This is a genomic window from Brevibacterium sp. GP-SGM9 (assembly GCF_047300845.1).
Taxonomy (GTDB): Bacteria; Actinomycetota; Actinomycetes; order Actinomycetales; family Brevibacteriaceae; genus Brevibacterium.
In genome coordinates this window covers 2,595,399-3,518,144 of the sequence record NZ_CP178563.1, presented here as the reverse complement: position 1 = coordinate 3,518,144, position 922,746 = coordinate 2,595,399, and the positions used below count along the sequence as shown (strand labels likewise).

Annotated in this window: 793 protein-coding genes, 6 tRNA genes, 1 pseudogene and 2 riboswitches (1 of these 802 cut by a window edge); of the genes and pseudogenes, 332 read left to right on the top strand and 468 right to left on the bottom strand. The window is 66.0% G+C overall.

The window, feature by feature from the left end; translation table 11 throughout:
• From ACH82I_RS15740 to rplM, 4 genes are all read right to left on the bottom strand, one after another.
• Positions 1–12: the start of a hypothetical protein gene (locus ACH82I_RS15740; RefSeq protein ID WP_413333968.1), read on the bottom strand. The gene continues 732 nt to the left of window position 1, outside the view; 12 of the gene's 744 nt are visible here — the first part of the coding sequence; the start codon lies at positions 10–12; its stop codon lies beyond the left edge, outside the window.
• A gap of 593 nt (positions 13–605) precedes the next feature.
• A complete protein-coding gene (gene glmM / locus ACH82I_RS15735; RefSeq protein ID WP_413333967.1) occupies positions 606–1,958 on the bottom strand; it encodes a phosphoglucosamine mutase in 1,353 nt (450 codons plus the stop codon).
• 187 nt (positions 1,959–2,145) lie between these two features.
• On the bottom strand, positions 2,146–2,661 hold the full coding sequence (gene rpsI, locus ACH82I_RS15730; protein ID WP_230744798.1) for a 30S ribosomal protein S9: 516 nt from the start codon (positions 2,659–2,661) through the stop codon (positions 2,146–2,148).
• 35 nt (positions 2,662–2,696) lie between these two features.
• Positions 2,697–3,140 carry a 50S ribosomal protein L13 gene (gene rplM, locus ACH82I_RS15725; RefSeq protein WP_413333964.1) on the bottom strand — a complete coding sequence of 148 codons (444 nt, stop codon included), beginning with the start codon at positions 3,138–3,140 and terminating at the stop codon, positions 2,697–2,699.
• A 266-nt stretch (positions 3,141–3,406) separates the two neighbouring features.
• Here rplM and ACH82I_RS15720 point away from each other — a divergent pair, with 266 nt between their 5' ends.
• Both ACH82I_RS15720 and ACH82I_RS15715 read left to right on the top strand, forming a co-directional pair.
• Positions 3,407–6,031, top strand: coding sequence for a hypothetical protein (locus ACH82I_RS15720; protein WP_413333962.1), 2,625 nt, complete (start codon positions 3,407–3,409; stop codon positions 6,029–6,031).
• Positions 6,028–8,268: a hypothetical protein gene (locus ACH82I_RS15715; protein WP_413333960.1), complete on the top strand. Its 2,241-nt coding sequence runs from the start codon at positions 6,028–6,030 to the stop codon at positions 8,266–8,268. The genes ACH82I_RS15720 and ACH82I_RS15715 overlap by 4 nt, the downstream gene beginning before the upstream one ends.
• A gap of 87 nt (positions 8,269–8,355) precedes the next feature.
• On the opposite strand, the gene ACH82I_RS15710 is transcribed toward ACH82I_RS15715, so the two are convergent.
• From ACH82I_RS15710 to ACH82I_RS15700, 3 genes are all read right to left on the bottom strand, one after another.
• The gene (locus ACH82I_RS15710; RefSeq protein ID WP_413333958.1) at positions 8,356–10,956 is read right to left on the bottom strand and encodes a 5'-nucleotidase C-terminal domain-containing protein; all 2,601 of its coding nucleotides are present in this window, start codon (positions 10,954–10,956) and stop codon (positions 8,356–8,358) included.
• A gap of 209 nt (positions 10,957–11,165) precedes the next feature.
• Complete coding sequence (gene truA / locus ACH82I_RS15705) at positions 11,166–12,020, bottom strand: tRNA pseudouridine(38-40) synthase TruA (RefSeq protein WP_413333956.1); 855 nt, start codon at positions 12,018–12,020, stop codon at positions 11,166–11,168.
• On the bottom strand, positions 12,017–12,652 hold the full coding sequence (locus tag ACH82I_RS15700) for a LemA family protein (RefSeq protein ID WP_413333954.1): 636 nt from the start codon (positions 12,650–12,652) through the stop codon (positions 12,017–12,019). The genes truA and ACH82I_RS15700 overlap by 4 nt, the downstream gene beginning before the upstream one ends.
• Before the next feature lie 211 nt (positions 12,653–12,863).
• Between ACH82I_RS15700 and ACH82I_RS15695 the strand changes: the two genes are divergently transcribed.
• Positions 12,864–14,045 carry a glycosyltransferase family 4 protein gene (locus tag ACH82I_RS15695; RefSeq protein ID WP_413333952.1) on the top strand — a complete coding sequence of 394 codons (1,182 nt, stop codon included), beginning with the start codon at positions 12,864–12,866 and terminating at the stop codon, positions 14,043–14,045.
• Positions 14,046–14,074: 29 nt separating this feature from the next.
• Here the strand turns inward: ACH82I_RS15695 and ACH82I_RS15690 are convergent, their stop codons facing one another.
• From ACH82I_RS15690 to ACH82I_RS15680, 3 genes are all read right to left on the bottom strand, one after another.
• Positions 14,075–14,638 (bottom strand): cysteine hydrolase family protein, encoded by a 564-nt coding sequence (locus tag ACH82I_RS15690; protein ID WP_413333951.1) that lies wholly within the window; start codon positions 14,636–14,638, stop codon positions 14,075–14,077.
• A gap of 115 nt (positions 14,639–14,753) precedes the next feature.
• Positions 14,754–14,960: a hypothetical protein gene (locus ACH82I_RS15685; RefSeq protein WP_413333949.1), complete on the bottom strand. Its 207-nt coding sequence runs from the start codon at positions 14,958–14,960 to the stop codon at positions 14,754–14,756.
• A 54-nt stretch (positions 14,961–15,014) separates the two neighbouring features.
• Entirely contained in the window at positions 15,015–15,962 is a 948-nt protein-coding gene (locus ACH82I_RS15680) for an Lrp/AsnC family transcriptional regulator (protein ID WP_413333947.1), read from the bottom strand.
• 142 nt (positions 15,963–16,104) lie between these two features.
• Here ACH82I_RS15680 and ACH82I_RS15675 point away from each other — a divergent pair, with 142 nt between their 5' ends.
• The 8 genes from ACH82I_RS15675 to ACH82I_RS15640 are packed head-to-tail and all read left to right on the top strand — an operon-like array spanning position 16,105 to position 25,494.
• Positions 16,105–17,049: an ABC transporter permease gene (locus ACH82I_RS15675; RefSeq protein ID WP_413333945.1), complete on the top strand. Its 945-nt coding sequence runs from the start codon at positions 16,105–16,107 to the stop codon at positions 17,047–17,049.
• 12 nt (positions 17,050–17,061) lie between these two features.
• Entirely contained in the window at positions 17,062–17,949 is an 888-nt protein-coding gene (locus ACH82I_RS15670; protein WP_413333943.1) for an ABC transporter permease, read from the top strand.
• An 8-nt stretch (positions 17,950–17,957) separates the two neighbouring features.
• Complete coding sequence (locus ACH82I_RS15665) at positions 17,958–18,965, top strand: ABC transporter ATP-binding protein (protein ID WP_413333941.1); 1,008 nt, start codon at positions 17,958–17,960, stop codon at positions 18,963–18,965.
• Entirely contained in the window at positions 18,962–19,780 is an 819-nt protein-coding gene (locus ACH82I_RS15660; protein WP_413333939.1) for an ATP-binding cassette domain-containing protein, read from the top strand. The genes ACH82I_RS15665 and ACH82I_RS15660 overlap by 4 nt, the downstream gene beginning before the upstream one ends.
• A gap of 5 nt (positions 19,781–19,785) precedes the next feature.
• Positions 19,786–20,901, top strand: coding sequence for an o-succinylbenzoate synthase (gene menC, locus ACH82I_RS15655; RefSeq protein ID WP_413333937.1), 1,116 nt, complete (start codon positions 19,786–19,788; stop codon positions 20,899–20,901).
• Positions 20,898–22,385, top strand: a complete 1,488-nt coding sequence (locus ACH82I_RS15650; protein ID WP_413333936.1) for an amidase — start codon at positions 20,898–20,900, stop codon at positions 22,383–22,385. The genes menC (ACH82I_RS15655) and ACH82I_RS15650 overlap by 4 nt, the downstream gene beginning before the upstream one ends.
• 26 nt (positions 22,386–22,411) lie before the next feature.
• Positions 22,412–23,950, top strand: a complete 1,539-nt coding sequence (locus ACH82I_RS15645; RefSeq protein WP_413333934.1) for an amidohydrolase family protein — start codon at positions 22,412–22,414, stop codon at positions 23,948–23,950.
• Positions 23,947–25,494 carry an ABC transporter substrate-binding protein gene (locus tag ACH82I_RS15640; protein ID WP_413333932.1) on the top strand — a complete coding sequence of 516 codons (1,548 nt, stop codon included), beginning with the start codon at positions 23,947–23,949 and terminating at the stop codon, positions 25,492–25,494. The genes ACH82I_RS15645 and ACH82I_RS15640 overlap by 4 nt, the downstream gene beginning before the upstream one ends.
• Before the next feature lie 71 nt (positions 25,495–25,565).
• On the opposite strand, the gene ACH82I_RS15635 is transcribed toward ACH82I_RS15640, so the two are convergent.
• The 8 genes from ACH82I_RS15635 to ACH82I_RS15600 all read right to left on the bottom strand — a co-directional run bounded on the left by ACH82I_RS15635 (position 25,566) and on the right by ACH82I_RS15600 (position 33,102).
• Positions 25,566–26,204 (bottom strand): energy-coupling factor transporter transmembrane component T family protein, encoded by a 639-nt coding sequence (locus ACH82I_RS15635; protein WP_413333931.1) that lies wholly within the window; start codon positions 26,202–26,204, stop codon positions 25,566–25,568.
• Positions 26,201–26,947: an energy-coupling factor ABC transporter ATP-binding protein gene (locus ACH82I_RS15630; RefSeq protein WP_413333929.1), complete on the bottom strand. Its 747-nt coding sequence runs from the start codon at positions 26,945–26,947 to the stop codon at positions 26,201–26,203. Before ACH82I_RS15630 ends, ACH82I_RS15635 begins: the two co-directional genes overlap by 4 nt.
• Positions 26,944–27,687 (bottom strand): biotin transporter BioY, encoded by a 744-nt coding sequence (locus tag ACH82I_RS15625; protein WP_413333927.1) that lies wholly within the window; start codon positions 27,685–27,687, stop codon positions 26,944–26,946. Before ACH82I_RS15625 ends, ACH82I_RS15630 begins: the two co-directional genes overlap by 4 nt.
• Positions 27,688–27,823: 136 nt before the next feature.
• Positions 27,824–29,404, bottom strand: coding sequence for a glutamine-hydrolyzing GMP synthase (gene guaA / locus ACH82I_RS15620; RefSeq protein WP_413333925.1), 1,581 nt, complete (start codon positions 29,402–29,404; stop codon positions 27,824–27,826).
• 41 nt (positions 29,405–29,445) lie between these two features.
• The gene (locus ACH82I_RS15615; RefSeq protein ID WP_230744786.1) at positions 29,446–29,883 is read right to left on the bottom strand and encodes a DUF3817 domain-containing protein; all 438 of its coding nucleotides are present in this window, start codon (positions 29,881–29,883) and stop codon (positions 29,446–29,448) included.
• On the bottom strand, positions 29,880–30,851 hold the full coding sequence (locus ACH82I_RS15610) for an SURF1 family protein (RefSeq protein ID WP_413333923.1): 972 nt from the start codon (positions 30,849–30,851) through the stop codon (positions 29,880–29,882). The genes ACH82I_RS15615 and ACH82I_RS15610 overlap by 4 nt, the downstream gene beginning before the upstream one ends.
• A 49-nt stretch (positions 30,852–30,900) precedes the next feature.
• A complete protein-coding gene (locus tag ACH82I_RS15605) occupies positions 30,901–32,034 on the bottom strand; it encodes a GuaB3 family IMP dehydrogenase-related protein (protein ID WP_413333922.1) in 1,134 nt (377 codons plus the stop codon).
• A gap of 162 nt (positions 32,035–32,196) precedes the next feature.
• On the bottom strand, positions 32,197–33,102 hold the full coding sequence (locus ACH82I_RS15600) for a LysR family transcriptional regulator (RefSeq protein ID WP_413333920.1): 906 nt from the start codon (positions 33,100–33,102) through the stop codon (positions 32,197–32,199).
• A gap of 183 nt (positions 33,103–33,285) precedes the next feature.
• On the opposite strand from ACH82I_RS15600, the gene ACH82I_RS15595 reads away from it, so the two are divergent.
• Positions 33,286–34,056, top strand: a complete 771-nt coding sequence (locus tag ACH82I_RS15595) for a LysE family translocator (RefSeq protein WP_413333918.1) — start codon at positions 33,286–33,288, stop codon at positions 34,054–34,056.
• Positions 34,057–34,097: 41 nt separating this feature from the next.
• On the opposite strand, the gene panC is transcribed toward ACH82I_RS15595, so the two are convergent.
• Together panC and panB are read right to left on the bottom strand one after the other, a co-directional pair.
• Positions 34,098–34,931, bottom strand: coding sequence for a pantoate--beta-alanine ligase (gene panC / locus ACH82I_RS15590; protein ID WP_413333917.1), 834 nt, complete (start codon positions 34,929–34,931; stop codon positions 34,098–34,100).
• Positions 34,928–35,932: a 3-methyl-2-oxobutanoate hydroxymethyltransferase gene (gene panB, locus ACH82I_RS15585; RefSeq protein WP_413333915.1), complete on the bottom strand. Its 1,005-nt coding sequence runs from the start codon at positions 35,930–35,932 to the stop codon at positions 34,928–34,930. Before panB ends, panC begins: the two co-directional genes overlap by 4 nt.
• Positions 35,933–36,280: 348 nt before the next feature.
• On the opposite strand from panB, the gene nadA reads away from it, so the two are divergent.
• The 5 genes from nadA (at position 36,281) to ACH82I_RS15560 (ending at position 41,612) form a co-directional block, all read left to right on the top strand.
• Positions 36,281–37,564 carry a quinolinate synthase NadA gene (nadA, locus tag ACH82I_RS15580; protein ID WP_413333913.1) on the top strand — a complete coding sequence of 428 codons (1,284 nt, stop codon included), beginning with the start codon at positions 36,281–36,283 and terminating at the stop codon, positions 37,562–37,564.
• 6 nt (positions 37,565–37,570) lie between these two features.
• Positions 37,571–39,187 carry an L-aspartate oxidase gene (gene nadB / locus ACH82I_RS15575; RefSeq protein WP_413333911.1) on the top strand — a complete coding sequence of 539 codons (1,617 nt, stop codon included), beginning with the start codon at positions 37,571–37,573 and terminating at the stop codon, positions 39,185–39,187.
• Entirely contained in the window at positions 39,187–40,083 is an 897-nt protein-coding gene (gene nadC / locus ACH82I_RS15570) for a carboxylating nicotinate-nucleotide diphosphorylase (RefSeq protein WP_413333909.1), read from the top strand. The genes nadB and nadC overlap by 1 nt, the downstream gene beginning before the upstream one ends.
• A gap of 1 nt (position 40,084) precedes the next feature.
• Positions 40,085–41,296: a cysteine desulfurase family protein gene (locus ACH82I_RS15565; RefSeq protein WP_413333908.1), complete on the top strand. Its 1,212-nt coding sequence runs from the start codon at positions 40,085–40,087 to the stop codon at positions 41,294–41,296.
• A 100-nt stretch (positions 41,297–41,396) separates the two neighbouring features.
• Positions 41,397–41,612, top strand: coding sequence for a hypothetical protein (locus tag ACH82I_RS15560; RefSeq protein WP_230744775.1), 216 nt, complete (start codon positions 41,397–41,399; stop codon positions 41,610–41,612).
• Positions 41,613–41,737: 125 nt separating this feature from the next.
• Here ACH82I_RS15560 and ACH82I_RS15555 read toward each other — a convergent pair whose 3' ends face one another.
• The 14 genes from ACH82I_RS15555 to ACH82I_RS15490 form a co-directional block, all read right to left on the bottom strand.
• Entirely contained in the window at positions 41,738–42,469 is a 732-nt protein-coding gene (locus ACH82I_RS15555; protein ID WP_413333906.1) for a TenA family protein, read from the bottom strand.
• Positions 42,470–42,555: 86 nt separating this feature from the next.
• Complete coding sequence (gene thiD, locus ACH82I_RS15550) at positions 42,556–43,422, bottom strand: bifunctional hydroxymethylpyrimidine kinase/phosphomethylpyrimidine kinase (protein ID WP_413333904.1); 867 nt, start codon at positions 43,420–43,422, stop codon at positions 42,556–42,558.
• Complete coding sequence (gene thiE / locus ACH82I_RS15545) at positions 43,419–44,150, bottom strand: thiamine phosphate synthase (RefSeq protein WP_230744772.1); 732 nt, start codon at positions 44,148–44,150, stop codon at positions 43,419–43,421. Before thiE ends, thiD begins: the two co-directional genes overlap by 4 nt.
• On the bottom strand, positions 44,147–45,112 hold the full coding sequence (gene thiM, locus ACH82I_RS15540) for a hydroxyethylthiazole kinase (protein WP_413333902.1): 966 nt from the start codon (positions 45,110–45,112) through the stop codon (positions 44,147–44,149). Before thiM ends, thiE begins: the two co-directional genes overlap by 4 nt.
• Positions 45,100–45,218, bottom strand: a riboswitch (TPP riboswitch). Its footprint overlaps the gene before it by 13 nt.
• Positions 45,219–45,344: 126 nt before the next feature.
• A complete protein-coding gene (locus ACH82I_RS15535) occupies positions 45,345–46,556 on the bottom strand; it encodes a sugar ABC transporter permease (protein WP_230744770.1) in 1,212 nt (403 codons plus the stop codon).
• The gene (locus ACH82I_RS15530) at positions 46,553–47,377 is read right to left on the bottom strand and encodes an ATP-binding cassette domain-containing protein (protein WP_230744769.1); all 825 of its coding nucleotides are present in this window, start codon (positions 47,375–47,377) and stop codon (positions 46,553–46,555) included. The genes ACH82I_RS15535 and ACH82I_RS15530 overlap by 4 nt, the downstream gene beginning before the upstream one ends.
• Positions 47,378–47,448: 71 nt before the next feature.
• On the bottom strand, positions 47,449–48,543 hold the full coding sequence (locus tag ACH82I_RS15525; RefSeq protein ID WP_413333899.1) for a substrate-binding domain-containing protein: 1,095 nt from the start codon (positions 48,541–48,543) through the stop codon (positions 47,449–47,451).
• Between the two features lie 111 nt (positions 48,544–48,654).
• On the bottom strand, positions 48,655–49,740 hold the full coding sequence (locus tag ACH82I_RS15520; RefSeq protein WP_230744767.1) for a LacI family DNA-binding transcriptional regulator: 1,086 nt from the start codon (positions 49,738–49,740) through the stop codon (positions 48,655–48,657).
• A 151-nt stretch (positions 49,741–49,891) separates the two neighbouring features.
• A complete protein-coding gene (locus ACH82I_RS15515) occupies positions 49,892–52,369 on the bottom strand; it encodes a GNAT family N-acetyltransferase (RefSeq protein WP_413333897.1) in 2,478 nt (825 codons plus the stop codon).
• The gene (locus ACH82I_RS15510) at positions 52,366–53,814 is read right to left on the bottom strand and encodes a lysine N(6)-hydroxylase/L-ornithine N(5)-oxygenase family protein (protein ID WP_413333896.1); all 1,449 of its coding nucleotides are present in this window, start codon (positions 53,812–53,814) and stop codon (positions 52,366–52,368) included. The genes ACH82I_RS15515 and ACH82I_RS15510 overlap by 4 nt, the downstream gene beginning before the upstream one ends.
• Entirely contained in the window at positions 53,811–55,319 is a 1,509-nt protein-coding gene (locus tag ACH82I_RS15505) for a pyridoxal phosphate-dependent decarboxylase family protein (RefSeq protein WP_413336771.1), read from the bottom strand. Before ACH82I_RS15505 ends, ACH82I_RS15510 begins: the two co-directional genes overlap by 4 nt.
• Before the next feature lie 554 nt (positions 55,320–55,873).
• Entirely contained in the window at positions 55,874–57,400 is a 1,527-nt protein-coding gene (guaB, locus tag ACH82I_RS15500) for an IMP dehydrogenase (RefSeq protein ID WP_230744764.1), read from the bottom strand.
• A gap of 232 nt (positions 57,401–57,632) precedes the next feature.
• Entirely contained in the window at positions 57,633–58,295 is a 663-nt protein-coding gene (locus ACH82I_RS15495; protein ID WP_413333893.1) for a GntR family transcriptional regulator, read from the bottom strand.
• A 9-nt stretch (positions 58,296–58,304) separates the two neighbouring features.
• A complete protein-coding gene (locus ACH82I_RS15490; protein WP_413333891.1) occupies positions 58,305–59,309 on the bottom strand; it encodes a pseudouridine synthase in 1,005 nt (334 codons plus the stop codon).
• A gap of 85 nt (positions 59,310–59,394) precedes the next feature.
• On the opposite strand from ACH82I_RS15490, the gene ACH82I_RS15485 reads away from it, so the two are divergent.
• On the top strand, positions 59,395–59,841 hold the full coding sequence (locus tag ACH82I_RS15485; protein WP_413333889.1) for a hypothetical protein: 447 nt from the start codon (positions 59,395–59,397) through the stop codon (positions 59,839–59,841).
• Between the two features lie 83 nt (positions 59,842–59,924).
• On the opposite strand, the gene ACH82I_RS15480 is transcribed toward ACH82I_RS15485, so the two are convergent.
• Both ACH82I_RS15480 and ACH82I_RS15475 read right to left on the bottom strand, forming a co-directional pair.
• Positions 59,925–60,608, bottom strand: coding sequence for a DUF1707 SHOCT-like domain-containing protein (locus ACH82I_RS15480; RefSeq protein ID WP_413333887.1), 684 nt, complete (start codon positions 60,606–60,608; stop codon positions 59,925–59,927).
• A gap of 190 nt (positions 60,609–60,798) precedes the next feature.
• Positions 60,799–62,376, bottom strand: coding sequence for a polysaccharide pyruvyl transferase family protein (locus tag ACH82I_RS15475; protein ID WP_413333885.1), 1,578 nt, complete (start codon positions 62,374–62,376; stop codon positions 60,799–60,801).
• 304 nt (positions 62,377–62,680) lie between these two features.
• On the opposite strand from ACH82I_RS15475, the gene ACH82I_RS15470 reads away from it, so the two are divergent.
• The gene (locus ACH82I_RS15470) at positions 62,681–62,920 is read left to right on the top strand and encodes a hypothetical protein (protein ID WP_413333884.1); all 240 of its coding nucleotides are present in this window, start codon (positions 62,681–62,683) and stop codon (positions 62,918–62,920) included.
• Between the two features lie 172 nt (positions 62,921–63,092).
• Here ACH82I_RS15470 and groL (ACH82I_RS15465) read toward each other — a convergent pair whose 3' ends face one another.
• The 10 genes from groL (ACH82I_RS15465) to ACH82I_RS15420 all read right to left on the bottom strand — a co-directional run bounded on the left by groL (ACH82I_RS15465) (position 63,093) and on the right by ACH82I_RS15420 (position 73,946).
• A complete protein-coding gene (groL, locus tag ACH82I_RS15465; RefSeq protein WP_230744757.1) occupies positions 63,093–64,685 on the bottom strand; it encodes a chaperonin GroEL in 1,593 nt (530 codons plus the stop codon).
• Positions 64,686–64,721: 36 nt separating this feature from the next.
• Positions 64,722–65,015, bottom strand: coding sequence for a co-chaperone GroES (gene groES, locus ACH82I_RS15460; RefSeq protein WP_166973277.1), 294 nt, complete (start codon positions 65,013–65,015; stop codon positions 64,722–64,724).
• A 444-nt stretch (positions 65,016–65,459) separates the two neighbouring features.
• Positions 65,460–66,653 carry a resuscitation-promoting factor gene (locus ACH82I_RS15455; protein WP_230744756.1) on the bottom strand — a complete coding sequence of 398 codons (1,194 nt, stop codon included), beginning with the start codon at positions 66,651–66,653 and terminating at the stop codon, positions 65,460–65,462.
• Positions 66,654–66,942: 289 nt separating this feature from the next.
• Positions 66,943–67,917 (bottom strand): TatD family hydrolase, encoded by a 975-nt coding sequence (locus ACH82I_RS15450; protein WP_230744755.1) that lies wholly within the window; start codon positions 67,915–67,917, stop codon positions 66,943–66,945.
• The gene (metG, locus tag ACH82I_RS15445) at positions 67,917–69,632 is read right to left on the bottom strand and encodes a methionine--tRNA ligase (RefSeq protein ID WP_413333881.1); all 1,716 of its coding nucleotides are present in this window, start codon (positions 69,630–69,632) and stop codon (positions 67,917–67,919) included. The genes ACH82I_RS15450 and metG overlap by 1 nt, the downstream gene beginning before the upstream one ends.
• 223 nt (positions 69,633–69,855) lie before the next feature.
• The gene (locus ACH82I_RS15440) at positions 69,856–70,917 is read right to left on the bottom strand and encodes a hypothetical protein (RefSeq protein WP_413333879.1); all 1,062 of its coding nucleotides are present in this window, start codon (positions 70,915–70,917) and stop codon (positions 69,856–69,858) included.
• Between the two features lie 292 nt (positions 70,918–71,209).
• Positions 71,210–72,163 carry a 16S rRNA (cytidine(1402)-2'-O)-methyltransferase gene (gene rsmI, locus ACH82I_RS15435; RefSeq protein WP_413333877.1) on the bottom strand — a complete coding sequence of 318 codons (954 nt, stop codon included), beginning with the start codon at positions 72,161–72,163 and terminating at the stop codon, positions 71,210–71,212.
• Entirely contained in the window at positions 72,160–72,582 is a 423-nt protein-coding gene (locus ACH82I_RS15430) for a DUF4190 domain-containing protein (RefSeq protein ID WP_230744752.1), read from the bottom strand. The genes rsmI and ACH82I_RS15430 overlap by 4 nt, the downstream gene beginning before the upstream one ends.
• 98 nt (positions 72,583–72,680) lie before the next feature.
• Positions 72,681–73,106, bottom strand: coding sequence for a DUF4190 domain-containing protein (locus tag ACH82I_RS15425; RefSeq protein WP_230744751.1), 426 nt, complete (start codon positions 73,104–73,106; stop codon positions 72,681–72,683).
• Between the two features lie 153 nt (positions 73,107–73,259).
• On the bottom strand, positions 73,260–73,946 hold the full coding sequence (locus tag ACH82I_RS15420) for a DUF4190 domain-containing protein (RefSeq protein WP_413333875.1): 687 nt from the start codon (positions 73,944–73,946) through the stop codon (positions 73,260–73,262).
• Between the two features lie 169 nt (positions 73,947–74,115).
• On the opposite strand from ACH82I_RS15420, the gene ACH82I_RS15415 reads away from it, so the two are divergent.
• The 7 genes from ACH82I_RS15415 (at position 74,116) to ACH82I_RS15385 (ending at position 83,279) form a co-directional block, all read left to right on the top strand.
• Complete coding sequence (locus tag ACH82I_RS15415) at positions 74,116–75,903, top strand: dolichyl-phosphate-mannose--protein mannosyltransferase (RefSeq protein WP_413333873.1); 1,788 nt, start codon at positions 74,116–74,118, stop codon at positions 75,901–75,903.
• Positions 75,904–76,046: 143 nt separating this feature from the next.
• On the top strand, positions 76,047–77,420 hold the full coding sequence (locus ACH82I_RS15410) for a cytidylyltransferase domain-containing protein (RefSeq protein ID WP_413333871.1): 1,374 nt from the start codon (positions 76,047–76,049) through the stop codon (positions 77,418–77,420).
• Positions 77,417–78,304 (top strand): N-acetylneuraminate synthase family protein, encoded by an 888-nt coding sequence (locus ACH82I_RS15405; protein ID WP_230744747.1) that lies wholly within the window; start codon positions 77,417–77,419, stop codon positions 78,302–78,304. Before ACH82I_RS15410 ends, ACH82I_RS15405 begins: the two co-directional genes overlap by 4 nt.
• A gap of 215 nt (positions 78,305–78,519) precedes the next feature.
• Positions 78,520–79,515: a glycosyltransferase family 2 protein gene (locus ACH82I_RS15400; protein ID WP_413333869.1), complete on the top strand. Its 996-nt coding sequence runs from the start codon at positions 78,520–78,522 to the stop codon at positions 79,513–79,515.
• Positions 79,512–80,942 (top strand): polysialyltransferase family glycosyltransferase, encoded by a 1,431-nt coding sequence (locus tag ACH82I_RS15395; protein ID WP_413333867.1) that lies wholly within the window; start codon positions 79,512–79,514, stop codon positions 80,940–80,942. The genes ACH82I_RS15400 and ACH82I_RS15395 overlap by 4 nt, the downstream gene beginning before the upstream one ends.
• On the top strand, positions 80,942–81,934 hold the full coding sequence (locus ACH82I_RS15390) for a hypothetical protein (RefSeq protein WP_413333865.1): 993 nt from the start codon (positions 80,942–80,944) through the stop codon (positions 81,932–81,934). Before ACH82I_RS15395 ends, ACH82I_RS15390 begins: the two co-directional genes overlap by 1 nt.
• Positions 81,921–83,279, top strand: coding sequence for a DUF6716 putative glycosyltransferase (locus ACH82I_RS15385; RefSeq protein WP_413333863.1), 1,359 nt, complete (start codon positions 81,921–81,923; stop codon positions 83,277–83,279). Before ACH82I_RS15390 ends, ACH82I_RS15385 begins: the two co-directional genes overlap by 14 nt.
• A 40-nt stretch (positions 83,280–83,319) precedes the next feature.
• Here ACH82I_RS15385 and ACH82I_RS15380 read toward each other — a convergent pair whose 3' ends face one another.
• From ACH82I_RS15380 to ACH82I_RS15365, 4 genes are read right to left on the bottom strand one after another with little or no spacing between them, the layout of a single operon-like run.
• Complete coding sequence (locus ACH82I_RS15380) at positions 83,320–83,682, bottom strand: iron chaperone (RefSeq protein WP_413333861.1); 363 nt, start codon at positions 83,680–83,682, stop codon at positions 83,320–83,322.
• A gap of 7 nt (positions 83,683–83,689) precedes the next feature.
• Positions 83,690–84,202, bottom strand: a complete 513-nt coding sequence (locus ACH82I_RS15375) for a GtrA family protein (protein ID WP_413333859.1) — start codon at positions 84,200–84,202, stop codon at positions 83,690–83,692.
• A 22-nt stretch (positions 84,203–84,224) separates the two neighbouring features.
• The gene (locus tag ACH82I_RS15370) at positions 84,225–85,889 is read right to left on the bottom strand and encodes a hypothetical protein (RefSeq protein WP_413333857.1); all 1,665 of its coding nucleotides are present in this window, start codon (positions 85,887–85,889) and stop codon (positions 84,225–84,227) included.
• Positions 85,886–86,959: a glycosyltransferase gene (locus ACH82I_RS15365; protein WP_413333855.1), complete on the bottom strand. Its 1,074-nt coding sequence runs from the start codon at positions 86,957–86,959 to the stop codon at positions 85,886–85,888. Before ACH82I_RS15365 ends, ACH82I_RS15370 begins: the two co-directional genes overlap by 4 nt.
• A 473-nt stretch (positions 86,960–87,432) precedes the next feature.
• Between ACH82I_RS15365 and ACH82I_RS15360 the strand changes: the two genes are divergently transcribed.
• From ACH82I_RS15360 to ACH82I_RS15350, 3 genes are read left to right on the top strand one after another with little or no spacing between them, the layout of a single operon-like run.
• On the top strand, positions 87,433–88,449 hold the full coding sequence (locus ACH82I_RS15360; RefSeq protein WP_413333853.1) for a methionine ABC transporter ATP-binding protein: 1,017 nt from the start codon (positions 87,433–87,435) through the stop codon (positions 88,447–88,449).
• Positions 88,449–89,123 carry a methionine ABC transporter permease gene (locus ACH82I_RS15355; protein ID WP_230744737.1) on the top strand — a complete coding sequence of 225 codons (675 nt, stop codon included), beginning with the start codon at positions 88,449–88,451 and terminating at the stop codon, positions 89,121–89,123. The genes ACH82I_RS15360 and ACH82I_RS15355 overlap by 1 nt, the downstream gene beginning before the upstream one ends.
• Positions 89,124–89,170: 47 nt before the next feature.
• Entirely contained in the window at positions 89,171–90,007 is an 837-nt protein-coding gene (locus tag ACH82I_RS15350) for a MetQ/NlpA family ABC transporter substrate-binding protein (protein WP_230744736.1), read from the top strand.
• Positions 90,008–90,111: 104 nt separating this feature from the next.
• Here the strand turns inward: ACH82I_RS15350 and ACH82I_RS15345 are convergent, their stop codons facing one another.
• Together ACH82I_RS15345 and ACH82I_RS15340 are read right to left on the bottom strand one after the other, a co-directional pair.
• Entirely contained in the window at positions 90,112–91,011 is a 900-nt protein-coding gene (locus ACH82I_RS15345; RefSeq protein ID WP_413333850.1) for a serine hydrolase, read from the bottom strand.
• Positions 91,012–91,016: 5 nt separating this feature from the next.
• Positions 91,017–91,937, bottom strand: coding sequence for a LysR family transcriptional regulator (locus ACH82I_RS15340; protein WP_230744734.1), 921 nt, complete (start codon positions 91,935–91,937; stop codon positions 91,017–91,019).
• A 139-nt stretch (positions 91,938–92,076) separates the two neighbouring features.
• Between ACH82I_RS15340 and bla the strand changes: the two genes are divergently transcribed.
• Together bla and ACH82I_RS15330 are read left to right on the top strand one after the other, a co-directional pair.
• The gene (bla, locus tag ACH82I_RS15335) at positions 92,077–93,036 is read left to right on the top strand and encodes a class A beta-lactamase (RefSeq protein WP_413333848.1); all 960 of its coding nucleotides are present in this window, start codon (positions 92,077–92,079) and stop codon (positions 93,034–93,036) included.
• Positions 93,037–93,088: 52 nt separating this feature from the next.
• Entirely contained in the window at positions 93,089–93,556 is a 468-nt protein-coding gene (locus ACH82I_RS15330; protein ID WP_230744732.1) for an SRPBCC family protein, read from the top strand.
• A gap of 16 nt (positions 93,557–93,572) precedes the next feature.
• Here the strand turns inward: ACH82I_RS15330 and ACH82I_RS15325 are convergent, their stop codons facing one another.
• Positions 93,573–93,977 carry a VOC family protein gene (locus ACH82I_RS15325; RefSeq protein ID WP_330166651.1) on the bottom strand — a complete coding sequence of 135 codons (405 nt, stop codon included), beginning with the start codon at positions 93,975–93,977 and terminating at the stop codon, positions 93,573–93,575.
• A gap of 125 nt (positions 93,978–94,102) precedes the next feature.
• Between ACH82I_RS15325 and ACH82I_RS15320 the strand changes: the two genes are divergently transcribed.
• Genes ACH82I_RS15320 through ACH82I_RS15310 form a run of 3 tightly spaced genes read left to right on the top strand, consistent with a single transcriptional unit; the run spans position 94,103 to position 96,472 of the window.
• Complete coding sequence (locus ACH82I_RS15320; protein ID WP_269067193.1) at positions 94,103–95,092, top strand: helix-turn-helix transcriptional regulator; 990 nt, start codon at positions 94,103–94,105, stop codon at positions 95,090–95,092.
• The gene (locus ACH82I_RS15315) at positions 95,089–95,880 is read left to right on the top strand and encodes an NAD(P)-binding domain-containing protein (protein ID WP_413333846.1); all 792 of its coding nucleotides are present in this window, start codon (positions 95,089–95,091) and stop codon (positions 95,878–95,880) included. Before ACH82I_RS15320 ends, ACH82I_RS15315 begins: the two co-directional genes overlap by 4 nt.
• Before the next feature lie 28 nt (positions 95,881–95,908).
• Complete coding sequence (locus ACH82I_RS15310) at positions 95,909–96,472, top strand: antibiotic biosynthesis monooxygenase (RefSeq protein ID WP_230744729.1); 564 nt, start codon at positions 95,909–95,911, stop codon at positions 96,470–96,472.
• Between the two features lie 61 nt (positions 96,473–96,533).
• Here the strand turns inward: ACH82I_RS15310 and ACH82I_RS15305 are convergent, their stop codons facing one another.
• Both ACH82I_RS15305 and ACH82I_RS15300 read right to left on the bottom strand, forming a co-directional pair.
• A complete protein-coding gene (locus ACH82I_RS15305; protein ID WP_413333843.1) occupies positions 96,534–98,339 on the bottom strand; it encodes a formate--tetrahydrofolate ligase in 1,806 nt (601 codons plus the stop codon).
• A 123-nt stretch (positions 98,340–98,462) separates the two neighbouring features.
• Entirely contained in the window at positions 98,463–98,825 is a 363-nt protein-coding gene (locus tag ACH82I_RS15300) for a MerR family transcriptional regulator (RefSeq protein WP_413333842.1), read from the bottom strand.
• Positions 98,826–98,879: 54 nt separating this feature from the next.
• Here ACH82I_RS15300 and ACH82I_RS15295 point away from each other — a divergent pair, with 54 nt between their 5' ends.
• Together ACH82I_RS15295 and ACH82I_RS15290 are read left to right on the top strand one after the other, a co-directional pair.
• A complete protein-coding gene (locus ACH82I_RS15295; protein WP_413333841.1) occupies positions 98,880–100,025 on the top strand; it encodes an alpha/beta fold hydrolase in 1,146 nt (381 codons plus the stop codon).
• 56 nt (positions 100,026–100,081) lie between these two features.
• On the top strand, positions 100,082–100,834 hold the full coding sequence (locus tag ACH82I_RS15290; RefSeq protein WP_413333839.1) for a methyltransferase domain-containing protein: 753 nt from the start codon (positions 100,082–100,084) through the stop codon (positions 100,832–100,834).
• Positions 100,835–100,870: 36 nt separating this feature from the next.
• On the opposite strand, the gene galE is transcribed toward ACH82I_RS15290, so the two are convergent.
• Positions 100,871–101,854, bottom strand: coding sequence for a UDP-glucose 4-epimerase GalE (galE, locus tag ACH82I_RS15285; protein ID WP_413333837.1), 984 nt, complete (start codon positions 101,852–101,854; stop codon positions 100,871–100,873).
• Positions 101,855–102,590: 736 nt separating this feature from the next.
• Here galE and ACH82I_RS15280 point away from each other — a divergent pair.
• Positions 102,591–106,292, top strand: coding sequence for a choice-of-anchor G family protein (locus ACH82I_RS15280; protein WP_413333835.1), 3,702 nt, complete (start codon positions 102,591–102,593; stop codon positions 106,290–106,292).
• 104 nt (positions 106,293–106,396) lie between these two features.
• Here the strand turns inward: ACH82I_RS15280 and ACH82I_RS15275 are convergent, their stop codons facing one another.
• On the bottom strand, positions 106,397–107,926 hold the full coding sequence (locus tag ACH82I_RS15275) for a deoxyguanosinetriphosphate triphosphohydrolase family protein (protein ID WP_413333834.1): 1,530 nt from the start codon (positions 107,924–107,926) through the stop codon (positions 106,397–106,399).
• Positions 107,927–108,009: 83 nt separating this feature from the next.
• On the opposite strand from ACH82I_RS15275, the gene ACH82I_RS15270 reads away from it, so the two are divergent.
• Positions 108,010–108,192, top strand: coding sequence for a hypothetical protein (locus ACH82I_RS15270; RefSeq protein WP_230744721.1), 183 nt, complete (start codon positions 108,010–108,012; stop codon positions 108,190–108,192).
• Positions 108,193–108,236: 44 nt separating this feature from the next.
• Here ACH82I_RS15270 and ACH82I_RS15265 read toward each other — a convergent pair whose 3' ends face one another.
• Positions 108,237–108,926 carry a peptidyl-tRNA hydrolase gene (locus ACH82I_RS15265; RefSeq protein ID WP_413333832.1) on the bottom strand — a complete coding sequence of 230 codons (690 nt, stop codon included), beginning with the start codon at positions 108,924–108,926 and terminating at the stop codon, positions 108,237–108,239.
• A 131-nt stretch (positions 108,927–109,057) separates the two neighbouring features.
• Between ACH82I_RS15265 and ACH82I_RS15260 the strand changes: the two genes are divergently transcribed.
• Complete coding sequence (locus ACH82I_RS15260) at positions 109,058–110,113, top strand: alpha/beta hydrolase fold domain-containing protein (protein ID WP_413333830.1); 1,056 nt, start codon at positions 109,058–109,060, stop codon at positions 110,111–110,113.
• Between the two features lie 75 nt (positions 110,114–110,188).
• On the opposite strand, the gene ACH82I_RS15255 is transcribed toward ACH82I_RS15260, so the two are convergent.
• Complete coding sequence (locus ACH82I_RS15255; RefSeq protein ID WP_230744718.1) at positions 110,189–111,274, bottom strand: AI-2E family transporter; 1,086 nt, start codon at positions 111,272–111,274, stop codon at positions 110,189–110,191.
• A 339-nt stretch (positions 111,275–111,613) separates the two neighbouring features.
• Here ACH82I_RS15255 and ACH82I_RS15250 point away from each other — a divergent pair, with 339 nt between their 5' ends.
• Positions 111,614–113,269 (top strand): DEAD/DEAH box helicase, encoded by a 1,656-nt coding sequence (locus ACH82I_RS15250; protein WP_413333827.1) that lies wholly within the window; start codon positions 111,614–111,616, stop codon positions 113,267–113,269.
• 195 nt (positions 113,270–113,464) lie between these two features.
• On the opposite strand, the gene ACH82I_RS15245 is transcribed toward ACH82I_RS15250, so the two are convergent.
• From ACH82I_RS15245 to ACH82I_RS15225, 5 genes are read right to left on the bottom strand one after another with little or no spacing between them, the layout of a single operon-like run.
• Complete coding sequence (locus ACH82I_RS15245) at positions 113,465–115,237, bottom strand: ABC transporter ATP-binding protein (RefSeq protein ID WP_413333825.1); 1,773 nt, start codon at positions 115,235–115,237, stop codon at positions 113,465–113,467.
• Positions 115,237–116,154, bottom strand: a complete 918-nt coding sequence (locus ACH82I_RS15240; protein ID WP_230744715.1) for an ABC transporter permease — start codon at positions 116,152–116,154, stop codon at positions 115,237–115,239. Before ACH82I_RS15240 ends, ACH82I_RS15245 begins: the two co-directional genes overlap by 1 nt.
• Complete coding sequence (locus ACH82I_RS15235; protein WP_413333823.1) at positions 116,151–117,104, bottom strand: ABC transporter permease; 954 nt, start codon at positions 117,102–117,104, stop codon at positions 116,151–116,153. Before ACH82I_RS15235 ends, ACH82I_RS15240 begins: the two co-directional genes overlap by 4 nt.
• 1 nt (position 117,105) lies before the next feature.
• Positions 117,106–118,653 (bottom strand): ABC transporter substrate-binding protein, encoded by a 1,548-nt coding sequence (locus ACH82I_RS15230; protein WP_413333821.1) that lies wholly within the window; start codon positions 118,651–118,653, stop codon positions 117,106–117,108.
• Positions 118,650–119,630 (bottom strand): TetR family transcriptional regulator, encoded by a 981-nt coding sequence (locus ACH82I_RS15225; protein WP_413333819.1) that lies wholly within the window; start codon positions 119,628–119,630, stop codon positions 118,650–118,652. The genes ACH82I_RS15230 and ACH82I_RS15225 overlap by 4 nt, the downstream gene beginning before the upstream one ends.
• A 249-nt stretch (positions 119,631–119,879) precedes the next feature.
• Between ACH82I_RS15225 and ACH82I_RS15220 the strand changes: the two genes are divergently transcribed.
• A complete protein-coding gene (locus ACH82I_RS15220; RefSeq protein ID WP_413333817.1) occupies positions 119,880–121,574 on the top strand; it encodes a stealth family protein in 1,695 nt (564 codons plus the stop codon).
• Here ACH82I_RS15220 and ACH82I_RS15215 read toward each other — a convergent pair whose 3' ends face one another.
• Positions 121,575–123,080 (bottom strand): polysaccharide pyruvyl transferase family protein, encoded by a 1,506-nt coding sequence (locus ACH82I_RS15215; RefSeq protein ID WP_413333815.1) that lies wholly within the window; start codon positions 123,078–123,080, stop codon positions 121,575–121,577.
• 523 nt (positions 123,081–123,603) lie between these two features.
• Here ACH82I_RS15215 and ACH82I_RS15210 point away from each other — a divergent pair.
• Together ACH82I_RS15210 and ACH82I_RS15205 are read left to right on the top strand one after the other, a co-directional pair.
• The gene (locus tag ACH82I_RS15210) at positions 123,604–126,699 is read left to right on the top strand and encodes a CDP-glycerol glycerophosphotransferase family protein (protein ID WP_413333813.1); all 3,096 of its coding nucleotides are present in this window, start codon (positions 123,604–123,606) and stop codon (positions 126,697–126,699) included.
• Positions 126,700–126,729: 30 nt separating this feature from the next.
• Positions 126,730–128,550 carry a glycosyltransferase gene (locus ACH82I_RS15205; RefSeq protein WP_413333811.1) on the top strand — a complete coding sequence of 607 codons (1,821 nt, stop codon included), beginning with the start codon at positions 126,730–126,732 and terminating at the stop codon, positions 128,548–128,550.
• Between the two features lie 81 nt (positions 128,551–128,631).
• Here the strand turns inward: ACH82I_RS15205 and ACH82I_RS15200 are convergent, their stop codons facing one another.
• The 11 genes from ACH82I_RS15200 to ACH82I_RS15150 all read right to left on the bottom strand — a co-directional run bounded on the left by ACH82I_RS15200 (position 128,632) and on the right by ACH82I_RS15150 (position 144,652).
• Complete coding sequence (locus ACH82I_RS15200) at positions 128,632–129,711, bottom strand: CDP-glycerol glycerophosphotransferase family protein (protein ID WP_413333809.1); 1,080 nt, start codon at positions 129,709–129,711, stop codon at positions 128,632–128,634.
• Positions 129,712–129,845: 134 nt separating this feature from the next.
• Positions 129,846–131,174 carry a polysaccharide pyruvyl transferase family protein gene (locus ACH82I_RS15195; RefSeq protein ID WP_413333807.1) on the bottom strand — a complete coding sequence of 443 codons (1,329 nt, stop codon included), beginning with the start codon at positions 131,172–131,174 and terminating at the stop codon, positions 129,846–129,848.
• 81 nt (positions 131,175–131,255) lie between these two features.
• Positions 131,256–134,822: a CDP-glycerol glycerophosphotransferase family protein gene (locus tag ACH82I_RS15190; protein ID WP_413333805.1), complete on the bottom strand. Its 3,567-nt coding sequence runs from the start codon at positions 134,820–134,822 to the stop codon at positions 131,256–131,258.
• 119 nt (positions 134,823–134,941) lie between these two features.
• Complete coding sequence (locus tag ACH82I_RS15185) at positions 134,942–136,366, bottom strand: D-ribitol-5-phosphate cytidylyltransferase (protein ID WP_413333803.1); 1,425 nt, start codon at positions 136,364–136,366, stop codon at positions 134,942–134,944.
• A gap of 148 nt (positions 136,367–136,514) precedes the next feature.
• Positions 136,515–137,900 (bottom strand): CDP-glycerol glycerophosphotransferase family protein, encoded by a 1,386-nt coding sequence (locus ACH82I_RS15180; protein WP_413333801.1) that lies wholly within the window; start codon positions 137,898–137,900, stop codon positions 136,515–136,517.
• 555 nt (positions 137,901–138,455) lie between these two features.
• Positions 138,456–139,514, bottom strand: a complete 1,059-nt coding sequence (locus ACH82I_RS15175) for an acyltransferase family protein (protein WP_413333799.1) — start codon at positions 139,512–139,514, stop codon at positions 138,456–138,458.
• 108 nt (positions 139,515–139,622) lie between these two features.
• Positions 139,623–140,546, bottom strand: coding sequence for a glycosyltransferase family 2 protein (locus ACH82I_RS15170; protein ID WP_413333798.1), 924 nt, complete (start codon positions 140,544–140,546; stop codon positions 139,623–139,625).
• Entirely contained in the window at positions 140,543–141,373 is an 831-nt protein-coding gene (locus ACH82I_RS15165; protein WP_413333796.1) for a CDP-alcohol phosphatidyltransferase family protein, read from the bottom strand. The genes ACH82I_RS15170 and ACH82I_RS15165 overlap by 4 nt, the downstream gene beginning before the upstream one ends.
• A 93-nt stretch (positions 141,374–141,466) precedes the next feature.
• The gene (locus ACH82I_RS15160; protein ID WP_413333794.1) at positions 141,467–142,861 is read right to left on the bottom strand and encodes a glycosyltransferase family 2 protein; all 1,395 of its coding nucleotides are present in this window, start codon (positions 142,859–142,861) and stop codon (positions 141,467–141,469) included.
• 24 nt (positions 142,862–142,885) lie between these two features.
• Positions 142,886–143,275: a glycerol-3-phosphate cytidylyltransferase gene (tagD, locus tag ACH82I_RS15155; protein WP_230744701.1), complete on the bottom strand. Its 390-nt coding sequence runs from the start codon at positions 143,273–143,275 to the stop codon at positions 142,886–142,888.
• A 108-nt stretch (positions 143,276–143,383) separates the two neighbouring features.
• A complete protein-coding gene (locus ACH82I_RS15150; protein WP_413333791.1) occupies positions 143,384–144,652 on the bottom strand; it encodes a CDP-glycerol glycerophosphotransferase family protein in 1,269 nt (422 codons plus the stop codon).
• Between the two features lie 66 nt (positions 144,653–144,718).
• Between ACH82I_RS15150 and ACH82I_RS15145 the strand changes: the two genes are divergently transcribed.
• The 6 genes from ACH82I_RS15145 (at position 144,719) to ACH82I_RS15120 (ending at position 151,341) form a co-directional block, all read left to right on the top strand.
• A complete protein-coding gene (locus ACH82I_RS15145; RefSeq protein ID WP_413333789.1) occupies positions 144,719–145,906 on the top strand; it encodes a magnesium and cobalt transport protein CorA in 1,188 nt (395 codons plus the stop codon).
• A 279-nt stretch (positions 145,907–146,185) separates the two neighbouring features.
• Entirely contained in the window at positions 146,186–147,991 is a 1,806-nt protein-coding gene (locus ACH82I_RS15140; RefSeq protein WP_413333787.1) for a glycosyltransferase family 2 protein, read from the top strand.
• A 283-nt stretch (positions 147,992–148,274) separates the two neighbouring features.
• The gene (locus tag ACH82I_RS15135) at positions 148,275–149,216 is read left to right on the top strand and encodes a glycerophosphodiester phosphodiesterase (protein WP_413333785.1); all 942 of its coding nucleotides are present in this window, start codon (positions 148,275–148,277) and stop codon (positions 149,214–149,216) included.
• Positions 149,217–149,279: 63 nt separating this feature from the next.
• The gene (locus ACH82I_RS15130; protein WP_413333783.1) at positions 149,280–149,912 is read left to right on the top strand and encodes a LysE family translocator; all 633 of its coding nucleotides are present in this window, start codon (positions 149,280–149,282) and stop codon (positions 149,910–149,912) included.
• Between the two features lie 142 nt (positions 149,913–150,054).
• A complete protein-coding gene (locus ACH82I_RS15125) occupies positions 150,055–150,819 on the top strand; it encodes a pyrimidine reductase family protein (protein ID WP_413333781.1) in 765 nt (254 codons plus the stop codon).
• A 9-nt stretch (positions 150,820–150,828) separates the two neighbouring features.
• Positions 150,829–151,341 carry a flavin reductase family protein gene (locus tag ACH82I_RS15120; protein ID WP_413333779.1) on the top strand — a complete coding sequence of 171 codons (513 nt, stop codon included), beginning with the start codon at positions 150,829–150,831 and terminating at the stop codon, positions 151,339–151,341.
• 36 nt (positions 151,342–151,377) lie between these two features.
• Here ACH82I_RS15120 and ACH82I_RS15115 read toward each other — a convergent pair whose 3' ends face one another.
• Positions 151,378–151,794, bottom strand: coding sequence for a ChaB family protein (locus tag ACH82I_RS15115; protein ID WP_413333777.1), 417 nt, complete (start codon positions 151,792–151,794; stop codon positions 151,378–151,380).
• A 183-nt stretch (positions 151,795–151,977) separates the two neighbouring features.
• Positions 151,978–154,485, bottom strand: a complete 2,508-nt coding sequence (locus ACH82I_RS15110) for an ATP-dependent DNA ligase (protein ID WP_413333775.1) — start codon at positions 154,483–154,485, stop codon at positions 151,978–151,980.
• 152 nt (positions 154,486–154,637) lie between these two features.
• Here ACH82I_RS15110 and ACH82I_RS15105 point away from each other — a divergent pair, with 152 nt between their 5' ends.
• Together ACH82I_RS15105 and ACH82I_RS15100 are read left to right on the top strand one after the other, a co-directional pair.
• The gene (locus ACH82I_RS15105; protein WP_413333774.1) at positions 154,638–155,507 is read left to right on the top strand and encodes a Ku protein; all 870 of its coding nucleotides are present in this window, start codon (positions 154,638–154,640) and stop codon (positions 155,505–155,507) included.
• A 47-nt stretch (positions 155,508–155,554) separates the two neighbouring features.
• Positions 155,555–156,448 carry an SDR family oxidoreductase gene (locus ACH82I_RS15100; RefSeq protein ID WP_413333772.1) on the top strand — a complete coding sequence of 298 codons (894 nt, stop codon included), beginning with the start codon at positions 155,555–155,557 and terminating at the stop codon, positions 156,446–156,448.
• 82 nt (positions 156,449–156,530) lie between these two features.
• Here ACH82I_RS15100 and ACH82I_RS15095 read toward each other — a convergent pair whose 3' ends face one another.
• Positions 156,531–157,118, bottom strand: coding sequence for a MarR family winged helix-turn-helix transcriptional regulator (locus ACH82I_RS15095; protein WP_413333770.1), 588 nt, complete (start codon positions 157,116–157,118; stop codon positions 156,531–156,533).
• A 104-nt stretch (positions 157,119–157,222) separates the two neighbouring features.
• Here ACH82I_RS15095 and ACH82I_RS15090 point away from each other — a divergent pair, with 104 nt between their 5' ends.
• Genes ACH82I_RS15090 through ACH82I_RS15070 form a run of 5 tightly spaced genes read left to right on the top strand, consistent with a single transcriptional unit; the run spans position 157,223 to position 162,054 of the window.
• Positions 157,223–158,278, top strand: a complete 1,056-nt coding sequence (locus ACH82I_RS15090) for a polyprenyl synthetase family protein (protein WP_413333768.1) — start codon at positions 157,223–157,225, stop codon at positions 158,276–158,278.
• On the top strand, positions 158,275–159,618 hold the full coding sequence (locus ACH82I_RS15085; protein ID WP_413333766.1) for a cytochrome P450: 1,344 nt from the start codon (positions 158,275–158,277) through the stop codon (positions 159,616–159,618). Before ACH82I_RS15090 ends, ACH82I_RS15085 begins: the two co-directional genes overlap by 4 nt.
• Complete coding sequence (locus tag ACH82I_RS15080) at positions 159,615–159,992, top strand: lycopene cyclase domain-containing protein (RefSeq protein ID WP_413333764.1); 378 nt, start codon at positions 159,615–159,617, stop codon at positions 159,990–159,992. Before ACH82I_RS15085 ends, ACH82I_RS15080 begins: the two co-directional genes overlap by 4 nt.
• Positions 159,989–160,375, top strand: coding sequence for a lycopene cyclase domain-containing protein (locus tag ACH82I_RS15075; RefSeq protein ID WP_413333762.1), 387 nt, complete (start codon positions 159,989–159,991; stop codon positions 160,373–160,375). The genes ACH82I_RS15080 and ACH82I_RS15075 overlap by 4 nt, the downstream gene beginning before the upstream one ends.
• Positions 160,372–162,054: an FAD-dependent oxidoreductase gene (locus ACH82I_RS15070; RefSeq protein WP_413333760.1), complete on the top strand. Its 1,683-nt coding sequence runs from the start codon at positions 160,372–160,374 to the stop codon at positions 162,052–162,054. The genes ACH82I_RS15075 and ACH82I_RS15070 overlap by 4 nt, the downstream gene beginning before the upstream one ends.
• 115 nt (positions 162,055–162,169) lie before the next feature.
• On the opposite strand, the gene crtI is transcribed toward ACH82I_RS15070, so the two are convergent.
• From crtI to ACH82I_RS15055, 3 genes are all read right to left on the bottom strand, one after another.
• Positions 162,170–163,840, bottom strand: a complete 1,671-nt coding sequence (gene crtI / locus ACH82I_RS15065; protein WP_413333758.1) for a phytoene desaturase family protein — start codon at positions 163,838–163,840, stop codon at positions 162,170–162,172.
• Positions 163,841–163,908: 68 nt separating this feature from the next.
• Entirely contained in the window at positions 163,909–165,078 is a 1,170-nt protein-coding gene (locus ACH82I_RS15060; RefSeq protein ID WP_413333756.1) for a phytoene/squalene synthase family protein, read from the bottom strand.
• A gap of 440 nt (positions 165,079–165,518) precedes the next feature.
• Positions 165,519–165,851: a hypothetical protein gene (locus ACH82I_RS15055; RefSeq protein ID WP_413333754.1), complete on the bottom strand. Its 333-nt coding sequence runs from the start codon at positions 165,849–165,851 to the stop codon at positions 165,519–165,521.
• A gap of 1,658 nt (positions 165,852–167,509) precedes the next feature.
• On the opposite strand from ACH82I_RS15055, the gene ACH82I_RS15050 reads away from it, so the two are divergent.
• Complete coding sequence (locus tag ACH82I_RS15050; RefSeq protein WP_413333752.1) at positions 167,510–168,904, top strand: HNH endonuclease signature motif containing protein; 1,395 nt, start codon at positions 167,510–167,512, stop codon at positions 168,902–168,904.
• A 79-nt stretch (positions 168,905–168,983) separates the two neighbouring features.
• Here the strand turns inward: ACH82I_RS15050 and ACH82I_RS15045 are convergent, their stop codons facing one another.
• Positions 168,984–170,312, bottom strand: coding sequence for an MFS transporter (locus ACH82I_RS15045; protein WP_413333750.1), 1,329 nt, complete (start codon positions 170,310–170,312; stop codon positions 168,984–168,986).
• Positions 170,313–170,488: 176 nt separating this feature from the next.
• Between ACH82I_RS15045 and ACH82I_RS15040 the strand changes: the two genes are divergently transcribed.
• Positions 170,489–170,719 carry a hypothetical protein gene (locus ACH82I_RS15040; RefSeq protein WP_413333748.1) on the top strand — a complete coding sequence of 77 codons (231 nt, stop codon included), beginning with the start codon at positions 170,489–170,491 and terminating at the stop codon, positions 170,717–170,719.
• 72 nt (positions 170,720–170,791) lie between these two features.
• Here ACH82I_RS15040 and fdhD read toward each other — a convergent pair whose 3' ends face one another.
• Positions 170,792–171,679: a formate dehydrogenase accessory sulfurtransferase FdhD gene (gene fdhD, locus ACH82I_RS15035; protein ID WP_413333746.1), complete on the bottom strand. Its 888-nt coding sequence runs from the start codon at positions 171,677–171,679 to the stop codon at positions 170,792–170,794.
• 5 nt (positions 171,680–171,684) lie between these two features.
• On the bottom strand, positions 171,685–172,224 hold the full coding sequence (locus tag ACH82I_RS15030; protein WP_413333744.1) for a MogA/MoaB family molybdenum cofactor biosynthesis protein: 540 nt from the start codon (positions 172,222–172,224) through the stop codon (positions 171,685–171,687).
• Positions 172,225–172,320: 96 nt separating this feature from the next.
• On the opposite strand from ACH82I_RS15030, the gene ACH82I_RS15025 reads away from it, so the two are divergent.
• The 6 genes from ACH82I_RS15025 to ACH82I_RS15000 all read left to right on the top strand — a co-directional run bounded on the left by ACH82I_RS15025 (position 172,321) and on the right by ACH82I_RS15000 (position 177,281).
• Entirely contained in the window at positions 172,321–172,773 is a 453-nt protein-coding gene (locus ACH82I_RS15025) for a MarR family winged helix-turn-helix transcriptional regulator (RefSeq protein ID WP_413333742.1), read from the top strand.
• A gap of 129 nt (positions 172,774–172,902) precedes the next feature.
• A complete protein-coding gene (locus ACH82I_RS15020; RefSeq protein WP_413333740.1) occupies positions 172,903–173,991 on the top strand; it encodes an LLM class flavin-dependent oxidoreductase in 1,089 nt (362 codons plus the stop codon).
• Complete coding sequence (locus ACH82I_RS15015; protein ID WP_413333738.1) at positions 173,991–174,557, top strand: NADPH-dependent FMN reductase; 567 nt, start codon at positions 173,991–173,993, stop codon at positions 174,555–174,557. Before ACH82I_RS15020 ends, ACH82I_RS15015 begins: the two co-directional genes overlap by 1 nt.
• Before the next feature lie 143 nt (positions 174,558–174,700).
• Positions 174,701–175,189, top strand: coding sequence for a DoxX family protein (locus ACH82I_RS15010; protein ID WP_230744673.1), 489 nt, complete (start codon positions 174,701–174,703; stop codon positions 175,187–175,189).
• A 125-nt stretch (positions 175,190–175,314) separates the two neighbouring features.
• A complete protein-coding gene (locus tag ACH82I_RS15005) occupies positions 175,315–175,872 on the top strand; it encodes a dihydrofolate reductase family protein (RefSeq protein WP_413333736.1) in 558 nt (185 codons plus the stop codon).
• A gap of 179 nt (positions 175,873–176,051) precedes the next feature.
• Positions 176,052–177,281: a calcium:proton antiporter gene (locus ACH82I_RS15000; protein ID WP_413333734.1), complete on the top strand. Its 1,230-nt coding sequence runs from the start codon at positions 176,052–176,054 to the stop codon at positions 177,279–177,281.
• 67 nt (positions 177,282–177,348) lie between these two features.
• Here the strand turns inward: ACH82I_RS15000 and ACH82I_RS14995 are convergent, their stop codons facing one another.
• Complete coding sequence (locus ACH82I_RS14995) at positions 177,349–177,573, bottom strand: hypothetical protein (RefSeq protein ID WP_413333733.1); 225 nt, start codon at positions 177,571–177,573, stop codon at positions 177,349–177,351.
• A gap of 81 nt (positions 177,574–177,654) precedes the next feature.
• On the opposite strand from ACH82I_RS14995, the gene ACH82I_RS14990 reads away from it, so the two are divergent.
• Positions 177,655–178,551 (top strand): LysR family transcriptional regulator, encoded by an 897-nt coding sequence (locus ACH82I_RS14990; RefSeq protein WP_230744669.1) that lies wholly within the window; start codon positions 177,655–177,657, stop codon positions 178,549–178,551.
• Here the strand turns inward: ACH82I_RS14990 and ACH82I_RS14985 are convergent.
• Positions 178,523–178,993 carry a winged helix-turn-helix transcriptional regulator gene (locus ACH82I_RS14985; protein ID WP_230744668.1) on the bottom strand — a complete coding sequence of 157 codons (471 nt, stop codon included), beginning with the start codon at positions 178,991–178,993 and terminating at the stop codon, positions 178,523–178,525. The genes ACH82I_RS14990 and ACH82I_RS14985 overlap by 29 nt on opposite strands.
• Before the next feature lie 213 nt (positions 178,994–179,206).
• On the opposite strand from ACH82I_RS14985, the gene ACH82I_RS14980 reads away from it, so the two are divergent.
• Positions 179,207–179,641, top strand: coding sequence for a PaaI family thioesterase (locus ACH82I_RS14980; RefSeq protein ID WP_230744667.1), 435 nt, complete (start codon positions 179,207–179,209; stop codon positions 179,639–179,641).
• A 1-nt stretch (position 179,642) separates the two neighbouring features.
• Positions 179,643–180,191, top strand: coding sequence for a PaaI family thioesterase (locus ACH82I_RS14975; protein ID WP_413333730.1), 549 nt, complete (start codon positions 179,643–179,645; stop codon positions 180,189–180,191).
• A 3-nt stretch (positions 180,192–180,194) separates the two neighbouring features.
• On the opposite strand, the gene ACH82I_RS14970 is transcribed toward ACH82I_RS14975, so the two are convergent.
• Positions 180,195–181,784, bottom strand: coding sequence for an AMP-binding protein (locus tag ACH82I_RS14970; RefSeq protein ID WP_413333728.1), 1,590 nt, complete (start codon positions 181,782–181,784; stop codon positions 180,195–180,197).
• A 214-nt stretch (positions 181,785–181,998) separates the two neighbouring features.
• Entirely contained in the window at positions 181,999–183,153 is a 1,155-nt protein-coding gene (locus ACH82I_RS14965; RefSeq protein ID WP_413333726.1) for a DUF1524 domain-containing protein, read from the bottom strand.
• Between the two features lie 165 nt (positions 183,154–183,318).
• Here ACH82I_RS14965 and ACH82I_RS14960 point away from each other — a divergent pair, with 165 nt between their 5' ends.
• A complete protein-coding gene (locus ACH82I_RS14960) occupies positions 183,319–183,951 on the top strand; it encodes a hypothetical protein (protein WP_413333724.1) in 633 nt (210 codons plus the stop codon).
• Between the two features lie 99 nt (positions 183,952–184,050).
• Here the strand turns inward: ACH82I_RS14960 and ACH82I_RS14955 are convergent, their stop codons facing one another.
• On the bottom strand, positions 184,051–184,842 hold the full coding sequence (locus ACH82I_RS14955; protein ID WP_413333722.1) for a sulfite exporter TauE/SafE family protein: 792 nt from the start codon (positions 184,840–184,842) through the stop codon (positions 184,051–184,053).
• 61 nt (positions 184,843–184,903) lie between these two features.
• Between ACH82I_RS14955 and ACH82I_RS14950 the strand changes: the two genes are divergently transcribed.
• Both ACH82I_RS14950 and ACH82I_RS14945 read left to right on the top strand, forming a co-directional pair.
• Positions 184,904–185,449 (top strand): RDD family protein, encoded by a 546-nt coding sequence (locus ACH82I_RS14950; RefSeq protein WP_413333720.1) that lies wholly within the window; start codon positions 184,904–184,906, stop codon positions 185,447–185,449.
• A gap of 38 nt (positions 185,450–185,487) precedes the next feature.
• A complete protein-coding gene (locus ACH82I_RS14945) occupies positions 185,488–186,498 on the top strand; it encodes an aldo/keto reductase family protein (protein ID WP_413333718.1) in 1,011 nt (336 codons plus the stop codon).
• A 54-nt stretch (positions 186,499–186,552) separates the two neighbouring features.
• On the opposite strand, the gene ACH82I_RS14940 is transcribed toward ACH82I_RS14945, so the two are convergent.
• Complete coding sequence (locus ACH82I_RS14940; protein WP_413333716.1) at positions 186,553–187,038, bottom strand: hypothetical protein; 486 nt, start codon at positions 187,036–187,038, stop codon at positions 186,553–186,555.
• Positions 187,039–187,169: 131 nt separating this feature from the next.
• On the opposite strand from ACH82I_RS14940, the gene ACH82I_RS14935 reads away from it, so the two are divergent.
• Positions 187,170–188,636: an MDR family MFS transporter gene (locus ACH82I_RS14935; protein WP_413333714.1), complete on the top strand. Its 1,467-nt coding sequence runs from the start codon at positions 187,170–187,172 to the stop codon at positions 188,634–188,636.
• A gap of 47 nt (positions 188,637–188,683) precedes the next feature.
• On the opposite strand, the gene ACH82I_RS14930 is transcribed toward ACH82I_RS14935, so the two are convergent.
• Positions 188,684–189,172: an SRPBCC domain-containing protein gene (locus tag ACH82I_RS14930; protein WP_413333711.1), complete on the bottom strand. Its 489-nt coding sequence runs from the start codon at positions 189,170–189,172 to the stop codon at positions 188,684–188,686.
• A gap of 16 nt (positions 189,173–189,188) precedes the next feature.
• Here ACH82I_RS14930 and ACH82I_RS14925 point away from each other — a divergent pair, with 16 nt between their 5' ends.
• Positions 189,189–189,575 carry an ArsR/SmtB family transcription factor gene (locus ACH82I_RS14925; RefSeq protein WP_413333709.1) on the top strand — a complete coding sequence of 129 codons (387 nt, stop codon included), beginning with the start codon at positions 189,189–189,191 and terminating at the stop codon, positions 189,573–189,575.
• Between the two features lie 7 nt (positions 189,576–189,582).
• On the opposite strand, the gene ACH82I_RS14920 is transcribed toward ACH82I_RS14925, so the two are convergent.
• Complete coding sequence (locus ACH82I_RS14920) at positions 189,583–190,845, bottom strand: MFS transporter (protein ID WP_413333707.1); 1,263 nt, start codon at positions 190,843–190,845, stop codon at positions 189,583–189,585.
• A gap of 110 nt (positions 190,846–190,955) precedes the next feature.
• Here ACH82I_RS14920 and ACH82I_RS14915 point away from each other — a divergent pair, with 110 nt between their 5' ends.
• Entirely contained in the window at positions 190,956–191,507 is a 552-nt protein-coding gene (locus ACH82I_RS14915) for a hypothetical protein (RefSeq protein ID WP_413333705.1), read from the top strand.
• Positions 191,508–191,558: 51 nt separating this feature from the next.
• Here ACH82I_RS14915 and ACH82I_RS14910 read toward each other — a convergent pair whose 3' ends face one another.
• From ACH82I_RS14910 to aztB, 10 genes are all read right to left on the bottom strand, one after another.
• Positions 191,559–192,647 carry a YihY/virulence factor BrkB family protein gene (locus ACH82I_RS14910; RefSeq protein ID WP_413333703.1) on the bottom strand — a complete coding sequence of 363 codons (1,089 nt, stop codon included), beginning with the start codon at positions 192,645–192,647 and terminating at the stop codon, positions 191,559–191,561.
• Positions 192,648–192,785: 138 nt separating this feature from the next.
• The gene (locus ACH82I_RS14905; protein ID WP_413333701.1) at positions 192,786–193,229 is read right to left on the bottom strand and encodes an NUDIX hydrolase; all 444 of its coding nucleotides are present in this window, start codon (positions 193,227–193,229) and stop codon (positions 192,786–192,788) included.
• A gap of 32 nt (positions 193,230–193,261) precedes the next feature.
• Complete coding sequence (locus tag ACH82I_RS14900) at positions 193,262–193,972, bottom strand: DNA-3-methyladenine glycosylase I (protein WP_413333699.1); 711 nt, start codon at positions 193,970–193,972, stop codon at positions 193,262–193,264.
• 119 nt (positions 193,973–194,091) lie between these two features.
• Positions 194,092–196,164 (bottom strand): choline BCCT transporter BetT, encoded by a 2,073-nt coding sequence (gene betT, locus ACH82I_RS14895; RefSeq protein ID WP_413333697.1) that lies wholly within the window; start codon positions 196,162–196,164, stop codon positions 194,092–194,094.
• 271 nt (positions 196,165–196,435) lie between these two features.
• Complete coding sequence (locus tag ACH82I_RS14890) at positions 196,436–197,815, bottom strand: short-chain fatty acid transporter (protein ID WP_413333695.1); 1,380 nt, start codon at positions 197,813–197,815, stop codon at positions 196,436–196,438.
• A 109-nt stretch (positions 197,816–197,924) separates the two neighbouring features.
• Positions 197,925–199,307: an NAD-dependent succinate-semialdehyde dehydrogenase gene (locus tag ACH82I_RS14885; protein WP_230744639.1), complete on the bottom strand. Its 1,383-nt coding sequence runs from the start codon at positions 199,305–199,307 to the stop codon at positions 197,925–197,927.
• 132 nt (positions 199,308–199,439) lie between these two features.
• Complete coding sequence (gene aztD / locus ACH82I_RS14880; RefSeq protein WP_413333693.1) at positions 199,440–200,693, bottom strand: zinc metallochaperone AztD; 1,254 nt, start codon at positions 200,691–200,693, stop codon at positions 199,440–199,442.
• Between the two features lie 51 nt (positions 200,694–200,744).
• Positions 200,745–201,695 (bottom strand): zinc ABC transporter substrate-binding protein AztC, encoded by a 951-nt coding sequence (gene aztC / locus ACH82I_RS14875; protein ID WP_413333691.1) that lies wholly within the window; start codon positions 201,693–201,695, stop codon positions 200,745–200,747.
• Positions 201,692–202,954, bottom strand: a complete 1,263-nt coding sequence (locus tag ACH82I_RS14870) for a hypothetical protein (RefSeq protein ID WP_413333689.1) — start codon at positions 202,952–202,954, stop codon at positions 201,692–201,694. Before ACH82I_RS14870 ends, aztC begins: the two co-directional genes overlap by 4 nt.
• Before the next feature lie 28 nt (positions 202,955–202,982).
• Positions 202,983–203,813 carry a zinc ABC transporter permease AztB gene (gene aztB, locus ACH82I_RS14865; protein ID WP_230744635.1) on the bottom strand — a complete coding sequence of 277 codons (831 nt, stop codon included), beginning with the start codon at positions 203,811–203,813 and terminating at the stop codon, positions 202,983–202,985.
• Between the two features lie 30 nt (positions 203,814–203,843).
• Between aztB and aztA the strand changes: the two genes are divergently transcribed.
• Both aztA and ACH82I_RS14855 read left to right on the top strand, forming a co-directional pair.
• The gene (gene aztA, locus ACH82I_RS14860; RefSeq protein WP_413333687.1) at positions 203,844–204,521 is read left to right on the top strand and encodes a zinc ABC transporter ATP-binding protein AztA; all 678 of its coding nucleotides are present in this window, start codon (positions 203,844–203,846) and stop codon (positions 204,519–204,521) included.
• 31 nt (positions 204,522–204,552) lie between these two features.
• A complete protein-coding gene (locus ACH82I_RS14855; RefSeq protein WP_230744633.1) occupies positions 204,553–204,906 on the top strand; it encodes a nuclear transport factor 2 family protein in 354 nt (117 codons plus the stop codon).
• A gap of 78 nt (positions 204,907–204,984) precedes the next feature.
• Here the strand turns inward: ACH82I_RS14855 and ACH82I_RS14850 are convergent, their stop codons facing one another.
• Positions 204,985–205,929 carry a 3-hydroxyacyl-CoA dehydrogenase NAD-binding domain-containing protein gene (locus ACH82I_RS14850; RefSeq protein ID WP_413333684.1) on the bottom strand — a complete coding sequence of 315 codons (945 nt, stop codon included), beginning with the start codon at positions 205,927–205,929 and terminating at the stop codon, positions 204,985–204,987.
• Between the two features lie 116 nt (positions 205,930–206,045).
• On the opposite strand from ACH82I_RS14850, the gene ACH82I_RS14845 reads away from it, so the two are divergent.
• Positions 206,046–206,909 (top strand): hypothetical protein, encoded by an 864-nt coding sequence (locus tag ACH82I_RS14845; protein WP_413333682.1) that lies wholly within the window; start codon positions 206,046–206,048, stop codon positions 206,907–206,909.
• Between the two features lie 89 nt (positions 206,910–206,998).
• Here ACH82I_RS14845 and ACH82I_RS14840 read toward each other — a convergent pair whose 3' ends face one another.
• The 6 genes from ACH82I_RS14840 to ACH82I_RS14815 form a co-directional block, all read right to left on the bottom strand.
• Positions 206,999–207,721: a YceI family protein gene (locus tag ACH82I_RS14840; protein WP_413333680.1), complete on the bottom strand. Its 723-nt coding sequence runs from the start codon at positions 207,719–207,721 to the stop codon at positions 206,999–207,001.
• 183 nt (positions 207,722–207,904) lie between these two features.
• Positions 207,905–209,536 (bottom strand): long-chain-fatty-acid--CoA ligase, encoded by a 1,632-nt coding sequence (locus tag ACH82I_RS14835; protein ID WP_413333678.1) that lies wholly within the window; start codon positions 209,534–209,536, stop codon positions 207,905–207,907.
• A gap of 167 nt (positions 209,537–209,703) precedes the next feature.
• Positions 209,704–210,459 carry an enoyl-CoA hydratase-related protein gene (locus ACH82I_RS14830; RefSeq protein ID WP_413333676.1) on the bottom strand — a complete coding sequence of 252 codons (756 nt, stop codon included), beginning with the start codon at positions 210,457–210,459 and terminating at the stop codon, positions 209,704–209,706.
• A 134-nt stretch (positions 210,460–210,593) separates the two neighbouring features.
• Positions 210,594–211,235 (bottom strand): GNAT family N-acetyltransferase, encoded by a 642-nt coding sequence (locus tag ACH82I_RS14825; protein WP_413333674.1) that lies wholly within the window; start codon positions 211,233–211,235, stop codon positions 210,594–210,596.
• Positions 211,232–212,449, bottom strand: a complete 1,218-nt coding sequence (locus tag ACH82I_RS14820; RefSeq protein ID WP_413333672.1) for a trans-sulfuration enzyme family protein — start codon at positions 212,447–212,449, stop codon at positions 211,232–211,234. The genes ACH82I_RS14825 and ACH82I_RS14820 overlap by 4 nt, the downstream gene beginning before the upstream one ends.
• Positions 212,450–212,540: 91 nt before the next feature.
• Positions 212,541–213,458 (bottom strand): LysR substrate-binding domain-containing protein, encoded by a 918-nt coding sequence (locus tag ACH82I_RS14815; protein ID WP_413333670.1) that lies wholly within the window; start codon positions 213,456–213,458, stop codon positions 212,541–212,543.
• An 86-nt stretch (positions 213,459–213,544) separates the two neighbouring features.
• On the opposite strand from ACH82I_RS14815, the gene ACH82I_RS14810 reads away from it, so the two are divergent.
• The 3 genes from ACH82I_RS14810 (at position 213,545) to ACH82I_RS14800 (ending at position 217,601) form a co-directional block, all read left to right on the top strand.
• Entirely contained in the window at positions 213,545–214,642 is a 1,098-nt protein-coding gene (locus ACH82I_RS14810) for a YeiH family protein (RefSeq protein WP_413333668.1), read from the top strand.
• A gap of 30 nt (positions 214,643–214,672) precedes the next feature.
• Positions 214,673–215,986 carry an NAD(P)/FAD-dependent oxidoreductase gene (locus tag ACH82I_RS14805; RefSeq protein ID WP_413333666.1) on the top strand — a complete coding sequence of 438 codons (1,314 nt, stop codon included), beginning with the start codon at positions 214,673–214,675 and terminating at the stop codon, positions 215,984–215,986.
• Between the two features lie 211 nt (positions 215,987–216,197).
• Entirely contained in the window at positions 216,198–217,601 is a 1,404-nt protein-coding gene (locus ACH82I_RS14800; RefSeq protein WP_413333664.1) for an SLC13 family permease, read from the top strand.
• A 72-nt stretch (positions 217,602–217,673) separates the two neighbouring features.
• On the opposite strand, the gene ACH82I_RS14795 is transcribed toward ACH82I_RS14800, so the two are convergent.
• Positions 217,674–218,261: a GNAT family N-acetyltransferase gene (locus tag ACH82I_RS14795; protein ID WP_413333663.1), complete on the bottom strand. Its 588-nt coding sequence runs from the start codon at positions 218,259–218,261 to the stop codon at positions 217,674–217,676.
• A 241-nt stretch (positions 218,262–218,502) separates the two neighbouring features.
• On the opposite strand from ACH82I_RS14795, the gene ACH82I_RS14790 reads away from it, so the two are divergent.
• A complete protein-coding gene (locus ACH82I_RS14790) occupies positions 218,503–218,829 on the top strand; it encodes a GNAT family N-acetyltransferase (RefSeq protein ID WP_413333661.1) in 327 nt (108 codons plus the stop codon).
• Positions 218,830–218,888: 59 nt separating this feature from the next.
• Here ACH82I_RS14790 and ACH82I_RS14785 read toward each other — a convergent pair whose 3' ends face one another.
• Positions 218,889–219,401: a DUF2306 domain-containing protein gene (locus tag ACH82I_RS14785; protein ID WP_413333659.1), complete on the bottom strand. Its 513-nt coding sequence runs from the start codon at positions 219,399–219,401 to the stop codon at positions 218,889–218,891.
• A gap of 96 nt (positions 219,402–219,497) precedes the next feature.
• On the opposite strand from ACH82I_RS14785, the gene ACH82I_RS14780 reads away from it, so the two are divergent.
• On the top strand, positions 219,498–220,187 hold the full coding sequence (locus ACH82I_RS14780; protein ID WP_413333657.1) for a MerR family transcriptional regulator: 690 nt from the start codon (positions 219,498–219,500) through the stop codon (positions 220,185–220,187).
• Between the two features lie 77 nt (positions 220,188–220,264).
• Positions 220,265–221,722 (top strand): NAD-dependent succinate-semialdehyde dehydrogenase, encoded by a 1,458-nt coding sequence (locus ACH82I_RS14775; RefSeq protein ID WP_230744617.1) that lies wholly within the window; start codon positions 220,265–220,267, stop codon positions 221,720–221,722.
• A 214-nt stretch (positions 221,723–221,936) separates the two neighbouring features.
• Here the strand turns inward: ACH82I_RS14775 and ACH82I_RS14770 are convergent, their stop codons facing one another.
• Together ACH82I_RS14770 and shiA are read right to left on the bottom strand one after the other, a co-directional pair.
• Positions 221,937–222,974 carry a zinc-dependent alcohol dehydrogenase gene (locus tag ACH82I_RS14770; protein WP_413333655.1) on the bottom strand — a complete coding sequence of 346 codons (1,038 nt, stop codon included), beginning with the start codon at positions 222,972–222,974 and terminating at the stop codon, positions 221,937–221,939.
• The gene (shiA, locus tag ACH82I_RS14765) at positions 222,974–224,338 is read right to left on the bottom strand and encodes a shikimate transporter (RefSeq protein ID WP_413333653.1); all 1,365 of its coding nucleotides are present in this window, start codon (positions 224,336–224,338) and stop codon (positions 222,974–222,976) included. Before shiA ends, ACH82I_RS14770 begins: the two co-directional genes overlap by 1 nt.
• 193 nt (positions 224,339–224,531) lie before the next feature.
• Between shiA and ACH82I_RS14760 the strand changes: the two genes are divergently transcribed.
• Entirely contained in the window at positions 224,532–225,371 is an 840-nt protein-coding gene (locus tag ACH82I_RS14760; protein WP_230744614.1) for an IclR family transcriptional regulator C-terminal domain-containing protein, read from the top strand.
• 7 nt (positions 225,372–225,378) lie between these two features.
• Positions 225,379–225,897: a putative immunity protein gene (locus ACH82I_RS14755; protein WP_230744613.1), complete on the top strand. Its 519-nt coding sequence runs from the start codon at positions 225,379–225,381 to the stop codon at positions 225,895–225,897.
• A 72-nt stretch (positions 225,898–225,969) separates the two neighbouring features.
• Here ACH82I_RS14755 and ACH82I_RS14750 read toward each other — a convergent pair whose 3' ends face one another.
• From ACH82I_RS14750 to galU, 3 genes are all read right to left on the bottom strand, one after another.
• On the bottom strand, positions 225,970–227,952 hold the full coding sequence (locus tag ACH82I_RS14750; protein WP_230744612.1) for a hypothetical protein: 1,983 nt from the start codon (positions 227,950–227,952) through the stop codon (positions 225,970–225,972).
• Positions 227,953–228,081: 129 nt separating this feature from the next.
• On the bottom strand, positions 228,082–228,666 hold the full coding sequence (locus ACH82I_RS14745) for a GNAT family N-acetyltransferase (protein WP_230744611.1): 585 nt from the start codon (positions 228,664–228,666) through the stop codon (positions 228,082–228,084).
• A gap of 102 nt (positions 228,667–228,768) precedes the next feature.
• Positions 228,769–229,671 (bottom strand): UTP--glucose-1-phosphate uridylyltransferase GalU, encoded by a 903-nt coding sequence (galU, locus tag ACH82I_RS14740; RefSeq protein WP_230744610.1) that lies wholly within the window; start codon positions 229,669–229,671, stop codon positions 228,769–228,771.
• 46 nt (positions 229,672–229,717) lie between these two features.
• Between galU and ACH82I_RS14735 the strand changes: the two genes are divergently transcribed.
• The 4 genes from ACH82I_RS14735 to mscL all read left to right on the top strand — a co-directional run bounded on the left by ACH82I_RS14735 (position 229,718) and on the right by mscL (position 232,457).
• Entirely contained in the window at positions 229,718–230,437 is a 720-nt protein-coding gene (locus tag ACH82I_RS14735) for a 5-formyltetrahydrofolate cyclo-ligase (RefSeq protein ID WP_230744609.1), read from the top strand.
• A gap of 137 nt (positions 230,438–230,574) precedes the next feature.
• Positions 230,575–230,919 carry an FmdB family zinc ribbon protein gene (locus ACH82I_RS14730; protein WP_230744608.1) on the top strand — a complete coding sequence of 115 codons (345 nt, stop codon included), beginning with the start codon at positions 230,575–230,577 and terminating at the stop codon, positions 230,917–230,919.
• Between the two features lie 227 nt (positions 230,920–231,146).
• A complete protein-coding gene (locus ACH82I_RS14725; RefSeq protein ID WP_413333649.1) occupies positions 231,147–231,776 on the top strand; it encodes an SAF domain-containing protein in 630 nt (209 codons plus the stop codon).
• A 216-nt stretch (positions 231,777–231,992) separates the two neighbouring features.
• A complete protein-coding gene (gene mscL / locus ACH82I_RS14720) occupies positions 231,993–232,457 on the top strand; it encodes a large conductance mechanosensitive channel protein MscL (protein ID WP_230744606.1) in 465 nt (154 codons plus the stop codon).
• Between the two features lie 145 nt (positions 232,458–232,602).
• Here the strand turns inward: mscL and ACH82I_RS14715 are convergent, their stop codons facing one another.
• Complete coding sequence (locus ACH82I_RS14715) at positions 232,603–232,911, bottom strand: hypothetical protein (RefSeq protein ID WP_230744605.1); 309 nt, start codon at positions 232,909–232,911, stop codon at positions 232,603–232,605.
• A complete protein-coding gene (locus tag ACH82I_RS14710) occupies positions 232,904–237,841 on the bottom strand; it encodes a DUF4011 domain-containing protein (protein ID WP_413333646.1) in 4,938 nt (1,645 codons plus the stop codon). Before ACH82I_RS14710 ends, ACH82I_RS14715 begins: the two co-directional genes overlap by 8 nt.
• A 106-nt stretch (positions 237,842–237,947) precedes the next feature.
• Between ACH82I_RS14710 and ACH82I_RS14705 the strand changes: the two genes are divergently transcribed.
• Positions 237,948–238,020: transfer RNA gene (locus ACH82I_RS14705), tRNA-Arg, on the top strand.
• Positions 238,021–238,098: 78 nt separating this feature from the next.
• Here the strand turns inward: ACH82I_RS14705 and ACH82I_RS14700 are convergent.
• The 5 genes from ACH82I_RS14700 to pdxH form a co-directional block, all read right to left on the bottom strand.
• Complete coding sequence (locus tag ACH82I_RS14700; RefSeq protein ID WP_413333644.1) at positions 238,099–239,163, bottom strand: universal stress protein; 1,065 nt, start codon at positions 239,161–239,163, stop codon at positions 238,099–238,101.
• Positions 239,164–239,318: 155 nt separating this feature from the next.
• Positions 239,319–239,819: an HNH endonuclease gene (locus tag ACH82I_RS14695; RefSeq protein ID WP_230744602.1), complete on the bottom strand. Its 501-nt coding sequence runs from the start codon at positions 239,817–239,819 to the stop codon at positions 239,319–239,321.
• A 460-nt stretch (positions 239,820–240,279) separates the two neighbouring features.
• A complete protein-coding gene (locus ACH82I_RS14690) occupies positions 240,280–241,113 on the bottom strand; it encodes a C40 family peptidase (RefSeq protein WP_230744601.1) in 834 nt (277 codons plus the stop codon).
• Between the two features lie 429 nt (positions 241,114–241,542).
• Positions 241,543–242,229, bottom strand: coding sequence for a metal-dependent transcriptional regulator (locus ACH82I_RS14685; RefSeq protein ID WP_230744600.1), 687 nt, complete (start codon positions 242,227–242,229; stop codon positions 241,543–241,545).
• A gap of 439 nt (positions 242,230–242,668) precedes the next feature.
• Entirely contained in the window at positions 242,669–243,340 is a 672-nt protein-coding gene (gene pdxH / locus ACH82I_RS14680) for a pyridoxamine 5'-phosphate oxidase (RefSeq protein ID WP_413333641.1), read from the bottom strand.
• Between the two features lie 128 nt (positions 243,341–243,468).
• Between pdxH and serC the strand changes: the two genes are divergently transcribed.
• Positions 243,469–244,650 (top strand): phosphoserine transaminase, encoded by a 1,182-nt coding sequence (gene serC / locus ACH82I_RS14675; RefSeq protein WP_413333639.1) that lies wholly within the window; start codon positions 243,469–243,471, stop codon positions 244,648–244,650.
• A gap of 166 nt (positions 244,651–244,816) precedes the next feature.
• Here the strand turns inward: serC and ACH82I_RS14670 are convergent, their stop codons facing one another.
• The 5 genes from ACH82I_RS14670 to ACH82I_RS14650 form a co-directional block, all read right to left on the bottom strand.
• A complete protein-coding gene (locus ACH82I_RS14670; RefSeq protein ID WP_230744597.1) occupies positions 244,817–245,314 on the bottom strand; it encodes a DUF456 domain-containing protein in 498 nt (165 codons plus the stop codon).
• Between the two features lie 133 nt (positions 245,315–245,447).
• Complete coding sequence (locus ACH82I_RS14665; RefSeq protein WP_413333636.1) at positions 245,448–246,707, bottom strand: MFS transporter; 1,260 nt, start codon at positions 246,705–246,707, stop codon at positions 245,448–245,450.
• A gap of 8 nt (positions 246,708–246,715) precedes the next feature.
• Positions 246,716–247,678, bottom strand: a complete 963-nt coding sequence (locus tag ACH82I_RS14660; RefSeq protein ID WP_413333634.1) for a DUF3027 domain-containing protein — start codon at positions 247,676–247,678, stop codon at positions 246,716–246,718.
• Positions 247,678–248,058 carry a cold-shock protein gene (locus tag ACH82I_RS14655; RefSeq protein WP_230744594.1) on the bottom strand — a complete coding sequence of 127 codons (381 nt, stop codon included), beginning with the start codon at positions 248,056–248,058 and terminating at the stop codon, positions 247,678–247,680. The genes ACH82I_RS14660 and ACH82I_RS14655 overlap by 1 nt, the downstream gene beginning before the upstream one ends.
• 446 nt (positions 248,059–248,504) lie before the next feature.
• The gene (locus ACH82I_RS14650; protein WP_413333632.1) at positions 248,505–248,729 is read right to left on the bottom strand and encodes a hypothetical protein; all 225 of its coding nucleotides are present in this window, start codon (positions 248,727–248,729) and stop codon (positions 248,505–248,507) included.
• 71 nt (positions 248,730–248,800) lie between these two features.
• On the opposite strand from ACH82I_RS14650, the gene ACH82I_RS14645 reads away from it, so the two are divergent.
• Both ACH82I_RS14645 and ACH82I_RS14640 read left to right on the top strand, forming a co-directional pair.
• Positions 248,801–250,990, top strand: a complete 2,190-nt coding sequence (locus ACH82I_RS14645) for a helicase-associated domain-containing protein (RefSeq protein ID WP_413333630.1) — start codon at positions 248,801–248,803, stop codon at positions 250,988–250,990.
• A gap of 115 nt (positions 250,991–251,105) precedes the next feature.
• Complete coding sequence (locus ACH82I_RS14640; RefSeq protein WP_230744590.1) at positions 251,106–252,740, top strand: DNA repair helicase XPB; 1,635 nt, start codon at positions 251,106–251,108, stop codon at positions 252,738–252,740.
• Between the two features lie 11 nt (positions 252,741–252,751).
• Here ACH82I_RS14640 and ACH82I_RS14635 read toward each other — a convergent pair whose 3' ends face one another.
• The 6 genes from ACH82I_RS14635 to ACH82I_RS14610 all read right to left on the bottom strand — a co-directional run bounded on the left by ACH82I_RS14635 (position 252,752) and on the right by ACH82I_RS14610 (position 258,565).
• Positions 252,752–253,477 carry an IclR family transcriptional regulator gene (locus ACH82I_RS14635; RefSeq protein ID WP_413333628.1) on the bottom strand — a complete coding sequence of 242 codons (726 nt, stop codon included), beginning with the start codon at positions 253,475–253,477 and terminating at the stop codon, positions 252,752–252,754.
• A gap of 64 nt (positions 253,478–253,541) precedes the next feature.
• Positions 253,542–254,735, bottom strand: a complete 1,194-nt coding sequence (locus ACH82I_RS14630; protein ID WP_230744588.1) for a CaiB/BaiF CoA transferase family protein — start codon at positions 254,733–254,735, stop codon at positions 253,542–253,544.
• A gap of 11 nt (positions 254,736–254,746) precedes the next feature.
• Positions 254,747–256,027 (bottom strand): TRAP transporter large permease, encoded by a 1,281-nt coding sequence (locus ACH82I_RS14625; protein ID WP_413333626.1) that lies wholly within the window; start codon positions 256,025–256,027, stop codon positions 254,747–254,749.
• Positions 256,024–256,617, bottom strand: a complete 594-nt coding sequence (locus tag ACH82I_RS14620) for a TRAP transporter small permease (protein WP_230744586.1) — start codon at positions 256,615–256,617, stop codon at positions 256,024–256,026. Before ACH82I_RS14620 ends, ACH82I_RS14625 begins: the two co-directional genes overlap by 4 nt.
• Positions 256,614–257,651 (bottom strand): TRAP transporter substrate-binding protein DctP, encoded by a 1,038-nt coding sequence (dctP, locus tag ACH82I_RS14615; RefSeq protein WP_413333624.1) that lies wholly within the window; start codon positions 257,649–257,651, stop codon positions 256,614–256,616. Before dctP ends, ACH82I_RS14620 begins: the two co-directional genes overlap by 4 nt.
• Before the next feature lie 215 nt (positions 257,652–257,866).
• Positions 257,867–258,565: a FadR/GntR family transcriptional regulator gene (locus ACH82I_RS14610; RefSeq protein WP_413333622.1), complete on the bottom strand. Its 699-nt coding sequence runs from the start codon at positions 258,563–258,565 to the stop codon at positions 257,867–257,869.
• An 81-nt stretch (positions 258,566–258,646) separates the two neighbouring features.
• On the opposite strand from ACH82I_RS14610, the gene ACH82I_RS14605 reads away from it, so the two are divergent.
• Positions 258,647–259,816: an acyl-CoA dehydrogenase family protein gene (locus ACH82I_RS14605; RefSeq protein ID WP_413333620.1), complete on the top strand. Its 1,170-nt coding sequence runs from the start codon at positions 258,647–258,649 to the stop codon at positions 259,814–259,816.
• Positions 259,817–259,958: 142 nt separating this feature from the next.
• Here the strand turns inward: ACH82I_RS14605 and ACH82I_RS14600 are convergent, their stop codons facing one another.
• Both ACH82I_RS14600 and ACH82I_RS14595 read right to left on the bottom strand, forming a co-directional pair.
• Complete coding sequence (locus ACH82I_RS14600; RefSeq protein WP_413333618.1) at positions 259,959–261,638, bottom strand: ABC-F family ATP-binding cassette domain-containing protein; 1,680 nt, start codon at positions 261,636–261,638, stop codon at positions 259,959–259,961.
• A gap of 92 nt (positions 261,639–261,730) precedes the next feature.
• Positions 261,731–262,699, bottom strand: a complete 969-nt coding sequence (locus ACH82I_RS14595) for an EamA family transporter (RefSeq protein ID WP_413333616.1) — start codon at positions 262,697–262,699, stop codon at positions 261,731–261,733.
• 207 nt (positions 262,700–262,906) lie between these two features.
• Here ACH82I_RS14595 and ACH82I_RS14590 point away from each other — a divergent pair, with 207 nt between their 5' ends.
• The 10 genes from ACH82I_RS14590 (at position 262,907) to pspAB (ending at position 272,593) form a co-directional block, all read left to right on the top strand.
• The gene (locus tag ACH82I_RS14590; protein WP_413333615.1) at positions 262,907–263,497 is read left to right on the top strand and encodes a CGNR zinc finger domain-containing protein; all 591 of its coding nucleotides are present in this window, start codon (positions 262,907–262,909) and stop codon (positions 263,495–263,497) included.
• Positions 263,497–264,225 carry a hypothetical protein gene (locus tag ACH82I_RS14585; RefSeq protein WP_413333613.1) on the top strand — a complete coding sequence of 243 codons (729 nt, stop codon included), beginning with the start codon at positions 263,497–263,499 and terminating at the stop codon, positions 264,223–264,225. Before ACH82I_RS14590 ends, ACH82I_RS14585 begins: the two co-directional genes overlap by 1 nt.
• A 210-nt stretch (positions 264,226–264,435) precedes the next feature.
• On the top strand, positions 264,436–265,194 hold the full coding sequence (locus ACH82I_RS14580; protein ID WP_413333611.1) for a response regulator transcription factor: 759 nt from the start codon (positions 264,436–264,438) through the stop codon (positions 265,192–265,194).
• Between the two features lie 30 nt (positions 265,195–265,224).
• Positions 265,225–267,072, top strand: a complete 1,848-nt coding sequence (locus tag ACH82I_RS14575; protein ID WP_413333609.1) for a sensor histidine kinase — start codon at positions 265,225–265,227, stop codon at positions 267,070–267,072.
• A complete protein-coding gene (locus ACH82I_RS14570; protein ID WP_413333607.1) occupies positions 267,069–269,171 on the top strand; it encodes a S1C family serine protease in 2,103 nt (700 codons plus the stop codon). The genes ACH82I_RS14575 and ACH82I_RS14570 overlap by 4 nt, the downstream gene beginning before the upstream one ends.
• Before the next feature lie 270 nt (positions 269,172–269,441).
• The gene (locus tag ACH82I_RS14565; protein WP_230744575.1) at positions 269,442–269,729 is read left to right on the top strand and encodes a WXG100 family type VII secretion target; all 288 of its coding nucleotides are present in this window, start codon (positions 269,442–269,444) and stop codon (positions 269,727–269,729) included.
• A 177-nt stretch (positions 269,730–269,906) separates the two neighbouring features.
• Positions 269,907–270,656: a PspA/IM30 family protein gene (locus ACH82I_RS14560; protein ID WP_230744573.1), complete on the top strand. Its 750-nt coding sequence runs from the start codon at positions 269,907–269,909 to the stop codon at positions 270,654–270,656.
• Positions 270,653–270,937 (top strand): PspA-associated protein PspAA, encoded by a 285-nt coding sequence (gene pspAA / locus ACH82I_RS14555; protein WP_230744571.1) that lies wholly within the window; start codon positions 270,653–270,655, stop codon positions 270,935–270,937. The genes ACH82I_RS14560 and pspAA overlap by 4 nt, the downstream gene beginning before the upstream one ends.
• An 87-nt stretch (positions 270,938–271,024) precedes the next feature.
• Entirely contained in the window at positions 271,025–271,936 is a 912-nt protein-coding gene (gene htpX, locus ACH82I_RS14550; RefSeq protein WP_413333605.1) for a zinc metalloprotease HtpX, read from the top strand.
• A 48-nt stretch (positions 271,937–271,984) separates the two neighbouring features.
• Entirely contained in the window at positions 271,985–272,593 is a 609-nt protein-coding gene (pspAB, locus tag ACH82I_RS14545; protein WP_413333603.1) for a PspA-associated protein PspAB, read from the top strand.
• A 158-nt stretch (positions 272,594–272,751) separates the two neighbouring features.
• Here pspAB and ACH82I_RS14540 read toward each other — a convergent pair whose 3' ends face one another.
• From ACH82I_RS14540 to ACH82I_RS14530, 3 genes are all read right to left on the bottom strand, one after another.
• The gene (locus ACH82I_RS14540; protein WP_230744568.1) at positions 272,752–272,964 is read right to left on the bottom strand and encodes an RNA-binding S4 domain-containing protein; all 213 of its coding nucleotides are present in this window, start codon (positions 272,962–272,964) and stop codon (positions 272,752–272,754) included.
• Positions 272,964–273,788, bottom strand: coding sequence for a hypothetical protein (locus tag ACH82I_RS14535; protein WP_230744566.1), 825 nt, complete (start codon positions 273,786–273,788; stop codon positions 272,964–272,966). Before ACH82I_RS14535 ends, ACH82I_RS14540 begins: the two co-directional genes overlap by 1 nt.
• A gap of 166 nt (positions 273,789–273,954) precedes the next feature.
• Positions 273,955–274,704, bottom strand: a complete 750-nt coding sequence (locus tag ACH82I_RS14530; protein WP_230744565.1) for a sulfite exporter TauE/SafE family protein — start codon at positions 274,702–274,704, stop codon at positions 273,955–273,957.
• A 151-nt stretch (positions 274,705–274,855) separates the two neighbouring features.
• On the opposite strand from ACH82I_RS14530, the gene ACH82I_RS14525 reads away from it, so the two are divergent.
• Positions 274,856–275,626: a DUF1707 SHOCT-like domain-containing protein gene (locus tag ACH82I_RS14525; RefSeq protein WP_413333600.1), complete on the top strand. Its 771-nt coding sequence runs from the start codon at positions 274,856–274,858 to the stop codon at positions 275,624–275,626.
• A gap of 29 nt (positions 275,627–275,655) precedes the next feature.
• Here ACH82I_RS14525 and ACH82I_RS14520 read toward each other — a convergent pair whose 3' ends face one another.
• The 6 genes from ACH82I_RS14520 to ACH82I_RS14495 form a co-directional block, all read right to left on the bottom strand.
• Positions 275,656–276,039 carry a nuclear transport factor 2 family protein gene (locus tag ACH82I_RS14520; RefSeq protein WP_230744562.1) on the bottom strand — a complete coding sequence of 128 codons (384 nt, stop codon included), beginning with the start codon at positions 276,037–276,039 and terminating at the stop codon, positions 275,656–275,658.
• Between the two features lie 188 nt (positions 276,040–276,227).
• On the bottom strand, positions 276,228–277,865 hold the full coding sequence (gene groL / locus ACH82I_RS14515; protein ID WP_413333598.1) for a chaperonin GroEL: 1,638 nt from the start codon (positions 277,863–277,865) through the stop codon (positions 276,228–276,230).
• A gap of 476 nt (positions 277,866–278,341) precedes the next feature.
• Complete coding sequence (locus ACH82I_RS14510; protein WP_167950127.1) at positions 278,342–278,545, bottom strand: cold-shock protein; 204 nt, start codon at positions 278,543–278,545, stop codon at positions 278,342–278,344.
• Positions 278,546–278,962: 417 nt separating this feature from the next.
• A complete protein-coding gene (locus ACH82I_RS14505; protein ID WP_230744560.1) occupies positions 278,963–279,565 on the bottom strand; it encodes a LytR C-terminal domain-containing protein in 603 nt (200 codons plus the stop codon).
• Between the two features lie 3 nt (positions 279,566–279,568).
• Positions 279,569–279,835, bottom strand: coding sequence for a DUF3263 domain-containing protein (locus ACH82I_RS14500; RefSeq protein WP_230744559.1), 267 nt, complete (start codon positions 279,833–279,835; stop codon positions 279,569–279,571).
• 271 nt (positions 279,836–280,106) lie between these two features.
• A complete protein-coding gene (locus ACH82I_RS14495) occupies positions 280,107–281,573 on the bottom strand; it encodes an aldehyde dehydrogenase family protein (protein WP_230744558.1) in 1,467 nt (488 codons plus the stop codon).
• A gap of 242 nt (positions 281,574–281,815) precedes the next feature.
• Here ACH82I_RS14495 and ACH82I_RS14490 point away from each other — a divergent pair, with 242 nt between their 5' ends.
• Positions 281,816–282,514 carry a uracil-DNA glycosylase gene (locus tag ACH82I_RS14490; RefSeq protein ID WP_413333595.1) on the top strand — a complete coding sequence of 233 codons (699 nt, stop codon included), beginning with the start codon at positions 281,816–281,818 and terminating at the stop codon, positions 282,512–282,514.
• A gap of 17 nt (positions 282,515–282,531) precedes the next feature.
• Here ACH82I_RS14490 and ACH82I_RS14485 read toward each other — a convergent pair whose 3' ends face one another.
• Positions 282,532–284,304 carry a threonine/serine ThrE exporter family protein gene (locus ACH82I_RS14485; RefSeq protein WP_230744556.1) on the bottom strand — a complete coding sequence of 591 codons (1,773 nt, stop codon included), beginning with the start codon at positions 284,302–284,304 and terminating at the stop codon, positions 282,532–282,534.
• Positions 284,301–285,581: an amidohydrolase gene (locus ACH82I_RS14480; RefSeq protein WP_230744555.1), complete on the bottom strand. Its 1,281-nt coding sequence runs from the start codon at positions 285,579–285,581 to the stop codon at positions 284,301–284,303. Before ACH82I_RS14480 ends, ACH82I_RS14485 begins: the two co-directional genes overlap by 4 nt.
• A gap of 235 nt (positions 285,582–285,816) precedes the next feature.
• Between ACH82I_RS14480 and ACH82I_RS14475 the strand changes: the two genes are divergently transcribed.
• Positions 285,817–286,650, top strand: coding sequence for an SGNH/GDSL hydrolase family protein (locus ACH82I_RS14475; RefSeq protein WP_413333592.1), 834 nt, complete (start codon positions 285,817–285,819; stop codon positions 286,648–286,650).
• Complete coding sequence (locus ACH82I_RS14470; RefSeq protein ID WP_230744553.1) at positions 286,643–287,485, top strand: alpha/beta hydrolase; 843 nt, start codon at positions 286,643–286,645, stop codon at positions 287,483–287,485. The genes ACH82I_RS14475 and ACH82I_RS14470 overlap by 8 nt, the downstream gene beginning before the upstream one ends.
• 111 nt (positions 287,486–287,596) lie before the next feature.
• On the opposite strand, the gene ACH82I_RS14465 is transcribed toward ACH82I_RS14470, so the two are convergent.
• The 4 genes from ACH82I_RS14465 to ACH82I_RS14450 all read right to left on the bottom strand — a co-directional run bounded on the left by ACH82I_RS14465 (position 287,597) and on the right by ACH82I_RS14450 (position 291,602).
• A complete protein-coding gene (locus ACH82I_RS14465; protein WP_413333590.1) occupies positions 287,597–288,610 on the bottom strand; it encodes a tryptophan 2,3-dioxygenase in 1,014 nt (337 codons plus the stop codon).
• 10 nt (positions 288,611–288,620) lie between these two features.
• Positions 288,621–289,100 carry a hypothetical protein gene (locus tag ACH82I_RS14460; RefSeq protein WP_230744551.1) on the bottom strand — a complete coding sequence of 160 codons (480 nt, stop codon included), beginning with the start codon at positions 289,098–289,100 and terminating at the stop codon, positions 288,621–288,623.
• Positions 289,097–290,230 (bottom strand): M4 family metallopeptidase, encoded by a 1,134-nt coding sequence (locus ACH82I_RS14455; protein WP_413333588.1) that lies wholly within the window; start codon positions 290,228–290,230, stop codon positions 289,097–289,099. Before ACH82I_RS14455 ends, ACH82I_RS14460 begins: the two co-directional genes overlap by 4 nt.
• Positions 290,231–290,396: 166 nt before the next feature.
• Entirely contained in the window at positions 290,397–291,602 is a 1,206-nt protein-coding gene (locus ACH82I_RS14450) for a low temperature requirement protein A (protein WP_413333586.1), read from the bottom strand.
• 130 nt (positions 291,603–291,732) lie between these two features.
• Between ACH82I_RS14450 and ACH82I_RS14445 the strand changes: the two genes are divergently transcribed.
• Together ACH82I_RS14445 and ACH82I_RS14440 are read left to right on the top strand one after the other, a co-directional pair.
• The gene (locus tag ACH82I_RS14445; protein WP_413333585.1) at positions 291,733–292,956 is read left to right on the top strand and encodes an MFS transporter; all 1,224 of its coding nucleotides are present in this window, start codon (positions 291,733–291,735) and stop codon (positions 292,954–292,956) included.
• 156 nt (positions 292,957–293,112) lie between these two features.
• Positions 293,113–295,128, top strand: a complete 2,016-nt coding sequence (locus ACH82I_RS14440) for an ABC1 kinase family protein (RefSeq protein ID WP_413333583.1) — start codon at positions 293,113–293,115, stop codon at positions 295,126–295,128.
• A gap of 125 nt (positions 295,129–295,253) precedes the next feature.
• Here ACH82I_RS14440 and ACH82I_RS14435 read toward each other — a convergent pair whose 3' ends face one another.
• From ACH82I_RS14435 to ACH82I_RS14420, 4 genes are all read right to left on the bottom strand, one after another.
• A complete protein-coding gene (locus ACH82I_RS14435; RefSeq protein ID WP_413333581.1) occupies positions 295,254–295,916 on the bottom strand; it encodes a hypothetical protein in 663 nt (220 codons plus the stop codon).
• A 341-nt stretch (positions 295,917–296,257) separates the two neighbouring features.
• Positions 296,258–296,330: transfer RNA gene (locus ACH82I_RS14430), tRNA-Thr, on the bottom strand.
• A gap of 163 nt (positions 296,331–296,493) precedes the next feature.
• On the bottom strand, positions 296,494–297,354 hold the full coding sequence (locus ACH82I_RS14425) for a DsbA family protein (RefSeq protein WP_230744544.1): 861 nt from the start codon (positions 297,352–297,354) through the stop codon (positions 296,494–296,496).
• 214 nt (positions 297,355–297,568) lie between these two features.
• Positions 297,569–299,614: a protein kinase domain-containing protein gene (locus ACH82I_RS14420; RefSeq protein WP_413333579.1), complete on the bottom strand. Its 2,046-nt coding sequence runs from the start codon at positions 299,612–299,614 to the stop codon at positions 297,569–297,571.
• 65 nt (positions 299,615–299,679) lie between these two features.
• Between ACH82I_RS14420 and ACH82I_RS14415 the strand changes: the two genes are divergently transcribed.
• Positions 299,680–301,335, top strand: a complete 1,656-nt coding sequence (locus ACH82I_RS14415; RefSeq protein ID WP_413333577.1) for an alpha,alpha-trehalose-phosphate synthase (UDP-forming) — start codon at positions 299,680–299,682, stop codon at positions 301,333–301,335.
• A 9-nt stretch (positions 301,336–301,344) separates the two neighbouring features.
• Positions 301,345–302,259: a trehalose-phosphatase gene (gene otsB / locus ACH82I_RS14410; RefSeq protein WP_413333575.1), complete on the top strand. Its 915-nt coding sequence runs from the start codon at positions 301,345–301,347 to the stop codon at positions 302,257–302,259.
• 172 nt (positions 302,260–302,431) lie between these two features.
• Here otsB (ACH82I_RS14410) and ACH82I_RS14405 read toward each other — a convergent pair whose 3' ends face one another.
• Positions 302,432–303,466 carry a substrate-binding domain-containing protein gene (locus tag ACH82I_RS14405; RefSeq protein ID WP_413333573.1) on the bottom strand — a complete coding sequence of 345 codons (1,035 nt, stop codon included), beginning with the start codon at positions 303,464–303,466 and terminating at the stop codon, positions 302,432–302,434.
• A 26-nt stretch (positions 303,467–303,492) separates the two neighbouring features.
• Complete coding sequence (locus ACH82I_RS14400; RefSeq protein WP_413333572.1) at positions 303,493–304,473, bottom strand: LacI family DNA-binding transcriptional regulator; 981 nt, start codon at positions 304,471–304,473, stop codon at positions 303,493–303,495.
• Positions 304,474–304,637: 164 nt separating this feature from the next.
• Here ACH82I_RS14400 and ACH82I_RS14395 point away from each other — a divergent pair, with 164 nt between their 5' ends.
• The 4 genes from ACH82I_RS14395 to ACH82I_RS14380 all read left to right on the top strand — a co-directional run bounded on the left by ACH82I_RS14395 (position 304,638) and on the right by ACH82I_RS14380 (position 309,528).
• Positions 304,638–305,417 (top strand): ABC transporter ATP-binding protein, encoded by a 780-nt coding sequence (locus ACH82I_RS14395; RefSeq protein WP_230744539.1) that lies wholly within the window; start codon positions 304,638–304,640, stop codon positions 305,415–305,417.
• Between the two features lie 3 nt (positions 305,418–305,420).
• Entirely contained in the window at positions 305,421–306,725 is a 1,305-nt protein-coding gene (locus ACH82I_RS14390; RefSeq protein ID WP_230744538.1) for a DUF4032 domain-containing protein, read from the top strand.
• 227 nt (positions 306,726–306,952) lie between these two features.
• On the top strand, positions 306,953–307,801 hold the full coding sequence (locus ACH82I_RS14385; RefSeq protein WP_230745168.1) for an SDR family NAD(P)-dependent oxidoreductase: 849 nt from the start codon (positions 306,953–306,955) through the stop codon (positions 307,799–307,801).
• 233 nt (positions 307,802–308,034) lie between these two features.
• Positions 308,035–309,528 carry an amino acid permease gene (locus tag ACH82I_RS14380; protein WP_413333570.1) on the top strand — a complete coding sequence of 498 codons (1,494 nt, stop codon included), beginning with the start codon at positions 308,035–308,037 and terminating at the stop codon, positions 309,526–309,528.
• A 111-nt stretch (positions 309,529–309,639) separates the two neighbouring features.
• On the opposite strand, the gene rlmB is transcribed toward ACH82I_RS14380, so the two are convergent.
• Positions 309,640–310,575, bottom strand: coding sequence for a 23S rRNA (guanosine(2251)-2'-O)-methyltransferase RlmB (gene rlmB / locus ACH82I_RS14375; protein WP_413333569.1), 936 nt, complete (start codon positions 310,573–310,575; stop codon positions 309,640–309,642).
• Between the two features lie 54 nt (positions 310,576–310,629).
• Positions 310,630–312,084, bottom strand: coding sequence for a cysteine--tRNA ligase (gene cysS / locus ACH82I_RS14370; RefSeq protein WP_413333567.1), 1,455 nt, complete (start codon positions 312,082–312,084; stop codon positions 310,630–310,632).
• Positions 312,085–312,332: 248 nt separating this feature from the next.
• Here cysS and ACH82I_RS14365 point away from each other — a divergent pair, with 248 nt between their 5' ends.
• From ACH82I_RS14365 to ACH82I_RS14345, 5 genes are all read left to right on the top strand, one after another.
• Positions 312,333–313,928 (top strand): sodium-dependent transporter, encoded by a 1,596-nt coding sequence (locus ACH82I_RS14365; RefSeq protein WP_413333565.1) that lies wholly within the window; start codon positions 312,333–312,335, stop codon positions 313,926–313,928.
• The gene (locus tag ACH82I_RS14360) at positions 313,928–314,032 is read left to right on the top strand and encodes a methionine/alanine import family NSS transporter small subunit (protein WP_230744533.1); all 105 of its coding nucleotides are present in this window, start codon (positions 313,928–313,930) and stop codon (positions 314,030–314,032) included. The genes ACH82I_RS14365 and ACH82I_RS14360 overlap by 1 nt, the downstream gene beginning before the upstream one ends.
• Before the next feature lie 303 nt (positions 314,033–314,335).
• Positions 314,336–315,427, top strand: a complete 1,092-nt coding sequence (locus tag ACH82I_RS14355) for an S-(hydroxymethyl)mycothiol dehydrogenase (RefSeq protein WP_230744532.1) — start codon at positions 314,336–314,338, stop codon at positions 315,425–315,427.
• A complete protein-coding gene (locus ACH82I_RS14350; protein WP_413333562.1) occupies positions 315,427–316,098 on the top strand; it encodes an MBL fold metallo-hydrolase in 672 nt (223 codons plus the stop codon). Before ACH82I_RS14355 ends, ACH82I_RS14350 begins: the two co-directional genes overlap by 1 nt.
• 235 nt (positions 316,099–316,333) lie before the next feature.
• Positions 316,334–317,656 carry an amino acid permease gene (locus tag ACH82I_RS14345; protein ID WP_413336770.1) on the top strand — a complete coding sequence of 441 codons (1,323 nt, stop codon included), beginning with the start codon at positions 316,334–316,336 and terminating at the stop codon, positions 317,654–317,656.
• On the opposite strand, the gene ACH82I_RS14340 is transcribed toward ACH82I_RS14345, so the two are convergent.
• From ACH82I_RS14340 to ACH82I_RS14330, 3 genes are all read right to left on the bottom strand, one after another.
• On the bottom strand, positions 317,622–318,356 hold the full coding sequence (locus ACH82I_RS14340) for a hypothetical protein (protein ID WP_413333560.1): 735 nt from the start codon (positions 318,354–318,356) through the stop codon (positions 317,622–317,624). The genes ACH82I_RS14345 and ACH82I_RS14340 overlap by 35 nt on opposite strands.
• Before the next feature lie 129 nt (positions 318,357–318,485).
• Positions 318,486–318,875: a hypothetical protein gene (locus ACH82I_RS14335; RefSeq protein WP_413333558.1), complete on the bottom strand. Its 390-nt coding sequence runs from the start codon at positions 318,873–318,875 to the stop codon at positions 318,486–318,488.
• 141 nt (positions 318,876–319,016) lie between these two features.
• Positions 319,017–319,499, bottom strand: a complete 483-nt coding sequence (locus ACH82I_RS14330) for a CarD family transcriptional regulator (RefSeq protein WP_230744528.1) — start codon at positions 319,497–319,499, stop codon at positions 319,017–319,019.
• 470 nt (positions 319,500–319,969) lie between these two features.
• Here ACH82I_RS14330 and ACH82I_RS14325 point away from each other — a divergent pair, with 470 nt between their 5' ends.
• Complete coding sequence (locus ACH82I_RS14325) at positions 319,970–320,575, top strand: hypothetical protein (protein WP_413333556.1); 606 nt, start codon at positions 319,970–319,972, stop codon at positions 320,573–320,575.
• Positions 320,576–320,724: 149 nt separating this feature from the next.
• On the opposite strand, the gene ACH82I_RS14320 is transcribed toward ACH82I_RS14325, so the two are convergent.
• Entirely contained in the window at positions 320,725–321,408 is a 684-nt protein-coding gene (locus ACH82I_RS14320; protein ID WP_230744525.1) for a response regulator transcription factor, read from the bottom strand.
• On the bottom strand, positions 321,405–322,841 hold the full coding sequence (locus ACH82I_RS14315; protein ID WP_413333554.1) for a sensor histidine kinase: 1,437 nt from the start codon (positions 322,839–322,841) through the stop codon (positions 321,405–321,407). The genes ACH82I_RS14320 and ACH82I_RS14315 overlap by 4 nt, the downstream gene beginning before the upstream one ends.
• A gap of 179 nt (positions 322,842–323,020) precedes the next feature.
• Between ACH82I_RS14315 and phoU the strand changes: the two genes are divergently transcribed.
• Positions 323,021–323,683: a phosphate signaling complex protein PhoU gene (gene phoU / locus ACH82I_RS14310; protein ID WP_230744523.1), complete on the top strand. Its 663-nt coding sequence runs from the start codon at positions 323,021–323,023 to the stop codon at positions 323,681–323,683.
• Between the two features lie 63 nt (positions 323,684–323,746).
• Here phoU and ACH82I_RS14305 read toward each other — a convergent pair whose 3' ends face one another.
• Positions 323,747–324,700 (bottom strand): EamA family transporter, encoded by a 954-nt coding sequence (locus ACH82I_RS14305; RefSeq protein WP_230744522.1) that lies wholly within the window; start codon positions 324,698–324,700, stop codon positions 323,747–323,749.
• 72 nt (positions 324,701–324,772) lie between these two features.
• Here ACH82I_RS14305 and ACH82I_RS14300 point away from each other — a divergent pair, with 72 nt between their 5' ends.
• Entirely contained in the window at positions 324,773–325,684 is a 912-nt protein-coding gene (locus ACH82I_RS14300) for a LysR family transcriptional regulator (protein ID WP_413333551.1), read from the top strand.
• Between the two features lie 3 nt (positions 325,685–325,687).
• Here ACH82I_RS14300 and ACH82I_RS14295 read toward each other — a convergent pair whose 3' ends face one another.
• Positions 325,688–326,431, bottom strand: coding sequence for a phosphoglyceromutase (locus tag ACH82I_RS14295; protein ID WP_230744520.1), 744 nt, complete (start codon positions 326,429–326,431; stop codon positions 325,688–325,690).
• A gap of 104 nt (positions 326,432–326,535) precedes the next feature.
• Between ACH82I_RS14295 and ACH82I_RS14290 the strand changes: the two genes are divergently transcribed.
• Positions 326,536–327,573, top strand: a complete 1,038-nt coding sequence (locus ACH82I_RS14290) for a bile acid:sodium symporter family protein (RefSeq protein WP_230744519.1) — start codon at positions 326,536–326,538, stop codon at positions 327,571–327,573.
• 77 nt (positions 327,574–327,650) lie between these two features.
• Here ACH82I_RS14290 and ACH82I_RS14285 read toward each other — a convergent pair whose 3' ends face one another.
• A complete protein-coding gene (locus tag ACH82I_RS14285) occupies positions 327,651–327,839 on the bottom strand; it encodes a hypothetical protein (RefSeq protein ID WP_413333549.1) in 189 nt (62 codons plus the stop codon).
• On the opposite strand from ACH82I_RS14285, the gene ACH82I_RS14280 reads away from it, so the two are divergent.
• A complete protein-coding gene (locus ACH82I_RS14280) occupies positions 327,829–328,146 on the top strand; it encodes a GNAT family N-acetyltransferase (RefSeq protein ID WP_413333547.1) in 318 nt (105 codons plus the stop codon). The two genes, ACH82I_RS14285 and ACH82I_RS14280, sit on opposite strands and share 11 nt — an antisense overlap.
• A gap of 108 nt (positions 328,147–328,254) precedes the next feature.
• Here the strand turns inward: ACH82I_RS14280 and ACH82I_RS14275 are convergent, their stop codons facing one another.
• The 7 genes from ACH82I_RS14275 to ACH82I_RS14245 form a co-directional block, all read right to left on the bottom strand.
• Complete coding sequence (locus ACH82I_RS14275; protein ID WP_413333546.1) at positions 328,255–328,641, bottom strand: iron chaperone; 387 nt, start codon at positions 328,639–328,641, stop codon at positions 328,255–328,257.
• Positions 328,638–329,318: a YbjN domain-containing protein gene (locus ACH82I_RS14270; RefSeq protein ID WP_413333544.1), complete on the bottom strand. Its 681-nt coding sequence runs from the start codon at positions 329,316–329,318 to the stop codon at positions 328,638–328,640. The genes ACH82I_RS14275 and ACH82I_RS14270 overlap by 4 nt, the downstream gene beginning before the upstream one ends.
• A gap of 117 nt (positions 329,319–329,435) precedes the next feature.
• The gene (locus ACH82I_RS14265; RefSeq protein WP_413333542.1) at positions 329,436–330,971 is read right to left on the bottom strand and encodes a glycosyltransferase; all 1,536 of its coding nucleotides are present in this window, start codon (positions 330,969–330,971) and stop codon (positions 329,436–329,438) included.
• 48 nt (positions 330,972–331,019) lie between these two features.
• Positions 331,020–331,958 carry an alpha/beta fold hydrolase gene (locus ACH82I_RS14260; protein WP_413333540.1) on the bottom strand — a complete coding sequence of 313 codons (939 nt, stop codon included), beginning with the start codon at positions 331,956–331,958 and terminating at the stop codon, positions 331,020–331,022.
• 15 nt (positions 331,959–331,973) lie between these two features.
• Complete coding sequence (locus ACH82I_RS14255; protein WP_230744513.1) at positions 331,974–332,285, bottom strand: DUF2516 family protein; 312 nt, start codon at positions 332,283–332,285, stop codon at positions 331,974–331,976.
• Between the two features lie 111 nt (positions 332,286–332,396).
• The gene (locus ACH82I_RS14250) at positions 332,397–332,912 is read right to left on the bottom strand and encodes an AzlD domain-containing protein (protein ID WP_413333538.1); all 516 of its coding nucleotides are present in this window, start codon (positions 332,910–332,912) and stop codon (positions 332,397–332,399) included.
• Positions 332,909–333,766 (bottom strand): AzlC family ABC transporter permease, encoded by an 858-nt coding sequence (locus ACH82I_RS14245; protein ID WP_413333536.1) that lies wholly within the window; start codon positions 333,764–333,766, stop codon positions 332,909–332,911. The genes ACH82I_RS14250 and ACH82I_RS14245 overlap by 4 nt, the downstream gene beginning before the upstream one ends.
• Positions 333,767–333,831: 65 nt before the next feature.
• Here ACH82I_RS14245 and ACH82I_RS14240 point away from each other — a divergent pair, with 65 nt between their 5' ends.
• A complete protein-coding gene (locus ACH82I_RS14240) occupies positions 333,832–334,488 on the top strand; it encodes a helix-turn-helix domain-containing protein (RefSeq protein ID WP_413333534.1) in 657 nt (218 codons plus the stop codon).
• Positions 334,489–334,556: 68 nt separating this feature from the next.
• Here ACH82I_RS14240 and ACH82I_RS14235 read toward each other — a convergent pair whose 3' ends face one another.
• Positions 334,557–335,699 (bottom strand): FUSC family protein, encoded by a 1,143-nt coding sequence (locus ACH82I_RS14235; protein ID WP_230744509.1) that lies wholly within the window; start codon positions 335,697–335,699, stop codon positions 334,557–334,559.
• 84 nt (positions 335,700–335,783) lie between these two features.
• Between ACH82I_RS14235 and pepN the strand changes: the two genes are divergently transcribed.
• Positions 335,784–338,663: an aminopeptidase N gene (pepN, locus tag ACH82I_RS14230; RefSeq protein WP_413333532.1), complete on the top strand. Its 2,880-nt coding sequence runs from the start codon at positions 335,784–335,786 to the stop codon at positions 338,661–338,663.
• A 194-nt stretch (positions 338,664–338,857) separates the two neighbouring features.
• On the opposite strand, the gene ACH82I_RS14225 is transcribed toward pepN, so the two are convergent.
• A complete protein-coding gene (locus tag ACH82I_RS14225; protein WP_413333530.1) occupies positions 338,858–339,946 on the bottom strand; it encodes an NlpC/P60 family protein in 1,089 nt (362 codons plus the stop codon).
• Between the two features lie 325 nt (positions 339,947–340,271).
• On the bottom strand, positions 340,272–341,351 hold the full coding sequence (locus ACH82I_RS14220; RefSeq protein ID WP_413333528.1) for an LLM class flavin-dependent oxidoreductase: 1,080 nt from the start codon (positions 341,349–341,351) through the stop codon (positions 340,272–340,274).
• Between the two features lie 106 nt (positions 341,352–341,457).
• Here ACH82I_RS14220 and ACH82I_RS14215 point away from each other — a divergent pair, with 106 nt between their 5' ends.
• Positions 341,458–341,583 carry a hypothetical protein gene (locus ACH82I_RS14215; protein ID WP_413333527.1) on the top strand — a complete coding sequence of 42 codons (126 nt, stop codon included), beginning with the start codon at positions 341,458–341,460 and terminating at the stop codon, positions 341,581–341,583.
• Between the two features lie 139 nt (positions 341,584–341,722).
• On the opposite strand, the gene ACH82I_RS14210 is transcribed toward ACH82I_RS14215, so the two are convergent.
• Entirely contained in the window at positions 341,723–344,059 is a 2,337-nt protein-coding gene (locus ACH82I_RS14210; protein WP_413333525.1) for a DUF222 domain-containing protein, read from the bottom strand.
• A gap of 469 nt (positions 344,060–344,528) precedes the next feature.
• On the opposite strand from ACH82I_RS14210, the gene ACH82I_RS14205 reads away from it, so the two are divergent.
• Complete coding sequence (locus ACH82I_RS14205) at positions 344,529–345,695, top strand: NAD(P)/FAD-dependent oxidoreductase (protein ID WP_413333523.1); 1,167 nt, start codon at positions 344,529–344,531, stop codon at positions 345,693–345,695.
• 43 nt (positions 345,696–345,738) lie between these two features.
• Here ACH82I_RS14205 and ACH82I_RS14200 read toward each other — a convergent pair whose 3' ends face one another.
• From ACH82I_RS14200 to ACH82I_RS14115, 18 genes are all read right to left on the bottom strand, one after another.
• Positions 345,739–346,134: a universal stress protein gene (locus ACH82I_RS14200; RefSeq protein ID WP_413333522.1), complete on the bottom strand. Its 396-nt coding sequence runs from the start codon at positions 346,132–346,134 to the stop codon at positions 345,739–345,741.
• A gap of 125 nt (positions 346,135–346,259) precedes the next feature.
• Positions 346,260–347,618 carry an APC family permease gene (locus ACH82I_RS14195; RefSeq protein ID WP_413336769.1) on the bottom strand — a complete coding sequence of 453 codons (1,359 nt, stop codon included), beginning with the start codon at positions 347,616–347,618 and terminating at the stop codon, positions 346,260–346,262.
• A 145-nt stretch (positions 347,619–347,763) separates the two neighbouring features.
• Positions 347,764–348,522: a type 1 glutamine amidotransferase gene (locus tag ACH82I_RS14190; protein ID WP_413333520.1), complete on the bottom strand. Its 759-nt coding sequence runs from the start codon at positions 348,520–348,522 to the stop codon at positions 347,764–347,766.
• Complete coding sequence (locus ACH82I_RS14185; protein WP_413333518.1) at positions 348,519–349,622, bottom strand: dipeptidase; 1,104 nt, start codon at positions 349,620–349,622, stop codon at positions 348,519–348,521. Before ACH82I_RS14185 ends, ACH82I_RS14190 begins: the two co-directional genes overlap by 4 nt.
• A 64-nt stretch (positions 349,623–349,686) precedes the next feature.
• The gene (locus tag ACH82I_RS14180) at positions 349,687–350,499 is read right to left on the bottom strand and encodes a serine hydrolase (protein WP_230744499.1); all 813 of its coding nucleotides are present in this window, start codon (positions 350,497–350,499) and stop codon (positions 349,687–349,689) included.
• Positions 350,496–351,713 carry a S66 peptidase family protein gene (locus ACH82I_RS14175; RefSeq protein ID WP_413333516.1) on the bottom strand — a complete coding sequence of 406 codons (1,218 nt, stop codon included), beginning with the start codon at positions 351,711–351,713 and terminating at the stop codon, positions 350,496–350,498. The genes ACH82I_RS14180 and ACH82I_RS14175 overlap by 4 nt, the downstream gene beginning before the upstream one ends.
• Complete coding sequence (locus ACH82I_RS14170; protein ID WP_413333514.1) at positions 351,706–353,364, bottom strand: ATP-binding cassette domain-containing protein; 1,659 nt, start codon at positions 353,362–353,364, stop codon at positions 351,706–351,708. The genes ACH82I_RS14175 and ACH82I_RS14170 overlap by 8 nt, the downstream gene beginning before the upstream one ends.
• Positions 353,364–354,356, bottom strand: a complete 993-nt coding sequence (locus ACH82I_RS14165) for an ABC transporter permease (protein ID WP_413333512.1) — start codon at positions 354,354–354,356, stop codon at positions 353,364–353,366. Before ACH82I_RS14165 ends, ACH82I_RS14170 begins: the two co-directional genes overlap by 1 nt.
• Positions 354,356–355,453, bottom strand: coding sequence for an ABC transporter permease (locus ACH82I_RS14160; RefSeq protein WP_413333510.1), 1,098 nt, complete (start codon positions 355,451–355,453; stop codon positions 354,356–354,358). Before ACH82I_RS14160 ends, ACH82I_RS14165 begins: the two co-directional genes overlap by 1 nt.
• 72 nt (positions 355,454–355,525) lie before the next feature.
• A complete protein-coding gene (locus ACH82I_RS14155) occupies positions 355,526–357,352 on the bottom strand; it encodes an ABC transporter substrate-binding protein (protein WP_413333508.1) in 1,827 nt (608 codons plus the stop codon).
• Positions 357,353–357,438: 86 nt separating this feature from the next.
• A complete protein-coding gene (locus ACH82I_RS14150) occupies positions 357,439–359,037 on the bottom strand; it encodes a diaminopimelate decarboxylase (protein ID WP_413333506.1) in 1,599 nt (532 codons plus the stop codon).
• Positions 359,038–359,270: 233 nt separating this feature from the next.
• Positions 359,271–360,878, bottom strand: a complete 1,608-nt coding sequence (locus ACH82I_RS14145) for a PucR family transcriptional regulator (RefSeq protein WP_413333504.1) — start codon at positions 360,876–360,878, stop codon at positions 359,271–359,273.
• Between the two features lie 70 nt (positions 360,879–360,948).
• Positions 360,949–361,743 (bottom strand): response regulator transcription factor, encoded by a 795-nt coding sequence (locus ACH82I_RS14140; RefSeq protein ID WP_413333502.1) that lies wholly within the window; start codon positions 361,741–361,743, stop codon positions 360,949–360,951.
• A complete protein-coding gene (locus tag ACH82I_RS14135) occupies positions 361,743–363,299 on the bottom strand; it encodes a hypothetical protein (RefSeq protein ID WP_230744490.1) in 1,557 nt (518 codons plus the stop codon). Before ACH82I_RS14135 ends, ACH82I_RS14140 begins: the two co-directional genes overlap by 1 nt.
• 267 nt (positions 363,300–363,566) lie before the next feature.
• Positions 363,567–364,931, bottom strand: a complete 1,365-nt coding sequence (gabT, locus tag ACH82I_RS14130; protein ID WP_230744487.1) for a 4-aminobutyrate--2-oxoglutarate transaminase — start codon at positions 364,929–364,931, stop codon at positions 363,567–363,569.
• Between the two features lie 140 nt (positions 364,932–365,071).
• Entirely contained in the window at positions 365,072–366,220 is a 1,149-nt protein-coding gene (locus ACH82I_RS14125) for a YgfZ/GcvT domain-containing protein (protein ID WP_413333499.1), read from the bottom strand.
• 1 nt (position 366,221) lies between these two features.
• Positions 366,222–366,821, bottom strand: a complete 600-nt coding sequence (locus tag ACH82I_RS14120; protein WP_230744485.1) for an FABP family protein — start codon at positions 366,819–366,821, stop codon at positions 366,222–366,224.
• 229 nt (positions 366,822–367,050) lie between these two features.
• A complete protein-coding gene (locus tag ACH82I_RS14115) occupies positions 367,051–367,854 on the bottom strand; it encodes an ammonia permease (RefSeq protein WP_230744484.1) in 804 nt (267 codons plus the stop codon).
• A gap of 138 nt (positions 367,855–367,992) precedes the next feature.
• Here ACH82I_RS14115 and ACH82I_RS14110 point away from each other — a divergent pair, with 138 nt between their 5' ends.
• From ACH82I_RS14110 to ACH82I_RS14070, 9 genes are all read left to right on the top strand, one after another.
• Positions 367,993–368,916 carry a winged helix-turn-helix domain-containing protein gene (locus tag ACH82I_RS14110; protein WP_230744483.1) on the top strand — a complete coding sequence of 308 codons (924 nt, stop codon included), beginning with the start codon at positions 367,993–367,995 and terminating at the stop codon, positions 368,914–368,916.
• Positions 368,913–369,869, top strand: coding sequence for a mycothiol synthase (gene mshD / locus ACH82I_RS14105; RefSeq protein ID WP_413333496.1), 957 nt, complete (start codon positions 368,913–368,915; stop codon positions 369,867–369,869). Before ACH82I_RS14110 ends, mshD begins: the two co-directional genes overlap by 4 nt.
• Before the next feature lie 4 nt (positions 369,870–369,873).
• Positions 369,874–372,018: an RNA degradosome polyphosphate kinase gene (locus ACH82I_RS14100; RefSeq protein ID WP_230744481.1), complete on the top strand. Its 2,145-nt coding sequence runs from the start codon at positions 369,874–369,876 to the stop codon at positions 372,016–372,018.
• Positions 372,015–372,989 carry an NUDIX hydrolase gene (locus tag ACH82I_RS14095; RefSeq protein WP_230744480.1) on the top strand — a complete coding sequence of 325 codons (975 nt, stop codon included), beginning with the start codon at positions 372,015–372,017 and terminating at the stop codon, positions 372,987–372,989. The genes ACH82I_RS14100 and ACH82I_RS14095 overlap by 4 nt, the downstream gene beginning before the upstream one ends.
• 256 nt (positions 372,990–373,245) lie before the next feature.
• Positions 373,246–374,346 (top strand): phosphate ABC transporter substrate-binding protein PstS, encoded by a 1,101-nt coding sequence (gene pstS, locus ACH82I_RS14090; protein WP_413333493.1) that lies wholly within the window; start codon positions 373,246–373,248, stop codon positions 374,344–374,346.
• Positions 374,347–374,589: 243 nt separating this feature from the next.
• Positions 374,590–375,480 (top strand): phosphate ABC transporter permease subunit PstC, encoded by an 891-nt coding sequence (gene pstC, locus ACH82I_RS14085; RefSeq protein ID WP_413336768.1) that lies wholly within the window; start codon positions 374,590–374,592, stop codon positions 375,478–375,480.
• A gap of 2 nt (positions 375,481–375,482) precedes the next feature.
• On the top strand, positions 375,483–376,622 hold the full coding sequence (gene pstA, locus ACH82I_RS14080; protein ID WP_230744477.1) for a phosphate ABC transporter permease PstA: 1,140 nt from the start codon (positions 375,483–375,485) through the stop codon (positions 376,620–376,622).
• A 143-nt stretch (positions 376,623–376,765) separates the two neighbouring features.
• The gene (gene pstB / locus ACH82I_RS14075; RefSeq protein WP_230744476.1) at positions 376,766–377,545 is read left to right on the top strand and encodes a phosphate ABC transporter ATP-binding protein PstB; all 780 of its coding nucleotides are present in this window, start codon (positions 376,766–376,768) and stop codon (positions 377,543–377,545) included.
• 319 nt (positions 377,546–377,864) lie between these two features.
• On the top strand, positions 377,865–378,320 hold the full coding sequence (locus ACH82I_RS14070) for a DUF4383 domain-containing protein (RefSeq protein WP_413333491.1): 456 nt from the start codon (positions 377,865–377,867) through the stop codon (positions 378,318–378,320).
• A gap of 136 nt (positions 378,321–378,456) precedes the next feature.
• Here ACH82I_RS14070 and ACH82I_RS14065 read toward each other — a convergent pair whose 3' ends face one another.
• From ACH82I_RS14065 to ACH82I_RS14055, 3 genes are all read right to left on the bottom strand, one after another.
• A complete protein-coding gene (locus ACH82I_RS14065) occupies positions 378,457–379,467 on the bottom strand; it encodes an inorganic phosphate transporter (protein ID WP_413333489.1) in 1,011 nt (336 codons plus the stop codon).
• A 3-nt stretch (positions 379,468–379,470) separates the two neighbouring features.
• Positions 379,471–380,136 carry a DUF47 domain-containing protein gene (locus ACH82I_RS14060; protein WP_230744473.1) on the bottom strand — a complete coding sequence of 222 codons (666 nt, stop codon included), beginning with the start codon at positions 380,134–380,136 and terminating at the stop codon, positions 379,471–379,473.
• Between the two features lie 312 nt (positions 380,137–380,448).
• On the bottom strand, positions 380,449–381,036 hold the full coding sequence (locus tag ACH82I_RS14055) for a hypothetical protein (protein WP_413333487.1): 588 nt from the start codon (positions 381,034–381,036) through the stop codon (positions 380,449–380,451).
• Between the two features lie 179 nt (positions 381,037–381,215).
• Between ACH82I_RS14055 and ACH82I_RS14050 the strand changes: the two genes are divergently transcribed.
• The 4 genes from ACH82I_RS14050 to ACH82I_RS14035 all read left to right on the top strand — a co-directional run bounded on the left by ACH82I_RS14050 (position 381,216) and on the right by ACH82I_RS14035 (position 383,499).
• Positions 381,216–382,154, top strand: a complete 939-nt coding sequence (locus ACH82I_RS14050; protein ID WP_413333485.1) for a hypothetical protein — start codon at positions 381,216–381,218, stop codon at positions 382,152–382,154.
• A gap of 136 nt (positions 382,155–382,290) precedes the next feature.
• Positions 382,291–382,363: transfer RNA gene (locus tag ACH82I_RS14045), tRNA-Lys, on the top strand.
• 137 nt (positions 382,364–382,500) lie between these two features.
• Entirely contained in the window at positions 382,501–382,950 is a 450-nt protein-coding gene (locus tag ACH82I_RS14040) for an RDD family protein (RefSeq protein WP_413333483.1), read from the top strand.
• A 21-nt stretch (positions 382,951–382,971) separates the two neighbouring features.
• Entirely contained in the window at positions 382,972–383,499 is a 528-nt protein-coding gene (locus tag ACH82I_RS14035; RefSeq protein WP_413333481.1) for a GNAT family N-acetyltransferase, read from the top strand.
• 23 nt (positions 383,500–383,522) lie between these two features.
• Here ACH82I_RS14035 and ACH82I_RS14030 read toward each other — a convergent pair whose 3' ends face one another.
• The 3 genes from ACH82I_RS14030 to ACH82I_RS14020 all read right to left on the bottom strand — a co-directional run bounded on the left by ACH82I_RS14030 (position 383,523) and on the right by ACH82I_RS14020 (position 385,744).
• Positions 383,523–383,774, bottom strand: coding sequence for a PspC domain-containing protein (locus tag ACH82I_RS14030; RefSeq protein WP_230744468.1), 252 nt, complete (start codon positions 383,772–383,774; stop codon positions 383,523–383,525).
• A 90-nt stretch (positions 383,775–383,864) separates the two neighbouring features.
• Positions 383,865–384,374: a GNAT family N-acetyltransferase gene (locus ACH82I_RS14025; protein WP_413333478.1), complete on the bottom strand. Its 510-nt coding sequence runs from the start codon at positions 384,372–384,374 to the stop codon at positions 383,865–383,867.
• On the bottom strand, positions 384,371–385,744 hold the full coding sequence (locus tag ACH82I_RS14020; protein WP_413333476.1) for an FAD-dependent oxidoreductase: 1,374 nt from the start codon (positions 385,742–385,744) through the stop codon (positions 384,371–384,373). The genes ACH82I_RS14025 and ACH82I_RS14020 overlap by 4 nt, the downstream gene beginning before the upstream one ends.
• A 188-nt stretch (positions 385,745–385,932) precedes the next feature.
• Between ACH82I_RS14020 and ACH82I_RS14015 the strand changes: the two genes are divergently transcribed.
• Positions 385,933–386,544, top strand: a complete 612-nt coding sequence (locus ACH82I_RS14015) for a TetR/AcrR family transcriptional regulator (protein ID WP_413333474.1) — start codon at positions 385,933–385,935, stop codon at positions 386,542–386,544.
• 56 nt (positions 386,545–386,600) lie between these two features.
• Here the strand turns inward: ACH82I_RS14015 and ACH82I_RS14010 are convergent, their stop codons facing one another.
• Positions 386,601–388,325, bottom strand: a complete 1,725-nt coding sequence (locus ACH82I_RS14010) for a hypothetical protein (protein ID WP_413333472.1) — start codon at positions 388,323–388,325, stop codon at positions 386,601–386,603.
• 131 nt (positions 388,326–388,456) lie between these two features.
• Here ACH82I_RS14010 and ACH82I_RS14005 point away from each other — a divergent pair, with 131 nt between their 5' ends.
• Positions 388,457–388,960, top strand: a complete 504-nt coding sequence (locus tag ACH82I_RS14005; RefSeq protein WP_413333470.1) for an N-acetyltransferase family protein — start codon at positions 388,457–388,459, stop codon at positions 388,958–388,960.
• Between the two features lie 6 nt (positions 388,961–388,966).
• Here ACH82I_RS14005 and ACH82I_RS14000 read toward each other — a convergent pair whose 3' ends face one another.
• The 8 genes from ACH82I_RS14000 to ACH82I_RS13965 all read right to left on the bottom strand — a co-directional run bounded on the left by ACH82I_RS14000 (position 388,967) and on the right by ACH82I_RS13965 (position 398,177).
• Complete coding sequence (locus tag ACH82I_RS14000; RefSeq protein WP_413333468.1) at positions 388,967–390,013, bottom strand: BadF/BadG/BcrA/BcrD ATPase family protein; 1,047 nt, start codon at positions 390,011–390,013, stop codon at positions 388,967–388,969.
• Positions 390,010–390,990 (bottom strand): N-acetylmuramic acid 6-phosphate etherase, encoded by a 981-nt coding sequence (gene murQ, locus ACH82I_RS13995; protein WP_413333466.1) that lies wholly within the window; start codon positions 390,988–390,990, stop codon positions 390,010–390,012. Before murQ ends, ACH82I_RS14000 begins: the two co-directional genes overlap by 4 nt.
• The gene (locus tag ACH82I_RS13990) at positions 390,990–392,498 is read right to left on the bottom strand and encodes a sodium:solute symporter (protein ID WP_413333464.1); all 1,509 of its coding nucleotides are present in this window, start codon (positions 392,496–392,498) and stop codon (positions 390,990–390,992) included. The genes murQ and ACH82I_RS13990 overlap by 1 nt, the downstream gene beginning before the upstream one ends.
• A gap of 103 nt (positions 392,499–392,601) precedes the next feature.
• Entirely contained in the window at positions 392,602–393,903 is a 1,302-nt protein-coding gene (locus ACH82I_RS13985; RefSeq protein ID WP_413333462.1) for an anhydro-N-acetylmuramic acid kinase, read from the bottom strand.
• Entirely contained in the window at positions 393,900–394,649 is a 750-nt protein-coding gene (locus tag ACH82I_RS13980; protein ID WP_413333460.1) for a GntR family transcriptional regulator, read from the bottom strand. Before ACH82I_RS13980 ends, ACH82I_RS13985 begins: the two co-directional genes overlap by 4 nt.
• A 388-nt stretch (positions 394,650–395,037) precedes the next feature.
• Entirely contained in the window at positions 395,038–396,204 is a 1,167-nt protein-coding gene (locus ACH82I_RS13975) for a Cmx/CmrA family chloramphenicol efflux MFS transporter (protein WP_230744457.1), read from the bottom strand.
• A gap of 193 nt (positions 396,205–396,397) precedes the next feature.
• A complete protein-coding gene (locus tag ACH82I_RS13970) occupies positions 396,398–397,783 on the bottom strand; it encodes a GntP family permease (protein ID WP_413333458.1) in 1,386 nt (461 codons plus the stop codon).
• Between the two features lie 106 nt (positions 397,784–397,889).
• Positions 397,890–398,177, bottom strand: coding sequence for a hypothetical protein (locus tag ACH82I_RS13965; protein ID WP_413333457.1), 288 nt, complete (start codon positions 398,175–398,177; stop codon positions 397,890–397,892).
• Between the two features lie 25 nt (positions 398,178–398,202).
• Here ACH82I_RS13965 and ACH82I_RS13960 point away from each other — a divergent pair, with 25 nt between their 5' ends.
• On the top strand, positions 398,203–398,748 hold the full coding sequence (locus ACH82I_RS13960) for a CGNR zinc finger domain-containing protein (RefSeq protein WP_413333455.1): 546 nt from the start codon (positions 398,203–398,205) through the stop codon (positions 398,746–398,748).
• A 115-nt stretch (positions 398,749–398,863) separates the two neighbouring features.
• A complete protein-coding gene (gene mgrA, locus ACH82I_RS13955; protein ID WP_413333453.1) occupies positions 398,864–399,904 on the top strand; it encodes an L-glyceraldehyde 3-phosphate reductase in 1,041 nt (346 codons plus the stop codon).
• Between the two features lie 51 nt (positions 399,905–399,955).
• On the opposite strand, the gene ACH82I_RS13950 is transcribed toward mgrA, so the two are convergent.
• The 9 genes from ACH82I_RS13950 to ACH82I_RS13910 all read right to left on the bottom strand — a co-directional run bounded on the left by ACH82I_RS13950 (position 399,956) and on the right by ACH82I_RS13910 (position 410,949).
• Positions 399,956–400,990 carry a phosphotransferase gene (locus ACH82I_RS13950; protein ID WP_413333451.1) on the bottom strand — a complete coding sequence of 345 codons (1,035 nt, stop codon included), beginning with the start codon at positions 400,988–400,990 and terminating at the stop codon, positions 399,956–399,958.
• Between the two features lie 128 nt (positions 400,991–401,118).
• The gene (locus ACH82I_RS13945; RefSeq protein ID WP_413333449.1) at positions 401,119–402,441 is read right to left on the bottom strand and encodes a phosphotransferase family protein; all 1,323 of its coding nucleotides are present in this window, start codon (positions 402,439–402,441) and stop codon (positions 401,119–401,121) included.
• Complete coding sequence (locus ACH82I_RS13940; protein ID WP_413333447.1) at positions 402,438–404,324, bottom strand: ABC transporter ATP-binding protein; 1,887 nt, start codon at positions 404,322–404,324, stop codon at positions 402,438–402,440. The genes ACH82I_RS13945 and ACH82I_RS13940 overlap by 4 nt, the downstream gene beginning before the upstream one ends.
• Entirely contained in the window at positions 404,321–405,532 is a 1,212-nt protein-coding gene (locus tag ACH82I_RS13935) for a glycosyltransferase family 4 protein (RefSeq protein ID WP_413333445.1), read from the bottom strand. The genes ACH82I_RS13940 and ACH82I_RS13935 overlap by 4 nt, the downstream gene beginning before the upstream one ends.
• Positions 405,529–406,947, bottom strand: coding sequence for a glycosyltransferase family 4 protein (locus ACH82I_RS13930; RefSeq protein ID WP_230744449.1), 1,419 nt, complete (start codon positions 406,945–406,947; stop codon positions 405,529–405,531). Before ACH82I_RS13930 ends, ACH82I_RS13935 begins: the two co-directional genes overlap by 4 nt.
• Positions 406,937–408,277 carry a glycosyltransferase family protein gene (locus ACH82I_RS13925; RefSeq protein WP_413333443.1) on the bottom strand — a complete coding sequence of 447 codons (1,341 nt, stop codon included), beginning with the start codon at positions 408,275–408,277 and terminating at the stop codon, positions 406,937–406,939. The genes ACH82I_RS13930 and ACH82I_RS13925 overlap by 11 nt, the downstream gene beginning before the upstream one ends.
• 62 nt (positions 408,278–408,339) lie before the next feature.
• Positions 408,340–408,999, bottom strand: a complete 660-nt coding sequence (locus tag ACH82I_RS13920; RefSeq protein WP_230744447.1) for a response regulator transcription factor — start codon at positions 408,997–408,999, stop codon at positions 408,340–408,342.
• Positions 408,996–410,594, bottom strand: a complete 1,599-nt coding sequence (locus tag ACH82I_RS13915) for a sensor histidine kinase (protein ID WP_413333441.1) — start codon at positions 410,592–410,594, stop codon at positions 408,996–408,998. The genes ACH82I_RS13920 and ACH82I_RS13915 overlap by 4 nt, the downstream gene beginning before the upstream one ends.
• Complete coding sequence (locus tag ACH82I_RS13910; RefSeq protein WP_413333439.1) at positions 410,536–410,949, bottom strand: hypothetical protein; 414 nt, start codon at positions 410,947–410,949, stop codon at positions 410,536–410,538. Before ACH82I_RS13910 ends, ACH82I_RS13915 begins: the two co-directional genes overlap by 59 nt.
• 145 nt (positions 410,950–411,094) lie before the next feature.
• Between ACH82I_RS13910 and ACH82I_RS13905 the strand changes: the two genes are divergently transcribed.
• Entirely contained in the window at positions 411,095–411,874 is a 780-nt protein-coding gene (locus tag ACH82I_RS13905) for a DedA family protein (RefSeq protein ID WP_413333438.1), read from the top strand.
• 48 nt (positions 411,875–411,922) lie between these two features.
• On the opposite strand, the gene ACH82I_RS13900 is transcribed toward ACH82I_RS13905, so the two are convergent.
• The 3 genes from ACH82I_RS13900 to ACH82I_RS13890 are packed head-to-tail and all read right to left on the bottom strand — an operon-like array spanning position 411,923 to position 413,944.
• Positions 411,923–412,765 carry a shikimate dehydrogenase gene (locus ACH82I_RS13900; RefSeq protein WP_413333436.1) on the bottom strand — a complete coding sequence of 281 codons (843 nt, stop codon included), beginning with the start codon at positions 412,763–412,765 and terminating at the stop codon, positions 411,923–411,925.
• Between the two features lie 10 nt (positions 412,766–412,775).
• Positions 412,776–413,216 (bottom strand): type II 3-dehydroquinate dehydratase, encoded by a 441-nt coding sequence (aroQ, locus tag ACH82I_RS13895; protein ID WP_413333435.1) that lies wholly within the window; start codon positions 413,214–413,216, stop codon positions 412,776–412,778.
• Between the two features lie 2 nt (positions 413,217–413,218).
• Positions 413,219–413,944, bottom strand: coding sequence for an IclR family transcriptional regulator (locus ACH82I_RS13890; RefSeq protein ID WP_413333433.1), 726 nt, complete (start codon positions 413,942–413,944; stop codon positions 413,219–413,221).
• A 185-nt stretch (positions 413,945–414,129) separates the two neighbouring features.
• On the opposite strand from ACH82I_RS13890, the gene ACH82I_RS13885 reads away from it, so the two are divergent.
• Both ACH82I_RS13885 and ACH82I_RS13880 read left to right on the top strand, forming a co-directional pair.
• Positions 414,130–415,455, top strand: coding sequence for an MFS transporter (locus ACH82I_RS13885; RefSeq protein ID WP_413333431.1), 1,326 nt, complete (start codon positions 414,130–414,132; stop codon positions 415,453–415,455).
• A gap of 145 nt (positions 415,456–415,600) precedes the next feature.
• Positions 415,601–417,538: a bifunctional sugar phosphate isomerase/epimerase/4-hydroxyphenylpyruvate dioxygenase family protein gene (locus tag ACH82I_RS13880; RefSeq protein ID WP_413333429.1), complete on the top strand. Its 1,938-nt coding sequence runs from the start codon at positions 415,601–415,603 to the stop codon at positions 417,536–417,538.
• A gap of 73 nt (positions 417,539–417,611) precedes the next feature.
• Here the strand turns inward: ACH82I_RS13880 and ACH82I_RS13875 are convergent, their stop codons facing one another.
• Positions 417,612–418,397, bottom strand: a complete 786-nt coding sequence (locus ACH82I_RS13875; RefSeq protein ID WP_413333427.1) for a hypothetical protein — start codon at positions 418,395–418,397, stop codon at positions 417,612–417,614.
• A 230-nt stretch (positions 418,398–418,627) separates the two neighbouring features.
• On the opposite strand from ACH82I_RS13875, the gene ACH82I_RS13870 reads away from it, so the two are divergent.
• Positions 418,628–418,942, top strand: a complete 315-nt coding sequence (locus tag ACH82I_RS13870; protein WP_413333425.1) for an XRE family transcriptional regulator — start codon at positions 418,628–418,630, stop codon at positions 418,940–418,942.
• A gap of 155 nt (positions 418,943–419,097) precedes the next feature.
• Here the strand turns inward: ACH82I_RS13870 and gap are convergent, their stop codons facing one another.
• The 4 genes from gap to ACH82I_RS13850 form a co-directional block, all read right to left on the bottom strand.
• Positions 419,098–420,093, bottom strand: coding sequence for a type I glyceraldehyde-3-phosphate dehydrogenase (gene gap / locus ACH82I_RS13865; protein WP_413333423.1), 996 nt, complete (start codon positions 420,091–420,093; stop codon positions 419,098–419,100).
• A 170-nt stretch (positions 420,094–420,263) separates the two neighbouring features.
• Complete coding sequence (locus tag ACH82I_RS13860; protein ID WP_413333421.1) at positions 420,264–421,343, bottom strand: GlxA family transcriptional regulator; 1,080 nt, start codon at positions 421,341–421,343, stop codon at positions 420,264–420,266.
• Between the two features lie 73 nt (positions 421,344–421,416).
• On the bottom strand, positions 421,417–421,758 hold the full coding sequence (locus ACH82I_RS13855) for a carboxymuconolactone decarboxylase family protein (protein ID WP_413333419.1): 342 nt from the start codon (positions 421,756–421,758) through the stop codon (positions 421,417–421,419).
• A gap of 94 nt (positions 421,759–421,852) precedes the next feature.
• Entirely contained in the window at positions 421,853–423,583 is a 1,731-nt protein-coding gene (locus ACH82I_RS13850) for a serine hydrolase domain-containing protein (RefSeq protein WP_413333418.1), read from the bottom strand.
• Between the two features lie 272 nt (positions 423,584–423,855).
• Between ACH82I_RS13850 and ACH82I_RS13845 the strand changes: the two genes are divergently transcribed.
• Complete coding sequence (locus ACH82I_RS13845) at positions 423,856–424,377, top strand: hypothetical protein (protein ID WP_413333416.1); 522 nt, start codon at positions 423,856–423,858, stop codon at positions 424,375–424,377.
• 76 nt (positions 424,378–424,453) lie between these two features.
• Here ACH82I_RS13845 and ACH82I_RS13840 read toward each other — a convergent pair whose 3' ends face one another.
• From ACH82I_RS13840 to ACH82I_RS13810, 7 genes are all read right to left on the bottom strand, one after another.
• Complete coding sequence (locus tag ACH82I_RS13840; protein WP_413333414.1) at positions 424,454–425,950, bottom strand: PQQ-binding-like beta-propeller repeat protein; 1,497 nt, start codon at positions 425,948–425,950, stop codon at positions 424,454–424,456.
• Between the two features lie 156 nt (positions 425,951–426,106).
• Positions 426,107–426,727 carry a response regulator gene (locus ACH82I_RS13835; protein ID WP_413333412.1) on the bottom strand — a complete coding sequence of 207 codons (621 nt, stop codon included), beginning with the start codon at positions 426,725–426,727 and terminating at the stop codon, positions 426,107–426,109.
• Positions 426,724–428,259: a sensor histidine kinase gene (locus tag ACH82I_RS13830; RefSeq protein ID WP_413333410.1), complete on the bottom strand. Its 1,536-nt coding sequence runs from the start codon at positions 428,257–428,259 to the stop codon at positions 426,724–426,726. The genes ACH82I_RS13835 and ACH82I_RS13830 overlap by 4 nt, the downstream gene beginning before the upstream one ends.
• On the bottom strand, positions 428,171–430,435 hold the full coding sequence (locus ACH82I_RS13825; RefSeq protein ID WP_413333409.1) for an MMPL family transporter: 2,265 nt from the start codon (positions 430,433–430,435) through the stop codon (positions 428,171–428,173). Before ACH82I_RS13825 ends, ACH82I_RS13830 begins: the two co-directional genes overlap by 89 nt.
• Positions 430,436–430,566: 131 nt before the next feature.
• The gene (locus tag ACH82I_RS13820) at positions 430,567–431,133 is read right to left on the bottom strand and encodes an isochorismatase family protein (protein WP_413333407.1); all 567 of its coding nucleotides are present in this window, start codon (positions 431,131–431,133) and stop codon (positions 430,567–430,569) included.
• A 60-nt stretch (positions 431,134–431,193) separates the two neighbouring features.
• Entirely contained in the window at positions 431,194–431,670 is a 477-nt protein-coding gene (locus ACH82I_RS13815) for a DoxX family protein (protein WP_413333405.1), read from the bottom strand.
• Between the two features lie 102 nt (positions 431,671–431,772).
• A complete protein-coding gene (locus ACH82I_RS13810) occupies positions 431,773–432,804 on the bottom strand; it encodes a CPBP family intramembrane glutamic endopeptidase (RefSeq protein WP_413333403.1) in 1,032 nt (343 codons plus the stop codon).
• A 404-nt stretch (positions 432,805–433,208) separates the two neighbouring features.
• On the opposite strand from ACH82I_RS13810, the gene ACH82I_RS13805 reads away from it, so the two are divergent.
• From ACH82I_RS13805 to ACH82I_RS13795, 3 genes are all read left to right on the top strand, one after another.
• Positions 433,209–434,777 carry an APC family permease gene (locus ACH82I_RS13805; protein WP_413333401.1) on the top strand — a complete coding sequence of 523 codons (1,569 nt, stop codon included), beginning with the start codon at positions 433,209–433,211 and terminating at the stop codon, positions 434,775–434,777.
• A gap of 156 nt (positions 434,778–434,933) precedes the next feature.
• Entirely contained in the window at positions 434,934–436,355 is a 1,422-nt protein-coding gene (gene argG / locus ACH82I_RS13800) for an argininosuccinate synthase (RefSeq protein WP_413333400.1), read from the top strand.
• A gap of 208 nt (positions 436,356–436,563) precedes the next feature.
• The gene (locus ACH82I_RS13795; RefSeq protein WP_413333398.1) at positions 436,564–437,304 is read left to right on the top strand and encodes a DNA alkylation repair protein; all 741 of its coding nucleotides are present in this window, start codon (positions 436,564–436,566) and stop codon (positions 437,302–437,304) included.
• Positions 437,305–437,354: 50 nt separating this feature from the next.
• On the opposite strand, the gene ACH82I_RS13790 is transcribed toward ACH82I_RS13795, so the two are convergent.
• Positions 437,355–438,158, bottom strand: coding sequence for an alpha/beta fold hydrolase (locus ACH82I_RS13790; RefSeq protein ID WP_413333396.1), 804 nt, complete (start codon positions 438,156–438,158; stop codon positions 437,355–437,357).
• Between the two features lie 313 nt (positions 438,159–438,471).
• On the opposite strand from ACH82I_RS13790, the gene ACH82I_RS13785 reads away from it, so the two are divergent.
• Positions 438,472–439,950: an anion permease gene (locus tag ACH82I_RS13785; protein WP_413333394.1), complete on the top strand. Its 1,479-nt coding sequence runs from the start codon at positions 438,472–438,474 to the stop codon at positions 439,948–439,950.
• A gap of 47 nt (positions 439,951–439,997) precedes the next feature.
• On the opposite strand, the gene ACH82I_RS13780 is transcribed toward ACH82I_RS13785, so the two are convergent.
• Both ACH82I_RS13780 and ACH82I_RS13775 read right to left on the bottom strand, forming a co-directional pair.
• On the bottom strand, positions 439,998–440,873 hold the full coding sequence (locus tag ACH82I_RS13780) for a phosphotransferase (RefSeq protein ID WP_413333393.1): 876 nt from the start codon (positions 440,871–440,873) through the stop codon (positions 439,998–440,000).
• An 84-nt stretch (positions 440,874–440,957) separates the two neighbouring features.
• Positions 440,958–441,030 (bottom strand) — tRNA-Arg (locus ACH82I_RS13775).
• Between the two features lie 358 nt (positions 441,031–441,388).
• Here ACH82I_RS13775 and ACH82I_RS13770 point away from each other — a divergent pair.
• Positions 441,389–443,221, top strand: coding sequence for a phosphoenolpyruvate carboxykinase (GTP) (locus tag ACH82I_RS13770; protein WP_413333391.1), 1,833 nt, complete (start codon positions 441,389–441,391; stop codon positions 443,219–443,221).
• Positions 443,222–443,414: 193 nt separating this feature from the next.
• On the opposite strand, the gene ACH82I_RS13765 is transcribed toward ACH82I_RS13770, so the two are convergent.
• The 6 genes from ACH82I_RS13765 to ACH82I_RS13740 form a co-directional block, all read right to left on the bottom strand.
• On the bottom strand, positions 443,415–444,422 hold the full coding sequence (locus ACH82I_RS13765; protein ID WP_230745919.1) for a GNAT family N-acetyltransferase: 1,008 nt from the start codon (positions 444,420–444,422) through the stop codon (positions 443,415–443,417).
• Positions 444,423–444,439: 17 nt separating this feature from the next.
• Positions 444,440–444,724: a hypothetical protein gene (locus ACH82I_RS13760; protein WP_413333389.1), complete on the bottom strand. Its 285-nt coding sequence runs from the start codon at positions 444,722–444,724 to the stop codon at positions 444,440–444,442.
• A gap of 40 nt (positions 444,725–444,764) precedes the next feature.
• Positions 444,765–444,998 carry a hypothetical protein gene (locus ACH82I_RS13755; protein ID WP_230745921.1) on the bottom strand — a complete coding sequence of 78 codons (234 nt, stop codon included), beginning with the start codon at positions 444,996–444,998 and terminating at the stop codon, positions 444,765–444,767.
• Positions 444,995–446,395 carry an inorganic phosphate transporter gene (locus ACH82I_RS13750; protein WP_230745922.1) on the bottom strand — a complete coding sequence of 467 codons (1,401 nt, stop codon included), beginning with the start codon at positions 446,393–446,395 and terminating at the stop codon, positions 444,995–444,997. The genes ACH82I_RS13755 and ACH82I_RS13750 overlap by 4 nt, the downstream gene beginning before the upstream one ends.
• Positions 446,396–446,790: 395 nt before the next feature.
• Positions 446,791–448,245: an aspartate aminotransferase family protein gene (locus tag ACH82I_RS13745; RefSeq protein WP_230745923.1), complete on the bottom strand. Its 1,455-nt coding sequence runs from the start codon at positions 448,243–448,245 to the stop codon at positions 446,791–446,793.
• Between the two features lie 76 nt (positions 448,246–448,321).
• Complete coding sequence (locus ACH82I_RS13740) at positions 448,322–449,806, bottom strand: CoA-acylating methylmalonate-semialdehyde dehydrogenase (protein WP_230745924.1); 1,485 nt, start codon at positions 449,804–449,806, stop codon at positions 448,322–448,324.
• Positions 449,807–449,919: 113 nt separating this feature from the next.
• Between ACH82I_RS13740 and ACH82I_RS13735 the strand changes: the two genes are divergently transcribed.
• Positions 449,920–451,533, top strand: a complete 1,614-nt coding sequence (locus ACH82I_RS13735; RefSeq protein ID WP_230745925.1) for a PucR family transcriptional regulator — start codon at positions 449,920–449,922, stop codon at positions 451,531–451,533.
• Between the two features lie 43 nt (positions 451,534–451,576).
• Here the strand turns inward: ACH82I_RS13735 and ACH82I_RS13730 are convergent, their stop codons facing one another.
• From ACH82I_RS13730 to ACH82I_RS13700, 7 genes and pseudogenes are all read right to left on the bottom strand, one after another.
• Positions 451,577–452,590 carry an Ldh family oxidoreductase gene (locus tag ACH82I_RS13730; RefSeq protein ID WP_413333387.1) on the bottom strand — a complete coding sequence of 338 codons (1,014 nt, stop codon included), beginning with the start codon at positions 452,588–452,590 and terminating at the stop codon, positions 451,577–451,579.
• Between the two features lie 101 nt (positions 452,591–452,691).
• On the bottom strand, positions 452,692–453,777 hold the full coding sequence (locus ACH82I_RS13725) for a proline racemase family protein (RefSeq protein WP_413333385.1): 1,086 nt from the start codon (positions 453,775–453,777) through the stop codon (positions 452,692–452,694).
• A gap of 18 nt (positions 453,778–453,795) precedes the next feature.
• The gene (locus ACH82I_RS13720) at positions 453,796–454,695 is read right to left on the bottom strand and encodes a dihydrodipicolinate synthase family protein (protein WP_413333383.1); all 900 of its coding nucleotides are present in this window, start codon (positions 454,693–454,695) and stop codon (positions 453,796–453,798) included.
• 70 nt (positions 454,696–454,765) lie between these two features.
• Positions 454,766–456,031: pseudogene (locus ACH82I_RS13715) on the bottom strand (FAD-dependent oxidoreductase); the annotation flags it as partial.
• Between the two features lie 222 nt (positions 456,032–456,253).
• Positions 456,254–456,985 (bottom strand): GntR family transcriptional regulator, encoded by a 732-nt coding sequence (locus tag ACH82I_RS13710; RefSeq protein WP_413333382.1) that lies wholly within the window; start codon positions 456,983–456,985, stop codon positions 456,254–456,256.
• 38 nt (positions 456,986–457,023) lie between these two features.
• On the bottom strand, positions 457,024–457,617 hold the full coding sequence (locus ACH82I_RS13705) for a short chain dehydrogenase (RefSeq protein ID WP_413333380.1): 594 nt from the start codon (positions 457,615–457,617) through the stop codon (positions 457,024–457,026).
• 657 nt (positions 457,618–458,274) lie between these two features.
• Positions 458,275–458,363: transfer RNA gene (locus ACH82I_RS13700), tRNA-Ser, on the bottom strand.
• 666 nt (positions 458,364–459,029) lie between these two features.
• On the opposite strand from ACH82I_RS13700, the gene ACH82I_RS13695 reads away from it, so the two are divergent.
• Positions 459,030–461,048 carry an LCP family protein gene (locus ACH82I_RS13695; protein WP_413333378.1) on the top strand — a complete coding sequence of 673 codons (2,019 nt, stop codon included), beginning with the start codon at positions 459,030–459,032 and terminating at the stop codon, positions 461,046–461,048.
• Entirely contained in the window at positions 461,045–463,225 is a 2,181-nt protein-coding gene (locus ACH82I_RS13690; protein WP_413333376.1) for an FAD/NAD(P)-binding protein, read from the top strand. Before ACH82I_RS13695 ends, ACH82I_RS13690 begins: the two co-directional genes overlap by 4 nt.
• Positions 463,226–463,433: 208 nt before the next feature.
• On the opposite strand, the gene ACH82I_RS13685 is transcribed toward ACH82I_RS13690, so the two are convergent.
• Entirely contained in the window at positions 463,434–465,830 is a 2,397-nt protein-coding gene (locus ACH82I_RS13685; protein ID WP_413333374.1) for a YhgE/Pip family protein, read from the bottom strand.
• Positions 465,827–468,685, bottom strand: coding sequence for an MMPL family transporter (locus ACH82I_RS13680; RefSeq protein WP_413333372.1), 2,859 nt, complete (start codon positions 468,683–468,685; stop codon positions 465,827–465,829). Before ACH82I_RS13680 ends, ACH82I_RS13685 begins: the two co-directional genes overlap by 4 nt.
• Positions 468,686–468,787: 102 nt before the next feature.
• Here ACH82I_RS13680 and ACH82I_RS13675 point away from each other — a divergent pair, with 102 nt between their 5' ends.
• Together ACH82I_RS13675 and ACH82I_RS13670 are read left to right on the top strand one after the other, a co-directional pair.
• On the top strand, positions 468,788–469,519 hold the full coding sequence (locus ACH82I_RS13675; protein WP_413333370.1) for a TetR/AcrR family transcriptional regulator: 732 nt from the start codon (positions 468,788–468,790) through the stop codon (positions 469,517–469,519).
• Between the two features lie 74 nt (positions 469,520–469,593).
• Complete coding sequence (locus tag ACH82I_RS13670) at positions 469,594–470,565, top strand: hypothetical protein (RefSeq protein ID WP_413333369.1); 972 nt, start codon at positions 469,594–469,596, stop codon at positions 470,563–470,565.
• A gap of 5 nt (positions 470,566–470,570) precedes the next feature.
• On the opposite strand, the gene ACH82I_RS13665 is transcribed toward ACH82I_RS13670, so the two are convergent.
• Entirely contained in the window at positions 470,571–471,701 is a 1,131-nt protein-coding gene (locus ACH82I_RS13665) for a C45 family autoproteolytic acyltransferase/hydolase (protein WP_413333367.1), read from the bottom strand.
• 138 nt (positions 471,702–471,839) lie between these two features.
• Positions 471,840–472,946, bottom strand: a complete 1,107-nt coding sequence (locus ACH82I_RS13660) for an MBL fold metallo-hydrolase (protein ID WP_413333365.1) — start codon at positions 472,944–472,946, stop codon at positions 471,840–471,842.
• Between the two features lie 272 nt (positions 472,947–473,218).
• Between ACH82I_RS13660 and ACH82I_RS13655 the strand changes: the two genes are divergently transcribed.
• A complete protein-coding gene (locus tag ACH82I_RS13655; protein WP_413333363.1) occupies positions 473,219–474,592 on the top strand; it encodes an APC family permease in 1,374 nt (457 codons plus the stop codon).
• Between the two features lie 475 nt (positions 474,593–475,067).
• On the opposite strand, the gene ACH82I_RS13650 is transcribed toward ACH82I_RS13655, so the two are convergent.
• Both ACH82I_RS13650 and ACH82I_RS13645 read right to left on the bottom strand, forming a co-directional pair.
• Positions 475,068–475,155 (bottom strand) — tRNA-Ser (locus tag ACH82I_RS13650).
• 174 nt (positions 475,156–475,329) lie between these two features.
• On the bottom strand, positions 475,330–478,179 hold the full coding sequence (locus tag ACH82I_RS13645) for a maltokinase N-terminal cap-like domain-containing protein (protein WP_413333361.1): 2,850 nt from the start codon (positions 478,177–478,179) through the stop codon (positions 475,330–475,332).
• A gap of 195 nt (positions 478,180–478,374) precedes the next feature.
• On the opposite strand from ACH82I_RS13645, the gene ilvA reads away from it, so the two are divergent.
• The 5 genes from ilvA to ACH82I_RS13620 are packed head-to-tail and all read left to right on the top strand — an operon-like array spanning position 478,375 to position 482,723.
• Complete coding sequence (ilvA, locus tag ACH82I_RS13640) at positions 478,375–479,691, top strand: threonine ammonia-lyase IlvA (RefSeq protein ID WP_413333359.1); 1,317 nt, start codon at positions 478,375–478,377, stop codon at positions 479,689–479,691.
• A 50-nt stretch (positions 479,692–479,741) separates the two neighbouring features.
• A complete protein-coding gene (locus tag ACH82I_RS13635; RefSeq protein WP_413333357.1) occupies positions 479,742–480,752 on the top strand; it encodes an NAD(P)H-quinone oxidoreductase in 1,011 nt (336 codons plus the stop codon).
• Positions 480,749–481,324 (top strand): proteasome activator, encoded by a 576-nt coding sequence (locus ACH82I_RS13630; protein WP_413333356.1) that lies wholly within the window; start codon positions 480,749–480,751, stop codon positions 481,322–481,324. Before ACH82I_RS13635 ends, ACH82I_RS13630 begins: the two co-directional genes overlap by 4 nt.
• Positions 481,321–481,905, top strand: a complete 585-nt coding sequence (locus ACH82I_RS13625; protein ID WP_413333354.1) for a hypothetical protein — start codon at positions 481,321–481,323, stop codon at positions 481,903–481,905. Before ACH82I_RS13630 ends, ACH82I_RS13625 begins: the two co-directional genes overlap by 4 nt.
• A complete protein-coding gene (locus ACH82I_RS13620) occupies positions 481,902–482,723 on the top strand; it encodes an HAD family hydrolase (protein WP_413333352.1) in 822 nt (273 codons plus the stop codon). Before ACH82I_RS13625 ends, ACH82I_RS13620 begins: the two co-directional genes overlap by 4 nt.
• A gap of 47 nt (positions 482,724–482,770) precedes the next feature.
• Here the strand turns inward: ACH82I_RS13620 and ACH82I_RS13615 are convergent, their stop codons facing one another.
• Both ACH82I_RS13615 and serS read right to left on the bottom strand, forming a co-directional pair.
• The gene (locus ACH82I_RS13615; RefSeq protein ID WP_413333350.1) at positions 482,771–483,619 is read right to left on the bottom strand and encodes an HAD family hydrolase; all 849 of its coding nucleotides are present in this window, start codon (positions 483,617–483,619) and stop codon (positions 482,771–482,773) included.
• A gap of 49 nt (positions 483,620–483,668) precedes the next feature.
• Complete coding sequence (gene serS / locus ACH82I_RS13610; RefSeq protein WP_413333348.1) at positions 483,669–484,949, bottom strand: serine--tRNA ligase; 1,281 nt, start codon at positions 484,947–484,949, stop codon at positions 483,669–483,671.
• A gap of 81 nt (positions 484,950–485,030) precedes the next feature.
• Here serS and ACH82I_RS13605 point away from each other — a divergent pair, with 81 nt between their 5' ends.
• The 4 genes from ACH82I_RS13605 to ACH82I_RS13590 all read left to right on the top strand — a co-directional run bounded on the left by ACH82I_RS13605 (position 485,031) and on the right by ACH82I_RS13590 (position 492,883).
• Complete coding sequence (locus ACH82I_RS13605) at positions 485,031–486,146, top strand: diacylglycerol/lipid kinase family protein (RefSeq protein ID WP_413333346.1); 1,116 nt, start codon at positions 485,031–485,033, stop codon at positions 486,144–486,146.
• 248 nt (positions 486,147–486,394) lie between these two features.
• Positions 486,395–488,599: a hypothetical protein gene (locus ACH82I_RS13600; protein ID WP_413333345.1), complete on the top strand. Its 2,205-nt coding sequence runs from the start codon at positions 486,395–486,397 to the stop codon at positions 488,597–488,599.
• A 278-nt stretch (positions 488,600–488,877) separates the two neighbouring features.
• Positions 488,878–490,200 (top strand): LPXTG cell wall anchor domain-containing protein, encoded by a 1,323-nt coding sequence (locus ACH82I_RS13595; RefSeq protein WP_413333343.1) that lies wholly within the window; start codon positions 488,878–488,880, stop codon positions 490,198–490,200.
• 556 nt (positions 490,201–490,756) lie between these two features.
• Positions 490,757–492,883, top strand: a complete 2,127-nt coding sequence (locus ACH82I_RS13590; RefSeq protein WP_413333341.1) for an HNH endonuclease signature motif containing protein — start codon at positions 490,757–490,759, stop codon at positions 492,881–492,883.
• Between the two features lie 258 nt (positions 492,884–493,141).
• Here ACH82I_RS13590 and ACH82I_RS13585 read toward each other — a convergent pair whose 3' ends face one another.
• From ACH82I_RS13585 to ACH82I_RS13565, 5 genes are all read right to left on the bottom strand, one after another.
• Entirely contained in the window at positions 493,142–493,579 is a 438-nt protein-coding gene (locus ACH82I_RS13585) for a heat shock protein transcriptional repressor HspR (RefSeq protein ID WP_230745968.1), read from the bottom strand.
• A 14-nt stretch (positions 493,580–493,593) separates the two neighbouring features.
• Positions 493,594–494,631 carry a DnaJ C-terminal domain-containing protein gene (locus ACH82I_RS13580; RefSeq protein ID WP_413333338.1) on the bottom strand — a complete coding sequence of 346 codons (1,038 nt, stop codon included), beginning with the start codon at positions 494,629–494,631 and terminating at the stop codon, positions 493,594–493,596.
• A gap of 178 nt (positions 494,632–494,809) precedes the next feature.
• Positions 494,810–495,529: a nucleotide exchange factor GrpE gene (locus ACH82I_RS13575; RefSeq protein WP_413333336.1), complete on the bottom strand. Its 720-nt coding sequence runs from the start codon at positions 495,527–495,529 to the stop codon at positions 494,810–494,812.
• Entirely contained in the window at positions 495,529–497,397 is a 1,869-nt protein-coding gene (gene dnaK, locus ACH82I_RS13570) for a molecular chaperone DnaK (protein WP_413333334.1), read from the bottom strand. Before dnaK ends, ACH82I_RS13575 begins: the two co-directional genes overlap by 1 nt.
• 293 nt (positions 497,398–497,690) lie before the next feature.
• Positions 497,691–498,701 carry an ABC transporter substrate-binding protein gene (locus ACH82I_RS13565; RefSeq protein WP_413336767.1) on the bottom strand — a complete coding sequence of 337 codons (1,011 nt, stop codon included), beginning with the start codon at positions 498,699–498,701 and terminating at the stop codon, positions 497,691–497,693.
• Between the two features lie 264 nt (positions 498,702–498,965).
• Between ACH82I_RS13565 and fepB the strand changes: the two genes are divergently transcribed.
• Both fepB and ACH82I_RS13555 read left to right on the top strand, forming a co-directional pair.
• Positions 498,966–500,006: a Fe2+-enterobactin ABC transporter substrate-binding protein gene (gene fepB / locus ACH82I_RS13560; protein WP_413333332.1), complete on the top strand. Its 1,041-nt coding sequence runs from the start codon at positions 498,966–498,968 to the stop codon at positions 500,004–500,006.
• Between the two features lie 142 nt (positions 500,007–500,148).
• Complete coding sequence (locus tag ACH82I_RS13555; protein ID WP_413333330.1) at positions 500,149–501,138, top strand: LLM class flavin-dependent oxidoreductase; 990 nt, start codon at positions 500,149–500,151, stop codon at positions 501,136–501,138.
• A 26-nt stretch (positions 501,139–501,164) separates the two neighbouring features.
• On the opposite strand, the gene ACH82I_RS13550 is transcribed toward ACH82I_RS13555, so the two are convergent.
• Together ACH82I_RS13550 and ACH82I_RS13545 are read right to left on the bottom strand one after the other, a co-directional pair.
• Entirely contained in the window at positions 501,165–502,433 is a 1,269-nt protein-coding gene (locus tag ACH82I_RS13550; RefSeq protein WP_413333328.1) for an alpha-hydroxy-acid oxidizing protein, read from the bottom strand.
• Between the two features lie 88 nt (positions 502,434–502,521).
• Positions 502,522–504,210 carry an L-lactate permease gene (locus ACH82I_RS13545; protein ID WP_413333326.1) on the bottom strand — a complete coding sequence of 563 codons (1,689 nt, stop codon included), beginning with the start codon at positions 504,208–504,210 and terminating at the stop codon, positions 502,522–502,524.
• Between the two features lie 208 nt (positions 504,211–504,418).
• On the opposite strand from ACH82I_RS13545, the gene ACH82I_RS13540 reads away from it, so the two are divergent.
• The gene (locus ACH82I_RS13540) at positions 504,419–505,213 is read left to right on the top strand and encodes a FadR/GntR family transcriptional regulator (RefSeq protein WP_413333324.1); all 795 of its coding nucleotides are present in this window, start codon (positions 504,419–504,421) and stop codon (positions 505,211–505,213) included.
• Between the two features lie 3 nt (positions 505,214–505,216).
• Here ACH82I_RS13540 and ACH82I_RS13535 read toward each other — a convergent pair whose 3' ends face one another.
• Both ACH82I_RS13535 and ACH82I_RS13530 read right to left on the bottom strand, forming a co-directional pair.
• Entirely contained in the window at positions 505,217–508,909 is a 3,693-nt protein-coding gene (locus ACH82I_RS13535; protein WP_413333322.1) for an efflux RND transporter permease subunit, read from the bottom strand.
• Positions 508,910–509,222: 313 nt separating this feature from the next.
• A complete protein-coding gene (locus ACH82I_RS13530) occupies positions 509,223–510,428 on the bottom strand; it encodes a CobW family GTP-binding protein (RefSeq protein WP_230745978.1) in 1,206 nt (401 codons plus the stop codon).
• A gap of 165 nt (positions 510,429–510,593) precedes the next feature.
• Between ACH82I_RS13530 and ACH82I_RS13525 the strand changes: the two genes are divergently transcribed.
• On the top strand, positions 510,594–511,007 hold the full coding sequence (locus ACH82I_RS13525; protein ID WP_413333320.1) for a Fur family transcriptional regulator: 414 nt from the start codon (positions 510,594–510,596) through the stop codon (positions 511,005–511,007).
• Between the two features lie 3 nt (positions 511,008–511,010).
• On the opposite strand, the gene ACH82I_RS13520 is transcribed toward ACH82I_RS13525, so the two are convergent.
• Positions 511,011–512,036 (bottom strand): GTP-binding protein, encoded by a 1,026-nt coding sequence (locus ACH82I_RS13520; RefSeq protein ID WP_230745980.1) that lies wholly within the window; start codon positions 512,034–512,036, stop codon positions 511,011–511,013.
• A 68-nt stretch (positions 512,037–512,104) separates the two neighbouring features.
• Between ACH82I_RS13520 and ykgO the strand changes: the two genes are divergently transcribed.
• The gene (gene ykgO / locus ACH82I_RS13515; protein ID WP_230745982.1) at positions 512,105–512,227 is read left to right on the top strand and encodes a type B 50S ribosomal protein L36; all 123 of its coding nucleotides are present in this window, start codon (positions 512,105–512,107) and stop codon (positions 512,225–512,227) included.
• Here ykgO and ACH82I_RS13510 read toward each other — a convergent pair.
• The gene (locus tag ACH82I_RS13510) at positions 512,208–512,912 is read right to left on the bottom strand and encodes a GntR family transcriptional regulator (RefSeq protein WP_413333318.1); all 705 of its coding nucleotides are present in this window, start codon (positions 512,910–512,912) and stop codon (positions 512,208–512,210) included. The genes ykgO and ACH82I_RS13510 overlap by 20 nt on opposite strands.
• A 437-nt stretch (positions 512,913–513,349) precedes the next feature.
• Here ACH82I_RS13510 and ACH82I_RS13505 point away from each other — a divergent pair, with 437 nt between their 5' ends.
• Positions 513,350–515,002 carry an APC family permease gene (locus ACH82I_RS13505; RefSeq protein ID WP_230745986.1) on the top strand — a complete coding sequence of 551 codons (1,653 nt, stop codon included), beginning with the start codon at positions 513,350–513,352 and terminating at the stop codon, positions 515,000–515,002.
• Positions 515,003–515,077: 75 nt separating this feature from the next.
• Here ACH82I_RS13505 and ACH82I_RS13500 read toward each other — a convergent pair whose 3' ends face one another.
• Positions 515,078–515,686, bottom strand: coding sequence for a molybdenum cofactor guanylyltransferase (locus ACH82I_RS13500; RefSeq protein WP_413333316.1), 609 nt, complete (start codon positions 515,684–515,686; stop codon positions 515,078–515,080).
• Between the two features lie 127 nt (positions 515,687–515,813).
• Here ACH82I_RS13500 and ACH82I_RS13495 point away from each other — a divergent pair, with 127 nt between their 5' ends.
• The 3 genes from ACH82I_RS13495 to ACH82I_RS13485 all read left to right on the top strand — a co-directional run bounded on the left by ACH82I_RS13495 (position 515,814) and on the right by ACH82I_RS13485 (position 519,192).
• Positions 515,814–517,538 carry an amidase gene (locus ACH82I_RS13495; protein WP_413333314.1) on the top strand — a complete coding sequence of 575 codons (1,725 nt, stop codon included), beginning with the start codon at positions 515,814–515,816 and terminating at the stop codon, positions 517,536–517,538.
• Positions 517,539–517,602: 64 nt separating this feature from the next.
• On the top strand, positions 517,603–518,376 hold the full coding sequence (locus ACH82I_RS13490) for an isocitrate lyase/PEP mutase family protein (protein ID WP_230745992.1): 774 nt from the start codon (positions 517,603–517,605) through the stop codon (positions 518,374–518,376).
• 54 nt (positions 518,377–518,430) lie between these two features.
• Positions 518,431–519,192, top strand: coding sequence for a VOC family protein (locus ACH82I_RS13485; RefSeq protein ID WP_230745994.1), 762 nt, complete (start codon positions 518,431–518,433; stop codon positions 519,190–519,192).
• Positions 519,193–519,201: 9 nt separating this feature from the next.
• Here ACH82I_RS13485 and ACH82I_RS13480 read toward each other — a convergent pair whose 3' ends face one another.
• Both ACH82I_RS13480 and ACH82I_RS13475 read right to left on the bottom strand, forming a co-directional pair.
• The gene (locus ACH82I_RS13480) at positions 519,202–521,394 is read right to left on the bottom strand and encodes a RecQ family ATP-dependent DNA helicase (protein ID WP_230745997.1); all 2,193 of its coding nucleotides are present in this window, start codon (positions 521,392–521,394) and stop codon (positions 519,202–519,204) included.
• A 106-nt stretch (positions 521,395–521,500) separates the two neighbouring features.
• On the bottom strand, positions 521,501–521,974 hold the full coding sequence (locus ACH82I_RS13475; RefSeq protein ID WP_230745999.1) for a hypothetical protein: 474 nt from the start codon (positions 521,972–521,974) through the stop codon (positions 521,501–521,503).
• 150 nt (positions 521,975–522,124) lie between these two features.
• Here ACH82I_RS13475 and ACH82I_RS13470 point away from each other — a divergent pair, with 150 nt between their 5' ends.
• Complete coding sequence (locus ACH82I_RS13470; RefSeq protein ID WP_413333311.1) at positions 522,125–522,709, top strand: TetR/AcrR family transcriptional regulator; 585 nt, start codon at positions 522,125–522,127, stop codon at positions 522,707–522,709.
• A gap of 28 nt (positions 522,710–522,737) precedes the next feature.
• Here the strand turns inward: ACH82I_RS13470 and ACH82I_RS13465 are convergent, their stop codons facing one another.
• On the bottom strand, positions 522,738–523,676 hold the full coding sequence (locus ACH82I_RS13465) for an ArgP/LysG family DNA-binding transcriptional regulator (RefSeq protein WP_230746001.1): 939 nt from the start codon (positions 523,674–523,676) through the stop codon (positions 522,738–522,740).
• 69 nt (positions 523,677–523,745) lie between these two features.
• Between ACH82I_RS13465 and ACH82I_RS13460 the strand changes: the two genes are divergently transcribed.
• On the top strand, positions 523,746–524,345 hold the full coding sequence (locus ACH82I_RS13460) for a LysE/ArgO family amino acid transporter (RefSeq protein ID WP_230746002.1): 600 nt from the start codon (positions 523,746–523,748) through the stop codon (positions 524,343–524,345).
• A 52-nt stretch (positions 524,346–524,397) separates the two neighbouring features.
• On the opposite strand, the gene ACH82I_RS13455 is transcribed toward ACH82I_RS13460, so the two are convergent.
• Positions 524,398–525,315, bottom strand: coding sequence for an aminoglycoside phosphotransferase family protein (locus ACH82I_RS13455; protein WP_230746003.1), 918 nt, complete (start codon positions 525,313–525,315; stop codon positions 524,398–524,400).
• 80 nt (positions 525,316–525,395) lie between these two features.
• On the opposite strand from ACH82I_RS13455, the gene ACH82I_RS13450 reads away from it, so the two are divergent.
• Entirely contained in the window at positions 525,396–526,115 is a 720-nt protein-coding gene (locus ACH82I_RS13450; protein ID WP_413333308.1) for an AAA family ATPase, read from the top strand.
• Between the two features lie 36 nt (positions 526,116–526,151).
• Here ACH82I_RS13450 and ACH82I_RS13445 read toward each other — a convergent pair whose 3' ends face one another.
• From ACH82I_RS13445 to ACH82I_RS13425, 5 genes are all read right to left on the bottom strand, one after another.
• A complete protein-coding gene (locus tag ACH82I_RS13445; protein ID WP_413333306.1) occupies positions 526,152–528,329 on the bottom strand; it encodes a YhgE/Pip family protein in 2,178 nt (725 codons plus the stop codon).
• A gap of 79 nt (positions 528,330–528,408) precedes the next feature.
• Positions 528,409–529,299 (bottom strand): ATP-binding cassette domain-containing protein, encoded by an 891-nt coding sequence (locus ACH82I_RS13440; protein WP_413333304.1) that lies wholly within the window; start codon positions 529,297–529,299, stop codon positions 528,409–528,411.
• A gap of 360 nt (positions 529,300–529,659) precedes the next feature.
• Complete coding sequence (locus tag ACH82I_RS13435) at positions 529,660–530,220, bottom strand: DUF805 domain-containing protein (protein WP_413333302.1); 561 nt, start codon at positions 530,218–530,220, stop codon at positions 529,660–529,662.
• 247 nt (positions 530,221–530,467) lie between these two features.
• A complete protein-coding gene (locus ACH82I_RS13430) occupies positions 530,468–531,781 on the bottom strand; it encodes an MFS transporter (RefSeq protein WP_413333300.1) in 1,314 nt (437 codons plus the stop codon).
• Positions 531,782–531,884: 103 nt separating this feature from the next.
• Positions 531,885–532,340: a MarR family winged helix-turn-helix transcriptional regulator gene (locus ACH82I_RS13425; RefSeq protein ID WP_413333298.1), complete on the bottom strand. Its 456-nt coding sequence runs from the start codon at positions 532,338–532,340 to the stop codon at positions 531,885–531,887.
• 155 nt (positions 532,341–532,495) lie between these two features.
• Positions 532,496–532,624, top strand: a riboswitch (FMN riboswitch).
• A 113-nt stretch (positions 532,625–532,737) separates the two neighbouring features.
• Between ACH82I_RS13425 and ribD the strand changes: the two genes are divergently transcribed.
• The 4 genes from ribD (at position 532,738) to ribH (ending at position 536,401) form a co-directional block, all read left to right on the top strand.
• Positions 532,738–533,796 carry a bifunctional diaminohydroxyphosphoribosylaminopyrimidine deaminase/5-amino-6-(5-phosphoribosylamino)uracil reductase RibD gene (gene ribD / locus ACH82I_RS13420; RefSeq protein WP_413333296.1) on the top strand — a complete coding sequence of 353 codons (1,059 nt, stop codon included), beginning with the start codon at positions 532,738–532,740 and terminating at the stop codon, positions 533,794–533,796.
• 62 nt (positions 533,797–533,858) lie between these two features.
• The gene (locus ACH82I_RS13415; RefSeq protein ID WP_413333295.1) at positions 533,859–534,524 is read left to right on the top strand and encodes a riboflavin synthase; all 666 of its coding nucleotides are present in this window, start codon (positions 533,859–533,861) and stop codon (positions 534,522–534,524) included.
• Positions 534,517–535,887: a GTP cyclohydrolase II gene (gene ribA, locus ACH82I_RS13410; RefSeq protein ID WP_413333293.1), complete on the top strand. Its 1,371-nt coding sequence runs from the start codon at positions 534,517–534,519 to the stop codon at positions 535,885–535,887. The genes ACH82I_RS13415 and ribA overlap by 8 nt, the downstream gene beginning before the upstream one ends.
• Before the next feature lie 43 nt (positions 535,888–535,930).
• On the top strand, positions 535,931–536,401 hold the full coding sequence (ribH, locus tag ACH82I_RS13405; protein ID WP_413333292.1) for a 6,7-dimethyl-8-ribityllumazine synthase: 471 nt from the start codon (positions 535,931–535,933) through the stop codon (positions 536,399–536,401).
• Between the two features lie 203 nt (positions 536,402–536,604).
• Here ribH and poxB read toward each other — a convergent pair whose 3' ends face one another.
• From poxB to ACH82I_RS13370, 7 genes are all read right to left on the bottom strand, one after another.
• Complete coding sequence (poxB, locus tag ACH82I_RS13400; protein ID WP_413333291.1) at positions 536,605–538,320, bottom strand: ubiquinone-dependent pyruvate dehydrogenase; 1,716 nt, start codon at positions 538,318–538,320, stop codon at positions 536,605–536,607.
• Between the two features lie 249 nt (positions 538,321–538,569).
• A complete protein-coding gene (locus tag ACH82I_RS13395) occupies positions 538,570–539,733 on the bottom strand; it encodes an MFS transporter (protein ID WP_413333289.1) in 1,164 nt (387 codons plus the stop codon).
• A complete protein-coding gene (locus tag ACH82I_RS13390) occupies positions 539,730–541,049 on the bottom strand; it encodes a Wadjet anti-phage system protein JetD domain-containing protein (protein WP_413333287.1) in 1,320 nt (439 codons plus the stop codon). Before ACH82I_RS13390 ends, ACH82I_RS13395 begins: the two co-directional genes overlap by 4 nt.
• Positions 541,046–544,420, bottom strand: coding sequence for an ATP-binding protein (locus tag ACH82I_RS13385; RefSeq protein WP_413333286.1), 3,375 nt, complete (start codon positions 544,418–544,420; stop codon positions 541,046–541,048). Before ACH82I_RS13385 ends, ACH82I_RS13390 begins: the two co-directional genes overlap by 4 nt.
• Positions 544,417–545,190 (bottom strand): DUF4194 domain-containing protein, encoded by a 774-nt coding sequence (locus tag ACH82I_RS13380; protein WP_413333284.1) that lies wholly within the window; start codon positions 545,188–545,190, stop codon positions 544,417–544,419. Before ACH82I_RS13380 ends, ACH82I_RS13385 begins: the two co-directional genes overlap by 4 nt.
• Positions 545,187–546,650 (bottom strand): DUF3375 domain-containing protein, encoded by a 1,464-nt coding sequence (locus ACH82I_RS13375; RefSeq protein WP_230746025.1) that lies wholly within the window; start codon positions 546,648–546,650, stop codon positions 545,187–545,189. The genes ACH82I_RS13380 and ACH82I_RS13375 overlap by 4 nt, the downstream gene beginning before the upstream one ends.
• A gap of 50 nt (positions 546,651–546,700) precedes the next feature.
• Entirely contained in the window at positions 546,701–547,120 is a 420-nt protein-coding gene (locus ACH82I_RS13370; RefSeq protein WP_230746027.1) for an MmcQ/YjbR family DNA-binding protein, read from the bottom strand.
• A 43-nt stretch (positions 547,121–547,163) separates the two neighbouring features.
• Between ACH82I_RS13370 and ACH82I_RS13365 the strand changes: the two genes are divergently transcribed.
• Positions 547,164–548,171, top strand: a complete 1,008-nt coding sequence (locus tag ACH82I_RS13365) for an asparaginase (protein WP_413333282.1) — start codon at positions 547,164–547,166, stop codon at positions 548,169–548,171.
• Positions 548,172–548,174: 3 nt separating this feature from the next.
• On the opposite strand, the gene ACH82I_RS13360 is transcribed toward ACH82I_RS13365, so the two are convergent.
• Positions 548,175–549,182, bottom strand: coding sequence for a LacI family DNA-binding transcriptional regulator (locus tag ACH82I_RS13360; protein ID WP_230746032.1), 1,008 nt, complete (start codon positions 549,180–549,182; stop codon positions 548,175–548,177).
• A gap of 241 nt (positions 549,183–549,423) precedes the next feature.
• On the opposite strand from ACH82I_RS13360, the gene ACH82I_RS13355 reads away from it, so the two are divergent.
• The 5 genes from ACH82I_RS13355 (at position 549,424) to ACH82I_RS13335 (ending at position 556,027) form a co-directional block, all read left to right on the top strand.
• Positions 549,424–550,761, top strand: a complete 1,338-nt coding sequence (locus ACH82I_RS13355) for an MFS transporter (RefSeq protein ID WP_413333280.1) — start codon at positions 549,424–549,426, stop codon at positions 550,759–550,761.
• Position 550,762: 1 nt separating this feature from the next.
• Complete coding sequence (locus ACH82I_RS13350; protein ID WP_413333278.1) at positions 550,763–551,098, top strand: L-rhamnose mutarotase; 336 nt, start codon at positions 550,763–550,765, stop codon at positions 551,096–551,098.
• Between the two features lie 65 nt (positions 551,099–551,163).
• Positions 551,164–552,333, top strand: a complete 1,170-nt coding sequence (gene rhaI, locus ACH82I_RS13345) for an L-rhamnose isomerase (RefSeq protein ID WP_413333276.1) — start codon at positions 551,164–551,166, stop codon at positions 552,331–552,333.
• Positions 552,334–552,393: 60 nt separating this feature from the next.
• Positions 552,394–554,436 (top strand): bifunctional aldolase/short-chain dehydrogenase, encoded by a 2,043-nt coding sequence (locus ACH82I_RS13340; protein WP_413333274.1) that lies wholly within the window; start codon positions 552,394–552,396, stop codon positions 554,434–554,436.
• A gap of 37 nt (positions 554,437–554,473) precedes the next feature.
• Entirely contained in the window at positions 554,474–556,027 is a 1,554-nt protein-coding gene (locus ACH82I_RS13335) for a rhamnulokinase (protein ID WP_413333272.1), read from the top strand.
• Between the two features lie 13 nt (positions 556,028–556,040).
• Here ACH82I_RS13335 and ACH82I_RS13330 read toward each other — a convergent pair whose 3' ends face one another.
• Together ACH82I_RS13330 and ACH82I_RS13325 are read right to left on the bottom strand one after the other, a co-directional pair.
• Positions 556,041–557,063 (bottom strand): NADP-dependent oxidoreductase, encoded by a 1,023-nt coding sequence (locus tag ACH82I_RS13330; protein WP_413333271.1) that lies wholly within the window; start codon positions 557,061–557,063, stop codon positions 556,041–556,043.
• An 85-nt stretch (positions 557,064–557,148) separates the two neighbouring features.
• Positions 557,149–558,027, bottom strand: coding sequence for a DUF402 domain-containing protein (locus ACH82I_RS13325; protein WP_413333269.1), 879 nt, complete (start codon positions 558,025–558,027; stop codon positions 557,149–557,151).
• A gap of 213 nt (positions 558,028–558,240) precedes the next feature.
• Between ACH82I_RS13325 and ACH82I_RS13320 the strand changes: the two genes are divergently transcribed.
• On the top strand, positions 558,241–559,137 hold the full coding sequence (locus ACH82I_RS13320) for an amidohydrolase family protein (RefSeq protein ID WP_413336766.1): 897 nt from the start codon (positions 558,241–558,243) through the stop codon (positions 559,135–559,137).
• A gap of 56 nt (positions 559,138–559,193) precedes the next feature.
• Here ACH82I_RS13320 and ACH82I_RS13315 read toward each other — a convergent pair whose 3' ends face one another.
• The 16 genes from ACH82I_RS13315 to ACH82I_RS13240 all read right to left on the bottom strand — a co-directional run bounded on the left by ACH82I_RS13315 (position 559,194) and on the right by ACH82I_RS13240 (position 579,693).
• On the bottom strand, positions 559,194–560,504 hold the full coding sequence (locus tag ACH82I_RS13315) for an MFS transporter (protein ID WP_230746045.1): 1,311 nt from the start codon (positions 560,502–560,504) through the stop codon (positions 559,194–559,196).
• Positions 560,501–561,949, bottom strand: a complete 1,449-nt coding sequence (locus ACH82I_RS13310; RefSeq protein WP_413333267.1) for an aromatic amino acid lyase — start codon at positions 561,947–561,949, stop codon at positions 560,501–560,503. The genes ACH82I_RS13315 and ACH82I_RS13310 overlap by 4 nt, the downstream gene beginning before the upstream one ends.
• Positions 561,950–562,120: 171 nt before the next feature.
• A complete protein-coding gene (locus ACH82I_RS13305) occupies positions 562,121–562,720 on the bottom strand; it encodes a DUF421 domain-containing protein (RefSeq protein WP_413333265.1) in 600 nt (199 codons plus the stop codon).
• Positions 562,702–563,475: an SDR family oxidoreductase gene (locus tag ACH82I_RS13300; RefSeq protein ID WP_413333263.1), complete on the bottom strand. Its 774-nt coding sequence runs from the start codon at positions 563,473–563,475 to the stop codon at positions 562,702–562,704. Before ACH82I_RS13300 ends, ACH82I_RS13305 begins: the two co-directional genes overlap by 19 nt.
• A gap of 35 nt (positions 563,476–563,510) precedes the next feature.
• Positions 563,511–564,467, bottom strand: coding sequence for a hypothetical protein (locus ACH82I_RS13295; RefSeq protein ID WP_413333261.1), 957 nt, complete (start codon positions 564,465–564,467; stop codon positions 563,511–563,513).
• Position 564,468: 1 nt separating this feature from the next.
• Complete coding sequence (locus ACH82I_RS13290; protein ID WP_413333259.1) at positions 564,469–565,113, bottom strand: response regulator transcription factor; 645 nt, start codon at positions 565,111–565,113, stop codon at positions 564,469–564,471.
• Positions 565,101–567,293 (bottom strand): histidine kinase, encoded by a 2,193-nt coding sequence (locus ACH82I_RS13285; RefSeq protein ID WP_413333257.1) that lies wholly within the window; start codon positions 567,291–567,293, stop codon positions 565,101–565,103. Before ACH82I_RS13285 ends, ACH82I_RS13290 begins: the two co-directional genes overlap by 13 nt.
• A 234-nt stretch (positions 567,294–567,527) precedes the next feature.
• Positions 567,528–568,874, bottom strand: a complete 1,347-nt coding sequence (locus ACH82I_RS13280; protein WP_413333255.1) for a trans-sulfuration enzyme family protein — start codon at positions 568,872–568,874, stop codon at positions 567,528–567,530.
• Positions 568,875–569,107: 233 nt separating this feature from the next.
• Positions 569,108–571,144, bottom strand: a complete 2,037-nt coding sequence (locus tag ACH82I_RS13275) for an FAD/NAD(P)-binding protein (protein ID WP_413333253.1) — start codon at positions 571,142–571,144, stop codon at positions 569,108–569,110.
• The gene (locus ACH82I_RS13270; protein ID WP_413333252.1) at positions 571,137–572,126 is read right to left on the bottom strand and encodes an LLM class flavin-dependent oxidoreductase; all 990 of its coding nucleotides are present in this window, start codon (positions 572,124–572,126) and stop codon (positions 571,137–571,139) included. Before ACH82I_RS13270 ends, ACH82I_RS13275 begins: the two co-directional genes overlap by 8 nt.
• Positions 572,123–572,716 carry an NADPH-dependent FMN reductase gene (gene ssuE / locus ACH82I_RS13265; RefSeq protein WP_230746063.1) on the bottom strand — a complete coding sequence of 198 codons (594 nt, stop codon included), beginning with the start codon at positions 572,714–572,716 and terminating at the stop codon, positions 572,123–572,125. Before ssuE ends, ACH82I_RS13270 begins: the two co-directional genes overlap by 4 nt.
• Before the next feature lies 1 nt (position 572,717).
• Positions 572,718–574,154: an LLM class flavin-dependent oxidoreductase gene (locus ACH82I_RS13260; RefSeq protein ID WP_413333249.1), complete on the bottom strand. Its 1,437-nt coding sequence runs from the start codon at positions 574,152–574,154 to the stop codon at positions 572,718–572,720.
• Positions 574,147–575,982 (bottom strand): dipeptide ABC transporter ATP-binding protein, encoded by a 1,836-nt coding sequence (locus tag ACH82I_RS13255; RefSeq protein ID WP_413333247.1) that lies wholly within the window; start codon positions 575,980–575,982, stop codon positions 574,147–574,149. The genes ACH82I_RS13260 and ACH82I_RS13255 overlap by 8 nt, the downstream gene beginning before the upstream one ends.
• Positions 575,979–576,947 carry an ABC transporter permease gene (locus tag ACH82I_RS13250; RefSeq protein ID WP_230746068.1) on the bottom strand — a complete coding sequence of 323 codons (969 nt, stop codon included), beginning with the start codon at positions 576,945–576,947 and terminating at the stop codon, positions 575,979–575,981. Before ACH82I_RS13250 ends, ACH82I_RS13255 begins: the two co-directional genes overlap by 4 nt.
• Complete coding sequence (locus ACH82I_RS13245; protein ID WP_413333244.1) at positions 576,944–578,050, bottom strand: ABC transporter permease; 1,107 nt, start codon at positions 578,048–578,050, stop codon at positions 576,944–576,946. Before ACH82I_RS13245 ends, ACH82I_RS13250 begins: the two co-directional genes overlap by 4 nt.
• Before the next feature lie 2 nt (positions 578,051–578,052).
• Positions 578,053–579,693, bottom strand: a complete 1,641-nt coding sequence (locus ACH82I_RS13240) for an ABC transporter substrate-binding protein (RefSeq protein ID WP_413333242.1) — start codon at positions 579,691–579,693, stop codon at positions 578,053–578,055.
• A gap of 497 nt (positions 579,694–580,190) precedes the next feature.
• On the opposite strand from ACH82I_RS13240, the gene ACH82I_RS13235 reads away from it, so the two are divergent.
• Together ACH82I_RS13235 and ACH82I_RS13230 are read left to right on the top strand one after the other, a co-directional pair.
• Entirely contained in the window at positions 580,191–580,601 is a 411-nt protein-coding gene (locus ACH82I_RS13235) for an ArsR/SmtB family transcription factor (protein ID WP_413333240.1), read from the top strand.
• A complete protein-coding gene (locus tag ACH82I_RS13230; RefSeq protein WP_413333238.1) occupies positions 580,598–581,095 on the top strand; it encodes an SRPBCC domain-containing protein in 498 nt (165 codons plus the stop codon). The genes ACH82I_RS13235 and ACH82I_RS13230 overlap by 4 nt, the downstream gene beginning before the upstream one ends.
• 57 nt (positions 581,096–581,152) lie before the next feature.
• On the opposite strand, the gene ACH82I_RS13225 is transcribed toward ACH82I_RS13230, so the two are convergent.
• The gene (locus ACH82I_RS13225; protein WP_413333236.1) at positions 581,153–582,733 is read right to left on the bottom strand and encodes an acyltransferase family protein; all 1,581 of its coding nucleotides are present in this window, start codon (positions 582,731–582,733) and stop codon (positions 581,153–581,155) included.
• A gap of 228 nt (positions 582,734–582,961) precedes the next feature.
• On the opposite strand from ACH82I_RS13225, the gene ACH82I_RS13220 reads away from it, so the two are divergent.
• Entirely contained in the window at positions 582,962–583,993 is a 1,032-nt protein-coding gene (locus tag ACH82I_RS13220; protein WP_230746075.1) for a nitronate monooxygenase, read from the top strand.
• Between the two features lie 127 nt (positions 583,994–584,120).
• Here ACH82I_RS13220 and ACH82I_RS13215 read toward each other — a convergent pair whose 3' ends face one another.
• Positions 584,121–584,849 (bottom strand): response regulator, encoded by a 729-nt coding sequence (locus tag ACH82I_RS13215; protein WP_269067364.1) that lies wholly within the window; start codon positions 584,847–584,849, stop codon positions 584,121–584,123.
• Between the two features lie 168 nt (positions 584,850–585,017).
• Between ACH82I_RS13215 and ACH82I_RS13210 the strand changes: the two genes are divergently transcribed.
• From ACH82I_RS13210 to glyA, 3 genes are all read left to right on the top strand, one after another.
• Positions 585,018–585,953: a hypothetical protein gene (locus ACH82I_RS13210; RefSeq protein WP_413333233.1), complete on the top strand. Its 936-nt coding sequence runs from the start codon at positions 585,018–585,020 to the stop codon at positions 585,951–585,953.
• Between the two features lie 290 nt (positions 585,954–586,243).
• Entirely contained in the window at positions 586,244–588,202 is a 1,959-nt protein-coding gene (locus ACH82I_RS13205; RefSeq protein ID WP_413336765.1) for a sensor domain-containing protein, read from the top strand.
• A gap of 210 nt (positions 588,203–588,412) precedes the next feature.
• Complete coding sequence (glyA, locus tag ACH82I_RS13200; RefSeq protein ID WP_413333232.1) at positions 588,413–589,861, top strand: serine hydroxymethyltransferase; 1,449 nt, start codon at positions 588,413–588,415, stop codon at positions 589,859–589,861.
• A 3-nt stretch (positions 589,862–589,864) separates the two neighbouring features.
• Here the strand turns inward: glyA and ACH82I_RS13195 are convergent, their stop codons facing one another.
• Both ACH82I_RS13195 and ACH82I_RS13190 read right to left on the bottom strand, forming a co-directional pair.
• Entirely contained in the window at positions 589,865–590,248 is a 384-nt protein-coding gene (locus ACH82I_RS13195) for a hypothetical protein (protein WP_230746084.1), read from the bottom strand.
• The gene (locus tag ACH82I_RS13190) at positions 590,245–591,309 is read right to left on the bottom strand and encodes a CPBP family intramembrane glutamic endopeptidase (RefSeq protein WP_413333230.1); all 1,065 of its coding nucleotides are present in this window, start codon (positions 591,307–591,309) and stop codon (positions 590,245–590,247) included. The genes ACH82I_RS13195 and ACH82I_RS13190 overlap by 4 nt, the downstream gene beginning before the upstream one ends.
• 152 nt (positions 591,310–591,461) lie before the next feature.
• On the opposite strand from ACH82I_RS13190, the gene ACH82I_RS13185 reads away from it, so the two are divergent.
• A complete protein-coding gene (locus ACH82I_RS13185) occupies positions 591,462–592,832 on the top strand; it encodes a sensor histidine kinase (protein ID WP_413333228.1) in 1,371 nt (456 codons plus the stop codon).
• Positions 592,829–593,527: a response regulator gene (locus ACH82I_RS13180; RefSeq protein WP_413333226.1), complete on the top strand. Its 699-nt coding sequence runs from the start codon at positions 592,829–592,831 to the stop codon at positions 593,525–593,527. Before ACH82I_RS13185 ends, ACH82I_RS13180 begins: the two co-directional genes overlap by 4 nt.
• Positions 593,528–593,603: 76 nt before the next feature.
• Here ACH82I_RS13180 and ACH82I_RS13175 read toward each other — a convergent pair whose 3' ends face one another.
• Positions 593,604–594,365, bottom strand: a complete 762-nt coding sequence (locus ACH82I_RS13175; protein WP_413333224.1) for an SDR family NAD(P)-dependent oxidoreductase — start codon at positions 594,363–594,365, stop codon at positions 593,604–593,606.
• A gap of 338 nt (positions 594,366–594,703) precedes the next feature.
• A complete protein-coding gene (locus tag ACH82I_RS13170) occupies positions 594,704–595,282 on the bottom strand; it encodes an NADPH-dependent FMN reductase (protein ID WP_230746090.1) in 579 nt (192 codons plus the stop codon).
• 243 nt (positions 595,283–595,525) lie between these two features.
• Here ACH82I_RS13170 and ACH82I_RS13165 point away from each other — a divergent pair, with 243 nt between their 5' ends.
• Positions 595,526–596,188, top strand: coding sequence for a TetR/AcrR family transcriptional regulator (locus ACH82I_RS13165; RefSeq protein ID WP_413333222.1), 663 nt, complete (start codon positions 595,526–595,528; stop codon positions 596,186–596,188).
• A 98-nt stretch (positions 596,189–596,286) separates the two neighbouring features.
• Here ACH82I_RS13165 and ACH82I_RS13160 read toward each other — a convergent pair whose 3' ends face one another.
• From ACH82I_RS13160 to ACH82I_RS13145, 4 genes are all read right to left on the bottom strand, one after another.
• The gene (locus tag ACH82I_RS13160) at positions 596,287–598,089 is read right to left on the bottom strand and encodes a dipeptide ABC transporter ATP-binding protein (protein WP_413333220.1); all 1,803 of its coding nucleotides are present in this window, start codon (positions 598,087–598,089) and stop codon (positions 596,287–596,289) included.
• Positions 598,086–599,189, bottom strand: a complete 1,104-nt coding sequence (locus ACH82I_RS13155) for an ABC transporter permease (protein ID WP_413333218.1) — start codon at positions 599,187–599,189, stop codon at positions 598,086–598,088. The genes ACH82I_RS13160 and ACH82I_RS13155 overlap by 4 nt, the downstream gene beginning before the upstream one ends.
• Positions 599,189–600,280, bottom strand: a complete 1,092-nt coding sequence (locus tag ACH82I_RS13150) for an ABC transporter permease (protein ID WP_413333216.1) — start codon at positions 600,278–600,280, stop codon at positions 599,189–599,191. The genes ACH82I_RS13155 and ACH82I_RS13150 overlap by 1 nt, the downstream gene beginning before the upstream one ends.
• 135 nt (positions 600,281–600,415) lie before the next feature.
• The gene (locus ACH82I_RS13145; RefSeq protein ID WP_413333214.1) at positions 600,416–602,047 is read right to left on the bottom strand and encodes an ABC transporter substrate-binding protein; all 1,632 of its coding nucleotides are present in this window, start codon (positions 602,045–602,047) and stop codon (positions 600,416–600,418) included.
• A 292-nt stretch (positions 602,048–602,339) separates the two neighbouring features.
• Between ACH82I_RS13145 and ACH82I_RS13140 the strand changes: the two genes are divergently transcribed.
• The gene (locus tag ACH82I_RS13140; protein ID WP_413333212.1) at positions 602,340–603,878 is read left to right on the top strand and encodes an alanine/glycine:cation symporter family protein; all 1,539 of its coding nucleotides are present in this window, start codon (positions 602,340–602,342) and stop codon (positions 603,876–603,878) included.
• Between the two features lie 147 nt (positions 603,879–604,025).
• Here the strand turns inward: ACH82I_RS13140 and fbaA are convergent, their stop codons facing one another.
• Positions 604,026–605,048, bottom strand: coding sequence for a class II fructose-bisphosphate aldolase (fbaA, locus tag ACH82I_RS13135; protein ID WP_413333210.1), 1,023 nt, complete (start codon positions 605,046–605,048; stop codon positions 604,026–604,028).
• A 229-nt stretch (positions 605,049–605,277) separates the two neighbouring features.
• Positions 605,278–607,254, bottom strand: coding sequence for a BCCT family transporter (locus ACH82I_RS13130; RefSeq protein WP_413333209.1), 1,977 nt, complete (start codon positions 607,252–607,254; stop codon positions 605,278–605,280).
• A 155-nt stretch (positions 607,255–607,409) separates the two neighbouring features.
• Here ACH82I_RS13130 and ACH82I_RS13125 point away from each other — a divergent pair, with 155 nt between their 5' ends.
• The gene (locus ACH82I_RS13125) at positions 607,410–608,720 is read left to right on the top strand and encodes an MFS transporter (protein WP_413333207.1); all 1,311 of its coding nucleotides are present in this window, start codon (positions 607,410–607,412) and stop codon (positions 608,718–608,720) included.
• Between the two features lie 94 nt (positions 608,721–608,814).
• Here the strand turns inward: ACH82I_RS13125 and ACH82I_RS13120 are convergent, their stop codons facing one another.
• Both ACH82I_RS13120 and ACH82I_RS13115 read right to left on the bottom strand, forming a co-directional pair.
• A complete protein-coding gene (locus ACH82I_RS13120; protein ID WP_230746108.1) occupies positions 608,815–609,303 on the bottom strand; it encodes an SRPBCC family protein in 489 nt (162 codons plus the stop codon).
• Positions 609,304–609,312: 9 nt separating this feature from the next.
• Positions 609,313–609,684 carry an ArsR/SmtB family transcription factor gene (locus tag ACH82I_RS13115; protein WP_230746109.1) on the bottom strand — a complete coding sequence of 124 codons (372 nt, stop codon included), beginning with the start codon at positions 609,682–609,684 and terminating at the stop codon, positions 609,313–609,315.
• Positions 609,685–609,857: 173 nt separating this feature from the next.
• On the opposite strand from ACH82I_RS13115, the gene ACH82I_RS13110 reads away from it, so the two are divergent.
• From ACH82I_RS13110 to ACH82I_RS13100, 3 genes are all read left to right on the top strand, one after another.
• Positions 609,858–610,553: a TetR/AcrR family transcriptional regulator gene (locus ACH82I_RS13110; protein WP_413333205.1), complete on the top strand. Its 696-nt coding sequence runs from the start codon at positions 609,858–609,860 to the stop codon at positions 610,551–610,553.
• A 101-nt stretch (positions 610,554–610,654) separates the two neighbouring features.
• A complete protein-coding gene (locus ACH82I_RS13105; RefSeq protein ID WP_413336764.1) occupies positions 610,655–611,542 on the top strand; it encodes an ABC transporter ATP-binding protein in 888 nt (295 codons plus the stop codon).
• The gene (locus ACH82I_RS13100) at positions 611,539–613,302 is read left to right on the top strand and encodes an ABC transporter permease (protein WP_413333203.1); all 1,764 of its coding nucleotides are present in this window, start codon (positions 611,539–611,541) and stop codon (positions 613,300–613,302) included. Before ACH82I_RS13105 ends, ACH82I_RS13100 begins: the two co-directional genes overlap by 4 nt.
• A 62-nt stretch (positions 613,303–613,364) precedes the next feature.
• On the opposite strand, the gene ACH82I_RS13095 is transcribed toward ACH82I_RS13100, so the two are convergent.
• Positions 613,365–615,650, bottom strand: coding sequence for a response regulator transcription factor (locus tag ACH82I_RS13095; RefSeq protein ID WP_413333201.1), 2,286 nt, complete (start codon positions 615,648–615,650; stop codon positions 613,365–613,367).
• A gap of 490 nt (positions 615,651–616,140) precedes the next feature.
• On the opposite strand from ACH82I_RS13095, the gene ACH82I_RS13090 reads away from it, so the two are divergent.
• Positions 616,141–617,364: a hypothetical protein gene (locus ACH82I_RS13090; protein WP_413333199.1), complete on the top strand. Its 1,224-nt coding sequence runs from the start codon at positions 616,141–616,143 to the stop codon at positions 617,362–617,364.
• Positions 617,365–617,382: 18 nt separating this feature from the next.
• Here the strand turns inward: ACH82I_RS13090 and ACH82I_RS13085 are convergent, their stop codons facing one another.
• The 7 genes from ACH82I_RS13085 to ACH82I_RS13055 all read right to left on the bottom strand — a co-directional run bounded on the left by ACH82I_RS13085 (position 617,383) and on the right by ACH82I_RS13055 (position 625,394).
• Positions 617,383–618,423, bottom strand: coding sequence for an ATP-grasp domain-containing protein (locus ACH82I_RS13085; protein ID WP_413333197.1), 1,041 nt, complete (start codon positions 618,421–618,423; stop codon positions 617,383–617,385).
• Positions 618,424–618,433: 10 nt separating this feature from the next.
• Complete coding sequence (locus tag ACH82I_RS13080) at positions 618,434–619,879, bottom strand: O-antigen polymerase (protein ID WP_413333195.1); 1,446 nt, start codon at positions 619,877–619,879, stop codon at positions 618,434–618,436.
• A 48-nt stretch (positions 619,880–619,927) separates the two neighbouring features.
• Positions 619,928–621,475 carry a polysaccharide biosynthesis tyrosine autokinase gene (locus tag ACH82I_RS13075; RefSeq protein ID WP_413333193.1) on the bottom strand — a complete coding sequence of 516 codons (1,548 nt, stop codon included), beginning with the start codon at positions 621,473–621,475 and terminating at the stop codon, positions 619,928–619,930.
• Between the two features lie 87 nt (positions 621,476–621,562).
• Positions 621,563–622,741, bottom strand: coding sequence for a glycosyltransferase family 4 protein (locus ACH82I_RS13070; protein WP_413333191.1), 1,179 nt, complete (start codon positions 622,739–622,741; stop codon positions 621,563–621,565).
• Positions 622,742–622,745: 4 nt separating this feature from the next.
• Complete coding sequence (locus tag ACH82I_RS13065) at positions 622,746–624,107, bottom strand: lipopolysaccharide biosynthesis protein (protein WP_413333190.1); 1,362 nt, start codon at positions 624,105–624,107, stop codon at positions 622,746–622,748.
• On the bottom strand, positions 624,094–624,696 hold the full coding sequence (locus ACH82I_RS13060) for a sugar transferase (RefSeq protein WP_413333188.1): 603 nt from the start codon (positions 624,694–624,696) through the stop codon (positions 624,094–624,096). The genes ACH82I_RS13065 and ACH82I_RS13060 overlap by 14 nt, the downstream gene beginning before the upstream one ends.
• Before the next feature lie 80 nt (positions 624,697–624,776).
• Positions 624,777–625,394 (bottom strand): low molecular weight phosphatase family protein, encoded by a 618-nt coding sequence (locus tag ACH82I_RS13055; RefSeq protein ID WP_413333186.1) that lies wholly within the window; start codon positions 625,392–625,394, stop codon positions 624,777–624,779.
• 69 nt (positions 625,395–625,463) lie between these two features.
• Between ACH82I_RS13055 and ACH82I_RS13050 the strand changes: the two genes are divergently transcribed.
• Together ACH82I_RS13050 and ACH82I_RS13045 are read left to right on the top strand one after the other, a co-directional pair.
• Positions 625,464–625,661, top strand: a complete 198-nt coding sequence (locus ACH82I_RS13050) for a hypothetical protein (RefSeq protein ID WP_413333184.1) — start codon at positions 625,464–625,466, stop codon at positions 625,659–625,661.
• 189 nt (positions 625,662–625,850) lie between these two features.
• The gene (locus tag ACH82I_RS13045) at positions 625,851–626,918 is read left to right on the top strand and encodes an ATP-grasp domain-containing protein (protein WP_413333182.1); all 1,068 of its coding nucleotides are present in this window, start codon (positions 625,851–625,853) and stop codon (positions 626,916–626,918) included.
• On the opposite strand, the gene ACH82I_RS13040 is transcribed toward ACH82I_RS13045, so the two are convergent.
• The 6 genes from ACH82I_RS13040 to ACH82I_RS13015 all read right to left on the bottom strand — a co-directional run bounded on the left by ACH82I_RS13040 (position 626,907) and on the right by ACH82I_RS13015 (position 637,970).
• Positions 626,907–628,223 carry a hypothetical protein gene (locus ACH82I_RS13040; protein ID WP_413333180.1) on the bottom strand — a complete coding sequence of 439 codons (1,317 nt, stop codon included), beginning with the start codon at positions 628,221–628,223 and terminating at the stop codon, positions 626,907–626,909. The genes ACH82I_RS13045 and ACH82I_RS13040 overlap by 12 nt on opposite strands.
• A 91-nt stretch (positions 628,224–628,314) precedes the next feature.
• Positions 628,315–629,535, bottom strand: coding sequence for a DegT/DnrJ/EryC1/StrS family aminotransferase (locus tag ACH82I_RS13035; RefSeq protein ID WP_413333178.1), 1,221 nt, complete (start codon positions 629,533–629,535; stop codon positions 628,315–628,317).
• Positions 629,532–631,478 carry a polysaccharide biosynthesis protein gene (locus ACH82I_RS13030; protein WP_413333176.1) on the bottom strand — a complete coding sequence of 649 codons (1,947 nt, stop codon included), beginning with the start codon at positions 631,476–631,478 and terminating at the stop codon, positions 629,532–629,534. Before ACH82I_RS13030 ends, ACH82I_RS13035 begins: the two co-directional genes overlap by 4 nt.
• 213 nt (positions 631,479–631,691) lie before the next feature.
• The gene (locus tag ACH82I_RS13025; protein ID WP_413333174.1) at positions 631,692–634,379 is read right to left on the bottom strand and encodes a helix-turn-helix transcriptional regulator; all 2,688 of its coding nucleotides are present in this window, start codon (positions 634,377–634,379) and stop codon (positions 631,692–631,694) included.
• A gap of 283 nt (positions 634,380–634,662) precedes the next feature.
• Positions 634,663–637,236, bottom strand: a complete 2,574-nt coding sequence (locus ACH82I_RS13020) for a LuxR C-terminal-related transcriptional regulator (protein ID WP_413333172.1) — start codon at positions 637,234–637,236, stop codon at positions 634,663–634,665.
• Positions 637,221–637,970: a helix-turn-helix transcriptional regulator gene (locus ACH82I_RS13015; protein WP_413336763.1), complete on the bottom strand. Its 750-nt coding sequence runs from the start codon at positions 637,968–637,970 to the stop codon at positions 637,221–637,223. The genes ACH82I_RS13020 and ACH82I_RS13015 overlap by 16 nt, the downstream gene beginning before the upstream one ends.
• Positions 637,971–640,070: 2,100 nt before the next feature.
• On the opposite strand from ACH82I_RS13015, the gene ACH82I_RS13010 reads away from it, so the two are divergent.
• Together ACH82I_RS13010 and ACH82I_RS13005 are read left to right on the top strand one after the other, a co-directional pair.
• A complete protein-coding gene (locus tag ACH82I_RS13010; protein ID WP_413333170.1) occupies positions 640,071–641,264 on the top strand; it encodes an acyl-CoA dehydrogenase family protein in 1,194 nt (397 codons plus the stop codon).
• A 38-nt stretch (positions 641,265–641,302) separates the two neighbouring features.
• A complete protein-coding gene (locus ACH82I_RS13005) occupies positions 641,303–642,451 on the top strand; it encodes an acyl-CoA dehydrogenase family protein (RefSeq protein WP_413333168.1) in 1,149 nt (382 codons plus the stop codon).
• Positions 642,452–642,898: 447 nt separating this feature from the next.
• Here the strand turns inward: ACH82I_RS13005 and ACH82I_RS13000 are convergent, their stop codons facing one another.
• From ACH82I_RS13000 to pyrE, 4 genes are all read right to left on the bottom strand, one after another.
• The gene (locus tag ACH82I_RS13000) at positions 642,899–643,528 is read right to left on the bottom strand and encodes a TrmH family RNA methyltransferase (RefSeq protein WP_230746134.1); all 630 of its coding nucleotides are present in this window, start codon (positions 643,526–643,528) and stop codon (positions 642,899–642,901) included.
• A complete protein-coding gene (locus ACH82I_RS12995; RefSeq protein WP_413333166.1) occupies positions 643,525–645,252 on the bottom strand; it encodes a sodium ABC transporter permease in 1,728 nt (575 codons plus the stop codon). The genes ACH82I_RS13000 and ACH82I_RS12995 overlap by 4 nt, the downstream gene beginning before the upstream one ends.
• The gene (locus tag ACH82I_RS12990; RefSeq protein WP_413333164.1) at positions 645,252–646,133 is read right to left on the bottom strand and encodes an ABC transporter ATP-binding protein; all 882 of its coding nucleotides are present in this window, start codon (positions 646,131–646,133) and stop codon (positions 645,252–645,254) included. Before ACH82I_RS12990 ends, ACH82I_RS12995 begins: the two co-directional genes overlap by 1 nt.
• A gap of 193 nt (positions 646,134–646,326) precedes the next feature.
• On the bottom strand, positions 646,327–646,893 hold the full coding sequence (gene pyrE, locus ACH82I_RS12985) for an orotate phosphoribosyltransferase (protein ID WP_413333162.1): 567 nt from the start codon (positions 646,891–646,893) through the stop codon (positions 646,327–646,329).
• Between the two features lie 273 nt (positions 646,894–647,166).
• On the opposite strand from pyrE, the gene ACH82I_RS12980 reads away from it, so the two are divergent.
• Positions 647,167–647,439, top strand: coding sequence for a GlsB/YeaQ/YmgE family stress response membrane protein (locus ACH82I_RS12980; RefSeq protein ID WP_230746139.1), 273 nt, complete (start codon positions 647,167–647,169; stop codon positions 647,437–647,439).
• 163 nt (positions 647,440–647,602) lie between these two features.
• On the opposite strand, the gene ACH82I_RS12975 is transcribed toward ACH82I_RS12980, so the two are convergent.
• The 3 genes from ACH82I_RS12975 to ACH82I_RS12965 are packed head-to-tail and all read right to left on the bottom strand — an operon-like array spanning position 647,603 to position 649,009.
• Positions 647,603–647,962 carry a hypothetical protein gene (locus tag ACH82I_RS12975; RefSeq protein WP_413333160.1) on the bottom strand — a complete coding sequence of 120 codons (360 nt, stop codon included), beginning with the start codon at positions 647,960–647,962 and terminating at the stop codon, positions 647,603–647,605.
• Positions 647,952–648,449 carry a hypothetical protein gene (locus ACH82I_RS12970; protein WP_413333158.1) on the bottom strand — a complete coding sequence of 166 codons (498 nt, stop codon included), beginning with the start codon at positions 648,447–648,449 and terminating at the stop codon, positions 647,952–647,954. The genes ACH82I_RS12975 and ACH82I_RS12970 overlap by 11 nt, the downstream gene beginning before the upstream one ends.
• Positions 648,446–649,009, bottom strand: a complete 564-nt coding sequence (locus ACH82I_RS12965) for an RNA polymerase sigma factor (protein WP_413333156.1) — start codon at positions 649,007–649,009, stop codon at positions 648,446–648,448. Before ACH82I_RS12965 ends, ACH82I_RS12970 begins: the two co-directional genes overlap by 4 nt.
• A 177-nt stretch (positions 649,010–649,186) precedes the next feature.
• Between ACH82I_RS12965 and ACH82I_RS12960 the strand changes: the two genes are divergently transcribed.
• The 5 genes from ACH82I_RS12960 to ACH82I_RS12940 are packed head-to-tail and all read left to right on the top strand — an operon-like array spanning position 649,187 to position 651,395.
• Complete coding sequence (locus tag ACH82I_RS12960) at positions 649,187–649,648, top strand: Asp23/Gls24 family envelope stress response protein (RefSeq protein WP_413333154.1); 462 nt, start codon at positions 649,187–649,189, stop codon at positions 649,646–649,648.
• A gap of 38 nt (positions 649,649–649,686) precedes the next feature.
• Complete coding sequence (locus ACH82I_RS12955) at positions 649,687–649,869, top strand: hypothetical protein (protein WP_230746145.1); 183 nt, start codon at positions 649,687–649,689, stop codon at positions 649,867–649,869.
• Between the two features lie 4 nt (positions 649,870–649,873).
• Complete coding sequence (locus ACH82I_RS12950; protein ID WP_230746148.1) at positions 649,874–650,239, top strand: Asp23/Gls24 family envelope stress response protein; 366 nt, start codon at positions 649,874–649,876, stop codon at positions 650,237–650,239.
• On the top strand, positions 650,236–650,805 hold the full coding sequence (locus tag ACH82I_RS12945) for a DUF6286 domain-containing protein (RefSeq protein WP_413333152.1): 570 nt from the start codon (positions 650,236–650,238) through the stop codon (positions 650,803–650,805). The genes ACH82I_RS12950 and ACH82I_RS12945 overlap by 4 nt, the downstream gene beginning before the upstream one ends.
• Positions 650,802–651,395, top strand: a complete 594-nt coding sequence (locus ACH82I_RS12940; protein ID WP_230746152.1) for an alkaline shock response membrane anchor protein AmaP — start codon at positions 650,802–650,804, stop codon at positions 651,393–651,395. Before ACH82I_RS12945 ends, ACH82I_RS12940 begins: the two co-directional genes overlap by 4 nt.
• A 311-nt stretch (positions 651,396–651,706) precedes the next feature.
• Here the strand turns inward: ACH82I_RS12940 and ACH82I_RS12935 are convergent, their stop codons facing one another.
• Together ACH82I_RS12935 and ACH82I_RS12930 are read right to left on the bottom strand one after the other, a co-directional pair.
• Positions 651,707–652,480, bottom strand: a complete 774-nt coding sequence (locus ACH82I_RS12935; protein WP_413333150.1) for an SDR family NAD(P)-dependent oxidoreductase — start codon at positions 652,478–652,480, stop codon at positions 651,707–651,709.
• On the bottom strand, positions 652,477–653,301 hold the full coding sequence (locus ACH82I_RS12930; protein WP_413333148.1) for a thioesterase family protein: 825 nt from the start codon (positions 653,299–653,301) through the stop codon (positions 652,477–652,479). Before ACH82I_RS12930 ends, ACH82I_RS12935 begins: the two co-directional genes overlap by 4 nt.
• A gap of 115 nt (positions 653,302–653,416) precedes the next feature.
• Here ACH82I_RS12930 and ACH82I_RS12925 point away from each other — a divergent pair, with 115 nt between their 5' ends.
• Positions 653,417–654,208 (top strand): exodeoxyribonuclease III, encoded by a 792-nt coding sequence (locus tag ACH82I_RS12925; RefSeq protein WP_413333146.1) that lies wholly within the window; start codon positions 653,417–653,419, stop codon positions 654,206–654,208.
• 173 nt (positions 654,209–654,381) lie between these two features.
• On the top strand, positions 654,382–655,296 hold the full coding sequence (locus ACH82I_RS12920; RefSeq protein WP_413333144.1) for a GTP pyrophosphokinase family protein: 915 nt from the start codon (positions 654,382–654,384) through the stop codon (positions 655,294–655,296).
• Positions 655,297–655,338: 42 nt separating this feature from the next.
• On the opposite strand, the gene ACH82I_RS12915 is transcribed toward ACH82I_RS12920, so the two are convergent.
• Together ACH82I_RS12915 and ACH82I_RS12910 are read right to left on the bottom strand one after the other, a co-directional pair.
• Positions 655,339–656,166 (bottom strand): DUF1707 SHOCT-like domain-containing protein, encoded by an 828-nt coding sequence (locus tag ACH82I_RS12915; protein WP_413333143.1) that lies wholly within the window; start codon positions 656,164–656,166, stop codon positions 655,339–655,341.
• A gap of 1 nt (position 656,167) precedes the next feature.
• The gene (locus tag ACH82I_RS12910; RefSeq protein WP_413333141.1) at positions 656,168–656,986 is read right to left on the bottom strand and encodes a DUF1707 SHOCT-like domain-containing protein; all 819 of its coding nucleotides are present in this window, start codon (positions 656,984–656,986) and stop codon (positions 656,168–656,170) included.
• A gap of 75 nt (positions 656,987–657,061) precedes the next feature.
• Here ACH82I_RS12910 and ACH82I_RS12905 point away from each other — a divergent pair, with 75 nt between their 5' ends.
• The 5 genes from ACH82I_RS12905 (at position 657,062) to ACH82I_RS12885 (ending at position 662,243) form a co-directional block, all read left to right on the top strand.
• Entirely contained in the window at positions 657,062–657,940 is an 879-nt protein-coding gene (locus tag ACH82I_RS12905; RefSeq protein ID WP_413333139.1) for a DUF5926 family protein, read from the top strand.
• Between the two features lie 7 nt (positions 657,941–657,947).
• Entirely contained in the window at positions 657,948–658,700 is a 753-nt protein-coding gene (locus ACH82I_RS12900) for a glycosyltransferase (RefSeq protein WP_413333138.1), read from the top strand.
• A complete protein-coding gene (gene pheA / locus ACH82I_RS12895) occupies positions 658,697–659,635 on the top strand; it encodes a prephenate dehydratase (RefSeq protein WP_413333136.1) in 939 nt (312 codons plus the stop codon). The genes ACH82I_RS12900 and pheA overlap by 4 nt, the downstream gene beginning before the upstream one ends.
• Before the next feature lie 96 nt (positions 659,636–659,731).
• Complete coding sequence (locus ACH82I_RS12890; RefSeq protein ID WP_230746171.1) at positions 659,732–661,426, top strand: FAD-binding dehydrogenase; 1,695 nt, start codon at positions 659,732–659,734, stop codon at positions 661,424–661,426.
• 1 nt (position 661,427) lies between these two features.
• Positions 661,428–662,243 (top strand): SDR family oxidoreductase, encoded by an 816-nt coding sequence (locus ACH82I_RS12885; protein ID WP_413333133.1) that lies wholly within the window; start codon positions 661,428–661,430, stop codon positions 662,241–662,243.
• 16 nt (positions 662,244–662,259) lie between these two features.
• On the opposite strand, the gene ACH82I_RS12880 is transcribed toward ACH82I_RS12885, so the two are convergent.
• On the bottom strand, positions 662,260–663,192 hold the full coding sequence (locus ACH82I_RS12880; protein ID WP_230746175.1) for an NAD-dependent epimerase/dehydratase family protein: 933 nt from the start codon (positions 663,190–663,192) through the stop codon (positions 662,260–662,262).
• Between the two features lie 45 nt (positions 663,193–663,237).
• Positions 663,238–664,020, bottom strand: a complete 783-nt coding sequence (locus ACH82I_RS12875) for an enoyl-CoA hydratase (RefSeq protein WP_413333130.1) — start codon at positions 664,018–664,020, stop codon at positions 663,238–663,240.
• Positions 664,021–664,145: 125 nt separating this feature from the next.
• On the opposite strand from ACH82I_RS12875, the gene ACH82I_RS12870 reads away from it, so the two are divergent.
• Together ACH82I_RS12870 and clpB are read left to right on the top strand one after the other, a co-directional pair.
• The gene (locus ACH82I_RS12870; protein WP_413333128.1) at positions 664,146–665,723 is read left to right on the top strand and encodes a Na+/H+ antiporter; all 1,578 of its coding nucleotides are present in this window, start codon (positions 664,146–664,148) and stop codon (positions 665,721–665,723) included.
• 169 nt (positions 665,724–665,892) lie between these two features.
• A complete protein-coding gene (gene clpB, locus ACH82I_RS12865) occupies positions 665,893–668,499 on the top strand; it encodes an ATP-dependent chaperone ClpB (RefSeq protein ID WP_413333126.1) in 2,607 nt (868 codons plus the stop codon).
• A 107-nt stretch (positions 668,500–668,606) separates the two neighbouring features.
• On the opposite strand, the gene ACH82I_RS12860 is transcribed toward clpB, so the two are convergent.
• The 3 genes from ACH82I_RS12860 to ACH82I_RS12850 form a co-directional block, all read right to left on the bottom strand.
• Positions 668,607–669,731, bottom strand: a complete 1,125-nt coding sequence (locus ACH82I_RS12860) for an HTTM domain-containing protein (RefSeq protein ID WP_413333124.1) — start codon at positions 669,729–669,731, stop codon at positions 668,607–668,609.
• Positions 669,721–670,509, bottom strand: a complete 789-nt coding sequence (locus ACH82I_RS12855) for a DUF5819 family protein (RefSeq protein WP_413333122.1) — start codon at positions 670,507–670,509, stop codon at positions 669,721–669,723. The genes ACH82I_RS12860 and ACH82I_RS12855 overlap by 11 nt, the downstream gene beginning before the upstream one ends.
• A gap of 232 nt (positions 670,510–670,741) precedes the next feature.
• A complete protein-coding gene (locus tag ACH82I_RS12850) occupies positions 670,742–671,917 on the bottom strand; it encodes a CaiB/BaiF CoA transferase family protein (RefSeq protein WP_230746186.1) in 1,176 nt (391 codons plus the stop codon).
• A 379-nt stretch (positions 671,918–672,296) separates the two neighbouring features.
• Between ACH82I_RS12850 and ACH82I_RS12845 the strand changes: the two genes are divergently transcribed.
• Positions 672,297–673,331, top strand: a complete 1,035-nt coding sequence (locus tag ACH82I_RS12845; RefSeq protein WP_413333120.1) for an agmatine deiminase family protein — start codon at positions 672,297–672,299, stop codon at positions 673,329–673,331.
• Between the two features lie 157 nt (positions 673,332–673,488).
• Positions 673,489–674,133 (top strand): hypothetical protein, encoded by a 645-nt coding sequence (locus tag ACH82I_RS12840; RefSeq protein WP_413333118.1) that lies wholly within the window; start codon positions 673,489–673,491, stop codon positions 674,131–674,133.
• A 248-nt stretch (positions 674,134–674,381) separates the two neighbouring features.
• Here the strand turns inward: ACH82I_RS12840 and cls are convergent, their stop codons facing one another.
• A complete protein-coding gene (gene cls, locus ACH82I_RS12835; RefSeq protein ID WP_413333116.1) occupies positions 674,382–675,869 on the bottom strand; it encodes a cardiolipin synthase in 1,488 nt (495 codons plus the stop codon).
• A gap of 294 nt (positions 675,870–676,163) precedes the next feature.
• On the opposite strand from cls, the gene ACH82I_RS12830 reads away from it, so the two are divergent.
• Positions 676,164–676,862, top strand: a complete 699-nt coding sequence (locus tag ACH82I_RS12830; protein WP_413333114.1) for an NUDIX hydrolase — start codon at positions 676,164–676,166, stop codon at positions 676,860–676,862.
• A 101-nt stretch (positions 676,863–676,963) separates the two neighbouring features.
• Here the strand turns inward: ACH82I_RS12830 and ACH82I_RS12825 are convergent, their stop codons facing one another.
• Both ACH82I_RS12825 and ACH82I_RS12820 read right to left on the bottom strand, forming a co-directional pair.
• Positions 676,964–677,788 (bottom strand): enoyl-CoA hydratase-related protein, encoded by an 825-nt coding sequence (locus ACH82I_RS12825; RefSeq protein ID WP_413333112.1) that lies wholly within the window; start codon positions 677,786–677,788, stop codon positions 676,964–676,966.
• Positions 677,789–677,858: 70 nt separating this feature from the next.
• Positions 677,859–679,118 carry an MFS transporter gene (locus ACH82I_RS12820; protein ID WP_413333110.1) on the bottom strand — a complete coding sequence of 420 codons (1,260 nt, stop codon included), beginning with the start codon at positions 679,116–679,118 and terminating at the stop codon, positions 677,859–677,861.
• Positions 679,119–679,361: 243 nt separating this feature from the next.
• On the opposite strand from ACH82I_RS12820, the gene ACH82I_RS12815 reads away from it, so the two are divergent.
• The 4 genes from ACH82I_RS12815 (at position 679,362) to ACH82I_RS12800 (ending at position 683,455) form a co-directional block, all read left to right on the top strand.
• A complete protein-coding gene (locus tag ACH82I_RS12815; protein WP_413333108.1) occupies positions 679,362–679,739 on the top strand; it encodes a TM2 domain-containing protein in 378 nt (125 codons plus the stop codon).
• Positions 679,740–679,898: 159 nt separating this feature from the next.
• Positions 679,899–681,482 (top strand): FMN-binding glutamate synthase family protein, encoded by a 1,584-nt coding sequence (locus tag ACH82I_RS12810; RefSeq protein ID WP_413333106.1) that lies wholly within the window; start codon positions 679,899–679,901, stop codon positions 681,480–681,482.
• A 151-nt stretch (positions 681,483–681,633) separates the two neighbouring features.
• Entirely contained in the window at positions 681,634–682,188 is a 555-nt protein-coding gene (locus ACH82I_RS12805; RefSeq protein ID WP_413333104.1) for a dienelactone hydrolase family protein, read from the top strand.
• Positions 682,189–682,474: 286 nt separating this feature from the next.
• A complete protein-coding gene (locus tag ACH82I_RS12800; protein ID WP_413333102.1) occupies positions 682,475–683,455 on the top strand; it encodes a hypothetical protein in 981 nt (326 codons plus the stop codon).
• Between the two features lie 96 nt (positions 683,456–683,551).
• Here the strand turns inward: ACH82I_RS12800 and ACH82I_RS12795 are convergent, their stop codons facing one another.
• The gene (locus ACH82I_RS12795) at positions 683,552–684,355 is read right to left on the bottom strand and encodes a 3-oxoacyl-ACP reductase (RefSeq protein WP_413333100.1); all 804 of its coding nucleotides are present in this window, start codon (positions 684,353–684,355) and stop codon (positions 683,552–683,554) included.
• A gap of 183 nt (positions 684,356–684,538) precedes the next feature.
• Between ACH82I_RS12795 and ACH82I_RS12790 the strand changes: the two genes are divergently transcribed.
• From ACH82I_RS12790 to ACH82I_RS12775, 4 genes are all read left to right on the top strand, one after another.
• Positions 684,539–685,594 (top strand): hypothetical protein, encoded by a 1,056-nt coding sequence (locus tag ACH82I_RS12790; RefSeq protein ID WP_413333099.1) that lies wholly within the window; start codon positions 684,539–684,541, stop codon positions 685,592–685,594.
• 138 nt (positions 685,595–685,732) lie between these two features.
• Entirely contained in the window at positions 685,733–686,761 is a 1,029-nt protein-coding gene (locus ACH82I_RS12785) for a 3-oxoacyl-ACP synthase III (RefSeq protein ID WP_413333097.1), read from the top strand.
• Positions 686,762–686,769: 8 nt separating this feature from the next.
• Entirely contained in the window at positions 686,770–689,583 is a 2,814-nt protein-coding gene (locus ACH82I_RS12780) for an alpha/beta fold hydrolase (protein ID WP_413333095.1), read from the top strand.
• Positions 689,584–689,592: 9 nt separating this feature from the next.
• Positions 689,593–690,561, top strand: coding sequence for an NAD-dependent epimerase/dehydratase family protein (locus tag ACH82I_RS12775; protein ID WP_413333093.1), 969 nt, complete (start codon positions 689,593–689,595; stop codon positions 690,559–690,561).
• Positions 690,562–690,581: 20 nt separating this feature from the next.
• Here ACH82I_RS12775 and ACH82I_RS12770 read toward each other — a convergent pair whose 3' ends face one another.
• The gene (locus tag ACH82I_RS12770; RefSeq protein ID WP_413333091.1) at positions 690,582–691,769 is read right to left on the bottom strand and encodes a hypothetical protein; all 1,188 of its coding nucleotides are present in this window, start codon (positions 691,767–691,769) and stop codon (positions 690,582–690,584) included.
• Positions 691,770–691,913: 144 nt separating this feature from the next.
• On the opposite strand from ACH82I_RS12770, the gene ACH82I_RS12765 reads away from it, so the two are divergent.
• Positions 691,914–693,842 carry an acetate--CoA ligase gene (locus tag ACH82I_RS12765; protein ID WP_413333089.1) on the top strand — a complete coding sequence of 643 codons (1,929 nt, stop codon included), beginning with the start codon at positions 691,914–691,916 and terminating at the stop codon, positions 693,840–693,842.
• A 66-nt stretch (positions 693,843–693,908) separates the two neighbouring features.
• Here the strand turns inward: ACH82I_RS12765 and ACH82I_RS12760 are convergent, their stop codons facing one another.
• Positions 693,909–695,042, bottom strand: coding sequence for a hypothetical protein (locus ACH82I_RS12760; protein ID WP_413333088.1), 1,134 nt, complete (start codon positions 695,040–695,042; stop codon positions 693,909–693,911).
• Positions 695,043–695,128: 86 nt separating this feature from the next.
• On the opposite strand from ACH82I_RS12760, the gene ACH82I_RS12755 reads away from it, so the two are divergent.
• Complete coding sequence (locus ACH82I_RS12755) at positions 695,129–695,776, top strand: MarR family winged helix-turn-helix transcriptional regulator (protein WP_413333086.1); 648 nt, start codon at positions 695,129–695,131, stop codon at positions 695,774–695,776.
• A 12-nt stretch (positions 695,777–695,788) separates the two neighbouring features.
• Here ACH82I_RS12755 and ACH82I_RS12750 read toward each other — a convergent pair whose 3' ends face one another.
• The 4 genes from ACH82I_RS12750 to ACH82I_RS12735 all read right to left on the bottom strand — a co-directional run bounded on the left by ACH82I_RS12750 (position 695,789) and on the right by ACH82I_RS12735 (position 699,952).
• Positions 695,789–696,274 carry an SRPBCC family protein gene (locus ACH82I_RS12750; protein ID WP_413333084.1) on the bottom strand — a complete coding sequence of 162 codons (486 nt, stop codon included), beginning with the start codon at positions 696,272–696,274 and terminating at the stop codon, positions 695,789–695,791.
• A gap of 103 nt (positions 696,275–696,377) precedes the next feature.
• Positions 696,378–697,841 (bottom strand): LssY C-terminal domain-containing protein, encoded by a 1,464-nt coding sequence (locus ACH82I_RS12745; protein ID WP_413333082.1) that lies wholly within the window; start codon positions 697,839–697,841, stop codon positions 696,378–696,380.
• Positions 697,842–697,998: 157 nt separating this feature from the next.
• Positions 697,999–699,114 (bottom strand): MerR family transcriptional regulator, encoded by a 1,116-nt coding sequence (locus tag ACH82I_RS12740; protein WP_413336762.1) that lies wholly within the window; start codon positions 699,112–699,114, stop codon positions 697,999–698,001.
• Positions 699,115–699,283: 169 nt separating this feature from the next.
• Positions 699,284–699,952, bottom strand: a complete 669-nt coding sequence (locus ACH82I_RS12735; RefSeq protein WP_413333080.1) for a HEAT repeat domain-containing protein — start codon at positions 699,950–699,952, stop codon at positions 699,284–699,286.
• Between the two features lie 101 nt (positions 699,953–700,053).
• Here ACH82I_RS12735 and ACH82I_RS12730 point away from each other — a divergent pair, with 101 nt between their 5' ends.
• A complete protein-coding gene (locus ACH82I_RS12730; protein ID WP_413333078.1) occupies positions 700,054–700,698 on the top strand; it encodes a GyrI-like domain-containing protein in 645 nt (214 codons plus the stop codon).
• 26 nt (positions 700,699–700,724) lie between these two features.
• Here ACH82I_RS12730 and ACH82I_RS12725 read toward each other — a convergent pair whose 3' ends face one another.
• Positions 700,725–700,946 (bottom strand): hypothetical protein, encoded by a 222-nt coding sequence (locus ACH82I_RS12725; RefSeq protein ID WP_413333076.1) that lies wholly within the window; start codon positions 700,944–700,946, stop codon positions 700,725–700,727.
• A 185-nt stretch (positions 700,947–701,131) separates the two neighbouring features.
• Between ACH82I_RS12725 and ACH82I_RS12720 the strand changes: the two genes are divergently transcribed.
• The 3 genes from ACH82I_RS12720 to ACH82I_RS12710 all read left to right on the top strand — a co-directional run bounded on the left by ACH82I_RS12720 (position 701,132) and on the right by ACH82I_RS12710 (position 703,212).
• Positions 701,132–701,680, top strand: coding sequence for a peptidoglycan-binding protein (locus tag ACH82I_RS12720; protein ID WP_413336761.1), 549 nt, complete (start codon positions 701,132–701,134; stop codon positions 701,678–701,680).
• 3 nt (positions 701,681–701,683) lie between these two features.
• The gene (locus ACH82I_RS12715; RefSeq protein WP_413333074.1) at positions 701,684–702,760 is read left to right on the top strand and encodes an ABC transporter substrate-binding protein; all 1,077 of its coding nucleotides are present in this window, start codon (positions 701,684–701,686) and stop codon (positions 702,758–702,760) included.
• A 92-nt stretch (positions 702,761–702,852) separates the two neighbouring features.
• Complete coding sequence (locus tag ACH82I_RS12710) at positions 702,853–703,212, top strand: ArsR/SmtB family transcription factor (RefSeq protein ID WP_230746230.1); 360 nt, start codon at positions 702,853–702,855, stop codon at positions 703,210–703,212.
• Positions 703,213–703,215: 3 nt separating this feature from the next.
• Here ACH82I_RS12710 and ACH82I_RS12705 read toward each other — a convergent pair whose 3' ends face one another.
• The 3 genes from ACH82I_RS12705 to ACH82I_RS12695 are packed head-to-tail and all read right to left on the bottom strand — an operon-like array spanning position 703,216 to position 705,978.
• Positions 703,216–704,151, bottom strand: a complete 936-nt coding sequence (locus ACH82I_RS12705; RefSeq protein WP_413333071.1) for a DMT family transporter — start codon at positions 704,149–704,151, stop codon at positions 703,216–703,218.
• The gene (locus ACH82I_RS12700) at positions 704,148–705,401 is read right to left on the bottom strand and encodes a pyridoxal phosphate-dependent aminotransferase (RefSeq protein WP_413333069.1); all 1,254 of its coding nucleotides are present in this window, start codon (positions 705,399–705,401) and stop codon (positions 704,148–704,150) included. Before ACH82I_RS12700 ends, ACH82I_RS12705 begins: the two co-directional genes overlap by 4 nt.
• Positions 705,402–705,405: 4 nt before the next feature.
• Positions 705,406–705,978, bottom strand: coding sequence for a peroxidase-related enzyme (locus tag ACH82I_RS12695; RefSeq protein WP_413333068.1), 573 nt, complete (start codon positions 705,976–705,978; stop codon positions 705,406–705,408).
• 124 nt (positions 705,979–706,102) lie between these two features.
• Here ACH82I_RS12695 and ACH82I_RS12690 point away from each other — a divergent pair, with 124 nt between their 5' ends.
• Positions 706,103–706,399 (top strand): cupin, encoded by a 297-nt coding sequence (locus ACH82I_RS12690; RefSeq protein ID WP_413333066.1) that lies wholly within the window; start codon positions 706,103–706,105, stop codon positions 706,397–706,399.
• Positions 706,400–706,432: 33 nt separating this feature from the next.
• Here the strand turns inward: ACH82I_RS12690 and ACH82I_RS12685 are convergent, their stop codons facing one another.
• Complete coding sequence (locus ACH82I_RS12685; protein ID WP_413333064.1) at positions 706,433–707,911, bottom strand: glutamate--cysteine ligase; 1,479 nt, start codon at positions 707,909–707,911, stop codon at positions 706,433–706,435.
• A 116-nt stretch (positions 707,912–708,027) separates the two neighbouring features.
• Here ACH82I_RS12685 and ACH82I_RS12680 point away from each other — a divergent pair, with 116 nt between their 5' ends.
• Positions 708,028–709,200, top strand: a complete 1,173-nt coding sequence (locus ACH82I_RS12680) for a M20/M25/M40 family metallo-hydrolase (RefSeq protein ID WP_413333062.1) — start codon at positions 708,028–708,030, stop codon at positions 709,198–709,200.
• A gap of 127 nt (positions 709,201–709,327) precedes the next feature.
• Here the strand turns inward: ACH82I_RS12680 and ACH82I_RS12675 are convergent, their stop codons facing one another.
• Entirely contained in the window at positions 709,328–710,293 is a 966-nt protein-coding gene (locus ACH82I_RS12675; protein ID WP_413333060.1) for an FkbM family methyltransferase, read from the bottom strand.
• Positions 710,294–710,439: 146 nt separating this feature from the next.
• Here ACH82I_RS12675 and menC (ACH82I_RS12670) point away from each other — a divergent pair, with 146 nt between their 5' ends.
• Entirely contained in the window at positions 710,440–711,564 is a 1,125-nt protein-coding gene (menC, locus tag ACH82I_RS12670; RefSeq protein ID WP_413333058.1) for an o-succinylbenzoate synthase, read from the top strand.
• A gap of 47 nt (positions 711,565–711,611) precedes the next feature.
• Here menC (ACH82I_RS12670) and ACH82I_RS12665 read toward each other — a convergent pair whose 3' ends face one another.
• From ACH82I_RS12665 to ACH82I_RS12650, 4 genes are all read right to left on the bottom strand, one after another.
• Positions 711,612–712,520 carry a cation diffusion facilitator family transporter gene (locus ACH82I_RS12665; protein WP_413333056.1) on the bottom strand — a complete coding sequence of 303 codons (909 nt, stop codon included), beginning with the start codon at positions 712,518–712,520 and terminating at the stop codon, positions 711,612–711,614.
• Positions 712,521–712,723: 203 nt separating this feature from the next.
• Positions 712,724–714,511, bottom strand: a complete 1,788-nt coding sequence (locus tag ACH82I_RS12660; protein WP_413333054.1) for a flotillin family protein — start codon at positions 714,509–714,511, stop codon at positions 712,724–712,726.
• A gap of 187 nt (positions 714,512–714,698) precedes the next feature.
• Positions 714,699–715,151, bottom strand: coding sequence for a DUF3817 domain-containing protein (locus ACH82I_RS12655; protein ID WP_413333052.1), 453 nt, complete (start codon positions 715,149–715,151; stop codon positions 714,699–714,701).
• Positions 715,152–715,356: 205 nt separating this feature from the next.
• Positions 715,357–717,372 carry a M28 family peptidase gene (locus ACH82I_RS12650; RefSeq protein WP_413333050.1) on the bottom strand — a complete coding sequence of 672 codons (2,016 nt, stop codon included), beginning with the start codon at positions 717,370–717,372 and terminating at the stop codon, positions 715,357–715,359.
• A 324-nt stretch (positions 717,373–717,696) separates the two neighbouring features.
• Between ACH82I_RS12650 and ACH82I_RS12645 the strand changes: the two genes are divergently transcribed.
• Both ACH82I_RS12645 and ACH82I_RS12640 read left to right on the top strand, forming a co-directional pair.
• The gene (locus ACH82I_RS12645; protein ID WP_413333048.1) at positions 717,697–718,803 is read left to right on the top strand and encodes a VIT1/CCC1 transporter family protein; all 1,107 of its coding nucleotides are present in this window, start codon (positions 717,697–717,699) and stop codon (positions 718,801–718,803) included.
• Positions 718,804–718,927: 124 nt separating this feature from the next.
• Positions 718,928–719,875, top strand: a complete 948-nt coding sequence (locus tag ACH82I_RS12640; RefSeq protein ID WP_413333046.1) for an aminotransferase class IV — start codon at positions 718,928–718,930, stop codon at positions 719,873–719,875.
• Here ACH82I_RS12640 and ACH82I_RS12635 read toward each other — a convergent pair.
• Positions 719,862–720,080 carry a hypothetical protein gene (locus ACH82I_RS12635; RefSeq protein WP_413333044.1) on the bottom strand — a complete coding sequence of 73 codons (219 nt, stop codon included), beginning with the start codon at positions 720,078–720,080 and terminating at the stop codon, positions 719,862–719,864. The two genes, ACH82I_RS12640 and ACH82I_RS12635, sit on opposite strands and share 14 nt — an antisense overlap.
• A gap of 199 nt (positions 720,081–720,279) precedes the next feature.
• Between ACH82I_RS12635 and ACH82I_RS12630 the strand changes: the two genes are divergently transcribed.
• On the top strand, positions 720,280–720,579 hold the full coding sequence (locus tag ACH82I_RS12630; protein ID WP_230746248.1) for a DUF4235 domain-containing protein: 300 nt from the start codon (positions 720,280–720,282) through the stop codon (positions 720,577–720,579).
• A gap of 25 nt (positions 720,580–720,604) precedes the next feature.
• Here the strand turns inward: ACH82I_RS12630 and ACH82I_RS12625 are convergent, their stop codons facing one another.
• The gene (locus tag ACH82I_RS12625; RefSeq protein WP_413333042.1) at positions 720,605–721,480 is read right to left on the bottom strand and encodes a type I 3-dehydroquinate dehydratase; all 876 of its coding nucleotides are present in this window, start codon (positions 721,478–721,480) and stop codon (positions 720,605–720,607) included.
• 19 nt (positions 721,481–721,499) lie between these two features.
• Between ACH82I_RS12625 and ACH82I_RS12620 the strand changes: the two genes are divergently transcribed.
• The 6 genes from ACH82I_RS12620 (at position 721,500) to ACH82I_RS12595 (ending at position 727,584) form a co-directional block, all read left to right on the top strand.
• Positions 721,500–722,330 carry an alpha/beta fold hydrolase gene (locus ACH82I_RS12620; protein ID WP_413333040.1) on the top strand — a complete coding sequence of 277 codons (831 nt, stop codon included), beginning with the start codon at positions 721,500–721,502 and terminating at the stop codon, positions 722,328–722,330.
• Positions 722,331–722,846: 516 nt separating this feature from the next.
• Positions 722,847–724,157, top strand: a complete 1,311-nt coding sequence (locus tag ACH82I_RS12615; protein WP_230746255.1) for a quaternary amine ABC transporter ATP-binding protein — start codon at positions 722,847–722,849, stop codon at positions 724,155–724,157.
• Complete coding sequence (locus ACH82I_RS12610; protein ID WP_413333037.1) at positions 724,157–725,098, top strand: ABC transporter permease; 942 nt, start codon at positions 724,157–724,159, stop codon at positions 725,096–725,098. The genes ACH82I_RS12615 and ACH82I_RS12610 overlap by 1 nt, the downstream gene beginning before the upstream one ends.
• A 55-nt stretch (positions 725,099–725,153) precedes the next feature.
• A complete protein-coding gene (locus ACH82I_RS12605; RefSeq protein WP_413333035.1) occupies positions 725,154–726,062 on the top strand; it encodes a glycine betaine ABC transporter substrate-binding protein in 909 nt (302 codons plus the stop codon).
• A gap of 69 nt (positions 726,063–726,131) precedes the next feature.
• Entirely contained in the window at positions 726,132–726,476 is a 345-nt protein-coding gene (locus tag ACH82I_RS12600) for an MGMT family protein (protein WP_413333033.1), read from the top strand.
• 205 nt (positions 726,477–726,681) lie between these two features.
• On the top strand, positions 726,682–727,584 hold the full coding sequence (locus ACH82I_RS12595; RefSeq protein WP_413333031.1) for a glycine betaine ABC transporter substrate-binding protein: 903 nt from the start codon (positions 726,682–726,684) through the stop codon (positions 727,582–727,584).
• A gap of 15 nt (positions 727,585–727,599) precedes the next feature.
• Here ACH82I_RS12595 and ACH82I_RS12590 read toward each other — a convergent pair whose 3' ends face one another.
• The 22 genes from ACH82I_RS12590 to dcd form a co-directional block, all read right to left on the bottom strand.
• Positions 727,600–728,949 (bottom strand): Dyp-type peroxidase, encoded by a 1,350-nt coding sequence (locus ACH82I_RS12590; protein ID WP_413336760.1) that lies wholly within the window; start codon positions 728,947–728,949, stop codon positions 727,600–727,602.
• Complete coding sequence (locus ACH82I_RS12585; protein WP_413333029.1) at positions 728,933–729,589, bottom strand: copper chaperone PCu(A)C; 657 nt, start codon at positions 729,587–729,589, stop codon at positions 728,933–728,935. Before ACH82I_RS12585 ends, ACH82I_RS12590 begins: the two co-directional genes overlap by 17 nt.
• 194 nt (positions 729,590–729,783) lie before the next feature.
• Positions 729,784–730,479, bottom strand: a complete 696-nt coding sequence (locus ACH82I_RS12580; RefSeq protein ID WP_230746266.1) for a hypothetical protein — start codon at positions 730,477–730,479, stop codon at positions 729,784–729,786.
• Positions 730,480–730,571: 92 nt separating this feature from the next.
• Positions 730,572–731,042, bottom strand: coding sequence for a hypothetical protein (locus ACH82I_RS12575; RefSeq protein ID WP_413333027.1), 471 nt, complete (start codon positions 731,040–731,042; stop codon positions 730,572–730,574).
• 49 nt (positions 731,043–731,091) lie between these two features.
• Positions 731,092–732,441, bottom strand: coding sequence for an N-acetylglucosamine-6-phosphate deacetylase (locus tag ACH82I_RS12570; protein WP_413333025.1), 1,350 nt, complete (start codon positions 732,439–732,441; stop codon positions 731,092–731,094).
• Positions 732,438–733,229 (bottom strand): DeoR/GlpR family DNA-binding transcription regulator, encoded by a 792-nt coding sequence (locus tag ACH82I_RS12565; RefSeq protein WP_413333023.1) that lies wholly within the window; start codon positions 733,227–733,229, stop codon positions 732,438–732,440. The genes ACH82I_RS12570 and ACH82I_RS12565 overlap by 4 nt, the downstream gene beginning before the upstream one ends.
• A gap of 57 nt (positions 733,230–733,286) precedes the next feature.
• Complete coding sequence (locus ACH82I_RS12560; protein ID WP_413336759.1) at positions 733,287–734,114, bottom strand: class II fructose-bisphosphate aldolase; 828 nt, start codon at positions 734,112–734,114, stop codon at positions 733,287–733,289.
• A 53-nt stretch (positions 734,115–734,167) separates the two neighbouring features.
• On the bottom strand, positions 734,168–735,400 hold the full coding sequence (locus tag ACH82I_RS12555) for a PfkB family carbohydrate kinase (RefSeq protein WP_413333022.1): 1,233 nt from the start codon (positions 735,398–735,400) through the stop codon (positions 734,168–734,170).
• Positions 735,397–736,332, bottom strand: coding sequence for an ROK family protein (locus ACH82I_RS12550; RefSeq protein WP_413333020.1), 936 nt, complete (start codon positions 736,330–736,332; stop codon positions 735,397–735,399). Before ACH82I_RS12550 ends, ACH82I_RS12555 begins: the two co-directional genes overlap by 4 nt.
• Positions 736,329–737,312: an SIS domain-containing protein gene (locus ACH82I_RS12545; protein ID WP_413333018.1), complete on the bottom strand. Its 984-nt coding sequence runs from the start codon at positions 737,310–737,312 to the stop codon at positions 736,329–736,331. Before ACH82I_RS12545 ends, ACH82I_RS12550 begins: the two co-directional genes overlap by 4 nt.
• Positions 737,313–737,462: 150 nt before the next feature.
• Entirely contained in the window at positions 737,463–739,514 is a 2,052-nt protein-coding gene (locus tag ACH82I_RS12540) for a S9 family peptidase (protein WP_413333017.1), read from the bottom strand.
• A 40-nt stretch (positions 739,515–739,554) separates the two neighbouring features.
• Positions 739,555–740,247 (bottom strand): hypothetical protein, encoded by a 693-nt coding sequence (locus ACH82I_RS12535; protein WP_413333015.1) that lies wholly within the window; start codon positions 740,245–740,247, stop codon positions 739,555–739,557.
• On the bottom strand, positions 740,244–741,863 hold the full coding sequence (locus ACH82I_RS12530; protein WP_413333014.1) for an ATP-binding protein: 1,620 nt from the start codon (positions 741,861–741,863) through the stop codon (positions 740,244–740,246). The genes ACH82I_RS12535 and ACH82I_RS12530 overlap by 4 nt, the downstream gene beginning before the upstream one ends.
• Positions 741,860–742,612, bottom strand: coding sequence for a response regulator transcription factor (locus tag ACH82I_RS12525; protein ID WP_413333012.1), 753 nt, complete (start codon positions 742,610–742,612; stop codon positions 741,860–741,862). The genes ACH82I_RS12530 and ACH82I_RS12525 overlap by 4 nt, the downstream gene beginning before the upstream one ends.
• On the bottom strand, positions 742,602–742,997 hold the full coding sequence (gene mnhG, locus ACH82I_RS12520) for a monovalent cation/H(+) antiporter subunit G (RefSeq protein WP_413333010.1): 396 nt from the start codon (positions 742,995–742,997) through the stop codon (positions 742,602–742,604). Before mnhG ends, ACH82I_RS12525 begins: the two co-directional genes overlap by 11 nt.
• A complete protein-coding gene (locus ACH82I_RS12515) occupies positions 742,994–743,761 on the bottom strand; it encodes a monovalent cation/H+ antiporter complex subunit F (protein WP_413333008.1) in 768 nt (255 codons plus the stop codon). The genes mnhG and ACH82I_RS12515 overlap by 4 nt, the downstream gene beginning before the upstream one ends.
• On the bottom strand, positions 743,761–744,348 hold the full coding sequence (locus ACH82I_RS12510) for a Na+/H+ antiporter subunit E (RefSeq protein WP_413333006.1): 588 nt from the start codon (positions 744,346–744,348) through the stop codon (positions 743,761–743,763). Before ACH82I_RS12510 ends, ACH82I_RS12515 begins: the two co-directional genes overlap by 1 nt.
• Positions 744,345–745,928: a Na+/H+ antiporter subunit D gene (locus tag ACH82I_RS12505; RefSeq protein ID WP_413333004.1), complete on the bottom strand. Its 1,584-nt coding sequence runs from the start codon at positions 745,926–745,928 to the stop codon at positions 744,345–744,347. Before ACH82I_RS12505 ends, ACH82I_RS12510 begins: the two co-directional genes overlap by 4 nt.
• A complete protein-coding gene (locus ACH82I_RS12500) occupies positions 745,925–746,545 on the bottom strand; it encodes a Na(+)/H(+) antiporter subunit C (RefSeq protein ID WP_413333002.1) in 621 nt (206 codons plus the stop codon). The genes ACH82I_RS12505 and ACH82I_RS12500 overlap by 4 nt, the downstream gene beginning before the upstream one ends.
• Complete coding sequence (locus tag ACH82I_RS12495; RefSeq protein WP_413333000.1) at positions 746,542–749,586, bottom strand: Na+/H+ antiporter subunit A; 3,045 nt, start codon at positions 749,584–749,586, stop codon at positions 746,542–746,544. Before ACH82I_RS12495 ends, ACH82I_RS12500 begins: the two co-directional genes overlap by 4 nt.
• Positions 749,587–749,786: 200 nt before the next feature.
• Positions 749,787–750,980, bottom strand: a complete 1,194-nt coding sequence (locus ACH82I_RS12490; protein ID WP_413332998.1) for a hypothetical protein — start codon at positions 750,978–750,980, stop codon at positions 749,787–749,789.
• Entirely contained in the window at positions 750,977–751,555 is a 579-nt protein-coding gene (gene dcd, locus ACH82I_RS12485) for a dCTP deaminase (protein ID WP_230746296.1), read from the bottom strand. The genes ACH82I_RS12490 and dcd overlap by 4 nt, the downstream gene beginning before the upstream one ends.
• A 288-nt stretch (positions 751,556–751,843) precedes the next feature.
• Here dcd and ACH82I_RS12480 point away from each other — a divergent pair, with 288 nt between their 5' ends.
• From ACH82I_RS12480 to ACH82I_RS12470, 3 genes are read left to right on the top strand one after another with little or no spacing between them, the layout of a single operon-like run.
• Entirely contained in the window at positions 751,844–753,280 is a 1,437-nt protein-coding gene (locus ACH82I_RS12480) for an LPXTG cell wall anchor domain-containing protein (protein ID WP_413332996.1), read from the top strand.
• Positions 753,281–753,286: 6 nt separating this feature from the next.
• Entirely contained in the window at positions 753,287–754,444 is a 1,158-nt protein-coding gene (locus ACH82I_RS12475) for an ABC transporter (RefSeq protein WP_413332995.1), read from the top strand.
• 59 nt (positions 754,445–754,503) lie between these two features.
• Entirely contained in the window at positions 754,504–755,463 is a 960-nt protein-coding gene (locus tag ACH82I_RS12470) for a hypothetical protein (RefSeq protein ID WP_413332993.1), read from the top strand.
• Positions 755,464–755,542: 79 nt separating this feature from the next.
• On the opposite strand, the gene ACH82I_RS12465 is transcribed toward ACH82I_RS12470, so the two are convergent.
• Together ACH82I_RS12465 and ACH82I_RS12460 are read right to left on the bottom strand one after the other, a co-directional pair.
• Positions 755,543–757,555 carry an NHL domain-containing thioredoxin family protein gene (locus tag ACH82I_RS12465; RefSeq protein ID WP_413332991.1) on the bottom strand — a complete coding sequence of 671 codons (2,013 nt, stop codon included), beginning with the start codon at positions 757,553–757,555 and terminating at the stop codon, positions 755,543–755,545.
• A 59-nt stretch (positions 757,556–757,614) separates the two neighbouring features.
• Positions 757,615–757,761, bottom strand: coding sequence for a hypothetical protein (locus tag ACH82I_RS12460; RefSeq protein WP_413332989.1), 147 nt, complete (start codon positions 757,759–757,761; stop codon positions 757,615–757,617).
• Between the two features lie 135 nt (positions 757,762–757,896).
• On the opposite strand from ACH82I_RS12460, the gene ACH82I_RS12455 reads away from it, so the two are divergent.
• On the top strand, positions 757,897–759,339 hold the full coding sequence (locus ACH82I_RS12455; RefSeq protein ID WP_413332987.1) for an alpha/beta hydrolase-fold protein: 1,443 nt from the start codon (positions 757,897–757,899) through the stop codon (positions 759,337–759,339).
• Between the two features lie 31 nt (positions 759,340–759,370).
• Here the strand turns inward: ACH82I_RS12455 and ACH82I_RS12450 are convergent, their stop codons facing one another.
• Both ACH82I_RS12450 and mmsB read right to left on the bottom strand, forming a co-directional pair.
• On the bottom strand, positions 759,371–760,114 hold the full coding sequence (locus ACH82I_RS12450; RefSeq protein WP_413332985.1) for a YggS family pyridoxal phosphate-dependent enzyme: 744 nt from the start codon (positions 760,112–760,114) through the stop codon (positions 759,371–759,373).
• A gap of 191 nt (positions 760,115–760,305) precedes the next feature.
• A complete protein-coding gene (gene mmsB, locus ACH82I_RS12445; protein ID WP_413332983.1) occupies positions 760,306–761,265 on the bottom strand; it encodes a 3-hydroxyisobutyrate dehydrogenase in 960 nt (319 codons plus the stop codon).
• A 104-nt stretch (positions 761,266–761,369) separates the two neighbouring features.
• Here mmsB and ACH82I_RS12440 point away from each other — a divergent pair, with 104 nt between their 5' ends.
• A complete protein-coding gene (locus ACH82I_RS12440; protein ID WP_413332981.1) occupies positions 761,370–762,245 on the top strand; it encodes a LysR family transcriptional regulator in 876 nt (291 codons plus the stop codon).
• 90 nt (positions 762,246–762,335) lie between these two features.
• Here ACH82I_RS12440 and ACH82I_RS12435 read toward each other — a convergent pair whose 3' ends face one another.
• From ACH82I_RS12435 to rpmB, 7 genes are all read right to left on the bottom strand, one after another.
• Complete coding sequence (locus ACH82I_RS12435; protein WP_413332979.1) at positions 762,336–763,082, bottom strand: 3-hydroxybutyrate dehydrogenase; 747 nt, start codon at positions 763,080–763,082, stop codon at positions 762,336–762,338.
• Between the two features lie 164 nt (positions 763,083–763,246).
• On the bottom strand, positions 763,247–764,605 hold the full coding sequence (locus tag ACH82I_RS12430) for an MFS transporter (RefSeq protein ID WP_230746316.1): 1,359 nt from the start codon (positions 764,603–764,605) through the stop codon (positions 763,247–763,249).
• A 373-nt stretch (positions 764,606–764,978) separates the two neighbouring features.
• Positions 764,979–767,042, bottom strand: coding sequence for a cytochrome c oxidase assembly protein (locus ACH82I_RS12425; protein ID WP_413332977.1), 2,064 nt, complete (start codon positions 767,040–767,042; stop codon positions 764,979–764,981).
• 167 nt (positions 767,043–767,209) lie between these two features.
• Positions 767,210–767,497, bottom strand: a complete 288-nt coding sequence (locus ACH82I_RS12420) for an HU family DNA-binding protein (RefSeq protein ID WP_413332975.1) — start codon at positions 767,495–767,497, stop codon at positions 767,210–767,212.
• 69 nt (positions 767,498–767,566) lie between these two features.
• Complete coding sequence (rpsN, locus tag ACH82I_RS12415) at positions 767,567–767,872, bottom strand: 30S ribosomal protein S14 (protein WP_230746318.1); 306 nt, start codon at positions 767,870–767,872, stop codon at positions 767,567–767,569.
• A 6-nt stretch (positions 767,873–767,878) separates the two neighbouring features.
• Positions 767,879–768,046 (bottom strand): 50S ribosomal protein L33, encoded by a 168-nt coding sequence (gene rpmG / locus ACH82I_RS12410; RefSeq protein WP_035756283.1) that lies wholly within the window; start codon positions 768,044–768,046, stop codon positions 767,879–767,881.
• The gene (rpmB, locus tag ACH82I_RS12405) at positions 768,046–768,282 is read right to left on the bottom strand and encodes a 50S ribosomal protein L28 (RefSeq protein ID WP_230746319.1); all 237 of its coding nucleotides are present in this window, start codon (positions 768,280–768,282) and stop codon (positions 768,046–768,048) included. The genes rpmG and rpmB overlap by 1 nt, the downstream gene beginning before the upstream one ends.
• A 664-nt stretch (positions 768,283–768,946) precedes the next feature.
• Between rpmB and ACH82I_RS12400 the strand changes: the two genes are divergently transcribed.
• On the top strand, positions 768,947–769,957 hold the full coding sequence (locus tag ACH82I_RS12400; RefSeq protein ID WP_413332972.1) for a protein kinase: 1,011 nt from the start codon (positions 768,947–768,949) through the stop codon (positions 769,955–769,957).
• A gap of 29 nt (positions 769,958–769,986) precedes the next feature.
• On the opposite strand, the gene ACH82I_RS12395 is transcribed toward ACH82I_RS12400, so the two are convergent.
• The 6 genes from ACH82I_RS12395 to ACH82I_RS12370 form a co-directional block, all read right to left on the bottom strand.
• A complete protein-coding gene (locus tag ACH82I_RS12395; RefSeq protein ID WP_413332970.1) occupies positions 769,987–771,426 on the bottom strand; it encodes a dihydrolipoamide acetyltransferase family protein in 1,440 nt (479 codons plus the stop codon).
• 16 nt (positions 771,427–771,442) lie between these two features.
• The gene (locus tag ACH82I_RS12390) at positions 771,443–772,420 is read right to left on the bottom strand and encodes an alpha-ketoacid dehydrogenase subunit beta (protein ID WP_413332968.1); all 978 of its coding nucleotides are present in this window, start codon (positions 772,418–772,420) and stop codon (positions 771,443–771,445) included.
• A complete protein-coding gene (gene pdhA, locus ACH82I_RS12385) occupies positions 772,420–773,574 on the bottom strand; it encodes a pyruvate dehydrogenase (acetyl-transferring) E1 component subunit alpha (RefSeq protein ID WP_413332967.1) in 1,155 nt (384 codons plus the stop codon). Before pdhA ends, ACH82I_RS12390 begins: the two co-directional genes overlap by 1 nt.
• Positions 773,575–774,017: 443 nt before the next feature.
• On the bottom strand, positions 774,018–775,535 hold the full coding sequence (locus ACH82I_RS12380; protein ID WP_413332965.1) for a hypothetical protein: 1,518 nt from the start codon (positions 775,533–775,535) through the stop codon (positions 774,018–774,020).
• Positions 775,532–776,230, bottom strand: coding sequence for a hypothetical protein (locus ACH82I_RS12375; RefSeq protein ID WP_413332963.1), 699 nt, complete (start codon positions 776,228–776,230; stop codon positions 775,532–775,534). Before ACH82I_RS12375 ends, ACH82I_RS12380 begins: the two co-directional genes overlap by 4 nt.
• The gene (locus tag ACH82I_RS12370; protein WP_230746328.1) at positions 776,227–776,472 is read right to left on the bottom strand and encodes a hypothetical protein; all 246 of its coding nucleotides are present in this window, start codon (positions 776,470–776,472) and stop codon (positions 776,227–776,229) included. Before ACH82I_RS12370 ends, ACH82I_RS12375 begins: the two co-directional genes overlap by 4 nt.
• Positions 776,473–776,784: 312 nt before the next feature.
• Between ACH82I_RS12370 and purB the strand changes: the two genes are divergently transcribed.
• Positions 776,785–778,218, top strand: coding sequence for an adenylosuccinate lyase (purB, locus tag ACH82I_RS12365; RefSeq protein ID WP_413332960.1), 1,434 nt, complete (start codon positions 776,785–776,787; stop codon positions 778,216–778,218).
• A 107-nt stretch (positions 778,219–778,325) separates the two neighbouring features.
• On the opposite strand, the gene ACH82I_RS12360 is transcribed toward purB, so the two are convergent.
• Positions 778,326–779,684: an MFS transporter gene (locus ACH82I_RS12360; RefSeq protein ID WP_230746332.1), complete on the bottom strand. Its 1,359-nt coding sequence runs from the start codon at positions 779,682–779,684 to the stop codon at positions 778,326–778,328.
• A 175-nt stretch (positions 779,685–779,859) separates the two neighbouring features.
• Between ACH82I_RS12360 and ACH82I_RS12355 the strand changes: the two genes are divergently transcribed.
• A complete protein-coding gene (locus ACH82I_RS12355; protein WP_413332958.1) occupies positions 779,860–780,819 on the top strand; it encodes a serine aminopeptidase domain-containing protein in 960 nt (319 codons plus the stop codon).
• Between the two features lie 47 nt (positions 780,820–780,866).
• On the opposite strand, the gene ACH82I_RS12350 is transcribed toward ACH82I_RS12355, so the two are convergent.
• Positions 780,867–782,225 carry a D-arabinono-1,4-lactone oxidase gene (locus tag ACH82I_RS12350; RefSeq protein WP_284934597.1) on the bottom strand — a complete coding sequence of 453 codons (1,359 nt, stop codon included), beginning with the start codon at positions 782,223–782,225 and terminating at the stop codon, positions 780,867–780,869.
• Positions 782,222–783,451 (bottom strand): amino acid deaminase/aldolase, encoded by a 1,230-nt coding sequence (locus tag ACH82I_RS12345; RefSeq protein ID WP_413332955.1) that lies wholly within the window; start codon positions 783,449–783,451, stop codon positions 782,222–782,224. Before ACH82I_RS12345 ends, ACH82I_RS12350 begins: the two co-directional genes overlap by 4 nt.
• Before the next feature lie 48 nt (positions 783,452–783,499).
• Here ACH82I_RS12345 and ACH82I_RS12340 point away from each other — a divergent pair, with 48 nt between their 5' ends.
• Positions 783,500–785,113 (top strand): succinic semialdehyde dehydrogenase, encoded by a 1,614-nt coding sequence (locus ACH82I_RS12340; RefSeq protein WP_230746339.1) that lies wholly within the window; start codon positions 783,500–783,502, stop codon positions 785,111–785,113.
• Between the two features lie 55 nt (positions 785,114–785,168).
• Here ACH82I_RS12340 and ACH82I_RS12335 read toward each other — a convergent pair whose 3' ends face one another.
• The 5 genes from ACH82I_RS12335 to ACH82I_RS12315 form a co-directional block, all read right to left on the bottom strand.
• On the bottom strand, positions 785,169–787,148 hold the full coding sequence (locus ACH82I_RS12335; protein ID WP_413332953.1) for a penicillin-binding transpeptidase domain-containing protein: 1,980 nt from the start codon (positions 787,146–787,148) through the stop codon (positions 785,169–785,171).
• Between the two features lie 146 nt (positions 787,149–787,294).
• Positions 787,295–788,035, bottom strand: a complete 741-nt coding sequence (locus ACH82I_RS12330) for a response regulator (RefSeq protein WP_230746341.1) — start codon at positions 788,033–788,035, stop codon at positions 787,295–787,297.
• Between the two features lie 260 nt (positions 788,036–788,295).
• Entirely contained in the window at positions 788,296–789,513 is a 1,218-nt protein-coding gene (locus ACH82I_RS12325) for an acetyl-CoA C-acetyltransferase (RefSeq protein ID WP_230746343.1), read from the bottom strand.
• 174 nt (positions 789,514–789,687) lie between these two features.
• Complete coding sequence (locus ACH82I_RS12320; RefSeq protein ID WP_230746345.1) at positions 789,688–791,751, bottom strand: sensor histidine kinase; 2,064 nt, start codon at positions 791,749–791,751, stop codon at positions 789,688–789,690.
• Between the two features lie 68 nt (positions 791,752–791,819).
• The gene (locus ACH82I_RS12315) at positions 791,820–793,613 is read right to left on the bottom strand and encodes a 2Fe-2S iron-sulfur cluster-binding protein (protein WP_413332950.1); all 1,794 of its coding nucleotides are present in this window, start codon (positions 793,611–793,613) and stop codon (positions 791,820–791,822) included.
• A 113-nt stretch (positions 793,614–793,726) separates the two neighbouring features.
• On the opposite strand from ACH82I_RS12315, the gene ACH82I_RS12310 reads away from it, so the two are divergent.
• The 3 genes from ACH82I_RS12310 to ACH82I_RS12300 are packed head-to-tail and all read left to right on the top strand — an operon-like array spanning position 793,727 to position 796,643.
• Positions 793,727–794,020, top strand: a complete 294-nt coding sequence (locus tag ACH82I_RS12310) for a metal-sensitive transcriptional regulator (protein ID WP_230746349.1) — start codon at positions 793,727–793,729, stop codon at positions 794,018–794,020.
• A gap of 47 nt (positions 794,021–794,067) precedes the next feature.
• Complete coding sequence (locus tag ACH82I_RS12305) at positions 794,068–794,295, top strand: heavy-metal-associated domain-containing protein (RefSeq protein ID WP_230746351.1); 228 nt, start codon at positions 794,068–794,070, stop codon at positions 794,293–794,295.
• Complete coding sequence (locus tag ACH82I_RS12300) at positions 794,295–796,643, top strand: heavy metal translocating P-type ATPase (protein WP_413332947.1); 2,349 nt, start codon at positions 794,295–794,297, stop codon at positions 796,641–796,643. Before ACH82I_RS12305 ends, ACH82I_RS12300 begins: the two co-directional genes overlap by 1 nt.
• Positions 796,644–796,837: 194 nt before the next feature.
• Here ACH82I_RS12300 and ACH82I_RS12295 read toward each other — a convergent pair whose 3' ends face one another.
• Positions 796,838–797,116, bottom strand: a complete 279-nt coding sequence (locus tag ACH82I_RS12295) for a hypothetical protein (protein WP_230746355.1) — start codon at positions 797,114–797,116, stop codon at positions 796,838–796,840.
• A 240-nt stretch (positions 797,117–797,356) separates the two neighbouring features.
• Between ACH82I_RS12295 and ACH82I_RS12290 the strand changes: the two genes are divergently transcribed.
• From ACH82I_RS12290 to ACH82I_RS12275, 4 genes are all read left to right on the top strand, one after another.
• Positions 797,357–798,058 carry a hypothetical protein gene (locus ACH82I_RS12290; RefSeq protein WP_230746357.1) on the top strand — a complete coding sequence of 234 codons (702 nt, stop codon included), beginning with the start codon at positions 797,357–797,359 and terminating at the stop codon, positions 798,056–798,058.
• A complete protein-coding gene (locus ACH82I_RS12285; RefSeq protein ID WP_413332944.1) occupies positions 798,058–799,083 on the top strand; it encodes a response regulator in 1,026 nt (341 codons plus the stop codon). The genes ACH82I_RS12290 and ACH82I_RS12285 overlap by 1 nt, the downstream gene beginning before the upstream one ends.
• Positions 799,084–799,087: 4 nt before the next feature.
• The gene (locus ACH82I_RS12280) at positions 799,088–800,374 is read left to right on the top strand and encodes a sensor histidine kinase (RefSeq protein ID WP_413332942.1); all 1,287 of its coding nucleotides are present in this window, start codon (positions 799,088–799,090) and stop codon (positions 800,372–800,374) included.
• A 170-nt stretch (positions 800,375–800,544) separates the two neighbouring features.
• A complete protein-coding gene (locus ACH82I_RS12275; protein WP_413332940.1) occupies positions 800,545–801,675 on the top strand; it encodes a D-alanyl-D-alanine carboxypeptidase family protein in 1,131 nt (376 codons plus the stop codon).
• Positions 801,676–801,751: 76 nt separating this feature from the next.
• On the opposite strand, the gene ACH82I_RS12270 is transcribed toward ACH82I_RS12275, so the two are convergent.
• The gene (locus tag ACH82I_RS12270) at positions 801,752–802,279 is read right to left on the bottom strand and encodes a DUF1990 family protein (protein WP_230746363.1); all 528 of its coding nucleotides are present in this window, start codon (positions 802,277–802,279) and stop codon (positions 801,752–801,754) included.
• Positions 802,280–802,405: 126 nt separating this feature from the next.
• Between ACH82I_RS12270 and ACH82I_RS12265 the strand changes: the two genes are divergently transcribed.
• Entirely contained in the window at positions 802,406–802,858 is a 453-nt protein-coding gene (locus ACH82I_RS12265; RefSeq protein ID WP_230746365.1) for a MaoC family dehydratase, read from the top strand.
• A gap of 25 nt (positions 802,859–802,883) precedes the next feature.
• Here ACH82I_RS12265 and otsB (ACH82I_RS12260) read toward each other — a convergent pair whose 3' ends face one another.
• Entirely contained in the window at positions 802,884–805,529 is a 2,646-nt protein-coding gene (otsB, locus tag ACH82I_RS12260; protein WP_413332937.1) for a trehalose-phosphatase, read from the bottom strand.
• 128 nt (positions 805,530–805,657) lie between these two features.
• Positions 805,658–806,380 (bottom strand): HdeD family acid-resistance protein, encoded by a 723-nt coding sequence (locus tag ACH82I_RS12255; RefSeq protein WP_413332935.1) that lies wholly within the window; start codon positions 806,378–806,380, stop codon positions 805,658–805,660.
• Positions 806,381–806,472: 92 nt separating this feature from the next.
• Here ACH82I_RS12255 and ACH82I_RS12250 point away from each other — a divergent pair, with 92 nt between their 5' ends.
• From ACH82I_RS12250 to ACH82I_RS12240, 3 genes are read left to right on the top strand one after another with little or no spacing between them, the layout of a single operon-like run.
• Positions 806,473–807,051, top strand: coding sequence for an ArsR/SmtB family transcription factor (locus ACH82I_RS12250; RefSeq protein WP_413332933.1), 579 nt, complete (start codon positions 806,473–806,475; stop codon positions 807,049–807,051).
• 51 nt (positions 807,052–807,102) lie between these two features.
• Positions 807,103–808,260: a serine hydrolase domain-containing protein gene (locus tag ACH82I_RS12245; protein ID WP_413332931.1), complete on the top strand. Its 1,158-nt coding sequence runs from the start codon at positions 807,103–807,105 to the stop codon at positions 808,258–808,260.
• Positions 808,257–808,634: a hypothetical protein gene (locus ACH82I_RS12240; RefSeq protein ID WP_413332929.1), complete on the top strand. Its 378-nt coding sequence runs from the start codon at positions 808,257–808,259 to the stop codon at positions 808,632–808,634. Before ACH82I_RS12245 ends, ACH82I_RS12240 begins: the two co-directional genes overlap by 4 nt.
• A 33-nt stretch (positions 808,635–808,667) precedes the next feature.
• Here ACH82I_RS12240 and ACH82I_RS12235 read toward each other — a convergent pair whose 3' ends face one another.
• A complete protein-coding gene (locus tag ACH82I_RS12235; protein ID WP_413332928.1) occupies positions 808,668–809,174 on the bottom strand; it encodes a Rieske (2Fe-2S) protein in 507 nt (168 codons plus the stop codon).
• 105 nt (positions 809,175–809,279) lie between these two features.
• On the opposite strand from ACH82I_RS12235, the gene ACH82I_RS12230 reads away from it, so the two are divergent.
• The 6 genes from ACH82I_RS12230 (at position 809,280) to kynU (ending at position 818,156) form a co-directional block, all read left to right on the top strand.
• Entirely contained in the window at positions 809,280–810,554 is a 1,275-nt protein-coding gene (locus ACH82I_RS12230) for an MFS transporter (protein WP_413332926.1), read from the top strand.
• 135 nt (positions 810,555–810,689) lie between these two features.
• Positions 810,690–812,522 (top strand): DNA helicase RecQ, encoded by a 1,833-nt coding sequence (recQ, locus tag ACH82I_RS12225; protein WP_413332924.1) that lies wholly within the window; start codon positions 810,690–810,692, stop codon positions 812,520–812,522.
• Positions 812,522–813,358 (top strand): AraC family transcriptional regulator, encoded by an 837-nt coding sequence (locus ACH82I_RS12220; RefSeq protein ID WP_413332922.1) that lies wholly within the window; start codon positions 812,522–812,524, stop codon positions 813,356–813,358. Before recQ ends, ACH82I_RS12220 begins: the two co-directional genes overlap by 1 nt.
• A gap of 160 nt (positions 813,359–813,518) precedes the next feature.
• Positions 813,519–814,568 (top strand): ABC transporter substrate-binding protein, encoded by a 1,050-nt coding sequence (locus ACH82I_RS12215; RefSeq protein ID WP_413332921.1) that lies wholly within the window; start codon positions 813,519–813,521, stop codon positions 814,566–814,568.
• Positions 814,565–816,751 carry an iron ABC transporter permease gene (locus tag ACH82I_RS12210; protein ID WP_413332920.1) on the top strand — a complete coding sequence of 729 codons (2,187 nt, stop codon included), beginning with the start codon at positions 814,565–814,567 and terminating at the stop codon, positions 816,749–816,751. The genes ACH82I_RS12215 and ACH82I_RS12210 overlap by 4 nt, the downstream gene beginning before the upstream one ends.
• Before the next feature lie 139 nt (positions 816,752–816,890).
• On the top strand, positions 816,891–818,156 hold the full coding sequence (gene kynU / locus ACH82I_RS12205; protein WP_413332918.1) for a kynureninase: 1,266 nt from the start codon (positions 816,891–816,893) through the stop codon (positions 818,154–818,156).
• A gap of 73 nt (positions 818,157–818,229) precedes the next feature.
• Here the strand turns inward: kynU and ACH82I_RS12200 are convergent, their stop codons facing one another.
• Together ACH82I_RS12200 and ACH82I_RS12195 are read right to left on the bottom strand one after the other, a co-directional pair.
• Entirely contained in the window at positions 818,230–819,012 is a 783-nt protein-coding gene (locus ACH82I_RS12200) for an MOSC domain-containing protein (protein WP_413332916.1), read from the bottom strand.
• A 131-nt stretch (positions 819,013–819,143) separates the two neighbouring features.
• On the bottom strand, positions 819,144–820,409 hold the full coding sequence (locus ACH82I_RS12195; RefSeq protein ID WP_413332914.1) for an MFS transporter: 1,266 nt from the start codon (positions 820,407–820,409) through the stop codon (positions 819,144–819,146).
• A gap of 149 nt (positions 820,410–820,558) precedes the next feature.
• Here ACH82I_RS12195 and ACH82I_RS12190 point away from each other — a divergent pair, with 149 nt between their 5' ends.
• The 4 genes from ACH82I_RS12190 to ACH82I_RS12175 all read left to right on the top strand — a co-directional run bounded on the left by ACH82I_RS12190 (position 820,559) and on the right by ACH82I_RS12175 (position 822,644).
• Complete coding sequence (locus ACH82I_RS12190; RefSeq protein ID WP_413332912.1) at positions 820,559–820,939, top strand: hypothetical protein; 381 nt, start codon at positions 820,559–820,561, stop codon at positions 820,937–820,939.
• A 135-nt stretch (positions 820,940–821,074) separates the two neighbouring features.
• Complete coding sequence (locus tag ACH82I_RS12185; RefSeq protein WP_413332910.1) at positions 821,075–821,665, top strand: cysteine hydrolase family protein; 591 nt, start codon at positions 821,075–821,077, stop codon at positions 821,663–821,665.
• 138 nt (positions 821,666–821,803) lie between these two features.
• Positions 821,804–822,190, top strand: coding sequence for a rhodanese-like domain-containing protein (locus tag ACH82I_RS12180; RefSeq protein WP_413332908.1), 387 nt, complete (start codon positions 821,804–821,806; stop codon positions 822,188–822,190).
• 31 nt (positions 822,191–822,221) lie between these two features.
• Positions 822,222–822,644: an OsmC family protein gene (locus tag ACH82I_RS12175; protein WP_413332906.1), complete on the top strand. Its 423-nt coding sequence runs from the start codon at positions 822,222–822,224 to the stop codon at positions 822,642–822,644.
• 72 nt (positions 822,645–822,716) lie between these two features.
• On the opposite strand, the gene ACH82I_RS12170 is transcribed toward ACH82I_RS12175, so the two are convergent.
• Positions 822,717–823,580, bottom strand: coding sequence for a PPK2 family polyphosphate kinase (locus ACH82I_RS12170; RefSeq protein ID WP_413332904.1), 864 nt, complete (start codon positions 823,578–823,580; stop codon positions 822,717–822,719).
• A 118-nt stretch (positions 823,581–823,698) separates the two neighbouring features.
• Between ACH82I_RS12170 and ACH82I_RS12165 the strand changes: the two genes are divergently transcribed.
• Entirely contained in the window at positions 823,699–824,418 is a 720-nt protein-coding gene (locus ACH82I_RS12165) for a GOLPH3/VPS74 family protein (RefSeq protein WP_413332902.1), read from the top strand.
• 49 nt (positions 824,419–824,467) lie between these two features.
• Here the strand turns inward: ACH82I_RS12165 and ACH82I_RS12160 are convergent, their stop codons facing one another.
• From ACH82I_RS12160 to ACH82I_RS12150, 3 genes are all read right to left on the bottom strand, one after another.
• Entirely contained in the window at positions 824,468–825,373 is a 906-nt protein-coding gene (locus ACH82I_RS12160; RefSeq protein ID WP_413332900.1) for a hypothetical protein, read from the bottom strand.
• A gap of 102 nt (positions 825,374–825,475) precedes the next feature.
• The gene (locus ACH82I_RS12155; protein ID WP_413332898.1) at positions 825,476–826,264 is read right to left on the bottom strand and encodes a trimeric intracellular cation channel family protein; all 789 of its coding nucleotides are present in this window, start codon (positions 826,262–826,264) and stop codon (positions 825,476–825,478) included.
• Positions 826,265–826,336: 72 nt separating this feature from the next.
• The gene (locus tag ACH82I_RS12150; RefSeq protein WP_230746403.1) at positions 826,337–826,840 is read right to left on the bottom strand and encodes an OsmC family protein; all 504 of its coding nucleotides are present in this window, start codon (positions 826,838–826,840) and stop codon (positions 826,337–826,339) included.
• 141 nt (positions 826,841–826,981) lie between these two features.
• On the opposite strand from ACH82I_RS12150, the gene ACH82I_RS12145 reads away from it, so the two are divergent.
• The 8 genes from ACH82I_RS12145 to ACH82I_RS12110 all read left to right on the top strand — a co-directional run bounded on the left by ACH82I_RS12145 (position 826,982) and on the right by ACH82I_RS12110 (position 837,197).
• Positions 826,982–828,598 (top strand): molybdopterin-dependent oxidoreductase, encoded by a 1,617-nt coding sequence (locus ACH82I_RS12145; protein WP_413332896.1) that lies wholly within the window; start codon positions 826,982–826,984, stop codon positions 828,596–828,598.
• A 188-nt stretch (positions 828,599–828,786) separates the two neighbouring features.
• The gene (locus ACH82I_RS12140) at positions 828,787–829,467 is read left to right on the top strand and encodes a fasciclin domain-containing protein (RefSeq protein ID WP_413332894.1); all 681 of its coding nucleotides are present in this window, start codon (positions 828,787–828,789) and stop codon (positions 829,465–829,467) included.
• Between the two features lie 316 nt (positions 829,468–829,783).
• Positions 829,784–830,305 carry a sigma-70 family RNA polymerase sigma factor gene (locus tag ACH82I_RS12135; protein WP_413332892.1) on the top strand — a complete coding sequence of 174 codons (522 nt, stop codon included), beginning with the start codon at positions 829,784–829,786 and terminating at the stop codon, positions 830,303–830,305.
• Positions 830,302–831,264 carry an anti-sigma factor domain-containing protein gene (locus tag ACH82I_RS12130; protein ID WP_413332890.1) on the top strand — a complete coding sequence of 321 codons (963 nt, stop codon included), beginning with the start codon at positions 830,302–830,304 and terminating at the stop codon, positions 831,262–831,264. The genes ACH82I_RS12135 and ACH82I_RS12130 overlap by 4 nt, the downstream gene beginning before the upstream one ends.
• A 152-nt stretch (positions 831,265–831,416) precedes the next feature.
• Positions 831,417–832,046, top strand: coding sequence for a class I SAM-dependent methyltransferase (locus ACH82I_RS12125; RefSeq protein WP_413332888.1), 630 nt, complete (start codon positions 831,417–831,419; stop codon positions 832,044–832,046).
• Between the two features lie 104 nt (positions 832,047–832,150).
• Positions 832,151–833,626 carry a sensor histidine kinase gene (locus tag ACH82I_RS12120; RefSeq protein WP_413332886.1) on the top strand — a complete coding sequence of 492 codons (1,476 nt, stop codon included), beginning with the start codon at positions 832,151–832,153 and terminating at the stop codon, positions 833,624–833,626.
• Between the two features lie 4 nt (positions 833,627–833,630).
• Positions 833,631–834,320 carry a response regulator gene (locus ACH82I_RS12115; protein ID WP_413332884.1) on the top strand — a complete coding sequence of 230 codons (690 nt, stop codon included), beginning with the start codon at positions 833,631–833,633 and terminating at the stop codon, positions 834,318–834,320.
• A 159-nt stretch (positions 834,321–834,479) separates the two neighbouring features.
• On the top strand, positions 834,480–837,197 hold the full coding sequence (locus ACH82I_RS12110; RefSeq protein WP_413332882.1) for a LuxR C-terminal-related transcriptional regulator: 2,718 nt from the start codon (positions 834,480–834,482) through the stop codon (positions 837,195–837,197).
• On the opposite strand, the gene ACH82I_RS12105 is transcribed toward ACH82I_RS12110, so the two are convergent.
• Genes ACH82I_RS12105 through ACH82I_RS12095 form a run of 3 tightly spaced genes read right to left on the bottom strand, consistent with a single transcriptional unit; the run spans position 837,169 to position 841,902 of the window.
• On the bottom strand, positions 837,169–838,140 hold the full coding sequence (locus ACH82I_RS12105) for a class C sortase (RefSeq protein WP_413332880.1): 972 nt from the start codon (positions 838,138–838,140) through the stop codon (positions 837,169–837,171). The two genes, ACH82I_RS12110 and ACH82I_RS12105, sit on opposite strands and share 29 nt — an antisense overlap.
• Entirely contained in the window at positions 838,137–839,519 is a 1,383-nt protein-coding gene (locus ACH82I_RS12100; RefSeq protein ID WP_413332879.1) for a SpaH/EbpB family LPXTG-anchored major pilin, read from the bottom strand. The genes ACH82I_RS12105 and ACH82I_RS12100 overlap by 4 nt, the downstream gene beginning before the upstream one ends.
• Before the next feature lie 10 nt (positions 839,520–839,529).
• Complete coding sequence (locus ACH82I_RS12095) at positions 839,530–841,902, bottom strand: SpaA isopeptide-forming pilin-related protein (RefSeq protein ID WP_413332877.1); 2,373 nt, start codon at positions 841,900–841,902, stop codon at positions 839,530–839,532.
• Between the two features lie 356 nt (positions 841,903–842,258).
• Between ACH82I_RS12095 and ACH82I_RS12090 the strand changes: the two genes are divergently transcribed.
• Both ACH82I_RS12090 and ACH82I_RS12085 read left to right on the top strand, forming a co-directional pair.
• Positions 842,259–843,146 carry an ABC transporter ATP-binding protein gene (locus ACH82I_RS12090; RefSeq protein ID WP_413332875.1) on the top strand — a complete coding sequence of 296 codons (888 nt, stop codon included), beginning with the start codon at positions 842,259–842,261 and terminating at the stop codon, positions 843,144–843,146.
• Positions 843,143–844,231, top strand: coding sequence for an ABC transporter permease (locus ACH82I_RS12085; RefSeq protein ID WP_413332873.1), 1,089 nt, complete (start codon positions 843,143–843,145; stop codon positions 844,229–844,231). The genes ACH82I_RS12090 and ACH82I_RS12085 overlap by 4 nt, the downstream gene beginning before the upstream one ends.
• A 33-nt stretch (positions 844,232–844,264) precedes the next feature.
• On the opposite strand, the gene ACH82I_RS12080 is transcribed toward ACH82I_RS12085, so the two are convergent.
• The 4 genes from ACH82I_RS12080 to ACH82I_RS12065 form a co-directional block, all read right to left on the bottom strand.
• On the bottom strand, positions 844,265–844,870 hold the full coding sequence (locus ACH82I_RS12080; protein WP_413332871.1) for a response regulator: 606 nt from the start codon (positions 844,868–844,870) through the stop codon (positions 844,265–844,267).
• Positions 844,867–846,036, bottom strand: a complete 1,170-nt coding sequence (locus tag ACH82I_RS12075) for a sensor histidine kinase (protein ID WP_413332869.1) — start codon at positions 846,034–846,036, stop codon at positions 844,867–844,869. Before ACH82I_RS12075 ends, ACH82I_RS12080 begins: the two co-directional genes overlap by 4 nt.
• A gap of 125 nt (positions 846,037–846,161) precedes the next feature.
• Positions 846,162–847,022, bottom strand: coding sequence for an ABC transporter permease (locus ACH82I_RS12070; protein ID WP_413332867.1), 861 nt, complete (start codon positions 847,020–847,022; stop codon positions 846,162–846,164).
• Between the two features lies 1 nt (position 847,023).
• A complete protein-coding gene (locus ACH82I_RS12065; protein ID WP_413332865.1) occupies positions 847,024–848,028 on the bottom strand; it encodes an ABC transporter ATP-binding protein in 1,005 nt (334 codons plus the stop codon).
• A 241-nt stretch (positions 848,029–848,269) separates the two neighbouring features.
• On the opposite strand from ACH82I_RS12065, the gene phoA reads away from it, so the two are divergent.
• The 3 genes from phoA to ACH82I_RS12050 all read left to right on the top strand — a co-directional run bounded on the left by phoA (position 848,270) and on the right by ACH82I_RS12050 (position 852,442).
• On the top strand, positions 848,270–850,072 hold the full coding sequence (gene phoA / locus ACH82I_RS12060) for an alkaline phosphatase (protein WP_413332863.1): 1,803 nt from the start codon (positions 848,270–848,272) through the stop codon (positions 850,070–850,072).
• Between the two features lie 140 nt (positions 850,073–850,212).
• Positions 850,213–850,788: a GNAT family N-acetyltransferase gene (locus ACH82I_RS12055; RefSeq protein WP_413332861.1), complete on the top strand. Its 576-nt coding sequence runs from the start codon at positions 850,213–850,215 to the stop codon at positions 850,786–850,788.
• A gap of 160 nt (positions 850,789–850,948) precedes the next feature.
• Positions 850,949–852,442, top strand: coding sequence for an amino acid permease (locus ACH82I_RS12050; protein WP_413332859.1), 1,494 nt, complete (start codon positions 850,949–850,951; stop codon positions 852,440–852,442).
• A gap of 33 nt (positions 852,443–852,475) precedes the next feature.
• Here ACH82I_RS12050 and ACH82I_RS12045 read toward each other — a convergent pair whose 3' ends face one another.
• Positions 852,476–853,210 carry an ABC transporter permease gene (locus tag ACH82I_RS12045; RefSeq protein ID WP_413332857.1) on the bottom strand — a complete coding sequence of 245 codons (735 nt, stop codon included), beginning with the start codon at positions 853,208–853,210 and terminating at the stop codon, positions 852,476–852,478.
• Positions 853,207–853,545 (bottom strand): hypothetical protein, encoded by a 339-nt coding sequence (locus ACH82I_RS12040; RefSeq protein ID WP_413332855.1) that lies wholly within the window; start codon positions 853,543–853,545, stop codon positions 853,207–853,209. Before ACH82I_RS12040 ends, ACH82I_RS12045 begins: the two co-directional genes overlap by 4 nt.
• Before the next feature lie 185 nt (positions 853,546–853,730).
• Here ACH82I_RS12040 and ACH82I_RS12035 point away from each other — a divergent pair, with 185 nt between their 5' ends.
• Positions 853,731–855,056, top strand: a complete 1,326-nt coding sequence (locus tag ACH82I_RS12035; RefSeq protein WP_413332853.1) for a pyridoxal phosphate-dependent aminotransferase — start codon at positions 853,731–853,733, stop codon at positions 855,054–855,056.
• Positions 855,057–855,079: 23 nt separating this feature from the next.
• Positions 855,080–855,811, top strand: a complete 732-nt coding sequence (locus ACH82I_RS12030; RefSeq protein WP_413332851.1) for a GH25 family lysozyme — start codon at positions 855,080–855,082, stop codon at positions 855,809–855,811.
• 39 nt (positions 855,812–855,850) lie between these two features.
• Here ACH82I_RS12030 and ACH82I_RS12025 read toward each other — a convergent pair whose 3' ends face one another.
• From ACH82I_RS12025 to ACH82I_RS12015, 3 genes are read right to left on the bottom strand one after another with little or no spacing between them, the layout of a single operon-like run.
• Entirely contained in the window at positions 855,851–856,243 is a 393-nt protein-coding gene (locus tag ACH82I_RS12025; protein WP_413332849.1) for a hypothetical protein, read from the bottom strand.
• A 22-nt stretch (positions 856,244–856,265) separates the two neighbouring features.
• Positions 856,266–856,667: a hypothetical protein gene (locus tag ACH82I_RS12020; protein WP_413332847.1), complete on the bottom strand. Its 402-nt coding sequence runs from the start codon at positions 856,665–856,667 to the stop codon at positions 856,266–856,268.
• 55 nt (positions 856,668–856,722) lie between these two features.
• A complete protein-coding gene (locus tag ACH82I_RS12015; RefSeq protein WP_413332845.1) occupies positions 856,723–857,115 on the bottom strand; it encodes a hypothetical protein in 393 nt (130 codons plus the stop codon).
• Positions 857,116–858,289: 1,174 nt separating this feature from the next.
• Between ACH82I_RS12015 and ACH82I_RS12010 the strand changes: the two genes are divergently transcribed.
• A complete protein-coding gene (locus tag ACH82I_RS12010) occupies positions 858,290–858,844 on the top strand; it encodes a recombinase family protein (protein ID WP_413332843.1) in 555 nt (184 codons plus the stop codon).
• Between the two features lie 52 nt (positions 858,845–858,896).
• Here ACH82I_RS12010 and ACH82I_RS12005 read toward each other — a convergent pair whose 3' ends face one another.
• From ACH82I_RS12005 to ACH82I_RS11990, 4 genes are all read right to left on the bottom strand, one after another.
• Positions 858,897–859,898 carry a hypothetical protein gene (locus tag ACH82I_RS12005; protein ID WP_413332841.1) on the bottom strand — a complete coding sequence of 334 codons (1,002 nt, stop codon included), beginning with the start codon at positions 859,896–859,898 and terminating at the stop codon, positions 858,897–858,899.
• Positions 859,895–860,608, bottom strand: coding sequence for an ATP-binding cassette domain-containing protein (locus ACH82I_RS12000; RefSeq protein ID WP_413332840.1), 714 nt, complete (start codon positions 860,606–860,608; stop codon positions 859,895–859,897). Before ACH82I_RS12000 ends, ACH82I_RS12005 begins: the two co-directional genes overlap by 4 nt.
• Position 860,609: 1 nt before the next feature.
• Positions 860,610–861,905, bottom strand: coding sequence for a hypothetical protein (locus ACH82I_RS11995; protein ID WP_413332838.1), 1,296 nt, complete (start codon positions 861,903–861,905; stop codon positions 860,610–860,612).
• A 94-nt stretch (positions 861,906–861,999) separates the two neighbouring features.
• Positions 862,000–862,419 (bottom strand): lactococcin 972 family bacteriocin, encoded by a 420-nt coding sequence (locus tag ACH82I_RS11990; RefSeq protein ID WP_413332836.1) that lies wholly within the window; start codon positions 862,417–862,419, stop codon positions 862,000–862,002.
• 709 nt (positions 862,420–863,128) lie between these two features.
• Between ACH82I_RS11990 and ACH82I_RS11985 the strand changes: the two genes are divergently transcribed.
• From ACH82I_RS11985 to ACH82I_RS11955, 7 genes are all read left to right on the top strand, one after another.
• A complete protein-coding gene (locus ACH82I_RS11985; RefSeq protein ID WP_413332834.1) occupies positions 863,129–865,018 on the top strand; it encodes a helix-turn-helix domain-containing protein in 1,890 nt (629 codons plus the stop codon).
• Between the two features lie 277 nt (positions 865,019–865,295).
• Entirely contained in the window at positions 865,296–866,567 is a 1,272-nt protein-coding gene (locus tag ACH82I_RS11980) for a hydroxymethylglutaryl-CoA reductase, degradative (RefSeq protein WP_413332832.1), read from the top strand.
• Positions 866,567–867,502: a hydroxymethylglutaryl-CoA lyase gene (locus tag ACH82I_RS11975; protein ID WP_413332830.1), complete on the top strand. Its 936-nt coding sequence runs from the start codon at positions 866,567–866,569 to the stop codon at positions 867,500–867,502. Before ACH82I_RS11980 ends, ACH82I_RS11975 begins: the two co-directional genes overlap by 1 nt.
• A gap of 92 nt (positions 867,503–867,594) precedes the next feature.
• Positions 867,595–868,098 (top strand): hypothetical protein, encoded by a 504-nt coding sequence (locus ACH82I_RS11970; protein WP_413332828.1) that lies wholly within the window; start codon positions 867,595–867,597, stop codon positions 868,096–868,098.
• On the top strand, positions 868,095–869,480 hold the full coding sequence (locus ACH82I_RS11965) for a tripartite tricarboxylate transporter permease (RefSeq protein ID WP_413332826.1): 1,386 nt from the start codon (positions 868,095–868,097) through the stop codon (positions 869,478–869,480). The genes ACH82I_RS11970 and ACH82I_RS11965 overlap by 4 nt, the downstream gene beginning before the upstream one ends.
• A 191-nt stretch (positions 869,481–869,671) precedes the next feature.
• Positions 869,672–870,574 (top strand): sulfite exporter TauE/SafE family protein, encoded by a 903-nt coding sequence (locus tag ACH82I_RS11960; RefSeq protein ID WP_413332824.1) that lies wholly within the window; start codon positions 869,672–869,674, stop codon positions 870,572–870,574.
• Positions 870,575–870,679: 105 nt separating this feature from the next.
• Positions 870,680–871,138 (top strand): RrF2 family transcriptional regulator, encoded by a 459-nt coding sequence (locus ACH82I_RS11955; RefSeq protein ID WP_413332822.1) that lies wholly within the window; start codon positions 870,680–870,682, stop codon positions 871,136–871,138.
• A gap of 90 nt (positions 871,139–871,228) precedes the next feature.
• On the opposite strand, the gene ACH82I_RS11950 is transcribed toward ACH82I_RS11955, so the two are convergent.
• Complete coding sequence (locus tag ACH82I_RS11950) at positions 871,229–872,173, bottom strand: ABC transporter substrate-binding protein (RefSeq protein ID WP_413332820.1); 945 nt, start codon at positions 872,171–872,173, stop codon at positions 871,229–871,231.
• 80 nt (positions 872,174–872,253) lie between these two features.
• Positions 872,254–873,288 carry a LysR family transcriptional regulator gene (locus tag ACH82I_RS11945; protein WP_413332818.1) on the bottom strand — a complete coding sequence of 345 codons (1,035 nt, stop codon included), beginning with the start codon at positions 873,286–873,288 and terminating at the stop codon, positions 872,254–872,256.
• 90 nt (positions 873,289–873,378) lie between these two features.
• Here ACH82I_RS11945 and ACH82I_RS11940 point away from each other — a divergent pair, with 90 nt between their 5' ends.
• Together ACH82I_RS11940 and ACH82I_RS11935 are read left to right on the top strand one after the other, a co-directional pair.
• A complete protein-coding gene (locus ACH82I_RS11940; protein ID WP_413332816.1) occupies positions 873,379–874,974 on the top strand; it encodes an aminotransferase class I/II-fold pyridoxal phosphate-dependent enzyme in 1,596 nt (531 codons plus the stop codon).
• Positions 874,975–875,336: 362 nt separating this feature from the next.
• Positions 875,337–876,797 (top strand): MFS transporter, encoded by a 1,461-nt coding sequence (locus tag ACH82I_RS11935; protein ID WP_413332814.1) that lies wholly within the window; start codon positions 875,337–875,339, stop codon positions 876,795–876,797.
• Positions 876,798–876,974: 177 nt separating this feature from the next.
• Here the strand turns inward: ACH82I_RS11935 and ACH82I_RS11930 are convergent, their stop codons facing one another.
• Positions 876,975–877,760, bottom strand: a complete 786-nt coding sequence (locus tag ACH82I_RS11930; protein WP_413332812.1) for a GntR family transcriptional regulator — start codon at positions 877,758–877,760, stop codon at positions 876,975–876,977.
• A gap of 202 nt (positions 877,761–877,962) precedes the next feature.
• Here ACH82I_RS11930 and ACH82I_RS11925 point away from each other — a divergent pair, with 202 nt between their 5' ends.
• The 7 genes from ACH82I_RS11925 to ACH82I_RS11895 all read left to right on the top strand — a co-directional run bounded on the left by ACH82I_RS11925 (position 877,963) and on the right by ACH82I_RS11895 (position 886,732).
• Positions 877,963–880,086 carry an FAD-dependent oxidoreductase gene (locus tag ACH82I_RS11925; RefSeq protein WP_413332810.1) on the top strand — a complete coding sequence of 708 codons (2,124 nt, stop codon included), beginning with the start codon at positions 877,963–877,965 and terminating at the stop codon, positions 880,084–880,086.
• Positions 880,083–881,312, top strand: coding sequence for a proline racemase family protein (locus ACH82I_RS11920; protein ID WP_413332809.1), 1,230 nt, complete (start codon positions 880,083–880,085; stop codon positions 881,310–881,312). The genes ACH82I_RS11925 and ACH82I_RS11920 overlap by 4 nt, the downstream gene beginning before the upstream one ends.
• A gap of 168 nt (positions 881,313–881,480) precedes the next feature.
• The gene (locus ACH82I_RS11915) at positions 881,481–882,425 is read left to right on the top strand and encodes an ABC transporter permease (protein ID WP_413332807.1); all 945 of its coding nucleotides are present in this window, start codon (positions 881,481–881,483) and stop codon (positions 882,423–882,425) included.
• On the top strand, positions 882,425–883,414 hold the full coding sequence (locus tag ACH82I_RS11910) for an ABC transporter permease (protein ID WP_413332806.1): 990 nt from the start codon (positions 882,425–882,427) through the stop codon (positions 883,412–883,414). Before ACH82I_RS11915 ends, ACH82I_RS11910 begins: the two co-directional genes overlap by 1 nt.
• A 23-nt stretch (positions 883,415–883,437) precedes the next feature.
• Positions 883,438–884,289 carry an ABC transporter ATP-binding protein gene (locus ACH82I_RS11905; protein WP_413332805.1) on the top strand — a complete coding sequence of 284 codons (852 nt, stop codon included), beginning with the start codon at positions 883,438–883,440 and terminating at the stop codon, positions 884,287–884,289.
• Entirely contained in the window at positions 884,286–885,170 is an 885-nt protein-coding gene (locus ACH82I_RS11900; protein WP_413332804.1) for an ABC transporter ATP-binding protein, read from the top strand. Before ACH82I_RS11905 ends, ACH82I_RS11900 begins: the two co-directional genes overlap by 4 nt.
• Complete coding sequence (locus ACH82I_RS11895; RefSeq protein ID WP_413332803.1) at positions 885,167–886,732, top strand: ABC transporter substrate-binding protein; 1,566 nt, start codon at positions 885,167–885,169, stop codon at positions 886,730–886,732. The genes ACH82I_RS11900 and ACH82I_RS11895 overlap by 4 nt, the downstream gene beginning before the upstream one ends.
• A 68-nt stretch (positions 886,733–886,800) precedes the next feature.
• On the opposite strand, the gene ACH82I_RS11890 is transcribed toward ACH82I_RS11895, so the two are convergent.
• The gene (locus tag ACH82I_RS11890) at positions 886,801–887,760 is read right to left on the bottom strand and encodes a quinone oxidoreductase family protein (protein ID WP_413332802.1); all 960 of its coding nucleotides are present in this window, start codon (positions 887,758–887,760) and stop codon (positions 886,801–886,803) included.
• 55 nt (positions 887,761–887,815) lie between these two features.
• Here ACH82I_RS11890 and ACH82I_RS11885 point away from each other — a divergent pair, with 55 nt between their 5' ends.
• Positions 887,816–888,445 carry a TetR/AcrR family transcriptional regulator gene (locus tag ACH82I_RS11885; RefSeq protein WP_413332801.1) on the top strand — a complete coding sequence of 210 codons (630 nt, stop codon included), beginning with the start codon at positions 887,816–887,818 and terminating at the stop codon, positions 888,443–888,445.
• Positions 888,446–888,538: 93 nt separating this feature from the next.
• Here ACH82I_RS11885 and ACH82I_RS11880 read toward each other — a convergent pair whose 3' ends face one another.
• Entirely contained in the window at positions 888,539–889,990 is a 1,452-nt protein-coding gene (locus tag ACH82I_RS11880; RefSeq protein ID WP_413332799.1) for a 2Fe-2S iron-sulfur cluster-binding protein, read from the bottom strand.
• On the bottom strand, positions 889,987–891,426 hold the full coding sequence (locus ACH82I_RS11875; RefSeq protein WP_413336758.1) for an aromatic ring-hydroxylating oxygenase subunit alpha: 1,440 nt from the start codon (positions 891,424–891,426) through the stop codon (positions 889,987–889,989). Before ACH82I_RS11875 ends, ACH82I_RS11880 begins: the two co-directional genes overlap by 4 nt.
• A gap of 206 nt (positions 891,427–891,632) precedes the next feature.
• Between ACH82I_RS11875 and ACH82I_RS11870 the strand changes: the two genes are divergently transcribed.
• Together ACH82I_RS11870 and ACH82I_RS11865 are read left to right on the top strand one after the other, a co-directional pair.
• Positions 891,633–892,553: a LysR family transcriptional regulator gene (locus tag ACH82I_RS11870; protein ID WP_413332798.1), complete on the top strand. Its 921-nt coding sequence runs from the start codon at positions 891,633–891,635 to the stop codon at positions 892,551–892,553.
• Positions 892,554–892,720: 167 nt separating this feature from the next.
• Positions 892,721–894,166, top strand: coding sequence for an APC family permease (locus tag ACH82I_RS11865; protein WP_413332796.1), 1,446 nt, complete (start codon positions 892,721–892,723; stop codon positions 894,164–894,166).
• On the opposite strand, the gene ACH82I_RS11860 is transcribed toward ACH82I_RS11865, so the two are convergent.
• Complete coding sequence (locus ACH82I_RS11860; RefSeq protein WP_413332795.1) at positions 894,133–895,686, bottom strand: D-serine ammonia-lyase; 1,554 nt, start codon at positions 895,684–895,686, stop codon at positions 894,133–894,135. The two genes, ACH82I_RS11865 and ACH82I_RS11860, sit on opposite strands and share 34 nt — an antisense overlap.
• Positions 895,687–895,799: 113 nt before the next feature.
• Positions 895,800–896,765: an ABC transporter substrate-binding protein gene (locus ACH82I_RS11855; protein ID WP_230746517.1), complete on the bottom strand. Its 966-nt coding sequence runs from the start codon at positions 896,763–896,765 to the stop codon at positions 895,800–895,802.
• Positions 896,766–897,123: 358 nt separating this feature from the next.
• Between ACH82I_RS11855 and ACH82I_RS11850 the strand changes: the two genes are divergently transcribed.
• Positions 897,124–898,116 carry a siderophore-interacting protein gene (locus ACH82I_RS11850; RefSeq protein WP_230746519.1) on the top strand — a complete coding sequence of 331 codons (993 nt, stop codon included), beginning with the start codon at positions 897,124–897,126 and terminating at the stop codon, positions 898,114–898,116.
• Between the two features lie 38 nt (positions 898,117–898,154).
• Here the strand turns inward: ACH82I_RS11850 and ACH82I_RS11845 are convergent, their stop codons facing one another.
• Complete coding sequence (locus ACH82I_RS11845; protein WP_413332793.1) at positions 898,155–899,060, bottom strand: DMT family transporter; 906 nt, start codon at positions 899,058–899,060, stop codon at positions 898,155–898,157.
• On the opposite strand from ACH82I_RS11845, the gene ACH82I_RS11840 reads away from it, so the two are divergent.
• Positions 899,029–899,304: a hypothetical protein gene (locus ACH82I_RS11840; RefSeq protein ID WP_413332792.1), complete on the top strand. Its 276-nt coding sequence runs from the start codon at positions 899,029–899,031 to the stop codon at positions 899,302–899,304. The genes ACH82I_RS11845 and ACH82I_RS11840 overlap by 32 nt on opposite strands.
• Before the next feature lie 48 nt (positions 899,305–899,352).
• Complete coding sequence (locus tag ACH82I_RS11835) at positions 899,353–900,324, top strand: LysR family transcriptional regulator (RefSeq protein WP_413332790.1); 972 nt, start codon at positions 899,353–899,355, stop codon at positions 900,322–900,324.
• Positions 900,325–900,562: 238 nt separating this feature from the next.
• Here ACH82I_RS11835 and ACH82I_RS11830 read toward each other — a convergent pair whose 3' ends face one another.
• The 4 genes from ACH82I_RS11830 to ACH82I_RS11815 all read right to left on the bottom strand — a co-directional run bounded on the left by ACH82I_RS11830 (position 900,563) and on the right by ACH82I_RS11815 (position 906,289).
• Entirely contained in the window at positions 900,563–902,851 is a 2,289-nt protein-coding gene (locus ACH82I_RS11830; RefSeq protein ID WP_413332789.1) for a DUF222 domain-containing protein, read from the bottom strand.
• Positions 902,852–903,107: 256 nt separating this feature from the next.
• Complete coding sequence (locus ACH82I_RS11825) at positions 903,108–903,275, bottom strand: hypothetical protein (RefSeq protein ID WP_413332788.1); 168 nt, start codon at positions 903,273–903,275, stop codon at positions 903,108–903,110.
• A gap of 68 nt (positions 903,276–903,343) precedes the next feature.
• The gene (locus tag ACH82I_RS11820; RefSeq protein ID WP_230745855.1) at positions 903,344–904,765 is read right to left on the bottom strand and encodes an FAD-binding oxidoreductase; all 1,422 of its coding nucleotides are present in this window, start codon (positions 904,763–904,765) and stop codon (positions 903,344–903,346) included.
• A gap of 159 nt (positions 904,766–904,924) precedes the next feature.
• Positions 904,925–906,289, bottom strand: a complete 1,365-nt coding sequence (locus tag ACH82I_RS11815) for an MFS transporter (RefSeq protein WP_413332787.1) — start codon at positions 906,287–906,289, stop codon at positions 904,925–904,927.
• Between the two features lie 322 nt (positions 906,290–906,611).
• On the opposite strand from ACH82I_RS11815, the gene ACH82I_RS11810 reads away from it, so the two are divergent.
• Positions 906,612–907,607: a DUF2332 domain-containing protein gene (locus ACH82I_RS11810; RefSeq protein ID WP_230745851.1), complete on the top strand. Its 996-nt coding sequence runs from the start codon at positions 906,612–906,614 to the stop codon at positions 907,605–907,607.
• Positions 907,608–907,768: 161 nt separating this feature from the next.
• Here ACH82I_RS11810 and ACH82I_RS11805 read toward each other — a convergent pair whose 3' ends face one another.
• Entirely contained in the window at positions 907,769–908,800 is a 1,032-nt protein-coding gene (locus tag ACH82I_RS11805) for an LLM class flavin-dependent oxidoreductase (RefSeq protein WP_413332785.1), read from the bottom strand.
• 163 nt (positions 908,801–908,963) lie between these two features.
• Positions 908,964–910,187, bottom strand: coding sequence for a helix-turn-helix domain-containing protein (locus tag ACH82I_RS11800; protein WP_230745848.1), 1,224 nt, complete (start codon positions 910,185–910,187; stop codon positions 908,964–908,966).
• Between the two features lie 155 nt (positions 910,188–910,342).
• Here ACH82I_RS11800 and ACH82I_RS11795 point away from each other — a divergent pair, with 155 nt between their 5' ends.
• From ACH82I_RS11795 to ACH82I_RS11785, 3 genes are all read left to right on the top strand, one after another.
• On the top strand, positions 910,343–911,674 hold the full coding sequence (locus tag ACH82I_RS11795; protein WP_413332782.1) for an MFS transporter: 1,332 nt from the start codon (positions 910,343–910,345) through the stop codon (positions 911,672–911,674).
• A 78-nt stretch (positions 911,675–911,752) separates the two neighbouring features.
• Complete coding sequence (locus ACH82I_RS11790; protein ID WP_413332780.1) at positions 911,753–913,540, top strand: thiamine pyrophosphate-dependent enzyme; 1,788 nt, start codon at positions 911,753–911,755, stop codon at positions 913,538–913,540.
• A gap of 139 nt (positions 913,541–913,679) precedes the next feature.
• The gene (locus tag ACH82I_RS11785; protein WP_413332779.1) at positions 913,680–915,020 is read left to right on the top strand and encodes a M20 family metallo-hydrolase; all 1,341 of its coding nucleotides are present in this window, start codon (positions 913,680–913,682) and stop codon (positions 915,018–915,020) included.
• Positions 915,021–915,608: 588 nt separating this feature from the next.
• On the opposite strand, the gene ACH82I_RS11780 is transcribed toward ACH82I_RS11785, so the two are convergent.
• The 4 genes from ACH82I_RS11780 to ACH82I_RS11765 all read right to left on the bottom strand — a co-directional run bounded on the left by ACH82I_RS11780 (position 915,609) and on the right by ACH82I_RS11765 (position 918,407).
• The gene (locus tag ACH82I_RS11780; RefSeq protein WP_230745841.1) at positions 915,609–916,070 is read right to left on the bottom strand and encodes a nuclear transport factor 2 family protein; all 462 of its coding nucleotides are present in this window, start codon (positions 916,068–916,070) and stop codon (positions 915,609–915,611) included.
• A gap of 144 nt (positions 916,071–916,214) precedes the next feature.
• The gene (locus tag ACH82I_RS11775) at positions 916,215–916,601 is read right to left on the bottom strand and encodes a nuclear transport factor 2 family protein (protein WP_284934590.1); all 387 of its coding nucleotides are present in this window, start codon (positions 916,599–916,601) and stop codon (positions 916,215–916,217) included.
• Between the two features lie 205 nt (positions 916,602–916,806).
• A complete protein-coding gene (locus tag ACH82I_RS11770) occupies positions 916,807–917,811 on the bottom strand; it encodes a CPBP family intramembrane glutamic endopeptidase (protein WP_413332778.1) in 1,005 nt (334 codons plus the stop codon).
• A gap of 95 nt (positions 917,812–917,906) precedes the next feature.
• On the bottom strand, positions 917,907–918,407 hold the full coding sequence (locus ACH82I_RS11765) for a hypothetical protein (RefSeq protein ID WP_413332777.1): 501 nt from the start codon (positions 918,405–918,407) through the stop codon (positions 917,907–917,909).
• Between the two features lie 293 nt (positions 918,408–918,700).
• Between ACH82I_RS11765 and ACH82I_RS11760 the strand changes: the two genes are divergently transcribed.
• The gene (locus ACH82I_RS11760) at positions 918,701–919,330 is read left to right on the top strand and encodes a TetR/AcrR family transcriptional regulator (RefSeq protein WP_230745836.1); all 630 of its coding nucleotides are present in this window, start codon (positions 918,701–918,703) and stop codon (positions 919,328–919,330) included.
• On the opposite strand, the gene ACH82I_RS11755 is transcribed toward ACH82I_RS11760, so the two are convergent.
• Together ACH82I_RS11755 and ACH82I_RS11750 are read right to left on the bottom strand one after the other, a co-directional pair.
• On the bottom strand, positions 919,285–920,412 hold the full coding sequence (locus ACH82I_RS11755; protein WP_413332776.1) for an NAD-dependent epimerase/dehydratase family protein: 1,128 nt from the start codon (positions 920,410–920,412) through the stop codon (positions 919,285–919,287). The genes ACH82I_RS11760 and ACH82I_RS11755 overlap by 46 nt on opposite strands.
• Entirely contained in the window at positions 920,409–921,374 is a 966-nt protein-coding gene (locus tag ACH82I_RS11750) for an alpha/beta hydrolase family protein (protein ID WP_413332775.1), read from the bottom strand. The genes ACH82I_RS11755 and ACH82I_RS11750 overlap by 4 nt, the downstream gene beginning before the upstream one ends.
• A 116-nt stretch (positions 921,375–921,490) precedes the next feature.
• Between ACH82I_RS11750 and ACH82I_RS11745 the strand changes: the two genes are divergently transcribed.
• Positions 921,491–922,057, top strand: coding sequence for a TetR/AcrR family transcriptional regulator (locus ACH82I_RS11745; RefSeq protein WP_230745831.1), 567 nt, complete (start codon positions 921,491–921,493; stop codon positions 922,055–922,057).
• The last annotated feature ends 689 nt before the right edge of the window (positions 922,058–922,746 follow it).

Genomic DNA, 922,746 nt, shown 5'->3' with positions numbered 1-922,746 from the left:
ATACGACCTCACGAGAATCCGTAGGTCTTCGCCTCGCTTGCGCATTCCAGACGATTCTCTCGGAAGGTCTGTCGTCGGTGCCGCGGCGACCCTCGACACGAAGCGATGCGCTGGATCCTCACAGACTTTCGTGACGACGTAGACACCTCGGCGGACTCTGCGCAGACAGCACCGCCCGGCCAGATTCACCTGATACGAACTCAGTCCGGCGGCCCTGAGTTCGGCGGAAGTCAGGCATGTGAACATGCGCCAAGCATGCTCGTTGGAGGCGACCCTCGGCAAGGGTGAGAAACGGGGCTGTGGAAAAGTGGCCACTTCAGGTCACAGGCCGCGCGGATGCGCTTCGTGTCGAGCCGCGAAGGCGCCGAACCTAGCCGAGAAGCAACGCAAAAGTTGAGAATCAACACGCCGTCGAAGAGTTCGTCGCTCAGTCAGCACAAATCTCGAAAAAGTCGTCACTGGTGACGACTTTTTCGAGCTTCGCATTGATCGAGCGCTGCGGGCGCCTCGCAAGGGTTGCAGAGCCGAGCGCTGTGGCCGTCTCGAGTGGGAACGGGCAACCGCGCCGGGTCTACGAACCCGAACGGCGGACCACCCCGCGGACCCTACAGCGCGAGGTGCTCCTTGACGGTGGCGGCGAGGCGTTCGGCCTGGGCCTGGGCGGCGTCCTCGGTCTCGGCCTCGACCATCACGCGGATGAGCGGTTCGGTTCCCGAGGCCCGCAGCAGCACGCGACCGGAGCCAGCGAGCTCGGTCTCGACCGCGGTGACCTCGGCGGCCACCTCGGGGTGGGAGACGTTGTTCTTGTCGACGCCTTTGACGTTGACCAGGGCCTGCGGCAGCTGCGGGATCTCGGCGGCGAGATCGGCCAGGGTCCGCTTCGCATCGGCCATCCGCTTCATCAGGTGCAGCGCGGTCTGCACTCCGTCGCCGGTGCTCCCATGGTCGAGCATGAGCACATGCCCCGACTGCTCCCCACCGAGGACATAGCCGTCGGCGAGCATCCGCTCGAGCACGTACCGGTCACCGACCGAGGTCTGCACGGTCTCAATCGAGTACCGGTCCATGGCCTGCTTGAGCCCGATGTTCGACATCACCGTGGTCACAAGGGTGTTGCCTTTGAGCTCCCCGAGCTCCTTGAGCCCGATCGCGAGGATCCCCATCAGCTGGTCACCGTTGATCACGCGACCCAGGGAGTCCACGGCCAAGCAGCGGTCGGCATCGCCGTCGAAGGCCACACCGAGGTCGGACTGCGTCTCGACGACAAGGCGCTGCAGGGGTTCGAGGTGGGTCGAACCGACCCCGTCGTTGATGTTGAAGCCATCGGGTTCGGCGGCGGAGACGATGACTTCGGCCCCGGCCTGACGCAGTGCGGCCGGACCGACGATCGAGGCCGCGCCGTGGGCGCAGTCGACGACGACCTTGAGACCCGAGAGCGGACGGGTTCCCTCAGCATCGAGGGAATGCACAAGCTGCTCGGTGTATTCGTCGGCGGCCGCCGGGTATCGGGCGATCCGACCGACAGCGGCGCCGGTGGGTCGTTCCCAGTCCTCATCGAGGACGCCCAGGATCTCATCCTCGACGGCATCGTCGAGCTTGGTGCCCCCGGCTGCGAAGAACTTGATGCCATTGTCCGGCATCGGGTTGTGGGAGGCGGAGATGACGACACCGAAGGCCGCCCCGGTGTCCTTGACGACGCTGGCGATGCCGGGGGTCGGGAGCATTCCCGCATCGAGGACATCGACACCCGCCGAGGCGATCCCTGCACTGATCGCGGCCGAGAGGAACTCGCCGGAGACTCGGGTGTCACGACCGACGACGGCGAAGGGCCGCTTCTCGCCGGACCAATTGCGGCTGAGCACCCGAGAGCCCGCTACCGAGAGCTGGAGTGCGAGTTTCGCGGAGATGTCGCGGTTAGCCAGTCCGCGCACGCCGTCAGTGCCGAAGAGTCGAGACATGGGAGTCCTTTCGTCGATCTCGGGTCGATATTAGTCGATGCCGACGCCGAGGCCGTGGAGATTGAGGATGAATGCGCGAAATGCGGCCCCGAAATCGTATCGGGGCCGCACTGCGGTGTTCATCGGGCGCAGCTGTCGATGACTGCGACTCAGCGGCAGACCAGCCGCAGTCGGTCGGGCAGCGAAATCAGCGCTTCGAGAACTGAGGTGCCTTGCGGGCCTTCTTGAGACCGGCCTTCTTGCGCTCGGGGACGCGGGCGTCGCGGCGCAGGTAGCCTGCCTTCTTCAGCTCGGCGCGGTTGGATTCCGCATCGATCTGATTGAGCGAACGAGCGATACCCAGTCGGACGGCACCGGCCTGGCCGGAAGGTCCGCCGCCGGAGATGCGCACGACGACGTCGAAACGTCCTTCGAGGTCCAGCAGGGTGAAGGGCTCGTTGACGAGCTGCTGGTGCAGCTTGTTCGGGAAGTACTCTTCGAGAGTGCGTCCGTTGATGGTCCACTCGCCGGAGCCCGGGATCAGGCGGACGCGAGCAATTGCCTGCTTGCGACGGCCGACTCCGTTGCCGGGAGCGGTCAGCGACTGTCCGCGTCCACCAGCGGTGGCTTCGCCGAGGCCGGCGGAGGCGGGAGTCTCTGAGGTGTATTCGGTTGCGATGGGTTCGTCGACAGTCTCTGTCGCGGTGGTGGTTTCTTCAGCCACGGTTCTCCTCGGTATGTCTTGAGCTAGGGAAGCGCTTACTGCGCGACCTGGCTGAGTTCGTACGGCTGCGGATTCTGAGCGGCGTGCGGGTGCTCTCCACCCGAGTAGACCTTCAGCTTCTGCATCTGGGCACGTCCGAGACGGGTCTTCGGAACCATACCGGCGACAGCCTTCTCGACTGCGCGCTCGGGGTTGGTGGCGAGAAGCTCGGCGTAGTTGACGCTCTTGAGGCCGCCCGGGTAACCCGAGTGACGGTAAGCGCGCTTCTGTTCGAGCTTCGCACCGGTCAACGCAACCTTGTCGGCGTTGATGATGATGACGAAGTCACCGGTGTCGACATGAGGAGCAAAGGTGGTCTTGTGCTTGCCACGCAGGAGGCGTGCAACCTGCGAAGCAAGGCGACCGAGCACCTGGTCAGTGGCGTCAACGACGTGCCACTGGCGCTCGATGTCACCGGGCTTGGGTGTGTACGTACGCAAAAGTAGCCTTCTTTTCGTATCTTCTGGTGCAGTGTCATCGGCTCACCGAGTCGTGAGGTAGATGGGTCGTGACACTGATTGTCTTCGATCGGGTCTGTCCGTCGCGGGGCTTCCCCTCACCTACGGGCCTGCAACGCGTGAGGCTATGTAAGGGAACACGACGGACACACACAACGACAATCAAATATACATGCACCTTCGCCTGCGGAGCAAACGCTCAGAGCGGCCTCAGAGCAGGTGAGAACCTGAGCCGATACTATTGTTCTGTGCCGCCTCTCTCCAGCCTGCCCTCACGACTTCCCGCATTCCGAATCATGGTGCTGGGTGTCATCCTCGGGCTCCTGCTGCTGGGACTCGGTCCCCTGCAGAGTTCCGTACAGGCACATTCGCGCGCACAGACTCCGACACAGGAACAGCCTCCGACCCAGACGGCGGCCCAGGCAGCAGCCGAGACTCCGGCCCCGACTGACGGGCAGTCCGCAGACGATGACGACGCCTCCCAGCCGGCCGACGGGAAGACCATTCTCTACGGCATACCGGGCCTGACCATCAACGACATCGACCCCGTGCGCACTCCGAACCTCTACGCGCTGCTCTCCGAGGGAGCCGCCGCCAACCTCAACGTGCGCACCATCGGCTCCGCCACCTGCCCCGCATCGGGATGGCTGTCCCTGGGTTCCGGAGCCCGCGCCCAGGCTGGTCCCTCCCCTGAAGCGGAGGAGGCCGACGAGCACAACACGGCCCGCTGCCCCTCGCTGAGCGCCCCCTCGACCGACCTCGAGAACGATCCCCTGGACTCCGATGACGGGCCCGCCGAGGCGGTCGCGGACGGTGAGGACGCCGCTCAGGGTGATGAAGATCTCCCCACGGATTCGGTGGCCGGGGCGACGACAGCCCAGATCGAGGACTTCGAGGCCATCAAGGAGCCCAACGTCGGCTCCGGCTACACCGTCGACTACGGAATGCTCTCTCGCCTCGTCGATGAGCACGGGAAGGTCGTCCCCGCCGGCACCGACGCCCAGGGTCGGCAATCCCAGCTCGAACCCTGCGTCGCCGCCGAAGGTCCGGGTGCTGCCTACGCGGCCGCGGACGAGAACGGCGTCGTGCGCAACTACACCGAGGATGCTAACGCCACCGACTGCCGCCTCGACCTCGTCGACCTCGGCGCGATCGGCTCCCGCTCGTGGCTGTTCGATCCGATCCCGAACTTCTCCTACACGGTGCCGGTCAACTTCGACCGTGAGCTCCGCGTCGCCGAGGCGGACAAACGCCTGGGAGAGAAACTCGAGGAGGTGCGCGCTTCGGCCAAACCCGGGGCCGCGGAACCGACGATCATCGTCGCTGGCCTCGGCGACAGCTCCGGACTCCCCCAGTTGCGCGCGTTCATCGCCTCCGGGCCGGGCTTCGAACCCGGCTCCCTGTCTTCGGCGACGACGCGCACACCCGGTCTGCTCCAACTCACCGACCTCGCCCCCGGCATCCTCGACCGGCTGGACGTGCCCTCCCCCAGCGGGGTGAGCTTCGAAGTCACGCCCACCGACGATGATCCGCAGCAGCGCATCGACGACCTCGTCGCCGACTCCCAGAAGGCGACCTCGATCTACCAGCACCTCTCGACCTTCTCGCTGACCCTCGACATCACCTTCTACGTCCTCTTCATCGTCTGCGGGCTGCTGCTGAGCAGATCGGTCCTCGGTCGCCGAGGCGGAGCGACGGTGGGGGCGTTCGTGCACAGGTTCCTCGGCTGGGCGTCCCTGGCGATCGCCTCGGTGCCGATGGGGGCCTTCCTCGCCGGCCTCGTGCCCTGGTCCCGCATGGCCCAGCCGGGGCTGGGGCTGACCCTGTCGGTGATCGGCACGGCCGCGGCGGTCTTCGTGATCTCCGTCCTCCCACCTTGGGGTCGAACCTGGCGAGGACGCGTGGCGGCACTGTCGCTGCTCAGCGTCCTCATCATCTCCGTCGATCTGGCCACCGGTTCGCGCCTGCAGAGTAATTCGCTGCTCGGCTACAACCCGATCGTCGGCGGTCGCTACTACGGCCTGGGCAACCAGGGAGCGGCGATCTTCATCGTCGGACTCTTCATCTTCCTCGGCATCGCGATCTCCTGGCTGCGGGCTCGCGGCCACCGTCGCGCGGTCATCGTGCTCCCGCTCGTCCTCGGACTGGCGGCGGTGTTCATCTCCGGCAACCCTTCCTGGGGTGCGAAGTTCGGAGGCACCATTGCGACCCTGGCCGGTCTGCTCGTGCTCCTGGCGCTGATCAGCCGGATCCGTCTCTCCCTCTTCCGTCTCGCGCTCATCGGAGTCGTCTCCCTGGCCGTGCTCATCGGCATCGCCTTCCTCGACTGGCTGCGCGAACCGGGTTCCCGCTCTCATTTCGGCAACTTCTTCGACCAGCTCGTCAGCGGTGAGGCCCTGCAGGTCATCGGCCGCAAACTCGGCGCGAACCTTCACATCATCCAGGTCAATCCGGCGCTGGCGATCGTCACGCCCCTGGCGGCCATCGCGATCCTGCTGTTCCTGCGCTACCTGGTCCACTTCCCCCGGGTGGCGCCGAAGAGCAGAACGGCGAGGCTGGCGAACAAGTGGCGCGGCAAGCTGCCCCAGGTCTTCGCCGACCAGGATCTGCACTACGGCTTCCTCGCTGCCGTCACCGCCCTCGGCGTCGGTCTCGTCCTCACCGACTCGGGCATCGCGGTGCCCTCGACCGGGGCGATGGTGCTGCTGCCGTATCTGCTCGCGCTCAGCGCCGAGCACGCGAAGGACGCCGTGGCCCGGCCGAGCTCTGACGGGGGCTCTCCCACCTCCGGACGGGGGCAGGGCACGCACCTGCTCGCCGAGGCGAAGGAAACGAACGCCCCCACCGAGGCGAAAGGCTCGGGGCGGACATGAGAACCGCTGCTCTCCCGCTGCTCACGCGCGTCCTCCTCGGCGCGCTCGCAGCACTCGTGCTCGTCCTCGGACTGCCGCAGACAGCGCAGGCCACGGACCCTGCCAAGGACACCGCAGCCTCCGACACCACGCAGTCGGCGGAGGACTCGACCGCCGGGCCCGCAGACCCGGCGGAGGACACGCAGGCCGGAACCGCCTCGACGGGCAATGGGACGATCGGCATCGGCGTCTCGGGCTTCCGCTTCGAGGATCTGGACCCGCGGACCACGCCGAACCTGTGGAAGATGATGAAGTCCTCCGAGATCGGGACCATCACGCCGCGCAGCGTACGGTCGACCAGCTGCCCGGTCGACGGCTGGCTGGGTGTGGGCTCGGGGCGTCGGGCCGCCGACGAACCGCGCGATCAGTGCCGCGATCCCCAGCCGCCCCTGGACGGCTGGGTCGCCGACTGGGACGTCTACGCCCAGGTCGCGCGCGGGGACAACTACGATGCCACGCTGGGCGGACTCGCCGAGGCGGTGCCCGAGATCTCGGCGATCGGCTCTGGGGCCGCGATCGCCGCTGCCGACCCGGCGGGCCACGTCGAGAACTGGTCCCCGGTGGGCCGGGACCTCGGCGAGGAGGCGGCAGCGGACTCGGCCGCCGGCAAGCTCACTCTCGTCGACCTCGGCAACACCGCCTCGGACGGCTATTCCCTCAAGGACCTCGACCGCCGGGTGGGCACCATTCTGCGTTCGAGCGGCTGGTTGAGTGCGGACGGGACCACCATCGAGACCGGCCGGTCCCCGATCCTCTTCTCCTCGATCGCCGACGGCGCCGACGACGGCTCCTCGATGCAGGCGACGATGATGCTGCGGCCCGGCCAGGAACCGGGACTGCTGACGTCCTCGTCGACCCGGCAGCCGGGACTGATTCAGGTCCCCGACATCGCACCGACACTCGTGCAGCTCTCCGGCGGCGAGACCATGGACAATGTGGCCGGGGCACCGATGACCTCCGATTCCGGCGGCTCGAACTGGGAGTCGCGGTACCAGGCGGTGCTCGACCGGCAAGTGGCCGTGAAGACTCAGAACGACCTGTCCACCTGGTTCTTCCCGGTCGTCGCCACCCTGATGGTGGGTCTGCTCGTCCTTGCCTGGTTCCTGCGGAAGAACCATCGGGATCTCGTGCACTCCGGGGCCTACCGGCTGGGCATCGTCTTCGCGGCGATGCCGGTGTCGACCTATCTGGTCAACACTCTGCCCTGGGAGCGGGCGACGAACCCGGACATCGCAATGCTCGGCGCCGTGGCCGGATGGTCGCTGGTGCTCGGGTCGGTCGCGCTCCTCGGTCCTTGGCGCAGACACACTCTGGGGCCGGTGCTCTTCGTCTCCGTGGTCACCGTGTGCGTGCTCGCCTACGACGTCGTCACGGGCTCTCAGCTGCAGATGTCGACCCTGCTCGGTGAGCCTCTGCTCATCGGCTCGCGCTTCTACGGCATCGGCAACTCGGCGCTGGCGCTCTACTGCTGCGCCCTGCTGCTCTCGGTCGCCGGATTCGCATCCCTGACGAAGAAGCCGCTGACTCGCCTGCTCATCGTCCTCGTGCCGGTGTTCGTCTCCTGCGTGATCCTTGCCGCCCCCGGCCTGGGGACGAAGTTCGGGTCCGTACCGACGCTCATCATCGGCGTCGCCTATATCGCCCTTGCCGCGGCCGGCATCCGCTTCTCGTTCAAACGGCTCGGGCTGACCGTGGGCATCGCCGGGTTCGTCATGCTCACCGTGCTGTTCCTCGACTGGCTGCGTCCGGCGGATCAGCGCACGCACTTCGGCCGCTTCTTTGACTCCATCATCAGCGGGGAGGCTCTGGGCGTCCTCGCCCGTAAGATCGGCATGAACATCGACATCCTCACCCAGTCGTGGATGACCCTGATCCTGCCGCTCATCATCATCGGCGTGTTCTGGCTGGCCTTGGCACCGCAGCGATTCTCTCTCCAAGGCCTGCGCGAGGCCTACGCGAAGATCCCCCTGCTCCGGGCCACTGTCATCAGTCTTGCGATTCTGTTGGGAGTCGGCACGATCATCAACGACTCCGGCATCGTCGTGCCCGCCGTCGGCATCCTCTTCCTCGTCCCCGTCTTCGTCCATCTCGAGACGTTCGAGACCAGACATTCGCGGCTCGGCTTCGGCCGCCGGGACGACGGCACCGAGCGGGAGCAGAACGCGACGGCAGAATCGATCGACGGCGGCGGCGACTAGTGAGGACACCGCGCCTGTGAATACGGCGGGGCCGGAACGATCATTCCGATCGTTCCGGCCCTGCCGTCGTTCCGTCGTGTGACGGACTCAGCTGTTGATCTTCCTGCGGCGGACCACCGTGATGGCCGCGCCGCCGCCGACGATGAGTGCCAGTGCCGCGGCCACGATGTTCAGGGCTTCGAATCCGGTCCGGGGCAGATCCCCGCCATCCTTCGACCCGTTCGCATTTGAACCGCTGGCATCGGATCCGCCGGCGCTCGAGCCGCCGTCGGCACTCGCCGAGGCGGAGCCGGAGGAATCCGAGCCCCCGCCGTCGGCGTTCGCATTCGCACCGGAGGCGTCGGCGTCTGATCCGTCGGCACCACCATTGGCGTCCACGCCGTCGGCCGATCCGTTGTCTCCGCCATCGGCATCCGCACCGTCGCCGACCGAGGCCGTGGCTTCGAACTCGTGGCTGAGCGGCAGCGGGTTGTCATCCCACCACTCGGCTTCGCCTGCCTGGAGACTGACCGTGACGGTGACGTCGCCGGAGGCATCCGCGGGGGCGGTGACGGAGATCGGGGTCTCGCTCTGCCCGGCCGGGATCGACTCGAGGGTGATCGTCTTCGCCGCAGCATCGGCCTTGACCTCGGGGGCTTCGGCCGTCGCTGACTTCTGCTGGGCGCCGGCGGCCGCCTCGGCGGTGTAGCCCTCGGGCAGATCGACGGTGACGTCCACGGGTCCGGCGACCTCGTCCTTCGCATCGGTCTTGAGCATGAAGTCTGCGCTCTCGCCCGGCTTGAGGCTCTCGGGGCCGTCGAATTCGACCTTGAGGTCGCCGTTCTCGATGACGTCCTGGGCCGAGTCGGCCTGGCGTTCCGTCTTGTCCGGGGCCACCGGCTCCTTGGCGTCCTGCTTCTTGTTGAAGTAGTTCTCCCAGGTCTCAAAGTCGGTGAGACCCGACTGCTCGAAGTCGCCCTTGGCGAAGGAGGTGAAGTTGTCACCACCGGCGGCGAGGAAGCTCAAGGTCGCAACCCGGTACTCCTTGTTCTCGTCGATCTTCTCGCCATCGACTATGACCGACTTCACGTGCTCGCCGCGATCGGCCTTCGAATCGTAGACGACATCGAGGTCATCGGAGATGCCGAGGTGGAGGAAGGGCCGTGAGGAACCGTCAGGCTGCCACTGCTCTTCGAAGAGACCGATGACGTCCGAGCCCTTCATCGTCACCACGCCGTGGTCATTGGCGAACGGCAGCACGCCGTTGAGTTCGGCGACCGTGACCTCGCACTTCTCCTCATCGTTGTAGATGTCATCGCAGAGCAGATCGGTGCGCAGTCCGCCCGGGTTCGTGATGCCGAAGTCGGCCTCGTCCAGCTGCGTCTCCTCGACGCCTTCCTTGAGTGCATCGGCGACGAGGTTGCCCAGAGTGGATTCGGCACCGCGGTCCTCTTCGCCGTCCTTCTTCGCCCGGGTGATGTCTTCGCTGATCGTTCCCGAGACCTCGGAGCCGAGCTCTTTGGCCTTCTCATCGGCGGCGGAGACGATGTCGGCGACCTCGTCGACGACCGGTGAGTCGTAGCTCTTGTCCGCGGTTTCGAGGAGATTGACCGCTCCGGCGTCCCAGTTTCCGTCACCATCGGCCCTGAGCTCGACCTGACCGACGATGTCGCCGTAATTGGCCGCCTCGAGGACAGGGCGGGTACGGTCGGGCTCACCGGGAACCGGAGCCTCGAACTTGTACGGCAGGTGCGTGTGACCGGTGAACAGAACGTCGACGGAGGCGTCGGCCTCGGTGACGAGCTTCTTGAACTCCGCGTTCGAGGCTTTCGCGTCTTCGAGGCTTTCGGTCGTGGACGCGCCGAGGTGGGCCTCGACGACGGTCATGTCCGGCTGTTCATCCTCGGGCAGCTCTTCGAGCTCTCCTGCGACGCGGTTGACGGCGTCCGTCGGGTCGCCGAAGTCGAGTCCGGAGATGCCGTCGGGCGAGACCAGCGAGGTGGTGTCTTTGGTGACCACGCCGATGACGGCGATCTTCACTCCCGCGACGTCGACGACAGAATATTCGTCGAGTCCGTCGACGACGTTCTCGGTGCCTTTGTCGTAGACGTTGGCCGCGAGGTAAGGGAAGTCCGCCTCCGAGGTGACTCGACCCGTGAGGTCATCGATGCCTTTGTCGAACTCGTGATTGCCCACGGCCGAGGCCTGCACGCCCATGGCGCCCAGGACATCGATCGTCGGCGAATCGTTCTGGGACGAGGAGACGTAGGTCGAGGCACCGATGTTGTCACCGGTCGAGAGCAGCGCGGTTCCGGCGTTGTCTCCGCCGGTGCCGAACTTCGCCCGCTCCTCCTCGACCACCGAGGCGACCTGGGTGCCCGCCTCGGAGATGCGTCCGTGGAAGTCGGTGAGGTTGAGCAGCTGGACCGAGGTGCCCTCAGGGGCGAACTGCGTGGAGTTCTCGTCGCCGGAGTCGTCCTGGGACTCGGAGGCGGCATCGCCCGATGTCGCGGACCCGCCGTCGGCAGATGAGTCGTTCGACGACTCGTCGGGGTCAGCGGGAGCGGATTCGCTCGGCGCCGTGGCGCTGTCTTCAGTTGAGTTTCCGCTTCCCAAGGAGGGTGCTGCGACGACCGGAGCGAGGCCCGGCAGCGTCAGCATTGACGCCACAGCCCCCGTCGCGATCAGCTTGGTCACAAGTTTCGACATGTATTCGGTTCCTTTGATCGTGTCATCCGCCGCACTGCCGCCGTGGATCGAGGGGATTATCATGCACGGCCATCCTGCCGGGCCAAGGCAAACGAAGAGTTACCTGTTAGTGAATGTACACAGGATTCTCACATCTGGGAAGGGGGCTTTTCCCATCAAGATGGCGTGAAGCTTCGCGGAAGTGCGGCAGACCGCCGATCGGCGAGGTTCTATTCGAGGTCGCGACGGGCCATGGTCTGGGCCGCACGGAGAGCATACTCACCCGGCTCCGGATAGCCCACCTCGGTGAGCACGAGACCGTGGGCTGGGGACACGAACATGGGCGCGGACGGGCTCAGCCCGGATTCCGCCTCGGCGATGAGTTCGGCCGGCCGGGTCACCGGCCAGGTGCCGGAGCCGACCTTGATCAGTCCGCCCACGAGCGCCCGGACCATGTGGTGGCAGAAGGCATCGGCGCGCAGGTCGATGGTGATCACCGCATCGTCGTCCCGGGTGACGAGGAGTTCGTGCATGGTGCGGATGGTCGTCGCCCCCTCGCGGGGTTTGCAGAAGGGAAGGAAGTCGTGGAGGCCTTTGACCTCTGCGGCGGCCTCGGCCATCGCCTCGGCGTCGAGCTCTCCCTTGTGCCGGGGTGTGACGGCGACCAGCAGCGGGTCGATGAAGGAGCGGCGATCGGCCAGCCGGTACTGGTAGGCCCGCCACAGTGCGGAGAATCGGGCGTCGAAGTCCTCGGGCACCTCGGTGACCGCGTGGATGATGATGTCTTCGTGCCCGTCCGCGCTCAGGGCCCCACGCAGACGTGACACCACAGCCGCCTCGGCCGACCTCGAGGATCTGCCGATGAGCTTCTCCAGTGCCGCCTCGGCGAGGTCGATGTGGACGACCTGACGTCGGGCGTGGACACCCGCATCGGTGCGGCCGGCGACGACAGTGCTCACCTCGGTGCCGGTGATGCGGGCCAGGCCCGATTCGAGTCCGGCCTGGACGGTGCGCAGGCCGGGCTGTTTGGCCCACCCGTGGAAGTGTGTGCCCTGGTAGCCGAGGTCGATGCGGAAGCGGGTCACGCCTCGCCCGCCTCACTGCGGGGCTCGCCTGCCTCGTTGCGGGGTTCGCCCGCCTCGGTGCCGGGTTCGCGGGCTTCGGTGAAGAGTTCGCGGGCCCGGAAGACGCCCTGGAACAGTCGCGACAGGAAGCGGCGACGCTGCCGGTGATAGCGTTCGACGTTCGTGTTGTAGAGGCGGCTGCCGGCGAGGATGCGTTCGGTGAGCACGGTCAGCTGACCATGGAGCAGCACGACGGTGGTGTCGAGCTCCTCGCGCAGGTCACCGCCCAGGGCCAGAGTCGATTCGGGAGGCCGGGTCTTGTTCGAGCGGGTGCCCGGGATGCGCGCGGCCGCGTTGATCGCCTCGGTCAGGGCGTTCTCCGCCGCCGCCCCGCGACGGTCGAAAGGGGCCCGCTCGGCGGAGGCGAGGGCGAGTTCGACCCGACTGAGATCGCTGCCGGTGATCTGCCCCAGGGTGCCGATGAATGCGGGGACGAGGGCGTGTCGGGCTCGGAGTTCGACGATGAGTTGCCGTTTGGCCTCATCGCACAGAGACCTGGCCATCGACAGCTGGTTGAAGCGCAGGATCGTGAGGACGAGCGCGATGACGACGAGAGCCACGAGCACGCAGGCGACGACGATGAGCCAGAGCATGGCCACCCCTCCGTCCGTGTGATGGTGTCGTGATACCGACACTGTCCCCGCATTTCCGACACTTCAGTTTACGCAGGGTTCAGACTGCTGGCGAACGCGCCATGTGCCGGTCACCGAATGTCGAGATGGGGCGGGCGATTTCGGGTATTCGTCGCCGACTGGACTCCTCACCGTCACAGGGTCTTCACCCGCGGGGACTCAACTGGGTGGTGTGAGAGTAGCGATCATTGCAGAATCCTTCCTCCCCAATATGAATGGGGTCACCCACTCACTCCTGAGAGTCCTCGACCATCTGGCCGATCGCGGCGATGAGGTTCTCATCATCGCCCCCGGCACTCGCCGGGACGGTCCCAGAGAGGTCGCCGGAGCGCGCATCCTGCGTGTGCCCTCCATCGCTCTGCCGAAGTATCGGCGCATCCGCGTCGCCCCCGGCGGGGTCGCCCGGATCCGCCGCCTGCTCGAGCGTTTCGCTCCCGATGTCGTCCACCTCGCCAGCCCATTCGTCTTAGGCTGGCGCGGGGTTCTGGCCGCGCAGGCTCTCGACCTGCCGACGGTCGCGATCTATCAGACCGAAGTCCCTGCCTATGCCGCCCGGTACGGCATGCACGGGATCGAGGCGATGCTGTGGTCGCATGTGCGCAATATCCACCAGCACGCCTCGCTGACGCTGGCGCCGTCCTCGTACACGATCGATCAGCTGCGTGGGCTCGGGGTCGCCGAGGTGGATCTGTGGGCCCGTGGGGTCGATTCCACCCGCTTCGACCCGAGTCACCGATCACAGGTGTGGCGTCGAACCGTTGCCCCGAACGGGGAGAAGATCATCGGCTTCGTCGGCCGCCTCGCCGCGGAGAAGCAGGTCGACGATCTCGCCGTGCTCTCCGATGTGCCCCATTCGAAGCTCGTCATCGTCGGTGACGGACCGTGGCGGACGAAGCTCGAACGAGCCCTGGCCGGTGCCCATTTCACGGGCTTCCTGGGCGGGGACGCTCTGGCCCAGGCCGTGGCCAGCTTCGACATCATGGTCGCCCCCGGCGAACTCGAGACCTTCTGTCAGACGATTCAGGAGGCCATGGCCTCCGAGGTTCCCGTCGTCGCCCCGGCCCGCGGCGGTCCCCTCGATCTCGTCGACTCCTCCCGAACCGGGTGGCTCTACACTCCGAAGGATCTGGGTGCGATGCGCGCCCATGTCGCCGACCTCCTCGGCGATGCGGCCAAACGCCGCGCCTTCGGGATCGCCGGTCGCGAGCAGGTGCTCTCGCGGAGTTGGAAGAGCGTGTGCTCCCAGCTCGTCGGCCATTACTCGCGGGCAATCGAGAGCCCGGCTCCGCAGGTCATGGGGCGCGGATTCGCGAGCATCTACCGCACCGAGGCCCAGGGCATCTCGGCCCGCTAAAACACGGCTGACCTGTCACGGCTGTCGGGTCACAGCCCCTTCGCCCAGTCGGCGACGGTGAGCACGGTGGCCTGCTTGGGGAAGACCTTTTCGGTGAGAACCCGGTGGACCTCCTCGTCGCGATCGGCGCAGGCATCGGAGAGCACGGTCAATTCGAAGTCGAGATCGGCAGCTTGCCGGATCGTCGAGAGCACGACCCCGCTGGTGGCGACGCCGGTGAGGATGAGCGATCTCGTTCCGTACCCGCGCAGCAGCACCTCGAGGTCGCTGCCGGTGAACGCGCTGATGCGACGCTTCGTCACGATCGGTTCGCCCTCGTGACGTTCGAGCGTCTCGTGGATGCTCGTCGAGGCGTGTGCCTCATCGAGGTCACCGTGGGCGGCGATCTGTGCGAACGAGGCGGTCTCGGCGAGTTCGGGCTGGCCCTCACGCAGGGCCACGCGCACCCAGACCACGGGGATGCCGCTGTCCCGCGCGGCGGCGACGGCGTCGCGTGCTCTCTCCAGCACGCCGGTCTTCGTGAATGCTTCGTCCCCGGCGATGCCGTTCTGGAAGTCCATTGCGAGCAGAACGGGACGGTCGTGCGCTGACATGGCGTCTCCTTCGAGAGGTCGTTCGGCAGGCTGTCGTGGCCTTCGCTACCGACGATACTCCCGCGATCTCACGACCGGCTGAAGACGAACGGAGGGAAAGCTGGGCGGGAGACGTTCAGTCCACGATGCCGGGCGCCCGGGTTCGTATCGAGTCCGCGGGCTCGGGCGCCCGATCGGACTCGCCGAGGAGGCCGGAGAGATGCGAGATCGCACGGATCATCCGGCTCGCCGTCAGGGCGATCACCTCGGGGTCGATGCCGAACACGCGCAGCGGCGAGACGATTTCGACGAAGGCCTCGAGCAGCTGGTCAAAATCTACCAACCCCACGACGTTTCAAAATGCGCTTAAGTAGAACGTCCATTGTCGGTACAAAAGTCAGGAGCTCTTCGTATTGTTGCGTTTCGTGGTCGCCACGACTAACGACATGCTGCTGGACTGAACGTATTTCGTCCACTCTCGCGAATCCAGAAATTCATCAACGAGTCGACGGTCAACAACATCGAACTTGAGGACGAAGGTCCAGTCCCCCGCGATCCGAACGGCGTACTTGATAGTGTCGTCACCGACCAGTGCCCGGGTCGCGAGCTCGATATCAGAATCCCGCACCCGCAGCCACATAACGATCTCAGCCCCAAGACCAAGGTGACAGGGGGCTATCGCTGCACGAATTTGCAGCTTTCCCTCACGGCGAAGTCGGTCCAGTCTCCGTCTGACTGTCGCGACCGATGTCCCGACCTGTCGTGCGAGCTCATCGTAGCTCTGCCGTCCGTCCTCTTTGAGAACCTTGAGAATGGTGGCATCCTCATTGTCGAGATCGATCTCGAATCCCAGTTTGAGTTCGGGAGCCTGCGGACAGGACTCGATGAGTCCCAGCCGCTGCTGCGAGGTGAGTACACCTGGGCGCCATGTTCGGGCGGTACGCAGGTAGCTGAGGACCGGGTACGCCTGCCACTCAGAGACTCCGGGTATTGCCGGAATCTCGTCAAGGAGAAACTCCTCCTGCTCGGCCACTGGGACCGCAACCGCACCGATGACGTCGCTGGTCCCCGTGGTGAGATGGACCCACATGGTCGAGTCGAGCTTGCTCAATGCCATCGACGTCATTCTCGCCTGCCCCGGTCCGCTGTTGATGGACAGGACGAATCCGTGAGCAGGAACATTGAACGCAACTATCTTCACCGTGCCATCGGCGATGAGAGCATTGCCACGTCGGGCAACTGTTCGCTCGTTCTCATCAATCGCCTCGGCGATCCTCTGCCACGATGCACGACCGTCAATGTGGAGTGCCTCGAGAATCTTCTGATTTGTATGGTTTTCAGCCACCGACCATCCTCCTCGTGCATGAAATCGTCATCGATGTGTCCGATGTCACCATTGTGCGCGAATTCGTTGACCCTCAGATTTCCTGACTGAATACTGGACGGAACCTCCACAGATGTGATGTGCGTCAACGACAGGAGCTCATATGGCCGGTTTCCTCCTTCGCAGAGCAGGGGCGCTGATTCCCGTCCTCATCGTGGTTGCGATAGTCACGTTCCTCCTGATTCACCTCATGCCCGGCGACGCGGCCGCAGTGATGTTGGGCCCGGAGGCCACTCCCGACCAAGTAGAGACGCTGCGGCAGAGCCTGGGACTCAACGAGCCGCTCTATCTGCAATTCTTCACTTGGGTCGGTAACGCTCTGCAGGGTGACCTCGGCCAGTCATTCTTCATCGGTCTACCAGTGACCACGGTCATCAACGCCGCGTTGGCACCGACGATCAACCTTGCGATCTTCGCCGAGATCATCGCCATCTTCGTGGGTGTTCCTGCCGGCATCATTGCCGCTCGCAAGCAGGGCACAGGGACCGACCAGACGGTGATGGTCGGCGCGCTTCTCGGCATTTCGGTGCCGAGCTTCCTCCTCGGCCTCTTCCTGATGCTCGTGTTCGCTGTTCTTCTCGGCTGGCTCCCGGTCGCAGGCTACTCACCGCTCGAAGACGGTGCCCTCGGGACGCTGCGGTATCTTTTCCTTCCCGCTATCGCTCTCGGAAGCATGCAAGCGGCGCTTATCGCCAGGATGACGAGAACCAGCATGCTTGAGACTCTGTCCAAGCCCTATCTCAAGACGGCGAAAGCCAAAGGGCTGTCGGGCAACCGCATCATCTATAAGCATGCCCTACGCAATGCTGCGATGCCGATTCTAACCACGATTGGGCAGACGCTCGGCACACTCGTCGCCGGTGCCGCTGTGGTTGAGACCGTCTTCAATGTTCCCGGCTTGGGGCAGTTGATCGTCAATTCGATCGAACGTCGGGACATCGTCGTCATCCAGGGAGTCATCCTTCTCATCGCCGTGTCCTACGTCCTCATCAATTTCCTTGTCGACGTTCTCTACAGCGTCCTCGACCCGCGCGTGCGCTACTCCTGAGGAGGACGAATCATGACAGACACTATGACGGTCGGTTCTCTCAACCGCCTCAACAAGACTTACTCACGGCGGTCGATGTTCCTTCGACGTTTCGGTGCGCACAAGCTGGCGATGACAGGTGGCATTGTGCTGGCCGTCGTCGTTGCAGTCGCCCTCTTCGGCCCGCTGTTCGCTGGAGATCCGCTGGCGCTCAACCCCTCCCAGCGATTGGCACCGCCGAGCCTCGATCACCCGTTCGGCACTGACAACTATGGCAGGGACACTCTGGCGCGAGCTGTCGCAGGCGCAAGGGTCTCTCTGCTCGTCGGTGCTGTCACCGCCATCATCACCTCCGTGTTGGGGGCCGTCATCGGTCTGTTCGCCTCGTACAACCGGGTCGCCGAAACCATCCTCATGCGCATCTCCGACGGCCTGATGGCGTTCCCCGCCATCCTGTTGGCGATCGCCATCATGGCCGCGATGGGCCAGCAGACGTCGAACGTCATCATTGCACTGAGCATCGTCTTCACCCCGTACGTCGCTCGAATTGTCCGGTCAGCGGCACTCGTGGCCAAAGAGCAGACGTACGTCGAGGCACTGCGATCACAGGGTGCCTCTCTGTTCCGAATCCTATGGATCAACATCTTCCCCAATGTCCTCTCCCCGCTCATCGTCCAGGCTACGTTCGTCTTCGCCGATTCGATCATCACCGAGGCGGCCCTGAGCTTCCTCGGAGCTGGTGTTCCGCCACCGGCCCCCAGCTGGGGAAATATGCTCCTCGACGGTAAGACGCTGATCTACAACGCGTGGTGGATGACGGTGTTCCCTGGCGCCTTCATCATGTCGACGATTCTCGCCGTCAACCTCCTCGGCGATGGCCTCAGAGACCTCCTCGATCCGACCTTCAACCGCAGGAAGTGAGCACAAAGATGACCAATCTGCTCGACGTAGTCGATCTGCGCACCAGCTTCGAGACCGAGCGCGGCACGGTGACGGCCGTCGACGGCGTCTCATTCACCGTCGCTCAAGGAGAAGTCGTCGGCATCGTCGGAGAGTCTGGCTGTGGAAAAAGCGTGACAGCCGAGTCGATCCTGCAGTTGCTCGATCCGGCTTCGACTCGCTATTCGGGCCAGATGAACTTCGCTGGTGACGATCTACTCAGCTTCGACGACGAGGCGATGCGCCGGATTCGCGGAAATCGGATTGCGATGATCTTCCAGGATCCGATGAGCGCGCTCAACCCAGTCTTCTCCGTCGGCGATCAACTCACCGAGGCGATCCTCGCCCACAGGAAGGTTGGCAAACGACGCGCGCGCACAGCGGCCATCGAACTTCTTGAGAAGACGGGAATCCCCGAACCCGAACGCCGGATGAGGCAGTATCCGCACCAGCTCTCCGGAGGACAACGTCAGCGTGTGATGATCGCGATGGCGCTGTCCTGTGATCCGGAGCTGCTCATCGCCGATGAACCGACCACAGCCCTGGACGTTACAACTCAGGCGCAGATTCTCCGGCTTCTCATCGAGCTCAAGGACGAGTTCAACGCCGGAATCCTTTTCATCACACACGATCTTGGCGTCGTTGCGGAGATCTGCGATCGTGTTGTCGTCATGTACTTGGGCGAAGTCGTGGAGTCGACAGACGTCACCACTTTGTTCGACAACCCCGCGCATCCCTACACGCGAGGGCTGATGGCATCAACGCCGGATCTCGATTCCGATCCAGCCGCCGACCTTCCGATCATCCCTGGGGCCGTCCCCACCCTCCACAACGTTCCCAGCGGATGCCGCTTTGCTGATCGCTGTCCCGTCGCACTTCCGGAATGCCGGGAGGGACCCATCGGACTCACCGCCCTCTCACCAAACCACACGTCTCGGTGCATCCGCAGCAAGGAGCTCGTCGGAGTTTCTCCATTGAAGAATGAGGCGACGCGATGACCCATGATCGGACCGTATTGGAAGCCCGTAACCTGTCGAAGACCTTCGCCTCACGCTCGTTCCTGGGCCGAACGGTGTCCGAGACGAAAGCCGTGAATGACGTGAGCCTGTCTCTGAGCGCAGGGAAGACTTACGCGCTCGTCGGTGAATCGGGATCGGGAAAATCAACGACAGGACGGCTGCTACAAGGGCTTATCAGCCCGACCGCCGGAGATGTGCGGGTCATCGGTGCCGATGGAATCAGCTCTGAGCAGAGTACAGCGCGCGCGAACCGTGACGTGCAGATGATCTTCCAAGACCCTTATTCCTCGCTCAATCCCAGGCGCCGCATCCGCAGCATCCTCGAAGAATCCCTGCGCATCATCGGCGAACGGGGTTCAAAGGTCCTCCGCACAAGAGTCGACGAGGCACTTTCGGCAGTGGGCTTCTCCGACGAGCACGCACAGCGCTACCCGCATGAGTTCTCCGGCGGACAGCGCCAACGCATAGGCATTGCTCGTGCGCTGGTCGCCTCGCCACGCATCATCATCTGCGATGAACCAGTATCGGCGCTCGATGTCTCAATCCAGGCTCAGATCCTCAACCTTCTGCGCAAGCTCCAGGCAGACCTCGGACTCGCGTATCTCTTTATCACGCATGACATGTCCGTTGTCCGCTACCTGGCCCATCGGGTCGGTGTCATGCACCAGGGCCAAATCGTCGAGGAGGCAGATACCGCGGACCTGTTTGCCGACCCGCAGCACGACTACACAAAACGACTTCTCTCCTCCGTCCCTATCCACCACCCGTCCCAGAGAACCACTGCAAAGGGCTGAACGCATTGAATATCGACACAATCACCGTCCGCCGCGCCTCACTAGATCTCATCACTCCCTTCACAACAAGCTTCTCCACTCAGACCAATCGAGATTTCCTCATCGTCGAGGTCAATTCCGGAGGCACGACCGGCTACGGCGAATGTGGTGCATTCGCCTACCCCTACTATTCCGAGGAGTACACCTCAGGTTGCGAACTCGTGCTCACCGAACATCTCATTCCTCTCCTGATCGGCACCGATATCAGCCATCCGAGCGTGGTTCGTGATCTTCTCGCCCCCATTAAGCGCAACAACATGGCAAAGTCCGCTGTAGAGGGGGCCATCTGGGACCTATGGGCAAAAAATGAAGGCGTGTCCCTTGCAAACGCCGTCGGCGGCACCAAGTCCTCTGTCGAAGTCGGACTCAGCGTCGGCATCAAGGAATCGGAGAGCGAACTCGTCGATTTCGTCTCCGCGGCCGTCGATGAGGGGTTTGCGCGGATCAAGGTCAAGATCAAGCCCGGGGCGGATCTGTCATTCCTCCGTGCCATACGCGCCGAGCACCCCGAGGTCCCGCTCATGGCCGATGCGAACAATGCCTACACCTTGGCCGATACCGAGCACTTGAAGCATCTCGATGAACTCGATCTAATGATGATCGAGCAGCCGCTCGCTCATGACGACATCGTCGATCATCGTCACCTGCAGCAGATGCTGCGCACACCGATCTGCCTCGACGAGAGCATCCACTCCGTACACGACACTCGCAAGGCCATCGAACTGGGCAGTTGCAGAATCATCAATATCAAGATCGGACGCGTCGGAGGAATCAGCGAGGCCAAGGACATCGAGCAGCTATGCCGAGACGAGGGGCTTTCGGTTTGGTGCGGAGGAATGCTCGAGTCCGGAATCGGTCGCGCGCACAACCTTGCAATCGCCTCGCTTCCGGGGTTCACTCTGCCAGGCGACACCGCGCCCTCGGCTCGCTATTGGAAGAAGGATGTCATCTCCCCCGAGGTCACCATGGACCGCGGTCGTGTCGACGTCCCACAGGGCCCGGGCATCGGCTTCGACATCGACGTCGCACATCTCGAGGCAATCACCACCTCCGAACGCACATTCGAGGTCGACGGCCGATGAACAAACCCAGTTCCTCGGCGCTCGGCCTTGACGATTCAACGGCACTTGAGCTCGTGGCGAGAATTCAGCGCGGTGAGTTCACCGCTGCACAGGTCGTCACCGCGCATCTCGAGCGCATCGAAGCCGCGAATCCAAACATCAACGCCCTCCTCGATGTACACCCCGAGGAGGCTCTGTCCGAAGCGCATCGCATCGACCGGCTCTCCCTCGCTGAGCGGCAGAATCTTCCTCTTATGGGCCTCCCAGTTGCGGTCAAAGATCTCATTCCTGCCGCAGGATTTCGACACACACAGGGCAGTCCGATCTTCTCGACGCGAGTTGCATCACGAGACCACATCGTCGTCTCGCGGATGAAACAAGCCGGCGCCGTGGTCATTGCGAAGTCGAATACGCCAGAATTCGGACTGGGCTCACACACTTACAACTCAGTAACTGGTCTCACTCGCAATCCGTACTCACTTGAGCACTCTGCAGGAGGCAGCTCTGGTGGAGCTGCTGCTGCCCTTGCCTCGCGCATGCTCCCTATTGCGGACGGCAGCGACACGGGTGGTTCCCTTCGCAACCCTGCCTCGTTCTGCAACGTAGTAGGTCTCCGCCCCTCCCTGGGCACAGTTCCCAATTCTCCCAACGGGCTCGCCTATGGGACTCTCTCCGTTAAGGGCCCGATGGCTCGAACTGTACGAGACACTGCTCATCTGCTGGCAAGCATGGTCGGATTCACCTCGGTCGATCCCTTTTCGTACTCCGTCGACACCACCGCATTGAGTGAAGTGGCGACCTCGGCCATAGGATCAACGCTCGGAGAGCAGAAGATCACCGCCGCCTATTCGCTCGACTTCTCTGGAATGTTTCCCGTCGCCGATTCGGTCAGATCGGTCGTAGAGGCCGCCGTGGCGGAACTTTCCGGGGCAGACTTCCAAGTCAAACCGAGGCACCCGCTTCTGTCGGAGGCAAAGGAGGCATTCCGCACGCTACGGGGTCTGCAGATGCTGGCTACGCTTGGCCCTCTCGCCGACAAGCACAGCGATCAGATGAAAGATGATGCCCTGTGGAACGTCGAAGCAGGACGGCGAGTCTCCGGCCAGGACGCGTCCGAGGCATTGGGGGCACAGTCGAGGTCATGGTCAGAGATGGCCGAGTTTTTGACGAATGCGGACGTTCTCATCACTCCGACGGTCCAAGTCCCTCCTTTTGACGTTCGAATGCGTTACCCCCGAGAGATCGACGGCACCTCGATGTCTGACTATCTCGACTGGATGACGCTTCCCAGCATCATCACAACGACAAATCACCCCGCGATCTCGATACCGGTGGGGTTCACCAGTTCAGGGCTTCCCGTCGGCATCCAATTGGTCGGACGCTTCCGAGATGAAGCTCGACTGCTCGAGATCGCCAAACGGATCGAGGATCGCATCGGATCATGGAAATCAGCCCCAGACATCGACTGCACAACCCGGGTCGACCGATTTCCAGACATTAACTGATCGAGGCTCGGGAAGGAACATATCTCATGACAGCACAATGTCAGACACTCATCACGGGCGGCCGAGTGGTCGATCCCCGACATCACATAGACGAGGTCCTTACCGTCGGCATCACGGATGGGCGAATCGTCCACGTCGGCAGCGAACCGATCCCGGCACAGCGGACAATCGACGCGACAGGGTTCGTCGTCGCTCCGGGCTTCGTCGATATGCATAGTCATGCTCAGAACAGAATCGGACATCTGCTGCAGGCTCATGACGGAGTCACCACTAGCCTCGAACTCGAATGCGGCGCGGCACCTCTGAACCACACGCTCCGCGCTGCCGGCAGCGAAGGAAGAGCCCTCAACTACGGCTATTCAGCGTCCTGGTTGCTTGCCCGGATGATCGTCATGGAGGAGATGAACGCCGATCAGGCGGATCAACTGCCCACTCTCCCTTTGGAGATGTTCAGCGTGCTTCAGTCCAGTGGGAATTGGGCACGGCCAGCAACTGAGGACCAGCGAAAGAAGATCATCGAGCTGGTTGCCGAACAGCTCGATGACGGTGCGATCGGCATCGGTGTCCTTCTCGGCTATGCGCCCGCGATCGATTCAGCGGAGCTTCATGCTCTGGCTCGACTCGCGGACGAGTATGACACGCTACTCTTCGTCCATGCGCGTTATGGGGCTGAGATCGAGGGGCATACCGCCCATGAGTCCGTGAACGAACTTGTCGAGCTCAGCGAAGCGACGGGCGCGCGAATCCACATCTGCCACTTCGCAAGTTCGAATGCCGGGGACAACGAGCTATCAGCCGAACAGCTCACGGACGCGATTAACCGGGGTCTGCCGTTGACCACAGAGTCCTATCCCTTTGAATTCGCGTCCACCGTGATCGGTGCCGACTTTCTGTCTCCTGAGATTCTCAGGAGCAATGGAACTCCCGCCTCAACCATCACCTATCTTCCGGGAGCGGAGCAGGTGTCATCGTATGAGAGGCTGGCCGAACTGCGCGCCGAGGACCCGGGCGGACTGTGCCTCATCCAGTACTACGGCCCCGGCCTGCCAGCTGGCGTCGATAAGCTGCTGTCTACGCTGTCATTGCCCGGAGCCGCGTTCGCGTCGGATGCAATGCCGTTAACACGTATCAAGGGAATCAATGAGGGAGAACCTGTGCCGACCGGGTTGCCGGTTCCCGAAGGCTTTGCTGTCCACCCGAGAAGCAGTTCATGCTTCATCCGCGCGCTCTCCTGGCTACACCGGGACAGCGGTCTCATGGGCCTCAGCGAGGTCATCGCGCGTTCAAGCGACATTCCCGCCAAGATCCTGGCTACCGGTGCGCCTGCCTTCGCGGCCAAGGGCCACCTCGGTGTGGGTGCCGATGCGGACATCGTCGTCATCGATGTCGACTCCGCCGAACCTCAATCAGAACCGTCCCCGGTGATGACGGCGGACGGTGTCGTCCACCTATTCGTCAACGGTCAGCTGCTCATTGAGAACCGCGAGTACACCGAAGTAGCAGCACAGGGCGGCCGGCCAATCCTCGCGACGGCCAGTTCGACAAAAGCGAAGGGCTTGGGATGAGACGATTACTCCTCGGCGCACTCTTGGCGGCGTTGCTGCCACTGAGCGCGTGCACCGGTGGTGGGCTAGGTGACGCGCAACGCGGTACAGGCAACAGCTTCATTGTCGCGTGGAATGCTCAGCCTCCGACACTCGATCCGCTCATGACCACATCCACTGCGACGCGTGACATCGCACGCAACTTCTTCGAGCCACTCATCACCATCGATGCCGACAACCAGGTCAAGCCAGTGCTGGCAGACTCGTTCTCGCTCTCCGACGACGGAACCCTTGTCAGCTTCACCCTCCGCGAGAACGTGAAGTTCCACGATGGTTCGACTATGGAAGCGGAGGACGTCGTTGCTTCGCTCGAAGCGTGGATAGCGAAAGCTTCCGTGGGGCAGCTGTTCTTCTCAGAAGCCGACGTATCGTCTCCAGCACCTGACAAGGTGGAAATCAGACTGCCGGACCCACTATTCGTGGCTCTCCCGCTCCTAGCTGACCAAGGACAGCTCCCGGCAATCCAGCCCAAGGAAATTCTCGAGGCAGCCGGCGACGACCCAGTCGAGAAATTCGTGGGAACCGGCCCATACACTATGGAGAAGTGGAACACTGACCAATACGTACAGATGGCGCATTTTGACGACTATGTTTCTCCTGGGGGTGAAACCAGCGGCACTGCTGGCTCGAGAGAAGCAGCCTTCGATTCGATGTTCTTCTACTTCGTCAATGATCCCTCCACCCGAATGTCCGGCCTCCAGACCGGCGAGTACGACGCTGCCAATGCTCTGCCTCCTGACAATCTGGAGATGCTCGAGGGAGACGAGAACATCAATCTCACAACGGGTGACAACGGGTTCAACGCGGCGATCTTCAATAAGAAGAGCGGGGTGATGGCCGATCCCAATATGCGCAGAGCTGTCCTCGCTGCGACGAATATCGATGATATCCAGAAGGCAGCCTTTTCTTCGGAGAAGCTCTATGACACGAATGGTGCACTCATGCCGAAGAGTTCAGAGTGGTATTCGGATGAGGGCCTCGAGACCTACAATCATCCCGACCCCGAACAGGTCGACGAACTCCTCGACAAGGCAGACTACAACGGTGAAGAAGTGCGCATCCTCACTTCACGCGAGTACGAGGAGCACTACAACAACGCCGTCGTGATGAACCAGCAGCTCAACGACGTAGGAATCAAATCGCGACTCATCGTCACCGATTGGGCCACGGTTCTCCAAAGCCGAACCGATGATAAAAGCTATGAAATCTTCATCACCGGATTCTCACCGACTTCAACTCCACTGACTCAAGTCTTCTTCGATCCGATCTGGCCGGGGTGGACGGAGAGCCCGGAGATCGATGACGCATTCGACACCATCGTCCATGCGCAAAGCGGCGATCAGGCTGTGTCCGCGAAAGATGACCTTCAGAAGGCGTTCTACGACTACCTGCCGGTGCTCAAGTTCGGAGCACGTTCCACAACAACTGGCATCAGGTCAGGTTTCACCGGGCATGAATTCACCGCGGCTTCTGGCGACATCTTTTACAACGTCCGTACAGAATGAAAAACATTGCACGAACGTGGAAATTATCAACAGTCGCGTCGCATTCTGATTGGCTCCAAGCGAAATTGCGTTCAGTCCACGATGCCGCGGGCGTCGAGCGCCCGGCCGGTATCCTGAGCGTACTTGACCGAGCGGAGGATCGCCGGGATCACCCGGGCGCGCAGGTTCGTATCAAGTCCACGAGCCCGGGCGGCCCGATCGGACTCGCCGAGGAGGCCGGAGAGATGCGAGATCGCTCGGATCGTCAGGCTCGCGGTCAGTGCGATCACCTCGGTGTCGATTCCGAACACGCGCAGCGGCGAGACGATGACCGCGAAGGCCTCGAGCAGCTGCGCCACACTCGTCGTCAGGGTCAGCAGCAGCGCGGCCTGCACACAGGCGAAGACGGTGCCGCCGACCGTGAGTCCGGCCGCGAGAGTCCCGATGAAGAGCTGGACCGCGATGATGATCCCCACGAGCACTCCGGCGTAGAGCCAGGTCTTCCACAGGTGTCGCCACCGCAGCCGCGCGGTGAAGCCGAGGACCACGAGGACGGCGAACATCGACCAGTTGATGATGGGGTCACGGAAGATCAGGGCGACCAGGCCGATGATCGCGATGACCCCGAGCTTCCAGCCGGTGGGCGTGCGATGCAGCCAGCCCGCAGGGCGAGCGACTCGGCCGAAGAGCTGGGCCCGGCGACGGATCCCGGTGGTCTCTCGGCGGCTCACGGCGTATCGCTCATGATGAGCTCCCGGTAGGCGGCGACCGCCTCGGCGGGTGGACCGTCTTCGACGATCCGTCCGGCCTCGACGACGAGGGCGCGGTCGGCGATGCTCGCGAACTCGAGGTCGTGGGTGGAGAGGATGATGCGCACCCCGCGGCGAGCGACGAGATCGGCGAGCACTCGGCGCAGCCGCTCCCGATTGCGCAGGTCGAGCAGGGTGGTCGGCTCGTCGAGGACGAGGATCTGCGGGTCGACGGCGAGCACCGCGGCCAAGGCGACGAGCTGCCGCTGGCCGCCGGAGAGCTCATAGACGCTGCGATCGGCGAGATCGGCGATGCCGAGCTCCTCGAGGACCTCGAAGGCGGCGGCCCGTCGTTGCCTCTTCGGCACGCGTCGGCGCAGAGAGAGTTCGATGTCCTCGAGCGGGGTCGGCATCACGAGCTGCGCGGCAGGATCGGTGAAGACGAATCCCACCCGGGACCGCACCTTCCCACCGTCGACGGCCGGGTCGAGCCCGTCGATGAGGACGCGGCCGGAGCTGGCGGTGACGAGTCCGTTGAGCAGCTGCAGCAGCGTCGACTTTCCGGATCCGTTCGCGCCGATGAGCGCGACCACGGACTCCGTAAGGGTGGCGGAGACTTCGTTGAGCACGGGTCTCCAGACGTCGCCGTCCGGAGTCTCGTCGAGCACTCCGACGCCGACGTCGCGCAATCGGATCGACCGTGCGGTCGAGGCTGGCTCGGTCACCGGTCGGCGTCCGCAGCGGTTCCGGAGTCCGCGACGGTTCCAGTGCCAGTGACCCTCCCAGCGTCCGCAGCGGTTCCGGTGCTCCCGACTGCTCCAGTACCCGCACGCACCGGGGCACCGCCTCGGCGGCGGAGGACATCGGGAAACGCCCGGTGGATGAGCAGCGCCACGGACACCGCGAGCACGTTCTTGATGATGTCGCCGGGCCAGTAGGCGAGGTCGGCGACGGCGGCCACGGGCAGGGGCAGGTCGGCGTTGATCGACATTCCGAGGATGCCCAGCGGGTGGTTGAGCAGCAGGCTCGAGCCGAGCGCGCCGGCGAACAGCGCCGCCCACAGCTTGCCGCCGCGGAACCGGCGCAGGGCCCAGCGGGCGACGAACCCGGCGGCCAGGGAGTAGAGGGTGAAGGAGACGAGGTAGCCGGCGCTCGGCCCGGCGAGGACCCCGATTCCGCCGTTCATTCCGGAGAAGATCGGCAGGCCGAGGAGGCCGAGTGCGACGTAGAGCCCCGTGGCCGCGGCACCGCGCCAGGGGCCGAGGACGAGACCGCACAGGGCGATCGCGAAGGTCTGCAGGGTGATCGGCACGCCGGCCGGGCCGACCGGGACCGGCGGCAGCATCGCGAACGCCGCGAGCAGGGCGGCGAATACCGCGATGAGGGCGACGTCGCCCGCCCGGCTGGCCGATCGAGGTCGGACGATGCCCGCCGAGGCGGGACCGTCGGTGTGCGCGTGAGTCATGAGTTCTCCGTTGGTTGGGATGCGCCCGAACCGGGCCCGGGCGTCCCCGAGTCTGGCTCGGGCATATCCCACCATAACTGAACGGTGTTCAGGAGTGAATGCTGGGGTCCGTCTCAGACCGTCCGGAGGCTCTTGCTCACTCCCATTCGATGGTGCCCGGGGGCTTGGAGGTGACGTCGAGGACGACGCGGTTGATGTCGTCGACCTCGTTGGTGATGCGGTTCGAGATCACGGAGAGGACATCGTAGGGAACCCGCGTCCAATCCGCCGTCATCGCATCCTCGCTCGAGACCGGGCGAAGCACCACGGGGTGACCGTAGGTGCGTCCGTCGCCCTGGACTCCGACGGAGCGGACGTCGGCGAGGAGGACGACGGGGCACTGCCAGATCTCTCCGTCGAGTCCGGCCTTCGTCAGCTCTTCGCGGGCGATGGCGTCGGCCCGGCGCAGGATCGCCAGACGCTCCTCGGTGACCTCGCCGATGATGCGGATGCCCAGTCCCGGTCCGGGGAACGGCTGGCGGGACACGATGGCCTCGGGGACGCCGAGTTCGCGGCCGATCGCCCGGACCTCGTCCTTGAACAGGGCGCGCAGGGGTTCGATGAGCTGGAACTGGATGTCATCGGGCAGGCCGCCGACATTGTGGTGGCTCTTGATGTTCGCGGTCCCCGATCCGCCGCCGGATTCGACGACGTCGGGGTAGAGGGTGCCCTGGACAAGGAAGCCGATCTCTTCACCTTCGTCCTTGGCCTCGAGCACGAGGTCGGCGGCGGCCTTCTCGAAGGTGCGGATGAATTCGCGCCCGATGATCTTGCGCTTCTCCTCAGGGTCGGTGACCCCGGCGAGCTGGGACAGGAACTGGTCACGGGCGTCGACGGTGACGAGCCGGACCCCGATCGAGTTGACGTAGTCGTTCTCGACCTGTTCGCGTTCGTCCTGGCGCAGCAGACCGTGGTCGACGAAGACGCAGGTGAGCTGGTCGCCGATGGCCTTGTGGACCAATGCCGCGGCGACCGAGGAGTCGACACCGCCGGAGAGGGCGCAGATGACCTTCTTCTGCCCGGCCCGGGCGCGGATGAGTTCGACCTGTTCGTCGATGACCGAGGCGTTCGTCCAGTCGGCGGTGAGGCCGGCGACCTTGAACAGGAAGTTCTCGAGGATCTGCTGGCCGTGCTCGGAGTGGAGGACCTCGGGGTGCCACTGCACGCCGGCGAATCTCTTCGCCGGGCATTCGAAGGCCGCAACGGGGGTGTCGGGGGTGGAGGCGAGGACATCGAAGTCCGCGGGCGCCTCGGCGACGGAGTCCCCGTGGGACATCCACACCTTGTAGTCGTTCGGGGTCCCGGCCAGCAGGGCGCCGGTGCTCGAGACGGTGACCGGGGTCGAGCCGTATTCGCGCTTCTCGGTCTTCGCGACCCGCCCGCCGAGGGTGGTCGACATGAGCTGGAATCCGTAGCAGATGCCCATGGTCGGGACTCCGAGGTCGAAGACCGCGGTGTCGAAGCCGGGGGCTCCCTCGTCATTGACGCTCGAGGGTCCGCCGGAGAGCACGATGGCAATGGGGTTCTTCGCTGCGAACTCCGCGGCGGGGGCGTCGTGGGCGATGATCTCCGAGTACAGCCCCGCCTCGCGGATGCGTCGGGCGATGAGTTGGGCGTACTGGGCGCCGAAGTCGACTACGAGGACGGGAGGCACCTGCGTGCTCTGGGATTGCGTCATGGTCCAATTCTAAGCATCGGCCACCCCACGCCCAATTCGCCTCAGCTCTTGGGTGCGACGACGACCGCGGCTTCGAGTTCGGCCTCGACCTGACGGTGGATCCGACGTTCGAGGATGAAGGACATCACGGGGACGACGCCGGCCAGGGCGAGGACGATGTAGCGGCCCAGGGTCCAGCGCATCTGCTGATTGAGCCAGAAGCAGCCGATGAGGTAGACGACGTAGCACCAGCCGTGGCAGATCGCGATGGCGGCGGCGAGGTTGAAGCCGCCGAAGTTCAGCGCCGTCTCCGAGTCCGCGGCGATGAGGTACTTGTAGATCATCTCCACGGTCAGGATGAGCAGCATCGTGCCGGTGATGATCGCCATCACCCGGTAGAACTTCAAGGCGTTGCGCGCGGAGGTGAAGCGTTTGACGCTCCACACATTCGACTCGTCGACGTCGGGGCGGGAATCCAGGGATTCGGGTTCTTCGCTCACGCTCGGTTTCCTCCGGTGTTCGGGGTGTCGGTATCGGTGTGCTCGGTGTTCGACGAGGTCGCGGCGCTCGCCGAGGTGGTCCCGCCTCGGTGCCGGCGCGGTTTCTTCGCACCGTGCCGGTGGGCGGGAAGTCCGGTCAGCCCCGACATCACTTCGGGGTCGATCCGTGATGTGCCGGCGGCCTTGACGACAACATACTCGACGTCTTTCCCAGGATCCTGGGAGCCGTCGTCCCCGAGGCGGCGGCGCATGAAGTCGTCGCGCAGCAGCTGCCACCACATGTAGAGGGCCATGGCGGCGAAGATCAGCCATTCGATCGCGTAGACCGCGGACTGCAGATCGAATCCGCCTTCGTCGCGCGTCGTCGTCGGCGGCACGATGGCCAGGCCGTCGGTGCCCACCGAGGCGGCCGACCCGTCCGCGGATTCGGGAATCAGGAAGCCCGAATAGGTCAGCAGGTTCGGGAAGAGGTTGATGATCTGCGAGGTCGAGACGCTGCGGACCTGACCTTCGGGCAGGTCGTTGCCGGGCATCGGCCCTTCCACGGGTCCGATGCGTGCGGTCAGCTCGACCTCGCCCTCGCCGGCGCGGGAGGACATGGCGGTGGCCTCGTCGGTGGTGAATCCGCGGAGGACGGGGATGGCGATCGTCTTCTCGTTCGCATCCGCGGCTTCGACGCCGTCGCCGAGGTGGGCGTCATCGGGGGCGAACATCGTCACCACCCAATAACCCTTATCCCCGTCGAGCACCCGATCGGGGACGACGACCTGGGCGTCGGGGATCCAGTGGCCGGAGAGGCTGACCCGCTGATCGGCGAGGATGCCCGGCATCGGCGCTTGGGCGCCCATCACATCGTTGAAGTCCTTGACGTCATTGACGTCGGCCGATTCGACGGCATCGTTCTTGTGCTGGGCCCGGTTGACCTGCCACGCCGAAAGACCGACGAAGCAGGTGACGAGCACGAGCACGAGGAGCAGAGACCCCAGCCACTTGGGGGTCAGGGCCAGACGGAACAGATCAGACCACCGATCCAGGCCGATAGGGCGAGACGGTGACGTCGACGCGCTGGAATTCCTTGAGGTCGAGGTAGCCGGTCGTCGCGAGTGCCCTGCGCAGGGCACCGGCGAGGTTGAGTTCGCCGATCGCGGTGCGCCCGGGACCGAAGAGCACCTGCTCGAGGCCGCCGACGGTGCCCAGCTCCACGCGATGCCCACGCGGCAGCTCCGGGTGGTGCGCCTCGGCGCCCCAGTGCATGCCGCGGCCGGGAGCCTCGGTCGCACGGGCCAGGGCGGTGCCGAGCATGACCGCGTCGGCGCCGACGCCGAAGGCCTTGATGATCTCACCGCTGGAGCCGAGGCCGCCGTCGGCGATGACGTGGACGTAGCGGCCGCCCGATTCGTCCATGTAGTCACGGCGGGCCGCATGGATGTCGGCGATCGCGGTGGCCATGGGGGCGTGGATGCCCAGTGTGCGACGGGTCGTTGCGGCCGCTCCCCCGCCGAAGCCGACGAGGACTCCGGCGGCACCGGTGCGCATGAGGTGCAGGGCCGCGGTGTAGGTGGCGGCCCCGCCGACGATGACGGGAACGTCGAGTTCGTAGATGAACTGCTTGAGGTTGAGCGGTTCGGTCTGGGAGGAGACGTGTTCGGCCGAGACCGTGGTGCCGCGGATGACGAAGATGTCGACCCCGGCGTCAACGACGGTCTTGTAGAACTGCTGGGTCCGCTGCGGGGTCAGGGCACCGGCCACGGTGACTCCGGCCTCGCGGATCTGTTCGAGGCGGGCGGTGATGAGTTCGGTCTGGATCGGAGCGGAGTAGAGTTCCTGCATCCGTGCGGTGGCCATCTCGTCGGGCAGCTGCGCGATCTCGGCCAGCAGCGGGGCGGGATCCTCGTAGCGCGTCCACAGGCCTTCGAGATCGAGGACGCCGAGTCCGCCGAAGCGGCCGAGGGCGATGACGGTCTCGGGTGACATGGCCGAGTCCATCGGGGCCCCGATGAAGGGCAGATTGAACCGGTAGGCGTCGATCTGCCAGTTCAGGGACACGTCTTCGGGGTCCCTGGTGCGCCGGTCGGGGATGATGGCGATGTCGTCGAGCGAATAGGCGCGACGCCCGCGCTTGCCGATGCCGATTTCGATTTCAGAACTCACCCGGACAGCCTATCCCACCGCCCTGACACCGAGGTCTCAGCCCACTATGAGGAACGGGCAGTCTCTCCTAGTCTCCCCTCCCCTCCTCCCACTGCTACCTGGCGGGGTCCCAGACACCTCGCGCCAGGTTGCTAGGCCCCCGCCAGGTAGCAGTGGGAGAGATCAGGGGTGTTCGAAGCGTTCGGCAGCGACCGCCTCGGCGGCGGTGGCGAAGGCCCGTACGTGCGGAAGATGAGCTTCGCGCTCACGCACGTGCATGACCACCCGACGGCTGGGCACCGGGTCGGTGAGGTCGACGGCGACGAGCCCGCCGGGCAGCTGCATGGTCGAGAGGCGAGGCAGCACGGTGATGGCGAGGTTCGCGGCCACCAGCGCCAGTGCCGCATAGTCATCCTCCGAGGCCGCGAAGTTCCGCGGTTCGAAGCCGGCGGCCGCGCAGGCGAGATCGACGACTCTGCTCGTCGGGCCGGACCACAGGTCGTAGTCGACCCAGCGCTGTTCGGCGAGGTCTTTGAAGGGCACGGACTCACGCCTCGCGAATTCGTGGCGCTCGGAGACGACGACCTGATAGTCGTCGTCGAAGAGCACGGTCCGGGTCATCTCGGGCAGGTGGACCTCCTCATCCTGCGGAACTTCGCTGCGGATCTCGATCGTGCAGTGGCTGCGGCGGATCTTCGCAGGCTCGTTGAGCTGGATGTCGAAGCGCAGATTGGGATGAGTCCGCGCCACCGGTTCGATGATGTCGGGCAGCAGTCGCGCGTTGAATGAGGTGAAGGCGGCGATCCGCATCCGCGGACGGGAGATGGTCCGGAAGCTCTCGACGAGGTTGTCGAGCTTGGCCAGCCCGGTGAAGACCTCGGCGGATTCCTCGGCCAGGCGTCGGCCGAGATCGGTGATCTCGATGCCGCGACCCGAGCGGCGGTAGAGGGGCACGCCGACGCTCTTCTGCAGGGTCGTGATGTGCTGGCTGACGGTGGCCGGCGTGTAGTTGAGACTGCGGGCCGCGGCGACCACGGAACCGGTGGCCACGACTGCTCGCCAGACGCGAAGGCGATTGAGATCCCACATGAGTCCAGACTACCCGGAAACCATTAGGCGCCACCTGATGGTCATTCGAGATCAATTGCTTTTCATGATCTTTTCTCTCCGTCATCATTGATCTGTGCCCCGTTGGATACGTGTCGTTTCGACGGGGTTCGCTCTGCACGTCCGGCCCCGCGCCGACCCCACGCTTCCGACTGGAGGATCCCGATGACCGGACCCGAACTCGTCGCCATCACCGGCGCCGCCGCCGTCCTCGCCGTCACCCCCGGCCCCGAGACCATCCTGACCGTCCGCCTCTCGGCGCTGCGGCGGAAGGCCGGACTGATCTATTCGCTCGGATCCGCCACCGGCATGACCGTGTGGATGATCGCGGCACTGACCGGAGTCTCTGCGCTTCTCAAGGCCTACCCCTCGGCGCTGCTGCTGCTCAAGATCTGCGGCGGCATCTACCTCTGTCTCCTCGGCGTGCTCGCGGCCCGCCAGGCGCTGCGGATCCGTCGGGAGCTGCGCGGACTGGGAACCCCTGAGCGGGCCGAAAGTGCGAACGCAGCACAGGGCCCAGCGGCGCCGGCCGATGAGTTCGCCGAGGGTCCGGTGAGCGAGATCGCTGCCGCCGCCGATGATCTCGCCCGCGCCGAGGTGGGGGCGGGCAACGCAGGAAAACGCGACTGGGGTCATCTGCGGTCCCTGATCTCGTATCGTCGCGGACTGCTGTCCTCGCTGAGCAATCCGAAGGCGGGTCTGTTCTTCCTCGCCGTCATGCCGACCCTCGTGCCGGCCTCCGCCGCGGGGGTCGACTACGTTCTCCTCGTCGCACTCGTCGTCGGCGTGATGCTCGCCTACCAGGTGGTTCTTGCGCTCATCGCGGGCCTGGCCGCCGCGGCGCTCCAGCGGAGGAGCACGGACTTCTTCATCGAGGCCGGCTCGGCGGGCATCCTCGTCATCATGGGCATCGCCGTCATCGCCATCCCGGTCTGAGCGCTCGAGCTCGCCTCACGGGCTCGAGATGGGAGCTCCTCTCAGAACTCCATAGGCACATTGTCGATGAGCCGCGTGCCGCCCACGGTCGCGGACACGAGCAGCAGCGCGGATCCCCGAAATCCCTGCTCACACGGCTGCAGAGTGGTGGCGTCGACGAGGCTGGGATAGTCGAGCACGAGCTCGCCCCGCTCCGCCGCCGGCAGGAGGATCTCGTGGGCGGCGTCGATCGCCGCCTCCGGCTGCGCGACTCGAGCCGCGGCCTCCAGCGCTCGCGGGATGGCGAGCGCCGCCCGCCGGTCTTCGGGTGCCAGGTACTCGTTCCGACTCGACATCGCGAGACCGTCGGCATCGCGGACCACAGGCAGTCCGATCAGGTCGATGTCGAAGTTGAGATCGGCGATCATGCGCTTGACCAGGCAGAACTGTTGGATGTCCTTGAGTCCGAAGACCGCCGAATCCGGCTTCGTCAGCGTGAAGAGCTTCGCGACGACGGTGAGCACGCCGTCGAAGTGGCCCGGCCTGGCCGCTCCCTCGAAGACCGATCCCATCCGACCGGAGGACACCGTGACCTCCGGCGCGCTCGGATACATCTCCCCCAGCGCCGGGGCGAAGACGAAGTCGGCTCCGGCCGATTCGCACACGTCGATGTCGGCGGCGAAGGGGCGCGGATACTTCGTGAAGTCCTCATCGGCGCCGAACTGCAGGGGGTTGACGAAGATGCTCGTCACCACCGCATCCCCGGCCTCGCGCGCCCGATCCATCAGAGCCCGATGCCCGGAGTGCAGTGCCCCCATCGTCGGGACCAGGGACACGTGTCCGGTCTGCTTCGCCCGCCACTGCCGCAGCGCCTGGATGCCGCCGACCTCGGTCACTCGAAGCTCCTCTCGGGTTCGGGGAATGCCCCGCTCCTGACCTCATCGACATAGCGGCCGACCGCCTCGGTGAGGACCGAGTGCAGATCGGCATAGCGTTTGACGAAGCGCGGCGCCCGCCCGGTGCGCAGGCCCGCCATGTCCTGCCACACGAGCACCTGCGCATCGGTCTCGGCCCCGGCGCCGATGCCCACGGTCGGGATCGCCAGCTCGGCCGTGACCTGCCCGGCCAGCCTGGTCGGGACCATCTCCATGACCACGGAGAATGCCCCCGCCTCGGCGACGGCCCTGGCATCGGTGAGCAGCGCATCGCCCGCATCACCGCGGCCCTGGACCTTGTACCCGCCGAGGTCGTGCTCGGCCTGCGGGGTGAAGCCGATGTGCGCCATGACCGGGATTCCGGCGTTCGTGATCGCCCGGATCCGCGAGGCCATCCGTGCCCCGCCTTCGAGCTTGACGGCGTGGACTTCGGCTTCCTTCATGAAGCGCACGGCGGTTGCGACGGCCTGCTCATCGGAGATCTCGTAGCTGCCGAAGGGCAGATCGGCGACGATGAGCGCCCGCGAGGTCGCCCTCGTCACGGCCCTGGCCAGGGGAATGAGTTCGTCGACGGTGACCGGCAGGGTCGTCTCATGACCGTAGACGTTGTTCGCCGCCGAGTCGCCGATGAGCAGCGCCTCGACCCCGGCCTGCTCGAACAGGGCGGCCGTGTACTGGTCGTAGCTGGTCAGCATCGCCCAGCGTCTGCCTTCGGACTTCGCCTTGATGAGGTCGAGCGTGCGGACTCGCCGAGGCGGGGCCGCGGGTGCGCGCTCCCCTCCGGATACTGCGCCGCCGGTTCCGCCGGCACTGCCCGCCCCTCCCCCATAGGGCGGGATCGATTCCTGCTCGGCAGGATTCTCTGGGCGGGCGGAACTCACGGGCTCGGCAGAACTCAGCGGCTCGGCGGAATTCACCGGCTCGGCAGAGCTCTCGGGCTGGGCATTTTCGTGCTGGGGCATCAGACATCCTGTTCGGTCGGCCATTCTCGATTCGCAGCGCGCTGCTCGCCGTCGGAACCGACGATTCTGCGCTTCATGGCACCCGGGCGATCGACGGCGGTGAGTGGTGATCTCCGCAGCATCGGGCGGGGTCGCGTTCGGGTCGACTCGGGTCGCGAGCCTGACTCCACCCTAGGTCATGCCGGTGCGTACGTGTTTTACATTGCCCCGGAAGACCATTAAGCTCAAATCTGCGTTAAATTATACGCGGCGTTGCCGTCTCCGCTCACACCGAGCGGACGGATCCACGGCGGCCCGCGTGCAACCCGCGATGTCAGGCGATGTCGCACCGACCCGCGAAGGACGATGATGACTACAACAGCGTCGATCGAACTCACCCTCAAGGACATCTCGGCGAAGGGTTCGAAGGACTCCATGTGCTCGACCGAGCTCCTCGATGCCCCGTGGGACGTCGACGCGCACCCCGGGTACGGCCCCGGCGCCTCCCTCTCCGATCCGATCCCCGCCCGCTCCCCGCGCCAGGGAGAGATCCCGCGGGAGTACAGGGACGCCTCGGCGGAGGAGCTGCGGGAGCGCATCGTCGCGGCCAAGGCCGCTCTCGGCGATCGCGTGGTCATGCTCGGCCACCACTATCAGCGGGTCGAGGTCATCGAACATGCCGACTACATCGGCGACTCGTTCATGCTGGCCAAGGCCGCGCAGAACCACCCGGAGGCCGAGGCGATCGTCTTCTGCGGCGTCCACTTCATGGCCGAGACCGCCGACCTGCTCTCCACACCCGAACAATCCGTGATCCTGCCCAACCTCGCCGCCGGCTGCTCGATGGCCGATATGGCCAACATCGACCAGGTCGAGGACTGCTGGGAACAGCTGGCGGAGGTGCTCGGCACCGAGCCCGATGCCGAGGGCAAGGTGCCCGTCATCCCGGTCACGTACATGAATTCCTCGGCCGCGATCAAGGGCTTCTGCGGTCGCAACGGAGGCATCGTGTGCACCTCATCCAACGCCGAGGTGGTCCTCGAGTGGGCATTCGAGCGCGGCCACCGAGTGCTGTTCTTCCCCGATCAGCACCTCGGCCGCAACACCGCGCTGACCATGGGCATCGACCTCGAAGAGATGCCGCTGTGGAACCCGCACCGTCCGCTGGGCAACTACTCGGCCGAGGAGCTGAGCGAGGCCAAGGTCATCCTGTGGCAGGGCTTCTGCTCCGTGCACAAGCGCTTCACCCCCGCACAGATCGACAAGGCCCGGGCCGAACACCCGGATGTCCGCGTCATCGTCCACCCCGAATGCCCGGCCGAGACCGTGGCCGCGGCCGATGAGTCCGGATCCACCGCCTACATCACGAAGGCCATCGCCGAGGCGGTTAAGCCGACCACGTTCGCGATCGGCACCGAGATCAACCTCGTCCAGCGCCTCGCCGCCGAACACCCCGAACACACGATCTTCTGTCTCGATCCCGTCGTGTGCCCGTGCTCGACGATGTATCGCATCCACCCCGGCTATATCGCCTGGGTGCTCGAGTCTCTGTTGGAGGGCCAGGTGATCAATCAGATCAGCGTCGGCGCCGAGGTGGCCGAGCCCGCTCGCGTGTCCCTGACACGGATGCTCGCCTCGAAGCCCCGGATCTGATCGGTCATGAGCCGCATCGTCATCATCGGGTCCGGAATCGCGGGCCTGAGCGCCGCACTGCGCCTGGCCGCTGGGCACGAGGTGACCCTCGTGACGAAGGGCCGCCTCGGCGAATCGAACACCGCCTTCGCCCAGGGCGGGATCGCCGGGGTCGTCGGCGCCGCCGAGGCCGGAGGTTCGGTTGCGAGCGCGGAAGATGGCTCGCCTGCGAGCGCGGAGGATTCCGTGGCTTCCCACATCGCCGACACCCTGGCGGCCGGAGCCGGGCTCTGCGATGAGGACGCCGTCCGGGTGCTCTGCGAGGAGGGACCGGACCGGATCCGCGAACTCGCGGCCGCCGGGGTCGCCTTCGACCGGGATGCCTCCGGTGCCTGGGCTCGCGGCATGGAGGGAGCGCACTCGACCGCGCGCATCTTCCACTCCGGCGGGGACGCGACCGGGAGGGCGACCATCGACGCCCTGTCGCGGGCCCTGCTCGCCGAGGTGGCTGCGGGGAGGGTGAACCTGCACGAGGAGACGATGCTCGTCGACGTCCTCACGGATGGCCGACACGGCGGACACGGCGTCCGCGCTGCCACCGGGGTCAGCCTCCTGCACCGGGGTGCCGTCACGCACCTGCCTGCCGAGGCGATCGTGCTCGCCACCGGCGGGGCCGGCCGACTCTTCGCGCATACGACGAATCCCGCCTCGGCGACCGGGGACGGCCTGGCCGCCGCGATCCGGGCGGGGGCGGCAGTGCGTGATCTCGAGTTCTTCCAGTTCCATCCCACCGCGCTGGCCGGTGCCGGATTCCTCGTCTCCGAGGCCGTCCGCGGAGCCGGAGCCCAGCTCCTCGATGCCGCCGGCCACCGGTTCATGCCGGAGGTCGATTCCAGGGCCGAGCTCGCGCCGCGCGATGTCGTGGCCTTGGGCGTCCACCGCAGGATGGCCGCCCAGGGCGGACGGCCCTGCCTGCTCGACGTCCGAGCCGTGCCCGAGGTGGCCGAACGCTTCCCCTCCATCACGAAGGGCTTGGCCGAGCACGGTCTCGACCCGGCGGTCGACCTCATTCCCGTCACTCCGGCCGCCCACTATTTCATGGGCGGCATCGCGACCGACCTCGACGGGCGGACGAGCATCGACGGTCTGTACGCGATCGGCGAGGTCGCCTGCACCGGGGTCCACGGTGCCAACCGGCTGGCTTCGAACTCGCTGCTCGAAGGGGCGGTGTTCGGGATCCGAGCCGCCGCGGCGATCGGCACAGGGCTGAGCGACTCTGCAGTGGGCGAGCGCCTGCGCGACGGTGTGGACGGGGATCTGCCCGCGACCACGCTCCCCCGCACCGAGCTGCAGGACCTCGCGTGGACCCACCTCGGCGTGGAACGCAGCGAAGCGGGACTGCGGACTCTGCTCGACCGCCTCGGCGCCGGAGAAGTCAGTACGGCAGCCGGCGGCGCTGCGAAACTCGCTACCGCAGTCGGAGGCGAGCGCACCCCGCACACCGCTCTCGCCGAAGGCATCGAAACCGCGAATCTCGCGCTCATCGCCGCCGAAATCGCCCGGCACGCCCTGGCCCGTCGCGAGAGCCGCGGGGCGCACACCCGTACCGACTTCCCTGCCGACCTTCTCCAGGAGGCTTCCTGATGCTCACTTCGCAGACCATCGATTCCGCCCTGCGCCTCGCCCTCGATGAGGATGCTCCCTGGGGCGATCTCACGGGTGAGACCTTCATCCCGGCCACCGCCTCGGCGCGGGCCGAGCTCCGGGCCAGGGAGGACGGTGTGCTCGCGGGTGCCGAGGTCTTCGCCCGCGCCTTCACCCTCGTCGACCCTGACGTCGAGGTGAGACTGCTCGCCGCCGACGGCGCTTCCTTCACCTCCGGTGACACGCTCGCCGAGGTCAGCGGTCCGGCGCGGGCGGTGCTGCGAGCCGAGCGGATCGCCCTGAACTTCTGCCAGCGGATGAGCGGCATCGCGACCCAGACGAGAGCGTACGTCGATGCCGCCCGAGGCGCAGATTCCGACACCGCTTCCGCCGACGACTCCCCCACGAAACGCCGCGTCCGGATCGTCGACACCCGCAAGACAACCCCGGGCCTGCGGGCCTTCGAGAAGCATGCGGTGGTCTGCGGGGGCGGGAGCAACCATCGCTTCGGCCTCTCAGACGCCGTCATGGTCAAGGACAACCATCTGGCCGTCTTGGCCGGTCAGGGACACGACATCGCCGCAGCGCTCCGTTCGGCCCGGCAACGGTTGCCGCACACCACAATGATCGAGGTTGAAGTCGACCGCCTCGAGCAGATTCCCGCGGTCCTCGAAGGCGGGGCGGACATCATCATGCTCGACAACTTCTCGCTCGCCGATCTCCGCACCGGGGTCGAGCTCATCGCCGGACGCGCGATCGTCGAGGCCAGCGGCAATGTCACCCTCGAGACCGTCGCGCAGATCGCCGCCACTGGGGTCGATGTCATCTCCTCAGGGGCGCTGACCCACAGCGTGCGCGCGATCGACCTGGGCCTCGACCTCGACCTGGAGGCCTGAGATGCCCGAGAGTTCTGAAGGGCCTGAGAAGTCCGGAGCCGCACTGTATCTCGACACCGCCTCGGCGGCACCGGTTCGCCGCGAGGCCCTCGAGGCCGCGTGGCCGTTCTTGGCCGGGGCATTCGGCAATCCTTCGAGCCACCACGAGATCGGCCGGATCTCCGCCGAGGCACTCCACGATGCCCGGCAGCGGGTCGCTGCGGTCCTCGGAATGCGCGCCACGGACGTGACTTTCACCAGCGGCGGCACCGAGGCAGCCAACCTCGCGATCATCGGCATGGCACTCGGCGCCCGGGCCGACCGACTGGCCACCGAGAGCACCTCGCGACCGCCTCGGCGACACCTCGTGACGTCACCGATCGAGCATGAGGCGGTGCTCGCCTCGGCGGATTTCCTGCACCGGGTCCATGACTTCGAGGTCACAGAGCTTGACGTCGACAGCGCGGGCACGGTCACTCCGGAAGCCCTGTCCGCGGCGATCCGGGACGACACCGCGGTCGTCAGCCTCGGCTATGCGAACAACGAGATCGGCACGGTCGCCGACATCCCGCCCCTGGCCGATGTCGCCCATGCGGCCGGGGCACTGTTCCATACGGATGCCGTGCAGGCGGCCGGCTGGCTGCCTCTGAGCGGGCTCGGCGTCGATGCGCTCAGCCTGGCCGGGCACAAGGTCGGGGCACCGAAGGGCATCGGTGTGGCCGCGATCCGCGCCAGGATCCCCGTCGAACCGCTCATCCGCGGCGGCGGGCAGGAGTCGGGTCGCCGCTCGGGAACGGAGAACGTGGCCTTGGCGGTGGCGTTCGCCACCGCTCTCGAACTCGCTGAGGCGGAGCGGCTCGAGGCAGCCGACCGGGTCAGGCGGATCAGGGATGAGTTCATCGCCGAGGTGCTCGGTGCGGTTCCCGGCGTCCTGCTCACCGGCAGCACCGAGTCGCGGACGGCCAATCATGCCTCGTTCTGCTTCTCCCACACCTCCGGGGAGGCCGTGCTGCTCGAGCTCGAAGAGCGCGGTGTGACCGCCTCGAGCGGATCCGCCTGCGCCGTCGGCTCCGACGAACCCTCGCATGTGCTCACAGCGCTGGGCATCGAGGACGAAGTCGCGACGACGAGTGTGCGCTTCACCTTCCCCGCATCCATCACCGAGGCGGAGGGCCGCGCAGCCGCTCGTGCGGTCATCGACGCGGCAACCAGTCTGGCCCTCCACTACGCGTAAGCGCGGGGCATCGCTCGCAATGCGGATCTGCCTCTATCTTTCTCCGCCGATTCGGGAGAAACTGGAAGCAAGCATTCGAGCCGGGTGTGAGGGGGCCGACATGGATCTGCTGATTCTGTTCATCATCGGAGTGTGTTTCACGACGGTTGTGTTCTTCATCGGGCGTTTCGCCTGCCCACGACATGATCGGGTGCCCCTCAGCGAAGTCGATCACGTCCTGCTGTGGACCACTCTGCGTCGCGGCTGGCATGCGATGGGGTCGTTCGGCCCGCTTCCGCAACATCCCGAGGACCCGTCGGGCACGACAAGGGCCTAATATCCCTCGTTGTCCCGGGGCCGTGATCCCCGCGACCGACCGAAGGACGCGGCCGACCTTCAATTGTCTGCAGGTGCTCAGCCCTGAGTGTCTGCCGGTGCTCAGCCTTGAGTGTCTGCCGGTGCTCAGCTCTGCGGTGTGAACACCGCCGGGTCCCAATCCTGCATGGCATGTGCCGAGGCCCAGAAGTGGAGTTCGTAGACGCAGGCCTGCTCGAAGGCCGCCCGCATCCGGGCCGCCTCCTCGGCGGGAGCACGGTCGAGTTCCTGTTCGAGGACGCCGACGGCCTGCCTCGTCGATTCGTCGAATTCCGGTGAGTCGTAGGTCTGCACCCAGGTGCGGTACGGGTGGTCCTCGCTCATCTGCCCGGCCCGCGCAACCAGCACCTTTCCCATGTGCGCGTACACCCAGAAACATGGGAGCACCGCGGCCACGCCCTCACCGTAGGATCGGCTCGCCGAGGTGGCCACGAGGTAGGACACATACCCCAGTGTGGTCGGTGAGGCCTTGAACCTGCTGCCACGCTGAGTGAGGTCCTCATGTGCGGCGGCCAGGCGCGAATCGGCGAGGAGCTCCTCGTGCATCTGCTCTTCGACGGTGATCGCCTCCGCCGCCGAGGTGGCCCAGAACCGGGATTCGTCCCGATCCGTGGTCTTCGCGGCCAGGAAGGACATCGCCTTCGCGTAGCCGCCCAAGTAGAGGGAGTCCTGATTGATGTAGTTCGTGAATGCCACCGGGTCGAGGCTGCCGGCGGCGAGCTGCTCGAGGAAGGGCAGCGCTTCGATCTGCTCGACGATGGGCCTGACGTGGTTCCAGAGCTGAGTCGTCAGCGGGCCTGCGGCGAAATCCGTGGTCATGTGTCTCTCCTCAAATGGATCGGTCTGGGGTCGGCGAGTCTGTTTTGCCGCGCCGGCTGCGCGAACTGCCCGGCGGGGTCGGCGAACTATCTGCGGACGATGTCGACCTGATGGTCGACGGGGCCATGCGCACCCTCGGGGTCGAGGCTGACCTGCCAGTCCGCGGCGGAACGCAGGGCGCGGGCCAAGTACTCCAACCCGTTCTCCACGGCCTCGCGCAGGAGTTCGGCGCCGACTTCGTCGGCCGCGCGTTCGCGTCTGAGCACGGCCACCTCGGCGGTGATCGCGGCGGACAGCGTGCACCCGGTGCCGTGCGTGTTCGCCGTCGCGACCCGCGGGTGGGAGAACTCGGCGATCACGCCCTCGGAACTTACGAGGACATCGGCGACGTCCCCGTCACTGGCGTGCCCGCCCTTGAGGAGCACGGCCCGAGGGCCGCGAGCCAGGAGCTGTTCGGCCTGCTTCAGCATCTGAGCCGGCGACTCGGCCACGGGCACATCATCGCCGAGGAGCAGGGCCGCCTCGGGGAGGTTCGGGGTGATGAGATCGGCGACGGGCAGAAGACGATGGCGCACGGCATCGACGGCATCGAGGTCGAGCAGCCGATGACCGGAGGTCGCGACCATCACCGGGTCGACGGTGAAGAAGCCGAGCTCCCCGCGGCCGGCGCGTTCGGCGACGAGCTCGACGAGCGAACGGGTGCTGAGCATCCCGGATTTCGTGGCGTCGACGGGCATATCACCCAGCACGCTGTCGAGCTGATCGGAGACGAAATCGTCGTCGATCGGATAGACCCGGGAGACCCCGTGCGTGTTCTGCGCGACGAGCGCGGTGATCGCGGTGGTCCCGAGCACCCCACGCGCGGTGAAGGTCTTGAGGTCTGCATGGATGCCCGCTCCCCCGCTGGGATCGGTGCCCGCAATCGACAGGGCGATGGGCGGCCGGGTGCTCATACCGGATCCTCCTGCGCGCCGGAACCGTCGCCGAATTCCCCCAGCAGTGCCGCAGCCGCCGCCTCCGGATCCGCAGCCCGGCAGATCGCCGAGACCACGCAGATCCCGATCAGCCCCCGTCCCCGCAGCTCACCCGCACGCTCGGTGCTGATGCCGCCGATGGCGACCGCCGGCAGACCCGCCAGTCCGGCCAATTCGCCGAGGCGGTCGGGCCCGATCCCATCCGGTGCGTCGGATTTCGTCGTCGTATCGTAGACCGGGCCGATGCCGACGAGGTCGACGACGCCCGTCTCCCGGGCCGCGGCGAATTCGGCCGCGTTCGCCGCGGACAGTCCGATGAGCGGTGCGGGGCCGAGTCGTCTGCGGACCTCGGTCACGGAAGTGTCGGACTGGCCGACGTGGATGTGGACGTCCTCGCCCTCGGCGATGAGACGCTCGGCCACGGCCACTCGGTCGTTGAGGAAGACGGGTACCTGCCGGTCGGTCCCGGCCACCGCCTCGGCGACGGCACCGATGACCTCCCGGGTCAGGGACTCGAACGCGGTGTCGTCGATGTCCTTATCACGGACCTGGACGATGCCGACTCCCCCGGCGACGGCGGCGCGCACGGTCTCGGCGACGCTGCGACCGGCCTCGCGGCACTGGGCGGAGTCGGTGACGAGGTAGAGACGGGTGTCGATGCCCGTCAGACGGTCGGTGGCCGCGGACTTGCTCGAGGTCACGCTCATGACTGCGGTCCTCGGTCGGCTGCGGTTCCGGCAGCGTCTGCGGCCTCGGACTCGGCTGCGGTTCCGGCGGAATCTGGGGCCACGGTCCCGATCTCGACAGCAGCCTCGGCGATCTGCTCAGCCGTCGTCGCATAGAGAGCGTCGAGGAAGTTCACCGAGTAGCTGCCGGGCCCGTTCGCCCCGACCGCCGCGGCCTGCCCGGCGACCTTGAAATGGGCATGGGCGGCGATCACGGCAGTGAACTTCGCTGCGGCATCGGCCTGGCCGGCACCGGCCTTCTCGACACCGGCGAGGTAGGCCGCGGTGACCGCCCCGAGCGAACACCCGGTGCCGATGACCAGCGGCATGAAGTCGTGTCCGCCGGCGATCCGGGCGACATGGTCGACACCGTCGATATGGGCGACGACCGCATCCCTGGGCCCGGAGACCGCGACCACGGCTCCGGTCGAGCGCGCGAGTTCCGCGGCGGCCGGGACCACCGCATCCACCTCGTCGGTGGATTCGACTCCCCGGCCGCCCGCTCCGGCGCCGGCCAGAGCCGCGATCTCCGAGGCGTTGCCGCGGATCGCGGTGGGGCCCGACTTCGCAGCCCGGTGGATGCGAGTGGTGCGGAAGTCCACGGCCCCGATGCTCACGGGATCGAGCACCCACGGTGTGCCGTCGTCGAGAGCCGCTTCGGTGGCGGCGTCGGCGGCGAGGAACTGCTGGTTCGTGGCCGTGCCGAAGTTGACGAGGAGTCCGCTGGAGACGCGGGTGAACTGTGCGGCATCGGCGTCGTGGTCGAGCATCGCCGGGGAGGCGCCGATCGCCAGGAGCACATTGGCACTGAACTGCTGCACCACGGTGTTCGTGATGCATTGGATGAGCGGGTTGCCGGCACGCAGTCGCTCGTGTGCGGAACGGAGACTTCCCGGCAGGTCGCCGAGGCTCCCGAATTCAGAACGCAGGTCGAAGTCAACCATGACGATCCCTTCGCTAGTATGGCCCAGATCAGGTTCGATGGGTGTTCTCTCAGCCTCATCGAAATCCGCGGCTGCGGATCCTCATGAGGCACCCCATGTCATTGCCCTCGACTCTATCAGTCGCTCCCAGCGTGGCGATTCCTCTCGCAGTGAACTCGTCGAAAGCAGAGCTGAGCGTCGAGGGCAGACTTCAGAAAGTCTGCCCTCGACGCTCAGGTGCGCGCTCGTTCGGCTACCCCCTGCCCACGTAGCGTTGGCCGCGACGGCTGAGCGCGTCGATGACCACGGCGGCCAACAGCACGAGTGCGGTGATGATCTGCTGCGCATCGGAGTTGAAGCCGATGAGATAGAGACCGTTGTTGATCGACCCGACGACCAAGGCACCGAGCACGGCCGCCCACGCCGTTCCGCGACCGCCGAAGAGCGAGGTGCCGCCGATGACCGCCGAGGCGATCGCATTGAGCAGGTCCTGGGTCGGCACGAGCGTCGATCCGGCGTTCGTCGTCACCCCGGCCTTGATGAAGCCGAAGAGCGCGGCAAGAGTTCCGGCCGCCATGAACACGCTGATCCGCACCCAGGTCACCCGGATGCCGGCACGCCTGGCGGCCTCGACCTTGCCGCCCACGGCATAGATCGACCGACCGTAGCGGGTCTTGCGCAGCACCAGATCGATGACGATGGCGATGACGATCATGAGCAGGAACGGCATCGCCAGACCGAAGTCCTGATTGATGAGGACGAGGAAGCCGAAGACGATCGCGAACAGCAGGACGATCCGCACCGTCACCGAGGTCCAGCTCGGGGCTTCGAGGCCCTCACTGTGCCGTCGCAGCTTCGAGTAGATGATCCCGGCGCCGAAGCCGATGATCGCCACCGCACCGAAGACATAGGCCCAGACTGCGGGGAAGTAGAAGTTCGCGAAGTCGAAGGCGAAGGTGTCCGACATCGACAGGTTCTTCTGCGTTCCCAGGGTGGTCAGCGTCAGCCCGGTGAAGGCGAGCAGACCGGCCAGGGTGACGACGAAGGCCGGAATGCCGATGACGGCGAAGAACCAGCCTTGGATGGCGCCGACGACCAGGCCGAGCAGCAGCATGATGATCAGCGCCAAGATCGGCGGAACGCCCTGCCTGACCACGAGCACGCCGAGCAGCGAGGCCGCCAGACCACCGAGTTGGGCGAGCGAGAGGTCGATCTCACCGAGGAGCAGGATGAGGTTGATGCCGAGTGCGAGGATCGCAATATAGGCGACCGTCGAGGACAGATTGACGAGATTGGCCGGTGACAGGAAGCTGCTGTTCGCCGATTGGAAGACGATGACGATGACGACGAGGGCGAGGATGACCGGCAGCGAACCGAGCTGGCCCTCCTTGACGCGGCGGACGAAGGTCGCGAAGAACCCCTCATGGGAGATCCGCTCGTCGGTGATGAATGCGTTGCGGGTCATCGGCGCTCACCCCTCCGGGTCGCCCGCTGCGTGACGACGTTGTCGCTGGCACCGGTGATCGCGGCGACGAGCACGTCGGTGCGCTCATCCCCGTCGAAGTCGCCGGCATCCTTGCCCAGACGCAGGACGTGGATCCGATCGCAGACGGCTTGGACATCGGCCATATTGTGGCTGACCAGCAGCACCCCGAGGTCACGTTCCTTGAGCCGTTCGATGAGGTTGAGCACCTCGGCGGTCTGGGCCACGCCCAGGGCCGCGGTCGGTTCGTCGAGCATGACGATGGAGGGATTGCCGAGTAGGGAGCGGGCGATCGCGACCGTCTGCCGCTGACCGCCGGACAGAGCCGCGATCGGCACCCGCACACTCGGGATCTTCGCCGACAGTGACCGCAGGAGCTCCCAGGACTTCGCTTCCATGGACACCTCGTCGAGGACTCCTCCCCGGGTGTTCTCATGCCCGAGGAACAGATTGGCCACGACGTCGAGGTTCTCGCACAGCGAGAGGTCCTGGAAGACGGTGGCGACTCCGGCCTTCTGCGCGTCCTTCGGGGAGGAGAACTTCTGCTGGGTCCCGTCGATGATGAGTTCGCCCTCATCGGCACCGTGGACTCCGGCGATGACCTTGATCAGCGTCGATTTGCCGGCGCCGTTGTCGCCGACGAGTCCGACGACCTCGCCGCGGCCGATGCTCAGGTTGATGTCGGTCAGCGCCTGCACGGCGCCGAACCGTTTGTTGATTCCGCGCAGCTCGAGCACGGGCTCGCTGCCGCCTCTCGGCGACCGTGGTGAGGCGGAGGCCGTTTCGGATGTCTCAGGTGTCATCTGTTCCTACTTGTCGATGTCGATATGTGTGCCGGAGCCCGATCGGACTCCGGCACACACGCTGCGTGCTCTTACTTCACGCCTGCTTCTTCGCAGAGCTTCTGCACGTCGCCGGAGCAGATGTCCTCGGCCTTGATCTGGTCGCCGACGATGTCCTTGACCGTGTCCTTGGTGACGACCTTGGCTTCGACGAAGTCCGTCGGGGTGTCCTTGTAGGTCGTGCCGGCCTCGGGCTCCTCACCGGAGGCCAGTGCCACGGAGGCCTTGGCCGCGAACTCGGCCTGCGGCGGGATCGACTTGTAGATCGTGGCGAACTGGTCGCCCTTGAGGATGTTCTGGAGACCGTCGACCTCCGCGTCCTGACCGGTGACCACGGTGTCGACCTTGGCCTTCTTCGTCGCCGCCAGGACGCCGCCTGCTGTTCCGTCGTTGGCCGCGTAGATCGCGATCGGGTCCTCGTCGGAGCTCTGCAGCTGTCCTTCGACCCACTGGCGAGCGTCGTCGGGGTTCCAGTCGAGGGTGTCGTGACTGCCGGCGATGTCGACGCCGGCGCCCTTGAGGGTCTCCTCAGCACCGGCCTTGAAGTCCGCCGCGTTCGGATCCTTCGGATCGCCGTTGACCATCCACACGGGCCCGGACTTCGGGTCGACGCCTTCGGCCTTGAGCCCGTCGAGGACGGCCTGCCCCTGGAGGTTGCCGATCTTCTTGTTGTCGAAGGAGGTGTAGTAATCCGCACCTTCGAAGAAGCGGTCGTAGGAGATGACCGGGATCTTCTTGGCCTCGGCCTTCGACAGGGACGAGGCGACAGCGGAGGCGTCGACCGGGTCGAGGACGATGGCGTCGACGCCTTCGGTCACCGCGGCCTCGACCTGCTGCTGCTGTTGGGTCGCGTCCTGGTTGGCGTTGCTGTACTTGACCTTGGCATCGGGATTGGCCTCGGCGACGTACTTCTCGAAGTTCGGCTTGTCGAGGGATTCGTAGCGCGTGGTCTTCGACTCGGGAAGGAGCAGCGCGATGGTGACGTCGCCGTCACCGCCGGAACCGCTGTCGGCCTCTTCGTTGCCCTGGCCCTTCTGATTGCCGCAGCCGCTGAGCGCAAGAGCGCCGATCGCGACCGAAGCGCCGAGGAGCGCGAACGCCTTGCGGGACTGCAGGTTGTGCTTCATTGTGAACCTTTCAATCATTCTGACAACGTTGTCAGGCTGGTGAATATAATTCGCTGATCGTGGCCCGGTGTCAACTGTTTCACACAAAATTCTGTGCGCGCCGCGACCGCCTCAGTTCTTGGGGGCTTCCTCACCACTGCCGCGTGCGATCACTCGCAGGGCGATCTCGACGGAGTCATCGCCGGATCCGGCACCGCCTCGCAACCCGGATGCCCTGTCTGGTCCGCGCCGCAGACCCTCGTCCTCACCGGCGCCGGTGCGCTCAGCCCGTTTCGGTCGCAGACGACGGACCGCCTCGGCGACCATCGTGTCCACGTCACGGTCGATCACGGTCACGTCGAGGAGATCGGCGGTGGGGAAATCGTCGATGCCGACCAGCGCCGGCCATTCGTCGAGGCGGCGGCAGGCGTCGATGGCGCCCTGGGTCAGGGTCGCCGAGAGGGCGATGATCGCACTCGGGGCGCGGCGCGAGCCCAGCCAGGCGGCGACGACGTTCTTCGCGCTGACCTCGTCGTGGGCGTCTTCGCGCATATAGGCCTGCCAGCCGACGTTGCTGCGGCCGACGAAGGCGGCTTGGATCCCCTCGAGCCGACGAGTGGTGATGAGGCTGGTCGAGTGATCGCCGACCACGCCGATGGCGATGTGCCCGTGATCGAGCAGCTGCGTCGCGGCCAGACGGCCCGCGGTGACCTCGTCACCGGTGATGACGTCGATTCCGGAACCGGCCACAGCCGGGTCGAAGGACACGATCGGCACGCTCGATGACCGCACGGCCCTGTCGTAGTGGGCCACCGCCTCCGGGTGAGCGCGGACGACGACGAGCCCGGAGAGGTCATTGGCGAGGCATTCGTCGAGGAAGGCCTTCTCACGCATCGGGTCTCCGCCCGCCACGGTGAGCACCGGACGCAGGTCGACGGCGCCGAACTCGGCCTCGAGGCGGGCGAAGATCCTCGCTTGGAAAGGGTCGTTCGCATCGCTGAGAACCACGCCGACATAGGGTGAGCTGGCACCGGCCCGCAGGCGTCTGGCGTTCGAATTGAGGCGGAATCCGAGTTCTGAGGCGGCGTCCTCGACCTTCTGCGCGGTCGCCGAGGCCACGTGCTTCTCGCCGTTGAGGACGCGGGAGGCGGTCTTGATGCTCACTCCCGCGCGCGAAGCGACCGTGGCCAGAGTCGGCCGATCGTTCTGCTTCGCCATGACCACACCCTTGCGTCGGATCCGTCGCAAGAAGTGTCCGCGACCGTAGAAATGATACTAACCGCTGGCATGCGAAGAGGACCCGGCCGACGCGGAGTTCGTCGGCCGGGTCCTCCCGGATTCATCGCCGAGGTGGCGGTGGCCTTGCCGGTCAGCGGGCCACGGGATTGTCCATCGTGCCCGCGTAGAGCAGCGATTCCGCCTGGTTGCCGATGTCGACCATCTGCTTCGTGTTCTTCAGCTGCAGCCGGTTGAGGCACGAATGGGCGAAGCTCTGGGAACGCAGATCCACGTCCCCGGATACCCCGCGGGCATGCTCGGGGTGCTCGGATTCGTACCGGTCGAGCACCTCGGCGACCAGCGACCAGAACTGTCCGGCGGGCAGCAGCCCGTCGACGTCGAGGATCCCCGACAGGTGGCGCAGCACCCCGTCGAACATGTCGGTGAACACGGACAGCGCCTTCTCGTCGCCGGGCACGAGCGCCCGGATCCGCTCGACGTCGGCAGGCAGTTCGCGCCGGCCGACCACGGCGACCTCCTCGCCGATGTCCTTCATGAAGGCGCCGGTCACGGTGTGCTCGTCGAGGACGAGGATGAGGTTCTCACCGTGGGGCATGAACACGAGATCGTGGGCGAGCAGGGCGTGGACGAGCGGCTGCAGGTAGGCGCGCAGGTAGGCCCGCACCCAGTCCGCGGGGCTCAGCCCCGACGCGCGGATGAGCTCGGCGGCATAGGAGACGCCCCGGTGATCCCGGTGGAGCAGCGAAGCCATGGTCACAACCTTCTGACCTGGTGCGATGGCCGTCAACGGGTTCTCGCGCCACAGGGAGGCGAGCATCTTCCGGTGCGGGTTCGTCTCCTGCGTCCGGTGGTAGACGTCACCGGCGTACCCGAGTGCCGAGCGCTCACGCAGCAGTCGGAAGCCCGCCTCGGCGAAGCTCGGATCGGAGCCGACGAGGTCGGCGACCCAGTCGTTGATCGCCGGGGTGTCGCGCATGTACTTCGGGGACAGCCCGCGCAGGAAGCCCATGTTCTGCACCGCGAGTGCGACCTTGACGTAGGGGGCGCCGGGACGCGAGTGGTTGAAGAAGGTGCGCAGGGACTGCTGAGCCTGATGTTCATCGAGGCCGGTGCCCAGAGGCAGGAGATCCCCGCGGGCGATATCGGCTGCGAAGGTGATCGCCAGCCGGTGGTCGGCCTGCCAGGGGTGGACGGGCAGGAGGTGGAAGTCCTCCGGACTGCGGCCGGCGGCCCGGATGCGTGAGTCGAAGAGCTCTCTCTCCGCAGGGCTGAGCGCCCAGTCGAGGTGGGCGGCCTCGGTCAGTCCGGTGCCGAGCGAGAGGTGGCTGTGCTCGCGGCTCGCTGCGACCCATTCGATGCGGTTGCGGCGGCCGTTCTCCGGCGCCCACGTCCGGTAGTCGCCGAGCGAGAACCCGATTCGTCCGTTGTTCGCGATGAACCCGGGGTGGCCCTCGGTCATGGCCGCCTCGGTGGCTTGGAAATCGGCGTCGAGGAGGCCCGTCGATGAGGGACGTCGGCCCTTCCACGCCTCGGCGAGTTTGAAGGCGCTGCCGGCCAGGGTCGAGGCGAGCTCCTCGAGGTAGGTCGAGATGAGGTCCTCGGGAATCGCCAGGGCGTCCTGGAGTTCGACGACGAGTTCCTGCGCGTCGAGCGGGACCTCGGTGCCGTCCTGGCGACGCGTGATGCTGCCTTCGTCGATCGCCCAGTGCTCAAGCGGCAGAACACGGGCGGTGAAGGTGTAACGCGACCCTCCGTCGACGTGCAGCTGCCAATCATCGGGCCCGGCGGCCGGCTCGGTCGACCGGACCGGGGTGATGAGCCGTTCGTGGGCGAACTCGGAGAGGGCCTTCGCGACGAGGTGGCGCTGCGTGACCGCGAAGGTGTCCGCATTGAGGTGGGCGTAGGCGTTCGGGGTGACCTCGGCTGGCGTTTCGGGAGTCGCCGAGGTGTCCCCGGCGACCGCGCGGGAATGCCCAACCAGTCTGCCGAGTTCGCTGGCGGCGAAGTCGCCGCGTGTGCACGTGCTGACGAGTGCCGTCTTCGTCTCTTCGCCCACGGCGATCTCGGCCTCGCGGATCGGGGTGAAGCCGGCGGCGCGGTTCTTCTCGAGGATGCCCGCATTGCGTGCATCGGGTTCGACGACGACGCGTTCGGCTCCGCGGCCGCCCTGGTCGGAGGCCCGGAAGCAGAAGTCCATGACCTCGGCCATGATCCGCCCGGTCAGTCCCGACACGGCGGGACCCTGGGGTGGGGCGACGAGCAGGTGCATGCCGAGGTCGCCAGCGCCGGTGAGCAGCACATCGTGCGGGATGAGTGTCGCCGGGGTGTAGGTCTCGACGTAGAAGCAGTCGAGACCGTCGACGGCTCCGATCCAGCCCTGGTCATCGGCCGAGGCGTCGATGCCGGTCAGGTAGTCCCGAACGCCGGTCTCGTCGAGCTCGGTCATCTGCCAGTAGTGTGCACGCGGATGGCTGAGCCAGGCGTGCAGGTTCGCGGTGTCGCGGTCGATGTCGACAGGGCGGATGCTCACACCCTCCCCTGCCGCCGAGGCGGTCGCCGGGTCTGCGTCGGGGTCGGCCTGCGGCCGGGTGATCGTGTCGGTGCTCATGCGTGTGTCATCTCCTTGGCATCGTCGAAGTCGAAGGCGGTTTCGAGGTCGACGGTCGGCTCGTCCCCTGCGTCGCTCGCAGGCCCTGTCTCGCTCGCCGGCCCGCCGTCGCTCTCGGGCACTCCGAAGGTCTGGAAGGCGATGGTCTGCTCGATCGGATACGGTTCGCGACCGGTCACACGGGCCAGCACCACCGAGGCCCGCCAGGGACCGAAGCCCAGGTCAGGGGCGGTGACGCCGTGGGTATGCTCTTCTCCGTTGAGGACGTGGACGGTGCCTGATTCGTTGACCGTGTAGTGGCGGCTGACATCGAGGCGTCCCTTCGCGTCGAGGCGGATCTCGTCGCCGAGTCCGGACAGGAAGCCCGGCACCTGCGACTTGTAGCCGGTGGCCGAGACCACCGAGGCACTCCGCCGGGTGAACTCTCGGTCCAGGGCCGTGTTCCTGAATCCCAGCAGGTACTCCCCGGTGGCGGGGTCGATCTCTGCGGAGACGAGTTCGGCCTCGGTGAGCAGGTTCGTGTGCAGCTTCCGTTCGCCTCGGCTGAGCCGGTAGAGAGTGTCGTGGATGTCGTCGACGAGGTCGCCGGAGATTCCCTTGTACAGGGTCCGCTGCTCACGTCCCACCTGCTCACGCAGCTCATCGGGCAGGGCGCGGAAGTGGTCGGTGTATTCCGGTGAGGTCATCTCGAGGGTCAGCTTCGTGTACTCCATCGGGAAGAACCGCGGTGAGCGCGTCACCCAGTCAAGGCGCACATCGCGTTCCTCGGCGTCCTCGATGAGGTCCCGGTAGATCTCGGCCGCGGACTGTCCGCTGCCGATGATCGTTACCGCCCCGGAATCGAGCAGCTCTTCGCGGTGGTCGAGGTAGTCGGCGGTGTGGATGACCGGTCCCGCGCCCGTGATCTCAGCGCCTGCGGCCTCGAGGTTGCCCAGCGCCGGAGGAAGGACAGGTGAAGTGCCCACGCCGAGGACGAGGTGGCGGGCCCGGTGGACCTCGGTCCCGATGATCGCACCGGTCGGGTCGACCACCTCGGCGATGGCGGTGAAGATGTCGTCGTCCTTGGTCACCGAGGTGACCCGACGCCCCCAGCGGAGGGTGTCGAGCTGAGCGGCGACCCACCGGCAGTATTCGTCGAATTCGGCGCGCAGGGGGTAGAAGGACTCACGGATGTAGAAGGGGTAGAGGCGGCCGCGATCCTTGAGGAAGTTGAGGAAGGAGTAGGGCGAAGTGGGGTCGGCCATGGTCACGAGGTCGGCGAGGAAGGGCACCTGCACGGTCGAGCCTTCGATCATCATGCCGGGGTGCCAGCGGAATTCCTGCCGCTGGTCGAGGAACACGGCGTCGACGTCGTCGAGCGGCTCGGACAGGGCGGCCAGGCCGAGCCCGAAGGGGCCGACGCCGATGCCGAGCAGGTCATGGATGGCGGTGTCGGTCGCGCTCATGCTGCGCCTCCTTCGGTCGAGGTCAGGGAGTCGTTGTTCTCGAGGTGGCGTCCGGCGAGGATGCCGTGGCCGGTGGCGCGGACGAGGTCGAGGACGGCGGTGACGTCGTCGACCGTGGTCGCGGGGTTGAGCAGGGTGAGTTTGAGCCAGGGCCGTCCGTCGATGACGGTGCGGGCCACGGCCGCTCGGCCGGATCGGAACAGGACCCGGCGGATCATCGGCACGAGTTCGTCGGCGGTGCCCGCATCGGCGGTGCGGGGTGTGAAGCGGAAGAGCACGGTCGACAGGTCGGAGGCCCCGCGGACTTCGAAGTCGGGCTGTGCGGCGAGGAGCTCCCTGACGTCGGCGGCGAGGTCGCAGACCGTGTCGATCATCGTCCCGATCTCGTTCGCCCCGCGGGCCCGCAGGGTCGCCCAGAGTTTGAGAGCGTCGAAGCGGCGCGTGGTCTGCAGGGATTTGTCGACCTGGTTCGGTTCGGCCTCGGCGCCGGCCGCTTCGGCCTCCGGGTTGAGGTAGTCGTGGTGGTGGAGTGTCGGGGCGAAGAGGCGAGGCTCGCGGACGAGCAGTGCGCAGGAGGACACGGGCTGGAAGAAGGTCTTGTGGAAATCGATGGTCACCGAGGTGGCCCCCTCGATTCCGGTGAGCAGGCGACGTCGGCGCGGTGCCCAGAGGAGTCCCCCGCCGTAGGCGGCATCGACGTGGAGCCACACGTTCGCGTCCGTGCAGGCCGCGGCGATGGGTTCCAGCGGATCGATGACGCCGAGGTCGGTGGTCCCGGCCGTGGCGACCACGGCCATGGGGATGTTCCCGGCCTCGGTCACGGCCGTCAGCGTTGAAACGAGTTCGGCGGGATCCATGCGACCGGCCTCATCGGTGCCCACGGTCACGACCGCCTCGGCGTCGAGGCCGAGGATGTGAGCGGCACGGGAGACCGAGAAGTGAGCCTGATCGGAGGTGAGGATCCGCATCCGAGACAGCTCGCCTCGGCGGGTGGGATCCTGGTTCGCGCCCTCGGCAGAGTCGACGGATTCCGCGGATCCCAGCGCAGCGGATTCCGCGGTCCGGTCGCGCATCACGTTCTCGCGGGCCAGGTAGAGGGCCTGCAGGTTCGACTGGGTGCCGCCGGAGGTGAAGATTCCGTCGCCGTTCTCGAAGCCGAGGTGGCCCGTCGTCCAGCGGATCAGGCGACGTTCCATCAGGGTCGCGACCTCGGACTGGTCGTAGGTATCGACCGAGGTGTTGATGGCCGCGAGCATCGCTTCGGCGGCGACGGCGGGCACGGCCACGGGGCAGTTCAGGTGCGCGACGTAGCTGGGGTGGTGGAACCACACGGCGTTGGCCGCGTAGAGCGAGTCGGCCTCGCGCAGGGCCGCCGAGTTCCCGATTCCGGCGGTGTCGAGGTCGACCTCGTCGACCGCGCTCTGCAGCTGGGTGCGATCCCGCGCCGAGGTGGGGGTGTCGACCGCTGCGAAGCGCGTGGCGAGTGCGTCGATGGTCTCGTGCATGAGGTCGGAATACGCTGCGGCGCTGTGGGCACCGAGCAGCGAGTCGGTGGCCGTGGTGTCGGCGGCCGTGGTGTCGGCGGTGCCGACAGCGGCCTGAAGTGATGGTGCGGGCGGTTTCGCTTCGGTGTCCGAGAGCAGAGAAGTCGTCACGGTGAGGTTTCCTCCTTCGTCGTGCGGCCCGCATCAGGCGGGTCGCATTAGGGGAACCTACCCTAAGAAGTCCGAAGCGCAAGGTGGGCGGAATCACGCCGACCGACTACGGAAGTAGCCCGGATTCTCGGGCGAGACGGCCCCTCCCCAGCACTCATGCGGCAAGGAAGCGTGCTGACAACAGATACATACCCACTCGAATTGGTTGAGTGGTCTTTGTCACACCGAGGCGGTTCGTCCGACATCGTGAGACGCAGAAAACGGCCGTAGTCTCTGCGCGGTGGCAGAGACTACGGCCGCTTGGTGGTTCCGAGACCTCAGTTCGGGAGCCGATCGTCCCGATTCATGAGCTCCGGACCATCACTACATGAACTCCCGACGATCACTTCACGAGTCCCGGGCGATCACTTGACGACGTAGTTGGGAGCCTCGACAGTCATCTGGATGTCGTGCGGGTGGCTCTCCTTGAGCCCGGCAGTGGTCAGGCGGACGAACTTGCCCTTGGCCTTGAGGTCGTCGATAGTGCGGGCACCGACGTAGAACATCGATTGCCGCAGTCCGCCGGTGAGCTGGTGGGCGACCTGCTTGAGGTGCCCGCGGTAGGCCACCCGGCCTTCGATGCCCTCGGGGATGAGGTCCGTATCGGTGGCGATATCGGCCTGGAAGTAGCGGTCCTTCGAGTACGACTTGCCCTTGCGCGGCGCCATCGCACCGAGGGAGCCCATGCCGCGGTAGGCCTTGTACTGCTTGCCGTTGACGAAGATGAGTTCGCCCGGTGACTCATTGCAGCCGGCCAGGAGGGACCCGAGCATGACGGTGTCGGCTCCGGCGACCATGGCCTTGGCGATGTCGCCCGAATACTGGAGTCCGCCGTCGCCGATGACCGGGACGCCCGCGGCGCGAGCGGCCTGCGCGGCGAGGTGGATGGCGGTGACCTGGGGAACGCCGACTCCGGCGACCACGCGGGTGGTGCAGATCGAGCCCGGTCCCACACCGACCTTGACCCCGTCCACGCCGGCGTCGATGAGCGCCTGCGCGCCTTCCTTCGTGGCGACGTTTCCACCGACGATCTCGACTCCGGCGAACGCCTTGTCGGCCTTGATCGTGCGGATCATGTCGGTCACTCCCCTGGCGTGACCGTTGGCGGTGTCGACGACGAGGACGTCGACGCCCGCCTCGGCGAGGAGGCCTGCGCGTTCGTAGGCGTCGCCGTAGAAGCCGACGGCGGCACCGACCCGCAGGCGACCTTCGTCGTCCTTCGTGGCCAGGGGGTATTCCTCGGTCTTGACGAAGTCCTTGACGGTGATGAGGCCGCGGATGACGTTGTCCTCATCGACCAGCGGCAGCTTCTCGACCTTGTGCTCTGCGAGGAGCTCGAAGGCCTTCTCCGCAGAGACGCCGTCGGGGGCGGTGACCAGCGGCATCCGAGTCATGGTCTCGCCGACGGTGCGCGTCGCGTATTCGCTGCGGGTGACGAACCGCAGGTCGCGGTTGGTCACGATGCCCAGCAGCACATCGTTCTCGTCGACGACGGGCAGACCGGAGATCCGGTACTTGCCGCAGATCTCGTCGAGCTCCTCGAGAGTCTTCTCGGGAGTGATCGTCAGGGGATCGTTGATCATCCCCGATTCGGAGCGTTTGACGTAGTCGACCTGATCAGCCTGGTCCTCGGCCGAGAGGTTGCGGTGGATGATGCCCAGACCGCCGATGCGGGCCATGGCGATGGCCATCCGCGACTCGGTCACGGTGTCCATGGCCGCAGAGACCAGCGGGATGTTGAGCTCGATCCCCTTGGTCAGTCTGGTCGTCGTGGAGGCTTCCGAGGGGATGACATCGGTGTCGCCTGGCAGGAGGAGGACATCGTCATACGTGAGCCCGGTGAGGGAGAACGGATCGTTTGCGGCCTGTGATTCCTGCTCAGGATTGACCATGAAACAGCCTTTCGACGCGAAGATACGGTTGCTCAATGCTATCGGAGACAATCAGGCAGTATCTACGTTTTCAAGTACCCTCGGCTGTGAGACTGGCAACAGGACTCCGCGCACGCTCTGCCGCGAAGAGAATGCTCCGGCAAGCCATCACCGCTCCGCCAATTCACCACCGATCCGCCTCGCCACCACCGACTCGAGAGCAATCACCCATGCCCGAGCCGCCGGACGCGGCTCAGCGTCCCGCGCCGACCGATCGGGCGAGGTCGAGAGTGGAGGCCTCGGAGTCGTCGAGGTGGATGCGCAGCAGTCCCTCGGCACCTTGCCGGTCCCCCGATTTGATCTTCTCGAGGATGTCCCGGTGGGGGTTGGCCCAGTGGGAGTGGTATTTGCCCGGTTCGACCGAGCGGGAGAAGGTCGTCGAGAGTCGGGCCATGAGGTTGAGGTAGAACTCGTCGAGCAGGGGCGAGCCGAGGAGGCCCACGATGGCGCGGTGGAAGGAGGCCGAGTGCTCCTGCGCATCGACCCAGCCTTCATTGTCCGGAGCGGTCTCGGCGCGGACCACCGAGGCCTCGACGACGGCCATCGCCTCCTCGGTGGCGTCCTGGGATTCCTGCACCGCACGGATCTCGAAGACCCGGCGGGCCCGGTAGAGGTCCTTGAGTTCGTCGATGCCGAAGGTGCGGACGAAGAAGCCGCGGTTGGGTTCCTGGACGAGCAGTCCGGCGTGGCGGAGCAGGCTGAGCGACTCGCGCGCGGTATTGCGGGAGACGTTGAATTCCTTGGCCAAGGCACCGTCCCGCACGGGACTGCCGGCGGGGTATTCGCCGGAGGTGATTCGGGACCGGACCAGGGCGACGATCGCCTCTGAGGTGCATCCGGGTGCGTTTGGACTCATACCCCCAGGTTACCGTGTCCCCGCGGATCTTGGGTGGAAGCGCCCCGGGTCCAGGCGAAGCGCGGTGTCGAATCGGCGCGGGCGACCGGTCAGCGGATCGTCGAATGCGATCGCGGCGGCCAGCAGTTGGAGCGGGGAATCGAAATCATAGGGATCCGGTTCGCGGTCGATCGGGTAGACGGGATCGCCGAGGATGGGCAGCCCGAGCGCGTTCATGTGCACGCGCAGCTGGTGGGTCTTGCCGGTCAGCGGTTCGAGTTCGTATTCGGCGATCGCATCCGACGTCGTTTCCCCGCGCCGAGGTGGCTCCACCGTTCCGAGCAGGCGGATCCGGCTGATCGCGTTCGGTTCGCCTTCGACTTCGCGGACCTGCCTCCCGCCCGGGGGTTTGATCAGTCTCGATTCCCGCAGCAGCGGGAAGTCGAGGTTCTCCGGCGGCAGCGGTGCCAGTGCCCGGTAGGTCTTGGTGACCTTCCGATCTTGGAAGAGACGCTGGTAGCGGCCCCGGGTCTCGGGACGCTTCGAGAGGATGAGCAGACCCGCGGTGACCCGGTCGAGACGATGGATGGCCACGAGGTCGGGCTGGTCGAAGTCCTGGCGTGCTCGGGTGACCACGCTCTCGCGGACGAAGCGCCCGTTGGGGGTGCTGGCCAGGAAGTGGGGTTTGTCGACGACGAGCAGGTCCTCGTCTTCGCAGACGACAGAGATCTCGAAGGGAATGCGTGCCTCCGGGGGCACTGGACGGTGGAAGAAATAGAACCCGCCGGGTTCGACCGGGTCGTCCCAGGCCACGGGTCGGCCGGTGATATCGCAGAGCCGCCCTGCCTCGGCGCCAGACTGAGCGAGGAGTCGTTCGATGTCGTCGACCGGGGCGGCGGGGAATTCCTCCCGCAGCCAGTCGCCGATGGTATCGGGGACCGGCAGATGGTTCTTAGCATGTGTCGCCCGTCCGCCCGGTGCGCGCAGCGAGGTCGCCGAGATTCCGTCACGGGGCGGAAGCGGGCTGCGGGGCATTCACGCAGTCTATCGGGCGAGCCGATGTCGTCTGGAAGCGTGGGGCTGCGAGAAATCGGGCGCGCGGAGTTCTATGGTGGAAGGTATGGACCACACCGATCTGACGGAAGAGTTCCTCCTCAACAAGGTCGCCACTCCTGTTGTTCTCGGCCTGTTCGCCAACGACGAGTGGGACAGCATCGCGATGAATCCCGACCCGGCTGGTGAAGGCAAATGGATCGTCCGAGTCGTCGCCGACTCGGAGGTCGCCGACATCCCCCTCGATTTCTCGGAGGGCACCGATTCGGTCGCTGACCTCCAGCTCACGCTCATCGCCGCACTCCGGGCATTCATCGACGGCTCGGACTTCGCGCAGCGCCGCGATGAGGACTGGGAGGCAGACGAACACAATGCCCCTCGCCCCAGTCTGTGGCGCGCTCCTCGCCCGGACTTCGACGGGCCCGACGAATGCCTGATGCGCCTGCGCAGAATCGGCTCGCGCAATCTCCGGCTCCACCGCCGTCGCTGCGCCTCGGCTCACCGCAGGGACTGACTCATGCCCTGTCGACGAGGAAGTCGATGGCGACGCCCCACTGAGGCGCGCCGTATTCGCGTCCCGGCAGACAACCGAGAGGATCAGCTGCTCAGCTTCCTGCGCTGTCGACGATTGGGCAACAGCACCTGAAGGACTCCCGCACCGATGCTTCCGTGGACGCGGATCGTGGGACTGCCTTCTTCGGCAGCTTGGTTGGCCTTGAACGCGATGACGGCGATCGATCTGCGCTGGAGGTCTGCGATGTCGACACCCCAGTCGTCGGGGACGACGAGCTTCAGGGTGCCGGTCCGGGCCGCGACTTCGATGTCGATGATCTTGAGATCCGTGCTGACCTCGAGGAAGTTGAGCTCGAGGAGGACTCCGGCGGGCTCGCAGCGCAGGTAGGCCGGCACAGGCCAGCGGCCGTTCCGAATGAGTCCGGTGGTCCACGGCGCGTGCACGATCTCTCTGTTCTCGGTGCTCCAGCCCGCACCGGACCGCCGGGACGCGAGGTCATCGGCACGGATGCCATCGGCTTCGGCACGGGCGTGCGCCGAGGGCAGATCCGGGGTGACGTCTGCCAGCGCCTCATCGAGATCGATCGGGAAACGTGCCGACTCGACGCGCTCCATCCGCTCCTCGAGTTCGTCAAGGGAGATTCGTCCCTCGCCTGCGGCCTTCCGGAGTGTTTCTATCGCGGCGTCACACTCGGGGTGGCCGATGCGCATCGTGCGCGCAGGATCTTCGGGCTGCCCGATCGGCTCATCTGAACCAGTGGGAGTCATCCCACCATCGTGCCCGATTCCTGTGCGCGCGGCAACGAAACGGGGCGGAGGAACGGCCTGCACTGGCTCGAGCTGTGGCTATCCGGCTTCGAGTGCGTCCACCGGACTGATCAACGTGGCCGCACGCGCTGGTGCCCGCTCGGTCAGGGCTTCACCGGAACCGCGTCACCATCGGCGGTCGACCGACAGGCTATTCGGACCGTGGTGCAATCGCCGCTGGCGCATGGTTCAGAGCCCGCCGAGCCGACCTTTTCAAACGCCGCTGCAGTTTACGTGCCGATCGGGCGAACTTGACGATTGTCATGTCGTCCTGTCGTTGGTGCCGTGCCTCACTGCGGTCCAGGGCACGGGTGGCTTCGTGAGCTTCGCGCCGGGCGACGGCCAGCTGTCGGTCTCTCTTCGCCAGCAGGAGCCCATAGCTTTCGATTGCAGCCAAGCGTGCGCGGTTGGCTTCCAGCTCGGTGCCGAATCCGTTGGTGATCTCCTCGGCATGGAAGAATCCCGGCGCCGGAACCGAGGACGCATCCGGCTTCACGCCTGATTCGTCACCGACGGTATGCGCCACGACGAAGTCCCACCAGTCCCTATGCTCCTCGCGTCGGCGGACAGAACTCTCCTTGAGCACCTCGTGGAACGTCGAACGATTCTCCGCCAAGCCGACACCGGTGTCGACGATGTCATCGATCGACTCGATCGGCAGGACGAACTGCTCCATGCCGACATTCTCTGCCGCACCACGCATGCGAATGGAGGAATAGAGGTTGGGTACGACAGAGATGAAGGGCACTGCTGCCGCACCCGCGAAGATCCCGGCGTGGTACCGGGTGCCGATGACGAACTCGGCCCGCTCCGTCAGAGCAACAAGCTGCCGAGCAGTGAGCATTCGCGTCGGTTCGACCCTGTCCCGACCGATCTCTTCGGCAATCTGTGCATTGGCGATCTGATCGCGAGTGTGTTGGGCCGGCGGAAAACCGCCCCCGTGCGGAACCAGCAGCACTTTCAACCCGGTTTCGTCGGCAAGTCTGCGCGTGATCTCAGTGAGGATCTCGTGGTAGCGGCTGTCCGAGAGCACCGGCGAGGAGGCCTTCTCCGCATAGCTTGCCAGAATGAACGGTTCGTTCGTCAGGTCGGAGACGTCGTCCCGATCACTGTCTCGAGCCTCTAGGGAGAACGCATCGTCGACCTGTCGCCGGATGACTGCCCTCTTACCGCCCACCTGCTTGGCGAATTTCGTGGTGTAGCCTTCTCTGCTGCCGAGGAATTCGGCATCAGCGAGGAATTCGTAGACGAGCTTCCGGTCCTCGTCGTAGATCAGAGGCCCCAGAGTCTGACTGGTCAGCGCATAGGGTTTGCCGAACAGCTGCGCGATCCTGCCGAGAGTCACCCTCTCATAGATGTGATGAGCGAACATCGAATTGAGGTTGCCGCCGCCGGCGATGAGTACCGCATCGGAGCTGCGCACGGCCTCGATCACTCTGATGGCCGGATCCCCGGGTGCCAGGCCACCGCTGGCACCTTCGGTCCTGGCGAATTCGAGAACGCGCTCCATGCGGGTGATGTTGGGCGGACGGTTCCGTTTGAAGCCGATCCGTGGAATCGCCTTGACGCCATACATCTCACTGGCGTGAGCAGGTTCACCGGCGATGAGCGTGACCTCGATACCGCCTCGTTGATTCAGTGCGTCGAGAGCCATCTCGGTCATCGCCTCGTCACCGAGGTGATAGAACCGGCTCCAGCCGACGTCGCCGATCATCGTAATGCGTTTCATGTCTCCCTAAGGCAGCCTGCGCGTTCATCGTCAGGATCTCCGGGACACAGTAGTACTTCCCCCGCTCCTTCAGGTGAACAGACGAAGACCACCAGATGAACCCGACTGCTCGACACTTTCCTCATTCGACCTGTGGTCCACTTGGACTATGACATTTCCGGCGCTTCATCTCTCCCAATCCATCGACCGTTCCCCCACCGAGGTGGCGCGCTTCGCCGGAAACCCCGCCAATCTGCACACCTGAGCGGCCGGGCTGAGTGCGGGCATCCGGGAGGCGGAGGGCTGATGGATCGCCGATTCGCCGATGGGTTCCGTCGAGGTCCGCTTCCTGCCGGGGCGCGATTTCGGGATCCTCGACCATGAGGTGGTCTTCCCCGACGGCACGACGGTCCACAATCCGCTGCGGGTGTTGGCCAATGACACTGGCGCCGAGGTGGTCTTCACCCCCTTCCGCAGGCCGGGCACCAGCGAAGACGAGTTCGATCAGGACGCCGCATTGGTGCGCGAGGACCTGCTGCGGCTCCGCGATGCCCTCGCAGGTTAGCGCTCTTCCAGGTCAGTGCTCTACGACGTCCACGCTGTCGTCGACGAGCACACGGCCCGGAGGGCTTCCGCGGAACAGCCTCGGCGTTCTGCTGTGAATACACCAGTGGCCCGGAACATGATGTTCCGGGCCACTGATGCTGGTCAGAAACGACTCAGTCTGAGCGGATGGCTCAGTCCTCGTCCTCTTCTTCCTTCTTCTCGACGACCAGGGTCTCGGTGGTGAGAACCAGGGCGGCGATCGAAGCGGCGTTGCGCAGAGCCGAACGGGTGACCTTGACCGGGTCGATGATTCCGGCGCCGATGAGGTCGCCGTAGGAATCGGTGGCGGCGTTGTATCCCTGGCCGGACTCGAGGTCCTGCACCTTGGAGACGACGACGTAGCCGTCCTGACCGGCGTTCTCGGCAATCCATCGCAGAGGCTGGACGACGCCGCGGCGAACGATGTCGGCACCGGTGGCCGCATCTCCGGCCAGTCCCAGGTCGTTTCCGTCGAGGACCTTCGCGGCGTGGATCAGAGCCGATCCACCACCGGCGACGACGCCTTCTTCGATGGCGGCACGAGTTGCGGACACGGCGTCTTCGACGCGGTGCTTACGCTCCTTGAGCTCCACCTCGGTGGCGGCGCCGACCTTGATGACGGCGACACCGCCGGAGAGCTTGGCCAAGCGCTCCTGCAGCTTCTCGCGGTCCCAGTCGGAATCGGTGTTCTCAACCTCGGCGCGGATCTGGGCGACCCGGCCGGCAACAGCATCGTCGGACCCGGCACCATCGATGATGGTGGTGTTGTCCTTGGTGACGGTGATGGTGCGGGCGTTGCCGAGCTCGTCCAGGGTGATCTGGTCGAGCTTCATGCCCATATCCGGGGTGACGACCTGACCACCGGTGAGGACGGCGAGGTCCTCGAGGATGGCCTTGCGGCGGTCACCGAAGCCGGGTGCCTTGACGGCAGCGACATTGATGATTCCGCGCAGCTTGTTGACGACCAGCGTCGACAGAGCCTCGCCCTCGATGTCTTCGGCAACGATGAATAGGGGCTTTCCGGCCTGCTGCACCTTCTCGAGCACAGGGAGGAGCTCCTGGATGTTGGAGATCTTGCCCTGGTTGATGAGGATGAGCGCGTCGGAGAGCACAGCTTCCTGGCGATCAGCATCGGTCACGAAGTGCGGCGAGAGGTAACCCTTATCGAACTGCATTCCCTCGGTGATCTCGAGTTCCACAGAAGCGGCCTGGGACTCGTCGATCGTGATGACGCCGTCCTTGCCCACCTTGTCGAAGGCGTCGGCAATGAGCTTGCCGATCTCTTCGGACTGAGCGGACAGACCGGCGACGTGGGCGATCTCCGAGGAGTCGGCGACATCGCGGGCGATGGTGCCGAGCTGATCGGAGACAGCCTCGACGGCGGATTCGATTCCGCGCTTGAGCGCTCCGGGAGCAGCACCGGCGGCCACATTGCGCAGACCTTCGTTGACGAAGGCCTGAGCCAGGACCGTCGCGGTGGTGGTTCCGTCACCGGCGATGTCGTTGGTCTTGGTGGCAACTTCCTTGGCCAGCTGGGCGCCGAGGTTCTCGTAGGGATCGTCGACCTCGACCTCACGAGCGATGGTCACGCCATCGTTGGTGATCGTGGGGGCGCCCCACTTCTTGTCGAGCACGACATTGCGGCCCTTGGGTCCCAGCGTCACCTTGACGGTGTCGGCCAGGGTGTTGACACCCTTTTCGAGTGCACGACGAGCTTCGTCGTTGAATTCCAGAGTCTTAGGCATTCGTCCTCCTGTCAGTGAAGTGGTTGTTCAGAGGATTCAGCCGATGACGGCGAGCACGTCACGAGCCGAGAGCACGAGGAATTCTTCTCCTGCGTACTTGACTTCGGTGCCTCCGTACTTGGAGTAGATGACCTTGTCGCCGATGGCAACGTCAACGGGAACGCGGTTTCCGTTGTCGGCAACGCGGCCTGGGCCCACTGCGACAACTTCGCCTTCCTGAGGCTTTTCCTTGGCGGTTTCGGGAATGACCAGACCACTGGCGGTAGTCTGTTCTGCTTCGACCTGACGGATGACAATCCGATCTTCGAGTGGCTTGATGGAGACCGACATATCGGGCCCTCTCCCTTCGCTGGGTTCAATTCTTCGTTGAGTCAGACGGCGGCTGCTGCCATGAATCTCTCGTCGTCGCGGGTGCCGAGCGATTCGACCGTCTCGTAAAACTGGCACTCAATGAGTGCTAGTGCTAATTCGACTCTAGAACGGGTTTAGCACTCGGTCAACTCGAGTGCCAAGGTTTCGTCATGCTCTGGGCGAAAGTTCAGATTGGGCCGCACACGCGGGGTCGGAGGCGCAGCGGAACCCAAGGGGCCGAGGGCGCAGCGCCAGGCCTCGAAGGCACCGGACCCCGCGACCCGAACGAGCCGCGCATACAGAAAGCGCGGACCCCGGGGTATTCCCGGAATCCGCGCTTTCGGTCGATCACCTCGGCTCAGCCGCCGACTGGCTCAGTCGCCGACCGGCTCAGTTGCGAACCAGCTCAGGCGCAACCTCGGCTCAGGCGCAGGTCCACTGCCCCCAGCCGGCTTCGGCCTGGAGCTTCTTCGCACGCTGGAACTGCTCCTGCGGGCTGGCATCCGAGGGATTGCCGCTGCCGCCCATGGAGTGCCAGGTCTGCGGGAGGAACTGGAAGAGACCGAAGTGGGTGCCGTTCGAGGCCTTCGGGTCGAAGTTCGATTCGCACTTGACGACCGAGTACCACTTGGAGCCGGGTCCACCGAGCATGTCCTTGATCTCCTGGGTGCTCATCGAGCCGCCGCCGCCACCGCCGGAGCTGGATCCGTCGTCGGAGCCGCCCGAACCGGAGCCGCCGGAGTCCGAGCCACCGGTGTCGCTCGGGGTCTCCTTCTTCTTGGTGCCTTCGATGACGACCTTGGTCTTGGGTTCGGAGAGGACCTTCTCGTCCTTCTTCTCCTTCTTCACCTCATCGCCGTTGACGGTCTTGATCTTGTAGGAGATCTCCTTCTGACCATCCTTGCCCTCGGACTCGACCTTGGTCTCGCCCTTGTAGAGGGAGTCGGACTTCTTCTTCTCGACCTTGGCCTTGATCGACTCCTTCTCCTTGACGGTCTTGTTCTCCACCCGGTTGACGGTGAGAACCTGGCCGTCGGAGACATCCGCCGACATCGGCACGGACAGGAAGTCGTCCTTGTCGAGTTTGATCTTGGATTCGCCGAGCGCATCCTCTGCCGTGCCCACCGCGGCCGAGACCTTGTGGTCCTTGCCGTCGGCGACGATGGTGAGGTCCTTCGCGGTCGTCACCTCGATGTCGTTGCCCTTGTCCTTGAGAGACTGATTGGGCTCGGCATTGATCTCGGCGTCCTTCGCGTTCACACCGAGGTCGGCCAGCGCCTGACCCACGGTGTTCGCGTTGGTCCACTCGTCGGTCTCCTTGCCGTCGACCGAGAGGGACACGTCCTTGGCGGTGTTGACCGTGATCGTCATGTCCCGGTCGACTTTCGTATCGGCGCCGGGCTTGATCTGATCGCGCTTGTCGAGGTCGAGGTCGCGGCTGTCGAGGATGTCCCCGACCGTTCCGCCGAAGGTCCGAATCTCTTCGGCCTGACCGTTGACTTCGAGGGTCACGGGCTTGTTCATGGTGACCACGGCGCCCGTGCCACCCACGAGTCCGGTAATCACGACCGCCTGTGCAGCGATCTGCACCTTGCGGTTCTTGAGAAAATCAATCACAGAAATATCCCTGAGCAGAGTTCATCGACTCATACACTGTAACCGATTCGTTACACGGTTAGCAAAATATCACGAAAACGTAACGGCAGGGTCGCTTCCCTGCCCCTGCTGACCAGGACTTCCCCGTGATTCCGGGGGCCACCCGACCGTGACATTTCCCCGCCGAGGCGGTCGTTCCGTTCCGTAATCTCCCTCACAGCCCACCCCGCAGAGCCCTCCCCGCCGAGGCGGTCAAGCAGTCCACGTCAACCGTTCGGTTCCGCCCAACGCTCGGTTCAGACGGTCAGATCTAGCTCCAGCTGCCCAGCGCGGTGCTCGCGTTGTTCCAGACCGCGGCGCACAGATCTTCCTCATTCATTCCGCGCACCTCGGCAAGCCTCCTCGCGGTGATCGCCGCGAGGTACGGGCCACCCGGGCGCCCCCGGTGCGGGTGCGGAGTGAGGAACGGTGCGTCGGTCTCGGTGAGCAGCAGATCGAGTGGGACGGATTTCGCCGCCCGCCGCAGCTCCTCGGCGTTCTTGAACGTGAGGTTCCCGGCGAAGGACATGAAGTAGCCGGCGCTGGCGCATTCGCGGGCCATCGCCTCGTCGCCGGAGAAGCAGTGGAAGATCGTGACCTCGGGGGCACCCTCCTCGCGGAGGATGCGCAGCACATCCGCATGAGCCTCGCGGTCGTGGATCTGCAGAGCCTTGCCGGTGCGCTTGGCGATCTCGATGTGAGCACGGAAGGAACGCTGCTGTTCGGCGATGCCTTCGTCACCGGTGCGGAAGTAGTCGAGGCCGGTCTCCCCCACTACGCGCATCCGGGAGTGGGAGGTCACCAGCGACTCGATCTCCGTCAGCGCCTCGTCGAGCAGGCCACGTGCGGCCAGCCGCGGTGCTTCATTGGGGTGCAGGGCCGCGCCACCGAGCATCCACTCCCGGCTGCGCGCCGGCGGGGTCGGGATGGTCGACCCTGGTGCCACCTCGGCGCGGTCGGCCCCGGCGTACTGCGAGGCGACGAGCTCGGCGGTCCACCGTGCAGCGGGCAGATCGCAGCCGATCTGGACGATCCGCTGCACCCCGGCCGATTGCGCTGTCTCATAGAAGAAGTCGAGGGAGGGGAACTCTTCGTCCTCATCGGGGGTGACCTCAGGTTCCGGCTCGCCCGAACCCAGCGGCAGGCGCACTCCCGTGCAGATGTCGAGGTGAGTGTGGGTGTCGACGATGGGGTAGGCGAGCGGTTCGGGCACCGGCGGGTAGGTTCCGGCAGCGCGCGAGGCCATTACTCGGTCTCCTCCACGAACTTCGGGAACACCGGCTCGGGCTTGGGCAGCGGAGTGCCCGGCTCGAGCGGTAAGCCCACGGCCGCGAAGGACCGGGGGTCCACCTCGGCAGCGGCGATCCCGCTCTCCGCGGTTTCGGCGGCGACCGGGGCGATGCCGGCAGCGGCGAATCCGGCCCCGGCGACGACGCCCGCTCCGGCTCCTACGATCAGGGAGTCCATCGCCTCGGCGCCGGATCCCGAATCGAGTGCGGAGGGCAGCACCTTCGCCCCGGCCTCCCCGACTCCGGCGGGGACGCCGAGGAGGTCGAGGATCTTGCCGGCGGACTCGGGCATGACCGGCTGGATGAGGATCGAGATGATGCGCACAACCTCGATCGTCACCCACAGCACGGTGGCCATGCGGTCGGGATCGGTCTTCTTCAGCTTCCACGGCTCCTGGGCGGAGAAGTAGCGGTTGGCCTCGGAGAGGACCTTCCAGCAGGCCTCGACGTAGAGGTGTAGGGCCTGCGTGTCGACGTGGCGGCGGGCGGTGTCGGGGACCGCACGGGCCAGGGCCAGCAGCTTCTCGTCGTCCTCGGTGAGTTCGCCGGGTTGGGGCACCTGGGCATCGCAGTTCTTCGCGATCATCGACAGCGAGCGCTGGGCCAGGTTGCCGTACTCGTTGGCGAGGTCGGAGTTCTTGCGGGTGATGATCGAGTCCTTGGTGTAGGACCCGTCATGGCCGTAGGAGAACTCACGGAAGAGGAAGAAGCGCAGAGTGTCGAGACCGAAGGCGTCGACGAGGTCGATGGGGTCGACGACGTTGCCGACGGACTTCGACATCTTCTCACCGGAGTTGAAGAGGAAGCCGTGAGCGTGGACTCGCTTGGGCAGTTCGATCCCGGCGCTCATGAGGAACGCGGGCCAGTAGACGCTGTGGAAGCGGATGATGTCCTTGCCGATAATGTGGACGTTCGCCGGCCACCACTTGGCCAATCGCTCCTGGTCGTCGGGGTATCCGGCAGCGGTGAGGTAGTTCGTCAGGGCGTCGATCCACACGTACATGACGTGCTTCTCGTTGCCGGGCACCGGCACACCCCAGTCGAAGGTGGTGCGCGAGACCGAGAGGTCCTTGAGCCCCGAGGCGACGAACGAGGCGACCTCGTTGCGGCGGGAGTCCGGGCCGATGAACTCGGGGTGGTTCTTGTACAGCTCGAGCAGCTTGTCCTGGTACTTCGAGAGGCGGAAGAAGTAGGACTCCTCCTCCGTCCAGGTCACCTCGGTGCGGGTCTCCTTGGACAGGCGGACGCCGTCGACGACCTCGGTCTCATCCTGTGTGTAGAAGGCCTCATCGCGGACCGAGTACCATCCGGCGTAGGTGTCGAGGTAGATGTCGCCGGCCTCTTCGAGCTTGCGCCAGATCGCCTTGGACGCCGCGTAGTGGTCCTCGTCGGTGGTGCGGATGAAGCGGTCGAAGGTCGAGCCGAGGGCGAGCTGGGTGTCGCGGAAGTTCTTCGCATTGTCATCGGCGAGTTCTTTGGGGGTGATGCCGAGCTTGTTCGCCGCCTGCAGCATCTTCAGCCCGTGCTCATCCGTGCCGGTGGCGAAGAACACGTCGTTGCCGTCGAGACGTTTGAACCGCGCGATCGTGTCGGCCGCAATGTATTCGTACGCGTGCCCGATGTGAATGGCCCCGTTGGGGTAGGCAATGGCTGTCGTCAAGTAGTAACCCATAGGCAACTCAGTCTAAGGGACGCCGCGGCGCCGGTGCGCACGGGTCCGGGGGTGGGGGCGTGGGCATGGGCGTAGGCGGCCATTGCACGTGTTAAGTCAGCATGCGCTGGTTGCAACCGGTGCATGCTGACTTATTGCGTGCATCTGCGTACCCGCTTACCCGCGTACCTTCGCGTCCGCGCACCTTCGTACTCGCACACCCGCGCACCCGTGCACCCTCCCCTCAGAGTTTAAGCCGACAGCCACACTGGCCGCGCAGCTCCGGAGCCTGTGAGAACAGCTTCTGTGAGAACGTCTGCAAGCCGAGCACCTCGTTGAACTTGAACCGGATGACCTTGAACCCCAATGCGAGAAGCCGATTGTGCTGGCGGCTCTCCTTGTTCATCGCGTCGAATCCCGTGTCGACGTATTTCTGTGTCCCGTCGACGTACAGCGCCACTCGTGCATTCTTCAGCAGGAAGTCCAGACGCGTGAGCTTTCGTCGCCCGTCCCTGACTTCGAACTGCTGCACGAAATCATGCAGGCCGAGCAGGTGCAGGTTGAGCGAGGCGCGGCTCTCCGCATAGCTTTCGGACAACGGGCTGATCAGTCCCCCGAGCTTCTCGGCCCGCTTCCGCCCGCTGGACAGCCGTGCGACCGGACTCGCGAACAGCGAACGGACGGCCGCGGGAACCTCCGCTTCCAGGTTCGGCGGGTAGCCGAGTCTGAAGATCAGGTCTTCATCGTCGCCGAGCATGTGCCGTCGCAGCACCTGCTCCATGGCCGCGAACCCGGCTGCCGGACTCAGATCCGCGTTCAGATCCAGAGCCGTGCGAGCAGGGGTGGTGCTGACGATGTTCTCGAACACGCAGGTGTCCTCAGCCGGAACCGGACGCTTGTGCCGTCGAATTGTTCTATTCATCGTGCGGAAACGCGGATTGATGACAGAGATCGGTCGAACCGGCGCATCGAACAGCCCGATCCGATGCACTCGAGCCGCCGACACTGACCAGACCACATCGTCGGGCCGATAGTTCGGATAGCTGAGCACCCGCAGTCTGTCCAGATGTTCGGAGTACCGGGCACGTTGGCCTGAATCCCGCGGCTTTCCCTCGGCGTGAAAACGGATCCAGTCCTCGTTGTCGATGAACGTCGCAAAGACCGCGTGACCGGGATTCCCGCATCGCCGAATCACCGAATAGACACCGTGCCCGAGTCTGAGCAGGCAGCAGGACAGAGCCGCCCGGATCCGAGTGGTCGTGACGCCGGCACATCTCAGGTCCTGAAAGTACGCGATGTTGAACATGCCGCAAGACTGGCTTCAAGGCGCACACCGCGTACAGCCTCAATAGTCCGCTTGTGCATTCGGCTTTCTCCTCCACAGTGCCGATGCGCCCGAGTAGCCGCAGTCGTCCACAGCCACGCACGCTCGACTCAGGTGAGGAGACTGGCGGGTTGCCCGGGGCGGATGCACTGTTTAAGTCAGAGGCGGCTGGTTACAACCGCTGCACAGTGACTTAAACGGTACACCAACCCGCAAGCGCTCCATCCACAGCCCCGCGCGCATGAGTGGAGACCCCGCTTCGCACCGGCCGGCCTCACTCCTGGTGGAGCCAGGCCTCATAGACATCGCGTTTGGACAGTCCGAACTGCTTCGCGATCTGGCCGGCGGCGTCCTTCGCCCGCACGCCGGAGTCGACGAGGGCTGAGACCGCGCCGAGGTGGTCCTCCGGATTCGTCTCCACAGCAGTGGCGCCGGCGAGGACGAGGGTGAGTTCCCCGCGCAGACCATCGGCGGCGAGGTCACGCAGCGTTCCCGTGGTCCCGCGCAGCGTCTCCTCGTAGGTCTTCGTGAGCTCGCGGCTGATGCTCATCGGACGGTCGCCGCCGATGACCTCGCAGAAGTCGTCCATGGCATCGGCGATGCGGTGGGGGCTTTCGAAGAAGACCATGGTCCGCTTCTCGGCCTTCAGTTCCTCGAGCAAGCTCTTGCGCTGCCCGGATTTCCGCGGCAGAAATCCCTCGAAGCTGAATCGATCGCTCGGCAGACCGGAGACGGCGAGCGCCATGAGCACGGCGGATGGTCCCGGCGTCGAGGTGATCGGCAGCCCCGCTTCGGCGCAGGCCTTAACGACTCGGTAGCCCGGATCGGAGACGGCGGGCATCCCGGCGTCACTGAGCAGGACCACGGTCTGGCCGCCACGGATGTGCTCGACGAGTTCGGGCGCACGGCTGCCCTCGTTGTGGTCGAAGACGCTGATGACCCGCTTGGTGTGGTCGAGCTCGAGGCGCTGGGCCAGCGAGAGGAAGCGCCGAGTGTCCTCGGCGGCAATAACGTCGGCTGCGGCGATGGCCTGCTGCATTCGCGGGCTCGCATCGCCGAGGTTGCCGATCGGAGTGCCGACGAGGATGAGTCGTCCGCCGTCGGAAGGACCCGTGGATTCTGCGCCGTCCGCCGGCAGTGGGCCGAGGCCATCGGACACAGAGTGCTGGTCATCGGTCGCAGTGTCCTGGTCCCGCTCATCGTAGGCAGGGGGCGTTGGCTGGCTCAACCGGCCGAACCCGCTCCGACCATCGCCACGCCGAAGATGAGGACCATGACACCCACATAGCCGACCCAGAAGAGGACCCACAGCGCAGTGCCGATGTAGCCGGTCCAGAGAGCACCCACGGCCATTCCGTCTCCGCGTTCCCCGGTCTGCTTGATCTGCTTGCGGGAGATGTGCCCCATGATGATGCCCGCGATCCCGCCGAGGATGGGAATGGCGACGACACCGGCGATCGAAGAGACGAGAGCGATGATCGCCAAGGTGTTCGTCGGAGGCAGCGGCTGGTATGCGTAGGTCGTCCCTGCGTACTGGGCATTGGCTCCGTACGCGGCATTCTGGTTGTAGCCGGAGTTGCCGGGAGCACCCGACTGCGGCTGCTGGTAGTACATGTCCGGATTGTTCCAGTTGTTCTGACTGCTCATGGCGTTCTCTCCTTGGGGTCTGCCTCCAACGGTACCGAGTCGATCGGCGCGGCAAAAGGCGGGGCAGTTACAGGTGGGTCTCAGTTCGGGTCGGCTAATCAGCTGATCTGACCGGCGGTGGACACTTCCAGACCGACCGCGAGAGCGATGAGTCCGAAGTAGAGGATGAGGAACAGCAGCCAGAACAAGGTGAGCAGATAACCGATCCACAGCGCGGCGACCGCCATCCCGTCACCGCGCTCTCCGCTCCTGCGGATCTGACGCCGGGCGATGTGACCGAGGATGATTCCGACGATCGCGGCCGGGGCGAAGCTGAAAGCGGCGATCGAGAGAATCATGCCGACGATCGCCAGGGTGTTGGTCGGGGCGATCGGCCGGTAGACATAGGCCGGGGCAATGGCATAGGGCTGGATAGCGGCTGCCGGCATGCTCATGTTGTAGGAGCTGGCCCCGTTGAAGGTGCTGCCCGCGGTGGGGGCAGTGCCTGCATAGCTTCCGCCGGCGGGAAGTTGACGAGTGTACATGTCCGATTCGCTCCAGTCGCGTTGGCGGTGCTCGGGGTCAACCCCTGCGTTCTGTCTCCAACGCTATCGACCACGAGACTCGGCCACCGTCTAATTGTGTTGCAGTCCTGCACCACGGATGCCAGACCGGTGAACCCGGGCCGAAAGGCCGAATCAGTAGCCCATGCCCGCGGCGAAGAACCCCAGTCCGATGACCCCGATGACGATGATGGCCATGAGGATGGCGAAGCCGATGCCGATATAGCCCATGACGAGGCCGGCCGTCGCCTGCCCGCGACCGTCCTCACCGGTCTTCTTGATCTTCGAGTGTGCGAGGTGTCCGAAGATGACCGCCAGAATCGGAGCGATCCACAAGAACATCGCGATGAAGGCGAAGAGGTAGCCGATGATCGGAATGATCGAGAAGAGGCCGCAGATCAAACCGCCGCCGAGCCCGATGATGCCCATCCACATCGACCACACTGCAAGGGCGTTCGGCTTCGGACGCACCAGCATCATCGGCGCTCCGTAGGTCACCGGCTGGCTGTACCCGTACGCGTTCTGCTGGCTGTACGTTCCGTAGGCACCAGGTTGGCTGTAGCCGCCATAGGAGTTCGGCTGGCTGTACGCGCCCTGCTGGCCGTAGTCGTGTCCGCTCTGCTGCCAGTAGCTCTGCTGACCAGAGGCCTGCTGGCTGTAGCCGTAGTCGGCTGACTGTTCGTACCCCGATTGCCCGTAGCCCGGCTGGCCGGAGCCGGTTCCGTTCTGCGGCTGCGACGATCCATAGCCATTGTTGAACTGCTGCGAACCGACCTGCGGCGGATCGCTCGGGCGGTAGTCCGGGTTGTAGGACACGCTCATCACCATTTCACTCGTCTGCTGCCTGCTCTTACTACCCTAGTCGTCACCATGGGCCGATGGACAATGAAATGATCCCCAGCGACCGAAGTCACACCCGCCGGCCACGCGATGACGCACCCTGTGCGTCGGTTGAGGGCGAGCGCCGCGGCGGACCTTAAACTTGAACGCAATGAGTCAACCCGAAGATCCCCAGGCGCCGAGGCGGTCGACCGACCCCGCCCACACGTCGGCCGACCCCGCCCAGACGGTGGCCGCGCCTACCCAGACAGCTCCCACCGCCTCGGCGCCGGTCCGACGCCGGGCCCGTGAGCGTCTGGCGACCAAACGCGAAACGGTCCGAGTCCACGCGGCCGCCATGCGCCGCCGCACCTTCACGGCCGGCATGTGGGCCACCCGAGCCCCGCTCTGGATGTGGCCGGCGCTGCTCATCATCACCGCGATCGGCGGCGGTCTGCGACTCTTCCGGCTCGACTTCCCGCACCGAATGATCTTCGACGAGACCTACTACGTCAAGGACGGCTACTCGGTCTTCACCTTCGGCTACGAACGCGCCTGGCCCGAGGACGCCGACGACTCCTTCAACACCGGCGACCCCAGCGTCATCGAACCCGATCCCGAATACGTCGTCCACCCGCCGCTGGGCAAGTGGATCATCGGCGCCGGCATCCACCTCTTCGGCGCCGACGACTCCTTCGGCTGGCGCTTCTCCGTGGCGATCATCGGCACCCTGACGATCTTCCTCATCGGCGTCATCGCCTGGAAGCTCTTCCGCTCCGCCTTCTTCGCCTGTGTGGCCGCGGGCCTGCTCGCCGTCGACGGCGAGCACTTCGTCCACTCCCGCACGAGCCTGCTCGACATCGTGCTCATGGGCTTCGTCCTCCTCGCCTTCTTCTTCATCGTCCTCGACCGCGAGCACGTGACGAAGAGATTGGCCGCCGAGGCGGCTCCCCCACCCGAGACCGCCGACGTCGCCGACGGCTCCCGCCCCCGGGACCGAGGTCGCACCCGACGGAGAGATCTGGCGAACTTCGGGCCCCGCCTCGGCGCGCGTCCCTGGCTCATCGCAGCGGGCATCAGCATCGGGCTGGCCATGGGTGTGAAGTGGTCGGGGCTCTATGCCCTGGCGGCGTTCGGCATCCTCGTCGTCGCCTGGGACGTGCCTTCGCGCTACCGGGCCGGTGCCGTCCATCCCTGGCTGGGCACACTCGTCCGCGACAGCATTCCCTCGTTCCTCAAGCTCGTGCCCGTCGCGCTGCTCACCTACCTCGTCGCGTGGACCGGGTGGATCCGGTCCGATGATGCCTGGGACCGGCAGTGGGCGGCCGAGAATCCCGGATGGTGGCAGGCGCTGCCCGACTGGCTGCAGTGGCTGCCCTCGCTGGCGCACTACCACTACACCGCGTATTCCTTCCACGTCGGCCTCGACTCGGAACACCCCTATATGTCGAACCCCTGGGGCTGGATCGTGCAATGGCGGCCCACCTCCTTCTACTACGAGTCCTACGACAACGGCAGCATGGGCTGCGTGGCGGAGCGGTGCTCCTCGGCGATCACCTCGGTGGGCAACCCCGTCATCTGGGGACTCGCCCCGCTGGCGATCCTCGCCTGCCTGATCGTCTGGATCATCCGCCGCGACGTCCGCCCGGCCGTCATCCTCGCCGGGCTCGCCGCCACCTGGCTGCCGTGGTTCGCCTACCAGGAACGCACGATCTTCACCTTCTACACGATCGTCATGGTCCCCTTCGTCGTCCTCGCGCTCACCTACTGCCTGACCCTGCTGTGGGGTCGGAGTCCCGGCGCCCGACCCTCGTGGCCGCTGCTGGCACGGCGGATGGGCGTCGGCCTCGTCCTCGCCGCCGCGGTCCTCGCCTTCGCCTACTTCTGGCCGATCTACACCGGCGAGGTCATCCCCTTCGAGGCCTGGAACGACCGGATGTGGAACGTCACCTGGCGCTGAGTGCAGCTCCCACGCACCGCTTCCCGAGCTCTCGCACACCGACACATCCCCGCCACCGCTCGGTCGCCTCGGCGACACGGCGTATTCACCTTGAGGTAACGCCGCCTCGTTAACGTCGTGTCATTGTGAACGACCTTTCTACGATGACTCCCCCAGCGCCGGCCGCTTCCGGGCCGGCAGCTCCCACCGCATCCGAGGCCGCGGGACGCCCGCACCGGGCGGTGGCCATCATCCCAGCCCGCGGCGGATCCAAGGGGATCCCCCTGAAGAACCTGCAGAAGGTCGCCGGAATCTCGCTGTTGGCTCGGGCGATCAATGCCGCCAAGGCGACCCCGAGCATCGACCGGGTGGTCGTCTCGACCGACCACGCAGGCATCTCCGCGGAAGCGATCCGGGCCGGCGCCGAGGTGGCCGACCGTCCCGCGGAGATCGCCGGGGACACCGCGACCAGCGAATCGGCTCTCATCCACACGCTGGGCAGCCTCGGCGAGGATTTCGACACCACCGTCTTCATGCAGTGCACCTCCCCGTTCATCGACTCCGCCTCGATCGACAACGCCGTGCGCACGGTGCGCAGCGGGGAGGCCGATGTCGTGTTCTCCGCCGTAGAGGACCACTCGTTCCTGTGGCGCCTCGATGACGGCGAGCAGGCCGTGGCCGTCGGTCACGAAGCGAGCTTCCGTCCCCGCCGACAGGACCGGGCCAAGCACTTCAACGAGACCGGGGCGTTCTACGTCATGCGCACCGACGGCCTGCTCGAGCACGAGCACCGCTTCTTCGGCCGCATCGGCATCGAGGAGGTCCCGCCCGAGCATGCCCGCGAGATCGACGACATGTCGGACCTGACACTGGTCAGGGCGATCGCCTCGACACAGGAGACCGCGCAGGTCATCGACGTCGACGCACTCGTCACCGACTTCGACGGCGTCCACACCGATGACGGCGCCTACGTCGATGAGGACGGCAATGAGCAGGTGCGCGTCCACCGCGGCGACGGTATGGGCGTCTCCCGACTGGTGAAGGCAGGTGTTCCTGTGATGATCCTGTCGAAAGAACGCAATCCAGTTGTCACCCGCAGGGCAGAGAAACTTCATGTCGACGTAACCCAGGGCATCGACAATAAATCGATGATCCTCAGTTCGTGGATCGAAGAGAACGGTCTCGATCCGGCCCGTGTGGCCTATGTCGGCAACGACATCAACGACCTCGAAGCCTTCGATGTCGTCGGCTGGCCCATCGCAGTCGCGGACGCCCATCCCAAGGTGCTCGCAGCGGCTCGTGTGGTCCTCGACCGGCCCGGCGGCCGCGGAGCGGTCCGCGAGGTCTGCGACCTCATCCCCGTCCCCGATGAAGCATCCGGCTTCGCCTCGGGTCCCGCACTCGCCTCGGTCAACGTCTCATCACGGCATTCGACCGAAGCACCGGCAGACATCAACCAGCCATCCATCCAGCAGCAACAGCCGTTGCTCACGAACCACGCGGACACCTCGCGTACCAATCGAAAGCAGGTTTCATGACTGATCAACTCGCCCCCGTGGCCATCGGCAATCAGCTCGTCGGCCCGAACCAGCCCGTGTACATGATCGGTGAGATCGGCATCAACCACAACGGCGACGTCGAGATCGCGAAGCAGCTCATGGATGTCGCCGTCACCGCCGGTGCCCAGGCCGTGAAGTTCCAGAAGCGCAACCCCGATGTGGCCGTTCCCGAACACCAGAAGTCGAAGATGCGCGACACCCCGTGGGGTGAAATGACCTACCTCGACTACAAGTGGCGCGTCGAGTTCGGCAAGGACGAATACGCGGAGATCGACCGCTACGCCAAGGAACTCGGCCTGCAGTGGTTCGCCTCTCCGTGGGACACCGACTCGGTGGACTTCCTCGAGAACGAGTTCGACGCCCTGACCTACAAGGTCGCCTCGGCTTCGCTGACCGACTTCGAGCTGCTGCGCGCGATCGCCGCCACCGGCAAGCCCGTGCTCTGCTCGTCGGGCATGTCCGACTGGACGACGCTGGACAAGGCCGTCGAGGTCTTCGACCGCGACAAGCTCGTGCTCATGCACGCCACCTCCACCTACCCGCTGCCGCCCGAAGAGGTCAACCTCAAGGCCATTCCCGCCATGCGTGAGCGCTACGGCGTGCCCGTCGGCTACTCCGGTCACGAGCTGGGCCTCGAGATCTCCTTCGCCGCCGCCGCCCTGGGTGCCGTGACCATCGAACGCCACATCACGCTGGACTCCTCGATGTGGGGTTCGGACCAGTCGGCCTCGATGGAGCCGCGCGAGTTCGCCTCGTTGGTCAAGGGCGTGCGCGTCCTCGAGACCGCCTTCGGCGACGGTGACAAGCGCGTCATGCCGGGCGAGGAGTCGAAGATCGATTCGCTCCGCAAGGTCACCGTCTGAGCGAACCGAGACCCTGATCTGCCTGATCTCTGCACGGCCCCGCCGCTCTTCCCGCGACGGGGCCGTTCGCACGCCCGCCAGAGTGCTGAGCACACGCCCGCCGAGGTGCTGAGCGGTCGGATTCCGAAGCTGTGTGTTCACCTGCAGGCCAACTTCTATTCTCCAAACGACGTTAGATTGACGCCTTGGAGTTTCCACCACCGTGAAAGGACCTTGTGTCGACCGTCGATTTGAGCATCGTCATCCCCGCTAAGAACGGTGCACCGTATCTGAACACACTGTTCAGTTCGCTGCAGAAGCAGGGCGATATCTGGGACAGTGCCCAGTTGATCTTCATCAATGACGGATCAACGGACGAGACTCCGCACGTCCTCGAGCAGGTCTCGACGTCTTTTCCCCGCTTCGACGTTCTGACCAACCCGGAAGCCACTGGATTGGCCAACGCGAGGAATCAGGGCCTCGACATCGCTGAGGGTGAACACATCGTGTTCCTTGATGGCGACGACTGGTTGGCCCCCGACCACCTCCCGACTTTGCTCGACTCGGCACACAGGCTCGACGTCGATTTCATCCGCTGCGATCACACGACTGTCGAGGGGACGAAACGCGTTCGCAAATTCGCTCCGATGTCGGTGCGCAACATTGCGTTGGATCCGCGAGCGGGCATCCTCCCGATACACGAACCGACGATGGTCGACTACCCCTATGCCTGGGCCGGGATCTTCCACCGCCGTGTCCTCGATGCAGGAATCCTCAAATTCCCGGAGAACTTCATGACGGCCGAAGACCGCTCCTGGATCTGGCGTCTGCACCTCCAGGCTCAGTCCTTCGCCGTCGTCGACGCCCCAGGGATCCTCTACCGACGGGGACTGACGAACTCGCTTTCACGAATCGTCGACGCCCGACAGTTGGACTTCATCCGCGCTTTCGGCCAGATCTTCGATCTCGTGGCCGCCGACGATCAAGCCGAGGAGTTCTGGCCGAAGGCGATCAGAAACTGGCTGGCCATTCTCGATCACCAGATCACTCGCTTCGCTGCCTCACCTGGAGCACTGCGGTCCCAGCTGCGTCGTGGTTCGCGAACCATCTCCGCCAAGATCCCACCCGAGCTCCTGCGCGAGGAGTTCGTTCTGCAGAAATCCGCCCGTCAGCTCAATGTGAGCAGCTACCTCAACGTGGCACCGAGCCTCATTGCGGAGATGATGAAGTGAAACAGATCTTCCTGGCCTCAACGTTCTTCGAATTGGTCTGCTTGGCCGCGGGAATCGACGAAGGCGAATACGACAATCCGGCAGCCCCCGCCCTGGTCGGCACCGACGGCAACGCTCCTGCGGGCACACCCGGGCCGGATGAGCGACTGCTGCTTGTCAGCAACAATGCCATCGTCATGGAGCTGTCCGGCTCGTTCATCGACGCTCCTGCCGCACAATCCCTCCTGAGTCGCTTCGATCGTGTCATCGATCTCAATGAGACACTCGCACCTCTGCATGTTCATCCATCGTCATGGCGACCGGACCAGACCGATGTTCCCGTCGTCGAGGCCTATCTGCGCAGCGCCTGGCAGCTCGGGGATTCGGACGTCGAGCTGATCCTCGAGTCGCCCCAGGTCAATCCCGCCATCGCCCTGGGGCGGGTGTTCAATCGCGCAGCGATCCGGGTGCATGCCGATGGACTGATGACCTACGGACCGACCCGCAGCCACATCCCACTCACCAATGGTCAGCGGATGTCGACTCTGCACTTCCTCCCGCTGGTCCCGGGCAGCGAACCCAGACTGCTCGCCGAATACGGCATCGTGCACCGGCCGCTGAGCCTTGACGCCTTCCGCGCAGTGGTCGCCGAAATCGGTGAACACATGGAGGAGGCGCTCACATCAGCCCTAGGTGAAACCGCCCGCGAAGGGGATTGGGCACTGATCGTCGGTCAGTACCTGTCGGCACTTGGCCTGATCAGTGATGAGGATGAGACCGGCCTTCATGTGATGATGATCCGGGAAGCAGAAAAACGAGGGCTGCGCACCGTCGTGTTCAAACCCCATCCGGCGGCTCCTCCCTCGCAGCTCGACCCGCTGTTCGTCGCCGCCGAGGAGGCAGGCATCTCCCTGCAGATTCTCGATGAGCCCCTGCTGGCCGAGGTGATCGTCGATCGGTTCCGTCCCGCGCTCGTCCTCGGCGGATTCTCCACCGCACTGATGACGGCGCGCGAGATCTACGGAGTTCCGGCCGTGGCGATCGGCACGAACATGCTCCTGGAGGCGATCACTCCGTACCAGAACAGCAACCGGATCCCCCTGACGATCATCTCGGAGCTCTGTGATGGCCAAGAGCCCGATCCTTCGGCATCTCCCCCACCCGAGCTTGCCAGACTGATCAGCGCCGTCACCTACTGCATGGCGCCGAATCTGTCCCATGATCTGCGGGAGGAAGCCACCGAATTCCTCGAGAATGTTTTCGCAGTCGGCGCCGAAGATCGATTCCGACGCTATTTCAAACGCAGGAGGCTGAGAAGTCTCGGCCTGCCGGGCGGCAACGCCCAGGTGTTTGCCCCTCGCAGAATGCTCAGACAGTCAGGTGCGCTCGCCGTCAAAGCGATCGTGAGGAAACAGAAGCGGTTTGTGAAGAGGGTCCAAAGCCGTTGATGGGCAAACCGAGACTCACATCCATCGCCTTCGTCGAATCGCCCCTGCAGTTCCTCTCCGCACTCGAGGCTCACGAACCCGACGAGGACCTCCTCATCCGGGCGCGTGCGAACGCCAAGGGGATGACTTCCTTCCTCGACGCCTTCGACACTGCATGGCTGCCGAAGCGCGTCCGCCTCGAACGCGAGGGGGCGAAGCCGGGGATTCTGCGCAAGTCCCCTCCCGATCGGATCTACATCGGCGACGCCTGCTCGGGCCAGGTCCACAAGGCGCTGTCCCTGGCCTACCTCGAGCGCCGGATGCCCGAGGTCGTCATCCTCGACGACGGCCTGGCCACGTATTCGACGATCGAAATCCTCACCGCCAAGCGCGGGCCGCTGGTCCGACCCCGACAGAAGCTCAAGGCATCTCGCGCGGTGATGGCCGCTCATGTCGCCGATCGGCTGCGCGGTCTGGCACCGGCGGGCAGGCTGCGCTGGCATACGGCGCTGCCGGTGTCCAAGACCATGCGCAAGGCCTTCCTCAAGACCGGTGCGGAGATCACCCGCCACAAGTTCACCCATCTGCAGACCCTGCCCACCGGCGGCAGCCATCCCCGGGACAATCCCGTCATCGGCTCGGCTTTGGCCGCCGACGGACTCATCCACGAAGACGCCTACCGGTCCTGGCTCGACAAGCTCGCCGCCGAGGGCCCGATCACCTACTACCCGCACCGGCGTGAGACCGACGAATTCCTCGCCGAACTCGCCGAAGACGAACGGATCCGGATCAAACACGTCGGTCTGCCCATCGAGCTGCGACTGATCAACCTGCCCTCGGACTCGACGATCCGCAGCCTGCCGAGCACCGCTGCGGTGTCCCTTGCCACGCTCAACCCTGACGTCACGATCGCCGTCACCGAGATCCCCGCGAAGTGGTGGACCGGGTCCTCACCCGATAGTCTGCGTAAGTCCCTCAACGCCCAGACGGTCAAGGCAGATGTCGACTCCTGAACCACCATCCGTGCCGGCAGAGGCCGTACCGACAGAGGCCGCGCCTGCCCCACCCGTGCCGGCAGAGCCGGCAGCCTCCTCCGCCGTTCCGCCGGCGACCGAGGACGGCATTATCCGCATCGTCTCGGTCTCCGATTCCGAGTCCTACCTCAAATGGGCGACGCAGCTGCTCAGCAGCCTGCCGAACGTCGAGGCTCATGTCTGCCTCATCGACAATCCGATCCTGCCCACCGAGGAGCAGATCCGCCATGCCGTGGCCGGCACTGCCTGGGCGGGGCGCAAGATCCCCATCGTGACTCGCGCCGACCTTGCCGAGACGATCGCCGATCATCGCGCCGACATCGTGCTCGGCGCGGCGACCGGGCCGATCGTCGCCCAGCTCTTTCTCACCGCGCACCTGCTCGACCTTCGCCCGGCGCTGGTCTCCGGGCTGCCCGGGATGGGCCTGCCGGCCAGCGGCAAGGGAATGAACTACCGTCGCCTCATGGACGCCTTCATCGCCCATTCCCACGCCGAGGTGGCCGCCTACACGGAGGCGAGCGAACTGGCGCAGGTGCCCTGCGAGGTGTTTCTGGCCCGGCTGCCGATGCTCCGTTCGACCGGAATCCCCCAACCTGCAGACACTCCCGCGGACGCTCCCGCAGAGATTCCGCGGGAAAGCGCTTCCCCGGACTCTGCCCAGGTGCCCCGCACCCTCGTGTTCGCTCCTCAGGCCAAGGTGCCCGAGTCAGCGGCCGACCGTGAGTCGATCCTCGCCGCCCTCGCCGAGTTCGCTCATCGCCACCATGATTCGACGGCGATCATCAAGCTGCGTTCCCGCCCCGGCGAGTTCGAGACCCACCACGAGCAGCATTCCTACTTCGAGCTCCTCGAGACCCTTCGCAATCGCGGCGTTCCCGGAGCCGACCGGATCGAACTCGGCTACGGCCCCCTCGACGAATTCCTCATCCCCGGCTCGGCTCTGGTCACGGTCTCATCGACGGCGGCCCTGGAAGCCTTCGACCGTGGGATTCCCACCTTGCTCGTCTCCGACTTCGGCTTCGACCGCACGCTGCTCAATGAGGCCTTCGCCGATTCCGGTGCCACCGGCACCCTCGCCGAGGTGGCCGCCGGGTCGATCGGATTCCCGAGCCCTGAGTGGTTGGCCGCGAACTACTTCCACGTCGCCGACGGCGGTCTGCGCCGTCATCTGGGACTGCTGGCGACCCGGGCGCGGGCGAACCAGCTGCCGAATCGCCGCAGCGCCGTGTGGAAGCAGAAGCGTCTGCTCATCCGCGCCGAGCTGCGCACGATGGCACCCACCCCGGTCATCCGTGCCTACCGGAAGATCAGGACCGGTCGCTGAGGTTCGACTTGATGCCGCGGATGAGACCGTCGTGGTTCGATCAGTGCCGGTCTGCGTCGATCTGATGTGCGTGGAAGCGGACCAGGTCTTCGATCAGGTCGGTGGGCAGCGGCTTCTCCAACGTGAACCGGATCGCGTGCTCGGTGGTCGAGTAGTCCCCCAGCCGGTCTGCGAACTCTTCGATCGCCCACGACGAGGGGAACAGGCTCATGTGCTTCTTCGAGGCCGTGAAGTACACCAAGGCGCGGCCTTTGTACTTCAGGGTCGGCATGCGGTAGCTCATCGTCTCTTCGACGCTGGGGACGAGTTCGGTCACGAGCGTGCGGATCCGTTCGAGCTCCGCCCTGAACTGCGGGTCCACGCCCTCAAGATACTCATCAACGGTTTTCGCCTTGTCGCTCATTCCGGCCTCATTTCCGGTCGTCGGGAACGGTGCTCGTCTCATCCATCTCCACGACCACCTCGGCGGCGGGGGTTGCATCCTTGAAGACCCAGGTGCGGTAGGCATAGAAGCGGAAGATCATGGCCAGGCCGATGCCGATGATGTTCGTCGAGATGTTGTAGGTGAGCTGGTCGCGCATGTCGAGCAGATACCAGGTCACGCCCAAGGGGATGACGGTGATGATCATGCCTGCCAGGTTGACCGCGACGAACAGCAGGATTCCGCGCAGATTCGAATCGGTCGTCCGATCCCCATAGGTCCAGAGCTTGTTGCCGAGCCAGACGACGATCATCGAGATGATGGTGGAGATGATCTTCGCTTTGATCGGGCTGCCCTCGAGCAGGGCGGGGATCGGGCCGAGACCCCAGGCGAGGACGTTGGAGAGACCCACGTCGACGATATAGCCGAGACCACCGACAGTGAGGAATTTGAACGCTTCCGCCGCGAGACGCCTCATCCGGGCCGAGAATGACTCTTTCATTACAGTGCCTGAGTCTAATCGGCTAGGTTTCGGACTCGCTGGACGCGCGCGTCGGCGGCGTGGCCACGGCCGGTCGACCTGCCCGCCCCGATCTTTCCCCGACGGTCGCGGTCGGTCGACCACCGCGCAGCCGACCCGACCGCCACATCGCCACTACGAGAACAGTCGCGACGGTCACGGCGAGCGCGGGCCAGAACGTGTAGCGGAAGTGGTTGGCGGGCACGATCGGGAAGTATCCGAAGATGTAGCACAGCGCCGAGGTGGCCAACATCGTGACCTCGGGCCACAGGGTCCTCCCGCCCGAGGTGCGATCCGCAGCGACTTCGGCCCGGTCGCTCGCGGCGGAGTCCTGAGCGCGCGGCCGCGCGGGCTCGCTCGCCGCGGGTCTGCCCTTCCGCCGGGTCCACAGACCGAGTCCCAGCAGGAGGGCCGCCAGCAGCGTCCAGAACCAGGGTTTGAACAGCATCGGGAAGGTGCCCAGCGCGAAATCCTCGACATAGGGCTTGAAGATGTAGTCGGCCTTGACGCTGCCATGTCCATACCCCACCTTTGTTGCGTCTCCGTTCCAATCCGCCTCCCAGTATTCGAGCTTGGAGGAGAAGAAGTAATAGGAGAATACGGCGGCACGATACTCCGCATACCGCACGGGGTGGGTGACCACCTCGCTCAGCCACAAGTCCTTCAGCTCGTCCTGATAGGCAATCGGGCTGAACGCCTTCCCGGTCTCACCTCGGCCGTAGCAGTTCCAGTAGGCGTCCCAGATCTCGCCCATCTCCAGGCACTTGTCGCGGGCCGAGCTGATGTGGTCCTTGAGTTCCTCGGGGGCGTCCGAGACCTGCAGTTCGGCTTCGGGGACGGAGAACATCACGTCATCGAGGAAGATCTGTGAGATCTGGCCGGTGGGTTCCACCTCCACGACCGACGAGATGGCGGCATCCGTGGCTTTGACGCCTCCTCCGAGGAGAGCAAGCACCAATACAGAGACTCCCGCCGTGGCAAGCACGGCCCTGCGCGGCGAATCACCTCGGCGCCGAAATCGACGAACGAGGCAGAATCCGAAGTAGACCGCGATCGGGACGATCGCGAACAACGCGTTCTTCCGCAGACCGAGGGCATAGACGAGCAGAAAGATCGCCACGATCCACGGAGCCCAGATCATCCCTGGGCGGGGTGCGAACCGGGCGAAGACGAGCAGGAGAACGGCCAACAGCATCGCCACCCCCATCTGCGTGTCCTTCCACAGGGTGGTCATCTGCGACAGCACCCACGGGGTCGCCATGATCGCCGGGCCCAACAGAGAGACCCAGCGGGGAGCTCCGATGCGATGGATGAGCACCCCGACCAGCCACGCGGCGAGTGCGAGCATTCCTACTTGAAGGACCAGGAGGCTGCCGGCCTGGCCGGTGACATCGATGAGCACTCGCCAGACCGCGCTCATCACCGGTGGGTGCCAATCAGTGACCGGGACCTCGCCCAGCGCCTGCCGGTACTGGTTGCCGATGTCGACGTTTACCCGTCCGGGGAAGAAGAGGCGGATGAACCCGTATGACCAGATCAGCGTCAGCAGCGCCAGGACTCCGTCCCAGGCCCACGCCGAGGTGACGGTGCAGTGGATCGTCGAACCGTTCGAAACTGTCGAACCGAGTAGCGGTCGAACCCGTGCGCCCCGGAGCTTCGGTTCCGTCATGAGGCGATCGGCGTCCGCGCTCCTCGGGGACTCTGAGGCTTGGATCGGGGCATGTCCTCGGCACCAAAAGATGCGTTCCTCGTCATCTCATTCGGGCGCGAATCCGTTTCGTCCGCAACACGAGCACCGACGCTTCGGACATCGACCGCGGGCAGTCCCAGATACGCCAGCCTGGAGGTCTCCCGCCTGGCTCGGCGCAGGCCGTCGAGGGTCAGGCCGACGCTGCCGAGCAGGAAGGCCAGCCCCATGAGCGCGGCGGCGAGGATCGCGGTCGGAAAGCGCGGCACGAGGCCGGTCTGCCAGAATTCCCAGATCACCGGGATGCCGAAGACCATGGACAGGGCGGCGAGGATGAGGGTGAGCGAGCCGTAGAACAGTCGCGGCCGCTCGTGCCTGACTAGCGCGGAGATGAGCCCGAGGATGCGGAAGCCGTCCTCGAAGGTCGAGAGCTTCGACTCGCTGCCGTCGGGACGGTCGCGGAAGTCGATGGGCACCTCGGCGGTGGGCAGACGCAGGGACATGGTGTGGACGGTCAGTTCCGTCTCGATCTCGAACCGCCGGCTGATCGCGGGGAACGATTTGACGAAGCGGCGGGAGAACACGCGGTAGCCCGAGAGCATGTCGGAGACCTGTGAGCGGAACAGCCACCCGGTGAGCTGGTTGAACATCCTGTTTCCGGCTTCGTGCCCGGGCCGATACGAGGTGGTCTCCTGGTTGTCCTGGCGCACACCGAGGACGTGGTCATAGGGGCCGGAGACCAGGGTGTCAATCATCTCGGGCAGGTGAGCCGCCTCGTAGGTGTCGTCGCCGTCGATCATCACGTAGATATCGGCCTCGATGTCGGCGAAGGCGCGGCGGACGACATTGCCCTTGCCCGGGGTGTTCTCCTTCCGGACGATCGCCCCGGCCGCCGCTGCCCGCTCCGAGGTCCGATCGCTCGAGCAGTTGTCGTAGACGTAGACGGTGATGCCCGGCACGACGGCCTTGAGGTCGGAGACCACCTTCTCGACAGTGATCTCCTCGTTGTGACAGGGAACGATCGCCGCGATTCTGGTGGTGTCCTCGAGCATGCAGTGTTCCCATCGTTGTCACCCGGCCGCAGGGAAACCTGCCGGAAGCCGGAAGCCGGTGGCCCGTGAGCCCTATCCATCAACGCATACGCGGCAGAGATGAAATCCGAGTAAAGACAGGGCGAATTGCTCGCTGTATATGCTGTCCCTTCCGGCGGAATTCACTCTCCCGTCACGTCCCTTCCGTCCGACCCGCTCGATCCGTCTCCCCCGGATACGCCGCGCCAGCCGCTCTCTCCAGGTGAGTCCTTCGTCACGAAACAGCCCGCACATGTCCATTTATGACATTTCCTCTGTGCGCCGTCTGAATGTCTTGGCATGCTGAATCGTCGGCATTACTGGGCCGTAGACCGCCTGCCCGCCGTGTTCGGGTTCCTGACCCGCGGAGGCGGTGCATCGACACCCGATGACACCCGCCTCATTCCGCCGTGCACCACCGTGCGCCGGCCCACCTGACAGACGAGGAGACCCCTGTGATCGAACTGCGCAGCCTGCGCAAGGTCTTCGGAGACACCGTCGCCCTGGAAGAGATCGACCTGTCGGTCCCTGCCGGGGAGATCCACGGCATCGTCGGCCGTTCCGGTGCCGGGAAATCCACTCTCATCCGCTGCCTGACTGGGCTCGAACGCCCCACCTCGGGCACGGTCGCCATCGACGGCGTCGATCTCACCGATCAGTCCGGATCGGGACTGCGGGAGGCTCGCCGCAGCATCGGGATGGTCTTCCAGCACGTCAACCTCCTCGATTCGCGCACCGCACTGAAGAACGTCGCCCATCCGCTGCAGATCGCCGGCGTCTCCAAGGCCGAACGCCTCGCCAAAGCCCGCGAACTTCTCGAGATCGTCGGCCTCGGCGACCGCGTCGACAACTACCCCGCCCAGCTCTCGGGCGGTCAGAAACAGCGCGTGGGCATCGCCCGGGCTCTGGCCGCCGAACCCAAGGTCCTGCTCTGCGATGAGCCCACCTCGGCGCTGGATTCGTCCACCACAGATCAGATCCTCGGCCTCATCCGCTCGCTGCGGGATCGCCTCGGCATCACCGTCCTCATCATCACCCACGAGATGTCCGTCATCCGTGAGATCTGCGACTCCGTGACGCTGCTCGCCGATGGTCGCGTGGCCAAGACCGGGAAACTCGCCGAGGTGATCTCCGAGCCGGGATCGGACCTGGCCAAAGATCTCGTCCCCCTTCCGCCCATCAGTCTCGACGACAGGGCACCGGCCGAGGACACCGAAGCCGTCGACGGTGCTGCCGGTAACCGGACCAACCACCTCGTCGAGGTTGCTCTGGCCGGCACCACCTTGCCGAAGGTCCTCACGAGCGCCCAATCCGTCGGCGTCGGCGCCGAAGCGATCCTCGCCGGAGCCGTCGAGACGATCGAGGGCAGGCAGGTCGGTCGGATTCGCTTCACTCTGGCCACGGCCGCGGAGTCGAAGGAGCTCATCACTGCTCTGAAAGCCGCCGGCATCTATGCGGAGGAGGCAGCCTGATGAACGATCCGATGTGGTTCGACAACCCCGCCATCACGCAGCAGATGCTGCCCGCAGCCATCGAAACCCTGCTGATGACCGCCTGGTCGACCGGCCTCGCCGTGCTGTTCGGCCTGCCCCTGGGGATCTGGCTGTTCACCGCCTCGAGGGGCGGACTGAACTCGAATGCCGTCGTCTACCGAGTGCTGTCGATCATCGTCGACATCACCCGCTCGATCCCCTTCATCATCCTCATCATCGCGCTCATTCCCTTCGCGCGTTTCGTCGTGGGATCAGCGCTCGGCTGGCAGGCGACCGTGGTGTCCCTGACCATCGGCGCGATCCCCTTCTACGCCCGCCTCGTCGAGAACTCCCTGCGTGAAGTCTCGGAAGGCAAGGTCGAAGCGGCACTGATGATGGGAGCCTCGAACGGACAGGTCGTCCGTCAGGTCTACGTCCCCGAGGCCAAGCCCGGTCTCATCGGGGCCGCAACGGTCACCTCGGTGACTCTGGTGTCCTACACGGCCATGGCCGGTGCCGTGGGCGGCGGCGGACTCGGCGCGCTGGCGATCTCCTACGGCTACCAGCGGTACCAGGCGGACACGATGATCGCGTGCATCATCGTCCTCGTCCTCATCGTCACCCTCATCCAGTTCATCGGAGACCGCATCGCCCGCGCGGTCGACCACCGCTGAACCACCGAACTCACCACACTCACGCATCACTGAAATCAAGGAGAACCATGAAGACCAAGCTCATCGCCATCGCCGCGAGCGCGACCCTGCTGCTCTCGGGCTGCGGCCTCGTCGGCGGCGGCACCGATTCCGTCGGTGAGAAGGACGGCGACGTCACGAAGCTCACCGTCGGCGCGACCCCGGTCCCGCAGGGCGACATCCTCAACTTCGTGCAGGAGAACCTCGCCGAGGACGCCGGCCTCGACATCGAGGTCAAGGAGTACACGGACTACACGCTGCCGAACAAGGCACTCAACGACGGTGACATCGACGCGAACTACTTCCAACACAAGCCCTACCTCGATTCCGAGGTCGAGGGCCAGGGATACGAGATCACCGGCTTCGAACCCATCAACCTCGAGCCCTTCGCGCTGTTCTCGAAGGACATCAAGGATGTCAAAGACATCCCGAAGAACGCGAAGATCGGCATCAACAACGACCCCTCCAACCAGGGCCGGGCGCTGAAGATGCTCGAGGGCGCGAAGCTCATCACCCTCAAGGACGGTGTCGACGCGGTCGACGCGAAGCTCTCCGACGTCGAGGACAACCCGAAGAACGTCGAGTTCGTCGAGGCCGACGCCGCCCAGCTGGCCCGCACCCTCGAGGACGTCGACGCCTCGGTGATCAACGGCAACAACGCCCTCGAGGCGGGGCTGAGCCCGGCCAAGGACGGCATCCTGCTGGAGAAGGCCGAGGACAACCCCTACGGCAACTTCCTCGCCGCTCGCACCGCGAACAAAGACGACGAGAACATCAAGAAGCTCGACGAGCTCCTTCACTCCCCCGAAGTGAAGAAGTTCATCGAAGACAAGTGGTCCGACGGATCGGTCCTGCCGAGCTTCTGATCCCACTTACTACCCGACGGCGGCCCAGCACCCTCGCGCGAGGGTGCTGGGCCGCCGTCGGGTAGTTTGGGGAGAATCTAGCCGACGCCAGCGGTCGCTGGCCGCTATCGGAGCAGATTGTGCAGCGCCCTGGCCGCCGCGCCGAGTGCCGCCTCTGCCGCCGGCTGTGCCGAGGCAGGATTGCTCGATTCACTGAGCGCGGTGACCGCGATGGACTGCCCGTCGGCGTGATCGACCACCCCGATCTCGTGACGCAGGTTCAGCAGAGTCCCCGTCTTCGACGACCAGGTCGTCGCATCGGAGGCGAAGTCCGGAGCGAGCCTGTGCCTGATGATGTTGCCCGCCATCAGCGACCGCAATCGGGAGGCGACCACAGGGTCGATCCGGCTCGGGCGCCAGATCTCCTGCAGCAGATCGGTCAGGCCTGCGGCGGTGCCGAAATTGGCCCGGGAGACGTCGAGCTGCCAGATTCGGTGTCCGGCTCCCGGGCTCGGCCTGCTCCTGGCGAGATCGTAGGCGAGATGCGCCTCGGACTCCGGCAGACTCTCCAGCGGAGTCTGCAGCAGGCCTCCGAGGTGGTGCCTGATGTGGATGCCGCGCACACCCAGCCGGTCAAGGTCGGATTGGATCTCAGCAGGGGCGACGATGTCGAGGAGAGCATCCGTGGCCGTGTTGTCGCTGAAGCACACCGAGAGCATCACGAGGTCGTCGAGAGCGATCTGCGCCGGGTGGTGGAACCGGCTCGTTCCAGTCTGGCCGGCGGTGTCGAATCGCTCCGGTTCGATCGTGATCGGCTGAGACCCGTCCAGGTCTCCTTCGCTGATGCGGGTGAGCAGGGCCAGAGCGATCGGAATCTTCACCACGGAGGCGATGGGCATTGCGGCATCGGTGGAGGTGGAGATCTCTCGCCTGCTGTCCAGGTCGCGGACGACGATGTTTGCGTTCAGCCCTGCCGAAGCCAATTCCGCATTGATGTCATGGATGACTCGGGCCTCATCATTCATGCCGTTCACCCAATCTCCCGCTCCCCGCCCTCCGAGGCGACAGCCCGGACGCCGCCGAGACAGTCGGCGATCTCGTCACTGAACCGGCCGAGGACGCTCACGTCATCTCCCGAGGTGGCGGCAAGCGAGTAGCCCCTGGCGATGGTCGGTTCGATGAGAGGACTCCAGTGAAGGCCCAGGTTCTCCGCTTCGACAGAGCTGCACAGCAGCAGGTCCCCATCACCGAGGACCGCAGCGACGGCGGCGGGATCCGACGAGTCGGTCACCACCTGAGAAGGAAGCAGGCCGGCGACCTCGGCCGCGCGACGGATGCGATCACGCACATGCGGCACATCGTCTTCGATGAGAAGCCTCAGCCGCATCCCCGACAGCTGCGGCCCGCGTCCTGAGACCGGCGACCTCGATCGGCGCAATGCAGACAGACGCACGGGGCCCGGCAGCGGCGCCCGGTGGGCACATCCCAAGTCGACTCTCCAGGTTCCCTCCGATTCGGGAACCGTGTGCAAAGCGGCCCTGATCCGACGGCTCGACAGATCTTCGGTGCGCCTGTGCGGCGGCGCGGAATGGATGTCGATGTGCACACCTGCCGAGATCACCGAGGCGGTCAGCACGGCAAGGTCCCGAGTCGTGCATGAGGTCGGCACCGCGAGTGAGACCGGCCGCAGCCTGGCCCTGTCTGCGTCGAGCATCATCGCATCGGCCAGGTCGACCAGGCGCTTCGCCGAGGCGAGCATGTCCTGCCCGAAGGGCGTCAGGCTCACCCCTCGGCCGGTCCGATCGAACAGCCGCGCCCCGAACTGCTCCTCGAGGCCCGCGATCCGCCTGCTGGCCACCGGCTGCGGGATCCCTGAGGCTGCCGCGCCCAGCGTCATGCTGCCCAGCTCGCTGACCGCGGTGAAAGTGCGGCAGGCTTCGATGAGGTCCATTCCCGGAATGATATACGTCTTTGATATGGAAAAGCTCTGATCCGTCTTCGACTGCATCGGTTTGGGGAGGAAGAGTGGTTACTGTCGAAGCAGTCCGCTCGACCGATGTCAGCCCCACCGTCTCGCAGAAGGAATGTCGATGACTCCACGAATCTCTCGTTCGATCAGCGCGGCCGCGCTGTCCCTCTCGCTCGTCACCCTGGCCGCCTGCTCACCAACTGGGAACGAGCCCGAAGCCGATTCCCCGTCTCACCCCTCGACTCCACCTGCGACAACCTCGGCGCAGGCATCCCCGACGAGGGCTGCGGACCATGCAGCGATCGAATCCGAGCTCAAGGAGATCGAAGACGCCCACGATGCCCGTGTCGGCGTGCACGCACTCGACACCAGCGATGGGACCACGGTGCAGCATCGGGAGAATGAACGTTTCGGCTTCGCGTCATCCATCAAGTCATTGGCCGTCGCCGAACTCCTGGCCTCCTCGACGCCTGAGCAGCTGGACGAGCATGTGACGTGGACGAAGGAGGACGTGGAGAAGGCCGGGCATACCCCGGTGACGAGCGAGCACCTCGAGGAGGGTCTGCCTCTGCGTGACCTGGCAGAGGCAGCCGTCAGGGACAGCGACAATGCTGCGACCAATATCGTCTTCGACCACCTCGGCGGTCCGAAGGGATTCGACTCCGCACTTGAGGACCGGGGAGATACCACCACCGAGGTGGCCGACTACGAACCCGAGATCAACGTCGTCAAAGAGGGCGATTCCCGGAATACGACGACCCCGGCAGCGTTCACGGGCAACCTCGCGGCGCTGCTCGAGCCGGAGAACCTCTCGGATGAGAATCGTGAGACCCTCATCGACTGGATGAGCGGGAACGCCTCCGGAAAGGACCTCATCACTGCAGGTGCCCCCGAAGGGTGGAAGGTTGCGGACAAGTCCGGTCATGCCGATGCTCTCCGCAGCGACGTGGCCTTCGTCTTCCCGCCGCAGAGAGATCCGATCGTCATCGCGATCCTCACCGAGAACAACGATCCGGCCGTCGAATCCGACGCCGCCCTCATCGAGGAGACCGCGCGGGCGGTGCTCGACGGGTTCACGTGACGGACGTGGACGAGCGCTCATTTCACCGATCCGGGTCGGTAGAGTGACATGCATGACCGAATCCCTCACCCTTGCCGATTCCATCCTCATCGACTCCGATCCCGCTGTCGTCTACGCGACCGTTGCGGACGTGACCCGAACCGGCGAATGGTCACCGATCTGCCGGGAGTGCTGGTGGGACGAGGGCGACGGTCCGCGGGTCGGCGCCTGGTTCACCGGACGGAACGTGACCCCTGATCGCGAATGGCAGACCCGCAGTCAAGTCGTCATCGCCGATGAAGGTCGCGCCTTCGGATGGAGCGTAGGCCCCGGCCGGGTCCACTGGACCTACAGCGTGGAGGAAGCCGAAGGCGGCACGCTGCTCACCGAATCGTGGGAGTTCCTGCCGGAGGGCCAGGCGTTCTTCGCCGAGAAGTACGGACCCCAGGCAGCAGAGCAGATTGCCGAGCGAACCGCGGCCGCGAGGGACGGCATCCCCCGAACCCTCAAGGCGATCAAGCAGGTCATCGAGAACGCGTAGAGTCTCGTTGCACCGCTCAGTGGCGCCCCGCCCAATGCGGGCTGTGCATAAGGCCAAGCACGTTGCCGAATGGATCAGCCACCGACGCAGTGACGAATTCGGTTCCGCGCGGGGTGACCGGCATATGCGGCTGTGCCCCGTGAGCGAGAAATTCCGCGACCGCCGCCTCGACATCGTCGACATACCAATAGGTCACCGAGCTGCTTCCTCCGGTGGTGCCTTCCGGTGAGTAGTCACGGTCCATGATCCCGAGTTCGTCCTCGTCGGCACCGATCCGGAATTCGAGATAAGCCGCGGGACCTTCGGGCGGCTGGCGGAAGTAGGGCGCGACCCCCAGCAGCTCCGCGTACCACCGGCCGGCAGACTCGACATCCTCGGCGGTGAGCACCATCGTCGTCAGTCCCTTGAGAAGACTCATCATTCTGTCCTTTCACGTGTGCCGACGATTGGTGTCGGCGGCTGATGAGGATCGGCTTCGATCCACGGACACCACCATGTCAGCTAAAGTGCTCACCTCATGAGCACTTCTGCTGAGATACTTGACCCATGCGTGCCGATCGTCTTCTTTCACTTCTGTTGTTCTTGCAGTCCCGGGGAAAGGTGACGGCGGCGCAGGTCGCGGCGGAACTCGAGATCTCGATCGCCACGGCACGCAGAGATCTCGAAGCCCTGTCCGCCGCCGGCGTGCCCGTCACTGTTCAGCCCGGTCGAGGTGGAGGCTGGCGACTGATCGGTGGAGCTCGGACGAATCTCACGGGCCTTTCCGGCGGCGAATCACGCGCCCTGTTCTGGATGCTCGGCACTGCCGGACTGGCCGGCCCCGACACCCGACTGGCCACCCGCAAACTCATCCGTGCTCTCCCCGAATCGCTGCGCGCCGAGGCCGAGGTCCTGGCCACGCGGATCCACTACGATCACGCCTCTTGGGCCGAGATCCCACGTTCGGGCGAGCGCTTCGAACTGCTCGAGACACTGCGCACCGCACTCGTGCGGAAGCACGTCGTCGAATTCAGCTACGTCCACCGCGACGGGTCCGCCGAAACGCTGCCGGCGGCACCCCTCGGACTCGTCGCGAAGGCCGGAATCTGGTACTTCGTCGCTCACTCCGATATGGTCCGGACCTATCGCGTCGACCGGATCGTCGAGGTGAAGCCGACGGATCCGGCCACTCCTCTCTCCGATGTCGACACCGATTTCGATCTCGCCGCATATTGGGCTGCGCACGTCGACGAGGTGGAGGCGCTGCGCTCAACGGTCACCTCGACGATCAGCTGTCCTCACTGGACCGTGCCGATCCTCCGCGCGCACTTCGGACGATATTTCACCGTCGTCGAGGAGTCTTCGGAATTCACCATCGCCGAGGTGCAGGCCAACCTTGTCGTCGCCCTCGCCGAGCAGCTGGCCGGCTGGGGTCGAACGATCGAGGTCCTCTCACCGCCCGAACTGCGCCATGAGCTCGCACGGATCGGTGCTGAACTCGTCGAATACAATGATCACGCGTCCACCACGCACCCCACGCAAGGAGGCACCACATGAGCACGATCGGTTTCATCGGAGTCGGCGAGATCGCCTCGGCGATGGTCGACGGATTGAGCGCAGCGGCCCAGGCCGACACCGCGGATGAGCGTCGACGCAGCTTCGTCCTCTCCCCTCGCAACGCCGAACGCGCGGCAGGTCTGGCAGAGAAGATCTCCACCGCCGAGGTGGCCGGCAGCAACCAGGAAGTCGTCGACCGCAGCGATCTCATCGTTCTCGCCGTGCTCCCTCAGCAGACCGCGGAGGTCCTCGGCGGACTCGAGATCCCGGCTGAGAAGACCCTGGTCAGCGCCGTCGCCGGAGTCTCGGCCGAGGAACTGGCGAAGCACCTGCCGAATGCGCCGACGATCGTGCGCATCATCCCCCTGCCGGCCGTCCGCGAGCGCAAAGGTGTGACCGCGATGTTTCCGGCGAACACAGAGGTCGAGGCCATCCTCGACGACCTCGGCGGATCGGTCACGGCCAAGGACGAGACCCTGTTCAACACGTTGTCGGCGGTGACGGCGACGATGTCCGCGCACTTCGCCTATCTGCAGACGATCACCGCCTGGCTCATCGACCAAGGATGGGAGCAGTCCGATGCCGATCACTTCATCCGCGGCCAGTATGTCGGTCTCGGCACCACCCTCGCTCAGACAAACGATCCGATTAGCGAGCTCGTCGCCGCTCACGAGACCCCCGGTGGACTCAATGAGATGCTCAACCGCGAGTGGATGGACGAGGACAACCGGGCCGCGCTCGCCACGGCTCTCGATCGCATCTTCGCGCGGGTGACCGGCTCGAGCTGAATCGTGAGCGTGGCATAGGCTTCTGCCTATGCCACAGCATTCTCCTGTCACCGTCTCGATCACCCGCACCGTCCAACCCGGGCAGCACCGTCGTTTCAACGCCTGGGCGCAGGCAGGACAGGCGCTGGCCCGCGAACGCGACGGCTACCTCGGCTCAGGTTGGGTGAGAACGTCCCCGGACTCCGACGAGTGGCACCTGCTCTATCGCTTCGCCGACGAGAAGTCCCTACGCGCATGGGACGAATCGGACGATCGTCGCTGGTGGATCGACAGTGCCTCGGAACTCGTCGAGACCACCCGCGTCGAACACCGCACCGGCATCGAGGGCTGGTTCGAACCGCAGGGCGAGGACACGCTGACGATCCCAGAAACGGTGGTTCCGCCGAGGTGGAAGCAGGCGGTGAGCATCTTCCTGCCGTTCTTCCCGCTCAGCCTGCTCTCAACGTTCCTCCTCATGCCGCACCTCGAAAGCTGGCCGAAAGTGCTCGCGGTGCTGCTGAACATCTGCATCCTCACACCGCTGATGACCTACATCTTCCTGCCCGTGAGCACCCGGCTGCTGCGCCCCTGGCTGCAGAAGCCGCGGAGGTGAGTCTGTCTCCTGCACCGAGGCTGTGCGACTGTGATCGCGTATCGTCAGTTCGGTTCGAAGTTCAGAACAGCCCGGTGATGTCACCGTTCTCGTCGACGTCGATCTTCAGCGCCGAAGGCTCCTTCGGCAGGCCCGGCATCGTCATGATGTCGCCGGCGATGACGACGACGAATCCGGCGCCCGCCGAGAGCCGGACATCCTTGACCTCGATGATGTGATCCTTCGGCGCCCCGCGCAGCGTGGCATCCGTGCTCAGGGAGTACTGGGTCTTGGCGATGCAGATCGGGGCGTCGCCATAGCCCTCCTCCGTGAACTGCTTGAGCTTGCGGGTGACCGCGACAGGCAGATCGACATCGGCGGCCCCATAGATCCGCTGGGCGACCGTGCGGATCTTGTCCTCGAGCGGCTGGTCGAGCTCGTAGGAGTAGCGGGGCTCGCCAGGCAATGGGCGAGTTGCGGACGATTCGTGTCGCTTTTCACCGCCGGACTCAGCATGGATCGTCCGCGACTCGGCGGAGCCCGCGCTGTCTGCCCCAGCACCCCCGGCACCCCCGGCACCTCCAGCGGCCTCGACGACCGCCTCGGCGAGGGGAAGCGCACCCTTGCCGCCATCGGCCCAATGCGTTGACTCAACCGCAGCGATCCCCTGGGCACGCAGGTGCTCGATCGCCGCGGCCATCTCCTCGTCCGTGTCGCTGGGGAACCTGTTGAAGCACACCACCGGGGTCAGCCCGTAGATATTCAGCAGGTTGCCGCAATGGTGTTCGAGGTTGGACATGCCGGCGAGGATCGCCTCGGTGTTGGGCGTCTGCACGTCCTTGACCTGGATGCCACCGTGGTACTTCAGAGCCCGCAGGGTCGCGACGACGACCACCGCGGAGGGCCAGATCCCTGCGGTGCGGCACTTGATGTCGAGGAATTTCTCGGCGCCGAGATCCGCGCCGAAGCCCGCCTCGGTGACGGTCCAGTCGCCGAGGGACAGCGCCGCCTTCGTCGCGAGCAGACTGTTGCAGCCGTGGGCGATGTTCGCAAAGGGCCCGCCGTGGATGAATGCCGGGGTGTGCTCGAGACTCTGCACGAGGTTGGGGGCCAAGGCATTGCGCAGCAGCGCGGTCATCGCCCCGGCGGCCCCGATGTCGCTGACCGTGATGGGTTGACGAGCACGGCTGTGGGCGAGAACGATCCGGCCCAAGCGTTCCTTGAGATCAGTCAGTGAGATCGAGAGGCAGAACACAGCCATGACCTCGCTGGCGACGACGATGTCGAAGGAGTCTTCGCGGGGCACTCCCCCGTTGATCCCGCCAAGGCCGATGACGACCCCGCGCAGGGCGCGATCGTTGAGGTCGACGACGCGGCGGATGTGGATCCGGCGCGGATCGATGTCGAGGTCGTTGCCGAAGTGGATGTGGTTGTCGAGCATGGTCGCGGCGAGGTTGTTCGCCGACGCGATGGCCGCGAAGTCACCGGTGAAGTGGAGGTTGATGTCCTCCATCGGCACGACCTGCGCGTACCCGCCGCCGGCCGCCCCACCCTTCATTCCGAACACCGGCCCCATGCTCGGTTCGCGCAGGGCCAGCACGGCCTTGCCGACCTCGGGTTTCGAGCGCGCGAGTTCGTTGAGTCCGTCGGCCAGTCCGATGCTCGTGGTGGTCTTGCCTTCACCCGCGGGCGTCGGGCTCATCGCGGTGACGAGGATGAGCTTGCCGTCGGTGCTCGAGGCCCGTGCGGTGTCGAGCACGTCGATGGGGACCTTGGCCTTGGTCCAGCCGTAGGGGATGATGTCCTTCGCGTCCAAACCCAGTCCACCGGCAACGTCGACGATGGGATCGAGCTCGGCGTTGAGCGCAATATCCAAATCTGTGGTCATAAGGCCATCATGCCGCTTATGGTCCGTTTTGTGACCATCAACACAAGGTGAATTTGCGCATTGCGAGCTGAGTTCCGCAGACCGCAACACCCGCCGAGGTGGTTCTCCGTCATCTGCCGCCGCTCACTCAGCGTGGATCGAACACTCCGGGCAACGGGTGATGAGATCGTGTCGACACCCGCGGACGTGGAGAAGGAATCTCTCGGCCGAATCGAGCGCCGCCCGCTGGCGTCGGATGCCCTCGATGCGAGCGTCGATGAGCGGTCCGCGGCCGGACTCACCCCGGTGGAGAACTGCCCGGATCTCGGCCAGGCTCATCCCCACGCTTTGACACGAGAGCACGATCCGGCACCGACTCAGGTGCTCAGCTGAGTAGTCGCGATGCCCGCTCGCGGTCCGCCCGGGCACGACGACGCCTTCGTCCTCCCAGTGGCGCAGCACGTGCGCGGCCACCCCGAGTTCTGCCGCCGCATCTCCGATCTTCATCACACCATGATGCCACCTTGACTTCATGTCGACCTGAAGTTCTACCGTCGAACCATGAACCCGCAGACCCGCCCTACAGTCGACCACCCCACAGTCGACCACCGCTCCACCGCCTACCGTCGCACCGGTGAACTCCTCACGGATGCCGAGCCCACTTCCACTTGCGCCCGCATCCGACTCCGCGACGGCACCGAGGTGGCCACCGAAGTCATCGGGCCAGCGGAAAGCGACGACCGCCTCGGCGACATCGTCATCTGCCACGGGACCCCGTGGTCATCGCGAATGTGGCGCCCGCTCGCCCACGAGCTGGGGCAGAGTTATCGCGTCCACCTCTGGGACATGCCCGGCTATGGTGAGTCCATCCCCGGCGGCGGCTTCACCGATCACCCGCCCGCCGAGTCTGCTCCCGCTGAGGCTGCTCCCGCCGAGGCGATCCCCGCCCTACCCGAGTCCCCTGCCGTCGACCTCGTGACCCAAGGTCGCCGGTTGGCCGAGCTGCTCGAGGTCTGGAAGCTCGAGTCACCTCATGTCATCGCCCACGACATCGGCGGGGCCGTCGCGCTGGGTGCGCACCTGTTCGACGGCCGCGAGTTCGCCTCGTTGTACCTGCTCGACATCGTCACCCTCGGCCCGTGGGGTTCGCCGTTCTTCCGCCTCGTCGCCGAGAACGAACCCGTCTTCGCCGCACTCCCGGCACCCCTGCATCGCGCACTGTTGCGCGAGTACATTGCCGGCTCCGCGGGCTCCGCACTCAACGGGTCTCGACTCGAGGATTCCCGGCTCGAGTTGTCCCACCTCGACGGGCTTGCGGACCCCTGGTGCTCGCCCGCGGGGCAGAGCGCCTTCTATCGCCAGGTGGCGAGCCTCTCACCTCGGCATACGCAGGGCATTGCGGACAGCCTCGGCGAGGTGCGGTGCCCCGTCCACATCGGCTGGGGCGAGGACGATCCATGGATTCCCGTCGAGCAGGCCGAACGCCTCGCCAAGAGACTTCCGGGATACCCGGGCATCACCCGGTTCCCCGGCGCCGGGCACCTCGTCCCGCTCGAGAGCCCGGAGGAGTTCGCGGCCGACATCCGCTCCTGGTTCTCGTCTCGGTCCGTCGACGACAATCCGGAGGCCCCCGACGGCACCGCGGAGGCCCCCGCCGACTTGGTGTTTCCCAACGACAGTTCGGTGGCCCGGACGACGACGCGGTGATCCCGGACGGCAAACAGTGACACGAATAGTGAGACGAACAATGAGACGATGGGTTCATGCGCTCGTTCGAGGACCTCGTAGCCGAAGCCCAGGCCGCCGATATCACGGGCTGGGGATTGGACTGGCTCGAGGGACGGGCCAGTGAGGAACGTCCGCCGTGGGGATTCGCGCAGCTGCTGGCCCAACGCCTGTCGACCGTCCAAGCGGCGCTCGACATCGACACCGGCGGCGGTGAGGTCATCGACGAGGCGCCTGTTCTGCCGCCGCGGATGGCCGCGACCGAGTCCCACCCGCCCAACCTCCTCCGCGCGCGTCAGCGATTAGGGCCGCGTGGCGTCGATGTGGCCGAGGCGACCGCGGAACGCCTGCCCTTCGCCAACGGCAGCTTCGAACTCGTCAGCGCCCGCCATCCGGTTCGCCCGAATTGGCCTGAGATCTCCCGCGTCCTCGTTCCCGACGGTCTCTACCTCGCCCAGCATGTCGGTCCGGCATCGGCGTTCGAGCTCATCGAGGTCTTCCTCGGTCCCCTGCCGGAGAACCGTCGGGCGCGTCATCCGGACACGGAGGCCCAGGACGCCGAGGCGGCCGGGCTGAGGGTCGAAACGTTGCGCACCGCGCGCTGCCGCATGGAGTTCCGCGACATCGGCGCCATCGTCTGGATCCTCCGCAAGTGCCCGTGGTGGGTACCCGGGTTCACCGTCGACGCCTACCTCCCACAGCTGCGGAAGCTCGACCAAAATCTACGCAGGGGCGAGCCCTTCATCGCCCACTCCGCACGGCACCTCATCGCGGCCCGAAAGAACGGCTAACGGCCCAGAAGATCTGCTAGCGGCCCGAAAGAACGCCTAGCGCCCCATCCCTGCGGCTTCGACCGCGCTGCGCACGATCTCGTCGAGGTCGTATTCGGCCTTCCAGCTCAGCAATGCACCGATGCGGGAGACGTCGGCGACCAGGGCCGGGGGGTCACCGGCACGACGCTCGCCAATTTCGGGGACGATGTCACGGCCGGTCGCCTCGGCGATGGCGTCGATGACTTCCTTCACGGATGCTCCGGTGCCGGTACCCACGTTGAACACGGTCTCGGTGGTGCCGCCGGCCTTCATGTAATCGAGCGCGGAGATGTGCGCTTCGGCAAGGTCTTTGACGTGGACGTAGTCGCGGATGCAGGTGCCGTCGGGGGTGTCGTAGTCGTCGCCGAAGACGATGGGGGCCTTGCCGGCCGCAAGACGGCCGAGGACGATCGGGATGAGGTTCATGACCGCGGTGTCGGCGAGTTCGGGCCAGCCGGCTCCGGCGACGTTGAAGTACCGCAGCTTCACGGCATTGAAGGTGGTTCCGCGCATCTTCGCCGAGGTGATCGCATTGTCGATCATCCATTCGCCGATGAGTTTTGTCTGGCCGTAGGGGTTGATCGGGCGGCAGTCGAGGTCTTCGGGAACCATGTCGACGTCGGGCATGCCGTAGGTCGCGGCCGAGGAGGAGAAGACAAGGGAGGCGATGCCGGTGCGCTCGACGGCGGCGAGGATGTTCGTCAATCCGCCGATGTTCTGGCGGTAGTACATGACCGGTTCCTCGACGGACTCGCCGACCTGCTTCTTCGCGGCGAAGTGGATGATCGAGTCGACCGAGTGCTCCTCGATCGCGGCGACGAGGCGGTCTTCAGCGTCGGCGGCGGCGAGGTCGAGGTTGAGGACCGGCAGGCCTTCGACCCGGGACGCGATCCCGGTGGAGAAGTCGTCGACGACGAGCACCTCGTCGCCGCGTTCGGACAGCAGCCGCACCACGTGTGAGCCGATGTAGCCCGCTCCCCCGGTCACAAGTACTGACATGCGCAGATCTCTCCTTCTCCATCATGGATATCCCGCCATTATGGGCAGCGTCCACCTCAACAATAGGTGGTGGGGCTGCGCTTATACGACTCGCTGTACACCGAACCAAGGCCGCGCCCCGGAGCGCAGAGCTGTTGAGCTCAGCGTCGTCGGACCGGCGAAGGTATCAACGAGAACGCCGGTCCTTCCATCGTCCGGGCGTAGATGCACGGGTGGAGCAGGTGGCCAGACTCACGGTTTCGACGCTTCTGCACGCGCCGAAACCCTCGATTTCTCATCGCTTTTGTCGGCATTTCTTCATATGACGCCAGCAGTTGTGATCGTTTCAGGATCATTTCGTTTCCTTCTAAGGATCGCAGGGCACGGAGAATCGGCCAGCGTCGAGAAGCACGTACCTCACCGGGGCAGCAGTTCGGCCGAGCCTCGGACCCCCGGTTTGAGGCCACTCACCTGCGGGTTCTTCTTGCGCGCCAACGTGTACCGCGCGCCTGGGGGAACTCTCACCAGGGCATCAAGCGGCCACCACGGATACCTCCAACCTCCTCGCACGTACTCCACGTTGTCGTGCAAACCCAACCTACCATTGCGTAACTATAACGAGAGTATAACTTTGTGAGTTATTCATACGTTACTTTTTCATGACTCCGTAGTGTTGTGACTGTTCTGTCAGGAGACTGCCCGTCTCCACTCAGGCTGCGGTCTGCGAACACGCAAGAATCAATCGATGTGGGGGACCATGAAGAAGTTAAAGGGCCGGCCCGGTACCGGCCGGAGAATCGCGGTTGGCACGGTCGCCGCAGCTACGGCAGTGGGGCTGACCCTGCTGACGACATCACCGAGTACCGCCGATGAAGTCAATCCTGAAGAGGACTCGGAAGCTCTCGGTCAGTTGATCGCCGCCGACCTGCTCAGCGCTGACGCTGTCGACGCGCTGTCGGCCTACAGCAGCTCACCGTCCAATGCGACAGCCGACACAACCCCGCTGAACCTCGAAGTGCTTCGGTCACTGGGAATCGAAGTTCCCGGCCTTTCACTCCCGCTCATCAGCGACGAGGGGGGCGACGGTCTGCTCGAGCTCGGCAATGTAGGAGCGCTCAACGCCTACGGCAACGCGCCGTCTGCTGACAGCGCCAAGGCCAGTGCTGGAGCAGTCGGTTCGGATGGCGCTCTGAATATCGATGACATCAACAACGGTGATTTCGGCAATGCGAAGGTCGATCTCACCTCGGTGCTCGGTCAGTTGGGCCTCGACGGAGTCACCGACGAGATCGTCGATGAGCTCAGCCTCGAGCTCGGAGCGATTGCCTCGACTGCTGACAGCGACGGCACCACCTATGATTCGCAGTACGTTGTCGCAGACGGAATCCTCACCGTTTCGAGCCCGGCCGTCGGCGACATCTCCGACCTGCTCGATGATCTGGTCGACGGTACCGGGGCGACGCTCGAAGAAGTCATCGGTGACGAGGGTCTTGTCGGCGAGCTCGCAAAAGTCGGTGTCAACGATCTCAACGTGCTGGGGCTCGCCGAGCTCAACGTGGGCGGAGACGACACCACAGTAAGCGTCCAAGTGCGGGATGCACTGAACAGCGTCGTCGAGAACATCATTAATGAGAAGCTCGAAGACCAATCCGGAATCGTGTCCATCGACCTCGCCGAAGGCGACACCAAGATCGACCTCGCGAAGATCGTCGAGGGCGGCAACGGCGAAGATCTCAATGGCCTCGACCCGAACACCGAGGTACTGACCTCTGCGACGATTTCGAAGATCACCACGGCCGTTTCCGATGCCTTGGGCGAACTCACCGGCAAAGTGACGGAGACGCTCACCGACGCCCTCAACGATGTGCACCTCATCATCGAACTGCCGGCGTCAATTGAGCTTCTGTCCGGGTTGATCCCTGGAGTCGATGGAAAGATCACCGTCGATGCAACCTTGGGTCAACTCGCCGGCACCGATACATCAAAGCCGACCATCACAACGGACCTCTCTATTCTGGGGGTGAACGCGGGCGCAATCATCAACGCTGTGACTGACCCACTTGTCACTTCACTCCTCTCCGTCACCAAGCCCATCATCGGCGGGATCCTCACTGCAACCGTCGACGAGCTCTCCGGTGCCGTCACCGGCATTATCGATCCGGTGCTCGAGTCCCTCGATCCGGTGTTCAACGCTCTCAACCAGGTCGTTGATCTCACGATCAACGAGCAGTCCCCGAATCCGTCTGCCGCAGGGGCACGTTCGTCACTCGATGACAGCTTAGTCGACGGCAACAACGGTTCCGGCTTCACCGTCAATGCAGTGAGCCTGGAACTGCTGCCCGGAGCGAACGCGGTCGACATCAACCTCGCCTCTTCTTCGGTCCGCGCGACCGCGGAGGAAGAGCCCGGCGATGAGGATGCCAACGCCAACGCAGCTGCCGCGGCTGCCGCCTCGGCCGATGCCGATGGCGACAACAACCCTGCCGCACAGGCCGCGTCCGAAGCCGCCGCAAACGACGATGCCACCAGCACCGCTTCCGCCGCCGCGGACGAGAATGCCGAAGCAGCAGCCGAGGCTGCAGCCACCGAGGATGCTTCCTCGGAGGCGTCAACCGATGCGACTACCGACGAGAACGCTTCGTCGACGGCAGCATCGCAGGCAGCCGCGAATGCGGACAACACGGATGACACCAACGCTGAAGCCTCCGCCGCGGCCGATGCCAACCCGGCAGCAGCCGCATCCGTAGCCTCGAACGCTGATTCCTCGGCCACCGCCTCGGAGAACGCCGCTGCAGATGCAGATGCAGACCCGGACGCAGCAGCCGATCCAGACGCGGCAGCTGATCCAGACGCTGCAGCCGCCGATGACGCGGATGCGAACGTCAACGCTGCGGCTTCGGCATCGGCATCGGCGAATGCTGACGATGACGGCAATCCCGCCGCGCAGGCAGCCGCTCAGGCAGCCGCTGACGAAGATGCCAACAACACGGCATCGGCAGCAGCGGATGAGAATGCCGAAGCAGCAGCCGAATCCGCCGCGAATGAAGAGGCCTCCTCGGAGACCTCGGCAGACGCCACGGATGAGACCAACGCCTCGGCACAGCAGGCAGCCAACGCCGCCGCCAACGCCGACAACACGGACTCGACGAACGCTGACGCCACAGCAGCGGCCGATGCCGATCCGGCCGCCGCCGCAAGTTCGGCAGCAACCGCAGACTCGTCCAGCGAAGCCTCGGCCTCGGCCGCTGCTGATGCCGACGATTCCACGGTCGCAGACGCCAGCAACGAGACGACCGCTGATGCGAACGCCTCGGCCTCCGCATCAGCCTCGGCCAACGCTGACAATAACGACAACGCCGTTGCACAGGCAGCCGCTCAGGCAGCAGCCGATGAAGATGCCAACACCACGGCATCGGCAGCAGCGGATGAGAATGCTGAAGCAGCAGCCGAATCCGCCGCGAATGAAGAGGCCTCCTCTGAGGCTTCGACGGACGCCACGGATGAGACCAACGCCTCGGCACAGGCCGCAGCGACGGCAACTGCCGACAACAACGATCAGGATTCTGCCAATGCTGACACGTCAGCCGCAGCAGATGCTGATCCGGCGGCCGCAACCTCGGCAGCAGCGAACGCTGACTCCTCTTCGGAAGCGTCAGCAGCCGCAGCCGCCGACGCTGATGGCACAGACGACTCCGCCGCCAATGAGAATGCCAACGCGGCAGCCTCTGCGTCAGCCTCGGCCACGGCCGATGCTGACGACGATGGCAATCCCGCCGCGCAGGCAGCCGCTCAGGCAGCCGCTGACGAAGATGCCAACAACACGGCATCGGCAGCAGCGGATGAGAACGCCGAAGCAGCAGCCGAATCCGCCGCGAATGAAGAGGCCTCCTCGGAGACTTCGGCAGACGCCACGGATGAGACCAACGCCTCGGCACAGCAGGCAGCCAACGCCGCCGCTAACGCCGACAATACGGATGCCGCTAACGCCCAGGCATCGGCAGCAGCCAATGCCGATGCAGGTGCCGCGGCATCGGCAGCGTCGACGGCTGATTCCTCTTCGGAAGCGTCCGCCACGGCAGCTGCCGACGGTGCTGAAGCAGATGCGGCCGTTGAAGGCGGGCAGGCGAATGCCTCGGCCGACGGTGACGAGGCCAACGCTTCCTCGGCCGGCGACGCGGACCAGGCCTCCGCGGACTCGGACCAGGCAGCTTCGGCCAATGCCGGTTCCTCTTCGGACAGCGGTTCGACGGCCAACGCCGGAAGCTCGGCCAACGCCTCAGCCGGTTCGGACGCTTCGGCCGGGTCGAGCACGAATGCCTCGGGCAGCAGCAATGGCGGAGACCTGCCACGGACGGGTGCTGACGGTGTCCCGGCCATGGCCGGTTTCGCCGCCTTGCTCATCGTCGGAGGTGCGGCCGCGGTGTGGGCGACTCGACGCTACCGCGCAGGCAAGCACTGAGGCCAACTCAGCTCAGCCTGCTGAGCTGAACGCCTGAACGGCGGGGTCGGGGCGAAAGCTCCGGCCCCGCCGTTCTGGGTTCCACCGCCACCGAACCCACACCCTCAAAGCCCCCGTCCGGCCTCCCATGGTTCGTCGGAGGCACCGGTGATCAGCGCATTGACCGACATCGCCTGAGCGTCGGTGAAGGAGGAGACATAGTCGACGACGGCACGTGCCCGTCCGAGCCTGACGATATCCCCGGGCCCCTGGTCGCCGAGGCTCTCCAGGCCCTGGTCGTAGAGCTCCTGATATTCCTGAGTCGCCGCCTCCACGGAGTCGAGCAGTCGACGGGGAATCCTCGTCGCCTCCTCCGGATCGCACAGCCAATCATGAAAGCCTTCCGCGAGTGAGGCGATGATCCGTGTCTGCCCGCGCTGGTAGACAGCCAGATCTGAACGTTCGAGGACGAAGCGCGAATGGACGAATTTGAGCACAACCACGTCATGCCAGGTATCGGCGCGCAGACGCACGTGACCACTGCGCACATGGGGCGAAGCATCGACGACGATCGAGGCCTTGAGCCGGTCGATCCAGCGCCTGGTGAACGCGGTGACCGCACGGTCGGCCTCCACTCCCCCGTCATAGGGAACGGCCAGCAGACCCTCCACGAGATCCCGGTTCACCCGCTCCACGGATTCCCGGAACGCATCCTCATCGGCGATCCACGGATCCTTCTCCTGAATGTGACGCCACATCGTCTCAAGCGCGTGACCGGGCCTCTGCCGATCCAACTCCGCATCGTGCAGCGCGCCCAGCCGTCGGGTATCGCTCAGCCACCGCCCCATCTCCGCGGACACACTCGTGTACTGGAGGACATTCGACCGGTAGAAATCGTCGAGATCGTGCACGGCATAGGCGATGTCATCGGCGACATCCATCACCGCGCACTCAAGCGTCTGCTGATTCGCCCCGATCGCCGGGAACGACGACAGCGCCTCGTGCATCTCGGCCACCTCGGTCGAATAGGCGGAGAACTTCATCGCGCCTTCCGCGACCTCGTCACCGACCCCGCGCGGCATCTGCGCAGCCTCGAGCCGCCGCTGCTCCGTCCAATCGCTGCGTGCCCACGGGTACTTGAGCACCGCAGCCCGCACCGCACGCGTGAGATTGAGCCCCCGCGCGGTGGCATCGCAGCTGTCCAGAGCCGTGAGGATCCGGAAGGTCTGCGCATTGCCCTCGAAACCGTCGCTGAGGTTGAGCGAGGTGCGTGCGACCCGATCGAGCTCCTTCTCGCCGAGGTGGCCGAAGGGAGGGTGCCCGAGATCGTGGGCTGCGGCGGCAGCTTGAACCACGACGGGATCGCAGCCGCCGAGCTCGGTGAGCAGAGCCCGTGTCCGTTCGTCGGCATTGTTCAGGGTGATGGCGATCGATCGCGCGACTGCGGAGACCTTGAGCGAGTGGGTCAGCCGGTTGTGGATGACCGTCCCGGAGCCGGCCTGCGGAATGACCTGAGTGACCGCGGCGAGTCGGGAGAAGAATGGAGAGAAGCGGATCCGTTCGATATCGACGCGGAACTCGTCCTCTCCGGGTGGGTCCACCTCGGCGACATTGCGGATGCGGCCCCCGGTCGTATGAAATCTCAGTCGCTCCATCCCTTCAGCCTACCGACCCGCGCCACCCTTGAGACTCACAGCACAGTGGCGTACCGTCGAAGACATCACAGGAGGTGAGTCCCATGACTGGAGTCAACGAAGATTTCTATCAGCCCTCAACCCACCCGGGCGACATCATCGAGGTCAAGGATGAGGAGACGGGCGAGGTGACCAAGCAGAGGATCATCCTCGACGAGTTCGGCAACGGCACAAAGACCCGCCCGCTGACCGAAGACGAGGAGAAGGAACTCGAGGAGCAGCCCTAGAGTCCACCCGGCATCTCGGTACGTCTCCGCGAACCGCTAACCATTCACCACGAGGCGCGGGCGGTCTCCGTGATGCCCTCGACCTCGGTGAAACCCGCATCCATCACGTTCACGGGCTGTCCACCTGCCGCCCATGATTTCTTCGTCGCGGTGACCACGCGCAGCGCGAACCCCGATTCGCGCCAACGATCGCGCACCTCGGCGGGCATCTGCTCATAGGCCAGCTGCGCGGCATGCCCGGCCTGCGCCGCGGCCTTCCCTGTCGTCAGTGTCACCAGGGGTGACATCTCGATGAGCACGACCGCCTCGGCGACGGGAACCGAGGAAAGCCCCTCATCGGGGAACTCGGTCCCGCCCACCTGAAGCTTCTTCAGCTCTCTGGGCAGGGGCTCGACGGGACCGGGCGGGAACACGGAGGCTTCGGCCGGGGCGTACTCCTCGGTGCCGCCGTGCGTGATCGTCACACAGCCCAGCGCTCGCGCATCCTCGAGCTTCTGGCCGTCGCCTCGACGCACGACCTTGCGGATGGCTGCGTCGCGCCAATAGGCGACGGCGTCGTACCACTCTCCTCCGGGCTGACTGCGCGGATCATCGAGGAAGGCGACCACACCACGTGCAGTCGCCTCGAGCACATCGACGTGACGAGTGACACTCGTCTTCGAACGGCGCACCACGATCGGCAGCGACCAGGGCACGTCGTGGTCGGACTCGTGTCTGCGCATCTGTTCGCTCATCGGTCCATCTTAGGCCGACGTCCGGGCTCAGCGCCCTTCTCCTCGTGTGGGTCGGGCGCAGAGGCAGACAGTGCGTGTGGAAGAGTGAGGACGAGGCAATGACCATGCCACCCTGAATCGCGGAGGAAAGAATGAGCACTCCAAACACACCCGCCGAGAACGCGCTGACAGGGATTCCACCCGGCATTCTCGCGGCGATGGGCCAACAGATGCAGGCCGTCCTCGCCGTCCAGGCTGCCCGCGCCGCCGAGTGCGCTCAGGCCGGTGATGACGCTGCCGCTCAGATCGACGACGCCGGGACAGCTCGGTTCGCCGCGATGCGCGCGGAATACCGTGCGGAGCGCTCCTATTGGAACGAAGGTGGGCCGACGATGGTGCTCACCGTCGACGAGGTGGTCGACACTGCTGCCGGTCACGTGCCCATCCGCATCCACCGACCGAGCGAGGCAGAGGTGCTGCCCGGCATCGTCTTCCTCCACGGCGGCGGGTTCACTGTCGGTGACCTCGACACGCACGACCGGATCATGCGGGTCATCGCCGCCACCAGCGGGGCCGCGGTGATCGGCGTCGACTACTCCCTCTCCCCCGAGGTCAAATTCCCTCACGCCCTCCACCAGACGGCCGGGGTCATCGATCTCTTCGCTCGAATCGGCGAACGCTTCGGCATCGACGGCACTCGGTTGGCCGTCGGCGGGGATTCGGCCGGCGCGATGCTCACACTTGGCGCCGCACTGCTGCTGCGCGACGATCCGGCCTCCGTCGATGCCTCCCCGCTCACATTCGAGGCGTTGCGTGCTCTGCTGCTCTTCTACGGCGGTCACGGGCTCATCGACTCCGGGAGTCGGCGACTCTATGGCGGCGCGTGGGACGGAATGGGCGCCGATGACCTCGGTTCGATCGTCGATGACTACTTCCTCAACCCCGGGGATGAGACGACGCCGTATGTCGACCACCTCCGTGCCGAGCTTGCGGGACTGCCTCCGGTGTTCCTCGCCGCGGCGGGTCTCGATCCGCTCCACGACGACAGTCAGGCGCTGCACGTGCTCTTGCAGCGGGCCGGAGTCCCAGTCGAGTACGTCGATTATCCGGGCGTCCTCCACTCGTTTCTCCATTTCGGGCGGATCCTCGACGAGGCCGGCGACGTCCTCGGCCGCAGTGCCGCCTTCGCTGCGTCCCGGCTCAGTTGAGCCGCCGAGCTGGAGCGAACCGTCCCGGCTGGGGTGAGTCGGCCCGGCTTCAGCGAGCGTTGGAGCCGGGGAAACTCACTGTGACCCGACCGTGTAGTGCTTCGCCGCCCGGATCATCGAGTTGAGGGAGGCGATGACCGGCACAGAGAAGAATGCGCCGGCGACACCGGCGACGGCGGCTCCCGCGGTCACGCCGAGGACGACCGCGAGGGGATGGACCTTGACCGTGGGACCGGTCAGCCAGGGGTGCAGGACGTGACTTTCGAGCTGCTGGACAACAATGACGATGCCGAGCATGATGAGCCCGTGCACCCAGCCGTTGAACAGCAGCGCCAGTCCCACCGCCACGGCCCCGCCGATGATCGCGCCGATAAAGGGCACGAATGCGCCGAGGAAGACGACCGTGGCGATCGGCACGGCCAGTGGCACACCGAGGATGAGCGCTCCGAGCCCGATGCCTAGGGCGTCGGTGGCGGCGACGACGAGCTGGATACGGATGAAGTTCGACAGGGTCTTCCACCCAGCCTCCCCGGCCGCAGCGATCCGCGCATGCGCCCGCTTCGGCCAGATGCGGACCACCCACGTCCAGATGCCACGGCCGTCGATGAGCGCGAAGAGGGTGACGAAGAGAATGATGATGATGCCTTCGACAACATGCGCGGCAGTCGTTCCCACCTCGGCGGCTCCCGATCCGAGACCCGCGGCATGGTCCTGAAGCCACGTCCCCGAGGTGGCGACGACATCGTTGAGTTTCGACTCGGTAAGCCCGAAGGGCTGGGTTTCCAAGAACTGCTTCGCCGCGTCGAGCGAGGTGCCGACCTGCTCCCGGATCGAGGGGATCTCGTTCCTCACCTGGACGGTGATGAGGACAATGAGGCCGGCGAGGAGTCCGAGCACGACAACCCACACGCTGACAACGGCCAGCCATTTCGGCCACCGGTGCCGCTGGAGGAACGAGGAGAGAGGCACGAGGAGCGCTGAGAGGACGAGACCGGCGAGGAATGGAATGACGATCTCCGCGACTTGGAGCGCGATGAAGATCGCGACCGTGATGCCCGCGATGATCACGAGCAGGTATCCGGTGAAGCGGGCACCGAGCTTGAGCCCCTCGGGGATGGGATCGTCGCGCTTGTCCGTCGCGTTCGGCACACCGTCTGTCATTCCCCCACATTAGCGCCGCGCGGCCCGTGATGGGTGGGGAGATTGACGAAACCTCCGGGCGCTCCCGCAGTCCCTGACCGTCATCCCGAGACCCCGATGCGGGAAACGATGCGCCGCAGAGGTATGCTGGTATCACTTGCGAATCCGTTTTCGGATTCCCTGCGTCGTCAGGACGCCTCGTCTCTGCAGCCGGTCGAATTGCCGGTGCATGATTCCGAAGCCGTTTTCTCTCGGCGAATGATCAGGCCGATCGACCTGATCGAACCACGCCCGGCAGCGGCCCCGTCACACTTCAGTGACATCGGTGCGCCCTCCGGCACGTCGAAGGGCCTCACACCAGTGACCTCTCAGAACACCAGTACACGCTCTACCGCCCAGACCAGCTTCGCGGACCTCGGGGTGCCGGTCGCGCTAGTCGAAAATCTCCGCGCGGAGGGCAAGACCAGCGCCTTCCCCATACAGCAGGACACCCTTCCGGACACGCTCGCCGGTCGCGACGTGCTCGGCCGGGGGAAGACCGGTTCCGGCAAGACCCTTGCCTTCTCCATTCCGATGGTCGCGCGCCTGGCCGAATCCCAGACCTCGGGGGCTCGACGCAACCGCGTACCGCGCGGCCTCGTCCTCGCCCCCACCCGTGAGCTCGCCACCCAGATCACGAGCGTCCTCGATCCGCTGGCGCAGGCCTGCGGCATGCGGACGACCACGATCTTCGGCGGCGTCAACCAGAAGCGCCAGGAGGCAGCTCTCAACGCCGGTGTCGACATCGTCGTCGCCTGCCCCGGGCGCCTTGAAGATCTACTCCAGCAGGGCGTTCTCTCCCTCGACCAGATCGAGGTCACCGTTCTCGACGAGGCAGATCACATGGCCGATCTGGGCTTCCTTCCCGGGGTCACCCGCATCCTGTCGAAGACCCCGACCGACGGTCAGCGGATGTTCTTCTCCGCGACCCTGGACAACGGCGTAGATAAGTTGGTGCGCAAATTCCTCCACAACGAAGTGCTCCACTCCGTCGACGATCCCAACTCGCATGTCTCGGCGATGACGCACCACCTCTTCGAGGTTGCCGATGACGACAAGAACGAACTCGTTCACCGTCTGGCATCGGGCACCGGTCGCCGCATCCTCTTCACCCGCACCAAGCACCGCGCGAAGCGCTTCGCCCGCCAGCTCACCGCACAGGGCATCCCGGCCGTCGACCTGCAGGGCAACCTCTCGCAGGGCGCCCGCGACCGCAACCTCGCAGCCTTCAGCAACGGTGACGTGCGCGTACTCGTCGCCACCGACGTCGCCGCCCGCGGAGTGCACGTCGATTCGGTCGAACTCGTCGCCCACGTCGATCCGCCGACCGAGCACAAGGCCTACCTGCACCGCTCGGGCCGCACGGCACGCGCCGGCAGCGCCGGCGATGTCGTGACAATCATGCAGGCCGATCAGCGCAAGGACACCCTGGCGCTGCTGCGCAAGGCAGCCATCAAGGTCAAGCCGCAGAAGGTCAACGCGGAGTCTCCGGAGGTCGCCGAGCTGGTGGGCGAGATCGCCCCCTTCGTCGAGCCCGCACCCAAGGAGACCCCGGAGCAGCAGCAGTCCGAAGGCCAAGGTCGGAAGCGCTCACCGAGGCGTCGCCGAGGCGGCAGCGGCGGTCGCGGCGGCGAGAATGCTGCCGGCGGTCGCAGTTCCGAAGGCGGTAACGGCGGTCAGCGTGACCACGGCGGTCAGCGTGGACAGGGCGGCGGAGCCGGCCGCAGCACCGGCGGCGCTCGGACCGAAAACGGTCGAGGCCAGTCCAATGGTCGCTCCGGTCAGTCACGTCATCGCAGCGCCGGCAGTTCTCGGGATGGTCGCGGCCAGGGCGGTCGCCGGTCCGAGGGCACTCGCGGCGGCGCCGGCAACCGTCGGACCGCGGAATCTCGTGGCACCAGCCCAGAGACCCGCAGGCGCAATCGCTCCCGCGGCAGCGCAGGTGGCTCGCAGACGGTCTACTCGACCAGCAGCTGAGGACAGGCTTCCGCTCCTCGGCAGCTTGAACTCGATTCCGCACTTATCAATACCGCGAAGGCCGTGACCCACATATGGTCACGGCCTTCGCGGCGTTCGGATACGGCATCACCGTTTATCTCAAGGCAGGCTCAGATTTCCCACGTCATGTGCAATCACGCCCCACTTTGCTGATGAGAGCCCACCCGCGAACCTTCAGAACTTCGGGACATCGGCGATGAGCGACCTCGTGTACTCGTGGCTCGGGTTTTCCAGCACAGAGGAGGTCGGCCCGTAGTCAACGATCGTGCCCTTGTTGAGCACGGCGAGGTTGTCGGCGATGTGCCGGGAGAGCGCGATGTTGTGGGTGACGAAGAGCATCGCCAGCTGCCGCTCCTCACGCAGGCTCCGCAGCAGAGCGACGATCGAGGCCTGCACGCTGACGTCGAGCGCCGAGGTGATCTCATCGCAGACCATCACCGACGGTGCGTTGACCAGTGCCCTGGCGATCGCGGCCCTCTGCCGCTCACCACCGGAGAGATCCCCGGGGCGCCGATGGTAGAACGAGCGGCCCAGCCGCACCGAATCGAGCGCCTCTTCGACCGTGGCCTTCCTGCTCGCGACCGTGCCTTCGCCGCTCATCTCTAGCGGCACGCTCAGCGACTGCCCGATCGAGCGTCGCGGGTTAAGCGAGGAGAACGGAGACTGGAACACGTACTGGATGCCCACGCGCTGAGCATTCGTCCGCTTCCTCGTCGAGCGCGCCAGTTCGGTTCCGCGCAGCCGCACCGACCCCGAATAGTCATCGTTGAGCCCGGCCACACACTGCGAGAGCGTGGTCTTGCCCGACCCCGATTCGCCGAGCAGCATCGTGCACTCCCCCGGCTCCAGCGCCAGGTTGATCCCGTTGAGGATCTGTGCCTTCCCGTAGGCGAGTTCCAGGTCCCTGACCTCAAGCAGTGCCGCATCCGCCGAGGTGGCTGTCCGGTCCTCGGCCTTCGCCGAGGTAGCTGCCCCCGACGTTTCCCCCGCCGAGACGAGGATATGCGTCGGCGCGCCCTTCGCGCCCGCCCCAGCATCCGCTTCCCGCTCGACGTCCTCGAGAGACGCCGCCCCATCGCCGATGGTCTTCCGGCCCGCCAGATCGGGCACGGCGGCCATGAGCATCTTCGTGTATTCGTGCTGCGGGCGTTCGAGGACCGCGGACACCGGTCCCTCCTCGACGAGGTCGCCGCGCAACATCACTGCTACTCGATCCGAGATGTCCTTGATCACCGCAAGGTCGTGGGTGATGTAGAGCCCGGCGACGTTGTTCGCCACGGTCATCTGCCGGATCGTGTCGAGGACGACCGCCTGGGTGGAGACATCGAGGCCGGTCGTGGGTTCGTCGAGGATGAGCACATCGGGGAACATGGCGAAGGCCATGGCGATGCCGATGCGCTGCTGCTGACCGCCGGAGAGCTGGTGCGGCCAGCGCTTCTGATAGGCCCGATCCCCGGGCAGACCGACGTCGACGAGGACCGCGGCGACGCGCTCGGCTCGCTCACGCTCGGAGGAACCGAAGCCGTGGATGTCGAGGACCTCGCGGATCTGCTCGCCGACCCGCATCGCGGGGTTGAGCGAGAGCGCAGGGTCCTGGGGGATGTAGGCGATCCGGGAGCCGCGCAGAGAGCGCACAGCCGCCTCGTCGAGGTCGAGCACTTCGACAGCGGTTTCGTCCCCGCGCGGCCAGATGCTCACGGATCCGGAGCCGAACTTCAGCCCCTCCCGGAAATGGCCCATGCAGGCCAGCCCGGCGGTGGTCTTGCCAGACCCGGATTCGCCGACGAGCCCGAGGATCTCCCCGCGGGAGAGGGCGAAGTCGACGCCGTGGAGGATCTCGTCCCCGGCGTTCGTGACGATCCGCAGATCGGTGACCCGCAGGACGATCTTCTCGTTCGGTTCGTTCGCATCGTCGTGGCGGACAGTGTGGGTCTTCGTCGTGCTCATCATGCCTCCACGGACGTTGATGCGGTGGCTCGGGCGAAGGAGTCCGCGAGCAGGTTGGTGCCGATGGTCAGCAGTGCGATCGCGATGACCGGCAGCAGCACACCCCAGGGTTGGATGGACAGGGCGATGCGGTTCTCGTTGATCATCAGACCCCAGTCCGCGGCCGGCGGCTGCAGTCCGAGTCCGAGAAAGGACAGGGATGCGATGTAGCCGATCGAGTAGGTCAGCCGCAGCCCCGCCTCCACGCTCAGCGGCCCGGTGATATTGGGCAGGAGCTCACGGAAGAGGACCTTCCAGCGCGGCATCGCGTACATCTCCGCCGCACGGATGTAGTCCTCCGTGACGACGCCGAGGGTGGCCGAGCGGGCCACACGGGCGATGCGGGGTGCGTGAGTGAGTCCGATGACGGTCACGAGCACCCAGCCCTGCGGACCGAGCACGGTGATCGCCAGGAGGGCAAACACGAGCTGCGGGATCGCGAGGAAGACATCGTTGATGCGCATGATGACGGCATCGAAGCGTCCGCCCACGTAGGCGGCAAGCATACCGACGATCGCACCGACGATCATGCCCAGGGCCGTGGCGATCACAGCGTAGACGATGAGGGTGAGCCCCCCGGCGATGAAGCGGGAGAGCACATCCCGGCCGAGGTTGTCGGAGCCAAAGAGCCCGTACGGGCTGAAGGGCTTCGCCACGAATTCCGTGGCCGTGTTCCCCGTCGCCCAGGGCAGCAGCAGCGGCCCGCAGAGGGCGAGGATGACGATGACGAGGGTGAGGACGAGACCGATCTTGCCCTGCTTCTGCGCAAGCACGCGTTTGAAGAAGGGCGTGTAGGTCGTCTGCGATTCCTTGGGCACCTCGGCGCCTTCGGCGACCTGCGATTTGAGGTCATCGAGGTTGTTCATGTCGGTGCTCATGCTGCGCTCCTCAGTTTAGGGTTGGTAAGGATGCCGACGACATCGGCCAACAGGTTCACTACGACGTAAACGGCGGCGACGAGCATGGAGATCGCCTGCACGACCTGCACGTCTCGGTAGGTGACCGCGTCGATGAGGGCTTGGCCGAGTCCGGGATAGCGGAACAGGAACTCGACGACGACCACGCCGCCGGCCAGCCACGCCAGCTGGATCGCGATGACCTGCGCCACGGGCCCCAGCGCGTGAGGCACGGCGTGGCGGAGGATGACGCGCTTCTCTGGGACTCCCTTGAGTCGGGCCATCTCGACATAGCCGGAGTCGAGGACCTCGATCATGGTCGCGCGCATCATTCGTACGATGTAGGGCGTGACGACGAGGACGAGGGTGACCGTGGGCAGGACGAGCTGCTCGGGTCGATGCCAGACCGGGTCGCCCGGCGGGGCCAGGGTCACGGCGGGCAGGATTTGGAACACCGAGGTGGCGAAGATCGCGATGAGCGCGATGCCGATGACGAACTCGGGCATGGCCGCGAGCACCAGGCTGGCCCCGGTCATCGCCTGATCTCGGCGCTTCCCCCGGTGCAGTGCCTGATAGACGCCGAGGCCGATGCCCAGAGGCACGGAGATGACTGCGGCGACGGCCATGAGGATGAAGGAGGCACCGATTCGCTCTCCCAGCAGGTCGGCAACGGGGCCGCCGCTGGCGGAGGAGGTGCCGAAGTCTCCGACGAAGAGTCCTCCCAGCCAGCTGAAGTAGCGCTGCCAGGCCGGCATGTTGAGGCCGAGCTGTTCGTTCAAGGCGGCGATGCGTTCCGGTGTGGCCTGCTGGCCGAGGATGGCGCGGGCTGCATCACCGGGCAGCAGCAGGGTCGCACCGAAGACGAGGAGGGAGACGGCGAGGAGGATGAAGGCGGAGAAGATCAGCCTGCGTCCGATGACTTTTCCGAACATGTCACACCTTTCCGATCCATACGCGGTCGAAACGCCAGCCCGACAGCGGGCGTCCTGTGGCATTGGGGACGAGTCCGCCGACGTACTTCTGGAAGGCGTCGACCTGGTTGGCGAATCCCCAGATGATGTAGCCGCCGGAGTCGTAGAGCATCTTCTGCGCCTCATGTTCGAGGTCACGCCGGGCCTTGGCATCGGTCATCGCTCGAGCCTTCTTCACAAGTTTCGTGAAATCCTCGTCGTCCCAATGGGTTTCGTTGAATGGCGATTCGTCGACCACGCAGGAGATGCATTGGGCCAGGAAGTCGCGCGTGTTCCAGAAGTCCTGGGCGAAGTCCCATTGCAGGTATTCGTCGCCGAAGAACGTCGTGGCGTCGACCTTGCGGATCGTCACCCGGATGCCCGCCTCGGCGGCCTGCTGCGCGAAGACCTGGGCGGATTCGACGACTCCGGACTGAATGGGCGCGGTGACCAGCTCGACGTCGAGACCATCGGGGTAGCCCGCCTCGGCGAGGAGCTGCTTAGCCTTGCCGACATCGCGGGTGCGCTGCGGGAAGTCGGGGTAATTCGGGTCCAGCGGGGCGAACATGTCGTTGCCCACCGTGCCGAATCCGGAGAGGACCTGTTCGATCATCTGCTCGCGGTCGACGACGAGACGGAAGGCCTGCCGGACCCTGACGTCGTCGAAGGGCTTCTTGTCCACGCGCATGGTGAAGGGCAGCCACATTCCGGTTTCGGAGTTGAGGATGCTCATCCGCTCGTCGGCGTCGATGACCTCGACGAGGGCCAGCGGGATCTGTGCGATCGCATCGACCTGCGTCGACAGGAGGGCATTGATGAGGGCGTCGGTGTCATTGAAGTTGAGGATCTCGACTTCGTCGAGGTAGTTGCCTTCGGTGCGCCAGTAGTAGTCGTTGCGCTTGATCACGGTCGACTGTCCGGGGGTGTGAGAGACGAGCGAGAACGGTCCTGAGCAGACCGGGTTCTCCGGGTCGTAGTCGACCGGGACGATGCCTGTGGTGTATTCGGAGACCGAGTCGTCGAGGATGCCGTTGGGTTCGCTGAGCCGGAATTCGATCGTGCGGTCGCCGGTGGCGACGACCTCGTCGAGCATGGTGAAGCTGGCCGCCGCGGTCTTCGGGTCGTCCGGGTCGTTGATCCGCTCAAAACTGAAGACGACGTCATCGGCAGTGATGTCTCGTCCGTCGGAGAATTTCACGCCTTCGCGCAGGGTTGCCGTCCACACGGTGGCGTCGTCGTTGCGTTCGAAGGACTCGGCGAGTTCGGGTTGGATCTTGTAGTCATCGGTGCGGGAGAGCAGGCAGTTGTAGAGATTGACGGTGCGGGCGATGTCGCCGCTGTTGACGGGGATGTGGGCATCGACGGTGTCGGCCGCATTGCCTCCGGTCACACCCACTCGCAAGGCACCGCCCTTGACCGGGTCGCCGGCGTCGGCGGTGCCCACGGTCTCGCCTCCGCATGCGGTCAGTCCGGCGAGCGCGGAGAGGGTGAGCCCGGCTCCCAGTGCCTGTCTTCGGTTCGGTGTGTTCATGTGCCTTCTTCCTGGGAGTGCGGTTTCGTCAGGACGTGTGCGGTGAGGTAGTCCTCGAGCATGGTCATGGCTTCGTCGTCGGTGACCGGCATCTGCGCGGTGCTGCGGGCCACGCCGAGGCCGTCGATGAAGATGCTCAGCGATTTGACGATGAGCGCGGTGTTGCCGGTGCGGATGGTGCCTTCGCGTTGGCCGGCGAGGATGACGCCGGTGATCATGTCGAGCCATTCGGTGTAGACAGCGGTGAGGTTGAGGCGGGTGTGCTCGTCAGAGGCCGCGGCTGACCAGCTCTGGATCCAGATCGACCACACGCGGCGGACGGTGTCATCGACGCCGGCGTGGACCTTGGCGAAGTGGCGCAGGGCGGCGACGGGGTCGGCGGGGTCGCGGAGCTCGCGGGTGCCGCCGATGATCTCGAGGGAGTAGCGCAGGGCCGCCTGCAGCAGCTGGGTCTTCGTCCGGAAGTGGTAGTTGATCGCCGAGGTGGTCATCCCGCAGGCGCGGGCGACGTCTTCGGTGCGGACCTTGTCGATGCCGCGGTCGGCGTAGAGCTCCCACGCCGCGGCGACGATCTTCCGCCGGTTGCGCGTGCCCTTTGACATCCAGGTCGAGTCGGGTTCGCTCCGGAGTCCGGGGTGTTCCTCGGCGGTGGTGACCGCGACGGTAACCCCGGGGACCTTCGCCTCGTGTGCCTGGTTCTCCTGGTGGAAGTCGGAGACGATCCGGCGCCGAGGCGGCTGCGCGGTTCGTCCGCTGGTGAGCCAGTCCGTGGTGACCTCGGTGAGTTCGGCGATGCGGGAGATCTCTTCGACCCGGAACTTCCTGGTCCCGGCGAGGGATTTCGAGAGTTTGCTCGGTTCGATGCCGATGCTGCGGGCGACTTCGCTGTGGTTGATGCCCGCTGTTCCGATGGCTCTGCGGACGCGAATGGCTAAGGACCTCTGCTTCTCGTCTGCACCCTCGTCCGCGTCGACCACCACTACAGTCTGCCCACTTGTTGCGATTCTGGCAAGACTTACTGGTGTTTTGGGTAGTTTTTCGTGTCTGCTGGACCGTGGCATGTGGGGGATTGTCAGCCCACATGTGTGAGTCATGGCGGTGAGTTGGAGGACAGGAAGCAATCCGGGACGATAGAATCACTCCCCAATAGACCCTGGCGGAAATCGGCATCGAGAACTTGCCCGTTGCCACCATCCCCACACTCGACGCAAGGAGGCGTTGCCACCGTGTGGCACCCACTGTCATCGGTGCGTTCGTACCTCTCCCAGAGGCTGACACCAGAACGCAAAGCCTGGATCTCCAAACTGCGGCACGGCGAGCACTCCTGGCAGCGACCCCTTGATCGCGGTTCGAAGCGCTCCCCGACGATCGCCACAGGGTTCGACGCGCGCGCTGAACAGCGGCGATCGCTCGCATCGGTTCGGGATGCTTTGAGTGTCGCGGGGGTCGATTTCGTCGAGTTGCCGACACTCAGCTCGTTCAGTCCCACCTTGGTCACTGATGCCGACTACGCGGCTCCAACAATCGAGGCGCTTATGAGCAGATTGGGCACGAGCGACGATGGCGAGCGTGACTCGCCTGAGCATTCCGATGATTGGAGGTTAGGTGTTCGGAGCTCCGAGGGTGCCGAAGTGAGTCTCGGCAGAGCCCGACGACGCCCGGGAACTGTCACCGCCATCGTCTGCCAGCGACATATCATCGCACCGAACTGCAGAGAGCTGAGCACCTCCGCCCAGAAGGTGACAGTTGAGTTCTGGGACTGCGCAGGCAGTGCAGTTCCGCGCGCGGACGGTGGCGCGCATCTGCCCGGTACACTCATTCGTCGGCGATCCGAGCACGATCTGACGGTCGATTACATCGAACCAGCGGTGTGGCATGCCGCCCAGAAGAACGACTCGCGTCTCGACTTTCCCGCGCCGCACCTGAAAGTGCTTCACGAACCGGTCGACATCGTCTACACCTGGGTCGACGGCTCGGACTCGGAGTGGCGGGACCGAATGCGCAACAGACGTGAAGGACTGGACCTCAGGACTGCCGAGTCCAGTTCCATCTCGGAATCTCGCTTCACGTCTCGAGATGAGTTGAAGTACTCTTTACGCTCCCTGGAGTACTACGCTTCGTGGGCAAGGCATATCTACATCGTCACGGACAGACAGATTCCCGCCTGGCTGGACACCAGCCATCCGAAGATCACGGTGGTCGATCACCGAGAGATCTTTGCCGACCCAGATGTCCTTCCCGTTTTCAACTCGCATGCGATCGAATCCCAACTCCATCACATCGAGGGGCTGAGTGACCACTATCTGTACCTCAATGACGACTGCTTCTTCCTCCGCCCGACCGAACCCGGGCTGTTCTTCACCGCCAACGGCCTGGCCAAACATTTTCCGTCGATCGTTCCCATCGACATCGGCAGTTGGTCACCGCGTGACCTTCCCATCAACTCTGCTGCGAAGCAGGGAAGGGAATATCTTCTGTCGACTTATGGAAGAACTGTCACGCATCGGTTCAAGCACACACCTCACCCTCAGCTGCGGCCTGTCCTCGACGAAATGGAATCCGAGCATCCGCAGCTTTTCGCAAAGGTCGCGGCGTCTCCGTTCCGTTCCCCAGAGGACATGTCGATCCCGTCGTCTCTGCACCATTTCGATGCGTTCGCAAGGGGCCGATCGGTCGAAGGTCAGATCAACTACCAGTTCGTCGACCTCGGTCAAGATGATCTCGAACTGCGCTTGGGACGGGTCGCTCGCCGCACCGACCTCGATGTGTTCTGCCTCAATGAGACTGACCTGCCTCACGATTCGGAGGACACCGTCAACGAAGTCGTGGAAAGGTTCCTCGCGGACCGTTTTCCCGTTCCGTCATCGTTCGAACTCTGTGTTTCCGAGACGGAATCGGCGACTCCGGCGCCACCGGAGTGACTACTGCTCACGCCTCTTTCGCCTGCCGAGCGCATTCTTGACACCGAGTGGCAGTCGCAGCAGTGAGCTGACCCGACGATCCGCACGATCGGCCTTCTCCCGGACCGACTTCACCGATCCGCGCACCTTCTCCAGTTCTGACTCAGCTTTCATCAGTCTGCGTTCCGCATCGCGCAGACGTTCCAAAACCCAAGCGACTTCGTCGTCACCGGTGGACGCCGCAGTTCGAGATTTCTGAGCTTCCACCTCTTTGAGCTCCTTCTTCATCGCGACATAACGCAGCTGGAGCCTTTCGGCCATACGAACGAATTCCGAGGACTCGTCACGCCAGAGAGTCGTCTGCGCAGGCGGGTAGTCGGTCGACGCGATTCGATCCTCGTATTCCGTCCGGGCCCTCTCCTGCCCCGAATCGTAGATATGGGTGAAACCATTTTCGTGGATGAAGCCGCTGAGACGGTCAAAACGTTCGGCGTGACCACGGTTGAACTCCGCAAAGTCAGCTTTCGCGTACAGCTCAGCAACGGTGATCGGGAGCGCTTCAGCAGCGAGATCAACGGCTGGGATCCCGTGATACTTAGACAGCTCCAAGGTCCGTCCGTCGTGAGCGAGGACGATACCTGGGGTCCCTGCAAGTATCGCGGCAATGTTTCCATGGATACGCGGGCCGAAGGCGAACGCCATCTCACTCATTCGACGGATCCAAGACGGAGCGTCCAATTGGAATTCGGCCCTGCCAACCGCAAATTGTGGGTGGGTCCGTTCGAGTGGCAGTCGATCGTCGACTGCGCGGTATGGAACCGTGCCCCACAACATGAGCTCCAAGGTCGCCGAGTCCTGCGGCAGATAGGTCGCGTCATATTTCGCTTCAGCGTCGTCAATGAGCTCAGCACCGAAGGGATTGCTTGTCTGGAGGTTGTACGCAATCCGGGCGCCTGGTTCGATAGAGGCGGTCTTGTCTACACTATGCCCCCGGCCATTCATGGTCATTGAGGGGCACCCGACAACAAGAACGTCGTCGAATCCGAGCGATTTGAGATACTCGGCAGTGAGTTCACCTCGCACCGTCAAAGCGCTCGATTTGTCCAACACCGCTCTCGCGAATCTCTTCACCGCGGGCTCAATCCTCTTCAGACCGGCGGAGTCGCCGTCGAGTGGCAGCTGTGCTCCGCCAGAGAGCATGAGAAACGGGATGGCAAGCTTTTCGATGAACTCGGCAGTACGAGTCAGTTCGGCTTCGAATCCAGGTCGGAATGCGTTGGCGAGAGGAAGGATGAAACCGTCATACTCATCATTGACTCTGGCCGCCATCGACTTGTTGATTCTGTATCGATTCGCATCGACGACTGTGTCTTCGGTGGAGAAGAGCTTGTGCGAGGCAGTGCCGAATATCAGGTTGCCGTTGTTTCGGCCGATGGTGTTTCGGTCGAGAGTCTCGAACCCATCAGCGAGTTCGAACGGAGTCTTCCCCAGCCTCATCAGATACCGTTTGCCCATGACCGTCACCATTCACCGTTGATTCGAGCGATCGCTTCACGTGTTCACCTACCTTAGCGTTTGTCTCTGCCGACGCCCAGAGCTCGGGCGACGAGAAACCGCTCCAGTGACACTCGACTTCAGCAGATGTGCCTGAATTCGATGCGGCGTAGGCCCTAGACTGATTCCAACGCAGTCCGCTGCCAGACAAAGATGTGTTGGAGGAAGCCACTTGGAGATCCGCAGTCTCATCGCACGGGGTGCGATCAAGACGCTGAGCAGAGCGAGGAAAACTGTAAGGACCGTGAAAAGGGCGGCCTCCGGTTCTCCTCATAATCAGTCAGCCCGTTCGCACCGGACGCTTTCATTGGATGTCGCGCAGGCTCAGAATCTCCTCCACGTCGATCTCGTATCTGCGGCTGACTTCACTCCGAGCGGAGTGTGGGTCGAACATGAGGGTGGTCTTCATCGAGTCGGCTCATTGGAGAAGGCAGAGCTGATCGACGATGGCCCTGCGGCTGAGAGTCCCCAGTCCATCAGCATCAATCTGGACACAGTGATCGAAGACTTGACGACGTGGACATCACTCTCGCAGCCAGATCCCGTCGGAGACGATGAGGTCGAGGGGCACGTACTCCGCTTCTACCTGGAGTTCGAGGGGTATCCAGATGACGAGCTGCCCAACTCACATCTGAAGACCTCGTACGACGGCATGCAGGTGGCTCTGATCCGACTCGGTCGCGCGAAGAACACTCAGTTGTCGAACTTCGCCTATCGGGAGCACAGCGGTCATCTCTACTATCCGCTGGTCAATCGAAACGGCCACCTTGTCGTCGAAGTCGACCGCCGGCATCGCCCATTTGCGCAGGTCAAGAACGACAGTCTGACGGTCAGAAATGGGAAGCTCGAGGTCAGGGGGCGCATCACCGCGCGGGGCACAGAGTACCTCAGCGGCGATCTGGTCGTCCTCGGACGGACATCAGGCTTCCGCGCCGCCTCCAGGATCGGTCTCGAGCTCAATCGCGAGCTCACAGCGAAGCGTTTCGGACTCCGGCACTATTCGTTCCAGGCGAATCTCGATTTCAACGAACTCGTCGATGACCTTGTCGATGACAACATCGATCTCTATCTTGATCTCGACACCGAACTTTCTGAATTGCCCAAACGAGCCCGTATCGGCAAGAGCAGATTCCTTGTTCGCCTCGGTGCTACCGGCAGCACCGTCACTGAAGAGGGCAAGACCGTGTCAATCCTTCCTTATTACACTTTCAAGGCGAAGAACCCTTCACTTCACCTGGAGACGTTCGAGACGTCGACCTACGAGTACATGCAGAGGCTCGTGGCGAATCGCCGCCGCTGGAAATCACCGAAGTCAGGACAGCGTCCTGTGTGGCTGATTGGCGAGTTGCCTTACAAAGCCCAGGACAATGGGCTCCAGTTCTTCAAATACATGCGCGATGAGCATCCCGAGATCGACGCCTACTACGTCATCGAAGCTGACTCACCAGAGCGTTCCAACCTCGACGGTTACGATCACATCATCGACTTCCGCTCGCACGACCACGTGCAAGTAGCACTGGCCGCAGACAAGATCATCGGAACCCATCATCCGGACTTCCTCTACCCCACCAGAGAACCCCGATTCGGGAAGGCCCTGCACGCCGACAAGGTGTTCCTCCAACACGGAGTGACGGCAGCCAAGTGGATGGTGCCCAACTACGGCAAGTCGGTGAGTGGATTCGACGTCGACCTCATCACAGTGTGCTCGGAGCGCGAGAAGGAGTTCTTCGTCAAGGATTTCGGATACTCACCTGGCCAAGTGGCGGTGACCGGTTTCGCCCGATTCGATGCGCTCCTTGCTGACGATGTCGAGGTTGTTCCGGGCCAACTCATGATCATGCCCACGTGGCGGCCATGGCTCCAAGACCCGGAGCACTTCACCGAATCCGAGTACTATCAGCGCTGGAACTCATTGCTGACCAGCGAACGATTGCGCAACCTAGTCGACAGGTATGCACTCACTCCCGTCTTCTGCCTGCACCCGAACATGCAGCAGTACAGTTCACATTTCCTTGATGCCGGCATTCGAGTGGTCGTCCAAGGAGAGACAGATGTCCAGCTGCTTCTAAAACAGAGTTCGATGCTCATCACCGACTATTCGAGTGTCGCGTTCGACTTCTCGTTCCTCCACAAACCTGTCGCCTACTACCAATTCGACGGTCATCGCTTCGCCCAACCGCACGCGGATCCGGTGGAGGAATTCCCGGGCCCTGTCGTCGCCGACGAAGACCTCATCCTCGACGCAGTCGAGGCTGTCTACGAGAATGGCGGCGCCATGGAGCGCTTGTACCAGGACCGTGCCGATCGCTTCCTCGCGCACCGTGACACGAACAGCCGCGAGCGCATCTTCTCCGCAATTGAGAACGCAACAGGAGCCAGAGTCACGGCCGCAGATCTGATCAAGAGCGAACCCGCGCAGTCCGCCTACAGGGCGGCTCGGAGAAGCAGCTACTACCTGCCAGTGATGAAGCGATTGTACCGATTGATGCGATTGACTCCGCTCGACAGCAACACGATCGTATTCGAGTCCGGGCAGGGAAAACAGTACGCGGACAGCCCTCGAGCGATCCACGAAGAGCTCGTTCGGCGAGGAGACACTCGTCGCAAAGTGTGGATCTACCATCGACGCCTGCCGGTCACCGATCAGCACACTGTGGTCGTCAAACGCCACTCTCCCGCCTTCTTCTGGTACCTCGCCACAGCGAAGTACTGGATCAACAATCACAACTTCCCGAACTACATCCACCGCCGACCACAGGGTCTCTACATCCAGACCTGGCACGGGACTCCCCTCAAACGGATGTTCCTCGACCAAGACAATTTCTACGGGCGAGACCCTGGCTACGTCGACCGCGTCAAGGAGGCTTCCGCACAGTGGAACGCTTTGGTCTCACCGTCCCCTTATGCGACCAAAGCGATGAAGTCGTCATACGGCTATGCCGGCGAGGTCTACGAGATCGGCTACCCCCGAAATGATGTTCTTCGTGGACCGAAGACTCAGGAAATCCGCGACCGACTTCGTCATCGGCTGTCGATCTCGCCGGACCAGACGGTCGTCCTCTACGCACCGACCTTCAGAGACGATCAGCCGACGTCGCGGGGACGCTTCGCCTTCGACTGGCCCTTCGACCCGATGAATTTCGCTGAGCGCTTCGGCGACGATGTGACTCTGCTGGTGCGAACACATTTCTTGGTCAACACCAAGCTCGAGATCCCTGACTCTGTTAAGTCCCGCGTCATCGACGTCAGCAGCTTTCCCGACATCCACGATCTGTTCTTGGCCAGTGACATGCTCGTGACGGACTACTCGTCGTCATTCTTCGACTATTCCGTGCTCGAACGGCCGATCATCTTCTTCGCCTACGACCTGGAGAACTATCGGGACAATCTTCGAGGCTTCTACCTGGACTATGAGACAGAGCTTCCCGGCACGGTGACCCAGACCCCGACTGAATTGTTCGACGAAATCGAGCGTGCGATGTCGACGACCGAGGCCGGTCGAGAACGATTGAGAGCATTCGCTGTTGCCTACGCACCGAACGATGACGGTCATGCCGCGTCGCGGGTGATCGACCAGCTGTTAGCTGACTAGCCGAAATGACGAACCTGACCGGAGGACCCAATGTTCGATCGACGCGCTGTGCTTCCCGATGCCACAATCTACGGACTCATCGGCGGCATCCCGGAGGAGTTCGGCGGCCGAACGAGCGTGTGCCTCCAGCGTGCGAATGCTTTCGCTGAGCTTGATCGGAGAACGATCGAGATACTGACGCTGTCGCCCAAGAACGGTGAGGATCCTGAAGCTCTGACTGAGCGATTGCGGAGTGAAGGCCGGATCGGTAAACGAGTGACGATTCGCAATCTCTGGGCGGATCTCAGGCGTGCCGACACTGACGACCTGAATCAGATCGCCCGTTATTCCGGTGAGTCGATCACCCTCGATACCGCCCAGTTGCCTGAGTACGCCGGTACACCGGAGATCATCACCAAGAACAGCGCCGGAAAGACCGCAAGTGCAGATCGATTCCGGGGAGACGGGACCCGGTTTTACAGCTACCGAACAGCTCGCGAACAGTCCCCGAAAAGTGCCGTGCTTCACGATACCCGCGGTCGTCCGATCGCTCAGTGGAAGGAACAATACGAATTCTATTTCGCCTGGCTGGACTGGTTGATCGGATCGGAGATTGCGGTGATCATCAACGACGGCCCACCGCTCGCTCGCTATCTGCACAGATATCAACGCGAGAATGTCGCAATAATCCAAACCATCCACAGCAAGCATTCCGCCGATCCGACGAAACGGTCTGAACGGCTGGGATGGACATACACGCCTGCCTTGTCGAATGTCGATCGATTTGATCGACTGGCTGTTCTCACTGAGTCGCAGCGGGCTGACCTCGTCAATCTCAATTTTGTGAAAGACAATGCTTCGGTGCTGCCGAACATGACAACCGCAGAACCGGTGCGATCCGTTGGTGCCCGCCCACCGGGGGACGGAGTCATGCTCGCTCGCACGACATTCCTCAAACGCATCGATCACGCCATCACTGCCGTGCACCTGGCGCAGCAGAATGGCGTCCAAGCGACACTCGACGTCTATGGTGTGCCTGATGAGGCTCAAGAGTCACTGGAAGCTCTTGTCGACGAACTGGGATCCGCCGGCACGATCGCGTTGCGCGGATTCGACCCCCGCGCGAAGAAGCGTTTTGAGGAAGCGTCATTCACTCTTCTCACGAGCAGATACGAGGGCCAACCGCTGGTTCTGTTGGAGAGCATGGCTGCGGGCTGCATTCCAATCGCCTACGACATCAAGTATGGCCCCGCAGATATCATCACCCATGGCATCAATGGTTTCCTGGTATCTGATGGTGATGTCGATGAGATGGCGCGGTGCATCGCTCAATTGCAGTCCATGGACGCGTCCCGACTCAGGCAGATGCGAGAGGCAGCAGTCGAACGGACGCGGGCCTTCTCTCCTCAGCGCATCACCGGACTGTGGAGCGACGTCATATCGCAGGTGCTAGACGACAAACGGCCCCCTCACGACATCGGCGGCAGAGCCAGCCTGTCGACGCTCAGCGTCGAAGGCGGCGAATTCCAGGTGACGGTGCGTATCACCGGGGAGGCAGCGTGCCAACCGCAGTGGTCGTTGTTGACATGGACTGAACGACACGGCCAGCGGTTCGGCAGACTCCCCGCGGAAGTCGACCAATTCGAGGGTGAGATCGTGGTCTCCGCTGGAGCCCACATCGACGATTTCGCCGCGGTCGATCGAGGATATATCGACTTCTGGATCGACCTCAGGGTGGCAGGACTCCCCTGCCGACTGCGGATCAAAGACGCAGAGAACCTGACCCCCGTCGAATTCGGTCATGTCGACCTCTACTCGACCAAATTCGGTAGCTTGAGCATTCGCTACGAGAAGCCAGACCAAACTGGTTGAGAAGACCCATCTATCTCGATCAAATGCACATTGTTGTGCTGATCATTCGTCACTGATCGCAAGCTGATCGGACTATGCAGCCTACGGCTCTTCGCGTTCACGTATCGCGTCGTGCACTGCCGCTATGAACAGCTCGGTAGCAGCGGAGGCGTCCTGGTCTCCGAAGTAGAGGCGTTTGAGCTCTTGACGGGTCTCCAGAGCAAATTCGCCGTTCAACGCCTCGTCAAGGAATTCCGGCAGCTGGTGGATGGTCTCAAGAGACAGGGCTCCCAATGCCGATCCGACGGGCGAGGTGGACTCCATGCGTACCCGATCGTTGTGCCGATCAGTGACGATGAGTCCTTTGTCAGTGTGCAAGCAGAGGAAATCGAGGCTGACACTCGAGACATCCGCGATCAGCGCGTCCGCGTCTTCGAAGAGGTCGAGGATGGATTCATCGGTGGAGATGAAGTGACTTCCCCCATCCGCATTCGCAGACGAGATCATCGATCTGATCATGTTGTCCGCCTCAAGGACGGCAGATTCGCCCATGGCGGCAACACGGGGATGCGGCCTGTAGACGACTCTCATTCCTGACTCCAGCAACGCCTCGATGATCTGCTGCCCCAGCACGTCCACTGACGTGAAGTTGTTAGCTTCGTTCTCTCCCTGCCAGGTGGGAGCATAGAGAACTGTTGCGCGAGAATCCTGGGGCAGAACTGAAGAGAAGTCACCGTCCAACGGCGGACGGCCGATGGTCACCAATTTGCTCCGATCGAAGCCCCAGAGCGTGCGCACGCATCGTTCCTCTGCCGCAGGTCCCGCAACGAAGACCTTGTCATAGGCTTTCAGCTGATTCGAAACCGAACTCGTCTTGTCGCTCTCCCCGTGGTCGACGTGAACGTGGACGATTGAGGGCTCGGCCATCGACTGGAAATTGCGCATGCTGTTATTGACGTAGATCGCCAGTCGATACTCCTGCGCGGTGTAGAGGTCGATGAGGTCCGGCTGCGACACAGCGAGCACGAGCGGCAGTGCGGTCAACGTCTTGGCGGTCGCAAATGACCGTTCGTTGCGCAGCACCACGACCACACGTCGCTGATCATTGAGCCGTTCGAGCACTGGCAGCCATTGCCTGAGCTGGTAGATCCTGTCCGGCGCGTCTCCGAAATAGGCGACCACCTCGGCGCTTGGGCTTCCCCCGTGCGTCTGGACACCAGTGCGTCTGGCGGGCCCGCTGTCCTGCGCCCAGCCCTTGAGCACTCGTCCGGCTCTGGAATCAAGCAGCGAACGCAGACTAGACTTCACCAACCGTTTCACTTGGACCGTCCGAACGCCGTCGAGACGATTCGACGCATACGACGCGACGAGTCGCTGAGGAGGCCCTTGGCCCCCGCGCCGGTCTTCGCATATCGAACGGTCCCCGTGTCGTCGAGGATCATGCCATTCGCCGATAGAGTCGATTCGATCCGTGCCTGACGTTCGTGCAAATCTCTGATCCGCTCCATCACTGCCTGTTTGCCCGTGTCACCGTCGGCGAAGAGAGTCGGCACCATCCCTGGCAGCTTCGCTTCGGCGACCTTACGATCGAACTCGAGTGGCTCGCTTCCGGGTGCGAAAGTATGCTTCAGACCGTTCTTCTCGAGAAATGCTGTATAGCGGGCGAGCACTTCAGGGGTGCGTCCTTCGAACTCTCCGAAATCGGCTCGTTCGTAAAGCTCGGCTGCGTCGATGCCCTTCGGCAGCTTCGAGATCTTCGCGTGTGGCAGTCGATGATACTCGGCCAGTTCCAAGGTCCGACTGTCATGGGCGAGAAGATAGGTCGGCGTGCCGGCAAGCACTCCGGCAATGCTCCCGTGGATCCTCGTTCCGAGGACGAATTCCCGCTCACGGAGGAAGTCGACCCACGTTCGTGGGTCCAACGGGAACCGCATCTGGTCACGGCGATACAGCTCGTGGCCGGTATGCGTCGGGTTGCGCAGATCTTTGGGGTTGGTCCGGTTGAGGCCCCAGACCATCATCGCCAGGTCCTTGTGGTTCTGAGGTACGTAGACGAGGTCCGTGTACTTGCGGCTGTGTCGCGCGACAATGGGTTTCATCGCACGGACATATGGCGAGACGTTCATCGCCACTGCTGAGTCGGTTTCTAGTACCCCGGAAGGACGCGCAACCTCAGGACGGGGACCATTCATGAAGATCGAGGGGCAGCCGATGATGTCAACGACCGAATCGTCGAAGCCTAGGGCAGCAAGATACTCAGCAGTGTATTCGCCCCTGACACCGACGCTGCTCGATCGCTCGAGGACGGCCTTCATAAAGGCTGTCACGTCAACGGCGATCGGGTCAGCCCCATCAGCGGCGACGTCGAGCTTGTGCTGGCTGCCAACGCCGACGACGACCACCGGGATCGTCAGTTTGGAGACCAATGCCGTCAGGCGCTGCAGAAACTTCTGAAAGCCGGGACGGAATGCGTTGGCGAGCGGGATGACGAAGGCGTCGTACTCGGCGTTGATGTGTGCAGCGTAGTCAGCCGCATCGCCGCGCCGATGGCTCTGGTAGCCATCCGGCGTGATTTCGGTTTCAGGAGTCGCCAACGACCGGTAGACGGACTGGGAGAACAGCAGGTTGCCCGCGTTTTCAGCCAATGCTCGGGTGCGCAGGGTCTCTTCCGCGGAGAGTGCCTCCCAGGGGTGTTTCGAAGCTCTGAGGAGTATCCGGGTCATCACTCATTCGCCTTCGTTCGTCCGCGCTGCCGCCTCGGCCCGTTTGGAATCGATGATGCCGTTCGCCTCTGCCACGAACACATCTGCATAGTTCTCTGCCGAGAAGTCGCCTAGGTAGTACTTCCTCATCTGTTCGCGATCCCCCACCAGTGGGTCCTCCCCCAGCAGCAGAGAGATCATGTCGTCAAGATTGCCGAGGTCGTCGGCGATCACATAGGACGCACGGGACACCGGGGCGTCCTCTTCCAGCTGCTCTCGCGTGCGTCCCACAGAAACCATGGCTAGAGGCTTCTGAGACTGCAGGTAGTCACTCACGACCGCAGAGACGTCAGCGATCATCGCATCGGAGACGTTGAAGCACTCTTCGAGCCCCATTTCCTTCTCTGCGATCTGACCCCAGATGTGCTGGCGGCCGGTAGCGGCCAAGTCGGCGTCGAGCATCGCGCCGATGCGACCGATCATCTCTCGGGCCTCGGGGAAGCGATAGTTGAGGCTGTGAGCGCGGAAAACGACCGTGCAGCCCCGGGAAAGCAGCTTTCCGACGATCTCTTCTCCACGAGGGAGCGAATAGAATGCCGTGTCTTTATAGGGGCCCTTCCAGGTGGGAGCGTAGAGCACCGTGGGTTTCTCGATCTCGCCGACCGGAGTCTGAACGCGTTCGATCTTCTCGACCTGCGGACGACCTACGATGTCGAACTTCTGACGTGGGATGTCTACCCCATGCCTGGCATAGCGGTCGACTCCGGCCTGGCCGGCCGAGAAGATCTTGTCGTAGATCGCATGGACCGGGTTGAAGCAGGCCGGCTTCTCGGAGTCGCCGTGGTTCAACCACACGTGTGTCATCTCGCGACGCTCGATGAAGTGCGAATTCTTGCCCGCGTTATTGACATAGAACGCGGCCTTGAGACTGGGGGTGATGACGGTTTCGAGGCTGCGAAGGGTCGAGCGGTTGATGATGGGGGCATCGGTGACGTTCTGTGCCGCCCTCATCATCTTCAGACTTCGGGTGATGACGATGTATCGGCGTCCCATTCTGGCGAAGTACGGATCCCACATTCCCAACTGGTATCCGATTCCCATCGTCGAGCCGAAGTAGACTGCGAATTCCGCCCCGTAGGTATCGAGCAGCTCGGGCAGCTCGACTTCGAGCCGCGCACTGCGGAGACCCCGGACAAGACCCGCTGCACAGACGAACACCGCCATTGCCAGCGTGATCAGCGAGAGAACGAGCGCGACAGAGGCAAGGATTCCGCTGTAGGACAGTATCCATGCGATCGCCGTGGTACCAGAACTCGCAATGGCGACATTGCCGCGGCCGAAGGGCTGATAGCCGCGAGTCTCGACGCCGGGAAGATTGCGCGCTTCGAGGCCGGTGACGCGCCACGACTTGATGATGCTGGTCTCGAGAACGATGGAGAGCAGGAGGATCAATCCCGCGACGACGATGATCCATGACCTTCCGAAGACCGTGACCCATTCGAAGGTCAGGGCGAAGACGATGAGAGCTCGTGCACCGTTCGACGCCCGCAGCAGATTCGTGCTCCGGCCACGTCGGCGGATCACTCGCCGATAGATGAGGAGGTAAGCCAGTGTTCCGATCAGTCCGCAGGTAGCTGTCACTGCGTGTGGGACCGGAAGAATCGCAAAGCCGAAGGTCAGTACACCGAAAAGAGCCGGGGCGATGGTTCTGCCGGCGAGCTGGTTCCAGATCGTCGAGAACACGCTGCGGTTTCCAGCGGCATCTTCGGGCGCATCGTCCTCCTGGTCCGTCTCGTTCTGGGCAGGTGCCGCCGGGGCATCGCTGTCTTCGTCGGCGTTTTCGTCGAGATCCGTCTCCTCATTGTCTTTCGAGCCGTTCTCATCGATGCTTCTCCGTGCCGCATCGATGAAATGCTCCGCGTAACCTTCTGCAGGAAAGTCGCCGAGGTAGTCGGCACGCAGAGCGATTCGCTCGGCCTGTCTCGGATCGTCACGAAGCAGCGCGGTGAGTGTCTCATCGAGATTGCTGAGGTCACCGTTGAGAACATATGAAGCACGAGCGATGGGATATTCGTCGACGAAATCCTGGCCGATTGCGCTGACCGCGACCATGGCGAACGGCTTGCCTGAATAGAGGTAGTCCGAGACCACACTCGAGACGTCCGAGATCATTGCGTCAGAGAGGTTCGCACATTCGACGACATCCATATCCGACTCGGCTGCTTCGCCGAAGATGTGCTGCCGACCGGTCTGTCTAGCGTCGGCGGCGAGCATCTCCTTGATCTCATCGATATACGCGACGTCTTCGTCGAACTGGTAGCTGAACGGGTGCGGTCTGAAGATGACTCGTGCGCCGTGGTCGAGCACCCTGCGGAGCATCTGTGCCGCCACTGGCAGCGAATACAGCATCGTCTCTTCGACGTGCCCGCGCCACGTCGGCGCATAGAGAACAGTCGGGTCTTCGACATCGGCCATCGGAGAGTCGAACCGCTCGACACTCTCCAGCTGCGGCCGTCCGACGATCTCGAAGCGATCAGGATCGATGATGACTCCGTGCGCACCATATCGGCGAGTCGCGGCAGGACCGGCCGCGAAGATTCGGTCGTACATGGCATGGAGAGGGTTGTACGAGGTCGGTTTGTCGGAATCACCGTGTCCGAGAAAGACATGGGTGTATTCCGGATAGCGCACCATCGTGCTGTTCCCCGACGATGCGTTGCAGTAGAAGACCGCTTTGATCGAGTCAGTCAGCACGCTTTCGAGATCCGCGATGCTCCGTCGTGCGATGACGGGAGCGTCCGTCATCGCCGCCAACGTCCTGGCCGGACGTTCATGTCGGGTGACGATTATGAAGCGCCGACCTGTTCGAGCAAGGTAGGGGGCCCACATCATGACTTGGTGGGGCGCGTCGTCCGGGAGTGCGGTGTAGATGATGAACTCGGGCTGGTAGTCGGCGACTGCGCCGGGCAGTGCCGCCCTCAGAGTCCTGTCCCTTTGGATTCGCGCCAGGGCGGCGATGAGCACACCGGCGTAGAACAGATCGAGCAGAATCACCAGACCCAGCCAGATCACGGGTCTCCCGCCCAAGCTGGACAATAGCGAGCCGAGAAGCAGTACAGCCGCGGATGCCGTCATCAGCGGGCGAGCAATGGCAGGCAGCGGTTCGGCGGGTCGAAGTCCAGGAAGATTTGCGGCGAAGGCCGTGCGCTTCGAGACTCCTTTGCCCAGAGAGCTCTCGATAAGCACCGGGAAAGCGACACCGACGAAGGCCAGGGCCGTTATCCAGGAGATGTCTTGATGGGCAGATCCCGACGAGAAACTCAGCGCAACCGCGCCCGCGACGAGTGCGCGGATGACCGCCCGGTGTCCGAGCGACGATCGCTTCCCCCAGATCCGATAGACATCCCAGAGGAGCACCACGCAGACAAGTGCAAGGAATGCCCACTGCGGCATCCGCATCAACGGGGCGAACGCCGCGAGCGTGGCAAGTAGGGCCGGCACGGCGTAGGAGAGCGCTGATCCGACCGTCGACCAGGCGAATGCCGGTCCTGCTGACGCGGGTTTCGACTCTTCTGTTTCTGCCAGTTTCACTGCACCTTGCCTTTAGCCTCGGCCGAAGTGATCCGCCTGTACTCCGGATCGATGATGGTCATTGTCGAATCTTGCCGACGAGCAGGCCGACGTGCGCGTCGAACCGATTTCGTTGCGGCTCAGCTTTCCGAGTACTCCGAGAGCGGATCATCCCTACGCACATCGATGACATGTCCCGTCTTGTTGGAGACGAGGACTTCGAGCGATGCCCGTGCCACAGTAGCCGACTCGAGAAGAGAACCCGGGTCCTCCGCACCGAACGCCTTGGTTCGCATCGGAGTTCCTGTCCTCTCCGGATTCACACAGTTGATGCGGACACCGTCACCGCTCCACTCATCCGCCAGAGCCTGCGTCAGGTTGACCGTCGCGGCCTTGGCAGAGCTGTACAGACTGTAGCTGCCTCGCCCCCGGGTGTACGAGCTCGAGGTGAAGAGAAGGAGAGAGCCTTGTGTCTTGGCCAATTCCGGGAAGAAGGTCTGGGCCAGCAGAATAGGGCCGATGTAGTTGATCTCCGTCGCCTCGTAGATCGTGTCGTCGGAGGTTTCGTCGAGACGAGCCAGGGGCAGCACTCCGGCGGTATTGACGACATAGTCGATCCGACCGGTTTCAGCCAGGATCTCGTCCCGCGCAGCGATGAGGTCTTCTCGTCTGTTGATATGGGTCTTGGTCGTCGAGCGGGAGAATTTCTTGACTGTGGCGCCGTGCTCAGAGGCGAGCGAGGCGATATCGGCACCAATGCCGTACGAACCGCCGAACACCGCGACCGTCTTGCCTTCGAGAGCTTCGCGAAGCGCGGCCTCGGTCGTCTCATGTTCGTTTCGGCCCGGAAGCTGGAACAGCTTGTCGGCGATGTAGATGTCGATTGGCTGGGTGACCTTCATATTGCTGTCATCGCCATTGACGACCGCGATCGGCACGTCGGGTGTGTAGCGGAGGACGACGGAGCAATCATCTGTGGCGACGAAATTCTTATCGCGTGATGCGAAATCGTAGGCACGTTGGATAGCAGAGAGTTTGAATGCCTGCGGGGTCTGGCCGCGTCGCAGGTTAGCCCGCGGCGGCACATCCTTGATGATGGGATACTGGCCGTCGCCCTCTTCGACCTCAATGATGGTGTCGGCCGATGCGATCGCGACGTCGACCGCCGCGTTTGTCTCGAGCGCATCCACGACATCATTAATGATCGTCGGGGCCAAAAGCGGGCGAACCGCGTCATGAAGGATCACATTGCAGTCATCGGAGTATTTCTCAGAAATGGCTCGCAAGGCTGTCTGCGTTGTGTCATTTCGCGTGCCCGAGCCTTCGAGCACCGCCGTGACCTTGTCGAAGTCATTCTTCCGAACGATCTCGTGAACACGGTCAAGATGCCCCCGGGCCATGAGGACGAAGATCTCGTCGATCTGCGGATGGTCGTTGAATATCGCCAGAGTGTGCTCCATAATCGGCCGACCGGCGATCTTAACCAGTTGCTTAGGAGTGTCGAGACCAATCCGCGTGCCGACACCACCCGCGAGAATGACTGCGATATTCCTTGTTTCCGTCACTTGCACAACTCCCGATATCGATTGCCTCGGCCCGTCCGATCTGAGCCAATAGAACAGTTTAACAGCGCGCGCGACGGCCGCGTCACCAGCTGAAGCTCAGCTAACGACGACGGCGATCACAACGCGCACAGATTGCGGCCTCTGAACCTCAGAGCCCGAGAATCTCGGATGATTCCGCGATGAAGCGATGGGCCGACTCCTGCCCTTCGAATCCGCCCAGATAATAGGCACGAGCGACTTGTCTCGCTTCGCTGAGCGGGTCATCACCGAGCATGTCGTCCAGTGCCGAATTCAATGACGCTTCGTCGCCAGTGATCACGTACGAAGCGCGGGTAGTCGGATACTCAGCTTTGAAGTCCTTCTCGGACATGCGCAGAGTCACCATCGCATACGGCTTGTTCGACTGCATATAGTCCGTCACGATTCCGGACACGTCAGAAACCATCGCATCCGAGGCATTGGCCACATCCGCGACTGAGACATCACCTTCGGCCGGAGGCCCCCACACATGTGTCCTCTGGGAGGTTTCAGCATCCTGGGCCAACAGGTCTTGGATCTCTGTGATGATCTTCCGGAACTTCGCCGCACTCCTGCTGGCTGGGTGCGGACGGAAGATCACGTTGGCATTTCTCTCGATGAGTCCACGAACGATCGCTTCGCCGAACTCCAACGACGAGTAGTTCTCATCGTCGGACTTTCCATGCCACGTCGGCGCGTAGAGCACGGTAGGTGAGGTCTTCGAAGAGATCGGCGTCGATTCGACATCGATCGACTCGGTCTGCGGGCGGCCGATGATTCGGAACTTCTCTTCCGGAATGCTCACCCCGTGGGCACCGTAGCGATCAATGGCTCCTTGCCCTGCGACGAAGAGAAAGTCATAGCTGCCGCTCTTCGCTCGGTAGCTGGCGATCTTGTCTCCGTCACCGTGATGCACCCAAATCGAGGTGATGTCCCGATTCTCCAGGAATCCCTTGTTCGAGGCAGCATTGTGCACATAGAACGCCCCGCGAACCGAGGGCGGAATCACCGAATTGATCTCCTTTGCAGTGGAATCGGCCGGACACACGATTGGTGCGTCAGTGAGCTTCGCCAGCTTGGCGACCGTCGGTTCCCTCAGCGTTTCGATGAAATACGGGACTTTCAACTGACGCACATATTCTTCCCACATCGGGATGTGAAAGGCAGCGGACCCGCCGTAGGGCATCATCGCCACAGGTTCCATCCGTCGAAGCTCACGGAGAGTTCGCCATCGAGCTTTGTCCGCCCATATCCATGCTGCGACGACGTTCCACGCGACGGCCGCCAAGACCACGACTGAGACAACCACCGAGATCCACGGCCCGATCGCGCCTCCGATCAGCAGAAGGAGCGCAATCACCGCGTATCCTGCCCACACGAGTCGGAGCAGACCTTTGACCTGGATCCGCGGTGGTTCTCCGATCACAGGCAGGTTGGTGAGATTTGCCGCCTGAATGGGCCTGACAGCAAGGAACGGTGGTTGAGCACTCACCAACCACGAGGAGACCGGAAGCAAGAGCAGAGCGCACCATTCGACCCACGCCGATTCGTCGAACCATGAGGTGTAGACGGCCCCCAACCCGATCGACAGCACAAGCATGTACTCGAAGCTGATGGTCGAATGTCGAGCCAGACTCGTCGGAGTCGAGGTCAGCGCAAGTGTCATTTCCGAATACCAGACTGCCGCCACAAGAAGCAGTCCGAGAATCAGTCCGACTAGGTGGCCGGAGAACGCCAGAAGAATGAACGCGGAGAGTCCCGCAGCCATCAATGTCGATCTTCGCGACAGAGGCTCCGGCAGGTAGCCGCCGATGGAGCGCACCACCAGCCGCTGCAGCCGCCGTGCGTAACGGCCGATTCGATCTTTCACTTCAGACTTCTCTCAGAAACGATGTCAGGGCGTGCTTCATCATAGTGCCCCTACTCGCTCACCGCCTCCGAGAGAGGATCTGAACGGTTCGGGATCACGAGGAGCATCCCGCCAGGGAAGGGCCAGATGATCGCTTGGACCGACGCCGGTGGTCGAGAGAGCTCCACATTCAGCAGCATCGGACGCTCTCAGTGATTGAGCTCAGTGTCTCCCTGCTTGCCTAACTGGGATCACTGATTTCAAGGCGGCTTCCAATACCCCGGCTATCCATGAACTGTACTGACGGATTGCTCGGTCGAAGAACGACAGTGAGCACAATGCAGTGATGAGCACTGCCATGACCAGGGTGACTACGATCATCACTGATCCTGACGCGCTGTCCAGCGCGGCATTCAGTGGTTTGTCCAATGATCGGACGATCAGACCATGGAGGAGGTAGACCGACAGACTCCGCTGCCCTGCCGCTGTCAGCAGAGAAGGCAGGACGTTCGTCCACGAGACAAGCGCGACGATCGCCAGCATTGCGCTCGCTCCGAGCAGCACTCGAATACCCACTCCGTACGGAATGGCCACATCCATGAAATTGAACCCGCGCGCCCCGTAGTACCACTCCTTATCCAGGTCCTGAGTGAAGAAGAGCACCATCGGCACAAGTGCAGCAAGCGTCAATCCGACTTTCGCGGGGATGTTCATCGACGTTGCCCAGTCGATCAACCGCTGGCCGTACAACTTACCCAGAACGAAGAATGGGAGGAAGGTCAACGTCCGAGCCACCGTGAACTCATAGTCGATGACAGGAATGATCCCTCCCACGGCACCTGCTGCTAGGGAGACGATGACCATGGCCCGTGGAAACCTTTCGATCACCGGAACCAGCAACGTCCACCAGATCATGGCGAGGAGGAACCAAAGGATCCAGTAGGGCATGATTGCAGAGAAGTCGGGATCTTCGCCGTCCAAGGTCCGCATCAAGACGTAGTAGACGGCCTGTGAAGACACCAAGAGCACAACGAACACGAGAACTCGGCTGAGCAGTCTATTCGACTTCGACGTAATTCCAGCCAGAAACACGAACGCCGGCATATGGAACGAATAGATCGCTGTGAGTTCTGCACGGCTAAAGCCCATGTCCCAACCCGAGATCTGCTCAAGAAGGTGTCCGTACACCACCAACAGGATGAGAAGACCTTTGGCCTTGTCCAATCGGAAGTCGCGCGGCTTTCCGACAGTAGGTCGGAGTGCCTCTCTCTTGCTGTTCATATCTCATCGCTCCCCGGTCGCGGCAACGGTTGACTCGAAGTTCGCGGAATCACCGGTCATATGGAGTCTTCGAAATGCCGATTCTCAGCTGTGATGTCTGCAGCGCACTCAGACGATCGGCGGTCGACCGTGCCGCGACATGCGCAGCACTCCCTTCCCCGAGAGTTTGTGTCTTTCCTCGTCTTCGCCCCATGGATCGAGTTTCCACCCTTCACGCCAGCCCTGAAACCATGGTTTGAGCTGTTGGGGTTTGTTTGCCCACTTCAAGGTCTGCATGAGAGTCCACGAACCGACGTAGGCCCAGTTGAAAGGCCAAGGAAGATTGCGCCTAGCCAACCAGACGCGATTGCGAGCGTTCATGTAGAAATACTCATCGTGTCGTCTGGGGTCGATGACAGGGTGCGCGACGGCCAAGTCGCCCATGTACCAGACAACGTACCCGGCGTCCCAGACGCGCCATGCAAGCTCGATGCCTTCGTGGGCATACCAGAACGGAGCCGGCCAGCCTCCACATTCGTCGAAAGCCCGTCGTTGCAAACAGACTGCGCCCTCCCACACGGAGAACACATTCGAGGAATGATCCGCCTCACCCTTCTTCAGGCGCGGAATCCACCGCTTCGGCGCATCAGGCCCTCCCGGCTCCTCCACTCTCGGTTGCACCAATCCGACTTTCGGCTTCGTACGCATCAGCTGAGCCATACGCATGAGCGTCGTGTCGTCGGGCAGCCAGGCATCGTCATCGAGGAAGAAGAGGAACTCGCCCTTCACATGCGGTACACCGGCGTTGCGACCGGCCGGTATACCCAGGTTCTCCGGTAACCCGAGCTTCTTGACCGATGGAGGAATGCCCTCCGGTTCCCATCCATTGCCGACACAGACAACGTCGAGTTCGACACCCTTCTGCGCAAGCAGGGAATCGAATCCGCGGTTGAGTTCGTCAAGGCGTTTGCCCTGCGACAGGACGACGACGCCGAACGTGTATTTGCGGCTGGACTCGAAATGCTGCGCGAGCAGACGAGGTGATTCGGTCATGACAGCCGCTTCGAGGCCATGATGGCCATAAAGTGTCCGATGACCGAAAGTAGGCAGAGCGGGGCCATGATAAGGATCAGCCAACGCTCTCCGAAAAGGGGCCCGCCCCCAAGCGGCATCGCAATCATTGTGACAACGCTGGCGATGACAGCCATGAGAGACATTTCAACAGAGTGATAGATGCGATGAAACGGCACGAACCGCGCGGCGCGCTTGAGTTTCGCGACCAGACCCGGAGTGAGCGCGGTTGCTTCCTTGGAGTCAGCCAGTTTATCGAGGCCGTTGAACGCCCGGGACACATGCACCATGTCATTGAGCGCCTTATTCAGAAGGACGAAGCCGGCCAACACGGTTCCGGCGAGCAGGTATCGGTAAGTGCCTGCGGGGTCGTCCGACAGATTCTGCCATTCGCCGACTGCCCGGATTCCCAAAGCCACAGCCACGAGGCCTTCGGTAGTGTAATGGCCCACTTTGTCGAGGAATACGCCCTTGGCTCCGCTGGTCTCCCGCCATCTGGCAACTTCGCCATCACAGCAGTCGATGTACATCTGCACTTGGGAGAAGAAGACAGCAAGAAGCGCACCCCAAATGCCGGGGATCAGAAGGCTGGCGGCAATGCACCAACCGGCGAAGATCATCAGTCCGGTGACGCCGTTGGCACTGATCCGCGTGCGAACCAGCAACATGGTGAAATAGATCGAGATGTGACGCAGATAGAGTTGCGCCGTCCAATGTTCCGCGTTCTTCCGGCTGCGGACTTCGGGCGGTTGCGCTTTGGCCCGCAGCTCGGACAGGGTCGGGTGCGACGGCTCATGGACGGAGTCCATCGGCACTCCTCCTTCTGCGTTCTTCCCTGCGGTCATAATGCGAATAGATCTTACCCGTGATCCACGGTCTGGTTGAACGACTGCGGCGGTGGCTCATCGGCGGAGAAGCCGTTTCACCCTTCGCGCCAATCTCTGACGCAGGCGGAGACCAGCGCTGACCTTGACACTGAGGTTTCCCGCCTTAGTCGTATAGAGTTCGACCTCACGATCGTCGCTGAACAGCTGAGCGAACTTTCCTTCCGGACCGCGGAACCTCTTCGACGGATGGCCCGCGCCGGGAGTGATCGAGAGATTATAGCGAGTGATCTTCGACGTCAATGGCAACGCCGATTTCGGGATGGAAGCACGCGCATCCCCGTTCTCGCGTTCGAAAGGGACCTTGACCACTTGGTTGTCATCTTGCCGAGAGGTGACGACCAAGGAGGGCAATGTCCCGTTGTCGGGCAAGCGATCGAAATCACCACAGATCGTCACCCGACCGCGTTTGCTGCTGGCAGAAGTGAAGCTGAAATCGACACTGTCCGTCGCGACGTAGTCGGCGATCGCTTCCATATCACCGGTGCGAACCAAATCGGTTCGAGTGCGAGCCACATCATTCATCTTGTCGTAGCGCCGGGTGTTGATGAACCGTTCGATGAACCTCTGCTGGGAGTCCAACCAGGCCTGGCGATGTTCCGGACGCTGCTTGTTCCACCTAGAGTTGGCGAGGTTGTGGAGCACCTTCCTCAAGTAGATCTCATTGATGATCCGGTCGCCGGTGTCTTCGTCTTCGCAGTACTCTTCGACATTCGAGCTCATGACGCAGACTGCGTTGATGTATTCGGCAGGGTCTTTCGGCTGAGAACTGAGATGGTTCTGCTCGGGATGGTGGATGAGGTAGTAGAAATCGTATCCGGAGAGAATCGACACGCGAGCTGCCTGCAGATAGGCCCTGGACAGCATCTGGCCGTCTTCGAGTCGCGTCTTCTGCTCTGGGAAGCGAATTCCGCTCTCGAGCAGGAAGGTACGGCGGAACAACTTATGCGGAGTCAGTGTCGTGAAGCAGGTGACTAGATCGGCATCGATCTGAGTCGTCTTATATCGCCATTGCGCATGAGGACGACCCCTTGTCACAATCTTCGGCACGACGACGTCGCTCGAGTGCTTGTCGGCGAATTCCGCCAAGCGCTCAAGAGCTCCGGCCGCACCCAGTTCGTCGTCCGGATCGGCGAAGAAGACGTAATCACCGCGAGCCGCCCCGAGACCGACATTGCGCGGTTTCCCCGGCCACCCCGAGTTCTCCTGATGGATGACGCGGATGTTCGGGTGATCCGCAGCGAACTCATCAAGCATGATCCCGCTGCGGTCGGTTGATCCGTCGTCGACCGCGATGAGTTCAATCGCTTCACTTGGCAACGACTGGTGAAGGAAGCTGCCGATGAAATCAGAAAGGAAGAGCTCGGCGTTGTAGACGGGAGCTACAACGCTTACTCGTATTGATTCAGCCACATAGCAACCTTGGTCGATGGGAGATCAGGACTTACCGAGTTCGGATTTGATGCGGGTCGTCGAGATCTCAGGTGTCCGGGGCAGATAGACGACCTCGCACTTGTCCTTGAGGAAGTCGAACTCGCCTTCCCAATCATCGCCCATCACGAAGGTGTCGATGTGGTACTTTTCGACGTCGGTCGACTTCTGCTCCCAGTTGTCCTCCGGGATGACGAGGTCGACGTAGCGGATGGCCTCAAGCATGTGCTTGCGTTCGGCATAGGAGAAGTAGGACTTCTTGCCCTTGCCGGCGTTGAACTCATCGCTCGAGAGCGCCACGACCAGGTAGTCGCCCTGCTCCTTGCATCGCTGCAACAGACGAATGTGCCCATAGTGGAGCAGGTCAAACGTGCCATAGGTGATGACTCGGCGCATCGATTACCATCCAAACGATCAAGGCCCCGATTCTCGGGGCCGAAAAAACCTTGCGTTCAGCGGCAGTTTACCATTTTGACACCTGAGTCTCCCGCTTCGCGATGCCGATCACACGTCTCCGCGACCGGTCAGTGCGGTCGTCCGGTCGTCGATCACCACCAGACCTGCTTCGATGAACCGTTCCACCTGCTCATTCGCTGCGGTGCCGCCAAAGTAGTGCTCCGACAGCTGATCGGCGCTCCCGGCCGGCCCACCGCCGGCCTGCAGCAGATTGACCAGCTCATCTTCTCTGCCTACTTCGACGACCGGGCAACGGTCGAACAGTCCCCCGGCGAGCACCTCGGTGCCGGGGTTGTGAGGCGCGACCATGACGAGCGGTCTGCGTACGGAGAGCCAATCGAAGGCGACCGACGACATCTCTGCCAGACAGACATCGGCAACATCGAGCTGCCAGGACACATCGGGCGTGTTGTCGACGAAGCCTCGCGGGTCGGCGGCGACGATCTCTCTGACCGATTCCAGTGCCTTGGCAAATCCCTCATCTTGGAATCCGGTGCGAGGGTGCGGTCGGAAGATCACTCGATACCCGGCGCTGAGCATGTCGCGGACGAACGTCTCCCCGTTGTAGGCGAGGGTCCCATAAGCCATCGACGGAGAGTCGCCTTCCCAGGTGGGGGCGTAGAAGACTGTCGGCCCGCTGGGAGTAGATGCGCCGAATTCCCGCCAGATCTGCGGCACCGTTCGCGGACGGTCGAGTTGCGGGCGTCCGACATCGACCATGCGTTCTGAATCCAGCCCGACGAGCGTGCGTCCGATCCGCTCTCTCGCGGCCTGACCTGCGGTGAAGATGTAGTCATAGGCCTTGAGCTGATTGGAGATCATCGAGATCTTCTCGCTCTCGCCATGGCTGAGATGCACATGTGCCGGTCGTGGAGACTTCAGTGCCTGAAAGTTCAGCAGAGCCTGATTGACGTAGAAGACGAGACGAAGCGAAGTCGCGGACATGAAGGAGTCGAAACCCGCACTGCGGCGCGAGAACCGCACCGGGATATCCGTCTGCTCACGCAGGCGTCGGGCAGAGCGGATATTCCGTGACAGGATCCCGAAGGGCTGATCACCATAGCCCTGTTCTCGGAGTCGGTCCCGCAGCTGCTCCATCGGCCACAGCCACTGTTCGAGCTGGTAGACGGAGTCCAGGTCTGCGGCGAAGTAGGCTGCTGCGACGAAATCATCGGAGTCTTGAGGTGCGAAGTCGGACGAATATCGAGCCTCATCGAGGACATTGCCACCAAGGCGGCGACCACGACCTGCTGCTTTTGCACCCAGGTCGAGTCCTTGCTTTGCGCGTCGTGTCAGTGACTCCGGAATCTTCGTCATGCACCCATTGTGCCTGGACACGTCACCTTCGAGTACCTTTGACACTGTCCGAGGAAAGGGAGCGTGATGGCCAGAGCACGCAGGCACAAGACCGAGCGGGCACCTCGGCGCAAGCAGCCGGTGCCCACGAACGGCACGAGCCCCACAGCCGCGCCGGTTGTCATCAGTCGACGCATCGTCGACAGCGTGCCGCAGGAACTCAACGTCACCACCACCTTCGCCGAGGCTCTCGCCACCCCGACACACGACTCCCCCGCCGCAGCAGATGGCTCCCCCACCCACACCGAGGACTCGGCGCCGGCGACCGAGGACACGACCGCCTCGGCGGCGAAGATCCACCAGATCATCGTTCCCCGCTCCACGCCCGCGCTTCTCGAGGAGATCGCCTCGGCGTGGGAGCTGCACCCGGTGCTCATCGATGACCTCTTCCACGCCAACCAACGACCGAAGGTCGAACGATACGGTGACATGCTCTTCACCGTCATCAAGTCCGCGGTCTACGTCGACTCCGCCGAGGAAGTCGAGTTCAAGGAGTTCCACCTCCTCATGCGCGATGACACCCTCGTCGTCATCTGCCAGGACGACCACTTCATCGACGCCACCCCGATCCCTGAGCGCCGCGAGGATATGGACGCCTACTTCACCCACGAGAAGCGGCAGTGGACGACCGACCGAGACCTGCTGACGCTGGGCCCCGAAGCCCTGATCTACCGCCTCCTCGACACTGCCGTCGACACCTACTTCCCCGTCCTCGACGGACTCCAGGACGACAAAGAGGGCATCGAACGCCAGGTCTTCAGCGGTGATGCCGCCGCGGCCGCCCGCATCTACCTGCTCAGCCAGGAGGTCATCGACGTCCTCCACACCTCCACCCACCTCAACCGACTGACCCAGGCACTGGGCAACGGGGCCACGAAATACGCGATCCCCGAGGCCCTGCAGGCCTACCTCGACGACGTCACCGACCACCTGACCCGAGTCCTCGCCGAGGCGGCCGAACTGCGCGAGGCCCTGTCCCAGATCCTCAACGTCAATTCCACCCTCGTGGCCCAACGTCAGAATGAGGACATGAAGAAGATCTCCGGCTGGGCGGCGATCCTCTTCGCCCCCACGCTGGTCGGCGCAATCTACGGAATGAACTTCGACGACATGCCGGAGCTCCACTGGGCCTTCGGCTACCCGATGGCGCTCGGGCTCATGCTCGGGCTCGGCATCGTCCTCTACGTCGTCTTCCGGGCGAAGAAGTGGATGTGAATTCATCCATTCTGGACCTTCAACCACAGTCCCGAAATCCAAGATCCGCTGTGCCTGCCGAGATACATTGGCATGAGGGAGGCAGCCCACCACTCAGCCATCCTCTGACGCCCAGAAACTGAAGAACCGCCTATCAAGAATCGGGTTTTGAGTTCATCAGTAGTACGTGGAATAATTGGAATCGGCACGATTTAGTGCCGATGAGTGCGTTCATACACTGCGGAGCTATCGCACACAGAAATTGCGATTATTGAAACATCTAGACTGGAAACAACACTATTGAACAACGAGAACTGCACGCCAGATGTCACGGTCATTATCCCCGTGTTCAATTGCGAACGATTCATATGGGATACACTGGGATCCGTATTTTCGCAGGATCTGCACCAATCTAAAATTGAAATCATTGCGGTAGATGACGGCTCGACCGACGCCAGCCTTGCCATTCTCCGGTCGCTCGAGCTTCGGCACAGCAACCTATCCGTACTCTCAATCCCGAACAGTGGATCGGCATCAGCTCCACGTAATGCTGGGCTCGACATCGCGCGCGGACGATATGTCTTCTTCCTTGACGCCGACGATCGCCTTGAACCTTCAACTCTGCGCAACGCCGTCAGAGTCGGCGATTCTACGGGTTCAGGAGTAGTACTTGTTAAAGTTGGAGTCGAGGGACCGGACGGTCGAAAACCGCCGACGCGGGCATTCGCCAAAGACCGATTCGGAGAGGATTTCGTTGAGTCCAATGTTTTCACGACGCTCGGGCCGACTAAACTTTTCAGAACGTCAATAATTCAAACAAACAACCTTCGTTTTCCTACCGGGTATCTGATCGGAGAAGATCAGGCGTTCACAATGGGCGCTTACCTTGCGAGCCCCCACGTTTCAGTGCTTACGGATCGCGTCTATTATTGGATCAGGAACCGCGACGACGGAACAAGCGCCTCTCAGCAGGGACAGCCCCCTCACAAACATTTGGAAAAGAACCTCGACTTGATCCGGGTGGTCTGCGAATACACGCCGCCAGGGGAACGACGAGACACTCTCCTTGGGCGCCCCATAATCGGAAAAGGCGGCATGCTGGCCTCGTTCGGACCCGGATTTCACGAGTCGTTCGACCGAGAATTCCGCCGAAAGTGCATAGAGCAAGCGCGACACGAATTGAAGCAGCTCTGGAACGAGCAACTGCGTTCGCGCAGCAAGCTTGAAGTTCAGATATTAATTGATCTCATCATTTCGGGCGATCAAGACGGCGTGGAAGAGGTTAGTCGTCTGATCTCAGCGCGGGAAGATTTTCCACTCACCTTTGATCGCAACACCAATGAGTTCGTCTATCAGCCATCACAAGGTGGCGAACTTCGTGGTTTGAATTCCGCGATCTCTACTAGCCTCGAAAGCCTAGATATCACGGCGAGCGGCCTTGAGCTTTCTGGGTGCGCAGGAATTGCGGGCGCGAATGTGCGCCCGGACAGCGCCCGCCTTGTTTGGAAGCATAGGAAATCCGGCGAAGAGAGGTCGGTAGCCTTCGATGCAGCAGCGGAGCTCCCTTCGCCAACCGCCTCGCATGTCTCGGTCAGAAATGTCACTGACCTAGGCGTGCTCGACAAGCCCGGCTATTGGGACGCAATTGTTGAGTGCAGCTGGGGAGACCTGCGGCTCAGACAGCGTTGGGGCAACGACAAGTCCCCGCTACTGTCCACGCTTCCACAGATGATTGGATATCCGACCACTCATGCTTTGTTCTTCACCAAATTCGGGAATCTCACTGTCGACTGCGGGCCTACTTCGAAGTATCCTTCCGACGCAAGTATCGTCGCATCTCCAGTTGCGCTAGGCGAGGTGCACGTCGACAAACGACGGGCGCTAATTGTGGAGGGTAATTTGAGCGATGTGAACTACGCGGCGATCCGCACATGTTCCGATGATTCGCCAACTCGACTCGATGTACAGAAGCTCTCGAATACGATAGTTGCGCTAGTGCTACCCAAGAGGCTTAATCTCACAAACAATACTGTTATCGTCCTCGCAGACGAAGAAGGCAACGAGCTTTCTGTAAATCTGAAGGCTTTGAATCCCGATAGCGTATGACATTCGACTTGAAGTTTTGACTACTTACATCAATGCATTTTCGGAGTTTGATTAAGTTTGTAGCGCTAACGTGATTTAAGGCTCATGCTCGGGCTCGGCATCGTCCTCTACGTCGTCTTCCGGGCGAAGAAGTGGATGTGAGGGCCCAGCGCCCGGGGACGTCCTGAGCTCCGTCGCAGCCTCCTGATCTGCGGCGATCGTTCGCCGCCGCTTCGCCTGCTCTCGTTCTTCCGTTCACGTCGGTGTCTCCCCGTGCTCGCTTGGCGACCGTAGCGTCACGGTCGTGAATGCGAATGACAAGAAACTCATCCGTCCACGTCCATCCACGATCCTCGCCTCCGCGGTCATCGCGGGCACGGTCATCGCAGGCACCGCCGCGATGCCGGGCGACGCAGCCACAGCCTCGGCGGCAGTTTCCGCCTCGTCCGCCGGTTCGCAGGACGCCGGTTCTCAGGCGGCGGGCTCGCAGGCCGCCGGCCTCGGCGACGGCAACGCCGATCCCTCACCGAAATACGCGGCCCCCGCCACCCTCTCCGACCTCGAGTACCCGACCACCATCTCCCACCGAGGCGGTGCCGACGTCCACCCGGAGGAGTCCATGGAGGGCTTCCTCGCCTCGGCGAAGGACGGTTTCCTGCCCGAGATGGACATCCAGTTCCTCGAAGACGGCACCCCGGTCCTCAACCACGACGACACCGCCGACCGCACCCTCAACGGAGCCAGCGGGAAGATCCGCGACCTCAGCCGCGAGGAATGGGACCAAGCCACGATCAAACACCCCGCCGGCGGTGACCCCGCACCGACGGTCACGCTCGAGGAGCTGCTCGACGAACTCGGCGGAGACGTCGTCATGGTGCCCGAGATCAAGCCCGGAGCCACCTCGGCGGAGGTCGACCAGGTCCTCGACGAATTCGACAAGCGCGGGCTCGCCGACTCCCTCATCGTCCAGTCCTTCGACTTCGCCGCCGCGAAGACGATCGCCGAGCGCGGCTACACCTCGCTCTACCTCACCGGGGCCAGCCTGCCCGAGGAGTCGTTCGACGAGATCGCCGATGCCGGAATCGACTGGATCGGACCGAGCACCAAGCTGCCGAAGAAGGACATGCACAAGCTCGACAAGGCCGGCTTCCACGTCGCGCCCTACACTCTCGGGACGGCGAAGGACGGGCACCGCCTGCCCGGGTGGATCGACGGATTCTTCACCGACGACGCCTGGACCGACTGACGCGATGCGCGGCTGAGCCAGGTAGGCTGAGCTGACTGACCACCGTCTTCGCGAAAGATGACAATGGAATCACAGCAGCTGCTGGCTTGGGCTCTCGTCGCGGTGATCGGCGCGGCCACTCCCGGCGTCGACCTCATGATCGTCCTTCGATCGACGCTCTTCCACGGCAGGCGTTCCGGCTTCGCTGCAGTCGTCGGTGTTGAGATCGGACATGCGACGTGGGCTGTTGCCAGTCTCGTCGGTCTCACCGCGCTGCTCGCCGCGTCGACGATCGCCTACGACGTCGTCCGGATCGCCGGAGCGTGCTATCTCGTGTGGCTGGGCTGCATGGCGATCTGGAAGTCCCTTCCGCGCAATCGAGCCAGCACTGCTGCGGAAACAGCAGCGCCGACACCGCTGAAATCCATGGATGCTGCTCGCTGCGGATTGATCAGCAACATGCTCAACCCGAAAGTCGGCGTTTTCTACATCAGCATCCTCCCCCAGTTCCTCCCCACCGGGGCCGGAACCGCCGGCTGGGGAGTGCTGATGGTGTCGATCGCCCTTGCCATCGGAACAGTGTGGCACTCGGCGATCGTCCTCGCCGCCACCCGTGCCCGAGGAATCCTCACCCGGGAACGAGTCAAACTCTGGCTCGATCGGACGAGCGCTGCCGTGATGATCGCACTCGGCGTGCGCCTGGCAACCGATCACTGACCTCGATCACTGACCTCGACCGCGGATTCGGCACGCTGCGACAGGGCTCGCAGGGCCTTCTCTGCCTCACGGCTGCTCCGGCTGCTTCCATGCGTTACACGTCCCCTGTTCCGAGAAGCGGCTCAGTCCGTAGACTGCGATCATGGAGCCTCTCGAACGCAGTGCACCGATCCCCGACCCGCTGACTCCCTACCTCGCGGTCGACCGTTCGACGCCCCGGCACGAATGCTGGGTGACCGGGCACATGGTCGCCGGGCTCGACGGCACGGCAGCGATCAACGGACGCGTCGGGGCACTCTCGACGACACCCGACCAGACGCTGTTCCGCCGGATGCGGCAGATCGCCGACGTCGTCATGGTCGGTGCCGAGACGATCCGCCGCGAAGGCTATGCCCCGATCCGACTGTCTCGCAGCGCCCGGGAGCAGCGACGAAGTCGGGGCCAGTCCGAGATGCCGCCGGTGGCCGTGGTCAGCCGCAACCTCGACCTCGACTGGTCCTCCTCGGTCTTCGCCGACGCTCCGGACGACGCCCGCACCATGGTCATCACCTGCGCGGACGCCGACCCGGATCGCGTGGCTGAGGCCGAGCAGGCCGCAACGGTGGTCATCGCCGGCACCGATCGTGTCGACCCGGCGGCGGCTCTCCGGTCTCTCGCAGGTCTCGGCTTCGGGGTCGTGCTCTGTGAAGGCGGGCCCAGGTGGCTCGGCGAACTCGTCGCGGCCGACCGCCTCGACGAACTGTGCCTGTCGGTCTCGCCGCTGATGGGAGGAGATCCGCTTCCGGTCAGCGTCGCGCCCTCGGGTGCGGGGATCGCCCGATTCGCGCTCAAGACCACGATGGTCGAAGACGACACGCTCTTCCTCCGCTACGAATCGACTCGCCCGGAGAGGGCACGCCATGAATGAGCGATCACAATGACCGGGCAGGACATCTCCGAGCTCATGAGCTCGGCCGACTCTCCGATGGTCATCGTCACCACCTCGGCGGAAGGCGAACGCGCCGGTTGCCTGGTCGGCTTCCACGCGCAGTCGAGCATCTCCCCCGCGCAGTACTGCTTCTGCCTGTCGAAGGCCAACCACACCTATCGGGTCAGCCTGCGGTCCACCCTCTTCGCAATCCACTTCTTCACCAGCGACGACTTCGCCCTGGCCCGCCATTTCGGTACCCGGTCCGGTGAGGAATGCGATAAGTTCGCGGGGATCGAGGTCGAATCGGATGAGTGCGGGGTTCCGCTGCTCACCGCTCTGCCCAACCGCATGGTGGTCGAGCGCATCGCCATGCTCGACGACGGCGGCGACCACGTCGCCACCACGGCTCGGGTGCTCTCGGTCGAGAACGTCGGGCCCTTCACTGCCCTGCGCGCGTCCGCGGTGGCGGACCTCCGAGCCGGCCACGCCAGCGATGAGCGAGTGATCCGCCCGGACTGATTGGGCTCGGACTGGACGGGTCCGGACTGATTGGGCTCAGGCGTTCTGTTTCGTCTTTCTGCTGCTCTCACGCTCGAGCGCCTCGACGAGTTCGCTCTTGGTCATCGAGGAACGCCCGGGTATCTTCAGCCGCTTCGCCTGCTCGTACAGGTGTTCCTTCGAGGCGGTGGCGTCGACTCCTCCTGCTGTTGTGCGGTCGGTGTTCTTCCCGCCCTTGCTCTGTGCATCCGAAGGACCGGACGAGGGCTTCGCCTCCCACTTGTCCCCGACCTTCTCGAAGGTATGTTTGAGGGTGTCGTAGGCGACCCGATGGGCGCGCTCCTCGTCCTGATACTCATCCATGGCCGAGTCGTAGGCCTTCGCAAAGGTCCGCTGCGCCTTCTGGCTCGAGCGCCTCAGGGTCGCGGGGAGCTCCGATTTCTTCGGCTTTCCCGATGGGCTGGTCTTCGGCATGATGACCACTTCTCCTCGCTGGTGTGTGGAGTTCACGGTTCTGTCGACACTAACTCACTTGTCCGATTCGGGTAAGGGGTGAGGACGTCAGCAGTGGGTGCAGCCGTCGGTGTAGGGTTCAGCTGTCGGTGTAGGCGTGCAGCCGCCAGCGTGGGGCGCACCGGTCAGCGTGGGGCGCAGCGGTCAGATCCGGACGTCGGCGGGATCGATATCCTCGCGGAGTCCCCGCCACACGGGATGACGCAGTCGTCCCGCCTCGGTGAAACCGCTGAAGCTGACTTCACCGACGAGGTCAGGGCGCACCCAATGCGCATCGTGCGAGTCCGCGACCGGTACTGACAGGGCCGGTGTCTTTCGAGAGCGACGCTCCAGTGATCTGCTCAATGTCTGCAGCTGATGATCGTCGAATCCGGTCCCCACCCGACCCAGGTAGCGCAGAGTGTCCCCATCGTGGGCGGCTAAGAGCAGCGAGGCGAAGGTCCCGGACCGTTCGCCCTTTCCTGTTCTCCACCCGACGATGAGGACATCGCGAGATGATGTGTGCTTGAGCTTGAGCCAGGTGCGGGTGCGGCGGCCGGGCAGATAGACGCTGCCTGTCTTCTTCGCCATGACTCCCTCGAGCTGCAGCTCGCGGCTGGAGTCCATGGCCTCATCCACATCGCCGTGGAAAGCTTCCGGCACAAGGATGTGCTCACTCTCCGTGACGAGTTCGAACAGACGCTCTCGACGGTCACGATAGGCGGTGCGCAGCAACGATGAGCCGTCGGCATGGAGGATGTCGAAGAGCATGAAGTACACGGGAGTTCGCTGTCTCCCCCGCTCGATGTCACGCTCATCGGTGAGTCCGATCCTGCGTTGGAGTCGGCCGAAGTCCGGTCTGCTTCCCGATGTCAGGGCGACGATCTCACCGTCGAGCACACAGTCGACTCCGACACAATCGGCGAGTTCGGCCAGCTCCGGAAATGCCCGTGTCATGTCTTGGCCGTTTCGGCTGGTCAGCGCGACACTTCCGGGGCGACTTTTGCGGGCCGGCTGCACCGCCGCGAGCGCGCGGACTCCGTCCCATTTCATCTCGAATGCCCAGTCCTCTTCCCCGGTCCCGTGGCGAATCGAGTCGAGGTCGCCGATGCTCGCAAGCATCGGCGACAGATCCGAGGCGTCTTTCGGCGCCGGATCCTGGGCAGAGTCAGGGTCAGAGGCTGAGTCTGGCCCCGTCCGCGAGCCCGAGTCCGAGACATCGTCCATGAGGTGGATCATCCAGTTCTTGTCCGGGTCCTTGTTCGGGCCGTGACTCCCGGTGCTGAACAGCGCGAATCGGCGCACTCCCCCGAGTCCGCCGTCTTCACGCCCGTGCAGGACGGCGATGATCTCCTTCCCCTCCTTCCACTTCTCGAGTTCGTAGGTACCCGAGTCCCAGATCTCAACCTCGCCGGCACCGTACTCACCCTTGGGGATCGTGCCCTCGAAGCTGCCGTATTCGAGCGGGTGGTCCTCCGTCTGCACCGCGAGGTGATTCTTCTCGGGGTCGTCGGGTGGACCTTTGGGCAGCGCCCAGGAGACGAGCACACCCTCATGTTCGAGGCGGAAATCCCAGTGGAGTGACCTGGCATGATGTTCTTGGATGACGAAGGAGAGCTCGTCCCCGCTCGTGCTGTGCGTCTCCGGCACCGGTTCATTCGTCTTCGTCGAATCGCGCTTCGAGCGATAGATCTCCAGACGATCACGCACCGACGAATCGTCATCATCGGTTTCGGGCGCCGAGGCGGTGCCGCCGTTCGCCTCGGCGAGGGGTTCGAGCAGATCCCCGAATTCCTCGACCCTCTCAAGGACCTCGTCGAAGCGCAGCTGCTCGACCGAACTAGGATCGTCGAACTCGTCCCAACTTCGCGGGGCGGCAACGGTCGGAGCAAAGCGCCCCCGCAGCGAATACGGCGCCACTGTGGTCTTGGCCGCCGAATTCTGCGACCAGTCAATGAGCACCTTGTTCTCCCGCAGCGACTTCTTCATCGCAGAGACGATGAGCTTCTCATGATCGGATTCGAGGCTGCGTGCCAGTTCATGAGCGACATCGGAGACCTCCTGCGAGGTCGCCGAACCGTCGAGCGGGGCGTAGAGATGGACGCCCTTGGACCCGCTGGTGACGGGGAAGACCTCGAGGTCCATGCCCTCGAGCAGCTCCCGCACCAGCTGCGCGACCTCGACGCAGTCGGCCACCGCTCTCCCCGCCCCGGGGTCGAGATCGAAGACCATTCGGTCGGGGTGTCGGCTCTCCGAGGTGACCGTCGCCGGGTCCTTCGCACCGCGGCTCACCCTCCACTGCGGAATGTGGATCTCGAGTGAAGCCATCTGCGCGAGGTACGTCAGGGTCGCCAGATCGTTGACCAAGGGATACCGCTTCGAACCGGTGGAATGCCGAATCGACCGCGAGGGCATCCACTTCGGAGCCGAATCCGGCAGATCCTTCTCGAAGAACACCTCGCCGGGATCGTCCGGTGTGCCCACACCGTCGACCCAACGTTTGCGCGTCGCGATTCTGTCCTTTGCATGCCGAATGAGGCAGGGGGCGATCTGGGCGAAGTAGTCGAGGACCTCACCCTTGGTCGTGCCGGTCTCGGGATAGAGGATCTTGTCGAGATTGCTCAGAAACAGTCGATGACCGTCGACATTGACCCTCTGCTGGCGGCTGGTCATGGACACCTCCTCCTATGCGACTCGTGTCGACCACGGTCACGGGATCCACAGTCTCTGCAGTTCACGGTACTCGGCGGCGCCCGGGCGCAACAGGGGCTGTGATTTCGCCGCCGGGCCTAGCCAAGCCTTCGAGACTGGGCTTGAATGGACGAATGAGAGCGATCTGGACCGGATCCATTGCGTTTGGTCTCGTCAATGTGCCGGTGAAGCTGTACTCAGCCACCGAAGACCACGATGTCCGAATGCATCAGGTGCATGCGAAGGACGGCGGCCGCATCCGCAATCAGCACCGGTGCCAGGAGTGCGGCAAGGTCATCGACTTCGATGACATCGTCAAGGCCTACGACGATGGTGATCATCGAGTCGTCCTCACGCATGAGGACTTCGAGGCCCTGCCCGCGGATGACAGCAGCGACCTCGATGTGCTCCAGTTCGTTCCCAGCGATCAGATCGACCCGATCATGTTGGAGAAGGCCTACTTCCTCGAACCGACGTCGAAGACTCCCAAGGCCTACCTGCTGCTGCGGCAGACGCTCAAGGACACCGACAGGACAGCGATCGTCAAGCTGACTCTGCGCACGCGAACACGGCTGGCCGTGCTGCGGGTATGCGGAAAGCTCCTGATGATCCAGACTCTGCGGTGGGCCGATGAGATCAGAGACGTCAACTTCAAAGGCGTCGACTCCCGCGCGAAGATCTCCAAGAAGGAACTCGAGATGTCGGCTGAACTCGTCGACTCGTACTCCGAGGATTTCACTCCCGAGGAGTTCACTGATGACTACCAGGAGGAGCTGCGCAAGCTCATCGACGCCAAGATCGAATCGGGAGACTCTCTCGATCTGGAGAAGACGTTCTCCGAGGACGACGAGGACGACGAGTCCTCTGGCGACGTCGTCGACCTGATGGAAGCGCTGCGCAAGTCGGTGGACAGCAGCCGGAAGTCGACGGGGAAGAGCCGGAAGACCACTGGGAAGAACCGCAAGACTACAGGCAAGAAGACGTCGAAGAAGCGCACCGGCTGAGGCCGGAGCGGCAGCACCACACAGCGACAGACAGAAAGGCAGAGTCAATGAGTGATCAACTGACCATGCAGAATCCCGTCAACCGCTACCCCGACATCTCACCACCGAAACAGGACCAACCGGAACCAGGCCTGGACGTCGAGCTGATACCGAGAACCGACCGCGGTGAGGACACCTACCGGGGAACCGGCAGACTCGAAGGACGGAAGGCCCTGATCTCGGGGTCCGATTCCGGTATCGGTGCGGCAGTCGCCATCGCCTTCGCCCGTGAGGGTGCAGATGTTGCTCTGTCCTACCTCCCGGAAGAGGAAGACGATGCACAGCACGTCTGCGAGATCATCCGACGCGCAGGCCGCACCGCGCTGCCTCTGCCCGGTGACCTCAGAGATCCCGCATACTGCCGCGATCTGGTCGGGCAGACGCTCGGTGGTCTGGGTGGGCTCGATGCCCTGGTCAACAACGCCGGCAGACAGATCGCCGTCGACAGGGTCGACGATCTCTCCGAGGAGCAGTGGCGAGACACCTATGAGACGAACATCCACGCGATGTTTCGAGTCGTCAAAGCCGCGGTCGACCATCTGCCGGCCGGCTCGACGATCGTGAATTCCACGTCCGTGCAAGCCTATTCGCCGTCCGCGCACCTCATCGACTATGCGTCGACCAAGGCCGCCATCAACAACTTCACCAAAGGTCTGGCGACACAGCTGGCTCCGCGCGGGATCCGCGTGAACGCGGTGGCCCCGGGGCCGATCTGGACTCCGCTGCAGGTCTCGGACGGTCAGCCGAAGGAGGCTCTGCCCCACTTCGGAAAGAACACGCCGCTGGGTCGGGCCGGTCAGCCGACGGAACTGGCTCCGGCCTACGTCTTCCTCACCTCGTCCGAGTCGAGCTACGTCCTCGGCGAGACCCTCAACGTCAACGGCGGTCAGCCCACTCCCTGAGCGGCGGACGCGGTTTCGCCTGCGATCGCCGAGGTGGTCAGCCGTTATCGCCGAGGTGGTCAGCCATCCCCGCCGAGGCGGATCAGCCGTTACTGTTGCCTACCTCGGTCTCGTTCTCCGCTGCGGCGAGAATCCCCTGCGGCAAATCCGCCTCGGTCAGCGCCTCGAGAAACTCGATGACCGCACGTCGCTGTTCATGGCTGAGCGCGGCTGCCGCATCGAATCGGCGGGCGTGCTGACGACCGATCGACTCGTGCGCGGCCCGGGCGGTCGCTTCGGTGACCTGAATGCACACAGTGCGCTGATCGTGCGGGTGGGGAAGGCGGACGAGGTGCCCAGCGGCGACGAGCCGGTCAACGAGCTTCGTGGTCGCAGCGCTCGAGATGCCGACCCCGGCGGCGACATCTTTGGGGGTGGAGAGGTTCCCCCGCCGATGGGCGCGGACGAGCATGTGGATGGCGCGCATGTCGGAATCGTTGAGCCGCATAAATCGACGCGACGCCTCGGCGAGGGCCCGGTCGGCCTCCCGCCACCGCCGCAGTGCCTCCATCACGGCGTTGGATTCTCTGATTTCGGCTGCGCTCAGCTGCGAGCGATCGGAGAAGTCCAAATCGTCCGTAAAGTATGTGAGCCCGGATTCTTCGGGCTCGCTGCTCTCTGCAGGTGGCACGATGACAGCATACTCGGGCTGTGTTAGATTGAATTCTCGCCAGGCTAACGAAATTGAGGTCGTGACGTGGAGATGGTCTTGAACTGCGATGACGGCGGACGCCGATGACCGACCAGGCACTACCGGCCCAACTGACCATCGAGACCCGGATGAGGGAAGTGCTCGCGGCCTCTCGCGGGCGCGCCCGCTCCCTGACACCCCAATACGAGCGGCTCTGGGACCGCCTCGAGCGGATCGCGCGCGGCGGGAAGCTGCTCCGACCCAGACTGCTCATCGACACCCACACCGCACTCGGAGGGACCGATGAGAGCGCCGCGATCGATGCGGCCTGCGCGATGCAGCTGCTCCACATCGCCCTCGTCGTCCATGACGATGTCATCGACCACGACACCCTGCGCCGCGGCGAACCGAACATCACGGGCAGCTTCGCCGCCGAGGCCATAGAGCGCGGGGCGCCGGAATCGACCGCGACCACCTGGGGTGAGGCCTCCTCGCTGCTGGCCGGGGACCTCATGCTCACCCTCGCCCAGTCGCTGCTGGCCAGGCTCGATGTCGACCGCGACCGTCGCATCGCCATCCTCGACATCGTCGAGGACACGATCGCGCAGAGCGCGGCCGGGGAGCAGTCCGATGTGTGGCTGAGCCTCCGCCTCGAGCGGGCGAGCGCCGAGGAGGTACTCGAGATGATCGCCCGTAAGACCTCGGCGTATTCCTTCGAAGCCCCGGTGACCGTAGCGGCTGTGCTCGCCGGATCCTCACCCGAGCTCATCGACCGGCTCGGGGCGATAGCCCGCCGAATCGGCATCGTCTATCAGCTGCGCGACGACGTGCTCGGGGTCTTCGGCGACGAGGCTCGGACCGGCAAGTCCGTGCTCAGCGATCTGCGGGAGGGCAAGGAGACCCTGCTCATCGCCTTCGCCCGCCCTGACCCGGGCTGGGCCGAGGTTGACCACCTGTTCGGCCGCCCGGATCTCGACGAAGTCGACGGTCAGCGTCTGCGCGAGAGCATCGAGGCCACCGGGGCACGCATGTTCGTCGAGTCGATGATCGCCGAACGCTGCGAGGCGATCGGCCGGCTCATCGATGAGGCGGATCTTCCGCCGCGCCTCGCCGCATCTCTGCACGCGCTGACCGCGGCGAGCGGGCTGCGGGAGTCATGAGCGCACGTAAGGCCCTGCGGGAGGACGAGGCCGCCGAACCGAGCGTCGAACGGGAGGTGATCGGTGAGGGCCCGTCCGCCATCTGGCGCATCCGCTCCTTCGCCGCGGCGCGGGCTGTGCTGCGCGCCCGTAAGGGCACATCTCAGGCGGGGTTCACCGCCGAGCGGATTCCGCGCGGAATCTTCCGCCGCCACCCGATCCTCATCTCCGACGGCCCGGCCCACGACGCCCAGCGCAGGGATCTCGCCCGCTTCTTCGCTCCTGCCGTGGTCGCCGACCGCTACGGAGACTTCATCGCCGAACGCGCCGAGGCCGCGGTCGAGCACGTCGTCAGGCAGGGGCGGTGCCGACTCGACGAGGTGGCCCTGCACTTCGCGGTCGAAGTCACCGCCGAGGTGGTGGGACTGACCGAATCGAGTGTCGCAGGCATGTCCCGCCGGCTCGAAGGCTTCTTCACCCAACCTCCCGTGGACCTCGCGACCCCGAACTGGGGACGCACCCGCCTGCAGTGGCTGCAGGCCGCGATCAACGGACTCGTGCCGATCGGACGGTTCTATCTCGCCGACGTCCGCCCCGCAGTGAGGGCGAGACGGCGCGACCGCGGCGGCTCTCGGGCCGGCGGCGATGTCCTCACTCATCTCATCGAATCGGGACACAGCACAAGCGACATCCTCGTCGAATGCGTGACCTACGGGACCGCGGGCATGGTCACGACCCGGGAATTCATCTCGATGGCCTGCTGGCATCTCCTCAGCGATCCGGATCTGGGTGCGGAGTACAGCCGGGCGGAGCAACCTCGGCGCCTCGAGATCCTCAAGGAGATCATCCGCCTCGAACCCGTCGTCGGCCATCTCTACCGTCGTGCCCGGGACGAGGTCGAGATCGCGGACGGCGGGAGCACCCACACCATCGCGCGGGGAGATCTCATCGACGTCTGCGTCCGCGAGACGAACACGGACCCTGCCGCTTTCGACCCGACCGAGTCTGGTCGAGACCATACCGAATCTGGCGGAGACGGCTCGGATCCGCACTCCCTGTGCCCGGCCCGCCTCACGGCAGACGGGGTGCCCGCGGTGGGGATGAGCTTCAGCGACGGAGCCCACTCCTGTCCGGGCCAGCCGCTGGCCCTGCTCGAGACCGATGCCCTGCTCCACCGCCTCCTTGCCCACCGCCCCCGCATCCTCAACGAGCCGACGATCGGCTGGGACAGCGTCATCGCCGGCTACCGCATCCGCGGTCTGGAACTGGCCTTCGACCACGGACACGGCACGGAGCGCGGGGAACCGGATTACGGGGAGCCGGACTACGGACAGCCGGCTGGCCACGAGGAGCCGACATGAGCGCCTACGAATACCTGCTGCTCATGGGCGCCTGCGTGCTCATCACCCTGCCGCTCGAACTCCTGTTCCAGGCACGGGTCTACCGCCGTTGGAAGTCCGCACTGTGGGCGATCGTTCCGGTCGTCCTCGTCTTCTCGGTCTGGGACGTGGTGGCGATCGCCCGCGATCATTGGCACTACAACGAGCGGTTCGTCACCGGCATCCGCCTCGGCGACCTTCCACTCGAAGAGCTCGTGTTCTTCCTCGTCATCCCCCTGTGCGCCCTGCTCAGCTACGAGGCAGTCGGGACGGTGCTGACGGCTCTGCGGTCACGCCGTGGCGGCGGACGCAGCCACAGCGATGCCCAACAGGCGCACGAGGAGGGCCGGCGATGAACCTTCCCGAATACACGATCATGACGCTCATCGGCATGGTCGTCGTCATCGTCCTCGAGCTGCTCGTCGTCCGCAGCGGCATCTTCCGCCGTGCCCAGTACTGGGCGGCACTGGGCATCTGCCTGTTCTTCCAATGTCTCGTCGACGGCTGGCTGACGAAGCTGAGCAACCCGATCGTGCTCTACAACCCGGACGAGTTCTCAGGCATCCGCTTCCCCTTCGACATCCCGATCGAGGACTTCGGCTTCGGCTTCGCCATGATCACCGCCGTCCTCATGCTCTGGCAGCGAAGGATGAACCGTCGTTCCCCGGTCGCCGAGGCCGCTGACGAGTCCAGAGCCGATGTTGCCGGGGCCGGGACCGAGGAGGCCGGCAACCGATGACTCCCCGCGACCGTCATGCACTCCGCATCCCCTCCCACCAGGGACGGGATCGGCTCCTGCGACCCAAGCACGTCACGATCATCGGCGGCGGCATCGCCGGGTTGGCGGCGGCCACGATCCTGACCGAGCACGGAGCCACGGTGCGTCTGATCGAACGGGAGGACCGCCTCGGCGGGAGGGTCCGGGCGTGGGGGATTCCCGGCGAGCGCACCATGTCGCGGGGTTTCCACGCCTTCTTCCGGCAGTATTACAACCTGCGCAGTCTGCTCTCCCGCGCCGATCCCGGGCTGCGGCGGCTGGTGCCGGCCGGCGACTATCCCCTGCTGCGCAGAGACGGCGTCCTCGACTCCTTCGCCTCGATTCCCCGCACTCCCCCGTTCAGTCTGGCCGGGTTCGTGCTCAGCAGTCCGAGTTTTCCGCTCCGCGGCCTCGCCGAGGTAAACCTCGCGACCGCCTGCGAACTCATCGACGTCGACTTCCCGTCGTCGATGGACAGGTATGACGGGGAATCCGCCGAGGCGTTCCTCGACCGCCTGCGCTTCCCCGAGGGAGCCAGGCACCTGGCTCTCGAGGTCTTCGCCCGGTCCTTCTTCGCCGACCCCGCGGATTTCGCGGCCGGGGAGCTCGTGGCGATGTTCCACACGTACTTCACCGGCTCGTCCGAAGGCCTGCTCTTCGACGTCCCCGACGACGACTACGACACCGCCCTGTGGGCGCCCCTGGGCCGACACCTCGCTGAGGCGGGGGTCCGGATCGACACTGGCACCGAGGTGACCGGGCTGTGGCCGTCGGGCGACGGTGGCCGGTCGGAGGGATCTGGACGGGCGGCGAGGTCTAGACGTTCGAGCGGCGCTGGTCGATCGGACGGATTTGGTCGGTCGGACGGGTCCGGGTGGACCGTCGAGACGACGACCAGCACTGGCACCACCGAAGCAGCCGAGACCGATGCCGTCGTCCTCGCGGTCGACCCCCGCAGCCTGCGCGAACTCGTGGCCGATCTCGCGTCACGATCCGAGCCGACCGAGTCAGTGGACTCAGTGCAGGCCCCCCGGCCTTCGGACCGGACCGGAGGGGACGATGTCTCCGCTCGAAAACGATGGGTCGAAGACCTGGTCTCGCAGACGAACGCGCCTGCGTTCGCCGTGCTGCGACTGTGGCTCGGTGGCGAGGTGGCGGAAAATCGGGCCGCGTTCCTCGGCACCACCGGCTACCGACTGCTCGACAACGTCTCCGTGCTGGACCGTTTCGAGGCCGGAGCCCGACGGTGGCGGCAGACTCACGGCGGATCGGTCGTCGAGCTGCACGCCTATGCCCTCGAATATCTCGACCGCGAGGCGATCACCTCTCAGCTGGTGGCTGACCTGTACGAGGCCTACCCGGAGACGAGGCACATCCCGATCGTCGACCAGGAACTCCTCATCGAGGACGACTGCGGCCTCGCCGATCCTCGGCCATGGAACCGCCGAGTCGGCGTATCGACGCCCTTTCCCGGTCTGGTGCTCGCCGGAGACTCCCTCCGGTGCGAGACGCCGGTGGCGCTCATGGAGCGGGCCGCAACCACGGGCTTCATGGCCGCCAACGAACTGCTGGCCGGGTGGAGGGTGCGGGGCACGGACATCTGGTCACCGCCTCGGCGCGGGCTGCTGCGACGAGGACTCATCGGCGCTCTTCGCCGCTGATGATCGTGCGTTGCCGGGCGGCGCACGATCATCCAGGCAGCGAACCGGTCATCAGGTCAGGCCCCGACGACGGTCGGGACACGTCACCAACAGCGAACACGACTATCAGCAGAGGTCACGTCACCGGCAGAGGCCCCGGGCTCGAGTCGCCGCGGATGAGTTTGAGGACGATCTCGGCGCTGATCAGGCACATCGGCACGCCCACGCCGGGCGAGGTCGTGGCGCCCGCATAGTAGAGGCCGTCGAGCTTCGTCGAGGCGTTCTTCGCCCGGAACATCGCACTCTGGTCCAAGGTGTGAGCCGGGCCGAGCATGCCTCCCAACCAGGAGTGATACCGCTCGGCGAAGTCTGTGGGGCCCTGTGTCTGTCGCACTCTGATCCGCTGCCGCAGGTCGGGAATCTCGGCCCACGCTGCGATCTGATCGATGGCCCTGTCTGCGGCGGCTTCGATGCGCGGGTCGCCGGTTCCGTCGGGTCCCCCGGCGCCGATTCCGGCATCGGCCGGGATGGGGATGAGGACGAAGAGGTTCTCGTGTCCGGGCGGTGCCACGGTCGGGTCCGTGGCGCTGGGGCGACAGACGTAGATTGAGGCCGGTGAGGGAATCCGCGGGTGCGGACCGAAGATCGCGTCGAAGTTCGCCGCCCAATCCTCGGTGAAGAACAGCGAGTGGTGGGGCAGCTGCGGCAGCTCTCCGGCGACGCCGAGAAGGACGAGCACGGCGCCCGGCCCGCTGGTCACCTTTTGCCATGATCCCTCGGGGCGGCTCCGGTCGACCGGGTCGAGCAGGCGGGTCTCCGTGTGGTGGAGATCGGCTGCGGAGACGATGATCTCCGCCGGGTGCTCTCGTTCGACACCCGCATCATCGACCCAGGTCACACCGGTCACCCGGCGATTCTTCGTGGCATTGTGGACAGTCCTGCCGTGCGCCTTCATGTCGCGCGCTCTCATGCCTCTCACCCTCGCGCCGCGGGCCGGCGTTGCGCGCGCCGACCGCGGCACCGCCTCGGCGCGGATCCGCGTGACATCGGCACCTGTATGGATGCGCACGCCCGCCTGTCTGGCCAACCGGACGAGGGAGTCGATGATGGTGCTGAATCCGCCCATCGGATAGCGGACGCCTTCGTCGAGGTCGAGGGTGCTCATGAGGTGATAGATCGCGGGCGCCCGCCGCGGATCGGTGCCGAGGAAGATCGCGGGGTACTGCAGGATCTGTCGCAGCATCGGATCCCGGACGGCGGAATTCGCGTGGGTCTCGAGGGAGGTGCCCAGCATGCGCATGAGAGTCGGCAGGGACCCGAGGATCTCACGGTCGAGCACCGAGGCGGCCGAGGTGAAGGGGTTATAGAGGAAGTGCGCGAGGGCGAGCTCCTTCGTCCGCTTCGCCGACTGCAGATAGTCGTCGAGGACATGCCCGGCACCACGCTCGGTGCGATCGAAGGCAGTGAGGACGCGGGCGGGTCCGTGGGGAATCGTCAACGATCGCACCGGAACGGTCGAGGCGTCGGCGGGACCGACCGCGCCGGCCCGACTGAACACCGTGTAACCGGGATCGAGCGTGCGCAGGTCGAGCTCCGCCTCGGCGGTGGTGCCTGCCAGGGCGAAGAAATGGTCGAAGACCTCGGGCATGAGATACCAGGAGGGACCCGTGTCGAACCGGAATCCGTCCCGTTCGAAGACGTCGATGCGCCCGCCGAGGTGGTCGTTCTTCTCGAAGAGATCGACCGTATGCCCCTCCCGGGCCAAGAGGATGGCCGTGGCGAGACCGGCCGCTCCCCCGCCGATCACGCCGGTTCGGGTGGTTCTGGGGGTTGGTGTGTTTCCGCTGGTTCCAATTGTTCCGCTAGTTCCGGTGGTCACTGGCGGCCCTCGTGTCGCGCGTGCACACTTGTTTCGTTCTCGCTTCGCGCGTGCTCGAGTGTTCGGCCTTCTGCCGCCGTGGTCAGAATGGCCTTCGCCGCCAGTCGCGCCTTGACGGCGTTGGGGACGCGGATGCGTTTGACGTAGAGCTCGGCGACGGGAGTCTCGGCGATCCGGTCGATGAGGGCAGTGAAGAGTGCGGCGGCGCTGCGGACTGCCGCGCGGGCATCCCTGGGCAGCAGTGTCATGGTGTCCTCGGCATGGGCGAGCTGGTCGCGGATAGTGCGCACCCAGGCTGTCTTCTCCGTTTCGGTGAGGCGTCCCTCGGCGGTGAGATAGCTGCGGCCGAGACGAATGCTGTCATCGGCGAGATCGCGCAGGAAATTGATGTTCTGAAAGGCCGCACCGAGCTGCCTGGCACCGAACTCTAGCCGCTCACGCTGGGTGGGTGTGCGGTCTTCGTCCATGAGGAAGACGGTGAGGCACATCAGCCCGACCACCTCGGCGGATCCGTAGACGTACCGACTGTGTTCATCGGCATCGAAGCCGCGCAGCCCTCGCGGTTGCGGGGTCGGTCGGGGCGGTGGGGTCGGTCGGGGCGGTGAGACCGGTGGCGTCGACGGGACCGGCGGGGTGGGAGCTGGCGGGGTGGGGTGGGTCGGCGGGGTTGGTGGGCCCGGTGGCACCGGCGGACGCGGTTGGTTCTGCCGAGTCGACGGGGTCGGCGAAAACGGTCGCTGGGCAAGCACTCTGGTGGCTGGGGAAGGAGATTCCAAGTCCTTGTGCGCGGACTCGAGGTCCGTGCGCATCGAGTCAAAGAAGGGGTCGATGAGTTCCGCGGTGATGCCCGCTGCCTGTGCCGTCTGCGCAAACGCGTGAATGATGAGGTTGTCGCTGATGCCTCGCTCCAGTCCGGTCTTCGTGGCGGCCACGAAGCTCTCGAGAAGACGCTCCTGGTCTTCGGGCGTGAGACCCGCGTCGGCTGCGAGTCCGTCCACGATCTCATCGGCGATGCGTACGAGCGCGTAGATATTGCGGATGTGGGCGCGGTGGCTCGGCCCGAGGAATCGTGTGGCCAGGGCGAACGAGGTCGAATAGTTCGCGATCACCGTTTTCGCCGCCTGCCGTGCAGTGCGGCTGAACTGGTCGTATGCGGTCGAGTTCATCACGACAGCACCTCGACCGGTTCCGAGGTCGCGTGCGCTGATCGTGAAGACATATCGTTAGCTTAGCTAACGAACTGCCCCGGCGCGCAATCGAAGGCGATATTCTCAGCGAATCCGAGGAGGTCGAGCGACTGCGGACGGACGCGCAGCCCGGGGTGGACGCGCAGCCGGGGGTGGGCGTGCGGCCGGGGGTGATTCGCGATCAGGAGCGGCATGCGATCGGGAGTGGAGTACGGACGACGGGAATGACGTGCGATCGGGAACGGCATGCGATCAGGAGTGGCGCGCGGACGACTGGAGAGGCCCGCAACCAGACGTGGCATGCAGACGACGGGAACGACCTGCAGCCAGAACGGCCACACAGTCCACCGGAACCCGGCCCGACAGGGCCTGGCCTGACGAAACCCGAGCCTGACATCACGGGCAGCCTCGCGCCGGCATCACCACGGGTTCGCCAGCTGCCACCGTTTGAGCCAGTACCGATCGCCCTGATAGTGGGACTTCGCCGGCTTGCACCCGCGTAGATTCGAGTGGTCTCCAAGCCAAGTGCGTACCACTTCGGGCACCTCCCCCAGCCGCGACCTCCAGTCGTCGAGAGTCAGCGTGAACACCGCACCGTCAGTCGATGTCAGTCGGCAGGAGTAACTCGGCAGGCCATCGGTGTTCTGCGAATGCGCATAGTCGATCTGCTCGCATCCGGTGGTGAGGTAGAAGCGGATGTATTCGCCCGAGACATCTGCGCACAGCGACTTGAAATCCCTGTACCGCGTCATCCATTCAGGAGATTCTTGGCACTCCAACGGCACCTGTCGGCCCGACAGCCTCTGGCACTTCGGTGCGTCCTGACGCTTCAGCGACCCCTGGCACCCCGAGGCGACAGCCGACCCCGATGTCGGCAGCTCGTCACGCGAGTGCCCCACATCCTGCACCTCATATTCGTTCATGCGTTCTATTATGCAACGCGTATCCGCCCTTGAACACCAGGGAGTCGAGACCCGCAGCCCACACCATGAAAACCGTTCCGCAGCCCACCCGTGAAAACCGCCGCGCAACCCAGAATCCGGCACCGATCCGCCACAACGCCAGGCCCGACGACCCCGCCGAAGACAAAAAGTACGCATCCGGACGAGAAGCCCAACTCGAATCCGGCTGCGCGCGGTCGAGCGCGGATCCGATCAGCGCCAAACGCGGCCACACTCGCCATCGATCCACACCGAAAATCTCGTGTCAGTGCCGTATGCGATCCTGAATATACAAAGATGCTCAACGGAAAACGAGAGGCAGTCATGGAATGGAAATATTATTCAAATAGGTATTTACATATCTAGTTCGATTCTGTTACCATTGATGTACTAGATTCTTCGAATAAATATCACCACTCTTCCCCGACAAAGATGTCAGAGGCAGGTGAAACGACATGAAGACAACCGTTGACTACGACAATGACTCGTCAGACGCTGAGAACAACTCAACCGGCACGAAGGCAGAGGAGCCATTTCAATCCGCCCGCTACTCACTCAGGATCGGTTCAAGCCTCACCGAGTTGGCTAAGGCGTCGACGGCAGCAGACCAAGCCCACATCCTCGTCCTCGAACTGATCTCGGGAACCGTCCTGGACGAGGTGATCAAAGCACTCGACACCCCGGTACCCGAAGACGGCACCCCCTACCGCTTCGCAACGATCGCCCAGTCGACTGCGAATACGGACAAAGAATCATCTGGGCCCGCTTCCGAACCGGCCACCGAGCCGGCACCTGGCGAAGGAGCTGAGCCGGCCTCTGCCCGAAGCACCGGGGCGGTCTCCGGCGACCGACCGGCCACCCGTATCGACACCGATCCGTGGAGTGCCACCTACGGCGCTCCGCTGGCACTCAAGGACTCCGGTACTGAGGCCTCGTCCCAGCAGGCCGAGACCGCCAACGGTGCAGACGGCGCCCCGGGAGGGAAGTCCGAAGGGTCTTCCGAAGCGAGCCCCGAGAACCTCCCGAACTTCCCCTACTACTCCAGGTCCATGACTTTCTTCGAGTGGTCACGTGAAAATGTGGCACCGGAAGACGTCGCTGAGGCGGCAACCATTCTCGGAACATCCGTGGTCCGGGCTCTGCGCCAGCTGACCTCCGCGATGACTGTCATCCATGGGCTGCCGCGATTCGCCGAACGCGCTCGGCGCGGAGAGTTCGCCACCGCACACGTCGAAGCCGTCGCGTACCTCTGCGTCGATACCCAGTTCCAGAATCTCCCCCACCTTGACGACTACCTCGCCAAATGTCGATCGTCAGTGACCAGCGATTCGCTGCTCAGAGCACTGCGAAAGATCCTCCAGCTGATTCAACCGCGCGAGGACTGTTCTCAGATCGCATCCGAACGTCGTTTCGTCGACGTCACCAATCACCGGGACGGCACAGCCAGCATCCGACTGTGGGGGCCCGCGTTGGAGATCAATGCCAGCTACGACCGCGTCCGCGCGATGGCCAAAGCGGTCAGGACCGACCAGGTGAACACGTTCAATCTTCCGGCCGGAACCAAGATCGTCGATGACCGGGACATGCAGGCGCTGATGAGCGATATCTATCTGCGCCCTCAGCCCAAGCTCAATATCACCGTTCGCCGAGTCGACCCCGCGACAGGCATCCTCTCCAGCGATACACGGCCGCTCCTCGACAACGAAGGAACTCCGCTCTTCGACGCCAAAGACACGTCCGCCTCTGGGCTCATGACTGCGGCCGGATTCACCGACTCCGCCGGTCCATCGGCCGGCGCCGATTCGGCCTTCGGAACCACTCCGCAGAGTTTCGAAGGCCTCGACACTATGGTATCGGTGGAAATGCCGACCCACGAGTATTGGCTGAGGAACCAAGCAGGTCTCGTCGCAACCGTCCCCTTCCTCACACTGATCGGACAGTCCGAACTGCCGGGCATACTGCCGGACGGATCACCGATTCCGGCGGATCTTGCCCGCCGACTCGCCGGCGACAGCCCGAGCCTGACGAGGATCCTCACCGATCCGGCCACCGGGACTCCCCTCGATGCGAAAGCCACCAGCTACTCCATTCCCAAGGATCTCCGCAGAACACTCATCGCCCAGTGGACGACCTGCACGATCCCCGGTTGCACACGCCGGGCCGTCAATACGGAGATCGACCACGTCATTCCGTTCTTCCACCTCGATCCGATGAAGGGTGGAAAGACCCAATTCGGGAACCTGCACCCGTTGTGCAAACGGCATCATGCGCTGAAGACTGCCAAAAGGTACACCGTGCGAATGCCCGAATCGGGCCTGGTCGAATACGAGTTCCGTCATGGGGTGAAGGCCCGAAACTTCGCACCGGATCAGCCGATCAATGTTGCCCAAGCTCAGCAGTTGAATGAACTGTGCAACCTCAAGCCCCGACGGTGGAGAGTACCCAAACATAAGGTTCCTCCGCCTCCGAGAATCCTCGAACTCATGCCGGGAGAATCGACACTTCGAGAACGGGCGGAGGCCAGACGGGCCGCCGAGGAAAAAGCAGCACGACAGCGCGCACTGCAGGAGAGGTTCGAGCACAATCGAGCAGAACGACACCGGCAGATGCTCGAGCGGTCACTGGACTGGGACGTAACGAGACTTCAAAAGGAACTTCCACCAGGGCCCAACCCTGTGACCATGAAGCAACTTGGCCCAGGAAGATACACCGGGTACTGGCGCAAGCCCGACCGGTACATCGCGGATCGATTCGCCCACAAATTGATCAACGGCCACATTTGGGTGGACAAGCCAGACCGCCCGAAACCACAGCCACGGATCCAATGGGAGCACGATCCGGAATCGGATCCCCCTCCATTCTGATCGCCCGAGTCCGTCTGCAGTCCGACCGTTTGCTGGTGGTGACAGCTGTCGAGAATGGCAGACTGGGCGGTGACTGGGATCAGCGAGTCTTGCCGGCCGCTCGCATGAGGACCACGGCTAGTGACGCGCAGAGCAGATAGATCAGGCCGACGACAGCCCACCCCAGCTGGAAGCCGCCAGACGAGCTGACGATCAGCCCCATGATCAGCGGGCCAGCGGCGAATCCAGCGAACATGCCGGCCGTGACCATTCCGCTGGCGGAAGCCATCGACGCCGAGGGGATTGATCGCATGAGAGCGCTCATCAGAACCACGGAGACACCGAGCGCCGAGGCTCCGTGCAGTGCCGCCGCAAGCCACAGTGGCCATGCCCAACCAGTCAACCCTGCAACGGAGAACATTCCCGCGCCCACAAGGGCGATGAGTGCCAGGAGCAGCAGCACGTGAGGACCTGAGGCGCCGCGTGCCATCTGTCTCGCCCATCCGACGCGGGCCGCCACGCCGACCGCTCCGGCGAGTGCCGCCGTGGCACCGCCGAGCACAAGCGGGAAACCCAACTCGCGCACGGAGAACAGCGGCATATAGACATTCGTTGCCTGAACCGCGATTCCGTTAAGTAGACCGAAGAGCCCCAGCGCCCACACCATCATCGGATACCTCGGCGAACGGGTCCAAGCAGCTTCAGCAACGACGTCAGTCGCCGAGGAAGCCCCAGTCGCCGCGGAAGGATCGGTCACCTCGGTGGGGTCGTCAGTCGTCTCGGCAGTGTCCACAGCTTCGTCGCTGCCAGCAGCCACGGCCTCGTCGCTGCCAACAGCCTCTGCTCCGCCGTCAGCCTCGTCATCGACGGACGGTTCTGCGACTCCCGGGAGCATCGGTGTGACGCGCAGGGTATGCCAGGACATCACCATGAGGACAAGCGGGATGAGCGCGAGCACGAGCGACGCACCCCGCCACCCGGCGATGCCGGCCAGCAGCGGAAAGACGACGCTCGCCACCAACTGGCTGACCTGCACGCCGGACTGTTTGATTCCCACCCATCCGATCCGCTTCGAGTCCGGAACACGATCGAGCAGGATCCGATTCGTGACCCCGTTGGTGAACGATTGGGCCACCCCGGAGATCGCAGCGGCAAGCACCAGCACTCCGAAGCCTGCAGGAATCCCGACCAACAGCAGAGCCGCCGCGGCGAGCGCGAAGATCGCCGTCATCAGCGAAGTGTCTGAGTGCCTGTCCGCCAAGCGCCCCAAGGTGGCATTGCCGATCGCGGCGCAGGTGAAGCAGGCGGTGGCCAAGAGACCGAACTGGGCTTCAGTGATGCCGAGATCGACGATGAGGGAATCGCTGGAGGCACTGAGTCCGTAGAGCAGGAGCGGTCCGGCGCTGACGGCACCCAGCAGGACCGTCAACAGTCCTGTGTCTGGTGCCCGCCGAACGCTGCTGTCCACCCGTCACTCCTCTTCACGGTCCAACTCAGCATGATATTCCGTGGTGGAATCGCGGTGGAATGAGTCCGCCTGATGACCACCGGTGACTGTCATCGACAGTGAGTGCAGGAGAATCACGGCCAGCTAGTCTGTGGCACATGTCGAAGCTGCGAGTCGTCACCGCCATGGCCGGGGCGGCAATGTTCGGACTGGGAATCGGCGCCACGATGATCGTCATCGTCGTGGCCATCATCCAGTTCGTCGAAGAAGCCCAGGCCGCCTGGTGGATGTTCGCGATCACGATCGTTCCGGCGCTCATCGGCTGGGCGATCGTGCGACTCTGTGGTGCGCGACTCGGGGAGATGCTCGACAAGCTGCCGAGCATCTGAGCACCGAAGACTGCCGCTTTGGTCCCGGCTCAGATCTTTGAGGGCGAGGCCCCTCAGGTCAGGCCACTCAGCTCAGGCCACTCGCTCGGGATACGAATAGGCATTGAAACGGCCCCGGCGGTTGAAGCCGATGACTGTCACGCCGACGCTTCGCCCGTAGTCGACGGCCATCGCCGAGGGCGCGCTGACCGCCGACATCAGCGGGATGCCCGCCATCGCCGATTTCTGCACGAGCTCGAAAGAGGCACGCGCCGAGACCTGCAGCACTGTATTGCGCAGGGGCAGGCCTTTCTCGTGGTTGGCCATGGCCCAGCCGATGACCTTGTCCACCGCGTTGTGGCGGCCAACATCTTCGCGACCGATGAGCAGCTCCGGCTCAGCATTCGGGTCCTCGCCGACGGCGAAGAGAGCGGCGGCGTGGACTCCCCCGGTCTTGTCGAACACAGTCTGCTGCGACCGCAGACGATCCGGGAGCTCGCCGATCCGGGCCGCGGAGAGCAGCGGCGGGAACTCATACTCCTCGTCCTCGCCGAGGTGGCACGACGCGGGAATGAGCGGATAGGCCGAGGTCTTCGTCACCGCATCGATGGCCGCCGTCCCGCAGATTCCACACGAGGACGAGGTGTAGACGGATCGGGCAGGGGCCGCCTCGGCGCTCCACATACCCGGCCGCAGCCGGACCTTCGCAACGTTGTAGTTGCGGGAGCCGTCGGGAGCGAGCCCGGCGGAGAAGTCGATCTCCACGATGTCGTCCATCGAAGTCACGACCGCCTCGGAGAGCAGATATCCGGCGACGAGCTCCACGTCGTTGCCCGGGGTGCGCATCGTCACGGAGAACTGCTCGCCGTCGAGCTGGATCTCGAGCGGCTCCTCCCCGGCCAGGGAATCCGGGCCGGCGGAGATCTCTCCGGTGGCGTCGAACTTGTGGACTCGGGCGCGAACGGCTCTGCGCTGCTGCATGGCGATCAGACCCTGGGCCCATGGTCGGTGGTGTCCTCGACCGAGGTCTGGATGTGTTCGAGGAGGTCGTCGATGACGGTGATTCCGTCCTTGACTCCGCCCTTCGAGCCCGGGAAATTGATGACGAAGCTGCGTCCCCGCACACCGGCGACGCCCCGGCTCATCACCGCCGAGGTGGTCGATTCGAGCCCCTTGCGCCACATTGCGTAGACGAGGCCCGGCGATTGTCGTTCGAGGAGCTCGGCGGTGAATTCCGGGGTTCGGTCATCGGGCGCCAAACCCGTCCCGCCGCTGGTGACGATGATCCGAGGGCGGTCCTCGGGCGGGGTGTCGATGAGTAGCGCGCGGAGCGCCTCACCCACCGGTTCGCCGTCGCGGACGACGATCGCATCAGGGGTGTCATAGCCGCGGCCGCGCAGCCACTCGACGAGGATCGGACCGGTCGTATCCGCCGCCTCTCCCCTGGCCGCCGAGGTGGAGGCGATGATGACCGCCGCCGACCGTCCGGCGCCGAGGAGTCCGGCGTTGTCGTTGTCTGTGCTCACGATGCCATCGTACGTCTCCCGGTGGGTAAGCTGAGAGCCCGACCGGAGATCGCGAACTGAGTCCGACCCGGGATCTCGAAACGAGGAGGAGGCGCGGTGGAGGATCTGTCGCTGAGCACGCTCATCTGGCTGCGGATGGTCCGCTTCGTCCAGAACAGCAATCAGCTCTCGAACGATCATCTGCGCCGGTTCGGCCTCACCGTCGCCCAGTTCGAGGCACTGGCCCACATCCGCAACTTCCAGCCCGTCACCCAGACCGACCTCGCCAAGGGGCTCACCGTCAGCGGCGGCGGCATCTCCCGAATGCTCGCCCGCCTTGAACGCGAGGGACTCATCACCCGCGAGCAGACGTGGAAGACCAAGCACATCTCCCTCACCGAGGCGGGGCTTGCCCTCCTCGAACGCGCCTTCCCCTCCCAGCTGCACCAACAGTCTGCCCTCTTCGACGACGTCCTCGACGAGGACGAGCAGCGGACGCTGCACGCACTGATGAAGAAGCTCTACGACCACAGCGTCGCCGAACGGGCCACGGCGGAAGAAGACGGCTGAGCCGCCTCGGCGGGTGGTTGAGCACCGCCTCGGCGGGCGAGGAATAAATCTCCGCGCGCATCAGTTGACAGGGCAAATGATCAATCGAGATCGGCCCTGCGGGACGGTCTCCGGCGCATGGGAGAGACCTTGAGCGAGAACACGACCACCCTGGATCCCGTCGGATTCGACCCCACCAAGGGGCTGCAGTTCGGGATGTACAGCCTCGGCGATCATCTGCCGAACCCCGCCGATGGCACCCGGGTGAGCGCGGGCGAGCGCATCCGCGAATTCGTCGGCTATGCGAAAGCGGCCGAGGAGGCGGGCTTCGACTTCTTCAGCGTCGGCGAGAGCCACCAGGAGTTCTTCGCCTCGCAGGCACACGCGGTCATCCTCGGCGCGGTCGCGCAGGCGACCTCAACGATCCGGATCGGCAGCACCTCGACGATCCTGAGCACCTCGGACCCGGTGCGCGTGTTCGAGAACTTCGCCACCATCGACCACCTCTCCGAAGGCCGGGCCGAGCTCGTCGCCGGTCGCGCCTCGCGGATCGGACTGTTCGAACTCCTCGGCTACGATCTGCGCGACTACGAGGAGCTTTTCGAGGAGAAGTTCGACCTGCTCCTCACAATCAGCCGCGAGAAATCGGTGACGTGGTCCGGACAGTTCCGTGCTCCACTCGACAACGCCGAGGTCCTGCCCCGCCCCGAGCAGAACCCGCTGCCGATCTGGCGCGCGGTCGGCGGCGCGCCAGCCAGCGCGGTCAAGGCGGGACTGGCCGGCGTCCCCATGGTGATGGCCCACCTCGGCGGGACCACCTCGTCGTTCAAGCCCACCGTCGATTCCTACCGTCAGGCCGCACGTCACGCCGGTTTCGATCCGGCGTCCCTGCCGATCGCCACGGCCGGGTTCCTCTACACGGCTCCGACTTCGCAGGAGGCGCTGCGCGGGCTCTACCCGCACATCAACGAAGGGATGCAGCGCACGAACGGGCAGGGCATGCCCAAGCAGCTCTTCGCCCAAAGCGCCGACCCGGCGAGCATCGTCAACATCGGCAGCCCGCAGCAGATCGTCGAGAAGATCCTCCACCAGCACGAGGTCTTCGGCCATCAGCGCTACCTCGGCCAGATCGACTTCGGCGGGATGCCATATGACCGGGTGATGAAGCAGATCGAGACCATCGGTTCGGAGATCATCCCGGCCGTGAAGAAGTACACCGCCACCCTGGAGACCGCCTGATGAAGATCGTCGTCCTCTCCGGCTCGAACGTCGGAACGAAGACCCGCACCGTGATGGACTACGTCGCGCAGGCGGTGATGGCGCAGGACCCCGATATCGAGGTCACGCTCATCGACCTCGCCGAGGCGGACATGGTCTTCTCCGACGGCCGGAACTTCACCGAGTACTCGGGTGACACCGGGCGGGTGACCGCGGCGCTGATGGATGCCGATGCGATCATCATCGGCACGCCGATCTTCCAGGCCTCGATTCCCGCGAGTCTGAAGAACGTCTTCGACCTGCTGCCGGTGGGTGCCTTCCGCGACAAGGTCGTGGCCGCGGTCGCGACGGCTGGCTCGGCGAAGCACTATCTCATCCCGCAGCAGCACCTCCTGCCGATCCTCACGTATATGAAAGCGCAGGTCGTCTCCCCGTACGTGTTCGTCGAGGAGCGCGATCTGCGCCGCGGCCAGATCGTCAGTGAGGATGTCGTCGCCCGACTCGACCGCCTCGTCGAGGACACGATCGTGCTGACGAGGACCTACACGGCAATTCGTGAGGAGAAGGAAGCCGCCTACGGCTTCTGAAGCGAGAGGAAACACCGCGCGCGCCGACACCACCTGCCACCACCACCGGCCGTTACCCCATCGCCGGCGGAAGCGCATTCAGTGTCCTGCCATGTTCACCCAATAGCGTGTGATTGCACTTTCAACCAATCTTGGAGAGCAGCTTGTACGCCACGACCGGATTCCCGACCACCGTCCGCGACATCGTCACAGTGATTGCCCGCATCGGCCTCGGCGCCATCTTCATCGCCCACGGCTGGCAGAAGTTCAACGAATGGACAATCGCCGGCACCACCGAATCCTTCTCTCAGATGGGAGTGCCCACCCCGGAGATCGCCGCACCGTTCGCGACCTTTGTCGAGCTCATCGGCGGAGCACTGCTCATCCTCGGTGCTTTGACCCCGATCGTCGGAGTGCTTCTCGCCGCCAATATGATCGGCGCCCTCGTCATCGCCCACCTCACCGCGGTGCCCTTCGTCGACCAGGGCGGCTGGGAACTCGTCGCTGCACTGGCTGCAGGCGCACTCCTGCTCGCGGCGATGGGCCCGGGCCGCTGGAGCGTCGACCGGTTACTCTTCGCGGGGAAGAAGACCAAGGCCGGCCGGTCAGCCGCAACTCGATCGACCGCCGCACGTTCGGCCGCTGAAGTCTGAGACAGACACCCACCGGCACCTCTTGACGCGCACCCCCTCAAGACTCACTCTTTGAGGTACACAGCGCGTCACCTGGGTCCCGCCGCACCGGCGGCGGGACCCAGCGCTCGAGAAGGGGCCACATCATGGGACTGCTCACCTTCAGCATCAACGTCACTCTCGATGGCTGCGTCGACCACCACGAGGGCATCGTCGACGATGAGACACATGCGTGGTTCACACGGCTGATGGACGAGAACGGCGCCATGCTCTGGGGCCGTGTCACCTATGAGCTGATGGAAGGCTACTGGCCGGCAGTTGCTCGCGGTGAGGTCGATGCTCCGCCGGCGATACGCGAGTGGGCGCTCAAGCTCGAAGCCAAGCAGAAGTATGTGGCGTCGTCGACGCGAAGCGACTTTCCGTGGACCAACAGCCACCACCTCGGCGGTGATCTGCAAGCATCGGTCCATGAGCTCAAAGATGCGACCCCGGAGGGAGTTCTCATCGGCAGCGGCAGCCTTGCGACCGAACTCGACCGACTGGAACTGATCGACGAGTACCGGTTCCTCGTCCACCCGCGGATCGTCGGGCACGGCCCCACCCTGTATCAGTCCGGACTGCCCAGCACCCGACGCCTCGACCTGATCTCCGCGCAGCCTCTCAGCAACGGCGTTCTCGGCCTGCACTACCGACGGGCGGGCTGAAGCCGGTCGCGACCCGGGGCTCGATTCGGCGCTCGATTCGGCACCCGACTCGGTTCTGCACCGGCCCGGCTTTGCCCCGCCGAACCGGGATGGATATCCTGAAGACGGAAGAGCGTCCGGGACGACCCGAACGCCTACAGTCACGATGAGGACGGCCTCAGAATCAGGATTCGACCGTCATGACTGCCGCAATTCGCGATATCGTCACCCCCACCGCCATCATCCGCCTCGCGCTGGGCTGGGGCGCGTTCGTCGCACTCGCCTTCGCCGGGCCATTGCTCGAACCGCCGGTCCCGGGTGCCCTGCTCGTCACCGCACTCATCGTCATCGTCGGCGTCATCCTCGTCTGCGCTTTCGGCGTCGTCCACGAGGCCGAGCAGCTCGCCCACCGCCTCGGCGACCCCTACGGTTCCCTCGTCCTCACTCTTTCGATCGTCCTCATCGAAGTCGTCCTCATCGCCGCAGTCCTGCTGGGGCCCGGGGGTCATGCGACGATCGCCCGCGACTCCGTGATGGCGGTGTCGATGATCATCCTCGGTGCCGTGGTGGGACTGTGTCTGATGGTGGGCGGCCTGCGGCACGGAGACATGGTCCACAACCGGACCGGGGTCTCGTCCTATCTGGCGATGATCGTCGTGCTCTCCACACTCGCCTTCGCTCTGCCCGCGGTCATCGGCTCCGACGGCAGCTATGCACCGTGGCAGGAGATCCCGATCATCGTGCTGACGATCGGCGCCTATGCCTTCTTCCTCTTCCGTCAGATGGGCGTCCAGGCCGAGGACTTCACCGAAGTCGACCCCAGGGTCCGGCCCCGGATGACGGCGATGACTGCAGAGTCGAAGGCGGTGTCCGGTACGGAAGAATCCGCCGCCGAGGTGGGGGCTGAGTCCGAGAGGAAGTCTGGGTCCGAGGTGGGGGCTGGCTCTCCCGGCATCGTCGAGATCCTCTCGACCCACCGGACCGAGATCCTCGTGCGCCTGGCACTTCTCGTTGCGACCGTGGCTCCGATCGTCCTGCTGTCCCACGATATGGCTGCCCTGCTCGATGACGGACTCGGCCGCCTCGGTGCACCGACAGCTCTGTCGGGCATCGTCATCGCCATCATCGTCTTCCTCCCCGAGACGATCACTGCGATCAGGGCCGCGTGGGCCGGTGAGATCCAGCGTGTGAGCAACCTCTGCCATGGCGCACTGGTCTCGACGGTCGGGCTGACGATTCCCGTCGTCCTGATCATCGGCCTGCTCACCGATCAGCCCATCGTGCTCGCGGAGTCACCGGTCAATCTGCTGCTGCTCGGCGTGACGATCCTGCTCTCGGTCGCCTCATTCGCCGCCGAACGGGTCACCGCTGTGCACGGGGCCGCGCACCTGGTGCTCTTCGCGGTGTTCGGGATCGCAGTGTTCTCCTGAGGTTCAGGGGCGTGATCACGTTCAGGGGCGTGATCGTGTTCAGGCTCGTGATCGCCAGAGCGCAGCCTCAGCCCTGTGTTCCGTGCCTGCGGATGGTGAGCTCATCGGTGATGCGCTCGAGGGTGTGGGCCGAGGTCAGGGCCGCCCAGCCGCGGGCCAGGGTCTGAACCAGGACCGAATTGTCCATTCGTCGCAGCCCCAGTCGATCGTGTGAGGGCTGCAGGAAGCGCCCCATCCCGAACAGGACGAGGGCGTAGCCGAGGGCGAGGAACAACACCGGAAAGATCCACATGCCAATATGGTCTCCTCGCGCTGGATCAAGCACAAGCAATCGTTTCCATACGTTTATCAGCCATCACTTTATAATCAGCGCATGCTCGACACCCACCGACTCGCCATCTGGAGGGCCGTGGTCGCCAGCGGCTCCGTCCACCAGGCCGCGGCTAATCTCCAATACACTCCGGCGACGATCAGCCAGCACATCATCCGACTGCAGACAGAGGTGGGGCTCCCCCTCTATGAGAGGAAGGGCCGAGGGATCGTGCCCACTCCCGTCGGGGTGCGCCTGGCCGAGGAGTCCGGCGAGGTCTTCTCCAGCCTGCGCCGCCTGGAATCCACCCTCGAGGACCTGCGCCGAGGTCCGCGACCGCGCCTCGAGATCGGCTGCTTTTCCTCGGCGGCGAAGGAGTGGATCCCTGCCATCGTCTCCTCGGTCGTCACCGAATTCCCCACAGTGCAGTTCGAGATCAGCCTCAGTCCTGCGACGGACGCCGAAGATTGGCATCCGCACGACCTCGAGATCCACTCGGAAGAGCCGTCCCTGCCGCCGACGACGGTCCCGGGGTTCCGTCGGCAGGTGCTCACCGAAGAGGACTACCTGCTCGTCGTGGCCGCCGATCACCGGCTGGCCGACGCCGAGGCGGTGTCGATGTCCGAGCTGCAAGACGAGTCCTGGGTCGCTGCGGACATCAGCAACACCCCGGCGGGCCTCATCATCACCCGCGCCTGCAATGCCGCGGGCTACGAGCCCCGCTACGCAGCCGGCTCCGATGACCACTACGCGGTCCTCGCCATGGTCGCCGCGGGCGTCGGCGTCTCGGCCCTGCCCCCACTGGCGATCCGCACTCTGCCGGACGGGGTGACCACGGTGCCGCTGACCGATCCGACACCTCGGCGCAGGATCGTCCTGCAGACGCGGGAGGCGGTGCACCATCACGAATACGTGCGCACCGCCGAGGAGCTCATCCGCGCCCGGGCCCAGGCCTCGTGACTGCGGCGGTGACGGCCTCCCGGGGCGAGGAGACGGAGTGTCCGGCAGCGCATTCCACCACGGCTCGGACGGGTTCGCCGCAGTCGCGGTGGCTGACCTCGAGCGGCGGCCCTTCCGGCCCCGCACAATATCGGTCACCCCAGCGCAGCAGGGCGATCATCACCGGATAGAGATCAAGACCCTTGGCCGTGAGTCGATACTCTTTCCGCGCCCGGCGCCCCGGCTCACGGTAGGTGTTGGCCTCAAGAACGTCCGCTCTGACAAGCGTGCGGAGCCGATCGGAGAGCACAGAATCGGAGACGCCGAGGTGGTCGCGGATCGCATCGAAGCGGCGAACCCCGTTGAACGCCTCCCTGAGGATGAGCACCGTCCACTTCTCCCCGATGACATCGAGGGTCCTCTGGATCGAACACTCGGTGGTGTCGAATTCGCTCCAGTCCATCGTCTCTCCTTCGCTCGGCCCGATCGATTTCACCCGGCCCGGCCGATTTCACCCGGTCCGCCCGATGCGGTTGCACCGCCGTGTCTTGCCGACGTACTCGGCCCGGTTGACCTTCAGCTCCATTCTAGGCTAACTTTCAAATACGCAGTCAGATGTACGAGCATTGAGTCAGTCGGACGGATCGCCTCGGCTGCGAGATCGCAGAGGAGCAGGATGGACACGCACGAGAATTCGATCCCGGATGTCTCACTGGAGGGAGCGAGCCGCTTCGTCGCGGCCACCGGACTGGTCGTCGACGAGGTCACTCCCACCTCGGTGCGAGGTCATGCCGAACTCGGACCCGACCACCACACGCCCTGGGGCGTCGTCCACGGCGGCGTCTACACGAGCATCGTCGAAAGCGCCGGCAGCATCGGCGCCTCCCATGCCGTGGCCGATCGCGGGGAGTTCGCCGTCGGGGTCCACAATGCCACCGACTTCCTTCGCCCGACCACCGGCGCCACGGTCTCCGTCGAGGCCAGCGCCCTGCATCAGGGACGCACCCAACAGCTGTGGGAGGTCATCATCTCGGATTCGTCATCGTCGAAGGTGCTGGCCCGCGGGCAGCTGCGCCTGCAGAATGTGCCGCTGCCGAAGGCAGAGGACTGAGATGAGCACGAACAGCACCACGAACCCCACGAACTCCACGGCCGGCGAATCTCCTTCGACCCACGAGACGACGGTGACCTGGACCGATCCGGCGAAGGCACTGGCACACCTGCCGACGCTCGACGGCATCGACTACCTGCGCAGGATGGCTGCCGGAGAGATCCCCGGTGCCCCCATCGGCGCGCACGTCGGTATGGAGATCGCCGAGGTGGGTGAAGGAACGGTCACATTCCGTTCCCATCCCGACGAGTCCCATTACAACCCGATCGGCATGGTACACGGCGGCTTAGTCTGCACCCTGCTCGATTCCGCGCTCGGCTGCGCCGTACACACCACCCTGCCGGCAGGAACGGGATACACCTCGATCGAGATCAAGGTGAACTATCTGCGACCTGTGTCCAAGGACAGCGGTCCTCTGCTGTGCACCGGCCGGGTAACGAAGAGCGGCCGCCGGGTCTCCTTCGCCGAGGGAGAGGTCATCGACAACTCGGGCAAGACCGTCGCCACCGCCTCGGGCAGTCTGCTCATCTTCCCGCTCGAGGCGTCCTGAGATTCAGTTGCGGGCCCGGTCCCGCAGTGCGTTCTTCCGGATCTTTCCGGTCGAAGTCGTCGGGAGCTCATCGACGAATTCCACGGCAGCCGGCACCTTGTACCCGGCGATTCTCGTTTTGACGAAGGCGATAAGTTCGTCCTCGCTGATCTCAGCACCTCCGGCAGGCACCACATAGGCCAGCGGCCGTTGGCCCCACTTGTCATCGGGCATGCCGACGACCGCGACTTCGGCCACTGCCGAGTTCGCCACGATCGCCTGTTCGACCTCGATCGTCGAGATGTTCTCGCCGCCGGAGATGACGATGTCCTTCGCCCGATCGAGGATCTGGACGTATCCGTCGGGGTGCATCACCGCGAGGTCACCCGAGTGGAACCACCCGCCGCGGAAGGCCACCTCGGTGTCCTTCTCCGCGTTGAGATAGCCCTTCATGACATTGTTGCCGCGCATGACGATCTCACCCATGGTCGCCCCGTCACGCGGCACGTCGTTGAGTTCGGCATCATCGCGCAGCTCGACCACGCGCATCCGGTCGGCACTGATCATGCCGATACCCTGACGAGACTTCAGCGCGGCCCGCTCTTCGACCGGAAGTTCGGACCATTCCGCCTGCGGTTCGCACGAGGAATACGGCCCGTAGGTCTCCGTGAGCCCGTAGACGTGGACGACCTCGATTCCCAACTCTTCGAGCATGGAGATCGTCGTCGGCGAAGGCGGGGCTCCTGCCGTGGTGATCGACAGCGTCCCCGACATGTCGTGGGCTTCGGCGGCTCCGGCGATCGTGTTGAGCACGACAGGAGCACCGGCCATACGAGTCACGGACTCGTCATCGATGAGTCGCCAGGCTTCGGTGCCGCGCACGGCCCGCAGGCACACATGCGTGCCGGAAACCGCGGTCAGCGCCCATGTGGTGCACCACCCGTTGCAGTGGAACATCGGCAGAGTCCACAGGTACTTCGTCAGCGGTCCGAAGCGCTGCGTGATCACCTCGCCGAGGGAGTTGAGGTAGGCACCCCGGTGTGAGTACATCACGCCCTTCGGACTGCCGGTGGTCCCCGAGGTGTAGTTGACCGTGATGGCGGCCGTCTCATCTGCGACCTCCCATGATCGAGGACTGACCGGCGCTTCGGCGATCCAGTCGGCGTAGTCTTCAGCCCCCGTCAGGTTCCCGGGTGAACCATCCTGTTCGGGGTGGTTGACGACGGCTTCGACGGATTTCGCGCAGCCGGCCTCGGTGATAGCTCGCAGCAGTTCCGCGTCGCCGAAGAGGAACCGAGCACCGCAGTGTCCGAGGATGTACTCGACTTCGGGCGGCGCCAATCGGGTGTTGAGCATGACGAGCACTCCGCCGGCCAGCGGAACTGCGTAGTGGGCGATGAGCGCTTCGGCGCTGTTGGGCGCGATCACCGCGACGGTCTCACCCTCGGCCAGACCACGACGTTTCAGACCTTCGGCCAAGCGTTGGACCGTATCGGCCATCTCCCGATAGGTGATGCGCCTGGGCCCATCGATGATCGCTTCTCGCTCGGGGTGGGCTTCCACTGACCGCTCGAGAAAACGCAGCGGTGTCAGGGCGGTGTCCAGTCCGGTCATGGTCGATCTCCTCATCGTCGGCGACAAAGGCTCTCCTGCCGCTCTCATCGGTGAGTGAGAGCAGCTCGGGCCGTGAGCACACGCCCAGACTACCGAGGGATTGAGATCCGGCGCACACAGGGAACTTCTGCGCAGACGCCGGTGCAAGCGTCTGCGCGGACGTCGGTGCAGGCGAGGGACCTCGGACCACGCCGATGAACGACCACCTCGGCGACTATTCGCAGCCGACTCCGTCCCCATCGCGGTCGAGGTGGGAGGCATACCCGGGATCGCCGCGGCGAACCGGAGCGGCGCCGGCTTCACGGGCGGCGGTGCAGTTCTTGTAGTAGACCGAACCGGAGCCCGCGGAGCTCGACTTCCGGCCGGAGCTGCTCGAGGACCCGGACCGGCCCGATCCGGAAGAGGACGAACCCGACCCTGAGGAACTGCCCGATCCCGAGGACGATGAACCCGACGACGAGCTCGCCTTCTTCTTCGCCGGAGCATCCTTCGCGGTTCTCACATTGTCGCCATCTCCGGGTTCGGGCCAGGCGACGTCCTTCGCGAATGCATCTTCGCCCTCACAATTCGCGAGCACCCGCTCCATCGCCGCCTTCTCCGCCTTGACCACCCACAGGTCGTACTTGTGTTTGACCGCGATCTGGCGGGAGACGTATTCACAGCGGTAGCTCTTGTTCGGCGGCAGCCAGGTCGCGGCATCCCCGTCGCCCTTCTGCCGATTGAGGCTCGAGCTCACGGCCAGCAGATTGAGCGCGTCGTTGCCGAATTCTTTGAGCGTGCCCTCGTCGAACTTCGCCGCACCCGTCTGCCAGGCATTGGAGCGGGCGACGATGTGGTCGATGTCGATGTTGTTCGGGTTCCGGTCGAAGGCGTAGGTCTCGCCTTTGTAGCTGTCTTGGAGCGTGCCTTTGATGACGACACAGCCGTTCGTGCCCGACTTCAGCGTGATGTCACGCAGATCCCGGCGGAGCACATCATTGCGGGTGTCGCAGCCGTTGTGGTCGGCGTCCGAGCGCCACTTGAACAGATCCGCGTCGTAGCCGGTCTTCGGCGCGCGGCCTTTGACCTCGAGTTCGTCGAGCATCGCCATGGCCGTGCCCGCCGTCGATCCACCGGCCCGTCCCTGCTCGGAGTCCTCGGACTGCCCTTCGTCCTCCTCGGAGCTCGCGGCGGGGCTCGCCTCCGCCGTGGCCTCCTTCGTCGGAGTCGGATCGGCGGCGGTCCACGAGACGTTCCGGTCGGACGCCGCGACCTCCCCGCCTGCGGCGCAGCTGGCCAGGAGGACGAGGCCGAGGACGGCGATCAGGGCGAGGAGCATACCCCGGTGCAGGCGTTTCGTGGCATGGTTGAGGAAGGCGGAGAGGTCCATCGGAATCCAGTCGTGCAAGAGGTGAGAACGTGGTCGTGGACCGTGACCGGCATTGCTGCCGCGTCGCGATCCACTACGGAGATCATATGGCCGAAGTGAGCCGGCGGCGGCAGGTGCCGGCGTATAGTGACGAATTCGTTATGAGCAGCGAGGCGGTGACAGACGATGGTCAGACACGATGAGGAGCGGCCGGTCACCACCGGCCTCATCACCGACTCACCGGTCCCCGAGCATTGGACCCACGTGCTGGCGACGCTGCGAGCCAATCGTTTCACCCGGCTGAGCTGGGATGACGTGCGCACGCAGGCGGCCGGCATCCTCATCGTCTCCCCCACCGCCGAGGTGGCCAGCAGCTGCTTTGCCACCGTCCTTGAGCGCGGAGCTGAGAACGGGTTCGCCGAGGTGGTCCGCCCCACCGAGCTCGTGCCCGGACACGTCCCCGCGGGGACGTGGATCTTCCTCCCCCACCGACAGGACGGGTGGACCGAACTCGAAACCACCTCGGCACGGGTGCGGGCAGGATTGGTCAAGGAAAACACCGCGCGAGACCGCAGCGACGGCCTCACGCTCATCGAATACGGGGTCAATCTGTGGATGTGGGCTGAACCGCCGAGCACCGGCGGCGACCCCGTCTGCCACGCCGGCGAGCTGATCAGCTGGGAGGCCGCTTGGGCACTGGATGGGCCCGAGTCGCCCGCGGCTGCGCCGCTGTCGACAGCAGATATGACACCTGCCGCCCGTCCGCCGATCTACTTCGGCCTCCCCGACCTGCTGCGTCGGCGCCGCCGGGACGGCTGAGCACGGCGCTGCCAGCTGGGCACGGTGCTGCCAAGCTGAGCACGGCGCTGCCAACTGGGCACGGTGCTGCCAACTGGGCACGGTGCTGCCGGAACGAACTCAGGCCACGGCGACGACGACTCCGGCGGTGATGAGCAGGATGACGTAGCCCCAGGCGTGGAGGATCTCGGGGATCTTCGGCACTCGTCGGCGCAGCAGCACGATGAGCGGGATCGCCCCGATGAGCAGGACGGCCGCCGAGTAGAGGTCGAGCGATCCGACGATCCCCGGGGCGTCGATGGAGGCGTGGGCGGAGATCGTCACGAGCACCGCGGGACTCATGATCACCAAGGTCAGCGGGTTGGCCAGGGTGGTGGCCACGGTCATCGTGGCTCCCGATCGACGCATCATCGGCACGGTCATCACACTGCCGCCGACGCCGAGGAATGAGGCCAGGCCGCCGATCGGCGCACCCCAGACCGGGGAGATGCCGCGATCGCCTTCTCCCGTTTCCGTGCGGACTCGGGCGCCCTGCCGGAAGAATCCGGGGCGCAGGAGCAGGTCGACCGCGGTGATCGCGATGTAGACGACGAATCCCCACTGCAGCAGCGCCTCGGGGGCGAATCGCCCGCCGAACGACCCGAGCGCCCCGCCCAGAGCCAGCAGAATGAGCAGCCACCACCGACCTTTGAGATGGGCGAGCGTCTCCCGTTTCGTCGACACGGTGGCGACGATCGCATTGACGAGCATGACCAGCGCCGAGGTGGCCGCCGCCACACGTGCCGTGTCACTGCCGAGGTCCGCATCGACGATCGTGATGATCGGCACGGCGACGAATCCGCCGCCGAAGCCGAAGAGCACCGTCGTCAGACCGACGAGGCAGCCGACGAGCACGAGTCCGAGGAATTCCACTCGTTCATCTCACACCACTCGAGCAGAACTGGCAATGGAGGCACGAGAGTAGTGTGATCGCATGAGGCTCGGGATGCGGAGGATCGCGGCATGGCTGGTCGATTGGCTGTGCATTCTCATCTGGGTGGCGATCACCGCTGCCATCGGCGTCCCCCTCTACCTCAATGGAATCACCTCACCGGCGGGCATGCTGACGGCAAACCTCGTCGGTGCGGTCGTCGTGGTGGTTCCGGTCGTGCTCGCTGCGGCGTTCGTCGAGTCCCGACGTTTCTCAGCGACTCCCGGCAAGCGGCTCCTGGGCCTGCGGCTCCGCTGCCGGTCCGGTCAGCCGAGATTTCACCTCGCGCTGATCAGGAATCTCCTCAAGATCGGACTGCCGTGGATCCTCGGACATGCCGCCGTCTACGCTCTCGCGAGAACCGATGCCGAATCCTTTGGCATGCCGATCGGAGTCTGGATCGTGGCGGTGGCGGCGAATGTGATTCCACTCGTCTATGTCGTGACTCTGTTCCTCGCTGACGGCCGGACTCCCTATGACCGGATCACCGGGACGGACGTCGTTCTCGTCCGACCGCCTCGGCGGGTCGGATTCCGCCCAGAGCACTGACAGCCGGCCCTCTTGACCTGCCGCAGTAGGCTGAAGACATGGAGCACAGATACCTCGGAAACAGCGGCCTGAAGATCTCGGAGATCACCTACGGAAACTGGCTCACCCACGGGTCCCAGGTCGAGAACGACACTGCGACGAAATGCGTGCATGCCGCCCTCGACGCGGGCATCTCGACCTTCGATACCGCCGATGTCTACGCGAACACCGTTGCCGAACAGGTCCTCGGCGATGCCCTCAAGGGCCAGCGACGGGAGTCGCTGGAGATCTTCACGAAGGTCTACTTCCCGACCGGCCCCAAAGGCCACAACGACACCGGACTGTCCCGCAAGCACATCATGGAGTCGATCAACGGCTCCCTGTCGCGCCTGGGCACCGACTACGTCGACCTCTACCAGGCCCACCGCTACGACTACGAGACCCCGCTCGAAGAGACCATGCAGGCCTTTGCGGATCTCGTCCGTGCCGGCAAGGTCCTCTACATCGGCGTGAGCGAATGGAACGCCGACCAGCTGCGGGCCGCCCACCATCTCGCCCGCGACCTCGGCATCCAGCTGGTGTCGAACCAGCCGCAGTACAACATGCTCTGGCGGGTCATCGAGTCCCAGGTCGTGCCGACCTCGCGGGAGCTAGGTATCTCGCAGGTCGTGTGGTCACCGATCGCTCAGGGCGTGCTCACCGGCAAGTACAAGCTGGGCCAGCCGGTCCCCGAGGGGTCTCGGGCCACCGATGAGAAGGGCGGAGGAGCCGAGTCGATCAAGAACCGGTACCTCAATGACGAGACCCTCACCGCCGTCGCGAAGCTCGAACCGATCGCGGCCGATCTCGGACTGACGATGGCACAGCTGGCGATCGCCTGGGTGCTCGCCAACGACAACGTCGCCACCGCCCTCGTCGGTGCGTCCCGTCCCGAGCAGGTGGAGTCGAACGTCGCCGCCTCCGGGGTCAAGCTCGACGCCGAGGTGCTCGCCCGCATCGATGACGCCCTCGGTGATCGGCCCGTGACCGACCCGTCGAAGACGAAGTCCCCGGAGACGCGGATCGTGTGATTGAGTTCGTGTGATTGCGTCCGCGCGATTGCCTTCGTGTGACGGCGACCCCGCCTACCGTGTTCGTGTTCCACTCTCGCGAGGGCGGCGGTCGAGGTCGCCCGCGGGCGCGGCCATTCGGAACGATGCCAGTGCCGTCAGAATCCCTGCAATGGGGACCACGACGAAGACAGACGGTTCGAATTCGCCGTTGGAGACCGTGTAGACCATCGGGATATTGCCTCCGAACAGCAATGCCATGACCCCGAGTGAGACCACCACCGAGGCGGCTCCGAGCCCGAAGAAGAACAGCAGTGACCCGGCTCGGCCGGTCAGGTGAGGCAGCACCAGGCGAACGACGACGAGGGCCGGCACGCCGAGGAGCAGTCCCAACAGGGCACCGGCGACGGCGAAGACCGGCGTCCACGACAGGCTGCCGAGCCACGTCCCCGGCTCCTGGGTGAGAATGACCGTCAGGGCCCAGAGGGCGCTGCTGAGCGCCCCGATGCCGGTCGTCACGAGGAGGAAGCCCCCGAGCGAACCCCATCTGCCTGGGACCATGGCCATCACTCCTCTCTGTGACAACCTAACCTGACTTCAGCCGTGGTGTCCATCATTCGACGGGCCCCGGGGTCCCGACAGGGTCGGAGAACCGCCTGAGCTGCTTGACCCCGAGCGATAGCCTGAGCGTAGTGGTCGACAACGAGCGGAAGGGGACTCAGGTGGCGGATCGAGGCGACGGTCAGGCGAAGGAACAGGGAGGAGTCCCGGTCAACCGGAACGTCGTTCTTGCGGTTCTCGTCTCGGGCGCCTTCGTCATCATCCTCAATCAGACCCTGCTCAACACCGCGCTTCCCGCGTTCATGCAGGCCTTCGACATCACTTCCAGCGCCGCCCAATGGGTGACGACGAGCTTCATGCTCGTCAACGGCATCATGATCCCGATCACCGCGTTCCTGATCCAGAAGTTCACCACCCGCGGCCTCTTCCTCACCGCGATGATCCTCTTCACCGTCGGCACCCTCGTCTGCGCCCTCGCCCCGGTCTACCCGGTCATGCTCGTCGGCCGGGTCATCCAGGCCTCGAGCGGCGGAATCATCATGCCGCTGATGCAGACGATCCTCTTCGCGATCTTCCCCGTCGAGAAGCGCGGCAGCGCAATGGGCACCTTCGGTCTCGTCATCGCCTTCGCCCCGGCCATCGGCCCCAGCCTCTCCGGTTGGATCGTCGACCACTTCCCGTGGGAAGTGCTCTTCTACATGATGCTGCCGATCGCGATCATCGATCTCGTCATCGCCTACTTCATCCTCCGGAACGTCACCGAACGCACCTATCCGAAGCTCGACGTGCTCTCGGTCATCCTCTCCACCTTCGGATTCGGCGGCCTCCTCTTCGGGTTCGGCACCGCCGGCGATGCCGGGTGGTCAAGCGCCGAGGTGATCGTTCCCTTGATTGTCGGAGCAGTGTCCCTGGTCGTCTTCATCCGGCGACAGCTCCGACTCGAGCAGCCGATCCTCGAGTTCCGGGTGCTGCGCTATCGCATGTTCACGCTGAACACGATGCTGGGCATGTGCGTGTTCATCGTCATGATCGGCGGCATGATGGTCCTGCCGCTCTACATGCAGAACATGAATGACTTCTCCGCCATGGAGTCAGGGCTCGCACTGCTGCCGGGCGCCGCCGTGATGGGACTGATGTCGCCGGTGACCGGTCGGATCTTCGACGCCGTCGGCGCGAAGTGGCTGGTCATCGCCGGGTTCACGCTCCTGACCGTGACCACCTTGATGTTCGCCGGACTCAAGGCGGACACCTCGTTCCTCTATCTCGCCGCCGTGAACACGGTTCGCATGTTCGGCGTCGCGATGGTGATGATGCCGGTGACGACCGCCGCCCTCAACCAGCTCCCGCAGAGACTCATCCCCCACGGCTCGGCGCTGAACAACACGCTTCGGCAGATCGCCGCCTCGGTGGGCACCGCCGTGCTCGTCACGATCATGGTTTCGGCGACAAGGGACCCCGAGGTCTACGGCGTCGACGGTCTCGTCCACGGTGCCAATGTCGCCTTCCTCGTCGCGGGCATCATCGGCGTCGGCGGGATCGTCGGCTCGTTCTTCATCAAGAACTCCCACGGCCTCGAACCGCAGACGACCCAGGACTGAGGCACAATGACCCGTCACGCGCCCTTGACCGGCCGGAGTCGAGCGCTCTACTTGTAGAAGCCCTCGCGCAGGTCGATCCCATATTCGATCCAGGCCTTGAGCGCTGCGAGCATTCCCGTCCACCCCATGCAGTTGCCGAAGGCCCCTTCGGCTCCGCCGACGGTCGGCTGCCAGGACTTCTCAGTGATCGTCACCAGGGTGCGTGCGCCCTCGTCCACCGGTGAGAACTCGAAGGTCGTCATCGTGTTCGGCCCGGTGGAGTGTTCCGATCCCTCCCAACTGATGACGATCTTCTCGTCGGGCACGGTCTCGATGACCTCAACCGGGAAGCGACCGGGGAAGTCCGCGAAATCCCAGCTCACCTCGGTGCCGGTCTCCAATCGCCCGCGGGCACCGCCGGTGGTGAAGTACTTCGAGAGCTGATCCGGGTCGGCCACCGCCTCAAAGGTCTCACGGGGCGTCTTCGAGATGTAGCCCGTGACCGTGAATGAGAGTTCCTCGAGCTGCGTGTCCTTGGCATTCCGCTCAGTATTCATGTGATATTTTTACCACATGTCGGAGAGAAAGGGAATGCTCGGCGATCCCCGAGAGGATGTGCAGCTCGATCATCGCGGCGCAGCCGACGCCGACCGGCGGGACGATGCGGTATTCAAAGCCCTGGCCAATCCCACCCGCCGGCGCATCCTCGACCTCCTCAGACGCGAACCGACGACGACCGGCGAGGTCTGCGACTCCTTTCCCGAGCTCGATCGGACCACGGTCCTCCAGCACATCCGTGTGCTCGAGCGAGCCGAACTGCTGACCGGCAGAAAGGTCGGCAAGACGCGTCGCCTGGCCTTGGCTCCGCTGCCGATCAAACGCATCCACGACCGGTGGATCGGCGAGTACACCCGTGCGGCGGTGAGCTTGCTGGCCGATCTCGAGGACCCCGGCGTCTGAGCGGCGGTCAATCGCTCCGGATCGTCTTCGCTATCCACGACAGCACCCCGGTAAGGAGCAGGATCAGAGCGCAGACGAGGAAGGTCGCGGAGTCCCCGAGGTAGGTGAAGCCGAGCCCGCCGAGGACTCCGGCGATGGCCAGGCCGATGTCGAAATTCATGTTCCAGGCAACGCTGGCCTTGGCCGGAGTGCTCACCGACTCGAAGGCCATCACCAGGCTCGCCGACTGCAGCGTGCCCAGGCCGAGTCCGATGATGACCATCGCCGCGATGAGGCTCCATCCGTAGAAGACGACGGTGCAGACCAGGCCGATGACGGTCAGTGCGACGCCGAGGATGTTGAGGGCGAAGGGACTGAACGAGTCGGAGATGCCGCCGGCGACGAAGCGCCCGATCACGGCCGAGACCTGCACGGTGCCGATGAAGAGCGCGGCACCGGCGATGTCCTCCCCGGGTCCGAAGCCGACGATGAGTCCGAAGACGATCATGCCGACGAGGAACGGGGAGAGCATGATGAGCAGTCCCAGTGCTTCGCCTGCCTTGGCTCCGGCTCCTCTCAGCGATCTGCGCTCATTGCGACCGCCGCGCACCGAGAATCCGGGGACTGAGTCTCCTGCGGCAGATACGGCGTCGTCTTCTGGGCCCGACTCGGCATCGGCGGACTCTCGCGAGCCACGGCCCCTGCCACCGCGGTCCCGGCCGGGCACGAACCTGATCACCGTCGGGACCGCGAGCAGCAGGCAGGCGCACACGATCACGCGGAACGACCAGATCGGAACGGTCCCGACCAGCCACAGACCCAGCGGCGCACCGAAGGCGGCGGCCAGGGAGGTGATGCCGCCGAAGAAGCCCAAGGCCCTGCCGGTCCGACCGGGCGACGTCGTCGCCGGCACCGCCGCGTTGGCCAGGACGACGAAGAGACCGAAGCCCACTCCCCCACACAGTCCGGCCAGGACCAAGCCCAAGAGCGCCGGTGCCACGAAGAGTCCGAGCAGCTGCCCTGCCAGCTGCAGACCGATCGCGAGGAACAGTGCTCCCTTGTATCCCAGGGCTCTGCCGATGATGGGGGCGAAGGGTTGGACGATGATGACTCCGAGCATCATCGTCGTCAGCACCGCACCGCCGGTCACCGTCGTCAGCCCGCTGATCGAGGCGATGGAAACCATCGTCGAATAGCTGAAGAAGAACGCGGAGAAGCCGAACATGGCGGTCCACACCAGCCCCAGCAGTGCCGGGGTGAACGTCCGCGATTCCGACCATTCCGAGCTCATACTGTGACCCTACGTCATCGCCATGCTCGGGCTGACGGCACGATCACCTCGGCGGCGGCGCGCGTCGAGGAATTCACCTCGCGGTCAACTGCAGGAATTAGACTCAGCGCATGACTTCGACTGACTCCCAGGCAAAGACCCCCAGCGGCAACATCGATACGGCGTTCGTGCTCAAGTTCGAACCTCAGTACATCGTCTCCGAGGCGGAGGCCGAGATCTTCGATGAGATCGGGCCCAAGGTCGTCAAGCGCGAGTCCTACAAGCGGAAGACGTTCCTCAGGGTCGCCGAGTGGAAGGCCGTCGGCGCCCTCCCCACGATCGAGGAGATCGATTCCGATGACATCGAATACGTCACGGCCGTGGCGCTCGATGAGGACACCCCGAACCATCTGCGTCTGCCTTTCCTGCAGATTCTGCCCGGAGTCGGCGGACCGCTCGCAAGCACCCTGCTGACGGTGTTCAACCCGCGCAAGTTCTCCATCCTGGACTACCGGTCCGTCGGCGTGCTCCACGAGTTCGATCTCATCGAATCGGACAATCCCGCACAGGTCGACTACCAGGTCTACCGGAAGCTGATGAAGTCACTGGCCAAGGGCGCGAACTGCGCGCCGATCGACCTCTACCGGGCTCTCATCGCCTACTCCCGCCAGCCGAAGGGCTGAGACGAGAGCGCCGAACCGAGCAACTGTCTCACTGCTCGACGAGCGATCGGCTCACTGCTCGCCGAGGTCGCTGCGGAGTTCGCGCCCACGCTCGATCGAGCTGGCCTCCCGCTCGTGCGCTTTGCGGATCTGTCGGGTGTCGCGTGGGGGCAGCTGGATCGTCTCCTCGGCGGGGATGCCCGCCTGAAGCTGGCGACCGCGCTCGATCTCCGCATCGAGTTCGGCACCGAAGAGCAGCGACACGTTCGCCATCCACAGCCAAGCGAATCCGACGATCACGCCGCCGATCGCACCGTAGGTGGCGTTGTAGCTGCTGAAGTTATTGATGTAGAGGATGAAGCCGAGCGATATGATGACCAGCACGGCGAGTGCGACCATCGCTCCGAGGCTCAGCCATCGGAACTTCGGCCGCCTCACGTTCGGGGTCGCGTAGTAGAGCAGCGCAATGAGCAGCATGACGAAGACGATGATGACCGGCCACTTCGCCGCGTTCCAGATGAGGACGGCCACCTCGCCGAGACCGAAGAAGCGACCGATCGATTCGGCGACGGGTCCGGAGATCACGAGCAGCAGCCCCAGCGCCGCGGTGAGAACGAGGATGGCGGCGGTGATGAGCAGCTCGATCGGCTTGAGCTTCCACAGCGGCCTGCCCTCCTCGACCTCGTAGACCTTGTTCATGGCGCGACCGAAGGCTCCGACGTACTTCGACGCCGACCAGACGGCGACGATCACGCTGATGACGAGGGTGAGTCCGGCGGCGGGAGTCGAGGTCAGTTCCGTGATGATCGGGCGGATCGCCTCGGCGGCCTCGCGCGACATCTCCTGAGTCAGGCCGAGCACGGTCTCCAACGTGGATTCGGCCTCGCCGAGGACACCGAGCAGGGAGACCAGCGCCAGGACCGACGGTGCCGCGGAGAGCAGGGCGTAGAAGGTCAGGCCGGCGGCGAGATCGAGGCACTGATCGGTCACCAGTCGACGCGCGGTGTTGCTGAGGATATGCTTGCGCACCGGCCATGCGATCTTCGTGGGCGTGCTCGGTTTGCGCTGTTCGTCCCCGTGAGCCGCCTGTGCCGGAGCCGTCGAATCCTCAGTCAGCGGGGTCGCCGCGACCCGCGGACGACTGTCGAACTTCTCGCTCATGACGACTCTCCATCGTGCTCGGGGCTCTCGCCTCAGCGTGTACAAGGCACAATCGTAGAGCACACCGAGCCCTCGATGAGGAACGGCTGCTTGATGAGTGTGTCCGGTTCCGCCCAGCCACCGAGGCGAGCCTGGCTCTCAGCGCGGCAGCAGTCCGGTCTCCCTAAGCGCGGGTATCACCTCGTGCCTGGTCAGAGGGGCGAACTGGCGTTCGGCCGTGTCCGACGGAAGCGGATCGAACGGCACCCAGAGCGCCTCGGCGATCTCCGCGAGATGCTCGACCGCCTCGACATTGAGTTCAGGAGGAACGCCATCGTAGCTGAATACGTCGCCGGTGACCGTGTGCTCGGCTTCGTTAGCGGCCGCGGCCGTGAATGTGCCCAGAGGCAAGAGCCGCTCCGGGAACAGCTGCAGCCCCAGTTCCTCGTCAATCTCCCTGATGATCGTCTCCTCGGGGCTCTCCCCGTACTCGGGTTTGCCGCCGGGAAGCATGAAGGAGCTCGTTCCTCTCTTGCGCACCATCAGCAGCTCCGCCCGGTCCGGGTGGAACAGGACCAGCGCGGAGACCCGAATGTCCTTCACTCCGGTCACTTCCTTCCCTTCGCCCGCGTCCTTCACTCCGACCACACTCCCGAGGTGCCACGACGATGGGAGTCGACGAGATGGGTGTCGACCATGCCGATGGCCTCCATCAGCGCATACATCGTCGTCGGTCCGACGAATCGGAAGCCTTTCTTTTTCAGTGCCTTCGACAGCGCCACGGATTCCTCTCCGGTGGTCGGAATCTCATCGACCGTGCGGGGGCGCGGGGTGTCCTCGGGTCGGAAGCCCCAGATGAAATCGGCGACCCCGCCCTCCTCACGCATGGACAGAACTGCCCTGGCATTGCCGATGCAGGCCTCGATCTTCCCGCGATGACGGATGATTCCGGGATCGCTGAGCAGCGTCTCGATCTCGGTATCACCGAAGCCGGCGACCGTCTCGGCGTCGAATTTTGCGAAGACCTCACGGAAGCGTTCGCGCTTCTTCAGGATCGTCAGCCACGACAGTCCCGCCTGGAAGCCTTCGAGGCTCAGCCGTTCGAACAGTCCCGACTCATCGCGGACGGGCAGGCCCCACTCGGTGTCGTAGTAGTCCAGCAGCAGCGGATCGCCGTAGGCCCAGGGGGTGCGGGCGAGGCCGTCTTCGCCGATGACCACGCCTCCGGCTGGCCCGTTCTTGCCTCCGGCCGGGTTGCCCGCGCTCCCGGCTGGCCAGCCAGTGTCGCCGGAACCGGGTGTCTCGCCCGAATCGCCGCTGTCGGTCCGCGCCTGTGTCTCATCCATAGCGCTACCGTATCGCGCCGCACTGACCCGGGCCGAGGCCGCGGTCACGACACCGCGCCCGGAGGCCGATGACAGAGGCTTCGTCATCGCCGCCGGGCGCGGGGTGGGTTCGGTGCGACTCAGTCGTCGCCGTTTGAGATGTTCTCCTGCATCTGGAGGAACTCGACATGCCGTTCGTATTTGTCGAGCACGTCGTCGATGAGCTGACCCTTCGAGTAGCCCATGATGTCGTAGCCCTGACCGGCACCGCCGTCGAGGTAGACCTCCATCCGGTAGTAGTCCTCGGTTCCCCGCGGCACCCGTCCGCCGAACGACGGCACGCTGACCTTGTGCGGCCAGATCTGGTAGCGGAAGGGGAACTGACCTTCGCCGTCGACCTCGAGCTGGATAAGGTCCCAGTCCTCGCCTTCGTCGACGAAATGGCCTTCGACGTTGATCCGCCCGCAACGGGCATCGACACCCCGGCCCTTCATCTCATCGGCGATCTCGGTCAGGGTCGGGATCAGCACGGTCGACTCGAAGTCTCGTGCCCTGTTCCCGCTCGGGAAGGCGAGGACCCGTGCCAGCTGTTGCTGCCACTTCTCGTGGTCGCGTCCAGATCTGCGGGCCAGCGAGGCCGGCAGACTCTGGTCGACACTGTTGGCCCGATGGGCCTCGACCCGCAGGGCCTTGTAGAGCCCGATCATGACGAGGATGACGACGAACGCGAAGGGCAGACCCATGATGACGGTGGCATTCTGCAGCGCTCCGACGCCGCCGACGATGAGCATCGCAATGGTCAGGGCGCCCGTGGCCACGGCCCAGAAGATCCGCAGTCCCGGTCGGCCGTCATCCTGCGGGGTCGGCAGATGGGAGGACAGGTTGGCCATGACGAGGGCCGCGGAGTCCGCGGTCGTGACGTAGAAGAGCAGCGCGGTCACGGTGGCAAGAGCGGCGATGACGATGAAGCCCGGATAGTTCGACAGCAACTCGTAGAAGCCGCCCTCCGGGTTGAGCATGGTGCGTTCGCCGAATTCCTTGTCACCGCTGCGGATGAGGTCGAGCGCCGAATTCCCGTAGATCGAGATCCACATGATGATGTAGATGAACGGGATGGTCAGCGTGCCGAGGACGAACTGGCGGATGGTCCGGCCCCGGGAGATGCGGGCGAGGAACAGCCCGACGAAGGAGGCGAAGGCGATCCACCAGGCCCAGAAGAACAGCGTCCAGTCCGTCATCCATGTGCCGGTGTCCTCGAAGGCGAAGGTCTGTCCGACCATGTCCGGGAACAGGCGGACCACATCGACGATGTTGAGCACGAAGGCGTTGAGGAGGAATTGAGTATTGCCGGCCACGAGCACCCACAGGCTCAGGGCGACGGCGAGGAACACGTTGAGCAGGGACAGGAACTTGATGCCCTTGTCCACGCCCGAGACCGCGGACAGCGTGGCCACGGCCACGCCGACGACGACGATGCCGACCTGTGCACCGGTGGACAGAGGCAGACCGAGGACCGTGTGGAGACCGGTGTTGACCATGACCACACCGATGCCCAGGGAGGTCGCGACGCCGAAGACCGTGCCGAGCAGGGCGGCGAAGTCGACGGTGTCGCCCAAGCCGCCCTTGACCCGCTGGCCGAAGATCGGGGCGAGCGCCGAACGGATCGCCAGCGGCATATTCATCCGGTAGGCGAAGTAGGCCAGTGCCATGCCCATGAGCGCGTAGAGGCCCCAGCCGCTGAGCCCGTAATGGAACAGCGTCCACACGGTGGCCTCGCGAGCGGCATCGACGGTCTCCGGTTCGGTGCTCGGCGGAGCGAGATACTGCGTCACCGGCTCCGAGACGGCGAAGAACATGAGGTCCGTGCTGATGCCCGCGGCGAAGAGCATCGACGCCCAGGCCATCAGTCCGAATTCGGGCTTCGAATGCTCGGGACCGAGCTTGGTCGTCCCGTACTTCGAAGCGGCGAGATAGATGACGAAGACGAGAACGACGGCGACGAGGAGGACGTAGAACCAACCGAACCAATCGGAGGTCCAGCCGACGACGGCACCGAGAGCCGCCTCGGCGTTGGTCGGGGCGATGAGTGCCCAGACGGTGATCGCCAATGTGCCCAGGGCCGCGGCGATGAAGACCGGCTTGTTCACCGGAGGCAGCGCGGACTTGTCCTTCTTCTTCGGTGTCTCTGCGGGTCTGTCCGCTGTGGCTGGCATCTGATCGCTCCTTCGTGGGACGAGGTGGCGTCCTGGCATCTGCGCCCGGTCGTGTGGCTGCACGCGACCGAACTTGGTGAACCGTGCCGCTGCGGCACGTCGACATTCGCATTCCCGCTGTCCCCGCTGGCGGGGATGGGGCCAACCATGGAGGCTACCATACCGTAGTCAGGGGTAACCTCCTAGGGGTCGAATCGTCACCGTGACGGGGCCCGACAGCGAACCCGACAACGAGACCTGACAACAGGACCTGACACCGGGACCTGAGGCTCTACAGGGACACGAAGAACAGGGCGAGCGCCATCACGACACCGGAGCCGAGGAAGGTCACCGAGGTGTAGCCCAGGATATCGCGCATCTTCAGTCCCGCGATCGCGAGCACCGGCAGCGCCCAGAAGGGCTGGAGCATATTCGTCCACTGGTCGCCGTAGGACACGGCCATGATCGCAACGGACGGATCGACACCCAGCTGATTCGCGGCATCGAGCATGATCGGCCCCTGCACCGCGAACTGTCCGCCGCCGGAGGGGACGAAGAAGTTGACGAGACCGGCCGAGATGAGCGCGAGCACCCCGAAGGTGGTCGGATTCGCGATCGACACGAGGGCATCGGAGAAGACCTGGATGAGACCCGTCGCGGACATGATCCCGAGGATCCCGGCGTAGAGCGGGAACTGGAGGAGGATCTCGCCGACGTTCGAGGCGGCCCCCTTCGTCAGGTGAATGAGTTCGAAAGGGTTGCGGACGAGAAGGAAGATCAGGGCGAGGAACGACCAGTTGACGATGTCGAGGGTCAGCCCTCCGCCCTGCGCGAAGTGGATGACGAGGTAGACGACGAGAGCGAGCCCGACGATGAGAGTGAGGATCCGGGAGGCGTCGATGCGGTCGGCAGGGGTGACGACCTCCTCGTCGACGGTGCTCCGGGATTCGGAGTCGACCGATTGGGGCAGCTCGTAGACCGGGGCGTCCTGCTTCGGGGCGATGAGGAAGATGAGCAGTCCGCAGACGATGATGACGCCGAGGACGGCGAGCATGTTCCAGGCGGAGAAGATCGTATCGCTCACGGGCACGACCTGACCGCCGAGGGATTCGGCGAGGAAGGAATCAGGGGTGGCCGCGGTGAGCGGCCCCGATCCCGAATAGCCCATATGCCAGACGACGAAGCCCGAGTAGCCGGAGGCGACGAGCAGCGGGAAATGGACCTTGAGTCCGCGGCTGCGGGCCTGAACGGCGATCTCTCGAGCCAGCAGCGCCCCGACGACCAGACCCAGACCCCAGGTGATGAGGCTGGCGATCGCGGCGACGAGGAAGACGAAGACATAGGCGAAGGCCGGGCTGCCGGGCACCCGAGCCAGTCGGGAGAGCAGCTTCTGCACCGGACCGGTGTTGGCGAGGATGTGGCCGAGGAGGAGGATGAGGCACATCTGCGTCATGAACTCGAGGAGTCCCGCCAGTCCCTCGCCCCAGCCGGTGACCATCTCGGCGGGGCCGGCCCCGGTGAGGATGAAGGCGAGGACGGCGACGATGAGGGTGAGCACGATGGCGAACGTCAGCGCCGACGGTATCCACTGCTCGAGGAAGCGGTTGATGGGACGCATGAACCCCTTCGAGGCTGCAGCGTTGACGTGGGTCGACGGCTTCGGTGCCGACATGAGGACCTCCTGCTGAGAAAAACCTGTGTGTTCCCAGCATACAATCGCCGGCGCCGACCGCATGGTGCGGTCGACGCCGGCGAACTGCCCGGTCAGAGGGCGATGACGATCAGGCTTCTGACCTGTAAACGAGCTGCTTGTTGACGAACTCGTCCATGGCCAGCGGTCCGAGCTCCCGGCCGACGCCGGAGCGCTTGACTCCGCCGAAGGGCAGGAACTCGCGTGAGCCCTCGGGGGAATTGAGGAAGACCATGCCCGAGTCGATCTGGGAGCCCACGCGCTCGGCGCGCTCGATGTCATCGGAGAACACTGCGGCACCGAGACCGAACGGAGTGTCGTTGGCCAGTTCCACGGCCTCCTCCTCGCTGCCGACCCGGTAGACGATGACGGCAGGGCCGAACAGCTCCTCGTAGTAGCCGCGCATGCCCTTCTTCACATCCGTGAGCACCACGGGTTCGACAAAGGCGCCGCCGCCGTCGTACTTCTTACCGCCGGCGAGCAGGGTGGCACCGCCGCTGACGGTGTCCTGGACCTGCTCGACGAACCGGTCGGCCGCCGCCACTGAGGACAGCGGGGACAGGCGGGAGCCCTCCTGACCCGGAGTCTCCGGGGTGATCGTCTTGGCCGCCTCGGTGATGGAGGAGACGAAGTCCTCGTAGAGGTCGTCCATGACGATCATCCGCTTCGGCGAGTTGCAGGCCTGGCCGGTGTTGCCCATGCGGGTATTGAAGAAGGTCTTCGCGGACTCCTTGACGTCCGCCGAGTCCAGCAGGATGTAGGGATCGGATCCGCCGAGCTCGAGGACGACCTTCTTGAGGTTCTTGCCCGCCTCCGCGGCCACGGCCGCACCGGCCCGCTCGGACCCGGTCAGGGACACACCGTGGTTGCGGGGGTCGGGCAGGATGAGGTCGGCGACCTGCTCGTTGCTCGCGTAGATGTTGATGTACGCACCCTCGGGCAGCCCGGCCTCGATGAAGATCTCCTCCATGATCTGGGCCGAGCGCGGGCACTGCGGAGCATGCTTGAGCAGGATCGTGTTGCCGAGTGCGAGGTTGGGCGCGGCGAACCTGGCCACCTGGTAATACGGGAAGTTCCAGGGCATGATGCCCAGCAGCGAACCGACCGGCTTGCGACGGATCATCGCGGTCGCGTTCTCGGGTCCGCGCAGGGGCTCATCGGCCATGAACGCCTCGGCGTTGTCGGCGAAGTACTTGTAGATCGCCGAGCTCAGGCCGACCTCGCCCTTGCCCTCGGGAACGGACTTGCCCATCTCGAGCTGAATCACCGAGGCGAGCTCCTCGGCGCGTTCGGCGTAGATCTCGGAGACCTTCGTGAGGATGGCGGCACGCTCGGCCACCGTCGTCCGACTCCAATCCGTGAAGGTCGTGGCCGAGCGGTCGAGGGCGGCGAGGATCTCCGAATCCGTGGCGGTCGGAAACTCCTCGGCCACCTCTCCGGTCGCCGGGTTGGTCACGCGATACATGGTTGACATGTCGAACCTCTCTGTCGGGGTTGTCGAGCCCGGGCCGAACACCCGGTTCACTCTTACGCTATGACCCATCCACCTCGGCGGCAATCCGTCGACGCCGATATTGAGCACTTCCCCAGGTCGCCGAGGTGGGGCTCAGCCGGTGACGCCGGTGACCTCATCGGTGGGGTGCGGGAGTTCCGCGGTCTTCTCCACCCTCCCGGTGCCGAGATCGACGATGTGGAGCTCGGACTTATCCGGGTCGCTGACGTAGGCCTTCTCACCCTGAACGAACAGGGTCGGGCGGGCCTGCTGCCAATCGACGGGCTCCTCCCATTCGTCAATGACCGGGTACTCCTCGTCGATGTCGCCGGAATCCGGGTCGATGACCTTGAGTGTGCCGTCGGTGCCGAGGACGAGGGCCTCACCATCGGGTCCGCGGCCCAGTGAGCGGAAGCTGTAGGAGGAACCGAGGTCGACGAGCTGCATCGTGCCCGCCGCGGTATCGGTGAGGCTGATGCGGCTCGGTCGTTCGAGTTCGGCGTCCTCGTCGACCTTGTAGTCGCCGAGGACGACCGGGGACTCATCGCTGCCGGCCTGGTTGCCGATGCGACCGTAGTCGTCCTCGGCGTCGACCTTGCTGAACTTCCCGTCTGTGTAGAGGAGGATCCCGTCCTCGCAGCCGAGCGCGATGGCCTCGCCCTCGGCGGCGGCCTCACCGTGGACGCCGGGGCAGTCCTCGCTGCGAGCGATCTCCTTGCCCTCGGCGTCGACGACCTTCGCCCCGGAGCGCTCCTCCTCGGTGCCGATGGTGTGGAGGATCGACCCGTCCTCGAGTTTCACCGCGACTCCGTGGTGCGGTTCCTCGGCCTGGCTGACCTGCGGGTCCGGTGCGCCCCCGGCGAAGGATTCGGTGTCGAAGGTCTGGATCTTCCCGTCGCCGTCGCCGAAGAGCACCGTCGATCCGCCGTGGCGCACGACGTGGCCCGGGGTGTCGGTCTCGAAGACCGTGTCGGTCAGGGCGGGAGCGGAGGCGTAGCTGTGCGCGTGATCGCCGTGCTGCTCGCTCCAGGTCCCGGCATCGAAGAGTCGGAAACCTTCGGCCACGGAGACCATGACATGGCGGGAGTCGCCGACGGGATTGACCCGGTTGAAGCCCTCGAGCTTCGTGTCGTCGATGACCTCGAGGGTCTGCGCATCGAGCGTCATGATCCCTCCGTCATAGGTCGTGACCAGGCGCGGGGCTGGTGCGTCGAGCTCCTCGGCATCCTCGGCCGCAGTCTCCCCGGACTCCCCGTGTCCGGCATTCTCAAGGTCGGCCTCGTCACTGCTCGTCGAGCAGCCGGCCAGCACCAGCGCCGCGGCGAGGGCCGCGGATGCTGAGCCGATGATTGTGCGCTGTGTTCTCATCTCTTCTCTCTTCTTCTCTGTGGTGGTTCTCGTGTGGTGGTTGTCGTGGCGTCAGTTCGCCGGGTTCAGTCCCGCGGCGATGGCCTCGGCGTTGGATCTCTGCATGTCGATGTAGGTGGCGGCATCTCCCTCGGCCTCGGTCAGCGATTCCGAGAACAGGGGCACCACCTCGACCTCGGTGTCGACCTCACCGGAGAGCGCCTCGGCGAGTTTCTGCGGTTGGGAGGAATCGGCGAAGATCGTCGGCACACCGGCCTCCTCGACCGTGCGGGCGAGCTCCTCGAGGTCGGCGGCCGAGGGCGAGGCGAGCGTGGTCCCGCTCGGGAGCACCGCCCCGATGACCTCGAAGTCGAAGCGCTCGGCGAAGTAGCCGAACACGTGATGGTTGGTCACGAGCTTCCGCCTCTCGGCCGGGATCGCCTCCGCGATGTCCGCGATCTCGGAATCGAGGTCCTCGAGCCGGTCACGGTAGGTCTCGGCCGAGCCTGCGACCGCCTCGGCGACCCCGGTCTCGACCTGATCGGCGAGGGTGTCCTCGATGACGTCGACGGCCGCGACCATCCGCGCCGGATCCGTCCAGAAGTGCGGATCGGCCTGACCCGAGCTCTCCCCGCCCGTGTACTCGAGCGGGTCGATGTGCTCACCGACCTCGAGGACGGCGACCCCTTCGCTGCGGGCGTTGTCGAGGTTCGCGCGCAGCCCCTCCTCGAGCCCGAGTCCGTTGGCGACGATGAGATCCGCGGACTCCATCGCCCCAGCTTCCTGCGCGGAGATCCCGAAGGAGTGCGGGTCGGCGTTGGGCTTCATCAGCACCCTCACCTCGGCGGATTCGCCGACGACATTGCGTACCACATCGCCGAGGATGTTGGTCGTCACGACGATGCGCGCAGTCTCCTCCCCCGGGGAGCAGGCGGTGACCGTCGCGGCCGTTCCGAGGGTGAGCACGGCGGCGATGATGGGCGCGGACCGCTTCCGCCGGTGTCGCCCGGTGCCGACGGTCATCGGCCGGTGACCGCGAGCGCGGCCGGGGTTCCGCCGACGTCGAAACTGCGCGCCTGTCGCAGCCCATCGGCCTGATCGAGTTCGAGGACCGTGCCGGTGCTCGGGTCGCTGACGTAGGTGCGCTCCCGGTCGACGACGACGTCGGGACCGGTTCCGTGGCCTTGGTTCTCGGTGTTCGGAACCTCGACGAGGTTGTCCTTCGTCTCGACCTCACCGGTGTCCGGGTCGATCGCATAGGCGGTGCCCTCGGCGTCGAGGGCGACCACTGAGGATTCGTCTCCGGCGACCGCGGCGGCGATCACCTCGGCGTCGGTGTCGATGTGGTCCCACTTTCCGGACTTCGCATCGAAGAGACCGATGCCCTGCTCGTCGAAGGGAGCGGCGAGGAGATCTCGGCCGACCTCGAGGGACCAGGCACGGGAGTCCGCGGCCTCTTTCGGGTAGTCCACGAGTTCGGCGTCGAAGTCCTCATCGACCGTGATCAGTCCCTCGGCGCAGGCGAAGGCCGGGCCTTCGCGGGTCACCCCGGTGCCGTGGATCTCCTCGCAGGTCTCGTCGATGGGGGCGGACGTGCCGTGCTCGTCAAAGGCGGCGAGGGTCGAGGGCAGGTCCTCGGCCGATTCGCCGGGCAGCGTCGAGATCAGGTGGTCCTCGAACGGCACGGCCACACCATGGTGGGCCCCGGGCCGGATGGTGCCGAGCTGATTGACCGTGCCATCGCCGAGTCCGCTGCGGTCGATGAGCTTCGCCCGGCCGTCCCCGTCGAAGAAGACGGCGAGCTCGGTGCCTGCGGAGACGATGTGGCCAGGGTCGGTGCCGCTGATGGTCTCGAGTGTCGTGGGTTCTGCCCGATAGAAGTGCTTGTGGTCGCCGTGGTCGACGGTCCAGACTCCCGTGTCCACGGGGGTCACGGTGCCGGCTTCGGCGTCGCCGAGGTAGAGGTAGCGGGCATCGGCTCCGGCCAGAGTGGTCTCAGCGGAGGCCGGGACTTCGAGCACGGTCTCCTCGCTGAGCAGGTCGAGGATCGTCACCGCGCCGGTCTCCGAGTCGGAGACGGACAGGCGCAGCTGCGGTTCGCTGGCCTCCTCGGCTCCTTCGACATAGCCGTGCGGGGCCGAGGACGTGGCCTCTGCGGCCTCTGGGCTTGCAGACTCTGAGCTCGCGGACTGGCAGCCGGCAAGCAGGGCGGCGGCACCGAGCGCTGCGACGGCGGCGACAGCTCTGGTTCTCACGGCGTTGTGGTTTGTGGAGTTCTTCATGAAGACTTTCTAGTGATATTCATTCTCATTACCGTGACGATACTAGCGCATTGCCGAGTCGCTTGGCGACCAGGGCGAGAAAGAAGACGGCGACCGCAATGAGCGCGATCGTCGCCCCGGCCGAAGTCTCCGCATACCAGCTGACCAGCAGGCCCGCATAAGTCGCGAACCCGCCGAGGACGGCGGCGGCGATCATCATCGTCCCGACGCGGGCGAACAGCAGGAAGGCCGTGGCAGGCGGGCCGATGAGCAACCCGAACACGAGCAGGGTGCCGACGACCTGGAACGAGGCGACCACAGCCAGCGCCGTGAGGACGAGCATCGCGATATGCGCCCAGCCGGGCCGCATCCCCAGAGTGGCGGCCTTGCGCTCATCGAAGGCGAGCGCCAGGAAGGGCCGACGCAGCAGGACGCAGGCGAGCACGCCGAGGCCGGTCGCCGCCGCGAGGATCACCAGGTCGACCCAGCGGACGCCGAGGATATCCCCGAACAGGAAGCCGGTGAGGTCGACGGCGAAGGACTGCGAGTGAGAGACGATGACGACGCCCGAGGCGAGCATGCCGACGAAGAGCAGACCAATGCTCACGTCCTGGGACAGCTTCGACTCGCGGGCGACCCAGGTGATCCCGGCAGCCATGAGCAGGGCGCTGAGTGCGGCGCCGACCATCAGATGACCGCCGAGCAGGGCGGCGACCGCAACCCCGGGCAGCATGCCATGGGACATCGCATCCCCGAAGAAGGCGAGACCGCGCAGCACCACCCAGGTGCCGATGCAGCCGCAGAGGACGGCCGCGAGCATTCCGGCAATGAGAGCACGGAGGACGAATGAGACCTCGAAAGGGGCGATGAGGAATTCCATTTAGTTGATGATAGTCATTATCATTACTTTATGGACAATCGACACTCACCCCCACCTTCGCCCAGCCCGCCGGAATCGATCACGGTCACCGGCCTCGACTGCCATTACGGCAGACACCTCGCCGTCAAGGGCATCGACCTGATCATCCCGGCAGGAGAAGTCACCGCGCTCGTCGGTCACAACGGATCCGGCAAGTCCACGGTGCTCATGGCCCTGGCCGGCCTGCACACCCTCAGCGCAGGCACGATCACCGGGGCGCCAGAGGACGTCGCGTTCGTCCCGCAGCACAGCAGCGCTCCCGATCAGCTGCCGATCACCGTCGGAGAGACCGTCACCATGGGGCGCTGGGCGAAGACGGGCCTCTTCGGCCGACTCGATGCTGCGGATCGACAGATCGTTGATGGCTGCCTCACCCAGCTGCACATCGCCGATCTCACCGAGCGCCGCCTCGGCGACCTCTCGGGCGGACAGCGCCAGCGCACCCTGGTCGCCCAGGGTCTGGCGCAGCGGGCACCGCTGCTTCTCCTCGACGAACCCCTGGCCGGGGTCGATGCCGAGGCCGTGCGCCTCATCGGCCGGGCGATCGACGGTGCGCGTTCGGCGGGGACGACGATCGTGCTGGCCACCCATGACGAAGCCCAGGCCGCGGTTGCGGATCAGGTGATCCGCCTGCACCAGGGCACCATCACCGAGGTGCTCGCGCGATGACGAGGGCAGGAACCACTGCTACCGTGTGACCATGGCCACAGTGACTGAACTCGTGAAGCGCTACTACACCACCGTCGATGCCGGGGATGCGGATGCCACCTCGGCGCTGTTCGCCGCCGACGCCAGCTACGACCGTCCGGGATACCCGACGATGGTCGGCCTCCAGATCACCGACTTCTACCACGGCGAGCGCGTCATCGAGACCGGTGCGCATGCGCTGAACGAAGTCCTCGTCGAGGGCGACCGAGCATCGAGCCGCGGCGTGTTCACCGGTCGACTCAAGGACGGAACGGAGACCTCGGTGGGCTTCGCGGACTTCTTCCTCTTCGACACCGAGGGGCTCATCGCCGAGCGCACCACGTACTTCTACCAGGCGGCCGTGTAGGCGCACGGCCTCCTTAGCCGGTGGCCCCCGGCCTCCCTAACCGGTGGTTCCTGGCCTCCCTAGCCGGCGCGCGCCTGACTAGCCGGCACTTCCCTGACTGCGTGCGTCGGACTGTCTGCGCGCCTCGAGCACGGCACGCTGGACCCGGTCGCGCTCCGCGGCCGCCGCGGGGGTCGGATGCGGACCGTAGGCCTGCTCAACCTGGGCGAAGACCTCGCCCATGGCTGATGGGTCGACGTCGACCGGCAGATCCTCGATCGCCGCGAACGAGGGGCCGATATGGTCCATGAATCCGCGGATCCCCGCCTCTCCCCCGCCGAGGTGCATCCCTTCGAACTGGCCGATGGCTGACCACCGCAGGCCCAGCGAATTCTTCATCACCGCATCGAGATCCGCGGCGGTGACGACTCCGTTCTGGACCAAGGAGATCGCTTCCTTCATCAGTGCGTTCTGCAGCCGATTGCCGACGAAGCCGCGCACCTCCCGGCGCAGCACCACGGGTTCACGGCCGCAGGAGCGGTAGAACTCGAGCGCCCTATCCACGGCCTCGCTGCTCGTCGTCGGTGAAGGGACGACCTCGACGAGCGGCATGAGGTGCGGCGGGTTGAAGGGATGACCGACGAGGACCCGGGCGGCCGCCGCGGCGGGCAGCCGTTCTGCGATGAGGGAGGCGGGAATCGTCGACGAGGAGGTGGCGAGCACCGCTTCGGCGGGTGCGGCCGCGGCGATCCGGGCGAACAGCGCGGGTTTGGATTCGGGATCCTCGGGACCGGATTCCTGCACAAAGACTGCCTCGGCGACGGCCGCTTCAACGGTCTCGGCGATCTCGATCGATCCGATCTCCGCGGCGACCATGTCCTGGGCGGCGGCATCGGCGCTGACCTCGGCTTGGAGGGCGGTGACCACCTCGGCGAGGTCATCCCGGGGATCGAAGACGCGCACCGAATGCCCGGAGCGGGCGAAGAGGAAGGCGAAGGAGCGGCCGATGGTCCCGGCGCCGATGACTGCGACTGATGAGCTCATGCGTCCAGGTTAGTCCTGTCGCGGCCTCCCCGTGCAGGTCAGCTCGGTCAGGCACAGCGGAAAATGATGCCGGGTCTCAACCATCGGTTCCGCGCTTCGGTGGCACAATGTCCTACATGAGCGCGCGAGAAGGTTTGAGAACAGTCGACTCGGAGATCATCGCCCTGGCCGAGGACGAGTACGCGGCCGCGGCCGAGACCGCAGGGATCGAGGTCCGGGAGATCCGCACCGCCGCCGAGGCTGCCGAGGCCTCGCTGCTCCTCGATGAGGTGTGGAGTGTGGATGAGACCGGCTCGACCGTGTTCGAACCCGGGCTGATCGTGGCCTTCACCCATGCGGGCAACTATGTCTCGGCGGCCTACCGGGTCGGCGAACCCGATGAGATGATCGGCGTGACGATCGGCTTCTTCGGTCAGCCTCTGGGCACGGTCATGCATTCGCACATCGCCGGGGTCAGGCACGAGGCCATCGGGCGCGGAGCCGGGTCGGCGATGAAGCTGCATCAGAGGCTGTGGTGCCTCAACCTCGGGATCACGGAGATGACCTGGACTTTCGATCCGCTGGTCGCGCGCAATGCCTATTTCAACTTCCAGCGCCTCGGTGTCGGGATGGTCGAATACCTCGAGGACTTCTACGGACAGATGCGCGACGGCGTCAACTCCGGTCAGGCCAGCGATCGGATGATGGTGTCCTGGCCGCTCGACCGCCCGGCCCGGGTGCCCAGCGTCGACCCGGGTGCGGCCTTCGCCTGCCTGCGCGCCGATGAGGATGGGGAGCCCCTGGTCAGCGAGGTGCCGAAGGAAGCCACGCTCGTCTCCCTCGACTTCCCCTCCGACATTGAGACGCTGCGCGGCCATGATGCCGGTCTGGCCACCCGGTGGCGTCTGGCCCTGCGCGCGGCATTGGGCGGGCTGGTTGCCGACGGCTGGGTCGTCGACACCTGCCTCAAGGGCGGGACCTACCTGCTCCACCATCCCTGAGGCGGCGAAGGGAGCCGGCCTGCGGGGCCCGTCAGGCGGCGGTCGGCGTCGGTCGGCGTCAGCTGGCGGTCAGTGCCATATTTCAGCGCTCAGTCGGCGGTGAGTACCAGTGAGAATTCGACCTGCCCGGCGTCCTCGACCGAGACGAAACCGAGGTCGGGCGCCTCGACGCCGTAGTCGGACCAGGTGACATCGATCGATCCGGTGACTCCCAGCCGGTCGTCCGTCCGCGTCGCTTTCACATTCGCGGTGACATCGTTGCTGCTTCCGTTGATCTCGAGGGTTCCTGGCAGCTGCACCTCGGCGGTACCGGAGTCGGCGAGCGCGGAGAGATCGACCGGCTCCTTGAGCGTGAAGGTCGCGTCGGGGTGTTCACTCGTGTCGATGGCCTGCGACGAGAAGTAGCCGTCCCTCCGATCGTTGTCGGTGGCCACGGTGCTCAGATCGACCGTGACGGCACCGGCGCTCAGCTCCGTGCCGTCGATGGTCACCGATCCCGTGACGCCCTCGGTCCGCCCGACGACGGTGACGTCGTCACCGTTGAGGACCTCGTCGACGCGGTAGCCGGCTTCCGAACCCTCGCCGATCGTCCATTCGCCGGCGACCGCTCCCCCGGCACCGTCAGATCCGTCGGCACCAGCGCTGTCGATCTGATCGGAGAACGCTTCGGGGGCAGCAGAGTTCTCCGAGGCGGCGTACATCCTCGTGCCCACGAGAACGCCGACCACCAGCACGACGACGATGACGACGGCGAGTATCCAGGTCAGAGGGCGGGCGAGGAATGGGCGGCGAGCTTTCGGCGAGTTCGTCATCTCACCATCGTAGAAGTTTCAATTACCAAAGAGAATGGTTCGGTACTGCGGATTCCCCGGCAAACCGCTGAAAGACGGGGACCGACCGCTGAGCGGCCCGGTCCGTGGAATCACTGACCGCGGTCCGGGGAGCCGCTGAACGGCACGGTCCGACCGCCGAGAGGAGATCAGACCGCGCTCAGCTCACTTCGCTTCCCACTCCTTGCGCAGCAGCTTCTTGTCGAGCTTGCCCACCGAGGTGCGCGGCAGCTCGGCGACGACATTGACCTCGTCGGGCATCTGCCACTTGGCGAAACGCTCACCGAGCGTGTCGATGATCGTCTGCCGGGTCACCTCGGCGCCGTCGTTGGCCACGACATAGGCGACGGGACGCTCATCCCACTTCTCGTCGGGGACGCCGATGACCGCGGCCTCCTTGACGTCGGGATTGTCGAGCATCGCGTTCTCCATGTCGATCGACGAGATCCACTCACCGCCGGACTTGATGACGTCCTTGAGTCGGTCGGTGATCTTGAGGTAGCCGTGCTTGTCGATGACACCGACGTCGCCCGAGCGCCACCAGCCGTCGAGGAAACGGTCGGCATTGTCGGGCTGTTGGTAGTAGGACTCGGTGATCCAGGGACCGCGCATGACGATCTCACCCACGGACTTCCCGTCGCGCGGCATCTCCTCGCCCGTAGGGTCGACGACCTTGACCTCGACGCCGATGATCGGCAGCCCCTGATAGCGCTTGAGGTCCCACCTCTCGTCCTCGGACAGGTCCATTCCGGGCTTGAGCGCCCAATTGGTCGTGGCCAGCGGGGTGGTCTCGGTGGCACCGTAGCCGTGGATCACCTCGGCGCCGGTGATCTCCTTGAACCCGCGCATCATCGACAGCGGCGGCTCGGAGGATCCGGAGACCAGCCGCACACCGCTGAGGTCGGGCGGGGTCGGCATGTTCTTCATCATCTGCAGCATCGGAGTGAAGATCGCCGGCGCACCGTTGGCCAGGGTGACTCCCTCCTCGATGAAGGCCTGACCGATGGCGCCGAACTCCTCGGCGGCGAACTTGCCGGGCAGCACGAGCTTCGCACCGGCGGCCACAGCGTTCTGCGGGAAGCCCCAGGACAGGACGTGGAACATCGGGGTGATCGGCATGACGCAGTCGTCGAAGGTGGCATTGAGCGCGGCCAGTCCGCCCATCGTGTGCAGATAGATCGACCGGTGCGAGTAGTAGACGCCCTTGGGACGGCCGGTGGTGCCTGTGGTGTAACCGGCGTAGGCCGCGGTCTTCTCATCGACGACCGGCCAGTCGTAGGTCTCGGGCTTGTCGGCGATGAGGTCCTCGTAGAAGACCACGTTCACCAGCGAGGTCTCGATCTCTGCCGGGCGCTTGTCGGTCATGACGACCCAGCCCTTGACGTCGAGCTTCGGGGCGAGCGCCTCGGCGACGTGGAGCAGCGATTCGTCGACGAAGATCCAGTCCGACTTCGAGTGGCTGACCACGTAGGCGAGGTCTTCGGGTGCCAGACGGAGGTTGAGCTGGAGCATCGTCGCGGCCACGCCGGGGACGGAGAAGTAGAGCTCGAGATGGCGGCGGGAGTTCCAGTCGATGACTCCGACCATGGAGCCGGCGCCGACTCCGAGCTCGTCGAGGCCGTGGGCGAGCTGAGCCATGCGCTTGAACTCATCCGCGTAGTTCGATCGACCCCACGATCCGTCGGAGCGACGGTAGACGACCTCCGATTCGCCGAAGACCGTGGCCGCGTGACGGATCATCGATGTGGTGTTGAGCTGGTAGCTGTCACCGAGGGTGGACGGGATGCCTGTGAGCATGAGACTCCTTTGGGTCATGGTGCCGGTGTTCGCCGGCGGTTCGTGGGGGCAGTTGTCCGTGGGGTCGAATTGCTGTGGGGCTGAATTGCTGGTGGTGCCAGACTATCGGCATCGGTGACGACGATCACATTCCGTGCGGCACCGTTACCAATTAGAAACTTCGCGGCTCAGCGACCGGTGAATTTCGGGCCGCGCTTCTCGATGAAGGCGGCGACCCCTTCGGCGAAGTCCGCCGAGGCGCGCAGGCGGGTCTGTCCGTCGAGCTCCCGGTCGAAGGCTCCGTCGAGTTCGGTCAGGGTGGCCTGGTTGATGGCCTCCTTCGAGGCGGCGAACGCAAGGGTCGCACCCTGCGCCCACGCTCCGGCGAGTTCCCGGGCTCGGGTCAGCTGCGTGCCGACCGGGGCGACCTCGCTGGCCAGCCCCCAGTCGAGGGCTTCCCGCGCCCACACCTTCTGCGCGGTCAGCGCCATCTTCAGCGCCCGGTGACGACCCGCCGAGGCGGCAACGAGAGCCGTGGCTCCGCCGTCGGGCATGAGTCCGATCTTGGTGAATGCGAGCATGAGGTAGGACTCCTCGCTCATCACGGTGTAGTCGCAAGCCAGAGCCAGGGAGCAGCCGATGCCGGCCGCGGGACCGGAGACGGCGGCGATGGTCGGAATCGGCAGATCGATGAGAGAGCGGATGACCCGGTTGGCTTCGTCGAGGCCGAGGCCTCCGTCCTGCACGCTTCCCTGCAGATCGGCACCCGAGCTGAATGACCGGTCATTGCCGGTGAGGATCAGCGCCCTGGCCGATCCGGCCGCCGCGAGGGCATCGCCGAGCCCGGTGATCGATTCGGCGGTCAGCGCATTGAGGCTCTCGGGGCGGTTGATCGTGACGGTGATGATCCCGTCGTGTGACTCGGTGAGGATGCTTGAGGTCACTGAGACTCCTCTGCTTGACGCGGGTGAGCGGAACTTTCCTCCCCACCTTAACGCACGATAAGTTGATCTGCGTCACACGCGGCAGCGCCCGACCCGGAGCATTCCCCGCCCGACTCAGCGCATCACCCGGTGACTCAGCGCAACGTGGCATCGAGCTGCCGCGCGTCGTCGAGCTCGCGGTCGGCATAGACCAGGCGGATGGCCTGCGGGTCGGGATTGCCGGCGTCGGGGGCACGGTGCTGCAGCACCAGTCCGATCTTCTCTGCCACCGCCTTCGACGCGATATTGTGCTCGAGCAGATAGGCGACAACCGGCAGTTCGGGCTTGCGTGCCTGCGCCTCGGCAATGGCGAGCGAAGCGACCCGGCTCGCATAGCCGCGACCCTGCACCTCGGGACGGAAGCGGTAGCCGAGGTTCCAGAAGGCTTCGACGAGCACGGGCCCATCAGCGGCAGTCTGCACGGAGTCATCGGCCCCAACCTGTCGCCGCACCGAGCAGCCGCAGCTGCCGAGCATCGGCCCGCCTTTCTCCTCGCGCACGATCCAGGTGCCGAGTCCGTCGACCTCCCAGTCGGCGATGCGCTGGAGCAGGAAAGACTCGGCTTCCTCCCGAGAGGTCATCCGACCGCTCGGGAAATGCGTCCAGACCCGCGGATCGCTGAAGATCTCGAACACATCGTCGAGGTCGCCGATCCGCGGCTGGTCGAGCACAAGACCGGGCACGCGGTTTCCCGCCCGCGACCCGTCACCCAAGCTCGTCGGACGTTCCTGACTCACCGGCAGGCGGTGCTGATCGCCGCGTCGAGGTCGGCCCACAGATCCTCGATGTGTTCGATGCCGACACTCAGCCGCAGCAGGCCTTCCGGCACCGTTTCCGGTTCCGAGGCGTGCCGACGGCGACGTTCGATGAGCGACTCCACCCCTCCCAGGGAGGTGGCGGGAGTCCACAGACGGACCGCCTCGGCGACGGCCGTGGCCTTTGCCGCCGAATCGAGGGTGAACACGACGATCGCGCCGAAGCCATTCATCTGCGCCCCCGCCCGGGCATGTCCAGGATCGCTCGGCAACCCCGGGTAGCGGGTCTCGACGACTTCCGCATGCGCGTTGAGGCGCTCGGCGATCTGGGCGGCATTGGCCTGGGCCCTCTCGAGCCGGACCGAAAGCGTCCGCAGTCCGCGCAGGGCAAGCCAAACTTCGAAGGGTCCGGCGATGGCCCCGCGCAGGGAACGGTCGTGGTGCAGCTTCCCTCGCAGATCACCGTCGCTGGTGAGGACCGCACCGAGGACCACATCGGAGTGCCCGGCGAGATACTTCGTGACCGAGTGGACGACGACGTCGGCGCCGAGATCGAGCGGGGTCTGCAGCAGCGGAGTGGCGAAGGTGTTGTCCACGGCGACGAGAATGCCGCGCTCCCGGGCCGCGGAGATGAGGGCCGGCATGTCCGCGACCTCGAGCATCGGGTTCGTCGGCGATTCGATCCACAGCATCGCCGAGGCGGCTGCGGGCGAGGTTGCGGCTGCGGGCGAGGACCCGACACCCGAGTCACGGACGGCATCGAGGGCGGTGATGACCGCCTCGGTGTCGGCGATATCGACGGTGACGAGCTCGAAGCCGGCCCGCTCGGCGATCTCGGCGGCGGACTCCATCGAGCCCTGGTAGCTGTGGCGGGGCATGATCAGGGTGCCGCCGCGCGGGATCAGGCTGAGCGTCGAAGCGATCGCGGCCAGACCCGAACCGTAGACCAGACCGGGCAGCCGCGCGTGCTCGAGCTCGGCCAGAGCCTCCTCGAAGGGCGACCAGGCGGGAGTGTCGAAGCGCCCGTAAGCGAAGGAGGCGGCCCCGACGTCACCGGTGCCGACGAAGGTCGAGGACAGCTCGATGGGCGGATTCACCGAGGCACCCTCGGTCCGTTCCGGGCGGGCCGCATCGACGAGCACCGTCTCGGGGGCATAGGTTCGATCGGCCGAGGAGGAGGTTTCGCGCGAAGTCATGGCCTCAATATATGACGCGGGCCCGCACCTCGCACCCCGGTCTCAGGATCGAACGCCGGCCCGGGCCAGGCTTCGTCACCGGGCCCGGTCGCTACGTCCAGGCTCCGACGAGGTGGTCGAGCAGGGACCTCGCACCCGGTGAGAGCCTGCGCCCCGGCGACCACACCGCGTGCAGCTCCCGCTCGAGGTCGACCTCGGGCGCCACCGGCAGGGGAATCAGCCGTCTGGCACGGAACTCGTCGCGCAGAGCCAGTTCCGAGAGCACGATCGGGGCCACCTCGGCGGCGGCCGCGATCTTCAGCGCCGAATTCGAACCGTACTCCCCTTCCACACGGGCACCGCCGAATTCTCCCAGCGCCACATCGATGACCTCCCGGGTCCCCGAACCCACCTCTCTGACCAGCAGAGGAACCTGCGCCAGCGCCTCGGCGGTGATCGGCGAGGTCCAGGCTCCGGAGAAGCTCGGGGCTGCGGCGATCGTCAGACGGTCCCGCCCGACCACCTCGGCGGGCATCTGCTCCGGCAGGGAGATCGACTCGATGAGACCGAGCTCGCAGCGCTGCTCACGCACGGCCGCGATGACGGCCGCCGAGTTCTCCACCGCGAGGCCGACGTCGATGTCAGGGTGGGTGGACCGGAAGGACGTCAGGGCCCGCGGCAGCAGGTACTCGGCGACGGTCAGGGAGGCGCTCACGCGCACGGTTCCGGCCCGCGCCTCCTGGATCGCCCGCGTACCGGCGTTGAGGTCGGCATAGGCGTCGATGACGTTCGCGGCCCATTCAGCGACGGCCCGGCCTTCGACGGTCAGTTCCGTTCCCCGCGGCGAGCGACGCAGCAGCGGCACCTTGAGATCGCGCTCGAGACCGCGCAGGCTGCGGGAGGCGTTCGGCTGAGCGAGCCCGAGCTGGGCGGCGGCCTGCCCGATCGAGCGGGCACCCGCATTGAGCGAGACGAGGAGCGCCAGCGCCGAAAGCTCCGGCCAGCTCTGCATATTCCTGAGATCCTGCATCACCCCATCCTGCCATATCAGATCCATATGGATCGCCCGAAAATTGCCGTCTACCGGGCCGCCTCGGGCCTTGGCACACTGGCCATATGAATCGCGTTCTCCGCCTGCTCCCCGGCCTCGGCGTCGCCGCCCTGGCCGCCGCGATCGCCTGGCCTCTGTCTCTGACCTCCCCGGTCCTCTCCCCTCTGCTCATCGCGATCGTCCTGGGCATCCTCGTCGGCAATGTCCTGCCCCAACTGCCGGAGACCGTGCGCCCGGGCCTCGACTTCGCCGCGAAGCCCCTGCTGCGCCTGGGCATCATCGCGCTCGGAGCGCAGGTCGTCCTCGGCGACATCCTCGACCTCGGGTGGCTCGTCCTCGTTCTCGCCGCTCTCGTCGTCGCCGTGGGTATCGTCGCGGCGTTCTGGCTCGCGCGTCCCTTCGGAGTCGACCGGGATCTCGCGCTGCTCATCGGCTGCGGGTTCGGCATCTGCGGGGCGGCCGCCGTCGCCGGGGTCGAGTCGACCCTGCGGGCGAAGAAGGAGGACGTGGCGGCGGCCATCGGTCTCGTCGTCCTCTTCGGCACGCTGATGATCGCGATCGTGCCGACGCTGAGCACCGCCTTCGGTCTGGCCCCGGAGACCGCCGGTATGTGGGGAGGTGCTGCGACCCACGAGGTCGCGCAGGTCGTCGCGATCGGCGGGATCATCGGCCCTGCCGCGCTGCAGGTCGCCGTGCTCGTCAAGCTCTCCCGGGTGATCATGCTCGCCCCGACCGTCGCGGTGCTGAGCATGGCGATGCGCCGGACCGAAGCGAAGACCCGCGCCGAGGCGGGGGTCCGGCCAGATGCGAAGCCCGGCGCCGAGGCGGGGGCCGGAACCGATTCGACGGCCCGCGGCGAGGTGGGACCCGGGAACCCAGCTCCCGCCTCGGCGCCGGGGAAGCGTCCGCCGCTCGTTCCCCTCTTCGTCCTCGGCTTCCTCGTCATGGCCGCACTGCGGACCTTCGGCCTGCTGCCCGAGCCCGCCGTCAAGGGACTCGGCTGGGTGCAGACCGCATGCCTGGCGATGGCGATGTTCGCCCTCGGCCGCGGCGTGCAGTGGCGAGCGCTCAAGAGCCTCGGCGCCGGTCCCCTCGGCCTGGCTGCCGTCGTCACGCTCATCGTCGCCGCCCTCGGTCTGGGCGGGGCGCTGCTGCTGACCTGAAGGTCGTCCGGCGCATGGGAAGATGAGGCCATGGGTCAGTCAGCAATCGTCATCGGCAGCGGCGTGATGGGCGCCTCGATCGCCTACTCGTTGGCCACACGCGGGCACACGGTCGTCGTCGTGGACAAGAAGTCCGGGCCTGCGCAGGGGTCGACGGCCGCGACCAGCGCCATCATCCGCTTCACCTATTCCCTGCGCGATTCGATCGCCCTCGCCTGGGAGTCGAAGCACCTGTGGGAGAACCTGCGCGAGCACCTCGGCGCCCCCGAGACCGAGCCCGTCGCCGAGTTCGTCCGCACCGGAATGGCCGCCATCGACATCCCGGGCCTGCTGCCCGAGTCTCTGCGCACCGATTTCGCCGAGCTCGGCATCCCCTTCATGGAATGGACCGCAGCCGATCTCGAACGGGAACTGCCGGGGGTCGATTCCGCGAATCACTATCCGCCCGTGCGCCCCGATGATCCGGCGTTCCTGGCCGAGACCGCCGAGACCGCGAGCGCGCTGTTCACTCCCGACGGCGGGTACATTCCCGATCCGGTGCTGGCCACCGAGAACTTCGTGCGCGCAGCGAAGCGCCACGGGGCCGAATTCCTCTACGGCGCCGAGGTGGTGGGCCTGAGCCAGAGCGCAGGGGCCGGCTCGGGCGCATTGTGGACTCTCGAGCTCGCCGACGGCCGCGTCCTCGAATCCGAGGTGGTCGTCAATGCTGCCGGCCCCTGGTCCTCGCGGCTGAACGAACTCGCCGGGGTCGGGGCCGACCACGGGGTCTCGCTGCGGCCTCTGCGCCAGGAGGTCCACACCCTGCCGGCGGAGTCGACGGTCAGCCGCGGCGACGGCAGTCCGATTCCGGCCCTGCTCGACGCGGGCATCGGCACCTATCTGCGCGCCGAGGTGGGCGGGCAGCTGCTCATCGGCGGCACCGAGCCGGAATGCGATGAGCTGGAATGGATCGAGGATCCCGATGCGGCAGGCGACTCCGTGGGGGCCGAGAGATTCGAGACTCAGGCGATGCGAGCCGCGAAGCGCTTCGGCGACATCGCCATCCCGAACCGGCCCCGCGGGGTCGTCGGAGTCTACGATGTCGCTGCGGACTGGACGCCGATCTACGACCGTTCGAATGCTGCGGGCTTCTATCAGGCCGTGGGCACGAGCGGCAATCAGTTCAAGAACGCGCCGATGGTCGGTGAGCTCATGGCCGAGCTCATCGAGGCCGTCGAGCACGGCCATGATCACGATGCGGCCCCAGTGCGTGTTCCGCTGCCCCGCACGGGAGGCGAACTCGACCTCGGCACCTTCTCGCGCCTGCGGACCCCGGCCGGAACGAGCGGGAACGTGATGGGCTGAGCGCCCGACCACCTCGGCGGGGCGGGGCCGACTCCCCGCTGCGACACACGGGGCCGACAACCCACTTCGGCGGAGGCCAGCGCAGTGCCGTTCAACGGGAAATTCCGAGCGCTCGGACGCGTCCGCATGTGACCGAGCGGGGGCAGCTGGTAGTGTCACACAGCGAATCAACCGGATTCGCCCAGCTTCACTTCAGTCTCATCGGGGAGTCATGCTCTTACAGATAATCGCCCTGCTCATCTTCGTCGCACTCTTCGCCATCGGCGCGATCCGCGGGGTGCAGATCGGCGTGCTCATGCTCGTCGGCGCCGCCGGAACCGGACTGCTGCTCACCGACATGGTCGTCGATGACATCATCGCCGAGTTCCCCCTCGACATCATGATCCTGCTGGCCGGAGTGACCTACTTCTTCGCCATCGCCCAGGAGAACGGCACCGTCGACCGGATCATCGACTGGGCTCTCGAGAAGGTCGGCTCCTCGGCCGTGCTCCTGCCCGCCGTGTTCTTCGTCATCACCGGCTGCATCGCCGCCATGGGCGCACCGCTGGCCGGACTCGTGATGATGCCCGTGGGCATGCAGGTGGCCCGCAAGTACGGGGTCGACTATGCGCTCATGGGACTAGCGATCTGCTTCGCGATCGGCGCGGGCGGCTTCGCGCCGACCAGCCTCTACGGCATCGTCACCTACAGCACCGCCCACAACGCCGGAATCGAGCTCTCGCCGTTCCTGCTCTTCGCCATCGCCGTCGTGACCTACCTGCTCATGCTCGTCTTCGCCTACTTCATGTACGGGCGCAACCTCTTCGGCCGCAAATCCGCGGCGAGCGCCGCGGGTGGACTCGGCACGGGTGCCGCGGGAACCGAGTCGGCTCAGTCCGCGGCCGGTGAGCGGATCTCCCGCGGCTCCGCCTCGGCGACGACCGTGGCCTTCGGCGAAGACGAGGAGGACGAAGCTCTCTTCGACTCCTCCCACTCGGAACCCGCAGAGGAATCGCGTCCGTTCTCGTTCGTGCAGATCCTCACCGTCATCCTCATGGTCGGCCTCATCGCCACCGTCGTCGTCCTCGCCGCTCTCGGCAACGACCCCGACATCGGACTGCTCTGCTTCCTCTTCGCTGCGATCCTCGCACTCGTCGATCCCAAGACCGGCAAGGCCGCGCTGCCGAAGATCGACTGGTCGACCGTGCTGCTGGTCGGCGGGATCATCACCTTCGTCGGAGTGCTGCAGAACATGGGCGCCGTCGACCTGCTCGGTCAGGGCGCCGAATCGATCGGCTCCCCGCTCATCGCGGCCTTCGTCCTCTGCATCGTCGGCGGTCTGGTCTCGGCCTTCGCCTCGACGACGGGCATCCTCGCCGCGCTCGTCCCGCTCGCACTGCCGCTCATCGCCGCCGGCGGAGTCCCCGGCTGGGCGCTCATCGCGGCATTGGGTGTGTGCTCGGCGGTCGTCGACGTCTCCCCGTTCTCGACGCTGGGTGCCACGGTCGTCGCCACCGCGCCGACCGAGCACAAGCAACGGCTGACCCGCCTGCTCGTGAAGTTCGGCATGTCGATGGTCATCATCGGCCCGATCGTGCTCGTCGGAGGCCTCGTCATCCCCGCAATGTTCTTCTGAGCAGCCGTTCCTCAGGCGGGTCTGACCGCCGTTCCGGAACGTGTGGCAGCCGTTCCTTCGGCGAGGGGCGGGTCACCCCAGGGTCTTCACCTGCACGATGAACTCGAGGTCGTCGACCAGCGGCACCCCGAAGCGCTCGTCCCCGTAGGGGAAGGGCTCGACCTCGTCGGTGCGTTCGTAGCCGCGGCGTTCGTAGTAGGCGATGAGTTCGGTGCGCTTGTTGATCACGCTCATCCGCAGCGAGTGCGCATTCCAGCGTTCGGCCACCCACGCCTCGGCGAGGTTCATCAGCGCCGATCCCACACCCTGACCCTGACCCAGCGGGGACACCGCGAGCACTCCGAGGTAGGCGACTCCGTCGACGGGTTCGCGCAGGTACACACTGGCCACGGCGTGCCCCGCGGCGGAGCGGACGAGGAGGATGATCGAGTCAGTCTCGGCGAGCATCTCCCGCGCCATCTCCGCATCGAGGCGCTGCCCGCTGAGCAGGTCCGCCTCGGTCGTCCAGCCGTTCTTCGATTGCTCACCACGGTAGGCCGACGCCACCAGAGCGACGTAGTCGTCGATATCGGCCTCGGTGAGTTCGGCGACCTCGAACCCCGATTCGTGGAGGATCAGCTCGTGCGCATCGACCATGGTGACCGGGGCTTGAGAGGACATGGAACCGACTCCTTGAGAATGGGGCTAGGTAGGGGTAAGGGGCTAGGGCGCTAAGTGGTTAGGTGTGCAGGGGCGAGGGGACGCCCCACAGCGGTGGCCCGCCACAGAGCGTTTCCCACCAGGTTAGCGGCTCGATCGCGCCCGCAACTATAGTGTCACCTGTCAGGACCGCAGCATCTGCCGTCCGATATCGTCGGCCGACACTTCGGCCGGCATCGGCGGGCAACCGTGAGGAGCGACCATGGAACTTGAGATCTCCGGAGAGACGTACACCCTCGCCGAGGAGGCCGACCGTTCGCGATTCACCGTGTCCCACGAGGGCAAGGTCATCGGTCTCGTCGACTACATCGACCGCGCGGCCAGCCCCGATGACACCGCCGAGTCGGCGGTGCGCGCCTTCACCCACACCGAGGTGTCCCCGAGCTACGGCGGACGCGGCATCGCCGCCGAGCTGGTCCGCTTCGCACTCGAGACCTCCGCCGAGGCGGGGCTGACGTTCCGGACCACCTGCTCCTACGTCAAGGGGTTCCTGCAGAAGAACACGGAGTTCGAGAAGTACGTGGCCTAAGGCTCGGGGCTCAGGTCTCGGGGCTCAGGTCTCGGGGCTTGGGGCTCGGGTCTCAGGACTCAGACGGCTTCGGGTTCGGCTTCGGCTGCAGCCGGACTTCCGGCGAACCTCTGCTCGTCGGTGCGGACGAAGCGCAGCACGTACACTGCCCACAACGTCGTCAGCACAACGACGACGGCGATGATGGTCCACAGCAGCATCGGATCCTCGACCGCCACCTCGGGGATCACCCGACCGGGGACGAAGGCGGCGAAGGCCCCGGCCGTGATCGCCCCCAGCCAGGATCCGACCATGTTGAAGACATGGCTGCGGACCCGTCCTCGGCGGATGTTGATCACTCCCAGAGTCGTCGTGCAGAAGGTGAAGATGGCCAGGGCGTGGAAGACCGTGAATGAGCCGGTGAGGGTATAGATGAACATCCCGCTCACGCACACCGCGTACATCAGCACGACCCACGAGCGCCCGATGAAGCGGTGGCGCCGGTCCTTGGTCCGCCGCAGGATCTGCAGCGGTGCCAGCAGGATGACCCCGGATGCCGAGAGCGCGTGGATCACGATGAACGTCGTTGTCATGGGACTAAGATAGGACCGCTAACCAAACCGTGCAACGTAGATAGCCGGAGGCCCCGGCACTATCCGATGCTCCGATCCGCGTGCGGGAGGACGACGATGAGACTTCGCGATCTGGCCGGCGCGTCCGCCGTGTCCACGGCGAGCATCAAGTACTACATCCACGTCGGGATTCTGCCGCCCGGGCAGAAGCGGAACGCGACGACGGCGATCTACGGCTCGGCCCATCTCCATCGCTTAGCCCTCATCGGCTGGTTGCGCAGGGAGCTCGACACCCCGATCGAGGCGATCGCGCGACTGTGCTCCTTCATCGACGACCAGTCGCTGCCGACCATCGAACTCATGGGTGAGTGCCAGCGGCTCGCACTGCGGTCGGCGGCGGGCATCGGAGGGAGTCTGGTCGTCTCGGACGACGCGGGGAGCACCGAGTCGGACAGCGCCGAGGCGGAGCCACCTCGGCGGGATTTCGACGCGATCGTCCTTGACGCACTCACCGAACTCGAGCTCCCGGACATCTCCCCGACCGCTCGCGGGTCGGTCGCCGCAGCGTTGGCCGCGCTCTTCGCTGTCGGATACGAGGTCGGGCGCGAGACCGTGCTCACCCACCTGCACGCTCTCGAGACCATCGCCCGGATGAACACCGCGCCGATCAGCGACGAGCTCAGTCGGGACGAGATCTGCCTGCAGGTGATCCGCGGGGTCACCCTTCACAACCGGCTGCTGCTCTCGGCGAGCGCACTCGTGCACGCGTCGATCTCGGCGGCGGCACGCGTCGTCCCCGGAGACTAGACTGGTCATGGTTGCGATACCCGGGCGACAGCCTCCGGGAGCGGCCGAGTCCATTCTTCGATCAAGGAGGATCCGTCGTGGACATCACCCCGATCATCGACAAGCTCAACACCGGACTGTTCATCGGTGGCCAGTGGCGAGAAGCCGAGGGCGGCAAGACCATCAATGTCCTGAACCCTGCCACCGGTGATCTCATCACCACCGTCGCCGACGGATCCGCCGCGGATGCCGAGGACGCCATCAGAGCCGCGGGCGATGCCCAGGCCGATTGGGCCGCCACCCCGCCGCGCGAACGCGCCGAGATCCTGCGGCGTGCCTTCGAGCTGCTCATCGACCGCGCCGATGACATCGCCGCGGTCATGACCGCCGAAATGGGCAAGCCCTTCGCCGAGTCCAAGGGCGAAGTCACCTACGGCGCCGAGTTCTTCCGCTGGTTCTCCGAGGAGGCGGTGCGTGTCAGCGGTGACTTCATGCAGTCCACCGACGGCAAGAACCGCCTCATGGTCTCGCGCGAACCGGTCGGCCCCTGCATCCTCGTCACCCCGTGGAACTTCCCGCTGGCCATGGGCACCCGCAAGATCGGCCCGGCCATCGCCGCCGGCTGCACCATGGTGTTCAAGCCGGCGAAGCTGACACCGCTGACCTCGCTCATGCTCGTCGATGTGCTCAATGAGGCCGGCCTGCCCGCCGGTGTCCTCAACATCGTCACCTCCGAGTCCGCTCGCCGCGTGGTCACCCCGTGGATGGAGTCGGGCATCGCCCGCAAGATCACGTTCACCGGCTCCACCGAGGTGGGCATCAGCCTGCTCAAGCAGGCCGCCGACAATGTCATGAAGACCTCGATGGAGCTCGGCGGCAATGCTCCGTTCGTCGTCTGCGAGGACGCCGATCTCGACAAGGCCGTCACCGGTGCGGTGCTTGCGAAGATGCGCAACGGCGGCGAGGCCTGCACCGCCGCGAATCGCCTCTTCGTCCATGCGTCCGTGGCCGAGGAGTTCTCCCGGAAGCTCGCCGAGCGGATGGGAGCGATGAAGGTCGGCAATGGCCTCGAGGAAGGCACCGAGGTCGGACCTCTGGTCGATCAGGATTCCCTCGACAAGGTCGTCTCCCTCGTCGACGATGCCGTGTCCAAGGGCGCGAAGGTCGTCACCGGCGGCAAGCGGATCGAGGGCAAGGGCTTCTTCTTCGATCCGACCGTGATCACCGACGTGCCGGCCGATTCGGAGATCCGCACGACCGAGATCTTCGGACCGGTGGCCCCGATCGTCACCTTCGAGACCGACGACGAGGCGATCGAACTCGCCAATGAGACCGAGTTCGGTCTCGCCAGCTACCTCTTCAGCGAGAACCTCGAACGTGCCCTCGGACTCGCCGAGCGTCTCGAGGCGGGCATGGTCGGGCTCAACACCGGTCTGGTGTCGAACCCGGCGGCTCCGTTCGGCGGCGTGAAGATGTCGGGCCTCGGCCGCGAGGGCGGACGAGTCGGCATCGACGAGTTCCTCGAAACCAAGTACGTGGCCACGCCCCGCGCCTGAGCCGACTGCGGGCCGGCTGGGGCTGGGCTGGGGCTGATCCTCCCGGAGATTCCCCTCAGCCCGCCCGCGGCGCGGCCGCCACTGTCGCTGCCACAGCACAGCGGCCGGCTACTGTACATCAGAAGGCCGTGTGTCATGGACAAGTTCATGGCACACGGCCTTCTGGCACGCTGGAAGGGTGTGGGCTCAGCCTCGCACGCTGGAAGGCGTGAGCTCAGCGCCTCAGGTCGACCCACTGTTTGATCCCGGCCGGACCGGCGCGACCAGCCGGGCCGGCCGGAGCTGCGGGTGCGCTCCCGTCCCGCGCTGCATCCTGTCCACCCAGCAACCCCGGCAGGTCCTCAAGCGCGGTCGCCGGGGCGAGGATCCGCTCCGCTCGCACCTCGGCGAGCAGGTTCACTGCCGCGGCCATGTCCTGCGGGTGTTCGTAGATGAAGGAGCCCGCGATGCGCAGCTGCTTCTGCACGATGTCGAAGCTCGAGGCGCCGAGGTGGTGGTGGTCCTCCCCCACGAGCGTCACCGAGGCGAACGGCGCCAGATGGTGAACGACCGAGCCCAGCGCCTCGGGCACACCTGCGGCATCGATGACGAATTCGGGCGCCGGGCTGAGACCGGGTTCGAAGACCCGGGCGCCGAGGTCGACGGCCAGCTCACGCCGCCGCCGGTCGGGTTCGCTGACGAAGGGGCGATGGCCCTGGGCGATGAGGATGCTGATCGACAGCAGCCCCTGGGCGCCGGCCCCGATGACGAGGACTTCCGCACCGACGCGCACCTGCGACCGGCGGATCGCTGCGGCGGTCACGGCGAGCGGCTCCGCGCACACCGCGCGTTCCAGCGGCACTGCGGGGTCGATCCGGTGGCAGAATTCGCTGGGATGGTCGATCACCTCGGCGAGGAATCCGGGTTGGGTGAGCACACCGGCGCTGCGCCGGACGAGGCACGCCGAGGTGGTTCCCCGCCGGCAGTGCTCACAGTCCCCGCATGTGATGTTGGGTTCGAGCGCCACCCGGTCGCCGACGGTGAGACCGACGGTCCCGGGCCCCACCTCGGCGATCTCACCGATCCCCTCGTGACCGAGCCGCCACGGATGCTCAGGCGGCGTCCGCCTCCCCGAGAGCAGGGCGAGATCCGTTCCGCAGATCCCGACCGCGAGCATGCGCACGCGGACCTCCCCGGCGCCGAGGCGGCCCTGCGGACGCGGCCGGCCGACGATCTCCACCCGGCCGGGTGCGGTGATCTCGGCCGAGCGCATCAGGATTGCGCTGCCGCGGCGGTCGAGACGACTGCCGGCTCGGAACTCCGGGCCACCTGCCACTGACGGATGAGGTAGAGCGCGATGGCGATCGAGATGAGGCAGCCGCCGGCCAGATAGGCGGCGACGAGGTACCAGGAGCCGTCGCCGACTCCGACGAGGAAGGTGGCGATGAACGGAGTGAACCCGCCGGCGATCGCACTGGCCAGCTGATAGCCGACCCCGGCTCCGCTGTAGCGGAATTCGGGACTGAACATCTCGGCGAACAGAGGCTGCTGGACGCTGACGACGGCATCGTGGGCGATATTGATCAGCAGCACGGCGAAGATGATGATCGCAACGAGGTTGCCGGATTCGAGCGCGAGGAAGAAGGGGACGGCGCTGAGGAGTCCGATGATCCCGCCGGTGAGGTAGACCCGCAGGCGTCCGAAACGGTCGGAGAGGTAGGCAAAGGCGGGGATCGTGACGATGCCGAGTCCGCCGACCAGCAGGGTGATGTTGAGCATCACCTGCCTGTCGAGGCCGAGCTCATCGGTGGAGTAGGACAGCGCGAAGGTCGTGACGATGTACATGGTCAGCAGCTCGATGAACCGCAGGCCGACGATCTGGAAGATCTGCGCGGGGAAGCGTTTGAATGCCTCGAGGATCGGCAGCTTCGCCGTCTTGTCCTCCTTCGCGTTCTTCACCCGTTCGAGGTATTCCTCGGACTCTTCGACGCCGGACCGGATCCACAGGCCGATGAGGACGAGGAGAGCGCTGGCGATGAAGGGGATCCGCCAGCCCCAGGTGAGGAAGGCCTCCTCGGAGAAGTTGCTGCTGAGCATCGCGACAAGACCGGTGGCCAGGAGCAGGCCGAAGGAGTACCCGATCTGGACACCGGAGGAGAAGAAGGCGCGCAGCTTCGGCGGGGCGCTCTCGACGGCCATGAGGGCCGCGCCTCCCCATTCGCCGCCGACGGCGATCCCCTGGACGCAGCGCAGGAGCACGAGCAGCGCCGGGGCCAGCCAGCCCACGGACTGGTAAGTCGGGAGGAATCCGATCAGGGCGGTGGCCACACCCATGATCGTCATCGTCCAGATGAGCATGGACTTGCGGCCCAGCCGGTCGCCGAAGTGGCCGAAGATGATTCCGCCCAGTGGCCGGAAGATGAAGCCGACGCCGAAGGTCGCGAAGGCGGCGAGGGTGCCCGCGTGGGCGCTGTAGCCGGGGAAGAAGAGTTCTCCGAAGACGAGGGCTGCGACGATTCCGTAGAGGAGGAAGTCATACCATTCGACCACCGCCCCGATGAATGATCCGGCGGCCGCACGACGCGCCCGCCGCAGTTCGGCGGTGGCTCCGGGCACCCGGTTCTCCGCTGTGGACATGACATTCTCCTTCGAATGGTTCCGTGTGCATCCCGCTTCTGCTGCGCGATCGTCCTTGACGCAGATCACAGTAACACGCTGTGCACATGACGTACAGTCGTGCGCTATACGCACAACTTGAGATATGCTCGCCGAGGTGGCCGAGCGTTGGTCTGAGGCGGCCGACCGTTAGTCTGGAGAGGTGAAGTCAACGATGAGTTCCGAACAGCAGCCCCCGAGCGGCGATCATTTCGTCAAGTCCGCGGAGAAGACCCTGGCCGTGCTTCTGGCCTTCAACGGCGGCTCGGCCGAGCTCACGGTCTCGCAGGTCGCCGAGGCGACCGAGCTGACCCGTGCCGCGGCGAGACGATTCCTCCTCACCCTCGTCGATCTCGGGTATGTCCGCGCTGCCGGGTCGCACTATTCCCTGACGCCCCGGGTGCTCGACATCGGTGCCGGATTCCTCGCCGGCCTCGACCTGCCGAAGATCGCCGGGCCTCATCTCCACCAGTTGGCGCTCGACCTCGACGAGTCGGCGACGCTGAGCATTCTCGATGCCGATGAGATCGTCTACATCGCGCGGGCGGCCGCGCCGAGGCTGCACGCCGTGACGATCAACCTGGGCAATCGGCTCCCGGCCTGGGCGACTTCGATGGGCCGGATGCTCATCGCCGAGCTCCCGGAGTCATTCCAGGAGCAGTTCCTCGAACGGGTCGAGATCTCGCCCTTCACCGACCACACGGTGTCCTCGGCAGAAGAGCTCGGCGAGGAGCTGCGGCGGATCCGCGAGCAGGGATGGTGTCTGGTCTCGCAGGAGCTCGACGACGGTCTGCGCGGCCTGGCCGTGCCCGTCCGTCGCGGAGACGAGACTCTGGCCGCCCTCAACGTCTCCCTGCACACCTCGCATCTGCGCGGACTCTCCGTCGAGAACGATCTCGTCCCCCAACTTCAGCAGGTCGCCGAGGCGATCGCCGCCGACTTCGGCGGACGTGCGGACTTCGGTGGACACTCGGACTTCGGTGGACACTCGGACTTCGGCGGACGCACGGAGTAAGTCGCTGATGATCCTGCCTGAGGTCCGCGACCCGCGGATGGTCACGATCCGGCGCGGTGGAACGCTGACAGACGCCGATCACGCTCAGCTCGCGAGGTGGGCCGCCGACTGCGCCGAGCACGTTCTGCCACTCTTCGAATCCGTCTGCCCCGACGACGATCGGCCTCGTGCGGCCATCGCCGCCGCTCGGTCCTGGGCGGCCGGGGAGATGGCGATGATAGCGGCACGGGCCACCGGCGGTCATGCCATGGGTGCGGCGCGTCCCCTCAGCGGAGCCCCTCGGTTCGCCGCCTATGCGGCCGGTCAGGCGGCCTGTGTCGGGCACGTCGCCGAGCATGACCTGGGAGCCGCGGCCTATGCGATCAAGGCGGCCCGAGCCGGCAGACCGGCCACGGACCCGGCGGCCGGACGTGCCGAACGGGACTGGCAGCGCGCTCAGCTGCCGGAGGCGATCAGAGATCTGGTGCTTCAGGATCAGGCTCGACGCAATGCGATCTGCTGGTCGGTGTTCGACGAGGCGGAGTGAACCGCCGGCTCAGGCGCGGCGGCGGTGCACTCCACGATGGCGGCCGGTTCCGCTGCCGGCTCAGACACTGCCTCAGGCGCGGCGGCGGGCCAGAACGTCGTTGACGGCGCCGAGGTCAGCGGTTTTGCGCGTGCGAGTGGCCTTGCGTCCGTGTTCGAGCGGGCCCTCTTCGCGCGCCGAGTCGCTGAGCTCAGGACGGTATCCGAGCTCTGCGGCGAACTGCGCGGCGATGTCCTCACGGCTGCGGGCCTGCATCTCGTAGGACTCGTATGAGCGGGCCTCGTACGAGCTCGCATCGGCGGCCGTCGCCTCAGGGACCGGGTGTTCGATATGCGCGGCCTCGACGTAGCTGGGCACCGGCAGGGGCGTCGGCGACCAGCCGTCACGCGACTTCAGCCGCTGCATGAACGGGTCATCCACGCGGGGCGAGGCGGCGTCGAGCGCGGCGTGCACCTCGTCCTCGTTCGCCGAGGCGGTGCCGGTCTCGGCGGTCGGCGCGAGGTCGGCGCCGAGGGAGGCGGTGCGGGCGGCGAACGCCTCTTCGTGGGCGGAGGAGGTGTCCTCGTCGGTCTTCGCGTCGCTCTGATCTTTCACGTCATCGGCGGCGTTCTTGCCTTCGGATGCGGAATCGGCGGAGGTTGCAGTCTCGGGAGCAGTGTCGGCTTCGGCCGCCTGCTCTTTGACGATCGGGATCGGTCCGGTGAGCAGAACCTGCCGCGTGGTGTGGCCTTCGGCGGCCTCGTTGCGAACCCGCACGAGTGGGATCTCACCGGTGTCGGCCTCTTCGCGAGCCAGTTTGGCGGTGGCGGTGTGCTGCATCGCCGCCCGAGCCTGCGCGGCCTTCTTCGTCGCGGCCGATCCGGTCTTCTTCGCGGCGGCCGAGGCCGCGCGCTCAGTAGTCGCGGAGCCCTGCTTCGCAACAGGACTCTGCGGCTTCGCTGCCGGCGTCGTGTCTCTCTCGGTCGTGGCCGCTGGTGCCGGAGCAGGCGACCGGCGGGTCTTCGAACCGGAGGAGGAAGTCTGCTCTGCCTCGCGCAGACGCGCCTTGACTTCGCGTTTGCGCAGGTTGAGGGTCCGCACGATCACGAGGGAGACGACGGCGAGTCCGAAGAGCACGCCGACCAGTGCGATGTGGACGACTGAGAACATCGCGAGCACGCCGGTGACAAGGATGCCGAGCACAGAGCCGAGGAACAGCAGTGCGAAGCCCCTGATCATGGCTCCGAGTGAACTCATGGACTCGCGCAGCTGCGCAGCTTTCTCAGTCATCGAATGTTCCTCATCGGCTGTGAGCTTCGGATTGGAATTGCGTGGGCCTCGCTCGGTCGACTCGCCCGCTCCCCCGCCGGGGCGATCACCGCCCCGCGATGCGGAAGCGTGTCCACGGGAGGTCGCGGCCGCCTCGGCGGCTCGGGGAACTCGGCGAGTGCTGGAAGCACCGCGCGCGCTCGAGCTGCCGGAGGACGTGGGGGCGCCGTGTATGGACCCGGCGTGCACGGACCCGCTGTGTCCGGCTCCGCCGGGCCCCGGCGTGCCGGTTCCGGACGGCCCCTGATTGAACACCGCCTGCACGGCGGGGTGAAGCATGCGGACGTTTCCGGCGGATCCGTCGGCACTCGACCCGATCGCGGCCTCATTGATCGCCGAACCGAGCAGCGGGCGGGACTCACCGACCGCCGCCGGGAGGGCGCTGGGCTGGAACGCGGCGTCCGCCTCGGCGTCGGGATTCGTGGCGGCCGAATCATCGGCGAGTCCGTCGATGACGGCGAATTCAGGTGCGGGCGCCGAAAGCCGCAGGGCGAAAGCCTGCGACTGCGGTGCGACATTCGGGCGGGGAACGGTCGGTTTCCTCGTGCCTCCGGGCTGGAAGACCGCCGTCCGCTGCCCCTCGTTGCGGCAGGGATTCTGCGCCTCGGCGGAGATGACCGTCGCCTCATCGGGGACGGTGTCGATCTCGACGCGCGAGAGCTCGGTCGCGGACTTGCGGATCATTGCGGGCACAGCAACGGCGAAGACCACGACGATGGCGATGACGACGATGATACTGGTGTCCACATTGCAACCCTAGAGCGCACACCTCGACTCGGTCGTGAACGACGATGGTGTGTCGGTCAAACTGCCCTCAAGTTCACACAATTCCCAGGTGCCGTTGCGGCGAATCCTCGACAGGAACCCTCAGCCGCCTTAGCCGTACCGGTAGGCGGCGAGCAGCCCCTGCGGTACCTCCTCGGCGAGGATCGCGAAGCTGCGGTGATCGCACCACTGGCCGTCGATGTGCATATAGCGCGTGCGCACGCTTTCGTCACGGAGCCCGAGCTTGGAGACCACGCGCAGACTCGCTGTGTTCTCGGGGCGGATGTTGATCTCGATGCGGTGGAGGCCGAGGGCGAAGAAGCAGTGGTCGACGGCCATCGCCACGGCCACGGGCGTGATGCCGCGGCCGGCGACGCGGGAGTCGATCCAGTAGCCCATCTGTCCGGACAGGATCGAGCCCCAGGTCAGCCCCGTAACGGTGAGCTGGCCGCGGAAGTCGCCGCCGACTTCGATGGCGAACGGCACTGACTGTCCACGTTTGGCCTGCTTATCGTGCATACGCACCATGGCCCGGAACCCGGGCAGCTCCTGACCCGGATTCGGCAGGGTCGCGTCCCAGGGGCGCAGCCAGTCGCGGTTGTGCCGGCGGACCTCGCGCCACTGGGACTCGTCGCGTCGATGGAGCGGACGCAGCACGATGTCGGACTGTCGATCAGTCAGGATGACCGGCCACAAACGGCTGCCTCCGCTCTCGGACTATTTCGGGCCGCATCTGCCCGACGGGCCACGTCTGCTCGACGGGCCACGTCTGCTCGACGGGCTGAGCACTCCAGGTTCTCAGTCGAGCGTGGCGACATATTCCTTCAGCCAGGAATTGAGCTCGGCGCCGAGATCGTCACGAGCGCTGGCGATCTGCACGACGGCCTTGAGGTAGTCGAGCTTGTCGCCGGTGTCGTAACGGGCGCCTTTGAACACGACCCCGTAGACGCCGTTGCCGTTCGTGTCCTCGGCGAGTTCCTGGAGGGCATCGGTCAGCTGGATCTCGTTGCCGCGTCCGGGTTCCGTGTGTTCGAGGACGTCGAAGATCTCCGGGGCGAGGACGTAGCGGCCGATGATCGCGAGATTCGACGGAGCCTCGTCGGTGGCCGGCTTCTCGACCAGACCGGTGACCTTGACGACTTCCTCGTCCTCGGTCGCCTCGACCGCGGCGCAGCCGTAGAGGTGGATTGCCTCGGGCGGGACCTCCATGAGTGCGACGACGCTGCCGCCGGTCTTCTCGGCGACCTCGATCATCTTCGGCAGGATCGGGCTGCGCTCGTCGATGAGGTCATCGCCGAGGAGGACCGCGAAGGGCTCATGGCCGACGTGCTGGCGTCCCTTGAGGACGGCGTGGCCCAGTCCCTTGGGGTCTCCCTGGCGGACGTAGTGGATGTCGGCCAGTTCGGAGGCATGGCGGACGGCGGCGAGCTTCCTGTCATCGCCCTTCTTCGCCAGCGCGGACTCGAGTCCGTCGACGCGGTCGAAGTGATCCTCGAGCGGACGCTTATTACGACCGGTGATCATGAGGACGTCCTGCAGGCCGGCATCGACGGCTTCTTCGACGACGTACTGGATGGCGGGCTTGTCGACGACGGGGAGCATCTCTTTGGGGGTGGCTTTGGTCGCGGGGAGAAAGCGAGTTCCCAGGCCGGCGACGGGGATCACGGCCTTGCGAACTGTGCGCTGCACTTCATCACTCATGCGTTTCATCTTAACCAAAGTCTGGGCCGCCGATAGGCTTGAACGCGTGGATCCAGAAACTTCGAAGGCACAGCTGCGTGCCGATATCCGCGCCGCCCGTGCCGCACGTGCCCGTGAGTCCCGCGACGAGGCAGCGGTTCCGAACCCGACAGACCGCACCGAGGCGGTTCCGGGGCGACCCGCCGGCGTCGAGGAGGCTGCTGGGCGGTCGTCGACCGTGGCCGATTCCGTGTGGGCACTCATCGAATCGTCGTGGGCGGGTGAGGACCTCTCGGCCCGCTCGCTGCTGGCCTACGCCGGCCTGCCTGGCGAGCCGAGCCTCGATGCGGCCATCGACCGTTTCCTCGCCCGCGGCGGCACCGTGTTTCTGCCCGTGGTCACCGCGGTCGGCCAGGCACTGCAGTTCGGCCGGGTCACCGGGTCGATGGCTGCGCTGGCACCGCACGGGAAGTGGGGAATCCGGGAGCCGGAGCCCGGCACCACGGGTCTGCTCAACGGTGAGCAGCTGCTGAGCGCCGAGGTGGCCCTCGACCTGGCATTCGTTCCGGCCTTGGGATTCGGCATCGAAGGGGCCCGCCTGGGCAACGGCGGCGGGTTCTACGATCGGACGTTCGGTCCGCAGGGCGAGGCCCCCTTGGCCGGCCGGGACCTTCCGGTCTATGGAGTCTGCTTCGCCGAGGAGCTCGGTCTGTCTGGACTGGCCGCCGAGGGATGGGACCTGCGCATCGACGCTGCCGTCACCGAGGAGGGCGTGCACCGGTTCTGAGACTGCCGGCGCAGCGCGGTCGAGCCTGTGGCGCAACAACGAGGATGTCCACTGCCGTGCGCCGCCCTGTGGATAACCCTGTGTACATCGGGTCGACGGTTGTGCACTATAATCTATTCGTCGAAGAAAGGTCTCGAATGCCCGTTTACTCCTACGCCTGCAAGAGCTGTGGTCACGCCTTTGATATCCACCAGGACTTCAGTGACGATTCGCTCACCGTCTGCCCGGAATGCCAGGGACGCCTGAAGAAGGTCTTCGGCACCGTGGGAATCAGCTTCAAGGGATCGGGCTTCTACGCCACAGACTCCCGCGCGAGCAGCTCGAGCACCGTCTCGTCCTCCGCGAACTCGGGCAACAAGGACTCTTCATCGAAGGAATCTTCGTCCTCGGCGAAGGACGGTTCGAAGGCCTCATCGTCCTCGAACTCTTCGTCTTCCTCTGCCGCCTCCGGCTCGTCTGCGAGCACTCCAGCGGCCAACTGAGCCGCCCCGCCGCTTCCTCCATCCGCATGTGAGGTCAGCTTCGAACGTCCTCGCGGCGGAGCGTTTTGTGACTCTGCCAGCAGTGCCCGGTCCGCTCTTTCAGGTCCCGTCCGCGCCTGTGGATAACTCCCGACTTGCGCGTATTCCCGCTGTGGGCGGCCGCGCTCTGTCCACAGGCTCGATTTTCGTCCTTGCCGAACATCGCGGCGCTCAGCGAGTCTGCGTCCATGGGTATCGTGCAGCGCTTTCGGGATCGCCTCTCCGGCTGGTCGAGCTCGACTCGGATCCGGCCGCAGCGGATCATCGCGGCCATCTGCCTCGCGTGCGCCTGCGCGCTCGTCGTCTGGATGTTCACTCCCGAAGAGTCGGGCACCGCGGTCGTCGTGGCGAAGAAGGATCTGCCGCCGGGCTCCGAGCTGAGCGCCCAGGACCTCGTGCTCATCGATTTCCCGAGCGGACTCGTGCCCGATAAGGCCTTCACCTCGGTCGCCGAGGTCGGTCAGAGGCGGACATCGGCGGGACTGTCAAAGGGCTCGCCCATCACCCGGGCGATCGTGCTCGATCAGCAGGCGCTGCCCGAGGGCAGCACCGATCTGCTCATGCCGGTGCGTCTGGCCGATGATGCCTCGGCCGCTCTGCTGCAGCCAGGGCAGCACATCAGACTGTTCTCATCTCTGCCCGATGGAGGTTCCGAGGTCGTGGTCGAGGAAGTGACCATAGCTCGGCTGGTCGACAAGCCCGAGGGAATTGCCTCGGAATCAGGGCAGCTTGTCTCGGTGATATTATCTTCGGCCGATGCCGGGAGGATTGCGGAATTCGCCGGCATGCCGATCAGCTTCGCGATTCTGCCTGGCTGAGATTCCGGACCGAGAGCCACCGGCTCGCCTGGTGCTCAATCGATCATCTTTGACCATCATGGTCAGACCGCGCGTGCCGAGAGACACCCGCAGTTCGCAGTCGAAAGACTCGCCAGCGAATCCTGTCCCAGCCAGTTACCAGTGTGTACTATTGACACGTAATCGAATAATTCCAAACGCATTACTGTTTGCAGATACGCCGAAAGGGTGCCTCTAATGCTTAAGGGTTTCAGAGACTTCATTCTCCAGGGAAATGTCGTCGAACTCGCAACCGCAGTCATCATCGGTGGAGCCTTCACCGCCATTGTCACGGCGTTCTCCGACAAGATCATCAACCCGCTCATCGCGGCTGTAGGCGGTGCCGAAGGTCCGGCTCTGTCCTTCCAGATCAAGCCGGACGTGCCTGAGACGACCATCGACCTCGGTGCTGTGATCACCGCGGCGATCAACTTCCTCATCGTTGCCGCCATCGTCTACTTCATCATCATCGTCCCGATGAACAAGCTCAACGAACTGCGCAAGCGCGGAGCCCCGGAGGAAGAAGTTCCTCCGACCACCGAGGACCTGCTCGGCGACATCCGCGAGATCCTCCGCAACCAGGCCGCCAGCCCGGCCGGTCCCGCCGAGGGACCTGCCAGCTCGGGTACCCCCGTGGATCCGAACGAACCACCACGCCACTGAACGGCCTCGGCTGCTGATCGTCTCGGTCAGCCGGAGCGTGTGAGTCGAACTCACGGCCCCGGCCGCCTAGATGTGAAGAGGGCTCGTCTCCCCTGGGAGACGGGCCCTCTTCACGTTGCTGCTCAGCCGATCAGGAAACGACCGTTCACCAGTGCGGCGGCTTCTGCGAACGATAGTAGTCCTCGCTGAACCCACCACCCTCGGTCTCGGCTTCATTGCGCAGAGTTGCCCGATAGCGTCGCTTCGCGGCCTCGAGTCGGGCCTGCCGGCTCACCGAATCCTCGGAGCCTTCGCCCGAGGCCGGCTCCGCCTTTTCATCCGGCGCAACTTCATCTGGCGCCTTCTCGACTAGTTCCTTCTCGATCGACTTCTGTTCGACCGGTTCCTGCCCGAGCGGTTCCTCTTCGGCCGGTTCCCTCCCGGGGGAACCGTCTCCAGCGGACCCGTCACTCATTGCGCGAGTCGGTGTTACCTTCGGCATCCCCCACGGAATCTGCGGCATCCTCGGAGTCCGGGACCTGCTCGTTGCTCGCGGTCTCGATCAGACCGGCCTGACGCAGCTCATCGGCGCGGATCTTACCCGTATCGAAGGAGGGGAGAACCTCTCCCTCCACGGGACCGCGGGTGCCGGACTTGGGTACGAGCACCTCGGCGCCGGTGACCCTCTTCGCCTGGGCGTGCCGGTGACGATATCGTTCGACGGCGGCCTGGAGCTGCGAGTCTCCGCGACTTGAGCTGCCCTTCTGGGCCAGGGCGGTGCGGAGCAGATCCTTGATCTCCCCGTCGCCGCGGACGACGGCGTCGGACTGGATCCAGTCGATCATCGCATCGAGGCCTTCGTCGGAGTACTTGTGCATCGGCAGGCCCGGGACCAGCTTGGGGCGGCTGCCGGTGCGGCCGACGACTACCGAGGCCGCGCGGGCCGCGTTGAGGATGGCCTGCGGGCTCATCTTCTCCACCGTCGAACGCCAGGTCTCGAAGATTTTCTCGGTCTCGGTCTGCGGGTCGACGAAGGCATCGGTCGACCACACGCGCATGAACTTCCAACCGCGTCGGGTCAGCTGTTCGGGCACCACCCGGTCACGCTGGCGCAGGCTGCGGATCGACGCGTACTCGGGACCGTCCCCGGCGACGGCGATGATCATGCCGTGTTCGTCCTCCGCGGAGTTCGCCACGGCCAGGTTGATGCCGTTGTAATGCTCGTGTGCGACGACGCCGAGCTGAAGCAGACGGTCGGCGATATCGGCCATCAGCGGATCGTAGATCTCCCCGTGCGGGCCGGGCTGGCTGACCCCGCCGGTGGCGATCTCGCCGAGCAGGCGCGGCAGCAGCGCCGCTCCCCCGCTGAGTTTGTGCTCGTCGAAGTCCTCGGACTCGATGCTCGAGACCACGGTCAGGCGCTTGCGGGCCCGCGTCATGGTAGCGGCGAGTATCCGCTCCCCGTCCTGGCCCGACAGCGGACCGAAGTCGTGGATGACGCGTCCGTGCACGGTCCGGCCGAAACCGAGCGTGAAGATCACGGCGTCCCGCGACATCCCCTGCACGCGCTCGGCATCGGTAACCACGAAGGGTTCCTTGCTCGAATCGCTGAAGAAGGCCGCGACGTAGGGCAGATCCTTCATCGCGCGGGAGATAGCCGTGGCGACCCGCTGCGCATGATGCGGGGTGAGCGCGACGACGGCCAGAGACTCCCGTGACCGGTTGCGCGCGTGCTTGAGCACGAGTTCGACGACGCGTTTGACCTCGGCGTCGGGGCTCTCGACCCGACCGGTGCCGATGTCGGTGGGGCCGCGGCCCTCGGCGACATAGGAGAATTCGAGTCCGCTGCCCTCGCCCGTATGCGCGGTCGGCAGGGTCGTGATCGTCGAATCGTAGAAATGACGGTTCGCGAGATCGATCAGTCCCACCGGGGAGAGTCGGTAGGAGTTCGACAGGCTCATCCGGGGCAGGAACTCGCCGAGGTGGTCCTGCACGGAGCTCGGGTGGTTCCCATCGTCCATCCCCCACCGGTCGACCGCGATCGAGAAGGGGCGCGGGCCGAGCAGTCGCGAATCGCCGAGTGAGATGACCTGGCGGGCCCGGGTGATGCCGGGGACGACATCGGCGACCGAGAGGCGGCCCGCATCGGCGATGACGACGGCGTCGAAGAGCGGCAGTGCGGCGAAGAGCTCGGGCACCGAGTACGGGCTGGCCATCCAGATCGGGGCCAGACTCGTCAGCAGCTCCGGAGCCTTCGTCGACATCGTCTTCACCGAGGTGTGGCTCGTCAGCAGCTGCGACTTGATGACCCCGGCGGCGATCGGATCGGCTTCGATTCCGCGCTGCCATGCCTGGGCGTGGTTGTAGCGCAGTCGGGAGGCGCCGGCGGCGACGAAGGCGCGGTCGTTCTCCCGGAAGCCTTCGGCGATCTTATGCAGGGAGGCGCTGTCGTGGCGGCCGATCTGGGGGTCTTCGCCAGCCATGGTCTGCAGCACCGAGGCCCAGTAGGCGAGGTCGAATTCGGGGCCCACGAGTCCATCTGCGACCTTGCGCCGACGCAGGTCGGACATCAGGTCGGAGAGTCCCTCGGCGTCGAGCTCGCGCTGCAACCGGGAGCGTTCGGGCAGATCGGCGAGGTTCTCCGTGTCTCTGCCCATCGCCTCGGTGCGGGCCTGGAGCTCCTCGATGAGCATCGAGCCGAGGTCACCGCCGTCGGGGGTGGTCTCGAGGATCGGGGAGAGCTTCGCGACGTCGGCTTCGACGGACTGGAGGATCTCATCGGCCTCAAGGACTCCGCGCGGGATCTGCGGACGGCCGTCGTGACCGGCGAGGTCGCCGAGGATCACCCTCTGCGCCCGAACGTCGACGAGCGCGGAGTGGAGGTCGGCCACCTCGGCGCCGGGGCGGAGGAATTCGTTCGCGGACTTCTTCAGCCGCTTGCGCTGCAGCATGCCCATCTCGACGCCGATCTCATTGCGGTAGTCCGCGGTGCCGGTGGCGGCGATGAGATCGTCGAGGCGGTGGTCGTAGATGTCGGGGGCGAAGCTGTCGAGCGTGGTGCGCACGCGCAGCAGCACCTTGATCGCCCGTGACCAGTCGTCGAGGTTGCGGCGCGGGTTAAGCTTCGCCTTGGACAGGACGGGTTCGACTGCGGTGGCTAGGTCCGGGATCGTACGGCCGAGTCGTTCGGCCACGGTCCGTGCCGCTTCGGCCTCATCGACGGATTTGAGGTCGGCGCCGAACCACACGGTGTCTTCGACATCGAGGGTGAAGGCACCGAGGCTCGCGAGCTCACCGAGTTTGCCGCGCAGGGCTGCCCGTCGGTCGTCGCTGGCGCCGAGGATGTCGTCGTCGAAGCGGACCGGTGTCTGCGGGGAGTCATCGCCCGAGGTCAGCTCGGCCAGGTGCTGCATGGTCTCGTAGACGGAGACGTCCCAGGGTTCGCGGCGGCGGTGCAGGGACGAGACGTGATCGGCCAGCGTAGCCCGCTGCTCGTTGAGTTCGCTGAGCAGACGTGAGAGATCCGGGCGTTCGGACTTCTCGGCGGAGCCGATCAGGCCGATGAGCTGCTTACGGATCTCATCGGAGCCGGCGCGTGTGTCCACAGCGAAGTCCCCGAGCCCGACCTCGCCGAGGCGAGTCGAGAAGTCCTCGAGAGCATCGGAGGTCTGGGCGAGGAAGAGCACGCTCTTGCCGGTGTGGGCCAAGGTGGTGGCGACGGCGACGGCGACCTGGGTGGCGCCGGTGCCGGGTGGGGTGTCGACGACGACGGAGCGACCGGAGACCGCGGCATCGACCACGGCCTGCTGATCCCCGTCGACGTCGATGACGAGGAATTCCTCCTGCGGTTTGCGGTCCGGCAGCGGTGTGACCGGTTCCTGCAGGGCCGCGGGAACGACCTCGTCCGCGCCCTGCTCACCGGCGTTCTGTACCTCATTGGTCTGGCCGCCGGCCGTCTGTCCGCCATCGGCCTGCTCGCCGGCAGTCTGCTCGCTGGCCGAGGGCGCAGCGCCCTCGACGGTCTCATCCGCCGGCTCTGCCTTTTCGTCTGCGGGCTCGGCAGTCCCCTGCTCTGCTGTCGCCTTCGCGCCGGCGTCCTTCGGGGTTGCCTCCTGCTCGGGCAGAGGGCCGTCGGTGATCGGCACGGTCGGTTCGTCGAGCTCCGGCTCCTCCGTCGGCTCGCTCGCAGGCTCATTCGATGACCCACCTGCGGATCCCCTCGCCGCGGCGGCTTCATCTGAACCTGCCGCCTCGGACGGAGCCTTGACGGCCGGATCGGCAGGTGCCGGGGCGACGGTTCCGAAGGCCTTCTCGGCATCGGTGAGTTTGCGGTCCGTGCCTGCCTGGCCCTCAGCGTCCGAGGATGACGATGCGTCGGCGGGTGCCTCGGCCTCAGCGATTGTCTGCGAGCCGCCCGAGGTCTCGGCTGCCGGAGACGAGTCCGTATTCTTCGCGGCCTCCGTCCCGGCAACGGCATCAGTGTCGGCAGGAGCTTCGGAGCTCGCGTCGACAGCGTTTGACCGATCGTTCCCTGTCCCCGGTGACGAAGACTCCGGCGCCTGCGCTTCGACCGACTGGGAACCGGATTCCGGGCCTGGTTCCGTCGTCGAACCGGATTCGGTCTTCGCCTCGGTCTTCGCCTGCGACTTCGGCTTGGGCACGTAGGAGGGTCCGCCGAGGTGTGCGCGCACCTTCTCGTCACCAGCGAGTGCGCGCAGGATCGGATGCTGGCTCGGCAGGTAGTCGGCGGTGAAGGGGTTCGCGATGTTGGCGAAGGTCGAGACGATGAAACGATGATTGATACGCAGACCGGGCACCGACTGCGCGAGATCGCGGAGGCGGTCGAGCGCCGGGCCGGGATCGAAGCCATGCGGTCCGCCGGTGGCGTCGATCCATTCGCCGACGGGCACTTCGAGGTCGTACGCCTCGGCGAGGTGGTGGACGAGAGCCGGGTTGATCGTGATCTCGTTGCCCAGCACGATCTCGAAGTCCTCGACCCGTGAACCACGCGGCACGAGCGTGATGTGGCGCATGACCACGGGTGCGTTGAACTTGTACTTGGAGTCCTTCTCCGTCCACGAGGCGAAGCCGATCGCCAGATGAGCGGTGCGGATGCCCCGTTCATTGTCGAGCTGCTCGGCCTTCGAACGGATCGACTTGGCCCTTCGGCGGGCGTCGGCGAGGATGTCGTGGTCGCGGATCAGACTCGACAGGCGTGTGGCCCGACCGGCCAGCAGCTGCGCAAGTCCGGACGGGTGCGCTCCCGAGAGGTCGATGCTGCCATCGCGAGAGTCCCGGAAATGCAGCATGGTGTCGCGGCCGCCCAGGTGGGCAGCCTGCTGTTTCCACTCGGCGAAGACATCGCCGAGCTCGGGGAACTGATCGTCAACAACGGAATCCGGCACAATTCGACCCTAACGACAAAGTTCGCATAATAGGTGCTGGCACACCGTGAAACATCGAGGTTTCTTCTGCGCTACACTGGGTTGTCGTGGTTGATGACGCCACACGGCCCCCGTAGCTCAGGGGATAGAGCACCGCTCTCCTAAAGCGGGTGTCGGCAGTTCGAATCTGCCCGGGGGCGCCGGAACACTTCACCCAACTGACAACCACTTCTTCGGGCTGAGCGCACCGACTGCGGCCTCGATCCGGAGCGGTGCAATCACAGCCCCGGTTCAGGGATCTCCCCGTCTTGACGTCGCCTGCCGTGATCCCTCGCCACTCGCACGACCATGGTCGGACACTGCGAATACGGCAACACCGACTGCGAGGTCGACCCGAGCAGAAGCCCGGCGAATCCGCCGCGTCCGCGCGAGCCGATGACGAGCACATCGGCAGTATCAGATGCCCGAACCAGCACCTCGGCGGGCTGGCCGTCGAAGAGGGTCCAGGTGACATCGAGGTTCGGGAATTCGTCTTTGAGCCTCTGCTTGGCCACGACGAGCTTGTCCGCGCCCTCGTTGACCAGGCGTTCGAGGTCGGCGGTGCTCGGCAGCCATTCGGGGCCGATGACCGTGGTGGTGATGACCGCAACGATGTGCAGCGGCGAACCTCGGCGTACGGCCAGGCGCGCGGCCTTCCACAGCGCCGGCGACTCGGCACCGAGGGAATCGACGCCGACGACGACCTTGCCGTCGAAGCGGATGCCTTCGATCGCCTCGGTGTCAGGGTCCGGTTCCTCGATCTCGACGCCGTCCTGACGGATCGGCCGGGAGGAGGTCGGGTGGGCGGTCTTCTCCGCATCGGCCTCCCACGAGGCGGGGACGACGACGGTCGGGCACGCCGAGTGAGCCGGCAGTGCGCTCGAGACCGTGCCGAGCAGTCGACCGGCGAATCCGCCTCGGCCGCGGGACCCGACGACGTTGAGCAGCCCGGACTTCGACTCGTCGATGAGCACGCCGGCGGCATCACCGATCTCGATGACGGCCTCGACGGGAACGCCCGCGGCCCTGACCTCCGCCGCGGCTTCCTTGAGGGTGTTCGTCACCGCGGCCCGGATCGAGGTGTCGTCGATCGGCACATAGGAGACATCGATCGCCGCGGCAGCCACGCTGGGAATCGTGTACGCGCCGACGAGCCTGATCGGCTTGTTCAGTGAGCGAGCTTCCTGGATCGCCCAGGCCAGCGCATTCCGGCTCGGTGGCGACCCGTCGATGCCGACGACCACCGCTTCGGGCTCTCCCGCAGGTGAGGCGTCAGTGTTCAGAGGGCGATCCTGCTCATTCATCCTGAGCTCCTTGTGTCGAAGCGAAGTGCTCTTTAGTCCACCCTAAAACACAATCGGGACGAGAACTTTGCCTATGTCACATCGTTATCCGAATCGGACCACACTCTGGACGATTCCCTCCCCCATCTGGGATGACGTCGGCGTCGAGGTCGGCTTCAGGCAGCCCGGGAGAGCTCCAGGAACGGGCGCCACTGCTCCACCGGCTTCTCGATTCCGCGCATCCAGAACTGGCCGAGGCGCGGCTCCTGAGGGCGCACGTTGAGCTTCCACCCGATCTCGGCCAAGGTCCGGTCGCCTTTGCGGTTGTTGCACTCCCGGCAGCAGGCGACGAGGTTCTCCCAGCTGTTGACGCCGCCGCGGGAGCGCGGGACGACGTGGTCGACCGTGGACGCGGCCTTCGCGCAGTATGCACAGCGGTGATTGTCCCGGCGCAGCACGCCGCGACGCGAGAGCGAGACCCTGCGGTCGTGGGGTGGGCGGACGTAGCGGGTGAGCAGGATGACGGAGGGCTGATCGAGACTCACATGCTCGGATCTCACCGGAATGTCCTCTGCGGCCAGCACCGTCGCCTTGCCCGTGAGTACCAGGACGACTGCTCTGGTGAACGGAACAATCGACAGTGGCTCGTATCCGGCATTCAGCACGAGAGTCTTCATATCTCGCCCCTCATCTTCGTATCATGGCCGCGCCCGTTCGGCACGACATCGTTCGCTGCGGCTCCGGGGAACACAAAAGGCGCCGTGCTCGCGCACGACGCCTTGAAAGAGGGCATGGAGACAAGTATGTGCTCCGCACCAGTGACTGGAGCGGCTATTCGAAATATTCGACTCTGCCCCATCTGCTTTCCCATCGGTAGTGGAACTCAATCTTCTCAAGAATAACGCCGGAGGGCCCCTGTGATCGAATTCATACCCCCGGCGTCACGGAATCTTTCATTCTCGTTCACCTTCCGCGCGTGGGTGAGGCGTCCGGCCGGGGTGCGTGACGCGTTCGGGCGACATGCGGGAGGCGTCCGGAAGGGGCGCGGGGACGTGTTGGAAGCGTCCGGGGATGCAGAAACTCCCCGTTCGACTCGAGGACCGTCGAGTCGAACGGGGAGTTTCTGAGAAGAGCTGATCAGAGAACGCGGATGAAGGTGACGTTGCCCATCCAGCTGTAGCTGCGCTTAGAGGTTCCCGAGCTCGGCGAACCTGCATCGTACATCTGTCCGCCACCGGCGTAGATGCCGACGTGGCCGGGGTGCCAGATGATGTCGCCGGGCTTGGCCTCCGAAGCGGAGACGACCTTGCCTGCACCCTTCTGAGCACCGGAGGTGCGGGGGAGGTTGACGCCGACCTTGCCGTAGACCCAGGAGGTGTAGCCGGAGCAGTCCCAGCCGCTCTGGCTGGTTCCACCGGAGACGTAGGGGGTTCCGACGCCCTTGGCGGCCCAGGCGAGCACCTGCTCGGCCTTGGAGCCGTCGATCGAACCGGCATCGTCGGAGGAGCCGGAGTCCTTGCTCTCGCTCTTGTCTCCGCTGTTGCCGGAGGTCGATGCGCCGCTGTTGGCGGACTCGTCGGAATCCGCGGTGGCGGTCTCGGAGGGAGTCGGCTTCGGCTCGGGTTTGGGAGCGGCCTTGGCGGTGACGGTCTGGGTCTCGATGCCGAAGGAGTCAGCCTTCTTCTCGGACTTCTTGTCCTTCGAGTCCTTGTCGGCGGAGACGGTGGCAGTCTGGTTCTGGAATTCGGCCTGGGGCGAAGCCTCGGCTTCGGCGGAGACGGCGACACTGTCGTCGGCACCCTGTCCTGCGGCCGGGAGGACTGCCGCTGTAAGCAGGCCACCGCTGGCGGCGACAACCGCTGCGCGGCGTCCGAAGACACCGGAGTTGGCGTTCAGGAGTTCAGTCAGTTCTGTCAGCGGTGTCTTGACCTTCGCCTCTGCGGCGCGGCGGCCATGCTGCTTAGTTGCCACGTTTTCCTCTCGTCACCTATTGGTACTTGCCCAACCGCCACTATCGGTCCTTGGTTTCTCACAGCGAGCGTGGCGTTCGGCTCTCGTTGCAAAGTCGTCCCCGTCGTGAACGACCTCCACAACTGTAACCAATCGGTGACCAATTGTCACGTTTCTGTCACAACCCCTGGAGGACATCCCTGAGGTTTTCCATAAACGTGCAGGTCAGAGGTCCAATAGAGATTCAAATCTCCGTAACATTTTTCGTTATACGACGTGACCCAGGGGGCGGCTGGCCGCGCCCTGGGTCACGTTGAACACTGTTTTGTAACAAATCGATGCGGTCGGTCATGGTGGACCGTGACCGCTGCCTGGCACTTCCTCGATCAGGCGGGACCGAGAATTCGCCGGGCTGAGCGCAGACTCACCGTGTGGGAGTCCGCTGTCCGGTCACTTCCGGTAGGCGAACACATGCGAGGCGGTGTCCAGCGGCAGGTCGAGGACGTCCTGAGCGCCGGGGACCTGAACGGTGATGTATTCCCCGTTGCGGGAGATCTCGACGTCGGTATCGGGAAGGACACCGGCGACCTGGAACTGCTGCAGCAGGTGGATGTCGACCTGCAGGGGTTCGGCCAGCCATGCGATGGTCAGCTGCTTCGCTCCGTCTCGACCGACGGCTGTGGCGAGGTCGACCACCTCGGTGGTCTTCGCTTCTTCGCCGCCGATGACACCGAGACCCGGGATCGGGTTGCCATAGGGACCGGACGAGGTCTCGGGCAGCAGGGTGACGAGCTTGCGCTCGACCTGCTCGCTCATCACGTGCTCCCACCGGCAGGCCTCGTCGTGGACGAGCTCCCATTCGAGTCCGATCACATCGGAGAGCAGACGTTCGGCCAGACGGTGCTTGCGCATGACTTCGGTGGCGATGCGACGCCCCTCGGGCGTGAGCTCGAGATGTCGATCATTGCTGACATGGAGCAGTCCGTCCCGCTCCATGCGTGCCACGGTCTGTGAAACGGTGGGACCGGAGTGATCCAATCGTTCAGCAATTCGCGCGCGCAGAGGCACGATCGACTGTTCCTCGAGCTCGATGATCGACTTGAGGTACATTTCGGTTGTATCAATGAGGTCGTTCACTTAAGACCAGCCACTCCACTCTTCGTCTTCAGGTCATCTCGACCGTTTCAGGCGTTGTCACCACTTCGGGCCATGCGACCCTGCTCCGGCCGCCGAACCCTTGCGAGTCCTCGCGGCCGTTGCGATCCAGCTCAATCCTATCGCGCGTTCAGCGGAACGCGTGAGTTCGACCGGCACCGGCGTATGCCGCCGCGCGCACGGTGCAGAATTCGCAATCCGCCCCGGCCTGTTCCCGCAGTCCGCAACTCGGCCTGTTCCGTCCCCGAACGGCCCCTGGCAATCGACTCCCGCAGTCCGCGCATTGACCATGACCATCCCGGCTTCGGCGTAACGCTCGAGGTGGGCCGAATATTTCGGCGGAGAAGTGGGGCAGCCGCGCTTCTCTGGAGTAGCCGCACGGCTCAGGAGCAGCCGCACCGCTCAGTGGCAGCCGCACATCTCAGGGGTAGAGGCGGGTCGTCGTCCACGCCGAGGCGTCATCGAGATCCGCCGGGTCGTGGCTGCCGTCGGCGCGGCGGAACACCCACCGGTCGTGGAAGCGGTTGCGCTGCCCCTGCCAGAACTCGATCTCGAAGACGCGGACGCGGAAGCCGCCCCAATGCTCGGGCCTGGGCACGTCTCTGCCTTCGAGCTCGCCCACGGCGGCATCGTATTCGGCCTGCATCCGATCCCGGTCGGTCACCGGCTGGGACTGCTTGGACACGCTCGCCGCGATCTGAGAGCCGCGGGGGCGGACCGCGAAGTAGGCGTCCGATTCATCCGGGGCGGCCACCTCGGCGAGTCCCCTGATCCGGATCTGACGTTCCATGTCCTGCCAGGGGAAGTTCACGGCCACCCGAGGATCGGCGCTCAGCTGCCGGCCCTTCGCGGAATCGTAGTCGGTGAAGAACATCAGTCCGCGTTCGTCGATGCCTTTGAGCAGGACGATGCGGGAGGACGGGCCCCATTCGTCGAGGGTCGACACGGTCATCGCGTTGGGTTCGCTCACGCGCTCGGCCGCGTCGTCGTACCACTGGCGGAACAGGGCCAGCGGCGAGGATTCGGGACGCTCGAAGGTGAGCGCCTGATAGGACTTCCGGGTCTGGGGCAGGCGATCGATTGGCTCACTCATACCTTCACTCTATGCCGCTCATTCTATGCCGCGGGGCTGACACGGGGGTGACACGGGCCATCGTCGCGAAGTCCTCCAATGACGAGACTGTGTCTCACGGCGGATCGACGCGTCGTAGAATGTCGAGCGTGACTGCGACGAAGACAACGATCCCAGACGAGATCCTGCCCGCCGACGGACGCTTCGGGTCCGGCCCGGCCCGCATCCGCCCTGCCCAGATCGAGGCCCTCAACTCCGCCGCCGCGACCGTGCTCGGCACGAGCCACCGCCAGGCACCGGTGAAGAACCTCGTCGGCCGCATCCGCACCGGCCTGGCCGAGCTGTTCGACCTGCCGGCCGGCTACGAGGTGGTCCTCGGCAACGGCGGCTCCACCGCCTTCTGGGACGTCGCGGCCTTCGGGCTCGTACGTCACCGGGCCGCGCATGCGACCTTCGGCGAGTTCGGCCAGAAGTTCGCCAAGGCGACCGACACCGCCCCGCACCTCGAGAGCTCGCTGATCCTCACCGCCGATCCCGGCACCTCGGCGATCCCCTCCCCCGCGACACTGGCCGCCGCCGGGCTCGATGCCGCCTCCGCCGATGGTGCCGCTGCTGGCGTCGCCCCCGATGTCTGGGCCTGGCCGCACAATGAGACCTCGACCGGCGTGGCCACGACCATCGCCCGACCGGAGGGCATCGACTCCGACGACCTCGTCGTCATCGACGCCACTTCCGGCGCCGGCGGCCTGCCCGTGTCGATCACCGAGACCGACGTCTACTACTTCGCCCCGCAGAAGAACATGGGCTCCGACGGCGGACTGTGGGTGGCGATCATGTCGCCGCGAGCCATCGCCCGCGCCGAGGAGATCAAGGCCTCCGGACGCTGGATCCCGGCATCTCTCGACCTCGTCACCGCGATCGAGAACTCGCGGAAGGACCAGACCTACAACACCCCGGCCGTGTCCACGCTGCTGCTCCTGGCCGAACAGATCGAATGGATCAACGGCAACGGCGGGCTCGAATGGGCAACCGCCAGGACCAAGGAGACCTCGGGCTTCGTCTACGACTGGGCCCAGGCCGCCGAGGTGGCCCACCCCTACGTGGAAGACCCGGCCGACCGCTCCTCCGTCGTCGCCACCATCGACTTCGACGATTCGGTCGATGCCGCCGCAATCGCCTCGGTGCTGCGAGCCAACGGCATCGTCGACGTGGAGCCGTACCGCAAGCTCGGACGCAACCAGCTGCGCATCGCCACCTTCGTCTCGGTCGACCCGGCCGACGTCAAGGCGCTGCTGAGCTGCCTCGACTACGTCATCGACGCCCTGGCCTGAGCGCGTTCGCGGCCGACTGCGCCTGCGTCAGGTACGTCCTACATAAACTGCCACATCCTACCGTTCCGGGACCAGTCCACTCTACGGTGCGGTGTGTCAGTTTATGTAGGACGTATTGCATTCGGCCGGCGCAGCAGCACTCGTCCGGCCTCCCCGGCCCGGGAAATCAGGCGAAGAAGTGGATGAGCACGCCGATGCCGTAGGTGATCGTCGCCAGCAGCGCGAGGATGAATTCGATCGCGGCACCCAGGCCGATGGCCTTGATCGACGACCAGCTCGAGTTCCAGGCCGTCTTCGCCTCCTGCAGGCGTAGGTACTCGGCGAGGTAGAGCCCGAGCACGAACCCGATCGGCAGTCCGAGCACGGGGATGACGAAGAAGCCGATCACGCCGAGCACCCCGCCGAGGAGCACCGACCGGTTCGGCACCTCCATGTCCTTGAGCTTGCGCCCGGTGAGCACGAGCGAGGCGCTCATGCCGCCGGCGACGAGGACGGCAACGATCGCGAAGATGATCCAGGCCAACGGTCCGCCGATGACGATCGCCCACACGAGGACCGCGATGCCGATGAGGATCGATCCGGGCAGCACGGGCACGATGATGCCGAGGCAGCCGACGAGAATCGCCAAGCCGACCAGCACCGAGGTGAGGCTGTCGATGTTCACGGGTGTCCGATCCGTTCGCCGAGGTGGTCCTGACTGTCCCGAGGAATCCGGAGGTTCTCGAACCTGCCGGGTTGTCCTGGGAGCGTGATTCCGATCCTAAGGGACGCACCTGGGGCCGCCCTGAAGACGAGGCTCACGGGTGCCCGTGGAAGCTCACGTGCAGGCGGATGCGCGATCTCGGGTCGTAGTGCAGGCGCAGGTTCTTGGCCACGATCATCCACACCAGTCCGACGGCGAAGGCGATGATGCCCGAGGCCGAACCGACGACCATCGCCATCCGCGGACCGAACAGGTCGGAGACCCATCCGGCCAAAGGTGCGCCGATCGGAGTTCCGCCCATGACGACGGCGGCGTAGATCGCCATCACCCGTCCGCGGTAGTGCGCGGGAGTCGTGGTCTGCACATAGGCATTGGCGGAAGTCATCATCGTCAGCGAGGCGAAGCCGACGAGCATGAGCGAGGCCGCGAAGACGTAGTAGTTGGGGATCAGGGATGCCGCACCTACGGCCAGACCGAAGCCGCCTGCCGCGCCGAAGATGAACCGCAGCCGCGGCTTCTCTCGCTTCGCCGAGGCCAGCGCTCCGGTCACCGAGCCGATGGCCATGACGGAGTTGAGCAGACCGAAGCCGCTGGCGTCCTTACCGAATTCAATCCTGGCCATTGTGGCGGTGTAGATGTTGAAGTTGAATCCGAAGGTGGCCACGATGAAGAGGACGACGAGCACGACAGTGACATCGGGGCGTCTGCGCAGGTACTTGAAGCCGCCGAGTATGCCGCCGTGCCCGCGCCGTCCCGAGGGATGGAGTCGGCTCTGGTCAAGACGGATGAGCACGGTCAGGGTCGCTGCGAAGCCCAGTCCGCTGATGAGGAACACCGGCCCGGCGCCGATGACTGCGGTGAGCACGCCGGCGACGGCGGGCCCGATCATCCGCGCGCCGTTGAAGGAGGCGGAGTTGAGGCTGACCGCGTTCGGCAGCAGTTTCTCACCGACGAGTTCGGAGACGAAGGCCTGCCGCGAAGGATTGTCGAGGGTGGCCAGGAGGCCGAGGGCGAGTGCGGTCAGGTAGACGTGCCACAGCTCGATGGCGTCGGTGATGACGAGGACGAACAGCAGCAGACCCACGGCCCCCAGCAGGGACTGGGTGACCATGAGCAGTCTGCGTTTGGAGAATCGGTCGGCGATCGCTCCCGCGAACGGGAACATGATGAGCTGCGGGCCCATCTGCAGGGCCATGGTGATGCCCAGGGCCGAGGCGTTGTTGTTCGTCAGGTAGGTGAGGACGATCCAGTCCTGGGCCGTCCTCTGCATCCACGTTCCGGTGTTCGAGATCAGGGCACCGGCGAACCAATGTCGGTAGTTCGGTTCTGCCAGCGACCGGAACGTGTGGGCCATCGAGTGTCTCAGCCCTCCTGGTACTCGAGTTCGCCGGCGGCGTAGTCGTCGACCACGGCATCAGCCGGTTCGTGGCTGGGCTTCTTCGCGTCGGTCTCGGAATGGGCTCCACAACCGGAGTCGAGACCGACGACGCGGCCGTCGAAGGGCGACCATTCGCTCGCGCAGACCCCGAACTTCGTCCGGAGGGAGCCGGCGATCGGCATCAGGTAGCCGCAGGACCCGCAGTGGGCGGAGGCACGCGAGGCGAACTCGCCCTCGGGCCCGGCGTCTGAGTCGGCCCAGCGGCTGGCCGCGGCCGAGATTCCGTCGGCCGAGAGCACTCGTTCACGGCCGATCCCGAACTCGAAGTTCGCGATCTGGTCGATATTGTCGGCCGCATTGTCCTCGGTCTGCTGGAAGCCCGGCTGCAAGTTCGGATCCCGATCGAGCTTGGGCAGGGTGTCGCGTGGGGTGAGGTCCCCGGGTTCGAGCCGCTGATCCCAGGGCACCCATTCGGGGGCCACGAGCGCATCGGGGCCGGGCAGCAGGGCGGTCTCGCAGACCGTGACCTTCTTCGACCGGGGCGCCCGGGCGAGGACGGCGACCCAGCGCCAGCCGCGGTAGGTCGGGTCGGTGCACACGAAGTAGTGGGTGACCAGGCGGGTGGCTTCGGCCACGGAGCCGAGGTGCTCGCCGACCACGGAGGTTCCGGCCACCTCGGTGATGGCGGAGCGGGCGATGTCGATCGCCGCCGCCAGCTGGGTGTCGAGAACGATCTTCTCGGTGCCCGACTTCGCGGTCCGGCCGGATTTCGCGGGCTTCGCCGAGGCGGTCGCCGCGTCGGTTCCGGACGTGTCGGCTGGAGCCGCCGCAGCGTCGCTCGCAGCTGTCTCAGCGTCGCTCGCGGCCGTCGCAGTCGTTCCCGCGGGGTCGGCGGAATTAGGCTGGGCAGTCTGCCTGGCCAGCCACTCATTGAACAGCGATGACATCAGGACTCCAAATCGTCGGCGATCGCCCGCAGCAGGGATGCCACCTTGTTCCCGTGCGAGGGATCCGGGTAGCGACCGTGCTGCAGTCCGTTGTTGAGGTCATCCAATACCTTGATGACATCTTCCACCATAACTGCCATGTCCTCGGCCGGGCGCTGGCGGACCTTCGCGACCTTGGTCGGGGCGCTCAGCGGGCGGGCCTTGAGCACCTGTGCGCCGCGCCGGGAGTCGACGACGTCGTATTCGAGGCGGGTGCCCTTCGTGACCTCGACGCCCTCGGGCAGGACCGAGGAGTGGAGGAAGGCCTGGGAGCCGTCCTCGGCGACGACGAAGCCGAAGCCTTTGTCGGTGTCGAACCATTTCACGCGTCCGGTAGGCATAGCGTCCTTTCCCTATGTGATGCTCAGTGTCTGGTGGTCGGCGGCTGGGGTGCCCCCGACTCTCTCGTCTCACACCGTCGCGGTGACGGTGCGTGGTGAAGTCTGTGTGGTGCGTCGGCTCCGTGGCGTGGTTGTTCCGAACCCGGTTCCGTGTGCAGAGAATCCGGTGCATGAGCTCCGCTGCCGAGTCAGGGTCCGAACCGGCCGGTTCCGAACCTTCGACGGCGTCCGGTCCGACCTGCCGTGTCCGTTCCCTTCGGCCGTGTCCGGTCCGACCGGCAGTGTGCCGCGAGGGCCCGAGCTGCGTCCGCCGTCTCGGCGATGTCAGTCGTGCGGTGTCCCCACCCGGGGTTCCGCTGCCGGAATGTCGCCCTCGCGAACCCCGCCCCGCTGACGGGGGCAAGGCGACCGGCGCGAAGGGCAACCTCGGCGTAGTCGGTGAGTGTTCAGCTCACCTCGGTCTGTCTGCGCCGCAATGCGGCTCTGACCAGGGCCACCGCCAGCATGGCGACGGCGATCGGCAGGAGGATCATCGGCAGATACGTCAGAATGTGCGAGGGGGTCAGGCCCATCCAGGCCTGTCCGAGGACACCGATGAGACCGGCCGCTCCGATGACGGCGGCCACGACTGCCACGATGACGATGACCGTGTCGACTCGCTTGGCTGACAATGCTCGTCCTTCCGAGATCTGAGTACCTGTTCTGCCCCTCCAGTGTACCCCGCGCGGTAAACTGAACGACGATGTCCATGACCTTCAGCCAGTGGCTGGCCCACAGTTCCGATGCCGACTTCGAGTCCTTCGTCCGGACCCGTCGCGACCTCCTCCAACCCGAGTCGCCGACGATCCCTGCCCTGGCCGCGGCCGCGTCCTCGCGCATCGGCGTCTCCCGCGGCATCGAGGCCCTCAGCGCCGCGGAACTCGAGGTGGGCATCGCCCTGGCGAAGGCCGCCCGCACCTCGCCGGACATCGCCGTAGGTGAGAATCCTCATATCGACCCCACACTCGCCGAGGCGGCCCTGCCCCGACTGCGCGACCTCGGCCTGGCATGGCCGGCAGGGTCTTCCGTGGCAGGGTCATCCGAGGCAGGGTCATCCGGGACAGTCTCCGGGTCTCCCGCTGCCGAGTCCTCAGAGTCCCCCGGGACGGTGCCCCCTGGGACCTGGCGGATCCAGTCCGAGGCGATCACGCTGCTGCCCACCTCAGCGGCAGATTCCGCCCGCGCCCAACCATGGCGGCACTACGAGAACGGCTCCGCACCGGATTCCACCGTGGAGTCCATCCCGCAGCCGCTCATCCGCAACAGCGAACAGGCGGGCGTCGCCGAGGTGATCTCCTCGCTGCGCGGCCTCGTCGACGAACTCGCCGCCACCCCCATCTCCCGGCTGACCAGCGGCGGCATCTCCAAACGCGATGTGTCTCGACTCGCCCGCACCCTCGACCTCGGACTCGAGCAGACCATCACTCTGCTGCTGGCCGCGAAGTCGCTGCGCCTCATCGGCGTCCTCGAGGACGCCCTCGACCCGCAGTGGACGGCCACCGACGATGCCGCGGACGTGCTGGCCGGGGACCGTGCCGAACTCTGGGCGGCCCTCGTGACCTCCTGGCTGCGTGAGTCCCTCGACGTCACGCAGCTGGCCGCCGGAGCCAGTGAGAACGAACGCCTCACCGTGCTCGCGACCCCGAAGAAATCCCTGTTCAAGGGCTTCGCGCAGTCGGTGCCGGCGATGCCGCTGCTGCGCTCGACCGTGCTCGCCATCCTCGCCGACATCGGGCTCGGTTCGGCCCGTTCCGCCGAGTGGGTGCATGCGCAGGTGCTCGCGCGGCGCCCCCTCATCCCCGCCCACGGCTTCGCCGTCACCGAAACGGTGCTGCACACCTGCGTCAGCCTCGGGCTGGCGACGACGCCGCTGCAGAAGCCCGCCCATTTCGGGCCCAGCGGCTTCGGCCTCCGCCTGGCCCAGGGGCTCGCCGCCGCCATGGCCGTCCAGGCCGCCGAGGATCCCTCGATCGCCCCGCTCGGACTCGGAGTCGACGGCCTCGAGGTGCCCGGCGAACTCGTCCTGAGCGTGCGGGAGGGATTGGGCACCGAGGTCGAATCGGTGCTCATCCAATCCGACCTCACGGCTGTGGCGACCGGGCCCATCGACCCTCGCGTCCACCACATCCTGCGCCGCTTCGCCGTCGTCGAAGCCCGCGGGCAGGGCACCGTCTACCGCATCGACGCCGAGACCATCGAGGACAGCATGCAGTCGGGACTGAGCCCCGACGACGCGCTGGCCGAGCTCGCGGGGATCAGCGCCGAGGAGCTGCCCTCGACGCTCGAGTTCCTCGTGCGCAACACCGCGTCGAAGCTGCGTCGGGTCCAGGTCGCCGGAGCCCGGTCGGTCCTCATCGTCGACGACCCGGTCGACCTCGACGTCATCCTCTCCGATCAGGCGATGCTGCCGGCCGGCCTCGAACGCCTCGCCCCGACGTTGGCGATCGGGCAGCTCGGACCGGAGCGGACCATGCACCTGCTCGAATCCGCCGAACATCACGCGCTCCTCCATTCGCCCGCCGCCCCCGCGCGCCGACGCCGGGTGATCACCCAGTCCGAACCGGAGGTCCACCTGCGCAAGCGGGCCCGCGTCACGGACGACCGCCTCGGCGAGTACATCCGGATCCTCCGCTCCCCCGGTGCCCGCGCCCAGCCCGAGGCGAGCACCGCGGAGCCGCTGGGGCACATGGATCGACTGCGCGAGGCCGCCGAGGCGAAACGGACGGTGACGATCCGGCTGGCCGATTCCCACGGCAACGAACGCGTCATCGAGATGCGCCCGGCCACCGTCAACGGCGGGCGCGTGCGGGGCACGGTGACGAGCACCGGCGCCGAGGCGTCCCTGGCGATCGCCCGCATCGTCAGCGTCGAGGTCTCTCCGGAACAAACGTGAGGGTACGGGCGTTGTGCCCCTCGGTGCCGCCTCGGCGAGTGTCGCTGTCGGTCGAACGGTCGACGACATCTCCCGGCGTGCACCTCTCGCCGATGCAAGGAGAACTGGAGTTTCCATGAATGGTCCGCTGATCGTGCAGTCCGACCGGACTGTGCTGCTCGAATCGGGGCACGAGCAGGCCGTCGAGGCGGCCGTGGCGATCGCCCCGTTCGCACAGCTGGCGCGGACCCCCGAATACATCCACACCTATACGATCACCCCGCTGGGCCTGTGGAACGCGCGCGCCAGCGGCCATGATGCCGAATCCGTCGTCGACGTCCTCCTCGAATTCGCGAAGTACCCGGTGCCCCACGAACTGCTCGTCGACATCGTCGACATCATGGACCGCTTCGGGGTGCTCACGCTCATCGACCACCCCATCCACGGGCTGACGCTGACCTCGACGGAGCCGCATCTGCTCGACGAGCTGACCGGCCAGCCGGACCTCGTCGGCAAGTTCGGTCGCCGCCTCGACGAGGAATCCGTGCTCGTCCATCCTTCCGAACGCGGTGAACTCAAGCATGCCCTGCTGCAGCTGGGTCATCCGGTCTCCGACCATGCCGGCTATGTCGACGGGGAGGCCCATGAGATCGCCCTGTCCGATGACGCCCACGGCGGTCAGTGGCATCTGCGCGACTATCAGAAGGAAGCGATCGACCAGTCCCTGTCCGGTGAGTCCGGGGTCGTGGTGCTGCCCTGCGGGGCCGGCAAGACGATCGTCGGGGTGGCCACGATGTCGCGGGTGCAGACGACGACGCTCATCCTCGTCACGAACTCCGTCTCGGCGCGGCAGTGGAAGGACGAGATCCTCGCCCGGACCTCGCTGACCGAGGACGAGATCGGCGAGTATTCGGGGTCGACGAAGGAGATCCGTCCGGTCACGATCGCCACCTATCAGGTGCTCACGACCCGTCGGAAGGGCTCCTACCTCCACCTCGAGCTGCTCGACGCGAAGGACTGGGGCCTGGTCATCTACGACGAGGTGCATCTGCTGCCCGCGCCGATCTTCCGGCTGACCGCGAGCCTGCAGGCCAGGCGGCGGCTGGGACTGACGGCGACCCTGGTGCGCGAGGACGGACGGGAGGACGAGGTGTTCTCCCTCATCGGACCCAAGCAGTACGAGGTGCCGTGGAAGGAGCTCGAACGGCTGGGCTACATCGCCACTGCCGCCTGTCATGAGGTCCGTGTCCGTCTCGACGGGGGCACCCGGACCGCCTATGCCCGTGCCGACGGTGAGGACCGGTATCGGCTGGCGGCGACCTCGGATGCGAAGCTGCCGATCGTGCGTGAGCTCGTCGCCGATCATCCGGATGCCCAGATCCTCGTCATCGGCCAGTACCTCGATCAGCTCGAGGAGATCGGCGCCGAACTGGATGCCCCGGTGCTCACCGGGCAGACCCCGGAGTCGCGGCGGCAGGAGCTCTTCCGGGACTTCCGCGCGGGGACGATCCCCGTGCTCGTGGTCTCGAAGGTGGCGAACTTCTCCGTGGACCTGCCGGCCGCCTCGGTGGCGATCCAGGTCTCCGGAGCCTTCGGGTCGCGGCAGGAGGAGGCTCAGCGCCTGGGCCGGATCCTGCGGCCGAAGGAGGATTCGGGCTCGGCGACCTTCTACACGGTCGTCGCCGCCGACACCGTCGACGAGCACTTCGCCGCCCAGCGCCGCCGCTTCCTCACCGAGCAGGGCTACGGCTACGACATCGAGGTGCGCTGAGCGGAGCTTCCTCAGGCAGTCGGGGTAGCCAGTCCGAAGCCGGCCCTATCGAGAAGACCGCGGGCAACCGACCCGTAGTGGTCGAGGTGCTCCTCTGTCCGAGTGGTGGGTCCAGCAATAGTTATCGCTGCCGAGAGCGCGGAGTCGATGAAGACGCCCACCGCGACGGCCGCCACGTCGGAGACGGTCTCGCCCCTGTTGTGCGCAATTCCGGTGTGCCGGATCTGCGGCAGTTCCGTCTCGAGTCTGTTTCGTGTGTGCGCGTCATAGGTCTCGAACAGCTCACTGTCACCGGACTTGGGAGACAGGGCGAAGAACAGCTTGCCCGATGAGGTCGGCAGCAGTGGTCGCCTCACCTTGAGTCTGGGGACATAGCAGACCTCGTAGTCCGCCGGAAGGCTGTACACGTAGACGACCGAATCTCCGACCCTCACCGCCACCGTCACGGTCTCGCCGGTCCGTGCAGATATCTCTGCCAGCACATCCTCGATGAGGAGGACGACCGAGTTCTCGGCCGGACCCAGCACATGGGCGACTCCTGGCCCCAAAACATAGCCGTCCTCACCTTCGAGGAGGTAGCCCTCGGCGCACAGGCCACGTACGAAGCCGTGCACACTGGATTTGGGTGCATCGAGCTCACGGGCGAGCGCGGCCAGACCAACGGCGTCCTCACCCGAACGGGCGACCATTTCGAGGATCCTCACGATCCGAGTCACGGTTCGATGTGTCGAGGTCATGCCCTTACTTCTACCAGGGAGGGCCCAACTTGCCAATTGCCCGGCCGGAGCCTTCCTGCTCTCCTCATGTCTCGGGGGCAAGGCCGATGAGGTCAAGTATCTCGGCACGATCGGCATCGAGCCGGGAGGTCGCGCGGACGTCGGGTCTGGGATGATCGCTGAAGGTCAGCGGCGATCCCACATGTAGATACTCCCCCTCAGTGTCATGCCGCTCACGGGTGAGGATTGGAGAGGCTCCGAGGTAGGGGTCGGCCGGGATCTCGTCGATGCGCACCACCCTCTGCACCGGAATCGAGTATCTCCGGCACTCTCCCTCGATTTGCGCGCAGGTTCTGGAAGCGGCATATTCGGCGAGCACCGACTCGTACATCCGAGGGTTGCGCGTCCTGACCTGGTTGCTGTGCAGATCAGGATGATCCAGATAGTCGGGTCGGCCGATAAGCTCACAGAAGTCCGCCCAATTCCTGTCCGTATAGGGCATCACACAGATGTGACCGTCGAGGGCCGGGTGGGGCCGGTGTTCGGAGGCCAGCACACGTGACCAGCCGACGTCGCCGCGCGGAGGCGAATAGGTCTGACCGCCGAGGTGTTCGACGAGCGTGAATGCCGACATCGTCTCGACCATGGGTACGTCGACCCAGGTTCCCTCACCGGAGACGCCGGTGGCGTAAAGGGCGGCCAGAACTGCTTGGGCCATCGTCATTCCGCATACCTTGTCCGCCACCACATAAGGCGAGTAGGCAGGGCTGCCGTCCCGAAGCCGATAAGTGTCCGCAAGACCGGAACCCGCCTGGACGATGTCGTCGTAAGCAGGGCTGTCTGCACGCTCAGAGTGGGAGGAGAACCCTTGAGCCGTGCACAGGATGGTCCGGGGATTGATTCGATGCACCGTCTCCCAATCGAGTCCGTAGCGGGCGCGTCTACGGGGCAGGAGATTGGTGATGATGACATCCGACCAGGTGATGAGGCCCTCGAGGACGGGACGGTCGGTTGCCGCAGCTGCATCGATGACGATGCTGCGCTTATTCGCGTTGAGGTTCATCGCCAGCACACTGGCTCCCTCGGCCCCTCCGAGTCCGATCCTGCGTCCGATGTCCCCGCCCGGCTGCTCGGCCTTGATCACATCGGCCCCGAGATCCGCAAGGATCTTGCCTGCGTAGGGGGCCATGATGACTGTCCCGAGCTCGAGCACCCGGAGGTCGGCCAGCGCCGGAGCGGCTGCTGCCGGACCTGCGGGGAACGAAGAAATTCCACTCACTAATTCAAACCTCATTTCACGCTTATTGTCAGGAGCAATGAAAGATCGGGGAACACGAAGACCAGGGCCGTCACGATGAGCATCGCGATGATGAAGGGCACCGAACCGAGGAAGACCGTCTCGACTCGGATGTTCGCGGCCCTGGACACGACGAATGCGTTCAGCCCCAAGGGGGGAGTGATGAGTCCTATCTCGGCGAGGAGGATCACGATGATGCCGAACCAGATCGGGTCGAAGCCCAGCGCCTCGACCACGGGAAGGGTGACGGGGACCGTGAGCGCGATGATCGCCATCTGATCCATGAAGAATCCGAGCACCAGATAGATGAAGGCGAAGATGATCACAACGACGATCGCGGGCACCGGCAGGCTCTCAACGAAATCGATCACGTGCGGCGTCACCCGCGTCTGCGTCAGGAAGATGCCGAAGACGTGTGCGGCAAAAACGATAGAGAGGATCATCGCACTGCTCGAGACGGTGCCCACAACTGCCGCTCTCAGATTTGTCCAGGAAACGGTTCTCTTCCACAGCATGAGCAGGAACCCGCCGAGGCAGCCCAGAGCGGCCGCCTCGGTGGCGGTGGCGATGCCGAGGAACACTGTGCCGACGACGAGCAGGAAGAGGAAGATGATCGGCAGTAGACCCGAGACAGCCCTGAGCTTCGCCCTCCACGGTGTTGCCGGGGTCGCCGGAGCATGTCCGCGGAGCCCCATCACCCACACCGTCGACGCCAGCCCGATGCTCATGAGGACTCCCGGAATCACCCCGGCCAGCAGAGTCTTGCCGACACTGGTCTCGGCGGTGATCGCATAGAAGACCAGGAGGATGGAGGGCGGGATCATCGCCGCCAGGGTTCCTGCGCTGGCGACCGTTCCGCTGGCGAGCTGTTTGCTGTATCCCTGTTTTTGCATCGTCTCGGTCGACGTATGAGCCAGCGTGGCGGCCGCAGCCGTCGAAGATCCCGAGACGGCGGCGAACCCGGCCCCGGCCAGAACGGCGGCTATGCCGGTTCCGCCGCGGACCCGTCCGATGATCGTGCTCGCCGAAGTGAACAGCGACGCGAGGACTCCGCTCTTGAGCACGAGGTGGGCCATGAAGATGAATAGCGGGATCGCCGCCAACGAGTTGCTTCCGATGGAGCTCATTGGAATGACCTCGACGATGCCGATGAGATTGCTCAGGCCACCGACCCACAGGAGGCCGATGCCGGCGGCACCGAGGATGGCGAAGGGGATCGGAACTCGAATGAGGATGAGGACGAGCAGAATGATGCTGATGATGACTGCGATCATGCCTGGCCACCGCCGTCGTCGCTGTCTTCTGTCGCGGCGGCGATGAGCGCCGCTTCATTACCTTCGGTGTCCTCCAACGCCCTGTCCTCGATCACAGCACGGCGGCTGTCGAGGAGGGCGACCAGGAAGAGGGCAGCGGCTCCGACTGGTTGGCTCAGTTGCCAGATCCAGCTTGGGATGGGGACCTCACTCGAGCCGGGCGGCGGCGCGTCTGAGAGAACGAAGGAGTCGATGACCGTGACCATGCCTCCCCACGCCATCGCGGCCGCGATGGTGAGAAGGAGGAGGTGGCCGATGATACGGGCAGCCTTTCGCCATGAGGACGGGAAACGGTCGTAGACGATCTCTGCGCTCACATGCCCTGCAGTCACGTATAGCCAGGGCAGGGCGAGGAAGACGGAGATCGGCATGAGGATCCGTTCGACTGCGCTGATGTTCCACCCCAGAGGCTCGCTGAAGACATAGCGCATGATGGCCTCGGCAAGCATGATCGCGGCCATGACGACGATCGCCGTTCCGGCCAAGGACACGCTTGCGAGCTTGATTCCGGTGATGAGAGCGGAACCAGATCCGCCGGTCCGTGCACTCATTTCGATGCTCCTTCGTATCGAGCCAAATTGTCTTCATACGTGCGGAGAACCTCCGTGCCCGGCTTCCCAATGGAATCCATGTTCTCGGCCCAGCGCTTTCGGGCAGGGGCCAGCTTTTCGTCGAATGCGTCCATTCCTTCGGCGTCGGGGGTGTTGAACTCGACACCGCTTCCCCTGATGGTGTCGATGGCCGCCGGAGTATCGGTGTTCACGGCAGCACAGAGGCTCGTCTGAGCATCTTTGCCGGCCCGTTCGATCCTCTTCTGAATCTGTGGACTCAGACGGTCCCAGGTGTCCTCATTGATCACATAGGGGATCGCGAAGGCACCGATATTCAGCCCCGTCGTCGAATGGCCGAGCACCTCCTGCAGTTTGTACGGCAGTACGCTGATGGAGGGAAAGGCGACGCCGTCGACGGTCTTGCGTGAGAGCGCCTCGTAGGCGTCGGAGGCCGGCATGCTCACCGCTGCGGCGCCCAGAGCATCAAGCGTGGCATCGAGCGCCCCGCCCGAGGTTCTGATGTTGAGCCCGTGCAGGTCCTCAGGCGAGTTGATCGTCCGGTCGACGGTAAGTATCTCGTAGCTGGGCAACACGGAGACCCACAGGGGTCGCAGGCCCCGAGGCTCGTACTCCTGTTCATAGAGGATCCCCCCGGGCGACATAATGTCGAACAGAGCCTGCGCACCGGTGCAGGAGTCTTCGACCAGCCCGGGCAGATCGGAGACGCTGGACAGCGGCAGTTGGTCGGCCAGGTACGCCGGAGAAGCTGGGGCGATATCGAGTACATCCGATCGGTTGAGTGAGACGAGATCGCGAGGTGTTCCCATCTGACCGGCCGGGTAGTAGTCGAAGGAAACTCCACCGCCGGATTTCTGGGAGAGTTCGTCCATGAACACCTTCACACCCGATTCGGCGAAGATGTGTGTGGGCGCATAACTGTCGGCCAGGCTCAGATTTTCGACGTCGTCTTCGGTCTCAGCGGAACAGGCCGAGAGTCCGAGCAGGGTCAGTGCGAGAGCAACTGCTGTAATCATTTTGGCCAATCGGCCAGGTCGTACAGGCATTACACCTCCATTGGTATATACGAATGCTGGTACGTAACCACGAACAGTCTAATCGAGGACTAAGGCATGTCAACAGCTTTCACATCGTCGCAAGAGCAGGCGACACGGAGGCCATGAGGAGCAATTTGCGCAGAGTTGAGCAAGCAGAGACCCCGATCCAGCCCGCCTGCCGCAGGAAGGCCTGTTCAATAGCGGCCAGTGAGGGCGAGATGTGCCTGCAGGTGCTTGCGCATGACCGCGCGCGCTCGCGGACCATTCCGGTCCTGGAGTGCGGAGCATATCGCCTCGTGAGCCCGGACCAGCTCGCGGAGCTGAGTTTCACCGAGGGTCTCGGGGTCGTCAATCAGTTTCTCGATCGGGTCGATGAGGCCGCGGAGGATCGCCGCCAAAGCCGCGTTCCCGCTGCCATAGGCGATCCGCAGGTGAAACCTGGCATTCGCCGTCAAAAACCGCTGACGGTTTGAAGGATTTCCGACAACGCGCATTGCCGAGACCATCTCGGACTGAATGTCCGAGAGCTCAGAGAGTCCGTCCTTCCCCATCCGTTCGGCAGCAAGTTCGGCGCACATCGGCTCGATCGCCAGACGTGTCTCCATGAGGTCCGGACCGGAGATGCCGCCGGCCCCGATGACCAGCTGAAGCGAGTTGGCGACGGAATCTCCTGTCGGCAGCGACACGAAGCTGCCGCCTGCACGGCCCACTCGCCGTGAGATGAGCCCCGAGGCCTCCAGCGTCTGGAGACCGGCACGAATGGTGGTCCGACTCAGCCCGTGGCGCAGGGCCAGCTCGCGCTCGGACTCGAGCCGCGCTCCGTCCGGCAGCTCTCCGGCGAGGATCCTCGAGCGCAGAGCAGTGACGAATCGGGCGGTTTCGGTGGTGTCCAATGGGCTCCCCTGGCGCTGGGCGACGGCGTACGATACATTCTATATTGGTACTACCATTAAATGCGTTCAAAGGAGACGGGCATGGCGGATTTCGCACTGACTGACGACCAGCTGATGATTCGAGAGGCGGCCGAGGAGATCGTCAGTCATTTCGACGACGAATACTGGGCGGCGAAGGACGCCGACCACGAGTTCCCCATCGAGTTCTACAATCTCCTCGCAGAGAAGGGCTGGCTCGGCCTGACGACTCCCACGGAATTCGGCGGACACGGACTGGGTATCACCGAAGCGACACTGCTCCTTGAATCCGTCGCGGCGGCCGGAGGCGCAATGAATGCGGCCAGCGCGATCCACATGACGATCTTCGGCCTCCACCCTGTGATCAAGCATGGCAGCGATGAGCTCAAGAAGGCCAATCTTCCGCAGATCGCCGAGGGGAAGATCCATGTGTGCTTCGGCGTCACTGAGCCGGACGCCGGTCTCGACACTACCCGGGTGACGACCTTCGCCCAGCGCCGAGGCGCCGAATACTTCGTCAACGGCCGTAAGGTGTGGATCTCCAAGGCAATGGAATCCGACAAGATCCTGCTCCTGGCCAGAACAACGAAACGCGAGGACGTCGACCGACCGACCGACGGACTGACACTCTTCTTCACCGATCTCGACCGCGAGCATGTGCAGATCACGCCGATACGGAAGATCGGCCGCAATGCCGTTACCTCCAATGAACTCGTGATCGACAATCTGGTGATCCCCGAGGCCCATCGGGTCGGCGCGGAAGGCGAAGGCTTCAAATACCTCCTCGACGGGCTCAATCCCGAGCGCATGCTCATCGCCGCCGAAGCGCTGGGAATCGGCCGTGCCGCTTTAGCCAAGGCTGCGAAATACGCGAACGAGCGCGTCGTCTTCGACCGTCCTATCGGGATGAACCAAGGCCTACAGTTTCCTCTCGCTGACTCCCTCGCCAAGCTCGATGCCGCCGAACTCGCATTGCGCAAAGCTACCTGGACCTACGATCAGGGTCTGCCCAGCGGCCGGGAAGCGAACACCGCGAAGTACCTGTGCGCCGAGGCCGGAGTCGATGCCGCCGACAGGGCTGTCCAGGTTCACGGAGGAATGGGGTACTCCGAGGAGTACCACATCGGTCGGTATCTGCGTGAGGTCCGTCTGATGAAAATCGCCCCCGTCAGCCAGGAGATGGTCCTCAACTACCTCGGCACCAAGGTCCTCGGACTACCTCGCAGCTACTGAACAATTCCGTCGCCGTTTCCTCACCGAGCAGGGCTACGGCTACGACATCGAGGTGCGCTGACTCCCTTCTAACTACTACCTGACGGGGGCCTAGCAACGTGGCGCCACGTAGCTGGGCCCCCGTCAGGTAGTTCTGGGAGACTCACCAGCGATTGCGCACCACGCGCCCCTCATCCCACACCGGGGTCGTCGACTCAAAGACCTCGCCGTCGGATCCGAAGACGAGGAATCGGTCGAAGTCCCGGGCGAACCAGCGGTCGTGGGTGACGGCCAGTACCGTGCCGTCGAAGGCGGCCAGCGCATCCTGCAGGGCTTCGGCAGAGACGAGGTCGAGGTTGTCCGTCGGTTCGTCGAGGAGCAGCAGGGTCGCCCCGGCCAGTTCGAGCAGGAGGATCTGCACGCGCGCCTGCTGCCCGCCCGAGAGCGAGTCGAAGGTCTGCTCGGCCGCTCCCGCAAGCTCATAGCGGGCGAGCGCCCGTGAGGCCGGTTCCCGGGGAAGACCGTTGCGATGCTCGTCCCCGCGATGGAGGATGTCGAGCAGAGTGCGACCGTGCAGGTCCGGTCGGCCGTGTGTCTGTGCGAACCAGCCCGGACGGACTCTGGCCCCCAGCTTCACCCGCCCCGCATGCTCGACCGGAGCGATCTCGACATCGGAGACCGGTCGGTGCTCCGGCTCCGGGTCGGTGCCGCTGGCGGCGAGCAGGCGCAGGAAGTGGGACTTGCCCGAGCCGTTCGAACCGAGCACCGCGACCCGGTCCCCGTAGTGGACCTCGAGGTCGAAGGGCAGCATGAGATCCGTCAGTTCGAGTCCATGGGCGCGGATGGCGATCTTCCCGGTCCGCCCGCCGCTCAGACGCATGCCCAGGTTCTGCTCACGCGGCATCGCCTCGGGCGGCCCGGCGATCTCGAAGCGCTCGAGTCTGGTCTGCGCCGCCCGATACCGAGACGTCATGTCCGAGTTGTACGCGGCCTTCTGCTTGTACATCTGCACCAGCGCGCGCAGCTTCGCATGCTCCTCGTCCCACCGCTTGCGCAGCTCCTCGAGGCGGTCGAACCGGGACTGTCGGGCCGCGTGGTAGCTTTCGAAGCCGCCCGGGTGAGTCCAGGCGGTGTTCCCGGCGGCGGAGAGTTCGAGGGTGATGATCTCCGAGGCGGCCCTGGCCAGCAGCTCGCGATCGTGGGAGACGAAAAGGACGGACTTGTCCGTGTCCCGCAGCTGGTCCTCCAGCCACCGTTTGCCGGGAACGTCGAGGAAGTTGTCCGGTTCGTCGAGGACGAGGACATCATCACCGCCGCGCAGCAGGGCCTCGAGGATGAGCCGCTTCTGCTCCCCTCCGGACAGGGTCTGAGTCGACCGGTCCCGGCAGCGATCGAAGGACATTCCCAGCGCCGAGGTGGTGCAGGTGTCCCACAGCACCTCCGCCTCGTAGCCTCCGACTTCACCCCACTGCCCGAGCGCGGCGGCGTAGGCCATCTGCACGTTCGTCGAGTCGCCGTCGGGCCCGAGCAGACGCTCCTCGGCCCGGCGGACCTGAGCGGCCGCCTTCCGGATGCGCTGCGGTGCCACCTCTTCGAGCGCCTCGGCGACGGTGGCGGCGGTGATGAACTGGCGCATCAGGCCGACGCTGCCGGTGTGGGAGACGGCGCCTTCGTCCGGGGTGATCTCCCCGGTCAGCAGCCTGAGCAGGGTGGTCTTCCCAGCGCCGTTGGCACCGATGAGCGCGGACTTGGCCCCGTCCCCGACACGGAAGGAGACGGAGCAGAGGAGAGGTCGGCCATCGGCGAGTGTGTACGAGACGTCATTGATCTCTATATGGCCCATAGAGACAACCTATCAACGCTTCTCGTCACCGAGTACGCCCCGAACTACCTGACGGGTGCCCAGCTACGTGGCGCCAGGTTGCTGGGCCCCCGTCAGGTAGTAATGAGGGAGGCTTCGGCGCCGGATCGCGCGACGACCTGGCGCCGGGCGACGCGGCGAGCCAGCCTGGCCTCGCCCCATTTGATGAAGCCGACTCCGCCGAGGATGAACACGCCGCCGAAGAGCTGGATAGGCGCGGGCATCTCGAAGAGCACGAGCCAGGCGACGATGACGGAGAACGGCACCTCGATGAGGTTGACAAAGGATCCCACGGTCGCGCCGATGTAGCGCAGTCCGAGGATGCCGGTGATGTAGGCGCCGACGGTGAAGAGGACGATCATCGACATCGGCACGATCCAAGACATCCTGATTCCGCCGAAGTCCACGTCGGCGCTGACCACGCCCGAGGGCATGATCCCGACGAGCACGATGATTGCCATGGTCAGGGCGCCCACACCCATTCCCAGGCCGGTCAGGGCGACCGGCGGAATGCTGATCGAGTCCTTCGCCGAGACGAGGAAATAGCTGGCCAGGCAGACCGCCGCGGCCATCGCCATGACCACGCCGAAGATGCTGATCGACGCGCCGCGGAGATTGAGCACGAGGACGAGCCCGATGAGCGAGACCACGACCCCGATGAAGGTCACGGTCGCCGGCCGCGTGCGGGTCCTGGCCCAGATCCAGAACACGATGAGCATCGGCGCGGTCATCTCGAGCAGCAGCGCCACGGCCACGGTGAGGTGTTCGACGGCGACGAAGTAGAAGCCCTGGACCCCGGCCATCGAGACCAGCCCGTAGGTGAGCACGGTCTTCCAGTTCCTGCGCACCTCGCCCCAGCGGCCGTGCAGCGCGATGAGGCTGGGGATGAGCAGCAGGATCGCCGAACCCGCGAGGCGGATGAGCACGACGGAGCCCGGCGTCCACCCGATCGCGTACATCGTCTTCGCGATCGGGCCGGAGACCGCGAAGAAGAACGCGGAGGCAAGTGTGAGGAGAAACCCCATGACGACGGTACGACTCATTCTCGACCTCCTGAAGGCGTTGGGTGGTTCGGTGTGATGGCGGTGAGTTGTGATGGATGGATCGGAGACGAGGAGAGCACCTCGCCGAGGTGGCCCGCAGAACGCGAATTCGTGCACGTCCGTGGCCTGTGATCAGTATTTCCCACGCCTGTGAAATGAGTCAAGTGTATTTTGGTGCTTACATTGTGTGCCACAATGGTTCCCGCCATGACTTTTGCCTACGACATCCGGTCGAACCTCATCATGCTCGTCGACCTGCTCAACACGGCAGGCTCGATCGCCGAGGAGGGAGATCAGCTGACAACGACCGCCCGACTCCGCGAATTCGCGGCGCGGCATGACTTCTCCGGCCCGCTCCGCGCGACCCGTCAGGACGTCGAAGAGACCCGGCGACTGCGCTCGCGTTTCGCTTCGGCGCTCGATCAGAGCATCGATGCCGACACCGACGAGGAGTCCGATGTCGGCGTGCGAGCGGTCGTCGATGAGATCAACCTCACACTGCGAGACTCCGGTTCGGTGCCGCAATTGGTCATCCACGATCACTGGGACTGGCACCTGCATGCGACGGGGGAGTCCGCGAGCCTGGCCGACAGGGTCGCCGCCGACGTCGCCCTCGTGCTCATCGACCTCATCCGCTCCGATGACCTCAACCGCCTGGGACGGTGCGCCGCTGCAGACTGCCGGGCCTATCTCGCCGACTTCAGCCGCAACCGCTCGAAGCGGTTCTGCGACACCGGCAACTGCGCCAATCGCACCCACGTTGCCGCGTTCCGTGCCCGCCAGACCGAATCCGACTGATGTCGCTGCAGCCGCTGCGGATCACCGGCGGGACGAAGTTCGCTGCCGGCCTCGCCGGAATCCTCACCACGACGAGCATGGCCGCAGGCTGCGCCATCACCGCGTTGGCCTTACTGACAACCGTCCCCAGCGAGCCCCTGAGTTCGACCCTGCTCTTCCTCGCCCTCGCGCTCCTCACCTCCGGCGCCTTCGTCGCCGTCAGCCACCTGCTCGTCCGGATCGCGCTCGGCCGGCATCGGACCGGCGGCAGCCTCACGCGCTTCTTCCGATACCAGCTGGGAGCGCTCGGCGTCGGCGGCGGCCTGGGGCTCGGCTTCTTTCCCGCGATGATCGAAGCGGACCCGATCTGGTGGGTCGTGTCCATCGCTGCCGGCATCGCCCTCTGCGGCGTCTCGCTGCTGGCCTTTCGGAGGGCCCGCTATCGGATTCTCGATCGTCCACCCCGCTCGCACATCGGCCTCGCCGAAGCAGTCGTCGTCGACTACTGGTCGGGGGCGATGCCCCGAGGTGCAGCGCCGAGCCTCACCGTCATCCGCTTCGCGGACGAGTCCGGGCGAGCCCGCTGGGCCCGTCATCTCGTGGCGCAGCCTCCTTCGATGCTCGGCACGATGGGACAAGTGCAGTACGACCGCCGTCGGCCCGAACGGGTCCTGCGCTTCACCGTCGGCCACCGGCGCTCCGCACCTCCCCCTGTCCCGCAGCCCCCTAACCCGCCATTCTGGCCATGACCCGACAACGCACAGCCGCCTCGGCGAACATTCCTGGGCTTGACCTGAGCACAGCCACCTATTCTCCTGAAAAATGCCTTTCGTTCCTGAGAGCGCATGCGGGACTTCGACCCCGAATCGACTTTCCTGAGAGTTTTCCAGTGACACAGCTCACAATCGCGTTCAGGTAACACCCGAGAAACTCCCAGACATGACCTCCAGACTGGTGGCATGACTACAGCACAGAACGACACCGACATCGAAGCCACACTCCTCGTGGTCGACGATGAGCCCAATATCCGCGAACTCCTCTCGACCAGTCTCCGCTTCGCCGGATTCGACGTCGTCTCCGCCGCCAACGGCGCGGAGGCCCTGCGCCTGGCCGAGCAGACCAGCCCCGACCTCCTCGTCCTCGACGTGATGCTGCCCGACATGGACGGCTTCACCGTCACCCGTCGCCTGCGTCAGATCGGCATGAACTCGCCGGTCGTGTTCCTCACCGCGCGGGATGACACCTCGGACAAGATCACCGGCCTGACCGTCGGCGGCGACGACTACGTGACCAAGCCCTTCAGCCTCGAAGAGGTCGTCGCCCGCATCCGCGCCGTCCTCCGCCGCACCCGCAGCCTCGAGGACGAAGAGAATGCGGTCATCGTCGCCGGCGATCTCGAGCTCGACGATGATACGCATGAGGTGCGCCGCTCCGGCATCCTCATCGACCTCTCCCCCACCGAGTTCAAGCTGCTGCGCTACCTCATGCTGAATACGAACCGGGTGCTCTCGAAGTCGCAGATCCTCGACCACGTGTGGGAATACGACTTCGGCGGGGACACCGGCATCGTCGAGTCCTACATCTCCTACCTGCGCCGCAAGATCGACGTCACCCCGGAGACGGATGCCGCCGGCCACCCCGTCGAACTGGAATGGACGCCGATGATCCAGACCAAGCGCGGTGTCGGCTACATGCTGCGTACACCGGAATCCAAGTAGTCGCCCAAGCTCGGGCGGTAGATTACTCACGTGGCAAAACAAACCCGTCCCACCCGGCCCGGCTTCTGGGAAGAATGGTCGCTGACCACCAAACTGCTGGCCATCATGATGCTCCTCATGCTGCTCGTCCTCTCCGGGACGAGCGCATGGGTGCTTGAGAACCTCCGCGACAGCCTGGTCCAACGCACCGACGAGCGGCTCATCTCCGCCTCGGAGACCCTGGCGAAGCAGGCCTATCAGGATGTGTTCCAACCGGCGGAGCTGCAGTCCGGAGACAAGGACTCCGAGGACTCCGGTGGCTCATCCGAGACGACGATCGACTCGAACTCCTGGGATGAGCTCAAGAGCCTGCTGCCCGGCGGCTTCTACGTGCAGTTCTACGACACAGACGGGAAGCCGATCAGCGACCCGGTGGCCCCGGAACCGCAGAACCAGCCGATCCTGCCGACGATCGACGAGTCCGAGGTCTATGCGCGCAGCGGTCAGCCGTTCACCGTGGCCGGGACGAACTCCCAATGGCGGGCCCGCGCCATGAAGGTGCAGAACACCGATGTGCTCGTGTCCATCGCGGTGCCCTTCGACCGCGAGATCGACAACATCAACGAGCGTGCCCGCAACACCATGATCGGCATCGGCCTGCTCGCCCTGGCGATGGTCGCCGGGGTCGGCTACTGGGCGATCAACAACACCTTCCGGCCTTTGCGCGACATCGAGAAGACCGCCTCGCGGATCGCCGCCGGCGATCTCAGTCAGCGTGTGCCCAGCTACCCGCGCAACACCGAGCTCGGGCGGCTGTCCTCGGCGCTGAATGCGATGCTCGGGCGGATCGAGGACTCCTTCGACGGGCAGACCCGATCAGAGAAGCGCATCCGCCAATTCGTCTCCGACGCCTCGCATGAGCTGCGCACACCGTTGGTGACGATCCGCGGCTACGCCGAGCTCTACCGGCAGGGGGCGATCACGAAATCCGATGACGTCGCCAATGCGATGGAGCGGATGGAGTCCGAAGCCAAGCGGATGGGCGTGCTCGTCGACGATCTCGTGGTCCTCGCCCGACTGGACGAGCAGCGACCCGCCGAGATCGGCCCCATCGACCTGCACAGGGTCGTCCGCGACGCCGCCGCCGATGCCGCCGCCCAGGCCCCCGACCGTGACATCAGCTTCGTCGGCCTCGACGGCGAGGATGCCCGGCCGGTTCCGCCGATCCGCGGATCCGAATCGAAGATCCGCCAGGTCATCGTCAACCTCGCCGGGAACGCCGTGCGCCACACCCCCGAACACACCGCGATCGAATTCGCCGTCGGTGTCGTCGGATCCCCCGCCGAGGAGGGTGCCGGCTCGGCCGACTCCTCCGAGGACAGCGATTCCGGTGGCAAGGGTCAGACCGGCAGAGGTCAGGGCGCAAAGGGCCAGACCGGGAAGAACGGGGCCAAGGAGAAGACCCGGGAACGCGGCTTCGTCACCGGCGGAGTCCGCATCTTCCGCCGAGGCGATTCGTCCGGCAACGACCAGAACGACGCCCAGGAACCGACGGGCATCGTCCCCGATGTCACCGCCGCGGGATCGATCTCCGTGGATGATTCGCTGCGCGGCTTCCCCAATGGCCGCGTCCGCTTCGAGGTCAGAGACCACGGAGACGGAATCGACCCCGAGGTGGTCCCGCGGATCTTCGAGCGGTTCTATCGACTTGATGTCTCCCGGACCCGAGACACCGGCGGCTCGGGACTCGGACTCTCCATCGTCAAGGCGATCGTGGAGAACCACCACGGCGCGATCTCCGTGCACGAGACACCGGGCGGCGGCGCGACTTTCCGCATCGATCTGCCCATTTCCGAAACAGATGACAACGCTCCTGAGGCACGAAAGGAAGAGCGATGAGCGAGAACAACGACCCGCACAATCAGGGAGACACTCCGGCGGGGCGGGACCGCCGCGGGGAACAGGAGTCTCGCACGTCCCCGGGCCAAGGTTCACGCTCCTCTTCCGAATCGACCCGCGGTTCGTCCGAATCGACCCGCAATTCCGCCGAGGGGGCGCGAGGCACGTCCGACTCACGGCGTTCAGGAGCCGAGAATCGCCGCAGCACCGAGATTCCGCGCACCTTCCCCGCCGGATCGAACGGTCCTGCTCGGGTGAGCCCTCCGATCGCTCCCGCACAGCGCCCGAGCGTGCAGAATCAGCCTCAGCAGCCATCGGGTCGGAACTTCGGGCAGAACCAGGGCGGATCGCCGGAGCGAGATTCCACCGTCGAACAGCCCCGAGTCCACCCCACTTACGCGCCCAACCCTGTGGACAGAGCTCCCGGTCAGCCTCCGCAGGCACAGACGTCGCAGTCATATTCGCAGCAACCGCAGTCTCAGGGCCAGCAGCCTCAGGCACAACCGTCCCCGGCCCAGCCACCACAGTCTCAGGGACCCCAGTCTCAGGCGCAGCAACCTCAGGGCCAGCCCACGCCGAGGCGGCACAGCGCCGGTGCCGGTGCCGCGGCGGCGGGTGCCGCGGCGGCGACCGGGCAACCGTACGGAGGCAGCCGCCCCTCCCCCGACAGTCAGGCGGGATACTCGAACGGGCAGCCGCAGTCCTCACCCGGATACCCGAACTCATCAGGCTACCCAGGCTCGACGGGCAGCCAGAACTACTCCGCCGCCTACGCCGCACCCGGCGGGACGAGCGGTCCCGGTGCCCCCGGAAACACCAGCAGCCCCGGCAACCAGGGCCCCTATGTCGGCAGCCAGGGAGCCTACGTCGGGAGCCAAGGAGCCCCCGGTTACGGTGCCCAAGGCCAGGGCGCCCCGGGCGGGCAGCCCGGCTACGGGACCCAGGATTACTACAACGGGCAGGGACCCTACGGGGGTCAGGCCCCGACTCGGCGGGAGAAGCGAGGACCCGGCTGGGGTGCGACGATTGCCATCGCCCTGGTGGCCGCTCTCCTCGGCGGTGGTGCCGCGTTCGGCGGCAGCTATGCGGTCTCCGCGCTGCAGGGCGATGAGCCCCGCAAAGTCGCCGACCAGACCATCGAGACACCGGACTGGACCGAGGTCGCCAAGCAGACCTCCGAGAGCGTGGTGTCGATCCAGGTCGGCACCAGCGGTCAGGTCCAAGGACTCGGCTCAGGCTCGCTCTACGACGATCAGGGCCATGTCATCACGAACAACCACGTCGTCGCCCCGGCCGACACTCCAGCCGGTGAGATCACCGTGACGATGAAGAACGGGGAGACGACGAAGGCCGAGATCGTCGGCCGCGATCCCTCGACGGACATCGCGATCATCAAGGTCGAGCAGGTGCCCGACGGGACGAAGCCGCTGCCGGTGGGTGACTCGAAGAAGCTGAGCGTGGGCGATCCGGTGATGGCCCTGGGCAACCCGCTCGGCCTCGCCGACTCGGTGACCACAGGCATCGTCTCGGCGCTCGATCGTCCGGTGTCCACCGAGAACATCGGCGAGGACGCCACCTCCCAGGAGAAGGAGATGACGATCACGAACGCCATCCAGACCGATGCCGCGATCAACCCGGGCAACTCGGGCGGACCGCTCGTCGACGGCAACGGCAGCTTCATCGGCGTCAACTCGGCCGCAGCTTCGCTGAGCCAGGCCGGTGAAGGCCAGCAGTCCGGCTCGATCGGCATCGGCTTCGCGATCCCCGCCTCGCAGGCGGTGATGATCGCCGATCAGCTCATCGCGAACGGCAAGGCCCAGCATCCGTTCCTCGGCATCACGCTCACCGATGGACAGATCAACAGCGGCGGAATCACCCGCGGCAGTGCGAAGGTGCAGTCGATCCAGTCCGGGTCGCCCGCCGAAAAAGCCGGGTTCAAGGACGGCGACGACATCGTCGCGGTCGGCGACACCAAGGTCAACAATGCGATCGCGCTGCGGGCACTGGTGCGAGCCCAGCCGGTGAACTCACCCGTCGAGTTCACCGTCATCCGCGGCGGTCAGGAGCAGAAGCTCGATGTGAGTCTCGTGCTGCAGTGATGCACGGATCAGGATCGCCGACCGCCTGAGTGCGACAGCGATCCGGACATCCGCCACTCACGTGCCGCGGGCTGTGGATTGCGAGTCCACTCGTGTGCAGACGGGGTGTGGACGGCCAAGCGCCGTCCACACCCCGCTTCTCTGCTCTTGTCTCAGACACCGGGAACGGTCGATGCTGGGACCTCCGCCGCCCCACCTCGGCGACGGTTCCGCTGCAGACGATACCCCATGTGATTGCGCTGCAGACGATCCCAACGAACAGGAGCAGTCATGAGTTTCGAGGTCGACGCCGAACGCGTCCAATCCGCCGCCAGTGCGACGGCCAACACCGCCCAGAACATCAGCGCCGAGGCCAATACGATGACCCGCAACCTCCTCGCGCTGCAGGAATGCTGGACGGGCGGTGCGGCGCAGAACTTCCAGACCGTCGTCAGCCAGTGGGAAGGTGCGAACAAGCAGCTCTTCGAGTCCCTCGGATCCATCCAGGGGGCGCTCAACACCGCGGGCAAGCAGTACTCGGAAGTGGAGGCCGCGAACGCTCGCCTCTTCGCACCCTGAGAATGCCCAGCCTCACCTGCATCGTCTGCTCGTATTCGAGGTCGGCATCTGGCAAACTATCAGCCTTTGTTAGTAGGCTGATAGCGATAGTTCGCGACGTTGCCGGCCGGGAATCTCCGGGTGTGGGAGGATCGGCCTCGCAGCGTCGGGTCAAACCAATGCAGGAGTCGACTACGGATGAGCATCTTCCAAAGGATCGCGACGATCTTCGGCGCCAAGGCCAATAAGGCCCTGGACAAAGCCGAGAACCCCAACGAAACCCTCGATTATTCCTACCAGAAGCAGCTCGAACTGCTGCAGAAGGTCCGCCGCGGTGTTGCCGATGTCGCCACCAGCCGCAAGCGGCTCGAACTGCAGATGAACCAGCTCGAGCAGCAGCAGAACAAGCTCACCGGGCAGGCTCAGAAGGCCATGGAGATCGGCCGCGAGGATCTCGCTCGCGAGGCCCTGACCCGCAAGTCGGGACTCTCCCAGCAGATCACCGACCTACAGAGCCAGCACGAGGGACTGCAGGGTGAGGAGCAGAAGCTGACCATGGCCTCGCAGCGTCTGCAGGCCAAGGTCGATGCCTTCCGCACCAAGAAGGAGACCCTCAAGGCCACCTACAACGCCGCCGAGGCGCAGTCGAAGATCGGCGAGGCCTTCACCGGCATCTCCGAGGAGCTCGGCGATGTCGGACTCGCCGTGCAGCGCGCCGAGGACAAGACCGCCTCCCTGCAGGCCCGCGCCGGAGCCGTCGACGAACTCATCGCCTCGGGCGCCCTCGAGGACGTCACCGGTTCCTCGAAGGACGACATCAGCGCCCAGCTCGATGCGCTCTCGAGCGACAGCGACGTGGAGATGGAGCTCAGCCGGATGCGCGAATCGCTGCCCGCCGGTTCCGAAGGCAAGGACCAGAAGTCGCTCGAAGGCGAGGATCAGCAATGATCATCCGCATCATGGGCGAGGGCCAGTTCGACGTCGCCGAGGTGGATCAGGATCTGCTCCAGCGCTACGACAACCAGGTCGAAGACGCCGTCACCGCCGGCGACGAGGAGGGTGCACGCACCGCTCTGAATGCCTTCCACGACTACGTCGTGAGCAATGGCAAGCCGGTTGCCGATGACTACCTCGGCTCGTCCGACGTCGTCGTTCCCTTCGTCGATGCCACCCTGGCGGAGATCGCGGAACTGCTCACCGGCGAGGGCTTCATTCCGGACCCGGCCTGACCGCAACATTACGATGACGATGACCCCGGCCCATTGCCACCGATCGTGGCAGTGGGCCGGAACTGCACCACCCAGAGAGGAATCACGATGAAGAATCGCTTCGTCAAAGACAACGGACTGACCATGCGCATGGGTTGGACCATCTTCCTCAACGGGCTCATCTACGTCATCCTCATCCTCGCGATCTGGTGGATGTTCGGTCAGAGCCTCGGCGGGGTCATCTTCGCCGTGGTCGTCAGCGTCGGTGCCTTCTTCTTCCAGTGGTACTTCTCGGACAAGATCGCGATGCGCGCCATGGGCGGCAGAGAAGTGACCCCGCAGGAGGCACCGGAGCTGCACACCATGGTCGACCGACTCTGCCAGCTCGCGGATTCGACGAAACCGCGGGTCGCGGTCTCGAGCTCACCGATCCCCAATGCCTTCGCCACCGGCCGCTCCCCCGAGCGTTCGGTCGTCTGCGTCACCCGGGGACTGTTGGAGAAGCTCGACCGCGACGAGGTCGAGGTCGTCCTCGCACACGAGCTCTCCCACGTCGCCCACCGCGACGTCACCGTCATGACTGTCGCCGGAGTCACCGGCGTAGTCGCGGCCCTAATGATGCGGGCTGGCTACTACATGAGCTTCGGACGGTCGAACAACAATAACAACGGCGTTCCGATCCAGCTGCTGTTCCTACTCGTCGGAGCCGTCGTGTACGGACTCTCGTTTGTCCTCATCCGCAGCCTCTCGCGCTACCGTGAGCTCGCCGCCGACCGTGCCGCCGCAATCCTCACCGGCGCCCCGTCCACCCTGGCCTCGGCGCTGACGAAGCTGAGCGGGGACATGAACAAGATCCCGGAGAAGGACCTGCGTGCCAGCGCCTCGGCGAATCACCTAGCCCTCATCCCGGCCGTCAACGCCAAGGCGAGCTTCGGCCAGCTCTTCTCCACCCACCCTTCACTCGACAAGCGACTCGAGCAGCTCGCGAAGATCTCCGCACAGCTCTCGCGCCCCGAGTGACCTTTCGCGCCACCGCGCGCAGCTTCACCACCCTCGACTAGGAGTTCCATGGGTTTCTTCGATGCACTTCTCGGACGGTCCAAACCGAAGCGGGCCAATCTCGACGATCTCTTTGCGCTGCCGCCGGCCGCGCTGACCCTGCAGGCCGCCACGGGATTCGTCCCCACCGGAGTCGGTGCCGTGGCCTTCCGCCAGGTCGAAGGCGCGGCATTCCGATCGGCCGAGTCCGAGAGCGTCGCGCTTATCGGCTCCGACCCGTCCGCCTCGGTGCGACAGGAGAACGACGGGTTCGGCTACACCTGGCAGGTCGTCTCCGATGCCGACGCCGAGGTGGTCAACCTGGTCACGAACATCCACGCCGTGAACTCGGCGCTGGTCAGTCAGGGCTTCGACACAATGCTGCTGTGCACGACCGTGTACTTCGCCAACCCTGACGGGCGGCGGATGGCCCTGGTCTACCAGTACAAGCGCGGAACCTTCTATCCCTTCGTGCAGTCGGGGCCGAAGCAGCGGGACAATCCGCTCGAGATCCAGGTCCGCGGAGTGCTTTCGAATGAGCTGCCGTTCGAGGAGGACACCTCGAACTGGTCGGCCCTGTGGGATGCCCCGGGGCTCAACGACTCCCCCGCGGCCGAACGGGACGCCGAACGGGACTGAGGACCGGAGCCGCCCGGCGCCTGGCCATCCCGTCACTGGGAATGGGGAATGGCACCGCCGCCGATTTCGGCACCATGAAACACGAAGGAGGGCGTCCCCGCGGGGACGCCCTCCTTCATGTCATTCTCAGCTGTTCCGGCCCTCGACCCGGACGCGCTCTACTCGGTGGCCACCTCGATGACTTCGCCCAGGGCTTCGACGCGGTCGCCGGGACGGATCGTCGCACCTCGGCGGGTCTCGACCGTGCCGTTGACGGTGACCTCACCGTCGGCGATCATGTCCTTGGCCATGGCTCCGTGTTCGGCGACCCCGTGGAGTTTGAGGAGCTGACCGAGCTTGATCGATTCGCCGCGGATCTCGATGGTCTCCATCAGAACAGGTCGCCCAGGTCGAAGCCGTCGCCGCCGAAGAGGCCGCCGCCGTCTCCACCGCCCATATCGCCGCCGCCGTCGCCCCCGCCGATGTCTCCACCGCCGTCGGCACCGGACGCGGCGTCAGCACCGTAGGCGCCGTCCCAGCCGCCGCCCATTCCGCCGAAGAGCATCGCGCCCATGAGCACGCCGGGGAGCAGCCCCGAACCGGCGTAGGAGTTGAAGTAGCCGCGGTTGTATTCGGCGTAGGCAGGACCGGCCTCCCAATAGGCGCGGCGGGTGTGGCCGTCGGCGGTCACGACCTTGCGCACGGCGGGCTCGGCACCGACGGCCACGCGCTCGGCATCGGCGGCGCAGACCGGCACGGGGCGCAGCTGACCGCCGGCCGGGGCCCAGTCGATGTCTTCGACCGAGGGACCGTGCTGAGGATTGAAGAAGCATGGGGGGCGACGCACGGGAAGCGGCTTGCCCTCGATCCGAGCGCGCACGCACTTCGCGGCATAGCGGCCGTCCTCGAGCGCCTCGGTGACGTGGCGGATGTCGGCAGGCTCATCGACCTTCTCCAGGGTCTCCTTGGCGACATCGTAGGAGTCGAGCGCCTGCTTATAGTCCTGCGAACCGCCGGTGTCGAGTTCGACTCCGGCCGTGAGGATATCGAGTTCGGCGACTTCCTCGCCGAAGGAGGTGACATCCTCCTCGGCGGTCTTCTTCACCTGTTGGAGCTCGGTGGCGAGAATCTCTCTCTGTCGCGCCTTCTCCTTGCGGTGACCGATGAAGAAGACGGCTCCGAGCACGATGAGTATCAACAGGAATATGTATCCCACGATCTATGCCTCCCCAGCAAAAAGACTCTTGATCCAGTATGCCCGAGTAATCTGGCAAGGCTCTGAACTCAGCTTCCGGATCCGCTCAGCACAGCTCCCTTCGCCCCGGACCAGTGAACTCCTCAGTCGAGGCCGATGGGCCCTTCAGCCGAGGCTGCTGAGTCCTTCAGCCGAGGCTGATGAGCCCCTTGACGAGTGCGGCGATCCCACCGCCGAAGGCGAGGACGAGCATGCCGATCCGCGCCGCTGCCGCGTCCAACCGCTTCGACAGCCAGTCGCCTCCCATCAGACCGACCGCGATGACCACGGCGATGCCGATCCACGTGGGCATCTCCAGCTGCGGCCAGGCAGCCTCGGCGAAGAGCATCTTCACCACGATCGCCGAGGCGGTTCCCACCACGAGGAACGGCTGCAGGGTCGCCGCAAAGGATCGTTGACCCCATCCGGTGAGGACGGCGTAGGCGCTGACCGCGGGACCGCCGGCTCCCGCGGCTGCCGACATCGTGCCCGAGAGCGCTCCCGCAGTGAATTTCGTGGCGAAGTTCGCGGGTATGCTGGTCCCGGTTCGGCCGATGAGCATCGAACTCGTGAGGGATCCGATGATGAGCAGACCGATGAGAATCTGCAGCGGGGCTGCCGGAAGGACTACAGCGAGCAGAGCACCGGGCAGGGTGCCGATGACTGCGCCGAGCGCCAGCTGCCAGAACGAGCCCCATTCGACCTCGCGCCAGGTGCGCAGGAACACGGTGCCGCTGGCGACGATGCCGCAGACGTTGACCAGCACGACACCGGAGACCGGGTCGAGGAGCAGGACGAGGAAGGGGCCGCTGACGAGGCCGAAGCCCATTCCCGTGACCCGTTGGGAGAGTGCGCCGATGAGCACTGCGAAGAGAATGAGCACGACGACGGGTTCCACACGCTCGAGTCTAGTTGAGGCCCTTCCCGGCCCGGGCAGAGCTCTTGCTGTCCGAAGCAGAGCTCTTGCAACTTGGGGGAAAACCCGACAGATCGGGTGAGCTCGGCCTCCGTCGAGCTCACCTACCCTGAGCGGGGTTACAGTAAGAGGCATGAACAGCCGTCCCCTCTGGTCGCGATTCAGCGCGGATCCGCGCGCTCACGCCCAGATGCGCGCCTCCGACGCGGACCGGGCCGTGGTTACCGATGTACTCTCGGAGGCCTACGCACTGGGGCAGATCGATGCCGAGGAATTCGACGAACGCATTGAAGCGGCCGGACGTCTGAAGACCCTGGGAGAGGTCCCGGACCTCGTCCAGGATCTCATCGTCGTCTACGTCGACGACCAGGAACCGAGCGAGCTCAGCTCCACGGCCCGCGCCCAGGCACTCGCCCGCCTCGAGTCAGACCGGATCCCGATCACACCCGAACAGATCGAGGCCGCCGCACAGAAGTACTACAAGGACCGAGTTCGCCAATCACTGCTCGGACTCATCGCCGGGCCCGCCGGGGTGACGATCGGCATCTGGGCCTTCTCCTCCATCGTCAGCAGTCAGTTCATCTTCTTCTGGCCGATCTTCATCATCATCCCGATGCTCCTCGGGGCGATCTCCCGGATCTCCCACAAGGACGAGATCATCCGCAATCGCAGACGCGAGCTCACACAGCGGGCCCGGGCCCACCTCGGCGATGCAGAAGCACAGCGCGAACTCGAGCAGACCCAGCGGGACGGCGAGGTGGACACGGACGGCTTCGGCCATGGACTGCAGCCCCCGCATCCGCTGGAGCCGCCGTATTCGCCGGGCACTCACAGCTCGTCACGAGATGAGATGCGCAGGCGGCGCTGGGAACGCCGGCGACGCCGTGGGAATCCCTGGGACTGAGTGAAGTCACTGCCGAGGCGTCAATTCGCCTAGGGCCCGAAGACCCTGATCTGCGCGAAGGCTTCAGCCTTGTGGGTCTGAAACCAGAAGGTGTGGGAGAAAAAGCGCAGATTCTCGCTGGCGGCATCGTCTTTCCAGTGCCCCCAGGCCGCGGCCGCTTTGCCGTGGGTGATGGCTGCTTCGAGGTGACCGGCCTCCGGACGACGCTCGACCACCCCCAGCAGGGCCTCCACGACCTCCTCCCGCCCGGTATAGGTGTCGAGTCCATCCTCGCTCACGATCTGGAGGACGCAGTCCTCGGCGACCACCTCGGCGAGGGCATCACGATCGCCGGTGAAAAGGTTCTCCTCGAACCGGGCGACGAACACGTTCTTGGGGCTGTTTCCGCAGGAATCGGTGCCGGTGAAGGTCATGGCACCCAGCGTAGACGGGCACACCTGACGCCACAATGGGGCCGAGCAGGTCACAAGTGGTCCGGGCTCCGCGCCCGCCTCGGCGAACGGATCGGCGAACGGAATGGCGAACGGATCGGGTACGAAAAGAGCCGTGCCGGCACCCTTGTGGGCACCGGCACGGCTCGTTGAGCGAGAGGGACTTCAGATCAGAAGCCCATTCCGCCCATTCCGTCCATACCGGCAGCAGCTGCGTCAGCACCTGGTGCGGCCTTCTCAGGCTTGTCGGCGACGACCGACTCGGTGGTGAGGAACAGACCAGCGATCGAGGCGGCGTTCTGCAGGGCAGAGCGGGTCACCTTGACCGGGTCGTTGATGCCGGCGGCCAGCAGATCCTCGTAGTCACCGGTTGCGGCGTTGAGACCGAATCCGGCTTCGAGGTTGGCGACCTTGTCGGCAACCACACCGGCTTCGAGGCCGGCGTTCGTGGCGATCTGCTTGAGCGGGGCCTCGATGGCAACCTTGACGATGTTGGCACCGGTCGCCTCGTCGCCGGTCAGGGCGAGATCGGCGAATGCGGCCTTGCCCGCCTGGATCAAGGCGACGCCGCCACCGGCGACGATTCCCTCTTCCACAGCAGCCTTGGCGTTGCGCACGGCATCTTCGATGCGGTGCTTGGTTTCCTTGAGCTCGACCTCGGTGGCAGCACCGGCCTTGATGACCGCAACACCGCCGGCCAGCTTGGCCAGGCGCTCCTGCAGCTTCTCACGGTCGTAGTCCGAGTCCGAGTTCTCGATCTCGGCGCGGATCTGTGCGACCCGTCCGGCGATCTCCTCGGCGTCTCCGGCACCTTCGACGATGGTGGTCTCGTCCTTGGTGATGACGACCTTGCGGGCGGTGCCCAGGAGGTCGGTGGTGACGTTGTCGAGCTTGAGCCCGACTTCCTCGGACACGACCTGACCACCGGTGAGGATGGCGATGTCGGCCAGCTGAGCCTTACGGCGGTCTCCGAATCCGGGAGCCTTGACGGCCACGGACTTGAAGGTGCCGCGGATCTTGTTCAGCACCAGCACGGCGAGGGCTTCGCCCTCGACGTCTTCGGCGATGATGAACAGCGGCTTGTTGGACTGCTGGACCTTCTCGAGGACGGGCAGCAGATCCTTCACGTTCGAGATCTTGGAGTTGACGATGAGGATGTAGGGATCCTCAAGGACAGCTTCCTGGCGATCGGTGTCGGTCACGAAGTAACCGGAGATGTAGCCCTTGTCGAAGCGCATACCCTCGGTCAGTTCGAGCTCGAGTCCGAAGGTGTTGGACTCCTCGACGGTGACGACGCCTTCCTTGCCGACCTTGTCGATGGCCTCGGCGATCAGTTCGCCGATCGCGGGATCCCCTGCGGAGATGCCTGCGGTCGCAGCGATCTGCTCCTTGGTCTCGATGTCGATGGCGTTGCCCAGCAGGACACCGGTGACGGCCTCGACGGCCTTCTCGATGCCGCGCTTGAGGCTGAGCGGATCAGCACCGGCTGCCACGTTGCGCAGACCCTCGCGGACGAGTGCCTGAGCCAGAACGGTAGCGGTGGTGGTTCCGTCACCTGCGACGTCGTCGGTCTTCTTGGCGACTTCCTTGACGAGCTCGGCGCCGATCTTCTCGTAGGGATCCTCGAGTTCGATCTCCTTGGCAATGGAGACACCATCGTTGGTGATGGTGGGAGCGCCCCACTGCTTTTCGAGCACGACATTGCGGCCACGGGGTCCAAGGGTCACCTTGACCGCGTCCGCGAGCTGGTTGAGGCCAGCTTCGAGTCCCCGACGAGCTTCTTCGTCGAATGCAATCATCTTTGCCATAGTGGCTTAGATCCTCCCTGATGGAGTGGAGTGGGAATCCAGAGCAGTCGTCAGCGCCCGCGACGGCAGAGAGTGTGTCCGCATGTTCCATTCCACACAGGGACCACGCTCTCGAGACGACCGATGGGAATCCCAACGGCTTTCACCAGTACTAGATTTAGCACTCTCCCCATGCGAGTGCAAATATGACGACCCCCGCCGAGGCGGCCCATCGTTCCCGATCCCCGCAACCTCGGCGATCGGGTGCTGGTTCGGCTCAGCGCGAAATGACACCGCACGGGGTGAACGGTCACGTCGATGAGAAGAGTGTGTGCGCCTCGTGCGGAGGCGGTGCGGCATGCAGACACCACGCGCGGCGGCAACTGAAAAGCGCCAGGCAGCGGACTGCCTGGCGCTTTCCCCGCGCGGAAGAGCCTCGACCGAGATCGATGCCCGCCGCAGCGGATCAGAAGACTGTTTGCTGACGCGAACGAGCCTCAGAGGAGGGTGACGGATTCCGCCTGAGGACCCTTTTGTCCTTCTCCAACTTCGAACTCGACCTGCTGGCCCTCTTCGAGAGAGCGGTAGCCGTCCATCTGGATTGCGCTCCAGTGAACGAACACGTCCTGGTTGTTGCCTTCCAGGGTGATGAATCCATAGCCCTTTTCGGCGTTGAACCACTTGACGGTACCTTGTGCCATTACTTCTCCATACAGTGCAGTGTCATTGACATCCCGCATCAAGACCGCGGCCGGTTGACCGCGCGCAGGGATGCGGACGCTAGTAAAACTCAACCGACCCCGCGATTTCTCTCATTGACCTCTGGAGAATGATCTCGGTGAAGCACGAATAGAACACAAGGTGCTGTGCTTGCCTAGCTGGTGCAACTCTACCCCAGCACTGCACCTGACTTTCAGGCGCTCTGCACTGTTATGAATTCGTTATATGACGTTTCCCGGCCCGTTCACCTCGGTTGTCGCACCCCGAACTCACTGCTCGGATCACCGATGCGCATCAGGGAACCGACGTTGCAGAGATTCGAATCCATGCTGAACGGAAGAATCTACTCCCCGAAAATGCGCCGATCGCTCGGCAGCACCTCGAGTCCCGCTCAGCGCTCAGCCTTCGGCGGTGCCCGCGCCCTCGCTCGTGGAGGACTCCTCGGTCGAGCCGCTGCCCCCGGAACCGGGATCGCTGTCGGCCTTATCGGAGCAGATCACCACGGTGACGTCGGCGTCGAAGTCCTCGGAGGCTTCGGTGGCGTCGATGCCCAGTGACTCGGCGACGAGCTTCGCCTGCGAGGCGTTGTCCTCACCGGAGTAGTAGACGGTCGAGGTGGTCAGTCCGGTCGAGTAGTTGCCGACCTGACCGAGTTTCCAGCCCTTCTCCTCGACGACCTCGGAGAACTTCTTGGCCACACCGGACTTGCCGGAGCCGTTGAGCACATCGACCGTGATCGAGTCGTCGGCGACGCTGACCTCGCTCTCACTCGGCGAAGGCTCCGCCGAGCTGGTCTCCTCCGCTGGAGGATCGGCCACCTTCGACTCGGGGTTGCCCATCGAGGAGAAGATGATGTTGATGGCCGCGACGACAAGCAGCACGGCGACGAGCGCCAGGACGATGACCAGCGTGATGGCACCGATATTCGAATGGGCCGCCGATTCCTGGCGGTGTGCGCCGGTGCGACGACCGGGCTCGATCTCGTCGAATTCGTCTGTCATGGTCTACCTCGAGACGCGGGCTTGGGCACGTTCGCTCTGCCGCGTGCTGCGGATGCGACGCAGACGCTTGACCAGCATCGGGTCGCTGGCCAGAGCCGCGGGATTGTCGAGCAGGGAGTTGAGTATCTGGAAGTAGCTGGTCGCGGACATGTCGAAGCGCTCGCGAATCGCATGGTCCTTGGCGCCGCCGTATTTCCACCACCGCCGCTCGAATTCCAGAACGGCCACCTCGAGCTCGCTCAGTTCAGAGGTGTCGTGGTTCTGCGGCATAGAGGTTGTGCTCCTTCGAGAAGTGGCGTCGCGTCTATCTTATCTCCCGATGGACGCCGACCGGAATTTCCGGCGCGTCGAGTTGCGCACACCTCTGAAACGGCTCACTCCGCCGGTGACAGCGTCGATCGGAATCGAGACCGTCACCGGCGGAGTGGACTGCAGAGCCGCAAAGCCGCCTCGCCGAGGTGGGGCGGATTCGGCCTCGTCCGTTCCCGTCCGCTGTGGTGGAGAGGGAGCAGGGGCGAAGCCGCCCGACCGAGGTGCCCGCTCAGCGGATGCGGATGTTGACCTGTTTGATCTGGGTGAAGCCTTCGAGCATACCCTCCAGCGATGCCTCGCGACCGAAGCCCGAGGTCTTCATGCCGCCGTAGGATTGGCCGGCCAGCTGTCCGCCGCCCTGGTTGACCTGGACCCAGCCGGATTCGATCCGGTTGGCCATGGTCAGCGCCGCGTCGACGTTCTTCGTGAACACGAAGGCCGCGAGCCCGAAGTCGGAATCGTTGGCCATGTCGATGACCTCGTCGATGTCCCTCCACGGGATGACCGAGAGGACGGGGCCGAAGATCTCTTCGCGGCTGGTCTGCCAATCGTTCTTCGCCTTCGAGAAGATCACGGGTGCGTGGTAGAAGCCGGGCTCGCCGACCTCGAGCGAATCGGAGCCGTCGTAGGCGACCTCGACGCCGTCCATGGACTTGCCGAGTTCGATGTAGTCAGCGACTTGGTCGTACTGCTTCTCGTTGATGATGCAGCCGATGTCGGAGTCCTCGTCGCGCGGGTCGCCGACCTTCATCTTCGACACGGCGTCGACGAGCTTGGCGAGGAAGTCGTCGTAGATGTCCTCGTGGAGGAACAGCCGCGAACCCATGGTGCAGGACTGTCCCTGTCGGGCGAAGCGGGTCGACAGCAGCACCTGCTGGAGCGTGTCGTCGTCGTTCGAGTCCGGGAAGATGATGTTCGGGGACTTTCCGCCCAGCTCCATCGAGGAATGGGCGAGCCGGCCTCCGGCCGCCTCGGCGACGTGACGGCCGACGCTGGTGGATCCGGTGAAGGAGACCTTGTCGACATCGGGGTGGACGTTGAGGGCCTCGCCGATGATCGATCCCTTGCCGGTGACGACGTTGAGGACGCCGGCCGGGAGAATGTCGGCGATGAGCTCGGCCATCTTGAGGATCGTCAGCGGTGCGTCTTCGGCGCATTTGAGGACGATGGTGTTGCCGGCGGCGAGCGCGGCAGGAGTCTTGAAGGCCGCGATCATCAGCGGGGAGTTCCACGGCAGGATGCCGGCCACGACGCCGAGCGGCACGCGCTTGGTGTACTGCAGCTGTCCGTCGCCGGCCGGGAGGGTGTTGCCCTTGACCTCTCCGGCGACCCCGCCCATGTAGCGGAACAGGTCGGCCAGGGTGATGGTCTCCGGGCGGGCCTGGGTGCGGATCGCGTTTCCGGTGTCGATCGCGGTCAGCTGGGCGAGCTCCTCGGAGCCGGCTTCGAGCGCGTCGGCGCAGGCGATGAGCTTCTTCTGGCGTTCCTTGAACGGGAGCGCCGCCCACTCCGGGAAGGCCTTGCGGGCGGCCTTGACCGCACGGTCGGCGTCCTCTTCCTTGCCGTTGGGCACGGTGGCGATGACGACGTTGCGGTCGATCGGGGTGATGACGTCTTTTCTGTCACTGTCGGCGGCGTCGACCCAGTCGCCGCCGATGAGCATCTTCCAGTCTCTTGCCTCGGGAAATTCCGGCATAGTTGTCCTTCCACCTCTCGGTTCTCCGATGAACTCGTAAGCCCGAGCATATCCCCCACCCCGCCTCGACCACAGACCCGACCGCTGCGCGATCACGCACAGCAAGTCTGCGTCGCCCGCACAGCTGCTCCCGCACGGACGCCCAGAACGGACGCACCGACCAAGACGGTCAAGCTGCCGAGGTAGTCCAGCCGCCGAGGCGGTCGAACGGCCCCACCGCCGTCACCGTTAGAATCGCGGGCATGACGTCGACTCCTGCGCTGACCGAGATCATGTCCCCCGACTGGGCCGAGGCCCTGTCCGATGTCGAGGAGCAGATCCATGCGATGGGCGACTTCCTCCGTGCCGAGATCGCCGCCGGCCGCGACTATCTGCCGAGCGGGGACAAGGTCTTCCGCGCCTTCGCCGAACCCCTCGCCGAGGTGAAGGTCCTCATCGTCGGCCAGGATCCCTACCCGACACCCGGCCATCCCATCGGCCTGTCCTTCGCCGTTGACCCGGAGGTCCGGCCGCTGCCGCGCTCCCTGGGCAACATCTACAAGGAGCTCGAGGCCGATCTCGGGATCGCTCCGGCAGACCATGGCGACCTCCGAGCCTGGTCGAGGCAGGGAGTGATGCTGCTCAATCGCTCGCTGACCGTGCAGTCCGGTCAGCCCGCCTCGCATCGTGGAAAAGGGTGGGAGACCATCACGGAGAGAGCCATCTCGGCCCTGATCGAACGCGACCAGCCGCTCGTCGCGATCCTGTGGGGTCGGGATGCGCGGAACCTCGCTCCCCTGCTGACATCGGGAACCGCCGAGGTGGCCATCGTCGAATCCGCCCACCCCTCACCGCTCTCGGCCAGCCGCGGGTTCCTCTGCTCACGCCCGTTCTCCCGGACGAACGACCTCCTCGGGCAGAAGGGCATCGCCCCGATCGACTGGAGCCTGCCGGAGCAGTAGGCCCGGTTCCCGCGCTCTCAGGCCTGGCCGGAGTCGATGGCGATCGTCGACTCCTGGGACCGGGCGGATTCCGCGGACTTCTCCACCGCATCGGCCTTGAGGCTCTTGAGCGGCCGGGCCAGGTAGCCGCCGAACACGGCGCCGACGGCCAGTGCGGCATTGGACAGGATCGCCGTGAACAGCGAGGACAGGCCCACGGCGAAGGTCACGTTCTCCGTTTCCGAGGCGATCTGGTAGACCGCTTCGAAGATCGAGAGGCCCTGCAGCAGCGTGTAGATCGCGGGAATCGTCAGCACGATCGCCGGGGCGCCGAGGCGCAGTGCCAAGGGCCGCGACAGGAACCCGGCCACCGTGGCCGAGAGCAGGCTGGCCAACACATTGTCGATGTTGAGCAGGGTCAGCGACATCATCGTGATGTAAGAGGCCAATCCGACGACCGCAGCCGGCAGGATGAAGCGCCGCCTGGCCTGCATGCCCACGGCACCGGCCATCGCGACCACGGCCGAGGCGACCAATGACAGGATCGCCGTGACCACGTGCGGACTGTTCTTGGGCACGAGCACCTCGATCTGACTCATCCCCATCGCCTGGCCGCAGACGACGCCGAGGGCGATGCCTGCGACGATGCCCGCCAGGGTCATGAACACCCCGACCATCCGACCGGCGGCGGTCAGGGGGAAGTTCGTCAGCGCATCCTGGACCGCCGAATAGAGCGACTGGGTGGGCAGCAGGAGCACGATTCCGGCGGCCACCATATATTGCGGGGAATCGACGATGCCGAAGTTGCCCGCCGCCATCGCCACGAGCGTCGCGGCACTCGCCTGCAGGCTGGTGATGAAGAACGAGGGCAGGTGGGTCCGGCCGAGGTATTTGCCGACCTGGAAGATGAGGATGGCCATGACGACGCCCAAGGGTGCTGCCACCGCTCCCCCGCCGAGGAGGACGACGAGGCTGCCGACCATCAGTCCCCAGGCGCCGGTGACGAACCATTCCTGGAACGGTCTGCGCTGAGAGCGGATCGCATCGAGTCGGCTGCGGGCCTCGTGGAAGCCGAGCTTGCCGTCGACGAGGTCGGTGACGAGTTTGTGCACGGAGGCAAGCTTCGCGTAGTGCGTGGACTCTCCGCGGTTGACCCGCATCACGGTCATCAGTCGACCATCGGAGGTCGAATAGTGGACGACGAGGGTGTTCGAGGTGAGATCCACCTCGACGGTGGCCAGACCGCAGGCCGTGCAGGCGGCGATCACGGAGACCTCGACATCGCTGGTGGCGGCACCGGCGCGCATCGTGATCGCGGCGATGTCCGCGGCGAGGTCGAGGACCATTCGGGCCTCGTCCTCGCTCGGTTCGGTCGCCTGCACGGGAGCCTGGTAGGGGGTGCCCTTGAGGGCGGTGACGATCGGCACCGGCTGCGTGTTCGTCGAGGTTCCGGACACGAGCTTGCCGACGGTGCGGCGCGCGACTCGCTGAGCGATGCGCTGCGAGGCGCCCCGATGGTCGGTTCTGTTGCCTTTGGCCTTGCCCGAGGCGGTCTTCGCAGCCTTCGCCGCGGCCTTGGCGTTAACGGCTGCAGCTTGGTCCGCGGAATCCTCGGGCACCTCGCCGACCGGTGAGTCGCGCAGCTCCTGGAGACGCTGCAGGCGGGTGCGTTCGAGCAGCTCCCGCAGTGCCTGCGACCCCACCTCGGGGTTGGCCGCGGCAGGGGTCGCTCCCCGCACAGGTCCTGGTGATGCGGGATCCTCCACCGGGACCTGGGCGGTGGTGGCGTCTTCGGGGGTGTCCTCGCTCACGGCTCGCTGATGAGAGTCGGGCCGTGCGGGTCGGCGACGGCGGCGGTTCCGGACTCGGCGTCGAATTCGTAGACCTTGCGGCCGGAGACGAAGACCGTCTCTGCCCGCGCATCGAGGTCGAGGGGGTCTCCCGACCAGATGACGATATCGGCGTCGCGGCCCGGGGCCAGAGAGCCGAGCCGGTCGTCGAGACCGAACATCGCGGCCGGATTGATCGTCAGGGCCTCGAGGGCGATGACCGGGTCGAGCCCCTCCTTCACGGCCAGGGAGGCTTCGTGGATGAGGAAGTTGATCGGGATCACCGGGTGGTCGGTGGTCAGGGCGATGCGCACACCGGCCTTGGCCAGGGCGGCGGCGGTGGCCAGCGTGCGATCGCGCAGTTCGACCTTCGAGCGGCTGGTCATCAGCGGTCCGAGGATGACATCGATGCCTTTGGCCGCGATGTAGTCGGCGATCTTGTGGCCTTCGGTGCCGTGGTTGATGATCAGCCGGTACCCGAACTCCTCGGACAGGCGGATGGCGGTGGCGATGTCGTCGGCGCGGTGGCAGTGCTGGTCCAAGGCGAGGGTCCCGTCGAGCACCTCGGCGAGGGTCTCCTTGACCAGATCGCGCTCGAAGGGCGTCCCCTCAGTCTCGGCATGATCGCGCTTCGCCCGGTAGTTCGCGGCGTCGACGAAGGCTTCGCGGATGATCTTCGCGGTGCCCATCCTCGTCGACGGGGTGACCTTCTTCTCCCCGTAGACGCGCTTCGGATTCTCCCCGAGCGCCGATTTCACGGACAGATCCTGGGTCACGAGCATCTCGTCGACGATCCGACCCCAGGTCTTGAGGAAGGCCGTGCGTCCGCCGATCGGGTTGCCGGAGCCGGGCTTGATCAGCGCCGAGGTGACGCCTCCGCGCAGGGCATCCTTGAATCCCAGGTCGGTGGGGTCGATGCCGTCGAGGGCGCGTACGCCGGCACCGTTGGGATCGGTCATCTCGTTCGTGTCATCGCCGGACCAGCCTTCGCCGTCCTCATGCACGCCGAGGTGGCCGTGGGCTTCGATGAAGCCGGGCAGCACCCAGCGCCCTCCGGCATCGATGACCTCGGTTCCGCTCGGCAGATCTGCCGCCGCGGAGTTCCCCCCGACCACCGAGGTGATCGTGCCCGCTGAGACGATGATCGTGCCCGATTCGATCGCCTCGGCGCGGTTGCCGTCACTGTCGGCGATCGGCAGGATGCGCGCGTTCGTGATCGCGAAATCCGTGCTGGTGGGAACCGGAACCGAGCGATACATTGTGCTCCTTACAGGGTGGTCGACACCGACATTCTGACTGTGTTTTCGAGTCTACGCCACCGGTGGTTTCGACCCGCCGATCACCCGCGCCCGACCCGCAGGGAATCGGTGGGATAACCGGCCCGAATCGTGCTCTGTGTCAGGGATCTCCGTTCGCTGAGTCAGGAGATCTCCGTGCTCTGCGTCGAGGGATGAGTATAGTCTTGAAGTCGAGTCGAGAAGAGAAGGATCCCTGATGCTCCAGACCATCAATTCGTACGTCGCGATCGGCGATTCCTTCAGCGAGGGCCTGATGGATCACGACCCGGACGAGGAGAACCGCTTCCGAGGCTGGGCCGACCGACTGGCCTGGATGCTCACCGAATCCCCGGCCGGCAGCCCTGATCTCAGCTATGCCAATCTCGCGATCCGCGGACGGCTGCTCGATCGGATCGTCGACGAGCAGGTGCCCAAGGCGCTGGAGATCAAGCCCGACCTCGTCAGCTTCTGTGCCGGCGGCAACGACTGCCTGCGACCGAAGGCCGATATCGACGATCTGGCCAATCAGTTCGAACGCGCCGTTATCGCTCTGCGTGAGTCCGGCATCGAAGTGCTCATGTGCAACGGCTTCGACACCGAGATCGCCTCGCCCCTGATCCGCGCTGTGCGACCGCGGGTGGGCATCTACAACGCACATCTGTGGACCATCGCGCAGCGCCATGGCTGCCACATGATCGACGTCTGGGGGCTGCGCTCGCTCTATGCCGATGAGATGTGGGCCGATGATCGGATCCACCTCTCGCCGGCCGGCCACGACCTCGTCGCCCGGCAGGCCCTGGCGACGTTGGAGAGCGGTCATTCCCTGCCGGTCAAGGGCTTCGCGATGCCTGCGCGGCCGACCCGAGCGATCCGGGACGTCATGAGCGAGGAGTCGCGGTGGGCCAAGGACTTCTTCGCCCCCTGGGTCGGCAGGCGCCTGCGCGGTCAGTCCTCGGGCGATCGGCTCGGCGCGAAGCTGCCCACCCTCACCCGCCTGCGTCCGCCGGAGGCCGGTGACCCTGTCGACGACGGCGGTGTCGCGCATGACTGAGTCGGCCCGGCCGGGCACGCCGGCCGTCTCCCGCATCGACGAACTCATCGCCGAGGGCGAAGGCCTCGCCGTCGCTGAGCCTGTGCGCCGAGTCGACTACGGGGACGATCCCGATCAGTTCCTCGAGGTCTACGGCGATCCGGCGAGCGCCTCGTCGGTGCTGATCTTCGTCCACGGCGGCTACTTCCGTCCCCGCACCGATCTCACCCATGCCCGCCCCACGGCCCAGGCCCTCGCCGAGGCGGGGGTGCTTGTCGTCCTCGTCGAATACCGCCGAATCGGCGGGCAGCCGCGGAGTCTCGACGATGTCACCGCCGCCATCGACTTCACGACCGGTTCCCTCGAAACCTGGGGTGTGCCGCGCGAGGCCCGGGAGGATCTCGTCATCGCCGGCCACTCGGCAGGCGGATGCCTCGTGCTGTCCTGGGCGAGCCACCTCGGCGAGGACGGCCCAGCGGTCAGCCTGTTCCCCCTCGCCCCGGTCACCGATCTGCTTCGGGAGGTCGAGCTGGGCCTCGGCGACGGGGCGGTGCTCGACTATATGGGAGTGCGTCCCGGTACGCGCCCCGGGGAAGACCTGGCGCCCTACCTGCGGGAGGACCCGCGCAGCCGGGTCGCATGCATCCCTGATCGGGTCGACGTCCACATCATCCACGGCGATGCCGACGAGACCGTCGATGTCGGCTTCTCCCGGACGTTCCCGGCACCGCTGACGGTGCTCGAAGGCGCCGATCACTTCGATCTCATTGACCCCGCATCCCCCTATTTCCCGGACGTCCGGAGGCGGATGTTCAGTCGGGCCGCGGCCGCGACAGAACGCATCGACATCGACTGAGTCGAGCTTGTCGAGGCTATCGCGCCCGTCGCGCCTGCCGAGCCTGTCGAGCCTGTCGAGCCTGTCGAGCCTGTCGAGCCTGTCGAGCCGTAGCTCATCATGGCAGTGCGGCTACGCGAAAGGGCCCGCGCCGATGTCCTGCCCGGACCCCGCGTCCGGGCTGCTCTGCGCGCCTCTCCCATTCGCCGCACCGGGCGTGGACTGCGTGCCCGGACCGTGCTCGATGCCGGTGCGGATGTCGAAAAGCTCGGGGAAGAAGGTGAGGTCGAGGGCCTTCTGGAGGAAGCCGACTCCGCTCGAGCCGCCCGTGCCGCGCTTCATGCCGATGATCCGCAGCACCGTGCGCATGTGGCGGTAGCGCCAGAACTGGAAGTTCTCCTCGAGGTCGACGAGCTCTTCGCAGCTTTCATACTCGAGCCAGTACTCCTGCGGGTTCTCGTAGATGATCCGGAAGGTCTCGAGCAGCTCTTCGTCGAAGATGTGGGCAACGGTCACGTCCCTCTCGAGCAGTCGCTGCGGCACCGGGAGTCCGCGCCGGGCGAGGAAGCGGAGGAACTCGTCGTAGATGCTCGGTTCACCCAGGTACGTCTCGAGCTGCTCCCGGGCCTCGGGCTCGGAGTCGAAGACGGCGAGCATGCCTCTGTTCTTGTTGCCGAGCAGGAATTCCACGGCCCGGTACTGCCAGGACTGGAAGCCCGAGGACTTGCCGAGCTCGTCGCGGAAGCCGACGTATTCGCTCGGGGTCAGCGTGGCGAGCACCGACCACTGCTCGGTCAGAGTCTTCTGGATGTGCTTGACTCGGGCGATGCGTTTGAGCGCAGGCTGCAGGCGCTCGGCGGCGATGAGCCTACGGGCGTCGAGGAGTTCGTGGATGACGAGTTTGAACCACAGCTCCGTGGTCTGGTGCTGGACGATGAACAGCAGCTCGTCATGGTGGACCGGGTCGCTGACCGGATGCTGGGCGCTGAGCAGCCGGTCGAGGTCGAGGTACGACCCGTAGGTCATCTGCTCCTTCAAGTCGGTGTGGATCTCGTCTTCGAGCTTCCGTTCGTTCTTCTCGGCAGTGGACCCATCGTCCTTCGCCTCTGGCCGGTCGTCCGTCTGTTCGGACCTGTCGTCAGTCATGCCGACCAGCTTAGGGCCTCCGGCGCTCCGGATCGGCGATCTCTCTCACGGAGTCGACGAGCCGTCTGAAATCCTCCGGCATCCGGCTCTCACCGAAGCGGACGTAGCCGAAGCGGCTTTCGATGAGGTAGACGAAGCGATCGGCTCCCCCGCCGGCGTGGGATCCCCCGCCGGCCTCGGCGCTCCCGCCGGCCTCGGCTTCGTTGGGACCGGCCTCGGACTCGTTCGAACCGGACTCCGACTCCCACGGCAGCGCTGCGATCCTCGGCCCGATCTCCTCCCGATGCCGGCTCGCATCGACGTCGATGTCCCACACGAGGAGAAAGCCGCCGATCCCCCCGCTGCGTTCGATGAGGAGGTGCCCGAACCCGCCCTCCTCTGCGGAGTCGCGCTCTGTGGAGTCGCGCTCTGCCGACTTGCGCTCGGCGGAGTCACGGCCGGCCAGCTCGGCGCGCTCTGCTCCCGACTGCTCCTCGGCAGGGCCGCTCACCAGCTGCTCCCCACATTGCCTCGCCCCGCGGTCCCAGTGGTCACGCCCACCGCGTCCCAGCTCTGGACGAGCGCATCGTGGACGTCGGATCCGTACCCGAATTGCGCGGCCGCCTCGGCGACGGTCAGTGCAGCGAAGCCGGCGAAGTCGGTCTGCTTCGTGATCGTCCTCCCCGTGAGCACGGCGTACCAGACCTGGCCGACCGTCTCCCAGGCCGGACCGCCGAGGTTGGTGGCCGCGAGCGCGAAGGCGCGGTTGGGGATGCCCGAGTTGAGGTGGACTCCGCCGTTGTCGGAGTCGGTGGTGACGTAGTCGTCCATGTGCGCCGGCTGCGGATCCTTGCCGAGGACATCGTCGTCGTAGGCAGTGCCGGGAGCGAGCATCGAGCGCAGGGCCTCACCGGTCACCTCGGCGGTGAAGATTCCGGAGCCGATGAGCCAGCTGGCGTCCTCGGCGCTCTGCCCCGCCGCGTACTGCTCGGTCAGCGCCCCGAAGACGTCGGCGCAGTGTTCGTTGAGCGCCCCGGGCTGACCGAAGTACTCAAGGTCGGCGGTGTGGCTGATCACCCCGTGGGAGAGCTCGTGGCCGATGATCGAGACGGACCCTGTGAAGCCGGTGAAGACTTCGGCGTCGCCGTCGCCGAAGACCATGAGGCGACCGTCGAAGAAGGCGTTGTCGTAGTCGACGCCGTAGTGGACGCTGGCGATGAGCGGCATGCCGTTGCCGTCGAGGGAATCGCGTTCGAAGACCTCGGAGAAGAGGGAGTAGGAGGCGCCGAGGCCGTCGTAGGCCTCATTGACGGAACTGTCGGCGACAGGCTCCTCCCCCTCGCTGCGGACGAGGACGCCGGGCAGGACTTCGCGGTTCTGCGCATCGTGGATGAGCCGGTTGAGGGCCGCCTCGGATGCGTCGGACGACTCGGATGCCTCGGACGCGACGGCTGAGCGGTCGGCGGACTCGCGCAGGTTCTCCGGTGGGGTGTAACGCAGCCCTTCGGCCCGCAGGTTCCGGCACTGCGCATCGGACATGCGGCAGGTGTGCGCGGCCACGGCGGCACGCGGGAACTTCTCAGCGCCACGATCGGCGATCGCATCGAGCAGATAGGGCGGGACCACGAAATGAGCACTCATGGTCCAAGGGTCGCACCTTCGCACGGATTCCGATAGGCCGTCGGCGACTGCGGTCACTACCTGGTCCTGCGCAGCGTTCCCACAGCCCGCCTCGACGATGCGAAGGACCGGGATCTCAGACTCTTCGCAGGGGCACCGCACTCGCACTGACGATCGTCTTCGTCTGCTACCCCTCGGCCACCTCGGTGACGGTGTCTTCCCTGCTCCCGGTGGGTGCGCGGAGCACGAGGGTGATGACGATGATGATCATGAACACGGTCGTGAGGAAGGTCGGGATGGGAATGATCGGGTCGAGGAGGACGAGCACCGCGCAGAGCGGGATGACCGTGTTGACGAGCCCGTCGGCGTTCGGACGGATGGCGAGCAGCCACACCCCGAGGACGAAGATCGCGATCGGCACCGAGACCGTGAACGTCGCGAGCACCGGATCGAGCGCGCTGTGGCCCAGCTGCGAATCGACCTCGACTCCGACCCCGGCGGAGAACGCACCCGCGGCACCGAAGATGAAGTAGTGCCCGTAGCCGTATTTGAGGGTTCCGCGTACTCCCCCGATCGCCCGGTGGTGGGGCGGCCAGAAGTAGATCCACCACATGGCGGCGGTGACGATGAGGCAGAGTACGCCGAGGGAGACCAGCGGAATGATGTCCTCGATCTCCGAGAATGCCTCGAAGATCGCATCGGCCGAGGCGAGCAGGCTCTCACCGAGGACGATGATCGTGAAGCAGCCGTAGCGTTCGGTGATGTGGTGCGGATGCCACGGGGTCTGGTCCCGCAGTTCCGCGAGGACGGGGATGGACACCTCGGCGAGGACGAGGAGGACCATCAGCCCGATCGACAGCGCCCCGGAGGGCACGAGCAGCCAGAGCAGCCACAGGAGTTGGACCCCGCCGATGCCGCAGGCGTAGATGATCGTCGTCCGCTTGGCGCTGCCCGCGTGGCGGGAGGCGCGCAGCCATTGGGCGATCATCACGATGCGCATGAGCACGTAGCCGTAGACGAGGATGTGTTCGTCGCCGTGTTCGAAGACCGGTCCGATCCCGGCGGCGAGGACGAGCACCCCGCCCATCTGGACGATCGTGAGCACCCGGTAGAGCCAGTCGTCGGTGTCGAAGGAGGTGGCGAACCACGTGAAGTTCATCCACGCCCACCAGATTCCGAAGAACACGATGAAGTAATGGCCGAGACCTTCGCCGAGGTGGCCGGCCGTGACCGTGTCATGGAGGTTCGTCGAGGCGATGGAGACGGCGATGACGAAGACGAGGTCGAAGAAGAGTTCGAGGGTGCTCGCCGCACGGCCGGACTCACCGGGGTCGCGCGGGCGCATCGGGGTCAGACGGAACCGGGAGGGGGCGGTGCCGGTCGGCGTTGGCATGGGGCTCACCTCGGTGACATGGGAACGGCGGCTGGGGTGCGGGCTCGACCCAGTGTAGGCCCGGGCGCCCGACGGTGCACCGCTCTGGGCTGAGCAACGGGTCTGCGACCAGGGGTTCTAGACTGAGATCGTGCTCAAACCGATCCTCTGGCCCGTTCTCGCGCCGTCTCTGCTCTTCGCCGTCGGGTTGGGTGCGATCCTTCCGGTCCTCGTCCTCGGGGCACTGTCCCTGGGGTCGACCGCCTCGTTCGCGGCCGCCATCGTCGGGATCATGGGAGCCGTGTCGCTGGCCGCAACGGTGCCGGCGGGAATGCTCATCGACCGCCTCGGCGACTTCCGGGCCATGGTCGCCGCGACCGCCACCGCTGTCGTCGTCCTCGGCGCGATCATCGCGGCGCTGATCTGGGATTCTCCCTATTCGCTCGTCGTCTACACCGTCGCTCTCATGCTGTTCTCTCCGGTCAACGACATCTGGAGCCTGGCTCGGCAGGCGGTGGTCGCGGAGATCATGCCCCCGCACGACCTCGGGAAGGCGATGACCGCGCTCGGCGGCAGTCAGCGCGTCGGCAACCTCGTGGGCCCCATCGTCGGCGCCGGGCTCATGCTCGTCCTCCCGATCTGGTCGGTCTTCGCCTTCGCCGGTCTCGCCGCCATCGCCGCCGTCATCGTCATGGCTCTGCCGATCGGGCGGCTGCCTGAGATGCCGGGCTCGAAGGCGCAGCGGCAGAGCTCCTCACCCACGGCGACGACCGGCCGGCGTCCCCGCCTCGAGGTGCGGTGGAGCGCCGTGATACTCGCCGGCATCTCCATCATCGCCCTGGCCGTGGCCCGTGCCGCCCAACCCGTCGTGATCCAACTGTGGGGTGTCCAGATCGGGTTGCACGAGTCCTCGATCTCCCTGCTCATCGCCTTCGGCGCCGCTCTCGAACTCGTCTTCATGTTCCTCGGCGCCTACATCAAGGACCGACTCGGCCGGGTCGCCACCATGGTTGCGTGTCTGACGATCTTCGGCTCCGGGTTCATCGTCATGGTGGCGCTGCCGAGCCTGATCGGGATGATCGTGGCCGCGGGCATCATGGCCGTGGGCAACGGCCTCGGCGCCGGGGTGAACATGACGATCGGCGCGGACTTGTCGCCGGCGATCGGCCGCGCCCGATTTCTGGGCATCTGGGCGATCTTCAACAACGGCGGCAAGCTGGGCGGGCCGGCGCTCATCTCGCTGGTGATCACCGTCGCCTCCCTGCGCTTCGGGGTGCTGTTCACGGGCATCGGGGCCATCCTCGGCGCGGTCTGGATCCTCGCCTGGTCACCTCGGATCGGACTGCCGGGCCGCCGGCGGAGGCAGCGCGACTGATTGCCGGCCTCCACGGTCTCGCGAGCACGCAGATCCGCGAGCACGCAGATCCGCGAGCACGCAGATCCGTCTCCGCCCAAGTCGACCGATACGGCTTAGGCTGGTGGTGACCCTTTCGTCGACGTCCGGGAGTTCTTTTATGCAGGTGAGACGCTGATGGCCGCCCTTGATTTCGGCGGGTACACGTTGCTGACGATTGCCGCTCTCATCTTCCTGCTGATCCAGTCATGGCTGGCCGCGACTGTGGTCCGACGTGTGCTCGGAGTGCCCACAGGGTGGCCGCGGACGATCGCGGTGGGGCTCGTGATGAGCGGTGTCATGGCCGTGACCGTCCAATACCTCTTTCGCGCCGGCACCGGGCAGAACGTCGGCGGTCTCGACGTGGCTCCCGGGGTCGCTCTCATTCTCCTGCTGTTGGCCACCGGGTGGATCTTCGCCCTCGGTGTGGGTGTGCTGGTCATGATCGAGGCAGCGTTCCCGACCGGCAGCCTGCCCGGCCCGCAGTCGCTGCTCTTCGGGTGGAAGGCCCGGCGGCGGCGCGGGCGACGCTACGCCCAGGTGGTGTCGATCGCGGTCCGTCATGGCCTCGGGTCCCAGCTGCGCGGCTTCGGCAGGACAGGTTCGCCCGGCCGGGAGTCCAAGACCGCCCGTGCACTCAAGGAATCCCTCGCCGAGGCGGGGGTGACCTTCGTCAAGCTCGGTCAGATGCTCTCGACCCGGCGCGACATCCTCCCACCGGCCTATGTTCGCGAACTCGAGACCCTGCAGACGCAGGTCACCCCCGAGCCCTGGTCGGTCATCGAACCGGCCATCGAAGACCGAATCGGTGCACCGATCTCGACGGTCTTCTCACGCATCGAGTCCACGCCGCTGGCGGCCGCCTCGGTGGCCCAGGTCCACGAGGCCACCCTGCTCGACGGGACGGAAGTCATCGTCAAGGTCCAACGACCGAAGGCCCTCCACCAGGTCAGTCAGGACCTCGACATCATCCTGCGCCTGGCGAGATGGCTGAACCGGACCACCGTGTGGGGCAAGGATCTGGGCATCGAGAACCTGGCCAAAGGATTCGCCGACTCCCTCGAGGAGGAGCTCGACTACCGCATCGAACTCGACAATATGCGTAGCATCGAGGCATCGCTGCAGCGCTCAGGGAAGTTCGCGGTCACCGTCCCACACGGCTATCCGGAGCTCTCGGGCGAGCGACTCCTCATCATGGACAAGCTGCCCGGCCGGCCCGTGTCCGCAGCGGGGTCGATCCTCCGCGAACTGTCCGCCGAGGAACGCTCGCATCTGGCCACAACACTTCTCGGAGCGACACTCGAACAGATCATCGGCGATGGCATCTTCCACGCCGATCTGCATGCGGGCAACATCTTCATCATGCCCGACGGCTCCCTGGGCCTCCTCGACTTCGGTGCCGTCGGCAGGCTCGATCCCGCGACGCAGACCGCACTCGGCCTCATGCTGTATTCGATCGACCAGAATGACAGTGCCGGTGCCACCGATGCGCTCATCGAACTGCTCGGGCGGCCCGAGGACCTCGACGATCGTGGGGTCGAACGTGCAGTCGGCGAGCTGCTCACCCGGTACGGGGGCAGCGCGGGCGCTCACAATGGGCAGAAGCTCTTCGACGACCTCTTCACCCTCGTGCGGGCGCACAGGTTCTCCGTGCCGGCTCCGATCAGTTCGGCGTTCCGCGCCATGGCCTCGGTCGAGGGAGCACTCCTCGTCATCGATCCGAACTTTGACGTGGTCGCGGTCTCGCGCACGGAGGGCAAGCGCCTCATGCGCAGCAAGCTCAAGCACACGAAGATCACCGATGAGCTCCAACGCCGGGCTCTGCAGCTGCTGCCGATGATCGACCGGATGCCTCGGCGGATCAACAAGATCACCGAGGACCTCGAGCAGGGTCGGTTCTCGATGAACATGCGGGTGTTGGCGAATCCTTCGGATCGACGGTTCCTCACCAGCCTGTTCCAGCAGCTCATCGTCGCGGTCCTCGCCGGGGCGGCCGTGGTCGGCGCCATCATGCTCATCACGAGCGAGGAGGGACCGCTGCTCACGGAGGGGATCCACCTCTACGCCTTCTTCGGCTTCGTCCTCCTCTTCGGCGGATTCGTGCTGAGCATGCGGGCGCTCATGCTCGTGTTCAGACGCGGCGTCGACGGGTAGCGGACCGTCTCCGAAACCCCGCTTCGACGGGCAGCGGGCCACCCGCGAGACCCCGCGTCCTGCACGCTTGCACAGAGCACGGGGTCTGTCTCAGCCGCGATGCTCTCAGCCGGGATGCCGAGCGATCAGGCGGCGGGGATCTCGAACTCCGCCTCGAATTCCGGAACCTTCTTGTCCTCCCCGATCACCTTCGCCTCGGGACGGACGTAGGACCCCTTGATCGAGTCCGCTGTCTTGCCCAGGTAGATCGGAATGTAGCCCGTGGTCCGACCATCGCGGCGTGAGGCGAAGTCGAAGTACTCATAGCCGGCTGCTTCGACCTCATCCTTCGCCGTCGACGCGTAGTTGGCTTCCGATCCGGCGCTGTCGAGGTAGAAGTCCGCGGCGCTGACAGTGCCGCCATAGGTCTTGCCGGGCTCGACCTTCACCTCGAGGTAGACCATTTCACCATCGGGATCGTCGGTGGCTTCGTAGTACTCGGTGGGGTTGTGGCGCACCGCCGAGACGATGGTGATGACGTCTCCGGTCTCCTCATCGGTGAACTCGGTGCCGACCTTCACCTCGGTGCCTTCGGCTGCTCCGGCGCCGGCGTCGGTAGTGTCGGTGGTCTCGCCGCCCCCGGTGGTGTCGGTGCTGTCCGGTGCTTCGGTCTCTTCGGTGTTCTCCTCTGCCGAGAAGCCCTGATTCTGGTCTTCGCTGGGCGCGGCCTCACTCTGTGTGTCTTCGCGAGGTGCGTCCTCGACGCTGCCGCCGCAGGCTGACAGTGCCAGGATGGCGGCAATGGCCAAGGCAGACGTCTGCGTGAGAACTCGGGCTGTGTGGCGTCCGGTGCGGTTCATCGGTTTCCCTTTCACAATGGTGGGCACTTCCTGAGTCGAGTGAATGTCGACTCATCGGCCCTGACAGGGAGAGACATTACCGACGACGGCACCGGCATCTAGTGATCGATAGAGCACATGGGGTTGCAGATCTGGAACAGGCGCGGTGAATTGCACCCTTTGAGTCAGCGAGCACCGGTTTCAACCAGTGTTCTGTGATCTGAAGTGTGCATTCAGCAGATCCTGCCGGTCTGAACGCACCACACCCCACGTCCGCAGACGACTGCGGTGGGTGGGGTGTGGAGTGAGGGAGCCCCCTGTCAGACTCGAACTGACGACCTTCGCTTTACAAGAGCGGTGCTCTACCAACTGAGCTAAGGAGGCGCGGCGGCAGATCGAAGCCGTCTGCGCCTACACGATAGTAGTCCATTCACCTCAGCGGCCACAAAACCCACCTCGGCGACCACAAAACCATCAGGACGCGAGAAGACCGGCCCACACCCGCCTCGGCGAGCGCGGACCGGTCACGGCGTCACCCGCGAGGGCCTCAGCCCTTGAACTCTCCGGTGGCCTTGAGGATCTCGGTGGCCAGGGCCTGCGGATCGCTCGTCTGCTCGGTGTGCTCACCGTTGATGAGGACCCACGGGGTGGCCTCGACGCCCGAGTCGAGCGCGTCCTGCGTCGTGTCCTCGACGTACTTCGAGAAGGTCTGGTTCTTCACGCAGGATTCGACGGTCTGCTCGGGATCGGAGTTGAGCTTCTTCGAGGTGTCGACCCCGGCGTCCTGGGCGACCTTGAGCAGCTCTTCGTCGCTGCGGCCCTCGCTGCCCTCTTCGGGCTGCTGGGCGTACATGGCGGCGAAGAAGTCTTCGACGAGCTCCGGCTGGGTGTCGATGACGCAGGCGGCGAGATTCGCCGAACGGGACGAGTACTCGTTGCCGCCGGACATCCGGTCGAGGATCGCGACCGGCTTGTACTCGAGGACGACCGAACCCTCGTCGGCGAGCTTCTGCAGCGTCGGGGTGTTCGCCTCCTCGAAGGCCTTGCATCCCGGGCACTGGAAGTCGAGGTAGACGGTCACGGTGGCCGCATTTTCCTGCGCTCCGGCCTCGGTGGGCGCGGGCAGATCGGACTCCTCGCCCTCTGGCATCTCCTTGGGCTGCACGGGAGCCCCGTCCTTGGCCAGTGAGATTCCGCCGGCGACGTAGTTCGCAGGAGTCACCCCGGGCTTGCTCTGCTGGAAGATGAGAACACCGACGACAGCGGCGACCACGACGATGACGACCGCAATTCCCGCGTACAGGATGGTCTTGGCGGTCTTCTCCTTCTTCTCCTGATTCGCTGCGATCTGGCGGGCGTTCTCGCGCGCCTTCTGGCGCCTATCGTCTCCGGAGCTGTTCTTCGCCATTGTTCCTCACGTTGGATCGTCTGTCAGCGGGCGGGCCTGGGACCCGAGGTGGTGAGCCGACGCGTGCGGCCCGACGCCCCCACTGTACCGAAATCGGCACCCGTCCGGTTCCCAGTAAAGTTCAAGGTTCAATTACATAAGCGTTCGACCACGCGTCTTCGTTGAGCGAACGCGACGTCGCCGCGAGGCCCTGGCGGCACCGCGGCAGGCACGCTCACACCGGTCCGGGCAGGTAGTTGAAGGGATTGATCGTCAGCGGCCACCAGGTCATGTTCGCTCCGCTCTGGATGACCATGAGACCGATGATGATGAGCAGCGCGGTCGCCGCGAGGGCGATGAGCCGTCCCAGCTGGTTGCGCGTGGCGCCGGAGACCAGGAGCTTCGAGCCGAAGCGCAGACTGGCCGCACCCGGCCCCACCCACAGGACGAGGGCACCGGCGGCACCGGCGGCCCACACCGACCACTGCTCGGAGAAGTCACCGGGCACGATGCCCGCGATGTCGAGTCGGGTGAGCACGAGCATCGCGATTCCCGCGATCGCCGGGAGGATGAAGGAGGCGATCGAGGTCAGCGCCGAGGCAAGCAGCGCACCCGGCGCCGAGGCGAGCGTCCGCCCGAATCCTCCGCCCTCGAGCCCGCGTTCGTACCGATGCTTCTGCACCTTCCGGTCCAGGCGCGTCCCCGTCCGGGCGAAGACCGACCACACGAGAGTGAAGGCGCAGATGACCAGCGGGCTCAGCGGCATGATCGCCACCGCCAGCACGATGAGTGAGAAGACCACCCACCCGCCGGTGCGAATGGTGCGATAGGTCAGCGGCATCCAGCCATAGCCCGGCTGGCCGAACTGACCGGGCTGCGTGCCCGGTCCGCCGGGCTGCATGCCCTGCCCGGGCTGCGCCCCGGAGAGCGTTCCGGGATCGCCGGGCCTGCTCAGCGACCCGCCCTGATGACCGCCCGGGCTCGCCTGCACGAATCCGGCCCCGCCGAGGTCGGCTCCGGCCATCGGCGACCCCGGAGCGGCCTGGATGCCTCCATTGGGATTGCCCAAGGGCGGCGCGGTTGCCCGATTCAGCGGAGGTCCGGAGACCGGACCGGCCTGACCCGGCTGGTTCGGCTGGTTCGGCTGTGCGAAAGTCTGCCCCGACTGCGCATAGTTCTGTCCGCCCGGCGCGAAGCCCTGACCCTGAGAGCCCTGGCCCTGAACGCCGTACTGATCCTGAGCACCGTAGTGCCCCGGATGCGAGCCGGCATGCCCGCCCCCCGCAGAGCCTCCGGCGGTCGGTCGTGCCGCACCCGGATAGCCCGAGCTGGGATAGTCACCGCGCAGGGCACCGTGACCGGCAGCCTGACCGCCCGGGGCCATGCCTTCATCCACGGCGGGCATGACGGCGGTTCCGCTCGGCGATCGGCGCTGGCCGTCGGCGCCTCTGACCGCCGCACCGGATGACGAGCCGGCTCCGAGCTGCGGGGGACGCCCGGACTCGATGTCGACGAGGGCGTCGAGGATCATCTGCCCGCTGGGACGACGTTCGGGCTTGGGGTCGAGGCACGCTCCCAGCAGGGGGACGAAGTTCCGCGGAGCCCCGTCGAGGTCGAACTTGCCCATCGCGACCCGTCCCAGCACCGCCTCGAGAGGACCGGAGCCATAGGGGTTGCGGCCGGTGGCGGCGAAGGCCATGGTCGCGGCCCACCCCCACCAGTCGGTCTTCTCGCTCGAGGTCTTCCCATCGGCGATCTCGGGTGAGAGGTAGCCGGGAGTGCCCATGACGAGGCCGGTCGCGGTGACCCGCACCTCGTCGGCGACCTGGGCGATGCCGAAGTCGATGACCATCGGCTCGCCGTCCATGATCATCACGTTCGCAGGTTTGAGGTCACGGTGGATGACGCCGGACTCGTGGACGGCGTTGAGGGAGTCGAGGAGGGCGTGGCCGAAGTGGACGAGCTCGTCCTCGGCGAAGGGCCCGTTCTCCCGCACATCGTCGGACAGCGTCTGACCGTCGACGAACTCGGTGATGATGAAGGGCTGCGCGGAGTCGAGTTCGGCGTCGAGGACCTCGGCGATGCGGGGGTGCTTGATCCTCCGCAGCGTGCGCACCTCGCGCGCGAGGCGTTTGCGAGCGGTCTCGTCATTGGCGATGTGGGGGTGGAGGACCTTGACGGCCACGGGGTTGTTTCCGCCGTCGACACCGAGATAGACGACACCCATGCCGCCCGAGCCGAGCTCCTCGATGAGGCGGTAGCCTCCCAGATCCTGAACCATCACCTGTCACAGCCTAGTCGAGCGGGTACAGTTCATTCCAAGGACCGACACAGGAGGAGGCGCAGATGAACACCGTCGACTCTGCCGCGCCGAGCACCGATTCCCCATATGGTGACAGTGATTTCGTCGTCGTCGCCAACCGCCTTCCCGTCGATCGCGATGCTTCGGATCCGAACCAGGGGTGGCGCACCTCACCTGGAGGTTTGGTCACTGCGGTGGCTCCGGTGATGAAGGCTCAGGAGGGTGCCTGGATCGGGTGGACCGGGGTGCCGGACGTCGATTTCGACCCCTTCACGATCGACGGCATGCACCTCATCCCGGTGACCCTGACAAATGAGGATGTCCTCAGGTATTACGAAGGGTTCTCAAACGCCACACTGTGGCCTCTCTACCACGACGTCATCGTCCCGCCCGAGTACCATCGCACCTGGTGGGATGCGTATGTGCGGGTCAATAAGCGCTTCGCGGCCAAGGTCGCCGAGGTGGCCGCCGAGTCCGCGACCGTGTGGATCCATGATTATCAGCTCCAGCTGGTCCCGCAGATGGTCCGGCGGATGCGCCCAGACCTGGCGATCGGATTCTTCAACCACATCCCCTTCCCTCCCTTCGAACTCTTCGCCCAGCTGCCCTGGCGTGATGACATCCTCCGCGGCCTCCTCGGCGCCGATCTCATCGGCTTCCAACGGCCTGCCGATGCGGCGAACTTCCGCCGAGCCGTGCGGGCTCGACTGAACTTCACGACCAAGGGGTCGACGGTCTCGGTGCCGGCCGGGGACTTCCTCCCGCCCCATCTGGTCCGCGCCGAGGCGTTCCCGATCTCGATCGACACTCCCTATCTCGAGGAGCTCGCTCGGGATCCGAAGATCATCGAGCGGGCCCGGCAGATCCGCGAGGAGGTCGGCGATCCCAAGGTCATCCTCCTCGGCGTGGATCGGATGGACTACACGAAGGGCATCCGGCATCGGCTCAAGGCCTTCGGCGAGCTGCTGGCCGAGGGGAGGCTCGATGTCGAGGACATCGTGCTCATCCAGATCGCGACGCCCTCTCGTGAGCGGCTTGAGCAGTACAAGATCATCCGGCACGACGTCGAGCTCGCGGTCGGGCGGATCAACGGCGAACAGGCCGATGTCGGCTCCATCGCGGTCCGCTACCTCCACCATTCCTATCCGCGCGATGAGATGACGGCCTTCTTCCTCGCCGCCGACGTCATGCTCGTCACCGCGCTGCGCGACGGCATGAACCTCGTGGCCAAGGAGTACGTCGCGTGCCGCCGCCGTGACGACGGCGCACTCGTGCTCTCCGAATTCACCGGCGCCGCCGAGCAGCTCAAGGGCGCCGTGATGGTCAACCCGCACGACATCGGCAACCTCAAGGCGGGCATCCTCGAGGCCGTGCAGATGGACGAGAAGACCCGGTCGCGGCGGATGAAGCAGATGCGCAAGAAGATCGCCACGGACACCGTCAGCCTGTGGTCGAAGACCTTCCTCGCCGAGCTCGACGCGATCCGCACGAACCCCGAGGCCGTCATTCCCGACCGGCCCACGGCCCTGCCGGACAGGACGACGACCGCCCCCGACCGGCCCGCGACTCCCTCCGACCGTGCCGCGAACTCCGAGGGTCCTGCAGACTCCGAGCGCCCCGCGAACGCCGACGCTGCGACCGCCCAGCGCCCTTCAGACTCCGACCGCGCCTCGTCCTCCGATACCTCTGCCGCTCGATAGGAGCCCCACGTGACCTCGGATCCGACTTCCTCTCCGCCTGCCTGCCCACCGGCCACCCAGTCTCCCGGTTTCACCAACCCCGCCGAGGTGGATCTGCGTGAGCTCGTCACCGCAGAGCAGGTCCTCATCGCCCTCGACTTCGACGGGGTCCTCGCGCCCCTGCAGGACGACCCCGAGACCTCCCGGATCCTGCCTGAGTCCGCCGCGGCGATCGCGGCGCTGAGCTCGATCCCCGGCACCCGAGTGGCCCTGGTCTCCGGTCGCGACATCGCGACTCTGCGCAGGCTGACCGCGCCCCCAGAGGACGTCTGGATCGTCGGCTCCCACGGCGCCGAGGTGGACCTCGGCACCGCCGCCCGTTCCCCCGAGCTCACGGCCGCGGAGAGGTCGATGCTCTCAGCGATCGATGACCACCTCGATTCATTCGCACACACACTGCCCGTCGAGGCCGCCGAGGCACCCTCGGCCACCGGGTTCAGGGTCGAGAGGAAGCCGTATTCGCGGACCGTGCACACGCGCGGCTTCGACGCCGCATTCGCCTCCGCCCTCCACGAGCACGCCGTCGCCGTGCAGCAGGAGTTCCCCGACATCCGTGTCATCGAAGGCCACGACATCACTGAACTCGCCGTCAAGCAGGCGACGAAGGGCGACGGACTGCGCGAGCTCATGACCGCCGAGGCGGCGACCGCGGTGGCCTACTTCGGCGACGATGTCACCGATGAGGACGCCTTCGCCGAACTCGAGAGGCTCTCCGCCGACCACCCGGCGGCAGTGCTGGGCGTCAAGGTCGGCCCGGCTCCGACCCGGGCACCCGTGCGGATCGCGGATCCGGATGCGGTCGCCGCACTGCTGGCCCGCCTCGCTAAGCAGCGTCTCGCAGCACAACGTCTCTCCGCGCAGCGCCGCAGCGCAGACGATTCCTGACCGCGCACCTGAATCGGCCGGTCCCCCGCCTCGGCGCCGGCCTTCACCGTCAGTGCAAGGGCACAGCCCTCACCGTCATTGCAGAGGCACGGACCTCACCATCGTTGCGGAAGCACAACCCGCAGCGTCACTGCGGGGCACGGCCTTTACGGGTCAATGCGCGGCACAGCCCTCAGCGTCGCTGCGGGGGCACCGCGCTGGCGCGCAGCACGAGATCCGGGGCGACGGTGTAGTCGATGTGCGCGGGCTCGGGCCTGGCCTCGATCATCGTGCGCATCTCATCGATCGCCGACTGCGCGACAGTGTTCCAGTCGTAGCTGACCTGAGACAGCGGCGGGGCGATGACATCGGCGTCGGGCACATCGCCGACGGTGAGCAGGGACAGATCCCGCGGCACCTCAAGGCGCAGCCTCTGCGCCGCCTCGAGGATCCCGAAGGACAGCGAAGGCGCGCAGGCGATGACCGCGGTGCAGCGCATATCGAGCAGCTCCTCGGCGGCGGCGACGCCGGCCATCGCTCCCCCGGCGGCTTCGACGACAGGGGCCTGATCGCGAGTGGCCGGAATGTGGAGGACGCCGGCCATCGACTTGCGGAAACCCGCGATCCGGGCCGGCGCCGCCGAATCGGCGAGCACCGCCAGACCGATGCGCCGGTGGCCGAGGTGGACGAGGTGCTGGACGGCGGTGTCGATGCCCCCGGTGGCGTCGAGGTAGATCCGTGAGATCCCATCCTCGTGCCGGGCATTCGAGATCCTGATCAAGGGCAGTCCGCGCTCGTCCAGCACTCCGGCGAGCACGCCGGCCGCTCCCCCGCCGACGACGATCGCTCCGGCCACGCTCGGCCCGCCCACGCCCGTCTCCAACAGGGACTCGGCGAGGGCCTCGACACGTTCGAGCTGCGCCTCGACATGGACGACGGCGATGCGGGAGGAGAACATCCGGTTAGTCAGGATCTCGGACAGGCGCACATAGGGATCGACGTTGCCCGAGCCCACTGCGGGTTTGATGAGCGCGATCGTCGCCGTGTCCGCTCGCGGAGTCTCCCAAGGTTCTCCTTCCACCCCGAGGATCGCCAGGGCCTGTCTGACCTTCGCCAGAGAGGTCGGAGAGACGGAGGTGTGATCGCGCAGCGCCCGCGAGGCCGTGGCCTTCGAGACCCCAGCCGTCGCGGCGATGTCGGCGAGTCCGACGTGCCTGTGCTCGCTCATTGTCTGGGCTCGCTCACTGTGTTCGCTCACTGTCGGGCCGCCGCCGTCGAGGTCCGGGCGATCAGCCGCGGGCGGAAGACCGGTGGAACCGAGGGCAGTCCGGTCGAGGAGATGCGCAGCGTCTGCAGGGTCGCCCCGACGAGGGCGTTCGAGAGTCCATCGACATCGAGGCCGAGGACCGTGGCCGGCGGACCTGTGAACTTCATCGTCGGAGCGTCGCCGAAGCCGACGACCGACATGTCCCGCGGAACCTGGAGGTGCCGGTTGCGCAGGCCGTGCAGCGCCCCGTGCAGCTGCAGAGCCGACTGGACGATGACCGCGGTGCAGGTCGCATCCTTGAGGTCGAGCACCGCCCGCGAACCGCCGGAGAAGGACTTGGGAACCTGGGCGATCCAGTCATCGAGCCGGACACCGAGGTTGCGCGCCGGATGCTCGGCCCGGAAGCGGCGGATCAGCTGGACCGCGAGTTCCCCGCTGTCGTTGCAGATCAGACCGATGCGACGGTGTCCGATCGCTTGCAGGTGCTCGAAGGCCGTGGTCATTCCCCCGCCGAGGTCGAGGCGGGCGGCGATGATGTCGCCGTTGGCATCCTCGTCGCCCACCGCGGACTGCTCGTCGACGCGGATGCAGGGGATCGTCGTGTGCAGACTCGTCAGGGTCGGGGTGACGAGGGCGACGGCACCGGCCCGGACCGCGACCTCGAGGGGTTCCGGTTCGGTCTCCACGGGTGGTCGGGTGATGAGCAGGCCGTGGTCCTGCAGGGCCGTGGCCACCCGGGTGCAGACCTGGACCTGCCAATGCTCGGGATTGCCGGGGGCACCGACGGCGACCAACCGCCTCGGCGCCTCATGGAGCAGGGTCGAACGCGCATAGCCGAGCTCGTCCATCGCCGTCAGCACCTTGGTCCGTGTCACCTCGGCGACGGACCCGCGACGGCCGAGCACACGCGAGACGGTCGCCAGGGAGACTCCCGCATGGGCGGCGACATCGTCGAGCGTGACCTTCATACCGGGAAGTCTATCGGTGGGCGCGCAGGTGTGGGGCACTGCGGCCGGGCGTCCCGCCCAGCCCGCACTCAGCTGTGCACCTGCGCACTGACACAGTGCTGAGAATCACTCTACGCTGTGTCGAATAGGATGTCGGTGAACGCCTCGGTGCGCTTAGGATGAAGGTGACTGAGCATCCCCGCCAGGTCGCCGACGACCAGCTGCTCATGAACTACATGAACTACTTAGGAGGAAACATGTCAACAGTGTCGTTGAATGGCCTCAGTCACGCCTACGAGAACACCGCGTCCGATTCCGTGCATCCTTTCAACCTCTTCATCGACGACGGCGAGTTCCTCGTCCTCTACGGTCCATCGGGATCCGGCAAGTCGACGATTCTGCGCATGCTCCACGGGCTCGAAGCGCCGAAGTCGGGAACCATCCTCATCGACGGGGTCGACGTCACCCACGCCGCGGTCAACGATCGCGATGTCACCCTCGCCCTCGAGAGCTATGCGCTCTACCCGCATATGAGTGTGCGCGACAACCTCGGCTTCGCCCTGCGCGTCGACGGTCTGCCCGCCGAGGAGATCGCCGAGAGAGTCGAGTCGGTGACCTCGAAGATCGGCCTGCGAGACTTCCTCGACTCCGTTCCCGGCGACCTCTCCCAGCTCCAGCGTCAGACCATCGCCCTGGCCCGGGCCGTGGTGCGACGACCCAAGGTCCTGATCATGGACGAACCCGTGGTCAACCTCGTGCCCGAGCACAAGGCCGAGACCCTTGCCCTGGTCAAGGACCTGCAGCAGGAGTTCGCACTGACCACCCTCTACGCCACCTCCGACCTCGAGGATGCGAAGGTCCTCGGCGACCGGATCGCCTTCCTCGACCACGGCCGCCTGGTCGGGGTGGAGAAACCCGAAGTCGCCGAGGCGCTCGTGGCCTCGATCGCCGACGGGGAATCCTGAGCGGTGTCCGAGGTCCCGTCGCCCGCCGAGGCAGCGACCTCGGCTGAGATCCCGGCGCCGCGGATCCAGGCGGTGCGCACTGCGGAGCACTCCGCGCTGGCCGAGCTGCCCTGGCATCTTCCGCTCAGCGACTGGCCGGAGGATCTGCTCGGCGGACTGCCCCGAGGCATCTCCCGCCACATCGTGCGCTACGTCGAGATCGGCGATGAGGTGCTCGCAATCAAGGAGACCGAGAACCGGCAGGCCCTGCGCGAATTCGACATCCTCGGCGTGCTCGAGAATCTCGACGTCCCCACCGTCGCGGCCCGCGCCTATGTCACCGACCGGAGGTCCGCCTCGGGGGAGGCTCTGCCGGGAGCGTTGATCACGGCCTATCTCGATTTCTCCCTGCCCTACCGGGCCCTGTTCTCCCGGGATCTCGCTCAGGACACCGGGGGCCGCCTCGTCGATGCTCTTGCCGTGCTTCTGGCCAGGCTCCACCTCGTCGGCTTCTACTGGGGCGATGTATCGCTGTCGAACACCCTGTTCCGCCGCGATGCCGACGCCTATGCCGCCTATGTCGTCGACGCCGAGACCGGCGAGCTGCACGATCAGCTCTCGGACGGGCAGCGGCAGATGGATCTGCGCATCGCGCGGACGAACATCGCCGGAGACTTCCTCGATCTGCAGGCCGCCGGTCTCATCGATCCTGCGATCGATCCGCTTGCCGCGGGGCAGCGACTGTGCGAGTCCTATGAGGGGCTGTGGACCGAGCTCACCCGGGTCGAGGAGTTCAGCGTCAACGAGCGCTGGCGCATCGACGAGCGCATCCGCCGCCTCAACGACCTGGGCTTCGACCTCGGTGAGCTGACCGTGACGACCGACCTCGACGGGGTCAGCCTGCTCGTCGAGCCGAAGGTCGTCGAGCCGAACCACCATTCCCGCAGGCTGCTGCGCCTGACCGGTATCGGGGCGAACGAGAACCAGGCGCGGACCATGCTCAACGACCTCGACTCGTACCGTTCGGCCCCCGAATTCGCGGAGTCGGCGGAGGCCACGGGTGAGGACTCGGCGGAGCTCGGCGAGGCGGAGGCGGCGCGGAAGTGGCTCGAAGAGGTCTACAAACCGCTGATCCAGGCGATTCCCGAGCACCTCACGCACAAGCTCGAGCCCGGGCAGATCTTCTACGAATTCGTCGAACATCGTCGGGTCATGTCTCGGGCCCGGCAGCGCGACATCCCGACGATGGAGGCGATCGCGTACTTCATCGTCGACTACCTGGCCAACCTGCCCGACGAATCCCGCTACGTCGACAGCAAGCAGTTCTGAGGCTGCGGGTCTGAGCCCGCAGTCCACGACGTGGAACAGGCGGGCCGGGACCGCCTCGGCGGGCATACCTTTGATCTCAATGGGGCGAGCCGCCCGGTCACGCCCATGACGATCACCGATCCCGTCACCCGGAAGGACCTCCGATGTCGCACGTCCCCCAGGATTCCTCACCGAACTCGACCACCGCATCTGATTCGACAGCCGCGTCGTCTTCAACACCGAACTCGATGCCGACGAATGAGCACAACCCTTCGATTCCCTCCCTGTTCGATCTCAGCGGCCGCACCGCCGTCGTCGTCGGTGCCGGCTCCGGACTCGGGCAGGCGAGCGCGCTCGGCCTCGCCGACGCCGGTGCCCACGTCATCGCCGCCGACCTCAATGTCGAAGGCGCCGAGGCGACCGTCCGGCTGATCGCGGACCGCCGAGCTGCGGGTGGAGCTGGCGCCGGAACCGGTGCGAGCGCCGGAACCGGCGCCGTGGCCGAGGCCGCCCGGGTCGACATCACGGACTCGGCTTCGGTCGATGCGCTCGTCGCCGCCCACCCCGAGGCGCAGGTCCTCGTCATCACTCCCGGGGCGAACGTGCGCAAGCGCCTGACGAACACCACCGACGAGGAGTTCGACAAGGTCATCGACATCAACCTCAAGGGCACGTACCGGCTGATGCGCGGCTTCGGCACCGAAATGGCCGAGCGCGGTCGCGGCTCCATCGTCACCTACTCCTCTTTCCGCGCGCTGACGATCGAAGCCGGGCAGGGACTCTACGCTGCGGCCAAGGCCGGGGTCGTGCAGCTGACGAAGACCATGGCCAGCGAGCTCGGACCGCGGGGCGTGCGCGTCAACGCGATCCTGCCCGGCCCCTTCGACACACCTCTGACCCAGCAGATCAAGGCCGACGGCCGGTGGTGGGGCGCCTATGCGGACAAGACCGCACTGGGCCGGTGGGGCACCCTGCACGAGATCGCCGGACCGGTGCTGTTCCTCGCCTCCGACGCCTCGAGCTACGTCACCGGCCACTCGCAGCTCGTCGACGGCGGCTGGATGGCCCACGACGGACGGTTCACTCCGGACGTCTGAGTTCGAGCTGACTTGTTCGAACTGCGGGGCTCGATCTGTGGGGATTGGTCTGCCGAGTTCGATCTGCTGAGGCGGGCCCGCTTCGGCGGCGCGGGACCTCACCGGGGTGGGGCCTCACCCCAACTTCGGCCGCGCGGACCCCCCCAACCTCGGCGGCGCGGGACCTCACCCCAACCTCGGCGGGGGCTGAAGAAGCCCGACCACGCCTCAAGGGCGCGTGCGACAATATCTCTATGACCGCACCAGACTCTCCGACCCCAGGATCCGCGAGCGAAAGGCCGGGCTTCGCCCGTCAGCTGGGTCGTCGAAAATCGATCTCCAGCATGATCGAGGACACCAGGGACTCGGAGTCGCAGGGTCTGCGCCGCACCTTCGGGGTCTTCCAGCTGACCATGATCAGCGTCGGGGCGACTCTGGGCACCGGCATCCTCGTCATCCTCGGCGAGGCGGTGCCGATCGCCGGTCCCGCCGTGTGGCTGGCGTTCATCCTCGCCGGCATCACGGCCCTGCTTTCGGCGGTCAGCTATGCGGAGATGGCCGGAATGGTGCCCGTCTCAGGGTCGAGCTACTCCTATTCCTATGCCACGCTCGGCGAAGGGGTGGCCTGGGTCTGCGGGTGGTGCCTCGTCCTCGAATACGCTGTCTCGGTCGCGGCCGTGGCCGTCGGCGCCGCCGACTACGTCAATGAGACGCTGCGGATCTTCGGACTCTCGCTGCCGCCCTCGCTGACCTCGGGTCCCGGGCTGCCCGAGAGCCCCGGAGGAGTCATCAACCTCTCCGCGCTCATCGTCATCGTGCTCGCCACCGTTCTGCTCATGCGCGGGGCCAAGGAGTCCGGGGTGGTCAACACGATCATCGTCTTCGTCAAGCTGGGCATCCTCGTCTTCTTCGCGATCGTCGCCTTCACCGCGTTCAAGGCCGGACACTTCGAACCGCTGCTGCCGATGGGGGCCGCCGGCGTCACCGCGGCCGCCTCGAGCGTGTTCTTCTCCTACATCGGCTTCGATGCGGCCTCAACCGCTGGTGAGGAGGCGAAGAACCCGAATCGGGATCTGCCGCGCGCGATCATCCTCTCGATGGTGATCGTGACCTCGATGTACGTGCTCGTGGCCATCGCCGCGATCGGCGCCAGGGAGTGGGAGTGGTTCTCCGATTCCAAAGCTCCCCTGGTCCAGATCATCCACGAGATCACCGGCTCGAACCTCGCGGTCTTCATCTTCTCCGCCGCGGCCGTGCTCGCAATCTTCTCCGTCGTCATCACCGTCCTCTACGGACAGTCGCGCATCCTGCTGACGATGTCACGCGACGGCATGGTCCCGCGCATCTTCGGCATCGTCTCCCCGCGCACGGGCACGCCTCTGGCCGGGACCCTCATCACCGGCGGGCTGGTCGCGATCACGGCCGCTCTCATCCCGCTCGGCGAGTTGGCGAATGCTACGAGCATCGGCACCCTCTTCGCCTTCTGCCTCGTCAACATCGCCGTCATCTACCTGCGGGTCAAGCGCCCCGACCTCGAACGGTCGTTCAAGGTCCCCTTCGGTCCGGTGATCCCGATCCTCGGGGCTCTGGCGTGCGCGTTCCTCATGGTCAACCTCGGCGGCACCACCTGGGCGGTGTTCGGCCTGTGGATGGTCGTCGGCGCACTCATCTACTTCGGCTACAGCCGTCGCCACTCCCGCGTCGGCGCGCTCAGCGAGTCGGACTACCGCAGCAGCGTCGACACCTGAGCCGCACCCGGCCTCTCACCCCCTCCCCGAGAACTACGTGACGGCGGCCCAGCAACGTCGCGCGACGTTGCTGGGCCGCCGTCACGTAGTTCTGGGCGCTCGGGGCCAGGGTCAGGTGCGGCGGGCGCGGGCGACCTCGTAGAGGGACACGGCCGCGGCGATGCCTGCGTTGAGCGACTCCGTGGACGCGGCGATCGGGATCGACACGATCTGGTCGCACTTCTCGGCGATGAGGCGAGAGAGTCCCTTGCCCTCGGAGCCGACGACGATGCACAGCGGGTCGCGGCTGAAGCTCAGCCCCGGCAGATCGACGTCGCCATCCATGTCGAGGCCGACGACGAACACGTTCTGCTTCTTCAGCTCGTCGATCGTCCGCGCCAGGTTGACGACCTGCGCGACCTTGGTCCGGGCCGCCGCACCGGCGGAGGTCTTCCAGGCCGCGGCCGTCATCGAGGCGGCCCGGCGTTCGGGAATGATCACGCCGTGACCGCCGAAGGCAGCGGTCGAGCGGACGATCGCGCCGAGGTTGCGCGGATCGGTGATCCCGTCGAGCGCCACGATCAGCGGCGCCTCTCCCCGGTCCACGGCGACCTCGAGCAGGTCCGCGGGCTCGGAGTACTGGTAGGGCGGGATCTGCAGGGCGATGCCCTGATGGATCGCGTCATCGGTGAGCCGGTCGAGGTCGGGCTTGCTGGCCTCGAGCATCGAGATTCCGCGCTGCGTGGCCAGGGTGATCGATTCGCGGACGCGGTCATCGGAGTCGATGCGACCGGCCACGTACATCGCGGTGGCGGGCACGCCTTCGCGCAGGGCCTCGAGCACGGAGTTGCGGCCGGCCACGACGTTCGACCCGAGCTCCTTCTTTCGGCGCTTCGCCTGCGCGGCGGCAGCGGCGTTCTTCTGGTTCGCCGTCTTGTGCGCCTTGTGATAGACCCGGTCCTCGGCCTTGGGCGTGGGGCCCTTGCCGCGCAGACCGCGCTTGTTCTTTCCGCCGGAGCCCTTGGTCGGGCCCTTCTTGGAGCCGCCGGAGCGGGGGTTGGAAGCCATGTGATTCCTTCGAGTGCGTTGGTGGCCGCGGGCCGGTGCCCGGGGCCCGGAAAATCAGTTGCCTGCGCCGAGGTGGTAGCGGTACCCGTCGGCCGTGTCCTCGATGACGACGCCGGCCGCGGCGAGGTCGTCGCGGATGGCATCGGCGGCGGCGTAGTCCTTGGCCGCCTTCGCCTCGGTGCGTTTGGTCGCCAGAGCGTCGACGAGGGCCTCGAGCGCCGCTTCGGTGGCCGCGTCGGAGCCGGATCCGGCCCACGCCTCGGCGCTGGGATTGACGCCGAGGATGTCGAGCATGAGTTCGACCTCGGCCACGATCTTGGCCAGACCTTCGCGGTCGGTGCCGGAATCGAGGAGCTTCGCGCCCTCGCTCACGGAGGCGAAGACCACGGACAGCGCCTTGGGCACACCGAGGTCGTCGTCGAGTGCGGCCGCGAACTCGTCCGGCACGTCGACGCTGCGATCCGCATACGCCTGGCCGACATCCGGCAGCGCCGGTGCCGATGCGCCGAGGGCCTGCCGGGCCCGCTGCAGGAAGTTCGTCAGCCGCTCCAGCGACGCGGCCGAGCGCTCCATCGCCTCGGGTGAGAATTCGAGGATCGAGCGGTAGCTGGCTCCCGTGAGGAAGTAGCGGACGGCCAGCGGGCTGAAGCGCGCGAACAGGTCCGAGGCGAAGATCGAGTTGCCCAGGGACTTCGACATCTTGTCGCCGCCGACGTTGAGCAGACCCGAGTGCATCCAGATGTTCGCGAAGGCGTCACCCGCGGCGCGGGACTGGGCGATCTCGTTCTCGTGGTGCGGGAAGCGCAGATCGAGTCCGCCGCCGTGGATGTCGAAGTGGGACCCGAGGTACTTCGTCGACATCGCCGAGCATTCGATGTGCCAGCCGGGCCGACCCCGACCCCAGGGAGCCGGCCACGAGGCGGTCTCCGGTTCCCCGGACTTGTGCCCCTTCCACAGGGCGAAGTCCCGGGCGTCCTTCTTCCCACGCAGCTCAGAGTCGTCGGCCGGCGCCATGTCCTCGAGCTTCTGGTTCGTCAGTTCCCCGTAGTCCGCCCACGAGGCGGCCGAGAAGTACACATCTCCGCTGTCGTCGAGTGCGGGATAGGCATGACCGGACTCGATGAGTCGCCCGATGAGTTCGATCATCTCCGTGATGTGGCCGGTGGCCCGGGGTTCATAGCTCGGCGGCAGTACGTCGAGAGCCTGATACGCCGAGGTGAAGGCTCGTTCGTAGATGAAGGCGTGGGCGAACCAGGGCCTGCCCTCTTCGACGGACTTCGACAGGATCTTGTCGTCGATGTCGGTGACGTTGCGGATCAGGGTCACCGAATAGCCGCGGTAGAGCAGCCAGCGACGCAGCTGGTCGAAGACCGACGCCGAGCGCAGGTGACCGATATGGGGTTCGCCCTGCACCGTGGCACCACAGACGTAGATCCCCACGTGCCCGTCGGTGACGGGGCGCAGCTGTTCGGTCGTGCGGCTGGCCGTGTTGTAGAGCGAGATAGTCACATGCTCAGTCTACCGGGCACGCCCAAGCGATGATCGCCAGGCAATCCGATACCAGACTGTTACGCAGCTCACGTGATGCGCGGCACATTGCACAGCGAGTTCCCAGTAAAGTGGACTCAGCACACAGCAGGCGTCTGCGCAGAAGTCACCCCGCGGACGGCCTTCGCAGGTTGTCGGACCGGACTCACAGCCGAGTCCGGATCCGGCGCTCGGCCGCACAGCTCGGCGGTTGGTACAGAAAGGACATCATGTCTTCCACGGCTACACCCCAGAGGGAGGTCTTCGCCACCCGCGGCGCGTTCATCTTCGCGGCCATCGGCTCGGCGGTCGGCCTCGGCAACATCTGGCGCTTCCCGTATGTCACGTATGACAACGGCGGCGGCGCCTTCATCATCCCCTACCTCGTCGCACTGCTGACAGCAGGCATTCCCCTGCTGTTCTTCGACTACGCGATGGGCCACCGCTCCCGCGGTTCTGCGCCGCTGGCATTCCGGATGGCCACGAAGGTCGCCGAACCCATCGGCTGGTTCCAAACCGGAGTCGCCTTCGTCATCGGCATCTACTACGCCGCGATCATCGGCTGGGCCGGCTGCTACATGTTCTTCTCGCTCAACCAGGCATGGGGCGATGACGCGACGAGCTTCTTCACCGGTGATTTCCTCCACGCGGCAGATCCGGGCGTCTCCTTCCAGTTCGTGCCCGGGATCCTCATTCCGATCATCATCGTCTGGGTCATCACCCTGGGCATCCTGCTCCTCGGGGTGCAGAACGGCATCGCGGGCTTCTCGAAGATCTTCATCCCGCTGCTCGTCATCCTCTTCGTCGCCCTCGTCATCCGCGCACTGTTCCTGCCCGGTGCCGCCGAGGGCCTCAACGCCCTCTTCACTCCGGACTTCGCGGCATTGGCCGATCCCGCCGTGTGGATCGCGGCGTACGGGCAGATCTTCTTCTCCCTGTCGATCGCCTTCGGCATCATGATCACCTACGCCTCGTACCTGAAGAAGAAGACGAACCTCACCGGCTCCGGTCTCGTCGTCGCCTTCTCGAACTCCGCGTTCGAGATCCTCGCCGGCATCGGCGTGTTCGCTGCTCTCGGGTTCATGGCCGCCGCACAGGGCTCACAGGTCGCCGATGTCGCCGACAGCGGCATCGGGCTGGCCTTCATGGCCTTCCCGACCCTGATCTCGGAGATGCCCGGCGGTGGGCTGTTCGGCTTCGCCTTCTTCGCCTGCCTCGTCTTCGCCGGCCTGACCTCGCTGATCTCGATCGTGCAGGTGCCCATCCAGGCACTGCGCGAGAAGTTCAGGATCGGCAACAAGGCCTCGATCATCCTCGTCGGCGGTGTCATGGCGATCATCTCGATCCTGCTCATGCCCACTGTCACCGGTCTCTACGTCCTCGACACGATCGATGCCTGGGCGAACAACCTCGGCATCGTCGGCGCAGCGGTCGTCGGCCTCATCGTCGTCGGCTGGTTCGCCAGGAAGCTTCCGGTGCTGCGCAGCCACCTCAACGCCATCTCGAGCTTCAAGGTCGGCTGGTTCTGGATGATCATCCTCGGCGGTGTCACCACTCTGGTGCTCGCCTATATGCTCATCCACCAGATCATCCTCTACGCCACCGAAGGCTACGAGGAGTACCCGACCAGCGTCACGGGCGTCTTCGGTTGGGGCATGATCGGTCTGCTCATCGTCGTCTCGATCGTCCTCTCGCTCATCAAGTGGCCGAAGAAGACGCTCGACGAGCTCGACGCCGCGGTCGCCGATTCGGTGGCCGAAGAGGGCTCAGCCGGACAGGGCTCGGCCGGACAGACAGGAACCACCACTCACGGAGGAGAACACTGATGGGCACCTCGGCAATCATCATGATGGTCATCGCCATGGTCACGGTGTGGGGCGGCTTGGCAGCCGCGATCGCGCACCTGCGCAAACATCCCGACATGGAGTGACCCGACTCGGGTAGGAACTCCGACGAGGGCGGTTCGATGCATGAGGCATCGGGCCGCCTTCGACATTCACAGCGCCCATCCCGGCGATCATCGCGGCCATCCAATCCAGACATGCGCGGTGCCCATCCAGACATTCGCGCTGCCCTTCCCGAATTTCAGCGTGCCCATTCTGCGGACCCGCTGGTCGCGGGCGCCGTGCCTGGTTAGGGTGGGAGCGTACGCGTTGTCGGTCGCGTGCGGACGGCCTCGGCCGACGCACGGACCATCGGGTCAGGACGACCCCCGAAGAAGCAAGGAGACGCAATGCCACAGACCGTCAAGGGCGTCATCGCCAGGAGCAAAGGCGCCCCCGTCGAACTCACCGACATCGTCATCCCCGATCCAGGTGCCGGAGAGGTCATCGTCGATGTGAAGTCCTGCGGCGTCTGCCACACGGACTTCCACTACCGGGAGGGCGGCATCAGCGACGACTACCCGTTCCTGCTCGGCCACGAATCCGCCGGCATCGTCTCAGAGGTCGGCGAAGGCGTGACCAACGTCGCCGTCGGTGACTTCGTCATCCTCAACTGGCGCGCGATCTGCGGAGAGTGCCGAGCCTGCAAGCGCGGCGAGCCCTGGTACTGCTTCGCCACCCACAATGCCTCGCAGAAGATGACCCTGCCCGACGGCACCGAACTCGAGGCCGCATTGGGCATCGGCTCCTTCGCCGAGAAGACCCTCGTCGCCGCCGGACAGTGCACCAAGGTCCCCGAATCCGATCCCGCCGTCGTCGGCCTGCTCGGCTGCGGCATGATGGCCGGCATCGGTGCCGCCATCAACACCGGTGAGGTCACCCGCGGCAAGAGCGTGGCGGTCATCGGCGCCGGCGGCGTCGGCTGCGCCGCGATCGCCGGTTCGGCTCTTGCCGGGGCCGGCACGATCATTGCGCTCGACATCGACGAGAAGAAGCTCGAATGGGCGAAGGACCTCGGCGCCACGGACATCGTGAGCACCAAGGGTATGAGCGAGGACGAGGTCGTCGCCGCAATCCAGGAGCGCACGGGCGGATTCGGCGCCGATGTCGTCATCGACGCCGTCGGACTTCCCGCGACCTGGCGGCAGGCCTTCTACGGCCGTGACCTCGCAGGCACCGTCGTGCTCGTGGGCGTGCCCACCCCGGAGATGGAGCTGACCGTTCCGCTCCTCGACGTGTTCGGCCGCGGCGGCAAGCTCAAGTCCTCGTGGTACGGCGACTGCCTGCCCGACCGTGACTTCCCGATGCTCGTCGACCTCTACCAGCAGGGACGCTTCCCGCTGGAGAAGTTCGTCACCGAACGCATCGGACTCGGCGACGTCGAGGCCGCGTTCGAGAAGATGGGCCAGGGCAAGGTCCTGCGATCGGTGGTGGAGCTCTGATGACAGCGATCGAGCATCTCGTCACGTCCGGCACCTTCTCCCTCGACGGGGAGACCCACAACGTCGACAACAATGTGTGGATCATCGGCGACGACACCGAGGTGATCGTCATCGATCCCGCCCATGACGTCGATGGCATCGCCGAGGCGGTCGGAGCCAGGGATGTCAAGGCCATTCTGCTCACGCACGGTCATGACGACCATGTGGGCGTGGTCCGCGACTTCGCCCACAAGGTGGGCAATCCGCCCGTGTACCTCAACCCCGATGACCATGTCCTGTGGGACATGACCTATGAGAGCTACCGCCCCGATGAGGAGATCGCCGACGGGGACACGTGGACCGTCGGCGGGGTGCGGCTGAAGGCCCTGCACACGCCCGGCCACTCCCCCGGTTCGACGTGCTTCTTCGTCGAGACCGGACTGCCCGTTCCCGCCTCGGCGGGGGCCGGTCGCGCGGTCGGTCCGGTGCTGTTCTCCGGGGACACCCTGTTCGACGGGGGCCCGGGAGCAACGGGCCGGTCGTACTCGAGCTTCGAGACGATCATCGAATCGATCCGCACCGTGCTCTTCGCACTCCCGGACGCCACCGTCGTCCTCACCGGTCACGGCGGTTCGACCTCGATCGGTGCGGAGAAGCCGAGCCTCGAGGATTGGATCAAGCGCGGACACTGAGCCGCACTGGGGCGCTGCGTGCCCGCACGGCCCGGTCTCGGATTGTCCGGGACCGGGCCATCTCCATCCCTTGGCCGGCGCCTCGCACCCGGTGGCGCGGATTCCGACGCCGCGCGGTTAGACTGCTCTGGTGCCTGATACACCGTCTCCGCAGCCGCCCGTGCCCTCCGATTCCGATGCTTCGGCCCCGAGTTCACCGAGCCCGGTGACGGGGGCCACCGGACTCAAGGTGGGGATGAAGCCCCGCCACCTGGTGATGATGAGTCTCGGTTCGGCGATCGGCGCCGGACTCTTCGTCGGTTCCGGCGCCGGAGTCCAGGCTGCCGGTCCCGCGGTGCTCGTCTCCTATGTCGTCGCCGGGCTGATCGTCATCTTCGTCATGCGAGCCCTCGGCGAACTGGTCGCTGCCGACCCGAATCCGGGGGCTTTCTCCCACTATGCCGGTCGGGCCATGGGCCCGGCCGCGGCCTTCGCCGTCGGCGCCCTGTGGTGGGTGCAGCTGTGCCTCGTCGTCGCGGCCGAGGCCACCGCGGCGGCGCAGATCGCCGCCAGCTACGTGCCGTCGATCCCGCAGTGGGTCATCGCCTTGGCGATCATGATCGTCTTCACCGCCATCAACCTCACCACCTCGGGCAGCTTCGGAGAGTTCGAGTTCTGGTTCTCTCTGCTCAAGGTCGCCTTCGTCGTGGTCTTCCTCGTCCTCGGTGCCGCCTATCTCTTCGGATGGACGCCGGCGACTCCGCCGACGGAGGTCTTCTCCGACGGGTTCATGCCCACCGGAATCCCCGGCATCGCGGCCGGCCTGCTCGTCGTGGCCTTCGCCTTCGGCGGCATCGAGATCGTCGCGGTCGCCGCGGCCGAGACCGCGAACCCCGAACGCAGCGTCACCCAGGCGATCAAGACGATCGTGTGGCGGATCCTGTTCCTCTACATCGGTTCGGTCGCGATCATCGTCCTCGTCCTCGACTGGAAGGACGACCGCCTCGGCGAGTCCCCATTCGTCGCCGTCCTCGACACCGCGGGGCTGCCGTTCGTCGCCTCCCTGCTCGCCGCCGTCATCGTCATCGCGCTGCTGTCATCGATGAACGCGAACATCTACGGCGCCTCCCGCATGGCGTTCTCGATGTCGCAGCGGTCGATGCTGCCCAAGGGCTTGGCCAAGACCACGAAGCGCGGCGTTCCGGCGGCCGCGGTCCTGGCCACCTCGGCGTTCGGGTTCGTGGCCGTGGCACTCAACTACTTCTGGGCCGCCGAGGTGCTCGGGGTCCTGCTCAACGTCGTCGGGTCGACGCTCATCGTCACATGGGTCGCCACACTGGTCTCCCAGATCATCCTGCGTCGCCGCGCCGAGGCGAGCGGTCATCGTCTGCCGCTGAAGATGTGGGGCTACCCGTGGCTGTCCTACCTCACCTTGGCCGGGATCGCCGTGATCATCATCCTCGGGCTGACCGTCGAGTCCGTGCGGATCCAGATCATCGGCACGCTCGTCTTCACGGCAGCGCTGTATGCGATCGGTCTCGTGGTCACTCGCAGGCGGGCCCGCGGCGCAGCGGTCTGATCCGCTCCGTGCCGCTGCGGCGCTTCGCAGCGAGCGCGCGAACCAAGGACTCCAAGGCGGAGGCCGCTGTGGCCGGCCTGTCCCCGGATGCCGCTCGTCCTGCGAGCTGCCGCGCCCACCCTTCGAGCATCGCCAGGGTCTGCCCTTCGTGCCGCGCGAAATGACGTCCCGCATATTCGGTGACGTCGAGCGGAACGATCCTCTCCACGGCCTCGATGATCACTCGTGCCAGCGGTGTCGAGCGCGGTGCGCACAGACCGGTCGCGGCGCGAACGGCCTCGCTGGCCGCTGCGCTCGGCCTCCGCAGGTGTGATTTCAGCTCTGCCCAACTGCCATCCCGGATGCTCAGCTCTGCCACGAAGGGGATGAAGACCGCTGGGGTTCGGATGAGTGCGGGCAGCGGCACCGGCAGGACGAGAGAGCCGAGCGCCCGCGACAGCCTGCGCACAGCGGCGCCAGGTCCGCCGCCGAGGGATCCGAGCTTGCCGGCGAGGAGAAATCGCGGTGCCCCGGCCGGAGCCCAGTACCTCACCTCTCGCCCGGTTGTGGCTGCCGCTCCGTCGAGCCCTTCTGCACTGCGCAGGTCTTCGCTGCGCCCGTCTTCGCTACGCCGGTCTTCGCTGCGCCCATCTTCACCGGGGTCGAGACGCTCGGACAGGAACGCCGGACCGAAGACGACAACCTCGGCGCCGGGGAACAATTCGCGCGTACGGTCGAGGTCACCCTCGACCTGGCTCGTCGTCGCTATGAACGTCGGTGCCAGCTCATTGATCGCCGAGGCGACCGCCCCGTCCAGATCTCCCGGCCGAGTCGTAAGGACGACGAGATCCTACCGTACGCGCATTCGCGACCGAGTGGTGGCTTCATGTCGATCATCGTCGAGGAGTGTGTCCCAGCCGGTGACGGTGACCCGCCTCGTGCTCACCACATCGCTGACCGTCCATCCAGTACCAGGACCGTTGACCTTCGGCAGACCGCCCGCGGTTGCGACCTCAGGGATCGCTGCGAGGGACTCTCTTCTGCCACGGTCAGTGCCTGAGCGCCACTGTGGTCCCGCCGAACGCGCCTGCCCCGGATCGAGCCAGCCGATCCGCCGCGGATAGGCCGCCTGCGGGCGCGGGATCGAGGCTCGGGTGGCAACCGCCACCTCATGTCGATCGGTGAAGAGAGCAGCGCCGGCGATGCTGATGGCACCGGCTCCCTGGAAGAGAATTCTCATATGACTCCGTCGTCAATCCTGTCGCTCGCGTCGGCCGGACTACGGCTCGTTCGCGTACGAAAAACTCCTCGGGAGTCGCGACCACGATTGTGGTGGCGACTGCCGAGGAGCTGGATGCTCAGATGCCGTGTGACCGATGGCTCAGGACGCGAGGACTTCGTCCAGCAGCGCCTCGGCTTCAGATTCCTCTTTCTTCTCGGCAAGTGCGAGTTCGGAGACGAGGATCTGGCGGGCTTTCGACAACATGCGCTTCTCGCCGGTCGACAGGCCACGGTCCTGCTCGCGACGCCACAGGTCACGAACCACTTCGGCGACCTTGATCACGTCACCGGACTGCAGCTTCTCAAGGTTCGCCTTGTATCGGCGGGACCAGTTGGTCGGCTCTTCGACGAATTCGGCTCGGAGAACATTGAAGACCTTCTCAACGCCTTCTTCTCCGACGACGTCCCTCACGCCCACGAGATCGCAGTTGTCAGCGGGAACTTCGATCACTAGATCACCATGGGCGACCTGGAGCTTGAGATACAGTTTCTCCTCACCTTTTATGGTTCGCTTCTTGATTTCTTGGATTGTCGCTGCACCGTGATGTGGATAGACAACAGTGTCGCCGACCTGGAAACTCATATTCTCTTCAAACCCCTTTCGCGGACTTCCAGTTTACCATGAGGCGCGCCACAGAAATCGTTCAGGTAGCGGAATCTTCGTGCTAGGCTCCGCACCTCGGGCCCGAGCTGACGGTCGAATTGAAGGTCGAAACAGGCGTCAGATCCACGGTTGAATCAGCAGTCAGATCGACGGTCGAATCTGCGTTCAGATCAGCGGTCGATCCGAAAGTCGAATCAGCGGTCGAATCAGCAGTCAGATCAACCGTCAGTTCAGCAGTCGATTCAAAGGGCGTCTCGGGCACGGGACGGGATCATCACCGACGGATCTGCGAAGTCTGCCGCGAGGCCCGCGCCCGGGTCCGCAGAAGCTCGCGCCCGCCCCGGCAGAAGCTCGCGCCTGGTCCCGCAGAAGCCCACCCTCAGTTCTACAGCGGGTCAAAAACCAGGTAGTATTCAGACTGATCGTGTATTGCCACTTCAAGGAGCACAATGAAACGGCACAACCGCGCGGCTCTCGCAGTTGCCGCACTCGCTCTCGTTATCCCCGTCAGCGGATGTGCAAGCCTGCTGTCGCCGCATCAGACGGCCGACTACCACTACAACGCCGGTGATGGCGCTTGGGGAACAGTCGGTGACGTCGAGGTTCGCGGTCTCATGATGATCATGGACAAGTCCGGCGACGGACCTGCGCAGCTGTTCTTCACTCTCATCAACAAGGGCGATTCGTCCGCTTCGGTGACGATCGACGTCGCCGGCGAGACCGTGAGTGAGACCGTCGACGCCGGTAAGACCTTCGTCCAGGATCCTGAGAGCCAGGCTTCCTCGACCGAGAAGCCGATCGAGCTGAAGAACCTCGATGCCAAGCCCGGCGATCTCATCGATGTCACCGTCAGCGTTGGCGGCGAAGAGAAGACCATCGAGGCCCAGGTGCTCTCGGACGCCCTGCCGTACTACGAGAACTACGTCCCCACCGAGTCGCCTTCCGAGGTGCCCAGCGATGACGCCACCTCAACCGAGCAGGCCGCTGATCCGACCGAGCCGGCCGGCGATTCCACCGAACCTGCGGATGACTCGACCGCTGCCGCCGAAGGCTGAGACCGCCGAAAGCTGAAACACCCACACTGAAGGAGCCGCACACATTTCGTGTGCGGCTCCTTCAGTGTCTCTGGTCTGATTGCCCTCGTCCCTGATCGCGCCCGACCTCGGGTCGGCTTGTACCCTGTATCTGCCGCCCCGAGCCCGGGTCAGGCCTCGAACTTGTACCCGAGGCCGCGGACCGTGGTCAGCAGACGCGGCTCCGAGGGATTCTGCTCGACCTTTGCGCGCAGCCTCTTGACGTGGACGTCGAGGGTCTTGGTATCCCCCACGTAGTCTTCGCCCCAGATCCGGTCGATGAGCTGGCCGCGGGTCATCACGCGCCCGGAGTTGCGGACGAGGATCTCGAGCAGTTCGAACTCCTTGAGCGGCATCGACAGCTCTTCGCCGCGGACGGAGACCACGTGGCGTTCCACATCGATGCGGACACCGCCGGCTTCGAGGACCGATTCGTCATCGTAGCTCTCGGACTCAACATTGCGACGCAGCACCGCCCGCACACGCGCCAGCAGCTCACGTGAGGAGTACGGCTTGGTCACATAGTCATCGGCGCCGAGCTCCAGCCCGACCACCTTGTCGATCTCCGAGTCCTTGGCCGTGAGCATGATGATCGGCACATTCGACTTCGACCGCAGTTCACGGCAGACTTCCGTGCCCGAGACTCCGGGCAGCATGAGATCGAGCAGGACCAGATCGGCACCATTGCGGTCGAATTCCGCGAGAGCCTTCACACCGTCCTCGGCGACCGTCACCTCGTACCCTTCCTTCCCGAGCAGGTAGGACAGTGGGTCCGAGAACGAGTCCTCGTCCTCGACAAGAAGAATTCGAGTCACGTCGTGAGTTTCCTTTGTTCGCTTCCGGTTGACAGATCCTGGGGCTCCGCGGTCTCCTCGGCCGCGTCGCCGTCTTCTTCATTATCACCGAGATCGTCCTCGGATGCGCTGCGAACATCATCGTTGCGATCAGCAGCATGGTCATCGACGTCGACATCATTGTCGTTGACGTCATCGTCCGCCGAGGCGGTCCCGGGCGACCGCTGCCCCGCCGGGATCTCATCGTCGACGGCGGCATCGGCATCGGCATCGGCGGAGTGTTCGATGAGCACTCCCGCGGGCGCCTCGGAACTCGCCTCGTATTCGGACGCACCGCCGGCCAGCGGCAGTACGATCGTGAAGGTCGAGCCTTTGCCCAGCTGACTCCAGACCCGCACCTCTCCGCCGTGGGTGGCGATGATGTGCTTGACGATGCTCAGCCCCAGTCCGGTGCCTCCGGTGATCCGGGAGCGGGCCGGATCCACTCGGTAGAAGCGTTCGAAGACGCGCTCGGTGTCCTGTGTCGAGAGTCCGATGCCCTGGTCGGCCACCGAGATCTCGACACGTTCGTCGACGAGGTCGACGCCGACGCCGACGCGGGTGCCGTCGGGTGAGTAGTTGATGGCGTTGTCGATGAGGTTGCGCACCGCATTGACCAATAGTTCGTAGTTGCCCTCGATGAGCATGTCCGTCGGGGGCGAGACCTCGATGTGGATGTTCTTGCCCTCCGCCCGCGTGCGGGCACGGTCGGCGGCATCGTCGACCACCTCGGCGGCGGAGATCTTCTCTGTGGTCGCCGGTGCCGCATGGTCCTGCACCCGGGAGAGATCGATGATCTCCTGCACCAGCTGGGTCAGCCGCTTCGACTCGCGCTGCATGCGACCGCCGAATCGTTCGACGGCGTCGGGATCGTCGGAGAAGTCGGTGACCGCCTCGGCGAGCAGGGCCATCGCCCCGATCGGTGTTTTGAGCTCATGGGAGACGTTGGCGACGAAGTCGCGGCGAACGGCATCGACGCGTTTGGACTCGGTTTGGTCGTCGCAGAGGACGAGGACGAAGGAGGTGCCCAGGGGCGCGATCCGGGCGTGGAGGAAGCGGAGGATCGAATCGGATCCCTCCCGCTTCTGCTCGAGATCGATCTCTTCGATCAGGCCCCGGGCGCGAACCCGGCCGACCATCGACAGCATCTGCGGGGAGGCCAGTGAGTGGCCTCTGACCAGGCCGAAGGTATAGGCGGCCGGGGAGGCCTTGACGACATCGTCGCCGGCATCGATGACGATCGCGGCGGACGAGAGAACGGCGAGCACCTCGGCGATGCCTTCGGGAAGATCGTCCTCGGAATGCAGATCGGCAGCATCACGGGAGCGTTCGCTGAAACGAAACGCCAAAATGCCCGCTATGCCCAGTCCCAGCCCGACGATGCCGGTCAGGACCGCTACAATCAAGAGATCCACGACCTCAAGCTTATGCGCAGTCACCTTGCCGGACCTACCGAATTCACCTCGGACCGGGAGTTTTGCCGAGGAATTCACCTCCGCGAAAGATGGCATTCATGCGCCGGTGCGAAGCTGTGGTCAGTGTGCCCGCACGTGGGCACTTCCCGCTCACCCATGAGATTAAGGAACCGCTGTCAATGCGCGAAGTCTTCAGAAACGAACTGGACGAACTGGCCACGCAGCTGGTCGACATGTCAACAAAGGTGCTCGAGGCCATCCAGGTTGCCAATCAGTCCCTGCGCAACAATGACCTGGATTCGGCCGAGAAGGTCATCGAGGCCGACGCCACCATCGACAACATGCAGTACGCCCTCGACCAGCAGGCAGCCGAGATGCTCGCCCTGCAGGCCCCCGTCGCCGCCGATCTGCGAGCCGTCATCGGTTCGCTGCGGATGTCGGCCTCCCTCGAGCGGATGGGCGACCTGGCCCGCCACATCGCCCAGCAGGTGCGGATCCGCTACCCCGAGTCCGCGATCCCCGAGCCCTTCGCGGACACCTTCACCCGGATGGGCGAATCAGGAGAGAAGATCGCCGAGGCGACGCAGAGCCTGCTCTCGAACCCCGGCCTGTCCGCGGTGCCCACGATCAATGCGATCGACGAGGAGCTCGACGAACTGCACCTGAGCGTCTTCGCCAAGCTCGCCGAGGCTCCTGCCGGCAGCCTCGCCCCGCGCCACATCGCCGATGTCACACTGCTCTCGCGTTACTACGAGCGTTTCGGCGATCACGCCGTGTCGGTGTCCCAGAAGGTCGAATACCTGCTCACCGGCAACTGGGAGCCCTACCTGTCGAAGAAGTGATTCCGCTCCTCGCGGGACTGCCCGGCATCTGCCGGGCGGTCTCCGTGAGGAATCGAGTTGAGCTCACCGGCCCGACGTCGCAGCTGCGACGTCGGGCCTTTCGCTGACCACGACCTTGCGTCGTCTCCTGCGTGCTCCCCCGCGGAGGCTGCGGGCGATCGTCTTCAGCACCCCGGTCGTGACGGCGACGCCGAAGAGCAGGAGCACCCCGCCGATGAGTTCGGGCATGGTGGGCCGGTCACCGAGGACGAGCCACGCCGAGAGCACTCCGACCACGGGCACCAGCAGGGAGAACGGCGCCACCTGCGAGGCGGGGAATCGGGCGAGCAGCGAGTTCCAGATGACGTAGCCCACGAGCGAGGCCAACCCGGCGGTGTAGACGATCGAGGCGACGACGCCCCAGGTGGGATGCGTGATCGCATGGGCCACCTCGGCAGGGCCGTTGATCACTGTGGCGAGGGCGAGCATCGGGATGGGGACGACGATCGCCGACCACACGGTCATCTGCACTCCGTTCGTGCCTTCCTTGACGCCGCGGGCGATGACGTTGCCGATGGCCCAGGACAGGGCGGCGCCGAGGGCCACGACGAAGGCGAGGACCGAGACATCGGCCTGCAGGCTCGCCCCGATCACGCACAGGCCGGCGAGACCGATGAGGATGCCGATGACCTGGCGGCGGGCCGGGATCTCGCGCAGGGCGAGGGCCGCGACGAGGACGGTGAAAGCCGCTTGGATCTGAATGACGATCGAGGTCAGCCCGGGTGGCAGACCGAGATACATGGACGTGTAGAGCAGGCCGAATTGTCCGGCAGACATGAAGACGCCGATGAGGAGGATGCGGCCGAAGGAGCCGCGCGGGAACTTCACGAAGAAGATCGCCGGCAGGACGACGAAGGTGAAGCGGGCGGCGACGAGGAGCAGCGGCGGCCAATCGCGCAGGCCGAAGTCGATGAAGATGAAGTTGACGCCCCAGAGGACGACGACGAGCAGAGCGAGCATGTAGTGAACGGGCCTCATAGACTCAAGCGTCCCAGCTTTGCGATCAAAATTCTATTGAACAAAACTCAGTGGTTTCGTTAAAATTATTTGATGATCGACATACTCGCTCTGCGCACGCTCGTCGCCTTGGACTCGGCCGGTTCGGTGACGGCGACGGCCGATGCTCTCGGGTACACCTCGGCGGCGATCAGCCATCAGCTGCAGAAGCTCTCCCGGCACCTCGGAGCACCCGTGACGGAGCGGACCGGGCGGGGAATCGCCCTGACTCCGATGGGGCGCGAGCTCAGCCGCCGCGGGGCCGAGCTGCTCCAAGATCTCGAGAGCCTCGAGACCGAGGCCCGTGCCAGGTCGGGGGAACCGCGCGGGCGGATCACGGTGGGCGGATTCTCCACAGGGATCCGCGGAGTCCTCGTGCCCTCGCTGCCGCGGCTCAAGAGCACCGCACCGGAGCTGACGATCACGAACATCGAGGAGGAGCCCGCTGAGCTCATCGACATGGTCACGGCCGGACGGATCGACGCCTCGCTGATCTTCGACTGGAGGGAGTCCTCGCCGCTGCTGAAGTCGAGCCTGAATTCCGAGCTCATCGCCGTCGACCGGGCGGACATCGTCATGCATCGCGATCACCATCTGGCAGGGCGGGAGCAGGTGACCCGCGAGGACCTCCTCGGCGAGGTGTTCGTCTCGGCCCCGCGCAACGGCGTGTGCCATCGCTGGCTGACAGCGCTGTTCGAGTCGCTCAACGCCGAACCGCGGATCGAGTACTGGGCGATGGAGTACGACACCCAGATCGAGTTCGTCAGGGCGGTGGGGGCGCTGGCGCTGGTGCCCAGGCTGGGTCGGCCGCACCTGCCCGATGACGTCACCGTCGTCGAACTCGACGACCCGAGCATCGCCCGCTGGATCTATCTCGTGTGGCGGGCGTCGATGAGTGCGTCCCCGGCGATCGCCCTCCTGCTTGAGGAGATGAGGACGATCGCCGAGGCGGGTGCCGCCGACTGAGTCTCAGCGTCCCTGGTTGGCAACCTGGCCGATCGCGGCCTCGGCGGCTGCCGGATCGAGGTAGGTGCCGCCGGGCTTGACCGGGGTGAAGTCCTCGGTGAGCTCGTAGTGCAGAGGGATGCCGGTCGGAATGTTCAGGCCGGTGATATCGGCATCGGAGATCCCGTCGAGGTGCTTGACCAGGGCACGCAGGGAGTTGCCGTGGGCGGCCACGAGCACGGTGCGGCCGACAGTGAGTTCGGGGACGAGTACGTCGTACCAGTAGGGCAGAAGACGGTCGATGACATCCGCGAGGCATTCGGTGCGCGGAAGCGAGTCGCCGAGGTTGGCGTAGCGGGCTTCGCCGGCCTGGGAGAACTCGGAGCTGTCGGTGAGCGCCGGAGGCGGGGTGTCGAAGGAGCGGCGCCAGGTCATGAACTGCTCTTCGCCGAACTCCTCGCGGATCTCCTTCTTGTCCTTGCCCTGCAGGGCGCCGTAGTGGCGTTCGTTCAGCCGCCAGCTGCGGTGCACGTCGAGCCAGGAGAGGTCAGCGGCCTCGAGCGCGATGTTTGCGGTGAGGATGGCTCGCTTGAGGCGTGAGGTGTGAACGACGTCGGGGATGAGGTCGGCCTCGCGCAGGAGTTCGCCGGCGCGTTTGCCCTCGGCTCGCCCTTTGTCCGTCAGGGGCACGTCGACCCAGCCGGTGAACAGGTTCTTCTGGTTCCATTCGCTCTCGCCGTGGCGCAGCAGGATGAGGTTATAGGTCATGGCAGTATTTTCGCACGACCGCCTCGGCGAGCGCAGGACCGGACCGCTTCTCAGTATTCGGGTCGCCGTCTCGGATCCCAGGACGGTCAGGGTAGCCTGATCCCATGTCCGAAACTTCACCGTCGAAGGCGGCTGCACCGACCGCAGACCGCAACTCGATCATCGCCGTCACCGCTCTGCCGCTCCTCGTCGTCATCGCCGGGGTCCTCGGGTTCCTCACACCCGAGACCTTCACTCCCCTGGCGCCCACGATCACCTGGGCGCTCGGCGTGGTCATGTTCTTCATGGGACTGACCCTGACTCTGCCGGACTTCGCGCGGATCGCGAAGAAGCCGTGGATCGCCGCCCTCGGCGTGGTCACGCAGTTCATCGCGATGCCGCTGCTCGGTCTCTTCGTCGTCACCGTCTTCGGACTGCCCGCCGAGATCGCCGTCGGCGTCATCCTCGTCGGCTGCGCCCCGGGCGGAACCGCATCGAACGTCGTGACCTATCTGGCCAAGGGCGACACCGCCCTGTCCGTGTCGATCACGACGCTCTCGACCCTGCTGGCGCCGGTTCTCACACCGCTGCTCACCCTGTGGCTGGCCGGCTCGTACATGGAGGTCCCGTTCTGGTCGATGTTCATCTCGATCTGCCAGACCGTGCTGCTGCCCGTCATCGTCGGCGTCATCGTCCGGCTGGTGGCCTCGAAGTTCGTCGACAGCATCTCCGCGATCCTGCCCTGGCTGGCGTCGATCGCCATCGCCTACATCGTCTCGATCGTCGTCGCCGGATCCGCCGGGTCGATCGCCACCGCAGGCATCCTCGTCCTGCTGGCCGTCATCACCCACAATGTGCTCGGCCTGGGCATCGGCTACGCCGTGGCCGCGGCCTGCCGACTCGACACCCCGACGAGGCGGGCTCTGTCCTTCGAGGTCGGACTTCAGAACTCGGGCCTGGCGTCGACCCTGGCCACGACCTACTTCTCTCCGCTGGCGGCGCTGCCCGGAGCGGTCTTCAGCGTCTGGCACAACGTCTCCGGAGCGCTCCTGGCTTCGATCTTCGCTCGACGGCCGTATGGCCATCCGCCCGTCGACCTGGCCGCCGGCGAGCCGACCGCCGATGACGAGCGCCGCGCCGAGACACCGGCGACCGAGCGGTGAACGGGACCGGCGGATCGCCTCTGCCCGGTCCTGCCGGCGGGTTCTACGAGTTCGCTCCGTCGGTTCTGGAGCTGGCTTCACGTCAGTTTCTCATCCGGCGTGCCGTGGAGTCCGATCTGCCGAGTCTCGTCGCACTCCTGCAGGATGATGTCCTCGGTGCACACCGCGAAGGAGCGGGTGCGGCTTCGGGCGAGGGTGAGCTTTCGCCCGAGGACTTCGAGCCCTATCGGCGCGCCTTCGATCTCATCGACGCCGATGCGAACCAACCTCGTCACGATCGAGGACGAGCCGTCCGGGGTCGTGGTCGGCACCCTTCAGCTCAGTCTGCTTCCTAGCCTCTCGCGCCGGGGCTCGACCCGACTGCAGATCGAGGCGGTGAGAATCGGCCGGGAGGCTCGGGGCATCGGACTGGGCACCGCGGTCTTCGAGTGGGCGCACGAGTGCGGGCGACGCTTCGGGGCGACGCTGGCACAGCTGACGACCGACAGGTCACGCCATGATGCGCAGTGCTTCTACTCACGGCTCGGCTACACCGCCAGTCATGAAGGACTCAAGCTCGACCTCGGCGAGTGACCGGTCCGGTTCGCGGGCGCATATGTTTCGCGGGCCTGCCACGTCCCCGGCCCGCGCCCCCGACCCGCCGTACCCCGCGCCACGGCCCGCACGGCAGTCCCTGTCAGCTCACATCCACTTCACGCCGTCGACCTCGAATTCCCGGATCCGGTAGGCGATCATCTCGGTCAACAGCTTGGCGGGGATCGCGCGATCGTAGTACAGCTTGATCGAACCCTTCCCTGTCTCGAAGTCGGTGAGCCGATCAGCGAAGGCTTCCTTGGTGCTCGGCGTGAAGACGAAGTTCGCATGCTTCGAGTATCCGGCGAAGGCGAAGAGGATCGTGTAGAGGAAGTAGGACGGATTGCCCCATTTCAGTCCCTCGCCCGCGGTGGGAGCGCCCGCTCGGCTGAGATCGCGCAGCCGGCGGAGGAAGTCCCGCTTCTCTGCATCTTCGAAGGTCTCGATGTACTCATCGACGTTGCCGGGTCTGCTGAGATCGATCCGCTTGATCATGCGGGACCTTGCTTGTCAGTCTTCGACCCGGGATTCTCAGTCTTCGACCCGGGATTCTCAGTCTTCGACCCGGCCGCCTCGGCGATCCCCGCGGTCGACTCTGTCGAGCCTGCCGACTCCGGGGGCTCCGGGGACTCCGGGAACTCCGGGGACTGCTCCGACTCTGCTCCGAGGAACTCATTGTCGGGTCCGCTGAGCACGTCTTCGAAGGCAGCGAGGTTCCGGGTGGACTCCCCGCGGCTGATCCGCCAGGCCCACTCCTTCTTCATCCCGGTCAGGAAACCGATGAGCAGGAGTTCGTTGAACGCGGAGTCGGCGGTCGCCAACATCGCACCGAGCAGAACGTCGAGTTCCTCGAGGAGCCGCTCACGCGGGATACTCGCCCGCAGATACACATCGCCGAGGCTGTCGATGGCGAAGGTCACCGGCCCCGGTCTGAGATTCTTCAGCAGCAGCCAGCGATTGAACTCGGCGGCGTTCTCATCCGGGTGGCGGATGACGAAGGCCTGCAGGTGCGCGGTGCGGGCGAAGACGCTGATCGCCACGTTGGTCTTGAGCTTCTTCTCCCCTGGCAGGGTGACGACGATCTCGGATTCCTCCACGGAATCGACGTCGACCCCGTTCTCCTCAGCCCAGCTGCGGACTCCGGTGAGAATCGCCTCGGTGTCGGTGCTCATTGTCTCTGTCCTTCCCTTGCCGATCGTCAACTGCCGGTTCGCTCACCGGCTTCGATCACTCGTCCGGTCACCGGTTCCGGTCACCCGTCCGGCCACCAGCTTCGCTCACTCGTCCGGTCATCCGCCGCAGGACGAGACCTCGGCGGGCTCCGCGGCACCGGCGCCCACGCTGACCGGCACCGCCTGGTCATCGTCGATCCCGAGCGCGCCGAGCACGACCTGCACGGTGACCGACCAGTCGAAGCGTGCCGAACGTGCGGTGGCATGCGCGGACAGCTCCGCCCTCAGCGCGTCGTCGAGGAGCAGCCGTTCGAGCGCCATCGCCCAGTGCCGCGGATTGTGGTCGGCGATGAGAACGCCTGAGAAGTCGTGTTCGACGACCTCGGGCAGGCCGCCCACCGCCGAGGCGATCGCCGGCAGCCCCGAGGCTGCGGCCTCGACGGCAACGAGACCGAAGGATTCGCTGCGGGAGGGCACGAGCAGCACATCGGCGGCGCGGTAGTAGTCGACGAGTTCCCCGGCGGGAACCGGTCGTCTGACCTCGACGCTGGGTTCGGCCGCGATCGCCGAGGCGAGTTCGCGCAGATAGGCCGAAGAGGCGCAGGCCGGAGCAGCGGATCTCTCAACCGCCGCATCCTTCGTCGTTCCCGGCTGCGTTCCCGATGCCTCGTCCCTCGTCGTCCCCGGCTTCGCGGCCGTCGCCCTTCCCGTCGCCGTGCCCGGAGCCGGACTCGACTCTCCACCGGAGACCGCGCCGAGGAGGATCCCTCGTGTGCGGGAGGCCAGCCGCGGGTTGTTCTCCCGCAGCCCGGCCAAGGCGTCGACGACGATATCGGTGCCTTTGATGAACTGCATGCGGCCGACGTAGAGCACGATGGATTCCTCGGCGTCGAAGCCGAGTCTGCTCCGTGCCGCCGCCCGGTCGCCGGGGGTGTAGAGATCATGGTCCACCCCGGGTCGGGCGATGACGACCGCGTCCGGGTCCGCGCCGAGTTCGTGGATGAGATCGCGTCGTTCGGCCGGGGTGTTGGCGACGATGAGGTCCGCCGCCGAGGCGATCGCCTCCTCGGCGCGCAGCCGCTGGGGTCGCTCGTGGCTGGTCTCCGAATCACGGTTCTTGACCGCGCCGATCGTGTGCATGCTCACGACGATCCGCGGGGCCGTCGTGCCGTCCTCGGAGGTTCGGTACCGCTGGGCCCGCAGCGCCGCCTCGGCGGAGATCCAGTAGTGCGCCCAGATCAGGTCAGCACCGGTGAACCCGGGTTCGGCCAGCAGCAGGACGGAGAGTTCGTCGATCGCGTCGGCGAGCTCGTCCTTGCTGCCCGCCGCGATCGGCAGCTGATGAAGGGTGATGTTCTCGGCGATGTGCAGGGTCGCCGACGCGGGCTCGGAAGATCCGAACGCACGAGAACCACCAGCGGCGCGGGCGGTACGAGAGGCACCGGCGACACCGGCGGTGTCAGCAGCGCTCGACGCAGCCTCTGTCCCGCATCCGTCGATGCCGCCGGGGTCGGCAGTGTAGACGTCGACGATGTGGCCCTGCTCGGCGAGGGCGCGCACCGATTGGTCGACGTAGACGTTCATTCCTCCCGCGTCGCCCTGACCCGGTTGGGCCGCGGGCGAGGTGTGGAGGGAGAGGATGGAGATGCGCACGATGACAGTCTAGTCAGAGAACCCGGTCGGTGAACTCAGCCGGTGAACTCAGCCGAAGAACTCGCCGAGGATGCGACGGACCTCGTGGCGGCCGCGCCACAGGATCGAACCGGCGGGCAGAATCTCGAGCCGGGAGTCGGAGATCGCGGCCGCGATCGACTCGGCGATCTCCACGGGGTGGGCGGGATCGTCGGTGTGGGTGAGGACGAGGATCTCACCGGGGAACCGCGCAAGGGCCGCGAGCCGCTCGTCCACGGCACCGTAATCAGCGCCAGCGTCGACCGCGCCACCGTCGACCGCGTCAGCGCCACCGTTACCAGCGACAGCGTCGTCCGCGTCAGCGCCACCATTGCTCGAGACACCATCAACCGCGATCTCGAGGGCGAGTCCGAGGCCGTCGGACATATCGGTCTCCACGAGGTTCTCGGCCTTCGCTCTCGTCCACGCCCGGGCGGGGAGCAGATCGGCCACCTCGGCGGGTTCCCGGGACAGCATGAGATCGGTGATGCCCTCGATGTCGGCAGCGGCGACCAGTCCGCGCAGAGTCTCGAGGTAGGAGCGGTTGCGGTCGAGCACCTCGGCGGTGAATCCGGTGAAGGAGGCGGGGAGGACGAGCGCGACCTTCTCCAGCTGCCGGGTCACGGGATGCCCGTTGCTGATGAGGTTGAGCAGTCCGCCCGCGGACATCGACACTCCCAGGGCCCGGGTCGCCGAGGTGGTGCGCAGGGCCTCGGCGAGCGCCTCGGCGATCTGCGGATAGGTCCACCCCGGTCCGGGCGAGGGCCTGCCGCCGTGTCCCGGAAGATGGAGGAAATGGCGGGTGCCGGTGATTCCGGTGCCGAAGGGACGGGTATCGCGGATCGCGCCGGCGAAGCCGTGGGAGAAGAGTGTGTGGGGTTCACCGGATCCGAAGGTGGCGATGTAGCCGGCGTCGGGGCCGGGCAGGTTGAGGTCGTTCGTCATCGGTGTCGTGGCATCGTTCGTCATACGCCTATGTGCCGCTCAGCGACGGCGATTGCGGGGATCGATGGCTTTGATCTTGGGGCGAACGTCGGTGAGGTAGACGATGCCGGCGACGAGCGCGATGAGGTTGAGGAAGATCATCCGCATGCCCAGGGGCGGGAGCGCGATGAGGGCGATGGCCAGCCCGACGCCGAGGATGATGACCCAGAACTTCTTGCTCTGCTTGTCCACCGCACGGTAGTTCTCGTCCTTGTAGCGGAGGCTGTCGATGAACGCCCAGATCTGGACGATGAATGCGGCCACCGACAGGGCGAGAAAGACGAGGCGCTGAAAGTCGGCGATGTATTCCATCCCCACAGCCTAGCAATCGCGGAGGCGCGGAGCATCGCCCGGCGGCGGTTCCTGGGCGAATCCCCACCACCGCCTCATCCCGCGCTCAGCCGCGAGCGTCCGAGCGCTCCGTCACAGGATGCCGGTCATCCGGATGACCGCGCAGACTCCCATGCCGAGGAACACGCACAGCAGCATCGGCATCCGCAGGATCGCGGCGAGGACGCCCACGCCGACGCCGATGAGTCGAGCCGGATCGGCGATGTCCTGACCATCGAAGACCGCCGTGGTCGCGAACACCGCACCGATGAGCACGACCGTTGCCCGGTCCATCCACATCGTCACCTGCGAGGTCGAATCGCCCTCACCGTCGGATCCTGCCGCCGAGGCGGTCGGAGCGTTGGGCCCATCCTCCACCGAGGTGGGCGAGGCGCTGAATCCTTCACCCGCCGAGGTGGGCTGAACGCTGGCCCCTTCCCCCACCGAGGTGCTCGCATCGTCCGATCCGGCGCCTGCCGGGACGGGCACGGCACGGCGACGCTCGCCTTTCGTGGCGATCGCCCCACCGAGCTTCACCCCGGCGAAGCGCATGACATAGGTGCCGAGGCTCAGCGCGGCGAGCGCGATGAGGAAGCTGACGGCGTTCATCGTCTCCCCTCCTCGGATTCTGCGCTGACGGATTTCGCAGTCGCGGCCTTCGCGGTGACGGATCTCGCAGCCTCGGCGCCGTCTCGATGCTGCACGCCCGCAGATTCGCTCGCGGTCTCGGGCGCGACTTCGGGCTCGTCCGTCGCCCCACCTCGGCGCTTCCTCACTGCGGCGCGGATCAGCCATCCCGCGGCGACGAAGACGAAGACCGACAGCGAGGTCACCGCTCCGAGGCCGAGCGGCAGGATCGGAGTCAGGGCCACGGCGATGACGATGCCGACGACGGTCAGCGTCAGCGTCGCACGGTTCTTGAGGTCGCCGCGGATGAGGCAGAAGAGAATGATCGGGAACGCCGCATCGAGGCCGAGCATATCGGCGTCGATGACCCCGCCGAGCCATTGGCCGAGCATCGCCCCGCTCGGCCACATTAGCGCGATGGCGGCACCCATGAGCAGGAACGCGTGCCAGCGCTCCCGGTCGTTCGCACCGATGCGGGAAATTGCGGTGGACTCATCGTTGACCCAGTGGGAGGCGATGAGTGCTCGCCAGTCCAGTGGGAAGAAGCGGCCGACGGAGACGCCGAAGGCGAAGTTCCGGGAGTTCACGAGCAGCCCGGCGAGCACGGCGAGGATCGGGGCGCCACCTGCGGCGATGACTCCGACGAAGGTGAACTCGGCGGCACCGCCGAGGGCGAACATGGCCAGCAGCAGGGTCTGCCACCAGGGGAATCCGGAGACAGCCGAGATCGCACCATAGGACATTGCGACCGCAATGATGGTGACGGTGACGATCGCCACCGACCGATACGTGGAGCCGGGGAGCACCCGCTGGCCCGTCCGAAATACTGAACCCATGTTCCATATACTGCACGCCCCTAATATGTTCGTCAACCCGAACAAGCAGACGCTATGATGAACAAATGAGTTCTCGAGCTTCCGACGATTCACTCAGCGGTGGCGAGCCGCCCGCGCAGCAGTCTTCTGCGGACCGGCGGCCCTCGCCGGCCGCGCAGCCCTCGCCGGCTTCACAGTCCTCGCCGAGCCAGCAGATCGCCACCGCGCTCAAGCGGGAGCGCGTGCGTGCGGGGCTGAGCCTCTCGGAAGTCGCCCGACGTGCGGGAATCGGCAAGTCGACGATGTCGGGGCTCGAGACGGGCACCGGCAACCCCAGCCTCGAGACCATGTGGGCACTGGCTGCGGCCCTCGACATCCCGCTGGCGCGGCTGCTCGATCCGCCCCCGCACGAGGTGGCGCTGCTGCACACCAGGGACATGCCGAGCCTGCCCTCGACGACGGCGAACTATGTGGCCACTCTGCTCTCGGCGTCGCCGACGAGCGCTCGGCGTGACATCTATTTCATCCAGGCCGAACCCGGAGAGCCCCGGGAATCACAGCCGCACCCGCAGGGGACGATCGAACACGTGATCCTCGGCCGTGGGGCCGCGCGCATCGAGGTGCTCGGGCAGTCGTACGAACTCGACGTCGGCGACTATCTCACCCACCCCGGCGATCAGCCGCACACCTTCACCGCGCTCGAAGAGGGCACCAATGCCGTCTTCGTCGTCGAAAGCAGCTGAGTACGCCAGCTGACAACTCCAACTGAGCGCCCCAGCTGGCAACACCAGCGGAGAACGCTCCGCTCGGTCTACTCCGCCGGTGGTCCTTCGGCTTCGTCCTCCGCCAGGGGCGGGAGCCGCGAGTGGGCGGCGTCGTTGGTCAGTCCGGCGGCTTGGAGGAGATCGGCGGCAACGGGACGCAGCAGCAGAACCAGGGACTCGTCATGGATGTCCCAGGTCGACTTCGCCCGCGGATCGAGCCCGCCGGCGGCCTCGGACAGTGCCGCCTCGGCAAGGGACCGATCGGTGCCGCGGCGCAGCGCAATCTCGAGTTTCTTCGCACCGTCGGCCAGGGAACCGACGTAGCCGCCGATGATCGGCTTCTCGACGCCGAGCTCGGTGATGCCGACGACCCTGCGGGCGATCACCCGGATTGTCCGCATCGCCCGGTCGGAGTATGTGTGGGCGCGGGAGAGCCTGGTCACCTCGGCGGCATGTCTGCGGGCTCGCGCATTGATCTTCGCGGCCTCCTGCGACACCTTGAGCGACGATCCCCAGGAATCGATGATGTCCTGCGTCTCGCGGGCGCGGGTGAGCGCGCGGGTGGCCATCTCGGGATCGGATTCGCGCAGCGCCTTGGCCATCATCTCGAGCACCGCGTTGATCTCCTCGAGCAGGTTCGCGGCCAGTCGCCTCGGCGCTTTGCGGGCATCGCGTGGGATGAGGAAGGCGAGGAGGATCGCGCATACCGAGCCGGCCAGGGCGTCGAGCGTGCGCGGGAACGCCATCGTCGACGAGGTTGCGGGAACTACGACGACGTAGACGGACTGCACGGCGATCTGGGTGATGAAGATGCCCCCGGAGTTGAGGACGGTGCCGATGAACAGGCCGATGGCCAGGGTCACCGCGAGCTGCCAGATGCCGCCGCCGTAGACGTTGACGAGGAATTCGCCGACCAGCACTCCGAAGGTCGCACCGAAGCCGATCTCCAGCGCTCGACGCAGGCGGCGATCGGTCACGGGTCCGATGCCCACCGCCGAGGCGACGGCGGCGAGGAAGGGATAGGGGTGACCGAGCACATAGACGCAGAAGGAGTACGCCGCGGTCGCCGCGATCGGAATCTGGATCAGCTGGCCCGAGTTCGCCCACACACGCTTGAGACCCAATCGCAGACGATGGGTCACGATGCTGAAGGCACGCCGAGGCAACCTGCTGACCTCAGGTTTCGCCATCTGACCCCTTCGCTGCTCGCATCCGCTTTCCCCAGCGTACCGGAATTGTGACATGCTAAAGTCGGTGCGCCGAGGAGGCTATGAATGACAACGAATCTCACCCGAGACGAAGCGCAGAGCCGTACACAGCTGCTCAAGGTCAAGACTTACACCGTCCATATCGATGTGAGCAATGCCGAAACAGATGCTGAGACCTATTACTCCCGGACCGTCGTCGAGTTCAAGGCGCGTGCCGCGGGCGCGACGTTCATCGACCTGATTGCGGACTCGGTCTCCTCGGCCGAGATCAATGGTGAGACGCTCGACCCCGCCGAGGTGTTCGACGGCGCCCGTGTGCGCTTCCCCGTCCGCGAGGGCAAGAACGTCCTGACCGTCGAGGCCCAGGCTCGCTACTCGACCTCCGGTGAGGGAATGCACCGGTTCACCGATCCCGCCGATGGGAAGGTCTACCTCTACACCCAATACGAGCCGACCGACGCCAGGCGGGTGTTCGCGAACTTCGATCAGCCCGACCTCAAGGCGAAGTTCGTCTTCTCGGTCACGGCCCCCGCTCACTTCCAGGTTCTGTCGAACCGTCCCGAGACGAGCCAGGACACGCTCACCGCGGGCACCACCTCGGCGGACGATGCCGGATCCCCGAACGACACTGCTTCCCCGAACGACGCTGCCTCCGCGGATGCCGCCTACTCCCCCACCGTCACTCATTACTTCGCCCCGACGCTCAAGCAGTCGAGCTACATCACCTGCATCACCGCCGGGCCCTACGAGGGCGCGAGCGATCAGTGGACCGGCCCGAGCACCGGCGAGGTTGTGCGCTTGGGGGCATGGACGCGAGCCAGCCTCGTCGACCACCTCGACGCCGACGAAATCTTCGGGGTCACCAAGGCCGGCCTCGACTTCTTCTCCGCGAACTTCGACTACCCCTACCCGTGGGGCAAGTACGATCAGATCTTCGTCCCGGAGTACAACCTCGGCGCGATGGAGAATCCGGGCCTGGTCACCTTCACCGATTCGCTGATCTTCCGGGACAAGGTCACCGACGCCCAGTACGAGTCGCGGGCCAACGTCATCCTCCACGAGATGGCGCACATGTGGTTCGGCGACCTGGTGACCATGAAGTGGTGGGACGACCTGTGGCTCAAGGAGTCCTTCGCCGACTACATGGGCGGGCTGGCCCTGGCCGAGGCGACCCGCTTCACCGACGGCTGGGTGACCTTCGCGCTGCGCCGCAAGGCCTGGGCCTATACCCAGGATCTGTATCCGACCACTCACCCGATCGTCGCCGACATTCCCGACGTCGAGGCCGCGAAGCTCAACTTCGACGGCATCACCTACGCCAAGGGCGCGTCCGTACTCAAGCAGCTCGTCGCGTTCGTCGGTCGGGAGGCATTCTTCGCCGGGTCTCGGCTGTATTTCCAGCGTTTCGAGTACCGCAATACGGAGCTCGCCGATTTCCTCGAATGCCTCGCCGAGGCGGCCCCGGACCGCGATATCGCGAGCTGGGCGAGTGCATGGCTGGGCACCTCGGGCGTCTCCGAGCTGTCGTTGGAGCTGACGACCGCCGAGGTCGAGGGCGCCGAACTTCGCCGTTCGGCCCGGGAACGCATCACCGGGGCGAGGATCACCCAGGCCGATTCGGCGGAGGGCGCGAAGCTGCTCCGACCGCATACGCTCGAGATCGCCACCCTCGGCCGGTCGGGACGCAGCCTCGAACCGATCGATACGCTGGTCTTCGAATTCGACACGGAATCCGCCGAGGTGGAGCACCTCATCGGACGGTCCCGTGGAGAGATCACCCTGCTCAACTACGGCGATCACGACTATGCTCGCGTACGCCTCGATGAGGCGTCGGTCGAAACCGCGATCACCTCGGTCTCGCGCATCGCCGACCCTCTGTCGCGGGCGCTGACCTGGTCAGCACTGGACAATGCGGTTCGTGACGGGCTGCTGCCGGTGCAGCGTTATCTCACGGCCTATGCCAGGAGCCTCGGCAAGGAGAGCCATGCGGGAATCATGGCGGGGCTGAGCCAGACGGCGCTGACCTGCTTGGACCAGTGGGTCTCGGAAAGGAACTTCGAGACCGCGATCTCGGGACTGCTCGGTGCTGCGCTCGACGCCTTGGCCGCTGCGAAGTCCGGCTCGGATGCACAGCTGAACCTGGCCAACCTCGTGCTGGCGCTGACCTCGCGGACCGGCCGGTGCCTCGGCCAGAGTCCCGCGATCGCAATGGGGCGCGCTTTTGCCACGCAGATCCTCTCCGTACCGGTCGGCGAGGAGATCCAACGGCTCTCACCCGAGGCTGTGGATGCTGCGGATGCTGGGGATGCTGCGGATTCGACCGGTTCTGGTGCGGGCGGAAGCGCTTCGGGGGCGGCCGGAAGTGCTTCGGGTGCCTCGGCGCCTGCCGCCGAACATTCGGCGGCAGCCCTGCCGTTCCGCGGGCTGATCAACGATCATGCTCTGCGTTGGAATGCGCTGACCGCGCTCGTCTGCCTGGGCTGGGCCGATCAGACCGATATCGCCCGCGAGAATCAGTCCGATCCGAGTTCGTCCGGGCGCCTGCACGCCGAGACCGCAAGTGCCGCGCTGCCCCTGCCGATCGTGAAGATCCGTGCATGGGAGGCGATCATCTCGGTCGGCTCGCTGAGCAATGATGTGCTCACGGCGATCATCTCGGGCTTTGTGGCCCCGACCGCGATGCCGCTCATCGAAGGATACGTCGATGAGTACTTCGCGCGCCTCGACAGCTTCTGGTCGGAGAATTCTATCGAGATCGCTCGGCGTCTGGTGCTCGGCCTCTATCCGCGGTGGTCGGTCGATGAGGAGGCCGTGGTCGAGAAGACCGATTCGTGGCTGGCCGCCCGCCCGGCGGCTCCCGCGGCTCTGCGCCGTCTGCTCATCGAACGCCGTGACGATCTGGCGCGCGCGATCTTCCTCAAGTCCACGCAGAGCGCTCGTCACTGATCTCGGTCACATCCGCCTCGGCGGGAGACGGCTTCTCGGTCCACCTCGGCGGGTGGAAATTTCGCAGTCCACGACCTCAGGACATGACGAAGGCCGGCTCCCGCAGATACGGAAGCCGGCCTTCGTCATCCCTCAGAGTGCCTTGGCTTCTGCACCCTGGATCCGCTGTGCGCCAGTGGACGCAGTGCACCGGATCAGAGGATTCGGCGAGCTCCTGAGAACTCGTTGCCTTTGTCCCACGACTTCCAGTCGGTGACGTAGACGTCCTTCGAGGCGTTGGGCGAATGGATCATCTTGCCGCCGCCGATGTACATGCCGACGTGGTGGACGGTGCCGGAGCTGGTCGAGAAGAACAGCAGGTCGCCTTCCTTGAGGTCGCTCGAGGAGACTGCCTTTCCGACCTTCGCCTGCTCGCCCGAGTCGCGCGGGATGTCGATCCCGTGGGCGCGGTAGACGCTGTAGGTGAACCCGGAGCAGTCGAAGCCGTAGGCCGAGACTCCGGCCCACAGGTAGCGGAGTCCGTCGAACTGCTTCGCGGTCTCGACGAGGTCCTTGCCGCTGGGCTTCTTCGGCGATTCGTCGACATCGTAGACGTTGACGTCATCCGCGTCGATCCAGGCGGCGCCTCCTCCGGGCAGAGCGACGCGAACATCGTCGACGTCCTGGGCGATGAGCGGCAGGTCGACGTTGAAGCTGACATCGGCCCCGGTATCCTTGGTGAACTCGATGCCTTCGAGCGTGCTCTTCTTCTTCGTCACCACCGCACGAGGCTGGTCTTCCTTGAGCTGACCGAAGCGGTCGTTCTCGGTCAGCTGCTTCGTCGGCAGCCAGCCGGGATAGCCCTTCTTGTTCTTGGGGGTCTTCTGGTCCTTGATGCTGACCTCAGCCCAATCACCCTTGATCTTGAGCACGGTGACCTCTGAGCCGTATACGGCCTGGGTCTCGACCTTGCCGGTGAGATCACGGCGGTCGTCGGTGTCCTTGAGGTTCTCGTTCCACTTGTCGAGGTCGACGGGGTGATCGAGGGCGGGCTCGTCCATCTTGCGCGGCGCGTCGGGGTCGGTCCACAGGGTGGCGACGGTGACGTCGACGTAGGCGGTCTCACCTTTGTCGATCTTGCCGTCCGTGATCGGTTCGAGTTCTTGACCGGGAACGACGTCGGCAGACATGTCACCCGAGGATTCACCATCGGTCGCGTTGAGTGAGCTCGACAGTGCGGGAGCACCTGCGCCGAATACAAGTCCGAACCCAAGTGCCGCCGAAACAGCAATTCTGGTACGCATTATTTCTCTTTCGGTCTGCGGGTGTCACACACCCGCGTGGGGGAAGTCTCCGAAGTTGCGCTTGCGCATTCGGTATGCGGACTTCGCCGCCTTCGACACCGATCGTGTTCGATCGATCTCGCGGGCTTCGAAGCGCCACACAGTGCCCATCTTACTGTCTGACCGTAGGTGGACGGCAAGCTCGGCACTGTGGCAGGATATCGCGCTCAGGACGTGAAAAGAAGTGTCCTTGCTCGAATCGATACAGAGATGAGACCTCTGTTCAGCGGTCGGAAGTTCGGCGTCCGGAAGTTCGGCGGTCGGCGGTGGGATCTCAGCCCGACGCTCAGCGGAGGAATTCCGCGGCCAGGAGTTCGAGGGTTTGGATTCGCCCGAAGTCCTCGCGCAGGTCCTCTCCGTCCATGGCCCCGGCCACGGGCTGGATCATGATCTCGTCGACCTCGAAGCGTGCGGCGAGCTCTTCGAGCTGCCCTGCGGCGGCACGGGCATCGCCGACGATCCAGTTCTGGGACAGCTCCTCGCCGACCATTCTCTCCTGATCGGTCATAACCGAGCGGACATCTTCACCGGCCAACCGCAGCGGCCCCATCTGTCCGCCTGTGCGCAGCCGTGCCATCTGGAGCAGGAACGGCTCCGACCTCAGCTGCGCCTCCTCATCGGTGGGCGAGACGACTGCGTTGACGGTGACGAAGGTGCGTGGTTCCTCGCCGTAGGCACCGGGCGTGAAGTTGTCACGATAGATCTTCATCCCGGTTGTCGCGCCGGCAGCGAAGTGGTTGGCGAAGACATAGGGCATTCCGAGTTCCGCGGCCAGACGCGCTGAGTATCCGGACGAGCCGAGCAACCACGGCAGGGGCTGTGTGCCGGGCACCGCCGCCGGGGTCGCGTGCAGCACATGTTCGCGTCCGCCGTGCAGGGGAACGCGCAGGCCCTCGGGAGTCATCAGGCTCAGTGTGTCGATGACGTGCTGGGGGAACTGTTCGACAGGGTCGACCGTCCGACCTTCCCGGTCTACCATGCGACCTTCACCGAGGTGGCCCCGCATTGCCGCCGATGTGATCGGATCCGTACCCGGCGCCCGTCCGATTCCGAGGTCGATGCGGTCACCGTAGACCGCCGAGAGCAAGGCGAACAGCTCTGCTACGGCCAGGGGTGCATGATTGGGGAGCATGACTCCGCCGGATCCCAATCGGATCTGCTCGGTACCTTGACCGAGGTACATGAGTTCGGGTCCGGGCATCGTCGAGGCGATGGACGGCATGTTGTGGTGTTCGGCCACCCAATAGCGGGTGAAACCGAGACTGTCCGCGGTCTGCACGATCTGCTTCGATGCAGCGAAAGAGTCGGCTGTGCTTTGTCCGACGCGTGCCGGCACGAGATCGAGGATGGAAAGCTTCATGTCCATGGCAACAGCGGCCTCGGCGGGTTCATTCCTGAGTGGCCTTGTGACGTGGACGGCCTTGTGACACGGTCGGCGCTGTGACTTGGTCGCCTGACCTGGACGGGCTGAATTGGATGGCATTGACGGCCTGAGTGGCCTGATCGGGCTGGACGGGCTGGACGGGCTGGACGGGCTGGACGGGCTGGACGGGCTGGACGGGCTGAACTGGATGACCTGGACTGCCTCATGGCCGTGAAGACAAGATCGGCTGAGGAGCGCTGTAGCCTCGGCGGCCTTTCCCGGGTGGCGCATTGGCTCAATTGAATGTCTCCGTGGACCGGTGCGGTCCGTCCCTCGCAATTGGGCAGACTCGTCCCCTTCGACCTCAGTGTGGTCTATCCGAAGAGAGTCTCGCCGATCTCTCGCGCGATGAAGCGGGCGTGTAGTATCGGTCGCCGCGCCGGGTCGATCGTCGCGGGCGGCACCCATGCCGGTCGTCCGTCTTTGAGCATCACCGAGTGCCAGTCCGTCTTATCGATCAGCCGGTGGTGCGCCCCGCACGCGAGAGTCAGATTGTTGATATCGGTTCTGCCCTTATCGGCCCACGGCACGATGTGGTGGGCTTCGCACCATCCCGGTGGAGTGTCACAGCCGGGAAAGCTGCAACCTTGGTCCCTGCTGGCGAGGATGGCCAGCTGCTTCGCGTTCGCGAGTCGATTCTCCGTTGCCACCTGCATTGTCTTCGCCTGTTCGCTTATCAGGTGGAAGAACACGTTGCCATTGAGCCCGTCGAGCGCGGCCGATCTGATCGGGAAAGGCGCCTCCGTCCCGGTCACTGCGCGTCCGCTCTGCTGTGCAAGATCCTCGGCCTTTGCGGTCACGACCAGCGCATAGGCCGCTCCGGCCTTGATGCGATCCATTTCGATGCTGCCGATGAGGCTGGCGAAACGTTCGTAGATCCGGCGCCGCACGCTCGGCTGCTTGTCGGCCATCTCAACCAGGGATCCGTCTTCACGGACTCCGAGACCCTGCGGAACACCCCCGGCGCGTTCGGCTCCCGGCTGCTGATCGGACGCAGAGTCCTGCTCCGAGGATGGGCACTGGCCATCGGCATCAACGGCGAACGGAGGCGGAACCGAGAAGTCGAGCGAAGGATCCAGGCAATCGGAGCGGTCGCCCCGGAGCACTTCAGCATAGGCATCGACCACTTCCTGATCGGTTCCACCTTCCTGATCGGTGACCGATCCCTGTCCGGCCGCCATTTCCTGACCGGCCGCCATTTCCTGACCGGTGACGCCGTTGGTCGAATCCTCAGCCTTCGAAGCACTGTTCCGCGAAGCCTTCTCCTCTTCTGTCTTGATCCGTGAGGTGAGCAGGCCGTTGAGGACTCCGCCGGCTTCCTCGTCCAGCCGTCCTTTGAGCGACCATGTGCCGTCCTTCAACTGACGCAGATTCACACACATGCTGTCGCGAGCGGCGGCCTCTTCAGGGGCTGCACCATCAGGATCGATCCATCCGAGAATCTCTTTGTAGAGCACGAATATGTCCCGCACACGAACGGTCGGCGCCTTCTCGACAAGAATCTGTTCGGCTTCGAGCAGCTGCTCTTCGTCGACACGCGACGAGAGGTCTTGGAGGCATTTGACGATGGCTCCGGCCTGATTCGCGGAAAGTGTTCCGTTGAGCAGCGCCTCCGACGCAACGGCGAACTTCGCGTCGATCGATTCTCCGCTGTAGTTGACTCGCTTTCCCAGCTTCTTGGCCAGTTCTGTCCTGCGTCCGGCTTCACGTTCCGAGAGGCTCAGCCGGTTCTGGATCAGTGCCTGTGTCGTCTTCGCACCGAAGTCGCGAGGTGTGCCCACCCGCTCGAACACCGAGAGAGTGACGATGGAGATGGATTCCGACAGGCGGTTGAGAGTTTCGAGCCCATCCATCACCGTGACCGCGTCGTCCGGTCCCATGGGGCGGGTGAAGGAGTGCAGCTCGCCCAGGAGAGCCTGGAGACCTTCTATGCCATCGGTCAGTTCGGGAGCGACTCCCTTGAGATCCGACCACCGGTACTGGTCGAGGAGAGGGTGAGCGTCTCCCACAGGTTCGGGATTCCGGGCGATCTCACGGTGGCGTTCGGCTCGTTCCGATTCGACTCGGGCCTTCTCAGCGGCCCGCTCGTCGAAATCGTCGAGTAGCTGCTGCCATTCTTCGTCTTCTCGCTCGCGTTGTTCCCGGATCTCGGGATTACGCTCCAGATACGCGGCGTACTCGACGGTCCGCTCTGCTTCAGACTCCTTGGACCGCTTCCGCATCCATTCTGCGCGTTCGGCGTCGAGCTGCGCGGCCAGGCGCTCGATTTCTGCTTTCGCCTCCGGATCATATGCACTCGCCTCCCACAGGTTGAGTCCGTTCCAGCGGTCGGTCGGAGGGAGTTCAGCCGTGCCGGTGTCGGCGATCGCGGCCTTTCCGGACTCCTCGGGCGCCTCGGGGAATCCGCCCAATGAGCGAGATGTCTCTTCATCGGGGCCTTCGACTTCGAGGGCGTCATCGGGCAGATCGGCCAATCTGGCGAAGAGAGCGGACAGTGCATGGTCACTGAGGTCCGGGCTCATCTCCCCGAGAATTTCGTTATAGGTCGGACCTCCGCATACGAACACCTCCCCATCGGCGACACCGGCAGGGCGCATGCCGTCAGCACGCCTGTCCTGCTCGTTCGGCTGACGCCTCGGGGTGAGAGTCATGGTTTCACTGTCCATTCTTCAACGTCGGTGTTGATCTCTTGCGTCTATTCTACAATCATGAATCTGATTGTGTCTATAGTTTTGTACTAATTGTTCTCAATATTTCTGCTTTCTGTTCGGTGCGTTTCTATTTTAGGGCGGGTTCCACTCTCGAAGGAACCCAGTGCCGAATCACCGCCGCAATTCTTTACATTTCATTCCTTCTCGAATAGCAATCGTTCGCTCGTGTCGTTCACACTACATTGAGCCACTGACATGAGATTTCGCGTTCAATGGCGGGCTCCTGACCTGGACATCCACGCTCGAGAGAGCTGATCCTCAAAATCGTTTCCACGCCCTCCCCTCCCCACCCCGCCAGCTCTCATTTTGCCAATACTGCAAATATGTTTGCCAGCTATCACCACTGCAACTCAGACTGGAGAATGTTCAGCTCGGCCACCGCAGACATCTCTCACAGAAGGAAGCCATCATGACCACTACCCAGAGCAGCTCCGTTCTCCCGGATCCGCGCACACCCAGTGAGGTCGAGGTCGCCGTGGTCGGCGGAGGCGTCGGCGGTCTCGCCGCCTCGATCGCCCTGGCCAGGTCTCTGCGCAGCGTCATCGTCATCGATGGCGGGCAACCTCGCAATGCACCGAGCGCCCACGCCCACAATGTCATCGGGCACGAGGGCATCAGCCCACTCGAGCTCGTGGCCAAAGGCCGCCGAGAGGCTGCAGACTATGGTGTCGAGATCGTCGACGACACGGTCGTCACGGCGCGCAGCCTCGGTCAGCCCGGGAACTCCGCCTCCACCCAGGACGCGGGCGCCTCCGGCCCGGACGGAGGCTCTGCCGCCGACACTATCTTCGAACTCGAGACATCGAGCGGCAGACTCATCCGGGCTCGACGCCTCATCATCGCCACCGGCCTCAGCGATGAACTCCCCGACATCCCAGGCGTCGCCGAGGGGTGGGGCGAGACCGCCCTCCACTGCCCCTACTGCCACGGCTACGAGGTGCGCGGGCAGAACATCGGCATCATCGGCACGAGTGCCCTGTCCTACCACCAGGCGATGATGTTCTCCCAGCTCAGCGACCGAGTCACTTTCGTCCGGCACACTGCTCCGGCGCCCGATGCCGAGCAGACGAAGATGCTCGAGGCCCTCGGTATCGGCTATGTCGACGCACGTGTCGAGAGCGTCTCCCGCTCCGCCGCAGGCACCGTCCTCAGACTGCACCAGGACTCCGCAGCCACCTCGGCGACCGGGGACGCAACCGACGCAACCGACGCAACAACCACATTGGCGGCCGACTCCCCTACCACCTCGGCGGCCGATTCCGCAGCCAGCTCCGCAACCACCTCGGCGACCGGGGACGCAACCGACGACACCCTCACCTTCGATGCTCTGACGGTGAGTCCCTACTTCCGAGCCAACGCTGACCTGTTCACTCAGTTGGGCGGCACCGTCGTCGCCCACCCCAGCGGGATGGGTTCGACCATCCCGACCGAGATGGCGGGCCAGACGAAGGTGCCCGGCGTCTGGGCGATCGGCAACAGCGCGGATATGTCGGCGATGGTGGTCGGCAGCGCCGCCAGCGGCGTCCTCGCCGGGGCCCACGTCAACGCCGACCTCATCGTGAGCTCGTTCGGCTGAGCTTCCCCGCCGAGGTTGTGCACTCGGCCCAGCGGTTCTCAGCTCAGTGTTTGGCCTTCACGCACAGGACGGGGCACTCGGCGTCGAGGATGACCCGCTGGATCGTCGACCCGAGGAGGAACTTCCCCACCGGTGTGCGTTTCCGGGTGCCGAGCACGATCAGCTCGGCCCCCACCTCGGCGGCGGCGTCGAGAAGCTGCTCGGCGGGATCGTATTCGCTGCCCGGAGTCAGCACCCGATACTCGACCCCGGAGCGACCCAGGTAGTCCTTGACGGACTTGAGCTCGCCTTCGCCGAGGCGGTAGGAATCGCTGCGTGAGGCCGAGCGGGAGGCGTTGACGACGACCAGATCATGGCCGTCCTTCTTGGCCTGGTCGATGCCGGAGTCGAGGGCCGCATGGCCCGCGGGAGTGTTGACGTAACCGATGACAATGGTCATTGTTCACCTTCGCTTATCGGGATGGTTGGCAGGGTCGGAAGCGGCACGGCTGGCTCCAGGGTGGCAAGCGCTGGAATGATGAGCGCCGAGGCGGCCAGCGCCGGCACAATCAGCGCCGGACTCCATCATGTCAGCTCCTCAGGATTGCGGAACCTCGTGCTCGAACCTCTGACCGAGCGATTCCACAGCCAGGTCACCGCCCACAGGACGACGCCGATGCCGATCAGCGCGAGGGCGATCTGGTACTGGATCAGGTCGTCGAGGCGGGCCCACGGGCCGACGAGGAAGGCACAGCTGAACACGCCGATCCAGGGCAACCAGGACGGTGCTTTGAAGTGCTCATGCTGCGCGGGCTGCCGGCGCAGGATGAGCACCGCGACGTTGACGACGGCGAAGACTGCGAGCAGCAGCAGGGAGGTCGTGCCGCCCAGCGACGCGGTCACGGACTCCGGCAGGAACGTGGTCACGCCGATGATGAGCGCGAAGGCGATGAGGGTCGTGAAGATGATCGAGACCCACGGGGAGCGCCGTCCGGCGAGGACCTTCGCGAACACCGGCGGCAGCACGTTCTGCTTCGCCATGCCGTAGAGCAGACGACTGGCCATGAGCATATTGATCAGCGCCGAATTCGCGACCGCGAACATCGTCATGAAAGGGAAGATCGCATCGATCGGGATCCCCGGGGCACCGGCCTTGACCACGTCGAGCAGCGGCGTCTCCGACTCGGAGAGCTGGCCGATCGGGACCGCGGCGACGGCGACGACGGACACGAGCACATAGATGACTCCGGTGATCGAGAGTCCGGTGAGCATGATCTTCGGGAAGATCCGCGGATCCTTGGTCTCCTCGACCATGTTCACCGAATCCTCGAATCCGACCATCGAGAAGAAGGCGAGCGCCGTGGCACCCGTGACCGCGAGGAAGACGCTCTTGTCATCGGCGGTCTCGAAGATCATCACACGGGAGAAGTCGGCGCTGCCCGAGCCCAAGGCGAAGAAGCCGACGAGGATGACCAGCAGCAGGCCGGAGAGCTCGATGACCGTGAGCACGACGTTGAACCACACGCTCTCGCCGACACCACGCAGGTTGATCGCCGCGACGAGGGCGAGGAAGCCGAGCGCGATCCACATCACCCCGGTCCCCGAGATGTCCCAGCCGAAGCCCGCGACCATATTCGCGGCGAAGACGTTCGAAGCAGTCGACGCCGAGGTGATTCCCGAGCTGAGGACGGCGAAGGCGACGAGGAAGGTGACGAAGTGGATCCCGAACGCCTTGTGCGTGTACAGCGCAGCACCCGCGGCGTGGGGATACTTCGTGACGAGCTCCATATAGGAGAACGCCGTGATCAGGGCGATCAGAAAGGCGAGGATGACCGGTGCCCACCCGGCGCCGCCGACCTGTCCGGCCACCTGCCCGGTCAGGGCATAGACGCCCGTGCCCAGGATGTCGCCGACGATGAAGAGAAGGAGGAGCTTCGGCCCCATGACCCTCTTGAGGGTCTCGGGCTGCTTCCCCTCCCCCGGTTCGGTAGTGGTGGTTCCGGTGTCACTCACGATTCCTCCATCTCCGGTGTTCTCACACGAGCGCCTCGTTGCGCCCGTGCTCTCGCACTTTCACACCCCGGTGCCTTCACATCCGGGTGCCTTCACATCCCGGTTTCTTCACATCCCGGTGCTTCCACATCCCGGTGTCGCGGACGACAGCGAGGAAAGCGGTGAACAGGGCCTTCGCATCTCGTTCGCTGTCGGGTCCGCGCTCCGCCGCCTCCTTCAGCAGGGTCTCTTTATTGAACCCCAGATTCTGCAGTTTGTCTGCGTCCCACCGCAGAATGTTCTCGCGTGTCGACTCCGGGTGGAACTGTGTTCCCCAGGCGTTGCCGACCCGGAAGGCCTGGAACTCACACGCCTGACTCGAGGCCAGCAGGGTCGCCTCGGGCGGGAGTGCGACGATGCGGTCGACGTGGCTTTCGACGAACGACGTCCGCTGGGGAAGCGCGGAGAAGACCGGGTCGGCGGCCGCCTCGGCGGTGGTGTCGATCCAGGTGTAGCCCTTCTCCGGTTCCCCGGTCTGCGCGCGCACATCACCGCCGATGATGTGGGCGATGAGCTGTCCGCCCAGGCAGATCCCGAACTGCGGCATGTCCGTGGCCAGCGCCCGCTTGGACAGCTCGGCCTCGGTGCTCAGCCACGGCGCCCGATCGGTCTCATCGGGCATGTATCCGCCGCCGAGCATGATCAGGCCGTCGTAGTCATCAAGGGCCTCGGGCGCCGGCAGCGCGGAGACTCCCCCGATGCGCAGGTCGAACTCGACGTTCTCGCTGATCATCCACCTGGTCAGCTGCCCCGGTTGGGACTCGATGTCGTTGACGATGACGAGGAGGCGAGTCATCGCGCGTCCCTCGCCGAGGCGGTGCCACCCGATCCCGCGTCACCCGCCGAGGCGGTGCTTTCCGTTCCTGCGTCCGCCGTTCCGATGAACGCCGTGTACGCCTCTTCGTGGGCCTCGAGCACGCGCATCGCGTTGTCGAAGCCGAGCTTGCGCAGATCCGTCTCGGACCAGCCGCGTCCGGCGAGCTCGGCGAACAGGTTCGGGTACTGGCCGGCGTCGCCGAGTCCCGTCGGCAGCTCGTCGACGCCGCAGATGTCGCCGCCGAGGCCGATGTGGTCGATGCCGATCCGCTCGCGCACGTAGTCGCAGTGGTCGGCGACCTGGGCCACGGTCACCTCGGGCGCGGTGCCCTGCTCCCCGGCGTCGACCCATTCGCGGCGTTCGTTCGAGACGAAGGACGGCACGAAGGTCATCATCGCCACTCCCCCGTTGCCGGGCACGCGGTCGAGCACGTCATCGGGGATGTTGCGCGGGTGCGGGTTGAGCCCGAACGCGCACGAGTGGCTGAAGATCACGGGCAGTGTGGAGATGTCGAGCGACTGGTGCATGACACTCGGCGCGACATGGGAGAGGTCGACGATCATACCGATCCGATTCATCTCGGCGACGACCTCACGGCCGAATGCGCTCAGGCCCCCGTGCTGCGGATCGTCGGTGGCGGAATCGGCCCAGGAGTGAGTGGTCGACCAGGTCAGAGTCATGTACCTCGCTCCGGCCCGGGCATAGGAGCGCAGGACCGCGAGGGATTCGTCGATCTGCTGCCCGCCTTCGACGCCCATGAGCGAAGCGACCTTTCCGGCCTGGCGCGCGGCGACCACCTCGGCGGCGGTGCGGGCGAAGGCCAGGCGCTCCGGGTACGCGCTGACGACGCGGGCGACGGCATCGATCTGCTCCCAGGTCGCCTTGATCGCCTGCGCGCCGGTGATCGAGGAGTGGACGTAGACCGACCAGTACTGGGCGGCCACGTGCCCGGCGGCCAGCTGGTCCATCGTGGTGAACGGGGAGACGGCTGGGTCGTTGAGCCCCTCCACGCTGTAGTCGCGTTCCTCGCGCAGGAACCAGGCGAGGTCATTGTGTCCGTCGAAGACGTCGATGCTCATGTGCTTCTGTTCTCCTTGTCGGTGGTCGTCAGCCGTGGTCGCCGGCCGTAGTCGGTGGCCGTAATCAGAGGAAACGGTGGATCGCTTCGCCGGCTTCGCGCATGAGCGGCATGACGTCGACGACGCGGTCGGTGTCCTTCTCCCAGTTCGCGAACACCGCGTAGGCGACCCGGCGCCGAGGTGTCATGACGATCCCCGCATCGGCCCTGATCGTCCCGTTCGTCCCCGTCTTGTTCCACACCCACACATCGCGCTGGTAGTTGTAGTGCGCGAGCGGATCGAGGTCGAACGCCGAGGCGACCATCGAGGTGTCCGCGCCCGCACCCAACCAGCGTCGGAAGATCTCGTTCGTCGACTCGTCCCAGAATTCGTCCTGCGCGTGCCGGGCCATGAAGTCGGAGAGCTCCGCAGCGGTGCCCGTCGACAGGGTGCGGGGCGCCTTGGCCGGTCGCGGCCAGCGGAGGAAGTCGTGGAGACCGGAATTCTCATAGCCGAGCTGCTTGACCTGCGCCGCGACATTTTCCAGGCCGACTCGGCGGATGAGGACGTTCGTCGCGAAGTTGTCGCTGAATGCCCCGATGAGCAGAGCCACGTCGAAGATGCTCAGGTCGTTCTGGTCCATGAGGTACCAGATGCCCGATTCGTCGACCCGTTCCGACGGCCTGCGAGTCAGACGCTCCTGCAGGTCGAGGGTGCCGTCCTTATACATCTGCAGGGCCGTGTGCAGGAGGAACACCTTGCCCATGCTCGCGGTGTCGAGTTCGTCGTTCTCGTGGTGGGCGAAGACCCGCTCTCCGCTGTCGACGTCGAAGGCGAGCGCACTGAAGCGCACCCCGGGCAGCCGGTCGAAATCGAGGTCGAGGTCGAGGTCACTCATGGTCGTGCTCCTTGGTCTCTGAGTCGTGTCGTATCGGTGTCGTGGCCGAGATCAGTGGGGTCGTATCGGTGATCGGTCGTCTCGGCAACCGACCGTGTCAGCGATGGGACGTGCCCGTAGTCGGCGGTGCGATCGATCCACATCCGCGGGCGGCCATTCGCCGGCGCGTCGAGGGTGACAGCGACTCCCAACGGCAGGCTCGGCGCATCGGGGTCGTGCCCGAAGCCCATCTCGCTGACGACCGGAATGCCCGCATCGCCGAGGTAGTCCATGACCAGGTCCTCCACCTCGGCGATGGGAGCGCAGTCCTGCCAGGATCCGAGCACGACCGCATCGGCCGAGGCGAACCAGCCGCCGCGGACCAGCTGCACGAGCAGGTTGTCGAGCCGGTAGAGCTCCTCGTCGACGTCCTCGAGCATGAGGATCGAGGGTCCGTGACGGTGTCGCAGATCGCGGACGCCGGTCAGCTCCGGACTGCCCATCGCCGCTGCGACGAGACTGAGGTTGCCCCCGCCGAGGCGGCCCTTCGCCGTCCCCGGCACCAGAGTCCGCGCCCGGCTGAGTGGGCGGATGGTGCCGCTCGGGTTTCCTGCGGACGATTCGTGCTGATCTTCGCCCGTTTCGGCCGCACGGATCGTCCTCCCGATGCCGGATTCCGGCGCCTCCGCCGGGAATCCGAGTTCCCGGCCGCCCCAGGGTTCGAACAGCCAGGAGAACACCTCGTCGGGGACCACAGCGGAGGACTTGAAGGGGTCGTTGCCGACCATCGGGCAGAACAGGGTGGCCAGCTGCAGGTGATGGTCCCAGGCCTGGTGGAGAGCGGTGATGTCCGAGGACCCGGTGAGCAGCTTCGGTCGGCCATCGCGCCGCAGAGAGGGGGCACGCAGCACCTCGAAGTCGATGCCGTCGAGCAGCCGCATCGCTCCGTAACCGCCGCGCAGGGCGATGACCGCATCGGTGTCCGGATCGCACCAGGCCTCGACGAGGTCGTTGCGGCGCTGTTCATCAGTGCCGGCCAGGTAGCTCACTCGCGGGTGCTTGGCCCGAATGTTCTCACCCGGCACGACCCGCAGCCCCCAGGATTCGAGCTGCCCGATCGCCCGCAGCAGGGACTCCTCGTCGGTGGGGCCGGAAGGAGCGATGAGGCGGACGGTGTCCCCGGCCTGCAGGGGCGCGGACTCGAGATAGGGGCTCGGGTGGATCGGATCACTCATTCCTGACCAGACTCTGACTTCCCAATCGGGGAACTGCCGCGAGCAGCTCCTTCGTGTACTCGTGCTGCGGATCAGCCAAGACGCTGTCGACCTCACCGTACTCCACGATCTCGCCCTTCCTCATCACGGCCACGGTGTCCGCGATGTTCCACGCCAGACCCAGATCGTGGGTGATGATGAGCGCGCTCATGCCGAGGTTCTTCTTCAGCGCCAGGAACAGCGACAGGATCTCCCCGCGCACCGAGGCATCCAGGGAAGCCACGGGCTCATCGGCGATGAGCACCTGCGGATCGAGCGCCAGCGCGCCGGCGATGACGACCCTCTGCCGCTGCCCGCCGGAGAGCTCCTGCGGAATCGATTCGAGGTAGTCCGCGGCAGGCGTGAGCTCGGCGGCTTCGAGGGCCCCGATGACTCGTTCGTACTCACGATCCTTGATCTTCTGCACCCGCAGTCCCTCGACCACCGCTTCGTAGACGCTGCGCTTGGGATTGAGCGAACCGGAGGGGTCCTGCAGGATCATCTGCACCTGCCGCCGGAACGTCCGCAGCGCCTTCGCCTTTCTCGGCAGCGCCTGCCCCTGGAAGGACAGCTGTGAGCCCGGGTCGACTTCCTGCAGCCCCAGCAGCGATCTCGCCAGGGTGGTCTTGCCCGACCCGGATTGGCCGACGACCGCGAGGATCTCGGCCCGCCGCAGCGCCAGGTCGACTCCGCGCACCGCCCGTTCCCGCCCCTGGCGAGTGTCGAAGGAGACGCTGAGGTTCTTCGCCTCGAGCACCACCTCGTCACTCATCGTCAACGGCTGCGCCCGGGTCACCTCGGCGGGCTTGAGGGTGCGCGGATTCATCCGCGATTCCGGATCCCCGATCTGCGGGAACGCACCGGCCAGCTGTTTCGTGTACTCCTCGGCCGGCTCCAGACACACCCGGTCGCTGGGCCCGTATTCGACGAGCCGTCCGTGGCGCATGATCGCGAGATTCTCGCACACCGAGGAGAGCACGGCGAGGTCGTGGCTGATCATCAGCAGGGAGATCCCGCGCTCGGCCACCAGGGAGGCGAGGCCGGAGAGGATCTGCTTCTGCACGATCACGTCGAGCGCCGTGGTCGGCTCGTCGGCGATGATGATGTCGGGTTCGCAGGCCAGGGCCATGGCGATCATGATCCGCTGCTTCTGCCCGCCCGAGAGCTCGTGCGGATAGGCCGCTGCCTTCCCCGGATCGAGGTCGACCTCGGTCAGCAGCTCGAGCATCCGCGCCTTCCGCTTCTCCGGGCTCGTCCACGTGTCCTTGGCATGGTGTTCGAGGGCTTCGATGATCTGGCCCCCGACCTCGCGGACGGGGTTGAGCGAGTGCAGGGCGCCTTGGAACACGATCGAGGCCTGCGCCCAGCGCACGGCTCGGATCTGCCCGAAGCTCAGCTCCTTGAGGTCCTTCCCGCCGAGGAGGACCTGCCCGTCCAGCCGGGCCGACTTGGGCAGCAGGCGCAGGGCCGACATGATCAGGGTCGACTTCCCCGACCCCGACTCTCCGGCGATGCCCAGGGTCGCACCCGAGGGCAGGTCGAGGCTGACCCCGCTGACCGCGGTGACGTAACCGCGGGTGGCGGAGGAGGAACGGTAGGTGATCGACACATCGTCGAAGCGCAGATCGGTCATCAGCGGCTCCTCAGGGCGGGATTGATGATGGCCTCGAGGGCGCGCCCGACCATCGTGAAGGAGAGCACGACGAGCAGGATCGCGATGCCCGGGGTGAGCACGTACCACCAGTAGCCCGAGGTCGCGGCGGAGACGTCCATCGAGTTCTTGAGGATCGTGCCCCAGGACTCCTTGCTCGTATCGCCGAGTCCGAGGAAGGACAGGGTGGATTCGGCGATGATCGCTCCGCCCACCGTGAGAGTCGTGTTCGCGAGCACGAGCGGCATCACCGAGGGCAGCAGGTGCTTGAACAGGATGTGCGAGTGCCCGGCGCCGAGGATGCGCGCCCTCTCGATGTAGAGCCGGGATTCGACGCTCAGGGTCTGGGACCGCACGATCCTCGCCGTCGAGGCCCAGGAGGTCAGTCCGATGGCGACGACGATCGTGAACACCCCGCGTTCGAGGACCGAGGAGAGCACGATCGCCAGCAGCAGGGAGGGCAGGACGAGGAAGAAGTCGATGATGCGCATGACCACGGCCCCGAACAGTCCGGTGAAGTGGCCGGCGGCCAGACCCATGATGGTGCCGATGACCATGGACATCACGGTCGCCGCGACGCCGACGAGGATCGAGACCCGCGATCCCCAGAGGATGCGCACCCACATCTCCCGACCGAGGTCGTCGGTGCCCAGCGGGTGGGCGAGGCTCGGCGGAGCGTAGCGCGGCACATCGAGCTGTTTGGTCACGTCCAGCCGGGACTCCGGGGCGATGAGCGGGGCGAGGACCGCGATGAGGATGAAGAAGATGAGCAGCACGGCGCCGACCATCGCGGGGATGTCGGAGCGGAACATCGCCCAGTTCTTCTTGGCGTTGTTCAACCGGCGTTCACGGACGAGCTTCGCGCCGTCGACGGCGGGGGCGCCGGACTGCGGGCTCCGGCCCGAACTCGGGTTCGGGGAGCCAGCGCCCGACGGCTTGCCCGGGGCCGCCTCGGCGGGGGTGTTCGCAGTCATCAGGCCCTCCTGATTCGCGGATCGAGCCAGCGGTAGACGAGGTCGGCCGCCAGGTTCATGACGATGATGATCGCCGAGAACACGACGAACGTGCCCTGCAGCAGGGGCAGATCGGGACCGCGGATGGCCTCGAAGGTGAGCTTGCCCAGGCCCGGCCAGGAGAAAACGGCCTCGACCGTCACGGCGCCGGCGATGAGCCCGCCGATGTGGAGGAAGACCACGGTGACGGTGGGCAGCAGGGCGTTGGGCACGGCATGCCTGCGGCGCACCTCGTCCTCGGACAGGCCCTTCGCACGGGCGGTGGTCAGGTAGTCCTCGTTCATCTCCTCGAGCAGGGAGGCGCGCATGACCATGAGGAACTGCGCGTAGACCACGGCGACGAGCGAGACAACGGGCAGGATGAGGTGTCTGATGACGTCGATGACCGCCGCGAAGGACCAGGGTTCGAGTCCGGGGGTGACCATGCCGCCGGTGGGCAGCCACTGCAGGGTGCCGCCGAAGATCATCAGCAGGATGAGTCCGAGCCAGAAGGTCGGCACCGACCAGAACACGAGCGAGGTCGAGGAGGCGAGCTTGTCGAACAGGGAGTTGCGGCGCCAGGCCGAGAGCTGTCCGAGCCACAGTCCCAGCGCGATGGCGATGACGGCCGCGGTGGCCGTGAGCAGCAGGGTGGGCCCGATGTATTCGCCGATGAGCGCGGACACGGACTTGCGGTAGACGTAGCTCTCGCCGAGGTCGCCGGTGAGGATGCCGACGAGGTAGTCCCAGAACTGGACGATGACGGGTTTGTCGAGGCCGTACTGGCTGCGCAGCTCGGCGATCTGGGCCGGGCTCATCGGTCGTTCCTTGGCGATCTTGAGCACGGGGTCGCCGGGCAGCATGCGGAAGGCGAAGAAGCCGAGGACGACGACGAGGATCATCGAGACCGCGGCACCGCCGAGTTTCCGCAGCAGGTATCCGAGGAACGATCCGCCCTTCGGCGGCTCGTCCATATCCGCAGGGCCGATGGATGCCGGGCCGCCGGATCCCGGCGCCGAGGCGGCTCCCGGGTTCTCCGGGTCCGTCGGCTGGGGATGGTCATGGGTGGGTGTGCTCACTGTGGTGCTCCTGGTGCTGGGATCATCGTCCCGGGTGCCGGATGCCCGGCACCCGGGACGATGGAGAGGGGACTATTCGCGATCGTCGGACTTCTTGCGGCGGGTGAGGAAGAAGGCTCCTCCGCCGATGACGACGATGGCCGCGACTCCGATGCCGATCCAGCCGCCGGCTCCGAGCCCGCCGCCCTCACCGGAGGCATCCTCGGCGCTGGCGGATTCGACCGAGGCGTAGCCCCAGTAGCCGACCTGGTTGGCGATGGCTCCGCCGTCCGAGGGCTGCTTGGTGAAGTTCGTGAACTTGTCCGAACGGTAGGCCTCGAGCTGGTTGGGGTACCACAGCATCACCGAGGGGGTGTCCTCGTAGTTGATCGCCAGCGCCTGCTTGACCAGTTCCGCCCGCTTCGCTCCGTCGAGTTCGACGTGCTGCTGCTGGTAGAGCTTGTCGTAGTCCTTGTTGCAGTAGCCGTCCTGCGTGGTGCCGCCGTTGCCGTCGGCGTCGGGGCGCTGTCCGCAGGTGTTGATGCTCATCTGGTAGTCCGGATCGGGGTTGACCGACCAGCCGGAGAAGTACATGTCGTAGTCGCCCTTGGTGGTGCGCTCGGAGACGGTGTCGACGTCGCTCGACTCGTTCTCGAGCTTGATCCCGATGTCCTTCATCCACGGTTCGAGGAACTTCGCCGTGTTCTGTTCGATCGGTGCGTCGGCATCGGTGAGGAAGCGCAGTTCGAGCTTCTTCCCGTCCTTCTCGCGGATGCCGTCGGAGCCTTCCTTCCACCCGGCCTCGTCGAGAAGCTTCTTCGCCTGATCCACGTCGAAGCCGGAGACCACCGGATCGTCGGTCGGCAGCGCCCAGGTCGAGTAGACCGCGGGGATGAAGCTCGTGGCCGGCTGGGCGTAGTCCTGCATGACCTGCTTGCGCAGGGTCTCGACGTCGATGCCGGCGCGGATGGCCTGCCGGACCTTCTTGTCCCTCAGCGCCTCGGCGCCGGTGCCGAACTCCTTGCCCTTCGCATCGGCCATGCCGGAGTTGATGGAGATGCCGTTGAAGCGGCGTCCGTGTCCGTCGTTGAGCTCGACACCGTCGGCACCCTTGATGGCGGTGAACTGTTCGGGGGTCAGCCCGGTGATGAAGTCGACCTCGCCGGAGCGGATCGCCTGCACCTGGGCATCGGAGTTCGTGTAGTAGCGGTACTGGATCTCGTCGAGCTTGGGATTGCCGCGCCAGAAGTTCGGGTTGGCCTTGAGGGTGACGGATTTGTTCGCCTCGTAGCTCTCGAGCTGGAAGGGCCCCGATCCGACGGTGTCTTTGTCGTTCTTGAACTCGCCGGGCTTGTCGACCTTCGACCACACGTGTTCGGGGACGACAGGGATCTCCTGACCGGGATTGTTCGCCTGCGGCTCCTTGAGGGTGATGACGACGGTGGAGTCATCGGTGGCCTCGACCTTGTCGAAGTTCTCGACGAGGCTGCCGTTGGCGACCGCCATCTCCTCCTTCTCCATCATCTGGGTGTAGGTCCAGGCGACATCGTTGGCCGTGAGCGGTTCGCCGTCGGACCACTTCATGTCGGGGCGGATCTTGTAGGTCCAGACCTTGCCGTCGGAGTCGGTGTTCCATTCGGTGGCGAGTCCCTCGGTGATCGAGCCGTCTTTGGCGTCGTTGGCCACGAGATTCTCATACATGTACCGGAACGTGTTCGTCGGCAGCAGGTAGAAGGAGGTGAAGGGGTTGAACGAGTCGATGAATCCGTCGGTGGCGATGCGCAGCACGGAGGAGTCATCGGCGGCTTCGGTGGTTTCCGCATGGGCGGGGGCGGCCGCGAGCGACCCGGCCAGTGCCAGCGCCGCGACGCCGGCGAGGCACTTCACCCAACCTCGGCGCAGTCTGTGATGTGCGAACATCGTAGTCCTTCGGTAGAAACGGTGATTCAGTTATCTGTCGGCGCAGGTGAGACCCTGCTCACACTTCATCCTAAGTTCTTCTGCCCTCAATGCGAGGCAAGCGCGTCCTGTTCTTTCGCGTCGGTCTCACCCGCCTTCCGGGGCCTGTGGGGCAACGGCGTCAGTGCCGCCTCTCCCGCCTCGGCGAGGACTTCGGCAACGCCCTGACCTCGGCGAATGAGGAGGAATTCGAGGTCGGCGCCGGCTTCACTGCTGCGGTACCCGTAGACGGGCACGCGCGGGAGCATGTTGTAGGAGTAGGAGTTCGAGAAGTAGTAGGCGCCGGTGTCGGGCACGGCCACGAGGTCCCCGGCGTCGAGGCGCGGGAGCAGGCGGTCGCGGGCGATGAGGTCTGCGGCGAAGCAGGCGGGGCCGGCGACGTCGGTGGGGACAGTTTCGGTGAGGGCTGATTCGGTGGGGGCTGCTTCGGTGGGAACCGCCTCGGTGGTCTTGGGTCGGCCCTGCGGATCGAAGCCGAGCACGCGCAGCGGCCAGTCGTCCGGGGCGTAGGCCGTGCGGGTGGCGACCTGGGCTCCGGCGTGGGTCATGGCGATGCGGCGGCCGCCCGTGGTCTTCGCATATTCGACGCGGGTGAGGGTGGTGCCGGCCTTGGCCAGCAGGGCGCGGCCGAATTCGGTGACGATCTCGAAGTCGAAGAGCGCAGGGATGCGGGCGTCGATGGCGGCGCGGTAGTCGGCGAAGGTGGGGGTGATGTCCTCGCCGGCGAAGTTCACGGGCAGTCCCCCGCCGATGTCGATGCGCGTGACCTGGCGGGCGCTGTCGGTCGGGCGGCCTGCACTGTCGGTCGGGTGGCCTGCGCCCTGGCCTGCACCTTCGCCCGCGGCGACGCGGGCGTTGATCTCCTGGGCGAGGTCGACGACGGCGGCGATGCCTTCGGCGGCCTGGTCGAGGCCGACGCCCTGAGATCCCGAGTGCACGTGGATCTGGGTCAGCCAGGGACGGGCCAGATAGGCGGCGATGAGCGCCTCCCGGTTGCCCTCGTCGCTGAGTCCGATCCCGAATTTCGAGGTCTCGGTCGCCGTCGACAGGGCCCCGATCCGGCCCGCTCCCGACTGGGGGTTGATTCGAATCCCCATCCGCGCCGAGGCGGCTCGTCCCTCGAGGAGAATGTCGAGGCGGGCGAGCTCCTCGAAGTTGTCGGCATTCATCGAGACGCCGAGCTCGACGGCTCGTCTCAGCTCGGTCCAGGTCTTCGCCGGGGAGTCGAAGACGATGGACTCGGGGGCGAAGCCAGCGGCCGCCGCGAGTTCGAGTTCGCCGGGGCTTGCGACCTCGCAGCCGGCGCCGGCCTCGGCAAAGAAGTGCAGGAGCGGTCGCAGCGGCACCGCCTTGGCGGCGACGGCATGGAGGACAGGCTTGTCGGAAGCGAAGGCCGCGGTGAGCTGGTCGAAGGCCTCGGCGGTCTGATCGAGATCGATGAGGCCGAGCACCGGGGTGCTGTCATCGAGGGTAGGTGCGGTGGCCTCGGGTGCTGCGGCGATGTTTCCCTCGGATGCGGCGGGTGCGGCGAATTCAGCACCAGCGTTCGCGGTGCCGTCGGCGATCGCGGATCCTTCAGCGATCGCGGCGATGGCGAGCTGCCTGCGTGCGGCGGCTGAGGAAGTGTCAGGTCGTTGACTGTGCATGCTGTCCTTCGTCGGCGGTATAGAGGAACTCTAGAACGCCGCGCCTATGAGGACCGGACAACAATCTGCCAAACTTGGCGCCGCCTCATTGTCGGTAAATGACAATCAGGCTCGCGGTGACAGTCAGTTCAGATGCGCGATGACAATCAGCTCGGGTACGTGCGGACAGTAAGCTCAGGCCCGCGATGGCAATCAGCTCAGGCCAGCGATGGCACCCTGCCGGGAGACCACACTCACCGGCTGCGGTCGAATACGAGCACCGCCAGCTCCAGCCACAGTCGCCCGGCTCTCTCGGCGGTGGAGAGACCCGTGAGCTCTTCGATCCGGCCGAGCCGATGCCGCAGAGAATTCGTGTGGACATGCAGACGGCGGGCCGCCTCGGCGGAGTTGCCGACGGTCGCGAAGTACACGCGCAGTGTCTCGAGCAGCTGTCCCTGATGCTCCGCGTCGTGGCGGGCCAGGGTCCGGGCGGGAGCGGTGATCCGCGGATCGGCACCGGACAGGGCATCGGCGACCTCGAGGCCGACGAGTTCGGCGGCGACCTCGGCAGCCGTGGCCCCGAGCACGCTCTCGCCCTCGTCCGAGGCGCTCTCGCACCCCGCCCCGGCTCCCCTGCTCAGCAGCGCATCGACGACGTAGACGGCTTCCGTCCACGAGCGGTGGACATGGTCGAGTCGGTCGACCGCGGCGCCGATGCCGAAGCGCAGTCGGTCCTCCGCCGAGGCCGAGCGACGCAGGGCGGCGGTGACGTTGGTTCCGATCTCGGCCGCGGACAGCGGCTCGTCCATGTGCACGAGCACGGCGAGCCGGCCGCTGGCCTCGTCGTGGGCGAGCACGGCATCGGCGAAGGCGGCCCGCAGATGGAACCGCAGGACGGGCTCCCGCTCGGGGCTCACCTCGGCGAGAGCGAGGGTCGCATAGTGGCCGGAGAAGGGCAGGGCGAGCAGGGTCGCTGCAGGTCCGAGGTCCGGGGAACCGGCGAGGATCGAGGCCAGGGCCTCCCGGCGGATCCGCTTCTCGAAGGGCGAGCGCCGCAGGGTGCGGAGCATGACGGGCAGGGCGGCGCGGGCCGCATCGCGCAGCACCTCGCGCAGGGATGCCGGGTCGACCGTGGCGGGATAGGCGGCCCAGATCGTGCCGATGAGTTCGCCCTCGCTGCGCAGTGCGATGACCGACCGGGCCGGGGTGCGATCCTCGGCCGGGCGTTCGACGACGTCGGTCGAGTGGCGGACGGTGTCGAGGAACCCGGATTCCTCGAGCTCGGCGATCCGCCAGTCCGGGATCGCGCCGGTGAGGATCGTCTCGCGGCGGATGTCGTCGATCTCCTCGCTGAGGTTGGCGTGCGCGAGGACGCGCGAGGCCGGGTCTTCGATTGTGATCGAGGCTCCGGTCGATTCCGCGATGACCGCGGCCAAGGCACTGAGATCGTCGACATCGGGCCAGGCCAGGGCGCTCGTCGCCCCTTCGCGGAGCTGCCGGAGGTGGACGAGGACCTCGGACCAGGTGACGTGGGCGGAGCGTTCGAGGAGGACCGGTCCGACGCCGTCGATCGGACCGTCGCCGAGGTGCTTGTGCGTTCCGGGACCGAGCACGAGTGCCGCGGCCCCGCGGTGGGCGGCGACGATTCGGTCGAGCCCGCTGGGACTCTCGACCGCCGCGGCGATGAGGATGACGGTGCCCGCCAATGCGGAGTGGGCAGTGTCGGTGCCGCCCGCGGGCAGGTCGAAGTCGAATTCGATGCGGGTGACCTCGATGTCGTCGGCCGTTTCACTCAGCGGCAGAAGGAAGCCCTCGGTGTCCCTGATCAGGCGGGACAGCCGCAGCGTCGTGTGCTCGGTCATGTCTTCACTGTAGTCGGCAGGTGTTTCGCCCACATTGCGGGGCCGAGGCGATCGGCGAGATCGTGGATGCCTACTCCGGCGAGAAGAATTTGAACTGGATCGCTCGGAGCACGACCTGAGCTTGGCTCTTTGCGCCCAGCTTGATGCGCAGGTTCCGAGCGTGTGACTTCACCGTGTGGACGGTGACGGACTGCGCGGCGGCGATCTCCTCATAGTCGTGTCCCCGGCACAGGTGCCCGAGCAGGTCCATCTCCCGCTCGGTGAGCTGGGGCGCCGAGTTCGGGGCATCGGGGATGACGTCTCCGCTGATGATGAGGTCCTCGGCCAGCGATTTCAGCAGCCCGGGCGCATCCCCGTGGGCCGCGGAGCGGACGACCGAGAGGAGCTCGTCGTCGCCGGCCGTCTTGTTCACCACGGCGAGTGCTCCGGCCTCGAGACCGCGCGCGATGCCCGGCCCCGGTGAGACCGTGGTCAGCAGCACCACGATCGCCTCCGGATCGATGGTCCTGATCGCTTCCGTGGCGTCGACCCCGCTCATCCCCGGCGGCATATTGACGTCCATGAGGACGACGTCCGGACGCGTCGCGGCGAAGACCTCCACGGCGTCCTCCCCGGAATGCACGGGGTCGATCACACGGAATTCGCCCGAGTCCCGGAGCACAGCGGTGATCGCGCGGGTCGTCCACGAATCATCGTCGACGACGAGGACCGCGATCGGCTTCGACCTCGCCGAGGTGGTGGCAGAATCCGCCGAGGTGGTGGCGTGACTCGCCGAGGCGGTGCCGGAACTCGCCGAGGCGGTGGCGCTTCTCGCCGAGGCGGGGCCGAGGTCTGAGGTCTGCACCGTGTTCGTTCCCTCGATCATCACACCTCGGCCCAATTCTTCTCACCGACGGGTCGGTTCGATCCGCTCGATTTCCCGGATCCATCGAGTCGTTCGGAGTCGCCGAGTCGTTCGGAGTCGCCGAGTCGATCGGCGCCAGCGGGTCGTTCGGAATCATCTGGTCGTCCGGATCTGCTCTGCTCTTCTGAGCTTCGCTGCCCTCCCGCTGCTCCTTCGTCGACCGGAATCCCAGATTCGGCTCTTTCGCAGAGGACAGCGATCTCCTCTCCCTGGCCAAGCGTCGCGGCAGTCGAGCCGCCGCGGGAGCCGTGGGACTCACCGCGGGAGCCGTGGGACTCGGAGTGGGGGCCACCCGCCTCGGCGCGGGAATTGCCCGCCACGGCGACGGAATTACCCTCTTCGGGCCGCAGATATCGGACGGGCACGGCCACCTCGACGATGACGTTCTGCCCTTCGGCTGAGAGCACGCGGCAGGTTCCGTTGACCGCGGTCGCCCTGCGGTCAAGCGATCGCGGCGTCCGGGGCAGCTCTGCCGGCGCCTCGTTCCGACTGCGGCAGACGAGTTCGGCCCGATCGTCGGAGCCTGCTCGCATCTCCACTTCCAAGGAGGCGGGAGAGCCCGGGGCCGAATAGCGGATGACGTTCGTTGCGAGTTCGAGCACGATGGCGGTGAAATGCCGACCGAGGTCCGCCGAGGCGTACTTCGGCAGCTGGTCCATCTGTATCGTCAGGGGCACGGAACCGGCGGAGCAGCCGCTGTCGATCGCCGCAGCCAGCTGCTCGGCCTCGGTGTGCAGACGGAAGCGGGAATCCTGCGGTTCCCCGGATCTGAGACTGCCCACCAGGTGTCGCAGACGTTTCGTCGCTTCGGCATTGACAAGCGCGAGCTCGGCGAGCAGACGGTCGGAATCTGGCGAGGTGCCTTCCCGTGCCATGGTCCTGATGATCGCGGATTCGGTGGCCAGCGAGTTCGAGATCGTGTCGTGCATATCGCTGGTGAATCGCGTCCGCATCGACTCCACCGTCTTCTGGTGGTCGACGGCGGCGCGTTCGCGGCGGAGGATCTCCCGGTGGATCCGCAGCTCGACGAAACCGGCGGCAGCGCCGATCAGCGAATAGGTCAGCCACCCGAAGCCGAGATCGATGAAGCCCGCGACCCCGCCGTCATAGGCGCCCAGCTCAGTGGCAGTCAACAGGTAGGCGACGAGGCCGGTCGTGGCGATCGCCGCACCGATCCACCGGCGGTGGCTGAGCAGCACCGCGACGGCGAAGATGAGCACCTCGGGGAACATGTTCTCCAGGTCGGGGTAGAGCGCGACGAAGACGATGCTCAGGCCGGTGGAGACGAGTGCAGTGACCAGAGGGAGGAAGGGGGCGAAGACGAAGAGGGCGTAGGCGCCGATGAGCAGCGCCACGTAACGCGGCTCGGTGATCTCGAACGAGCCCGGGACCAGAACGGTCAGACAGAGGATGAGGGCGAGCAGACGAATCGGCAGGTCCACGAAGCGCGGTCCGCGGAGGAACCGCCACACCCGGTCCGGGGCGCTCATCGAACTGTCTTCGCGCAGAGAGGTCATGGACTCCATTGTGCTACAGTCGCCGACCGCGTGGGTCCGCGCCGGATTCCCGAGGCCGGCCGGCGGCACTCCAGACACACCGACGGCGACGCGGACGCTTCAGAGCATCTGCGCCGCCGTCGGATGGCAGCTGCGCGAATCGGGTGGTTCAACCCCGCCCCACCTGGGCTAAGGACGTCACAGAGCCCCAAAACTACCTGACGGCGTCCCAGCACCCTCGCGCGAGGGTGCTGGGACGCCGTCAGGTAGCAGTGGGGGTGGGGAGCTTCAGCCCAGGAGCTCGCCCAGGCCCGCCTCGATGACGTCGAAGGCATCGCCCAGCAGCTCATCGGAGATCGTCAGCGGCGGCAGGAAGCGCAGCACGTTGCCGAAGGTTCCGGTGGTGAGCACGAGCACGCCGTTCTTCGCGCAGTAGTCGGCGAGCTTCTTCACCAGGTCAGCGTTCGGCTCGATCGAGTCGCGCTCGACGAACTCGGCGGCGATCATCGCACCGCGGCCGCGGATGTCGCCGACCTCGGGGTACTGGCTCTGCAGCTTGGTCAGGCGTTCGGTGATGATCTCACCGATGTGTCCGGCGTTCTCGAGGAGGCCGTCGTTCTCGTAGGACTCGATGGCGCCGAGGGCGGCGGCGCAGGCCGTCGGGTTGCCGCCGTAGGTTCCGCCGAGGCGGCCCGGTCCGACCGAGTCCATGATCTCCGCGCGACCGGTCACGGCCGAGAGCGGCAGACCGCCGGCGATGCCCTTGGCGGTGGTGATGAGGTCGGGAACGATGCCCTCCCACTCGGAGGCGAACATCTTGCCCGTGCGGGCGAAGCCGGCCTGGACCTCGTCGGCGACGAAGACGATGCCCTTCTCGCGGGCGTACTCGACGAGGGTGGGCAGGAAGCCCTCAGCGGGGACGATGAAACCGCCCTCACCCTGGATGGGTTCGATGACGATCGCGGCGACGTAGTCGGAGCCGATCTGCTTCTCGATCATCGTGATGACGCGCTTGGCCGCATCTTCGCCGCTGATCTTCGTGCCCGCCGCATCGTTGTCGCGGAACGGGTAGGACATGGGTGCCCGGTAGACCTCACCGGCGAAAGGACCGAATCCGGCCTTGTAGGGGGCGGCCTTCGCGGTCATCGCCATGGTCAGGTTGGTCCGGCCGTGGTAGGCGTGGTCGAAGACGACGACGGCGTCACGACCGGTGTGGGCGCGAGCGATCTTCACGGCGTTCTCGACAGCCTCGGCGCCGGAGTTGAGCAGCACGGTGCGCTTCTCGTGATCGCCCGGGGTCAGGCGGTTGAGCGCCTCGGCGACCTCGACGTAGCTCTCATAGGGGTTGACCATGAAGCAGGTGTGGGTGAAGGCCTCGAGCTGCTCGGTCGCGGCCTTGACGACCCGCGGGTTCGAGTTGCCCGCGGTGGTCACCGCAATGCCCGAACCGAGGTCGATGAGCTGATTGCCGTCGACGTCCTTGAGGATGCCGCCGCCGGCCGCCACCACGTATGCGGGCAGCGATGATCCGACACCTGTGGCCACGGCCGAAGTGCGGCGGGCCTCGATCTCACGGGACTTCGGTCCGGGGATCTCGGTGACGATCTTACGTTCCTGCGGCAGAGCTTCGCCGCCAATTTCCAAAGCTGTCATAAGGGGAAGAATAGGGGTTCGCGACGGTTCTTGTCATTCCGAGTCCGCAGGGTGGCCAGAACGCGTTTGTCAGCGCGATATCCGATGCGGAATCCGTTGTTCGCGATACGACTCATCAGCGCTGTCGCGAAGCCCGAATTCTAGCGGTGCTGGTTGCGCAGATCGACGTCCTTGTTCCGTCCCGGCAGGTTGAGATCGTGTTCGCGCGAGGGCGCGACGATCGTTTCCTGCGCCCCTGCCACACGGGGTGCATCCTCACCGATGTCGAAGCTCAGCGGAGCATCGGCGGAGATGTTGCGCTTGATGACGGCCAGGCCGATCGGCCCGAGCTCCCAGTGCAGGGCGACCGAGCTCAGCCGTCCCACGGACCGTTCGGATCCGCGGACCTCGGCGAGCGCCTCGGTGCCGGCCTCGGGGTGGATATGCCCGGACCCGTCGAGGTGGACGAAGACGAGGCGCCGAGGCGGCTGCCCCAGATTGTGCACACGCGCGATGGCCTCCTGGCCGCGGTAGCAGCCCTTGGCCAGGTGCACGGAGGTGCGCAGCAGATCGAGTTCGCCGACGAGGGACTTGTGGTCGATCTCCGCCGGCCCGGGCCGCCAAGCGGCGATCCGCAGGGCCTCCCAGGCGTCGAACCCGGCCAGGGTGAATTCGCTCGCCGAGGTTGCCCGCAGGTCCGCACGCGCGCAGATGCCGATGACGAACGGGGTCTCGAGCCCGGGGTGGTCCTCCCCTGCCACCTCTAGTCCGAGGTCGACCTCGGCATAGGAGGCCGAGCCCGCTCCGATGTGCGGCCAGGGATCGGCCCACAGCTGGGTCACGGGCAGCTTCTCGGGGAGAGTGAGGACGGCGCCGATGCACTGATAGTCATCGCTGAGGTCCTCGATCTCCACGCGCATCATGAAGACCATTTTGCGGAGGAAGTCGAGGGTGGCGTCCGTGGCCATCTCGCTGATCGCCCACAGCGCCTCGCCGTCGTCGACGAGTTTGAGCCAGCCCTCGATGCGGCCGTTGGGATCGAGGACGAGGGTCTCCGTCGACACCCCCGGAGCCAGTCCGTCGAGCTTCTGCGTGGTGATGGAGTTGAGCCAGGTCAGCCGATCGGGTCCGGACAGGCGCAGGACCCGCAGGTGGGCGAGATCGACGATGGCGCCCTTCTCGGCCAGGGCCCGCTGCTCGCGCAGGGGCGAGCCGTAGTGCAGCGGCGTCCGCGCCAGTTCGCCGGGGCCGTAGACCGCGGCCGAACTCAGCGGCTGGGCCAGCGCGGAGGGGCGGGCGGACTCGGTCATCTCAGTCCAGCTTCTTCAGCCGCGCCGAGGCGTGAGAGGCGAGTTCGTGGCCGAGGGCGGCCATGTCCCAGGCCCACATGAGCTCCCCGCCGACGAGTCCGTACATGCGGGTCGACGCGGTGTACTCCTTGGCGGTCTTCGTCCGTGCCACGACGTCGGTCGACAGATCGATGCGCGGTCCCTTGACATGGCCGGCGTAGAGTTCCATGACGCCGTGCGGGTGGACGATCTCGGCTTCGATCTCGAATCCGTCGTCATTCGTGCGCAGGGTCTCGACCGCGGCGGCGCTGGTGAAGCTGGGCTCCTGAGTCGGCACGAGCATTCCCGGGCCCACGTCACCGGCGTCATGCTGGCGCACGAGCTGCCAGATGCCGGTCTCGAAGGTCAGCGTCGATTCGAGTTCGCCCTCCTCGGTCAGCAGCCACGCATGCGCGGTGTACTGGAGGAAGGGAGTGCCCTCATGGGCGACGAAGTCGACTCGCTGCCCGAACTGCTTCTCGGGAGTGTCCGCATAGCCGACCACTCCCACACCCTCCCAGGACCCGATGAGCCAGGACAGGGGGACGAGCTCGGGATGGACCGAGGCGTCTAGTTCGATCATCGAACTCAGCGGTTGTCTTTGAACAGGGAGGTGACGACCTTGATTCCGACACCCAGGGCACCGAGTGCGGCGAGGCCGACGAGGCTGGAGAAGAAGATTTCAAGCACGACGAGGTTATCCATGCCCTCAAGTCTACATTTCCGAGCCGTGCCGTGCGCAGTCGGCCCGAGGGCCGGACAGAACTGACCCGACGGCCGGGACATCAAGAACTGACCCGACGGCCGGGACATCAGAGGGCGATGCGTTCGAGAGAGTAGACGACGACACCGCCGAGGGCGATCGGGGTGGCGCCGAGGGCGAGCTGCACGGCGAAGCTGCGGGCCTTCTCGACGTTCTTCTTCAGCTCGATGTTCTGGGCGATCTCGAGGCTGACGGCCTGGTATTTGGCATAGGCGACGAGGCCGAGCATGCGGTCGACGGCGGCGACCAGCAGACCCATGATGGCACCGAGGATGAGGGCCAGCGGCCAGCTGATCGCCTCGGGGAAGATGCTGAACGAGAGGATCCCGGCCACCGCGGTCGCCATCGCCACGGCCAGCGGTGAGGTGTAGATCGCCGGCCACGGCAGAGCGGTCATGCAGCCCGCGGCGATGAGCGAGATGAGACCGACGACGATGGCCTCTTTGTCCCCGGGCACGGTGATCGCGGCGACCCAGGTGCTCGCGGACAGGGAGATGACCACACCGGTCACCTGCGCGGAGACGTTGGCCACGGCATCCGAGGCACCGAGGCCGCGGGTGAGGTTCTGCACGAAGGTCCACAGCAGCCCGAGCCCGGCGAGCACGGGCAGCCAGTCGAGGTACGGAGCCGAGCTGTCGCGCCACGCGGCCAGCAGTCCGGCGAGTCCGAAGAGGAAGAGCATGATCGAGGTGGCCCGGGGCTGCGGGGAGTCCGTGAGACGGGGCCAGCCGTAGGCGACGCCGAAGACGATGAGGCAGGTCGCCAGCAGGAACAAGGTGTAGCCCCAGTACACCGAGGCGCTGAGGGCCAACGCCAGGGCCAAGGCCACGACTACTCGAATCCATCTGATCACCCCACTATCGTGCCCTATCCGATCGCGGCGACGCGATTCGCGGGTCCGGTCTCGCGAGTCCGGTCACCCGAGTTCGGCGTCGGTGAGCACGGCTATACTTTCCTCAGTCGGCACTCGCAGAGGGGATGGATTGAGCACATGCGGATCCTGCACATCAGCCCCGCCGCCCGCCTCGATGCCCCGCTCGCGCCCGAGTCCCTGCAATACCTCGGCCACCACATCGAACGCCGCGACATCGCGCACCTGAGCACCGCGGCCGCCGAGACCATCACCGCCGATGTCGTCATCGCCGATGCCTGCCTCGATCTCTCCCTCGCCCCCGCCATCGCCGAGGTGCTCACCGCCAGGAATCTCACCGTCCCCGTCATCGTCGTGCTCAGCGAAGGCGGGCTGGCGACCGCCTCGGCGCGTTGGAATGTCAGCGATATCGTGCTTACCTCCGCAGGCCCCGCCGAGGTGGAGGCTCGGCTGCGGATGGCCCGCGACCGAGGCCTCTCCCCCGCCCAGGCCGGAGCCGGATTCGCGGGCCGTTCCGGATACACGGGGCGGGCGAACCTCGGCGAGCAGACAGGCGGAGGCGGAGCGGTCGGCCCCTCCGCGACCGGCGGCGCCTACGGAACCCCCGGCGCCGAGGCGTGGAACGCCGACGGTGAGCCGATGGTCGTCGTCACCGGAGCCCTGCGCATCGACGAGACCGCGTTCACCGCCGATCTCGGCGGACGCAGCCTCGACCTGACCTACCGCGAATTCGCCCTGCTGAAGTTCTTCGCCATGCACCCCGAACGCGTCTTCACCCGCGATGAGATCCTCTTCGCCGTATGGGGCGACGACTACTACGGCGGCACCCGCACCGTCGATGTGCATGTCCGCCGCCTGCGTGCGAAACTCGGCAAAGACCTCGAGAACGCCATCCACACGGTGCGCAACGTCGGCTACCGCTTCAGCGCGGATTCCATGACCGACGATGACGACGAGGCGGCTGAGGCGGACGAGACCGAACGACGCAGTCCGCACGAAACGAGCGAAGAGAACGAACCGAGCGAGGAGGACCTGAGCGCATGAGAATCGACACCAGCGGAGCCGTGGTCGGGGCCCCGATCTCCCCTCTCGCCGAGGCCGAGCGCGGCTTCCTCGACCAGGTGGCCGAGTCCGACGGCTCCCCCGAGATCTCGGGCGGGCTGATGGCCATCGCCACCGGCGAGGACACGAGCCACGAGGCGCAGACGGCCTCGAGTGTGTGGCGGGTCTATGACGACGAGGACACCCTCATCGGCTTCGGCATCCGTGCCCTGCAGGGCGAGCGCCATGCCGCCGAGTTCCTCATCGCCCCCGAACATCGCGGCCGCGGACACGGTGCCGCTCTGCTCGCCGCGATCCTCGACGAGCAGCCCGAATCATGGTGCTGGGCCCACGGCGACCACCCGGCCGCGCAGGCACTTGCGAGCAGGCACGGGCTCGGCCGCGACCGGGTGCTCTATCAGATGAGCACCGGTGAGGGTCTGAGCCTCGATGAGCTTCCGGAGACCACGGCCCCCGACGGTGTGAGGATCCGCTCCTTCGCCCCCGGCGACGAGGACGGCTGGCTGCAGGTCAATAACGCCGCCTTCGACTGGCACCCCGAACAGGGCTCGCAGACCCGCGCCGACATCGATGCGATCGTCACCGCCGCCGACTTCGACCCCTCCACCATCGTCATCGCCGAACGCGCCGGTGACGTCATCGGCTTCCATGAGATCAAACTCACGGATCCCGAGCCGTCCACGGGCACGTCCGGCGGCCTCGGCGAGGTCTATGTCGTCGGCGTGGACCCGGCCGTCCATGCCAAGGGCGTGGGCAGGGCACTGACCGTCGAGGGCATGCGGCGGATGGTCGCCGCCGGCGCCGAGAGGATCGAACTCTACGTCGAGTCCGACAATGCTCCGGCGCTAGGCTTGTACGAGCGGCTTGGCTTCCATGTCGCGGTGGCGCACGTGTCCTATGCGCCGGCTTCCTCGACCGAACCCACCCAGGAGTAGATCGATGTACGACATCGCAGCCATCGGCAGGGAACTCGACCTGCCGGAACCCGAAGATCGCTTCCTCGATCGCGAACTCAGCTGGCTGGCGTTCAACGAACGCGTCCTCGACCTCGCCTCCGACCCGGAGATGCCCCTGCTCGAGCGGGTCCGCTTCCTGTCGATCTTCGCGACCAATCTCGACGAGTTCTTCATGGTCCGCGTCGCCGGCCTCAAACGCCGCATCAATACAGGACTGGCCGTGCCGAGCGTGACCGGGCGGATGCCGCTGCAGGTCATGCACGCAATCGGCGTGCGTGCCCATGAGCTGATGACCAGGCACGCCGCCCTGCTCAAGGAAGACATCGGACCCCGCCTCGACGCAGAGTCGATCACAAAGGTCGCCGTCGACGATCTCACCGCGGACGAACGGGCACGGGTCGACGAATTCTTCGCCGGTCACGTCTTCCCCGTCCTTACCCCGCTGGCCGTGGACCCGGCCCACCCCTTCCCCTACATCTCGGGGCTCTCGCTCAACCTCGGCGTGCTCCTGCGCTACCCGGACTCGGGCAAGGAGCTCTTCGCCCGGGTCAAGGTGCCCCCGCGCCTGCCCAGGTTCTTCAACGTCGCCGAGGCGTCCGACCGTCCCGTCGGACGCGACGTGCCCGCCCGCTTCGTCGCCCTCGAGGACATCATCGCCGAACACCTCGACACCCTCTTCGAAGGCATGGAGGTCATCCACCACTCGACCTTCCGCGTCACCCGCAACGAAGACCTCGAGGTCGAAGAGGACGATGCGGAGAACCTGCTCAAGGCTCTAGAGAAGGAGCTGCTGCGCCGCCGTTTCGGGCCCGCGGTGCGCGTGGAGATCACGGAGAACATCCATCCGCGGGTGCGCGAGATGCTCAAGGACGAACTCGGCATCGACGAATCCGAGATCTACCACCTGCCGACCCCGCTCGACCTCTCCGGAATGTCCGACATCGCCGATGTCCCGCGCGATGACCTGCATTTCGCGAAGATGGTCCCGCAGATGAACAAGGACCTGTCCCTGCGGGAGTCGAGCGATCAGGTCGATGTCTTCGCGGCCGTGAACAGCCGCGACATCCTCCTCCACCACCCCTACGACTCGTTCTCGACCAGTGTGCAGGCCTTCCTCGAGCAGGCCGCCGCGGACAAGAACGTGCTCGCGATCAAGCAGACCCTCTACCGGACCTCCGGGGACTCCCCGATCATCGAGGCCCTCGTCGATGCCGCGCAAGCGGGCATCCAGGTCCTCGCGGTCGTCGAGATCAAGGCCCGCTTCGACGAGGAGGCCAACATCACCTGGGCCCGCAAGCTCGAGCGGGCCGGGGTCCATGTCGTCTACGGCATCGTCGGACTCAAGACCCACGCGAAGCTCTCCCTGGTCGTCCGTCAGGAAGCCGAGGGACTGGCCCGCTACTGCCACGTCGGCACCGGCAACTACCACCCGAAGACCGCGCGCGGCTATGAGGACTTCGGCCTGCTGACCAAGGACATGGCCGTCGCCGACGACCTCACGAAGCTGTTCAACCAGCTCTCCGGCTATGCGCCCCGCGCCGAGTACTCTCGTTTCCTCGTCGCCCCCACCCGGGTCCGAGCCGGGCTGACCGAGCTGATCGAGGCCGAGACCGCCATCGCCGAGGCGGGCGGTGAAGGGTCCGTGCGGATCAAGGTGAATTCGATCGTCGATGAGGCGATCATCGACTCCCTCTACATGGCCTCCCGCGCGGGGGTGAAGGTCGAGGTCTTAGTCCGCGGGATCTGCGCCCTGCGCCCGGGTATCCCGGGCCTGAGCGAGAACATCACCGTCCGGTCGGTCCTCGGCCGCTTCCTCGAGCATTCGCGGGCCTTCGTCTTCGGCAACGGCGGCGACCCTATCGTCTACATCGGTTCGGCCGATATGATGCACCGCAACCTCGACCGGCGAGTCGAGACCCTCGTCCAGCTCGCCAACGCCAACCACAAGGACGAGGTCGTCGAACTCTTCGATCTCGCCTTCGCGGAGTCCACCTCGGCGTTCGAACTCTCCGCCGACGGCAGCTGGAGCCGCTCGACGAAGGATGCCGAGGGGCAGCCGCTCACCGACTACCAGACAGAGCTCATCCGACGTCACCGGAAACGCCGACTGGTCGGGGACGAAGCGTGAGTCCGGCATCGGTCGATTCCGCGCAGGTCTCCTCGCGGGTCAGTGCCGATATCCTCGCCGCCGGAGCCGTCTGCTGGCGGCTCGGAGCCGAGGGACTCGAGGTCGCCCTCATCCACCGTCCCCGCTACAACGACTGGTCCTGGCCGAAGGGCAAGGTCGAGCCCGGGGAGACCCTGCCGGAGACCGCGATCCGCGAGGTCAAGGAGGAGACGGGACTCGACATCCACCTCGGCGTCCCGCTGCCTTCGGCGGAGTACATGGTCGGCGGCAAGAACATCAAGAAGGTCTTCTACTGGTCGGCCCAAGTCAAGGCCGACCAGGCTCTCGGCTCCGACAATGTGCGTGAAGTCGATGAGGTGAAGTGGTTTCCCGTCGGGAAGGCGCGGACGAAGCTGACCTCCTATGCCGACCGCGATCAGCTCGATGCGCTCGAGAAGTATCACGAGACGGATGCGCTGCGGGCCTGGCCGCTCGTCCTCGTCCGCCACGGCAAGGCCTTCCCCCGCTCCAAATGGTACGAGACGGAGCATGTCCGACCGCTGCTCAAGCTCGGCACCCGGCAGGCGATGGCGCTGACCGGCCTGCTCGAGGCGTGGGAGACGAAGAAGCTGATCTCGAGCCCGTGGAAACGCTGTGTCGCGACCCTGGCTCCGCTGTCGGCGGCGACGGGCAGATCGATCAAGAAGGTCGCGTGTCTGAGCGAGAAGGCCACCGCGGGCAATCCCGAGAAGACCGCCCGGTACATCGAGAAGCTGCTCGAGAAGGGCCGTCCGGTCATCTACTGCACCCACCGTCCGGTGCTGCCGACCATCCTCGCCGTCTACGCCAAACACGCCCCGAAGCGGATCGCTGCGAAGCTGCCGAGCGAGGACCCGTATCTCAAGCCCGGCGAGATCCTCGTCGCCTACGTCCGGCCCGGCGCCGTGCCGCGCATCGTCGACATCGAACGCGTCCGACCGATCGACGCCTGAGGGGCTGAGCGCTGAGGGGTCGCCGGCCGAGGTCTCACCTGAGGGGCCGGCGGCCGAAGTCAGACCGGCCTCGGCGGCCATCCTTTCACGATCCGGGCCCGCCCTGTGACAGAGTGCTCAGAAGGCTTCCAACGCTTCAGCTCTCATTCACCTCCCATTCACTTCACTACACCCGCCGCTTTACGCGCGATCCTTAGCGTGGACCACGAACGATCGAGAATCCTCGAGTTGTGTCCACGACATGAAAGGCATCTTCGTGAAGCTGAAGCACCTTGCCCCCTCCGCCGCGATCCTGGCGGTCGGCGCGCTCACCCTGTCGGCCTGCGGCGGAACCTCCGCCACCGGGGAAGACACCAGCGGTGGCGACAGCGACCTCCAGGGCACCCTGACCGGCATCGGCGCCTCCTCGCAGAAGGCGGCCATGGATGCCTGGACCGCGGACTTCACCTCGGAGAACTCCGGCGTCACCGTCAACTACTCGCCCGACGGCTCCGGTGCCGGACGCGAGCAGTTCCTGGCCGGAAACGCCCAGTTCGCCGGTTCCGACGCCCACCTCGATGACGACGAGGTCGAGGCCGGCAAGGAAGCCTGCGGTGCCGACGGCGCCTACGAATTCCCCGTCTACATCTCCCCCATCGCGGTGACCTTCAACGTGGAGGGCGTCGACGAACTCAACCTCTCGCCCGACACCATCGCGAAGATCTTCAAGGGCGAGATCACCAACTGGAACGACGACGCGATCAAGGCCGACAACCCCGACGCGGAGCTGCCGGACCTCAAGATCACCGCCGTCCACCGCGCCGACGACTCGGGCACCACCGAGAACTTCGCCGAGTACCTCAAAGCCACCGCCGAGAAGACCTGGGACGCCGAGGTCGACGGCAACTTCCCGAAGGACTTCGGCGGCGAAGCCGCTCAGGGCACCGACGGCGTCATCCAGACCGTCTCGGACACCGACGGTGCGATCGGCTACGCCGACGCCTCGGCCGTCGGCGACCTGGGCACCGCCAAGGTGAAGGTCGGCGAGGAATTCGTCGAACTCTCCCCCGAAGCCGCCACCAAGGTCGTCGACGCTTCCGAGAAGGTCGAGGGACGCGGCGAAGGCGACCTCGCCTTCGACCTCGCCCGCGACACCACCGAGTCGGGTGCCTACCCGATCGTGCTCGTCTCCTACCACCTGGTCTGCTCGTCCTACAAGGACCAGGAGACCGTGAACATGGTCAAGGCCTGGGAGAAGTTCGTCGTCTCCGAAGAGGGACAGAAGTCCGCTGCGGACTCCGCCGGTTCGGCTCCCCTGTCCGACGACCTGCGTTCGCAGATCGAGACCGTCATCGACTCCATCAAGGTTGAAGGCTGACACTTGGTCTCTGACCTGGAGAAATGATCAGCTGAGGAGCGGCGCAGCACCCACTGCGCCGCTTTTGGGCGCCTAGGGATCCGAGGACAGGATCCACCACAAGTTTCACGAGGAGCACTTGTGCCGACCAGCACGCAAACCACAGAGTCCGGCCCAGCCGGGCCCTCCGAGCCGGAGAACGGACAGAAGTCCGGCCCGGCGAACGGACCGAAACCGAAGGCCGTCGTCCGCCCCGGCGACAGGATCTTCTCCGCCGCGACTCTCATCGCCGGCATCCTGATCCTGCTCATCCTGGCAGGCGTCGCCCTGTTCCTGTTGGCTCAGTCCAAGGACACGATCCAGGCGCAGATCTCGGATCCCTCGTCGATCACCGGCGGCAACGGCTTCCTCTCCTACGTCTGGCCTCTGGTCGTCGGCACGCTCATCTCGGCGGCCATCGCCCTGGTCGTGGCCACGCCCTTCGCCCTCGGCATCGCGCTGTTCACCACGCACATGGCACCGCGGAAGTTGGCTCCGGTCCTCGGCTACGTCATCGACCTGCTGGCGGCCATCCCCTCGGTCGTCTACGGCCTGTGGGGCATCGCGCTGGCCGGCAACCTCACCAGCTTCTACCTGTGGCTGTCGAAGTGGTTCGGTTGGATCCCGATCTTCGCTCCCGCCGAGGACGGATCGGTCTCGCAGACAGGCCGCACCCTGCTCACGGCCTCCCTCGTGCTCTCGATCATGATCCTGCCGATCATCACCTCCCTGACCCGGGAGATCTTCCTGCAGACCCCGCGCCTGCAGGAAGAGGCGGCGCTTGCGCTCGGCGCCACGCGCTGGGAGATGATCCGGATGGCCGTGCTGCCCTTCGGCAAGTCGGGCATCGTATCCGCGACCATGCTCGGCCTCGGACGCGCCCTCGGTGAGACCATGGCCGTGGCCATGATCCTCTCCCCCGGTCTGCTCACCGCCTCGCTCGTCGTCAGCGGCAACCAGACGATCGCCTCGGAGATCGCCCAGAACTTCCCTGAGGCGGCCGGACTGCGCCTCTCCGAGCTCATCACCGTCGGCCTCGTCCTCTTCGTCATCACTCTGCTGGTGAACATGGGTGCCCGCGCCATCGTCGCCAAGACTTCCGTGAAGGGCAGTTGATCATGTTGACCTCTTCGAACAACACAATCACGAAGTCCCGGAAGCTGACCTCGAAGCAGCTTCCCAAGGCCACCCCCTGGATCGTCGCCGTCGCCTCGATCCTCGTGGCGATCCTCATCAGCTTCATCGCCTTCGGCGGGTTCAACATCCCCGTGGTGGCGGTGCTGGCGGGCCTCATCAACCTGGTCGCGGTCTTCGTCCTCTCCGCCTCCTACGAAGGACGCCGGAAGGCCACCGACCGTGTCGCCACGACCCTCGTCACCTCGACGTTCATCCTCGCCTGCGTTCCCCTCGTATCTCTGCTGTGGCTGACCATCTCCAAGGGCGGCGCGGCGATCAGCGGCGACCTCCTCTCCCGGACGATGCTCGGCATGAAGGGCGTGCTCGATCAGCAGTACGTCGCCGGTGAGGCCTCCCTGGCCGGCGGCTTCTACCACGCGATCGTCGGCACAGTGCTCATCACCCTGGCCGCCTGCATCATCTCGATCCCCATCGGTGTGCTCACGGCGATCTATCTCGTCGAATACGCGCAGAAGAACCGTCTGGGCAAGGCCATCACCTTCCTCGTCGACGTGATGACCGGCATCCCCTCGATCGTTGCCGGTCTCTTCGCCTTCGCACTGTTCTCGACCCTGGCCAACGTGCTCATGCCGGGTTCGGCGGGCATCGCCAAGACCGGCTTCACGGCCGCGGTCGCCCTGTCGGTGCTGATGATCCCGATCGTCGTGCGCAACACGGAGGAGATCCTCCGCCTGGTGCCGATGGATCTGCGCGAGGCCTCCTACGCTCTGGGCGTGCCGAAATGGAAGACGATCGTCAAGATCGTCCTGCCCACCTCGGTGTCGGGAATCCTCTCCGGCGTCACCATCGCCATCGCCCGCGTGATCGGCGAGACCGCCCCCATCATGGTCACCGCCGGGTTCGCCAAGGCACTCAACTGGAACCTCTTCTCCGGATGGATGTCGACGCTGCCGACCTTCATCTACGATTCGCAGCTGCGCCCGGTCTCCCCCGGCTCCGCTGCACTCGCCAGCTCCGAGCGCGCCTGGGCAGCCGCCCTCGTGCTCGTCGCCCTGGTCATGCTGCTCAACCTGCTGGCCCGGATCATCGCCAAGGTGCTGGCACCGAAGGCCGGGCGCTGATGGGCCGGGCACACCGGGACCGCACGGTCCGCGCGGTCCGCACGAGCGGCGAAGGCCAGGTCCGCACGACCGGCGAGGGCCACCTCGGCGCACTCCAGACTTCTGCAATACTGACCTCACGGTCCTGACGATAGGGAAACACAATGTCCAAACAGATCGACATCAAAGATCTCGACATCTTCTACGGTGACTTCCGCGCCGTCGACGGCGTGCAGATGCAGATCAAGCCCCGCTCCGTGACCGCCTTCATCGGCCCCTCGGGCTGCGGCAAATCCACCGTGCTGCGCACGCTCAACCGCATGCACGAGGTCATCCCGGGCGCCAGCGTCTCCGGTGAGGTCCTCATGGACGGCAACGACATCTACGGCGCCGGCGTCGACCCGGTCAACGTCCGCCGCGAGGTCGGCATGGTCTTCCAGCGTGCGAACCCGTTCCCCACCATGAGCATCAAGGAGAACGTGCTCGCCGGAGTGCGCCTGAACAACAAGCGCCTGTCGAAGTCCGAGGCCGACGAGCTCACCGAGCGCGCCCTGCGCGGCGCGAACCTCTGGAACGAGGTCAAGGACCGCCTCAACCTGCCGGGCTCCGGTCTCTCGGGCGGTCAGCAGCAGCGTCTGTGCATCGCCCGCGCGATCGCCGTCGAACCCGAGGTCCTGCTCATGGACGAGCCCTGCTCCGCGCTCGACCCGATCTCGACCCTGGCCATCGAGGATCTCATCAACGACCTCAAGGACAAGTACACGGTCGTCATCGTCACGCACAACATGCAACAGGCCGCTCGCGTGTCCGACAAGACCGCGTTCTTCAACATCGCCGGCACCGGCAAGCCCGGCAAGCTCATCGAGTTCAACGAGACCTCGGCGATCTTCTCCAACCCGGACAAGGAAGAGACCGAGAACTACATCTCCGGCCGCTTCGGATGATCTGAGGGCGGCGGCGGGGGTCGCTGCGGCACAGTTGGCCGCGAGCTGCGGCTGAGCCGCCCGCGCCGCGGCGGCACGCACCTGCGCCGCACGACTCGCACGACCTGCGAAGCTCGATTGTTCGGCCACTCCACAGCAGATATGACGCCAAATCTGCTGTGGAGTGGCCGAACAGTTTCTGTCTGCCCCTCTTTCCCGGGGGCGTCATGCCGCCGACACCCGTGAAGCCATTAGGGCCGGTGAAGCCGCCGCGCCCATCCGAATCGACGTCGGCTCCGGATCACAGATTGAACGAGCAGAATATGTCGAAAGGATCGTCATGACTTCGCCGCTCGCAGCTTCGGTCTCGCCGACGCGTTCGGGCCGAACCACCGTCCAGGTCGTCTCTGGCATCTTCGGCGCCGTCTTCCTGCTGGTGGGCGTCCTGGGATTCGTTCCGGGCATCACGCAGAACTTCGACACGATTGTGTTCGCCGGACATCATTCCGAGGCTGCCCTGCTGGGCATCTTCCAGGTCTCGGTGCTCCACAATGTCGTCCACCTGCTCTTCGGCATCGTCGGGCTCGTGGGCCTGAGATCACGCGGCCTCGCGAAGGCCTACCTCGTCATCGGCGGCATCGTCTATGCGGTGCTGTGGATCTACGGCCTCGTCGTCCCGATGGAGTCGATGGGCAACTTCGTCCCCCTCAACACCGCCGACAACTGGCTCCACTTCGTCCTGGCGGTCGCAATGATCACCACCGGTTTCGTGTTCGGCCGCAAGGTCAGGGCCTGAGCCTCGCCGCGGTGGTCCGGCGCGGTCCGGATCGGCCCTGCCGAAGCCTCGGGTGAACCTCGCCGAGGTGGTCAAGCCACACTGATCCCCGCCGACTCGACCGGTCCGGCGGGGATCGGTGGTTGCGGCCCGGCCCCTACCCGAGCCCGAGTTTGACCACCGCACCGATGCCGATCGCCAGCAGTGCGGCGGCCGGGATGGTCAGCAGCCAGACTCCGAAGACGGGGACGAAGAACCGCGCCCGGGCGTGGCCTTTGCGTCCGGCATACTGTGTCCCGAGGATCGCCGGGCCGAGGACGAAGGTCAGCGACACGGGCACCCGCATGATGATCGCCGCGGTGTACATGAGCACCGAGGCGGTCGCATCGGCGGTCGCGGATTTGACCGGATCGAGCTTGGCCATGCGCACCGACAGCGTCCGCACGACTCGCCACCCGCTCAGCCCCGTGCCGGCCGCGAGGGCTGCGGCGATGAGCAGGCGCACCGGCCAGGAGATCTCGAGCACGGACAGCTCCGTGTGCGGGCTCGTCTCGACGGCGAGGAGCCCGACCATCACCAGGGCCGCGATCTTCTGTGCGTCCTGGACGCCGTGGACCAGTGACAGCGAGGCGGTGAGCACGGAGTCGACCATCCGTGCTCCACGAAACAGCGGCTTCGGCGGGGTCGAGGCGAAGATCTTCGACAGCAGCAGAGTCAGTGCCCACGAGAGCACGAATCCGAGGATCGGCGAGAGCACGAGCGGCCACACCACCGAGTCCATCGCCTCGTGGGAGTCGATCGTGAATCCGAGCACGATCCCGGCCCCGAGCAGGCCGCCGATGAGACAGTGCGTCGAGGACACCGGCAATGCCAGGTAGTAGGTGAAGAGACTCCAGATCGTCGCCGAGGCGAAGGCGATGATCAGCGAGGTCAGCACCACCTCGGGCTCCCCGGAGAAATGCACGATCTGGTTGGCCACGACGAAGGCGATGCCCTCCCCGAGCAGCGCGCCGATGAAGTTGAAGACGACGGCCAGACCGAGTGCCCAGCGCGGATTCATCGCGCGCCCGACGACGGCGTTGCCGATCGTCAGCGCCGCGTCATGGAAGCCGTTCGAACCGGCGAACATCACCGCGGCCACGATGACGCCCGCCAGCAGCAGCTCCACGGACTACGACTCCTTGATCGCGATGGACGCGACGACCTTGCCGAGCTCGGTGAACCCGTGCGCGGCGCGGACGAAGGCCTGGCCGAGCTGGGAGACCGCGGCCATATACGTCAGTCCGCGCTTGGCGTTGGGAACCGCATCGGACATCCGCCACTGCAGAGTCTCGACTTGGTAGGTCAGCCGGTTGATCGAGTCGACGTAGTCCCATTGATCGAGTTTGCCGGGCAGTCGGGTGATCATCCGGGAGGTGTGGTCGGTCTGGTTCGACAGGACCGCGAGGGTCTCGAGGACACCCGAGGGCAGTTGGTCGAAAGCTTCCGAGGCGAGAACGAATCCGGCCCCGTGGAGGCGGTGGCAGATGTCGCGCATGTGATGACCGAGCAGGTAGAGGTCGTTGCGGTCGAAGGGGGTGATGTAGTTCTCGCGCAGTGCGCGAAGCACGGCTCCCATGTCCTCATCGGCCTGATCCCCGATCTCGCGGAGACGGTCGGCGACATGCCGTCGTTCGCTGACTTCGATCCCGGAGAGTTCGGCGAGCACGAGGTTGCACTGGCGCATCTGTCCGACGAGATCCGAGAGACGATCGTAGAAGACAGTGTCCTGCGGTACTCGCTTGAGCCGCATGCGCTCCTCCTGCCCGAGGCCCGGTCGCGCCGGACGAATGTGCATGTCGCTTCAATTGTATTGTGCCGAACGCTGAACCGTGAGAGCGCCTCTCGGCGATAGGCCGCTCGAAGCGGCTGAATTTGGAGCCCGGGGCTTCGACGATCCAGCGTCCGGTGGCCCGAAGGCCACGCACTACGATACTCGCTCACGCTCGTGAGTCCACCGCCGAGGCGGGGCTCGGGACCGTTGAAAATCTCACACCGGCTTGCGGGCCGGGTGGGAATAGGCCGAGGTGGGATGACTCAGGTGCCGAAGTCGCGCCCAAGTCGCGCCGAGGTGGCGCCCGGTCAGGTGAGCCCGGTCAGGTGAGTCCCGTCAGGTGAGCCCGCCGCGCCGGTGCGAGACCGCGGCGTCGCCGAGGTCCTTCGACAGCTGGAGCAGGCGCGAGCGCGTGTCCTGGCTGTCGGTGCCTTCGGCGCAGATGCCGACGAATGCGGCGGCGCGCAGCAGGGCGATGACGACGTCCCCGCGGAAGGCTCCGGCGAGGATCTCATCGATGGCTCGGGCCACCTCGTCGGGTCCAGCGGGAAGCTCCACACCGGCGAGGATCTCGTCGAGTCCGATGCCCTCGGTGACCCGGCGTTGGCCGGTGGCGAACATCTCAGCAACTTCGCCGGGCGAGGTGCTGATCCACTCGCGCAGGGCGTAGAGGCGCCACAGCGCGCCCGGGGCGGAGACCGGCGGGGCGGCGGACCACATCTCGGCGATGACCTCGAAGCCGATGTCGTCGGCGAGATCGATGAACCGCCTCGTCGCGGCCTCATCGCGCTGTCCGCGCGGGTCGCCGAGCAGCAGGGCGGCCGTGGCGTGCGAGGTTTCCGAACGGGCCACGGGGTCGTCGGCGGCACCGACCGCGTCGAGATCGGCCAGGGGTATCGGGCGGTGGAAGGGTCGCTGTGTCATCGTCTCGGAAGTCTAGTCTCTTTCGACTCCGCCGTCTGCAGTTCCTCTGCGCTCGGAACCGGTTGTCGCCTGGCGGTCAGGGTTTGTCCGTCGGACTCTCAGTGGCCACTACTAAACTGGTGATTGTTTCGTGTCTGTAACCCGCAGACGACGAATGACCAATACGAGGAGGAACTCCCGTGGCACGATCATCAGTGGCGAAGAAGGGCCTCGACAAGGCCGCGAAACTTGCGGTCAATGACGATGGCTCCCTCAATCCCCGCGCCCAGTCGATGCTGTCGAGACTGCTGTCGGTGCAGCGGCCCGTTGCCCTGGCCTATGTCCGCTCCCTGCGCCGCAGGCACCCGGACGCGACTCCGGAAGAGCTCATCAAGATCATCCGTCGGCACTATCTGACCCTGACCACCTCGGGTGGCGCAGCGGTCGGTGCGACGGCGGCGGTTCCCGGTCTCGGCACGACCGCGGCACTCGGCGTCGCGACTGCGGAGACGGCCGGATTCCTCGAGGGCACGGCACTGTTCGCCCAGGCCATCTCGGAGATCCACGGACTCCCAGTTGCCGATGCCAAGAGAGCCAACGCTCTGGTGCTCGGACTGATGCTGGGCAAGGACGGCAAGAATCTCGTCCAGAAGTTCAGCAAGCAGTCCGGTGGCACCGAGTCGATGTTCGGCAACTGGGGTTCGACCGTGACGAAGCAGCTTCCTGCTCCGCTCGTCGACCTGCTGGTGCGCAAGCTGCGCAAGACCTTCATCCGCAAGTTCGCCGCCCGCGCCGGCGGTTCACTCGTCGGCAGGCTGCTGCCCTTCGGCATCGGTGCGGTCATCGGCGGTGTGGTCAACGCGCAGATGGCGCGCAAGGTCGCCAATGAGTCGAAGGAGGCCTTCGGCGCCGCACCGACCGTCTTCCCCATCGAGACCGACCCGGAGTACGTTGCCCCGAAGAAGGATCGCAGGCTGCTCTCCGGGCTGAAGAACATCGCCGCCCTGCGCGGGAAGATCAAGAAGAACAAGGCGATCGAATCGTCCGTCATCGACGAGGCGGCCGAGGAAGACCTGCCCGCACCGGACGCTCTGCCGCGCACGCATACCGGCGAGGATCACACCGAACCGGAGAAGTGAGACAGCGGGTGCCCCGCGGGGCTTGAAGACGTCGCGGGACACCGGCACCCGGTTTGAGTAAAGAGGTCGCGAACCTCTAATATGAGTGAGTCTCCGGCAACTTCTCGCAAGCACTGTGCGCGATTGTGCCGGGGCGGGGCCTCTAGCTCAGTTGGTAGAGCAGCGGACTTTTAATCCGCGGGTCGTGGGTTCGATCCCCACGGGGCCCACCGTTTTATTGCGGCGTCAGCCGATGCGAGGACAGGGACCGAAGAGATTCACTGCCCGATGATTCGCACCGTTGTCGGTTGAGTTTGAAGAGGGGTCTCTGATCAGCTCGCATCATCACGTACGAGTCGCCGCCGGAATGATCGACCACGCAAACGGAACACTGCGAAACGGCGAGCTGCTGCACTCGGCATCGACAGGTCGGCGGTGGTGGGCGAGGATCCTTGACGCCGTCTTCGTCGTGGTTCTCACAGCACTCATCGCCGTCACGACACTCTCGCTCGAAGGGGCCGGCGTCATCTCCATCGACGCTGCCACGGCAGCAGCGCTCATCGGCTATCCCTTCGCGCTTCTCCTCTTCGGAGCCCTCTACGGCTGCACGGTCGCTCCTGGCCAGGCCCTGACCGGAGTCGTCTCCCTGCAGAAGGACATGGGGCGCCGCGTCGGCTTCTGGAGAGGGATGGGCCGCTATCTGGCCATCGAATTCTTCCCCATTGTGCTCGTCGTGCTCATCTGGTCGATCCTCGACGCACCGTCGATCGACTCCGCGCCGATCAAGGTCTATCGTCGGGCACGACCGGTCCGGTAGTCGAGAACCGAGGAGATTCCCATGACGACGGTTCGCAGCGCCGACGACAGCGACTTCCCCTGGATCCTCGAACTCATCGACGACAACCGGGGAGAGAGGCTGACCGAACGGGAACGTGCGCAGAACGGATTCGTCCAAGGTCAGTGGGATGAGGATCGGCTGCGGGATTTTTCGTCGACCGGGCCGGGCTTCGCTCTCGCCGAGGTGGATGGCCATCGTGCAGGAATTGCGCTGAGTTCACCGCCGGGCGCGGCCGGCACGGGACCGGCAGGAGAACTCAATCGGGTTGCTCGGGAGCGGTTCGGCCTGAATGCCTACTTCATGTACGGACCCATCGTCGTCTCCTCAGCCTACCGCGGACGCGGGGTCCTCTCCGCACTGACGAACGGCATCTTCGAACTCGCTCGCGGCACCTACCCTCGCGGGGTGGCCTTCATCGAGTCGAGCAACGAACGTTCGCTCGCCGTCCACGACCACCTCGGCTGGGAACGATTCGCCGAGTACGAGATCGGCGCTACGACGTTCTATGCGCTGAGCCGCGACGCCTGAATTCGACGAACCAGCTTTCCCGACTACCGCTCGAGGCGGCCGCCGAAGACCTGCTGGAGTGGGATGGAGCCGTCCTGCCACGGGGTGAGGATCCAGGCGACGAGATAGGCGCCGACGCCGAGGACCGGAAGCAGGAACGAGGCGAGGACGAGGAGTCTCATCAGCCACACGTTGATGCCGGTGACCTCGGCGAGGCCTCCGGCGAGGCCGCCGAGGATCCGGTCGGGTCCGCGACGGAAGCCGATGCTGCGAATGGAATCGAAGAGTGTTTTCATGTCTTCGACTCTACGCAGTCCGATCCGGCGGCACAGTGGTGCTGACCGTCGGCCCCGGATGAGGGAAACCGGAAGTCCGGACTCTCGCGTTCATCTCGCGTCGATCCAGTAGCGCCGAGTGAGTGTCCCGTCGTGGGCAGTGCGGAGATTCTCGAGCTGCCCACCGCAACGTTCTATGACTCTCGCCGAGGTCGTATTCGCATCGGCGCAGGTGACGAGGATCCGCTCGACTCCGGCAGCAGCGAGCCGCGTCACGGACCGGCGAAGAATCTGTGTGGCGAAACCTCGGCGACGGAATTCGGGTGCGACGCCATAGCCGATATGGCCGCCCTCATTGAGGAGGAAGTCATTGAGGGCATAGCGGATGGATACCCGTCCCACGGGAACACCGTCTGCCTCGGCGACGAGGAATTCGGCACGCACCCGCCCAGGATCGAGGTCGATGCCACGGGCCTCGCGTTCGATCGTGGCGAGAACCTCGCCCCAGGACCCCTCGGCGAGGAGGAACGTGAAGCCTTCGAGGCGCATCTGCTCGTGGATGCGCCTCAGTTCTGCTTCGTCGTCACCGCGTGGTGTTCTAAGAGTGAGGCTCGCGGTCATCGTTGCTCCTGGGGAGCGGTGTGCGCTGCGACGGGACAATCGGCTTTGCCATCGGAGTTCGAGTTGTCGACGAAGGCGGCCCCGCGGCCGCCGTCCGATCTGCGGGCGAAGCCCGGGGCGTGTTCGGGTGTCACGCCCATGCCGAGGATGCGGCCGGGCACCACCGTCAGAGCGGGGAACGTCTTGAGCAGCCACTCCAGGGCCGCAGGCGGCCGGATGTCACCGCCGCTGTGAACCACGGGTTCGACCATCCGGTGGATGCCTCCCTGCAGCAGCTCGACGGCCTTCGTGGTCAGGAAGCGCCGACGCTGAAGCCGCCGCAAGTCACGACTCGAGACATCGCCGACACGCAGCGGCCCGGCCAGCAGACGGGCAGCGGCGACACCGTCCTGGACCGCAAGATTGACACCCACCCCGCCGAGCGGACTCATCGCATGCACCGCATCGCCGATGCACAGCAGACCGTCGACGAACCACCTCGGCGCCTCACTGCGGCGGACATCGAGGAGCTTCACATCGTCCATCTCGATCCCACCGACATCCTCGGCGAGGTCCGGGAAGGTCGAGGCGACCCCGCGGCGGAGTGTTTCGATGCCCTCTGCCCGGAGTCGCGTGTCTTCGCCCTTCGGGATGAGCCTGGCCATCTGGACGTGGCCGTCCCGGGGAATCGCAACGAACACGCCCGAGCCATTGGACCGCGGAGCCACGGAATCGGGCAGCTGCGCCTCGGTGTCGATCCGGAACCACCACACGTCGATCCCGGAATGGAGTTCTCGAACCGTCAGGCGCGCCTCCTTCCGGGCCTTCGACCATCGTCCATCGGCGGCGATCACGAGCGGGGCCCGCAGCTCCATCTCGCCGGTTGGGTTCTGAGCTTCGTCCGGGCTCGGGGCACCCTCCAACTCCGGAACCCCTCCCGAACCCTGTGCCCTGACCCCGACGACTCGACCGTCGGCCCAGATCAGGGAGGTCATCTCGACGCCCATGCGGAGGTCGAATCCGGGCTCACCCTCCCCCGCCTCGGCGAGCAGGTTGAGGAAGTCCCACTGCGGGGCGATGCTCATGAAGGGGTGCGGGGCGTTGAGCCTGGAGAGATCACCGAGGATGAAGTTCTGCCCGTCCCGATCGGCGAGGCTGATATTGCTCACCCGGCGATGCGTGATCCGGGCGAACCGGTGATAGAGGCCCAACTCGTCGAGGAGCCGCAACGTCGACGGGTGCACCGTATCGCCGCGGAAATCGCGGAAGAAGTCCTCATGCTTCTCCAGCACCGCTACCTTGACGCCGCCGCGAGCGAGCAGCAGCCCGGTGACCACCCCGGCCGGTCCGCCGCCGACGATGATGGCATCGAATTCTTCGGGGGCTTCCATGTCCCACTCCTTCTCGACTGGCGCCCTCCTGCACAGAATCTTTAGTGAGAGCGAGTCCTCTCCGTTGCCGGGAGAGTAATTCCACAGTAACCTAATTAATGATTCCGGCGCTAGAGTCAGGCGGAAGAAATCGTTCGGGGGGCGCCGCGAAATCACGGGCCGGCTACAGGAACAGTTGGAGGAGGACCATGGCCAGCAGCACGGGCACGCCCGGCAGTCGTCGTCGACCGGGGCGCCCGACGGGCAGCTCGAACTCGCGTTACCTCATCCTCGAGGCCGCCCTCGACCGGTTCGCCACGGATGGATACGGGAAGACGAGCATCCGCGCGATCGCCTCGGCGGCCGGGGTCGACCCCTCACTCGTCACACACTTCTTCGGCACGAAGGAGGGACTGCTGGCCGAATCGCTCGGTCACCTCGATCACCTGCCCGCCAAGATCCGTGCGGCACTCGCCGAGGCGGGTCCCGACAGGGCGGAGACGCTGGCCCGCACCTATTTCGGGGCCTGGGAAGATCCCTCGATCGGTTCCCGGCTGCGGGCCCTCGCCCGTGCCGCCACCGAGAGTCCGACGGCCGCGACCGTGATGCGCGAGGCGCTTGAGACGCACATCTTCGCCACGGTGGCAGAGAACTCGACGTCGGAGCAGTTCGCGCGCCTGCAGGTGGCGATGAGCCAACTTTTCGGCACGGCCTTCGCCCGCTACATCCTGCAGATCCACCCGCTGGCCGATCTCGAACTCGACGAACTCGTCGACCACGTCACTCCGGGGCTGCGCTCGGTCTTCGACGACGCCGTGTGAGCCTCACCGTTCGCTGACCCCGAGCGAGCGTCACGTTCGCCGATCCCGGGCGAGCCTCACGCAGCCTTGCGGACCGGCACTCCGGAGGCCTTCTCGGTGACGTCGAAGCGCTCCCGATACCGTCCGGTCAGCAGGCACCACTGCGAATACAGCGCCGTCGAGGAATTGAAGACGAGCAGGGTGAGCGGATAGAGCAGCCACTGCAGCCACATCGTCAGCCTCCGCCCCCTGGGCACGTGCACCGGACGCGGCGGCAGCAGGGAGTTGAAGATGACGATTGAGACGATGAGTCCGATCATGCCGACCTGCTGGACGAGACCGACGACCATCGGCATCCGCTCGAGGAATTCGGTGACTTGACCGGTCTGACTGGCCACTGCGAAGGGAATCCACCCGCCGACGGCGATGATGATCGAGATCGACGCGAGACTGATGTGGCCTTCGAGGAGCGAGAGGAACCGGAGAGCACCGGGCCAGAACGGGGATCGCGCATCGCCGGCGAACACCCGCACCCCGACATACGGAACATCGCTGGCTCCATAGGACCACCGGCTGAGCTGCCTGAACTGGGCGACCATCGTGGCCGCGAATGTTCCAGCCTGCACTGCGTCCTGATAGATCGGCACATGGATGGGCACAACCCGGTAGTCCCCGTCGAAATGGAACCAGCTGCGCCAGTACTGATGCCCATCCTCGACGATGGTCCGAGTCGACCAGAACCCCATCTCGGTCAGCGCCGTCAGCGGCTGCGAGTGCGAGGCGAAGTTGCGCAGTGCCAGGCGACGGACCGTGGTGGTGAGGTTCCAGAAGCAGTTCGCGCTCGCGACGACTCGAGCCGGAGCAGGCACATCCCAGATGTTCGTGATGTAGAGACTGATCGGCTGGAACGACAGCCGTGCCCGGTCGGCCGCGATCGCATATTCGTAGGCGACGGCGTCGAAGTATGACTCGTGCGGGACATTGTCGCAGTCGAGGCTGGTGACGATCACGTTCTCGGGATCGATCCCCTCCTTCCTCACCCAGGCTGCCAGGCGGTGCCCGGCGTGCGTGATGTTCGCGCCCTTGCCCGCAATCTCGCCGGGCACGCCGGCCGGGTGCTCGCCGAGGACGAAGGCACCGAATCGGTGACCGTATTCGGCGGCGAGGCGGCGAGCAGTCTCAGCCATGACCGGGCCGCCGCGTTCCTCGTAGGCGAAGAAGATGAGGAGCCGCCGCGGCGAGGTCGAGGTGTGCAGCAGCGTGCGGATGGTGTCGGCGATGACCGGGTACGGCTCGTTGTAGGCGGCGATGACGACGGCGTGGAGCAGCTCGGAGGGACGCATCACCGAGGTGGGGTCCTCCCGGATGCGGTCCACGACGGCGGCGTGGTCCTCGGCTCGGAATCCGGCGCGCGGATACGGCAGCGCGGGCAGTCCGTCCATCGCCCGTTCGAGATCGACGAGGCGGGCGTTCCAATCGACCCGAGCGCTGCGGCGGTAGCGAGCGAATCCACGTGCGACGTCGACGGCTCCGCGGATGGCTCGGACGAAGGTGAGGCCGACGATCGTGAGCACGTAGATCGCTGCCCAGCGCGCGTCGATGAAGGGGAGGACGAAGACGAGGCCGACGGCCGTGAAGCTGATGATCGCGGGCAGTCGTTCGAAGAACCTGTAGGCCCGTGTCCGCGGCCCCATCGGCAGTTCGAGATCAAGCGGCGGCGGGGGCAGCCGCGGCGGCTGTGCCGGATCGAGCGCCGGGAAGGTGGAAGGACGGTCGAACTCGGGGGAGTCTTGTGCTCTCACATGCTCGATCTTCGGCGACCTTCCTGACCAGCTGTTTGTCCGTAGGTGCAGGTGAGATGAATACTCGGCGCCGGTTGCCGTGACGGTGCGCAGTCCCGCGCATCCACGGCGTCCTGGCGTAGAGTCGTGTCATGACACCTGCAGTCCGCCCCGCAGTCAGCGCCGACGTCGACGGGATGGCGCGCGTCCACGTCGACAGCTGGGAGGAGACCTACCGCGGTCTCATGCCCGATGAACTCCTCGACGACCCTGCCGCTCTCGACCAGCGTCGGCAGATGTGGACGAGGGCACTCGACGAGGACCACCAGCGGACGCACACCTGCGCGGTCGCCGACCAGGACGGCCGCATCGTCGGCGTGGCCATGTCCGGTCCTTCGCGCGATGACGACCGACCCGATGAACGCGAGCTCTTCATTCTCTACACCTACCGGGCCGTCCAGGGATCGGGCGCCGGTCAGGGACTTCTCGACTTGGTCGTCGAATCCGGCACCGCCTGCCACCTGTGGGTCGCCGACCCCAATCCGCACGCCCAGGCGTTCTACCGGAAGAACGGCTTCGTGCCCGACGGCTCCGTCAAGACCGACGACTACGACGGGGTCCGGGAGATCCGCATGGTGCGGGCGGCCGAGTCGTAGTCCGTCTCAGGTCCAGACGATTCGTTCCTGCGCACGCAGTTTCCCACCCGCACCGAGGTGGCCCAGCGCGAGTGCGCCTTCGACTGGTCCCCCGGCCGGGGCGACGAGAGTGATGTTCGGGTGCAGACGTGCGGCTTCGGTCCGGAACCCCTCGACAAGTTGGCTGCCCGCGGCCACTACTCCCCCGGTGAGCGCGATGCGCACGGGCGGGCCGACGGACCGGACGCTGGCTGCGGCGACGGCACTGCGGGCCGCTTCTTGTCCCGCCCGGCGGAGTAGCTCGGCCGAGGCTCCGTCACCGGAGCGGGCGGTTCCGGCGATGTCGACGGCGAAGTCAGCGAGCAGGCCGGCACGGTCGCCCCGCGTGTAGAACCGGCCCGGCCACGAGGCGGGCGGACCGAAACGTCGCGTCGCCGCCTCGAGCAATGCGCGTCCGTGTTCGTCGATTCCGTCATGAGTGCGCAGAGCGAGTTCGAGGCCGTAGCGGCCCAGCCAGGCTCCTCCCCCGCGGTCTCCGAAGAGGTGACCCCACCCATCGGCTCGCGACCAGTCGGCCGACCACATACCCTCCTCGTCGGCCCCCGGGTGGGCGACGGCGATCGCGCCGGTGCCGAGCACGGTGATCGCCCCACCTGTTCCGCTCAGGGCACCCAGATGGGCGGTCACTGCGTCGATGGCTGCGACTGCCGGCACGCCGAATTCGGCAGTGATGTCGGCGAGGACACCGGAGGGGTCCTCGGCAAGAGAAGCGATACCGGTTGCTCCGATGCCGATGCCGCGGACCTCAGAAAAGCGATCGGTCCAGATCTGCGCGGCCGACCTCACGAGTTCCCGCACCACGTCGAGGACGGTGCTGCCGCTCGGCCCGATCTCGATGCGGGCTCCGCTGAGCTGGTCGATGACGCGCGGACCGGAATCCGCGCCTGCAATCACGCCCGGATCGCTGCGGGACTCGCCGTCGACACTGCCGGGCCGGCCGGCAACCTCAGCGACCTCTCCGAGCGCGGCTCGACTGCCGGTGCCGCCGATGTCGACGCCGAGAATGAGGGTCATGCGCCCACGGTACCCGGACCCGACCGATCCGGCCTACGGCCGGCGGTCCGGAGGTCACTCTCCGAGGTATTCGCTCCGATGACCGCCGCGATCGCGGCCTTGACCGAGCCGTCATGCGCACTCAGCTGTGCGGCCGCCGCGGCGGGGGCCACCTCGGCGAAGGAGACGACGAGGGCCGCCTTGAGGTCTCCGTCGCAGCTCTCGAGCAGGGTGCGAGCCTCCGCATCGTCGAGGTCGGTGGCTTCACGGAGGATGCGCACGGTCCGTTCGCGCAGCTTCTCGTTCGTCGCGACGACCGAGACCATGAGGTTGTCCCAGGTCCGGCCGAGGGCGACCATGAGCGCGGTGGAGAAGCCGTTGAGGGTGAGCTTCTGCGCGGTGCCGGCCTTGAGCCGCGTCGAGCCGGTGATCACTTCGGGGCCGGTGTCGAGGACGATGTGGGCGGCGGCCGCCTCGGCGACAGGGGCATGCGGATTGTTCGAGATGAGCACGGTGTGGGCGCCGCCGGCTCGGGCGGCCTCGAGGGCACCGCGGACGTAGGGCGTCGAACCGCTCGCGGCGATGCCGATCGCCACATCGTCGGGCCCCAGCCCTCCCCCGGCCGCGCGCCCGTCGGCCTCGGAGTCCTCGGCGTTCTCGACCGCATTGACCAGGGCCGCCTGTCCGCCGGCGATGTGCCCGACGACCCGACCCGGTTCGAGGTTGAACGTCGGCAGCAGCTCGCTGGCATCGAGGACGCCGAGGCGGCCCGAGGTGCCCGCGCCGAAGTAGTGGACCCTGCCGCCTCGGCGCATCCGTGTCGCGCTCGTGTCGACGAGTTCGGCGAGCTGCGGCAACGCCGCGGCTACGGCATCGATGACGACCCGATCCTCGGAGTTGAGGATTTCGAGGACGCCGAGGGTGTCGAGCTCGTCGAGGCCGGCACTGGCCGGGTTGCGCCGCTCCGTCGGGGACAGCCGGGGCTGGGACTGGGCCATCAGCGTCGACTGCCTTCCACCTCGGCGGTGGTGGCTGCCCCCGACGATGCGGCCGGGTGGCGCAGGGACAGGAGTCCGCCGATGACCATCATGACGATGACGCCGAGCAGCGGGTACCACTGCCAGGCGACCCACACCTCGCCGGTCACGTACTTCTCCATGACGAAGAAGAAGGCGTTGACCGCGATCGCCAAGGCGAAGGAGATGTTCGCGTCGACGGCGCTGGCGCGTTTGTTGATGATGCCGAAGACGAACGCTCCGAGCAGACCGCCGTAGGTGATGCCGGCGATGCCGAGGGCGAGGATGACGATGTTGCCGGAGTCGGATTCGAAGACCGTGGCCGGGAGGATGAAGGCGATGCCCCAGCCGATCGTCGCCCAGCGGCCGACCTTGAAGCCCTGCGCATCGGTCATCGGCGTCTTCTTCAGCCGGGCGTAGACGTCGTTGACCGTCGAGGACGACAGTGCCGAGAGCGAGGACGACAGCGTCGACATCGCGGCAGCCAGGATTCCTGCCAGCAGCAGTCCCGAGATGCCTGCCGGGAGGCCTTCGATGATGAAGCGGGGGAAGATCTCGTCGTCGCGGGTCAGGCCGAGGTCGGCCGGCAGGGCGTGATCGTAGTAGGCCCACAGGGCGAGTCCGACGGCGAGGAAGATCGCGAACTGGATGACGACCACGACACCGGACCAGATGAGCGCCTTCTGCGCCTCGACCTTCGAGCGGCAGGAGAGCAGCCGCTGGACGATGAGCTGGTCGGAGCCGTGGGAGGCCATCGCGAACACCGAACCGCCGAGGAAGGAGGGGATGAACGAAGCATCCGCGGAGATCGGGTTGCCCTCGAAGACGAAGATGTTGAGCTTGCCGGCATCGGCCGCCTCGGCGAGCCATCCGCCGCCCAGCGCCGTGGAGATGACGATGATCGTGAGCAGTCCGCCGACGACGTAGAGGAACATCTGGGCGACGTCGACCCAGACTACGGCCTTGATACCGCCGATGAAGGTGTAGGCGATCGTGACCACGGCGAGGATGACGATGATGACGAAGTAGTTCGTGTGGATGCCGAGCCCGTCGAGGATGACCTTGACGGGGATGGCGCAGGCGAGCACCCGGATGCCGTCGGCGAGCAGACGGGTGAAGAGGAAGGTCACACCCGCGGTCGTCTGCGTCGAGGTGCCGAAGCGTTTGCCCAGGTAGGCGTATGCGGTGACCATCTCACCGTCGTAGTAGCGCGGGAGCATGAAGAAGGCCACGACGACGCGGCCGAGGATGTAGCCGAAGCCCAGCTGCAGGTAGTTGAGATCGCCGAGGTAGCTCATCACGGGGATCCCGATCACCGTCAGTGCGCTCGTCTCCGTGGCGACCACGGACATGCACACCGCCCACCAGGGCAGGGTGCGGGAACCGAGGAAGTAGCCTTTGAGGTTCTTCTGTTTGCCGCTCAGGGCCAGTCCCAGCCACGCCGTTGCGGCGAGATAGGCCACGATTACCAAGAGGTCGATGATCTGCATTGTCACTCCTTCATCGGGGGTTCGTATCGAGGGTTGCGGTGTTCGGGGCGGGGCGTGCGGACGGAGCGGCCGACCGCAGACGCTCGGGCGGGGCGGGTCGCGCTCACGGCAGGATCCGCAGTCGGGTGGGCCGTGTTCGCAGCGGTTCGGGAAGTCTCAGCCCGCCGCGGCCCGGGGTGAAGCGACCGGCGATGCTCGGGTGCGCGGCCCCGGTCAGGCTCGGTTCGGTGCCGGTCAGTCCGTGCCAGCTCAGCCAGCCGAGCAGAGCCATGAGCAGGGCTTCCTTGCTGCCTTCGGGCAACCCGAGCGCCTCGTCGGTCGTGCGCAGCACCGTGCCTGCACTCGCACCGGGACCGGTGCTTGGGCCGGGACCCGGACCGGCGCTTGGGCCGGCACCAGGACCCGGACCACCATCGGCACCCGCGCCGAGGTGGTGCCCCAGTTCACGCATGAGCACCGGATTCCGGGTCCCACCTCCCGAGGCGATGACCGAGGTGACGCCGTGTGCGCGGCACGCCTCGGCGACGGTGCGCGCGGTCAGCGCGGTCACCGTGGCGATCGCATCATATTCGCCGAGGTGGGGGTGGGCTGCGAGGAAACCGTCGAGGTACTCCGCGTGGAAGAGTTCCTTGCCGGTGGATTTCGGGGTCGGCTGCGAGTAGTAGGGCTCGGCGAGCAGGTCCGTGAGGAGCCCTTCGTCGACGGTGCCGGCCGCGGCGAATTCGCCGTCGCGGTCGAAGCTCTCCCGGCCTCCGGTAATGCGGCGGGCGAGGATGTCGATGAGTGCGTTGGCCGGACCGGTGTCGAAGGCGATCGGATCCTTGCCCGGGAAGATGACGGTGATGTTCGCGATGCCGCCGAGGTTGAGCAGCGCAGTCGGTGTCTCGACCTCGCCGAGGAGGAGGCCGTCGAGGATCCCGACGAGCGGTGCGCCCTGGCCGCCGGCGGCGACGTCGCGGGCGCGGACGTCGGAGAGCACGGGGGCACCGACCGCCTCGGCGAGGAAGGCGGGCTGGCCGAGCTGGAGGGTCGAGGTGACCAGTCCCTCGGTGATGTCGTGGCGGACGGTCTGCCCGTGGGAGACGACGAGGTCGGGGGTGATGCCCGTGTCACGGCAGAACACGGCGAGCGCCTCGGCGAAGAATCTGCCGAGTCGGCCGTCGATGTCGCTGACCAGAGAGAGGGCGAGGTCGCGGGGTTCGAGGAGGCGGAGGATGTCGCTGTGGAGGGAGGCGTCGAAGGGGATCTCGCGTTCGGCGAGGATGCGCACGGCCAGGGTGGGGGCGCTGTTGGGGATGGTGTCGATTGCGCTGTTAGGGATGGTGTCGGGGTCGAGGGTGAATTCGGCGAGGACCAGGTCGAGACCGTCGGCGGAGGTTCCCGTCATCAGGCCGGCGATGATCATGGGGTGCCTCCGACGGTGCGATCGGGGACGGTTGATTCGGCGGCACGTTCGGGGACGGTGAGTTCGGTGCGGATCTTGTAGCGGTCCCCGCGGTAGACGGAGCGGACGAATTCGACGGGCACTCCCTCGGCGTTGCGGGAGGTGCGCTCGAACAGCAGGGCCGGGGAGCCTTCCTCGACCTCGAGCTCCTTGGCTTCGTCGGCGTCGACGAGGGAGGGCTCGATCGTCTGCACGCTGCGGCTGAGCGCGATGCCGAAGCGTTCGCGCAGCAGATCGTAGAAGGACTTGTTCTCGAGGTCTTCGGCACTGAGACCGGGCACGAGCGCTGCGGGAACGTGGAGTTCCTCGAGCGCAAGCGGTTCGTCGTCGGCCAGGCGGAGACGGAGCACCGTGACCACCTCGGCGCCTTCGGCGAGGTGGAGTCTGCGGGCGATGTGCGCGCCGGCGGGCGTGGTCTCGAAGCTGAGGACTCGGGAGCCGGGGCGCATGCCGCGGGCGAGCATGTCCTCGGTGAAGGAGCTCGCGGCCAGCGGCTGATCGAGCTTCGGACCGAGGGCGAAGACGCCGGCACCGTGACGTCGCCTGACCACACCCTTGGCCACGAGCTCGTCGATGGCCCGGCGCAAGGTCATCCGCGAGATGCCCAGCGTTTCGGCGAGCTGGCGTTCGGGCGGGAACTGCTCACCGGCGGCCATGCCTTCGAGCCGGTCGAGGAGCTGATCCCGAATGGAGTGGAATTTCGTCACTCCACCATTGAGACACAGGACACACCCGAAATCAAGACCACTGGTCTACTTTATGTGCTTCACGCAAGTATCACGCGTGCCGCAGAGCCCCTCGATCCACAGTTCCGTCGAGGACAACGTCTCGGGAGACGATGTTGACGACGGAACTATGGACCGAGACGGCCGGCCCGTCGCAGCGACTGCATTTTCGCTCCGCATGCTCAGTCATTGCGGAATCAGAAAAAGTCGTCACTGGCGACGACTTTTTCGAGCTCCGCGTTGACCCACTGAGACGGTGATCGGCTAAACCGCGCAAAACGACAGCCGCGTTGATCGACGGCACGGCAGCGAGCGCCAGCACTGGACCTCAGGCCGATCCTGCACAAGCAAGGTGTCGGGTCCGCATCTTCTACGTATCCCTCAGCACAATGACGCGCCTGAACAGGAGCATGACGACAAGAGCGATCGCAGTCAGCACCGAGGCGACCCAGACGGGCGCGAGAAGCCCCAACCCAGCAGAGAGACCGATCGCACCAAGGACAGGCCCGGCTGCGGCTCCGACATTGAGCGATGCCGTCGCATAGGAACCACCCATCGTCGGAGCGGCCGAAGCGGCATACATGACTCGAGTAATCACGGTGCTCCCGAGGGCGAATGAAATGACTCCCTGAAAGAACACAAGTACGATCAGCGCGCCTGGGTGCGATGCAGACAGCGCCAAGACAATCCAGCCCGCCAAAAGAAGCGGACCGCCGACGATGAGCACTCGGCCGGGCCATCGGTCGGAAAGGCGTCCGGCAGCGGTGACTCCGAGGAACGACCCGACACCAAACACCATCAGTACGACAGAGACCCAGACCTCAGCGAGACCGGCAGAACCAGTGACAACCGGCGCTAGGAACGTGAAGGCCGCGAAAGTGCCGCCGTTGGCCAGAGCCCCAAGCGTCATAGCTACGGCAAGTCGCGGTGTCACCAACTGGCCGAGTTCGCCGAGCAGCCTCGACGGGGCGGCGCCTTCGGCGGACCGGCCGATACCGTCGGCGACGCCACGGATGATTCCGATCGCCGCAACGACGCAGAGGACGGCGATCGACCAGAACGTCGACCGCCACCCCAAAGCGGTTCCGAGCAATGAGCCTGCGGGGACGCCTGCGATTGTGGCGAGCGTCGTACCGGAAAGCAGGATAGACAGCGCACGTCCCTTGAGATTATCTGGTACCAGAGCGGTCGCCGTGTTCAGAGCAACTGCGAGGAACCCCGCATTCGCGAAGGCACTCAGCACACGAGTGACGACCAGCAGAGGGAACACCGACGTCAGGGCACCGACGACATGGCTTCCGCCAAAGACGAGCAGGCAGGCTATCAAAGTCAGCCGGGGTGGCCATCGGCGCGCGAATGCCGCCATCGTCGGCGCGCCGATAACCATTCCGACGGCATAGGCCGAGCTCAGTAGGCCTGCCGTGCCGACTGAGACGTCGAGTTCGACTGCGATCGCAGGAAGCAGACCCGCGAGCATGAATTCCGAGGTGCCCATGACGAAGACTGCCAGGGCAAGAATGTAGAGGGCAAAAGGCATCGAGTACTCCGAGGTGAGAGATCAAGAACTGGTGCTTCTTGTCACCACGGCCAACACCCGTGTCGGTCCGTACTGATCCTGCGCAGAACGCAGGCGTCGCGACTAGTGGTCGACGGGGCTGGCGGCGTGACCGGCAGCCCCCGACTTGTCTGACTCGGGACTCGACATGCAGCCGAGTCTACCAACCCTCGCCTCAGACGAAGAGCAGCGAGAGCAGGAAGGCGAAGATCAGGCCGAAGACGCTCACGAGAGTCTGGACCATCATGTGGGTCTTCGTCGCTTGCCCGAGCGTCATGCCGAAGCTCTCCTTGACGAACCAGAAACCGGCGTGATTGACCCAGTTGAGGCCGATCGAGCCCGAGCCGATCGCGATGACGACGAGGGAGATGTAGGCGGAGGAATGGTCGCCGATGAGCGGGGCGACGATGCCGGTCGCCGAGGTGATTCCCACCGTCGCCGAGCCCGTGGCGAAGGAGAGCAGGATGCCGATGAACCAGCCGAGGAGGACGAGGTTCATGTCCAGGTGGGAGGTGGCTCCGACCACGGCGTCTCCGATCCCCGAGTCCCCCAGCACCTCGTTGAAGGCACCTCCGCCGCCGATGATGAGGATGACGCCGGCGATGGACTTGAGGCTGTCGCCGAAGGAGCTGCGGATGCGCTCCCCACCCATCCCCGAGGTCCAGCCCAGGGCGATGGCGGCGAAGATCACGCCGGCGAGCATCGCGATGACGGGATTGCCGAGCACCTCGGCGATGGGTTCGAAGGAGGAGTCAGGCGCGATCAGCTGAACGACGGTGTGCACGAGCATGAGCACGACCGGGACGAGGACCGTGACGAAGGCGAGCCAGATGGGAATCGTGCGCAGGGGACGGTCGGTCGCCTCGGCGCGCTGGCCCGTGTACTGGTCGATGAGATCCGCGCTCGGCTCGAGGGCCACCCGCGGGGCGATCCAGCGGGCGTAGACCGGCCCGGCGAGGATCACGGTCGGGATCGCGCAGACGAGGCCCAGCCCGATCGTCATTCCCACATTGGCGCCGAGTCCGGAGACGGCGATGAGCGGTCCGGGGTGCGGCGGGACCATCCCGTGCAGGCAGGCGAGTGCGGCGATCGCGGGGACGAGGATGCGCAGATACCAGAGCTTCTTCTGCCCGGTCTTCTGCTCCAGCTGCGAAGCCACCGCGTAGATGACGGGAATGAGCACGACGAGGCCGACCTCGAAGAACATCGGGATGCCGATGATGAAGGCCACGCCGGTCATGATCCACGGCGCTGCCTTCGGCGAGGAGTGCTCGATGACGAGATTCGCGATCCTCTGGATGGCTCCGCTGTCGGCCAGCAGGCGTCCGAGCATCGCGCCCAGGGCGACCACCACACCTGTTTCGCCGAGGGTGTCCCCGGCACCGGCGATGAGCGTCTCGGGGATCTTGCCCAGCTCCTCGCCGGCGGCGAATGCGGTCACCGCTGAGGTGATGAGCAGGGCCAGGAAGGGATGCAGCTTCGTCTTCCAGTTGATGAGGAGGATGAGCAGCGCGATCGAGGCGAAGAGGAGGATGACGAGGTATGCGGTTGAGCCAATCACCGGGGCAACGATACGCCTCTGGGCACCGGCCGTCGCACCCAGGGTGAGACCGGACCGGCCGGGCGGAGTTCAGCGACACCGACCACTCCGGCAGAAGATCACAGCCCTACCGAGAGTCGATCTCTGCGCTCAACGCGTGCGGGACCACCTGCACATGCTCCTGCACGTCGACGCGGCGGACCCCACAGCGCAGACAGCGGACGTAGAGCACGAGACCGATCGAGGTGGGGTGCCGCGATTCCACGGACCATCCGTGTTCGCAGGGCGGCGTCGAATCTTCGCCGCAGGGCATCGGATGCCCACGGCGGTCCGGACGACGGGTTCGGTCGTCACCGATATCGACAGTGGGCTCGGTGGCGGGCTCGGCTGCAGGGGAATCCGGTCTGGTGTCCATGACTCAACCCTGATGTAATGGTCTTATGCAACTCAACCCTTACGGAGAATATGCGATGCTCCTCGCGGCCTCCCTGGCCAATGACTGGCCACCCGACCGTGAAGAGATCGAGTCACGGACCCGTGAGTTCGGGATGACGATGGGGTTCACCCGCACCCCCACCGAGGTCGCCGACACTCGCGCCGTCATCGACGAATGGCTGGCCGTCGTCGACACGAAGGATCCCGCACGTCGAGCCGAAATGCTCAACGCGATCATGGCCGATGCCGCGGCCTATCCGCGACTCGTTGATCACGATGACGAGGGCTGGCACCTGCACTACCGGGATGAGGACCAATCCATCGCCCACGTCCTGCGGGCCGTCATCTGCGTCGGCACCGCACTGCACCTGAGTACCCGCGGCATGCAGCGTCTGCGTCGCTGCGCCGCCGGCGAGTCCCCCGCCGACCCCTGCGCGAACGTCGTCGTCGATGTCACCCGCAACGGTCGACAGCGCTACTGCTCGGTGCGGTGTGCCAATCGCGATGCCGTGCGCAGGCACCGGACGAAGACCCGGACAGAGGCGCGATGAACTGACAGTGGACGTGTCGGCGGCCGGGTCCGCGGCACCGTTGATCCGTATGCACTCCGCTCGTCCTTTAAGCTGAATCCGAACCTGTCCACCACCCGCTTCACTGGGAGAGACCGTGTACCAAGCCGCCGCCGACCGCTACGATTCGATGCCCTACCGTCCCGTCGGCCGATCCGGCCTTGTGCTCCCGTCCCTGTCGCTGGGGCTGTGGCACAACTTCGGTGACGATGTCGCCTTCCAGAATCAGCGTGACATCGTTCGCCGGGCCTTCGACCTCGGCATCACACACTTCGACCTAGCCAACAACTACGGTCCGCCTCCCGGCTCGGCCGAGACCAACTTCGGCCGACTGATCCGCGAGGACCTCGCGCCCTACCGCGACGAACTCATCATCTCCACGAAGGCCGGCTGGGCGATGCACCCCGGGCCCTATGGCGGACCGGGCGGCAGCCGCAAATACCTCCTGGCCAGCCTCGACGCTTCACTGGCGCGGCTCGGACTCGATTATGTCGACATCTTCTACTCCCACCGTCCCGACGCCTCAACCCCGCTCGAGGAGACCATCGGCGCCTTGGACACGGCTGTGCGCTCGGGCCGTGCACTCTATGCGGGGATCTCGTCCTATTCGGCCGCCGACACCGCTCGCGCCGCGGCGATCGCCAAGGACCTCGGCACCCCGCTGCTCATCCACCAGCCTTCCTATTCCATGCTCAACCGGTGGATCGAGGACGACAGCCTGCTCGAGGCCACACAGGACGAAGGCCTCGGCGTCATCGCCTTCTCCCCGCTCGCCCAGGGCCTGCTCACCGACAAATACCTCGGCGGAGTCCCGGAGGACTCCCGAGCCGGGAAGAGCACCCCATCGTTCAAGGACGGCTTCCTCTCCGAAGACAACCTCGCACGCATCCGCGGGCTGAACGACATCGCCTCCGCACGCGGCCAGTCGCTGGCGCAGATGGCGCTGAGCTGGGCGCTGCGCGATGAGCGCGTGTCCTCACTGGTCATCGGGGCCAGCCGCGTCGATCAGCTCGAGCACAATGCTGCGGCACTGAACTCGGCTCCGCTGAGCGAATCGGAGCTGTCGGCCATCGACGAGTTCGCCGTCAACGGCGGAGTCGACATCTGGGGAGATGCCCGCCGCAGCACGGGTGAATGACCGAGGGTGCACCGGGAGCCCGCAGGCGCCGATGACGCCTGAGCACAGGACTCAACGTGCCAGCTCAAGCAATCGTCCTACGCTCCCGACCCACCGGGGACGGAAGGCATAGACGCAGGCCAACCGCACCAACGTCGCGCGTTCGTACGCCCGGACCCGTGCCGGTTCCAGGCCCGCCGTCGAGGTGGCTCGGGAGATCTCCCGGAGCACCGCCTCGGCGTGGGATTTCGACCAGATCCCCTGGTGGGTGCGCCAATGAGCGTGGGCGCTGAGATTGCCCAGATCGAGTTCGCGCTCACCGCGGCAGGCCGTGTCGACGTCGAGCAGCCCGGGCCCGGCCACCGGATCCCACATGATCTGCTTATCGTGCAGGTCCCGATGGATCGGTCCCCAGTTTCGTGCTGTCACCGTGGTGGCTCCCGAGTCCAGGAGTTCGCCTCGGATCTCGGGAATCAGGGCATCGACGGCATCCAGCAGAGTCGATCCCGAGGCGTCGACCCTGGTGAGGAGCCCGGCAGCGCGGTCGCGCCAGTCCTCGAGCACGCGCACTTCAGCGTCGGGTGAGTGGACGGGCGCCGAGGCGGCCTCCGATCCGGAACCGGCGAGCGTCCACGCATCGAGTGCCTGCGCCCAGGCTCGCTCCCAGTTCTCTCCGAGTCCGGACGGGTCGTGGAGTTCAACTCCCGGCACGCGGCTGAGCACCACTGTCGATTCGTCGGCGCTGATCACGTCCGGCAGGATGAAACCGGTCGAGAACGCCGCGGCACTTGTCTGACCGGCGATGATGGCGTCGGCTCGCCCGCGCCGGACGCACTTTGCGAAGGTGCCGTCGGGCAGACAGATGACCGCGCGCTTGCCCGGCCGGTGCGAGATCAGACGCGGTTGAGACGAGATCAGGCGCGGTCGAGAACGATGCCGCTCCCCCGCGAGCAGCCGTTCGAGGCCGGGCAGCTTCGGATCCCTCCCGGCCTCCAGCACCTCGACTTCCCCTGTGCCGAGGAACCCGGCGCGGATGCCGCCTTCGGCCGTCGCGACTTCGACGGCGATTCGTCCCCGGCCGGCCGGCCATGCGCGACGGACACGCATGTGTTCTCCGTCGATGCAGATCGTCTCGGGGACAGGGTCGCCGACTGTCTCGGCTTCCCAGTGTCCGGTTGTCCCGGCTACCGGGTGTCCGACGGGCCCGAATCCCCGGTCTCCGACTATCCGCTGATTCATCGGCTCGCCTCGGTCCGCCGCTCAGCGGCCTTGTCCCCCTGAAGATGCGTGGTCGTGTCGTCTCTCTGCGCCTTCCCGAGATCTCGGGGACTCCCGAACAGCTCGGCATATGCCTCGGCGATGATCCTCACCGTCTGTTCCTCCCAGTCCGTGGCGCAGGTCCGCCAGGGTTCGAGCGCCGTGATGAGCATCGCCCACGCGGTCCACGCACCGAGGTCGACTGCGCTGCCGCCGGCCTGCCGGTAGCCGTCGAGGAAAGCTGTCTCCAGGTTCCCGAGATCGTTCCTCCGGCACGAGGCGAGCCACCGACCGAGGTCCACGCCGATGGGGCCCACGCCGGCTCGGTCGAGGTCGATGATCCGGCACTCGGAATGACCGACGAGCACCTGGTCGGGACTGAGGTCACCGTGGATGACGCGTTCCTCGACCTCAGCAGACAGCCGCTCCTGCAGACCTGTCACGATCTCGCCGATCACGACGGAATAGGCGGGCACCAGATCTGCGAGCACTCCTGCGTCTTTCCCCACCTGGTCGAGCGGCGATGTGCGGATCGGGTGAACCGCCTCGACGGGGGTGTGGCGGTGGAGTTCGGCAATGGTCACTCCCACCTCCTCCGCCAAGGAATGATCCGGGTAGGCGAGCAGATCTCCGATGCCCCACCACGGCGACCACACGGTGGCCTGCCGGCCGCCGAGATACGCGGCCGGCAGGGTCGGCAGATTCCAGCCCGTCCACTGTTCGGTCGTCTCGACGAGGTGCTTCTGCGATCTGGCAGCGATGCGCACGAATCGGGGCGCTTCCGCGCCTCCTATGTCTCCCACACCTCCCTCGCCTCCTTCGCTTCCTGGAATTCCCTCGCTATTCGCCCTTCCCGCCGGCACGTATTTGAGCAGCACTCGGCGCCCGGGGTTGTAGCCGAGCACCTCGATCTCGCCCGCTCCTACATGTCCGAGAGCACGGGCGATCTCCTTGCCGAGGCGCGCATCGGCAAGCAGCCCGCCGCTGAGCATGACGCCCCCGGTGGCCCCGGCCGAACGCGGGTCGCCGGCTTCGTGGATGGTCAGGCTCTGACCGAGCCGGTCGGCCCTGCGCTGCAGGTTCGCCAGCTTGTCCTCGCTGGTCACGACCGCGGTCCACCCCCAATCCTCGAACTCGCCGAGGTGGCTCCGACCCTCCCGTTGCCATGCGACGATGGCGCTGCGGCCGGGTTTGACCCGGATCCGCTGCGGTTGGACCGGAAACCCGAGGCACCCGCTCAGTGCCTGCGCCGAGCGAAGTTCGTCGACGAAGGGCAGTCGCGCGCAGTTCGCGGTGCTCATGCTCCCACCTCGCTGCGCGACTGTGCCTGCGATTCCATTCGAGAGTCGCCCTCGAACGAGACCTCATTGGTCTCCGTGCCCCGGGTTTCGTTCTCCTGGGCCCGCACCCAAGTTGCGAAACGGCTGCGGGGGTCTCGGGTCAAGGTATCCGGCGAACCGTCCTCGACGATCCGTCCGCCCTCGAGCCAGACGACTCGGTCGAGATCCCGGAGCATGGACAGGTCATGAGTGATGACGATGCTCGTCCTCCCCGTGGTCAGGGCCGAGACGGACCGGGTGACCTGCGATCGTGTCTGCGGGTCGAGTCCGGAGGTGGCCTCGTCGAAGACGACGATCGGGGCATTGCGGACAAGCGCCCGGGCGATGGCCAGACGTTGCCGCTGCCCACCGGAGAGCGTGTCTCCGCGGTTGCCGAGGATCGTGTCATAGCCGTCTGGCAGACTGCGGATGAACTCGTCGGCGTGGGCGGCACGGGCCGCCGCCTCCACCTCGGAGTCGGTGGCGTCGAGGCGACCGTAGCGGATGTTCTCCCGCACGCTCGCGGCGAAGAGCACGGACTCCTGGAGGAGCACGGACACGTTCGACCGCAGGGAGGAGCGGGTGACGTTGCGAGTGTCGTAGCCGTCGATGAAGATCGAACCGGAATCCGGCTGGGAGAGTCTCAGCAGGTAGCTCATCAGGGTCGACTTCCCTGCCCCGGAGGCCCCGAGGATCCCGATCTTCTGCCCGGCGGGGACGAGCAGCTCGAGATCGTCGAACAGGGGTGTGCCGTGGCCGTCGGCCGAGGTGACGCGGTCGAAGACGACGTCACCGGACACGGGTCCCATGCCGATCGCTCCGGGAGCGTCGGCGATCTCGACCGGTTCGTCGAGGAGGTCCGCGATCCGTTCGCCCGAGGCCGTGGCGCGGGCGATCCGACCGGTGTACTTGGCCATGTCCCGCAACGGCTTCATCGCGATCTTGAGGTAGAGGAGGAAGAGCACGAGGTCGCCCGGGGACATCGCCCCGCGCAGCACCTGCCAGCTGCCGAAGGCGAGCACGAGGGCCTGGGAGATGCCGACGAGGACGTCGGTGGAGCGTTCGAGTCCCGCGGCCAGTCGGCGTGCCCGCACGCCGGCCTTGAGTGCTCGCTCGTTGCCGTCGGCGAAGTCCTTGGCCACGGTGCCCTCGAGTCCGTAGGCCTGGACGACGCGGATGGCTCCGAGCGCCTCGGCGGCGGACCCGACGAGGCGCCCCTCCCCCTTGCGCGTGGACCGCGAAGCCTGGGTGATCTTCGGCGTCGCGACCTTCGAGAGCAGTCCGTAGACGCCCGCGGTGACGAGCACGATGGCGCTGAGCACGGGGTCGAGGATGACCATGACGACGAGCAGCACGGCCAGGGTGATGACATTGCCGATGAGCGGCAGGCCGGCGGTGACCGCGACCTCTTGGAGTCGTCCGATGTCGCCGACGAGGCGTTGGGAGGTGTCACCGATCGAGGCCCGGGAGTGGTATCTCAGCGACAGGGCCTGCACATGGTTGAAGACCCGGGAGCGCAGTTGGGTGGCGACTCTGGCGCCGACGAGGGCGAAGCCGATCGTCGCGGCGTAGTTCGACACGGCCCGCCCGCCGACGATGACGGCGAGTCCGATGGCCGCGGCGGCCAGGGTCGCACCGACCCCGCCGCCGACGCCGAGCGTGGGCCCGATCTGCGCTCCGAGCGCCGAGGTGACCGCGTCCACGGCGATCTTGATCGGCCAGGGTTCGAGGATGCGGAAGACGACATCGCACAGCAGCGCGGCCAGACCGCCGATGATGAGCCAACGGTGCTGCCCGAGATGCGGGGTGATGATCCGCAGGGTGCGGCGCAGCGCGGATACGGAGAGCGTGGACTTGCTGCTCATACCGTCCTCACCGCCTCCGAGTCCGCACGGCACGTCGTCGGCTCAGCGATGAACGGGGCGAGGATGTCCCGGCACCGGCTGGTCCAGGAGTGGCGGCTGAGAGCCTCGGCGCGAGCGAATGCTCCCATCTCCCGGCGCACCTCGGCGTCGTCGACAAGCGTCTGCAGGGCTCGGGTGAGTTCGGCGGTGTCATCCGGATCAGTGAGGATCGCGGCCCCGGTGCCCTCGAGCACGCCGGGGATCGCGCCCACCCGTGAGGCGACGATGGGCAGTCCCGCAGCCAGGTATTCGTAGAGCTTGAGCGGGGAGAAGTAGTTCTCCCCTGCAGGGTAGGGTGCCACCGCGATGTCGAAGGCCTGCAGGCGCGCCGGCACGTCCGCGGGGGCGAGCGCACCGTGGAAGGTCACTCCCTCACTGATTCCCAGCGTCTGCGCCTGTGCCTCGAGGGCCGCGGCTTCGGGACCGTGGCCGACGATGTCGAGGTGGACGTTTCCGCGCAGTCCGGCGCACGCGGTGATGAGGCGATCGGTGCCGTGCCAGGGTTTGAGTGTGCCGACGAACCCGATGTGCACGTCCCCGCGGGGACGCCGCACGCCGAGGCGGTCGTGGCGGCCTGTCGCGGGCGTGATCCGGTCCGTGTTCACCCCGTTCGGCACGACGTTGACATCGGCGAGTCCGGGATAGTCCCGCCGCACCCAGTCGGCGACGAGTTCGCTCACGCACACGATGCGCTTCGCCCCGGCGAAGCTGCCGGCGGTGGCCCGCGCCGCATGCTCACCGTGGACCAGTCCGCGATGCTGACGCTGTTCGGCCAGCAGCGGTGCGTTGACTTCGAGGACCAAGGGCACGCCGAGGCGGTCGCTGACCTGGGCACCGGCCGTGGAGAACAGGGAGTACCGTTCGTAGACGAGATCGAAGCCGGCCTCGGATCCCGAGTCGATGTCGACGACCATGTCCGTGAGCATGTCGGACAGGCGCAGCAGCGCGATCTCCCGCTGCCCCGCCTCGAGGCCGGAGGGGACGGCGAGACGGGTGACGTCGAGGTCGGCGAGGTCGGCCGGCACGTCATCGTCGGTGCGGGTGCAGAAGACGCTGACTTCGTGTCCGAGGTCGCGGAAGGTGCGGACGACCTCTTGGACGTGGACGCTGGCACCTTTCGTGCCGAAGACTCCGATGCCCGGGTCGAGCAGGACGTAGGCGATTCTCATGACACATGCTCCAGTTCAGGGATGGTGGGGAGGGCGGGGGCGACCGTGGCAGATGACGCGGACTCTGCGGCCTCGGATGGCACAGATGCCGCGGCATCGGCGAGGCCGGCCAGCTTCTCGGCTTGAGTCCGGGAATCGTGACGTGCGCTCACGAGCTCACGGGCGGCATCGGTGACGGCGCGCACGACCGCCGGGGTGTCGCGGATGCGGCGGACCACCTCGGCGATGGTGTCGGCGATGTCGACCGGATCGTCCCCGGTCACGAGCCACCCCGTGCGATCGTGGTCGATGACCTCGGGGACGGCGGTGACGGTGCCGGCGATGCATGGGATGCCGGTGGCCATGCCTTCGAGGAGGACGGTGGGCAGTCCGTCGGCGTTGCCGTCGGAGCCGATGACGAAGGGGGCGACGAGGAGGTCGTGGGAGGCGAACATGTCACGGACCTCCGCCTGGGTCAGAGCCCCGTGGAGGGTGACGAGTCTGCCGAGGTCGAGTTCGGCGATGCGCTCGCGCAGTTGGCCTTCGAGAGGTCCGGTGCCGACGAGGTCGAGGCTTGCCGGAGTGCCGGCGTCGCGCAGTCGCGCCAGTGCGGTGAGCAGGTGGGTGAAGCCCTTCTTCTCGACGAGGCGACCGACCGCAAGCAGCGAGGGGATCGTGACCGCGGGGTCGCCGCTGCAGCCGGCGGGGCCGCGGTCGCGGCCGGACTGCGCCTCTCCCCCGACCCGTGGCCGGTAGGGGAAGCGATCGAGTTCGAGTCCGTTGCGGACGACGACGAGTCTGTCGGAGAGCTCGGGGCCGAGCACCGAGGTGAGGAAGCGCCGGTTGAATTCGCTGATCGCGATCACGTGGTCCGCGTCGGCGGTCTTCCGGGCGAGGTCGGCGAGCACGACATCCTCGTGGAAGATGTCCTTCGCGTGCGTGGTGAAGGAGTAGGGAATCCCGGTCAGCGCCGAGGCGGCCCTGGCCACGGTCGTTGCCACCGAGGCGAAGTGCGCGTGCAGGTGGGTGACCTCGTGTGCGAGTGCCAGGCGGGCGATCTGCAGAGCCTGGATCGCATCGTCGTGGGCGAGTTCGCTCAGCTCGCCGAGGTGGTTCGGCAGGGATGCGGCCAGGTGAGGCTGGCCGGCGCACTCGGTCCAGGTCTGCCAGAAGCTGCGGGCCGAAGTCGGACGCTCGACGTGGATGACCTGGGCCCGAACCCGGGCGAGCTCGGGGTGGAAGCGGGTGTCCGTGCTCGGACGCAGGGAGAAGATGATCAGCTCCTCCCCAGCGGCCTCGCGGGCGAGGATCTCGGAGACGATGAAGGTCTCGGAGAAGCGCGGGTACATTTTGAGCACATAGGCTCGGCGGCCACGGGGACGGCCGGCCGTTTCGGTGGGTTCGACCACCTCGGCGGGTGCGGTCTCAGACGGCATGGCGGGTCTCCTCCAGTGCGGGGACGACAGGGGCAAGTGAGTTCTCGACGAGCTGGGTCCGGGTTGCGTCGACTGCGCCGGCAACACCGATCGTGCCGGCAGCATCGACGTCGCTGCGGTCCGATGCGAGGAGATCGGCGGCCAGGCGGGGAACCGTCGACAGGCCGCTGAGGTCGAGGTGGGTGCGATCGATGGAGGACTCTGTCTGCCTGCCGAACCAGTCACTCAGCGCGGCGGCGTTCGCCTCGTCGAGGCAGAGGGCGTCGACGGCTCCGGCTGCGGCGAGGGCGAAGGCTCGTCGGGGCTGTTCTGCCCGGTGTCCCCTGCGGGGAATGACGAGGGCCGGGGTGTCGGTGGCCATCACCTCGGCGAGCGTGTTGTATCCGCCCATGCACACCACGGCTTCGGCTCGGGCGATGAGTCCGGGGACGTCGTCGCTGTGGCGGATGACGATGGTCGATTCGTCCGCGTCGCGCTGGAGCGCTTCGGCCTCAGCGATGTCCATCTGGGGTCCGGTGATGACGAGATGGCTGTGGCCGGCCGGCGCGGCGGCCTCGACCGCGATCCGGGCAAGGGCACCGCCGTCGGATCCGCCGCCGAGGCAGGTGAGGACGAACCGGCCGGACTCGAGCGCGGCAGGAACCGCAAAGTCGGCGCGGTCATCGGCGGGCAGGCTGTGGGCGGCGAGGTCGTCGGCGGGCAGGCTGTGGGCGGGTCGGCACTGTGAGAGGTACCCGGTGCTTTGGGCCATGGCGGCGAGTCTCGGCGGCACTTCGCCGGTCTCCCGGGGATCGTAGACGTTCGGATCGCCGTAGATCCAGACTTCGTCGAAGGCCTCGGCCACGGTGTCGGGTCCGCCCACTCGGTTCCATTCGGCGTCGATGACTGCGGGGGTGTCGAGGACCTCGCGCAGTCCCAGCACCGTGCGGCAGCCGTGGGCGCGCATCTGATCGAGCGCCTCGGTGAGTTCTCCGTCGATGCCGAAGGGGTGCCGGTCGACGATGAAGAGCTCGGGTCGCTGCTGATCGAGGATCGCGGTGATGGCTGCGGCGCGCAGGGCGCTGAGCTTCTCCATCGTCGAGGCGAGCGCCCGGGGCGCGTAGCCGCCCTCTGCCGGCGTGACTCCCGGCAGGATCACCCAGTCCCAGCCGTCCGGGAGGTCGAACCTGGCGGCCTCGGGGTTCCCGGCGATGAGCAGTCCGCTTACGAGACGCCCGGTCAGGGCGGGCAGGTCCTTTGCCAGCGCGAAGGCCAGGGCCCGGTTGCGGCGGATGTGGCCCAGTCCCAGCGAGTCGTGGGAGAAGAGCGCGATTCTCAGGTTCCTTGTCATACATCTCAGCCTGGTACTCAGGAATAAGATGCGATTAAGACCCGGATGAGAAGTCTCTTAGGTCAGTCCACCCGGTACCCGAAACCACGCACGGTGGTGACGAAATCGCTGCCGAGCTTCTTGCGCAGATACCCGATGTAGACGTCGACGACATTCGATCCGGGATCGAAGTCGAAGCCCCACACATGGGAGAGCAGCTGCTCGCGGGAGAGCACCTTGCCCCGGTTCTTCAGCAGGATCTCCGCCAGTGACAGCTCCCTGGCGGAGAGTTCGACGAGGCGCTCGGCCACCCACACCTGCCGCCTGAGCAGATCGATGCGCACTTCCCCGCGGGTCAGTTCGGTGCTGGCCGCCTCGGTGCCGGTCTCCTTGAGGCGGAGCTTGATCCTGGCCAGCAGCTCGCCGAAGCGGAAGGGCTTGATCATGTAGTCAACGGCCCCGGACTCGAGGGCGAAGATCGTGTCATCGGGGTTGTCCCGGGCGGTGAGGACGAGCACGGGCAGCTCGGGTCGCTGCCGCCGCAGGGTGTCGAGCACGGCGAACCCGTCGAGGCGGGGCAGCCCGATGTCGAGGACGAGGAGAGCGAAGTCTCCGGTCAGGGCCAGATCTCGAGCGGTGATGCCGTCGGCGGCGGTCTGGGTGCTGAAGCCCGCGGCGCTGAGCCCCTTGGCGATGAATGCCGAGATCCGGTCTTCGTCTTCGGCCAGCAGAATTCTCTTCACTTCGGTCCTTTCGGCAGGATCATGCGGAACTGTGCGCCGACGGAGACTCGGTCGAGGACCACGGTCCCTCCGTGCGCCTCGGCGATGGCTCTGATGATGGACAGCCCGAGGCCGAAGCCCGCCCCTTCGTTCGATCCGCGGCTGAAGCGGTCGAAGATGTCGGCGGCGATCTCGTCCGGGACTCCCCTGCCCTCGTCGCGGACCCAGATGTGGACGCGGTCCTCATCGCTGCTCGCGCCGAAGGTGATCGCCTGACCGTCCTCGGTGTGCTCGACGGCGTTGGCAGCCAGCTGCAGCAGCGCCTGGGTCAGTCGCTGCCGATCGGCGAGCACGGGAACGGATTCGGGGGCCTCGACGCTCCAGTCCCGATCTCCCAACCCTCTGGCCTTGGCAAGCGAATCGGTGAGCAGGGAACGCAGGTCCACCTCGGCGAAGCGGACGAAATCGGGACGGCGGGCCCGGGCGAGGATGAGCAGCTCCTCGACGAGGCGGCCCATCCGATCCGTCTCATCGAGGAGCATCGCCCGGGTTTCATCGACGTCGTCGACATCGCTGGAGTCCATGGTCTCGAGGTGGCCGCTGAGGATCGTCAACGGGGTGCGCAGCTCGTGGCCGACGTCGTCGAGGAAGCGACGCTGGGTCTCGAACGCGGACTCCAGGCGGTCGAGCATGTCGTTGAAGGTGTGGCCGAGCTCTGCGATGTCGTCATTGCCCTTGGTCACCAGGCGACTGCTGAGGTCGCCGCCGGAGATCGACTGGGCGGTCTGCCTCAGTTCGGTCACCGGGTAGAGCAGGCGGCGGGCGAGGATCGAGGAGATCCCCGAGATGAGGAGGGCGGCGGCGAGGGCCACGACGATGTATATCTGCATGATCTGGGACAGGTCGGACTGGCTGGCCGAGACATTGTGGACGACGACGAAGGCACCGCCGCCGTTCGCACCGCTCGGCTGGCCGACACCGTCGACCTCGCCGACCTCGGCCGTGCCTTCACCGGAGCCCGGCGTTCCGCCGTCGGTGCCCTCGGGTCCGGTCGGCGATCCCTCGGGTGTCGCCTGGGCGCTTGCGCTGGGAGCGGTGGCCGCCTCGGCGTCTCCGGCGATCGGGAGGACATAGCCTTCGTACCGGTCGTCACCGACGCTCAGTTCGATCTGCCCGCCCTTGCCCGAGACCCCGGCCACGGCCTTCTCGAACTTACTCGACCCGGACAGCAGCCCCTTCGGCTCGCCCTGGTAGAGCACGCGACCATCGGTGAGGAAGGCGAAGAGCGTCTCGTCCTCGTCGGGTTGGTTCTGGGCGAGGAACTGGCCGAGGATCTGATCCACCGAGGTGAAGGGACTGCCCGTTTCTGGGTCGACCCCGTTCTGCGCGAAAGAGCGCATCTCCGCGATCTCCTGCGCCATGGAGGCCGAGTTGCGGCTGGCGACGTTGTTCGACTCCACGGTGTAGAGGATGAGCCCGACGATGGTCAGGGTGAGAACGGAGAGGACAGCCACGGTGATCGTCAGACGGTTCTGGACGGTCAACCGGATGCGCCGGTCAGTCGTCGCCGTCATCGCCGTCGTCATCGCCGTCGTCATCGTCCGCGTCGTCATCATCGTCGTCGTCATCGTCGTCGGGGACTTCGCGGGGCGGATTCGGCACGGGTTCGTAGGAGTGCTCGATCTCCTTCGGTCCGGAGAAGTCTGCGGATCCGGTCCGGTCCCCATCACCCGAGGTCTGCTCCTCGCCTTCCGCCGAGGCGGTCGGTCCGGTTCCGGCGGAATCGGCGTCCGCGTTCGGTTCGGCTTCTCCGGGTGCGGTGGGGCCGGTGGATTCGGGGGTGACCTCGACAGGGGTGAGATCGGGAGGCTCCGGTTGGGCGGTGCTGCGGACGATGATGATCGTCAGAGCCGCGAGCACGACGATGAGTCCGGCGATCACCCAGCCGAGAATCTTCGATTGTCCTCCCACGCCTTCCACCCTGCCGAAGCTCGCAGGCTTTGTCGAGCTGTGGGCGATGAGAGTCTTCTTAGACTGGTGCAAGGACGCGGATCGTCCCGAAAGGCGCGTGTGATACCGTAAGCGCCGACCGCCCAGCCCAGGAGCAGGAGCACCGATGAGCGACGAGCGCCGTCCCCACGACGAGGCCGAGCCCGGCGACTCCACATTCGACGGGGCGGGTGAGAATACCGCCGAGGACCAGCCCAAGGAGAATCCCTGGGCCGCGCTCAAACCCTGGCAGGGCAAGGCCACCGGCCTCGACAAGCTGCTGCTGTTCATCATCATCGGCGTGCCGCTGGTCTACCTCGCGCTCATGCCGGCCCGGCCGTGGATGCTCGTCAATGCCCCGGTCCTCCAGGAATTCATCAACGGCGCGAAGACCGCGGTCGTCGCCGCAGGCGCCTACGCGCGAATCGGTGAGATCCCGCTGTGGCTGGTCATCGTCGCGGGCTTCATCGGCATGGCCAAGCTCGACTGGGCGTTCTGGCTCGCGGGCCGGCGCTGGGGAGACGGAGTGCTCCGACTCTTCGCGCAGAACGAACGCCAGCTCAAGCGCATCAACCAGCTCAAGCAGATCCCGACCTGGGCGCTGTTCCTCATGACCCTGGTTTCACGCTGCCCCGGCGTGCCCGGTACCCTCGTCTACATCGTCGCCGGCTGGACGCGGATGCGGCTCTCCCTGTTCCTCATCGCCGACCTCATCGGCTGCCTGCTCTTCACCCTCATCTGGACGTTCCTGGGCTACCAGCTCGGCGAGGCCGCGGTGGACGTGCTCAAGGTCGTCGACAAGTACGCGCTGTGGCTGACCCTGGCGATCGTCGTCGGCATCTTCGTCCTCGCCTACGTCAAGGAATACCGGAAGCAGAGGAACGCACAGGAGCCCGCCGAGGACTGAGCCTGCGCCGGCTCCTCCGGATCCCCCGGCTCGTCCGGCCCAGCAGTCTCAGGCGTCGAAGGACAGGAAGGTCTCGCGCATCCGCTCCGGATCCGCACGGCGTCCGCTGAAGTGTTCGAAGGCATCGATGGCCTGGTTGACCGCCATCCCGGATCCGTCGAGGGTCCGGCAGCCGATCCGCTTCGCCTCGGCGAGCAGCTGGGTCTCCAGGGGGAAGTAGACGACATCGGCGACCCACTGCCCCGCACTCAGCAGTCCCGTGTCGAAGGGCGTGCCGGGGAAGGCCTTCATCCCCATCGGGGTGGCGTTGACGACTCCGCTCGCCGAGGTGATCGCCGGGTTCAGCTCGTCCGCGCAGATCGCGCGGGCGCCTCCCCCGATGTCGGCGGCCAGGCCCGCTGCCCGCTCGGTGCTGACATCGGAGATGAGGAGTTCTTCGACTCCGAGTTCGGCCAGGGCGAAGGCAACCGCACGACCGGCACCGCCGGCGCCGATCTGGACCACACGGTTCTTCTCCGCTCCGGCGAGCCTGGCCTGGAAGCCGCGGGCGAATCCGGTGACATCGGTGTTGAAGCCGGTCGTCGCCCCGCTGCCGTTGATGACGACGGTGTTGACGGACCCGATGCGCCGGGCACCTTCGTCGACGTCGTCGAGCAGGTCGATGACCTGCTGTTTGAACGGGTGGGTGATGTTGAGCCCGTCGAACCCGAGGCGAACGGCCGCGGCGAGGAGCTCAGGCAGAGTGGCCGAGGCCAGCTTCGCCTCGGCGACGTCGATGGTCCGGTAGATCGTGGGGATGGAGTGCGCGGCTCCTTCGTTCTCGTGCATGCGCGGGGTGCGGGAGGCGGAGATGCCTTCGCCGATGAGGCCGAGGAGGAGGGATGAGGTCATGGGCTCGCTTTCAGTTCTGGTGCAGGTTCTCGATGAGGATCTCCATCGCATGGACGTAGCCGCGGGCTCCGGCGCCGGCGATGACCGCGGTGGCCACGGGTGAGAGGTAAGAGTGGTGGCGGAAGGACTCCCGGGCGTGCGGGTTGCTCAGGTGGACCTCGATGATCGGGTGGGCAAAGGACTTCAGCGCATCGTGGAGTGCCAGCGAGGTGTGGGTATAGGCCCCGGCATTGATGATCGCGCCGACGGTGGACTCCCGGGCTTCGTGCACGGCGTCGATGAGCCCGCCCTCATGGTTCGACTGCACACAGCGCACGCCGAGCCCCGCCTCGGCGGCGGTCTTCCGGCACATCTCTTCGATGTCGGCCAGCGTCGTGCGGCCGTAGATCTCGGGTTCGCGCACGCCGAGGAGGTTGAGATTGGGTCCGTTGAGAACGAGGACATCGGGCATGGTCACCTCGGGAATCGGGCGGCGATATCCGCCGCGGTTTTGGTCAGTTGGGGGACGAGGGCGACGAGTTCGTCGAGGCTGCGGCGAAACACCGGGGCCGCGAGCGCCAGCGAGGCCAGGAGTCTGCCGTCGAGATCGAAGACTGGGACGGCGAGTGCGTTCATGCCGACGTCGTTCTCCTCCGATTGGCCGGCCCAGCCGGTCTCGCGGATCTGTTCGAGCTTGCGTCGCATCTGGTCCGGATCGGTGATCGAGTTCGGGGTCCTAGCCTCGAACTCCAAGGCTTCGATCGTCGCCTCGGCCGCGGGATCGTGGGCCAGCAGGGCCTGCCCGATCGCCGAGGTGTGCAGCGGGGATTCGTCGCCGGGATCGGTTGTCGTCCGGAACTGCGGGCCGTCGACCGTGAGCACGGTCAGTGCAGCATTGCCGCGGCGGACGGCGAGGATGCTCGACTCCCCCGTGGCCGCGGTGAGCTCGGCGAGCAGGTCCCTCGTCGCCCCGCTCAGACCACGCCGGTGAGCGACCTTCTGGGCCAGGCGGAAGACCTCCATACCCAGCGTGTAGGCCTTCGTGCTCGGATCGAAGCTCGCGTAGTCGGATTCGACGAGTCCGCCGAGGAGCCGGTAGGCGGTGGAGAAGGGGTGGCCGGTGATCTCGGCGGCGCGGGCGGCGCTGATTCCATCAGGGTGATCGCCGAGGAGTTCGAGCATCTCGAAGGTCTTGCTCACGGAGTTCGATCCTTTGGCCGGCATGTGTCGCCCCCTCCTGGTCCTCGTCGACTGTTCGTCACTGCTGCTCGCCGCCGTGGGATCACGAGGCGCGATTGACAGGTTATGTCATCTACAGCACACTGTAAACCACACTGTAACAACTACTGCCATATCGTGGCAATTACGAAGATGTGAGGTCCCCGATGAGTCACGCGATCGACGAAGCTCGCCCCGCGAAGAAGACACCCTTCCGCGCCGCCCTGTCCAGTTGGACCGGCTCGGCGCTCGAGTACTACGACTTCGCGGTCTACGGCACCGCTGCAGCTCTCGTTCTCAATACACTGTTCTTCCCGGAGACCACCGCTCCGGGCGTCGCGGTCCTGTTCGCCATGGGCACCGTCGGCGTCGCCTATGTCGTCCGCCCCCTCGGCGCGCTCGTCATGGGTCCGCTGGGAGATCGCTTCGGACGGAAGTTCGTCCTCATGTTCACCTTGTTCCTCATGGGCTTCTCCACATTCATCGTCGGCTGCCTGCCGACCTATGAGCAGGTCGGGATGCTGGCTCCGGCGCTGCTGGTGCTGTGCCGGATCATCCAGGGTCTCTCGGCCGCAGGCGAACAGGCGAGCGCGATCGCCGTCTCCCTTGAGCACTCGCAAGAGCACAAGCGTTCGTGGACGACGAGCTGGACCCTGCACGGCACCCAGTTCGGCACCCTGCTGGCCACCGCGGTGTTCATCCCCTTCACGGCCTTCCTGCCCGAAGAGGCACTGTTCAGCTGGGGCTGGAGGGTCCCGTTCTGGCTCTCCGCGTTCGTCGTGCTCACCGCCTGGCTGATCCGCCGCGGACTCGATGAGCCGCCGGAGTTCAAGAAGGCCACGAACGAGAACCCGCCGCTGATGTCGGTCTTCCGCTGGCACAAGGCCGCGGTCATCCGCGTCGCGGTCTGCGCCCTGGTGAATACGGTCAACATGGTCTTCACGGTCTGGTCGCTGTCGTTCGCCACCTCGATCGTCGGACTCGAACGTTCGACGATGCTGCTCGTCTCGGTCATTGCCAATGCGGTCGCCCTGCTCGCCATCCCGGCAGCGGCCCTGCTCTCCGATCGTTTCGGGCGCAAACCGATCTTCATCATCGGCGCACTGGGCTCGGGAGCGATGATGTTCCCCTACCTCGCCGCCGTCTCGAGCGGGAACTGGACGCTCATCTTCGTCTGCGGTGCGCTCATGTCCGGCTGCGCCTACTCGATGGCGAACTCGATCTGGCCCTCGTTCTACGCCGAGATGTTCCCCACCACCGTCCGCGTCACCGGACTGGCGCTGGGCACCCAGATCGGCTTCGCCGTCTCCGGCGGACTCGCTCCCGTCGTCGCCTCGGCAGTGGCCGGAGCCTCCGGTCAGAACTGGGGATCGGTCGCCGGCTTCACCGCCGCAGTCTGCGTGCTCGTCTCGCTGGCCGCGCTGACGGCCAAAGAGACGAAGTCGCGGACACTCGACGAGATCAATACCCTGCACGAGGAGCGCTCACGCTGAGCCTGTGAGGTGCTGCCGGGCCGAAGTCGCGGGAGCCGTACCCGCCAGAGCGGCAGCGGCGAGAGCGGCAGCCACGAGAGCTGAATGGACACCGGTCGGGCACAATGAGGATTGTGCCCGACCCCGAGAAGGAGGAGAGACGACGATGAGAACGTCGATTGCCACGGTATGCCTGTCGGGAACACTCGAGGAGAAGCTGCGCGCGGCCGCTCGAGCCGGCTTCGACGGGGTCGAGATCTTCGAACAGGACCTCGTCGTCTCCCCCGACTCCCCTGCGGCGATCTCGTCTCTGGCAGCCGAACTCGGTCTCAGCCTCGACCTCTACCAGCCCTTCCGCGATTTCGAAGGCGTCGAGGAAGACGTGTTCGAGGCCAACCTGCGCCGCGCGGAGTCGAAGTTCGCTCTCATGCGCAGGCTCGGCATGGACACGATGCTGCTGTGCTCGAATGTAGCTACCGCAACCATCTCCGATGACGGCATCGTCGTCGAACAGCTGCGCCGCCTCGGCGAACTTGCCGATTCCTACGGCATCGACATCGCCTACGAAGCCCTAGCCTGGGGGCGGTTCGTCTCCACCTACGATCACGCCTGGGATCTCGTCGCCGCCGCCGATCACCTGCGGATCGGCACCTGCCTCGACAGCTTCCACATCCTCTCCCGCGGCACGGATCTCTCACGGATCGCCGAGATTCCCGGTGACAAGATCTTCTTCCTCCAGCTCGCCGACGCTCCGGCACTGACGATGGACGTGCTCAGCTGGTCTCGCCATCACCGGGTCTTCCCCGGCGAAGGCGCCTGGGACCTCACCGACTTCCTGCGCAGGGTAGCGGCCACAGGCTACGCCGGGCCCGTGTCCCTCGAGGTCTTCAACGACTCGTTCCGGCAAGCGGATACGAATCGGACCGCCGTCGACGGACTGCGGTCGCTGAGGTGGCTCGAAGCCGCCGCTGCCGCGGAATCGACGGCAGAGCAGTCTGCGGCAGGACAATCGGTGGCAGGAGGGTCGACGTCAGCGCTGGATATGGCTCGCGTGCGACTCGATCTGCAGCAGCTTCCGCAGGTCGCCGAACCTCTCGGCGTCGACTACATCGAGTTGGACACCGATGACCTCGGGACGCTCACCCGGCAGATTCACCAGCTGGGCTTCCGCTTCGTCGGCTTCCACCGGACGAAGCCGCATGTCCAGCTGTGGCGACGCGGACAGTCACGCATCGTCATCACCGAATCCGTGCCACCGAAGAACGGGACCGCCGAAACGGCGACTCCCGAGGGCGGGCCCATCGGTCAGGTCGGACCGGCGGGACCGGGAACCCATCTGCGTGGGATCGGCTTTGCCGTCGCCGACGCCGATGCGGCCATGGAACGCGCACTTCTGCTCCACGCCACCGAAGTTCCCCGCGACCAGGCCCACGATGAGGCGGTCCTCCGCGGTGTCTTCGCACCCGACGGCTCGGAGGTCTTCTTCAGCAACGGCAACGGCGTCGACCCGTCGTGGACCGGCGAGTTCGGCAACGTCCCGGACGACCGGCAGTCGGCGATCGACCACGTCAATCTTGCACAGCCCGCACACCACTATGACGAAGCGGTGCTCTTCTACACTTCGCTCCTCGCCCTGCGCGCGCTGCCGTCGAATGATGTCCCGAGCCCCTCGGGCCTCGTCCGCTCACAGGTGATGGCCAGTTCCGACGGGACCATCAGGATGCCGCTCAACCTGGCCCCGCGCACCGCGGAATCGAATGGAGCCGGCGGTTATCCGGAGCATGTCGCGATCGCGTGTGACGACATCTTCACGGCGGCCGCGACAGCGGTCGCCCGTGGCCTCGACTTCCTGCCCGTCCCGGAGAACTACTACGAAGATCTCGATGCCCGGTTCGACCTCGAGCCCGATCTGCTCGATCGTCTGCGTGAGAACCACATTCTCTACGACCGTGACGAGGACGGCGAGTTCCTCCACTTCTACACCTCGACGATCGGCTCGATCTTCTTCGAGATGGTCGAACGCCGCACCGACTACCAGGGCTACGGAGCGCCGAACGCGCCGGTGCGGCTGGCAGCACAGCACCGGCGCAACGAGGGTCGCTGAGCCCGCCGACTTCTCGACGTCGGGGCTCCGGCCGCCACTGGCATTCGCCTCGGCGCAAGGACCACCGCCGGTCTCAGAACGGCGCCGCCCTCGTGATCTCCCGAGTCTCGGTGAGACCTCCCCATGCCGGAGCTGCCATCTCGTCTCCGAAGCCCGGCCCGACCTCGGCGAAGAAGTCGCTGGTATCGGGAGCCGAGAGGATCCGACGGTGCGATACCTGCCAGACGATCCGCTCGATCACCTCGGCCTCGACACCGAGGCACTGCGCCGCCGCATCGATCTGCTCGAGCACATAGTCGACGGTGAGATCGACGTCTGTCTCGGCCAGTTCGGCGACATAGCAGGCCACCCTGAAGTCGACTTCGAAATGTCGCGAACCGGCCAACATGAGCAGATGCATCCAGGAGATGCCCGAACTCTGGCTGGGCAGAGCCAGCCAGCTTCGCGAGAGCTCACAGGTGAAGGGATCGTCTCCGACTGCGCCGAGCAGATCGTCGACGGTGTCGATCCCATGATCGGCCATCACCCGGGTGGCGCGGTCGACGACCTCTGCCTTGAGCACCGCGCCGGGCTGAGTGCTGGCCGGCTTGAGATTGCAGACGACGAGCTCCGCCCACACCACCGGTCCTCCCGTGGCCGCGATCGAATAGCGCAGGGACTTGGCGCCGTCGTCGGTCCCGTGCTGGGCGATGTATCTGTCGACGACGTTGCCCACCGCCGTCGGATGGGACCCCGTCGCATAGATCGCATCGAGGATGCACAGGGCGAGGCTCGTCGGATAGCCGATTGTCAGGGGCCGTCCGTCGTCATCGAGGAACTCTTCGCAGCGCCGCGCCAGACGGGCGATGCTGGTGGTCACGATCTCCATTGTTCTGACCTTTCATCATGCGTCGCCTGCGGCGGCGCTCCTGCCCCGACCGCGTTGTCGGAGACTGAGGAAGACACTAGCCGCCAGCACTGACACTAGATGATCGGCTATGAATAGAACGATGCATAATTCTTCCGTCGTCAGCCACTGGAGCCAGCCCGCCGCTCGACCACGGACACCCTGCCTTGGCAGGCATGATGCGCTCTGGCATGGTTAGAGGCATGAGAGACGATGAGATCATTGACGGCCCACTCGCTCGCGCAGCCAGGGCACTGGTACGCGTATCGGCGAAGGACGTGGCGTTCAAGGCCCAGATCGACAAGACTGAGCTGAAGAGCTTCGAGAAGGGACGCGAGGACCTCACCGAGCAGCAGGAATCCAGACTGTTCGAAGCCCTCGAAGGCTACGGTGCCAGATTCGTCCGCGATGATGACACGGGCGGCTACGGGGTGAGGCTGAAGTTCAACCGGGCCAAGGTCCGGGCCATCGAGCGGTGGGAGGACGAAGGCGGTCTCCCCGGTGACGACGACGTCTGAGCGCGCTCCCACGAGGGCTGAACGAACAGGGCACCGACAGGACTGACCGGACAGGGCGCCCAGATGGATGACCGGACAGGGCAGCCCAGACACGACAGCGGCCTCGACCATGCACTTCGCATGGTCGAGGCCGCTTCTGTGTCAGCGCCTCAGATTCAGCTCTGACCGATGAGTTCGAGGTTGTCGACGACGCGGTTCGAGAAGCCCCACTCGTTGTCGTACCAGGCCACGACCTTGATGTGCTTGCCCTCGACCCGGGTCAGAGCGGCATCGAAGATCGATGAAGCCTCCTGGCCGGCGATGTCGCTGGAGACAACGGGTTCGGTCTCGTAGACGAGGATGCCCTTGAGTTCGCCTTCGGCGGCGTTCCGGTAGGCCTCGAGCACCTCGTCGCGGGTGACCTCTCGTGAGACGCTCGCGTTGATCTCGACGATCGAGCCGACGGGAACGGGGACGCGGATCGCGTCACCGCTGAGCTTGCCGTCGAGCTGCGGGAGCACGAGGCCGATCGCCTTTGCCGCTCCCGTCGAGGTCGGGATGATGTTCGCGGCCGCGGCCCTGGCACGCCGCGGGTCCTTGTGCGGGCCGTCCTGGAGGTTCTGGTCTCCCGTGTAGGCGTGGACCGTGGTCATGAAGCCCTGCTCGATACCGGCCAGGTCATCGAGGACCTTCGCCAGCGGGGCCAGTGCGTTGGTCGTGCACGAGGCGTTCGAGATGATCGTGTGCTCGGGCTTGTACGCCTCGGTGTTGACGCCGTAGGCCAAGGTGACGTCGGCACCCTTCGAAGGAGCGGAGACGAGGACCTTCTTGGCGCCGGCGGTCAGGTGGGCGCGGGCCTTGTCGGCCTTGGTGAAGATGCCGGTGGACTCGAGGACGATGTCGATGTCGAGGTCGCCCCAGGGCAGCTTGGCCGGATCCTTCTCGGCGAAGATCTTGATCGGCTTGCCGTCGACAACGATCTCATCCTCGCCGACCTCGACGGGGTAGCCGAAGCGGCCAAGCGTGGTGTCGAAGGTGAGCAGGCGGGCCAGCTGGTCGATGGGACCGAGGTCATTGATGGCGACCACTTCGAGGTCGCTCTCACGCTGGGTCAGAGCGCGCAGGGTGCTGCGTCCGATACGACCGAAACCATTGATGGCGATGCGAGTCAATGTCACTCCTTGGTGAACGAGCTGTTTGTGAGTACATGTCCATCATCTGCCGTTCGGGCAATCGGCAACAGTGGCCAGAGAGACATTCTGCGCAAGGTTCTCGCCAGACTTATTGCCAGATACCGCAACTTTCCGGCCACCCGCTGGCAGGTTCCCGATCGACTCGCGATTCAGCCCGAGAAGCTGTGCCTGTATTCGTTCGGTGAGGTCGAGAGGATCCGCTGGAAGTGCATCCGCAGATTCGCTCCGGTGCCGAGTCCGACCTGGTCAGCGATCTGTTCGATGCCGAGGTCGCTGTTCTCCAGCAGCTCCCGGGCCAGGTCGACGCGGGCGCGGAGAACCCACTGCATCGGGGTGTAGCCGGTGTCCTCGACGAAGCGGCGGGAGAAGGTCCGCACGGACACCCCGGCGTTGGCGGCGAGGTCGGAGAGGGTGAGTTCCTCGCCGATGTGCTGCAGGGCCCATTCCCGGGTATCGGCGAAGACGTCGCCCAGCGGGTCGGGCACGGAGCGCGGGACGTACTGCGCCTGTCCGGCGCTGCGGTAGGCCGCGGCGACGAGGCGCCGGGCGACCTGGTTGGACAGGCCGACCCCGTGGTCGCTGCGGATGAGGTGGAGGCAGAGGTCGATCGCCGAGGCGGCTCCGGCCGAGGTCAGCAGCTGCCCTTCGTCGATGAAGAGGACGTTCTCGTCGACGGTGATCCCGGGATAGCGACGGGTCAGCTCCTTCGCCGTCGACCAGTGGGTGGTGGCACGCCGACCGGTGAGGAGGCCGGTGCGGGCGAGGGCGAAGGTGCCGGTCGAGATCGCGGCGATCCTCGCTCCGCGTTCGAAGGCGGCCAGCAGTGCGCCGACGACGGCGGCAGAGGGCTCCTCCTCGACCACCGAGGTGGCCCCCGGGATGATGATCGTATCGGCGCGCTCGAGGGCCTCGAGTCCGGCGTCGACGTGATAGGACAGGCCATCGGCCCCGGCCACCCGGCCGGGTTGGGCGCCGCAGACCTCGACTGTATAGGGCCAGGTCCCGCCGGGGAGGACTCCCCCGCCGGTGGCCAGGGCGTCCGGGCCGGCCGCGGTCGCCGCAGAGTCAGGGCCGGCCACGGACCTCACCGGTGAGGCGTTGGACTCGGTGCCGAAGACCTGGACGGGGACTCCGAGGTCCATCGCGGACACCCCGTCCAGGGCCAGCACGATGATGTCGTGCGGGTTGGATCGGGGCGTCCTGCGTGATGGTCGGGATACGTTACTCATGATCGCCTCTCAGTTTAGGCAACTGCAGGCGCGCTGCCGTACGTGGCAGGCCGGTGGCGATCCCCGTGGAGCCTCAGTGCTCGTGGGCCCCGGTGAGCTTGAAGCCGAGTCGACCGTGGGCGAAGGCCCCGCCGGCCCGGATCGCCGAGGCGGTCCATGCGGTCTCGGCCAGTTCCGCCTCGCTGGCGCCGGCCTTGACGGCGGCATTGGCGTGGGCGTCGATGCAGTAGGCGCACTGCGTGGTCAGGCCGACGGCGTAGGCGATGAGCTCACGGTACTTGAGCGGAATCTCGCGCCCGTCCTCGGCGAAGACTGCATTGTTGAACTCGCCGAAGGCCTTGAGGATGTCCGGAGTGGTCTCCTTGTAGGCATTGTCGTACTTGCTGTCGGTCTCGCGGTCGAAGAAGTCGGTCATCGTGGTGCCTCCTGTGGTGTGATCGGTGTCATTCCGATCGCCACGCTACTCCCCCAGGAGCGTCGATGGGCGGGTCGGCTTCATATGGCGCGCGTCAGTAGAGGGTGTTCTGCGCGATCAGCGGCGCTCCGCCGAGGTTCGGCGCCGCTGCGGCTTGCGGGCCGGCGGTCTGCGGTCCGGCTGCTTGGATCGGCTCGGCGGGCAGGGCCGTGACCGGCAGACCGTCTGCGAGGACGCCCGCTTCGGGTGCCCCTTCCGCCTGTGCGCCCGCGGCCGCACGATCTTCGGCCTCGGCGGTCTCGGGGGTGCCGATGCTCGGTCCCTGCGGCGCAGCCGAGGGCACGACCGCCGGGGAGGCCGAACCAGCACCGGACCCTGCACCGGAACTGGGCGTATTCGCGGTCACGGGAACCGCCTCGGCGATGGCTTCGAAGATGGCCAGGGTGCCGTGCTGCTGAGCGAGGCTGACCGGTTCCGGATCGCTCGAGAGCTTGACACCGACGGTCTGGGCGGCGCGGTCGATGTAGAGCATCTGGCCGTGGATGCCGATTCCAATGGCGACGTCGCGGCTGGCCGAGGCCAGCCAGAACTGGCTGCGGTACATGCCTCCCGGGTACGAGCGTCCCGAGGGCGAGGCGGCGAAGACCTGGGCGGAGTCGGCGGCCCCGGTGAAGATGTCATCGATCCAGGCGGCGGAGAGCACCCGTTCGCCGTCGACGGTGGTGCCGCCGCGGGCGATCATTTCGCCGAAGCGGGCCAGATCGCGCAGGGTGGTGCTGATCGCACCATCGGCGATGGAGCCGCCCCAGCGGTCCTGACAGACTTGGGCGGCGTGGGCGGCGCCGATCTTCGACCACACGTATTCGCTGGTCACGACCGAGAAGGGCTGGCCCGTGACTGCCTCGGCGATCCAGGCGAGCACGTCGGTCTCGCAGCTGCGGTAGACGAAGGCGGAGCCGTGTTCGCGGTCGCTCTTCAGACTTGTCAGGAAGCTCTTGATCCCGTTCGCCGAGGCTGGGGTCCGGGGCGCGAAATCGACGGCTTCGAACAGGGCTCGGATCTCGGAGCCCTTCTCGAGGTACTCCTCCGAGAACTTGATGCCCGAGCGCATGTCGAGCAGGTCGCGGATGCTCGCACCCGCGTAGCCGCTCTCGGCCAGGGCGGGCACGTGGGTGGTGACGAGGTCGTCCGGGCTCAGTCGGCCCGCGTCGGCGAGCGCGCCGATGACCGTGGAGACGATGGATTTGCTCACCGAGAACAGCATGTGCTGACGGGCGGGCTTCATCGGCCAGGCATATTCCTCGGCGAGGGCGACCCCGTTGCGGGTGACGAGCCAGGCGTCGGTGAAGGTGTCGGCGAGGACGTCGCCGACGGTCGTCCAGGACTCATCCGCACCGGCCCACTTCTCTCGGTCGATGGGCAGGGGCCGGAAGTCGTTGTCTTCGGTGACGAATTCGCGCACGGGTCCGATGCCGCGCGGGATGCCGCCGATAGGGAAGATCTCCTCCATGCGCGTCAGGGCAAAGGCGAAGTACTCCGGCCATTTCCAGGAGTCGAGATCGATGTGTTCGAGGATCGCTTCGGAGGGATCGACGATGGCGTCTTCGCTCGCCGAGGTGAGTTCCCCGACGTGCGGAAGCGGCGGTGGGGTCTCAGTGGGCGGCACGGATTCCGCGTGCGCGTCGTCGGTGGTCTCGGCTGCGGTCGTGATGCCCTTGGTGTTGCCCGACAGCGCCCCGATACGTTTGGTCGGCGGCGTATCTGGGTGTGGGGGAATCGCCTCGTCCGCACCCGTCATATCGCCTCCGCCTGTTGTGATCTGCACGCAAAAGACTACCTGCAGGAGGTGAACCGGAGTAGTTCGGTCGGGCTCATCTGGGCCGAACTCGGTGCAGATCGGCCGATGGACGACTCTGTCACCAGGGCCGTTGCAGCACACGGTTACCTATCAGTTATTCACATTACCTCCAGCCGTTCGGTCAGTTCCGGCACATCGGACCACATCGCCCCGTTCGCCAATAGACTGAGTGCAGCCGAGGCCACGCGGTCCCGGCCGCATGTTCCACTCACCGTTCGAACGACAAGGTGTGGTCAGCAATGCCGCTGCGCAGACTCGACGTCAATCTCCCCGATGATGCCCTCACAGTCAGTTGGGAGCTGCCGCATCCCCGTGAGACTGTCTGGAGTCATCTGCAGAATCCCGAGACTCTGAGGGAATGGCTCGGACGGCCGCTGGTCTTCGATACCCGGATCGGCGGGGAGATCATCATCGACCATGCCGATGACTACCTCTGCCGGAGCGAGGTCCTGTCTGTCAGCGAGTTCGAATCGGCACTGTCGTGGACGTTTCCCGATGAGCCATCAAGCCGCATCTCGCTGTCGCTGTCGGCCGCCGACCCGACAGAGCAGACCGAGGATGTCGAAGTCGCCGCAGAGAATGCCACAGTCCTGACCCTCGAGCATTTCGGTCTTGGTCCGCTCATCGAGTCGTACGCCACCGGTTGGCTGACCCACCTCACGTTCTTCGAGGCATCTCTGAACGGAACCCCGCTGCCCGACTCCCAGTTCTGGCCTATATGCGCGACCGTCGACCGCCTCATCGGGAACCACCGGAACTGAGCGACATCGGGGTGGTGCAACCCCGTCCCGACTGCACCCCGCCGCTACACCAGCCCCTGGTCCTCGGCGCGGTCGGTCAAGCGTCGACGACCGCCCACATCGTGCTCGTCTCTTCATCGGCGACAACGAGGAAGCGGTGTCCCGAACTGAGCTGGGCGTAGTCCCCTGCTTTGTGCTCGTCGACGAGCTTCCCCGTGTCTGCTTCGAAGAAGATCGTCTTCTTGCTGTCGGTGACTCCGACCAGGCCGAGGTCCGGAAGCGCTCCTTGGCCGCCCCATGTCGGTGACATACCGCTCTCCGGTGGGCTCGCTGCCGGCCTACCTGCCGTCCACACGGTCTCACCGGTAGCTGCGTCGAGAGCCATGACCGCCGAGTCGACGCCCGGGACGATGAGCAGCGCGCGATCTCCGGCATCGACGGGAACGGACTGCGGCCCGCCGGGGAAACCGAACGAATCCACCGCGGTTTCGGGCGCATCGGCGAACCACCCATTGGGTGATCCATTCGATCCCTGATACTTCACGGCCGAAGCGAACAGCTGCGCTTGCAGGCACGCTGGTTTGCCAGCGGAGGTGAACTGGAGTTCCGATGCGCACACCGGATCGAAGGTGTCCTCGAGCGACACTTCCCCAGGTTCATCGATCGGAGTCAATGTCGCCGCGTCCGAAACCTCGAGCCCCTCCGGCATGGACAGCTTCGCGATCCTGGACACAGCGGAGCTCATTGGGTCATCCGGGTCCTCGGAAACGTAGAGATAGAGCAGCGCCGCAGGCTCGGTCGTCGGATAGACATCGTAATGGTCCACCCCAGTATCATCGATCGCTCGTGCCTTGGTGATCGGCACACTGGTGTGTCTGCCGTCCTCCAACGAAATGCGGCTGACCACGGAGTCGCTCCCCTCCTGCCACGACAGCACACCGGTCATCCGATCCGGGGAGATGTGCAGCGCGGTGCCGCCGAAGGTCTCTCCATCGGTCCCGATCGACAATCCGGGCCAGGCTTCTTTGCCGGTTGCCGGGTCGAGCGCGAACACCATCGCATTGCCCGCCTCCGAAGTGGGGTCACATCCCTCGTCCTCGAGCATTCCGGAATAGCTGAGAATGATGAGGTCATCGTCGCCGAGGATGGGACTCGTTCCCGTGGTCTGTGATGCGAATCCCTCCCCGAGGTGGCAGTTGCTCGGTGAGTCCGGAATCTCGAACGACCATACCTCGCTGCCGTCCGACCACGAATAGGCAGTGGTCGTTCCGGAATAGTCATGGACGATCACCGTGTCACCGGCCGAATATGCTTCGGTTCCGCCGCCTTCATCATTGATAAAGGCATCGGCGCTCCACAGTTCATCGCCGGTGGAGTCTATGACCCGCACCTTCTGCCCCGTCCAGTCGGAGACGAGTGCCCGCCCGACGCCATCGTCGACGAGGACCGACGCGAGATAGTCGAGTTCGACCGGCTTCGCCAGGGTCGGAGTCGTTGTCGGTGAGGGTGTTGCCGCCGGCTCTTCGGAGCTCGAATTGCACCCACTGAGTACCAACAGCCCGACAGCGATGACCATCGCGCCCAGCCGCTTCATGAGAGGATTCTTCGGTTCATACCCTGATGATAGGCGTAGTTGACGGACGAGCCCGACACCGCTGAACGCCTTCAGCGTCGAGACGCGCATGCACGCCGACGCATCTCGACACGGCGTGCGCGTTTCGGCGAGATTGAGGCGAAGTCGGCCCCGCCGCTAAACCAGCCCCTGGTCCTCAGCGACGCGGATGGCGCGGGCACGAGAGTCCACGCCGAGCTTCGTGAAGACGTTGACGAGGTGGCTCTTCACTGTCGCCTCGGTGACGAAGAGCTCCTGGGCGATCTGTGCGTTCGAGGACCCCGTGGCCAGCAGTTTGATGACCTCCCGTTCCCGCCGGGTCAGCTTCGGCGCCGGATTGCGCATCGCCGTGATCACCTTCGTCGAGATCTCGGGCGGCAGGTAGGTCCCTCCCTCCGCGGCTCGTTCGATCGCCGTGGAGATGTCACCGGGGTCGATGTCTTTGAGCAGGTACCCGGCGGCCCCGGCGTTGAGGGCCGCGACGATCTCGGAGTCGTTGTCGAAGGTGGTGAGGATGAGCACGGCCGGCGGTTCGGCCAGTGCGCGCAGCCGCTTCGTCACCTCGATGCCGTCGATGCCCTCGCCCAACCGCAGGTCGCACATGACGACATCGGGAGCGAGCTGCTCGACCAGACTCAGCGCCTCCTCGCCGCTGCCGGCCTCGCCGATGACGGTGATATGGTCCGGGGCGTCGATGACCGACCGCAGACCGGCGCGCACCACCGGGTGGTCATCGACGAGAATCACGCGAATGCTCATGTTTCGTCCTCCTGTGGATCATCGGCGAGGGTGTTATCACCGCGGGCATCGTCGGTGGGTGCAGCAACTGCGCCGAGGCGGTCCTGCGTGAGGGTCGTTCGTCCGGACGGGATGGCCAGGTCGGGCAGAGTCGCCGAGATCGCGAAACCCGTCCCCGGATTCGTTTCGATGACGAGTTCGCCGCCGAGTTCGCGCATCCGCGAGCCGATGAAGTCGAGGCCGAAGCCCGAGTCCTTGCCCCGCTGCCGGGTCTCGGGATCGGCCATGCCGATGCCGTCGTCGACGATGTCCATCCGGATCGACCCGTCGAGGTCTATGAGGCTGACCATCACCCGGGAGGCCTGGGAATGCTGGCGGACGTTGGCGAGCGCGGACTGCGCTGTCCGCAGCAGCGCCACCTCAACCTCGGCGGGCAGGGACGGCAGGGTCTCATCGACCTCAACCTGCCCGCGGATGTCGGTGTCGGCCTCCAGCCGCGTCAGCAGCCTGCGGATGGCCGCGGTCAGCGCCCCGTCCTCGAGCTCGGTGGGGGCGAGCGCGGCGATGATCCGGCGCACGTCACGCGAACTCTGCGCGGCGAGGTCCTCGACCTGGGCGAGCACCTCCTTCGACCGCTCATCGGAGGTCCGCTCCACCTCGGCATGGGCGATGAGCCGGATCGAGGAGATCTCCTGGGCGATGGTGTCGTGGATGTCGCGGGAGACCCGCGTTCGCTCCTGGATCTCGCCGGCGTGCCGCTGCGTCAGGGCGAGCTCATCCTGGAGGTCGAGGAGATTCTGGTGAGCGACCTCGAGGGAGTTCAGCAGCTCCTCGCGGCGGCGCCCCTCGCGCAGAAGCTGGATGTATCCGCGCGAGAGACCGAGCGCGAAGACGGCGCCGATGAGCGAGCCGATCAGCCCGGCCGTGGCCACCGAACCGTAGTGCGCGAGCGGCGCGACGACGGTGGCGATGTAGGTCAGGGCGGTGAATACGACGGCCACGCGCAGCGAGAACAGGTGCCCGGCGAGCAGCCACAGGAGGAAGGCGACCCAGATGAACTCCGCGGAGATGAGCAGGGAGCACAGCCACACCGCGGCGAGGACGATCAGCCACCACTTCTCGAGCGCAATCTCCGCACTGCGCGCCGCTCGGACCGCGCCGAGCGTGTACCAGGCGAGGAAGACCACGGCCACGGCGATCGCTGCCAACCAGGCAGCGCCGCCGTCGATGGCGCGGAAGGTGGAGATCGCGGTGAGGACGAGGGCGATCGCGTGCTGCCCGATCTCCATCGTCCGCGTCGTCCATCCGCGTGCGGCCACGTTCGCTCCTCCTCCGGCGTTCGTTCGTCTCCTCCCCACCCTATCTGCAGTCATCGGGCGCGCCGAGGCGGTGCCGGGCAGGGGCAACGGGGCCCGGTCACCGATGTGCTTCGGTGACCGGGCCCCGTCATCAGGCGAGCCGCGATCAGTGTCGACCGTGGCGTCCTCCCACCTCGGTGAGGATCCGGTGACCCGCCGAGGCGGTCCCAGCCTGGGCAGCGTCCGCCGAGTCATCGATTCCGTCCGCTCCTTCGTCATCGGTCGCCTCGGCGGTGTCGCCTGCTCCGGGACGGAACCGGGTGATCGCCTTGTTCGGCCACCACATCCGGTTGCCGACGAGGGCGATGATCGCCGGGACGATGACGGTGCGCACGAGGACCGTGTCGACGAGGACGCCGACGCCGACGATGAGCCCGAGCTGGCCGAGCACCATGAGCGGCAGCATGCCGAGGGCCGCGAAGACTCCGGCCAGCACGATGCCGGCGCTGGTGATGACTCCGCCGGTGTGGGCGACGGCCTCGATCATGCCCTGTCGGGCGCCGTGGGCGACCGATTCCTTCTTCGCTCGGTGCGAGAGGAAGATCGAGTAGTCGATGCCGAGTGCGACGAGGAACAGGAACGCCAGTATCGGCACCTGTGCGTCGAGGGCGGCCTGGCCGAAGATCGACCGCGACAGGAACGCGCCCAGACCGATCGCCGCGGCCGAGGAGACCACGTTGACGCCGAGCAGGGTGATCGCCACGAACGGGGCGCGGAGGATGGCCAGCAGGATGACGAAGCTGATCACCAGCACCAGCGGCGCGATCGTCAGGAAGTCCTGCGCATTGCCGTCACGGGCGTCGAGTTCGGTTGCGGCAGCCCCTCCGACCTGCGCATCCGCACCGTCGATGGCGTGGACGTCCGTGCGGATGTCCTCGACGAGGTCGAGTCCGGCCGGGCTGTCCGGCGCAAATTCGCCGGTGACCATGATCTTCGTGATCTGCGTGCCTCCCACGGTGGTCTCATCCGTGGGGGTGGCACGGACGACACCGTCGATGTCGGACACCAAGTCCGTGACCTCTGTGGCGTTCTCCGAGTCCGCGGTCACCCAGATCGGCTGGGATTCGCCGGGTGGGAAGTGCTCGGACAGGACGTCGAGGCCCTGTGCGGATTCCGACTGCACGCGGAACTTCTCCGACTGGTCGAGACCGACAGAGGTGCCGATGAGACCGACGGCCATGACACCGAGGATGACGACCCCAGCGCCGAGGTGGATGACCGGACGCTTGACCACTGAAGTGGCGATCCTCCGCCAGACGGAGGGCTTAGCGGTCGTCGACTCCGCGGCTGCCTCGGCGCCGTTATCGACCTTCGGGACGAAGGGCCAGAACACGCCCTTGCCGCAGATCGCGAGCACCGGGGGCAGGGCGATGAGCACGGCGGCCGCGGCGATGATGAGGCCGGCGGCGGCGGTGATGCCCAGGCCACGGGTGCCGGGGATGACGGCGAAGACGAGGCTGAGCAGGGACAGGACGACGGTGAGGTTGGAGGCGAGGATCGTCGACGCCGTGTGTCTCCAGGCCGAGCCGAGGGCGCGGCGGTGGTCGGTCTCGCGGCCGAGCTCCTCCCGGTACCGGGAGATGAAGAGCAGCGCATAGTTCGCGCCGGCGCCGAAGACGAGGACGCTGATGATGCCCGCGTCGAACTGCAGGTCGAGGGCGTCGCCGATCGCCGCGGTCACGGTCGAGGCGAGGCCGTCGGCGGTGCCGATGACGATGAGCGGCAGCAGCCACAGGATCGGCGAGCGGTAGGTGATGATGAGCAGCAGCGCAACAATGACGACGGTGACGATGAGCAGCGTGAAGTCGGCGCCGTTGAACGCCGAGGCGATGTCCGCGCCGATCGCGGGACCGCCGGTGACCTGCAGCGACATCCCAGAATCCGTGAGCTGGGAGGCTACGGGGTGATCGGCGATGGTAGTGCGCAGCTCGTCGACGGTATCGGCGGTGTCGGCGTTGTTGAGGCCGACGGTGATCGGCACCATGAGGAGCGCGGCCCGGCCGTCATCGCTCATGATCGGGCCGGAGACTTCTGGATTGTCGGCTGCGTCGGCGGTGTCTGCGGCGTGGTCGCCGAGGTTGCCGCCGAGCGTCTTCAGCTCTGCCTGGTCGTCCTGGCTCAGCGCGTGGCCGCCGTCGCGGGAGGCGACGACCATGACGGACTGCTGGTCGGCCTCGGGGAACTTCTGCAGGAGGTCGTCGACCTGGGTCGATTCGGAATCGGCCGGAGCACTCTCATTGGCTCGGTCCTCACCGGCTCCGGACAGGAGTCCGAACAGGAGGGCGACGAGGACGACGACCCCGCCGAGGACGAGCCACGAGCCGCGCTTCGACACAAGGGACTGTGCGGTGGTGGCGATGAGTTTGTTCATGCTTCAATCTCATCAATTCACCGCTTCGACCACATCGCCTAGGAGTTCGGATTCCGTCTGCAACTTTCGATTGGGAAACGGCCCTGAACAGGAACGATGCTGCTGGTTCGGCCACGCGGACAATCCGCCGCTCAGCGAATGGTCGCGCCCGCCGCTTCCATCTCGGTCAGTGCCGCAGCGCTCGAGTCCGGACCGACTCCGGCGATGAGTTCGCTGAGCACGGTCACGTCCAGTCCCGCGTCGAGGGCGTCGAGGACCGTGGCGCGCACGCAGTGATCGGTGGCGATGCCGACGACGTCCACCTCGTTGATGGTGAGCCTGCGGAGGAGATCGCCGAGGTGCTCCCCCGTCTCCGTGGTCCCTTGGAAGGCCGAGTAGTCGGGGCGGCCTTGGCCTTTGGCCACGTGGCGGGTGATGGGGCCGGTGGTCAGCAGCGGGTCGTACTCGGCTCCGGTGGTCCCGGCGACGCAGTGCACGGGCCAGGTGTCGACGAAATCTGGGGCGTCGCTGAAGTGGCCGCCGTTGTCGCTGTCGGGTTCGTGCCAGTCACGGGAGGCGACGATGGCGGCGTACTCGGCCGCGTGATCGGCGAGATGGCGGGTGACCTGCTCGGCCACCCGGTCCCCACCGGCCACGCCGAGTGCGCCGCCCTCGGTGAAGTCGTTCTGGACGTCGACGATGAGAAGTGCCCTGACCATGCTTCGAGCATACTCAGATCGGGGCCTGCGGGGAACGCCCGCGAGAGAGTTCCCTCGGGTTCAGGCCTGCTTGAGGGCCTTCTTCTCAGCTTTCTTGGCAGCCTTGTCGGCGGCCTTCTGGATGGCCCGCTTGCTCGGAGCGGCACCGGCGACCAGCAGCAGACCGCCGAGGGCCGCGAGGTTCTTCGAGAACTGGGTCTGGTGGGCCTTGGCGTCTCCGCCCTCCATCTCCCAGAAGGAGTGTCCGGCCACGGTGGTCGGGATGAGGGATCCGGCGAGCGCGAGGGCCGAGAGACGCGGTTTGATCCCGAGCAGGAGGGTGGTGCCGGCGAGGACCTGGACGCCGCCGTTGATGCGCACGAGGAGTTCGTTGTCATCGGGCAGTCCGGGAACGTAGTCGCGCATGGTCTCGAGCGTCGACTCGGCCATCTGTGCCTTGCCGGCCGGGTCCTTCAGCGCGGAGTAACCTCCGGTGATGAAGATGGGAGCGGTGAGGATGCGTCCTGCCGTCTGCAGCAGCGATGGTCCGAATGCCATGAAGTTCTCCTTCTGAAGGTGGATTCTGAGCCTAACGGATGCCGGGGCCGAGCCTCAAAGGCGGCCCCGGCATCTGTCAGTCGACTGACTGGCGCTTCCTCCTCAGGCGTCGGCACGCTCAGGCACCGGCTCAGGCTCAGACGGGTTGAGTCGAGCGGGCTTGACCTTGATGTCGAGATCCGGCTGTCGGCGGAACTGGCCGGTCGCGAGGAGCAGACCGATGACGATGGCCGAGACGATCCAGCCGGCCACTCCGAGGGTGGCGACCAGCGCCATATCGGGCATCGGAGCAGCTGCGTCGAAGAACAGGGCGAGCAGCAGACCGGACGAGGCGTTGAGTCCCGCGTGGGCGAAGACTGCGGGCCACACCGAGCCGGTGCGCAGGCGCAGCCAGCCGAAGAGGATGCCGAGCATCATGCAGCCGCCGATCATGAACGCCAGCCCAGTGATGTCAGGCCGGGAGAAGTTGTAGCCGAGCAGAATCAGCGGTGCGTGCCACAGGCCCCAGATGACTCCGACGATGAGCAGTGCCGGCCAAGTGCCCAGGGGGCGCAAGCTGGTCAGCAGCCAGCCCCTCCAACCGATCTCCTCACCGAATGCGAGGAACGCGGTGACCACGGTCTGGATGACGATGAGGGCCAGATAGATGAGCAGGGAGGCGATCAGCGGGAGTGTGTCCAGGCCCGGAATGGTGGCCAACTGCGCCTTGAAGCCGGACAGGCCGGTCAGGTCGAGCTGCACCCACCCGAAGGCCGCGCTGAGGAAATAGCCTGCCACGACGATCACATAGATGCCGAGCACCGCACCGAGCGTCACACCGATGACCCGAGCAAAGGGGCGCAGCGGCCAGAGGCCCAGATAGCGGGGTACGCTCGGCAGCGATCGCCCGGCGGCAGCGTCGGCACCAGCAGTGTCGGTGCGGTGGGCGCGTTTGGCGCGCACACGCTGGATGACGAGCGCGACGATGGTCGCCACCAGTGGAGTGATCATCATGGCCCCGCCGCTGATCTGCACGAGGGCCAGATTGCTCAGGCCCTCGCCCGAGAGCCACAGCGGCAGACAGACGAGCCACGCGAGCCCGACGGCCACCGCGACGAAGACGCCGACGGGCAGCCAGGGCACACGCGAGGGCACGACCGCCAGGGGTCGCCGCTTCGCATCGACTTGCGGCGTATCTGCCTACCCCACCTCGGCGGGCGAATTCACTGACATCTCAGTGTTGCGCTCAGCCCCCACCTCGGCGGGGGTGGTGGTGGTTTCTGCTTTCGTACTCACGATTCCTCCTCGCGATTCGTGCTGATGAGTCCACGCTATGACGCCTGTGGTCGGCGCACCTCCGCCGCAGGGATGATTTCGCTCTCGTCCGCGCGGACCATTCACATCTCTGCGCCGGCGCCCAGGGAGTGGATTCCGGCGACCGACGGAGGCGCCGACCAGACCTCGACGATCGGGTCGGCGAGTTCCCCGATCCCGGCGTTCTCCGGGCTTACGATGTGCTCAGAGAAGAATCAACGACGATTCGAATGAAGGAACCCGACATGACCGAACAGTCCCCGCTGCCCCACTCCCCCGAAGGCCGACCCGAAGACCCCGGCCCCGGCAGCCCAGTCACCGGCAACAGCCCCGGCGGTCATCTCTCCGACGGAGACCACCTCGCGGTGCTCGGCTATTCCGACTCCTTCGAACGGTCGATGAGCCCCTGGGCGAACTTCGCGCTCGGCTTCACCTACCTGTCCCCGCTCGTCGGCGTGTATTCGCTGCTCGCCGTGGCCCTGTCGACCGGTGGCCCGCCCTCGATCTGGTGGATCGTCATCGTCGCCTGCGGTCAGGCGCTCGTCGCCCTCGTCTTCGGCGAGGTCGTCTCGCAGTTCCCCATCGCCGGCGGCATCTATCCCTGGGCTCGCCGGCTCTGGAGCAAGCGCTACGCGTGGATGGCGGCCTGGGTCTACATCTGCGCGCTCATCGTCACCATCACCTCGGTGGCGGAGTTCGGCTCCGGGTTCCTCACCAGCCTCCTCGGGCTCGAACTCACCCGGAACACCACGCTCGTCCTGACCCTGGCGCTGCTCGTCCTGGCCCTGGCGATCAACTTCTCCGGCACGAAATGGCTCGCCCGCATCGCTCGCATCGGCCTGTTCGCCGAGCTCATCGGCGTCATCGGCCTCGGCCTGTTCCTGCTCATCTTCGAACGCAAGCACAGCTTCGCGATCTTCTTCGACTCGATGGGCACGGCCGGGGACGGCAGTTATCTGCCCGTATTCATGGGTGCCGCGGTGGCCGGACTCTTCCTCTTCTACGGCTTCGAAGCCTGCGGCGACGTCGCCGAGGAGGTTTCGAATCCAGCCCGCGGCATTCCCAAGGCGATGCTCATGACCATCCTCGTCGGTGCTGTCTCCGCACTCTTCTCCTTCGGCGGCTACGTCCTCGCCGCGCCGAATCTCGAGGAGATCGTCGCCGGTGAAGTCGCCGATCCGATCCCCGCGATCCTAGAAGGCAGCCTCGGCGCGGTCGGGGCGAAGATCTTCCTCCTCGTCGCGATCCTCGCTTTCATCTCGTGCGTGCTCAGCCTCCAAGCCGCCGCGTCGAGGCTGATCTTCAGCTTCGCCCGGGACGGCATGATGCCCGGGCACCGGTGGCTGTCGAAGGTCACCGAGGGCACGAAGGTTCCGCGCAACGCCCTCATCGTCGCCTGCACCGCGCCGGCGCTGATCTGCGTGCTCATCTGGTTCAACGACGGGATCCTCGTCGCGGTCACCTCGTTCGCCATCCTCGGCATCTACCTCGCCTTCCAGATGGTCGTCGCCGGAGCGCTGCGCCAACGGATCAAGGGGTGGAAGCCTGCCGGGCCGTGGTCCCTGCGCGGCTGGGGCATCGTCGTCAACATCGCGGCGCTGGCCTACGGGATCTTCGCCATGGTCCTGCTCGCCCTGCCCGGTGACTCGAGAGTGTTCTTCACCGACTGGATCGTCCTCATCGGTCTCGTCGTCGTCCTCGCCGTCGGGTTCATCTACCTCTTCACGGCACGACCGGATCGGAAGTCGGCCGCCCCGGAAGGAGACGCCATCGCCGTCGCCGAGGCGATCCGGTCGGCCCGTGGGAGGCGCTGACTTCCGGTGAGGCCCCAGCCACCTCGGCGGGGTTCTCACTGTCACCCGGCAGGAACGCGCCCACCCGGCGGGGGACTCACCGACCATCTCACATAAAAATACATTGTCATGCATAACAATTCGACACGGGCGGCGGTGGACGGTTAGGCTGGTGTCATGTCGAAAGTACTGTCTTCGCTCCCGGTCGGTGAGCACGTTGGAATCGCCTTCTCCGGCGGATTGGATACCTCCTGCGCTGTCGCGTGGATGCGTCACAAGGGCGCGGTGCCGTGCACCTACACGGCCGATATCGGGCAGTACGACGAGCCCGACCTCGAGTCCGTGACCGAGCGCGCCAAGGAATACGGGGCCGAGATCGCCCGCTTCGTCGATGCCAAGCGCCTCCTCGTCGAGGAGGGCTTCGTGGCCCTGCAGTGCGGTGCCTTCAACGTCCGCTCCGGCGGCAAGACCTACTTCAACACCACCCCGCTGGGTCGGGCGGTGACCGGCACGATGCTCGTGCGCGCCATGAAGGAAGACGGCGTCGACATCTGGGGCGACGGCTCGACCTACAAAGGCAACGACATCGAGCGCTTCTACCGCTACGGCCTCATGGCCAACCCGAAGCTGCGCATCTACAAGCCCTGGCTCGATGCGGACTTCGTCGAGGAGCTCGGCGGCCGTCAGGAGATGAGCGAATGGCTCGTCGAGCACGGCTACCCCTACCGCGACTCCGCGGAGAAGGCCTACTCGACCGACGCGAACATCTGGGGCGCGACGCATGAGGCGAAGACCCTGGAGTTCCTCGATGCCGGACTCGACATCGTCGAACCGATCATGGGCGTGGCCGCGTGGCGCGACGACGTCGAGGTCGCCACCGAAGAGGTCACCGTCGGGTTCGAGGCCGGGCGCCCGGTCTCGATCAACGGCGAGAAATTCGACGATCCCGTTGCCTTGGTCTTCAAGGCCAATGAGATCGGCGGACGTCACGGACTCGGCGTCTCCGACCAGATCGAGAACCGCATCATCGAGGCCAAGTCACGCGGCATCTACGAAGCTCCGGGCATGGCCCTGTTGCACATCACCTACGAGCGCCTCCTCAATGCCATCCACAACGAGGACACCATCGCGCTCTACCACGAGGAGGGCCGCCGCCTCGGCCGCCGGATGTACGAGGGACGCTGGCTCGACCCGCAGTCGCTCATGCTCCGGGAGTCCATGCAGCGGTGGGTCGCCTCGGCGATCACCGGCGAGGTCACCCTGCGCCTGCGCCGCGGTGACGACTACACGATCGTCAACACCACCGGACCCAACCTGTCCTACCATCCGGAGAAGCTGTCGATGGAGCGCGTCGGCGACGCCGCATTCGGCCCTGAGGACCGCATCGGCCAGCTGACCATGCGCAACCTCGACATCGCCGATTCGCGTGCCCGCCTCGAGCAGTACGCGGCCATGGGCATCGTCTCGGGCCCGACCTCGGAGCTCGTCGGATCCCTCGAGGCCGGAGGCGCCGAGGAGATCGCGAACTCGGGCGCCGATGTCGACGAGGCGAGCGACCTCGCCAACCTGTCCTCGGCCTTCGACGCCGGCACGGACTGAGTCTCGTTCCGGCTCCTGCCGGACCCGCTCGGCCCGCTCACCCAAGAGGGTGGGCGGGCCGATTGCGTTGCGGGGACGTGGATGAGGCGATTGTTCGGACGATCTCGAGCAGAAACAGGGTCGAATCTGCTCGGAGGCAGCCGAACAATCCCGGCCCGAGGCCGAGGGAGCGCGTTCTTCGCCGCGGAGACGTGGGACCATCGTGTTCATGACGAGCGACCACACCGAAACTCGGACCCTCGCCGAGGCGATCGACCGCGAGCTGCGCGAATGTGGCAGCGCCGAACGCGCGCAGAGAGAGAAGTCCTACCTCAAGAGCGAGCTCGTCCACTACGGGGTGAGCGTGCCGGACACGCGCAGCATCGTCCGCGCGGCACTGCGCGGGGCCGGCCTCAGTCATGATGAGGTGGTCGAGCTCGCGACCACGCTCTGGTCCGAGCCGCCGAATGCCCCGGTCCACGAACGGCGGACCGCGGCCACGATGGTGCTCATCCAGTCGCGGGACCGCCTCGGCGCCGGGGATGCCGAGGTCGTCGAAGCTCTGCTGCGCCAGGCGCGGACTTGGGCACTCGTCGATCCCCTCGCCTGCGACCTCGTCGGGCCGCTGAGCGACACCGGTCCCGGCTTCGGACCTGTGCTCGAACGCTGGGCAGTCGACGAGGATTTCTGGATCAGACGCGCCGCACTGCTCGCCCATCTCGTCCCGCTGCGTCGCGGTCACGGGGACTTCCAACGTTTCGCGAGGTTCGCCGAGGCGATGCTCGAGGAGAAGGAGTTCTTCATCCGCAAGGCCATCGGCTGGGTGCTCCGCGATACATCCAAGAAGCGATCCGAGCTCGTCTACGACTGGCTGCTCCCGCGAGCACATAGGGCCTCAGGGGTGACGATCCGGGAAGCGATCAAACACCTGTCCGAGGCGCAGCGGCAGGCCGTACTGGCCGCGCGATGACAGCGTGGCCCCGGCTTCGCGCGCCGGCCGCTGCCAAGCAGGCCTCGGCCTCAGAGCTCCCGCGCGAACTCGAGGAGCGCCGCATTGAACGCAGCGGGCTGTTCGATGTTCGCGGCGTGGCCGTCCTTGGCGAGGATGACCGAGGAGCCGATCGGGGCGAGCGCGGCCGAAGCCGCGGCGTGGGAGGCCGGCCAATATTCGCTCTCCGAGCCGGCGACGAAGAGCACCGGCACATCGGTGCCTGCGATGACCGGTCGCCAATCGGCCTTTGCATGATCGTTGAGGAGGGCGAGTTCCGCGCGGCTGATCTCGCGGTCGATGCCTTTCATCGCCTTGAGCAGCCGCAGAATCCGTCGGCCCCGCTTCCACACCGGCGTGCCGTGACCGGTTTCGGGGATGGTCTCGGCGAAGTAGGTGTCGATGTTCGACTCGTCGTAGCCGTAGAACCCGTACGCCCAATCGGCGGTGTTGAGCATCTTCGGAGTCTGGTCGACGATGACAACGCCGGCGAGTCGCTTGGCATCGAACTGGGAGAGATAGGACCAGATCGTGTTCCCGCCCATGGAGCCGCCGACGACGAGGACGTCGCGGAGGTCGAGCTGCTCGAGGACAGCGGCCACATCCCGTCCGCGGCGTTCCATGGTCAGCCCGGACCTCGGCCTGTCCGCCGTACCGTGTCCCCGCAGATCGACCGTATGGACGTTCAGCCCCGCCTCGGCGAGTGGGCCGATCTGGTAGAGCCAGCTGGTCGCCGGGGCACGGAACCCGGCCAGCATCACGACCGGCCTCCCCGCGGGGTCGCCGGTGCGGGTGACATCGATGCAGACGCCGTCGTCGCAGATGAGTGAGGACACGGCACCATGGTAGCGCCGAGGCGGCCGCAGGTCCCGTGCGAGTGCACCCGTCCCGTGCGGGTGCATCCCGCGCGAGCGCCGGTCTGCTACCACTCGACTGCTCTTCGCGCTACGTGAGATTTCACTCCGACCACGGGCATCCTCCACTGCCTCACACAGGTCTATTGTGATAGCGGATCGCGCAGAACCGGGCTGATCGCCCGTCCCGATCCCGCCGAACGCCATCGCTGTCGCCGCCGACAGCGAAAGCCGCCGGCACAACGCGAACGCAGAAGGCATCAGGCGCGTCCCGAATGAGAATCAAGGAAGCCCCATGCCCAGTCAGTCCAACACAAGAGCCTTGGAAGCGGCCGCCGCCAGCCACGCCCGCACCCACGCCCGCCTGTCGATGGCAGGGAAGATCGCGGCGATCCTCGCACTCACCCTGATCATCTACTTCATCCCGGCGCCCGCAGGCGTCGACCCGCGCGGGATGCACATGGCCGGAATCTTCGCCGGGACCATCCTCGGCCTGATCCTCCAGCCGCTGCCGACGGCCTCGGTCGCGCTGATCGGACTGGCCGCAGCGATGATCACCGGCACCATGGACACCAAGACCGAGGCGCTGCAGGGCTTCGGCAACTCCACCATCTGGCTGATCGTGGCCGCCTTCTTCATCGCCGACGGGTTCCTGCTCACCGGCCTGGGTCGGCGCATCGCGCTGCTGTTCGTCTCGCTGCTGGGCAAGTCCTCGCTCGGCCTCTCCTACGGCATGGCGCTGACCGATCTGGTCCTCTCCCCCGCAACACCGTCGAACACGGCACGCGCCGGCGGCGTCGTCTACCCCATCGTCAAGTCACTGGCGACGGTCAACGATTCGCACCCGTCCAGCGACGAGTCGAGGAAGAGACTCGGCGCGTATCTCTCGCTGACCGGGGTGCAGGTCAACACCATCACCTCGGCGATGTTCGTGACCGCCATGGCCGGCAACCCCCTGGCCGTGGGCTTCGCCGCCGACGCCGGGGTCGACATCTCCTGGGGCACCTGGGCCCTCGCCGCAATCGGGCCCGGGCTCATCGCCCTGATCGTCATGCCGTGGTTCATGTCGAAGATCTACCGGCCGGGTCTGACGAAGACCCCCGATGCCCCGGCCCATGCACGGGAGGAACTGAAAGAGATCGGGCCCATGAGTCGCGGCGAGTGGACCATGCTGGCGACCTTCGTCCTCCTGCTCATCCTCTGGGTGCTCGGCAGCAGCATCGGCGTCGATGCCACTGCGGCGGCATTCGTCGGCGTTGCGATCCTGCTGGTCAGCAAGGTTCTGACCTGGAAGGACATGGCCGCCAATGGAGGTGCCTGGTCAACGCTCATCTTCTTCTCCGTGCTGGTGGGCATGGCGACCCGCCTCAACACGCTCGGCGTGATCGGATGGATCGGCGACGAGGTCGCCGGCCTGGTCGGCGGGATGCCGTGGATCGCAGCCTTCGCCGTCCTCAGCCTCGTCTACTTCTACGTCCACTACCTCTTCGCCTCCAACACCGCGCAGATCGTTGCGATGTACTCCGTGTTCCTCGGAGCGGCGATCGCCACAGGCGCGCCCCCGCTCTTCGCGGCACTGGCCCTGGGCTTCATCGGCAACCTCATCGGCGGACTCTCGCACTATGCCTCGGGACCCGCGGGCGTGATCTACGGCTCCGGCTACGTCACGACTCCCGAGTGGTTCCGAGTCGGGTTCTTCGCCTCGGTCGTCAACATCCTCATCTGGAGCCTCGTCGGCGGCGCGTGGATGTACGTCCTCGGCATGTGGGGCTGAGGCTCCTCAACGGCAGGTGGTGCGGGTCCCACACAGGATCACCGAGGCTACTCGGCGTTCCACAGCTCCCGGTAGTACCGAATCCGCTCGGCATCGGGCTCCACGCCGTAGGTCTCCCAGAACAGCGATTCGTCGTAGTTCGCATAGTTCCAGCCGAAGGACATCGTGGCCACGGCCAGGTCTGCCCACCTGTCGGCAACTCCGAGGCGCTGCAGGTCGACATGACCAAGGAACCTCCCGCCCTCGCCGAGGAGGGTGTTCGGGGCGCACGGATCGCCGTGACAGACGACGAGGCGGTCGATCTCGGGTGTCGGGCCGAGTCCCCGTTCGGGCCCCGCTGCCGCCTCCGAGGCCGGACCGGCGCTCACACCCGCCTCGGCGACGGTGAGCCCGAGTCTTTCCTCGACCGACCACGTCCACGGGCAGTCGTCGACGGGCAGGCTGTGCAGCGCCCGCAGGCCCTCGGCGATCTCCACGATCGTCCGGCCCGCCTCGGCGGCATTCTTCGGGTCGACGGCGTTGGTTCCCGGCAACGCCTCGGTGACGAGGTATTCGACCTCGCCGCCGTCGGTGCGTCGGCGGAAATGCTCGACGACTTTCGGCGCCGGATGGCGGCCGTGCAGCCACTCGAGCTTCCTGGCTTCGAGCTCCAGATCTTCAGAGTTCGGCAGCGGATTGCGCTTGAGAAATCGGACACGAGGCGCGGCGGACCCCATTCCGGGGAACGATATCGCGGACGCGCCGGGCGGAGGCTCCGACTCGAACTTCACCGTCAGCCCACCCGCCTGGTTGAGCCAGATCGGTACGGGATCGGGACCCGCGATCTCGTGGACATCAGCCGGGACCTCATAGCCCTCGGGAACCGCGCTCGCCAACCGGGTCGTCGCCGCACGTCCGTCGACATCATCCAGATCCTCGGACACCGCGTTCACTCCTCGATTCCGGGTCCGTGACAGTGAAAAAGTCCCCCACCGGGGTGTACTGCCTGGTGAGGGACTTCTCTGCGGTGCGCCACGAGGGATTCGAACCCCCAACCTTCTGATCCGTAGTCAGATGCTCTATCCGTTGAGCTAGTGGCGCATGTCGACCGGACTCTCGCCCTGCAACTCGAACAACTATACACACGGTGTTCACCCGAGCTCAAATTCGCCACCAGTGCGCTTCGCCACATTCACCTCGACCACGAGGAACCACCTCGGCGAAAGTGGCGCGAATTCGCGGATTTCAGGGGATCTCAAACTGAGCAAAAATGCGTCACACACAAGAAAAGAAACGTCACATCATTGCTTCATTCACGTCAACAGGGCCCTTCTTGTGACCCAATGCACATCTTCGCGTTACCGGAAACCGCGATTTTCGCGCGGCGCCGAGTCCTACGGTGGAGATGTACCAACCGCTCGGCGGAACCCCGCACCCCCGATTGACCAGGAGACCACTCATGACTGTCCTCGACCATGACGTCGTCGCTGACCAGCTGAAGAACGCACCGACCGCCAACGAGTCGGTGCTCGAGTTCGTCAGCCGGATCGCCACCCTCACCACCCCCGATGACATCGTCTGGGTCGACGGTTCGCAGGAGCAGAAGGCTCTCATCACGGACCAGCTGGTCGCGGCGGGAACCATCGTGCGCCTCACCGGCACCAAGGACTCATACTACGCCGCCTCCGATCCCGAGGACGTCGCCCGCGTCGAAGACCGCACCTACATCTGCTCGGTAGACGAGAAGGATGCCGGCGCGCTGAACAACTGGGTCGCCCCCGCCGAGATGAAGGAGACCCTGAATGGTCTCTTCGACGGTGCAATGCGCGGTCGCACCATGTACGTCATCCCCTTCGTCATGGGCCACGCCGAGGCGGACCAGCCGATGTTCGGCATCGAGGTCACCGATTCGCCCTACGTCGTGCTCTCCATGCTCGTCATGGCCCGCTCCGGTAAGTACGCACTCGACGCGATCGAGGCCCAGAACGCCTCCTTCGTCGAGTGCGTCCACTCGGTCGGCGCCCCGCTCGAACCGGGTCAGGACGATGTCGCCTGGCCCTGCAGCTCCACGAAGTACATCACCCACTTCCCCGAAGAGCGCTCCATCTGGTCCTTCGGCTCCGGCTACGGCGGCAACGCGCTGCTCGGCAAGAAGTGCTACGCGCTGCGCATCGCCTCGGCGGTCGCCCGCGACGAGGGCTGGCTAGCCGAGCACATGCTCATCCTCAAGCTGACGAGCCCGGAGGGCGAGGTCAAGTACATCGCCGCCGCGTTCCCCTCGGCCTGCGGCAAGACCAACCTCGCCATGATCGAGCCGACCATCCCCGGCTGGAAGGCCGAGACCCTCGGTGACGACATCGCCTGGATGCGCTTCGGCGAGGACGGCCAGCTCTACGCTGTCAACCCCGAGTTCGGCCTCTTCGGCGTGGCACCGGGCACCGGCTACACGACCAACCCGACCGCGATGCGCGCCATCGAGGCCGGCGGCAACATCTTCACCAACGTCGCGCTGACCGATGACGGCGACGTGTGGTGGGAGGGCAAGACCGACGAGAAGCCCGCTCACCTCACCGACTGGAGGGGCAACGACTGGACGCCAGAGTCCGAGACTCCGGCCGCCCACCCGAACTCGCGCTTCTGCACCCCGATCGAGAACGTGCCGACGCTGGCCCCCGAGTGGACCAACCCCAACGGTGTGCCGATCTCGGCGATCCTCTTCGGCGGCCGCCGCAAGACGACCATGCCGCTGGTGACCGAGACCAAGGACTGGAACCACGGCGTGTTCATGGGCTCGGTGCTCTCCTCGGAGACCACCGCCGCCGCGACCGGAGCCGTCGGCGTCGTCCGCCGCGACCCCATGGCGATGCGTCCCTTCATCGGCTACAACGTCGGAGACTACCTGCAGCACTGGCTCGACATCGGCAACACCGCCGGAGCCCAGCTGCCGAAGATCTTCTACGTCAACTGGTTCCGCCGCGATGACGACAACTCGTTCCTGTGGCCCGGATTCTCCGAGAATTCGCGCGTTCTCAAGTGGGTCTTCGAACGCGTCACCGGATCCGCCGAGGCCGTCGAGTCCCCGCTGGGCCTGACCCCCGTCGAAGGCGGCCTCGACACCGAAGGCCTCGACTTCACCGACGAGCAGCTGCGCAAGGCGCTGGCCATCAAGCCCGAGGAATGGGAGACCGAACTCGGACTCATCGAGGACTGGTACGCCGAACTCGGCGATTCGGTTCCCACCGAGCTGCGCGCCGAGGTCGACAACCTCCGCGAGCGTCTCGGTCTCGCCTGAGGCTCAGCGCGGGTCAGAATTCTCGCAGCGACCGGCTCCGGCCGGCACTGACAATCCCCCAACCCTCGCCGAGGCGGTTGGGGGATTGTCGTGTCCGTGACCAACATCGGGTGGCGGAGGGCCCCGGAAGCGGCCCAGAAGACGCATAACCTCGCGAGAGTGACACGTCCTACAGGAGCACCGGTAGGACGTGTCACTCTCGCGGCGTTATGTGTGCGGCCAGTGGTGCGCGGCCGGGTGCAACATGTGTCGGCGGTGCTGCGTTGCCGGGCGTTGCGTGTGGCTCCGAAGGCATAGTAGACGCCGGTCGCCGGAGGTCGGTCGCTTCGCCGAGCGATTCGAACCCCGCAGACAGGTAGGCCGCGACCGCGGCAACGTTCGACGACGGGGTCGCCACCATTGCGCTCGACGCGCCCATTCCGCGCAGGGCCTCGGCCGCGGCGAGGGTGATCGCCCGCCCATGCCCACGGCCACGATGCTCCTGATGGACGCCCAGGGGTTCGATGATCCCGGGCCGTCGCGTTCCAGCCGACCAGATCGTCGTCGCCGCAACGGCCGACCCGCGTTCGTCGTAGCCGGCGAGGCATCGGCCATGGCGATACGCATGTCCCCGCGCCATCTGATGCCAGCGCTCAGTGGACAGCGATGCTCCGGGGAACGCCGACGCCTCCACCCTGATGCGATCCTCGACAAGTTCCCACCCGACAACCCGGATGACGAGCGCCCCGGGCGGCACAGGACGAGCCAGGTCACGATGCAGAGGGGTCCACGGCTCATCGTCCGACCACCCGCGCTGGGCGAGCACTCGGGCCAGTGCACCTCCGAATCGGGCTTCGACGATGCCTGCGCCGGCAGGCAGCAGATCGTCGAGCCGTGAGACGAGATCATCGGCGATGTCGGAGGCGAGCTCGTCGTCGTCGAAGAGTTCAGGGTCCATGGCCATACGGATCAGCTCGGTCTCGTCGAGGAAGCCGACTGCAGCAATCTGCTCCGACCGTGACCTGGCCTGATCCCGTGACTGAGCCCGTCCCCATGTCCAGACTCGGAGGGCGCGGGCGAGCGCCTCGGTGCCGAATCTCTCATACCACCCGAGATCTCCGGGATGCACCTGCATCGGTGCGCCTTCCCGCTGCCATGATGACACGGCGTCGATGATGCCCGGCAGGTCGTCGACCGTCGGCGTTGACATGGTCGCAGTCATAGCCGCACGCTAGCACGTCATGCGGTCTGGCCCTGATCTGGCCCCGACCTGGCGCCGAAGTCATCCGACTGCGGGTTCCACCTCGTCACCGGAGTCACGACGAACATGGTGACCAGCGCAGCGACGAAGAGCCACGAGACCACGGCAGCGCCGAGGGTCTTGAGCAGACTCGTCCGCAGCACCACTCGGCCGATTCGCTCGAACTCCTGCCGCCACTTCTCGAGGCGCCTCGGGTTCGCCTCGGCGATGTCTTTCAGCAGATCGGGGGTGAGATCGGCGCTGTCATCCTGGGATCTGACCACACTGCTGAATCTACCTCGGCTCGTCGGCTACCCGCGGTCCTCAGGCTCCGTGGAGTGCGGGCACGATGAGGTAGACGCCGAGCAGCACGAGGAGACCGCAGATGCCGAAGACCGACCAGTAGCCGAGCCGTAACAGCGGCTTGGGCCGTCCCTCGGCGAGGAGGTCGACATGGACGGCACGCATGCGCACGGCCGTCGAGTAGAGGGTGATGACGACGATCGCCGACACCCAGGTCGCGACCGCGACGATGAGGAATGAGCTCCACTCGATCATTTCGCGTCTCCCTTGTCAGTCTGCTGCGAAGCTTCGGTCTCGCTTGGTCCGGCGGCACCACCCGGACTGCCGGGAATGCCGGAGCTTCCGGGTCCGCCGGCGGCGGTCGAATGCTCGTCGACGGCGGTCGCCTGACGACCACGGGAGGCGCGGCGCTTCGCCTTCGCCGCCTGTTTCTCGTCCCAGGCTTCGCGGCGGTCCGCGCGCTTGGTTTCGGCGCGCTTGCGGTTGCGGTCCTTGCGCAGCTTGCGCTTGCGCCCGCGGATGTTGACCGCCTCGCCGACGGTGTCGAAGTTCGAGATGTCGGTCTCTTCGCCGCGGCGCGAGCTGAGGAAGATCCAGAGCACTGCAACGACGGCGATGACGGTGTCGATGATGACGCCGACCACGCCGAGGTGAGCGACGAATGCCGCCGCGGCACCGACGATGGCGGCGGCGGGGATGGTCAGCAGCCAGCCGGAGGCGATCCGTCCGGCCGTGGACCATTGCACATCGGCGCCCTTGCGTCCGAGCCCTGAGCCGAGCACCGATCCTGAGGCGACCTGGGTCGTCGACAGCGCGAATCCGAGGTGCGAGGAGGCGAGGATCGCAGCGGCGGTCGAGGTCTCTGCGGACAGGCCCTGGGCGGGCTTGACGGTCGTCAGCTTGGTTCCGAGGGTGTCGATGATCCGCCAGCCGCCGACGTAGGTGCCCAGCGCGATGGCGAAGGCACACGCGGTGATGACCCAGATGTGCGGCCCGGTCCCGTGTTCCTGCAGGTTCGCGGAGACGAGCACCAGCGTGATCACGCCCATGGTCTTCTGGGCGTCATTCGTGCCGTGGGCGAGCGCGACGAGGGAGGAGGAGAAGATCTGTCCGTACTTGAACGGCGCCCGGTGGGCGGTCTTCCCGTCGTCATTGCGGCGGGTGATCGAGTAGGCCAGCCGGGTGCACAGATAGGCACCGACGCCGGCGATGATCGGGGCGGCCAGGGCCGGGAGAACGACCTTGGAGAGGAAGACTCCGAAATCGACGGAGTTGAGTCCTGCACCGACGATGGCCGCGCCGATGAGGCCGCCGAAGAGAGCATGGGACGAAGAGGAGGGAAGGCCGAAGCGCCAGGTCGCCATGTTCCAGATGATGGCGCCGATGAGTCCGGCGAGGATGAAGTCCGGGGTGATCTGGACTCCCCCGCCGCCTTCCTTGATGATGCCGCCGGAGATGGTCTTGGCCACCTCGGTGGAGAGGAAGGCCCCGACGAGGTTGAGCAGAGCGGCGAGGGTGACCGCCGCCTTCGGCTTGATCGCCCCCGTGGCGATCGGGGTGGCCATGGCATTGGCCGTATCGTGAAAGCCATTGGTGAAGTCGAAGAACAGTGCCAGTGCGATGACGAGCACGACGACGAAGATGATTTCCACTAAGCGACCTTGGGCGTAGACACAATTCGGACCGTGGATGATTCAGCTGGCAGGCAGCGGCCTCAATCCCGCAAAAGTCTACCGCCAACTTCGCCGGAACTTCATCCAGAATTCGAGGTGATTCCACCTCGTTCACCGAATATTCACCTATCAGCAGGGCGAGTGTCTACTAGCGACCGAGGTAGGCGCTCTCCGGTGACCAGGGCAGATGCCTCCCCGGGACCGACACAGAATGAGCGCTGCCCGGGCAGAGAATACCTGAGTATTCTCCACTCGGACGGGGCAGGAGTCACACGGCGATCTCGAACCGCAGCAGGGCCCGAAGAGCAGGCCCGCAACAGGCCCGCAACCGGGCCTGAAGAGCTGGCCCGAACCGCACCTGATCGCCGAGGTTGTCAGCTCACATAGCCGTCGGCGACGTCCAGCGCCCGGTCGAGGACCTCGAGTCCGAAGCGGACGTCCGCATCGGGGGTGTTGAGCGGCGGGACGACGTGGATCCGGTTGAAGTTCGCGAAGGGCACGACACCTCCGGCCTTGATCGCGGCGATGACCTCGTTCATCTCCGGTGAGCTGCCGCCGTAGGCCGCCAGCGGCTCCTTCGTCGTCCGGTCCTTGACCAGCTCGACGGCCCAGAAGCAGCCCATTCCGCGCACATCGCCGACGGAGGGGTGCCGCTGTGCGATCTCCCGCAGGGCCGGACCGATGATCTCGCGGCCGAGGCGGTCAGCGTTGTCGACCATCCCCTCGTCGTCCATCGCGTTGATGGTCGCCACTGCGGCCGCGCAGGCCAGCGGGTGTCCCGAATAGGTCAGCCCGCCCGGGTAGACGCGGTCGCGGAAGGTCTCGAAGATCTCATCGCTGATCGCGACTCCCCCGAGCGGCACATAGCCGGAGTTGACGCCCTTGGCGAAGGTGATGAGGTCCGGGGTGACATCCCAATGGTCGACGGCGAACCAGCGACCGGTGCGGCCGAAGCCGGCCATCACCTCGTCGGCGATGAAGACGATCCCGTACTTGGCGGTGAGCTCTCGCACGCCTTCGAGGTAGCCGGCAGGAGGTCCGTAGATACCGGCGGTACCGGGCACGGTCTCCATGAGGAGGGCCGCGATATTGCCCGGGCCTTCGAGCGTGATCATGTCCTCGAGGTGAGCCAGCGCCCGCTGCGTCTCCTCGGCCTCGGAGGTCGAGTTGAAGTAGGAGCGGTACTGGTAGGCGGGCATGAAGTGGACGATGCCCTCGGCCGAGTAGTCGTTGGCGAAGCGCCGGGGGTCGCCCGTGGCATTGACGGCCAGCTGGGTTCCGCCGTGGTAGCTGCGGTAGGCGGAGAGCACCTTCGTCCGTCCCGTGTGCAGGCGCGCCATCCGGATCGCATGCTCGTTGGCATCGGCCCCGCCGTTGGTGAAGAAGACGTGGTCGAGATTGCCGGGGGTGCGTTCGGTGATCAGACGGGCCGCCTCGGAGCGAGCGTCGTTGACGTGCTGCGGTGCGATCGTGCACAGTTTGCCCGCCTGCTCCTGGATCGCGGCGACGACGCCCGGGTGCTGGTGGCCGATGTTGGTGTTGACCAGCTGGGATGACATGTCGAGCAGCTTCCGCCCCTCCCCGTCCCAGACGTAGGGGCCTTCCGCGTCGACGATGGTCATCGGCGTGAACGGTCCCTGCGCCTGCCAGGAGTGGAAGACGTGCGCCCTGTCGAGCTCATAGGCGCGCCGGCCCGCGGCGAGACTGCCCTCGCCGATCCGGGCAGCGTCGATCCGGGCGGCATCGGCCCGGGCGTCGTCGGCACCGGCACCGTCGGCCGGAATCGGCAGTTCGGCCGACTGCAGATCATCTTTATTCATCGTCGTCATGGTGGCTCCTTCGCCGAGGTGGTTCGTCGTCGTGGTGCGACATCAGGGTGCGACGTCGGGGTTCGGCCGTCGGGGTTCAGTCGTTGGTCGGGAATCCGAGGTTGAGTCCGCCGTGGCTGGGGTCGAGCCAGCGGGAGGTCACGACCTTGCCGCGGGTGAAGAAGTGCACGCCCTCCTCGCCGTAGGCATGGGTGTCGCCGAACAGCGAGTTCTTCCAGCCGCCGAAGGAGTAGTAGCCCACCGGCACGGGGATCGGTACGTTGATGCCGACCATGCCGACCTCGATCTCGTTCTCGAAGCGGCGAGCGGCGCCGCCGTCGTTGGTGAAGATCGCGGTGCCGTTGCCGTAGGGGTTGGCGTTGATGAGCTCGATGCCTTCGTCGTAGCCGGGGACGCGGACCACGGCGAGCACGGGACCGAAGATCTCGTCGGTGTAGATCGACATGTCGGTGGTGACGTTGTCGAACAGGGTCGGGTTGAGGAAGAAGCCGTCGGCATGGTCGTGGTCGCGGCCGTCGAGGACGAGGGTCGCACCGGAGTCGACTCCGGCGTCGATGTAGCCGGCGACCTTGTCCCGGTGCGCGGCGGTCACCAGCGGACCCATGTCCGGTTCGTCTGTGCCGTCGCCGATGCGCAGGGTGCGGGTGCGCTCGGCGACCTTGGCCACGAGCTCATCGGCGATCGAGTCGACGGCGACGACCACAGAGATCGCCATGCAGCGCTCTCCCGCGGCACCGTAGCCGGCATTGACGGCGGCATCGGCGGCGAGGTCGAGGTCGGCATCGGGGAGGACGAGCATGTGGTTCTTCGCTCCGCCGAGCGCCTGCACGCGCTTGCCGGCGGCGGTCCCGTTCTCGTAGACGTACTTCGCGATCGGGGTGGATCCGACGAAGGACACCGAGGCGACATCGGGGCTTTCGAGCAGGGTGTCCACGGCCTCCTTGTCGCCGTGGACGACGTTGAAGACGCCGTCGGGCAGACCGGCTTCCTTCCACAGTTCGGCCATCCAGTTCGCCGCGGAGGGGTCCTTCTCCGAGGGCTTGAGGACCACGGTGTTGCCGGTGGCGATGGCGACCGGGAAGTACCACATCGGGACCATGGCCGGGAAGTTGAAAGGAGAGATGACGGCGGCGACGCCGACGGGCTGACGCAGAGAGTGGACGTCGATCTTCGTCGAGGCGTTCTCCGTGTATCCGCCCTTGAGCTGGGAGGCGATGCCGCAGGCGAACTCCACGACTTCCTGGCCGCGCGCGACCTCGCCGAGGGCGTCGGAGACGACCTTGCCGTGTTCGGCGGTGATGATCTCAGCCAGCTCCTGCTTGCGGGAGTTGAGCAGTTCGCGGAAGTTGAACAGGATGGACGTCCGCTTCGCCAGGGAGGTGTCGCGCCAGGCGGGGAAGGTCTCGGCGGCGTTCGCGATCGCGGATTCGACGGTGGCCTTCGATGCGAAGGCGACCTGGCCGCTGACCTCGCCGGTGGCGGGATTCGTGATATCGCCGAGGCGGGAGTCGGCGTCCGCGGGAACGCTGCGTCCGTTGATCCAATGGGAGAGGGTGGTCATGAGTCATCCTTCTTCGTCGACGGTGATGCTGTTGGGGCCAGTCTGGCCGGAATCCGCTCACGGCAACAGATACACTATGTCAGCATTCGATGCTTCTGATTTACACTGTGTCAATGAGCGGAGCAGATGACGGGACCGGTGGGCTGAGCGTGGCCGAGATCCTCGAGGTCGAGGAGATCCGCACCGGAGAGCCGGAGATCCTTGCCGGTGCCGCGGAGCTCGAGCGTGGCATCCGCTGGGTCCACATCGCCGATTCCGAACAGGTCGAGCGCTTCCTCGAAGGCGGGGAGCTCGTGCTCACCACCGCGCAGACCTTCCGCAACTCCCCTGCCGCGGTGGCGGAGTTCCTCGACCAGCTCGAGCGCGTCGGCGCCGCGGGAACGGTCGTCGAACTCGTCGACGCGGACTCCGCTCCGGATCCCGCCGCCGTCGAGGTGCTGCGCGAGGCCGCCGCGGGGCGTGAGCTGCCGGTGATCATGCTGCCCCAGCGGATCAAGTTCGTGCGGATCACGGAGTTCGCTCACCGCCGCCTGCTCGGCCAGCAGCTCTCGCGCCTCGAACGTGCCCAGGAGATCCACGAGACCTACACGCGGCTGAGCCTCGAGCGGGCGGGCGCTCAGACCATCGTCGAACGCACGGCAGACCTCCTCGGCGCTCCCGTCGTCCTCGAGGATGTGGCCCATCGGGTGCTGGCTCATGCCGGTTCGGGTTCCGCGGACTTCGTGCAGAACTGGACCGACCTCGTCGCCGGTCGCGGTGAGGCCGGTGCACAGCATTGGCACCAGACTCCCGTCGGTCTGCGTGCGCGTCGCTGGGGCCGCCTCGTCGTTCCGGGTGCCGCCGACACCGGCGCGATCGCGCAGATCATCGAACGGGCCGGTGAGGCGCTGACCCTAACTCGGATGGCCGACCGCGATGAGCAGGACCTGCTCCTGCAGGCCCAAAGCGGTCTGCTCAGGGAGATCTCCGACGGTACGGGCCTCGACGAACGCTCGGCACGCGCTCGTGCACTCTCACTCGGCTTCGCACCCGAGGCCGAGGCGCGACTGCTGCCCGTCGTCATTCGACTCGATCGGGATGCTGATGGGGACCCCACCCTGATCCAGCTGCGAGAGCGCGGACTGACGCAAGAGCTCGTGGCCACGGCGACACGATTGCGGCTGCCGTGCCTGGCGACGAGCCTGCAGTCCGGCACGTTCGGTCTCATCCTCGCTCTCGGCAGCGGGGACTCCGATACCGGACAGGACGCCGAGGATCGGGTCCTCGACCGACTCTTCGGCGAGCTCGGGGACGAGGAGCCGAGGTGGGCCGCCGGGGTGGGACGTTCGAGCTCTTCGCTGCTGACCGCGGTATCCGGGCTCGAGGCGGCCTCGCAGGTCGCCGAGGTGGCGTCGACCTTGGATGTCCGTGAGCATTCCTACTACCGGTCCGCCGATGTCCGGCTCCGCGGGCTGCTCTCGCTGCTCGGCCACGATCCGCGGCTGCGGGCCTTCGCCGACGGCGAGCTCAGCCCGCTCCACGAGGATGCCGAACTCCTCGACTTCCTCGAGCTCTACCTCAGCCACGGCGGGAACAAATCCGCGGTGGCCAGGGCCAGGTTTCTCTCCCGGCCCGCCCTCTACGCGCGCATCGCGAAAATCCAGGACCGCCTCGGCGTCTCCCTCGATGATGCCGAATCCCGCACGGCCCTGCACGTGGCGCTGCTGTGGCGGCGGATGAACGGCTGAGCGGACAGACATTCCCGTCACGCAGCACGAAGCACGCAAGCTCTCAGTCCAGGAGAGCGCGGATGTCTGCCGTGACCGGAATTCCACTCCTTTCCGCCTCGGCACGGTTGGCATAACGTCGATCGGCGGGAAGGCGCTCCATCCCCGAGTCCCTGAGCATGTCGGTGAATGCCCTGACCCGTGCGAGATACTCGTCGTTGCCGCCCCGCTGCGGGTCGATGACGATGTAGAGCTGACCGGTCCGAAAGGTGTGGGCTCCCTCCGGTGCTTCGACATCGATCTCGTAGGTGAAGCTGCCGCCGGTCAGCCCGGCCGCGAGCATCTCGATCATCATCGACAGCAGGGCGCCCTTGTGTCCGCCGAAGGGTCGAATGCCCCCGCCGTCGAGGATCTCGACGGGGTCGGTGCTCGCGTGCCCTTCAGCGTCGACGCCCGCCCCGGGCGGAGCCTCTTCGCCGTCGGCGCGGAGCAGCTGCAGGTCCCCATGGGACACCGAGGAGGTCGCGAAGTCGAAGACCACCGGATCGGCACCGGCGACGGGAGTGGCGAATCCGAACGGATTGGTGCTGAACACCGGCCGACTCGCGCCCTCGGGAACAACCGCGAGCTTGCCGCTGGCGATCATCGCCATCGCCACATGGCCGTCCCGAGCAAAGCCCTCGAGCTCGGGCCACAGGGAGCTGAAGTGGTGGGAATCGCGCAGGGCGATGACGGCGACCCCGGTTTCGGCGAGCGTATCGGCGATCAGCGACTGCGCCGCCGCCAATGCCGGCTGGGCGAAGCCGTTGCGTCCGTCGATGCGGATGAAGGACGGCCCGGAACGCTCGATGCTCGGCACGGCAGCGCCGTCGGCCCACCCCCGGGTCAGCGAGTCGAGGTAGCCTCTGACCCTGAACACTCCATGGCTGAGGGTGCCGTCGCGTTCGCAGGAAGCGCAGTTGAAGGCGAGGACACGCGCAACCTCTTCGGAGGCACCCGCCGCGACGAGTCGGGCTTCGATCACCTCGACCAGGCCCACAAAGGAGATCCGCTTCTCCGCAACTTCATTCGCCTTCATGAACGCTCCTCGATTCTTACCGACGATTCTCTGCAGAGTCTTTCATCTCCTCGCCAATGGCTGATCTCCGCCGTTCGCGCTCAGCCCTCGGCAGTTCCGGCTCAGTCCTCGGCGGTCAGCGTGCCCACGCCCAGTCCCCAGATGTCTCCGACGGTGTAGCCGACGGGGAACGGGTCGTCGCGCTCGACGACGAGCTGGGTGAACGCGGTGATCCACCCGCGTCCGGTGATCGAAGGGATGATGGCCGGCCGGCCGGCGACGCTGGTCGTCTCCTTGACCTCGGCGGTGAAGGTCGTGCCCATCATCGATTCGTGGACGAACTTCTCACCGACGGCCAGCTCGCCCCGGGCGTGCTTGGCGGCGACGCGTCCGCTGGTCCCGGTCCCGCACGGGGACCGGTCGAGCGTCCCCGACCACGTGGTGTCATCGCTTAAGTCGATCTCCCCGTTCGGCAGGACCACGGCGTTGCGGCCATCGGTGCCCGGGGTCACGGCCGGCCCGTGGAGCATCGGCAGGCCGATCGTGTTGATCTCGGGGATGAGCGGGTGCTCGACCTCGAAGGCGAGGTCGGCGGCACGGCGCATCGCCGAGGCGGCTCGGATGATCGTCTTCGCGTTCTCAGGTTCCAGCGCGACTCCGAGGTCGGCGGCCTTGGCCTGGACGTAGAACTGCCCCCCGAAGACGATGTCGACGGGGATCGTTCCGTAGCCGGGCACGTCCAGCGGCAGGTCGAGGCCGTGGACGAAGGCCGGGACATTGTCGAAGGTCACGGACTTCGCCCGGCCCGCCTCCACCTCGGCGCGGACGGTGACGATGCCCGCCGCAGTGTCCACGCGCAGGGTGGACACCGGTTCGACCACGTCGACGGCTCCGGTCTCGACGAGGGCGGTGACGGCGCAGATGAGGTTCGATCCGGACATCGGGCGGAATCCGCCCTGCTCCATGACGATCATCCCGAAGTCGCAGCTGGCATCGATCGGGGGCACGATGATCGGCGAGCACAGCCCCGGATAGCCCCGCGGCTCCTGCAGGACCAAGGTGCGCAGATCGTCGAGGTGCTCCTCGCAGTAGCGCAGACGCTCGGCCATCGTCGAGCCCTTGACCCGCAGACCCGAGCCCATGAGCACGCGTCCGGGCTCCCCGGCGGCGTGGACGTCGACCGCTTGGATGAGCTGCCTGTTCGTCATGCGTGTGTCCCCTTCGACTCAGGCGTGCGTCTCGACGCCGGCGGCGGTCAGCAGGCCTCTGAACTCCTCACGATACTCCGGGGCCAGCGGCTGGACCGGGGCTCGCGTGGGGCCGGCGGGGACGCCGACGAGTTCTAGACCGGTCTTGATCGCGCAGGCATAGTTGTGCGATTCGAGGAATACGCAGATGGGGTTGATTCTCGCCCACAGCTCGCGTCCCCGGGCGAGGTCGGCATCGACCGCGACCGCCTGATAGAGATCGGCGCACAGCCCCGGGATGACGCTGGCCGCGCCCCAGACTCCCGCCTCGGCGCCGAGGGCCAGCGCCGCAAAGGTCAGGGTGTCCCAGCCGTTGAGCGCCTGGATGTCATCAGCGTGATCGAAGTGGACTTCGGTGAACTTCGGGAAGTCGCCGCCGGTGTCCTTGTAGCTCGTGACCCCGGTTTCGGCGCCGAGGCGGCCGAGCTGTGCGGCGCTGAGCTCGAGTCCGGTGGCGGCGGGGATGTTGTAGAACATGATGGGGATGCTCACGGCCTCCGAGATCGCCGAATAGTGGGCGATGACCTCGTCGAAGGAGGGGGTGTCGTAGAAGGGCGGGACGATCATCAGCGCATCGGCGCCGGCCGCCTCGGCGTCCCGGCTCAGCTCGATCGTCTCCGCGGTGCTCGGGGCTCCGGTGCCGGCCACGACGGGCACCCGCCCGGCGGCCGCCTCGATGTAGGCCCGGTTGGAGGCCTTGCGTTCGGCGATGGTCAGGGCGGTGAATTCGCCGGTCGAGCCGCCGGGGACGAGGCCGTTGACGCCGGCGTCGATGATGTGAGCGGTCTGGGCGCGGATGCCGGCGAGGTCGATCTCGGACCCGTCGGCGGTGAAGGGAGTGACACAGGCGGCGAGGATACCGGTGAATGTGGAGGACATAGGAGTCTGCCTTTCGAATGTGGATGTGGTGCGGGGTGAGGTGGGTCGGTTGCGGAGTGGCCGCTGGGGCTCAGAACCTGTTCGGTGAGACCTGGGCCAGGTGGTCGGCGCCCAAGCGCGAGGGCCGGTCGAGCATGATGTCGGTGAGCACCCTCGCCGAGGCGGGGGCCAGTGAGAGTCCGAGCATCGAATGTCCCGAGTTGACGAAGGCATTCTTCGCGCTCGTCAGCGGTCCGATGACGGGAAGTCCGTCCGGAGTCATCGGGCGTGAACCGGCCCAGGGGGTCTTCTGCCCCGGACCGTCGCCCCAGCCGTGGAAGGCCTCGCGGGCCGCGCGACGGATCGCTTCGACACGGACTTCGTTGACCGAATCGTCTCTGCTGCCGAATTCCATGGTTCCGGCCAGGCGGAGCGTGCCGTCCAGCGGAGTTACTGCGACGCGGGCGTCTTCGAGGGTCAGCGAGGTCTTCAGCTGCACCGGGGCCGGACTGTAGTCGATGCTGTAGCCCTTGCCGGAATAGATCGGCAGCCTCTGTCCGAGCTTCGCGCTCAGGGCCCCGCTCGGGACCCCCGCGGCGATGACGACGGAGTCGGTGCGCAGGACCTCGGCATCGTCGGTGACCACTGCGGTGACGGTGTCGCCGCTGCGGACGAACCCGCTGACGCCGGTGTCCTCACGGACGGTTCCTCCGAGTTCGCGGATCTTGGCCACCAGGGCTCGGGTGAGCGAATCGGGTTCGATCTGTCGATCGTTCGGAAAGAAGAGTCCGTGGCGGAGGCGATCGCTCAGTGCGGGCTCGGCCTCCAGGACCGAGTCGCCGTGGAGCCGCTGCGGAATGTGGCCGGCGGCCTCGAATGCCTCCAGGCTCTCGGCATGCTCTTCGAAGCGCTCCTTGGTCTCGAAGGCGAGCAGCACTCCCCGATCGTGCATCTCGAAATCGATGCCCTGCCGTTGGTAGTCGTCGAAGAGGTCGTTGGCGTCGTCACCGAGGCGCAAATGCAGATCGAGTCCGGCGGCGAAGTCGCGGGCGTTGCAGTGCATGGCCATCCGCAGCAGGAATTTCAAGTAACCGGGCGCGACCGAAGGATGGATCGAGAGCGGGCTGTCGGGTTTGAGCATCCACCTGATGCCCTGCAGGAGGACTCCAGGGGCGGGAACCGGGTTGCTTTCGGCGAGAGCGATCTTGGCGGCGTTGCCGTGCGAGGCCCCGGCTCCGGCTTTCGCCGCCTCGAGCACGGTGACCTCGACTCCTGCGGAGGCCAATTCATAGGCGGTCGCCAGACCGACGACTCCTCCCCCGACGATGACAGTTCTCATCCGTATCCCCTTTGCTGTGCTCCGTTGCCGACTGCGGGCGCGGCCTCAACCACGCAATCCGATTGTATGACAATCACTGATGGCTACGCTACGCAATGCTCGCGGGCGCGTCAATAAGTAATGCACGGATTTGTCCAACACAGAGCGATCACCAAGGAAATGCCCGGTGAGCGCAGACAGAGAACCCCGGATCGCGCACTCGCAGTGCACGATCCGGGGTTCTGCCGAAGGAGCCGGCGCTCAGCCGGCGCCGGAGGAGCCGGCGATGAGGAAGGCGAGCTCCTGGGCGCTGTCCATGGTGTGGACGTCGAGAGCGGTCGCGATCCGTGCCTTGTCTCCGGTGCGAATGGCCGACATCAGCGCAGCGTGGATCGCATGCGCCCGTCCGGCATCCCGGCGGGTGAACTGGTCGTAAGCGAGGATGAGCGTCATCTGCGCCTCGACCACAGGCCAGATCCGCATCAGCAGGTAGTTCTCCGAGGCCTCCCAGATGCCCCGGTGGAAGCGGACGTGCGCCTCGTGCAGCGCCAGGGGGTCCGAGTCCGCGCCGATCTGCTCGAACTCGGTCCACACATCCTCGAGATGCGCGAGCCTCTGACCCGTTTCGTCCGCGAGGATCTCGGCGATCGCCTCGGAGTCGAGTGCGACGCGCACACGCGCGATCTCGAGGAGGGATTCGACCTCGATGTTCGCCACTCGCAGACCCCGATAGGCCTCCTGAATGAGGAACCCGTCACGCGCCATCTGGTTGAGCGCTTCCCGCGCGGTCGGCCTGCTGACATCGAGGGACGAGGTCAGCTCGGCTTCGATGATGCGCTGGCCGGGACGGATCTCGCCGAGGACGATGCGCCGTTTGATCTCGTCGATCACGCGCTGTCGTCGCTCAGTGTTCGAGGCCGGGGTGCGCACTGCGGCTCGCTCGCTCGACGCTGTTCGCTCGCCCGACGCGGTCGTCGGCTTCGACGGCTTCACTGTTCGATCCTCATCTCGTGGTCCTCATCTCACAGTCTTCAGACCGCGATGATGCGGCCGGTGACATTGCCCTCAACGGACCGGACGAAGGCGGTGGCCACCTGCTCGTCGGTCACGGGGACCATGCCGGCGAAGGCATCGTGATAGTGCGGCGAGTTCGCGAGCACGTTCGGGCTGACCGCATTGATGCGGATGCTGCGCGGCAGCTCCGGGGCGGCGGAGATGACGAAGGATTCGACGGCACCGTTGGCCAGAGCGGCCGCGGCGGCGGTCGGCACGGGTTCGCGACTGAGGACTCCGGTGACGAAGGTGATCGAACCGCCGTCGCTGAGGTGGTCGAGGCCCTGGGTGACGAATTCGACCTGGCCCAGGGTCTTCGAGGTCAGTGCCTCCAGATAATCCGAACGGGTCAGCTCTGTCACGGGTTTGAATGCGGCCGAACCGACCGCGACGATGATCGCATCGATTGTGCCCACGGCCGCAAGTAGCCGGGAGATCGACTCTGGGTCGGAGGTGTCGACCGCAGGGTCGGTCGAGCGGGTGACGCCGATGACCTCGTGTCCGCGCTTCTCGAGTTCGGCGCGTGCGACGCCGCCGACGTGTCCGCCGGATCCCACCAAAAGAATCTTCATCGCTGTCCTCCATCCTCGTCGTGTGACTGCGGTTTTGTCAGACATTCTTGGATTGACTGACAACCCGAGTCTAGGGGACGAGGCGGACTCCGACCAGCGGACCCGTGTCAGCCGTCGCAGCGGAGCTCCACCCGGTGGTTCTTCGCTCGGCCCTCCGGATCGTCGTCAGCCTCGGTGCCATTCGACGCCACAGGGTCGGATTCACCGTGCCCCACCGCCTAGACCTTGAGGTCTGCGTCTCCCGAGGTCAGGACATCGGCGAGGGCCCTGGCTCGGTCCATGGGCCGCAGCCGCTTCGATCACCAGTTTTGCGGCGCTCAGGTCGATTGTTCGGCTACCTCCGAGCAGATTCAGGCCCTAATCTGCTCGGAGGTCGCCGAACAATTGCTGCACGACCGGGCCGGAAACGAGAATCGTCCCACGCCACCGCATGACCGATGACGCGGCGTGGGACGAATACGGCCACTAGATCGATCCTGACGCGTGCAGCGACTTGTTCGACTCGGATCTCGAGGTCGTCGCCGAGGCGATGGAAGCCGCGAGGGTTGCGGCACTACATTGAGAGTGTCGGAAAAATGTGGACAAGCGCCTATTTCTGGACAGACGAAACCCCCGCGATCCACTATTTCTAGAGGATCGCGGGGGCTTCCCACAACGCGGAGCCGGTGGGATTTGAACCCACGGTCCCCAGTTCAAGGGACTTCACCTTAGCAGGGTGACGCTTTCGGCCGCTCAGCCACGACTCCAAATCGTTGACCCGATCCCCCTATAATTCGAGGGCTTCGGATCCGCAGTCGGCACTACGAGAACAGCCTATGCGAAAGTCCCCGCCGAGGGCAAAGTGCAGGCGCGAAGAGTGGCCTTGCTCATATCGATCACGTCCGCCGATCGGCCTCAGACCGGCGCTGGGAGTCCCTTTCCACTGCTTGCGTGCACGCGAATTCCAGCATTCATCAATCTACGGGCGTAAAATCAACCTGAAGTGCTCTGCGGTCTGCTCACTGACGGTCATTGGGAACGTGATGTTCCATGGCTGCCTCCTGCACCGAAGACCCAGCGCGATGAGCGGACCGACCGGCACGAGAAGTGAAGTTTGAGGAGTAGAGAACTTGCCAGAGATTCCCCCTGACAAGCATGGACCGAATGGGAACGACCCCGATTCTCCCGCTGCAGGTCGCCGTCTCCGTGCCTCTGCTCGACCCCGATTCCGCGGCGATGCCGCCGCCAGCGACGACAGTTCGCACACTTCTCGCCCCTCCACACCTCAGTCCTCGAACTCTCAGACACCGCGAGCCTCCGACCCCGGCCGGTCTGCTGCCGGGAATTCCCACAGCCGCCCGAACGCTTCGGGCAGCGGTCTCGGACGCGAACGCCAGAACACCGACAGCTCCAAGGCACCCACTCCGCGACCGGTGGCACCGCGCACCCGACGCGAGGCCAGGATGCTGCGCGCGGCAGCCGCCAACGGAGCATCCGCGGCAAGTGTCGCCGCTGCCGCCGATTCGACCGAGCAGGCGTCCGGCGACGATTTCTCCACGGGGCAGCACCCCACCACCGCAGCCTCGGCGAATGATTCTTCCCGACGTCCCGAGTCCTACCCGACCCGCCGTGATCGCCGCGCTGCTTCGTCCTCACGCAGCTCCCGACGCGGCGGCGCCGGCAGCAAGAGCAGAGCGGCCGCAGTCGGAGCAGGAGCGGGAGCCGCGGCAGCCGGCACCGCCGGCGCGGCACACAACGCAGCCCGCAACGCTTCGCACGACCGGGCCGATCGCCGCGCCGCCAACGACCGCGGCACCGATCGCACAGACGACCGCTCCCCGGCCGAGCACGAGCCGGCACGGGCCCGACGCCATTCCTCCCGCCTCGGCGAGGCCTTTCCCGGCCTTGTCGGCTGGACGTCACTGAGCACCCTGCTGCCCGGCGTCGGACTGCTGCGCACTCGCTTCCGCCCGGCCGGCCTCATCATCTTCGGGCTCTTCGCCCTCGCGATCGTCAGCGGTCTGCTCTACCTGCTCATCAAAGGCCCGGTTCGCGCCGTGAGCATGGTCGTCGGCAATCCTTCCCTGCTCAACTTCCTTGCGATCGCGGCCGTCGTCGTCGGGGTCGTCTGGATCCTCGTCATCGTCGTCTCCCACCTGGGCCTGCGGCGAGGGCACAGGTACACGCCTTGGCAGAACAAGCTGGCCGGAGTGCTCGTCGTCTCGCTGGCGCTCATCATCGGCATCCCGCTGGGCGTCGGATCGGTCTACGCCCGGGTGCAGTCCTCGACCGTCTCCAGCCTGTTCGGCGACAGCACGGGCAAATCCATGGGAGCCGATGAGCTGTGGGCGGACAAGCCCTACATCAACGTCTTCCTGATGGGTCGAGACAACGGCGATGACCGTGAGGGAACTCGCCCGGACACGATGCTCGTCGCCTCGATCGACACGAAGACCGGCAATGCCGCGCTCATCTCCGTGCCCCGCAACCTCGCCTTCCCGATCTTCCCGGAAGGCAGCGAACTCGCAAAGGCCTGGCCCGACGGATTCCGTCCTTCCGGCGATTCCTCGGAGGACCTCATCAACGCCGTCTGGCAGTGGGGCGAGCAGAACCAGGACGCCATCGGCGACACGCACGGGCTCGAGCCGGGCATGTGGGCGACGATGCAGGCCGTGCAGGGGTCCCTCGGTCTCAACCTCGACTACTGGGCCTCGGTCGACATGGCCGGGTTCGAAGACGTCGTCGACGCCATCGGCGGTGTGAAGATCGACGTCGAACGTCCGATCCCGATGGGCGGCGGCAAATCCATGTCCGGCGTCCCGAACAAGGTCTACGGCTGGGTCGATCCCGGCGAGCAGACACTCAAGGGCAAGGACGCACTCTGGTACGTCCGCTCCCGCGAGGGCAGCGACAACTACGACCGCATGTGCCGCCAGCAGCGCATGCTCAAGACCACTCTCGAGCAGATCGACCCGCAGGAGCTGGCCGCGGCCTATCCGAAGCTCGCGAACTCGGCGACGAAGAACATTGCGACCTCGATTCCGCAGAACGAGATCCCCGCCTTCATCGAGCTCGCCGTGGCGATGCAGAAGGGCGATGTGACGACGGTCCAGATCAACAACGACGTCACCCCCACCTACAACCCCGACTTCGACGTCCTCCACAAGTGGATCCTCGGCGAGGTCAAGGGCGCCTCGAACGGCGAAGAGACCCCGCAGCCGACCAACGACGGCAGCGACAGCTCCGATAAGAAGGAGTCCTCCGAGGACGAGGCCAGCGACGAGGAGACCACCGACACCGCGGCCGGCGACACCGGTGACGAGGGCGCAGACTCGTCCGAATCCGAGGTCCCGGGCGAACCCAATGCCGAAGGCAAGTGCTACCCGCAAGGCTTCAAGCCCGGCGATTCGTTCCCGGGCTACCCGGGTCCGAACGCCGGAGACCAGGGTTGAGCGCCGAGGAGGCCCCCGCAGTCGTCATCGTCGGCGCCGGTCCGCGTGGACTCACCGTCCTCGAGCGGCTCACCGCACTGGCGGCGAAGCGCGTCACCGATGCCGATTCCGGCGGCTCCGCCGATCCGGCCCTCGTCATCCACCTCATCGACCCGTATCCCCCGGGAGCCGGAATCGTCTGGCGCACCGACCAGCCGGAGACGCTGCTGATGAACACCACGATCGGTGAGCAGACGGTGTTCCCCGATCAGAGCTGCGACTTCCTCGACGCCGAGGATGTGCCGACCGGACCGTCGATGGCCGAGTGGTATCGCGAGAACGGCGGCACCGAGCCCGTGGACTCGACGTTCCCCAGCCGCGCCCTGTACGGCCGCTACCTGCGCGACGCCTATACCCGCATCCGTGCGGCCGCGCCGGACTTCATCGACATCGTCGAACACCCCACCACGGTCGAATCGATCATCGACCTGCCCCCGCTCGAGCCCTTCGAAGACGCGCCGGGAGGTGTCGACGCCGCGTCCGACCCAGTGCCCCCGCAGCTCGTCCGCTGCGCCGACGGCACCACGATCATCGCCCTCGCGGTCGTCCTCGCCGTCGGCCACATCCCGAGCGCCCAAACGGAGGAGCGGGCGCGGCTTGCCACCTTCGCCCAGCGCTCGGGCGGGCTGTACCTGCCCCAGGGTCTGCCCGCGGAAGCCCCCGTCGCCGAGGTGGCCCCCGGCAGCCGTGGCATCGTCCGCGGCATGGGGCTCAACTACTTCGACCTGCAGACGCTGTTCACCTACGAGCGCGGCGGCAGATTCGAACCGGTGGACGGGAGCGGGGCCGGAGCCGCCGGCGAACTCCGCTACCTCCCCAGCGGCGAGGAGCCCTTCCTCGCACTCGGCTCCCGGCGCGGAGTCCCCTATCGCAGCAAGCCCATCTGTGACGACCACCCCCGCGCACCCTGGCCGCTGCGCTACTTCACCAAGGACAACATCGCGCATCTGGCCGGTCTCGAGGACCTCGACGGCGAGCGGAGGGCCGGGGCCCGCTTCAACGACCAGCTCTGGCCGCTCATCCTCGCCGACCTCCGCTTCGCCTATTACCGCACCCTCTCCGAGGTCAGTCCCGAGGCCTTCGCCGGTGATCCTGGACAGCTGCGTGAGGCCATCGCCGAAGCGGTGTCCCGTCACCTGACGAGGCGCACCTGGCAGGAGACCCACCCCGATGCCGCCTCCGAGGCCGAGGCGGCCCGCCAAGGTCGCGTCACCCGTGAGGCCTTCGCATGGTCGGAGATCGAAGAGGGACTCGTCCCGGATCCCGCCCACCGCATGTCCCTGCACGCGCTGCTCGATCCGCTCGAAGGACGGAAGTTCGACTCCCGCGAACCCGGGGCTCCCGACTCCCTGCACGAGTGGATGCTCGACTTCCTCCGCACCGACCTCCACGACTCCCTGGCCGGCCCGACGGGCAGCCCCGTGAAGTCGCTGTTCAACGTGCTCTGGCAGTCCAGGCTGCTGCTCAAGGAGCTCATCGCGGCCGGACACATCGACCGGGTCAGCATCGACATGGAGATCTGCGGCTGGTTCGAGAGCTTCGTCTCCGGGATCTGCGACGGCCCTCCCCCGCAGCGCATCGCCGAACTCCTCGCCCTCGCCGAAGCCGGAATCGTCACCTTCGTCGGACCGAACATGCGCCTCGAAGCGAACGAGGACGACGCGCACGCGGATGGAGCGCACGCGTACGATGTGATCGCGGACAAGGCCGGCAGGACCGACAGACCTGAACCGGGCGCCGCGCCTTCCGACGCGCGACCGCAGATCTTCAGGGTCACCTCGGCGCAGGTGAATGGCCAGGTCACCGGCAACGTGGTCATCGACGCGGCTTCACCGACGAACTCGATCACGCGCGCCGCCGATGTCCTCCTGCACGGGATGCTCGATCGCGGTCAGATCACTGCGGCCCGGCTGACCTTGGACGATGGCCGCGAGAAGCTCCTCAACGGGCTCGCGCTCACGCCGCGGCCCTATCGCACGATCGACGTCGATGGCACCGTGCACCCGCGGCGCTTCGCGCTGTCGATCCAACTCTCGGCGATGCAGTGGGGGCTGGCGATCGCGGCCAATCCGGGCACGAACGCCACCACTCTGTGCGACTCCCACGCCGCGGCCGAGGCCATCCTCGACCTCCTCTGAGCCGGCCGGCTTCCGCGAAACCGGCACACATTGCTCTGTGATCCTCACAGAGGGTCGTGATCACTCCGGAGAAAAGTGGACTGGTCTCGGGCGGCCGTGGTCCCGGAGCCGGTCGGCCGCGGTCGATGCACTGGTTGAGTCAGAGTACTTCGGTTGCAACCGGGGCTATCTGACTTAACCGGTACATCGCCTGGACGCCCACCCAACCTCAGGCCATGGCCAGTGCGGCCTCCGGCTTCGTCGACCTCGCGCGCACGATCGCCAGCAGCGACATCACGATGCCGATGACCGCCCAGGCGAGCAGTCCCCCGTAGGCGGCGGCCTGACCGGTGGTGCCCGCCGCGATCGCTGCGAAGCCATTCATCGCCGGTGTCAGCGGCAGGAGCGGGGCGACGAAGTCGAAGAACTGCGGCACCGCACCGATCGTCCGCCCGGCCACGGCGAGGACCACGGCGATCACGGACAGGAATCTGCCCACGCCGCCGAACCACGCCACGAGCGCGAAGTTGAGGATCATGAACACCATCGCGGAGACGAACGTGAGCACCGCGATGTCGAAGCCTTGGACGGCATCGATGTCCATCACGGTGACCGCGAGGATCGAGAGCACGAGCGCCTGCAGCACGCCGACGATGACGCCGGGCAGCAGACCTCGCAGCCAGACCGCGAAGGATGACCTGGTCGAGAGCAGGGTCGAGGCCGGGATCGGCTTGAGCACGGTGTAGGTGACGAGTCCGCCGACCCAGAGTGCGAGCATGATCAGCAGGGCGATCGTCGATCCCTGGAGCACATCGGTGACGTCGTCGCTGCCGGGCGACTTGATGTTCGCCGAGGCGACCTTCGCCAGTTTGTCCCGATCCGTCGAGGAGTAGGACGGCACTTCGTCCGCGCCGTCCTTGACGCCGTCGGAGAACTTCCCGACGCCCTCGGAGTACTTGTCGGTGCCCTTCGCGAGCTGATCGAGTCCGGCGGCGAGGTCCGAGGTGCCCGTGGCCGCCTGGGAGACGCCGTCGGTGTACTGGCCAATTCCGTCGGAGAGCTGACCGGCACCATCGGAGAGCTGGCCGGCACCGTCGTCGAGCTGAGTCGAGGCATCCGCGACCTTCCCGACGCCCTTCGAGAGCTCGGGCATGCCGTCGGCGAGCTGCTGATTGCCATCTGCCACACCCGAGGCGCCCTCGCGCAGGCCCTTCGAAGCCTCAAGAAGCTTCGGGGCGTTCTTCGAGATGTCCTCCATGCCCTTCGTCAGCTCGCCGAGGCCGTCCTCGAGTCCCTTGACGAACTTGGTCATGCCCTTGCTCAGTTCGCTCGCCCCGTCGGCGAGGCCATCGGCCCCGCCGAGCAGCGACTGACCGGACGTCTTGTCTTTCCGCTCGAGTCCGTCCACGGCCGAGCCGAGACCGCCCGAGGTGCCCTTGAGCAGTCCCTGGGCGAAGGCCTGTTCGATGCCCTGGCAGGCCTCGTCCGGGGTGCCCGTGGGACAGAGATCACCGCGTGCCGCCTCGGCTTCCTCCGGGGTCATCAGCCCGGCGGCCACGAGCGCGTCGAGGTCGGGGTTGGCGGCGGCGAGCTTGTCGGCCTGGTCCGCCCCGTCCTTGAGACCGTCCCGGTACTGGTGGAGGCCGTCGGAGAGCCCCGAAGCCCCGTCGGAGACGCCCTTGGCGCCCTTGTCGAGGTCTTTGCCGCCGTCGATGAGGTCGTCGAGGCCGCCCTCATCGGAACCGCCCGAGCCGGAGAAGCCCTTGATGATCTCGTCGATGGACTTCGTGTATTCGTCGACGCCGTCGGAGAGTTCGCCGGAGCCGTCTGCGAGCTTCTGCGTGCTCTCGGGCAGCTCGGCGGTCTGCTTCTTCATCTCCTGCAGTCCGCCCGAGAGCTGGGAGGTGCCGTCCGAGAGGTCTCCCGCGCCCTTGGCGAGGTCACCGGCCCCGGATTTGAGCTCTCCGCCGTTGGTGGAGAGCTCGTCCATGCCCTTCGACAGGTCCCCGGCGCCGCTCGCGGACTTCTCGGTGCCCGTCTTCAGGTCCTTCGCCCCGTCGTCGAGCTCCCCGGCGGCGTCGCCGAGGTCCTTCATCTGGTCGCCCATCTTGTTGAAGCCGACGTAGATGTTGTCAAGGTAGTTCTCGGTCATCTCGGTGTTGAAGGTCGTGCGCGCGACCTCGGCGACCGACCGGGAGATCTGCGTATCCGCGGCCGGGGCGACCCCGGAGACATCGACGTCGAGCTGCGTCTGCGTCGCGGACTTCGCATCGTCGACTGAGGTCACCGCCCGAGAGAAGCCCTCGGGGATGGTCAGCTTCGCGGCATAGGTGCCGTCCGAGAGTCCCTTCGCCGCGTCGTCCTCGTCGGTGATCACCCAGTGGATGTTGTTGTCCTCTTCGCCGACGAGTCCGCTGGTCAGCTCGCGGCCGATCGGCACGGTCTCCCCGTCGACCTCGGCCCCGTCGTCGTTGTTGACGATGGCGGCCTCGATGGTGTCGAGACGGTCGCTCGACTTCCAGGTGGCCAGGATGAATCCGGCGGCCACGATGATGGGGATGAGCACAAGGCCGATGAGCGACACCCAGGTCACGGGCCGCTTCGAGTTCGCACGTTCGAGTTTCACGACTGCACGCCTTCCATGTTGCTGCGGCCGGCCGCGTGGGCCCGGACACCGCCGTTGTCGTCATCTGCTCCACCATCGCCCTCGGGGGCGGCCTCGTCGAGGTCGAGGTGGAAGTAGTTCGTGTGTGGGTACAGGATCCCCGAAACGTCCCCGTCCGGGAGTCCGAGCACGATGGCCGTGCCCGCCTCCTGCAGCTGGGGCAGAAGTTCGGCGAGTTCCCGCCCGGTGTGGGTGGCTAGGGCCTGTGCCCCATCGATGATGAGCAGGTCAGGCGCCGAGGTGGCCCACCGTGAGAGCTCGCGTGAACTCGGCAGGGTGGCCGGTACCTCGGCATCGAGTTCGAAGTAGGGCACGCTGCGACGGACCTTGCCGGCATGCTCCGGCAGAACCTCGTGGCCGATCTTCATCTCCCCGGCGCTCAGCCCGACACGTCCGGACAGGGCGAGGAGCAGGGCACGACGTGCACGTCCGCTGGCGACGAGCACCTGGCCCGGCAACAGAGAGATGTCGACACGGGAGAAGCCGCGATCCCCGGAGTAGACGCCGATGCCGCGTCCGTAGACCCGGTACGGCGAATCCGGCTCCGGCCAATCGCGCAGGGCCACCTCGTGGGCGAGCCCTTCGCCTTCGACATCGAGCCGGGGCAGGATCCGGTCGAGCCACTTCGGCAGCCACCAGGCCTTGTCACCGAGCAGCTGCATGATCGCCGGGACCAGCGACATGCGCACGAGGAAGGCATCGACGAAGATGCCGGAGGCCAGGGCCAGGGCGATCGACTTGATGATCGGCTCGCCGGCGGGCACGAAGGCCGCGAACACGGAGAACATGATGACCGCTGCGGCCGTGACCACGCGGGCCGAGGAGGCGAAGCCGGCCTTGATCGCGTCCCGCGCACTCGCCCCGTGGACATAGGCCTCGCGCATTCCGGAGACGAGGAACACCTCGTAGTCCATGGCCAGTCCGAACAGGATGCCCATGACGATGATCGGCAGGAAGCTGATCACCGGACCGGTCTGGTCGATGCCCATGGGTCCGGCGAGGAAGCCGTCGTGGAAGACGAGGACGACCGTGCCGAAGGAGGCGAAGACGCTGAGCAGGAATCCGCCGGTGGCCTTGATGGGCACCGCGATCGAGCGGAAGACCATCATCAGCAGGATGATCGAGAGGCCGACGACGAAGATGCCGAAGGGCAGCAGGGCCTGGCCGAGCTGGTCGGAGACGTCGATCTGGATCGCCGTGGCCCCGGTGACAGCGGTCTCGAAGTCATAGTCGGCTTCGATCTCGTCGCTGAGCGCCCGCAGCCGGTCGACGGTATCGAGGGTCGCGGGGTCATCGGAGGCCGTGGTCGGAATGATCTGGAACAGGGCGGTGGTGGCATCCTCGTTGGGGGTCGCGAGAATGACCTGGTCGACGCCGTCGACCTCCTCGATCCGATCCTTGATCTGGTCGACGTCGTCGAGCGGATCGTCGGAGGTCACGATCTGGCTCGTCATCACCAGCGGACCGTTGAAGCCGGGGCCGAAGTGCTCGTCGATGAGGTCGTAGGTCGTCTTCGCGGGGCTGCCTTCCTCCTGCTGCCCGGCGGTGGGCAGGGACAGCTGCAGCTGGGTCGCGGGAATCGCGAACAGGGCGAGACCGCCGACGATGACGACGATGGTCAGCAGCGGGATCTTCGTGACCGCCCGCAGCCAGCCGGCGAAGAACTTATTCATGATCGTCGGCGGGTAGGGCTCCCCCGCCTCGGCGCGGGCTTCGGAGGCGATGTCGTCACGGGTGGCGGGGGCCTGCGTGCGCTCGGCGGCGGCGGCGAAGGCCTTCCGGTAGCGCTTCGTCGGCTTCGGGGTGATCTTGCCCTTGACGAGACCGAGCAGGGCCGGGACGAGGGTGAGCGAGATGAGCACGGCGACGAGCACGGAGCCCGAAGCGCCGATGCCCATGATGGTGAGGAAGGGGATGCCGGCCAGGGACAGACCGAGCAGCGCGATCATCACGGTCATTCCGGCGAAGACGACGGCGGAGCCGGCCGTGGCGACCGCGCGTCCGGCCGCCTCGATGGGCGCGTGGCCTTCGGCGAGCAGAGCTCTGTCCCGAGAGACGATGAAGAGGGCGTAGTCGATGCCGACCGCCAGGCCCAACATCAGCGCCAACATGATCGAGGAGGAGTTGATCGCCCCGAAGGCGGTGGCACCGACGATGAGGAGCACGGAGATGCCGACGCCGATGAGCGCGGTGATCAGAGGCATGCCGGCGGCACGGAAGGAGCCGAGGGTGAGCAGGAGGACGATGAAGGCGATGACGACGCCGATGCCTTCGACCCAGGAGATCTCGACTCCGGTGATCTGGAAGAGCTCGCCGCCGGCTTCGACCTCGGCACCCGGGAGGGCATCGCGGACCGGGTCGAGGGCGTCGAGGAGCTGGTCGGGCGCCTCGGGGCCGACCTCCTGCTGAGTGCCGTCGTACTGCACGGAGATCTGCGCGGCTCGTTTGTCGTCGCTGATCGCCCCGTCGACGAGGTCGTCGAAGGGAGAGGTCACGGCGTCGACATGCGGAAGGTCCTTGAAGTCGTCGACGGCGTCCTCGATCTCGTCCTTGTACTTCTTGTCGTCGATGGAGTCGCCGCCGGCGGCGACGACGATGACCGTAGAGGACACTCCGGCCGCCGAGGGGAAGGTCGACTTCATCGAGTCGAGCGCTGTCTGCGCCTCCGAACCGGGCAGCGTGAAGTCATTGTCGAAGTCCTTGGCGAAGGCCGCGACGCCGGCGCCGACGAGCCCGAAGATGACCAGCCACAGGGCGATGAAGCGGAGCGGAGTGCGATAGGCGCGGCGCCCCAGCGCGTACAGGAATGTTGACACAGAGACCTCGATACAAGAATGTATTGGATACAGTATTGTATTGTTGTTGACTCAGGGCCTTCGGCGCAAATGAATCCCGAATTTCGCGAGGATTCTCACTGGATGCCCAGAAACCCCTGGACGCCGACAGCCCTCGACAACCCCTGGACCCGACTCGATGACCCAGCGACCTCTGGAACGAAGCACCCGATGAATGACGACAAGCTCAGCGCCCGCAGACGGCAGACCCGCTCGACCCTGGTCGAGGCGGGCATCTCCGTGTTCGCCGTCAAAGGCATCGACGGGGCCTCGATCGAGGAGATCTGCGAGGCCGCCGGGTTCACCCGCGGGGCCTTCTACTCGAACTTCTCCGGCCGTGATGAGCTCATCCTCGCGACGATCGAGTCGCGCACCTCGCACGATCTCGACATGCTCGACGCCACCATCGAACGCTGGCGCGATCGTCTCAGCTGCGGTCAACCCGGTGACCTCGAGGGCTTCCTCACGGAGTTCATCACCGACACCTTCAGTCAGAAGGTGGTCACCGCCGCCGAGGTGATCGCCGAGCACGAGATCGAGCTCTACTGCCTGCGCACGCCCGGGCTCTATCCCCGGTACGCGGAGCTGAGCTCCTATCAGATCGAACGGATCCAGTCCCTGATCGAGAACGCGATCGGATTCGCCGAGGCGGCCGCGACGATTCCGCTGCCCGACCTCATCAGCGCGCTGACGGCCATCCATTCGCAGGCCGCCCTGCGGGCCGCAGCCGGGAAGCGGCTGCACGAGAAGGTCGAGATCGATCCGACCCAGATGGTGCGCATCCTCGCCCGCCTCCTCGACTTCGACCGCGACTGAGGTATTCGACGTCGACCGAGACCGAGATCTACGACCACCGGGCAGACGCCCGCACAGGCACTAAGGTGGATGGCGTGAATGAACTGCAGCGCGAATACACCGCCTTCATCAACAATATGGACGTCCGCCTCGGCGCGTTCGTCCTCGCCGATCTGCCCGAGACCTTCGACAAGGAGGACGGGGAGACGGTGAAGTTCCCCAAGGACTTCGGTCCGAAGTCCCTGCCGATGCTCGAGCTCTTCGTGCTCTCGAAGTTCCCCGACACCGAGGCCGCGCTCGCTCCCGAGAACCGGCGCTTCGTCGAAGGCCTCATCCGCTACCTCGGCGAGACCTTCCTCCGCGCCGTCGGCGGGGTCTGGGACCACGATGAGAAGACCGGCAACGGGATGCCCTTCATCCGCCCCGACACGGAGGCCGGCCCGGAGCAGGGCGAACCGATCCCGCTCGTGGCGATCGTCCTGACCGCCGTCGATCAGCGCACCGCTCGCGTCTTCGGCGCGGTCCTCGACAAGGCCCGGGACAACCTCGGCGGGGATGGGACGCCCAAGCGCCAGTGCACCGGACTGTCGATGGGCATGCTCAACGCCGAGAACTCGAGCAAGGAGGAGGTCGAATTCCTCTCCCGCTTCATCGGGACCGTCGAGCCGGGCATCGCCGCCTGGACGCAGGAGCAGGCCGAGCCGGACTCCTGGTCGTTCGATCGGGAGAGCCTCGCCCGGCTGGGCCGGCAGCTCTCGGTGCGCTATGACTCCCGCGAGGAGATGATGAGCGAGGATGAGGTCACCTTCGTCGGCGGGGCGATGCGCTTCATCGGCGAGACCGTCCGCCGCATCGGCCTCGGCCAGTGGCGCTACGGCACCGAGCTCGAGGCCGACGACCCGCGGCAGAAGCAGCCCTTCATCCGCTTCGTCATCGGGGATCAGAACCTCGACATCGTCCCCTGGCGTCTGGCGCAGGCCGCGCTCGAGGACAAAGACGCGATCGCCTCGGCGCTCGATGCGATCATCGAGATGCGTGAGTCGGAGGCTGGCGCGGAGGCGGACTGAGCGCCTCAGAGCTCGAAGCTGCGATTGCCCTCGAGACCGTCGGCGGGTGAGCCGGGGGCGAGGTCGATCCGCTTCCGCACCGGGTCGATCTGGACGGTGACGAGCGTGGCCGAACGGTCCCCGTAGGGCGCGTCCGGGTCCGGGATGCAGCACACGGGCGCCTCGTCCGGTCCGGTCGTCAGCAGCTTCACGAGCTCGGCGGTGCCGAATTCGGAGCTGAGCTCCGCCTCGGCGACCTTCCTCTCCAGATGGTCGAAGCGGGCCCGGGAGGTCGAATCAGGTTTGAGCTCGAGGCCGCCGGGGACGAGCTCCGGATGGAGGAAGTGGTTCGTGTGGACGAGGAATCCCGGCCCGACGGCCGCGCCTGAGCCGGCCGCCCCGCCCGACCCGACCCGCAGCTCGCGTTTCTGCGCGTTCGCGATCTCGACCTGGACCACCTCGTCGGCGCTGACGACCGTGATGATCGACGAGGAGGTGGTCGTCGCCGAGCGGATGATCTCGAGCGCCTCGGGCAGGGTGTGCGCGGTCGCGAGCACGCGCTCGAGGATCGCGTGGATCGGCACTCCCCCGGGCCGGTCCCCCTCATGCTTGAGGATGTTGAGGTGGACGCCGATGCCGGCCTCGTTGAGTCCGATCTTGCCGAGCATCCCGTATTCGGCGATGCCCGCATGCCGGAGCTGACCGGGCACGGCGCCGACGTCGTTGTAGTGCCACAGCGTCGAGTAGTCGGCTATCCAATCCCAGGTCTGAGCGGAGACCGAGGCGCCGGTTCGGCTCAGGCTCACGGTCGAGCACTCGGTCGGGGCGGCCGGGGCCAAGGTCATGATCTCGGTCCGAGCGATGACCTCCATGAGGTCGAGGGTCGCGACCCCCGCGCCCTCGGCGACCGCGGAGATTTCCTCGGCCGAGTTCGGGGCCCATTCCTCCAGCCGTGCGTGACTCGTGGCCGCCGCGGTGCGGACATCCGCCTCGGCGATGGTCAGGTGGGCGAAATAGCGGCGATAGCCGGCGATCGCGGAGCGGATGCCGGTGGAGAGCTCATGCCCGCGCTGCAGCCCGCGCCGGATGTGATCGGCAGCGCGGGAGGTGAAGACCTCGGGCCTGACTCGGGCGGCGGGAATGTACTCGGCACTCATGTGCGACTCCTCTTGCGGTCGGCGGGTGCCACCATCCTCGCATCCGGAGGCGAACCGAGGGTGAGGGGTTTCACATCCCGGGCGGAAGAGGCGGTCGAACAGGCGCGGCCGGGCGCCCTCACAGCCTCGGGCGTCCTCTCAGCCTCGGGCGACGTACGACTCCGCCCCCACCGCGATGTCGAGGTAGTGCATGTGCGCTGCGGTCTCGGCGAGGGCGGCGAAGAGGTTGAAGTGATGGAGCTGGTCGAAGCCGCGCGACCAGTGCAGTCCCTGCGCGATCGAGTAGACGCTGTGGTCCTCGGTCGCTTCCATCCGCTCCCGGATCTCGCCGAGGCGTTCGTGGTGGTGCTCGACGAGCTCGCGCTTGCGGTCATGGAGACCGCGGAACCGGAACCCGTGCGCCGGCAGCACCGAGACGTCATGCTCGAGGCCCCCGATCCTCTCCAACGATCCCAGATAGTCGCCGAGGCTGTGCGTGATCGCGCCGGAATCGAGACCGATGTTCGGCGTGATCGTCGGGAGCACATGGTCGCCGGAGAACAGGAGTCGCTCCTCGTCACGGACGAAGACCGAGTGCCCGTAGGTGTGCCCCGGGGTCCACAGGGCGCGCAGGGAGCCGTCTTCGAGGGGCAGTCGGGTGCCGTCCTCGAGCACGTGGATGGTGTCGGGAATCCTGCCCATCAGGGACGCGAATTCGTTCTTCGCCCCCGCACCTCTGTCCTTCTTCGCATCGCCCTGGATGCTCGCGACCTCGCCCCAGCGCGCCTCGGGGACGCCGTAGAGGCGGGCGATGTTGAGGTTCGGATCTGTCCCCGTGCCCAGATCGAGAGCTTCGGTGAGGAACCGTTTGACCGAACGCAGGTCCTCGCCGTGCATGGCCACCCAGATGTCCGGGTTCGCCTCGAGCAGCGCGGGCACGAGTCCGATGTGGTCGCGGTGGTAGTGCGTGATGGCGATGCCGCGGATGTTCGCGACCGCGAAGCCCAGGGGCTCCAGCGCCGAGGTGAGCGCGGCGTACTGGTCCTTCCCGTCCCAACCGGGATCGATGAGGACGACGCCGTCCCCGTCCGCGAGCGCGTAGCAGTAGGTGTAGACGAGAGGGTTGTTCGGGATCGGGACGGGAATCGCCCACACGCCGTCGGCGACGACCTCGACGTCCGGAAGGACCCGATCCTTCCATGCCTGCGACTGCTGTGTGCTGAGCGTTTCGATCGCCATCGCCGTCTGCTCCCTCTCCTCGGTCATCATTGTCCTTTCTCCGCAATCTACCCCTCTTTGCTTAGTTACTGAAAGGTCATTCGACGGCCTGCACCTGAGGCGCAAGTGGCTTTGTGCGTAATGCGCGGGGATCGCCACGGAAACAGTCGGACCGGGCCGTGGTCACACTCGGTTCCCATATCGAATTGTGATCCACATTTCGTTTTCAGTAGTCGCGAAGTTAAGATCTATGACGCACGTCACTGCTGCGCCGTCCCGGCCGGCATCATGGGCGGCACCGCTCATCTGGGAGGATTGATATGACTGCTTCGGGGTCCCTGAAACGCAATCTCGGACTGTGGTCCATCGTCGGACTCGGTCTCGGCTACATGACGCCGACCGTCGTCTTCGACACCTTCGGCATCGTGTCCGAACAGACGAACGGTGCGGTGCCCGCCGCCTATCTCGTCGCCCTCATCGTCATGATCTTCACCGCGTTCAGCTACGGCAAGATGGTCCGCATCTTCCCGACAGCCGGCTCGGCGTACACCTACACCCGCGAGACCATGACCCCGGGACTCGGCTTCCTGGTCGGCTGGACATCGCTCATGGACTATCTGCTGCTGCCGATGGTCAACTGCCTGATCATCCGCCTGTACATGGAGTCGATGGTGCCTGACGCTCCACCGTGGGTGTGGGTCGTCGCCTATACGGTCATCATGACCGGCATCGTGCTCACCTCGATGCGCGGGACGGCGAACCTCAACGGCATCCTCCTCATCTTCGCGATCATCCTGGTGGCCATGTTCTGTGTGCTCGCGGTCATGCAGCTGAACGCCGGCGAGGGCGCCGGGCTCGTCTTCAGCCCCGAGCCCTTCTTCCACGAGGGAGTCCACCTCGGCGCGGTCCTCACGGGCGCCACTGTCGTCTGCTTCTCGTTCATCGGCTTCGACGCCGTGACCATGTACACGAACGAGGCCAAGCACGTCAGCCTCATGCCCAAGGCGATCATGCTCACCGTGCTGGCCGGCGGTCTCATCTTCCTCGTCGCCGGCTACTTCGCCCAGCTGCTCTTCCCCGACAACTCGCAGTTCAGCGTCGTCGACGATCCGCTGCCGGAGATCGGCATGCTCACCGGCGGTCACCTGTTCCAGCTGTTCTTCGTCGCGGCGGCCTTCGCCGCCACGGCCGCCTCGGGGCTGGCATCGCATGCCTCGGTCTCGCGCATGCTGCTGGTGATGGGACGCAACGGCGTGCTGCCGCGGAAGTCCTTCGGCTACATCAACCCGAAGACCCACACCCCCGTGTTCAACATCGTGCTGGTCGGCGCCGTGTGCCTGCTGGCGATGTCGTTCAGCCTCGAGTTCATCTCGGCACTGATCAACTTCGGCGCGCTCATCGCCTTCACCTTCGTCAACCTCACGGTCATCGCGCACTATGCGTTCCGGACCAGGCAGGTCGTCGACTTCAAGTCGGCGTTCAACTATGTGGTCATGCCCGCGATCGGGGCGATCCTCACCGGCGTCCTGTGGGCGAGCTTGCACGGCACCGCGCTCATCGGCGGCCTCATCTGGCTGGCCATCGGCGTCATCTACCTGGCCGTGCTCACCCGCGGCTTCAAGCGCACCGTGCGCAGCTTCGACGACCCCGAGGCCGATGCGAAGATGTCCGAGCCCGAGGTCGCCGCGGACTGAGGGCCGCGCGGCTTCACGGTCGGAAAGCCGGTTGCCCGTTGCCTGTTGCCTCCACCCTTCGCACGGCTCGGATTGGTCACAGAACCGTGGTCCGCTCGATCGGATCCTCGGTCCGGTGACCTTTTCGGCCGAGCCGATCGACGCGATGGACGTGAGCGGCGTGCCGGAAACCCATGTTTCGATCGTTGAGGGCTAATGGTCGGAATGTGTGGGTTATAGGCCAGATTGTGTGTACAGAATAGGCTCCCTTCCCCTCAGGCAGTAGGTCAGAACAGGGCTGAACATGCTCTGAAGGCACGTTCAGTGTCCGGCCTTCGAAATCACTCCTGCGGAGGTCTGGGGATTGTTCGGCTACCTCCGAGCAGTTTCGGCCCTGATTCTGCTCGGTGGTAGCCGCACAATGCCTACACAAAGGGGTCAGAAATAAGAAATGTCCCACGCCATCGAGTGAACAATGACGTGGGACATCACGACGCGGAAGCGGTGGGATTCGAACCCACGGTGCGGGGTTGCCGCACAACGGTTTTCAAGACCGTCTCCTTCGGCCGCTCGGACACGCTTCCAATGGTTCAACCGAGGAGTCTGACCCCTCGAATCGAACCCGGCCTGCCCGGCACTCGGCCGAGCCACCATAGTTTCTCACAGGTCGCTCGGCAACTGCCAATCAGCTGCAGCCGAGCGGTCCGGGGCACACTGCTCTGTGCTGGCGGGAACAGCTCGATGCTTCTGAGAACAGCTCAGTGCTTGTTGCGCTTCTTCGACTTGCCGGGATCCTTCGACTTGTCCGCGTTCTTCAGCTTGTCGGAGAACTCGCCGAACACCGACCCCGTGCTCGATTCTGCGGAGCTGTCCGACCCATGCTTTCCGAGGTTCGGCGCAGTGCTCGGCTTCGCCGGAGGCACATCGTGCCCGGTGGAGTCGGCGTCCTCCGAAGTCGCACCACGAGCGGCGAACGATGCCGGGACACGTCGGACGACAGGCTCCTCCTCGTCGGCGTCGGCGTCGATGTCCTCAAGACCAAGGTCGTCATCCGCATCGGCCGCAGCTTCGGTGGGGACCTCAGCATCAACGTCATCGGCGTCGTCCGGGCCGGCAACCAATACATCGCCGTCCCTATCGGCCGCTGCGACTGAGATCGTCGACTCCGCGTCCGAGCCCGATGCGCCAGGCTCGGCAGACTCGCTCGGTTCGCCAGGCTCGACCGGTTCGATGTTCCCGACCGTCTCCGTGGGCTCCACTGGTTCCTGGGTGACGCCGTCTACCAGGGTCTCGGTGGAGTGCGCCCCACCGCTGATCTTCACTTCCTCGGCGCGCTTCTCCCCATCACTCTTGCGAGCGCCGACAACCGAAGTACTGGCGTCAGTCGAGCCCGTCGCCTCGGCGGTCTCGGAGTTCTCCTCGGAAGCAGCATTCTCGTGGGCGTCGGTGTCGGCCGCATGGCGAGCCGGAGCCTCGACGTTCGGTTCGTCGAAGGCGGTGGTGTCCGCGGCGGCCTCGGACGCGGAGGTACTCGGCTCAACAGGTGTGACCGCTTCGGTCGAGACCCCATCGACGAGAGAATCGTGGTGCTCGACCCGGTGCGCGTAGGTGATATCAGCCGGGTCACCGGCTCGCGACTTGTCCACTTCGTCGGCGGTCGGGACGGTTGTCGGCTCCTCGCTCGACTCGGCCTCGGAACCGCCCGCCTGCACTGCATCGCCTGAGTCATCGGCAGAAGCACCGGCGGCAGCGACCCTGCCGATCGCGACGGCGCCGACGCCTGCGCCGATGCCTGCGGCACGCAGCTCCGCCTCGGCGCTGCCCACCTCAGAAGTGCCCGGCCCCACCTCGGAGGTGCCAGACTCTGCCGCAGAAGTACCAGAGGCCGCCTCGGCAGCACCCGTCTCCACCTCGGGGGCACTCAGCTCCACCTCGGTGGGCAGATCCCCGGACCGGGACGGCTTGCCCTTGAGCACCAGGGTCAGGGTCGCAAGCGGCACAGACAGCCAGTTCGGACGGTTGCGCAGCTCGGTGACCACCTCGACGAGGAGGCGGTCGATGAGCGCGGCGCGCAGCACCGGATCGCTCAGGCCGATGCTCTCACCGCGAGCGCGCGAATAGCCGCTGAGCAGGGAATTCTGGACCTGGGAGGCCCACAGATATTCGGGTGAGTCGAAGATCGCCCGCAATGCCGAGGGATCGTTGCCGAAGCCGTTGACGACGAGGCCGCCGTCCTCGGAATCGAGCTCCTCGGTCCGTTGCAGCCGCGCGAAGCCGGCCGCATAGTCGACGCTGCGCAGCAAGGCCACGAGGTCGAGGGCGACGGGCTTCGGATCGGAGTTCGTCGAGTCGGTGAACTTCACGACCGAGTAGCCGTCGCTGGGAGAGCTGACAACATGGTCGAGGGTGAGCTCGCCGTGGATCTTCTGCAGGGAGCCGATGGTCTCGAGCGACTGCAGCTTCTGCCGATGTCCGCGCAGTTCGGGCACGAGCGAGTCGAGTGCCAAGGGCGCACGGCCGAGTGCCCAGTCGATGCGCTCGATCCACTTCTTCACGAGCTGGACGGTCGGGGCTCCGGTGCCCTCGACGATGCCGAACTCGGCGGCCATGTCCGAGTGGAGCTCACCGATGCGCCGCCCCATCTCGGCGGCATGGGCGTTGTAGGCGCCGATCGAGCCGGAGTCGACGGCGCAGACGATGTCCACGGCCTCCCGCCAGGCCGGTTCGCCTTCGATGTCGACGTGGGAGAGCAGCGCCATCGGCGCTTCCATCTCCGTGACCTCGAACATGTCGTACCAGCGGCCAGAGCCCCAGCCGATGACCTCGGGCACGCTGCGGGAGCCCGCCTCGGTGAGCAGGACCGGGATCGTCAGCGAGGACGGCATGCCGTTCTCGAGGACCCGGAAGAACGACAGCTCCATCGGCTCGTACTCGTCGTGGATGATCACCGTGGACTTGTGCGGGCCGGAATCGGAGACCTCGATCGGGCGGATGTCCACGGGCATCTCCTCCCGAGCCTCGGCCCGGGCCTCGGTCAGCAGCGCCGCCTTCGATGGCTTCGGTGGGACCGCCTCGGCGCCGGTGTCAGTCGAACCGGCACTGTCGGTCGAACCCGCACCCGAACTGGTCACGGGGAACGGCATGCCCGACTGCGTGTCCCGAGAGCTCGCCCGGGACGCCGACTTCTCCTGGCTGTGGCGCAGCGATTCGGTGGACAGCTGACCGCCGTCGAAGACCTTGCGCTTGGTGATCGCATCGGCCATGAGGTTGACGAACACGGGATCGGCGGCGCCGTCGTAGACCCAGACCTGGCCGAGGGCGAGGTCATCGATCTGGCCGATGAGGGCGTGGCGGAGGTGAATGTCCTCGGTCCCGCGCAGGGACAGCGGGATGTTGAGGCGGCGCAGAGTGGGACCGTCCCCGACGGAGATCACGGTGACGAGGCCGACGAAGCCGCCGAGCTCCTCGGCCGTGTAGGTGAAGGCACGGGCCACCGACATGGGGGTGATATCGGGGTCGGTCCCGAAATCTGCGGCGAGCTTGGGGAACCACGGCTGCCGAGGTATCCAGCTGGCTAACAGTTGTTCGAGCTCACTGCTGATGGCCATGTCGTCTCCTAGAAGGGATTACGGGCATCTTCCATCCAATCATGATATGACTTCCGCGCCGCCCAGGGCGCACCCGAAATCCGGAAGTCAGCCCACAATAACCACAGAGTCCGGCGCCGAGGCGGTGCCCGGGAACCGTGGACGGAACCACCCTGCGGACACAGGTCACGTCCTCATTTCGGGACGAGTTGCCAAATGGCAAGACAGAAGGAGCACAATAGAGGGGTGTTGAAAGAAGACGTGACATCCCAGCAGCAAACACTCGCGCACGAGGTCGAAGCGGCCGCGTCGCGAATTGCCGATTCCGTCATCCTGTCTCCACTCCACATTTCCGAGCGGCTCTCGGCCGCCACCTCCGCGAACGTCTACCTCAAGCGTGAGGACCTGCAGATGGTGCGGTCCTACAAGATCCGCGGGGCCTTCAACTTCATGCTCCAGCTCGACGCGGCCGAGCGCGCCCGCGGAGTCGTCTGCGCCTCGGCGGGCAACCATGCGCAGGGCTTCGCCCGCGCCTGCAGCCAGCTGGGCATCCAGGGCACGATCTTCGTACCCAAGACCACACCGAGGCAGAAGATCGATCGCGTCCGCCACTTCGGCGGCGAATGGGTGAGCATCGAGATCGCCGGATCGACCTATGACGACGCCTCGGCGCTGGCGCACCGCTTCGCCGACCGCAACGACGCCCTCCTCGTCTCTGCCTTCGACGACCGTCGCACGATCGCCGGCCAGGGCACGGTCGCCGCGGAGATCCACGCTCAGCTCGAGACCGACCCCGACTACATCATCGTGCCCGTCGGCGGCGGCGGAGTCCTCGCCGGAATCGCCGCCTATGCGGCCGCGAACATGCCGAACACCCAGGTCATCGGGGCCGAACCCGCCGGGGCCGCCTCGATGATCGCCGCACTCAAGGCCGGACACCCGGTGACCCTGGAGAACATCGACCGCTTCGCCGACGGCACCGCCGTCAAACGCGCCGGAGCTCTGACCTATGAGATCGTCGCCGACCTCGGCCTCGACATCCGCCCCGTCGCCGAAGGCGCGGTGGCCACGGAGATGCTCAGCATGTATCAGGTCGAGGGCATCATCGCCGAGCCCTCCGGAGCGCTGGCCTCGGCGGGCATCGGCGCCGCCGGCACGGGCAAGCCGATCGTCGTCGAACCCGGGTCGACCGTGGTCTGCCTGGTCTCGGGCGGCAACAACGACATCTCCCGCTACCCGGAGATCCTCGAGCGCTCCCTCGTCCACGAAGGGCTCAAGCACTACTTCATCGTCGACTTCCCGCAGGAGCCCGGCGCCCTGCGCCGCTTCCTCAACGAGGTGCTCGGACCCGACGACGACATCGCCATGTTCGAGTACGTCAAACGCTCGGACCGGGAGACCGGTCCCGCGTTCGTCGGCATCGAGCTCGGCTATGCCGAGGATCTGCCGAACCTGCTCGAACGCATGGAGGCCTCGCAGCTCGAGATCGAACGCGTGCACCAGAACTCGCCGATGTTCCGCCTCTTCGCCTGATTCGCCTGGAGAGCCTGCCCCAGCTCGACTCCACGGACTAGAGTGGAAGCATGCGAGCAATCACGATCTCCACACCCGGTGGCCCCGAGGTTCTCCAGGTCACCGATGAACCAACCCCGGACATTGCGGCCGACGAGGTGCTCGTCCGCGTCCACGCGGCCGGCGTCAACCGCGCCGACCTGCTCCAGCGACAGGGCTTCTACGATCCCCCGAAAGGTGCGACGACGATTCCCGGGCTCGAGGTCTCCGGGACGATCGCACGGCTCGGCGCCGAGGTCACCGGCTGGTCCGTCGGCGACCGCGTGGCGGCTCTGCTCTCCGGCGGCGGCTACGCCGAAGAGGTCCCCGTTCCCGCAGGTCAGCTCCTTCCCATCCCCGATGGCTTCGACCTCACCGAGGCGGCGGCCCTGCCCGAGGTGCTCGCCACCGTGTGGTCGAACATCGTCGGCCGCGGTCAGCTCCAGGCCGGCGAATGGCTGCTCGTCCACGGCGGCGGCTCCGGGATCGGCACGGCCGCGATTCAGATCGCGCACCACCTCGGCGCGAAGATCGCCGTCACCGTCGGCTCCGAGCGGAAGGCCGAGTTCTGCCGCAGCCTCGGCGCCGACGCCGTCATCAACTACAAGGACGAGGACTTCGTCGCCCGCGCCCACGAGATCTGCGTCCGCGAGGACGAGTCGACCGGTGCCGATGTCATCCTCGACATCATCGGGGCGAAGTACCTCGAACGCAACATCAAGGCCCTCGGCACCGACGGCCGTCTCGTCATCATCGGCATGCAGGGCGGGACGAAGACCGAGATCAACCTCGGATGGCTGATGCAGCCGCGCAAGTCGGTGGCGGCCACGACCCTGCGGGCCCGCCCGAAGGAGCAGAAGATCGCCATCGTCGCCGAGGTGGCCGAGCACCTGTGGCCGGCCGTGACCTCGGGCGACATCCGTCCCATCGTCCATTCGACGGTGCCGTTGGCCGAGGCGCCGAGCGCTCATCAGACGCTCGAGGACGGGGCCAACATCGGCAAGGTCCTGCTCATCCTCGACGAGGACGGTGACCGAGAATGACCATCGATCCGAACGAGCCCGAGGCCGGCGGACAGAACAGCCATGCCGAGGTGGAGCAGCAGGAACAGGCGACCGAGGCCGATGTGTCCTCGCCGGCGAAGGTGATGCGCATCGGCACGATGGTCAAGCAGCTGCTCGACGAGGTGCGCAGCACCGATCTCGACGAGAAGGGACGCGAGAGGCTGGCGACGATCCACCGCCGGTCGATCGAAGAGCTCGAGGAAGGACTGTCCAAGGAGCTCATCGACGAACTCGAACGCCTCGATCTGCCCTTCGACACCAGCGACGGCCCGCCGACGATCTCCGAGCTGCGCATCGCCCAGGCCCAGCTCGTCGGCTGGCTCGAGGGACTCTTCCACGGCATCCAGACCGCGATCGCGGCCCAGCAGGCCATGGCCCGCCAGGAGCTCGCCGGTCGCGGCCAGTTGCCCCCGGGCATGGTCGCGCCCAATGCCGGGGCGGCCGGTCCAGGCGCCCATGCCGCTGCCGGCTCGGGATACGGCTCAGGATCCGGCTCGGGCGAGGGCGCGGACGACGAAGACGACAACCGCGGCACCGGCAACTATCTGTGAAGCGATTCCTCTCCGGACTGCGGAAGAAGGCCGGCCGCGCTGGACGCTCCGCGCGCCTCGGCGACGATGAGCGCTTCGGAACCGGACTGTGGCGGCACAACCGCGACCGCTTCATCCGCGCCGTCGACCGCTACTACACGACGGCCGTGTCCATCCACGAGGCCCGCACCGGGGCACCGGAACCAGAGACCACCTCGGCGGAGGCGCCCGAACCCGGGGCACCGGAATCCGTGGCAACCGAGGACGACCCTGCGAACACGATCGTCGACGGCACCCACCGACTCAACGCACTCGTGACCCTCGTCGATGCGATCACCGAACGCCTCCACGCCGACCATCCGGTGTCCGGACAGGTCGTTCCCGGACCCGCCCGCCGGGCCATCGGGGACACCCCGGAGCTGCTGACGAAGGCCTCATCCAAGGTCGCCGAGGCGGTCCTGGCCGCATCGATGGCCCGCACCGAGATCCTCGCGGGCAAGCCGATCGGCTCCGGTGCCCGGGCCACCGCCCGCTTCATCGACGATGCCGCCGAGCTGCTCGAGCGGGCGCAGGCGAACCTCGATAAGGTGGAGGAATCATGACCGCCAGCCTGCCTCCACACAACTTTGAGCTCGGCCTCGTTGCCAGCGACATCGACGGGACGCTGCTGGCCGAATGGCAGCCGATCTCGGCGGCGACGATCGACGCGATCCACCGCTGCCAGGACGCGGGCATCCCCTTCGTTCCGGTGACCGGTCGGCCGATCAGGTGGTTGGCCCCGATCGCCGAGCAGATTCCTGATCTCGGACGAGTCGTGTGCCTCAACGGCGCGGTCATCTATGACATCGCGGCGCAGAGCGTCGTCTCCGCCCACACCCTCGACCACCGCATCGTCGAAGAGATCGTCTCCTCCATCACCGCCGCCCACCCCCAGGCGCACTTCGCCTACGAGACGCTCACGGGCGGGCTCATCGATCGGGAGTTCGTCACCCGCCGGCCCCGGCAGGCCGAGGTCATCGACGATGTGGCCGAGCTCGCCGTCCACGACGTGGTCAAGGTCCTCGTGAGCATCGGGACCAAGGATTCGCAGTCGCTCCACGACCTCCTCGGGCCGCTCGTGGCCGAAACCTGCCATGCCTCCTTCTCCGATCCGGAGAACGGACTCGTCGAACTCGCTCCGGCCGGGATCACGAAGGCGCAGACGCTCGAGGGCCTGTGCGAGCACCTCGGCGTGCGCCGGTCACAGGTGATGGCCTTCGGGGACATGCCCAACGACATCGAGATGCTCAGTTGGGCCGGACACGGTGTGGCGATGGGCAATGCCCTGGGTTCGGTCAAGGAGATCGCGGCCGCCGTCACCGACTCCGTCGCCGATGACGGTGTCGCCCGCTACCTCAACGCCGTCCTCGATGCCCGGTGAGAGCCGACGCCCGCTGAGGGCAGCTGAGTTTCAGCGCCTCGTGAGTTTCAGCGGGTCGTGCTCGATCCCGAGGCCTCCAGCAGAGACGCATCGAGGTCGAAGTACTCGACCAGAGCCTCGGCCAGCCCGTCTTCGTCGATCGATCCGGTCACCACGCTGGCGAGCCGTTTGAGGTCGATCTTGGCCTGGCCCATGACGATCCCGTGTTCGACCCACTCGATCATCTCGATGTCGTTGAGCCCGTCACCGGCACCGACGCTGAGCTCATGCGGCACTCCGAGTTCGGCCTCGACGAGGGCGAGGCCGCTGGCCTTGGAGATCCCCTCGGGGGCGATGTCGAGCCAGTTGCTCCAGCCCACCGAATAGCTGACTTCGTGGAGTCCGAGACGATCGACTGCCTCGGCGAAGTCCTCCGCGGTGCCGTTGACCTCGCGCATGACGATGCGGGTCGCCCGCTTCGTCAGCAGCTCGTCGAAGTCGACGATGTCGAGGGTGTCGGCCTCGGCCAGCTCCCCCATCGGGAACGCGCCCGAGGCCCAGCGGTGCAGATCCGGGTCCTCGACGAGGAACAGAGCGGTGGGCAGGGCCTCGCGCATGCGTTCGAGCGCATCGCGCGGGTCGAAGGAGACCACATGGTGCATCTCCCAGCCCAGCGGCAGCTCGGGGTCGAGACGGACGACGACGGAGCCGTTCGAGCAGACGACGAAGCCGCGGGTGAGTCCGAGCGCGTGGACGACTTCGAGCGCACCCGGCAGGGCACGTCCGGTGGAGATCACGAGGTGATGACCCGCCTCGGCGAGGGCTCCGAGCACCTGCCTGACCGATTCCGACAGCGTTCCGTCATATCCGAGGATCGTGCCGTCGACGTCGAGTGCGATGAGGTGCTGCTGGGCCAATGTGTCGTCTCCTTGAATCAGAATCGTGCGGAGCCAGGAATCGTGAGGGTCAGTACCGTGGACCCTCGGGTCCCTGCGCCGTCATCCCGCCGAGGTAGGGCCGCAGTGCCGCGGGCACCGTGACCGATCCGTCGGCCTGCTGGTGGTTCTCGAGGATGGGCACGAGCCACCGGGTGTTCGCCATGGTCCCGTTGAGGGTGGCCACGGGGCGGGTGGCGCCGTCGTGCCGTTCGCGGACCTGCAGGCGGCGGGCCTGGAAGGTCGTGCAGTTCGAGGTCGAGGTCAGTTCGCGGTAGGTCTCCTGGGTCGGCACCCAGGCCTCGCAGTCGAACTTCCGGGCCGCGGAATCGCCGAGGTCGCCGGCCGCGGTGTCGATGACGCGGTAGGGCAGCTCGCAGAGTCCGAGCATCTTCTCCTGCAGGCTGAGCATCCGCTCGTGTTCGGTCGCGGCGTCCTCGATCGCGACGTAGGAGAACATCTCGACCTTCTGGAACTGGTGGACGCGGATGATGCCGCGGGTGTCCTTGCCGTAGGAGCCGGCCTCGCGGCGGTAGCAGGAGGAGATGCCGGCGTAGCGCAGGGGCCCGTCGCTCAGGTCGATGATCTCGCCCATGTGGTAGCCGGCCAGGGGCACCTCGGAGGTGCCGACGAGGAAGAGGTCGTCGGCTTCGAGGCGGTAGACCTCATCGGCGTGCTCGCCGAGGAAGCCGGTGCCGCGCATGACTTCGGGCTTGACCAGCGTCGGGGTGATGGTCGGAATGAACCCGGCTTCCTCCGCCACATCGCGGGCGAGGTTGAGCAGGGCCATCTCGAGCTTGGCGCCGAAGCCGGTGAGGTAGTGGAAGCGGGCACCGGCGACCTTGGTGCCGCGCTGGGTGTCGATGGCCTTGAGTCGTTCGCCGATCTCGAGGTGATCGGCCGGTTCGAAGCCGTCGACGCTGAAGTCGCGGGGCTGCCCGACGGTTTTGAGCGTGGCGAAGTTCTCCTCGCCGCCTGCGGGGATGCCTTCGATGATGAGGTTGGGCAGTTTGCCGGCGAGCTTCTCGAACGCGAAGCTGGCCTCTTCGGACTCGGCCTGGAGGGACTTGACCTGCGCGGACTTCTCCTTGCCCTCTGCGATGAGTGCCGGCTTGTCCTCTTTCGCCGCCTTCGCGATCTGGGAGGAGAACGACTTCTGATCGGCGCGGGCATCCTCGTAGGAGGTGATGGCTGCACGTCGCGCGGAATCGGCGGCGAGGACCTCGTCGACGAGGTCGACGGATGCCCCGCGGGCCTCCTGCGATGCCTTGAACAGGTCGGGGTTCTCTCTGAGAAGCGCTAGATCGATCACCCTCTCAGCTTAACGGGCGCCGTCGGATTTCGACATTCGACCCTCAGCTCGCACTCGAGTTCGCCCCTGTAGATTTGTGGGATGACCATCGAGCTTGATCCCGTGATGTCGTGGCTGGTCATCATCGGCCTCGTCATCGTCCTCGGCGCCGCGTTCCTCATCGGCCGCCGCACCGGCGTCCGCCGTGCACTCAAGACCGCACGGCGCTATGCCCACGCGACCAATCTTTCCGACGCCGAGGCGGATCCCGCCACGCGTTACCGTGCGGCCCTCATCGTCAATCCGACGAAGACCGACGTCCGACGCCTGTCCTCGACCGCCGAGGCGATCTGTCGCTTCGAGGGATGGAGCCCGCCGCTCGTGACCGAGACGACGCCCGAGGACACGGGAGAAGGAGCCGCGGTCCGCGCGCTCGACGAGGGTGTCGACGTCGTCATCGCCGCCGGCGGGGACGGGACCGTCCGCGCGGTCGCCTCGGCGCTGGCGGGCACCTCGACCCCGATGGGGATCGTCCCGCTGGGAACCGGCAACCTCCTGGCCCGCAATGTAGAGGTCGTCCTCGACAAGACCGAGTGGGCGCTGCGGATCGCGCTGTGGGGACGCAACCGTGAGATCGATGTGGGCACGGCCAAGATCGCCGAGGATGGGGACACCCACGTCTTCACCGTGATGACGGGACTGGGGTTCGATGCCGCGGTCATGGCCGACACCAATGCGGACCTCAAGAGCCGCCTCGGCTGGCTCGCCTATGTCGAGGCAGGGTCGCGGAAGCTTGCGGGCAAGCCGAGTCACGTCAAGGTCACCTTCGACGATGAGTACCGGATCTTGGCGCGGGTCCGGTCGGTCCTCGGCGGCAACTGCGGGAAGCTGCAGGGCGGGATCCAGCTGCTGCCGCAGGCGGTCATCGACGACGGCATGCTCGACGTGCTCATCGTCAGTCCGAAGAACCTCGGGCAGTGGGTGGGCGTGCTCGCCTCGGTGCTCGGGCGGAAGGCTTCGAATGGCCTGCACACGGACATCCGAAAGTGCCAGAAGGTCGTGATCGAGGCCCGGGATCAGCTCGACATCCAGCTCGACGGGGACCCGGTCGGGCGGTCTTCGTACCTTGAGATGGCGGTCATGCCCTCGGCGCTCACGATCCGTGTCCCGACCGTGGAGCAGCGCAAGCAGATCCGCGCGGAAGCCTGGCCGGTGTGACCGGGCGGGCGTGAACGGGCGGGTGTGAACGGGCGGGTGTGAACGGGCCGGCTTAACCGGGCGGGCGTGAACGCGGGCATTACCGTCACGTAAGGTCACGGTAACGTCTCGGACGACACCAGCAGTTCACCAAAGCGTTATGGCAATTCACCCGACCAAAACGTACAGAAATAGTCCGGCGCGGAACCTGAACCTAGGATGACAGTCAGATGTGCACCCCCTCACACTGACTAGATTGAAGGCATCCAATGAAGAAGCTCATCCTCGCGCCGGCCGTCGCCCTCGCGTTCACCGGTCTGGTGGCCGCTCCCGTCGCCGCCGCCGAGACTCCCTCCACCCAGTCGGACCAGACCAAGGCTGAGCAGGCGAAGGCCGAGAAGAAGGAAGCGGCCGAGAAGGCCGAAGCCAAGAAGAAGGCAGACGCAAAGAAGGCGGCGGCTGAGAAGGCGGCGGCTGAGAAGGCCGCCGACAAGAAGGCGGCCGATAAGAAAGCCGCGGACAATAAGGCCGCTGCGAAGAAGGCAGTCGACAAGAAGGCGGCAGATAAGAAGGCCGCCGACGACAAGGCCGCCAAGAACAAGAAGGACGGCAAGAAGGACGAGTCGAAGAAGACTCCTCCCCCGGCCGACAACACCAAGCCGACCACGCCGCCCAAGGACAACGACGACAAGGGTTCGGACTCCAAGGACGAGAACAAGGGCGATGAGGTCAAGGACATCAACGCCTCGCTCAAGGTCGCTGCCTCTTCAGTCGACGCCGAGCAGCTGGCCGACGAGGGCGTCAAAGTCACCGTCACCGGCCTCGAAAAGGGCGACAAGCTGACGACTTCCGGCCTCAGCGCCCCCGCCACCACGGCGTCCGGCTCAACCGCGACCCTCGTCGTCAAGTACGACGGAGAGGCCGAGAATCTCAAGGAAGGCAAGAAGGCCTTCAACGTCAAGGTTGCCCGCACCGGAGCCACGGCTAAAACGCTCCCCGGCGGGTTCGACATCCAGGCTGCAGACGACGCCGTCGACCCCATCGACTCTGAGCTCTCGGTCGATCCCGAGACGATCACCGCCGAAGACCTAGCCAACAAAGACAAGGGCATCCAGGTCACGGCCACCAACCTGCAGGCCGGCGACGTGGTCACGGACTCCCTGACCGGCGAGGAGAAGACCATCGAAGAAGACGGCGCCTTCACCTTCGGCGTCTATTACAAAGGTAACCCCGAACAGCTCAAACTCGGCGAGCAGCAGCTGACCGTCACCGTCGATCGCGAGGGAACCACTTCCGCCGAGCTCACGGGCGAATTCACCATCGGCGACGCCTCCGACGAAGATCCCGTCATCGACCCCAAGGTGAAGCTCGGCACGGACGAGATCACAGTCGAGGAGTTCAAGAAGAACGGCCTCCCGTTCACCGGCACGGGCTTCAGCCCCGGAAGCACCGTCTCGGTCACAGGTAAGGCTGTCTCGGCCCAGGCTGCCAAGGCCCAGGCCGACGACGAGGTCGTCGCCGATGAAGACGGCAACGTCAGCGGTGTCGTGACAGCTCCGGCCTCGCTCGAGGCGGGCACCATCGAACTCATCTTCACCGACACCGATTCCACTCAGTCGGCTCCGGCAGTGACGATCACCGTCACCGAAGATGACGACGACGCCGTCGACCCGATCGATGCCTCGCTCAAGGTCGATCCCAAAGAGATCACCGCCGAGGACCTCGCCAACGAGGACAAGGGCGTGACCGTCACCGTCTCCGGCGTCAAGAAAGGTGACAAGGTCACTGATTCGCTGACCGGCAAGTCCGAAACCGCTGACGCCGACGGCGACTACAAGCTGCACCTCTGGTACGAAGGCAACCCGAAGAACCTCGAAGAGGGCAAGCTCCCCTTCACCGTCACCATCGACCGCGAGGGCACGGAGTCACAGACCCTCGACGGTGCCATCAACGTGGTCGCCGACGAGCCGGAAGCACCCGCCGAGGCGACCCTGAAGGTCTCGCCGAAGTCGATCGAGGCCGCGGACTTCGCCAACGACAAGAAGGGTGTCACGCTCTCGGTCGAGAACTGCGAGCCGGGTGCTGACGTGCACTTCGAGGTCAACCCGAAGGGCATCAACGTCACCGCCTACGAGAACACGGTCAAGGCCGATGACGAAGGCCGAGCCTCGGTCAATGTGTTCGGCACCTCCTCGAACGCCTCGGCGTATGTGGGCGCCTACACCGCGACCGCAACCTGCGGCGATGACACGATGAAGGACTCCTTCAAGGTCACCGAGGGTGCCAACGGCGGAGGCGACAACGGAAACGGCGGCGGCAGCGGAGACAACGGCAACGGCGGCAGCGAACTGCCCCGTACCGGTGCCGACCTCGGCGGCCTGGCCACCGGCGCTCTCCTGCTCCTCGTCGGCGGGGCCGCCATCGCAGTGACAGGACGTAAGAACAAGTTCGCTCGGACGCCCTTCAGCTTCTGAGTGAGCACCTCGGCCAGCCGCCTATGGTGGCAGCTGAACCGGTGAGCTGAACAGCTGCGGCCCCGACAGATGTCGGGGCCGCAGCTGTGTCCGCGTCCGGAAATCCGCCTCGAATTCCGCGCCGAGATACGCCTCGAACCGTGAACGCAGAATGAATAGTTCCCCGTTGACGACCACAGCCGTGAACTAAATGACCAGAACTATGCACGTTGTGAATGTTGCATTACCGTTACATTCGTAATACTTCAGACCCACCTGTGAAAACACGAAGGACATCTATGAAGAAGCTCGCCCTCGCACCCGCAGTGGCGCTGGCCATCACCGGCCTCGCCGCATCCCCCGTCATGGCCGCACCTTCGGCTGACGCATTCGGCCAGACCAACGTCCAGGCCAGCCAGTCCGAAAAGACTGAGGCCACCGAGGAAGGCGCTGAAGACGGCGCCGAGACTCAGGCCATCGAAGCCTCAGTGTCAGTGACGCCTGAGACGATTTCGCAGGCCGACCTCGTCGATCCAGGCGTCACCGTCAAGGTCACCGGGCTTGAAGCCGGAGATGTCGTATCAGACACTCTGACAAACGAGAAGGTCACCGCCAAGGGCGACTCTGTCGAGTTCAACATTCACAATGTGACCGGTGATCCGGCTGCTGTCGACCCGGGGACCCTTGACTTCAACGTCTCCGTCACCCGCGGAGAGGAGACCAAAGAATTCCCCGCGAGCGTCACTGTCACCGAAGGTGACGACGACGGCGACGATGACGCCCCCGCAGTTGATCCGAAGGTGTCGATCGACACCGAGGAGATCTCCGTCTCCGAGTTCGAGAAGAACGGCCTCAAGCTCACCGGTGAGGGCTTCACTCCCGGTGCCAAGGTCAACGTCTTCGGCAACGCCACCCAGTCACCGTTCTTCGACACCCAGGTCGAGGCCGACGAAGACGGCAAGATCAGCGCCACCGTCGAAGCGCCCAAGGACGGCCTCGAGCCCGACACCTACTCTGTCTCCGCGGTCGATGCGGAAACCGAGACCGTGTCGAACTACGTCAACTTCGAACTCACCGCAGACGAGACCGAAGATCCCACCATTCCAGCCGCCGAGGCGAAGCTGACCGTTTCGCCCGAGACCGTCTCCCCCGCCGATTTCGTCGAGAAGGACAAGGGCGTGACCCTGGCGGTGGAGAACTGCGAGCCGGGCGAGGACGTGCACTACGTCGTCAACCCCAAGGGCAACTCGAACGTCACCGCCTACGACAACACGGTCAAGGCCGACGATGAAGGCAAGGCCTCCGTCAACGTCTACGGCACCAGCGCTTCCGATGCTGACGCCTACATCGGCGACTACGAGGTCACTGTCACCTGCGGCGACGCAGAGCTGAACGGCGAGTTCTCGGTCAGCGATGATGCCAACGCCGGCGGCAGCGACGGAGACGAAGACGGCAATGAGGACGGCAACGGAGACGGCGGAAACGGTGGCAGCGACCTGCCCCGCACCGGTACCGAGTTGACCGGCCTCGTCGGCGGCGGAGCCCTGCTCCTCATCGGTGGCGCCGCGGTTGCCATGACCATGCGCCGCAAGAAGGTTACCCAGGATCCTTCGCAGATCTGATGACGGCCATGTGAGTTCTTCCGAACTCAGCGCACATTGAGAAGAGCGCGAACCCAAGTCCGGGTTCGCGCTCTTCTCATTCATCCACTACTGCTCTCCGACAACGCCCAACGCTGTTCTCACACAGCACCGAAACGACGCACGGTCGCAACGAAGCAGGCACTCAACCAGCGTCCGGCACCCTGTCATGCCGCCCACCTGCATCGGCACTCGGCACCTGGACCAACTTTTCAATCCAATCGAACACACTTGCATCGTTTCCCATGCATTCGATGCTGATTCGATTCTTTATCATACTGTGACATTCATTTCATTCATTCGGTAGTAGACTGGTCAAAAGCAACCACACCGAGGTGGAGAGCAGGTGAAACCGTTGAAGGATTCCAATGATCCCAGCACCAACGGACACGGATCTGCCCACGAGCCCGGCCACCCCGCAAGTTCCATTTCATCGACCGGCCTGATTCCGGACACTGGACAGGTCGGGAATGTGATTCGACCGCCCTCCGTCGGCCCCGATTCGCCTCGTCGACTGGACGTAGCGCCAGACTCTCTCATGGCAGTCCTCGCCGGCATGGTCTCCGTGACGACGATGACCCAGCTTGTCGAATACCAAGCCATCAGCAACGCTTTCATGGCCGAGACGATCGAACGCCTCAACTTCGCCGCAAACGGGGTCGACGGATGCTATCGCCACGCGACCTTCACCGAAACCGTTGAACGGTTTCTTGCTGCTGAAGAGGCCAAAGAGAACTCTCCTCACACATCCGCTGGCAACGATGACTCCACCGCGGCAGACGTCGAGGATGATTCTCAAGGCACTGTCGCAGTGGCTGAGGGTCCGGTGCTGCCGATCTTTCCCCGGTTCCGTCTCGAGAACACCTTCTCCGGATGGGTTCACAGCCTTGCAGAGACCGAAGACGTTTCCGAGTTCACCACCGTGCTTGGGACAACGAGCGACCTCACCTACTCCAAAATCACCACCGCCATGATGCTCGGCCACGGACTGCCCCGATTCACTGCCCGTGTCTTCGCCGGTGAGTTCACCATTGACCACGTCCATGCCGTGACCAGGTCCGCCAGAGACCTCGCCTTCGAACACTTCCCCGGTCTCGATACCTACCTGGCAGAGCGGCGAGCCGATGTCACCATCGAAACGTTCCGCAAGTCCGTCAACACGAAAGTCGCCACTCTCGAACCCGTCGAAGACCGTCTCGAGGAAGCATCAAAGAGACGTCGAGTCTCGATCACCACCTACCCGGATGGGACTGCGGCCGTGACTCTCTCGGGCCCGGCAGCGGATCTGAAGGCCTACATTCTGCGTTTGGAAGCTTTCGCCAGGGCAATCAAAGCCGGACAGATCAGCGAATTCACCAGCCATGACACAACCGGTATCAATGTGGTTGATGAACGCAGCCTCGATGCGCTCATGTTCGACATCTCCACTCGCACCCGCCCCCAGCTGACGATTGCGGTCACCACCCACGACACCACCACCGGGGACACGACCACGAACGACATCCCCCTCGATATTCCCGACGACAAGGCCACGACTGCGGTCGGGATTGTCGCCACAGCCAACAACGAAGTCGAAACGGTCCGCGCCGCCGCAGCGGCTGCGGCGACCGATGCGGGTGGCGTCGAAGTGACGACGAGTCTGAACCTGGTTCTGCCGACGCAGGGACAGTGGATGGCCGGACAGGGCAAGATGCTCGTCACAGTCCCCTTCCTCACCTTGGCCGGACAGTCCGAATTGCCGGGAGTATTCTCAGACGGCTCCCCTGTACCAGCAGACGAGGTGCGGGCCATTGCGGGACAGTGTTCGACGTGGACGAGGATCCTGACCGACCCTGCCACCGGCACACCGATCGACGCGAAAGCCACCACCTATGCGATTCCCACAGCAGTGCGACGGACGCTGGTGGCGAAGTGGCAGTCCTGCACCACCCCCGGATGCACGCGTCGGGCCGAGACCTCGGAAATCGATCACCTCATTCCGTACGACCACGAGAATCCCGGATCCGGTGGGCTGACCACCTTCAGGAACACACATCCACTGTGCAAGGCCCATCATCAGGCGAAGACCGATCGGAAGTACCGGGTGCGGATGACAGGGGACGGGTGTGTCGAGTACGTCTTCAAACACGGAGTGACCACGGATGTGCGGCCCGCAGATCAGCCGATCAATGTGGAACACGCACGACTGTTCGACCAGTGGATCCACCCGCCCGATCCGGACGGAGGTCCATCCGAGCCGGAAGGACGGCCATCCGATTCGGACGACGAGTCACCGGAGCCGGACGACCAGCCACCCGATCCTGATGGAGGCCCACCGGCTGGGCCACCATCATCACCAGGTTCCGGCCCACGGTCACCGGCCACGGATCCAGCACCACCGGCCGGGACAGGGATACCAGGTGGCACCGATCCACTCTTCGACGCTTCGGTCCGACCTCCTCGCCCTCCCGAACCGAAGGTCAGACCACCCAACCAGAGAGACCGGCAGGGTCGGCAAGGTAGGCAGGGCCGGCAGGTCGAGGACACATCAGCGAAGGCCAAGAAGAGCAGGAAGAGACGGGGTCGCAGAACAGCGAAGGGCTCGGCGAACTCGACGGACCCGTGGTCTACGGATACACGATCCTTCGACTCCTACTGGGACCGCCGTGATCCGCCACCGTTCTGATACATCGCAGTTCCGTTGAATCGCCGTTCTGATGAATTGCCCTTCTGATCTGCCACCGTGCTGAACCACTATCGTTCCGCTCCCGCCCGGGTCGGCGAATCAGCACACGCCACAGCCACCTCACCCAGCACATCCACCTCGGCGCCGGGTGCGAACATGACAAAGCCCGGAGGTCTACGCCTCCGGGCGAGAGTCCGTCGCAGATCTCCCTATCGCGCTATCGCGCTGTCGCGCTGTCGCGACGGGCACCAGCGAACCCTACCGCCGCAGGTACCTGTTGTAGAGCACCATCGCGCCCGGCTCGGGTTTGCCCTGCGGTCGCCGGCCACGCGAGATCGAGACGACGTCGCCGGCCATACCGGCGGCGAACACACGAGCCTCACGCTCCTTCGATGACATCCGCGACCTGACCTCGGACTCGAGCTCCTGGTTGCGGCTCTTCAGCGCATCCACCTGGTTCTGCAGATCGATGATCTTCTTGATCCCGACCAGGTTCACGCCCTCGTCCTGCGAGAGCTGCTGAATCATTCGCAGCTTGGCGATGTCCTTGCCGGAATACCGCCGGCCTCGACCCGCGGTCCGTTCAGGCGTGACCAAGCCGAGTCGGTCATACTGACGCAGAGTCTGCGGATGCATGCCGGCCAGATCGGCCGCCACCGAGATGACGTAGACCGCAGCATTCGACGAAATGTGCATCGTGTCTCACCACCTCAATTGGCCTTGGCCTTGTCCAGCAGACCGGCCCGTGGATCCTCGTCCGCGGTCGCTGCCTTGAACGACTCGACAGCTTCCTTGGCATCCTTGGACAGGTTCTGCGGCGCCACGATCTCAACCGTGACCAGCAGGTCGCCGGTGCCCTTCTTCGTCGTCACTCCCTTGCCGCGCACGCGCAGCGTCCGTCCCGAAGGAGTGCCGGGTGCGACCTTGACCTTGACGGGCATTCCGCCCAGGGTCGGGACCTTCACCTCGGCGCCCAGGGCCGCTTCGTCGAAGCTGACCGGCAGCTCCATCCGCAGATTGTCACCGTCCCTGGTGAACACGGGGTGCGGTTTGACGTTGACCGTGAGGATCACGTCACCGGCCTCCCCGCCGTTCGGGCTGGCCTTGCCCTTGCCCGCCAGCCGGATCTTCTGCCCGTCCTTGACCCCGATCGGGGTGCGCACGGTCAGCGGCTTGCCGCTGGGCATATTCAGCTTGACCGACGCTCCGTTGATCGCCTCGGTGAACGACAAGGTGGTCTTCGACTTGATGTCGCCGCCCTTGACCGGGGGCGAGTAGCCGCCGTATCCACCGGAGCCGTAACCGCCGCCGTAGCCGGGGCCACCGCCGAAGCCGTTGAGCAGGTCGGCCAGGTCAGGAGGCACGTCTCCCCCGCCACCGCCGCCGTAGGTCGTGCGGGTCCGCGTCCTGCCGCCTCCACCGAAGAGGTCGGAGAACACATCGTCGAATCCGCCTCCGCTGGCGCCGCCGGGCCCACCGGCACCGGCGCTGAAGCGGGCTCCGCCGCCCATGGCGCGAACCTGGTCGTACTGGGCGCGGGATTCCTTGTCGGACAGCACCTGGTGCGCCTGTCCGATCTCTTTGAATTTGTCCTCGGCTTTGGCATCACCGGGGTTGGCGTCCGGGTGATACTTCCGCGCGAGCTTGCGATAGGCCTTCTTGATCTCAGCGTCGGAAGCATCCTTGGAGACGCCGAGGGTTTTGTAGAAGTCCTTGTCGAACCAATCGTTCTGAGGCCCGGTATTCACCTGGCACCTCCTCTCTTCCTCTCAGATCCTGTCATCACTGTATTCACTTGTCTCCTCACAATCCGCACCTTCGGGATCGCGATCCCGAAGATCCGGACCGCCGCCGAGGTGGCCCCCCGGTCCCCGACGTCAGCTGACTGACGCTGGGGGTGGGGGCCGCCTCGGCGAGGTTGATCTCTCAGTCCTCCGGCTGCTGCACGCCGACGCGGGCCGCGCGGATGATGCGATCGCCGAGGCGGTAGCCCGGCTGCATGACCACGAAGACCGTCGGCGTCTCGACCTCGTCGGAGGGCTGCTGCATGAGCGCCTCGTGCAAGTGCGGATCGAACTCGTCGCCGACCTCACCGTACTGCTCGATGCCGACCTTGGTCAGCGAGTCGACCAGCTTCTTCACGTGGGTCTCGAACGGCCCACTGACATCGCCGTTCTCCTGGGCGAGCTTGACCTCGTCGAGCACGGGGATCAGGGCCTCGACGGTCTTGATCACACCGCCGGTGGCGGCACGTTCGCGTTCGCGATCGGCCCGCATCCGGTAGGCGGCGTACTCGGCGTTGACTCGCTTGAGATCGGCCAGGTGAGCCGCTGCCTCGGACCCCGGTTCGGGTTCGGGCTCGGCCCCGTCCTGCGCCGCCTCGGTGTCATTGAGCGTCGAGGCGTCGGCCGGGATGTCGACTCCGAGATCGCTGGCATCGGCCAGGTCCTCGTCCGCAGCACCGGCATTCTGCTCCCCGGCACCCGGAGCATCGGGGGCACCGGCGCTCTGGGCACCGGCCTCCGCCGAAGCCGACTGCGCGTCGGTCTCCGGGCGGAGCTCACCGGTGTCCGGATCCACCCGGCGCTTGTCATTGAAGGTGAAGCCTGGCTCCTCGGACGACTGATCGTTGCCCTCGGTAGTCATTACTTCTTCTCCTCGTCCTCATCATCGACAACCTCGGCGTCGACGACATCGTCATCGGCACCTGCATCGGCGGCGCCTTCTGCACCCTCAGCACCGGCAGCGCCTTCGGCACCACCCTGCTGGTTGTAGATGGCTTCGCCGATCTTCTGCTGGTTGGCGACGAGCTTGTCGTAGGCCGACTTCACTGCGTCGTCGTCTTCGCCCTTGAGAGCTTCCTTGACGCCGTCGACATCGCCCTGGATCTCGGTCTTGATCTCTTCGGGCAGCTTGTCGTCGTTGTCGGTCAGGAGCTTCTCGGTCTGGTAGGCGAGGTTCTCCGCGTTGTTGCGGACGTCGGCGGCCTCACGGCGCTTCTTGTCCTCTTCCGCGTGCTCCTCGGCCTCCTGGACCATGCGCTCGATGTCTTCCTTCGGCAGTGCGGAACCGCCGGTGATCGTCATCGACTGCTCGGTGCCGGTGCCCTTGTCGGTGGCCGACACGTGGACGATGCCGTTGGCGTCGATGTCGAAGGCGACCTCGATCTGCGGCACGCCGCGCGGAGCCGGAGCGATGCCGGTCAGCTCGAAGGTGCCGAGGTTCTTGTTGTCGCGAGTGAACTCGCGCTCACCCTGGAAGACCTGGATCGAGACCGAGGGCTGGTTGTCCTCTGCCGTGGTGAAGGTCTCCGACCGCTTGGTCGGGATCGGGGTGTTGCGCTCGATGAGCTTGGTCATCACGCCGCCCTTGGTCTCAAGTCCGAGCGAGAGCGGGGTGACGTCGATGAGCAGGACGTCCTTGCGCTCACCGGCGAGGACACCGGCCTGCACGGCCGCACCGATCGCAACGACCTCATCGGGGTTGACGCCCTTGTTGGGCTCCTTGCCTCCGGTGAGCTCGGTGACGACCTGGGTGACTCCGGGCATACGGGTCGAACCGCCGACGAGGACGACGTGGTCGATGTCCTTGACGGACACGCCCGCATCCTTCATCACAGCGTGGAACGGAGCCTTGGTGCGCTCGAGGAGATCCTTGGTCAGTTCCTCGAACTTCGCGCGGGTCAGGGTCTCATCCAGGTGGATGGGTCCGTTCTCGCTCATCGAGAGGTACTGCAGCGAGATGTTGGTGCTGGTGGCCGAGGACAGTTCCTTCTTGGCCTGCTCCGAAGCCTCCTTCAGACGCTGCAGGGCGGTCGAATCCTTGCTCAGGTCGACGCCGTATCCGTTCTTGATCTCACCGACCAGCCAGTCGACGATGCGCTGATCCCAGTCGTCACCGCCGAGGCGGTTGTCACCGGAGGTGGCGCGAACCTGAATGGTGGAGAAGTCGTCTTCATCCTTGCCGACTTCGAGCAGCGAGACGTCGAACGTACCGCCACCGAGGTCGAAGACGAGGATGAGTTCGTCTTCCTTGCCGCGCTCGAGGCCGTAGGCCAGAGCGGCGGCGGTGGGCTCGTTGATGATGCGCGAGACGTTGAGTCCGGCGATCTCACCGGCGTCCTTGGTTGCCTGACGCTCGGCATCGTTGAAGTATGCGGGAACGGTGATCACTGCATCGGTGACCTTCTCCTGCAGGTATTCCTCAGCGTCGTGCTTGAGCTTCTGCAGAATACGTGCCGAGACCTCGGGAGCCGACAGCGTCTTGCCGCCGATCTCCGTGGACCAGTCGGTGCCCATGTGACGCTTGACCGAGGCGATCGTGTTCTTCACGTTCGTCACTGCCTGGCGCTTGGCGATCTCACCGACGAGGGAGTCGCCGTTCTTGTTGACTGCGACAACCGACGGGGTCGTGCGTCCGCCTTCCGCGTTCGCGATGACCTTGGGGTCTCCGCCTTCGAGGACCGCGACGACGGAGTTCGTGGTTCCGAGGTCGATTCCGACTGCACGTGCCATAATTCTCTCTCCTTACAATTCGTGAGTGCCTGCGACTCGAATGTGTGCGATCGGGCGGCCCCACCACGCGAGGGCGTCCACGGCATTTCCTGCCGCGGGATCGGCGGTGGGCCCACTCGACCGCACACATTGAGCCAACTGGACTCAAGTATTCTCTTCGAGGTTCGAGCCGTCAAGCTCGGCCTCATAAAAGTTGCGTACACCAGACTCAACTTTGCGGATTGAGGGTTTATTCCCCGGTGCAGGAGAGATTTTCTCGGGGCTGTGATCGGCGCCCTCTCCGGCCGGGTCCGCTACTTCTGCAAATGATCACCGAGGTCGGCCAGGATCTGCTCGGCGCCGATCGGGCCCAGCCCGAGGAACCACACGTCGTCCTCGACTCGAATGGCCTTACCGTCCTTGACCGCGTCGAGCCCCTTCCACTGACTGCCGGTCAGGGCTTTGTCCTCGCCCGTGGCCTGCGGATCCCCGTAGCTCGTGTAGAAGATGAAGTCGCCGTCGGCCTGGTCGAGGTTCTCCGGCGAGATCTCGACGGCGAGCTCGTCGACATCCTGGTTCTCGGGACGAGCCAGCCCCGCATCACCCAAGATGACGCCGATGAGCGACTGGTTCGCGTACAGCCGCAGCTTGTCGGGCATGAAGCGCACGAGTGAGATCGTCGGATCACCGTCGACCGAGTCCTTGAGCTCAGCGGCCGTGCTCGCGTAGTCCTCGAGCCGCGCCGTAGTCTCCTCTTCCATCCCCAAGGCCTCCCCGACGAGCAGGAAGTTCTCCTTCCAGGGGAATCCGGGACGGATCGAGAACACGGTCGGGGCGATCGCATCGAGCTCGTCGTAGAGCTTGTCCGCGCGCAGCTGGCTGCCGAGGATGAGGTCCGGCTCGAGCGAGGCGATCTTCTCGAGGTCGAGCTCATTGATCGTGCCGACGGTGTCGACCCCCTCGACCCTGTCTTCGAGATAGGAGGGCACCGGATTCGCCCCCTCGGTCGTCACCATGCCCACGGGAGTGACCCCCAGGGAGAGGACATCGTCGAGCTCACCCGTGTCGAGAACGACGACCCGTTCGGGCTTCTCCTCGATCTCGACCTCGCCGTTGGCATGGGTGACCGTGCGCGGAAATGCTCCCGGCTCGGCGTCGCTGCCGAGCTTCGCGGTCTCCTCGTCCGCGGTGCCGAACGACTTACCGCCGGTGGCGACATCCTTGTTGCCCGAGCTCCCATCCCCGGAGTCATCGCCACCGGCACATCCGGACGCGAGGAGCGCAATGGTCAGAACGGTGGCGGCAAGGGCGCCTGTACGGCGCATCATCTGAGTCTTCACCAGGTTAGTCTAGCCTTACCATTCGCACAGACGCGCGCCCACCCCCTCACTTCCCTCCCCTCCGAGTCGTTCGCGCGGCGACTTCGCCCGCAGTGCGGAAAGCACAACACCTGTTCTCAGAATATGGAGAATCGACGCCGATCTGCACGATATTAGGTTAGGCTCACATTGCACCTGACTGGCAGGGCGAAGCGCGACCGCGACGGAAGCGGTGCCACCCGACAGTCGCCCGCAACAAGAAAGAGTCATATGAATCCCCTCACCTTGAACAAGCGGCGTTCCTTCGCCGCGATCGCCATCGCGGCCAGCGCCGTCATCGGACTCGCCGGATGCGGCGGCGGAGACACGTCCGGCGATGACTCGAGCGAGTCCGCGGCCGAGAGCGGCCAGTGGCCGAAGTCCTTCACCGACGACGACGGCAACGAGATCGAACTCGAGAAGCAGCCCGAGAACATCGTCTCCACCGCCGTCACTCTGACCGGCAGCCTGCTGGCCATCGACGCCCCGGTCACCGCCTCGGGCGCCACCGCCCCCAACTCCCCCGTCGCCGACGATCAGGGCTTCTTCACCCAGTGGAGCGACGTCGCCATGGAGAAGGACGTCAAAGAGCTCTACCAGGGCGACCCGAACGTGGAGAACATCCTCGCCGAAGAGCCCGACCTCATCGTCGTCTCGAAGACCGGCGCGGACTCCGCGAATGCCATGTACGACCAGCTCAGCGACATCGCACCGACCGTCGTCATCGACTACGGCAACAAAGACTGGCAGGAGGTCACCACCCAGCTCGGTGAGATCACCGGCCACGCGGACGAGGCGAAGAAGGTCAACGAGGAATTCGACCAGCGCGCCGAGGAGATCAAGGGCAGCATCGACGCCCCCGAACAGCCCGTGACCGGGCTCGTCTACAACTCGGAGGCGAAGGGCGGCGGCTCCGGATCCTCGGCCAACGTCTGGACTCCGGACTCGGCGCAGGCCAAACTCCTCGAAGAGGTCGGCTTCGAACTCGCCGAGGTGCCTGAGAATGCGATCAGCCAGGGTGACATGGGCAAACGCTCCGACATCTACGAGGTGACCGGAGAGAACCTGTCCAAGGCGATCACCGGCAAGTCGGTGTTCCTGTTCAACGCGAACGAGAAGACCGTTGAGGGCTACAAGAAGGACTCCCTGCTCAAGAGCACGCCGGCCGTGGAGAACGACGCGGTCTATGCGATGGGCCTCGACTCCTTCCGCCTCGACTACTACTCGGCATCGAACGTGCTCGACAAGATCGAGAAGGAATTCAGCAAGTGACTCTGAGGCATTGACACCCAGATCGGCCGCGGCCCGGACACAGTTCCGGAGACCGCGGCCGATCTGCATCGTGGAATAAACGCTTCGTGCCGGGCCGTTGTGAGAGGAGATCTCCAGCCCAGCAGTGAGGAACACCATCGCCTTGTCCATTCCCTTGAGCATTTTCGACCTCGTCTCCATCCCCGACGGCTCCACCGCGCGTGAGAGCATCGACGCCTCAATGCGGGCCGCCGCCCTGGCCGATCGACTCGGCTACGAACGACTGTGGTTCGCCGAACACCACAACACCACCGGACTGGCGGCTTCGGCCACGGCGCTGCTGATCTCGCAGGCCGCGGGCGCGACCGAGCGGATCCGGGTCGGCTCGGGCGGGGTGATGCTGCCCAATCACGCGCCGCTGATGGTCGCCGAGCAGTACGGAACGCTTGCGAACATGCACGAGAGTCGCATCGACCTCGGCCTCGGACGGGCACCGGGAACCGACCAGATGACCGCCCAGGCACTCGCCCGCTCCTCCGCCGACCCGCAGTCCTTCTCCCGGAACATCTACGACATGCAGGGATGGTTCGGTCCCGAGGGCCGCGCGCACAGCATCCCGATCCAGTCCGCGGTCTCCGCGGGCACCGAGGTGCCGATCTGGGTTCTCGGCTCGACCGTCAACGGCGCCTCGATCGCCGGACAGCTGGGCCTGCCGTTCTCACTGGCCTCCCACTTCGCTCCCGATCAGATCGACGAGGCCGTGCGCGTCTACCGGGAGTCGTTCACCACGGAGTCTCCCACCGCACAGATCAGCGAACCGTATGTGATGGCCGGCATCAATGTCATGGTCGCCGACACCGACGAGGAAGCCGAACGCCAATTCACCTCGGTGGAACAAATGTTCCTCGACATCGCACGCGGCGGCAGACGCAGACTGCAGCCTCCCGTCGACCCGACTACGCTTTCCGGACAGGGCGGCGGCAGCAACCCGATGCTGCGGATCAGCGCCGTCGGCTCGCCCGAGACAGCGAGCGATCAGCTCACCGAGTTCGCCGAACGCATCGATGCCGATGAGCTCATCACCGTCACCTACGCCTTCGATCCCGCGGTGCGCGAACGCTCGCTGTCCCTGCTCGCCGAGGCTTGGTTCTGAAGCCAATAGGCTCTGAGCCGAGCGACTCAGACCTCTTCGCGGTTGTCCTGCGCGATGGCCGCTCGCTCTTCACGACCGAGCTCGTGCAGCTGGGTCACATGGCTCGGGTTGAGTTCGGAGACGTCGGCGACCTGCAGCAGCTTCATGGTCCGTTCGACCTGATCACCGAGGATCTTGATCGTCCGGTCCACGCCTTCACGGCCACCGGCCATGAGACCGAACAGATAGGCGCGGCCGATGAGGGTGAAGTCGGCACCGAGCGCGAGTGAGGCGACGATGTCGGCGCCGTTGCGGATTCCGGTGTCGACGATGATCTCGACGTCCTTGCCCACCTCGCGAGCCACCTCGGGGAGCAGTTCGAAGGGCACGGGAGCCCGGTCGAGCTGACGCCCGCCGTGGTTGGAGAGCACGATCGAATCGACACCGAGGTCGGCGAGCTTCTTCGCGTCCTCGAGTGTCTGCACGCCCTTGACCGAGAACTTGCCCGGCCACATGGCGCGGATCTCCGCCAGATCGTCGAAGTCGATCGAGGGATCCATCGCCGAGTCGAGGAGTTCGCCGACGGTGCCGCCGGTCTCCGAGAGCGAGGCGAACTCGAGCTTCGGCGTGGTCAGGAAGTCCCACCACCACCAGGGCCGAGGGATCGCATTGAGGATCGTCTTGGGCGTGAGCTGCGGCGGGATCGAGAAGCCGTTGCGGGAGTCGCGCAGGCGGGCACCGGCCACCGGCGCATCCACGGTGAAGAAGAGGGTGTCGAAGCCCGCCTCCTTCGCCCGTTCGACGAGGCCGTAGGAGATTTCGCGCTGCTTCATCACGTAGAGCTGGAACCAATTCCGACCGTGCGGGTTCGCCTTCTTGACGTCCTCGATCGAGGTGGTGCCCAGGGTCGAGAGCGTGAATGGGATCCCTGCAGACCCGGCGGCCGAGGCCCCGGCGGTCTCACCCTCGGTCTGCATCAGGCGGGTGAAGCCCGTCGGGGCGATGCCGAAGGGCAGCGCCGAGCTTCCGCCCATGATCTGGGTCGAGGTGTCGACGTGCGAGACGTCCTTGAGGATCGAGGGGTGGAACTCGATGTCGCGGAACGCCTGGACCGAGCGCTCCATCGAGATCTCGCCCTCGGCGGCCCCGTCTGTGTAGTCGAAGGCAGCGGCGGGAGTGCGCCGCTTGGCGATGGCGCGCAGGTCCTCGATCGTCAGCGCCGACTCGAGCCGGCGCTTCTTCGGATCGAGTTCGAGCTTCTTGAACTTCATGAGGTCGAAGATCTCGGCGGGCTGGGGAATCTGTCGTTTGACCATGTGGGGTTCCTTCCAGTGGTGTTGGCGGGTGGTTGCGGGACGGTCAGGGTGGGCTGAAGGGCCGGGGTGGGCTGAAGAGTCGATCGGATCAGGCGCTGGGCACCATCCAGGACAGCACGGTGGACTGCAGGCCGACGAGCAGACACATGAGGACGAGCATGGCGAGTGACCACCAGATCACCTTGCGGAAGATCGCCGACTCCTGACCGAGCAGTCCGACGGCGGTCGCTGCGATCGTGAGATTCTGCGGGCTGACCATCTTGCCGACCACACCTCCGGAGCTGTTGGCTCCGACGAGCAGCAGCGGGTCGATGCCGGCGTTCTCGGCCGCCGTCTGCTGCAGCGTGGCGAACAGGGCGTTGGCGCTCGTGTCCGAGCCGGTCACCGCCGTTCCCAGCCACCCGAGGATAGGCGAGAGGAAGGCGAAGAGAGCACCCGTGCCGGCGATCCAGGTGCCGATCGTGATCGTCTGGCCCGAGAGGTTCATGACGTAGGCCAGGGCGAGGACGAAGCCGACCGTGAGGATCGCGAAGCGCATCTTCACGAGGTTGTCGATGTAGGCCTTGAAGCCGTCCTTGGGCGAGATCCCGAAGCTCAGCGCGACGATGATGCCGGAGATCAGCAGCAGCGTGCCCGGTGAGGACAGCCATTGGAAGTTGTAGACGGTGCTCGTCGACACCTCCCCCGAGGCTGTGAACACATTGCCGTCGAGGCCCGGCCACGCGATCTTGAGATCCGTGCCGGAGAGCCACTCGTTGAGGGCGGGCACGAGCTTGCAGACGGAGAAGATGACGACGATGAGCAGATAGGGAAACAGCGCGAAGAACACCCGGGCCCCGGTCAGGGGCGCGGTCTTCGCCTCCACGGCGGTGTCCACCGCTCCCGACGAGGTGCCCGCATCGGGGGCGGCGACGTTCTCCTGCTCGCGCTCGACGGCCATGGAGTCCAGAGCATCCTGTCCGCCCACCGGCTTCCAGAGCCGCAGCATGATGACCGCCGCCGCGAGCCCGGCCAGGGACGAGACGATGTCGGTGAGCTCGACCGAGAGCAGATTCGAGGACACCCATTGGGCGGCGGCGAAGACGATGCCGACGACGAGAGCCAGGGGCCACATCTGCTTCAGCCCGCGCTTGCCGTCGACGAGGAAGACGAGGAAGAGCGGGACGATGGCCGCCAGCAGCGGAGTCTGATGCCCGACCATGGCTCCGATGTCCTGATAGTCGATGCCGGTGAGTGTGCCGGCCGTGATGATCGGAGTGGCGATCGCACCGAAGGCCACCGGCGCGGTGTTCGCCACGAGGACGACGACGGCCGCGCGCATCGCGGTGAAGCCCACGGCCACGAGCATCACGCCCGTGATCGCGACGGGAGCACCGAACCCGGCGAGCGCCTCGAGCAGACCGCCGAAGCAGAAGGCGACGATGATCGCCTGGACGCGGGGGTCGCTGGAGATGACGTTGATGACGAGGCGGAGGTCCTCGAACCGACCGGAGCGCACCGTGAGCTCGTAGATCCAGATCGCGTTGACGACGATCCACATGATCGGGAACAGTCCGAAGGCGAAGCCCTGAGTCGCCGAGAGTCCGGCCAGCCCGGCGGGCATCCCGTAGGCGAAGATCGCCACGGCCAACGCGACGACCACGGAGGCCATTCCGGCCAGATAGGCCTTCCATTTCAGCGCGCCGAGGGTGATGAAGATGGTCAGCAGCGGCAGCAGCGCCAGCAGCGATGACCACAGCAGACTGTCGGTGACGGGAGCAAGGTCGGGCGTGTACATGGATTCTCCAACACGGCAGGTGCGTGCTCACGATGATGCGGTTCCACGGTGAACGCGCTGCGAACATTGTCTTCGGTCGGTATGCGGATGTGCGAATGTGCGGATGGCCTTTATGAGGTCAGACCATTAATCTGATCGTAGGGGCGACTAAGACCCACGTCAAGAGTTCGATGATGAAATGATGGGCCGATGCGAGGAGAAACGAACGATGGCCGCTGAAGCCGATTCAGCCGCACCTGGTGACGCTGCACCTGGTGACGCCGAGAGCAGGGGCGCCGCAACCGGGTGGCAGCCCGTGACCCGATCGAGCACGTACGAGCTCGTCATCGATGCCATCGAGGAGCGCATCATCTCCGGCGAGTTGGGGGTCGGGGACCTGCTGCCCGCAGAGCGAGATCTGGCCGCGAAGCTCGGAGTCAGCCGCGCCAGTGTGCGCGAGGCTCTGCGCGTCCTCGAGAGCCTCGGCGTGGTTCGCTCGAGCGGCGGTTCGGGCCGTGGAGCAGGCACCTTCATCGCCGCCATGCCGACCGCCGCGCTCACCCGGTTCCTCCGCCTGCACGTGGCCTTGGCGAACTTCAGCCTCTCCGACGTCATCGAGACCCGCATCCAGCTGGAACGCTCGAGCGCCGTTCTCGCCGCGACCCGCGCCGAGGAGGATGCCTTGGCCGAGGTCAACGCGCAGCTGGCGATCATGGACACCCCGGGGATCAGCCTCGAGGTGTTCAATGATGCGGACACGGCCCTGCACGTGGCCATCGCCCAGGCCGCCGGCAATCAGCTCTTCTCCGATCTCACCGGAGCGATCCGCACCTCGCTGCGCCGCCCGATCTTCTCATCCTTCCGGGAGCTGGCCGACCCGGGCGTCCTGATGGGCGAACTTCAGGCCCAGCACCGCGGAATCGTCGCGGCCATCGACTCCGGAGACGCCGCCCTGGCCGCGGAGCTGACGGAGCGCCATATCCGATTCTCCGCCGAGGCGCTCCCCGGACTCAAGGACGACTGAGCTTCACTCGCCCTCGGGACGGCGGGCCACCTCGGCGGTCTCCACATCGATCTGCTCCGCCGCGATCCGCTCCTCATCGGCCCGACGACGGGCCGCGCGCTTGGCCTCCTTGTGCGCCGCCCTGGTCTCCTTGCGCCGCTCGACGAGGAGGTAGAGGGCGGGGACGAGGATGAGCGTGAGCACGGTCGAGGAGGTCAGCCCGCCGATGACGACGATCGCCAGCGGCTGGGAGATGAAGACTCCCCCGCCGGTCAGCCCCAAGGACATCGGCACGAGCGCGAACACCGTGGCCGCGGCCGTCATCAGGATCGGTCGCAGGCGCAGACGGGTGCCGTGGACGATCGCGTCCATCAGGCCCATGCCGTGCTCGCGGAGTTTGTTGATGAGGTCGATGAGCACGATCGCGTTCGTCACCACGATGCCGATGAGCATGAGCAGACCGATGAGCGAGGGGATGCCCAGCGGAGTGTTCGTGGCCAGCAGCAACAGCACCGCGCCGGTCGCCGCGAAGGGAATCGACACGAGCAGGATGAGCGGTTGGACGAAGCTGCGGAAGGTCGCGATCATCACGAGGAAGACGAGCACGATCGCCACGGCCATCGCCGCGCCCAGCTGCCCGAAGGACTCCTCCTGCTCCTGGCTGGCGCCGCCGACGTCGAAGCTGACCCCATCGGGCAGATCCATGCTCGACTGCAGCTCCTGCGCGGCCTGGGTGACCGCGTTGAGCTGCCCGTCTGCCGGGGTGGCGAAGACCGTGACCTGACGGTCCCCGTCCTCACGGGCGATCGTCGCAGGCGTCTCGGTCTCTTCGACCTTCGCGATCTCGTCGACGGTGATCGGCTCGCCCTTGATATCGGGGATGGCCGCCTGCTCGTCGGCGAGGCTCTGCTCCTCCTCCTGGCTCTGCTCCTGTTCGCGCTGGCCGTCGACGATGTCGTCGATGGAGTCGTTGGCCTCCTCGAGGCCCTTCTCCGCCTGCTCGACGCCCTCGCGGGCCTGTTCGACCTGATCGGCCGCCATGTCGCCCGGGCTCGGGGCCGGCGGCGGATTCTCGGCATCGCGCAGGGCCTTGCGTGCCTCCTCGAGCTGATCGGCGGCGTTGTCGCGGGCCTCCCGAGCGGATTCGAGCTGCTCGTCGGCATCTTCGGCGGCCTTGCGTTTGGCCTCCTCTGCCCGGGCATCGGTCTTCTCCTCGACCCGGTCGGTGGCGTCCTCCTGCGCATTCTGGGTCTGCACCTCGGTGACGGGCAGCTCGAGGGCGCGGATCTCGTCGGGAGTGGCATCGGGGTGGGTCGGGGCGAGGAAGATATCGCGTTCCTTGCCCTTGAGGGTGACAGTCCCGGCTTCCGTCCCGTGCAGGGCGCCGGCGATGGCCTGGCCGACCTCGGCCTGGCTGTAGCCGTAGTCGGCGGCCTTCTCCCGGTCGACGTCGACGCGGATGACCGGCTGGTCGGCGGCGAGGTCGTTGCGGGCGTTCGAGACTCCGGCCTCATCGGCCATCGTCTTCGTCACCTCGTCGGCGGCATCCCCCAAGGCGCCGAGGTCGGAGCCCGAGAGTTTGATCTCGACGTCTTCGCTGGTGGTGCCGCTGGCATCCTGCAGATCGACCTCGCCGGCGTCCTTCCCGAGGTCTTCGAGCTGGGTGCGGATGCGGTTCGTCGCCACCTCGGTCTCGGAGTCCTCGGTCAGGGTGATGTTGAACTGGTTCTCCGTACCCGATTCGGGTCCGTTGACCGTCGAGGAATAGGTCTCGACGTCCGGATCGGAGCCGAGCACCTCCTCGACCTTCTTCGCCGCCTCGTCGCTGGCGGTCAGAGAGGCGCCGGCAGGCAGGGTCTGAGTGAGGTAGAGAGAGTTCTGTCCGGCCGATCCGAGCAGGTCGGTCCGCAGGAAGCTCGCACTCATCATGGTGATGATGAAGATCACCACGGAGAAGGCGATCGTCCGCCACGGGTGGTGGAGTGCGGAGAGGATGGCGGGCAGGCTGCGCTGCTGGAGCCGGTCGACCCGGTCCGAGGCCTCTCCGTTGCCGGGAGCCGGCGCGACCACGGGTTCGACGACCGCCGCGGGCAGGGGCTCCTGGCCCTTGGCCGCACGTTTGGCGTTCCTGCGGTCGATCGTCTTCTGCCTGCGCTCTGCTCTGCGCACGGAGCGCTCGTGCTGCTTGGCCGCCCAGCGTTCGTAGCTGGCATCGGTGGCGGCCTGCCGCTTGGGCAAGAGCGGTTTGGGGCTGCGGCGCAGCACCCAGTAGCTGAAGACCGGGACGATGGTCAGCGCCACAAGCAGGGAGGCGAGCAGGGCCAGGGACACGGTCACGGAGAAGGGGCGGAACAGCTGACCGGCGATGCCGTCGACGAAGGCGATCGGCAGGAACACGGCGACGGTGGTCAGGGTCGAGGCGGTGATCGCCCCGGCGACCTGCTTGACGCTGGCGACGATGTCGTCGATCGTCAGATCGCTTGTGCCCTGGCGTCTGCGGATGTTCTCGATGACGACGATCGAGTCATCGACGACGCGGCCGACGGCGATGGTCAGTGCTCCGAGGGTGAGGATGTTGAGCGTGTAGTCGCCGACCATCAGCCCGATCATCGCGATGAGCAGCGACATCGGGATCGAGATCGCGGCGACGATCGTCGACCGGAACGATCCGAGGAAGGCGAGGATGACGAAGATCGCGAAGATCAGACCGAGTCCGCCTTCGACGGAGAGGTCGTGGATCGACTTCTCGATCTCGGGCGCCTGGTCGAAGATCGTCGAGAACTGGGTGTCGTCGCCGAGCTGCGGGCCGACGCGGTCGAGGACGTCGCCGACTTTGTGGGAGACGTCGACGACATTGGCGTCCTGGTTCTTCGTCACCGCCACGGTGACCGAGTCCTTGCCGTCGGCGCGCGAGAGCGAGGTCTTCTCGATGGAGCCGAGTTCGACATCGGCGACGTCGCCGAGCAGCACGGTGCCGTCGGCGGTGCGCAGCGGGGTCTTCTCGATCTGTTCGACGGCGTCGACCTCGGTCCCGACTTCGACGGCCATCGACTCATCGCCTTCGGAGCTCTGACCCGCGGGGACGACGGTCCCGGCGGCGGTGAGCTCATCGGGGACGGAGCTTTCGACGACGTTCTTCTCGGCCACGTCCTCGGGTCGGAAGGTGATGTCGACCCGCTGCTCGGTCTGTCCGGTGACGTCGACGTTCGACACCCCGTCGACGGCCTGGAGTTCGGGGACGAGCTCGGACTCGAGGCGGTCCCCGAGGGTCTCGGGGTCGCCTCCGGAGACGGCGAACATCGTCACGGGGACGTCGTCCATCTGATAGGACAGCACCTCCACCTCGGCGTCCTCGGGGAGGTTCGCCTTGGCACCGTCGACGGCGGACCGGATGGTGTCGGTCATCTCCTCGGAGTCCTTGCCGAAGGGCCAGCTGACCTCGGCCGTCATCGTGCCCGCCGAGGTGGTCGTGGTCACCGTCTCGAGCTCGCCGATGCCTTCGAGTGCCGTCTCCAGCGGCTCGGTCACGGTCGCCTCGACGACTTCCGGTGAGGCCCCGGGCACGGTGGCCTGCACCGAGGTGCTCGGGAGGTCGACCGAAGGCATCGTCTCCTGGTTGAGCGAGGTGGTCGCGACGACGCCGAAGACGGCGATCACGAGGGTGAGCAGTCCGACGATGAGGCGGTTCTTGAGACTCATCCGGGTGATCAGGGACACGGGTTCCTCCGGTTTCCGGCGGCCATCGCCGGAGATCGTGGGGCGGGCTGGGCTGGTGGGGCCTGGTGGTGCTGTGGTGCTGTGGTGCTGGCACCCGGGGATTGCGGGCGGCTCACGGGAGATCGAGCCTGATCAGTCTTTCAAGTCACCCGTCTCTGCGCGTCCCCCGAAAGGTGTCATTCGCATCCCCCGAACGGGTGATATTTCGATCCTAGGATCGGTCTCCGGACCGCGGCGCGGGTGTTTTCCCCCGGCTGACCCTCAGGTAATACGGAGGAATTCCGGAGGGTTGTCTGCGGGGGATCACTTGTCGTCAGCTGTGCAGGCGCACCTGCCGGAGGAGGCGTTCGAGGCCGGCGCTGTTAGCGTCTTCGCTCAGCCCGGGCTCGAGGCGATCGCGCACCTCGGTCTCGTCGAATCCTTCGCCGATGACGACGAGGACGCTGTCGTGACCAGTGCCTGTACCAGTGCCGGTGCCAGTGCCGGGGCAGCGGCCGTTGTCGGAGACGTAGACGTTCGGGCCCACCGCCTGCACGCCGAAGTGCCGCGTCGCCGAGCGTTCGGCGACGCGGACCTGGCCCTTGACCCGGTAGACCCCCGCGGGCAGGTCTTCGAGGAAATCCATCACGCGATCCGGGTCCGCCCAGCCCGTCCCGGTCACCGTGATCGCCTGTGCATGCCGGTGACCGGCAGATTCATGACCACCGTCAGGTCCATGATCGGTTTCGGCTCCGCGTTCGATCTCGGCTTGCCGTTCGGCATAGGCGGCGCGGATGAGTTCGCGGATCGGCAGCTCCGGTTGGAGCGGAGCGTCCGTCGGCGAGGGCGCATCGCCTCGACGAAGCCCGGCCCCTCCGTGAGAATCTGCGCCTCGGCGATCAGCCAGACTCCCATGTTCCCCGGCCCCCGGGTCGAAGATGAGCGTGGGATCGAGCCTGCCGAAGCTCGTGCCGATGACGAGGACCCGGGGATTGCGGCGGTGCACTCGGCTGCGCACGGCTTCGACCGCCGCTTCCCGTTCCTCGGCCGGAACCTGATCGAGCTTGTTGACGAGGACGAGGGTCGTCGCCGCATAGCGCATCGGCGGCAGCGCCTCGGTGTCGACCGTGGATGAGTGCATGAGCGCATCGACGACGTCGATGACCCCGCCGAGGTGGAAGCGGTGACGGCCCATCCGGGTGACCATCCGCGCCAGAGTCAGCGGCTCGGCGAACCCGCTGGCCTCGACGATGATCGCATCCAGGCGCAGGCTCGGTTTCGCGAGTGCGACGAGGGCGTCCTCGAGCGAGCTGTCGTCATCGAGGCAGCAGATGCAGCCCCCGGAGATCGAGAACGGTTCGTCGACCTGGCCGACGACGAGGCCGGCATCGATATTGAGGTCGCCGAAATCATTGACGACGACCCCGATCCGAGCATCCGGATGGCGCAGCAGGTGGTTGAGCAGGCTCGTCTTTCCGGCGCCGAGGTAGCCGGTGAGCAGAATGACCGGAACCGCTTCGCTCATTCGTCGTCTGCTCACTCCGCCTCCTCGGTCGCCCCGACCTTGTTATTGGTAACGTTTTTCATTATTCTCGAAACATATGCACTTCGACGCATGCGACCGGCCCGGCAGGACGCCGCCGCATGATCGAGACCGCACGCACGATATCGGTTCACCGCAGTTGAGCCCGGAAGGCAGAGGGCAATGACAGACGGCCACAGCCCGAAGAAGACCCGCAGCACCGCACAGAAGGCACTCATCCGCTCTGCGCTCGAGTCCGAGACCCGGTTCGTCTCGGCCCAGCAGCTGCACCGCAGCCTCGAGGACCAGGGCGCATCGGTCGGCCTGGCGACCGTCTATCGGCAGCTCAATGCACTCAGCCAAGCCGGCCACGCGGATGCGATCACCATCGCTGAGAAGCAGCTCTTCCGCGCCTGCACGCACAGCGAACACCACCATCACCTCGTGTGCGAAAGCTGCGGGAAGGCGGTCGAGATCGAACCGCCCGGCGAGGATTGGATGCGCACGCTCGCCCGCTCACACGGCTTCGAGGCCACCCGCCACGTCTTCGAGATCTTCGGCCTCTGCGCAGACTGCCGGGCCGCGCAGGAGACGTGACCGTCACATTCGCGCGGTGTCCCACGCCGGGAAGTCGTCGGCGAATCGCGCCCAGGTCATCGGCCCGGCGGTCAGTTCGGCATCGGTCAGCGCCGCCAAGTCGAGGGCCTCTCGCAGCTTCGCCTCATCGAGGTCGATGCCGAAGAAGGCGAGATCCTGACCGAAGGCCAGGAGCTCCCCACCCTCGCCGAGGCGGTCATCGAGGGCCAGCGGAGACAGCGTGAAGATGGTTCCCACCTGATCCCATTGAGCGGTCAAATGCGGACGTGAGGCCAAGCGGGCGAATCCTGCCGAGCGGATGATTCGACCACAGTACCCCTGTGAGAGGCAGTCGGTCAGGGTCGCGTGCAGGCGACCGGGATGGAAGGCCCGACACTGCTCGTAGCGGCAGGCGCCGAGACCGGTCGCATAGGCCCTGGGCCAGAACTCCGCATTGAGGATCGCCGTCCATCCCGCGCTCGGCGGACGTGAGGCGAAGGGCCATCGGACCATGCCGTGCACGGAATTCTTCTCGGTGATCACGGCCGCATGGGCATCAGGGTTGAGGTGGCCGATGAGGGCGATCACGAGCTCGAACTCCTCGGCGGACAGCGCCTGCGCGTTCACGATCGCGGCGGTCGAGGCGAATTCGATCTGGCTGACGAGCAGTTCGGCCTTCGCCGCGACGATGCCGCCGGACCCGAGTTCGAGGAACTCCTCGGATCCGAGGTCATCGAGGAGGTGACCGACGTCGAGGACACTGACGAGATCGATGAGCTCCGTCCCGGCGCTCGGGGCGCTGAGCGCGCCGACGATCTCCATCACCGGGGTCTCGGTGGGATATTCGAGGACCACTCCGCGCGCGCCGAAGGCCGTGCGCACGAGCTCGATCATCCGGTCGACGGCGGCGATCCCCTGTCCGGTCTGCTCGGCGGGGACGAGGATGAAGCCGCGCGCCTTCGCCAGACGCATCGCATAGTCCCTTCTCTCCACGGCGCAGGCACCCGTGACGGCGATGGCCTCGACCGAGGCCGCAGTGTGCTCGGGCATTCGCATCCTTTCCTGGAACGATCTATGATTAAGCTTAATCATACTCATTCTCATTAAGGAGTCACGTCATGAAGGTCCGCCGCTCACTGCGCTCGCTCAAGAAGATGCCCGGATCGCAGGTGGTCCGCCGCCGCGGTCGCGTCTACGTCATCAACAAGAAGAACCCGCGGTTCAAGGCGCGTCAGGCCTGACCGACGCATCGGGCCCGACCGTGCCGGGAGCCTCACCGGACTCGAAGATCTGCGGGTTGCGCTCGACGAGTCGCCGGGTGTGGCGAATATGCAGGGCCAGCGTCGCCTCGGCGGCATCGACGTCTCGCTCCTCCACGGCACGCAGCAGCATCTGATGTTCGGTCAGGATGTCCTCCCGACGCCTGCTCACCGAGGGGCTGAGGAGCTGCCGGCGATAGAAATGCGTGAGGTTCCACAGATGGTCGACGGTCTCCCGCAGTCGCTTCGTCGCCGGTCCCGCCGTCAGGGCCCGATGGAAATCTCTGTCGCGCTCGACGAGCTCTCCCCTCGACGTCGATGCCGCGACCGCCTCGGCGAGCCGGGAGAATTCCACGAAGGATTCGGTCGTATGACCGGGCATGGCCAGCCGGAGCAGCAGCGGCTCAAGACGCTCGCGCATGAGGTAGATCTCGCGGCACTCCTCGAGGTCGAGCCTCGAGACCCAGGCCCCGGTCGAGGCGACGAGCGTGACGAGTCCCGATGACTCGAGGAAGCGCAGTGTTTCGCGGATCGGGAGTCGGCTGACCCCGAACTCCTCGGCGATCTCCTCCTGCCGAATCCGCGTGCCGGGCGGCAGACGCCCGTCGATGATGCGTCCGCGCAGCTCCGCAGCGATCGCAGCGCTGCGAGCCTGATCATGTGTCACCGCACCGTCACCTCCCTCATCGGACCCTGCCCAGAAGCTTAGACCGCTTCCATGGGCCGCCGGGGACATCCGGGACCCTCCGGCATCACGACTCGCCCGAACCGCAACCGAACTGCAACTCAAGCTCGCAGACGAGCCTGACACGCCGCCTCGGCGAATTCCCTTCCGCCAATTTCGGACGACATTGGATCCGATCGGTATTTGCCCTTGTCACGGAATCGCGATTATTCGCGACATTCTTTCTGTGTTCCGCTCAGCATTGGATCCAATCTGGTCCGCGCTTTCACATTCCCCGAATATCGGAACATTACCGCTGATCACAGGGTGTATTTAGGCACTCTGCCCAGGAGCCACAAAAGCCATAATCGTGATTGACATCACTTCTGCATAGGCGCAAACTTCAACAGTCGAAAGAACTATTCGCCACTGAAAGGGAAATGATGTCCACCATCAATCCCCCGACGCCCGGACATCCCACAAAGGTCGAAGTCCGGCACGACAAGGGACTCAAACGAGATATCGGCAAGATCGGTCTGCTCTTCACCGGGGTCGGTTCGATCATCGGTTCGGGGTGGCTCTTCGGAGCGTTCAACGCCTCGGTGATGGTCGGTCCGGCGTCGCTGATCTCCTGGGCGCTCGGCGCCGTGATGATGATCTTCGTGGCGCTCAACTACGCCGAGCTCGGCGTCATGTTCCCCGTCGCCGGCGGCGTCATCCGCTTCCCCCACTTCTCCTTCGGGTCCTTCGCGAGCTTCACCAGCGGCTGGATCACGTGGCTCTCGGTTGCGGCAACGGTGCCGATCGAGGTCATGGCCGCCGTCCAGTACGCCTCGAGCTATCTCCCCTGGCTCATGCACACCGTCGACGACGTGGCCGTCCTCACCGGCCCCGGCATCGCGGTCAGCATCGCACTGATGCTCGTCTTCAGCGTCATCAACATCTACGGCGTCTCGCTCTTCGCCCGCTTCAACAACATCCTCGTATGGTGGAAGCTCGCCGTCATCCTGCTCGTCATCGTCGTGTTCTTCGCCCTCTCGTTCAACCCCGGACACTTCACCTCCCAGCAGTTCGGCGGCTTCGCACCCAATGGCGTCGCCCCCATCCTCGCGGCACTGCCGGCCGCCGGAATCGTCTTCTCCTACCTCGGCTTCCGCCAGGGCGTCGAGTTCGCCGGCGAGACTACGAACCCGCAGAAGAACGTGCCCTTCGCCGTCATCGGCTCGATCCTCGTCACCGGCCTCATCTACGTCGGACTGCAGGCCGCCTTCATCGGAGCCCTGCCCACCGACCTGCTCACCGACGGCTGGTCGAACCTCGCATTCACCAATGACGCGGGACCGCTGGCCGAGATCTCACTGCTCCTGGGCGCCGTCTGGCTGGCCGTCATCCTCTACGGCGACGCCATCATCTCCCCTGCCGATACGGGCCTGATCTACACCGCGCTGGCTCCGCGCCTGTCCTACTCGCAGGCGAAGGTCGGCAATGCCCCGCGCGCCCTGGCCAAGCTGAACAAGAACGGGGTCCCCTGGGTCTCCCTGCTCGTCGTCTTCATCGTCTCGTGCATCATGTTCCTGCCGTTCCCGTCCTGGGCGAAGCTCGTCGGGTTCATCACCTCGGGCACGGTGCTCTCCTTTGCGACCGGCCCGATCGTCGTCGCCTCTCTGCGTCGTCAGCTGCCCGCCCAGGAGCGTCCGTTCAAGCTGCCCGGCGGTGACACGCTGCCGATCATCGGCTTCGTCTGCTCGAACCTCATCGTCTACTGGACGGGCTGGGAGACGAACTGGAAGCTGTTCCTCGCCGTGGCCATCGGCTACCTCGTGATGATCCTCCACCACATCTTCGCGAAAGATAAGAACCGTCTGCCCGCGCTGAAGATGCGCTCGGGCTGGTGGATGCTGCTGTGGATGGGCGGACTCGTCGTCCTCAGCCTGATCGGCCACTACGGCGGCGGCCTCGACCTGCTCGGCTTCATCGTCGGCGAGGTGGTCACCGTGATCTTCTCGATCGTCGTCTTCTACGTGGCCATCGCCTGCCGGCTGAGCCCGGAGGAGGCCGTCGAGGCGGTCGAGCAGACCCAGATCGAGGACTGAGGTTCGGCCGACTGTTCAGTTCGGTCGGACATCAGTGAGGCCGCCGAGGCGGTTCTGCCGGACCGCAGAAGCTGTTCAGTTCGGTCGATCCGGGTGGGCCAGGCTATTCCGAATCCTGGCGAGGTCTTCGGCGGTGTCGAAATCGGCCAGCTGATCCGGGTCGGCGTCGACGAGAGTCGGAGCGATTCCGGAGAAGAGGAGTTTGACCGGGCGATCGGCCACGGGCGCGACCGCGGCCAGACGCTGTCGCAGCAGCGCAGTCGGCCATGCGGTGCACAGGAACTGGGTCTTCCCACGCTCGTCGACGCTCGAGGCCGGCCGGGCCTCACGCCGACATGCGGCGAGCAGTGCGCGCAGAAGTTCGGCGGTGATGAGCGGCATGTCTCCGGCCAGGACGAGCGTGACATCGGGTTCGTCGGCCGCAGCATCGCTGGCGGCGGCGATTCCGGCCAGCGGCCCCGCGAAGCGCGGCTCCTCGACGACGGTGCGGACCTCAGCGGCCTCGGATTCGCTGAGTCCTTCGGCGGTGCCGGCGATCCACACCGTCCCCTCGGGCACGGCCACTCGCACAGCGGCGAGGATCCGTGAGAGCACCGAGCGGCCCTCCAGCTCGACGGCGGGTTTGTGAGAACCGCCGAAGCGGCTGGAACGACCGCCGCTGAGGATGATCACCGAAGTCGACATACTCCGATGGTACGCATTTCTTCGCCCCCGGATCGGGTCGGCCGACAACGGATTCCGCACCCCCACCTCGGCGGGGGTGGGTCATAATGGGGCCAGGAACCGTACGTCGCGCACGGAGGAGAGAAGAATGACGAAGTTCGATGTCGTCGAGGCATCCATCGCCGAGCTGCGGAGTGCCCTCGAGGAGGGAGCGACCACCTCGGTGGAGCTCGTCGAGGCCTACCAAGATCGCATCTCCGCCTACGACGGACCCGAGACCGCGACCGCGCTCAACTCCGTCATCGTCGCCAACCCCCAGGCCCTCGCCGAGGCGGCGGCGTCCGACGAACGGCGCGCGGCCGGCGCGACCCTCGGCCCTCTCGACGGGATCCCGTACACCGCGAAGGACAGCTACCTCGTCGCCGGGCTCACCGCGGCCGCGGGCTCCCCGGCCTTCGCCTCCCTCATCGCGCAGCACGACGCCTTCACGATCGAGCGGCTGCGGGCCGGCGGCGCGATCTGCCTGGGACTGACGAACATGCCGCCGATGGCCAACGGCGGCATGCAGCCCGGACTCTACGGCCGGGCCGAAAGCCCCTACAGCGCCGACTGGCTGACCAGCGCCTTCGCCTCCGGATCTTCTAACGGCTCGGGAACGGCGACGACCGCGAGCTTCGCCGCCTTCGGCCTCGGCGAGGAGACCTGGTCCTCCGGGCGGGCACCGGCCTCCCATAACGGACTCATCGCCTACACACCCTCTCGCGGGGTCATCTCCGTGCGCGGGAACTGGCCGCTCGTACCGACGATGGACGTCGTCGTCCCCCACACCAGGTCGATGGCCGATCTTGCGGAGGTCCTCGACGTCATCGTCGCCGACGACCCGGAGACCCGCGGAGACTTCTGGCGCGTCCAGCCCTGGGTCGACATCCCGCGGGCCGGTGCCGTGCGCCCCGAATCCTATGCCTCGCTGCTGCCTGCCGACGCCGACGCGGCCCGCAAGATGCTTGCCGGCAAGCGCCTCGGCGTGCCCCGGATGTACATCAACGCCGATGCCGAGGCCGGGACGAACCCGGACGGCGGCATCGGCGGGCCGACGGGGCAGCGGATCGAGACCCGCGCCTCGGTGATCGCGGCCTGGGAGGCCGTCCGGCGTGACCTCGAGGCGGCCGGCGCCGAGGTGGTCGAGACCGACTTCCGCGTCGTGAGCAACTACGAGGGCGATCGGCCCGGCGCCCCGACGATCGCCACCCGCGGACTGGTCACGCCCGCGTACCTCGACCGGGAGATCAACGACCTCTCGTCCTGGGCCTGGGACGACTTCCTCGCCGCCAACGGCGACCCGAAGCTCTCCACCCTGACCGAGGTCGACGGAGCCGCGATCTTCCCCCATCCCGCAGGAGCCCTGCCCGACCGCTACACGGGCTTCGACGATGACATCGCCACCTATCCCGAGCAGGTGCGCCGCAACGGATATGCCGCGATCACCGAGATCCCGCTGCTCGAATCCGGAGTCCGCGGCCTCGAGGAGACCCGCCGCCTTGACCTCGAGGAATGGATGGACGCCAACGAACTCGATGCCGTGATCCACCCGGCGATGGCCGATGTCGGGCCCGCCGATATGGACGTCGACGAAGCCTCGGCGGATCTGGGATGGCGCAACGGCACCTGGGTCGCCAACGGCAATCTCGTCCCCCGCCACCTCGGCATCCCGAGCGTGACCGTGCCGATGGGCACCATGGCCGACACCGGGATCCCGGTGGGTCTGACGATCTTGGGCCGCGGGTGGGACGATTCCGCGCTCATCGAGATCGCCGCGGCCGTCGAGGCCACGGGTGAGCGGCGGGAGGAGCCGCCGCGGACCCCGCGAATCTGAATTCTTCGGGTGAACCCCTCACGGCTCTGGCGTGTCGAGCTGCCGGGGTGGAACAGTATTGTCCATGACGGACTACACAGTGCTCGCCGAACGCGCCTCCACCCTTCTCGAGGGCCATCATCAGACCGAACCGCTCGTCCTGCCGACCGTCTGGGACGCCTGGTCGGCCCGCGCGATGGTCGACATCGGCTTCAATGCCCTGAGCATCGGATCCCACCCGTTGGCAGATTCCCTCGGCTACGCCGATGGTGAGGCGATGAGCCTCGACCAGGCACTCGAGGGGATCTCCCGGATCACCGCCTCGGTGGAGGTGCCGGTCACCGCGGACCTCGAATCCGGCTACGACACTCCTGCCCCGGAGCTCATCGCCGGTCTCCTCGAGGCCGGGGCCGTGGGCGTGAACATCGAGGACACCGTGCACAGCCAAGGACGGCTGCGCAGCCCCGAAGAACATGCCGAATACGTCTGGAGCCTGCGGCAGGCGGCCGAAGCCCAACGTGTCCACGTCGTCATCAACGCCCGCACCGACGTGTTCAAACACCGGGGAGAATTCGATGATCCCACCGCCGAGGTGATCCGCCGACTCCGCCTGTGCACCGAGGCGGGCGCGGATTCGGTCTACCCCGTCGCGATGCCGGACACCGAGACACTCAAGACCGTCCTCTCCGAAATCACCCTGCCCCTCAACGTCACCGCCCATCCGGTCAAGGGCGCGATTCCCGATGAGCTCGACCTCGCGCAGCTGGCCGAGCTCGGCGTCGGCCGCGTGACCTTCGGACCGCTGCTGCAGGCGGCCCTGCATGATCACTTCGCCGACTTCACCCGCAACTGGCAGTAACCGGACCGAACCGGACCGACAACGCAACGCCCACCGCAATGATGAGGAGACGCAATGCCTGAGAACCCCCGCGAGGGACAGCCCGTCTGGATCGACTATGTGTGTCAGGACTTCGACGCCATGACCACCTTCTACTCCGAGCTCTTCGGCTGGGAGTTCACCGACCAGGGACCGGAATTCGGCCACTACACCATGATCACGAAGGACGGTGCCGCCGTCGGCGGGGCCATGCGGGCGATGAACATGGATGGTTCCCCGAACCCGATGATGCCGACGATGTGGACGACCTATCTGCACACCGCGGACATCGCCGGTGCCTATGCCTCCGCACTGGCCGGCGGAGCGGCCCCCATCGCCGAGCCCATGGCGGTCGGTCCGCTGGGCCAGATGGCCGTCATCACCGATCCCACGGGCGCGGGCGTGGGAATGTGGCAGCCGGGCGAGTTCACCGGCTTCGACACTCCGCTCACCCCCGGCACACCCGTGTGGTTCGAGCTCATGACGGTCAACTACCCGGTCGCCACCGAGTTCTACCGCACCGCCTTCTCCTTCGACATCGTGCAGATGCCCGATTTCCCCTACTCCACCCACGGTGCGGACGAGAATGCCCTGGCCGGCATCTGCGACGCCAGCCAGTGGGCGCAGGTCTCGTACTGGCGCAACTACATCAATGTCGACGATGCCGATGCCGCCGCGGCGAAGGCGACCGAACTCGGCGGTACCGTGCTCGCCGGGCCCGAGGACTCACCGTACGGACGCATCGTCACGGTCAACGATCCGGAAGGTGCGACCTTCCAGCTGCAACAGAATCCGTGATCGCGACCCTCAGGCCCGCAGCGCCAGCGCGAAGGGCAGCACGGCACTCGCACCGGCCTGCCTGAGCAGCCGGGCGCAGATCGCCATCGTCCATCGGGAGACCACCTCGTCGTCGACGAGGAGCACGGACTTCCCGGCCACGGCCTCGGCGACCTCGGGTGGGACGACGAAGGCGTCGTGGAGGTCCTTGACCCGGAAGGCGCTGTTGACCTCGGGGGTGCCGTGGTCGTGGACTTGGACGAGCTGCCCGCCGTCGGCCAGGCGACCGGCCGCGGCGAGGTTCGCCGCCAGAGATCTGATCGTCACCGGCCGGCGGGCACTCGGGATCGAGACCACGACCTCGGGGCGATCATCCCAGTTCCACTGGCTGAGGACCTCGAGACACCACTTGCCGATCTGAGCGGGCACCTCCGCGTCGGGGGCATCGGGGGCGAGGAAGGACCGCAGCGTCTGTCCCTGACCCAGATCGCTCAGCCGGGCGATCGCGCGCCCTTCGGCGGAGAGCTCCTCGGCCGGGATCCGACCCTTGAGCGGGACGCCGATGTTGCCCATGCCGCTTGGCCAGGTGCTGCGCGGGTCGATGGGCAGGCCGATGCGATGCAGGGTCCCCGCGGTCGCCGCTCGCCGCTCATCGGAGATCTCGCTCGACCACCAGACGCCGGCGCAGTTGTCACAGCGTCCGCAGGGCTGGGGATCCGGATCGTCGAGCTGGCGGATGAGGAACTCCATCCGACACTTCCCGGTGGCCTCGTAGTCGAGCATCGCCCGGGCTTCATCGGCGCGGACGGCCGCGACCTTCTCGTAGCGCTCCCGGTCGTAGGTCCAGCCCTGACCGGTCGAGACGTATCCGCCCTTGACCTTCGACACGGCGTCCTCGACCTCGAGGGTCTTGAGCAGGAGGTTGAGCCGGGTGCGCTTCGTCCCGACGAGGGTCTCCAAGCGGGCCACGGACAGGGGGCCGTCCGCCTCGGCGAGCGCGGTGAGCACGGCATTCGCATCGGTCTGGCTGGGCATCGACGCGGTCGCGAAGTACTCCCAGATCTCCTCGTCCTCACGTCCGGGCAGGAGCAGGACGTCGGCGGAATCGGTGGCGCGACCGGCACGGCCGACCTGCTGGTAGTAGGCGACAGCTGAGGACGGGGCGCCGAGGTGGACGACGAAGCCGAGATCTGGTTTGTCGAAGCCCATGCCCAGCGCCGAGGTGGCCACGAGTGCCTTGAGCCTGTTGTCCTTGAGCATCTGCTCGAGTTCGGCCCGCTCCTCCGCGTCGGTCCGGCCCGTGTAGGCGCGCACCTCGTGGCCCTGGTCGCGCAGGATTCGGGTGATGTCCTCGGCCGCGCTGACGGTGAGCGTGTAGACGATTCCGGACCCGGTGAAATCGCCGAGGTGGGAGCCGAGCCAGGCGATGCGCTCGCTCGCGTCGAGGCCGGGCTGGACCCCGAGTCGCAGCGAGTCGCGGGCGAGTTCTCCGCGGACGACGGTGGTGTCGTCGCCGAGCTGTTCGGCGACGTCGTTCACGACCCGGGAGTTCGCGGTCGCGGTGGTCGCGAGCACCGGGGTGTCGTTCGGCAGCTCGGAGAGGATGCGGCCGATGCGCCGGTAGTCGGGGCGGAAGTCGTGGCCCCAGTCGGAGATGCAGTGGGCTTCGTCGACGACGATGAGGCCGAGGAAGGACAGCAGCTGCGGCAGCACCTCGTCGCGGAACTGGGGGTTGTTCAGCCGCTCGGGTGACACGAGGAGCACGTCGAGGCTGCCTGCACGCAGGTCCTCGAGCACGGCGTCCCATTCGGTGACGTTGGAGGAGTTGAGGCTGGCGGCGCGGACTCCGGCGCGCTGCGCCGCGGCGATCTGGTCGCGCATCAGGGCGAGCAGCGGGGAGATGATGAGGCTCGGGCCGGTTCCGGCGGCCCGCAGCATCCGGGTGGCCACGAAGTAGACAGCGGACTTGCCCCAGCCGGTGCGCTGGACGACGAGGACCCGCTTCTTGCCGACCACGAGATCGCGGATCGCCTCGCACTGGCCGTCGCGGAACTGCGCGTTCGGGTTCGCGGTGAGCTCGGCGAGGATGCGCTGGGCTTCGCGGCCGAAGTCATCGGCACCCGCCGCCTGCACGGTTGCGGTGCTTGCCGGTGCAGTGTCTGCTGGGGCTGTGTCTGCCGGTGCGGTGTCTGCTGGTGCCGTCGTCGGGGTGGAGTCCGTCATGGGGCCAGTCTAGGTGCGGGCACTGACACAGAAGCCTGGAGGGATGATGACCTGCGGGGATGCGAACCTGCGAGGCGAGCTCACCTCACCGCAGGGCAAGCCCGCCTCACCGGAGGGCGAGTTCGATGCCCAGGGTCGCGAGCACTCCGAAGAGCACTCCCCAGAGGATGATCGAGATGATCTGCCAGAAGGCGACGACATTGCGGTTCGCGCCGAAGCCGACCATCGCCGAGGAGGTGATCTGCGAGGGCAGAAGGGTCTGACCGAGCAGCGAGACCCCCGGCACCCCGAACTTGTCGAACATGCGTTTGAGTCGCTGGCGCTTCTGGGACGGCTCTTCGTCCTTGTTCTTCCGCGCTCGGTCCCGAATGGCTCCGGCCCCGTAGACGAAGGCGAGCATCGAGGCCACGTTGCCGATGATGGCCATGAGAATGGCGAGCACCGGGTGGAGTCCGATCGCGACGCCGATGACGGCACCGAAATAGGACTCGACGAAGGGGATGGCGGAGAGGAGCAGGATGCCTGCCCACTGCAGCCAGACGGGAATGGAATCGGCGAAGTTCTGCAGGCTCTCGATCATGTGCGGCTCCTGTTGTTCGGGGTCGGACTCATGGTCGCGGGAATCCATCGGTCGCCATCGTCGATCTAGTACGATGTGCCGGTACGCTGTACTATACAGGAATGGCGACACATCTGCACGGGCACCCGAGGACGGCTGCGAGGAGGACTCATGTCACGGCGCGATGACATCATCGCTGCGGCGATCCGCCTGACCGAGCGTTCGAATCCCGGAGAGGCGACGCTGAGCGTCCGCGCGGTCGCGCGGGAGGCCGGGGTCGGCGCCTCGACGCTGCGCCACTATTTCCCTACGCAGGCCGATCTCCACGAGGAGATCGCCCGCAGCGTCATGGACGTCTCCATCAAGGACTTCGCCATCACCGACTCCGCGCTCGACCCCGGGCAGCGCCTCTTCGAGTGCTGTGCCCAGTTGCTGCCGAATCACGAACACCGCGATCTGCAGCTCGAAACCTGGCTCACCATCCACCTCAATGCCCTCGGTCCGGAACGGCGGGAGGTCCCGGCCAGACTCCTCGATCACGCCCATGACGTCACCTATGACTGCCTGCGCCGCTGGCTGGACATTCTGGCATCCGAGGGACACCTCGATCCCGCCGAGGTGGGGCCCGCGTCCATCGCCCTGTTTACGATGCTCGACGGCCTCGCCCTCCATTCGATCATCACTCCCGATCGGATCACCATCGACGTCACCCATGAGCAGCTGCGCTGGATGATCGACAGGATCCTCCACCGCTGAGTTCGGCGCAGCCCGTCGACCCAGTCGCTCAGCGCATGCCCTCGGCCGCCCGACGAAGAGCTGCCGTCAGTCGCGCCAACTTGTCCGACGCCAGCTTCCAGTGATGCCAGTACAGGGGGACCTCGATGCTCGGATTCGCGGTGATCTCGACGAGGTCGGCGTCCATGTCCTCGAGCTGCATCACCGGGATCATCCCCCAGCCGAGACCGGCGGCGACCGCGGTCGCGAACTCGACCGAGCTGGGCACCACGGACATCGGCGGAACGGTCGTCACGCCCGCTCGGCGCAGGAACGCGAACTGCAGGTCATCGTCCCTGCCGAAGTTCACCATGGGCAGTCTCGCCAGGTCCACCTCGGCGCCGCCGCTCCGAGGGTCGAGCCGCCGGCTCCGACGGTCGAGCAGCTCCCTGTGCGCGACGGCGACGTAGCGCATGCTGCCGAGGCGTTCGACCCGGGTGCCGTAGCCACCGACCGCCGCCGAGGTGATGGTGCCGAGCACCTCGCCCGAGCCGAGCAGGGGCAGGGCCTTGTCCTGGTCGGCGAGCTCGATGCGGATGACGGCATCGTCCCAGCCGGCCGCCTCGGCGAAGATGGGACGGAACCATGTCGCCATCGAATCCGCGTTGACCCCGATCCGCAGGACCGTGGGACTGCGCCGCCGCGCGCCGGTCACCGAGTCGCCGTGGAGACCGGCGCCCTCGGGCGCATCGACGTCGATGCCGTGGAGTCGGTCCATGGTCTCGGACTCGAGGAGTTCGACCTCCCGCGCATATTTGAGTACCGCCTCCCCCGCCTCGGTGACGGTGACGGGGTTGGTGCGGCGGATGAGGACCTGCCCGAGGCGGGACTCGAGCGTGCGGATGCGTTGGCTCGCCGCCGAGGCGGTGATGCCGAGGACGAAGCCCGCGCCTTCCACGGTGCCTTCGTCGACGGCGGCCGCGAGGGCCCTGACGTGATCGATGTTCATGAAGCAATTGTGTAACAGATACAGATTCTGTTGTTTTTCTTATCACCGCACGGGATCTAGTGTTTCCACGTGCTCACTCATCTCATCTCCGGTCTCCTCGCAGGCTGGTCGCTCATCATCGCCGTCGGCCCTCAGAATGCGCTCGTGCTGCGGCAGGGGATCCGCCGCGAACACCTCGGCGTGGCCTTGGCGATCTGCATCGCGGCCGACGTCCTGCTCATCGGCGCGGGCAGCGTGGGCATCGGGGCGATCGTCCTGCTCGCGCCCTGGGCCCTGGAGATTCTGCGGTGGCTGGGTGTGGCCTATCTGCTCTGGTTTGCGTGGAACAGCCTGCGCTCGGCTCGGCGGGCATCGGGGCTCGAGGCGGATACGCAGCAGCGCAGCCTCAAGTCGATCGTGGTGACGACCCTGGCGCTGACGTTCCTCAACCCGGGGGTCTATCTCGACACTGTCGTCATGCTCGGCAATCTGGCGAATCAGCAGGAGCCGGGCGGCGTGCTGCCGTTCACGCTCGGGGCGATGCTCGGCTCGATCACCTGGTTCCTCGGCATCGGCTATGGGGCACGCGGGCTCTCCGGATATCTGGCCAGGCCGCGGGTGTGGCAGGTCCTCGATGTCCTCATCGCGATCGTGCTGGTGATCCTGGCCGCCCGGCTCGCATTCGGGTAGGGCGTTGCTGGTGTTCGGGTAAGGCGTTGCTGGTGTTTGGGGCGATCGCTGGTCAGCCGATGGCGTTGCGGATGTCTTCGCGCACGAGGAGATCGGCGCACCAGGCGAAGTGGCCGTCCCTGCCTTCAGGGTCGAAGTACGTGTTCGTGATCACCGCATAGGCTGCGCGGTAGAGGGCGTAGGCGGTCGCGTCGTGGTCGAACCGGGACAGAAAGGCTTCGGTCAGCAAGTTTTCCGAGCGTCGAGCATGCGTACCGTACATGTCGAAGCTGCTCGCCGTGATCGCAGCGTCGAACTGCGGGTCGCCGAGGGTGGTGAGGAATCCGAAATCCACCACTCCGGCGACTTCCCCGTCGACGATCATGACATTGGCGGGAATGAGGTCACCGTGGATGAGCGATCTCGGTTCCGGGCAGGGCAGGTCACGCAGGCCGCGCACGATGCCCACGACCGCCTCGTCGATCGTGCCGATGGTTCCGCGCAGGGGCTCCGGCCGAGCGTCGAAGCGCTTGAGCACGAGATCGGCCAGGGAGTCCGCAAACCCGCGACGGATGTCGAATGGCTGTTCGCCGGGCAGAATCGGCAGGGCATCCAGCCCAGTCGAATGGGCTCGACCGATCCCGGCCAGAGCATCACCCATGAGGCGAATCTCGTCAGCGGTCGCCAGCGGCGGATCAGGCTGTGCATCGAGCCGCAACGGAGTCCCTGAGACTTTCCGTTCGATGGTGATCGCCCGCTCGCCGTCACCGAGGATCTCAATCACACGGGAGCACTGGAATGGGATCGCGGAGCCTACCAGCGCGGCTCCGAAGAGACGCAGAGTTTCGAGATCACCGGGGCTTCGGTGATGCCAGATCTTGGCGACCGCGCCTTCGGAGAGATCGACGACCTCTCCTTCCATCCCGGCCCCGAGCACTCGGCCCGGCTCCCACCCGTACCTGCGGAGCAGTGAAGCTGCCCGTTCGTCCATGACGACAGTCTAAGTGCGGCCCGTTCCACTGCAGGAGGAGTGTCACGTCCGTGTCAGTGTCGGCAGGTACGGTCGCAGGCATGGATCCCCGCGTCGATCTGCCGCTGCGTTCGGTGGCGCGCCATGCCCATTCCCCTCCGGAGCTCAGCCCCTGGCTGCGTCGGATACCCGCCGTGAGGGAACTGCTGGACGGTTTCGAGTTCGCGTGGACCACCGTCTTCGTCGGGGAGAACGGGTCCGGGAAGTCGACGATCATCGAGGCCTTGGCGACCTCTCTCGACCTCCCGCACGGCGGCGGCACCGGCTGGGAGGTGCGTGAGCACGCCGAGGCGACTCCCGAACTGGCCGACCACCTCCAGATCGTGCGCGGGGCCGCCTCGAACCGGGGCGGATTCTTCCTCCGCGCCGAAACCATGCACGAGAGCATGGCCCACCTGATCGAGATCGGCCAGAGCCGCGGCCTGCGCCACTCGCAGCAATCTCACGGAGAGATGTTCATCGACATGCTCTCCGGGAAGTTCATGGACCTGGGACTGTGGATCCTCGACGAGCCCGAAAGCGCACTGTCCTTCACCTCCTCGCTGTCTCTGCTCCAGCTCATCCGAGAACGCGAACGGGCCGGACAGCAGACCGTCCTGGCCACGCACTCCCCCATCCTCGCCAGTGCCGAGGGCGCCGACCTCTTCGAAGTCGGAGAATGGGGGCTGCGCGAATCCACCTGGGACCGACTCGAGCTGGTCGACCACTGGCGCCGTTTCCTCACCGACCCACAGCGGTACACCCGCTACTTCGACGACTGAAGCACGACCGGGACCGGAACGGGCCCTGCCCGCAACCTACAAGGTCAGGCTCGGGTGGAGCTGGGTGAGCGAGACCATGCGCTTACGGCTGCACACGATCGTCGTCGCCGCCAGACAGATAAGCGTCATGAGCAGCAGCACCACCGCCGACTGCGCCGCGATGAACATGTCCCCGCCGGCGATCAAGGTCCGCAGCCCGTTGACCGCGTGGGTCATCGGCAGGAACGGAGAGATGACCTGGAAGATGCCCGGCGCGGTCTGCACCGGGTAGGTCCCGCCCGCCGAGGCGATCTGGACCATCAGCAGCACCAGTGCGATGAGCCTGCCGACCCCTCCGAGCGCCGCCACGCACAGTTGATGAACGGCGTGGAAGCTGCCGGCGACCAGGATCGAGAACAGCAGAGTTCCCACCCAGGCCCCGGCCGAGAAGTCGAGGGCGAAGGTGAGCACCCCATAGAGCACCGCCACCTGCGCCACTGCGAAGAGCAGTCCCGGAACATAGCCGGCCCAGGCGATCCGGGTCGACTTCGCCGACGAGGCCAGCGCACGATACGGAATGGCGTTGATGACCATGTAGGTGATCATGCCGCCGATCCACAATGCCAAGGACACGAAGAACGCGGCCAATCCCTCGCCGTAGGCGCTCACGGCATTGTCTTTGAGCTGCTCCGCATCCACGGGGACGGCGACCACATCGGAGCGGTTCTCCCTGTCGGACTTGTCGTAGGTCGGGATCTGCTTGAGTCCTTCTTCCAGGCCGTCCTTGAGTTCGCCCGAGCCGTCGACGAGCTTGCCCGCACCCGTGTCGAGCTTCGTCGACCCGTCGACGAGCTGCGAGGATCCGTCCTTGAGGTCGGCGACTCCGGATTTGGCCTTGGCCGTGCCGTCCTTGAGCTTGATGGCACCGTCGTTGAGGTCACCGGCTCCCTCGGCCAGTTTGCCCGCCCCGTCGTCGAGCTTGATCAGACCCGAGTGCAGATCATCGGCACCGGTCGACACCTGCTGAGCGCCGTCGTCGAGCTTCCCGATCTTCTTGTCAGCATCGTGGATCTTGTCCATGACATCGTCCACGGCGTCCCTGACCGGATTCTCGAGGTCCTTCGCCTTGTCCGTGGCATCCTTCGCCCGCGAGTGAGCGTCATCGAGATCCCCGCCGAGGCTGTCCATGTCGTCTGCGAGCTTAGCGACGTCCGGATCGTCCGGGTACTTCTCCTCCAACTTCTTGATCCTCTCGTCCACGTCGCCGTTGACCGATGTCCGGGCACTGTCGAAGTCGTCTTCGGCCTGCTGGAGCTTGGGGCGAGTCCCATCGACGAGGTCGTCGGCCTTCTTCTTCAGATCGTCCGCCTTGTCCGTGGCGTCATCGGCGACGCCACGCAGCTCGCCGGTTCCGTCGGCGACCTGCCCGGCGCCGTCGGCAAGCTTCTTCGAACCGTTCTTCGCCTCGGTGGTGCTCTTGGCCAAGGTGTCCGCGCCGGTCTTGAGGTCACCGCTGCCTGCGACGAGCTGCCCGGCGCCGTCGTCGAGATCGCCGATCCCGGTCTGCAGAGTGCCGACTCCCTTGTCGAGCTCGGTGGTTCCGTCGACGAGGTCTCCGGTTCCCTTGTGCAGGTCGACGGTACCGTCGTTGAGCTGGGTCGCCCCGTCGACGGCGTCCTCCGTCGAGGAATGGATGTCGTTGAAACCGACGTAGACCTCGGAGACGTATTCCGAGGTGGTGGTTTCATTCAGCCCCGATCTGATCTCGGTGAGCACGGTGTTCGCGAGCTGCCCGACGATGAAGTTGTGGGCGTCGTCGGTGCGCAGCTGGAGGCCGGCCTGCTCGGGGTCGTCTCCGCCGGTGGAGACGAGCCGTTCGGAGAAGTTCGAGGGGATCTCGAGGATCGCGAAGTACTCGCCGCTGGCCAGTCCCTCGTCGGCTTCCTGCTGGCTCGTCTCCTGCCAGTCGAAGCCGCCCTCTCCCTTTGGAGTGATCTTGTCGACGAGCTCGTCGCCGGCGTGGAGTGACTCGTCATCCGAATTCGGCTTGTTCGCCCCGGTGTCTTCATTGACCACGGCCGCCTTGAGCTGGTCGAGGTGGTCGGTGGGTGCCCAGTTCGAAGCCAGATAGAGGCCGCCGTAGATGGCCGGGATGATGGCGACGACGATGATCGCCAGGCGCGTGATGGTGTGCCGTCTGAAGCGAGTGAGTTCGAGCCAAGGAAGGGAGAACATCGAAGAATCACCTTAGGATCGGTTGAGATATCGGGTTGCTTGCTGAGGAGCTGCGCCTCGGTCGTGCGCCAGTTGTGTCTCAGTGCTGAGGGTGCTGCGTGTGCTGCGGCTGGGGAGGCTGCGGCGGAGAAGGCTGCGGCCGCGGTGCGAGGGAGATTTCACTCACCGAGGTGGGCGAGACCTCCGATTCCAAGGCTTCGAGCGCCGCATCGACCTCCGAGGCGTCCTCACAGGAGACGATGATCGTGAGCAGATCGTCCGGATCGCGCGTCTTCCGCAGCTCCTGGTAGATCAGAAGGCCGGCCCAGGCGCGGGCGCGGTCCGTGCGTTCGCGCAGGTAGTCGATGTTGTCGATGACGACGAGCGGAGGCCGGCTGAGTCCCGCCAGGCCGAACTCGAGGAAGAACTTCTGCAGCTCGCTGAGCTCAGAGACGAAGGTCTCGCCGGTGGGATCGATGAGGAAGTCGGCCTGTTCGGCGTCGGAGGTGGTGAAGATACCCTCGGGCAGTCGGTCGATGACCTCGGTGGCGGAGAGGAATGTCTTCCGGATGACATCGATGACCTCACGCAGCGAGGACTTCGAGACCCACGGCTTGTACCAGGGCTGGAGCATGATGAGACGTTCGGCGATGTGCTGGGCGACGGTGAAGTCCTTCTCGAGGTCGGTCAGTCCCTCGACATGGCCGACTGCGACGTGTTCGCGCACGGCTCGTGCCTGCTTCCGGATGTCCAGGTCCCCGACGGTGCCCTCTCCGGCGGACACGTGCATCCTCCCGGCGATCGAGAGGAGCAGGGAGGTCTTGCCGGTTCCCGCGGCTCCGCGAAAGATCGCGATCGCACCGCGGGGTACGTCGAGGTCGATGTCGGAGAATACCTCGCCCTGCTTTCCGGACAGCCCCCAGCCGCGCAGTCGAAGTGCACTGGTGTCGATCTCGGGTTCTTCGGCAAGCGTGTGCGATGTGCTCTCCATTGCCTGAGTTTCCAATCGTGTCGGCCTGAAATGATCGATGACGCCGGGCGCATGATCCGGACGGCCGGTCTGCGAGCAGACTACGCCACCCAGAGACCCGACCCGCTCCTCACACCGCCATCGATAAAGTTACTTATAAGTAACTATAATTCCGCGAACCCCCTGTTCGGAACCTCTGCCCGGCAAATGTTCGCAAACACACATTGCCGACGGCCTCCGGTCGCTTCCGGCAGGAGCGCACGACACCCCGGGTCTCTCTCAACCTGACGAACCTGCGGCGGGTTGGGTGAGACTCGGGGTGCAGTGGTGGTGCGGGAGCGGCGCGGGCTCAGGGCAGGAGACCGCAGTCGGCCGAGCGACTCAGACGTCGAAGCGCTGGCCCTCCGGCTTCGAGGGCAGAATCATGAGAACGAGAAGGATGATCGAACCGACGCCCGGAATGAAGGACAGGAAGAAGAACGGTCCTGCGAAGTTTCCGTCATGGAGCCGACGCCAGATGATCGCCAGATGCGGAATGATGGTGGCGAGACCGATGATAAGCATAAGGATCCCTCCGACCGCCGTGAGCGCGATCGCTCCGCCGGAGGGGGCAGCGGTCTGCATCCCGTAAGGGTCGGCCGATGCCATCGATGTCGTTGCCGCCATCATGCCGAGACCGATGGAATATAGGATCCCCGGGATGATCGTAAGCAGCAGCAAGAAAAGGTAGGCGAACCAGTATTCGCTGCGCGAGGCGCGGCCGGTGAACTTCGTGTAGTTCTTGAAGAAGCGCTTGACGGCCTGGCCGAAGGAGGCACCATAGAGCGGAAGGGACAGATCCTCGGGGCTGGAGGCACCGCGGGGAGCGGCACCGAATCCTTGCCCTCCGGGTCCAGCGGCACCGGGGCCTGTCGGGTAGGCGGAATTCGCGTCGTAGGACATAGTCAACCTTCGTTGTCAGGAGTATCGGAACCGCACTCCCACCGGCGATCGGCGTCGTCTGGGCCCCGGTCAGCGGGTAGTGCGATTTCTATTGTGCACTACTGCGTCTCTGTTTTCCGTAATATTGCCGTTCCAGATCCGCCACACCCCCAGGCAGCCGTCCGGACCTGCCAGAAAGAGGGAGCGGAAACGGCGTCCGAGGACGAGAAGTCCTCGGACGCCGTTGGTCTCCGCGCAAAAACGCCGCTCAGGCGTCGCCCCCGGTCAGGGCGTAGGCTTCATCGACGGCAGACTCTTCGAGGTGTCCGTCCACGCGGCGCAGCGCCTTCCAGCCGAAGCCGAGGACGACCACGGCCAGCAGCACCGCACCCGCGCCGAAGAGGTACGGCGACCCGGTGCTGATCGATTCGGACACCGAGCCCGCGACGATCGGCGCGATGGCGCCGCCGACGAAGCGCACTCCCGAATAAGTGCCCGAGGCGACCGGACGCGGCAGGTCGCTGGCTTCCATGGCCGACTCCGTGAACACGGTGTTGAGTACACCGAGGATGAGGCCGGCGACGATGACGCAGACGATGATCCCAACGAACGACTCGACAAGGAAGGACATCACGGTCAGCAGCACGGCCAGGGCGAGGAGCGCGACGATGAGGCTCGCGCGCCTCCCCATCCGCTTCGTCAGCAGAGGCGCGCCGAACACCGAGGTGATGGCCACGCAGATGCCCCAGCCGAAGAACACGTAGCCCAGACCCATGGCGCCGAAGTTCTCGATGCCCATCTTCGCGGCGGCCGCTTCGACCGGGAAGGGGCTGTAGGCGAGCAGGATGAAGAATCCGAAGTTGTAGAGCAGAGCCGCGATTCCGAGAACCAGGATGCCCGGGCGGGCGAGTGCCCGGAATGTGGCGCTGAGCTTGATCGGCTCGGGCGCCGTCTTGAGGCTGTTCTTCTCGTCCTTGCTCCCGGGCAGCAGGATGAGGATGGCGATGAAGCCGATGGCCATGAGGACCGCGGTGCCGAAGAAGGGCCCGCGCCAGGAGATCCCGCCGAGCAGCCCGCCGAGCAGCGGACCGGTCGCGATGCCGACGCCGAGCGCCGCCTCATAGAGGATGATCGCCTTCTCGGCACCGCCGGAAGCGGCACCGACGATGGTCGAGAGCGCCGTGGAGATGAAGAGCGCATTGCCCAGCCCCCAGCCCGCGCGGAAGCCGATGATCTGATCGACACTGCCGGAGAACCCGGCGAGCGCGGAGAACGCGACGATGAGGACGAGGCCGATGAGCAGCGTCGTCTTCGCGCCGATGCGCGAGGACACGAAGCTGGTGAAGAACATCATGCCGCCGGTGATGAACAGGTAGCTGGTGAACAGCAGCATCGACTGCGCCGGAGTCGCGTCGAGCTCGGCGGAGATCGCCGGCAGAATCGGGTCGACGAGTCCGATGCCCATGAACGCGATGACCGCAGCGAATGCGACCGCCCAGACGGCCCGCGGTTGCCGCAGAATGGACTCTCCTCCGCCGTCGCCTTCGGCGGACTGTGTTTCCTTGCCTGATGACACGCTCATGTCTTCCCTGCGTACCCTTTCGTGTGGTGCTGTTCGGTGCTCACCTGAGTTCCCATCCGCCCGTCGGGCGGATGCAGGGGCCTGGCGCCCCTCGGTCCGAGGCTCAGATCTCCTCGTCGCTGTCGACCGGATGCCGGTCCCGCAGGTATTCGGCCACGAGGCCGAGTGCCCGGTGCACGCTGACCCGGTCGTCCGGGCTCAGCGATTCGAAGTAGGGCTCCATCTGGTCGATCATGATGCTGCGGTTCTCGGCGAGCCTGGCTCGCCCGGCATCGGTCAGCGAGAACTGCGAGGCCCTCCTGTCGCTCGCACTGGCCTCACGCAGAACCAGGCCTTCGCCCTCCAAACGGGAGAGCAACTTGGTCGCCGCGGGCTGCGAGCTGAGATAGCCCTGCGCGAAGTGACCGACCCGCACGGGCTGGTACTGCTCGACGACGGCGAGCGCACGGAGGGTGACGAGTTCACTTTCATTGCCGATCACTCTCCTGAACGCCCTGGTCAGGCGCGAGGAGACAACGACAAGCCCCGAGACGATCTCGGCCGAATCCACATCATCCATAACCCAGTTATATACCTTGGTTATATAACTTCGCAAACTCTGACCCCTCCGCGCCCGTCGAACGCGCCTGCCGAACGCACCCCACGGCCGCGCCCTCTGCGCTCATATGACGGACGCCACCGCCACCTCGGCGGGGGTCGTGCTAGCCTGGTTCCAACATGTTCCGGGGACGGTGAAAGTCCGTACCGGCGGTGACAGTCCGCGAGCCGTCTGCATTCGTGCAGGCAGCTGACTCGGTGAAATTCCGAGACCGACAGTAAGAGTCTGGATGGGAGGAGCATGGCGACCGCGGTCGCCGTGGAATCGGTGCTATCCCAGCATCGGCCCAGCGGCCTCACGTCCTGATCGTTGCACCAGCAATATCCTCCCTCCCGGCATCGGCACGGGAGGTTTTTTCATGGGCGAACGGTCCGACGAGACGGAGTTCTCCGAGCTCGAATCCAGGGCGATGGCGGCTGCGCTGAGCGCCGCCCGCGAGGGATATCGCGGGGCGAATCCGCTGGTGGGAGCCGCGATCCTGACCCGCGACGGCCAGATCGTCGTGGGCCACCACGCCGGGGCCGGTTCACCCCACGCCGAGGTGGACGCCATCACCGCGGCCATCGACCACGACATCGACTTAAGCGCCTCCACCCTGTTCGTCACCTTGGAGCCCTGCTCCCATACCGGACGCACCGGACCATGCACGCAGGCCATCATCGATGCCGGCATCCCCGAGCTCGTCTTCGCCCTCCCCGATACCAATTCCCTGGCCGCGGGCGGCGGGCAGATCCTCGCCGAGGCGGGGCTGAGAGTCCGCTCGGGACTGGACAGTGCCGAATCGCTGGCCCTCAATGCCCGGTGGCGTCGTGCCGTTGCCGAGGATCGTCCGTTCATCACCGCGAAGATCGCGCAGAGCCTCGACGGCATGGTCGCCGCGGCCGACGGCACCAGCCGGTGGATCACCTCGGCGGACTCCCGCGCACACGCCCACGAGGTCCGAGCGAGAGTCGATGCGATCCTCGTCGGCACCGGAACCGCCCTGGCCGACGATCCCAGGCTCAACGCCCGAGGACCCGAGGGCGAGCCTTCGGCTTCCCAGCCGCTTCCCGTCGTGCTCGGCCGCAGCGATCTTCGGCCCGACTCCTTCCTCGCCCTCAACCCCGACACCGTCCATCTGCGCACCCACGACATCGAGGCGGCCCTGGACGAGCTGCATGATCGCGGGGTACGCCATCTGCTCGTCGAGGGCGGACCGCGCGTGCTCGGGGCGTTCCTCGCCGCCGGGCTCGTCGACGAAGTCCACTGCTATCAGGCGCCCCTGCTCGTCGGTCCCGGGACCGGCAGCACGGCGGGACTGTCCATGTCGACGCTGAGCGAGGCCATCGACTTGGTCCCCGATGAATCGGGAGATCCGGCGATGACGAGGCTTGGCCCGGACACCCTGCTCCATTTCGTCACTGCCGACAGTTCCTAGCGCTCACGCCCACCCGTCTTCGCACCGCACACAGCACCACAACCACACGACTCGGAGTATCAATGTTCACCGGAATCATCGAAGAGCTCGGCACCGTCCTGTCCGTCGAGGGCACGGACGATGCCGCGGTCATCACGATCGACGCCAAAGGCCTCGTCGCGAATCTCGAGCTGGGCGGCTCTCTGGCCGTCAACGGCATCTGCCTGACCTCGGTCCGGAAGGAAGCTGAGGCGGCAGTCACTCTCTTCACCGCCGAGGTGATGGGCGAGACCCTGCGGCTGACCGGACTCGGCGCCCTGCGCCCCGGCGATCGGGTCAATCTGGAGCGGTGTGTGTCCGCCTCGGCGCGCCTGGACGGACACGTCGTGCAGGGCCACGTCGACGGCTGCGGCGAGCTGCTCCGCCGTGTCGATCGGGCCGATTGGTCGACCCTGCGGATCGGCATCCCGAATGAGCTCGCCCCGTACACCGCGGTCAAGGGTTCGATCGCCCTCAACGGCGTGTCCCTGACCCTGACTGCGGTTTCGGACCCGGAGGAGGACACCGCCTGGGTCGAGGTCGGACTCATCCCCGCGACCCTGAGCAACACCACCTTCGGCGACATGACCCGCGGAGACCCCGTCAACGTCGAGGTCGACGTGCTCGCAAAGTACACCGCTCGGCTGCTCGCCTTCCGCGACGCCACCACCACCCGCACCACCCTGAACGAAGGAGCCGACAATGACTGACGCACGGGAATTCGCAACCACCTCGGCGACGGCAGCGACCGGCCTCGACACGATCGAGGAGGCCATCGCCGCCTTCGCCGTGGGACGTCCGATCGTCGTCGTCGACGACGAGGACCGCGAGAACGAGGGCGACCTCATCATGGCCGCCGAATTCGCCGGACCCGAGTCCATGGGCTTCTTCGTCCGCTACACCTCGGGCGTCATCTGCGCGCCGATGGAGGCCGAACGTGCCGCCGCACTCGAGCTGCCACCCATGGTCGCTGCCAACGAGGACCCCAAAGGCACTGCGTACACCGTCAGCTGCGACGCCGTCGGGGTGAGTACGGGAATCAGCGCCGCCGAACGCGCCATGACCGGCCGCCATCTGGCCGCGGCGGTCCCCGACCCTGCCTCGATCACCCGCCCGGGACATGTGTTCCCGCTCATCGCGAAGCCCGGCGGGGTCCGCGAGCGGCCCGGTCACACCGAGGCGGGCGTGGATTTCGCCCGTCTCGCCGGGGCCGTTCCGGTGGCGATGATCGGCGAGGTGGTCCACGACGACGGGTCGATGATGCGCTTCGACGCCCTGCGGGAATTTGCGAGCGCCCACGACCTGGTGATGGTCTCGATCGAACAGCTCATCGCCTACCTCGACGAGGGTGAAGTTACGGGTGCGCCGGTTGCTGCTGTGGCTGCGGTTGGGGCTGGATCGGGGGCCACTGGGTCGGGGGCGGTGGCGGCGGGGTCGGAGACCGTGCAGGCGACGACCGCCTCGGTGCCTCTGCCGACGAAGTTCGGGAGGTTCGCTGCCCGCGCATTCACGGTCGACGGGCACGACCACCTCGGCGTGTTCTCCGGCATCGACCTCGACGATCCTCCGCCCGCTCCCCTGGTCCGGGTGCATTCGGAGTGCCTGACCGGGGATGTCTTCGGCTCACACCGGTGCGACTGCGGAGAGCAGCTCGACCTGGCGCTGTCGCGGATCGCCGAGGAGGGCGGTGCCGTCATCTATCTCACCGGTCACGAGGGGCGTGGGATCGGGCTGAGCAACAAGCTGCGCGCCTACGCGCTGCAGGATCAGGGGCGGGACACGGTCGATGCGAACCGCGAACTCGGCTTCCACGACGATGCCCGCGACTACCGTGCGGCGGCGGAGATCCTGCGTTCCCTCGGTCTGACTCGGATCCGCCTGCTGACGAACAACCCCGAGAAGACCCGCGCCCTCGAATCGCTGGGAATCACGATCGAGGCCGTCGAGCCGCTGGAGATCCCGGCTCGGCCGGAGAACACGAACTACCTCAACACCAAGCGTGAGCGTATGCACCACACGCTGACGCTGCCGTCCGTCACCGGCACCCCGCTGGCCGGGGCACAGCACAGCTGACCACCGACGCCCCGGGAACCCGGGGCCTGCGAAAGGAACCACCATGGCACATTCCGGAGCACCCGAACTCGCCATCTCATCACCGGGCACCCGAGTCGCGGTCATCGCGGCCTCCTGGCACACACAGATCATGGACGGCCTGGTCGCCGGGGCCGAACGCGCCGCGACCGAAGCCGGAGCGCAGATCACGCTGATCCGCGTCCCGGGCAGCTTCGAACTGCCCGTCGCCGCGGCACGCGTAGCTCCGCACTTCGAGGCGATCGTCGCCCTCGGCGTCGTCATCCGCGGCGGCACCCCGCACTTCGACTACGTCTGCCAAGCGGCGACCGATGGGCTCAGTCGGGTCGCGATCGACTCGGGCAAGCCCGTCGGCTTCGGGGTGCTCACGTGCGACACCGAGCAGCAGGGCCTCGACCGTGCCGGGCTCGAGGGCTCGCAGGAGGACAAAGGCCACGAGGCGATGACCGCCGCCCTGGTCACCGCCTCGGCGCTCGCGGAGTATCCGCCGGCTTGAGCGCGGGCGCGTCCGGCAGCTGCCACCGGCCTGAGCGCGGATGCGCCGGCAGCTGCCACCGGCGGACGATCTGTGCTGAACGCGCTGCGAAAAGCGGACGATTTGTGCTGAAATCCTCGAGGGAAATCAGCACAGATCGTCCGCGCAACGCTCCATCACCGGGGCAGGCGGCCCGGAGCAGGCGCCCCCTCAGCGAAACTGGCTCAGAACAGCTGGCGGATGTTCGTCCGGGCCAGGTCCACGAGTTCGTCGCCCTTGCCGGAGAGCACCGTGCGGATCGCGTAGAGGGCGAAGCCCTTGGCCTGTTCGGCGGTGATCGACGGCGGCATCGACAGCTCCTGGCGCTCCGTGACCACGTCGAGGACGGCGGCCCCATCGTAGTCGAGGAACTCGCGCACGACCTTCGGCAGGTCCTTGGACTTCTCGACGCGGAACCCCTTGATTCCCACCGCCTCGGCGATGGTGGAGAAGTCGGGGTTCGACAGGTCGGTGCCGAAGGTGACGAAGCCGGCGGCTTTCATCTCCAACTCGACGAAGTTGAGGGACGAGTTGTTGTAGACGACGGTCTTGACCGGCAGCTTGTTCTGGGTGAGCGTGATGAGCTCACCGAGCAGCATCGCCAACCCGCCGTCCCCGGCCATGGCGATGGTCTGTCGTCCCTCGTGTGAGGCCTGCACGCCGACGCTCTGGGACAGTGCGTTGGCCATCGACCCGTGGCTGAAGGAGCCGATGAGGCGGCGGCTGCCATTCATCGTCAGGTACCGTGCGGCCCAGACGACCGGGGAACCGACGTCGGGGACGAAGACGGCGTCGTCATCGGCCATCTCGTCGATGAGGCGGGTCAGATACTGCGGGTGGATCGTCCGCTTCGACGGGGTGGCCAGCTCGTCGAGATCCTTCCGGGTCTTCGCATAGTGCTTGGTCATCGACTTCAGGTGCGTGCTGCTGCGGCTCGGCTTGATCAGCGGCAGCAGTGCATCGACGGTGTCGGCGACCGTGCCCACGAGCGGAATGTCGACCGACGTCCTGCGCCCGATCTGGGCTCCGCGGACATCGACCTGGATGACCGTGGCGTCATCGGGATAGAACTGCTGATAGGGCAGGTCGGTGCCGAGCATGAGCAGGGTGTCGCAGTCCTTGAGCGCCTGATAGCCCGAGGAGAAGCCGAGCAGTCCGGTCATGCCCACGTCGTAGGGGTTGTCGTATTCGACGAACTCCTTGCCGCGCAGGGAGTGGACGATCGGGGCCTGGAGCTTCTCGGCGATGGCGATGAGCTCATCGTGGGAGCCTTCGGTGCCGGCACCGGCGAGAATCGTGACCTTCTTGCCCTTGTTCAGCGCCTCCGCGGCGGCTCCCAGCTGGGACTCTGCGGGGGTCATGTGCGAGGGATGGGCCTTGATCACCTCGGCGGCGGCCTCGATCTCTGCCAGACCGACATCGCCGGGGATGACGAGGACCGCGACCCCGCGCTTCTCCACGGCCTCACGCATGGCGATGCGCAGGAGCCGGGGCATCTGTTCGGCAGTGGCGACGTGCTCGACGTAGACGCTGCATTCGCGGAAGAGCTCGGTCGGGTGAGTCTCCTGGAAGTAGTTCGAGCCGATCTCATCGCTGGGGATGTGAGCGGCGATCGCGAGCACGGGCACGCGGGAACGCTGGGCGTCGTAGAGGCCGTTGATGAGGTGGAGGTTGCCGGGTCCGCAGCTGCCGGCGCAGACGGCGAGCTCGCCGGTCAGGGCCGCTTCACCGCTGGCGGCGAAGGATGCCGCCTCTTCGTGGCGGACGTGGACCCATTCGAGCTCGGGGTTGACCCGCAGGGCGTCGGTGAAGCCGTTGAGGGAATCTCCGGGAATCCCGTAGACGCGCTTGACTCCGCTGGCCACGAGCGTTTCGACGATGTTTCTTGCGACGGTGGGCATTGAGTTCCTTCCGTTGAAACATGAGCACCGGGTCGGCTCGGAAGCGTGCCCCGGTGAGGAGTGTTGACCGCACTGTCAGTCTAGACCCGGGCGTTTCGGGTGAGCAGTGTGAAAGTGGCGACACGTGGGGAGTGCTGCGGTCGGATCGGGGTGCCCCGGATATGACAAACGATTTGGCACATCGGCAGAACGTGTAAAAAAATCGCCTCCTTTTTTACACGTTCTGCGACCTGCAGCCAACCCCCACCCTCAGCTCTTGGCCGCCAGGGCCGTCGCCGCCGTGAGCAGGCCAGCCATGACGATGGCCATCAGCGGATAGCCGCCGACGAGACCGGCCAGGGCCGGCCCGGCCGCGGGAGCCAGCGCCGTGCCGACGGTGATCGGGGCGACGAAGACACCGTTGATCGCCCCGAAGTTCTTCGTCCCCCACCGGTCGGACACGGCGGTGGCCTGCAGCAGGGTGATGCAGCCGCGCACTCCGCCGGCGAGCATGCCGATGCCGATGAGCAGCCAGATCGGCCCGGGCACGAGGGCGAGCAGCCAGAGCCCCACGGCGCCTGCGGCGAAGAGGATGACCGTGCGGGAGCGCGGGCTGCTGCGTCTCTCCAGCGCCGGGTAGAAGAACCGGCCGGTCACCTGGCCGAAGCCGACGAGCCCGAGCGCGATGGCCGCGATGCTGTAGTCGGCTCCGCGTTCGATGATGAGCGGGATGATGTTGATCGTCACCGCGAACAGGGTGAAGGTCGAAGCGGCGACCGCGATCTGCAGGACGACGAAGCGCGGATCGCGGGTGACCGTGCGGATCTGCGCCGGCGAGGGTTTCTCGGTCACGGTCGACGCCTCGTCGGTCCACCTCCGGTTGAGGAAGAACAGGTGCATGGGCAGCGCGGTGACCGCGAGGACCACCGCGAGCACGACATAGATGGGCCGCCAGCCGTAGGAATCGATGAGCCAGGCGATGATCGGAGCGAACACCGTCGAGGCAAGTCCTCCGACCAGCGTGATCGTCGTCAGCGGTTTGACCCGGTTCGCCCCGTACCAGCGGGTGACCACGGCGAAGGCCGGCGGGTAGAGCGTGGCAGCCTGGGCGAATCCCGCGAGCACCCACGCGAGGTAGAAGACGAGCAGATTGGGGGCAGCGGCGACGATGAGGAGAGCGAGGACGCCGATGACCGTGCCCAGACTCATGATCGACCGCGGCCCGTACGAGTCGAGCAGCTTGCCGACCCGGATCCCGGCAATCGCGGAGACCACGAGTCCCAGCGAGAGGGCGGCGGTGACGACCGTGTGACTCCACTCCATGTCCTGCGAGATCGGCTCGACCGCCACCGGCAGCGAATAGTAGAGCAGCCCCCAGCTCACGAGCTCGGCGATGCAGAGCGCGATCAGCCCACCCCGTGGACGGTCTGTCATGACCCGAGGTCCCCCGCCGAGGTGGCCGGTCGATCCAGCCCCGCCGAGGTGGACGGGTCGTCATCGTCGCCCGCCGAGGCGGCCAGTCGTTCCAGCGCCGCCGACCAGGGGATCCGCTCCTGTTCGAGGCGGACGTCGCCTTCGGCGCGGATCCGGGTCAGCGCCCGTCCCTCCGTGCCGGTCAGGGCGGAGAACGTTCCCGTGTGCGGTTTCGGTTCGGGCACCCATAGGTCCCGGTGCTCGAGCAGAGTCGCCTCGTCCATGAGCACCGACTCCACCTGCGGCAGGTGCCGACGCAGCCGGGAGAGGATCGCGAAACCGTGGGAGTCGAGATCGCCCCAGTAGAGGATGCGCGCCCCGCGCACCCAGCCCAGTCGCGCGACGGTGTCGACGGCGTAGCCCGAACCGTGGATGGCGACCGCCCCCGGCCAGTCCGGCATCGCGAGCACAGATTCGAGGTTCTCGAAGACGAAGACGATCCGTGCGGCGATCTTCATCGTGTTCAGTTCGACCACCTGTGCGCTGATGTCGCTCAGACCCGCGGGACGCAGTGAGGGATCGAGGAGGCGCAGTCGGATCCGCGGTTCGGCGTCGAGGACGTCGACCGCCTCGGCGTGTCCGGCCGCGGCAAGGAGGGCGGTGACGAGGGATCGGTGCGCCTCGAACCATTTCGAGTCGACCCCGCGGATGGGCATCTGCCGCGGCCGCAGGGAGCCGAGCGGATTGTCCCGCAACCACGTGACGACCTCGAGGACGGTGGCGAATTCCTCGTCGCTGAGCCCGATGATGCGCTTCGCGTGCGCCTTGATCGCCGAGGCGGTCGGGTCACCGTCCGCGGAGACGGTCGGGCCGTCTTCCGCCGAGACGGTCGGACTGTCTTCCGCCGAGGCGGTCGACGGCACGGCCCCGAATCGCGCCCTGATCGTCGCGGCCCGATCCCGCAGGCGCCGCCACTGCCGCGCCTCGTCCCCGCCGGCGAAGTCAGCGACCGCGTCCGGGGAGCGCAGGTGCAGCCGGAGCGGGATTTGCTGGCGCCCGACGCGGGCCCAGGATCGTTCACCCCAGTCGACGGTCGGGGCATCGAGAGCCCGGACGTGACGACCACGGTCAGCGTGACCCGGGGCGTCGATGGCCCGCCAACTCGTCGCCCAGTCCATCGCGGCGGCCTGATCGGCGAGGACCTGCCGCTCCGTGGGCGGGTGCAGGGTGATGTCCACGCTCACCTCAGCCTCGGCGAGTGCCGCCCACGTCGACATCGACGAGCGCAGGCGCTTACGGGCCCTCGCTCTCGCCTCGGCGACGGTGAGCATCGTCATGAGTCGGACGGCTCCGTCTCGCCCCACACCATCGTCGAGGCCAGGGTCTTCTGACGGCTCGGGTTCTCGATCGAGGTCGCCGCGCCCACGTAGGGCTCGATGGTCTGGAGCAGCTTCTGCGGGGTGGCCAGCACCATGTGGAAGCCGAACTCGATGAAGATGTCGAGCGCCATCCGGGTGTAGCGGGTGTCGGCCTTGTCGAATGCCTCGTCGAGGATGATCGTGCCGTAGCGCGAGATCGCCTCGTCGGGATCGGCGAGCTGGTAGCGCAGCGCGGCGGCGAGGCAGAAGATGACGAGCTTCTGCTGCTGACCGCCCGACATCGCGGCCCCGGAATCGTAGGTGGCGTGCGCGCGGCCGTGATCGTCGATCTCCTCGGCGAGGAATGACACATGCAGACGGGTGTCGAGGCACTGGTTCTTCCACACCTTGTCCACGTGCTCGCTCGAGGAGAATCGGCGCATCACCTCGGCGAGCGTCTCGTACTTCTCCTCCGCCGTGGCCATGTTCTCCTCGCCCCAGCTGCCGCCGGCGACCTTGCGCAGGTCGGCGATGAAGGCGTTGACGGTCTCGGAGCGGCGGGTCTTGACCTTGAGTCGCAGGTAGCGGTCCTGGTCGAATTGGGAGCGCAGGAGCGAGGAGTTGATCGGGGCGACCCGCTCCTCGATCTCGCGCGGGGCCGCGTGGATCTCATTGAGCAGTTCGCCGATGAGATCGCGGGAGCGCTGCCGCAGCAGGTCCCGGAACCGATTCTCGTGATCGGGCAGACCGTGGGCGAGGATCTCGTCGAGCATCGCCAGATATCCGTGCCGGTCGGCAACCTCGGCCGTCAGCTGCGAGGTCACCGAGGGCCAAGCGGCCTTGAACTCGGCCGCGAGTCTAGTCACGGACTGGCCGGCCTCGCTCGCCGTCTGCTGCGCGCGGTCCTTCTCCGCCTGCAGGGTCTGGGAGACCTGCTGGCCGATCTCGGCGAGGTTGTCCCGGCGGATGCTGCGTTGGATGCGGCGGAAGCGGGCATCGAGCTGTTCGCCGAGGTGGCCCTCGACGTCCGGGATGCGCCCGGCGTTGACGGCGTCCTCGAGGCGGGCGATGCCCTCCCGCAGGCCGGTGACCTCCTTGTTGGCATCGCGGAGGGCGTAGTCGGCTTCGGTGCGGGCGGTCTCTGCGGAGTCCTTGGCGGCCTTCGCCTCACGTTCGGCGCCGATTGCCTGCTGGAGATCACCGTCGGCGTCTTCGAGTTCGCGCAGCTGCCTCTCGAGTGCCTCGACCTTTTCCTGTGCTCCCGCTTGGTCGACATCGCGCCAGGCCTGTTCGCGGATGCCGGCGAGGATGCCGCGGCGGCGGTGGGCCTGGGCGGTCTCGGCATTCGCGGCATCGACGATCGCCTCGACCTCGGCCAGTTCGGTCTGGGCCTCCTTGAGGACCGAGATGAGGGCTTCGAGCTTCGACTCGCGGTCGCCGAGGACCCATTGGCTGCGGTCGTCGATGCGGCGCCGGTCGTCCTTCTCATATCTCGTGCGCGAGGTCTTGACCTGACCTTTGAGGGTCACGGCACGTGCATGGTCGTCGAGTTCGTCGGGGTGGTCGACGCAGGCGAAGTCGAAACGCTCCGACAGGGTCGACCGCACCCAGTCGCCGAACCCGGTCTCGGCGACGCGGACCTTGTTGACCAGGGACTTCTCACTGCCGACGGGGCGGGGTTTGGCCACCTGGGAGGGAATCTCTTCGAACACGAGACGACCGCGGATCCGGTGGCTGTCGACCCAGGAGCGGACGGTGGCGAGGTTCTCGCTGCGTACGAGCACGGTCAGTGCGACGGGCCGCAGCACGCGTTCGATCGCACCTGTCCACTTCGCTTCTGCAGGGTCGACCTCGATGAGCTCGGCGGCGAAGGGCAGGGCCTTCTCACTCAGGCCGGTGCCTTCGGCGAGTTCGGATCGGATGGCCAGCAGATTGTTCGGCACGGTCGAGCCGGAGCGGCGCAGGGAGTCGATCTCGGCCTCGAGCTCCCGGACCCTCGCACGTGCTCGGGAGAAGCGGTCGTGGTCGGCGTGGCTGGGTCCGGCGACCTGCGTCTCATCGTCGAGGGTGGTCGCGATCTGCGCCTGGAGTTCGACGAATTCGGCCTGCGTGGTCGGCACTGAGCCGATATCGGCCTGCTCGAGCTGGCGTTTGAGACTCTCCCAGCGGGCGGCGATGGAGCGACGCTCGGTCTCGGCGGTGTCGATGCGCTGCTGGAGGTGCTCGGCCTCGGCACCGCCGAGTTCGAGGGTGGCCCGGCGGGCGAGATCGAGTTCGTCGACGGCGGCGGCGAAGTCTCTCTTGGTCCGGTCGGCGGCGACTTCGAGTTCGACGAGCTGCCGGGTCAGCGTGGACAGGTCGGTGCGCAGGAGTTCGAGTTCGCGACGTTTCTGGAAGGGCAGCAGCGCCTCGTTGAGGGCGATCGACTTCGCCGCGGTGTCATTGGCGGTGTCGTATCCGGTGGAGGCCTCGCGCAGCCGGAGCAGATGGTCGCGTTGGCGGCGGAGTTCGACGACGTGGTCGTGAGCGTCCTTGAGGTCGCCGAATTGTCCGACGGCGGTCTCGGCGAGGTCGAAGGTGACCGGGGTTTCGAGCATGTGGTCGCGGAACAGTCGGTCGAGACTGTCGAGGCTCTTGGCCGACTGGGTCTTGTGCAGCAGCTGCAGTGCGGATTCGCTGGCCATGCCGAAGACCTTGCGCATTCGGGCGTAGAACTTCGCGTGGGCACCGTTCGAGGTGATGAGCGCCTCGGGGTGCTCGGCCTTGAGCTTGCGGGTCTCGAGTCCGGTGCGGGCGTACTGCTGCAGGTCGGCGAGGTCGAGGCCGGCTCTTTCGAGGATGCAGGCATCGGAGAGATCGGCGGTCTTCGTGCCCGAGCCCTTGATGAAGAAGAGCCGGGCCAGGCTCAGCGGCTTGTCGGTGCCGTTGTCGTAGCGGAGGATGATGCCGCTCCAGGTGGCGCGCGGACGCAGGTATTTGCTGACCACCCGGTCTTCGTCGGAGTCCGCGGTCCTCGTCCAGGCGCCGCGAACGTAGCTGACGAGGCTGCGCTGGTCGAGGCGGGCACCGGCGGTCTGCGCGGCGACGTTGAAGCGCAGCCACTTGTCGGGGGTGAGCACTGCGGCGATGCCGTCGAGCAGGGAGGACTTTCCCGATCCCGAGGGCCCGGTGATGAGGTGGCCTTTGTGCGAGACGGGAATGCGGTGGATGTCGGCGTCGAAGGTGCCCCAGTTCGCGATCTGGATCTCCGACAGCCGCCACTGGCTGCCGACATCGGGACGGTTCGCTCCGCGGGCGCGGGCCTGGTCGGCGACGAAGGCGGCATCGAGGGGGAACAGGGCCTCGGTCACGACTCGTCCTCCTCGGTGTCGGTATCGGTGGTGTCAGTGCCGGTGGCGTCGGTGTCGGCGGAATCCACCGCCTCGGTGGTGTCGGCTTCACCGGGCGAGACTTCACCGGGCGAGACCTCACCGGCGGCGGTGCGTTCGTAGACGTCGATGAGTTCGCGCACCCGGTCCTCGTCGACGAGGAACTTCACCATCGGGGAGATCTCGAACCGGTCCTCGCCGGCCTTGTGGAGGACGCGCAGGCGGTTGCTCATCCGGTTCCAGGAACCGTTGAGGTTGCGCTGGAACGTCGACTCGTCGCCGGTGCGGTAGATCGCAAGGCGTTCGTAGACCTCTTCGCGGTCGACGATGACTCGGCGTTCGCCGGGTGCGGCGAGGAGGAGCTGGCGGAGGACGAGCAGCATCGCGGTGTCGAGGAAGGTCAGGCGTTCGCTGCGCACGGCGGCGGGGGCGTCGATCTCTTCGGTGACGATCTTGCGGGTGAAGGCGAATTCGTCGATCGTGTCGATGACGAGTTCGAGGAACAGATCGTGCAGGCGCGAGCGCACGAGGTCGACGTCGGCGACGAGCGCGGCCCACAGCTGCGGACTCTGGGACCCGGAGACGTAGGGTCCCTTGAGGAGTTCGAGCAGCACCCGGCGGGTCCGTTCACCGAGGGTTCCGGTGTCACCGTTCCACAGGGCACTGGGGTTGGTCTCGGGGAATTCGCTCGCCGAGGTGGTCCCACCGGGGGCGGCGGAGACGTCGTCGGCGGGGCTGGTGGTCTCGCTCATAGGGTGATGCCTTCGGTGAAGTAGTGGCGGCGGATCAGGGCGGAGCGGCCGATGCCGTCGATGCCCGACCATTCGAGGAGCTCCCGCGATTCCGGATCGACGTTTCCATAGGTGCTGGCCAGGGACAGCAGGCCGACGACGCTCGCCAGACCCTGGGTGGCGGGGAAGCGGTCGAGCACCTCGGCGACGGAGGCCTCTGCGGTCTCGCCGACGACGGTGTTGATGTTCTCGCTCAGCTCGGCGAAGTCGATCTCCGATTCGCGGGCGACGGCGATGAGTTCGGCGAAGTCGACCTCGGACTCGGCGGCCTCACCCAGTTCTTCGCCGGCATCGAACTCTGCGGGGTCGTGGAGGACGACTTCGCCGACGCTGGCCAGGGCGACGCTGGAGAGTTCGAGGTCGATGCCGATGTCGTCGTAGGGTCTGCGGACCTTCGCCACGGGCGCGGCCGCGGCCAGGCCCTCCTGGATGAGGGTGCGCATGACGCGGTCGCGTTGGAATTCGTGGGAGTGGACGTAGCGGCGCAGGCCGCGGGCGAATTCGGAGAGGATGTCCGAGACCTCGCGGGAGCCGTCCTTCATGGCCCGCATCAGTGTGCGCAGGGCCCGCCGGGTCTCGAGTGAGAGTGTGGCGGAGAAGTCGCGGTCGAGGATGGCGGCGATGTCTTCGTCGAAGGCGGCGGCCTGTTCGGGATCCCGGACGAGCGCGGAGAAGGCCGAGAAGGTCCGCCCCTCATCGGAGGATTCGATGAGGTCGACGCCGCGGAACACCTCGTCGAGGACCTGGGACTGAGAGTCTTCGGCGGCGAGGATCGAGACCCGCAGCTCCTGATTGAGCTCCTCGAAGCGGGCGCGGACGCGGGCGAAGTCGGCCGGTAGTCCCTGAGCCTGTTGGAGGATGTCGCCGACGCGTTCGTTCGCACGTCTGCGGTCGAGGACGACCGAGCGCGGGTCGCCGCGCCGGACCCGGGCGATCTCGGCGTCGATGCGGTCGCGTTCGGCCGCGAGTGAGGCCAAGCGGCGTGAGCTGTCGGGGTCCGTGTCGATGGCCAGCTGTCGCACGGATTGGGCGAGGCTGACCAGGCGGGACTCCGTGGCGGTCTGCGGCGGGGTGCGCAGCTGCTCGAGGATCCTCACGGCGTCGAAGCCGGCGGCCGAGAGCTCATAGGTCTCGCCTCTGGCGGAAGTGGCCGGCCTGCGGACGAGGATCTCCGCGCGGCGCCAATCGTCGCAGTAGGCCTTCGCGGTCTTCAGCGACAGGTCGAAGTGGTCGCGCAGCTCTTCGAGGTCGGCGTCGATGCTCTCGTGGAGATCCTCGGTGTTCAGCCGGGTGCCGGGCCGACCGAGGTGGGCGTCGAGGGAGGCGGCCATGATCGCGATATTGTCGGCCCGGAGCATACGCAGGGTGGCATTCGACTCGAGCAGTCGCCGGTAGGCGAGTGCGGATGACAGGGCGGACATACGGACTATTCTCTGCGCCGAGGCGCCGGCTTGCCAATTCGGGAGTGTGCTCAGCCCGCGGCATCCCTCCCGCCGAAGGTCGTCGGGTCCACAGGCCGGTCCTTCTTCGGCACCTTCGCCACGACCAGGCAGTAGGACTCGAGGACGAGATCGTGGAGGAGTTCGGCGTCGAGTGCGTTGCCGCCGGCCGCAGATTCATCATCCCCGGCCCCGGCCACGGTGATCCAGTGCTTCTTGCTCATGTGATATCCCGGGGTGATCTCCGCGTAGGCGTCGCGGAGCACTTCGCCGTCGAGGGGATCGATCTTGAGATTCATGCTCGGCACGCCGTGAAGCTCGTACTGCATCATGAACATCTTGCCGCGCACCTTGTAGACGGTGTTCTCGGGCCCGAAAGGATGGTCGATGACGACCGAGGGGTACTGCATGGCCTGGTCATGGGCGAGCCGGAGCACGGTATCGGGATCCATGCGCCGAGGCTAGCAAACGGCACTGACAGATAGACTCATGAGCATGCCTGACACCGCTTCGTCCACCACTCCCCCGCACCTGCTCCTCGCCGCCCTCGGCGGAACCATCGCCTCGACGGCGAATCATTCAGGTGGGGTCGCACCCGCACTCAGCGGGGCCGAGATCGCCGCTGCCGCCGGTCTCGGCCGCATCTGGCCGGATCTGCAGGCCGATTTCACGCAGGTCTCGCAGGTCTCGAGCGCGAACGTCACCCTCGACATGCTCTTCGACGTCGTCGAGCTCGCCCGCACCACGGAGGCGCACGGGATCGTCCTCACCCAGGGCACCGACACCTTGGAGGAGTCCGCGTTCGGTCTCTGGCTGCTCAACGATTCGGGCACGCACATCGCCGCCACCGGCGCGATGCGCAATCCCACACTGCCCGGCGCCGACGGTCCGGCGAATGTGCGTGCCGCGGCACTGACAGCACTGTCGCCGCTGGTCAGGAACCTGCCGGCGAGTCTCGTCTTCGACGACGAGGTCCACGATCCGCGCTTCGTCCGCAAGTCACATGTGTCCTCGACAGCCGCGTTCTCCTCGGGTCCCGTCCTCGGCGCCATCGGGTGGCTGAGCGAGGATGCGCTCCGACTGCCCCACGCTCCCGCTCCGACCGCGCCGTCCCCCTTCGCCGGGCTGCCTCGCCCCGATTCCCTGGCGAAGGTCGCCCTCGCCGAGGTGGGGATGGGCGAACCGGAGGAGACCCTGGCCGGGATCCTCGAGTCCGGTTTCGCCGGTGCCGTGATCTCGGGTGTCGGAGGGGGCCACGTCCCCGAGCACCTGGTGCCCGCGGCGACCCGCCTCGGCGAGGCCATGCCCGTCGTGCTTGCTTCGCGAACCGGGTCGGGTGCGAGCCTGCGGAGCACCTACGGCTACCTCGGCGGTGAGATCGGACTGCTCGAGTCCGGGCTCATTCCGGCCGGGCTCCTCGATGCCCGCAAGGCCCGCATCGTCCTCACCCTGGCGCTCAGCTTCGGCCTCGACCCCGCCGAGGCATTCGCGCACTTCGGGTGAGCGTCAGACGGGTCTCGTCGACTCCCTGATCACAAGCTCAGGAGTGAACATCTGGTCGCAATGGGCAGTTGCCGAGGATTCGTTCTCGGCAAGCAGCGTCTCGACTGCGGTGCGCCCCAGGAGTCCGGCAGGCTGCCGCACCGAGGTCAGTGGAACGATCGTCGAGAGCGCATAGTCGATGTCGTCGTAGCCGATGATCGCAAGATCGTCGGGAATGCGCAGTTCGGTGAACATGATGACAGCCTGCATGACACCGACGGCAAGCAGATCGTTCGCGCAGAAGACTGCATCCGGTCGCTGCGCCTCCGGCAGGGAGACGATGCGCTCACCGACGTCACGCCCGGCCAGGATCGTCATCTCGCTCGACTCGAACAAGGGAAGCTCGATTCCGGCTTCGCGAGCCCGGTCCCGGGCTCCGGCATAGCGGTCCGCCACCTGAGGCAGCGACAACGGTCCGCCGACGAAAATCGGTGCCGACGATCCCCCGGCGATGAGATGGTCGAGCGCCATTCGACCACCGGCGACGTTGTCGACCGTCACTGATGACAGCGCGAAGTCGCCGGGTGCTCGGTCGACGAGCATGACCGGTGTGCCCTTCGACGCAATCGACTCGAGTTTGGACAGGTCAGCTCCCGAAGGAGTGACGAGAAGTCCGTTGACACGCTGTTCGGCGAAGAGATCGAGGTACTTCGATTCCCGCGCCTCGTCGGTTCCGGAGTCGCCGAGGAGGAGAGACAGCCCCGCGACATCGCAGGCCTCCAGCGCACCGTGGGCAACCGAGGCGAAGAATGGATTCGAGGCGTCGAGGACGACGAGTCCGAGACTGCTGCTCCGCCCGGATCTCAACTGTCTTGCCGCCGCGTTGCGCACGAATCCCAGCTCTTCGATCGCGTCGTTGACCTTGAGCATGGTGGCCTCAGAGACCTTCGACGAGCCGTTGACCACGTGTGACACCGTCCCGACCGAGACGCCGGCGCGGGATGCGACATCGCGCATACTCACTTTCGCCATGGTGGTCCTTCCAGGTCAGCGGTCACGGACAACTCTCATTCTGCCCGAATTCCTCCGCGCAGTCTTGATGTGACTCACACGACATGCTATCGTTCCAAACGTCAATATTGAAACGTTTCAATCGGAATGGCCCAGCGACTCGTTTCACACCAGCATCCGCGCCGCCGCGCTCGCGCATCTGCGCTGTCGGCACAGCTGCGACCGCCGCCCATGCGGTCGCTCGTCCATATCGGAGGAACGCATGACGGACACAACGACGTCGTCCAAATGGAAGGCCACCGTCGCGGTGGCCATGTCGAACTACATCGAAGCAGGATCGATCATCGCCATCGCCACCAGCATGAGTCTGTGGCAGGCGGAGTTCGGACTCGACAGTCTGGCCGTCGGTCTGCTCAGCGCTCTCAGTGCCAACGCCTTCGGAGCGGCAATCGGCGCGGCCATCGGAGGCCCGCTCTGTGACCGCTACGGACGCAAATTCATCTACACCTACGACCTGCTGCTCTACATGTTCGGCACTCTGTTCGCGATCTTCGCGATGAACTTCTCCATGCTGCTCATCGGTTTCGTCCTCACCGGCATCGCCGTGGGAGCGGGAGTCACAGCGGCATGGACCTACATCGCAGAGGAAGCTCCGGACGGTCGCCGCGCCGGTCACGTCGGCGTCGCACAGCTCGCCTGGTCGATCGGCCCCATGGTCGGATTCCTGCTTGCCGCACTGCTCGAACCGATGGGTCTGCTGGGCTCGCGATTCATCTTCGCCCACCTCTTCGTCATCGCCTTCATCACGTGGTGGGTGCGGCGCGGACTCAGCGAATCACGGCGCTGGACCGAGAAGAACTCCAACCCCGACACGGTCGGCACCTACCGAGGGTTCTTCCAGCTCTTCACGAACAGGAAGAACATCATCGCACTGCTGTTCCTCATCGGCGTCTACGGCCTGTGGAACACGGTGGCCGGACAGGCAGGCATCTTCCAGCCGCGGATCTACGAGGCCACCGGCCTCACGGACGCCCGATCGCAGTACCTGCTCCAGGTTCTCGTGTGGGGCCTCACCAGCGCCGCCACCTTCTGGGGCTTCATGCGCTACGGCGACAAGGTCTCTCGTCGGTGGCTCTACTGCCTCGGTGCCGGTCTCGGAATCATCGCCTGGGCGGTCCTCATCTATGGTCCGGCCGGCTGGTTCTCCCTGCTCGTCTTCGCCTTCGGCTGGGGCATCTCGTCGGGACTCGGGGCACAGGCGTTCTACGGACTGTGGGCCGCCGAACTCTTCGCAACCCGGTATCGTGCGTCTGCCCAGGGCTTCATGTTCATGATCGTTCGCGTCATGGTCGGAGTGCTCTCACTCTGGTTCCCGCTCATGCTAGAGAAGACCGGTCTCCACGGTGTCGGCGTCCTCATCCTCGGACTGCTCGTCGCGGCACTGCTCATCGGCACGATCTGGGCACCGAAGACGCAGAACAAGACGCTCGAAGAGATCGAGATCGAGCGCTACGGCCGACTCCTCGATGCCGACCATGCCACCGAGGTGGCCGTCGGGAACATCCGTCCCGACGGGACGCCCGCGGTGAGGGAGAACTGACGTGGAGCGCGTCTGCTTCAGGATGCAGGTCGACCCTGATCACCTCGACGAGTACATCGAGCGGCACAGAAGCGTGTGGCCGCAGATGCTCCGGGCCCTGCACGAGACAGGATGGCGCAACTACTCTCTCTTCGCCGATGCTGCGGGAATGGTCGTCGGCTACCTCGAGACAGAGGACTACGAAGCCGCGCAGCAGGGTACGGAACTGACCGAGATCAATACTGCCTGGCAGGATTCGATGTCGCCGCTGTTCGCGGCGGGCGGCTCCTTCGACTCCGGTCCCGAACGGCTGCAGGAGATCTTCAATCTCGACGATCAGCTCTCTCGCACGGATTGACCCAGCGACGACTCACGAAACGCGAATGCAAGAAACACGGCAACAGTTAGGAACATGCAGCTCCCATGAGCACTCACCCCACCTTCGCAGACATCACCGGCCAACTGGCCGAACAGTCGATCGAACTTCCCTCCTGGGCATTCGGCAATTCCGGGACGAGGTTCAAAGTCTTCGGCACCCCGGGCACTCCGCGCGATCCGTTCGAGAAGGTCGCCGATGCCGCCAAGGTGCACGAGCTCACCGGCCTCGCCCCGCAGGTTGCTCTCCACATCCCCTGGGACCTCTGTGACTTCGACGCTCTTGCCGATCATGCCGCCGAGGTGGGGGTGAAGCTGGGAACCATCAACTCGAACACCTTCCAAGACGATGACTACAAATTCGGCGCGCTGACCCATGAGGACGATCGGATCAGGACGAAGGCGATCGATCATCATCTCGAATGCATCGATGTCATGGATCGCACGGGTTCCCGCGACCTCAAGATCTGGCTGGCAGAAGGTTCGAACTATCCCGGACAGGCCGATCTGCGCGGCAGACAGGATCGGCTTCACGAATCGCTGAGCAGGATCTACGATCGCCTCGGCGAGGATCAGCGTCTGGTCCTCGAATACAAGTTCTTCGAACCCGCGTTCTACCACACCGATGTCCCCGACTGGGGAACGAGCTACGCCCAGGTCACCGCGCTCGGGGAGAAGGCTAAGGTCTGCCTCGACACGGGCCACCACGCTCCGGGAACCAACATCGAGTTCATCGTCATGCAGCTGCTCCGCCTGGGGAAGCTGGGGTCCTTCGACTTCAACTCCCGGTTCTATGCCGATGACGACCTCATCGTCGGTGCCGCTGATCCGTTCCAGCTCTTCCGGATCCTCTACGAGGTCGTTCGCGGCGGAGGACTGAACAACCCTGACGTCGCGTTCATGCTCGACCAGTGCCACAACGTGGAGAACAAGATCGAGGGACAGATCCGATCCGTGCTCAACGTGCAGGAGATGACCGCGCGTGTGCTGCTGCTCGACACCGACGCCCTCAGTGCCGCGCAGAAGTCCGGCGATGTCCTGGCCGCCAATGACGTCTTCATGGATGCCTTCCACACGGACGTCCGCCCGGCGCTCGCCGAATGGAGAAGCTCCCGCGGGCTTCCTGCTGATCCGCAGCGCGCCTTCCGCGAGTCCGGATACCAGGAGAAGATCGCGGCCGATCGCATCGGCGGCACCCAGGCCGGCTGGGGCGCCTGAGCCGGATCTGAATTCTTCCATCCCTGTCCCACCCCTCACTGACGACTCCTGAGGAGAAGCATGACCACGATCAATCCCACGGTGAATGAACTCATCCGCCGTTCGAACTCCCTGGGTTCGGATCGCCGCAATACGAACTTCGCCGGCGGCAACACCTCCGCCAAAGGCACCGATGTCGATCCCGTGAGCGGCGAGGAGGTCGAACTCCTCTGGGTCAAGGGCTCCGGCGGAGATCTCGGAACGCTCACTGAGGGAGGACTGGCCGTGCTCAGACTCGACCGCCTGCGGGCCATGGAGAGGACCTACCCCGGGGTCGATCGCGAGGATGAGATGGTCGCGGCCTTCGACTACACGCTGCATGGCAAGGGAGGGGCGGCTCCGTCGATCGACACCGCGATGCACGGGCTCGTCGATGCCGCCCATGTCGACCATCTCCACCCCGACTCCGGCATCTCCATTGCCACTGCCGCCGACGGTGAGGAGCTGACGAAGCAGATCTTCGGCGACAGAGTCGTCTGGGTTCCCTGGCGACGTCCCGGCTTCCAGCTCGGCCTCGACATCGCTGCGATCAAGAAGGCCAATCCCAGCGCCATCGGCACCATCCTCGGTGGACACGGAATCACCGCTTGGGGAGACACCTCGGAGGAATCGGAGGCGAACTCCCGCTGGATCATCGACACCGCGGCCGCCTACATCGACGAGCACGGCAAGTCCGATCCCTTCGGTTCGGCCCGCCCGGATTTCGCGGCCCTGCCGGAAGCCGAACGGCACGCCAAAGCCGCTCTCCTGGCACCTCACCTGCGCGGCACCGCCTCGGCGGATCGGGCCATGGTCGGTCACTTCACCGATGACCCTGCCGTCCTCGAATTCCTCGCCGGCGAGAAGCTGAGCGCTCTGGCCGAACTCGGCACCAGCTGCCCGGACCATTTCCTGCGCACCAAGGTCAAGCCACTCGTCGTCGACCTCCCAGCCGACGCCTCGGTCGAGGACATCGTCGCCGCCCTGCCAGCCCTCCACGAGGCCTACCGGGCGGACTACCAGGCCTATTACGACCGCTACGCCGATGCGGACACCCCGGCCATCCGCGGGGCCGACCCCGCGATCATCCTCGTCCCCGGCGTCGGCATGTTCTCCTACGGCGCAGACAAGCAGACCGCCCGCGTGGCCGGGGAGTTCTACGTCAACGCCATCGACGTCATGCGCGGCGCGGAATCCCTGTCCACGTACAGTCCGATCTCCGAAGAGGAGAAGTTCCGCATCGAATACTGGGCTCTGGAAGAGGCGAAACTCAAGCGCAAGCCGGTGCCCAAGCCCATGGCCTCCCGCGTCGCCTTCGTCACCGGAGCAGCCAGCGGAATCGGCAAGGCCATCGCCGCCCGCTTGGCGTCCGAGGGCGCCTGCGTCGTCATCGCCGATCTCGACCTTGAGAAGGCCCAGGCCGCTGCCGCGGAGCTCGGCTCCCCGGACGTCGCCATCGGTGTCTCTGCCGACGTGTCCGACGAGGTGGGAGTCCAGGCGGCACTCGCCGAGGCGGTGCTCGCTTTCGGAGGCGTCGACCTCGTCGTCAACAACGCCGGGCTCTCGCTGTCGAAGTCCCTGTTCGAGACCACGGAGAAGGACTGGGACCTGCAGCACAATGTGATGGCCAAGGGCTCGTTCCTCGTGTCGAAGAACGCTGCGCAGATCCTCGTCGATCAGGGCATGGGCGGGGATATCGTCTACATCTCCTCGAAGAACTCCGTGTTCGCCGGTCCGAACAACATCGCGTATTCGGCGACCAAGGCGGATCAGGCCCACCAGGTGCGCCTGCTCGCCGCCGAACTCGGCGAGCACGGCATCCGCGTCAACGGCATCAACCCTGACGGGGTCGTCCGCGGCTCAGGAATCTTCGCCGGCGGCTGGGGCGCCCAGCGTGCCAAAACCTACGGCATCGAAGAGAAGGACCTCGGCAAGTTCTACGCCCAGCGGACCATCCTCGGCCGGGAGGTCGTGCCGGAGAATGTCGCGAACGCCGTGTTCGCCATGTGCACCGACGACTTCTCACACACCACCGGCCTGCACGTGCCCGTCGACGCGGGAGTCGCTGCGGCGTTCCTGCGGTGATTTCGACAGATACACAGATACTGAGACACGACTCCGAATGGACATGATGGAATCCCCCGCTCCGCTGACGCTCGCCGCCGTTGACCTCGGGGCGACGAGCGGCCGGGTGATCCTCGGCGGCATCGCCGAGGGGCGCCTGCACATGAAGCACATCGCTCGGTTCCCGAACTCACCGCTCCATCTCACCGAGACTGTCCCCGCGAAGGCGGACTCCGGACCTGGCAGCGCGGACCGCTCGGCGGCCGAGCACACCCCCGCCGAAGGCTTGTACTCGAACATCTCTTCTCTCTACGCTGCCCTCGAGGACGGGCTTCGCGAGGCGGTTCGCGCTGCGCCCGGGCTGCGCAGCATCGGCATCGACTCCTGGGCAGTCGACTACGGACTCCTCCGCCGCGGTCGGCTATTGGGGCTGCCCCATCACTACCGTGATACTCGCAGCTCCCACGGGGTGGACCTCGTCCACGCCCGCATCGATCCTGCCGACCTCTATGCCCGCAACGGCCTGCAGCACTTGGACTTCAACACCGTGTTCCAGCTCGCCGCCGAGGCAGAGACCGGGCTCTTGGATCTCGCGGATGCCATCGTCCTCATTCCCGATCTCATCGCCTATTGGCTCACCGGAACCATCCGCGCCGAACTCACCAATGCCTCGACCACGGGACTGCTCCGGGTCGAGGATACGATTTGGGACTCAGAGCTTGCGAACCTCGCCGGTGCAGACCCGGTGCTCCTGCCCGAGCTCATCGCCCCCGGTCAGCCCCTCGGCACCCTCACCGAGGCGGTCGCCGCCCGGCTGGGTGCAGGAAGCCTTACTTCCGCGACCTCGACCCCGGACCCCGGAATCACGGTCACGGCCGTCGGCAGCCACGACACCGCCTCGGCGGTCGTGGCCGTACCGTTCACCACGGAGAACTCGGCATTCATCTCCAGCGGGACCTGGTCGCTCGTCGGACTCGAGCTCGACCGGCCTGTCCTCTCCGAGGCGGCCCGGGATGCCAACTTCACGAACGAGGGCGGGGTCGATGGAACCATCCGGTTCCTCAAGAACGTCTCCGGACTGTGGCTGCTGAGCGAATCCATGCGCCATTGGCACCGCCACTCCACAGATGCCCAACGCAGCGCGGACCTGCAGACCCTTCTGAGCGAGGCCGAGCGGGTGACCGGCCAAGTCCCGATCTTCGACCCCTCAGACGATCGGTTCACCCCGCCGGGAGACATGCCGACGCGAATCGCCGATTGGTGTCGTGAACACGGGATTCGTCCTCCGGAAGGACCCGCGGAGATCATGCGCAGCATCCTCGAATCTCTCGCCGAGGCGTATCGAGAGACCATCGAGACCGCCGAGGAACTCACCGGCAGGCAGGTCGATGTCGTTCACATCGTCGGCGGGGGTTCGCAGAACACACTGCTGTGCCGACTCACGGCCGAACGAACGGGTCGCCCTGTCGTCGCCGGGCCTGTCGAGGCGACTGCGATCGGCAACCTTCTCGTTCAGGCACGGGCAATCGGCGAGGTGGAGCCGAACTCCGACCTCGCCGACCTGCGCCGGATCGTCCGGGACTCGTTCCCTGTCATCAGGTACGAACCCTAAGTGCCGGATCTCCTCAGCTCTCCGCACCCACGGCGACGACCATCTTGCCGAAGTTTCCGCCGGTGAGAAGGTCGTTGAAGTATTCGGGAGCGTTCTCGAGTCCCGGGCGGATGTCCTCGCGGTAGCGGATCTTGCCCTCGTTGATCCAGCCGCTCATGTCGGTGAGGAACTGGCCGGTCAGCCGTTCGGCGAACTCGGTCTGGATGAAGCCACGGACGTTGAGCGACTTCGTCAGGATCTGGCCCATGAGAGCACCCGAACGGTCGGGTCCCTCGGGCAGAGCGGTGAGGTTGTAATTGGCCACGAGTCCGCAGACAGGAACGCGACCGTAGGTGTTCAGGCGCGGCAGGACGGCGTTGAAGACTTCACCGCCGACGTTCTCGAAGTACACGTCGATTCCCTGCGGCACCGCCTCGGCGAGTTCGGACTTGAGGTTGCCCGAGCGGTGGTCGAGGGCCACGTCGAAGCCGAGCTCCTCCAGGTGGGCGACCTTCTCCGGGCCTCCGGCGATGCCGACGGACCGGGCGCCCTTGATCTTCGCGATCTGCCCGACGACCGAGCCGACCGGGCCGGTGGCCGCAGCGACGGCGACGGTCTCGCCCTCCTGCGGACGGCCGATCTCGAGCAGTCCCGCATAGGCGGTGAACCCGGGCATGCCGAGCACGCCGAGGTGGGTGCTGATCGGGGCGAGCTCCGGGTCGATGCGGCGCAGGTGACCGGTGTTCTCGACCGAGTACTCCTGCCATCCGCCGTAGCCGAGCACGATGTCGCCGACGGAGTAGTCGTCCGAGTTCGACTCGACGACCTCGGAGACCGTGGCACCGACCATGACGTCGCCGACCTCGACGGGCTTGGCGTAGGACTTCGCATCCGACATCCGACCGCGCATGTACGGGTCCAGGGAGAGATAGAGGGTGCGCAGCAGCACCTGTCCCTCACCGGGAGACTCGAGCGGAACCTCATCGATGAGGTAGTTCTCGGCCGTCGGCGCACCGACCGGGCGGGAGTTGAGGCGGACTCTGTGGTTGCTCGTCATGAGAGAGTGTTCCTTTCATCGCAATTCTGCCCGGGTGGGCATTCGGTGCAGGGTCCCGACCGGCGGGGCGCTGCTCGGGTGGAGATCAGATCCAGTCCTTGCCGTAGCAACCGTCGGAGACCCGTCGATGTTCCTGCTTCGGCTGAGAATGTTCCTGCGTGTGAGATGAATCCGAATCCGGTTGTCCCGCAGGACCCAGACGTCCCGTCTTCGCGGTCTCCCCGCTGGCCAGACGGCGGGCCAGGTCCTCCCACTTCGGGTCGAAGGCCCAGGTGAACTCGCCGAGGCGGTCGAGCAGTTCCGTCCCGTTGCCCCGTATGGTCTCGGACCATGCACGCGGCCAGGCCCCGTTCTCGGCGGCTGAGGCCAGTTCGTCTTCGTCCTTGAACTTCGCGCCGCCCGGGTCGAGACGACCGTCGGCGGCGTGCAGGGGCGCGGCTCCGTTGGGCGCGGCTTCGTTGGGAAAGATGATGTCGAGGATGTGATCGCTGGTCAACAGAGTGTCGTCGGTGCGGCGGTGAGTCGCCTCGAGATTGATGTACCAATCGGCGCGCACCTGCTCGCTCTCCCCCGGTTTGAGCAGCACCCAGACGGAGAACGGAACGTCCGGCGGGACGATCTTGAGGACTCCGAGACCGCGCCAGGTGCCGGGCACAGCGACTCGTCGGGGCGCCTCGGCGAGGGGACGGAACCGCACCTCGTGCGGAACGTCATGGGGATCGGTGTCCTCCCAGCCGATGATCCGGGCCTCCGCGGTCGGGGTGCCGCCGGGCATCCACAGAAGAGCACCGGCCGGCGAATCCTCGATCACCTGCATCGGGCGGACGACCTCGACGGGGTCGCGGTCGAAGTCGAAGCGTCGAAAGGTCCAGTTCACGGCCGTGCCCGGTGTCCAGAACGGTCCTTCGCCGATCGGGCGCGTGCCGGACGGGACCGTGACCTCGAACGGATCGGTGAACGTCATGCGGGAAGTCTATGACGGACGCTTGGGCGGCCGCTGAGGACGTGTTTCGCTACGATGCTCGGGCGGCCTTCGGCCTAGGCTGGGATCATGGATGACTTCGACGATGCAGTTCCCGGGCACTCTTCGACGAGCGCGCGATCAGACGCGCAGACGAGCGGGCGTGAGCACGAGCACACGGCCGCGCAGTCGCTCGCGGCGACGGTTCCGGCGACGATGACCGCGCCTCCGCGCAGCGATGCGGATATCCCCGCCTATCTCGAGGCGCTCGGACTGCCCGGACTCGCCGACATCCACGTGCACTTCCTGCCACAGCAGGTCCTCGACAAGGTGTGGGCCTACTTCGACGACGCCGAATCCAACTACGGCAGGGCCTGGCCGATCCACTACCGCTACGACACCGAGACGCGCCTGTCGATCGTCCGTGACCTGGGGATACGTGCGATTCCGGCGCTGACATACCCGCACAAGCCGGGCATGGCAGCCTGGCTCAATGAGTGGAATGCCGAATTCGCGGCCGCCCACGACGATGTCATCCACTGCGGCACCCTCTATGCCGAGCCGGAGTCCGCCGACTACGTTCCCGCCGCTCTGGCCGCGGGGGCGAAACTGTTCAAGATGCACGTCCAGGTCGGGAACTTCTCGCCCGACGACCGGGTCCTCGACCCGGCTTGGAAAGCACTCGCCGAGGCGCAGGTGCCCATCGTCATCCATGCCGGATCCGAGCCCCTGCCCGGCACCTACACCGGGCCGGGCGCGGTGGCGAATGTGCTCGAGCGCTTCCCCGCCCTCAACTTCGTCATCGCCCACATGGGCATGCCCGAATACGATGAATTCGCCGAACTCGCCGAGAACCACAGCGGGGTGTACCTCGACACAACCATGTACGTCTCCGGGTTCTTCTCCTCCCCCGCCGAGGTGGACCTCGCCTACCGCGAACGCCTGGCGGGACTGTCCGACAAGATCATCCTCGGCTCCGACTTCCCCAACATCCCCTACCAGTACGCCGATCAGATCGCCGGACTGGCCGGGCTGGGTCTGGGAGATGAGTGGATGCGCTCGGTGCTGTGGCGCAATGGCGCACGCCTGCTCGGATTGGAGAGCGCCGGCTGAACAACCTGCGGTGATCCCGCCGGAGCACTCTGCGAATTCGACCGGAGCCGCGGTCCTCAGACGATGTGGTTCTTCGCGGTCTCCGGCGCCCACAGCCATGTGAAGATCGCGCCGACGGCGAGGACAGCGGCGAGGACGTACATCGACACCGCGATCCCCCAGCCTTCGAGCATGATCGGAAGGATGAAGGTCCCCACCGCCGAGGCGATGCGGCTGAGTCCGTTGAGCAGGCCGACGCCGGAGGCACGCAGGCTCGTGGGGAACAGCTCGGGCGGGTAGACCTGGGTGAGGTTGGACGCCGCCGACATGACGAACGTGTAGATCGCAAAGGGAATCATCAGCAGGATGAGGTTCGCTCCTGAGAACACTCCGAGGAGAACGAGTGAGACTGTGAGGACGACGAAGGACCAGAACGTTGCGGGACGCCGGCGGAACTTCTGCACGAGCCACAGGCCGGCGATCCCGCCCGCGAGCAGGAACAGGTTGAGGATGAGGTACTGGAGGTCCTCGTCTTTGACCTCGAGGCTGGTGAAGATCGTCGGCACAAAGGTGTAGATCGCGAAGTACGGCAGCACGAGAGCGCTGTAGAAGATCACTCCGAACCAGGTGTATCTCCGCATCCGCGGGCCGAAGAGCTCCTTGAAATCGGTGGCGCTGATCTCCTCCGAGGATTCGGCGGGGAACTGATCCGGGGTGATGTCGATCCCGATGTACTTCTTGACGATCGTCTTCGCCTCGTCCACCCGGCCCTTACTGATGAGCCAAGCCGGGGATTCGGGGGCGCCGATGCGAACAATGAGCACGATGAGCGCGGGGATCGCACCCGAGGCGAGGAGCCAGCGCCAGGAATCGCCGTCCCCAACCAGGTAGACGCCGAGCACATTGGCGGCCACATAGCCGACCGTCCACATCACCGTCAGCGATGCGAGCATCATTCCGCGGTGCCGCCTCGGCGCGAATTCCGAGAGCAGAGTGGGACCGACGGCGTAGTCGGCTCCCAGCCCGAAGCCGATGAGCAGGCGAAGGACGAACAGGCTCCAGAACTCGGGTGCCCACAGTTGGAGCGCCGAAGCGACGGCAATGAGCAGGAAATTGAGAACGTAGACCTTCTGTCGGCCGATCCGGTCGCTCACCCGGCCGAGGATGACGCTGCCGAAGAAGAGTCCGATGAGCGCCGAAGCACCGAGCAGACCGGATTCGACGCCGCCCAGATCCCATTGCGTCCCGAGCACCGGGAGCAGTGCGCCGATGATTCCGAGCGCATAGCCGTCAGAGAAGTTGGCACCGAATGTCATGGCGGTGATGCGCGCGTGGAATCGGCCGAAGGGCACATCGTCGATGGCCTGTGGTTGAGGTGTGGTGGTCATCGGTTCATGTCCTTCAGTGGGAGGGCCCCGAGGTTCGTGTGGACGAACCGTTCGAGTGCAGCGATGTCGTCCGTCAGTGGTCGGTCGGCGCGGATGTGGTTCAGGGGCGCGGCGGCGATGTAGTCGAGATAGGGCGCCGAAGCTGTGCTGTCGTCCTCGGTTCCGATCATGTCGAGTCCGCGGGCGGCGCCGAGGAGTTCGACGGCGAGTATCCGTCTGGCCTGCTCGAGGCCTTTGAGCAGCTGCCGGGCGGCCTGGGCGGTGAACGGTGCGTGATCCTCGGTTCCGCGGGAGACGGTGACGTTCGCCAGCGAGGCGGGCTGTGCCTGGATGCGCAGTTCGTTCAGCGCCGAGGCGGTGACGTATTCGACCATCATGATTCCGCTGCTGCCCGGCTCGGAGTCGGAGAGGAAGGGATCGAGTCCGGTGATCTCGGGCTCGGACAGACGCATGGTCCGGTCGAAGGAGAGCTGCGCCGCGCCGAAGAGCGCGAGTCCGGCGGCCTCGAGATCCATCATCAGCTGCTGAGTGTGGAAGTTGCCGTTGTGATAGATCCACGCGGAGTCCACGTCGACGAGAGGGTTCTCCGGGCTCGCATTCATTTCGACCTCGATCGCCGCGGCCAAGCGGGATCGGGCCGTGAGCAGAGCCGCGAGCACCGGGGTGAGCGCGCGGAAACCGAAGGAATCCTGCAGTCGCTTGGCCTCCCACGAGCGGGGACCGATGGCGGCGAGGAGGCGAGCCGCAGCCTCGTGCCCTCCGGGTTCGGGTCGGGCGTTCTGCACCGCAGTCGCAAAGGGCTCGAGGTTCGCGCCGGTCACCCGCATCGACGCGACTGCGACTCTCACACTGTGGTCGAGGTAGTCGTCGATCTCGGCCACGGCACGGGCGGCTTTTGCCACGGTGAAGGCGCTGCTGGAGATGAACGGCAGGGCGTCCCCGCCGTGCGGTGTCCAGTAGGTTCGGGTTCCGCCGTCCTGTGTTGGGAGTTCCCCGATGAGGGTCAGAGCAAGCTCGGCCATCTGGGACAGGTCGCCGGTGCCCAATGAGCCCACCTCGTGGATGGCGGGTCGGGCGTTGTCGCTGAGGAGTTCGTCCAGGGCGGTGACGACGTCGGCCGAGATGCCCGCACCGCCGCGGGCCAACTGGTTCGCACGAATCACCAGCGCCGCACGCACCGTGTCGTCGTCGACCAATTCGCCGGCGCCGACCGCATGGCTGCGCAGCAGCCTCAGGTCCTGGTCGATCGAGTTGCTCTCGGCCAGTTCGATCGACTTGTTCGCGCCCACGCCTGTGGAGCGACCGTAGACGGGAAGCGTGGACACAGCGTCGACGGCGAAGTCGTGGGATTGTGTCATCGCTGTCGTGTCGGCGAGGACCGGATGGCCGCCGCCTCGGACGATATGCGCAAGAGCCTCAATTGTCAGGTGTGTGTTCGACGTCATCGTCTTCCTTCCGGATCGGTGCAGTCCCGGATGGGCAAGGGGCACTTGCTCATTCTGAGAAGACGCTAGTGGACGCGGTCAAGACGCGGACATCCGCCGGACGACAAATTCGTCCGACATGTCGGATTTTTCCGGGCAGCTGCGCGCACCGCCCGTCACCGGGTCCCGCCTTCACCCCTCCCGGGGCACGCGCTCGGCTCCGACGACCCCTGCCAGAAGCACGTCGTCGATCGGGGCTCCGCGGCGGATGACGCTGATCTGGCCGGTCGGTTCGAGGATCACACAGGCCACCTCGCCGAGGTGGCGGACCCCTGCGGTGCGCAGCTTGGTCAGTACCTCGTCGGGGTCGACGTGGGCATGGGCGAGGTTGTCGGCGAGCATCTCGGACCCGGCCATGAGAACGATGGCCGGGGAGTTGACGAGACCGCGGATCACGCCGAAGCGTCTGCCGAGTCCGGTCAGCGCCTGAAGCAGCAGCAGAGTCGCAAGCGCGAGGACTCCGGCGGCCAGGGTCGGGGTGTCGCCGAGGATCGAGCGACCGATGATCGCCCCGATCGCGAGGATGGCGGCGAGGTCGAAGCTCGAGAGACTGGCCAGGGTGCGCTGGCCGAGGACCCGCAGGAGAAGGATGATCCCGCCGTAGAAGATGATGCAGGACGCGACGATCCTGATCGCGTCGACGCCGTCAAGACCGAATTCCAGCCAGTTCCACTCCATGTGCACCTCCGGAATGGATGATACGCCCTGGCTGCTCAGCGCATCCGCAGCCATTCGTCGACGGTGATCTCCGACAACCTCGGCGATTCCGGGATGAGACCCTCACCGGACAGCGGCCCGGGCAGGGGAATGGGCACGATCGTCGTCGCCCCGGAGGACTGGGCAGAACGGGAGGACTGCGCAGAACGGGAGGACGCCGAGGCGGCGATCTTCTTCGCGATCGTCGGGAAGTCGCTGATCTCCGGACCGGCCGCCTCGATGGTGCCGCGCTCACCTGCGTCGATGGCCTCGGCCATCATGCGTGAGGCCTCCTCGGCGGCGAGCGCACGGACCCGCATCTTCGGCACCATGGCCACCGGACCGATCCGCGTGGTCATCGTCTCGACGAGTTCGAACCACTGCGCCGAGCGGAACATGAGGAGCTGATCGGACGGGACGAGCCGCTGATAGACCCGCTCCTGCATGGCTTTGCCCTGGTAGTACCCGAGGATGGAGGAGCGGGCGACCTCGGGCCTGAACGCGATCGACAGACATGCCACCGCCGCACCCGGGTTCTCGGCGGCGGCCATTGCGATCGACCGGGAGCTGCGGGAGAAGAAGTCGAGGGCTTTGTGCCGATTGTTCGTCATGTCATTGACGCAGTCGACGAGGACGTCGCTGCCTTCGGCCGCCTCGGTGACCCCCTCACCGCGATAGGTGTCGACGCCGACTCCGCGGTGGGAAGCGATGACCGAGTGCCCCTTGTCGCGCAGCTGTTCGGTGAGTCGTCGGCCGAAGGTGCCGGTGGCTCCGTACACGGTGATCTGCATATCTCGTCCCAACGATTCGACGGCGTGGCCGGGGCTCAGTTCTGGCCGATGGTGATCGCACCGGACTCGGCACTGACCGTGATCGGGATGCTCGTCTTCCCCTCGGCGTCCTTGTCGCCCTTGGAGGCATCATACTTCTCCAGCTCCGAGGACAGGTCCACCTCCCCCGCCGAGGAGTTCGCATTGATGCGATAGAAGAAGTCCTTGGCCGAATCGGATCCCTCGGCGGCCATGTTCTCCTGGGCCAGCTCCAAGCGGGGGATCTGCAGGTCGATGGTCCCTTCCTCGGTCTTGGCGACAATGCCCGATTCGGGGACCGCGTCATTGGAGAAGTCGAGATCGATCGTGCCCGTCGAGGTCACGGCGTCGACATGGTCGCTGACGCTGAGGTCCGTTCCGTCGAGTGTGCCGACACCGGTCTTCGCTTCGATGGTCCCGAAGGAACCCTGCAACGAGGTGGTGCCGTAGTCGGTGGAGGTCTGCAGGCGCTCGGCCGAGCCGTCGATGTCGACGGCGGCCCCGTCGGTCTTCGCAACGATCTCGCGGTAGTCGCCCGAGAGGTCGAACGTGCCGTAGCCGCCCTCGAGGTCGAGCTTCATCTCCTTCGCGGTCGCAGCCGGCAGGGTGACGACGAGCTTCGTGTTCTCGAACTTCTCCCCATCGGCGACGGAGACCACGGACGAATCTCGGTCGGTGCTGATGTCGAGAGCGGGTGACCGATCACGAGGACCGGTCGCGGTGAGCCTCACCGACGGGTCGGCGGTCTCAGAGGTCCGCACCTCGACGGAGGCACTGGTGTCGAGGGCGAGCTTGAGGTCCTTCAGCGAACTCGGCAGCGGTTCGCTCAGTTCGGTCTTGCCGTAGTTGAGGCGGGAGGCCCCATGGGCAACGCTGAATGCGATCGGGACGAGGAGGAGGACGGCGGCGGCGATGACGATGATCGTCCGGAGGCTGACGCGGGTGGATTCGCTGACGCGGACGGTGACAGGCATTCTATGCTCCGAGGAATGTGAGGACGGCGAGAACCCTGCGGTTCTCCGAGGTGTCGTGGGTGAGGCCGAACTTCGTGAAGACCGAGCTGATGTGCTTCTCCACGGCCCCGGCGCTGAGGTAGAGGGTGCCGGCGATCGCGGCGTTCGACTTGCCTTCGGCCATGAGCTGGAGGACCTCGAGTTCACGGGGGCTCAGGGTCGAGAGCCCGTCCTTCTTGCGGGTGCGGACGAGGATCTGGGAGACCACCTCGGGGTCGAGGACCGTACCGCCCGAGGCGACTTCGTCGACGGCGGCGAGGAAGTCCTCGACATCAGCGACGCGGTCCTTGAGCAGGTAGCCGAACCCGCCGGTGTTCTCCGCGATGAGTTCGGAGGCGTACTGCTCCTCGACGTACTGGCTGAACACGAGGACCTTGACGTCCGGGTTCTGCTTGCGGATGAGCACGGCGGCGCGAATGCCCTCATCGGTGAAAGTCGGCGGCATGCGCACGTCGATGACGGCGAGGTCCGGCGGGGTGGTGTTGACGGTGGCGAGCAGTTCGCTCGCATCCGGAACGGCGGCGATCACCTCGTGGCCGGCGTCGGCAAGGAGCCTTTCGAGTCCGGCCCGCAGAACGGCAGAGTCCTCAGCAATTACGATGCGCATGGCACCTCCACAACTACAGTAGTCGGCCCACCTGCGGGGCTGGTCAGATTCAGTGTCCCACGAGCGGCTTCGACCCGGTCGACCAGACCGGCGATGCCGGTGTGACGACCTGAGCGGTCGATGTGGGCCCCGCCGTGTCCGTTGTCGGTGATGACGATCTGCACACCGGAGTCGATCGGGGCGATGAAGACCCGGGCATGCGTGGCACCGGAGTGCTTGGTGATGTTCGTCAGGCATTCGGCGACGACGAAGTATGCGACGGCCTCGGCCTCCCGGGCGATTCTGCCTTCGAGCCGAACATCGACCTCGACGGGGATCGGGGACCGGCCGGCCAGGGCCGAGACCGCGGCGTCGAGGCCCCGGTCGGTGAGGACTGCGGGGTGGATGCCGCGCGCCAGCTGACGGAGTTCGTTGACGATGCCCTTCGCCTCGGCGTGGGCCTCGGAGACGAGCTCCTTGGCGCGCTCGGGGTCGTTGTCGATCTTCGACTTCGCCATGCCCAAGGTCATGGTCAGAGCGACGAGGCGGGGCTGGGCGCCGTCGTGGAGATCCCGTTCGATCCGCAGACGTTCCGCGCCGGCCGCCTCGATTCCCGCCATGCGGGCCCGATCGAGCTCGGTCACCTCGGCCTGCAGGGCCGCGGTGCGGGCCGGCGGGAGGAGGCTGCGGTCGAGTGCCCGGTCGAGGAACGGCGCGAACCACAGGATCGCCAGGGAGCTGGCCAGGACGATGAGCGAACCGATCGCGATGCCGATGCGCCCGACTCCCTGGGCGGGATCGCCGAGGAAGAAGGTGTTGATGCCCTGCGGGTTGATGGCCCCGAAGATGCCGAGGATCGCCCCGCAGATGCCGGCCAGGGTGCCGAAGACGACGATCGCTCCGAGGAGCATCTTGACGTAGTGGTGGGCGGTGGAGCGCCAGAAGGCCCCGGACTTCACGTGCAGCCAGCGGTTGTGGAGGAAGCGGCCGAAGCCGGCCGGGCGCATACTGCTCTCGATCTTCGGCACGGGGATCCGATCGCCGTAGATGAGTTCGGCGCGGTAACGCTCGAAGACGTTCGCGCCCTGCTGGACGATGACCCAGACGACGAGCGCGAGCACGCCGAGTCCGAGGGCGAAGATGCCGCCGATGCCGGTGAACAGCAGGCCCACCGGGATCCACGCCCAGATGACGGCCATGATCGCCGAGAGCACGAGGTTCGCGACCCCGATGATCCCGGTCGAGCGACGCGGCCATTCGATCGGTCCGTCCGCGGGGATCTCCGTGACGTCCTGGTCGCTCAGCGGCATGGCGCCGGTGACCGGACCGTAGCTGACGTTCTCAGGTTTCGGCTTCTTCCGCCGAGGTGGCCGCCCCGGTGCCATCGGCATTCCCGGGTTGGGTGCGGCGTAGGGCCCGGGACCCGCGAAGTTCGGGGGTGGTCCGGCGAAGTTCTGGGGCGGTCCGGCGAGGTTCGGGGTACCGGAGCCCGGCACGGGGTAGGTACGCGGGGGCTGCTGGGGCATCTGGGGTGCTTGAGGGTGCTGGAGCTGCTGAGGACGCTGGGGGTGTTGAGGGTGCTGAGCAGGGCCGCGGTGGGGACGAGCCGGCTGCGGGGCCGATTGCGGGGCGTGAGCTCCGGCGTTCTGCGGATACTGAGCATTCTGCGGGTACTGTCGGGTCGGCTGCTGGCCCGCCGGGACAGTCGGGGCCTCCGGAGGCCGACCCGGCTGAGTGCCGGTGCGAGGATACTCACGAGTGGGGTCGACTCCGCCGTTGCCGGAGAACGGGACTTCGAGGTCCATCGGCTTGGTGCGGAACTGGCCGGCTTCGGTCGCCGGTGCCGCCGAGCCCATCACTCGCTTGTCGTCGACTCGGGCCGGCGTGGTCTCTTCGGCTCCGACAGGCTCAGCTTGTTCGCCTGCGGTCGAAATCTCTTCGCCTGTGGCCGAAGTCTCTTTCCCTGTGGCCGGACCAGTTTCTTCGCCTGCGGCCGACTCAGTCTCATCGACCTTCACCGTCTCGTTGATCTCGGTGGTCGGCGGGGCGCTGACGATCGCCTCGGCGCTGATCGATTTCTCGCTCTGTTCGGGGACCGTTGTGTCAGCGAGTTCGGCGCTCTCGCCATGGGTCTGAAACTCCTGCGGACCGGTGCCCTGGGGCTCCTCATCCGGCGGGTTCTCGGGGGTGTTCTCACTCATAGCAGCTACGCTACGGGAGTCGCGGCGGCCCCAACAGCACGAAGACCTCCGACCCCGGCTCGGGTTTTCCCCACACCCGGTGAGCGCCCCCACACTCCCAACGGCGCACATCACTCGTGGCGCCGGCTGTGCATCGCGAGATCACGGATTGTGTGAACGCATCACGCATCGAGAGTGACACGTCCTACCGTTGCTCCCGTAGGTTGTGTCACTCTCGATGCGTGTGGGGGCCGATCAGACGGGAACGGCCGCGTGGGCGCCCGCGTCGGCGGCGTGCCTGGCAGCTGCGTCCGTGACGTCGCCGGCTTCGGCGGCATTAGCGCGGTCCGCGGTGGCGGAAGCGTCCGCGCGGTCACCAACGGCAGCAACCGCGCGGTCCGCGCCCTCGACGCTCGCTGTCGCGGCGAGCGCCTGGTCGAGGTCGGCGAGGATGTCGTCGATGTCCTCGATGCCGACCGACAGGCGGACGAAGGCACCGGAGACGCTGAGTTCGCAGTCCGCGACAGCCAGATGCGTCATCGTGGCTGGGTGGTCGATGAGCGATTCGACCCCGCCGAGTGATTCGGCGAGTGTGATGAGCTTCGTGTTCTGCACCAGCGCGAGCGCCCTGGCCTCGGTGTCGGTGCGCAGGGACACCACTCCCCCGAAGCCGCTCATCTGCCGCTTCGCCACCTCGTGGCCGGGGTGCGAGGGCAGTCCCGGGTAATGCACCTCGGCGATCTCTTCGCGGCCTTCGAGCCATTCGGCCACGGCCTGCGCGTTCTCGCAGTGCGCCTTCATGCGCACCGGCAGGGTCTTGATGCCGCGCCGGGTCAGCCAGGCGTCGAACGGGGAGATCCCCAGCCCGACGGAGGCGAGGTAGCTGTCGAGCCGTTCGACCGCCTCGGCGGCCTTGGCACAGCTCGTGCCGTCGCCTGCGAGCACGGCCCCGCCGATGACATCGGAGTGGCCGTTGATGAACTTCGTCGTCGAGTGGATGACCACGTCGGCGCCGAGGTCGATGGGCCGCTGCAGGCACGGGGTGCCGAAGGTGGAGTCGACGGCGAGGATCGCATTCGCCTGGTGGGCGAGCTTCGCGGTGGCTTCGATGTCGACGATGTCGAGGCCCGGGTTGCTCGGGGTCTCGACCCACACGATCGCGGTCTTGTCGTTGATCGCCGCCGCCAGCGCCTCGGTGTCGGTGAGGTCGACGGTGCGGACGGTCACTCCCCAGCGCACGTACTCGTTGACGAGCAGCCGATAAGTCCCGCCGTAGATGTCGCGGGGAATGATGATCTCGTCGCCGGGGCCGAGCAGGGCGGAGAACACACCGACTTCGGCCGAGGTGCCCGAGTTCACGGCAGCGGCGAAGGAGGCGTTCTCCAATTCGCAGAGCACATCTTCGAGGTCGCTGCGGTTCGGTGTGCCGGTGCGCGCGTAGTCGAAGCCCGCGCGAGTCTCTCCGGGGGTGTCCATCATGAAGGTCGAGGTCTGGAAGATCGGGGCGACGACCGAACCGGTGTGGGATTCGGGCATGGCTCCCGAATGCACCGATCGGGTCGAGATTCCGGCGGGGGCAGTGTGCGAGTCGGTGGCAGTCATCGACGGCACCCCCGCTCCCGGTTATGCGCGCGAGAGCTGATGTTCACGGCGGATCCTTCCTTCACTGGTGACCTCCGACCGGCCTGTGACGGTTCGTCACTGTGGCCGAAGTTCCACCAGTCTGATCTGCCTGCGCTCTCGCACCGCTCCCGGATGACCCCGAGTGTCACCGTCCGTCATGTTCGAGACATGAAACGTCATCTTTCGTCATCGGAAGCGGGTCACAGGGGCGATCATCCGGCGAGCAGCTGCTCCCGATCACGTGTGCCCGCCCCGGTTCTCGCCGCTGCAGCCAGGGAATCCAACAACGCCGAGGCGATCCTCTCGTTGTCCTTGAACACCGGAGCATCCGTGTGGGGACGGGTGAAGGCTTCGGCGGTCGCCCCGGATACGGCCGGCCCGAGGAGGAACAGATCCGGCTGCGCACGCCCCGCCTCGTCGAGGGCATGGCCGTGGGCATCGGTGCGCAGCTTCGCGTGCTTCGCAGCTTCGCTCGCACGGCTCCCGGTACCGCTCCCGGCGCCTTCGCCTGCGACCTCGCTGTCGCCTTCGCCTGCGCCTTCGAGCAGGATCGCTCCGGCGTGTGCGAGGGAGGCCAGGGCCGGATCCACCGCGCGTGCGGCACTCTGCTTGGCCAGGCGGGCCTCGACGAGGTAGGTGAAGATCCTCGAGTCCGGATGCGCGCTCGAGGTGGCCCGGAACCCCTGCTCAGTGGCGTCGACGCGCAGCCCGGGACCGAGGAACCGGACCAGTCCCGCCTCGTGCAGGGCGAGGATCTGGCGGACCCTGATCGGCGGCGGTCCGCTGCCGATGTAAGAGAACAACGAGTGGAAGCTGCCTTCGACGAACGCGGTCCGATCCTCCGGCCCGCCCCGTCCCGAACGTACGAGCAGTCGGATCGCCACATAGGTCTTGACGAGGGCTTCGAAGACCGCGAGATCCGCGGAATGGTCGATGTCCGCACTGCGTTCGAGATGGTCCTCGATGTAGCTGCGCACCGCGTCCTCACCCGCACCGAGGTGGTCACACCGAAGGTCGTCGAGTGGCCTGTCGATGGCGCCGAGATCGAAGAGGTCGGCCGGATCATCGAGGAGACCGGCCGCGGCGGCGGCGATCCGCACGCGACCGGCCTTCAACTGCCGATCACCCGAATCGGGGTCGGTGAGGATGCCGGCGGCCACCGCGTCGATCTGCTCGAGCACGGGATCACCTCCCCCGGACCCGCGCCCCTTGAGGTTTCGCTTCCACAGCACATGGTCGTAATGGGCGTAGGTGAGTTCGAGTTCGGCCAGAGGGCCGATGACCGTGCGGAAGTCGATCGTGCCGTCACCCGCGTGCACGGCACTCTCCTTCAGCTGCTCCGCGGCGAGGTATCTCAGTTCCACCCCGGGCGCCCCGGGCAGATCGGCTCGCGAATAGCCGAGCTTCGGACTGTACGAGACCCCGCGAGAGGACCCCACCCACAGCACGGGTTCGCGTCCCGAGGCGTGATAGCGCAGACGATCCTCGCATTCGAAGAACTCTCCCCCACGCCCCTGCGTGACCATCACCATGAGGTCGATGAAGGCGAGCCCGAACCCGCGGGTGAGGACATCGGCACCGGGCGGGATCGCGCTGAAGTCGAGGTCGGCGGTGAAGCCGGGACGCTGATAGTACAGTCCTGTGCTCGCCGCCCTCTCGAGGTCGAGGTCCGAGTCGAGGGGGTCCATGTCGAGATGCCCCTGAGCGGAGACCACGACCTCCGCCTCGATCGCCTCCCCTTCCGAAGTCACCACCCGGAAACCGCGCCCGGCGGGCAGACGAACGACCGCCTCGGCGAGGGTGCGGTGGATCCGGACATCGGCGGCGAGACGCTCGAGCGCGGTGTCGAAGGCCCACTCGAGGTAGTGGCCATGGACTCGGCGGGACGCGAAGGACTGGGAATCGAGACGTTCGGCCTCCTCCCCCAGTCCGGCTGCGTGGAGACGCTCGCGGCCCTCATCGTGGATCCACTCGTGCAGGGTCGGGCCGGTGATCGGAGAGCGGCCGAGGCTCGCATCGGCGTCGGGGAAGATCGTGATGTCCTCGGTGCGGGAGTTCATCCACAGGTGCGGCGACTGCGCGGTCCGCCAGATCCGTCCGGCACCGGCCGGGTAAGGGTCGATGAGGTGGATGCGCAGCCCGTCCCCGGCGCCTTCGGTGGCCGCGAGCGCGAGGAGGATCCCCGTGGCCTTCGGTCCGGCGCCGATGAACACGAGGTCGGCGTGGGTGGCGGGCGGCAGATCAGGCATGGGCGAAGAGGCTCCGGGCGACGGGCAGTCCCAGTCGTCCGCGCAGGTCGGTGGTCGAGTCGGTGCCCGAGGCGGCCGACTGGGTGCCCAGTCCGGCAGTCTGGGTGCGCAGTCCGGCCGAGATCAGCGCCGGCACGATCTCGCTGACGAGCCGGATCCCGAATTCGATCTGGCTCTCCGCCGGTGCCGCGAACAGGATCCCGGAGGCTCCCCGTGACTGCAGTTCGAGGGCGCGCGCCGTCGTGCCGGACACCTCGGTGTTGCCTTGGGGCGCGTCGAGTCGGGCGAGGATCGGAACCTCATCGCCGAGGCGGACCCGGAGGTCTTCGAGGCGCGGAGGCCGGCCGGACTTCGCCTGTCCCGCGTCGTCGACGAGCACGATATCGGCAGCCTCCACGGCCCCCGCATTGTCACCGTCCGCCCTCACCACGATCGGCGGATGGCCCTGCGGCGGCCGTGGAGTGATCGAGGGGCCGAGCACGGAGTAGTCCGTGCCGACCGAGTCCTGCAGCTGCGCGTCGACGGTGTGGAGACGATCCCGGTCGATGTAGCGGTCAGTCGCCTGATCGCGGATGATCGCATCATCGTCCCAGGAGTCCCAGAGCCGGCGAACGACGTCGATGACCTGCGCCGATTCCGTCCAGGCCGGGACTGCATCGGCGGCGGCACGGCGACCGAACAGGGCCGCCTCGGCGTCGGTGGTCGAAATCCCGATCGCCAGTCCCGCCCGGGTGCGGGCCGTGTAGTCGAGCGTCGCCGAGGCGGTGGCGATATGGAAAGGCTCGGCATGAGTGACCCTGACCTCGGGGATGAGGCCGAGCTCCTTCGTCAGCGGGCCGAGCCAGGATGAGAACTCGAGGGCGTCGATTCCGCGGAAATCATCGGGGACGAGCGCGAAGTCGATGTGACCGTCGACGGTCTTCGCGGTCGCCAGTCCGGTGCGCGGATCGGGGCTGATGGTGGTGCCGATGATGAAGCTCATGAAGCGTTCCTCTCGATCGCAGTGAAGCCGGCCTCGGCGTGGGAGCAGGAGCGCTCCTTGGCCTTCAGCTCCGAGTCGAACTGGTCGATCGCATCGACGACATCGCGTTCGACGGATTCATCGATGGCCGGCGGGGTCGCCTCGGTGGCGGGCAGGATGTGCTTGGAGATGACGAAGCGTCCGCGCCCGATGGAACTGGCGCCCAGCGTCGCGAGCAGCGGTTTGAGCCCGAAGTCGAGGGCGAGGACATGCGCCGGGGACCCGCCGGTGAGGACCGGGAGGACGGGCATGCCGCGCAGCACGTCCATCGGCAGCAGGTCGATGAAGACCTTGAGCAGCCCGGTGTAGCTGGCCTTGTACACGGGCGAACCGACGACCACGGCATCCGCGCCCTCCACTGTGGCCCGAGCGGCGCTGATGAGCTCGTTCGAGGTCTGGGCGCGCAGCAGAGCTTCGGCGGGGAGGTGTCGCAGCTTGAGGAACTCCGTGCGGTGGCCGTATTGGCCCAGCCGACGAGCGATGAACTCGAGCAGCGCTTCGGTCTTCGAGCCCTCGGTCGGGCTGGATGAGATGAGGACGACGCGGGACATATCAGCCCACCTCCTTGAGTTCGGTGATGCGGCGGTGGTCGGTGGTGGTGGCGGTCGCGGACTCGCTCGCCGAGGTGGTGCCGGGCTCGGTGCCGCGTGCGCGGTGGCGGGCGGCGGTCCAGTCGACGGCGGTTCTGGCGGCCGGCAGTCCGAGGTTCTCGCGCAGGTTCTCACCCGGGTATTCGGTGCGGTAGACGCCGAGCTCCTGGAGTTCGGGGACGACCTTGGCGACGAAGTCGTCGAGTCCGCCGGGGGTCAGGTGGGGGACGAGGATGTAGCCGTCGGCGGCCTTCGTCGCCACCGCATCGGCGAGGTCGTGGGCCACCTGGGTGGGGGTGCCCACGAAGGAGTGCCGGGCCGAGACCCGGACGACGAGTTCCCGAGCGGTGAGATTCTCGGCCTCGGCCAGGGCACGCCATTCGGCGATCGTGGCCTCGGCGTCCTTGACGTGTTTGACGCGGCCCTGGGAGATCGATTCCCCGGCCGGGGGCACATCGGGCAGCGGACCGTTCGGGTCGAAGCCCGAGAGGTCGCGATCCCAGACGCGTTCGAGGAACGCGATCGCTCCGGCCTCGCTGTTCTGCTGGAAAGCGACCTCGCGGGAGCGCTCCTCGGCCTCTGCCGGAGTGTCGCCGAGGATGACGGAGATGCCGGGGAAGATCTTGAGATCGTCCTCGGCCCGACCGTAGCGAGCCAGCCGGGACTTCACGTCGGCGTAGAACTTCCGACCCGACTCCGGGTCGGCGTGGCGGGTGAAGATGACATCGGCCGATCCGGTGGCGAAGTCGCGTCCCGAGTCGGAGTCACCGGCTTGGAAGATCACCGGGTGGCCGCTGGGCAGCTCGGGCAGATCGAAGCGGCCGGAGATGTCGAAGAAATCGCTGCGGTGGGACAACTGCCTGTCCCGGCCGGCTGAGTCCCAGAGTTCGCGGGCGACATCGATGAAGTCTTCGGCGCGGTGGTAGCGATCGGCGTAGTCGAGGAAGCCGCCGCGGCGGAAGTTCGCGCCGGTGAAGGCGTTCGAGGTCGTCACCACGTTCCAGGCGGCCCGACCCGAGGAGAGCAGATCGATCGAGGCGAGCCGGCGGGCGATGTCGAAGGGTTCGTTGAAGGTCGCACTCAGGGTCCCGGCCAGGCCGATGTGGTTCGTCACCGATGCCAGAGCGGAGAGCACGGCGGTGGTGTTGGGACGGCCGACGACGTCGAGGTCGAAGATCTGCCCCTGGTGTTCGCGCAGCCGCAGGCCTTCGGCGAGGAAGAAGAAGTCGAAGAGTCCGGCCTCGGCGGTCCGTGCCAGGTGGGCGAAGGAGTCGAATTCGATGTGGCTGCCCGAGGCGGGATCCGACCACACTGTCGTGTTGTTCACCCCCGGGAAGTGGGCGGCGAGGTGGACCTGGCGCAGCGGTGTTCCGCTGGGCAGCAGAGGCTGTTCAAGCATGATGAGCTCCAATCGGGGTGGCGGTAGATGTCTGGGTGCTCGTCTCGAAGCAGGGCACCGCGTCGAGCAGGGTCCGGGTGTAGGGGTGTCGGCTCTCGCGCAGCACCAGGGTGGTCGGCCCGGATTCGACGACGACGCCGTCCTTCATCACGAGGACCTCATCGGCGATCTGTTCGATGACGGCCAGATCGTGGGAGATGAAGAGGTAGCCGAGCCCATGTTCGGCCTGGAGGTCGACGAGCAGCTGGAGGATCTGGGCCTGGACCTGCACGTCGAGGGCGGAGACCGGTTCGTCGAGGATGAGGACTTCGGGTTCGACGGCGAGCGCCCGGGCGATCGCCAGCCTCTGCCGCTGGCCTCCGGAGAGCTCCCGCGGAGTCCGCCGCAGCAGGCTCTCATCGAGGGCGACGGAGTCGAGGAGTTCGCGGATCCGGGCGGGACGCTCGGCCTTGGTGCCGATCCGGTGCCCGCGCAGAGGTTCGGCGAGGATCCTCTCCACCGTGTACTTCGGATTGAGCGCGGCGGTCGAGTCCTGGTGGACGTAGCGGATCCGGCGTCCCAGTTCCTTGCGCCCGATGCTCTCGAGCGCCTGGCCACCGAGTTCGATGGTCCCGGAATCGGGGCGGTCGGCGCCGAGGAGGATCCTCGCGCTCGTCGTCTTCCCCGAACCGGATTCGCCGACGATGCCGACGGTCCGACCGGCCCGCAGTTGAACGTCGAGGTCGTTCACGGCCGGTCGTTCCCCGCCGAAATCTCGGACGATGCCTGCGGCCTGCAGCACCACCTCGGCGCCGGAGCTGTCGTCGTGCGCGCCGGAGTCGTTGGTGTCCGCGTCGGTGTCGGTGTCCGCACTGGCGTCGATGTCCGGACCTGTGTCGCCGTCCGCACCTGCGTCGCTGTCATGGCTCGGCTGCAGCCGTCCCCACCCCAGGTGCGGGGCGGCGGCGAGCAGGGCCTGCGTGTATGCGCGGTTCGGGGCGGCGAGGATCGCCTCGGTGCGGCCGGCTTCGACGATGCGTCCGCGCTGCATGACGATGAGGTCCGCGGCGCGTTCCTTCGCGACTCCCAAGTCGTGGGTGACGAGGATGAGGCCGGCCGAGGACTTCTCGACGAGCTCGCTGAGCACGTCGAGGACCTGCTTCTGCACGGTGGCGTCGAGCGCCGAGGTGGGTTCGTCGGCGATGATCAGCGCCGGATCCGCGGCGATCGCATTGGCGATGAGCACGCGCTGGCGCTGCCCGCCGGAGAGTTCATGCGGATAGCGGGAACCGTGCACTTCGGCGTCCAGGCCGACGGCGGAGAGCACCTCGGCGATCCTGCCCGGGATCTGCCCGCGAACGTAACCGTTGACCGTGAGCGTCTCGGCCAGGGACGAGGAGATGCGGCGCACTGGGTTGAGCCCGGCCCCTGCATCCTGCGGCACATAGGCGATGCCCGTGCCCAGGATCCGCTGCCAGGTGGCGGGTTTGGCGCCGAGGAGATCCTCGCCGAGGTGGCTGTGCGTGTCCGCGTGCACCGCGGATCCGGCAGGCAGGAGTCCGGTCAGGGCTGCGGCCGTCGTCGATTTGCCGGAACCGGATTCGCCGACGATCGCGACGGTCCCGCCGGGGGCCAGCGACAGGCTGACATCGGCGATCGCCGGACCGGGGGCTCCCGGGTAGGTCACGTGAAGCCCGGAGACCTCGAGGACCGGAGTGGGTGTGGGCGGGTCCGGTTCGGGTGGGGCAGTCTGAGCCTTCGACGATTCGGCCTGAGCCGCCTCGGCGTCCTGGAGATCTTCTGTGCCGGCGCCGGAGGCGGGCCAGGCGAGGAAATCGGTCAGCGTCATCGGAATTCCTTCTCTGAGTTGAGCACGTGGGCCAGGCGGTTGGCGGCGAGCACGACGGCGGCGACGACGAGTCCGGGGAAGGTCGTCATCCACCACGCGGCGGCGAGGAAGTCCCGTCCCTCGGAGACGAGGAGGCCCCATTCGGGCTGCGGCGGCGGGGCCCCGAAGCCGAGGAAGCTCAGCGCCGAGACCGAGAGCACGGCCGAGCCGAACTCGAGCGCCACGAGTGCTCCGATCGAGCCTCTGACCTGGGGCAGGATGTGACGGGCGAGCACGCTGGGGGTGCTCAGTCCATCGGCCCGAGCGGCCCGGACGAATTCGCTCGCGCGCCACCGGATCACCTCGGCACGGGTGAGTCGGGCGAAGGACGGGATCGCTGCGACACCGACGGCCAGGGCCACATTGAGGGTGCCGAAGCCGAGCGCGGTGATCACGGCCATGGACAGCAGCAGTCCAGGTACGGCCTGGAGGACGTCGATGATGCGCATGAAGATCGCATCGACGACGCCGGTGAAGAAACCGGAGATGAGACCGACGAGCACACCGGAGACAACGCCGATGAGCACGGCTGCCAGACTCGCCGAGAGTGTCTGCGCGGAGCCGTGGACGGTGCGGGCGTAGAGGTCACGGCCCAGGTGGTCGGTGCCGAAGATGTGCTCGAGGCTCGGTGGCAGGAGCCGGTTCGCCGGGTCGCCCGTGAGCGGGTCGACCCCGGTGAGCAGGCTCGGCCAGAAGGCCGCGAGGACCGCGAGCCCGAGGACGATCAGGGCGATGATCTCGACGATGCCGAGCCTGCCGATGCGCAGGCCACGGCGAACTCTCGGATTCGAGGGTGCGGCACCCGGTGTGCCCGGCGTCGCATCGGTGCTGGTGATCCCGCTGCCGTCGAGGTGTTCGTCCGCCGAGGCGGCGGTGAGCTCGGCCTGTGCGTGTGAGTTCTTCTGGAGTTCGAATGCGAGGCTCATGCGCGGCTGCCTTCCAGGTCGGTGCGGCCAGTGGCGGACGACTCGGTGCTGCCCGATCCGGTGGCGTCCGATCCAGGGGTGGCGTCAGCATCGGCAGGGGCGTTCCCCTCACCCTGGGCGTCCGCCTCGGCGAGGTTCGCACCATCGGTGCCCGCGCTCCTCCTGTTCGCGGCTCCCAGACGCGGATCGAGGATCGGGTAGATGAGGTCGGTGGCGAGGTTGACGAGGACGAACACGGCCGCGGCGAAGAGCACGATGCCCTGCACGAGCGGGATGTCCTGGCTGGTCACCGCGGTCTGTGCGAGGCGACCGAGTCCCTGTCGGGAGAACACGTTCTCGACGACGACGGACCCGGCCAGGGCTTGGCCGAAGAGGACTCCGCTCATCGTCAGCGCCGGCAGCACGGCCACCGGCAGAGCCTGGCGCAGCAGGAGGCGCAGCCGCGAATAACCGGAGGCCGTGTAGGTGGTGACGAAGGGCTGGACCCAGGCGTTCTGCAACGACCGGAAGAGGACCTGCGCGATGATCGCCGAGAGCGAGATCGCCAGCGTCACCGCCGGCAGCACGATCGCCGCGGGGGTGCCCGTGCCGACCGCGGGGAAGAGCGGGAACCGGAACGAGAAGACCTGCAGCAGCATCAGCCCGACCCAGAAGGTCGGCAGCGCCACGCCCAGTCCGGGCAGCGCGGCTAGGGTGTCACGCAGCCATGACCGACGGGTCAGGGTCGCGGTCACGGCGATGACCACGCCTGCCACCAGGGCGATTGCCAGGGCGAGGGCGGCCAGGGCGATCGTCGAGGGCAGGGAGGCGGCGATCGCCTCGGTGACGGGGGTCCCGGTCTGGATCGAGGTGCCGAAGTCGAGCCGGAGCAGCCCGAACAGGGCGTAGAGGTACTGGACGGCCAGGGGCTGGTCGAGGTGGAAGTCGGCGCGGAGGCGATCCACCTCGGCGGGGTCGATGTTCTGCAGCTCTCCCCCGGCACCGAGCATGGTCACGACCGGATCGCCGGGCAGCCAGTAGAGGAGGACGAAGCTGAGGGTGAACGCGATCCACAGGACGATGAGTCCCTGGCCGAGGCGGGAGACGAGGTAGCGCAGACTCATCGTCACTCACCGTCCAGCCAGGTGTCGTGGAGCTGGTAGCGCGAGGACGCCTCGTAGGCGAAGTCGCGGACGTTCTCGCCGGTGCCCACGACTCCGGAGAGTTCGACGATGGGGATCGAGTAGCCCTCGTCGATGATGAGCTTGACGGCCTCGGTGAAGTCCTTCGTGCGCTGATCGGCGTTCTGCTCCGACGTCGTCTTGGCCAAGGCCTCGTCGATCTTGCCGGGCTTGCGGGAGTTCGAATTCTGCTCCTCGGCGCCGAAGTAGTTGCGCACCACATCCGCGTCGGTCCTGGTCAGGTTGCCGAAGGTGAACTCCTCCTGGCCTTCGGCCTGCTTCGCGGTGACCTCGGCGAGGGTCTTCTTGTCCAGCTGCAGGTCGAAGCCGATCTCGCGCAGCTGCTGCTGGACGAGTTCGAGGAAGGGAGCATCCTGCCAGTAGGTCAGGGTGGTGCTCAGCTTGGTCCCGTCCTTCTCCCTGATCCCGTCGACGCCGGCTTTCCAGCCCGCGTCCTCGAGCAGCTTCTTCGCGCCGTCGGGATCGTAGGCGAGCAGATCGCTGAGGTCCTCGTACTGGGCGGTCGACTTCGCCAGCACCGAGGTGGCCGGGGCCTGATGGTCGGAGAGCACGCTTTGCAGCTGCGGTCGGTCGATGCCCTTGACCAGGGCCTGTCGCACGGCCTTGTCGGAGGCGATGTCGCCGGTCTCCTTGGGCACGAGGTTGTAGACGACGCCCGGATTGGGGCGCGAGACGATGCCGAGCCCCTGTGCGTCGAGGGTCTTCTCGTCCTGGGACTGCACCGAGGTGTCGACGTCGATCTGGCCGGAGATGAGCGAACCGTTGCGGACCGAGGCCTCAGGCACGATCGAGATGTCGATGCCGTCGAGGTAGGCCGCGCCGTCGTGCTTGGCCAGGGAGGAGGCCCAATCGTAGTCGTCGAAGCGGCTGAGCTTGATGCCCTTGTTGTGCTCGAAGGATTCGAGGCTGAAGGGTCCCGTGCCGACGATGTCACCGGTGCAGCGCTCTTCGGGGGTCTTCTGCAGGGTGTCCGAGGAGTAGAAGCCCAGGGTCATCGTCGAGGTGGCCTGGAGGAACTGGACGTTGGGATCTGCGAAGGTGAAGGTGACAGTGCGCTCGTCCGGGGTTGTGATGGATTCGAGTCCGTCGAGGTAGGTCTGGCCGAGCGAGGACTTCGCGCCCAGGTCCTCGATGGCTTCGAAGTTCTCTTTCACCGATTCGGAAGTGAAGTCGGAGCCGTCCTGGAAGGTCACTCCGTCGCGGAGGTGGAAGGTGAAGGTCTTCGAATCCTTGTCCACGTCCCAGGATTCGGCGAGCCAGGGGACGATCTCGCCGGTCTCGGGGTCCTGGTCGGTGAGTGAGTCGGTGATCTGCCGGGTGACGTTGAGGGTGACGTTCGTGCCCTGCTGCTGTCCGTCGATGCACTGCGGGTCGACGTCGTAGGCGACCTTGAGGGTGCCGCCGGACTGCGGCTTCGCGTCGGACTCGCCCTCGGCCTGCGCCGAACCCGCGCAGCCGGATAGCAGGAGTGAGCCGGCGGCGATCACGGACAGCAGGGTCGCGGTGGTGCTGCGGCGGGTATGGGAGGAGCCTGTGGCGAACGTGGGTGTGCTGAAAGGGGGCATGGTCGTCCTGTGGTGAGAAGTGAAGAAGGGTGTGTGGTGAACTGCTGTGGTGCGGCCGGTCTGCAATGATGTGGCCGGGCTGCGGTGGAGCGGGGCGCCTGCGATGAGCCGGCGCTACCGGAAATCCCTGTCGATTCCGGACCGAACGGAGCAGATTGCTCAACACATATGGTCGAAGCGAGTCACGCGTCGATCCTCGGCAATCAGTCCGAAGTCAGAGCCGGAGCGTGCCGCGCGGCGGAGATCAGGCGAAGCTCAATTGGCTTCCATGGGGCGGCTCATCGCCATACGCATAGAACAATCAAGGGCCTCGAAGCGTGAGGCCAGTGCCCAGGTCTGGGAGTTCTTATATGCGTTCATCGCGCCCTCTACTGTCGGGAACTCTGGATCATGCTGACGAGAATCACAGTACCAGCGAACCGTATTGCTCAACAATCTTCTCTTCGAATTATTGTCACCTGTTGTCATATTCGCGCCCCGGTGTAATACTTAGCTTTATGGTTAAGTATTCGGATCAGCTCGATGCCATGTTCACGGCTCTTGCGGACCCCACACGGCGAACGGTGGTCACCCGCTTGGGGCGAGGTCCGGCGAGCGTCGGCGAGCTGGCGCAGCCGCTTTCGATCTCGCTTCCTTCGTTTATGAAGCACGTCCGCACCTTGGAAGCGTGCGGCCTGATCCGGACGAGGAAGACCGGTCGGGTCCGCACCTGCGTGCTCAACCAGGATCGACTGCGACTGCTCGACGGTTGGCTTGAGGAGCAGAGACGCATCTGGGAAACCGGCACGGATCGCCTCGAACAGTTCGTCACCGGAGGACAGCAGCCGGTCGAAGACACCACAGACACCGACGGAGCCGTCGACCCGACCGGCTCCACACGCATCACTGACACAGAGGAAGAATCATGACCGCACATTCCGCACGCACCCGTCACATCGACCCGAACCTCGATCTCAGGATCGAGCGGGTGATCGCCGTCCCGAAGGAGGACATCTGGTCCGCCTGGACCGATCCGGACAAGCTCGTCCAGTGGTGGATTCCGGCACCGCTGACCCTGCGCGCCGAAGCTATTGAGCTCTCTCCCGGCGGTGCCTTCGTCACCCGGATGAGCGAAGACGGCGCGAACTACTCGCCCCATGTCGATGCCGTCTTCCTCGTCGTCGAGGAGAACAGTCGCCTCGTCTTCACGAATGCGGTCAGCAGCTCCTGGCATCCGTCCTTCCCCGATCCGGTGGCCATGACGACCGAGATCATCCTCGCCGACCACGAAGACGGAACCCACTACCAGGCGATCGTCCGACATGGCAGCCCCGAAGAGCGCGCCCGGCACGAAGAGCTCGGCTTCTTCGACGGCTGGGGCACCGTCACCGATCAGCTGGCTCGGCTCGTCGAGCGGGACTGAGCTGATCTGGGCTGAGTTGATCTGGGCTGAGTTGATCCGGGCTGAGCTGATCCGGGCTCAGCCGTGCTGAACTGAGCTGACCCGGGCTGGGCTGAGCGGGCTTCTCTTCAGTCCGGCCGCGAGCACCAGCGACGCCGCGAGCAATGCAACCGAGACGATGGTCCAGATCAGCGGGGCGATGCCGATGAGCAGGGCGATTGCGATTCCGGCCATCGCCAGTCCGACCGCGGCGGCAGCTCGGCGCGGGCCGGTGGCTGTGCCGGCATCGGCGTCGGCGAAAGCGTCGGTGCCGCCTCCGCTGCTGCCGTCCGCCTCGGCGACCGAACCGCGCAGATCCGCCTCGGCGTTGGTCCCGCGCATCCCGCGCACTTCCCGTTCGACCGCTGCGCCGAATCGCGCCAGCTTCTCTTCGCCGAGGAACGGGACCTTCGACATTCCCACCGCCAGCAGGGCAGAGAGAGCCATCACGACGATCAGCCACGGCAGGCGGGACGCCCACCACAGTGGCGATTCGATCGCGGGAAGCACCACATCACCGAGGTTCGCACCCTCCCAGAGGGGGACACCTGAGAGCAAGTTCGCGACAGAGCCGAGTCCGCCGATGAGAATGATGACGACCGGCATATGCCACAGATAGACGTGGATACCGTAGCTGTTGCCCCAGGAGATGACCCGGTCCCAGGCCCGCGCCCGCATTTCGATCGCACCGTCGGAACCTGACTCTCCGCCCTCGACCAGGCCGTTCAGCCAGGCATGCCCCAGCCGCAGCGCACTCATCTGCGCCAGCCCCAGCAGCACCAGGGCACCCGTAGGCGGGTTGAGGTTGACGAGCATGTTCGGACTGTAGGCCCCAAACGCCACCAGGCCGCCGAGTCCCAGCAGAGCGAACACCATCACCGTCCAGGCCGCACCCGTGCGCACTGGCCGGTTCACGGCATCGGCGAAGAAGAACCCGCACTGCTGGATCAACGGCCACACGAACAGGAAGTTGAGGTACCCGAACCCGCTCACCCCGGTCAGCGCAACCAGCCCATCGACGGCGATGACTGCACCGGCGAGAACGGCGATCGTCAACCTCGGCGCGCGTGCATGGAAGTGTGCGGCCAGCGGCACGAGGGAGGTCAGACCGACGTAGACGGCGAGGAACCACAGCGGCTGACCGATGCGCGTGCTCGCCTCGGCGAGGAGTTCGGGCGAGACGCCGAACTCGGAGGCCACGGACAGGCCGAGCCCGGCGAGCGCGATGAGCACGGTGACCGGGACGACGAGGCGGCGCAGGCGGGAACGCAGATAGTCCCTCCAGTCGCCTCCCTTGGCTTGGGTGCGACGCCACCCGTTGAGAGCGGCATAGCCGCCGATGAAGAAGAACAGGGGCATGACCTGGAAGAACCAAGAGGCGACGGTGAATCCGACCGTCCCTGACAGTGCCACGGTCGGCAGCACCGTACCTTCGGGTCCGAGCTGCGCTCCGCTCATCATCGAGTGGAGAACGACGACCACGACGAGGCAGCCGAACCGCACGAGATCGATCGCTCGGTCCCGGTGCGACCCGGGACGGGGCGTTGGGTCCGGCGCTGCGGCGGAGGTGGCGGCCCGAGGCGACTCTGCCGCGGGCGGGCTGCTGAGGGTGATGGACATGACGTCTCCTTGAAAGGTTCTGCGGTGTGCGACTCCCTGAAGTTAGGAGTCGGGTCCACGCCCGCACATCACCTTCCAGTCCCCACTTGCCCGCGCCCGACCGATACTTTCGGGTGACTCTGCCCTTCCCCGGCGACGTGCCGGACGCCTCATCGCGCCACCCGCTTCGAGTGCGACAATGGCGTCGAGAGCCCCGTTTCCACCGCCTTGAGCAAGGAGCACACACGGATGACGATCGCCTTCGAGAAGACCGCACTGCCCATCATCGGCGCGCCGATGGCCGGCGGCACCACGACTCCCGAGCTGACCGCGGCGGTCGCCCGCGCAGGAGGCTTCCCCTTCGTCGCCGGCGGCTACCTCAGCGCCGAAGCGCTTGCCCCGCAGGTCGAACGCATGCGGGAGACGGCGGGCAACTTCGGCGTCAACCTCTTCGCTCCGAATCCCGTGCCCGTCGACCGGGCCGCCTTCGACGCCTTCGTCGCCGCACTGACGCCGGCAGCCGCCGAACGCGGAGTCACCCTCAGCCCAGATCCGGTCGAGGACGATGACGACTATGAGGCGAAGGTCGACCACCTCGTCGCCCATCCCGTGCCCCTGGTCTCGATGACGTTCAACCTGCCCACCGCCGAGGTGGTCGACCGATTCCATGCGGTCGGCACTCAGGTGGTCGCCACGGTCACGACCGCCCCCGAGGCCCGCGCCGCTGACGAGCGCGGCGTCGACGGCCTCATCGCCCAGGGCCCGCGCGCCGGTGGCCACTCGGGTACGGCCGATCCGACCCGGTCGATCGACGATCGTGCCACGGTCGATCTCGTCCGTGAGATCCTCGCCGAGGTGGACCTGCCCGTGGCCGCCGGTGGTGGAGTCGACGGGGTGGAGGCGGTCGAGGAGCTGCTGGCTGCCGGGGCCGGCGCCGTCGTAGTCGGGACCCTGCTGCTGCTCAGCGATGAGGCGGGCACTGCGGAGACCCACCGTTCTGCACTGACCTCCCCCGAGTTCACAGAGACCCGGCTGACCAGGGCCTTCACCGGCCGCCCCGCTCGCGCGCTGGTCAATGACTTCGTCCGCGAATTCGACGGTCTCGCCGTGGATGCCTACCCGGCCGTCCACCACCTGACGAAGGAGTTCCGCGCCGAGGCGAAGAAGTCCGGCGACCCGCACGGCCTGCACCTGTGGGCCGGCACCGGGTATCGATCGGTAAAAACCGGCTCGGCGGAGACCATCGTCAAGGAGCTGGGAACCCGCTTTGCCCGCGGCTGAGTTCGACCGCAACTGAGTTCGCCCGCGGCTGAGGTCAATCCAGTGGACGATTCGTGCTGATTCCGTCCCGCGATTTCAGCACGGATCGACCTCTACTCGCTCGAGGGCCGAGGCAGCCGCGCCGGACTCAGCTGCCGGCGACGACGAGGCCCGATTCGTAGGCGGCGACGACGATCTGGGTGCGGTCCCGCAGACCCAGCTTCGACAGGATCCGGGAGACGTGGGTCTTCACGGTCTGTTCGGCGAGGAACAGATGTTCGGCCACCTCGGCGTTGGCATGACCTTTGGCCACCAGGGTCATGACGTCGATCTCCCGCTCGGTCAGCTGCCCGAGCACTGCGGTGTCCTTGGCGACAGTGGGGCCGGACACGTATTCGGAAATGAGACGGCGGGTCACCGAGGGCGCGAGCAGAGACTGACCGTCGGCGACCACCCGCACCGCGGTGATCATGTCTTCGGCGGTGGCGTCCTTGAGGAGGAATCCGCTCGCCCCGGCGCGCAGGGCGGCGAAGACGTACTCGTCGGCGTCGAAGGTGGTGAGCATGATGACGCGCGGGTGCTCACCGGGCATCGAGAACACCGCCCGGGTGGCGTCGAGGCCGTTGAGCTTGGGCATGCGGATATCCATGAGGATGACGTCGGGGTCGGTCCGGCGCACGAGGTCGACGACCTGCGAACCGTCCTCGGCGCTGCCGACGACCTGCATGTCCGACTGGGCATCGAGCAGCGCTCCGAAGCCCTGGCGGACCATGGCCTGGTCGTCGACGATGGCGACCCGGATGGTCTCGGCCGCGGGCGGCGGCACACCCTGCTCAGCAGCTGCGGAGCTCCCACCCGTCTGTCCTGATTCCGGCATGCTCTCACGCTACCCGAACCAGACGGCATTGCACCCGCGATCGAGGCACCACCTCGGCGATCTGGAGCCTTTCGGACACGATTTCCCTCTGAAGTAGCAGGAGATCATCCGCAGAATCACCCGTTCGTATGATGCGCCCGCGCACACCGGGTCCTTAGCGTGCACACCATGATCATCACAGCAGTCATCCTCGCCGTCGCGGCGGCCTTCTGCCTGGCGCTGGGCACCCACTTCCAGCAGTACGCCGTGGCCACGATGAGCCCCGGGGTCAGGCGCCGCACCATCTGGCTCACCGGCCTCGGCCTCATGGGGCTGGTCACCGTCCTCAACGTCGTCGCCCTCGGGCTCGGGCCGGTGGCCATCGTCCAGCCGATCGGCGCGATCTCCCTCGTCTTCGCCGCCCTCATCAGCCGCCGTTTCTTCGGTCTCCGGCTCGGGGCACCGCCGCTCATCAGCATCGGCCTCACGCTGTTCTCGATCTTCGCCTTCGTGGCCACCTCGGCGCGGTTCTCCCATGATCTGGTCGCCACCTCCGAGTCGATCACCTGGCTGCTCGCGGTGCTCGTGGCCCTCGCCGTCTTCGGGACGCTGTTCGCGTTCAGCCGCGCCGGACACATCCGAAGGATCATCATGACCGGCATCGTCTTCGGCACCGTCGCCGCAGCCACCCATTACCTCGCACGCACCGTCGTCGCCGACGGCCTGCCCGGCTTCGACCCCGTCGGCGCGCAGTGGTGGACGGTCCTCGCTGCGGTGGCGCTGGCCTCGGCAGTGGGATTCTGGCTGGTCCAGACGGCCTATGCCTGCGGACCGGCGGAGACCGTGCTGGCGGGTCTGACCGTCGTCGACCCGATCGTGGCCGTGATCATCGGCGCCGCCTTCTTCGGCGAATACACCGGACTGACACCCGCCGCGATCGGGGTGCTGCTGCTCGCCGGCGCCGGTGGGATCGGCGGGGTGTGGATGCTCTCCCGGTTCCACCCTCGCGCCCTCGAGGCACGGACGACCCGTCCGACGCCGACCTCAGCGCCCCGGCCGACGCCGACCCGGACCGACAGAGCGGACCTCACCCCCATCACCGCTGCGACCACTGAGACCAACTAAGGAGTTCGCTCATGAACCAGGCATTCGACACCACACCGTCAGTGTCCTCCCCCATCGATGCACCCCCACGTCCGAACACGTACCCTGAGAAAGTGCCCCGCACCCCCGAACAGCCGCCGAACGCTCCCGGCGCCCCGCCTCGGCGTCCGGACGACGAACCTGCCGAGACCGCCTGGCCGGAACGTCGGCCCGCCGGCTCGTGGTGGTCGCGGATGTGGCGCAACCTGGGCCGTGACACGGTCCTCATCATCCCGGGCCTGGTCATCTCGCTCATCGCGTTCCCGGTCCTCATCGCCCTGTTCTCGGTCTCGATCTCGACCGTCATCATCTGGATCGGCGTCCTGCTCCTGCCGCTGACGCTCTATGTCGCCACCGGATTCGCAAACCTCACCCGAGCCCGCGCACGACAGTGGGGCGCCCCCATCGCCGAGGTGGTCCGCCGACCCCGGAACCGCGGATTCCGGGCCTGGATCGGGGTCATGGCCGATGGTCGGCGCTGGCTCGACCTGCTCTTCGAGACCATCTTCGCCCTGCCCATCCACCTCTTCACCTTCGCCGTGTCCGTGTCCTGGTTCTTCGCCGGCCTCGGCGGGGTCACGTTCTTCTTCTGGGGCCGATTCCTGCCCCCGGATGACACCGATCTCATCGACTTCGTCTCCGCCTGGGTCACGAACTCCCCGCTGACCGACCTCGGCTTCGGCGCCGAGGCCACGTTCCAGTTCATCACCGGACTCGTCCTCCTGCTCACCTTCCCCTTCGTCCACCATGCGATGGCCAGGCTCGAGATCCTGGCGATCACGGCAGGACTGGCCCCCTTCGAGGGACCGGGCACCTCGGCGGGAAAAGCACGAGCCGGTGACGAGGCGGGCCGCGACCCGAGTGCGGCCGCGGCTGCCTCGGCGGGACTCTCGTCACCGGCTGCTGCGGGTTCCACGTCGGGGTCCGGCGCTGATTCCTCGTCGGGGTCCGGCACTGAATCCTCGGCCGGGTCCGGCTCATCTGCGGCCGCCTCGCTCCTGTCGCGGGCGGGCAGCGAGGGTTGGTTCTGGCTGCTGAGCATCTTCGTCGCCGTGGCGCTCGTGGCCATCTCCTGGCCGGTCACCGCCGTGGCCTATGGAGTCTGGACAGTGACGGCGATGCTCATCGCGATCGGGCAGAGCGCAGCCCTGGTACTGGCCGTGCGCATGCCCGCGGCCGCGATCGTCCTCGGCGTGATGTCCTCGGCGGTCGGCATCTATGCGACCTCCGATTCGACCGGGCTGGTCTGGCCGTGGGCGACGACGTCGATCCTCGCGCTGCTGTTCCTCCATCTCATCGTCGGGCTGCGCCACAGCTGGCTCCATCTCGTCATCCTGTGGGCGGCGAGCGCAGCCCTCGGCGTGCTCAGCCTCATCGCTCCGCACGCCGGAGAGCTCTCCGGGGCTCTGGCCAATGTCATCACGACCGTTTCGCTGACCGCGGGGATCTCGGCGGTCGCGGTCGTCGGCAATCTGTGGATCCGCAGCCGCGCCCGCTTGGAGTCCGAACGCAGGCTCAGCGCCGAAGAGCTGGCCAAACGACAGGAGCTCGAGGAGCGCAACCGGATCGCCCAGGAACTCCACGATGTCGTCGCGCACAGCATGTCCGTCATCAGCGTGCAGGCCACGACCGCGCGCTACCGCCTGCCCGATCTCGACGGACGCAGCCTCGAGGAGTTCGACTCGATCGCCGGTTCGGCCAGACAGGCGCTGACCGAGATGCGGGGCCTGCTGGCGATCCTGCGGGGCGGCCGCGATGCGGATCTGGCACCGCAGCCCGTGCTCGACGACATTCCCGCCCTCGTGGCCTCGACCCGCGGTTCGGGCGCCGAGGTGGAGCTCGAGTTCGCGGCGGAGTCCGCCGGAACCTCCGCGACGGTCGGCCTCACGGCGTTCCGCGTCGTGCAGGAAGGACTGTCGAATGCACTGCGGCATGCCCCCGGTGCGGCCGTGCAGGTGACGGTCCGCCCCGTCGACGAGCAGCTGTGGGTCGCCGTCGTCAACGGGGCCGCGAGCAACGGCGCCCACGGCGGCGGGAGGGAGACCGCCGGGCACGGGGGCGGGCCGGACCCCCTCGGCGGGGATCGGACGGGCACTCGCCACCTCGGCGGCGGATTCGGTCTCAAAGGTATGCGCGAACGCGTCGAAGCCCTCGACGGCACCCTCCGGGTCGGGCCGACTCCCGAGGGTGGCTTCGAAGTCGTCGCGACCCTGCCCACCACGACTCCCTGAGGTCGGGGAGTTCTGCGGGCGCCGTCTCGATCGTTCGAAATCGTGCAGAAGTTCCTCATACGCACTCTTGAGTGAGAAACCGCGGTTCCGCGGCCGCGGTTGCCTATGCTCGTGGTGAGGTCAGCGACCCGCACAGGCACCACCTGATCGAGAACTGCCGCCACCTGCACGCGAGCAGCCGCCACCCCGAACGAGACGAAGGAGTCACCCGTGTTCCAGACACCCCAGCCCTGGATTCCCGCCGAGAGCCGCAAGCGCATCGAGACCATCGCGAACACCCACCTCGGCGGGGGCGGCAGCGCCGACTCAGGTGCGAGAGCCGGTGCCGATTCGGACGCGACCACCGCGGCGATGTCGCAGGTCACGGCCACGCTCGAGTCCCTCATCGCCGATTCCGACCGCCTTCACGACGAGACGGCCTTCAACCTCAATCCCGCCTCGAACGTGCTCAATCCGCGGGCGGCCGCGCTCCTGGCCAGTGGCTCGGGATCACGGACCTCGCTCGGCTATGCGGGGGCGAAATACGAGATGGGCCTCGAGCACATCGAACAGGTCGAAGTCATCACCGCCGAACTCGCGGCCCGCCTGTTCAATGCCGAATTCGCCGAGGTGCGCGTCCCATCTGGAGCGATGGCGAACCTCTACGCGTTCATGGCCACCTGCCGTCCGGGCGAGACCATCATCGCCTCCCCGACGACGATCGGCGGGCACGTCACCCACCATGCCGAAGGAGCCGCCGGACTCTACGGACTCACAACCGTCGACGCCCCGGTCGACCCGCACACCTTCAGCTATGACCTCGACGCCTTAGCCCGCCTGGCGCGGGAGGTCAGACCCTCGCTGATCACCATGGGCGGCTCGCTCAACCTGTTCGCCCACCCCGTTGCGCAGGTCCGTGAGATCGCCGACGAGGTCGGCGCCCGCCTCCTCTTCGACGCCGCCCACGTGTGCGGCATGATCGCCGGTCGGCAATGGGCCAACCCTCTCGACGAGGGCGCCCACATGATGTCGATGAGCACCTATAAAAGCCTCGGCGGACCCTCTCACGGGCTGCTGCTGAGCAACGATGCGGACCTGTCGCAGCGCATCGACGCCATCGCGTTTCCCGGCATGACCGCGAACTTCGATGCCTCCGCCGTGGCCGCCCTCGGGGTGACACTGGCCGATTGGATCGCCTGCGGGACCGACTACGCGACCGAGATGCGGGCGAGCGCATCCGCCCTGGCCGCGGAGCTCTCGGCACGCGGCGTCGCCCCCTTCGAATGTACTGCCGGCTTCACCGATTCGCACCAGTTCGGGCTGCTGGCCGCCCCGTTCGGCGGCGGCACCCGGGGCGCCCGGATCCTCGAGTCCGCCGGGTTCCTCACCTCGGGCATCGGCCTGCCCGTTCCCGAGGTTCCCGGAGACCAGAACGGCATCCGGGTGGGCACCCCGGAGATCGTCCGCCGCGGCATGAGCCGAAACGATATGCCGCGGCTGGCCGAGCTCATGACCCGTGCGCTCGAGATCGCTCGGGTTCCCGAGTGGCAGACTCCCGGCGGTGCTTCCCGGGATGATGGGGCCCGGCCCTCCACCCCCGCCGAGGCGGCTCTGCGTGAGATCGCCGCCGAGGCGGCCGCGTGGCGGAAGGACTTCACCGCGGTGAGGTTCACCGTCTGACGCTCATTCTCTGAACCCCTTGGGCAGGCGGGTGTCGACGAAGCCCGCGGCGAAGGCACCGATGATGAGAAGGACCAGCATGGCGATCATGCCCGCGAACTCCCTGAGCACGGGGGCGGTGAACCCGAAGATCTCGGGCCAGATGGCGTAGACCGCCACACAGCACAGGCCGAGCAGTCCGAAGATGTTGAGCGTGAACCTGCCCGGGGAGCGCTTCCGCTCTCCGCTGTAGCCGGCGGCCTTCTCCTCAGGTGTGCCGAATTCGGACTCGGGGCTCGTGCCCGCAGCCGTCGTCGTCTCCCTCACCTCGGTGAGGACGGCGAGTACCTGGTCCTCTTCGCAGCCGCGCCGGCGCAGATTCTGGGCGAGATCCTGGTAGTAGCTCATGCTCGCGTCGCCTCCGCATCGATCGCGGGGGCGGCGTCCCCGCGGGGACGCGGCGTTTCGGGCTCTCCGCGACCACCTCGGCGCCGGGCATCGAGGATGACGATCCCGGCGAAGACGATCGGGGCGGCGATCGACATGATGACCTCAACCGTCGGGGCACTCGTCGCGTTGAGGTCAGCCCCGGAGAGCACGCCGAGGACGAAGGCGAAGAGGTTGTTGACCACATGGAACGCGATCCCGGCCTCCAGCCCGCCGGTGATGATGGTCAGCGTGCCGACGATGACGGCGAAGACCCCGACATCGATGAGCCCGGGCAGATCGTAGACGTGGCCGAAGACGAAGAGCGGCACGGGGATGAGGACCGCCCAGGCCGGATGGCGCAGCCAACTGCCGATGACGTTCATCGCCAGTCCGCGGAAGGTGACCTCCTCGGCCGCGGCTTGGAACGGGACGAGGAGGAGCAGCGCGATGAGCATGCCGACGACGTGTCCGTTCCACACGACTCCCGAGGTCAGGCCGCCCATCGTCCCGTCGGTGAAGAGGACCATGACGAGCGCGCAGACCACCCACACGGGCACGCTGAACAGGAGATATCGGCCGAGTCGACCCCACCTGATGCCGCGGCCGATCGAGATCATCGAAGAGGACCACCGCCGGTAGACGCAGAGAGTCGCGAGCTCCACCGCCGGCCACATGAGGATGACGTTGACCAGGCCGAACACGACACCAGCAACGGAGTTGAAGTCGAAGAACCTGTCCGCCACGGCATTGAACTCCGCGCCGTCGACGGTGACGAGCGCCCAGATGAAGAAGCACGCGAATTGGACGAACACCGCCACTCCGTAGAACACCGCGGCCAGGACCACCGTGAGGATCGGGCTGAACCACCGGTGGTTCGGCTGCGAAGCGAACTGGCGATGATAGGCGGGGGACTCCCGCCGAGGTGGTCCGCCGTGGGCCGGCGGTGCGCCGTGGGCATCCGGTGCGCCGTGGGCGGGTGGCTGCTGGGCCGGTGGCTGTTGATTCGGGTAGGACTGATTTGAGTGGTGCTGAATTGACATGTCTCCACCCTTTCGCGGCATCGTCGCGCTGACCATCGGTCGACGGCATGATCCTTGTCATCCATCCGGGTGAAAGGCCACGTCTGCGAGATTGCCGGATTTCACCCTTTCGGACGACAGCGCCGTCGCCGCAGCCCGGGTAGTGTCGAAGTGTGACATCTCGCCCCAGCCGCCGCCCCCTCATGCATGGCCTCCTCTGGACTGGCATCTCAGCTCTCATCGGCGTGCTCGTGCTCATCATCGTCGTCGGGACCGAATGGCCGGAGGCCGAAAGCGCCGGTGCCGAAGCCGGTGCACTCAGCGCCGAACTCTTCCTACACATCGGCTTCGGTCTCATCGCCCTCGCCTGCCTGCCGATCGTCCTGATCTGCGACGGCCGCAGGGTCCCCCGCAGACAGCTGCGGCCGAAGGTCCTCGCCGCCGAGAAGCTCCGCGAGTTCCTCACCGCCGGCGGACACGGCGGGGAGGATTTCCTCGCCGCCGACGGTTCCGTCGAAGCCCTGCAGCGCCGACCCGGCGGCTGGGTTCCGGTCACCGTGGGGATCGCCGGGATCCTCATCGGCACCGTCAGCATCCTCGGCGCCTTCGCGGCCTCCCTCATCCTCATCTCGCTCTCGGCCCGGCGCAGCTGGTCCCTCGACTTCGTGTGCCTCGCCGCCGCCGTCGCCGCTCAGTCGACGACCTACGTCCTCACTCCGCAAGCCGTCGGCGCCTTCGAACTCCCGCTCTTCCTCGTCAACGGCACCGTGTTCGCCGTGCTCGTCGTCATCGGCGTCATCCGGGGCGCCCGCGAACAGGGCTTCATCGACTCCGCCGCCCAGACCCTGTTGCGCGAACGTTCCCGACAGGACCGCGCCATCGCCGAGGTGCGCCGCGGCATCGCCCGCGACATGCACGATTCGCTCTCCCACCACCTCTCCGTCATCGCCATGTACTCCGGCGCCCTGTCCGTTCGCCAGGACCTCGACCCGGAGGAGGTGCGGGAGAACGCGCGCCTCATCGCCCACAGCGCCCGCCGTTCGGGCATCGAACTCCGCGAGGTCCTCACCATGCTCCGCAGCGACGATCAGGGCACCGTCATCGATCCCGACATCGACCGCCTCGTCGCCCAGCGCGGGGACACCGTCGAGCTGCGCTACTTCGACCCGATCAGCGCCGAGGTGCTCCACCGCTGCGGGGCACTCGAGCGGACCACGATCTACCGCTTCGTCCAGGAGGCGATCACGAACGCGGTCAAGCACGCCCCGGGCCAGAAGGTCAGCATCCGGCTGGCCTTCGACGAGGAGGCGAGCGCCCTCGAGCTGATGGCGAGCAACCCGCACACGGGACTCGCCCCGGCCTTCCGCGCCGGGGCGCAGCAGCTCGTGACCGGCTCCGGCTTGGGCCTGCTCGGGCTGCGCGAGAGAATGGAGGCCATGGGCGGGGACCTGACGGTGACGACGACACCCGAGTTCACCCTGCGGGCCCGCATCCCCATCGATGCCTCCGTGCTGAGTACCGACGAGAACGAGGAATCACCATGACGATTCGGGTCATCATCGCCGACGACGAGTCGCTCATGCGCTCGGGACTGCGCCTCCTCCTCGGCGCCGCAGACGATATCGAGATCGTCGCCGAGGCGGTCAACGGCTCCGAGGCGATCGAGCTCGCCCACGAGCTGGCCCCGGATCTCATCCTCATGGACATCCGCATGCCCGTCATGGACGGGCTCGAGGCGACGCAGACGCTCATGGCCCGCGCCGATCACCCGCAGGTGCTCATCCTCACCGCCTTCGGCACCGACGAATTCGTCGATCGGGCCCTGCGCTCGGGTGCGGCCGGGTACATCCTCAAGGACACTCCGCCCGATGAGCTCATCAATGCCGTGCGGGCCGCTGCCGGCGGGACCCGCACCCTCTCCCCGAGCGCGGTGGAGTCCCTGCTGGGAAGGGGCACCGCCTCGGCGCTGGGGTCCGCGGAGGCGGGAGCGGAATCCGGGACCGGGCGAACGCTCGATTCGACCACCTCAGATCCTCACGCCCCCGACCCGCTGGCCGCGCTGACCTCACGGGAACGCGAGATCGCCGAGGCGGTCGCGCAGGGGATGACGAATGCGCAGGTGGCCCGCGCGCTGTTCGTCTCCACGGCGACCGTGAAGACGCATCTGGCGCGCATCTTCTTCAAGCTCGGCGTGAATACGCGGGTGCAGCTGGCGCTGCTCGTCAACGAACGGCGCTGAGCCCCGAGCCATCGGGCTGAGCGTACTGAGCTGCGAACCATCGGGCTCAACGCGCTGAGCTGCCGGCTTCAGCCGATCATTTCGGGGCCATGCGGATCGCGCCGTCGAGGCGGATCGTCTCCCCGTTGAGCATCGGGTTGGCCACGATCGATTCGACGAGCTGCGCGTACTCGGCCGGTTTGCCCAGCCGTGCCGGGTGGGGCACGGACTTGCCGAGTGACTCCTGCGCCTCGGCGGGCAGGCCTGCCATCATCGGGGTCTCGAAGATGCCCGGGGCGATGGTCACGACGCGGATGAGGGAAGCCGCGAGCTCACGCGCCATCGGCAGGGTCACCGCGGCCACGGCGCCCTTGGACGCGGAGTAGGCGATCTGGCCGATCTGGCCGTCGAAGGCGGCCACCGAGGCGGTGTTGATGATGACTCCGCGCTCTTCGCCCAGCGCCTCCTGGTTCTGCATCGCCGCTGCGGCGAGGCGGCAGACGTTGACGGTGCCGACGATGTTGATGTTGAGCACCTTGGTGAAGGCCTCGAGCGGCAGCGGGCCCTTGCGGGACACGAGCTTGCCGGGAGTGGCCACGCCCGCACAGTTGACGACGACGCGCAGGGCGCCGAGGCCGGTGGCGGTGTCGACGGCGGCCTGCACCTGCTCCTCGTTCGTGACGTCGGCGGTCACGAAGTGGGCGGCGTCCCCCAGTTCCGCGGCCACCTGCTGGCCCACCTCGGCGTTGAGGTCGACCATGACGACCTGGGCGCCGGCGGCCAGGAGCCGTTCGGTGGTGGCGCGGCCGAGTCCGGAGGCGCCGCCGGTGACGAGGGCGACCGAGTTGCTGAGATCCATGAGAGTCCTTCGCATCACTTAAGTGAACGTTCTGTTGATTCGACTCTAGCTGAACCCTGTGGGGCAGGTCACCTGAGGCCGGCGCTGGAGTTAGTCGGGCTGGGGCTGGTCGTGTTGGGGTTGGTCGTGCTGGGGTTGGTCTCTGGGTGCGGGGCCGGCAATGGATGACGTGCTCCGATCCGCGCACATTCCTCTGTGCGCATTCCGGAGCAGAGTGAGCCGATTCAGGTATGGCGAAGCCCGCCGATCGTGACGACCGGCGGGCTTCGAGCGCATCAGGCGGGCTGTGGGTTCAGCGCTACCTGCGGATTCAGTTGGCGCCTGTGGGTTCAGTGGGCTCAGGCGGCCTGTTCGTCGGCGGCGCCTTCGCGTACGGACTTCAGGGCCTCTCCCCAGCTCACGAGGTCATCGACCATCGAGGCGAAGGGTGCGGCCGAAACCTCGGTCGGGGCGAACTGACCTTCGGCGACATCGGTGAAGATCGAGAACGACGCCTGATCGCGGACGACGGCGAGCTTGTAGTTGGCGAGGATGTGGCGGAGGTGCTCGGCGGCACGCACGCCCTTGTCGGCACCATAGTTGATGATGCCGGCGACCTTGTGGTTGAACTCGGTGGCGACGAAGTCCAGCGCGTTCTTCAGCGAGCCGGAGATCGAGTGGTTGTACTCGGGAGTGACGAAGATGAAGGCATCGAACTCGTCGAGCTTCGCACCCCAGGCCTTGGTGTGATCGTTGGCGTACATCTTGGCGCCGGCGGGAACGACCTCGTCGAGCAGGGGCAGGTTGAAGTCGCCGAAATCGACGACCTCGGCGCGGACGTCATCGCGACCGGCCAGCTGGTCCTTGGCCCAGGCGACGATCTGCGGGTTGAGCGCCTGCGGGCGCGAGGTTCCGGGAATGATGGCGATGTTGAGCATAACGATCCTCAAAGTCGGTGTCAGTGTGGTTCGGGCACGAACCACTCAGAGCAAACCTGATTGAAGGGTCAATCATTCCGATTCCAGGACGTGATGCCGCTCACATGGCGGGCAGCGTGCCGCCCGCAGGCACGCCTCTCGCCTTTTCTCGGCGTTTCCGGCTCCCGCGCGGGCGCGGTCATGTAAGGTCGTTGGGCAAGTGAAAGACTGTTCGATAGACGACTGCCAAGGAGTTCGGTCACCGTGCGTTCAACCAACGGCCGCAACAACATCCTCCGCTCGGCCCGGGACACCTTCGCCAGCAAGGGCTTCGACGGCGCCTCGATCCGCGATATCGCGCAGGCCGCCGGGCTCAGCCTCTCGGCACTCTACTACTACTTCCCGTCCAAGCAGGAAGCCCTCTACGAGCTCGTCCACACCGCGTACATGTGGTACATCGACCACAGCCGCGCCGTCATCGCCGATGTCGCCGATGACCCCACGGAGCAGCTCGTGGTCGCTGTGCGCTATCTCGCCCGTTACCGGATGGAGAACGTGTCCGTCTCCACGGTGCTGCTGCGCGACACGGAACGGCTGACCGGCGACAACGCCGTGCGGGTCAAAGACGTCCAGCGCGAGGCTCGGGACATCATGGGCGAGATCGTCCAGTCGGGCATCGACTCCGGTGCCTTCACAGTCACCAGTGCGCAGCTGGCGACCCGCGCGATCCACTCCATCTGCAATTCGCTCTCGCTCTGGTACCGTCCCACGGGCGATCTGACCCCGGATGACATCGAGCGCGACTTCACGCAGTACTCGCTGCGCATCCTCGGCATCGACCCATCCAAGACGGAGCTCGACCGCCTGCTGGCCCTGCCCGTCAACCAGGCCGGAATGCTCGACTTCATCTCCGACACCGAAGCCTGAACCCCACCCCCAGAACTACCTGACGGGGGCCCAGCCACCTCGCGCTAGGTGGCTGGGCCCCCGTCAGGTAGTTCTGGGGCGGCGTGGTCCGCGCAGACTCAGCCGGCGGTGGGGCGGAGAGTCCGGGCGAGCTCGCGGCGCTTGGCCTGCTCGGCCGGATCGGGCACCGGCAGCGAGGCGATGAGCCGCTTCGTGTAGTCGTTGCTCGGCGCACCGAGCACCTTCTCCCCCGTTCCCTCCTCGAGCAGCTCGCCGTGGAAGAGCACGCCGATGCGGTCGGAGAGCATATCGACCACAGCGAGGTCGTGGCTGATGAACAGCGCCGCGAAGTCGAAGCGGTTCTGCAGCTCGACGAACAGCTCGAGCACCTTCGCCTGCACGGAGACATCGAGCGCCGAGGTCGGCTCATCGGCGATGAGCAGCTCCGGATCGAGCGCCAGACCCCGCGCCAGTGAAGCCCTCTGCCGCTGCCCGCCCGAGAGCTCATGCGGATACCGCGCCGCGTAGGCCCCGGGCAGCTGCACCGAGTCGAGGAGTTCGAGCACCCGCTTCGACCGATCCGCCGAACTGAGATCGCGCTTGTGCATCGCGAAGGGCTCCGCGATGCACTCCCCGATCGTCAGGTGCGGGTTGAACGAGGCGGCCGGGTCCTGGAAGACGAACCCGATCCGCCGCCGGATCTTGCCGAAGCTGCGCTCCTTGAACCCGACCATCTCATGGCCGAGCACCGTGAGGCTGCCGCCGCTGGCCCTGGTCAGACCCGCGATCGCACGCCCGATCGTGGTCTTCCCGGACCCGGACTCACCGACCAGGCCGTAGACCTCGCCGGCCCGAATGTCGAAGCTGACCTTCTTCACGGCATGGAAGTCCGGTCGCCCGATCCCACCCGGGTAGACGATGTCGAGATCCCGAGCGACGACGATCGACTCCCGCTCAGCCCGGTCGGCGACGCCAGCCCGGTCCACAACAGCGCCGGCCTCCCCCGCCGAGGCGGTCCCTGCCCGACCATCGGCCGTGCGGTCCGCAACAGCGCTGACCTCCCCCGCCGCGGCCGCCTTCCGGCTGCCGGCGACGGTCGAGCCCAGCCGGGGCACGGCCGCGAGCAGGTCACGGGTGTACTGCTCTTTCGGCTCGCTGAAGAGCTGCTCGACAGGCGAGACCTCGATGAGGTCCCCGCGGTACATCACGGCCACGCGGTCGGCGAGATCGGCGACGACGCCCATGTTGTGGGTGATGAGCACGATCGCCGTGCCCGTCTCGTCGCGCAGCTCACGGAGCAGGTCGAGGATCTCGGCCTGGACGGTGACGTCGAGGGCCGTGGTCGGCTCATCGGCGACGATGAGCTCGGCCCCGAGCGCGAGCGCCATGGCGATGACGATGCGCTGCTTCTGACCGCCGGAGAACTGGTGCGGATAGTAGTCGTAGCGGCTTTCGGCATCGGGGATCCCGACCTGCCGCATGGCCGCAACGACCTTGGCCTTGAGTTCGGCCTTGCTCGCCCGCCTGTGGTGGGCGCGCAGGCCCTCGGCGATCTGCCAGCCCACCGTGTAGACGGGGTTGAGCGCCGTCGAAGGCTCCTGGAAGACCATCGAGACATCGGATCCGCGCATCTTCCGCAGCTGATCGGCCGAGACGCTGAGCACGTCCTTGCCGGAGACGATGACCGCACCGGAACGCTGCGCGGTCTCCGGCAGCAGACCGAGGATGGACCGGGCGGTCACGGTCTTGCCCGAGCCCGATTCGCCGACGATCGCGAGCACCTCGCCGGGGGTGACCGAGAGGGACACGTCCTTGACCGCGTTGACGTCGCCGCCGTCGGTGGAGAAGGTAACGTCGAGTCCGTCGATGTCGAGGATGCTGCCGGCCGCCGAGGCGGTGGTGTGCTGTGTCTTCCTGCTCATGCCGTGGCCTCCGCCTTCGTCGCAGTCTTCGCTCCGGTACCGCCGGACTTCGTCTTCGCCTTCCGGCGCACCCGCAGGCGCGGGTCGTTGAGGTCGTTCATCGACTCGCCGACCAGGGTGATGCCGAGCACCGTGAGCACGATGGCCAGGCCCGGGAACACCGAGGTCCACCACACGCCGCTGGTCACATCGGGCAGCGCCTTGTTGAGGTCATAGCCCCATTCCGACGCCGAGGTGGGTTCGATTCCGAAGCCCAGGAACCCGAGCCCGGCCAAGGTCAGAATCGCCTCGGAGGAGTTGAGTGTGAAGATCAGCGGCAGGGTCCTCGTGGCGTTGCGGAAGATGTGCTTCGAGATGATCCGCGTCTTCGAGGCGCCGAGCACGATCGCCGATTCGACGAAGGGCTCGGCCTTGAGCCGCAGGGTCTCCGCGCGGACGACGCGGAAGTACTGCGGAATGAAGACCACGGTGATCGAGAAGGCCGCCGCGGCGATGCCGCCCCAGGCGCTCGACTGCCCGCCGGAGATCGCGATCGACATGACGAGCGCGAGCAGCAGGGTCGGGAAGGCGTAGACCGCATCGGCGATGACGACGAGGATCCGGTCGAGCCAACCGCCGAGGTAGCCCGAGACGAGTCCGAGGATGACTCCGGCGAAGATCGACATGATCACGGCCACGATGATCACGGCCACCGCGGTCTGCGCACCCCAGACCACGCGGGAGAAGACGTCGTACCCGCCGACGGTCGTGCCCCAGATATGGGAGCCGCCGGGCGGAAGCTTCGAGCCGAAGTTGCCCTCGGCCGTGCCCAGCTGGTTGTAGCCGTAGGGGGCGATGAGCGGGGCGAAGATCGCGCAGATGAGGACGATGCCGCAGAGCACCAGTCCGGTGATGAGCATGCCGCGCTGCAGTCCCACGGACTGGCGCAGGTGCGAGACGATCGGCAGTCGGGAGAACCAGGACTTCTTGGCCTTCTCATCGAAGGCGATGGCGGGGACACCGGAACCGGGGGCCGCCTCGGCGAAGTTCTCGTTCGCACCAGTCGAGGCTGCGATGTCCGGTGTGGACGGTGTGGACGGTGTGTTGTCGTCGGTGGGCATCAGTACCTCACTCGGGGGTCGATGAAGGCGGCGATGACGTCGACGAGGAAGTTCGTGAACGCCACGATGACGGCGAGGAACACGACGATTCCCTGAACCGCGACGAAGTCACGGGCGGTGAGGTATTCGGCGAGTTTGAAGCCGAGCCCCTTCCATTCGAACGTCGTCTCCGTGAGCACGGCACCGGCGAGCATGAGCGCGATCTGCATGCCCATCACCGTGATGATCGGGATCAGCGCGGGACGGTAGGCGTGCTTGGTGACCAGCCGGTACTCGGAGATTCCGCGCGAGCGCCCGGAGTCGATGTACTGCTGGCCGAGCGTGCCGATGAGATTCGTGCGCACGAGGCGGAGGAAGACTCCCGCTGTGAGCACTCCGAGGGCGATCGCCGGCAGCACCGCGTGGGCGAGCACATCACCCAGGACCTCGAAATTGCCGATCCGGATCGCGTCGATGATGTAGAACCGGGTCGGTGCGACCACTCCGGACATGATGTATTCCGTCTGGGTGGTGCCGCGTCCGGCAACCGGCAGGATCGGCAGGAAGACGCCGAAGATGAGCTTGAGGATCATGCCCGCGAAGAACACCGGGGTCGCGTAGCCGAGGATCGCGAGGATGCGCAGAGCGGCGTCGGGGGCCTTGTCACGGTGGTAGGCGGCGAGCATGCCCAGCGGAATGCCGAGGATGAACGCGACGATGAGGGCGTAGAAGACGAGCTCGATGGTCGCGGTTCCGTAGCTGAGCAGAATGGATGAGACCGGCTGTCCGTCGGAGACGGCCGTGCCGAAATCGCCCTTGAGCAGGTTGCCCATGTATTCGAAGTACTGGATGAGGATCGGCCGGTCGTAGCCGGCGGCGTGGATGCGCTCGGCCAGCTGGCTCTGGGTCAGACGTCCACCCAGGGCGGCGGTGATCGGATCACCGGTGATCCGCATGAGGAAGAAGACGAGTGTGGTGAGAATGAAGATGGTGGGAATGATGAGGAGGAACCGGATGAGGACGTAGCGTCCCAGTCCGCCTCCCGAGGGCTTCTTCACCGCGACCGAGGTCTCGGCGGCTTCTGCCCCTGGTTCGCTGATTGCTGCAGTCATGTGTTCCTTCGGTGGTTCTCGTTCAGTTCCGCGCGCCGAGGTGGTCCGACGTTGCGTGCGGACGCACCACGAGGTGCAGGTGGCCCTGGGGCTCACCTGCACCTCGTGTCGACGCTCAGACGTCGTGTGGTGCTCTCACTTGCTCAGCAGCGCCAGACGGAACTGGAACGCGGGGTCGAGGGTGTCATCGACGCCCTTGACATCCTTGCCGGACACGGCGATCTGGTTGCCCTGCAGCAGCGGCAGGGTCGGCAGCTCTTCGGAGAGCTGACCCTGGATCTTCTTCAGCGCCTCGGCCCGTTCGCCTTCGTCGGCGATGGAGGACTGAGCGTTGAGCTCCTTGTTCATCGTCTCGTCGCGATAGTGGTTGGCGAGGAACGACGGAGTCTCATCGGTGTCGTAGAAGAACGGCACCAGGTAGTTGTCAGCATCCGAGTAGTCCGGGAACCAGCCCAGCTGATACATCGGGTAGACGTCATCGGTGCGGTCCTTGCTGTACTGCACCCATTCGGTCGACTGGAGGTTGACCTTGAACAGTCCCGTCTTGTCCAGCTGATCCTTGACCAGGGCGTACTCGTCGCCCGAGGAGGGACCGTAGTGGTCGGGGTTGTACTGCAGGTTGAGTTCGACCGGAGTCTCGACGCCGGCGTCTTCGAGGGCCTTCTTGGCCTTGTCGACATCGGCACCGCCCTGCCCGTCGCCGTAGGCGGACTTGAGCGGTTCGTCGGCACCCGGCAGTCCGTCGGGCACGTGCGAGTACAGCGGGGTGAAGGTGTCCTTATAGACCTGTGAGGCGATCGCCTGACGATCGACCGAGTCCGCCATGGCTTGACGGACGGCGAGCGCCTTCTTCTCGTCGGCATCGTCGGTCTTCGCACCGAAGGGCATCGTGTCCATGTTGTAGACGATGTAGCGGATCTCTCCGCCGGGGCCTTTGTGGACCGTGAGGTCGTCGTTGCCGCCGAGGTCTTCGATGTCGGTGGCCGAGAGCGAACGCCAGGCCACGTCGATCGTGCCCTCTTGGACGTCGAGCTTCATGTTGTTCGCGTCCGAGTAGTACTTCATCTGCACCGTGTCGGTCTTCGCCGGCTCCAGGTAGCCCTGGTAGTCCGGGTTGGCCTTGTAGGTGAGCAGTTCGTTGAACTTGAAGCCGTCGATCGTGTAGGGACCGGCGAAGGCCTTGCCGTCGACGATGTCCTGGTCTTCGGTGACCTCGTCGGGTGAGAACACGTCCTCATCGACGATCGGGCCGGCCGCGCTGGCGAGGACTCCCGGCCAGGTCTGGTCGTTCTTGCGCTTGAGGTTGAAGATCACCGTCTGATCATCGGGGGTCTCCACCGAATCGAGCCCGCCGAGGAGGGACGAAGGCCCGTTGGGATCCTGGATCTTCAGCTGCCGGTCGAAGGTGAACTTCACGTCCGAGGAGGTGAGGTCGTTTCCGTTCGCGTACTTCAGGCCCTCTTTGAGTTTGACCTCGTATTTGGTCGGTTCGGAGAAGTCGGCCGATTCCGCGATGGAGGGATTGAGCTCGGCCGTGCCCGGCTTGTACGCCAGGATGTACGGGTAGACCTGCTGTTCGACGAGCGAGCTTCCGTTGTCGTAGGCCGCGGCCGGATCGAGTGCGACCACCTTGTCCGTGGTGCCCACGGTCAGGGAACCACCGCCCTCTTCGCCGTTCTCGCCTGTGGTCGAGGTCGAGCATGCCGAGAGAAGCAACGCGCCGGCGGCGGCGATTGCCACGGCCTTTGCACCAGTTCGACGTTTCATTGTGTTCCTGTCTTCCATTAGTGCTCTCCGTGTCGTCTTTGCCCGGAGAGATCCGCACCACATCTTACGGATTCTGTCCCAAATAGTGAACTGCACCATATGATCCACTTCACTTCGCAACCACATCGCAACCTGAAACGACGGCGATCGCGCTCGATTTGCGTCACAGATCACAATCGGTTTGACTTATGAGGTCAATCACAGAGAAATGCCAAGCATCTCTCGGATTTCAGAAGCTTCGCACCGCACGCTGACCCGCAGGAGTCGGGTCGCACCGAACGATTGGAGAATCGTGGCCGCATTCATCGACTGGCTCAATGGGGTGGTCTGGTCGTCCGCTCTCGTCTACCTGTGCCTCGGTGCAGGCGTCTATTTCACGATCCGCTCTCGGGCCGTGCAGATCCGTCAGGTCAAGGCGATCTTCACGCAGATGTTCAAGGGCAAGAGCTCGAATGAGGGCGTGTCCTCGTTCCAGGCACTGGCCATCTCCCTGGCCGGACGCGTCGGCGTGGGCAACATCGCCGGTGTCGCCACGGCCATCGGCTTCGGCGGACCGGGTGCCGTCGTGTGGATGTGGATCTCGGCCCTGCTGGGAGCCTCGACGTCCTATGTCGAGTCGACTCTCGGCCAGGTGTTCAAGGAGCACGACCCCCGCACCGGCGAATACCGCGGCGGTCCGGCCTTCTACATCGAGAAGGCCTACCGGCACACGAAGGCCAAAGGCCTGTTCAAGGTCTACGGCATGGTCTTCGCCGCCGTCACCGTCATCGCCATGAGCTTCATGCTTCCGGGCATTCAGGCCAATGCGATCTCCGGAGCCGTCGAGAATGCTTGGAACCTGCCGACCTGGGTCACCGCGATCGTTCTGGTCATCATCATGGGCTTCATCGTCATCGGCGGCATCAAGCGCATCGCGCACTTCGCCTCTCTGGCGGTGCCGTTCATGGCCGTCATCTACATCATCGCGGCCATCGCAGTCACCGTCGTCAACGCCGATCAGATCATCCCGGTCTTCGAGCTCGTGTTCAAGTCCGCCTTCGGCGTCGACGCCGGTCAGGACGCTGCCTTCGGCGGCATCATCGGCATGGCGGTCCAGTGGGGCGTCCAGCGCGGCATCTACTCCAATGAGGCCGGTCAGGGCACCGGACCGCATGCGGCCTCGGCCGCGGAGGTCTCCCACCCGTCCAAGCAGGGGCTCGTGCAGGCCGGTTCGGTCTACATCGACACTCTGTTCGTGTGCTCGGCGACCGCGTTCATGATCCTCTCGACCGGCATGTACAAGGTCTTCGACGCCGATGGTGAGACGATCATCGGCACCGGTCGCGGGCAGATGGCCGAGGCCATCGCGGCCACTCCGGGCGAGAAGTGGCCGCAGGCGGGCCTCGACTCGATGCTCTCCGGATTCGGCGGGTCGTTCATCGCGATCTCGATCTTCCTGTTCGCGCTGACGACGATGGTTGCCTACTACTACATGGCCGAGACGAACCTCGTCTACCTGCTGGGCAAGATCAGGAACACCATGGTGCTGGCCGTGGCGAAGCGGCTCCTGCAGCTCGTCATCGTCATCGCCGTGGCCGTCGGTGCGATGTCGACCGCCGGCAGCGCCTGGGCGCTCGGTGATATCGGCGTCGGTCTCATGGCCTGGCTGAACATCATCGCGATCCTCATCCTGCAGCAGCCGGCATTCAAGCTCCTGCGTGACTTCGAACGTCAGGTCAAGCACGGCCTCGATCCGGTGTTCGAACCCGAGAAGCTCGGCATCCGCAATGCCGACTTCTGGGATCAGCGGGTCGCACGGCTCAAGGCCGGCGAGGCGGTGCCGGAGGGCTGAGGCTCAGCCGCAGGTGAATGGACTGCGAGGCCCGGGACAATGGCGTCCCGGGCCTCGTGCCATTCACAGACCTTGGTGGTCAGAGACTCACAGACCTCTGTGGTCAGAATTTCACAGGCCTCTGTGGTCAGAGACCTGGGTGGTACTTCACTTCAGGCTGGTGCCGGCCGAGCCGAGGTTCTCGCAGGCTTCGATGACGCGCTGCGCCATGCCGGCCTCGGCCGCCTTGCCGAAGGCGCGCGGATCGTAGAGCTTCTTGTTCCCGACCTCGCCGTCGATCTTGAGCACCCCGTCGTAGTTTCGGAACATGTGCTCGACCACGGGACGGGTGAAGGCGTACTGGGTGTCGGTGTCGATGTTCATCTTCACGACTCCGTGCCGGACCGCCTCGGCGATCTCTTCCGCACTCGAACCCGAGCCGCCGTGGAAGACGAGGTCGAAGGGCTTGTCCTTGCCCACTTCCGCACCGACCTTCGCCTGGATCTCTCCGAGCAGCTCGGGGCGGAGCTTGACGTTGCCGGGCTTGTACACGCCGTGGACGTTTCCGAAGGTCAGAGCCGTGAGGTAACGGCCCTTCTCGCCGGAGCCCAGGGCCCTGACAGTGGCCAGGCCGTCGTCGACGGAGGTGTAGAGCTTCTCGTTGATCTCGTTCTCGACGCCGTCCTCCTCGCCGCCGACGACGCCGACCTCGATCTCGAGGATCGTGTGGGCGGCGGTCGAGAGCTCGAGCAGCTCCTCGGCCAGGGTGAGGTTCTCATCGAGCGGGACCGCCGATCCGTCCCACATGTGCGACTGGAAGTAGGGCTCACCACCGTTCTGCACCCGTTCGGTCGACGCGGCGAGCAGGGGCCTGACCCATTCCTCGACGGCGTCCTTGGGTGCGTGGTCGGTGTGGAGGGCGATGTTGACTTCGTAGCTCTTGGCCACCTCGGCGGCGAAGACGGAGAAGGCGATCGCACCGCGGACACGGTCCTTGATCGTCGGACCGGACATGTACTCGGCGCCGCCTGTCGAGATCTGCACGATGCCGTCGGAACCGGCTTCGGCGAATCCGCGGATGGCGGCGTTGATCGTCTGCGAGGAGGTGCAGTTGATCGCAGGGTAGGCGAAGCCCTGGGTTTTCGCCCGGTCGATCATCTCGGCGTATGCGTCGGGGCTGGCAATGGGCATAGGAACTCCTTGTTCACTCGGGATGGTGCACTTGCGGTTGCCCCCAGACTACTCGGTCGCCTGCGGGCAGATGAAGCACCGTCGGCGGTGCACACCGAATTCCCACGCCGAGGCGTTTGATCGGCAGAAACGAGCCGCCTCGGGGCGCTTTCGCGTTCCCCGAGGCGGCTCGGCGGGCCCGGTGTCGGCGAGCGTCGCCGACCGGCCCGGGGCTCGGCGAGGGCCGAACTCAGTCCTGGGAGCTCGGGCCGTCCTTGCCGCGGCCGGGCCGCTTCGCGCCCTGGCCGCTTTCCTCGCCCCTGGCCCCGGACTTCGCCTTCTGCCGTTCCGCCCATCCGCGGGTCCGGGAGAGCCGGTAGTCGATGCGCTCGTCGACCTTGTCGCCGAGGTACTCGTCGAAGTCATCGGCGAGATGCTCGCCGACCTGGCGGAACCGGGCGGCGCGCTCGATCGCCTCCGTGCGCTTGGCCTCCATGCCGAAGGCCTTGAGCGTGGACACGCAGATGAGGATGAGCACGATGCTGAACGGCAGCGCTGTCATCAGCGATCCCGCCTGCAGGGCCTCGAGACCCCCGGCCCAGAGCAGGGCGATCGCAATGGCCCCCTCGAGCAGGGCCCAGAGCACACGCGACCAGATCGGCGGGTTCGGGTGACCGCCGGAGGCGAGCATGTCGACGACGAGGGAACCAGAGTCCGAGGAGGTGATGAAGAAGATCGCCACGAGGATGATCGCCAGCACCGACAGGATCGATCCGAGCGGCAGCGCACCGAGGACATCGAAGAGAACGCGTTCGGCGACGACGCCTTCCTCCGGGTCGACGAGGTCGCCGGATCCGAAGAGCTGGCGATGGATGCCGGTTCCGCCGAGGACGGAGAACCAGAAGAAGCCGACCACCGAGGGGACGATGAGCACGCCAGCGATGAATTCGCGGACGGTGCGGCCCTTGGAGATGCGAGCGATGAAGACTCCGACGAAGGGGGCCCAGGAGATCCACCAGCCCCAGTAGAACAGAGTCCACGTCGAGTTCCATTCGGCGCCGTCCTCGCCGGAGTAGGCGCCGATGTCGAAGGTCATGTTGAGCACGTTGGCGAGGTAGACGCCGAGTGATTCGACGAAGTTCTGGAACAGGAAGAGCGTCGGCCCGAGCACGAGGACCGTGACGAGCAGGACTCCGGCCATCGTGAGGTTGATGTTCGAGAGCCACTTGATTCCCGCGCCCACACCGGAGACCACGGAGGCTGTGGCGAGGAAGGTGATGATGACGATGAGGATGATGAGGAAGCCGTTGTCGTAGTCGCCGACGACGCCGATGTGCTTGAGCCCGGCCGAGATCTGCTGGACTCCGAGGCCGAGGGACGTGGCGATGCCGAAGACGGTGCCGAAGATCGCGATGACGTCGATGGCGTCACCGGCCCACCCCTTGACCTTGTTGCCGAGGAGGGGTTCGAGCGCCCAGCGGATCGACAGAGGGCGCCCGCGGCGGTGGATCGCATAGGCCAGGGCCATGCCGAGCACGGCGTAGAGCGCCCAGGGGTGCAGACCCCAGTGGACGAACGTCTGGGCCATGCCCATCTGCGCGTTCTCGACTTCTCCACCGGCCCAGCCGGGCTTGGGCCCGGTTGTGGCATAGGTCAGCGGCTCGGCGACTCCGTAGAAGACGAGGCCGATGCCCATGCCGGCGGCGAAGAGCATCGCGAACCACGACAGGACTCCGAAATCCGGCCGGTCGTCGTCTTTGCCGAGTCGGATGCGTCCGTACTTCGAGAGACCGACGATGATCGCGAAGGCGACGAAGACGCCGACGACGAGCATGTAGTACCAGCCGAGGTCGCCGACGATCCAGGATTGGATGTTCGAGATGACCGTCCCGGTGCCCTCGGGGATCGTGACCGCGAGGATGACGACGCCGACGATGACGATGAGTGCCGGCCAGAACACTCGCGGGGCGATCATGCCGCGGCCGACCCGCACACCTTGGCGGCGCAGCTTCTCGGTGATCGCGTCGTCCGAATCGCCCTCGCCGATGTGCAGCGAGTCCGGCAGGTGGAGCTCTACCTGATCGGAGTCGCCGACGACGAGCTGCTCATGGTAGCTGGAGTCGGTGTCACCGGAGTCGGTGTCGTTGTCGGCTGTTGTTGTCGGGCCGGCGGAGGAGCCGGTATCGGCAGAGGCTGCCGATGGGTCGTCTGCTCGGGAGTCAGTCATGTCGCCCTTCTCATGGAGTGCAGGTTCTGTGACACAGTGGTCCGTCTGCACACTCTGCCGTATTCAGCAGACAGCTTCAAGCGTTCTCTCAGCTTTCACCTCGTCTCCGGCGGTGCTCGGGCCCGTACGAACCGGGTCCTCGATACAGTTGCGTCATGACTTCACCCACGCGGCCACGCCCAGGAGAGCGCCTTCGCATCTTCAATTGGGCGCTCTGGGACTGGGGATCGGCATCGTTCAACGCCGTCATCATCACCTTCGTCTTCGCCCCGTATCTGACGAAGGCGGTTGCCTCGTCCGAGGAGTCCGGGTCCTCGGCGCTGGGGTGGTCGACTGCCGCGGCCGGACTCGTCATCGCCCTCGTCGCTCCCGCCGCCGGCACCCGCGCCGATGCCGGCGGGCGGCACCGGCTCTGGCTCGGCGTCCACACCTCCATCGTCGTGCTCACCATCTTCGGGCTCTTCTTCGTCCGCGATTCCCCCGAGTACCTGTGGCTCGGCCTGCTCCTCATCGCCGTCGGCAGCGTCTTCTTCGAATTCGCCGAGGTGTCCTACAACGGCATCATGGTCCGCATCACGAATCCGGACAATGTCGGAAAGGTCTCCGGGTTCGGCTGGGGCATGGGCTACGCCGGAGGGCTCGTGCTCCTCGTCATCCTCCTCGTCCTCGTCATCCAGCCCGAGGTCGGCCTCTTCGGGGCCTCCGACGAAGGCGGCCTGCGCTTCCGCATCGTCGCGGTGCTCTCGGCCGTCTGGTTCGCGCTCTTCGCCGTTCCCGTACTCATCACGGCGCCCGCTGCCAAGGTCAAGGGCACCTCGGCGGGTCATCCGGTGAAGGCCTTCCTGGCTGACTATGCGGCCCTCATCCGTCGTCTCGTGCGGATGTGGAGGGAGGAGCACCAGACCCTGCGGTTCTTCATCGCCTCGGCCGTCTTCCGCGACGGCCTTGCCGCGATCTTCGCCTTCGCCGGGGTATTGGCGGCCGGAAGCTACGGGTTCTCCGCCTCGCAGATCATCGTCCTCGGGGTGGCCGCGAACGTCGCTGCGGGTGCCGGGGCGATGATCGCCGGCCTCTTCGACGACCGGTTCGGTCCGAAGCCGGTGATCATCGCGGGGCTGGTCATCATCATCCTCGGCGGCCTGCCGATCCTCTTCAGCGCCGATCCCGTGGTGTTCTGGGTCTGCGCACTGCTGCTGAGCTTCTGCGTCGGTCCGGTGCAGGCTTCGAGCCGGTCCTTCCTCGCTCGCATCACCCCGCCAGAACGTGCGGGCGAGAACTTCGGCCTCTACGCGACGACCGGCCGGGCCGTAAGCTTCCTCGGTCCGGCGATGTTCGCCCTGGCCATCACGATCTTCGGCTTCCAGCGGGCGGGCACCTTGGGCATCCTCATCGTCCTCGCCCTCGGGCTGATCCTCATCATCCCCGTCCGCTCTGCCGCCCCGGCCCGCGCGGTGCAGGGTCGCTGATCCTGCCTCGAGACGCAGTCGGAGCGTCAAGACCGCTGTGCGTGCGTGCACTCGGGTCTCGACGCTCCGCCTGTGTGTCGACGACTGCCGGGCCTCAGCCTCGGGCGAGCAGCTCGTCGACCTGGTTGATCGCTCCCGTCGAGCCTTCGATGACGCCCATCTCGAGGACGGTTTTGAGACCGTCCGCGGACTCGAAGATCGACTCGTAGGTGGCCCGCGTCCCAGTCTCGGTCGGGGCGAAGGTGTAGATGCAGGTGCTGCCGGGCATCGACTCGACGACCTGGAAGTTCTCATCGGCGAAGTAGTCGCGGAACTCGAGTCGTCGCGGCCGATCGGCGGAGACGACCTCCCACAGACCGCAGTACTTCTCTCCCTCCGGGCTGGTCATGAAGTAGGTGACCCTGCCGCCGGGGTCGAGGCTGTGGTCGACGACCGTGGCCGGATAGGTCGGCGGCCCCCAGATCGTCTCGAGCTGACGCGGGTCGGCGTAGACGTCCCACACCCTCTCGGGGTCCGCCGCGAATTCCGCGACGATGGTCAGGGTCAGTGTGGCTTCGTCATGGAAGGTCTCTGTGACTGGCATAGCTGCTCCTCATCGGTTGTCGTCGGCCGCTTCGCTGCGACCGAGCGTGGTGGGGCCCTCTCCGGCCAGCAATGCGTCGATCCTCCGGACCCTGGATCTCCAGAGTCCCTCGAGTTCGTCGAGCATGTCTCGCACGGAGCGGATGGAACTCACTTCGGCATGGGCCCTCTGCTCTCGACCGACCCGCTGCTTCGAAATCAGACCTGCGCGCTCGAGCACGGCGACGTGCTTCTGCACTGCGGCGAAGCTCATCTCGTATTCGGCGGCCAGCTCGGACACGGAAAGCGCTTCGACGAGCACCCGACGCACGATATCGCGCCGGGTTCGATCGGCCAATGCCTGGAACACCGCATCCGCCTGATCATCGAGAAGTACCTTCACGCGATCATCCTACAACCATCCGGTTGTATGTCAATGGGTGTGCAATGGCGGGGCGGGGATTCGGGTGCGCGGTGAAAGTCGGGGATTCGGGTGCGCGGTGAAGCGCCGCCGATTTGCGAAGTTTCCGATCGCAGGCATTGACGCCATCATTAAACGCGCGTTTAATATTAAACATGCGTTCAACCACTTCCGACTCCACCTCACGCCGTTCCCCCAACTCCTCCCCCGAGACGGCGCAGAAGATCCTGTCCGCAGCGGTCGGTGAGTTCGCCGAGCACGGGTTCACGAAGACCACGGTGCGGGGCATCGCCTCGGCGGCGGGAGTCTCCCCCGGTCTCGTCATCCACCACTTCGGTTCGAAGGAGGCCCTGCGCACTGCATGTGACGATCACGTCTTCGAGACCATCACGGAGTCGAAGGCGCAGAACGCCGGCTACGCCACGATGGCCGTGCAGATGATGTTCGACGACCCCGAGATGAGCACGGCCGTGGACTACCTCGTGAAGTCCCTGCTCGATCCCAGCGAGCACGGACAGCGCTACTTCGATCACTATGTCGACCTCGTCGAGGGCTATATCGTCGACGGCTTCGCCGGCTACACTTTCCGGCAGAGTGAGGACACCCGCGGACAGGCTGCGACGATCGCGGTCATGGCCTTGGCGCCTTCGATTCTCGATCACCGTCTCCGCAGCAACCTCGGCACCGCCGATGTCAGCGCCACGATGACCCGCCTCGCTCCGCATCTGCTCGATCTCTACCTGCATGGCGCGCTCGCTTCGGTACCAGAGCAGACCGCCGATTCCGACAGTGAGTCAGAGACCGAATCCGACCCTGAATCCACGACCGCAGCAGGAGCTGAGGAACCATGACCACACTGCCCAGAACCGATGCCGCGAAGGTCGCGGAGGACGCCGACACCGCGCACACCTCGACGTCGAGCGGCCCCCGTTCGACCGCCTCGGCGATCTCCATGCGCCAGGTCGGCAAGTCCTATGGGAAGGTCCGCGCTCTCGACGGCCTCGACCTCGAGGTCGCCCGCGGGGAGGTCCACGGCTTCCTCGGCCCCAACGGGGCGGGCAAGTCGACGACGATCCGGATCCTGCTGGGAATCCTGCGCCACGATGCGGGACGCATACGCCTCCTCGGCGAGGATCCCTGGGCCCGCGCCGTCGCCCTGCATCGGCGTCTGGCCTATGTGCCCGGCGATGTGGAGCTGTGGCCGGGACTGACCGGTGGCGAGGCGATCGACCTGTTCGCGAGGCTGCGCGGCGGGGTCGACACGGCCAAGCGGGACGAACTGCTCGAGCGCTTCGAGCTCGACCCGCGGAAGAAGGGGCGCACCTATTCGAAGGGCAACCGGCAGAAGGTGGCGCTGATCTCGGCGCTGGCCTCCGATATCGAACTGCTCCTCCTCGACGAGCCGACGGCCGGTCTCGATCCGCTCATGGACGCCGTGTTCCAGGAGTGCATCCGCGAAGCCAAGGCGGCCGGTCGCACGGTGCTGCTCTCCAGCCACGTCCTCGCCCAGGTCGAGGCTCTGGCGGACCGGGTTTCGATCATCCGGGCCGGGCGCATCGTCGAGTCCGGGACGCTCTCGGAGCTGCGGCATCTGTCGCGGACGACGATCACCGTGCAGATCGACCGGGACATTCCGGCGCTGACGACGATGCCCGGGGTCCACGATCTCGTGCGGGAGGGGCCGCAGCTGCACTTCAGCGCCGAGACCGCGCAGCTTCCTTCGATCATGCGGGCGCTCGGCGAGCATGACATCGAGTCGCTGACCGCCACTCCCCCGACGCTCGAGCAGATCCTGCTGCGCCACTACGGCAGCCGCCCTGAAACCGAGGCGGGGTCATGAATCTCCTGGCTCGAGCCGACAGCCCTTACTCCGGACGCAGCGCCGGGCAGGCGCCTGCCCGGCTGCCGGGGCACCGCGGCAAGCACAAACGCGAACCCCGGGGCCGCCTCGGCGTAGGGAGTCTGACGGGGCTGGGCACGATGCTGCGTTTCATGCTGCGTCGGGATCGCCTGTGGCTGCCGCTGTGGGTGCTCGGTCTGAGCGCTCTCAGCGCCTATTTCGCGAACGCGATCGCCGTGGTGATGGACTCCGAATCGCTGCAGGCGATGACGGTCTTCGCGAAGAATCCCATCATGGCGCTCATCACGGGGCCGGGGTACGGGATGGACGAGGTGACGATTCCGCGCTTCATCGTCGGCATGTACGGGGTCTTCCTCATGCTCGGCGCCGCACTGATGTCGATTCTCACGGTGTCGCGGCACACTCGCGCGGAGGAGCAGTCCGGGCGAGCCGAGCTCGTCCGCGCGAACGTCACCGGGCGGCATACCCAGCTCATCGCCGCGCTCATCCTGAGCGTGATCATGAATGCCCTGGTCAGCGGGTTCATGGCGGTGGCCTTCCAGCTGTCCGAGGCCGCCCCGGAACCGCTGTCCTCGACGCTGCTGTTCACGATCGGAATCGGGGTTCTCGGCTGCGTGTTCGCCGCCGTGACCGCGGTGGCCGTCCAGCTCAGCGCCTTCTCCAGGGCGGCTTCGGGAATGGCCGGGGCGGTGCTGGCGATCAGCTTCGTCGTCCGCGGAGTCGGCGATATGTCGGCCGTGGCGGGCGGGGGCTCCGTGGGTTCGGGAGGCTCCGTGGGTGGGGATCTCGATTGGCTGTCGTGGCTGTCGCCGCTGGGTTGGGCGCAGCAGACTGCACCATTCACCCTCGACCGCTGGTGGCCGCTGCTGTACTCGCTCGGGCTCTTCGTCCTCCTTGCCGGCCTCGCTCTCACGCTGCAGACGAAGCGGGACCTCGGCGCCGGGATCATGGCCGAGCGTCTCGGTCGTGCCCATGCCTCGCCGCTCCTGACCGGCCCGCTCGGGCTCGCGTTCCGACTGCAACGTTCGGGACTGCTGTGGTGGTCACTGGGTCTGTTCGTGATGGGCGGGATCTTCGGTTCGTTCACCGGTGCGATGGACGAGGGCGCAGCCGGGATGCCCAAGGAAATTCTCGTTCTCATGGGCGGGAGGTCAGGCATCGTCGACGGCTACCTCGGATACATGGCGCTCTATTTCGCCATCATCGTGGCCGTCTATACGGTCATCGCGGCCGGCGGCCTGCGCGCGGAAGAACAGAGCTTCCACACCGAGCCGGTGCTCGCCGCCTCGGTCTCGCGGCCGGGGTGGCTGGGTTCGTGGGCTGCGGTCACACTGCTCGGTTCAGCCTGGCTGATGTTCTTGGCCGGTCTGGGCGAGGGGTTGGGAGCGGCTTCGTCGATGGGTGACTGGGGACTGCTCGGCCCGACCGTGCTCGGACATCTCTCGCAGACCGCCTCGGTGTGGGCCCTGCTCGGCTTCACCTACCTGCTGTACGGATTCGCCCCACGACTGATGGGGCTGAGTTGGGTCGTCTTCGGCGCCTCGGCGGTGCTCGCGCTCTTCGGCGGGCTGATGCAGCTCGACGACGCGGTCCTCGATCTGTCCCTGTTCACCCATATCGGCCAATATCCGGCCCAGGATCTCTCCGCCGAGGCGGTGCTGTGGTTGGCAGGGATCGCTGTGGTCTTCGTCGGGGCTGGGATGGTGGGGTTCCGGAGGCGGGATCTCGTCACGGCGTGAAGGCGGGTGGCACACGGACCCAAGACACGGTCCGAGTCGTGGAAGCCGCACGTTTCTCGCGCTCAGGCGAGATACCCGAACGCTCGAGCCCGGCTGAGCACTTCGGCTCGACTCGACACCCCGAATTTGCGATAGAGCGCGGACAGCCGATTCTTCACTGTTCCGGTGACCTGATGCAGCTCATCTGCGATCTCGGCGACGGAGAGACCGCGGCCCAGAAGGTCGATGAGCTGAGCCTCGCCCGCACTGAGCTGCGGCATCGTGGCAACGTCCACGGAGACCTGACCGATGGCACGCAGTCGAGAGATGAGCTCCGCGCGCGAATCGAAGGAGCCGGAGAACTCGGCCGCAGCTTCGGCCCATGCGCGTGCGTCCGCGGTGAGATCGATGAGACGATTGCGATCAATCAGCGGCAAAAGTGCGAGCGGGAGCATTGAACTCACCCACGCCGACAGGCTCACTGCCGTGGAGAAGTCGCTGCGTGCCGCATCTTCATCTCCGCGGCGCAGCTTGGCCGCTGCTCTGATGGCAGCGAGCTCAGCCCGGCTGCGCGGACTCAATGAGTGGTGATAGAACCAGGTGTCCGCGCATGAGATCGCCTCGTCGTTTCGACCGGCGACGAGCTTCGAACGGACGTCGAGGACGATACGGCCGTCACAGGCCGGGGAGAGCCGTTCACGGTCGATCTCGGCCCACCGCAGCTGTCCCAGAGCGATGAAGACCGTGCTGCGTCCGAGTGCGATCAGGTCCTTCTCCGCTTCTGACAGGACACCGCTGTCGCGGAATCGCTCCGCATCATCGTTGACGAAGAGCAGACCGGATTCTGCGTCCACGGACAGGACTGCCGAGATACGGGCGATGAACGGCAGGTAGACCCACAGCGTCCGCATCTCAGGGTAGGCGGAGAGTGCGTCGAACTCGGCTTCGGCCCGATCAAGATCGAGTCGGTCCAGTGCCCGCAGCGCCGAGGCGATGCGCAGGGGCGGAGTCACCAGTTCATCGATGATGACAGTCGGCGGCGCATCCGAATGCGTGGCTGCCGGTTTCACTTCGGAACCTGCGCGGCTGAACCCCGACGGGGCATCGGACTCCGCCAGTTGCGCATCGGCCCTCTCATAGTCTCCACTGACCGCCGCGATGAGGGCGGTCCAAGCGATGATCGACGGCAGAAGAAAGTCGCCGTCTACGTGGCCGGCTCGGGCGGGGCCCTCGATCTCATTGAGCACGGACAGAGCACGCCGAGGTTGAGCTGCGTGGTGGAGGGCGATCGCGGTGAGGAGACGCACGACGGATCGTGCGCGTACGCTGCGTATCTTCGCTGCGGCGCGAATACCCATTTCCGCGGCTTCATCGTGACGTCCGGAATCGGCCAGCCCGATCAGCTGCCGGACAGTGCCGATGGCGTCGACCGTCGTCTCACCCGGACGCGCTTCCTCCTCTTCCACGTTCGGTTCCGAATCCCCGAGTTTCCCCGGCAGTCGTGACCTCAGCATTCCCGGGCCGGTATGTCTGATCACGGCGGCCCGAATCCGAGCCGGGGTGTCATCCGCGGCATCAGCCGTGATGTCGTCTGCGAGCGTCCCGAAGAACTCAAGGCCGGGCCGGCCGGTGCGCGCCTTGAGCGGCAGAACTCGAAGAACGGTGCAGGCGGTCCGCGGAGTGAGCAGGAACATCGGTATGCCCACCGCCTCGCACACCCGCAGGAGCTGGGACCAATGGCCGCCGTTCCTGGCCAGAAGCAGCACGTCGCCGAGGAGCTCCGGTTCGACCATGCCTGCGGATTCCATGTGCTCGATCAGCACCTCGAGAAGAGCGGCGACCACGGACGCTGCACCCACTTCGGCCCGGAGATCGAGTCGCAGCTTGGCCGCGATGAGAGTCGGGACCTGCAGCAGCGTCCCCCGCGCCGAATCCTCAGATCGAGTGAGGATGCCGCTGGAGCGAAGCCGGATCAGCACCCCTTCGGGATCGTGGATCCCGATCCCGCCGAGGAGGTCGTCAGCCACAGCGGTCAGCGCCCGAACAGCGGTCGTCTCTGACACAGCGCTGAGTTGAGCGAGCACCGAAGCCGCCGCTGTGTCACCGGAGCCCAGCGCAAGTGACAGCCGCGGACAGAGCTCGACGACCCAATCGGCGAAGACAGACGATTCGGGATCCACGGAGACCCCTGCGGCAGCAGCGGCGCGGAGGACCGCCTCGGCGAAACGAGCACGACCGGCACATTCAGTCCAGAGCCGGCGGCAGAGGTCGGTGTCGGCCGGGGCGGCCCCTGAGGCTTCGAGTTCGACGATGAAGTCGCCCAGGCTGAGGCGAGGATCCTGCGGCTCACCCCCAGCGGTCGAACTCATGGCCATCCATCCTTCCGCCTGGCGGATCAAGCCCGCTTCGTGTTCGTCGACGTACATCTCAACTCCCCCGCTCCTCCCCAACCTGACCCGACTGCTCCATCAGCCCATCGGCTGCGGTCCGTCTCGGACTTCCAATGTGCCCGCTCAGCAGACGATTGTGTGCCCCGCCACGCCTCTTCTGCGGTAGTCCGCCATGGGAATGCGGGTGCACGAACCGCTGGGGAGCATCCATCCTGGTACCGTCGAAATCAGCGGAGGCCGATCGTGGTCTGCTGCTTCACTATCGCTGTTCTCATGTCTGCCCAGGACCGTCTGCCCAGGTTCGTCTGCCCAGGACGCTGGCCTCTGTCGCGGAGATGACCACGCACATGCCGAGGTCGGTCCAATCCCCGACAGCAGCGATTGCGAGCCCTGAAGAATTGCCGAACGTCGGCAGCGAGGTGTGCCCATGTGGCTGCACCTGCTGCCCGGAGATGAGGAACAGAGAAGCATGGCTGATGCGCTGAAGCAACTGGTCCGACCAGATGAGCCGCCGACACCGTCGTATGTCCTCGACCTCCCGGTCCTTGAAGAGCAGGTCGCCGGTTTTCGCCGTGCGCTCGACCGTCACTGGCCGAACGCCATACTGTCGTACTCGTTCAAGACCAATTCCCTGCCCTGGCTGCTCTCGTTCATGCACAGACGTGGGGTCTGGGCCGAAGTGGTCTCGGACTCCGAGTACGAATTGGCGCTTGCAGTCGGTTTCTCACCTGACCGGATCGTCTTCAACGGTCCGGTCAAAGGCCGTGATCGTCTCCGGCAGGCACTGCTCCACGGGACCGTGATCAATCTGGATTCGAAGCGGGAGGTCCGCTGGGCGGCCGAACTGGCGGCGGAAGAGTCGGACCGTGTGCTGCGTGCAGGATTGCGAGTGAACTGGGATCTTGATGTCCGCTGCCCCGGAGAGAACACCGTGGCGGGGACCAGCAGCCGTTTCGGGTTCAATGCTGAGAACGGGGAGCTCGATCAGGCGATCACCACACTGGAGTCCGCTGGAGTGCACGTCACCGGCCTCCATATGCACAGGAACTCGCGCACGCAGAGCCTCGAGGTCTTCCGCGCCGCAGCGGCGGTGGCCGCAGAGGTCATCACCTCTCATCAGCTTCGCCTCGATTGGATCGATATCGGCGGTGGGTTCTTCAACAGTCCTGGAGGGAGCCCGACTTTCGGTCAGTATGTGTCTGCCATCCGGAAAGAACTCGATGGCACGATCGACGTCGAACAGACTCGACTGATCGTTGAGCCCGGAGGGTCGCTCATTGCCGTTCCCTTCGAATTCCACGCACAGGTGATCGATGTGAAGAAGATCGGAGGCCAACGCTTCGTCATCACCGATGCGAGCCGGACCGACATCGATCCGCAGTTCCGGCGCGAGAAGGAATTCGGACTCCGTCTTGAAACGGCATCGACGGAGTCCGCTCCTGAGCAGGTGGTCTGCGGATTCACCTGCATGGAGAATGACCGGCTGACCGTCCTCAAAGACGCCCCGCTGCTGGGCGAAGGCGATCGGATCGTCTTCGAGCGGGTGGGCGCCTACACCATGTCCTATCAGTCGTCATTCATCGAGTTTCCGCCCGCGGTCTTCGTCCGTCACGGTGAGTCCTTGGAACAGGTCAGGAGAAGGGGCACCGCAGAAGACTGCTTGAGAGGAAACATCTGGTCAGAATCGGCTTAGCCGAGCACCGCGAAGACTTCAGGCCCGGCCGAGCACCATGAAGTCGTCTCCTCGGGCCGAGGTGAGTCCGGGTTCACACCGCAGCAGGGACGGATCATCGTCCCACCCGACCAACGTTCTGACGATGTCAGCGGGGACATCGGCTCCGGCGAGATGACAGAACGGGTAGCCTCCTCCGAAACGCGGATTGACGTCGATGATGAGCGGCTCACCGTCGGCTGCCTCTTTGAAATCGACGTCGATGGGACCAACCGGTGTGAGGACTCTGCCGAGAGCAGCCAGGGAGGCCGCGAATCGTTCAGCGGGCACCGTTGTGGCGACGTCTGTGTCTCCGTTCCGCATGCGATCCTTGCGGCGTGCCAGCACTCCGCGCAGCTCTCCGGTCCCGTGCAGCGAAAAGATTCCGTCGACACCGTATTCGTTGCCCGGCAACTGTTCTTGGATGATCACTGCGTCGAGACCGGCCGAACTCGTTCTGCCATCCGGGTTCTTCGCGGATTGCGCCGACTCGTCGACAGCCGCGCGAAGAGTCTTCGCGGAGGCGAGTCCCAAACCTGCCGAACCACTGCCGAACCGATGCTTGACGACGAAGTCGCCGCTGGGGTTCGCGCTGATCGCCTGCTCGGCTTCGCTGCCCAGCCACGTCGTGGGAGTCGGGATGGCACAGTCATGGAGAGTCACAGCCATGAGGCGTTTGTCGAGGACGATCTTCTGGGCAGCCGAGCCGAGGGAGGCCACCGTGCATCCGAGTTCCCGGAGATCATCGGCAAGACCATCCGCAAGGATCTGCAGTTCATAGTCATTGAGCGAGATGAAGAGGTCAGGAGACTCGCTTCGGGCCCACTCCAGCACTGCACTCCGATACTCCGGTGAGTTGTATGCGGGCAGGATCACGCCGCAGTCTGCTGCTGCCAACGTCGGCGCCGATGACCGATACTCCAACGCGATCACCTCACCCCGAATGCCCTGCGAGGCCAGAGCATCCTTGAACCAGCTCACATAGTGCGCTCGATAGGCGGCGGAGGCGATGGCGATTGTGAGGGGCTCGGTGACAGTCATGGGCAGTCCTTCATTCGCTGTGGATCGAAGTTCGCGGGAGCGAACACCCTGGCGGAGTGCGCCGCCCCTGCGTTGCGAAGGACACGTAGGAGGGAAAGATCTGCGCCGGGGAATAGAACGTGACCGCCCAGAGCAGAAGCAGTGCTGCGATCCGGGCGTACATGCGCACGATCCAAGTGTGGAATCCTGCCCAGACGATGTCTCCGACACCGCCGAGCAGCGAGGCGAAGAACACGAAGTACAGCAGGTCGCGCGGACTCTGTGCCGCTCTCCGATAGCTGCGGACCGTCCACATATCGATGCGGTCAAGCATCAGAGCGAGCAGCGGGACCCCGATGACCAGTCCAAGTGCGCCGAAGTTCCACCACAGGTCGCCGTAGATGGAGGCGACAGTGGAGAACCCGGTCCCGTAGAGTTCCGGGTCGGTGAGTGCCGCGAGTTCATAGCCGATGGCTTCGGGGATCCAATGCGGGACCAGGTCGTCGGGCAGCGCGGATCGCAGCGGAGACAGAAGAGAGGCACCGAGGGTGGGCAGGCGTCCCAGTTCGGAGTCGTGGATCAACGAGCCGAAGTTGCCGATGGCCACGAACATGGATGACAGTCCGGTGTCGTTGCCGTAGTCCCCGCTCAATGACACCTCGTATTCTTTCCTCCAGGCCCCCAACCCCGCCAAGAGGATGGGCGCGAGGATGACACCCACGGTCTTCATCCAGCGCCGTCCGTAGCGGAGGAAGAAGACATAGGCGAGGGCCAAGATGAGAGCGATCGCTCGCAGTCTGCCCGTACCGGAGATGATCAGCGTCGGGTAGGTCACGAGTGCGCCGAGCACGAGGACGATGTTCCACACACTCTGCAGACCCTTCGGGCTCAGCAGCGTCGCGACACAGATGAGCAGGATGGCTGAGAACCCGACCCCGTCGAGCACGGGCTCGAGGCGGTCACCGAGGACCGCTGCGACTGTGAGTACGACGGCGCCGGTGCCCTGCGCCCACTGCACGGTTCGCAGCGGCAGCACCACCGGCTCTGGGCGTCCTGTCGAGTCTGATCGCAGGCACAGCGCTCCGATGCCGATCTGTGTGAGAGTGCTGGCGAACAGTGCCGCATTGAGGTAGACCTCGGGGCGGGCTCCTTCGATGAAGTAGGGGTCAGGGATGACGAGCAGTCCGCTGATCCCGACGATGGCGGCACTGGAGGCCATGAAGTAGCCGGGCATCGTGATGCGGTCACGACCGAGGAGCACGAACAGCGTCATTCCATGAACGAACGAGACGATCGACATCACCTCGCTGGAGACGTTCACGACGGAGGCGTCTGTCGAGAACCACAGACGAGCAACGATGACGACGAAGAGGCAGGCAGCCGTGAAGACGATGACGAAGAGCGGAGCATGGACGGGCGGATCCGAGTCAGCGGGGCGATCGGCTGACAGCTTCTTCTCCACCAGTGTCAGGGACACGACCATCCACCTCCTGCCACTCTCTCTGCTGTATGGACCACCAGGTGCTCAGTCATCGCCGGCAGCCCACAGCCCGTGCGATGCCGAATGTCGACTTCGGCTGCGTCCCGGCAGACTCTCCGTCAGTTCGTCCACAGCTGCGCGAACATCCGGTTCGACGGCTGAGACGTCTGCACGCTGTTCCGATGCGCGCGCTCGACGGCGCAGACGACGTCGTGGCGCTGCCGTTTCATCAGTCTGCGGGACCCGTGCGGCATAGGCGTCTCTGTAGATCTGCGAATAGGTGGTGCTGTCGGTCTTCGGCATTCCGTTGAGCACTACGCCGAGGAGGCGCCGATCGACGAGCTGGAGCTTCCGCAGTGCGTGCGACATCTGCGTCCGGCGGACGGTTCCGCTGCCGGCAACGAAGATCGTCCCGGATACCTTCCGGGCGAGCGCGGCAGCGTCTGTGGCCGCCAGTAGCGGAGCTGAGTCGACAATGACGACGTCATACCGAGCTGCGGCTTCATCGAGGAAGGCCGTCATCTGGTCGCTGTCGAGGAGTTCAGCGGGGTTGGGCGGAATCTGACCGCTGGCCAGGACAGTGAGGTTCGGCAGTTCCACGGGCTGAACCACATTGTCCAGATCGGAATCGCCGATGAGCACCGTTGACAGTCCTGCTCCTCCTTCGAGCCCCAGATAGTTGTGCAGTGAGGGATCCCGCAGGTCGGCATCGACGAGAAGGACATTGCAGCCGGCACGGGCGAGCGCGGCAGCGAGGTTGATGGACGTCACCGACTTCCCCTCTCCTTTCACCGATGAGGTCACGAGCAGTGAGCGACTCGTCTCGCCCAATTCGAGGAACCGCAGATTGGATCGCAGTTCCCGATAGGACTCGGACTGATCATCTTCAGTTCCGTACTGCGAAACGAGGGTGTGGTCGTCTCCTGCCGTCATCCGGGCCACGGTGCCGATGACCGCTGCATCGGTCAGAGCCTCGACATCGCTGCTCTTGCGGACTCTGTTGTCGAGGAGATCTCGCAGCACAGCAGCGAGGAGTCCGGCAAGCAGTGCGGCAAGCAGACCGAGGACGAAGTTCTGCACCAGGTTCGGTGACGCCGGACTGCTCGGAGCGGTGGCGGGGGTGACGACCGTGAGTTGGACGGTTGCGGGTCCACTCGCCGTTTCGAGCTCCGCCACCTGCGTCCGGAGACTCGCTGCAACTGCGTTCGCCAGGTCTGCCGAGGATCGGGCGTCGCCGGCCTGAGCCGTGATCGAGATGAGAAGGGTGTCTTCTGGAACCGTGGCTGAGACTCGTTGCGCGAGTTGTCCGGCATCGGTGGTCAGTCCAAGCGAGTCGATCGCCGGATCGAGGACGATCGGAGTGGTCACCAGGTCGGCATAGGTGGAGATCTGTTGGCGCGCATAGTCGGCGGCAGCGGAGCGGTCCGCAACAGAGCTTCCGGGGTCCGTGCGCACGAAGACGTTCGCCGATGCCGCGTAGGTCGGCGGCTGCAGTGCAGTCACCCCACCGACGGCGGCCAAAACTAGAAGAACCGTCGACAATGCGGCAACCCACCGCTCGCGGAGAATTGTGAGATAACGCTGAACGCTCATGATCGGCCTTTTCCATTGAAGGGATTCTGATGGTTGTCTGTTGGGCTCACGGCTCTGCTCCGGTGGAGCAGGCTGGGGTGTGCGAGTTCAGCTGGCATCGAGGACCACCTCACCCAGTCGTTCATAGGTCACGGCACGGTCGAACCGTTCTTCGGCCATGCGGCGGGATCCGCGTCCGCGTTCGGCCAGCTGCCTGTCGGTCGCCATCTCCACCAGGGCATGGGACATGGATTCGATGCTCGGATCACAGCTGATGCCGGCACCGTAGTCCTCGAGGAGGTCGCGGTATTCTTCGCATTCCTGAGAATTGACCACGGGCAGGCCTGCCGCCGCGTAGTCACCGATCTTGTTGGTAATGGACTGTGCGGCCCCGGCGACAATGGGATTCATCGCAATATCGCAGCCGCGCAGGCGGGCAACCATCTCCGGGAATTCGAGTCGTCCGTAGAAGATGACTTCGTCCGGCAGATCGGCCATTTCACGCCTCCATTGGCTTTCGAACGGCCCGGTGCCCATGACGTGCAGCCGCATGGGGATGCCATCGTGGTTCAGCCTGCGGACAGCACCGAAGACGGTGGGCAGATCATAGCTGTGGCCCAGGGTCCCGATATAGGCGAGTTCGACGTATCCGTCGTCGCTCGGTCGCTCTGTTGTGAATCGGTCGAAGCGGCTGAGATCCGTTCCCAGGTAGACGGTGCTCACTGCTGATTCGTCCCCGCGTGCATCGGCGACTCGGCTCGAATAGGTCTCGGAGACGGTGATCACTGCGTCGGCTGCCCGGTAGATCCGTTCGGCCGTTCGGCGCAGAGGCGCGAACAGAGGACGACCTGCCCACTGCGGTCTGAGCACCATTTCGAAGGCCTCTGGCCACAGGTCCTGGACATCGATGACGAATCGTACTCCGTGCCGTTCGGCAAACTCGGCGGCGACCTGCGCGACCTCGAGAGAGGGGACGGCACAGTAGACGACATCAGGGACTCTGCGCTGTTGCAGATACTCGCCGAGTCTCTTGGCCAGCACACGATGGCTGCGCAGACGTCCGATGGACACATTGCCGCGGTAGTCCGGTTCAGCCAGGTACGTCGTCAGATACTGCGGGTTCCGGATGAGAGTGAGGTCCCGCTGCGACTTCGACAGGTGATGGAAAGACGAAGTGACGAGTTCCACCTGCGCTCCACGCCGGGCGAGTATGCTCGCCAAGGCGTCGAAACGGTCATTGGGGTGGCGTCCACCGCCGGTGAAATGAGCGATCATCAGGATGTCCATGGGTTCATTTCCTCGTCTCGTCTGTGAATCGGTCGGTCGTCTCGGGGGCAGACTCCTCGGTCGCCGCCATCAGCGCGGGTGTCTCTGCGTCGCTTACCGCACCACCCGGCTCGCAGTCCGGTGGTTGTGCTCGCATCATTGACTCACGTCTGCTGCGTAACACTCTGGCAAGGGCGATCGCACCGGCCGCAGCGCAGACGCTGTAGCCGATGATCGATCCGTAGGCCGCGCCGAGCATCCCGAAGGGCGGAATCAGAGCGAGGTAGGCCAGCAGCGAGGCTGCGGTGCCGATGATCTCAACGATCGACACGGTTCCCGGCGCGTCCGCGGCGATGAGCAGTCCCTGTTGGACACGTGTGAGGCCGAATACGATGGCAGACACTGCGAGGGGAATGATCACAGTAGTCGCCGGAAGGTAGGACTCCGGGAGGACGAAGAGGATCATGGCCCAGGCTGCGGTCCCGAGCAGCCCGGCGAAGACGGCGAGCAGGAGGAGGCTTCCGCCGATGAGCCTGACGACGGGGAGCGGACGCGATGCGAACGACGTCGACCAGCTGCGCAGGGAGGCATCCACCCACTGCTGCACCGGCCAGGTGGCCATCTCCAGGACAGTGGCCACGGTGACGTAGAGGCCGAGCGCCGCCGAACTGCTCAGCATGGGCAGCAGCAGTCGATCCGAGCGAAGCATTGCAGTGTTGCTGAAATCCGAGGGCAGCAGGACCAGGCCGCGGCGGCGCAGTCCCCGACTCTCCGCCCGCGACGGGGCCGCGGGCTTCCACGACTTGGGCACGAGGAACAGCAGCGCCACGGCCGGCAGCGCCGAGGCGGCGTAGGCCCACATCCACAGCACCGGATCGTCCACTTTGAAGAGCACCAGCAACATGGCACCGATGACGATGATGACCTGAGTGGCGACCGCATTGACCGTGAACCATTTCCACTCACGGCTGCAGACATAGGCGACGCGCAGTGCCCGCACCAAGGAATTGAGTGCGACATAGCCGGCGATCGCAATGACGCCCAGCCACAGCCAGTCGGTGCTGAATGGCGAGAACATGGCGGCAAGGACCACGACCGGCAGGATGCAGAGAGTTCCCGGTGTCACCATTTTGGAGAAGACTCGGTACTCGGTGCCGAATCCCCCGGACCGTGCCGCGATGAAGGGGCGTTCGAGGCCCATGATCGCAAAGACCGAGAGAAAGTACGCAAGCTGCAGTGCGAATGCGAGATCACCGCGCCCGGCGGGGCTGAGCACGAAAGCGGCCAGCAGGTTCACTGCCACGGCGCCGCCGGCGGCCAACACCTGCGATGCGACCAGCACCGCGGCGGCGAGCTTGGCGCCGCTGAATCGGTCACGTACGTTCATCGCCGGGGTCCTTCTCTCCGGTGAACGTCGGCATCGTATCGAATCCGCCTTTGTTGATGCCCTGTCTGGCCAGCACGGTCTGCACCGTCTGCAGCAGAATGTGCAGGTCGAGACGCAGGCACCGGCGGTCGACGTACTCCACATCGAGGCGGAACTTGTCATCCCAGTCGAGCTCATTGCGGCCTCGCACCTGTGCCAGGCCGGTGATTCCCGGCAGAGTCTCGTGCCGTCGCGATTGCTCCGGCGTATAGCGCTCGAGATATTCGACCCGCAGCGGTCGCGGTCCGACGAGGCTCATATCGCCCCGGAGAACGTTCCACAGCGAGGGCAGCTCATCGAGACTCGAAGCCCGCAGAAACCGTCCGAGCCGGGTCAGGCGCTGGCCGTCGGTGACATGCTTGTCGTCCGGATGGAGCATGGTCCGGAACTTGAGGATCTCGAAGATCTCCTCCCCTCGCCCCGGACGAGGCTGGCGGAAGACCACCGGCCGACCGTGCACGGCGAGGACGACCACAGCGACCCCCGCTTGCACCGGTGCCGTCACAATGATGCCGAGCGCACTGGCACAGACATCGATCGTCCGCTTCACCGTGTCATACGGCCGCCTCCGGCATACCACGGTCGGGTGACCTCGCCGTCGGCTCGGCGTCGTCGGATCGATCTTGCCCATCATTCTCCCTCCCCGAGGTTGAGCGCCCTTTGGAACAGAGCCGCGACCCCTTCGACCGCGGGAGCGAGCTGGAGCGCCGATCGGGCGTAGGTGTCACGATCGCAGCCGTAGGGATCGATGACATCGTCAACCGTGACCTGTTTCGGTGACCGGCGCCGGCTGCGTCGCCTTGCGGCTGCTCCGACTGCGGCGCGCAGGCGCGCGGCCCTGTCTGCTGTTGGCCCGCCGCCTTCGCTGATGATGTCGGCGTCGCGAGTCACCGCTGCGAGGCTGGCGAGTTCACGGATCGTGAAGGTTCTGCGGATGATTCGCGGATTGAGTTCGACCATTTCCCGCCTATGATCCCGTGTCATTACGAGGACGAGGTCGGCATCGCCGAGAACCTGCTCGCTCACCTGCTTCGTGCGACGGGTACGGATCTCCTCGACGCCCATGTAACCGGCGATCTCTCGCACCTCCTCCGGAATCAGCCACCCCGAGGCGGCCCGTGTCCCGGCCGACCGCAGACGGATCTCGGAGACGTCGGCGAATCTCTTTGCGAGCACCAGCTCTGCGATGCGCGACCGACAGATGTTGCCGGTGCAGACAGCGAGCACATGGAACGTCTGAAGTGTCACTGCTCCTCCGTACTCTGCGTCGTCACCTTTGCGTCAGCAGCAACCGCCGACAGCGGATCCACTTCGAACTTGCCCATGAACCTGTCCTTTCACACTGCGGAACCATTGCGCGCAGGACTGCTGTCGATGATTGCGACCGACGACACCGGCGAGCTCTCAAAGACTCTTCTGCACCGTTCTGACCAGCTCGGAAAGCTCGGCATTTCGGGTTTCACGCTACCGGCACGGAAGGAGATCGGACCGGGGCTCCACATGAGCCTGCGGTGACCCGCAGTGACCCTGCGGTGACCCGCTTGAACGGGTCTGGAGCGGAGCGGATCCTGGTTCGTTGTCTCAGAGGCGGATAGGCTTCTGAGTACCAGGCCGACGACGGCCGTTCCAAGGTGCAGTTTTCTTCGCTCCGAGGAGACATACGCCCAGAGCTCGCACTGCGCTGAGCGATTGCAGGAGGACCACATGACGTCGATTCCAGCCACAGTCGTGATCGGCTCCGCCGGCCGCCGCCTGTATCTCATCGATTGGTTCCGGCAGGCCTTCGACACACTCGAGATCGACGGTCGAGTGGTCGTGACTGAGAACGACACAACGAGTTCGTCCGCGACTTACGGCGACATCGGCACAATCATGCCGAAGTACTCGGACCCTGCTTATGAGACCGCCCTGTTGGATCTCATCGCCGACCTCGAACCGCAGCTGTTCATCTCCGTCAACGACTATGAGCTCCTTCATCTCCACGTGAATACGGACCTCGCGGACCGAATGCGACAGTCAGGAGTGCTCGTCCCCGGTGTGTCCGCCGAATGGCAGCGCGGCTGCGTCGACAAGTTGCGGATGGCGCAGATGCTCACCGCGATCGGCGTGCGAACTGCCCCGACGGTCACCGGCGGAGACGGCCCAGGACTGTCGGCACTTGCATCGTGTACCGATGACGTCGTCGTCAAACACCGTTTCGGCAGCGGCTCGTCTGGTCTCGCAATCGTGCCCGCTGGTCGGGCAGAAGAAGCTGTGGCCGAATCGCTGCTCTCCGCACCTGCGAAATCGGGCGGTGAGCCGACTGCCGACGACGTCGTGGTCCAACCCAGGCTCTCCGGCACTGAACACGGTGTCGATATCGTCGGTGCGCTTCATGCCCCCGGTGGCCTCGCGGCTGTCCTTGCCCGACGCAAGCTGCGGATGAGAGCGGGCGAGACGGACAAAGCGGTGACGGTGGATCCTGCCCCGTTCGCCGCGAATTCGGCTCTCATCGCGGAAGCGGCTGGGCTCACCGGACTCATCGATGTCGACATGTTCCTCGACGAGGAGGGACGCAGCACTGTCATCGACATCAATCCGCGCTTCGGCGGAGGGTATCCGTTCGTGCATCTCGCCGGAGCCGATGTCCCGCTGTACTGTCTGGCCCAGGCCATGGGCAGAGACGTCGGGCTCGAGTGGAGTCGCTATGAGCCCGGCGTTGTCTCGGCGAAATACGAAAGCATTCGAGTCGCGGGAAGGGTTCCGGTGACTCCTACCAGTTCAGTTGAGTGATCGGGCCCTGAACAGACGCTCTGGATTGGGAATTTCGTTGACGAAGCTCTGACGCTTACCGGACCCGACGACGAGTTGCTGCGAATCATAGATGAAGTCACAGCGCACGATGTCTCCGACGCAGTCGTCGAGGATGCTGCGAAGACGGAACTCGAGGGTTGCGGATCGGGGCGCATTGAGCACCCAGGTAAACGTCCCGATATCGTTCTGACGAAGCTGGAACTGTCGGATCTCCTGGACCTGGTCAGCACGTTCCATCATTCCCATATGCAGGATCCTCTGAGGCGCCTCTGCGGTACCACCGATGCAGAAATCCCGATTGCGCCCACCGAGCTCCTGCAGTATGCCGGGAATCGTCGCACCGGCGTCATCGACACCGAACCGCCCGATGTCGCCTGTGTCATACCGGATATAGGGCGAAGCACGATTGAACAGGTCAGTGACCACAATTCGTCCGATTCCGCCCGGCGGTGCCGGGCGGTCCGAGTCCAGGTCCAGGATCTCGAAATGGAAGGTCGCAGTGTTGAGCCGATAACGGGTCAGCGCGCCGTCCGAGATTCCGAAGATCCCATTCTCGGTATTGGAGTACCTCATAGCGAGATCAACTCCTGCTTGGGTGCGGATGAGTTCGTTCACTGAGCTGGTAGCGGGCTCACCGATTCCGAGCACTGCGCCGATGACTCCTTCTGCGAACTCGATGTCGTACCTGCGAAAGCCCTCGAAGAGCGCATCCAGATAGGAGCACAGCGCAACGACGATGGTGCCGCGTCGGCGCTTCAGCCATCGAGCGATCCCCCGAATGCTCCGCTCATCGTGCTCTCCGCTGTACATCCGCTTGCCTTGTAGGAAATACACCAGCTTGGATGTGGCCGAAACGTCGAACCATGTCGTGCCGTGGAGGGTCGGAGCAAACGGGTCGGCGCCGAGGAATCGAAAAGCAGCCACCATTTCGGCTCTGTGATGAGAGATCCGGTCGGCATCGAAATAGGAATCGTAGAGTACACCAGAAGTCCCTGACGAATAACGGCTTGCTAGGTTGTCAGCACTCACCCTCTCATCGAAGAACTGAGAACGGTCCGCCACCATCATCGGTTTTGTGACCACCGGCAGCGACTCGAAACCCTCGCCCTTCACGTTCTGATAGAAGGGCACATGAGTGCGAGCATGGTGCGCGATCTGTTCCAATGCTTCAGAGGATGAACGGGATGCGGGATTGTTCAGAGTCGAATAGACCTCTTCGACGACTGACGGTGAGACTCCGTTCGGCAGCATCTGAGCCGCGAATCGGCGGGCTGTGGACAACATGAGGTTTCCCTTCTCCTCTTCCAGTATCTGTGTCAGGTTGCGTTGGCGCGTTGGGGAAGTCGAGTGTGGGACCGTCTGCCACGGAACTGGGTCACGGTGCAGCTCCATCGACGGCTGCGCCTCGAAGCTCGAAGTACGCAGTCACAATGGAAATGACACGATCGATGTCGGCATCGGTCATCGTCGATCCGCTCGGCAGGTTGAGGCCGGTGGAGAAGATGCGTTCGGAGATCTCTCCGCCGTACATCGGTGCCTCGGCGAAGACCGGCTGCAAGTGCATCGGCTTCCACAGCGGTCGGGTTTCGATATCGTGTTCGGCCAGCCAGGCTCCCAGCTCGGCTGCACTGAATCCGGTCCGACGCTCGTCCACGAGGATCGCCGTCAGCCAGGCATTGTCGCGGTGGTCGTTGTCGTTGCCGAACACAGAAACCCCCTGAACGGCAGCGATTGTGTCGCTGTAGCGTCGACGGATCTCTCGGCGACGATCGACCATTGCGTCGAGCCGGGTCAGCTGCGCCCGTCCGAGAGCGGCGAGCAGATTGCTCAGCCGATAGTTGAACCCGATCTCCCGGTGTTCGTAGTGGGCCACCGGCTCCCGGGCCTGGGTCGAGAGGAAGCGGGCGTATTCTGCCAAGCGGGAATCGTCGGTGAGCAGTGCTCCACCACCCGAGGTGGTCATGATCTTGTTGCCGTTGAATGACACGATCGCGGCGTCTCCGAAGCTGCCGCAGGTGGCAGCTCCATAGCGGGATCCCAGCGATTCTGCGGCGTCGACGAGGACGGGGACGTCGAATTCGGCCGCGATCGGCAGGATCCGGTCGTAGTCGGCAGGCCGTCCGAGCAGGTCGACCGGGACGATTGCCGCCGGCTTCCTCCTCCCTCGTATCGAGTTCTTCAAAGCCCGGTGCAGCTGTGCCGGATCCATGTTTCCGTCCGAGGAGCAGTCGACGAATACTGGTTCGGCTCCGCAATAGGTGATGGCGTTCGCCGTTGCGGCGAATGTCATCGTCGACGTGACCACCAGGTCTCCCGGTCGCACTCCGAGACCGAGAAGGCCGAGGTGGAGTGCCGCCGTGCCGGATGAGAGCCCAACCGCATAAGAGACTCCGACTCTTGCCGCAAGCTCGGTCTCGAACGCTTCGAGGTCCGGACCGACAGGTGCTATCCAGCCGCTGCGAAACGCGCGCAACAGGAATTCCTCTTCGAGGTCCCCGACGTCGGGGCCCGACAGCAGGATCCGGCTGGCAGCCGGAACAGGCTGAGGCTCCGGTGCGGTCTGCGGCGTCATCGGTGCTGCGTCTAAGATGGTCATGGCCTGACCTCGTCCGAAATCAATGTGGCCGGTTCCGGCAGGAGGGCGGACCCGCCGACGGGTTCTCTGCGGTCCACTTGATGACCGAGTTCCGGCTGACTGCGGCAGCTCCGATTGCAGAACTCGTCGATGACACTTCTCTCAGCCATGTCCACGGGCAGATCGGCAGGGGAGAGCTCCGGCGCTTCGACCCGGCTGATCTTGTCGTGGATGCGGATGACGGTGCCTTCGTAGTCTCCGAAGAGCTCCTCATCGAGCTTCTCGCCTTCGCGCAGCCCCGTATAGACGATCTCGGTATTCTGATTCGACATCGCGACCAGGCTGCGCGCGATGTCGACGATGCGCACCGGTTCGCCCATGTCGAGAACCATGACGTAGCCGTCTTCGCCGATCGTCGCCGCCTGCAGCACCAGCTGGCAGGCCTCCGGGATCGTCATGAAGAAGCGTCGGACCTCCGGATCGGTGACCGTGATCGGACCGCCCTGTCTGATCTGCTCCTGAAACGACAGGAGCACCGATCCGCGCGAACCGAGGACGTTGCCGAAGCGGACCGAGAGATATGTGCCCGGCGACTTCGCTGCGAATCCGCTGACCAGTCGTTCGGCGATCCGCTTGCTCCGGCCCAGTTCACTCGTCGGTGCGGCGGCTTTGTCCGTCGAGATGTTGACGAAGGTTTCGACTCCGACAGCATGCGCGGCTTCGAGGACGTTGAGAGTGCCATGGACATTCGTCTTCCAGGCCTCCTCAGGGAACCGCTGCAGCATCGGCAGATGCTTGAGTGCGGCCGCGTGGAAGACGATCTCCGGCTTCGCCTCGGCGAAGATATGGTCAAGTGCGCTCCGGTCGCGGATGTCGGCGAGCACGGTATTCGGCGACATCAGCAGCGCCGAACCATAGAGCGTGAGTTCGACTCCATGCAGCGCGGTCTCATCCCGATCGAGCATGACGAGACTCTCAGGGTGGAGAGCGAAGAGCTGCCGGCAGAGTTCGCTGCCGATCGATCCCCCTGCTCCGGTGACGAGCACACGCTTGCCGGCCACCTTCTCGGCGATCTCTGCCAGATCGGTGTGCACCGGGGCACGGCCGATGAGGTCTTCGACCTTGATATCGCGGATATCGCCGATCTCGACCTTTCGAGTGACCATCTCTGCCAGCGGAGGAATCGTTCTCAGCCATTTTCCTGTCGGCTGCAGTCGATCACGGCAGGTCTGCAGGAACTCCGCTTGGGAATCGGCGATCGCGACGATGACTCCGGCGACATTGAGCCATCTGGCCACCTCGGCGATGTCCTCACTCGTCCCACGGACACGAACCCCGTGGATACTCAAATGGCGTTTGTGCGGGTCATCATCGATGAGCCCGACAGGAAGATAGGCGCCATCAGGGCCGGAGAGCATCTGTCGAATGAGGGACTCGGCAGCGGCACCGGCACCGACGACGAGCACTCGCTCACCCTGCAGCGGGCGCGTTGCGATCTGGTGGGACCAGCGGACGAGGTAGCGGCTGCCGGTCATGAAGATGACGGCGGAGAACACGGTGAGCAGAACGAACGGAGAATCCCCCAAGGTGACAGCCATCAAACCGCACGCGATGATCAGAGCGATGATGGCGATGCCGCCGTATTCGGCGAAGCTGCCGTAGTGGTAGCGGCTGCGGTAGAGACCGATGAGCAGACCGAGGAGCAGCTGCAGAATCACTGCGACCGTGGCTGCGGAGGCGAATTCGACTGCGCCGACGGCACCTGTGCCCATGGCGGCCGAAGCGATTAATCCGGCAAGAGCCCATGTCGCGATGTCGAAGACCAGTTGGAATCTGGCCTTGCCCCTCCAGATCCGCGTTGCCAGCCGCGCCGCCCGTGTCGCGCCGGAGTTCACCGTGGCTGGCGGGGCCGCACCCACGGCGCCCGTGCGGGTGAGTGGATTCGGATGTTCTGACACAGTCATCGTGATCTCCCATGCTCGACTGATCCGGCCCAGTCGTTGTGGCTGCCGGGCATCGTCGGTGAGAGCCGACGATGCAGCGATTCCAACTGCGGAATGCGTCGACTTCACGTTATGGGGGTTTGGTGACTGCCCCGCCGCTTGCGGAGAAGGGACTGCGGTCATCCGCGACGGCCGTGCGGTATGCCGCTCAGAGAATTCCTCCTCCGCCGGTGCTCAGACGGCGGCGAGACGCGGGTTGCCCGCCAAACGGGACACGAGTTCGGTTCGCGAACCGACGTCGAGCTTGCGGTAGACAGCTGTGAGCCGGAGTTCGACGGTGCGCAGCGAGACGAAGATCCGTTCGGAGATCTCCCGGTTCTTCAGTCCGGCCCGGACCAGCTCGACGACCTTGAGCTCCTCATCGCTGAGTTCGCCGAGGCGTGGCAGCTCGGGCTTCGTCGGTGACTGAGGCTCTTCGACGATCTGCCCGGTGCGGAGATGTTCGGCGAGTCGACCGGCCCCGACTTCGCGAAGCAGTGCTGCAGCCGCGAGCCTCTGTTCGCGCGCTCTCAACTGCGAGCCGTTGTCGGTGAGCCTCGATGCGAAAGCAGCATGAGTGACTGCCTTCTCGAAAACGAATTCGGTGGAGCCGGCCTGCCGCAGTGCTCGCCCGAAGAGATCGGTGGCGGTATCACCGGCGGCCAGGAGTGCTTCGCTCCGGCCGACGACCAGTTCGGTCCACCGAGAAGGGCATGTCTTTGCGCGGTCGCGCAGCTTCTGCAGCAGAAGAGTCGCATGTTCCCGTCTGCCGACACTCACCAACGCCTCGATGAGGTCGCCGTCGACTCGACGCACGTTCGGATTGGTCACAACCGAGGAGAGCTGTTCGCAGCGCCGAAGGTGTCCGAGGGCTTCGGCCGGACAGTCGGTGCGCAACAGGTATCTGCCCTGAAGCGCATTGAGTTCGGCCAGCAGGCGGTGATTGGTCGTCGCCGAAGCCAGGGCCGCGGTCTGTTCTTCGATCGGTCCCGCTTCTCCGGCGCGCCCGGTCAGCAGCAGCTTCCAGGCGTGCAGCAGCAGAGTCCGGTCCCGACGGATGACGGCGAGCCCTCTGCTCTTGTCAGCGGTCGATTCCGCGATGATCCTGTCGACGATGTCGACGGCTTGGCTGACGCGGCCGAGGCGCACTTCCAGGTCTGCGCGGACGCAGTCCACCTGTCGCCTCCAGACTCGGTTCACAGCGCTCGTCTCACCGATATGGTCGAGTACAGCCGCAGCGGCCTCATAGTGTTCGGTGAGCATCAGCCCGGTGGCGACGGCGAGTCCGAAGCTCGGTCTGATCGAATCCTGGTGTCTCTGCAGGCTCGCGAATCCGGCGAGTGCCGATCCGTCTTGCCCGCTGTTGCTGTCGAGCAGGATGCGAACCGCCTGAGCAAGCTGCTGTTCCCCTGCGCGAAAGTGCTCGCCGGTGGCTTCGGCGAGCGCCAGGAGCTCCCGCGCTCGGGGGAATTCGCCTCGTTCACAGTGGCAGAGTGCGAGAGTCAGCTGCAGGCGCGCCACTTCGGCGGGCGCCTGCTCCGATTCGTCCCTGCTCCACGACATGAACAGCGAAGAAGGCAGTGTCTGCGTCTCCAGGAAGACGTTGCGGACTTCGAGGGCCCGAGCGCGGACGACGACCGCTGCCCGGTTCGATCGGGAGGCGATCCGCACATAGCGACGGGAGAAGGCGAACTGCCCGTGATCGGACAGTGTCTCGGCGATCTCGACCAGCTGACCGCGCAGCTCTTCGAGATCGTTGCAGACCCGGATGGCGCGTTCGGCGAATTCGACGCCGGCGGCGGTAAGTTCGCTTCGAACCAGCCCGAGAGCGTGCGCCGCCAGATGCTGCGCGGTCTCCTCACCCGGATCGACGAACGAGACGTGCCACGCCTCGACCTGCGGCCAGGTGTCGGCACAGTCCTCGACCAGTGCGAGATGGGTTCTGCGGCGCTCGCTCACCCCCATCGACTGCTGCACCATGGCGCGGACGAATCCGTGCGGTATCCGCAGAAAGGCTCCCCGGCGTTCGATCGTCCCGCGCGACTCCAACTCGTCGACAGCTTCCCAGAACCCGGGCATCCTCCTGGCCAGGGGCCGCAGAGGTGTCAGCGGGGACAGGGACAGGCATCTGAGCAGCGCATCGGCATCGGGCGTCAGCCCCTCGACGTAGTCGGCGATCATCGGACGGCTGGCCGGTCCCACTCGCACCGGGATCGTTAATGCGATCTCACCGCGCATCTCACTCGGCGCCATCTCCTCGAGGATGTGGCTGACTGCCAAGGGCCGGCCTGCCGCGGCGTGGGCGGCGATCTGGGCTGCTTCTTCGGCGATCTTCATGTGTCCGAAGCGGGCGAGCGCAAGGTCGCGGGCAAGCTCGATGAGTTCGGCGATGTTCAGCTCCCCGAGTGCGATCTCCGGCACCGAGGCGAACGGGCCGTCATCGTCGATCGACCGTGCAGTGATGACGATATGCAGGCGTCCGGTCTTCAGACGGCGGAGGACCTGCCCGAGCACCCGCTGCGAGTCCCTGTCCATCTCGTCGGCATTGGGTATGAGGATGAGCGTGTCCTCTGCTCCCAGGATCGAGCGGAGAGCCGCCATGATGCTCGGCACGATCTCATCGGCGGAGAGCTCCGCCGGATCCGAGAGTCCGTCGGCGGAGGCGCTGACGGCAGCGAGCAGACCGCCGATCCCGGAGAAGGGAGTCTCCTCGTCGAGCGGGCTCGTCGCGACCCGGATGGCCGTTCCCTCCCACTCCGATTCGAGCGCCCGCAGGAGGGAACGACGGCCGGTTCCGATTCCGCCGGTGAGTGCTGCGGTGCAGTGCCTGTCGAGGAGGGAGCGGAGGTCGCCGAGTTCCTTGCGACGGATCACCTGGCGCATGATCCACCTCCCGTCAGGGAGTCCGGGGAGATCATTCGGAGAATGATCCCCGGTCCGGGGACGGACGCTGCCGTGCGTGCAGCGCGGGGAATGGTTCGCAGAGGAGGCTGAAGGTTGATGTCCATACATCGATGGTGCTTGTCGGGAGCCGTCCGGAACCAGGTGGCCGACACGGGAGTCCCCTTGAGGTCACTACTCAGTCACCACTCGGTCACCACTGGAGCCGTGCAGTACGTACTCATCTGTGCACGAAACCCCGCAACTGCGGGTACTCGGTTCGGCCTCAGGCGCGCATTCGTCCTTCGGTGTCCCGCATCGCCGCGGCGACCTGTTCTCTGCGTTCGACGCCGAGCTTGCGGAACAGTCGGTAGGTATGGCCTTCGACCGTGCGTACCCGCAACCCCAGCTCCGACGCGATCTCCGCGTTCGATCGGCCCGCGACGATGAGCGCGCTGATCTGCTTCTCCCGTGCGGTCAGTCCTATGTTCTGCCTGCCCGGTCCGCTGCTGTGGCCGGCTCCGAATCGCGCGGCCAGAGCGATGCACTTACCCGCCAGGTCGGGCATCGACGCTCCGTATTCGCCCGCAAGAGACGTCAAGACTGCACGATCATGATCACGCAATGCAGCGCCGAGGCGGCCGACGATGTCGAACTCGCGACCGGTTCCGTGCGCGGCCGCTTCACACATCGCCTCAGGCGCGATCTCATCGAAGTGCAGAAAGAGGTGCAGTCGGATGAGCACGACGATCGCCGCTGCCCCATCGGCTTCGGCTTCTTTCAGCATCCGGCGCAGCTCGTGCTCGTACCGGGTCTCCCCTGTTCGTATCGCTCGTGCCGTGGTTCTCAGCACGAGGGCTCGACGATATTCGTGGTAGAGGGCTGTGACGGGTAGCTCGTCGAAGCGGGCGTGCAGCTCGTCGGCGTCAGCAGCGGATCCGACACGAGAGACCGCGTATTCGGCCTCCGCCAACGCGATGGCCAGCTGCGTGCCCAAGTTCCAATAGGTGAGCGATTCTATCGCGGCGCGAAGCGCCTTCATCGCCCCCGGCAGATTGCCCTCGAACAGGTGAGTCTGCGCCCACAGCAGGTCGATCGGCCCGGACCGGGCTGACAGGTACGCGATGTCATGCGTCGACAGTGCCGTCATCAGCTCTCTCGCCTCAGCGATTCGTCCCAGCTGCAGAAGTGTGCGCCCCTGCAGCATGGCCAGGTGAAGTGACCCTGTGCTTTCGTTGCTGAAATCGGCTTGAGCTGATTCGAGGAACGCGAGTGCTTCCAAGGTGCGTCCCGAATCGAGCATGTCGGTCGCGTGCAGCATCGTGTCGAGCAGATGGAAGCTGCCCGTGGCCCCGCTCTCGGGAGTGAGTCCGTCGAAGACGTCCACGGTGATCGGTCGTTCTTCGGCTACGACGACAGCGACTCGGTCGAGGAACTCGAGTCCGAACGCTGCGTCCACTCCCCCTCCGGGGTGTCCGTCACCTTCCTCGTGCAGGCGATTGAGAGCGGTGCGGAAGTCCGCAAGCCGCAGGGCCGGAGACATGGAGGCGGAAGCGCGGTTCATCCAGACCACGAGGGCATCGACGACCAGCGGAGCACAGCATGCGGTGCGAACCGCATGGGCCACGATGTCGAGTCCGAGGGGAATCTTATTGCAGCCGCAGTAGAGCAGAGCGACCGAGAGCAGCTCGTGCGGACTCATCTTCTCCGTCGGGATCTCCGCGATCAGCCGCATTGCCCGATGCCAGTCTCCGAGGCGAGCGGCGATCAGTGCGGCGTCGATGGTCCTCGACTCGCTGACTTCCGCTCCGCAGATCAGTCCCCACTCGGCCCTGACCACCTGCGACCACTCCGCAGGTGCATCTCCGCTGGAGTCGATGAAGTCGAACCACTCTCGACTCCGACCTGTCGGGGTCGTGTACCTGATTGTGTCCGAGGTGTGGTTCTCCACTGCCTCATAGATATGGGGTCTATGCGCGTCGATCTTCAGTTCACCGGCGGCCACGAGGGCATCCGCGGCTTCCCCGAGCCCCGCCTCGAGCAGTGTCGCCAGCTCCACCTCCCCCGCGAGGACGACCAACTCGAGGGCCTCCGTCTCCTGCGACGAGTGGTCGGCGAGACCGATCCGTGCGTAGTCGCGGGCACGCGCATCGTAGTCGGTGTCGTATCCGTCGAGGATCCACACTCCTCGGCGCATGAGGAAGCGCGATCGTCGTGCGGTGTATTCGAGGAGTTCGATGAGCTTTCCCGGATTGCGCTTCGAATGGAAGTCGACGATGTCGACCACGGCTTGAGACACGATGTGACCGAGGCGGTGTTCGATCATCGACCGATAGTCCTCACGCGGCAGAGGGCCGAGGACGAGATGCTGGAGCACACGGTCTTCGACCAGAGTCGAGAATGGCATGACCCCACTCTCGGGATTGGACCGCGACATCGCGACGAGCCTGATCGAGCCGACGCTGGCCAAGTCGGTCAGGACCTCCTGCGAACGGGAATCGAGCAGGTGGGCATCGTCGACGAAGACCGCCTGCGAGGTTCGAGTCGAGGTGAGCCGAGACACGATTCGTCCCAGCAGTGTGGACGGGGCACCGTCGAGGTCGATGAGCAGACCGAAGACGCCGAACTCGGTGTTCTGGTGCACGCGGTCCCCGCGGATCCAGATTCCGTCGCTTCCGTCCTCGAAGGCCGTTCTCGCCAGAAGGGTCTTGCCGACGCCGATCTCACCTTCGATGAGGATGCCGGAGCATTCCGAGCAGCGCAGAGATTCCCGGATCAGTCCGAGTTCCGCCATACGTCCGAAGATCGTCGTGCCGTCTCGGATGCTCTCGCCCGATGATGTGGTCAGATCTTCAGCCATTCCGTCACCACCTCTCGCAGCTCCTGCCGATTAGCCACATGCACACGACGGTAGAGGCGACCGAGGTGCCATTCGACGGTTCGGGTCGACAGGTGCAGCTCTTCTCCGATCTCTGCGCTCGTTCGGCCCTCGACGATGCCCGTGATGATCGACTGCTCGAGCTCGCCCAGATTCGCGTGGAACCGTTTCCCGTCGGCATCGAAGTCGAGCACGCGCCGGCTGCGGCCCAGCAGGATCCGGGCTTCCTTGGTGGCGGCAGCATCACCTGAAGCAACGGCGCGTTTTCGGGCCTCGCCGGACAGCTGGGCGCAGAGCACGACCGCGCCGAGGATCAGCGCCTCTCGGGCCGCGGTGATGAGCGCCTGCAGATCGTCAGCGCTGAAGGCATGTGCCACGGCGCGCAGCAGGCGACCGAGGGAGCCGTCGACCTTGCCGGCCGACGCGGACAATCTGCCGATGGCCTGTTCGTGCCCGAGTCGACCGGCCTCGAGCCAGGCCAGGCAGGCAAGGGTGTGCGCACCGTGGTCTTCTGCCCAGGCCCCGAGCTCATAGAGTTGCGGGGCTGCCGGCCCCGGCGACGTCTGCGCCAGTGCCTGCAGATCGAAGAGTCGGGCTTCGAAGGACGCCCACCACGAATGCCGACTGGCTTCGGCCTCCTCGTCGACAGCGATCGAGACGACCTCCGTCCGCTGGTCTGTCAGCACAGCGGAGAGAGACAGTGCCGACCTGGCCATTCCCACAATATCGACGATGTCGCAGGGGTCGGCACCGAGATTGAGTTCGCCGAGGATGCCGTGGGCTTTCGCCGCGTTTCCGGTGCGCAGGTCGATGAGCGCGTTCGTAAGCCTGGTCAGCCGCCGACTGGAGGTCAGTTCATCCATTGCCGTTCGCGCCTGGGCCCAGTTGCCGGCGATGAAATTCGCCACGAAGAACTGCGGGATGGCATCTTCCCGTTCGAACGATTCGGGCCCGGGAAGTCCGAACATCAGCCGGGCCTGCGCGATATAGCTCAGTCCCAGTTCGATCCGCCCGGACATCACTTCTGCCACGCCGAGGAACGCACATGCGCGCAGACGGTGGCGCACCGAGCTCGCATGGTTGAGATAGACGCTCTCCGCCAGCGCGCAGGCAGCGGCGATACGACCTCCTTTGAGGTCGAACCTGGCGCGCGTCGCATCGAGCCGACCGACGTCGATCGGCAGCGAAAGCGTGTCCCGGACCCAGTCCAGCCGCAGATCCTCGGGCTTCCTTGGGTCCATCAGCCTCAGTTCCATCGAGGCGAGACGGGACAGATACTCCTGTACTGAGGTGTCCGGATTCAGACACGCCTCGGAGACAAGCGGGTCGACGATCTCCCGGGCCTGCCTGAGACGGCCGGCTCCCCATTCGCTGCGAGCGTGCTCGAGGTCGAGTTCGGGACCGCGATAGCCGCTGGTGCGGATGATCTCTGCGGCTTCGCGGTATCTGCCCCGCGCGTTTGCCCAACCGGCGGCATCCAGAACCTGTTTGGGAGTCGGCACCCGGCCCAAGGAGATCGACCACGCGGCGTAGCCGAAGAGCGTCCTGCCGTGAAGTGCCGAAAGATCCGCTCCGGCATCAAACCGGGTGAGCAGCTCGAGGCTGCGAGAGGGAGGGACCATGGCTCGGACGTTCTCAGCCGTGACAGGTTCGTGCATGCTCACCGTTCCCCCTCGACCCTTCGAAATCGAGAGCAGACCGTCCTCCGCCAAGGAGTCGATCGTCTGCGGAGTGGTGAACCCGACGAGCACGTTATAGGGAACCGCTTCGATGAGAGCGACGGTTTCGATGACCTCGCGGCTGGACTGATCGACCCGGGCGATCGCGGTTTCGACCCCGCTGGTCCGGTTCCGCCCGAACAGCAGCCTCTCGAGCAGCCGAGGATTGCCGTGGGCGAGTGCAGTCAGCTCCGAGACCGATCTCGTCTCGGTCTCCGAGAGTCCGGTGCTGTTGATCATCGCAGCCGCATCCGCCTCGTCGATACCGTCCAGATCGATCCTGACAATGCTTCCCGACAGCCACAGTCCGGCGATGAGATCGACCGGCGGACGGGCGGATTCGGCGGCGGCGACGAGTTTGATCCTGCGTGCATCCGTCAGTTGGGCCAGCACTGCGAGGGAATGATCGTCGACGAGATCGGCTTTGTCAACGACGACCAGAGAGCGCCCGCTCGCTGCTCTGCGCTCGAACAGATCACCGATCACCGACAGCGCTCGACCGGGTGGAAGGTCTGTGTCGATGCCCTCCCGCGACAGCAGGATTTCGAAGATTCCGAGGTTCCGGACCCGCGCGTTCTCCGAGCCGCGCAGGCGGGTGACCGCAAGATCGGGGTCGAGACGAGAGAGCGAAGCATTCACCAGCGCGGTCTTCCCGATGCCCGCAGCGCCGATGAGGAGTGCACCCAGATACCTCTGCCCTGAGATCGCGTCGACGACCGTCGAGAGCTCGGACTCATAGCCGAAGAGCCGACGCGACGGTTCGACCGGGGGGATATGCGTGGTCCTGTCTGACACGTCACTCAGCTTTCCGTACCCCTGGGGATCTTCTGCAGCGGGGAATGCGGAGCCCAGCGGCGCGGGGTTCAATCCGGAGAAGCTCACATCTTGGAATCACCAATGGAATTCCTCGATCAGTATTACCACTCGAGATAGGTGCAGTAATACATCTCTGAAATAAAGTTAGGCGATTGTGACATCAACCTCCGATCCCACCGGAGGGCCGCCTCGGCGAGGAACTCCGCCGTTTTCCACTTGTGAGCCCGGACACCGCCACGTACCATTGAAAGAAAGTTACCGAACGATCTATAAGGAGTTCGCATGGACACCCTACTGAATGCGGAAGAGCGCGAGTTCGCGCAGCAGATGCGTCAGTTCTATCGCACTGAGATCCCCGAGGAACTCCGCTTCAAGGTCGCCACCGGCCAGGAACTGACCAAGGACGACATGGTCGCATCGCAGCGCGTCCTCAATCAGCACGGCTATGCGGTTCCCAACTGGCCCGTCGAGTGGGGCGGTCAGGACTGGACTCCCGTGCAGCGCCACATCTGGCTCGAAGAGATGCAGCTCGCCTGCGTGCCTCAGCCGCTGCCGTTCAACGTCTCGATGGTCGGCCCGGTCATCGCCACCTTCGGCTCACAGGAGATCAAGGAGCGCTTCCTGCCGGCCACCGCCAATATCGACATCTGGTGGTCGCAGGGCTTCTCCGAACCCAACGCAGGCTCGGACCTCGCCTCGCTCAAGACCACGGCCGTGCGTGACGGCGACAAATACATCGTCAACGGTCAGAAGACCTGGACGACCCTGGGACAGTACGGCGACTGGATCTTCAACCTCGTCCGCACCGACTCGACGGTGAAGAAGCAGGCCGGCATCTCGTTCCTGCTCATCGACATGAAGTCCCCCGGAGTCACCGTCCGCCCGATCCAGCTCATCGACGGTGGCCACGAAGTCAACGAGGTCTTCTTCGACAATGTCGAGGTCCCGGCCGAGAACCTCGTCGGCGAGGAGAACAAGGGCTGGACCTACGCGAAGTTCCTCCTCGGCAATGAGCGCACCGGCATTGCCCGCATCGGCTCCTCGAAGGTCAACCTGGCCCGGGCCAAGGCCTATGCGGCAGTCACGAAGACCGCCCGAGGCACCCTGCTCGACGATCCGCTCTTCTCTGCCCGCCTGACCAGGATCGAAGCCGAACTCACGGCGCTCGAGATGACCCAGCTGCGGATCCTCTCGACCCAGGCCGCAGGCTCCGACAAGCCGGATCCGCGTTCCTCGGTGCTCAAGCTCAAGGGCTCACAGCTGCAGGAGGACATCAGCGAACTCCTCGTCGACGTCCTCGGACCGCAGGGCCTCGACTTCGTGTCCGACCGCGTCCAGGGTGAGGGTCTGAGCGACCTTCCGCTCGGCGCCGTGGACGCACTCCCCGCCTATTTCAACACCCGCAAGGTCACCATCTACGGCGGTTCGTCCGAGGTGCAGCGCGGAATCATCTCGAAGGCACTGCTCGGCCTCTGAGGCTCCCCGAACTCAGGACACTCAAGAAGAGGACAACAATGGATCTTGAACTCAACGACATTCAGCAAGAACTCGCCAGCACACTGAGCAAGTACCTGCGCAGCGAATACGACACCGCCAAGCGCGAGGAGATCCTCCGCAGCGATGAGGGCATCTCCCGCGAGCACTGGCAGCAGTTCGCGGAAATGGGCCTGGTCGGGCTCGCCGTGCCGGAAAACTACGGCGGCGCCGGAATGACCTTCAACGAGGTGGCCGTCGTCGCCGAGGCATTCGGCCGCTCCCTCGTACTCGAACCCTTCCTCGCCACCGCGGTGCTCGGAGCGAACGCGATCGTGCTCGGCGGCAGTGAGGAGCAGAAGCAGGAGATCCTGCCCGGAGTCTGCGAAGGCCAGACCTTCCTCGCCCTCGCGGCCCTCGAACCGAACTCCCGCTACGCGCTCGAGTCCCCCGAGACGAGCGCCACCAGCGCAGCCGAGGGCTCCGTGACGATCACCGGCGAGAAGAACTCCGTGCTCGGCGGCGACGTCGCCGATCACTTCATCGTCACCGCCGTCGAGAACGGGGAACTCGGACTGTTCCTCGTCGCCGCCGATGCCACCGGCGTCATCCGGGCCGCGCACCGCCAGGCCGATGGCCTCGGCAGCGCAAGCGTGAAGTTCGACAATGCTCCCGCCCAGCGATTGGCCAGCGGTGATGCCAGTGAGGTCCTCGCCGAGGTGATCGACACCGGCAATGCCGCGATCATCGCCGAGGCGGTCGGAGCGATGGAGGCCTCACTGACGATGACGGCCGAGTACCTCAAGACCCGCGAGCAGTTCGGTGCCCCGATCGGCGCGAACCAGGCGCTGCAGCACCGCGCGTCCGACCTCTACGCGGAACTCGAGTACGCCCGAAGCATGGCCCTGTACTCACGTCTGGCTGTGACCTCGGAAGCGGCCGGAGCCGAGAAGGACCGCCACCGCGATGTCATCGCCTCGAAGATCGTCATCGACCAGTCGGCTCGCAACATCAGCCAGGAGTCGATCCAGATGCACGGCGGCATCGGTATGACCATGGAATATCCCATCGGCCACTATGCCAAGCGCCTGACCGTCATGACTCGCACCTTCGACGACGCAGATTCGCTGACCGCCGAGCTTGCCGAGATCGGCGGACTCATCGAACCCCAGGCCGCCGACCTCAGCTGAGGTCGAGTACCGCTGTCGGGGCCTGTCCCCGCCCGGTACACCCGGCCCCGCCCGGAACGCCTCACGAGAGGCGCCTCACACGGGCACGTGCCCCGATCCCCTGAAGTGGGAGTGCCGGGGCACACCACCGCCGAGGCGGCACGATCACCATCGTGCCGCCTCGGCGGTTATCTGTCTCAAGGGACCTGCACTGTCATCTCACGCGATCTGAACTGACCGGCTGCTTGCCGCGGGTGGACGTTCCAAGCCGAGCGTCCCTGAGCATCCGGCGGACGATCTGTGCCGATTTCCGGTGGCAGAATCAGCACGGATCGTCCGCCGGATCACGCGGGACAAAGCAGACCAGCGGAATGCGGGCGGGAGAGCGGTTGAGGCGCAACGCAGTCGGCTGAGGGGCAGTGGGCCGGCCGCTGCAACGTGCGGCAACGGCCGCATGGAACCAGAGTGTCAGCCGACGGGCTGGCCGTAGACGTGGCGGCGGACCCACGAGTGCATCGTGATCGCTGCAGCCGCCGCTGCGTTCATCGACCTGGTCGAACCGTATTGCGCGATCGACAGCACCGCGGTGCTCGCCTCGTGTGCCGCCTCGCTCAGTCCCGGGCCTTCCTGGCCGAACAGGAGAAGGCAGCTCTTCGGCAGGTCATAAGTCTCCAGCGGCACGGAATCCGGAAAGTTGTCGATGCCGATGAGCGGCACATCGTTCTCCGCGCACCACTGCAGCAGGTCGTCGACGCTCGGGTGGTGGATGATGTGCTGGTACTTGTCCGTGACCATCGCGCCGCGCCGGTTCCACCGACGCCGGCCGACGATGTGCACGGCGGCGGCGTTGAAGGCGTTCGCGGTGCGCACGACGGAGCCGATGTTGAGATCGTGCTGCCAGTTCTCGACCCCGACGTGGAAGTCATGCCGAGTCGTATCGAGATCGGCCACGATCGCATCGTGCTTCCAGTAGCGGTAGCGATCGACGACGTTGCGCCGATCGCCCTCGCGCAGCAGCTCGGGATCGAAGTGCTCACCGACAGGCCAGGGGCCGGTCCACGGACCGACCCCCACCTGCGGCTGCGCGCCGTCTGTCACGGCTTGTCGTCGGAATTGTCCGCCGACTCGTCGTCCTCAGTCGCCGCAGCGTCCTTGGACGCCGCAGCGTCCCTCTTCGGCTTCGCAGTCGACTTCGCCGAGGCGGCACTCGCGTCATCGTCCTTCGCGGCCTTCACCTCGGTGTCGGTGGCGTCGGTGTCGTCGTCATCCGCGTTGGTGTCCGCGGCCTCGGCATCGGCCGAGTCGGGCTTCTTCGCAGCTGCCGAACCGGCGGCGACCTTCTTCGCACGTTTGCTCATCTTCACCTTCTTGCCCTTGCGGCCTCCGCCGGTGAGCACCGAACGGACGTAGGCCCCTCCGGCCAGAGAGTGGAGGATGAAGGCGAGCACCGCGGCGATCGCGGCGGCGACGAGTCCCTCCCACCATTCGGCCTGACCGGCGAAGAAGCGACCGGCGATGCCCAGCGGCGAGGTGAACGGCACCCACGACAGGACTTTCGCGACCATGCCCGTGGCACCGACGAACATCGGCGCGAAGAGGCCGGCGACGGTGATCACGCCGATGATCGCGAGGAAGGTCGTGCGCGCCTTCGCCCCGACCACAGTCGACGCCCACACGAGGAGCGCGAAGACCGACCACGCCGTGAACAGCAGGGCGAGGGCGAACCAACCGAGCCCCGGCAGCATATCGAAGGCCAGCTCGGTCTTGCCCGAGAGCGAGAGTCCCAGCTCGGCGATGACGGCGGCCACGACGAGGTGGACGACGACGAGGGAGATGGTTCCCGTGATCCTGCCTGACGCCGAGGCGCGGGGCGGGATCGTGGCCGCGATGATCTCCGTGATCCGGTTGCGCTTCTCCAAGCGCAGGTTCTGATACAGCGCGGTGCCGAGAGTGGCGATGACCAGCAGGGAGAAGGCGACCATTCCCCACAGCACCGGCGTCGCGATGGTGTCCTCGACCGCGGGAGCATTGAGCAGGGTGGCCTTGGTCTCCGGAGCGAGCTTCTCCAGCAGCGCCTCGGGCTGCTTGTCCAAGGCGATGATCGTCGGCTGACCCTGACCGCTCGGATCCTGGATGAAGGCGGCGTCGACCTTGCCCTCGCGGACGAGCTTCTCCGCGGATTCGGCATCCTCGGCATCGGTGATCTTCACGCCGAGCTGCTGTTCGTACATCGCGGCCTGCTCGCCCACACCGACCATGGCCATGCTCGGTGTGCCCGAGGTCTTGTCGGAGGCCCCGACCAGACCGGCGATGATCGCGGCGAGGATGCCGAGGATGATCACGGCCCCGGTGACGAGGAAATAGGGACTGCGCAGCGCGGTCGAGCTCTCCCGGTTCGACACTAGCCACGAGGCCTGGCGCTTGCCGACGTCGACGAACTCCGAGACCAGACCGGTCTCCGGCAGCTCCTCCGGAGCAGGGGTGTCCTCAGCGAGTTCGGCGGGAACCTCGACGAAACCGAGGTCATCGCCCGAGTCCTCGCCCGCAGCCACCTCGGCGCCGGGATCGTTGACCTCCACGGCCGCAGCATCGTCGGCACCGGAGACTTCATCCGCCGAGGCGGTGCCGTCGTCCGCGGCGTCAGCGACGTCGGACTCGGCGTCCGCGCCGGACTTCGCGTCAACGCCTGACTTCGCATCCTCGGTGGGCTCGATCTCGTCATCGCTGGGGATGCCGAGGTCGTCGATGCCCTCGCCGGCGGTGCCCTTCGACACGACCGGTTCGGGGGTTTCGTCTTCCGAACCCTTGTCCTTGCGCGCCATTACAGGGCCTCCTTATACTGCTCGGCCAGTGTCGGACGGACACTCTCGAAGCTCTTCACACCGTCGAGTGTCGCGACGGTCGCCGCGGCGGACTTCGCGTCCTCGGCACGGAAGCTGATGACATTGTCCCGGCGATCGACGACGGAGACGTCGCTGACGTCTCGACGGGACTTCAGGGCCTGGGCGGCCGCCTCGGCGTTGTCGAGTTCGACCCGGTACTTCGCGGCACCGCGCAGCTTCTCGACGCTGCCCGCGGCCGCGACCTTGCCCTGGCTGATGAGAACGACGTCATCGGCATAGGCCTGCGCCGCCTCCCAGTCATCGGTGGCGATGACGACGGGCACGCCCGAGGACGCGTGAGCCCGCAGCAGCGACATCACGAGCCGTGTCGACTGGGCGTCGAGGCCGGAGAACGCATCGTCGATGACGACGACGTCGGGATCGGCAGCCAGAGTGGCGGCGATGTCGACGCGGGCGATCTCCGTGCCGGACAGGTTCTTCAGCGGGGCGTAGCCGCGATCGGCGAGCTCGAGGTGGGACAGCAGGGTGAGCGCATTGCGTTCGGCCGCGCCGAGGGTGATGCCGTGCAGGCGAGCGAGATAGACGATCTGGTCGATCACGCGCATGTTCGGGTACCCGCCGCGCTCGGCGGGCAGATAGCCGAAGTTCTGGCGGTCACCGAAGTCGAGTTCGAAGTCCTCGAGTTCGATGCTGCCCTCGTCGGCCGAGATCAGACCCATGATGACACGCACCAGCTCGGTCCGGCCCGCCGATCGGGTCCCGACGATCGCGGTGACCCGTCCTGCCTTCGCGGTGAAACTCACCTCGTCCAGATACGTCCGCTTCCCCTTGCGCAGGGAAATCTCTTTCAGTGTGAGCACGCGTCATCCTTATCCGTTACTTGGAGCAATACTGTGGGAGTGTCTCATCTATCGTGTTGAATGGACCAACCTGTTTCAAACCAGCGCCCGGATTTCGACAGAATTGCCAGTCGAGTCCCAGCTGATGATCGATGGGGCAGATCAGCGCTTCGGAGCACCGGGAATCGGGGCCTCGGCCGCAGGTGGGAGACGGTCATTCCAGTCCGAGGTCGCCCGTGGTCAGGGCGGTGAGGTACGGGATCCCCGTCGCCTCGACCTTCTCCTTCGCACCCGTGTTGCGATCCATGACCACGGCCACGGCGACCACCTCGGCGCCGGCCTCCTTGAGCGCCTCGACCGCGGTGAGCACGGAACCACCGGTCGTCGAGGTGTCCTCGACGGCGATGACGCGCCTGCCGCTGACATCGGGGCCTTCGACCCGGCGGGACATGCCGTGCTTCTTCGCCTCCTTGCGAACGACGAAGGAGTCCAAGGGCCGGTCGCGCAGGACCGAGCGGTGCATGACCGCCGTGCCGACGGGGTCGGCCCCCATCGTCAGTCCGCCGACGGCGTCGATCGAATCGAGCAGGCCTTCGGCCTCGAGGAGATCGAGGATCACATCGCCGACGAGCGGGGCCGAACGATGGTCGAGAGTGACCCGACGCAGATCCAGATAGTAATCGGCTTCCTTGCCCGATGAGAGGGTCACCTTGCCGCGAACCACGGCGAGTTCGTCGATGAGGTCGAGCAGTTGTCGGCGAGTGTCTGCGCTGTCGGTCATGGCCCCCAGTCTAAACTGCCGCACCCGCAGAGCCATCCAGCGGTGTCACAGGGTCACTGGCGAATCGGCTGCGTGAGGATTTCGCCCGCGGCTGCAGCCGCGGTGTGTCCGTGCTCACCGAACGACGGCGTGAGGATTCGCCCGCGGCTGCGTCCGTACCAATGTCATAAAGAATGAGAGTCGGACGTCTCGCAGTTCGAGAAACGGCTCTACCATTGGAAACAGAACCGACCGACAAGGCCGGTTACCGAACACTGAAGGGACGTGAGCACCATGGGTTTCATCGCATATCTGATCCTCGGACTCATCGCCGGAGCCATTGCCAAGGCCATCCTGCCCGGTAAGCAAGGCGGCGGCTGGATCGCCACACTCATCCTCGGCGTCATCGGCGCGATGGTCGGCGGGTGGATCGGCGGCGCCGTCTTCGGCGCGGAGATGGACAAGTTCTTCTCGCTCTCCACTTGGCTGTGCGCCATCGGCGGTTCGCTGATCGTCCTCGTCATCTGGGGACTCATCACCGGTCGATCGAAGAAGACCGCAGCCTGAGCCTCACCGCACACCGAAGCGGCCCTCTCCGAAGTTCGCGTCCTGCCTGACAGCGGGACCGCGAGCCGAGGAGGGGGCCGTTTCGCGTCGTGGCACCTCTTCAGCGGCGTTCGCGATGCAGCGTCCACGGCAGACGCGGCTCAGTGTCCGCGGCCGAGGCGGCTCAGTGTCCGCGGGTGACGACGCGGAGGTCGATCTCGAGTTCGCCGAGAGGCTCCTCGGTGCCGGCGACGAGATCGACCTCGATGACGGCGAAGATCTCATCGACGATCTCGGTGACGGGGCGGCTGTCATCGAGGTGGGCGTCGACACGCACCCGCACTCCCCCGGCCTTCCGGGAGACATCGACGCCGACCGGCACTCCACCGGATCGTCGCAGCACTCGCGCCGTCGCGGTGGCGACGATGTAGCGCAGGCTCGGAGCCAGGGCGGTGACTCCGTCGACTCCGGTCACGGAATCGGTCAGACGCTGGGAGATCGCCGTCTCGTCGAAGTCCCCATCGGCAGTCTGTTCAGTCAACATACACATCCTCGGCGACGATATCGATGGTGGTCGCTGGGATCCCCAGCTGGGAGACCAGCGCTTCGGCCACTTTGGTGCGGACCACCTCGGCGGTGGGAGTGAAAGATACGCCCGCACGCATGGCCACGGTCAGGGACACCTCCGCGGCAGAGCCCTGCGGCTCCCCCGCCGGTGTCACCTCGACGCTGCGGGCACGGATGCCGTCGACCGCGTCGACGGCGTCGCGGACGATCGAGCGCACCGAGGCGTCTGCGATCGCAAAGGGATTCCCGCGCTCGGTGGTCAGTCGGGTCGCGGGACCGCGGCGGATGTCCTCGCGCACGATCTTCAGGATCCGTTCGCGCACCCCAGCCGTGTCGTCCGGGCCGGGTTCGAAGCTGTCCATGTACTCATCGATGACGCCACGCAGATGGGAGTCGGAGTTCCATTCGAGCTCGACCTCCCCGGGATCCGGCAGATCACCGGAACCGTCGTTTGGGCCGCTCATATCCATCCTTCCATCCCCTCGGCAATGGCGACGCGGGCCCGGTGGATGCGGCCGCGCACGCTGCCCTCGCTGATTCCCAGGGTAGTGGCCACCTCGGAGTAGCTGAGTCCTTCCAACTGGTGGAGCACCCAGGTTACACGCTGCTCGGACGAAAGCGTCTGGATCACCTGCGAGAAATGCTGCAGCGCCGTGCGCGCCTCGACGGAGTTCTCCACCGAGGCGTTCCCATCGGCGTGATGGCCCATGTCCGCGGGATCCTGCGCCTCCGCCGGTCGGGCCATCCTGCGGCGCAGCACGTCCGTACACCGATTCGAGGCCATCCGGTAGATCCAGGTGCCGAAAGCGGCCGGTTCGGCCAGAGCAGTCAGCGATTTCCACGCCTGCACGAGCGTGTCCTGGACGACGTCCTCGGCATCCTGCTTGTCACCGAGCGTGCGCCAGGCGAACCGGAGCAGCTTCGTCTCGTAACGATCGACGAGCGCTTCGAAGGCCTCGATATCGCCTTCCCTGGCGCGCACGACGAGGGTGACGATGTCGAATCGATCATCTTCCCTTGCCATGATCACATCGTATGTCACCAGGAGAGATGTGAACAGACTCCAGACGAAGTGGATCGGGCGCGTCCGCCGAACCCCTCGTTCCGAAGTTCTCAGAAATATTCTGCGAAACCGCGTGAGGATTCCTCGGCACCTGCGTCTGTACCGATGTCAGCACCCCTCAAGCGAAAAGGAAGAACGATGCCTGAAGCTCAGCAGACCACCAAGAACCAGCCGACCACTGCCGATGACGTGCGCAGCCCGCTCGTGACCGATATGGGCAACACCACCATCGCCGAGAACGTCGTTGCCAAGCTCACCGGCATCGCCGCTCGCGAGGTCCCCGGCGTCTACGGAATGGGCAATGCCGCACGCCGCGCCTTCGATACCCTCACCGACCGCATCCCCGGCTCGCAGACCAACGTCTCCGGCGGAGTCTCCGTGGAGAAGGGCGAGAAGCAGACCGCGATCGACCTGACCATCGTCGTCGAGTACGGAACCTCGATCGTCGATGTCGCCGAGGCGATCCGCCGCAACGTCATCCGCGCCGTCGAGCAGGGCACCGGACTCCAGGTCGTCGAGGTCAACATCGACGTCACCGATGTCCACCTGCCCGAAGAGGACGACGATCAGCCTGCCTCGGACGCACCCGAACTCAACTGACCCACCATCCCATTGACCGCCTCGGCGGAAGGATTGTCATGTCGAAAACACTCATCGGTCTCCTCGTCGGACTGACGCTGGGAATCGTCGCGTACTTCGGAGGATTCCTCGCGTTCCTCGTCGTCGCGATCTGCGGCGGGCTCGGCCTGGTCGTCGGCCTCGTGCTCGACGGTCGCCTCGACCTCAACGCCCTCAGCTCCCGTTCGACCACTCGGAGGTAGGGCCGTGTCGTCACCTGGCACCCTGACGATCGCGGACAAGGTCGTCGAGAAGACCGCCTCGCAGATCCTCAAGGGCCTGCCCGGAGTCGGCGGCACGACGTCCGGATTCCTCGGCATCGGTGCGAACTCGAGCCTGGAGAATCGACCGTCCGTGGACGTGACTCTCTCCGGTCGCAGCTGCACCCTGGCTGTGCAGCTGGGCCTGAGCTATCCGTCCTCCATCACCGAGGCGACCGAGACCGTGCGCGAGCGGCTGAGCACCGAGGTCGAGCACCTCACCGGCGTCACCGTCCGTCAGGTCGATGTCGCCGTCCGGTGGCTCAAACCCGAGTCCGCTGCAGGCGGCCGCGGAGCAAGGAGTCTGGCATGAGCACACGTCTTCTGCGTACCCGACCGGCACGCGTGGTTCCGGCCGTCATCCTCGCGATCGTGCTGCTGCTTCTGGCAACAGCCCTCGGTTGGATCGGTGTCGCGGCGATCGTCGCCACCGGCACCATCGACTCCGCCATGAACGCAGGCTACCCCGGACTCGACGCGCTCGGCACCCTGAACTGGGGTGCGGCCGCGGTCATCGGCGTCGGCGTGGTCCTGGCAGTGCTCGGACTCGTGTTCGTCATCGCAGGCATCTCCCCCGGCGCCCGTCGCCTCAGCGACTATCGGGCGGAGCTTGCCGAACACATCGGGCGCTTCGAGGTGGCACTGCCCACCTCGGCGCTGTCGAACCTCGCGGCTGCCGCCGCGGATTCGGTCGACGGCGTGTCCAGTGTCCGCGCGGCATCGAATGCGAAGTCGACGATCGTCACGTTCTCGACCCCGGTCCGGGACAACGCCCCGATCCGTGACGAAGTCGAGGCCGCGGTCCGGGAGCGCTTCGAATCCATCTCCTTCGACCGCACCCCGACGGTCAAGGTCCACGCACTCAGGAGGCAGGCATGAGACGAATGGCAGCAGGTGCCAACCGCACCGGCCTGATCATCATCGGACTGCTGTTGACTCTCGGTGGGCTGGCCATCCTCGCGATCGGCTTCGGCCTCGCCGAGGCGGTCGTCCCCGGGCTCGGTGCGCAGTCCGACCTGCAGCCGGTGGCCGGAGTCTTCGCCCTCCCGTTCTCGGCGCTGCTTGCGCTGGTCGCGGCCATCATCCTCGCCGTCATCGGACTGCGCTGGCTGGCCGCCCAGATCCCACGCAAGGACGCCGCGAAACCGCTGCGACTCCAGCGCGATGCCCGCACCGGCGTGACCACGGTGACCGCGAACGTCATCGCCGAGGCGGTCGCCGAAGATCTCGAGGCCACCCCCGAGGTCGTCGACGCCGAGGCGATTCTGCGCGGCAGTGCGAAACAGCCCGAACTCGTCCTCCACGTCGATGTCGACGAACGCGCCGACATCGATGCGGTGGTCACCGACATCGCACAGCGCGTCACCCGCAACTGCGCCGAGGCGCTCGGCTCTCCGCTGGCCACCGTGGCCGTCGAGGTCGGGATCGCCCGCACGAAACAGCGCCGGCAGCGCAGCGTCTCCCTGTGAGCGCGAACTTCTGTGAATGACAAAGACCCCGGGGCGCGTAATCGCGACATCCCGGGGTCCTCGCAGCACTCCCCTCGAGTACCCGGACGCATCCCCATACGTCCGTTATGTTCACCCGATCCCCACCGGGCGAACACCACAATTTGACCACACTTCGAGGCCGCTTGTAAAGATTGACCAGATCACTTCTGCACACCGGTGAGTGCGATCCTGCACAGTTCGTGCGCAGATATGCGCTGGTCAGAGCCACTGCCGCAGGTGATTTACGCCTCAACTTCCCACGCCTGTCGTAATCCGGACCTCCGCTGACCTCAGTCTTCGCGCCGGCGCCCGAAGGCGAAGCCGGCCGAACCCCGACGGATCAGTCGGCGCGGAACGAAGGGCACCACCCGCGCGGCCAGAGAATACGTGATTCCGGGAACCGAGACGGTTCTGCCCCGACGGGCGTCGCGCAGCGACTCGGCGACGACCTGCCGGACGCTCAGCCAGATCCAGTCGGGACCGCTGCGCTCGACTCCGAGCCGCTGATGGAACTCCGTCTTGATGAATCCGGGCAGCACCGCGGTGACGGTCACGGGTGTGCCGCGCAGCTCGCCGGCGAGCGCCTCGGTGAAGACCAGTGTCGACATCTTCGCGGCCGCGTACAGACCCATCGTCGTCACGGCCGCCATCGAGGAGACATTGACGATGCCGCCGCGACCACGACCCCGCATCTGCTTCGCCGCCGCCAGGGACAGCTCCCTCACCGCACCGACCAAGACCGTGTCCTGGTCTCGCAGCTCCTCGGGCGCGGATTCGAGCAGCCCGTGTTTGAGCCCGTAGCCGGCGTTGTTGATGAGGACGTCGACCCGACTCTCTTCGATCACGGCGACGACCGCGTCGATTCCGGTGCGGGTCGAGAGGTCGGCCACGACCACTTCGGCGCGGATCCGATGCTCGGACTCGAGCCTCTCCGCGAGCTCTCGCAGACGCTCCTCGCTGCGGGCGACGAGGACGAGGTCATAGCCGTCGGCGGCGAGGTTGTGGGCGTACCCGCGTCCGAGACCGGAGGAGGCTCCGGTGATGAGAGCGCGCGGGCGCATCATTTCGCGCCTTGGCCCAGCCGTACCGTCAGCGACTGTGCGGCGGTCCCGATCGGACCGCTGACATCGCTGAGCACTGTCGTCGTCTCACCCAGGCCGGTCGGACCGAAGGCCACCTTCGTCTCGAAGCCGACCCATTCGGGTTCGGGCACGCGGGTGAAGTGGATCGTCAGGTCGACATTGGGGAAGAAGGTCGTCCGCGGATCCTCACGCACGGCCAGTCCGTTGGCGGCGTCGACGAGCTTGACGAAGGCGGCGGTCGGCGGATCGATCTCCCCGTCGACGAGCGGATAGGGGGAGCGGACCCAGGACCGGGCGTAGCCGGGCCGGGCGTCGGCGGCCTGGTGCCCCTCGAGAGAGCCGATGAACCCTCCGCCCCACCGCTGCTCCAGCGCCATCTCCGGGACTTCGGACACGGGCGGCAGCGTCGGCCATTCGTCTCCCTGCACCGTCGTGGTGTCTCCGGCCTGCAGCCTCCACACCCGGGCGCTGATGCTCACTCGGTCCCCGTGGCGCATCGTCGCCTCGATGAGTTCGATGGTCCGACCCGGTCGGATCACGTCGACGTCGATGGTGAATTCGCCGGAATGGATGACGCCGAGGATGTCGAAGCTGATCCGTGAGACCAGCTTGTCGCTGGGCAGTCGACGTTCGATCTCGGCGAGGACGAGACCGGAGGCCGGGGCCATGTGCTGCTCACCCGGCTGCCAGGCGCCCTGGCTGTGCAGGGTGGAGACCAGGCGGTCCTCCGCCAGTCGCACATAGTAGGAGTCCGGGACGGGTGCACCGTCGTGGCCGAGGTGATTGTTGGGTGCTTCAGGCATGTCTTCAGACTAACGGCCCTGGCCTGAGCGCAGCGCCTCGGGGAGGTCGTCCGCTTCTTCAGATGTGCCCGGGACGGAGCTTTTGCCCGGGGCTTCCACCGCTTAGGGTGGGAGGGTGAGAATCGCTACCTGGAATGTGAACTCGATCCGCGCCCGCCACGATCGCATCGGGGCCTGGCTGGATCGCACCGATGTCGACGTCCTGGCCATACAGGAACTCAAGTGCAAGGACGAGCAGTTCCCGGAGGACCTGTTCACCTCCCGCGGCTACGAGGTCAGCTTCCACGGCTTCAGCCAGTGGAACGGAGTGGCGATCGCCTCTCGGGTCGGCCTGGCGGACACGGAGATCGGCTTCGCCGACATCCCCTCCTTCGGCGAGGAGCCCGTGGTCGAGGCCCGCGCCCTGTCCGCCGACTGCGGGGGCGTGCGCGTGTACTCCCTCTACGTGCCCAACGGTCGCGAGCTCGACCACCCGCACTACGGCTATAAACTCGAGTGGTACAAGGCGCTGACCGCCGACATCTCGGCACAGCTGACCCAGGACCCCGAGCGGAAGCTCGTGCTCTGCGGCGATTTCAACGTCGCCCCCTTGGACGAGGACGTGTGGGACATGGCCGAATTCGAAGGTGCCACCCACGTCTCCGATGCCGAACGTCGGGCCTTCGAGGACCTCCTCGGCGCGGGACTGAGTGAGGTCTCCCGCCAATTCACACCCGGCCCCGGGGTCTACACCTTCTGGGACTACCAGAAGCTGCGCTTCCCGAAGAAACAGGGGATGCGCATCGACTTCCAGCTCGCCTCTCCGGCCCTGGCATCGACCGCGGCGGCGGGCTCGATCGACCGTGAGGAGCGTAAGGGCAAGGGCGCATCCGATCACGCACCCGTGATCATCGACTACGACCTGTAGTTACGACCTGCAGACACGACCGGCAGATACGACCTCCAGACCGCTCGCGGCTCGCCGCGCCGACACCGATCGGCGCTTCTGCGCCCTCCTCCCGACCACCATTCGGACCGAAAGCATGGACATCCCTCTCGTCTTCTGGTGAAGTTGAAGCAGATGCGAGGAAGGTGACGAGGATGTCAGCAACTGTCCGCGAACTGGTCGATGAGGCCTACGACCGGCGTGAGTCCACATGGCGGGCCGCCCTGGAGACGGTCAACGACTGGGTCGAGTCCGCCCGCTCCACCTCCCCGCTCCTCGCGGGCGACCGGGTTCGGCCGGGCGCCGGGCGGATCAAGGATCGACTCCGCACCGGGGAGAAGCTGCGACGCAAGCTCGCCGACGCCAATGACGAGATCCACGAAGCCGTCGAGGTGGAGAACCAGGTCATCGATGTCGTCGGGACTCGCGTGGTGTGCCGGACCGAACGTGAGCAGTCGGCCCTGTGGAACCTCCTCGTCGACCGCAACGACGATTCGAACGTCTCCGTCGCCGAGGTGCGCGACTATTCCGCCGGACCGAAGCCCTCCGGGTACCGCGGCCGGCACCTCATCATCGAAGTCCCCTTCGACGCCGAACCCTCGGTCCTCGTCGAACTCCAGCTGCGCACGATCATGCAGGACGCCTGGTGCGTGCTCGCCGAGGAGCACCTGTTCAAACCCGGTCAGGCGCTGAAGTCCGACGCCCAGCAGGAACGGCTCTCCCTCATCCTCTCCGGTCTGCTCGCCGAGGCGGACTCCGTCGCCGGCTTCATCGCCGACGACGTCGGCGCCTATCTGGGCATGGGCAACGCCTCACCGCCGCGGGACCTCGATGACCTCGAGGAGACTGCCGATCCGGCCATCGAAGTCACGATCCGCGAGCTCAACCATTCCTATGTCCTCGCCGCCGACGAGGTGGGGCGGCACGGGATCATCCGGCTGGAGAATCTCGGACTGACTCCGGACAATCCCGAGCACTCGGCTTTCCCGCATCCCGGGGACAAGCTGCAGGTGCGCATGGACGAGTCGAACACCACCCGCTATTTCATCCCCGTCGCCGACGAACGCTGAGGCGGATTCTCCGGCCGGGGGCCGACGGCGGATCCCACCGGGTCAGACGGTGCCGTCTTCGAGGCGCTTGAGTGTATCCAGCGACCACCGGAAGCTGTGCTCGAAGTCCCTGATGCCGATCACGAACTCTTCCGAGCCCAGATCCCAGCTGATGTCGAGCGAATGCTCGGCGACGTCCTCCGCGAGGTCCGAGGCCACCTCGTCGTGGAGCTTCTTGAGGTCGACCTTGCGCAGCTTCTCGGCGTCGGCGAATTTCGTTCCGCCCGCGTCGTCGTCATCGACCGCGGGAGCGCTGCCCTTCGCGAAGTTGACGACCTTCCCTGTGCCTTCCTTCGTCCGTCCGGTCACCGACAGCGTGTCCCCGGAGCCGCGGACCGCGGCGAATCGGGTGAGGCCGGCGTCGGCGGCGGCTCCGATCGCCGTGGGCATCGTATCCTTCTGCCACAGCCTCACCTCCACGAGGTCCGTGGGAACGGAGCCCTCGGGAGTCGGTTCCTGCGCCGGGTCCGTCGTCGACTCGGCGGATGACTCGGCCGATGAATCGGCGGCACCCGAGATGCCCGCGGACACGCGGTCGGTGACGAAATAGGACGCCGCACCGATGAGCACGACGCCTGCCGCGCCGGAGAGGAGCCGGCGACGACTCAGCCGCCTCTGCTCCTTCTCGAGTGTCTCGTCCTCCCAGTGGAAGGGGATGTCGGCAACGAGTCCGTCGAGGGTGTCGAAGCTCTCGGCACCCTCGGCGGCGGTGACGCGCTCGGCCTGCTCGGCGGTGTCGATCCGACCGTCGGCGAGGGCCTCGTTGATCGCCGTGATGTACGGTTCCCGTTCGTCGCGGGAGGGCCGCAGTGACTTCTTCCGATTCGCCATCTCAGTCCTCATCCTGCCGGGCGATGCTCAGAAGCTGGCTGCCGTCCTTCGTCCATTCGAGTGAGCCCGAACCGACGCCGTAGTCATCGCCTTCGACGTAGACCGAGATCGTCGGCTCGCCGTCGCCGGACGTCGTGATCTCGGCACGTGTGACGGTCTTGCCCCCGAGCTTGTCGAGGGCGCCGCGGCACATCGTGGGGATGAGGTCGAAGTCGATGCCCTCGAGTGTGAACAGGGTGTCGTTCCGGCCCAGGTGCGCGGAGGGCTGCACCTCGATCTCGTCGCCGGCGTAGCTCTGGATCGAATCGAGTCCGTTGCGGTTCTTCGGACTCCTCGCGCTCGCGGTGAAGTCACCCGAGGAGAAGCTCATGAACTGGAAGTCCCGGTATCCCTTCTTCTTCACCGCGGCGACGACGCCCTCGATCGCGGTCGCGTCCGTGGGATAGTCGGTCGTCTGCGACTGCGTGGATTCGGCTGCCGGCTCCTCCGAGTCGCCGCCCAGGCCGTCGCTGAACCCGCCGATGGCACCGAGGATCCCGGCACCGATGAAGAAGAGCGATCGGCGGCTGACCTTCGTCGACGTTCTGCCCCGCCGCTGGCGGTCGAGAGCCTCGGCACGAGTCACCGTCGTCGGGAACTCGGTCTCCGGCTGCGGCAGGTCCGCCAGCGCCTCACGGAGTTCATCGGCGCTGTCACCGGACTCGACGAGGGTGGAGCGCCGTTCGAACTCCGCATCGTCGATGCGTCCGTCCGCGTACGCCTGCGACAGTGCCGAACGGAAGGAATCGCGCTCAGCGAAAGAGGGCCGCAGGGAAGTCACCAGAAAATGATGCCACACGGTCTGCGGCGATGCACGATGCGCCCGCCGGGCGCGTACCGACTAGACTTGCATCCCATGGGAAAGAAGTCGAAGCGTTCCAAGGAAGATCTCATCGCCAAGCGTCTGGCCAGGGCCCAGGCCACGGCCTTCGTGGCGCGTCCGTTCGCGGACCTGCCGTTCGAGGCCGACCTCATCTGCCTGCGCGAGCTCGTGCCCGCCGCCACTGCGACGGCGAAGCTCAAGGAGGAGTTCGGCGGACACGAGGTCACCATCACCTCCCTGCTGCCCGCCGCCTGGCAGGCCTGGCACCGTGAGGACGGGCAGATCCTCGCCGGCATGCAGGTGCCCGTGTCCTCGACCGATCCCTCCCGTGACGTCGCCCGCGGAATCCTCACCGCCGCCAAGGCGGCACCCGGCTCGTCCGTGGAGTCGACGACCGAGCCCGGCGAGGGCCCCCGACTGCAGGACATCCTCGATGTCACCCACCCCTTCGATGTGCGCGTGCTCGAGACCTTCGACTACTGGAAGCTGCCCGAGGCCGAGACCGATTCAGATGTCGCCGCGGCCCTCGAGCAGGCCAACGAGTCGATCGCTCCGACGGAGAAGTTCGCCTCGGTGGATTCGGCCTACTGGACCGAGATGTCCGGGCGCACCTACGTCCGCTGGGCCCGCCCCGAGGGCGAGGATCGGATCGTCGATGCGCTGGCCCGCCTGCAGGCGGAGAAAGCCAACGACCTCGGCGGGCCGGGATCCTTCCTCGGCTACTTCCGTGCCCACGGCATCATCGTGCCCGTCTGGGAACTCGAATTCGGCACCCAGGTCGACGACGTCGAAGAGCCCATCGCCGAGTTCGGCAAGCGCCTCGACGAGGCCCTGAACACGAGCGAGCCGCTGAGCACCGAGGCGCGCCGGGTCCGCTCGGGAATCGTCGCCCGCCAGCTGACCATCCACTGAGGCGGCCATGCCTGAGAACTCCCACGCCCCCGCGGCGATCGCCGCGATCATCCCCGCGATGGACGAATCCGCGCGGATCGCTGCGACCGTGGCCTCGGCCAAGCAGATTCCCGGCGTCGACATCGTCATGGTCGTCGACGACGGCTCCTCCGATGACACCGGTCCCCTGGCCCGTCGGGCCGGCGCCGAGGTGGTCACCCACCGGAAGAACAAAGGCAAGGCCGCGGCCATGATGACCGGGGCCTTCGCGATCCGGAATCGGGAGATCTCCGATGCCGATCCCGGTCAGGAACCCGAGCACCGGGCCCTGCTGTTCATCGACGGCGACCTCGAGGACTCCGCCCTGAACACCGCGCCGCTGGCCGCTCCGGTGCTCGCCGGCGAGGCCGATATGACGATCGCGATCCTGCCGGCGCAGAAGCGCAAGGGCGGCGGCTTCGGCTTCGTCGTGGGACTGGCGAAGAAGGGCATCGCCGAACTCTCCGGCTTCGAAGCCACCCAGCCGCTCTCGGGCATGCGCTGCCTGTCCCGGGAGGCCTTCGACGCGGCCCTGCCCTTCGCCGCCGGCTGGGGCGTCGAAGCGGCCATGACCATCGACGTCGTGGGCGCCGGGCTGCGCGTGACCGAGGTCGAATGCGATCTCCACCACCGGGTCACCGGACGGGACCTCAAGGCGCAGCTGCACCGCGCCGCCCAGTACCGCGACGTCGCCCGCGCCATCCTCGTCCGCCGTCTGCGCGCGAAGCGAGGCGGGAAGTGAGCGCGAACCGCTTCGCCTTCCTCGGACCCGAAGCCACCTTCACCGAAGCGGCGCTGCTGAAGTACCTCGACGACACGGGCCTGGCCTCAACCGCGACGACCCAGCCGATGCGCAATGCCGCCGCGGCCCTCGCCGCCGTCCTCGAGGGCGACTGCGATGCCGCCGTGGTCCCGATCGAGAACTCCGTCGAAGGCGGCGTCCCGGCCACGATCGACGCCCTGACAGAGCACGGCCGACTCCAGATCATCGCCGAGGTGGTCGTGCCCGTCCGCTTCGTCCTCGCCGTGAAGCCGGGGACTCCGCGAGAGTCGCTGAGCTCCTTCGGATCCCACCCCCACGGGGAGGCCCAGGTGCGGACCTTCATGTCCGAGCACTTCCCCGATGCCGTCTATCTGCCGACCTCGTCCACGGCCGCAGCCGCGAGGGATCTGGCCAATGACGCCGGAGACCATGTGGCCGCGGTGTGTCCGGCACTAGCGGCCGAACGCTACGGACTCGAGGTCATCGCCGATGACATCGGCGACCGCCAGGACGCGGTCACCCGCTTCGTCGTCGTCTCCCGTCCGGGCCCGATCCCGGCGGCCACCGGCGCGGACAAGACCACCGTGGTCGCGGCCCTGCGCTCCGACCGCGCCGGCGCCCTGCTCGAACTCCTGGAACAGTTCTCCAGCCGCGGGATCAACATGTCGCGGATCGAATCCCGGCCGACCGGGGACGGGCTCGGCCTCTACCAGTTCTCGATCGACCTGCTCGGCCACATCCATGAGGCACGGATGGCCGAGGCCCTGCAGGGCGTCCACCGGGTGACCCTGAAGCTGTGGTTCCTCGGCAGCTACCCCAGTGCGGACGCCTCCGCGGTGCCGGTGGATCCGACGACCACCGACGAGTCCTTCGGATCCGCGGCGGCCTGGTTGGAGTCGACCCTGCGCGGCTGAGGTCGCCGAGGTGACGGTGGCGACCCGCGGTACTGCCCAGTAATCTGGGGGCAGAGGGATCGATCGATCCGACCGCCGACGAAGGAGTCGCCCACGATGAGCTCACCCACCACGCCCCCCGTGTCCACCGAGGTCGACGCCATCATCGTCGGGGCCGGCCTGGCCGGACTCGTCGCCGCCCACGAGCTCACCCAGGCCGGCAGACGAGTCCTCGTCCTCGATCAGGAGAACCGGGCCAACCTCGGCGGGCAGGCGTTCTGGTCCCTCGGCGGACTCTTCCTCATCGATTCCCCCGAGCAGCGCCGCCTCGGCGTCCATGACTCCCTCGAGCTGGCACGACGCGACTGGGCCACCTCGGCGGGATTCGATCGCGCGGAGGACCACTGGCCGCGGAAGTGGGCCGAGGCCTATCTCGAGTTCGCCGCCGGGCAGAAGCGCAGCTACCTGCGTGACCTGGGGCTGCGCCTGACCCCGATCGTCGGCTGGGCCGAACGCGGCGGTTCGGGGGCTTCCGAACACGGCAATTCCGTGCCGCGCTTCCACCTCACCTGGGGCACCGGCCCCGAGGTGGTCCGGGTCTTCCGCGAACCCGTCGAACGCGCCGAGGCGAACGGCCTCGTCGACTTCGCGTTCCGCCATCGCGTGGACGAACTCATCACCGAAGGCGGCGCCGTCGTCGGGGTGCGCGGACGCGTGCTGTCACCGAGCCACACCGCCCGCGGGGTGGCCTCGAACCGGGAGGAGCGCGAGGACTTCGTGCTCCGCGCTCCTGCCGTGATCGTCACCAGCGGCGGGATCGGGCACAACTTCGATCTCATGCGCAGGTACTGGCCGGTCGAGCGCCTCGGCGAGTTCCCGGACACGATGCTCGCCGGGGTTCCCGCCCATGTGGACGGGCGGATGCTCGCCATCTCCGAGGACGCCGGGGCGAGCCTGATCAACCGGGACCGGATCTGGGCGTACACGGAAGGCATCGAGAACTGGAATCCGATCTGGCCGAATCACGGCATCCGGATCATCCCGGGCCCGTCGTCGATGTGGTTCGATGCGGAGGGCCGACGGTTTCCGGCACCGAACTATCCCGGCTTCGACACCAACCGGACGATGCGCACGATCCTCGAGAGCGGGTACGACTACTCGTGGTTCGTGCTCAACGAGTCGATCATCCGCAAGGAGTTCGCCCTCTCGGGTTCGGAGCAGAACCCGGACATCACGAAGAAGGACCTGCGGGTCACGCTCGATCGGGTGCGCTCGAGCGATGCGCCGGCACCGGTCGAGGCGTTCAAACGCTACGGCTCGGACTTCGTCGTCGCCGAGACCACCGAGGAGCTCGTTGCGGGGATGAACGCCCGTTCGCGTGGGCCGCTCATCGACCACGACCGGCTCGTGGCCCAGATCGTCGAACGCGATGGGCAGATGGACAACGGGTTCTCCAAGGACGCGCAGGTCCAGGCGATCCACAATGCCCGGTCCTACCTCGGCGACAAGATCGTGCGGGCGGCCAAGCCGCACAAGATCCTCGATCCGGCTCACGGTCCGCTCATCGCGGTGCGGTTGAGCCTGCTCTCCCGCAAGACCCTCGGCGGGCTCGAGACGAACCTCGACGGGCAGGTCATCGGGAGCTCAGGTGCACCGATTCCCGGACTCTTCGCCGCCGGTGAGGTGTCCGGCTTCGGCGGGGGCGGCATGCACGGGTACAACGCGCTGGAGGGCACCTTCCTCGGCGGCTGCATCTTCTCGGGCCTGCGGGCCGGGCGCGGGGTGGCAGATGGCTCAAGTGAGGGGAACTGAGATGACGTCGAACAACCGCACCGCACTCGTCACCGGCGGCACCTCCGGCATCGGAGCGGCCGTGGTCCGGATGCTCGCCTCCCGCGGCACCCGGGTGCTCGCGACCAGCCGGAACCCCGAAGCGATCGCCGAATCCGCCCGGATCCCCGGCGTGGACTATCTGCCGCTCGACCTCTCCGAACCGAACAGCATCACGGCACTGGCCGGCCGTCTCGACGAGGTCGACATCCTCGTCAACAATGCCGGCGAGAGCCAGTCCGGACCGTTCGAGGAGCTGCCGGTCGCGGCGATCGAGCGGCTGTTCCGCACGAACGTCTTCGGCGCGGTGCAGCTGAGTCAGCTGGTGCTCCCGCATATGCGCGCCCGTGGGCACGGTCGCGTCATCATGGTCGGGTCGATGCTCGCGAGCTTCCCCTTGGCCCATCGCAGCTCCTACGTCGCCTCGAAGGCGGCGCTGCGCGGTTTCGCCACGGCCGCCAGACAGGAGCTCTCCCCATTCGGCGTGTGGGTCAGCGTCGTCGAACCCGGGTCGATCGCCACCGGGATCGGGCAGCGACGCACGAAGTACCTCGATGAGGGCTCCGTCTATGCCGAGGACGTGAGCACGATGCTTGAGCACCTCGATGCCAATGAGCGCGGTGGGATCTCCGCCGACACGGTCGCGGCGACCATCCTCAAGCCCATCGAGGCGCAGCGGCCCCGCGAGTTCTACTCGGTGGGCAGTCGCTCGCCGTTGCCGTTCCTGCTCAAGCGGGCACTCCGCCGAGGTGTGATGTCACGGATCGTCGCCCGCCAACACGGGCTGTCGGGGCGCTGAGGGCGGGCCCCTCCTCCTACTGGAACCGAGACGGGATGAGGTGCTGGGTCGTCGAGATCCCGAGCACCCGCTGCTGCCGCGAGAGGTTGTAGGTCCGGTCGTGCTGGAGGTACTCGACGAGGAAGAGCCTGGCCATATCCCCGCGCTTGAAGAAGGTCCGGATCTTCAGTCCCACCTTCGCCGAGACGAGCGCCTTGTCCTTGGCAACGCCTTCGATGACGACCGGCTCGTAGCCCATCCTCGCGAAGTGCGTGGCCACGGCGTCCTTGAGCCGGTACGGGGTGGGGTCGCCGATGTTGAACGGGCCCGACGCCGAGGGCACATCGAGACAGGCGAGCGCCGCCCGCACGACATTGTCGACATGGGTCAGGGTGATCTTCTGACGGCCGCCGCCCGGCAGCCGCAGCACTCCCCGCTTCGCACTGTCGCGGAGGAAGGGCATGAGCATCGTCTCGCCCGGACCGTAGACCGCTGCCGGCCGCAGGATCGCGGCATCGGGGCGGATCCGGGCCACGAGCTGTTCGGCAAGGGCATGGGTACGCGAGTAGGCATCGCCGAAGTCCTGGGGGTCCTTCGGTCCGGCCTCTTCCCACAGGTCGGAGTGGGGAGCGGTCGAGGAGTACACCGTCGTCGATGACAGGTGGACGATCCGAGCCTTCGGGAAGGCGTCGAGGACGTTCCTCGTCCCGGTCACCCGGACCGCATAGAGATCGTCGTCAGCGGCGCTGATCGAGGCGATGCCGGCACAGTGGAAGACGGCGGTGGCCTTCGCGGCCAGGGACTGCACGGGCGCCGGTGCGGGCTGCGTGATGTCCCAGTGCTGGTAGTTCACGCCGGGCAGTTCGGGGTCGCGTCGGCACAGTGCGTAGACCGTCTCACCGCGCTCGGCCAGCGCACGCGCGATGGCACCGCCGATGAAGCCGCTGGCTCCGGTCACAATCACCGCCACGTCGATTCCTCCCTCATCCGTCTGCTCCGAACCTCACCACGCTCATCAACCTCGGTGCTGCCAGTGCGGTTCCCGTTTGCCCAGGAACGCATCGATGCCCTCCTGCGCATCGGCGGCGATCGCGTTCTCCGCCATCACCTGAGACATCCGCTCATAGGCCTCGGCCAGGGGCAGCTCACGCTGTTCGTAGAACGCCGCCTTGCCTATGGCAACTGTAGCCGACGAGGCGGACGCGACCGTGCGCGCCAGCTCCAGGGTCGCGGACTCGAGCTCCTCGTCGGCCACGAGGTCGGAGATGAGACCGAAGCCGAGGGCATCCTCGGCGGAGAGGAACTCACCGGTCAGCAGCATCCGCATCGCCGTCTTCGCCGGCACCGCGCGGGAGAGGGCGACCATCGGCGTCGAGCAGAACAGGCCGATCTTCACCCCGGGAGTGGCGAACCGTGCCGAACGGGCCGCCACCGCGAGATCGCATCCGGCCACCAGCTGACAGCCCGCCGCCGTGGCCACCCCTTGAACCTCGGCGATGACCGGCTGCGGGATCGCCTGAATGGTCTGCATCAGCTCGGCACAGGCGGCGAACGTCGCCTGCTGGGCCTCGAGATCCGCACCGCGGATCTCCTTGAGGTCATGACCGGAACTGAACACGTGCCCCGCGGTCCGCAGGATCACTGCGCGCACATCGGTCCGCCGCCCCACCTCGGCGAGGGTGTCACTGAGCTCTGCCATCACGGACCGCGACAGCGCATTGCGGGTTTCGGGCTCGTTGATCGTCACGGACGCGACGCCGTCGTCGTCGAGGAGTGAGAATACAATTGAGTCGGACATAATCACATTCTGCCAAAGTTCGACTCGACCGATGCGGACGCTGTGCCCGAATCCCGCTGCTGCGAAGGCTGCGCAGGCAGTCTCGGTCAGGTGGGGCCGGAGGGCCAGACGCGAGGGAGAGACGCATGACCACGCTGCTCATGATCATCGGCTTCGGTGCCGCAACCTCGGTGGTGGTCGGACTCGGTCAGAAGCTCAAACTCCCCTGGCCGGCGCTCATGGTCCTCATCGGCATCGCCGGTGCCTTCATCCCCACCTTCGCCGAGATCACGATCGAGCCCGAGCTCATCCTCCCCCTCTTCCTGCCGCCGCTGCTCTTCGCGGCCGCGCAGAAGACATCGTGGGCGCTGTTCTCGATCCGCTGGCGCACGATCCTCGGCATGGCCGTGGCCTTGGTCGGCGTGACCGTGGCCGCCGTGGCCGGATCGGCCCTGTTCCTCATCCCGGGGATCTCGATCGCCGCGGCCATCGCGCTCGGGGCGATGCTCGCCCCGCCCGATCCCGTGGCCGTCGACGCGGTCGCCGGCACCGTCTCGATACCCCGCCGGATCATGTCGACGCTGCAGTCCGAGGGCCTGTTCAACGACGCCGCCTCCCTCGTCATCTTCCAGACCGCGATGGCAGCGGCGATGGCCGGCACCGAGGTGGACTTCGGTGAGCTCGCCGTGTCCTTCGTCATCTCCGCGGTGGTCGCGATCCTCATCGGGCTCGCCGTCGTCTTCGTCGTGTGGTGGGTGATGGAGAAGATCGACCACACCATAGCCCGCTCCTCGCTCATGCTCATGCTGCCCTTCGGGGTCTACCTCATCGCCGAGCACTTCCACGCCAGCGGCGTCATCGCCGTCGTCGTCGCCGCCCTCGAGGTCCGCCGCCGCGACGTCGAGGGCAACTCGGCCGAACGCGTCACGCAGGCCTCGACCTGGCAGGTCCTCGAGATGCTCATCACCGGGATCGCCTTCGGGCTCATCGGCCTCGACCTGCGCATGGTCGTCGAATCCGAGCACGCCGATCTCGGCCGAGCGGTGCTTGTGGGCCTGGCGATCGCGGCCGTGATCATCGCCGTGCGCTTCGGCTGGCTGCTGCTGGGCACTCTCATCGAACGCAGGCGCACGCACGAGGATCCCGATGCGGCGCCGCTCAACCTCCGCGATGCCACGCTGATGACCTGGGGCGGGATGCGGGGGCTGGCGACGATCGCCCTGGCGCTGTCGATTCCGGCGACCACCGACACCGGCGAGCCCTTCCCCGGCCGGTCCTACATCCTCGTCGCGGCCGCCGTGATCCTCCTCGTCACGCTCGTGCTTGCGGGGCTGACCTTCCCGGCCGTCGTCGACGGACTCGGCATCGACGACGAGGCGGAGAAGGAGCGGGCGGCGACGAAGGCGATCGCGATGCGCGCCTACAAGGCGGCCCTGCACCAGATCAAGACCGATGAGTCCCTCCCCGACGAGGTCGCCGAACCCCTGCGCGCGAGGTTCAAGATGCTCTACATCCAGCTGCTGGGCACCTCGGATGACCAGGCCAGCTCCGATCAGGCCGCTGCCTTCCGGGAGAACCGCGAACAGATGCTGCAGGTGCAGAAGCGGGCGATGCAGACGGCCCGCGCCGAGGTGCTCAGGGCCAGACGTGAGAGAGGAACCGACCCGGAGGTCGCTGACAAGGTGCTGCGCCGCTTCGACCTCCAGTCCGTGCTCGTGCTCTGAGGTTCAGGCGGCGGCCGCGGGCCGTTTCCTGACGCGCGACCGCGGCTGGGATTGCGGGCTGGGCCCGCGAGATTTTCCTTCCCTAAACAAAGTTGAGTGGAATAGACTCAACTCTGCAGATGTTGAACTCTTCGAGAGCTATTTCAGAACACTTTTGAAGGAGTTGCGTATGGACGCACAGATGACAACCAAGTCACGGGAGGCGCTGCAGACGGCGATCAACGACGTCGTCGCACGCCGGAACAATCAGATCGAACCGGCCCACCTCGTCGCGGCCCTGCTCCAGCAGCAGGATTCGCTGGCCGCGAGCCTGCTGACGAAGGTCGGTGCCGATCCGCGGGCCGTGCTGACCGCCCTCGAGGCCGTCATCGGCGGCCTGCCCACGGTCAGCGGTTCGACCGTGTCTCAGCCGAGCCTGTCCCGGGCCGGTCTCGAGATGATGAACCTCGCGCAGGAGGAGATGACCGCACTCGGCGATCAGTTCGTCTCCACCGAGCACCTGCTGCTCGCCGCGGCCGCCGGACAGGAGGGCGCCGGCAATGCTCTGCGCTCTGCCGGTGCCACCCGCGACGCCCTGCTTGCGGCCCTGCCGGATCTGCGCGGCGGCAAGAAGGTCACCTCGGAGAATCCCGAGGAGACGATGCAGTCGCTGGAGAAGTTCGGCATCGACCTCACCGCCACCGCCCGCGAGGGCAAGCTCGATCCGGTCATCGGCCGCGACAAGGAGGTGCGCCGGGTCGTCCAGGTGCTCTCCCGCCGGACGAAGAACAACCCCGTCCTCATCGGTGAGCCCGGCGTCGGCAAGACCGCCGTCGTCGAAGGCCTCGCCCAGCGGATCGTCGCCGGCGACGTGCCCGAGTCGCTGCGGGACAAGACCCTGATCAGCCTCGACCTCTCCGCGATGGTTGCGGGTGCGAAGTACCGGGGCGAATTCGAGGAGCGGCTCAAGGCCGTGCTCGAGGAGATCAAGAACGCCGACGGGCAGATCATCACCTTCATCGACGAGCTGCACACCATCGTCGGGGCGGGTGCCGGCGGCGATTCCTCGATGGATGCCGGAAACATGCTCAAGCCGATGCTCGCCCGCGGTGAGCTGCGGATGATCGGGGCGACGACCCTCGACGAGTACCGCGAGAACATCGAGAAGGACCCCGCCCTCGAACGCCGCTTCCAGCAGGTGTTCGTCGATGAGCCGAGCGTCGAGGACACGATCGCGATCCTCCGCGGACTCAAGGAGCGCTACGAGGCTCACCACAAGGTCTCGATCAACGACGGCGCTCTGGTCGCCGCGGCCACCATGTCCAATCGCTACATCACCGGACGGCAGCTGCCCGACAAGGCCATCGACCTCGTCGACGAGGCGGCCAGCCGGCTGCGGATGGAGATCGACTCGGCCCCGGTCGAGATCGACGAGCTCCGCCGTGCCGTCGACCGCCTGAAGATGGAGGACATGGCGCTGGCGAAGGAGACGGATTCGGCCTCGGTCGAGCGCCTCGGCGCCCTGCGTGCCGACCTGGCCGACAAGGAGGAGGAGCTGCGCGGGCTTGAGGCGACCTGGGAATCCCAGCGAGCCGGCCTCAACCGCGTCGGCGAGCTGAAGACGAAACTCGACGAGCTGCGCTCCCAGGCCGACCGGGCCCAGCGCGATACGGATCTCGAGACGGCCTCCCGGCTGCTTTACGGGGAGATCCCCGCCGTGCAGAAGGAGATCGCCGAGGCCGAAGCCGAGGAGGCTCAGGCCGAGGCCGGGCAGGCTGGCGATCCGATGGTCTCCGACAAGGTCTCGAGCAATGACATCGCCGAGGTGGTCTCCTCCTGGACGGGCATCCCCGCGGGTCGGCTCATGCAGGGTGAGATCGAGAAGCTCCTCGGGGCGGAGAACGTGCTCGGACAGCGGCTGATCGGTCAGAAGGACGCGGTCGCCGCGGTCTCCGATGCCATCCGCCGTTCGCGGGCCGGCGTCGCCGATCCGGATCGGCCGACCGGCTCGTTCCTCTTCCTCGGACCCACCGGCGTGGGCAAGACGGAGCTCGCGAAGTCACTCGCGGACTTTCTCTTCGACGATGAGAAGGCCCTGATCAGGATCGATATGAGCGAGTACGGCGACAAGCACACGGTCTCCCGTCTCGTCGGCGCTCCTCCCGGCTACGTCGGCTACGACGAAGGCGGACAGCTCACCGAGGCGGTGCGCCGCCGCCCCTACTCCGTGGTCCTGCTCGACGAGGTGGAGAAGGCCCATCCGTCCGTCTTCGACATCCTGCTGCAGGTCCTCGATGACGGTCGGCTCACCGACGGTCAGGGACGCACGGTCGACTTCAGGAACACCATCCTGATCCTGACCTCGAACCTCGGTTCGCAGTTCCTCGTCGACAGGTCGCTGTCGGAGACCGAGCGGCGGGAGAAGGTCATGGACGTCGTCCATTCGACCTTCAAGCCCGAGTTCCTCAACCGCCTCGACGACATCGTCCTCTTCGATGCGCTGAGCACCGAAGAGCTGTCATCGATCGTCGACCTCCAGATCCAGCGACTCTCGCAGCGGCTGGCCGAACGGCGGATCTCGATCGAGGTCACCGATGCGGCCGAGGACTGGCTGGCCCTCGAGGGCTACGATCCGGCCTACGGTGCCAGGCCGCTGCGCAGGCTGGTCCAGCGTCAGATCGGCGACAAGCTGGCCCGCGCTCTGCTGGCCGGTGATGTCGAGGACGGTGACACCGTCATCGTCGATCTCCCCGACGACCCCGAGGCGAGCGGCCTGGAGCTGCGCCCCAAGCGGTGATGCGGCGCCCCCGGCGGTGATGCCGCAAGAGCTCGGTCTGCGTGCACCAGATCTGTCTGCAGACAGGTCTCTGGTCCGCAGACCGAGCTCTTTGCATGCGCGCCGGCTCAGGTCTTCGCCGTGTCCTTCCGCGGCGTTGTCGTCGTCCACCAGCGGTGGAGGAACGCGCTGAGTTTGGCGAAGCTGCGGTCGCGGATGAAGATCGCATCGACGGCGATCATCGTCAGCGAGAACCACGGCAGCCCCATGAGCAGGGCGATGCCCAAGTGGAACGAGAGGATGCCGAGCAGCCCGATGATGCGCGTGTAGCGGTTGAAGAGCATGAACGGGAACGCACACTGGAAGAGCACCGATCCCCATGAGATCGCCACGACCGCCGGACCCCACGCGGTGACCAGGTCAGAGAGGACGGGCCAGGTCCCGAACTGCTGCGTGTGCAGGGGGTTGTAGACGGCGAAGCCGTGCTGCCAGGCACTGCCGCCGGCCTTGTAGAGACCGCCCGACATGTAGATCGCGCAGACCTGGAAGGCGAGCACCACGATCGCGAGGTTGTTGGCCATGATCAGCGCCCACCGCCACTGACCGCCGTCGGCGTCGGGGAAGTCGGCGTTGCGTCGGCGCCGGCGCGCATCGAGTGACCAGCGTCTGGTCGTGTCCGCGAAGAGCAGTGCGATCATGAACATCCGGTAGGCGTTGTCGCCCTGATCGCCGGCCCCGTCATTGAGCTCGATGAAGCTGACCCACAGAACCAGGTAGAACGGCAGGATGATGCGGGTGTGCCAGCCCAGCGTGATGACCACGGCGAGGACGGCCAGGGCGAGCATCATCACCGTGAACAGCGGCGGAGTCGTCACCACTCGGTGGAAGAGGGAGAAGAGCCAGATGTTCGGGAAGTCGCTCTGCGGCTCCGCGATCTCCCCGCTCCAGGCGTTGCCCACACCGAAGGTGTAATGCCTGGCGTTGAAGTTCGTGAGGATGAGGCCGAGTCCGGTGATGCCGATGAGGATCCGCGTCACCGCCAGGCCGTAGGTCGCGTGATAGCGGCCGGTGAGCATCTCCTCAAGCCAGTTCCAGCCGCGCGAGATGTTCGTGCGCACCTGGGTCGTGATCGGCAGCCGCTCCTCCGCCGAGGCGGCCGCGGACTCGCGCGTAGGTTCGGCGTTGCGCGGGCGCTCGGTGGTATCGCGCTGCGGTTCGCGGCTCTCGGTCCGCGTCGTCTCGTCACTGCTCACCGACGCACCTCACTTCATCCGAGGCGCAGAAGTACTTCGCGAATTCCTCATCCGACTGCTGGTCCTCTGTCACCAGTGCCCTCCACCCGACGGGAACCGGCTGGATCTTCGGTCGCTCGGCGGACTTGTCGTTGCGTTCGGAGAAGGGGACGACATTCTGCCGGGCCGCCTGATACTGCACGCGCTGCACGTCATCACCCCAGATCGCCTTGGCGACCTGGGTGGCATAGGCCGTGGCGGTGTGTTCGCTGTCCAGATAGGAGCTCACAGTGTTCTTCGGGTCCTCATACTCATCGAGCTTCGTCTTGAGCCGCTCGGCCGAATCGTCGCCCTTGAAGTAGTCGAGCTTGACGATCGCCTTCTGATCATCGGGCAGGTCCTCCCACTCCCCCTTCAGATCGGAGGCCACACCGACACCCAGACCCGCCGAACGGGGAGGGAAGAGCTTGTAGGTCGAGTGGTCGAGTTCGACATCGGTCGCCCGCACCCACTCGGTGATCTCCTCACCGTTGCCGGTCGAGATCACCGCACGGACATCGAAGTAGTAGTCGCCGTTGATCGGCTCGGGGGCGAAGACGCTCCAGGACTGACCCCACATCGGAATCATGTACTTCGAGAGCAGGTCGCCGGGAATCACCTCCCGCAGCGCCGAGGACGGGGCGATCCACAGAAAGCTCGCGAAGAGGTGGAAGCCCGTGATCGCCATGGCGATGACCATGAGCGTCCGCTTGATCACCGGCCGAGGCCGCGACTTCACCTCAGTCGTCTTGTTGTCCATCTCAGTTCCAGAATCCTATCGGCCGATACGACGGTCGCGCCCGCCTGACCGAGCAGAGGCTCAACATTCTCTCGGTAAGTCAGGCGATGACACTCAGACTCTAGGGTACTTCAGCTGAAGCAAGGACGCCCTCATCATCTGCTGATCGTCGCCGACACCGTCCACCGGGCCTCGGGCACCGCCCGCCGGGACGCACATCCCGGGCACCTGACCACAGGGCACGGGCCCCAACTCATTCCTCCCCGCGCAGCCACGCTTTGACCGTCTCGGTGCTCTCCCCCAGCGTCGGCGGGGCCAGGTCATAGCTGACCGGGGTCTCGGACAGGCCGATCGGGTTGGCCACCGTCGGGATCACCCGGCCCCCGGCCCCCGCCTCGGCGACGGGATCGAGACCCAAGGACGAGGCGAGGTCCACGCCCTGGGCGATCGTGTTGATCGGCGCGCAGGGCAGTCCCGCCTCGGTGAGGATGTCGAACCATTCCTGGTTCGTGCGCATACTCAGGGCGGCGATGAGCGCGGGCTCGAGCTCGGCACGGTTGACGTTGCGGTCGGCGAAGTTCGCGAAGCGCTCGTCGGCCGCCCATTCGGGATGACCGAGCACCTCGGCGAGCTTCTTGAACTGGTTGTCGTTGCCGACGGCGATGATGATCTGGCCCTGCGCGGTGGGCATCGGCTGGTACGGGTAGAGGCTCGGGTGGGCGTTGCCCATCGCCTGCGGCACGACCCCGCCGGCCACATAGGCCGAAGTCTGATTCGCCAGGCCGGAGAGCGCCGAGGACAGCAGATTCGTCTCCACGTGCTGGCCGATGCCGGTGTCCTTGCGGTGGGCGAGCGCGGCGAGGATGCCCACCGTCGTGTGCAGTCCGGTGAACACGTCGACAACAGCGACACCGGCCTTGACCGGGCCCGATTCCTCGGAACCGGTGACACTCATGAACCCCGAGAGCCCCTGGATGAGCAGGTCGTAACCGGGCTGCGGGTTGTTCGGGCCGAACCCGGTCACCGAGGCATAGACGATGCCCGGGTTGCCTGCCTTGACCGTGTCGTAGTCGAGGCCGTACTTCGCCAGTCCCCCGGCCTTGAAGTTCTCCACGAGGATGTCGGCCCGACGCGCGAGCTCCTGGGCGGCGGCGAGGTCGTCAGCGTCCTTGAAGTCGAGGACGACGGAGTGCTTGTTCCGGTTCGCCGTGAGGAAATAGGTCGCATCATCGTCTCGCCGAGGCGGGGCCCAGTGCCGCGTGTCATCGCCGGTGCGGCCCTCGACCTTGATCACCGTGGCGCCGAGGTCGGCGAGCATCATCGTCGCGTAGGGGCCGGCCAGCACTCGGGAGAAGTCGGCGACGACCACCCCCGCCAGAGGGCCGGTTCCCGCGCGCCCGAATGCGTCCTGCTGATCCTCATGCTCCACCTGCTGCCTCCTTCGGCGCCGTCGTCGACCGACCTGCGAAAAATCGGATCGTGCTCTCCGGCCAGACTATACGGTCACTCGAATCGGATTCTCACGGGATCGGTGGGTTGCCCGGTGCGGATACCGGCGAATCCTGCCGTCCGCCTCTCGCCCTCATGTCGTCCGGCTCTCGCCCTCCAGAACCGCGCGGTCGCCTGCGAAATCCGTCGTCCCGCGCGGCGCTGTGCTGGTTAGACTCGGAGGACAAACACCGTTCGAGGCCCGAGCGCAGCGAACCCGAACCGGAACGGTCGTGCCTGCCGATACCGGATGCGCCTCGGCGGGTGGGATTCGAACCCCGCCCGGGCCGAGCACCGACGACACACGAGAAGGAAGAACGATGACGTTTCACATGCCTGCGGAGACAGCCGCTCAGGACCGGATCTGGATGGCGTTCCCGTCCTCGGGCTATGCGCTCGGCGATACCGAAGCCGACGCCGAGGCGGCCCGCGCCACCTGGGCTGCCGTGGCCCGTTCCACCAGCGAGTTCACCCCGGTGACCGTCGTCGTCGCAAGCGAGCAGACCGAACACGCCCGGCGCCACCTCGGCGCGGGGATCACGCACCCGATCACGATCGTCAACGCCGAACTCGATGATGCGTGGATGCGCGATATCGGGCCGAGCTTCGTTTTCGACGATGGCGGTCAGCTGCGGGCGGTGGACTGGGTATTCAACGGCTGGGGCGCACAGGAGTGGGCGAAGTGGGACCATGATGAGCACATCGGCCGTTTCGTCGCCGAACTCGCCGAGGTGCCCGTCGTCGATTCCTCGCTGCGCAACGAAGGCGGCGGCTTCCACGTCGACGGCCGCGGAACGGTGCTCGCGACCCGCAGTGTGCAGCTCGACCAGGGCCGGAATCCGGAACTGACCGAGGCGGACGTCGAGGCCGAGTTCGCGCGCATGCTCGGTGCTCGGAAGGTCATCTGGCTCGACCGGGGTCTGCACCGGGACAACCAGACCTTCGGCACCCGCGGGCACGTCGACATCGTCGCCGCCATGCCGAGCCCCGGTGTCGTGCTCGTCCACGACCAGCGCAATCCCGAACACCCGGACTTCGAATTCAGCCGAGCGGTCAAGGACCAGTTCGCCAGCGAGACCACGGCCGATGGGCAGCTCTTCGAGGTCGTGCCGATTCCCGCCCCCGAGGCGCTCACCGACGAGGAGGGGTGGGTCGACTACTCCTACGTCAATCACCTGGTCACCAACGACGGGGTCATCGCCTGCACCTTCGACGATCCGGCCGACGCCGAGGCGATCGCGGTGCTCGAGAGCGTCTACCCGGGGCGGAAGGTCGTCGGGGTCGACGCGCGTGAGCTCTTCGCCCGCGGCGGAGGCATCCACTGCATCACTCAGCAGCAGCCGAGCCTCGGATGACCGCCGCGCCCTGAAGTTTCCTTTCACCGACACGGGATGCGCAGTATAAGCTGGTGAACCAGGACACTGTGCCGATGCGCTGATCAACTCGGTCACCGGATCGTGGCACGCATCCTTTTGGAAGCAGTCACGGCAAGCTGAGAAGGAGAGCAGAAAAATGAAGAAGAGATTGATTCTCCTGGCTGGTCTGGGAGTCGGATTCATCCTCGGATCACGCACAGGGCGCCAGAGCTACGAACGACTCAAGGCCCAGGCTCAGGATCTTTGGACCGACCCGCGCGTGCAGGACACCGTCGAGAAGGCCAACCAGTCGATCCGCGAAAAGTCCCCGGCCGTCGCCGATGCTGTCCAGGACACCGTTGAGAAGGTCAATGCCGCCGCCACCGGCGTCGATTCCTCGGTCTCGGAGTTCGACGGCGATGAGGACGACTCCGCAAGCACCTCCGACGGTTCCGGCTCCACATCGACGTCATCCTCGAACGCACCATCCACGGGCGCGGCATCGTCTGGCGCGAATGCCGCCTCGACCGGGGCAGGCGCGTCTGCACCGAGCACCGGCTCGGCGAAGTCGGGATCCGGTGCCGGCGCCGCGAAGTCGGGCTCAGGCTCGGCGAAATCGGCCTCGTCCTCGACCGGCTCGAACGCCGCGAAGTCGAGTTCGAGTAAGTCCTCGGTCCCCAAGCCCAGCGAGGTCAAGCACGACCCGCACGCGGCCGGGGCGGCCAAGTCCCAGGACACTCTCGCCGATCCCGAGCGCAGTCTCGACGATGAGGGACCTGCAGGAGTCCCCAGCGAAGACTGAACCCTCCGACGAGGGCTGAACACTCAGCGAGGGCCCAACTCTCCACAGTGGGCTGAGCACCAACCGCGATACTGAACACTCAGTCCCACCAGCGTGATGACGAGCGGCGGAACCGACTTTCGGTTCCGCCGCTCGCCTGTATCCGCCTGCAGCAGGGACATAAGCACACACGAGTGACACAACGCACCGGAGGAACGCTCTGTTATGTCACTCCCGGTGCGGGATGCGCAGGACCCGCCGACGCCTGACTAGAGCAGTGAGCTCGTCAGGCGGGCCACGTTCTCCACGTATTTGTGCAGCAGCGGCCTGTCGGCCCAGCGCTCACCGTCGAGTTCGACGGAATTCGGCGCATAGCGACGGGCCTCGAGGTCGTACATGCGCTGGGTGAACTCCTTGTCGACGATGAACATCGTGACCTCCATGTTCATCGCGAACGACCGTTCGTCCATGTTCGAAGAGCCGATGATCGAGACCTCATCGTCGATCATGAGGAACTTCGAGTGCAGCACCGTCGGCGCGTGGTACAGGAAGATCCGCACACCGGCCCGGACCAGTTCGTTGTAGTAGGACTGCTGTGCCCGCTGCGTCAGCCAGTGGTCGCTCGTCTCTCCGACGTAGAGGCGGACGTCGACGCCGGACCGGGCCTCCGTGGTCAGCGCGTGCAGCAGCGACTCATCGGGCACGAAGTACGGTGAGCACACGACCACGGTCCGGTTCGCGTTGTAGATCAGGTGATTGAACAGCCGCAGATTGTTCTCATCCTCGAACCCCGGCCCCGAGGGCACCACCTGCGCCTGGATGCCGCCCGATGAGGGAGCCTTGAGAGCGAGCTCGGAGGACTCATCGAGGAACTCGTTCGTCTCCGAGTACCAGTCGGTGACGAACACGGCATCGAGCTCCTCAACCACCGGTCCCGTGCACTCGAGGGAGAGATCCATCCATTGGAAGCCCTTCCGCAGGTTTCGGCGCTTGTTGTAGGAGCGGTCGATGATGTTCTGCGACCCGGTGAAAGCGACCGTGCCGTCGACGACGAGGATCTTGCGGTGGTTGCGCAGATCCGGTCGCTGGTACTCGCCCCGCCACGGTCGGATCGGCAGGGCCCGGCGCCAGGGCACACCGGAGGAGTCGAGGCGTTTGATCAGCTCGGAATATCCCGGATAGCCCAGTGATCCGACGTGGTCGATGAGGATCCGCACACTGACGCCGCGCGCGTGGGCGGCCAGCAGCGATTCGAGCAGCCGCCTCGTCGTGTCATCGATGGCGACGATGTAGAACTCGAAGTGCACGTACTTCTCGGCCCGATCGACGGCATCGGCCATCGCCTCCATGCACTCGTGGTTGTCCACATGCAGGTGGAGGTCATTGCCGTGCGTCATCGGCAGCGCACCGAGGTCGAAGTTGAGCTGGGCCGCCGTGCTCAGCGGCTCGGGCATATGGTCCGAGTCGCCGATGATCGCCCGGTCGTGGATCTGATCGCGGATGATGTCGTTGATCAGCGTCTGCTTCTCCCGCCGCCGCTTCGGCAGCTTCGACGAACCGAGCAGGATGAATGCGGCGACCCCGACATAGGGGATGAGGAAGATCGCGAGCAGCCAGCCGAGGGCGACCGAAGGCCTGCGGTTGTGGGGGATCCAGCCGAGCGCGACGATGCGGATGATCAGATCGAGGCCCACCAGTGTGACGATCAACCAGCTCGGCCACGCCTGATCGATCGTGAGGAAGGGGTAGATCTCCACGCCGCTCACTCTCGTCCGCTCTGTCTGTGTCGCATCTGTCTCGGGCCGGCTCCGACCGCTCCGGGCCGATCCCTCGGAACCAGGAACCGGGGCCGGTCGCTCCGTGCTCGCCCCCGGACGCTCGACCACCTCGGCGAGTGCCTGCTCCCCTGAGACGATCGGTCAGAATTTCACCTGCCCACCATCGTATCCTGCCCGCTCAGCCCGGGTGACGGCTCACCCCGGATCCCGCGCACGCCGCATAGGCCAGGCATACTGGAGGGTGACTTCAAGACGCAAGCGAAGGTGCTGATCGTGATTCGAGACATCTCCCCCGAGGGATCCGACCCGAGCGACCGCGCGGATGCTGCGGATCGCACGCAGGTGGCCGATCCGGCGGCCGTGCCGGTCCGCCCCGCCGTCAGCGTGCTCATGCTCCGCGACTCGACCGCCGGGATCGAGGTCTTCGTCCAGCACCGAGTGTCGACGATGGATTTCGCCGCCGGCGTGGTCGTCTTCCCCGGGGGCCGCGTCGATCCGATCGATGAGCGCACGGCGCCGGGGATCGAGGTCCCCGATCCCGCGGTGCACCGTGATGCGTGGGCGAAGTCGACCATCGCCGAGGTGGCCGAGGGTTGGCGGATCCTGCTGGCGACCGCGGTGCGCGAGGTCGAGGAGGAGACGGGTGCGGTCCTCGATCCGGCGGGGCTGAAGCCCTGGGCCAATTGGGTGACTCCGGTGGGCCGGCCGAAGCGCTTCGACACCTACTTCTACACGGTCTCGGCCGAGGCGGTGGAGTCTGCGCACCACCAGACGACCGAGGCGCACACGAGCGAATGGCGCTCGGTCCACGACATCCTCGCTGCCGAGTACGCCGGCGAACTCAAGCTGATGCGCCCGACCTTCGTGCTGCTTCGCGAGCTCGCCGGATTCGACTCCGTCGCCGAGGTCATCCGGGGCGATCGCGCGATCGATCCGACCCGGCCGGAATTCCCCTCGAATCGCGGAGCCTGACCGGGTCGCGGGGCCTGATTCCTCCGTCGCGGGGCCTGATTCCTCCGGAGGATCCGGAGAGCTCCACCCGAACGCGTTGTTCAGCCCCCGGGGCGCCGAGCTCAGCCCTTCGAGCGGGCACGCATGGCCGCCAGGCGCTCGGCGACCACGGCCTTCTGCTCTGCGGTGCCGAGCAGTGAGGCGAGCGCCTCCTGTTCGGCGCCGAGGCCGACGCTGAACTCGGCGTCATAGGACAGGTCGACGAGCCGCTTGGACCAGACGAGAGCTGAGCGCGAACGCCCGGCGATCTGCGCGGCGAGCTCAAGGGCGCGGGCCACCGGGTCCTCGGCGAGCTCTTCCACGAGGCCGATCCGCTCGGCGGTCGCGGCATCGACGGCGTCGCCGGTGACGATGAGCTTCTTCGCCATCGCCGGGCCGACGAGCCGCGGCAGCAGCTGGGTGCCGCACATATCGGGGATGATGCCCCATTTGATCTCCATCAGCGACAGCTGGGCGTCATGGCCGGCGATGCGCATATCGGCGCCCAGCGCGATCTGCATTCCTCCGCCCAGCGCGGCCCCGCGGATCGCAGCGATGACGGGCACCTCGACCAGCGACCAGACGTGCACGGCTTTCTGCGCAAGGGCGCGGGCCGACCCGAGCCGGGACCCGACATCGACGGCATTCTCCGAGGAACCGGTCGCGACCCCCGCCTCGGCGATCCTCGCCATCTCTGTGAAGTCGAGGCCGGCGCTGAACGCCCGACCGCGCCCGGACAGGACCACGGCCCTGACCTCGGTCGCGTCTTTCACCGCCAGCCCCGCCTCGACGAGGTCCTCGAAGACCTCCCGGGTCAGCGAGTTGAGCTTCTCCGCTCGGTCGATCTCGACGCGGGCGATGCCCGAGTCGATGGAGTAGACGACGGTCGAATGCGCGGCAGTGGGCATGAAGGCTCCTTCGTGGTCTGGATGCAGCCGCCGACAGCGACCGGATCACCCTCGGCGACTGAACGACTGATCAGTTGCGTTTTCTGAAGCCTAGCGGAGCACCGCTCAGGGTCAAGACCAGCACCGCGAACAGCGCGGTCGCGCACATGGCGACGACGCCGGGCCAGGCGAAGTCGGTGAACAGGACCGCCGAGAGCCAGGCGCCGAGGCTCGTGCCCAGATAGTAGACGGTGAGGTAGACGGCGGCCGAGCGCGTCGAGTCGACCCCGGGACGGGCGGCACTGGCCGCGGCGGAGGCTCCTGTGTGGCCGAGAAAGAAGCCGCCGGTCAGCAGCGCCATGCCGAGGATGATCACGACGAGGGAGTCGACGAGCGTCAGCCCGGCCCCGAGCAGCGCCGTGATCATGCCGATCAGCGTCAGGCGGGTGCGCGAGAACTTCGTGGCCAACCGCCCGTAATAGGTGGTGACGACGGTGCCGACGAGGTAGATGAGGAAGAACAGCGCGACCGCGCCCTCGCTGAGCTCCCAGGGTTCGTTCTGCAGGCGGGAGCCGAGCATCGTGAAGGATCCGCCGAAGACGATCATGCACAGGAAGCCGGTGAGGTAGATCCGCCACAGTCCCCCGCGCAACGGGATGATCGCCCGCCGAGGCGGCACCGCGGCGTCCGTGGGATCCGCGGCATGCAGGGCTCCGTCGTCGCTCGCGGAGTCTCGATCTGTCTCGTGCGCGGCCCTGCTCTTCGCTGTGGAGAACACATCGTGGCGGAGCAGCCAGACGACGATGAATCCGAAGAGCAGGGAGACGGCCCCGGTGACGGCGAGCCCGCCGTGCCAGCCGAGCAGCTCGGCGGCCAGCCCGGTGAGCAGTCGCGAGGCGAGTCCGCCGATGGTGTTTCCGGCGATGTAGACCCCGATCGCTCCGGGCAGCGCGGCCGAAGGCAGCCGCAGCGAGAGGTAGGCCATGGCCGTGGCCGGCACCGAGGCGATGGCTGCGCCCTGGAGGAAGCGGACGGTGATGAGCAGTTCGGGACTCGGCATAAAGGGCAGGATGAGCGCGAGGATCGCGGCGAGGATCACTCCTCCGGCGATCTGCCGGGCGTGGCCGATGCGGGAGGCGAGCATCGAGAAGGGGATGAGGAAGACGGCCATGGCCACGTTCGTCGCCGACACCGTCAGGCTCGCCGTCGGTGCATCGATGCCGTAGGCGTCCCGGATGGCCGGCAGGAGCCCCTGCGTCTCGTAGAGGACGAGGAAGACCGCGACTCCGGCGAGGAAGACTGCCGCGACGGTGCGCCGAGTGCTCGTCGGACTCGGCTCACCTGTGCTCATGAAGGCAACGCTATGCCCGCCGAGGTGATCGTCCCAAACCATTCCGCCCTGCGGATGCTGTGACAGTGCGCACAGCAGGACGGATGATGGGGAAAACCTCAATGCGCACGGCTTCAGCGGTTTCTTAGGCTGGACTCAGGTCCCCACCAGCCGTCCGTCCCCGGCTTCTCCTGATTCGAGACTCCGACGCACCGCAGGATTCGAATCACCGAGAGCAGCGATGATTGAAAGAGAACCGCCACGATGTCCGTGATCTCGCCTCCCGAGCTCTCCCCTCCCCCGCAGTGCCCGGACCCGGCCGCCGCAGCGCCGCGCAACCGTTCCTTCCTCCTTACCTGGATGCTCTCCCTGTTGGCAGGATTCCTCGGCGCCGACCGCTTCTTCACCGGCCGGTGGGTCACGGGCGTCCTCAAGCTGATCAGCCTCGGCGGGTTCGGGATCTGGTGGATCGCTGACCTCGTCATCGTTATGGCCGGCGGGCTCCGCGTCGGCCGGGCTCCCCTGCGCGGGTACGAGGCGGGCAAGGAGATCGCCTGGATCACGACCGGGTTCCTCATCATCATCGGCTACTCCCTGCAGATCGACGACCGCATCGTCGCCCTGCTCACACAGCTGTTCTGAGTCTCACTTCTCCTCCTGGCCTCGACCGCCACTCAGCTCGCCCCTCAGCCGAAGCCCCACCTCGGCGGGCCTGCCGTTTGCGGACTATTAGCCCGACCTTTCCTGAAATCCGCCGCGAGCAGGTCTAGGCTCACGAATAAGATGGTTCAAGGAGGCACGATGAAACGGCAATTCCCCATTGTCCGACTGGTCACCGGAGATTCTCCGGGCAAGCAGATCGCCCAGTTGGCGGCTACGGCATCGGCGCTCGGCCTCGGTGCGCTGGCCGCCTGGGACATGACTCAGAAGAAGCATTCGATCCTGCGCAACTACCCGATCGCCGGTCACGCCCGGTTCCTGCTCGAGTCGATCCGGCCGGAGATCCAGCAGTACTTCATCGAACGCAACTGGGACGGCCGCCCCTTCAGCCGCGACACCCGGACCACGATCTACGAGCGGGCCAAGGGAGTCCACTCCGAGCACGCCTTCGGCACCGAACACGACGTCGACCGCACCGGCTACGAGGCGCTCATGCATTCGGCGGTGCCCATCGCCAACGCCCCGACCCCGCCGCGGGTGCGCATCGGCGGCGAGGAATGCACCCAGCCCTATGACATCTCACTGCTCAATGTCTCCGCGATGAGCTTCGGATCGCTGAGCGACAACGCCATCCGCTCGCTCAACAAGGGCGCGGCGATGGGCGGCTTCGCCCACGACACCGGGGAGGGATCGATCTCGCCCTACCACCGCGAATTCGGCGGCGACCTCATCTGGGAGCTCGGCACCGGCTACTTCGGGGCGCGCACCCCCGAGGGCGACTTCGACCCCGACGTGTTCGCCGAGAAGGCCAAGGATCCGCAGGTCAAGATGGTCTCCCTCAAGCTCTCCCAGGGCGCTAAGCCCGGCATCGGCGGTGTCCTGCCCGGACCCAAGGTGACCGAGGAGATCGCCGAGATCCGCGGCATCCCCGTCGGCAAGACCTGCATCAGCCCACCCGGGCACAGTGTGTTCTCGACTCCGATCGAGCTGCTCGAGTTCATCCGCCGCATGCGCGAGCTCTCCGGAGGCAAGCCCGCCGGCTTCAAGCTCTGCCTGGGCTCACGCACGGAGTTCCTCTCGATCGTCAAGGCCATGGTCGAGACCGAGATCCTGCCCGACTTCATCATCGTCGACGGCTCCGAGGGCGGCACCGGCGCGGCTCCGCTCGAATTCGAGGACCATGTCGGCCTGCCGCTGACCCAGGGTCTGATGATCGTGCACAACGCGCTCGTCGGCGCGGGGTTGCGGAAGAAGATCAAGATCGGGGCCTCGGGCAAGATCGCCAGCGGCTCCGACATCGTCAAACGCCTCATCCAGGGCGCCGACTTCACGAACTCGGCGCGGGCGATGATGATGGCCGTCGGTTGCATCCAGGCCCAGGCCTGCCACACCGGCAAGTGCCCCGTGGGCGTGGCCACACAGAATCCCCGGCGAGCGCGCGCGGTCGACGTCCCCGACAAGTCCACCCGGGTGAAGAACTATCAGGAAGCTACCGTCGCCGAGGCGGTCCGGCTGATGGCCTCGATGGGTGCGGCTCACCCGGACGACCTCGAGCCGACGATGCTGCGGCGCAATGTCTCCGCATCGGAATCGTGGTCCTATGCCCGCCTCTACGAATGGCTGACGCCGGGTCAGCTGCTCAATGGCGCTCCCGATGATTGGGCGGCCGACTGGCAGACAGCCCGCGCCGACTCGTTCACGATCCCCCGCGGACACAGCCGCTGAGCGGCCGGCTCTGGGCGGCCGGCTCCGAGTGGCCGCGCGCCGGGACCGGAGTGGCTGCGCGCCGGGACCGGAGTGGCTGCGGCCCACCCGGGCCCGCTGAGCGCCACCCACCGAACCGATTCACACTGGAGGCATCACGACCACCCTCGTCTTGCTCCACTCCGCGCTCGGGCGCAATGCCGGCATCGACGCCCTCGCCGAGAAGTTCACGGCGGCCGGGCACACCGTCCACACTCCCGACTTCTACGAAGGCCGGACCTTCACTACCGCCGAGGCGGGTGTCGGTCACGCCGAGGAGATCGGGTTCTCGAGGCTCGTCGACCGGGTGGCCGCGGCATGCGCGGGGTTGCCCGGGGAGTTGGTCTTCGCAGGCCTCTCGCTGGGCGCCGGGATCGCGCAGCAGATGGGCAAGAACGACCCTCGGGCCCGCGGGGCGCTGCTGCTCCACGGCGGGGGATTCCCGAAGCCGACGCGCTGGCAGTCCCAGGTCCCGGTGCAGATCCACTTCGCCGTCGACGACGAGTGGCGCGATCACGGCACTGCGGAGTTCCTCTTGGAATCGGCCGCCCGGGCGGGCGCTCAGGCCGAGCATCTTCTCTACCCCGGCGCGACCCACCTGTTCAGCGACGAGACCTCCCCCGACCACGTCCCCGAGCACGCCGAGCTTCTCCTCGCCCGCGCCCTGGAGTTCCTCGACCGGGCATAAGAGCCGCATCGCGATGGTCAGTCGCAGTCCTTTCGCTGCGGGCCGCCCCACCAGACCGCGCATCGCCGAAAGCAGACCTCAGCGTCGAGAGCTGACTTCCTGAAGTCGACTTTCGACGCTGCGGTCTGCGCTCGGCGTTGCCGCCGGCGCTCGGTCATCGGTACTGCACCCACCACTCGGCGCTTTTGTCACTTCGGCACAGTCAACCTCTATTCTTTAAGCTCCTTTTATTAACTTTTGATTTCGTTTGCTTGCGTTAGATGCGTTTCAATGTAACTATATTCGAATGGCTCGTGTATATACGAAGCAGGAACTGATCCGACTAGGGTTGACGGAGAAAGATGTCCGCAACGCCCTTCGGTGTTGCCTTAGGCGAGTGCGCCGGGGATTCTTCGCCCCTGTCCGCCCATGCGACTCACCCGCCCACGCATCTCTTCATCCACACACCCCAACACAGCCTGCAGACTATCCACACACCTACGGGGACATCCGGGACCACAGCGAAAAGCTGAAACTGCTGATCAGATCCCGACTGCCCGATCTCCAGCCGACCGATGCGTTCTCCCACATCTCGGCCGCCCTGCTCCACGGCATTCAGCCTCCCTATCCTGCGACCGAACAGGTCGAGTTCACTCGAATTGGCTATCACGCGAACTTTCCCGAACTGCGCATCTATGACCGGGCACTCACGCGATCCGAGCGGGTGAGGGTCGGAGAGTTCCTCGTCACCGACCTCGCCCGCACGCTCGCCGATCTCGCGCATGACTATCCCCTAGAGATCTCGGTGCCGATGATCTCGGAGGCTCTGCACTGGAGAAGGGTCGGCAGATCGGAACTGGACGATCATCTGAGCAGCCGACGACGAGGCAGCCGAACGGCCAGATCAGCCTTCGACCTCGCAGATTCCCGTCATGAGTCACAGGGAGAATCGCTGTGTGCCGTCAAGTTCCACCGACTCGGCATCCGCGGAATGGTTCCACAGGTCGATGTCTACGATCGAGCGGGCTCCTTCATCGGCCGGGCCGACTTCCGGCATGAAGACCTGCCGCTGATCGCCGAATTCCATGGCCTGGGCAAGTACTATCTCAACGCCGATGGGCCGGATAGAGCCAGCAAAGACAATCACAAGCGTCACATGAAGCTGACCAACGCCGGCTACACCGTCTTCAATCTGGTGTGGGCCGATCTGTTTCGCGACGAGCTCTTCGTCGCAATCAAGCAGCGCATCGCCGAAAGCGGACCGCAGCATCGAGAGCGGGGTTCATGAAGCCTGCCCTCGACACCGCGGTCTGCTTTCGGCATCACGGCCATCGCCCCGGAGCTAAGGTTGCCGCCCGGGGCAATACTGGAAGCCGGTGCCGCCTCAGCCCATGACGAGGCCGTTGTCGACGACGAGGTTCTGGCCGGTGACGGCACGGGAGGCCGGGGAGGCGAAGAACACCACCGCCGAGGCGAACTCCTCCGGAGTGGTCACGCGCCCCAGCGCGCTCGCCTCGGCGATCTGGTCGAAGACCTCTTCGGGTGTCGCCGAGGAGGCATCCGTGGTCCGCAGCAATCCGCCCGAGACCATGTTCACCCGCACCCCGGCATGCCCGAGGTCCTTGGCGAAGGTCCTAGTCAGAGACAGCAGTGCCGCCTTGGCCGCGGTGTAGTCGTGGTAGGGCACGACCGGGTTCTGGACGAGGTTCGAGCCGATGTTGATCACCCGTCCGGAGCCGATCTCACGGAACCCGCTCATCGCCGCCTGCACCGTATTCAGCGCCGCACCCACAGCTCCCTGGAACTGATCGGCGAAGTCCGAGTAGTCGATCTCATCGGCCGGCTGCCGATCGCCGCCGTTGAAGGAGAAGTCGATCAGCGCGTTGTTGACCACGGTCGACACCGGTGCCCCGAACTCGGCGGCCGCGGTCTCGAACATCGTATCGACCGAGCGGGAGTCGGTGACATCGGCCTCAACGGCGAGGGCACGACCGCCGCGAGCGCGGACCGCCTCGGCGAGCTCCTCTGCAGAGTCGGCAGAGTACCGGTAATTGATAACGAGAGCGGAGCCCTCGTGGGCGAAGGCCTTGGCGATCGAGGAGCCCAGGCCGCGCCCGGCTCCGGTGACGAGGACGATCTGCTGGTCGAGGGGCATGGCGGCGGTCGTGAAGGCCTGGGCGTTGCTCATCGCGATTCTCCTTCGAATGCTCGGCGTCTCCTCACCCTACCCGCCACGGGCCGAGTGCGGCGTCGGCCGCAGCCCGAGTGCGCTCTCGGGCCGCGGAAAACGCACCGGCGAGGTGAATACCGGGCCGATCATCCATAGACTGAAGAGACGACCACTATTGTCCATCCCCAGAAAGTTCCCCCTATGAACGAGATCGGCGCAGCCATCTCCATCGGCGTACTCGCAGCAATCGTCGTCCTCGTCGTCTACCTCATCGGCGCGAAGATCGGTCGCTGGCAGCCGGCGCCCCGCTCACCCCAGGGCGGGCCCGGTCAGCAGGGACGCTATCCCCAGCAGCCCTACGGACAGGGCCAGCAGCACCCCCAAGGCCAGTACACCCAGGGTCAGTACACCCAGCCGACCCGGGCCTACGGCAACGAGGACGAAACCCGCGTCCTGCCCGCGAACGCGGGCTACGAGACTCGTCGCGGCGCCGCGGAGGGCTACGACGACGCCGAGCCCCGCGCCACGAAGGCGGAACTGGCCCGCAACATCGGCCACTCCGGCCAATTGGTCGAAGCGAACCGGAGGGCAGCCACGGCCTCGAACGGCGACACCCTCGCCGTCTTCACCTACATCTTCGGTGCCGCACTCATCGCGGTCATCGCGTTCGTCTTCTTCAACAATCTCATCCTGCCCGCGACGATCGGCGCACTCACCGGCGCGATCGTCTGTGTGGCCCTGGCCGCGACCTTCTCCCTGAAGGAACTCGACTTCTGGCCTGACAATGCCACGATCACGATCATCAACCTCCTCGTCGCCCTCGCGGCGTCGATCAGCATGTACATCGGCGCCGAGCGGACCGAACGCGACGGCTTCAGCCTCAACGGGATCACCGACTCCTTCGACCCGCTGCCCTTCAGCGAGGGATTCTCCGCCTTCGCCATGGCCATCGGCGATCGGGTCGTCGACTTCTTCAAGGACTACGGCTTCCTCGGCTTCGTCTTCCTGCTGCTCATGGGCGTCGGCTGCATCATCGTCTTCACCCTTGCCGCGAAGTCCCTCATCGACGTCATGGACTGGCGCATCTTCGCCCAGTTCGGCCACTGGGTCACCGACCGGCCGATGGCCCATTCGCGGGCCGTTCGCTACCAGTCCTCAAAGGTCTCGCACACGGTCACGTCGATCATCCTCGGCATCATCGCGATTCTCTGCTCCACCGGAATGCTCTACGATGCATTCACATGGTTCACCCGCTGATGACTCCTCGCTGAGAACCGACTCAGCAAGGGAGAGATAAGATAGTCTCCGGACTTCCCCCGTCGTGGCGCGCCCCGCGTGTGTCGCAGCGGCCCTGCAGACTTCGACGAACTACCCGAAAAGGGATGAGTACCTCAATTGGCGAATGGCAACGCAACATTTCGGCACTCGAACGTGGCGCTTCTCGGCCTGACCGAGATCGAAGCCCCGAACCGAGTGACCTCGCAGGAATTCGACGAACGCCTCGCCGATACCCTTTCATCCCTCCACCTGCCCCAAGGTCTGCTGCAGCGGGTGGCCGGAGTCGAAGCACGCCGCAACTGGGATCAGCCGAACCAATTCGTCGACGGTGCGATCGCTGCCGGCAAGCAGGCCCTCGCCGAGGCGGAGGTGTCCCCCGCCTCGATCGGACTGATGGTCAACACCTCGGTGACCCGTGAGCACCTGGAACCGTCCGTGGCCGTCGGCGTCCACGCCGGAATCGGACTCGGCCCGCAGGCGATGAACTTCGACATCGCCAACGCCTGCCTCGGCTTCGTCAACGGCATGACCCTGGCCGCGAACATGATCGACGCCGGACAGATCGACTACGCCCTCGTCGTCGCCGGTGAGGATGCCTCCCGAGTGCAGGAGGCGACCCTGCGTCGCCTCAACCGTCCGGAGATCACCCGCGAGGAATACCTCAACGAATTCGCCTCCCTGACCCTGGGCTCGGGAGCGGCCGCCGCGGTCCTCGGCCCGGCCGACAGACATCCCGAAGGCCACCGCATCCTCGGCGGCATCAACCGAGCGGCGACCGAGCACCATGCGCTGTGCGTCGGCGACCACAACGGCATGTTCACCGACGCCAAAGGCCTGCTCGCCGGCGGCATGGAACTCGTGGTCGCGGCCTGGGAGGAAGCCCACGCAACCGGCTGGGACTGGCGTGAGATGGACCGCTACGTCCTGCATCAGGTCTCCGATGTGCACACGAATTCGATCACGAAGGCCGCGAACCTCGATCCCGACCGGATCCCCGTGACCTACCCCGAGCTCGGCAATGTCGGACCCGCGTCCCTGCCGATCACCCTGTCCCGCGAGGCCGAATCCCTCAAGCCCGGCGACCGCATCCTGTGCATGGGCGTCGGCTCCGGCCTCAACACCGCCATGACCGAAATCGAGTGGTAGAAGAGTTCATGAGATATCCTGCACGGCCGGCCACGACTCCCCCGCAGCTGCCCGAGTGGGACCCCGCCTGGTCCCGGATCGTCGAAGCCGAGACCCCCGACGGACGGCATTCCTTCCACGTCCTCGACACGCTCTCCGTGCTCCGCGAGGCCGGCCTCGAGCCGGAGGGCACGATCCTCGCGCTCCACGGCAACCCCACCTGGTCCTATCTGTGGCGCAGGCTGGCCCGGGCCACCGTCGAGACCGCTCGCTCCGGCGGGCGCGTGTGGCGGCTCATCGCCCCCGATCAGCTCGACATGGGCTTCTCCGAACGCCTGCCGCACGATTCGGCCCCCACCCCGCAGTCCGGTGAGGTCCGTCGCATCGCCGATCGCATCGACGATTTCGATGCCGTGGTCACGACCCTGCTCGCCGAGGCGGCCGGCACTGCCGGTGCCGGATCCGGACGGACCGCCGGGACCGACGCCGAGGCGGCCGGCAGTGCCGTTGCCGAGCACCCGATCGTGACGATCGGTCACGACTGGGGCGGGGTGCTCTCCCTCGGCTGGGCGGCCAGGAACACCGATGTCGTCTCCGCGGCGATCAGCCTCAACACGGCCGTCCACCAACCCGAGGACGCTCCGATCCCCGCCCCGCTGCGGGCCACCCTGGCCGGCCCGATGCTGCCGACGGCCACAGTGCTCACCGACGGGTTCCTCGGGGTCACACTGCGCCTCGGCGATCTCTCACCCGAGACCAAGGACGCCTTCCGTGCCCCGTACCGTTCGGCGGCGCTGCGGCACGGGATCGGCGGCTTCGTCGCCGACATCCCGGTCGACGAGGCTCATCCCTCACACCCGGAGCTCCAGCGCATCGGAGCCGACATCGCCGCCTTCGAACACCCGGCCCTGCTGGTGTGGGGGCCGAGGGACCCGGTGTTCCTCGAGCGCTACCTCCGTGATCTGCGGCAGCGCCTGCCGCGGGCCGACGTCCATCGCTTCGAGACGGCCTCCCACCTGCTCAGCGAGGACCACGACGTGGCCGGCCTCGTCCTCGACTGGCTGAGCGATCGGTTCCCGGCAGCGCGCGAACGGCCGTCCGCGACAGAGCCGACCACCGCCTCGGCGCCGGCAGGATCGACCTCCACCGCAGCCGCGGATTCGTCCGCCACGTCTGCCGCGGCCCCGGCACCCCGGGCGGTCACCGCGATCCTCGATGCCCGTCGCGACGACGAATCGGTCGCCTCGGTGGACTTCGCCCAGAACCCTGCACAGCAGATCACCTGGCGCCACCTGTGGCACGTGACGACGAGCATCGCCAGCGGCCTGCTCGAACTCGGCGTGCGCCCGGGCGATCGGGTCTCGATGCTCGTGCCCCCGGGCAACAATCTCACCGCCGCCCTCTACGCCTGCCTGAAGATCGGGGCGGTCGCCGTCGTCGCCGACGCCGGACTCGGCCCGCGGGGCATGACCCGGGCGACCACCTCGGCGGATCCGCAGTGGATCATCGGCGAGCTGCCCGGCCTGAGCCTGGCGCGGGCCTTCGACTGGCCCGGTCGACGGATCTCCGTCAAGCCCCTCAACCGGGTCCAGTCCACGCTCCTCAAGGTCGAGACCAGCCTCACCGCCCTCTCGCGCACCCCGCACCGCGTCGAGCTGCCGACCCCGCCCGCCGAGGCCGATGCCGCGATCCTCTTCACCTCCGGATCGACCGGGCCAGCCAAGGGCGTGCGCTACACCCATTCCGACATTTCGGCACTGGCAGCGGTGCTGACCAGGGTCTTCGATGTCAGGGAAGGCACCGGTCTGGTTGCCGGCTTCCCGCCCTTCGCGCTCCTGGGACCGGCCATCGGGGCCACCTCGGTGACTCCGGACATGTCCGTGACGAAGCCGAAGACGCTCACGGCGCAGGCGATCGCCGACGCGATCATCGCCGGGCACTCGACGATGGTCTTCGCCTCCCCGGCCGCCTACCGCAATGTCGCCGCCACCGCCGCTGACCTCGACGAGGATCAGCGCGCCGCATGCGCACGCATCGAGCTCGTGCTCTCGGCTGGGGCGCCCGTGCCCGGAGAGCTCATGGATGCCATCGCCGAGGTGTTCCCGAACGCGAGCATTCACTCGCCGTACGGGATGACCGAAGGCCTGCTGCTCACCGACATCGACCGCGCCGGAGTCGCCGAGGCTGCCGAGACCGGACACCTCGGCGTGTGCGTCGGTCGTCCCATCGACGGCGTCGAACTCGCGCTGGCCCCGATCGACGAGACCGGAGCCTCGGCCGACGACCTCCTCGTGGGCGCTGAAGCCCAGGACCGCCTCGGCGAGTTCGTCGTCAGCGCCGCCCACATCAAGTCCGGCTACGACAATCTCTGGCACACCACCGCGCTCTCGGCCCGGGACGACCTCGACGGCAGCACCTGGCATCGGACGAACGACATCGGGCGCATAGACTCCGCCGGTCGGGTATGGCTCGAAGGCCGCCTCCAGCACGTCGTGACCACCCCGCGCGGGCCCGTGGGTCCCGGCGGTCTCGAAGCGCTCATCGACAGCGACGAGGCGGTCAGCCGCAGCGCCGTCGTCGGCATCGGGCCCGCCGGTACACAGGCGCTGGTCGCCGTCATCGACGCCGAGGGTACCTCACTGTCCCCCGGCTTGGCGCCCTTGGATCTCGCGGCCAGGCTGCGCGCCCGAGTCGCCGAGGTCGACGGCAGCGACCTCTCGGCAGTCCTCGTCGCCCCCGAATTCCCGACCGACATCCGCCACAATTCGAAGATCGACCGCTCCCGACTGGCGGCCTGGGCCGAGAGCGTCCTCGCCGGCGGTCCGGTGCGCGGCCGGATCTGAGGAGCACTCATGAGAATCACCGTCACCGGGGCCTCCGGGCTCCTCGGCTCGTCCGTGGCTCGCGCCCTCATCGCCGCAGGGCATGAGGTCACCACCCTGCAGCGGCGGCCCTCCGGCGCGGAAGGCGCCCGCGACGTCATCGGGTCCGTGACCGATCCGTCCACCGTCACCGAGGCGCTGACCGGCGCCGAGGCGGTCGTGCACTTGGCGGCGAAGGTCTCGATGATGGGTGATCCCAAGGATTTCGAGGCCGTGAACATCGGCGGCACGCGCACCCTCGTCGAAGCGGCGCAGGCGGCGGGAGTCCCGCGCCTCGTCCACATCTCCTCGCCGTCGGTAGCGCACACCGGTGAGTCGATCATCGGAGAGGGAGCGGGACCGGCCTCGCCGGATCATGCTCGCGGGGAGTATGCCCGCACGAAGGCCGCCGGTGAGCTCATCGCGTTGGCAGCGGATTCTGCGGACTTCCGGGTGCTCGTGCTGCGGCCGCATCTGATGTGGGGGCCGGGGGATGCACAGCTGACCGAACGCGTCATCGATCGCGCCCGGTCAGGGCGGATGCCGGTGCTCGGATCGGGTGCGGCACTGGTCGACACTCTCTTCGTCGACAATGCGGTCGAGGCGATCGTCGCGGCGGTCGGCGCAGTCGATGCCACGCACGGGGAGGCCCTGGTGGTGACGAACGGCCAGCCGCGGCCGATCGGTGAGCTAATGTCGCGGATCGCCATCGCCGGCGGCGCGTCCGAGCCGAAGCTGCGGATTCCCGTGGCCCCGGCGCTGGCGGCCGGTTCAGTGGTCGAGAAGGTGTGGGATCTGGGTGAGCATGACGATGAGCCGCCGCTGACGCGTTTCCTCGCCGAGCAGCTCTCGACCGCGCACTGGTTCGATCAGCGCAGGACCCATGAGGTGCTGGGTTGGCGGCCGCGGGTCAGCGTCGAAGAGGGACTGGAGATCCTCGCCCGGCACTATTCGGCCTGAGCAGACATCCGCTCATCCGCTCAGAGGCGGTAGCTGTTCCGGTTCTCCGCCGAGTCGTCGGGGTCGTCTTGCTTACCGGCGTCGTCGCTGCGATCCGAGCTCTTGCCCGTCGAGTCGGCCGAGTCTGCGTCATCGTCGGGGGCCTTGAGTCCTTCGGCTTCGCCGGTCTCCGCGGCTTCGGAATCCTCGAGCGCATCCACCGAGACTCCGGGTTCTCCTGTCGGTGGGTTCTCAAGCGATGAACCTGTGGCGTCCTCGTCGAACTCGTCGGGGGCAAGAGTTTCGGGGCTGTTCGCCGGTGCGGGCGGTACAGGGGACTCCTCAGCACTCGACTGCGGCGGCACACTCGGGCGGATCGGCGGCGGAGCAGGCAGGTCCGTGTCTTCGCTCGGCCTCGCCTCGGGCACGGCGGCGTGGCGCCCGGTGGTCGGTGTCGGGTCAGCGCTGGGCGCGGGCTCGCTGTCACCGGAGCTCGTAGCTGCGTCGCCTTCGCTGCTACTGTCGCCGACCGCGGGGGCAGGATTCACGTTCGCCGGTTTCGGCTCGGGCTGCGCGGTCTTGACCGTCAGGGCCTCGGTGCCACGCTCGGAGGGCACCTCCGAATCGGGCGCGGCTGCGGATCCAGGCACCCCTGGTACGGCTGCCGTCTCAGTCTCAGTCTCGGTCTCGGTCACAGTCTGAGTCGTCGTCTCGGGCAGTGCCGACCTGCTCGGATCGGAGCTCGAGTGAGCACTAGAATCGAGGCTCGATTCCTCGGTTGGGCCGGCCGATTCCACCGAGGACCGCTCGCCGGATTCCGGGGATTCCGCAGATTCCGTGGCTTCCGGAGTTTCAGAGGTTTCCGGAGAATCCGCCTCGGCGGTGGCCTTCGGGTCGACATCGGACTCGGATGCCTCCGCGGCCTTCGGTGGGGGCACGGCACCCTCGATGTCGTCGAGACTCACACCCGCCTCGGCGGCCAGGCGTGAGCGGCGTTCGGCTCGGGCCTTCGCCCGCTCCTCCTCGCTGCGCTGCGGTTTCGCCTCCTCCGATTTGCTCTGAGTCGGCTTCAGGACTTCCCAGACCAGCAGGATGATGAGCATCGTCAGGCCGACTGTCAGGCCCATGAAGATCGAGCCCCACGGCCGTTCCATCGAGAAGAAGTCGACGAAGACGTTGAGCCCGAACAGAACGCCGAGTCCGAGGATCAGTGCAACCAGGAATCTCATAACCCCATTGTGCCCTGTTCCGGGGTTTCTGCCGGGATCCGGGGGTGGATTCGTGCTCGAAATCGTCGCACTCCGGCCTCGACGAAGGACGACGACTCCACCCCCGCCTCGGCGATCTGCTGTGCTATGGGTCACAATGAATGCATGGATACGAACTCGCAGAACACCGCACCCGGCTACGAGGATGTCGTCGCTCGCATCGCCGAGGACGCGAACGGATTCTGGCTCGAGCAGGCCACGAAGCACATCGACTGGGGCACCGAACCGACTCGGGCGGTCGACGATTCGACTGCTCCGATCTACCGCTGGTTTCCCGACGGCGAATTCAATGTCTGCTACAACGCGGTGGACCGCCACGTGGCGAACGGACTCGGCGACCGGGCGGCGATCATCTACGACTCCCCTGTCACCGACACCATCCGCACGATCACCTATGCGGAGCTGCAGGGCGAGGTCTCGCGCTTCGCCAGAGCCCTGTCCGACCGCGGCGTGACCAAGGGCGATCGCGTCGTCATCTACATGCCGATGGTGCCCGAAGCCGCGATCGCCATGCTCGCCTGCGCCCGGATCGGCGCGATCCACTCCGTAGTCTTCGGCGGCTTCGCCCCGAACGAGCTCGCCGTGCGCATCGACGACACGGCACCGAAGGCCGTCATCTCGACCTCGTGCGGCGTCGAGAAGAACCGCATCCTCGAGTACAAGCCGATGCTCGATGAGGCGATCGACATCGCCGAAAACAAACCCGAGTTCACCGTCATCGTCCAACGCGACGAGCACCGCTGCGAGTTGGGCGAACGCGACCTCGACTATGCCGAACTCCTCGCCGCGACGCCGGAGGGCATCGACCCGGTCACGGTCAAGGCCACCGATGAGCTCTACGTCCTCTACACCTCAGGCACGACCGGCAAACCGAAGGGCATCGTCCGCGATTCCGGCGGCTATGCGGTCGCCCTGGCCTACTCGATGCCGAACATCTTCGGTCTCAACCCGGGCGACACGATGTTCACCGCCTCGGACGTCGGCTGGGTCGTCGGCCACTCCTACATCGTCTACGGGCCGCTGCTGGCCGGGGTCACCTCGGTGCTCTTCGAGGGCAAGCCGATCGGCACCCCAGACGCCGGCACCTTCTTCCGGATCATCGAGGACCACGGCGTCAACGTCCACTTCACCGCGCCGACGGCCATGCGCGTGGTTCGCAAGGAGGATCCGGAGGGCGCGCTGATCAAGAAGTACGACCTGTCCAGCCTGCGGGCGTCGTTCCTCGCCGGCGAGCGCCTCGACCCGGATACCTATGAGTGGACGACGCAGATCCTCGCCGAGGCGACTGGACGTGAGATTCCCGTGGTCGACAATTGGTGGCAGACGGAGACCGGCTGGCCGATTGCGGCGAATCCGCTCGGTCTCACCCGCTTCCCGCTCAAGGCAGGATCACCGACCAAACCGGTTCCCGGCTATCAGGTGAAGGTCCTCGACCCCTCGGGGCAGCCCGTCCCGGCAGGTCAGGAGGGTCTGATCGTGATGAGACTGCCCCTGCCGCCGGGCACCATGGCCACCGTGTGGGGCGACGATTCGAGGTTCGTGTCCTCGTACCTGGCGGCCTTCGACGGCTACTATCTCACCGGCGATTCCGGCTACCTCGACGAGGACGGGTACGTCTTTGTCATGGGCCGGACCGATGACGTCATCAACGTCGCCGGCCACCGCCTGTCGACGGGCATCATCGAGGCTGTCATCGCCTCGCATCCGGCGGTCACGGAGACCGCCGTCATCGGCGTCCACGATGAGACCAAGGGGCAGAGTCCCCGTGCCCTCGTGGTTCTCGGGGATTCCGCCGAGGCGGTCGACCCTGCCGTCGTCACCGACGAACTCGTGGCGCTGGTGCGCAAGGAGATCGGCCCGGTGGCGGCCTTCCGGCAGGTCGATATCGTCTCTGCCCTGCCGAAGACCCGGTCGGGGAAGATCCTGCGCAAGACCATGCGCGAGATCGCCGACGGAGTCGAGTCCCCGGCCGTGCCTTCGACCATCGAGGACCGAGCAGTTCTCGATGCCCTGGAGTCGGTGCTCCGGAGGTAGGGGCCGGCTCTGTCCCAGCCAGGCCCGGAACGGCCGGTCTCCGCCGGCTGTTCCGGGCCTTGGGTCTCAGGACTCCCGGCCCTGAGCGAAGCCGGCGGCGAATCCGCGCTCATATGCGTCTTCGCGGTCGCGGTCCTTCGCCCCGTGCATCCACTGCGCGAAGAACTCGCGCGGATCGCAGTCGGCATCCCAACCGCCACGCGGGTCGAAGGCGCGTCGTGGGTCGAAGCCGCCGCGCGGGCCGAAGCCGCGACGGCCTCCCCTCCCGCCTCGGCGACGGTCGTCGGAGTTACGGCGACGGTCGTCGGAGCCGCGGCGAGGGTCGTCGTCGCGGCGGGGATCGTAGTCATCACGATCGGCACCGCGGGGACCGAAACCTCCACGTGCACCGAAGTCGCGGGGGCCGAATCCCCACGGCCGTGATCCTTCACGCTCGTCGTCGGAATCAGCGCGAGGGTCGAATCCGCGGCGAGGTCCGAAGCCATGTCGGTCGCCGCGACGTCCACGCCGACGGCCGCGACCGCGGGCGAACTCACGCATCCGCTCACGCAGAGCCTCGGCGTCTTCGTCGTCCGGTGCGAGGTCGGTGACGATCTTCTTCAGCGAGGAGGTGAGGTTCTCGAGCTCTTCGCTGTCGAGCACGTCTTCGATCCGCGAGCTCACCTGGTCGCGCAGTGCGTGGATCCGTTCGCGCAGATCATCTGCGGCGGCGAATCCGTCACGGCCCTCGTTCCAAGGTTCGTCACGCACAGCGCTGTCGTCGTCCACTGCGCCTTCGTCGAGCACTCCGCTGTCGTCGCGCGCTGTACCTTCGTCAAGCACCGCGCCTTCATCGACGACATCGGCGTCACGTCGGCGATGAGCCCTGCGGCGCATGTAGGCGAATTCGCGCGGATCGATGTCGGCGTCTTCCATCGCTGCGAAGAACTCTCTGCGCAGCGTCTGTCCTGCCTGGCGGATGAGGTCGGCCAGCTGGGGTGACCCTGCGCCGGCCTCATGGCCGGCTGACGCATGGCTGGCCGGCGCATCGTCGGCTGAGGCATTGCCGCTTTCCTCATGCGCGGCCGACTCATCGGTGGACGCCTGATGGGTAGTTGGGCGGTCATCCGCCTCGGGGACCGTGTTGTCGTTCTCGGTTTCGCCGAAGTTCTTGCCTTCGTCGAAGTTCTTGTCGTTGTCATTGTGTTCGTTGGTGGACATGTCATCTCCTTTACTTGTTATCTGACATGTATATGTATAGTGACATGCATTCACGAAGCATGTCAAGAGACATGTAAAATCGAAGCATGACAACAGACGATCCGACCGAGAAGATCTCCCAGGCCCTCACACGGCTCCAGTGGAGAAGAGGGTTCGGCGGCCCCGGAGGCAGGCGCGGCGGCCCGGGCCCCGAAGCCTTCGGTGACAACGGACCCTTCGGCAAGAACGGCCTCTTCGGAGAAGGCGGACCCTTTGCCAAGGGAGGGCCCTTCGGTCCTCACGGCGGAGGTCGGGGCAGACCGAGCGCGGGCGACGACGGCCACGGCAGGGAAGGTCGCGGATCCCACCCCAACCACGAGGATTGGCGCGAGTGGGGACGCCGACTCGGGGGCCACCTCGGCGGGAGAGCCCAGCTTCGTCTGCTCATCGCCCTCGCTCAGGTGGGGCATGCGATCGGAGTGAGCGCGCTCGGTGAGGCGATCGGCGTCGATCAGCCCCGAGCGTCACGACTCGTCTCCCAGGGCGTCGAACTCGACCTGCTGCGCAGGGAGGCCGACCCCGAGGATGCCCGGCGCACGCTCATCGCCCTCACGGAGAAGGGACGGGCGATCACGGACCGATTCCTCGGTGCGCAGCGGGCCAGCGTCGATGTCGCACTCGACTCATTCTCGGAGACGGAGCGCGCGCAGCTGGCCGAGCTCCTCACTCGCCTCGCCGAGGCGTGGCCGCGGTAGACGGACGGAGGCTCAGCCTTCGGCGAGCGCCTTGAGTCGCTTGAGAGAGGCGAGCAGACTCGCAGCCGTCGTCGACTGCGCGCGGGGCAGACGCTGCGGATCACGCAGCTCGGTCCAGTCATAGGTGTGACGGACCAGGCAGGAGCCCTCCCCCGTGGGTTCGAGCTCCCAGACCCACTTCTGACCGAAGGGTTCGCCACCGACCTCGGAGGGCTTCCAGGCGATGAGACTGCCCTCGGCGAAGTCGACGATGTGATTCTCACGGTCGACGCCCTTGGTCAGGGTGGTGATGAAGGAGCCGCCAACCTCGACCACCCGCTGTCCGGCGACGGCGGAGCCGAGGTTGTCGTTGCCGTCCCATTCGGGCTGTCGGGTGGGGTCGGCGATGAGTTCGAACACGGTCGCCGCGGGCGCATCGATGTCGAGCTCGACGCTGACGACCTTGAAGGCGGGGTCGATGCTGTCGAAGACGGATGCGTCATCGGACTGATCGGTCATGGGGTGCCACCTCTTCGCCTGGATGCGGCCCGAGTCGGACTCGGCATCGTCGATGCACTGTCACCGTCAGGATACACAGCACCGGCGCCTGGCCTCCGCGGCGTCAGTCTTCGAGGGCCCGATCCTGCCGCTCTGCCCGCAGTGCCGCGGTGCTGAAGCGGGTGAAGAGCCGTGAGGAATCGCTGGACAGCGACAGCAGCACGGCGACCTGCATGGCGATCGTGGTCAGCGCGTACATGTTCGTCGCCAGGTCGCGGTCACCGGTGAAGTAGTTCGTCATCGACACGATCACGGAGATCGTCGACAGCGTGAGGATCCACAGTCGCGCCCGGTTGCTGCCCCGGAACACCGAGGCGGAGGCGATCACCTGGAGGCAGCCGATGAGCAGGCTGAGTCCGATGAGGATTCCGGCGGCGATGCTCGTGGCCGTCTCGTCGCTGAGCGAGTCGATGTCCGAACTGTAGTCGGTGACCTCGGTGCGCAGACCATCCCAGTCCAGGACCGTGCTGAGAACATCCCACGCCTGGAAGAGGAGCAGAACCAACACGAGAGCGGCCCCGACGACCGTCTGCAGCGGCCGTTTGCGCCACAGGGTCTTCGTCACCTCGGAGACCGATCTCGACTCGGTGTAGATCTGAGTCGCGTCGAGGGCGAGCTCAAGACGGGCCGGGGAATCGGCTTCGTCGGCGACCACCTCGCCGACTTCGAGTATCGGCAGATCGCCGTCGGTGATGATCGCGTCCCCGCCGCCGTTGCGGGAGTGGTAGCCGGTTGAGAAGTCCTCGATGTGCTCGACCCGGATCGACCGATCCTGCCCGGTCACGGTGTCGACGATGTAGTCGCGTTCGACGTCGGTGTTCTCTTCGATCTTGTGAGTGAATTGGAGGGTGAAGAGCGAGATTCCGACGCTCTTGTCGTAGGTTCCGGCGGCCAGCCAGTCCGCCTGATGACCGCCGGGAAGCAGCCACCCGGTCGGACATTTCCAGAACCGGACGTGGTGACGCTGCCCGGGATCCCCGTCAACCTCCTGCTGGTAGGCGAAGTCCTGACGCCGACCGAAGAGCAACAGCGGGGACACCGGGGCCTGCGGGTAGCTGCGCCTGGTCACCGTCGAACGGATGATCTCCCAGGTCGACGCCGGAGTGATTCCATCGGCGAGGATCCACCCGGCGGCCTTCATGGCATGGTGGATCTGCGCCTCATCGCCCCGCCATGCCAGATTGACCGGATCCCCCAACAACCCATCCGAGGTCCGCGTCCGCCCGATGAAGTAGTTGGGCACGTAGATCTGCGACAGGATGCGGTGCAGCCTGGGCAGAGCGAGATAGGACACGACCACCCAGAAGGCGAGCAGAGTGAGCACCTGCCACCAGCCGAGGCTGAACCCCTTGAGCAGGATGAGCAGTGCCAGCCAGGTCGACGAGGCACCTCCGAAGAGGAAGAAGACATAGTCAAGGACTCCGGTGACCGTGAAACGGTGGCGCCGATAGACGAACGACTGCTTGTGTCGCCCTCGTCTGGCCGGGCCGCTGGGGCTCGGTTCCGGCGCCGTCGTTCCCGAAGTCATGAGGAACAGTTTAGTGAGCGTTCCTCGCCCCTCGGAATGAGGAGAACCCGAATCACACCGCCGAGGTGGTCGGGCGGCTCAATCGCCGAGGCGGTCGAGTGGCCGACTCACCTGGCGAGGTGGTCGGGTGGCTGACCCGTCGAATTCGGCGGCTGACTCACCCGTCGAAGTCGGGCGCCCGTCGGTCGCCTCGTCGTCGCTGCAGCGCCGCGGTCGCGGTCGCCGCCACTTCGCGGCTGCCGTCGGCGGCCAGTTCCGCGATGAAGTCGTCGACTTCGTCCCCCGGAATCTCCATGAGCACCTGGAGGACCCGAAAGCGTTCGACGGCATCGGGCGAGGAGGCGTGACGACGCAGTTCGGCCATGATCTGCCCCGGAATTTGCCGGCTCGAGCCCTGATCCTGTTCACCCAGGTCCTGGCCCTGCCCGGTGGCATCCGCACCGAGGATGACAAAGGCGGCGAGCGCCTCGGCGGCTTCGATGTCCTTGGGCCCGTCCATGGCCATGTCGAGCAGATCGGGCACCGCAGACGGGTCCCTCAGCTGGGCAAGAATGAGAGCCGAGGTGGTGCGCACCTCGAGGTCGGTGTCCCCCAGGCCTGAGCGGAGAGCTGTCATGATCGTCGCGCGGCTCGCATCGTCGAGCTCGTCCGAGGGCGTATTCCTGCGGATCTCGTCCAAGGCGCGAACGGCGTTGCGACGAACATCGACAGCGGTCGAGTCCATCCCCTTCGCCAGGTGACGAACAGCGTCTGAGCCCGACTGGGCGAGCGCCCAGCGCATCGCCCCGGCGGCATTGAGAACGGTCTCGCTGAGCACCGCAGCCGAGAGCGATTCGACGGGCACGCTGCCGTCGACCCCGCTGCCCAATGCGGCCTTGTGGCGTTGGATGACGTCACCGGATTCGAGGGACCGGAGAAGATCGATGGTGAGCAGCAGCGATTCTCCGTCGATACCTCCGAGTTCGTCGATCTGCTCAAGGCGGCGGAGCAGTGCGCGTTCGGCGGCGATGCGCTCTTCGGACTGTGCGACGAGATCGCCGATCAGCCGGCCGGCGTCGAACTGGGGATCGTCGAGCACGGTGCCGGCTTCGGCCAAGCTCATTCCGAGTTTGCGCAGACCTTCGATATGGAAGATCCGCCCGATGTCCTCGGCCGAATACTCTCGGTATCCGCTCACGGTGCGGTCACTGGGAGAGATGAGACCGAGCGACTCATAGTGACGCAGCATTCTCGCGCTCACTCCGGAGCGTCTGGCCACTTCGCCGATCAGCATTGCCAACTCTCTTCCCTGACTCTGTTGAGGGATCCGGGCCGCGGATGCACCCCTCTCGAGTATGCCGCACTCATCGACCGGAGGAAGGAGCCCGAGACTGCGGTCGCTCCCGCACCGGGCTTGCCCCACCCGGCGCCGGAGCGGATGATCGACCCTTCCCGAAGTCGATCTATGCCGTAGCCTCGGACCCCAGCGCGACCACCCGTTTGGCGTCGCTCAAGGCGTGAGCGAATCCGGCGTCGGGATCGTCGTACATATCCCGGGTCACCATGGCGTGTGCCCGCACTGTGTCGTCCTCTGCAGACAGACTCTCATCGAGCACTGACACGAGATCGTCACCGAGGATCACAAGCGCGCGACTGAGGCTCTTCTGCATCTCGATATCGCCGCGCCCCAGCTGTGTGACCAGGGCGGCTGCCAATCTTTCGCGCGCCTCCCCCGGCACCAGAGCGGCGGCGGTTCGCCAGGCGCTCCGGGCCACCTCGGCGTCGGAGTGGGCGATGAAGCGGGTGCCGCTGGCAGCCGGGTCGAGGACAGCCCAGGCTCGAGGGTCGCCGATCTTGGACAGCGTATGCAGGGCCTGGCTCTGCGCCTGGGGCACATCGGAGTCGAGTTCGGCGATGAGACGGGGCACGGTCGCTTCGGCGGGAAGTCGGGTAAGTGCCCAGGTCAGCATGTCGCGGACGAAGAAGTCGGGTTCGGTCCGGGATCGGCTGATCAGCTCCTCGAGGTCGCTGACCTCGACGCGGGTGCCGATCGCCATTGCGGCCTGCAGGCGCTGCTGCGGATTCGACCCGGCCAGGGCTCGGATCAGGGTCTGCTGCTGTGGATTGGTCATGGTCTCCACCTCCTTGATCATCAGTAAAGACCTTGACAGCGTGTCAAGGTCAAGCGCGGTGCGGCCGTCGAGCGTCCGCCCCGGTCTGTAGGCTCCGGATTATGGACAAGATCGATCCGAAGAAGTCGATGCTCGGCTATCGCGCCAAGCGCGGGGAATTCGAGACCCTCGAACTGCCCGCGCGGCAGTATCTGATGATCGACGGGCATGGTGATCCGAATTCCTCACCCGAGTTCACTTCGGCCGTCGAATCCCTCTATCCGCTGGCCTACGGTCTCAAATTCCTCAGCAAGCGCGAGCTCGAACGCGACTATGTCGTTCCCCCGCTCGAAGCGCTGTGGTGGGCAGACGACATGTCTGCCTTCACAACTGCCAGAGAAAAGTCGAGCTGGGACTACACGCTCATGCTCCTCGTTCCCGACTGGCTCAGCGGCGACGATGTCGATCGGGTCACCGACACACTGCGAGAGAAGAAGAGGGCACAGGCGCAGACAACGACGCCCCGCCTCGGCGAGATCCGCCTGGAACAGCTCCGGGAAGGCACCTGCATCCAGACCCTGCACATCGGACCCTTCGACGCCGAGGCGGAAGTCCTCGCCCGGCTGCACGACGAGGTCGTTCCCCAGAGCGGATTCGAGTTGGCCGGGAAACATCACGAGATCTATCTCAGCGATTTCCGACGGGTCGCCCCTGAGCGGCTGCGAACGATCCTGCGCCAACCGGTCGTCCGGGTCGAGGGCGGGTGATGCCGGTCGAGATCAGGTGAGGGGAATCAGCCTCCGCTCGACCAGCCGCCGGTCGTCGGAGCGGTCGTGCTCGAGGTGGGCTGGGGGTCGACGGCATCGGGATCACTCGAGCTCCGATCACCGACGACGAGCACCGCGACGATCGCGACCACGATGCCGGCCAGACCCAGCGCGAACATGATGACGGCGGCCAGCGCACAACCGACCAGAGGGCTGCGCTGAGGGCGACGTCGGGAGTAGAAAGGCATGGTTCGAGCTTATGAGAACTCGGCGGATCGCGACGTCGGCGGAGGGTGCAGGGTTGACACATCACGGAACTTCCGTGACCGTTCTGTGACAAAAGGCACGGCGTGGATACATTGAGCCTTAAGTTTGTTGCAGTATCGTTATATTCATGCCTCGACAGACACGACACCGCAAGGGCCGCCGGTCCATGCTCGTTGGTGCCCTGATCGGCCTCGGGGCAGCAGTGACGGCACTCGCCGTGGCGGCGGTCATCATTGTCAACTCACCGGTCTCATTCGGATCCACGAAGATCAGGCAGATGCAGATGGCCTCGGTCAACCAGCTCAATGAACAGCAGATCGACAACGCCCGACTCATCATCGGCGTCGGACGCGGCGGCGGGTTCGACGACGAGGCGATCAGGATCGCGCTGATGACTGCCCTGCAGGAATCGTCCCTGCGCAACCTCGACTCCGGTGACCGCGACTCGATCGGGCTGTTCCAGCAGCGCCCCTCCCAGGGTTGGGGCGAACCGCATCGGCTCAACGACCCGGTCTATGCCTCCAAGTCGTTCTACGGCATCAACCCGGATATCGAGAATCCCGGCCTTGAGCAGATCGACGGGTGGCACAGGATGAGCCCCACCGAGGCGGCCCAGGCCGTGCAGCGCTCGGCCCTGCCCGACGCCTACGCACAGTGGGAGACCCTGGCCGATGACCTCATCGGATCACAGAACGACGTCGAAGCGCTGAGCTGAGTGGTGACGACGAACCGACCGATCCTGCCCGCAAAGTCACGCGACCTGCCGGCAAAGGCACGCGTCCTGCCCGCAAAGGCATACGCGGCGACAGCGCTGGCGGTCGGCATCGGCCTGTCCATCAGCGGGTGCACTCTGCTTCCGGACAAGGCCGGGCACGCCGACGGCCCCTACCCGCAGACCATCGACTCGCCCTTCGGCACCACCACGATCGAGGACCAGCCGAAGACGGTCACCGTGACCAGTTCGACCGACCTCGACATCGCCCTGGCACTCGGCGCCGACCCGGTGATCGCACCCGCAGACACCGCCACGGCCACCGACGACTCCGAGACGGACACAGACTCCGACTCACAGCTGAGCCCCTGGGCGAGTCAGGCGATCGAGGACGAGGGCCTGGATGCCCCGCAGACCTATGACGGTGCGAAAGGCCCCGATCTCGAGGCCATCAAGTCAGCGAACCCCGACATCATCCTCGCCACCGGCCTCAGCGACGCAGAGAAGCACTTCGACGACCTCTCGGACATCGCCCCGGTCGTCGCCTCCGACGAGACCGACTCATGGACGGATCGCACGGCCGCCGTGGCCACCGCCCTCAACCGCGCGGATGAGGCCAAGAGCGCGGTCAGCAAGGTCACCGACCGGGCCGAGGACGTCGCCTCTCATCACCTCGAATTCGAAGACACGACCTATGCTCTGGCCGATGTCCGCAAGGACTCCATCGACTATCTCTCCTTCGAGGGCAGCGACACCAGCTTCTTCGACAGCCTCGGACTGTTCCCCGACTCGGCCGCACAGGAGTACTCGGCGAAGAAGCATTCGGTGACCAAGGACGAGGTCGACGATCTCGACGCCGACATCCTGCTCATCCACTTCCCCGACAGCGGGCAGGGACTGCTCGACGAGTCCGAGCTCGCCGACCCCTTCTACCGCGAGGTTCCGGTCATCCGCGGCAAGCACTACAACGTCCTCGACGACGATGCTTACACCGCGCTGACGAACCTGTCACCGCTGAGCTGCGACTGGCTGCTCGAGAACATCCCCGACGAACTGGGCAAGGCCGAACAGGGCACACCCTGACGAGTTCCCGCCCGGGCTCCAAGCAGCCGAGAGCCCGAGCATACGCTCACCTCAGTTGCTTCGCCGACACCGTTCTCCGGTAATCTCTGTTCATGGCCTCCACTGAAGATCCCGCTCCGGTCACCGCCGCAGTCGAACAGCTCCTGCGCAACCCCGAGGACAATCTTGAGGCCATCACCGAGACCGCCGACCTGTTCAAGGCACTCGCCACACCGTCGCGGCTGAAGATGCTGCTCGTCCTCGCCCACGGGGAAGCCACCGTCACACACATCGTCGAATCCACGGAGCTGTCCCAGCCCCTGGTGTCCCAGCACCTGAAGTTCCTCCGCGGCCTCCACCTCGTCGGGGTCAATCGAGTCGGGCGTGAGGCCTACTATTCGCTCAAGGACGATCACGTCGCCCACATCATCCTCGACGCCCTCGCTCACACCGTCGAAGGCCACGAGCACTGATCCTCACCGGCGCTTCCGCAGCGCCTCCGGCCCACCGCCGACGACCCACACGATAGCGGCGACGAGCACCGCCCCGATCCACTGCGCCGGCTGCAGCCTCTCACCGGCGATGAACGACCCCAGCACCACCGCCGACAAGGGCTGGAGCAGCATGAGCGCGGCGGTCCTGGGCACCGGAACCAAGGGACTCGACATGCTCAGCAGCACCCACGACAAGGCCTGACCGCAGACCGCGAGCGCAAGCATCCACGCCCAGCCGTCCCAGCCGAGGTCGAAGTCGAGACCGCCCAGTCCGATGCCCGCAATCGCAGTCATCACCCCGGCGGCGATCGTGCCGACCTCGACCGGAGCGATCACGAAGCGCGGTGCCAGGCGGCGACACTGATGGATGCCGAAGATGTAGACGCCGTAGAGGATCCCGGACAGGATCCCGAAGATCGCGCCCCTAGTCGGATTCGCAGCCGCGGCATCCGCACCGAAGACTCCCCCGGTCAGCAGCATGCCGACGATCATAATCGGGATGCAGCCGATGAACAGCCAGCCGGGTCGCGAACCCCCGAAGACCCAGACCAGCGCGGGAAACACGATGACCTGGACGCTGATGAGCACGGTTGAGACACCGAGACCGGCATCGAGGACGCTCTGTGCCCACAGCACGTAGTCGAGCCCGAGCGCGGCACCCGAGACGGCGGCGAGGAGCACCGCCTTCGCCGGGAGTCGGCCGAACCTCCGCAGCTCCCGGTAGGCCAACGGTGCGAGAACGAGGACCGCGATCCAGCAGCGCAGGAATGCTGCGGTCTGGGCGGTCGCCTCGGCGAGGATGACGAACAGACCGGCCGATCCCAGGAGCACCGCTGCGACGATGACGCCGAGCGTCGGCAGGGCCCCACCGTTCCCCGCATCCTCCGCGGATGGCGGTCGGTCGCCCGGACCGCTCATGCCATGAAGTCGAGGATGCGGTCGAGTGCCTCGGCGGTCCGGTCCGCACCGACGGCCAGGGACAGCCGCACCGACCGCGACCCGTTGACCGAATCGAAGTCATCGCCCGGAGCCAAAGCGACCCCGGTCGCGTCGAGCAGCGACTGACACCACTGCGCCGAGGTCTCGAATCCGCTTCGGCGCAGGATCTCGTCGATGCGCGCATACATGTAGAACGCCCCGTCGGGCGGGGCCATGTCCGTGAAGCCCAGGTCCTCGGTGGCATCGAGGACGTGCGCGCGGGCCCGGGCGAAGGACGCGACCGCCGCCTCGCATTCGGCGTAGGACTCCTCGGTGAATGCGGCGATGGCGGCATGCTGGGCCGGCACCGGGGCGCAGAGGGCGAAGTTGCTGGTCAGCCCGCTCGCGGCGGCGGCCAGTGAGGCGGGCAGGATCGCCCACCCGAGCCGCCACCCGGTCATCGCCCAGTACTTCGAGAACGAGGAGATGACGATCGCCTCGTCGTCGTGGGCCAGCGCGGTCTCGCCGGGGGTGCCGATGTAGCTGATGCCGTGATAGATCTCGTCGGAGATCACCTGCACCCCGTTGGCCCGGCACCAGGCGATGAGCTCGCCGAGGTGGTCCGCCCCGATCATCGTTCCAGTCGGATTCGCCGGGGAGGCGAGCATCAGGCCCTTGAGCGGGGCCTGGGCGTGGGCGGCGGCGAGGAGGTCGACGGTGGGTTGGAAGCCGTGTTCGGCACCGCAGTCGAGTTCGACGACCTCGCAGCCGAGGGCGGCGAGGATGTTCTTGTACGCACCGTATCCGGGCCGGGCCAGGGCCACCCGGTCACCGGCGTCGAAGCAGGAGAGGAACGCGGTCTGGAAGGCTCCGGAGGATCCGGTGGTCACCGCGATGCGCTCGATCGGAATGTCGACGCCGTACCAGTCGCGGTAGTGCCCGGCGATGGCCTCCCGCAGTTCAGGGATCCCGAAGACCGCGGAGTAGCCGAGGTTCGTGCCGTCGCTGAGCACCTCGGCGGCGCGCCGGCGCACAGGGGCGGGGGCGCCCTGGGTGGGTTCGCCCAGGCACATGGCGATGGTGTCGCGCCCGGCCCGCTGCATCTGCTGGACGGTGGCGACGATGTCCATTGCGGCGAAGGGGACGACGCGAGCGGCGCGAGCCGATCCGCGCAGCGCCGAGGCGGCGGTCGCGGAGGCGAGGGGATCGGCCGAGGCGGCGGTCGCCTCGGCGGGGGTGTGGGCGGTCATCGTCTCACTTCCTTTCCCTGGGGACGCGGCCCATCAGGTAGAACTCGGGATTGGGCATCATTGCGCCGATGTGGGCCATCCGGTTCGAGAGGCCGAAGAAGCCGGTGATCGCGGCAATGTCCCAGGCGTCTTCGTCGTCGAAGCCGTGCTCGGCCAAGGCGGCGAAGTCGGGGTCGCCGACGGTCCAGGGTTCCTGACAGACCTTCATCGCGAAGTCGAGCATGGCTCGCTGCCTGACGGTGATGTCGGCCTTGCGGTAGTCGATGGCGACCTGGTCGGCGATGTGGGGGTTCTTCTCGAAGATCCGCAGGACCGCGCCGTGTGCGACGACGCAGTAGAGGCAGTTGTTCACCGCCGAGGTGGCCGTGCCGATCATCTCCCGGTCCGCCTTGCTCAGATTCCCCGTCTCCTTCTCCATCAGCGCGTCGTAGTAGGCGAAGAAGGCGCGGAATTCGGCGGGCCGGCGGGCGAGTGAGAGGAAGACATTGGGCACGAAGCCGGACTTCTCGGACACGGCCAGAATCTGCTCGCGGATGTCGTCGTCGACCTCGTCGATGTCAGCATATGGGTATCGCATACGGCCCATGCTAGCTGTCGCAGCCCCCGTTCTGTGCCGGCGGTCACGGACGGGGCTGGACACCTCCGGCATCACCGCTAGTGTGAGTGAGAGACCATCGATGACGATCACGAGGAGTGGAATCATGAGCGACGAGAACACCGGTTCGACGGGTGAGGTCCAGCTCGACAACGGAGTCTTCCGCGTCACGCGCTGGACCATCGAGCCCGACGGTGTCATTCCGATGCACAGACACGAGCACGAGTACGTCGTCGTGCCCATGGTCACCGACACGATGCACGTGAGGAACTCCGACGGCACGGAGATCACCGCCGAACTCGAGGCAGGAGTGACCTATACGCGTCCGGCCGGGTCCGAACACGAGGTCTCGAATCCCGGCGGCAGCGCCGACGTCGTCTTCGTCGAGGTCGAACGCCTCTGAGGGCACCTATTCACTGCTCAGGCGCGGGGTGTGTCAGACGGGCACGTCCCAGGTGTGCACGGGTTCGCCGGACGCCTGGTTCTCCAGGTAGGCGTCCATCATCGCCTTCAGCCCGTCCCGGCGTTCCGGTGAGTCCGGTCGGCTGCCCGGCGCCAGATGATCGAGCATCCGCAGCTGCCACGTCGCACCGTTGGCCCGGCGCTCGGCCCGGCCTTCGATGATCGACATGTACTCCTCGATGACGTCCTTGTCGATGTTCAGTCGACTCAGGCCCCGCCTCGCCTGCGGGATGAGGACGTCGGTGACGAGGTCCGCGACGCCGATGTTGCCGATCTTCGGCCAGGTCACTCGCGCGTTGATGCCGTTCTTCGCGCAGGCGAAGAAGTTCTCCTCGGCCTCCTTGAAGGACATGCGAGACCAGACGGGCCGATTCTCGCCGACCAGGAATTCTGCGAGACCGTAGTAGAAGGCGGCGTCGGCGACCATGTCGACCGGGGTCGGGCCGGCAGGCAGCAGGCGGTTCTCGACCCGGATGTGGGCTCCGTTGTCTCCCGAGTTGTAGATCGGGCGGTTCCAGCGCCACACGGTGCCGTTGTGCAGGTTGAGCTCGAAGAGCTTCGGTGCGTCGGCCTCGCTGAACTCGACGAAGTCCTTGATCTCGGGCAGCAGCGGCGGGAAGTAGCGGACGTTCTCCTCGAACAGGTCGAAGACGCTGGTGATCCACCGTTCGCCGAACCACACGCGCGGGCGCACTCCCTGGTTGACCAGTTCCGGGGTGCGAGTGTCGATGGACTGGGTGAAGATCGGGATCCGCGACTCGTGCCAGAGCCGGCGGCCTACGAACAGCGGCGAGTTCGCGCTCATCGCCACCTGGGCCGAGGCGATCGCCTGGGAGGCGTTCCACGCATCGGCGAATTTGTTCGGCGCGACCTGCAGGTGCAGCTGCATCGAGGTGCACGAGGATTCGGGGGCGATATCGGCGAACTCGGCGCGGTAGTTCTCTTCCCGGCCGAGCTCGATCTGCACGTATTCGCCGCGGGCGTCGATGACCGAGTTGCTCAGCGCCTCGTAGCGGTTCTCCTCGGTCATCCACTTCTCGTCGGTGAGGAACTGGGTGCTCAGGGTGGGCAGGGTGCCGATCGATGCGACCTTGAGTCCTTCCGCCTCGGCGGCCTTCTGGGCCTTGCCCAAGCGGTGGGCGACCCCGGTTTCGAGCGTCTTCAGCCCCCGTCCAGCGACCTGGAGGACGGGATGGTTGAGTTCGAGATTGAAGCCGCCGATTTCGGACTGGTATTCGTCGTCGAGCCGGCTGAGCACCTTCGTGTTGTTCAGGCTCGGCTGATTGTCCGCATCGACGAGGTTGAGCTCGAGTTCCAGCCCGATCGTGCCTGCGGACTTGAATTCGGCATGCCGCAGGTAGGTGTCGAAGAGTTCGAGGTTCTCCGCGAGCTTCTCCCGATACAGCGTGCGTTCTTCCGGCGTGTACCGCTTGGAATTGACTGCCTCACCCATGGAACAAGCAAACCACAGACGGGCCCTTCCACGCCCCTCGGCGTCGAGTTTTCCTCGCTGTTCGCAGGATTCGGACACCCCGGCCGACACGTGACTTCCACCGTAGAATCGCAGACATGACTTCGATCTCCAGATCACTGCCGCTGTCCGCTGACCTCGTCGCCCAGGCCGAGAAGCGCCTGCCCGAGATCCTCGCCGACATCGAGCGGGTCATCACCCGCGAGACGCCGTCGTCGGACAAGGAAGCGGTCGCCGCAGGCGCCCAGGACTTCGTCGACCTGCTGCGTGAGCGCCTCGGCGCCGTGGCGGAGATCCTCACCGTCGAGGGAACCTCCCACGTGCGCCTGCGCTTCGGAGACGGCCCGGCCCGCGTCGTCCTCCTCAACCACCAGGACACCGTGTGGCCCCACGGCACACTCGAGCGTCTCCCCTTCTCCATCACCGACGGGATCCTCCGCGGTCCCGGCAGCTTCGACATGCTCACCGGGGCGATCATGAGCGTGCACGCGACCGCGATCCTGCGCGAGAACCTCGGCGAGGATGCCCTGAACGGCCTGTCGATCCTGGTCACCGGCGATGAGGAGATCGCCTCCCTGACCTCCTCCGATCTCATCCGCGCCGAGTCGGCCGAGGCGAAGGCCGTGTATGTGATGGAGGCGAGCGCGGGCGGTGCGCTCAAGCTCGAGCGCAAGGGCACGAGCAACTACGTCCTCGTCTTCCGGGGCAAGGCATCGCATGCCGGACTCGAACCAGAGAAGGGGATCAACGCCGGCATGGCCTTGGCGCTGACCCTGCCACTGGTGGCCGACCTCGCCGATTCTGATGCCGGGACCTCCGTGGTGCCGACCGTGATCAGCGCGGGCACCACCTCGAACACCGTGCCGGCCGAGGCGCGCGTCGATGTCGACGTCCGAGCCCGCACCGCCGTCGAGCTCGAACGCGTCGATGCGCAGATTCGCGAGCTCGCGCAAAATCCGCAGCTCGAGGGCTCGACGACCGAGGTGCTCGGCGACATCAACCGCCCGCCGTTCGAGAAGGTGCAGTCCTCTGCCCTGTTCGAGCGAGCCACCGCACTGTCAGCGCAACTCGGCCTGCCAGCACCGGAGGGCGTCTCCGTCGGCGGGGCCTCGGACGGGAACTTCACCGCCGGTGACGGCATTCCCACCCTCGATGGCCTCGGCGCCGTCGGCGATGGGGCCCATGCCGAGCACGAGCACGCCGTGGTCGCCGAGATCGCACCCCGCACCGCCCTGCTCGCGGCCCTCATCGCCGACCAGCTGCAGGGCTGAGCCCGCGGACGATGTGGATCGGCGGGCCGCTTCAGTCGATTGTTCGGCTGCGTCCGAGCAGTTTCGGGCCTGATTCTGCTCGGGATCGTCCGATCAATCCACCTCGGCGTCCCGGGACACCCGGCAGTCAGTCGATCGGGTAGCCGGCGGCATGGAGAACGTCGGGATTCTTCGTCGTGAACAGCCAGTCGCGGAAATGCGGGTCCGGCACGATCTCGTCGTACGCGGTCAGACGGTCACGGCCGACGAGGTAGTAGTGGTATCCGAATTGACCCAGCACGCTCATGAGCTCATCCGGCTTCGCTCGATCGTCGAGGACTTCGCAGAGGATGTCGGGCCGGAGCGCGTCGAGGAATTCCTGTCCGTGTGAGAGGACATCGTTCTCCGCGCCTTCGACATCGATCTTCACCGTCACCTTCGGGCCGGCTCCGGAGGGTTCGACAGCGGTCGTCGGCAGGTCGAGGAGGAGTTCGTCGAGCGAGGTGAAGCGCACCTCGGCGCCGGATTCGAAGTCCATGGATGCGGAGTAGAAGGACGGCAGCGCCGATCCCCCGTCGCCGGTGGGCACCTGCATGGTCTCCCCAGGACGGCCTACCCCGGTGGGGTGGACGGTGACTCGCTCGCCGAGGTGGTTGCGGGCGACGTTCTTCTCCAGCCCCGCGACGACGGCGGGGATGATCTCGAAGCTGTGGGCGATCACGTTCGGGTTCGCCGCGAGGACGGCCATCGTGAAAACGCCGGTGTAGGCGCCGACGTCGAGGAACACCTCGGCGTCGCGGCTGAGATCGACCATGAGGTCGAGGGCGAAAGCGTCCTCTTCTTCGGTGCGGCGGCCCTGGCCCCAGTAGAACTCTTTGGCGATCTCGCACCGGAACGGATCGACGAGATAGAAGTCGCCGCCGCCGGCGCGGCCGCGCACCTCGGTCAGCCCGATCGGGGCGGGAAGCCTGCCCACCTTGATGCCGTTGATGCGGGGAGCCACCGCACGCAGAACTGGGTGGAAGATGGGCTGCGCGAGGGCAGCCTTGACCGGGAGCTTGAGCCCGAACCAAGTCTGCTTCCGGGCCTTGAGCGAACTGAGATAGTCGTTCATGTGGCTCTCCATCTTTGCGCGAACCCTTCGCTCAACCGTATCAATGACTGAGGTGGGGCTCCACTGCTCCGCTCCGCGATCCCGGTGGTGGAGATAGGCTGGGTGACAAGATCATCAGCCCACGTTGCGAAGCAGGAGCAAGGCATATGAAGCTCACCTCGGTCACCCTCCATCAGGTGTCGATCCCCCTCGTCACCCCGTTCGAGACCTCGTTCATGCGAGAGACCGAGAAGGACTGCTACCTCGTCGAGGCGAAGTTCGACACCCCGAAGGGCGAGATCACCGGGTGGGGTGAGTCGGTGGCGATGATCGCCCCGCTCTATTCCTCCGAGTACGTGGCCTCGGGCATCGATGTCACAAAGCGCTGGCTCGCCCCGATCCTCTTCGACGTCGACGACCTCACGGCCGAAACCGTGTCCTGGCACCTGCGCCACGTCATCGACCATCCGATGGCGAAGTCCGCCCTGGAGATGGCCGTCATCGAGGCCCAGCTCAAACTCCACGGTCAGTCATTCAAGGAGTACCTCGGCGGGGTCGTCGACTCGGTGCCCTCCGGTGTTTCGGTGGGCATCCAGGACTCCGTCGAGGAGACCGTCCGCGTCATCGGTGACTACCTCGACGAGGGGTACGCGCGGATCAAGCTCAAGATCAAACCGGGCAAGGACATCGCGCCCGTGGCCGCCGTGCGCAAGGCCTTCGGCGATGACTTCGGCTTCCAGGTCGACGCCAATGCCGCCTACACCCTCGTCGATGCCTCCCACCTGCGCCGCCTCGATGACTATGGACTGCTGCTCATCGAACAGCCCTTGGGTGAGGCCGATATCCGGCAGCACGCGGAACTCGCGAAGCTGATGGAGACTCCCATGTGCCTCGACGAGTCGATCGTCTCCGCCGAGGCGGCTGCCGACGCGATCTCGCTCGGGGCTGCCGCCGTCATCAACATCAAGCCCGGCCGCGTCGGCGGCTTCATCGAAGCGAAGAAGATCCATGACCTCGCCGCCGCCCACGGAGTCGCCGTCTGGCACGGCGGAATGGTCGAAACGGGCCTGGGCCGCGCGGCGAATGCGGCCCTGGCCTCACTGCCGGGCTTCACCCTGCCCGGTGACATCTCCGGGTCGAATCGCTTCTTCCACGAGGACATCACCGAGGAGATCGTCATGCACGACGGCAAGGTCGACGTCCCCACCGGGGTCGGCTTCGGCGTCTCGATCGACCCGGAGAAGCTGGAACGCTTCCGCACCGAGTCGATCGAGATCCTGCCCGAAAGCTGAAGCTTCGCAGGCAAGCCACGGCCGCTCGGCCTGAGCCTGCCCATCCCTCACCCGTGGGTATGGGTCTCCTGCGCGGCATCCTTCGCCCGGTCGAACTGGAAAGTCGAATGCTCGATGGCGACCTGGAAGTGCTCGGCCAGGCACTCCTGCAGTGAAGTGAGGATCCTGGGTGCATGACCGTCATAGAAGCACTCGTCGGCAAGGACGACGTGGGCGGTGAGCACGGGCAGGTTCGAGTCGATGCGGGTCACGTGCAGATCGTGGACCTCCTGCACATGCTCGACTCCCTCGATGTGTTCCTTGACTTTGTCGAGGTCGAGTTCCTTCGGTGCGACTTCAAGCAGGATCGACCCGGTCTCGCGCAGGATCGAGAACGCTCGCGGCACGATGAGCGCGGCGATGAACAGTGCGGCCACCGCGTCCGCACGTGTCCAGTCGAAGAACCAGATGGAGACCGCTGCGACGATGACGGCCACCGAGCCGAGGGCGTCGGCGATGACCTCGAGGAAGGCTGCCTTGAGGTTGAGCGACTCGTTCTTCGATGAGCTGAGGATGATGATCGAGACGATGTTGCCCGCCAGACCGATCGCACCGAAGATCAGCAGCTCCGGTCCGGGCACCTCGGGCGGCGCGAAGAAGCGGCGAATGCCCTCGACGAGGCTGTAGACGCCGAGTCCGAGCAGCAGGGTCGCCTGCGCCCCGGCGGCGAGCACCTCGGCGCGACGGAATCCCCAGGTCTTCTGCCCCTTCGCCGGCCTGCGCACCAAGGTCGCCGCAAAGAGGGCGATTCCGATGCCGATGAGGTCGACCGCGTTGTGCCCGGTATCGATGAGCAGCGCGAGGCTGCCGGTGACGATCGAGCCGATGGCCTGGAAGACGAAGATCCCCAGGACGATGGAGAACACGATCGCGAGCTGTCGACGCGATCCCGTACCGTGCGAATGATCATGTGCCATGGAAACCTCCTCGGAAGCTTCACATTAACATATGCTTATGTTTTTATGAAAGAGACCCGAGTCACATCAATCGGCCGAATCGAAGGCGCTCTCGCCGCCCGAGAACGCGTGAAAAGGTCACAGAACCGAGGCGGAGAGCGTCTCCGCCTCGGTTCTGTGACCTATCGGTCGCCTGAGTCCTAACGGTCCCCTGAGTCCGAGTCCTAACGGTCGTCGGAGCCCGAGCCGCCGTCCGGACCCGAGTCCGGGCCGCCGTCGCCGTCGCGTCCGTCGCGGCGGCGGAGCGCCTCGGAGATGTATCCCTGCACGTCGATCCCGGTCGCCTTCTTCACATCGTCGCCGATGTGCGTGAGGTCGAGCTCACCGTTCTCGTCGAGGTAGTCCTTCGGGTCGAAGTTCTTCCGCCCCCAGCCGGAGGGATCCAGTCCTTCTGCGAGGGATCCTTCGACGACTCGGCCGTCACCGGAATCATCTCCCGCCGAGGCGGTGCCGCCCGAGTCTGGCTCGTTCGTCTCGGTTCCGCCGGAGGTCCCGCCCGATCCCGATCCGGGACCGTCCGAACCGGGTCCGCCGGTTCCCGAACCTCCCGCAGACCCGGCACCGCCGGAGCCGGGGCCCTTGGCTCCGCCCTGGTTCTGCGCCTTCGTGACGAGATCGGACAGGTCGATGCCCGTCGTCCCGCGCACGACCTCGAGGACCTGCGCGAGGTTGTTCGACACCGAGTTCGCGAGCTTCGACTCCCCGTCGGTCGACACGATCGAGAGATCCTTGATGTTGGCATAGGGGGCGACGAGCTCACCGGCGATGTTCGGCAGCACCTCGAGGACCTTCGAGAGCACGGCAGCGTCGTTGAACTTCTTGTACGCCTCGGCCTGCGCCTGCAGGGCTTCGGCCTCGGCCTCACCGCGGGCACGGATCGCATCCGCTTGGGCCTCACCTTCGAGGCGGATCGCTTCGGCGTCCTTGGACCGACGGTGCAGTTCGGCCGCGGCCTCGGCCCGACCCTGCGCCTCGATCTCATAGGCCCTGGCGTCGGCCTCTGCCTGCTGCCGGTAGCGTTCGGCATCGGCCGGCCGACGCACCTCGGCGTCGAGCTGTTCGGCGCGCAGCTCGGCGGCTTCCTTCGCGACGATGCGGTCCTTCTCGAGCAGCTTCTGCTTCTCGGCCGCCGCCGCCAGCGGTCCGGAGTTATCGGCCGTGGCCTGCCTCTGATCGGCCTCTTCCTTCAGAGCCGCGCGGCGCAGGGCCAGCTGCTGCTGTTGTTCGGCGATGGCCTGATCGGTCAGCGCCTGCTGCTTCTGGGTCTCCTCATTCTGCTGCGCTTCCTCGACAGCCGAGGCTCGGGAGGCATTCGCCTCGGCGATGGCGGCGTTCTTGGCCACTTCGGCGGCCTGCGGACGACCCCAGTCGCGCAGGTAGCTGCCCTCGTCCTCGACGGCGGAGATCTGGAAGGTGTCGATGACCAGACCCTGGTTGTTCATCGAGTGCGCGGACTCCTCCTGCACCTGGGCGGCGAAGGAGGCTCGGTCCTGGATGATCTGCTCGACGGTGAGCGTGCCGACGACGGCGCGCAGAGTACCGGAGAGGATCTCCTTCGAGTAGTGGTCGATCTGGTCCTGCTGGTCGAGGAAACGCTGCGCGGCCTTGCGGACATCGTCCTCTGTGCCGCCGACCTTGACCTGCGCGACGCCGCGCAGACGCAGAGCGATGCCGTTCTTCGAGATGCCGTCGATCTCGACGGAGATCTGCCGCGAGGACAAGGAGAGGATGAACGCCTTCTGGACGATCGGATAGACCACCGAACGTCCGCCGATGACGATCCGCCCCGAGCCTGAGGCTCCGCTGGCATTGCGCCCGGTGATGATGAGCGCTTCCGAGGGGGAGGCGATCTTGTAGGACCGCAGCACGACGACGAGCGCGATCAGAATGACAATGACGATGACGCCGACGAGTCCGGCGCCGAAGAGCAGGTCCATAAGTGGGCCTTCCATCGCTTGAGGATGAGCATGTGCGACCGATGGCTGCCCAACGGCCCTGTCCGTTCATCCTATGCGAGGTCAGGAACCTTGCCCAGGGAGGTTTCCCGCCGAGGCAGCCGGTCAGCCGGCACCCGCGGAACCTGGCGATGACACCCCGGCAGAACCTCGCCGAGGCGGTCCCCGCCGGGTCATCGGCAAATCAGGATCCGGGTGGGCCCACGGTGAGGAGGACCACGAAGACGATGACGACGATGATCAGACCGATGCCGAGCGCGAGCCACGGCGAGCGCAGCGCCCAGGCGACGAGCTTCTCGAGCGGTCCGCGCGGATCGCGTCCAGCGGTGCCGAGGCCCCAAACTCCGTCGAGTGCGCCGGCCCGGGCGGAGACGATCTCGAAGGGCACGGTGGCGAACGGAATGATCGCGGCGACGAGGCCCATGAGCACCCGCTTCCATCCCCACTTCTGGGAGATGCCGACGAGGAACACTGCGAAGACGAAGCAGAGGAAGACGAATCCGTGGACGCTACCGCCGATCCGCACCCCCACTTCGGTGGTCTTGGTCACGTATTTGAGGAACATGCCGATGAGCAGCATCGCCCAGGTGATGGCCTCGGCCACGGCGAAGAAGTTGAAGAATCTCTTGGGAGTCACAGGAGACCATTCTGCCCGGTCGAGGTGAGTGGCCGCTGAACGCCTCCACCGACTGAGCGAGCCAGTCTCACCCCCGGCCGCAGACATGGGCACGCGGGCCGGTGAACTTATACAGTCACCGGCCCGCGTGGCTCGGGGGTATCGGCTCAGCCATCACGGCTGCGCCGGGGCGTCGGCTCGACCTGTGCGGCCGAGCCGACCGAGTTCAGCCTCTGCGGCGGCGTGCACCCATGGTCATCGCGACACCGAGGGCGATGAGCGCTCCGGCCGAGATCACCAGCGGCAGTGCCTCGCTGCCGGTGCGGGGGAGGTCTCCGCCTCCACCGCCTCCGCCACCGCCGGTACCGGGTCCGTCACCTGCGGCGACGACCTCGAAGGAACCGCCCAGCGGATCTCCGCCTTCACAGTCGACGCTGACTTCATAGGCACCGATGTAGGTCTCCGCCTTGGACTCGTCGAGTCCGCGGACTCCGAACTTCGCGACCATGTCCTCGCCGACCTCGGCGGTCTGCTCGAAGGTCTCGATATTGCCGTTCTGCGGCTCGACCGTCATCGTCGCGGTGGTGTCGGCGGTGCAGCCGCTGGCAGCGACCTGGACTCCCCGCTCGCCGACGAACTCATCGGCCTCGATGGTCTTCGGATCGATGCTCAGCGCACGCTCGTCAGGGGACTCGGTGGGAGTCTCCGTCGGAGGGTCCGTGGGATCGGTCGGCGGATCGGTCGGATCCGTCGGCGGGTCGGTCGGAGCATCGGTGAGCTCGTAGGCGAGCACATGCACCGCATAGGCGATGGCCGGAGCGAATATGTCCACGGACTCCTTGCTCACATTCTCGATCGTGTCAGTCGCCTGATGGTAGTTCGTGTCGTGCTTCTCACCGACGGTGCCGCCGAACATCTCGGCCTCCTCGGCCGTCTTCGTGCCGTCGGCACCGGAGAACAGACCGCTGGCCGGAACGCCGTTGTCGATGAACGCCTGATAGTCCGAGCGTCCGGAGAAGTCCGTGCCGACGTTCGGCTGATCGACGTCCGCGAAGTAGTCGGTGAAGACCTCTTCGAGCTCGGCGGAGCCCTCGGGCACATTGACGCCATCGGGAATCGGCACATCCGAGCCGTCGGAGTCCAGCGTGCCGACGATGTAGTTGTCCGAGCCGATCATGTCGAAGTTCATGTACGCCTTGACCTTCGAGAGCTCAGCATCACTCAGGCTCTCGACATAGCGCGTCGAGCCGACGAGCCCGACCTCCTCGGCGCCCCACCAGCCGAAGCGGATCGCATTGTCGACCTCGGTCGACTGCTCAGCCAATGCCTCGGCGCTGGCCAGCAATGCGGCACTGCCGGAGCCGTTGTCGTTGACACCCGGTCCTTCGCGCACACCATCGAGGTGGGCACCGAACATCTGCACGTTGTCGTGGTCGCCGGCCTTGGTTTCGGCGATGACGTTCCAGGTCGTCGAGGTGGTGAACTCCGTCTCGAGCGTGAAGTCGGCCAGCAGCGGCGTCTCCTCATCGGCGCCCTGCACCGCGGTGAGCAGGTCGTTGCCAATGGTGTAGCTGACGCCGACCGTGGGTGCGCCGTTCTCGATCCGCTCGCCGAGGGTGGCGTTGAGTTCCTCATCGGGAGCGGAGGTGTCGTTGTTGTAGAGGATGACCGCCGCGGCGCCGGCGTCGGTGGCCGCCTGGGTCTTCTCACCGAAGGAGCAGACTCCGCGGGCGACGAGGACGAGTGCGCCCTCGGCGGACTCGTCGTAGTCGGAGGCCGCGCAGCCGAGCTGTCCGCCGTCGAGGTCGCTGTAGTCCTCATCGACCGGCAACACCACCGGCAGGTCTGTCAGGGGGTCGCTCGTGCCCTCGGTGTAGCTGGCCGGAGTGACCTCGATGGCCTCCCCGTCGACCGTGACCTCGACGGTGTCGAAGGTCTGATCATCGACCTCGAAGGCCTGCCGTTCGACGTCGAAGGCTCCGGTCGCCTCGAGGGTGTCCTCGACGTATTCCACGGCCTCTTCGTAGCCGGGGGTGCCCAAGGCACGGAACCCTTCCTCGGAGTGCGAGGTGGAGATGTCGGAGATCTTCTGCAGGTGGTCCATCACGGCGTCGCCGGTGACGCCCATATCGGTGTGCTCGCTCGGGCCTGCGGTGCCCGTCGCCATCGCCGGGCTCACCCCGCCCATCACTAATCCGGCCGCGGCGGTGACCGCCAGCCAACTCTTCGTGCGCAACTTCATGGAGTTCCTTTCGCTCCTTCATGTGCTCACAGAATCGGAGAGTTCGCACGACGAAATGGACCGGATCCGCAGTGCGGCGCCGGCGCATTCTCTCGTGCTGCAGGGGAAGATCGATTCTCGCGTTTCGCCATGCTGTCGTCATTGGTAACGAAACACATACTTCTATAACGAAACGGTGACACAACTCACATTGGGCTTTAATCTAGCTCAGATCCTGAGAGTTTCATGTAACGAATCGATAACAACCGCAAAAGCCCCATGTGCGCCGCCGGTCCCGCACCGCACACCGCGGCAGAGACCGCACCGACTAGACTCGACACGGTGATGACCAACGACACCACCCGCCCGAGCCAGGAGCCCCCGGCGCCGGATCGGCGGACGATACGCCGCTGGCAGCGCTATCTCGCGAACGAACGCCTCGAGGAACGGGTCTACCGCGACCTCGCCGAGCGCCGTACCGGCGAGGACCGTGACATCCTCCTCTCCCTGGCGACCGCGGAAGCACGGCATCAGCAGCATTGGACCGACCTCCTCGGCGAGCATGCGCAGAAGCGCCGCGCACCCGACCTCGTGACCTACGCTCTCGCGTTCTTCGGTCGGATCTTCGGTTCGGTCTTCATCCTCGCCCTGGCCCAGCAGTCGGAGACGAGCTCTCCCTACGAGGACGACGAGGCGGCCTCGGCGGAGATGGCCGCCGATGAGCGGATCCACGCCGAGGTGGTCCGTGCCCTGGCCGCCCGGTCCAGAGCTCGCCTGTCCGGCAACTTCCGCGCCGCCGTCTTCGGCGCCAACGACGGACTGGTCTCGAACCTCGCCCTCGTCCTCGGCGTCGGCGCCGCCGGAGTCTCGAACACCATCATCCTGCTCACCGGCGTCTCCGGGCTGCTCGCCGGCGCCCTGTCGATGGGGGCCGGCGAGTACATCTCGGTGCGCTCCCAGCGCGAACTCCTCGATGCCTCGACTCCGGACCCGGAGTCCCGGCACGCCCTGGCCGATCTCAACATCGACGCGAACGAACTCGCCCTCGTCTACCGGGCCCGTGGAATGGACGCCGACGAGGCCGAGGTGCAGGCGCATCGGACGATCGCGGCGGCGAAGAACCGGAAGGCCCCGCAGCTGCCCAGCCTCGACGCCGGGGTCGACCGCGATGAGCTGGGCACCGGGCTCGGCGCCGCCCTGTCGAGCTTCTGCTTCTTCTCCTCCGGCGCCCTGATCCCGATCCTGCCCTATATCTTCGGGATGACGGGACTGCCTGCCGTGATCCTCGCCGCCGGCCTCGTCGGCATCGCACTCCTGTTCACCGGCGGAACGGTCGGCCTGCTTTCGGGCACCGCTCCGGGGCCGAGGGCGCTGCGCCAACTGGCAGTGGGCTTCGGCGCCGCGGCCGTCACCTACGGACTCGGACTCCTCTTTGGCATCAGCACGGCCTGAGGTTTCAGGTCGGCCCTGATTCCGCCCTGATTCCGCCCGGCCCGAGGCGAACCTGGGCGGAGTCCGGCAGGGCAGCATTCGGACGGTGCCGACCGTGATCGACCTCGGATCCTAGACTGGCGCCATGACCGATGCCCTCGTCCTCATCGACCCCACCGCCTCGACCATCGAGCCCGCCGATCTGGCCGCCGCGCAGCTGCCCGTCACGGATCTCTCCGCCCACCGCGGCGACGGCATCTTCGAGACCGTGCTGGTCACCGCCTCGGCGAGCACACGGACCGTTGTGTCACGGGAACGCCACTTCGCGCGATTCTGCGCATCCGCCTCGGCGCTGGAGCTTCCCGAACCCGACCCCGATCTGTGGGATCGTGCGGTGGAGGCCGTGATCGCCGAGGTGGTCGCCGCCGATCCGTCGATCGTCGAGTTCGGTGTCCGCTATGCCATGTCCCGCGGCGGGCAGCCCGCCCAGGGACGATCGCCAGGCGTGGACTCGGAAGGCGTGAACTCGACCGGTGCGAACTCGAATAACGGGGGGCCGCAGCCGCGCGGGTGGGCATTCTCGGTGCCCGTGGACGAGACCATCAAACGGGCACGCGCCGAGGGAGTGTCCGCGGTCAGCCTCGATCGCGGGTACGACGCCTATATCGGCAGCAAGGCGCCGTGGCTGCTGATCGGCGCGAAGACCCTGTCCTATGCCGTCAATCAGGCGGCCAACCGCTATGCGAAGCAACGCGGGGCCGAGGAGGCGCTGTTCGTCTCCCACGACGGCATCGTCCTCGAAGGGCCGACCGCGAACATCGTCATCCGCCGAGGTGACCGCCTGCTCACACCGAGTCCGGAGGCCGGCCTGCTCTCGGGGACGACTCAGAGGCTGCTGTTCGATCATGCCTCGGCCCTGGGTCTGCAGGCGGAATACGCCGATCTTCGACTCGAGGACGTGAAGTCAGGGGACGGGGCATGGTTCGTCTCGTCGATGCGCACTGCCGCGGCGCTGATCGAACTCGACGGGAACCCGGTCGCCAACGACGAGGAGCTGACCGCGGCGTTCCAAAGCGTGATCAAGGCCGGGTGACCGGTCTGTCCGCGGTGGTCGTGCCCTCGTCTTTCGCCGAGGGCACGACCACCGCGAGGATCAGCCCGAGGATGCAGGCTCCGCATCCGAAGATCCACACGAACCAGAAGATGTCCGTGAGGACGGGGATGAATCCGAGGATGAAGCCGAGCGCGCCGAAGACGAAGAGACCGGTGACGACCGGGACCTTCCACTTCTTCAACATGCTGCGACTCTCTTCGGAGGGGTGTGCTGTTGTTCAAAACTATCCGGCAGACGGCGGACGCACATCCCACGAAAGTATGAAATCCTCACACTTTCTTCAGCGCGAGCGATCGAGCATCTCCTGCGTTAGTGTGGTCTCGTACGAACCACACCCGGGCGGCAGACGTCGCGCGGACGCAGTCTGAGGAAAGGACACGAGCATGGGAAAGCTCGCTTGGCAGATCATCGGCGTCGGAGCGCCAATCATTGCGGCCTTCGCGGCTCGTAAGACCCTCACCTTCGCTTGGGAGAAGTCGACCAAGCGCCCTGCCCCGTCGAACCCCGTCGATGACGATATCTCGATGTCCGAGGCACTGGCCTGGACGATCGTCTCGGGCGTCGGCGTCGCCGTCGCCCAGCTCGTCGTCCAGCGCATCGCCGCCAACACCGTGCGCAACAGCTTCGGCGACGAGGCCCTGCCGAAGAAGTTCCGCAAGCAGATCGAAGAGGGCGTCGACTGATCATTCAGTCGCAGCGGCAGTTCTTTCAGCCGTAGAGGCGGTCAAAGACGGCCGACAGATCAGCCACGTCGATCTGTCCCGGCGCGGAGGCCTCACCGAGCTGCGCGAACGTTGCGCAGCCGCCGAAGTCTCCGCCCATGATCCGACTCGTGCGTCCCAGTTCGCCCATCGCGATCCCGAGCACGGGGCACTCGAGCGCCGCATCGGCCTCGGCGGTGGCACGAAGCACGTCGGCAACCTCGGCGAGCGAGGTCGGCATCATCGCGATCTTCGCGACGTCGGCACCTGCGGCCGCCATCTCCGCGAACTTCGCCAACAGGGTCTCGACGGGATCGGTGCCGGCGAAGTTGTGGTGAGAGGCGACCACGGGCACGCCGTTCTCGTGTGCGACCACGATGATCTCTGAAGCGCCGAGGCGGTCGATCTCGACATCGACGGCGACCGCCGCGGGCAGCTTCGTCAGCAGGGTCCGCAGAACCTCGGCGTAGACGTCCTCACCGATCGGCCCGGCTCCCCCTTCGAACCCCGAGCGGAGAGTGACCAGAACCGGCAGCCCTGCCGCGGTCGCCGACGGCGCCGAGGACAGGACTGCCTCGGCGAGGTCGGCAGCGCCCGCGGCTGCAGCCTCCTCCCGACCCGATGTCTCCTCCCGATCCGCCGCTTCTTTCCGTCCCGAAGCCGCGGCGCCGATATGCGCGAGCAGCGGATCGATCCGCCATTCGATGACTTCGGCGAACCCCGTGGCGGCGATCGCACGGCACCGCTGTTCCAGCTCGCCGAGCTCGATCGCCTGGACGGGAACGATGATGGCCGGACGGGTGCGTCCGACCTCGGTCGTCGCGGACGCCTCGGCGCGGGTTCGGTCGCCTGCGACATGATTGAGGAACGGCAATTGCTTCATGATCCTAGGGTAGGGGCCGATGACGAATACGAGCGAAGGGGAACAGCAGGTGGAATCCGGAGAATCTTCGACGATCACCGCGCGGGACGGATTTGAGCTGGCGATACAGGTCGGCGGGCCGGCCGAGGCTCCCGCTCTGCTCCTGCTTCCCGGTCAGGCGAACTCGCACAAGTGGTGGGACGGACTGCGCGAGGACTTCGAACCGGAGTTTCGCACCGTGACCTTCGACTACCGCGGCACCGGCGGGAGTCGCGGTGAGTTGGGTGAGCTGTCGACCGCCAGCTTTGCCGCAGACGCCGCCGAGGTGCTCGACCACCTGGGCATCGCGAGCGCGGCCGTCTACGGCACCTCGATGGGCGGTCGGGTCGCACAGATGCTCGCCCTCGACTTCCCTGATCGCGTCAGCGCCCTGGTGCTCGCGTGCACGACTCCGGGCGGTCCGCATTCGGTCAAACGCCCCCGCAGGGTCGGCCAGTCCCTCGCCAGACTGCAGGGCAAGGAGCACACCCGGTTCCTCTACGGCCTCTTCTACACTCCCGACTGGTCGGTCGCACCGCGGTACAGCAAGCTCCTCGGCGATGACACCATGTCGACTCAGGAGTCGGCCGCCCATCTGCGCATCAGCGCCAACCACAACGCCTGGGACCGGCTGTCGGAGATCAACGCACCGACCCTGATCATCCACGGCGATGAGGATCGGATGAATCCGGTGGACAACGCAGCGCTCCTGCACAAACGCATCCCCGGTTCCCAGGTCCGCATCTTCCCCGGTGGGCGACACGGATTCTTCGAGGAATTCGCCGAGGAGGTCACCCCCGAGATCCTCGCGTTCCTCGCGGCCGCGTCCTGAGGTTCGTTCCCGTTCCACACGGACGTTCATCTCAGCGCGCTCCACTAGCCTCCGACAAATGTGATCACATATAGTTGTGCCGTCCATCACATTCACCGACGCAGCGCTGCGTCGACGAGAACCGAACGGAGAACGCGGACAGAGATTCCCGCGGGCAGGCGCGCCGATTTCACCCACGAGCGCGGAAGACAAGAGACGTTTCCGGATCATTCGAAATCACTGGGTAACAAAATGGATAAGGGAACATCTACCTGCCCCAACTACTGTTTATAACAATCAAGTAACGTACAGACTCGCATCGTCGCAGGTCAGAGGCATCGTCAAGCTCGCCACTCCGCATTATCGGCACAAAATTCCGATCGAAAACCCTGAATAAAACTACAATGGGGGATGAGATATCCGTGTGCGGTGAGGCGAGTGAACGATCGAACCATTCGGATTGACCGCCGCCGTATCGCAAAGCGGGGGTGAAGCCTCTCGTTCTTGCGGAGAGTCAAGAATGCAAGGAGGAAACACGTGAGCGTTGTCAAAGCATCAAACGTTTACAAGGTCTTCGGCAAGCGTCAGAACGAGGTCGTCAAACGACTCGAGGCCGGCGAAGACCGAGACGATCTGACCAAGCTCGGCACAGCCGCGGTCATCGACGCGAGTTTCGAAGTCGAAGCCGGAGAGATCTTCGTGGTCATGGGCCTGTCCGGGTCGGGAAAGTCCACACTCATCCGCACGCTCAACGGCCTCTGGACGACGACATCCGGGTCCGTCGAGGTGTTGGGCACCGATATCGCCAAGATCGACGCAGCCGCCCTCCGCAAGGTGCGGAGCGAACACATCTCGATGGTCTTCCAGCACTTCGCCCTCCTCCCCCACCGCACCGTCCGCGACAACGCGGCGTATGCCCTGGAGATCCGCGGAACCGCGAAAGCCGAACGGGACAAGTCCGCCGATCGTTGGCTCAAGGCCGTCGGCCTGGACGGCTGGGGAGACAAGTATCCCGGACAGCTCTCCGGCGGCATGCAGCAGCGCGTGGGTCTCGCCCGCGCTCTCGCCGCAGAGACCGACATCCTCCTCATGGACGAAGCGTTCTCCGCGCTCGACCCGCTGATCCGACGCGAGATGCAGGAACAGCTCGTCGAGCTGCAGTCGGAGCTGCAGAAGACCATCATCTTCATCACTCACGATCTCAATGAGGCCATGTTCCTCGGCGACCGCATCGCAGTCATGCGCAATGGCCGCATCGTCCAGGTCGGCACCCCCGAGGAGATCCTCACCGATCCGGCCAACGACTATGTGGCGCAGTTCGTCCACGACGTCGACCGTGCCCGCGTGCTCACCGCGAGCAATGTGATGGAGAAGGCCAGGCAGGTCGTGACCACACAGAATGGTCCCCGCGTCGCCCTACGCAGCATGCGCGAAAGCAATTCCTCAGCGGTCTACGTTACCGACCGGAACCGGAAGTTCCTCGGAGTCGTCAACGACCGCGACTGCATAGATCACCTCCGCAAGGGCGCGACCACCCTGGACGAGATCATCACAGAAGTGGGACAGCCGGCATCACCGGAGGATCTGCTCATCGAACTGTTCCTGCCCACCTCGGAGTCGCCTCTGCCTGTGCCGGTGACGAACGAGGAGGGCCAGCTCGTCGGAGTCGTTCCGCGCGCAACACTGCTGGCGGCCCTGGGCAACCAGAACGGGAATGAGGATCAGGACAGGGAACAGACCACCCAGGACTGGCCGGAGCCGGTCGGCTCGGGAGTCATCGATCAGGTTCTTGCCGAAACAGATGATGCCGCCGGGGTCGAAGCCGCGGGCGGAAGGGGTGAGCGCTGATGGAGAACATCAGAATTCCCGTCGGAGCATGGGTCGACACTCTCTTCGACTGGCTCAAGGACAACATCTCCTGGTTCTTCGACTTCATCACACTGCTCTTCAACTTCCTCATCGACACCCTCACCGAGGTCCTCGTCGATCTTCACCCGCTGGTCATCATGATCATCCTGGCGCTGCTCGGCTGGGTCTTCCGCTCATGGCAGATGGCCATCGGCACCCTGGTCACCCTGTTCTTCATTCTGACGATGGATCAATGGGTGGCCTCGATGCAGACCCTGGCACTGATCATCATCGCCGCGGTCATCGCGATCATCATCGCGATCCCCGTCGGCATCCTGGCCGCCAGAAACGACACGGCCTCGACCATCATCAAACCCATCCTCGACTTCATGCAGACGATGCCGGCGTTCGTCTACCTCATCCCTGCCGTGACCTTCTTCAGCATCGGCGTGGTGCCCGGTCTCGTCTCGACCGTCATCTTCGCCCTGCCGCCGGGAGTGCGATTCACCGAGCTCGGCATCCGCGGAGTCGACGCTGAGACGGTTGAAGCCGGACAGTCATTCGGTGCCACACCGGGCCAGATCCTGCGGGGAGTCCAGCTGCCGCTGGCCACGCCGACGATCATGGCCGGCATCAACCAGGTCATCATGCTCGCTCTGGCCATGGCCGTCATCGCCGGCATCGTCGGCGCCGACGGACTGGGCAAGAACGTCGTCGAGGCCGTCGCCACCCAGAATCTGCCGCTCGGCGTCGAGGCCGGCCTCGGCGTCGTCATCATCGCCGTCTACCTCGATCGCGTGACCGCGGCCCTGGGCAACGCCAAGGACTATCCGCACTCACTGGTCGCCAAGATGCGCACTCGCAGCGCCAAGGCCAAGGCGGCTTCCGCTGCCGCGGCCACGGACGCGGCCGGAGCCTCGGACGCGAACGCGGACGCCTGAGAGTCCAGAGCCCCACAGACAGAAGCTGTCGAATACAACAGAAAAGGAACACACAATGAAGAAAAGATTCCTCACCCCGATCGTCGCTGCTGCGGCGGCTCTTGGCCTCGCCCTGACCGGTTGTTCGCAAGAAGCCTCCAGCGATGAGGGCAGCGGCGGAGACAAGGGCGACATCACGCTCGGCTACGTCACCGGCTGGACCGATGGGCAGAGCATCTCGCTGCTGCTCGAGGATCAGCTCGGCAAGATGGGCTACAACGTCGAGACCAAGACGTTCAGCGAGGCCGCCGTCCTCTACGCCGGCGTCGCCAACGGTGACGTCGACATGTACCCCTCGTCGTGGCCGGAGGTCACGCACAAGCAGTACATCGACGAGTACGGCGACGACCTCGAAGACCTCGGGGCCTACTACGACAACGCCGTGCTCACCATCGCCGTGCCGAAGTACATGGACGAGGTCAACTCCATCGAAGACCTCAAGGGCAAGGGCGGTGACTTCGACGGCAAGATCATCGGCATCGAGCCGGGCGCCGGTCTGACCAAGGCCACCAAGGAGATGATTCCGGAATACGGTCTCGACGGGGAGTATGAACTCGTCACGTCGTCGACCGCCGCCATGCTCACCGAGCTCGGCAACGCCACCGACGCCGAGAAGGACATCGTCGTCACCCTGTGGCGTCCGTTCTGGGCGAACAACTCCTATCCCGTCAAGGACCTGGAGGACCCGAAGGGTGCGATGGGCGATCCCGAGAAGCTTCACTTCACGGCCACCAAGGGCTTCGGTGAAGAGTTCTCGGAAGCTGCCGACTATGTCAGCAAGATCAAACTCGATGATGCTCAGTACGGTGACCTCGAGGACCTCGTCGTTAATAAGCACAAGGACGACGGAGAGGCCGCCATCGCCGAATGGCTCAAGGCCAATCCCGATGCCTACGACGGTGAACTCGCCGACGAGGACAAGTGATTCGAGCTCTCTGAGCTCGACACTCATTCTCTGACGCACCTGCAGTCCCTCCACCCCGCAGCCGCGCGGGTGGAGGGACTGCCGCATTCACGCCCGAGCTCACTCCTCGACTCGGGCGACTTCGGCAAGGTCTCCGAGGTGGCCCGTACCGTGCTGACGACGCTCGCAGACTCCGTCGCCCACGGAGAGACCCTCACCTACGGTCAGCTCGCCGACCGCAGCGGCACCGGAATTCCCGCCCGTGCCGTGGGCGGCATCATGGGTCTCAACCCGATCCCGATCATCGTGCCCTGCCACCGCGTGGTCGCAGGAGACGGGCTCGGCGGTTATTCGGGCGGTCGACCGGGTCACGGCCTCGCAACCAAACGCTGGTTGCTCGAATGGGAAGACGCACTGCCCCAGCCATTGTTCTGAGCCCGGTTCTGAACCCAGCTCCAGGCTTCACACCCATCTTTGCCCGAATCACTGGAACTCGCGGGAGGACTGTGGTTATATGGCTGTACAAGAATTTGTGATCACAAACGTGATCGCCGTTTCGGAACTCCTCCGGGAGCTCGAGTCAGGACCAACGATGGCCCGATTCGATCGAGCGGCCAGTTATACCAAAGAGGAATGAACAATGAAGTCACGTACTCTCGCCACGATGATCGCCGCCTGTGCTGCTCTCGGCCTGGCACTGTCCGGCTGCTCACAGGAGGCCAGCAAGGACTCGGGCTCCGACAGTGAGAAGGGAACGATCACCATCGGCTACATCTCCTCGTGGTCGGACAGCCTGAGCACCGCCTTCCTGCTCGAGGACCAGTTCGAGAAGCAGGGATACGGCGTTGAAATGGAGGCGATGTCCGAAGCCGCGATCCTCTACGCCGGTGTCGCGAACGGAGATGTCGACATCTATCCCTCGGCATGGCCGGAGCGCACCCACAAGCAGTACATGGATGAGTACGGCGACGACATCGAGGACATCAGCACCTACTTCGACCAAGCGAGGAACACCATCGTCGTGCCCTCCTACGTCGACATCGACTCGATGGACGAACTGACCGACAACGCTGCGAAGTTCGACGGCAAGATCATCGGCATCGAACCCGGCGCCGGACTGACCAAGGTGACGAAGGATTCGATGATGCCGGCCTACGGCCTGGACAAGGACTTCGAACTCGTCACCTCCTCGACTCCTGCGATGCTCACCGAACTGAGCAATGCGATCGATGCGAAGGAAGACATCGTCGTCGCCCTGTGGCGACCGTTCTGGGCGAACAACACCTACGACGTCAAAGATCTCGAGGACCCGAAGAACGCGATGGGCGACCCGGAGGGCATGCACTTCCTCGGCACAAAGGGCTTCGGCGAAGAGTTCCCCGAGGCCACCGAGCTGATCAAGGGGATCAAGCTCGATGACAAGCAGTACGGCGACCTCGAGAACCTCATCGTCAACGAATACGAAGAAGGCCAGGAAGGCGATGCGGTCGATCAGTGGCTCAAGGACAACCCCGAGGCCTTCGGCACCGAACTCACGGACTGACCAGACCCGGCACGCTCATCCTTCGAACAGGCTCTGACCGATGTATTCGCCTTCCTCGATGCCCGGTGGGATCGCCCACACCGTCGACCCGATCGGCGTCGTCCAGGTGTTGAGCAGGTCCACCTCGGCGAGGCGGCGCTGGATCGGCAGGAACTGCCGATCGATGTCGGCCTGGAAGGACGCGAACAGCAGCCCGGACTCCTCCCCCGCCCCCGTCTCGTAGTTGAAGGTCCGCCGGTGGATCTGCACCTCTGGACCCAAACCGTCACGAGCGCGGGCCACGTGCGAGGCCGCGGAGATCTTCGTCAGCCCGCGTTTGTCCACGGCCGAGAAGTCCGGCGGATCGAACTCGTCCCCGCCCGAGAGCGGAGCTCCCGTGTCGAGCGTTCGGCCGACCGAGAACTCCCGCCCCGGGCGGTCCGCCTCATCCCAGGTCTCGAGGTTCATTGCGATGTCCCGGAGCACCAGGGTGGTGCCTCCGCGCATCCACTCGGGCAGATGCGCGCCGAGGTCGGCCGGAGGTTCGCCGCGTGCGGAGAACCGCGCATCGGCCCGCCCGGTTCCCTGCCCCCAGATGATGCGGGCGAAGTCCTCGGACCCGGGGCCCGGATTCGCGGTCCCGTCTAGCTGGCCGAACAGGTTCCGCTGCGTCTGCCCTTCCCCCTCACTGCCGTAGGATCGACGGAACCCGTCTCGCTGCCAGGCCACCTCGGCGAATGCCCGTGAGTCCTTGAACAGCATCCTGCGGGCATGGGCCAAGGTCAGCGGGTCGTCCCCGCAGATCTGCAGGAGCAGGTCCCCTTCGCACAGCTTGGTCTCGAGATCGTCGATGCGGAATTTCTCGAGCGGACCCAACCAGTCGGGCACTCGGTCCTTGCCCGCGAGGGCGACGAGCCTGCGACCGAAGCCGAAGGTGACCGTCAGCCGCGCCGGATCTCGGGCGAGCTCGGGTTCGGAGTCGGCCAGCGGTGCGGTCCCCTGAGTCAGCGCCGCGGCATCCGCGGTGAGCAGACGCAGCCAGCGGACCGCCTCGGCGGCCTTGGTTCCGGGTCTGAGGCGCAGCGCGAAGAAGTGCGCATAGGCCTGGGCCGGGGTTTCCACCCCGGCCTGGTGAGTGCCGTAGAAGGGTTCGAGAACGGGCCCGTTGGCCCCGGTGAGATCCCGCCGAGGCGGTGCCGGGGCTTCTGCGGCACGACCTCGGCCGATCCCGAAGCCGGCCACCGCTCCGATGACACCGGTGCCCCCGGCCGCAGCCGCCGAGGCGATGAGCCGCCGGCGGCTGAAGCCGAAGGGGCACCCGGCCGCAGATCCTTCATCGGCAGCCGGGTCCTGCCCCTCCTCGTGCGGATCAGTGGTCACCGTGATCCATGTCCTCGTGGCCCATGTCTGCGTGGTCCATGTCGTCGTGGTCCATGTCGTCGTGGCTCATGTCGCCTTCGTCTTCGCTCTCGTCATCGGCGTTCCCCTCCGCCTCGTCCGGGGCGTAGTTCTCTTTGGCTCCGGAGTACTCCTTCGCGACAGCGGTGACGTCGACGCTCTGATCATCGGCGGTGACGAGTTCGACGGAGATCTCCTCGCCGGCCTTGATCGGCTTCTTCAACCTCATGAGCATGATGTGGTCGCCGCCCGGTTCGAAGGTCACGCTCTGGCCGGCGGGGATGGCCACACCGCCCTTCTTCTCCCGCATCGTCGTCGCTCCCGAATCGTCCTCGACGGTTTCGTGGAGCTGGACCATATCGGCGTCAGGGTACTTCGCCTCGACGAGCGTGATGTCTTTGTCCGTGTTGTTCTTCAGCGTCCCGAAGACCGAGGTCATGCCGTCGTCGGCGGCCTTGACCCACGCGTCGTCGAGGCTGAGGGCGGCGGCGTCGACCTCGGAGTTCGCCTCGGCGGCGGATTCGGTGGTGGCGGATTCTTGGGCTTGGCTCTGGCTCTGCCCACAGCCGACGAGGCCGATGAGCACGGCCAGGGGCACGGCGGTGGCGAGGGTGATGTTCTTTCGCATTGTCGTCTGCACTTTCGGTTCTCGGTGCAGTCGAGCAGGGCTCAGGGCAACGGGCCCGCAGCGACGCAATGTCGCGACACGGTCGGTGGCCCGGGCACGGCTCCATGCGGCTGCCCACGGGCAGCCGGGATGCGCTCGACTGTCACCAGATGATTGGTGGTCCGGCGGGGTTCGCCGCCGGTGATGGAGGTGTGTCAGACGAGCGCGGGCGGGCCGCGACGATAGTTCGGGCCGGTGACGGCGGAGGTGATCGCCTGCGGCAGCCGGAACTCACCGCGTGCGGCACGGGCCGGGAACTCGGCCAGGGTGCCGGCCGCCTCGGCGAGGGCCTGGATTGCGGTCGCCACGGGACCGAGCGCGAGCTGCAGGATGGTGAGGACGATGTCCTCACCACGCTTGAGGATGACCGCGGTGACGAGGACGGCGGCGATGTGGGCCAGCAGCATGCCGAGGTCTGCACCTGCGCCTCCGGACATGGAAGCTCCGGCTCCGTGGGCCCCGTGCGAATGTGCCATCGTGCCCGCGTGGCTGAGATCGAGCGTTCCCGCCTCGTGGCCGAGGTGCTGATGAGCATGGGACTGTGCAAGCGCGGATCCGGACGACGGCTGGCCGGAACCGTTCGCCGAGGCTGACTGTGCGGTGCCCATGGCACCGAACCAGCCCATGGACAGGTGCATGAGCGCCTGGCCGAGGCCGAGGATGACCACCAGCGAGAGATAGCCGAGGCGACGGCCGGCGAAGATCATCGCGGCCCAGAGGACGAGGATGAAGACGAGGGCCACACCGGTCGGGGCGACGACTCCGCCCGCCCCGAGGTGCATGAGCACAGCCAGAAGAGTCGTGATGAGCGCGGCGAAGAGCGCCCGCACGGACTTGTTCCACCCGGTCATCGGCCCTCCTTCCGGCTCAGCTCCCAGCTCTCACTCACATTCTACTCATCGTAGAACCAGTTGGGCACCCAACTCAGGTCAGGCGCCGCGGCTCACATTCGCAGCCAGGTGTCGGCGGTCTTCTTGACCATCGCACCGGCGTCCTCGGCGGCACCCATCCAGTCGACCGGTTCGCCCTCGGGGTCGGTGACCGAATCGGAGAGGACGATGACGTCGAAGTTGCACACGATGGCGGCCATCGCCGAGGCGTAGACGGCCCCGGGCGCATCATCGGCACCGGCGAAGACGATGCGGTCGACGGCCATATCATGCAGACCGGCGGCCAGGTCGCCGACGCCTTCGAAGATGTCGGGGTTGTCCGAGCGGAGCACGAGGTCTTCCTCGTCGGGGACGAAGATGCTCAGCTCCTCGTCCTCGGTCTCGGCGAGGTCCTCCTTCGTCGAGACGAAGATCAGCACCCCTCCGACCGCGCGGGTGCGAGTGACGATGTCGCCGAGGATCTCCATGGCGTCATCGCTGGGATAGCTGGCGTCGTCGGTGTCGATGAGGAGCAGGGCATCCATGGTCCTATCGTGCCACGTTCGGCACCAGAGCGCGCAAATCGCACAGTGCTCAGCCGGGGATCCACGATTCGCGGATGCTCAGGTCTGTCTCGAGGAGCAGGAACTCGGCCGGCATTCCCACTGCCAGGAGTTCATCGTCGTCCTCGGCGGCGAGTCCGAGCGACCGCAGCGGAGTCAGGCTCGCGGCCCGCACGGCGTCGAACGGGCTGAGCCCCACCTCGATGACGGCACGCCTCACGGCATCGTCCATGGTCAGAGTGGATCCGGCGATCGATCCGACGGTGCCATCAGCGGCGACGAGCCGGGCCACGGAGTCCTCGACCTGGACAGGCAGGGAACCGAGCATATAGCGCCCGTCGTCCATCCCGGTCGCGGCCATCGCATCGGTGATGAGCGCGATCCGACCCGGCGCAAGATTCGCGAGCATGCGCGCGGCCGGGGTCGCGACGTGCACCCCGTCGTTGATGAGTTCGAGGGTTACCTGGCCTGCGTCGATTGCCGCGAGGACCGGTCCCGGAGCGCGGTGGTGGATGCCGGGCATCGCGTTGAACGCGTGCGTGAGGATGGTCGCTCCCGCGTCGAAGGCTTCCGCGGCCTGCGCGTAGTCCGCCGCCGTGTGCCCGATGGCCACCCGCACTCCCGCCGAGGTGAACCGGCCGATCGTCTCGATCGCTCCGGGGAGTTCGGGGGCGAGGGTGACCTGCACGAGCGTTCCGTCCGCAGCAGAGAGGATCCGTTCGACCGCCTCCGGGGTGGGGGCGGTGAGGACTTCGGGGGCGTGAGCGCCCTTGAAATCCGGGGACAGGAACGGGCCTTCGGCGTGGAGGCCGAGGATCCCCGGGGCAGATCGCGCGGCTTCGGCTCCTGCTGACAGAGAGAGGCAGAGTCCGTCGATCGTGTCCGAGACGAAGGAGAGGGCGAGCGCCCGGGTGCCGTGCGCCCGGTGAACGGCGAGGATCTCGGCGAGGCCCGGAGCATCGGCGGTGGACGCGGCATCGGCGGTGCCTGCCATGAGGTCTTCAGCGCTCACGCCGCCGGCACCGTGGCAGTGGAGATCGACATAGGCCGGGGCGAGGTATCCGCCGTTGCCGTCGACGATCTGCACAGTCGCCGAGGTGCTCAGCTGCTTCCAACCGGGACCGCGCCCGCGGGCGACGACGACTCCCCCGGCCGCGGCGATCCATCCCTCGCCCGAGTCGGCGTCCGCGACCGACGCTGAGGCGCGCTCCGTCGGTGCTGTGGCGCGCTCTGTCGGTGCTGAGGCGCGCTCTGTCGGGGCCGTGGCGTCCGCTGTTGCCGGAGCGGCCGACGCGCTGTCGAGGATGACCACGTCGTGGACGATCACCTCGGCGGGGGTCTGCCGGTCCATCACCTCGGCGGGGGGCTTCGCGTCCGTCATTGCCCGCTCCCGGTCTGGGCGAGCTCCAAGTCGAAGCCCGCTTCGGTCAGCTCCCTGCGGGCATCCTCGCCGAGGTTGTCGTCGGTGATGATCGCCTCGAACACCTCGGTGCCGCCGACGGAGGCGAAGGAGCGGTGACCGTACTTCGAGGAGTCGGCGACGACGATGGCGTGCTCGGCGCGTTCGGCCATGAGCCGATTGACGAAGGCCTCGTCCTCGTTCGCGGTCATGCAGCCGGCGGTCGCGGAGATCGCGTGCACACCGACGAAGGCGAGGTCGAGCCAGATGCTGCGCAGCACCGCGTCGACGAAGGCGCCGACGAGTTCGAAGCTCGAGGCGTTGATCACCCCACCGCAGACGATGACCTTGAGACCGGGGTGGATGGCGAGTTTGTTCGCGATGTCCACGGCATTGGTGACGATCGTGAGGTCGGCGAGCAGGTCATCACGTTGGCTGAGGGCGTCGGCGACCATGAATGTCGTGGTTCCCCCGGAGAGGCCGATGACCGATCCGGGGGTGATCCGGTCGACGGCGGCGCGGGCGATCGCCGCCTTGGCCTCGGTTGCAGCCGCCTCCTTGTAGCGCAGCGAGAGATCGTAGTCGACGGCCCGCCGGGTGGCGCCGCCGTGGGTGCGTTCGACGAGGCGGCGCTGTTCGAGCAGATCGAGGTCGCGGCGGATCGTCGCCACGGACACCTCGAGTTCCCGGCTGAGCGCATCCACCCCGACCGAACCGGTCCGGTCGAGGCGCGACAGGATCGCATCGAGGCGGTCTTCACGCATGTTCATAAGCCAACTTTCAGTCCTCGTCGTCCGCTTTGGCAAACCCGTCTCCCGACAGCATGGTCAGTCTCCCGACAGCACGGTCAGCAGGCGGGCGACCTCGGCGGCGAAGGCGTCCCGCGCCGGCCCCAGGTATCTCCGGGAGTCGACGAGCTCGGGTCGGGCGTCAAGGCTCGCCCGCACCGAGGCGGTGAAGACCTTGTTGAGATGGGTGGAGATGTTGATCTTGGCCATTCCCGCTTCGACCGCACGGGCGATCTCTGCATCCGCAACCCCGGAGGATCCGTGGAGCACGAGGGGTATAGCGAGAGCGTCGGCCAGTAGTTCGATGAGGGCGAGGTCGAGTCGGCTGGTGCGTTCGACCATGGCGTGGGAGCTGCCCACGGCGACAGCGAGGGCATCGATTCCGGTGCGCTCGACGAAACGTCGCGCCTCATCCGGGTCGGTGCGCACCCCCGGGGCATGGGCACCGTCCTTGCCGCCGATCTCTCCGAGTTCGGCCTCGACGCCGATGCCGCAGGCATGGGCACGGCGGACCACCTCGGCGGTGGTGGCGCAGTTGGCGTCGAAGTCGAGGTGGGCACCGTCATACATGACCGAGTCGAAGCCGAGTTCGATGGCCTCGTCGACGAGTTCGGTATCGGTGGCGTGGTCGAGGTGGACGGCGATCGGGACGTTCGCGGAGCCGGCGATGGCCTGGGTGGCCCGGGCGATGGGGGCCAACCGGCCGTGATAGCGCACGCAGTTCTCGGAGATCTGCATGATCGCGGGCAGGCCCGCCTGTTCCGCACCGGCCGCGATGGCCTCGGCGGATTCGAGATGGATGACGTTGAAGGCGCCGACCGCGGCGGGCCCGGTGTGTGCGGTGTGCTTGGTGTGCGCAGTGGACATGGTGTGTGCGGTGTGCATGGTGTCGCGCAGCAGGTCGATCGTCGTCGCTCGGGTCATGCTCGGCCCTTCAGTGTGTTGTGGGAGTCGGTGTTCGCCGAGGAGGTGATGTCGGTTGGGGCGATGGGGCTTGCCTGGAAGCTGAGGACGACGTCATCACGCAGTCGGCCCCAGCTCGGGTGGATCTGCCCGGCCTGCGGCATGAGGACCGCCGCCGCCGAGATCGCCACCGAATCGGTGAGGAGAGCTTCGATCTCGTCCTCGCGAAGTCGCTCCGTGACTGCTGGGCGTCGCGAGCCTGAGAACCGACCAGCTTCTGCGGGTCCTCCGGAGCTCGGCCGGTCGGCCAACCACCGGGCCAATGCTGCGACGGCGGCATCTCCGGCTCCGGTGGGGTTGCCGCGCAGGGCTCGGCCCAGACGTGCCCACAGCCGAACCCCCAAGTCGTCGACGAAGACCATGCCTTCGCTGCCGAAGGAGACGAGGGCTGTGCCGGCTCCGGCCCGGATCAGTTCGTCGGCTCCAGCACTGATCAGCTCGTTGGCCCCGGCCTGGATCAGCTTGTCGGCCCCAGCGATCTCGGCGAGTTCCTCACTGTTCGGCTTCACCCAGTCCGATCCCGCCCGGGCCGCCAGATGCAGTCCCGGCCCGGAGGTGTCGACGATGACGGTGGCGCCTTGCTCATGGGCCGCGGCGATGACTCGGTCGTGGAAACCGGCGGGCAGATCCGCCGGGGTGGATCCGGAGATGACAAGCACTTTCACCGCGGGCTCGCTCATCCGCCGGAGGATGCCCGCTTCGAGCTCGGCCCAGACCTCGGCGGGATGCGCGTGGGCGTGCTCGTTGAGCACGGTCGCTCGTCCCGAGTCCTCGACGATGGCGTAGCTGCGGCGCAGCGGGGACTCGGTGTCCGTGAGGTCCCAGAGCAGACCACCGTGATCGGTCCGCTCGGTCGACGCCGTATTGCCGGCGGGCGAATCTGCGGCGGGCGAATCGGCGGCATGCCTGTCCGCACTCTTGGGCCAGTGCTCGCGAGCAACCGGCCCTTGGACGTAGACACCGCAGCCCAGTTCGGCGAGGACTCGGGCGACGTTGATGCCTTTGCCCCCGAGGCGCGCGTTCGCGGCCGCGATCCTCTGCGAGGAGCCGAGCTCAAGCTGCCCGGTGGCCAGGGTGAGATCGAGTGCCGGGCTGAGCGTGACGGACACGATCCGGGGCGGTTCGCCACTGGCCACCGGCTCGCTGCCGGCCGCCGCATCGTTGCCGGCCGCTTCCTGCCCCGCGCTCATAACGAATCCCGGGTCAGCAGCCCCGCGCCGATGAGTCCGGCGGCGGAGCCGAGTCGGGCACGACGGATCCTCGGCACCCGGTGGAATCCCAGCCGGGAGCGCATCGCGGTCTCGACGCCGTCGAGGAGTCCGGCGGCACCGCTCAGGCCTCCGCCGAAGACGATGGCCTGCGGGGCGATGACCGCGACGATCTGGGCACACATCGCACCGAGGGCCTCGACCGCCTCGGCGAGTACCGCCTGTGCGATCGGATCGCCTGCCTGCGCGGCCTCGAGAACCGCGAGGGAACCGGTGACGTCTCTTCCCGACCGCTCGGCGTAGCGACGCGAGATCGCGGCGGCCGAGGCGATGTGCTCGGCCGGACCGCGAAAGAGCCCGTCGGCGGTCTCGACGGCAACCTCGGTGAAGCCGACCTCGCCGGCATAGCCCCCGGCGGAGACGATCCTGCCGTCGATGCGGACGGCCGCGGCGATCCCCGTGCCCAGGGTGAGTATCACGGCATCAGGTGGCATCGCCTCGGCGAGGTCGAACTCCGCCCGCCCGGCCGCACGCACATCGTGGCCCACGGTGACTTCGATGCTCAGGCGCTCGGTGAGCAGGGCACGCAGCGGCGCATCCTGCCACCCGAGGTTCGCCGAGTGGATTCCGGTCCCCGTGGCCTCATCGACGATGCCGGGGACGACCACGGCCGCCGAGGTGACGGCGGTGTGGGCGAAGGCGTCCCGCAGTCGGGCGACGGCGTCGATGACCTCAGCGCCGTCGGTTCCGGCGCAGGTGGGGGTCGGTGCGGTGCGGGCATCGGCGATCCTGCCGCTCGAGTCGATGAGGGCCGCCTTGAGTCCGGTGCCGCCCACGTCCACGGCGAGCGCGACAGGTCCCGGGCCGAGGTCCACTCCCTCGGCCACGGCGAGGATCTCGTCCCGTGTGGTCATCCCCCGAGGACGACCGACCGGGTCAGCGAGCGCGGATTGTCCGGATCGACGCCGAGGCGGCGGGCCCGGATGAGGGCGAGCGCGTGGAGACGGACGAGCTCGGCCAGAGGGTCACGGTCCGCGTGTTCGAAGCGGGCACCGGTGGCCTCGACCTGCTCCTGCAGTCCGGCCGGCGCTTCCCCGAACTGCCAGCTCACGCGGCCGGGTGCGGCGATGGCGATGGGGCCGTGACGGTACTCCATCGAGGAATACGATTCGGTCCAGGCCTGCGCGGATTCGCGCATCTTCAGCGCCGCTTCGTTGGCCAGCCCCCAGGTCCAGCCACGGCCGAGGAAGCTGAACTGCTCGGCGGTGAGCAGCTCCTCATCGAGGATGGACTCATCGGCCGCGGTGAAGTCCTCGGCGATGCCGGCGAGCACCTGACCGGCGTCGGCGATGGCCTCGGTGAGCTGCTCGCCCAGGCCCAGCCAGGAGCGCATCGCGACGATCACAGAGGTGGAGAAACGGGTCTGGACGACCGATTGCTCGTCAGCGAAGTCGAGTTCGACGACATGGGTCGAGCGCTGCCCGATCGGGGTGTCGGCCACCCCGAGGATGGAGGTCACCGGGACCTTCGCGCCGGCAGGATCGGACGACCCGGCAGAGCCCGCGGCGCCGGCTCCGGACTTCTGCGAACGCAGTCGGTCGAGCGCCTCGGCGACCTCCGTGGTGGTGCCGGAGCGGGAGATCGTGACGATCCGGTCGTAGCTGCGTGCGGCGGGGAATTCGCTGGCGGTGAAGGCGTCGGTCTCGCCCTGGCCGAGCGTCTCGCGCAGGGAGGCGAAGACCTGCGCACCGAACCAGGAGGACCCGCAGCCGATGACGGCGATGCGTTCGCCGTTCTGAGGCAGCGCCGAGACGGGAACCGCGACCTCGAGGGTCCGCTCCCAGGTCTCGGGCTGACTGCGCAGCTCTTCTTCCATGAATCGGCCGAGCGTCATGACCAATCATTCTCCTGATCGAATTTGAGAGTATTCAATCATCATAATGACACATTTTCGCGCGGACGGACAGAGGAGATGCCCGGTTGTCGCCCGCAAACCACTTCGTCTCGGAGTCCGCGAGCCGTCCGACCACGGGCACCCCGCCGCTCACCCCAGGGTGCGCGGACGTTCCGCGTCGATCCCGAGCACATGAGTGTCGAGGAAGGCCAGCACCGTGCGATACCAGACCTCGGCGTTGCCGCGCCCGAGCACCCAGTGCCCCTCGTCGGGATAGTAGAGGAAGCGGTGCTGAGTGTGTCCGTCCTGATCCAGCGGCGTCCGCGACTTCGTGAGCAGATCGAACCAGAGTTCCTGCCCCTGCCCGATCGGGACCCGGTAGTCCTTGTCACCGTGGATGACGAGCATCGGCACCTCGATGTCGGAGGCGAAGAGGTGCGGGGAGTACGTGTCCGCCTGCTCCCGCATCGCTTCATCCCACGAGGCGTTGTCCGTGGTCCGGCCCATCGAGGTCGTGTTCCACAGGGAGGCGTGGCTGACGATGCACCTGAAGCGATCCCCGGTGTGCCCGGCGACCCAGTTGGCCATGTATCCGCCGTAGGATCCGCCGGCCAGGGCGGTCCGCTCGGCATCGATGTCTGCCCGGGCGCAGGCCTCATCGGTCAGTGCCATGACGTCGGTGAACGGCACGCCGCCGAGCTGCTGCTGGCCGCGGTCGATCATCGCTCGCCCGTAGCCCGTCGAGATCGCGGGGTCCGGCAGCAGCACCGCGTACCCGGCGGCGACGAACGGGCCCGGATTCCACCGGTAGGTCCACGCGTTCCACGACCCCCAGGGGCCTCCGTGGGCGAAGACCACGAGCGGGTGCGGGCCTTCCGAGTCGGGCAGCGCCAGCCAGGCGCGAACCGCGGTGCCGTCCTCGGCCCGGGCCTCCACCTCGGCGAGGGTGCCCTCCTCATCGATCGTGCTCGCCGGATTCGCGAGTTCGCTGACCTCCCCGCTGGCCAGGTCGATGGCGATCGGCAGAGGGGCGACGTCGATCGCCGAGGCGGTCGCGACGACCGATTCTCCGGAGAGTCGCAGTCCCGAGAACGAGTACTTCTTCCCCGGTCCCCCGGCCAGGCGCCGAGGCTGCGGGTCGTCGACATCGCCGATGAAGACGCTGCCCCGGCCGTGATCGTCGGCGGTGGCCACGATCGTCTGATCATCGACCCACAGCGGGGAGAACCAGAAGTCGGCATCGGGCCAGACCGGGCGGGTTGCTCCGGTCTCGAGATCGAGGACCATGAGCGTCATGGACAGGTTCGTCTTCGGAGTCCAGAACTGCTCCCGGGTGACCAGCGCACGGGTTCCGTCGGGGCTGATGGCCGCGATGCCGAAGCTGTGGTCAGCGGCGGGTTCGGCGAGGCGGCGGGGCGGGCGACCGCCTCTCAGGTCGATCCGCCAGAGTTCGCCGGCTTCGAGGCGGCCGTCGATGGGCTTCTCGAGCTCGACGAGTGCGAATCGGGCGTTGTCGTCGACGGCCCAGTCGACGAGGCGGCCGGGAGGCAGCGAAAGATGGTGGAAGTCGATGGCCGAGGGAGTTCGGGCTGGTGTGCCCTCTTCATCGTCGCCGGCCTGGCCGAGTTCGCTCGGGACGTCGGGGAACTCATCGGCGAGGGTGGACAGGTCCGCCACCGCGAGCGTCTGCACACCGGGGCCGAGGTCGTGATCCCAGCGCCTGACGGGGAAGCCCGTGTGGAGGATTCCGCTGACCTTCGCCTCGCTGCGTTCCCTGCTGTATTCCTGGTGCTGCGTCTCCGTCCCGGCCCAGGTGTGGACAGGGAATTCGACGATGAGGGTCTCACCCTTGGCGTCGATGCGGGTGAAGCCGCCGTCGTGCTCGGCGAGCCTGCGGGCCTCACCGTTAGGCGGCAGTGCCCACAGACTGGGGCTCTCGGCGTCCTTGCCGTCCTCGCCGGGTCGCTTCGCGGCGAAGCAGATCGTTCCGTTCTCACTCAGCGCCGCCGCCGCGATGGACTGCTGTCCGCGGGTGATTCTGCGCGGCGTCTCACCCCCGATGTCGGCGAGGTGGCTGAGTGAGGAGCTGCCCGCGGAGTCGGGGAAGGAGTACTGGGCGAGGACGCGCCCGCTGTAATTCGTCAGGATGCCCTGCAGTCGGCGGGCATCGAGGAGTCTGGTCACTGCGTCGTGAGTCGTCATGTCCCCATCCTAGATTCCCCGGGGCGATGCGCACCTGACTCTATTTGAACTGCGGGGTCGGGACCCGTTCCCCCTCGACCTCGAGAGTCGGCAGCATCTGCTTGAACTCCTCGGTCGCCTTCGTGTTCGTCTCCAGCGCCCGCATCTCGATGGAGATGTTGACGAGGCGGCCGTTGACCTTGTAGCCGAGCTGGGTTCCGTACATGGCCGTGGGCCTCTGGTTGATGGAGAGGATCTCGGTCGGCCCGAGCACGCCCTGGTAGCTCCAGAAGGTTCCCGCCGTGATCGTGCCCATCCGTTCGGCCTGGACCTGCGAGTCCTTCTCGGAGAACGCGTAGTTCTTCTTCCCGTCGACGACGGCCTGGGCACTGTCGTCATAGGCTTCGTTGCAGCTGATGATGATCATGTCGCTCTCGGTCACCGAGGTCCCCCGTGAGTACACGTGGAACTGTTCGCTGCTGGACCCGGCCGTCCAGTCTCCGCCCAGGGCGAATCCGATCTCGACTGGGCAGGCGGCGCCGAGGTTGATCGTCTCCATAGTCATCCCCTCGGGGACCCCGCCCTTGGTGGGTTCGGCCGTCGGCTCGCTCCCGGGCTGATCCTGGACGGCGACCCTGACCGGAGCCGCATCCTTCTCAGCGGTGTGGATCTGCAGGGCCGAGCAGCCGCTCAACCCGAAGCCGAGGACGATCGTTCCTGCCGCCAGGGCACGGAGGGAGCGAGCACCGGTCACTGGGAGTCGTCCCTCGACCGCAGGTCACGGCGCCTCGGGTACTGCGGCTCGGACTCAGGAGCGGCAGGCGGACCGGACTGCGGCGGAGGCGGCCACTGCTGCGGTTGAGGCGGCTGCGGGCCGGACTGGGGCTGCCCGGATTGGTGCGGCGCAGATTGGGGCTGGCCAGCCTGGGTCTGGCCGGATTGAGGATGGCCGGATTGGTATTGACCAGCCTGAGGCTGGCTGGGCTCGGGCGGAGCCGAATTCTGCTGGTACGGCTGCTGCGGAGCCGCATGGCTCGGCTGCTGCCCGTTCGGCTGTTGTCCGCCGGTGTGCGGACCGTTCGGCTGCTGGCCACCGGTCTGCGGACCCGACGGACCCTGCCCACCCGACTGCGGGCCGTTCGGCTGCTGCCCGCCGGTGTTGGGTCCGTTCGGCTGACCGCCGGGGTATCCGTTGCCGCGCGGCACGCCGGGGCCCGGTTTGAACTGCGAATGCTGACCGGAATCGGGTGGGAACCCGCCGGAGACCGATTCTCCGGTCGAGCGGTGGACGAGGTTGCCGTCGACGCGTTCGAGCCGGCGCTTCGAGGTCCGCCTCGGCGTGCCGAGGATCCGGCCCTGGAGTTCGTCTTCGCTCGGCTGCCTCGGCGGGAGGAATCCCGGGGACTGCCGCGAATCGGGCAGCTGCACCGGCTGCACGGGATGCGAGCCGGCCGCCACCCGGTCCATGTGCTCGCCCATCTGCGGCACGGTGACCTGTGCGGCATCGCCGAGCACGGGCAGGACCATGCGCACCGAGGTGCCCACACCCTCTTGGCTGAACAGCTGCACCGAACCGCCGTGGCGGGTGACGATGGCGCGGACGAGGGACAGGCCCATGCCGGACCCGGCGACCGCACGCACGCGGGAGCCGCGGGAGAGTTCGTCCCACACACCTTCCTGCTCGGCCAGCGGGATGCCGCTGCCGGTGTCGGCGACCTCGACGACGACCCAACGGTGGCCGTCGATGATCTGCTCGTTGGCGCGCAGCTCGACGACCTCGGCCTGCGAGGAGTACTTCAGGGCGTTGCCGAGGAGGTTGAGGATCGCGGTCAGCAGCAGATCTTCCTCACCGGCGACATCGGGCAGACGCCAGGGTGCGCGGGCGACGGTGGCCACGATCATCCGATCCTCGGCACCGGGTGCGGTCGAGGCGTCCTCGACGGCCTGATGGATGAGCGCGTCGAGGTCGACGCGGGCATATTCGATGATGCGGGTCTCGACATCGGCGAGCTTGCGCAGATCTGCCAGCAGGCGGGCCACCCGCCGGGAGGAGACGTCGACCTGTTTGGCGGAGGGCTCCACCTCGGTGATGGTGCCCCCGTCGCGGACGACCTCGCGGATGCTCGCCGCGGAGGTGCGCAACGCGGTGAGGGGATTCTTCAGCTCGTGGTCGAGGCGGATGAGCATCCGGTTGCGTTTGGCCAGCGAGTCCTCGGCGGCCGCGGACTCGATCGACTCACGCTGCCGGGCCTCGCGCTTCTTCAGATATCGCCAGCCGAACCAGGCGGCCACGGCCAACCCCGCCAAGACAAGGAACAGGAGCAGGAGGAACAGCCAGATCTGGACCTCGATGACCAGGAAGTTCGTCATAGGCTCCGCTGCCGATCCTCGCCGCGGACCTCACCGACGAATCGGTAGCCGCGGCCCTGCACGGTGGCGATCCACCGAGGTTCGGCGGCGTCCTCGCCGAGGACCCGGCGCAGTTCGGCAACGCGGGAGTCGACGGCGCGGGTGCCCACGGCCTCTTCGAATCCCCACAGCACCTCGAGCAGGCGGGAGCGTTCGATGAGTTCGTCCTTGTGCACCATGAGGTACTCCAGCAGGGTGAAGCCCTTGGGAGTGACGACGAGTTCGCGCTGGCCCAGCCAGGCGCGACGGCCCACTCGGTCCAAGCGCAGGCCGAAGCTGGAGACGAGCACGGGAGCCGTGGCCAGGGGCGGACCGTCATTGCGGGTCCGGCGCAGCACCGCTCGGATGCGGGCGACCAGCTCATGCGGGTCGAAGGGCTTGTTGAGATAGTCATCGGCGCCCTCTTCGAGCGCCATGGCCCGTTCGACACCCTCGCCGACCTGAGTCAGCAGGAGGACGGGAACCCAGTTCTCCTCCTGCCGCAGACGCCTGAGCACCTGCCGACCGTCGGCACCGGGCATGAGCACGTCGAGGACGCAGACATCGGGTTTGTGCCGGTGGATCTCGTCGAGTGCGAGCAGCCCGTCGCTGGCGGCCAGCACCCGGAATCCGGATCTCTCGAGGAAGGGAACCACCGCGCCGAGCACATCGGGTTCGTCATCGGCGACCAGGACCAGGGGTTGGGGATCGTTCTGATTCTCAGCCGTCATGGTGGTCCGTTCCGGTTCCTCTCTGTCGCTCCCAGGCGAGCTCCCTGGCCTCGGCTCGGTCGACCGCCTCGGCGAGTTCATCTCGATACAGCATAGAACGACGCAGGTGCTTGGTGCGATATCCGGCACGACCGACCATGTGCGTGGCCACCGGAATCGTCACCAGCTGGAAGGAGATGACGATGGCCAGCGTGGTCACCGTGGCCCAGGTCGGGAATTGGATCGCAATCGCGAGCGCGACCATCAGCAGCCCCAGGACCTGGGGCTTCGCACTCGCGTGCATGCGTGAGAGCAGGTCCCCGAAGCGCAGCAGACCGAGTGCGGCGGCCAGGGACAGGACCCCGCCGAGGAGGATCAGCACTGCTGAGATGATGTCGAGGATCATGGTGCTCCCCTTCCCTCGTCCGAGTCGCCCGGGCCGTCGTCGGCGTCGGCGGGTCCCGGGTCGGGACCGGTGCCCAGCCCCTCTCCGTCGACGTCGGCGTGTTCGTCGAAGGGCTCTTCCTCACGCTTCGGCGCGGAATCCTCCCCCGCCGGATGTGCGGCCACCGCCTCGGATTCGGTGCCGAGCTCCGCTTCGTCCGCGTCCGCCGGTTCCGCTTCGTGTGCGTCGGCCGGCTCCGGATCGGATCCGCTGTCGAGCCCGACCACGGGCTCCTCATCGCGCACGGTCACCGCCTCGGGACCGTCGGCGACATTCGCGATGCCCCGGGCCACGTCATCGGGCCAGGCATCGGAATCGGTCGCGGCACCCGAGCTCGCCGACGACCCAGCGCCCGCCCCGGACCCCGACCCCGCCTCGTCGGAGGACTTGGGCATATGCCAGTCCGAGGCGGAGAAGTCGCTCAGCGCGCCCGCCTCGGCGCCGGGGGTCATGGAATCGGACTTGGACACGTACCGGGACACGCTCACGGAGCCGACGAAGCCGAGCATCGCGAGCACGATGAGCACCGGGAGCAGATCCGTGCGGCCGGACAGGGCCATGTACCCGCCGAGGCCGCACATGATCGAGGCGAGCACGACGTCGGTGGCGATCATGCGGTCGAGGATCGAGGGTCCTCGGACGATGCGGTAGAGGGCCATGACCGCCGAGGCGGCCAGCAGCACCGAGGCAGCGACGATGAGGACGTCGAGGACGATCTGGCTCATCAACCCTCACCTCCGTTCTGGTGCATCGGGTCGGGGATCGCCCGCAGCGCCGCAAGGTCGCGGTGGGAGCCCAGCGCCCTGATCAGCAGCTCCTCGATGTGGTAGACCTGAGCCTTCGCGGTGCGGATCTTCTCCTCCGAGTCGCAGTCGAGGACGTGGAGGTAGAGGATGCCCAGCGCCCGGTCGCTGTCGATGATGATCGAACCGGGGATGAGGCTGGCGGTGTCGGCGACCAGGGTCATCAGCAGATCGGAGCTCGTGCGCAGGTCGCAGGCGATGACCGACCCGGCTCCGACGGCGCGGCGTCGGAACGCGAACCAGGCCACCTCCACCGAGGCGTGGACGAGCGAGTAGACGAACCACAGTCCGAAGACGGCGGCATGCATGATGTTGAACCGGCCGGAGAGCACGACCGGGGGAAGGTAGAAGACGCGGGTGACGACGAGGGCGAGGATGACTCCGGTGAGGATCGAGAGCAGGGACACGGAATCCCAGAGCATCACCCACAGCAGCACGAGGAAGAAGACCAGCACGAGCTGCTGGACGAAGCTTCTGCCCTTGGTCATCCGCGGTCGGTTCGGGCTCATGAGTCATCACCGCCGAGGACCGTCGAGACATAGTTGATCGGCGTCTGCAGATTGTCCGCCGCCCGGTTCGACAGGTCCCACAGGGGTGCGGCGCCGATCGTGAGGATGATCGAGGCGAGCACCACCGCCGAGGTGGCGGCGACCATCGGACCGGGCACGCCGATCTGCGACTTCCAGGTCTTGCCCGCCAGCAGCGTCTTCTTGCGTTCGCTGAACTCGCTGACGAGCCCCTCATTGGGCTCCTCGGCGTCGGCGGGGTCCCGCCAGAACGCGAGGTTGAATGTGCGGCCGATGACGTAGAGCGTGAGCAGGCTGGTCAGGGTGCCGGCGACGATGAGCGAGATCGCCAGCCAGTCGTGATCGGAGAAGCCGGCGGCGAAGAGCGCGACCTTGCCGATGAACCCGGAGAAGGGCGGAATGCCCGAGAGGTTGAGGGCAGGGATGAAGAAGATGATCGACAGCGCCGGCGAGAGCACCATGAGCCCGCCGAGGGATCTCGTCGACGTCGAGCCGCCGCGCATTTCGACCATGCCGATGGCCAGGAACAGTGCGGTCTGGACGATGATGTGGTGGACCGTGTAGTAGATCGCCGCGGACAGGCCGACACTCGTCCCCAAGGCCACGCCGAAGAGCATGTAGCCGATATGGGAGACGAGGGTGAACGAGACGATCCTCTTGATCTCCGACTGCGCGATCGCGCCGAGGATGCCGATGAGCATCGTCAGCGCCGCCGCTATCAGCAGCGGAACCCGCAGAGAGGATTCGGCGAACAGCAGGGTCTCGGTGCGGATGATCGCATAGATGCCGACCTTCGTCAGCAGCCCCGCGAAGACCGCGGTCACCGGGGCCGGTGCGGTCGGGTAGGAGTCGGGCAGCCAGAAGGACAGCGGGAAGATCGCGGCCTTGATGCCGAAGCCGAGCAGGAGCAGGACGTGGAGGATCATCTGGACGTCCGCGGGCAGGTCACCGATCCGCTCGGACAGCTGGGCCATGTTCACGGTCCCGGTCGCGGCGTAGATGATGCCGATCGCGGTGAGGAAGATGACCGAGGACACGAGCGAGATGACGACGTAGGTCACGCCCGCGCGGATCCGCTCGGCGGTCGCACCCAGTGTGAGCAGCACGTAGGAGGCGAGGAGGAACATCTCGAAGCCCACGTAGAGATTGAACAGGTCACCGGCGAGGAAGGCGTTGGCGACACCCGCACACAGCACCAAGTAGCTGGGGTTGAACACGGAGATCGGGGTCTCGTTCGAGTCGTCGTTCGCGTCCTGGCTCAGGGCGTAGACGAGCACGCACAGGGTGACCAGGGAGGACACGACGAGCATGAGAGCGGAGAGTCGGTCGGCGACGAGCACGATGCCCACCGGCGGCTGCCACCCGCCGATCGCCACGACCTGCGGGCCGTTGCTGTCGACGCCGAAGAGGAGGATGAAGGCGATGATCATCACCGCGGACAGGGTCAGGATCGATACGAGGTTCTGCGCCCGCGAATGCTTCGAGAGCACGAGGGCCAGGCCCGCGCCGATGAGCGGCAGCAGCACCGGCAGCGGCACGAGGGTGGGGAGGATGTCGATCATCGCTTCTCCTCCGTCTCGGTCGTGCCGTCCTCGTCATCGTCTGCATCCCCCGCCGAGGCGGTGCTCCGGGGCCCGCCCCCCGGATCGCTGCGCTCCCGGTCGTGGGCATGGTCCGCCGGTGGGTCGTCGACCTCGGCGTCGCGTTCCTTCGGGGTGCCGTCGTCGTCGAGGTCGACGGCGCCGGTGATCGGGCTCTCCGCTTCGTCACCGAACTCGGTGTCGTCGTAGTCCGTGCTCGCCTCGGCCTCGGAATCGATTATCTTCGTGATCGCGACCTGGAGGTCGGCGGCATCGTCCTGCAGGGAGTCGGCGCGTACCAGGCGCCAGGACCGGTAGATCATGGCGAGCAGGAATGCGGTCACTGCGAAGGTGATGACGATAGCGGTGAGGATGAGCGCCTGCGGCAGCGGATCGGACATGCCGGCCGTCGAGAGGTGCTTGCCGTCGGTCAGCGGCGATGAGCCTTTGCCGGCGGTGAGGATGAGGAGGAGGTTGGCCCCGTTGCCGAGCAGGATGAATCCGAGCAGCACGCGGGTCAGGGACCGCTCGAGCATGAGGTAGATGCCGGAGGCGAAGAGGACGCCCATCGCGAGCACCATGATGAAGGGCATGCTCATAGGCGGCCTCCTTCCGCACCGTTGTCGACGTCGAGGTTGTTGACTCGATCGAGGATCTCGGAGACGGCCTCGTGTTCGGCGTCGGCGCTGAAGTTCTCGGAGAGGTTGTAGGACTCGTTGAGCCGGGAGGTCAGCATCATCTCGTCGCGCTCCTGGTGCAGATCCACCTCGGCGCCCAGGGAGCGGAGGATGTCGAGCATGAGGCCGACGACGATGAGGAAGACGCCGATGTCGAAGAAGGTCGAGGTGCCGAACGACAGGTGCCCGAGCAGCGGAACATCGCCCTCGAGGTAGACGGACTTGAACACGGTGTCGCCCCAGAACCAGCCGCCCACGGCCGTGAGCACGGCCATGATCAGCCCGGTGCCCAGCAGACCCGAGGGGGTGAAGTTGGCCGCCTCGGCGAGTTCGTACTTGCCGCCGGCCAGATACCGCACGACCAGCGCCAGACCGGCCACGAGTCCACCGGCGAAGCCGCCGCCGGGCTCATTGTGGCCGGCGAAGAGGAGGTAGACCGCGAAGATGAGCACCGCGTGGAAGACCAGTCGGGCGGTGACCTCGAGGATGATCGAGCGGTTGCGGGGGGCCAGGGTGCGGCCGGCGATGAGCCAGGACACGCGGCGCTGGGAGAGATCCTCACGTTCGGGCCCGTGGAAGTAGCCGACGTCCTCGGGGACCGGCTGGAAGCGGACCCGCCCCTGCGTCTCGGAGCCGTCGCGTTTGTTCAGGTAGCGGTGGAGGTGGCCTTCGCGACCGCGGACGAAGATGAGGCCGGCGATGCCTGTGCCCGCGGCCACGAGCACGGAGATCTCGCCGAGGGTGTCCCAGGCGCGCATGTCGACGAGGGTGACGTTGACGATGTTCTTGCCGTGGCCGAGTTCGTAGGCCAGCTGTCCGAAGTCCACGGAGACCGGTTCGGCCACCCGGACACCGGCGGCGATGAGGACGACGAGCATCATCGTCACACCGACGGCGCCGCCGATGATGGCACGCCAGGCAGGGGTGAAGCGGCCGGTGCTCTGTCCGATGCGGGCCGGGAGTCTGCGGAGGACGAGGACGAAGACGACGATCGTGATGGTCTCGACGAGGACCTGCGTGAGCGCGAGGTCGGGGGCACCGGCGAAGGCGAAGTAGGCGACCATCGCGTAGCCGGAGATGCCGGTGACGACGACGGCGGTGAAGCGCTTCTTCGCGCGGGTCGCCGAGATCGCGACGATGATGAGCACGATCGCGACGATGAAGTCGAGCGGGGTGTCCGAGAGGTGGAAGCGGATGTTCCACGAGTCGTTGACGATGACGGCCAGACCGACTCCGCCGACGAGGACGAGGTAGATCACGCTCTGGTAGAAGGGCAGCGAACCGCGCTGGGTGCGCGAGGTGACCCACAGGGCCAGGGCCTCGGTCCACCCGATGAGCCTGCGGTAGAGGTTGTGGAAGTCGATCCCCGACGGCAGGGTGGACTGGACCCGCGCGAACGGGGCGCGCAGCACGAAGAGCCCGATGCCGACGGCGATCGTGACCGCCGAGAGCGCGAGTGCGGGTTCGAGTCCGTGCCAGATCGCCAGGTAGTAGTGGCCGTCGGCGGGGTCGATGATCGGCAGGGTCGAGGTCCAGGCCTCGAAGTAGCCGTCGACGAGGCGGGCTCCGGGTCCGAGGACGAGGGTGAGCGCGGTCAGGGCGATCGGCGAGACGACGAGGATGAGCTTCTCGTCGCGACGGGCGATGTCGTCGACTCCGGGCTTCGAGGAGAACGCGCCCCACACGAACCGGGCCGAGTAGGCGACGGTGAGCATCGAGCCGATCATGATTCCGATGAGCGCGATGATCGAGGTCTTGTCCGCGGATTCGAGCAGCGTCGAGTAGACGGCTTCCTTGGCGACGAAGCCGAAGGTCGGCGGCAGTCCTGCCATCGAGGCGGCGGCGACGGTCGCGCACACGGCGACGACGGGGAAGGCCCGCCAACCGCCGGAGAGCTTCGTCAGGTCACGGGTGCCGGCACGGTGGTCGATGATGCCCACGCACAGGAACAGGCAGGCCTTGAACAGGGCGTGGGCGATGAGCATCGCCAGAGCGGCCTTCGTGATGTCGGGGGTGCCGAAGGAGGCCATCGTCGTGAGGAAGCCGAGCTGGGAGACCGTGCCGAAGGCCAGCAGCAGCTTGAGGTCGGTCTGCTTGAGTGCCTGCCACCCGCCGATGAACATGGTGACAAGGCCCAGGGTGAGCAGGACCTCTGTCCAGCCGGGCAAGTTGTGATACCCGGGTGCCAGTCGCAGCACGAGGTAGATTCCGGCCTTGACCATGGCGGCCGCGTGCAGATACGCGCTGACCGGGGTCGGTGCGGCCATGGCGCCGGGCAACCAGAAGTGGAAGGGCAGCAGGGCGGACTTCGAGATCGCACCGACGAGGATGAGGATCACCGCGGTGATGATCACCGGCCCGGTGTCCATGCCCAGCTGGGCGCGTTCGACCAGCGCCGAGATCCGGCCGGTGCCGGTGACCGAGATGAGCAGGATCATGCCCACAAGCATCGCGAGCCCGCCGGCGGTGGTGACGATGAGCGCCTGCAGCGCCGCCTGGCGGGAGCGGCGTCGGGACTGGCTGTGCCCGATGAGCAGGTAGGAGAAGACGGTTGTGCCTTCCCAGAACAGGTAGAGCATGAGGAGCTCGTCGGCGACGACGAGTCCGTACATCATTCCCGCGAAGGCCATGAAGATGCCCGCGAAGCGGGCGAGGCCGGGTTCGTCGGCCGGGAAGTAGCGGGCGCAGTAGACGAAGACGAGTGCACCGACGCCGGTGACGAGCAGCGACATGATCCAGGAGAGCACGTCGAGTCGGAAGGTCCCCTCGAGTCCGAGGGCCGGCAGCCAGTTAAGACTTTCGGTCCAGACCGTCGGGTTCGCATCGAAGAGACCGGGGACGGCGGAGAGGCTGAGCAGGAGCCCGGCGAAGGGGACGAGAGCCAGCAGGAGGAAGGCGCTGCGTCCGAAGAGTCTGACCAACGGGTACCCAATGACAGCAACCCCGAAAAAGGCTCCTGTCATCGCTATCACCGGCGGACACCTCCGTCTTTTATGAGAGTTGCGTGATTGTACTCAGTACGGGTATTTTCTCACGACTGCCCACCGATCTCCCAATCAACGGAGCGGAACTTCGCAGTCGGATTGCCCACATCCGCGCCGACCACAGACGTGTCGCCGAGGTCGCGGTGCTCGGGTGAACCGCCTCGGCGGGGAAGCCCTGCTCAGTCGCGCAGCTGGGCGCTCGTGACGAGGAATCCCGACTCGTCGAGTCCGACCCCGTCGCTGCCGACGAGGAGTTCGGCGCCGATGGCGTCGACGAGACGAGCCACCTCGATGCGCATCCGCCGGAACCGTCGGTTGGGATAGGGCTGATACCGCCTGGACTCGGCGTCCATCCAGTGCACGTGGTATTCGATCTGCGGCATGCCGGTGTGGGCGGCCACGATGGGCGGAACCCACTCGGCTTCCATCACGCGGATCTCGATGTCACCGGCCGCCTCGTCGATCTCTCCGAGCGGGATGAACAGGGAGAATCCGTCGAGGATCACCGGGGCCGAGGGATCGAAGAGCGGATCGTCGATGCTCGCCTGCGCCAGGACGTCCTCGTCGGGAGTGGGCAGTGACTGCTGGAAGGCGTGCGGCGCATGCCTGCGCACGAGCGACAGGGCGACATCGGGCTCGAGCCAGTAGGGCGAGTAGAGGTAGAGGTCGACTTTCGCCTCGGGGTCGGGGACGATCACCCGGGTCGGCAGCTCGGGTTCGTCGGCGAGTCTGACGGCGGTGTGCAGGCGGGAGGCGATGGCGAGGATGAGAGTGAGCATCCGCTCCTCCTCCCGGTCGGGCAGACCGGCCGGGAACGCCTCGTGGAGTCCGTCGGCATCGGCGAACCAATCCGGCGGCGGGACGGGCTGGCGATCGCGCGGGCAGTCGATGACCACGGCATGATGGGCCCATTCCGGGACCTCGAGGGCGGCGATCGTGGCGGCGTCGAGATCCGCCCCGGCCCTCAGTCGTGAGTGCCGGGTGAGCCTGAGCTGGCCGTTCTCATCGAGGCGCGGGCTGATGTCGGGCAGCCGGTTGTGGATGAGGGCGAGGACATCGGAGACCTCGACCTCGGCGTCGAGGAGGAGCAGGTGGAATCCACGCAGCTCCGCCGAGGCTGTGGTGTCCGGGGCGGCGCCCGAGCTCGGAGCGCGCGGGGCAACGTGGGCCCCGGCGACACGGTCGGAGTCGGCCGCCGGGTCGGTTTCGAGTGCACGGTCGGTGTCGGCGGCACCTTCGACGGAGCCTGCAAGGGCACCGTCGGCACCCGCGGGGCTGACCGCACCGTCGCAGCCCGCGGGGCCGACCGCGCGTTCGGCGGCTTCGCGTTCGGCGGCTTCGCGCTGGAGCCGCAGTTCGCGGCGAGTGATCACATGGCCCTCCGGTAGAAGTTGAGGTGCGAGCGGGAGGCGGTCGGGCCGCGCTGACCCTGGTAGCGGTTGCCCGTGGCCTGCGAACCGTAGGGGTTGAGCGCCGCGGAGCTGAGGCGGAAGAAGCAGAGCTGTCCGATCTTCATGCCCGGCCACAGGGTGATCGGCAGGGTGGCGACATTGGAGAGCTCAAGGGTCACATGCCCGTTGAAGCCCGGGTCGATGAACCCTGCGGTCGAATGGGTGAGGAGGCCGAGGCGGCCGAGTGAGGACTTGCCCTCGAGTCGGGCCGCGACGTCGTCGGGCAGAGTCACCAGCTCATGAGTGGAGGCGAGGACGAACTCTCCCGGGTGGAGCACGAAGGGCTCCTCGGGGGCGACCTCGACGAAGCGGGTGAGCTCCGGCTGCTCGAGGCTGGGATCGATGACCGGATACTTGTGGTTGTCGAAGAGGCGGAAGTAGCGGTCGAGGCACACATCGACGCTGGCCGGCTGGATCAGCGAAGGGTCATAGGGCTCGAGGACGATGCGCTCGGAGTCGAGCTCGGCGCGGATGTCGCGATCGGAGAGGAGAGTCACGTATCCGATGGTAGTCGGTACCTCGACGTGCTCGCGACACGCCGGTTATATATAACGAACCGATAACAATATCGACGAATTAAGCTGTAATTCCCCAGTGTGTCTCCCCACTGCCAGCGGTGAATGCCTTAGAGTAATGAGCTGTACGGACCCGCGCACGATGGTGCCTTCCCCTTCTTAAGCCAAGGAATGCCGGGAGTCCCATCGCCTTTCGTGGGTAGACAACAATCGAAAGGCATTACTGTGAAGACCTCGCGTCTTGTGCTTGCCCCCGCAGTAGCCGTTGCATTGACAGGTCTTGCTGGCGCCCCGGCGTTCGCAGCGACAGAGTCCGCTCCGGCCCCGGCAGGCCCTCTCTGTGCGTATGACAACGCACAGCAATCTGACGACTCCGAATCCGATTCCAAGGTTCCGGATGAGTCGGACCCTCAGGCGACCCTCGCGAAGGCGCAGGTCACCAGGGACGACATCGCCGACCGCAAGAAGGGCATCGGATTCTCCGGAACCGGATTCTCTCCCGACGAGAAGGCGACCGTGACGGTCGTCGGCACCGACGGAACGAAGTACTCCCCGGAGACCAAGCTCACCGTGGACGAGAAGGGCAAGGTGTCCGGCACCTACTTCTTCTCCGCCAGCGAGGGAGCCAAGGTCCCGGTCGGTGAGTACTCGCTCTACCTCAGCGACCTGAAGTCCGAGAAGGACTCCTCCAAGGTCACCTTCGAGGTCGTCGCCGACGAGTCCGATCTCGACGATTCCGGCAAGGGTTCAGATTGCAACCCGGCCAAGCCGCCGAAGGAGACCGACGAGCCCAGCGAGACTCCGTCCGAGTCCCCCTCGAAGTCCGAGGAGCCGAGCGAAACTCCGTCGGAATCTCCGTCGAAGACCGAGGAGCCGAGCAAGACTCCGTCCGAATCTCCGTCTGAGACCAAGGAACCGAGCAAGAGCGCCTCCCCGACCCCGTCGGAGACCAAGGAACCGAGCAAGACTCCATCCGAGTCCCCCTCGAAGACCGACGAGCCGAAGGAAACCGAGGAACCGAAAAAGACTGAGGATCCGAAGGAGTCCGACCCCAAGGAGTCCGAGACGGACGAGCCCGCGGCCAAGCCGTCGCCCTCCGAGACCGATGACTCCGACGCCTCGGATTCCGATGCGAAGGATCCCTCCGCGTCGTCCAGCCCGGGCAGCGAAGACGAGGACAAGAAGGCCGCACCCGCTGCGACCCAGGCTCTCGTCATCGAGCCGACCGAGATCAGCTCCGAGAACTTCCTGGACAAGGGCATCAAGCTCGGCGTGACCGGAGCGAAGCCCGGCGAGAAGATCACCATCACCGTCGAGCACGCCCAGGGCAAGGTCGACCGGTACACGATGACCAAGGAAGCCGATGACGAAGGCAAGGCGACCTTCGGAGTCCAGGCTAAGGTCAAGGCCGTGCTGGGCACCTACAATGTCCGTGCCCAGGCTGAGAGCTTCGACGAGCCCCAGGGCGGCAGCTTCACCGTCGTCACCAACGGCACCGACGTCGACGAAAGCGGCAACGGGGGCAACGGCTCCGGTTCTGGTTCCGACAACAACGGCAGCGGAAGCGGCAGCAGCAGCGATCTGCCGCGCACCGGTGCCGAGATGACCGGCATGGCACTCGGCGTAGGCCTCCTCGTCGTCGGTGCGGCCGCCGTCATCATCACTCGTCGGCGGATGACCGCCTCCGACGATCCTGCGGAGTTCTAAGATCCGTTGAACGATGAATTGTCCCTTGCGGGGCTGCAGCTCGACGGGCGCGAGATCGATCTCGGCCGCCTGCGAGCAGGGACAATGCTCGGACTCATGGGCACCCCGGACGACACCGCCTCGGTGGTGGCGTCCGTGGGTGCCCTGTCTGAGGTCGCACCTCCGCCGCAGCTCCCGACCGACCCACGGTCGGGTCGTCTGCGCGTGCGCAGCTGGATCAGGAGCTATCTTCGCGACGCCGATGCCGGAACTGGGGAGGCGGCATCGGTCAGAGCACTGAGTGACTTCGGACTCAGACCCGAGATTCTGCATCGCCGCCTCGCCTCACTCGAACCCATCGAGCGGACCAGACTGTGTCTGGCCGCAGCATGGGCGAGCGAGGCGAGGTGGCTGACGTTCATCGATCCCTTCGCCGCGGTGCCCGGACATCTGCGCACCGGAGTGCGTGCTCGCTTCGCCGAACTCGCGGCCAGAGGCGGGCGCGGGATCGTCTTCAGCTCCAATTCGCTCACCGACCACACCATCGCCGAGGCGGGTGTGGCCGACATCGAGAAGGGCCAACTCGTGGCGCTGGGTCCGCTCGAACAGATCGTCACCGAGCCGCGCGGCTCTCTGCCCGCCGAGCTCAGCGGGGTCAATGTGTACTCCGGGCTCGCGCGGAAGGGCTGGCTGTCGATCGGCCATTCGGCGGTCAAGGCCCGCACCGAGCTCGACGGCAAGGTCTATGTCACCCTCGGGTGGCGTGCCGCCCTGCTCTCACTGGACGAACACGACGAGGCGTTCACCTCGGCGACGGTGTTCGAGGCCATCGTCACGGGACTGCGCGATCGCGGCTCCTGCCTGCAGGCGAAGCTGTCCCCGGTCGACACGGAGATGGGCCTGGCCCTCGACGTCGACCTCGCGGACCTCGCCGGGATACCCGCCCCGGCACCCAGCGTGCCGAACACCGTACCCACCGGGCCCGACACGGCACCTGAGGTGCCGGACGCGGCAGAACCGAGCACCACCTCGGCGCATGCGGCCGCCCGCAGGGGCGCAGGCTTCGGGATCCTCCATCCCGGACTGGGCGGATCCATCACCGAACTCCGGGCCAATGTCCGGGTCGGCACCCACGTCTTCGTCGAGGTCGACACTGCGTGCCTGCATGCCTATTCGGTCGAGTGAATCGCGGCGGATAGACTGAAATCCCCGACTCTCAATCCCCGACCGAATCAGGAGAGGCCATGCGAACCTACCGCAATCTTCTGATCTCGGCACTCATCGTCGTCGTGCTCACGGTTGCGGCGGTCCCTCTGCTCAATCTCACCGCCTACACCCCTGCCCGCGCGGCCGAGGCCTACATCGCGGCGATCGAGAAGGGCGATGCCGAACGCGCCTTCTCCTACCTCTCCGGACCGACGCCCTCGTCGACGCTGGCGCTCAACCGGGAGGTTCTCTCCGCGGCGCCCGATCTGCCCCGGGACGCGCAGGCCGAGACGATCTCGACCGACGGCGACCATGCCACGGTCAAGCTCTCCTACGGCCTGTCCTCGCAGACTCAGTCGATCGAACTCTCGATGGTCAAGCTGCCGCCGAGCGCAGGCCTGTTCGACCGGTGGGCGATCGAGCAGGAGAAATGGCCGACGCTCAACCTCGAGGTCTCCGGATCTTCCACGGCTACGGTCAACGGCTACAGCGTGGCCGCCGGTGAGGTGCCCGTGCTGTTCCCCGCCACCTACCTCGTCGGCTTCGACGCGACGTACCTGAAGTCGAAATCCGAACGCGCCGAGGTGACCGCTCCCGGGGATGCTCCCAAGATCGAGCTCTCGCCCGAGCCGACGGCAAAGCTCGAGGAGGCCGTGAGTGAGCAGGTCACCGAGCACCTGCAGAACTGTGTGAAGGCGACGACGCTCTACCCCGCCGGCTGCGTGTTCGGCTATGACACGGACAATGAGATCCTCGACGACGTGTCGTGGTCGCTCACGCGTGAGCCGCAGATCAGCCTCACCGCCTCGGGCAATGATCTCGAGCTCACCCCGAGCACCGTCGAGGTGCGCATCAAGGGCCGCTATCGCGACATCGTCACCGCCGCCGAACACGACTTCGACGAGACTCTGTCGTTCGTCCTCGGCGGTTCGGTCGTGGTCAGGGCGTCGCAGGTGAGCTTCGAACCGCGTCGCCTCGGCGATGTGTCCGTGAAGTAGCGGGGCAGATCAGGCGCCGTCCCGGACGGCACCGCGGTACGTACCAGGTCAGTGACGTCCCGCTCAGAGACGTTCCGGCTCAGGCGCCGCGGAGGTCGAGGCTGAGTTCGTTCGGCGCCGAATCCACGAGATCGACGGGAATGCCCCAGTCCTGCTGGTAGAGGTGGCAGGCCGCGTGCAGCGGGATCTCTCCCCCGGGCTCGCCATCGCAGGCGGCGGCCCGCGCGGTGACGTGGAGGACGCCGGAGGTGAACTCGGGATCGATGACGATATCGCGGCTCAGCCCCTCGGCACCGCCGCCGCCGGAGACGATGAGTTCCGGAGGCGTGGAGGACACCTGCAGGTAGGTGGGGTCGCCCCAGCGGTCATCGAGCTTCTGACCGGCGGGAACGGTGAAGCTCACGCTCACCGACACGGGCCCGGAGGCGAGTTCGGTCGACGGCCGCTTGCTCGTCAGGGCTCCCTCGTCGACGCGCTGGGCGTCCTTGGGGAGTCTGACGCGGGTGAGCGCATGGGCGGCGGATTCGACGACGAGGAGTTCGGCATCGGCGGCATCGGCATCTCCCCCGCCGTCCGCGCCGGTGCCGGCATCCTCTGCTCCCCCGCCGTCGATGACGAGGATGTCCGAGGGTTCGCGCAGGCCGCGGGCCAGTGTGGAGACCTCGTTCGTGGTGAAGTCGTAGCGGCGGATCGCCCCGTTGTAGGTGTCGGCGATCGCGATCGACCCGTCGGGCAGGGTCGCCACACCCAAGGGGTGCTGGAGCCGGGCATCGGTGGCGGGTCCGTCGCGGAAGCCGAAGTCGAAGAGGCCGACGCCGACGAGCGTCGTCACCTCACCGGTGCCGGGGTCGAGGCGGCGGATGGCTGAGGTCTCGGAGTCGGCGATGAGCACTTCGCCCTCGGAGCCGAGGTCGAGACCCGAGGACTGGGCGAACCAGGAGGTCTCCCCGTCGCCGTCGGTCAGGCCCTCGTTCATCGTGCCCGAGAGCAGGCGGATCGATCCCGCCGCGGGGTCGAAGGACCAGATGGTGTGGTTGCCCGCCATCGCCACGATCACCTCGCCGGTGGCCGGAGCGAAGAGGACGTCCCACGGCGAGGACAGCTTCACGTCGAGGGCCGGGCCGTCGTATCGTCCCAGCTCACCGTGTGTGCCGAGGACATTGTCGATGGCCCCGACCATGTGCTGCTCGCCGGTTCCGGCGATCGTCGTCACGGTCTCGTTCTCGAGATCGATCCCGCGCAGGGTGTGGTTGACGGTGTCGGCGACGACGAGGTGGTAGCCGACTTCGGCGGCGAGATCGGCGGGCAGCACCGTGATGCCACCGGGTTCGCTGAAGCTCGCGGTGGCGAAGTCGCCGTCGTTCGTTCCGCGCTCACCGGTGCCGATTCGGCGGATGATGTCCTGGCCGGCAGCATCGTATTCGACGAGGCTGTGGTGACCGGAGTCGGCGACGAGGAGGTTGCCCGAGGGCAGCTCGGTGACCTTGCCCGGGTAGAACAGCTCGGTCTCCGGGGCCGGCGGCGGCACGTACGGTCCGTCCCCCGAGTGCAGCGTGCCCTTGGCCGAGTGCTCGGCGATGAGACCTTCGATGATCTCGCCGAGTCCGGCGGCATGGCCTTCCCCGGAGAGGGTGGCGACGAGGTAGCCCTCGGGGTCGATGACGGCCAGGGTCGGCCAGGCACGGGCGGTGTAGGCCTGCCAGGTCACGAGATCGGGGTCGTCGAGGACGAGGTGTTCGACCTGGTAGCGTTCGACGGCCTGGTTGACGGCCTCGACGGTGCGTTCGAACTCGAACTTCGGCGAGTGGACGCCGATGATGACGAGTTCCTGTCCGTACTTCTCCTCGAGCGGTCGCAGCTCGTCGAGGACGTGGAGGCAGTTGATACAACAGAAGGTCCAGAAGTCGAGCAAGACGACCTTGCCGCGCAGGTCGGCGAGACTGAGCTCCTTGCCGCCGGAGTTCATCCACCGACGGCCGATGAGTTCGGGGGCGCGGACCTTGACCTGGCGCGGATCGGCGGTGGCCGTCGCGGCTGAGTTCACCGGAGCCGACTGGGCTTCCGATGCTGCTTCGTGCGGACTGGAGTTCATGGCTCTATGGTCTCAGATCCGGCGCCGAGGCGGCAGTCCGGGCGTCATGATGTGACCCGTCAGACGGGCACGAGGATCGGTGTGTCGATGCCGGCGGCTTCGAGCCTGCGCACACGCTGCCCGTAGACCTCTTCGACGAGCTCCTCGCTCAGCGCCTGCCGCGGCGGCCCATCGGCGACGAGGCGGCCGTTGCCGAAGACGAGCACCCGGTCGGCATAGCGCAGGGCGAGATTGAGGTCGTGGAGGACGACGATGACCGCGGCTGCATCCGTCGCGGCCTCACCCCGCGCATGTCGGCAAGGCTCACCTAAACGAGTAGACTATCGAAGTCGTCAGCCGCCTTGTCGGCATGGCGCCTACGAACCATCGTCAGCGAGGCGAACCGCGTGCGCTTCACCGAGATCCAGGCGGAGTTCTCCCGCCTCGAAGACTCCTCTGATGCCGCGTCACCGCAGGTCGAGGCCCGTGCCACCGCGGATGGCGGGGCCCGTGCCGTCGCGGATGGCGGGTCGCCGCGGCCGCAGTCGGTGGACCAGGCGGCCGAAGGGATCCACGACCGCGAAGAGCGCTTCTGGGACGAAGTCGCCGGTCACGGGACTCCCCTCATCGACCCATGCAGGGACGATGAGACTATGCGTGAAGTCACATTCCTCTACGGGGCCGACTCGCCGGATGTTCGCAGTGTGAGACTGGTGGCCAACCGGGTCACCGACAAGGACCGGGCGGCCGAGGGCATCATGGGCCACGTGCCCGGCACCGGGATCTGGGGAGTCACCCTGACCCTGCCGGCCGATCTGCGCTGCTCCTACGGCTTCAGCCCGTCGGCCTCGGAGACCCCCGAGCCGCTCGGAACCCCACGACAGCCGGGACCGCCGGTGCTCGTCGACCCATTCAATGCTGACCCGCCTCTGCGCCGGCCTGTCACAGGGAAGGATTCACCTGGGGCGAGCTCGGGGCAGACCGTGGGCACGTCCGTGTTCTCCGGCCCCCTTGCTCCCGACCACAGCGCGTGGACCGTCGGGCAGGGTGCGGGCGCGGCTGGGGCGGGCACGACGGGCGGCAACGGGCACGGACTCGCCGGGCCCGTTGCCGTGGCTGACCGGGAGATCCTCGGCGCCCCGTACCCGGTTTATGTCTCCACCCCCGAAACACAGCAGCCGACGGGTCTGCTCGTCCTCTTCGATGGACACGAATGGTTCGATGCGCTGAACGTGGCCGGGGCCCTCGAGGCTTCCGGACTCCCGCCGTTGGTGATCATCGGCATCGGCACCCGCAGCATCCCCGAACGGGTCGCGACCCTGCGTGGGAACCGGGACTTCCTGCGGGCCGTGGCCGAGGAGCTTGTGCCGCAGATCGAATCCGAGCTGTCCGAACAGGGTGTCGTTCTGCCCGACCGCTCCCGTCGAGTGGTCAGCGGCCAGAGCCTCGGCGGACTGTCCTCGCTGCTCATGGCCCTCGATTCGCCCGAGGCCTTCGGAACGGCCCTCCCCCACTCCCCTTCGCTGTGGTGGCAGCCCGGCGGAACGGCGACCCCGGCAGATCTGGCCACCGCCGAAGGCGATGACTGGACGACGAATCTGTTCCTCGCCGCAGAGCGCCGCGATATGGCCTTCCACCTGGCTGTCGGCAGTCGGGAAGGGCTCATGGTCGATCGCGCCCGACGCCTCGCCGAGGTCCTCGACGAGAAGGGATGCACCACCTCTGTGTCGGTCTATCAGGGAGGCCACGACTACGCTTGCTGGCGCGGGGCGCTCATTGACGGTCTCCGCCGGGTGTTCGGCTAGAGCCGGTTCAGCTGGACCCGGTTCGACTCACTCAGGAATAGTCGCGGGCGCCGAACACACTCGAGCCGACGCGAACCATCGTCGCTCCTTCGGCGATCGCGAGCTCGAAGTCATTGCTCATCCCCATCGACAGTTCGTTCGCCTCCGCCGGCATCACACCTGCTCCGATGAGTCGGTCGCGGAGTTCACGCAGATCGGAGTAGCTGGGGCGGATCTCCTCAGGTGTGCGGCCGGGCAGTCCGATCGTCATGAGTCCGCGCAGCCGCATCCTGGTCAAGCCCCGCAGTTCGGTGATGAGCGCCTCGGCGTCCTCGCGCGCGATGCCGGATTTCGAGTCCTCGCGGGAGGTGTTGACCTGTACGAAGATGTCGATGGTCTCATCGAGCACCTCGAGGCGATTGCCGATCTTCGTCGCGAGTTCGAGATTGTCCACCGACTGGATGCAATGAGCATGGCGCAGGGTGTGATTGACCTTGTTCTTCTGCAGCGGGCCGATGAGATGGGCTTCGTGGTCGAGATCGGCGAGTTCCTCGGCCTTGCCGACGAGTTCCTGCACCTTGTTCTCCCCGATGAGGGTGAACCCGTATTCGAGCGCGATGCGGATCTTCTCCGCCGGCTGCGTCTTCGTCGCCAGCAGCACCTGCACATCATCGCCCGAGCGACCGCTCGCCCCGGCAGCGGCGCGGACACGGTCGGCCACCTCGTCGAGGTTGCCGGTGATGGACGCGATCTCAGTGTCGGACAGAGTGCTCTCGGCAGGCTGGGAGGTGCTCATGCCTCCAGTCTTCCACGTCCTTGCGGAAGTTTCAGGTCGGGTGGAACTGGCGCAGAGACGAGTTGCGGACGATCCGTGTCGAGATCATCTCGATTTCTCGATATGGATCGTCCGCAACTCGGTGCCCGATTCGGTCGGCGCCGCCCGACGACCGACGACCGGCGGCGGGCGGCGGGCGGCGGGCGTGGAGCTTACTCGGGCAGGCCTTTGGCTTTCGGGTCGATGTTCTTGATCAGCGCCGAGGTGTCGAGACCTTCGAGGCCGGCATCGACGAGCTTCTGCAGCTGCTCGTGGACGAGCTTCGCGGCCGGCAGGTCGATGCCCGCGGTCTCGGCACCGGCGAGGGCGAGTCCGACGTCCTTGTGCATGAGCGCCGTGGCGAATCCGGGCTTGAAGGCGTTGTTTGCCGCAGAGGTCTCGGTCACGCCGGGCACCGGGTACCAGGTGCGCAGCGGCCAGGAGTCACCCGACGAGACCTTCGCGATGTCGTAGATGGTGGTCGCGTCCAGGCCGAGGCGCTCGGCGAGCACTGCGCCCTCGACGACACCCTGCAGGCTGATCGAGAGCATCATATTGTTGACGATCTTAGCGGCCTGACCTGCGGCTTCGCCGCCGGCGTGGAAGATGTTGCCGGCCATCGGCTCGATGAAGGTCTTCGCTTCGGCAACGTCTGCCTCGGTGCCGCCGAGCATGAAGGTCAGGGTGCCGGCTTCGGCGCCGCTGATGCCTCCGGAGACCGGTCCGTCGACGAAGCGGAACCCGGCCTTGGCCGCCTCGGCGTGGAGGGCGCGGGCGGAGTCGAAGTCGATTGTCGAGGAGTCGACGAGCAGCGTCGTCTTATCGGCGTTGGCCAGCACTCCGTCGGCTTCGAGGTAGACGGCTCGGGCGTGCTCGCCCTTGGGCAGCATCGTGAAGACGATGTCCGCACCGGAAACCGCCTCGGCGATGGAATTCACGGGGGTGACGCCGTGTTCGGCGGCTTCCTTGACGGCGATCTCCACGAGATCGAATCCATTGACGGTGTGACCGGCCTTGACCAGGTTCGCAGTCATCGGGCGGCCCATGTTTCCCAGGCCGATCCATCCAATCGTCGACATAATATGCCTCCTCGCATCATGTTCAGACTTAGTCGTCGTGTTCAGACTTGTCATCGTGTTCCCTCTCACATTACGCCAGTCCCTGCGCCGAGGCGGTGGCCCGGAATCACCTATTCCGCACCGGATATGTGCGCGCACGCAGATAGGATGGGGAGACTATGACCTCTCATGCACTCGGCGGCTCCGGCGCGCAGATCTCTCCCGAGGATCTGCTGACTCTGCTCGCCGTCGCCAGACTGGGCAAGTTCACAGCCGCTGCCCACAGCCTCGGGCTCAATCACACCACCGTGTCCAGGCGCATCGCCGCACTGGAGAAGGCCTATGGGGAACGGGTGCTCGTGGCCTCTCCGGACGGCTGGGAGCTCAACGCGGCCGGCCGTCAGCTGCTGCCGATCGCCGAGGACATCGAGTCCGCGCTCGGGCGCATCGACGGCCCTTCGGCCTCGTCCCTGTCGGGCACGATCCGGCTGGCCTGCCCGCAGGCCTTCGCTCTCGAGTGGGCGGTGCCCGCGCTGACCGGGCTGCAGCAGGACCATCCGGGGCTGCAGATCGAGCTGATCACGGCCACTCAGCGCGCCAGGCAGTATCGTTCGGGGGTCGACATCGAGGTCGTCGTCGGCCGTCCCGACGCTCCGCGCAGCATCGCCAAGCACATCCGCGACTACCGTCTCCAGCTCTATGCCTCACAGGACTACGTCGCCGCGCACACGATGCCGACGACGATCGACGAGCTGGCCGAGCACCGGCTGATCTACTACATCGAGAACTCGCTGCAGGTCGATGACCTCGACGAGGCGGCCTCCGCTCTGCCAAGCGGGCGAGGATTCTTCCGCTCCACCTCGGTGCATGCCCATCTGCTGGCGACCTCGAACGGTGCGGGAATCGGGATCCTGCCCGATTTCGTCGCCCGCGGCAACAGCCGACTCGTGCAGGTGCTGCCCGAGCAGTTCTCGAAGCAGGTCTCCTACTGGGCCTCGGTGCGCCACGAATCCCTGCGCAACGCCGGCGTCCGCCGCGTCCTCGACGTCCTCTGACCCCCTCCCCCAACTACCTGACGGGGGCCCAGCAACTTGGCGCGAGGTGTCTGGGTCCCCGTCAGGTAGTTGGGGGAGGGGCGGTGGGCCTCAGGCGGCGGACCAGCCTCCGTCGATGCTGTGGGCGCTGCCCGTGATCACGGAGGCGGCATCGCCGGCCAGGAACAGGGCGAGCTCGGCGATGTCCTCGGGTTCGGCGAGCTTGGGAACCGCGGAGTGGCCGAGGAAGACCTGTTCGAGCACCTCGTCCTCGCTGATGCCGTTCGTCTTCGCCTGATCGGCGATCTGTCCCTTGACCAGAGGCGTGAGCACATAGCCGGGGTTGATCGCATTGCACGTCACCCCGTGCTCTCCGGCCTCGAGCGCAGTGGTCTTCGTCAGCCCCATCAGCCCGTGCTTGGCCGCGACATAGGCCGACTTGTTCGCCGAGGCGCGCAGGCCGTGGACCGAGGAGAGGTTGATGATCCGTCCCCAGCCGCGTTCGTACATCTTCGGCAGCACGGCCTTCGTGAGCACGAACGGCGCCTCGAGCATGAGGGTGTTGATCAGCCTCCACTCCTCGAGCGGGAACTCCGTGATCGGGTGGATCCGCTGGATGCCGGCGTTGTTGACGAGGATGTCGACATCGAGATCGATCCCCTCCAGCGCCGAGGTGTCCGCGAGGTTCGCGACCCAGGCCTCACCGCCGATGCCGGCGGCCACGGCTTCCGCAGTCTCCGCGTTGACGTCGGCGACGATGACATGGGCGCCCGCGGCGGCGAAGGCCTCGCTGATCGCCCTCCCGAGCCCAGAGGCTCCTCCGGTGACGAGTGCGCGTCGGTTGGTGAGTTCTCCCATGAAGATGTCCTTTTCGTCGTTCTTCTCCGAGTTCGTTCTGTTCCATCATGCGCCTCGGCAGATGGCAGGAGCGGTGCCGGTCCTCGCCGGCACCGTCCCCGTACCTTTGCCAACGATTCTGCGAGCTGGTTCAGCCGCCGGCTGCGTTCAGTCGTCAACCGCTGTCAGTTGGCCGTGGCGACTCCACGGCGCACCTTGTCCGCGTGGTCCAACGAACGTAGGTCGATGCCCTTCGTCTCACGGACGAACATCAGGGCGATGAACGAGACGACGGCCGCGACGAGAAGATACACAGCGATCGGGATCGACGAACCGGTCGCATTGAGCAGCGCGGTGGCGATGATCGGAGCGAAGGATCCGGCAACGATGGCGGTCACCTGGTAACCGGTCGATACACCGGAGTTGCGCATCCGGGTCGGGAACATCTCAGACATGATCGCCGGCTGGCCGGCGTACATGAGCGCGTGGAAGACGAGTCCGATGAGCAGACCGAGGAAGATCATGACGCCGCTGCCGGTGTCGTACATCGGGAAGGCGAAGAAGCCCCAGGTGGCGGTGAGCACGATGCCCACGCCGTAGGGAAGCTTGCGTCCGATCCGGTCGGTGGCCGCACCGACGACGGGCACGAGCACCGCGTGGATCGCGTGTGCGCCGAGGAGCAGACCGAGGATCTCCGCCGATTCGATTCCCACTTGAACAGACAGATACGTGATCGAGAAGGTCACCACGAGGTAGTAGTGGATGTTCTCGACGAAACGCAGACCCATGGCCGCGAAGACCTCGCGCGGGTAACGCTTGAACACCGCCTTGACGCCGTAGTCAACGCCCTCTTCGATCTCTTGGGACTGAACCTCATCGAAGATCGGTGCGTCGGAGACACGGGTGCGGATGTAGTAGCCGATGAGGACGATGACGGCCGAGAGCCAGAACGACACCCTCCAGCCCCACGACAGGAAGTGCTCCTCGGTCAGTGTTGCAGTGAGGATAAACAGCACCGCGGTGGCCAGGAGGTTGCCCAGAGGCACACCGGACTGGGGGAATGAGGACCAGAATCCGCGTTCCTTGTTCGGTGCGTGTTCGGCCACGAGGAGGACGGCACCGCCCCATTCGCCGCCGACTGCGAATCCCTGGACGACGCGTAGCAGCACGAGCAGGATGGGCGCCAGGTATCCGATCTGGTCGAAGGTCGGCAGGCAGCCCATCAGGAAGGTCGCCGCGCCGACGAGGACGATCGAGAGCTGGAGCAGCTTCTTGCGGCCGTATTTGTCACCGAAGTGGCCGAAGACTATGCCGCCGACGGGTCGGGCGATGAACCCGACCGCGTAGGTCGCGAAGCCCGCGAGGATCGGGGTCAGCGGGTTGTCCGACGGCGGAAACAGGATGTGGTTGAACACCAGGGTGGCGGCCGAACCGTAGAGGAAGAATTCATACCACTCGACGACCGTTCCGGCCATCGAGGCGGCGACGACCTTACGCAGCTGCGCGCGGACCGACTTCCTCTCGGCATTGTTCTGGGAACTCATGTGACTCCTTCGATTCCACGATCCGCGTCACCGTTGAATGCGCGGATCGACTGGCTGTGGCGTCGCAGACGGGTGAGAACGGTGATCCCGGACAGCTTCGATGCGGCCTCGGATCAGCGGAGCCCAGGGGCGTCGGCGACGTCCGGATAAATATGATCCATGCAACAGTCTGCGCCATGGTCGCTGGTTTTTCGCGCCGAAAGGGGAAGAATCCGAGAATTTCCTGTGCATATTCCCGCACATCCGATGTGCACGCCGGGCACTTTACAACTCTGAGAACGGCCTCGGCGACATCGGTCAGGTTCACCCCTCGTGCCCGGAGAGGTTAACGACCGGGGAGGTCAACGATCAGTGAGGTCAACGACCGCGAAAGTCAGCGACCGCGGTTTTGGCCGGACTTCGCGTCGCGGCCTGCCATCGAGGCGAGCATATCGTTGTAGGCGCGCAGCTCGGCGTCGTCGCTCCGAGCTTCCCGGCGATCGATTCGCTTGGCCTCACGATCGGAGGACTTCGACCACTGCACGGCGACCATGATCGCGATGAAGAGGGTCGGGATCTCACCGATTCCCCACGCGACGCCTCCCCCGAGCTGCTGGTCCTCGATCGCGGTGTAGCCCCAGTCGGCGCCGATGTTGCCGAACCAGTCGCCTTCGATGAGGACGTTCGAGCTCATGATCGAGATTCCGAAGAAGGCGTGGAATGCCATGGTGATGAGCAGCATGAGCAGCCGCATCGGATAGGCCGGTCGTTTGACCCCGGGGTCGATGCCGATGAGCGCCTGTCCGAACAGATATCCGGCGCCGAGGAAGTGCATGATCATCAGCTCGTGGCCGATGTGCGTCTCGAGCGCGTACTGCATGATGCCCGAGTAGTAGAAGATGATGAGCGAACCGGCGAAGTTCACGCTGGCGACGATCGGGTTCGCGAAGAACCGCAGATAGGGGGTGTGGACGAGCCACAGCACCCATTCGCGGATGCCCCTCGACCCGTCCGTGCGCGCCGCGGTTCCGCGCATGAGCATCGTGATCGGTGCGCCGAGGACCATCGGCAGGGGCACGACCATGACCAGGAGCATGTGCTGGATCATGTGTCCGGAGAACTGCACCTCCCCGTACACTCGCACCCCGCCCGAGGTCACGTAGACGAGCAAGATCATGCCGACCAGCCAGCTGATCAGGCGCAGCACCGGCCAGGAATCGCCTCGGCGGCGAAGCTGGACGAAGGCGTAGATGTAGGCGATGGAGGCACCGGCGGCGACCGCAATCCACAGGGGATCGATCGACCACTCGGTGAAGTATCGAGCGAAGTTGGGCGCCGGGGGCAGCGGGTCTCCGGTGAGGATCTCGGCGGGAGTGGGATCTCCGACCGGTTCCTGTGACACCGGTGGCTGGGAGCGGGCCAGAGCGACGGCCAGCCCCATGGTCGCACCGAAGATGACGAATTCGACGAGGATGAGCCGCCAGAATTCCCGGGCGGCCGAGGCGGCTTCGCCCAGACGTCGGATGACGAACTGCCGATGCCAGAAGCCGATGAGGCCGAGCAGAACGGTCGCGAAGGCCTTGGCGATGATGACCTGTCCGTAGGAGGTCATCCAGTCGTCGAGGCTGTGCACGCGCAGCAGCGAGTTGACGACGCCGGAGAAGGCGACGAGCCCGAAGGAGACGAGGGCGAAGGTCGAGTAGCGTTCGACCACCGTCCGCAGGTGGGACGAACGCGCGAGCCGGGTGCCGAGCAGGGCGATGACGAAGAGGCCGCCGAGCCAGATGGTCACGCCGAGGAGGTGGAGGCCGAGGCTGTTGACGGCCTGAGTGTGCCCCGAGGCTTCGGCCGAGTGGCCCATCAGCGCCAGCGGGATCATCACGCCGACGCCGAGTACACCGGCCGCGGCGATGCCGAGGAAGGACCGCGTCCCGAAGCACAGGGTCGAAGCCACGGCGATGAGGACGACGATGAGCACCCACAGCTGTCCGTAGGCGATCTGAGTGAGGAACACGCCCAGCTGGTTGGAGAAGTCGAGATAGGCCTGGGCGCCGACGGTGTCGACGAAGGAGAAGACGAGCACGGCCACCGCGGAGATCGTCCACACGACCGAGGACACCTCGGCGATCTTCAGAGACTTCTCCCACAGCGGCTCAAGGGGCGGTTCCGATGCCCCGCCCGTGGGCTTGCGCCGACCGCCGCGACCCTGGGTACGGGGCAGGATAAGGAGTGCGAACATCAGGGCGCCGAGAGTCAGCGACATCGCGAGGTTGAAGATGAACTTCGCGGCCGGCAGGCCGAACTTCACGAGCGGGCCGGGGTCGTTGAGCAGCGTCGCCTCGGCGGCACCGGTGAAGAACAGAGCAGCCAACCCGACGATGAGTCCGAGGATGACGACGATCGGCACGGCGGCGCGGGCCGCGAACCGTGTGACCGGCTCGAAGATTGGAGAGCTCACTGACCGCCTACCGCACCTTCATTCATGGTTCAAGAGTATCGCCCGGTCCTGAGGCTCAGCCAACCGGAGGCCCGGGACGTGGCCGAGATCTCGACGGACCGCCTCGGCGGGGACAGCAAATGGCCCGGACCAAACGGTCCGGGCCATTCGACGCTGATGCGCGAAGATCACTTCGGGCTGCCTGCGGCACCCTTCAGCTTCGAACCAGCGGACAGCTTCACGGAGTAGCCGGCCTTGATCTGGATCTCTTCACCGGTCTGCGGGTTGCGACCCTTGCGAGCGGCACGCTCGGTGCGCTCAACGGAGAGCCAGCCGGGGATGGTGAGCTTTTCGCCCTTGGCGACGACGTCGGAGAAGACATCGAAGACACCATCGAGAACATCCGAGACCTGCTTCTGGGTCAGGCCGGACTTCTCAGCAACTTCTACAACGAGCTCACTGCGGTTCTTAGCCATAAAAGTGTCCTCCTTAGGACAAGTCGGTCGGTTACCGGTCCGTTTTTCCGATAACGAACTTCCTCGAGATTACCAGCTTGACTTCGTGATTCCTGGCAACTCGCCGTTGTGCGCCATTTCGCGGAAGCGAACTCGGGAGAGTCCGAACTTCCGGAGATAGCCGCGCGGGCGGCCGTCGACCTGGTCGCGGTTGCGCAGGCGAACAGGCGAAGCATCGCGAGGAAGCTTCTGCAGTCCGAGGCGAGCCTCTTCACGCTGCTCGTCGGTGCTGTCAGGGTGGGTGAGCTGACGCTTCAGAGTCGCGCGGCGCTCTGCATAGCGTTCAACAATGACGCGACGCTGCTTGTCGCGGGCGATCTTTGACTTCTTAGCCATGTGCGCTCAGCGCTCCTCTCGGAAATCGACGTGCTTGCGGACTACGGGATCGTACTTCTTGAGCACGATGCGGTCCGGGTTGTTGCGGCGGTTCTTGCGGGTCACGTAGGTGTACCCGGTGCCGGCGGTCGATTTGAGCTTGATGATGGGACGAACATCCTGGGCCTTAGCCATCAGAGCTTCACTCCCTTAGCGATCAGTTCGGTGACCACGGCGTCGATACCGCGCACGTCGATGACCTTGATGCCCTTGGCGGACACGGTCAGCGTGACGTTGCGACGCAGAGACGGAACGTAGTAGCGCTTTTTCTGAATATTCGGGTTGAAGCGACGCTTGGTGCGGCGCTTCGAGTGGGACACATTGTGTCCGAAACCGGGGACTGCCCCGGTGACCTGGCAGGTTGCTGCCATGACTCTCCTCCAGTTCACAAGTTACCGACTCTCGAAACAAGCTCGTGCGCAGGGACCTGACGTGCATGTCCCTCGCCCGCTTGCGCCGATGTCGGAAGACATCAACAAATTTTCGCGATTGCTGCCCGGTCGGACCGCGGTGTGCTGTCCGGCCGATGTCGGACTGCCGTCCGACTCGCCCCGAGCGGATGCTCGGCACGCGGCGTTCGCAATGAAAATTGTGTACGCCAAAACAGGTTTGCCCGTTTGGGCGAGATGTCTCACCAGCGCTGAAGCCGTAGCCTGTGAGAGATTGGCCGAAGCTGGAGTGCAGCGGTGGGTGAGCACCATGTCGGTCGCGGCAGATCGATCGAGGATCTCTTTGTCACGACACAACAGACACCAATCTTAGAGAGAAACCCGGGTTCAGAGCAAATTCACCCGGGTCCGCAACAGTAGGTTCTTCGTCACGGTTCTCCATCCCGGGCCGGCTTCGTTCTCGGGGTCTGCTTCCGCGCGGATTCGGGGACGAGGCACTTTCACAGCATGGTCGGAGCCGACTGTGCGGATGACGCAGTAGGATTTCGTCGGCAACGTCTCCTGCCGGCGGTCGTGTTGATCGCCCGCCGATCTCGTGCCAAGGTAAGAAGATGATTGCCACCACATCTGGCACTCAGGAGGACCGATGAGCGACGTTCCACCGAGGCCGCGAATTCGTCCGGCGACAAGTGATGACTGGCAGAAGGATCATAGCGATCGTGCTGGTCAGGCCCAGTCCGAACGGGCCGCCCAGGCTCCGTCGCAGGGACAGGATGCGGGTTCGAACGCACCCGATTTCGATCGGTCCACCTACTACGAGTACATCGAACGCCACACCGGCGAGCAGTCCGTGTCGAAGGCACGTTCGGGAAATGTCTTCGCTCCCGCCGGGAGTTCTCCCTTCCCTGACCGCTACGCGGCCCAGGGCGGCTCCGACCATGGCGCTGGTGCTCTTCAGCGGGACCGGACTGGAGCCTCGAGAGCAGCCGACGGCTCGGCCCCCTATGCTCCACAGGTCGACTTCGGACCGGAAGGTCCGGTATCCCGGTCCGGTCAGTTCCCTCAGGTCGCTTCGGCCGATGGTCCGTCGAAGAGGGGCAACGGCCTCACGATCGCGGTCGTCGTCATTGCGATGATCATGATCCTGGCGCTCGTAGCCTTCTTCGGGATCCGTTGGCTGGCTCCTTCCTCGGGCACCGTGCCGGTCGATGTCGGCGAGGAGTCGAACTCCGCGTCGTCGCCGTCACCGTCCGATACTCTTGTCCAGCCCTCGGCCAGCCCCGAGGACAGACTCGATGAGTACACGGAGGCCGGTACCGAGAAGGCCGCCGACCTCGAAGGACAATGGGTCACGCAGGTCAGTGCCAAGGATGTCGGCCTGGAGGCCGACGGCAAGACCTGGTCCGCTCAGGACATCCTCGACGAGTTCGAGGCCAACCGCGTGAAGTATCCCGGCTCGATCCTCATTCGCAGCGGCGACTGGGGCTCCTACAAAGACGGCGACTACGTGGTCACCATCATCGACACCCCCTACAGCGAGCCCGAACCCGCCCTCGACCAGTGCCGGTCCTGGGGTCTCGACCGCGACCACTGCCTGGCCAAGCGACTGGTCAAGGACGGCAGCCCGAAGGACAACAGCGCCTACCTCGACGAGTAGGGCCTCGACGAGGTAGGCGCTGCGCGACCTCAGGCCAGCAGCAGCGTGGGGTCCGCGAGGCCGCGGCCGACGTCGGCGAGGAACTTCGAGATGATCTCGCCATCGACGACGCGGTGATCGGCGCTGACGGACAGCGTCGTGATCTCGCGCGGGACGATCTCATCATCGACGACCCAGGGCTTCTTCCGCACCTGACCGAAGGCGAGGATCGCGGCCTCACCCGGGTTGATGATCGGAGTGCCCGCATCGACGCCGAAGACGCCGACGTTCGTGATCGTGATCGTTCCGCCGGCTTGGTCGGCCGGCGGCGTCTTCCCGGAGCGCGCCAGGGCGGTCAGCTCCTGGATGCCCTGGGCCAGTTCGGTCAGCCCCATCGTGTGGGCGTTCTTGATGTTCGGCACGATCAGCCCGCGCGGGGTGGCCGCCGCGATGCCGAGGTTGACGTACTTCTTGACCAGAATGTCATCGCCGTCGAGGCACGAGTTGATCCGCGGATTGCGGGCAACGGCCCAGGCCACAGCCTTGGCGACGATGAGAAGCGGGGACACCTTGATGTCCTCGCCGAGGAACTTCGTGGCCTTCAGTCGGCGTACGAAGGCCATCGTCTCGGTGACGTCGACATCGACGAACTCGGTGACGTGGGGCATCGTGAACGCGGAGTCGACCATGGCCTTGGCCATCATCTTCGTCACGCCCTTGAACGGGATCCGCTCTTCGAGCTCGCCCGCAGTCAGCCCCGCCGAGGCGGTCGCCGGTGCCGCTGCTCCGGCAGGTGCCGCGGTGGTCTCTGCGGCCCCGGTTCCCTCGGCCGCCGCCTGGACATCGGCGCGGGTGACTTCGCCGCGCGCACCGGTGGGTGCGATGGAGCCGAGGTCGAGGCCGAGGTCCTTGGCGAGCTTGCGCACGGGCGGCTTCGCCAGGGGTTTGCCCGCCGAGGCGGACGATCCGGCCGACGCCGAGGCGGCGGGCTGTGCGTTCGGTTCTGCGACAGCGGCAGCCGGTGCCGCAGTCTGCGGGGCAGGAGCCGCGGGTGCGGGAACACCCGCGCCCTTGCGGGGACGCCGCTTCGAGGACGTGGCCCTGGCCCCATAGCCGACAAGGGTGGCGCCGCCGTCGGCATCATCCGTCGCCGGAGCCGAGACATCGGCAGCCGAGCCGCTTGCGGACCCGGACGCATCGGCGGCACTGTCGGCCGCCTCCGCGCCGGGACCGGCGGACTCACCGGCATCATCGGCACCGCCGAAGCGGATGATCGGGGTGCCCACCTCGACGGTCTGCCCTTCTTCAACGAGGAGCGCACCGACGGTGCCCGCCTGCGGGCTGGGCAGTTCGACGAGTGACTTCGCGGTCTCGATCTCGACGAGGATCTGGTTGACGGTCACGGTGTCGCCGGCGGCGACCTTCCAGGACACGATATCGGCTTCGGTCAGGCCCTCGCCGACGTCAGGAAGCGGAAATTCGAATGACAAGTCTGCTCTCCTCGAGTCAGTAGGCCAGGGCTCGGTCGACACCGTCGAAGATGCGATCGAGATCGGGCAGGTAGTGTTCTTCCATCCTCGAGCCCGGGTAGGGCGTGTGATAGCCGCCGACCCGAATGACGGGGGCCTCGAGGTTGAAGAAGCAGCGTTCGGAGATGCGGGCGGCGATCTCGGAGCCCAGACCGAGGAAGGTCGGGGCCTCGTGGGTGACCACGAGCCGACCGGTCTTCTTCACGGACTTCTCGATCGTCGCGAAGTCGATCGGGTTGAGGCTGCGGAGGTCGATGAGTTCGACGCTCTTGCCCTCGTCGGCGGCCGCGGCCACGACGTCAGTGGCCGTCGGCATGAGCGGGCCGTAGGCCACGAGTGTGACGTCGGTGCCTTCCGAGACGACTCGGGCATCGTGCATGCCCAGTCCGCCGCGGTCGCTCGTGTCGACGTCACCGCGTTGCCAGTAGCGGCGCTTGGGTTCGAAGAACATCACCGGGTCGTCGCTCTTGATCGCATCCTGGATCATCCAGTACGCGTCATGGGCGTTCGACGGGGAGATCAGGCGCAGGCCCGCATGGTGGGCGAACACGGTCTCGGGGCTCTCCGAGTGGTGTTCGGGTGAGCCGATGCCGCCGCCGTAGGGCACGCGGATGACCATCGGGATGCGTTCCTTGCCCAGGGTGCGGTTGTACAGCTTCGAGACCTGGGTGACGATCTGGTCGTAGGCCGGGAAGATGAAGGCGTCGAACTGGATCTCGATGACCGGGCGGTAGCCGCGGATGGCCATGCCGATCGAGGTGCCGACGATGCCGGATTCGGCCAGCGGCGAGTCGATGACCCGCTGCGGTCCGAAGTCCTTCTGCAGGCCTTCGGTGACGCGGAAGACGCCGCCGAGCTTGCCGATGTCCTCACCGATGAGGACGACCTTCGGGTCGTCCTCCATGGCTTTGCGCATTCCGGCGGTGATCGCCTTCGAGAGGGGAAGTTTCTCCATCAGGCCTCACCTGCATCGGCGAACGAGGCGCGGTACGCGAGGAATTCCGCACGTTCCTCATCGACGAGCGGGTGGGGCTCGGAGGTGACATGAGCGAACATCTCGATCGCGTCGGGGTCCTCCATGGTCATGCAGTTGTGGCGGATGCGGGCGGCCAGGGTATCGGCCTCGGCGTCCACCTCGGCGAAGAACTCTTCGCTGGTTTCGGTGTGCTTGTCGAGGTAGGCCTTGAGGCGGGTGATCGGGTCGCGATCCTCCCAGATCTCCTCCTCGGCCTTGTCCCGGTACTTCGTCGGGTCATCGGCGGTGGTGTGGGCGCCGCGACGGTATGTGAAGGCTTCGATGAGCATCGGCCCGTTGCCGGCGCGCACGGAGTCGAGGCTGGCCCGGGCCACGGAGTACATCGCGATGATGTCGTTGCCGTCGACGCGGATGCCGGGCACGCCGAATCCCTCGCCGCGCTTGCACAGCGGGGCCGCGGTCTGGACGTGGGTGGGTTCGGAGATCGCCCACTGGTTGTTCTGGCAGAAGAACAGGACGGGAGCGTGGAAGGCTCCGGCGAAGGTCAGGGCCTCGGACACATCACCCTGCGAGCTGGCGCCGTCGCCGAAGCAGGCGATCGCCACGGTGTCGCGTTCGATGTCACCGGTGCCGACGTCGCCGTCCATGCTCACACCCATGGCGTAGCCGGTGGCGTGCAGGGTCTGCGAGCCGATGACGATGGTGTAGGTGTGGAAGCGGTGCTCCTGTGGATCCCAGCCGCCGTGGTTCTGGCCCCGGAAGATGCTCAGCAGAGTCTCGGGTTCGACGCCGCGGGTGTAGGCGAGGCCGTGTTCGCGGTAGGTGGGGAAGACGAAGTCTTGGGTTCGGGCCGCGCGTCCCATGCCGATCTGGGCCGCTTCCTGGCCGAACATCGGTGCCCACAGGCCGAGCTGTCCCTGTCGCTGCAGGGCCGCTCCCTCGGCATCGATGCGGCGCACCAGAACCATGTCGCGGTAGAAGCCGCGCAGATCCTCATCGGTGAGTTCTGCGGCGAAGGCGTCGTACTCGCCGGATTCGACGCGGTTGCCGTCTTCCGTGAGCATCTGGATCATCCGGGGCTCCGAGGACTGACTGTGGGCAGTACCGGTTCCCACTGAAATGTTGGAGGTCATTTCAGTTCTCCTTTGTTCGAGGTCCGTTCGCACTGGAGGTGACCAGTGGGTGGACTATGTAGGTCGGACGGGCCCTCTGATGGGAGAACTCGCCCTCGAGTGATGTGATTCACAGGTAATACCACGATACCGAATCCACTCACTGCATGCCACATCGACTATGCGGTTCGAGCGCCAATTGTGCTGGTCAGGATCACTCTATGGGTCGCCGCCGCCAGCTGTGCCACTGTTCCAAAGGCCTGAGCTGGGAATTGTCGATTCCGGCAGAGTTCCTCCATCGTCCGACCAATGCACGTCCGAGGACTTCTCCCCCACCGGCACCGAGGCAGTCACCGGGTCCGATCCGCATCCGGCGCCGAGGTTGTCGACCGGTCCGAATCCCCTGCCCCCGCGCGCCGAGGCGGCGGCGAGATCCGCGCGGCCGCCTCGGCGGGGTGACGCGATCAGCTGTGCTTGCGTCTGCCCTGGTAGTCCCGTGTCTCCTTGATATCGCCGGAGAAGAACCCCGAATTGTTCGCGGTGAAGCGGTTGAAGGCGGGTTGCCCGGCGCGGAGCAGGAGTCCGATCGACGCGGCGTAGGCCGATGAGGAATGGGCGGCACCGGCCGAGGAGAACATCTCGTCGAGCTCCGCGTCGGTCTTGTCCGCCAGGTTCGGGGCGTCACGGAGCTGATCGGGGTCGTAGTCGACGGTGACGGTCGACCAGTGGTCGGCATCGGGGTTCTCCCCGCCGTCGAGATCGGGCACGAGGTCCTGTTCGTGTTCGATGGACAGGACGTCGATGCCTTCGTCGACGGGGAAATCGGAGATCGGTGCGCCCACGGTCATCAGCGCGGTGACGTTGACCTCGGCGAGGAAGGCCGAGTCGGCGGCCAGGGAGCCGGCGGTGATGCCGCCCTGCGAATAGCCGACGAGCATGACCTCGTCACCGTCGCCGATCCCGGCGTCGGCGATGGCCTGCCGGACCATCTCGCGCATCACCGTGTCGTTGCCGGCCATGCCCTGGACGTTCGTCGTCAGGTCGGTGGTGTTCTTGCCCGACTCCGGGGACCAGTCGGTGGTTGCAGGGACGTAGACGATGTAGCGGGTGGTGCCATCGGTGTCGACGATCTCCTCGATGCGCACCTGACCGGAGTCGGCGCCCCGGTGGCAGTTCGCCTCACGGATGTAGAGATCCTCGATGTCCTGCGGCGCCTTCTCATGGGCATCGGTCAGCCCTTTGGCCCTCCACACCTCTACGTCGGAGGGCAGGAGGAGTCCGAACATGTTCGCACCCGCCAGCACCCATGTCGTCATCGACCCGGAGTCGTGGGGCCAATAGGCGTGATCGGCATCCGTGTCGAGCAGCGTCGGCGGGAGTCCGACGAAGCCGATCACGATGCCCGGCAGCACGTGTTCGATGACGGCCCCGCTGACATCGGAGTTCTCGAACACGAGGGCGATGAACGCCTCCTTGAGACCGTCCTTGGCCTGGGAGAGGTCGATACCGAGATGTTTGGCGATGACATCGTCCAATCCGGTGGCATCGAGGACCTTCGCGCCGACGACGAGTGGGACGCCGATGCCGATCGCGACCGGGACGATGACGGGCAGGCTGATGGCGATGATTCGTCCGGTGGCGTAGCCGAGTGCGTCGAGCAGCCCGCCGAAGGTCTCGCTGATGCCCGCCTCGGCCTGCCGGTAGGCCAGAGCCGCGGCCCGGATCCCGAGCACGGTGGCCTCGAGCTCGACGAACACGAGCGCCGACTGATGCTGGAACAGGACCAGGCAGGCGTCGAGGTTGATCGCCGTGACCGGGGACGGAACCTGAGTGATCAGGGTGGCGAGGTCGAAGCCGGACAGGGACGCCTCTGTGGTCAGATCGCCGATGTCGACGACGATCGACTGGAGGGCGTCGCCGCTGCCCTCGGCCCTCTCATCGATCCTGATCCGCGGGCCGCCGTGCGTGCGGGAGTCGATCATCCCGGACCTCCGAGCGATGAGGTCCAGAGGCGGGCGAGGGTGGCCGTGAGCAGGGTCCGCACCGCGGCCTCTCCCGCGTCGGCCTCCGCTCCGACGGTGATCGTCTCTCCGCTGCGTTCGAGCACGGGCCTGCGCCAGGAACCGTCGACCCGGTGGAGGAACTCCATCCCCGCCTCCCGCGAATGACCGATATAGCTGAGGGTGAGCACGCAGTCGGCGTCGACGAGATCGGTGAGGTCGTCGACGACCTGCGTGATCTCTGCCGGGCCGATGCGTCGCAGCAGCTGATAGCCCGCGAATTCGACGAGGCCGTCGCCGCCCAGGGTGAGGACCGCCCGGCAGGAGTCGGCGCCGAGGCAGAGCGCGAGCTGAACGGTCTCCGTACCCGAGGTGACAACGATGGTGATGCGCGAGTGCGTGAGATTGAGGTCGGCCGCGAAGCCTGCCAACCAGGCGGAAAGGACGTCGAGACCGCGCGCCGACTGCTCCGGCGGCAGATCGAGGACCACTGTTTCGGTGCCGCCCGGCGCAGAGCGGCCCACGGGTTCGGTGCCGCCCGGCACGGAGCGGCCCGCGGGTTCGGGGACGCTATCGGGCAGGAATTCCGGCGGCCACAGGCAGCGGAGTCGTTCGGGCAGGCGCATCACCCGTCCGACATCGACGACGATCCAGTTCTCGGACGGTTGGCGGGTCATATCTGGATCCGTCCGCCCACGGAGACGACCTGCAGGTGGAGATCGTAGGCCTCGCCGACCTTGGCGGCCTTGTCCGAGAGAACGTCGATCGCCGAGGCACAGGAGACCAGCCGGTCGGCCACCACCGTGCCGGTCGGGGAATTCCAGACTTCGATCTGACGGCACGCCTGCGCGATCGCGCTCAGCAGTTCGGCCCGATGCCTCCATTCGTCTCGGTTGCGCGCCAGCTCATCGGTGATCACGTCATGCTCCTGCTCCTCGTCCGGTCACGGTCGGGTCGGTCCGACAATGCCTCCGCCTCCATGGCACCGGCCAGACCGATTCATTCGGCTCATTCGATCCAGTCGGTTCAGAGTAGAGAGGAGCGCGAGGCACAAGGAAGACCGGAGAATCGGGCTGTGGAAACCGGTCGAGCGTCCACAGGCTCCGAGCGGGAGAGTCGACTCATCGTCCACAGGTCAACGCCCGCAAGTCGACAGCACCTCCCCGAGGCGAGCGCAGACGCCAGACGGACGTGTTCCGCACCGGGTGCCGGCTCATGAGAAAATAGGGGCATGCCGACTGTTTCCCTTGCCGATATCACGCCCGCGATCGCCCTCGGACCTCTCGACGGCCGCTACCGCAAAGACGCTGCTGACCTGGTCGATCACCTCTCCGAAGCGGCTCTCAACCGGAACCGGATCCATGTCGAAGTCGAATGGTTCATCCACCTCGCGCAGAACTCCGTGATCGAGGGTGCGCGTCGTCTCAGCGATGACGAGGTCGAGGGACTGCGGTCCTTCGCCGCCGGCTTCGACGAGACCACCATCGCCACGCTCGCCGCTCACGAAGCCGTGACCGTGCACGACGTCAAGGCCGTCGAATACACAGTCAAAGAGGCCCTAGTCGAGATCGGCGCCGATGATCTCAGTGAGCTCGTCCACTTCTGCTGCACCTCCGAGGACATCAACAATCTCTCCTGGGCCCTCGGCATCAGGGGTGCCACGCTCGAGGTCTGGCTGCCTCGGGCGAAGGCGCTCATCGATGTGCTCGCCGAAACCGCCTCGGAACTGGCCGAGGTTCCCATGCTCGCTCACACCCACGGTCAGCCGGCGACGCCGACGACGATGGGCAAGGAGCTCGCCGTCTTCGTCCACCGCCTGCGCCGCCAATACGAGCGGATCGCCGGAGCCGAATTCCTGGGCAAGATCAACGGTGCCACCGGCACCTACTCCGCCCACCTGGCCGCGGTGCCCGGTGCCGATTGGCCGCGGATCGCGAAGACCTTCGTCGAGGACAGCCTCGGCCTGAGCTTCAATCCGCTGACCACGCAGATCGAAGCGCATGACTGGGATGCCGAACTGTTCGCCGACATCGCCCGGTTCAACCGCATCGCCCACAATCTGGCCACCGACATGTGGACCTACATCTCGATGAACTACTTCAAGCAGATCCCCGTCGCCGGAGCCACAGGCTCATCGACGATGCCGCACAAGGTCAATCCGATCCGCTTCGAGAACGCCGAGGCGAACCTCGAGCTCTCGTGCGCCCTGCTCGACTCGCTGGCTTCGACCCTGGTGACCTCGCGGATGCAGCGCGACCTCACCGACTCGACCTCGCAGCGCAACATCGGAGTCGCCTTCGGCCACTCCGTGCTGGCGCTGATTAACCTGGTCAAGGGCCTCAAGGCACTCGCCATCAATGAGGAGGCCCTGGCTGCCGATCTCGACGGGAACTGGGAAGTCCTCGGCGAGGCGATCCAGTCGGTCATGCGCGCCGCCGGCCTGCAGGGCGTGCCGGGCATGGAGAACCCCTACGAGAAGCTCAAGGAACTCACGCGCGGAAAGCGCATCGACCAGGCCGATCTGCGCAGCTTCGTCGCCGGTCTCGGCCTGCCGGAGACCGAGACCGAACTGCTGTCCGCCCTCACTCCGGCCAGCTACGTCGGCATCGCCGCCCAGCTGGCCGAGACCGAGGTCGCCGATTGGCGGGCCTACTCGGCCGACTGAGCCGACAGGTCAGGCCTGCCGAACGGACAAATCTGACTGGCCGGCTGCGCTCAGCGCCGATGGTCGACTGGCCCGTCGACGATCGACTCGCCGAAGGTCAGACCGGCTCAGGCCGGCACGAGGTGTTCGTCGCGGTCGCATTCGGCCAGGGTCTTGCTGCCCATGCTCCGGGCGAGGAACAGCGTGGGCACACCGGCGACGACGACGATGACGGTGGCGTAGATCGCCGGCGCCAGGGTGATGCCCGTGGAGCTCATCAGGGCCGTCGCAATGAGCGGTGAGAGCCCGCCGAAGAGCACGGTGGCGACGTTGTAGCCGATCGCCATTCCGGAGAAGCGGCTGGTGCCGGTGAACTGCTCGGGCACCATCGCCGCGGCCACGGCGCTCCACCCCGCGGCGGGGATTGCCAGGAACGCGCAGCCGGCGACGGCGACGGCCGCCGAGGTGTTGCTCAGCAGCACATAGGCCGGGATGGTGGTGAAGACGAAGACGACCATGAGCGCGGCCAGGGAGACCTTCCGCCCGAACCGGTCCGAGGCCAGTCCGAAGAACGGGGTGACGACGATCGCGACGACCGCGGCCACGGTGCCCAGGGCCAAGGTTCCGGAGTTCGGCACCTTCGCCACCTCTTCGATGTAGGTCGGCACGTAGGTGATGTTGAGGAAGTAGCTGACCGAACCGATCGAGGAGATGAGGAAGGCGACGAGGATCGCCCGGGGCTGCTCGAGGAAGGCGATGATCAGCGGCGAGCGCTGCAGGGCAGGGTCCTTCTTCTGCTCCGCCTGCTGCAGGCGTTTGAAGGTGTCGGTCTCCTCCATCATTCGGCGCAGCGGCACCATGAGGGCGGCGAGCACCGCTCCGAGGACGAAGAGCAGCCTCCATCCCCAGGAGTTCATCGCCTCGTCGGAGAGGGTATTGGCCAGCAGCGCTCCGGAGCCCACGGCCAGGAGCGCTCCGACCTCGCTGTTCGCGGCGGCCCAGCTGGCGGCCGCGCCGCGCTTGCCCGGCTTCGCAGATTCCATCAGGAAGACCATGATGCCCGTGTACTCTGCCCCCACGGAGAATCCGGACAGGCACCGGAAGAAGACCATGCCGACTCCGGCCCAGATGCCGATCGTTTCATAGGTTGGCATGAGCGCGATGCCGAGCATCGAGATCGCCATGAGCACCGCGGAGACGACAAGGGCCTGCTTGCGACCCACTCGATCGCCGAGGTGGCCGAAGACCATCGCGCCCAAGGGACGGAATAAGAATCCCGCCGCCCCAACACCGAGCGTGAGCAACAGCGAATCCGCCTGGTCGCCGAAGAATTGGGCCGTCAGGATCGTGGCCACATAGAAGTAGATCGAGAAGTCGTACCATTCGACGACCGTGCCGAAGGCGGCGACGAGCATCGAACGGCGGCGTCCCCGCTCCCGTTCGGGACTCAACGCGACTGGCTCACTCGAGGGATCGTGCGTGGACATCGGCACCTCCGATTCCGGGCGAAGGCTTCGCCCACTGCGCCGAGCGTACCAGCAGCCCAGGACACATTGCCGGAACTGGGTCGAAAGCACAGTGAGGACAGAGAGTTGCACAGCAGAGACAATTTTCATTACTGACCGGTAGCTCATGGGGCGTGTGATGGCTATGCTGACGAGCATGGAATCCGCGCCCGAGCCGCAGCCCCTGCACATCCCCCTCGACACCGGCGTCGCGCAGAGCCCCGGCACCCCCGAGAGACTCCACGCCTCCCCCGGCCGCCGCGCCGACTCTCAGATCGAAGGACACCTGCGGCTGCCAGAGAGCCCTCGGGTCGTGCTCACCATCCACCCGGCCACCGCCACGCCCGAGCGCTTCTACTCAGGCTTCGCCGACTTCGCGGCCTCCCGCGGTCTCGCCGTGGTCACCTACGGATATCGCGGGGTGGGCAGCTCCGCGTCTGCTCGCGCCAATCGTGACGTGCGGATGAGCGATTGGATGAGCGAGGACGTCGACGCCGTGGCCGAGTGGACGGCGCGGCGCTTCCCCGTACTGCCGCAGGTCGCCCTCGGGCACAGCCTCGGCGGACATGCCCTGGTCCTCGGTCACGGCACCGCCCGACTGAGCGGCATCGTCACCATCGCCTCGCATCGGGCAGCGACCCGTGACATCTCCCCGATGAGCGAACGACTCCGGGTGCATGCCATCCTGTCGTTGTTCGGCCCTGGCTTGAGCAGTCTGGTCGGCTTCGCTCCCGGCCGGAGGCTCGGTCTGGGCGAGAACATCCCGACTGCGGCGATGCGCCAATGGTCGCGGTGGTCCCGCATGCCCGACTACTTCTTCGACGAGAAGAGCCTGGGCGCCGCGGCCAGGATGGCGCGCATGCCCGTCCCGGTCCTCGCCGCCGGCGTCACCGACGACCCGTGGGCCTCGGTCGAGCAGATCGATGCCCTCGTCGAACGCCTCCTCAGCGCCGAGGTGACCCGTCGGACCTTCACCCCTGCCGATCTCGGCATGGCGAAGGTCGGCCACCATGGCCTCATGCGGCGCCGCGTCGGCGAAGCCGCCTGGCCCGAGATCGTCGACTGGCTTCTGAGGGTCAGCGCACAAGCTCGTGAAGGTCAGCACACGAGCCAGTGAGGATCAGCGCTCGTCCCTCTGACGGTCAGCGAAGGAGCCAGTGAAGGTCAGCGCACGTCGAACAGCGAATCGGTGAACCTGTTGCCGAACATCGCGGTCGGATCCGCCTCCGCCCGCAGGGCGCAGAAGTCGTCGAACCTGGGATAGAGTCCGCGCAGCTCGGCCGCCCCGAGCGTGTGGATCTTGCCCCAGTGCGGGCGGCCCCCGTGGGCTCGGAAGATGTCCTCGATGACGCGGAAGTATTCGGCGAAGTCGTCTTTGACGAAGCGGTGGACGGCGATGTACATCGTGTCTCGGCCGCTGGCCGTGGACAGCGGAACATCGTCGGCGGCGGCCGCGCGGACCTCGATCGGGAAGGAGATCGTCCACCCCTTCTCCTCGATGATCTCTCGGATCGCACGGATCACCTCGGCGCCGGAGGCGAAGGGCAGGGCGTACTCCATCTCATTGAACCGCACCCGCCGAGGCGTGACGAAGACATCATGGCCCGGTGCCCGATACGTCCTGTCCGAAACCGCGGACTGGGCGATCCTGTTGATGTGCGGGACGAGCCGGGGCAGCGCGGAGCCGAGCTCGACCGCGAGCCGCAGGGCCCCGTTCTCCACGATCTCCTTGTCGACGAAGTTGAGCACGGGGCTGCGGACCCCCGCCTCGGCGAGGTGGCCCGGGCCGATCTCACCGGGACCGACCCGGGTGTTCGTCTTGGTCAGCACGGTGTCGGTGTGAGGGAACCAGTAGAACTCGAAGTGATCGGCGCCGCGCATGCGCTTCTCGAGGCTCGCGAGCAGCTCGTCGAAGCCCCACACGCGCTCCTCGGCGATGAGGTCGAAGGCGGGCACGCACTGCAGCTCGATCTCCGTGATCACCCCGAGCACGCCGAGGCTGACCCGTGTCAGGTCGAAGACCTCGGGTTCGCGGGTCGCCGAGAGCTCCCGGACGCTGCCGTCGGGTCCCATCAGACTCAGCCCGGTGACGGTGCCGGCGAAACCGGTGAAGTCGAGTCCCGTGCCGTGGGTGCTCGTCGAGATCGCCCCGGCGAGCGCCTGCGGGTTGACGTCGCCCTGATTGGCCAGGGCGAGTCCGTAGGGGGCCAGCAGTCGGGGGATGTCACGCAGCCGGGTGCCGGCGTGGAAGCGCACCCGGCGGTTCGTCTCATCGACGGCGATGATCCCGTTCAGCCGGTCGAGGCTGACCATGACGTTCTCACCTGCGGCGACAGGGGTGAAGGAGTGTCCGGCTCCGAGCACGCGGACACGGTCTCCGGAGTCATTGGCGGCCCGGATGAGATCGGCCAGCTCCTGCGCCGAGGCGGGGGTGGCCATCGTGTGCGGGTGGGCATGGACATGACCCGACCAGTTCCGGAACCGGTGCCTGCGGCCGGCCCGCCTCGGATTCCCCTCGTTCACAGCACCAGCCCCTCTCCGCGGTAGGTCGACCAGGTCTCGACGATTCGCGAGCCCGAGACGACGATCAGATCATTGAAGTGTTCGGCCAGCTCTCCGGCCTTCGCATGGCGGAACCACACGAGATCCCCGATGCGAAGGTCCTCGGCACCCGCTCCGTGCAGGGGCGTCTGGACCTCCCCCGGGCCTTCGAGTCCGGAGTAGGCGAGGTCGGGCGGCCAGGCGATCGTCGGCAGGCGGTCGACGCCGGGGACTCCGGAGGCGATGAACCCACCCTTGAAGACCGTGACCCAGCCGGGTCCCGGCCGGCGCACGACGGGGGTGACGAAGTAGGCCGCGGGCTCGTGTCGGAAGCGGGTGTAGCCGTCGAAGAGGCCGGGTGAGAACAGGCCTGAGCCGGCGGCGAGTTCGCTCAGCGTGCCCTCGGCCGCACTGGATTCGAACGACCCGGTGCCGCCGCCGTTGACGAATTCGAGTTCGCCGAGGTCGCGGACCGCTGCGACGACGGCAGTGCGGCGCTTGGCGAGTTCGGCGATCGATCGCCTCTGCATCGCCCTGATCGCGGTCTGTCTGGGCGAGCGTCCCGCGTCGGCGGTGCCGGCGATCTGCCCTTCGTAGAACATCAGTCCGACGAGTTCGGCACCGGGGCGGGCATGCACCTGTTCGGCGAGCAGGGCGGCCGCCTCGGCGTCGCGAATCGGCGAGCGCCTGGCCCCGATGTGGACCCGATCCCCCAGCAGCCCCTCGCCGAGGCGGTAGGAGGAGTCGACGTCGATGCAGATGCGCACGCTCGCTCCCGCACCGCTGTCGGCTTCCCGGTCGGGAGCCTCCGCGGCGGCGAGCTCGGTTCTCACCTCGTCGATGATGTCGAGATGGGCGGTGCAGTCGATCATCAGGGTGATGTTCGCCGTCGCTCCCGCCTCGGCGAGCAGTGCCCGAATGCTCGCTCGGTCCACGCTCGGGTAGCCGAGGAGGATGTCCCGGATCCCCCGCGCGTGCAGGTTCAGGGCCTCCGGCAGGGAGTAGGTGAGTACGCCGGAATAGCCGGGCTGGGATAGGGCGCGCTCGATCGCGGCCGGGGTCCGCAGGGACTTCGTGGCGACCCTGATCGGCAGGCCGCGAGCGCGCAGCCGCAGGGTGTCGAGATTGGCGTCGAAGGCGTCTCGATCGAGTACGGCGGCGGGTGCGGCGAGACCTCTCAGCGCGTGACGCAGTTCACGTGACACCATGAGGGTAGTCTATCCGCAAATGTCTCTGCCCCGACCTCGGGAGGTCCGATGAGCACCGCCACCGATTCCCCGCACACCACCCCCGCCGAGGCGGTTTCCTCGACCGCGGGCGCCTCGGCTCACCTCACGGATCGTCTGCGGGACTTCCTCGACACCGATCCCTATCGGGAGGCCTCGGGTTCGGGTGAGACCGTGCGCAGCGCCGAACCCTTCACCGGAGACGAGTTCCCCCGTTTCGCGAACAACACGGCTGCCGATGTCGAGGCCGCGTTCGCCACCGCCCGGATCGCCGCCCGCAGCTGGGCGAGTCGCTCGGTCGAGCATCGGGCGAAGGTGCTGCTGCGCCTGCATTCCTCGCTGCGTCGCCACGAGGATCTCCTCCTCGACATCATCCAGTTCGAGACCGGCAAGGCCCGCATCCACGCCTACGACGAGATCCTCGATACCTACAATGTGCTCCGCCACTACGGTGTCACTGCCGCAAGCCGCCTCAAGCCCGAACGCCGCCGCGGTGCCGTGCCCGGCCTGACCCGCACCGAGGTCACCCGCACCCCTTTGGGCGTCGTCGGCTTCATCACCCCGTGGAACTACCCGCTGACGCTGGGCGCCACGGACCTCTTCGCCGCGCTCACGGCCGGCAATGCGGTCGTCCACAAGCCCGATTCCCAGACCACCCTGACAGCGGTCGTGATGCGCCGGCTCGCGATCGCCGCCGGTCTGCCCGCCGAGCTGTGGCAGATCGTTCCCGGCACCGTCGAGGAGGTCGGACCTGCGCTCATGGCCGGCGCCGATGGTCTCTCCTTCACCGGTTCGACCGCGGCGGGTCGGTCCATCGCCGCCGAGGCGGCAGGTCGGCTGCTGCCCACCGCGCTCGAGCTCGGCGGGAAGAATCCGCTCCTCGTCCTCGCCGATGCCGACCTCCCAACCGCCGTGGACGGCGCGATCCGCGGCGCCTTCTCCTCGGCCGGCCAGCTGTGTATGTCGATCGAGCGCATCTACGTCCACGAGGACCTCTACCCCGAGTTCTGCGCTCATTTCGCCGAGGCGGCCCGCGCCCTCACACTCAGCGCCGACTACGATTTCGGACCCGGAATGGGAACCCTGGCCGGACCGAAGCAGCTCGCACGCGTCTCCGCAAAGGTCGACCAGGCTCGTGAGTCCGGGGCGAAGGTCATCGCCGGCGGTCACCCGGTACCCGAGCTCGGTCCCTTCTTCTATGCTCCGACCGTGCTCACCGATGTCAGCGACGCCGCCGACCTGCACACGGAGGAGACCTTCGGGCCTGTCGTGGCCGTGTATTCGGTGGCTTCGGATGAGGAAGCGACCACGCGGGCCAACGACTCCGACTACGGTCTCAGCGCCAGCGTCTACTCCCGCCGCCGCGGACTCGAGGCGGCGCGGCGGATCGAGTCCGGAATGGTCAACGTCAATGAGGCCTACGCGGTGGCCTGGGGCTCGATCGATGCTCCTGCGGGCGGGGTCAAGGCCTCCGGGCTGGGCCACCGGCACGGCGTCGAGGGACTCCACCAGTTCACCCACACGCACACGATCGCCGAGCAGCGCCTCGTCCCCGTCGCCCCGATCGGTCCGCTCGATCAGCGTGGCTTCGCCCGCACCCTGACCACGGCGTTCGAGGTGATGCGTGCCCTGCGGATGAAGTGAACCGGGCGGCGAGGACGGGTCCGGCCGGGGACGGGTACGGCCATGCCGATTCTTCTCAGTTGATGGCCGAGAAGAACTCCTCTGCCACCGGCACGGCCGCCTCGGCGCCGAAGCCGCCGTCCTCAACGAGCACGGCCACGGCCACGTCCTCCTGATAGCCGGCGAACCACGAGTGGGTCCGCGGTGGGGTCTCGTCACCGTACTCCGCGGTCCCGGTCTTGCCGTGGACGGGTGCGCCGGGAACGTTACGGACGCCGCTCGCGGTGCCGTGCCGGACGGCCTCACGCATCATCGTCGCCAGTGCCTGCGCGTCCGCGTCAGCGAGCTCCTCGGCCCTGGCGTCCGCGCCCGAGCCGGTTCCGCTGCCATCGTCGTCGGCCGTGGCTTCGTCCTCGAGCACGAGGCGCGGGGTCACCGCGGCCCCCATGTCCGCCGAGGCGATCATCGTCGCCACGGCCAGCGGGCTGGCCTGCACCTTTCCCTGACCGATCATCTGAGCCGCATGGGTGACCGGGTCGTCGTCGACGGGGACGCTGGCCATCTTCGCCCCGATCCCGAGATCGGTGGTCGCACCGTCCTGACCGGAGCCGTTCGAACCGTCGTTCGAACCGGAGCCGCCCCCGGTGCCTGCGGTCATCCCCAGCTGGGCCGCGGCACGGGCGACATCGGCACTCGAGACCGTCTCGGCGGCGTTGACGAAGGCGGTGTTGCAGGATTCGGCGAAGTTCTCCTCGAAGCTCACCTCGCCGAGCACATGGTCTTCGGCGTTCTTGAACTCCTTGCCATCGACCGTCGTCGTCTTCGGGCAGTCGAGCTTCGTGCCGACGTTTAACCCGGACTCGAGCAGAGCGAGGCTCGAGGCGACCTTGAACACCGAGCCCGGTGAATACTGGCCGGTCAGCGCCCGGTCCCAGGGCGAGCCTTCGGGATCGTGATTGGCCACGGCGAGGATGTGTCCGTCGCTGGGGCGGATCGCCACGATCGCGGTCGGCTTCTTCCCGGTCGCAGCCGCTGCGTCGGCGGCATCTTGGATCCGCACGTCGAGAGTGGTCTCGAGGTCCTCGCCGTCCTTCTTCTCGAAGGCGCGGAGACTTGACAGCTTCGCCTCGCCTGCGGCGAAGACCTCCTCGCTGCCGGGACCGCGCAGCGCCTCGTCGAAGGTCTTCTGCAGTCCGGAGCGTCCGACGATCTCGCCTGAGATGATCTCGCCGCCGGAGTTCTCGATGTCCTCGGCACTGGCCGGTCCCGCCGATCCCAGGGTCGCCTGGGCGAAGCCCTTCGACCGGGTCAGCGTCTGGCTCGCCTCGGTGAAGAGGACTCCGGGCAGATCGTGGATCTGCTTCTTGACCGCGGTGTAGTCGTCCTTGCGCAGGGTGACGACGGGAACCTGCTGGTCGGCGTCCGCGGCGTCGACCTTCTTCTCGAGGGCGTCGGCGTCGAGGTCGAGCGAGTCGATGCCCTCGTTGAGCGCGTCGACCAAGGTGCTCAGGGTGTCCGGTTCGAGGCGGGCAGGGTGGACTCCGATGCTGATGACCTCGCCCTCCTCGGTCAGGGTCTTCCCGTCCGTGCCGAGGATCTTCCCGCGCTCTCCGGGGTTCGCGCGGAGTTCGAAGCGTCCGCCTTTGCCGAGTTCGGGGTGGATCGCCCGCTCGGTGAGATCGGCCCACCAGAACAGACCGTTCTTCTGCAGCGGCAGTTCGGAGGTGTACGTCCAGGCCTCGTCGTCGTGGTTCGCCCAGGTCCAGCGGAGCTCGGCGACCGTGTCGCCTTCGCGTTCGCGGATCTCGTCGACGGCGACAGAGCGCAGCGCGATGCGGGTGCCCAGAGCCTTCGTGACCCGGTCGAAGAGACTCTGCGCGAGGTCCTCGTTGTGCCAGGTCTCCGAGCTCAGGCTCCCGTCGGCGAGGTCGGCGGCGGCCGCCTCGGCCGCCACGGACTTCTGCATCGGCAGTCGGAGGAACGCGAACGCTCCCGCCCCGATGATCAGGATGAGAACAAGGACGATCGCCAACCAGACCCGAGACCTCTTCGACATGGTTCAATCTTCGGTGAGACAATGGGGGTTGTCCACTGTCGGGACCGTTCACCTGCGGAACCGACCGCTCTCCGGGCCAGCGGCTCCTGAACGCGGCTGCCGGCCGACCGCCTCGGCGAGCTGCTCAGGCGCTGTCGGCGAGCCGCTCAGGCGTCGTCGGAGACGACCATGTATTCGAGCACCGGACGGCCGGCGGCGCCGTAGCGCGGACGACGGTCGAGAATCCCGGCGTCGGCCATGGCCTCGAGGTAGCGGCGAGCGGTGACGCGGGAGACACCGAGACCTTCGGCCACCTCGGCGGCGGATTGGCCGGGGTTGCCGCCGAGGATCGAGCGGACCTCGTCCTGCACGGCATCGGGGACGCCTTTGGGGGTCGCGGTCACGGTGTGCGTGCGCAGGGCGGCGATCGCGGTGTCGACTTCGTTCTGCGTGACCTCGCCCTCTCCGCCGTCGGCACCGGCGCCGAGGCTGTCGCGGAAGGACGAGTACGCTTCGAGCTTCGATTTGAAGACGGGGAAGGTGAAGGGCTTGATGATGTACTGGGCGACCCCGTAGGACAGAGCCTGCTGGACGATCTGCATGTCGCGGGCGGCGGTGACGGCGATGATGTCGACGTCGACGCGCTGGCCGCGGATGGCTCGGCAGACCTGGATGCCGTGACCGTCGGGCAGGTTCATATCGAGGAGGACGAGGTGGATGCCGTCGGGGTCGAGTCCGTAGATCTTGCCGGTCAGCGCGGCCATCGCCTGGGTGGCGTTCTTGGCCACTCCGGCGATGTGGTATCCGTCGATGCGTTCGATGTACTTCGAGTGAGCACGGGCGGCAACGGCCTCGTCCTCGACGACGAGCACACCGATGCTCGATTCGGGCGTCCGGGTTTCTGACATGCCGCCAGTCTAGCTTTGATGCATTCAGGCAACCCTTAGCTCGTGTTCCAGCTCGGTTACATCACTGACACACGCCGGGAACAGGATCGGCCGAGCCCCGGGAGCCGGGCTCCGGACCCGGGTCCCGGGCACGGTGTCGGCTTGGGCCCAGGGCGCGAGAGCCGGACCACGGCCGCGGTGTCTGCTGGGGCCGACCGGGCCGGGAGGCGTCCCCGCGGGGACGTCGACTCGAAGGCATCCCCGCGGGGACGCCTCGTGGCTCAGGCGCGTTCGAAGATCGCGGCGATGCCCTGACCGCCGCCGATGCACATGGTCTCGAGACCGTACCGGGCACCTCGGCGATCCATCTCACGCAGCATCGTCGCCAGGATCCGTCCGCCGGTGGCACCGACCGGGTGACCCAGCGAGATTCCGGAGCCGTTGACGTTGAGGCGGGCGAAGTCGTCCTTGCCCAGTCCCCATTCACGGGTGACGGCCAGGGCCTGGGCGCCGAAGGCCTCATTGAGTTCGATGAGATCGATGTCGGACAGGTTCAGCCCAGCCTTCTCGAGTGCCTTCGCGGTCGCCGGCACAGGCCCGATGCCCATGGTCTCGGGCGGAACCCCGGCCACTGCCCAACTGACGAGCCGGCCGAGTGGCTTGAGCCCCTGAGCTTCGGCGGCGGCGCGGGTGGTGACCAATGCCGCTGCGGCGCCGTCGTTCTGACCGGAGGCGTTGCCGGCGGTGACGGTGGCCTCAGGGTCGTTCTTGCCGAGGATGGGCCGCAGCTTCGCGAGCTTCTCGAGGTTCGTGTCGGGGCGGATGTGCTCGTCCGTGTCGATCTGGTGCTCGGCGACCTTGCGGCTCGCGGGGATCGTGATCGGCACGATCTCCTCGGCGAAGCGTCCCTCTGCGGCGGCCGCGGCGGCGCGCTGGTGGGAGTTGAAGGCGAGTTCGTCCTGCTCCTCGCGAGCGATCGAGTATTCGCGGCGGAGGTTCTCAGCGGTTTCGAGCATGCCGCCCTCGACGGGGTGGAACTTCCCGCCCGGGGTGGTCCGCCCGCGGCCGAGGGAGTCGGTGAACTCGGCGTTGCCGCCGCGCACGCCCCAGCGGATGGCGTCGTTGTAGAAGGGGGCGTGGGACATCGATTCGACTCCGCCGGCGATGACGAAGTCGCCGTTTCCGGAACCGACGATGAGGGCCGCGTCGACGATCGCCTGCAACCCGGAGCCGCAGCGCCGGTCGACCTGCTTGCCGGGAACGGTCACGGGCAGTCCCGCATCGAGTGCGGTGACGCGGCCGATGCAGGGAGCCTCGGAGGTGGCGTAGCTCTGACCGAGGATGACATCGGCGACCAGCTCGGGATCGAGTCCGGTCCGCGCGAGGAGCTCACGGACGACGGCGGCGGAGAGCTCCTGCGCGTGAATGTCACGGAACTGACCTCCGAACGCCCCAATCGGGGTCCGCAGCGGTTCGCAAACGACGATGTCCTGATCCATTGTTCCTCCACTCGGTGACGTCCGGCTGGCGTCGGGCCTGTCAGTGGCAGTCTAGATCGCGGAGGCGTGGGCCCGGCGAATCGTTCCATTGATTGGGAACGCCGCCCGAACGAGAAGCGCCTCGCCGAGGTGGCCCGGCTGGTCCCGTTCGACGGGCCGATCCTGCCGTCCGGCTCAGTCCCGATCGTCTCTGACGATGTCGACCGGACCGGTGGGCGGGTTGCCGACCTGGCGGTGCGGCTCGGGCCTGTGTCCGGAGGTGCCGCCGCGCACGACAGAGGATCCGCGGGCCTCCTGGCCGCGCGCGGCCGATGCCCCGTGACCGCCGGGCTCGGCCGGAATAGCTCGCGGGTCGACGTGATCGGGATCGGGCAGCCACACGGTGAGCACCGCTCCCTTGAATTCGTCGCACTCCTCACCCCGGCCCTGCACATCGACGGCCCCGCCGAGGCGGCGGATCGCCTGCACGACCAGGGACAGTCCGACTCCGCGGGTGCCGGTCTCCTGTCGGCCGAGTCCCTGATCGATCTCGACGCCGTCGTGCTTGGTCGACCAGCCACGTTCGAAGATCGCGTCGAGATACTCTTCGTCGATGCCGGGACCGTCGTCGCTGACCTCGATCGTGAACCCTCCGGCACCGCCGGCACCGCTGATGTGGACATGCACCCGCTTGTCATCGGAGAGCACGTCATGCCTGCTCAGCGCGTCGAAGGCGTTGTCGATGAGGTTGCCGAGGATCGTGGCGAGATCACGATCATCCCCGCCGAGGCGGCCCGTCAGTCCCGCGGTGTCGACCGTCATGTCGATGCCCACCTCGGCGGCCTGGGCGATCTTCGACAGGAGCAGGGCCGAGAGCACGGGATGGTCGAAGGTCATCGAACCGTCGCCGTTGACACGGCCCAGGTCGTCGAGGTCTTTGGCCGCGAAGTCGATCGCCTCGTCGACGTGGCCGGTCTCGAGCAGGGACACGACCATGTGCAGGCGGTTGGCGTATTCGTGGGTCTGGGCGCGCAGGGAGTCGGAGAAGGAACGCACGGAGACGAGTTCGCCGGAGAGTTCGGCGAGTTCGGTGTGGTCGCGCATCGTCACGACCCAGGTGTTGCTGGCCTCGTCGGTGGGCTGCTGGTTGACGACGAGGACGCGCGCATCGGTGTAGTGGATCTCGTCGCGGGCCCAACGGCCCGAGGACAGCAGGTCGAGCAGCGCATCGGGCAGATCGAGTCGACTCAGTGCGATGCCGCCGACCGGCGAGGTGGCGCGGACGGGATCATCGGAATCCTCGGTGAGGTCGGTGTTCGGATCCTCCACCGCAGTGGGCAGCCCGAGGAGTTCGCGCGCCTCGGCGTTGATGAGCACGATCCCGATCGTCCGGTCCACGAGCAGCAGACCCTCGGAGACCGCCTTGAGCACGGAGGAGTAGAACTCGAGCATGCTGCGCAGCTCGGTCGCCCCGTAGTCGCCGGTCACCCGCCGCAGGCCGCGGGAGGTCACCCAGGACGAGCCGATGCCGAGGACCAGGGTGGCGATGGCGATGCCGATGAGCCACTTGCTCTGCGGCATGAAGCCCTCGCGGACCGTGTCGGCGGAGTTGCCGATCACGACCGCGCCGACGACGGAGTCGGGTTCGACGTCATCGGCGCCGAGGTGCTCGGCGAAGACCGGGGTGACGACGTACATCGTTCCGCCCTCGGGTCCGCCGTCCTCGAGGAAGCGCACGACCGTGTGCCCCTCTTTCACTCGGGAGCCGTCGATGCGACCGGCGAGCTGATCGATCGAGTCCTCGGGGATGCGACCGGCGTTCGCGGACACGATCTTCTCTTCGTTGCGCTGCTGCCGATCGGGTGAGCCCAAGGTGGGCGGGGTGAGCAGATAGTCGATGGGCACGACCGCGGCGATGTCGAAGTCGTATTGGTCGATGGCGTTGTCGAGCATCGTCTCGACATCGTCCTGCGATTCCGCGTCGATGAAGTTGTCGCGGCCCGGCTCCCCCGAGCCGACGAGGCTGAGCGAGAGCGACATGTTGTCGGCGGCCGAGCGCAGCAGGTCCTGCTCGCGCTTCGTGTTCAGCTGGGAGAGTTGGATGTAGAGGAGGCTGGTGGTGAGCACCATGATGCCCACGAGCATGAGCGAGTTCGCGAACATGATCCGCCCGGCTACGCCGAAGCGCACCCGCCTGCTCAGACGTGCCACCGGACCCGTCGGCGGTCCTGGCCTGACGGCACGCTGTTCCTTGGGCATGGAATCCATTGTGCCACCCGCGCCGAGGCGGTCAGCCGTTCCCGTTCCCACCGGGAACGGCCGTGGCCTCAGAGCGCGAGGCTGATCGGCCCGGCCGGGACCGCCGAGCACACGAGCACCTCGTCGTCGGCGATCCGGGCGGCCGGTTCGATCGGGTAGAGGACGGAGCCGGCCGCCAAGGATACGGCGCAGGTTCCGCAGGAGCCGCCTCGGCAGGAGCTCTCGGCACGGAATCCGCGCGCCTCGAGGGCGTCGAGGAGGGTGCCCTGCTTCGGTTCCCAGAGGAAGCTCGCGCCCGAGTGCTCGAGGGTGACCTCGGCGGGGGCGCATTTGGAGATGGCCTCGCTCATGCCCGTGTTCGGGGAGGCGAAGGTCTCCTGGTGCACGGTCGGGACTCCGGCGTCCTCGGCAGCGGCGATGACGGCGCGGGTGAATTCGGTGGGACCGCAGACCATGACGTTGTCGCAGCCGGCGAGCCAGTCGACGAGTTCGCCGTGATTCGGTCGCCCCTGCACCGCAGTGTCGCGGTGGTGGGTTGTGACGTCGATGCCGGAGTCGCGGGCGCGGTCCTGCAGCCGGTTCCACAGGCAGGCGGTGCGGTGGTCGCGGTCGAGGTGGAAGAGCTTGATCCTCTCGGTGTCCGCCGACCGGTTCCCGCGCAGCAGCCCGAGGCTGGGGGTGATGCCGATACCGGCGGTGACCAGGGCTGTCGTCCCTCCGAAGACGCGATCGGCGGTCATGGTTCCGTGCGGGCCGGAGGCGAGGATGCGCTGGCCGGCTTCGAGTGAGGCGACCGCCCGCGAGCCCTTGCCCTGGGTGCGCACGGCGATCGAGACGATGTCGTCGGCGACATCGGTGATCGTGTAGGTGCGCCAGAAGGGTTCGCCGAGTTCGAGGTGGACGCGCAGATTCGTGCCGGGTTCGTCGAATGCGCGGATCCAACCGAGGTCGTCGCGCAGGGAGACCTCGACGATGTCGTTGCAGATCTGGCGTCGGCCGATCACGGTCATGAACCTCGGGGTCCGCGCAGTCTTGACCAGTTCGCGCGGGGCTTCGCCGTCGACCTCGAGCGTGTCACCGGTCGTGATCTGCCCGGATTCGAGGATCTCACCGTAGATGCCGCAGTGCATGTGTCCGCAGGCGGCGACGAGGACGCGGGGCACGTTGACATCGACCTCATGGGTGACGGGATTGACCGTCGTGGCCGGGCAGCGTTCGATCGAAGCGCGGATCGCCAGTCGGACCCCGCCGAGGCGGACGACCTTTCCGATGAGCCCGAACTCCTCGAACGGGCCGAGGCCTTCGAGGAGGACGTTGCCGCGGAAGCGCAGCGGATCGAGGCTCGGCTGGTTGCCTCCTTCGGCACCCGGTTCCACAGCGTCGATTCCGAGTGCGGCCCGGCCTTCGGCGGTCTGCGCGATCGCCTCGACGGTGGCCGGGTTGATGATCGAGATCCCCGAGCGCTGCGAGTCGAACATGCCCTGGTTCGCCACCGCGAGCGCCCGCGGGAAGTCACCCTGTGGGGGTATCCGTTCGGCCAGGAACTCCGCCGAGGCGGCCCTGCCCTCCGGATCGTCTGTGCTGAACGTCGTCGACCCGCCGTTCGGCGCGGTCAATGTCACGGTGGCGACCGCCTCGGCGAGCTCGCATCCGACCTTCCATCTCTGCAGCTCGGTGTCGTTCTTGAGCACGGTGAACGCGGAGTATCGGTGCCAGCTGTCGTCCGGGACCTCGAGGCTGCCGTTGGTGAAGGCGGCGACGCGGTCGCCGAGGATTCCGCGGTCCCGCAGCACGGTCGCCTCGGCGATCTCCTCGGCGGGGAACCCCTTGACGGGGAAACGGAACAGTCGGGCAACGCGCATAGTCCGATTGTAGGAGCGCAGCGCGCCCGGGGACCGATGATGAGACCAACCGCACACCTCTCCCGGTTCGCCGAGGCATTGCCCTATACCCCTTAGGGGTATACAGTATCTGCATGACTGAGCATCATGGATATACCCCGCAGAAGGACGCTCTTGCCCGGAGGATGAAGCGGATCGAAGGACAGGTCCGCGGAATCGGGAAGATGATCGATGACGACAAGTACTGCATCGACATCCTCACCCAGGTCTCCGCCGCAACAGCCGCGCTGCACGCGGTCTCCATCAGCCTCCTCGAGGAGCACATCGCTCACTGCGTGGTCGACGCCGCCTCATCCGGCGACGACGAAGCCGCGCGGAAGAAGATCGAGGAGGCGTCAGCCGCAATCGCTCGGCTCATCAAGAGCTGAGCACGGCACAACGCCGGCGCGACACCCCACTGAATGGAGCAGACACAATGACTTCCACCACGATCACCGTCACGGGCATGACCTGCGGACACTGCGAGGCAGCCGTGAAGGAGGAGCTCGGCGGACTGCCGGGAGTCTCCGACGTCGCCGTCGAACTCAACCCCGGCGGAGACTCGCCCGTGACGATCACCTCGGCGGACGAACTCGATGGCGCGGCGATCCGCGCCGCGGTCGACGAGGCCGGCTACGAAGTGTCATCACACGAGGTGAAGTGATGTCCCGCGAGGTAGATCTCGACATCACGGGAATGACCTGCGCGTCCTGCTCGGCCCGGATCGAGAAGAAGCTGACCCGGCTCGATGGGGTCAGCGCGGAGGTCAACCTCCCGCTCGAGACCGCGCACGTGCTCGTCGAATCCGAGATCACGGACGAGGATCTCACCACCGCCGTCGAAAGAGCCGGGTACGGTGCCACGGTGAGGACCGGCTCGATCGATACCTCAGACGAAGGCCCGGAGATCGTCGACTACGACCCCCGCCATCTGCGGCCGCGATTCATCGGCTCACTCATCCTGGCGGTGCCGATCGTGGCCGTCTCGATGGTCATGGGCTGGCACTTCGCCGGGTGGCAATGGATCGTCGCGATCCTCGCCCTGCCCGTGGTCACCTGGGGCGCCTGGCCCTTCCACTCGGCGGCTCTCAAGGCCGCCCGCGGCGGGTCGACGACGATGGACACCCTGGTCAGCGTCGGCATCATCATCGCCGGCGGATACTCCTACATCACGCTCGCTCGAGCGGTGCTCGACGGCTACGGCTGGCAGATCCCGGGCGACTATCACGTCTGGTTCGAGGCGGCCGCCGCGATCACGGTCTTCCTGCTCATCGGCAAGCTCACCGAGGACCGAGCCAAGTACCGCGCAACCGCGGCGCTCAAGGCGCTGCTCGACCTCGGCGCGAAGACCGCGACCGTGCTGACCGACCCGCAGTCGGCCCCGGACCGAGCTGCCGATTCCGGCGCCGGCTCCTCTGCCGACTCCGCAACCCGAGCCTCCACTGGCTCCGCGGCCCACTCGTCTGCCGAACCACGTGTCGAGATCCAGGTCCCGATCGAGGATCTCGCCGTCGGCGATGTCTTCCTCGTCCGACCCGGCGAGAAGATCGCCACCGACGGCGAAGTGCTCACCGGGCATTCCGCGATCGACGAATCGATGCTCACCGGAGAATCCGTGCCCGTCGAGATCGCGCCGGGCGATGCAGTCACCGGTGCCACGATCAACACCTCCGGGGTCCTCGAGGTCCGCGCAACTCGGGTCGGGGCCGACACGACCCTGGCTGCGATGGCCGATCTCGTCAGCCGCGCGCAGACCGGCAAACCGGCCGTGCAGCGTCTGGCCGATCGCATCTCCGGGGTGTTCGTGCCGATCGTCTTCGTCATCAGCGTCCTCACGCTGCTGACCTGGGGTTTGGCCACCGGCGATTGGGCGATGGGGCTGCATGCGGCGCTCACAGTCCTCATCATCGCCTGCCCCTGTGCGCTCGGCCTGGCCACTCCGACAGCTTTGGCTGTCTCCTCCGGCCGCGGCTCTCAGCTGGGCATCCTCGTCTCCGGGCCCGAAGCGCTCGAGTCCACACGCTCGATCGACACGGTCATCCTCGACAAGACCGGCACTCTGACCACCGGAGTGATGAGTCTGCTCGGCACCGAGCTCGGCGCCGCGGACTTCACCACTCTGGCCCGTCTGGAATCACGCAGCGAGCATCCCGTGGCCCGCGCGATCGTCGACGCCCACACATCGCTGGCCGGTCCGTCAGGGGCATCGCGGACGGGTGATGCGTCGGCAGCGACCGACCCCGGAGTCTCTGCGACCGACTCCGGAGTCTCTGCGAACGACGCCGGGATCACCGATTTCGCCGCCATCCCCGGCGGCGGACTGCAGGCCAGAATCGACGGCGCCGAGGTGCTCGCCGGTCGCCCCGATCTGCTCCGCGAACGCGGCGTGGCCGTGGACTTCTCCGCCGAGTCTGTGCCAGCGGGCGCGACGATCATCGCCGTGTCCGTCGACTCCGAGTTCCGCGGCCTGAGCTTCGTCACAGACGAAGTTCGCCCCGGGGCGACCGAGGCGATTGCCGAGCTGCACTCGCTCGGACTCCAAACCGTGCTTCTGACCGGGGACAATGCTCAAGCCGCCGAGGTGGTTGCGGGCAAGCTCGGCATCACCGAGGTCCGCGCCGATGTGCGACCCGAAGGCAAGATCTCCGTGGTCTCCGAACTCCAGGAGCAGGGCAGGGCCGTGGCGATGGTCGGCGACGGGATCAACGACGCGGCCGCCTTGGCCGGCGCCGACCTGGGCATCGCCATGGGTTCGGGCACCGATGCGGCGATGGCGGCCTCGGACATCACCATGGTCCGCTCCGACCCGCGTCAGATCCCGCAGTCGATCCGGCTCTCACGCCGCACGCTGGGGCTGATCAAGGGCAACCTGTTCTGGGCCTTCGCCTACAACACGGCGGCGATTCCGATCGCGGCCCTCGGCCTGCTCAACCCGATGGTCGCCGGAGCGGCCATGGCGCTCTCTTCGGTGTTCGTCGTGCTCAACAGCCTCCGGCTACTCCGCTTCAAGTAGCCGTCGAGCAGTCACCGGCCATGCGCAGTGCAGTCGCCGGCCGCGACGCTGCGATTGTTCGGCCACCTCCGAGCAGATTCGGCCCTGATTCTGCTCGGAGGCAGCCGAACAATCCACGTCAGGGGGAAAGAGAGCGGCTGCGGAGAGGCTCGGGTCGGCCTGAGACTTGAGGCCCGAGAGCTGAGAGCTGGATCCTACTTGAGGATCGGGTAGGACTGGTCCTTGTTCTGGGTGTCCTTGCGCATCACCCAGTTGAGGATGCTCGCGAAGACGGACACCACCACAAACGCGACAGCGGCGAAGACGAAGGCGTATCCGAAGGCGCGAGGGTCCTGCCACGCGCGGGTCACGATGACCGCGAGAACCAGGGTCACGATGCCGCAGACGAATCCCACCTTGATCGCGTCCTTGTAGGACACGGTGCTCGTGGATTTGCCGCCGGCGGCCTTCTTCGGAGAATCGGATGGTGCCATGCCCACCAGTTTAGCTACCCAGGCTGAGAATCGATCATTCGGTGATCACCTCGCCGAGGTTGCCCCAAGGCACCTTGATCACAGCCGCAAGAGCGCTTCCGCCCCGTCCAGCGCTCTTCCCAGCGCCCCTGCCCGCGCCCCACCACGTCATCCTCCTCATCCTCGCCCCGTCCTCCTCGTGGACGCGCCTGTGGGGAACAGAGAGTGGACTCACCGCGGAATACAGGCAAAAATGACTGTGTGTCCATCCCCACCCGACACGCCTCCGACGAGGCGTCGCGTCCCCTGCGTCCGAGCCGGCTCATGCCCGGTCTCGGCCTCGGCGATGCCCGCACGTCACGATTGCGCGCCTGCGCGGCAATCATCCTCGCCGTCGTCACTCTCTTCACCGCCACCGCATGCGGTCCCGATCGGGGCCTGCGGGTCGAATCCGAGGCCAATCCCTCGCCCACACTCTTCGAGACACCCAACGCCGACGCCGGCCCACCGAACAAGCCCTTCTCGCTCAAACAGATCCGCAAGGCCATCGAAGACGCCTCGGGGGTCGCGGTCACCGGCAAGGCCACCGAGACGGCGAAGGTCCTCGCCGACTGCGAGGACTGCCTGAAGTTCTCCAAGCCCTTCACCAGCAGCGACAGGCACACCGACGGGAAGAAGAAGTTCCAGGTCGTCGCCGTGGCCAATCCGAAGCAGAAGAGCGAGATCGTGGCCGGAGCGGTCATCAGCGAGAAGGACGCCAAGCCCAGACTCGAGCTCATCGCCACCGGCAACCAGCTCACACTGAACCCTGGCAAGAATGGCACACTGGTGATCCAGGAGGCGATGTTCGTCGACGGGGATGATCCCCGCAGCCCCTCGGGCTGGTCGGTGCAGGTTTTCCGCCTGCATGAAGGTAGGTTTGAACCGGGTCAACGCTTCACGCGGCTTAATGGAGAAACGTAATGCATATTGTGCTGGTTGAGGACGACGAGGTCATCCGAGAGACAACCCAGATCGGCCTCGAACGGTTCGATTACACGGTCTCGGCCTTCGCCGACGGCCGCGAGGGATACGACTTCGTCGCCGCCCACGGTGCCGACGTCCTCCTTCTCGACCTCATGCTGCCGACGATGAACGGCGCCTCCATCTGCCGCGCGGTGCGCGAACGCTCGACGATCCCGATCATCATCATCTCCGCCCGCTCAGACGCCATCGACATCGTCCAGGCTCTCGAGGCCGGAGCCGATGACTACCTGACCAAGCCCTTCGACATGCAGGTCCTCAACGCCCGCATCCGCGCCGTAGTCCGCCGCTTCATCACCACCGGCACGGACAAGCTCGGCTACTCACCGACCACCGAACCCGAGGACGAACACGAGACCGTGATCGGTCCCGGCGGCATGATCACCGGCGACGGCATCCCCGAGGTGCTCGGGGCCAGCCCGGGGATGGACACGCGGGATCGCCTGCGGGCCCAACTCGAGTCCGACGATACGTACCTGGGTGCGGGCGGGAAATTCACCTCGGCGCCGGAAGGCTCCGAGGAGGAGGCCGCGATCGGCGGGGACGGCGGAACTCCGCCCCGCCCCGAAGCCGCACCCTCCGTGCCTGCCAACGCCGCGGGCGGGGCCCAGCCGGCAGGGACAGGGCAGGCACCCGCCTCGACGCAGGGATCGTCCGGACAGGGCGGCGGACTCGGGCCCTTCCGCACCCGCCTGGGCTCGCTCGTCCTCGACACCGGACGGCTGACCGTCGAGATCGACGGCGAGGAAGTCCATCTGACCCCGACCGAGCTGCGCGTCCTGCTCCTGCTCACCGAGCAGCCCGAGCACGTGTACTCGCGCGAGAAGATCGCGTTCACCGTCTGGGGCTACGAATGGGCCGGCGACTCCCGCGTCGTCGACGTCCACATCCAGCGCCTGCGGAAGAAGATCGGGGCGAACATGATCGAGACAGTACGCGGATTCGGATACCGCTTCGCAGGCTGATCGAATGTCGCTGCGCTGGAAGATCTCGCTCCTCATCGTCGCCTCTGTGATCATCGCCGTGCTGTCCTGCTCCATCGTGCTGCGCCAATCCGCGGCACGAGCCGAGGACGACCGGATGCGCGCGACGGTGACCGATCAGCTCGCGAACGCCACCAACATCTTCTCCGAGACCGGGGTGCTCACCCTCAACGCCCGCTTCGACGATCCCGAGCTGCCTGCCGACGCGCGCTCCTCGGCACTCAAGGGCCAGAGCGTGACCATGCGCTCCGAGGTCGACGGTGAGGAGATCGTGTGGGCTGCTGCCCCGATCGAGGTCGGTGACTACACCGAGGTGATCTCCGTGCGCGCCTCGACTGCCGACAGTCAGGAGCTCATCGGCCGCATCGATCAGGCGCTGCTCGTGGGCATGATCGGATCCGCCCTCGTCGTCGGCGGCATCGGCTCCATCGTCGCCGGTCGGATCTCGCGGAGGCTGACCCAGGGTGCCCAGGCAGCGCGGAAGATCGCCGCCGGGGACACCTCGACGCGCATCGCCGACGTCGTCGACGAAGCCGACCAGGAGGTGTGGGCCTTCGCGACCGCGGTGGACACGGCCGTGGCCAGGCTGACCGAACGCATCGACTCCGAGCAGCGCTTCACCGCCGACCTCGCCCACGAGATGCGCACACCCCTGACAGGGCTGGTCAACGCGGCGAACCTGCTCCAAGAGGACTCCCGACCCGCCGAGCTCGTCAAGGATCGGGTCCAGCGCATGCAGGTCCTCGTCGAGGATCTGCTCGAGGTCTCCCGCCTCGACGCCGGACGCGCGAACCCCGAATTCACCCGCGTCGACATCGACCAGGCCATCCGCTCACTGCTCGGGACGATGGCCGCCTCCGGAGCTCTCGCCGGGCACGAGATCGAGACACAGTTCGCCGCACTCAATCAGAGCCTGGTCACCGATGTCCGCCGCTTCGAGCGCATCATCTCGAACCTGCTGGTCAACGCCATCAAGCACGGCGCCGACCCGATCCGCCTGGAGACGAGCACCCGCAGCATCGTCATCGCCGACTCGGGATCCGGCTATCCGCCCGACATCGTCAACACCGGACCGACCCGCTTCGTCTCCGCGGGCGGCGGCGGAATGGGGCTCGGCCTCGTCATCGCCCAAGGGCAGGCCCGCCTGCTGGGAATCCAGCTCATCTTCAGCAACGATCCCGTCACCGGCGGTGCCCGCACCGAGGTGGTCTTCCCCGAGCAGGAAGCCCAGGAGTTGGCCTTGCGGCAGTACCTCGAGGACAGCAGCAGCTGAAGTCCCCTCGCCGAGGTGGCCCCACGGGACCGTGAGGCGCTCCTCTTTCCGCAGATCCGCCGAATATGACAATCTGTATATATTGGCGTTATGATTCTGTGACATAAGATTTCAGGCGTCGGCTTCGTCCGGCGCTTTCGCACGAACCAGCACGTCCAGCACGGAGAGTCATGTCTGAGAATCCCTCGACCGCAGAAGCACCGGTGCGTCGGCGGGACCTCCATCGACGGCGCTCCCGTTTCTCGATCGGCACCAAGAGCCCCGAGAGCTCGCGGCACCTCTCCCGATTCCAGGAGCCCTTCGCCCCGGCCCCCGCGCAGGTCGGCCCGACAGCTCCAGCGTACGCCGAGCAGTTGACTTACACGCAGCCCGAGCCGCCGGCAGGAAACACGAATCGTGCGACATCCGGCGATTCCGAGCTCTCTCCGCGCCGCGCCGCCATGGCCGCCGAGGCGCGCACAGATGGCCGCTCGCCTCGTCGAGACGCGATGGCCCGAGAATCCCTCTCTGATCCGCAGAACGGCCGTGGTTCGGTGCGTGCTCTCGCCGCGGGCCGACGCGGCTCGGACGGAACCCTCCTGCGGTCGGTGCGCAAGCAGCGCGCCACGACGATCTCGACGCTGACCGCCGTCTCTCTCGCCGGCGCGGCCACCGCTGCTGTGATGCTCGCCAACCTCGGCGGCAGCTCCGAGGTCAAGGTCGACTCCACCGCGGCCAGTGAGCCGGGAGCCATCAGCCCCGAGACCGTCGAAGCTCACACTTCCTATCCCGACGGCAAGACCTCCATCGAGGTCGGAGCCCCGAGCGCCAAACAGCAGAACGCCGAGGCGGCCGGCCGCTCGATCAGCAAGAGCGTCCTGCCCGGCTGCGATCCGAAGCAGGACTTCGACAAGCAGGCCAGCAATGGAGAGCTGCCCGAGGAGTGGCTCTGCGAGTTGGGCATCGAGGACCACCAGCTCCGCGCGGACGCCGCCGTGTCCTTCGCCAAGATGAATGCCGCGTACAAGAAGGACACCGGCAAGGAGTTCGAGATCACCGACTCCTACCGCAATCTCGAGGGACAGGTCTCCGTCGCCGGGCGCAAGCCGGGACTCGCGGCGAAGGCCGGCACCTCGCTGCACGGCTGGGGAATCGCCCTCGACCTCGGCGGAGGTACTGAGAGCAAGTCCGGACCGTGGAAGTGGCTGGTCGAGCACGGCGAGGAATACGGCTGGGAGAACCCGGACTGGGCGAAGTCGAGCAAGTACGAACCCTGGCACTGGGAGTACGTCCCCGCCCGGAAGCAGATCAAAGGCCACTGAGTCCGGGCACCGCAAGACGAGTCGACGGCCGTCGCTCCAGCGAGGCCAGCGGGGCCAGCGAGCGCAGCGGCGCCGGTCAGCGCAGGGCGCGGGCGTAGCGTCGGCGGTAGATGATCTGGGCGATGCGGACGAACGGCTCGCCGAGGCGCCAGATTCCGAATCCGGCCCGAGAGACCGAGCGCAGCACGAGGAAGACCCGCCCGTCGACATTGTGGACGAGGATGAAGGACTCTTCTCCCGTGATCGGATGCCCGGGCTTCGTCCCATAGGTGAAGCCCCGCCGGTCAGCGGTGTCGATGACCTCGATGACTCTGGCCGGTTCGGGCAGCCGAAAGGGTCCGAGCCGAACGAAGATCGTCGGTTCCTGCCCGGCTGCGACGCGACCTGCTCCCCCATCGACTGCGATGTCGAACCCGCTGCGGATCTTGACCTCCCAGTGCAGCAGCTCCTCGGCGCAGCGTTCGAAAGTCTCGCGTCCGCGGCCGACGAAGAACGCGGATTCGAAGTCTCGGTAGCCTGCGGGACGGTCGACCCACCTCGGCGAAAGGGGTTGGGTCAGAGTCTCTGACCCGAGGGACTCGGGCCGTGTGCGGGGCTGGACCATGTCTTCCACGCTAACCGATATCCGGACAGCCCGTCGCGCGGTCGCATCCGAGTCGGTAAGGTGCGAGAGGACGGCATTCTCCATCGAATGTCCGTTCAGAGAACCCAGGATCGAAGGAGAACCGGCATGCGCACACTCAATGGCATCGACGAGATCGAATCGCTCATCGGCGAGGAGCTCGGCTCCTCCGACTGGACAACGATCGACCAGGATGCGATCAACACCTTCGCCGATGTCACCGACGACCACCAGTGGATCCACGTCGACGAGCAGCGCGCCGCCGACGGCCCCTACGGGTCGACCATCGTCCACGGCTTCTTCACCCTTTCGCTGATCCCGAAGTTCTCCTCCGAGATCTTCACGATCGAAGGCGTGTCCATCCGCGTCAACTACGGCCTCAACAAGGTCCGCTTCGCCCAGCCCGTCACCGTCGACTCCCGCCTGCGCGGCACCGTGAGCGTCAAGGAGGTCACCCGGGGCGACAAGGGCACCCAGGTCGTCCTCAAGCACGTGATCGAGATCGAGGGCCAAGAGCGCCCAGCCTGCATCGCCGAGGTGGTCACCCTCCTCGTCGAGTGAGCCGAGCCCCGCCCGAGCCCGGACCTCAGCTCGGGCGGAACTCGTCGAGCAGCTGCGCGACCCGGATGTAGCCGAGGTGCGAGTACGCCTGGGGATGGTTGCCCAGGTGCATCTCGGCGACCGGGTCGTATTCCTCGGCGAGCAGTCCCGTGGGGCCGAGCAGATTGTCCATCTGCCGGAACAGATCCCACGCGTCATCGACGCGGCCGACCTTGATGAACGCCTCGATCAGCCAGGTCGTGCAGATGTGGAATCCGCCTTCGAGTCCGGGCAGCCCGTCCTCGTACCGGTAGCGGAAGACGGTCGGGCCGACCCGCAGCTCCCGTTCGATCGCATCGACGGTGGCCACGAAGCGCGGATCGTCGGCCGGCAGCAGCCCGCTCAGTCCCACGAACAGCGCCGCGGCGTCGAGGTCGGGCTCACCATAGGCCACGGTGAACGCGCCGACGGACTCGTTGAAGCCGTGCGTGAGCACGTCCTGGGCGATCTGCTCACGCAGCTGCCGCCAGGCACCGGGGATCTCCCGCTCGAAGCGTTCGGCGATCCGCAGGGCACGATCGACCGTGACCCAGCACATCACCCGCGTGTAGACGTTGTGCTTCGGCGCCCGCCTGGCCTCCCAGATCCCGTGATCGGCCTCGAACCACCGCTTGCCCACGGCCTCGACCATCTGACAGGTCAGGGTCCAATAGGCCTCCGGCAGGTCGCCGAGGTGCTCGCTGAGTTCGTCGAGGAGTTCCGTGACCGGCCCGAACACGTCGAGTTGGACCTGGTGTTCGGCGGCATTGCCCACCCGCACCGGCCGGGATCCGGCGTATCCGGGCAGATGCGCGAGCACCGCCTCGGTGGTCAGGGCCGAGCCGTCGACGGCGTAGAGCGGATGCAGCTGTTCGGGTGAGACCGTGCGGGACATGATCCCGGACAGCCAGGACAGGAAGCCCTCGGCCTCACCGGTCGAACCGAGCGAGAGCAGCGCGCGCACGGTCATCGAGCCGTCGCGCAGCCAGGTGTAGCGGTAGTCCCAGTTGCGGACGCCGCCGATACCCTCCGGCAGAGAGGTCGTCGGGGCTGCGAGCACCCCGCCGGTCGGTTCGTGGCACAGGGCCCGCAGGGTGATCGCCGAGCGGATCACCTCTTCGCGGTGGTGCCCCGGGATGGAGAGGGTGTCGACCCAGTTCGTCCAGAAGTTCAGCGCCCGCTCCCGCACATGATGCTCACCGCCCGAGGCCATGTATCTGGCATCGCCCGTGCCGGTGCCGCAGGCGAGGATGAGCACCACGGAGCCCCCGGGCATCTCGGAGGGCACGACGAGGGCTTCGGCGGTGTGGGACTGCCCGGTCTCGACGATCTCGAAGTCGACGCCAGGGGCGATGAGGCTGATCGGCTCGGCGGTCCCGAGCACTCGCACCCCATCGGCGGTCGCAACCATCCGGGTCGGCACCGTCGCATAGTCAAGACGCGGGGCGAAGCGGATCCGGGTGGGAACGTCGCCGGTGAGCACGCGGACGACGATGGTGTCGTCGCTGTTCGCATCGACCGGAGCCAGGTAGTCGAGGCAGTTCAGCCCCGGCCAACGGGTCTCGAGCAGCGTCGAGTGCGTGACGTAGCGCTGGGTCAGCGGGGCCGTGCCGGGCTCGGGCGCGACCGCGAAGAATCCGGCCGCCTCGGTGCCGAGGATCTCCGAGAACATCGACGCCGAGTGCGGCAGCGGGTGCGGCATCCAGCAGATGCTGCCGAACGGGTCGACCAGTGCCGTGGACTGCCCGTTGCCGAGCAGACTGTGACGGTGGATCGGCGTCGCGCGACGCCCGAACAGCCAGGATTTGCGCAGCTCATAGACCGCGGCGAGGGCGACGGAGACCTCGTCCGGGGAGCCGAGGCGGAAGTCCGCGTGGGTCTCGGCCGGTTCGTGTCCGACCTTGAGACCGAGGTCGGACTCTCCGAGGGTTTCGAGGGCGAACTCGTCGGCGGTGTCGTCGCCGATGAATACGACAACCTCAGAGCCGGTCTGGGCGCGCAGTCGGGTGAGCGCATCGGCCTTCGAGGAGGGCACGACGGCGAGGTCGACGACCTGCTTGCCGCGGGTCGGGAAGATCGCGTGGGTGTTGACCAGTTCGTCGATGACGGCTTCGACGCTGCGGCGCTGTGCCTCGTCGAGTCCGCGCAGGTGAACGGCGGCGCCGGTGGTCTTGTGCTCGATGATCTCGGTCGGAAGATCGCGGAAGATGTCGCGGCGCAGCCCGGTCAGCGCCGTGCGCTGCGCCTCGTCGAGGGCATCGACGGCGACCGTGTCCGTCTCTCCGCCGTGGGAGCCGAAGAGGTGGACCTCGCGGGGCAGCCGCGACATCGCCGCGAGGTCGCGCAGGCTGCGTCCGGAGATCACCCCCGCCGAGGTGGACGGCAGCAGGGCGAGCGCGCGCAGCGAGTCGACCGAGCTCTCCAGCGGGAAGGCCTGACTGGGCACCTCGACGATGGGGGCGATGGTCCCGTCATAGTCGGTGGCGATGAGCAGGGACGGTGAGCGAGAGACCTCGAAGAGGCGGCGGAAGAGTTCGGGGTCGAGTTTGCGGCTCGCCTCCGCAAGGTCGCCGAGCAGCCCCGAGGAGCTGACCGAGGCGGCGATCGGAGTCAGTGGTGACACATTCTCGTAGTCATGGTCGACGGTGCTCATCTCACCTCGGGCTTCTCGAGTGGGATCGGTGCGGATCTGGTGGAGTCGGGGGGCGCGGTTCGGTGGGTGTGGATCCGGCGGTGGTCACCGGACTGGGTCGTGGATGAGGCGGGTGCAGCGTTCTGCGTTCAGGACGCGTTCTCGGGCGAAGTGGGCTCGTCGTCGGGTCCGGACTCGTGGTCGGTCGAGGACCCGGTCGCGGGGCCGTCTGCGGAAGTCTGCGCGGCACCGGCGGCCGCCACCAGCTTGGCCCTGCTCAGACGGGAGTAGCCGCCGATGATGAAGATGACGCCGGCGATGAGGGCGGCGACTCCGGTGAAGCCGAGGATCCACAGGGCGTCGAAGTCGGCGCCGAAGATGAGGATGACTCCGAGCAGCACATGGCAGCCGGCGGAGATGAGGAAGTCCGAGGGCATCGGGTGGGACTTGAGCTGACGGTAGTTCCAGAGCTCGATGAGCCCGTGCAGCAGCGCCCAGATGCTGATGGCCGCGCGCACCTCGGCGGGTTCGTCGGCGAGGAGGAGGAAGACGATCGCCGGGATCGTGATGACGGCCTGCCCGTAGACGGCGGTGCGCACGCTCAAAGGCGAGCGCAGCCCCTGAAAGACCAGAGTCAGCGCGAACAGCACGAGGTAGGCGATGGCGAGATAGTCGACGACGTCGGTGCCCAGGGACAGGAATCGGGGGTCGTGGGAGTCACGGGGCCAGAAGACCGTGGCGAGCCCGAAGATGACGCCGAGAATGCCGCGGACGATCATCGGCACGCCGAGGACCTTCGCTTCGTGGATGGTCTGGGGCAGTGCATCGGCACGCGATGGCGTGGGCTCGGTGCGCGGTTCGTCGGTACTCATCACAGCACCATTTTAGGTGTCTTGTCCGCGTCTGTCCGATCCGGCTCAATTCGACAATTTACGTAATTACGTAATCTGTGTATTATGTGGCTATGAACTCATCGCAATCAGGAAGCGGTCTACAGGATCGGCTGGCCGAGCTCGAGCGCAAGGTCGCCGCTCTGGAGTCCGCGTCGACGTCGGGCACGATGTCAGGCACGACGCCGGCGGATCCCGAAGCTCCGGCAGTGAACGGCAGCGCTTCCGGCAGCCCGACCGCCGGCGATGACACCTTCTGGGCGCTCAACGGCCTCATCGACCACCTCGGCGAGGAGGGAGGGGTCACCTACACCGGACACACGACTCCCCCGGGCGCCGATGCCCCGGTCTCCTGGCAGGTCGGTCTGGACTCGGCGTCGCTCGGCGACCTCAGCTTCGCCGAGGCGGCCCCGACCCTGGCCGCGCTCGGCAATCCCGTCCGTCTCGAACTCCTGCAGGCGATCTACGAGGGCGCCTCCACGGTCGCCGAACTCGGTCGGGACGAGCGCTTCGGAACCACCGGGCAGATCTACCACCACGTCAACGCCTTGGCCGGGGCCGGGTGGCTCGAGAACTCGCGGCGCGGGCATTGGCGCGTGCCCGCCCAGAAGATCATCCCACTGCTCACCCTCGTCCTCATCGGCACCCGCTGACTGATCCCACACCCGCCCAGCGATCCGGCACCCCTCACACCTGGAGGACCCATGAACGTCGCCACCGCACCAACGCAGCATCACAGGCATTCCCCGGCCCCGCCTCGGCGCCGGCTGACCGCGATCCTCACGGCCGCGATCGTGGCCGTGCTGCTCCTGCTCATCACTCCTCTGCCCCGCGGATTCCAGGGCGAACCGACCGGAGACCCGACGCTGTTGGGTGAGCTCGAGGGGGCGCTCGGTAGCGCGCACTGGCAGCACATCGCCGCTGCGAAGGTCGACGGCGATCAGGTCACCGTGGCCGGAGCCGGGGCCGATGAGCACACGAAGTTCGAGATCGGATCGATCACGAAGACCTTCACCGCCGCCCTCTACGCCGATGCGGTCGAGCGCGGCGAACTGAGCGAGGACACGCGCCTCGGCGAGATCTGGCCGAGTCTGCACGGTGACGTCGCCGAGGTGACGCTGTCCTCGATCGCGATGCAGCGTTCGGGCCTGCCCGCCCAGGAGCCGGCGCTGAGCTTCGGCGACGGCGTGGCGAGCATCATGGCGAACTATCTCCACACCGACCCCTACCAAGGGGATGCGAATGACCTGGTCAGCAGCCTGAAAGGCGTCGATGTGGGCGAGCAGAAACCGGAGTACTCGAACTTCGGGTTCGCGGTCCTCGGGCAGGCCGTCGCCGAGGCGGCGGGCATGGACTACGGCGAGCTCGTCCGGCAGCGGATCACCGAACCGCTGGGGATGACCGACACCTCTGTGCCTTCGTCACCGGAGGGTCTGTCCCACGGATACACCGCCTCCGGCCTGCCTGCGGGGCCCTGGACGTTGGGCGGTTCGGCACCGGCCGGCGCGATCCGTTCGACCGCGCATGATCTGAGTCTCTGGCTGCGGGCGACGATGAATGGCACGGCCCCCGGCGCCGAGGCGGTCGAACCTCGCGAGGAATTCGACGAATCCGACCGGATCGGCTGGGCGTGGATGACCACGACGAACCGAACCCCGGATCTCACCTGGCACAACGGCGGCACCGGCGGATACGCCTCCTACCTCGGCTTCGACCCGAAGTCCGAGCAGGGCATCATCGTGCTCTCGGACTCGGCGAACTGGGTCGACGGAGCCGCGGATCTCATCTCGACGGATGACGCCTCGCAGTCGTATGCACAGCCTTCCGAACAGTCGTCCGAACAGGCAGGAGCCCGACCATGAATCCCGAACTCGTCCAAACCATCGTCGCCGCCGCCCTGGTCGCCTGGGGAGCCTATACCGCACTGCGATCGACCTGGGCGCGGACCCGCATGGGCATGCTCGGCGGGCTCGCCACCGCGCTGCTGATGATCCTCCTCGTCCGCCTCATCGCGACCTTCGGGGGTTGGACCGATTGGTTCATCTACATCTGGTTCGCAGTGATCGCCGTCTGCGTGTTCACCACGTACAGGGCGGTCACGGTGTGGCCAGACCTGCCGTGGCGCGCCGAGGATGCGAAGGCCCGACGGTCCGAGGCCTCGGGGCTCGGGTTCTCGGCCGTGCTGGCGCTCGTCGTGGCCGGAGCGCTCGTGCTGCCGGGACTGCTGCTCGGGTGAGGCGAGGCCCCGCAGCGCAAACCGACAGACCCCTCACGATCCTGAGATCGTCAGCGTACCGTCCGCTTCTGACACGGAGTACTCGGCCAGCGGGTCGGTCGCCGGTCCGGCGAGCACCTCGCCAGTGGTCGTCGAGAACTGCGAGGAGTGACACGGGCAGGTGATCTTGTCCTCGGTGACCGTGCGGACCTGGCATCCCTGGTGGGTGCAGACCGAGGAGAAGGCGTGGAATTCGCCTTCCTGCGGCTGGGTGACGACGTAGGTCTCGTCGATGACGGTCCCCGAACCGACGGGCACATCGCCGCTGGGTACGCTCGCATCTGCGGACGGCGCCCCGCCGCCGTTCCCGCCGCTCTCGCCTCCACCACCGTCGGATCCGCACGCCGAGGTGAGCGCCGCCGAGGAGCCGATGACCGCGACGGTTCCGGCCACGCCCGCCGATCTGATGACGGCGCGCCTGGACCGAGGCTCGGACGAATGTGATTCTCGACCGGCGTTCTGATGGTCGCAGGGGTTCTCGTGATCGGTCGCTGGTCTCATGAGGTTCGTCCCTTTCTCGGCATTCGCCGGATCCGCTCGCTCATGCTGACTCAAGCGTACAATCACTGCCGTTCCCCCAGCCCACCGATGAGAGACGGAGAGTCCATGCCCGAGCGCAAGGCCACCGAGGCGTCAGGGACCAATGAGGCACCCGGAACCGACGGGGCGCCCCGAATCGACCAAGCGCCAGCAGCCGAGAGCACCGCGCGGACCCCGGGGACGGGACTGAGCCTGGCCGCCTCGGCGTATGTCTTCGCCGTGGTCATGATGGGCACGACCCTGCCGACCCCGCTCTACCCGCAGTACGAGGTCGAGTTCGGGTTCGGCAACACGCAGACGACGGTGCTCTTCGCGATCTATGCCGGCGGCGTCATCGCCTCCCTCGTGCTCTTCGGTAGTTTCTCCGAGGCCCTCGGCCGTCGCCCCATGCTCGCAGCCGGCGTGATCCTCTCGATCGCCTCGGCGGTGATGTTCATGGTCGGCACGAACATGGGGCTGCTCTATGCGGGACGCATCCTCTCGGGCCTGGCGGCCGGAATCTTCACCGCCACGGGCACGGTGTCGGTGATGGAGAACGCGCCGCCGGGGCGCAACCGCCTGGCCGCATCGGTCGCCACCGCGGCGAACATGGGAGGACTCGGACTCGGCATCCTCATGTCCGGTCTGGTGGCACATTTCCTGCCCGGCCCACTGTTCACACCGTTCCTCGTCAACGCGATCATGCTCGTCATCGCCGGATTCGCGCTGCTCATCGTCCGCGATCGCGTCCGCCCGAACTCGGGACTCCTGCGCCTCCAGCTTCCGGGAGTCCCACCGACGTCGCGGCGGATCTTCCTGGCCGCAGCTCCGGGTGCCATCACCGGCTTCACCGTGTGCGGACTGTATTCGGCGATCGCCCCGAACTTCATGGGCCAGACCCTCCACATCGAGTCCCCTGCGGTCATCGGCACCGTGGTCTTCCTGCTCTTCGGCTCCTCCGCGGCGGGCCAGATGATCTGCCGCAACCTCGCCGATCGCGCTCTCATCCTCTTCGGGTCGATCGCGATCATCGTGAGCATGGCCGCGCTGATCCTCGCACTCGAGGTGAGCTCCCTGGGCATCCTCATCGCCTCCTCGGTGCTCGCCGGTCTCGCTCAGGGACTGCTGTTCATGACCGGGATGCGGGCGATCGCCGCTGCCACCGAGCCGCAGCGGCGCACCGAGGCGACCACCTCGTACTTCGTCGTCGCCTACTTCGCCATGTCCCTGCCGGCGATCGGTGCGGGTCTGCTCGCCGCCTCGGCGGGCTTGGCCGGATCGACGACGATCTTCGCCATCGGGGTCGCGGCGGTGTCCGCCTTGGGACTGCTCGGGCTCCGCAGGTTCGGCGCGCGGGCTTAGGCGCTGCCCAAGCAAGAGGTCCGGTCGAGGCTGCCGGCCCGGCGCCGTCGATCCGCCCGGCGCCGTCGATCCCCCGGCGCCGTCGATCCGCCCGGGCCGACATTCACGTCATGGGCGTCCATTAGGCTGGGGATCATGACCTCCGCCGCCACGACCTCGCCGCTCGACGTCCTCCACGATGTCTTCGGCTATGAGGAGTTCCGGGGCACGCAGGCCGCGGTCGTCGATCAGGTCGTCGGCGGCGGCGATGCGGTCGTGCTCATGCCCACCGGCGGCGGAAAATCCCTGTGCTATCAGATCCCGAGCCTCGTGCGAGCGGGCACCGGCATCGTCATCTCTCCGCTCATCGCACTCATGGCCGATCAGGTCGCAGCTTTGGACAACCTCGGCGTGCGGGCCGCCTATCTCAACTCCTCCCTCGACTTCGAGGAGGCGCAGAACGTCGAGAACGCCCTGCTTGCCGGTGAACTCGACCTGCTCTATCTCGCGCCCGAGCGCCTCGTCCTGCCGCGGACCATGCAGCTGCTCGAACGGGCGCAGGTCGCCCTGTTCGCCATCGATGAGGCCCATTGTGTGTCCCAGTGGGGGCATGATTTCCGCAGCGACTACCTCGGTCTCGGGGTGCTGGCCGAGCGCTTCCCGACCGTCCCCCGCATCGCCCTGACCGCCACGGCCACCCCGGCCACCCACGCGGAGCTGACCGAACGTCTCCACCTGGAGAACGCCGAGCACTTCGTCGCGAGCTTCGACCGTCCCAATATCACCTACCGGATCGAACCGAAGGCCTCTGCCCGCTCCCAGCTGATGAGCTTCATCAGCACCGAACATCCCGGCGACTCGGGCATCGTGTACTGCCTGTCCCGCCGCGGGGTCGACCAGCTCGCCGAGGCGCTCGCGGCCAGAGGCGTCACCGCCCTGCCCTACCATGCGGGCCTGCCTTCCGAAGTGCGCGCCGAGAACCAGGCGAGATTCCTCCGCGAGGACGGCATCGTCATGGTCGCGACCATCGCCTTCGGCATGGGCATCGACAAACCCGACGTCCGCTTCGTCGCCCACCTCGACCTGCCGCGGTCCGTCGAAGGCTACTACCAGGAGACCGGTCGCGCCGGCCGTGACGGTCTGCCCGCGGACGCGTGGATGGTCTACGGCCTCGGCGATGTCGTCTCCCAACGTCGCCTCATCGAATCCGGAGAGGGCGATCTGGCCTTTCGCCGCCGGGCGATGAGCCACCTCGATTCGATGCTCGCATTGTGCGAGACCGTCGACTGCCGACGCGTCCAGCTGCTGCGCTACTTCGACGAGGAATCCGAACCCTGCGGCAACTGCGACACCTGCATCACACCACCTGTGACCTGGGACGCGACCGTGGCCGTGCAGAAGCTGCTGTCGGCCGTCATCCGACTCGACCGGGAACGCGGACAGCGCTTCGGCTCCGGTCAGGTCATCGATGTGCTGCGCGGCAACGACAATGATCGCTCCCGGTCCGCCGACCATGCGAGCCTGAGCGTCTGGGGCGTGGGATCCGACCTGTCCGAGGCCGAGTGGAAGACCGTCATCCGCCAGGTCCTCGCCCGCGGACTGCTCGAATCCCACGGTGACTACGGAGTCCTCGTCGTCGGCGAGGAGGCCGGGCCGGTGTTGCGCGGCGAGACCGAGATCTCGCTGCGCGTGGATCCGAAGAGAACCGGGGGCAAGAAGACCGGAGCCAAGCGCCGAGGTGGCCCCGAGGTCGCGCTCGACCCTGCCGAGGCGTCCCTGTTCGAGGCCCTGCGGGCCTGGCGCGGCGAGCAGGCGAAGGAGCAGGGAGTCCCCGCCTATGTGGTCTTCCCCGATGCCACCCTGTACGGAATCGTCGAGGCCAAGCCGTCGACGATCGACGAGCTCGGTCAGATCAGCGGGGTGGGCCTGAAGAAGCTCGACCGCTACGGTCCGGCCGTCCTCGAGGTCATCGGCGCCGAGGCGGGCTGATGGCCCGGCCGCTCGTCGGGCGCACCTATCCGCTGCCGCCCGATGCCGACGGCGCCTTCCGCATCATCTCCGAAACCCACTTCGTCCCGGAGCCGACACGGTGGAAGCCCCACCGGCATCCCGCTCACGAACTCGTCTGGGTCCGCAGGGGCACGATGACCGCGCGGATCGACGATCGCGTGTTCACGATCACCGAAGGCTACGGTTTGTGGGTGCCCGCGGGAGTCTCCCATTCGGGCAGACTGACGGCGGGGATCGAACTCTACAACGCCTTCTTCTCGACCGAGAATGCTCCGGAGACCTTCGACTCCTCGACCTTTGCCTCGGCGACCGCGGTCGCCATGGTGCCGATGCTCCAGGCCCTGCTCGTCCACCTCAGCCGTGAGGACCTCGGCGCCGAGCAACGGACCCGCGCCGAGGCGGTGGTCTTCGACGTCCTCGAACCCACCGAGCAGCAGCTGGCCGTGCGACTGCCCGAGACCGGGCACGTGAGGACGATCGCCCAGACCCTCCTCGACGATCCCGGCGACGAACGGTCGATCGAGGATTGGGCTCGTCAGCTGGGCGTGAGCGTGCGGACTGTCAGCAGGGCCTTCCGGGCCGCCACAGGACTGTCGTTCCAGCAGTGGCGAGCGCAGGTGAGGATCCATCACGCCCTCGAGCTGTTGGGCGCGGGATGCAGCGTCAACGAGATCTCAGAACGCCTCGGCTATGCCCGCCCGAGCTCGTTCATCGACGTCTTCAAACGCGTCATGGGGTCGACACCGGGGACCTTCATAGGATCGACGACGCAGGCGCCCCCAAGGGTAGCTGCCGGGAGCAGTCACGGGCCCTGATCGGGACGCTCCCTCCGCCCCGAAGGACCTGCTCTCGCCTGTCCGATTTCGCGTATTAATGGTCCATTTCTCCTCATTGCAGACAGTTCGAACTGAGCTTAGACTCACCTAATGTCATCGCCGGGCATTCGGCCGGGCAGCATCGAAATGAGGACTGAACTTGAGACATCTGCGTCGGCTCACGGGACTGGGAATCGGCACCCTCGCACTGGCACTCACCGCCGGCTGCGGCACCACCTCGGTGGGTGAGGCCGACAGCGTCGACTCCGCACCGGCGTCCGAGAGCTGTGCCGAGGACACCACGGAGACCTCGACCGGTCCCGTCGAGCTCGAGGACGGGGTCGGCCGCACCGTCAAGCTCGACAAACCTGCAGAACGCGTCGCCATTCTCGAATGGCAGGAGGTCGAAGACGCCCTGTCGCTGTGCGTGACCCCGGTGGCCGTGGCCGATCCGGAAGGCTATTCGACCTGGGTGTCGGCGGAGAAGCTGCCGGAAGGCGTGGCCGATATCGGCACCCGCGAGGAACCCGACCTCGACGCCCTCTATGCCGAAGACCCCGATCTCATCATCATCGAGGGCTTCAGCAAGGACGAGGAGATCCTCGACCAGCTCGAGAAGCAGGGCGTGCCCGTCGTCATCGCCCGCGGCAACGACCCCGAGGATCCCATCGGCAACGTCAAGAGCGTGTTCTCACTCGTCGCCGAGGCGACCGGCCGCACCGCACGCGCCGATCAGGTGCTCACCGAATTCGACGAGCACCTCACCGAGCGGAAGGCCGATGTCGCGAAGGTCGATATGCCCACCAAGGACTTCGTGTTCTTCGACGGCTGGGTCGAGGGAGGCAACCTCACCCTGCGCCCCTACACCGAAGGCGCCCTGTTCACCCAGCTCGGCGAAGAGCTGGGAATGACTCCGGCATGGGACGAGAAGGTCAACAAGTCTCACGGCACCGGCGGCCTCGACGCCGACTACGGACTCGCACAGACCGATGTCGAAGGGCTGACCGGGGTCGGCGACGCGAACCTCTTCTACGCCAACGGCTCGGAATCCGGGTACGGCGAGGAGCTGGAGAAGAGCGGCATCTGGAAGAACCTGCCTGCGGTCAAGGACGGACGCGCCTACGAGTTCCCGGTCGTCTGGGGCGCCGGCGGTCCGCGCTCGACCCAGCAGGCCGTCGACGCCTACGCTGATCTCCTGACAGGAGAGTGAGACAAACACCGAGCAGGCAGGCCCCGGCCGCGATGACCGCCGCGGATCCCGTCGACGGAGGTGCGGCTGGTCCCGCTGATGCGCCCGGCCCTGCCGATACGGCCGGTCCCGCCGCACCGTCGAAGGCCGCGGGCATCGCAGCCGCCGGCGCGGTCCTCGTCGCCGCGGTCCTCGCCCTCGTCGCCGCCGGGCTCTGGCATCTGACCCAGGGAACCTCGGGACTGAGCGTCGGCGGACTGGTCTCCGGCCTCCTCGGCGAGGATTCGCACATCGGCGGCGTGCCGGTGTCCGAGATCTTCGCGGGATCCCGACTGCCGCGTCTGGCCGCCGGGATCCTCGTCGGAGCGGCGCTGGGAATCGCCGGGGCGCTGCTGCAGTCGGTGACCCGCAATCTGCTCGCCTCACCGGACACCTTGGCCGTGGCTGCCGGGTCGCATTTCGCCCTCACCCTGCTCGCGGCCCTCGGGCTGACCCTGCCGCTGTGGGCTTCGAGTGCGAGTGCCGCGCTCGGCGGGCTGATCGCCGCCGGCGCGGTGCTCGGCCTGGCCGGGCGGGCCGTGAGCACGGAGACCACCCGCATCATCCTCGCGGGGTCGGCGATCGCCATGGCCCTCGACGCCGGGACCGGGCTGCTGCTCATCCTGTTCAAGGAGAACACCGTCGGCCTCTACGCCTGGGGCAACGGGTCGCTCGCCCAGCTGAGCATCGACGCCTCCCTGCGTGCGGCACCGGTCATCGCCGTCACCCTCGGCGTCTCACTGCTGCTGACCCGACGCCTCGACGTGCTCGCCCTCGGCGATGATGCCGCCTCCTCGCTGGGGATCTCGGTGCGGACCACGCGGTTCGCAGCGATCCTCTGCGGCGTGATCCTCACGGCCACCTCGGTGACCCTGGCCGGGCCGATCGCCTTCGTCGGACTCGGTGCACCCGTGCTCGCCCACCTCATCGCCTCCCGGGTCAGAGTCCTCGGCAGGCATATTCTGCTGCTGCCGGTCTCCGGGCTGCTGGGAGCGCTGCTCATCGTCCTCGCCGATGCGATCATCCGCGCGATGCTCGGGGCTCAGGGCGCCGCGTCGATTCCCACCGGGACCCCCACCGCGATGCTCGGCGGACTGCTCATCATCGTCCTCGCGATGCGGCTGCGCGATGCGGGCTCGGCACGAGGCGGGGGCGTCGGAGGCAGCGGCCTGCGCACTCCCCTGCGGACCCGCCGCCGATTCGGTCTCATCCTGACCATCGGCATCCTCACGGTGCTCGGGATGCTCGTGCTCGGTCTGCTCGCAGGCAGCATGTGGCTGCGCCTCGGCGATATTCAGCTCTGGCTGGGCGACCAGGCGCCGGCGCTCGTCGACCGGGCCTTCAACGAACGGCTGCCGCGGACCATCGCCGCCTGCCTCGCCGGTGCCGCCCTCGGCCTGGCCGGGTGCCTCGTCCAGTCGACGGTCCGCAATCCTCTGGCCGAGCCCGGGGTGCTCGGCATCACCGCTGGAGCCGGTCTCGGTGCGGTCATCGTCGTCACCGGCTTCGGCGGTGCGCGGCCGCTGCTCATCACCGGGGCGCTTATCGCATCCGTGCTCACCTTCGGCCTCGTCGCCGCCCTGTCGTGGAAGGACGGATTCCTGCCGGAGCGGTTCGTGCTCATCGGGATCGGAATCGGCTACACCATCACCGCGATGACGACGTTTCTGCTGCTGCGCGTCGACCCGTGGGAGACCCCACGGCTGTTCACATGGCTCTCGGGCACCACCTATGGGCGGACCCTGCCCGACGTCGTCCCGGTGACGATCGCCCTGGTCATCGCGGTGCCGGCGATGCTGCTGTGTGCGCGACGGCTCGACATCCTCGCCCTCGACGAGGACACCCCACGGCTGCTCGGCATTAGGACCGCGCCGACCCGCCTCGGCGTGCTGTTGGTGGCGGCCGTGCTGGCGGCGGTCAGCGTGGTCGCGATCGGCGTCGTCGGGTTCGCGGGACTCATCGCCCCGCATCTCGCACGTTTCCTCGTCGGCTCACATCATCGCCGGGTGATCCCGGTTTCGCTGCTCATCGGGGCGGCCCTCGTCTGCCTCGCCGACACGATCGGGCGCACAGTCGTCGCTCCTGCTCAGGTGCCCGCGGGGCTGATGATCGCCCTGATCGGCGCACCCTATTTCGTGTGGCTGCTCAAACGGTCACGGGCGTGAGGAAGACCGGGCCGGGTCGGGTCAGTTCGCCTTCACGGGTGTGAGGAAGCCCGGGCAGGGTCGGCTCGGTTCGCCGGCGTCACATGTAGCCTGAGGTACGAACACTCGATCAGCTTCTCTCCACTCCGGAAGGTCAACCGTGACGACCACCGACCGCCGTTCCTGCGAACTCCGTGACTCCGACGATGCCCTCCGCGGCTTCCGCGAGGAGTTCCTCCTCCCGCCCGAGACGATCTACCTCGACGGCAATTCGCTGGGCCCGCGCACCAAGGGTGCGACGGAACGCGCCCGCGAGGTGATCGAGGACGAATGGGGCACGGGCCTCATCGGCTCGTGGAACACCGCCGGCTGGTGGGACCTGCCGGCGAAGCTCGGCGACAAGGTGGCGGGGCTGATCGGCGGCGGAGCCGGCAGCGCGGTGGTCACCGACACCACCTCGATCAACCTCTTCAAGGCGGCGTCGGCCGCACTGAAGATGCAGGCCGTCGACGCCCCCGAGCGTCGCGTCATCCTCACCCAGCGCGAGAACTTCCCCTCCGACATCTACATGCTCCAAGGACTGGCCGAGCAGCTCGGCGACGGCTACGAGGTTCGGCTCGTCGACGACGCAGAGGTCACGGCGGGCTTTCCCACGACGATGACCGCCGAGGTGGCCCTCGTCGTCCTCACCCACGTGAACTACCGCACCGGCCGCCTCTTCGACATGGAATCGACCACCTCGGCGATCCATGCCGGTGGGGCGCTGGTGGTCTGGGATCTGTGCCATTCGGCCGGAGCGCTGGAGATCGACCTGGCCGGATCGGGTGCGGACATGGCCATCGGCTGCACCTACAAATTCCTCAACGGCGGGCCCGGATCGCCCGCTTTCATCTGGGTCGCCGAGGCTCTGGCGAACCGATTCACCCAACCGCTCTCGGGCTGGTGGGGCCACGACCGTCCCTTCGAGATGTCGCCGGACTACGCGCCGGCCGAGGGCATCCGCCGCTACCTCACCGGGACGCAGGGGATCGTGTCGATGTCGGTGGCCGAACTCGGGCTCGACATCTACTCCCACGTGGACATGGCGGCGGTGCGGGCGAAATCCCTCGAACTCTCCGACCTGTTCATCGAGCTCGTGGATTCGCGCTTGTCCGCGCATCCGATCGAGATCGTCACCCCACGCGAGCACGCCCACCGAGGATCTCAGGTCTCGATCACACACCCGCAAGGTTTCGCGATCATGAGTGCGCTCATCGCCCGCGGCATCATCGGCGACTACCGGGAGCCCGAGGTTCTGCGCTTCGGTCTCACGCCCCTCTATATCGGCTTCACCGAGGTCTGGGACACGGTCGAAGCGCTGCGCGACATCCTCGACAATCGCCTGTGGGATGCCCCAGAGCACAAGGTCCGCGGCGCCGTCACCTGATCACCCGTCATCTGACCCTCCACAACTACCCGACGGCGGCCCAGCTACCTCGCGCCAGGTTGCTGGGCACCCGTCACCTGCGTGTGGGCGAGGTGGCTATCACCACCTCGGCGTTGACTCCGAACAGGGGTTCGCCCGCCTCGTTCTTCGGCCGATAGCCGGCCAGGGTCTTGAGCAGCCGAGGGCCGCGCTCACCCGTGACCGGATGCAGATCCATGACCGCGCACCGCGGGATGGCTGCGCCGATGCGCACCCGCAGCGCCGTGACACCGGAGTTCGCGAAGCACGATCCGGTGAGGATCTTCTCCTGGCCCTGCCAGGTCTCCTCGACGTAGGGCTGATCGGTGTCGACGACGACGGTCGCACGGAACCGGGCCGCCTCGGCGAGGAGGTCGGGATGATCGATGCGCGCAGCCAGGTCACGCAGGGACGCGGTGGTGACGATGGAGATCGGGGATCCGAACACGATGTCCCCGCGGGGTGCTCGAGCCAGTCGGACGGGCCGGCCGAGCCAGTCCGAGGCCAGGGCTGCGTGCGGACCCTCGGTCACGGTCAGTTCGACCTTCCGCTTCCAATAGTCGCAGGTCAGCGTCTCACCGGTGGGTGCGGGAACCGCACTGGCCGACCTCCCGTCGGGCAGTCGCAGCTCGAGTTCCTGACCGTCATCACCGCCGTCCCCACGGACGGAGGCGAGGATTCCGATGAGCGAGGGATTCTGCACGGTCTTGAGCACCTGCCGGCGGTCGACGTCGATGAGGCAGTAGCGCCGGTCGTCGACGGGCCCGTGGGCGTCGATGACCGCATCCGGTCGAACGATGTGCCGAGTCCCCTTGACCGGTGCATAGCCGAACGACACCCCGGTCAGTTCCTCACCAGACTCCGCTCGCGCCTCGCAAGACTCCGGCCGCGGCGGCCCAGCCACCTGGCGCCAGGTGGCTGGGCCGCCGTCGGGTAGCTGGGGAGGACGGGGCGGAGGCGGGCCGAGGGTCACGTCCGCCTCCGCCCGGCGACGGCGAAGAGGCCGATGCCGACGGCCCCGATGGCCAGCACGGTCCCGCCGATCATCACGGCCTCCGGGATCGTGGCGATCGTGCCCAGCACGCCGACCGTGACCCCGGAGAAGGTCTGCATGCCGGGGCCGAAGGTCGCATAGGACCCGATCACCCGTCCGCGGATGTGGGTCGGCGCCTCGAGCTGGATGATCGCCATCTCCGTGGATTCGGCGGTGATCTTGCAGACCCCGGCCAAGAGCAGCATGATCACGGCCAGCCACAGATGCGAGGTGAAGGCGAAGACGATCGCCGAGGCGCCCAGTCCAGCAGCGGCGACCGCCGCGGCCGCAGGTGTCGGTCGCACCCATCCGGTGGCCTCGAGCAGGAACCCGCCGAGCACTCCCCCGGCGCCCATGGCCAAGAGCAGCACTCCGTAGGTGAAGTCGCTGTCGCCTCCGGGCCCGGTGAGCAGGCCGCCGAAGACGGGCATGGACGTCTGCAGCACGGCGCCGATGGTGATCGAGGCGAGTGCCGCGAGCAGCAGCATGCCGATGATCGAACGGTTGTGGCGGACCTCGACGAGGACCCGCAGCGACTGCATGAGCGTCGTCCTCGCCGTCCGCACTCCGCCGCTGCGGATATGGCCGGTGAAGGGGGTGCGGAAGAGGAAGATCGTCAGCGGCAGGTAGAAGACGATGTTGATGAAGATGCCCCAGGTCGGCCCGAAGAAGAGCAGCAGCGCCGAACCGACGACGGGGCCGAAGAGGATGCCGAGGCTGCGGAAGGTCGCGTTCATCCGCACCGCGCTCGGCAGTTCGGACCGGTCGACGAAGTCGTGGAGCATCATCTGCTCCGCCGGCCCCCACAGGCAGCCGGCCAACCCGTGGATGACGAGGAGGACGCAGGCCTGCCACAGCTGCAGGGAGTCGGTGAGGAAGAGGATCCCCCAGCACAGCGACACCAGCATGAACAGGCCCTGCCCGATCTGGATCAGGCGTCGACAATCGAAGCGTTCGGCCAAGGAGCCGGCGTAGACGGAGAGCAGGAGGAACGGCAGCCAATGGCTGATGAGCTGGAAGCCGACGAGCGCCGGCGATTCGAACTTCTGCCACAGCACCCAGTAGGTGATGACATGCTCGATGTTGTCGCCCATCATCGCCATCCCGGACCCGACAAGGTACGGTGCCGTCTTGCAGCTGCGCAGCACCCCGAATCGGCGCGGACCCGGATCCTGGGCCGAATCGTCTCGATTATCGCTCACCTGGCCATTCTGGCACTCCGCCGAGGCGGCCCGATGTGAGGTTCCGCACCATGGAACCGAACTTTGCGGACCCACCGATAGAATCGGAGCAGGCCCGTGCACAGTGTCGCGGCGGGCAGCACACCCACACTCGTATAAGGAACGCACTCATGGCGAAGACCACCATCGGCCTGTCCATCATCCTCATCCTGATGGGAGTCATCGGCTGGCTCGTCACCGGGATGGCCAGCTGGACCGCCCTGATTCCCTCGATCCTCGGCGTCGTGCTCCTGATCTGCGGAATCATCGGCCTCTCACGTCCGAAGATCGGCATCCACATCGCCCTCGTCGTCGCACTGCTGGGCATCATCGGCACCTTCATGAACGTGCTCAAGCTCGGCGATCTGTTCGCCGGCACCGCCGAACGCCCCGCCGCCGTCATCGTCTCGACGATCACGTTCGTCCTGCTCATCGTCTACATCGTCGCCGGTGTGCGTTCGTTCATCGCCGCTCGCCGCGGCAAGAGCGCGCCCGCCCGCGATCTCGCCTGAGCACACCCGAACGGCGAAGGCCGTTCCCCGCGCCGAGGCGGTCCTGCCCTGACCGGGCACGCTCACTGACCGCGCAAGCACCCTTGATCGTGCCGTCGTCCGGGTGGATGATGGAGCTGATCAAGGAGGATCCTCATGTCCGCAACCGCGACCCCACCGCAGTCCACCTCGACTCCTGCATCCGAACGTCCGAACTCCGCCCTCATCGTCGTCGACGTCCAGACCGGAGTCATGGACGCCTCGTGGAACGCCGAGTCGGTGATCTCCACGATCTCCGACCTCGTCGATCGCGCCCGCAACGCGGACACGGAGGTCATCTGGGTCCGGCATACCTCGGGCGAACTGCCCACCGATTCGCCGCAGTGGCAGATCGTCGACGCACTCTCACCCGAACCGGGTGAGGCGATCGTCGAGAAGACCCACGGCAACACTTTCGAGGACACCGACTTCGAGGAGGTCCTCTCCGCCAAGGACATCGGACACCTCGTCGTCACCGGGGCACAGTCCGATGCGTGCATCCGCTCGACCATCCACGGCGGCTTTGCCCGCGGCTACGATGTCACGCTCGTCTCCGATGCGCACACCACCGAAGATCTCAGCGAATGGGGTGCGCCCGAACCGGAGAAGGTCGTCTCTCATACGAATCTCTACTGGGGCTTCGAATCGGGTCCGGGCCGCACCGCGAAGGTCGAAGCCGCGCAGGAGATCGACTTCGATGCCGGTTGATGCGACCCGGCTGAGGCGGCCCGGCGGTGCACGCCCCGAAGCGAATCGGCCGCGGTGCGCCCCGCGCAGCCAAACAGCCGTGGCGTTTGGAAGGGCCTGCCCTGCGTGAGCGCTGAAACACCACGTGCGACAGGATCCATGGATCTGCTCTCCCGCGCCCGCTCCGCGATCGATCGGGTGAGTCCTGTCCAAGCTCTGAAAGAACAGCGCCGAGGCGCGATCATCGTCGATGTCCGCACGGACGTCCACCGCGACGCCGCTCCGTCGATTCCGGGGTCTCTGGCCATCGACTTGACCGTTCTGCCCTGGCGGCTCGATCCCGACTTCGACTGGCGCATTCCGGAGGCCGACAGTCTCGACCGGCGGTGGATCCTCATCTGTCGGCACGGCTACTCGTCGTCGGTGGCGGCCTGGAATCTGCGGCAGATGGGACTGACGAACACCGCCGATGTCATCGGCGGCTTCGAGGCTTGGCAAGCGGCGAACCTGCCGACCACCGAGGAAGCTCCCGACCGCAGGCCGTGATGGCGAGGCGTGGATCTGGCATCATGGCCTCATGAGTGAGGACAAGCGCAGCATCGAACTGACCAGGATCGCCGAGAACCACTACCGGGCCACCGCACCGAGCGGAGCCAGCGTCGAATTCGGACGCGGTGAGGGCCTGATGACACCCGTCGAGCTGCTGCTCGCGGCGGTCGCGGGCTGCTCCTCGATCGACGTCGACACCGTGACCAGCCGGCACACCGAACCGACCCGCTTCGACGTGCACGCCGATGCCGACAAACTCGACGAGGACGGTGCCTCCCGACTCGAGAACGTCCACCTCGACTTCGATCTGGCCTTCCCCGATGACGAGGAGGGACGCAAGGCCGATGCGCGCATCGAGAAGCTCGTCGGCCTCTCCCACGACAAGTACTGCACGGTCTCCCGGACCGTCGAACATCCGACGACGGTCGACTTCAGCATCCGCCGCGACTGATCGACCCGGCGGCTGCTCGACCCGGCGGCTGCTTGGTCTGGTGACTGAGCATCCCAGCGCCGAGGCGGTGCCTCAGCTCTCGGCCAACCTCTCCCGCTCGACGCTGACGTCGTAGTCGGCGGCCGGCCACTGCGGGTCGATCTCCCGCAGGGCGCCGAGCAGCAGGCGTTGGACCGCGAGTCGGGCATACCATTTGCGGTCGGCGGGGATGACGTACCACGGGGCCGCCTCGGTGGAGGTGCGTTCGAAGGCGGTCTGATACGCCTGCATGTAGTCCGGCCACAGGAGGCGTTCGTCCACGTCGCCGGGGTTGTACTTCCAGTGCTTGTCGGGGCGATCGAGGCGCTCCATGAGCCGGTCCTTCTGCTCGTCCGGGGAGATGTGGAGCATGACCTTGATGATCCGCACCCCCGCCTCGGCGAGTTCGGCTTCGAAGGCGTTGATGGCCTCGTAGCGGCGCTCGATCTCGGCCTCGTCGGCGAGTTCGCGGACCTTCCCGATGAGCACGTCCTCGTAATGGGAGCGGTCGAAGACGCCGATCATGCCGGGCCCGGGGACACGCGGACGGATGCGCCACAGGAAGTCGTGCGCGAGTTCCTCCTTGCTGGGCTTCTTGAAGGCCGCGAGTTCGATGCCCTGCGGATCGACCGAGCCGACGACGTGGCGGACGATTCCGCCCTTGCCCGCCGTGTCCATCGCCTGGAGGACGAGGAGGACAGCCGGGCCGGACTCCTCGTCATGGTGGGCGGCGAAGAGTCGCTCCTGGAGGTCGTCGAGCTCACCGGTGCAGTATTGGAGGTCCCTGCGGCCGGACTTCTTGTTTCCCTCATAGCCGGGAGTCGAATGCGGATCGACCTCGTCGAGGCGGAAGCCGTCGTCGACTCGCAGCAGCGGTGCGGGATCCTCCGACCAGCCGAGGTCCGTCTTCTCACTCATGACTTCATCTCCGTGCTCATGCCTTCATCTTTGCAGGCAGGGGGCCGAGCGTCCACACAATCCTGGGGTCCTGCCCTCGGCTCCACTAAACTGGAGGAGGAGAGCGGAAGGCATCGCGATGAACGAAGACCTGCTCATTGTCGAAGACCTCATGCTGCTGCTCCTGTCCGAGGACGGAAATTCGGTCGCCGGAGCGGCAGTTCTCGACTATGCCCTGGCAGGAGCCGTGCTCGTCGAACTCGCACATCTCGAGCACCTCGAGGTCCATTCCCATCACAGGACGAAGGGCACGCTCATCCGTGCGCAGCGCGATGCGACTGCGATCGATCCTCTGCTCGCCCTGGCGCTCGAGTCGTTCGGTCGGAAGGAGTATTCGGCCCGGACCCTCATCCCCACTCTCATCGATTCGCTCGAAACCGGGCTGAAGGAGCTCGTGCTCGAGCGGCTCTCGCACAGAGAGATCGTCGACCGACAGACGAAGAGACGGCTCGGCCTCATCCCGGCGACGAGGTGGCCGCTGCGACAACCCCACCTGCGGGTCCGGCTCGGCTCTCGCATCAGTGACATCGTCACCGCCGAGGGCCACGTGCTCACCGGCGACGGGCGACCAGATCTGCGCGGTGCCGCGCTCATCGGTCTGCTCTCGGCCTGCCGCGTCTATTCGCTCCTCGCTCCGGACCTGCCGTGGAATCCGCAGGTCGCCAAGCGAATCAGGGCGATCGAGAAGGGCACGGTGAGCGCACCGGGCACCGCCTCGGCGATCAAGGAGATCTCGGACGAACTCGCCCGGGCTGTCTCCTCACTGACCGGAGCGAGGTCCTCGGCGCCGATTCTCTGAACGGCATGCCGAGCCTCGGCTCCAATCACGAGGCTTCAGCCGCGGAGCTTCAGCCGCGCGGCCCGCGAGGCGGCTGTTGCGGCTGAGGCCCCCGAGGCGGCTGTGACGGTCGAGGCGGCAATTGCGACGGAGTCGGCTGGGGCGACGGAGTCGGCTGGGGCGGCTGGTGGGAATCGATTCCCGGCAGCCGCATCCCGTCTCCATGTCCGTATCGGTTGCGCTCTTCCCAATAGAGGCTCGTGAACTCGGCTCGTTCGGCTTCGGTCGCCTGTTGTGGCGGCCGGTCGATGACATTGCGCAGGGCACCGAAGACCCCCAGCACCACGAGACCGACGAGGGCGAGCGCGCCCCAGAGGAGAATGCCGGTGGTGCTCGGCGGGTTCTCGAATATGTTGATGCCGGCGAATTCGATGAGGAAGACCATGCCGAGGAAGGGCAGAATCAGGACGAGCGCGCCCTTCCAGCCGAAGATGATCATGTTCATCACGAGGCAGGTGTTCCACGCCGTCGCAGCGAGGAGGAAGAGGAGAACGAGAAAGATGCCGGCCGGGTCCGTGGTCAGCTCGGCGGCCACGGTGCCGGGCATCGCACGATCTCCGAGGATGAATGGCCAGGTCATCATCGCCAGCACCCCGATCACCGAGACGGTGAGGATTCCGAGGAGCAGCAGAGGCACGAGCCCGGAGCGCCGAAATCCCGAGTCTCTGCGGGCCTGTTCGAAGAACAGGAAGGGAAACAGCAGCACGAGCAGTCCCGCACAGATTCCCGCCCACAGCCCATCGCCTGCCACGGGGTCGGTGGCAATGTTCTTCCGCAGAAGACCGGTCCCGGCGAGTCCGATGAGCAGAGTCAGGAAGAGCACGGCGAACACGGAGATGCCGATGACGCGCAGATAGTCGCGCGCCCAGGTCGGCACGGGCTCTTCGGGAGGTGGGGCGGGGAGGGAATCACTCATGGACTCATCTTCTCAGTAGGCAGGGTCCCCTGTGGTGCAGAGAATGTGGCAGATCTGTGTCAGGGATCGGCCCGACCCGGTCGAGCCTCCGACCGCCGCACCTCAGTCCGGTTTCCGGAACACCGAAGGCAGCTTCTTCATCCGCTTTCCGGTCTCACGGTAGGACCACGAGCGCATCGGCTGCGGCACCCTCCACTGCAGCCTCCAGGCGAGCATCCGGAAGGCGAAGGCGGCAGCCGCGATGAGCAGGGAGGTGATCCCGTTCAGCAGTCCGGTCACCTCGGCGAGGATGGTCAGGCCGGATCCGAACAGGGCCGGGATGAGGTAGAGGTCGGTGCCGCGGAAGATCGCGGGGTCCTCGCTGGCCACCGCATCGCGCATGAGCCCACCGCCGCACGCGGTCAGCGCGCCCATGAGCAGCGCGGCCGGATAGTTCGCGCCGACGCTGAGCGCGATCGTCGTCCCCGTGACGCTGAAGAGCCCGAGACCCATCGCGTCGAAGGCGACAATCCAGATCCGGGCGCGCGAGACGTACTGGCCGATGATGTAGACGAGCAGGGTCGCGATGAGCGGTGGGGCGAGGTAGATCGGCTGGCCGAGGGCGTTCGGCACCCGGTCCAGGAGGACATCGCGGATCATGCCCCCGCCGATGCCCGTCATCGTGCCGAGCACCAGACCGCCGGTGATGTCGAAGCCCCGCCGGGCCGCCAACAGCACACCGGAGACCGCGAAGACGAAGGTGCCTGTGAGGTCGAGTGCGAGGAAGATGATCTCCTGCATGTTCAGTTCCACAACGGCTCCCGGGTTCGGCTGGCTCAGGGTCCGCCCGGCTCCGCGGGCGGCGCTGCCTCCACTGTAGTGTCCCGGCCCGTCACCCGGTTCGTGATGCATTCCACCTCGCCGGGGACGACGAAGGCACGCAGACCTGGGTCCACGTGCCTCGGCGATATCCGGCTGAGCCGCTCAGCTGAGCTGGAAGTTGTCCGGGTTCTTGTAGGTCTCGATCTCCACGCTCGGGCTGCCCTTGCCCATCAGCAGCTTCGAGATCGGGCAGCGGGCGTGGGCCCTGGCCGCGTACTTCTCGGCGTCTTCGTCCGAGACTCCCTCGATGGAGATGAACGCACGCGGCGCGAAGTAGAAGCCGTTGCCCGAGGCCTCTTTGTGCAGGTCGACCTCGACACGCACGCGGGAGAGGGCATCGAGTTCGTTGACGGCGAGCACGACCTTGAGGGTCTCGCCGAGGCAGGTGGACCAGGCCATCGCGAGGAACTGCTCCGGGTTGCTGCCCTGATCGAGGTGCGAGGTCGGGGCGGTGGCCAGAGTCAGCCCGTCTTCGACGCGCACCTCACCCGAGGTCCCACCGAGGTTCTCGACCTTGGCGGTGTAGAGGGGGGCGCTGGCGCTCTTCGGCTCATCCGAGTCGCCGCTCGGAGCCTGCGGCTGTGCGTATCCAGGATTCTCAGTCATTGCTTCATTTTACGACAGCTTGGCAACAAGGTCACTGAGCCTTTTGTGAACGCGACGTGACTCGGCGGCTCTGAAGGGCGTTCACAGGACTCTCGGAATTCCCACAGTCATCCGTTTCGGCCTTCGCTCCGAATGATTCGCATGAACCGAAAACATCGTGTGCTCCGCCGCATCCGCGGTGCGGTCGCCGGCATGGCCTCCACGCTCGTCCTGTTCGGGCTCGCCGATCTCATCGCGCGCGCCTTCAGCCCGAGCGCGGCCCCGCTGCTCACCTTGGGCCAGGCGATCATCCCCCTGGCTCCCCCGGCGGCCATCAAACCCGTCATCGCCCTGTTCGGGGAGAACGACAAGCTCGTCCTCGTCCTGTCCACGGGACTCGGTGCGCTGGTCCTCGGCGGGCTCATCGGGGCCCTGGCCGTGTCTCGCCGGCGGCTGGCTCTCCTGTTGTTGATCGTCGCCGGGCTCGTGCCTGCCGTCGTCATCGCCCTCCGCCCCGAGGCCGGAATCCTCGACCTCGTCCCCACGCTCATCGGTCTTGCCGCCGGCATCGCGACCTTCATCGTGCTCTTCCGGTTCGGTGGGTTCACCGTCCCCGCCGAGGCGAGCGAGTTCGTCGTCCCCGCCGAGGCGGCCCGCCGTTCCGACCACGACCAGTCCGGTCCCGACGGCTCCACCTCCCCCGACCCGCTGAGCCGCCGACGCTTCTTCACCCTCGCCGGCACCCTCGGTGCGATCGGCGCCGCGAGCATCGCCGCCGGTCAGACCGTCGTCTCCCTCGCCCAGGACGCAGGAGCGGCAGTGGCCAAACTCGTCCTGCCCGACCCTGCGAAGAAGGCTTCCCCGATCCCCGCCTCGGCAAGCGCCGATGTCGAAGGCACCGTTCCCTTCGTCACCGAGGCGAAGGACTTCTACCGCATCGACACGGTGCTTGCTCCCCCGGTCATCGACCCCGAGGAATGGTCGCTGCGCATTCACGGCATGGTCGAGAACGAGGTCACCCTGACGATGGACGAACTCCTCGACCTTCCCCTCGAGGAGCATCACATCACTCTCACCTGCGTCTCCAACCCTGTCGGAGGTGAGCTCGTCGGGAATGCGACCTGGCTCGGCTTCCCCGTCCGTGAACTCCTCGCCCGGGCCCGGCCCCACCAGGATGCCGATATGGTGCTGTCCCATTCCTTCGACGGCTTCACCGCCTCGACGCCGATCGAAGCGCTGCGCGATGATCGTGAGTCCCTGCTGGCCGTGGGGATGAATGGGCAGCCGCTTGTGCCCGAACACGGGTTCCCGGCCAGGCTCGTCGTGCCCGGGCTCTACGGATTCGTGTCCGCGACCAAATGGGTGACCGAGCTCGAGGTCACCCGCTTCGACGAAAAGACCGCCTACTGGACCGACCGCGGGTGGGACGCCAAGGCGCCCATCCTCGTCGCCTCCCGCATCGAGGTGCCCAAACCCCTGGCCAAGGTCGCCGCGGGCGACATCCGGGTCGGCGGCACCGCATGGGCACAGCGGTCCGGGATCGAGACCGTCGAAGTCAGACTCGACGACGGCGACTGGACGAAGACCGAGCTCGCCGAGGAGGTCTCCATCGACACCTGGCGGCAGTGGCGGGCCGAATTCGCCGAGGTGGAGCCGGGCTCCCACACCCTGACCGTGCGCGCCACGGACAAGGACGGCACCGTGCAGACCGCGAAGCGCCGGGATTCGATCCCGAACTCGGCCACCGGACACCATCACATCCAGTTCCGTGTTGAGTGAAGGGGAATGCCCCGTCCTGCGCGTCCGTCGGGAAGGGCGGAACCGTCTCGGCGAAGAATTTCTCAACTTTCTCACCGATCCACCCATCCAGGACCGCACCCGCTGCGAATACCCAGTACACAGCAGGCAATGGAGACTACTTCACAGCTGTGCGCCGATACGCACCACTGTTGACAAGGAGAAGAACAATGAAAACAATGCTTCGCACACGTACCGCAACCATCCTCTCAGCCGGCGCAATCGGACTCCTGGCCCTCTCCGGCTGCGGAGGCATGGACTCCGGCAGCGAGGACTCCGGTTCCGAATCCTCCAGCACCGAATCCCAGGCCGCTGAGTCCCAGATGCCCGAGGAATCCGGTGACGCTTCGATGGCCGGTGGCGACCTCGTCGGCTCCGGCTGCTCGACCTACGCCGAGGAAAACCCCGACGGTGGGGGCTCGGTCGAAGGAATGGCCCAGGACCCGGTCGCGACCGCGGCATCGAACAACCCGATGCTCACCACCCTGACGAAGGCCGTCTCGGGTGAACTCAACCCGGATGTCGATCTCGTCGATACCCTCAATGGTGACGAGTTCACTGTCATCGCCCCGGTCGATGACGCGTTCGCCGCCGTACCCAAGGACGACCTCGATGCCCTGGCCAAGGACTCGGACATGCTCACAAAGGTCCTGACCTACCACGTCATCCCCGGACAGCTGAGCCCCGACGAGATCGCCGGTGAGCACGAGACCGTCGAAGGCTCGAAGGTCACTGTTTCCGGTGAGGGCGAGGACATGAAGTTCGACGATGCCGGTCTGGTCTGCGGCGGAGTCAAGACCGCCAACGCCACCGTGTACATGGTCGACAGTGTCATGATGCCCAAGGACTGACATCCCAGACCCCTCGCAGTACCGGCCAGGGACCGATCACTGATACCCCGATCGGTCCCTGGCCACCCCTCTTTCCTCCCTCACCCACCGACGAGCGTGTCAGTCATCGGTCGGGGGATGAGAAGATTGGTCCATGAGTTCACACGATCCGACGGCGTTTCGACCAGGACCCCCAGGGTCTGCACCAGAATCCCGACACCCGGCCCCCACGCCACCGGTGGAGTCCGGGTCGGCAGGGTCCGGGTCGGCAGACTCCGGGTCTGCAGGGTCTGGGTCGGCAGGATCCGCACCGGCGGAGCCCACCGGTGACCTGCTGGTGAGGATCGCTGCGGGCGAGACGGCGGCGTTCGAGGAACTCTTCACGGACCAGTCGAGGATCCTCATGGCCGTGATCGTGAGGATCGTCAAGAGCCGGTCACTGGCCGAGGAGGTGTTGCAGGAATGCTTCACCGAGGTATGGACACGATGCTCGGGTTTCGACCCGGCGAGGGGAACGGGCCGGGCATGGCTGATCACCTTGTGTCGCAGGCGAGCCATCGACTGCGTGCGCAGCGTCCAGTCCCAACAGGACCGGGACCTCGCCGATGGACTCCGGTCCACCGCCGCCACCGGTGACGATGTCGAGCAGACAGTGATCGACCGGGCAGAATCGGATCGGACGGTCTCAGCATTGAAGGGACTGCCGGAGGATCAGAGCAGACCGATCGTGATGGCGTTCTACCAGGGTCTGACACATGCTCAGATCTCTCAGACCCTCAAGGTCCCGTTGGGGACCATCAAGTCACGGATCAGAGACGGAATGAAGAAGCTGCGAGAGGAATTGGAGGCGAGTCGATGAGCACCGATCGTGATTATCTGGCCGCCGGCCTGGCGCTCGGGGGACTCAGCGAGACCGAACTGGTCGAGGCACAGGCCCTCGCCGAGACTGATGCCGACTTCCGTGCCGAGGTCGCCTCCTACGAAGACACGATGTCGCTGGTCGCCGAATCCGATGAACCCGTCGAGGTCAGTGCCGAAACCCGCGCAGCGATCCTCTCCATCCCCGCAACCCATCCCCAGGAGGGTTCCGCGGACGAACCGCAGGAAGGTTTGCGGGAGCGCCCGGCGAATGCGCAAGCGAACGCGCACGAGCGCCCTGTGGACGTGCCGCCAAACCCGGCGACGCATGCGCAGGAAACTCCGACCGCGCCTGACCCGGTCGACCCCACGCCCCATGCGCAGCAGAACTCGACAGCTGCGAACCCGGGCGACCCCACACCCCCGGCCTCCCTGGCCGACCACCGCGAACGGAGCAGCGGCCGCGGTCCGAACCGCCGAGCCCGAGCCGGGCGTCGCAGTTCGTGGCTTCCCTATGCGGCCGCGGCGGCCGCCCTCATCGTCGTCGCCGGATTCGGCGTCACGATCTGGCAGCAGACGCAGCGTCAGAACCAGCTCGAGGAGGACCTCGCGTCCACCCAGCAGCAGCTCGACGAGTCTACGCGTCTGATGGAGGCCGACGACCTGCACACAAGCACGGCCGAACTGCCCGAAGGCGGAACGGTCACGGTGCTGTCCTCCGAGTCCGAGCAGCTCATCCGCTTCAGCCCGCGCGATGTCGGACAGGCTCCGGCCGGGAAGTCGATGCAGATGTGGGTGATCGGCGATGACGGTCCGGCGAGCGCTGGGCTGATGACCGGTGAGCCGGTGACGATCGCCGGCCACGAGTTCGCCACCGGCAGCGTCTTCGGCATCACCGTCGAACCCGAGGGCGGCTCCGAGCAGCCGACCACGGACCCGGTCGTCGCGATCAACCTGTAGGCCGCGCCGCACGGAGCAGCGTGGTCGCGGGCCACGGGCCACGAGCCACCGGCCAAGAGCTGCACGCTTTAAGGCAGAGAGCACTGGTTGCAACCAGTGCTCTCTGACTTAACCGGAGTAGGATCGCGCTCACCGTCCGCGAAGGAGCCGACATGACCGAGTTCGAGTGGGATCCCGCAAGCTATCTGGCCCTCATGGCCGAAGAGATCCCTGACTACACACGCCTGCAAGCCGAGCTCGCCGAGGCCGCCACAGCACCGACCGCGCCGGAGTCGGCCACCGACCACGCCGTCCACCCGAGCACCATCCTCGACCTCGGCGTCGGCAGCGGCCTGGCCGCGACCAAGGTCCTCGATACCCTCCCCGAGGCGAAGCTCCTCGGGATCGACGCCAGTGCGCAGATGCTCGCCGCCGCCCGCACGACTCTCGATCCTCAGCGCACCGAGCTGCGGGAGGGCCGGCTCGAGGACCCGCTGCCGCCCGGACCGTTCGACCTCGTCATGTCGACGCTCGCGGTCCACCACCTCGGCGCAGAAGGCAAGGCGGATCTCTTCGCTCGCATCGCCGAGGTGCTCAGACCCGACGGTCGCTTCGTGCTCGCCGATCTTGTGGTCCCCGATGACCCCGCCGAGGTGGTCACCCCGATCGATTGGATCGAGGACACTCCCAGCTCACTCGAGGAGCAGTCGGGCTGGCTCGCCGAGGCGGGCCTGAACACACGAGTCCACTGGAAACACAAGGATCTCGCGGTCGTCGTCGGGGAGAAATCCGCTCAGGACTGATCCCGCATCGACGACCGCGCCTCAGCCTGCAGGTGGAGTCCTGCGGCGCGAAATCCCCACCTCGGCGGATTCCGCCCGACAGCGCCACTGTCTAAGCTGGGAGGATGGCAGAGAATGAGACATCGCTGAGCCCGACCAAGGGAGATGTGTATCTGACCATCATCTTGGCCGTGGCTTCGATGGTCTTCTCAGTGCTCTACACGGCGACTGGCAATTGGCCTTTCGAAGCACCACTGTGGGTGCTGTGGCTGAGCTCGGCGGCCGTCTCCCTGCCGCTGATCTGGCGCCGGCGCTATCCGAGTCAGGTTGCCTGGACCCAAGCGGTTGTCTTTGTCACGGCACAGGTCTTCAGCGCGATCGAGCCCGGGGTCACCCAGATCATCCTGTTCATGGGTCTCTATTCGGTGGGAGCCTGGCAGAGCAACCGCCGGGCCGCTTTCATCTCCCGGACCCTCTACTGCTTGGGCATCTTCCTCTACCTCAACCTGGCCCTCTCCTTCCAAATCAACGATCTCTCGGGGATGACGGCCCTGCAGATCGCCGCAGGCTTCGGCATCAATGTGCTCGTCAACGTCGCGTACTTCGGCGGTGCCTGGCTGTTCGGCAATCGTGCCTGGAACCAAAGACTGCTGTTGGCCGAACTCCGAGCCGCCAATGAGGAGGTCCGGCGGCAGGGAGAACGCCTGGCCGAGCAGGCCCTCGATCTCGAGCGGGTGCGCATCGCCCGCGAACTCCATGACGGGGTCGCCCACCATATCGCCGGGGTGGGGATCCACGCCGCGGCCGCGCGCCGCAGCCTGACGAAGAACCCCGACAGAGCAGCCGAGTCACTGAAGACCATCGAAACCTCGACCAGAGAGACCGTCGAGGAACTCCGCGCCCTCGTCTACACCCTGCGCGACACCGACGAGGCCCGGACCGAGCCGACGACGAAGGGCAACCCCAGCCTCGGCGATCTGCCCGAACTCATCGAATCGGCCCGCGGCAACGGCCAGAGAATCGAGTTCACGACGATCGGCGAAACCCGTCCGCTCACACCGATCACGGAGCTGTCGATCTACCGCGTGATCCAGGAATCCCTGACCAACTGCAGCCGCTACGCCGGTCCCGGCGCCGAGGTGGAGGTGCGACTGCGCTACGGCGGTGCCGATCTCGAGGTCGAAGTCAGCGACTCGCGTTCAGCCGGCTCCGAGCTCGCAGCCGAACGTCCCGACGCTTCGGTGCGCCCCGAGGACTCAGTGCACCCCGAGGACCCAGCAGGCCCCGAACCGCAGCAGGCCGGCCTCGGCCTGGGCATCGTCGGCATGCGGGAGCGGATGAATGCCCTCGGCGGCAGCCTCGAAGCGGGGCCGAAATCCCGCGGAGGTTGGCTCGTCCGCGCCCGCATCCCCTATCCGCACACGAACGAAGATGTGGCTGTTTCGGCGTCGCCCGCTGCCGCCTCGGCGACTCCCGATGCCGAAGCAGCAGCCAACGACGCCGCAACCGTCGACGTCGAGGACACGGGCACGGCCACCGAGAGCGCGGACCCCACCGCCGAACCATCCGCCCACCCCACCGACACCCGAGCAAAGGCTTGAACCCGTGATCCGAGTCCTCCTCGTCGACGATCAGTCGATGGTCCGCACTGGCTTCCGCACCATCCTCGAGTCCGAAGACGGCATCACCGTCGTCGGCGAAGCGGAGAACGGGCAGATCGCCATCGACCGCGCCCTGGAGCTGTCGCCGGACGTCATCTGCATGGATGTTCAGATGCCCGTCATGGACGGCCTCGAATCCACCGCGGAGATCGTCCGCAGAGGTGCGGCCGGTGCGGTGCTCATGCTCACCACCTTCGACCGTGACGACTTCCTGTTCCAGGCCTTGGCGGCTGGTGCCAGCGGGTTCCTGCTCAAGACCGCCGAGGCGGAGCAGCTCATCGATGCCGTCACCGCCCTGGCGAACGGGGACGGGCTCCTCTCCCCCGAGGTGACCCGACGTGTCATCGAGCGCTCGGTGAACAGCCCCGAGCCGACGACTCCCGCTCCGCCCGTGCTCGATCAGCTCACCGAACGCGAGTTCGAGGTCCTCCATCTGGTTGCGTCAGGACTGAGCAACTCCGAGATCGCGGCAAAGCTGTTCGTCGGCGAGGCCACGGTGAAGACTCATGTGTCGAATCTGCTGACGAAGCTCGATATCCGCGACCGCATCCATGCCGTGATCTGGGCATATGAGAACGGGATCGTCGGTACCGGAGCGCGGAGCGGCGACTCGGGGTCGACAGACCGAACCTGACAGTTCGGACCAAGATCCGGGACGACCTGGCGAACTCGATGACGCCGAGTGTAGTCTGTCTTACGGCCGAATGACCCGATCGTGACCGGCCCATTCCCCGCCCCACAGCCCCACCACCTGCACTCAAGGTCCACCCCAACGATCCCCGAAACAGTCTTGATGGTTTCGAACTTCGGCGACCGGAAAGGCACCATGCGCATGCGCAGCACGGACACCGCTGCTCCATTCGACCCCACCTACGACCGCCTTGTTCACCAGGCACCGACGCGCAGCCGAGAGTCGACGCAGATCCTCGACTATCTCCGCGCCGACCGCTCGGTCGTGGTGGTCTGCCTCACCGGCGACGGAGCGCTTGACTTCGCCCGGTCCTTGGCCTCCACGCTCGGTCAGCCCGAAGCTTCCCTCCTGCGAGTGACCACGCACACGAGCGCCGAGGAGGTCCAGGAGTTCACCGATCCCGCACGTCTCAGCGGTGGCCCCCGAATCATCTGCGGCGCCCACCTGCTCACTGCCGAGGCAGAATCGGTCATCGACCGCGCACTCCATCAGTCGAAAGTACCCATCGCCTACCTTGTCGACGGCGACCGTCTGCGCGCCGTGCATCGGGACAGCAATGGACCTCTCTCCCAGATCGCGGCCGGGTGGAGTTCCGGGCAGCTCGAGCGGATCGACCTGGCCCGACTGACCAGCAGCGAGTCTCTCGCACTCGTTACCGGACTCTCCGCAACCGCGCCGCTCGATGACCTTCAGCTTCGCACCCTCGCGGCACTGTCCGCCGGCAGGCCGCTGGTCGCCGCCGATCTCGTCGCATGGGCCGAGGAGGATCCGCACAGAGTTCCGCAGCGCTACCCCCATGCCAGCGTCGATACCCCACCTTTCGGCAACCGCTCACTGCTGCGGTTGTCAGCACAGTATCCGCTCCTGCGCAGAGACACGCTGGTCACCGCCCGTCGCCTCGGCGACATCGGACCCATGCCGATCAGCACGGCCAAGCAGCTCTTCGGCAATACGACCATCGCTCGCCTGATCGACCTGCGGTTGGCCCGCGAACTCGAGGTCACCGGCCAACCCTCCGTTGCGGTCTCGCCACTCCACGTCTCGGCCATGGACAGCGCACACGTCGGTGAGACCAGCGCCGAGGAGGACGAGGGATTCCGCCGCCGACTCGAGACGATGTGGCGAGCGGGCTATCCCGTCGGCGAGGTGGCCGAGATCAGCTTGGCACGTGACCTCGTCAACGACGCTGCCGAACTCGACCGTTCCCGGGCTCGGCTGATGCTCAGAGCGGCGCGTTCCCTCAACCGCCTCGGCGATCCGATGGAAGCCACTGTCATGCTCCTCACGGTCGAAGACACGATCAGGGACGACCCGCCTCTGCTACTCGAATGGGAGCTGCAGTCGATCATGGCACGGCTGACCAACGGTGATCGCGCGGGCGCCGTCAATCTGATCCGGTCTGCTGTCGAGCGCGGGGCCATGGGGCACGAACACGAGCCTGTGTGCCTCGAACTTCTCTTCGTAGCGGGTGCAGCTCTCGCCTCCGAAGCTGAACTCCCCCAGTGGTGGACGGACTTCCTCACGGGCACGGTCGACGCCCTGATTCCCGGGACGGCGAACCTCGTCTCCTCATTCACCGGCAGCGTGATGACTCGAATCGAGGACCTCCGATCGGTCCTCGACTCCCCCCGCACGCCGCCGGGCCTGCGTCTGGCCGCTCTCGCCACCCTCTGCCAGTACAACCTCAAGATTGACAACGCCGCGGGTCTGATCGCTGCGGCAGAGACGGGGCTCGACCTCATCGCCGACCTCACCACGGTCCAATCACGAACGCTCGACGATTTCACCTTCACCATGCTCTGGTACTTCTCCGCCGGAGCCACCGTCAACTGTCTCCTCGCCGGCATCGAACATGAACGCTCCGAACTCACCGCACGCACTCTGCTGACGACCGCGTGCGGTGCGTCGGCCCACAGCGGCTGGCAACTGACGGCCACCGCGGCGTGGTCCACCGGAATTCTGCGCCTGCTCGAAGGGAAGGTCGACAGCGCGGCACGCGACTTCGAGGCCTTTGCGGCATCGGTCAACCCGGCGCTGCTTGCCGTCGGATGGGGATTGCGGGACACCATCGGTCGCTGGCAGCGCAGTCGCGCCCCCTACTATCGGACGACCGCCGACGCCGAGGCGGGTTCGACGCAGGGGTACCGACTCCATGATGGTTTGGCCGCGTTTCTCCTCGGCCCGGGATCGCCGAATGCCGAAGAGCTGCCGCCATGGCTGCGCACGGTCTTCGTCCATGCTCGCCTCCTCGACGGCACGGTCGCTGCGACCGAAGCCGATGCGTCCCTGGCCGGAGACCCGGATCTCGATCTGCCCGGCCCTCGCACCGCCCGCAGGCACATCGCGGCGGCAGCCGCCGAGGATGCCGATGCCCTCATGGTCGTCGGGCGCGAACTGCAGCAGGTCGGCTACCGTGGTGCCGCCCGTCTCGCCTTCACCCAGGCGCGCGCGCTGTTCCTCGGCCAACGCATGAGTGCCCGTGCACGGTCGGCCGGGAACGCCCTCGATGCGCTGCACCTGCGAGCTTCGACGGCACCCGAGGACCCATCGCCCACGGCTGAGTCGCCGAGACCGCCGACCGATGCCTCGCCCGCCGTGACGCTGACGGACCGCGAGCTCGAGATCTGCCGGCTGATCGCCGAGGGGCTGACGAATGTCCAGATCAGTCAGCGTCTCGTGCTGTCGGTGCGCACAGTCGAATCGCATGTGCTCCAGGCTCGGGCCAAGCTCGGAGCCAGCCGGCGTCGAGACATCCCGATGATCATGCTCAAGCTCCGCGATGCCGGTCGGCTCAATGCCGCGCAGCGGGGGCGGGCTTGACGCGAACCGGTCGTCCCGTCCACCACACATAGACTCCGGCCGCCACGATGCCGGCGCCCATGATGACGATCCACCAGGGGAAACCGGGAATGTCCGGAGGTGCGGTTCCGGCCTCGAGATCGGCTGCCGGAGTCGGATAGACGCGTTCGGCGGTGACGAGGATCCGTTGGGAATTGATGCCCAGCGGCGTGCAGGTGACCAGGGTGACGAGGTCGCGGTCGGACACCGTCTGCAGTGATTCGGTCTCATCGGGTTCGACGACCTGTGTGCGCACGATCTGGTAGCTGAGCACCTCGCCGAAGGTCGTCAGGGTGAACCTGTCGCCCTCGCCGACCTTGTCGAGGTTCGTGAACATCGTCGCCTCGGCCAAGCCACGATGACCGGTGATGACCGAATGCGTGTTCCGGCCTCCGACGGGCAGGCTGGTTCCTTCGAGGTGTCCGAGCCCTTTGAGCAGGGTGGCATCGCTGGTGCCGTGGTAGATCGGCAGGTCGAGATCGATCGAGGGGATGCGCAGTCGGGTCATCACGCCCGGCCCACCATCGTCGAGCACGTCCTCGTAGGCCGGGGACCCGTTGCTCGAGGTGCCGCTGCCCGAGGGCAGTCGGTGGTCCGACTCGAGCTGCGCGCCCGATTGCAGGGCGGCGTTGTACTCGTGGGCGAGCTTGAGCTGGCGGGAGTTCTTCGCACGGTCGCCCTCGGAGGTCGTTGCCGAATTTCCGATGATCTTCGACTGATCGAGCTGGGAGAACCAGGCCGCGGCGCTCGGGTAGGTCCAGATTCCCAAGCCGCTCAGCGCGACCAGGGCGATGACCAGAGCGAACACGGGCACGCGCCACCGGCGCCCGTCCGATGACGGGCGCCGAGTTGACTTGCGCGGCCGCCGAGTCCGATTCGGCGCGGGCACCGAACCGGACTCCTGGGCCTCGGGTGAGTGGGTCACACCTGGTTCTTGCGGCGGTTGGCCACGACGATGCCTGCACCACCGGCGATGAGCATGAGGCCGATACCGGCGATCATCGCGAGCATCTTGCCATCAGCACCGGTCAGCGGCAGGTTCGGGTGCCCCTGCTGGGTGTTGGGGAACTCGTACCTGAGTGGTGCCGAGGTCTCGCCGGCTGTAACGGTGACCTCTTTGACGGTACCGTCGAGGACGTAGCCGGCAGGCGCCTTGGTCTCCTTGACCCAGTACTGCTTCGAGGTGGCGTCGTTGTTGCCGACCCACAGGGTGATCGAGACGGTGCCATCGGCCGTGGTCTTCACCGAGGCCACGCGGTTCTTTGCTCCGGCATCGGAGAAGATGTCGAACTCGGCTCCGGCGAGGGTGTGGGACTTGTCGCCTGCGACGTGCTTGATGACCTTCAGCGAACCCCAGTTGGTGCTCACCTGGTTGGTCTTCTTCTCGGTGCCGTTGGTGTTGACCAGCGCCGAGTTCTCGATGGTTCCGTCGCCCTGCTCGATCACCTTCGTCGTGATCGTGGCGACGATATCGCTGCCGGCCTTGAGCTTCTTCAACCCCGCATCGGTGAAGGTGATCGTCACGGTGCCGCCGTTGACGGTAAGCGTGTAATCGGTGCCCTCGGAGTAACCGGCGACCTTGGTCGTGACGTGCTCAAGACGGGAGTCGAGCTTGTCGGTGATGACGAACTTCTTGTATCCGTTGTTCGCGGCCGGAACCGGGGCAGAGATCGTCCAGTCGACGTTCGAGCCGAGCACGGGAGCGGTCGGGTTCGAGACTTCCTTGGTCGGCTGGGTCTTGTTGATCGAGTTCTTCGGGTAGACGTTGACGTCGTAGAGCCATTTGCCGCCCGACTGCGACAGAGGAAGGGTGACGAGGAACGGATCCGTCGTCGAGGTGGCGTCGGCCGGGGTCCCGGTCTCGGTGACGAGGTAGAGGCCCAAGGGCAGTCCGCTGAAGGTGGCGAGCCCGTCACCGGTGGTGGTCTTCTCGCCCTTCTTCTCCTTGGTGAAGCCGCCGGCTGCGACCTGGGAGGCCTGCAGACCGCTGATCGCATCCCAACCTTCGGGAGTGGTGAGATCGATGCTCTGACCGCCCTTGGCCGTCACCTGCTCGACCGTGAAGGTGGCACCTCCGAGAGGATTGCCGAGCTTCGAGGTGTCAGAGAGGGCGGAACCGTTGCCGCCGTCGCTGCCGTAGCTGCCGTCGTACTTGTGGACGATGATCGACCCGGTCTTGCTCGTGTCGATGTTGCCCACATTGTCGGCCGCCTGCGCGGTACCGGCCATGCCGAGCACGCTCAGCGCCGCTGCTGCGGTGATCGCGGTCAGACGCCGCCACAGACCCAGTTTCCTGTTTTTCATTGTTTCCCTTTCAGTGCTTCCGGTTCCTGCGGCGCAGGCCCTTGAGAAGTGCGATGGCACCGGCGGCGGCGAGCAGAGCTGCTCCGCCGATGAGGTAGATCTGGCTTCCAGTTCCGCCGGTCAGCGGCAATGCCACCGGTGGTTTCTGGACGTTTTCGAATGTTCCGAGTGACTGTTTGAGTCCCTTGTCGGATCCGTTCACGGTGAACGTGTGTGGGGTCTGGTCGAGGACGAATCCGGACGGTGCCGATTTCTCGATGAGTGTGTAGTCGCCCCATTTGAGACCGTCGACCGAGAACTTGCCCGCGGCCGGGTCCTTGTCCAGGCCGGTGCATCTGTCCGCCGAGGCGGCCGTGCAGTCCTCGACGATGACCTCGGAACCGTTGGGCCCCCGCAAGGTCCAGACCGAGCCCTTGAGCGCGGTCCCGGACTCGTCAGTCTTGTCCCAAGTCACGACACCGGTCTTCGCGGTGTTCGTGATCGTGCATGTGACCGCGTCGCCGGTCTTCAGAGTGACCGAGCTCTTGTCGGAGGTGACAGTGCCAGAGCCGGAAGTCGGCTTGCACACCCAGTCCGAGGCTTCGTAGCCCTTCTGGTCACCGGCCTCTGATAGGGCGTACTTGCCCGCTTTGAGCTTGGCCTTGGTGACATCCTTCGAACCGGTCTTGCCCTCGATCGTCTTGTTTCCCGAAGCCGCGTCACCGACAGCCTTGAGCGTCCAGTCGGTGTCTTTGGCCGTGCCGGTAGCAGCCTTGTTGTCGACCTCCTTCACCAGAGTCAGAGCAGTGTCCTTGACCTTGTTGAGGTAGGAGCACTTGACGTCGTCGCCGGGCTTGATCCCGGTGAGGTTGGTGGCGGATTCGCTCGTCAGCTTCTTCTCGGCCTTCGTACCGTCGAGACCGGTGATCGTGCAGCTCGCGCTTTTGAACTCGAAGCCTTCCTGCTGGGTCTCAGAAATCGCGACGGTGGCCCGGCCGGTGGTCTTTGTGAATTTCAGCCCCCACTTGGCGTCGCCGTCGTTGTTGGTCTTCTGCGTGGCAGTCGTCGGCGTCGCAGTGACACCGTCGGTCGTCGCAGTGGCTTTTGCGCCGAGCGTCCAGTCCCTGCCCGGTTTGACGTTCTCACCGTTCTCGTCGGCAACGTCCTTGTGGATTGAGACATTCGCCGTCAGCGGAGAGTTCGTGATCGTGCAGACTACGGCGTCGCCAGAGTCTGGGATGGTGATCGCACCGGAGCTTCCGGTACCGGACGCACCGCTCATCAGCTTGTTGTCGACCGTGCACGAGTAGGCACTGGCGTAGTCACCGAGATCGGCCCCGCCGGCAGCCTTCTCAGAGAAACTGATCATCGCCCCCCGCTTAGCTGGTTGTGGCCCGACAATCTCATCCTGGATGCCGGTGGCGTTGCCGGTCGTAGTCGTGCTGCCGAGATCGGTGCTGCCTTGCTTGAGCGAAAGAGTGAACTGGTCGTCAGCCTTCGCACGTCCACGCTGCACATCTTTCTGGAGAGTGAAGGTGGCAGGCGAAGAGCACGAGGCGAGGTCGGAACTGGACCAGCTGCCACTGGCGAAGTCGGCCCCGTTCGACCAGTCGGGCATGTCATAGCGCCGCACCGTGTCGGCGGTACCTAAGAAGGATCGGCCATCGGAGTCGAATGCCACGCCGTTGACATTGGAGTTGGTCGCATAGGTTCCCGACACGGAGGCAGGAATGGTTCCTCCGTTACCCGCACCAAGATTCGCCTTCGTCACCGAGTAAACGGTTGTATTTCCGCCAGAACCGCGAACGACGAAAAGATTGCCGTTGGAGTCGAATGCCATGTCACCGTTTGCATTCGAAGCAGTACCGCTCGTCGTGTTGATCGTTCCGACGACGCGTATCGATCCCCCGTTGGGAGAGTATCGGAAGATCTTGAATGAATTGCCTCCCTCGGTGAAGCCGCCGAAGTAGTAGTTTCCGGTAGCCAAATCGACAGCACCGGCGATGAGGTTGGTTCCAGTGCTTTGTACCGACCCACCTGTCGAGGCCCAGGTTCCGTTGGACGAATCGAACCGGTGGACGGTGGCTCCGATGTTGTAGCCGCTGCTTGTAGAGCGTTCGATGGCGTAAATGGGCGACCCGCTTTCGCCGATCCCCAACCCGTTGAAGTTGCTGACGTTCTTCGCAGGCGACCCCGCGTTGACCCCACTGGATCCTTGAGTGAGCTTGCGCATCTGCCCGGAACTCGATATCGAATACACAGTCCCCGGGGTGCAGCTGATCGAGACTGCGGCCGCGGCCGCAGGCGCTGGCGAAAGCAGGACGATGCCGGCCCCGGCGAAGAGCATCACCAGCGTGGTCAGTGCGGCCCACACGGTGCGCATACGCAATCCGAGCAGCGTCATAGAATCCTCATTCCGATTACAAACGATCTCGCCCGAACCGGACTCATGCTCCGTCTGCGCACACGTCTAGGTGGACTGGTCAGACAGCGGGAATATGAGGGGTGGGGCTTGGCGAACATCTTCAGCCTAGAAAGCGGATCACCCGAATGCGTTGCTCGGAGCGGGTACTTCAGCAATAGATGCGTAGTCCGCAGTCGCCTCCCACCGAACCTCCCGAAACTACTTAGTAGTTCGACATTCAACTATCCATCCGGCCCGTTGAAACGCCCCACTGGGGGCCTCTCCCCCTTCCGTCGGAGGCGCAAATAGCCCTCGAGGCTGAGCCGGATCGTGCCCCGGCCACATACGGTTGAGACATGATCACCCTGGAGAACATCAACCGCAGCTTCGGCGGCAAACAGGTCCTGCACGACCTGAGCTTCAGCATCGGCGATGGCCGGATGACCGGCTTCGTCGGCTCGAACGGCTCGGGGAAGACGACGACCATGCGGATCCTGCTCGGTGTCCTCGCCGCCGATTCCGGCCACATCACCGTCGACGGCTCCCCGATCACACCGACCCATCGCAGCGCGATCGGCTACATGCCCGAAGAGCGCGGCCTCTACCCGAAGATGCCGATCATCGATCAGCTCATCTACCTCGCCCGCTTCCATGGTCTGAGCAGGCAGGCGGCCAAACGCCGGGGCCTCGAACTCCTCGAACTCCTCGACCTGAACGGCGAACCCACCGACACCCTGGAATCGGTCAGCCTCGGCAATCAGCAGAAGGTGCAGATCGCCGCCGCCCTCATCCACGAACCTCAGGCGCTCGTCCTCGACGAGCCCTTCTCCGGCCTCGATCCGGTCGCCGTCGAGCGCACCCTGAATGTGCTCAAGTCCTTCGCCGACACGGGCGCTCCCGTGCTCTTCTCCAGCCACCAGCTCGACCTGGTCGAGCGCCTCGTCGACGATCTCGTCATCATCAATCAGGGACGCCTGGTGGCGAACGGCACCGCCGAACAGCTCCGTCGCCAACGCAGCCGCCCCGAATGGACCCTGCAGACCGAGTCCGACATGGGCTGGGTCCGCGAACTCCCCGACATCACCGTCGTCGAGCTCGACGGGACCTGGGTACGCTTCTCCGCCGACAACGCCGACGCCGCCGAGGCGGTCATGCGCCGGGCGCTGTCCGCCGGCTCCGTGAGGTCCTTCGCCCCGCACACCGTCGCCCTCAACCGTCTCTTCCAGGAGGTCACACAGCCATGAGCCGCGCCAGCTTCACTTCCGCCATCGGACTGGTCATCGAACGCGAGATCATGGTTCGCGTGAAGTCCCGGGCCTTCATGACTTCGACGATCATCTCCATCGTCCTCTTCGGCGCCCTCGTCGCAGTCTCGGGAGCGCTTCCCACGCTGTTCTCCTCCACCGACAAGGTGGCGGTCACCTCGGCGGGAGCCGAGGCAATGGAGGGATCGGACGATGTAGACCTCGTCACTGTCGAAAGCGCCGACGAGGCGAAGGACCTCATCCGATCGGGCGAGGTCACGGCGGCCGTCGTCGAATCCGATGACTCCCCCGTCGGCTATTCCGTCATCGCCGAACGCTCGGCACCGGAATCGCTGACCGGGGCCCTCAGCGAAGTTCCGACCGTGCAGCTCCTCGACCCCGATGCCCCCGATCCGGTGCTGACGAACTTCATCGGCCTCGGCCTCGGGATCGTCTTCTTCATGGCCGCGATGACGTTCGGCAACACCATCGCCTCGTCCGTGGTCGAGGAGAAGCAGTCACGGATCGTCGAGATCCTGCTCGCCTCCACCTCGGCGCGGGTGCTCATGTTCGGCAAGATCATCGCGTGCACGATCCTCGCCTTCGCCCAGATCGGGCTGACCGCACTGTCGGTGCTCATCGGGGCCGCCATCAGCGGAAACGACCTGGTCCTCGGCAAGGTCGCGGAGCCGATCGCCTGGTTCATCCCGCTCTTCATCGTCGGCTTCGTCATGGTCGCCGCCCTCTACGCGGCCGCGGCCTCGATGGTCTCACGCACCGAGGACCTGGCCTCGACGAGCTCGCCGATCATGATGCTCATCTTCCTGCCCTACATGGCCGTGATCGTCTTCTCGTCCAACGAATCGGTCATGGCGGTGCTCTCCTACATCCCGTTCGCGGCCGCGGTGGCGGTGCCCATGCGGGTCTTCCTCGGCACGATCGAATGGTGGGAGCCGTTGGTATCGCTGGTCATCCTCGCGGGCACGACCCTGCTGGCACTGCTGCTGGCGACCCGGATCTTCGAACGCTCGATCCTCCGCTCGGGCCCGAAGCTGTCGTGGAAGCAGGCACTGACCCGGTCCTGAAGGCGGGCTTCTCACCGCAGGCGCCGAGGCGGCTCACAGCCAGCCGTTGTCACGGGCGATCCGCACCGCGTCGGCGCGATTGCGGGCCGCGGTCTTCCCGATCGCCGATGACAGGCGGTTGCGCACGGTGCCGGCCGAGATGAACAGCGCCGAGGCGAGCTCATCGACACTGCCTCCGTCGGCGGCCGCCCGGAGGACGTCCGTCTCCCGCTCGGTCAGCGGCGAGTCGCCGTGCATCGAGGATTCGACGACGAGTTCGGGGTCGATGACCCGCAGACCCGACATCACCCGGCGGATCCCCTCGGCGAGACGCTCGACCGGGGCGTCCTTGACCATGAACCCGCCGACTCCGGCATCGAGGGCACGCTTGACCCAGCCAGGGCGCCCGTAGGTCGTGACGATGATCGTCTTCACCTCGGGAAATTCCTCCCGCAGCGAGGCGGCCACCGTGAGACCGTCCGGTCCGGGCATGTCGACGTCGAGCAACGCAATATCGGGGCGAGCCCGTCGCACCGCCGGCAGAACCTCGTCCCCGTTGGCGCACTGGGCGATGACCTCGAAGTCGGATTCCATGCCCAGCAACGCGGCGAGCGCCTCGCGGACCATGGTCTGATCGTCGGCGATGAGCAGCGTCGTCATGATTCGGTTCGCTCTCCGCGTGCGACGACGAGGACGAAACCGTCGTCGGTCTTCCGGGTCCGCACCGAGGCGCCCACCGACCGGGCCCGCTCCCTCAGGCCACGCAGACCGCTGCCCGCACCCACCTCGGCGAGGTCGGATCTGCGCCCCGAGCTGTCGTTGCGCATCTCGAGACGCTCCGTGGACACGGTGATCGTGCAGTGCCGGGCGCGAGCATGGCGCAGGATGTTCGTGCTGCCTTCCCGAACACTCCAGGCGAAGAGTTCACGCAGCTCTGGATCCACGGCATCGACAGAAGAGGGCGCCTCGATCTCGATGTCCGCGGCGCGCAGGGCGCGGGTCGCGGCGACGAGCTCCTGTGCCAGCGAGATCGTCCGCGTGCCCTGGACGGTGGTGCGGACGTCGGCGAGCGCGCTGCGTGCGAGGCTCTCGATCTCACCGATGTGCTTCGCCGTCTCGGGAGCACCGGCGGCCTGCAGCTTCGCCGCCAACTGGGCTTTGAGAGCGATCACGGTCAGCGAATGGCCGAGCACATCGTGGACGTCCTGGGACAGGCGGAGGCGCTCGGCCTCCTGTTCGAGGCGACGGTTCTCCTCCTCGGCGGCCCGCGCCGCCCGGGCCCGGTCACCGGCGACGAGAGCCATGACCATGGCGAACCCGGAGATCGAGATCCCGAAGGTGGTGGCCCAGTCGTGGGTCCAGCCGGGTACGGAACGTTGCGCCACCTCGGCGACGATCATCGTCGAGGCCGCGGCGATGACTCCGGGGATCACGCGGCGAACGGAGATGACGATGAGGACGGAGATATAGGCGAGGAAGGCCAGGCCCTCCTCCCCGACGACGGGCACGGCGGTGAGGGTGATCGCCACCATAATCACGATCGCAAGATTGACGACGATCTTCGCCCTGCGGGTCGGCTTCGAACGTGCATCACGGACGGAGCGGGAGAACGCGCCGAGGCCGACCCCGCCGACGACCATCGCCGCGTAGAACACGGCGGCGAAGACGATGGTCAGCGTCAGCCCCCAGACGCGTCCTGCCCCCTCGAGGCGCCAGGCGGCGGCGAGGGGATAGAAAAGGAAGACGAGCCAGAAGAAGGGGAAGAACCAGCTCAGGAAGTTCACCGGTCGCGATCCTTCGGCCTCCAGCTTGCGCGTTCTGTCCATCCTCACCTCCCTCGATTCCTTCGGCTCACGTCACCTGCATGCGGTGATCGCGGACGAGGAAATCGTCCGCGATCACCGGGCTGCGAAGCAGCCGCTCACGCTCACACCCGAGCGGTGTCCCTGTCTCACACCCGTGCGGTGTCCCGGCGCAGCGCCCATGCCGACCCCGCGACGAAGATCGCGAGCCAGACGATGATATTGACCACTGCCCATTGATCGTATCCCCCGCCCAGCGGTGCGCGGGCGATTTCCCCGGCCCCGTAGGCGGGAGTGAAGTGGGCGATCGTCTGCAGGGTCTTCGGCCAGATCTCGAGGGGCACGAAGAGACCGCCGATGAGGGAGAGGATGCCGAGGACCATGCTCGAGACCTGGATGGCGTTCTCGGTGGGAAGCAGGTAGCCGAGCATCACACCGAAGGCCGCGAAGACCGAGGAGGTGAGGACGACGAGGGCACCGGCGGCCAGCAGGGTGCCCAGTGGGGCATGGACTCCGGTGAAGGCGGCGAGGACGAAGACGACGATGACCGAGACCGCTCCGAGGACCATCGACACGAGGACCTTGGTGAGGATGAAGGCCGCCGGGTGCAAGGGGGTCAGGGCCAGCTGTCGGCTCCAGCCCAGTGCCCGTTCGACCGCGACCTGGGCGCCGCCGGTGGTCGTGGCCACCATCGCCCCGTACGTCGCCAGTGACACTGAGATGTAGAGGGCGGCGTCGGTGTCGCCGAGCGTCTGGCCCTTATTCGTCACCCCGAAGATGAGGTAGAAGACCGCGGGCATGATCATCGTGAAGATCAGGGTCCGCCGGTTGCGCAGCTTGCGCAGGAGTTCGAGCCGCAGCAGGGTCATCGAGAATCCGCCCAGCTTCGGTGGTCGGCGCTGGTCCAGGGTGTCGAGGAAGCGAGTCGAGTTCGCCGAGGTGGCGCCCGGGTTCTCTGCCGGTGCTGCTGTGGGTGATGCCGGTGGGTTCGCGGTCGGATGAGTGCTCATGTCATGCACCTTTCGAGGTGGAGTAGTTCGAGGTCAGGCTGATGAACGCGTCTTCGAGTGAGTGGGAGGTGATCTCGAGGTCGGTGCAGGCGCTGTCGAACAGGGTCTTCGCGGCCGCATCCGAGTCCGTGGTGCGCATCTTCAGGCGCCTGCCTTGGACGTCCACGGATTCGACTCCGGCCAGTCCGCCGAGGTGGTCGAGCAGGCGGTTCTCAGCGTCCGCCTCGGTGGGCGAAGCCGCGTCGATGCGCGGCAGCGTGGCACTGACGGTCTTCGCTGCGGCCATCGCGCGGATCTCATGCGAGGGTCCATCGGCGACGATCTGTCCGTTCGCAACGAGGACGACGCGGTCGGCGAATTCGTCGGCCTCCTCGAGGTAGTGGGTGGCGAAGAGGATCGTCTTGCCGTGCAGGGCGTCGGCGCGCATCTCGTGCCAGAAGTCGCGCCGCCCGGTGACGTCCATGCCGGTGGTCGGTTCGTCGAGGACGATGAGTGCCGGATCAGGCAGCAGCGCCATCGCGAAGCGCAACCGCTGCTTCTGCCCGCCCGAACATTTCTTGACCATGGAGTCCGCGATGCCGGAGATGCCGGCGCGCTCGAGGACGAGGTCGACGTCGAGGCTCGAGGCGAAGACCGCCGAGGTGTATTCGACGGTTTCGCGGACGGTGAGGTCATCGAGGAGACCCCCGGTCTGCATCACGGAGCTGACGAGTCCGCGGGAGACCGCCCGCCGAGGCGGCTGTCCGAAGATCTCGACCGTGCCCTCATCGGGTCGGCTGAGTCCGAGCAGCATGTCGATCGTCGTGGTCTTGCCGGCACCGTTGGGGCCGAGGAAGGCAACGACCTCGCCGGGTCGGATGCTCAGGTCGAGGTCGTCGACGGCTTTGAGGCTGCCGAAGGACTTCGAGAGATGCTGGAGGTGGACCGCGGGCGGAATCGTCGCCGCGGTCGAGGTTGATTTCTGGATCGATGCTGTCTGCGCTGATCGCGTTGTGTCTGTGCTCATGTCCTCAGACTAGGAACACGGAGGTCTGGTCGGTGATGCCATTTGTCACGACTCTCGAGGTGCCATATGTCACGGGGACACTGCCACCTCTCTCCGCTGCACCGAACCGTCGCGGCCCGGCCTCGTGTTCACTTTCCCTTCACGTTTGCTCAACCTGCGTTGCGAGTTTCCTGAGTACGTTGAGATGGTCTGCCCGCGCGCAGCCGCCGGGTTCACGAATCTCAACGGAAGAAGGACAGCAATGGCCACGAGAACGATGCGACTCGCTGCGGCGACCGGGGCTCTGGGCCTCGCTCTCTTCGGCTTCGCCGCCCCCGCACAGGCGGCAGGTGTCGACGAACCGGGCGGCGCCCGTCAGCTCGACGGCGACAACACGGACGCCATCCGCGATGCGGTCGAGGATGCGGGAGCGAAGAACGTCATCCTCCTCATCGGCGACGGCATGGGCGATTCGGAGATCACCATCGCCCGCAACTACGCCAAGGGCGCCCACGGTCGCTTCGACGGCCTCGACGAACTGCCGATGACCGGCCAGTACACGACCTACGCGGTCAACAAGGACACCGGCAAGCCGGACTACGTCACCGACTCGGCAGCCAGCGCCACCGGCTGGTCCTCGGGCACGAAGACCTACAACGGCGCACTCGGCGTCGACCGCAAGGGCAACCCCCACAAGACCCTGCTCGAAATGGCTCGTGCCAAGGGCCTGAAGACCGGCAACGTCTCCACCGCAGAGATCCAGGATGCCACCCCGGCCGCCCAGGCCGCGCACATCAGCCTCCGCGGCTGCTACGGCCCCGAAGAGACGAGCAAGGACTGCTCCGACGAGGCGCTGGAGAACGGCGGACTCGGATCGATCAGCGAACAGATACTGAACACCCGCGCCGATGTCACCCTCGGCGGCGGTTCGGCCTCCTTCGACCAGAAGGCCGTGGCCGGTGATTGGAAGGACAAGACCCTGCGGGAGCAGGCCGAGGAGCGCGGCTACCAGCTGGCCAGCGACGCCGATTCGCTCGACTCCATCACCGAAGCCAATCAGAACAAGCCCGTGCTCGGACTCTTCCACGAGGGCAACTTCCCGGTCCGCTGGCAGGGCCCGAAGGCCACCCACAACGGTGCCAGCGAACCGGCCGTGAAGTGCGAGAACAACCCCGAACGCACCTCCTCGGCGCCCAAGCTCGACGACTTGACGAGCAAGGCCGTGGATCTGCTCGACAACGACAAGGGCTTCTTCCTCCAGGTCGAAGGCGCGAGCATCGACAAGCAGGACCACGAGGCCAACCCGTGCGGTCAGATCGGTGAGACCGTCGACCTCGACGAGGCGGTCAAGTCCGCCCTCGACTTCGCGAAGAAGGACGGCGAAACCCTCGTCATCACCACCGCCGACCACGCTCACACGAGCCAGATCACCACGGCCGGCACCACCACGCCCGGTCTGACCCGGACGCTGACCACGGCCGACGGCACCGACATGACCGTCAACTACGCCACCGCAGACGAAGGCGCATCGCAGGGCCACACCGGCACGCAGATCCGCATCGCCGCCTACGGTCCGGGTGCTGCCAATGTCGTGGGACTGACCGACCAGACCGATATGCACTACACGATCGCCGACGGGCTCGGACTCGACCGTGACGCCGAGATCCCCGGCGACCCGGGCGATGACGCGAACGGCAACGACGATTCGACCGGTTCGGATGATGCGAACGGCGCCGATGACTCGAACGGCGGCGCCAACGCCGGCGGTTCGGACGACTCGACCGGCGGCGACGATGCAAACGGCAACGATGACTCCGGTTCCTCGAGCGACGCCGATGCCTCGGCAGGTGCCGGCTCGAACGGCTCCGGCGGGAATGCCGATGGCGGAGAGGGCAATGCCTCCGGCGGCGGGAACGAAGGACCCGGGCTGGCCGGCGGCGGTGGCGGGATGCTCCCGCGCACCGGCGTCGAGATCGGTGCCGCGATCTTCTTCGGTGTCGCCGCGATCATCGGCGGCTCCGCCCTGGTCCGCGTGGCCCAGCGCCGCAACCTCATCAACATCTGAGGAGCTGAATAGCCGGGTTCGGGCGGGCTTTCGCCGCCGACCCGATCCTGGCGACCACAGCCCAGCCGATGCCGGACGCTCCCAGCGAGCGTTCGGCATCGGCTGTTCTCATCCCCAACTCCACGTGATTGAGTAGTCCCATGGAACCCCTCACCCTGCCGCTGAGAACCGACCGTCTCGTGCTCCGTCCCTACCGGGAGAACGACGCCGAGGCGCACCTGCCCATCTATTCCCGCGAGGATGTCTCCCGGTTCCTCCTCCAAGACCCCTGGACCGCCGAGGTGGCCGAGACCGAGATCGCCAAAAGGATCCCTCGCACCGGGCTGGAGACCGAATCCCGTGCCCTGGCGCTCGTCATCGAAACCGCCGACGGCCTCGATTCGCTCGAGGGCTCACGGGTGATCGGCGATATCGCGATCTGGCTCGAGGACGGCAGCGAGTCGAAGGCCGAGATCGGGTGGATCCTCGACCCGGCGGCAGGCGGTCACGGCTTCGCCACCGAGGCAGCCATCGCCATGCTGGGCGTCGCCTTTGAGCATTACGGTCTCCATCGGGTCTTCGCGCAGATGGATCCGCGCAACACCGCCTCGGCGAACTTGGCCCAGCGGATCGGAATGCGTCAGGAGGCCCACCTGCGCCAGGACTGGTGGTCGAAGGGCGAATGGACCGACACCCTCATCTTCGGCATGCTCAACTCCGACCGACAGCAGGCCTGAGCGCTCCGACTCAGATTTCTGAGACCTCGGACTCTTTCTTCCGACATCCGCACTCTGCTGCCCCAGCGGTGTGAGAATCTGATGTGGCCCTGGGGCCGGTCAGACGATCATGTCGGCACGGTGGCCTCGGGCAGTCGAGAGAAGAGGACAGAGAACACCGATGGTTCCAGCCGACAAGGACCGCAATGACGCGCTCCCCAGCGACGACAGCGCTGACGGACACGAGCAGAACGCAGGCCTGAAGAGAGGCCTGAGCGCCCGCCATATCCGTTTCATGGCTCTCGGCTCGGCCATCGGCACCGGTCTCTTCATGGGCTCCTCCGAGTCGATCCAGGCCGCCGGTCCTGCGGTGCTGCTTGCCTACATCATCGGCGGCGCCGCCGTCTTCATGGTGATGCGCGCGCTCGGCGAGCTGGTCGTCCGCCACCCGGTCTCGGGCTCCTTCGGCCAGTACGCCTCCCGTTACATCCACCCCTTCGCCGGTTTCCTCGTCGGTTGGACCTTCGCCTTCGAGATGGTCCTCGTCGCCGTCTTCGATGCCACCGCGATCGGCGTGTACATGGGATTCTGGTTCCCGGGTGTTCCGCGCTGGATCTGGGTGCTCGCGGTCGTCTTCTTCATCGCCGCCATCAACATGATCGGCGTCAAAGTCTTCGGTGAGCTGGAGTTCTGGTTCGCGCTGATCAAGATCGTCGCGATCATCGCCCTCATCGCCGCCGGCGTGGCCATCATCATCTTCGGCTTCGGCATCGCCGACCATGATCAGATGGGTCCGCAGGCGCTGGTCGACAACGGCGGCTTCCTCCCCAACGGGTTCTGGGGTCTGCTCTCATCGTTCACCATCGTGATGTTCGCCTTCGGCGGCATCGAGATCATCGGCGTCACCGCGGGTGAGGCCCAGAACCCGAAGCAGGTGCTGCCGAAAGCCATCAACTCGGTGCCGGTGCGCATCCTCCTCTTCTACGTCCTCACCCTCGGCGTGATCATGTGCATTCTGCCCTGGAACCGGATCACCTCCGAGGTCAGTCCCTTCGTCGCGATCTTCGACTCCATCGGTTTCTCCGCGGCAGCTGCCATTCTTCAGGTCGTCCTCATCACGGCGGCGCTCTCGGCCATCAACGCCGACATCTTCGGCGCGGGTCGCATGCTCCACGGTCTGGCCGAACAGGGTCAGGCCCCACGCTCCTTCGCCCGCACCTCCCGCAGCGGCGTGCCCGTGATGACGGTGTTCACGATGATCGTCGCGCTGCTGGCGGGGGTGGTCCTCAACTACCTCTACCCCGATCAGGCCCTGTTCCTGCTCGGAGCTTTGGCGACCTTCGCCACGGTGCTGGTGTGGCTGATCATCCTCGCGTCCCATATCCGGATGAAACGAGTGATCGCCGAGGAGGCTCGTCTTCCCAGCGAATTCCCCATGCCGCTGTGGCCGGTGGGTTCCTGGATCACCGTGGCGTTCATCGTCTTCGTGGTCGTCATGGTCGGCATCGTCCCCGACTCACGGCCGGCACTGTGGGTCGGTCTGCTGTGGGTGGTCGCGCTGTGGCTGTGCTACCTCGCGTTCGTCCGCGGTCGGGGCCGCAGACCCTACAGTCTCACCGACCGTACCGAGCCCACGCACGGGCACACGGCCCGGCGCTCGCAGCAGACCCGCTGACGCCGGCTCCAGAACGTTCGGTGCGGCACCGACTCACGGCGTCCGGCGGCGCAGGGTGAGTGATCCGACGATGACGGCGCCGACGATCCAGCAGCCGATGAAGAGGATCCGCAGCCAGATGTAAGCCGCGTCCTCCGCCCCCGTGGACACGGCGTTCAATGCGTCGATCGCATGCGACAGCGGCAGCCAGTCGCCGATGACCTCGAGCACCTCGGGCAGTTGCTCTCGAGGCAGGAAGATTCCGCCGAGGAGGATCTGCGGAAAGATGAGCACCGGCATGAACTGAACGACTTGGAACTCGGTGCGGGCGAAGGCACTGGCGAGCAGACCCAAGGCCGTGCCGAGCAGCGCATCGGCGATCGCGACAGCGAAGAGCAGCCACAGGGACTCCTCGATCTCGATCCCGCACACCCAGGTCGCGAAGCCGACGGCGATCGCCGTCTGCACTATGGCGAGCAGTCCGAAGGCGAGCGCATAGCCGAGGATGAAGTCCCCGCGTCCCAGCGGCATCGACAGCAGACGCTCCAGCGTGCCGCTGCGGCGTTCGCGCAGGGTGGAGATGCTTGTGACGAGGAACATGACGATGAACGGGAAGAGCGCGAGGATCGCCGGGCCGATCGTGGCGAAGACGTTCGTCTCATCGAAGATCCAGGCCACGAGTCCGATGAGGAGGCTGGGCACCACGAGCAGCAGAGCGATGGTGCGCGGGTCATTGCGGATCTGCAGCAGGACGCGGCCCGCGGTGGCGAAGGTACGAGTCGGAGTCATCGCGCACCCGACTTCCGCGTCCGCTCGGCTCGACCGCCTCGGCGGGTCTGTTGACTTCCGCCTGCGAGAAGATGCGTTCGCGAGTGCGCGGGACGGGCTTCCTCGGACTCGATGATGGCGAGGAAGGCGTCCTCGGCGGTGTCCGCCCCGGTGGTCTCGAGCAGCGCATGCGGGCTGGTGTCTGCGATGAGCTCGCCCTCGCGCATGAGCAGCAGCCGGTCGCAGCGGGTGGCTTCGTCCATCACGTGGCTCGAGACGAGCAGGGTGGTGCCGTCGTCGGCGAGTCCGCGGATCCTGACTCGACCATGCCACTCAGCATAGACAATGTCGGGCACGGCCGTCGCGGGTCGATGATCTGTCCAGCCGCCCAGAGTGACCCGAACCGCGAAAGGTTTGCACATCGATCCGAAATTCCGGGCAAAGGTTTCCGAAACGGGCCTCTGAATGGTCGGAACCACCTCGGCGGGGGTCATACGGTGGATGGAGACCATCCCCGCACCGAAAGGATCCTCGATTCCCCATGTACAGGCAGTCGTCCAAACTGGCCAACGTTCTCTACGACATCCGGGGCCCGGTCCTCGAAGAGGCCGAGGCCATGGAGGCCGCGGGGCACACGATCCTCAAACTCAACATCGGCAACCCGGCCCCGTTCGGATTCGAAGCCCCCGAGACGATCGTCCGGGACATGGTCAACCAGCTTCCCGTGGCGCAGGGGTATTCCGACTCCCGCGGAATCCTCTCCGGCCGCCGGGCCGTGGTGCAGTACTACGAGACGCGCGGTATCCACAATCTCGACACCCCCGAGGTGTTCCTCGGCAACGGCGTCAGTGAACTCATCACCCTCTCCCTGCAGGCACTGTGCAACCCCGGCGACGAGATCCTCGTGCCCAGCCCCGACTACCCGCTGTGGACGGCGTCGGTCGCCCTGTCCGGGGGAACGCCGAAGCACTACCTGTGCGACGAAGCCACCGCGTGGCAGCCCGACCTCGAGGACCTCGAGTCCAAGATCACCGAGAACACCCGCGGCATCGTCGTCATCAACCCGAACAACCCCACCGGCGCGGTCTACTCGAAAGAGACGCTGAAGAAGATCGTCGACATCGCCCGCCGCCACGACCTCATCATCTTCGCCGACGAGATCTACGAGAAGATCACCTACGACGGCGTCGAACTGGTCAATATGGCCACTCTCACGGGCGACGACGTGCTGTGCCTGACCTACTCCGGCCTGTCCAAGGCCTACCGCATCGCCGGGTACCGCGCGGGCTGGCTGGCCATCACCGGTCCGCTGGCCGAGGCGAAGAGCTACCTCGAGGGCATCAAGTTGCTGGCGAATATGCGCATGTGTGCGAACGTCCCCGCCCAGCACGCGATCCAGGCGGCATTGGGCGGAAAGCAGTCGATCGAGGATCTCGTCCTGCCGCAGGGTCGACTCGGCGCACAGATGAATCTCGCACACGAGGGACTGAACTCCATCGACGGCGTCTCCGCCCACCGAGCCAGCGGAGCCCTGTACATGTTCGCGAAGCTCGACGTCGAGAAGTTCGGCATCACCGATGACGAGCAGTTCGCCCTCGACCTGCTCCGCGAGCAGAAGATCCTCGTCTCCCATGGCACCGCCTTCAATTGGTCGCGGCCCGACCACTTCCGACTCGTCACCCTGCCCTCGGTCGAGGTGCTCGACGAATCGATCAACCGCCTCGGCGAATTCCTCTCCGGGTATCAGCAGGTCGCGAGCACCACCTGCGAGCTGCCGATCGTGCGGGAGAATGCCGCCGCTGCCGGCGCCAGCAGCGCCGCCGCCACCGCCTCGGAGGTCAACACCGGTTCCGCCGCCGCGGGGTGATTCGCCACTGCGACAATGGGACCATGGCAGATGTCGGAGGAGGTCAGGCGAAGGATCGCCCGCGGTCGCGTCTGCGCATGAGTCTTTCGGCCATCGCCATCGTGCTCGTCGCGGCTCTCATCCTCGGCTGCGTGTGCTGGTTCGCAATCGTGCCCGTCCATCGTCCGACTCTGGACCGGGGCGCGGGTGAGGTTCATGCGATCGATGTGTCGAACCATCAGGGGGTCATCGACTGGAACTCCGTGGCAGACGATGGAATCGGCGCCGCGATGATCAAAGCCACCGAAGGCGACGACTACGTCGATCCTCGATTCGGTGAGAACTGGAAGCAGGTCTCAGCCACCTCCATCCGCCGAGGCGCCTACCATTTCTTCACCCTGTGCTCGTCGGGAGCCGATCAGGCCGCGAACTTTCTGCGCGCAGCTCCTCCCGACCAGCGAGCATTGGCACCGGCCGTCGACCTCGAACTCATCGGTGCCTGCACTCGTCGTCCCCCGCAGTCCGAAGTCGATGAAGAGCTCGGCGACTTTCGGCGCATCGTCGAGGCCGCCTGGGGTCGGCCGCTGCTCGTCTACGCACGCGGCTCATTCACCTCGAAGTATTCGATCGGTTCACTGGCCGACCGTCCGCAATGGGTCACACATTTCTTCCTCAGACCGCCCACTGACGAATGGACGATGTGGCAGATCCACTATTTCGCCAAGGTCGACGGCATCGACGGAAAGGTCGACCTCGACGTCCTCAGGCTCGGCTGAGGAATCGCTCGCGGCCGTATCAGGGTTCAGCAACTCTGCTTAACTGCGCCGCGCGCGTTGCGGCAGAACAATCGACGCGAGTATCCCCGCAAGCGGCATCGGCACGATCGTGTCCGACACGGCTTGCCGTGGGAACGGCAACTCACACGGCACCCCATCCACATACACCTGACGTGAGAACGATGATTTGGTGGCAGTCGAACCATCTCTCAGGCACATCAGCGCGTCGTTTCCCGTGGTGATCTCACTGTCATCAACACTCAGGCTCACCCAGTCATCGACTCCGGGCTGATCGACCTCAAAGGTTATGATGTTCCGGACCGTGCCGTCAAGGGCAGCGGGAATCAGCGTGCGCTGCCACGATACGGCCACCCCGAGGACGATGAGAACAGCGCCGACCAGCCCCAGCACTGTCAGGCTCAGCATTCGCATGCGCCGCTTCTTAGCTTCGCTCTCAGATGATTCCGACAAGAGCTGCTCCTATCACGATCATCACCAGGCCCAGCCCAGCCGTGATCCCTTCGCTGACCAAGGCAGCGGCCCACGATCTGCGACTGCCGGCCAGGAGCACGCAGGCCATGCCGACAACGATCGCCCCGAGCGACTGGTGCACGATGTCGACGATGTCAGCGACCGGTGCTGCGAAGACCGTGAACTCGGCAACCAGGCCGAAACCGATAGAGATGAGGGTGGCGGCCGCGATGGCCGGTGCGGCGTCGGCAAATGCTGACGGCCACCGGCTGCTCAGCAATGACCAGAGTGCATTCGTCGCAACGATGAGGATCAGTGTGCCACCGGCCCCAGCGAGGAAGTGCGCGGCGTAGTCGAAGCGGCCGGACCCGATGAGATACGCCACTGCCCCCACTCCTGCAAGTACGCTGACGGCCACAAGGCGGCGGATTGCCAGGAACTCATACATTGCGGATCGCGATGGGGACCGATCGCCACCACCAACCGGTTGTCGTCTCATACTTCCCATTCGTCTTCAGATAGTTTTCGACATCCTCGCGGGTGCCATGGTCGGCAACCTGTATTTCAATGATCGCGCCATCACATCGATCAACCAGAATCGGGTCTGCATCGCCGATTTCAGGGAAGTCGCCGATGACTCGCTCTACGGTCTCAGTTGACGGGACGTCCGCACAGGATGCTCTCGACGGAACGTTGTCGTAGACAGCATCCTGGACGAATAATGAGGGAGGGGAAACAAGCAGCGCGACTGCTATCACGGCGAGAGCGGCACACGCTGCTCCCGCCGCGATAATGACACGAAGGCTGAGGCGACAACTTGTACCGAGCTTCACAAGAATCTCCCTCGCCTCTCGCCTGCAGTGATTTCAGTGCCTGTCATGCCACCACTTCACATAGGTTCCCCAAGACAGGTACGGCCACGAATACTTGTGAAACTCACGGCTCGATTCACCGTACTGAATCCACTGGCAACTGTTCACGCTGAGCATATGTATGCCGACCGGCCGGGCACATCACATGAAAGTATGAAATCGACAGTTAATTTTTTGTCCAGCGGGTATCCCCGCTCACCGAATCTGTCTACCGATTGGGTTCGGTTGCGAACGAAACTGTCGAAGATCTGACCACGCTGACACTCGAAGGCCCCAGGCTCTGTATCTGCAGCGTGTCTCCTTCATTGGCTATGCCAATGAAGGGACACGCTCTAATTCTCCCTAGTTTGCGGTTCCCCTAGTCGAATGCGCCGTATCACGGTGGAGAGAAGTACCCCCACCAACAGGCCAATTGCGATCCCGGCCCACCCGATGAGTACGGTTGCGGAATTGAACTGCGCCCGACCCAACGGAATCACCACGAACTGCACGACTTCGACGATCACTGACACTAGAATCGCAAACGCGCCAAACTGCAAGACGTATCGTCGGTACGTGAACAAGCCGCTTGCGAAACCGAGCGGTACGAAGAGCAGCAGATTCATCGATTGCCAGTTCACCGTCGTCAATGCGTCAGGAGACGGCAGAGACCAGGTCCACACGCGCGTCGTCTGCAATCCCACGTCTAGCCCGATTGCATGGCTCGAGGGAGTGAGCGTCGCGGAAAGGACTAGCGCCAGACTTGCCAGCCATAAGACGACAAGTACGGGACGCTCATGGATTCGCCGAGCGATGTGTTTCGCGACAAGCGCGGAAACAATAATCCCGGCTGCGAGGGCGGGTACTGCGAACGGTAGCGCGGTGAAGTATCTGATGAGCATTTACAATCCGGTGCAGAACGTTGTTTTCGTGTAGTAGATCGTGCCCGAAATGGTATCTTTCATCAGGCCTCGGGCGCATGGGCGCTTCTTGCTCAATGGTGCTGATCCCGAAAACGTCGCGGTCTTCTATTGCTTGGACTTCATTTTGTAGGTTCCGGACCAGGATATGGGCCCCTGAGCTCCGCCGCCCTTGTTGACCGCTTGGAAGCCGAACTTGACCCTCAGATGCCCTGTTTGGACAGACCCTCGGCTACGTGCGCGTCAGCAGCGCCGATCAGAACCCTGGCCGGCGGTACGAGATCATCGGTTGGTGCGATAAGACGTTCGAGGACAAGGTCAGCGGGAAATCCCGCGCCAACCGCGCGGGCCTGAACAAGCTCATCGACTACGCGCGCGAGGGCGGCCATATCCGAGTGGCCTCGTTAGATCGCCTCGGCCGAGACACCCGAGACCTCTACTCTCTCGTCGACACACTGACCGGGAAGGGATGCACGGTCACCTTCGTCTCGGAAAACATCACCGTCTCCAAAGATGGCATCTCCCCGATGCAGGAACTCTTTCTCACGTTCCTGTCGGGCATGGCCCAGTTCGAGCGCGCACGGATCCTCGAACGGCAGCGGGAAGGGATCGAGCTGGCGAAGGTTCAGGGCGTCTATCAGCGCAAGCTCACGGACGAGGATGTGCAGGCCTGCCGGGCGATGGTCGATATGGGGATCTCCGTGGCCGAAGTCGCCCGGCGTTACGAGGTCTCTCGGCAGACTCTCTACAACGCGCTCAAAGGAGCAGGGCCCTATTCTCCCGATTCCTGAGGAGCTAAGCGTCTCAATTCTTTGACAGCGAACGAGATGCCGGCAGTCGATTTTATGCGAAGCGTTTTTTGACAAGATCGCTGACGCGGACCCGGTTGATGATCAACACCCCGGACAGCGAAGCTGCTGCCGTGAGCACGGTTGTGCTGATGAATGGGACTGCAAGAACTCGCACCGCGATTGCGATGTCCATTCCAGATATCCATGGCAGCACTGCGATGCACAATAATGCGGCTGCGCCAGTGCTGAGCACCCCTCTCAGACCTAACCGTGACCACCATGCTCGAATGAGGGAGTAGCCGTGCAATCGTTGCACCCCCAGCGCCGCAGCGTCGCGAGCTAGCGCACCGATCGTAGCCACAATGACCAGCGCGACGAGGGTGCCAGAAAGCGCTAGAAGGGGCGTTGTAGACAACGGTTCGGCATCCACTGCATCGTCAGTGTCTTCAACGAACGCGGCAGAGGTGGTCAATGCTGCATCTGGATCTGTTTCGAGGATCTCTTCATTCACCTGCCGGCTGATCGATTCAAGGAAGCCCTCGAAATCTCTGCGATTATCGGTTTCGGCTTTGTAGACACCAATCGCTGGGAGGTTCGCGAACATGTCTTCTAACGGGCGGAATGTGAGGTCGTAGCTATTCGCGAGGCTCTGCAGAGTCTCCTTCGTAGCGCCGGGTTTCGTCGACAACACTGTCCCTGTCGCCTGCGTTTCGGAGTTGGTCAGCGTGTTTCCGCCTGTGAGGCGTGCGCGGTCAAAGATCTTCGTTGGGTGGTTGAGTCGAATGTAGTAGGTGAGGTCGAGGCCGTTTCCGTCTGACTGGCGAACGGTTCTTCTTACGAGATTGACATTGTTCTCATCCGCCGCGGTAGTGAGAATTCGTTCTGTCGCCGAGGGATCCTGGACGGGTACATCGCGGGGCCACATGAAGACCGCCATGTCCTGGGTGAGACCCTCAGTGGCGGTTTCCTGCGCACGCTTGATTTCGGTGGTCAGTCCAAGAGCTGCTGTGATGATGAAGGTGAGGAAGAGGGTGATCGCGACGAAGTTTCTCACGAAGGTGCGTCCTCGCGGCCTGCGTCTTGGTTTGATGTTCGTTTGGGTTTACTCAGGGAGGCGACTTCTACGGTTCTAGTACAGACTTCAGCTACCCGATGGTCATGCGTTGCGAGGAGGATGGTCCGTCCGTCGGCGCTCATTTCCCTCAGGAGTTTGACGATTTCATCGCGGTTGTTTTCATCGAGTGATCCGGTGGGTTCGTCGGCGAGGACGAGTTCGCATGGTTTCAGCCAAAGGCGCGCGATGGCCACTCTCTGCTGTTCTCCTCCGGAGAGAGAGTAGACGCGGCGATCTTCGTACCCAGGCAAACCCACGCGCTCGAGAATGCGGGCGATCTGCTTTGTGTGATCGCTGCGGTCGGAAGAGTAGGTCAAAGCGACTTTCAGGTTTTCGCGCACCGTCGCGGAGTCAATGAGAGCGAAGTTTTGGAACAGGTACCCGAGGCGATGGCGCAAGAACAGAGTGGCATCTCGCGAGCGGGGCCGTGGTGCTGTGGTGCCGAAAAGTCGAACTTCGCCCGCATCGGGAGAATCGAGGAGTCCAGCGAGATTGAGGATTGTCGACTTCCCAGACCCGCTGGGCCCAGTGAATGCGACCATATCCCCGGGGCTGACAGAAAAACTAGCGTGACTGAGTACAGTCCGCCCGGTGTAGGTCTTTTCGACGTTATCGAAAACGACAGGGTCTACTTCTTGACGGCTGGGCATATCAGATTTCCTTGAGGCGGAGAGCGGGATGGCGGCGATCGAAGACCATGACAACAGCGATGGCTATGACTGCTTCCACGAGCACAACGGAGCCGGTGACAGCAAGCAGAGTCGGCCATTCATCGAGAAGCACCAGAGGATGGAAATACTCTGGGATTGCCACATGGCCTCCGAGAACATAGAAAGTGGTGGCTGCCACCATGGCGGCAGGGATGAGGAGCAACCAGGACATTGCTAATCCTGCGAAGACCTCCCCGAAGCTTTTGAGCCTGGAGTAGCCGTGGAGCCTGCGGATAGCTGAGTACACACGCCATCGTTCATAGGCGACCACAACAGCCACGATGCTCAAGACCACGGTCAGGACTCCTGCCACAACTGCAGCAGTGATCAACCAACGTGCATCCTCAGATGAGAGGGAGAACTGCTCGTTGATTGCATCGGCAGGGTAAACGAGGGAAGTGAAGTTGTCATCGAGCTCGTACTTCTCGAACAGGAGCAACAGCTCTTGGTAGACCTTCTCAGGGTCTCCATCGACTCTCACCTTCATTGGAGTGTCGATTTCACCGGTGATCGTGTTCTCCCAATCGCTGGCGATGGTGTTCGAACGTGTCATCACCGTGACGATGGGATCAGGCAACGTGTTGCCATCCTCCGGTCGTATTTGGGTGTTAAACGTGAACAGATCCTGGCCGGTCTGTGTCCAGATGATGCGCACTTTCTGTTTGCGAACTGCATCACTGACTTCGTAGCCATTTGCTTCTGAGTATTCGACGTCGCTGTCGGATGGGCCATTGCGGGATTCCTGGACATAGTCCCGGATCAGATCCTCACGATCCTTGAGAGACTCAGGAACAGCGATCACCCAGTCCATTTCTTCATTTGAAACCACGATGGGTTTTCCCGAGCTATCGAGAATCGGATACTTCTCAAGATAGTTGGTGTTCACGCTCATCTGAACATAGGGCAGCACAGGGTCGTCTCCGACAACATCCATGTCAGCTGCCTCGACGTAGATCCCTCCGCGATCGTCAAGCTCGGGGTAGATGTGCTCGGCCACGGTTTTGGAGATCCCGTCAGTGCCGTCCTTGATGGCTTGGAGGTCGTCGCCATTGCTTCGGGGGAAGTAGACGGCATAGTCTGTGCTTTCACTCCAGTCATTGAGTGCCGAAGCATCGTCTGAAACGAGGGTGAAGGCGCTGAAGAGGCCGACAGCCACGGCAATGAGCACCCCCGCGGCACACGACTTTATCCCGAATGCCACCAAAGTCTTGATGCCACCCTTGGAGGGTATCCGCATAGGTTTCCTATCGTTAGCAGAAGATCACCCGAGCTGGGGTGGGCCGACTCTTCAGCTCACCCCAGCTCGGATGAGAATACTCGAACGGTTTTGATTACGCGTTCGCGCTCCACTTCGTCTTGCAGGTCTGTGACCTCTTGCCATAGGCGTTTGCGTTGGCCCACTTGCCCTTGCTGGCGGTCTTCGTCACATTGACAGAGCCGATGATTGCAGTGCCAGAGTGGCGCTTCGTTCGGTGGAAGTAGTGCGAGTAGCACTTCTTCTGCTTTCCGGCCTTCGTCGTCACTTTCTCGCTACCGTAGTTCCATGTTCCGCCACCCGGGCTCTTCTTCGCCTGGGCAGTGAAGCCTCCCCCGGTTGCCTCATCTTGCACAATAGCTTCACCTGAGGTCGCTTGTTCGCTTGAGGCGCTGACATTGCTGGAGGCGGTGTCACTCGCCATTGCTCCAGTCGCACCAGTTGCCGACAGGGCAAGCGCGAGAACAACCGTCGCTATCGTCTTTGAAGCCTTCACTTCACTCTCCTGTTTCTATCAATCATTCTTCAGTGAACGGTCAGGATTGACCTTTGAGCCACGCTAACGGGGAGTCTCGTAAAGCACATCGCATGAAAGTATGAAGTTTCGATCTTTTTACTCAGCAGCCGCAGTGGTCTAAATCACTTTTCTGGTGACGTCTGAATTGCTGACAGGGATCCTCGAGTGTCAGCGTGAAGGAATTGAGCTGCCAAATGCTCAGGGCGTCTATCAGCGCGAGCTCACCGATGAGGACGTGCAAGCTCGCCGGACGATGGTCGACACGGGGATTTCGGTAGCCTCGCTACCACGCATTCAAGGGAGCCGGGGCCTACCCCCTGCGGAGTAGCCGAATGGCCGATATTCGCCCACAATCGAATGTAAGTCCTATAATCTGGTTCATTTCAGCGGCGGCGTGCCTCGGTACCAGGACGTACTGAACGGGCATGAAGCGCGCCGGCGGCCGGACCGCCGCAAGGTCCCCGCCCTGGCCCGCATTGTGTGGGAGACGAACGGCGAGCAGTGGCACCACGGGTACGCGGCGCGCCTTGATCCCGGCATTGCCATCTTCGTCGAGTTCAGTGATTCCCGATGCCGGTTCACCGGCGTAAGGCGAGGACGACTCGGGACTTGCGATCGAATCGACACAGAGCTCTGCCCACAAGCATGCCCGCGCCTTCGCACCGCCCCGTCCTGAGACAATGAGCCCATGGACGAGGTCGACAACGACGAGGCTACGGTGCCGGCGGATACGATAACCGCAGCCATCAGAGGGCTGTCCCAGGGGAATCCGCTGGACCGCAGGAGTCTCGAAACCGCGCTGGGCAGCCGCCCGACGCTCATCGACTCCCTCGTCGACCTGTCGGGGACCATGACCCGGTGGAAGCAGAAGGATCTGGAGCGCTCCGCCCTGCTCGAAAGCGCCTCCGAACTCATCCGGGTCAGAGACACCGACCGCCTCCTGCAGAAGCTCGTCGACCGGGCGCGCTCCCTCATCGGCTGCGACATCGCCTACCTCTCCCAGTACTATCTCGAGACCGACGAGCTGCGCGTCCAAGCCAGCCGCGGAGCGATCTCCGTCCAGCTCAAGGAACTCCGCGTCCCGCCGGGGATCGGGCTGGCCGGCCGCGTCGTCCGCGACCGCACCGCCCACTGGACCTCCGACTACGACCTCACCCAGCTGCCCCACGAACGACAGGTCGACTCCGCCGTGAGGGCCGAACGCATGGAATCGCTCCTCGGCGTGCCGATGGTCGTCGACGGCGAGGTCCTCGGCGCCCTCTTCGCCGCCGACCGCTACTCCCACGAATTCACCTCGGAGGAGATCGCCCTGCTCTCGGCCCTGGCCGATCACGCCTCCGTCGTGCTCAAGACCGCCCGACTCATGGGAGAGCTCGCCGAGGCGGCCCGGACCTCGGCCGCGTCCGAGGAGTTGGCGGCGGCCAAAGCTGACACTCTGCAGCGCCTCGTCGAGGTCGAGGAGCAGCTGACCCGGATGGTGCTGCGCGGCGGAGGAAGCACCGACGTCGGAGACCTCATCGCGGCCACTCTCGACGCCGAGGTGCGCATCGTCGACCACGAGCGTCTCGAATCCTCCGAGGACGACTTCGTCACGGACACCGAGGCGGCCCGAAGCGATTTCCTCGCCGCGCTCGAGACCAGCCGGGAGACCGGTCGCTGTGCCCCGGTTCCGCGGGCACAGAACCTGTTCGCCGCCTCGGTGGCCTCCCAGAGACGAAGGCACAGCGGGCTGTTCGTGAAGTTCCGTACGGAACCGGCCGACGGCGACCTCAGCATCGTCGCCCAGGCCGCCCAGTCGCTCGCCCTCATCCGCATGAACGAACAGGCCAGAGCCGATGCCGAGAACCGCGTGCGCGGCGAACTCGCCGTCGACCTCATCGCCGGGACCCGCCCCCTCGACGAACTCAAGGCCCGGGCCCGCACCAGCGAATTCAGCCTCGACGGTCCCTGGCGGATCATCGCCGTGGAGACCGGACCCGATGACTACGACCGCATCGGCGCCCTGCTGACGAGGATCGAACCCCGCATGCTCCTGACCCAGCGCTCCCCCGGACTCACCGTCCTCATCCCGAGCTCGGTGCACCGGTCGAGACCCTCCCTGGTCGACACTCTCACCCGTTCCGAGAGCCTCGCCGACCACCTCATCCTCGTCTCCGAGACCGACCACGACCGCGCCCAGCTGCGCACGGCGGAGGACGAGCTGTGGGCCTGCGTCCGCATCTTGGGTGCCCTCGGAATCGAGCGCGGTGTCCACCCGGCCGAGGACTTCGCCCCCTACACCGCGATGTTCGGCACCGCCCCCGAGCAGGTGGGCAGATTCCTCGATCGCATGCTCGGCCGACTGCGCAACTGGGACCGCTCGCACTCGAGCGATCTGACGGGCACCGTGCGCGCCTACTTCGACAACGGCGGCAGTCTCACTCGGACCGCGACCGCTCTCTCCGTCCACCTCAACACCGTCAAACAGCGGTTGGAGCGGGTCGACCGCGTCCTCGGAACCGGTTGGCGGGAGCCCGAGCAGTCGTTCCGCCTGCAGGTCGCGCTCCGATTGGCCGGGTTGGCGACGCTTCCCGACTGACCTCGCCGAGGTTGTCCCACCGGAGGCGGCTCACCGTGGCGGTCGGGCCATCTGGTCGGACGATTCAGCTGTCCCAGCGGGCCACCCCACCGGAGGTGGTCCTCCGCCCGGTTGCACCTCCACCGCTTCACTATGTCCGAATCGGCTATAGTCACGCCCGAATCCGGTCCGGATCGGCCATTTCCGCCTCGTCGTTCCGGTGATTGACTGGGCCTCGCACAGCATTCCAGACCGTCACCCACGGTCGGTCGATGAGGACTCACCAGGAGAGACACAGATGGCCCAGACCAGTCGCATCGCAGGTTTCCGCAGCATGTCGGTCGCCGAACGCCGCCACGCCGTCGCGAACCAGACCGCGCTCGAGGACGAAGTCTTCGACCAGGTCGATGCGGACGCCTTCGGTCCCGAGCAGGCTGCGAATCTCAGTGAGAACGTCTTCGGCGTCTTCTCCCTGCCTTTGGGCACGGCCACGAACTTCACGATCAACGGCACCGACGTGCTCGTGCCCATGGCCACCGAGGAAGCCTCGGTCATCGCCGCGGCGAGCAATGCCGCCCGCATCGCCCGCCCCGCAGGCGGCTTCCACACGAGCTCGACCGCTCCCATCATGCAGGCCCAGGTCCAACTCCTCGGCGTCGCCGATCCGCATGCCGCCCGCTCTCGCCTCCTCGAACGCCAGGACGAGATCATCGACCTGGCCAATGCGCAGGATCCCAAGCTCGTCGAGGTCGGCGGCGGGGTCAAGGGACTGCAGGTCCGCATCGTCGAGGCGAAGTCCGAGACCTACGTGCTCGTCCACCTTCTCGTCGATGTCCGCGACGCGATGGGTGCGAACGCCGTGAACACCATGGCCGAAGCCGCCTCCGACACGATCGCGGCCATCGCCGAAGGCCGCGCCCTGCTTCGCATCCTCACGAACAAGGCCGATCTGCGACTCTCCCGGGCCCGCGCGGTCTTCGACAAGGAGCTGCTCGGCGGCGGGGAGGTCATCGACAACATCCTCCATGCCTATGAGCTCGCGGCCGCGGATCCCTACCGGGCCGCCACCCACAACAAAGGCATCATGAACGGGATCTCCGCGGTCGTGCTCGCCACCGGCAATGACACCCGCGCCGTCGAGGCCGGGGCCCACTCCCACGCGGTCGTCGACGGCCGCTACACCTCGCTGTCGACCTTCGAGAAGAATGCCGCCGGCGACCTCGTCGGCACCCTCGAGATGCCCATGCCGGTCGGCCTCGTCGGCGGTGCCACCAAGGTGCACCCTGCCGCCCGAGCGGCACTGCAGATCGCCGAGGTGAAGAGTGCTGCGGACCTGGCCGAACTCATCGTCGCCGCCGGTCTGGCGCAGAATCTCGCGGCCCTGCGCGTCCTCGCCACCGAAGGTGTGCAGCGCGGCCACATGTCCCTGCATGCGAAGAACCTCGCCGTCTCCGCCGGAGCCACGGACGAGGAAGCAGCCGTCATCGTCGACCGGCTCATTGCGGAGAAGGCCTTCCGCTTCGACCGAGTCCAGGCGATCCTGACCGAACTGCGCACTGGAGTCCGCTGATGGCGACCCTCCTGCCGCAGAGATTCGGGATGGACTCCCTTCCCGACACCGTCCGCATCTGCGAGGTCAGCCCACGGGACGGCCTGCAGGCCGAGGCGCTCACTCTCTCCCCTGAGCTGCGCGCGCAGCTGATCACGCGACTCGCCGCGACCGGACTCACCCAGATCGAGGCGGGCAGCTTCGTCTCTCCGAGGGCCGTGCCGCAGATGTCGGGCACCGCAGAGGTCCTCGCCGCCCTCGATCTCGATGCGCACGTGTCCTATCCGGTCCTCGTGCCCAACCACCGCGGACTCGAGGACGCACGGGCCGCCGGCGCCCAGGACGTGGCCGTCTTCATCAGTGTCACGGACGCGTTCTCCCGGGCCAACCTCGGCGACGGTCTCGAAGTGACGACGGCGCGGGCACACGAGGTCGCACGCTCCGCGGTCGCCTCGGGAATGCGGGTCCGGGGCTACCTGTCGATGGTCTTCGGGGATCCCTGGGAGGGGTCGGTGGATCCGCAGCGGGTCGTCACCGCGGCTCTCGGGCTCCTCGAGGCCGGGTGTGCGAGCCTGTCGCTGGGCGACACGATCGGTACGGCCACTCCCGGGCACGTCAGCGCCGTGATCGAGGCGCTCCTCGCGGCCGGAGTTCCGGTCGAGGCCATCGCCCTGCACACCCACAACACCTACGGCCAGGCCCTGGCGAATGTCTACGCGGCCCTGCAGCTCGGGGTCAGCGAGTTCGATTCCGCGGCCGGCGGACTCGGTGGCTGCCCGTTCGCCGGGAGCGCCACCGGCAACCTCGCCACCGAAGACCTGCTGTGGATGCTTCAGGGTCTCGGCATCGACACCGGAATCGACATGCGCGCCCTCGCCGAGACCAGCCACTGGCTGGCCGCACAGCTGGACAGGCGACTGCCCTCGGCGACGTCTTCGGCTATCGTCCACCAGTAGAGTCCACCGTCCATCGGCCCGCCCTCTCCCGAGGGACCGCGGTCCGGCGACTTCCTCGGTGAAGTCGACCATCAGTTCTGTAAAGGGAGGCAATGATGCCCCACATGCTCGAAGTGTGGAACGACACCGTCGATGGCAGGCACCTCATCGGCTCGATCGCCATCGGCGTCGGAATCGCCGTTCCGGCCTATCTCATCGCCGATCGCATCTTCGCCGGTGCCGGAGACGATGGGTCGCTGGGCCATTCCTATGCCCTGCTCGTCGGCATTCTCGGCTGCATCGTCGGTGCCGTCATCTCCGGCCTCCTGTTCAAACCCAAACGGGTGATCACCGAATCGGCGACCGACACCCGCAACCGGCAAGAGGTCATCGACGAGGTCGTCGAGGAGTACGGCGGACTCGGCGATCCCCGCGAGCTCGGATCCGCCGCACAGGCGGAGGTCCGTGCCCTCGGGCTCTTCGATGCCCTCCTGGAGAACCATGAGAAGCGTGCCCGAGATGCCGAAGCCGCCGTGCAGAGCCCCGGAGGCTCTGCACATGGTGGTGGGGACTCTGTGCAGGGCCACGGGGACCGAGCGAAGGGCACCGAGCTGTGAGCGCCGAACTCATCGAGCCCATCCTGTGGGCGATCGGCATGGCCCTACTCGCCGCGGTGGTCTTCACCGGAATCGGTCTGATCTCCGGCACCGACGAGACCGCGATCGTTGCGCCCTTGGCTCTGCTCGTCATCCTCATCGGGGTGCCGCCGGCCGGAGTCATCGCCTTCTTCCTCTCGGCCATCATCGCCAAGCACATCTCCCATGCCGTGCCGACGACTCTGCTCGGCATACCCGGTGACACCACGGCGGTGCCGATGCTGCGCGAGGCGCAGCTGCTGCGCTCCCTCGGCGTCCCGCACCTCGCCCTGCAGAAGGCGATCTCCGGTGGCGTCGTCTCCGTGATCATCGCGATTCCCCTGTCGATCCTCTTCGCGTTGATCCTCACTCCCTTCGCCGAGGCGATCGGCGCTGCCGCTCCCTGGATCTTCATCGCCGCGGCCGTCCTCGTCGCCTACACCTCGAAGGGCAAGCTGGCCGCGGTGGTCGGGCTGATCCCGTTCGTGCTCGTCATCGTCGGACTCCAGGCCTTCATCCTCGAGCAGAAGGAGACGACGTTCACGACCTCGTTCTTCCTCGGCATCGCCACGGGCCCACTCATCTTCGACCTGTTCTCCGCGCTCTCGCCCGTCGGCAGGCGTTCGATGCGGCAGTCGGGCAAGCGGGAATTCAACCTCGCCCCCGATGTGCGACCGGCCGGCGGGGCGAAGCTGCCGAATCCGTTCCGCGTCCTCGACCGCTCGCAACTGGCCTATACGAGCGGCTCCGCGGCGATCACGAGTGCGACCTTCGTCTTCTCGCCGGTGGCGATGGCTGTGCTCATGGGTGAGATCGCGGGCAGCCGGATCAAGAACGGCTATCACCGCCTGACCACTGTCATCACCGTGCGCAACGGCACTACCGAGTCGACCTATCTGGCCGAGACGCTCATTCCGCTCATCGCGATCGGACTGCCGCTCTCGCCGATGGCCGCAGGACCGGCCGCTCCGCTGTTCAACGCACCCCCGGTCTACACCCTCGATGCCGAGGCGGGGACGACGAACAACCTCCACGATCTGCTCTCGACCGGGGAGTTCGCCCTCTTCGCGGTCATCGCCGCGGTCATCGCCATCGCCGTCGCCTACCCCTTCGTCATGCGCAACGCCCACCGGGCGGCGTCCTGGGTGATGCGATCGGTCTCCCATGAGGCGATCATCGCCGGCTTCGCGGCACTCATCTGCGTCATCTGCCTCTACGAAGGCGGCCTGCTGGCTCTCGGGGTGACGCTCACCGTCGGCCTCGTCGGAGGACTGTTCAACCGCATGATCGGCATGCACGCGGGAGTCCAGTTCATGGGCTACTACGTCGCGGTCCTCACGGTGCCGGCGCTGCTGGCTCTGTAACCTGGGCCATCGTCACCCCGGCCGGCCCTTTCACCAGCTCCGCCACCGGCGTCACCGCTCACGCATCGAAGCTTGCCCGCCGCTGCAGATGTCACAGAGAGTCATAGTGTAGTTTTCGACTCGACTTAGTAGGTATTGTTGGCCGCGAAGGAATTGCTCAACAATTTTCGGCATGCGGAAAGGCAACCACCATGCGGCAGCTCATCGTCCTCGGCTTCGTCGGACTCATCGCCCAGCTCATCGACGGATCCCTCGGAATGGCCTACGGAGTGACCTCGACGACCCTGTTGCTCGCGGCCGGAGTCGCCCCGGCAGCAGCCTCGGCGGCGGTGCACTTCTCCGAGATCGGAACCTCCCTGGTCTCCGGGATCTCGCACCACAAGTTCGGCAATGTCGACTGGAAGACTGTGTCGATCCTCGCCGTGCCCGGCTTCATCGGCGCCTTCGTCGGCGCCACCTTCCTCTCCGGACTCAACGGCGACTCGGCCACCCCGTGGATCTCGGGCATCCTGCTCGCCCTCGGCGTCTACGTGATCTGGCGCTTCCTCGCGCTCGGCGGCCGTCGCCCCGAGTTCAAGGGCCGCCCGGGGGTCAAGCTGCTGCTCCCGGTCGGACTCCTCGGCGGTGCGCTCGACTCCATCGGCGGCGGCGGTTGGGGTCCGGTCGGAACCACGACGCTGCTCTCATCCGGGCGGCTCGAACCGCGCAAGGTGGTCGGTTCGATCGACACCAGCGAATTCGTCGTCGCCGTCGGCGGCTCGCTCGGCTTCCTCTTCGCCCTCGGGCATTCCGGCATCGACTGGAAGATCGTCGCGGCCCTGCTGGTGGGCGGGGTCATCGCCGCCCCGTTCGCGGCCTGGCTGGTCAGGGTGCTCCCGGCCCGCATCCTCGCGGTCGCCGCCGGCGGGATCATCATCCTCACCAACGTCCGCACCATCACCCTCGCACTCGGCGCCTCCACCGCGCTGCTGACGACCGTCCTCATCGCCCTGGCCGTGGTCTGGGTCGGCCTGATCGTCCATGTGGTCCGGGTCGAACGCAAGGTGCGCAAGACCGAAGCCGCCGAGGCGGCCGTGGCCGAGCCCGTCGCCTGAGCGTGAGACTGTGGTCCGGCACTTCCCCGTGCCCGGCTCGGGCGCGGCCGCGGATCAGCGCTGGTCAGCCACCTGTGACGGTGGGTCCACTGCTACGATGACGGCATGCGGGTCACCACCAAGTCCGACTATGCACTGCGCGCTCTCATCGAGATCGCCCGCGTCGACGACGGTGAACCCATCAGTGCCGATGAGCTCGGCAGGCGGCAGGACATCCCGAAGGGCTTCCTCCAGGCGATCCTCGCCGATCTGCGTCGTGTCGGGATCCTCACTTCCATCCGCGGCAAGTCCGGGGGCTGGAAGCTGACGAAGCCGGCAGAGGAGATCTCGGTCGCCGATGTCATCCGCGCCGTCGATGGTCCGCTCGTCTCGATCTACGGCCAGCGCCCCGAGGCGGTCAGCTATGACTCGACCGCGGAGTCCCTGCAGCAGGTGTGGATCGCCGCGAGGTATTCGCTGCGTGACGTCCTCGAACATGTAAGCATCGCACAGCTGGCGGCGAAGTCGCTGCCGGAGGCGGTCACCGACAAGGTCGCCGTCGAGGACGCCTGGAACCCGCACTGAACCAGGCCTGCGGGGTTTCCCGGTGCGGGTCTCTGGCCGCAGGTATTCCCGTTAGGAACCTCCGACCGCAGGCGAAAGCGGTCCGCGGTTTCAGCTCATCAACTTCTGCAGGTCGTCGAGGACTCGATTCGCCGCCACCACCGAGGCGTTGAGGAACCACGGATCGACATCGACGGGCAGCGCCCGATCCGCCTTGACCACCGACAGCTTCTTCCACACCTCGGACTCGGTCGGGCTGGCCTTGCCGTCGGGGAAGGCGTGGAAGAGCCAGTCCGCGTCGAGCTCCTCGGCTTTCTCCAGCGAGAGTTCGTGGCTGGCCTTGTCATCGAACTGCTGAGACTTCGGCCGGACCAGACCCGAATCCTCGGCGACGATGCTCGCGATTGCGAGACGCCCGAAGTAGAGGTACTGCTCGCCCTTGGAGCGCACCAGTGAGATGCTGTCGGAATTGCCTCGGGACTCGCCCCATTCCTTGGCCCGCTTCTCGTAGGCGGCGAGCAGCTCATCGGCCTTGTCCCGCTGGTCGAGGGCATCGGCCACAATCCCGAGGTCGGCCTTGAAGTTCTCGGATCCGCCGTTCGTTTTGACCACCTCGGCGATCCCGTTCAGCTCCGTCTCGAGCTTCGTCTCGCCGCGCTTGTTCGAGAGGATGAGGTCGGGTTCGAGGGAGGCGATCTTCTCGAGGTCGGGGCTCATCCGCTCCCCCACGATCTCGATCTTGTCGAGATCGAAGTCGGCGCCGAAGGCATCGGCGATGTAGTCGGGGATGCCGCTGCTGTCGGTGGCCTCGGAGACGGCGACGGCCAGACCGACGGGCATGGTCCCCAGTGCCAGGCAGTGGTCGAGGTGTCCGGTGGACAGGGCCACGATGCGCTCGGGCCGAGCACTCGAGGTCGATTCGGAGGAGGGCTCGGATCCGCTGCAGGCGGCCAGGAAGAGGCTCGCTCCCAGTCCGGTGACACCTCCGAGGACGGATCGTCGGCTGGGCAGGGAGAGCTTGGTGGGCCGGGCGACGGCCGGAGAAGTGTCTTTCACATTTGGGTAGCCTACCCTCACTTCATGTGGAAGATCGCAACGCCGGTTACATCACCCTTGCTCCTCGACCGATCCCGGCGTCAACGCCACTGCGCGGTGACCGTGCGGACGTCGGCGACCACCTCGGCGATGGCGGCGGCGTGGGCCGCGGCGATCGCGTCGTGCCGCCCGGTGCGGGCATTCGTCGCCACGGAACGTGCACGCGAAACGAGGAGGACGTCGCGGCGGCAGGCGCTCAACGGCATCGGAATCACCTCGATGTGAGGGTCGGTCGGCAGTGAGGACTCGGGGATCATCGCGACCGCGAGGTCGGCGGCGATCATACGGATGATCGCCGCGTAGTCGTCCATGCGCATCCCCACCCGGGGCTCGAACCCGGCGGCGACGCAGAAGGAGCGGACCACCTCGTCGATCGCATCGCCGGGGTCGATGCTGAAGGCCCAAGTCTGCGAGACCAGAGCGGTGAGATCAGGAAGCCCCTGGGCGTCGAGTGCGATCGGTCCGACGGACTTCGGCACGCACAGATAGAGCTGCTCCGAGTACAGCGGCTCCGCGTTCAGCGTCACCGGGATCCAGGTCTTGTCGATGTCGGTCGAGACCAGCAGCGCGAGGTCGAGGTCACCGGCCTCGAGCCTGGCCACGAGCTTCGCATGCTCGTCCATCGTCACATCGAGCGCCGCGGCGGGGCCTTCGGCACTTCGCGTCGCCGCCTCTTTGCCGCCACGGGCCACGGGGGCCTCGCCGGTCCGCCACCGCGGGCGCTCCTGCAGCTGCCGGTGCAGTCGCGGGATCACCCGCGCCCCCACGGTCGGCACGGCGCCGATCCTCACCGGCACCGCTTGGGTCTCCCGCCACATCGCGACCTCCTCGCCGAGGCGCTCGCACAGTCCCAGGATCTCGATCGCCCGCGAGACGACGAGTCCGCCGACGACCGTCGGCTGCGAACCGCGTGGGCCGCGGGCGATGAGGGTCGCACCGAGGGCCCGTTCGAGGTTGCCCAGATGGTGATTGACTGTCGGCTGGCTCCACCCCAGGGATGCCGCGGCAGCGGCGACCGACCCGGCCTCAGCGACCGCACGCAGCGCCGTCAGTCCACGAGTATCAAGAGTCTCCATAGTTCTTCAGCCTCCAGTTCAATACTGTCTATAGAGTACTGGAGAAAAGTTGATATTCCGCGGCAAGGACGCATTGCCTAATCTGAGTACATGACCGTGCACCAGGATTCCCACATGCCCTCGACCCCGGACTCATTCGCCTCCCCGGGCGGATCGCAGACCCCGAGCGAGGCGCAGTCCCGCGCACCCTACGCCGAGGCGCTGGCCCGTTCCGCGAACCGCGATTCGCTGTTCCTCTCAACTCCGGGCCACGGCGGCAACGGGCAGGGCATCTCCGCAGGTCAGGCCGAATACTTTGGCGAGCACACCCTGTCCCTGGACATCCCCCCACTCTTCGACGGCATCGACCTCGGCGTCGACACCCCGAAGGACGAAGCGCTGGATCTGGCCGCAGAGGCCTGGGGCGCTCGACGCACCTGGTTCCTGACCAACGGATCCTCGCAGGGCAACCGCATGGCCGCCCTGGCCATCGGCACCCTCGGCCGCAACGTCGTCGTGCAGCGCAGCGCGCATTCGAGCTTCATCGACGGCATCGTGCTGGCCGGCCTCAACCCGAACTTCGTCTACCCCAGCGTCGATGACGTCAACGGCATCGCCCACGGCGTCACCCCCGACTCGCTGCGCGCCGCGATCGCCGCCCATCCGGAGCCCGTCACCGCCGTCTATCTCGTCACCCCCAGCTACTTCGGTGCCGTGGCCGATGTCAGGGCGCTGGCCGAGGTGGCCCACGAGTCGGGTGCCTTCCTCATCGTCGATGCCGCCTGGGGCGCCCACTTCGGGTTCCACCCGGATCTCCCCGCCTCCCCGGTCACGCTCGGTGCCGACATCGTCATCATGAGCACCCACAAGCTCGCCGGTTCGTTCACGCAGTCGGCGCTGCTCCACCTCGGCGACACCGAATTCGCCGAGGCGCTCGAGCCGGCCCTCGCCCGTGCCTTCATGATGACGGCCTCGACCAGCGAGAACGCCCACCTGATGGCCTCGATCGACATCGCCAGGCGGGAGCTGATGAGCTCCCGGGAGGCGATCACCGACTCGCTGTCGAACATCCGCCACGTGCGCGCGCAGATCGAAGGCTCCGGTCACTACCGTCTGCTCTCGGCCGACTTCCTGGGTCATTCCGATGTCGTCGACATCGACCCCTTCCGCCTGCCCATCGACATCACCGCGACCGGGCTGACCGGGCACACCGTGCGCAAGCGCCTGACCGAGGAATTCGCGATCTTCGTCGAGATGGCCACGGCCACGACGATCGTTGCCCTCATCGGCCTCGGCAAGTCCCCCGACATCGCCCGTCTGCTCGAGGCGCTGGAGACCATGCGCCGCGAAACTACAGAGAATCTCGTCTCGGACGGGCAGGATCCGGCCTCGAGCGCGCAGGATCCGGCCTCCGGTGAAGAGCCCGAGATCCCACCTCTGCCGACGGCGGGCGCACTGGCGATGCTGCCCCGGGAGGCGTTCTTCGCCGACTCCGAGGTGGTTCCCGCCGCCGAGGCGGTCGGTCGGATCAGCGTGAGCTCTCTGGCCGCCTACCCGCCCGGAATCCCCAATGTCCTTCCCGGTGAGGAGATCACCGCGGAGACCATTGATTTCCTCCAGGCCGTCGCCGCGAGCCCCTCGGGCCACGTCCGCGGCAGCGTCGATCCCGAACTGGGTCATTTCCGTGTGACTAAAAAAGTGAGATAGCCGACGTGGGGCGGTGTCCGATTTATGCGGATACGGCACTCAGATTCCACACAGGCACCGATCGCCGGGGGCCGTTGTCTTCACTGGGGACAACGGCCCTTTCCACGCCCGAAGATTCGGCATTCTTCCCGCCACTGAGCCGAAGTTCTGTCATAATCGAGACTGTGATCCAGCTCACGAAATTTGTTGACATGCCCTGCGAATCGCGTAAGGATGATTCGCGTTGTTCGAAAACGAACGCTTAGTCGCCGGGCCCGTCTCGGCGGCCACGACTCTGTCGAAATGAGGAACCACTCATGACAACTGAACATGCTGAATCCGCCGCGGGGGGCCGAAAACCCTCCCGCAGAGAGCGGAAGGCGATGAGGAAGCGGCTGGAAGCCGAGCACTGCATCGTCGTCGAGACCAAGTCGATCCGGACCGCCATCGGCGGCACCACCGTCGGCAACTTCATGGAATGGTTCGATTTCGGCGTCTACGGCTATCTCGCCGTGACCATGACGGCCGTGTTCACCGAAGGCATGGACAAGCAGATGGGTCTGCTGGTCACCCTGCTCGGATTCGCGGTCTCCTTCCTCGTCCGCCCTCTCGGCGGAATGGTCCTCGGCCCACTCGGTGACAAGATCGGTCGCCAGAAGGTCCTGTTCTTCACCATGGCCACAATGGCCACCGCCACCGCGCTCATCGGCGTGCTGCCGACGGCGGCGCAGGTCGGACTGTGGGTCATCATCCCGCTCTACCTGCTCAAGATGATCCAGGGCTTCTCCACCGGCGGCGAGTACGCCGGTGCGACCACCTACGTCTCGGAGTTCGCTCCCGACAAGTCCCGCGGCTATTGGGCCTCCTGGCTCGACGTCGGCTCCTACCTCGGCTTCGCCGCCGGTGCCGGCACTGTCGCCATCACCAGCGTGATCAGCATCAGCATCGCGGGCGAGAACGCCATGGTCGACGGCGGTTGGAGGATTCCGTTCCTCATCGCCATCCCCCTGGGTGCAGTCGCCATCTGGTTCCGTCTGAAGATCCCCGAGACTCCGAGCTTCGAAGCGAACGAGGATGCGGGCCTCATCGTCAAGGACAAGGACGATCAGTACGCCCGCCACGGTCTCATCGGCGTGGTCCGTCACTTCTGGAAGGAGATCCTCCTCGGGATCGCCATCGTCGCCGGTTCGCAGACGGTGGGCTATGCGCTCACGAGCTTCATGCCCACCTATCTCGAGGAGACGGTCAAGGTCTCGAACATCCAGGCCGCCGTCGTCACCATCCCGGTCCTCGTCATCATGTCCGTCTGTCTGCCGCTGATCGGACGGCTTTCGGACAAGATGGGCCGGAAGTTCGTCTTCATGGTCGCTGCGGGTGCCACGATCGTCCTCATCATCCCGGCCTTCGCGGTCATGCAGATCGGCGAGATGTGGGCGGTCACCATTGCACTGTTCATGGTCGCGGTCCCGGCGGGCTTCTACATCGCCTGCCTGGCATCGACGCTGCCGGCCCTGTTCCCCACGGCTTCGCGCTACGGGGCCATGGGCCTGACGTTCAACCTCGGCGTCTCCCTGTTCGGCGGCACCACCCCGCTGTTCAGCCAGGCGCTGATCGACCTCACCGGAAACTCGTACATGCCGGCGTTCTACATCATGTTCTTCTCGGTGATCGCGTTCATCGCTGTCTGCTTCATCAAGGAGTCCGCACGACGTCCGCTGCTCGGGTCCTTCCCGACCGTGACCTCACGCGAGGAAGCGGTCGAGCTGGTGGCCGGTCAGGACGACAACCCCGACCTCGACCCGGACACCATGCCGATCCCAGTCATCCACGAGGCCGCGAAGTGATGATCGACTGAGTTCTGTCGCCTCCTGATCCCAGCGCTCAGCCGGGAACAGCGATCGCCAGACTCATACCGATTGAGAAGGGTCGGCGTCCCCGCGGGGACGCCGACCCTTCTCTTCATTCACCGAAGTTCTCCTCAATCACCGGATCGTCTCTTCAACCACCGAACGACTCCTCAATCACCGAGTCGACTCTTCACCGTAGGATGCGCCCGTTTTGCGGCCTCGCTTGAAGAAGTAGAGATTGCCGGTGACGAGCTCGGCCACCTCGTCGGCCCTGCCCGCTTCGATGAGGTCGACGATGACGGGCAGCTCCTTGGCCGAGTCCACGGCGATGTCGTCGATCTCGCTGCGCACGTTGAACAGCCTGGACTGATCCCGCAGGCGCAGGCTGATCTCAGCCGCGCGTCGGCCGAGCCCGAATTCGAGCAGCGCCTCGTGGAAACGTCGGTCATGGGTGTAGAACTCGACGACATCGCCGGTTTCGGCCGCGGCGACCGTCGTAGCGGCATGGTCGCGGAGGAGATCGAGAACCGCGCCGACATCGATGCCGGTGCCCTCAGCGTCATGGCCGCCACGGTCACCGCCCTTAACGTTGCGGCCTTTGCCATCGTCACCGTCAGTGTCACGGGCGCCCCCGCTGTCGCCCGCCTCGGCGACGGCCGCGCATAGGCGACGAACCGCCGGGACCGCGAGGAGGACCCGGATGCGGATGATCTCCTCGAGGTCATCCGCGGTGATCGGGACGAGTCGGAACCCGCGGTTCGGCACGGCTTCGACGGTGCCTTCGGTCACGAGCGCCATCATCGCCTCGCGGACGGGGCTGAGCGACATGCCGAGCTGCTTGGCCAGACCCGCCGCCGAATAGATTCGATCCTCGGCGAGCTCCCCGGCGATGATCGCATCACGGATGATCGCCAGGGCGTGCTCCCGCAGGGAAACCGCCTGCGGCCTGGAGTGATCCACGGCGTTCCTCCTCCACTTCGCCCACGCTTACGGGCTGACTCAACGCATACGGGCTGACTCATGACGTACGGACGACTCAACGTTCACCGGCTGATTCAACTCATACGGACTATTGACAGCATAACCGCGAAGACGCACGATGGAGGTGGGTAATCGGTAATCGATTACCAACCAACGCGTTCCTGCGACGGAGGAGGAACCCATGTCAGACGATCCCCTGCTCCAGCCCTTCCAGCTGGGCTCTCTCACCCTGCGCAACCGCATCGTGTCCACCGCGCACGAGCCGGCCTACACCGAGCTCGGCATGCCCAAGGACCGCTACCGCCTCTACCACCGGGAGAAGGCGCGCGGCGGCGTCGGACTGACCATGACCGCGGGGTCGGCGATCGTGTCGAAGGACTCGCCGGCGGCCTTCGGCAACGTCGACCTCTCCACAGACGAGGTGGTCCCGTGGCTCGCCGCCATCGCCGATGACTGCCACGCCGAAGGCACCGCGGTGATGATCCAGCTGACCCACCTCGGGCCGAGGAATTCGAACTTCACCGCCGACTGGCTGCCGGTCGTCTCCTCGAGCCGCCACCGGGAGGCCGGCCACCGCTCGTTCTCCAAGGCGATGGAGGAGTTCGACATCGACCGGATCGTCGCCGACTTCGCCGCGGCGGCCAGGCGCGTGCGGGAGGCCGGATTCGACGGCCTCGAGGTCCTCCATGCCGGCCACCTCGTCGACTACTTCTTCGCCGAACGGCTCAATGAGCGCGACGACGAGTACGGCGGCGACCTCGCGCATCGGATGCGCTTCCCCCTGCGCGTCATCGATGCCGTCCGCGAGGCGGCCGGTGATCTCGCCTTCGGGCTGCGGATGTCGGTGCTCGAGGAGATGGCCGGCGGCATCGGCGAAGGCCTGGCCGTCGATGTGCTCGAGGAGTACGCCGCCCACGGGATCGACTTCCTCAACCTCAACGTCGGCACGATCAGCAGCGACCGAGAACTCGCCGAGGCGATCCCCGGCATGGGCACCCCTTCGGCCCCCTGGCTCGAGACCTGCCGGCGCATCCGCAAGGCCATCGAGATCCCCGTGCTCCACGCGGCCCGGATCGCCGATGTGCCCACGGCCCGCTATGCCATCGAGGACGGCTGCCTCGATCTCGTGGGCATGACCCGGGCACAGCTGGCCGACCCGTATCTGGTGAAGAAGATCGCTGAGGACCGGGAGGACGACATCCGACCCTGCGTGGGGGCGAACATGTGCCTCGACGGCATCTACTCCTCCGGCTCAGCCACCTGCATCCACAACCCGGCCAGCGGTCGCGAAGCCGATCTGCCGCAGGAGGTCCCGCACGATGTCACCGCCGACCCGAACACGAACTCGGGCCCGAAGCACGTCGTCATCGTCGGCGCAGGTCCGGCCGGTCTCGAAGCCGCCCGCGTCGCCGCCGTCCGCGGCCACCGCGTGACCCTGCTCGAGGCCGATTCCGCACCCGGCGGGCAGGTCCGCATCGCGGCCCGCTCGCAGCGTCGCCGGGATCTCATCGGCATCATCGATTGGCGCGTTCAGCAGTGCGCCAAGCACGGAGTGGATCTGCGCGTGGACACCTTCGCCGAGGCGGACGACATCCTCGCGCTGTCCCCGGACGTCGTCATCGTCGCCACCGGCGGCATCCCCGATTCCAGCTATCCCTTCCGTGAGCAGGGCCCGTCCTTCGACGTCTGGGATGTGATGAATGACAGCCTCCGGAACAAGCAGCGGGTCCTCGTCTACGACGACCATGGGTTCTATCCGGCTCTCGACGCCGTGGAGCATCTGGCCCGCAACGGCCAGCAGGTCACCTATGTCAGCCCCGAGCGGACGATCGGAATCGACGTCGGTTCGATGAACTCGCCGGCCTATCTGCAGGTCTTCTCGGAATTCGGGGTCACGGTCCACCTCGGCGAGAGGCTCGCGGCGAAGCCGGTCGCTGCGGACCGCAGCGTCCACGCTCTGCTGCGCAACGACTACTCGGACATCGAGACCGAGGTCGAGACCGATGCCGTCGTCGTCGACTTCGGCACGACGCCGAACGATGAGGTCTACTTCGCGCTCAAACCCCATTCGAGCAACCGCGGCGAGCTCGACCTCGACGCCTGGGTGCACGGTCGCCCGCAGCCCCGGATCCTCGCCGAGGTGGGGGCCGGAGTCGGGAGCGCCACCGCTGACAATGGCCCCGCAGGTCGCCCTGCCGAGGCGAGCGCGGGTTTCGCACTCTATCGGATCGGTGACGCGGTCGCCTCCCGCAACGTCCACGCGGCCGTCCTCGAAGGACTGCGCGTGGGGATGGGACTCTCATGACCGCCGCACCGGGCCCGAGCGTGACGACCGTCGACTATCACACCGCCGGTGAGCCGTTCCGGATCGTTCCCGAGCCGCCGCTCGAGATCCCAGGGGCGAGTGTGGCCGAGAAGAGGATGGCGGCGATCGCCGACGCGAAGATCGACGGTCTGCGCCGGCTCCTCTGCTTCGAACCCCGCGGGCATGCCGATATGTACGGCGGTTTCATCACCGACCCCGATGATGCCGGCGCGCACTTCGGCGTCCTGTTCTGGCACAAGGACGGCTTCTCGACAGCCTGCGGTCACGGCACGATCGCCCTGGGCACCTGGGCGGTCGAATCCGGTCGCGTTCCGGTCGATCCCTCGAGCATCACCGAGGTCGTCATCGACGTTCCCTCCGGCCGGGTCACGGCCGCGGTGCACACGGACGATTCGGGACGCGTCAGCTCGGTCGACTTCATCAACGTCCCCGGCCGCCTCATCGCCGCCGACGTCGAGGTCGAGGTCGAAGCCGGTGCCGACGTCGAGGTAGAGGTCGGTGCCGACATCGGGGTAGGGGTCCCCGCCGACATCAAGGAAGAGGCATCCGCCGCCGAGGCTGAAGCCAGGGCCGCCGGGACGATACCCGTCGATCTCATCTGGGGCGGAGCGATCTACGCCTGCGTCGACGGGGATGCGCTCGGTCTTCAGGTCGCACCGGAGAACCTCCACGAACTCATCGAACTCGGCCGCAGCATCAAGGCCGGCCTGGCGGATCACCCGCTGACCGCGCACCCCGGCGATGATCGCCTCAGCGGGGTCTACGGCGCAATCATCGTCAACCGACTGGGCACCCTGCCCGGCGGAGAGCTGCATCAGCGCAATGTCACGATCTTCGCCGACGGGCAGGTCGACCGCTCCCCCTGCGGTTCGGGCACTGCCGCGCGCATCGCCGCCCTGCACTCCAGCGGAGAGCTCGCCGATGGTCACACGCTCATCCACGAATCGATCATCGGCACCCGGTTCCGCGCCCGTGTGCTCTCGGCGGACACAGCCAGTGGCGCTGCCACGGGTGCAGCCGCCGGTGCTGCCGCGGGCAGAGCCACTGGCGAAGACACCCAAGAAGACGCAGCTGAAGACTCACGGGAAGACACAACCGAATCCGGCGTCGTCCCGATCATCTCCGCCAGCGCCCACAAGGTCGCCACCTGCACCTTCGAGGTCGACGACCGCGATGACCTCGTCCCCGGCTTCGTCCTGCGCTGACCTGCCTTGGCCTGCGCTGATCCGTGCTGGCCTACGCGGATCCCCGCTGATCTGTACTGATCTGCACTGATCCGTGCCGAAATGATCCAGCCTCCGGCGAGTCATTTTGTCAGCCACGTCACATAAAGGTAGCTTGGACATACCTTCACGCGGCCATCGACGGAGAGGATGAACGTGGGCAAGTACATCCTCAGACGCGTGCTCCTGATGATCCCCATCGTCCTCGGCGTCGCGACTCTCTCCTTCGTGCTCATGAAGCTCGCCCCCGGCGATCCGGCCGCCGCCTACCTCGGCGACAAGGCCACCCCCGAGGCGGTCGCTCAGCTGCGCCACGCGTGGGGTCTCGATCAGCCGATGATCATCCAGTACTTCCAGTTCCTCGGCGGACTCTTCGTCGGCGACTTCGGCCGCTCCTTCATCTTCCAGACCACGGTCCTCGAACTCCTCAAGCTGCGCATGCCGGCCACGCTCATGCTCATGCTCGTCTCCCTCATCTTCGCGGTCGTCATCTCGGTGCCGCTGTCACTGTGGGTGGCCGCGACGAAATCGGCCGCCTCGGCGATCGTCTCCCGCGTCTTCACCGCCACGGTCCAGGGGATGCCGGCGTTCTTCGTCGGCACCCTGCTCATCCTCGTCCTCGGGGTGAATACGGGACTGTTCCCGGTCGGCGGCTATGGCAGCAGCCTCGGCGAACACCTCTATTCCCTCGTCCTGCCCGGAATCGCGGTGGCGCTGACGATCTGCCCGGTGCTCATCCGCAGCCTCACGGCCGCGCTCAACGACTCCCTGTCGGCCGAGTACACGAACTTCGCGGCCTCGAAGGGGCTGAGCCGCTCGAAGATCGTGCGCAACTATGCCTTCCGCAATGCCGGGATCACGGGGATCTCGATCCTCGGCATCCAGGTCGGCCACCTCGTCGGAGGTGCCCTCGTGGTCGAGAACGTGTTCGCCATCCCCGGCGTCGGTTCGCTGCTCATGGAGGCCGTCCTCGCCCGCGACTACAACGTCGTGCAGGCGCTGACGGTGATCTTCGGCGTGCTCGTCGTCCTCGTCTACCTGCTCACCGACATCGTCTACAGCCTCGTCGATCCGCGCGTGCGATTGGGAGCCTGATGAGTGATCCGCTGAGCTCCGCATCACCGTCCGCCGGCGCACCCGCCGGGACCGGCCCCGGCGGTCCGTCCGGCTTGGGCCCGACCCCCGACCCGAGCGGCAAGCCGCCGCGCACCCGGGGCGGGACGGCCGCCCGCGCCACCCCGCAGGCTCGCTTCACGATGCCTCTGCCGGCCTTCCTCCGACGGCACAATCTGCAGCTGTGGACGGGACTGATCATCCTCGGCGCGATGGTGCTCCTGCTCGCGATCGGACCGCTGTTCGTCACCGCCGATCCGAACCGGCAGGATCTCCTCAACGCCTTCGGCGGCTCGTCGGCCGCACACCCCCTGGGCACCGATCAGCTGGGGCGGGACATCCTCGCCAGGTTCCTCCACGGCGGCCGCATCGACCTCCTCGTCGCGGTCATCGCCGTGATCGTGCCCTTCATCCTCGGCACCGCCCTCGGCGCCCTGGCCGGCTACTTCGGTCGGTGGGTCGACATCGTCATCATGCGCCTGGCCGACATCGTCTCGGCCTTCCCCTTCTACGTCCTCGTCATCGTCCTCGTGTTCGTCATGGGCAACGGGATGGCGAGCATCTTCGTGGCCATCAGCGCCGTATCCTGGGTCGCCTATGCCCGCATCGTCCGCGGTGAGGTCCTCGTCCTGCGCGAAGAGGAGTTCGTCTCCGCCTGCCGGGCCTCGGGGCTGACGACCCCGCGGATCCTGTCCCGCCACGTCATTCCCAACACCGTCAGCCAGGGCATCATCTACGCGATGAGCGACATCGTGCTCAACATCGGCGTCGTCGTCACGCTCAGCTTCTTCGGCCTCGGCATCGTCCCACCGACCGCGGACTGGGGGCAGATGATGAACGACGGTCAGCAGTACATGGGCACCGGCAACTACGGCCTCATCCTGTGGCCGGGCTTCGCCGTGGTCCTCGTGTCGCTGGCGCTGGCGCTCATCGGCGATGGCCTGACGAACATACTCAAGCCGAGGAGATGAGGAAGGGTGAGGAGGAGATGAGCATGCCCATTCTCGAAGTGGACTCCTTGACCGTCGACATCGACGGCGAGGTCGGCCGCCGCCGCATCCTCGACGACGTCTCGATCACCCTCGAGGCCGGGGAGCCGATGGGGCTGGTCGGCGAGTCCGGATCGGGCAAGTCGATGACCCTGCGCAGCATCCTCGGCATGCTGCCCTCGGGCGCCGAGATCGTCGAGGGAGAGATCCGCTTCCGCGGCACGAACATCCTCACCTCCGGCAGCCGGCGCGGCTATGACCAGCGGATCCGCGGCACCGGCATCTCTATGGTGTTCCAAGAGCCGGCGATCGCCCTCAATCCGGTGATGAAGGTCGGCCGGCAGATCACCGACGCCGTCGCCGAGCACAAGGGGCTGTCGAAGCGCAGCGCCCATGAGCTGGCGGTCGAGCTGATGGATCGCGTCGGCATCGCCGACCCCGAACGCCGCGCCCACAGCTACCCGTTTCAGCTCTCGGGAGGCATGCGCCAACGGGTGATGATCGCCGCGGCACTGGCCCAGGAGCCCGAGGTGCTGCTCTGCGATGAGCCGACGACGGCTCTGGACGTGACGATCCAGGCGCAGGTGCTCGACCTGTTCCGCACGATGCAGCAGGAAAGGGGACTCGGCCTGCTCTACGTCACCCACGACCTTGCCGTGGTCGCCCAGCTGTGCCAGTCCATCAGCGTGATGAAGGACGGTCAGATCATCGAACACGGTGTGCTCCAGTCCGTCTTCGACGACCCGACCGAGGAGTACACCCGCAAGCTGCTGACCGCGACTCCGCGGATCGACGATGGAGCCTTCGCCGGAACCGGCGGGGACGCTTCGGCGGGAACCTCAGAGGGGGCACGATGACCACGACACGGGAAGACTCAGCCGGCCTGCGGGCAGAGCACATCACCGTCACCTTCGGCCGCGGCGAGCGCACCTTCACCGCCGTGGACGATGCGAGCCTGGCAGTCGCTCCCGGGGAGATCGTCGGTCTCGTCGGCGAGTCCGGTTCGGGCAAATCGACGGTCTCCCGCGTCATCTGCGGACTCCAGCGCGAGTACTCCGGACGGGTGTCGTTCGCCGGACGCGAGCTCGAACCCAAACGCACCGCCGCCCAGTGGCGCGTGGTCCAGATGGTTTTCCAGGACCCCTTCGCCTCACTCGATCCCCGCTACACCGTGCGGGCCACCCTCGCCGAGGTGATCCGCCACCATCGCTTGGCCAAGGGAGCGGCGCTGCGGGAACGGTGCGCCGAGCTCATGGAGATGGTCCGACTGCCGGTCGAATTCCTCGACCGCACCCCGTCCGCGATGTCCGGTGGCCAGCGGCAGCGGGTCGCGATCGCTCGGGCCCTGGCCGTCGAGCCCGAGGTGATCGTCGCCGACGAAGCCGTTTCGGCTCTCGATGTCAGCGTGCAGGCCGAGATCGTCGCCCTCTTCGCCCGCCTGCGCGAGGAGTTGGGGCTCTCTATCCTCTTCATCTCCCACGACCTCGCGGTGGTCAAGAACCTCTGCGAACGCGTCCATGTCATCCACGACGGCGTCCTCGTCGAGGAGAACACGACCGCGGAGATCTTCACCGCGCCCCGGGACGAATACACGAAGACGCTGCTTGCCGCGATCCCCAGGTTCGACAGCGCCTTCCTCGACGGCGCCTCCAAGGGCTCGGGAGGCACGGCCGGCGCAGCCTCCGCGGACGGGACCGACTATCGACTCCACGCGCGGACCAAAGGAGGCTCGCGATGACCGCACGATCTCGACCCACCGCACGATCCCGATTCGCCGGGCTCATCGCGGCGCTGTGCGCCAGCCTGCTCGTCCTCGCCGGCTGCGGTTCCGGCGATCAGGAGTCGGTGCGTCCGGGCGGCGATCTCGTCTATGCCCGAGCCGATGACACGACCACCCTGCTGCCGCCGACGACGACCCAGAACGAGGACATCTGGACGCTGCAGCAGGTCTACGAGACGCTCACCCTCAACAAACCCGACGGAACAGGAGTCCAACCGGGCCTGGCCACGGACTGGGAGGAGTCGAAGGACAAGTTGTCGTGGACGTTCCACCTCCGCCAGGGAGTGAAGTTCCACAGCGGCAAAGAACTCGATGCCGATGACGTCGTCTTCTCGCTCGACTATGCCCGGGACCAGGAGGACGAGGACAATCTGTGGGCGGGCGAATTCGCCCCGATCAAGAAGGTGAAGAAGGTCGACGATCACACGGTGCGCATCGACCTCTCGCAGCCATGGGGGCCGCTGCCCAGCTACATGGCGCTCTTCGCCGCTTCGATCTACCCGGACGACTTCGGCGGACATGACGCCGAGTACATGGCGACCCACGCCGACGGAACCGGACCCTTCGCCGTCGACACCTGGAACAAGGGCCAGAGCCTGCGGCTGAAGAAGAACCCGGACTACTGGCAGGAGGGAGTGCCCTCGCTCGATTCGGTGACCTTCAATGTCGTCACGGAGGACAATACCCGGCGCCTGCAGCTCCTCGGCGGGCAGGCCGACATCAACCAGGAACCGGCACCGCTGAGCATGAGTCAGCTCGCCCGGTCACAGGATGTCAGGGCCGAGGCGTTCGAGTCCACGAAGATCCTCTATTTCAACCTCAACAACACGACCGAGGAGCTGTCTGACCCCAAGCTGCGTCGTGCGATGTCCTATGCCATCGACCGCAGGTCCGTCGTCGACGTCGTCTATGCCGGCTACGCGGACCCCGCCACGAGCTTCATCTCACCCGGTCTGACCGGGCACGCCGAGGAGGTCGATGGCAGCGAGTTCGACATGGACAAGGCCAAGCAGCTGGTCAAGAAGTCCGATCATCCCGATGGCGCGGACATCACGATCCAGATCCCCTCGGGTGTGGCCGACCGCGAGCTGCTCGCCCAGATCGCCCAGCAGGCCTGGCAGGACATCGGTCTCACCGTGCACGTGCAGAAGCTCGATGACGCGACCTTGACGACGAACCGGACGAACGGCGACTTCCAGGTTCAGGTCAGCTATGCGACCTCGGACGTCTCGGACACCTCGCAGATGATCAACTTCCTCGCCGTGACTGACGATTCGGGAATCCGCTCCGGCTACGGCAACCCCAAGGTCGAGAAGTGGGCGAAGGAGGCCGTGGCCGAGGAGGACGCAGCCAAGCAGAACGAGCTGTACGCGAAGATCCAGCAGCAGGTCGCCGACGACGCCCCGATCATCCCTGTCGCCTACCAGAAGGCCCTCTACGGGATCAGTCGAGACGTCGTCGACTTCAAGCCCTATGTGCTCGGCACCTATGGGCTGCGGGAGACGAAGCTCAAGCACTGAGGACCCGGCCCCGGGGATCGAGTTCCGATTCGGGCTCAGCCCCGGGCCCGGGCTCGGGCCCTGATACCTCAGTGCTCGAGGATGATCTTGCCGGTCGTCGCCCGGGATTCGAGGGCCGCGAAGGCTTCGGCCACCTCGGCGATGGGGTACCGGGCACCGATATTCATTCTCAGCTCTCCCCGGCGGATCCACGCGAAGATCTCATCGGTGTGCGCGTGCAGCTCCGCGGGCGTGCGCACGTGGTCGGCGACCGTCGGGCGGGTGAGGAACAGGGAGCCGGAGGTGTTGAGCGTGTTCGGGTCGACCGGTGGGACGGGGCCGCTGGCGTTGCCGACGATGACGATCGTGCCGCGGGTGGCGACTGCCTTAAGGTCCTTCTCGAAGGTCGTCGCTCCGACCCCGTCGAAGATCACCGAGGCGCCGAGGCCGTCCGTGACTTCGAGGGTCCGTTCGGCGAAGTCCTCGTAGCCGAAGACGTGCGCCGTGCCGTTGCTGCGGGCGATCTCCGCCTTCTCCTCGGCCGAGGTCGTGCCGATGACCGTGGCCCCCTTGAGCGCGGCGATCTGGGTGAGGGTCTGGCCGAGCCCTCCGGCGGCGGCGTGGATGATGACGACGTCTCCGGCCGAGACGGGGAAGGTGTCAGTGGTCAGGTAGTGGGCGGTGATGCCCTGCATGAGAGCGGCGACCGCGGTCTCGTCGTCGATGTCGTCCGGCAGCAGGACGGCCTTGTCGGCACTGACGAGCGCGTGGTCGGAGAAGCTGCCCTGACCTCCGGCCATCCACCCGACCCGATCGTCGACCGCGAAGCCCGTGACCCCGGCACCGACTTCGGTGACCCGGCCGACGCCTTCGACGCCGGCACGGAACGGTGTCGGCAGGGCCGCTCGACGCTGCACGACGTCGAGGAAGTTCACTCCCGAGACGCTGAGCTCGACGAGGATCTGACCCTCCGTGGGCCGCAGGTCCTCACCGTCAGTCTGCACGTAGACTTCAGGCCCTCCGTGTTCGTGCACCATGATCGCTGTCATCGTCGCCTCCTCGCTGAGCTTTCTCTCGGATTCGCATCCGGACTATAGTCCGTATATGAGCGAGCATACCGGACCGCAGTCCGCTTTTGGAAGAGGTCTGCTTCCCCTGGCATCCCCCGACGCTCCATTGCGCGCCGATGCCCAGCGGAATCGGCGCCGCATCCTCGATGCCGCCGCAGCGCTCGTGACCGAACAGGGCGTGGCGAGTCTGACCATGGACGAACTGGCCCGTCGCGCCGGCGTCGGCAAAGGCACGCTCTATCGGAACTTCACCGATAAGGCGGGAATCGCCTCGGCGCTGCTCGATGACCGGGTTCGCGATATGCATGCCCGGATGCTCCAAGGACCGCCGCCCTTGGGTCCGGGCGCGCCCGGAATCGACCGCCTGACCGCGTTCGTCGAGGCGTACATCCGCCATATCGCGGGCAATCTCGAACTCGTGCTGCTCACCGAGGCTTCGAGCCCCCGCGGGCGCTTCGACCGGGTGGTCTATCCGTTCTGGCGCCGGCACCTCGAGATCCTCATCGCCGAGGAGCGTCCGAAGGATGCGAGATTCCGCGCCGAGGCGGTCATGGCGGTGCTCTCGGCCGCGCAGTTGGAGCAGTGGCTGAGGCTCGAGGGCCACGAGCTCGAGGAGCTCATTCCCCGAGTGCAGCGCATCGTCGCGGGCATCGCCGAAGGGTGATGGGAGTCTGCGGGTGGCGGGGCTCCGAGAGTGAATGGGCTCGGAAACCGAGGTCGCTCGCGGCCGGGCTCCTCCCAGCTCAGCGCGTTTTTCTCAGCGCTCCACGATGAGGTCGCTCAGCGGGGTCGAGCAGCAGGGAAGGAACTTGCCTGCTGCGATCTCCTTGGGCCGGATGCCACCCGCATGGTTCATCTCGACCTCACCGCTGAGAAGCACCGATTTGCAGGTTCCGCACGCTCCCTCTTCACAGGAGGAGGGGAAGGTCATCCCGGCTTCGACCGCCGCGTCGAGGACCGTGGTCGCAGTATCGCAGTCGATGCGCTGACCGCTGAGGCTGAAGTCGATCGCATGGATGCTCAGCCCTGCCCCCTGCGCGCCGGTCCCGTTCTGCGCACCCGTCTGGTTCCGCGCACCCGGCTGGTTCCGCGCACCGGCCCCGCCCCGGGCACGGGACTGAGCCAGGCGCGCGCCGGGACTCTTCGCGAACACGAACGACTCCTCGTGGACGGCGGTGACACCCGCCTCGGCGAGGAGAGGCCGGACGGTGTCCATATATCCGATCGGACCGCACACGAAGGTCTCGCGTGCCGCGGCATCGGGGACCGCCTCGGCGAGCATCTCCTGCGTGATTCGGCCGCGCCTGCCGGACCATGTCTCGTCCACGGAATCACGTGAGCACATCGTCACGACCCGGATTCCGGGCACCTCGGCGAGCTGTTCGAGCTCGGCGCGGAAGATGATGTCCGCGGGGGTGGCGGCGTTGTGGACGAAGACGATGTCGGTGGGGATCCCGGTCGGGCGGGCCAGGAGACTGCGGACCATGGCCATGATCGGGGTGATGCCCGAACCGGCCGAGAGGAACAGATGCTTGGCCGCAGGGTGGAAGCTCGTGCTGAAGAGACCGTACGGGCCGTCGACATGGAGGAGGTCGCCGACGCGCACCCTCTCGTGCAGGTGAGTCGAGACGATGCCTGTGGGCACGCGCTTGATCGTCACCGTGAAGGTGTTCGTGCCGAAGGGCGCCGAGGAGATCGAATAGCAGCGCTCGAGCCCGAGCTCAGGCACGCGCATCGTCACGTACTGGCCCGGCTCGAAGTCGACCGCTGTCAGCCACGGTGCCCACAGCTCGAAGGTCTTGACGTCGTGGGTCACCTCGGTGATCCGCACGATCTCGACCAGTCCGGTGAGTTCGTCGCTGCCCGGAACGTCCCCGCGGGGACCCGGCCGAGCGTCCCCGGCGAGCGCGAGGGCCCCGCCGAGAATCGGCATGGTGTCGACGTGCTCTGTCGCCGGTGCGCTCATAGCGGACCCGGTGCCGACGAGCAGCGCCGGGTGGGTCGTCGCGGGCGGGGCAGTCTCTGGCGTCGGCAACGCTGCCGTCGCAGGAGCCGGCTCGGGCGTCGTGACCAGTTCGGGAGCCGTCGTTGGCTCGAGGGTCTGCCGAACCGCCTCGGCGAGCGTCCTTCGAGGTGAAGGCACACGGAAGATCGCCTTGTTCCGGACTTCCTCGAGAACCGGGGTCAGGGTGTTCCGGCGATATCTCATCGGTCTGCCGCCTTCCCGTCAGTCGCATCTCCGCCACTTGCATCTCCGTCAGTCGCTTTCCCAACTGACACCCTGCCGCCGGTCGCCTTCTCGCGGTGCGCCTTGAGGCGTTCGATGTACCAGGCGCAGAACTCCTCGAGGTGTTCCTCGGTGGGCGCGTAGGGTCCCGGAATGTAGGCCGGTGAGGACACGCCCGCCTGCCCGCGTTCGCAGAAGGCCGCGTCCTGTTCGTTCGTCTTGATCCACACCGTGGTGAGGTTGTCGAGGTCGTAGTCGACGCCTTCCTCGGCGTCGGCGGCGACGAGCCAGGTGGTGCGCACGAGCGTCTTGTCCGCGGCCAAGGGGACCAGGCTGAAGGTCACCACGTGGTCGCCCATCGCATGGAACCACATGTTCGGCTGGACGTGGAGCGAGGCGCGGCCGAGGACGAAGGTGTCGAGATCACCGAGGAGCTTCGCCGAGGCGGCCGATCCGTCCATCGTGTACGACTCCCCCTTGCCGTCGAGGGCGGCCCGCTCGATCCGGAATCCGGTGGGACGACCGCTGAGGTCTTCGACGAGCGCATAGGGAATGCCGTTGCGATCGCAGTTGGCGTGCAGCTGGTCCTCTGCGTCGAGATAGCGCTGGTAGGAGGGCATGAGGCGCTTGGGGATCTCTTCGGGCGTGTACCCGTAGGTGGGGAAGAAGGTGCAGGTGAGTTCCGGGTGGCCGGCCTCGCAGTGATAGCACTCACGGTTGTTCTCCATCACGAGCTTCCAGTTCGAGTCCTCGATGAGGTCGACCTGCGCTGCGACCTTGGATCCGGCGATGTCGTGCGGGGCGATGTAGGGCTCGATCACTTCGGCGACCTCGTCGATGTCCGCGGGCGGGTCGCCGATGCAGATGAAGATGAGTCCGCCGATCACGCGGACATTGACCGAGCGCAGCGAGAAGCAGGTCTTGTCGAAGCCGGGCGCCTGGACTCCGGCCGAGATGAGATCGCCGGCCGGGGTGTAGGTCCACTGGTGATAGCTGCACACGATGTTGCCGACCGAGCCGGAGAGTTCGCCGAGCAGACGAGTGCCGCGGTGGCGGCAGACATTGTGGTGGGCGCGGATGTCTCCGTCGTCGTCGCGGATGACGATGACCGAGTAGGAGCCGATGTCGATCGTCACGTAGTCGCCGGAATCGGGGACCTCGGCGACGGTGGCGACGAAGATCCATGTCGAGGCGAAGATGGCCTCGACGTCGCGGGCGTAGAACTCGGGACTCGTGTAGAAGGGCGATTCGAGCGAGTAGCCGGGGCGGCGGTCGTCGATGAATCGGTCGATCACGGTCGGATCGGTCGCGGTCGTGGCTGGGGGCATCGTCGTGGTCGCGGACGCGGGCGTCGCAGCGGTCGCGCCGGATGCGCCTGCTCCTGCCGGGGACCTGTTCGTCTCGGGTGCCAGGGTCATGTCGTCCACCACCTCATCGTGATCTCCTGCCTCGGCGATGGCTGACACCGTCTGCCTCGGCAGCGCCGCTTCGACGGTGCCGGTGCAGCCATTGACTGCGTCGGTGCGGTCTCCGGAGCCGCCATCGCCTCTGTCCTCCCAGTGTCCGGCTAGGGGCTGACAAAGAAAAGCGAATACTTTTCGGCACAATTATGCAAAAATATTGCATGATCGATCAGCGCCTCCATGTCCTTCGAGTGCTCGCGGAACTCGGCACCCTCACCGAGGTCGCCCGCCGTCTCGGCTACACGCCGTCGGCCGTATCGCACCAGCTCAGATCCCTGTCGAAGGACCTCGGGATGCCCGTGGTCGAGCAGCGCGGCCGGGGTCTGGTGATCACTCGTGCCGGGCAGCTTCTGCTCGAGCGATCCCAAGAGCTGTTCACTCGGTGGGAGGAGATCCGCGGGGAGCTCGACGGCCTCGGCACGGGGACTCGGCGCAGACAGCTGAGACTCTGCGGGTTCTCCACCGCCGCGGCCACTCTGCTGCCGCCGACGGCGCAGCGGCTGGCACAGCGCTACCCCGACAGTCGGGTGACGATCATCGAGGCCGAGCCCGAAGAGTGCTTCGATCTCCTGCTGGCCGAGCAGGCCGATATCGCCGTGGTCGTGGCCACCGACCCGCTGCCGCCGCGCAGCGATGCGCGTTTCGAGCAGTCCGCACTCTTCAGCGATCGCCTCGATCTGCTCGTCCCCGCCGATCACCGGCTTGCGACCCGTTCGGCGGCGTCGCTGAGCGAGGCCGCCGAGGAGGCGTGGATCCTCGATCGGCCGGGTTCGCCGTATCACCGGCTGGTCCGCACGGCTTGCGCCGCGGCCGGGTTCCTGCCCGAGAAGGCGCATCAGTCGCGGGAGTGGGAGACAGGGGCGGCGCTCGTCTCGGCGGGGCTGGGGGTCGCGCTCATTCCGCGCCTGGCGCGCCTCCCGGAGGGCTTCGATGTCGCTCGGGTTCCGCTGCGCGGTGATCCCGTGCCCTCACGGAAGATCCTCACCGGGGTCAGGAGCGGATCCGCCGGGCAGCCGCTCATCGCCGAGGCTCTCGAGGTGTTGGCCGAGGTCTCCGCCGAGGTGGCTCGCCGGGAGATCTGAGCCCCGCCTCGGTGGGATTCTCCGGCCGGGGCCGGCCCGGGCGCCACCGATCCGAACCGCACCGCACCGCACCCCGCCTCGGCGCACCGGTGAGCGGGTCCACATTCCCTCTGCCGGGGATCGGGCATAGAGTCAGAGCGATGATCGGCACGAGGACGGAGTGAGCAATGATGAGCGATGCAGGTGAGAGCACGCAGGGACGACCGGAACCCGGTTCCGGAGCGCCTTCCGGCGCCGGGGCTGGAACCGACGCCGGTTCCGGTTCCGCGGCGAATTCCACCGGCTGGCTGCGTCGCACGATCGGCCTGAGGGAACTCGTCTTCTTCGGTCTCGTGTTCATCGGGCCGGCCGCGGCCGTCGGCGTCTTCGGCACGCTCGACGCCCGTTCTGGCGGCGCCGTGGCCCTCGTCTATGTGGTCGCGACGATCGTCATGGCCTTCACCGCGGTCAGCTATATGCGCATGTCGCGCGAGGTGCCGCGGGCGGGCACGGTCTTCGCCTACGCCTCGGCAGGCATCAGCAGACCGGCAGGTTTCATTGCCGGTTGGATGATCCTTCTCGACTACCTCTTCATTCCCTCCGTGGCGTATCTGTTCACCGGAATCGCGCTCAATTCGATCTTCCCCGCCATCCCCGTATGGGTGTTCGTGGGTGTGGCCGTGGTGCTGACCACGGGCCTCAATCTCGCCGGGGTCAAGGTCGCTTCGCGGGTCATCACCACGGTCGTCCTCGTCGAGGTGGCTGTGCTCGCTCTCGTGCTCGTCCTCGGGATCGCGCACCTGGCCCAGCACGGACCGACCCGCGATTGGCTCTCACCGCTGACCGGGGTCGATGCGTTCTCGCTGACCGCCGTGCTCGCCGCGGTGTCCGTGGCGGTGCTGTCCTATCTCGGTTTCGATTCGCTGGCGACCTTCTCCGAGGAGGCCAAGGGCGGGCCGCGGATCGTCGGGCGCGCGACGCTGATCTGCCTCGTGCTCGCCGGCGTCTTCTTCGTCGCGCAGACCTGGGTCGGCAGCCTGCTCTCGCCCTTGACTCCGGCCGATCTGCAGGCGGACCCCTCGCTGGAGGGGGCCGCGTACTACAGCGCGGTCGATTCCACCCTCGGCGGGTGGGTGCATTGGCTGCTCGCGCTGGCCAAGGCCGTCGGTGCCGCGTTCTCGGCGATGATCGGCCAGGCCGCCGGATCGCGGATCCTCATGGACATGGGCCGGCAGCGGCAGGTCCCGAAATTCCTCGCCGAGGTGGCCCCGCGGACCGGTGTGCCGTGGAAGGGGATCCTCGTGGCCGCGGCAGGGAACATCGTCGTCGCCGGTTGGGCGGCGAGCCGTGCCGATGGACTCGACCAACTGACTTCGATCGTCAACGTCGGTGCGCTTACGGCGTTCGTCTTCGTCCAGGCGTCTGTGGTCGGCTACTTCCTCGTCAAACGCCTCGGCAGCGAGAAGCCGAGCTGGCTCAACCACGGGGTGATCCCCGTCATCGGCGCTCTGCTGCTTCTCGCGGTGCTCATCAGCGCGAACCCCTTGGCCCTGCTCATCGGTGCGATCTGGCTGGCCATAGGAATCGTGGTGTACCTGGTTCAGAAGAGACGAGCGGCTCTGCTCCGAGCGTGATGGTTTGAGAGCTCGAAGTTCGTGCCCGCCCACTCGCGGAACACCGCCTGGGCGGAATGGGCGATCGTCGGTGCGAGCTCAAGCCCTTCGGTGACATAGCCGCGCATCTCATCAGCCGGCACCATGGCACCTCCCGTGAGCCAGACGAGATGGACGCTCGCCTTCGGCCACGGGGCGGAGGGCTCGTCATGACCGCCGGCCGGGCCCGTGCCCGAACCCGAGCCCGTCCGCCACGGCACTGTCAGGCCCGCGGTTGCCGAAGGCTCGACGTCGAGGCCTTCGGTCTCGTGCAGAACTCCGACCCCAGCTTTGATCACCTCATCCGGCACCGAGGCGAAACCTGAGATCAGCGGCCCGATCGTCGGCCCGATGAGACGAGAAGGTCTGGCCACCGCGAGTCCGTCCGCGGCGGTGGCGCCGCTCAGTCCGATGTCCTGAACGGCGATGCCGCTGTGCAGACCGGTGCGCACGCCGAGGAACATCGCCGGAGCCTGGCTGGGCTCGACGAAGACGCAGTGGACGTTGTCGCCGAAGGCACGCTTGAGGCCGAAGGTGACCCCGCCCGGACCGCCGCCGATCCCGCAGGGCAGATAGACGACGAGGTGGCTGTCGGAATCGATCGTCACGCCGGCTTCGGCAAACTGCCGCTTGAGACGCTCGGCCGCGACCGAGTATCCGGCGAAGAGGCTGACCGAGTCCTCGTCATCGACGAAGTGGGTGCGTTCGGACCCCATCGCCGAGGTGCGACCGGCCTCGACCGCTTCGACGAAGTCTCCGTCGTGTTCGATGACCTCGACACCGTGGTCGCGCAGCTTCTCCTTCTTCCAGGCCCGGGCATCGGCCGACATGTGCACCGTGGCTGCGAATCCAAGTGCGGCACTGAGGATCCCGATCGACAGCCCGAGGTTGCCCGTCGAACCGACGACGATCCGATAGGTGCCGGCGATTCGTCGGAACTCCTCGCCGGAGAAGGTGGCGTGGTCGTCAGCGTCGAGTCCGTGCTCGGCGGCGACCGCCTCGGCGTATTCGAGCACTTCATGGAAGCCGCCCCGAGCCTTGATCGACCCGCTGACGGCGAGGCGATCATCGCGTTTGAGCCACAGCTGTCCCGACAGTCGAGTGCCGAACAGTGCGTCGAGCCGCTTCTGTGCGGCGTCCGCCCGGGTCAGCGGAGATTCGATGAGCCCGAGTATGTCGTGCCCGGGCATCTCGAGCACGCCCGCTTCGGGGTCGGTCAACTCATGGTCGGACTTCTCGGGGTGGGACGATGCCGCACCGGATTCTGGCGACGCCGCCTCGGGAAACGTCTCGGCGAACCAGGGAGCGAAGCGTTCGAATCGCTGGGCGGCGGCATCGGCCGCGGAGGCCAGCTCCGGCAGTTCCGCCGCGATGTCGGTGTGCGCTTCTTCCGCTCCCCCAGGCCCCGCCTCGGTGCCGGTGCGGATCCATGTCGTCGGGACGGCTGCGGCCAGGGAGCGGATGATTTCGTCATCGGCGAGATCGGGCGGGAGGTCGCTCATGGAGCGATCCTATCCCGCCCGGTCACCGCCAGGGGCGCAATGTCGGGGCCGCCCGCACCCTCGGACTGTCTCGCCCCGCACCCTCGGACCCTTCCGCCCGGGGCCCCGACTGCTCAATCCTTGACGATGTCCTCGGCGTTCTCGAGCACCTCGGCGAGTTCGCCGAGCCACTGCGTGTAGCCGTCGTAGGTGTAGGCCCGTTTGTCGTCCCAGGTGCCGAGCTGGCCGGCCTTGACCGCGGGGAGAGATTCAAAGATCGGATTGTCCTCGTATTCGGCTGAGGCGTCGTGGACGAGGAGGACGTCTGCGGGGTAGTCGGGCATCTTCTCCCAGGACACCTCGGCCCAGCTGGTGTCCGCACCGGAATCCGGCCCGACCAGCTTGAGTCCGTCGTCGCTGAGCATCTTGGCGACGCCGAGCGCCTTGGCAGTGTAGTTGAGCTCCGAACTGAAGTTCGCGAGCAGCACGGTCAGCCAGTCCTTCTCCGCGGTGATGTCGCGGATCTTCTGCCGCGCACCCTCGAAGGCCTTGCGTTGCTGCGCGATCTCGCCCGTCTCGGTGTCTTTTCCGAGGGCCTGCGCGATCGCTGCGTACTGGGCGAACATCGAGTCCGGGGTGGCGCCGTCGAGTTTGACCGGCACGAATTCCGCCAGGGAGGTGACCTGCTCCTTGAGCTTGTCCTCCCACCAGGTCCAACCGTCGCCCTTCTCGTTGCCGTAGGCGACGATGATGTCGGGATTCGTCGCGGCAAGCGCCTCGACATCAAGCTCCATATCGGTGCCTACGATCTCCACACCGGTGTGATCGAAGGACTTGCCCGGGGACTCGTTCTGGCCGAACCCGTAGACCGCAACCGGCTTGATCCCATAGGGTGCCAGCGCCGCAGCCGAATAGAAGTCCATGGCGATGCGTTCGGCCGGCCGGTCGAGTTCGATGGTCAGACCGTCATATCCCTCCGGGGAGTAGGAGAAGTTCTCGGCGCTGCTCGCGGCCCCCGTGGTCTCAGTCCCCTCCCTCGAGCAGGCGACGAGCGCGAACGGCGCAAGAGCGGACAGGGCAAGGAGCTGACGGCGATGCATCAAGAGCCTTTCGGTGAGCTGAGTTCGGGCAGTGCTGTTCTTCGGTTGTGGCAGAACGACGATGATGGCGACGCGTCCGTTTCGGCAGGACTGCTTGGATCTGGAAATGGCGACTGAGGCCCCCGGCGCGACCGCAAGAGTCCACATTGTGACCGAAATCGACGATGCCGGGTCCACGGTAACATCATTGTGGAAAGGCTTGCCTAACCATTTTGGCGTAGGCTGGCCCATGGACATCAAGGCCGACTGTCAGAGGCACACCGATCACACCGGTGGTCGCCCATCCGATCGGCTCGCATACGATCCCGCGACCCTCGGTGGGATGAGTCCGAAAGTCGCGGAGAATGAAGGAGAATCAGTGTCACGAGCACCCATCGGCGCCTTCGAAGCCACCGTCACCGGCATCGAGGACCTCAGCCCGACCTTCCGCCGCATCACATTCGGCGGACCCGGGCTCGACGATTTCGGCCCCAAGGGACACCCTCGTGATCTTCGCTTCAAACTCATCATTCCGCCCCAGGGTGCTCGTGAACCGCAGTTCGACCTCCTGAGCTTCCTCGCCGAGCAGGAGGAGGCCGGGGTGTCCTGGTACCAGGCATGGCTGCAGGTCGACCCCGAGGTGCGCGGATCGATGCGGACCTACACCGTCCGGCAGTGGAGTGAAGAGAACGGTGAGCTCCTCGTCGACATGGTTCTCCATGTCGACGCCGATGGTCACTCCGGTCCCGCCGCAGGCTGGGCCCAGGCCGTCCAGGTCGGCGACAGACTGCACATCATCGGGCCCTCACGGCATGCCGAAGGTCCGAGCGCCGGTATCGAATTCGAACCCGGTGACGCACATCAGATCCTGCTTGCCGGCGACGAGACAGCCGTGCCGGCCATCGCCTCGATCCTCGATTCGATCAAAGACACGCAGACGCGCGGCAAGGCGATCCTCGAGGTTCCGACCGCCGACGACATCATCGACATCGACGCCCCGGACGGCTTCGAGCTCGAGTGGCTGCCGCGCGGTGATGCTGCGTTCGGCGAGCTGCTCGAGCCGGCGGTCCGGGAGGCTGTGCGTTCCGAGGTTCCGACCTCGTCCGCGCCTTCGTCCTCCCCCGCCGAGGTGGGTCTTGAGGACGTCAACATCGACGAGGAGATCCTCTGGGACGTGCCGGCCGCACTCACCCAGGCCGCGCAGAGCAGCTCGAGTGCGACCGAGAAGGTCGAACGGCCGTTCTACGCCTGGATCGCCGGTGAGGCCGGCCCGGTCAAGCGCCTGCGCCGATACCTCGTGCAGGAGGTGGGCGTCGATCGCAAGCAGATCGCCTTCATGGGCTATTGGCGAGAAGGAAAGGCGGAGGGATGAGCCTGCGTGCTCGCCGGTCGTCCGCACGTCGCCGTCCTTCAGATCTGCGATGTGACCTCGGACGAGGGTGTGTGCTGAGACGACGCGGCCGGTTCGTCCGACTTCGTCCGCAGCGATCGAACTATCTGCGGCCCGATGGCACAGGCCGCTCCGGCCAGACAGAGTACCCCACCGGCGGCAGCCAGCGGCGGTGGGACCTCCCCCAGGAGCAGCCACGCCAGGACGACGACGATCGCGGGGACGAGCAGGCTCGATGAGCTCAGCATTCCCGCTGGGAGGAATCGCAGAGCGTACCCCCAGAGGTTGAATGCGAGGGCCGTCGGAATCACGCCGAGGTAGACGACCTGCAGGGTCATTCCGATGGGTGCCTGTGCCGCCTCGGCGATGAGTCCCGGGGTGAAGACGAGGCAGACCGCGGTTCCGACCAGGATGCCCATCCAGGTCACGGTCACCGAGTCCTCGCGTGAGAGAAAGTGCTTCTGCAGGAGCACGCAGGCCGCGTAGAGCAGAGCGGCCGTCAGGCTCAAGGCGAGTCCGCTGATGGTGAAAAACCCGGTGAAGCTGGCCGCGGTGATCATTCCGATGCCGAACAGCGAGACCATTATGCCGACGAGGAGTCGCTTGGGCAGGCCTTCGCCGAGGAAGACACCGGCGAAGACGGCGATGATCAGCGGGGCGATGTTGACGATCATGGAAGCGGTGCCGGCGTCGATCGAGCGCTCGGCCGCGTTGAGGACGACGACATAGGCGGCGAACCAGGCGGCGCCCCACAGAACGAGGATCAGCCAGACGATCTTGCCGCGGGGCAGTCTCGGCCGGCGGAACAGCATGAGCGCGGAGAGGACGATCGCCGCGGATCCACCGCGGAGGAGTCCCATCGGGCCGGGCGAGAAGTGCTCCCCCACGTCGCGGATGACGACGAAGGATGACGCCCAGAAGATCATCGTGAGCAGTGCCGCGACCCAGGGAAGTCCCCGCCATCGCGGTAAAGCGGCAATCGCCGCCGAGGTGGTTGTGGCGGTGGTGGCCGGTGCAGTGGTGGCGGTGGGTGCGGCCGTGGCGACCGGAGTGGCCGGTGTGGCTGCGGCAGCCGGCTCGTCTTCGGTACGACCGACGGATCGAGGCAATTCGGAATCGCTGGAGGATGCGTTCATGTACTTGAGTATTCTTCGAACGATGATGAAATAAAAGCGCACACTATTGCACACACGTGTATGATCCTCGTACATTCGGAACATGCACAATGTTGCTCACCTGCAGACGTTCAAGTCGGTGGCCCTGAGTGGATCGGTTCGCTCTGCGGCTCAGTTCCTCGGGCTCTCGCCCTCCGCCGTCAGCCACCATCTCAAACTCCTTGAGCAGGAGACAGGATTGACGCTGTTTCAACGGCAGGGGCGAGGACTCTGCCTGACCGATATCGGATCGGCGATCATGCAAGATGTGGATTCGGTGCTCGACGCTTCTGCACGGTTGAATCAGCGGGTGTCCGACCTGCAGGAGAATCGCATCGGGCGACTCTCGATCGGATACTTCAGCACTGCTGGAAACAGCTGGCTGCCGGAGCTCGTGTCCTACCTTGAACACAGGCATCCCGCCACCACGGTTCAGCTGAATCTGCAGGAGGGAGTGTGGCAGGAGTGCCCGTCGGATATCCAAGTAGTCGTCGCGGACGCTCCCGATGCGTCGTTCCCACCTCAGGTGACGAGTACGTTCCTCGCCGAGGACCCATATGTGGTGGCAGTACCGGATGATCATGTGCTGGCGGACAGGTCCGAGGTCACTCTGCCCGAGATCGAACCGTTCCAGTGGATCGACAATGACACTGGCGAGGGACCATGCCGAACGATCCTCTTCGAGGCCTGCGTTCGCGCCGGTGTCCGTGTGCATTTCAAACACGAGGCGCACAGCTTCATGACTGCACTGCATATGGTCAGTCGCGGTCTGGGCCTGACGATTCTGCCGAGGCTCGGGATCGATCCGCTGCCGACTGGGGTGACGATCATTCCCTTGGCCGCCCCGACTCCGACGCGGTACATCCATGCGCTCAGCGATCCGGGCCACCCGCAACAGGATCTCATCGCCGACGCAGTGTCCGCCCTCCGCGATCTCGCGAACGATGGAGTCTGCAATAGTGACAGCGATAGGGGCAGCGATAGGGGCAGTGACCGCGACAGGAACAGCGACAGCAAGAGCGTGATCGCCAGCTGACCCGGCCGCCTCACCCGTCGCGCCTGAGAAGTTCGTATTCGGCAGAGTCAGTGTTGATAGCGTGGGCGGCTGCTGAGCTGGATACTCAAGATCTGGTGACGGCGCAGTTCAGTTGCTGTGGTCCATGATGGGGCGCGGTAAGAGTTCCATTGAGCCGGAACGTCGCCGAGTACGGAGTCGAGCACAGAGCTGTGGCTGGGTGTGGGCGCACTTGTCCCCTCACACTCTAGGTGTGGTGTTAATCGTTGAAGAGGGTCTCGATGATGTCATCGGCGATGAATCTCGAGTGCAGGATCGGGCGTTTCGCTGGATCGATACTCGGTGGTGGGACCGCGGCGGGTCGACCACAGTTGAGCATTGTGATTTCCCAGTCCGACCGGTCCAGCAGGTGATGGTGCGCTGAACACAACAGGCAGAGGTTGTTGATATCGGTCTTTCCACCGGCCGCGTGGGGCAGGACATGGTTGACGTCGCACCATCCGGGTGGGGAGTCACAGCCGGGGAAGATGCAGCCGCGGTCGCGGGCGGTGATGATCGCGGTTTGGTGTTTGTTCGCGAACCTGTTCTCGGTCCGCACGGCCACGGTTCGTCCGGTGTCGTCCATGAGGTTGAAGAACACGCGTCCGTCCAGTCCCCGGGAGGTGACTTCGCCCAGTGGGATCCGGTCTCCGGCCCCGGTGCGGGCTTCCCCGGTACCGGTGGCGATATCGGTGGCTTTGGCGGTGATGACCAGGGCGTAGGGAGAGCCTTTCTCGGCTTCTTTCATACTGATACGCCCGATGAGGGTGGCGAAGCGTTCGTAGATCCAGGTCCGTGCCGTGGGTTGGGCGTCGGTGACGTTGACCTCGGTGCCATCGGTACGGACCCCGTATCCCGGACGCTCCGACGTAGCAGCGCTGCTGGTTGTGCAATCGTCTGTGTTGGCAGGAGCGTCGGTGGTCGCGCCAGTGGGGTCGGGGGTGGTGGCGTCGAAGACGGCCCAGGGTGGGGCGTCGTGGCGGTCGCCGGTGAACACGGCATCGAGAGTGTTGAACCGTTCCTGCCCGGGGATCTGGGGCAGTCCACCATTGGGGGCGAATGCGCCACCATCGACAGACTCGTCGCCGGCAGTTGGGGTCATCGGGTTAGCGTCTGGGGTTTCGGTGCTGGTGGTGGGGGTTGGTTGGGTGGATTCGATGCGGGAGGTGAGGAGTCCGTGGAGTTCGGCACCGGTGGTGGGGTCGAGGATCCCGTCGAGTTTCCAGTCGCCGTTGCGTGTGGGGCGGGCGGTGACGAAGTAGTTCTCTCGTTTGGTCTCATCGATCGGTTGGGTGCCGTCGGGGTCGAGGTGGGCGAGGATGCGGCGGAAGATCTCGCGCAGTTCCCGTACGGCGACTTTCGGGGCGTAGGCGACGAGGTCGGCCTCGACTTGGGCCTTCATGTCCTCGGTCGCGGTGAAGGGCAGGTCGGCGAGGCAGGCTTCGATGGTGGTGACCTGGTCGGTGGAGAGTGTTCCGTCGTGGAGTTTGTCGGCTACGACGGGGTGTTGGGGTGGCAGTGCTTGTCCGTTGGTGTTGACGCGGCCGCCGAGGTTCTTCGCGAGTTTGGCTCTGCGGTCGGCTTCGCGTCCGGTGAGGTTGAGGCGGTCGCGGATCAACGCTTTGGTGTCTTTTGCTCCGCTGTCGGTGGGGGTGCCGATGCGTTCGTAGACGGACAGGGCGGTGGTGGAGAGTGCTTGGCTGATGCGGGTGAGTGCTTCAGCGGCGTCGATGATCTTCAATGCCTCGCCGGGTCCCATGGGGCGGGTGAAAGTACGGAGGTCGGTGTTGAGGCCCATGAGGGTGGTGATGGAGTCGGTGATCTCGGGGGCGAAGTGGGTGAGGTCACTCCAGGTGTCATTGGCGATCAAGGGGTGCGGGGAGACCGGACGCTGTGTGGATGCCTGCTCGTCGTCGCTGGTGGGCCCGTCGTCGCTGGTGGGAGTGTCCTCGTCCCAGGCGGGAGCCTCGTCAGTGCCCTGGTCATCGTCGTCGAGTGGTTCATTGGTCGTCCAGGGCAGAGCTCCGGCCTCATCGGTGTTCTCAGGTTCCGCACCATCGTCGGTTTCAGAGCTGCTCCTGCCGGAATCAGGGCTGTCGCCGGGTTCGGTGCGGCTGCAGTCGGACGCAGTGCTGGTGTCACCGGGTTCAGTGTCAGCGTCTGTGGCGACATCGGTGGGGTCCTCGAGGTTATCCGGGCTAGTGGTGGGTACGGGGTCGAGGTTGTTGAAGACGTCGGCGAGTTCGTGGTTGGTGAGGTCGAGGCCGGCGTCTTTGAGTTGCTCGGCCAGGGTTGCCGCGCCGTTGTTGGTATCGGGTGTATTTGTCGGTGTGGTGTCCTCGTTGGTGCCGGGCGCTTCACTGCGGGCGGGTTGGGTGGTCCCTGGCTTGGGTGTGGGGAGGGTGGGGTTCGTGGCCTTCTTCCGTGCTGCGCGGAGGCGCGGGGCGAGGGTGGCGCGGCGTGCGCGCTGTCCTGCCTGACGTTTCCTGCGATCGGGGGTGAAGGTCATGGTCTGAAGCTCCGTTCTCCGTTGAAGGGCTCTTTTATTCAGTGTACATCTGTATTGCTGTTTTGCGCCTTTTAATTTCGGATTATTTTCGATTGTCACTGTCTACGTATGATTGTTGTTGTTTGTGCTGGTGGGATATGTGGGTGTGTATCGAACGGTATCGTTATATGGTGTGACTGAATGAGGTTCCACCCTATAAGAAGGCACTGACACAGACCTGCGGCAGGCATCGATGAGGGGCGGTTCCCGGCGCGACTCAACTCCAAAGTTCGGCGCGAGAATCAGCGCAAAATCCAGCCAGCCCAGAATTCGGATCAGGCTTCAGTGCTGGCCGCAGCCCAAGAACCAGTTCGGGATTCAACCCAAGCATCAGCCCCAGAAGCAGCTCAGAATTCAGCTCAAGAACCAGCACGACGCGGCTCATGGTTCAGCTCAAGCCAATGCCCAGAACAGGAACCTGCCTCAGAACAAGACCAAGACCAAAAACAAGCCTCAGAGAGCGTCGAGCATCTTTCCCGGGTTGAGGATCCCCAGCGGATCGAGCGCATTCTTCACGGCCACCTGAATCCTCCGCGAACCTTCATCCAGCTCATGCGGCAGCCAGTCCTTCTTGAGGTACCCGACGCCATGCTCCCCGGTGATCGTTCCGCCGAGCTCGAGCCCGACGCGCATGATCTCTGCGAAGACCTCCTCAGCCATCGCGACCTCCTCGGCATCGCCGGCATCGAAGAACACCGAGGGATGCGTGTTGCCGTCCCCTGCGTGAGCGACCAGCGCAATCTCCAAGCCCGATGACTTCTGCAGTCGCTTCAGGTGATCGTAGAACTCGGGCACCGCGGTCCGCGGCACGCACACATCGTCGAGCAGCTGGCCCCCACCATGGGAGTGCGCGAATTTCTCGTAGGCCGGCTGGATCATCCGTCGGGCAGCGATGAGCGCGGCCGAATCGGTGGGATCGTCGGAGTACGCAACGTCGAGGGCACCGCAGCGCCCGGCAACCTCGGCGAATCTGGACATCTCCGCCTCCGAATCCGCAGGATTCCGGTCGACCTGCATGATCAGCATCGACCCGGCGTCGCTGTCGAGACCGAAATCGCCGTACGCGTTGAGCATCTTCAGGCTCGATCCGTCGAGGAATTCGAGCAGGCTCGGCTCGCCACCGATCGCCATGAAATCGGCCACCGTCTGCAGTCCGGATCGCTCGTCCGGGAAGGTCGCGATCGCGGTGAAGGGGTCGGGCAGGGCCGGGATCAGGCGCAGCGTCACCTCAACGACGATGCCGAGCGTACCCTCGGAGCCGATGAAGAGGTGCCGCATGTCGAGTCCAGCCACTCCCTTCGCAGTCTCGGGGCCGAGCGTCGTGAGCGTGCCGTCGGCCAGCACGACCTTAAGACTGCGAACGTAATCCCTGGTCACGCCGTATTTCACGCAGCACAGACCTCCCGCGTTGGTGGCGATATTGCCGCCGATCGATGACAGCGCGACCGAGCCCGGATCAGGCGGATAGGACAGCCCAAACGGGGCGAGATGATCCTTGAGGTCCTGGTTGATGATGCCGGGCTGAACGGTCACGAGACGTTCGGCCTCGTTGACCCGCACGACGTCTTTCATCTTCGACACGTTGAGCAATATCGCCCCAGGTGAGCCATTCGCTCCGCCCGATATCCCCGATCGCGCCCCCTGCGGGACCACGGGAGTCCGGTGCTCCGTGGCGAAGCGCATTACCTCTTGGACTTCCTCCGCCGAGGTGGCCCTGACCAGGGCGATCGCGCCCTCGCGTGGGCAGAAGAGGGCTTCGTCGCTCGAGTGCGCGTCGATGACGTCGGGATCCGTCGTCAGCGCGCCCGGGCTCAGCCGCGCGGCCAGCTCCTCGAGTTCGGCGGTTCCCACGGTGAGCTGGTCCTGTGCTGTCATGACGTCCTTCCGAACGGAGATGCGACGAGGTCGGTCGGCGACCGCGAGAAGTCCACGACCGCCTCGGCGAGGTCGGAGATGATAACCGCCGAGGTGGTCGTGGCCACCGAAGCGACACCACCGCAACCGGCGACGCCACCGCCGGCGCAGCCGCCGGGACTACTTCGTCAGGTTCGGGTCCAGCCTATCGGGTGCGGGTGCGGCCTTGAGGATGAGGGTGAGCACGCCCGCGGCGACCATCGCGGCACCGACGACCCACATGCCGGCGTTCTGGGTGCCGGTGAGATCGGCGAGCCAGCCCGTGATGTAGGGGGCGAAGAATCCGGCCGAGTTGCCCAGCGAGTTGATCAGCGCCAAACCGGCAGCCGCTCCGGCACCCGCGAGGAAGGTCTGCGGCAGGGGCCAGAATGTCGGCAGGGCCGCACAGATCGACATGGCGGTGATCGTCACGGCGATCATCGTGGTGAACGGCGAGTTGAGGTAGAGCGCGATCGGGATGGAGATGCCGCCGATGAACAGCGGCAGCGCGACGTGCCAGACGCGTTCGCCGGTGCGGTCCCCGTGGCGCGACCACAGATACATCGCCACCGCGCCGAAGACATAGGGAATCGCGGTGATGAAGCCGATCTCGACGATCGAGTACTCGGTGCCGAAGGTCTCCTGGAAGCCCGCGATGATCGTCGGCAGGAAGAAGCTGAGGGCGTAGAGGCCGTAGACCATGCCGAAGTAGACGAAGGACAGCGCCCACACCCGCGGCTGCAGCAGGGAGCGGCGAACCGGATAGTGGAAAGTCTCTTCCTTGTCACTCTCCTCGGCGTCCATCTTCGCCTGCAGCCACTCTCGCTCCTCCGGCTCCAGCCACTTGGCGTCGCGGGGACGATCGGTGAGGTAGAAGAGGCACATGAGGCCGAGGAGAACCGCCGGCACGCCCTCGATGATGAACATGAACCGCCACCCGGCAAAGGACTCGAAGATCGAGTTTCCGCTCGAGATCAGCCACGACGACAGCGGCGAACCGACGACGCTCGAGAGGGGAATCGCAAGCATGAACAGGGCCGTGGCGCGGGCGCGCATGCTCGTCGGGAACCAGTAGGTGAGGTAGAGGATGACGCCGGGGAAGAAGCCCGCCTCAGCGACGCCGAGGAGGAAGCGCAGGGCATAGAGCCAGTAATGGTTGGGCACGAAGGCCATCGCAGCGGCCACGATTCCCCAGCTGATGAGGATGCGGGCCAGCCAGATCCGGGCGCCGAATCTGTGCAGCGCCAGGTTCGAGGGGACCTCGAGGATGAGATAGCCGAAGAAGAAGATGCCTGCCGCGAACCCGAACTGCGTGGCGTTCATCGCGAGGTCCTCATTCATCCCGCCCGGCCCGGCGATGCCGAGGTTGGTGCGGTCGAGATAGTTGATGAAGTACATCGCGATGATGAATGGGATGAGTCGGACGATGACTTTGCGCATCGTCCGCTTCTCCAGAGCGGAGTCATTGGGCGTTGCCCCACTGACATGGTTCACCTGGGATGACATGTGATCTCCCTCGATCGAGCCGGACCGGTTCTGGCCTCCGGCGGAATACGAAATCACATTACGTCAGCTCAGCCGTCGTTTCCTAGATCTCGGAAGCAAAGTTCCGAATGCCGGGACGTTGAGATCGACCCCGCCAGCCGAGGCGGTTCGGGTCGACCGCCCACGCGGGCCACCCGTCCCCCACGGTTCGACGGTCCTACTCGTCCCAGCCGTCCCACTCGGCCCAGCCGTCCCAGCCGTCCCACGCGCGGATTCGGTCGACGCTCAGCCTTCAGTCGCTCGGTACGATGAGACGAGAAGATGAGGAGGGACCATGCAGCCGATGACCGAGCTGGAGGCCGAGTCTGTCCGCGACTACTACCGCAGGTTCGCCGAACTCGAAGCCGCTGACACCTCGCCCGTCTACACCGAGTGGGCGCAGGGTATCGGCGAGGACGAGGCCCTCATCGATCTGCTCCTCGACCTCCCCCGACCCAAGCGTCAGGCCAACCTTCTCTTCGCCGCGGCCAGACACCTCGGCGCGGGGAATGGTTCCTTCGCGGAGCTGCGGAGCTGGCTGCTCGATCACTGGGAGGAGACGCGAGCACTCATGCTCGCTCGATCGACGCAGACGAATGAGGCCGGACGGTGCGCGGTGCTGCTGCCGGCCCTCGCCGCAATCGATGGTCCGATCTCGCTCATCGAAGTGGGCGCCTCGGCCGGGCTGTGCCTGTACCCGGATCGGTACAGCTACGAATACCGATCCGAGAGTGGGACGATCCGGCTCGACCCGGCAGATGGTCCGAGTCCTGCCGTCCTCTCATGCGAGTTCCTCGGCTCCGAGCCCCCGACGCGGATCCCGGAGGTCGCGTGGCGAGCGGGGATCGACCTCAATCCGCTCGACATCGCCGATCCCGACGAGCGTGAGTGGCTGAGATCCCTGGTCTGGCCCGAGCACGATGCCCGGCGAGAGAGGCTGAGCGCCGCCGCCGGTATCGTCGAAACCGACCCGCCGAGGCTGATATCCGGGGATCTGTGCGATCGCATCGAACCCCTCATCGCCGAGGCGCCGTCGGACTCGCAGATCGTCGTCTTCCACAGCGCGGTCCTCGCCTACCTCGATGCGCCGAGGCGGGAGGAGTTCGCCGCCATCATGCGCGCTCACCCCGAGGTCGTGTGGCTGAGCAACGAGGGCGCAGGCGTCCTGCCCGAAACCGGCGTACAGCTCGAGGCCCGCGGCGTGGATCCCGATGGTCGTTTCGTCCTCAGCGTGAACGGAATCGCAACCGCGCTGACGGGACCGCACGGGCAGAGCTACGAGGAGCTGGAGCGGTCCTGACACCGAGGTGGTCGTCATCCTAGACATCCAACGGACGATCGGCAGCACGGTCAGGTAGCGCCACCTCGTCGACGCCGGTCTCGCCGGGGCCGCGCTCAGACCGTGGCCGGTCTCGCAGAAGCGGCTCTCAGTCCGGAGCCGCTCTCAGCCTGCGGTCGGTCTCAGTCTGCGATCGGCGACCATCCCAACTTGGGGCCGATCTCCGTGGCGAGCTGATGGAGGATGTGCTTCCAATCCTCGAGTTCGAACTCGAAGGGCAGCTCGAAGAGATAATCATCCGAGGCCCGGAACGCCGGGTTGGAGAGCAGGAAATCGACGATCTCCTCGGTCGAACCGAGCAGGTCCGGAGCGATGATCGTATTGCGACCGTGGACCGACTTCGTCCGAGGCGTCCGGGCCTCCGCATAGTCTCGGTACTTCGCCGCCTGCGCCGAACTCGCCCCGTCGGTGGGAACGATGACGCGGGCCAGGCTGACCCGCCCTGCCCCGGCACCCGCCTCGGCGTTCCGGAAGGTCTCGATCTGGTTGACCTGGTTGGCCCAGAAGTCCTCGATGCCGTCCTCGGCCGAGGTGATGTTGCTCATCAGCCAATTCACCCCCGCCCCGCCGGCCCAGGCCGCAGACTTGAGCGAACCGCCGCCGTACCAGAGGCGATCGGCCAGTCCGGGCGCATGCGGCTCCACGCGTTCGGAGTCGATGTCGCCGCCGAAGCCCCTGTACTCGGGCTTCTCCCGCACGGGTGCGCCGGCGAGGAAGTCACGGAGACGCTCGATGCGTCCGTAGCCGAAGTCCTCATCTCGCCAGCCTTCACCGTGGACCAGGTCATTGACCGCCTCGGCGAATCCGGGCGGATGCACACTCAGTCCGGGCAGCACTCGCCCACCGGAAAGCAGGTCGGCCACAGCGAGGTCCTCGGCCAGACGGTACGGGTTCTCGTGGCCGACGGGGATGACCGCGCTGCCCAGTCCGATCCGCTCGGTCTCCTGTGCCAGCGCAGCGAAGTACACCGCCGGCGAGGGCAGCCCGTACTGCATATGCCGGGTCCGCACCCACCCGCTGTCGAGTCCGAGCTCCTCCGCGAAGCGGAACAGTTCGATGCCCTCGCGCAGACCCCGGGACGGATCGTCACGATCGAACGGAACCAGATGGATGAACCCGAGGTGGTTCGGAGCGCCTGTCGTCGAACTGCTCACGATGTCTCCCTCTTGACACCTCGCCGAGGCATCGGCCGAAAGTAGTTGAATGCTCAATGCATATCAGCCTCGGATGAACACCGCCCGTCACACCGTCATCTCCCGCCCGACCCAACGTCACCTCAGCACCTCCGCGTCACCCCAGCCCCCACCCGACATCACCTCACGCCCACCCGACGACGAGGCGGGCCGCCTCGGCGGGGATCGTCGGGTCCACCCCGGTCAGCTCGGCGAATCGGCGCAGCCGGTTTGCCACGGTGTTGCGGTGGCAGTACAGCTCGGCCGCGCTCACCCCGATGCTGCCCGACCGCAGATAGCTCTGCACCGCTTCGACGAGGCGTTCCCGTTCGGCACCGCCGCAGACGGCCAGCGAACGCTCGACATCGGTGACGATCGAATTGCCTGCCGCGTTCAGTGACTGTGCGGCCAAGCGCGCCCACCCACGCTCCCACGTCATCGCTCCCACCTCATCGGCCGTGAGCAGCTGAGCGAGGTCACGGGCGGTCAGCGCCGACCTGCGCAGAGAGGCGAAGTCCGGGGCATCGACCAGCCCCACTCGCGCCTCGGCGAAGCGTCGTCCGACCATGTTCGGTCCCGGCCCCGGCCCCGAGCTCGCGCCCGTACCGGGCCGCGCACCCGCGGTCGAACGCGTGCCCGTCGGCTCGGCCGATCGGGTGAAGGCGATGAGGACCTCGCCGAGGTGGTGGGTGAACATGGTCCCGCCCGCGCGCTCATGATCGGAGATGAGCACCCGCAGCGCCGGGGTATCCTCTCCCCGCGCCGCCGCGACGAGCAGCCGATCACTCGGGTCGAGGCCCAGCGCCGAGGCGATTCCGGCCAGGCGTTCATCCGTCGGATCCCGTTCGTCGAAGAGCTCCGCGATGAGCCCCTGCCGCACCGAGGACTCCTCCTCCCGCATCCGCTGCCGCTCGGCCACATAGGCCTGCTGGACCTGGGAGACATAGTCATCGACCGTGGAGAGGACGATCCCAGTGTGCCGGATGACGAGTTCGGCGTCTTCCTGCGTCGCCACTCTGGTCAAGGCCTCCCACAGCACATTGAAGTCGTGTCGGATGGCCGTCATCAGCGCCTCCAGCGGGATTCCCGCCCGGGCGCGGGTGACTCCGACCTCCGTGGACACCGCGACCGACCCGTCGAAGCCGCCCGCGCGCAGGCCTTCGACCAGCGTCTGGAACGACAGCAGCCCGGTCCGCCTCAGCTCAGAGACCGGGATCGGGGCGGGGTCGTAGCCGGGAACCCGCACGACTCGGGACATGAAGCGTTCCGTGAGCTGATCGAGTTCGAGGGCATCGAGCAGCTGGACCCAGCGGACGTGGTCCCCAGGCAGCGGCTGATCCCTGAGCTGTCTCTCATGACGTGGCGACATCCCTCTAGACTATGTGCAGATGCACAATCGGTCACGGGACATCCGGGGCAAAATATTCTCGAAATCGTGCGATCACACTCGGTAGTGTTCTCAGTTATGGGTCGAAGACCTACCGACCCTCATCCGACCCCGACCCGGACTCGACGGAGAAAATCATGAGCGTGAACGACCCGACAGCGGCGACCGAATATTCGGCCACCCAGGAACTCAGCGTCAAGGATGCGAACAAGGTCGCCGCCGGTGCACTCATCGGCACCGCCCTCGAGTGGTACGACTTCTTCCTGTTCAGCGCCGCCGCGGCCCTGGTCTTCAACGTCCAGTACTTCACCAACGAGAACGCCACCGCCGCAGCTCTCGCCTCATTCGCCACCTTCGGCGTGGGACTGGCCGCGCGCCCGATCGGCGGGCTGATCTTCGGCCGCATGGGTGACAAGATCGGCCGCCGGAAGGTCCTGCTCATTACGATCATCGGCATCGGCATCGTCACCGGTCTTATCGGCCTGCTCCCGACCTATGCGGCCATCGGCTTCGCCGCCCCCGCCCTGCTCGTCCTCCTGCGCATCCTGCAGGGGCTCTTCGTCGGCGGAGAATGGTCGGGCGCCATGACCCTCGTCGTCGAAAACGCCCCGCTCCACCTGCGCGCCCGCTACGCGGCGATCCCGCAGATCGGCTCCCCGATCGGCACGATCCTCTCCTCCGGCGGATTCTTCGTCATGACGCTCGTCTTCTCGCAGGAGAACTTCGACTCCTTCGGCTGGAGGATCCCCTTCCTCATCGCCCTCCCCCTTCTCGCCGTCGCCGTCTATCTGCGCTCGCGTCTCGAGGAGTCCCCGGTGTTCCGGCAGCTCGAAGAGTCCGGCGAGGTCGCCAAGAGCCCGATCCGCACCACCTTCGTCGACAGCTGGAGGCAGATCATCGTCGGCATGGCCGCCGCCCTCCTCGGCGTCGGCGGTTTCTATCTCGTCACCGCCTTCTGCGTCTGGTACGGCGTCAACGTCCTCGGCTATACGAACTCTCTGCTCCTGCTCGGCAGCATGGTCGCTGCGGCCGTCGAGATCTTCACTCTCATCTGGGGCGGGGCACTCGGAGCGAAGTACGGTGCCAGCAAGGTCATCCTGTGGGGCGGCATCGCCTCGGCGGTGGTCTCCGTTCCCGCGTTCTTCATGTTCGAGTCCGGCCAGCCCGTGCTCATCGTGCTCGCCATGACCCTGGCCGTCGGGACCCTGTCCCTGCCGTATGCGGCCTCGGGCACCGTGCTCACCGGCCTGTTCCCCGCCAACACCCGCTACACCGGGGTCGGCATGGCACAGAACGCCGCCGGAATGGTCTCCGGATTCGTGCCGCTGTTGGCCACCAGCTTCGTCGCCTCGGCGGGGAACCATTGGTGGCCCGCGGCCGCGATGCTCGCCTTCCTGTCGCTGTTCACCGCCTTCGCCGGAGCCATCGCACCACGCCTGAGCGTCGACCTGCCCGGCTTCAAGCACTGAGATCCTCGCAGCGGCCGCACTGAGATCCTCACAGCAACTGCAACCACACGCCCACTCCACCACGGAAGGACCCAGCCCATGTCCCGCTCGGCCGGTCACCTCATCGTCGCCACCCTCGAGAACGCCGAGGTCGAACGCGTCTACGCGGTTCCCGGCGAAAGCTACCTCGACGTCCTCGACGGCCTCTACGACTCCTCCATCGACACGATCGTGTGCCGTCAGGAAGGCGGCGCCGGCTTCATGGCGCTGGCCGAATCCCGGCTGACCGGACGCCCCGGAATCGCCATGGTCACCCGCGGTCCGGGTGCGGCGAATGCGATGATCTCCATCCACACCGCGTGGCAGGACGGCACCGCCCTCGTGCTCTTCGTCGGACTCGTCCCCACCGCGGATCGGGCCCGCGAGTCCTTCCAGGAATTCAGTCTGCCCGAGTGGTTCTCCTCGACCGCGAAGGCCGTCATCACCATCGATGACGAACATCGTGCCGGTGAGCTCACCGCCGAGGCGCTGCGCATCGCCGCCTCGGGCCGCCCGGGTCCCGTCGTCGTCGGCCTGCCCGAGGATATCCTCGTCCGCATGACCGACTCACCTGCACCGACGCCGTCGCCGATCGCCGAACCGACGCCATCGACCGCGGATCTCGAGGCCCTGTCCGCACGGCTGCGAACGGCTAAGCGCCCGGCATTCGTCCTCGGCGGGGACGGCTGGCACGAAGGACAGGGTCGGGCTCTCAGTGAGCTGGCCGCCTCGGCGGGGATCCCGATCTTCGCCGACTGGCGCGCCTACGATGCCGTGCCCCACACGACAGCCGCGTGGGCCGGGTGGCTCGGCTACGGTCGCGCCGATGCCATCGCAGCCGGATTCGCCGAGGCGGACCTGCTCGTCTTCGTCGGCTGCACCCGATCCGATGTGGCCAGCGACGGCTATACGATCGGCTTCGACGCCGAGACCGTCCTCGTCGGGCTCGACCCCGAAGCCACCCAGCACGCCGGCCGCATCGACCAGCAGATCCTCGCCTCCCCGCGCAGCTTCGTCAACGCGCTGGCCGAGTTCGCCGGTGGAAGCGCAGTGCGATCCGCCGGCGGATCCGGTGATCCGGCCACTGCCCGAGACAACCCGGACACCCTCGCACCCGACCTCCGCGCAGAGCGCAGCGACGAATGGATGCTCGCACGTGCGCACGCGCAGTCCCGCTTCTCCGCACATCGTCCCGACGCCGAGGCGGGGGCCGGTTCCGCGAACGCCGCAGACTCCGACAGCAACCCAGACTCCGGCAGCACCGTCGTTTCCGAAGACAACCCCGGGGTCGATCTCGGGGTGGTGTTCGGGATCCTCGACGACCGCCTCGGCGGGGAGGCGATCCTCACCTACGGAGCGGGCAACGCGACGATCTGGGGCCACCGATTCCTCCGGCATCTGCACCCGGCGAGCCTCGTCGGGGCACGCAACGGGGCCATGGGACTCGCTGTCCCGGCAGCGGTGGCGGCCTCACTGGCGGCGCCCGAGCGCCGGGCCGTGGCGATCTGCGGGGACGGCGACTTCCTCATGAACGGTCAGGAGATCGCGACCGCCTTCGCCCACGGGGCCAGCCCGCTGATCATCGTCATCGACAACGGCGTGTACGGCACGATCGTCTCCCACCAGCAGAACCACTATCCGGGTCGACCATCGGGAACGCGCATGGTCAATCCCGATTTCGGGACGTGGATGTCCGCCTTCATCGGCGGACACGGGGAACGTGTCGAGGCCACCGAGCACTTCGCTCCCGCGCTCGACCGAGCCTTGGCCGCCACAGGGCCGGCGCTTCTCCACCTCACCATCGACCCGGAGACAATGCCTCCCGCCGCCGACGAGATCCCGGCCTGAGCCGGGGCCTCAAGCAGCCCCGCTGCCCTGCAGCCCGACTGCCCGACCGCCCAGAGACGATCCGCTGACCCACTGATCCGACACCGGAGACACCGGCGCCGCACCCCTGAATATCCCCAGCATCACCGGAAGGACGACCATGACCGAGACCCCCAGCACCACCTCGGCGAGCACCACCTCGACGAATGCCGCCGACGCCCAGGTCGACAGAGACACCCAGCTCGACAGGGACGCCCGTGCCAATCTCGAGGCCGCGTTCCTCGCCGACTGGGCCGTCCACTCCCGTTTCGGCGCAGTCGCCGGTACCAACGGCGTCGACCGGCAGGCGGCGAGCGCCGCCGACGGCCAGCAGCGCAAGTGGTTCGCAGACCTGCTCGAGGAGCACGGCTTCAGCGTCCATCGGGATCCGATCGGCAACCAGTTCGGCCTCCTCGAGCTCGTCCCGGGAGCACCCTATGTGCTCACGGGTTCGCACATGGATTCGCAGCCCACCGCCGGCCGCTTCGACGGCGCCTACGGGGTGATGGCCTCAGCGCACGCGTGCTTCGCCGTCGCCGATGAGCTGCGCGCAGACCCGACGAAGGCACGGTTCAATCTCGCCGTCGTCAACTGGTTCAACGAGGAGGGCTCCCGGTTCAAGCCCTCGATGATGGGCAGCAACGTCTTCACCGGCAAGGCCGAACTCGACGCTGCCCTGGCCACGCGCGACGCCGCCGGTGTCACCGTGGCCGAGGCGCTCGACGAGTTGGGTGAACGCGGGGACTTCACCGCCCCGGCCATCGCCTCCTATGCGGAGATCCACGTCCAGCAGGGCCGCAGCATGGAGGAGGACGGCGTGACGATCGGCCTCGTCAACGCCACCTGGGCCGCACACAAGTACGAGTTCACGGTCACCGGGGCCCAGGCCCACAGCGGCTCAACGCTCATGGCCGACCGACAGGATGCGCTCCTCGGCGCCGCGCGACTCGTCGTCGCGGCCCGTGAGCTGACCGACGAGTTCGAACCCGGCGCCCTGCACACCGCGTGCGGTCAGCTCACCGTCTACCCGAACTCCCCCGTAGTCGTCGCCAGCGAGGTCAGCCTGCTGCTCGACCTGCGTTCACCCAGCGCCGAGGTGATCGCCGCCGCCCGTGATTCGCTCATGGCCACGGTCGCTCGGGTCCGTGAGGAGGATCGGGTCGACATCGAGATCGTCGCCGAGCACAGTTGGGATCAGAACCCGTATTCGGAGGACGGCGTCGAGCTCGCCCGCGCTGCCGCGGACGAGCTCGGGCTCACCTCGGCGCGAGTGATGACCGTGGCCGGCCACGATTCGACGAACATGAAGGACACCGTGCCCACGGTCATGCTCTTCGTGCCCAGCGTCGCGGGGATCTCCCACAGCCTCGAGGAATTCACCAAGGACGAGGATCTCGTCTCGGGCCTCCATCACCTCACCGAGGTGATCAGACGGCTTGCCGCAGGAGCGCTGACCGCCTGAGCGAATTCGTCAGTCGATGTCGTCGACGTCCTGGTTGTCGTTGACGGGATCGGCGGCGAGCGGTCGGCGGGTCCGTCGCCTTGGATGCCTATCGCCCTGGACGCAGCGATATCGACACCGTCGCCGCGATCAGTCAGGAGTGGCGGTCCCGACCCAATCTGGTGCGGCGCTTTCGTGTGCTCCACTACTCGCAGCTGCCGCGACTGACCCTGCGCGCCGGCCGCGGTCTGGGACTCAGCGCCTGCTGCAACACCGCGTTGTCGAACCACGCCCCGATCGCCGAGGTGGCCCTGGCCCGGGTACGACAGTTTCGGGTCCCGCACACTCCCCCGCGGGCGGAATGGCGGCGGCGGACCGCCTCGGCGATGGCGGACATCATCGAGGACGCACTGACGGTGAACCGCCCGGTATCTCGCAAGCAAGTCGGTAGGCACTCTGCTGGTGACCATCCTCTACACGCTAGGCGTCGAGGAGAGTCTGCGCAGTCGAGGCAACCTCACACAGCATCCCGGACCGACCATTCGCACCGTCCGAGCAAGGCAAGGCACCGAGTGAGGGGAGCAGCTCGCTGATCGCTGTGTGATTGGATCATGCGGCTCCGTTCGGCGTGGGTTCGACGAGCAGGCGCTCGAGGCGGATCTCAGCGAAGCACCAGGCCTGACCGATTTTCTCGTAGCGCTCATGGTAAATACCCCACCCTTGCAGGGAGCGCATTGGGCCTTCTTCGGGGAAGACAAGCCGATCGGAGACGGCCCAAGTCCCGCGTGCGCGGGTCCGGTTCAACAACTCGATTTCGGGGGCGTGGACCTGGTGCACGCTTGTGAGTGGTCCCATCAGATGGCGCAGTCCCTCAATGAAGCTGTGTGCGTCGCTGAAGCTCTGGATGTCATCAGCTCCTCCTGGAGCCCCGGCGATCTCCACAGAAGCGTTGGATAGGAAATCGTCTTCCAACTCTCGCCACCTCTTCTGATCGATGAGCCGACAGTAGCGGGCTTTGAGCTGCGCAATGTCCTCGATGTCGTTCAGCTGGGTCAAACTGCGTTCAGTCATGATAGTCCTCTTGTAGTCATCTGACATTCGGTAGTTTCTGCGTAGCGAACGACGGTTTCCGGGCCGCGATCCGGGGGTGCTCATCGTGCACAGCCGGACACCAGCCCGCTCCTCTGTCCGCACAGGTGCGCGAACGCGCCTGGTTCAGCCGGCAGCAAATGCTTCCTCGATGAGGAGGGTGTCTTCGTAGAGGTGCATCCGGGTGATTCGGCCGTCCTCGACTACCAGGTGCATTGCCGAGGGCGTGGTGAACACCCGACTGGATGATGCAATCGTGTGGGTGAAGGTCCCCAGCAGGATCACGTCTGTCTCGTCGACGACGAATCGCTCCAGGCTCACTTTGCTCTCACCGCTCACGTAGTGTGGCCACATCGTGGTGAAGAAGGGGGCGACCTCGTCTCGCCGGGTACGACGGCCTGTCCACGGCAAGGTATCGCTGCCGGGGACGTACCAGTCGATCTGATCCGCGAACAGCTCCTGGATCCCCTCCTGATCTTGCCGGCCTAAGCGTTCGACGAACTTCTCGACCACAGTACGTGGGGTCGTGGTTTCTGCTGACATCATCCTGCCCTCTTTCGTTCTCGTGTGGATTGTGTTGTCGCCGGCGCGAGAAGCGCGGCCACTGTCTCGTCGTGTCAGTGCTGCAAGAGAAATACTTTGCCGCATATGGGTCCCGAGGCACCGCCCGCCCAAAGCGACATGTCGGAGGGGGAGGGCACGTCGACCTCCACCGGCGTCATCGAGTCCGCGCAGGGGTGCCTTGACCTGACGACTGCGAGAGCCCGGAGTTTGGGTCGGCGAAGCGGGAGATTCCTTGGCGTCGAGCCCACAGCCACATTCCTGCTGCGCTGGCCAGCATGAGGAAGGCGCCCGGCAGCATCACCTCGCCATGTCCAGAACTGCGGTCAATTGTGACCTCTTCGGAGAAGAAGGATGCGACCAGGAGGAGAACGGTGTTGTTCACAGCGTGTAGCACGACTGCCCCCTCGAGGCCGCCGGTGCGCCAAGTGACCACCGCGAAAGCTAGTCCGCAGCAGAAGGTGTACACCACGAGCCACAGGTCGGAGAGCCCGTGGACGGCGGTGAACATTGCATTCGGCGCGAGCAGCGCCAAGAGCAGGGCGACTCTGGGACGCGTAGTGAGGGAGCCGAAGCTGCGCGCGAGCAGACCACGTGCAGCATACTCCTCGCCGGCTGCCTGCAGGGGGCTCGTCAGCAGCACGACAGTGAACAGGATGATGGTACTGCCCGGAGTTGCCGGTGGCCCGCTCACTCCAGCCGCCTCACGATTCATCATCGTCCATAAGGTTCCGTAGACAATCCACACGGGCACCAGCACAGCGGCGAAGGTCAATGCTAGTTTCCACCGGAAGCACCCCTGGACCGAGTGCATCCAGCGCGTGGGTTGGCCAAACAGCAGTCGCTGCAGCCCGAGAGAAACCGGGATGAGGAGTCCGAGAGCGAGGTTGCTGGCAAGCAGCAGCGCCGGGGTCATGGTCACGACCCCATCGCCGGACGTCTCTGCCGGCACTAGGCCAAGGCCACACGATTCCGAGACGAGGGTCAATGCCCATGTGAGTGTCGAGGTAGTGGCGACGTAGGCGATCGGAATTACTGCGATGGCCAACGCTGCCTTCCACCAGCGGTACCGGGAGGTGCGGAGGAACTGGTGATACTCCGTCGGTCCCATGGGGAGTCCGGAGCCCCTTTCGCGGTTCGCGCGGTAGTCGTGTGGTTGCATGGTTATCTCCTTTGAGGTGGACCGCTTTCGGCTCCGTAGACGGCGCGTCGGTCGAGAGATGGGGGCATATGACGAGTGCGCACCCGGAATCGTTCTCAGCGGTCGATGCCGTCGGTCTCGATGTCGAGCAATCGATGGTGGCGGAAGGTCAGTGCCCGCTCCACCCCCGCAAGGCCGGCCGCGAGAGCAAGTGCCGTGTTCAGCCCTACTGGAAGGTCGATCGGAGAGGTGAAGGAGGCGAAATGGTCCGCCCAGATCGGCAGGTGTGTGACCAGCTGCAGTAGCTGTGGGGCGAGCAGGATCAGATCGATCGTCAGCACGACGACGGCGCTGGCGGCCAACACGCGTGCTGCCTTGGGGTGCCTTCGGTCAAGCCGTGCGCGCCAGTGCTCCGGGGTGCCCGGCGCAGGGTCGAGCAGAGTCTCACTGCCGTTTGCGCGAACCAGGTGGATCCGCTGCATGCCGTATTTGCCCGCGACGACCTCGATGCTGTCTGATCCCAGCTGGAACTTGGTGGGCATGCCCGCGGTCTGCACGAGGCGGTTGTTCGAGAAGAGTGAGGCGCGGGCCGAAGCATGGTCGATGTCGATCGTCACGGTGGATGCGTCATCGAGATCGATGGCGAATCGTGTGCGCTGCAGCATGAGCGAGGGGCGGAAGGCGAGAAGTGGTGAACCACGGGTGGGTGCCGGTTGATCGACGCCAGAGCCGTCAGATAGACGGTCGTTGTGCGGGCTCGTTCGGCTGGCATTGGTCTCGAGGTCAAACTCGTCGCTCACCATGCTGTATCACCGCTTCCGCGCAAAGTGAGGCCGTTCACCCCACGGTTGTTTAGCATGTACATGCTATTAAGTTAGCACACACATGCTATCTTGGCTACGATGGTGCCATGCCGCCTAGAATCGACCCGGATGCCCGCCGTCAGCAGATTTCCGATGCCGTCATTGATGAGATCGACACGAATGGAATCCGCTCAGTCACCTTCGCTCAGATTGCAGCGCGCACGGGACTGGCCATCGGCAGCATCAGACATTACTTCGGCAACAGCCTGCGTGAGGTGATGCGCTTCACGCTCGATACGCTGATCCAGCGCGCCCAGGATCGCGACCCGAAGCTCGCTGACGCTCCGCTGCAGCGAATCACGGACGCCATCGTCTTCACTGCACCCACCACGGAACAGGAGCGCAAGGAGAATGCTGCGCTCGTCGAGTATCGCGTCATGGCCCGCACTGACCCGGAGTTTGCGGCAGGGATCGCCGCGGCGACGACCGCGGCCAGCGAAGCGGTCCACACGCTCCTGCGAGAGGCATTAGCTGGGCGCGCAGTCGACGAAGCAGCACTGCGACGTGAGACACGCCTGCTCCTCGCCCTGGTCGAAGGCTTTTCTTTCAGTTCGGCGTTGACTTCAGTGCCACTGCAGGAAACGGACGTGCGCGAGGTCGTATCGACAGCTGTGCGACGTCTGCTCGATGCCTATCCACCATCAGCCGGCTCCCGCAACACAGACGACGCTGATTGATTCCGTGCTGGGCTCGGAGGCTTGCCGTTCGAGCCCAGCACCAGGGCAGGCGGGTCCAAGCTCTCACTCGACCGTCTTCCTCCGGGCGGCAGCAAGGACGACTTGTTCTTCCGCGGCGTCGAGTCCGGAACGCCGGGGTCGGTCGAAGCCGCGAGCTCGCTCGTAGTCCAGAGTGCGGCCCACGGTGTTGACGAGTGGTCGCAACGACCCCCCCCCCCCCCCGCCCCGAGGTACTGCCGCCCATCTCGACGAGCGAAACCACTGTCCGCCAGGGGGAGCCAGAGTGGGATGGAGCGCGGCCCGGCCCAGTATCCGATGCTGTGGGCGAGAAGAATCTCGTCCTCGATCTCCACGAGTTCGCCGGTGAACTCAGTGACTGTGCTCGTGATCTCGAGAAAGCCTCGCATCGAATGGGACTCGCCGACGGCGTCGACGATTCCGAGGAGCTCTCGAGCACCCGCCTCGATGATCCACCCCGCGAGATCGTCAACGTCGATGCACTGCACAAATCGCCCCTCCATGCGCGGGACGAGGACGTCGCCTCCTCGCCACAGCCGCGCCGGCCAGTAGCCGAGCCGGTCGCTCGGATCTCCCGGCCCGGCGATCAGGCCGGGGCGAATGATGAGGAGGCGATCCGCGAGCCGCGCAGTGGTGGCGCGCTCTGCGGCGACCTTCGCGTCGGGGTACCTGGAGAGGTCCTGCGGCTCGATCAGCTCGGCTCTTTCATCAGCGCCGGGCGTTCCGGTGTCCGCATAGACAGATACTGTCGAGACCAGAGTCCAGTGCGCCGCCCGGTCCGCGAGCCCGTCGAGCGCGGAAGCCACGAGCGTGGGGTCGTGGGCGAGCTCAATCACCTCATCCCAATGTCCTGCGACACCGGCGTACGCGCCAGGCGATCGACGATCCGCGCACACCAAAGTGGCTCCCTCCGGGATCTCACCCGACTCTCCGCGTGCCAGGCAGACCACGTGATCCCCCCGCGCGAGGGCAACGCGGACGATCGCGCCGCCCAGCCAGCCGGTCCCGCCCAAGACCAGCACGCGCCTCTTGGTCCGCTGTCGTTCACGGTCCTTCGTTGTCATTTGGAATCCACGCGACCGATCGTGTGACCTGCGGCAGCGAAAGCCGATCGCGCACGCTCCCACACCCCGGCGTCGGCGGTCGCAACGCTGCGCAGGTAGGCAGCGGACAGCAGGGCGAGGACGGCAACGCGCTCGGGATCCTCATCGGTGGTCTCTGCAGCCTCATAGCCAGGGATGCCGCCCAGAGAGTGCTCGGCACCCAGAAGCGTCAGCAGATCAGTCGCTCCGGGACTCAAGTGGTACGCATCGGTGAACCAGTCCGATCCGCGGCTCGACAGCTGAGAGCGATCCTCGGAGCCGGCAACGACAAGGACGGGGGCATGTAGATCTGTGAAGGACGGGCGCATGAACGGCAGATGCGTGCGCGCGAACTCATGCAAATCGTCGCCGGCCAGCCCCGTGGCTGCCATCAACACACCGCCGATGACGCGCTCATCCTGATCGCTCTCGGCAAGGCTTCCATCCTCGAGCTCGATGCGCGCACCGAGGAGCATCTGCACCGTCTGTGCTCCCCACGAGTGCCCAGCTGCGACGACCGAGGTCCGATCCATCCGGCCGGCAAGCCCCGGGATGGAAGCCTCGATCGAATCGAGTTGATCCATGATGCTCACGAAGTCGTCGCGGCGAGCCTTCCAGATCGAGCCGAACCGTGAATCGTCGAAGCCAATGCCGTAGCGCCGCGAATCGAGATGAGTGGGCTGAACGACGACAAATCCACGCGAGGCCCAGACAGACGCGAGCGGCGCATAGCCGTCCAGAGACGAACCGTTGCCGTGGGAGAACAGCAGCACCGGCAGATTCGCTCCGCTGGTCGGGGCCGTCACCCGAACTTCGAGGGGAAGCTCACGACCGGGCGAATCGAGGGTTACAGGGGCGATGGAGAGGACGGGCACAGCTGCGCCGAGAACCGCGTCGAGCGATGCGACGACGTCGGAGCCGGTCGCTCTCGTGGGTGTTGACATGGTGGCTTCCCTTCGTGGTAGGGCTCCGGCACAATAGAGCGGAGCAGTGTTCCAGAACTATACGGAACAATGATCCGTTTTGTAAAGGTGCGCCGGTTACGGCGAGGAGGATGGTTATGAGACGCAGTGACGCAGTACGGAACCGTGAGCGTATTGTCGATGCAGCCTCTACGGTGTTCTCGCAGGTGGGAGTTGCCGCGCCCGTCCGCGCGATCTCCGAGCGCGCGGGTTTGGGGATGGGGACCCTCTACCGACACTTCCCGACGCGTGCAGACCTCATCGCCGCGGTGTATCGACACCAGGTGGATGCAGCGGTCGAGGCCGCAAGCGCGCTCGGACGAGACAGCTCGACACCGGTAGCCGCCCTGCACGACTGGGTCGACGTCTTCGTGGACTTCCTTGTCACGAAGCACGGGCTCGCGGAGGCCATCGGGACTGAGGGTGAGGAGTTCGCGAGACTGCATGCGTACTTCCTCGACCGACTCGTCCCGGTTGGCGCGAGGCTGCTTGAGGGGGCAGCTGCGGAAGGAGCGTCTCTCTCGGCCTACGCGTTGCTTCGAGGAATTGGCAATCTCTGCATCGGCGGATCAGGGCCAGGTTACGACCCGACCGAGCTCGCGCACGCCCTTGTCAGAGGTGCTCTTGTGCCACCCTCGCGCATCGTCGACTTGCCGCCGGCATGAACGCATGTCAAGCTCCGATCGCAAAACTTCGTCAGCGAGAGTGAGGACCCCACGGCCTTGTCGGACGGTGGCACCCCGCTGCGCTCGGGAAGGGGTGGGGAAGTGAACAGTCCCTGCTACGACGCCATTGACGTCGTGCTCCAGGACGACAGATACGGGTGAGGTGACCGTGTTGGCACTTTTCACGAGCACCGCGCCCGCCCCACCGGAGACGCGTTGCACAGATCCGGGTCGGATGACTGCTGCCCTCCGATCCGTGAAGGAAATCGATACCCGCCGATAGATCGCCCGCCGAGTCATGAGGAAGCCCGCCGAGGTGGACCACCGGGCATCTGATGTCGGCAGCGGGATCGAGGACTATCTCGGATATCTCGTTCGCGCTCAACGGAACCCCGGAGTCCACACATGCGGACTCGGGTGCGGCATTGAAGTCCAGCGCGCTGAAGATCACGCTGGAGGACCACGGGAATCTCTGAGGCATCACCGGCCGCATGTACCGAATGACAGACCACACGCGGAATGGGAGTTTCGCACGATGACGAACCAGGCGAACTCGCCGAGGACGTTTGAGAACTTCAAGGCCGTCAGGCTCGTCGTTGCCGAACGTGTGCAGTGGCAAACCGGCGAGCACCGCAATTCAGGGGTCATTCATTAGACTTCTCACCAGGTCGAATCTGGATTCAGGCAAG

Excerpts from the sequence above, each read along its gene's own strand:
- ACH82I_RS14405 (WP_413333573.1), bottom strand. The coding sequence starts at position 303,466 with ATGAGCGAGCACAGGCACGTCGGACTCGCCGACATCGCCGCGACGGCT.
- ACH82I_RS11770 (WP_413332778.1), bottom strand. The coding sequence starts at position 917,811 with ATGCAACCACACGACTACCGCGCGAACCGCGAAAGGGGCTCCGGACTC.
- ACH82I_RS15425 (WP_230744751.1), bottom strand. The coding sequence starts at position 73,106 with ATGTACACTCGTCAACTTCCCGCCGGCGGAAGCTATGCAGGCACTGCC.
- ACH82I_RS12065 (WP_413332865.1), bottom strand. The coding sequence starts at position 848,028 with ATGAGCACAGACACAACGCGATCAGCGCAGACAGCATCGATCCAGAAA.
- ACH82I_RS12560 (WP_413336759.1), bottom strand. The coding sequence starts at position 734,114 with ATGTCCACTGCGCACACCAAGCACACCGCACACACCGGGCCCGCCGCG.
- ACH82I_RS12815 (WP_413333108.1), top strand. The coding sequence starts at position 679,362 with ATGTCCGTGATCTCGCCTCCCGAGCTCTCCCCTCCCCCGCAGTGCCCG.
- ilvA (WP_413333359.1), top strand. The coding sequence starts at position 478,375 with ATGGCAAGACAGAAGGAGCACAATAGAGGGGTGTTGAAAGAAGACGTG.
- ACH82I_RS13075 (WP_413333193.1), bottom strand. The coding sequence starts at position 621,475 with ATGAGCGTTCAGCGTTATCTCACAATTCTCCGCGAGCGGTGGGTTGCC.
- ACH82I_RS14365 (WP_413333565.1), top strand. The coding sequence starts at position 312,333 with ATGTCTTCCACGGCTACACCCCAGAGGGAGGTCTTCGCCACCCGCGGC.
- poxB (WP_413333291.1), bottom strand. The coding sequence starts at position 538,320 with ATGCCCACCGTCGCAAGAAACATCGTCGAAACGCTCGTGGCCAGCGGA.
- ACH82I_RS14950 (WP_413333720.1), top strand. The coding sequence starts at position 184,904 with ATGAGGCTCGGGATGCGGAGGATCGCGGCATGGCTGGTCGATTGGCTG.
- ACH82I_RS12300 (WP_413332947.1), top strand. The coding sequence starts at position 794,295 with ATGTCCCGCGAGGTAGATCTCGACATCACGGGAATGACCTGCGCGTCC.
- ACH82I_RS13415 (WP_413333295.1), top strand. The coding sequence starts at position 533,859 with ATGTTCACCGGAATCATCGAAGAGCTCGGCACCGTCCTGTCCGTCGAG.
- aztD (WP_413333693.1), bottom strand. The coding sequence starts at position 200,693 with ATGAGAACACAGCGCACAATCATCGGCTCAGCATCCGCGGCCCTCGCC.
- ACH82I_RS11905 (WP_413332805.1), top strand. The coding sequence starts at position 883,438 with ATGCCCATTCTCGAAGTGGACTCCTTGACCGTCGACATCGACGGCGAG.
- ACH82I_RS14385 (WP_230745168.1), top strand. The coding sequence starts at position 306,953 with ATGCCGACGAATGAGCACAACCCTTCGATTCCCTCCCTGTTCGATCTC.
- ACH82I_RS14970 (WP_413333728.1), bottom strand. The coding sequence starts at position 181,784 with ATGACCGGACTGGACACCGCCCTGACACCGCTGCGTTTTCTCGAGCGG.
- ACH82I_RS12700 (WP_413333069.1), bottom strand. The coding sequence starts at position 705,401 with ATGACCGCCCACACCCCCGCCGAGGCGACCGCCGCCTCGGCCGATCCC.
- ACH82I_RS13110 (WP_413333205.1), top strand. The coding sequence starts at position 609,858 with ATGCGTTCAACCACTTCCGACTCCACCTCACGCCGTTCCCCCAACTCC.
- ACH82I_RS15270 (WP_230744721.1), top strand. The coding sequence starts at position 108,010 with ATGACTGGAGTCAACGAAGATTTCTATCAGCCCTCAACCCACCCGGGC.
- ACH82I_RS13885 (WP_413333431.1), top strand. The coding sequence starts at position 414,130 with ATGAGTCACGCGATCGACGAAGCTCGCCCCGCGAAGAAGACACCCTTC.
- ACH82I_RS13005 (WP_413333168.1), top strand. The coding sequence starts at position 641,303 with ATGGATCTTGAACTCAACGACATTCAGCAAGAACTCGCCAGCACACTG.
- ACH82I_RS14480 (WP_230744555.1), bottom strand. The coding sequence starts at position 285,581 with ATGTATCGCTCGGTTCCGGTTCCCACCAGCACGGATTTCGCGATCACG.
- ACH82I_RS12800 (WP_413333102.1), top strand. The coding sequence starts at position 682,475 with ATGGCTCGTGTATATACGAAGCAGGAACTGATCCGACTAGGGTTGACG.
- ACH82I_RS12610 (WP_413333037.1), top strand. The coding sequence starts at position 724,157 with ATGGAGAACATCAGAATTCCCGTCGGAGCATGGGTCGACACTCTCTTC.
- ACH82I_RS12155 (WP_413332898.1), bottom strand. The coding sequence starts at position 826,264 with ATGCATCACGAACCGGGTGACGGGCCGGGACACTACAGTGGAGGCAGC.
- ACH82I_RS15145 (WP_413333789.1), top strand. The coding sequence starts at position 144,719 with ATGGCCAGAGCACGCAGGCACAAGACCGAGCGGGCACCTCGGCGCAAG.
- ACH82I_RS13740 (WP_230745924.1), bottom strand. The coding sequence starts at position 449,806 with ATGACCACCCTCTCCCATTGGATCAACGGACGCAGCGTTCCCGCGGAC.
- htpX (WP_413333605.1), top strand. The coding sequence starts at position 271,025 with ATGAAGAATCGCTTCGTCAAAGACAACGGACTGACCATGCGCATGGGT.
- ribA (WP_413333293.1), top strand. The coding sequence starts at position 534,517 with ATGACTGACGCACGGGAATTCGCAACCACCTCGGCGACGGCAGCGACC.
- pspAB (WP_413333603.1), top strand. The coding sequence starts at position 271,985 with ATGGGTTTCTTCGATGCACTTCTCGGACGGTCCAAACCGAAGCGGGCC.
- ACH82I_RS15710 (WP_413333958.1), bottom strand. The coding sequence starts at position 10,956 with ATGTCGAAACTTGTGACCAAGCTGATCGCGACGGGGGCTGTGGCGTCA.
- ACH82I_RS12855 (WP_413333122.1), bottom strand. The coding sequence starts at position 670,509 with ATGGACAACAAGACGACTGAGGTGAAGTCGCGGCCTCGGCCGGTGATC.
- ACH82I_RS13900 (WP_413333436.1), bottom strand. The coding sequence starts at position 412,765 with ATGACCTCATCCCTCCTCCTCGGCCTCATCGGCGAAGGCATCTCCGCC.
- ACH82I_RS12140 (WP_413332894.1), top strand. The coding sequence starts at position 828,787 with ATGAAAACAATGCTTCGCACACGTACCGCAACCATCCTCTCAGCCGGC.
- ACH82I_RS12665 (WP_413333056.1), bottom strand. The coding sequence starts at position 712,520 with ATGGCACATGATCATTCGCACGGTACGGGATCGCGTCGACAGCTCGCG.
- ACH82I_RS12780 (WP_413333095.1), top strand. The coding sequence starts at position 686,770 with ATGAGATATCCTGCACGGCCGGCCACGACTCCCCCGCAGCTGCCCGAG.
- ACH82I_RS12745 (WP_413333082.1), bottom strand. The coding sequence starts at position 697,841 with ATGACTTCGGGAACGACGGCGCCGGAACCGAGCCCCAGCGGCCCGGCC.
- ACH82I_RS12695 (WP_413333068.1), bottom strand. The coding sequence starts at position 705,978 with ATGCGATACCCATATGCTGACATCGACGAGGTCGACGACGACATCCGC.
- ACH82I_RS13310 (WP_413333267.1), bottom strand. The coding sequence starts at position 561,949 with ATGACGTCGAACACACACCTGACAATTGAGGCTCTTGCGCATATCGTC.
- ACH82I_RS12230 (WP_413332926.1), top strand. The coding sequence starts at position 809,280 with ATGCCCGAGCGCAAGGCCACCGAGGCGTCAGGGACCAATGAGGCACCC.
- ACH82I_RS14855 (WP_230744633.1), top strand. The coding sequence starts at position 204,553 with ATGGCCACAGTGACTGAACTCGTGAAGCGCTACTACACCACCGTCGAT.
- ACH82I_RS12330 (WP_230746341.1), bottom strand. The coding sequence starts at position 788,035 with ATGTCAGAAACCCGGACGCCCGAATCGAGCATCGGTGTGCTCGTCGTC.
- ACH82I_RS13275 (WP_413333253.1), bottom strand. The coding sequence starts at position 571,144 with ATGCCTGATCTGCCGCCCGCCACCCACGCCGACCTCGTGTTCATCGGC.
- ACH82I_RS11935 (WP_413332814.1), top strand. The coding sequence starts at position 875,337 with ATGAGGAAGCGGCTGGAAGCCGAGCACTGCATCGTCGTCGAGACCAAG.
- ACH82I_RS11915 (WP_413332807.1), top strand. The coding sequence starts at position 881,481 with ATGAACGTGGGCAAGTACATCCTCAGACGCGTGCTCCTGATGATCCCC.
- ACH82I_RS15365 (WP_413333855.1), bottom strand. The coding sequence starts at position 86,959 with ATGCTCGAGGACACCACCAGAATCGCGGCGATCGTTCCCTGTCACAAC.
- ACH82I_RS15170 (WP_413333798.1), bottom strand. The coding sequence starts at position 140,546 with ATGACCGAATCACCTCGTCTGCTCGCGCAGCATTTCGAGTCCAGCCGC.
- ACH82I_RS15125 (WP_413333781.1), top strand. The coding sequence starts at position 150,055 with ATGGAGCCTCTCGAACGCAGTGCACCGATCCCCGACCCGCTGACTCCC.
- ACH82I_RS13985 (WP_413333462.1), bottom strand. The coding sequence starts at position 393,903 with ATGATCATCGCCGGCCTGATGACGGGAACCTCCGCCGACGGTCTCGAC.
- ACH82I_RS13915 (WP_413333441.1), bottom strand. The coding sequence starts at position 410,594 with ATGATGACGACGCGGACGATGACGACGGCGATGACGACGGCGATGACG.
- ACH82I_RS15645 (WP_413333934.1), top strand. The coding sequence starts at position 22,412 with ATGACAGCACAATGTCAGACACTCATCACGGGCGGCCGAGTGGTCGAT.
- ACH82I_RS14225 (WP_413333530.1), bottom strand. The coding sequence starts at position 339,946 with ATGCGTACCAGAATTGCTGTTTCGGCGGCACTTGGGTTCGGACTTGTA.
- mshD (WP_413333496.1), top strand. The coding sequence starts at position 368,913 with ATGAGAATCGACACCAGCGGAGCCGTGGTCGGGGCCCCGATCTCCCCT.
- tagD (WP_230744701.1), bottom strand. The coding sequence starts at position 143,275 with ATGCGCCGAGTCATCACCTATGGCACGTTTGACCTGCTCCACTATGGG.
- ACH82I_RS14240 (WP_413333534.1), top strand. The coding sequence starts at position 333,832 with ATGAGTTCTCGAGCTTCCGACGATTCACTCAGCGGTGGCGAGCCGCCC.
- ACH82I_RS13525 (WP_413333320.1), top strand. The coding sequence starts at position 510,594 with ATGACAGACGGCCACAGCCCGAAGAAGACCCGCAGCACCGCACAGAAG.
- otsB (WP_413332937.1), bottom strand. The coding sequence starts at position 805,529 with ATGAGCACCGTCGACCATGACTACGAGAATGTGTCACCACTGACTCCG.
- ACH82I_RS13785 (WP_413333394.1), top strand. The coding sequence starts at position 438,472 with ATGCCCAGTCAGTCCAACACAAGAGCCTTGGAAGCGGCCGCCGCCAGC.
- ACH82I_RS12840 (WP_413333118.1), top strand. The coding sequence starts at position 673,489 with ATGAAGAAGAGATTGATTCTCCTGGCTGGTCTGGGAGTCGGATTCATC.
- ACH82I_RS15565 (WP_413333908.1), top strand. The coding sequence starts at position 40,085 with ATGCCCGAGAGTTCTGAAGGGCCTGAGAAGTCCGGAGCCGCACTGTAT.
- groL (WP_230744757.1), bottom strand. The coding sequence starts at position 64,685 with ATGCCTAAGACTCTGGAATTCAACGACGAAGCTCGTCGTGCACTCGAA.
- ACH82I_RS15415 (WP_413333873.1), top strand. The coding sequence starts at position 74,116 with ATGAGTCAACCCGAAGATCCCCAGGCGCCGAGGCGGTCGACCGACCCC.
- menC (WP_413333058.1), top strand. The coding sequence starts at position 710,440 with ATGAAGCTCACCTCGGTCACCCTCCATCAGGTGTCGATCCCCCTCGTC.
- ACH82I_RS13030 (WP_413333176.1), bottom strand. The coding sequence starts at position 631,478 with ATGACTGTGTCAGAACATCCGAATCCACTCACCCGCACGGGCGCCGTG.
- dctP (WP_413333624.1), bottom strand. The coding sequence starts at position 257,651 with ATGATTACAGCAGTTGCTCTCGCACTGACCCTGCTCGGACTCTCGGCC.
- ACH82I_RS15480 (WP_413333887.1), bottom strand. The coding sequence starts at position 60,608 with ATGACTCCCACTGGTTCAGATGAGCCGATCGGGCAGCCCGAAGATCCT.
- ACH82I_RS11815 (WP_413332787.1), bottom strand. The coding sequence starts at position 906,289 with ATGTCATCCCAGGTGAACCATGTCAGTGGGGCAACGCCCAATGACTCC.
- galE (WP_413333837.1), bottom strand. The coding sequence starts at position 101,854 with ATGTCAGTACTTGTGACCGGGGGAGCGGGCTACATCGGCTCACACGTG.
- ACH82I_RS12915 (WP_413333143.1), bottom strand. The coding sequence starts at position 656,166 with ATGGCGAATCGGAAGAAGTCACTGCGGCCCTCCCGCGACGAACGGGAA.
- ACH82I_RS13155 (WP_413333218.1), bottom strand. The coding sequence starts at position 599,189 with ATGCCCACCGACGACAACACACCGTCCACACCGTCCACACCGGACATC.
- ACH82I_RS14140 (WP_413333502.1), bottom strand. The coding sequence starts at position 361,743 with ATGATCGAGGGAACGAACACGGTGCAGACCTCAGACCTCGGCCCCGCC.
- ACH82I_RS13390 (WP_413333287.1), bottom strand. The coding sequence starts at position 541,049 with ATGACGATGCTCACCGTCGCCGAGGCGAGAGCGAGGGCCCGTAAGCGC.
- ACH82I_RS12930 (WP_413333148.1), bottom strand. The coding sequence starts at position 653,301 with ATGCCTGAAGCACCCAACAATCACCTCGGCCACGACGGTGCACCCGTC.
- pyrE (WP_413333162.1), bottom strand. The coding sequence starts at position 646,893 with ATGACCGACAGCGCAGACACTCGCCGACAACTGCTCGACCTCATCGAC.
- gabT (WP_230744487.1), bottom strand. The coding sequence starts at position 364,931 with ATGACAGCTTTGGAAATTGGCGGCGAAGCTCTGCCGCAGGAACGTAAG.
- ACH82I_RS14135 (WP_230744490.1), bottom strand. The coding sequence starts at position 363,299 with ATGACCTCTCTGCGCGAAGACAGTTCGATGAGCGCCCCGGACCGGGTG.
- ACH82I_RS12310 (WP_230746349.1), top strand. The coding sequence starts at position 793,727 with ATGACTGAGCATCATGGATATACCCCGCAGAAGGACGCTCTTGCCCGG.
- ACH82I_RS15440 (WP_413333879.1), bottom strand. The coding sequence starts at position 70,917 with ATGTTCAACATCGCGTACTTTCAGGACCTGAGATGTGCCGGCGTCACG.
- ACH82I_RS13300 (WP_413333263.1), bottom strand. The coding sequence starts at position 563,475 with ATGCAGATCACCGTGTACGGAGCCACCGGCACCTTCGGCCGACGACTC.
- ACH82I_RS11870 (WP_413332798.1), top strand. The coding sequence starts at position 891,633 with ATGATCGATCAGCGCCTCCATGTCCTTCGAGTGCTCGCGGAACTCGGC.
- groL (WP_413333598.1), bottom strand. The coding sequence starts at position 277,865 with ATGGCAAAGATGATTGCATTCGACGAAGAAGCTCGTCGGGGACTCGAA.
- ACH82I_RS14455 (WP_413333588.1), bottom strand. The coding sequence starts at position 290,230 with ATGAGTGCTCATTTCGTGGTCCCGCCCTATCTGCTCGATGCGATCGCC.
- ACH82I_RS15320 (WP_269067193.1), top strand. The coding sequence starts at position 94,103 with ATGCGTGCCGATCGTCTTCTTTCACTTCTGTTGTTCTTGCAGTCCCGG.
- ACH82I_RS15310 (WP_230744729.1), top strand. The coding sequence starts at position 95,909 with ATGCCACAGCATTCTCCTGTCACCGTCTCGATCACCCGCACCGTCCAA.
- ACH82I_RS13880 (WP_413333429.1), top strand. The coding sequence starts at position 415,601 with ATGAGAACGTCGATTGCCACGGTATGCCTGTCGGGAACACTCGAGGAG.
- ACH82I_RS13765 (WP_230745919.1), bottom strand. The coding sequence starts at position 444,422 with ATGACTGCGACCATGTCAACGCCGACGGTCGACGACCTGCCGGGCATC.
- shiA (WP_413333653.1), bottom strand. The coding sequence starts at position 224,338 with ATGTCCACAGCGGAGAACCGGGTGCCCGGAGCCACCGCCGAACTGCGG.
- ACH82I_RS14235 (WP_230744509.1), bottom strand. The coding sequence starts at position 335,699 with ATGGCGAAACCTGAGGTCAGCAGGTTGCCTCGGCGTGCCTTCAGCATC.
- ACH82I_RS13195 (WP_230746084.1), bottom strand. The coding sequence starts at position 590,248 with ATGAGCTACTACCAGGATCTCGCCCAGAATCTGCGCCGGCGCGGCTGC.
- fdhD (WP_413333746.1), bottom strand. The coding sequence starts at position 171,679 with ATGCAGCAGCGCAGAGCCGTTCGCGCCCGAGTCCACAAGTTCGACGCC.
- ACH82I_RS13425 (WP_413333298.1), bottom strand. The coding sequence starts at position 532,340 with ATGGATGATGTGGATTCGGCCGAGATCGTCTCGGGGCTTGTCGTTGTC.
- ACH82I_RS12295 (WP_230746355.1), bottom strand. The coding sequence starts at position 797,116 with ATGGCACCATCCGATTCTCCGAAGAAGGCCGCCGGCGGCAAATCCACG.
- ACH82I_RS15105 (WP_413333774.1), top strand. The coding sequence starts at position 154,638 with ATGAGAGCGATCTGGACCGGATCCATTGCGTTTGGTCTCGTCAATGTG.
- ACH82I_RS13930 (WP_230744449.1), bottom strand. The coding sequence starts at position 406,947 with ATGCCGTCTGAGACCGCACCCGCCGAGGTGGTCGAACCCACCGAAACG.
- ACH82I_RS13840 (WP_413333414.1), bottom strand. The coding sequence starts at position 425,950 with ATGAAGCGGCTGGGCGCGATGGTCATCGCTGTCGGGCTGTTGGTACTC.
- ACH82I_RS14715 (WP_230744605.1), bottom strand. The coding sequence starts at position 232,911 with ATGAGTGACGGGTCCGCTGGAGACGGTTCCCCCGGGAGGGAACCGGCC.
- ACH82I_RS14820 (WP_413333672.1), bottom strand. The coding sequence starts at position 212,449 with ATGACTTCGCGCGAAACCTCCTCCTCGGCCGATCGAACCTATGCCCCC.
- ACH82I_RS11925 (WP_413332810.1), top strand. The coding sequence starts at position 877,963 with ATGTCAGACGATCCCCTGCTCCAGCCCTTCCAGCTGGGCTCTCTCACC.
- ACH82I_RS13245 (WP_413333244.1), bottom strand. The coding sequence starts at position 578,050 with ATGAGTCTGCGCTACCTCGTCTCCCGCCTCGGCCAGGGACTCATCGTC.
- ACH82I_RS12025 (WP_413332849.1), bottom strand. The coding sequence starts at position 856,243 with ATGCGAATGCTGAGCCTGACAGTGCTGGGGCTGGTCGGCGCTGTTCTC.
- ACH82I_RS12605 (WP_413333035.1), top strand. The coding sequence starts at position 725,154 with ATGAAGAAAAGATTCCTCACCCCGATCGTCGCTGCTGCGGCGGCTCTT.
- ACH82I_RS13675 (WP_413333370.1), top strand. The coding sequence starts at position 468,788 with ATGCCCAGAAACCCCTGGACGCCGACAGCCCTCGACAACCCCTGGACC.
- ACH82I_RS14305 (WP_230744522.1), bottom strand. The coding sequence starts at position 324,700 with ATGAGGCCCGTTCACTACATGCTCGCTCTGCTCGTCGTCGTCCTCTGG.
- ACH82I_RS14490 (WP_413333595.1), top strand. The coding sequence starts at position 281,816 with ATGACGTCGACTCCTGCGCTGACCGAGATCATGTCCCCCGACTGGGCC.
- ACH82I_RS14645 (WP_413333630.1), top strand. The coding sequence starts at position 248,801 with ATGTCCATGACCTTCAGCCAGTGGCTGGCCCACAGTTCCGATGCCGAC.
- thiD (WP_413333904.1), bottom strand. The coding sequence starts at position 43,422 with ATGAGCACCCGGCCGCCCATCGCCCTGTCGATTGCGGGCACCGATCCC.
- ACH82I_RS13770 (WP_413333391.1), top strand. The coding sequence starts at position 441,389 with ATGACTGTCCTCGACCATGACGTCGTCGCTGACCAGCTGAAGAACGCA.
- ACH82I_RS14150 (WP_413333506.1), bottom strand. The coding sequence starts at position 359,037 with ATGCACAGTCAACGACCTGACACTTCCTCAGCCGCCGCACGCAGGCAG.
- ACH82I_RS11975 (WP_413332830.1), top strand. The coding sequence starts at position 866,567 with ATGGCGACCCTCCTGCCGCAGAGATTCGGGATGGACTCCCTTCCCGAC.
- ACH82I_RS14000 (WP_413333468.1), bottom strand. The coding sequence starts at position 390,013 with ATGACCCTCATTCTCGGCGTCGACATCGGCGGCACCGGCAGTCGAGCC.
- thiM (WP_413333902.1), bottom strand. The coding sequence starts at position 45,112 with ATGGTTGACTTCGACCTGCGTTCTGAATTCGGGAGCCTCGGCGACCTG.
- ACH82I_RS13130 (WP_413333209.1), bottom strand. The coding sequence starts at position 607,254 with ATGACTGACTCCCGAGCAGACGACCCATCGGCAGCCTCTGCCGATACC.
- argG (WP_413333400.1), top strand. The coding sequence starts at position 434,934 with ATGTCGAAAGTACTGTCTTCGCTCCCGGTCGGTGAGCACGTTGGAATC.
- ACH82I_RS15325 (WP_330166651.1), bottom strand. The coding sequence starts at position 93,977 with ATGATGAGTCTTCTCAAGGGACTGACGACGATGGTGCTCACCGCCGAG.
- ACH82I_RS13470 (WP_413333311.1), top strand. The coding sequence starts at position 522,125 with ATGTCACGGCGCGATGACATCATCGCTGCGGCGATCCGCCTGACCGAG.
- ACH82I_RS14110 (WP_230744483.1), top strand. The coding sequence starts at position 367,993 with ATGCGGATCCTGCACATCAGCCCCGCCGCCCGCCTCGATGCCCCGCTC.
- ACH82I_RS13950 (WP_413333451.1), bottom strand. The coding sequence starts at position 400,990 with ATGCGTGTCCGTCGCGCATGGCCGGCCGGCCGGGGACGAATCGCCGTC.
- ACH82I_RS12635 (WP_413333044.1), bottom strand. The coding sequence starts at position 720,080 with ATGTTGAAGAAGTGGAAGGTCCCGGTCGTCACCGGTCTCTTCGTCTTC.
- nadC (WP_413333909.1), top strand. The coding sequence starts at position 39,187 with ATGCTCACTTCGCAGACCATCGATTCCGCCCTGCGCCTCGCCCTCGAT.
- ACH82I_RS14510 (WP_167950127.1), bottom strand. The coding sequence starts at position 278,545 with ATGGCACAAGGTACCGTCAAGTGGTTCAACGCCGAAAAGGGCTATGGA.
- ACH82I_RS15665 (WP_413333941.1), top strand. The coding sequence starts at position 17,958 with ATGACCAATCTGCTCGACGTAGTCGATCTGCGCACCAGCTTCGAGACC.
- ACH82I_RS12685 (WP_413333064.1), bottom strand. The coding sequence starts at position 707,911 with ATGGGTGAGGCAGTCAATTCCAAGCGGTACACGCCGGAAGAACGCACG.
- ACH82I_RS11960 (WP_413332824.1), top strand. The coding sequence starts at position 869,672 with ATGCGGCAGCTCATCGTCCTCGGCTTCGTCGGACTCATCGCCCAGCTC.
- ACH82I_RS14730 (WP_230744608.1), top strand. The coding sequence starts at position 230,575 with ATGCCCGTTTACTCCTACGCCTGCAAGAGCTGTGGTCACGCCTTTGAT.
- rpmG (WP_035756283.1), bottom strand. The coding sequence starts at position 768,046 with ATGGCTAAGGCCCAGGATGTTCGTCCCATCATCAAGCTCAAATCGACC.
- ACH82I_RS14270 (WP_413333544.1), bottom strand. The coding sequence starts at position 329,318 with ATGAGCACCGACACCGAGGCGATTCTCACCGGAGTCCGCAGCTGGGCT.
- ACH82I_RS15355 (WP_230744737.1), top strand. The coding sequence starts at position 88,449 with ATGAACGATCCGATGTGGTTCGACAACCCCGCCATCACGCAGCAGATG.
- ACH82I_RS14910 (WP_413333703.1), bottom strand. The coding sequence starts at position 192,647 with ATGAGCGAGAAGTTCGACAGTCGTCCGCGGGTCGCGGCGACCCCGCTG.
- ACH82I_RS13020 (WP_413333172.1), bottom strand. The coding sequence starts at position 637,236 with ATGGCTGAAGATCTGACCACATCATCGGGCGAGAGCATCCGAGACGGC.
- ACH82I_RS15100 (WP_413333772.1), top strand. The coding sequence starts at position 155,555 with ATGAGTGATCAACTGACCATGCAGAATCCCGTCAACCGCTACCCCGAC.
- ACH82I_RS13145 (WP_413333214.1), bottom strand. The coding sequence starts at position 602,047 with ATGAAACGTCGAACTGGTGCAAAGGCCGTGGCAATCGCCGCCGCCGGC.
- ACH82I_RS15555 (WP_413333906.1), bottom strand. The coding sequence starts at position 42,469 with ATGACCACGGATTTCGCCGCAGGCCCGCTGACGACTCAGCTCTGGAAC.
- ACH82I_RS11835 (WP_413332790.1), top strand. The coding sequence starts at position 899,353 with ATGCACAATGTTGCTCACCTGCAGACGTTCAAGTCGGTGGCCCTGAGT.
- ACH82I_RS15485 (WP_413333889.1), top strand. The coding sequence starts at position 59,395 with ATGGACCACACCGATCTGACGGAAGAGTTCCTCCTCAACAAGGTCGCC.
- ACH82I_RS14070 (WP_413333491.1), top strand. The coding sequence starts at position 377,865 with ATGACTTCGCCGCTCGCAGCTTCGGTCTCGCCGACGCGTTCGGGCCGA.
- ACH82I_RS15205 (WP_413333811.1), top strand. The coding sequence starts at position 126,730 with ATGTTCGATCGACGCGCTGTGCTTCCCGATGCCACAATCTACGGACTC.
- ACH82I_RS13725 (WP_413333385.1), bottom strand. The coding sequence starts at position 453,777 with ATGACGAACAGGCAGCTCATCCAAGCGGTCGACGTCCACGCCGCCGGG.
- ACH82I_RS15060 (WP_413333756.1), bottom strand. The coding sequence starts at position 165,078 with ATGAACTCGACCGCATACGACCAGTTCAGCCGCACTGCACGGCAGGCG.
- ACH82I_RS15600 (WP_413333920.1), bottom strand. The coding sequence starts at position 33,102 with ATGTGGGATCTCAATCGCCTTCGCGTCTGGCGAGCAGTCGTGGCCACC.
- ACH82I_RS15385 (WP_413333863.1), top strand. The coding sequence starts at position 81,921 with ATGTCGACTCCTGAACCACCATCCGTGCCGGCAGAGGCCGTACCGACA.
- ACH82I_RS13600 (WP_413333345.1), top strand. The coding sequence starts at position 486,395 with ATGAAGAAGCTCATCCTCGCGCCGGCCGTCGCCCTCGCGTTCACCGGT.
- ACH82I_RS15150 (WP_413333791.1), bottom strand. The coding sequence starts at position 144,652 with ATGACGAAGATTCCGGAGTCACTGACACGACGCGCAAAGCAAGGACTC.
- ACH82I_RS12565 (WP_413333023.1), bottom strand. The coding sequence starts at position 733,229 with ATGAACATGCGTGAAGACCGCCTCGATGCGATCCTGTCGCGCCTCGAC.
- aztC (WP_413333691.1), bottom strand. The coding sequence starts at position 201,695 with ATGACCGTCGGCACCGGGCGACACCGGCGGAAGCGGTCCGCGCCCATC.
- ACH82I_RS13815 (WP_413333405.1), bottom strand. The coding sequence starts at position 431,670 with ATGGCATTCGGACCATCGCTGCTGCAGACGGCAGGACGCATCCTCACC.
- ACH82I_RS12960 (WP_413333154.1), top strand. The coding sequence starts at position 649,187 with ATGCCTGAAGCTCAGCAGACCACCAAGAACCAGCCGACCACTGCCGAT.
- ACH82I_RS12375 (WP_413332963.1), bottom strand. The coding sequence starts at position 776,230 with ATGACCCGCCAACCGTCCGAGAACTGGATCGTCGTCGATGTCGGACGG.
- ACH82I_RS15505 (WP_413336771.1), bottom strand. The coding sequence starts at position 55,319 with ATGCACGAGACCATCGACGCACTCGCCACGCGCTTCGCAGCGGTCGAC.
- bla (WP_413333848.1), top strand. The coding sequence starts at position 92,077 with ATGACTCCACGAATCTCTCGTTCGATCAGCGCGGCCGCGCTGTCCCTC.
- ACH82I_RS14695 (WP_230744602.1), bottom strand. The coding sequence starts at position 239,819 with ATGAAGACTCTCGTGCTGAATGCCGGATACGAGCCACTGTCGATTGTT.
- ACH82I_RS14380 (WP_413333570.1), top strand. The coding sequence starts at position 308,035 with ATGACCGCACCAGACTCTCCGACCCCAGGATCCGCGAGCGAAAGGCCG.
- ACH82I_RS11970 (WP_413332828.1), top strand. The coding sequence starts at position 867,595 with ATGATGCCCCACATGCTCGAAGTGTGGAACGACACCGTCGATGGCAGG.
- metG (WP_413333881.1), bottom strand. The coding sequence starts at position 69,632 with ATGGGTTACTACTTGACGACAGCCATTGCCTACCCCAACGGGGCCATT.
- ACH82I_RS12740 (WP_413336762.1), bottom strand. The coding sequence starts at position 699,114 with ATGCTGATCGGCGAAGTGGCCAGACGCTCCGGAGTGAGCGCGAGAATG.
- ACH82I_RS15295 (WP_413333841.1), top strand. The coding sequence starts at position 98,880 with ATGAACCCGCAGACCCGCCCTACAGTCGACCACCCCACAGTCGACCAC.
- ACH82I_RS14355 (WP_230744532.1), top strand. The coding sequence starts at position 314,336 with ATGCCACAGACCGTCAAGGGCGTCATCGCCAGGAGCAAAGGCGCCCCC.
- ACH82I_RS12975 (WP_413333160.1), bottom strand. The coding sequence starts at position 647,962 with ATGTTGACTGAACAGACTGCCGATGGGGACTTCGACGAGACGGCGATC.
- ACH82I_RS14400 (WP_413333572.1), bottom strand. The coding sequence starts at position 304,473 with ATGAAGGTCACGCTCGACGATGTCGCCGCCCATGCGGGAGTCTCCCTG.
- ACH82I_RS12495 (WP_413333000.1), bottom strand. The coding sequence starts at position 749,586 with ATGACAGGAGCCTTTTTCGGGGTTGCTGTCATTGGGTACCCGTTGGTC.
- aztA (WP_413333687.1), top strand. The coding sequence starts at position 203,844 with ATGGACAATCGACACTCACCCCCACCTTCGCCCAGCCCGCCGGAATCG.
- ACH82I_RS11795 (WP_413332782.1), top strand. The coding sequence starts at position 910,343 with ATGAGCGTGAACGACCCGACAGCGGCGACCGAATATTCGGCCACCCAG.
- ACH82I_RS14920 (WP_413333707.1), bottom strand. The coding sequence starts at position 190,845 with ATGAGCTCGGAATGGTCGGAATCGCGGACGTTCACCCCGGCACTGCTG.
- ACH82I_RS12090 (WP_413332875.1), top strand. The coding sequence starts at position 842,259 with ATGATCACCCTGGAGAACATCAACCGCAGCTTCGGCGGCAAACAGGTC.
- ACH82I_RS14040 (WP_413333483.1), top strand. The coding sequence starts at position 382,501 with ATGATCGACCACGCAAACGGAACACTGCGAAACGGCGAGCTGCTGCAC.
- ACH82I_RS13755 (WP_230745921.1), bottom strand. The coding sequence starts at position 444,998 with ATGATCGAGTGGAGCTCATTCCTCATCGTCGCGGTCGCGACCTGGGTG.
- ACH82I_RS13065 (WP_413333190.1), bottom strand. The coding sequence starts at position 624,107 with ATGAACGTACGTGACCGATTCAGCGGCGCCAAGCTCGCCGCCGCGGTG.
- ACH82I_RS12995 (WP_413333166.1), bottom strand. The coding sequence starts at position 645,252 with ATGGCGCGCAAGGACAAGGGTTCGGAAGACGAAACCCCCGAACCGGTC.
- ACH82I_RS12045 (WP_413332857.1), bottom strand. The coding sequence starts at position 853,210 with ATGACTCCGACTCGTACCTTCGCCACCGCGGGCCGCGTCCTGCTGCAG.
- ACH82I_RS12890 (WP_230746171.1), top strand. The coding sequence starts at position 659,732 with ATGAGCTCACCCACCACGCCCCCCGTGTCCACCGAGGTCGACGCCATC.
- ACH82I_RS12945 (WP_413333152.1), top strand. The coding sequence starts at position 650,236 with ATGAGCACACGTCTTCTGCGTACCCGACCGGCACGCGTGGTTCCGGCC.
- ACH82I_RS14200 (WP_413333522.1), bottom strand. The coding sequence starts at position 346,134 with ATGACCATTGTCATCGGTTACGTCAACACTCCCGCGGGCCATGCGGCC.
- ACH82I_RS12360 (WP_230746332.1), bottom strand. The coding sequence starts at position 779,684 with ATGTCCACGCACGATCCCTCGAGTGAGCCAGTCGCGTTGAGTCCCGAA.
- ACH82I_RS14035 (WP_413333481.1), top strand. The coding sequence starts at position 382,972 with ATGACGACGGTTCGCAGCGCCGACGACAGCGACTTCCCCTGGATCCTC.
- ACH82I_RS14440 (WP_413333583.1), top strand. The coding sequence starts at position 293,113 with ATGGCCGCCCTTGATTTCGGCGGGTACACGTTGCTGACGATTGCCGCT.
- ACH82I_RS14620 (WP_230744586.1), bottom strand. The coding sequence starts at position 256,617 with ATGAGTGCACGGACCGGCGGATCTGGTTCCGCTCTCATCACCGGAATC.
- ACH82I_RS14785 (WP_413333659.1), bottom strand. The coding sequence starts at position 219,401 with ATGACAACGACGTTCATCGTGATCCACGCGCTCTCGGCATCCGGGGTC.
- ACH82I_RS14960 (WP_413333724.1), top strand. The coding sequence starts at position 183,319 with ATGGTCAGACACGATGAGGAGCGGCCGGTCACCACCGGCCTCATCACC.
- ACH82I_RS14985 (WP_230744668.1), bottom strand. The coding sequence starts at position 178,993 with ATGGACTGGAGCGAATTCGACACCACCGAGTGTTCGATCCAGAGGACC.
- ACH82I_RS14930 (WP_413333711.1), bottom strand. The coding sequence starts at position 189,172 with ATGAATACTGAGCGGAATGCCAAGGACACGCAGCTCGAGGAACTCTCA.
- ACH82I_RS12320 (WP_230746345.1), bottom strand. The coding sequence starts at position 791,751 with ATGCCCAAGGAACAGCGTGCCGTCAGGCCAGGACCGCCGACGGGTCCG.
- ACH82I_RS11875 (WP_413336758.1), bottom strand. The coding sequence starts at position 891,426 with ATGACCCTGGCACCCGAGACGAACAGGTCCCCGGCAGGAGCAGGCGCA.
- ACH82I_RS13990 (WP_413333464.1), bottom strand. The coding sequence starts at position 392,498 with ATGCAGATCATCGACCTCTTGGTAATCGTGGCCTATCTCGCCGCAACG.
- ACH82I_RS13190 (WP_413333230.1), bottom strand. The coding sequence starts at position 591,309 with ATGTCAATTCAGCACCACTCAAATCAGTCCTACCCGAATCAACAGCCA.
- ACH82I_RS13825 (WP_413333409.1), bottom strand. The coding sequence starts at position 430,435 with ATGAACAAACTCATCGCCACCACCGCACAGTCCCTTGTGTCGAAGCGC.
- ACH82I_RS12575 (WP_413333027.1), bottom strand. The coding sequence starts at position 731,042 with ATGGATGCCCTGCTCCTCATCGACACCGACGACGCCAGCTATCCCAGC.
- ACH82I_RS14450 (WP_413333586.1), bottom strand. The coding sequence starts at position 291,602 with ATGCCAACGCCGACCGGCACCGCCCCCTCCCGGTTCCGTCTGACCCCG.
- ACH82I_RS15245 (WP_413333825.1), bottom strand. The coding sequence starts at position 115,237 with ATGAGCACGACGAAGACCCACACTGTCCGCCACGACGATGCGAACGAA.
- ACH82I_RS13870 (WP_413333425.1), top strand. The coding sequence starts at position 418,628 with ATGAGAGACGATGAGATCATTGACGGCCCACTCGCTCGCGCAGCCAGG.
- ACH82I_RS13935 (WP_413333445.1), bottom strand. The coding sequence starts at position 405,532 with ATGAGAATCGCCTACGTCCTGCTCGACCCGGGCATCGGAGTCTTCGGC.
- ACH82I_RS13730 (WP_413333387.1), bottom strand. The coding sequence starts at position 452,590 with ATGAAGGCGAATGAAGTTGCGGAGAAGCGGATCTCCTTTGTGGGCCTG.
- ACH82I_RS14005 (WP_413333470.1), top strand. The coding sequence starts at position 388,457 with ATGACACCTGCAGTCCGCCCCGCAGTCAGCGCCGACGTCGACGGGATG.
- ACH82I_RS14945 (WP_413333718.1), top strand. The coding sequence starts at position 185,488 with ATGGAGCACAGATACCTCGGAAACAGCGGCCTGAAGATCTCGGAGATC.
- ACH82I_RS15640 (WP_413333932.1), top strand. The coding sequence starts at position 23,947 with ATGAGACGATTACTCCTCGGCGCACTCTTGGCGGCGTTGCTGCCACTG.
- ACH82I_RS14665 (WP_413333636.1), bottom strand. The coding sequence starts at position 246,707 with ATGGCCCACACGTTCCGGTCGCTGGCAGAACCGAACTACCGACATTGG.
- ACH82I_RS15495 (WP_413333893.1), bottom strand. The coding sequence starts at position 58,295 with ATGAGTCCAAACGCACCCGGATGCACCTCAGAGGCGATCGTCGCCCTG.
- ACH82I_RS13290 (WP_413333259.1), bottom strand. The coding sequence starts at position 565,113 with ATGCGCATCGTAATTGCTGAGGACTCTGCCGTTCTGCGGGCCGGACTC.
- ACH82I_RS14870 (WP_413333689.1), bottom strand. The coding sequence starts at position 202,954 with ATGAAGAACTCCACAAACCACAACGCCGTGAGAACCAGAGCTGTCGCC.
- ACH82I_RS14465 (WP_413333590.1), bottom strand. The coding sequence starts at position 288,610 with ATGACTGACGACAGGTCCGAACAGACGGACGACCGGCCAGAGGCGAAG.
- ACH82I_RS14840 (WP_413333680.1), bottom strand. The coding sequence starts at position 207,721 with ATGACGAACTCGCCGAAAGCTCGCCGCCCATTCCTCGCCCGCCCTCTG.
- ACH82I_RS13830 (WP_413333410.1), bottom strand. The coding sequence starts at position 428,259 with ATGACTCGGCGGACGCTGCCCAGGCTGGGACCGCCTCGGCGGGTCACC.
- ACH82I_RS13540 (WP_413333324.1), top strand. The coding sequence starts at position 504,419 with ATGGCCGCTGAAGCCGATTCAGCCGCACCTGGTGACGCTGCACCTGGT.
- ssuE (WP_230746063.1), bottom strand. The coding sequence starts at position 572,716 with ATGTCCCGCGTCGTCCTCATCTCATCCAGCCCGACCGAGGGCTCGAAG.
- ACH82I_RS14590 (WP_413333615.1), top strand. The coding sequence starts at position 262,907 with ATGACTTTTGCCTACGACATCCGGTCGAACCTCATCATGCTCGTCGAC.
- ACH82I_RS12110 (WP_413332882.1), top strand. The coding sequence starts at position 834,480 with ATGGTTTCGAACTTCGGCGACCGGAAAGGCACCATGCGCATGCGCAGC.
- ACH82I_RS14425 (WP_230744544.1), bottom strand. The coding sequence starts at position 297,354 with ATGGCGAAGAACAGCTCCGGAGACGATAGGCGCCAGAAGGCGCGCGAG.
- ACH82I_RS13705 (WP_413333380.1), bottom strand. The coding sequence starts at position 457,617 with ATGAAGATTCTTTTGGTGGGATCCGGCGGACACGTCGGCGGCGTCGCA.
- ACH82I_RS15515 (WP_413333897.1), bottom strand. The coding sequence starts at position 52,369 with ATGAGCACCGACACGATCACCCGGCCGCAGGCCGACCCCGACGCAGAC.
- ACH82I_RS14195 (WP_413336769.1), bottom strand. The coding sequence starts at position 347,618 with ATGGGGCCGAAGCTCCTCCTTCTCTTCATCGTCGGCGACATCCTGGGC.
- ACH82I_RS11940 (WP_413332816.1), top strand. The coding sequence starts at position 873,379 with ATGACCGTGCACCAGGATTCCCACATGCCCTCGACCCCGGACTCATTC.
- ACH82I_RS14255 (WP_230744513.1), bottom strand. The coding sequence starts at position 332,285 with ATGGAATACATCGCCGACTTTCAGCGCCTCGTCTTTCTCGCCCTGTCG.
- ACH82I_RS14560 (WP_230744573.1), top strand. The coding sequence starts at position 269,907 with ATGAGCATCTTCCAAAGGATCGCGACGATCTTCGGCGCCAAGGCCAAT.
- ACH82I_RS12280 (WP_413332942.1), top strand. The coding sequence starts at position 799,088 with ATGTCGCTGCGCTGGAAGATCTCGCTCCTCATCGTCGCCTCTGTGATC.
- ACH82I_RS14505 (WP_230744560.1), bottom strand. The coding sequence starts at position 279,565 with ATGACAGACGAATTCGACGAGATCGAGCCCGGTCGTCGCACCGGCGCA.
- ACH82I_RS14300 (WP_413333551.1), top strand. The coding sequence starts at position 324,773 with ATGATCGACATACTCGCTCTGCGCACGCTCGTCGCCTTGGACTCGGCC.
- ACH82I_RS12250 (WP_413332933.1), top strand. The coding sequence starts at position 806,473 with ATGAACTCATCGCAATCAGGAAGCGGTCTACAGGATCGGCTGGCCGAG.
- ACH82I_RS12470 (WP_413332993.1), top strand. The coding sequence starts at position 754,504 with ATGCGAACCTACCGCAATCTTCTGATCTCGGCACTCATCGTCGTCGTG.
- ACH82I_RS15370 (WP_413333857.1), bottom strand. The coding sequence starts at position 85,889 with ATGACGGAACCGAAGCTCCGGGGCGCACGGGTTCGACCGCTACTCGGT.
- ACH82I_RS12710 (WP_230746230.1), top strand. The coding sequence starts at position 702,853 with ATGGCCTCCACTGAAGATCCCGCTCCGGTCACCGCCGCAGTCGAACAG.
- ACH82I_RS14145 (WP_413333504.1), bottom strand. The coding sequence starts at position 360,878 with ATGACCGAGCACACGACGCTGCGGCTGTCCCGCCTGATCAGGGACACC.
- ACH82I_RS12255 (WP_413332935.1), bottom strand. The coding sequence starts at position 806,380 with ATGAGTACCGACGAACCGCGCACCGAGCCCACGCCATCGCGTGCCGAT.
- ACH82I_RS15510 (WP_413333896.1), bottom strand. The coding sequence starts at position 53,814 with ATGAGCGCGACCGACACCGCCATCCATGACCTGCTCGGCATCGGCGTC.
- ACH82I_RS13120 (WP_230746108.1), bottom strand. The coding sequence starts at position 609,303 with ATGCCAGTCACAGAGACCTTCCATGACGAAGCCACACTGACCCTGACC.
- ACH82I_RS15000 (WP_413333734.1), top strand. The coding sequence starts at position 176,052 with ATGACTGCCGCAATTCGCGATATCGTCACCCCCACCGCCATCATCCGC.
- ACH82I_RS12585 (WP_413333029.1), bottom strand. The coding sequence starts at position 729,589 with ATGCGAAAGAACATCACCCTCGCCACCGCCGTGCCCCTGGCCGTGCTC.
- ACH82I_RS14520 (WP_230744562.1), bottom strand. The coding sequence starts at position 276,039 with ATGACCTTCACCGGCACCGATTCCTGCGGAAACAGCCCCAAGAACGTG.
- ACH82I_RS15165 (WP_413333796.1), bottom strand. The coding sequence starts at position 141,373 with ATGGACTCCGTCCATGAGCCGTCGCACCCGACCCTGTCCGAGCTGCGG.
- ACH82I_RS13860 (WP_413333421.1), bottom strand. The coding sequence starts at position 421,343 with ATGAGTAACGTATCCCGACCATCACGCAGGACGCCCCGATCCAACCCG.
- ACH82I_RS12580 (WP_230746266.1), bottom strand. The coding sequence starts at position 730,479 with ATGACCGGGTGGAACAAGTCCGTGCGGGCGCTCTTCGCCGCGCTCATC.
- ACH82I_RS13325 (WP_413333269.1), bottom strand. The coding sequence starts at position 558,027 with ATGACGTTCACCGATCCGTTCGAGGTCACGGTCCCGTCCGGCACGCGC.
- pepN (WP_413333532.1), top strand. The coding sequence starts at position 335,784 with ATGACAACGAATCTCACCCGAGACGAAGCGCAGAGCCGTACACAGCTG.
- ACH82I_RS12705 (WP_413333071.1), bottom strand. The coding sequence starts at position 704,151 with ATGAGCGGTCCGGGCGACCGACCGCCATCCGCGGAGGATGCGGGGAAC.
- ACH82I_RS12085 (WP_413332873.1), top strand. The coding sequence starts at position 843,143 with ATGAGCCGCGCCAGCTTCACTTCCGCCATCGGACTGGTCATCGAACGC.
- ACH82I_RS12775 (WP_413333093.1), top strand. The coding sequence starts at position 689,593 with ATGAGAATCACCGTCACCGGGGCCTCCGGGCTCCTCGGCTCGTCCGTG.
- ACH82I_RS13480 (WP_230745997.1), bottom strand. The coding sequence starts at position 521,394 with ATGACGGACTCCACCCCGACGACGGCACCAGCAGACACCGCACCGGCA.
- clpB (WP_413333126.1), top strand. The coding sequence starts at position 665,893 with ATGGACGCACAGATGACAACCAAGTCACGGGAGGCGCTGCAGACGGCG.
- ACH82I_RS13210 (WP_413333233.1), top strand. The coding sequence starts at position 585,018 with ATGATCATCACAGCAGTCATCCTCGCCGTCGCGGCGGCCTTCTGCCTG.
- ribD (WP_413333296.1), top strand. The coding sequence starts at position 532,738 with ATGGGCGAACGGTCCGACGAGACGGAGTTCTCCGAGCTCGAATCCAGG.
- ACH82I_RS15055 (WP_413333754.1), bottom strand. The coding sequence starts at position 165,851 with ATGACGCGGTACAGGGATTTCAAGTCGCTGTGCGCAGATGTCTCGGGC.
- groES (WP_166973277.1), bottom strand. The coding sequence starts at position 65,015 with ATGTCGGTCTCCATCAAGCCACTCGAAGATCGGATTGTCATCCGTCAG.
- ACH82I_RS13795 (WP_413333398.1), top strand. The coding sequence starts at position 436,564 with ATGACGAGCGACCACACCGAAACTCGGACCCTCGCCGAGGCGATCGAC.
- thiE (WP_230744772.1), bottom strand. The coding sequence starts at position 44,150 with ATGAGCGTGACCTCGAGCAAGTCCGCGGCCACCGACCGTCTGACGGGC.
- ACH82I_RS11830 (WP_413332789.1), bottom strand. The coding sequence starts at position 902,851 with ATGACCTTCACCCCCGATCGCAGGAAACGTCAGGCAGGACAGCGCGCA.
- ACH82I_RS12160 (WP_413332900.1), bottom strand. The coding sequence starts at position 825,373 with ATGAGTGATTCCCTCCCCGCCCCACCTCCCGAAGAGCCCGTGCCGACC.
- rhaI (WP_413333276.1), top strand. The coding sequence starts at position 551,164 with ATGAGCACTCACCCCACCTTCGCAGACATCACCGGCCAACTGGCCGAA.
- fbaA (WP_413333210.1), bottom strand. The coding sequence starts at position 605,048 with ATGCCCATTGCCAGCCCCGACGCATACGCCGAGATGATCGACCGGGCG.
- ACH82I_RS15475 (WP_413333885.1), bottom strand. The coding sequence starts at position 62,376 with ATGAAACGCATTACGATGATCGGCGACGTCGGCTGGAGCCGGTTCTAT.
- ACH82I_RS15690 (WP_413333951.1), bottom strand. The coding sequence starts at position 14,638 with ATGTCAGCGCACGACCGTCCCGTTCTGCTCGCAATGGACTTCCAGAAC.
- ACH82I_RS13495 (WP_413333314.1), top strand. The coding sequence starts at position 515,814 with ATGACGAAGTTCGATGTCGTCGAGGCATCCATCGCCGAGCTGCGGAGT.
- ACH82I_RS14980 (WP_230744667.1), top strand. The coding sequence starts at position 179,207 with ATGGACACGCACGAGAATTCGATCCCGGATGTCTCACTGGAGGGAGCG.
- ACH82I_RS15650 (WP_413333936.1), top strand. The coding sequence starts at position 20,898 with ATGAACAAACCCAGTTCCTCGGCGCTCGGCCTTGACGATTCAACGGCA.
- ACH82I_RS12430 (WP_230746316.1), bottom strand. The coding sequence starts at position 764,605 with ATGAGTTCCCAGAACAATGCCGAGAGGAAGTCGGTCCGCGCGCAGCTG.
- ACH82I_RS13335 (WP_413333272.1), top strand. The coding sequence starts at position 554,474 with ATGGACATGATGGAATCCCCCGCTCCGCTGACGCTCGCCGCCGTTGAC.
- ACH82I_RS14295 (WP_230744520.1), bottom strand. The coding sequence starts at position 326,431 with ATGACCTATAACCTCATCCTGCTGCGCCACGGCGAGAGCGAATGGAAC.
- ACH82I_RS11785 (WP_413332779.1), top strand. The coding sequence starts at position 913,680 with ATGACCGAGACCCCCAGCACCACCTCGGCGAGCACCACCTCGACGAAT.
- ACH82I_RS12765 (WP_413333089.1), top strand. The coding sequence starts at position 691,914 with ATGGATACGAACTCGCAGAACACCGCACCCGGCTACGAGGATGTCGTC.
- ACH82I_RS12190 (WP_413332912.1), top strand. The coding sequence starts at position 820,559 with ATGGCGAAGACCACCATCGGCCTGTCCATCATCCTCATCCTGATGGGA.
- ACH82I_RS12275 (WP_413332940.1), top strand. The coding sequence starts at position 800,545 with ATGTCTGAGAATCCCTCGACCGCAGAAGCACCGGTGCGTCGGCGGGAC.
- pstA (WP_230744477.1), top strand. The coding sequence starts at position 375,483 with ATGTTGACCTCTTCGAACAACACAATCACGAAGTCCCGGAAGCTGACC.
- ACH82I_RS15405 (WP_230744747.1), top strand. The coding sequence starts at position 77,417 with ATGACTGATCAACTCGCCCCCGTGGCCATCGGCAATCAGCTCGTCGGC.
- ACH82I_RS14605 (WP_413333620.1), top strand. The coding sequence starts at position 258,647 with ATGGCGGATTTCGCACTGACTGACGACCAGCTGATGATTCGAGAGGCG.
- ACH82I_RS14850 (WP_413333684.1), bottom strand. The coding sequence starts at position 205,929 with ATGAGCTCATCAGTCGCAGTCATCGGCGCCGGGACCATCGGCCGCTCC.
- ACH82I_RS14565 (WP_230744575.1), top strand. The coding sequence starts at position 269,442 with ATGAGTTTCGAGGTCGACGCCGAACGCGTCCAATCCGCCGCCAGTGCG.
- ACH82I_RS13240 (WP_413333242.1), bottom strand. The coding sequence starts at position 579,693 with ATGCCCCCTTTCAGCACACCCACGTTCGCCACAGGCTCCTCCCATACC.
- ACH82I_RS12640 (WP_413333046.1), top strand. The coding sequence starts at position 718,928 with ATGACCGATGCCCTCGTCCTCATCGACCCCACCGCCTCGACCATCGAG.
- ACH82I_RS13215 (WP_269067364.1), bottom strand. The coding sequence starts at position 584,849 with ATGCCGGAATCAGGACAGACGGGTGGGAGCTCCGCAGCTGCTGAGCAG.
- ACH82I_RS11855 (WP_230746517.1), bottom strand. The coding sequence starts at position 896,765 with ATGCATCGCCGTCAGCTCCTTGCCCTGTCCGCTCTTGCGCCGTTCGCG.
- ACH82I_RS12845 (WP_413333120.1), top strand. The coding sequence starts at position 672,297 with ATGACGTTTCACATGCCTGCGGAGACAGCCGCTCAGGACCGGATCTGG.
- ACH82I_RS15450 (WP_230744755.1), bottom strand. The coding sequence starts at position 67,917 with ATGGCCTCGCGCGCTGCCGGAACCTACCCGCCGGTGCCCGAACCGCTC.
- ACH82I_RS15525 (WP_413333899.1), bottom strand. The coding sequence starts at position 48,543 with ATGAAGCACAACCTGCAGTCCCGCAAGGCGTTCGCGCTCCTCGGCGCT.
- ACH82I_RS13655 (WP_413333363.1), top strand. The coding sequence starts at position 473,219 with ATGACTGCTTCGGGGTCCCTGAAACGCAATCTCGGACTGTGGTCCATC.
- galU (WP_230744610.1), bottom strand. The coding sequence starts at position 229,671 with ATGAGTGATGAAGTGCAGCGCACAGTTCGCAAGGCCGTGATCCCCGTC.
- pspAA (WP_230744571.1), top strand. The coding sequence starts at position 270,653 with ATGATCATCCGCATCATGGGCGAGGGCCAGTTCGACGTCGCCGAGGTG.
- ACH82I_RS13260 (WP_413333249.1), bottom strand. The coding sequence starts at position 574,154 with ATGCTTGAACAGCCTCTGCTGCCCAGCGGAACACCGCTGCGCCAGGTC.
- ACH82I_RS15115 (WP_413333777.1), bottom strand. The coding sequence starts at position 151,794 with ATGCCGAAGACCAGCCCATCGGGAAAGCCGAAGAAATCGGAGCTCCCC.
- ACH82I_RS14495 (WP_230744558.1), bottom strand. The coding sequence starts at position 281,573 with ATGCCGGAATTTCCCGAGGCAAGAGACTGGAAGATGCTCATCGGCGGC.
- ACH82I_RS15230 (WP_413333821.1), bottom strand. The coding sequence starts at position 118,653 with ATGAACACACCGAACCGAAGACAGGCACTGGGAGCCGGGCTCACCCTC.
- rlmB (WP_413333569.1), bottom strand. The coding sequence starts at position 310,575 with ATGGCTTCCAACCCCCGCTCCGGCGGCTCCAAGAAGGGCCCGACCAAG.
- ACH82I_RS15430 (WP_230744752.1), bottom strand. The coding sequence starts at position 72,582 with ATGAGCAGTCAGAACAACTGGAACAATCCGGACATGTACTACCAGCAG.
- ACH82I_RS14030 (WP_230744468.1), bottom strand. The coding sequence starts at position 383,774 with ATGAAAACACTCTTCGATTCCATTCGCAGCATCGGCTTCCGTCGCGGA.
- ACH82I_RS13490 (WP_230745992.1), top strand. The coding sequence starts at position 517,603 with ATGACGGACTACACAGTGCTCGCCGAACGCGCCTCCACCCTTCTCGAG.
- ACH82I_RS14475 (WP_413333592.1), top strand. The coding sequence starts at position 285,817 with ATGCTCCAGACCATCAATTCGTACGTCGCGATCGGCGATTCCTTCAGC.
- ACH82I_RS14155 (WP_413333508.1), bottom strand. The coding sequence starts at position 357,352 with ATGTTCGCACATCACAGACTGCGCCGAGGTTGGGTGAAGTGCCTCGCC.
- ACH82I_RS15275 (WP_413333834.1), bottom strand. The coding sequence starts at position 107,926 with ATGGAGCGACTGAGATTTCATACGACCGGGGGCCGCATCCGCAATGTC.
- ACH82I_RS14975 (WP_413333730.1), top strand. The coding sequence starts at position 179,643 with ATGAGCACGAACAGCACCACGAACCCCACGAACTCCACGGCCGGCGAA.
- ACH82I_RS11920 (WP_413332809.1), top strand. The coding sequence starts at position 880,083 with ATGACCGCCGCACCGGGCCCGAGCGTGACGACCGTCGACTATCACACC.
- ACH82I_RS14660 (WP_413333634.1), bottom strand. The coding sequence starts at position 247,678 with ATGTCATCGCTGTTCAATGAGTGGCTGGCCAGGCAGACTGCCCAGCCT.
- ACH82I_RS14245 (WP_413333536.1), bottom strand. The coding sequence starts at position 333,766 with ATGGGTTCAGTATTTCGGACGGGCCAGCGGGTGCTCCCCGGCTCCACG.
- ACH82I_RS12645 (WP_413333048.1), top strand. The coding sequence starts at position 717,697 with ATGACCAACGACACCACCCGCCCGAGCCAGGAGCCCCCGGCGCCGGAT.
- ACH82I_RS12420 (WP_413332975.1), bottom strand. The coding sequence starts at position 767,497 with ATGGCTAAGAACCGCAGTGAGCTCGTTGTAGAAGTTGCTGAGAAGTCC.
- ACH82I_RS12515 (WP_413333008.1), bottom strand. The coding sequence starts at position 743,761 with ATGAGCCAGATCGTCCTCGACGTCCTCATCGTCGCTGCCTCGGTGCTG.
- ACH82I_RS14940 (WP_413333716.1), bottom strand. The coding sequence starts at position 187,038 with ATGGTCCCAGGCAGATGGGGTTCGCTCGGGGGCTTCCTCCTCGTGACG.
- ACH82I_RS15130 (WP_413333783.1), top strand. The coding sequence starts at position 149,280 with ATGGAATCACAGCAGCTGCTGGCTTGGGCTCTCGTCGCGGTGATCGGC.
- ACH82I_RS12390 (WP_413332968.1), bottom strand. The coding sequence starts at position 772,420 with ATGGAGAAACTTCCCCTCTCGAAGGCGATCACCGCCGGAATGCGCAAA.
- ACH82I_RS12145 (WP_413332896.1), top strand. The coding sequence starts at position 826,982 with ATGAACCGAAAACATCGTGTGCTCCGCCGCATCCGCGGTGCGGTCGCC.
- ACH82I_RS14120 (WP_230744485.1), bottom strand. The coding sequence starts at position 366,821 with ATGATCGAACTAGACGCCTCGGTCCATCCCGAGCTCGTCCCCCTGTCC.
- ACH82I_RS12940 (WP_230746152.1), top strand. The coding sequence starts at position 650,802 with ATGAGACGAATGGCAGCAGGTGCCAACCGCACCGGCCTGATCATCATC.
- ACH82I_RS14570 (WP_413333607.1), top strand. The coding sequence starts at position 267,069 with ATGAGCGAGAACAACGACCCGCACAATCAGGGAGACACTCCGGCGGGG.
- ACH82I_RS12650 (WP_413333050.1), bottom strand. The coding sequence starts at position 717,372 with ATGAAGTTGCGCACGAAGAGTTGGCTGGCGGTCACCGCCGCGGCCGGA.
- ACH82I_RS15080 (WP_413333764.1), top strand. The coding sequence starts at position 159,615 with ATGAGCGCCTACGAATACCTGCTGCTCATGGGCGCCTGCGTGCTCATC.
- ACH82I_RS14885 (WP_230744639.1), bottom strand. The coding sequence starts at position 199,307 with ATGTCAACCATGTATCGCGTGACCAACCCGGCGACCGGAGAGGTGGCC.
- ACH82I_RS14325 (WP_413333556.1), top strand. The coding sequence starts at position 319,970 with ATGAAACGGCACAACCGCGCGGCTCTCGCAGTTGCCGCACTCGCTCTC.
- ACH82I_RS12095 (WP_413332877.1), bottom strand. The coding sequence starts at position 841,902 with ATGACGCTGCTCGGATTGCGTATGCGCACCGTGTGGGCCGCACTGACC.
- ACH82I_RS12165 (WP_413332902.1), top strand. The coding sequence starts at position 823,699 with ATGAACGAAGACCTGCTCATTGTCGAAGACCTCATGCTGCTGCTCCTG.
- ACH82I_RS12525 (WP_413333012.1), bottom strand. The coding sequence starts at position 742,612 with ATGACGGCTGAGAATCAGAACGATCCCCAACCCCTGGTCCTGGTCGCC.
- ACH82I_RS14990 (WP_230744669.1), top strand. The coding sequence starts at position 177,655 with ATGCTCGACACCCACCGACTCGCCATCTGGAGGGCCGTGGTCGCCAGC.
- ACH82I_RS13305 (WP_413333265.1), bottom strand. The coding sequence starts at position 562,720 with ATGGCTGCGGATGCGCTGAGCAGCCAGGGCGTATCATCCATTCCGGAG.
- ACH82I_RS12555 (WP_413333022.1), bottom strand. The coding sequence starts at position 735,400 with ATGAGCGCGGGGCAGGAAGCGGCCGGCAACGATGCGGCGGCCGGCAGC.
- ACH82I_RS11820 (WP_230745855.1), bottom strand. The coding sequence starts at position 904,765 with ATGACAGCACAGGACCAGCTCACCGTGGGAACCGCCGAACTCGAGGAG.
- ACH82I_RS12125 (WP_413332888.1), top strand. The coding sequence starts at position 831,417 with ATGACCGAGTTCGAGTGGGATCCCGCAAGCTATCTGGCCCTCATGGCC.
- ACH82I_RS11845 (WP_413332793.1), bottom strand. The coding sequence starts at position 899,060 with ATGATCTTCTGGGCGTCATCCTTCGTCGTCATCCGCGACGTGGGGGAG.
- ACH82I_RS13070 (WP_413333191.1), bottom strand. The coding sequence starts at position 622,741 with ATGGACATCCTGATGATCGCTCATTTCACCGGCGGTGGACGCCACCCC.
- ACH82I_RS14350 (WP_413333562.1), top strand. The coding sequence starts at position 315,427 with ATGACAGCGATCGAGCATCTCGTCACGTCCGGCACCTTCTCCCTCGAC.
- ACH82I_RS15280 (WP_413333835.1), top strand. The coding sequence starts at position 102,591 with ATGAAGAAGTTAAAGGGCCGGCCCGGTACCGGCCGGAGAATCGCGGTT.
- ACH82I_RS12245 (WP_413332931.1), top strand. The coding sequence starts at position 807,103 with ATGAACGTCGCCACCGCACCAACGCAGCATCACAGGCATTCCCCGGCC.
- ACH82I_RS11890 (WP_413332802.1), bottom strand. The coding sequence starts at position 887,760 with ATGACAGCGATCATGGTGCACGAACACGGAGGGCCTGAAGTCTACGTG.
- ACH82I_RS13365 (WP_413333282.1), top strand. The coding sequence starts at position 547,164 with ATGCCTGACACCGCTTCGTCCACCACTCCCCCGCACCTGCTCCTCGCC.
- ACH82I_RS13945 (WP_413333449.1), bottom strand. The coding sequence starts at position 402,441 with ATGAGCACCGCGAACTGCGCGCGACTGCCCTTCGTCGACGAACTTCGC.
- ACH82I_RS14795 (WP_413333663.1), bottom strand. The coding sequence starts at position 218,261 with ATGTCCTCTCAAGCCCCGGTCACCATGGTCGATGCGCACGAGCTGATC.
- ACH82I_RS13805 (WP_413333401.1), top strand. The coding sequence starts at position 433,209 with ATGACCGAACAGTCCCCGCTGCCCCACTCCCCCGAAGGCCGACCCGAA.
- ACH82I_RS12220 (WP_413332922.1), top strand. The coding sequence starts at position 812,522 with ATGGCCCGGCCGCTCGTCGGGCGCACCTATCCGCTGCCGCCCGATGCC.
- ACH82I_RS13960 (WP_413333455.1), top strand. The coding sequence starts at position 398,203 with ATGCAACTCAACCCTTACGGAGAATATGCGATGCTCCTCGCGGCCTCC.
- ACH82I_RS13040 (WP_413333180.1), bottom strand. The coding sequence starts at position 628,223 with ATGTTGTCCACAGCCCGCCGATTCGCGGCTCAGATGCTGCCGAACGGA.
- ACH82I_RS13170 (WP_230746090.1), bottom strand. The coding sequence starts at position 595,282 with ATGCTCAACATCGCCATCATTCCCGGAACCTCGCGCCCGCAGGCGCTC.
- ACH82I_RS15560 (WP_230744775.1), top strand. The coding sequence starts at position 41,397 with ATGGATCTGCTGATTCTGTTCATCATCGGAGTGTGTTTCACGACGGTT.
- ACH82I_RS13175 (WP_413333224.1), bottom strand. The coding sequence starts at position 594,365 with ATGGATCTCAGCAACTCGGTCGCCCTCGTCACCGGCGGCGCCTCCGGA.
- ACH82I_RS12570 (WP_413333025.1), bottom strand. The coding sequence starts at position 732,441 with ATGACGGACGCGAAGCCCCCCGCCGAGGTGATGGACCGGCAGACCCCC.
- ACH82I_RS13225 (WP_413333236.1), bottom strand. The coding sequence starts at position 582,733 with ATGTCCATCACCCTCAGCAGCCCGCCCGCGGCAGAGTCGCCTCGGGCC.
- ACH82I_RS12500 (WP_413333002.1), bottom strand. The coding sequence starts at position 746,545 with ATGAGCATGCCCTTCATCATGGTGCTCGCGATGGGCGTCCTCTTCGCC.
- ACH82I_RS13340 (WP_413333274.1), top strand. The coding sequence starts at position 552,394 with ATGACCACGATCAATCCCACGGTGAATGAACTCATCCGCCGTTCGAAC.
- ACH82I_RS12900 (WP_413333138.1), top strand. The coding sequence starts at position 657,948 with ATGCCTGAGAACTCCCACGCCCCCGCGGCGATCGCCGCGATCATCCCC.
- ACH82I_RS14965 (WP_413333726.1), bottom strand. The coding sequence starts at position 183,153 with ATGGACCTCTCCGCCTTCCTCAACCATGCCACGAAACGCCTGCACCGG.
- pdhA (WP_413332967.1), bottom strand. The coding sequence starts at position 773,574 with ATGACCTCCAACATTTCAGTGGGAACCGGTACTGCCCACAGTCAGTCC.
- ACH82I_RS15625 (WP_413333927.1), bottom strand. The coding sequence starts at position 27,687 with ATGACTCACGCGCACACCGACGGTCCCGCCTCGGCGGGCATCGTCCGA.
- ACH82I_RS13630 (WP_413333356.1), top strand. The coding sequence starts at position 480,749 with ATGACCATCGATCCGAACGAGCCCGAGGCCGGCGGACAGAACAGCCAT.
- ACH82I_RS13125 (WP_413333207.1), top strand. The coding sequence starts at position 607,410 with ATGACTTCACCCACGCGGCCACGCCCAGGAGAGCGCCTTCGCATCTTC.
- ACH82I_RS13965 (WP_413333457.1), bottom strand. The coding sequence starts at position 398,177 with ATGGACACCAGACCGGATTCCCCTGCAGCCGAGCCCGCCACCGAGCCC.
- ACH82I_RS14525 (WP_413333600.1), top strand. The coding sequence starts at position 274,856 with ATGAACAGCCGTCCCCTCTGGTCGCGATTCAGCGCGGATCCGCGCGCT.
- ACH82I_RS11780 (WP_230745841.1), bottom strand. The coding sequence starts at position 916,070 with ATGACTGAACGCAGTTTGACCCAGCTGAACGACATCGAGGACATTGCG.
- ACH82I_RS12235 (WP_413332928.1), bottom strand. The coding sequence starts at position 809,174 with ATGAGACCAGCGACCGATCACGAGAACCCCTGCGACCATCAGAACGCC.
- ACH82I_RS14025 (WP_413333478.1), bottom strand. The coding sequence starts at position 384,374 with ATGACCGCGAGCCTCACTCTTAGAACACCACGCGGTGACGACGAAGCA.
- ACH82I_RS13035 (WP_413333178.1), bottom strand. The coding sequence starts at position 629,535 with ATGACCATCTTAGACGCAGCACCGATGACGCCGCAGACCGCACCGGAG.
- dnaK (WP_413333334.1), bottom strand. The coding sequence starts at position 497,397 with ATGGCACGTGCAGTCGGAATCGACCTCGGAACCACGAACTCCGTCGTC.
- ACH82I_RS13025 (WP_413333174.1), bottom strand. The coding sequence starts at position 634,379 with ATGCGCCAGGTGATCCGTCGCAAGGAACTCGGCGACCTCCGCTCCCTC.
- ACH82I_RS15660 (WP_413333939.1), top strand. The coding sequence starts at position 18,962 with ATGACCCATGATCGGACCGTATTGGAAGCCCGTAACCTGTCGAAGACC.
- murQ (WP_413333466.1), bottom strand. The coding sequence starts at position 390,990 with ATGGCCCAGTCCCAGCCCCGGCTGTCCCCGACGGAGCGGCGCAACCCG.
- ACH82I_RS13445 (WP_413333306.1), bottom strand. The coding sequence starts at position 528,329 with ATGTTCTCCCTTCCTTGGCTCGAACTCACTCGCTTCAGACGGCACACC.
- ACH82I_RS14420 (WP_413333579.1), bottom strand. The coding sequence starts at position 299,614 with ATGGTTCAGGATCTGGGAGGCTACCGCCTCATCGAGGAGCTCGGCTCG.
- fepB (WP_413333332.1), top strand. The coding sequence starts at position 498,966 with ATGAATCCCCTCACCTTGAACAAGCGGCGTTCCTTCGCCGCGATCGCC.
- ACH82I_RS13550 (WP_413333328.1), bottom strand. The coding sequence starts at position 502,433 with ATGGTCAAACGACAGATTCCCCAGCCCGCCGAGATCTTCGACCTCATG.
- ACH82I_RS15075 (WP_413333762.1), top strand. The coding sequence starts at position 159,989 with ATGAACCTTCCCGAATACACGATCATGACGCTCATCGGCATGGTCGTC.
- ACH82I_RS12820 (WP_413333110.1), bottom strand. The coding sequence starts at position 679,118 with ATGAGCACAGGTGAGCCGAGTCCGACGAGCACTCGGCGCACCGTCGCG.
- ACH82I_RS11840 (WP_413332792.1), top strand. The coding sequence starts at position 899,029 with ATGACGACGAAGGATGACGCCCAGAAGATCATCGTGAGCAGTGCCGCG.
- ACH82I_RS13440 (WP_413333304.1), bottom strand. The coding sequence starts at position 529,299 with ATGGAGAGCACATCGCACACGCTTGCCGAAGAACCCGAGATCGACACC.
- ACH82I_RS15675 (WP_413333945.1), top strand. The coding sequence starts at position 16,105 with ATGGCCGGTTTCCTCCTTCGCAGAGCAGGGGCGCTGATTCCCGTCCTC.
- ACH82I_RS12510 (WP_413333006.1), bottom strand. The coding sequence starts at position 744,348 with ATGAGCCCGAACCGACCGCGGATGACCAAGGGCAGAAGCTTCGTCCAG.
- ACH82I_RS11750 (WP_413332775.1), bottom strand. The coding sequence starts at position 921,374 with ATGTCAACACCCACGAGAGCGACCGGCTCCGACGTCGTCGCATCGCTC.
- ACH82I_RS12055 (WP_413332861.1), top strand. The coding sequence starts at position 850,213 with ATGGAACCCCTCACCCTGCCGCTGAGAACCGACCGTCTCGTGCTCCGT.
- recQ (WP_413332924.1), top strand. The coding sequence starts at position 810,690 with ATGACCTCCGCCGCCACGACCTCGCCGCTCGACGTCCTCCACGATGTC.
- ACH82I_RS13545 (WP_413333326.1), bottom strand. The coding sequence starts at position 504,210 with ATGTACACGCCCGACCTTGCTCCCGTCACCGACAGTCTGCTGTGGTCA.
- ACH82I_RS13500 (WP_413333316.1), bottom strand. The coding sequence starts at position 515,686 with ATGTCGACTTCGGTGATCATCCTCAGCGGCGGTCGTTCCAGCCGCTTC.
- ACH82I_RS12355 (WP_413332958.1), top strand. The coding sequence starts at position 779,860 with ATGGAATCCGCGCCCGAGCCGCAGCCCCTGCACATCCCCCTCGACACC.
- ACH82I_RS13430 (WP_413333300.1), bottom strand. The coding sequence starts at position 531,781 with ATGAGCGTGTCATCAGGCAAGGAAACACAGTCCGCCGAAGGCGACGGC.
- ACH82I_RS11910 (WP_413332806.1), top strand. The coding sequence starts at position 882,425 with ATGAGTGATCCGCTGAGCTCCGCATCACCGTCCGCCGGCGCACCCGCC.
- aroQ (WP_413333435.1), bottom strand. The coding sequence starts at position 413,216 with ATGCCCGATGTCCTCGTTCTCAACGGACCCAATCTCAACCTCCTCGGC.
- ACH82I_RS13635 (WP_413333357.1), top strand. The coding sequence starts at position 479,742 with ATGCGAGCAATCACGATCTCCACACCCGGTGGCCCCGAGGTTCTCCAG.
- ACH82I_RS12545 (WP_413333018.1), bottom strand. The coding sequence starts at position 737,312 with ATGACGCTCGGCCGATTCATGGAAGAAGAGCTGCGCAGTCAGCCCGAG.
- ACH82I_RS14995 (WP_413333733.1), bottom strand. The coding sequence starts at position 177,573 with ATGTGGATCTTTCCGGTGTTGTTCCTCGCCCTCGGCTACGCCCTCGTC.
- pstB (WP_230744476.1), top strand. The coding sequence starts at position 376,766 with ATGTCCAAACAGATCGACATCAAAGATCTCGACATCTTCTACGGTGAC.
- ACH82I_RS15175 (WP_413333799.1), bottom strand. The coding sequence starts at position 139,514 with ATGAACAGCAAGAGAGAGGCACTCCGACCTACTGTCGGAAAGCCGCGC.
- ACH82I_RS12970 (WP_413333158.1), bottom strand. The coding sequence starts at position 648,449 with ATGAGCGGCCCAAACGACGGTTCCGGTGATCTGCCGGATCCCGGGGAG.
- ACH82I_RS11825 (WP_413332788.1), bottom strand. The coding sequence starts at position 903,275 with ATGAGCCGCGTCGTGCTGGTTCTTGAGCTGAATTCTGAGCTGCTTCTG.
- ACH82I_RS15340 (WP_230744734.1), bottom strand. The coding sequence starts at position 91,937 with ATGGACCTCATCGAAGCCTGCCGCACTTTCACCGCGGTCAGCGAGCTG.
- ACH82I_RS13735 (WP_230745925.1), top strand. The coding sequence starts at position 449,920 with ATGAGCGGAGCAGATGACGGGACCGGTGGGCTGAGCGTGGCCGAGATC.
- ACH82I_RS11955 (WP_413332822.1), top strand. The coding sequence starts at position 870,680 with ATGCGGGTCACCACCAAGTCCGACTATGCACTGCGCGCTCTCATCGAG.
- ACH82I_RS12770 (WP_413333091.1), bottom strand. The coding sequence starts at position 691,769 with ATGAGATTCCTGGTTGCACTGATCCTCGGACTCGGCGTTCTGTTCGGG.
- ACH82I_RS13105 (WP_413336764.1), top strand. The coding sequence starts at position 610,655 with ATGCGCCAGGTCGGCAAGTCCTATGGGAAGGTCCGCGCTCTCGACGGC.
- ACH82I_RS14165 (WP_413333512.1), bottom strand. The coding sequence starts at position 354,356 with ATGACTGCGAACACCCCCGCCGAGGCGGCCCCGGGCAAGCCGTCGGGC.
- ACH82I_RS13845 (WP_413333416.1), top strand. The coding sequence starts at position 423,856 with ATGCCGCTGCGCAGACTCGACGTCAATCTCCCCGATGATGCCCTCACA.
- ACH82I_RS12000 (WP_413332840.1), bottom strand. The coding sequence starts at position 860,608 with ATGCCCAGCCGTCAAGAAGTAGACCCTGTCGTTTTCGATAACGTCGAA.
- panB (WP_413333915.1), bottom strand. The coding sequence starts at position 35,932 with ATGCCCCAGCACGAAAATGCCCAGCCCGAGAGCTCTGCCGAGCCGGTG.
- ACH82I_RS12760 (WP_413333088.1), bottom strand. The coding sequence starts at position 695,042 with ATGTCCACCAACGAACACAATGACAACGACAAGAACTTCGACGAAGGC.
- ACH82I_RS12400 (WP_413332972.1), top strand. The coding sequence starts at position 768,947 with ATGAGCGACGTTCCACCGAGGCCGCGAATTCGTCCGGCGACAAGTGAT.
- ACH82I_RS13160 (WP_413333220.1), bottom strand. The coding sequence starts at position 598,089 with ATGAGCAGGAAGACACAGCACACCACCGCCTCGGCGGCCGGCAGCATC.
- ACH82I_RS14055 (WP_413333487.1), bottom strand. The coding sequence starts at position 381,036 with ATGACACAGCGACCCTTCCACCGCCCGATACCCCTGGCCGATCTCGAC.
- ACH82I_RS13255 (WP_413333247.1), bottom strand. The coding sequence starts at position 575,982 with ATGACGCTGACCGATTTCCTCGCCTGGCCCGCCTCCGGCGCCGGCACA.
- ACH82I_RS14655 (WP_230744594.1), bottom strand. The coding sequence starts at position 248,058 with ATGCCTACCGGACGCGTGAAATGGTTCGACACCGACAAAGGCTTCGGC.
- ACH82I_RS11790 (WP_413332780.1), top strand. The coding sequence starts at position 911,753 with ATGTCCCGCTCGGCCGGTCACCTCATCGTCGCCACCCTCGAGAACGCC.
- ACH82I_RS12825 (WP_413333112.1), bottom strand. The coding sequence starts at position 677,788 with ATGCCCACTGCCGCGCATTCGACCGTCGTCTACTCCATCGACTCGGGC.
- ACH82I_RS15110 (WP_413333775.1), bottom strand. The coding sequence starts at position 154,485 with ATGACCAGCCGCCAGCAGAGGGTCAATGTCGACGGTCATCGACTGTTT.
- ACH82I_RS12100 (WP_413332879.1), bottom strand. The coding sequence starts at position 839,519 with ATGAAAAACAGGAAACTGGGTCTGTGGCGGCGTCTGACCGCGATCACC.
- ACH82I_RS15255 (WP_230744718.1), bottom strand. The coding sequence starts at position 111,274 with ATGACAGACGGTGTGCCGAACGCGACGGACAAGCGCGACGATCCCATC.
- ACH82I_RS12875 (WP_413333130.1), bottom strand. The coding sequence starts at position 664,020 with ATGTCCGACTCAATTGTATTCTCACTCCTCGACGACGACGGCGTCGCG.
- ACH82I_RS13235 (WP_413333240.1), top strand. The coding sequence starts at position 580,191 with ATGGTTAAGTATTCGGATCAGCTCGATGCCATGTTCACGGCTCTTGCG.
- ACH82I_RS13010 (WP_413333170.1), top strand. The coding sequence starts at position 640,071 with ATGGACACCCTACTGAATGCGGAAGAGCGCGAGTTCGCGCAGCAGATG.
- ACH82I_RS13360 (WP_230746032.1), bottom strand. The coding sequence starts at position 549,182 with ATGGCGAAAGTGAGTATGCGCGATGTCGCATCCCGCGCCGGCGTCTCG.
- ACH82I_RS12380 (WP_413332965.1), bottom strand. The coding sequence starts at position 775,535 with ATGATCGACTCCCGCACGCACGGCGGCCCGCGGATCAGGATCGATGAG.
- ACH82I_RS14280 (WP_413333547.1), top strand. The coding sequence starts at position 327,829 with ATGCGAACCAACCTCGTCACGATCGAGGACGAGCCGTCCGGGGTCGTG.
- ACH82I_RS15005 (WP_413333736.1), top strand. The coding sequence starts at position 175,315 with ATGGGACTGCTCACCTTCAGCATCAACGTCACTCTCGATGGCTGCGTC.
- ACH82I_RS15215 (WP_413333815.1), bottom strand. The coding sequence starts at position 123,080 with ATGGTGACGGTCATGGGCAAACGGTATCTGATGAGGCTGGGGAAGACT.
- glmM (WP_413333967.1), bottom strand. The coding sequence starts at position 1,958 with ATGTCTCGACTCTTCGGCACTGACGGCGTGCGCGGACTGGCTAACCGC.
- ACH82I_RS13855 (WP_413333419.1), bottom strand. The coding sequence starts at position 421,758 with ATGACCGACTTCTTCGACCGCGAGACCGACAGCAAGTACGACAATGCC.
- ACH82I_RS12465 (WP_413332991.1), bottom strand. The coding sequence starts at position 757,555 with ATGAACTCCAGTCCGCACGAAGCAGCATCGGAAGCCCAGTCGGCTCCG.
- ACH82I_RS12730 (WP_413333078.1), top strand. The coding sequence starts at position 700,054 with ATGGACAAGATCGATCCGAAGAAGTCGATGCTCGGCTATCGCGCCAAG.
- ACH82I_RS15260 (WP_413333830.1), top strand. The coding sequence starts at position 109,058 with ATGAGCACTCCAAACACACCCGCCGAGAACGCGCTGACAGGGATTCCA.
- mmsB (WP_413332983.1), bottom strand. The coding sequence starts at position 761,265 with ATGACAAGTCTGAACACGACGACTAAGTCTGAACATGATGCGAGGAGG.
- ACH82I_RS14260 (WP_413333540.1), bottom strand. The coding sequence starts at position 331,958 with ATGACGAACGATGCCACGACACCGATGACGAACGACCTCAACCTGCCC.
- ACH82I_RS14500 (WP_230744559.1), bottom strand. The coding sequence starts at position 279,835 with ATGCCGCAGAACCACGACACCTCTGAACTGAGCGAGCTCGAGGTGGCC.
- ACH82I_RS13645 (WP_413333361.1), bottom strand. The coding sequence starts at position 478,179 with ATGGCCATCAGCAGTGAGCTCGAACAACTGTTAGCCAGCTGGATACCT.
- ACH82I_RS15390 (WP_413333865.1), top strand. The coding sequence starts at position 80,942 with ATGGGCAAACCGAGACTCACATCCATCGCCTTCGTCGAATCGCCCCTG.
- ACH82I_RS11980 (WP_413332832.1), top strand. The coding sequence starts at position 865,296 with ATGGCCCAGACCAGTCGCATCGCAGGTTTCCGCAGCATGTCGGTCGCC.
- betT (WP_413333697.1), bottom strand. The coding sequence starts at position 196,164 with ATGCCAGCCACAGCGGACAGACCCGCAGAGACACCGAAGAAGAAGGAC.
- ACH82I_RS12130 (WP_413332890.1), top strand. The coding sequence starts at position 830,302 with ATGAGCACCGATCGTGATTATCTGGCCGCCGGCCTGGCGCTCGGGGGA.
- ACH82I_RS15040 (WP_413333748.1), top strand. The coding sequence starts at position 170,489 with ATGTCGAAGCTGCGAGTCGTCACCGCCATGGCCGGGGCGGCAATGTTC.
- ACH82I_RS12920 (WP_413333144.1), top strand. The coding sequence starts at position 654,382 with ATGTCAGCAACTGTCCGCGAACTGGTCGATGAGGCCTACGACCGGCGT.
- ACH82I_RS15070 (WP_413333760.1), top strand. The coding sequence starts at position 160,372 with ATGACTCCCCGCGACCGTCATGCACTCCGCATCCCCTCCCACCAGGGA.
- ACH82I_RS13565 (WP_413336767.1), bottom strand. The coding sequence starts at position 498,701 with ATGCGCCGTACAGGCGCCCTTGCCGCCACCGTTCTGACCATTGCGCTC.
- ACH82I_RS15315 (WP_413333846.1), top strand. The coding sequence starts at position 95,089 with ATGAGCACGATCGGTTTCATCGGAGTCGGCGAGATCGCCTCGGCGATG.
- ACH82I_RS14915 (WP_413333705.1), top strand. The coding sequence starts at position 190,956 with ATGACTTCGACTGACTCCCAGGCAAAGACCCCCAGCGGCAACATCGAT.
- ACH82I_RS14700 (WP_413333644.1), bottom strand. The coding sequence starts at position 239,163 with ATGAATGAGCAGGATCGCCCTCTGAACACTGACGCCTCACCTGCGGGA.
- ACH82I_RS14190 (WP_413333520.1), bottom strand. The coding sequence starts at position 348,522 with ATGACTCGCCTCCTCGTCATCGTCAACGACATCGAGTCCCAACCGGGG.
- ACH82I_RS13375 (WP_230746025.1), bottom strand. The coding sequence starts at position 546,650 with ATGTCCGCCCTGTCATCCGCACTCGCCTACCGGCGACTGCTCGAGTCG.
- ACH82I_RS14585 (WP_413333613.1), top strand. The coding sequence starts at position 263,497 with ATGTCGCTGCAGCCGCTGCGGATCACCGGCGGGACGAAGTTCGCTGCC.
- guaB (WP_230744764.1), bottom strand. The coding sequence starts at position 57,400 with ATGGTCAATCCTGAGCAGGAATCACAGGCCGCAAACGATCCGTTCTCC.
- ACH82I_RS14060 (WP_230744473.1), bottom strand. The coding sequence starts at position 380,136 with ATGCACATTCGTCCGGCGCGACCGGGCCTCGGGCAGGAGGAGCGCATG.
- ACH82I_RS12795 (WP_413333100.1), bottom strand. The coding sequence starts at position 684,355 with ATGAGCAACGCCCAGGCCTTCACGACCGCCGCCATGCCCCTCGACCAG.
- ACH82I_RS13475 (WP_230745999.1), bottom strand. The coding sequence starts at position 521,974 with ATGATCGAGAGCCTGCAGAACTTCGCCGATTCCATTCCCGTCTGGCTG.
- ACH82I_RS13745 (WP_230745923.1), bottom strand. The coding sequence starts at position 448,245 with ATGACGACGATGAATAAAGATGATCTGCAGTCGGCCGAACTGCCGATT.
- ACH82I_RS12550 (WP_413333020.1), bottom strand. The coding sequence starts at position 736,332 with ATGACCACACGGGACGAGATCCTCGCCGTGGCCGAGGGAGTGGACCTC.
- ACH82I_RS11745 (WP_230745831.1), top strand. The coding sequence starts at position 921,491 with ATGAGACGCAGTGACGCAGTACGGAACCGTGAGCGTATTGTCGATGCA.
- ACH82I_RS12735 (WP_413333080.1), bottom strand. The coding sequence starts at position 699,952 with ATGACCAATCCACAGCAGCAGACCCTGATCCGAGCCCTGGCCGGGTCG.
- ACH82I_RS13250 (WP_230746068.1), bottom strand. The coding sequence starts at position 576,947 with ATGAGCCTCGCATTCGAACTCCAGAAGAACTCACACGCACAGGCCGAG.
- ACH82I_RS15420 (WP_413333875.1), bottom strand. The coding sequence starts at position 73,946 with ATGAGCGTGTCCTACAACCCGGACTACCGCCCGAGCGATCCGCCGCAG.
- ACH82I_RS12955 (WP_230746145.1), top strand. The coding sequence starts at position 649,687 with ATGTCGAAAACACTCATCGGTCTCCTCGTCGGACTGACGCTGGGAATC.
- nadA (WP_413333913.1), top strand. The coding sequence starts at position 36,281 with ATGACTACAACAGCGTCGATCGAACTCACCCTCAAGGACATCTCGGCG.
- ACH82I_RS13395 (WP_413333289.1), bottom strand. The coding sequence starts at position 539,733 with ATGACAGACCGTCCACGGGGTGGGCTGATCGCGCTCTGCATCGCCGAG.
- nadB (WP_413333911.1), top strand. The coding sequence starts at position 37,571 with ATGAGCCGCATCGTCATCATCGGGTCCGGAATCGCGGGCCTGAGCGCC.
- ACH82I_RS12315 (WP_413332950.1), bottom strand. The coding sequence starts at position 793,613 with ATGCGCGTTGCCCGACTGTTCCGTTTCCCCGTCAAGGGGTTCCCCGCC.
- ACH82I_RS11945 (WP_413332818.1), bottom strand. The coding sequence starts at position 873,288 with ATGGAGACTCTTGATACTCGTGGACTGACGGCGCTGCGTGCGGTCGCT.
- ACH82I_RS15490 (WP_413333891.1), bottom strand. The coding sequence starts at position 59,309 with ATGCCCCGCAGCCCGCTTCCGCCCCGTGACGGAATCTCGGCGACCTCG.
- ACH82I_RS13605 (WP_413333346.1), top strand. The coding sequence starts at position 485,031 with ATGACCATCGAGCTTGATCCCGTGATGTCGTGGCTGGTCATCATCGGC.
- ACH82I_RS13370 (WP_230746027.1), bottom strand. The coding sequence starts at position 547,120 with ATGGATCCCGATACCGTGCTCCGGCTCGCCCATGACCAGGCCATGCAG.
- ACH82I_RS14540 (WP_230744568.1), bottom strand. The coding sequence starts at position 272,964 with ATGGAGACCATCGAGATCCGCGGCGAATCGATCAAGCTCGGTCAGCTC.
- ACH82I_RS15085 (WP_413333766.1), top strand. The coding sequence starts at position 158,275 with ATGAGCGCACGTAAGGCCCTGCGGGAGGACGAGGCCGCCGAACCGAGC.
- ACH82I_RS12050 (WP_413332859.1), top strand. The coding sequence starts at position 850,949 with ATGGTTCCAGCCGACAAGGACCGCAATGACGCGCTCCCCAGCGACGAC.
- ACH82I_RS12540 (WP_413333017.1), bottom strand. The coding sequence starts at position 739,514 with ATGACGACTCACGACGCAGTGACCAGACTCCTCGATGCCCGCCGACTG.
- ACH82I_RS13575 (WP_413333336.1), bottom strand. The coding sequence starts at position 495,529 with ATGACTACCGAGGGCAACGATCAGTCGTCCGAGGAGCCAGGCTTCACC.
- ACH82I_RS12720 (WP_413336761.1), top strand. The coding sequence starts at position 701,132 with ATGCTCGTTGGTGCCCTGATCGGCCTCGGGGCAGCAGTGACGGCACTC.
- ACH82I_RS14810 (WP_413333668.1), top strand. The coding sequence starts at position 213,545 with ATGAATCGCGTTCTCCGCCTGCTCCCCGGCCTCGGCGTCGCCGCCCTG.
- ACH82I_RS12690 (WP_413333066.1), top strand. The coding sequence starts at position 706,103 with ATGAGCGACGAGAACACCGGTTCGACGGGTGAGGTCCAGCTCGACAAC.
- ACH82I_RS12305 (WP_230746351.1), top strand. The coding sequence starts at position 794,068 with ATGACTTCCACCACGATCACCGTCACGGGCATGACCTGCGGACACTGC.
- ACH82I_RS12270 (WP_230746363.1), bottom strand. The coding sequence starts at position 802,279 with ATGGTCCAGCCCCGCACACGGCCCGAGTCCCTCGGGTCAGAGACTCTG.
- ACH82I_RS14900 (WP_413333699.1), bottom strand. The coding sequence starts at position 193,972 with ATGGATGAGACACAGGCGCGGACCGACAGCGGCGATTCGGGCGAGACA.
- ACH82I_RS15530 (WP_230744769.1), bottom strand. The coding sequence starts at position 47,377 with ATGACACCTGAGACATCCGAAACGGCCTCCGCCTCACCACGGTCGCCG.
- ACH82I_RS13100 (WP_413333203.1), top strand. The coding sequence starts at position 611,539 with ATGAATCTCCTGGCTCGAGCCGACAGCCCTTACTCCGGACGCAGCGCC.
- ACH82I_RS14640 (WP_230744590.1), top strand. The coding sequence starts at position 251,106 with ATGAATGGTCCGCTGATCGTGCAGTCCGACCGGACTGTGCTGCTCGAA.
- ACH82I_RS14335 (WP_413333558.1), bottom strand. The coding sequence starts at position 318,875 with ATGAGAATTCTCTTCCAGGGAGCCGGTGCCATCAGCATCGCCGGCGCT.
- ACH82I_RS11995 (WP_413332838.1), bottom strand. The coding sequence starts at position 861,905 with ATGCGGATACCCTCCAAGGGTGGCATCAAGACTTTGGTGGCATTCGGG.
- ACH82I_RS12625 (WP_413333042.1), bottom strand. The coding sequence starts at position 721,480 with ATGAAGCAATTGCCGTTCCTCAATCATGTCGCAGGCGACCGAACCCGC.
- ACH82I_RS12120 (WP_413332886.1), top strand. The coding sequence starts at position 832,151 with ATGGCAGAGAATGAGACATCGCTGAGCCCGACCAAGGGAGATGTGTAT.
- ACH82I_RS12080 (WP_413332871.1), bottom strand. The coding sequence starts at position 844,870 with ATGACGACGCTGCTCATCGCCGACGATCAGACCATGGTCCGCGAGGCG.
- ACH82I_RS14595 (WP_413333616.1), bottom strand. The coding sequence starts at position 262,699 with ATGAGTCGTACCGTCGTCATGGGGTTTCTCCTCACACTTGCCTCCGCG.
- ACH82I_RS12180 (WP_413332908.1), top strand. The coding sequence starts at position 821,804 with ATGGATCTGCTCTCCCGCGCCCGCTCCGCGATCGATCGGGTGAGTCCT.
- ACH82I_RS13590 (WP_413333341.1), top strand. The coding sequence starts at position 490,757 with ATGGCAGTCCTCGCCGGCATGGTCTCCGTGACGACGATGACCCAGCTT.
- ACH82I_RS13230 (WP_413333238.1), top strand. The coding sequence starts at position 580,598 with ATGACCGCACATTCCGCACGCACCCGTCACATCGACCCGAACCTCGAT.
- ACH82I_RS12450 (WP_413332985.1), bottom strand. The coding sequence starts at position 760,114 with ATGAGCACCTCCCAGCCTGCCGAGAGCACTCTGTCCGACACTGAGATC.
- ACH82I_RS15350 (WP_230744736.1), top strand. The coding sequence starts at position 89,171 with ATGAAGACCAAGCTCATCGCCATCGCCGCGAGCGCGACCCTGCTGCTC.
- guaA (WP_413333925.1), bottom strand. The coding sequence starts at position 29,404 with ATGACGCAATCCCAGAGCACGCAGGTGCCTCCCGTCCTCGTAGTCGAC.
- ACH82I_RS14290 (WP_230744519.1), top strand. The coding sequence starts at position 326,536 with ATGTCCGAAACTTCACCGTCGAAGGCGGCTGCACCGACCGCAGACCGC.
- ACH82I_RS14770 (WP_413333655.1), bottom strand. The coding sequence starts at position 222,974 with ATGCGCTCGGCCGAGATCACCGCACCCGGCCGGGTGGAGATCGTCGGC.
- ACH82I_RS11900 (WP_413332804.1), top strand. The coding sequence starts at position 884,286 with ATGACCACGACACGGGAAGACTCAGCCGGCCTGCGGGCAGAGCACATC.
- ACH82I_RS13975 (WP_230744457.1), bottom strand. The coding sequence starts at position 396,204 with ATGCCTTTTGCCCTCTACATTCTTGCCCTGGCAGTCTTCGTCATGGGC.
- ACH82I_RS15090 (WP_413333768.1), top strand. The coding sequence starts at position 157,223 with ATGACCGACCAGGCACTACCGGCCCAACTGACCATCGAGACCCGGATG.
- ACH82I_RS14170 (WP_413333514.1), bottom strand. The coding sequence starts at position 353,364 with ATGACCGATCTGCGCTTCGACGATGTGTCGATCACCTACCGTTCCTCC.
- ACH82I_RS12285 (WP_413332944.1), top strand. The coding sequence starts at position 798,058 with ATGCATATTGTGCTGGTTGAGGACGACGAGGTCATCCGAGAGACAACC.
- ACH82I_RS15300 (WP_413333842.1), bottom strand. The coding sequence starts at position 98,825 with ATGAAGATCGGAGATGCGGCGGCAGAACTCGGGGTGGCCGCGCACGTG.
- ACH82I_RS14635 (WP_413333628.1), bottom strand. The coding sequence starts at position 253,477 with ATGACCTCGACACATCGAACCGTGACTCGGATCGTGAGGATCCTCGAA.
- ACH82I_RS15535 (WP_230744770.1), bottom strand. The coding sequence starts at position 46,556 with ATGACCCGCAACGCATTCATCACCGACGAGCGGATCTCCCATGAGGGG.
- ACH82I_RS12750 (WP_413333084.1), bottom strand. The coding sequence starts at position 696,274 with ATGACCGATCAGTCCGATGACGCATCCGTCTTCGACAGCATCGACCCC.
- ACH82I_RS12530 (WP_413333014.1), bottom strand. The coding sequence starts at position 741,863 with ATGACGAACTTCCTGGTCATCGAGGTCCAGATCTGGCTGTTCCTCCTG.
- ACH82I_RS12440 (WP_413332981.1), top strand. The coding sequence starts at position 761,370 with ATGACCTCTCATGCACTCGGCGGCTCCGGCGCGCAGATCTCTCCCGAG.
- ACH82I_RS13660 (WP_413333365.1), bottom strand. The coding sequence starts at position 472,946 with ATGACCGAGGAGAGGGAGCAGACGGCGATGGCGATCGAAACGCTCAGC.
- ACH82I_RS12030 (WP_413332851.1), top strand. The coding sequence starts at position 855,080 with ATGGCAGATGTCGGAGGAGGTCAGGCGAAGGATCGCCCGCGGTCGCGT.
- ACH82I_RS13330 (WP_413333271.1), bottom strand. The coding sequence starts at position 557,063 with ATGACGAGCAACCACAGAGTCCGCCTCAACTCCCGCCCGGTCGGTGCG.
- ACH82I_RS13095 (WP_413333201.1), bottom strand. The coding sequence starts at position 615,650 with ATGAGTTCGACCGCTGGGGGTGAGCCGCAGGATCCTCGCCTCAGCCTG.
- ACH82I_RS14600 (WP_413333618.1), bottom strand. The coding sequence starts at position 261,638 with ATGGGCCATATAGAGATCAATGACGTCTCGTACACACTCGCCGATGGC.
- ACH82I_RS11810 (WP_230745851.1), top strand. The coding sequence starts at position 906,612 with ATGACCGAGCTGGAGGCCGAGTCTGTCCGCGACTACTACCGCAGGTTC.
- ACH82I_RS15265 (WP_413333832.1), bottom strand. The coding sequence starts at position 108,926 with ATGAGCGAACAGATGCGCAGACACGAGTCCGACCACGACGTGCCCTGG.
- ykgO (WP_230745982.1), top strand. The coding sequence starts at position 512,105 with ATGAAGGTCCGCCGCTCACTGCGCTCGCTCAAGAAGATGCCCGGATCG.
- ACH82I_RS12170 (WP_413332904.1), bottom strand. The coding sequence starts at position 823,580 with ATGAGTGAGAAGACGGACCTCGGCTGGTCGGAGGATCCCGCACCGCTG.
- ACH82I_RS15345 (WP_413333850.1), bottom strand. The coding sequence starts at position 91,011 with ATGAATGATGAGGCCCGAGTCATCCATGACATCAATGCGGAATTGGCT.
- ACH82I_RS12755 (WP_413333086.1), top strand. The coding sequence starts at position 695,129 with ATGACAACAGACGATCCGACCGAGAAGATCTCCCAGGCCCTCACACGG.
- ACH82I_RS12335 (WP_413332953.1), bottom strand. The coding sequence starts at position 787,148 with ATGTCGAAGAGGTCTCGGGTCTGGTTGGCGATCGTCCTTGTTCTCATC.
- ACH82I_RS15470 (WP_413333884.1), top strand. The coding sequence starts at position 62,681 with ATGGGTTCCGTCGAGGTCCGCTTCCTGCCGGGGCGCGATTTCGGGATC.
- phoA (WP_413332863.1), top strand. The coding sequence starts at position 848,270 with ATGGCCACGAGAACGATGCGACTCGCTGCGGCGACCGGGGCTCTGGGC.
- ACH82I_RS12725 (WP_413333076.1), bottom strand. The coding sequence starts at position 700,946 with ATGCCTTTCTACTCCCGACGTCGCCCTCAGCGCAGCCCTCTGGTCGGT.
- ACH82I_RS11800 (WP_230745848.1), bottom strand. The coding sequence starts at position 910,187 with ATGTCGCCACGTCATGAGAGACAGCTCAGGGATCAGCCGCTGCCTGGG.
- ACH82I_RS14020 (WP_413333476.1), bottom strand. The coding sequence starts at position 385,744 with ATGGAAGCCCCCGAAGAATTCGATGCCATCATCGTCGGCGGCGGACCG.
- ACH82I_RS15375 (WP_413333859.1), bottom strand. The coding sequence starts at position 84,202 with ATGAAAGAGTCATTCTCGGCCCGGATGAGGCGTCTCGCGGCGGAAGCG.
- ACH82I_RS12265 (WP_230746365.1), top strand. The coding sequence starts at position 802,406 with ATGCGCACACTCAATGGCATCGACGAGATCGAATCGCTCATCGGCGAG.
- ACH82I_RS11865 (WP_413332796.1), top strand. The coding sequence starts at position 892,721 with ATGATGAGCGATGCAGGTGAGAGCACGCAGGGACGACCGGAACCCGGT.
- ACH82I_RS13150 (WP_413333216.1), bottom strand. The coding sequence starts at position 600,280 with ATGACTGCAGCAATCAGCGAACCAGGGGCAGAAGCCGCCGAGACCTCG.
- ACH82I_RS15015 (WP_413333738.1), top strand. The coding sequence starts at position 173,991 with ATGAAGATCGTCGTCCTCTCCGGCTCGAACGTCGGAACGAAGACCCGC.
- ACH82I_RS12075 (WP_413332869.1), bottom strand. The coding sequence starts at position 846,036 with ATGGACAGAACGCGCAAGCTGGAGGCCGAAGGATCGCGACCGGTGAAC.
- ACH82I_RS15305 (WP_413333843.1), bottom strand. The coding sequence starts at position 98,339 with ATGACCACAGATTTGGATATTGCGCTCAACGCCGAGCTCGATCCCATC.
- ACH82I_RS13595 (WP_413333343.1), top strand. The coding sequence starts at position 488,878 with ATGAAGAAGCTCGCCCTCGCACCCGCAGTGGCGCTGGCCATCACCGGC.
- ACH82I_RS12505 (WP_413333004.1), bottom strand. The coding sequence starts at position 745,928 with ATGATCGACATCCTCCCCACCCTCGTGCCGCTGCCGGTGCTGCTGCCG.
- ACH82I_RS12185 (WP_413332910.1), top strand. The coding sequence starts at position 821,075 with ATGTCCGCAACCGCGACCCCACCGCAGTCCACCTCGACTCCTGCATCC.
- ACH82I_RS12345 (WP_413332955.1), bottom strand. The coding sequence starts at position 783,451 with ATGGTGTCACGTGAACTGCGTCACGCGCTGAGAGGTCTCGCCGCACCC.
- ACH82I_RS13820 (WP_413333407.1), bottom strand. The coding sequence starts at position 431,133 with ATGGTCAGGGCACTTCTCATCGTCGACGTCCAGAACGACTTCACCGAG.
- ACH82I_RS13435 (WP_413333302.1), bottom strand. The coding sequence starts at position 530,220 with ATGTCCTACGACGCGAATTCCGCCTACCCGACAGGCCCCGGTGCCGCT.
- ACH82I_RS13520 (WP_230745980.1), bottom strand. The coding sequence starts at position 512,036 with ATGCCCGAGCACACTGCGGCCTCGGTCGAGGCCATCGCCGTCACGGGT.
- ACH82I_RS14755 (WP_230744613.1), top strand. The coding sequence starts at position 225,379 with ATGATCCTGCCTGAGGTCCGCGACCCGCGGATGGTCACGATCCGGCGC.
- ACH82I_RS13505 (WP_230745986.1), top strand. The coding sequence starts at position 513,350 with ATGATGTCCACCATCAATCCCCCGACGCCCGGACATCCCACAAAGGTC.
- ACH82I_RS14345 (WP_413336770.1), top strand. The coding sequence starts at position 316,334 with ATGAAGCCCCGCCACCTGGTGATGATGAGTCTCGGTTCGGCGATCGGC.
- ACH82I_RS14835 (WP_413333678.1), bottom strand. The coding sequence starts at position 209,536 with ATGCTCACAGGCATCCCGTCCACCCTCGGTGACAGCTACCAGCTCAAC.
- ACH82I_RS12870 (WP_413333128.1), top strand. The coding sequence starts at position 664,146 with ATGACCACGCTGCTCATGATCATCGGCTTCGGTGCCGCAACCTCGGTG.
- ACH82I_RS12660 (WP_413333054.1), bottom strand. The coding sequence starts at position 714,511 with ATGGAAGGCCCACTTATGGACCTGCTCTTCGGCGCCGGACTCGTCGGC.
- ACH82I_RS13320 (WP_413336766.1), top strand. The coding sequence starts at position 558,241 with ATGACCGCGCCTCCGCGCAGCGATGCGGATATCCCCGCCTATCTCGAG.
- ACH82I_RS12340 (WP_230746339.1), top strand. The coding sequence starts at position 783,500 with ATGAGCACCGCCACCGATTCCCCGCACACCACCCCCGCCGAGGCGGTT.
- ACH82I_RS14845 (WP_413333682.1), top strand. The coding sequence starts at position 206,046 with ATGAGCGCGCGAGAAGGTTTGAGAACAGTCGACTCGGAGATCATCGCC.
- ACH82I_RS13665 (WP_413333367.1), bottom strand. The coding sequence starts at position 471,701 with ATGAGTGCCGAGTACATTCCCGCCGCCCGAGTCAGGCCCGAGGTCTTC.
- ACH82I_RS13355 (WP_413333280.1), top strand. The coding sequence starts at position 549,424 with ATGACGGACACAACGACGTCGTCCAAATGGAAGGCCACCGTCGCGGTG.
- purB (WP_413332960.1), top strand. The coding sequence starts at position 776,785 with ATGCCGACTGTTTCCCTTGCCGATATCACGCCCGCGATCGCCCTCGGA.
- ACH82I_RS13835 (WP_413333412.1), bottom strand. The coding sequence starts at position 426,727 with ATGAGCATTCGCGTGATTCTCGTCGATGACCACCCGGTGGTGCGCGCC.
- ACH82I_RS13720 (WP_413333383.1), bottom strand. The coding sequence starts at position 454,695 with ATGTCCTCCACATTCACCGGTATCCTCGCCGCCTGTGTCACTCCCTTC.
- ACH82I_RS13380 (WP_413333284.1), bottom strand. The coding sequence starts at position 545,190 with ATGAGCGAGACCACCAGCCCCGCCGACGACGTCTCCGCCGCCCCCGGT.
- ACH82I_RS13015 (WP_413336763.1), bottom strand. The coding sequence starts at position 637,970 with ATGGCCAGGTCGGCACTGTCTCTCTCCGCTGTGCTGACAGACCAGCGG.
- ACH82I_RS12175 (WP_413332906.1), top strand. The coding sequence starts at position 822,222 with ATGAGTGAGGACAAGCGCAGCATCGAACTGACCAGGATCGCCGAGAAC.
- ACH82I_RS12620 (WP_413333040.1), top strand. The coding sequence starts at position 721,500 with ATGACGAATACGAGCGAAGGGGAACAGCAGGTGGAATCCGGAGAATCT.
- ACH82I_RS13045 (WP_413333182.1), top strand. The coding sequence starts at position 625,851 with ATGACGTCGATTCCAGCCACAGTCGTGATCGGCTCCGCCGGCCGCCGC.
- ACH82I_RS14805 (WP_413333666.1), top strand. The coding sequence starts at position 214,673 with ATGGGTCAGTCAGCAATCGTCATCGGCAGCGGCGTGATGGGCGCCTCG.
- ACH82I_RS12885 (WP_413333133.1), top strand. The coding sequence starts at position 661,428 with ATGACGTCGAACAACCGCACCGCACTCGTCACCGGCGGCACCTCCGGC.
- ACH82I_RS11755 (WP_413332776.1), bottom strand. The coding sequence starts at position 920,412 with ATGACAACGAAGGACCGTGAACGACAGCGGACCAAGAGGCGCGTGCTG.
- ACH82I_RS13285 (WP_413333257.1), bottom strand. The coding sequence starts at position 567,293 with ATGAGTGAGAACACCCCCGAGAACCCGCCGGATGAGGAGCCCCAGGGC.
- ACH82I_RS14790 (WP_413333661.1), top strand. The coding sequence starts at position 218,503 with ATGGAACTTGAGATCTCCGGAGAGACGTACACCCTCGCCGAGGAGGCC.
- ACH82I_RS12070 (WP_413332867.1), bottom strand. The coding sequence starts at position 847,022 with ATGAGCACTCATCCGACCGCGAACCCACCGGCATCACCCACAGCAGCA.
- ACH82I_RS14175 (WP_413333516.1), bottom strand. The coding sequence starts at position 351,713 with ATGAGTGATCCGATCCACCCGAGCCCCTATCTCGAGTCCGCGCCCCTG.
- ACH82I_RS13085 (WP_413333197.1), bottom strand. The coding sequence starts at position 618,423 with ATGACTGTCACCGAGCCCCTCACAATCGCCATCGCCTCCGCCGCCTAT.
- ACH82I_RS12935 (WP_413333150.1), bottom strand. The coding sequence starts at position 652,480 with ATGATGCGCCCGCGCGCTCTCATCACCGGAGCCTCCTCCGGTCTCGGA.
- ACH82I_RS12035 (WP_413332853.1), top strand. The coding sequence starts at position 853,731 with ATGTACAGGCAGTCGTCCAAACTGGCCAACGTTCTCTACGACATCCGG.
- ACH82I_RS14760 (WP_230744614.1), top strand. The coding sequence starts at position 224,532 with ATGAGTTCCGAACAGCAGCCCCCGAGCGGCGATCATTTCGTCAAGTCC.
- ACH82I_RS13940 (WP_413333447.1), bottom strand. The coding sequence starts at position 404,324 with ATGAGCAGCAAGTCCACGCTCTCCGTATCCGCGCTGCGCCGCACCCTG.
- ACH82I_RS13455 (WP_230746003.1), bottom strand. The coding sequence starts at position 525,315 with ATGGACGAACGGGCAGCTTCACTGCTCCGCAGGTACGGGTGGGAGCCG.
- ACH82I_RS12980 (WP_230746139.1), top strand. The coding sequence starts at position 647,167 with ATGGGTTTCATCGCATATCTGATCCTCGGACTCATCGCCGGAGCCATT.
- mnhG (WP_413333010.1), bottom strand. The coding sequence starts at position 742,997 with ATGATCCTCGACATCATCTCAGCAGTGCTGATCCTCCTCGGCGGGGTC.
- ACH82I_RS13295 (WP_413333261.1), bottom strand. The coding sequence starts at position 564,467 with ATGCCTGTCACCGTCCGCGTCAGCGAATCCACCCGCGTCAGCCTCCGG.
- ACH82I_RS14580 (WP_413333611.1), top strand. The coding sequence starts at position 264,436 with ATGACTACAGCACAGAACGACACCGACATCGAAGCCACACTCCTCGTG.
- ACH82I_RS11860 (WP_413332795.1), bottom strand. The coding sequence starts at position 895,686 with ATGAGCGACCTCCCGCCCGATCTCGCCGATGACGAAATCATCCGCTCC.
- ACH82I_RS14725 (WP_413333649.1), top strand. The coding sequence starts at position 231,147 with ATGGGTATCGTGCAGCGCTTTCGGGATCGCCTCTCCGGCTGGTCGAGC.
- ACH82I_RS14185 (WP_413333518.1), bottom strand. The coding sequence starts at position 349,622 with ATGAGCATCGACGTCTTCGACGGACACAATGACCTCGCCTGGTTCCTG.
- ACH82I_RS14470 (WP_230744553.1), top strand. The coding sequence starts at position 286,643 with ATGACTGAGTCGGCCCGGCCGGGCACGCCGGCCGTCTCCCGCATCGAC.
- ACH82I_RS13485 (WP_230745994.1), top strand. The coding sequence starts at position 518,431 with ATGCCTGAGAACCCCCGCGAGGGACAGCCCGTCTGGATCGACTATGTG.
- ACH82I_RS15120 (WP_413333779.1), top strand. The coding sequence starts at position 150,829 with ATGACCGGGCAGGACATCTCCGAGCTCATGAGCTCGGCCGACTCTCCG.
- mscL (WP_230744606.1), top strand. The coding sequence starts at position 231,993 with ATGCTTAAGGGTTTCAGAGACTTCATTCTCCAGGGAAATGTCGTCGAA.
- ACH82I_RS15235 (WP_413333823.1), bottom strand. The coding sequence starts at position 117,104 with ATGTTCGGAAAAGTCATCGGACGCAGGCTGATCTTCTCCGCCTTCATC.
- aztB (WP_230744635.1), bottom strand. The coding sequence starts at position 203,813 with ATGGAATTCCTCATCGCCCCTTTCGAGGTCTCATTCGTCCTCCGTGCT.
- ACH82I_RS15410 (WP_413333871.1), top strand. The coding sequence starts at position 76,047 with ATGACTCCCCCAGCGCCGGCCGCTTCCGGGCCGGCAGCTCCCACCGCA.
- ACH82I_RS11895 (WP_413332803.1), top strand. The coding sequence starts at position 885,167 with ATGACCGCACGATCTCGACCCACCGCACGATCCCGATTCGCCGGGCTC.
- ACH82I_RS11760 (WP_230745836.1), top strand. The coding sequence starts at position 918,701 with ATGCCGCCTAGAATCGACCCGGATGCCCGCCGTCAGCAGATTTCCGAT.
- ACH82I_RS14625 (WP_413333626.1), bottom strand. The coding sequence starts at position 256,027 with ATGATCGCAGTCATCATCAGCATCATTCTGCTCGTCCTCATCCTCATT.
- ACH82I_RS13280 (WP_413333255.1), bottom strand. The coding sequence starts at position 568,874 with ATGACTGCCACCGACTCGCACACTGCCCCCGCCGGAATCTCGACCCGA.
- ACH82I_RS12325 (WP_230746343.1), bottom strand. The coding sequence starts at position 789,513 with ATGGATCAGGACATCGTCGTTTGCGAACCGCTGCGGACCCCGATTGGG.
- rpmB (WP_230746319.1), bottom strand. The coding sequence starts at position 768,282 with ATGGCAGCAACCTGCCAGGTCACCGGGGCAGTCCCCGGTTTCGGACAC.
- ACH82I_RS13315 (WP_230746045.1), bottom strand. The coding sequence starts at position 560,504 with ATGACCACCACACCTCAACCACAGGCCATCGACGATGTGCCCTTCGGC.
- ACH82I_RS12435 (WP_413332979.1), bottom strand. The coding sequence starts at position 763,082 with ATGGGAGAACTCACCAACCGACGCGCACTCGTCACCGGAGGAGCCTCT.
- ACH82I_RS12150 (WP_230746403.1), bottom strand. The coding sequence starts at position 826,840 with ATGACTGAGAATCCTGGATACGCACAGCCGCAGGCTCCGAGCGGCGAC.
- ACH82I_RS12595 (WP_413333031.1), top strand. The coding sequence starts at position 726,682 with ATGAAGTCACGTACTCTCGCCACGATGATCGCCGCCTGTGCTGCTCTC.
- ACH82I_RS13450 (WP_413333308.1), top strand. The coding sequence starts at position 525,396 with ATGGATCCCCGCGTCGATCTGCCGCTGCGTTCGGTGGCGCGCCATGCC.
- ACH82I_RS15330 (WP_230744732.1), top strand. The coding sequence starts at position 93,089 with ATGACCGAATCCCTCACCCTTGCCGATTCCATCCTCATCGACTCCGAT.
- ACH82I_RS15520 (WP_230744767.1), bottom strand. The coding sequence starts at position 49,740 with ATGGCGAAGCAGAACGATCGGCCGACTCTGGCCACGGTCGCTTCGCGC.
- ACH82I_RS11885 (WP_413332801.1), top strand. The coding sequence starts at position 887,816 with ATGAGCGAGCATACCGGACCGCAGTCCGCTTTTGGAAGAGGTCTGCTT.
- ACH82I_RS15290 (WP_413333839.1), top strand. The coding sequence starts at position 100,082 with ATGCGCTCGTTCGAGGACCTCGTAGCCGAAGCCCAGGCCGCCGATATC.
- ACH82I_RS13465 (WP_230746001.1), bottom strand. The coding sequence starts at position 523,676 with ATGAACATCGATCACGTCAGGGCCCTCGCGGCCGCCGTCGACGAAGGC.
- ACH82I_RS14220 (WP_413333528.1), bottom strand. The coding sequence starts at position 341,351 with ATGGACATGAAGCTTTCCATCCTCGATCTCGTGCCGGCACGCGTCGGA.
- ACH82I_RS14415 (WP_413333577.1), top strand. The coding sequence starts at position 299,680 with ATGAACACCGTCGACTCTGCCGCGCCGAGCACCGATTCCCCATATGGT.
- phoU (WP_230744523.1), top strand. The coding sequence starts at position 323,021 with ATGCGCGAAGTCTTCAGAAACGAACTGGACGAACTGGCCACGCAGCTG.
- ACH82I_RS13585 (WP_230745968.1), bottom strand. The coding sequence starts at position 493,579 with ATGCACATTTCGTCGAATGCTGCGGTCTACGTCATCTCGGTGGCGGCC.
- ACH82I_RS12905 (WP_413333139.1), top strand. The coding sequence starts at position 657,062 with ATGGGAAAGAAGTCGAAGCGTTCCAAGGAAGATCTCATCGCCAAGCGT.
- ACH82I_RS14815 (WP_413333670.1), bottom strand. The coding sequence starts at position 213,458 with ATGCAGGATCTCAGGAATATGCAGAGCTGGCCGGAGCTTTCGGCGCTG.
- ACH82I_RS13090 (WP_413333199.1), top strand. The coding sequence starts at position 616,141 with ATGGCTGATGCGCTGAAGCAACTGGTCCGACCAGATGAGCCGCCGACA.
- ACH82I_RS13270 (WP_413333252.1), bottom strand. The coding sequence starts at position 572,126 with ATGAGCTTCATCATCGGCACCACCATCAGCCCCGATCCGCGCACCGGA.
- ACH82I_RS11880 (WP_413332799.1), bottom strand. The coding sequence starts at position 889,990 with ATGAGATATCGCCGGAACACCCTGACCCCGGTTCTCGAGGAAGTCCGG.
- ACH82I_RS14800 (WP_413333664.1), top strand. The coding sequence starts at position 216,198 with ATGCTCTTACAGATAATCGCCCTGCTCATCTTCGTCGCACTCTTCGCC.
- ACH82I_RS15670 (WP_413333943.1), top strand. The coding sequence starts at position 17,062 with ATGACAGACACTATGACGGTCGGTTCTCTCAACCGCCTCAACAAGACT.
- ACH82I_RS13925 (WP_413333443.1), bottom strand. The coding sequence starts at position 408,277 with ATGACAAGGAACCTGAGAATCGCGCTCTTCTCCCACGACTCGCTGGGA.
- ACH82I_RS15715 (WP_413333960.1), top strand. The coding sequence starts at position 6,028 with ATGAGAACCGCTGCTCTCCCGCTGCTCACGCGCGTCCTCCTCGGCGCG.
- ACH82I_RS13180 (WP_413333226.1), top strand. The coding sequence starts at position 592,829 with ATGACGATTCGGGTCATCATCGCCGACGACGAGTCGCTCATGCGCTCG.
- ACH82I_RS15595 (WP_413333918.1), top strand. The coding sequence starts at position 33,286 with ATGACCGGACCCGAACTCGTCGCCATCACCGGCGCCGCCGCCGTCCTC.
- ACH82I_RS14205 (WP_413333523.1), top strand. The coding sequence starts at position 344,529 with ATGACCACTACCCAGAGCAGCTCCGTTCTCCCGGATCCGCGCACACCC.
- ACH82I_RS12240 (WP_413332929.1), top strand. The coding sequence starts at position 808,257 with ATGAATCCCGAACTCGTCCAAACCATCGTCGCCGCCGCCCTGGTCGCC.
- pdxH (WP_413333641.1), bottom strand. The coding sequence starts at position 243,340 with ATGAGTGAGCCAATCGATCGCCTGCCCCAGACCCGGAAGTCCTATCAG.
- ACH82I_RS14925 (WP_413333709.1), top strand. The coding sequence starts at position 189,189 with ATGTCGGAGAGAAAGGGAATGCTCGGCGATCCCCGAGAGGATGTGCAG.
- ACH82I_RS14275 (WP_413333546.1), bottom strand. The coding sequence starts at position 328,641 with ATGATCAAGCGGATCGATCTCAGCAGACCCGGCAACGTCGATGAGTAC.
- ACH82I_RS15240 (WP_230744715.1), bottom strand. The coding sequence starts at position 116,154 with ATGAGCACCGACATGAACAACCTCGATGACCTCAAATCGCAGGTCGCC.
- ACH82I_RS14100 (WP_230744481.1), top strand. The coding sequence starts at position 369,874 with ATGTACGACATCGCAGCCATCGGCAGGGAACTCGACCTGCCGGAACCC.
- ACH82I_RS12675 (WP_413333060.1), bottom strand. The coding sequence starts at position 710,293 with ATGAACGACTATCTCAGTTCGCTCAAGGCCCGGAAGCAGACTTGGTTC.
- ACH82I_RS14015 (WP_413333474.1), top strand. The coding sequence starts at position 385,933 with ATGGCCAGCAGCACGGGCACGCCCGGCAGTCGTCGTCGACCGGGGCGC.
- ribH (WP_413333292.1), top strand. The coding sequence starts at position 535,931 with ATGGCACATTCCGGAGCACCCGAACTCGCCATCTCATCACCGGGCACC.
- ACH82I_RS13220 (WP_230746075.1), top strand. The coding sequence starts at position 582,962 with ATGACGATCGCCTTCGAGAAGACCGCACTGCCCATCATCGGCGCGCCG.
- rpsN (WP_230746318.1), bottom strand. The coding sequence starts at position 767,872 with ATGGCTAAGAAGTCAAAGATCGCCCGCGACAAGCAGCGTCGCGTCATT.
- ACH82I_RS12965 (WP_413333156.1), bottom strand. The coding sequence starts at position 649,009 with ATGGCAAGGGAAGATGATCGATTCGACATCGTCACCCTCGTCGTGCGC.
- ACH82I_RS14250 (WP_413333538.1), bottom strand. The coding sequence starts at position 332,912 with ATGAACGCCGTCAGCTTCCTCATCGCGCTCGCCGCGCTGAGCCTCGGC.
- ACH82I_RS12680 (WP_413333062.1), top strand. The coding sequence starts at position 708,028 with ATGACTTCGATCTCCAGATCACTGCCGCTGTCCGCTGACCTCGTCGCC.
- ACH82I_RS13620 (WP_413333352.1), top strand. The coding sequence starts at position 481,902 with ATGACCGCCAGCCTGCCTCCACACAACTTTGAGCTCGGCCTCGTTGCC.
- ACH82I_RS15380 (WP_413333861.1), bottom strand. The coding sequence starts at position 83,682 with ATGAGCGACAAGGCGAAAACCGTTGATGAGTATCTTGAGGGCGTGGAC.
- ACH82I_RS14180 (WP_230744499.1), bottom strand. The coding sequence starts at position 350,499 with ATGAGTGACCTCGACCTCGACCTCGATTTCGACCGGCTGCCCGGGGTG.
- ACH82I_RS12790 (WP_413333099.1), top strand. The coding sequence starts at position 684,539 with ATGAACGAGATCGGCGCAGCCATCTCCATCGGCGTACTCGCAGCAATC.
- ACH82I_RS11985 (WP_413332834.1), top strand. The coding sequence starts at position 863,129 with ATGGACGAGGTCGACAACGACGAGGCTACGGTGCCGGCGGATACGATA.
- ACH82I_RS13905 (WP_413333438.1), top strand. The coding sequence starts at position 411,095 with ATGAGCGACGAGCGCCGTCCCCACGACGAGGCCGAGCCCGGCGACTCC.
- ACH82I_RS14360 (WP_230744533.1), top strand. The coding sequence starts at position 313,928 with ATGGGCACCTCGGCAATCATCATGATGGTCATCGCCATGGTCACGGTG.
- ACH82I_RS14890 (WP_413333695.1), bottom strand. The coding sequence starts at position 197,815 with ATGTCGGCACCGAAGCCGTCGACCCACGTCAACGCTGCAGCCTCGAAG.
- ACH82I_RS15700 (WP_413333954.1), bottom strand. The coding sequence starts at position 12,652 with ATGCTCTGGCTCATCGTCGTCGCCTGCGTGCTCGTGGCTCTCGTCGTC.
- ACH82I_RS14210 (WP_413333525.1), bottom strand. The coding sequence starts at position 344,059 with ATGACTCTCACCCCGAGGCGTCAGCCGAACGAGCAGGACAGGCGTGCT.
- ACH82I_RS14125 (WP_413333499.1), bottom strand. The coding sequence starts at position 366,220 with ATGACCGAGTCCGCCCGCCCCTCCGCGCTGGCCCAGCCGCTGAGTTCG.
- ACH82I_RS12810 (WP_413333106.1), top strand. The coding sequence starts at position 679,899 with ATGAAACGGCAATTCCCCATTGTCCGACTGGTCACCGGAGATTCTCCG.
- ACH82I_RS12630 (WP_230746248.1), top strand. The coding sequence starts at position 720,280 with ATGGGAAAGCTCGCTTGGCAGATCATCGGCGTCGGAGCGCCAATCATT.
- ACH82I_RS14330 (WP_230744528.1), bottom strand. The coding sequence starts at position 319,499 with ATGAGTTTCCAGGTCGGCGACACTGTTGTCTATCCACATCACGGTGCA.
- ACH82I_RS14780 (WP_413333657.1), top strand. The coding sequence starts at position 219,498 with ATGAGACTTCGCGATCTGGCCGGCGCGTCCGCCGTGTCCACGGCGAGC.